At 73.1% G+C, this 898,181-nt stretch carries 864 protein-coding genes, 9 tRNA genes, 1 other RNA gene and 20 pseudogenes (2 of these 894 only partly in view); 358 read left to right on the top strand and 536 right to left on the bottom strand.

Features of this window, described 5'->3' with window-relative positions:
- The 4 genes from ENKNEFLB_RS17400 to ENKNEFLB_RS17415 form a co-directional block, all read right to left on the bottom strand.
- Positions 1-106, bottom strand: the 5' end (the start) of a protein-coding gene (locus ENKNEFLB_RS17400; protein ID WP_214056527.1) for an SDR family NAD(P)-dependent oxidoreductase. It extends 665 nt beyond the left edge of the window; only the first 106 of its 771 coding nucleotides appear in the window; its start codon is at positions 104-106; its stop codon lies beyond the left edge, outside the window.
- Between the two features lie 91 nt (positions 107-197).
- Positions 198-617: an HIT family protein gene (locus tag ENKNEFLB_RS17405; protein WP_246535635.1), complete on the bottom strand. Its 420-nt coding sequence runs from the start codon at positions 615-617 to the stop codon at positions 198-200.
- 11 nt (positions 618-628) lie between these two features.
- Positions 629-2,041 carry a M15 family metallopeptidase gene (locus tag ENKNEFLB_RS17410; protein WP_214056529.1) on the bottom strand — a complete coding sequence of 471 codons (1,413 nt, stop codon included), beginning with the start codon at positions 2,039-2,041 and terminating at the stop codon, positions 629-631.
- A gap of 40 nt (positions 2,042-2,081) precedes the next feature.
- Positions 2,082-3,242, bottom strand: coding sequence for a glycerophosphodiester phosphodiesterase (locus ENKNEFLB_RS17415; protein ID WP_214056530.1), 1,161 nt, complete (start codon positions 3,240-3,242; stop codon positions 2,082-2,084).
- Between the two features lie 66 nt (positions 3,243-3,308).
- On the opposite strand from ENKNEFLB_RS17415, the gene ENKNEFLB_RS17420 reads away from it, so the two are divergent.
- Positions 3,309-3,623, top strand: a complete 315-nt coding sequence (locus tag ENKNEFLB_RS17420) for a putative quinol monooxygenase (protein ID WP_214056531.1) — start codon at positions 3,309-3,311, stop codon at positions 3,621-3,623.
- A 15-nt stretch (positions 3,624-3,638) separates the two neighbouring features.
- Here ENKNEFLB_RS17420 and ENKNEFLB_RS17425 read toward each other — a convergent pair whose 3' ends face one another.
- From ENKNEFLB_RS17425 to ENKNEFLB_RS17460, 8 genes are read right to left on the bottom strand one after another with little or no spacing between them, the layout of a single operon-like run.
- Positions 3,639-4,067, bottom strand: a complete 429-nt coding sequence (locus ENKNEFLB_RS17425) for a VOC family protein (protein WP_214056532.1) — start codon at positions 4,065-4,067, stop codon at positions 3,639-3,641.
- 34 nt (positions 4,068-4,101) lie between these two features.
- Entirely contained in the window at positions 4,102-4,491 is a 390-nt protein-coding gene (locus ENKNEFLB_RS17430) for an SDR family NAD(P)-dependent oxidoreductase (protein ID WP_214056533.1), read from the bottom strand.
- Positions 4,488-5,126, bottom strand: coding sequence for a potassium channel family protein (locus tag ENKNEFLB_RS17435; protein ID WP_246535636.1), 639 nt, complete (start codon positions 5,124-5,126; stop codon positions 4,488-4,490). Before ENKNEFLB_RS17435 ends, ENKNEFLB_RS17430 begins: the two co-directional genes overlap by 4 nt.
- 25 nt (positions 5,127-5,151) lie before the next feature.
- Positions 5,152-6,510: a TrkH family potassium uptake protein gene (locus tag ENKNEFLB_RS17440; RefSeq protein ID WP_246535637.1), complete on the bottom strand. Its 1,359-nt coding sequence runs from the start codon at positions 6,508-6,510 to the stop codon at positions 5,152-5,154.
- Between the two features lie 47 nt (positions 6,511-6,557).
- Complete coding sequence (locus tag ENKNEFLB_RS17445; RefSeq protein ID WP_214056535.1) at positions 6,558-7,850, bottom strand: acyl-CoA dehydrogenase family protein; 1,293 nt, start codon at positions 7,848-7,850, stop codon at positions 6,558-6,560.
- Complete coding sequence (phaZ, locus tag ENKNEFLB_RS17450; RefSeq protein ID WP_214056536.1) at positions 7,843-8,715, bottom strand: poly(3-hydroxyalkanoate) depolymerase; 873 nt, start codon at positions 8,713-8,715, stop codon at positions 7,843-7,845. The genes ENKNEFLB_RS17445 and phaZ overlap by 8 nt, the downstream gene beginning before the upstream one ends.
- The gene (locus ENKNEFLB_RS17455) at positions 8,699-10,402 is read right to left on the bottom strand and encodes a PHA/PHB synthase family protein (RefSeq protein WP_214056537.1); all 1,704 of its coding nucleotides are present in this window, start codon (positions 10,400-10,402) and stop codon (positions 8,699-8,701) included. The genes phaZ and ENKNEFLB_RS17455 overlap by 17 nt, the downstream gene beginning before the upstream one ends.
- A complete protein-coding gene (locus tag ENKNEFLB_RS17460; protein ID WP_214056538.1) occupies positions 10,399-11,898 on the bottom strand; it encodes a long-chain-fatty-acid--CoA ligase in 1,500 nt (499 codons plus the stop codon). The genes ENKNEFLB_RS17455 and ENKNEFLB_RS17460 overlap by 4 nt, the downstream gene beginning before the upstream one ends.
- Before the next feature lie 121 nt (positions 11,899-12,019).
- Here ENKNEFLB_RS17460 and ENKNEFLB_RS17465 point away from each other — a divergent pair, with 121 nt between their 5' ends.
- Genes ENKNEFLB_RS17465 through ENKNEFLB_RS17480 form a run of 4 tightly spaced genes read left to right on the top strand, consistent with a single transcriptional unit; the run spans position 12,020 to position 15,042 of the window.
- A complete protein-coding gene (locus ENKNEFLB_RS17465) occupies positions 12,020-12,850 on the top strand; it encodes a class I SAM-dependent methyltransferase (protein WP_214056539.1) in 831 nt (276 codons plus the stop codon).
- On the top strand, positions 12,847-13,746 hold the full coding sequence (locus tag ENKNEFLB_RS17470) for a DUF3626 domain-containing protein (RefSeq protein ID WP_246535638.1): 900 nt from the start codon (positions 12,847-12,849) through the stop codon (positions 13,744-13,746). Before ENKNEFLB_RS17465 ends, ENKNEFLB_RS17470 begins: the two co-directional genes overlap by 4 nt.
- Positions 13,747-13,753: 7 nt before the next feature.
- Complete coding sequence (locus ENKNEFLB_RS17475) at positions 13,754-14,479, top strand: transporter substrate-binding domain-containing protein (protein ID WP_214056540.1); 726 nt, start codon at positions 13,754-13,756, stop codon at positions 14,477-14,479.
- On the top strand, positions 14,476-15,042 hold the full coding sequence (locus ENKNEFLB_RS17480; protein WP_214056541.1) for an AAA family ATPase: 567 nt from the start codon (positions 14,476-14,478) through the stop codon (positions 15,040-15,042). Before ENKNEFLB_RS17475 ends, ENKNEFLB_RS17480 begins: the two co-directional genes overlap by 4 nt.
- Here ENKNEFLB_RS17480 and ENKNEFLB_RS17485 read toward each other — a convergent pair.
- The 8 genes from ENKNEFLB_RS17485 to ftsE all read right to left on the bottom strand — a co-directional run bounded on the left by ENKNEFLB_RS17485 (position 15,029) and on the right by ftsE (position 20,654).
- Positions 15,029-15,226 carry a hypothetical protein gene (locus ENKNEFLB_RS17485; RefSeq protein ID WP_214056542.1) on the bottom strand — a complete coding sequence of 66 codons (198 nt, stop codon included), beginning with the start codon at positions 15,224-15,226 and terminating at the stop codon, positions 15,029-15,031. The two genes, ENKNEFLB_RS17480 and ENKNEFLB_RS17485, sit on opposite strands and share 14 nt — an antisense overlap.
- Positions 15,223-15,606, bottom strand: a complete 384-nt coding sequence (locus ENKNEFLB_RS17490; RefSeq protein WP_214056543.1) for a hypothetical protein — start codon at positions 15,604-15,606, stop codon at positions 15,223-15,225. The genes ENKNEFLB_RS17485 and ENKNEFLB_RS17490 overlap by 4 nt, the downstream gene beginning before the upstream one ends.
- Before the next feature lie 137 nt (positions 15,607-15,743).
- Positions 15,744-16,113, bottom strand: a transfer-messenger RNA (tmRNA) gene (ssrA, locus tag ENKNEFLB_RS17495).
- Between the two features lie 69 nt (positions 16,114-16,182).
- Positions 16,183-17,121: an amidohydrolase family protein gene (locus tag ENKNEFLB_RS17500; RefSeq protein WP_246535639.1), complete on the bottom strand. Its 939-nt coding sequence runs from the start codon at positions 17,119-17,121 to the stop codon at positions 16,183-16,185.
- Between the two features lie 5 nt (positions 17,122-17,126).
- Positions 17,127-17,606, bottom strand: a complete 480-nt coding sequence (gene smpB / locus ENKNEFLB_RS17505) for an SsrA-binding protein SmpB (RefSeq protein ID WP_214056544.1) — start codon at positions 17,604-17,606, stop codon at positions 17,127-17,129.
- Positions 17,607-17,653: 47 nt separating this feature from the next.
- The gene (locus ENKNEFLB_RS17510; protein WP_214056545.1) at positions 17,654-18,928 is read right to left on the bottom strand and encodes a M23 family metallopeptidase; all 1,275 of its coding nucleotides are present in this window, start codon (positions 18,926-18,928) and stop codon (positions 17,654-17,656) included.
- A gap of 58 nt (positions 18,929-18,986) precedes the next feature.
- Positions 18,987-19,898: a permease-like cell division protein FtsX gene (gene ftsX, locus ENKNEFLB_RS17515; protein ID WP_214056546.1), complete on the bottom strand. Its 912-nt coding sequence runs from the start codon at positions 19,896-19,898 to the stop codon at positions 18,987-18,989.
- A gap of 66 nt (positions 19,899-19,964) precedes the next feature.
- Positions 19,965-20,654 carry a cell division ATP-binding protein FtsE gene (ftsE, locus tag ENKNEFLB_RS17520; RefSeq protein WP_214056547.1) on the bottom strand — a complete coding sequence of 230 codons (690 nt, stop codon included), beginning with the start codon at positions 20,652-20,654 and terminating at the stop codon, positions 19,965-19,967.
- Positions 20,655-20,739: 85 nt separating this feature from the next.
- On the opposite strand from ftsE, the gene ENKNEFLB_RS17525 reads away from it, so the two are divergent.
- Positions 20,740-21,438, top strand: a complete 699-nt coding sequence (locus ENKNEFLB_RS17525; RefSeq protein WP_214056548.1) for a hypothetical protein — start codon at positions 20,740-20,742, stop codon at positions 21,436-21,438.
- 15 nt (positions 21,439-21,453) lie between these two features.
- On the opposite strand, the gene prfB is transcribed toward ENKNEFLB_RS17525, so the two are convergent.
- From prfB to ENKNEFLB_RS22940, 11 genes are all read right to left on the bottom strand, one after another.
- On the bottom strand, positions 21,454-22,569 hold the full coding sequence (prfB, locus tag ENKNEFLB_RS17530; RefSeq protein ID WP_214056549.1) for a peptide chain release factor 2: 1,116 nt from the start codon (positions 22,567-22,569) through the stop codon (positions 21,454-21,456).
- A 36-nt stretch (positions 22,570-22,605) separates the two neighbouring features.
- Positions 22,606-23,709, bottom strand: a complete 1,104-nt coding sequence (locus ENKNEFLB_RS17535) for an NAD(P)H-binding protein (protein WP_214056550.1) — start codon at positions 23,707-23,709, stop codon at positions 22,606-22,608.
- Between the two features lie 62 nt (positions 23,710-23,771).
- Complete coding sequence (locus ENKNEFLB_RS17540) at positions 23,772-24,239, bottom strand: CAP domain-containing protein (protein WP_214056551.1); 468 nt, start codon at positions 24,237-24,239, stop codon at positions 23,772-23,774.
- 39 nt (positions 24,240-24,278) lie between these two features.
- Entirely contained in the window at positions 24,279-24,740 is a 462-nt protein-coding gene (locus ENKNEFLB_RS17545) for a pilus assembly protein TadG-related protein (protein ID WP_246535640.1), read from the bottom strand.
- Entirely contained in the window at positions 24,737-25,186 is a 450-nt protein-coding gene (locus ENKNEFLB_RS17550) for a hypothetical protein (RefSeq protein WP_214056552.1), read from the bottom strand. Before ENKNEFLB_RS17550 ends, ENKNEFLB_RS17545 begins: the two co-directional genes overlap by 4 nt.
- Complete coding sequence (locus ENKNEFLB_RS17555) at positions 25,183-25,575, bottom strand: TadE/TadG family type IV pilus assembly protein (protein ID WP_246535641.1); 393 nt, start codon at positions 25,573-25,575, stop codon at positions 25,183-25,185. The genes ENKNEFLB_RS17550 and ENKNEFLB_RS17555 overlap by 4 nt, the downstream gene beginning before the upstream one ends.
- A gap of 10 nt (positions 25,576-25,585) precedes the next feature.
- Positions 25,586-25,789 carry a hypothetical protein gene (locus ENKNEFLB_RS17560; protein WP_214056553.1) on the bottom strand — a complete coding sequence of 68 codons (204 nt, stop codon included), beginning with the start codon at positions 25,787-25,789 and terminating at the stop codon, positions 25,586-25,588.
- A 22-nt stretch (positions 25,790-25,811) separates the two neighbouring features.
- Positions 25,812-26,753 (bottom strand): type II secretion system F family protein, encoded by a 942-nt coding sequence (locus ENKNEFLB_RS17565; protein WP_214056554.1) that lies wholly within the window; start codon positions 26,751-26,753, stop codon positions 25,812-25,814.
- Positions 26,750-27,604 carry a type II secretion system F family protein gene (locus ENKNEFLB_RS17570; protein WP_214056555.1) on the bottom strand — a complete coding sequence of 285 codons (855 nt, stop codon included), beginning with the start codon at positions 27,602-27,604 and terminating at the stop codon, positions 26,750-26,752. Before ENKNEFLB_RS17570 ends, ENKNEFLB_RS17565 begins: the two co-directional genes overlap by 4 nt.
- Positions 27,605-27,637: 33 nt before the next feature.
- Positions 27,638-28,192: a CpaF/VirB11 family protein gene (locus ENKNEFLB_RS17575; RefSeq protein ID WP_275955903.1), complete on the bottom strand. Its 555-nt coding sequence runs from the start codon at positions 28,190-28,192 to the stop codon at positions 27,638-27,640.
- Complete coding sequence (locus ENKNEFLB_RS22940) at positions 28,189-28,407, bottom strand: ATPase, T2SS/T4P/T4SS family (protein WP_214056556.1); 219 nt, start codon at positions 28,405-28,407, stop codon at positions 28,189-28,191. The genes ENKNEFLB_RS17575 and ENKNEFLB_RS22940 overlap by 4 nt, the downstream gene beginning before the upstream one ends.
- Positions 28,408-28,551: 144 nt before the next feature.
- Here ENKNEFLB_RS22940 and ENKNEFLB_RS17585 point away from each other — a divergent pair, with 144 nt between their 5' ends.
- The 5 genes from ENKNEFLB_RS17585 (at position 28,552) to ENKNEFLB_RS17605 (ending at position 32,217) form a co-directional block, all read left to right on the top strand.
- On the top strand, positions 28,552-29,082 hold the full coding sequence (locus ENKNEFLB_RS17585) for a DUF1622 domain-containing protein (protein ID WP_214056557.1): 531 nt from the start codon (positions 28,552-28,554) through the stop codon (positions 29,080-29,082).
- Positions 29,083-29,102: 20 nt separating this feature from the next.
- Entirely contained in the window at positions 29,103-29,414 is a 312-nt protein-coding gene (locus ENKNEFLB_RS17590; protein ID WP_214056558.1) for a DUF1622 domain-containing protein, read from the top strand.
- A gap of 622 nt (positions 29,415-30,036) precedes the next feature.
- Positions 30,037-30,612: an RNA polymerase sigma factor gene (locus ENKNEFLB_RS17595; protein ID WP_214056559.1), complete on the top strand. Its 576-nt coding sequence runs from the start codon at positions 30,037-30,039 to the stop codon at positions 30,610-30,612.
- Positions 30,613-31,046: 434 nt separating this feature from the next.
- The gene (locus tag ENKNEFLB_RS17600; protein WP_214056560.1) at positions 31,047-31,445 is read left to right on the top strand and encodes a hypothetical protein; all 399 of its coding nucleotides are present in this window, start codon (positions 31,047-31,049) and stop codon (positions 31,443-31,445) included.
- Between the two features lie 433 nt (positions 31,446-31,878).
- Positions 31,879-32,217, top strand: a complete 339-nt coding sequence (locus ENKNEFLB_RS17605; RefSeq protein WP_214056561.1) for a GNAT family N-acetyltransferase — start codon at positions 31,879-31,881, stop codon at positions 32,215-32,217.
- A gap of 434 nt (positions 32,218-32,651) precedes the next feature.
- On the opposite strand, the gene ENKNEFLB_RS17610 is transcribed toward ENKNEFLB_RS17605, so the two are convergent.
- From ENKNEFLB_RS17610 to ENKNEFLB_RS17630, 4 genes and pseudogenes are all read right to left on the bottom strand, one after another.
- Positions 32,652-32,906, bottom strand: coding sequence for a helix-turn-helix domain-containing protein (locus tag ENKNEFLB_RS17610; protein WP_214056562.1), 255 nt, complete (start codon positions 32,904-32,906; stop codon positions 32,652-32,654).
- Positions 32,907-33,413 carry a DUF2975 domain-containing protein gene (locus ENKNEFLB_RS17615; protein WP_214056563.1) on the bottom strand — a complete coding sequence of 169 codons (507 nt, stop codon included), beginning with the start codon at positions 33,411-33,413 and terminating at the stop codon, positions 32,907-32,909. It lies immediately after the preceding gene.
- Positions 33,414-33,505: 92 nt separating this feature from the next.
- Positions 33,506-34,144, bottom strand: a pseudogene (locus ENKNEFLB_RS22700) (transposase); the annotation flags it as partial.
- Positions 34,145-34,228: 84 nt separating this feature from the next.
- Positions 34,229-34,408: pseudogene (locus ENKNEFLB_RS17630) on the bottom strand (IS3 family transposase); the annotation flags it as partial.
- A gap of 225 nt (positions 34,409-34,633) precedes the next feature.
- Here ENKNEFLB_RS17630 and ENKNEFLB_RS17635 point away from each other — a divergent pair.
- Entirely contained in the window at positions 34,634-35,689 is a 1,056-nt protein-coding gene (locus ENKNEFLB_RS17635; RefSeq protein ID WP_214056566.1) for an IS110 family RNA-guided transposase, read from the top strand.
- Positions 35,690-35,692: 3 nt separating this feature from the next.
- Here the strand turns inward: ENKNEFLB_RS17635 and ENKNEFLB_RS17640 are convergent.
- Positions 35,693-36,670 (bottom strand): annotated as a pseudogene (locus ENKNEFLB_RS17640) (IS3 family transposase); the annotation flags it as partial.
- A 391-nt stretch (positions 36,671-37,061) separates the two neighbouring features.
- Positions 37,062-38,221 (bottom strand): annotated as a pseudogene (locus tag ENKNEFLB_RS17645) (IS3 family transposase).
- A 342-nt stretch (positions 38,222-38,563) separates the two neighbouring features.
- Here ENKNEFLB_RS17645 and ENKNEFLB_RS17650 point away from each other — a divergent pair.
- Positions 38,564-38,931: pseudogene (locus ENKNEFLB_RS17650) on the top strand (transposase); the annotation flags it as partial.
- 489 nt (positions 38,932-39,420) lie between these two features.
- Here the strand turns inward: ENKNEFLB_RS17650 and ENKNEFLB_RS17655 are convergent.
- Positions 39,421-39,927, bottom strand: coding sequence for a MarR family winged helix-turn-helix transcriptional regulator (locus tag ENKNEFLB_RS17655; RefSeq protein WP_246535642.1), 507 nt, complete (start codon positions 39,925-39,927; stop codon positions 39,421-39,423).
- 156 nt (positions 39,928-40,083) lie between these two features.
- Here ENKNEFLB_RS17655 and ENKNEFLB_RS17660 point away from each other — a divergent pair, with 156 nt between their 5' ends.
- The 3 genes from ENKNEFLB_RS17660 (at position 40,084) to ENKNEFLB_RS17670 (ending at position 43,829) form a co-directional block, all read left to right on the top strand.
- Complete coding sequence (locus ENKNEFLB_RS17660) at positions 40,084-42,609, top strand: molybdopterin oxidoreductase family protein (protein ID WP_246535643.1); 2,526 nt, start codon at positions 40,084-40,086, stop codon at positions 42,607-42,609.
- Positions 42,609-43,073 carry a hypothetical protein gene (locus ENKNEFLB_RS17665; RefSeq protein WP_214056569.1) on the top strand — a complete coding sequence of 155 codons (465 nt, stop codon included), beginning with the start codon at positions 42,609-42,611 and terminating at the stop codon, positions 43,071-43,073. Before ENKNEFLB_RS17660 ends, ENKNEFLB_RS17665 begins: the two co-directional genes overlap by 1 nt.
- Positions 43,074-43,142: 69 nt before the next feature.
- Positions 43,143-43,829 (top strand): ZIP family metal transporter, encoded by a 687-nt coding sequence (locus ENKNEFLB_RS17670; protein WP_214056570.1) that lies wholly within the window; start codon positions 43,143-43,145, stop codon positions 43,827-43,829.
- A 331-nt stretch (positions 43,830-44,160) separates the two neighbouring features.
- On the opposite strand, the gene ENKNEFLB_RS17675 is transcribed toward ENKNEFLB_RS17670, so the two are convergent.
- The 8 genes from ENKNEFLB_RS17675 to ENKNEFLB_RS17710 form a co-directional block, all read right to left on the bottom strand.
- Positions 44,161-45,381, bottom strand: a complete 1,221-nt coding sequence (locus ENKNEFLB_RS17675; RefSeq protein WP_214056571.1) for a globin domain-containing protein — start codon at positions 45,379-45,381, stop codon at positions 44,161-44,163.
- 94 nt (positions 45,382-45,475) lie between these two features.
- On the bottom strand, positions 45,476-45,811 hold the full coding sequence (locus ENKNEFLB_RS17680) for a cupin domain-containing protein (RefSeq protein WP_214056572.1): 336 nt from the start codon (positions 45,809-45,811) through the stop codon (positions 45,476-45,478).
- Between the two features lie 9 nt (positions 45,812-45,820).
- Positions 45,821-46,309, bottom strand: coding sequence for a hemerythrin domain-containing protein (locus ENKNEFLB_RS17685; protein WP_214056573.1), 489 nt, complete (start codon positions 46,307-46,309; stop codon positions 45,821-45,823).
- Positions 46,309-47,037 (bottom strand): respiratory nitrate reductase subunit gamma, encoded by a 729-nt coding sequence (gene narI / locus ENKNEFLB_RS17690; RefSeq protein ID WP_214056574.1) that lies wholly within the window; start codon positions 47,035-47,037, stop codon positions 46,309-46,311. The genes ENKNEFLB_RS17685 and narI overlap by 1 nt, the downstream gene beginning before the upstream one ends.
- Positions 47,034-47,732 (bottom strand): nitrate reductase molybdenum cofactor assembly chaperone, encoded by a 699-nt coding sequence (gene narJ / locus ENKNEFLB_RS17695; protein WP_214056575.1) that lies wholly within the window; start codon positions 47,730-47,732, stop codon positions 47,034-47,036. The genes narI and narJ overlap by 4 nt, the downstream gene beginning before the upstream one ends.
- Positions 47,729-49,378 (bottom strand): nitrate reductase subunit beta, encoded by a 1,650-nt coding sequence (narH, locus tag ENKNEFLB_RS17700; RefSeq protein ID WP_214056576.1) that lies wholly within the window; start codon positions 49,376-49,378, stop codon positions 47,729-47,731. The genes narJ and narH overlap by 4 nt, the downstream gene beginning before the upstream one ends.
- Before the next feature lies 1 nt (position 49,379).
- Positions 49,380-53,078: a nitrate reductase subunit alpha gene (locus ENKNEFLB_RS17705; RefSeq protein ID WP_214056577.1), complete on the bottom strand. Its 3,699-nt coding sequence runs from the start codon at positions 53,076-53,078 to the stop codon at positions 49,380-49,382.
- A gap of 14 nt (positions 53,079-53,092) precedes the next feature.
- Positions 53,093-54,265 (bottom strand): MFS transporter, encoded by a 1,173-nt coding sequence (locus tag ENKNEFLB_RS17710; protein ID WP_246536039.1) that lies wholly within the window; start codon positions 54,263-54,265, stop codon positions 53,093-53,095.
- 683 nt (positions 54,266-54,948) lie between these two features.
- On the opposite strand from ENKNEFLB_RS17710, the gene ENKNEFLB_RS17715 reads away from it, so the two are divergent.
- The 3 genes and pseudogenes from ENKNEFLB_RS17715 to ENKNEFLB_RS17725 form a co-directional block, all read left to right on the top strand.
- On the top strand, positions 54,949-55,551 hold the full coding sequence (locus ENKNEFLB_RS17715; RefSeq protein WP_214056579.1) for a DUF6448 family protein: 603 nt from the start codon (positions 54,949-54,951) through the stop codon (positions 55,549-55,551).
- On the top strand, positions 55,548-56,042 hold the full coding sequence (gene lepB, locus ENKNEFLB_RS17720) for a signal peptidase I (protein ID WP_214056580.1): 495 nt from the start codon (positions 55,548-55,550) through the stop codon (positions 56,040-56,042). The genes ENKNEFLB_RS17715 and lepB overlap by 4 nt, the downstream gene beginning before the upstream one ends.
- Before the next feature lie 227 nt (positions 56,043-56,269).
- Positions 56,270-56,398: pseudogene (locus ENKNEFLB_RS17725) on the top strand (IS3-like element ISTesp3 family transposase); the annotation flags it as partial.
- Between the two features lie 245 nt (positions 56,399-56,643).
- Here ENKNEFLB_RS17725 and ENKNEFLB_RS17730 read toward each other — a convergent pair.
- A protein-coding gene (locus tag ENKNEFLB_RS17730) for an IS3 family transposase (protein ID WP_246535555.1) occupies positions 56,644-57,836 on the bottom strand; the annotation gives its coding sequence in 2 pieces (ribosomal slippage) (positions 56,644-57,555 and positions 57,558-57,836; 1,191 coding nt in all).
- A gap of 67 nt (positions 57,837-57,903) precedes the next feature.
- Here ENKNEFLB_RS17730 and ENKNEFLB_RS17735 point away from each other — a divergent pair.
- Positions 57,904-58,526, top strand: a pseudogene (locus tag ENKNEFLB_RS17735) (IS256 family transposase); the annotation flags it as partial.
- Positions 58,527-58,962: 436 nt separating this feature from the next.
- Here the strand turns inward: ENKNEFLB_RS17735 and ENKNEFLB_RS17740 are convergent.
- Positions 58,963-60,423, bottom strand: a complete 1,461-nt coding sequence (locus tag ENKNEFLB_RS17740) for an ATP-binding protein (protein WP_214056581.1) — start codon at positions 60,421-60,423, stop codon at positions 58,963-58,965.
- A gap of 255 nt (positions 60,424-60,678) precedes the next feature.
- On the opposite strand from ENKNEFLB_RS17740, the pseudogene ENKNEFLB_RS17745 reads away from it, so the two are divergent.
- A pseudogene (locus ENKNEFLB_RS17745) lies at positions 60,679-61,838 on the top strand (IS3 family transposase).
- 184 nt (positions 61,839-62,022) lie between these two features.
- Here ENKNEFLB_RS17745 and ENKNEFLB_RS17750 read toward each other — a convergent pair.
- Positions 62,023-63,317 (bottom strand): IS3 family transposase gene (locus ENKNEFLB_RS17750; protein WP_246535556.1). Its coding sequence is split into 2 segments (ribosomal slippage): positions 62,023-63,038 and positions 63,038-63,317, totalling 1,296 coding nucleotides; the frame shifts between segments, so codons are not numbered across the junction.
- 630 nt (positions 63,318-63,947) lie between these two features.
- On the opposite strand from ENKNEFLB_RS17750, the gene ENKNEFLB_RS17755 reads away from it, so the two are divergent.
- Positions 63,948-64,298, top strand: coding sequence for a VOC family protein (locus ENKNEFLB_RS17755; protein ID WP_214056582.1), 351 nt, complete (start codon positions 63,948-63,950; stop codon positions 64,296-64,298).
- A 152-nt stretch (positions 64,299-64,450) separates the two neighbouring features.
- Here ENKNEFLB_RS17755 and ENKNEFLB_RS17760 read toward each other — a convergent pair whose 3' ends face one another.
- Positions 64,451-64,846: a histone-like nucleoid-structuring protein Lsr2 gene (locus ENKNEFLB_RS17760; RefSeq protein WP_275955904.1), complete on the bottom strand. Its 396-nt coding sequence runs from the start codon at positions 64,844-64,846 to the stop codon at positions 64,451-64,453.
- Positions 64,847-65,249: 403 nt separating this feature from the next.
- Here ENKNEFLB_RS17760 and ENKNEFLB_RS17765 point away from each other — a divergent pair, with 403 nt between their 5' ends.
- On the top strand, positions 65,250-65,612 hold the full coding sequence (locus tag ENKNEFLB_RS17765; protein WP_214056583.1) for a hypothetical protein: 363 nt from the start codon (positions 65,250-65,252) through the stop codon (positions 65,610-65,612).
- A gap of 464 nt (positions 65,613-66,076) precedes the next feature.
- Here the strand turns inward: ENKNEFLB_RS17765 and ENKNEFLB_RS17770 are convergent, their stop codons facing one another.
- On the bottom strand, positions 66,077-66,304 hold the full coding sequence (locus ENKNEFLB_RS17770; RefSeq protein ID WP_214056584.1) for a hypothetical protein: 228 nt from the start codon (positions 66,302-66,304) through the stop codon (positions 66,077-66,079).
- 6 nt (positions 66,305-66,310) lie between these two features.
- Between ENKNEFLB_RS17770 and ENKNEFLB_RS17775 the strand changes: the two genes are divergently transcribed.
- Positions 66,311-66,499 (top strand): hypothetical protein, encoded by a 189-nt coding sequence (locus ENKNEFLB_RS17775; RefSeq protein ID WP_214056585.1) that lies wholly within the window; start codon positions 66,311-66,313, stop codon positions 66,497-66,499.
- 373 nt (positions 66,500-66,872) lie between these two features.
- Here the strand turns inward: ENKNEFLB_RS17775 and ENKNEFLB_RS17780 are convergent, their stop codons facing one another.
- Positions 66,873-67,142, bottom strand: a complete 270-nt coding sequence (locus ENKNEFLB_RS17780; protein WP_214056586.1) for a hypothetical protein — start codon at positions 67,140-67,142, stop codon at positions 66,873-66,875.
- A gap of 636 nt (positions 67,143-67,778) precedes the next feature.
- On the opposite strand from ENKNEFLB_RS17780, the gene ENKNEFLB_RS17785 reads away from it, so the two are divergent.
- On the top strand, positions 67,779-68,417 hold the full coding sequence (locus ENKNEFLB_RS17785; RefSeq protein WP_214056587.1) for a response regulator transcription factor: 639 nt from the start codon (positions 67,779-67,781) through the stop codon (positions 68,415-68,417).
- Between the two features lie 668 nt (positions 68,418-69,085).
- On the opposite strand, the gene ENKNEFLB_RS17790 is transcribed toward ENKNEFLB_RS17785, so the two are convergent.
- Positions 69,086-69,391 carry a hypothetical protein gene (locus ENKNEFLB_RS17790; RefSeq protein ID WP_214056588.1) on the bottom strand — a complete coding sequence of 102 codons (306 nt, stop codon included), beginning with the start codon at positions 69,389-69,391 and terminating at the stop codon, positions 69,086-69,088.
- Between the two features lie 273 nt (positions 69,392-69,664).
- Here ENKNEFLB_RS17790 and ENKNEFLB_RS17795 point away from each other — a divergent pair, with 273 nt between their 5' ends.
- Positions 69,665-69,970, top strand: coding sequence for a hypothetical protein (locus ENKNEFLB_RS17795; RefSeq protein WP_214056589.1), 306 nt, complete (start codon positions 69,665-69,667; stop codon positions 69,968-69,970).
- 691 nt (positions 69,971-70,661) lie between these two features.
- Here ENKNEFLB_RS17795 and ENKNEFLB_RS17800 read toward each other — a convergent pair.
- A complete protein-coding gene (locus ENKNEFLB_RS17800; RefSeq protein ID WP_214056590.1) occupies positions 70,662-71,084 on the bottom strand; it encodes a PaaI family thioesterase in 423 nt (140 codons plus the stop codon).
- A 322-nt stretch (positions 71,085-71,406) separates the two neighbouring features.
- Between ENKNEFLB_RS17800 and ENKNEFLB_RS17805 the strand changes: the two genes are divergently transcribed.
- On the top strand, positions 71,407-72,615 hold the full coding sequence (locus ENKNEFLB_RS17805) for a recombinase family protein (protein ID WP_214056591.1): 1,209 nt from the start codon (positions 71,407-71,409) through the stop codon (positions 72,613-72,615).
- A gap of 724 nt (positions 72,616-73,339) precedes the next feature.
- Here ENKNEFLB_RS17805 and ENKNEFLB_RS17810 read toward each other — a convergent pair.
- From ENKNEFLB_RS17810 to ENKNEFLB_RS17820, 3 genes are all read right to left on the bottom strand, one after another.
- Positions 73,340-74,634, bottom strand: a protein-coding gene (locus ENKNEFLB_RS17810) for an IS3 family transposase (protein WP_246535556.1) whose coding sequence is annotated in 2 segments (ribosomal slippage) — positions 73,340-74,355 and positions 74,355-74,634 — 1,296 coding nt in all. Because the reading frame shifts where the segments join, the coding sequence is not laid out codon by codon here.
- Between the two features lie 369 nt (positions 74,635-75,003).
- Positions 75,004-75,846, bottom strand: coding sequence for a hypothetical protein (locus ENKNEFLB_RS17815; RefSeq protein WP_214056592.1), 843 nt, complete (start codon positions 75,844-75,846; stop codon positions 75,004-75,006).
- Positions 75,847-75,949: 103 nt separating this feature from the next.
- Positions 75,950-77,575 carry an AAA family ATPase gene (locus tag ENKNEFLB_RS17820; protein ID WP_214056593.1) on the bottom strand — a complete coding sequence of 542 codons (1,626 nt, stop codon included), beginning with the start codon at positions 77,573-77,575 and terminating at the stop codon, positions 75,950-75,952.
- A 264-nt stretch (positions 77,576-77,839) separates the two neighbouring features.
- On the opposite strand from ENKNEFLB_RS17820, the gene ENKNEFLB_RS17825 reads away from it, so the two are divergent.
- Entirely contained in the window at positions 77,840-78,817 is a 978-nt protein-coding gene (locus tag ENKNEFLB_RS17825) for an AAA family ATPase (RefSeq protein WP_214056594.1), read from the top strand.
- Between the two features lie 274 nt (positions 78,818-79,091).
- Here the strand turns inward: ENKNEFLB_RS17825 and ENKNEFLB_RS17830 are convergent, their stop codons facing one another.
- A complete protein-coding gene (locus ENKNEFLB_RS17830; RefSeq protein ID WP_214056595.1) occupies positions 79,092-79,319 on the bottom strand; it encodes a helix-turn-helix domain-containing protein in 228 nt (75 codons plus the stop codon).
- Between the two features lie 221 nt (positions 79,320-79,540).
- Between ENKNEFLB_RS17830 and ENKNEFLB_RS17835 the strand changes: the two genes are divergently transcribed.
- The 4 genes from ENKNEFLB_RS17835 (at position 79,541) to ENKNEFLB_RS17850 (ending at position 82,640) form a co-directional block, all read left to right on the top strand.
- The gene (locus ENKNEFLB_RS17835; RefSeq protein WP_214056596.1) at positions 79,541-80,008 is read left to right on the top strand and encodes a hypothetical protein; all 468 of its coding nucleotides are present in this window, start codon (positions 79,541-79,543) and stop codon (positions 80,006-80,008) included.
- A gap of 81 nt (positions 80,009-80,089) precedes the next feature.
- Positions 80,090-80,857 carry a DUF6308 family protein gene (locus tag ENKNEFLB_RS17840; protein ID WP_214056597.1) on the top strand — a complete coding sequence of 256 codons (768 nt, stop codon included), beginning with the start codon at positions 80,090-80,092 and terminating at the stop codon, positions 80,855-80,857.
- Positions 80,858-80,984: 127 nt separating this feature from the next.
- Positions 80,985-81,812, top strand: a complete 828-nt coding sequence (locus ENKNEFLB_RS17845; protein WP_214056598.1) for a hypothetical protein — start codon at positions 80,985-80,987, stop codon at positions 81,810-81,812.
- Between the two features lie 81 nt (positions 81,813-81,893).
- A complete protein-coding gene (locus ENKNEFLB_RS17850) occupies positions 81,894-82,640 on the top strand; it encodes a hypothetical protein (RefSeq protein ID WP_214056599.1) in 747 nt (248 codons plus the stop codon).
- A gap of 103 nt (positions 82,641-82,743) precedes the next feature.
- Here ENKNEFLB_RS17850 and ENKNEFLB_RS17855 read toward each other — a convergent pair whose 3' ends face one another.
- The 12 genes from ENKNEFLB_RS17855 to ENKNEFLB_RS17910 form a co-directional block, all read right to left on the bottom strand.
- Positions 82,744-83,799 carry a DUF932 domain-containing protein gene (locus tag ENKNEFLB_RS17855; RefSeq protein ID WP_214056600.1) on the bottom strand — a complete coding sequence of 352 codons (1,056 nt, stop codon included), beginning with the start codon at positions 83,797-83,799 and terminating at the stop codon, positions 82,744-82,746.
- Positions 83,800-83,866: 67 nt separating this feature from the next.
- Positions 83,867-84,022: a hypothetical protein gene (locus ENKNEFLB_RS17860; protein WP_214056601.1), complete on the bottom strand. Its 156-nt coding sequence runs from the start codon at positions 84,020-84,022 to the stop codon at positions 83,867-83,869.
- A gap of 188 nt (positions 84,023-84,210) precedes the next feature.
- Positions 84,211-85,248 carry a tyrosine-type recombinase/integrase gene (locus ENKNEFLB_RS17865; RefSeq protein WP_214056602.1) on the bottom strand — a complete coding sequence of 346 codons (1,038 nt, stop codon included), beginning with the start codon at positions 85,246-85,248 and terminating at the stop codon, positions 84,211-84,213.
- A gap of 214 nt (positions 85,249-85,462) precedes the next feature.
- Positions 85,463-86,545 (bottom strand): hypothetical protein, encoded by a 1,083-nt coding sequence (locus ENKNEFLB_RS17870; protein WP_214056603.1) that lies wholly within the window; start codon positions 86,543-86,545, stop codon positions 85,463-85,465.
- Positions 86,542-87,363, bottom strand: a complete 822-nt coding sequence (locus ENKNEFLB_RS17875) for a hypothetical protein (protein ID WP_214056604.1) — start codon at positions 87,361-87,363, stop codon at positions 86,542-86,544. Before ENKNEFLB_RS17875 ends, ENKNEFLB_RS17870 begins: the two co-directional genes overlap by 4 nt.
- Positions 87,364-87,478: 115 nt before the next feature.
- Positions 87,479-88,576: a hypothetical protein gene (locus ENKNEFLB_RS17880; protein WP_214056605.1), complete on the bottom strand. Its 1,098-nt coding sequence runs from the start codon at positions 88,574-88,576 to the stop codon at positions 87,479-87,481.
- A gap of 112 nt (positions 88,577-88,688) precedes the next feature.
- On the bottom strand, positions 88,689-89,045 hold the full coding sequence (locus tag ENKNEFLB_RS17885; protein ID WP_214056606.1) for a hypothetical protein: 357 nt from the start codon (positions 89,043-89,045) through the stop codon (positions 88,689-88,691).
- A gap of 80 nt (positions 89,046-89,125) precedes the next feature.
- Positions 89,126-93,967, bottom strand: coding sequence for a DEAD/DEAH box helicase (locus ENKNEFLB_RS17890; protein WP_214056607.1), 4,842 nt, complete (start codon positions 93,965-93,967; stop codon positions 89,126-89,128).
- A gap of 246 nt (positions 93,968-94,213) precedes the next feature.
- Complete coding sequence (locus tag ENKNEFLB_RS17895; protein WP_214056608.1) at positions 94,214-94,768, bottom strand: hypothetical protein; 555 nt, start codon at positions 94,766-94,768, stop codon at positions 94,214-94,216.
- Positions 94,769-94,788: 20 nt separating this feature from the next.
- Positions 94,789-95,757, bottom strand: coding sequence for a hypothetical protein (locus ENKNEFLB_RS17900; protein ID WP_214056609.1), 969 nt, complete (start codon positions 95,755-95,757; stop codon positions 94,789-94,791).
- A 371-nt stretch (positions 95,758-96,128) separates the two neighbouring features.
- Entirely contained in the window at positions 96,129-96,611 is a 483-nt protein-coding gene (locus ENKNEFLB_RS17905; RefSeq protein WP_214056610.1) for a hypothetical protein, read from the bottom strand.
- Positions 96,608-97,414: a hypothetical protein gene (locus ENKNEFLB_RS17910; protein ID WP_214056611.1), complete on the bottom strand. Its 807-nt coding sequence runs from the start codon at positions 97,412-97,414 to the stop codon at positions 96,608-96,610. Before ENKNEFLB_RS17910 ends, ENKNEFLB_RS17905 begins: the two co-directional genes overlap by 4 nt.
- Before the next feature lie 41 nt (positions 97,415-97,455).
- On the opposite strand from ENKNEFLB_RS17910, the pseudogene ENKNEFLB_RS17915 reads away from it, so the two are divergent.
- Positions 97,456-98,676: pseudogene (locus ENKNEFLB_RS17915) on the top strand (IS3 family transposase).
- A 930-nt stretch (positions 98,677-99,606) separates the two neighbouring features.
- Here the strand turns inward: ENKNEFLB_RS17915 and ENKNEFLB_RS17920 are convergent.
- Positions 99,607-100,044, bottom strand: coding sequence for a hypothetical protein (locus tag ENKNEFLB_RS17920; protein WP_214056612.1), 438 nt, complete (start codon positions 100,042-100,044; stop codon positions 99,607-99,609).
- Between the two features lie 193 nt (positions 100,045-100,237).
- On the opposite strand from ENKNEFLB_RS17920, the gene ENKNEFLB_RS17925 reads away from it, so the two are divergent.
- A complete protein-coding gene (locus ENKNEFLB_RS17925) occupies positions 100,238-100,378 on the top strand; it encodes a hypothetical protein (protein ID WP_214056613.1) in 141 nt (46 codons plus the stop codon).
- Positions 100,379-100,384: 6 nt separating this feature from the next.
- On the opposite strand, the gene ENKNEFLB_RS17930 is transcribed toward ENKNEFLB_RS17925, so the two are convergent.
- Positions 100,385-101,473, bottom strand: a complete 1,089-nt coding sequence (locus tag ENKNEFLB_RS17930; RefSeq protein ID WP_214056614.1) for a hypothetical protein — start codon at positions 101,471-101,473, stop codon at positions 100,385-100,387.
- A gap of 172 nt (positions 101,474-101,645) precedes the next feature.
- Between ENKNEFLB_RS17930 and ENKNEFLB_RS17935 the strand changes: the two genes are divergently transcribed.
- Both ENKNEFLB_RS17935 and ENKNEFLB_RS17940 read left to right on the top strand, forming a co-directional pair.
- Complete coding sequence (locus tag ENKNEFLB_RS17935) at positions 101,646-101,858, top strand: hypothetical protein (RefSeq protein ID WP_214056615.1); 213 nt, start codon at positions 101,646-101,648, stop codon at positions 101,856-101,858.
- A gap of 1 nt (position 101,859) precedes the next feature.
- A complete protein-coding gene (locus ENKNEFLB_RS17940) occupies positions 101,860-102,765 on the top strand; it encodes a hypothetical protein (RefSeq protein ID WP_214056616.1) in 906 nt (301 codons plus the stop codon).
- Positions 102,766-103,098: 333 nt separating this feature from the next.
- Here the strand turns inward: ENKNEFLB_RS17940 and ENKNEFLB_RS17945 are convergent, their stop codons facing one another.
- Entirely contained in the window at positions 103,099-103,548 is a 450-nt protein-coding gene (locus tag ENKNEFLB_RS17945) for a hypothetical protein (RefSeq protein ID WP_214056617.1), read from the bottom strand.
- Between the two features lie 190 nt (positions 103,549-103,738).
- Here ENKNEFLB_RS17945 and ENKNEFLB_RS17950 point away from each other — a divergent pair, with 190 nt between their 5' ends.
- Positions 103,739-104,518, top strand: coding sequence for an isocitrate lyase/PEP mutase family protein (locus ENKNEFLB_RS17950; RefSeq protein WP_214056618.1), 780 nt, complete (start codon positions 103,739-103,741; stop codon positions 104,516-104,518).
- A 4-nt stretch (positions 104,519-104,522) separates the two neighbouring features.
- On the opposite strand, the gene ENKNEFLB_RS17955 is transcribed toward ENKNEFLB_RS17950, so the two are convergent.
- Complete coding sequence (locus tag ENKNEFLB_RS17955) at positions 104,523-104,729, bottom strand: hypothetical protein (RefSeq protein WP_214056619.1); 207 nt, start codon at positions 104,727-104,729, stop codon at positions 104,523-104,525.
- A 221-nt stretch (positions 104,730-104,950) separates the two neighbouring features.
- Here ENKNEFLB_RS17955 and ENKNEFLB_RS17960 point away from each other — a divergent pair, with 221 nt between their 5' ends.
- The gene (locus ENKNEFLB_RS17960) at positions 104,951-105,319 is read left to right on the top strand and encodes a VOC family protein (RefSeq protein ID WP_214056620.1); all 369 of its coding nucleotides are present in this window, start codon (positions 104,951-104,953) and stop codon (positions 105,317-105,319) included.
- 22 nt (positions 105,320-105,341) lie between these two features.
- Here the strand turns inward: ENKNEFLB_RS17960 and ENKNEFLB_RS17965 are convergent, their stop codons facing one another.
- The 7 genes and pseudogenes from ENKNEFLB_RS17965 to ligD (ENKNEFLB_RS17995) form a co-directional block, all read right to left on the bottom strand.
- Positions 105,342-106,718 carry an MFS transporter gene (locus ENKNEFLB_RS17965; RefSeq protein WP_214056621.1) on the bottom strand — a complete coding sequence of 459 codons (1,377 nt, stop codon included), beginning with the start codon at positions 106,716-106,718 and terminating at the stop codon, positions 105,342-105,344.
- 19 nt (positions 106,719-106,737) lie between these two features.
- Positions 106,738-107,520, bottom strand: a complete 783-nt coding sequence (locus tag ENKNEFLB_RS17970; protein ID WP_246535644.1) for a crotonase/enoyl-CoA hydratase family protein — start codon at positions 107,518-107,520, stop codon at positions 106,738-106,740.
- 77 nt (positions 107,521-107,597) lie between these two features.
- Entirely contained in the window at positions 107,598-108,836 is a 1,239-nt protein-coding gene (locus tag ENKNEFLB_RS17975; protein ID WP_214056622.1) for a sensor histidine kinase, read from the bottom strand.
- A gap of 12 nt (positions 108,837-108,848) precedes the next feature.
- On the bottom strand, positions 108,849-109,541 hold the full coding sequence (locus ENKNEFLB_RS17980) for a response regulator transcription factor (RefSeq protein ID WP_214056623.1): 693 nt from the start codon (positions 109,539-109,541) through the stop codon (positions 108,849-108,851).
- A gap of 38 nt (positions 109,542-109,579) precedes the next feature.
- A complete protein-coding gene (locus tag ENKNEFLB_RS17985) occupies positions 109,580-110,122 on the bottom strand; it encodes a hypothetical protein (RefSeq protein WP_214056624.1) in 543 nt (180 codons plus the stop codon).
- 165 nt (positions 110,123-110,287) lie between these two features.
- Positions 110,288-111,120: pseudogene (gene ligD, locus ENKNEFLB_RS23065) on the bottom strand (non-homologous end-joining DNA ligase).
- A gap of 86 nt (positions 111,121-111,206) precedes the next feature.
- Positions 111,207-112,181: a non-homologous end-joining DNA ligase gene (ligD, locus tag ENKNEFLB_RS17995; protein WP_214056625.1), complete on the bottom strand. Its 975-nt coding sequence runs from the start codon at positions 112,179-112,181 to the stop codon at positions 111,207-111,209.
- Between the two features lie 18 nt (positions 112,182-112,199).
- On the opposite strand from ligD (ENKNEFLB_RS17995), the gene ku reads away from it, so the two are divergent.
- Complete coding sequence (gene ku, locus ENKNEFLB_RS18000) at positions 112,200-113,138, top strand: non-homologous end joining protein Ku (RefSeq protein WP_214056626.1); 939 nt, start codon at positions 112,200-112,202, stop codon at positions 113,136-113,138.
- A gap of 9 nt (positions 113,139-113,147) precedes the next feature.
- On the opposite strand, the gene ENKNEFLB_RS18005 is transcribed toward ku, so the two are convergent.
- The 3 genes from ENKNEFLB_RS18005 to ENKNEFLB_RS18015 all read right to left on the bottom strand — a co-directional run bounded on the left by ENKNEFLB_RS18005 (position 113,148) and on the right by ENKNEFLB_RS18015 (position 121,798).
- A complete protein-coding gene (locus ENKNEFLB_RS18005; RefSeq protein ID WP_214056627.1) occupies positions 113,148-114,977 on the bottom strand; it encodes an ABC transporter ATP-binding protein in 1,830 nt (609 codons plus the stop codon).
- A complete protein-coding gene (locus ENKNEFLB_RS18010) occupies positions 114,974-116,776 on the bottom strand; it encodes an ABC transporter ATP-binding protein (protein ID WP_214056628.1) in 1,803 nt (600 codons plus the stop codon). The genes ENKNEFLB_RS18005 and ENKNEFLB_RS18010 overlap by 4 nt, the downstream gene beginning before the upstream one ends.
- A gap of 66 nt (positions 116,777-116,842) precedes the next feature.
- On the bottom strand, positions 116,843-121,798 hold the full coding sequence (locus tag ENKNEFLB_RS18015; protein ID WP_214059574.1) for an NAD-glutamate dehydrogenase: 4,956 nt from the start codon (positions 121,796-121,798) through the stop codon (positions 116,843-116,845).
- A 10-nt stretch (positions 121,799-121,808) separates the two neighbouring features.
- Between ENKNEFLB_RS18015 and ENKNEFLB_RS18020 the strand changes: the two genes are divergently transcribed.
- Positions 121,809-122,294: a DUF2505 domain-containing protein gene (locus ENKNEFLB_RS18020; RefSeq protein WP_214056629.1), complete on the top strand. Its 486-nt coding sequence runs from the start codon at positions 121,809-121,811 to the stop codon at positions 122,292-122,294.
- Here ENKNEFLB_RS18020 and ENKNEFLB_RS18025 read toward each other — a convergent pair.
- Genes ENKNEFLB_RS18025 through ENKNEFLB_RS18040 form a run of 4 tightly spaced genes read right to left on the bottom strand, consistent with a single transcriptional unit; the run spans position 122,279 to position 126,040 of the window.
- Complete coding sequence (locus tag ENKNEFLB_RS18025; RefSeq protein WP_214056630.1) at positions 122,279-122,473, bottom strand: hypothetical protein; 195 nt, start codon at positions 122,471-122,473, stop codon at positions 122,279-122,281. The two genes, ENKNEFLB_RS18020 and ENKNEFLB_RS18025, sit on opposite strands and share 16 nt — an antisense overlap.
- Before the next feature lie 51 nt (positions 122,474-122,524).
- The gene (gene pruA, locus ENKNEFLB_RS18030) at positions 122,525-124,153 is read right to left on the bottom strand and encodes an L-glutamate gamma-semialdehyde dehydrogenase (protein WP_214056631.1); all 1,629 of its coding nucleotides are present in this window, start codon (positions 124,151-124,153) and stop codon (positions 122,525-122,527) included.
- Between the two features lie 43 nt (positions 124,154-124,196).
- On the bottom strand, positions 124,197-124,550 hold the full coding sequence (locus ENKNEFLB_RS18035; protein ID WP_246535647.1) for a DUF6912 family protein: 354 nt from the start codon (positions 124,548-124,550) through the stop codon (positions 124,197-124,199).
- Positions 124,551-124,552: 2 nt separating this feature from the next.
- Complete coding sequence (locus ENKNEFLB_RS18040; RefSeq protein WP_214056632.1) at positions 124,553-126,040, bottom strand: WS/DGAT/MGAT family O-acyltransferase; 1,488 nt, start codon at positions 126,038-126,040, stop codon at positions 124,553-124,555.
- 147 nt (positions 126,041-126,187) lie between these two features.
- Here ENKNEFLB_RS18040 and ENKNEFLB_RS18045 point away from each other — a divergent pair, with 147 nt between their 5' ends.
- Together ENKNEFLB_RS18045 and ENKNEFLB_RS18050 are read left to right on the top strand one after the other, a co-directional pair.
- Positions 126,188-126,610, top strand: a complete 423-nt coding sequence (locus tag ENKNEFLB_RS18045) for a hypothetical protein (RefSeq protein WP_214056633.1) — start codon at positions 126,188-126,190, stop codon at positions 126,608-126,610.
- Between the two features lies 1 nt (position 126,611).
- Positions 126,612-127,955: a hypothetical protein gene (locus ENKNEFLB_RS18050; RefSeq protein WP_246535648.1), complete on the top strand. Its 1,344-nt coding sequence runs from the start codon at positions 126,612-126,614 to the stop codon at positions 127,953-127,955.
- Between the two features lie 26 nt (positions 127,956-127,981).
- Here the strand turns inward: ENKNEFLB_RS18050 and ENKNEFLB_RS18055 are convergent, their stop codons facing one another.
- Positions 127,982-129,295, bottom strand: coding sequence for a CpaE/TadZ family protein (locus ENKNEFLB_RS18055; RefSeq protein WP_214056634.1), 1,314 nt, complete (start codon positions 129,293-129,295; stop codon positions 127,982-127,984).
- Entirely contained in the window at positions 129,292-129,999 is a 708-nt protein-coding gene (locus ENKNEFLB_RS18060) for a hypothetical protein (RefSeq protein WP_214056635.1), read from the bottom strand. The genes ENKNEFLB_RS18055 and ENKNEFLB_RS18060 overlap by 4 nt, the downstream gene beginning before the upstream one ends.
- A 99-nt stretch (positions 130,000-130,098) precedes the next feature.
- On the opposite strand from ENKNEFLB_RS18060, the gene ENKNEFLB_RS18065 reads away from it, so the two are divergent.
- Positions 130,099-130,347, top strand: a complete 249-nt coding sequence (locus tag ENKNEFLB_RS18065; RefSeq protein WP_214056636.1) for a helix-turn-helix domain-containing protein — start codon at positions 130,099-130,101, stop codon at positions 130,345-130,347.
- Between the two features lie 16 nt (positions 130,348-130,363).
- Here the strand turns inward: ENKNEFLB_RS18065 and ENKNEFLB_RS18070 are convergent, their stop codons facing one another.
- From ENKNEFLB_RS18070 to sigE, 3 genes are read right to left on the bottom strand one after another with little or no spacing between them, the layout of a single operon-like run.
- A complete protein-coding gene (locus tag ENKNEFLB_RS18070; RefSeq protein WP_214056637.1) occupies positions 130,364-131,659 on the bottom strand; it encodes a S1C family serine protease in 1,296 nt (431 codons plus the stop codon).
- Positions 131,660-131,706: 47 nt separating this feature from the next.
- Positions 131,707-132,156 carry an anti-sigma factor gene (locus ENKNEFLB_RS18075; protein ID WP_214056638.1) on the bottom strand — a complete coding sequence of 150 codons (450 nt, stop codon included), beginning with the start codon at positions 132,154-132,156 and terminating at the stop codon, positions 131,707-131,709.
- Positions 132,157-132,176: 20 nt separating this feature from the next.
- Positions 132,177-132,767 (bottom strand): RNA polymerase sigma factor SigE, encoded by a 591-nt coding sequence (gene sigE, locus ENKNEFLB_RS18080; RefSeq protein ID WP_246535649.1) that lies wholly within the window; start codon positions 132,765-132,767, stop codon positions 132,177-132,179.
- A 233-nt stretch (positions 132,768-133,000) separates the two neighbouring features.
- Here sigE and ENKNEFLB_RS18085 point away from each other — a divergent pair, with 233 nt between their 5' ends.
- Entirely contained in the window at positions 133,001-133,636 is a 636-nt protein-coding gene (locus ENKNEFLB_RS18085; protein ID WP_214059577.1) for an O-methyltransferase, read from the top strand.
- A 19-nt stretch (positions 133,637-133,655) separates the two neighbouring features.
- On the opposite strand, the gene ENKNEFLB_RS18090 is transcribed toward ENKNEFLB_RS18085, so the two are convergent.
- Entirely contained in the window at positions 133,656-135,227 is a 1,572-nt protein-coding gene (locus ENKNEFLB_RS18090) for a leucyl aminopeptidase family protein (RefSeq protein WP_214056640.1), read from the bottom strand.
- On the bottom strand, positions 135,224-135,391 hold the full coding sequence (locus ENKNEFLB_RS18095) for a DUF3117 domain-containing protein (protein WP_160008978.1): 168 nt from the start codon (positions 135,389-135,391) through the stop codon (positions 135,224-135,226). Before ENKNEFLB_RS18095 ends, ENKNEFLB_RS18090 begins: the two co-directional genes overlap by 4 nt.
- Positions 135,392-135,539: 148 nt before the next feature.
- On the opposite strand from ENKNEFLB_RS18095, the gene ENKNEFLB_RS18100 reads away from it, so the two are divergent.
- A complete protein-coding gene (locus ENKNEFLB_RS18100; RefSeq protein WP_214056641.1) occupies positions 135,540-136,331 on the top strand; it encodes an enoyl-CoA hydratase/isomerase family protein in 792 nt (263 codons plus the stop codon).
- A gap of 6 nt (positions 136,332-136,337) precedes the next feature.
- On the opposite strand, the gene ENKNEFLB_RS18105 is transcribed toward ENKNEFLB_RS18100, so the two are convergent.
- Genes ENKNEFLB_RS18105 through dapE form a run of 4 tightly spaced genes read right to left on the bottom strand, consistent with a single transcriptional unit; the run spans position 136,338 to position 138,870 of the window.
- Entirely contained in the window at positions 136,338-136,772 is a 435-nt protein-coding gene (locus ENKNEFLB_RS18105) for a hypothetical protein (protein WP_246535650.1), read from the bottom strand.
- A 15-nt stretch (positions 136,773-136,787) separates the two neighbouring features.
- Complete coding sequence (locus tag ENKNEFLB_RS18110; RefSeq protein ID WP_246535651.1) at positions 136,788-137,045, bottom strand: DivIVA domain-containing protein; 258 nt, start codon at positions 137,043-137,045, stop codon at positions 136,788-136,790.
- Positions 137,042-137,791 carry an LOG family protein gene (locus ENKNEFLB_RS18115; RefSeq protein WP_214056642.1) on the bottom strand — a complete coding sequence of 250 codons (750 nt, stop codon included), beginning with the start codon at positions 137,789-137,791 and terminating at the stop codon, positions 137,042-137,044. Before ENKNEFLB_RS18115 ends, ENKNEFLB_RS18110 begins: the two co-directional genes overlap by 4 nt.
- A complete protein-coding gene (gene dapE / locus ENKNEFLB_RS18120) occupies positions 137,788-138,870 on the bottom strand; it encodes a succinyl-diaminopimelate desuccinylase (RefSeq protein ID WP_214056643.1) in 1,083 nt (360 codons plus the stop codon). Before dapE ends, ENKNEFLB_RS18115 begins: the two co-directional genes overlap by 4 nt.
- A gap of 145 nt (positions 138,871-139,015) precedes the next feature.
- On the opposite strand from dapE, the gene ENKNEFLB_RS18125 reads away from it, so the two are divergent.
- The 3 genes from ENKNEFLB_RS18125 (at position 139,016) to ENKNEFLB_RS18135 (ending at position 141,428) form a co-directional block, all read left to right on the top strand.
- Positions 139,016-139,639, top strand: a complete 624-nt coding sequence (locus ENKNEFLB_RS18125) for a hypothetical protein (RefSeq protein WP_214056644.1) — start codon at positions 139,016-139,018, stop codon at positions 139,637-139,639.
- 113 nt (positions 139,640-139,752) lie between these two features.
- Positions 139,753-140,499: a TetR/AcrR family transcriptional regulator C-terminal domain-containing protein gene (locus ENKNEFLB_RS18130; RefSeq protein ID WP_214056645.1), complete on the top strand. Its 747-nt coding sequence runs from the start codon at positions 139,753-139,755 to the stop codon at positions 140,497-140,499.
- A gap of 17 nt (positions 140,500-140,516) precedes the next feature.
- Positions 140,517-141,428, top strand: a complete 912-nt coding sequence (locus ENKNEFLB_RS18135; protein WP_214056646.1) for an oxidoreductase — start codon at positions 140,517-140,519, stop codon at positions 141,426-141,428.
- Between the two features lie 25 nt (positions 141,429-141,453).
- Here the strand turns inward: ENKNEFLB_RS18135 and ENKNEFLB_RS18140 are convergent, their stop codons facing one another.
- The 4 genes from ENKNEFLB_RS18140 to ENKNEFLB_RS18155 all read right to left on the bottom strand — a co-directional run bounded on the left by ENKNEFLB_RS18140 (position 141,454) and on the right by ENKNEFLB_RS18155 (position 146,643).
- Positions 141,454-142,131 carry a VOC family protein gene (locus ENKNEFLB_RS18140; RefSeq protein WP_214056647.1) on the bottom strand — a complete coding sequence of 226 codons (678 nt, stop codon included), beginning with the start codon at positions 142,129-142,131 and terminating at the stop codon, positions 141,454-141,456.
- Between the two features lie 4 nt (positions 142,132-142,135).
- Positions 142,136-145,429, bottom strand: coding sequence for an isoleucine--tRNA ligase (gene ileS, locus ENKNEFLB_RS18145; RefSeq protein ID WP_214056648.1), 3,294 nt, complete (start codon positions 145,427-145,429; stop codon positions 142,136-142,138).
- A gap of 217 nt (positions 145,430-145,646) precedes the next feature.
- Entirely contained in the window at positions 145,647-146,249 is a 603-nt protein-coding gene (locus ENKNEFLB_RS18150; RefSeq protein ID WP_214056649.1) for a DEAD/DEAH box helicase family protein, read from the bottom strand.
- A gap of 10 nt (positions 146,250-146,259) precedes the next feature.
- Positions 146,260-146,643 carry a DNA polymerase ligase N-terminal domain-containing protein gene (locus ENKNEFLB_RS18155; protein WP_214056650.1) on the bottom strand — a complete coding sequence of 128 codons (384 nt, stop codon included), beginning with the start codon at positions 146,641-146,643 and terminating at the stop codon, positions 146,260-146,262.
- Between the two features lie 89 nt (positions 146,644-146,732).
- Between ENKNEFLB_RS18155 and ENKNEFLB_RS18160 the strand changes: the two genes are divergently transcribed.
- The 4 genes from ENKNEFLB_RS18160 to ENKNEFLB_RS18175 are packed head-to-tail and all read left to right on the top strand — an operon-like array spanning position 146,733 to position 150,127.
- Entirely contained in the window at positions 146,733-147,257 is a 525-nt protein-coding gene (locus ENKNEFLB_RS18160; protein WP_214059580.1) for a DinB family protein, read from the top strand.
- Between the two features lie 13 nt (positions 147,258-147,270).
- A complete protein-coding gene (locus ENKNEFLB_RS18165; RefSeq protein ID WP_214056651.1) occupies positions 147,271-148,068 on the top strand; it encodes an aminoglycoside phosphotransferase family protein in 798 nt (265 codons plus the stop codon).
- Between the two features lie 6 nt (positions 148,069-148,074).
- On the top strand, positions 148,075-149,091 hold the full coding sequence (gene dapD / locus ENKNEFLB_RS18170) for a 2,3,4,5-tetrahydropyridine-2,6-dicarboxylate N-succinyltransferase (protein ID WP_246535652.1): 1,017 nt from the start codon (positions 148,075-148,077) through the stop codon (positions 149,089-149,091).
- A 37-nt stretch (positions 149,092-149,128) separates the two neighbouring features.
- Positions 149,129-150,127 carry a VldE C-terminal domain-containing protein gene (locus tag ENKNEFLB_RS18175; RefSeq protein ID WP_214056652.1) on the top strand — a complete coding sequence of 333 codons (999 nt, stop codon included), beginning with the start codon at positions 149,129-149,131 and terminating at the stop codon, positions 150,125-150,127.
- A 110-nt stretch (positions 150,128-150,237) separates the two neighbouring features.
- On the opposite strand, the gene dapC is transcribed toward ENKNEFLB_RS18175, so the two are convergent.
- Both dapC and fdxA read right to left on the bottom strand, forming a co-directional pair.
- Complete coding sequence (gene dapC, locus ENKNEFLB_RS18180) at positions 150,238-151,344, bottom strand: succinyldiaminopimelate transaminase (RefSeq protein WP_214059582.1); 1,107 nt, start codon at positions 151,342-151,344, stop codon at positions 150,238-150,240.
- A gap of 5 nt (positions 151,345-151,349) precedes the next feature.
- Positions 151,350-151,676 (bottom strand): ferredoxin, encoded by a 327-nt coding sequence (gene fdxA / locus ENKNEFLB_RS18185; protein WP_160008998.1) that lies wholly within the window; start codon positions 151,674-151,676, stop codon positions 151,350-151,352.
- 65 nt (positions 151,677-151,741) lie between these two features.
- On the opposite strand from fdxA, the gene ENKNEFLB_RS18190 reads away from it, so the two are divergent.
- Positions 151,742-152,677 (top strand): GNAT family N-acetyltransferase, encoded by a 936-nt coding sequence (locus ENKNEFLB_RS18190; protein ID WP_214056653.1) that lies wholly within the window; start codon positions 151,742-151,744, stop codon positions 152,675-152,677.
- Between the two features lie 50 nt (positions 152,678-152,727).
- On the opposite strand, the gene ENKNEFLB_RS18195 is transcribed toward ENKNEFLB_RS18190, so the two are convergent.
- The 5 genes from ENKNEFLB_RS18195 to ENKNEFLB_RS18215 form a co-directional block, all read right to left on the bottom strand.
- On the bottom strand, positions 152,728-153,684 hold the full coding sequence (locus tag ENKNEFLB_RS18195) for a DUF389 domain-containing protein (protein ID WP_246535653.1): 957 nt from the start codon (positions 153,682-153,684) through the stop codon (positions 152,728-152,730).
- A gap of 95 nt (positions 153,685-153,779) precedes the next feature.
- A complete protein-coding gene (locus tag ENKNEFLB_RS18200) occupies positions 153,780-155,555 on the bottom strand; it encodes a VanW family protein (protein ID WP_214056654.1) in 1,776 nt (591 codons plus the stop codon).
- A 10-nt stretch (positions 155,556-155,565) separates the two neighbouring features.
- Positions 155,566-155,949, bottom strand: coding sequence for a DUF6113 family protein (locus tag ENKNEFLB_RS18205; protein ID WP_214056655.1), 384 nt, complete (start codon positions 155,947-155,949; stop codon positions 155,566-155,568).
- 3 nt (positions 155,950-155,952) lie between these two features.
- Positions 155,953-156,873 carry an N-acetyl-1-D-myo-inositol-2-amino-2-deoxy-alpha-D-glucopyranoside deacetylase gene (mshB, locus tag ENKNEFLB_RS18210; protein WP_214056656.1) on the bottom strand — a complete coding sequence of 307 codons (921 nt, stop codon included), beginning with the start codon at positions 156,871-156,873 and terminating at the stop codon, positions 155,953-155,955.
- Positions 156,874-156,883: 10 nt separating this feature from the next.
- Complete coding sequence (locus ENKNEFLB_RS18215) at positions 156,884-157,612, bottom strand: (deoxy)nucleoside triphosphate pyrophosphohydrolase (RefSeq protein ID WP_246535654.1); 729 nt, start codon at positions 157,610-157,612, stop codon at positions 156,884-156,886.
- 43 nt (positions 157,613-157,655) lie between these two features.
- Between ENKNEFLB_RS18215 and ENKNEFLB_RS18220 the strand changes: the two genes are divergently transcribed.
- Together ENKNEFLB_RS18220 and ENKNEFLB_RS18225 are read left to right on the top strand one after the other, a co-directional pair.
- Entirely contained in the window at positions 157,656-158,594 is a 939-nt protein-coding gene (locus ENKNEFLB_RS18220; protein WP_214056657.1) for a DMT family transporter, read from the top strand.
- Positions 158,591-159,655: a hypothetical protein gene (locus tag ENKNEFLB_RS18225; RefSeq protein ID WP_214056658.1), complete on the top strand. Its 1,065-nt coding sequence runs from the start codon at positions 158,591-158,593 to the stop codon at positions 159,653-159,655. The genes ENKNEFLB_RS18220 and ENKNEFLB_RS18225 overlap by 4 nt, the downstream gene beginning before the upstream one ends.
- A 40-nt stretch (positions 159,656-159,695) precedes the next feature.
- Here the strand turns inward: ENKNEFLB_RS18225 and ENKNEFLB_RS18230 are convergent, their stop codons facing one another.
- Together ENKNEFLB_RS18230 and ENKNEFLB_RS18235 are read right to left on the bottom strand one after the other, a co-directional pair.
- Complete coding sequence (locus ENKNEFLB_RS18230) at positions 159,696-160,220, bottom strand: hypothetical protein (RefSeq protein ID WP_214056659.1); 525 nt, start codon at positions 160,218-160,220, stop codon at positions 159,696-159,698.
- Positions 160,221-160,371: 151 nt separating this feature from the next.
- Positions 160,372-161,049, bottom strand: a complete 678-nt coding sequence (locus ENKNEFLB_RS18235) for a hypothetical protein (protein WP_214056660.1) — start codon at positions 161,047-161,049, stop codon at positions 160,372-160,374.
- A gap of 133 nt (positions 161,050-161,182) precedes the next feature.
- On the opposite strand from ENKNEFLB_RS18235, the gene ENKNEFLB_RS18240 reads away from it, so the two are divergent.
- Together ENKNEFLB_RS18240 and ENKNEFLB_RS18245 are read left to right on the top strand one after the other, a co-directional pair.
- Positions 161,183-161,863 carry a response regulator transcription factor gene (locus tag ENKNEFLB_RS18240; RefSeq protein WP_214056661.1) on the top strand — a complete coding sequence of 227 codons (681 nt, stop codon included), beginning with the start codon at positions 161,183-161,185 and terminating at the stop codon, positions 161,861-161,863.
- Complete coding sequence (locus ENKNEFLB_RS18245) at positions 161,860-163,128, top strand: sensor histidine kinase (protein ID WP_214056662.1); 1,269 nt, start codon at positions 161,860-161,862, stop codon at positions 163,126-163,128. The genes ENKNEFLB_RS18240 and ENKNEFLB_RS18245 overlap by 4 nt, the downstream gene beginning before the upstream one ends.
- Before the next feature lie 49 nt (positions 163,129-163,177).
- Here the strand turns inward: ENKNEFLB_RS18245 and ENKNEFLB_RS18250 are convergent, their stop codons facing one another.
- The 4 genes from ENKNEFLB_RS18250 to ENKNEFLB_RS18265 all read right to left on the bottom strand — a co-directional run bounded on the left by ENKNEFLB_RS18250 (position 163,178) and on the right by ENKNEFLB_RS18265 (position 166,552).
- Positions 163,178-164,002, bottom strand: a complete 825-nt coding sequence (locus tag ENKNEFLB_RS18250; RefSeq protein WP_214056663.1) for a thioesterase family protein — start codon at positions 164,000-164,002, stop codon at positions 163,178-163,180.
- Positions 164,003-164,024: 22 nt separating this feature from the next.
- On the bottom strand, positions 164,025-165,584 hold the full coding sequence (locus ENKNEFLB_RS18255) for a lytic transglycosylase domain-containing protein (protein WP_214056664.1): 1,560 nt from the start codon (positions 165,582-165,584) through the stop codon (positions 164,025-164,027).
- 183 nt (positions 165,585-165,767) lie between these two features.
- A complete protein-coding gene (locus ENKNEFLB_RS18260; RefSeq protein ID WP_214056665.1) occupies positions 165,768-165,938 on the bottom strand; it encodes a hypothetical protein in 171 nt (56 codons plus the stop codon).
- 170 nt (positions 165,939-166,108) lie between these two features.
- The gene (locus ENKNEFLB_RS18265) at positions 166,109-166,552 is read right to left on the bottom strand and encodes an OsmC family protein (protein WP_214056666.1); all 444 of its coding nucleotides are present in this window, start codon (positions 166,550-166,552) and stop codon (positions 166,109-166,111) included.
- Between the two features lie 82 nt (positions 166,553-166,634).
- Between ENKNEFLB_RS18265 and ENKNEFLB_RS18270 the strand changes: the two genes are divergently transcribed.
- Positions 166,635-167,090: a MarR family winged helix-turn-helix transcriptional regulator gene (locus ENKNEFLB_RS18270; RefSeq protein ID WP_246535655.1), complete on the top strand. Its 456-nt coding sequence runs from the start codon at positions 166,635-166,637 to the stop codon at positions 167,088-167,090.
- On the opposite strand, the gene ENKNEFLB_RS18275 is transcribed toward ENKNEFLB_RS18270, so the two are convergent.
- Together ENKNEFLB_RS18275 and ENKNEFLB_RS18280 are read right to left on the bottom strand one after the other, a co-directional pair.
- Positions 167,066-168,487, bottom strand: a complete 1,422-nt coding sequence (locus ENKNEFLB_RS18275) for an alpha/beta hydrolase family protein (RefSeq protein ID WP_214056667.1) — start codon at positions 168,485-168,487, stop codon at positions 167,066-167,068. The two genes, ENKNEFLB_RS18270 and ENKNEFLB_RS18275, sit on opposite strands and share 25 nt — an antisense overlap.
- A gap of 53 nt (positions 168,488-168,540) precedes the next feature.
- Positions 168,541-169,977 (bottom strand): phytoene desaturase family protein, encoded by a 1,437-nt coding sequence (locus ENKNEFLB_RS18280; RefSeq protein ID WP_214056668.1) that lies wholly within the window; start codon positions 169,975-169,977, stop codon positions 168,541-168,543.
- Between the two features lie 146 nt (positions 169,978-170,123).
- Between ENKNEFLB_RS18280 and ENKNEFLB_RS18285 the strand changes: the two genes are divergently transcribed.
- Together ENKNEFLB_RS18285 and ENKNEFLB_RS18290 are read left to right on the top strand one after the other, a co-directional pair.
- Positions 170,124-172,298, top strand: coding sequence for an ATP-binding protein (locus ENKNEFLB_RS18285; RefSeq protein WP_214056669.1), 2,175 nt, complete (start codon positions 170,124-170,126; stop codon positions 172,296-172,298).
- Positions 172,299-172,340: 42 nt separating this feature from the next.
- The gene (locus ENKNEFLB_RS18290; RefSeq protein WP_246535656.1) at positions 172,341-172,649 is read left to right on the top strand and encodes an antibiotic biosynthesis monooxygenase family protein; all 309 of its coding nucleotides are present in this window, start codon (positions 172,341-172,343) and stop codon (positions 172,647-172,649) included.
- Here ENKNEFLB_RS18290 and ENKNEFLB_RS18295 read toward each other — a convergent pair.
- Positions 172,646-173,671 carry an LLM class flavin-dependent oxidoreductase gene (locus ENKNEFLB_RS18295; protein ID WP_214056670.1) on the bottom strand — a complete coding sequence of 342 codons (1,026 nt, stop codon included), beginning with the start codon at positions 173,669-173,671 and terminating at the stop codon, positions 172,646-172,648. The two genes, ENKNEFLB_RS18290 and ENKNEFLB_RS18295, sit on opposite strands and share 4 nt — an antisense overlap.
- A 47-nt stretch (positions 173,672-173,718) precedes the next feature.
- Between ENKNEFLB_RS18295 and ENKNEFLB_RS18300 the strand changes: the two genes are divergently transcribed.
- Complete coding sequence (locus tag ENKNEFLB_RS18300; protein ID WP_214056671.1) at positions 173,719-174,432, top strand: class E sortase; 714 nt, start codon at positions 173,719-173,721, stop codon at positions 174,430-174,432.
- Positions 174,433-174,524: 92 nt separating this feature from the next.
- Entirely contained in the window at positions 174,525-176,555 is a 2,031-nt protein-coding gene (locus tag ENKNEFLB_RS18305) for a carboxypeptidase-like regulatory domain-containing protein (RefSeq protein ID WP_214056672.1), read from the top strand.
- Between the two features lie 19 nt (positions 176,556-176,574).
- Here the strand turns inward: ENKNEFLB_RS18305 and ENKNEFLB_RS18310 are convergent, their stop codons facing one another.
- Complete coding sequence (locus ENKNEFLB_RS18310) at positions 176,575-177,636, bottom strand: alpha/beta fold hydrolase (protein ID WP_214056673.1); 1,062 nt, start codon at positions 177,634-177,636, stop codon at positions 176,575-176,577.
- 168 nt (positions 177,637-177,804) lie between these two features.
- Between ENKNEFLB_RS18310 and ENKNEFLB_RS18315 the strand changes: the two genes are divergently transcribed.
- The 7 genes and pseudogenes from ENKNEFLB_RS18315 (at position 177,805) to ENKNEFLB_RS23075 (ending at position 184,005) form a co-directional block, all read left to right on the top strand.
- Positions 177,805-178,509, top strand: coding sequence for a GAF domain-containing protein (locus ENKNEFLB_RS18315; RefSeq protein WP_214056674.1), 705 nt, complete (start codon positions 177,805-177,807; stop codon positions 178,507-178,509).
- Positions 178,485-179,618: an AAA-type ATPase lid domain-containing protein gene (locus ENKNEFLB_RS18320; RefSeq protein ID WP_214056675.1), complete on the top strand. Its 1,134-nt coding sequence runs from the start codon at positions 178,485-178,487 to the stop codon at positions 179,616-179,618. Before ENKNEFLB_RS18315 ends, ENKNEFLB_RS18320 begins: the two co-directional genes overlap by 25 nt.
- Before the next feature lie 159 nt (positions 179,619-179,777).
- Positions 179,778-181,460 carry a flavin-containing monooxygenase gene (locus tag ENKNEFLB_RS18325; protein WP_214056676.1) on the top strand — a complete coding sequence of 561 codons (1,683 nt, stop codon included), beginning with the start codon at positions 179,778-179,780 and terminating at the stop codon, positions 181,458-181,460.
- 165 nt (positions 181,461-181,625) lie between these two features.
- A complete protein-coding gene (dhaK, locus tag ENKNEFLB_RS18330; protein ID WP_214056677.1) occupies positions 181,626-182,624 on the top strand; it encodes a dihydroxyacetone kinase subunit DhaK in 999 nt (332 codons plus the stop codon).
- Positions 182,625-182,627: 3 nt separating this feature from the next.
- Positions 182,628-183,266, top strand: a complete 639-nt coding sequence (gene dhaL, locus ENKNEFLB_RS18335; RefSeq protein WP_214056678.1) for a dihydroxyacetone kinase subunit DhaL — start codon at positions 182,628-182,630, stop codon at positions 183,264-183,266.
- Between the two features lie 10 nt (positions 183,267-183,276).
- Positions 183,277-183,669 (top strand): annotated as a pseudogene (gene dhaM / locus ENKNEFLB_RS23070) (dihydroxyacetone kinase phosphoryl donor subunit DhaM); the annotation flags it as partial.
- Positions 183,646-184,005 carry an HPr family phosphocarrier protein gene (locus ENKNEFLB_RS23075; RefSeq protein ID WP_338040972.1) on the top strand — a complete coding sequence of 120 codons (360 nt, stop codon included), beginning with the start codon at positions 183,646-183,648 and terminating at the stop codon, positions 184,003-184,005. The pseudogene dhaM and the gene ENKNEFLB_RS23075, both read left to right, overlap by 24 nt.
- A 597-nt stretch (positions 184,006-184,602) precedes the next feature.
- On the opposite strand, the gene ychF is transcribed toward ENKNEFLB_RS23075, so the two are convergent.
- Positions 184,603-185,679 carry a redox-regulated ATPase YchF gene (ychF, locus tag ENKNEFLB_RS18345; RefSeq protein ID WP_214056680.1) on the bottom strand — a complete coding sequence of 359 codons (1,077 nt, stop codon included), beginning with the start codon at positions 185,677-185,679 and terminating at the stop codon, positions 184,603-184,605.
- 127 nt (positions 185,680-185,806) lie between these two features.
- Here ychF and ENKNEFLB_RS18350 point away from each other — a divergent pair, with 127 nt between their 5' ends.
- Together ENKNEFLB_RS18350 and ENKNEFLB_RS18355 are read left to right on the top strand one after the other, a co-directional pair.
- A complete protein-coding gene (locus tag ENKNEFLB_RS18350; RefSeq protein WP_214056681.1) occupies positions 185,807-187,207 on the top strand; it encodes an HNH endonuclease signature motif containing protein in 1,401 nt (466 codons plus the stop codon).
- Positions 187,208-187,229: 22 nt separating this feature from the next.
- Positions 187,230-188,009, top strand: a complete 780-nt coding sequence (locus tag ENKNEFLB_RS18355) for an exodeoxyribonuclease III (protein ID WP_214056682.1) — start codon at positions 187,230-187,232, stop codon at positions 188,007-188,009.
- Here ENKNEFLB_RS18355 and ENKNEFLB_RS18360 read toward each other — a convergent pair.
- Positions 187,987-188,514, bottom strand: coding sequence for an ester cyclase (locus ENKNEFLB_RS18360; protein WP_214056683.1), 528 nt, complete (start codon positions 188,512-188,514; stop codon positions 187,987-187,989). The genes ENKNEFLB_RS18355 and ENKNEFLB_RS18360 overlap by 23 nt on opposite strands.
- A gap of 55 nt (positions 188,515-188,569) precedes the next feature.
- Here ENKNEFLB_RS18360 and ENKNEFLB_RS18365 point away from each other — a divergent pair, with 55 nt between their 5' ends.
- The 5 genes from ENKNEFLB_RS18365 to ENKNEFLB_RS18385 are packed head-to-tail and all read left to right on the top strand — an operon-like array spanning position 188,570 to position 192,536.
- Positions 188,570-188,791 (top strand): helix-turn-helix domain-containing protein, encoded by a 222-nt coding sequence (locus tag ENKNEFLB_RS18365; RefSeq protein ID WP_214056684.1) that lies wholly within the window; start codon positions 188,570-188,572, stop codon positions 188,789-188,791.
- Positions 188,788-189,231: a hypothetical protein gene (locus ENKNEFLB_RS18370; protein WP_214056685.1), complete on the top strand. Its 444-nt coding sequence runs from the start codon at positions 188,788-188,790 to the stop codon at positions 189,229-189,231. The genes ENKNEFLB_RS18365 and ENKNEFLB_RS18370 overlap by 4 nt, the downstream gene beginning before the upstream one ends.
- Positions 189,232-189,286: 55 nt before the next feature.
- Positions 189,287-190,897: a bifunctional diguanylate cyclase/phosphodiesterase gene (locus ENKNEFLB_RS18375; protein ID WP_214056686.1), complete on the top strand. Its 1,611-nt coding sequence runs from the start codon at positions 189,287-189,289 to the stop codon at positions 190,895-190,897.
- Positions 190,898-190,935: 38 nt separating this feature from the next.
- The gene (locus tag ENKNEFLB_RS18380; protein ID WP_214056687.1) at positions 190,936-192,087 is read left to right on the top strand and encodes a DNA recombination protein RmuC; all 1,152 of its coding nucleotides are present in this window, start codon (positions 190,936-190,938) and stop codon (positions 192,085-192,087) included.
- Positions 192,084-192,536 carry a DUF6542 domain-containing protein gene (locus ENKNEFLB_RS18385; protein WP_214056688.1) on the top strand — a complete coding sequence of 151 codons (453 nt, stop codon included), beginning with the start codon at positions 192,084-192,086 and terminating at the stop codon, positions 192,534-192,536. Before ENKNEFLB_RS18380 ends, ENKNEFLB_RS18385 begins: the two co-directional genes overlap by 4 nt.
- Positions 192,537-192,553: 17 nt before the next feature.
- Here ENKNEFLB_RS18385 and ENKNEFLB_RS18390 read toward each other — a convergent pair whose 3' ends face one another.
- On the bottom strand, positions 192,554-193,180 hold the full coding sequence (locus ENKNEFLB_RS18390; RefSeq protein ID WP_214056689.1) for an L-threonylcarbamoyladenylate synthase: 627 nt from the start codon (positions 193,178-193,180) through the stop codon (positions 192,554-192,556).
- Between the two features lie 102 nt (positions 193,181-193,282).
- Between ENKNEFLB_RS18390 and ENKNEFLB_RS18395 the strand changes: the two genes are divergently transcribed.
- Positions 193,283-194,425, top strand: coding sequence for a hypothetical protein (locus ENKNEFLB_RS18395; protein ID WP_214056690.1), 1,143 nt, complete (start codon positions 193,283-193,285; stop codon positions 194,423-194,425).
- Here the strand turns inward: ENKNEFLB_RS18395 and ENKNEFLB_RS18400 are convergent.
- Positions 194,349-195,350, bottom strand: coding sequence for a 4-hydroxy-3-methylbut-2-enyl diphosphate reductase (locus tag ENKNEFLB_RS18400; RefSeq protein WP_214056691.1), 1,002 nt, complete (start codon positions 195,348-195,350; stop codon positions 194,349-194,351). The genes ENKNEFLB_RS18395 and ENKNEFLB_RS18400 overlap by 77 nt on opposite strands.
- 117 nt (positions 195,351-195,467) lie before the next feature.
- Between ENKNEFLB_RS18400 and xseA the strand changes: the two genes are divergently transcribed.
- On the top strand, positions 195,468-196,715 hold the full coding sequence (gene xseA / locus ENKNEFLB_RS18405) for an exodeoxyribonuclease VII large subunit (RefSeq protein WP_214056692.1): 1,248 nt from the start codon (positions 195,468-195,470) through the stop codon (positions 196,713-196,715).
- Positions 196,712-196,924 (top strand): exodeoxyribonuclease VII small subunit, encoded by a 213-nt coding sequence (locus tag ENKNEFLB_RS18410; protein WP_214056693.1) that lies wholly within the window; start codon positions 196,712-196,714, stop codon positions 196,922-196,924. Before xseA ends, ENKNEFLB_RS18410 begins: the two co-directional genes overlap by 4 nt.
- Before the next feature lie 23 nt (positions 196,925-196,947).
- On the opposite strand, the gene ENKNEFLB_RS18415 is transcribed toward ENKNEFLB_RS18410, so the two are convergent.
- Positions 196,948-197,565: a DUF4245 family protein gene (locus ENKNEFLB_RS18415; protein ID WP_214056694.1), complete on the bottom strand. Its 618-nt coding sequence runs from the start codon at positions 197,563-197,565 to the stop codon at positions 196,948-196,950.
- A gap of 44 nt (positions 197,566-197,609) precedes the next feature.
- Between ENKNEFLB_RS18415 and glpX the strand changes: the two genes are divergently transcribed.
- Positions 197,610-198,638: a class II fructose-bisphosphatase gene (gene glpX / locus ENKNEFLB_RS18420; protein WP_214056695.1), complete on the top strand. Its 1,029-nt coding sequence runs from the start codon at positions 197,610-197,612 to the stop codon at positions 198,636-198,638.
- Here glpX and ENKNEFLB_RS18425 read toward each other — a convergent pair.
- The gene (locus tag ENKNEFLB_RS18425; protein ID WP_214056696.1) at positions 198,603-199,517 is read right to left on the bottom strand and encodes an alpha/beta hydrolase; all 915 of its coding nucleotides are present in this window, start codon (positions 199,515-199,517) and stop codon (positions 198,603-198,605) included. The two genes, glpX and ENKNEFLB_RS18425, sit on opposite strands and share 36 nt — an antisense overlap.
- Positions 199,518-199,602: 85 nt before the next feature.
- On the opposite strand from ENKNEFLB_RS18425, the gene ENKNEFLB_RS18430 reads away from it, so the two are divergent.
- On the top strand, positions 199,603-200,517 hold the full coding sequence (locus ENKNEFLB_RS18430; protein WP_214056697.1) for an alpha/beta fold hydrolase: 915 nt from the start codon (positions 199,603-199,605) through the stop codon (positions 200,515-200,517).
- Positions 200,518-200,533: 16 nt separating this feature from the next.
- Here the strand turns inward: ENKNEFLB_RS18430 and ENKNEFLB_RS18435 are convergent, their stop codons facing one another.
- The gene (locus tag ENKNEFLB_RS18435; RefSeq protein WP_246535657.1) at positions 200,534-201,226 is read right to left on the bottom strand and encodes an ABC transporter ATP-binding protein; all 693 of its coding nucleotides are present in this window, start codon (positions 201,224-201,226) and stop codon (positions 200,534-200,536) included.
- A 95-nt stretch (positions 201,227-201,321) separates the two neighbouring features.
- On the opposite strand from ENKNEFLB_RS18435, the gene ENKNEFLB_RS18440 reads away from it, so the two are divergent.
- From ENKNEFLB_RS18440 to ENKNEFLB_RS18455, 4 genes are read left to right on the top strand one after another with little or no spacing between them, the layout of a single operon-like run.
- Positions 201,322-202,656: an extracellular solute-binding protein gene (locus tag ENKNEFLB_RS18440; RefSeq protein WP_214056698.1), complete on the top strand. Its 1,335-nt coding sequence runs from the start codon at positions 201,322-201,324 to the stop codon at positions 202,654-202,656.
- Positions 202,653-203,603 carry a carbohydrate ABC transporter permease gene (locus tag ENKNEFLB_RS18445; RefSeq protein ID WP_246535658.1) on the top strand — a complete coding sequence of 317 codons (951 nt, stop codon included), beginning with the start codon at positions 202,653-202,655 and terminating at the stop codon, positions 203,601-203,603. Before ENKNEFLB_RS18440 ends, ENKNEFLB_RS18445 begins: the two co-directional genes overlap by 4 nt.
- Positions 203,604-203,610: 7 nt before the next feature.
- Positions 203,611-204,444 carry a carbohydrate ABC transporter permease gene (locus tag ENKNEFLB_RS18450; protein WP_214056699.1) on the top strand — a complete coding sequence of 278 codons (834 nt, stop codon included), beginning with the start codon at positions 203,611-203,613 and terminating at the stop codon, positions 204,442-204,444.
- 4 nt (positions 204,445-204,448) lie between these two features.
- Positions 204,449-205,690 (top strand): ABC transporter ATP-binding protein, encoded by a 1,242-nt coding sequence (locus ENKNEFLB_RS18455; protein WP_214056700.1) that lies wholly within the window; start codon positions 204,449-204,451, stop codon positions 205,688-205,690.
- 58 nt (positions 205,691-205,748) lie between these two features.
- Here ENKNEFLB_RS18455 and ENKNEFLB_RS18460 read toward each other — a convergent pair whose 3' ends face one another.
- From ENKNEFLB_RS18460 to ENKNEFLB_RS18500, 9 genes are all read right to left on the bottom strand, one after another.
- Complete coding sequence (locus ENKNEFLB_RS18460) at positions 205,749-206,408, bottom strand: DUF1707 SHOCT-like domain-containing protein (protein ID WP_214056701.1); 660 nt, start codon at positions 206,406-206,408, stop codon at positions 205,749-205,751.
- 64 nt (positions 206,409-206,472) lie between these two features.
- The gene (locus tag ENKNEFLB_RS18465) at positions 206,473-206,964 is read right to left on the bottom strand and encodes an alkaline phosphatase family protein (RefSeq protein ID WP_214056702.1); all 492 of its coding nucleotides are present in this window, start codon (positions 206,962-206,964) and stop codon (positions 206,473-206,475) included.
- Positions 206,862-208,253: a sulfatase-like hydrolase/transferase gene (locus ENKNEFLB_RS18470; RefSeq protein WP_214056703.1), complete on the bottom strand. Its 1,392-nt coding sequence runs from the start codon at positions 208,251-208,253 to the stop codon at positions 206,862-206,864. Before ENKNEFLB_RS18470 ends, ENKNEFLB_RS18465 begins: the two co-directional genes overlap by 103 nt.
- Positions 208,254-208,302: 49 nt before the next feature.
- Complete coding sequence (locus ENKNEFLB_RS18475) at positions 208,303-208,518, bottom strand: hypothetical protein (RefSeq protein WP_214056704.1); 216 nt, start codon at positions 208,516-208,518, stop codon at positions 208,303-208,305.
- Positions 208,519-208,654: 136 nt separating this feature from the next.
- The gene (locus tag ENKNEFLB_RS18480; protein WP_214056705.1) at positions 208,655-209,671 is read right to left on the bottom strand and encodes a glycine betaine ABC transporter substrate-binding protein; all 1,017 of its coding nucleotides are present in this window, start codon (positions 209,669-209,671) and stop codon (positions 208,655-208,657) included.
- A gap of 46 nt (positions 209,672-209,717) precedes the next feature.
- Positions 209,718-210,533: an ABC transporter permease gene (locus tag ENKNEFLB_RS18485; protein ID WP_214056706.1), complete on the bottom strand. Its 816-nt coding sequence runs from the start codon at positions 210,531-210,533 to the stop codon at positions 209,718-209,720.
- Complete coding sequence (locus tag ENKNEFLB_RS18490; RefSeq protein ID WP_338040922.1) at positions 210,530-211,570, bottom strand: ABC transporter ATP-binding protein; 1,041 nt, start codon at positions 211,568-211,570, stop codon at positions 210,530-210,532. Before ENKNEFLB_RS18490 ends, ENKNEFLB_RS18485 begins: the two co-directional genes overlap by 4 nt.
- Entirely contained in the window at positions 211,563-212,219 is a 657-nt protein-coding gene (locus ENKNEFLB_RS18495) for an ABC transporter permease (protein WP_214056708.1), read from the bottom strand. Before ENKNEFLB_RS18495 ends, ENKNEFLB_RS18490 begins: the two co-directional genes overlap by 8 nt.
- A gap of 176 nt (positions 212,220-212,395) precedes the next feature.
- On the bottom strand, positions 212,396-212,995 hold the full coding sequence (locus tag ENKNEFLB_RS18500) for a hypothetical protein (RefSeq protein ID WP_214056710.1): 600 nt from the start codon (positions 212,993-212,995) through the stop codon (positions 212,396-212,398).
- Between the two features lie 80 nt (positions 212,996-213,075).
- On the opposite strand from ENKNEFLB_RS18500, the gene ENKNEFLB_RS18505 reads away from it, so the two are divergent.
- Both ENKNEFLB_RS18505 and ENKNEFLB_RS18510 read left to right on the top strand, forming a co-directional pair.
- Positions 213,076-214,479, top strand: a complete 1,404-nt coding sequence (locus ENKNEFLB_RS18505) for a class II fumarate hydratase (RefSeq protein WP_214056711.1) — start codon at positions 213,076-213,078, stop codon at positions 214,477-214,479.
- A gap of 7 nt (positions 214,480-214,486) precedes the next feature.
- Positions 214,487-215,152, top strand: coding sequence for a class I SAM-dependent methyltransferase (locus ENKNEFLB_RS18510; RefSeq protein WP_214056712.1), 666 nt, complete (start codon positions 214,487-214,489; stop codon positions 215,150-215,152).
- Positions 215,153-215,191: 39 nt separating this feature from the next.
- Here ENKNEFLB_RS18510 and ENKNEFLB_RS18515 read toward each other — a convergent pair whose 3' ends face one another.
- Both ENKNEFLB_RS18515 and ENKNEFLB_RS18520 read right to left on the bottom strand, forming a co-directional pair.
- Positions 215,192-215,755, bottom strand: coding sequence for a hypothetical protein (locus tag ENKNEFLB_RS18515; RefSeq protein WP_214056713.1), 564 nt, complete (start codon positions 215,753-215,755; stop codon positions 215,192-215,194).
- Positions 215,746-216,315 carry an RNA polymerase sigma factor gene (locus ENKNEFLB_RS18520; RefSeq protein ID WP_214056714.1) on the bottom strand — a complete coding sequence of 190 codons (570 nt, stop codon included), beginning with the start codon at positions 216,313-216,315 and terminating at the stop codon, positions 215,746-215,748. Before ENKNEFLB_RS18520 ends, ENKNEFLB_RS18515 begins: the two co-directional genes overlap by 10 nt.
- Positions 216,316-216,431: 116 nt before the next feature.
- Here ENKNEFLB_RS18520 and ENKNEFLB_RS18525 point away from each other — a divergent pair, with 116 nt between their 5' ends.
- From ENKNEFLB_RS18525 to ENKNEFLB_RS18555, 7 genes are read left to right on the top strand one after another with little or no spacing between them, the layout of a single operon-like run.
- A complete protein-coding gene (locus ENKNEFLB_RS18525) occupies positions 216,432-216,947 on the top strand; it encodes an Asp23/Gls24 family envelope stress response protein (RefSeq protein WP_214056715.1) in 516 nt (171 codons plus the stop codon).
- Between the two features lie 7 nt (positions 216,948-216,954).
- Positions 216,955-217,239, top strand: a complete 285-nt coding sequence (locus ENKNEFLB_RS18530) for an Asp23/Gls24 family envelope stress response protein (protein WP_214056716.1) — start codon at positions 216,955-216,957, stop codon at positions 217,237-217,239.
- Complete coding sequence (locus ENKNEFLB_RS18535; protein WP_214056717.1) at positions 217,236-217,562, top strand: hypothetical protein; 327 nt, start codon at positions 217,236-217,238, stop codon at positions 217,560-217,562. The genes ENKNEFLB_RS18530 and ENKNEFLB_RS18535 overlap by 4 nt, the downstream gene beginning before the upstream one ends.
- A 49-nt stretch (positions 217,563-217,611) precedes the next feature.
- The gene (locus ENKNEFLB_RS18540) at positions 217,612-217,788 is read left to right on the top strand and encodes a DUF2273 domain-containing protein (RefSeq protein WP_214056718.1); all 177 of its coding nucleotides are present in this window, start codon (positions 217,612-217,614) and stop codon (positions 217,786-217,788) included.
- Positions 217,781-218,179, top strand: a complete 399-nt coding sequence (locus ENKNEFLB_RS18545; protein WP_214056719.1) for an Asp23/Gls24 family envelope stress response protein — start codon at positions 217,781-217,783, stop codon at positions 218,177-218,179. The genes ENKNEFLB_RS18540 and ENKNEFLB_RS18545 overlap by 8 nt, the downstream gene beginning before the upstream one ends.
- Positions 218,176-218,733 carry a DUF6286 domain-containing protein gene (locus ENKNEFLB_RS18550; RefSeq protein ID WP_214056720.1) on the top strand — a complete coding sequence of 186 codons (558 nt, stop codon included), beginning with the start codon at positions 218,176-218,178 and terminating at the stop codon, positions 218,731-218,733. Before ENKNEFLB_RS18545 ends, ENKNEFLB_RS18550 begins: the two co-directional genes overlap by 4 nt.
- Positions 218,730-219,314 (top strand): hypothetical protein, encoded by a 585-nt coding sequence (locus tag ENKNEFLB_RS18555; RefSeq protein ID WP_214056721.1) that lies wholly within the window; start codon positions 218,730-218,732, stop codon positions 219,312-219,314. Before ENKNEFLB_RS18550 ends, ENKNEFLB_RS18555 begins: the two co-directional genes overlap by 4 nt.
- Positions 219,315-219,389: 75 nt before the next feature.
- Here the strand turns inward: ENKNEFLB_RS18555 and ENKNEFLB_RS18560 are convergent, their stop codons facing one another.
- The 4 genes from ENKNEFLB_RS18560 to ENKNEFLB_RS18575 all read right to left on the bottom strand — a co-directional run bounded on the left by ENKNEFLB_RS18560 (position 219,390) and on the right by ENKNEFLB_RS18575 (position 223,460).
- Complete coding sequence (locus tag ENKNEFLB_RS18560; protein WP_214056722.1) at positions 219,390-219,908, bottom strand: hypothetical protein; 519 nt, start codon at positions 219,906-219,908, stop codon at positions 219,390-219,392.
- A 143-nt stretch (positions 219,909-220,051) separates the two neighbouring features.
- Complete coding sequence (locus tag ENKNEFLB_RS18565; protein ID WP_214056723.1) at positions 220,052-220,801, bottom strand: aggregation-promoting factor C-terminal-like domain-containing protein; 750 nt, start codon at positions 220,799-220,801, stop codon at positions 220,052-220,054.
- Positions 220,802-221,030: 229 nt separating this feature from the next.
- Positions 221,031-222,425: a PhoH family protein gene (locus ENKNEFLB_RS18570; RefSeq protein ID WP_275955906.1), complete on the bottom strand. Its 1,395-nt coding sequence runs from the start codon at positions 222,423-222,425 to the stop codon at positions 221,031-221,033.
- 261 nt (positions 222,426-222,686) lie between these two features.
- Positions 222,687-223,460: an isoprenyl transferase gene (locus tag ENKNEFLB_RS18575; RefSeq protein WP_214056724.1), complete on the bottom strand. Its 774-nt coding sequence runs from the start codon at positions 223,458-223,460 to the stop codon at positions 222,687-222,689.
- 52 nt (positions 223,461-223,512) lie between these two features.
- Here ENKNEFLB_RS18575 and trhA point away from each other — a divergent pair, with 52 nt between their 5' ends.
- The 3 genes from trhA (at position 223,513) to ENKNEFLB_RS18590 (ending at position 227,184) form a co-directional block, all read left to right on the top strand.
- Positions 223,513-224,253, top strand: coding sequence for a PAQR family membrane homeostasis protein TrhA (gene trhA, locus ENKNEFLB_RS18580; protein WP_214056725.1), 741 nt, complete (start codon positions 223,513-223,515; stop codon positions 224,251-224,253).
- An 89-nt stretch (positions 224,254-224,342) separates the two neighbouring features.
- On the top strand, positions 224,343-225,275 hold the full coding sequence (locus tag ENKNEFLB_RS18585; protein ID WP_214056726.1) for a TauD/TfdA dioxygenase family protein: 933 nt from the start codon (positions 224,343-224,345) through the stop codon (positions 225,273-225,275).
- Between the two features lie 52 nt (positions 225,276-225,327).
- A complete protein-coding gene (locus tag ENKNEFLB_RS18590; RefSeq protein ID WP_214056727.1) occupies positions 225,328-227,184 on the top strand; it encodes an MFS transporter in 1,857 nt (618 codons plus the stop codon).
- 41 nt (positions 227,185-227,225) lie between these two features.
- On the opposite strand, the gene ENKNEFLB_RS18595 is transcribed toward ENKNEFLB_RS18590, so the two are convergent.
- The 3 genes from ENKNEFLB_RS18595 to ENKNEFLB_RS22705 form a co-directional block, all read right to left on the bottom strand.
- Entirely contained in the window at positions 227,226-228,398 is a 1,173-nt protein-coding gene (locus ENKNEFLB_RS18595; RefSeq protein ID WP_214056728.1) for a cysteine--tRNA ligase, read from the bottom strand.
- A 66-nt stretch (positions 228,399-228,464) separates the two neighbouring features.
- Entirely contained in the window at positions 228,465-228,593 is a 129-nt protein-coding gene (locus tag ENKNEFLB_RS22945) for a hypothetical protein (RefSeq protein WP_275955907.1), read from the bottom strand.
- A complete protein-coding gene (locus tag ENKNEFLB_RS22705; protein WP_246535659.1) occupies positions 228,590-228,736 on the bottom strand; it encodes a GlsB/YeaQ/YmgE family stress response membrane protein in 147 nt (48 codons plus the stop codon). The genes ENKNEFLB_RS22945 and ENKNEFLB_RS22705 overlap by 4 nt, the downstream gene beginning before the upstream one ends.
- A gap of 134 nt (positions 228,737-228,870) precedes the next feature.
- On the opposite strand from ENKNEFLB_RS22705, the gene ENKNEFLB_RS18605 reads away from it, so the two are divergent.
- The 4 genes from ENKNEFLB_RS18605 to ENKNEFLB_RS18620 are packed head-to-tail and all read left to right on the top strand — an operon-like array spanning position 228,871 to position 233,476.
- Positions 228,871-229,389, top strand: a complete 519-nt coding sequence (locus ENKNEFLB_RS18605) for a hypothetical protein (protein ID WP_214056729.1) — start codon at positions 228,871-228,873, stop codon at positions 229,387-229,389.
- Positions 229,386-231,263: an alpha-amylase family protein gene (locus ENKNEFLB_RS18610; protein ID WP_214056730.1), complete on the top strand. Its 1,878-nt coding sequence runs from the start codon at positions 229,386-229,388 to the stop codon at positions 231,261-231,263. The genes ENKNEFLB_RS18605 and ENKNEFLB_RS18610 overlap by 4 nt, the downstream gene beginning before the upstream one ends.
- A 43-nt stretch (positions 231,264-231,306) precedes the next feature.
- The gene (locus ENKNEFLB_RS18615) at positions 231,307-232,848 is read left to right on the top strand and encodes a fatty acyl-CoA synthetase (RefSeq protein WP_214056731.1); all 1,542 of its coding nucleotides are present in this window, start codon (positions 231,307-231,309) and stop codon (positions 232,846-232,848) included.
- A gap of 1 nt (position 232,849) precedes the next feature.
- Positions 232,850-233,476: a class I SAM-dependent methyltransferase gene (locus tag ENKNEFLB_RS18620; protein WP_214056732.1), complete on the top strand. Its 627-nt coding sequence runs from the start codon at positions 232,850-232,852 to the stop codon at positions 233,474-233,476.
- A gap of 8 nt (positions 233,477-233,484) precedes the next feature.
- Here ENKNEFLB_RS18620 and ENKNEFLB_RS18625 read toward each other — a convergent pair whose 3' ends face one another.
- Together ENKNEFLB_RS18625 and mca are read right to left on the bottom strand one after the other, a co-directional pair.
- On the bottom strand, positions 233,485-233,790 hold the full coding sequence (locus ENKNEFLB_RS18625) for a hypothetical protein (RefSeq protein WP_214056733.1): 306 nt from the start codon (positions 233,788-233,790) through the stop codon (positions 233,485-233,487).
- Positions 233,791-233,797: 7 nt separating this feature from the next.
- Positions 233,798-234,667 (bottom strand): mycothiol conjugate amidase Mca, encoded by an 870-nt coding sequence (gene mca, locus ENKNEFLB_RS18630; RefSeq protein ID WP_246536041.1) that lies wholly within the window; start codon positions 234,665-234,667, stop codon positions 233,798-233,800.
- Positions 234,668-234,796: 129 nt separating this feature from the next.
- Here mca and ENKNEFLB_RS18635 point away from each other — a divergent pair, with 129 nt between their 5' ends.
- Together ENKNEFLB_RS18635 and greA are read left to right on the top strand one after the other, a co-directional pair.
- The gene (locus ENKNEFLB_RS18635) at positions 234,797-235,201 is read left to right on the top strand and encodes a DUF4307 domain-containing protein (RefSeq protein ID WP_214056735.1); all 405 of its coding nucleotides are present in this window, start codon (positions 234,797-234,799) and stop codon (positions 235,199-235,201) included.
- 160 nt (positions 235,202-235,361) lie between these two features.
- A complete protein-coding gene (gene greA / locus ENKNEFLB_RS18640) occupies positions 235,362-235,865 on the top strand; it encodes a transcription elongation factor GreA (RefSeq protein WP_214056736.1) in 504 nt (167 codons plus the stop codon).
- 15 nt (positions 235,866-235,880) lie between these two features.
- Here greA and ilvA read toward each other — a convergent pair whose 3' ends face one another.
- From ilvA to ENKNEFLB_RS18665, 5 genes are read right to left on the bottom strand one after another with little or no spacing between them, the layout of a single operon-like run.
- A complete protein-coding gene (ilvA, locus tag ENKNEFLB_RS18645) occupies positions 235,881-237,110 on the bottom strand; it encodes a threonine ammonia-lyase (protein WP_214056737.1) in 1,230 nt (409 codons plus the stop codon).
- Positions 237,107-238,279 (bottom strand): AI-2E family transporter, encoded by a 1,173-nt coding sequence (locus tag ENKNEFLB_RS18650; RefSeq protein ID WP_214056738.1) that lies wholly within the window; start codon positions 238,277-238,279, stop codon positions 237,107-237,109. Before ENKNEFLB_RS18650 ends, ilvA begins: the two co-directional genes overlap by 4 nt.
- Positions 238,280-238,283: 4 nt before the next feature.
- Positions 238,284-239,702 (bottom strand): glutamate mutase L, encoded by a 1,419-nt coding sequence (locus ENKNEFLB_RS18655; protein ID WP_246535660.1) that lies wholly within the window; start codon positions 239,700-239,702, stop codon positions 238,284-238,286.
- A complete protein-coding gene (locus tag ENKNEFLB_RS18660) occupies positions 239,699-240,013 on the bottom strand; it encodes a YidH family protein (protein ID WP_214056739.1) in 315 nt (104 codons plus the stop codon). The genes ENKNEFLB_RS18655 and ENKNEFLB_RS18660 overlap by 4 nt, the downstream gene beginning before the upstream one ends.
- 16 nt (positions 240,014-240,029) lie before the next feature.
- Positions 240,030-241,220, bottom strand: a complete 1,191-nt coding sequence (locus ENKNEFLB_RS18665; protein ID WP_214056740.1) for a cystathionine gamma-synthase — start codon at positions 241,218-241,220, stop codon at positions 240,030-240,032.
- 91 nt (positions 241,221-241,311) lie between these two features.
- Here ENKNEFLB_RS18665 and msrA point away from each other — a divergent pair, with 91 nt between their 5' ends.
- The 3 genes from msrA to ENKNEFLB_RS18680 all read left to right on the top strand — a co-directional run bounded on the left by msrA (position 241,312) and on the right by ENKNEFLB_RS18680 (position 243,661).
- Entirely contained in the window at positions 241,312-241,956 is a 645-nt protein-coding gene (msrA, locus tag ENKNEFLB_RS18670; protein ID WP_214056741.1) for a peptide-methionine (S)-S-oxide reductase MsrA, read from the top strand.
- Positions 241,957-242,026: 70 nt separating this feature from the next.
- Positions 242,027-242,263, top strand: coding sequence for a hypothetical protein (locus ENKNEFLB_RS18675; RefSeq protein WP_214056742.1), 237 nt, complete (start codon positions 242,027-242,029; stop codon positions 242,261-242,263).
- A 57-nt stretch (positions 242,264-242,320) separates the two neighbouring features.
- Entirely contained in the window at positions 242,321-243,661 is a 1,341-nt protein-coding gene (locus ENKNEFLB_RS18680; protein WP_214056743.1) for an ABC1 kinase family protein, read from the top strand.
- 22 nt (positions 243,662-243,683) lie between these two features.
- Here the strand turns inward: ENKNEFLB_RS18680 and ENKNEFLB_RS18685 are convergent, their stop codons facing one another.
- Genes ENKNEFLB_RS18685 through ENKNEFLB_RS18700 form a run of 4 tightly spaced genes read right to left on the bottom strand, consistent with a single transcriptional unit; the run spans position 243,684 to position 246,014 of the window.
- Complete coding sequence (locus ENKNEFLB_RS18685; protein ID WP_214056744.1) at positions 243,684-244,193, bottom strand: GNAT family N-acetyltransferase; 510 nt, start codon at positions 244,191-244,193, stop codon at positions 243,684-243,686.
- A complete protein-coding gene (locus tag ENKNEFLB_RS18690) occupies positions 244,190-244,570 on the bottom strand; it encodes a pyridoxamine 5'-phosphate oxidase (protein ID WP_214056745.1) in 381 nt (126 codons plus the stop codon). The genes ENKNEFLB_RS18685 and ENKNEFLB_RS18690 overlap by 4 nt, the downstream gene beginning before the upstream one ends.
- Positions 244,571-244,579: 9 nt before the next feature.
- On the bottom strand, positions 244,580-245,227 hold the full coding sequence (locus tag ENKNEFLB_RS18695) for an IMPACT family protein (protein ID WP_214056746.1): 648 nt from the start codon (positions 245,225-245,227) through the stop codon (positions 244,580-244,582).
- A 7-nt stretch (positions 245,228-245,234) separates the two neighbouring features.
- Entirely contained in the window at positions 245,235-246,014 is a 780-nt protein-coding gene (locus ENKNEFLB_RS18700; RefSeq protein ID WP_214056747.1) for a TSUP family transporter, read from the bottom strand.
- A 45-nt stretch (positions 246,015-246,059) separates the two neighbouring features.
- Here ENKNEFLB_RS18700 and ENKNEFLB_RS18705 point away from each other — a divergent pair, with 45 nt between their 5' ends.
- Positions 246,060-246,908 carry a cobalamin-binding protein gene (locus tag ENKNEFLB_RS18705; RefSeq protein WP_214056748.1) on the top strand — a complete coding sequence of 283 codons (849 nt, stop codon included), beginning with the start codon at positions 246,060-246,062 and terminating at the stop codon, positions 246,906-246,908.
- Between the two features lie 129 nt (positions 246,909-247,037).
- Here the strand turns inward: ENKNEFLB_RS18705 and ENKNEFLB_RS18710 are convergent, their stop codons facing one another.
- From ENKNEFLB_RS18710 to ENKNEFLB_RS18720, 3 genes are read right to left on the bottom strand one after another with little or no spacing between them, the layout of a single operon-like run.
- Entirely contained in the window at positions 247,038-249,104 is a 2,067-nt protein-coding gene (locus ENKNEFLB_RS18710; RefSeq protein WP_246535661.1) for a vWA domain-containing protein, read from the bottom strand.
- Positions 249,101-249,583: a GNAT family N-acetyltransferase gene (locus tag ENKNEFLB_RS18715; protein WP_214056749.1), complete on the bottom strand. Its 483-nt coding sequence runs from the start codon at positions 249,581-249,583 to the stop codon at positions 249,101-249,103. The genes ENKNEFLB_RS18710 and ENKNEFLB_RS18715 overlap by 4 nt, the downstream gene beginning before the upstream one ends.
- 22 nt (positions 249,584-249,605) lie before the next feature.
- A complete protein-coding gene (locus ENKNEFLB_RS18720; protein ID WP_214056750.1) occupies positions 249,606-251,024 on the bottom strand; it encodes a sigma 54-interacting transcriptional regulator in 1,419 nt (472 codons plus the stop codon).
- A gap of 167 nt (positions 251,025-251,191) precedes the next feature.
- Between ENKNEFLB_RS18720 and ENKNEFLB_RS18725 the strand changes: the two genes are divergently transcribed.
- Positions 251,192-252,625: a WS/DGAT/MGAT family O-acyltransferase gene (locus tag ENKNEFLB_RS18725; protein ID WP_214056751.1), complete on the top strand. Its 1,434-nt coding sequence runs from the start codon at positions 251,192-251,194 to the stop codon at positions 252,623-252,625.
- Positions 252,622-253,458 carry an adenylate/guanylate cyclase domain-containing protein gene (locus ENKNEFLB_RS18730; protein WP_214056752.1) on the top strand — a complete coding sequence of 279 codons (837 nt, stop codon included), beginning with the start codon at positions 252,622-252,624 and terminating at the stop codon, positions 253,456-253,458. The genes ENKNEFLB_RS18725 and ENKNEFLB_RS18730 overlap by 4 nt, the downstream gene beginning before the upstream one ends.
- Here ENKNEFLB_RS18730 and ENKNEFLB_RS18735 read toward each other — a convergent pair.
- The 3 genes from ENKNEFLB_RS18735 to ENKNEFLB_RS18745 all read right to left on the bottom strand — a co-directional run bounded on the left by ENKNEFLB_RS18735 (position 253,455) and on the right by ENKNEFLB_RS18745 (position 257,582).
- Positions 253,455-254,168, bottom strand: a complete 714-nt coding sequence (locus tag ENKNEFLB_RS18735) for a response regulator transcription factor (protein ID WP_214056753.1) — start codon at positions 254,166-254,168, stop codon at positions 253,455-253,457. The genes ENKNEFLB_RS18730 and ENKNEFLB_RS18735 overlap by 4 nt on opposite strands.
- Before the next feature lie 63 nt (positions 254,169-254,231).
- Positions 254,232-256,034 carry a BCCT family transporter gene (locus ENKNEFLB_RS18740; protein ID WP_246535662.1) on the bottom strand — a complete coding sequence of 601 codons (1,803 nt, stop codon included), beginning with the start codon at positions 256,032-256,034 and terminating at the stop codon, positions 254,232-254,234.
- A gap of 141 nt (positions 256,035-256,175) precedes the next feature.
- Positions 256,176-257,582, bottom strand: a complete 1,407-nt coding sequence (locus ENKNEFLB_RS18745; protein ID WP_214056754.1) for a cystathionine beta-synthase — start codon at positions 257,580-257,582, stop codon at positions 256,176-256,178.
- Between the two features lie 61 nt (positions 257,583-257,643).
- Between ENKNEFLB_RS18745 and ENKNEFLB_RS18750 the strand changes: the two genes are divergently transcribed.
- Positions 257,644-258,699 (top strand): SGNH/GDSL hydrolase family protein, encoded by a 1,056-nt coding sequence (locus ENKNEFLB_RS18750; protein WP_214056755.1) that lies wholly within the window; start codon positions 257,644-257,646, stop codon positions 258,697-258,699.
- Between the two features lie 29 nt (positions 258,700-258,728).
- Here ENKNEFLB_RS18750 and ENKNEFLB_RS18755 read toward each other — a convergent pair whose 3' ends face one another.
- The 7 genes from ENKNEFLB_RS18755 to eno form a co-directional block, all read right to left on the bottom strand.
- Positions 258,729-259,592, bottom strand: a complete 864-nt coding sequence (locus ENKNEFLB_RS18755; protein ID WP_214056756.1) for a Bax inhibitor-1/YccA family protein — start codon at positions 259,590-259,592, stop codon at positions 258,729-258,731.
- 206 nt (positions 259,593-259,798) lie between these two features.
- A tRNA-Leu gene (locus ENKNEFLB_RS18760) sits at positions 259,799-259,872 on the bottom strand.
- A 9-nt stretch (positions 259,873-259,881) separates the two neighbouring features.
- Positions 259,882-260,688: a uracil-DNA glycosylase gene (locus tag ENKNEFLB_RS18765; protein ID WP_214056757.1), complete on the bottom strand. Its 807-nt coding sequence runs from the start codon at positions 260,686-260,688 to the stop codon at positions 259,882-259,884.
- A 70-nt stretch (positions 260,689-260,758) separates the two neighbouring features.
- Complete coding sequence (locus ENKNEFLB_RS18770) at positions 260,759-261,685, bottom strand: Ppx/GppA phosphatase family protein (RefSeq protein WP_214056758.1); 927 nt, start codon at positions 261,683-261,685, stop codon at positions 260,759-260,761.
- Positions 261,678-262,205: a DUF501 domain-containing protein gene (locus tag ENKNEFLB_RS18775; RefSeq protein ID WP_214056759.1), complete on the bottom strand. Its 528-nt coding sequence runs from the start codon at positions 262,203-262,205 to the stop codon at positions 261,678-261,680. Before ENKNEFLB_RS18775 ends, ENKNEFLB_RS18770 begins: the two co-directional genes overlap by 8 nt.
- Complete coding sequence (locus ENKNEFLB_RS18780) at positions 262,202-262,768, bottom strand: FtsB family cell division protein (RefSeq protein WP_214056760.1); 567 nt, start codon at positions 262,766-262,768, stop codon at positions 262,202-262,204. The genes ENKNEFLB_RS18775 and ENKNEFLB_RS18780 overlap by 4 nt, the downstream gene beginning before the upstream one ends.
- A gap of 17 nt (positions 262,769-262,785) precedes the next feature.
- Positions 262,786-264,063 carry a phosphopyruvate hydratase gene (gene eno / locus ENKNEFLB_RS18785; protein ID WP_214056761.1) on the bottom strand — a complete coding sequence of 426 codons (1,278 nt, stop codon included), beginning with the start codon at positions 264,061-264,063 and terminating at the stop codon, positions 262,786-262,788.
- A gap of 92 nt (positions 264,064-264,155) precedes the next feature.
- On the opposite strand from eno, the gene ENKNEFLB_RS18790 reads away from it, so the two are divergent.
- The gene (locus ENKNEFLB_RS18790; protein WP_246535663.1) at positions 264,156-265,637 is read left to right on the top strand and encodes an amidase; all 1,482 of its coding nucleotides are present in this window, start codon (positions 264,156-264,158) and stop codon (positions 265,635-265,637) included.
- A 28-nt stretch (positions 265,638-265,665) separates the two neighbouring features.
- On the opposite strand, the gene ENKNEFLB_RS18795 is transcribed toward ENKNEFLB_RS18790, so the two are convergent.
- From ENKNEFLB_RS18795 to ENKNEFLB_RS18830, 8 genes are all read right to left on the bottom strand, one after another.
- Complete coding sequence (locus ENKNEFLB_RS18795) at positions 265,666-266,829, bottom strand: ScyD/ScyE family protein (protein ID WP_214056762.1); 1,164 nt, start codon at positions 266,827-266,829, stop codon at positions 265,666-265,668.
- A gap of 106 nt (positions 266,830-266,935) precedes the next feature.
- Positions 266,936-267,577, bottom strand: a complete 642-nt coding sequence (locus tag ENKNEFLB_RS18800) for a nucleoside triphosphate pyrophosphohydrolase (protein WP_214056763.1) — start codon at positions 267,575-267,577, stop codon at positions 266,936-266,938.
- A 5-nt stretch (positions 267,578-267,582) separates the two neighbouring features.
- Positions 267,583-268,305, bottom strand: coding sequence for a hypothetical protein (locus tag ENKNEFLB_RS18805; protein WP_214056764.1), 723 nt, complete (start codon positions 268,303-268,305; stop codon positions 267,583-267,585).
- Entirely contained in the window at positions 268,302-271,865 is a 3,564-nt protein-coding gene (gene mfd / locus ENKNEFLB_RS18810; RefSeq protein WP_214056765.1) for a transcription-repair coupling factor, read from the bottom strand. The genes ENKNEFLB_RS18805 and mfd overlap by 4 nt, the downstream gene beginning before the upstream one ends.
- 126 nt (positions 271,866-271,991) lie before the next feature.
- Positions 271,992-272,876 carry a LamG domain-containing protein gene (locus ENKNEFLB_RS18815; protein WP_214056766.1) on the bottom strand — a complete coding sequence of 295 codons (885 nt, stop codon included), beginning with the start codon at positions 272,874-272,876 and terminating at the stop codon, positions 271,992-271,994.
- 49 nt (positions 272,877-272,925) lie between these two features.
- A complete protein-coding gene (locus ENKNEFLB_RS18820) occupies positions 272,926-273,546 on the bottom strand; it encodes an HAD-IA family hydrolase (protein WP_214056767.1) in 621 nt (206 codons plus the stop codon).
- Complete coding sequence (locus ENKNEFLB_RS18825; protein WP_275955909.1) at positions 273,543-274,361, bottom strand: 3'(2'),5'-bisphosphate nucleotidase CysQ; 819 nt, start codon at positions 274,359-274,361, stop codon at positions 273,543-273,545. Before ENKNEFLB_RS18825 ends, ENKNEFLB_RS18820 begins: the two co-directional genes overlap by 4 nt.
- A gap of 30 nt (positions 274,362-274,391) precedes the next feature.
- Positions 274,392-275,102 (bottom strand): helix-turn-helix transcriptional regulator, encoded by a 711-nt coding sequence (locus tag ENKNEFLB_RS18830; protein WP_214056768.1) that lies wholly within the window; start codon positions 275,100-275,102, stop codon positions 274,392-274,394.
- Positions 275,103-275,407: 305 nt separating this feature from the next.
- On the opposite strand from ENKNEFLB_RS18830, the gene ENKNEFLB_RS18835 reads away from it, so the two are divergent.
- Positions 275,408-276,127, top strand: coding sequence for a LuxR C-terminal-related transcriptional regulator (locus ENKNEFLB_RS18835; RefSeq protein WP_214056769.1), 720 nt, complete (start codon positions 275,408-275,410; stop codon positions 276,125-276,127).
- 47 nt (positions 276,128-276,174) lie between these two features.
- Here the strand turns inward: ENKNEFLB_RS18835 and pth are convergent, their stop codons facing one another.
- From pth to ENKNEFLB_RS18860, 5 genes are all read right to left on the bottom strand, one after another.
- A complete protein-coding gene (pth, locus tag ENKNEFLB_RS18840; RefSeq protein WP_214056770.1) occupies positions 276,175-276,768 on the bottom strand; it encodes an aminoacyl-tRNA hydrolase in 594 nt (197 codons plus the stop codon).
- Positions 276,769-276,875: 107 nt separating this feature from the next.
- Positions 276,876-277,568: a 50S ribosomal protein L25/general stress protein Ctc gene (locus tag ENKNEFLB_RS18845; protein ID WP_214056771.1), complete on the bottom strand. Its 693-nt coding sequence runs from the start codon at positions 277,566-277,568 to the stop codon at positions 276,876-276,878.
- A gap of 252 nt (positions 277,569-277,820) precedes the next feature.
- On the bottom strand, positions 277,821-278,798 hold the full coding sequence (locus ENKNEFLB_RS18850; RefSeq protein ID WP_275955910.1) for a ribose-phosphate diphosphokinase: 978 nt from the start codon (positions 278,796-278,798) through the stop codon (positions 277,821-277,823).
- A 43-nt stretch (positions 278,799-278,841) separates the two neighbouring features.
- Positions 278,842-280,305, bottom strand: coding sequence for a bifunctional UDP-N-acetylglucosamine diphosphorylase/glucosamine-1-phosphate N-acetyltransferase GlmU (gene glmU / locus ENKNEFLB_RS18855; RefSeq protein ID WP_214056773.1), 1,464 nt, complete (start codon positions 280,303-280,305; stop codon positions 278,842-278,844).
- Positions 280,306-280,520: 215 nt separating this feature from the next.
- A tRNA-Gln gene (locus ENKNEFLB_RS18860) sits at positions 280,521-280,602 on the bottom strand.
- Between the two features lie 61 nt (positions 280,603-280,663).
- Here ENKNEFLB_RS18860 and ENKNEFLB_RS18865 point away from each other — a divergent pair.
- Both ENKNEFLB_RS18865 and ENKNEFLB_RS18870 read left to right on the top strand, forming a co-directional pair.
- Positions 280,664-281,764, top strand: a complete 1,101-nt coding sequence (locus ENKNEFLB_RS18865) for an ATP-dependent DNA ligase (RefSeq protein WP_214056774.1) — start codon at positions 280,664-280,666, stop codon at positions 281,762-281,764.
- Positions 281,757-282,332 (top strand): hypothetical protein, encoded by a 576-nt coding sequence (locus tag ENKNEFLB_RS18870; RefSeq protein ID WP_214056775.1) that lies wholly within the window; start codon positions 281,757-281,759, stop codon positions 282,330-282,332. Before ENKNEFLB_RS18865 ends, ENKNEFLB_RS18870 begins: the two co-directional genes overlap by 8 nt.
- A gap of 324 nt (positions 282,333-282,656) precedes the next feature.
- Here the strand turns inward: ENKNEFLB_RS18870 and ENKNEFLB_RS18875 are convergent, their stop codons facing one another.
- Complete coding sequence (locus tag ENKNEFLB_RS18875; RefSeq protein ID WP_214056776.1) at positions 282,657-283,718, bottom strand: DNA polymerase domain-containing protein; 1,062 nt, start codon at positions 283,716-283,718, stop codon at positions 282,657-282,659.
- A 22-nt stretch (positions 283,719-283,740) separates the two neighbouring features.
- On the opposite strand from ENKNEFLB_RS18875, the gene ENKNEFLB_RS18880 reads away from it, so the two are divergent.
- The gene (locus ENKNEFLB_RS18880; RefSeq protein ID WP_214056777.1) at positions 283,741-285,051 is read left to right on the top strand and encodes a GNAT family N-acetyltransferase; all 1,311 of its coding nucleotides are present in this window, start codon (positions 283,741-283,743) and stop codon (positions 285,049-285,051) included.
- A gap of 24 nt (positions 285,052-285,075) precedes the next feature.
- Entirely contained in the window at positions 285,076-285,480 is a 405-nt protein-coding gene (gene msrB / locus ENKNEFLB_RS18885; protein WP_214056778.1) for a peptide-methionine (R)-S-oxide reductase MsrB, read from the top strand.
- Here the strand turns inward: msrB and ENKNEFLB_RS18890 are convergent.
- Positions 285,452-286,327, bottom strand: a complete 876-nt coding sequence (locus ENKNEFLB_RS18890; RefSeq protein WP_214056779.1) for an SDR family oxidoreductase — start codon at positions 286,325-286,327, stop codon at positions 285,452-285,454. The genes msrB and ENKNEFLB_RS18890 overlap by 29 nt on opposite strands.
- 81 nt (positions 286,328-286,408) lie before the next feature.
- Between ENKNEFLB_RS18890 and ENKNEFLB_RS18895 the strand changes: the two genes are divergently transcribed.
- Complete coding sequence (locus ENKNEFLB_RS18895) at positions 286,409-287,131, top strand: TetR/AcrR family transcriptional regulator (protein ID WP_214056780.1); 723 nt, start codon at positions 286,409-286,411, stop codon at positions 287,129-287,131.
- Between the two features lie 22 nt (positions 287,132-287,153).
- Here the strand turns inward: ENKNEFLB_RS18895 and ENKNEFLB_RS18900 are convergent, their stop codons facing one another.
- From ENKNEFLB_RS18900 to ENKNEFLB_RS18935, 8 genes are all read right to left on the bottom strand, one after another.
- Positions 287,154-287,300: a hypothetical protein gene (locus ENKNEFLB_RS18900; protein WP_214056781.1), complete on the bottom strand. Its 147-nt coding sequence runs from the start codon at positions 287,298-287,300 to the stop codon at positions 287,154-287,156.
- Between the two features lie 112 nt (positions 287,301-287,412).
- Positions 287,413-288,141, bottom strand: coding sequence for a hydrogen peroxide-dependent heme synthase (hemQ, locus tag ENKNEFLB_RS18905; RefSeq protein WP_214056782.1), 729 nt, complete (start codon positions 288,139-288,141; stop codon positions 287,413-287,415).
- Positions 288,138-289,559, bottom strand: a complete 1,422-nt coding sequence (hemG, locus tag ENKNEFLB_RS18910) for a protoporphyrinogen oxidase (RefSeq protein ID WP_275955911.1) — start codon at positions 289,557-289,559, stop codon at positions 288,138-288,140. Before hemG ends, hemQ begins: the two co-directional genes overlap by 4 nt.
- A gap of 121 nt (positions 289,560-289,680) precedes the next feature.
- On the bottom strand, positions 289,681-290,019 hold the full coding sequence (locus tag ENKNEFLB_RS18915) for a flavin reductase family protein (protein WP_275955973.1): 339 nt from the start codon (positions 290,017-290,019) through the stop codon (positions 289,681-289,683).
- On the bottom strand, positions 289,962-290,393 hold the full coding sequence (locus ENKNEFLB_RS22950; protein ID WP_275955912.1) for a flavin reductase: 432 nt from the start codon (positions 290,391-290,393) through the stop codon (positions 289,962-289,964). The genes ENKNEFLB_RS18915 and ENKNEFLB_RS22950 overlap by 58 nt, the downstream gene beginning before the upstream one ends.
- Entirely contained in the window at positions 290,390-290,917 is a 528-nt protein-coding gene (locus ENKNEFLB_RS18925; protein WP_214056783.1) for an NAD(P)H-dependent oxidoreductase, read from the bottom strand. The genes ENKNEFLB_RS22950 and ENKNEFLB_RS18925 overlap by 4 nt, the downstream gene beginning before the upstream one ends.
- Entirely contained in the window at positions 290,914-292,125 is a 1,212-nt protein-coding gene (locus ENKNEFLB_RS18930; RefSeq protein WP_214056784.1) for an LLM class flavin-dependent oxidoreductase, read from the bottom strand. Before ENKNEFLB_RS18930 ends, ENKNEFLB_RS18925 begins: the two co-directional genes overlap by 4 nt.
- A 13-nt stretch (positions 292,126-292,138) precedes the next feature.
- Positions 292,139-293,368 (bottom strand): SfnB family sulfur acquisition oxidoreductase, encoded by a 1,230-nt coding sequence (locus ENKNEFLB_RS18935; protein WP_214056785.1) that lies wholly within the window; start codon positions 293,366-293,368, stop codon positions 292,139-292,141.
- Positions 293,369-293,730: 362 nt separating this feature from the next.
- Between ENKNEFLB_RS18935 and ENKNEFLB_RS23250 the strand changes: the two are divergent.
- The 4 genes and pseudogenes from ENKNEFLB_RS23250 to ENKNEFLB_RS18955 all read left to right on the top strand — a co-directional run.
- Positions 293,731-294,477, top strand: a pseudogene (locus ENKNEFLB_RS23250) (DUF222 domain-containing protein); the annotation flags it as partial.
- 115 nt (positions 294,478-294,592) lie between these two features.
- The gene (locus ENKNEFLB_RS22960; RefSeq protein WP_275955974.1) at positions 294,593-295,006 is read left to right on the top strand and encodes an HNH endonuclease signature motif containing protein; all 414 of its coding nucleotides are present in this window, start codon (positions 294,593-294,595) and stop codon (positions 295,004-295,006) included.
- 288 nt (positions 295,007-295,294) lie between these two features.
- Entirely contained in the window at positions 295,295-296,230 is a 936-nt protein-coding gene (locus tag ENKNEFLB_RS18950) for a LysR family transcriptional regulator (RefSeq protein WP_214056786.1), read from the top strand.
- Entirely contained in the window at positions 296,227-297,249 is a 1,023-nt protein-coding gene (locus ENKNEFLB_RS18955) for an NYN domain-containing protein (protein WP_214056787.1), read from the top strand. The genes ENKNEFLB_RS18950 and ENKNEFLB_RS18955 overlap by 4 nt, the downstream gene beginning before the upstream one ends.
- Positions 297,250-297,298: 49 nt before the next feature.
- Here the strand turns inward: ENKNEFLB_RS18955 and hemE are convergent, their stop codons facing one another.
- Positions 297,299-298,342: a uroporphyrinogen decarboxylase gene (gene hemE, locus ENKNEFLB_RS18960; RefSeq protein ID WP_214056788.1), complete on the bottom strand. Its 1,044-nt coding sequence runs from the start codon at positions 298,340-298,342 to the stop codon at positions 297,299-297,301.
- 71 nt (positions 298,343-298,413) lie between these two features.
- Here hemE and ENKNEFLB_RS18965 point away from each other — a divergent pair, with 71 nt between their 5' ends.
- Together ENKNEFLB_RS18965 and ENKNEFLB_RS18970 are read left to right on the top strand one after the other, a co-directional pair.
- Entirely contained in the window at positions 298,414-299,022 is a 609-nt protein-coding gene (locus tag ENKNEFLB_RS18965; protein WP_214056789.1) for a DUF3000 domain-containing protein, read from the top strand.
- Positions 299,022-300,368 carry an HRDC domain-containing protein gene (locus tag ENKNEFLB_RS18970; RefSeq protein WP_214056790.1) on the top strand — a complete coding sequence of 449 codons (1,347 nt, stop codon included), beginning with the start codon at positions 299,022-299,024 and terminating at the stop codon, positions 300,366-300,368. The genes ENKNEFLB_RS18965 and ENKNEFLB_RS18970 overlap by 1 nt, the downstream gene beginning before the upstream one ends.
- Positions 300,369-300,381: 13 nt before the next feature.
- Here ENKNEFLB_RS18970 and ENKNEFLB_RS18975 read toward each other — a convergent pair whose 3' ends face one another.
- From ENKNEFLB_RS18975 to hrpA, 3 genes are all read right to left on the bottom strand, one after another.
- Positions 300,382-301,821 carry an ABC transporter substrate-binding protein gene (locus ENKNEFLB_RS18975; RefSeq protein ID WP_214056791.1) on the bottom strand — a complete coding sequence of 480 codons (1,440 nt, stop codon included), beginning with the start codon at positions 301,819-301,821 and terminating at the stop codon, positions 300,382-300,384.
- Positions 301,822-302,092: 271 nt separating this feature from the next.
- Positions 302,093-302,698, bottom strand: a complete 606-nt coding sequence (locus tag ENKNEFLB_RS18980; protein ID WP_214056792.1) for a hypothetical protein — start codon at positions 302,696-302,698, stop codon at positions 302,093-302,095.
- A 54-nt stretch (positions 302,699-302,752) separates the two neighbouring features.
- Positions 302,753-306,664: an ATP-dependent RNA helicase HrpA gene (gene hrpA / locus ENKNEFLB_RS18985; RefSeq protein ID WP_214056793.1), complete on the bottom strand. Its 3,912-nt coding sequence runs from the start codon at positions 306,662-306,664 to the stop codon at positions 302,753-302,755.
- Positions 306,665-306,850: 186 nt separating this feature from the next.
- On the opposite strand from hrpA, the gene rocD reads away from it, so the two are divergent.
- On the top strand, positions 306,851-308,113 hold the full coding sequence (gene rocD / locus ENKNEFLB_RS18990) for an ornithine--oxo-acid transaminase (protein WP_214056794.1): 1,263 nt from the start codon (positions 306,851-306,853) through the stop codon (positions 308,111-308,113).
- Here rocD and ENKNEFLB_RS18995 read toward each other — a convergent pair whose 3' ends face one another.
- Positions 308,114-308,722, bottom strand: coding sequence for a TetR/AcrR family transcriptional regulator (locus ENKNEFLB_RS18995; RefSeq protein ID WP_214056795.1), 609 nt, complete (start codon positions 308,720-308,722; stop codon positions 308,114-308,116).
- Positions 308,723-308,770: 48 nt separating this feature from the next.
- Between ENKNEFLB_RS18995 and ENKNEFLB_RS19000 the strand changes: the two genes are divergently transcribed.
- Genes ENKNEFLB_RS19000 through ENKNEFLB_RS19010 form a run of 3 tightly spaced genes read left to right on the top strand, consistent with a single transcriptional unit; the run spans position 308,771 to position 311,728 of the window.
- Complete coding sequence (locus ENKNEFLB_RS19000; RefSeq protein ID WP_214056796.1) at positions 308,771-310,318, top strand: flavin-containing monooxygenase; 1,548 nt, start codon at positions 308,771-308,773, stop codon at positions 310,316-310,318.
- Complete coding sequence (locus tag ENKNEFLB_RS19005) at positions 310,315-311,154, top strand: SDR family NAD(P)-dependent oxidoreductase (protein ID WP_214056797.1); 840 nt, start codon at positions 310,315-310,317, stop codon at positions 311,152-311,154. Before ENKNEFLB_RS19000 ends, ENKNEFLB_RS19005 begins: the two co-directional genes overlap by 4 nt.
- 7 nt (positions 311,155-311,161) lie before the next feature.
- Positions 311,162-311,728, top strand: a complete 567-nt coding sequence (locus ENKNEFLB_RS19010) for a DUF402 domain-containing protein (RefSeq protein ID WP_214056798.1) — start codon at positions 311,162-311,164, stop codon at positions 311,726-311,728.
- Here the strand turns inward: ENKNEFLB_RS19010 and ENKNEFLB_RS19015 are convergent.
- Complete coding sequence (locus ENKNEFLB_RS19015) at positions 311,717-313,435, bottom strand: threonine/serine exporter family protein (protein WP_246535665.1); 1,719 nt, start codon at positions 313,433-313,435, stop codon at positions 311,717-311,719. The genes ENKNEFLB_RS19010 and ENKNEFLB_RS19015 overlap by 12 nt on opposite strands.
- 107 nt (positions 313,436-313,542) lie before the next feature.
- Here ENKNEFLB_RS19015 and ENKNEFLB_RS19020 point away from each other — a divergent pair, with 107 nt between their 5' ends.
- Positions 313,543-314,673 (top strand): glutamate--cysteine ligase, encoded by a 1,131-nt coding sequence (locus ENKNEFLB_RS19020; protein WP_214056799.1) that lies wholly within the window; start codon positions 313,543-313,545, stop codon positions 314,671-314,673.
- A gap of 15 nt (positions 314,674-314,688) precedes the next feature.
- Here the strand turns inward: ENKNEFLB_RS19020 and ENKNEFLB_RS19025 are convergent, their stop codons facing one another.
- Genes ENKNEFLB_RS19025 through ENKNEFLB_RS19035 form a run of 3 tightly spaced genes read right to left on the bottom strand, consistent with a single transcriptional unit; the run spans position 314,689 to position 317,320 of the window.
- A complete protein-coding gene (locus ENKNEFLB_RS19025; RefSeq protein ID WP_214056800.1) occupies positions 314,689-315,774 on the bottom strand; it encodes a DNA polymerase IV in 1,086 nt (361 codons plus the stop codon).
- A 14-nt stretch (positions 315,775-315,788) separates the two neighbouring features.
- Positions 315,789-316,889, bottom strand: a complete 1,101-nt coding sequence (locus ENKNEFLB_RS19030; protein WP_214056801.1) for an FUSC family protein — start codon at positions 316,887-316,889, stop codon at positions 315,789-315,791.
- Between the two features lie 53 nt (positions 316,890-316,942).
- The gene (locus tag ENKNEFLB_RS19035; protein ID WP_214056802.1) at positions 316,943-317,320 is read right to left on the bottom strand and encodes a hypothetical protein; all 378 of its coding nucleotides are present in this window, start codon (positions 317,318-317,320) and stop codon (positions 316,943-316,945) included.
- Between the two features lie 243 nt (positions 317,321-317,563).
- Between ENKNEFLB_RS19035 and ENKNEFLB_RS19040 the strand changes: the two genes are divergently transcribed.
- Together ENKNEFLB_RS19040 and ENKNEFLB_RS19045 are read left to right on the top strand one after the other, a co-directional pair.
- Positions 317,564-318,187 carry a hypothetical protein gene (locus ENKNEFLB_RS19040; RefSeq protein ID WP_214056803.1) on the top strand — a complete coding sequence of 208 codons (624 nt, stop codon included), beginning with the start codon at positions 317,564-317,566 and terminating at the stop codon, positions 318,185-318,187.
- A gap of 143 nt (positions 318,188-318,330) precedes the next feature.
- Positions 318,331-319,791 (top strand): WS/DGAT/MGAT family O-acyltransferase, encoded by a 1,461-nt coding sequence (locus ENKNEFLB_RS19045; RefSeq protein ID WP_214056804.1) that lies wholly within the window; start codon positions 318,331-318,333, stop codon positions 319,789-319,791.
- Positions 319,792-319,797: 6 nt separating this feature from the next.
- Here ENKNEFLB_RS19045 and ENKNEFLB_RS19050 read toward each other — a convergent pair whose 3' ends face one another.
- Complete coding sequence (locus ENKNEFLB_RS19050) at positions 319,798-321,006, bottom strand: site-specific DNA-methyltransferase (RefSeq protein ID WP_214056805.1); 1,209 nt, start codon at positions 321,004-321,006, stop codon at positions 319,798-319,800.
- A gap of 46 nt (positions 321,007-321,052) precedes the next feature.
- Between ENKNEFLB_RS19050 and ENKNEFLB_RS19055 the strand changes: the two genes are divergently transcribed.
- Positions 321,053-321,781: a matrixin family metalloprotease gene (locus ENKNEFLB_RS19055; RefSeq protein ID WP_214056806.1), complete on the top strand. Its 729-nt coding sequence runs from the start codon at positions 321,053-321,055 to the stop codon at positions 321,779-321,781.
- A gap of 509 nt (positions 321,782-322,290) precedes the next feature.
- Here ENKNEFLB_RS19055 and ENKNEFLB_RS19060 read toward each other — a convergent pair.
- Together ENKNEFLB_RS19060 and ENKNEFLB_RS19065 are read right to left on the bottom strand one after the other, a co-directional pair.
- On the bottom strand, positions 322,291-322,926 hold the full coding sequence (locus ENKNEFLB_RS19060; protein ID WP_214056807.1) for a PKD domain-containing protein: 636 nt from the start codon (positions 322,924-322,926) through the stop codon (positions 322,291-322,293).
- 242 nt (positions 322,927-323,168) lie between these two features.
- Positions 323,169-323,678: a hypothetical protein gene (locus ENKNEFLB_RS19065; protein ID WP_214056808.1), complete on the bottom strand. Its 510-nt coding sequence runs from the start codon at positions 323,676-323,678 to the stop codon at positions 323,169-323,171.
- 145 nt (positions 323,679-323,823) lie between these two features.
- Here ENKNEFLB_RS19065 and ENKNEFLB_RS19070 point away from each other — a divergent pair, with 145 nt between their 5' ends.
- The gene (locus ENKNEFLB_RS19070) at positions 323,824-325,416 is read left to right on the top strand and encodes an alpha/beta fold hydrolase (RefSeq protein WP_214056809.1); all 1,593 of its coding nucleotides are present in this window, start codon (positions 323,824-323,826) and stop codon (positions 325,414-325,416) included.
- Between the two features lie 18 nt (positions 325,417-325,434).
- The gene (locus ENKNEFLB_RS22715) at positions 325,435-326,691 is read left to right on the top strand and encodes a phosphodiester glycosidase family protein (protein ID WP_246535666.1); all 1,257 of its coding nucleotides are present in this window, start codon (positions 325,435-325,437) and stop codon (positions 326,689-326,691) included.
- Between the two features lie 46 nt (positions 326,692-326,737).
- Here ENKNEFLB_RS22715 and ENKNEFLB_RS19080 read toward each other — a convergent pair whose 3' ends face one another.
- Positions 326,738-327,253, bottom strand: a complete 516-nt coding sequence (locus ENKNEFLB_RS19080) for a hypothetical protein (RefSeq protein ID WP_214056810.1) — start codon at positions 327,251-327,253, stop codon at positions 326,738-326,740.
- Positions 327,254-327,333: 80 nt separating this feature from the next.
- On the opposite strand from ENKNEFLB_RS19080, the gene ENKNEFLB_RS19085 reads away from it, so the two are divergent.
- Both ENKNEFLB_RS19085 and ENKNEFLB_RS19090 read left to right on the top strand, forming a co-directional pair.
- Entirely contained in the window at positions 327,334-327,915 is a 582-nt protein-coding gene (locus tag ENKNEFLB_RS19085) for a mismatch-specific DNA-glycosylase (protein WP_214056811.1), read from the top strand.
- An 86-nt stretch (positions 327,916-328,001) separates the two neighbouring features.
- Complete coding sequence (locus ENKNEFLB_RS19090) at positions 328,002-328,481, top strand: hypothetical protein (RefSeq protein WP_214056812.1); 480 nt, start codon at positions 328,002-328,004, stop codon at positions 328,479-328,481.
- Between the two features lie 17 nt (positions 328,482-328,498).
- On the opposite strand, the gene ENKNEFLB_RS19095 is transcribed toward ENKNEFLB_RS19090, so the two are convergent.
- A complete protein-coding gene (locus ENKNEFLB_RS19095; protein WP_214056813.1) occupies positions 328,499-329,083 on the bottom strand; it encodes a protein-tyrosine phosphatase family protein in 585 nt (194 codons plus the stop codon).
- A 93-nt stretch (positions 329,084-329,176) separates the two neighbouring features.
- Here ENKNEFLB_RS19095 and ENKNEFLB_RS19100 point away from each other — a divergent pair, with 93 nt between their 5' ends.
- Positions 329,177-330,130, top strand: a complete 954-nt coding sequence (locus ENKNEFLB_RS19100; RefSeq protein WP_214056814.1) for an NADP-dependent oxidoreductase — start codon at positions 329,177-329,179, stop codon at positions 330,128-330,130.
- Positions 330,131-330,290: 160 nt separating this feature from the next.
- Here ENKNEFLB_RS19100 and ENKNEFLB_RS19105 read toward each other — a convergent pair whose 3' ends face one another.
- Complete coding sequence (locus ENKNEFLB_RS19105) at positions 330,291-330,722, bottom strand: hypothetical protein (RefSeq protein ID WP_214056815.1); 432 nt, start codon at positions 330,720-330,722, stop codon at positions 330,291-330,293.
- Positions 330,723-330,748: 26 nt separating this feature from the next.
- The gene (locus ENKNEFLB_RS19110) at positions 330,749-331,762 is read right to left on the bottom strand and encodes an aldo/keto reductase (RefSeq protein WP_246535667.1); all 1,014 of its coding nucleotides are present in this window, start codon (positions 331,760-331,762) and stop codon (positions 330,749-330,751) included.
- A gap of 159 nt (positions 331,763-331,921) precedes the next feature.
- On the opposite strand from ENKNEFLB_RS19110, the gene ENKNEFLB_RS19115 reads away from it, so the two are divergent.
- Positions 331,922-332,320, top strand: coding sequence for a hypothetical protein (locus ENKNEFLB_RS19115; protein ID WP_214056817.1), 399 nt, complete (start codon positions 331,922-331,924; stop codon positions 332,318-332,320).
- Between the two features lie 16 nt (positions 332,321-332,336).
- Here the strand turns inward: ENKNEFLB_RS19115 and rlmC are convergent, their stop codons facing one another.
- The gene (gene rlmC / locus ENKNEFLB_RS19120; protein WP_214056818.1) at positions 332,337-333,464 is read right to left on the bottom strand and encodes a 23S rRNA (uracil(747)-C(5))-methyltransferase RlmC; all 1,128 of its coding nucleotides are present in this window, start codon (positions 333,462-333,464) and stop codon (positions 332,337-332,339) included.
- Between the two features lie 47 nt (positions 333,465-333,511).
- Here rlmC and ENKNEFLB_RS19125 point away from each other — a divergent pair, with 47 nt between their 5' ends.
- Entirely contained in the window at positions 333,512-334,276 is a 765-nt protein-coding gene (locus ENKNEFLB_RS19125; protein ID WP_214056819.1) for an MBL fold metallo-hydrolase, read from the top strand.
- A 61-nt stretch (positions 334,277-334,337) separates the two neighbouring features.
- A complete protein-coding gene (locus tag ENKNEFLB_RS19130; RefSeq protein ID WP_214056820.1) occupies positions 334,338-334,754 on the top strand; it encodes a VOC family protein in 417 nt (138 codons plus the stop codon).
- Positions 334,755-334,780: 26 nt separating this feature from the next.
- Here ENKNEFLB_RS19130 and ENKNEFLB_RS19135 read toward each other — a convergent pair whose 3' ends face one another.
- The 4 genes from ENKNEFLB_RS19135 to ENKNEFLB_RS19150 all read right to left on the bottom strand — a co-directional run bounded on the left by ENKNEFLB_RS19135 (position 334,781) and on the right by ENKNEFLB_RS19150 (position 337,711).
- Entirely contained in the window at positions 334,781-335,131 is a 351-nt protein-coding gene (locus tag ENKNEFLB_RS19135) for a TraR/DksA family transcriptional regulator (protein WP_214056821.1), read from the bottom strand.
- A gap of 137 nt (positions 335,132-335,268) precedes the next feature.
- Positions 335,269-335,787: a metallophosphoesterase family protein gene (locus ENKNEFLB_RS19140; protein ID WP_246535668.1), complete on the bottom strand. Its 519-nt coding sequence runs from the start codon at positions 335,785-335,787 to the stop codon at positions 335,269-335,271.
- Between the two features lie 20 nt (positions 335,788-335,807).
- Entirely contained in the window at positions 335,808-336,293 is a 486-nt protein-coding gene (locus ENKNEFLB_RS19145; RefSeq protein ID WP_214056822.1) for a hypothetical protein, read from the bottom strand.
- Positions 336,290-337,711, bottom strand: a complete 1,422-nt coding sequence (locus ENKNEFLB_RS19150; protein WP_214056823.1) for a T3SS (YopN, CesT) and YbjN peptide-binding chaperone 1 — start codon at positions 337,709-337,711, stop codon at positions 336,290-336,292. Before ENKNEFLB_RS19150 ends, ENKNEFLB_RS19145 begins: the two co-directional genes overlap by 4 nt.
- A 44-nt stretch (positions 337,712-337,755) precedes the next feature.
- Between ENKNEFLB_RS19150 and ENKNEFLB_RS19155 the strand changes: the two genes are divergently transcribed.
- The gene (locus tag ENKNEFLB_RS19155; RefSeq protein ID WP_214056824.1) at positions 337,756-338,091 is read left to right on the top strand and encodes a TfoX/Sxy family protein; all 336 of its coding nucleotides are present in this window, start codon (positions 337,756-337,758) and stop codon (positions 338,089-338,091) included.
- A 6-nt stretch (positions 338,092-338,097) separates the two neighbouring features.
- Here ENKNEFLB_RS19155 and ENKNEFLB_RS19160 read toward each other — a convergent pair whose 3' ends face one another.
- Positions 338,098-339,123: an alpha/beta fold hydrolase gene (locus ENKNEFLB_RS19160; protein ID WP_338040924.1), complete on the bottom strand. Its 1,026-nt coding sequence runs from the start codon at positions 339,121-339,123 to the stop codon at positions 338,098-338,100.
- Here ENKNEFLB_RS19160 and ENKNEFLB_RS19165 point away from each other — a divergent pair.
- Together ENKNEFLB_RS19165 and ENKNEFLB_RS19170 are read left to right on the top strand one after the other, a co-directional pair.
- Complete coding sequence (locus tag ENKNEFLB_RS19165) at positions 339,043-340,020, top strand: hypothetical protein (protein ID WP_214056826.1); 978 nt, start codon at positions 339,043-339,045, stop codon at positions 340,018-340,020. The genes ENKNEFLB_RS19160 and ENKNEFLB_RS19165 overlap by 81 nt on opposite strands.
- Complete coding sequence (locus ENKNEFLB_RS19170) at positions 340,017-340,670, top strand: sulfotransferase family protein (RefSeq protein WP_214056827.1); 654 nt, start codon at positions 340,017-340,019, stop codon at positions 340,668-340,670. Before ENKNEFLB_RS19165 ends, ENKNEFLB_RS19170 begins: the two co-directional genes overlap by 4 nt.
- Positions 340,671-340,694: 24 nt before the next feature.
- On the opposite strand, the gene ENKNEFLB_RS19175 is transcribed toward ENKNEFLB_RS19170, so the two are convergent.
- Positions 340,695-341,462: a sulfite exporter TauE/SafE family protein gene (locus ENKNEFLB_RS19175; protein WP_214056828.1), complete on the bottom strand. Its 768-nt coding sequence runs from the start codon at positions 341,460-341,462 to the stop codon at positions 340,695-340,697.
- Between the two features lie 13 nt (positions 341,463-341,475).
- Positions 341,476-342,225, bottom strand: a complete 750-nt coding sequence (locus tag ENKNEFLB_RS19180; protein ID WP_214056829.1) for a FadR/GntR family transcriptional regulator — start codon at positions 342,223-342,225, stop codon at positions 341,476-341,478.
- A 156-nt stretch (positions 342,226-342,381) separates the two neighbouring features.
- On the opposite strand from ENKNEFLB_RS19180, the gene ENKNEFLB_RS19185 reads away from it, so the two are divergent.
- From ENKNEFLB_RS19185 to ENKNEFLB_RS19195, 3 genes are read left to right on the top strand one after another with little or no spacing between them, the layout of a single operon-like run.
- Positions 342,382-343,761: an SLC13 family permease gene (locus ENKNEFLB_RS19185; RefSeq protein ID WP_214056830.1), complete on the top strand. Its 1,380-nt coding sequence runs from the start codon at positions 342,382-342,384 to the stop codon at positions 343,759-343,761.
- 5 nt (positions 343,762-343,766) lie between these two features.
- Positions 343,767-344,993 carry a CaiB/BaiF CoA transferase family protein gene (locus ENKNEFLB_RS19190; protein ID WP_214056831.1) on the top strand — a complete coding sequence of 409 codons (1,227 nt, stop codon included), beginning with the start codon at positions 343,767-343,769 and terminating at the stop codon, positions 344,991-344,993.
- Positions 344,990-346,435: a carboxyl transferase domain-containing protein gene (locus ENKNEFLB_RS19195; RefSeq protein WP_214056832.1), complete on the top strand. Its 1,446-nt coding sequence runs from the start codon at positions 344,990-344,992 to the stop codon at positions 346,433-346,435. Before ENKNEFLB_RS19190 ends, ENKNEFLB_RS19195 begins: the two co-directional genes overlap by 4 nt.
- 19 nt (positions 346,436-346,454) lie before the next feature.
- Here the strand turns inward: ENKNEFLB_RS19195 and ENKNEFLB_RS19200 are convergent, their stop codons facing one another.
- From ENKNEFLB_RS19200 to ENKNEFLB_RS19230, 7 genes are all read right to left on the bottom strand, one after another.
- Positions 346,455-347,456, bottom strand: a complete 1,002-nt coding sequence (locus ENKNEFLB_RS19200; RefSeq protein ID WP_214056833.1) for an SGNH/GDSL hydrolase family protein — start codon at positions 347,454-347,456, stop codon at positions 346,455-346,457.
- 119 nt (positions 347,457-347,575) lie between these two features.
- Entirely contained in the window at positions 347,576-348,586 is a 1,011-nt protein-coding gene (locus ENKNEFLB_RS19205; protein WP_214056834.1) for an ADP-ribosylglycohydrolase family protein, read from the bottom strand.
- Between the two features lie 79 nt (positions 348,587-348,665).
- Positions 348,666-348,842 carry a hypothetical protein gene (locus tag ENKNEFLB_RS19210; protein ID WP_214056835.1) on the bottom strand — a complete coding sequence of 59 codons (177 nt, stop codon included), beginning with the start codon at positions 348,840-348,842 and terminating at the stop codon, positions 348,666-348,668.
- Between the two features lie 51 nt (positions 348,843-348,893).
- Positions 348,894-350,258 (bottom strand): hypothetical protein, encoded by a 1,365-nt coding sequence (locus ENKNEFLB_RS19215; protein WP_214056836.1) that lies wholly within the window; start codon positions 350,256-350,258, stop codon positions 348,894-348,896.
- A gap of 176 nt (positions 350,259-350,434) precedes the next feature.
- A complete protein-coding gene (locus tag ENKNEFLB_RS19220; RefSeq protein ID WP_214056837.1) occupies positions 350,435-351,901 on the bottom strand; it encodes a hypothetical protein in 1,467 nt (488 codons plus the stop codon).
- Between the two features lie 75 nt (positions 351,902-351,976).
- The gene (locus ENKNEFLB_RS19225; protein ID WP_214056838.1) at positions 351,977-352,696 is read right to left on the bottom strand and encodes a hypothetical protein; all 720 of its coding nucleotides are present in this window, start codon (positions 352,694-352,696) and stop codon (positions 351,977-351,979) included.
- 160 nt (positions 352,697-352,856) lie between these two features.
- On the bottom strand, positions 352,857-353,825 hold the full coding sequence (locus tag ENKNEFLB_RS19230) for a LysR family transcriptional regulator (RefSeq protein WP_214056839.1): 969 nt from the start codon (positions 353,823-353,825) through the stop codon (positions 352,857-352,859).
- Positions 353,826-353,947: 122 nt separating this feature from the next.
- On the opposite strand from ENKNEFLB_RS19230, the gene ENKNEFLB_RS19235 reads away from it, so the two are divergent.
- The 6 genes from ENKNEFLB_RS19235 (at position 353,948) to ENKNEFLB_RS19260 (ending at position 360,789) form a co-directional block, all read left to right on the top strand.
- Positions 353,948-355,030 (top strand): maleylacetate reductase, encoded by a 1,083-nt coding sequence (locus ENKNEFLB_RS19235; RefSeq protein WP_246535669.1) that lies wholly within the window; start codon positions 353,948-353,950, stop codon positions 355,028-355,030.
- Entirely contained in the window at positions 355,027-355,968 is a 942-nt protein-coding gene (locus ENKNEFLB_RS19240) for a dioxygenase family protein (protein WP_214056840.1), read from the top strand. Before ENKNEFLB_RS19235 ends, ENKNEFLB_RS19240 begins: the two co-directional genes overlap by 4 nt.
- On the top strand, positions 355,965-357,788 hold the full coding sequence (locus ENKNEFLB_RS19245; RefSeq protein ID WP_246535670.1) for an FAD-dependent oxidoreductase: 1,824 nt from the start codon (positions 355,965-355,967) through the stop codon (positions 357,786-357,788). Before ENKNEFLB_RS19240 ends, ENKNEFLB_RS19245 begins: the two co-directional genes overlap by 4 nt.
- A 115-nt stretch (positions 357,789-357,903) precedes the next feature.
- A complete protein-coding gene (locus ENKNEFLB_RS19250) occupies positions 357,904-358,551 on the top strand; it encodes an SDR family oxidoreductase (RefSeq protein ID WP_214056841.1) in 648 nt (215 codons plus the stop codon).
- A 60-nt stretch (positions 358,552-358,611) separates the two neighbouring features.
- Complete coding sequence (locus ENKNEFLB_RS19255; protein ID WP_214056842.1) at positions 358,612-359,433, top strand: nucleotidyltransferase domain-containing protein; 822 nt, start codon at positions 358,612-358,614, stop codon at positions 359,431-359,433.
- Between the two features lie 30 nt (positions 359,434-359,463).
- On the top strand, positions 359,464-360,789 hold the full coding sequence (locus tag ENKNEFLB_RS19260; RefSeq protein ID WP_214056843.1) for a DUF2254 domain-containing protein: 1,326 nt from the start codon (positions 359,464-359,466) through the stop codon (positions 360,787-360,789).
- Between the two features lie 7 nt (positions 360,790-360,796).
- Here the strand turns inward: ENKNEFLB_RS19260 and ENKNEFLB_RS19265 are convergent, their stop codons facing one another.
- Both ENKNEFLB_RS19265 and ENKNEFLB_RS19270 read right to left on the bottom strand, forming a co-directional pair.
- Complete coding sequence (locus tag ENKNEFLB_RS19265; RefSeq protein ID WP_214056844.1) at positions 360,797-361,969, bottom strand: serine hydrolase domain-containing protein; 1,173 nt, start codon at positions 361,967-361,969, stop codon at positions 360,797-360,799.
- A 140-nt stretch (positions 361,970-362,109) separates the two neighbouring features.
- Positions 362,110-362,730 carry a hypothetical protein gene (locus tag ENKNEFLB_RS19270; RefSeq protein WP_214056845.1) on the bottom strand — a complete coding sequence of 207 codons (621 nt, stop codon included), beginning with the start codon at positions 362,728-362,730 and terminating at the stop codon, positions 362,110-362,112.
- Between the two features lie 125 nt (positions 362,731-362,855).
- On the opposite strand from ENKNEFLB_RS19270, the gene ENKNEFLB_RS19275 reads away from it, so the two are divergent.
- Positions 362,856-363,986, top strand: a complete 1,131-nt coding sequence (locus tag ENKNEFLB_RS19275; RefSeq protein ID WP_214056846.1) for a hypothetical protein — start codon at positions 362,856-362,858, stop codon at positions 363,984-363,986.
- A gap of 8 nt (positions 363,987-363,994) precedes the next feature.
- Here ENKNEFLB_RS19275 and ENKNEFLB_RS19280 read toward each other — a convergent pair whose 3' ends face one another.
- Genes ENKNEFLB_RS19280 through ENKNEFLB_RS19295 form a run of 4 tightly spaced genes read right to left on the bottom strand, consistent with a single transcriptional unit; the run spans position 363,995 to position 366,922 of the window.
- Entirely contained in the window at positions 363,995-364,351 is a 357-nt protein-coding gene (locus ENKNEFLB_RS19280; protein ID WP_214056847.1) for a hypothetical protein, read from the bottom strand.
- A complete protein-coding gene (locus ENKNEFLB_RS19285; protein WP_214056848.1) occupies positions 364,348-364,797 on the bottom strand; it encodes an HD domain-containing protein in 450 nt (149 codons plus the stop codon). The genes ENKNEFLB_RS19280 and ENKNEFLB_RS19285 overlap by 4 nt, the downstream gene beginning before the upstream one ends.
- 11 nt (positions 364,798-364,808) lie before the next feature.
- Positions 364,809-366,461 (bottom strand): nuclease-related domain-containing DEAD/DEAH box helicase, encoded by a 1,653-nt coding sequence (locus tag ENKNEFLB_RS19290; RefSeq protein WP_214056849.1) that lies wholly within the window; start codon positions 366,459-366,461, stop codon positions 364,809-364,811.
- Between the two features lie 2 nt (positions 366,462-366,463).
- Entirely contained in the window at positions 366,464-366,922 is a 459-nt protein-coding gene (locus ENKNEFLB_RS19295; protein ID WP_214056850.1) for a hypothetical protein, read from the bottom strand.
- A 1,155-nt stretch (positions 366,923-368,077) separates the two neighbouring features.
- Here ENKNEFLB_RS19295 and ENKNEFLB_RS23255 point away from each other — a divergent pair.
- Both ENKNEFLB_RS23255 and ENKNEFLB_RS23260 read left to right on the top strand, forming a co-directional pair.
- Positions 368,078-368,845 (top strand): annotated as a pseudogene (locus ENKNEFLB_RS23255) (PGN_0703 family putative restriction endonuclease); the annotation flags it as partial.
- Positions 368,846-368,970: 125 nt separating this feature from the next.
- On the top strand, positions 368,971-369,204 hold the full coding sequence (locus ENKNEFLB_RS23260; RefSeq protein ID WP_420830514.1) for a hypothetical protein: 234 nt from the start codon (positions 368,971-368,973) through the stop codon (positions 369,202-369,204).
- Between the two features lie 44 nt (positions 369,205-369,248).
- On the opposite strand, the gene ENKNEFLB_RS19305 is transcribed toward ENKNEFLB_RS23260, so the two are convergent.
- The 6 genes from ENKNEFLB_RS19305 to ENKNEFLB_RS19330 form a co-directional block, all read right to left on the bottom strand.
- The gene (locus tag ENKNEFLB_RS19305) at positions 369,249-371,147 is read right to left on the bottom strand and encodes a hypothetical protein (protein ID WP_214056852.1); all 1,899 of its coding nucleotides are present in this window, start codon (positions 371,145-371,147) and stop codon (positions 369,249-369,251) included.
- Between the two features lie 132 nt (positions 371,148-371,279).
- Positions 371,280-372,011 (bottom strand): hypothetical protein, encoded by a 732-nt coding sequence (locus ENKNEFLB_RS19310; protein ID WP_214056853.1) that lies wholly within the window; start codon positions 372,009-372,011, stop codon positions 371,280-371,282.
- A 481-nt stretch (positions 372,012-372,492) separates the two neighbouring features.
- A complete protein-coding gene (locus ENKNEFLB_RS19315; RefSeq protein ID WP_214056854.1) occupies positions 372,493-372,657 on the bottom strand; it encodes a hypothetical protein in 165 nt (54 codons plus the stop codon).
- 60 nt (positions 372,658-372,717) lie between these two features.
- The gene (locus ENKNEFLB_RS19320; RefSeq protein WP_214056855.1) at positions 372,718-374,178 is read right to left on the bottom strand and encodes an ADP-ribosylglycohydrolase family protein; all 1,461 of its coding nucleotides are present in this window, start codon (positions 374,176-374,178) and stop codon (positions 372,718-372,720) included.
- A gap of 1 nt (position 374,179) precedes the next feature.
- On the bottom strand, positions 374,180-375,031 hold the full coding sequence (locus ENKNEFLB_RS19325) for an ARPP-1 family domain-containing protein (RefSeq protein ID WP_214056856.1): 852 nt from the start codon (positions 375,029-375,031) through the stop codon (positions 374,180-374,182).
- Positions 375,032-375,080: 49 nt separating this feature from the next.
- Positions 375,081-375,614, bottom strand: a complete 534-nt coding sequence (locus ENKNEFLB_RS19330; RefSeq protein ID WP_214056857.1) for a hypothetical protein — start codon at positions 375,612-375,614, stop codon at positions 375,081-375,083.
- 75 nt (positions 375,615-375,689) lie between these two features.
- Between ENKNEFLB_RS19330 and ENKNEFLB_RS19335 the strand changes: the two genes are divergently transcribed.
- The 12 genes and pseudogenes from ENKNEFLB_RS19335 to ENKNEFLB_RS19390 all read left to right on the top strand — a co-directional run bounded on the left by ENKNEFLB_RS19335 (position 375,690) and on the right by ENKNEFLB_RS19390 (position 397,166).
- Positions 375,690-376,436 carry an NrtR DNA-binding winged helix domain-containing protein gene (locus tag ENKNEFLB_RS19335; RefSeq protein ID WP_214056858.1) on the top strand — a complete coding sequence of 249 codons (747 nt, stop codon included), beginning with the start codon at positions 375,690-375,692 and terminating at the stop codon, positions 376,434-376,436.
- Positions 376,437-376,507: 71 nt separating this feature from the next.
- A complete protein-coding gene (locus ENKNEFLB_RS19340; RefSeq protein ID WP_214056859.1) occupies positions 376,508-378,424 on the top strand; it encodes a hypothetical protein in 1,917 nt (638 codons plus the stop codon).
- 177 nt (positions 378,425-378,601) lie between these two features.
- Positions 378,602-380,833, top strand: a complete 2,232-nt coding sequence (locus ENKNEFLB_RS19345) for a HelD family protein (protein ID WP_214056860.1) — start codon at positions 378,602-378,604, stop codon at positions 380,831-380,833.
- Positions 380,823-385,604: pseudogene (locus ENKNEFLB_RS19350) on the top strand (DUF4011 domain-containing protein); the annotation flags it as partial. The gene ENKNEFLB_RS19345 and the pseudogene ENKNEFLB_RS19350, both read left to right, overlap by 11 nt.
- A 353-nt stretch (positions 385,605-385,957) precedes the next feature.
- A complete protein-coding gene (locus ENKNEFLB_RS19355) occupies positions 385,958-386,263 on the top strand; it encodes a hypothetical protein (protein ID WP_214059690.1) in 306 nt (101 codons plus the stop codon).
- Positions 386,264-386,704: 441 nt separating this feature from the next.
- A complete protein-coding gene (locus tag ENKNEFLB_RS19360) occupies positions 386,705-387,508 on the top strand; it encodes a GIY-YIG nuclease family protein (protein WP_214056862.1) in 804 nt (267 codons plus the stop codon).
- Positions 387,505-388,725: a DUF6361 family protein gene (locus tag ENKNEFLB_RS19365; RefSeq protein ID WP_214056863.1), complete on the top strand. Its 1,221-nt coding sequence runs from the start codon at positions 387,505-387,507 to the stop codon at positions 388,723-388,725. The genes ENKNEFLB_RS19360 and ENKNEFLB_RS19365 overlap by 4 nt, the downstream gene beginning before the upstream one ends.
- Complete coding sequence (locus ENKNEFLB_RS19370) at positions 388,725-390,557, top strand: phospholipase D family protein (protein ID WP_214056864.1); 1,833 nt, start codon at positions 388,725-388,727, stop codon at positions 390,555-390,557. The genes ENKNEFLB_RS19365 and ENKNEFLB_RS19370 overlap by 1 nt, the downstream gene beginning before the upstream one ends.
- Positions 390,554-393,724 (top strand): helicase-related protein, encoded by a 3,171-nt coding sequence (locus ENKNEFLB_RS19375; RefSeq protein WP_214056865.1) that lies wholly within the window; start codon positions 390,554-390,556, stop codon positions 393,722-393,724. Before ENKNEFLB_RS19370 ends, ENKNEFLB_RS19375 begins: the two co-directional genes overlap by 4 nt.
- A 166-nt stretch (positions 393,725-393,890) precedes the next feature.
- On the top strand, positions 393,891-394,805 hold the full coding sequence (locus tag ENKNEFLB_RS19380; protein ID WP_214056866.1) for an HNH endonuclease: 915 nt from the start codon (positions 393,891-393,893) through the stop codon (positions 394,803-394,805).
- Positions 394,806-395,193: 388 nt separating this feature from the next.
- Positions 395,194-396,417 (top strand): reverse transcriptase family protein, encoded by a 1,224-nt coding sequence (locus ENKNEFLB_RS19385; protein WP_214056867.1) that lies wholly within the window; start codon positions 395,194-395,196, stop codon positions 396,415-396,417.
- A gap of 92 nt (positions 396,418-396,509) precedes the next feature.
- Positions 396,510-397,166, top strand: a complete 657-nt coding sequence (locus tag ENKNEFLB_RS19390; RefSeq protein ID WP_214056868.1) for a hypothetical protein — start codon at positions 396,510-396,512, stop codon at positions 397,164-397,166.
- Here the strand turns inward: ENKNEFLB_RS19390 and ENKNEFLB_RS19395 are convergent.
- From ENKNEFLB_RS19395 to ENKNEFLB_RS23285, 10 genes are all read right to left on the bottom strand, one after another.
- Entirely contained in the window at positions 397,156-397,545 is a 390-nt protein-coding gene (locus ENKNEFLB_RS19395) for a hypothetical protein (protein WP_214056869.1), read from the bottom strand. The two genes, ENKNEFLB_RS19390 and ENKNEFLB_RS19395, sit on opposite strands and share 11 nt — an antisense overlap.
- Positions 397,546-397,797: 252 nt before the next feature.
- Positions 397,798-398,190 (bottom strand): LOG family protein, encoded by a 393-nt coding sequence (locus ENKNEFLB_RS19400; protein ID WP_214056870.1) that lies wholly within the window; start codon positions 398,188-398,190, stop codon positions 397,798-397,800.
- Between the two features lie 74 nt (positions 398,191-398,264).
- Positions 398,265-399,266, bottom strand: a complete 1,002-nt coding sequence (locus ENKNEFLB_RS19405; RefSeq protein ID WP_214056871.1) for a caspase family protein — start codon at positions 399,264-399,266, stop codon at positions 398,265-398,267.
- A complete protein-coding gene (locus ENKNEFLB_RS19410; protein ID WP_214056872.1) occupies positions 399,257-399,688 on the bottom strand; it encodes a TIR domain-containing protein in 432 nt (143 codons plus the stop codon). Before ENKNEFLB_RS19410 ends, ENKNEFLB_RS19405 begins: the two co-directional genes overlap by 10 nt.
- Positions 399,689-399,992: 304 nt before the next feature.
- The gene (locus ENKNEFLB_RS19415) at positions 399,993-401,087 is read right to left on the bottom strand and encodes a competence protein CoiA family protein (RefSeq protein ID WP_214056873.1); all 1,095 of its coding nucleotides are present in this window, start codon (positions 401,085-401,087) and stop codon (positions 399,993-399,995) included.
- Between the two features lie 213 nt (positions 401,088-401,300).
- Positions 401,301-402,080, bottom strand: coding sequence for a DUF6308 family protein (locus ENKNEFLB_RS19420; RefSeq protein WP_214056874.1), 780 nt, complete (start codon positions 402,078-402,080; stop codon positions 401,301-401,303).
- A 105-nt stretch (positions 402,081-402,185) separates the two neighbouring features.
- Positions 402,186-404,822, bottom strand: a complete 2,637-nt coding sequence (locus ENKNEFLB_RS19425) for a GIY-YIG nuclease family protein (protein WP_214056875.1) — start codon at positions 404,820-404,822, stop codon at positions 402,186-402,188.
- 68 nt (positions 404,823-404,890) lie between these two features.
- Positions 404,891-406,396 carry an Eco57I restriction-modification methylase domain-containing protein gene (locus tag ENKNEFLB_RS19430; protein WP_214056876.1) on the bottom strand — a complete coding sequence of 502 codons (1,506 nt, stop codon included), beginning with the start codon at positions 406,394-406,396 and terminating at the stop codon, positions 404,891-404,893.
- Between the two features lie 52 nt (positions 406,397-406,448).
- Positions 406,449-407,207 carry a hypothetical protein gene (locus ENKNEFLB_RS19435; RefSeq protein WP_214056877.1) on the bottom strand — a complete coding sequence of 253 codons (759 nt, stop codon included), beginning with the start codon at positions 407,205-407,207 and terminating at the stop codon, positions 406,449-406,451.
- A 359-nt stretch (positions 407,208-407,566) separates the two neighbouring features.
- Positions 407,567-407,776, bottom strand: a complete 210-nt coding sequence (locus ENKNEFLB_RS23285; protein ID WP_246535671.1) for a hypothetical protein — start codon at positions 407,774-407,776, stop codon at positions 407,567-407,569.
- A 635-nt stretch (positions 407,777-408,411) separates the two neighbouring features.
- Between ENKNEFLB_RS23285 and ENKNEFLB_RS19445 the strand changes: the two genes are divergently transcribed.
- A complete protein-coding gene (locus tag ENKNEFLB_RS19445) occupies positions 408,412-408,837 on the top strand; it encodes a hypothetical protein (protein WP_214059691.1) in 426 nt (141 codons plus the stop codon).
- Positions 408,838-409,178: 341 nt separating this feature from the next.
- Here ENKNEFLB_RS19445 and ENKNEFLB_RS19450 read toward each other — a convergent pair whose 3' ends face one another.
- The 3 genes from ENKNEFLB_RS19450 to nrdR all read right to left on the bottom strand — a co-directional run bounded on the left by ENKNEFLB_RS19450 (position 409,179) and on the right by nrdR (position 413,623).
- Positions 409,179-409,589, bottom strand: coding sequence for a hypothetical protein (locus ENKNEFLB_RS19450; RefSeq protein ID WP_214056879.1), 411 nt, complete (start codon positions 409,587-409,589; stop codon positions 409,179-409,181).
- Between the two features lie 465 nt (positions 409,590-410,054).
- A complete protein-coding gene (locus ENKNEFLB_RS19455; protein WP_214056880.1) occupies positions 410,055-412,934 on the bottom strand; it encodes a vitamin B12-dependent ribonucleotide reductase in 2,880 nt (959 codons plus the stop codon).
- Between the two features lie 179 nt (positions 412,935-413,113).
- A complete protein-coding gene (nrdR, locus tag ENKNEFLB_RS19460) occupies positions 413,114-413,623 on the bottom strand; it encodes a transcriptional regulator NrdR (RefSeq protein WP_214056881.1) in 510 nt (169 codons plus the stop codon).
- Positions 413,624-413,990: 367 nt separating this feature from the next.
- Here nrdR and ENKNEFLB_RS19465 point away from each other — a divergent pair, with 367 nt between their 5' ends.
- Entirely contained in the window at positions 413,991-414,392 is a 402-nt protein-coding gene (locus ENKNEFLB_RS19465) for a RusA family crossover junction endodeoxyribonuclease (RefSeq protein ID WP_214056882.1), read from the top strand.
- 84 nt (positions 414,393-414,476) lie between these two features.
- On the opposite strand, the gene ENKNEFLB_RS22965 is transcribed toward ENKNEFLB_RS19465, so the two are convergent.
- The 6 genes from ENKNEFLB_RS22965 to ENKNEFLB_RS19495 form a co-directional block, all read right to left on the bottom strand.
- Entirely contained in the window at positions 414,477-414,935 is a 459-nt protein-coding gene (locus tag ENKNEFLB_RS22965; protein ID WP_214056883.1) for a DUF4190 domain-containing protein, read from the bottom strand.
- A gap of 233 nt (positions 414,936-415,168) precedes the next feature.
- Positions 415,169-415,720: a Dps family protein gene (locus ENKNEFLB_RS19475; protein WP_246535672.1), complete on the bottom strand. Its 552-nt coding sequence runs from the start codon at positions 415,718-415,720 to the stop codon at positions 415,169-415,171.
- Between the two features lie 100 nt (positions 415,721-415,820).
- Positions 415,821-416,489: a hypothetical protein gene (locus ENKNEFLB_RS19480; protein WP_214056884.1), complete on the bottom strand. Its 669-nt coding sequence runs from the start codon at positions 416,487-416,489 to the stop codon at positions 415,821-415,823.
- A 122-nt stretch (positions 416,490-416,611) separates the two neighbouring features.
- Positions 416,612-416,782 (bottom strand): hypothetical protein, encoded by a 171-nt coding sequence (locus ENKNEFLB_RS19485; protein ID WP_214056885.1) that lies wholly within the window; start codon positions 416,780-416,782, stop codon positions 416,612-416,614.
- 88 nt (positions 416,783-416,870) lie between these two features.
- Positions 416,871-417,128, bottom strand: a complete 258-nt coding sequence (locus ENKNEFLB_RS19490; RefSeq protein WP_214056886.1) for an N-acetyltransferase — start codon at positions 417,126-417,128, stop codon at positions 416,871-416,873.
- Positions 417,125-417,676 carry a mismatch-specific DNA-glycosylase gene (locus tag ENKNEFLB_RS19495; RefSeq protein ID WP_214056887.1) on the bottom strand — a complete coding sequence of 184 codons (552 nt, stop codon included), beginning with the start codon at positions 417,674-417,676 and terminating at the stop codon, positions 417,125-417,127. The genes ENKNEFLB_RS19490 and ENKNEFLB_RS19495 overlap by 4 nt, the downstream gene beginning before the upstream one ends.
- 105 nt (positions 417,677-417,781) lie before the next feature.
- Between ENKNEFLB_RS19495 and ENKNEFLB_RS19500 the strand changes: the two genes are divergently transcribed.
- Positions 417,782-418,060: a hypothetical protein gene (locus tag ENKNEFLB_RS19500; protein ID WP_214056888.1), complete on the top strand. Its 279-nt coding sequence runs from the start codon at positions 417,782-417,784 to the stop codon at positions 418,058-418,060.
- Between the two features lie 145 nt (positions 418,061-418,205).
- On the opposite strand, the gene ENKNEFLB_RS19505 is transcribed toward ENKNEFLB_RS19500, so the two are convergent.
- Entirely contained in the window at positions 418,206-418,538 is a 333-nt protein-coding gene (locus tag ENKNEFLB_RS19505) for a LysM peptidoglycan-binding domain-containing protein (protein ID WP_214056889.1), read from the bottom strand.
- A 325-nt stretch (positions 418,539-418,863) separates the two neighbouring features.
- Between ENKNEFLB_RS19505 and lexA the strand changes: the two genes are divergently transcribed.
- The 4 genes from lexA to ENKNEFLB_RS19525 all read left to right on the top strand — a co-directional run bounded on the left by lexA (position 418,864) and on the right by ENKNEFLB_RS19525 (position 424,444).
- Entirely contained in the window at positions 418,864-419,577 is a 714-nt protein-coding gene (lexA, locus tag ENKNEFLB_RS19510; RefSeq protein WP_214056890.1) for a transcriptional repressor LexA, read from the top strand.
- A gap of 95 nt (positions 419,578-419,672) precedes the next feature.
- The gene (locus tag ENKNEFLB_RS19515; RefSeq protein WP_214056891.1) at positions 419,673-421,343 is read left to right on the top strand and encodes an MXAN_6640 family putative metalloprotease; all 1,671 of its coding nucleotides are present in this window, start codon (positions 419,673-419,675) and stop codon (positions 421,341-421,343) included.
- 105 nt (positions 421,344-421,448) lie between these two features.
- Entirely contained in the window at positions 421,449-423,128 is a 1,680-nt protein-coding gene (locus ENKNEFLB_RS19520; RefSeq protein ID WP_214056892.1) for an alkaline phosphatase D family protein, read from the top strand.
- The gene (locus ENKNEFLB_RS19525; RefSeq protein ID WP_246535673.1) at positions 423,125-424,444 is read left to right on the top strand and encodes an alkaline phosphatase family protein; all 1,320 of its coding nucleotides are present in this window, start codon (positions 423,125-423,127) and stop codon (positions 424,442-424,444) included. The genes ENKNEFLB_RS19520 and ENKNEFLB_RS19525 overlap by 4 nt, the downstream gene beginning before the upstream one ends.
- Before the next feature lie 67 nt (positions 424,445-424,511).
- Here ENKNEFLB_RS19525 and ENKNEFLB_RS19530 read toward each other — a convergent pair whose 3' ends face one another.
- The 9 genes from ENKNEFLB_RS19530 to ENKNEFLB_RS19570 all read right to left on the bottom strand — a co-directional run bounded on the left by ENKNEFLB_RS19530 (position 424,512) and on the right by ENKNEFLB_RS19570 (position 435,666).
- Entirely contained in the window at positions 424,512-426,527 is a 2,016-nt protein-coding gene (locus tag ENKNEFLB_RS19530; RefSeq protein WP_246535674.1) for an ATP-dependent DNA helicase, read from the bottom strand.
- A gap of 178 nt (positions 426,528-426,705) precedes the next feature.
- Positions 426,706-427,683, bottom strand: a complete 978-nt coding sequence (locus tag ENKNEFLB_RS19535) for a sugar phosphate isomerase/epimerase family protein (protein ID WP_214056893.1) — start codon at positions 427,681-427,683, stop codon at positions 426,706-426,708.
- A gap of 50 nt (positions 427,684-427,733) precedes the next feature.
- The gene (locus ENKNEFLB_RS19540) at positions 427,734-428,741 is read right to left on the bottom strand and encodes a sugar phosphate isomerase/epimerase family protein (protein ID WP_214056894.1); all 1,008 of its coding nucleotides are present in this window, start codon (positions 428,739-428,741) and stop codon (positions 427,734-427,736) included.
- On the bottom strand, positions 428,738-429,913 hold the full coding sequence (locus ENKNEFLB_RS19545; protein WP_214056895.1) for a Gfo/Idh/MocA family protein: 1,176 nt from the start codon (positions 429,911-429,913) through the stop codon (positions 428,738-428,740). The genes ENKNEFLB_RS19540 and ENKNEFLB_RS19545 overlap by 4 nt, the downstream gene beginning before the upstream one ends.
- 103 nt (positions 429,914-430,016) lie before the next feature.
- Positions 430,017-431,069: a substrate-binding domain-containing protein gene (locus tag ENKNEFLB_RS19550; RefSeq protein WP_214056896.1), complete on the bottom strand. Its 1,053-nt coding sequence runs from the start codon at positions 431,067-431,069 to the stop codon at positions 430,017-430,019.
- Between the two features lie 133 nt (positions 431,070-431,202).
- The gene (locus tag ENKNEFLB_RS19555) at positions 431,203-432,285 is read right to left on the bottom strand and encodes an ABC transporter permease (RefSeq protein ID WP_214056897.1); all 1,083 of its coding nucleotides are present in this window, start codon (positions 432,283-432,285) and stop codon (positions 431,203-431,205) included.
- Positions 432,282-433,805 carry a sugar ABC transporter ATP-binding protein gene (locus ENKNEFLB_RS19560; protein ID WP_214056898.1) on the bottom strand — a complete coding sequence of 508 codons (1,524 nt, stop codon included), beginning with the start codon at positions 433,803-433,805 and terminating at the stop codon, positions 432,282-432,284. Before ENKNEFLB_RS19560 ends, ENKNEFLB_RS19555 begins: the two co-directional genes overlap by 4 nt.
- A gap of 170 nt (positions 433,806-433,975) precedes the next feature.
- Entirely contained in the window at positions 433,976-435,208 is a 1,233-nt protein-coding gene (locus ENKNEFLB_RS19565; RefSeq protein WP_214056899.1) for an ROK family transcriptional regulator, read from the bottom strand.
- Positions 435,205-435,666, bottom strand: a complete 462-nt coding sequence (locus tag ENKNEFLB_RS19570) for a VanZ family protein (protein WP_214056900.1) — start codon at positions 435,664-435,666, stop codon at positions 435,205-435,207. The genes ENKNEFLB_RS19565 and ENKNEFLB_RS19570 overlap by 4 nt, the downstream gene beginning before the upstream one ends.
- A 62-nt stretch (positions 435,667-435,728) precedes the next feature.
- Between ENKNEFLB_RS19570 and ENKNEFLB_RS19575 the strand changes: the two genes are divergently transcribed.
- Positions 435,729-436,616 carry an alpha/beta fold hydrolase gene (locus ENKNEFLB_RS19575; RefSeq protein WP_246535675.1) on the top strand — a complete coding sequence of 296 codons (888 nt, stop codon included), beginning with the start codon at positions 435,729-435,731 and terminating at the stop codon, positions 436,614-436,616.
- An 18-nt stretch (positions 436,617-436,634) separates the two neighbouring features.
- Here ENKNEFLB_RS19575 and hflX read toward each other — a convergent pair whose 3' ends face one another.
- The gene (gene hflX / locus ENKNEFLB_RS19580) at positions 436,635-438,155 is read right to left on the bottom strand and encodes a GTPase HflX (RefSeq protein WP_214056901.1); all 1,521 of its coding nucleotides are present in this window, start codon (positions 438,153-438,155) and stop codon (positions 436,635-436,637) included.
- 140 nt (positions 438,156-438,295) lie between these two features.
- On the opposite strand from hflX, the gene ENKNEFLB_RS19585 reads away from it, so the two are divergent.
- The 5 genes from ENKNEFLB_RS19585 to ENKNEFLB_RS19605 all read left to right on the top strand — a co-directional run bounded on the left by ENKNEFLB_RS19585 (position 438,296) and on the right by ENKNEFLB_RS19605 (position 442,855).
- Positions 438,296-438,820 (top strand): SigE family RNA polymerase sigma factor, encoded by a 525-nt coding sequence (locus ENKNEFLB_RS19585; protein WP_214056902.1) that lies wholly within the window; start codon positions 438,296-438,298, stop codon positions 438,818-438,820.
- A complete protein-coding gene (locus ENKNEFLB_RS19590; protein WP_214056903.1) occupies positions 438,817-440,025 on the top strand; it encodes a hypothetical protein in 1,209 nt (402 codons plus the stop codon). Before ENKNEFLB_RS19585 ends, ENKNEFLB_RS19590 begins: the two co-directional genes overlap by 4 nt.
- Positions 440,022-440,696, top strand: a complete 675-nt coding sequence (locus ENKNEFLB_RS19595; RefSeq protein WP_246535676.1) for a nucleoside/nucleotide kinase family protein — start codon at positions 440,022-440,024, stop codon at positions 440,694-440,696. Before ENKNEFLB_RS19590 ends, ENKNEFLB_RS19595 begins: the two co-directional genes overlap by 4 nt.
- An 85-nt stretch (positions 440,697-440,781) precedes the next feature.
- Positions 440,782-441,225, top strand: a complete 444-nt coding sequence (locus ENKNEFLB_RS19600; protein WP_214056904.1) for a hypothetical protein — start codon at positions 440,782-440,784, stop codon at positions 441,223-441,225.
- A gap of 109 nt (positions 441,226-441,334) precedes the next feature.
- A complete protein-coding gene (locus ENKNEFLB_RS19605; RefSeq protein ID WP_246535677.1) occupies positions 441,335-442,855 on the top strand; it encodes a flotillin family protein in 1,521 nt (506 codons plus the stop codon).
- A gap of 16 nt (positions 442,856-442,871) precedes the next feature.
- Here ENKNEFLB_RS19605 and ENKNEFLB_RS19610 read toward each other — a convergent pair whose 3' ends face one another.
- Complete coding sequence (locus ENKNEFLB_RS19610) at positions 442,872-443,702, bottom strand: helix-turn-helix domain-containing protein (RefSeq protein WP_246535678.1); 831 nt, start codon at positions 443,700-443,702, stop codon at positions 442,872-442,874.
- Positions 443,703-443,751: 49 nt separating this feature from the next.
- On the opposite strand from ENKNEFLB_RS19610, the gene ENKNEFLB_RS19615 reads away from it, so the two are divergent.
- Positions 443,752-444,297, top strand: coding sequence for a maleylpyruvate isomerase family mycothiol-dependent enzyme (locus tag ENKNEFLB_RS19615; RefSeq protein WP_214056906.1), 546 nt, complete (start codon positions 443,752-443,754; stop codon positions 444,295-444,297).
- Here ENKNEFLB_RS19615 and ENKNEFLB_RS19620 read toward each other — a convergent pair.
- The 5 genes from ENKNEFLB_RS19620 to miaA are packed head-to-tail and all read right to left on the bottom strand — an operon-like array spanning position 444,288 to position 447,892.
- Complete coding sequence (locus ENKNEFLB_RS19620; protein ID WP_214056907.1) at positions 444,288-444,689, bottom strand: hypothetical protein; 402 nt, start codon at positions 444,687-444,689, stop codon at positions 444,288-444,290. The genes ENKNEFLB_RS19615 and ENKNEFLB_RS19620 overlap by 10 nt on opposite strands.
- 45 nt (positions 444,690-444,734) lie before the next feature.
- On the bottom strand, positions 444,735-445,511 hold the full coding sequence (locus ENKNEFLB_RS19625) for an SDR family NAD(P)-dependent oxidoreductase (RefSeq protein WP_214056908.1): 777 nt from the start codon (positions 445,509-445,511) through the stop codon (positions 444,735-444,737).
- 25 nt (positions 445,512-445,536) lie between these two features.
- On the bottom strand, positions 445,537-446,376 hold the full coding sequence (gene dapF / locus ENKNEFLB_RS19630; RefSeq protein ID WP_214056909.1) for a diaminopimelate epimerase: 840 nt from the start codon (positions 446,374-446,376) through the stop codon (positions 445,537-445,539).
- Positions 446,373-446,999, bottom strand: coding sequence for an MSMEG_1061 family FMN-dependent PPOX-type flavoprotein (locus ENKNEFLB_RS19635; RefSeq protein ID WP_214056910.1), 627 nt, complete (start codon positions 446,997-446,999; stop codon positions 446,373-446,375). The genes dapF and ENKNEFLB_RS19635 overlap by 4 nt, the downstream gene beginning before the upstream one ends.
- Positions 446,996-447,892 carry a tRNA (adenosine(37)-N6)-dimethylallyltransferase MiaA gene (gene miaA / locus ENKNEFLB_RS19640; RefSeq protein WP_214059608.1) on the bottom strand — a complete coding sequence of 299 codons (897 nt, stop codon included), beginning with the start codon at positions 447,890-447,892 and terminating at the stop codon, positions 446,996-446,998. The genes ENKNEFLB_RS19635 and miaA overlap by 4 nt, the downstream gene beginning before the upstream one ends.
- An 84-nt stretch (positions 447,893-447,976) precedes the next feature.
- On the opposite strand from miaA, the gene ENKNEFLB_RS19645 reads away from it, so the two are divergent.
- From ENKNEFLB_RS19645 to ENKNEFLB_RS19660, 4 genes are read left to right on the top strand one after another with little or no spacing between them, the layout of a single operon-like run.
- A complete protein-coding gene (locus ENKNEFLB_RS19645; protein WP_214056911.1) occupies positions 447,977-448,252 on the top strand; it encodes an antitoxin in 276 nt (91 codons plus the stop codon).
- A complete protein-coding gene (locus ENKNEFLB_RS19650) occupies positions 448,249-448,476 on the top strand; it encodes a hypothetical protein (RefSeq protein ID WP_214056912.1) in 228 nt (75 codons plus the stop codon). Before ENKNEFLB_RS19645 ends, ENKNEFLB_RS19650 begins: the two co-directional genes overlap by 4 nt.
- Positions 448,473-448,976, top strand: coding sequence for an NUDIX domain-containing protein (locus tag ENKNEFLB_RS19655; RefSeq protein WP_214056913.1), 504 nt, complete (start codon positions 448,473-448,475; stop codon positions 448,974-448,976). The genes ENKNEFLB_RS19650 and ENKNEFLB_RS19655 overlap by 4 nt, the downstream gene beginning before the upstream one ends.
- A complete protein-coding gene (locus tag ENKNEFLB_RS19660; protein ID WP_214056914.1) occupies positions 448,973-449,242 on the top strand; it encodes a hypothetical protein in 270 nt (89 codons plus the stop codon). Before ENKNEFLB_RS19655 ends, ENKNEFLB_RS19660 begins: the two co-directional genes overlap by 4 nt.
- 61 nt (positions 449,243-449,303) lie before the next feature.
- Here ENKNEFLB_RS19660 and ENKNEFLB_RS19665 read toward each other — a convergent pair whose 3' ends face one another.
- Positions 449,304-450,194, bottom strand: coding sequence for a hypothetical protein (locus ENKNEFLB_RS19665; RefSeq protein ID WP_214056915.1), 891 nt, complete (start codon positions 450,192-450,194; stop codon positions 449,304-449,306).
- Positions 450,195-450,283: 89 nt separating this feature from the next.
- Between ENKNEFLB_RS19665 and ENKNEFLB_RS19670 the strand changes: the two genes are divergently transcribed.
- Positions 450,284-450,613: a hypothetical protein gene (locus tag ENKNEFLB_RS19670; RefSeq protein WP_214056916.1), complete on the top strand. Its 330-nt coding sequence runs from the start codon at positions 450,284-450,286 to the stop codon at positions 450,611-450,613.
- Positions 450,614-450,619: 6 nt separating this feature from the next.
- On the opposite strand, the gene miaB is transcribed toward ENKNEFLB_RS19670, so the two are convergent.
- Positions 450,620-452,143 (bottom strand): tRNA (N6-isopentenyl adenosine(37)-C2)-methylthiotransferase MiaB, encoded by a 1,524-nt coding sequence (gene miaB, locus ENKNEFLB_RS19675; RefSeq protein ID WP_214056917.1) that lies wholly within the window; start codon positions 452,141-452,143, stop codon positions 450,620-450,622.
- 51 nt (positions 452,144-452,194) lie between these two features.
- Here miaB and ENKNEFLB_RS19680 point away from each other — a divergent pair, with 51 nt between their 5' ends.
- Complete coding sequence (locus ENKNEFLB_RS19680; RefSeq protein WP_214056918.1) at positions 452,195-452,749, top strand: hypothetical protein; 555 nt, start codon at positions 452,195-452,197, stop codon at positions 452,747-452,749.
- Here ENKNEFLB_RS19680 and ENKNEFLB_RS19685 read toward each other — a convergent pair whose 3' ends face one another.
- The 3 genes from ENKNEFLB_RS19685 to ENKNEFLB_RS19695 are packed head-to-tail and all read right to left on the bottom strand — an operon-like array spanning position 452,750 to position 454,627.
- Positions 452,750-452,974, bottom strand: coding sequence for a hypothetical protein (locus ENKNEFLB_RS19685; protein WP_214056919.1), 225 nt, complete (start codon positions 452,972-452,974; stop codon positions 452,750-452,752).
- A complete protein-coding gene (locus tag ENKNEFLB_RS19690; RefSeq protein ID WP_214056920.1) occupies positions 452,971-453,183 on the bottom strand; it encodes a hypothetical protein in 213 nt (70 codons plus the stop codon). Before ENKNEFLB_RS19690 ends, ENKNEFLB_RS19685 begins: the two co-directional genes overlap by 4 nt.
- A gap of 1 nt (position 453,184) precedes the next feature.
- Positions 453,185-454,627, bottom strand: a complete 1,443-nt coding sequence (locus tag ENKNEFLB_RS19695) for a GntP family permease (protein WP_246535679.1) — start codon at positions 454,625-454,627, stop codon at positions 453,185-453,187.
- 150 nt (positions 454,628-454,777) lie between these two features.
- On the opposite strand from ENKNEFLB_RS19695, the gene ENKNEFLB_RS19700 reads away from it, so the two are divergent.
- The 4 genes from ENKNEFLB_RS19700 (at position 454,778) to ENKNEFLB_RS19715 (ending at position 458,127) form a co-directional block, all read left to right on the top strand.
- Positions 454,778-455,554 (top strand): amino acid ABC transporter ATP-binding protein, encoded by a 777-nt coding sequence (locus ENKNEFLB_RS19700; RefSeq protein ID WP_214056921.1) that lies wholly within the window; start codon positions 454,778-454,780, stop codon positions 455,552-455,554.
- Positions 455,555-455,616: 62 nt separating this feature from the next.
- Positions 455,617-456,516 carry a glutamate ABC transporter substrate-binding protein gene (locus ENKNEFLB_RS19705; RefSeq protein WP_214056922.1) on the top strand — a complete coding sequence of 300 codons (900 nt, stop codon included), beginning with the start codon at positions 455,617-455,619 and terminating at the stop codon, positions 456,514-456,516.
- A gap of 73 nt (positions 456,517-456,589) precedes the next feature.
- Positions 456,590-457,282, top strand: coding sequence for an amino acid ABC transporter permease (locus ENKNEFLB_RS19710; RefSeq protein ID WP_214056923.1), 693 nt, complete (start codon positions 456,590-456,592; stop codon positions 457,280-457,282).
- The gene (locus tag ENKNEFLB_RS19715) at positions 457,279-458,127 is read left to right on the top strand and encodes an amino acid ABC transporter permease (protein ID WP_214056924.1); all 849 of its coding nucleotides are present in this window, start codon (positions 457,279-457,281) and stop codon (positions 458,125-458,127) included. Before ENKNEFLB_RS19710 ends, ENKNEFLB_RS19715 begins: the two co-directional genes overlap by 4 nt.
- A gap of 4 nt (positions 458,128-458,131) precedes the next feature.
- Here the strand turns inward: ENKNEFLB_RS19715 and ENKNEFLB_RS19720 are convergent, their stop codons facing one another.
- The 4 genes from ENKNEFLB_RS19720 to ENKNEFLB_RS19735 all read right to left on the bottom strand — a co-directional run bounded on the left by ENKNEFLB_RS19720 (position 458,132) and on the right by ENKNEFLB_RS19735 (position 460,281).
- Positions 458,132-458,608, bottom strand: coding sequence for a hotdog fold domain-containing protein (locus tag ENKNEFLB_RS19720; protein ID WP_214056925.1), 477 nt, complete (start codon positions 458,606-458,608; stop codon positions 458,132-458,134).
- Positions 458,609-458,647: 39 nt separating this feature from the next.
- The gene (locus tag ENKNEFLB_RS19725) at positions 458,648-458,974 is read right to left on the bottom strand and encodes a metal-sensitive transcriptional regulator (RefSeq protein WP_214056926.1); all 327 of its coding nucleotides are present in this window, start codon (positions 458,972-458,974) and stop codon (positions 458,648-458,650) included.
- Positions 458,975-459,076: 102 nt separating this feature from the next.
- Positions 459,077-459,484: a VOC family protein gene (locus tag ENKNEFLB_RS19730; protein ID WP_246535680.1), complete on the bottom strand. Its 408-nt coding sequence runs from the start codon at positions 459,482-459,484 to the stop codon at positions 459,077-459,079.
- A complete protein-coding gene (locus ENKNEFLB_RS19735; protein ID WP_214056927.1) occupies positions 459,481-460,281 on the bottom strand; it encodes a methyltransferase domain-containing protein in 801 nt (266 codons plus the stop codon). The genes ENKNEFLB_RS19730 and ENKNEFLB_RS19735 overlap by 4 nt, the downstream gene beginning before the upstream one ends.
- Positions 460,282-460,348: 67 nt before the next feature.
- Between ENKNEFLB_RS19735 and ENKNEFLB_RS19740 the strand changes: the two genes are divergently transcribed.
- Complete coding sequence (locus tag ENKNEFLB_RS19740; RefSeq protein ID WP_214056928.1) at positions 460,349-460,837, top strand: MarR family winged helix-turn-helix transcriptional regulator; 489 nt, start codon at positions 460,349-460,351, stop codon at positions 460,835-460,837.
- A 63-nt stretch (positions 460,838-460,900) separates the two neighbouring features.
- On the opposite strand, the gene ENKNEFLB_RS19745 is transcribed toward ENKNEFLB_RS19740, so the two are convergent.
- From ENKNEFLB_RS19745 to rsmI, 9 genes are all read right to left on the bottom strand, one after another.
- Positions 460,901-461,380, bottom strand: a complete 480-nt coding sequence (locus tag ENKNEFLB_RS19745; protein ID WP_214056929.1) for a hypothetical protein — start codon at positions 461,378-461,380, stop codon at positions 460,901-460,903.
- Positions 461,377-463,164, bottom strand: coding sequence for an ABC-F family ATP-binding cassette domain-containing protein (locus tag ENKNEFLB_RS19750; protein WP_214056930.1), 1,788 nt, complete (start codon positions 463,162-463,164; stop codon positions 461,377-461,379). The genes ENKNEFLB_RS19745 and ENKNEFLB_RS19750 overlap by 4 nt, the downstream gene beginning before the upstream one ends.
- Positions 463,165-463,177: 13 nt before the next feature.
- Positions 463,178-464,131 carry a 4-(cytidine 5'-diphospho)-2-C-methyl-D-erythritol kinase gene (locus tag ENKNEFLB_RS19755; RefSeq protein ID WP_246535681.1) on the bottom strand — a complete coding sequence of 318 codons (954 nt, stop codon included), beginning with the start codon at positions 464,129-464,131 and terminating at the stop codon, positions 463,178-463,180.
- Between the two features lie 114 nt (positions 464,132-464,245).
- Positions 464,246-465,157, bottom strand: a complete 912-nt coding sequence (gene rsmA, locus ENKNEFLB_RS19760; protein WP_214056931.1) for a 16S rRNA (adenine(1518)-N(6)/adenine(1519)-N(6))-dimethyltransferase RsmA — start codon at positions 465,155-465,157, stop codon at positions 464,246-464,248.
- 30 nt (positions 465,158-465,187) lie between these two features.
- Positions 465,188-465,880, bottom strand: coding sequence for a resuscitation-promoting factor (locus tag ENKNEFLB_RS22970; protein WP_275955914.1), 693 nt, complete (start codon positions 465,878-465,880; stop codon positions 465,188-465,190).
- Entirely contained in the window at positions 465,877-466,437 is a 561-nt protein-coding gene (locus tag ENKNEFLB_RS19770) for a ubiquitin-like domain-containing protein (protein WP_214056932.1), read from the bottom strand. Before ENKNEFLB_RS19770 ends, ENKNEFLB_RS22970 begins: the two co-directional genes overlap by 4 nt.
- Positions 466,438-466,724: 287 nt before the next feature.
- Positions 466,725-467,609 (bottom strand): TatD family hydrolase, encoded by an 885-nt coding sequence (locus tag ENKNEFLB_RS19775; RefSeq protein WP_214056933.1) that lies wholly within the window; start codon positions 467,607-467,609, stop codon positions 466,725-466,727.
- A gap of 7 nt (positions 467,610-467,616) precedes the next feature.
- A complete protein-coding gene (locus ENKNEFLB_RS19780) occupies positions 467,617-468,498 on the bottom strand; it encodes an alpha/beta fold hydrolase (RefSeq protein ID WP_246535682.1) in 882 nt (293 codons plus the stop codon).
- Positions 468,495-469,364: a 16S rRNA (cytidine(1402)-2'-O)-methyltransferase gene (gene rsmI / locus ENKNEFLB_RS19785; protein WP_246536045.1), complete on the bottom strand. Its 870-nt coding sequence runs from the start codon at positions 469,362-469,364 to the stop codon at positions 468,495-468,497. Before rsmI ends, ENKNEFLB_RS19780 begins: the two co-directional genes overlap by 4 nt.
- Positions 469,365-469,475: 111 nt before the next feature.
- Between rsmI and ENKNEFLB_RS19790 the strand changes: the two genes are divergently transcribed.
- A complete protein-coding gene (locus ENKNEFLB_RS19790) occupies positions 469,476-471,167 on the top strand; it encodes a dolichyl-phosphate-mannose--protein mannosyltransferase (protein WP_246535683.1) in 1,692 nt (563 codons plus the stop codon).
- Between the two features lie 18 nt (positions 471,168-471,185).
- Here ENKNEFLB_RS19790 and ENKNEFLB_RS19795 read toward each other — a convergent pair whose 3' ends face one another.
- Positions 471,186-471,995, bottom strand: a complete 810-nt coding sequence (locus tag ENKNEFLB_RS19795) for an alpha/beta hydrolase family protein (RefSeq protein ID WP_214056936.1) — start codon at positions 471,993-471,995, stop codon at positions 471,186-471,188.
- A 184-nt stretch (positions 471,996-472,179) separates the two neighbouring features.
- Here ENKNEFLB_RS19795 and ENKNEFLB_RS19800 point away from each other — a divergent pair, with 184 nt between their 5' ends.
- On the top strand, positions 472,180-472,794 hold the full coding sequence (locus tag ENKNEFLB_RS19800) for a hypothetical protein (protein WP_214056937.1): 615 nt from the start codon (positions 472,180-472,182) through the stop codon (positions 472,792-472,794).
- 64 nt (positions 472,795-472,858) lie between these two features.
- Positions 472,859-474,325 carry a PepSY-associated TM helix domain-containing protein gene (locus tag ENKNEFLB_RS19805; RefSeq protein WP_214056938.1) on the top strand — a complete coding sequence of 489 codons (1,467 nt, stop codon included), beginning with the start codon at positions 472,859-472,861 and terminating at the stop codon, positions 474,323-474,325.
- On the opposite strand, the gene ENKNEFLB_RS19810 is transcribed toward ENKNEFLB_RS19805, so the two are convergent.
- From ENKNEFLB_RS19810 to ENKNEFLB_RS19835, 6 genes are all read right to left on the bottom strand, one after another.
- A complete protein-coding gene (locus tag ENKNEFLB_RS19810) occupies positions 474,291-474,965 on the bottom strand; it encodes a DedA family protein (RefSeq protein ID WP_246535684.1) in 675 nt (224 codons plus the stop codon). The two genes, ENKNEFLB_RS19805 and ENKNEFLB_RS19810, sit on opposite strands and share 35 nt — an antisense overlap.
- Positions 474,966-475,000: 35 nt before the next feature.
- Positions 475,001-475,384 (bottom strand): response regulator, encoded by a 384-nt coding sequence (locus ENKNEFLB_RS19815; protein ID WP_214056939.1) that lies wholly within the window; start codon positions 475,382-475,384, stop codon positions 475,001-475,003.
- Positions 475,385-475,501: 117 nt separating this feature from the next.
- The gene (locus tag ENKNEFLB_RS19820; protein WP_214056940.1) at positions 475,502-476,083 is read right to left on the bottom strand and encodes a hypothetical protein; all 582 of its coding nucleotides are present in this window, start codon (positions 476,081-476,083) and stop codon (positions 475,502-475,504) included.
- Positions 476,076-476,621 carry a pyruvoyl-dependent arginine decarboxylase gene (locus ENKNEFLB_RS19825; RefSeq protein WP_214056941.1) on the bottom strand — a complete coding sequence of 182 codons (546 nt, stop codon included), beginning with the start codon at positions 476,619-476,621 and terminating at the stop codon, positions 476,076-476,078. Before ENKNEFLB_RS19825 ends, ENKNEFLB_RS19820 begins: the two co-directional genes overlap by 8 nt.
- A 119-nt stretch (positions 476,622-476,740) precedes the next feature.
- Positions 476,741-478,903 (bottom strand): ATP-binding protein, encoded by a 2,163-nt coding sequence (locus ENKNEFLB_RS19830; RefSeq protein WP_214056942.1) that lies wholly within the window; start codon positions 478,901-478,903, stop codon positions 476,741-476,743.
- A gap of 57 nt (positions 478,904-478,960) precedes the next feature.
- Entirely contained in the window at positions 478,961-479,605 is a 645-nt protein-coding gene (locus tag ENKNEFLB_RS19835; RefSeq protein ID WP_246535685.1) for a class I SAM-dependent methyltransferase, read from the bottom strand.
- A gap of 38 nt (positions 479,606-479,643) precedes the next feature.
- On the opposite strand from ENKNEFLB_RS19835, the gene ENKNEFLB_RS19840 reads away from it, so the two are divergent.
- Genes ENKNEFLB_RS19840 through ENKNEFLB_RS19850 form a run of 3 tightly spaced genes read left to right on the top strand, consistent with a single transcriptional unit; the run spans position 479,644 to position 482,245 of the window.
- The gene (locus ENKNEFLB_RS19840; protein ID WP_214056943.1) at positions 479,644-481,281 is read left to right on the top strand and encodes an ABC-F family ATP-binding cassette domain-containing protein; all 1,638 of its coding nucleotides are present in this window, start codon (positions 479,644-479,646) and stop codon (positions 481,279-481,281) included.
- Positions 481,282-481,332: 51 nt separating this feature from the next.
- A complete protein-coding gene (locus ENKNEFLB_RS19845; RefSeq protein WP_214056944.1) occupies positions 481,333-481,662 on the top strand; it encodes a hypothetical protein in 330 nt (109 codons plus the stop codon).
- Positions 481,649-482,245 carry a hypothetical protein gene (locus tag ENKNEFLB_RS19850; RefSeq protein ID WP_214056945.1) on the top strand — a complete coding sequence of 199 codons (597 nt, stop codon included), beginning with the start codon at positions 481,649-481,651 and terminating at the stop codon, positions 482,243-482,245. Before ENKNEFLB_RS19845 ends, ENKNEFLB_RS19850 begins: the two co-directional genes overlap by 14 nt.
- A gap of 178 nt (positions 482,246-482,423) precedes the next feature.
- On the opposite strand, the gene ENKNEFLB_RS19855 is transcribed toward ENKNEFLB_RS19850, so the two are convergent.
- Positions 482,424-483,848, bottom strand: a complete 1,425-nt coding sequence (locus ENKNEFLB_RS19855) for a DHA2 family efflux MFS transporter permease subunit (RefSeq protein WP_246535686.1) — start codon at positions 483,846-483,848, stop codon at positions 482,424-482,426.
- A gap of 77 nt (positions 483,849-483,925) precedes the next feature.
- On the opposite strand from ENKNEFLB_RS19855, the gene ENKNEFLB_RS19860 reads away from it, so the two are divergent.
- The 4 genes from ENKNEFLB_RS19860 to ENKNEFLB_RS19870 all read left to right on the top strand — a co-directional run bounded on the left by ENKNEFLB_RS19860 (position 483,926) and on the right by ENKNEFLB_RS19870 (position 492,236).
- Positions 483,926-484,543, top strand: a complete 618-nt coding sequence (locus ENKNEFLB_RS19860) for a TetR/AcrR family transcriptional regulator (RefSeq protein WP_246535687.1) — start codon at positions 483,926-483,928, stop codon at positions 484,541-484,543.
- Between the two features lie 151 nt (positions 484,544-484,694).
- Positions 484,695-489,113 (top strand): ATP-binding protein, encoded by a 4,419-nt coding sequence (locus ENKNEFLB_RS19865; RefSeq protein WP_246535688.1) that lies wholly within the window; start codon positions 484,695-484,697, stop codon positions 489,111-489,113.
- On the top strand, positions 489,113-490,204 hold the full coding sequence (locus ENKNEFLB_RS22740) for a carboxyl transferase domain-containing protein (RefSeq protein WP_246535689.1): 1,092 nt from the start codon (positions 489,113-489,115) through the stop codon (positions 490,202-490,204). The genes ENKNEFLB_RS19865 and ENKNEFLB_RS22740 overlap by 1 nt, the downstream gene beginning before the upstream one ends.
- Before the next feature lie 40 nt (positions 490,205-490,244).
- Positions 490,245-492,236, top strand: coding sequence for a 3-oxoacyl-[acyl-carrier-protein] synthase III C-terminal domain-containing protein (locus ENKNEFLB_RS19870; RefSeq protein ID WP_214056947.1), 1,992 nt, complete (start codon positions 490,245-490,247; stop codon positions 492,234-492,236).
- 139 nt (positions 492,237-492,375) lie between these two features.
- Here ENKNEFLB_RS19870 and ENKNEFLB_RS19875 read toward each other — a convergent pair whose 3' ends face one another.
- The 8 genes from ENKNEFLB_RS19875 to ENKNEFLB_RS19910 form a co-directional block, all read right to left on the bottom strand.
- Complete coding sequence (locus tag ENKNEFLB_RS19875; protein WP_214056948.1) at positions 492,376-493,215, bottom strand: beta-ketoacyl-ACP reductase; 840 nt, start codon at positions 493,213-493,215, stop codon at positions 492,376-492,378.
- A gap of 216 nt (positions 493,216-493,431) precedes the next feature.
- Positions 493,432-493,507: transfer RNA gene (locus ENKNEFLB_RS19880), tRNA-Ala, on the bottom strand.
- 66 nt (positions 493,508-493,573) lie between these two features.
- Positions 493,574-494,512, bottom strand: coding sequence for a divisome protein SepX/GlpR (sepX, locus tag ENKNEFLB_RS19885; RefSeq protein ID WP_214056949.1), 939 nt, complete (start codon positions 494,510-494,512; stop codon positions 493,574-493,576).
- Positions 494,513-494,690: 178 nt separating this feature from the next.
- Positions 494,691-495,251, bottom strand: a complete 561-nt coding sequence (locus ENKNEFLB_RS19890; protein ID WP_246535690.1) for a GNAT family N-acetyltransferase — start codon at positions 495,249-495,251, stop codon at positions 494,691-494,693.
- A 71-nt stretch (positions 495,252-495,322) separates the two neighbouring features.
- The gene (locus tag ENKNEFLB_RS19895; protein ID WP_214056950.1) at positions 495,323-495,838 is read right to left on the bottom strand and encodes a MogA/MoaB family molybdenum cofactor biosynthesis protein; all 516 of its coding nucleotides are present in this window, start codon (positions 495,836-495,838) and stop codon (positions 495,323-495,325) included.
- Entirely contained in the window at positions 495,835-496,317 is a 483-nt protein-coding gene (gene moaC, locus ENKNEFLB_RS19900) for a cyclic pyranopterin monophosphate synthase MoaC (RefSeq protein WP_275955916.1), read from the bottom strand. The genes ENKNEFLB_RS19895 and moaC overlap by 4 nt, the downstream gene beginning before the upstream one ends.
- Positions 496,314-497,597, bottom strand: a complete 1,284-nt coding sequence (glp, locus tag ENKNEFLB_RS19905) for a molybdotransferase-like divisome protein Glp (protein WP_214056951.1) — start codon at positions 497,595-497,597, stop codon at positions 496,314-496,316. The genes moaC and glp overlap by 4 nt, the downstream gene beginning before the upstream one ends.
- Complete coding sequence (locus ENKNEFLB_RS19910; RefSeq protein WP_214056952.1) at positions 497,590-498,975, bottom strand: UTP--glucose-1-phosphate uridylyltransferase; 1,386 nt, start codon at positions 498,973-498,975, stop codon at positions 497,590-497,592. Before ENKNEFLB_RS19910 ends, glp begins: the two co-directional genes overlap by 8 nt.
- A 23-nt stretch (positions 498,976-498,998) precedes the next feature.
- Between ENKNEFLB_RS19910 and ENKNEFLB_RS19915 the strand changes: the two genes are divergently transcribed.
- On the top strand, positions 498,999-499,613 hold the full coding sequence (locus ENKNEFLB_RS19915) for a 5-formyltetrahydrofolate cyclo-ligase (RefSeq protein WP_214056953.1): 615 nt from the start codon (positions 498,999-499,001) through the stop codon (positions 499,611-499,613).
- A gap of 9 nt (positions 499,614-499,622) precedes the next feature.
- On the opposite strand, the gene ENKNEFLB_RS19920 is transcribed toward ENKNEFLB_RS19915, so the two are convergent.
- Positions 499,623-502,268, bottom strand: coding sequence for a penicillin acylase family protein (locus tag ENKNEFLB_RS19920; RefSeq protein ID WP_214056954.1), 2,646 nt, complete (start codon positions 502,266-502,268; stop codon positions 499,623-499,625).
- Between the two features lie 78 nt (positions 502,269-502,346).
- On the opposite strand from ENKNEFLB_RS19920, the gene ENKNEFLB_RS19925 reads away from it, so the two are divergent.
- The 3 genes from ENKNEFLB_RS19925 (at position 502,347) to ENKNEFLB_RS19935 (ending at position 503,953) form a co-directional block, all read left to right on the top strand.
- Positions 502,347-502,712: an FmdB family zinc ribbon protein gene (locus ENKNEFLB_RS19925; RefSeq protein WP_214056955.1), complete on the top strand. Its 366-nt coding sequence runs from the start codon at positions 502,347-502,349 to the stop codon at positions 502,710-502,712.
- 87 nt (positions 502,713-502,799) lie between these two features.
- The gene (locus ENKNEFLB_RS19930; protein ID WP_214056956.1) at positions 502,800-503,522 is read left to right on the top strand and encodes an RcpC/CpaB family pilus assembly protein; all 723 of its coding nucleotides are present in this window, start codon (positions 502,800-502,802) and stop codon (positions 503,520-503,522) included.
- Between the two features lie 38 nt (positions 503,523-503,560).
- Positions 503,561-503,953, top strand: a complete 393-nt coding sequence (locus ENKNEFLB_RS19935; RefSeq protein ID WP_214056957.1) for a large conductance mechanosensitive channel protein MscL — start codon at positions 503,561-503,563, stop codon at positions 503,951-503,953.
- 34 nt (positions 503,954-503,987) lie between these two features.
- On the opposite strand, the gene ENKNEFLB_RS19940 is transcribed toward ENKNEFLB_RS19935, so the two are convergent.
- The 6 genes from ENKNEFLB_RS19940 to ENKNEFLB_RS19965 form a co-directional block, all read right to left on the bottom strand.
- Positions 503,988-504,164 (bottom strand): hypothetical protein, encoded by a 177-nt coding sequence (locus tag ENKNEFLB_RS19940; protein WP_214056958.1) that lies wholly within the window; start codon positions 504,162-504,164, stop codon positions 503,988-503,990.
- Positions 504,157-505,374, bottom strand: coding sequence for an LCP family protein (locus ENKNEFLB_RS19945; protein ID WP_214056959.1), 1,218 nt, complete (start codon positions 505,372-505,374; stop codon positions 504,157-504,159). The genes ENKNEFLB_RS19940 and ENKNEFLB_RS19945 overlap by 8 nt, the downstream gene beginning before the upstream one ends.
- A 121-nt stretch (positions 505,375-505,495) precedes the next feature.
- Positions 505,496-506,425, bottom strand: a complete 930-nt coding sequence (locus tag ENKNEFLB_RS19950) for an endonuclease/exonuclease/phosphatase family protein (RefSeq protein WP_214056960.1) — start codon at positions 506,423-506,425, stop codon at positions 505,496-505,498.
- A 119-nt stretch (positions 506,426-506,544) separates the two neighbouring features.
- On the bottom strand, positions 506,545-507,186 hold the full coding sequence (locus ENKNEFLB_RS19955; protein ID WP_214056961.1) for a DUF305 domain-containing protein: 642 nt from the start codon (positions 507,184-507,186) through the stop codon (positions 506,545-506,547).
- Positions 507,187-507,264: 78 nt separating this feature from the next.
- Entirely contained in the window at positions 507,265-507,690 is a 426-nt protein-coding gene (locus ENKNEFLB_RS19960; RefSeq protein ID WP_214056962.1) for a DUF6153 family protein, read from the bottom strand.
- A gap of 42 nt (positions 507,691-507,732) precedes the next feature.
- Positions 507,733-510,114 carry a heavy metal translocating P-type ATPase gene (locus tag ENKNEFLB_RS19965; RefSeq protein ID WP_275955917.1) on the bottom strand — a complete coding sequence of 794 codons (2,382 nt, stop codon included), beginning with the start codon at positions 510,112-510,114 and terminating at the stop codon, positions 507,733-507,735.
- A 328-nt stretch (positions 510,115-510,442) separates the two neighbouring features.
- Here ENKNEFLB_RS19965 and ENKNEFLB_RS19970 point away from each other — a divergent pair.
- Positions 510,443-510,518 (top strand) — tRNA-Arg (locus tag ENKNEFLB_RS19970).
- Between the two features lie 41 nt (positions 510,519-510,559).
- Here the strand turns inward: ENKNEFLB_RS19970 and ENKNEFLB_RS19975 are convergent.
- From ENKNEFLB_RS19975 to ENKNEFLB_RS19985, 3 genes are all read right to left on the bottom strand, one after another.
- Entirely contained in the window at positions 510,560-510,967 is a 408-nt protein-coding gene (locus ENKNEFLB_RS19975) for a VOC family protein (protein ID WP_214056963.1), read from the bottom strand.
- Between the two features lie 84 nt (positions 510,968-511,051).
- Positions 511,052-511,522: a hypothetical protein gene (locus ENKNEFLB_RS19980; RefSeq protein ID WP_214056964.1), complete on the bottom strand. Its 471-nt coding sequence runs from the start codon at positions 511,520-511,522 to the stop codon at positions 511,052-511,054.
- 259 nt (positions 511,523-511,781) lie between these two features.
- Positions 511,782-512,972 carry a saccharopine dehydrogenase family protein gene (locus tag ENKNEFLB_RS19985; protein ID WP_214056965.1) on the bottom strand — a complete coding sequence of 397 codons (1,191 nt, stop codon included), beginning with the start codon at positions 512,970-512,972 and terminating at the stop codon, positions 511,782-511,784.
- Positions 512,973-513,024: 52 nt separating this feature from the next.
- Between ENKNEFLB_RS19985 and ENKNEFLB_RS19990 the strand changes: the two genes are divergently transcribed.
- The 6 genes from ENKNEFLB_RS19990 (at position 513,025) to ENKNEFLB_RS20015 (ending at position 519,219) form a co-directional block, all read left to right on the top strand.
- Positions 513,025-515,025, top strand: coding sequence for a beta-propeller domain-containing protein (locus tag ENKNEFLB_RS19990; RefSeq protein ID WP_214056966.1), 2,001 nt, complete (start codon positions 513,025-513,027; stop codon positions 515,023-515,025).
- A 9-nt stretch (positions 515,026-515,034) separates the two neighbouring features.
- On the top strand, positions 515,035-515,694 hold the full coding sequence (locus tag ENKNEFLB_RS19995) for a pyridoxamine 5'-phosphate oxidase family protein (protein WP_214056967.1): 660 nt from the start codon (positions 515,035-515,037) through the stop codon (positions 515,692-515,694).
- A 32-nt stretch (positions 515,695-515,726) separates the two neighbouring features.
- On the top strand, positions 515,727-515,996 hold the full coding sequence (locus ENKNEFLB_RS20000; protein ID WP_214056968.1) for a DUF2277 domain-containing protein: 270 nt from the start codon (positions 515,727-515,729) through the stop codon (positions 515,994-515,996).
- The gene (locus tag ENKNEFLB_RS20005) at positions 515,993-516,850 is read left to right on the top strand and encodes a Sir2 family NAD-dependent protein deacetylase (protein ID WP_214056969.1); all 858 of its coding nucleotides are present in this window, start codon (positions 515,993-515,995) and stop codon (positions 516,848-516,850) included. Before ENKNEFLB_RS20000 ends, ENKNEFLB_RS20005 begins: the two co-directional genes overlap by 4 nt.
- Before the next feature lie 108 nt (positions 516,851-516,958).
- Positions 516,959-518,731, top strand: a complete 1,773-nt coding sequence (locus ENKNEFLB_RS20010; RefSeq protein WP_338040928.1) for an MDR family MFS transporter — start codon at positions 516,959-516,961, stop codon at positions 518,729-518,731.
- Positions 518,728-519,219 (top strand): MarR family winged helix-turn-helix transcriptional regulator, encoded by a 492-nt coding sequence (locus ENKNEFLB_RS20015; protein WP_214056970.1) that lies wholly within the window; start codon positions 518,728-518,730, stop codon positions 519,217-519,219. Before ENKNEFLB_RS20010 ends, ENKNEFLB_RS20015 begins: the two co-directional genes overlap by 4 nt.
- Positions 519,220-519,253: 34 nt before the next feature.
- On the opposite strand, the gene ENKNEFLB_RS20020 is transcribed toward ENKNEFLB_RS20015, so the two are convergent.
- Both ENKNEFLB_RS20020 and ENKNEFLB_RS20025 read right to left on the bottom strand, forming a co-directional pair.
- Positions 519,254-520,885, bottom strand: a complete 1,632-nt coding sequence (locus ENKNEFLB_RS20020) for a glycoside hydrolase family 13 protein (RefSeq protein ID WP_214056971.1) — start codon at positions 520,883-520,885, stop codon at positions 519,254-519,256.
- A 32-nt stretch (positions 520,886-520,917) separates the two neighbouring features.
- Positions 520,918-522,282, bottom strand: coding sequence for a cryptochrome/photolyase family protein (locus ENKNEFLB_RS20025; RefSeq protein WP_214056972.1), 1,365 nt, complete (start codon positions 522,280-522,282; stop codon positions 520,918-520,920).
- A gap of 81 nt (positions 522,283-522,363) precedes the next feature.
- Between ENKNEFLB_RS20025 and ENKNEFLB_RS20030 the strand changes: the two genes are divergently transcribed.
- Both ENKNEFLB_RS20030 and ppc read left to right on the top strand, forming a co-directional pair.
- Complete coding sequence (locus ENKNEFLB_RS20030) at positions 522,364-523,050, top strand: iron-dependent transcriptional repressor DtxR (RefSeq protein WP_214056973.1); 687 nt, start codon at positions 522,364-522,366, stop codon at positions 523,048-523,050.
- A 517-nt stretch (positions 523,051-523,567) separates the two neighbouring features.
- Positions 523,568-526,429 (top strand): phosphoenolpyruvate carboxylase, encoded by a 2,862-nt coding sequence (gene ppc / locus ENKNEFLB_RS20035; RefSeq protein ID WP_214056974.1) that lies wholly within the window; start codon positions 523,568-523,570, stop codon positions 526,427-526,429.
- Positions 526,430-526,492: 63 nt separating this feature from the next.
- Here the strand turns inward: ppc and ENKNEFLB_RS20040 are convergent, their stop codons facing one another.
- The gene (locus ENKNEFLB_RS20040) at positions 526,493-527,626 is read right to left on the bottom strand and encodes a 5-methyltetrahydropteroyltriglutamate--homocysteine S-methyltransferase (RefSeq protein ID WP_214056975.1); all 1,134 of its coding nucleotides are present in this window, start codon (positions 527,624-527,626) and stop codon (positions 526,493-526,495) included.
- Between the two features lie 57 nt (positions 527,627-527,683).
- On the opposite strand from ENKNEFLB_RS20040, the gene ENKNEFLB_RS20045 reads away from it, so the two are divergent.
- Positions 527,684-528,277, top strand: a complete 594-nt coding sequence (locus ENKNEFLB_RS20045; RefSeq protein ID WP_214056976.1) for a flavin reductase family protein — start codon at positions 527,684-527,686, stop codon at positions 528,275-528,277.
- A 19-nt stretch (positions 528,278-528,296) separates the two neighbouring features.
- Here ENKNEFLB_RS20045 and pdxH read toward each other — a convergent pair whose 3' ends face one another.
- Positions 528,297-528,941 (bottom strand): pyridoxamine 5'-phosphate oxidase, encoded by a 645-nt coding sequence (pdxH, locus tag ENKNEFLB_RS20050; protein ID WP_214056977.1) that lies wholly within the window; start codon positions 528,939-528,941, stop codon positions 528,297-528,299.
- A 110-nt stretch (positions 528,942-529,051) separates the two neighbouring features.
- Here pdxH and ENKNEFLB_RS20055 point away from each other — a divergent pair, with 110 nt between their 5' ends.
- On the top strand, positions 529,052-530,155 hold the full coding sequence (locus tag ENKNEFLB_RS20055) for a citrate synthase 2 (RefSeq protein ID WP_214056978.1): 1,104 nt from the start codon (positions 529,052-529,054) through the stop codon (positions 530,153-530,155).
- A gap of 67 nt (positions 530,156-530,222) precedes the next feature.
- Complete coding sequence (locus ENKNEFLB_RS20060) at positions 530,223-530,786, top strand: GNAT family N-acetyltransferase (RefSeq protein WP_214056979.1); 564 nt, start codon at positions 530,223-530,225, stop codon at positions 530,784-530,786.
- 3 nt (positions 530,787-530,789) lie between these two features.
- Here the strand turns inward: ENKNEFLB_RS20060 and ENKNEFLB_RS20065 are convergent, their stop codons facing one another.
- The 3 genes from ENKNEFLB_RS20065 to ENKNEFLB_RS20075 form a co-directional block, all read right to left on the bottom strand.
- Entirely contained in the window at positions 530,790-532,331 is a 1,542-nt protein-coding gene (locus tag ENKNEFLB_RS20065) for a DUF2252 family protein (RefSeq protein WP_214056980.1), read from the bottom strand.
- 64 nt (positions 532,332-532,395) lie between these two features.
- Positions 532,396-532,980, bottom strand: coding sequence for a VldE C-terminal domain-containing protein (locus ENKNEFLB_RS20070; protein WP_214056981.1), 585 nt, complete (start codon positions 532,978-532,980; stop codon positions 532,396-532,398).
- Positions 532,981-533,025: 45 nt separating this feature from the next.
- A complete protein-coding gene (locus tag ENKNEFLB_RS20075) occupies positions 533,026-533,556 on the bottom strand; it encodes a GNAT family N-acetyltransferase (protein ID WP_214056982.1) in 531 nt (176 codons plus the stop codon).
- A gap of 45 nt (positions 533,557-533,601) precedes the next feature.
- Between ENKNEFLB_RS20075 and serC the strand changes: the two genes are divergently transcribed.
- Together serC and ENKNEFLB_RS20085 are read left to right on the top strand one after the other, a co-directional pair.
- Positions 533,602-534,726 (top strand): phosphoserine transaminase, encoded by a 1,125-nt coding sequence (gene serC, locus ENKNEFLB_RS20080; RefSeq protein ID WP_214056983.1) that lies wholly within the window; start codon positions 533,602-533,604, stop codon positions 534,724-534,726.
- Between the two features lie 102 nt (positions 534,727-534,828).
- On the top strand, positions 534,829-535,380 hold the full coding sequence (locus ENKNEFLB_RS20085) for a hypothetical protein (protein ID WP_214056984.1): 552 nt from the start codon (positions 534,829-534,831) through the stop codon (positions 535,378-535,380).
- Here ENKNEFLB_RS20085 and ENKNEFLB_RS20090 read toward each other — a convergent pair.
- The 8 genes from ENKNEFLB_RS20090 to ENKNEFLB_RS20125 form a co-directional block, all read right to left on the bottom strand.
- Complete coding sequence (locus tag ENKNEFLB_RS20090) at positions 535,377-535,904, bottom strand: O-acetyl-ADP-ribose deacetylase (RefSeq protein ID WP_214056985.1); 528 nt, start codon at positions 535,902-535,904, stop codon at positions 535,377-535,379. The genes ENKNEFLB_RS20085 and ENKNEFLB_RS20090 overlap by 4 nt on opposite strands.
- A gap of 207 nt (positions 535,905-536,111) precedes the next feature.
- The gene (locus tag ENKNEFLB_RS20095) at positions 536,112-537,146 is read right to left on the bottom strand and encodes a hypothetical protein (RefSeq protein WP_214056986.1); all 1,035 of its coding nucleotides are present in this window, start codon (positions 537,144-537,146) and stop codon (positions 536,112-536,114) included.
- Positions 537,139-538,374: a class I SAM-dependent methyltransferase gene (locus tag ENKNEFLB_RS20100; RefSeq protein ID WP_214056987.1), complete on the bottom strand. Its 1,236-nt coding sequence runs from the start codon at positions 538,372-538,374 to the stop codon at positions 537,139-537,141. The genes ENKNEFLB_RS20095 and ENKNEFLB_RS20100 overlap by 8 nt, the downstream gene beginning before the upstream one ends.
- 90 nt (positions 538,375-538,464) lie before the next feature.
- A complete protein-coding gene (locus ENKNEFLB_RS20105) occupies positions 538,465-541,431 on the bottom strand; it encodes an FAD-binding and (Fe-S)-binding domain-containing protein (protein WP_246535691.1) in 2,967 nt (988 codons plus the stop codon).
- Positions 541,428-542,660 carry a hydroxyacid-oxoacid transhydrogenase gene (locus ENKNEFLB_RS20110; RefSeq protein ID WP_214059622.1) on the bottom strand — a complete coding sequence of 411 codons (1,233 nt, stop codon included), beginning with the start codon at positions 542,658-542,660 and terminating at the stop codon, positions 541,428-541,430. The genes ENKNEFLB_RS20105 and ENKNEFLB_RS20110 overlap by 4 nt, the downstream gene beginning before the upstream one ends.
- A 44-nt stretch (positions 542,661-542,704) precedes the next feature.
- Positions 542,705-543,613, bottom strand: coding sequence for an NUDIX domain-containing protein (locus tag ENKNEFLB_RS22975; protein ID WP_275955918.1), 909 nt, complete (start codon positions 543,611-543,613; stop codon positions 542,705-542,707).
- Entirely contained in the window at positions 543,610-544,464 is an 855-nt protein-coding gene (locus ENKNEFLB_RS20120; protein ID WP_214056988.1) for a lysophospholipid acyltransferase family protein, read from the bottom strand. Before ENKNEFLB_RS20120 ends, ENKNEFLB_RS22975 begins: the two co-directional genes overlap by 4 nt.
- Complete coding sequence (locus tag ENKNEFLB_RS20125; protein WP_214056989.1) at positions 544,461-545,708, bottom strand: geranylgeranyl reductase family protein; 1,248 nt, start codon at positions 545,706-545,708, stop codon at positions 544,461-544,463. The genes ENKNEFLB_RS20120 and ENKNEFLB_RS20125 overlap by 4 nt, the downstream gene beginning before the upstream one ends.
- Before the next feature lie 50 nt (positions 545,709-545,758).
- On the opposite strand from ENKNEFLB_RS20125, the gene ENKNEFLB_RS20130 reads away from it, so the two are divergent.
- The gene (locus ENKNEFLB_RS20130) at positions 545,759-546,286 is read left to right on the top strand and encodes a gamma carbonic anhydrase family protein (protein WP_246535692.1); all 528 of its coding nucleotides are present in this window, start codon (positions 545,759-545,761) and stop codon (positions 546,284-546,286) included.
- A 251-nt stretch (positions 546,287-546,537) separates the two neighbouring features.
- Here ENKNEFLB_RS20130 and ENKNEFLB_RS20135 read toward each other — a convergent pair whose 3' ends face one another.
- The 22 genes and pseudogenes from ENKNEFLB_RS20135 to ENKNEFLB_RS20240 form a co-directional block, all read right to left on the bottom strand.
- Entirely contained in the window at positions 546,538-550,407 is a 3,870-nt protein-coding gene (locus ENKNEFLB_RS20135) for a DNA-directed RNA polymerase subunit beta' (RefSeq protein ID WP_214056990.1), read from the bottom strand.
- Between the two features lie 94 nt (positions 550,408-550,501).
- A pseudogene (gene rpoB / locus ENKNEFLB_RS20140) lies at positions 550,502-553,998 on the bottom strand (DNA-directed RNA polymerase subunit beta).
- 312 nt (positions 553,999-554,310) lie between these two features.
- Entirely contained in the window at positions 554,311-555,081 is a 771-nt protein-coding gene (locus tag ENKNEFLB_RS20145) for a J domain-containing protein (protein WP_214056991.1), read from the bottom strand.
- A complete protein-coding gene (locus ENKNEFLB_RS20150; protein ID WP_214056992.1) occupies positions 555,078-555,779 on the bottom strand; it encodes a hypothetical protein in 702 nt (233 codons plus the stop codon). Before ENKNEFLB_RS20150 ends, ENKNEFLB_RS20145 begins: the two co-directional genes overlap by 4 nt.
- Positions 555,776-557,065 (bottom strand): MCE family protein, encoded by a 1,290-nt coding sequence (locus ENKNEFLB_RS20155; RefSeq protein ID WP_214056993.1) that lies wholly within the window; start codon positions 557,063-557,065, stop codon positions 555,776-555,778. Before ENKNEFLB_RS20155 ends, ENKNEFLB_RS20150 begins: the two co-directional genes overlap by 4 nt.
- Positions 557,062-558,783 (bottom strand): MCE family protein, encoded by a 1,722-nt coding sequence (locus tag ENKNEFLB_RS20160; RefSeq protein ID WP_214056994.1) that lies wholly within the window; start codon positions 558,781-558,783, stop codon positions 557,062-557,064. Before ENKNEFLB_RS20160 ends, ENKNEFLB_RS20155 begins: the two co-directional genes overlap by 4 nt.
- The gene (locus tag ENKNEFLB_RS20165) at positions 558,780-559,955 is read right to left on the bottom strand and encodes an MCE family protein (RefSeq protein ID WP_214056995.1); all 1,176 of its coding nucleotides are present in this window, start codon (positions 559,953-559,955) and stop codon (positions 558,780-558,782) included. Before ENKNEFLB_RS20165 ends, ENKNEFLB_RS20160 begins: the two co-directional genes overlap by 4 nt.
- Positions 559,955-560,944, bottom strand: a complete 990-nt coding sequence (locus ENKNEFLB_RS20170) for an MCE family protein (RefSeq protein WP_214056996.1) — start codon at positions 560,942-560,944, stop codon at positions 559,955-559,957. The genes ENKNEFLB_RS20165 and ENKNEFLB_RS20170 overlap by 1 nt, the downstream gene beginning before the upstream one ends.
- Positions 560,941-562,008, bottom strand: a complete 1,068-nt coding sequence (locus tag ENKNEFLB_RS20175) for an MCE family protein (RefSeq protein ID WP_214056997.1) — start codon at positions 562,006-562,008, stop codon at positions 560,941-560,943. Before ENKNEFLB_RS20175 ends, ENKNEFLB_RS20170 begins: the two co-directional genes overlap by 4 nt.
- Positions 562,005-563,294, bottom strand: coding sequence for an MCE family protein (locus ENKNEFLB_RS20180; RefSeq protein WP_214056998.1), 1,290 nt, complete (start codon positions 563,292-563,294; stop codon positions 562,005-562,007). Before ENKNEFLB_RS20180 ends, ENKNEFLB_RS20175 begins: the two co-directional genes overlap by 4 nt.
- Positions 563,294-564,121, bottom strand: coding sequence for an MlaE family ABC transporter permease (locus ENKNEFLB_RS20185; protein ID WP_214056999.1), 828 nt, complete (start codon positions 564,119-564,121; stop codon positions 563,294-563,296). Before ENKNEFLB_RS20185 ends, ENKNEFLB_RS20180 begins: the two co-directional genes overlap by 1 nt.
- A gap of 4 nt (positions 564,122-564,125) precedes the next feature.
- Positions 564,126-564,911 (bottom strand): MlaE family ABC transporter permease, encoded by a 786-nt coding sequence (locus tag ENKNEFLB_RS20190; protein WP_214057000.1) that lies wholly within the window; start codon positions 564,909-564,911, stop codon positions 564,126-564,128.
- Between the two features lie 3 nt (positions 564,912-564,914).
- Complete coding sequence (locus ENKNEFLB_RS20195) at positions 564,915-565,868, bottom strand: ABC transporter ATP-binding protein (protein ID WP_214057001.1); 954 nt, start codon at positions 565,866-565,868, stop codon at positions 564,915-564,917.
- A 335-nt stretch (positions 565,869-566,203) separates the two neighbouring features.
- On the bottom strand, positions 566,204-566,587 hold the full coding sequence (gene rplL / locus ENKNEFLB_RS20200; protein ID WP_214057002.1) for a 50S ribosomal protein L7/L12: 384 nt from the start codon (positions 566,585-566,587) through the stop codon (positions 566,204-566,206).
- A 78-nt stretch (positions 566,588-566,665) separates the two neighbouring features.
- Complete coding sequence (gene rplJ / locus ENKNEFLB_RS20205) at positions 566,666-567,319, bottom strand: 50S ribosomal protein L10 (protein WP_214057003.1); 654 nt, start codon at positions 567,317-567,319, stop codon at positions 566,666-566,668.
- Between the two features lie 296 nt (positions 567,320-567,615).
- Positions 567,616-568,338, bottom strand: a complete 723-nt coding sequence (rplA, locus tag ENKNEFLB_RS20210; RefSeq protein WP_160009736.1) for a 50S ribosomal protein L1 — start codon at positions 568,336-568,338, stop codon at positions 567,616-567,618.
- A gap of 80 nt (positions 568,339-568,418) precedes the next feature.
- Positions 568,419-568,847: a 50S ribosomal protein L11 gene (gene rplK, locus ENKNEFLB_RS20215; RefSeq protein ID WP_214057004.1), complete on the bottom strand. Its 429-nt coding sequence runs from the start codon at positions 568,845-568,847 to the stop codon at positions 568,419-568,421.
- A 108-nt stretch (positions 568,848-568,955) separates the two neighbouring features.
- A complete protein-coding gene (gene nusG / locus ENKNEFLB_RS20220; RefSeq protein WP_246535693.1) occupies positions 568,956-569,816 on the bottom strand; it encodes a transcription termination/antitermination protein NusG in 861 nt (286 codons plus the stop codon).
- Between the two features lie 42 nt (positions 569,817-569,858).
- Positions 569,859-570,119, bottom strand: coding sequence for a preprotein translocase subunit SecE (gene secE, locus ENKNEFLB_RS20225; RefSeq protein WP_214057005.1), 261 nt, complete (start codon positions 570,117-570,119; stop codon positions 569,859-569,861).
- Positions 570,120-570,188: 69 nt separating this feature from the next.
- Positions 570,189-570,261 (bottom strand) — tRNA-Trp (locus tag ENKNEFLB_RS20230).
- A gap of 160 nt (positions 570,262-570,421) precedes the next feature.
- On the bottom strand, positions 570,422-570,877 hold the full coding sequence (locus ENKNEFLB_RS20235) for a universal stress protein (protein WP_214057006.1): 456 nt from the start codon (positions 570,875-570,877) through the stop codon (positions 570,422-570,424).
- A gap of 3 nt (positions 570,878-570,880) precedes the next feature.
- The gene (locus tag ENKNEFLB_RS20240) at positions 570,881-572,314 is read right to left on the bottom strand and encodes an APC family permease (protein ID WP_214057007.1); all 1,434 of its coding nucleotides are present in this window, start codon (positions 572,312-572,314) and stop codon (positions 570,881-570,883) included.
- Positions 572,315-572,423: 109 nt separating this feature from the next.
- Between ENKNEFLB_RS20240 and ENKNEFLB_RS20245 the strand changes: the two genes are divergently transcribed.
- Both ENKNEFLB_RS20245 and ENKNEFLB_RS20250 read left to right on the top strand, forming a co-directional pair.
- Positions 572,424-573,644: a pyridoxal phosphate-dependent aminotransferase gene (locus tag ENKNEFLB_RS20245; RefSeq protein WP_214057008.1), complete on the top strand. Its 1,221-nt coding sequence runs from the start codon at positions 572,424-572,426 to the stop codon at positions 573,642-573,644.
- Between the two features lies 1 nt (position 573,645).
- Positions 573,646-574,707, top strand: a complete 1,062-nt coding sequence (locus ENKNEFLB_RS20250; RefSeq protein WP_214057009.1) for an adenosine deaminase — start codon at positions 573,646-573,648, stop codon at positions 574,705-574,707.
- Positions 574,708-574,715: 8 nt separating this feature from the next.
- Here ENKNEFLB_RS20250 and ENKNEFLB_RS20255 read toward each other — a convergent pair whose 3' ends face one another.
- Positions 574,716-575,294, bottom strand: a complete 579-nt coding sequence (locus ENKNEFLB_RS20255; RefSeq protein ID WP_214057010.1) for a hypothetical protein — start codon at positions 575,292-575,294, stop codon at positions 574,716-574,718.
- A 78-nt stretch (positions 575,295-575,372) separates the two neighbouring features.
- Between ENKNEFLB_RS20255 and ENKNEFLB_RS20260 the strand changes: the two genes are divergently transcribed.
- Entirely contained in the window at positions 575,373-576,143 is a 771-nt protein-coding gene (locus tag ENKNEFLB_RS20260; RefSeq protein WP_214057011.1) for a phosphotransferase, read from the top strand.
- Positions 576,144-576,159: 16 nt separating this feature from the next.
- Here ENKNEFLB_RS20260 and ENKNEFLB_RS20265 read toward each other — a convergent pair.
- From ENKNEFLB_RS20265 to ENKNEFLB_RS20290, 6 genes and pseudogenes are all read right to left on the bottom strand, one after another.
- Positions 576,160-577,214: pseudogene (locus ENKNEFLB_RS20265) on the bottom strand (UDP-N-acetylmuramate dehydrogenase).
- On the bottom strand, positions 577,207-577,617 hold the full coding sequence (locus ENKNEFLB_RS20270) for a MaoC/PaaZ C-terminal domain-containing protein (RefSeq protein WP_214057012.1): 411 nt from the start codon (positions 577,615-577,617) through the stop codon (positions 577,207-577,209). The pseudogene ENKNEFLB_RS20265 and the gene ENKNEFLB_RS20270 overlap by 8 nt, the downstream one beginning before the upstream one ends.
- Entirely contained in the window at positions 577,614-578,033 is a 420-nt protein-coding gene (locus tag ENKNEFLB_RS20275) for an FAS1-like dehydratase domain-containing protein (protein WP_214057013.1), read from the bottom strand. Before ENKNEFLB_RS20275 ends, ENKNEFLB_RS20270 begins: the two co-directional genes overlap by 4 nt.
- An 88-nt stretch (positions 578,034-578,121) precedes the next feature.
- Positions 578,122-578,292 (bottom strand): 50S ribosomal protein L33, encoded by a 171-nt coding sequence (gene rpmG / locus ENKNEFLB_RS20280; protein ID WP_160009761.1) that lies wholly within the window; start codon positions 578,290-578,292, stop codon positions 578,122-578,124.
- A 40-nt stretch (positions 578,293-578,332) separates the two neighbouring features.
- Positions 578,333-578,409, bottom strand: a tRNA-Met gene (locus ENKNEFLB_RS20285).
- A gap of 51 nt (positions 578,410-578,460) precedes the next feature.
- Positions 578,461-578,533, bottom strand: a tRNA-Thr gene (locus tag ENKNEFLB_RS20290).
- A 33-nt stretch (positions 578,534-578,566) separates the two neighbouring features.
- On the opposite strand from ENKNEFLB_RS20290, the gene ENKNEFLB_RS20295 reads away from it, so the two are divergent.
- Positions 578,567-579,400, top strand: coding sequence for a thioesterase family protein (locus ENKNEFLB_RS20295; RefSeq protein ID WP_214057014.1), 834 nt, complete (start codon positions 578,567-578,569; stop codon positions 579,398-579,400).
- Positions 579,401-579,587: 187 nt separating this feature from the next.
- Here ENKNEFLB_RS20295 and ENKNEFLB_RS20300 read toward each other — a convergent pair whose 3' ends face one another.
- The 5 genes from ENKNEFLB_RS20300 to ENKNEFLB_RS20320 all read right to left on the bottom strand — a co-directional run bounded on the left by ENKNEFLB_RS20300 (position 579,588) and on the right by ENKNEFLB_RS20320 (position 587,270).
- Positions 579,588-580,178 carry a DNA-3-methyladenine glycosylase I gene (locus tag ENKNEFLB_RS20300; RefSeq protein ID WP_214057015.1) on the bottom strand — a complete coding sequence of 197 codons (591 nt, stop codon included), beginning with the start codon at positions 580,176-580,178 and terminating at the stop codon, positions 579,588-579,590.
- A gap of 10 nt (positions 580,179-580,188) precedes the next feature.
- Positions 580,189-581,043 (bottom strand): pirin family protein, encoded by an 855-nt coding sequence (locus tag ENKNEFLB_RS20305; protein WP_246535694.1) that lies wholly within the window; start codon positions 581,041-581,043, stop codon positions 580,189-580,191.
- A 134-nt stretch (positions 581,044-581,177) separates the two neighbouring features.
- Positions 581,178-583,592 carry an FdhF/YdeP family oxidoreductase gene (locus ENKNEFLB_RS20310; RefSeq protein ID WP_214057016.1) on the bottom strand — a complete coding sequence of 805 codons (2,415 nt, stop codon included), beginning with the start codon at positions 583,590-583,592 and terminating at the stop codon, positions 581,178-581,180.
- 50 nt (positions 583,593-583,642) lie between these two features.
- Positions 583,643-585,994, bottom strand: a complete 2,352-nt coding sequence (locus ENKNEFLB_RS20315; RefSeq protein WP_214057017.1) for a putative Ig domain-containing protein — start codon at positions 585,992-585,994, stop codon at positions 583,643-583,645.
- 64 nt (positions 585,995-586,058) lie between these two features.
- Complete coding sequence (locus tag ENKNEFLB_RS20320) at positions 586,059-587,270, bottom strand: homogentisate 1,2-dioxygenase (RefSeq protein ID WP_214057018.1); 1,212 nt, start codon at positions 587,268-587,270, stop codon at positions 586,059-586,061.
- A gap of 56 nt (positions 587,271-587,326) precedes the next feature.
- Between ENKNEFLB_RS20320 and ENKNEFLB_RS20325 the strand changes: the two genes are divergently transcribed.
- The 4 genes and pseudogenes from ENKNEFLB_RS20325 to ENKNEFLB_RS20335 form a co-directional block, all read left to right on the top strand.
- Entirely contained in the window at positions 587,327-588,061 is a 735-nt protein-coding gene (locus ENKNEFLB_RS20325; RefSeq protein WP_214057019.1) for a hypothetical protein, read from the top strand.
- An 86-nt stretch (positions 588,062-588,147) separates the two neighbouring features.
- Positions 588,148-588,207: pseudogene (locus tag ENKNEFLB_RS22755) on the top strand (hypothetical protein); the annotation flags it as partial.
- Between the two features lie 395 nt (positions 588,208-588,602).
- Positions 588,603-589,217 carry a fumarylacetoacetate hydrolase family protein gene (locus ENKNEFLB_RS22760; protein ID WP_338040930.1) on the top strand — a complete coding sequence of 205 codons (615 nt, stop codon included), beginning with the start codon at positions 588,603-588,605 and terminating at the stop codon, positions 589,215-589,217.
- A gap of 88 nt (positions 589,218-589,305) precedes the next feature.
- Positions 589,306-590,461, top strand: a pseudogene (locus ENKNEFLB_RS20335) (glycosyltransferase); the annotation flags it as partial.
- Here ENKNEFLB_RS20335 and mptB read toward each other — a convergent pair.
- The 3 genes from mptB to ENKNEFLB_RS20350 form a co-directional block, all read right to left on the bottom strand.
- A complete protein-coding gene (gene mptB / locus ENKNEFLB_RS20340; RefSeq protein ID WP_214057021.1) occupies positions 590,390-591,829 on the bottom strand; it encodes a polyprenol phosphomannose-dependent alpha 1,6 mannosyltransferase MptB in 1,440 nt (479 codons plus the stop codon). The pseudogene ENKNEFLB_RS20335 and the gene mptB overlap by 72 nt on opposite strands.
- Positions 591,830-591,915: 86 nt before the next feature.
- A complete protein-coding gene (locus tag ENKNEFLB_RS20345) occupies positions 591,916-593,493 on the bottom strand; it encodes an AbgT family transporter (protein WP_214057022.1) in 1,578 nt (525 codons plus the stop codon).
- A gap of 24 nt (positions 593,494-593,517) precedes the next feature.
- Complete coding sequence (locus ENKNEFLB_RS20350; RefSeq protein ID WP_214057023.1) at positions 593,518-594,882, bottom strand: amidohydrolase; 1,365 nt, start codon at positions 594,880-594,882, stop codon at positions 593,518-593,520.
- A 90-nt stretch (positions 594,883-594,972) separates the two neighbouring features.
- Here ENKNEFLB_RS20350 and ENKNEFLB_RS20355 point away from each other — a divergent pair, with 90 nt between their 5' ends.
- Positions 594,973-595,935 carry a metallophosphoesterase gene (locus ENKNEFLB_RS20355; protein WP_246535695.1) on the top strand — a complete coding sequence of 321 codons (963 nt, stop codon included), beginning with the start codon at positions 594,973-594,975 and terminating at the stop codon, positions 595,933-595,935.
- A 139-nt stretch (positions 595,936-596,074) separates the two neighbouring features.
- Positions 596,075-597,607 (top strand): HNH endonuclease signature motif containing protein, encoded by a 1,533-nt coding sequence (locus ENKNEFLB_RS20360; protein WP_214057024.1) that lies wholly within the window; start codon positions 596,075-596,077, stop codon positions 597,605-597,607.
- A gap of 254 nt (positions 597,608-597,861) precedes the next feature.
- Here ENKNEFLB_RS20360 and purU read toward each other — a convergent pair whose 3' ends face one another.
- Together purU and ENKNEFLB_RS20370 are read right to left on the bottom strand one after the other, a co-directional pair.
- A complete protein-coding gene (gene purU / locus ENKNEFLB_RS20365) occupies positions 597,862-598,716 on the bottom strand; it encodes a formyltetrahydrofolate deformylase (protein WP_214057025.1) in 855 nt (284 codons plus the stop codon).
- A gap of 59 nt (positions 598,717-598,775) precedes the next feature.
- Positions 598,776-598,860, bottom strand: a tRNA-Tyr gene (locus ENKNEFLB_RS20370).
- A gap of 127 nt (positions 598,861-598,987) precedes the next feature.
- Between ENKNEFLB_RS20370 and ENKNEFLB_RS20375 the strand changes: the two genes are divergently transcribed.
- The 3 genes from ENKNEFLB_RS20375 (at position 598,988) to ENKNEFLB_RS20385 (ending at position 602,644) form a co-directional block, all read left to right on the top strand.
- Positions 598,988-599,479 carry a YajQ family cyclic di-GMP-binding protein gene (locus ENKNEFLB_RS20375; protein ID WP_214057026.1) on the top strand — a complete coding sequence of 164 codons (492 nt, stop codon included), beginning with the start codon at positions 598,988-598,990 and terminating at the stop codon, positions 599,477-599,479.
- 106 nt (positions 599,480-599,585) lie between these two features.
- Positions 599,586-601,535, top strand: coding sequence for a 2-oxoacid:acceptor oxidoreductase subunit alpha (locus ENKNEFLB_RS20380; RefSeq protein ID WP_214057027.1), 1,950 nt, complete (start codon positions 599,586-599,588; stop codon positions 601,533-601,535).
- Positions 601,532-602,644, top strand: a complete 1,113-nt coding sequence (locus ENKNEFLB_RS20385; protein WP_420830515.1) for a 2-oxoacid:ferredoxin oxidoreductase subunit beta — start codon at positions 601,532-601,534, stop codon at positions 602,642-602,644. The genes ENKNEFLB_RS20380 and ENKNEFLB_RS20385 overlap by 4 nt, the downstream gene beginning before the upstream one ends.
- 10 nt (positions 602,645-602,654) lie before the next feature.
- Here the strand turns inward: ENKNEFLB_RS20385 and ENKNEFLB_RS20390 are convergent, their stop codons facing one another.
- Both ENKNEFLB_RS20390 and ENKNEFLB_RS20395 read right to left on the bottom strand, forming a co-directional pair.
- Positions 602,655-603,119, bottom strand: a complete 465-nt coding sequence (locus ENKNEFLB_RS20390; RefSeq protein ID WP_214057028.1) for a hypothetical protein — start codon at positions 603,117-603,119, stop codon at positions 602,655-602,657.
- A gap of 158 nt (positions 603,120-603,277) precedes the next feature.
- Positions 603,278-603,742, bottom strand: a complete 465-nt coding sequence (locus tag ENKNEFLB_RS20395; protein ID WP_214057029.1) for a hypothetical protein — start codon at positions 603,740-603,742, stop codon at positions 603,278-603,280.
- Positions 603,743-603,854: 112 nt separating this feature from the next.
- Between ENKNEFLB_RS20395 and rarD the strand changes: the two genes are divergently transcribed.
- Positions 603,855-604,790 (top strand): EamA family transporter RarD, encoded by a 936-nt coding sequence (rarD, locus tag ENKNEFLB_RS20400; RefSeq protein WP_246535696.1) that lies wholly within the window; start codon positions 603,855-603,857, stop codon positions 604,788-604,790.
- On the opposite strand, the gene ENKNEFLB_RS20405 is transcribed toward rarD, so the two are convergent.
- The 17 genes and pseudogenes from ENKNEFLB_RS20405 to ENKNEFLB_RS20480 form a co-directional block, all read right to left on the bottom strand.
- On the bottom strand, positions 604,787-605,719 hold the full coding sequence (locus ENKNEFLB_RS20405) for a polyprenyl synthetase family protein (protein WP_214059629.1): 933 nt from the start codon (positions 605,717-605,719) through the stop codon (positions 604,787-604,789). The genes rarD and ENKNEFLB_RS20405 overlap by 4 nt on opposite strands.
- Before the next feature lie 68 nt (positions 605,720-605,787).
- Complete coding sequence (gene nuoN, locus ENKNEFLB_RS20410) at positions 605,788-607,482, bottom strand: NADH-quinone oxidoreductase subunit NuoN (protein WP_214057030.1); 1,695 nt, start codon at positions 607,480-607,482, stop codon at positions 605,788-605,790.
- A gap of 2 nt (positions 607,483-607,484) precedes the next feature.
- A complete protein-coding gene (locus ENKNEFLB_RS20415; protein WP_214057031.1) occupies positions 607,485-609,044 on the bottom strand; it encodes an NADH-quinone oxidoreductase subunit M in 1,560 nt (519 codons plus the stop codon).
- Positions 609,041-610,957: an NADH-quinone oxidoreductase subunit L gene (nuoL, locus tag ENKNEFLB_RS20420; RefSeq protein ID WP_214059630.1), complete on the bottom strand. Its 1,917-nt coding sequence runs from the start codon at positions 610,955-610,957 to the stop codon at positions 609,041-609,043. The genes ENKNEFLB_RS20415 and nuoL overlap by 4 nt, the downstream gene beginning before the upstream one ends.
- Positions 610,958-610,994: 37 nt before the next feature.
- A complete protein-coding gene (nuoK, locus tag ENKNEFLB_RS20425) occupies positions 610,995-611,288 on the bottom strand; it encodes an NADH-quinone oxidoreductase subunit NuoK (RefSeq protein WP_160011526.1) in 294 nt (97 codons plus the stop codon).
- Between the two features lie 8 nt (positions 611,289-611,296).
- The gene (locus tag ENKNEFLB_RS20430; RefSeq protein WP_214057032.1) at positions 611,297-612,139 is read right to left on the bottom strand and encodes an NADH-quinone oxidoreductase subunit J; all 843 of its coding nucleotides are present in this window, start codon (positions 612,137-612,139) and stop codon (positions 611,297-611,299) included.
- Complete coding sequence (gene nuoI, locus ENKNEFLB_RS20435) at positions 612,136-612,702, bottom strand: NADH-quinone oxidoreductase subunit NuoI (RefSeq protein ID WP_214057033.1); 567 nt, start codon at positions 612,700-612,702, stop codon at positions 612,136-612,138. The genes ENKNEFLB_RS20430 and nuoI overlap by 4 nt, the downstream gene beginning before the upstream one ends.
- A complete protein-coding gene (nuoH, locus tag ENKNEFLB_RS20440) occupies positions 612,702-614,006 on the bottom strand; it encodes an NADH-quinone oxidoreductase subunit NuoH (protein WP_214057034.1) in 1,305 nt (434 codons plus the stop codon). Before nuoH ends, nuoI begins: the two co-directional genes overlap by 1 nt.
- The gene (locus ENKNEFLB_RS20445) at positions 614,003-616,426 is read right to left on the bottom strand and encodes an NADH-quinone oxidoreductase subunit G (RefSeq protein ID WP_214057035.1); all 2,424 of its coding nucleotides are present in this window, start codon (positions 616,424-616,426) and stop codon (positions 614,003-614,005) included. Before ENKNEFLB_RS20445 ends, nuoH begins: the two co-directional genes overlap by 4 nt.
- 4 nt (positions 616,427-616,430) lie before the next feature.
- Positions 616,431-617,750 carry an NADH-quinone oxidoreductase subunit NuoF gene (gene nuoF, locus ENKNEFLB_RS20450; RefSeq protein WP_214059631.1) on the bottom strand — a complete coding sequence of 440 codons (1,320 nt, stop codon included), beginning with the start codon at positions 617,748-617,750 and terminating at the stop codon, positions 616,431-616,433.
- 160 nt (positions 617,751-617,910) lie between these two features.
- Positions 617,911-618,552 (bottom strand): annotated as a pseudogene (gene nuoE, locus ENKNEFLB_RS20455) (NADH-quinone oxidoreductase subunit NuoE); the annotation flags it as partial.
- Positions 618,549-619,922, bottom strand: coding sequence for an NADH-quinone oxidoreductase subunit D (locus ENKNEFLB_RS20460; protein WP_214057036.1), 1,374 nt, complete (start codon positions 619,920-619,922; stop codon positions 618,549-618,551). The pseudogene nuoE and the gene ENKNEFLB_RS20460, both read right to left, overlap by 4 nt.
- Positions 619,922-620,680 (bottom strand): NADH-quinone oxidoreductase subunit C, encoded by a 759-nt coding sequence (locus tag ENKNEFLB_RS20465; protein WP_214057037.1) that lies wholly within the window; start codon positions 620,678-620,680, stop codon positions 619,922-619,924. Before ENKNEFLB_RS20465 ends, ENKNEFLB_RS20460 begins: the two co-directional genes overlap by 1 nt.
- Entirely contained in the window at positions 620,677-621,231 is a 555-nt protein-coding gene (locus ENKNEFLB_RS20470; RefSeq protein WP_160009813.1) for a NuoB/complex I 20 kDa subunit family protein, read from the bottom strand. The genes ENKNEFLB_RS20465 and ENKNEFLB_RS20470 overlap by 4 nt, the downstream gene beginning before the upstream one ends.
- A gap of 82 nt (positions 621,232-621,313) precedes the next feature.
- On the bottom strand, positions 621,314-621,499 hold the full coding sequence (gene ndhC / locus ENKNEFLB_RS23290) for an NADH-quinone oxidoreductase subunit A (protein WP_476703689.1): 186 nt from the start codon (positions 621,497-621,499) through the stop codon (positions 621,314-621,316).
- Positions 621,496-621,672 (bottom strand): NADH dehydrogenase subunit 3, encoded by a 177-nt coding sequence (locus tag ENKNEFLB_RS23295; protein WP_476703690.1) that lies wholly within the window; start codon positions 621,670-621,672, stop codon positions 621,496-621,498. The genes ndhC and ENKNEFLB_RS23295 overlap by 4 nt, the downstream gene beginning before the upstream one ends.
- A gap of 199 nt (positions 621,673-621,871) precedes the next feature.
- The gene (locus tag ENKNEFLB_RS20480; RefSeq protein WP_214057038.1) at positions 621,872-622,561 is read right to left on the bottom strand and encodes a demethylmenaquinone methyltransferase; all 690 of its coding nucleotides are present in this window, start codon (positions 622,559-622,561) and stop codon (positions 621,872-621,874) included.
- Between the two features lie 149 nt (positions 622,562-622,710).
- Here ENKNEFLB_RS20480 and ENKNEFLB_RS20485 point away from each other — a divergent pair, with 149 nt between their 5' ends.
- Positions 622,711-623,646, top strand: coding sequence for a L,D-transpeptidase family protein (locus ENKNEFLB_RS20485; RefSeq protein ID WP_246535698.1), 936 nt, complete (start codon positions 622,711-622,713; stop codon positions 623,644-623,646).
- Here the strand turns inward: ENKNEFLB_RS20485 and ENKNEFLB_RS20490 are convergent.
- The gene (locus ENKNEFLB_RS20490; protein ID WP_214057039.1) at positions 623,634-624,284 is read right to left on the bottom strand and encodes a hypothetical protein; all 651 of its coding nucleotides are present in this window, start codon (positions 624,282-624,284) and stop codon (positions 623,634-623,636) included. The genes ENKNEFLB_RS20485 and ENKNEFLB_RS20490 overlap by 13 nt on opposite strands.
- Positions 624,285-624,388: 104 nt before the next feature.
- On the opposite strand from ENKNEFLB_RS20490, the gene ENKNEFLB_RS20495 reads away from it, so the two are divergent.
- Positions 624,389-625,651 carry an isochorismate synthase gene (locus ENKNEFLB_RS20495; protein ID WP_214057040.1) on the top strand — a complete coding sequence of 421 codons (1,263 nt, stop codon included), beginning with the start codon at positions 624,389-624,391 and terminating at the stop codon, positions 625,649-625,651.
- A gap of 31 nt (positions 625,652-625,682) precedes the next feature.
- Here ENKNEFLB_RS20495 and ENKNEFLB_RS20500 read toward each other — a convergent pair whose 3' ends face one another.
- Positions 625,683-626,312 carry an MBL fold metallo-hydrolase gene (locus ENKNEFLB_RS20500; RefSeq protein ID WP_214057041.1) on the bottom strand — a complete coding sequence of 210 codons (630 nt, stop codon included), beginning with the start codon at positions 626,310-626,312 and terminating at the stop codon, positions 625,683-625,685.
- Positions 626,313-626,362: 50 nt separating this feature from the next.
- Here ENKNEFLB_RS20500 and ENKNEFLB_RS20505 point away from each other — a divergent pair, with 50 nt between their 5' ends.
- Positions 626,363-627,223, top strand: a complete 861-nt coding sequence (locus ENKNEFLB_RS20505; protein ID WP_214057042.1) for an NAD(P)H-binding protein — start codon at positions 626,363-626,365, stop codon at positions 627,221-627,223.
- An 85-nt stretch (positions 627,224-627,308) separates the two neighbouring features.
- Here ENKNEFLB_RS20505 and ENKNEFLB_RS20510 read toward each other — a convergent pair whose 3' ends face one another.
- The 5 genes from ENKNEFLB_RS20510 to ENKNEFLB_RS20530 all read right to left on the bottom strand — a co-directional run bounded on the left by ENKNEFLB_RS20510 (position 627,309) and on the right by ENKNEFLB_RS20530 (position 633,839).
- Complete coding sequence (locus tag ENKNEFLB_RS20510) at positions 627,309-628,112, bottom strand: SDR family NAD(P)-dependent oxidoreductase (protein WP_214057043.1); 804 nt, start codon at positions 628,110-628,112, stop codon at positions 627,309-627,311.
- 129 nt (positions 628,113-628,241) lie between these two features.
- Positions 628,242-630,119, bottom strand: a complete 1,878-nt coding sequence (locus tag ENKNEFLB_RS20515) for a Na+/H+ antiporter (protein ID WP_214057044.1) — start codon at positions 630,117-630,119, stop codon at positions 628,242-628,244.
- Positions 630,120-630,244: 125 nt separating this feature from the next.
- Complete coding sequence (gene menD, locus ENKNEFLB_RS20520) at positions 630,245-631,858, bottom strand: 2-succinyl-5-enolpyruvyl-6-hydroxy-3-cyclohexene-1-carboxylic-acid synthase (protein ID WP_214057045.1); 1,614 nt, start codon at positions 631,856-631,858, stop codon at positions 630,245-630,247.
- Entirely contained in the window at positions 631,855-632,832 is a 978-nt protein-coding gene (locus ENKNEFLB_RS20525) for an o-succinylbenzoate synthase (RefSeq protein ID WP_214057046.1), read from the bottom strand. The genes menD and ENKNEFLB_RS20525 overlap by 4 nt, the downstream gene beginning before the upstream one ends.
- Positions 632,829-633,839 carry an AMP-binding protein gene (locus tag ENKNEFLB_RS20530; RefSeq protein WP_214057047.1) on the bottom strand — a complete coding sequence of 337 codons (1,011 nt, stop codon included), beginning with the start codon at positions 633,837-633,839 and terminating at the stop codon, positions 632,829-632,831. The genes ENKNEFLB_RS20525 and ENKNEFLB_RS20530 overlap by 4 nt, the downstream gene beginning before the upstream one ends.
- A gap of 36 nt (positions 633,840-633,875) precedes the next feature.
- On the opposite strand from ENKNEFLB_RS20530, the gene ENKNEFLB_RS20535 reads away from it, so the two are divergent.
- Genes ENKNEFLB_RS20535 through ENKNEFLB_RS20545 form a run of 3 tightly spaced genes read left to right on the top strand, consistent with a single transcriptional unit; the run spans position 633,876 to position 636,296 of the window.
- On the top strand, positions 633,876-635,225 hold the full coding sequence (locus tag ENKNEFLB_RS20535) for an MFS transporter (protein WP_246535699.1): 1,350 nt from the start codon (positions 633,876-633,878) through the stop codon (positions 635,223-635,225).
- Between the two features lie 30 nt (positions 635,226-635,255).
- On the top strand, positions 635,256-636,146 hold the full coding sequence (locus ENKNEFLB_RS20540) for a 1,4-dihydroxy-2-naphthoate polyprenyltransferase (RefSeq protein WP_214059634.1): 891 nt from the start codon (positions 635,256-635,258) through the stop codon (positions 636,144-636,146).
- Positions 636,147-636,155: 9 nt separating this feature from the next.
- Positions 636,156-636,296 carry a hypothetical protein gene (locus ENKNEFLB_RS20545; RefSeq protein WP_214057048.1) on the top strand — a complete coding sequence of 47 codons (141 nt, stop codon included), beginning with the start codon at positions 636,156-636,158 and terminating at the stop codon, positions 636,294-636,296.
- An 8-nt stretch (positions 636,297-636,304) separates the two neighbouring features.
- Here ENKNEFLB_RS20545 and ENKNEFLB_RS20550 read toward each other — a convergent pair whose 3' ends face one another.
- Positions 636,305-636,565, bottom strand: coding sequence for a DUF4229 domain-containing protein (locus ENKNEFLB_RS20550; protein ID WP_214057049.1), 261 nt, complete (start codon positions 636,563-636,565; stop codon positions 636,305-636,307).
- A gap of 44 nt (positions 636,566-636,609) precedes the next feature.
- Between ENKNEFLB_RS20550 and ENKNEFLB_RS20555 the strand changes: the two genes are divergently transcribed.
- Both ENKNEFLB_RS20555 and ENKNEFLB_RS20560 read left to right on the top strand, forming a co-directional pair.
- On the top strand, positions 636,610-636,864 hold the full coding sequence (locus ENKNEFLB_RS20555; protein ID WP_214057050.1) for a hypothetical protein: 255 nt from the start codon (positions 636,610-636,612) through the stop codon (positions 636,862-636,864).
- 13 nt (positions 636,865-636,877) lie between these two features.
- Positions 636,878-637,768, top strand: a complete 891-nt coding sequence (locus tag ENKNEFLB_RS20560; protein WP_214057051.1) for an NAD-dependent epimerase/dehydratase family protein — start codon at positions 636,878-636,880, stop codon at positions 637,766-637,768.
- A 111-nt stretch (positions 637,769-637,879) separates the two neighbouring features.
- Here the strand turns inward: ENKNEFLB_RS20560 and ccsB are convergent, their stop codons facing one another.
- From ccsB to hemL, 6 genes are read right to left on the bottom strand one after another with little or no spacing between them, the layout of a single operon-like run.
- Positions 637,880-638,947: a c-type cytochrome biogenesis protein CcsB gene (gene ccsB / locus ENKNEFLB_RS20565; RefSeq protein WP_214057052.1), complete on the bottom strand. Its 1,068-nt coding sequence runs from the start codon at positions 638,945-638,947 to the stop codon at positions 637,880-637,882.
- Complete coding sequence (gene resB / locus ENKNEFLB_RS20570; protein WP_246535701.1) at positions 638,944-640,626, bottom strand: cytochrome c biogenesis protein ResB; 1,683 nt, start codon at positions 640,624-640,626, stop codon at positions 638,944-638,946. Before resB ends, ccsB begins: the two co-directional genes overlap by 4 nt.
- A complete protein-coding gene (locus tag ENKNEFLB_RS20575) occupies positions 640,623-641,384 on the bottom strand; it encodes a cytochrome c biogenesis CcdA family protein (RefSeq protein ID WP_214057053.1) in 762 nt (253 codons plus the stop codon). Before ENKNEFLB_RS20575 ends, resB begins: the two co-directional genes overlap by 4 nt.
- Complete coding sequence (locus ENKNEFLB_RS20580) at positions 641,377-641,985, bottom strand: TlpA family protein disulfide reductase (RefSeq protein WP_214057054.1); 609 nt, start codon at positions 641,983-641,985, stop codon at positions 641,377-641,379. Before ENKNEFLB_RS20580 ends, ENKNEFLB_RS20575 begins: the two co-directional genes overlap by 8 nt.
- Entirely contained in the window at positions 641,982-642,683 is a 702-nt protein-coding gene (locus tag ENKNEFLB_RS20585; RefSeq protein WP_214057055.1) for a histidine phosphatase family protein, read from the bottom strand. Before ENKNEFLB_RS20585 ends, ENKNEFLB_RS20580 begins: the two co-directional genes overlap by 4 nt.
- Positions 642,680-644,035 carry a glutamate-1-semialdehyde 2,1-aminomutase gene (gene hemL, locus ENKNEFLB_RS20590; RefSeq protein ID WP_214057056.1) on the bottom strand — a complete coding sequence of 452 codons (1,356 nt, stop codon included), beginning with the start codon at positions 644,033-644,035 and terminating at the stop codon, positions 642,680-642,682. The genes ENKNEFLB_RS20585 and hemL overlap by 4 nt, the downstream gene beginning before the upstream one ends.
- 221 nt (positions 644,036-644,256) lie before the next feature.
- Between hemL and ENKNEFLB_RS20595 the strand changes: the two genes are divergently transcribed.
- Positions 644,257-645,549 carry a lytic transglycosylase domain-containing protein gene (locus ENKNEFLB_RS20595; RefSeq protein WP_214057057.1) on the top strand — a complete coding sequence of 431 codons (1,293 nt, stop codon included), beginning with the start codon at positions 644,257-644,259 and terminating at the stop codon, positions 645,547-645,549.
- 442 nt (positions 645,550-645,991) lie between these two features.
- Here ENKNEFLB_RS20595 and hemB read toward each other — a convergent pair whose 3' ends face one another.
- The 7 genes from hemB to ENKNEFLB_RS20630 all read right to left on the bottom strand — a co-directional run bounded on the left by hemB (position 645,992) and on the right by ENKNEFLB_RS20630 (position 653,744).
- Positions 645,992-647,008, bottom strand: a complete 1,017-nt coding sequence (hemB, locus tag ENKNEFLB_RS20600) for a porphobilinogen synthase (protein ID WP_275955920.1) — start codon at positions 647,006-647,008, stop codon at positions 645,992-645,994.
- Entirely contained in the window at positions 647,005-648,645 is a 1,641-nt protein-coding gene (locus tag ENKNEFLB_RS20605) for a bifunctional uroporphyrinogen-III C-methyltransferase/uroporphyrinogen-III synthase (protein ID WP_214057058.1), read from the bottom strand. The genes hemB and ENKNEFLB_RS20605 overlap by 4 nt, the downstream gene beginning before the upstream one ends.
- Positions 648,646-648,725: 80 nt before the next feature.
- On the bottom strand, positions 648,726-649,685 hold the full coding sequence (hemC, locus tag ENKNEFLB_RS20610; protein ID WP_214057059.1) for a hydroxymethylbilane synthase: 960 nt from the start codon (positions 649,683-649,685) through the stop codon (positions 648,726-648,728).
- Positions 649,682-651,028 carry a glutamyl-tRNA reductase gene (locus tag ENKNEFLB_RS20615; RefSeq protein ID WP_214057060.1) on the bottom strand — a complete coding sequence of 449 codons (1,347 nt, stop codon included), beginning with the start codon at positions 651,026-651,028 and terminating at the stop codon, positions 649,682-649,684. Before ENKNEFLB_RS20615 ends, hemC begins: the two co-directional genes overlap by 4 nt.
- Positions 651,025-651,738: a redox-sensing transcriptional repressor Rex gene (locus ENKNEFLB_RS20620; protein WP_246535702.1), complete on the bottom strand. Its 714-nt coding sequence runs from the start codon at positions 651,736-651,738 to the stop codon at positions 651,025-651,027. The genes ENKNEFLB_RS20615 and ENKNEFLB_RS20620 overlap by 4 nt, the downstream gene beginning before the upstream one ends.
- 174 nt (positions 651,739-651,912) lie before the next feature.
- Positions 651,913-652,158: a glutaredoxin family protein gene (locus ENKNEFLB_RS20625; RefSeq protein ID WP_214057061.1), complete on the bottom strand. Its 246-nt coding sequence runs from the start codon at positions 652,156-652,158 to the stop codon at positions 651,913-651,915.
- Complete coding sequence (locus ENKNEFLB_RS20630; RefSeq protein WP_214057062.1) at positions 652,155-653,744, bottom strand: class I adenylate-forming enzyme family protein; 1,590 nt, start codon at positions 653,742-653,744, stop codon at positions 652,155-652,157. The genes ENKNEFLB_RS20625 and ENKNEFLB_RS20630 overlap by 4 nt, the downstream gene beginning before the upstream one ends.
- Before the next feature lie 76 nt (positions 653,745-653,820).
- Between ENKNEFLB_RS20630 and ENKNEFLB_RS20635 the strand changes: the two genes are divergently transcribed.
- The 3 genes from ENKNEFLB_RS20635 to ENKNEFLB_RS20645 all read left to right on the top strand — a co-directional run bounded on the left by ENKNEFLB_RS20635 (position 653,821) and on the right by ENKNEFLB_RS20645 (position 657,111).
- Complete coding sequence (locus ENKNEFLB_RS20635) at positions 653,821-654,696, top strand: HAD family hydrolase (RefSeq protein ID WP_246535703.1); 876 nt, start codon at positions 653,821-653,823, stop codon at positions 654,694-654,696.
- Positions 654,697-654,789: 93 nt separating this feature from the next.
- On the top strand, positions 654,790-655,581 hold the full coding sequence (locus ENKNEFLB_RS20640; protein WP_214057063.1) for a sigma-70 family RNA polymerase sigma factor: 792 nt from the start codon (positions 654,790-654,792) through the stop codon (positions 655,579-655,581).
- 336 nt (positions 655,582-655,917) lie between these two features.
- Complete coding sequence (locus ENKNEFLB_RS20645) at positions 655,918-657,111, top strand: DUF5667 domain-containing protein (protein WP_214057064.1); 1,194 nt, start codon at positions 655,918-655,920, stop codon at positions 657,109-657,111.
- A 65-nt stretch (positions 657,112-657,176) separates the two neighbouring features.
- Here ENKNEFLB_RS20645 and ENKNEFLB_RS20650 read toward each other — a convergent pair whose 3' ends face one another.
- The 5 genes from ENKNEFLB_RS20650 to ENKNEFLB_RS20670 all read right to left on the bottom strand — a co-directional run bounded on the left by ENKNEFLB_RS20650 (position 657,177) and on the right by ENKNEFLB_RS20670 (position 661,325).
- Complete coding sequence (locus tag ENKNEFLB_RS20650; RefSeq protein ID WP_214057065.1) at positions 657,177-658,409, bottom strand: lysophospholipid acyltransferase family protein; 1,233 nt, start codon at positions 658,407-658,409, stop codon at positions 657,177-657,179.
- Positions 658,402-659,481: an NAD-dependent epimerase/dehydratase family protein gene (locus tag ENKNEFLB_RS20655; protein WP_246535704.1), complete on the bottom strand. Its 1,080-nt coding sequence runs from the start codon at positions 659,479-659,481 to the stop codon at positions 658,402-658,404. Before ENKNEFLB_RS20655 ends, ENKNEFLB_RS20650 begins: the two co-directional genes overlap by 8 nt.
- Before the next feature lie 63 nt (positions 659,482-659,544).
- On the bottom strand, positions 659,545-659,646 hold the full coding sequence (locus tag ENKNEFLB_RS20660; protein ID WP_008356322.1) for a 30S ribosomal protein bS22: 102 nt from the start codon (positions 659,644-659,646) through the stop codon (positions 659,545-659,547).
- A gap of 97 nt (positions 659,647-659,743) precedes the next feature.
- Positions 659,744-659,908: a helix-turn-helix domain-containing protein gene (locus ENKNEFLB_RS20665; RefSeq protein ID WP_425543641.1), complete on the bottom strand. Its 165-nt coding sequence runs from the start codon at positions 659,906-659,908 to the stop codon at positions 659,744-659,746.
- A 226-nt stretch (positions 659,909-660,134) separates the two neighbouring features.
- Positions 660,135-661,325 carry an acetoin utilization protein AcuC gene (locus tag ENKNEFLB_RS20670; RefSeq protein WP_246535705.1) on the bottom strand — a complete coding sequence of 397 codons (1,191 nt, stop codon included), beginning with the start codon at positions 661,323-661,325 and terminating at the stop codon, positions 660,135-660,137.
- Positions 661,326-661,601: 276 nt separating this feature from the next.
- On the opposite strand from ENKNEFLB_RS20670, the gene trpS reads away from it, so the two are divergent.
- Positions 661,602-662,567, top strand: a complete 966-nt coding sequence (gene trpS, locus ENKNEFLB_RS20675) for a tryptophan--tRNA ligase (RefSeq protein ID WP_214057067.1) — start codon at positions 661,602-661,604, stop codon at positions 662,565-662,567.
- A 96-nt stretch (positions 662,568-662,663) separates the two neighbouring features.
- Here trpS and ENKNEFLB_RS20680 read toward each other — a convergent pair whose 3' ends face one another.
- A complete protein-coding gene (locus ENKNEFLB_RS20680; protein ID WP_214057068.1) occupies positions 662,664-663,617 on the bottom strand; it encodes a haloalkane dehalogenase in 954 nt (317 codons plus the stop codon).
- Between the two features lie 41 nt (positions 663,618-663,658).
- On the opposite strand from ENKNEFLB_RS20680, the gene ENKNEFLB_RS20685 reads away from it, so the two are divergent.
- Entirely contained in the window at positions 663,659-664,075 is a 417-nt protein-coding gene (locus ENKNEFLB_RS20685; RefSeq protein ID WP_214057069.1) for a hypothetical protein, read from the top strand.
- On the opposite strand, the gene ENKNEFLB_RS20690 is transcribed toward ENKNEFLB_RS20685, so the two are convergent.
- From ENKNEFLB_RS20690 to pyrE, 5 genes are all read right to left on the bottom strand, one after another.
- The gene (locus ENKNEFLB_RS20690) at positions 664,058-664,669 is read right to left on the bottom strand and encodes a hypothetical protein (RefSeq protein WP_214057070.1); all 612 of its coding nucleotides are present in this window, start codon (positions 664,667-664,669) and stop codon (positions 664,058-664,060) included. The two genes, ENKNEFLB_RS20685 and ENKNEFLB_RS20690, sit on opposite strands and share 18 nt — an antisense overlap.
- A complete protein-coding gene (locus ENKNEFLB_RS20695) occupies positions 664,666-665,382 on the bottom strand; it encodes a mycothiol-dependent nitroreductase Rv2466c family protein (RefSeq protein ID WP_214057071.1) in 717 nt (238 codons plus the stop codon). Before ENKNEFLB_RS20695 ends, ENKNEFLB_RS20690 begins: the two co-directional genes overlap by 4 nt.
- Positions 665,383-665,488: 106 nt before the next feature.
- Positions 665,489-666,295 carry a pyrroline-5-carboxylate reductase gene (gene proC / locus ENKNEFLB_RS20700; RefSeq protein ID WP_214057072.1) on the bottom strand — a complete coding sequence of 269 codons (807 nt, stop codon included), beginning with the start codon at positions 666,293-666,295 and terminating at the stop codon, positions 665,489-665,491.
- A gap of 13 nt (positions 666,296-666,308) precedes the next feature.
- The gene (locus ENKNEFLB_RS20705) at positions 666,309-667,247 is read right to left on the bottom strand and encodes a proline dehydrogenase family protein (RefSeq protein ID WP_214057073.1); all 939 of its coding nucleotides are present in this window, start codon (positions 667,245-667,247) and stop codon (positions 666,309-666,311) included.
- A 29-nt stretch (positions 667,248-667,276) separates the two neighbouring features.
- Entirely contained in the window at positions 667,277-667,837 is a 561-nt protein-coding gene (gene pyrE / locus ENKNEFLB_RS20710; RefSeq protein WP_246535706.1) for an orotate phosphoribosyltransferase, read from the bottom strand.
- A 44-nt stretch (positions 667,838-667,881) separates the two neighbouring features.
- On the opposite strand from pyrE, the gene ENKNEFLB_RS20715 reads away from it, so the two are divergent.
- A complete protein-coding gene (locus ENKNEFLB_RS20715; RefSeq protein WP_214057075.1) occupies positions 667,882-669,072 on the top strand; it encodes a pyridoxal phosphate-dependent aminotransferase in 1,191 nt (396 codons plus the stop codon).
- 10 nt (positions 669,073-669,082) lie between these two features.
- Here ENKNEFLB_RS20715 and ENKNEFLB_RS20720 read toward each other — a convergent pair whose 3' ends face one another.
- The 6 genes from ENKNEFLB_RS20720 to ENKNEFLB_RS20745 form a co-directional block, all read right to left on the bottom strand.
- Positions 669,083-669,757: a hypothetical protein gene (locus tag ENKNEFLB_RS20720; protein ID WP_214057076.1), complete on the bottom strand. Its 675-nt coding sequence runs from the start codon at positions 669,755-669,757 to the stop codon at positions 669,083-669,085.
- A gap of 21 nt (positions 669,758-669,778) precedes the next feature.
- Positions 669,779-670,864, bottom strand: a complete 1,086-nt coding sequence (locus tag ENKNEFLB_RS20725; RefSeq protein WP_214057077.1) for a proline-rich domain-containing protein — start codon at positions 670,862-670,864, stop codon at positions 669,779-669,781.
- 126 nt (positions 670,865-670,990) lie between these two features.
- The gene (locus tag ENKNEFLB_RS20730) at positions 670,991-672,313 is read right to left on the bottom strand and encodes an enolase C-terminal domain-like protein (RefSeq protein ID WP_246535707.1); all 1,323 of its coding nucleotides are present in this window, start codon (positions 672,311-672,313) and stop codon (positions 670,991-670,993) included.
- A complete protein-coding gene (locus tag ENKNEFLB_RS20735; protein ID WP_246535708.1) occupies positions 672,310-673,953 on the bottom strand; it encodes an aldehyde dehydrogenase (NADP(+)) in 1,644 nt (547 codons plus the stop codon). Before ENKNEFLB_RS20735 ends, ENKNEFLB_RS20730 begins: the two co-directional genes overlap by 4 nt.
- Positions 673,950-674,876 carry a 5-dehydro-4-deoxyglucarate dehydratase gene (gene kdgD / locus ENKNEFLB_RS20740; protein WP_214057078.1) on the bottom strand — a complete coding sequence of 309 codons (927 nt, stop codon included), beginning with the start codon at positions 674,874-674,876 and terminating at the stop codon, positions 673,950-673,952. The genes ENKNEFLB_RS20735 and kdgD overlap by 4 nt, the downstream gene beginning before the upstream one ends.
- A gap of 96 nt (positions 674,877-674,972) precedes the next feature.
- The gene (locus ENKNEFLB_RS20745; RefSeq protein WP_214057079.1) at positions 674,973-675,908 is read right to left on the bottom strand and encodes a LysR family transcriptional regulator; all 936 of its coding nucleotides are present in this window, start codon (positions 675,906-675,908) and stop codon (positions 674,973-674,975) included.
- 143 nt (positions 675,909-676,051) lie between these two features.
- Between ENKNEFLB_RS20745 and ENKNEFLB_RS20750 the strand changes: the two genes are divergently transcribed.
- The 5 genes from ENKNEFLB_RS20750 to ENKNEFLB_RS20770 are packed head-to-tail and all read left to right on the top strand — an operon-like array spanning position 676,052 to position 680,917.
- Positions 676,052-677,056 (top strand): Bug family tripartite tricarboxylate transporter substrate binding protein, encoded by a 1,005-nt coding sequence (locus tag ENKNEFLB_RS20750; protein ID WP_214057080.1) that lies wholly within the window; start codon positions 676,052-676,054, stop codon positions 677,054-677,056.
- Positions 677,057-677,115: 59 nt separating this feature from the next.
- Positions 677,116-677,685: a tripartite tricarboxylate transporter TctB family protein gene (locus ENKNEFLB_RS20755; RefSeq protein ID WP_214057081.1), complete on the top strand. Its 570-nt coding sequence runs from the start codon at positions 677,116-677,118 to the stop codon at positions 677,683-677,685.
- A gap of 18 nt (positions 677,686-677,703) precedes the next feature.
- Positions 677,704-679,248, top strand: coding sequence for a tripartite tricarboxylate transporter permease (locus ENKNEFLB_RS20760; RefSeq protein ID WP_214057082.1), 1,545 nt, complete (start codon positions 677,704-677,706; stop codon positions 679,246-679,248).
- Entirely contained in the window at positions 679,245-679,640 is a 396-nt protein-coding gene (locus ENKNEFLB_RS20765) for a universal stress protein (protein ID WP_214057083.1), read from the top strand. The genes ENKNEFLB_RS20760 and ENKNEFLB_RS20765 overlap by 4 nt, the downstream gene beginning before the upstream one ends.
- Positions 679,637-680,917 carry an enolase C-terminal domain-like protein gene (locus ENKNEFLB_RS20770; RefSeq protein WP_214057084.1) on the top strand — a complete coding sequence of 427 codons (1,281 nt, stop codon included), beginning with the start codon at positions 679,637-679,639 and terminating at the stop codon, positions 680,915-680,917. The genes ENKNEFLB_RS20765 and ENKNEFLB_RS20770 overlap by 4 nt, the downstream gene beginning before the upstream one ends.
- Positions 680,918-681,003: 86 nt before the next feature.
- Here ENKNEFLB_RS20770 and ENKNEFLB_RS20775 read toward each other — a convergent pair whose 3' ends face one another.
- Genes ENKNEFLB_RS20775 through ENKNEFLB_RS20785 form a run of 3 tightly spaced genes read right to left on the bottom strand, consistent with a single transcriptional unit; the run spans position 681,004 to position 683,081 of the window.
- Entirely contained in the window at positions 681,004-681,447 is a 444-nt protein-coding gene (locus ENKNEFLB_RS20775) for a hypothetical protein (RefSeq protein ID WP_214057085.1), read from the bottom strand.
- A 9-nt stretch (positions 681,448-681,456) separates the two neighbouring features.
- Positions 681,457-682,119, bottom strand: coding sequence for a class I SAM-dependent methyltransferase (locus ENKNEFLB_RS20780; protein WP_214057086.1), 663 nt, complete (start codon positions 682,117-682,119; stop codon positions 681,457-681,459).
- Entirely contained in the window at positions 682,116-683,081 is a 966-nt protein-coding gene (locus ENKNEFLB_RS20785; RefSeq protein WP_214057087.1) for an NAD(P)/FAD-dependent oxidoreductase, read from the bottom strand. The genes ENKNEFLB_RS20780 and ENKNEFLB_RS20785 overlap by 4 nt, the downstream gene beginning before the upstream one ends.
- Positions 683,082-683,186: 105 nt before the next feature.
- Between ENKNEFLB_RS20785 and ENKNEFLB_RS20790 the strand changes: the two genes are divergently transcribed.
- Positions 683,187-683,789, top strand: a complete 603-nt coding sequence (locus ENKNEFLB_RS20790; RefSeq protein ID WP_214057088.1) for a helix-turn-helix domain-containing protein — start codon at positions 683,187-683,189, stop codon at positions 683,787-683,789.
- Positions 683,790-683,894: 105 nt separating this feature from the next.
- Here the strand turns inward: ENKNEFLB_RS20790 and ENKNEFLB_RS20795 are convergent, their stop codons facing one another.
- Positions 683,895-685,352 carry a benzaldehyde dehydrogenase gene (locus ENKNEFLB_RS20795; protein WP_214057089.1) on the bottom strand — a complete coding sequence of 486 codons (1,458 nt, stop codon included), beginning with the start codon at positions 685,350-685,352 and terminating at the stop codon, positions 683,895-683,897.
- 171 nt (positions 685,353-685,523) lie between these two features.
- Positions 685,524-685,703, bottom strand: a complete 180-nt coding sequence (locus ENKNEFLB_RS20800; protein WP_214057090.1) for a hypothetical protein — start codon at positions 685,701-685,703, stop codon at positions 685,524-685,526.
- A gap of 138 nt (positions 685,704-685,841) precedes the next feature.
- On the opposite strand from ENKNEFLB_RS20800, the gene ENKNEFLB_RS20805 reads away from it, so the two are divergent.
- On the top strand, positions 685,842-686,276 hold the full coding sequence (locus tag ENKNEFLB_RS20805; RefSeq protein WP_214057091.1) for a VOC family protein: 435 nt from the start codon (positions 685,842-685,844) through the stop codon (positions 686,274-686,276).
- 98 nt (positions 686,277-686,374) lie between these two features.
- Here the strand turns inward: ENKNEFLB_RS20805 and ENKNEFLB_RS20810 are convergent, their stop codons facing one another.
- Positions 686,375-687,271 (bottom strand): NAD-dependent epimerase/dehydratase family protein, encoded by an 897-nt coding sequence (locus ENKNEFLB_RS20810; protein WP_214057092.1) that lies wholly within the window; start codon positions 687,269-687,271, stop codon positions 686,375-686,377.
- Positions 687,272-687,381: 110 nt separating this feature from the next.
- On the opposite strand from ENKNEFLB_RS20810, the gene ENKNEFLB_RS20815 reads away from it, so the two are divergent.
- The 3 genes from ENKNEFLB_RS20815 to ENKNEFLB_RS20825 all read left to right on the top strand — a co-directional run bounded on the left by ENKNEFLB_RS20815 (position 687,382) and on the right by ENKNEFLB_RS20825 (position 688,541).
- Positions 687,382-687,699 carry a putative quinol monooxygenase gene (locus ENKNEFLB_RS20815; protein ID WP_214057093.1) on the top strand — a complete coding sequence of 106 codons (318 nt, stop codon included), beginning with the start codon at positions 687,382-687,384 and terminating at the stop codon, positions 687,697-687,699.
- Between the two features lie 132 nt (positions 687,700-687,831).
- Positions 687,832-688,329 (top strand): hypothetical protein, encoded by a 498-nt coding sequence (locus tag ENKNEFLB_RS20820; RefSeq protein ID WP_214057094.1) that lies wholly within the window; start codon positions 687,832-687,834, stop codon positions 688,327-688,329.
- A 5-nt stretch (positions 688,330-688,334) separates the two neighbouring features.
- Complete coding sequence (locus tag ENKNEFLB_RS20825) at positions 688,335-688,541, top strand: hypothetical protein (RefSeq protein WP_214057095.1); 207 nt, start codon at positions 688,335-688,337, stop codon at positions 688,539-688,541.
- 61 nt (positions 688,542-688,602) lie between these two features.
- On the opposite strand, the gene ENKNEFLB_RS20830 is transcribed toward ENKNEFLB_RS20825, so the two are convergent.
- Complete coding sequence (locus tag ENKNEFLB_RS20830) at positions 688,603-689,580, bottom strand: ArsR/SmtB family transcription factor (RefSeq protein ID WP_214057096.1); 978 nt, start codon at positions 689,578-689,580, stop codon at positions 688,603-688,605.
- Positions 689,581-689,638: 58 nt separating this feature from the next.
- Between ENKNEFLB_RS20830 and ENKNEFLB_RS20835 the strand changes: the two genes are divergently transcribed.
- Together ENKNEFLB_RS20835 and ENKNEFLB_RS20840 are read left to right on the top strand one after the other, a co-directional pair.
- Positions 689,639-690,862, top strand: a complete 1,224-nt coding sequence (locus ENKNEFLB_RS20835) for an MFS transporter (RefSeq protein WP_214057097.1) — start codon at positions 689,639-689,641, stop codon at positions 690,860-690,862.
- Between the two features lie 17 nt (positions 690,863-690,879).
- Entirely contained in the window at positions 690,880-691,368 is a 489-nt protein-coding gene (locus ENKNEFLB_RS20840; protein WP_214057098.1) for a GNAT family N-acetyltransferase, read from the top strand.
- Between the two features lie 51 nt (positions 691,369-691,419).
- On the opposite strand, the gene ENKNEFLB_RS20845 is transcribed toward ENKNEFLB_RS20840, so the two are convergent.
- Positions 691,420-692,007 (bottom strand): hypothetical protein, encoded by a 588-nt coding sequence (locus tag ENKNEFLB_RS20845; RefSeq protein ID WP_214057099.1) that lies wholly within the window; start codon positions 692,005-692,007, stop codon positions 691,420-691,422.
- A gap of 83 nt (positions 692,008-692,090) precedes the next feature.
- Between ENKNEFLB_RS20845 and ENKNEFLB_RS20850 the strand changes: the two genes are divergently transcribed.
- From ENKNEFLB_RS20850 to ENKNEFLB_RS20860, 3 genes are all read left to right on the top strand, one after another.
- Positions 692,091-692,879, top strand: a complete 789-nt coding sequence (locus tag ENKNEFLB_RS20850) for an MOSC domain-containing protein (protein ID WP_214057100.1) — start codon at positions 692,091-692,093, stop codon at positions 692,877-692,879.
- 542 nt (positions 692,880-693,421) lie between these two features.
- Positions 693,422-693,826: a VOC family protein gene (locus ENKNEFLB_RS20855; RefSeq protein ID WP_214057101.1), complete on the top strand. Its 405-nt coding sequence runs from the start codon at positions 693,422-693,424 to the stop codon at positions 693,824-693,826.
- Positions 693,823-694,104, top strand: a complete 282-nt coding sequence (locus tag ENKNEFLB_RS20860) for a winged helix-turn-helix transcriptional regulator (RefSeq protein ID WP_214057102.1) — start codon at positions 693,823-693,825, stop codon at positions 694,102-694,104. Before ENKNEFLB_RS20855 ends, ENKNEFLB_RS20860 begins: the two co-directional genes overlap by 4 nt.
- 84 nt (positions 694,105-694,188) lie before the next feature.
- On the opposite strand, the gene ENKNEFLB_RS20865 is transcribed toward ENKNEFLB_RS20860, so the two are convergent.
- From ENKNEFLB_RS20865 to ENKNEFLB_RS20880, 4 genes are all read right to left on the bottom strand, one after another.
- Positions 694,189-694,461 carry a hypothetical protein gene (locus tag ENKNEFLB_RS20865; protein WP_214057103.1) on the bottom strand — a complete coding sequence of 91 codons (273 nt, stop codon included), beginning with the start codon at positions 694,459-694,461 and terminating at the stop codon, positions 694,189-694,191.
- Positions 694,462-694,896: 435 nt separating this feature from the next.
- A complete protein-coding gene (gene ppk2 / locus ENKNEFLB_RS20870) occupies positions 694,897-695,736 on the bottom strand; it encodes a polyphosphate kinase 2 (protein WP_214057104.1) in 840 nt (279 codons plus the stop codon).
- 72 nt (positions 695,737-695,808) lie between these two features.
- The gene (locus ENKNEFLB_RS20875) at positions 695,809-696,498 is read right to left on the bottom strand and encodes a FadR/GntR family transcriptional regulator (protein ID WP_214057105.1); all 690 of its coding nucleotides are present in this window, start codon (positions 696,496-696,498) and stop codon (positions 695,809-695,811) included.
- A gap of 67 nt (positions 696,499-696,565) precedes the next feature.
- The gene (locus tag ENKNEFLB_RS20880; protein WP_214057106.1) at positions 696,566-697,681 is read right to left on the bottom strand and encodes an L-talarate/galactarate dehydratase; all 1,116 of its coding nucleotides are present in this window, start codon (positions 697,679-697,681) and stop codon (positions 696,566-696,568) included.
- A gap of 72 nt (positions 697,682-697,753) precedes the next feature.
- On the opposite strand from ENKNEFLB_RS20880, the gene ENKNEFLB_RS20885 reads away from it, so the two are divergent.
- Positions 697,754-699,001: an alpha-hydroxy acid oxidase gene (locus tag ENKNEFLB_RS20885; RefSeq protein WP_214057107.1), complete on the top strand. Its 1,248-nt coding sequence runs from the start codon at positions 697,754-697,756 to the stop codon at positions 698,999-699,001.
- Between the two features lie 11 nt (positions 699,002-699,012).
- Here the strand turns inward: ENKNEFLB_RS20885 and ENKNEFLB_RS20890 are convergent, their stop codons facing one another.
- Positions 699,013-699,963: a 2-hydroxyacid dehydrogenase gene (locus ENKNEFLB_RS20890; protein ID WP_246535709.1), complete on the bottom strand. Its 951-nt coding sequence runs from the start codon at positions 699,961-699,963 to the stop codon at positions 699,013-699,015.
- 80 nt (positions 699,964-700,043) lie between these two features.
- On the opposite strand from ENKNEFLB_RS20890, the gene ENKNEFLB_RS20895 reads away from it, so the two are divergent.
- Both ENKNEFLB_RS20895 and ENKNEFLB_RS20900 read left to right on the top strand, forming a co-directional pair.
- Entirely contained in the window at positions 700,044-700,958 is a 915-nt protein-coding gene (locus tag ENKNEFLB_RS20895; RefSeq protein WP_214057108.1) for an AEC family transporter, read from the top strand.
- Between the two features lie 29 nt (positions 700,959-700,987).
- Positions 700,988-702,409, top strand: coding sequence for an FAD-binding oxidoreductase (locus tag ENKNEFLB_RS20900; protein ID WP_214057109.1), 1,422 nt, complete (start codon positions 700,988-700,990; stop codon positions 702,407-702,409).
- A 13-nt stretch (positions 702,410-702,422) separates the two neighbouring features.
- Here ENKNEFLB_RS20900 and ENKNEFLB_RS20905 read toward each other — a convergent pair whose 3' ends face one another.
- The gene (locus tag ENKNEFLB_RS20905) at positions 702,423-703,841 is read right to left on the bottom strand and encodes an APC family permease (RefSeq protein WP_214057110.1); all 1,419 of its coding nucleotides are present in this window, start codon (positions 703,839-703,841) and stop codon (positions 702,423-702,425) included.
- A gap of 159 nt (positions 703,842-704,000) precedes the next feature.
- Here ENKNEFLB_RS20905 and ENKNEFLB_RS20910 point away from each other — a divergent pair, with 159 nt between their 5' ends.
- On the top strand, positions 704,001-706,100 hold the full coding sequence (locus ENKNEFLB_RS20910; RefSeq protein ID WP_214057111.1) for a M14 family zinc carboxypeptidase: 2,100 nt from the start codon (positions 704,001-704,003) through the stop codon (positions 706,098-706,100).
- A 98-nt stretch (positions 706,101-706,198) separates the two neighbouring features.
- Here the strand turns inward: ENKNEFLB_RS20910 and ENKNEFLB_RS20915 are convergent, their stop codons facing one another.
- The gene (locus ENKNEFLB_RS20915) at positions 706,199-706,507 is read right to left on the bottom strand and encodes a hypothetical protein (protein WP_214057112.1); all 309 of its coding nucleotides are present in this window, start codon (positions 706,505-706,507) and stop codon (positions 706,199-706,201) included.
- Positions 706,504-707,409, bottom strand: a complete 906-nt coding sequence (locus ENKNEFLB_RS20920) for a zinc metalloprotease (RefSeq protein WP_246535710.1) — start codon at positions 707,407-707,409, stop codon at positions 706,504-706,506. Before ENKNEFLB_RS20920 ends, ENKNEFLB_RS20915 begins: the two co-directional genes overlap by 4 nt.
- A gap of 129 nt (positions 707,410-707,538) precedes the next feature.
- Here ENKNEFLB_RS20920 and ENKNEFLB_RS20925 point away from each other — a divergent pair, with 129 nt between their 5' ends.
- A complete protein-coding gene (locus ENKNEFLB_RS20925; protein WP_214057113.1) occupies positions 707,539-708,009 on the top strand; it encodes a YdeI/OmpD-associated family protein in 471 nt (156 codons plus the stop codon).
- 16 nt (positions 708,010-708,025) lie between these two features.
- On the opposite strand, the gene ENKNEFLB_RS20930 is transcribed toward ENKNEFLB_RS20925, so the two are convergent.
- Together ENKNEFLB_RS20930 and ENKNEFLB_RS20935 are read right to left on the bottom strand one after the other, a co-directional pair.
- Positions 708,026-708,928: a dioxygenase family protein gene (locus tag ENKNEFLB_RS20930; RefSeq protein ID WP_214057114.1), complete on the bottom strand. Its 903-nt coding sequence runs from the start codon at positions 708,926-708,928 to the stop codon at positions 708,026-708,028.
- A gap of 3 nt (positions 708,929-708,931) precedes the next feature.
- Positions 708,932-709,567 (bottom strand): YceI family protein, encoded by a 636-nt coding sequence (locus ENKNEFLB_RS20935; RefSeq protein WP_214057115.1) that lies wholly within the window; start codon positions 709,565-709,567, stop codon positions 708,932-708,934.
- A 92-nt stretch (positions 709,568-709,659) separates the two neighbouring features.
- Here ENKNEFLB_RS20935 and ENKNEFLB_RS20940 point away from each other — a divergent pair, with 92 nt between their 5' ends.
- Entirely contained in the window at positions 709,660-710,175 is a 516-nt protein-coding gene (locus ENKNEFLB_RS20940; protein WP_246535711.1) for a MarR family winged helix-turn-helix transcriptional regulator, read from the top strand.
- A 104-nt stretch (positions 710,176-710,279) separates the two neighbouring features.
- Entirely contained in the window at positions 710,280-711,593 is a 1,314-nt protein-coding gene (locus ENKNEFLB_RS20945; RefSeq protein WP_214057116.1) for an HAD family hydrolase, read from the top strand.
- Between the two features lie 19 nt (positions 711,594-711,612).
- Here ENKNEFLB_RS20945 and clpB read toward each other — a convergent pair whose 3' ends face one another.
- Positions 711,613-714,201: an ATP-dependent chaperone ClpB gene (gene clpB / locus ENKNEFLB_RS20950; protein WP_214057117.1), complete on the bottom strand. Its 2,589-nt coding sequence runs from the start codon at positions 714,199-714,201 to the stop codon at positions 711,613-711,615.
- Positions 714,202-714,383: 182 nt separating this feature from the next.
- On the opposite strand from clpB, the gene ENKNEFLB_RS20955 reads away from it, so the two are divergent.
- Complete coding sequence (locus ENKNEFLB_RS20955; RefSeq protein WP_214057118.1) at positions 714,384-715,880, top strand: hybrid sensor histidine kinase/response regulator; 1,497 nt, start codon at positions 714,384-714,386, stop codon at positions 715,878-715,880.
- On the opposite strand, the gene ENKNEFLB_RS20960 is transcribed toward ENKNEFLB_RS20955, so the two are convergent.
- Both ENKNEFLB_RS20960 and ENKNEFLB_RS20965 read right to left on the bottom strand, forming a co-directional pair.
- On the bottom strand, positions 715,877-716,869 hold the full coding sequence (locus tag ENKNEFLB_RS20960; protein ID WP_214057119.1) for an Abi-alpha family protein: 993 nt from the start codon (positions 716,867-716,869) through the stop codon (positions 715,877-715,879). The two genes, ENKNEFLB_RS20955 and ENKNEFLB_RS20960, sit on opposite strands and share 4 nt — an antisense overlap.
- A 6-nt stretch (positions 716,870-716,875) precedes the next feature.
- A complete protein-coding gene (locus ENKNEFLB_RS20965; protein ID WP_420830516.1) occupies positions 716,876-718,213 on the bottom strand; it encodes a DUF445 domain-containing protein in 1,338 nt (445 codons plus the stop codon).
- A 206-nt stretch (positions 718,214-718,419) separates the two neighbouring features.
- On the opposite strand from ENKNEFLB_RS20965, the gene ENKNEFLB_RS20970 reads away from it, so the two are divergent.
- Together ENKNEFLB_RS20970 and ENKNEFLB_RS20975 are read left to right on the top strand one after the other, a co-directional pair.
- Positions 718,420-719,022: a hypothetical protein gene (locus ENKNEFLB_RS20970; protein WP_214057121.1), complete on the top strand. Its 603-nt coding sequence runs from the start codon at positions 718,420-718,422 to the stop codon at positions 719,020-719,022.
- Positions 719,019-720,491 carry a response regulator gene (locus ENKNEFLB_RS20975; protein WP_214057122.1) on the top strand — a complete coding sequence of 491 codons (1,473 nt, stop codon included), beginning with the start codon at positions 719,019-719,021 and terminating at the stop codon, positions 720,489-720,491. The genes ENKNEFLB_RS20970 and ENKNEFLB_RS20975 overlap by 4 nt, the downstream gene beginning before the upstream one ends.
- Positions 720,492-720,544: 53 nt before the next feature.
- Here ENKNEFLB_RS20975 and ENKNEFLB_RS20980 read toward each other — a convergent pair whose 3' ends face one another.
- From ENKNEFLB_RS20980 to dnaK, 4 genes are all read right to left on the bottom strand, one after another.
- Positions 720,545-720,994, bottom strand: a complete 450-nt coding sequence (locus tag ENKNEFLB_RS20980) for a heat shock protein transcriptional repressor HspR (protein ID WP_214057123.1) — start codon at positions 720,992-720,994, stop codon at positions 720,545-720,547.
- Positions 720,994-722,184, bottom strand: coding sequence for a DnaJ C-terminal domain-containing protein (locus ENKNEFLB_RS20985; protein ID WP_214057124.1), 1,191 nt, complete (start codon positions 722,182-722,184; stop codon positions 720,994-720,996). The genes ENKNEFLB_RS20980 and ENKNEFLB_RS20985 overlap by 1 nt, the downstream gene beginning before the upstream one ends.
- A 127-nt stretch (positions 722,185-722,311) precedes the next feature.
- A complete protein-coding gene (gene grpE / locus ENKNEFLB_RS20990; RefSeq protein WP_246535712.1) occupies positions 722,312-722,953 on the bottom strand; it encodes a nucleotide exchange factor GrpE in 642 nt (213 codons plus the stop codon).
- Positions 722,950-724,839, bottom strand: coding sequence for a molecular chaperone DnaK (gene dnaK / locus ENKNEFLB_RS20995; protein ID WP_214057125.1), 1,890 nt, complete (start codon positions 724,837-724,839; stop codon positions 722,950-722,952). The genes grpE and dnaK overlap by 4 nt, the downstream gene beginning before the upstream one ends.
- 193 nt (positions 724,840-725,032) lie before the next feature.
- Here dnaK and ENKNEFLB_RS21000 point away from each other — a divergent pair, with 193 nt between their 5' ends.
- A complete protein-coding gene (locus ENKNEFLB_RS21000; protein WP_214057126.1) occupies positions 725,033-725,650 on the top strand; it encodes a GrpB family protein in 618 nt (205 codons plus the stop codon).
- 76 nt (positions 725,651-725,726) lie between these two features.
- Entirely contained in the window at positions 725,727-726,191 is a 465-nt protein-coding gene (locus tag ENKNEFLB_RS21005) for a DUF3817 domain-containing protein (protein ID WP_214057127.1), read from the top strand.
- 71 nt (positions 726,192-726,262) lie between these two features.
- Here ENKNEFLB_RS21005 and ENKNEFLB_RS21010 read toward each other — a convergent pair whose 3' ends face one another.
- Together ENKNEFLB_RS21010 and ENKNEFLB_RS21015 are read right to left on the bottom strand one after the other, a co-directional pair.
- Positions 726,263-726,409: a hypothetical protein gene (locus ENKNEFLB_RS21010; RefSeq protein WP_214057128.1), complete on the bottom strand. Its 147-nt coding sequence runs from the start codon at positions 726,407-726,409 to the stop codon at positions 726,263-726,265.
- A gap of 11 nt (positions 726,410-726,420) precedes the next feature.
- Positions 726,421-726,741 carry an NUDIX hydrolase gene (locus ENKNEFLB_RS21015; RefSeq protein ID WP_214057129.1) on the bottom strand — a complete coding sequence of 107 codons (321 nt, stop codon included), beginning with the start codon at positions 726,739-726,741 and terminating at the stop codon, positions 726,421-726,423.
- A gap of 67 nt (positions 726,742-726,808) precedes the next feature.
- Between ENKNEFLB_RS21015 and ENKNEFLB_RS21020 the strand changes: the two genes are divergently transcribed.
- On the top strand, positions 726,809-727,654 hold the full coding sequence (locus ENKNEFLB_RS21020; protein WP_214057130.1) for an aldo/keto reductase: 846 nt from the start codon (positions 726,809-726,811) through the stop codon (positions 727,652-727,654).
- Positions 727,655-727,718: 64 nt separating this feature from the next.
- On the opposite strand, the gene ENKNEFLB_RS21025 is transcribed toward ENKNEFLB_RS21020, so the two are convergent.
- Positions 727,719-728,303 carry a hypothetical protein gene (locus tag ENKNEFLB_RS21025; protein WP_214057131.1) on the bottom strand — a complete coding sequence of 195 codons (585 nt, stop codon included), beginning with the start codon at positions 728,301-728,303 and terminating at the stop codon, positions 727,719-727,721.
- 102 nt (positions 728,304-728,405) lie between these two features.
- Here ENKNEFLB_RS21025 and ENKNEFLB_RS21030 point away from each other — a divergent pair, with 102 nt between their 5' ends.
- The gene (locus ENKNEFLB_RS21030; protein WP_214057132.1) at positions 728,406-729,803 is read left to right on the top strand and encodes a hypothetical protein; all 1,398 of its coding nucleotides are present in this window, start codon (positions 728,406-728,408) and stop codon (positions 729,801-729,803) included.
- A gap of 39 nt (positions 729,804-729,842) precedes the next feature.
- Here the strand turns inward: ENKNEFLB_RS21030 and ENKNEFLB_RS21035 are convergent, their stop codons facing one another.
- Positions 729,843-731,279, bottom strand: a complete 1,437-nt coding sequence (locus tag ENKNEFLB_RS21035; protein WP_246535713.1) for a cytochrome P450 — start codon at positions 731,277-731,279, stop codon at positions 729,843-729,845.
- Between the two features lie 38 nt (positions 731,280-731,317).
- Here ENKNEFLB_RS21035 and ENKNEFLB_RS21040 point away from each other — a divergent pair, with 38 nt between their 5' ends.
- The 11 genes from ENKNEFLB_RS21040 to ENKNEFLB_RS21090 all read left to right on the top strand — a co-directional run bounded on the left by ENKNEFLB_RS21040 (position 731,318) and on the right by ENKNEFLB_RS21090 (position 744,963).
- Positions 731,318-731,941: a nitroreductase family protein gene (locus ENKNEFLB_RS21040; RefSeq protein ID WP_214057133.1), complete on the top strand. Its 624-nt coding sequence runs from the start codon at positions 731,318-731,320 to the stop codon at positions 731,939-731,941.
- On the top strand, positions 731,938-732,651 hold the full coding sequence (locus ENKNEFLB_RS21045) for a hypothetical protein (protein ID WP_214057134.1): 714 nt from the start codon (positions 731,938-731,940) through the stop codon (positions 732,649-732,651). Before ENKNEFLB_RS21040 ends, ENKNEFLB_RS21045 begins: the two co-directional genes overlap by 4 nt.
- A gap of 25 nt (positions 732,652-732,676) precedes the next feature.
- Positions 732,677-734,026 (top strand): M20/M25/M40 family metallo-hydrolase, encoded by a 1,350-nt coding sequence (locus ENKNEFLB_RS21050; RefSeq protein WP_214057135.1) that lies wholly within the window; start codon positions 732,677-732,679, stop codon positions 734,024-734,026.
- Positions 734,023-735,456: an MFS transporter gene (locus ENKNEFLB_RS21055; RefSeq protein WP_214057136.1), complete on the top strand. Its 1,434-nt coding sequence runs from the start codon at positions 734,023-734,025 to the stop codon at positions 735,454-735,456. The genes ENKNEFLB_RS21050 and ENKNEFLB_RS21055 overlap by 4 nt, the downstream gene beginning before the upstream one ends.
- 128 nt (positions 735,457-735,584) lie before the next feature.
- A complete protein-coding gene (locus ENKNEFLB_RS21060; RefSeq protein ID WP_338040932.1) occupies positions 735,585-736,178 on the top strand; it encodes a DnaJ family domain-containing protein in 594 nt (197 codons plus the stop codon).
- Between the two features lie 53 nt (positions 736,179-736,231).
- Positions 736,232-737,332, top strand: coding sequence for an HpcH/HpaI aldolase/citrate lyase family protein (locus tag ENKNEFLB_RS21065; protein ID WP_214057137.1), 1,101 nt, complete (start codon positions 736,232-736,234; stop codon positions 737,330-737,332).
- Complete coding sequence (locus ENKNEFLB_RS21070) at positions 737,329-738,207, top strand: HpcH/HpaI aldolase/citrate lyase family protein (RefSeq protein WP_275955922.1); 879 nt, start codon at positions 737,329-737,331, stop codon at positions 738,205-738,207. Before ENKNEFLB_RS21065 ends, ENKNEFLB_RS21070 begins: the two co-directional genes overlap by 4 nt.
- A 208-nt stretch (positions 738,208-738,415) precedes the next feature.
- Positions 738,416-739,735: a choice-of-anchor P family protein gene (locus tag ENKNEFLB_RS21075; RefSeq protein WP_214057138.1), complete on the top strand. Its 1,320-nt coding sequence runs from the start codon at positions 738,416-738,418 to the stop codon at positions 739,733-739,735.
- Between the two features lie 90 nt (positions 739,736-739,825).
- Positions 739,826-740,596, top strand: coding sequence for an IclR family transcriptional regulator (locus ENKNEFLB_RS21080; RefSeq protein ID WP_214057139.1), 771 nt, complete (start codon positions 739,826-739,828; stop codon positions 740,594-740,596).
- An 86-nt stretch (positions 740,597-740,682) separates the two neighbouring features.
- Positions 740,683-741,198 (top strand): hypothetical protein, encoded by a 516-nt coding sequence (locus ENKNEFLB_RS21085; RefSeq protein ID WP_214057140.1) that lies wholly within the window; start codon positions 740,683-740,685, stop codon positions 741,196-741,198.
- Between the two features lie 117 nt (positions 741,199-741,315).
- The gene (locus tag ENKNEFLB_RS21090) at positions 741,316-744,963 is read left to right on the top strand and encodes a (Fe-S)-binding protein (protein ID WP_214057141.1); all 3,648 of its coding nucleotides are present in this window, start codon (positions 741,316-741,318) and stop codon (positions 744,961-744,963) included.
- 72 nt (positions 744,964-745,035) lie between these two features.
- Here the strand turns inward: ENKNEFLB_RS21090 and ENKNEFLB_RS21095 are convergent, their stop codons facing one another.
- From ENKNEFLB_RS21095 to ENKNEFLB_RS21105, 3 genes are all read right to left on the bottom strand, one after another.
- Positions 745,036-746,007, bottom strand: a complete 972-nt coding sequence (locus ENKNEFLB_RS21095) for a hypothetical protein (RefSeq protein ID WP_214057142.1) — start codon at positions 746,005-746,007, stop codon at positions 745,036-745,038.
- 146 nt (positions 746,008-746,153) lie between these two features.
- Positions 746,154-746,435: a hypothetical protein gene (locus ENKNEFLB_RS21100; RefSeq protein ID WP_214059650.1), complete on the bottom strand. Its 282-nt coding sequence runs from the start codon at positions 746,433-746,435 to the stop codon at positions 746,154-746,156.
- A 52-nt stretch (positions 746,436-746,487) separates the two neighbouring features.
- Complete coding sequence (locus ENKNEFLB_RS21105; RefSeq protein WP_214059651.1) at positions 746,488-748,212, bottom strand: sodium:solute symporter family protein; 1,725 nt, start codon at positions 748,210-748,212, stop codon at positions 746,488-746,490.
- A gap of 169 nt (positions 748,213-748,381) precedes the next feature.
- On the opposite strand from ENKNEFLB_RS21105, the gene ENKNEFLB_RS21110 reads away from it, so the two are divergent.
- The 3 genes from ENKNEFLB_RS21110 to ENKNEFLB_RS21120 are packed head-to-tail and all read left to right on the top strand — an operon-like array spanning position 748,382 to position 749,983.
- Positions 748,382-748,915: a toxin-antitoxin system HicB family antitoxin gene (locus ENKNEFLB_RS21110; RefSeq protein ID WP_214057143.1), complete on the top strand. Its 534-nt coding sequence runs from the start codon at positions 748,382-748,384 to the stop codon at positions 748,913-748,915.
- Between the two features lie 37 nt (positions 748,916-748,952).
- Positions 748,953-749,783, top strand: a complete 831-nt coding sequence (locus ENKNEFLB_RS21115; protein ID WP_214057144.1) for a DUF4097 family beta strand repeat-containing protein — start codon at positions 748,953-748,955, stop codon at positions 749,781-749,783.
- 50 nt (positions 749,784-749,833) lie between these two features.
- The gene (locus ENKNEFLB_RS21120; RefSeq protein ID WP_214057145.1) at positions 749,834-749,983 is read left to right on the top strand and encodes a hypothetical protein; all 150 of its coding nucleotides are present in this window, start codon (positions 749,834-749,836) and stop codon (positions 749,981-749,983) included.
- On the opposite strand, the gene ENKNEFLB_RS21125 is transcribed toward ENKNEFLB_RS21120, so the two are convergent.
- From ENKNEFLB_RS21125 to dcd, 6 genes are all read right to left on the bottom strand, one after another.
- Positions 749,950-750,945, bottom strand: a complete 996-nt coding sequence (locus tag ENKNEFLB_RS21125; protein ID WP_246535714.1) for a siderophore-interacting protein — start codon at positions 750,943-750,945, stop codon at positions 749,950-749,952. The two genes, ENKNEFLB_RS21120 and ENKNEFLB_RS21125, sit on opposite strands and share 34 nt — an antisense overlap.
- Positions 750,942-751,751 carry an ABC transporter ATP-binding protein gene (locus tag ENKNEFLB_RS21130; protein WP_214057146.1) on the bottom strand — a complete coding sequence of 270 codons (810 nt, stop codon included), beginning with the start codon at positions 751,749-751,751 and terminating at the stop codon, positions 750,942-750,944. The genes ENKNEFLB_RS21125 and ENKNEFLB_RS21130 overlap by 4 nt, the downstream gene beginning before the upstream one ends.
- Positions 751,748-752,806: a FecCD family ABC transporter permease gene (locus ENKNEFLB_RS21135; RefSeq protein WP_246535715.1), complete on the bottom strand. Its 1,059-nt coding sequence runs from the start codon at positions 752,804-752,806 to the stop codon at positions 751,748-751,750. The genes ENKNEFLB_RS21130 and ENKNEFLB_RS21135 overlap by 4 nt, the downstream gene beginning before the upstream one ends.
- Entirely contained in the window at positions 752,803-753,819 is a 1,017-nt protein-coding gene (locus tag ENKNEFLB_RS21140; RefSeq protein ID WP_214057147.1) for a FecCD family ABC transporter permease, read from the bottom strand. Before ENKNEFLB_RS21140 ends, ENKNEFLB_RS21135 begins: the two co-directional genes overlap by 4 nt.
- A gap of 25 nt (positions 753,820-753,844) precedes the next feature.
- A complete protein-coding gene (locus ENKNEFLB_RS21145) occupies positions 753,845-754,900 on the bottom strand; it encodes an ABC transporter substrate-binding protein (RefSeq protein ID WP_214057148.1) in 1,056 nt (351 codons plus the stop codon).
- Between the two features lie 81 nt (positions 754,901-754,981).
- Complete coding sequence (dcd, locus tag ENKNEFLB_RS21150; RefSeq protein ID WP_214057149.1) at positions 754,982-755,557, bottom strand: dCTP deaminase; 576 nt, start codon at positions 755,555-755,557, stop codon at positions 754,982-754,984.
- 103 nt (positions 755,558-755,660) lie between these two features.
- Between dcd and ENKNEFLB_RS21155 the strand changes: the two genes are divergently transcribed.
- The 4 genes from ENKNEFLB_RS21155 to ENKNEFLB_RS21170 all read left to right on the top strand — a co-directional run bounded on the left by ENKNEFLB_RS21155 (position 755,661) and on the right by ENKNEFLB_RS21170 (position 758,241).
- A complete protein-coding gene (locus ENKNEFLB_RS21155) occupies positions 755,661-756,458 on the top strand; it encodes an SGNH/GDSL hydrolase family protein (protein ID WP_246535716.1) in 798 nt (265 codons plus the stop codon).
- 49 nt (positions 756,459-756,507) lie between these two features.
- A tRNA-Gly gene (locus ENKNEFLB_RS21160) sits at positions 756,508-756,583 on the top strand.
- Between the two features lie 44 nt (positions 756,584-756,627).
- Complete coding sequence (locus ENKNEFLB_RS21165) at positions 756,628-757,269, top strand: DUF2461 domain-containing protein (protein ID WP_214057151.1); 642 nt, start codon at positions 756,628-756,630, stop codon at positions 757,267-757,269.
- A gap of 108 nt (positions 757,270-757,377) precedes the next feature.
- The gene (locus tag ENKNEFLB_RS21170) at positions 757,378-758,241 is read left to right on the top strand and encodes a hypothetical protein (protein ID WP_214057152.1); all 864 of its coding nucleotides are present in this window, start codon (positions 757,378-757,380) and stop codon (positions 758,239-758,241) included.
- Positions 758,242-758,297: 56 nt separating this feature from the next.
- On the opposite strand, the gene ENKNEFLB_RS21175 is transcribed toward ENKNEFLB_RS21170, so the two are convergent.
- Positions 758,298-758,756 (bottom strand): RrF2 family transcriptional regulator, encoded by a 459-nt coding sequence (locus tag ENKNEFLB_RS21175; protein ID WP_214057153.1) that lies wholly within the window; start codon positions 758,754-758,756, stop codon positions 758,298-758,300.
- Positions 758,757-758,908: 152 nt separating this feature from the next.
- Here ENKNEFLB_RS21175 and ENKNEFLB_RS21180 point away from each other — a divergent pair, with 152 nt between their 5' ends.
- Positions 758,909-760,768: an acyl-CoA dehydrogenase gene (locus ENKNEFLB_RS21180; protein WP_214057154.1), complete on the top strand. Its 1,860-nt coding sequence runs from the start codon at positions 758,909-758,911 to the stop codon at positions 760,766-760,768.
- Positions 760,769-760,839: 71 nt separating this feature from the next.
- Positions 760,840-761,040, top strand: coding sequence for a DUF6458 family protein (locus ENKNEFLB_RS21185; protein ID WP_214057155.1), 201 nt, complete (start codon positions 760,840-760,842; stop codon positions 761,038-761,040).
- On the opposite strand, the gene ENKNEFLB_RS21190 is transcribed toward ENKNEFLB_RS21185, so the two are convergent.
- A complete protein-coding gene (locus tag ENKNEFLB_RS21190; protein ID WP_214057156.1) occupies positions 760,997-761,941 on the bottom strand; it encodes an ArgP/LysG family DNA-binding transcriptional regulator in 945 nt (314 codons plus the stop codon). The genes ENKNEFLB_RS21185 and ENKNEFLB_RS21190 overlap by 44 nt on opposite strands.
- Positions 761,942-762,021: 80 nt before the next feature.
- On the opposite strand from ENKNEFLB_RS21190, the gene ENKNEFLB_RS21195 reads away from it, so the two are divergent.
- Positions 762,022-762,666, top strand: a complete 645-nt coding sequence (locus ENKNEFLB_RS21195) for a LysE/ArgO family amino acid transporter (protein WP_246535717.1) — start codon at positions 762,022-762,024, stop codon at positions 762,664-762,666.
- 4 nt (positions 762,667-762,670) lie between these two features.
- Positions 762,671-763,627, top strand: a complete 957-nt coding sequence (locus ENKNEFLB_RS21200) for an oxidoreductase (protein ID WP_214057157.1) — start codon at positions 762,671-762,673, stop codon at positions 763,625-763,627.
- Here ENKNEFLB_RS21200 and ENKNEFLB_RS21205 read toward each other — a convergent pair.
- The 3 genes from ENKNEFLB_RS21205 to ENKNEFLB_RS21215 form a co-directional block, all read right to left on the bottom strand.
- Positions 763,593-764,159 (bottom strand): GrpB family protein, encoded by a 567-nt coding sequence (locus tag ENKNEFLB_RS21205; RefSeq protein WP_214057158.1) that lies wholly within the window; start codon positions 764,157-764,159, stop codon positions 763,593-763,595. The two genes, ENKNEFLB_RS21200 and ENKNEFLB_RS21205, sit on opposite strands and share 35 nt — an antisense overlap.
- An 87-nt stretch (positions 764,160-764,246) precedes the next feature.
- A complete protein-coding gene (locus tag ENKNEFLB_RS21210) occupies positions 764,247-765,875 on the bottom strand; it encodes a hypothetical protein (protein ID WP_214057159.1) in 1,629 nt (542 codons plus the stop codon).
- Positions 765,872-766,678, bottom strand: a complete 807-nt coding sequence (locus ENKNEFLB_RS21215) for a crotonase/enoyl-CoA hydratase family protein (protein ID WP_214057160.1) — start codon at positions 766,676-766,678, stop codon at positions 765,872-765,874. The genes ENKNEFLB_RS21210 and ENKNEFLB_RS21215 overlap by 4 nt, the downstream gene beginning before the upstream one ends.
- A 135-nt stretch (positions 766,679-766,813) precedes the next feature.
- Here ENKNEFLB_RS21215 and ENKNEFLB_RS21220 point away from each other — a divergent pair, with 135 nt between their 5' ends.
- From ENKNEFLB_RS21220 to ENKNEFLB_RS21255, 8 genes are all read left to right on the top strand, one after another.
- Positions 766,814-769,753, top strand: coding sequence for a Na+/H+ antiporter subunit A (locus tag ENKNEFLB_RS21220; protein ID WP_214057161.1), 2,940 nt, complete (start codon positions 766,814-766,816; stop codon positions 769,751-769,753).
- On the top strand, positions 769,750-770,196 hold the full coding sequence (locus ENKNEFLB_RS21225) for a Na(+)/H(+) antiporter subunit C (RefSeq protein ID WP_214057162.1): 447 nt from the start codon (positions 769,750-769,752) through the stop codon (positions 770,194-770,196). The genes ENKNEFLB_RS21220 and ENKNEFLB_RS21225 overlap by 4 nt, the downstream gene beginning before the upstream one ends.
- Positions 770,193-771,881, top strand: a complete 1,689-nt coding sequence (locus ENKNEFLB_RS21230; RefSeq protein WP_246535718.1) for a Na+/H+ antiporter subunit D — start codon at positions 770,193-770,195, stop codon at positions 771,879-771,881. The genes ENKNEFLB_RS21225 and ENKNEFLB_RS21230 overlap by 4 nt, the downstream gene beginning before the upstream one ends.
- Entirely contained in the window at positions 771,878-772,387 is a 510-nt protein-coding gene (locus ENKNEFLB_RS21235; protein WP_214057163.1) for a Na+/H+ antiporter subunit E, read from the top strand. Before ENKNEFLB_RS21230 ends, ENKNEFLB_RS21235 begins: the two co-directional genes overlap by 4 nt.
- Positions 772,384-772,749, top strand: a complete 366-nt coding sequence (locus tag ENKNEFLB_RS21240; RefSeq protein WP_214057164.1) for an MrpF/PhaF family protein — start codon at positions 772,384-772,386, stop codon at positions 772,747-772,749. Before ENKNEFLB_RS21235 ends, ENKNEFLB_RS21240 begins: the two co-directional genes overlap by 4 nt.
- Complete coding sequence (mnhG, locus tag ENKNEFLB_RS21245) at positions 772,746-773,114, top strand: monovalent cation/H(+) antiporter subunit G (RefSeq protein WP_214057165.1); 369 nt, start codon at positions 772,746-772,748, stop codon at positions 773,112-773,114. The genes ENKNEFLB_RS21240 and mnhG overlap by 4 nt, the downstream gene beginning before the upstream one ends.
- Positions 773,115-773,182: 68 nt before the next feature.
- Entirely contained in the window at positions 773,183-773,920 is a 738-nt protein-coding gene (locus tag ENKNEFLB_RS21250; protein ID WP_214057166.1) for a hypothetical protein, read from the top strand.
- An 86-nt stretch (positions 773,921-774,006) separates the two neighbouring features.
- Complete coding sequence (locus tag ENKNEFLB_RS21255; protein ID WP_214057167.1) at positions 774,007-774,789, top strand: Type 1 glutamine amidotransferase-like domain-containing protein; 783 nt, start codon at positions 774,007-774,009, stop codon at positions 774,787-774,789.
- Positions 774,790-774,875: 86 nt separating this feature from the next.
- Here the strand turns inward: ENKNEFLB_RS21255 and ENKNEFLB_RS21260 are convergent, their stop codons facing one another.
- On the bottom strand, positions 774,876-776,117 hold the full coding sequence (locus ENKNEFLB_RS21260; RefSeq protein WP_214057168.1) for a fatty acid desaturase family protein: 1,242 nt from the start codon (positions 776,115-776,117) through the stop codon (positions 774,876-774,878).
- A 55-nt stretch (positions 776,118-776,172) separates the two neighbouring features.
- Positions 776,173-777,336 carry a ferredoxin reductase gene (locus ENKNEFLB_RS21265; protein ID WP_214057169.1) on the bottom strand — a complete coding sequence of 388 codons (1,164 nt, stop codon included), beginning with the start codon at positions 777,334-777,336 and terminating at the stop codon, positions 776,173-776,175.
- Positions 777,337-777,430: 94 nt separating this feature from the next.
- Between ENKNEFLB_RS21265 and ENKNEFLB_RS21270 the strand changes: the two genes are divergently transcribed.
- Together ENKNEFLB_RS21270 and ENKNEFLB_RS21275 are read left to right on the top strand one after the other, a co-directional pair.
- The gene (locus ENKNEFLB_RS21270) at positions 777,431-778,609 is read left to right on the top strand and encodes a PucR family transcriptional regulator (RefSeq protein ID WP_214057170.1); all 1,179 of its coding nucleotides are present in this window, start codon (positions 777,431-777,433) and stop codon (positions 778,607-778,609) included.
- Positions 778,610-778,618: 9 nt separating this feature from the next.
- On the top strand, positions 778,619-779,602 hold the full coding sequence (locus ENKNEFLB_RS21275) for an SGNH/GDSL hydrolase family protein (RefSeq protein WP_214057171.1): 984 nt from the start codon (positions 778,619-778,621) through the stop codon (positions 779,600-779,602).
- Between the two features lie 9 nt (positions 779,603-779,611).
- Here ENKNEFLB_RS21275 and ENKNEFLB_RS21280 read toward each other — a convergent pair whose 3' ends face one another.
- Both ENKNEFLB_RS21280 and ENKNEFLB_RS21285 read right to left on the bottom strand, forming a co-directional pair.
- On the bottom strand, positions 779,612-781,219 hold the full coding sequence (locus ENKNEFLB_RS21280) for a M4 family metallopeptidase (RefSeq protein ID WP_214057172.1): 1,608 nt from the start codon (positions 781,217-781,219) through the stop codon (positions 779,612-779,614).
- Between the two features lie 121 nt (positions 781,220-781,340).
- Positions 781,341-782,873 carry an amidohydrolase gene (locus tag ENKNEFLB_RS21285; RefSeq protein WP_214057173.1) on the bottom strand — a complete coding sequence of 511 codons (1,533 nt, stop codon included), beginning with the start codon at positions 782,871-782,873 and terminating at the stop codon, positions 781,341-781,343.
- Between the two features lie 76 nt (positions 782,874-782,949).
- Here ENKNEFLB_RS21285 and ENKNEFLB_RS21290 point away from each other — a divergent pair, with 76 nt between their 5' ends.
- Positions 782,950-783,588 carry a hypothetical protein gene (locus ENKNEFLB_RS21290; protein WP_214057174.1) on the top strand — a complete coding sequence of 213 codons (639 nt, stop codon included), beginning with the start codon at positions 782,950-782,952 and terminating at the stop codon, positions 783,586-783,588.
- A gap of 11 nt (positions 783,589-783,599) precedes the next feature.
- Here ENKNEFLB_RS21290 and ENKNEFLB_RS21295 read toward each other — a convergent pair whose 3' ends face one another.
- Positions 783,600-785,075 carry a serine/threonine-protein kinase gene (locus ENKNEFLB_RS21295; protein WP_246536056.1) on the bottom strand — a complete coding sequence of 492 codons (1,476 nt, stop codon included), beginning with the start codon at positions 785,073-785,075 and terminating at the stop codon, positions 783,600-783,602.
- 150 nt (positions 785,076-785,225) lie between these two features.
- On the opposite strand from ENKNEFLB_RS21295, the gene ENKNEFLB_RS21300 reads away from it, so the two are divergent.
- From ENKNEFLB_RS21300 to ENKNEFLB_RS21310, 3 genes are all read left to right on the top strand, one after another.
- Positions 785,226-785,828, top strand: coding sequence for an RNA polymerase sigma factor (locus ENKNEFLB_RS21300; RefSeq protein ID WP_214057176.1), 603 nt, complete (start codon positions 785,226-785,228; stop codon positions 785,826-785,828).
- Positions 785,825-787,267, top strand: a complete 1,443-nt coding sequence (locus ENKNEFLB_RS21305; protein WP_214057177.1) for a M1 family metallopeptidase — start codon at positions 785,825-785,827, stop codon at positions 787,265-787,267. The genes ENKNEFLB_RS21300 and ENKNEFLB_RS21305 overlap by 4 nt, the downstream gene beginning before the upstream one ends.
- A 64-nt stretch (positions 787,268-787,331) precedes the next feature.
- The gene (locus ENKNEFLB_RS21310; RefSeq protein WP_214057178.1) at positions 787,332-787,712 is read left to right on the top strand and encodes a hypothetical protein; all 381 of its coding nucleotides are present in this window, start codon (positions 787,332-787,334) and stop codon (positions 787,710-787,712) included.
- A gap of 57 nt (positions 787,713-787,769) precedes the next feature.
- On the opposite strand, the gene ENKNEFLB_RS21315 is transcribed toward ENKNEFLB_RS21310, so the two are convergent.
- From ENKNEFLB_RS21315 to ENKNEFLB_RS21330, 4 genes are all read right to left on the bottom strand, one after another.
- Positions 787,770-788,234: a hypothetical protein gene (locus ENKNEFLB_RS21315; RefSeq protein WP_214057179.1), complete on the bottom strand. Its 465-nt coding sequence runs from the start codon at positions 788,232-788,234 to the stop codon at positions 787,770-787,772.
- Positions 788,231-788,878, bottom strand: a complete 648-nt coding sequence (locus tag ENKNEFLB_RS21320) for a TasA family protein (protein ID WP_214057180.1) — start codon at positions 788,876-788,878, stop codon at positions 788,231-788,233. Before ENKNEFLB_RS21320 ends, ENKNEFLB_RS21315 begins: the two co-directional genes overlap by 4 nt.
- On the bottom strand, positions 788,871-789,422 hold the full coding sequence (locus ENKNEFLB_RS21325; RefSeq protein WP_246535719.1) for a signal peptidase I: 552 nt from the start codon (positions 789,420-789,422) through the stop codon (positions 788,871-788,873). The genes ENKNEFLB_RS21320 and ENKNEFLB_RS21325 overlap by 8 nt, the downstream gene beginning before the upstream one ends.
- Before the next feature lie 66 nt (positions 789,423-789,488).
- A complete protein-coding gene (locus ENKNEFLB_RS21330) occupies positions 789,489-790,076 on the bottom strand; it encodes an alternate-type signal peptide domain-containing protein (protein WP_214057181.1) in 588 nt (195 codons plus the stop codon).
- A 180-nt stretch (positions 790,077-790,256) separates the two neighbouring features.
- Between ENKNEFLB_RS21330 and ENKNEFLB_RS21335 the strand changes: the two genes are divergently transcribed.
- Positions 790,257-791,240, top strand: a complete 984-nt coding sequence (locus tag ENKNEFLB_RS21335) for an exonuclease/endonuclease/phosphatase family protein (RefSeq protein WP_214057182.1) — start codon at positions 790,257-790,259, stop codon at positions 791,238-791,240.
- Between the two features lie 51 nt (positions 791,241-791,291).
- Here the strand turns inward: ENKNEFLB_RS21335 and ENKNEFLB_RS21340 are convergent, their stop codons facing one another.
- The 3 genes from ENKNEFLB_RS21340 to pdhA are packed head-to-tail and all read right to left on the bottom strand — an operon-like array spanning position 791,292 to position 794,962.
- Positions 791,292-792,794: a dihydrolipoamide acetyltransferase family protein gene (locus ENKNEFLB_RS21340; protein ID WP_214057183.1), complete on the bottom strand. Its 1,503-nt coding sequence runs from the start codon at positions 792,792-792,794 to the stop codon at positions 791,292-791,294.
- Between the two features lie 15 nt (positions 792,795-792,809).
- Positions 792,810-793,793 (bottom strand): alpha-ketoacid dehydrogenase subunit beta, encoded by a 984-nt coding sequence (locus tag ENKNEFLB_RS21345; protein ID WP_214057184.1) that lies wholly within the window; start codon positions 793,791-793,793, stop codon positions 792,810-792,812.
- On the bottom strand, positions 793,790-794,962 hold the full coding sequence (gene pdhA / locus ENKNEFLB_RS21350) for a pyruvate dehydrogenase (acetyl-transferring) E1 component subunit alpha (RefSeq protein WP_214057185.1): 1,173 nt from the start codon (positions 794,960-794,962) through the stop codon (positions 793,790-793,792). The genes ENKNEFLB_RS21345 and pdhA overlap by 4 nt, the downstream gene beginning before the upstream one ends.
- Positions 794,963-795,162: 200 nt before the next feature.
- Here pdhA and ENKNEFLB_RS21355 point away from each other — a divergent pair, with 200 nt between their 5' ends.
- Positions 795,163-795,636: an SRPBCC family protein gene (locus ENKNEFLB_RS21355; RefSeq protein WP_214057186.1), complete on the top strand. Its 474-nt coding sequence runs from the start codon at positions 795,163-795,165 to the stop codon at positions 795,634-795,636.
- Between the two features lie 30 nt (positions 795,637-795,666).
- Here ENKNEFLB_RS21355 and ENKNEFLB_RS21360 read toward each other — a convergent pair whose 3' ends face one another.
- A complete protein-coding gene (locus ENKNEFLB_RS21360; RefSeq protein ID WP_214057187.1) occupies positions 795,667-796,086 on the bottom strand; it encodes a hypothetical protein in 420 nt (139 codons plus the stop codon).
- Positions 796,083-798,185 (bottom strand): 4-alpha-glucanotransferase, encoded by a 2,103-nt coding sequence (gene malQ / locus ENKNEFLB_RS21365; protein WP_246535720.1) that lies wholly within the window; start codon positions 798,183-798,185, stop codon positions 796,083-796,085. The genes ENKNEFLB_RS21360 and malQ overlap by 4 nt, the downstream gene beginning before the upstream one ends.
- A gap of 156 nt (positions 798,186-798,341) precedes the next feature.
- On the opposite strand from malQ, the gene ENKNEFLB_RS21370 reads away from it, so the two are divergent.
- Entirely contained in the window at positions 798,342-799,298 is a 957-nt protein-coding gene (locus tag ENKNEFLB_RS21370; RefSeq protein ID WP_214057189.1) for a hypothetical protein, read from the top strand.
- Positions 799,299-799,368: 70 nt separating this feature from the next.
- On the opposite strand, the gene ENKNEFLB_RS21375 is transcribed toward ENKNEFLB_RS21370, so the two are convergent.
- Entirely contained in the window at positions 799,369-800,283 is a 915-nt protein-coding gene (locus ENKNEFLB_RS21375; RefSeq protein ID WP_214057190.1) for a cation diffusion facilitator family transporter, read from the bottom strand.
- A gap of 104 nt (positions 800,284-800,387) precedes the next feature.
- On the opposite strand from ENKNEFLB_RS21375, the gene ENKNEFLB_RS21380 reads away from it, so the two are divergent.
- On the top strand, positions 800,388-801,347 hold the full coding sequence (locus ENKNEFLB_RS21380) for a type IV toxin-antitoxin system AbiEi family antitoxin domain-containing protein (RefSeq protein WP_214057191.1): 960 nt from the start codon (positions 800,388-800,390) through the stop codon (positions 801,345-801,347).
- 39 nt (positions 801,348-801,386) lie between these two features.
- On the opposite strand, the gene ENKNEFLB_RS21385 is transcribed toward ENKNEFLB_RS21380, so the two are convergent.
- From ENKNEFLB_RS21385 to ENKNEFLB_RS21410, 6 genes are all read right to left on the bottom strand, one after another.
- Complete coding sequence (locus tag ENKNEFLB_RS21385) at positions 801,387-802,106, bottom strand: SDR family NAD(P)-dependent oxidoreductase (RefSeq protein ID WP_214057192.1); 720 nt, start codon at positions 802,104-802,106, stop codon at positions 801,387-801,389.
- A 1-nt stretch (position 802,107) separates the two neighbouring features.
- On the bottom strand, positions 802,108-803,082 hold the full coding sequence (locus ENKNEFLB_RS21390) for a glutathione S-transferase family protein (protein ID WP_214057193.1): 975 nt from the start codon (positions 803,080-803,082) through the stop codon (positions 802,108-802,110).
- 73 nt (positions 803,083-803,155) lie between these two features.
- Positions 803,156-803,791, bottom strand: a complete 636-nt coding sequence (locus ENKNEFLB_RS21395; RefSeq protein ID WP_214057194.1) for a PepSY domain-containing protein — start codon at positions 803,789-803,791, stop codon at positions 803,156-803,158.
- A gap of 113 nt (positions 803,792-803,904) precedes the next feature.
- On the bottom strand, positions 803,905-804,996 hold the full coding sequence (hisC, locus tag ENKNEFLB_RS21400; protein ID WP_214057195.1) for a histidinol-phosphate transaminase: 1,092 nt from the start codon (positions 804,994-804,996) through the stop codon (positions 803,905-803,907).
- A 9-nt stretch (positions 804,997-805,005) separates the two neighbouring features.
- Positions 805,006-805,605, bottom strand: a complete 600-nt coding sequence (locus tag ENKNEFLB_RS21405) for a VanZ family protein (RefSeq protein ID WP_214057196.1) — start codon at positions 805,603-805,605, stop codon at positions 805,006-805,008.
- Positions 805,606-805,636: 31 nt separating this feature from the next.
- The gene (locus ENKNEFLB_RS21410; RefSeq protein ID WP_246535721.1) at positions 805,637-806,524 is read right to left on the bottom strand and encodes a dimethylarginine dimethylaminohydrolase family protein; all 888 of its coding nucleotides are present in this window, start codon (positions 806,522-806,524) and stop codon (positions 805,637-805,639) included.
- Between the two features lie 115 nt (positions 806,525-806,639).
- Here ENKNEFLB_RS21410 and ENKNEFLB_RS21415 point away from each other — a divergent pair, with 115 nt between their 5' ends.
- The 4 genes from ENKNEFLB_RS21415 to ENKNEFLB_RS21430 all read left to right on the top strand — a co-directional run bounded on the left by ENKNEFLB_RS21415 (position 806,640) and on the right by ENKNEFLB_RS21430 (position 809,258).
- Complete coding sequence (locus tag ENKNEFLB_RS21415; protein ID WP_214057198.1) at positions 806,640-807,317, top strand: GntR family transcriptional regulator; 678 nt, start codon at positions 806,640-806,642, stop codon at positions 807,315-807,317.
- 137 nt (positions 807,318-807,454) lie between these two features.
- A complete protein-coding gene (locus tag ENKNEFLB_RS21420; RefSeq protein ID WP_214057199.1) occupies positions 807,455-807,853 on the top strand; it encodes a phage holin family protein in 399 nt (132 codons plus the stop codon).
- Positions 807,850-808,404 (top strand): low molecular weight protein-tyrosine-phosphatase, encoded by a 555-nt coding sequence (locus tag ENKNEFLB_RS21425; protein WP_214057200.1) that lies wholly within the window; start codon positions 807,850-807,852, stop codon positions 808,402-808,404. The genes ENKNEFLB_RS21420 and ENKNEFLB_RS21425 overlap by 4 nt, the downstream gene beginning before the upstream one ends.
- Positions 808,401-809,258 (top strand): fructosamine kinase family protein, encoded by an 858-nt coding sequence (locus ENKNEFLB_RS21430; protein ID WP_214057201.1) that lies wholly within the window; start codon positions 808,401-808,403, stop codon positions 809,256-809,258. The genes ENKNEFLB_RS21425 and ENKNEFLB_RS21430 overlap by 4 nt, the downstream gene beginning before the upstream one ends.
- On the opposite strand, the gene ENKNEFLB_RS21435 is transcribed toward ENKNEFLB_RS21430, so the two are convergent.
- Positions 809,249-809,719 (bottom strand): PKD domain-containing protein, encoded by a 471-nt coding sequence (locus ENKNEFLB_RS21435; protein WP_214057202.1) that lies wholly within the window; start codon positions 809,717-809,719, stop codon positions 809,249-809,251. The genes ENKNEFLB_RS21430 and ENKNEFLB_RS21435 overlap by 10 nt on opposite strands.
- A gap of 113 nt (positions 809,720-809,832) precedes the next feature.
- Between ENKNEFLB_RS21435 and ENKNEFLB_RS21440 the strand changes: the two genes are divergently transcribed.
- Positions 809,833-810,552 (top strand): response regulator transcription factor, encoded by a 720-nt coding sequence (locus ENKNEFLB_RS21440; RefSeq protein ID WP_246535722.1) that lies wholly within the window; start codon positions 809,833-809,835, stop codon positions 810,550-810,552.
- Position 810,553: 1 nt separating this feature from the next.
- A complete protein-coding gene (locus ENKNEFLB_RS21445; RefSeq protein WP_246535723.1) occupies positions 810,554-812,005 on the top strand; it encodes a HAMP domain-containing sensor histidine kinase in 1,452 nt (483 codons plus the stop codon).
- A gap of 15 nt (positions 812,006-812,020) precedes the next feature.
- On the opposite strand, the gene ENKNEFLB_RS21450 is transcribed toward ENKNEFLB_RS21445, so the two are convergent.
- From ENKNEFLB_RS21450 to ENKNEFLB_RS21460, 4 genes and pseudogenes are all read right to left on the bottom strand, one after another.
- Complete coding sequence (locus ENKNEFLB_RS21450) at positions 812,021-813,304, bottom strand: anthranilate synthase component I family protein (protein WP_214057203.1); 1,284 nt, start codon at positions 813,302-813,304, stop codon at positions 812,021-812,023.
- Positions 813,301-813,558 (bottom strand): glutamine amidotransferase-related protein, encoded by a 258-nt coding sequence (locus tag ENKNEFLB_RS22980; protein WP_275955924.1) that lies wholly within the window; start codon positions 813,556-813,558, stop codon positions 813,301-813,303. The genes ENKNEFLB_RS21450 and ENKNEFLB_RS22980 overlap by 4 nt, the downstream gene beginning before the upstream one ends.
- A gap of 77 nt (positions 813,559-813,635) precedes the next feature.
- Positions 813,636-813,905 (bottom strand): annotated as a pseudogene (locus ENKNEFLB_RS22985) (glutamine amidotransferase-related protein); the annotation flags it as partial.
- A gap of 1 nt (position 813,906) precedes the next feature.
- A complete protein-coding gene (locus ENKNEFLB_RS21460) occupies positions 813,907-815,856 on the bottom strand; it encodes an anthranilate synthase family protein (protein WP_214057204.1) in 1,950 nt (649 codons plus the stop codon).
- A 62-nt stretch (positions 815,857-815,918) separates the two neighbouring features.
- Between ENKNEFLB_RS21460 and ENKNEFLB_RS21465 the strand changes: the two genes are divergently transcribed.
- On the top strand, positions 815,919-817,394 hold the full coding sequence (locus tag ENKNEFLB_RS21465; RefSeq protein WP_214057205.1) for an MFS transporter: 1,476 nt from the start codon (positions 815,919-815,921) through the stop codon (positions 817,392-817,394).
- Here the strand turns inward: ENKNEFLB_RS21465 and ENKNEFLB_RS21470 are convergent.
- Positions 817,327-819,567 (bottom strand): HelD family protein, encoded by a 2,241-nt coding sequence (locus ENKNEFLB_RS21470; RefSeq protein ID WP_214057206.1) that lies wholly within the window; start codon positions 819,565-819,567, stop codon positions 817,327-817,329. The two genes, ENKNEFLB_RS21465 and ENKNEFLB_RS21470, sit on opposite strands and share 68 nt — an antisense overlap.
- A 157-nt stretch (positions 819,568-819,724) precedes the next feature.
- On the opposite strand from ENKNEFLB_RS21470, the gene ENKNEFLB_RS21475 reads away from it, so the two are divergent.
- From ENKNEFLB_RS21475 to ENKNEFLB_RS21510, 8 genes are all read left to right on the top strand, one after another.
- Positions 819,725-821,266, top strand: coding sequence for a molybdopterin-dependent oxidoreductase (locus ENKNEFLB_RS21475; protein ID WP_214057207.1), 1,542 nt, complete (start codon positions 819,725-819,727; stop codon positions 821,264-821,266).
- A 121-nt stretch (positions 821,267-821,387) separates the two neighbouring features.
- Positions 821,388-822,074 (top strand): fasciclin domain-containing protein, encoded by a 687-nt coding sequence (locus ENKNEFLB_RS21480; RefSeq protein WP_214057208.1) that lies wholly within the window; start codon positions 821,388-821,390, stop codon positions 822,072-822,074.
- Positions 822,075-822,120: 46 nt separating this feature from the next.
- Positions 822,121-822,783 (top strand): sigma-70 family RNA polymerase sigma factor, encoded by a 663-nt coding sequence (locus tag ENKNEFLB_RS21485; RefSeq protein ID WP_275955925.1) that lies wholly within the window; start codon positions 822,121-822,123, stop codon positions 822,781-822,783.
- On the top strand, positions 822,780-823,526 hold the full coding sequence (locus tag ENKNEFLB_RS21490; RefSeq protein ID WP_214057209.1) for an anti-sigma factor: 747 nt from the start codon (positions 822,780-822,782) through the stop codon (positions 823,524-823,526). Before ENKNEFLB_RS21485 ends, ENKNEFLB_RS21490 begins: the two co-directional genes overlap by 4 nt.
- Complete coding sequence (locus ENKNEFLB_RS21495) at positions 823,526-825,604, top strand: FAD-dependent oxidoreductase (protein ID WP_214057210.1); 2,079 nt, start codon at positions 823,526-823,528, stop codon at positions 825,602-825,604. Before ENKNEFLB_RS21490 ends, ENKNEFLB_RS21495 begins: the two co-directional genes overlap by 1 nt.
- Entirely contained in the window at positions 825,601-826,989 is a 1,389-nt protein-coding gene (locus ENKNEFLB_RS21500) for an SAM-dependent methyltransferase (protein ID WP_214057211.1), read from the top strand. Before ENKNEFLB_RS21495 ends, ENKNEFLB_RS21500 begins: the two co-directional genes overlap by 4 nt.
- Positions 826,986-828,269, top strand: coding sequence for an SAM-dependent methyltransferase (locus ENKNEFLB_RS21505; protein WP_246535724.1), 1,284 nt, complete (start codon positions 826,986-826,988; stop codon positions 828,267-828,269). Before ENKNEFLB_RS21500 ends, ENKNEFLB_RS21505 begins: the two co-directional genes overlap by 4 nt.
- Before the next feature lie 22 nt (positions 828,270-828,291).
- The gene (locus ENKNEFLB_RS21510) at positions 828,292-829,143 is read left to right on the top strand and encodes a DUF1295 domain-containing protein (RefSeq protein ID WP_246535725.1); all 852 of its coding nucleotides are present in this window, start codon (positions 828,292-828,294) and stop codon (positions 829,141-829,143) included.
- A 35-nt stretch (positions 829,144-829,178) separates the two neighbouring features.
- Here the strand turns inward: ENKNEFLB_RS21510 and ENKNEFLB_RS21515 are convergent, their stop codons facing one another.
- From ENKNEFLB_RS21515 to ENKNEFLB_RS21545, 8 genes are read right to left on the bottom strand one after another with little or no spacing between them, the layout of a single operon-like run.
- Entirely contained in the window at positions 829,179-830,270 is a 1,092-nt protein-coding gene (locus tag ENKNEFLB_RS21515; protein WP_246535726.1) for a YihY/virulence factor BrkB family protein, read from the bottom strand.
- Between the two features lie 55 nt (positions 830,271-830,325).
- The gene (locus tag ENKNEFLB_RS21520; protein WP_214057212.1) at positions 830,326-831,489 is read right to left on the bottom strand and encodes an acyl-CoA dehydrogenase family protein; all 1,164 of its coding nucleotides are present in this window, start codon (positions 831,487-831,489) and stop codon (positions 830,326-830,328) included.
- Positions 831,486-833,477, bottom strand: a complete 1,992-nt coding sequence (locus ENKNEFLB_RS21525) for an acetyl/propionyl/methylcrotonyl-CoA carboxylase subunit alpha (RefSeq protein ID WP_214057213.1) — start codon at positions 833,475-833,477, stop codon at positions 831,486-831,488. Before ENKNEFLB_RS21525 ends, ENKNEFLB_RS21520 begins: the two co-directional genes overlap by 4 nt.
- An 8-nt stretch (positions 833,478-833,485) precedes the next feature.
- Positions 833,486-835,066, bottom strand: a complete 1,581-nt coding sequence (locus ENKNEFLB_RS21530) for an acyl-CoA carboxylase subunit beta (RefSeq protein WP_214059663.1) — start codon at positions 835,064-835,066, stop codon at positions 833,486-833,488.
- Positions 835,067-835,101: 35 nt separating this feature from the next.
- Positions 835,102-835,602: an AtuA-related protein gene (locus tag ENKNEFLB_RS22765; RefSeq protein WP_246535727.1), complete on the bottom strand. Its 501-nt coding sequence runs from the start codon at positions 835,600-835,602 to the stop codon at positions 835,102-835,104.
- Positions 835,599-836,900, bottom strand: a complete 1,302-nt coding sequence (locus tag ENKNEFLB_RS21535) for an acyclic terpene utilization AtuA family protein (RefSeq protein ID WP_246535728.1) — start codon at positions 836,898-836,900, stop codon at positions 835,599-835,601. The genes ENKNEFLB_RS22765 and ENKNEFLB_RS21535 overlap by 4 nt, the downstream gene beginning before the upstream one ends.
- Complete coding sequence (locus ENKNEFLB_RS21540) at positions 836,893-837,702, bottom strand: TIGR03084 family metal-binding protein (RefSeq protein WP_246535729.1); 810 nt, start codon at positions 837,700-837,702, stop codon at positions 836,893-836,895. The genes ENKNEFLB_RS21535 and ENKNEFLB_RS21540 overlap by 8 nt, the downstream gene beginning before the upstream one ends.
- A complete protein-coding gene (locus ENKNEFLB_RS21545) occupies positions 837,699-838,316 on the bottom strand; it encodes a TetR/AcrR family transcriptional regulator (RefSeq protein ID WP_338040933.1) in 618 nt (205 codons plus the stop codon). The genes ENKNEFLB_RS21540 and ENKNEFLB_RS21545 overlap by 4 nt, the downstream gene beginning before the upstream one ends.
- Before the next feature lie 316 nt (positions 838,317-838,632).
- Between ENKNEFLB_RS21545 and ENKNEFLB_RS21550 the strand changes: the two genes are divergently transcribed.
- Positions 838,633-839,337, top strand: coding sequence for a M50 family metallopeptidase (locus ENKNEFLB_RS21550; protein WP_214057214.1), 705 nt, complete (start codon positions 838,633-838,635; stop codon positions 839,335-839,337).
- 53 nt (positions 839,338-839,390) lie between these two features.
- Here the strand turns inward: ENKNEFLB_RS21550 and ENKNEFLB_RS21555 are convergent, their stop codons facing one another.
- The 5 genes from ENKNEFLB_RS21555 to ENKNEFLB_RS21575 form a co-directional block, all read right to left on the bottom strand.
- Positions 839,391-840,668: an endonuclease/exonuclease/phosphatase family protein gene (locus tag ENKNEFLB_RS21555; protein ID WP_214057215.1), complete on the bottom strand. Its 1,278-nt coding sequence runs from the start codon at positions 840,666-840,668 to the stop codon at positions 839,391-839,393.
- Positions 840,669-840,734: 66 nt separating this feature from the next.
- Positions 840,735-843,359 carry an FtsX-like permease family protein gene (locus ENKNEFLB_RS21560; RefSeq protein WP_214057216.1) on the bottom strand — a complete coding sequence of 875 codons (2,625 nt, stop codon included), beginning with the start codon at positions 843,357-843,359 and terminating at the stop codon, positions 840,735-840,737.
- An 11-nt stretch (positions 843,360-843,370) separates the two neighbouring features.
- On the bottom strand, positions 843,371-844,090 hold the full coding sequence (locus ENKNEFLB_RS21565) for an ABC transporter ATP-binding protein (RefSeq protein WP_214057217.1): 720 nt from the start codon (positions 844,088-844,090) through the stop codon (positions 843,371-843,373).
- Positions 844,087-844,230 (bottom strand): hypothetical protein, encoded by a 144-nt coding sequence (locus tag ENKNEFLB_RS21570; RefSeq protein WP_214057218.1) that lies wholly within the window; start codon positions 844,228-844,230, stop codon positions 844,087-844,089. Before ENKNEFLB_RS21570 ends, ENKNEFLB_RS21565 begins: the two co-directional genes overlap by 4 nt.
- Positions 844,227-844,826, bottom strand: a complete 600-nt coding sequence (locus ENKNEFLB_RS21575; RefSeq protein ID WP_214057219.1) for a PadR family transcriptional regulator — start codon at positions 844,824-844,826, stop codon at positions 844,227-844,229. Before ENKNEFLB_RS21575 ends, ENKNEFLB_RS21570 begins: the two co-directional genes overlap by 4 nt.
- A 134-nt stretch (positions 844,827-844,960) precedes the next feature.
- Between ENKNEFLB_RS21575 and ENKNEFLB_RS21580 the strand changes: the two genes are divergently transcribed.
- Together ENKNEFLB_RS21580 and ENKNEFLB_RS21585 are read left to right on the top strand one after the other, a co-directional pair.
- Positions 844,961-845,584, top strand: coding sequence for an RDD family protein (locus tag ENKNEFLB_RS21580; RefSeq protein ID WP_214057220.1), 624 nt, complete (start codon positions 844,961-844,963; stop codon positions 845,582-845,584).
- 26 nt (positions 845,585-845,610) lie between these two features.
- Complete coding sequence (locus ENKNEFLB_RS21585) at positions 845,611-846,387, top strand: SDR family oxidoreductase (protein ID WP_214057221.1); 777 nt, start codon at positions 845,611-845,613, stop codon at positions 846,385-846,387.
- 28 nt (positions 846,388-846,415) lie between these two features.
- Here the strand turns inward: ENKNEFLB_RS21585 and ENKNEFLB_RS21590 are convergent, their stop codons facing one another.
- The 6 genes from ENKNEFLB_RS21590 to ENKNEFLB_RS21615 all read right to left on the bottom strand — a co-directional run bounded on the left by ENKNEFLB_RS21590 (position 846,416) and on the right by ENKNEFLB_RS21615 (position 856,242).
- Positions 846,416-847,123, bottom strand: coding sequence for a histidine phosphatase family protein (locus ENKNEFLB_RS21590; RefSeq protein WP_214057222.1), 708 nt, complete (start codon positions 847,121-847,123; stop codon positions 846,416-846,418).
- 32 nt (positions 847,124-847,155) lie between these two features.
- The gene (locus ENKNEFLB_RS21595; RefSeq protein ID WP_214057223.1) at positions 847,156-848,694 is read right to left on the bottom strand and encodes a hypothetical protein; all 1,539 of its coding nucleotides are present in this window, start codon (positions 848,692-848,694) and stop codon (positions 847,156-847,158) included.
- Entirely contained in the window at positions 848,669-849,442 is a 774-nt protein-coding gene (locus tag ENKNEFLB_RS21600; RefSeq protein ID WP_214057224.1) for an ABC transporter ATP-binding protein, read from the bottom strand. The genes ENKNEFLB_RS21595 and ENKNEFLB_RS21600 overlap by 26 nt, the downstream gene beginning before the upstream one ends.
- A gap of 61 nt (positions 849,443-849,503) precedes the next feature.
- On the bottom strand, positions 849,504-852,572 hold the full coding sequence (locus tag ENKNEFLB_RS21605) for a S8 family serine peptidase (protein WP_214057225.1): 3,069 nt from the start codon (positions 852,570-852,572) through the stop codon (positions 849,504-849,506).
- Positions 852,573-852,755: 183 nt separating this feature from the next.
- Complete coding sequence (locus ENKNEFLB_RS21610) at positions 852,756-854,978, bottom strand: 3-hydroxyacyl-CoA dehydrogenase NAD-binding domain-containing protein (RefSeq protein WP_246535730.1); 2,223 nt, start codon at positions 854,976-854,978, stop codon at positions 852,756-852,758.
- Positions 854,979-855,030: 52 nt separating this feature from the next.
- Positions 855,031-856,242: an acetyl-CoA C-acetyltransferase gene (locus tag ENKNEFLB_RS21615; protein ID WP_214057226.1), complete on the bottom strand. Its 1,212-nt coding sequence runs from the start codon at positions 856,240-856,242 to the stop codon at positions 855,031-855,033.
- Positions 856,243-856,396: 154 nt separating this feature from the next.
- On the opposite strand from ENKNEFLB_RS21615, the gene ENKNEFLB_RS21620 reads away from it, so the two are divergent.
- A complete protein-coding gene (locus tag ENKNEFLB_RS21620; RefSeq protein WP_246535731.1) occupies positions 856,397-857,152 on the top strand; it encodes a MerR family transcriptional regulator in 756 nt (251 codons plus the stop codon).
- Positions 857,153-857,217: 65 nt separating this feature from the next.
- The gene (locus tag ENKNEFLB_RS21625) at positions 857,218-858,117 is read left to right on the top strand and encodes an NAD(P)H-binding protein (RefSeq protein WP_214057227.1); all 900 of its coding nucleotides are present in this window, start codon (positions 857,218-857,220) and stop codon (positions 858,115-858,117) included.
- Between the two features lie 39 nt (positions 858,118-858,156).
- Here the strand turns inward: ENKNEFLB_RS21625 and ENKNEFLB_RS21630 are convergent, their stop codons facing one another.
- The 7 genes from ENKNEFLB_RS21630 to ENKNEFLB_RS21660 all read right to left on the bottom strand — a co-directional run bounded on the left by ENKNEFLB_RS21630 (position 858,157) and on the right by ENKNEFLB_RS21660 (position 863,843).
- Positions 858,157-858,867: a CPBP family intramembrane glutamic endopeptidase gene (locus ENKNEFLB_RS21630; RefSeq protein WP_246535732.1), complete on the bottom strand. Its 711-nt coding sequence runs from the start codon at positions 858,865-858,867 to the stop codon at positions 858,157-858,159.
- An 89-nt stretch (positions 858,868-858,956) separates the two neighbouring features.
- Positions 858,957-859,157 carry a CsbD family protein gene (locus tag ENKNEFLB_RS21635; protein ID WP_214057228.1) on the bottom strand — a complete coding sequence of 67 codons (201 nt, stop codon included), beginning with the start codon at positions 859,155-859,157 and terminating at the stop codon, positions 858,957-858,959.
- 95 nt (positions 859,158-859,252) lie between these two features.
- Positions 859,253-859,987, bottom strand: a complete 735-nt coding sequence (locus ENKNEFLB_RS21640; protein WP_214057229.1) for a glutamine amidotransferase — start codon at positions 859,985-859,987, stop codon at positions 859,253-859,255.
- Positions 859,988-859,990: 3 nt separating this feature from the next.
- Complete coding sequence (locus ENKNEFLB_RS21645; RefSeq protein WP_275955927.1) at positions 859,991-861,175, bottom strand: CaiB/BaiF CoA transferase family protein; 1,185 nt, start codon at positions 861,173-861,175, stop codon at positions 859,991-859,993.
- Between the two features lie 153 nt (positions 861,176-861,328).
- On the bottom strand, positions 861,329-862,093 hold the full coding sequence (locus ENKNEFLB_RS21650) for an amino acid ABC transporter ATP-binding protein (RefSeq protein ID WP_214057230.1): 765 nt from the start codon (positions 862,091-862,093) through the stop codon (positions 861,329-861,331).
- A gap of 8 nt (positions 862,094-862,101) precedes the next feature.
- On the bottom strand, positions 862,102-862,962 hold the full coding sequence (locus tag ENKNEFLB_RS21655) for an amino acid ABC transporter permease (protein ID WP_246535733.1): 861 nt from the start codon (positions 862,960-862,962) through the stop codon (positions 862,102-862,104).
- Positions 862,959-863,843, bottom strand: a complete 885-nt coding sequence (locus ENKNEFLB_RS21660) for an ABC transporter substrate-binding protein (protein ID WP_214057231.1) — start codon at positions 863,841-863,843, stop codon at positions 862,959-862,961. The genes ENKNEFLB_RS21655 and ENKNEFLB_RS21660 overlap by 4 nt, the downstream gene beginning before the upstream one ends.
- A 188-nt stretch (positions 863,844-864,031) precedes the next feature.
- Between ENKNEFLB_RS21660 and ENKNEFLB_RS21665 the strand changes: the two genes are divergently transcribed.
- From ENKNEFLB_RS21665 to ENKNEFLB_RS21690, 6 genes are all read left to right on the top strand, one after another.
- Complete coding sequence (locus ENKNEFLB_RS21665) at positions 864,032-864,562, top strand: RNA polymerase sigma factor (RefSeq protein ID WP_214057232.1); 531 nt, start codon at positions 864,032-864,034, stop codon at positions 864,560-864,562.
- Between the two features lie 16 nt (positions 864,563-864,578).
- Entirely contained in the window at positions 864,579-865,319 is a 741-nt protein-coding gene (locus tag ENKNEFLB_RS21670) for a hypothetical protein (RefSeq protein WP_214057233.1), read from the top strand.
- Between the two features lie 55 nt (positions 865,320-865,374).
- A complete protein-coding gene (locus ENKNEFLB_RS21675) occupies positions 865,375-865,905 on the top strand; it encodes a PadR family transcriptional regulator (protein WP_214057234.1) in 531 nt (176 codons plus the stop codon).
- Positions 865,902-868,040 (top strand): FAD-dependent oxidoreductase, encoded by a 2,139-nt coding sequence (locus tag ENKNEFLB_RS21680; protein ID WP_214057235.1) that lies wholly within the window; start codon positions 865,902-865,904, stop codon positions 868,038-868,040. Before ENKNEFLB_RS21675 ends, ENKNEFLB_RS21680 begins: the two co-directional genes overlap by 4 nt.
- Positions 868,041-868,050: 10 nt before the next feature.
- The gene (locus ENKNEFLB_RS21685; RefSeq protein ID WP_214057236.1) at positions 868,051-869,205 is read left to right on the top strand and encodes a MalY/PatB family protein; all 1,155 of its coding nucleotides are present in this window, start codon (positions 868,051-868,053) and stop codon (positions 869,203-869,205) included.
- 88 nt (positions 869,206-869,293) lie between these two features.
- The gene (locus tag ENKNEFLB_RS21690) at positions 869,294-870,625 is read left to right on the top strand and encodes a UDP-glucose dehydrogenase family protein (RefSeq protein ID WP_214057237.1); all 1,332 of its coding nucleotides are present in this window, start codon (positions 869,294-869,296) and stop codon (positions 870,623-870,625) included.
- Positions 870,626-870,731: 106 nt separating this feature from the next.
- Here ENKNEFLB_RS21690 and ENKNEFLB_RS21695 read toward each other — a convergent pair whose 3' ends face one another.
- Positions 870,732-872,111 carry a glycoside hydrolase family 1 protein gene (locus tag ENKNEFLB_RS21695; protein WP_246535734.1) on the bottom strand — a complete coding sequence of 460 codons (1,380 nt, stop codon included), beginning with the start codon at positions 872,109-872,111 and terminating at the stop codon, positions 870,732-870,734.
- 16 nt (positions 872,112-872,127) lie between these two features.
- Here ENKNEFLB_RS21695 and ENKNEFLB_RS21700 point away from each other — a divergent pair, with 16 nt between their 5' ends.
- The 5 genes from ENKNEFLB_RS21700 to ENKNEFLB_RS21720 all read left to right on the top strand — a co-directional run bounded on the left by ENKNEFLB_RS21700 (position 872,128) and on the right by ENKNEFLB_RS21720 (position 876,518).
- Entirely contained in the window at positions 872,128-872,865 is a 738-nt protein-coding gene (locus ENKNEFLB_RS21700; RefSeq protein WP_214057239.1) for a pirin family protein, read from the top strand.
- 73 nt (positions 872,866-872,938) lie between these two features.
- On the top strand, positions 872,939-873,613 hold the full coding sequence (locus ENKNEFLB_RS21705; RefSeq protein ID WP_214057240.1) for an AIM24 family protein: 675 nt from the start codon (positions 872,939-872,941) through the stop codon (positions 873,611-873,613).
- A 101-nt stretch (positions 873,614-873,714) separates the two neighbouring features.
- Entirely contained in the window at positions 873,715-874,734 is a 1,020-nt protein-coding gene (locus ENKNEFLB_RS21710) for a sigma-70 family RNA polymerase sigma factor (RefSeq protein ID WP_214057241.1), read from the top strand.
- Positions 874,734-875,381: a maleylpyruvate isomerase N-terminal domain-containing protein gene (locus ENKNEFLB_RS21715; RefSeq protein WP_214057242.1), complete on the top strand. Its 648-nt coding sequence runs from the start codon at positions 874,734-874,736 to the stop codon at positions 875,379-875,381. Before ENKNEFLB_RS21710 ends, ENKNEFLB_RS21715 begins: the two co-directional genes overlap by 1 nt.
- 63 nt (positions 875,382-875,444) lie before the next feature.
- Complete coding sequence (locus ENKNEFLB_RS21720) at positions 875,445-876,518, top strand: helix-turn-helix transcriptional regulator (RefSeq protein ID WP_214057243.1); 1,074 nt, start codon at positions 875,445-875,447, stop codon at positions 876,516-876,518.
- A 60-nt stretch (positions 876,519-876,578) separates the two neighbouring features.
- On the opposite strand, the gene ENKNEFLB_RS21725 is transcribed toward ENKNEFLB_RS21720, so the two are convergent.
- The 3 genes from ENKNEFLB_RS21725 to ENKNEFLB_RS21735 form a co-directional block, all read right to left on the bottom strand.
- Complete coding sequence (locus tag ENKNEFLB_RS21725) at positions 876,579-877,643, bottom strand: DUF2332 domain-containing protein (RefSeq protein ID WP_214057244.1); 1,065 nt, start codon at positions 877,641-877,643, stop codon at positions 876,579-876,581.
- Between the two features lie 21 nt (positions 877,644-877,664).
- Complete coding sequence (locus tag ENKNEFLB_RS21730) at positions 877,665-879,140, bottom strand: NAD-dependent succinate-semialdehyde dehydrogenase (RefSeq protein ID WP_214057245.1); 1,476 nt, start codon at positions 879,138-879,140, stop codon at positions 877,665-877,667.
- Between the two features lie 206 nt (positions 879,141-879,346).
- Positions 879,347-881,290: a penicillin-binding transpeptidase domain-containing protein gene (locus ENKNEFLB_RS21735; protein WP_246535735.1), complete on the bottom strand. Its 1,944-nt coding sequence runs from the start codon at positions 881,288-881,290 to the stop codon at positions 879,347-879,349.
- Between the two features lie 128 nt (positions 881,291-881,418).
- Between ENKNEFLB_RS21735 and ENKNEFLB_RS21740 the strand changes: the two genes are divergently transcribed.
- Positions 881,419-881,976, top strand: a complete 558-nt coding sequence (locus tag ENKNEFLB_RS21740; RefSeq protein WP_214057247.1) for a Dps family protein — start codon at positions 881,419-881,421, stop codon at positions 881,974-881,976.
- 91 nt (positions 881,977-882,067) lie between these two features.
- Here the strand turns inward: ENKNEFLB_RS21740 and ENKNEFLB_RS21745 are convergent, their stop codons facing one another.
- A complete protein-coding gene (locus ENKNEFLB_RS21745; RefSeq protein ID WP_214057248.1) occupies positions 882,068-883,816 on the bottom strand; it encodes a DEAD/DEAH box helicase in 1,749 nt (582 codons plus the stop codon).
- 112 nt (positions 883,817-883,928) lie between these two features.
- Between ENKNEFLB_RS21745 and ENKNEFLB_RS21750 the strand changes: the two genes are divergently transcribed.
- Positions 883,929-884,315: a hypothetical protein gene (locus tag ENKNEFLB_RS21750; protein ID WP_214057249.1), complete on the top strand. Its 387-nt coding sequence runs from the start codon at positions 883,929-883,931 to the stop codon at positions 884,313-884,315.
- 54 nt (positions 884,316-884,369) lie between these two features.
- On the opposite strand, the gene ENKNEFLB_RS21755 is transcribed toward ENKNEFLB_RS21750, so the two are convergent.
- A complete protein-coding gene (locus ENKNEFLB_RS21755; RefSeq protein WP_214057250.1) occupies positions 884,370-885,215 on the bottom strand; it encodes a hypothetical protein in 846 nt (281 codons plus the stop codon).
- Positions 885,216-885,437: 222 nt separating this feature from the next.
- Between ENKNEFLB_RS21755 and ENKNEFLB_RS21760 the strand changes: the two genes are divergently transcribed.
- Both ENKNEFLB_RS21760 and ENKNEFLB_RS21765 read left to right on the top strand, forming a co-directional pair.
- Entirely contained in the window at positions 885,438-885,788 is a 351-nt protein-coding gene (locus ENKNEFLB_RS21760) for a PadR family transcriptional regulator (protein WP_214057251.1), read from the top strand.
- On the top strand, positions 885,785-886,501 hold the full coding sequence (locus ENKNEFLB_RS21765; RefSeq protein ID WP_214057252.1) for a hypothetical protein: 717 nt from the start codon (positions 885,785-885,787) through the stop codon (positions 886,499-886,501). Before ENKNEFLB_RS21760 ends, ENKNEFLB_RS21765 begins: the two co-directional genes overlap by 4 nt.
- A 106-nt stretch (positions 886,502-886,607) precedes the next feature.
- Here the strand turns inward: ENKNEFLB_RS21765 and ENKNEFLB_RS21770 are convergent, their stop codons facing one another.
- Entirely contained in the window at positions 886,608-887,357 is a 750-nt protein-coding gene (locus ENKNEFLB_RS21770) for a DinB family protein (RefSeq protein WP_214057253.1), read from the bottom strand.
- A 142-nt stretch (positions 887,358-887,499) separates the two neighbouring features.
- Here ENKNEFLB_RS21770 and ENKNEFLB_RS21775 point away from each other — a divergent pair, with 142 nt between their 5' ends.
- From ENKNEFLB_RS21775 to ENKNEFLB_RS21785, 3 genes are all read left to right on the top strand, one after another.
- Positions 887,500-887,940 carry a MarR family winged helix-turn-helix transcriptional regulator gene (locus ENKNEFLB_RS21775; protein ID WP_214057254.1) on the top strand — a complete coding sequence of 147 codons (441 nt, stop codon included), beginning with the start codon at positions 887,500-887,502 and terminating at the stop codon, positions 887,938-887,940.
- Positions 887,937-888,596, top strand: coding sequence for a lysozyme family protein (locus tag ENKNEFLB_RS21780; protein WP_214057255.1), 660 nt, complete (start codon positions 887,937-887,939; stop codon positions 888,594-888,596). The genes ENKNEFLB_RS21775 and ENKNEFLB_RS21780 overlap by 4 nt, the downstream gene beginning before the upstream one ends.
- Before the next feature lie 101 nt (positions 888,597-888,697).
- A complete protein-coding gene (locus ENKNEFLB_RS21785; protein ID WP_214057256.1) occupies positions 888,698-888,844 on the top strand; it encodes a hypothetical protein in 147 nt (48 codons plus the stop codon).
- 138 nt (positions 888,845-888,982) lie between these two features.
- On the opposite strand, the gene ENKNEFLB_RS21790 is transcribed toward ENKNEFLB_RS21785, so the two are convergent.
- The 6 genes from ENKNEFLB_RS21790 to ENKNEFLB_RS21815 all read right to left on the bottom strand — a co-directional run bounded on the left by ENKNEFLB_RS21790 (position 888,983) and on the right by ENKNEFLB_RS21815 (position 895,615).
- Positions 888,983-889,915, bottom strand: a complete 933-nt coding sequence (locus ENKNEFLB_RS21790) for an HpcH/HpaI aldolase/citrate lyase family protein (protein ID WP_214057257.1) — start codon at positions 889,913-889,915, stop codon at positions 888,983-888,985.
- Positions 889,915-890,883 (bottom strand): LysR substrate-binding domain-containing protein, encoded by a 969-nt coding sequence (locus tag ENKNEFLB_RS21795; protein ID WP_214057258.1) that lies wholly within the window; start codon positions 890,881-890,883, stop codon positions 889,915-889,917. Before ENKNEFLB_RS21795 ends, ENKNEFLB_RS21790 begins: the two co-directional genes overlap by 1 nt.
- A 9-nt stretch (positions 890,884-890,892) precedes the next feature.
- Positions 890,893-892,050 (bottom strand): CaiB/BaiF CoA transferase family protein, encoded by a 1,158-nt coding sequence (locus ENKNEFLB_RS21800; protein ID WP_214057259.1) that lies wholly within the window; start codon positions 892,048-892,050, stop codon positions 890,893-890,895.
- Between the two features lie 21 nt (positions 892,051-892,071).
- Positions 892,072-893,436: a GntP family permease gene (locus ENKNEFLB_RS21805; protein WP_214057260.1), complete on the bottom strand. Its 1,365-nt coding sequence runs from the start codon at positions 893,434-893,436 to the stop codon at positions 892,072-892,074.
- Positions 893,437-893,553: 117 nt separating this feature from the next.
- Positions 893,554-894,198 carry a hypothetical protein gene (locus ENKNEFLB_RS21810; RefSeq protein ID WP_214057261.1) on the bottom strand — a complete coding sequence of 215 codons (645 nt, stop codon included), beginning with the start codon at positions 894,196-894,198 and terminating at the stop codon, positions 893,554-893,556.
- Positions 894,199-894,277: 79 nt separating this feature from the next.
- Entirely contained in the window at positions 894,278-895,615 is a 1,338-nt protein-coding gene (locus tag ENKNEFLB_RS21815; protein ID WP_214057262.1) for an FAD-dependent oxidoreductase, read from the bottom strand.
- Between the two features lie 205 nt (positions 895,616-895,820).
- Here ENKNEFLB_RS21815 and ENKNEFLB_RS21820 point away from each other — a divergent pair, with 205 nt between their 5' ends.
- Complete coding sequence (locus ENKNEFLB_RS21820; RefSeq protein ID WP_214057263.1) at positions 895,821-896,342, top strand: hypothetical protein; 522 nt, start codon at positions 895,821-895,823, stop codon at positions 896,340-896,342.
- Positions 896,343-896,364: 22 nt separating this feature from the next.
- Here the strand turns inward: ENKNEFLB_RS21820 and ENKNEFLB_RS21825 are convergent, their stop codons facing one another.
- Entirely contained in the window at positions 896,365-897,600 is a 1,236-nt protein-coding gene (locus tag ENKNEFLB_RS21825; RefSeq protein ID WP_246535736.1) for an acyl-CoA dehydrogenase family protein, read from the bottom strand.
- A 75-nt stretch (positions 897,601-897,675) separates the two neighbouring features.
- On the opposite strand from ENKNEFLB_RS21825, the gene ENKNEFLB_RS21830 reads away from it, so the two are divergent.
- Positions 897,676-898,181, top strand: the 5' portion of a protein-coding gene (locus ENKNEFLB_RS21830) for a carbon-nitrogen hydrolase family protein (RefSeq protein WP_214057264.1). It continues 232 nt past the right edge of the window; only the first 506 of its 738 coding nucleotides appear in the window; it begins with the start codon at positions 897,676-897,678; its stop codon lies off the right edge, out of view.

The following is an 898,181-nucleotide window of genomic DNA, read 5'->3' on the forward strand; positions in this document are numbered from 1 at the left end:
CGATCGCGACCGAGGCGCCCTCCTCGGCGAAGCGGACGGCGGTGCCGAACCCGATCCCGCGGGCGGCTCCGGTGACGACGGCGACACGCCCGTCGAATCGACCCATGTTGATCTCCTCCTGGTGCTGGGGGGCCCAGCTGGTGCTCCAGCCGGCGGTGGGCGAGGTGACTGATCGGTAACCTCGGCCGCGACCGACCTTAGTCCCCGCCCGTGACCGGCCCGGGGAGGGTCTCGCGGAGGCGGGCGGCGTACGTCGGCGCCTCGCCGTCCTCGTAGCGGGTCCGGGGCCAGAAGAACCCGCGCAGACCGTCGCCCTTCGTCCGGGGCACGACGTGCAGGTGCAGGTGGGGCACCGACTGGCTCACCGTGTTGTTCATGGCCACGAAGCTGCCCTGGGCGCCGAGGCCCTCGACCACCGCGGTCGCCAGCCGCTGGGCGGCCTCCAGGAACGGGTCGCGCAGCGACGCCGGCAGGTCGGGCAGCGTCTCGACGTGGGTGCGGGGCACCAGCAGCACGTGGCCCTTGAACACCGGGCGCCGGTCCAGGAACCCCAGCAGGTCGGGCTCGTCCAGCACGACGTCGGCCGGGGACTCCCCGGCCACCACCGCGCAGAACACGCACCCCGACGTCACTCGCAGGCCACCGGGCCGCAGTCGGGCGCCGGCAGCGGCCGTGCCATCCCGGCCGGGCGGGCGTCGAAGTGGTGGTTGTCGCTCGTCCCGTAGGTCCAGCGCAGACCCCGTGCGGCCAGGGTCGAGACCACCGGGTGCTGCGAGGAGCGCCACGCCACCCGCGGGTGGGTGCGCGACTGCCACCAGGTGTTGGGCACCAGCCCGGTCGCCGAGCGGTACGGGTTCTCCCACGGGTTGATGTCGACCGAGCGGCCGTAGGAGTGCGGCGAGCGGATGCCCGGACGGTTCACGACGTCGCGGCAGTTGAAGGCGGAGGTGTTGTCGGCCGCCATCGAGGCGTGGTCGTCGCCCCCGCGCACGCGCGCCGACCAGCCGAACCGGTCGACGCGGTACATGGCGCGGATCGGCAGCTGCCGGGCGTACATCGCCCCCAGGGCGCCGGCGACCCGGCCGGCGACGTCGGCGTGGAGGACCATCTCGCCGCGGCGGCGGTAGCCGGTGAAGTCCCAGTAGTTGACCCGCAGCAACCGCAGGGAGGACCGCCCGACGGGGCAGCCGGCATGCCAGCTGCGCCCGGTCATCTGGTCCCAGACGCCGCCCGGGATCCTGGTCACGACCGGGTTGGCGCCGTCCCCGACGGCGCGGGGCTGCGGTGGGAGGTCGATCCGCGGACGGGGCGCGCCGCCCGGCAGGCGCACCGGCTCGCCCGGGGGCAGGTTGTCGACGGCGTGGACGCCGCTGCGGGCGCCGCGCACCCAGGCCTGGCCCGCGGCGCGCGCCCTCCACCGGGTGTCGACCCGCGGGGTGGTCCGCAGCGAGGCGTTGCCGGCCCCGTCGGTGGTGAGACGACGGGCCGTGCGCCAGGCCCCGCCGGCGTCGCGCCGCATCAGCACCACACGCCCGGGGACGCCCTCGCCCTGCCGGGTCCGCCACTGCACGCGCACGACGGTGCTGCGCTCGTCGACCACCGACCCCGGGCCGCGCACCGTGAGCGCGCTGTGCCGCCGGCGCAGCGTGACCTCCGCGGGCCCGGAGGCGGACCCGGCCAGGGCGGCGTCGCCGGCGTACGACGCCCGGAAGGCGTTGGTGCGCGGCGTGCGGTCCAGGACCTGCTCGAGCACGGCCGCCCCGGTGGCGTCGGTGGTCACGGTGGCGACCCTGCGCCAGTCGTCGTCGGTGCGGCGCTCCACGACGACGGGGGCCTCGACGACCGGGGTGCCGGCCTCGTCGAGCAGCGTGGCCCGCAGCGTGGTGGCGGCCCCGGCGTGGGCCGGGCTGCCGCCCAGCGTGAGGACGGTGGGGGCAGGGTCCGCGGCGGCCGCCGGGGCCGCGGCGGCACCCAGGGGCCCGGCCAGGGCCGCGACCAGCGCGGCGACGAGCAGGGACGTGCGGCGGGGGCGGGTCGTCACCGCAGCAGTCTGCCGCGTGCGACCCGCCCCCGGGGGGAGATCAGCGTGCAGCGACCCAGTTGTCACGCGCGAAGACCGCGGAGTCCGGGTGGTCGGCGAAGACCGCGTCCACGCCGGCGTCCAGGAAGTCGGCCACCTCGGCGAACACGTCGCCCTTGGCGTCCGGGCCCTCACCGCTGCGGTACTCGGTGGCCATGAACTGGTTCTCGTCGCGGATCGTGTAGACCACCACGCGCAGGCCCTGGCGGTGGGCCTTGCGCGGCAGCGCGGTCGGCTCCGCGCTCGAGCCGTCGCCCTGCCGCGGGATGACCATCGTCTTCTCCGGGCCGATCCAGTCGGCGTACGACGCCACGTCGCGCAGCCCGGCGCGGGTGGTGAGGTCGGCGTAGGTCACGCCGGTCTCGCGCACCTGCTGGTCCCAGGGCGCCCCGGTGGGGCTCATCAGCTGCTCGAGCGGCAGGTCGGTGCGGCGGTCGAGACGGCGCAGGTTGGTGACCTCGAAGGACTGGATCAGGATCTTGGCCCGCCTTCCGTCCAGCCCCGCCTGGCGCAGGTCGCGCAGCATCGGCTCCTCGGGCGACAGGTCGAGGGAGTCGAAGTAGGTCGGGTGCTTGGTCTCGGGCGCGACCCCGATCGTGCGGCCGGTCTCGCGGGACAGCTGCTTCGCGAGGGCGAGCACCTCGTCGAACGTCGGCACCCGGAAGCGGCCGTCGTAGCGGGTGTTGTCGGGGCGCACCTGGGGCAGCCGCTCGGTGGCGCGCAGGGTGCGCAGCTCGGCGAGGGTGAAGTCCTCGGTGAACCACCCGTCGTACTCGACGCCGTCGATCGTCTTCACCGCGCGCCGGTCGGCGAACTCCGGGTGGTCCTCGACGTCGGTGGTCTCGTTGATGAAGCTCTCGTGGCGCGCCACGAGGACGCCGTCCTTGGTCGGGACCAGGTCGGGCTCGATGTAGTCGGCGCCGAGCTGCACGGCCAGGCGGTATGCCGCCAGCGTGTGCTCGGGGCGGTAGCCCGAGGCGCCGCGGTGGCCCACGACGAGCGGGCGCGCGAGCTGCTCGACCCCGCGGCCGGGCCGGTCGGCGGACGCCTGGCCGACCACGGGCGCAGCGGCCTGCGAGGCTGGGGCCACCAGCGTGGCCACCAGGGAGAGGGGGACGAGCGGGAGCAGGAGTGCGCCGAGCGCGCGGGTCCGAGAGGTCATGCACCGATGAAACCGCGTCGAGGTGGACACGTGATGAACGACACGCACCCGGCGTAGCCTCCGCACATGACCGAGAACACCACGACCTCCGCCACCCTGCACGTGGTGGCGACCATCCCGATCCGCGCCGACGGCGTGGAGCTGGCCCGGACCGCGCTGGCCGAGCTGGCCACCGCGACGCTGGCCGAGGAGGGCTGCCTGGCCTACGCCGCCTACGAGTCCGGCGCGGCGCCCGGCCTCTTCGTCACCGTCGAGGAGTGGCGCGCCCAGGCCGACCTCGACCAGCACATGACCATGCCGCACATCGCCCGGGCCTTCGAGGTCCTGGGCCCGCACCTGGAGGGGGAGGTCGCGATCCACCCCCTCCAGCCGCTCGGCTGAGCCGCCCGGTCCCGATCAGATCGGGGCGGTGAGCTCCAGGTTGATGTCGTCGGGGTCCTGGAAGGACAGGATCGCCAGGCCGGCGGCCTCCATGTCGATGATCTCGCCGTGGGCCACGCCGAGCTCGTCGAGGCCCTTCACGGCCGCGACGAGGTCGTCGCGCGAGTCGACGGTGAAGCTGACGTGGTCGAGGCCGGTGGCCGTCGAGTCGAAGGTCTGCTCCCCGACGGGGCGCAGGCCGAACAGCGCGCCGGACGGCGTGAGGTAGATGGTGCCGCCGTAGAACTTCTGCGGGTCCTCGGTGGTGCCGGGCTCGTTGACCTCGTGGGACATGTCGATCTGCGCCGGCCACCCGAAGACGTCGTCGTAGAACTTCTTCGAGCGGGCGATGTCGGTGACGGTGAGCCGCACGTGGGCGTACCCGTTGCTGTTGATGATGGCCATGCCCCATGCCTACCCGCACCCCCCGGGTGAGCGCTCACCCCGACCGCAGGCCGGCCAGCACCGCGTCGGCGTCGACCTCCCCCGGGCCGAGCACCACCGTCCGGGCCGCTCCGACGGCGGTGACCAGCGCGTCCGTCGCCGGACCCCCGCCGGCGACGACGAGCAGGTCGGCCCCTCCGAGGTCGCGGGCGCGCGCGGCCAGCAGGGCCACGTCGACGTCGTCCTCGACGCCGGCCTGGACGCTCCAGGCGGCCACCCGCCCGCGCCGGACGACCGCAGCCGTGCGCTCCGCCGCCTCCGGGTCGGGGTCGGCGCAGAGCACCGCGGCGCCGGCCCGCGACAGCGCGACGGCCACCTCGTGGCCGGGCGCCCCGCCGGCGCCGGTGACCAGGGCCAGCAGGTAGCGCAGCTCGGTGCGGCTCACGAGGTCGCGGCGAAGCGCTCCACGGCCTCGCGGGGCCCGGACACGATGACGACGTCACCCTGCTCGACCAGCGTCTCCGCCGTGGCGTAGGTGAACTCCTCACCCGCTCGCTTGACCCCGACCACCGTGACCCCGTGCTGGGAGCGCACGTGCGAGTCGGCCAGGCTCCGGCCCAGCATCTGCCGTGGCGGGCGGGTCTTGGCGAAGGCGTAGCCGTCGTCGAGCTCGATGTAGTCCATCATCCGCCCGCGCACGAGGTGGGCGACGCGCTTGCCCATGTCGTGCTCGGGACGCACCACGTGCTGCACCCCGATCTGGGTGAGGATGCGCTGGTGGGCCTGGCTGATCGCCTTGGCCCAGATCGACCGGACGCCGAGGCCGATGGCCACCGAGGCCGACAGGATGCTGGCCTCGAGGTCGTTGCCGACGCCGACCACCACCGTGCCGAAGTCGCCCAGGCCCAGCTGACGCATGGCCTCCTCGTTGGTGCTGTCGGCCTCGACGACGTGGGTCACCCGCCCCGCGAGGGACTGGACGATGCGGGGGTCGCGGTCCACCCCGAGCACCTCCACCCCCTCGGCGGCCAGCTCGAGCGCGAGGGACTTGCCGAAGCGGCCGAGCCCGATCACGGCCACGGCCCCGTCGTCGGGTCGCTGTCTCCTAGCCAATGAGTGGCCGTCCTTCCGGGTTCTGGTGGAGCCGTTGGCGCTCGCGGAGCGCGAGCGCCGAGACCAGGGTGATGGGTCCGAGCCGACCGACGAACATCAGCACGACCAGGACCAGCTGTGCCGGGGTCGGCAGGTCGGCGGTGATCCCGGTGGAGAGTCCCACGGTCGCGAAGGCCGAGACCACCTCGAACAGCACGACGTGCGTCGACATCCGGGAGATCTCCACGACGGCGACGGTGGCCGCCACGACGGCGGCCACCGAGAGGAGGGCGACCGTGAGGGCCTGCCGGGCGGCGCGGTCGGTGATCCGGCGGTCGAAGGCGTGCACGTCCCGCTCGCCGCGGACCTCGGCCCAGATGACGAACAGCAGCAGCAGGAACGTGGTCACCTTGATCCCCCCGGCCGTGCCGGCGGACCCGCCGCCGATGAACATCAGCACGCTCGTGCCGAGCAGGGTGCCCTCGTTCATGGCGCCGTAGTCGAGGCTGTTGAACCCCGCGGTCCTCGGCATGACCGCCTGGAAGAACCCCGCGAGCAGCCGGCCCGCCGGGTCGAGGGCCCCGAGGGTCTGCGGGTTGCGCCACTCGTTGGCGGTGACGAAGACCGTGCCCAGGACGAGCAGCGCGACCGTGGCCAGCACCGTCATCCGGGTGTGCAGGCTCCACCGGCGGGGGCGCAGCTGACGGCGCAGCTCGAGGAGCACCGGGAAGCCCAGCCCGCCCGCGATCACCGACACCGCGATCGGCAGGCAGACCCAGGGGTCGGTGGCGAACCGGGTCAGGCTGTCGGACCACAGGGCGAACCCGGCGTTGTTGAAGGACGAGATGCTGTGGAAGACCCCGAGGTAGGCGGCCCGGCCCGGCGCCTCGTCGTAGGCCAGCCAGAAGCGCAGCCCGAGGACGACGGCCACCACCGCCTCGAAGAGCACCGTGGTGCGCGCCACCCCCAGCAGCACCGTCCGGACGTCACCGAGCCCGACGGACTTGGTCTCGGCGGCCGCGGTGACCCGGGTGCGCAGGCCGAGGCGTCGCGAGACCAGCAGCCCCAGGAGGGAGGCGAACGCCATCGTGCCGAACCCGCCGACCTGGATCAGGCCGAGGATGACCACCTCGCCGAAGGCCGACCAGTACGAGGCCGTGTCCACCGTGACCAGCCCGGTGACGCACACCGCGCTCGTGGCGTGGAACAGCGCGGTGACGAGGTCGGTGCCCCCCTCGCCGGTGCGGGAGACCGGGAGCAGGAGCAGCGCGGTCCCGACCAGGACCGCACCGGCGAAGCCGGCGACGACCAGCTGTGCGGGCGAGCGCAGGCCGAGGGGGCCCAGGCTCCGCCGGGTGGGGGTGCGTGGCACGAGCCGACCCTAGGGCCCGCCGGCGCCCCGGCGGTCGGTCGGGCGCCTCACACGAACGCGCTCTCGCCGGTGATCGCACGACCCACGATGAGGGTGTTGATCTCCCGGGTGCCCTCGTAGGAGTAGATCGCCTCGGCGTCCGCGACGAACCGGCCGACGTGGTGCTCGAGCAGGATGCCGTTGCCACCGAGCACCTCGCGCGCCCAGCCGACCGTCTCGCGCATCTTGGCCGTCGCCTGGGCCTTGCACAGGCTCGCGTGCTCGTCCCGCAGGAGCCCGGCGTCCTGCAGCTGCGAGGCCCGGGTGTTCATCGCGGTGGCCGCGGTGACGTGGCCGAGCATCTTGACCAGCAGGTCCTGGACCAGCTGGAAGGACGCGATCGGGCGACCGAACTGCTCCCGGGCCTTGGTGTAGCGCAGGGCGTGCTCGAAGGCCCCCCGCGCGCAGCCGGCCGCCTGCCAGGCCACGCCCATCCTGGTCACCCGCAGCACGTCGGCGGTGCTGCGGAAGCTCTCGGCCTTCTGCAGCCGGTTCTCCTCGGGCACCCGGACGTCGCGCAGGTGGACCTCGGCGTTCTGGACCACGCGCAGCGCGATCTTGTCCTCCTGCTTGTCGAAGGTCATCCCCTCGGTGTCCTTCTCGACCACGAAGCCCTTGACCTGGCCGTCGTCCTCGTCGCGCGCCCAGATGATCACCAGGTCGGCGAACGCGGCGTTGCCGATCCACTTCTTCTCGCCGTTGAGCACCCACCCGTCGCCGTCACGGCGCGCCGAGGTGGCCAGACCGGCCGAGATCGCGGAGCCGACGTCGGGCTCGGTCAGCCCGAAGGCCCCGATCAGCTCCATCCGGGCCATCGCCGGCAGCCAGCGCTCCCGCTGCTCGTCGGAGCCGCAGAGCTGGATCGAGCCCATCGCCAGCCCGCCGTGGACCCCCATGAAGGTCCCGATGGACGGGTCCACGCGGGCCAGCTCCATGGCGACCATGCCGTCGACGAGCGCGCCGCGGGCCGGGCAGCCGGGCCCGTCGTAGGCCAGACCGGCGATGCCGAGGTCGGCGATCCCGGGCACGAGCTCGTGCGGGAAGGCCGCGCGGGTCCAGTAGTCGTTGATGATCGGCTCGACCTCGCGGTTCATGAACGCGCGGACCCGGCCGAGCAGGGCCCGGTCGTCGTCGGAGAGCAGCAGCTCGAAGCCGAGGAAGTCCGAGAACGGGGAGTCGGTGAGCTCGACGTCGGTCAGGTCGGGGGCGACCGGTGCCACCGAGCCCGCGGGGCGGGCGCCGGCGTCGGTGCCCGGGCCGGAGGTCGGGTCGCGGGGGTCGTCGGATCGTGCGTCAGCCATGGGTCTCATTCTCGTCGAGGAAGGCGTCGACCACCGGCGCGAGCTGGTCGGCCTCGGTGACCAGGGCGAGGTGGCCGCCGCGGTAGATGTGGAGCCGGCCGCGCGGGATCAGTCGCGCCTGCATCCGGGGGTTGGCGACCGGGATGATCGGGTCGTCGTCGCCGCCGACCACCAGCGTCGGCTGACGCACCAGCGGCAGGAACGGCAGGCTGCTCCAGCCGGTCATCGCCATCAGCTGGTAGTAGTAGCCCCGCTTGGGCCCGGCCCGGGTGGCGGCGTGCAGCAGCGCGGAGCCTCGCACGGGGTCGGTGCGCATCGTGCCGCCGTAGATGGTGCCGGCGACCGCGGCGGCGTAGCCGGGATCGCGGTGCCGGCGCGGGGTCGACATGATCCGCAGCACCTCGGGCGAACCCGGCACCATCAGCATCCCGGTGCCGGTGGCCACCAGCACGACCCGGCGGACCTTGCGCGGCGACTGGAGGGCCAGCTGCTGGGCCAGGCCCCCGCCCCAGGAGATGCCGAGGACGTCGAAGCGGCGGTGGCCCAGGCGGCTCATCATCGCGGTGACCCAGGAGGACAGCGCGGCGATCGTGTAGGGCATGGGCGGCAGCGCGGACCCGCCCACGCCGGGGACGTCGAAGCGGACCACCCCCCGCTCCGGGTCGAGGTGGTCCACGAAGGCCTGGAGGCCCTCGAGGCTCAGGCCGATGCCGTTGCACAGCAGCAGCGGCGGGGCGTGGGTGTGCCGGCCGACGCCGGGGCGTACGGACACCCGCGCGGTGATCCCGCGGACGGTGACGTTGCGCACCCGGTCGGGTGCCGGCTGCGGCCGGTCGTCGGTCATCGGCTCAGCGGTCGTGGACATAGGTCCCCGGTGCCTCGCACAACGGCTCGTGCTGCGCCGACCCCAGCCGGCGCGGCTTGCCCCGCTCGCCCCCGCAGCGCTCGGCCAGCCAGCCGGCGTAGTCGTCCCACCACGAGCCGGGCACCTGGTGCGCGCCGGCCAGCCAGTCCTGCGCCTCCGGCGGGTTCTGCTCGGCGGTGCGGAAGTTGGCCTTGGGGTTGCCCGGCGGGTTCACCATGGCGGCGATGTGCCCGCTGGTGGAGAGCACGAACTTGCTCGTCCCGCCCAGCAGCTGCGTGGTCGCGTAGCAGGACTCCCACTGGCAGATGTGGTCGGCGATCCCGGCCACGACGTAGCTGTCCGTGGTCACCGTGCCGAGGTCGACCGGGGAGCCGAGCATCGTGGAGGCCTTCGGCTCGACCAGGGCGTTGCGGATCGCGAGGTCCATGAAGTCGCGGTGCATGCCCGCGCTCATCCGCACCGAGTCGGCGTTCCAGAACAGGATGTCGAACGCCTTCGGGGCGTGACCCATCAGGTAGTTGTTGACCCAGTAGTTCCAGATCAGGTCGTTGGGCCGCAGCCACGCGAAGACCTCCGCGAGGACCCGGCCGTCGAGGTAGCCCTTCTCCGCCGAGGCCCGGGTCGACGCCGCGGCCGCCTTGTGCGAGAGCAGGGCGCTGGTGATCCCGGCCCGCTCCTGGTCCAGCACGGTCACCATCAGGCTGTACGCCGCGATCCGGTCGAGCTTGTCGGTGGCCGCGAGGTGCGCCATCAGCATCGAGGTGATCATCCCGCCCGAGCAGATCCCCAGCAGCGCCGTCTTGTCCTGCCGGCTGATCTGCTCCACGGCGTCGAGCGCGTCCAGGACGGCCTGGCCGTAGGTGTCCAGGTCCCACTCGGCGTGCCGCACGTCGGGGTTGCGCCACGAGATGCAGTAGACCTGGAGCCCGCTGCGGACCAGGTGCTCGACCATGGAGCGCTCCGCGGCCAGGTCGATGACGTAGTACTTGTTGATCGTCGGCGGGACGATCAGCAGCGGCACCTCACGCACCTGCGGCGTCTGCGGGGTGTACTGGATCAGCTCGAAGACCTCGGTGCGCAGCACCACGGCCCCCGGGGTGACCGCGATGTCCTCGCCCACCGCGAACGCGTCGGCCTCGACCATGGAGGGGATCCGGGGGGCGGTGGCGAAGTCCCGGACCAGGCGCCGTCCCCCGGCCAGGAGGTTGCCGCCACCGGTGTCCAGGGTGCGCTTGAGCACCTTGGGGTTCAGCACCGGGTTGTTGGTCGGGGCCATCGCCTCGACCAGGTTGTCGGCGATGAAGCCGATCCGGTGCCCGTCGCCCCAGTCGAGCTCGGCGTCGTCCACCAGCCCACGCACCGCCACGCCCCAGGCCAGGTAGCCCTGCAGGGTGCGGCGGAACAGGGGGTTCTTGGCCCAGGCCTCGTCCGACCAGCGCCGGTCCTTCGGCGCAGGCGCGAGCTCGGAGCGACCCAGGCCGACCTTGGCCAGCTCGACCCCGAGGCCGGCGGTGCGCTTCACGACGCGCTGCGGGCGCCGGGCCAGGCCGGCGGCGAACCGGATGCCGGACATGCCGGGCACGAACCGGCGGACCGGGTTGCGCCCGGCGTCGGCGAGCAGGAGGTCCAGCGGCGTGGACAGCTCGCTGCTCTCGGCGGCGGCCGCCTCTTCCTCGGTGGTGGTCATGACGTCTCCTCGGGTGCGGTGACCTCGCGGCGCAGGATCTTGCCGGTGGGCCCCTTGGGCAGGTCGTCGACCAGCCAGACCTTGCGGGGGTACTTGTAGGCGGCGAGGCTCTCCTTGGCGAAGGCCTGCAGCTCCTCCTCGGTGGCCGACTGGCCGTCCTTGAGCGCCACGGCGGCGCCCACCTCCTCGCCGAGGTCGTCGTGCGGCAACCCGATCACGGCCACCTCGGCGACCGCGTCGTGGCCGTAGAGGACCTCCTCGATCTCGCGGGGGTAGACGTTGTAGCCGCCCCGGATGATCAGGTCCTTCTTGCGGTCCACGATGGTGAAGTAGCCCTCGTCGTCGACGGTGGCCATGTCGCCGGAGAGGAACCAGCCGTCCTGGACGGACTCGGCGGTGGCGTCCTCGCGGCCCCAGTAGCCCTTCATCACGTTCTCGCCCTTGATGGCGATCTCGCCGACCTCGCCCTGGGCGACGTCCTGGCGGTCGTCGTCGACGACCTTCATCTGGACCCCGCGCACGGGGACGCCGATGGTGCCGGGCTTGCGCTCCTTGCCCGGGTGGTTGAACGAGGCGACCGGGGAGGTCTCGGAGAGCCCGTAGCCCTCGAGCACGATGCAGTCGAAGGTCTGCTCGAACTTCTTCATCACCTCGACCGGCATCGCCGAGCCGCCGGAGATGCAGGTGCGCAGGCTGGACACGTCGTACGACTCGGCGTCGGGCGCGTGGAGCATCCCGGCGTACATCGTGGGCACGCCCTCGAAGACCGTCACCCGGTCACGCCCGATCACCTCGAGCGCCTTGGTGGCGTCGAAGCGCGGGATCAGGGTGAGGCAGGAGCCGCTGCGGACGCTGGCGTTCAGACCGCAGGTCAGCCCGAAGCAGTGGAACAGCGGCAGGCAGCCCATCACGACGTCTTCGGGGCCGAGCTCGACGAGGGTCTCGGCGCTGGTGGCGGCGTTGCTGGTCATGTTGCCGTGGGTGAGCTCGGCGCCCTTGGGCTGGCCGGTGGTGCCGGAGGTGTAGAGCAGCACCACCGTCTCGTCGTCCTCGCGCGCCACGACCTCGTCGTCGGGCTCGAAGCCGGCGAGCAGGTCGGTGAAGCCGTCCGGCTCGACGCTGACGCAGTCGATGCCGACCTCGGCCGCGGCCTTGGTGGCCTCCTCGGCCATCTGGTGCCAGGAGAAGACGATCGAGGCGCCGGAGTCCTCGAGGTAGTACTGCACCTCGCGGGCCTTGAGCAGCGGGTTCATCGGCACGACCACGCAGCCGGCGGCCACCGCGCCGTAGAAGAGCACGGGGAACGGCGGCACGTTGGGCAGCACCATCCCGACCCGGTCGCCCGGGCCGATCCCGCGGTCCTTGAGCATCGCCGCGACCCGTCGGGCGCCGTCGAGCAGCGTGTCGTAGTCGATCACGAGGTCGTCGAGCTTCACCGCCGGTCGGCTCCCGTGCTCGGCGGCGGTGTCGGTCAGGGCCTGGGCCAGGTTGGTCACGAGGGACCTCTCTGCATTCGGGGACGGCAACCCGGCCAGCCTAGGCCCCCCTGTGACACCGACCACAAGGGGTCGAAGGGGTGGCCTGCGCCGATCGGTCGCGATCAGTAGCGTCGCAGCCATGGCAGGCGGGTGGTCCGGGGTGGCGCAGGCCTACGCCGCCACCTTCGCCGGGCTCTGCGCCGGCGTCCACGAGCCGCTGCTGGACGCGGCCCTGGTCGGTCGGGGGACGCGGGTGCTCGACGTCGGGTGCGGGCCGGGCGGGCTGTCCCTGGCAGCGGCGGACCGGGGCGCGGAGGTGAGCGCGGTCGACCCCGACCCCGGCATGGTCGCCCTCGCGCGCACGACGGCGCCGACGGCGGCCGTCACCGACGGCGGGCTGCCGGACCTGCCGGTCCACCGGCTGCCGCACCGGTCCTACGACGCCGTCCTGGCCGCCTTCGTCGTCAACCACCTGCCGGACCCGCGGGCCGGGCTGGCCGCGCTGGCGGGGGTGGTGGCACCGGGCGGACGGGTCGCGGTGACCGTCTGGCCCTCCGGGGCGACGCCGCAGTCGCGGCTGTGGGAGCGGGTGGTGGCCGACGCCGGGGCGGTGCCGCCCGCAGGCGTGCGGCTGCCGCCGGACCTCGACTTCCCCCGCACGGTCGACGGCCTGGCCAGCCTCGTGGCCGGGTCGGGCCTCTCCGTGGTCGAGGCCCGGCTGCTGGCCTGGACCCACGTCTGCGACCCGGGGATGGTCTGGGCGGGTGCCTCGGCCGGGATCGGCGGCCAGGGCGCCACCCTCCTCGCGCAGCCGCCGGAGGTGCGGGAGCAGATGCGGGCGGCCTACGAGCGCCACGTGGCGGACCTGGTCGTCGACGGCCGGCTCCACCTGGCCACCACCGCCGTCCTCGTCACCGCCGAGATGACGCTTGCGGACAGCCGAGATGACGCTCGCGGCGCCTCGAGATGACGCGTCCGGACACCGTGGACCCGACGGGGCGCGCGTTGGCGCACGTCGCCGCGAGGTCGGACCCCGCTGCGCCCGCACTCGACCGCGACCTGCGCGTCACCCTCGGCTTCCACCCCGACCGCCGGGCCGCGCGCGGCGGGCCGACCCTCCTCGAGTCCCTGGCCCAGGACGGCGTCTACCGCTCGCAGTTCGAGACCGGCACGAGCAACGGCGGCCTGACCGCGCACCGCGGCGGGGCTCGCTGGCGGTGGGAGCAGGAGATCTTCGGTGGGGCGTACGACGCCGCGCCGGCCTCGGCGCGCCCCCGGTACGGCGCGCTGGACCGTCCGGGGGGACCAGGACCCGGCGGGGCCCCTCGGTTCGGCTCGGCCCACCTGCGACTGCGCGAGGAGGTCCTGGACCGCGCCACCTTCTGCTTCCCCGACTCGGCGCTGGCTCCGACCGCGTTCGCCACGGCCGCCCACTTCGACCTGTGGCCGCTCGTGGCGACCTGGGACGCTCGTCCGCTGACCGACGAGGTCGAGGCCGGGCCCGGCGGTCGCCTCGACGCCTACGTCGAGGCGCACGTGCACGGTCCGGTCCTGCTGGCAGGGGACGTCGAGGCGCTCGTCCTGGACCCGTGCTGGCGCGGCACCGCGACCGATCGGCAGGCGGGGCTCCTCGGGGTGCCGGTCGAGTGGCACGAGGGACGGCGTCTGTCGGTCGCCGAGCTGGCGCGGCACCCGGCGTACCGGGGTCCGGAGACGGTGGAGGTCGGCCTGCGCGTCGCCCAGGACGGTCTGCTGGACGCTCGTGTGATCGGGCACGCGGTCGAGGCGGGTGCCGAGGACCCGCAGCAGCTCAAGCGCGTCTGGCACCACGTGGCGCGCTGGGGCGAGGCCGTGGAACCACGATGATGGGTCCATGACCTCCCCCGACCTCGCGGCCGTGGCTGCCGACCTCGCCCCCAGCGGCACGCTGCGCGCCTCGATCAACCTGGGCAACCCGGTGCTCGCCCACGGCACCCCCGACGAGCCCGGCGGGGTGACCGTCGACCTGGCCCGCGCCCTCGGCGAGCGCCTCGGTCTCCCGGTCGAGCTGCTCTGCTTCGACGCGGCACGCTCGTCCTTGGAGGCGATGCAGGACGGGCGCGCCGACCTGTGCTTCCTCGCGATCGACCCGGCCCGCGCCGAGACCGTCGCCTTCACCGCGCCGTACGTGCTGATCGAGGGCGTCTACGTCGTGCCCGAAGACTCCCCGCTGACCCGTGCCGACCAGGTCGACCGCGCGGGCGTCCGCGTGGGGGTCAAGCAGGGCTCGGCCTACGACCTCCACCTGACCCGTGCCCTCGAGCACGCCGAGGTCGTCCGCGGCGCCGAGGGCACCACGGTCTACGTCGAGCAGTCCCTGGAGGTGGGCGCCGGGATCAGGCAGCCGGTGAGCGCGTTCGTGACCGACCGCGCCGGCCACCGGCTGCTCGAGCCGGCCTTCATGCAGATCGAGCAGGCCGTCGGCACCACGCAGACCCGCGCTGCGGCGACCGTCGACCACCTGAGGGCGTACGTCGAGGAGCAGAAGGCGAACGGCTTCGTCGCCGAGTCCCTCGCCCGCGCCGGCCGGCCGGACACGCGGGTCGCGCCGCCCGCGTGACCCCGCACCGGCTGATCCACCTCAACGGCCCGCCCGGCGTCGGCAAGAGCACGCTCGCGGCGCGGTACGCCGCCGACCACCCGGGCACCCTGAACTGCGAGATCGACCTGCTGCGCGGGCTCGTCGGTGGGGTCGAGGAGGACTTCTCCCACGCCGGCACCCTCATCCGGCCGGCCGCCCTCGCGATGGTGGCCGCCTACCTCGAGCACAGCGGCGACGTCGTGCTCCCCCAGATGATCGCGAACCCGGCCGAGCTCGACCGGTTCCGCCGTGCCGCCACCGGTCACGGCGGCGCGCACGTGCACGTCGTGCTCACCGGTGGTCCTGCCGACGTCGCCGCACGGTTCCACGACCGGTCGACCGACCTGCTGCACCACCGCCTCGCAGCCAGGACGGTCGCGGCGGACGGCGGCGTGTCGGCCCTCCGCCGGTGGCACGAGGCGATGGCCGGGCTGGCGGAGACCGAGCCGGACACGATCCTGCTGCCCACGGCACCAGGCGACATCGAGGCGACGTACGCCGACCTGCTCGCCACGCTCGACCAGTTGGTCATCCAGGGGTGACCGCGCCACCGGGACCCTGGTCCGCCGAGGGTCGCGCCGCGCGGTGGAGCCACAGCCGGCGCAGCAGCGCGACGAGGCTGGCCGCGAACCCGAGCGCTGCCGCCGCGATGAAGCCGTAGAGGATCGGCTGACGGGGGTTGGTCGAGATCGTCTCCGGGTCGTCTGGCACGTAGCGGACGGTCACGGGCTCCACCTCCCCGCGCGGCACGCACCCCCCCCCCGCACCGGGATGGTCGTCCCGTACGACCGCCCACCCACCTCGTACTCCACCGGGGCGTCCCTGCAGAAGGTGTACGACGTGCTGCCGCTGCGTCCGGAGCGCTCCTCGCCGCCGCCCAGCTGGCGCCCGGTGGTGGAGGCGCTGAGCGCGAGGTCCTCGCTGTTGGCGAGCAGCAGCAGCGGCACCAGCAGACCGGAGGCGACCAGCATCACCAGGAGCGCCGGCAGCGGCGTACGGGCACGCGCCCCAGCGACGCGGGGACGACGTCGCGCGGCCCGCTCCGCCGGGGTCGACCCCTTCGAGCCCCACCGCTGGAGCGCGGTCTGCTTCTTCTCCTCGGCCACGGCCGTCCTCCCGATCCGGTCCACCGGTGTCGTCCCGGGTCCGGAGGAAGGATGCGGGGACCCGGGGCCGGGGACCACCCCTGTCTGGACACGGCGAAGGCCCCCGCCGGGGCGGGGGCCTTCTCAACAGAGGGCTGTCGTGGAGCTGGCGGGAATCGAACCCGCGTCCTCGAGCGTCGAACCAGGTCTTCTCCGGGTGCAGTCCGTGCTGTCGTTTTCTCGGCCCCGACGCTCGCACGAACACGTCGCCGACAGGCCCAGTCAGGTTTGAGTCCCGATCACCCGCCCTGACAGCAGGTGATCAGCAAGTCTCCTAGATGACGCCAGGATCCGGGACGGAGACGGATGCCCGGTCTGACGCTTCGATCACTGCTCAGGCAGCGAGAGCGAAGGAACTGCGCTTAGAGTCGGCAGTTATAAGTTCCCAACGATCGTTTACGAGATGACGTTGGCTCCTCGACCCGCTTCCCCTGGGACGTACGTCCCAAGTCGAAACCGATCAGCCCCTCTTGAGTTGTGACCCCAGCATACCCGCCCCACCCGGGGGCGCGTCGAGCCGACGACGAGGCGGCCCGCTCAGCCGCCGACGCCGACCCCGAAGAGCTCCGCACCGTTGTCCCAGCACACCGCGCGCAACCAGTCGTCGCCCAGCCCGAGCCGCTCCAGGCTCTCCAGCTGGTGGGCGTAGGGGTACGGGATCGTCGGGAAGTCGGTGCCCAGCAGGATCTTGCCGCCGAGGTCCCGCAGCGCCGGCACGAGGTGGTCGGGGAAGCGGCCCGCGGCCTCGTCGAAGAAGTCGGTGAAGACCATCGTGGTGTCCAGCCGCACGCGCTCGAAGCGCTCGGCGAGCGCGAAGAAGCCGTCGTACTCCGGCGCCCCCATGTGCGCGACCACGACGGCCAGCCGCGGGAACCGCTCGAGGACCGCGCGCATTGGCTCGGGCCCGGTGAAGGCGTTCGCGACGGGGCCCGACCCGGCGTGCACGACCACCGGCGTGCCGGCGTCCTCGAGCACGCCCCAGACGGGGTCGAGCAGCCGGTCGTCGAGGTGGAACTCCCCCACCTGCACGTGGACCTTGAAGACCGCGATGCCGTCGCCGACCAGGTCCGCGACGTAGGCGCCCGCCTCCGGCTCGGGGAAGAACGTGCCGGACCACAGGCTCTCGGGCACGTCGCGGGCGAAGCCCCGCGCCCACTCGTTGAGGAACCCCGCCACCCCGGGCTTGTGGGCGTAGGGCAGCGTCGGGAAGGCACGGACGCCCATCGCCCGCAGCAGCGCCACCCGCTCCTCGAGCGGGGCCCGGTAGCGGATCGGCCACGGCCGCCCGATCTTGGGACCGGCCGCGTCGAAGACGGCGTAGACGGCCCTCTCGATCGGTGGCGGCAGGAAGTGGGTGTGGACGTCCACCAGGCCCGGCAGGCCCAGGCGTTCCCAGAACGCACGGACGGGGGCGACGTCGTGGTCTCGAGACGCTCGCTCCTCGACCACCGGGGACGGGGCCCCCTCCTCGACCACCGGGGTCAGTCGTCCATGCCCTTGAGGCGACGCCCCAGGGCCTGGTCCTTCTCCCGGACGGCCTGGCGCTCGGCGAGCGCGTGCCGCTTGTCCCACGTCTTCTTGCCCTTGCCGAGGGCGATCTCGACCTTGGCGCGGCCGTTGAGGAAGTAGAGCGCGAGCGGGATGACGGTCAGGCCCTTCTCGCTCGCGCGACGCTCGATCTTCTCGATCTCGCTGCGGTGCAGCAGCAGCTTGCGCTTGCGGCGGGCGGCGTGGTTGGTCCACGTGCCCTGGGTGTACTCCGGGATGTGCACCCCGTGCAGCCAGGCCTCGTCCCGCTCGATGTCGACGAACCCGTCGACCAGCGAGGCACGGCCCATCCGCAGCGACTTCACCTCGGTGCCCTGCAGCACCATGCCGGCCTCGAAGGTGTCCTCGATGAGGTAGTCGTGCCGCGCCTTCTTGTTCTGCGCGACGATCTGCCGCCCCTGCTCCTTGGCCATGGGTCCATCCTCCCAGGCACGGTCAATCGGGTTGCCCGGAGGTGGCGCTACAGGTACGTCATCGGGTCGACGGCGGTGCCGTTCTCCAGCAGCGTGAAGTGCAGGTGGCAGCCGGTGGACCAGCCCGTGTCACCGACGTACCCGAGGGTCTGGCCCTGGGAGACCCGCTCGCCCACGCCGACGGTGTAGCTCGACGCGTGGTTGTAGACCGCGGTGAGGTTGACGCCGTTGACGTTGCCCAGCGAGACGTAGAGGCGGTTGCCGTACACCTCGGAGGAGTAGCTGGAGATGACGGTCCCGTCGGCCATGGCCGACAGCGGGGCACCACAGCCGGGGGCGAAGTCGGTGCCGTCGTGCAGCCCGTAGTAGCCGTAGATCGGGTGCGTGCGGTACCCGTACGGCGAGGTGATGGACCCGCCGGACGGCATCGTGAAGAGGCCTGCCGTCTCGCCGGTGTACCCGGTCCCGGCCCGCTCGGCCGCGCGCTGGGCGGCGAGGATCTTCTCGCGGACCCCGGCCTCCTGCCGCTCGAGCTCCACCAGTGCCTTCTGGTCCTCGGCGCGGGCGGCCAGCGCGGCCTGCTTGGCCGACCGGCTGGTCCGCACCAGCTCCAGCACCTGGTCACGGGCGGTGACCGCGCGGTCGCGCAGCAGGCGCATCCGCCGCACGGTGCGCGCGGCCTCGGCCTGCTGGGCGGCGACGAGGTCGGTGGCCTCGGCCACCTCGGCCTCGGTGGCCTCGAGGCGGGCCTCGGCGGTCTGGACCTCGTCGTACACCGTGGTCTGGCGCCCCACGATGAGCTGCTCGGCCTGCTGCTCGACCTCGATGTCCTCGAGCGACCCGGCGGACAGGAAGGACGACAGGGTCCGCAGACCGGGGTCGCCCGCCCCCTGGTAGATCGAGGTGATCGTGTCGGTGGCCTCGGTCCGGGTCTGGGCGACCGCGATCCGGCCGGCGATCAGCGCGGTCTGGGCGGCCGCCAGGCGCTCCTCGGAGGCAGCCAGCTCGACCCGCAGCTCGGCGTTGCGGTCGGCGGCCGCGGCGACCTCGCCCTCGAGCCGGGCCAGCTCGTCGCGGGCGTCGGCGAGCCGGCCCGTGGCGGCGTCCAGCGCGGCGTTCGCCCGCTGGGCCCGGTCGCTGGCCTCGTCGATGCCGTTGCGCGTGGCGGCGATCCGGTCCTGGATCTCCTGCTGCCGGTCGCGCAGGCCCTCCGCCGAGGCCGGGGACGTCGAGGACAGGGTCGTGCCCAGACCGCACGTGAGCGCAGCAGCCAGGGTGACTGCTGCGGCACGGCGACGAGGAGCGCTGGGGAAGGAGCGCACGTGTTCCGCCTTCGGCGTTTTCGGGGAAGAGAAGCACCCCGACGGTAGGGCCTGGCGGTCAGACTTTGATGTATTTGCGGGTCAGCAGGAGTGTCGGCAGCAGCGTCAGGGCGGGCCCGAGCAGGGCCACCACCACCACCGCGAAACCCCACTCGCTCCAGCCCACCCACGGGATGAACGTCAGGTCCTGCGCGACCCCGTCGGTGATGCCGAACTTGAGGAAGCTGGCCAGCGCCCCGGCGGCCAGGCCGACCCCGATCACCGCCGTCACCAGTGCCTCCATCAGGAACGGCAGCGCGATGTAGAGCGTGGACGCGCCGACCAGGCGCATGATGCCGATCTCCTTGCGCCGCGCGAAGGCCGCCAGCCGGATCGTGTTGGCCACCAGCAGCAGCGCCGCGGCCACCAGGAGCGCCGCGGTCCCCCAGGCCGCGATGGTCAGGACGTCGATCGAGTCGAGGATCGGGCCCACCGAGTCGCGCAGGTCCTGGACCTGGGACACCCCGTCCAGGCCGGTCACCGCGCTGGTCACCCCGGCGAACTCGTTGGGGTCCTGCAGCGTGATCCGCACCGACTGGGCCATGTCGTCCTCGGTCAGCAGCGGGTTGGGGCCCGAGAAGGTCTCCTCGCCGTAGAGCTCCTTGACCTTCTCGAAGGCCTCCGCCTTGCTCTCCAGCTGGTAGTCGGAGACCTCGGGGTTCTCGGCGACCGTGGTCACGACCTGGTCGAGCTGCGGGTCGGTGACCTCGGACTGGCAGGCCGGGTTCTCGTCACCGTCGCGGCACAGGTAGACGGTGATCTGGAGCTGGTTGCCCCACTGCTCGGTCGCGCGGTCGGCCTGCTGGGCCAGCAGCGTCCCGAGCCCGACGAGGGTGAGCGAGACGAACAGGGTCAGCACGACGGCGATGTGCATCGAGACGTTGCGACGCAGCCCCTGACGGAGCTCGGTGAAGATGTAGCGCAGCTGCATGAGGGGGGTGGCTCCTGGGTCTGGCGGGGGCGGTGCAGGGTCCGTCGCGGTACGGCCGGGGGCGGCTCAGCCCGCGGCGCCGTACCCGCCCTCGACCTGGTCGCGGACGAGGCGGCCGCCGTCGAGCTCGACGACGCGCTTGCGCATGTGGTCGACCACGCCGGAGTCGTGGGTGGCCATCAGGACGGTGGTGCCGGTCTGGTTGATCCGTTCCAGCAGCTTCATGACCTCCACCGAGCTGGTGGGGTCGAGGTTGCCGGTGGGCTCGTCGGCGATCAGGATCATCGGTCGGTTGACGAAGGCCCGGGCGATCGCCACCCGCTGCTGCTCACCGCCGGAGAGCTCGTCGGGCAGCCGGTCGCCCTTGCCGGACAGCCCGACCAGCTCGAGGGTCTCCGGGACGACCTGACGGATCTCGCTGCGCGACTTGCCGATCACCTGGAGGGCGAAGGCGACGTTCTCGGAGACGTTCTTGTTCTGCAGCAGGCGGAAGTCCTGGAAGACCGTCCCGATCTGGCGGCGCAGCCGCGGGACCTTCCAGCCGGCGAGGCGGTTGATCTCCTTGCCGGCGACGTAGACGCGACCCGACGTGGGCCGGGCCTCGCGCAGCACCAGGCGCAGCGCGGTGGACTTCCCGGAGCCCGAGGCGCCGACCAGGAAGACGAACTCGCCCTTCTCGATGTCGACGGTGACCCCGTCGAGGGCAGGCGCTCCCGGGCCGGGGTAGGTCTTGGTGACCTTCTCGAATCGAATCACGTGGACCGAATATAGGTGGTAGGACCAGTCCGGCGGGGAGCCTGGCCGCACGGTGCGGCCCCGGCCGACCCGTAGGCTTCCGGCCGTGCTTCCCACCGACCCCGTCCGCCGCCGTCGCGCCGGCCTGGCGCTGGTCGGCGTCCTGGTGCTCGTCGTGGTGGTCGCCCTGGTCGGCCTCACCCTCGGCCGGGGCGGCGACGACGACGCGGGCGGCGGGTCCGGCGCCCCCTCCCCCACCGACACCGGCACGCCGCTGGAGGACGTCGACACGACCACGCTCGCGGTCGCCCGTGAACCGTTCTGCGAGGCCGTGGATCCGGCCTCGGTGCTGCGCGCGCTGGCGCTGACCACCGAGGACACCGACCGGGTGGACGCCGCCGCCTGGGAGAACGGTCAGCGGACCGCGCTCGAGCCCGGCCTGCGCGACATCGCCCACGAGCACGGCTGCTCCTGGCAGGGCCCCGGCGGCGTCCGGGCCCGGGCCTGGGTGTTCGTGCCGCCGACCACGGTCGCCGAGGCGCGCGCCCTGCGCTCCTCCACCGCCGGGGCCGACGGGTGCACGCCGGCGGCGGGCGCCCCGGCGTACGGGACCCCGACGGTGGCCGTCGACTGTCAAGACGGGCCCCGCCGGGAGCGGGTGCTGGCCGGGCTGTTCGGCGACGCCTGGCTCACCTGCACCCTGGAGGCGCCGCGTGCCGGCGACGGGGCGCCGACCAGCGAGGAGCTCGCGGCGCGGGCCTCGACGTGGTGTGCGGCCGTGGCCGGGGCGGCGTCGGGCTCCTAGGCGGCGAGCCGGGGATCAGGCGTCGGCGACGACCGCGCCGCGGCGCCAGCGGATGCCGGCCTCGAGGAAGCCGTCGAGGTCGCCGTCGAGGACCTGGCTGGGGTTGCCGGCCTCGAAGCCCGTCCGCAGGTCCTTGACGACCTGGTACGGGTTCAGCACGTAGTTGCGCATCTGGTCGCCCCAGCTGGCCTGGGCGTCGCCGCGCATGCCGTCGAGGTGCGCCTTCTCCTCGGCCTTCTTGCGGGCCAGCAGCTTGGCCTTCAGCACCACCATGGCGCTGGCCTTGTTCTGCAGCTGGCTCTTCTCGTTCTGGCAGGACACGACGGTGCCGGTCGGCAGGTGCGTCAGGCGCACCGCGGAGTCGGTGGTGTTGACCGACTGCCCGCCGGGGCCGCCGGAGCGGTAGACGTCGACCCGGATCTCCTCGTCGGGCACGTCGATCTCGTCGGTCTGCTCGAGCACCGGCACCACCTCGACGGCGGCGAAGGAGGTCTGGCGGCGGCCCTGGTTGTCGAAGGGGCTGATCCGGACCAGGCGGTGGGTGCCGGCCTCGACCGAGAGCGTGCCGTAGGTGTACGGCGCGTGGACGGCGAAGGTGGCCGACTTGAGCCCGGCCTCCTCGGCGTAGGAGGTCTCGAAGACCTCGACGGGGTACTTGTGCTGCTCGGCCCAGCGCGTGTACATCCGCATCAGCATCTCGGCGAAGTCGGCGGCGTCCACCCCGCCCGCGCCGGAACGGATGGTCACCAGGGCCTCGCGGACGTCGTACTCGCCCGAGAGGAGCGTGCGGACCTCGAGGGACTCGACGGCGTCGCGGACCTTCGCGAGCTCGCGCTCGGCCTCGGCCATCGAGTCGGCGTCGCCCTCCTCCTGGCCGAGCTCGACGAGCGCGCCGAGGTCCTCGATCCGGGCGTTCAGCTCGTCGAAGCGGTCGACCTGACCCTGCAGGTGCGAGAGCTGACCGGTGACGCGGGTGGCGTTGGCCTGGTCGTCCCAGAGGTCGGGCGCGGCGACCTGCTCGCCGAGGTCGCGGATCTCGCGGCGCATCTCGTCGACGTCGAGCGCCTGCTCGATGGTCCGCATCGTCGCGGTGAGGGTCTTGAACGCAGAGTCGAAGTCGGGGCCAGCCACGTCAGGGGACTCTACCCGCGAGGTCGGACGGGCCGGTCAGCCGAGCAGACGGGCCAGCCGGCGGGCGGGGTTGAGGCCGGTGGCTGCACTCGCGCGCACCACGGCGGGCACCGGCAGGGACAGCCCGGTGAGCTTCTCGACCAGCAGCCGACGGTCGGTCCAGGCGGCGTCGCCGTCCAGGAGCGCCTCGGCGGGGCGACCGCCGCTGCCGGGGTGGTCGGGGTGCAGCGACTGCTCGACCGCGACGGCCAGCGGCGTCTGGGCGGTGGGCAGCACCCAGTGCCGGTCGGGGGCGCAGACCATGTCGTGGCGCAGGCTCTCCACCAGCGAGGCGACCGTGGACGCCGGTGCGGTGAGCAGCAGCGGGGCCGCCCGCGCCACCAGCGCGGTGGGGACCAGGGGGATGCGCAGGCGGACGCGGAAGAGCCCCGCCGCGGCGCAGAACATGGCGAGGAAGTCGGTGTAGCGCAGGATGTCGGGCCCGCCGACGTCGACGGAACCCTCGACGTCGTCGTGCTCGAGGGCGTGGACCAGCATGGTGAGGGTGTCGCTGACCGCGATCGGCTGGACCTGGTGGTCCAGCCAGGTCGGGACGGGCTGCACGAGCAGCAGCGAGGAGACCTGGCGGATGATCTCGAACGACGTCGACCCGGCCCCGACGACGACGCCGGCGCGCATCGACAGCGTCGAGCAGGACGCCTGGTCGAGGATCTCCTCGACCTCCAGGCGCGAGGACAGGTGGGCCGAGAGGTGGTCGCGGGCGACGTCGGGCACCAGGCCGGAGAGGTAGACGACCCGCTCCACGCCGGCCTCGTCGACGGCCTCGCGCATCGCGTGCGCGGCGACGCGGTCGCGGTCGGTGAAGTCGGGGCGGTCCAGGCCGTGCACGAGGTAGCAGACGGCGTCGACGCCCTGGACCGCCGCGCGCACGTCGGCCGGCTCGGTGGCCTGCATGACCCGCCACTCGACGCGGTCCTCCCAGGGGAAGGCGCCCGGCTTGGGAGGTGAGGACGCGGTCGCGACCACGGTGTGGCCGCGGTCGAGCAGGGCCGGGACGAGGCGGGAGCCGACGTACCCCCGGGCGCCCGTCACCAGGATCGTGCGGGGCGTCTCGGGCAGGGGGGTGGGGTTCTGGCTCACGCTCGCGACGGTAGCCGTGGGACGCGGCCCGGCCGGGTGGTCGGGCGCGCGTCGGGCGCGCGTCAGGCGCGGCGGCCGAAGACCTGCGCGGCGTACCAGCGCCCGTCGTCGCCCTTCGCCGCGGCGACGGCGACGCGGCGGTATGTCGGGCTCAGGATGTTGGCGCGGTGGCCCTCCGAGCCCATCCACCCGCGGACGACCGCACGACCGGAGGTGTAGCCGACGGCGACGTTCTCCCCGACGGCGTTCATCCCGCAGTCGCCGATGATCGGCGCCATCTCCTGGTGGAACATCCGCTCCTGCCGGGCCATGTCGCGGGCGTGGGCGCGGGCCTTGCGCAGCAGGCATCGCTGACCGGTCAGGCGGGCGCGGTCGTGGTCGGCACGGGCGGCGTTGGTGGCCTGGACCGCGGTGCGGGCGTACCGGTCGGCGGGTGCGGCGTCGGCGGCCGGGGCGGCGGTGAGCAGGCCGGCGGTGAGGGCCGTGGTCAGCGCGGAGGCGGCGAGGAGGGGGCGGAGGGTGGGGGGCATGGGACGACGGTAGGACGACGGCCGGCCCGGCGGGGCAGATCAGTCCTCCGGGTCGACCACGGCCGATCCCGTCGAGCCGACGGACGGGGCGGCGGGAGCGCCCGGGAAGTCGAGCGGCAGCTCGAGCGGGGCGCTGAGCCGGACCGTGACGGTGGTGGCGTCGACCGACACGTCGTAGGCCAGGCCCGGGTAGCGGCCGCGGGCTCCCACCTGGTCGAGATAGGCCCCCACCGCCTGCCGGGCCCGGTCGGCGGTGACCTCGAGGCTGCCCTCGACCGGCACGCCCTGGGTGTAGACCTCCTGGCCCTCGGCGGCCAGGTCGGCGCCCTGCAGCGCCGCCCCGTCGGCGAGCGTGTCCAGGCCCTGGCGCTGGACGTAAGCGGCGGTGGAGTCGACGGCGACGGCGACCACCAGCAGCAGGACGGCGGCGAAGCCGATCAGCATCACGGTGGTCGCGCCACGCTCGGTCCTTCCCCGGGTCGCGCCGGACCGGGGCCTCACCCGACCTCCTGGAACTGCCCGACCGGGACGGTGTGGGTGGCGTCGAGGCCGAACGCCGGGCGGCCCGAGCCGAGCACGTCCGGCAGCAGCGGCAGCGCGACCTCGCTGGTCACGCGGACCGTGATCACCGAGGCGCCGGCGTGGCAGTCGCCGGGGTACGGCCGGCAGGTCACCGTCACCTCCAGCGGCGCCGCCGCCATGCCCTGGTCGGCCAGCGCCTGCCGGGCCGCGGCCCGGGCCCGCTCGGCGCCGCTCGCGTCGTCGGGCGCCAGGGCGTACGCCCGCCCCGCCGCCCGGGCGGCCGCCGACGTCCCGAACGCCCCGGCCTGCACCTCCCCGATCGACACCACCACCCACACCATCGGCAGCAGGAGCAGCGTGCCGAGCCAGACCAGCTCGACCACCGCGCTCCCCCGGTCCCCGCCCCTCCTCCCGGTCGGGGTCACGGCAGCTCCTCGACCGCGCGGCCGCTGACCGTCAGCCCGACGGACGGCCCGAGCAGGCCCAGCGCCGGGACCTCGGCGCTGACCACGACCTCGACCCCGGGAGCGCCCCCGACGGTCGTCGGCCGGGCGCGGACGTCGCGGGCGTACCGCGCGGCGAGCGCCCCGTCGATCTGGCGGCGGGTCAGCGCCACGCCGTCCGCGGGACCACGGTCGACGGTGGCGGCGTACCGGGCTCCCTCCGACGCGGCCGCGGCCAGGGTGTTGCGGACCAGCATCACCAGGGCCACCTGGACCACGCCGAGCACCATCGGCACCAGCACGACCAGCACCAGGACGAAGTCGACGACGGCCGAGCCGCGCTCGCGCCCTCCCCGGCCCCGTCGCAGCACCGGGGGGCTCCTACCGCACCGAGTTGAGCGCGTTGCGCAGCATCTCGGACAGCTCGGTGCGCAGCAGCGGGGTCAGCACGGCCACGACCCCGGCCGACATCACCGTGACCATCACCCACCCGGGCACGTCACCCCGCTCGTCGCGGCGCCGTGGGCGTCCCGGCGCCGCGAGCGCCAGGTGGAGGCGGACCAGGAGCAGCAGGATCGGTGTCATCGGAGTTCTCTCTGGGTGGGGGTCAGGTGGTCAGGGACAGGCCGACGAAGCCCGGCCAGAACGCGAAGAGGATGGTCACGGGCAGCACGAGGAACACGACGGGCGCCATCATCAGGACCTCGCGGCGCGAGGCTGCCTCGATCAGCTCGCGGCGCCCGGCCTCGCGGACGTCGGCGGCCTGGGCGTGCAGGACGTCGGCCAGCGGGGTGCCGCGCTCGACCGCGACGGCGACGCCCTGGGCGAAGCGCGCCACGAGCGGCAGCCCGCTGGAGGCGGCCATCCCGTCGAAGGCGACCCCGACGGGCTCGCCCGTGCGGACCGAGGCCAGCACCCGGGCCAGGTCGGCGGACAGCTCCCCTCCGCTGCGGCGCACGACCCGGTCCAGCGCGGCCACCGGGCCCTCGCCCGCGGCCACAGCCAGGGCGAGCAGCTCGGCCACGGTGGGGAACTCGGCCAGGATGCGGCGCTCGCGGGCCGCGACCTGGGCGCTCAGCCGGCGGTCGCGCAGCACCACGCCGCCGACGAACGCCGCCACGCAGAGCGTCACCAGGACCAGCGGATCGCCCCGCCCGGTGACGGTGACCAGCACGCCGTACGCCGCCGCGAGCGCGAACCCGGTCAGCCCCCAGAGGACCTGCTCGACCCGGAAGTCGTGCACGCCGCGGTCCGACCCGCACCGCCGCAGCCGCCACTGCACCGACGACGAGCCGCCGAGGACCCGGTCGACGGTCCGTGCGGCCCGCCCCAGGACCGGCCCGAGCACACCGGTGACGACCGACGCCGGGTCGCCGCCGGCGCCGACCGGGAGACCGGCCGGTCGGCCCACCAGCGGGAGGTCCCGGACGTACGGCAGGACGCGCACCGCGACCTGGGTACGGCGCAGGACCAGCACCCGCCCGAGGACCACGATGAGTCCGAGCCCCGCCCCGAGGCCGCAGACAGCGCCCCACACGGCCGGCGTCATGCCAGGATCCGCCGCTCGACCGGGAGGCGGCCGATCCGCATCATCACGCGGTAGGCCAGGACGCAGGTCACGGCGCCGCCGACCAGGATCACCACGCCGGCGGCCGAGGAGAAGCGCTGGATGACCTCCGGGCGACCGCTCATCAGGACCAGGACCGCCCACGGCGCCCCGACCGCGAGCCGCGCGCCGTTGACCGCCCACGACTGGCGCGACTCGAGCTCGGAACGGGTGCGCAGGTCGTCGCGGAGGTACCCGGACAGGTTGCGCAGCAGCCGGCCGAGCTCTCCCCCGCCGACCTCACGGGCGACGCGCAGGCCCTCGACGACACGGTCGCCGACCGGGTCGGCGAGGCGCTCCTTCAACCGGTCCAGGGACTCCCCGAACCGGCCGGTGACCTGGTAGTCCAGCGCGAACGCGTCGAAGGCCGGCCGCAGCGGCTCGGGTCCCCGGACGGCGAGCGCCCCCAGGGCGTCCGGCAGGGACAGCCCGGCGCGGACCGCGGAGGCCAGGTTGTCCACCGCCTCGGGCCACACCTCGGCGAAGTCGCGCTGGCGGCGCCGCCCGCGTCCGCTGACGATCGCGACCGGCGCGTACGCGGCCATCCCCGCGAAGACGAGGGCGACCGGCAGGGTGCCGGTGACGGCCTGGACCACCAGGGCGACCACGGCCCCGGTCGCGACGCAGAGGCCCACGAGGGACCGCGGCGACACCTCGGCGAGCCCGGCCCGGGAGAGCAGGACGGCCAGCCGCGACGTGCGCGCGACGGTGCGCCGCGGCCGGCGCGGGAGGAAGAAGGCCGACCACACCAGGGCGAGGCCGAGCCCGGTGCCGATCCCGAGCAGTGCTCCCACGTCCGCCCACCCCCTCCCCTGCCGCGGCCCGGCTCAACGCTCGGCCAGGAGCCGGTCGAGGTCGAGCCCGGCCCGCGCGAACAGCTCCGGGCGCGGCGGGCGCCCGTTGCCACGGCGCAGCTCGCCCCCTTCACGCGCGAACAAGGTCTCGGTCTCGATCACGTCGTTCTCGGCCCGCCCCGGCACGCCGACGACCTCGTTCACCCGGCGGACGCCCCGGGCGTCCACGCCCAGATGGACGACGAGGTCGACCGACGACGCGACGGTGGGCACGACGAACCGGGCCGAGATGTTCTCCCCGGCCAGCAGCGGCAGGATGCACACCTTGACGAGGGCCTCCCGGGCGCTGTTGGCGTGGATGGTGCACATGCCCGGAAGGCCCGCGTTGAGCGCGAGCAGCAGGTCCAGGCACTCCTCGGAGCGGACCTCCCCCACGATGATCCGGGAGGGCCGCATCCGCAGCGCCTCCTTCACCAGGTCACGCAGCCGGATCTCGCCGGTGCCCTCGAGCCCGGACTGGCGGGTCTGCAGCGGCACCCAGTCGGGGTGCGGGAACCTGAGCTCGAACACCTCCTCGGCCGAGATCACCCGCTCGCCCCCGGGATCGCCGCGGCGAGGCAGTTGAGCAGGGTCGTCTTGCCTGCCTGGGTCCCCCCGGCGACCAGCACGTTCAGCCCGGCCCGCACGACGGCGTCGAGGAAGGCCGCCGCCTGCGGCGTCAGGCTGCCGAGCTCCACGAGGTCGGCGAGCCTGGTCGCGCGCAGCACGAACTTGCGGATGTTGACCGCAGTGACAAAAACCACTGCACCCTGACCAGGGAAGACAGCGTAAGGCCAGCCCTACCGTCCCGCGCCAGGAACCTCGTCTGCCCGTCGGCGCCCGGGCCCCGTTCCCATCATGTCGCAGTACGCTCCTGCCGGCGCCGGACGTGGCCCATAGCGTTGCTTATGACCGCCGAGGCTCTTATGACCGCCGACATCGATCGCGGTGACGGCCACGTCGGAACAGGAGACAGCATGATTCCGCAGGTCGAGATCCTCCCCGAGGAGACACTGCGCGATGCTGTGGACCTCTTGGTCCGGTTGGTCGAGGCAGCGGGAGCCGCTGTGATATTTCTCGGCGCAGTGCTGGCCATCGTGCAGTTCGTGCGCGTCCTGCCCAGCCGAGGGCCTGAGCGGTTCACCGAGGTCCGGTTGACCCTCGGTCGGTTCCTTGCGCTTGGACTGGAGTTCCAGCTGGCTTCCGACGTGCTCCGCACCGCAATCGCACCGAGCTTCGAGGAGCTCGGCAAGCTGGCGGCAGTCGCGGCCATCCGGACCGCGTTGAACTTCTTCCTCGCTCGAGAGATCAAGGAGGAGACCGCACAGGTTGATGCCGGAACCCGCCGTTCGGTGGTGGGACAGGACCCAGGTGAGGCTGTCGGCAGTGCTCCCGAGGGACGTCAGCGGGGACGCGAGAGGGGCGATTCGCTTCCATGAGTGGGGTCGACTTTCTAGCGGTGACCGAGGGAGCGGCGCTACTGATCACAGTGGCAGCCGTTCTCCTCACCGTCCTGATCTGGCTGGCCACGCGTGCGTGGCGACCGACCGTGCCGGTCCTTCTCGAGCTTCTCCTCGCCGCCGGACTTCTGCGGCTCAGCGTCAATGACGACTGGCGCGCCATCGCGGGGGCGGCCGCGATCGTCGCCATCCGCACGCTGGTGAAGTACGCCGGCAACAGCGAAACCGGCTTGGCGTCAGCCGCAATGCTGAATCGCCCCGCTGGCCGAGTCGCGCGTCGGCAGGGACATCCAGTAGAAGGATTCCACTGACATGCGGACCGAGCAGCGTCGCAGACGCTTCGTCTTCGCCTGGGTCTTGGCGCTGGGGCTCGGCGGATGCGTGTGGTGGGGCATACTAGAGCGCCTGTAAGTGTGCGTGGTGGCAGGCCTGGGGCTGGCTGGCAGGGTTGGCGGCGGTCCTCCGGATCGGGCGTGACTCGTGAAGCGCCTGACCTCTTCGGCGTGTCTTGCCTGGGATCTGTCCGTAAGGTCCGGGGGCCGGCGTCGACGGCTACATCTTGAAGTCCGTCTCCTCCGACGACCTGGTCGGCGCCCTCGAGCGCATCTTCCACGGCGAGCGCATCTTCCCGGACGACGAACGGCGAATGGCGACCGACGAGAGTCGGTCAGGCGCCGCGTTGATCGCCGGTAGGGATGGGCTCGCGGAGCGACCCGGTACGGGATGCCGCACTGGCACGCTGTGAGCCCACCGTCACGTGGAGCGTGCGACTCTCCTCTGAGACGAAACCGGTCTCAGGGTCAGTCGAGGTGGTCCAGCCAGGGGTTGCCGAGGGTGCGCTCGGTGAACGCTGGGCGGGCTTCCGTCTGCAGGTGATCGAAGTTTCTTGGCCTGTGGCTGACACACGCGCGCTGGAGTGGACAGGTAGTGAGCATGACGACTTCGGACGGGGCCGCGCAGGCGTCGCGCGAGGAACGCTTCCGGGCGGTCTTCGACGCGACGTACGCCGATTTGTTGCGGTTCGCTCAGCGACGCGCTGATGCGAGCCACGCCGAGGACATCACGGCCGATGTGTTCCTCGTTGCGTGGCGACGGATAGGCGACATGCCGATCTCCATCACCGATGCCCGCCCCTGGCTCTTCGGCGTCGCCCGCGCCACCATGCTCAACTTCCAGCGCGGGAACGCCAGGCGCGAGGCGCTCGCCGTGCGACTCTCCGCTGCTCTACCCCTCAGCGTGGCTGGTGACGACTCCGTCACGGCGCACCTCGACCTTGCCACGGCATGGGAACGGTTAACGCGAGCTGAGCAGGAAACGATCAGTCTCACCGTGTGGGAGGGCCTCTCCTCCGCACAGGCAGCAGTGGTTCTCGAGTGCTCCGCGGTCGCTTACCGCCTACGACTGTCCCGGGCTCGCCGCTCTCTGCGTCGCCATCTCGACGCAGCCAGCTCCTCTATCGAGCTCACCTCGCCCGCGAGCAACGCACCTCTGAGGGAGAACCGTTCATGAAAAGTCACAAAGACACCCAGATCACCCGTGCGCTACAAGATCTCGACGCGGCCGATCACTCGCTCGACGAGGCCCAGCGTGCACGCGCCGCCCGCACACGCGAGGAGATCGTGGCCAGTGGCCCCGTCGAACCCACTCGCACGTCGCCGCCCCACAGGGCCCCGCGCAGGCGGGCGACCCGGCCCCTGCTCGTCGGCGGCGTTCTCGCTGCCGTCGCTGCCGTCGCTGCCGTCGTGGCAGGCCCGGTCCTCGTACGCGGAGACGAGGCCTTCGCCTCCTGGTCCCCGACCCCGGTCGAGCTCAGGGGCCCAGCACGCGCCGCGGCAGTCGACGCATGCCTGGCACTCCAGTCTGAAGGGACGGCGGGACTCGGCGTCGAGCCCGCCGCTGAGCCCGTAACACTCGTCGCGGAGGAGCGCGGAGGCTGGACCTATGTGCTGTTCAGAGTGGCCGGGTTGTCCCAACCCGAGCTGGAAGGTTCCTGCCTGATGCCTGAGGATCTGGTGAGGAACCCCGAACCCGGAGAAGGGGGCTTCTTTGGCGGCCTGAGCGGCGCGGACGACACCGCCGGGCCGGCTCGAGGACGTACCGCGGTTCGCGAGGACGAGTACGGCGTCGGGTCGGTCGGCGATGACATGTTCGCGCGTGTCGAGGGGCAAGCAGGCGCAGATGTCGCCCGCATCGAGGTCATCACCCCGGGTGGCCTCAAGGTTGAAGCCTCCGTAGACGAGGGACACTGGGCCGCGTGGTGGCCGGTCGACAACGACGAACTGGGTGCCACCGAGATGCTCACCTACGAGGTCACCCTGCGCGACGGCACCGTCACCGGCTGAGTCCGCATCCTCGGCTGAGCGCACCTCCGCGGCCCAAAGGGACCTGGGGTTTGATGGAGCACCTGTTCGCGTCGAGTCGATCCACCGCGTTCGCCGGAAACAACCTCATCGGTGTTCCGCAGGCGGAACGGCATGCGGTGCGTGAGTCCCACTCGAGAACACTGCGAGAATCGGCATCGTGGGCGAACTCGAGGGAAACGAGGTGTTGGTGAACCTCTCCGATGGCCACGCGACTTTGCGGCCCTGGCGTCGGAGCGATGCCCCCTTCATGGCAACAGCGAGTGTCGACGACGAGATCCGGCGCTACAACGGGGCTCACGATCGACGAGGGCGCCCGGGTCCTGAGTTGTCGGTCGAGGATGCCGAGCGGGCTATCGACCGGTTCAGCAGGAACTGGTAGCAGTTCCACGCGACGGGCATCCCCATTGGCACCGTGTTCGCCATCGTCGAGGCTCCCTCCGGTGGACTCGTCGGATGCTGTGGCGTCGATGACTGGACCGGGGAGGACGTGGCGCAGTTTGGCTACTGGATCGCGCTACCTGCCAGAGGACGCGGGTACGCGACCCGGGCGGTGGTGCAGATGACTCGCTGGCTTTTCGGTCATGGTGCCGCGCGGGTCGTGCTGAGGATCGTCGCGGACAACCACGGCTCGGCCGCGGTGGCGCGTAGGGCGGGGTTCGAGCACGAGGGAACCATGCGAGACCACGGCGTCTGGGACGGCCGGCGTTGTGACGTCATGGTGTTCGCGGCTCTCGCGACCGAGTGGGCGTGAGTAAGTCAGATGACCTCCCGCAGCGACCCAGAACAGGCCCCCCGGAGGGATGACACTGTGCGTCGGTCTTTGCTCGTGACCCTCGGAGCGACTGACCGCGGCCACGGCACGGAGGTCACCCAGCTGGCGGTCGCTTACGCACTCGACGACGTGGGCCCCTGCACCGCGTCCGCCTGAGCGTCCACGACGTCAACCCGCGAGCTCGCCGGGCGTACGAGAAGTGTGGCTTCCGGCAGGACTCGTACTTGGCGGTCCACGCAAGAAAGCTCGCCCGTGGTCGGGCGGTCGCATCCGACGATGAACCGCAACGTGACGGATCTTCCGGCCCGTTCTGGGCCCCAGGAGTCCGGTCAACATGCCCGAATGTGCCGTGGAAGTGATGTCGTCGAGAGCAGCGACTTTGCCGTAGCGCGTTGATAGGTGACGAGCCTTGATCATCTCGGGGCACCGCCCGCATTGGAGTCCTGTGCTGGGTCGTGAATCTGCTCCGGTTCCCAGCGGAGGAGGTCGCCTGGCTGGCAGTCGAGGGTTTCGCACAATGCGGCCAACGTGGCGAACCGCACCGCTTTGGCTCGGCCGTTCTTGAGGACCGCGATGTTGGCTGGGGTGATGCCCACCTGGTCCGCGAGAGCGCCGACCGCCATCTTGCGCCGGGCGAGCATCACGTCGATGTCGACGATGATCGGCATTCAGATCACCTCATCGAGCTCGGACTGCAGTTGCTTGGCCTCAGAGTCCAATGCGACCGCCTGAGCCAACAGGGTCCTCATCACGTAGACGAGCAGTGCCACCCCGGCGATCACTAGGGCAAATCCGCTGATCAGACCGACCAGACCGGGGGCGACCTCATCGCCAGGCGTGGCGTGATTGGCGAAGCGAGCCACCACGGCGACGGCGAGGATGAGCACCGCGGCAGCACTAACTGACCCGATGACCAGGTCGACGTAACGGAACGCCGCGTGGGAAAAGACCGTGCCCCGCTTGACCATGGTCAACAACCGCCAGATACACACCGCGATGACCTGCAAGGTCACCACGCTGAGCACGCCGATGCTCACCAACGAGATCCCGATCCTGGTGGGGTCCGTATCGGTGTCCAACCACAGCAAGGACACCATTCCTACCTGCACCACCACGGACCCTGCTAGCGCGATGGCCATCACCACACGCAGCGCTGCGATAACTCGACCGCTCATTTCTCGACCCTTTCATGTCGTCGTGCGACACTAATCTATCGAAACTCGATCGAGCAGACAAGCGCTGGTGGCGTCAAGGCCACCAGGGTGGCGAGGAGATCGTCGTGGACCGGCGGACCGGGCTGGCGGTTCAGGCCGCGCTTCTTGGAGTGCACAGACCACAGTCGTTGGACCGAGCACAGCCGCCAGGTGCGGTTGTCGGAGATCTGGTGGCCGGCATCGCGGAGGTCATCGGCGATCAGCCGGTAGCCGAACTCAGTGTCGTCTGTGTGCAGGTCGACCGCGGCGTTGGTGAGGTAGGCGTCGGTCAGGTCGCGGGCGCTGACGGGGTCCGCGCGCCACTTGTAGAAGGCCTGGGTGGAGAAGCCGAGCACCCTGCAGGTCACCGTGACCGGCACCCGGATGGGGGCGTGGGTCGCGGCCAGTTCGAGGACCAGCGGGTACATCATTTTGGGTTGACGTCACGCGAGAGGTAGGCGACCGCGCGTCGCATCACCTCGGCCTCCTGCTCGAGCAGACGGATCCGCTTCTTGGCCTCACGCAGCTCGGCTGAGTCTGCCGCTGTCGGGCCCGGGCGGGCGCCGTCCTCGACGTCGGCTTTTCTTCATCCAGTTGTGCAAGCAACCTTCGGAGATCCCGAAGTCCCTCGCGATCTGAGTCAACGGAGCGCCGCCCTTGCGGGCGACTGCCACGACGTCGTCGCGGAACTCCTTGGGATAGGGCTTCGGCATGATGACGATCCTTCCAGCGAGGAGCGATCCTCACAGGCAAGATGACGTGCCCCCCGGGTTGGTTACCCCTGGGTGTGTGAATCCTCAGGCGGTTACGGTGTTGAACTCGGAGCGTAGTTCGTACTCGATCGGGGTGCGGTAGTCGATGCTGGAGTGGCGTCGCTGGCGGTTGTAGAAGATCTCGATGTAATCGAAGATCGCGTTGGCCAGCTCCACGCGGGTCTTCCACTTCCTGCGGTTGAGCAGCTCGATCTGCATCGAGGATCAGAACGACTGTGAGACTCCCAGCATGCTGCGCGGCAAGGTGGTGCCGGCTGACGTGACCCACAGAATGACCGACCCCACCGGTGTCCTCATTGAGAGATATGTCCGTCAGCCGCACCGCCGACCTCGATGGCTTGATTAGGAGCTTGTCCCTTCGGGTGACCCATCACAGTCCTGCCTCACCTCTCGGCGGAGTCCTATCCGCCGAACCAAGAGGAGCAAGGCATGGCACTCGCAGACCTCGTCGATCACATCATCGGCGTCGACCCCGATCGCGACCGGATCACCGCCGCAGTCGTATGCGCCAAGACCCAGGGCGAACTCGCGTCACGAATCTTCCCAACGACTGCCCGCGGCTACGGCCAAGCGTTGCGCTGGGCGGAGGCCTCCACGACCCCGGGCCGCCGGGCCTGGTCCATCGAGTCGACCGGAAGCTACGGCGCCGGCCTGGCCGCGGCTCTGGCGGTCAAGGGTGAGTTCGTCATCGAGTTCGACCACCCCAGCACCCGGCCGTCGAAGGATGGTGCGAAGTCAGACTCCCTCGACGCCGTGCGTGCAGCACGCGAGATCCTGGGCCGCAAGACATGGGCGACTCCGCGTTCGCGCGGCACCCGGGAAGGACTGCGGACGCTCATTACCGCACGTGACAGCGCGAAACTCGCTCGCGTCGCCGCGATCAACGTCCTGAAGGCTCTGGTCGTCACAGCGCCCGTCGACCTGCGCGAGGAACTACGTGGCCGCCCGCTCATGGAGCTGGTCGGGCGTTGCCAACGGCTACGTCCTGACACCGCGACCGACCCCGAGCACGCAGCCACAAAGCTGTCGCTGCGCAGCACCGCAACCCGAGTCCGACAGCTCACCGACGAGTGCCGCGAACTCGAGCTGGCGATGACCCCGCTCGTCCGCTCGATGGCACCCGATCTCCTAGACGAGCCTGGCATCGGCGTGCTCATGGCCGCACAGATCTTGGTGTCGTGGTCCCATCCCGGCCGCTGCCGCGATGAGGCTGCCTTCGCCAGGCTCGGCGGTGTCGCTCCGCTCGAGGCAACCTCGGGTCAGACACAGACCCGGCACCGACTCTCACGCGGCGGTGATCGCCAGCTCAACCGGGCCCTGCACACCGCCATCCTGGCTCGTGCCAAGCACCACCAACCCACCAAGGACTACATCGGCCGCCGAATCACCGAAGGCAAGACCAAGCGCGAAGCGATGCGCTGCCTGAAGAGGTACTACGCCCGACACCTGTTCCGACTCCTCGAAGCAGCACCGATGACCACTTGACGCTGATAGGAGCATCTCCATCATCGCGTTGTCGAGGCCGTCGCCGACGCTGCCGAAGGACGGCATGAGCCCTGCGGAGCGGATCTTTTCGCCGAAGGCCCATGAGGTGAATTGGACTCCGTGGTCGGCGTGCACGATGCCGCCCGGGGCAAGGCGACGGTTGCGGATCGCCATGTCGAGGGCGTTGATCACTAGGGCGCTGTCCTGGCGGGAGTCGATCGACCAGCCCACGATCCGGCGGCTGTAGGCGTCCAGGACCGCAGCGCAGAAGACCTTGCCTTCACGGGTGGGATGTTCGGTGATGTCGGTGACCCTCCTCTCGTTGGGTGCGAGGCGGTGGAACTTGCGATGGACGAGGTCTGCGCTGGTGACGACGCCCTTGAGGCGCTTGATGCGCGCCGGGCCGGGCAGGCCGTAGATCCCCGCCTGCGTCATCAGCACCGAGATCAACCGGGAGCTGACTTGGACGTCCATCGCCATCGTGAGTTCGGCATGGACACGGCGGTAGCCGTAGGTGCCCCGTGAGGCGAGGTGCACCTCACCGATCAGGCCGGTCAGCCACTCTCGGCGCAGCTGGGTGGGCGAGGTCGGGCGGTCCTTGTAGCGGTAGTAGCCGGGGCTGGAGACCCCCAGCACTCGGCAGCACTGCTTGACCGGCAGGCCGGCGTCGACGAGGCGGTCGATCACCGGGTGAATCCTTTTGGGTGCGGCTTCTCCTCCGCGAGGAACTTCGAGGCTTGGCGGATGATGGCCAACTCAGTCTCGAGCTCGCGGATCCTCTTCCGAGCCGCACGGAGGGTCGGCTGACTCACTGGTGGCGACACCGTCGAGCTCGCCGCGGTCGATGCGGTCCTGGCGGACCCAGTTGTGCAGGCACCCGGCGCTGATGCCGAGCTCGTAGGCGACTTGCTTGGCCTGTTTGCCCGCACGCACGAGCGCGACGGCGCGGTGGCGAAACTCAGGTGGATAGGGACGGGGCACAGTGTCCAGCCTTCCAAGGAGGGCCTTCGACTCATCACTCAGTCGGGTAACCAACCCGGGGGGCACGTCACTGACGTGAGACCCCGAGGACCCGGCAGGCGACATCGACCGGTGTCCCGCCTGCAGCGAGCGCGTCGATCACCGGGTGGATCCTTTTGGGTGCGGCCGGGCCCCGCTGTCGGGATCGAGGAACGTCGCGGCGTGCCGGACGATCGCCAGCTCTGTCTCGAGCTCGCGGATCCGTTTGCGGGCTGCACGCAACTCGTCTGACTCGCTGGTGCTCACACCGGGTCGCTCGCCGCGATCGATGCGGTCCTGGTGGACCCAGCCGTGCACCCTGCGCTGATGCCGAGTTTGACCTGACCTACCGTTTGGGCTCCATCCGCGATGGCTAACTGACAGCGGGGATGGGGTCGTTTGCGGAGCGTAGTTCGTACTCGATCGGGGTGCGGTAGCCGAGCGCTGAATGCCGTCGCTGTCGGTTGTGGAAGATTTCGATGTAGTCGAAGATCGCGTTTGCTAGTTCGACCCGGGTCTTCCACTTCTTGCGGTTGAGAAGTTCGATCTGCATCGAGGACCAGAAGCTCTCCATCATGGCGTTGTCCAGGCCGTCGCCGACGGTGCCGAAGGAGGGCAGCAGGCCGGCGGAGCGGATCTTTTCGCCGAACACCCAGGAGGTGAACTGGGTGCCGTGGTCGGCGTGGACGATCCCGCCTGGCTCCGGGCGGCGGTTGCGGATCGCCATGTCGAGGGCGTTGACCACCAGGGTTGAGTCCTGGCGGGAGTCGATGGACCAGCCGACGATCCGGCGGCTGTGGGCGTCGAGTACCGCGGCACAGTAGAGCCACCCCTCCCTCGTGCGGTGCTGGGTGATGTCGGTGACCCACAGCTCGTTCGGCCTGATCCGGTGGAACTTTCTGTTCACCAGGTCATCGGCGGTCACGACGCCGCGTAGGCGCTTGACGCGTGCGGGGCCGGGCAGGCCGTAGATCCCTGCCTGGGTCATCAAGACCGAGACAGTTCGCTGACATACCTGGATCCCCATCGCCATCGTGAGCTCGGCGTGGATTCGCCGGTAGCCGTAGGTACCGCGCGAGGCGACGTGGACCTCGCGGATGAGGCCGGTCAGCCACTCGCGGCGCAGCTGCCTGGGTGTACGGGGAGTGCGCTTGTGCTTGTAGTAGGACTGCCGCGTGACCCCGAGGATCCGGCAGCACGTGTCGACCGGAGCCCCGGCGTCGACGAGTCGCTCGATCACCGGGTAGAGCCTTTTGGGCGGGGCTTGTCCTCGCCGAGGAACTTCGCTGCCTGCCGCACGATCCCCAACTCGGTCTCGAGCTCCTGGATCCGGCGACGAGCGGCCCGCAACTCAGCGGACTCGCTCGAGGGAACTCCGGGGCGGAGCCCGTTATCGATGTCGTCTTGGCGTAGCCACTTCGACAGTGTGACTGGATGGATGCCGAGCTCGACCGCGGTCTGCTTGGCCTGCTTGCCGGCCCGGATCAGCGCGATGGCGCGCGCCCGGAACTCCGGAGGATAGGGACGAGGCACAGCTGTCAGCCTTTCGTGAAGACTGTCAGCTAGCCACCGGATCTGGAACCCAAGCTGTAGGGCACGTCAACCTGTCACCTGATCGTGCAGCAGTCCCAACATACTCGGATTTCCTTGAACGGCTCGGGTGGATTGAGTTTCACGAGGGCCGCGGCGAACTCACCCCCGTAGGCCGAGCACTTTTAAAGGCGCTCAATAGTCCGAGCCTGGACGAGACCACAGCCGACGTGTTCGAGGTGGTGTTGAGCCCAGACAACCCCTTCGCTTACGCGCAAGCCCTCGGTGGGCTGACTTCCCAGCGCGTGAGAGTCGGTGCGTTTTTGGCTCACAGTGCGATTCATCGCCAGCGACGATCACGTGCAGGTGGAAGCAACTTGGTTGATTTATCAGCGCATGATCGGCGCCTACGCGAGCCCGACCGGGCCAAGGGCCGCGAGCTGATGGTCAAGCTCATCGAGACCGTGAGCACTGGCGTCCAAGCCGTGCTGACCGAGGTGATCACGCTGGGTCGGACGTTGAAGAAGCGCGCCGACGACGTCCTGGCCTACTTCGAGCGGCCCGGCACGTCGAACGGGCCGACCGAAGCGATCAACGGCCGGCTCGAGCACCTGCGCGGCTCAGCACTCGGGTTCCGCAACCTCACCAACTACATCGCCAGGAGCCTGCTCGAGTCCGGCGGCTTCAGACCCCGACTACACCCCGGATTGTGACGAGCCACTTAACCTCAATCCACCTACCGCGCGGCTGAATCGCCCCGGGTCAGACCACTAGGCCAACGGGGTTCCGTTGGGTGCAGGGCGGCGACTGTGGACCTGACGAGCGTGCCCTAATCCTCGCTGCTAGTCCGGCCGCTGAGGAAGTCCCGGAGCACCGACGTACGAGCTCCGCTGACCCGGCTCACCTGCTCTGCCCCGCCGCAGGTGAACAAGCCGATGTCGATCCAGTCCTCTCTCAGGTCGAGCACCCGCCACAACCCACCTGAGAGCTCCCACCTGCTGAGCACGTCGACCATCCCGCCTGATGGACCGGACTCCGGCCGACTGTGCCCACCTTCTTGCATCACCATCTGTATGCAGTCCTCCAAGGTCATGAGCCGCCCGATCAGAAAGGGCGCTCGGGGGTAGAGCGGCAGCCGTTGTAGTCCTCGTCTGGCCGTGTCCACCGAAGACGCGGTCGAGCAGCAGCGTCTGCAGCTCCCATCAGCGCTGCGCGCCGGGGGCGGGGGGGTCGAGGTCGTCTGCTACGCCGTCGCGCGCGACCCAGTCCTCGTCGGCGGCCTCGTGCGCGGCTCCGTTGAAAGCCCGGAGGGCGCTCACCGCCCCACGGGCATCTGCTGCCGACATCGTCTCCAGGATCGCGCGCACTTCCGTCCGGCGGTGGGAACGCACCGCTGCCAGGACGACCCCGCCACCTGTGGTGATCGAGATCTTCACCGACCGGGCGTCGGTGCTCGAGCGACGGCGCGAGACCAGCTCGAGACGTTGCAGGCGGTCGCAGACCCGGCTGGCGTTGGAGGCGTTGACGCCGAGCTCGTCGGCAAGGGCGTTCACCGACTGCTCGCCGCGCGAGGCCAGCAGGACCAGCACCCGATGCTGCACCAACGTCACCTCGACAGGAGCGGCATTGATCGACCGGACCGCGAGCGCGACCAACGCCCGGCCCGCGGTGATGAACTCGTCCACCACCTCGTCCAGCTGTGGATCCACCGGTACGCCGGTACCGCCGGAACCGCCTGGTTCGCTGGCGCCGGGGTCACGAGGTACAGGAGCTGCCACTTGTGCCGGCCTGCCTTCCGTGGTTTCTTTGCGGTACCGCAATGTTGCGCCTACGCAAACATTCACGCTAGTCGCGAGGAGAGTCAAGTGGCCGACAGGATCGCAGACATCTACGGGGACCCGACGCCACACGGCCGGGGAACTGTCTGGCCGGCACGCGTCGACTTGCACCTCGAGGACGGCGTAGTCGAGAGCGACGTCGACCGGTGGGTGCAGTCGGCGTGTCTGCTGTGCAGCAACGGGTGCGGGTGCGACATCGCCGTCAAGGACGGCCGCATGGTCGGCGTCCGAGGTCGCGCGACCGACGTGGTCAACCACGGTCGCCTGGGACCCAAGGGGTTGTACGGCAGCACCATCTGGGCCAGCTCCCCCGACCGACTCACCCGACCTCTCGTCCGCGAAGGAGGACGCCTGGTGGAGACCGACTGGGAGACTGCCATGGGACGGATCGTCGAGGTCTCGAAGAGACTCCTGGACGAGAAGGGGCCCCTCTCGCATGGCTTCTACACCAGCGGCCAACTCTTCCTCGAGGAGTACTACACCCAGGCGGTCATCGGCAAGGCGGGTCTCGGCACCCCTCACATGGACGGCAACACCCGCCTGTGTACGGCCACCAGCGCTGCCGCGTTCAAGGAGTCGTTCGGCGCCGACGGGCAACCGGGCTCCTACACGGACATCGAGCACTGCGACGCGATCTTCCTCTTCGGGCACAACATGGCCGAGACGCAGACCGTGCTCTGGACGCGGATCCTGGACCGCACCCGAGGTGACGACCCGCCGCGAATCGTGTGCGTCGACCCCCGCCGCACCCTGGTGGCCCGTGAGGCCGAGCGAACCGGAGGCGTGCACCTGGCTCCCCGCGTAGGCACCAACATGGCCCTGATGAACGGCCTCACCCGCGAACTCTTCGTCAACGGGTGGGTCGACCACTCATGGGTGGACGAGCACACCATCGGCCTCGACGACCTGCGCTCGGTCGTCGAGCCCTACACCGTCGAGCACGTGGCCGAGATCTGCGACATCGACGGCGAGCACCTGCGACGCGCCGCCCGGATCTTCGGGGAGAGCACCGGTGTGCTGTCCACAGTCCTCCAGGGGTTCTACCAGTCCCACCAGGCGACGGCCGCCTCGGTCGCGGTGCACAACCTGCACCTGCTGCGCGGCATGCTCGGGCGTCCCGGCGCCGGGGTCCTGCAGATGAACGGCCAGCCCACCGCTCAGAACAACCGTGAATGCGGAGCCGACGGCGACTTCCCGGGGTTCCGCAACTGGAACAACCCCCACCACGTCGACGAGCTCGCCACCACCTGGAACGTCGACCCGCTGCAGATCCCGCACTGGGCTCCACCTACCCATGCGATGCAGATCTTCCGATACGCCGAGACCGGCGCGGTCGGTCTCCTATGGATCTCTGCCACCAACCCGGCCGTCTCGATGCCGCAGAGCGGACGGATACGCAAGATCCTTGCCGGGGAGCAGTGCTTCGTCGTCGTCCAGGACCTCTTCCTGACCGAGACGGCCGAGCTCGCCGACGTCGTCCTACCCGCCGCGGGGTGGGGAGAGAAGACCGGATGCTTCACCAACGTCAACCGTACCGTCCACTTGTCCGAGAAAGCTGTGGACCCACCCGGTGAAGCGCGCAGCGACCTCGACATCTTCCTCGCCTACTCCGACGCGATGGGCTTCACCGACAAGGACGGGTCTCCTCTGATTACATGGCGCACACCGGAGGAGGCCTTCGACGCATGGAGGTCCGTGACCGCAGGCCGACCGGTCGACTACACCGGCCTCAGCTACGACAAGCTCCGTGGACCATCGGGCATCCCCTGGCCCGTCAACGACCAGCATCCCGAGGGCACCGACCGGTTGTACGCAGACGGCGTCTTCCCCACCGACACCGACTACTGCGAGACCTACGGCCACGACCTGATCACCGGCGGCACCGTCACCGAATCCGAGCACCGAGCCCTGGCGCCAGCTGGACGCGCCTTCCTCAAGGGCGCGCCGTACACGCCACCACACGAGGAACCGTCGCAGGAGTTCCCGCTGCGGTACACGACCGGGCGCACTGCCTACCAGTTCCACACCCGCACCAAGACCGGCAGGTCCCGGTCGCTGAACGCCGCCGCCCCGGATGCCTGGGTCGAGCTCTCGGCCGCCGACGCCGACCGCCTCGCCATCACCGAGGGCGACTGGGTGAGGGTGGAGTCGCCCCGGGGCGCCATCGAGGTCCGCGCCCGGGTCGGGCAGGTGATGGAGGGCGCGGTGTTCGCGCCCTTCCACTACGGCCACTTCGACCCCGGCGGGGACACGACCGACGCGGACCACCGGCTGGCGAACGAGCTCACCATGACGGTGTGGGACCCGGTCTCCAAGCAGCCCTACTTCAAGACCGCAGCATGCCGCGTCACCAAGACCCGCGACGGTGACGGGCCCGCCCCGGCACCGACCACGACCGCATCTGCACCGGCCCCGTCCAGGAATGGCCAACAGGTGCCGACCACCACCGGCGGCGCACCGACCAGCAGCACGGTCCTCCCCGACACCCCGCGCTACATCCTCGACCCGAGCCAGGCCACGGGGTCCGACGACGCCGTCCCAGGGAGGTCGTGATGCCGCACCTCAGCACCTACGTCGGCCTGGCCGACCACAGCGAGAAGACCCTCGCTGACTCCTTCCGCGCCGTCGCAACAGGGCACGGCGCCGAGGTCGACGTCTTCCACACCTGCCAGATGCTCGCCGAGTGGAGCGACGAGCACCGTCGAAGGCTTCTCCCGGCCGTCGAACGCTACGGCGAGGACGACAGCGTGGCCGAGCCCGAACGGCTCCACGCCAACGGGCTCGCCGAGGTCCGCACGGGACCGGTCGGGCTGCTCCGTGACCTGCAGGACCTCCACGTGCTTGCGACCCTGGTCCAGACGACATGGACCGTCGTGGCTCAGGCCGCCCAAGGGGTACGTGATCGCGAGCTGCTGGACGTCGCGACCTCGTCGAACGCGGAGACGTCACGACAGCTGACGTGGCTCAACACCCGCATGAAAGCCGCCGCGCCACAGGCGCTCATCGTCGACCCATGAGCATTCTCACCCGCCCTAAACACACCCACTTGTCCGCCTGCACGACGCTCCTTCGCCGAGGTGACTGAGGTGCTGCAGACGGCCATCTACGCCTGCGGCGCATCGCTCCCGCTGCTGCTCGGCGCGCTCGTGGGCGTGCGTTGGCGCCCACCGCGGCACCTGATCGCGACCGCTCTGGCCTACGCCGCAGGCGCACTGATCGCCTCAGTGTCGTTCGAGCTATTCGAGCCCGCTTACCAGGACGGCGGCCCCCTGCGAACCGGTGCGTGGTTCGCAGCAGGTGCCCTGCTCTTCGTGAGCGCCGACTATGCGCTCAGTCGCAAGTCAGCGGGTAACCCCGCTGGTTGGGCGCTGCTGGCCGGGGTGACGCTGGACGGCATCCCGGAGAACACGGCTCTCGGCGTTTCATTGGCCAGCTCCGCAAGTGTCGCGCTCCTCGTAGCCGTCTTCGTCAGCAACTTTCCGGAAGCACTCGCCGGCGCAGTGACCATGCGCAGCAGGGGACGAAGCGCGAGATCGGTGGTGGCGCTGTGGGCGGGCGCCACCGTCTTGCTCGCGGCCGCCGTCGTCGCCGGCCGCTTGGCCTTCGCCGGCGCCTCACCCGCAACCCTCGCCGGACCCCTCGCATTCGCTGCCGGGGCGGTGCTCACCTCGGTCGTCGACACCCTGGCTCCTGAGGCGTTCGGCAAGGGCGGGCCCTGGATCGCGTTGGCGAGCGCTGCCGGGTTCGCGACTGGATACGTCCTAAGCCTGTGACCCAGCATCGGCGTCCGCTAGGAACAGTCCGACTCCACACATGGTCGGCGATCGGCAGTTTGCGCTGTGGCGAGCAACCCACCGCACGCACTACACACCGCGAGCCTCGCACCTCTCTACGAGTGGACAGCTGGCGCCCGCAGCTCTAGGTGGCGGGCTCCTGACAATGCCGTTGGAGCGCGGAGACGTCGCCCTCCAACGAGGCAGCGGTGCGAGAAACATCGACGAAACAGCCCTAGTCCCGTCGTGTTTCATCTGCGGTCTGGGTCGCACGGCACTCTGTCACCACCGGTCAGTCGCCACCCGTCGCCGCAGCAGTGCTGCTCTCGACTCAAGTCGGCGCTTGTTCAGTTGCACCATCGGCCTGCCACAGGTCGGGGCCGAACACCTCGTACTGGATGTCGTGCGCCGCCACTCCGCGCCCCAGCAGCGCGGACCGTATGGCTTTCATGAATGGCAGCGGACCGCACAAGTAGTAGATCGCCGTCTTGGGCAGCGACACCTCGTCCAGGTCGAGAAGGCCGGCGTGCACGCCGTCGACCGGCAAGGTGCTCTCGGAGTCGTGCTCGAACCAGACATGCACCGCGGCGTTCGACAGCGCCTCGACGTCGGAGAGGACCTGGTGCCGAAGAGCGAACGACCGCTCGTCGGTGTCGGCGTGCAGCAGCAGGATCGGCAAGGACGATCCAGCCGCGACCAGGTGGGACAGCATCCCCGCCATCGGGCTGATGCCCGTGCCAGCGCTGAGGAAGACCAGCGGTCGACCGGAGTCGTCAAGAACCACGTTGCCGAACGGCAGGGACATGGTGACGGTGTCCCCCAGGTCGACGGAGTCGTGCAACAGGTTCGAGACCTCGCCGTCGGGGAGGTCCGCGCCGTGCACACGCTTGACCGAGAACTGACGGTGCTCGCCGTCGTCCGCGCGGGTGAGGCTGTATTGACGAGGCTGGTGGAGGCCGTCCGGCATCAGCATCTTGACGGAGACGTACTGGCCGGGCAGGGAGGTCTTGACCAGGCGGTCGTCCTTGCGGTGGACGACGAAGGTCACCACGTCGTCGGTCTCGTGCCGCTTCTCCACCACCTCCCAGTCGCGCCACACTGTCTCCGGCCGCACTCCTCGGGCGCTGTAGAGGCCACGCTCCTGACTGGTCAGCAGCTCCGCCATCAGCCAGTACACCTCGTCCCAGCCGGCGGCGACCTCCGGGGTGACGGCGTCACCCAGGACGTCGGCGATCGCCCAGAGGAGGTGGTCGTGGACGACCTGGTACTGGTCGGGGCGCAGACCGAGGGACACGTGCTTGTGGGAGATCCGCATCAGCAGCTGCTCAGGAAGCTGGTCCTGCAGGGCCGCGGTCGCGAAGGCGGCCACCGATCCTGCGAGCGCCACCTGTTGGGCGCCCTGTGCCTGGTTGCCGCGGTTGAACAACCCGTCCATTAACTCCGGCCGGGCCGTGAACATGTGGGCGTAGAAGCGGCGAGCGATCTCCTCGATGTTGTCAGCTACGGCCGGCAACGTCGCCTCGACAACGGCACGAGTGGGTTCAGAGAGCATGGGATTCTCCTGGTGGTGCGACGGATGAGGCGTGTCATCGGGCGGTTAGTGGCGGGCTGCGGTCTCCTACCACCGCTCCTCGACCTGCGCCGGCTCAGCCGATTGCCTTGCCGACCGTGAGCAGGACCGCGGAGTCCTCGACGGCCTCCAGCGAGTGGCGTGAGTCCGGGATGGACATCAGGTCGCCCGGCGATCCGTTCCAGCGCGTCTGCCCCGCGATGAGTGTCACGCGGCCGTGGAGGACCTGGAGGGTGGCGTCGCCCGGGCTCTCGTGCTCGTCGAGTCCGCTGCCCGCACGCAGGGCGATCAAGGTCTGGCGCAGGACGTGCTCGTGGCCGCCGTAGATCGTGTGAGCGCTGCGGCCGCTGGTGGCGGCCACGGCGTTCACCATGTGGTGGCGGACCAGGGCGGTCAGTGATTCCTTCTGCATAGGTGCTCCTCAGGTCGGTGGTCGTGGGTGGGTGCCGGTGTCGTGCAGGAAGCTCGGCGAGTCCTCGTGTGCGGCCTCGACCACGGCCCATCCGGTGGCGCCGAGAGTGACGACGGAGACCGGGAAGATCCCCAGGTCCTCCCGCTCGACGTGCACGCCCAGGTCGTCCAGGAGGCTCCGCACGCGGTCCGCGAACCCCGGGGTGCCCGGGGCGAGCGCGGCGACCTCGACCGAGAAGTCCCGGTGCTCGCCCTCGAGGGCGTCGATCTCGTCGACGAACTCGCCCGAGGAGCGGATGGCGCGGAAGATGCCGGCCTCCTCCCGGGCCATGTGGCGGTCCAGGCCGGTGACGAGGTCACGCAGGCGTGCCATCGCCGCGGCATCGTCCCCGGCGCCCAGGTCCTGCCGGACGAGGTGGGCTTGCTCCATCAGGGCGGTGTGCTCGTCCATGAGCTCGGCGATGGCGGGGACCTCGCGGCAGCCGCAGTACTCGCACATCAGCCGACCCGGTCCCAGCCGCGGCGCGGGCGGTGGCTGCCGAGTCGGCTGTCATCGCGGGAGCGGTAGACGATGTAGGGGCGGGTCAGGTAGCCCAGCGGCGCGCTGAAGACGTGCACGAGTCGGGTGAAGGGCCACAGCGCGAACAGTCCGAAGGCGACCAGGGCGTGCAGCTGGAAGCCCAGGGGCGCGGCCGCCATCAGGTCGGCGTCGGGCTGGAAGGCCAGGAAGGAGCGGAACCAGACCGAGACGCCCTCGCGGTAGTTGTACTCGCCGCCGATGGTCAGGATCGAGCCGGCGATGGTGTTCCACATCCCCAGCACGATCGCTACGGCCAGGAACGCGTACATGACCTTGTCCATCACGGTGGTCGCTGAGAAGACCGGGCCGACGGTGCGTCGGCGGTAGATGAGAATCACCAGCCCCACCACGGTCGCGATGCCGGCCAGCATGCCGCCGCCGACCGCGGCGACGTGGTAGAGGTGCTCGCCCACGCCGACGGCCTCGGTCCACGACTGCGGGATGAGCAGCCCGATCACGTGCCCGCCGATGACGCCGAGCATGCCGAAGTGGAACAGCGGGCTGCCGATGCGCAGCAGGCGGTTCTCGTACAGCTGCGAGGACCTGGTGGTCCACCCGAACTTGTCGTAGCGGTAGCGCCACCAGTGCCCGACGACGAACGTCGTGAGGCACACGTAGGGGAACACCAAGAAGAGGAACTCGTTCATGTCCGGGCTCCTGGGAAGGACGGCATCGGCAGGAGGGTCGTGCTGCTCGAGGCGCCCGGGCTGAACTGGGGGCTGGCGAAGGGCGCCAGTCCCACCTCCTCCTCGGGCGGTCCCTCGACGGCCAGGCGTCGTACGGCGTCCCGCTCCTCGCCGCGCAAGGTCGGCAGCGTCGCGGTCACTGCGTCGATCAGGCTGAACCAGGGCGAGGACATGTCGCGCAGGGAGAGTCGCAGCAGCTCCAGCCCGGCCCGGTGGTCGAGCATCAAGTCGCGTCCGGCCGTGCGGTCGATCGTGGCGGCGAACTCCAGGACGACGCAGAGGTGGTCGGGGAGCTCCTTGTCGTCGAGCTCGAACCCGGCGCTGAGGTAGGTCTGCTTGAAGCGCAGCAGCGCCATCCCCCGCTTGCGGGTGTCGCCGTGCGCGAAGTAGGTCAGGAAGAGGTTGCAGCGCCGTCGGTTGTCGAAGGTCTCGACGTAGTCGGCCTGCAGCTCGGCGAGCGGGGTGGAGGTGAGCTTCTCCAGGAAGTCCCGGATCGGGTCGCCGACCGCGGCCGGCAGCACCAGGGAGGCGGAGCGGACCATGTCGGCGTGGGCGAGGACCGTCTCGTCGGGGTAGTCCAGGAGCAGGGAGACCGACTGCCAGGCGACGGTCAGCTGCTCGGGTGCCAGCGCGGGCCGGCCGCGTCGGGTGCTCACGTGTCCCGTCCCTTCGGCGGGAACATGCCGGGCGGTGAGCCCTTGCCGTCCCAGTTCAGCAGGTTGACCCGGCTGCCCTTGTCCTCCGGACCCGCCATCGAGTCGGAGGTCTGGCGGTCCTGCAGCACCCGGAAGTTCTCGACCGCGAGCGGGGTGGGTGCGCCGGATCCCTCGCCGAAGAGGTCCTGCTGGCCGCCGCCGTATTCGGAGACCGAGCACTCGGTGGTCAGCTCCTCCAGGGAGTGCGCCTGCTCGGCGTGCGCCGGCGGGATCACGTAGCGCTCGTCGTACTTCGCGATCGCCAGGAGGCGGTACATGTCGTACATCTCCTCCTCGCTCATCCCCACCGCGGCGGGGATGGAGGCGTCGGGCTCGCGGCCCATGTTGATGTCGCGCATGTAGCACCGCATGGCGGCGAGCTTCTTCAGCACCGCGTCGACCGGCTCGACCTCTCCGGCCGTGAACAGCTCGGCGAGGTACTCCACCGGGATGCGCAGCGCGTCGATGGCCGCGAACAGGTTGCCCTTGTCCTCGGCGTCCTCACCGGTCTCCTGGACAACGTCGACGACCGGCGACAGCGGCGGGATGTACCAGACCATCGGCATGGTGCGGTACTCCGGATGCAGCGGCAGGGCGACCTTGTAGGTGTTGATCAGGGCGTAGATCGGGGAGCGCTGTGCGGCGAGGATCCAGTCGCGGGCGATGCCGGCCTTCTCGGCCTCCCGGATCACCTCGGGGTCGGAGGGGTCGAGGAAGACCTCGCGCTGGGCCTCGTACAGGCCCTGGTCGTCCTCGGTGGAGGCCGCCTCGAGCACCTTGTCGGCGTCGTAGAGCATCAGGCCGATGTAGCGCAGCCGGCCCACGCAAGTCTCGGCGCAGACGGTCGGCAGGCCGACCTCGATCCGCGGGAAGCAGAACGTGCACTTCTCGGCCTTGCCGGTGCGGTGGTTGAAGTAGATCTTCTTGTACGGGCAGCCCGAGACGCACTTGCGCCAGCCGCGGCACTTGTCCTGGTCGACCAGGACGATGCCGTCCTCCTCGCGCTTGTAGATCGCGCCGCTGGGGCAGGATGCGGCGCAGGAAGGGTTCAGGCAGTGCTCGCAGATCCGGGGCAGGTAGAACATGAAGGTCTGCTCGAACTCGAACTTCACCTTCTCCGCGATCTTGGCCAGCATCGGGTCGCGGTGCGCGGTCTCGGTGGACCCGCCCAGGTCGTCGTCCCAGTTGGCCGACCACTCGATCTTCATGTCCTTGCCGCTGATCAGCGACTTCGGCCGGGCCACCGGGGTGTGCTCCTGGGCCGGGGCGTCGGTGAGCGTGGAGTAGTCGTAGGTCCAGGGCTCGTAGTACTCACCGATGGAGGGCAGCTTGGGGTTGGAGAAGATGGTCATCAGGTTCTTGAACCGGCCACCGGCCTTCAGCTTCATCCGCCCGCGCTTGTCGAGCTCCCAGCCGCCCTTCCACCGCTCCTGGTCCTCGTAGGTGCGCGGGTAGCCCAGGCCGGGCCTGGTCTCGACGTTGTTGAACCAGATGTACTCGGTGCCGGCGCGGTTGGTCCACGCCTGCTTGCAGGTGACCGAGCAGGTGTGGCACCCGATGCACTTGTCGAGGTTCATCACCATGGCCATCTGTGCCATGACCCTCATGTCAGTACTCCACGTCTTGCGAGCGCTTGCGGATGATGGTGACCTCGTCACGTTGATTGCCGGTGGGACCGAGATAGTTGAAGGCGTACGTCAGCTGGGCGTACCCGCCGATGAGGTGGGACGGCTTCACGAGCAGGCGGGTCAGCGAGTTGTGGATGCCGCCGCGCTTGCCGGAGGTCTCCGCGATCGGGACGTCGATCAGGCGGTCCTGGGCGTGGTACATGTACACCGTGCCCTCGGGCATCCGGTGCGACACGATCGCCCGGGCCACCACGACCCCGTTGCGGTTGACCGCCTCGATCCAGTCGTTGTCCCGGATGCCGACCTTGACCGCGTCGCGGTCGCTCATCCAGATGTTCTGCCCGCCGCGCGAGAGCGACAGCATGAAGAGGTTGTCCTGGTACTCCGAGTGGATCGACCACTTGTTGTGCGGCGTCAGGTAGCGCACCGTCAGGCCCTCGACCTGGTCGCCGGATCCGTCGGAGACATTGCCCAAAGCCGGCTCGGCGAACAGCGCCGCCATGTTCAACGGCGGGCGGTAGACCGGCAGCCCTTCTCCGAGCTCGGTCATCCAGTCGTGGTCAAGGTAGAAGTGCATCCGCCCGGTCAGGGTGTGCCAAGGCTTCTTGCGCTCCACGTTGATCGTGAACGGCGAGTAGCGCCGCCCGCCGGTCTCGGAACCCGACCACTCCGGTGAGGTGATCACCGGCACCGGCGGACCCTGCGTGTCGGCGAAGGTGATCTGCTTGCCCGCGTGCTCCTCGGCCAGATCGGCCAGCCGGACGCCGGTGCGCTTCTCGAGGGTCTTGAAGCCCTGGGTAGCGAGGTGGCCGTTGGTGGTGCCGGACATCGTGAGGATCGCCTCGCACACGTCCACGTCGCGCTTCAGCGAGGGGCGACCGTCCGCGGCGACACCGCCGCGCACGGTGCCGTTCTTGTGCCGCAGGTACTCCACCTGCTCGCCCAGCTCGAAGGTCACGCCCTTGGTGGTCGCCCCGAGGGTGTCGACCAGTGGCCCGAGCGCGTTCATCTTCTCGGCGACCGCACCGTAGTCGCGCTCGACCTCGACCAGCTTGGGCATGGTGACACCGGGGATGGGCTCGCACTCGCCCTTCTTCCAGTCACGCACAACACCATGTGGGTTGGCCATCGCATCAGGGGTGTCGTGGGTCAGCGGGACCGCCACCACGTCCTTGCGCACCCCCAGGTGGGTGGCGCCGAGCGAACTGAACTTCTCGGCGATCGTCTGCCAGGCGTCCCAGTCGGTACGGGTCTGCCACGGCGGGGCGATCGCGGGGTTGAAGGAGTGCACGAACGGGTGCATGTCGGTGGTGTTCAGGTCGTGCTTCTCGTACCAGGTCGCCGCCGGGAGGACGACGTCGGAGAAGATCGTCGTGCTCGTCTGCCGGAAGTCGATCGTCATCAGCAGATCGAGCTTCCCCTCCGGCGCCTCGTCGCGCCACGTGACGTCGACGGGCCGGTGCTCCTCCGGGGTCTCGGTCGCGCGCACCGAGGAGTCAGTGCCGAGCAGGTGCTTGAGGAAGTACTCGTTGCCCTTGCCCGAGGACCCGAGCAGATTGGCCCGCCAGATCGACAGGATCCGCGGGTAGTTCTGCGCGGCGTCCGGGTCCTCCCCGGCGAAGTCGAGCTCGCCGGATTTCAGCTGCTCCACGACGTAGTCGCTGACCGGCTTGCCGGCGTTCGCGGCGTCGTCGCTGAGGTCGAGTGGGTTGCGGTCGAAGGTGGGGTACGAGGGCATCCAGCCCATCCGCGCGCTCTGCGCGATCACGTCGGCCGTCGACTTCCCGGCCAGTTGTCCCGCGCCGGTGGTCGCGGAGAGGGTGTCGGCGCCGAACTGGTCGTAGCGGAACTGGTTCGTGTGGAGGTACCAGTAGGCGGTCTGGATCATGTTGCGCGGCGGCCGGTTCCAGTCCAGTGCGTTGGCGATCTGGGTGTAGCCGGTGATCGGGCGGACCTTCTCCTGGCCGACGTAGTGCGCCCAGCCGCCGCCGTTGACGCCCTGGCAGCCGGTGAGGTTGGTCAGGGTGAGGAACGCGCGGTAGATGGTGTCGGAGTGGAACCAGTGGTTGGTGCCGGCGCCCATCACGATCATCGAGCGGCCCCGTGACTCCTCAGCGTTGGCAGCGAACTCGCGGCCGATCCGCGCCGCGGTCGAGGCCGGCACACCGGTGATGGCCTCCTGCCACGCCGGGGTGTACGGCGCCTCGGCGTCGTCGTAGCCAGCGGCCCACTCCCCCGGCAGCCCGTCGCGTCCGACGCCGTACTGGGCGAGGAGCAGGTCGAAGACAGTGGTGACCAGGTGCCCGTCGACCCGGCGGGCCGGCACGCCACGCGGCAGGTCGGCTGCGGCGCCGTCGGGGTTGTCGAAGCGCGGCATCCGCACCAGCACGGTCTCCTCGGCGCCCTCAAGCAAGGACAGCCGGGGGTCGACGTCGCCGAGGTCGAGGTTCCAGCGGCCGACCCCGGTCTCGCCGTACCGGTGGCCCAGCGAGCCGTTCGGCACCACCGGCTGGTCGGTGACGGCGTCGATCAGGACGGTCTTGAAGGCGGCGTTCTCCTCGTCCTCGTCGGTCACGGCGAGGTCAGCGGCGGTGAGGAACTTGCCTGCGGTCAGGGTGCCGTCGGCCGCCTCGTCGAGCCGCACGAGGTGGGGCAGGTCGGTGTAGGTCTTCACGTACTCGGTGAAGTAGGGGGTGTCCCGGTCGACGAAGAACTCCTTAAGCACCACGTGCCCCATCGCCATCGCCAGCGCGGCGTCGGTGCCCGGCCTCGCCGGAAGCCACTCGTCGGCGAACTTGACGTTGTCGGCGTAGTCGGGTGCGACGGCGACGACCTTCTGGCCGCGGTAGCGGGCCTCGACCATCCAGTGGGCGTCCGGGGTGCGAGTGACCGGGAGGTTGGAGCCCCACATGATCAGGTAGCCGGCGTTCCACCAGTCCCCCGACTCCGGGACGTCGGTCTGGTCACCGAAGACCTGCGGGGAGGCCACCGGCAGGTCGGCGTACCAGTCGTAGAAGCTCAGCATGGAGCCGCCGACGAGGTTGATGAACCGGGCGCCGGAGGCGTGGCTGACCATCGACATGGCCGGGATCGGCGAGAAGCCGGCGACCCGGTCGGGGCCGTACTTCTTGATGGTGTGCACGTGGGCGGCCGCGACGATCTCGCTGGCCTCCTCCCAGCTGGCGCGGACCAGGCCGCCCTTGCCGCGCGCGGACTTGTACGCCTTCGCGCGCTGCGGGCTCTCCACGATGTGCGCCCAGGCCAGGACGGGGTCGCCGCCGTGCTGGGACTTGGCCTCGCGGAACATCTCGAGCAGCACGCCGCGCACGTAGGGGTAGCGCACCCGGGTCGGTGAGTAGGTGTACCAGGAGAAGGCTGCGCCGCGGGGGCAGCCGCGGGGCTCGTACTCCGGGGAGTCCGGGCCGGCCGAGGGGTAGTCGGTCTGCTGGGTCTCCCAGGTGATGATCCCGTCCTTGACGTAGACCTTCCACGAGCATGATCCGGTGCAGTTCACGCCGTGGGTGGAGCGGACCACCTTGTCGTGGCTCCACCGGTCGCGGTAGAAGTCGTCGGCCTCCCGGCCGCCCTTCTTGGTCAGCGACCGGAGGTCGTCGGAGACCGTGCCCTTGGTGAAGAACCTCCGGCTGCGCACCAACGCGTCCGAGAGGGGTCCGTCCATACCGATGTCTCTGCTCAACGGGGTTCCTGTTCCAGTGCGGTGCGGCGGACGATGGTCAACGTGAGCGCGAGGGTGAGTGCGGCGGTGGCTGCCAGCAGCCACAGCCCGATCGCGTAGGACTCGGTGCGGCCGTAGACGAAGCCCATGACCAGCGGGGGGACGAAGCCGCCCAGGCCGCCGGCGGCGCCGACCAGGCCGGTCACCCCGCCGACCCTGCTCGGGTCGGTGACCTTGGCGATGAGGGCGAAGGTCGCCCCGCTGCCGCAGCCGAGTGCCGCAGCCATCAGCAGGAACGCGGCGGTGCCGACGCCCTCGAGCGGCAGGGTCCCCGCGGACACGGCAGCGCCGACCACAATGGCGCCGTAGGAGAACGCCAGCACCGGGATGGCACCGAATTTGTCAGAAAGCCAGCCTCCGACCGGGCGCATCAGCACAGCGACCACGACGAAGCCGGCCATCCTGTTCGCGGCGTCCGCGGCGGTTAGGTCGTGGGCAGTCTTGAGGTAGGCAGGGAGGTACACCGAGAACGCGACGTACCCGCCGAAGGCGACGGCATAGAGGACGCTGGCCTGCCAGGTGATCGGCAGCCGGGCGTTCGCGTTGAGCCGACTGATCAGGCTCGTCGTGGGCACGACGCGCCCGGGGGCGTCGCGCAGGACCAACCAGGCCAGGACGGCGTACGCCGCCAGCACCACCGCGGTGATCAGGAACGGCGCCTGCCGACCGACCTCGGTGAACAGGGTGACCGTGGTCAACGCGCTGATCGCGGTGCCGCCCATGCCGGCGCCGAAGACGCCGATGGCCAGGCCTCGACGCTCGGGTGGGAACCAGGCGTTGACGAACGGGACGCCGACGGCGAAGACCGTCCCGGCGATGCCGAGGAAGAACCCGCCCACCAGCAGCAGGGCGTAGGAGTCGAGCGCGACGAAGGCGATGAAGAGGACCGGGACGATCGTGACCGCCGAGATGACCGGGAACATCAGACGCCCGCCGTGGCGGTCGGTCAGCGCCCCCGCCACGATCCGCCCGAGCGACCCGACCAGGACGGGCACCGCGACGAGGAGGGCCACGTCGGACTCGCTCAGCTCACCCAGGGACCCGGTGTCGCGGAACATCGGTCCCAGCGGGCTGATCAAGGCCCACGCCCAGAAGTTCACCGCGAACCCCAGCGTTGCCACGACCAGCATCACCACCGGTGACGGCTGCCGAGACCCCGTCGACGTCCCGCTCGCGGGCGGCGAACCGAGGACCGACGTCATGCGAAACGCCCCTCAGGTCGTCGGGTGCCAACCGACGGGCGCGTCGGCTGGGCGGTGGCCGACACCGGGGGTCCGGGGTGTCTATCCCGAACGTACGCGCCGAGCCGTCCGCCGTCGAGGCCGCCGCCTTCGTTCTCCCAGCTGGTCACGCCGGGCGGGCGTCGTACGGGTCCGGGGGCAGGAGGCATGAGGGGTCCTTCGCGTCATGGGTCCCCACGACGGCGAGGACTCCCTCAGCCTGCGCCGGTCGGCGCCGTCCCAATCAGGGCCGAAAGGCCCAGCAACTGGGGCCGAAGGCGGTGCTGCTGGCGCTGGCCGGCGGACCTACGGCCGTCCCAGGCATCGGCGCCTGCGTCAAGGACGGCCCGAGCCCGGTGAGGGGCAGGATCTGTGCGGCGATGAGGTCCCCGGCGCGGCGTCCCGGTCCCGACAACCCGACCCTCACCCGCAGGGAGTCTCGGCACTTCTGCTGCCCGCCAGCGGCTGGTCGCCGGCCTTGCCCGCCGGCCCGCCGCGCGATCGGTCTCCCTCACCAGGGACCATCGCCCCTGCCCCTGGCTACCGGCCGGGGACACGCTGGGGCTCCCACACCACGCCCGAAGGAGACCGACATGCAGATCGTCCCCACGCTGGCGGCGTCCGCAGCTGCGATGGCCCTCGCAGTGCTACTGCACCCGCAGCGCGCCAGCGCGCACTGCGACACCATGGACGGCCCCACCGCACAGGACGGCCAGACGGCCCTGGACACCCGGAACCCCAGCGTCGCGCTCAAGTGGGTCGGCCCCGAGAGCGCGTCGGAGCTGTCCGCGGTGTTCGAGCGCAGCCTGGCGGCCCGCGAGCTCGGCGGCGCGGCCCGCGAGGTCGCGGACCGCTGGTTCCTCGAGAACCTCATCCGCCTCCACCGGGCCGGCGAAGGCGTCGCGTTCACCGGCCTGAAGCCGACCGGGACACCCGTCGACGAGAGAGTGGCTGCGGCCGACCGCAGCATTGCGGACGGCGACCTGCGGGCACTCGTCGGCCAGGTGCCCTCCGACCGGCGACCGGAGCTCACGCGTCGGTTCGCCACGCTGCTGGAGCGCCAGCACTACGACATCGACGACGTCGATGCTGGACGCGCCTACATCGAGGCCTACGTGAGGTTCTTCAAGTTCGCCGAGGGCGAGGACCACGACCTCCCGGGGACGGGCACGGCGCACCACCACCATGAGGAATGACCAGCCGGCGCATGGGCGGGGCGGCGTGTACAACCGGTGCGCTCTCGATGGCACTGGCCGCGGGCGTGGTGGTCCGAGGCGGTGTCGCCTTCGTGACCCTGGTCAGCTCCGAGTCCATGACTCCCACCTTGCTGCCTGGCCGACGCGTTCTTACCCGGCGTCTGGCCACGTCCCGGCCGCTGCGCCGGGGCGACGTCGTGGTCGTCGAGTCCGATGAGCTGGCGCGGGTCGTGGTGAAGCGTGTCGTCGGCCTGGGCGGGGAGCAGGTGGTCGTCACCCCCGCCGGTGGGGTCACGGTCGACCGGAAGGTCCTTGTCGAGCCCTACGTCATGAACCCGTGCGGGCCGCAGGGGGCCTTCGACGTCCCGGTCGGCCACGTGCTGCTGCTGGGTGACGACCGGGCGAGATCCAACGACAGCCGCACCTGGCGCACACCCTGCCTGCCCGTGACGAAGGTCCTTGGCCGCGTGGTGCTGCGGGCGCCATCCTGACCTCTGAGTTGTCGCCACCAGGACTCGTGGCGACCCGGACACCCAGGTCTCCGGTCCGGACGGCGTCCGGCACCCACCCTGCCGGTCCAAGCAAGGATCGAGGCCGTCGGGCTCGTCCGGCGCGGTAGGGCCGAGCTGTGATGCCGAACTAGGAAGGGGCCTGACCCTGGTTCTTGTACACGCTGAATCCAGCATCCACTGCTGGGGAAGCGAGATGATCCAGAGCTATGGCCAGGAAGAACTACTCCGAGGTGTTCCGTCGTCAGGCCGTCGACTTGTACGAGTCCACGCCGGGCGCCACGGTCCGCGGCATCGCTGAGGACCTGGGCATCGTGCGCGGCAGGAGAGTCCCGTGGAGTGGTGGGGTTTGAGGGAGCAGCGGCGGGGCGTCAGCCCGTAGGCGGCCATCGGCGAGATCTTCGGTGTGTACGGCCAAGCACTCACCGAAAGAGGTTCACCGATGGCCTTGCCCCAGTCTGCCCTGTCCGAGCTCCTAGATGCCTTCCGCGCCGGCGATGGCGTCGATCTTGTCCGTGACTCGGTCCGCGTCGCGTCGCAGGGGACTGCCCCAGGTTTGGTTGACACTCGGGGTTGATGGTTCTCAGGCCGCGTCTGCGGCTGCGTAGATCATCTCAAACTCGATCGGGGTGAGCTTGCCGAGGGCTCGTTGGCGACGGCGGCGGTTGTACTTCGTTTCGATCCAGCTGACGATCGCGAGGCGCAGTTCTTCGCGGCTGTCCCAGCGGCGGGTGTCGAGGACGTTCTTCTGCAGCAGCGAGAAGAAGCTCTCCATGGCTGCGTTGTCACTGCTCGATCCGACTCGGCCCATCGAGCCGCGCAGCCCGTTGTTCTTCAGCAGGCGAACCACCTTCTTGGAACGGAATTGAGATCCTCGGTCGCTGTGCACGATGGTTCCCTCCGGTGAGCGCAGGGCGATCGCGTTGCGCAGCGCGGCGGCAGCGAGTCCGGACTTCATCCGTGAGTCGATGGAGTAGCCGACGATCTTGTTGGAGTAGCAGTCCTTGACCGCACACAGGTAGAGCTTCCCCTCCCTGGTGGGGTGCTCGGAGATGTCGGTGAGCCAGACCTGGTTCGGGCCGGAGGTCGCCCCCACGAAGTCGTGGCTCACCCGGCCCTCCTCATCGACGCTCGCGAGCAGGTCGTCATGGACAGCCGGACCGGGCTTGCCGGCCTTACCCCGACGACGGTGGTGGGAGGCGAAGACCCCTGCGGTTGAGCACAGTCGCCACACCCGGTTCTCGCTGGCGGTGATGCCGACGTCGGCAAGCTCGTCGGCGACGAACCGGTAGCCCAGGGTGGGGTCATCGGCGTGGATGCCCAGCACGACGTCGATGACGTGTGCGTCATCCCAGTCCCGTTGGGACACCGGGTCTTTGAGCCACTTGTAGTACCCCTGGGGCGACAGCCCCAGGACCCTGCACGCCACCGCGACCGGCACCCTGATGCGGGCACCGGTCGCGGCCATCTCACGGACGAGCGGGAAGACTATTTTCCCGGCAGGTTCGCCTGCGACAGATAGGCAGCTGCCCGGCGCAGGACCTCGTTCTCCTGCTCCAGCAGCCGGATCCGCTTCTTGGTCTCACGCAGCTCGACACGCTCAGCGTCGGTGAGGCCGGGACGGTGACCGTCCTGGACATCAGCACGCTTGAGCCAGTTCGACAGCGTGCCTTCAGAGATCCCGAAGTCCTTCGCGATCTGGGACAACGGAGCCTGACCCTTACGGGCCACTGCCACGACATCGTCGCGGAACTCCTTCGGGTATGCCTTCGCCATGGTCGACATCCTTCCAGCGAGGACGGATCCTCACAGGTCAGGTGTCAACCAAAGTCTGGGCAGACCCCAGGAACTGATCGAGCTCGAAGCGGCCGAGCGCATCGGAGCTGCGCCTTATGAGCGCGCCGAGGACCGCACAGCCGAACGCAACGGCCACCGCCCCCGGGTGCTGACGACCAAGGCCGGCGACGTCGAGCGCACATCCCGAAACTGCGGAAGGGCTCGTTCCTGCCGATCATCCTCGAGCCCCGCCGGCGTATCGATCAGGCGCTGTACGCGGTGGTGATGGACGCCTACGTCCACGGCATCTCGACCCGCAGCGTCGACGACCTCGTCGAAGCGATGGGCGGCACGGGTGTCTCGAAGTCCGAGGTCTTTCGGATCTGCGCCGGCCTGGATGAGACCGTCGGGGCGTTCCGGACCAGGGCCCTGGACCACATTGCCTTCCCCTACGTCTACCTCGACGCGACCTACCTCCACGTGCGCAACGCCCCTGGCAGGGGCGGGCAGGTGGTCTCGATGGCCGTGGTCGTGGCCACCGGCGTCACCGCCACCGGTGAGCGGGAGATCCTCGGACTCGACGTCGGCGACAGCGAGGACGAAGTCTTCTGGCGTGCCTTCCTGCTCAGCCTCAAACAACGCGGCCTGTCCGGGGTGAAGCTGGTCATCTCAGATCAGCACTCTGGCCTGGTCAACGCCCCCGGGTGATCGTGGGCCACCCGCATCCTCCATCCCTGGATCGACGGATCGACAGATCGCTCCAAGAACTCATGCAGCAGACTTGATCGCTCCGGGCCGCTTCAGTGCCCTAGGTGAGCAGGGGCCTTGATGCGCCTGGTTGCGGATGTTGACCGCAGTAACAAAAACCACTGCAGGCTGACCTGGGCGTACGCAGTCTGTGTTGGCCACCAGTCGCAGCTCCCGTGCAGCCGCACGGGCCTCGGACCTCAGCTCAGGTCACCCTGTCACCAAGTCGTGCAGCAGACCCGACGCCGGGCTCGGCGCCAACGGTCTCCAGGACGGCGCCGAGGCCCTGGGCCTAACTTGACCTCTTTAATCCAACTCGACCTGAGTGGCTGGCCTGCGTCGCAGGATAAGCGCCGTGACAGGCGGCGGCACCAGGCGCTCATGAGACGCGTGGCGCACCCGGCAGCCTTACCTCGATCGTGGTGCCACGACCAGGTTCACTCATCACGTCGATCTCGCCCGCGTGTGCGCTCACAATCCGTTTCACTAGGCTCAGGCCAATGCCGTTACCGCCCGCCGTGCCGTGCCACGCGGCCGGTGCTCGCCAGTAGGCGTCGAAAGCCTGCTCGATCTCCTGAGCACTCATCCCCACGCCCTCGTCAGCGACGGTCAGCAGCACCGAACCGTCTTGCTGGCGCACCGTTACCAAAACGAGCGATCCACCTTCCGAGTACTTGACAGCATTCGCGACGAGGTTCTCGACCACCTGCTCCATACGATCTGCGTCGACGTCGGCCCACGCGTGGGACCCGGCTGCGACCTGCACATCGACCCCCAACCTGCGTGCCGGCTCACCCAACGTGGCCACGACACGCGCCGCCAGCACACCGAGGTCCACCCTGACCACCGTGCCTCGTTCCTCGGCCCCCTGCGCGGTCTGGAGCAACTGCTCGATTCGCTCCCTTAGGTGTTCGGCGTTGCGCTTGACGACCTCCAAGGCAGAAACCGTGAAGTCATCCACCGGTGTGTTGGCCTCCGCGAGCAGCTCCACGTATCCAAGGATCGAGGTGAGCGGCGTCCGCAGTTCGTGGGAAGTGGTGGCGATGAAGTCGTCCTTCGTCCGCAGTTCGAGCGCCGGTCGGGTGACGTCGTGGAAAACGATCAACGTCCCCCAGCGCGAACCATCTGCCCGCTCGACGGTCTGGGTCGAGGCCTCGACGGCCACCTCATCACCAGGACGACCCATCCACTCCAACTGCCGACGTCCACGCTCTCCCGCTAACGCTCTGACCACGACCTGTTCCACCAGAGGTACGACCTCAACATTGTCGGCGCGTCGTACATGCGGACCCCCGTAGGGCGGCTCATCGAGCCGGAACCCCGCGAGCCGTGCCAGTCGCAGTGCCCCGTCATTGGCCAACAGGAGCCGGTTGTCGAGGTTATAAAATGCAAGCGCGACATCGACGGAGTTCACGATCGTTAGAGCCAGATGCTCGCTGTCGTTCTTCTGCGCGGTCAGCACCCGGAGCTCCGCCGAGCAGCCGGTGGCCAAATCCTCCAACACGGAAAGGTCATCACGGGTCCAATCGCGGGCAGCCACGTCGATGGCGCACAGCGCCCCCACCACGTCGCCACCTCCGTCCTGGAGCGGCCATCCGGCGTAGGCGCCAATCGGAAGACTGCTGATGAGTGGGTTCGTCGCGAGGCGTGGGTCCTCGCTGGCATCCGAAATGACCACGGGCGCTGCGTCGTGGACGACGTGCTTGCAGATCGACATGTTCAGCGGGGTCTCGCGGGTGGTGCAAAACGGCTCGCCTAGCCCGGCCATACCAAGGAATGACTGTCGCTCCTCGTCAACCAACGTGACTAGCGAAACAGGCACACCGAGCAGGCGTTGCACCAGCCTGGGATACTGGTCAAAGGAAGGCGGCACGGAAGACCGTGTCATCGGTGCGTGTCCAGCCATGGATCCTCCCCGAGGAAAGTACGCCCGCTGCCTCGTCCACGCCACTGACAGCCGAAACAATTTCGGCCGCTTACGAGGTGAGCACACCGACTGGGACTGCTGCACGGATAGGTGACATCTTGACCTGACCCACCTCCTGGGTTCCAGATCCGGTGGCTAGCTGACAGTCTTCACGAAAGGCTGACAGCTGTGCCTCGTCCCTATCCTCCGGAGTTCCGGGCGCGCGCCATCGCGCTGATCCGGGCCGGCAAGCAGGCCAAGCAGACCGCGGTCGAGCTCGGCATCCATCCAGTCACACTGTCGAAGTGGCTACGCCAAGACGACATCGATAACGGGCTCCGCCCCGGAGTTCCCTCGAGCGAGTCCGCTGAGTTGCGGGCCGCTCGTCGCCGGATCCAGGAGCTCGAGACCGAGTTGGGGATCGTGCGGCAGGCAGCGAAGTTCCTCGGCGAGGACAAGCCCCGCCCAAAAGGCTCTACCCGGTGATCGAGCGACTCGTCGACGCCGGGGCTCCGGTCGACACGTGCTGCCGGATCCTCGGGGTCACGCGGCAGTCCTACTACAAGCACAAGCGCACTCCCCGTACACCCAGGCAGCTGCGCCGCGAGTGGCTGACCGGCCTCATCCGCGAGGTCCACGTCGCCTCGCGCGGTACCTACGGCTACCGGCGAATCCACGCCGAGCTCACGATGGCGATGGGGATCCAGGTATGTCAGCGAACTGTCTCGGTCTTGATGACCCAGGCAGGGATCTACGGCCTGCCCGGCCCCGCACGCGTCAAGCGCCTACGCGGCGTCGTGACCGCCGATGACCTGGTGAACAGAAAGTTCCACCGGATCAGGCCGAACGAGCTGTGGGTCACCGACATCACCCAGCACCGCACGAGGGAGGGGTGGCTCTACTGTGCCGCGGTACTCGACGCCCACAGCCGCCGGATCGTCGGCTGGTCCATCGACTCCCGCCAGGACTCAACCCTGGTGGTCAACGCCCTCGACATGGCGATCCGCAACCGCCGCCCGGAGCCAGGCGGGATCGTCCACGCCGACCACGGCACCCAGTTCACCTCCTGGGTGTTCGGCGAAAAGATCCGCTCCGCCGGCCTGCTGCCCTCCTTCGGCACCGTCAGCGACGGCCTGGACAACGCCATGATGGAGAGCTTCTGGTCCTCGATGCAGATCGAACTTCTCAACCGCAAGAAGTGGAAGACCCGGGTCGAACTAGCAAACGCGATCTTCGACTACATCGAAATCTTCCACAACCGACAGCGACGGCATTCAGCGCTCGGCTACCGCACCCCGATCGAGTACGAACTACGCTCCGCAAACGACCCCATCCCCGCTGTCAGTTAGCCATCGCGGATGGAGCCCAAACGGTAGGTCAGGTCAAGATGTCACCTGATCGTGCAGCAGTCCCACTGCCCCCGGCGTACGGGTCCGCGGCACGGAAAAATGTCATCCGGGTCCGAATCGAGGCGTCGACCCGCCGCTCAAGCAGGAGTCAGCCTGAATCGCCCCGGGTTTCGTGGAGGCTCGGTTACGTGGAACCAGCCCCGGTCGGGACGGGTAGCTGAGGGTAGTTCTGCGGCGTGATCTGGGACCAGTGGTTGGTCTCGAACTCGGCCGGCGGGACGAGTCCGATCTCGCCGTGCAGGCGTCGGTGGTTGAACCAGTCGACGTACTCGGCAACCGCGATCTCGATGTCGCCGACGCTCTTCCAGCCGCCCTTGGGGCGCATCACGGGGTTGCGGATGCACTCGGCCTTGAACAGCGAGTTCAGCGCCTCGGCCATCGCGTTGTCATACGAATCGCCGCGGCTGCCCACGGACGCGACGGCCTCTGCTTCGGCGAGCCGCTCGGTGTAGCGAATCGCTCGATATTGGACCCCGCGATCTGAGTGATGGATCAGCCCGGTGACGTCCTGGCCGGCGCGCTGGCGGGCCCACAGGCCCATATCGAGGGCATCGAGTGCCAGATCGGTACGCATCGAGGTCGAGACCTGCCAGCCCACGATCATCCTGCTGAAGACGTCCAGGACGAACGCGACGTAGGTCCATCCCGCGTGCGTGCGGACGTAGGTCAGGTCGGCCACCCACAGCTGATTCGGTCCGGTCGCTGCGAACTTCCGCTTCACCAGGTCCTCGGGCCGCTCGGTCTCCGCACCGTCGCCGAGCGTGGTCTTGCGGGTCTTCTCCCGAGGGATCCCGCGCAGGCCCTCGGCGCGCATCAGCCGCTCCACGGTGCACCGCGCCACCTTCACGCCCTCGCGGTTGAGCTCGGCGTGGATCTTCCTCGCACCGTAGACACCCAGGTTCGACCGGTGCGCGATCTTGATGTCGCCGACCAGCTCGGCATCGCGGACCGTGCGCGCCGAGGGCGGCCTGGTCCTGGCCGCGTAGTAGCTGTTTGGGGCGATCTGCACGCCGGCCTTCTTCAGCACAGCGCAGATCGGCTCGACCCCGACCGCGCGCCCATCGACCACGTCGTGTCGATGGGCCTCGAGGTAGGCCACTACCTGGTGGTGGGGCGGTCGAGCTCCGCCGCGAAGAAAGCCGAGGCTGTCCTCAGAATGTGGTTGGCCCGGCGGAGCTCGCGGTTCTCTCGCTCCAGCTCGGCCAAGCGCTGAGCATCCGTGGTCGTGGTGCCAGGACGAACGCCACCGTCGACCTCGGCCTGCCGGACCCAGTTGCGCAACGTCTCGGGGTGCATCCCGAGCTGCTCGGCAACCCGAGGGATCGCGCCCTGCCTCGTATCCGGATCCGACCGCAGTTCCACCGCCATCCTGGTGGCCCGCTCACGCAACTCGTCGGGGTACTTCCTGGGTGCTGCCATGACTCTCATCCTCCATCGGTTGAGAGCCTCCACCAGACCCGGGGCGATTCAGCCGTCAACGCGCCAAGGCCCACGGTGAAGTTTCACCCGGTTTTTCTCGCCCTGACCGGTCGTAGCGCCTAGGTGCAGAAGGGTTGCCGTCACCGTCCTACGCCGGGAGCGGATATTGGGCGCATTGATTGGAGGCCAGCCAGGGCCCCGAGGGTGGCGCACGGCACCCGCCCCGGACTACGCCTTGCCGTCCCCCAAGGGTCGGTAGGCGGGTGCCGCGTAGGCGCTCCCCAGCGCCCGTCGAAAACGTAAGCGAGGGCCTCCGCCCCATCGCAAGTCGGACCAATTGCAAACCCCGGCGGGCCCCGGGGACTGCTGAGGTTCGGTTGTCACCTTGACGTGTGGCAACATCTGTCGCCGCTGGAAGGATGTCGACCATGCCTGCTCCCCATCCCAAGGATGTCCGTGCGCAAGCCGGTGACAGGTTGGGCCTACCTACCGTTGTCCTCAGTTACGCCGTGGACCGGGACTGATGCCGTCCTGCGCATGGCAGCCGCATCCTTTGGCGCGGCGCCTCTGAGTGCGGCGGCCAACCGCGTTTGCGATGAATTCGCTTGTTCGGTCGGGTCGGTGTCCTGCATGACCATCGACACTGCTCTGCCCGTTGCGGCCGTGATGGCCGCTGTCCCGGTGCGTGACGCCGCTGTCGCGAAGAGGTTCTACGAACGGCTCCTGGGCGCGACTCCAGATGACTCCCCGATGCCTGGGCTCAGGCAGTGGAACCTCGGGGACGGCGTTCTGCAGGTAATGGTTGACCCCGAGCGCGCAGGTGGCGGCCTGGCGACCCTGATGCTCGACGACCTCGCGGCCGCCGCCGAGGGGGTGCGGGTCCGTGGCGTCAGTCTGGACATCGCCCAAGGCGAAGTAGTCACAGCGGTCGCCCGGGTGGTCGACCCCGACGGCAACGCGATCACCCTCGTGCAAGCCTGACAGCGTCGTTTCGCCGCCTGTGCGCTCCAGCTCGACAGCGAACCTCACCACGGGTCCCGTCTGGGCGGGCGATACCGCCGGCCTGGTCACGCCGCAGACGCCATCGCAGCGACTCATCGACGGCCCCTCACAAGACGGAGGGCCGACAAGGGCTAACTACCGTGAGCCTCTTGGTACTGGCGCACCACATCGGCCGGCACCCGACCCCGATCAGAGACCTCAAGGCCTTCGCCCCTCGCCCACTCACGGACGGCCTTGGAATCCACTCCGCCGCTGGTCGCCCTAGCAACAACGGACCGGCCGGGGCGGGTCCCCTTCACCTTCCGAGCAGCCGCGACATAGCGGGCGAGCGCCTTGTCCATCTTGGCGGAGTTCCGTTCGGAAAGATCGACCTCATAGTCGGTACCTCGGTAGGAGAAGCGCACCGTCTCGGTGGCCTCGCTGCCATCGATGTCGTCAATGAGTTCTTCGATCACTCTTCGCGCCAAGGTGAAACCTTCCCGTACAAGCTGCAGCGGATTGATCCGAGCTACTGCGTCATTCGTCATCGCGGGAGCTAGCGTCTCAGACGTAGGGCTGGACGCGTCAGTTGACCCTCGTTCGATCCTCCTCGTGAGATCGCCGCTGACTTGATCGATCCTCCTGCGCGCAAACCTGCCTCAGAAGAAGCGGGCTACAAGTTACGGCTGCCGCTGTTCCTCCCGGACTAGGCACGCATGAGCGCTGTGCACCTAGGCGCACCAAGCGTGCAGGTCAGGAGCGCTGTGGGGTGCAATATCCCCGACTATCCCCGACTGACAAGTCGGCCCCCACCGGTAGTAAGTGACTGGTGGGGGCCTAGGAACCCGATGCTCTAGGAGGCACCAAATCCCATGACCACATCATCCCACGTCCGAGAATGTGCCCAGATCGCCATCGAGACCTTGCAGCTCGGCGACCCTGACCCGCGAGATGGCCGTCGTCTACAACCACGATGACTTCGACCAAACCGGCAAGGACTTCACCGCCGCGCAGATCCGGATCGGCATTGACGAATGGTTCGACGAGATCAGCGTCGGCCCCCGCCAGTGCGGCGACCTCGAGCTCCTCAACCGTGCGCTCGCCTCCCTCACCCGTGTCCGTGGCGCACTCACTGGGCTTCACGAAGGTCGGGGACGTCGCGCCGGCCGCTGGCCGTGGACGAGAACGGTCGGTGCGGCGCCGACAGCGACCACACCCGAGGGCGAGCACGTCTTCCCCACCGTCGAACAGGCCGACGCCAGGACCCGGTCCACCGTCTCCTTCTTCCAGCACACGAGGCCGGTGCCGGCATGAGCACAGCGACGGCACCCGCACCCTGGTGGAAGACCGCACCCAACCCGCCCTGCGTCTCCTGGTGCACCTTCGACCACCCCCCACGACGACTTCGCCGACTCCCACGGCGGGATGCTCTGCATCCGCCTCATCGGCACGACACCGAAGCTCACCCTTGAGGTCCAACGCCACGTCGGCACCACCAAAACGATGACGACTACGAGTTCGTCCCACCGAAAGTCTGGTTCAGCGTCAACGACGACCGGATGACCGTCGCTGAAGCCGCAGTGTTCGCCCGCGCGCTGTTTGAGGCCGAGCGCTTCCTGTCAACCCAGGTGCCCCGGGCATGAACCTCACCGATCCGCCCGGCCGAGACCCACCAACGCGCCCGCCAACTGATAGCGGGCCCCTTTGTCCCCCCATCCGACCAGCCACCGCACTGGCCCCCAGCACGAAGCAGAGAACGTGCACGCAACCGCAGCGCCCTACTCCCCCTCGGGCAACGGCACCCGGATATCGAGCCGGCGCCGGTCGAGCCTCGCCCACAAAAACCCAGCCACCCCGAGGACGATGCAGACGGCCCCGAACACCAGGTACGTCACGCGCCCGTTGTCGTACAACACCTCGGTCGATTCGATGACCAGGCCGAACAGCAACAGACACGAGGCCGCCACCAGAAGCATTTGGCGACGTCGCTGCTGGCGTGAAGGCACAGCACCATGATGGAGCAACCCAAGGGAGAGATTGCCGGATTCCCCACCGTCGAGGCCGTCGATGTCACCCCCGAGCTCGCCGAGACCTGGCTGGCCCGCAACCCGAACAACCGCAACCTGCGCAAGGCCGTCGTCGACTCCTACGCCCGCGACATGCAAGCCGGCCGCTGGGCACTGAACGGCGGAACACTGTAGTTCCCCGCTGCCGGGCAGCTCTTCGACGGCGAGCACCGCCTCAACGCCGTCGCAGTCGCGGGCGTGGCCGCCCCGATGGTCATCGTCCGCGGCCTGGCATCCAAGGTCATGCCTACCGTCGATGCCGGCGCCGAGCGGTCCTACTCCGCTCGGTCCTCAGCTCCGCATCACCAGCCGAACCCGACACCGGCGCCGGTGGTCCGCAAGATCGTGCGACTGCCGTGGAAGCAACGGCTCGGGCCGGTCGAGATCGGTGACCGATTCGCGATGCCGTCCTCGACGGTGGTCCCGGGCTGCCTCCCCAGCGGCAATATCCGGGGTCCCGCCCGGCCCCGTGAGTTTGGGGCTGAGCCGGGGCGTTGGTCGTCGCTTGCTAGGTCAAGCCGTGGTGACGCGGCAACTCCATTGCCTCGGCCAGCAACGCTTGGTCCGCCTCGTGGAACGCTGGCGGCGGGTCTCCATCGCAGGGCGCATCGTCCCGGTCGGGAGCAGCAGATACTCGGGCCCGGTCAAGATCCATGGAGCGGTTGACAGCGATGGTCCCTTTCAACCTGCCGCCAGCCTTCATGTCGCGCATCATCGCTATGCAGGTCTCGGCGGGCCCGTGAAGGTACACGGCAAAGCCGTCGCAGTCACTGCTCACGGGGCCCTCCTCTGCTGGTCGGCACCGCTCCCTGGCTTGGCCGGTGCCGCCGTACTAGATGCTGCGACTGCGCGATGTCACTCAGCGCGCCAGGAGACTTCCGATAACTAGAAGGTGGCTCGCATCAAAAAATCGTTGGGCTCAGGCCACAAGACCTTGTCAGGGGCGCAACGGGTCTGGACCCACGGTTGATTCGTGAACGCCCTGGACGGCGTCTCGCCGCTGACCCACCTCGGCGCCGCGTTCGGCGGCATCCTCATCGGCCTGGTGATCGCCCGCCGCAGGTAGGGTCCGGTCGTCCCGTCAGCCACCCCCAAGCTGGTGGACGGGGCAACGTCCCCGGTCATCACGTCCCTGTTGGCCGGGGGCGCCTCACGCTGCTGGGAGCGCCCCCACCAGGTCCGCCGGCCCCATCCAGCCCTTCCGCCCCGTTTCCCCGGGCGCTGCTAGGCGACGTAGTGTCCACAAAGACAGATGGATGAACGATCATCACATCAGTTGCGCCGGCCGCGATCTTCCCCCTGGACCCTGGGGCGCGGTCGGGCCGCCACCACGCGTGCATGGTCATCCCGGAGCATCCCGTCCCGTAGCGATGCGTTAGCGCGTGCCTTCGGCCCCACTGCCCGAAGGCACCTCATGTTTATCAAGCTCGCCATCGTCAACGACTACCCGATCGTCGTCGCCGGCCTTCACACTCTCCTCGCGCCCCACGCCCACCGATTCCAGCTCGTTCGGACAGCCGTAGACGAACCCGTCGACGTCGCTGTCGACGTGGTCCTTTACGACACCTTCGGTACCCCCTACGGTCCGGGAGAGAACCCGCGGGCAGCGCTCGGTGTCGGAAAGGCCAAGCTCATCGCCTTCACCTTCGACCTCGATCCCCGCGGGATACAGGCAGCCCTAGACCGCGGCTTCGACGGCTTCATCTCCAAGACCGCCACCAGCGACGAACTCGTTGAGGCCCTCGAACGGGCGCACGCCGGCCACCAGTTGGCCACCCCTGACATGACGCCGGAACCCGACCCCCCGCTCTCCGGCCGGTGGCCCGGCGCTGAACACGGACTCAGCGCCCGGGAATCGCAAGTCCTGGCCCTCGTCTGCCAAGGCCTCAGCAACCTCGAGATCTCACAGACCGCCTACCTCAGCATCAACACCGTGAAGACCTACATCCGGACGGCCTACCGCAAGATCGACGCCACCAACCGGTCGCAAGCCGTCATCTGGGGCCTGTCCCACGGCCTCGACAAGCCCCCCGACCAGCACACCACCCTGTAAAACCACGTGTAGAACCGTGACCCAGTCGGTCGCCCGGCCGGGCCACGGCCACGCCGATCACCCCAGAACGGGGGGCGGGGCCACCCGAGAAGTGGTGGTTGCGCGCACCTGTGACGCTACGGACGCCGAACTCAAGTAGAGCCACCCCCAGGGCGGGCTCGCACCGGGCAGTGACCCGCTCATCGCGGGCCTGAACTGACCGACCAGATCACCGCCAGCAACGACGCGGTCGTCACCGCACCGATCACGACCCAGCTGAGGAGCCCCAGGCGCCAGACGCCCCCGCCCGAACCCATAAGGGCCCGAGCAAAGGCGTCCTTTCCTATCCCGGAGTGGCGGGCCTAGGGGCCCGCTACGCCCCCGCAGGCGAGCAGGCCCCTGACCCAGTTCGCACTGTGCTCCTCTGCGCGGAGCTATCCCGCGTGTCGCGGCCATTGTCCAGCCAACCAGACAGGGCGCCCCAGACAGGGCGCGGAGCGCCTCACCGGGATTTGGCCTACGCTGGCCGTAGTCGTCGCGCCCTGGACCCCGGGCGGCGATCAGGGGTCCCGGTTGTCTCGGGTTCCTAGGCCGATAGGCGTCCCGGGACCCCGACCCGCTCTACTGGCCAGCCATCTCCTACGTTGCTGCACCGCCGTGGGTAGCGGGCCACCAGCCTCAGGCCCGGATCAGCCTCGCTCCTCGCCCCACCCGAATGAGCTCTCGGCGATGAAATCGACTAGGTCGTCGCGTAGAAGGTTGCGGACCTGGGCGGGGGTCCACCCGGCCATCACAGTGGCCTGCCATACCGGCGTCCCGAACGTCTCCGAGTTTGGTCCCGCTGTCACAGTGAGTTCGAGAACGTCCTGGGCTGGTTCCCACTCGTCGCCGTGGTGCGTCACTACACAGATCTCAATCGCCCGGACTTCTCCTGGGCGGAAGACGTTGGCGAGCTCGGGCAGAACAATGCTGCCGAGTGCCGTCACCGGATCCATCGCGACATTGTGGTGGATCCGCCCACGGCCGACAAGATCGCAGATCCCGGCACCCACGACTGGTGCGCGCCGCAGACGCCGGACCACCCTGCGGTGGGCCCGCAGCGCTTCGAGTCAGGATGGCCTAGTGCAACGCCGGGTGCGCCGCGAACGATGACAGTCCGGCGGCGTGGTGTGCGTGGGTCCATCATGACTGCGACACCGCCCGCATGAGAATCTCTTGTCAGCGCCTGTGATCCAGCCGGCCTCGGACTGATGCCCCACACTGACGCGGTGGACCCCTCGACAGCACTTGCCAACATCGTTTTGCCCGAGCTCGACGGCATCTTCCGGCCTGGGGAAGTCCACGCCATTGAGATCTGTGTAGCGACGCACGAGGGCGATGAGTTGGATCCCGTTCAAGATGTTCTGGAACTGACGCTGACGGTCGGGCCGGGTTCAGAGGCGTTCGGGACGGCGGTGTGGCAGTCGGTCGTGATGGCCCGGTGGACCACGACTCAGATGCGTTGGCGCTTGCGCAGCGACCTGGTCGACTTCGCTGCCGACAGATCGTTTGGGTGGGGCGAGGAGCGAGGCTGAAGCGGGGACGGCATCGAGTGGGTGGTGGTGTTCCCAACCCGCCCGGCTTGGCCGCGCGCACCTCACCGTGGTCGGACTCCTCGGGCGATGGGGTGTCCGCACTACCCTCGGGTCGGCGACGCCCAGCGCCTTCGGCCGGCGACCAGTGGCGGCTTGCCCGGGCCGGTTTGTGGCGCTGATACTTGTCGTGGGCACGGCGGCGTCATGCCTTGAGCCGCCGCGACCAACTCGCGACCCACGGACCGGGTTGGGCTGCCGACGATGCCGTGTCACCGCGACGCGGTGCCGTCACTGACCTCGGCGTTCATCGTGGGCGCCGGCGGCAGTGTGTGGTGCGTCCTCAGCTCCGACGGGTTGCGCGAGGCGGGCTCGGATGCCAATTGGCGCACCTCCGCGGCTCTACCCCGAGGGGCGACTGACCCAGACAAGGCAATCCCGTACTGGCACGCTCCGCAACGGACTCCCTCGGATGCTTGTAGGTCAGCGCCCGGCAAGACAGGACTCGCCCGAGCACCAGTTGAGGGTCGCCTTGCTATGGGAAGAGCGCCTTGCGCGTGCTGCCGCTTCGTCCAGCTCACCGGGCCAGCGGGCGCCTGACCTGCGCCGAATGAACATGCGGGTGGACCCGCGCCGATGGAGGGCCACTGCGTCATCCACGGGGTGGTCGCTGGCTGACCCATGCCGATGGTGGTCAGATGCGCATGACTGACTTGGTGACCTGTCCGATCGCTACGACCACGCCGTCCACGGTCGCCTCCGACTGCACAAAGGCGAGGTTGCGGCCACGCCGGACCACACGCCCAGTGACCTGAAGGATCGATCCCCTGGGCACAGCCTTGATCAGCGAGACCGACGCGTCGTGCGTGACCGCGCCCTCGCCTGAACCGAGCTCGGGCAGCAACGCTAGGTAACCTGCGACGTCGAGGAGTGCGGCGAGGATCCCGCCGTGCAACAGATCCGCGTTGTTGACCGCGGCGTCGGCGACCTCGATGCGCAGGCCGTGTTCAGGGTGCGCGGTATCGCGCAACCGCATCCCCAAGAACTGGTGGAACGGTACGTCGAGCACTCCTTGCACCCGGTCGGCGAGCAGGGCATCGGTCACGGCGTCCTTCATGACGGCCAGTTTCCCAGACACCGTTCGTCCTAAGCGGCGGGTCGGGGGGTCTGCTGCAAGAACTGGGGACAGTGATCGCAACAGAGTTGGCGGCGCCGGTCAGAAAAGCGCGCAATGCTGATCGCTCCGGTCAGGTGCAATGCCCTAGGTGAGTAAGCGCCGTCATGCGCATGATTGCGGATCTTGACCGCGCTGAACCCGCGCGAGATCCCCTCCAGCACCACGTGCAGGCGGTGCCCGTCGGGCAGCATGGCGTCGACGAACGGACGACTGATGTCGATCCGGCGACCCCATTGCTGTCTTAAGTATCTATACTGGATGCATGACCACAGCCGGTGTATACGTGCGGATCTCAGACGACCAGGCGGGCGACGCCCTGGGTGTAAAGCGCCAGGAGCAGGACTGCCGCAAGATCGCAGCTCTCCGTGACTGGGAGGTCTCCTCGGTCTACTCGGACAACGACGTGTCGGCCTACAAGAGGAGCGTGCGACGCCCTGCCTTCGAGCGGCTCCTGCAGGACCTAGAGAAGGGCGTCATCTCCGCTGTCGTGGTCTACGACCTGGACCGCTTCGCTCGTCAGCCTCGGGATCTGGAGAGGGCCATCGACCTGTTCGAGGGCAGCCACCTCAGGTTCGCCACGGTCCAGGGCGACATCGACCTCTCCTCCCCCGACGGTCGGACCATGGCCAGGGTGATGGTGGCCTTCGCGAACAAGAGCAGCGATGACACCTCGCGCCGCACGACGCGCAAGCACCTGGAGTTGGCACAGAAGGGGATGCCGGTCGGACCCCGCGCCTACGGGTGGCGCGCAGGGAAGATCACCATCGACCCCACCGAGGCCGCGATCATCCGCGATGGTGCTCGCCAGCTCATGGCTGGCATGTCCCTGGGGGCCGTCACCGACCAGTGGAACGAGAAGGGTTACAAGTCCTCCCTCGGGAACCGCTGGGTCCGCCAGACCGTTCGCCAGATGTACCTCAACCCCCGCCTGGCGGGCTACCGGGTCTATCGCGGGGAGATGCTCCGAGACGAGGCTGGAGAGCCTGTGATGGGCATGTGGGAGCCGATCCTGGACAACGACACCTGGACCGCCCTGGTGACTCGCATCGCCCCTCCTGAGACACGTCAGGGTTATCGCCCCGGAGGGCGGAAGTACCTCCTGAGTGGGTTGGTGCGGTGTGGCAACTGCGGCACCTCGATGCGGGGCCTGCGCAAGACCGACACCACCCACTCCTACTTCTGCCCTCCTGACAACCAGGGTGGATGCGGCAAGTCAGCCATCGCTGGACACCGGCTCGACGCGATGATCGAAACCCTGATCCTGAGCCACTCCGGAGACGAGCAAACCAACGTCAGCTCCGACTACGACCCGTCAGAGCTGGAGACGATCAACGCCCGCATCCAGGAGCTGATGGGCGCCTTCCAGGAGGGCTCACTGAGCGGGTCGGTGGTCTTCCCCACCGTGCAGTCACTGGAGGCTGAGGCACGCAGCCTGAGGGCCCAGCAGGCCGTTGCGGCAGTCCCCGGGTGACGAGTGCACCGGAGTCCTGGCCGGACCTGATGACCTCGCAGAAGCGCGAGATCGTCTCCACCTACCTGAGCGCAGTGATGGTCAGGCCGTCGCAGGCAAAGGGTGGCCCGTTCGATCCGGAGCGGGCCGAGGCGGTGTGGCGATGACTTGGGCGACACGCTCGCGCTGCTGCGGCGTGATCGAGGGAGCCGTGGAGAGCTGCCGCTCCACCCACGCCTGCTCCGCCTCGGTCAGTGCCACAGAACCTGTCTATGGCGAACAAATGTTCACTTCAAGCGACACGTAGAACGTCGAAAGGTTTACCTCCACAGCACATCTCGAGGCGAGGACTGACTTGCGCCGGGGGTTAGATTTCGGATGGGTAGTGAAGGCCATTCACCGTAGTGACACCTAGCGCCATGGGACCCAGCACAGGTAAGCGGCACCTCATCGAGGTGGAGCCGTTGTCCCGCTGGAGTCCTAGGAGCGCCACTCCAGCAGAGCCGGAGAGACAACCGGCCACGTCGAGGAGATCTCGACGGAGGCAACGGAAAGTGTCCGCGCGTGGTCCGGGGGAGAACCTCGGCTCGGTAACTCGACACCATGTAGGGATCAAGGGTCCGGCCAAGAAGCTTGGCACCGGCTTGTACCCCGTGTAGGTGTTGAAGGAGGTGCGAGACCTCCCCACTATTCAGGTGGCACCGGCCTCAGGCCCTGAATCGCCCCGGGTTTCGTGGAGGCTCGGTTACGTGGAACCAGCCCCGGTCGGGACGGGTAGCTGAGGGTAGTTCTGCGGCGTGATCTGGGACCAGTGGTTGGTCTCGAACTCGGCCGGCGGGACGAGTCCGATCTCGCCGTGCAGGCGTCGGTGGTTGAACCAGTCGACGTACTCGGCAACCGCGATCTCGATGTCGCCGACGCTCTTCCAGCCGCCCTTGGGGCGCATCACGGGGTTGCGGATGCACTCGGCCTTGAACAGCGAGTTCAGCGCCTCGGCCATCGCGTTGTCATACGAATCGCCGCGGCTGCCCACGGACGCGACGGCCTCTGCTTCGGCGAGCCGCTCGGTGTAGCGAATCGCTCGATATTGGACCCCGCGATCTGAGTGATGGATCAGCCCGGTGACGTCCTGGCCGGCGCGCTGGCGGGCCCACAGGCCCATATCGAGGGCATCGAGTGCCAGATCGGTACGCATCGAGGTCGAGACCTGCCAGCCCACGATCATCCTGCTGAAGACGTCCAGGACGAACGCGACGTAGGTCCATCCCGCGTGCGTGCGGACGTAGGTCAGGTCGGCCACCCACAGCTGATTCGGTCCGGTCGCTGCGAACTTCCGCTTCACCAGGTCCTCGGGCCGCTCGGTCTCCGCACCGTCGCCGAGCGTGGTCTTGCGGGTCTTCTCCCGAGGGATCCCGCGCAGGCCCTCGGCGCGCATCAGCCGCTCCACGGTGCACCGCGCCACCTTCACGCCCTCGCGGTTGAGCTCGGCGTGGATCTTCCTCGCACCGTAGACACCCAGGTTCGACCGGTGCGCGATCTTGATGTCGCCGACCAGCTCGGCATCGCGGACCGTGCGCGCCGAGGGCGGCCTGGTCCTGGCCGCGTAGTAGCTGTTTGGGGCGATCTGCACGCCGGCCTTCTTCAGCACAGCGCAGATCGGCTCGACCCCGACCGCGCGCCCATCGACCACGTCGTGTCGATGGGCCTCGAGGTAGGCCACTACCTGGTGGTGGGGCGGTCGAGCTCCGCCGCGAAGAAAGCCGAGGCTGTCCTCAGAATGTGGTTGGCCCGGCGGAGCTCGCGGTTCTCTCGCTCCAGCTCGGCCAAGCGCTGAGCATCCGTGGTCGTGGTGCCAGGACGAACGCCACCGTCGACCTCGGCCTGCCGGACCCAGTTGCGCAACGTCTCGGGGTGCATCCCGAGCTGCTCGGCAACCCGAGGGATCGCGCCCTGCCTCGTATCCGGATCCGACCGCAGTTCCACCGCCATCCTGGTGGCCCGCTCACGCAACTCGTCGGGGTACTTCCTGGGTGCTGCCATGACTCTCATCCTCCATCGGTTGAGAGCCTCCACCAGACCCGGGGCGATTCACCCTATGGAATGGGTAGGGGCGATGTGTGCCCACGTCTTCAGGTCACGACAGTTACGTGACGCTCGCGGTGACAGACCGATCGGAGCAGACTCAGACCTACCACCAGCGCCCAAGTCGTTACCCCGTGGATAGGTCGAGCCGCCGCACTGAGGTCGTGGCACTGAGCGGACTCGGACCCGTGAAGCGCCCCATCTGCCACACCATTCTGATTCCTCGCCGACTGCTAGTGAACACTGCTTGGTTGCCAGCACTTGAGCGCAACCCAGGGCAGGCAACACAACTGTTGAACTCAACCTCAGCGCAACTGCCATGAACCATCAATTCGTGATGGCGTCCTTCACGAGGTAATCAAACTCCTTGCGCCCATGGCGTCCCAGGTCGGTCGACGGGTGGAGGTCGACCTCCTCCGCAATCCGTGGGCGTTCAAAGGAGGCCATTCCGTTGTGCAAGTCGAATCCCACCCAATCATCGAAGACGATGCGGCGGCCATGCTTGAAGGTCCCGGGGACGAGGTGCAAGGTCAACTCCGTACCGGTGCCCTGCGCGGTGAACCAGCGGGATATCGTCGCCACCACTTCGTCGAGACTGCCGCCGGGCAGTGTTCGTATGGTGTCGGCGGAGCAAGCCAAGTGGACACTCTTCACTCGGGTGTTGGCAACCCGAGTCAAGAACCATTGTGGTCCTACTTGGTAAGTCTTGGCTGGTTCTCTTACCAACGCCGCATAAAGGTTCTTCGCCGCGTATCCGTCGGTGATGCAAACGGTGCTGCTGTGCTTCGCTATCGGGTTGAAGACTTCCCGCCAGATGTCCTCCCGGCGTTCCCCCGCCGCCGCGTGTCGCTCCCATCGGTCCGATAAGTCGTTGACAGCGCGTGAATTGAGTGCGTCGCGGAAGGTGGCGAACTCGGGCCCCAAGTCCCCTTCGAGTTCACTGAGGGCATCAGCACGGTAGTCGGCTAGGAGGACCAGGTCGACGAGATCGCGCCAGGTCGCCAGGTCGGTCAGGTCGTTGATCTGGTCGAGCGCGGTGACCTGACGGGGGAGGCATTGAGCTCGCTGTGACCCCGCCAGGAACATGAGGGCAAGGCGAAGTTCGTGAGGTCCATGGGTGAGACCTTGGATGAAGGCGGCCTGCGCTGCAGGGGACTCGTACATCAGCACGCATCGTTCTCGTAGGTAGCGCAAGAACATAGGGCCTGGCGCTCTTCCACCCAGGTCCTGGGACGCTTCGGGATCAATGCCCAGGCGTAACAGCATGACCGCCTCAAGCCTCGGGGCGCGGGTCGAGGATGGCGACCAGGTCGTCCATACGGTCGTCGAAGAAGCCGCCGGGCCACTCGTAGTCAAGCTGTCCGTTCGCGCCGATCCTGACCTCCTCGACCTCGGAACTTCGGCCGTGACGCACGACATGGGCTACCGCGACATCGTCGTGGCGAATCCGGCCCTCGGCGATACGTCGTTGCAGGCGCAGCAAGATTGGCTCGCTGTGGGTCTCGACGACAAGGACGTTGCCATAATCCTCCGTACTGGTGATGAACAGGTCGCCCAGAACCGACTGCAGGCGCGGATGTAGGTGGGCCTCTGGTTCTTCGATCAGGATGGTCTTCTCACTGCTTCCCAGCAGCTGCACGATGATCGGCAAGATCTGGCTGACCCCGAACCCGACATCGCGGAGCTGGACTCGTTCGCCGCCCTCGCTCCGATGCCGAAGGACGACCTCGAAGCTGTCGTCGCCGTCATAGTCGCCGTAGCAATCGACCTCGATCTTGTAGGGGATCTCGAACCGCAGCAGCCACTCGTTGACGTCAGTCACGAGGTCGTCGTCATCGAACAATCGGATCAAGTACGGCGCGTTCTCCCGCGCCACCGAGACCAAGATGTCGCGTTGCGGCACAGCCCGCGTCGGACCGATGTGCTCGACCGTGTCGAACATTTCCGCGGCCCCTGCGAGCACCTGTCGCGCCATGGACAGGGTCTCGTTCTGCGGTCCTGTCAGCCCGCCGCTGCCAGACGCGACGGCGACATTCCCCTCCGCCAGGTCGGGAAAACCCTCGGGCCCCGACGAGGTGAGCAGCAAGGGGTCGTGAACTGGGAGGGAGGTGGCGTTGGGCTCGTCCGGCGCAAAACGCGCGACCGCCCAATCGCACATACCAGGAGACGTAGTTGGATCGATACGCTGCAACCCGACGACAATGCCGGGAGCTTCGCACAAGATTCTCGCGATGTCGTGGTCCGGGTTGAAGACGTGTTCCGGTGGTCCGGCAGGGACAACGAACGTGACAGACCAGTACCGATCGGAGTCCCGCTCACCCCACTCCGCGGTCAGTCGGATGTCGCGCTCGAGATCGTGACGGTGGACGACATGCTCGTACCACCCGAAGGACGGGTCCCCTGCCTCAAAACGAAGGTATCCGTATCCCCACGACCGCTTCATCAAGAGGAGGGCTTGAAAGATCGAGGACTTGCCTGTCGAGTTCTCGCCGTAGACGAGGGTGATCCCGGCAAGCGGGACCTCAGTCTCCTCGAAAACCTTCCAGTTCCTGACTGCAACTGTCTGAACGCGGTGAGGGGTCCGCACCCGCGCCTCCATCGGGGTGGACGCGAGTGACCACCGTGGCGGTACCGCTCCGTCGTGCCGGAAGAGCTCGTTCTGGTACAGGACGTAGTTAACCGCGGTCTTGTCGAGCGCCAGGTCCTCAGCCCGCGCCATGCGCACGAGTTCCCGCGCTGTGAGGCGAGCATCGTTGCCGAGCAATCTGTGCAACGTGTCTATCAAGCCCATGGCGGGGAGGCTAGTCGGAACGAGACAGCGGGGCCGGAGAACCAGCAACCGGTGCCAGGAGGCGACAACATCGTCCACCCGCAGGGTGCTCGGGGCCGCCTCGCGCACCAACGCAGTCTTAACGGGCCATAGGGTCTCCCTTGCTGCCTACCGGAGCCCGTCCGAGTTCTTGGGTGTCAAGTAGTTTCGGCACGTGTCCTGCACCTCATCCCCCGAAGAAGGCGTCGGCGTGCACCTTCCAGCGTAAGACCCGTCGCCTCGCACGGAGGCGGTGTTGGTTAGCTTGCGCTGGGGAGTGCACACATGTCGGTCGAGATCGAAGCGCCGCGCCCTGCGACACGATTGAGGATCACCCGGACTAGCTGGGAACCGGTGGACCTGTCCGAGGTGCTTGCCGGGGACTACGTCCCCCTCATGCCATCCGTCGGCGCGACCGACGACGGCAACAGGCTGCTCTATGCCGGGAAGACCCACTCACTGGCGAGTGAGCCGGAGGCAGGGAAGACCTGGCTGGCGTTGCACTGGGCCTCCCAGCAGTTGCGAGAGGACCAGGTGGTCGTCTACATCGACTACGAGGACAGTGCTGACACCGTTGCGGGTCGTCTCCGGGCGCTCGGCGTAGACAAGAACCTGATCCAGCAGAAGTTCTTGTACATCCGCCCTGAGACCGCAATCCGGAAGCCAGACCGTGACCGCCTGGTGGCCCGGCTCATCGATACGCGTGCGACGCTCGTCATCCTCGACGGAGTGACCGAGGCGCTCACCACCGAGGGGAAGAACCTGGTCGACAACACTGATGTGGCCGAGTTCTTCAACTCGCTGCCCACGCCGTTGGCGCACGCTGGTCCGGCCGTCCTGCTGCTCGACCATGTCGTCAAGAGTGCCCAGGATCAGGGACGGTACGGCATCGGTGCGCAGCACAAGCTGGCCGCGGTCTCGGGGGCAGCCTTCAAGATGGACAGCGTCACGCCCCCCTCAGTCGGAGGGGTCGGCCGATCGAGGTTGCGCGTGACGAAGGACCGACCTGGTCAGGTGAGACCCCACATCCTCGACGAGGGCACGGGTCTGCTCGCGGAGATGATCCTGACAAGCGCGTCGGCCTCGGAGGTCGCAATCTCCCTAACCACGACCCCTGGGGTAGTCGCTCGCACGACTAGGGACCACCAGATGGAGGCCAGGGTGTTGGTTGCCCTCAGGCGGCCGGAACAGCGCCTGGCTACGAAAAGCGCCGTGAAGGCCGCGGTAACCGGGAACGCGCAGCAGGTAGGCCACGCGCTGAACCGGTTGCTCGAAACCGGGCAGGTCGAGGTCCTGAGCGGCTTCTACACGGCGGTTGCACCCGAGGCCTGACCAAGCGTTCCCGTTCCGCCCTACGGGCGGTAGAACGGAAGAACCAAAACGCGTCCCCTATATAGGTAGGGGGAGCAGTGGATGTAGCGACGTGGACGGCGGGGCACGGTTGACCTCGAACCGATGGTGGTTGAGACCACCGTGTTCCGTTTCCACCCGGAACCTGGAGAGGGAAGTCGAAGTGCGGCCCTGGTACCACTCCCACCACCGAGCCTGAGGCCGCCGTGCGAGCCCAGCCCTCCGTGATCGGAGACCACATCCGATACCTCAGCCCTCAGTGCTCAGGACCCTCCGCCAGCAACAGCGCGACGGGGTCACACCCGAGCACCTGAGCCAGCCGCTCGAGGCTGCGCAGCGACAGGTTCCGCTCACCGCGCTCGAGTGCGCCCAGGTAGGTGCGGTGGACCCCGACGACCTCGGCGAAGGCTTCCTGGGAGATGGAGAGACGCTCGCGATGCCGTCGGAGGTTTACCCCGACAAGTCGCTGCAGATCTCCTTCCATGGCCCGTCGAGAATCCCGGGACGCTACCTTTAGGTCTACATACTTATAAGTAGCGGCGGGACGGGTCCGCCGCGTCCATGGGGGCAATCGTGAGCGAAGACCGACCGGCAGCGGAGCACGAGTTGGACGATGCGGACCAGGTCGCACCAGGGGGCCAGCGGGCGGGCGCGCCTCCTGGAAATGAGCAGGTCAGCACCGGGGCACGTCGTTGGACTCCGCGGATGCTCGCTGTCGGCGCTGCCGTGCTCCTTCTGACCGTGATCGTGCTTGCCGTGGGTATCACCGCCGCCGTCGTCGGTGGGGACAGCAGCGACAGCACCGACGAGGCCGCACCCGAAGGCGGAGTCGCATCCGGCAGCGTGACCATCCTCGGCGGCGGTTACACCACCAATGACCCTTGCTACGGAACCTCCTACAGCAGCGACGTGATCTCCTACGACAACTCCAACTTCACAGGCGGCACCCCGGTCAGGGTCCTGGATGCCGACGGCACCGTCCTGGGGTCCAGCATCTTGCTGCCGGGTGACTACGACAGCCAGATCGCCTACGGCGACGGAGGCTGTCGCCTGGACTTCGTGGTGCCGCTCGACGACACCAGTGAGCGCTACCAGCTGGTCATCGGGACGGCACCCGAGTTCGACTTCACTGATCTCGACCAGCTCGACCTCCGGGTGGGTGGTGGCTCATGACCCGACCCGCCGAGGCTGATCACCACAGCGCGACCTGAATGCATCGGTCGACTGTCGCCGGGCCCGTCTAGGGTCCGACCCATGGACTTGCGGGGCAACTATGCCGATGGCCGATCCTTCGACCTACCCAAGGGGTGGGCACCGGTGGAGGCTCCGCTGCTCGACCTGGCCCGGACCCAGGCCCTGACCGCCCTCGGCGCAACCGGTAGCGCTGAGATGGCTGCTGCGACGGCACGCGTCGGTGCCTACTACGACCCCGCCGGGGACTACGCCGGAGTTCTCTTTCAGGGCGTCGAGCCCAACGACCCGGTCACGATCGGCGCATCGGACCTCTGGGCGGTGTCTACGCTCAGCATGAAGGTGCCCGCGACCATGGGGCGGCGTCTGATCGGGTCCGGGTCGCACGCGACCCACGTCGTGCGGCAGTTGCAGCGGCTCCCCGTCGACTTGCCGATCACCGACCTTGAAGCCGGAGTGCTGGACTCCATGGCCGAGCTGCAGCACACCCTCCGCTCGGTGATGTCGACCGAGACGACGGCCTCGAACCAGTGGGTGTTCGCTGCAAAGATGTGCGCACGCAAACGGCCGCTGCTGTTCCCGGTCCGCGACTCCGTGGTCTGTGGCTACCTCAGCGGCTGGCGGCCGATGGGCGGTGGCGAAGGCCAACTCGGACAGTTCTCGCGCGACATCCAGGTGTTCGCCTTCCTGATGACCTGCCCCCAAGTCACCTCGGCCATCTCCCACCTGCGATCAACCCTGGCCGACAGCACCCCGAACACGCTGGATGCGTCTGACTTGAGGCTGCTCGACGTAGCGCTGTGGATGGCAGGAAAGGCAGAGCCCAAGTGAGGCAGGACGCACGCACCACGGCTCGTTGCGAGGTACCGCATGTCGGGTAAAGACAGCTCGCCGCATCGTGGCTGGACAACCTGGACTGCCTGGTCTCGGAACGCTGTTGGCGCGGTAGTGATCCCCGATGTGTGATCCGCAGCTGTTTCGTTCGTTGGCTACGCCGTTCGTCCGTGGCCTGGCAGACAAGGCCCAGGCGATCAAGGTCAGCGACCTCACGAAGCATCAGCGGGCCAGGTTGCGCGAGTCCATGACGGTAGACATCCGCAAGCTTGGGGACCTGTGCGTCCCAGACGCACGGTGCCCGATGCTCAGCGAGCAGGCCGCACGCACTGCTGAGGAGCGCGGAATCGACTTACGCGAACAGACCTGGCAGACACAAACGAAGTTCGATCCGGGTCGACTGATCTTCCACTATGAGCACTATGTTCCGGTCACCAACATCGTCACCGCCGTGCTTCGCTGCAGTGGTTCGATGGAGGTCCTGAACACCCTGCACGAGCGGCTACAGGTCGCGTGGATCTTGAAGACCGAGGACCGCGAGCTCACTCGCCTCGGTTACAAGCAACACCGAGACGACCCTGCAGGCGCCTACGCGGAAGCGGCGATATCGCTGGTCGCCTCGCACCCGATCACTCCTGAGAAGTTCGCGAGCTCGGACGGCGTGGCACCTCCCCCCAATTTAATGGACCTTGTCTGGTGGACCGAGCAGGCGCTGCAAGAGGAGATCAACGAGAGCCGTCAGCACCACGAACTCGACTGCTCGGTGACAAGCGACAGCCACCTCTGCAGTTGCGAACTTCCTCGCCGCCGGGTCGAGGAAGTGACGGCGAGAATGCGGCTAGTGAGCAGGTTGATCAAGCACGACGATCCGGTGGCACTGTCGATTGCATGCCAGTTGTTTGCCTTCCCCCATCGGCACCGGGCCGGTTATCAAGCGGCTTGGAGACCCTGACCCGGCCGCAGCGGTGGCGACACCCCCACCGGCGCTCATCTTGAGCCAGTTCAACGCACCCATGACACCTAGGAGAACGAAGTGAGCATTCCGCTGGACCTTCCGTCGTGGGAGATCGCGACCTCACTTGAGACCGCGCACTGCTTACCGAGTGACATGAGTTCGACCGACGCCCGCAGCTTGCTCGGCTCGCTGAGCTTCGACCAGGCGCCTGTGATACGTGACGGTCGCGTCACCGGGTGGGTACGAACGGCGCACCTCGTCAGCCGGGGTCTGGTCGGCGCGAGAATCACAGAACTCGATCGATGCACGATTCTTGCTCGCGACACTCCCGTCAGCGACACGATCAAGGCGGTCGCACGGGACCACCTCGTCTTCCTGGCTGGTCCCGGCGGCATCAGCGAGTTCGTGGTGCCCTCGGACCTCGACCGTCACGCGGTCCGCTGTTACCTGTACGTCCTGGTGTCCGAGCTGGAGATGCGGATGGCCGACTCGATCGATGCAGCCCTCCCACCCGAGGACCTCATCGCAGCACTCAAGGGCGGCGAACGGAAGCGCTACAACGAGGCGGTGGATGCCGGAGTCGAGACACGGGTCGTCGACTATCTCAACTTCTCGGCCTACAAGACGCTCGCACCCCGGGTACCGCAGATCGTCGAGGCCTTCCCGGGAGACCCGGACCAGCTCAGCGTGCAACTCGAGCACCTGAGGGTTCTACGCAATCACGTTGCGCACCCCACCAAGCCGATGGCGCTGGTCTTCGGACCCCCAGAGTTGGCACGGCTGACCCAGTTGGGCGAGGACTTCGTTAGCGCCATCCGGCGCTGAGCGGACTCCGGGGAGGGAGCGCCCGCTTGATGCCCTCGTAAAGGCGACCAGTCACAGACGGACCTCCAGGGAGGCAGCCGAAGTGGCTGCCTCCCCGGCCCCATCAGACGAGAACGCGGCGAAGCGTCTCGAGTGCGATCCTGTCGGTCTTGGCGAAGTCGCCGGTGACGGCGCGGAGCATGTTCCGTTCCGGCCTGGTGGTCCCTCTAACGGTGCCCTCGTGGTGCTCCCACGTGTTGACGGCCTGAACGACGCCGTGCGCCGTTCCCGCCCAGGGTGCGACGCGCTGGTCGTGGCGGTAGAGCCGGTTCAACGCGTCGCGCTTCTTGTCGGCCAGGGTGAGCGTCTTCCCGGCGAGGTGCACCCCGTCCCTGATCCGGGGGACGTAGGTGTCGAGGAACTTGTTCCACGACACGTCCGGGACCGGAGTCGCGCAGAGGGCCTGGACCTCGCGGGCGAAGTCGTCGGCGATCGTGTGCACCAGGGCAAGGGCGTCGCGGGCTGCACCGAGCTGGGCGTGGGAGTAGCGGGAGTGGCGAACCTTGAAAGTCTCCCCCGTCTCCCCCAGTGCGGCTTCTCGGGTGTTGTCGCACACCACGTCGGTCACGGTCCGCTTGAACGTGGTCGCGATCGATCCGTCGAAACTGGTGGTGGCCAGCAGGTTGGGCCGGAACACGACGCCCTCGGGGGTGGTGATCGAATCCGGCACCGAGACCTCGACCCAGGCCACCGCTCCCCCGCGCAGCAGGCCAGCGGAGGAGATGGCGAGGTCGTCATCGAGGATGTCGGCGACCGTGTTCACCAGCCACTGGCGGTACTGGTGCATCTGGTAACCGGGGGTGAAGATTCCCATCAGGTGCTCGGTGTCATCGCGGCAGATGGCCTGCCTGTCCTCGATCACCTTCCACCGCATCGGGACACCGTCGGCTGAAAGGTGGGTCATGGTGGTGATGTCTGCGGCGATCTCCACCCCAACGCGACGAGACGCGGCGTTCCAGTGGAACAGTCGCCTCTCCACGTCGGCCACTGGGACGGGGCCGGTGTAGTGGTTCGGTTCTGCGCCCTGGTGCTCGGCGCGGTAGTGCCAGGCGGTACCCCGCTGGTCGGTGTTCCCGATCAGCGTGTGCAGGTTCAAGTGCTCGATGGTTTCTCTGGACATGATGGTTCCTTCCATGAAATGCAAGAAGCCGCCAGCGGTTGCTGGCGGCTTGGGGTGAAGTACGTGTTCAGTGGTGGGTGTCCGGCATTGGTGGGGAGAAGATCCGCTGCAGGGCGATGTAGGCCCGCACGAGCTCACGGATCGCATAGCGGCACTGGTAGGAGCCACCGATCAGGTCGACAGCTGCGATCACCACAGCAGCGAACGCCTCGGCGTAATCCATCTCCTCCGCGAGGCGTCTGCGGTGCCTCTCCCACCAGGTCCTCAGCTTGTCGAGGTAGACGTGGAGGTGCCGCGCGATCGCAATAGCGACAGGCCGTAGACGGTGCATATGAACTCCTTCTGGCATGACGAAGCCCGGTCGCAGGGTGCAGACCGGGCGGACTTGGAGGATGACGCGGGAATGCTGGATCAGGGGTGGTAGATCGTTCGGGCCAGCCGCTCGGCAGAGCTCTTCGCGACTTCCGGTGAGACGTGGCTGTACACGTCGGCGGTGATGGTGATCGAGGAGTGCCCCAGGCGTCGGCTGACCTCCACCAGCGACTCCCCCGACGCCAGCCCGACCGATGCCGAGGTGTGACGCAGGTCGTGGAGCCGGATGGGACGCAGGTTGTGATGGGCGATCAGCCTGGAGAAGAGCCTGGACACGTAGGCCGGGTCGAGGGGCTCGCCCCGCTCTGTGGTGAACACCTGGGTCGGTGGTGGAACTCGCTCGTCGCTGGCGCGCAGAACGCTAAGTCGCTGGCGGCACTGGTGCCACTGCAGCCTCCGGGCCGTCTCCTCGTCGATGGCAACAACCCGTTGTCCTGAAGACGACTTGGGTGGTCCGATCACCGTTCTCCCTCCGACCCGCACGGAGGTCTGCTCGACCCGGAGAAGACCGGCGTTGAGATCGAGGTCGGACCAGCGCAACGCGACAGCCTCCCCCCGACGAAGACCGACGAGCCCGAGGAGGACAAACATCATGTTCATGGGGTCGGCAGTGGTGAGGGTCAGGAACCGTCCGAGCTCCTCGGCTGTCCAGGCGTTCATCGTTGGTCGAGGTGTACGTGGCAGTTCCACCGTCGCGGCCGGGTTGCGCTCGATCAGGCCACGGCGCACGGCGGTGTTCATTGCAGACATCAGAGTCGCGTGGACACGTCGCAGCGTCGACACCGTGATTGGCCGTCCGCGGGTGCCTTCCAGCATCGCCAGCTCGCGATACATCCGCTCCACGTGCAGCGGCCGCAGCGCCGTGAGCGGCAGGTTGCCCAGGTACGGGACCAAGTAACGCCGGATATGGATCTCGTACGAGGTGTGGGTCGAGGGGCGGAGGGACTGCTTGCCCCACAACCAGTTCTCGAGGTACGTCTCGACCGTCTCCTCGCCCACGTCATCGACCGTGATGTCCTGGACGGTGGCTCCATGGGCGATGTGCAGGTGGCGGGTCTGTGCTCGTTCTCGGTTCATGTGGACCTCCTTGAAACGCACGAAAGCCCGCTGCCGACTCGGAAGTCGGACAACGGGCTGAGAGGATCGACCGGCGAATACCGTTCGATGAGATCACCTAGAGCGCCGATGATGGGCAGACGTGTCCTAAGTGATACCTCTATTGTCCCACAATAAACTAGACAACGGAATACAAGTGAAGCAAGCGGTTGCCGGGTCGATAAGGCACAAACCTTTACTCGTGGCTCAGATAGAGGTTAGCGATATTGACGAGTTCAATCTGGAGCCGGTCCCAGTTGGCCACGGCGTCCTCGGTCGGCATCGACGGGGTGGTCAGCGTCAGCCTCTTGGTCGTGGAGGCGCTCATCGCCGCGTAAGCGGCCTCGGCTGCGTCGACCCACCCGCGCTCGCGGAGCGGTTGGAGGGGCACATCGAGGCTGTCCCACTGCGCGAGGTAGACCGTGGCCAGCGAACTGCTGCCAGGCGTTTTGAGATGGGAACCGCTAGCGGTGTGGTCCACGAGAAGTCCCAGGTGGTCCGCGAGCTGGTCGAGTAGCTCGATGGCGCGCAGCGTGGCAGGTGCAGACGCCGCGAGGCCGGTCTCCCGGTCGACCCGGCGACGAGGGGTGCCCTTCGTGCTGGCGGCTGCGGTGCGTCCGTAGACGCTGGGGACGATGACCGTTCCCTCGTGGCCCACGGCGCGGTAGCGCTTGACCTCGACCGCGAAGACCTCGGCCGGGCTCATCTGCTCGTTGAGGAACTCGGTAATCCGCATGAGCTCATCGGGGATCACGTCCGCGACGAAGACCATCCTGATCCGCCCCGACCTCAGGTTGTCCCCCACGCTGGCGAAGAACTCCTCAAGCGTGATGCCCCTGTTCTCTGTCAGCGCCGCGAGAGCCTCAGTCGGGTCACCTCCGAGCCCGAACTGGGTCGCCTCGAAGGCAGCGCGCAAGCCCTCGACCGGCCAGTACCGGACGCCGTTAGCGGCGTAGTCGAGCATCTGACCAACGACCTCGCGTCGGATACGTGTGTCGGTAGACCGCTTGACCTCCACCAGCGTTGGGACGGCGTCCTGGTCCACGAACAGATGGTCCACGCTCCATCGCGATCCCGCATCGTCGCGGTCCGGGACACCCTGTTCCCGCTTCACCAGTGCCCACCGGCGGGGGGCCTCGGGCGTCATCTGACCACCGGCGAGGAGGTCAGGGTGGGTCTCGAGGAGTTGCTGAAGGATGTCTTCTGCCTCGTAGGGCGTGACCGTCATCGCGACAAGCTTCTGGTCGGGCCCGATGTGGAAGAGACCGTCACTGCTCATGCGCCTGCTCCTCGGTCCTTGGCCCACCACAAGAAGTCCGCGGCGTGCTGCTGATGGGCGAACCCCTCGCCGACCAGTTCGCTGAGTAGGTCGTTGCTCCACACGATCAGACGCCCAATGGTCATGGCCACCCGATCCGCGGCCGGGAGGTCGAGGCCGTAGACGGCCTTCGCCATGATCCGCTTCTGGTCATAGGTCACGATCGTCATGTACTTGTCCGGGTAGACCACGCACAGCGTCTTCGTCAGCAGTGCCTCCTTGAAACCCGGCATCGTGAACGGCACGGTCCCCTTGATCAGTTGGGTGAGCCGGTCCTCAAGGCTTTGGGGACGTGTGCCGCGCAGCAGATGTGCGACGACCTGCCGCAGGAGCGCAGCACCTGCTTCCTCTCCCATCTCGTTCCAGGCGTTGTTAAAGCTCGTCATGAATCCGACGTAGACCCCGGTCGGGTCGTTGGCGAACCGTTTGAGGTCCTCCGGTGGTGCTGTCGGCAATGCCTGCTCAGAGAAGAGGAGTTGGTACTTGCTCCAGAACGGCGCGACCCTCGGGTCCGGTTCCGGGCGCTCCTCGCCGAGATACTGCGCCTTCAGCATCTCGGCTCGGAGCCTTGCTTCCGGGTGCACGTCCCCAGCCGTGGGGAACCTCGACCTGGCGACTGCGAGGGAGGTACCGGCAGGTCTGCGCTCGGCGACCGGGTCGCCGTGGTCCCACTGGTAGTCACAGTCGCGGCACTCGACCCGTCGCCGACCGTCGGCGAGTTTTTCCACGAGGTGAACCTCGTCATCGCCGGTACACAGCGGACACATCACCAGGCTCATCGCGACCCCGTCACTATCTCGGCTCGAGAACAACGTTGGGGGCTGCGATGTCCCATACCCGTCTCGCTCTTCTCCAGTGGACTCTGCGGGCAGCTTCGCGGAGGTAGTGCCACTTCTACTCCTCCGCCACGGGCGGCGGTGTACCTCCGGTGGCGGTGATGAAGTCGGCCATCGGGAACCAGTTCCGGTTCCCTGGCAACGCACCTTGCCGCACCTCGTAGCTCACGGTGCGCCACGCCCCGCTGGCGATGTCGGACGCGAACGAGGTGCCGGTGAGCCCACCGGACCTGCCGATCTGGTCGAACTGGTTCGAACCCTCGGCGTGGGCAGCGACGATCGCCTCTCCGGTCAGAACGTCGTCTGCGTTCTTCCCACCGGTGCCTAAGCGGGACTGCAGCTCGGGGTGGCGAGCAAGTGCGACCGCTAGGGCCCGGGCCCAGTACCGGGGTCCGACGATGTCGTAGCGCTGCAGGACCTGTTCCCAGGTGACCACCGGGTACTGCAGAGAACCCACTCGCTCTGCCAAGGGCTCGGGAAGGAGAAGGACGTGCCGGACCCGTAGCGGGTCAAGTCCACGGGTGGTGGCCCAGTAGTCGACCAACTTCGCCTGACGACCCATCTGCGCCTCGAGCGCCGAGGCATTGGGGTTGTGGAACATCTTGGCCTCGACAGCGACCAGCCAGTCCGGCCCGGCGATGACGACATCGGGTGTGTCTGCGTTGAGGAGGTCAGGCCAGGCCAGTTTGTCGGTGTCGGTGAAGACAGACTCAGCGAAGCCGTACTCGGTGTAGAAGGTGAGCTCACGCATCGTTTCGAGGGACTTCTCGATCGACACCTCCGGAAGACCGCAGAGTTCGAGGAACCGGTGGAGGTGAGCAAAGCCGTCGCTCGCCACCAGCATGGGCAGCACCGTGCCGGTGTAGTAGCGCTCCTTCCTGTTCAAGGGCAGCCACGTCGGGTCACCAGCGGCGTGACCCGCGACCAGGTCGACAGCTCGAGATGCCGGTTCGAGCCCCGCTGCGTGCTGCCGGGTCCACCTCACCCGCTCGGCGGTGACCTCGAGCAGCTCGGCCAGGTCGAACTTCGCCTCATCTGAAAGCGAACCGTTCCACTCCCCGGTAGCGATCTGCCGGGTGACGCCCCCGTCGCCGAACACCCGCTCAGCCATCCGCTCGAGCAACGCACCCGCTTCGGCGAGGCGTTCGTCAGACATCCCCATCATTCCTCCGTGGTCGACTGCCAACAGTGGACCACCTAGCACCGACGCAACGCCTGCGAACCAGCGATCGGACTGTTGGTCCAATACCCGGATCGGATGAGGCTGACTACGTCTGGACTTCCTCCACCCGCCCATCGAGGTCGACCACGTACACCGCGACACCTAGCGCCTTGCGAACGTCCCTGGACACCCGGCATGCCGCTGCACGTGCCTCGTCGGGCACGACCACCGCGTAGGTCACCGGCTTGTCGTCCTTTACGTCCATCCGCCGGAGCAGTTGGCCGTACATCGTGTCCACGTCCAAGCCGACCTCTGTAGTGCGCCCCTTCGCCTCAGCGATAAGGCGCGCGTCTCCCCGACTGGCAACTATGTCAGCGAACCGCACCTCCGTCTGGACGACCCAACCCTGCAACCGGAGCCACTTGCTGAAAGCGCCGACAACACGTGCCTCATCACCTCTCACGGACGCCCGCCCTTCCGTTGAATACCTGGTGCACGCTCAGCCCCTCCTAAGTCAACAAGGCCATGCCCGGCGCACATCCGTCACACCTCCTGGACTACCTCCAGCGCAGGGAGGCTGTCCACAATCTCCATGGTTTCCACCGAGACCGTCACCACTCGCGCAAGCAGGTCAAGGATGTGGCGCGGGTCGCCGACCTCCCGTGACCAGTCGTTCGGGTCGTTGACGATGCCTGAGACCTTGTCGGTCTTGACGTAGTAGCGGTCGATGATCCAGTCGACCGCCGACCTGCTGCCCACCATGTAGCGGTAGACCTCAGCCGGTATCCCCGACAAGGTGATCCGGTCGTTGTAACGGATGACGCTGCGGTCGTGCCGCTCCCCAGCCGCCTTGGCCTCGGCGCTAGGTGTGCCGAACCGCATTCTGGTCGCCCCAACCGCATAGAAGCGGTAGGACGCCTCGTCTCCGTCAGTAACCGGAGCGGCATCCAAACCGACGAGCGGGTACGGCTGCACCGCGTCATAGTCAAGGTGTAAGTCACACAGTGCACGACCTGCATCAGCGAATGCCCGCGCGTCGCTCGAGGCCGCAACAAGCGGGATGCGGGGCAGCATCTTCTTTAGGTCGGCAGCAAATCTCGCACGGTAGTCGGGTGAGTGGAGCAAGCCGTAGCAGTAGAAGAAAACGTCGTCCTTGGTCCACACTTCGCCGTAAGCCGCCCGCCACCGGGCTAAGGCCTGGTCGGTCACGTTGTCCTTGCGGTGGTACCCGTTGACAACGTCTTCTTGGTCACCGAAGTCGAGGGCCCCGCCGTCAACTGAGGTCCAAGTCCAGCGCGGGAAGAACTGCCCGTTCTGGCCTGCACCCAGCGCCTGGACATCAACGATGCGGTCTGCCGCCAGCAGCGCAAAAGGCGAGGTCGCGCCCACACCAACGGCGTAGAACCCAAGGTTTGGTCGGTCTCCGCCTGACCCGAACAAGTCAGCTGTCCGACTTGGGAAATCGTTGAGCAGAGGGTCGACGTATAGGTTCTGTCGAACGAATGGTCGATACATGACCTGTCGGAGGCGGCCACCATCCACCTTCAGCGGCCTGCCCCGCGCAGCATGTGCTCGCAGCGACCTCGACCAACTGATCGCAACTGGATCGCCCTCGGCCTCGAGCCCTCGACTCAATCTCTCGGACGCACGAGAGTAAGAAGTGATTAAGCGCGAAACCTGGGCGAGGAGTCTGGATGATCCGAATCCGTAAACCCAAGCATCACGGTTGCTCTTGAGCCCGTTCGAGACGGTCTCTAATACGGCGTCAGCGTTTCCCTTCGCGATCAACGGCACGAAGGTCATAAAGTTACTGTCACGCTGGCCAAGCCAATCGCCGTGCTCGTTAGGATCGACAGATACGGACGGCAATCCCCCGATGCCCGTCGCCTCAGCCACTCGGGATAGTTTTTGCTCGCGGCTCAGGTATTCACCGATATCCGTGTATCGAACTATCGCTGGGCCGGTGCGACCACTCTTCTTGACAAGCACGGTGATCGCGACCGTGGCCCGCGAGCCCCCACCGAACACCTTGCCCCCTTCTCGACGCGACTGCTCGCCTGCGGTGCGTTGGTTGCCGCGAAGATTGAAGACGTAGATAGAGGAGAACTCCTCGGCCAAGGTTTTTCTCATGCCGTCGGCGACGTTGGAGTCGAGCCAGCCACCGTTTGTGACGTAGGCGACGACACCCTGGTCGCCTACCCTCAAACTGGCCCACTTGATGGCCCGAATATAGGAGTCGTATAGCGAGTTCTTATTTGTCGCGGTTGAGCGCGCCGCGTAAGTGGCCCGGATCGCATCGTCGATGCTCGGGTACTTCACATTCGCGTTGTCGTCGTTGGCTGCGTCTTGGCCGACCGAGTAGGGCGGGTTGCCAACGATGACGGTGATCGGCAACCTTCGCTGGCGCTCGATTCGTTCGTGGTTAGCCGGAAAGATATCGAGATCGTCGCGATCACCGTCCTCGTAGGACTGGAAGGTGTCAGTGAGCACCAGTCCGGGGAACGGTTCGTAGGCGTCGGCACCCACACTGCTGCGCGAGCTGCCGCCTTCGGAGAGGGCAGCGTATGTGCTTTCGATGTTGACTGCGGCGATGTAATAAGCAAGCAGCAGAATCTCGTTGGCGTGCAACTCGCTGGCGTATTTGCGCGCCAGATCATGCGGTTTGATGAGACCCGATTGCAGCAGCCGAGTGATGAAGGTGCCAGTACCGGTGAAGCCATCGAGTACGTGTACGCCCTCGTCGGTAAGGCCGCGTCCGAACTCTTCGCGCATGATGTCGTCGGCGGAGTTCAAGATGAAGTCGACGATCTCGATCGGCGTATAGACAATCCCGAGCCGGTCTACGGTCTTACGGAACGCGCTCGCGAAAAAGTTGTCATAAAGCTCCACGATCACTCGCTGACGACCCTCCGCTGAGGAGACTCCTTCGACCCGGCGGCGCACTGAGGCATAGAAGCGATCCAGGTGAGCCTGCTCGGCATCGAGGTTATGCTCGTCCAAGCTGGCAAGCATAAGTTCCATGGTGCGCGCCACCGGGTTGCTCTTCGCGAAGTCGTATCCGGCGAACAGGGCCTCGAAGATAGGACGGGTGATGAGGTGCTGGGCCAGCATCTCAATAGCTTCGTCGGCGGTGATGTTGTCGTTCAGGTTGCCCCGCAAACCCTCAAGAAAGGCCGCGAACTCCTGCGCTGGGGCGGAGTCCTCATCTGCCAGCAACCCCCGAATGCGAATGATGTGCGCTTGGGCAATATCGGCAATGTCGGACGCCCACCTCTCCCAGTACTTGCGCTCACCGACCTTCTTGACGATGCGAGCGAACATCGCGTCGCGAAACTCATCGATGTCGAATGGCAAACTCAACTGTTCGCTCCCCGGCCTTTTCTCAACCGGTTCAGTCCCAATCGGGTCGTTCTCTGGTGGCGGGGTGACAAGGTCGACGATCACGCGGTCCGGGGTGGTGGTCTTGTTGAGCTCGATCTGGTTGATCATGGCGTGGAAGCGCTCGTCGTGGGAGCGGAGTGCCTGCAGGACCTGCCAGACCACCTGGTAGCGCTTGTTGTCGTTGAGTGCCTCCGACGCGCTAAGCCCGGAGGGAACCACCACCGGCAGGACGATGTAGCCAGACTGCTTCCCTGGAGCTTTACGCATCACGCGGCCGACCGCTTGAACAACGTCTACTTGCGAGCCACGCGGCGTCAAGAACATCACCGCGTCCAGCGCTGGAACGTCTACGCCCTCGGAAAGGCACCGGGCGTTAGTCAACACCCGACAGGTGCCTTCATCGGGGTCGCCTTTGAGCCAGGCCAGGTGTTTGTTGCGTTCTTGGACGCCCATCGTCCCGTCCACATGTCGCGACTCGATCCGGGTGCGGCGTTGGCCCTTGTCGGTGTCACTGTCGATGGCTCGGTCCACCAGGACCGGGAAGGACTCGGTGGCTTGCTTGGAGGTCTTGATGTCCTTCGCGAATGCCACCGCCCGTCGCATCGGCTGCGGATCGCTCAGGCGCTCGTTGGGGTCGACGTAGCGCTTGGAGAGCCCGTTCCAGCAGCCCAGCAGCTTGGCGGCATCGCCCAGGGCAATCTCTCCGGAGGTTGCCATCGCGGTCTGAAAGTTCGCGGCGACGTACTCCTCGTCGACTGCCAGGACCAGCACCTTGTAGTCCGTAAGCAGATCGGCCTCAACGGCGTCACCGAATCCAAGGCGGTGCAGTTCAGGGCCGAAGACAGCTTCGTCGTTCATGTCGGCCAGCACGGCCTCGGCTTCGGCGGCTTTGCGCTTGACCTCTTCACCAAACACTCGCGGTGTGGCCGTCATGTACAGCCGCTTAACACCATGTATGACGTTGTTGTCGTGAATCCGAACGAAGTGGGACTCGTCCGAGTCCGACAGCGTCACCCCGGTCGTCCGGTGCGCTTCATCGCAGATGATCAGGTCGAAGTCTCCAAGGCCCTGCTGCTGAGCTTCCGCGATCACGTCGATGGACTGGTAGGTCGAGAAGACCACCGTCATCCTCGGCGTCGAATGCCGACCGACACCCATCCGCTCCACCAACCGGGTGGCGTCGGTGGTCGCAGGCTCGGTGAGGTCGATTGTCGAGATTTCGCCCTCGTCGGTGCTCTTGCGCCCGACCCGAACGTCGGAGCAGACCGCGAACGGGCGTAGGTCGACCGCTGACTCGGCCATCCACTCGCGCAGCGTCTGCGAAAGCAGCTGGATACTCGGCACTAGGAACAGCACGGTGCCCCCCGCGCCGACCATCTCCTCAGCGATCTTCAGGGAGGTGAAGGTCTTGCCCGTGCCACACGCCATCACCAGCTTCCCTCGGTCAGCCCCGACTAACCCTCGGCGTACATCATCGAGAGCACGCCGCTGGTGCGGCCGTAGTTGCTTTGGCCCGACGGGGACCAGGACCTCGGGTGTCGTCCACGAAAACTGGTCCCAGTCGACCCTGGCCTCGTCGAGGTAGGCCAAGTCGACGCGCTGTACAGGCACCGCCTGGCGGCCCGCGGTCTCCACCGCGTTGGCGTTCCAGTTGTCTGCGGTGTCGAAGAAGTAGCGAGAGACAAACTCCGTGCCCCCGGAGGCAGACAGGAAGGTGTCCAAGTCGCCCTTAGAGACCTTGTGCGTCGCGGCATAGAACTTGCACTGAATGGCCGACAGGCCCGCGCGGTCTCGGTGCCGGGCGACCAGGTCGACCCCGGTGTCAGGCCGACCCTCGCGCCCCGGCCAGTCCGACCACAGCCACACATCGGAGAACCGGCTCGACCACTCCGGATCGGTTCGCAGAAAGTTCAGGATCAGGCGTTCGAACTTGTCACCCTTGTCCCTTTCGTCCAGGGACTGGGCCCGCAGGTCGTCGAGGACATCATGAATGTTGGTCGGCACGTCAGCATCTTGCCTCACGTGCAGGCTTTGCAGACGCAGCAATCAAAGCGGCGGAGACGGAATGCACACTTCACGATGGGAACTATGCGTGGTCGGAGTTGTCCAAGTTTACCGACGGCTCGCACGCAGCGTACGAGCGCCGCAGAATCGAGCTGGCTTGCGTCGAGAGACCCGTGACCGGACCCTCAGACATGTCACCCAGGTCAAAAGCGGTTACCCTCCTCGGGCCGCCTCGCTACGCCGGACCTAGTCGCGGACTGAACCGCTGAGTCTGTCGCTCACCCTATTGATGTAGAGGTAGGAGTCGTACAGCTTGAAGATGACGAGCATGAAGAGCATCGCGATGTGAAGACCGATCGCCACCACGATGCCGCAGCTCAAACCGGTCAACGACCCGTCGACCTCGTTTGTAGTCGACTGCCCGGCGACCACCGCGATCAGACCGGCGACGGACCAGAAACTTGCAACGAGGACGTGCGTCACTGCCTCGTCCAGGGATTCTCGATCGGACTCCTCAGTCTCCCCGAACGGGCGCGATCGTTCCGTGAGTCGTTCGCGCCACCCCGCGATCTGAGCGAACACGGCAAGCAGCCCGCCCACCAGCAGCGCGAGCCCAGCGAGGATGGCATCTGGGCTCTTGATCGCGAACCCTGACAGACCTGCAACGAGTCCCGCCGCCAGAGGGACCAGGTACACCAGGACCCGCCCCACGAGGTCCGCGCGGGTCGCCGCTCCGGCGCGGAGCGTCAGCGCTTTCCACTGCCCGCGGAACAGGTCGCGCGGGTCAAGCCGGTCGCTCATGGTCCGCCTCCGCCGTCATCTCACCACTCTACGTCGAACCCGAGGCTGCCAGACAGCACCGACAACCGGCTCATGATCTCGGACTTCCACTTCTCGGGCGTAGTCCGAGAGTCGCCCGTTGGGTAGATGAATACGTCGTCGATCTGTGAGGGCTTAATCCGGTGACCCGTTTTCGAGTCGGTGAGGTACACGTCAGCCTCGTCTGGGTCCAAGTCGCTGACACCGGCGATCTCTGAGAGGACTGCGACGCTCCCCGCCTTGGCCTTCTTGTCCCCCGCCACCCACTTCTTGGCTTCGGTGAGGAGGTCGCTGCGCTCATCGGACCTGTCAAGCTGGGCCACGATCGTCAACGGGCTCTGGTAGCGCTTGCCGCTGCTCGACTTGCCCTTGCGTTTGAGACGTATCTCAGCGCGCTTGCTCTCGGTGATGAGCTCGGTCAGTCGTTTGTCGTCTGACACAGCAGTCAACTTGAGACGCCACCACGGCCCATTCCCCGCGTTCACCTTTGACTGCTTCCCGAGCCACTGCGCGACGGCCAAGCCGGGGCAGGAGCGGTCTACATCTTCTGCGATCAGTAGACCCGTGTCACCAGCCTTCGGGAGCAAGAGTTCAACACGGAAGGGGTAGGACGGCGCGGTTCCCGCGATGTCGATGTCCTGCGGACGCCCGATGGCAAGATCGTGACCGTCCACCGACCCATATCGCACGTTGGTCGACAGGTGCAGTGTCCCGGGGTGCGCGTAGTCGATCCACTTGATCGCGCGGTGGCCTCGAGCCGACGGTGTCTCCGGGGTGATGTCCGACCCGTCGGCGGCATTGCGCAGAGCTGGCATCGCCCACCGTGTGCTGGTGTCCTTAGCCAGGTCGGCTAGCAATCCCGTGAGCCAGTCCGTCGCCGGTTTGCCACAAACCGGCTCGGTGAGGTCAAGCGGACTTCGTCCAAATCCCTCGTGCAGTTGGAGGTAGTACATCCGGAAGCCGTAGCCCATGCGCTCAATCTCCGCGTCTCGTCGTGTTCAAAGCCCCAGGCTAGTCGCGAGGAGTCACAGCCAGCGGGGGTGCGCTCGAGCGCGTGTTGCGCTCTGAGATCCTCGGCCTGTAGGGCGCAGCTCTCCCGGTCGTAACTGTCGATAAGAAGTCAGCCCAGAATCACCCGGCTTAGATCGCGGTGCCCCACTTTCACCACCCTTCGCGCTTGCCGCCCTGGCTCAGATACTCACCCGACTTGTCGAGTGCCTGTTGGCCCAAGCGCTCTAACCTCGAAACGGTGAGGAACCAGGTTGTCGACTCCCGGCGTCCCCTACGAAAGGTGAAGCTCGGACCGCGACGTGATGGGATTCGTTATCCGATACGCCCACGCTCACTCTCCGCAGTTGTCGCATGCCCCGGCCACGGAGAGCTCGAGATGACAGCGCGGACAGGCGCGGACCACCTTCCCGCTTGTCGTCGACGTGCTGGCTTGCAAGCCACCAGCGGTCGACAGCAGGACGCGGAGGCCGCTGGCGGTCGCCCCAAAGGCATCCCGCTCGAAGTCCACTAGGCCTGGGAACATACCGGGGTCAGGACTGGCCTCCCCCACGGTGTAGGGCCACTCGATGTGTCCCCGATGGATGATCAGGATGCGCCGCCAGCCATCACGGGTTCGCCAGTTGCTCGCATTGTAGTTCTGCCTATTGAGCTCCCCGTACCGCTCCGCTGCGATGTAGCCGCCTGACGTTGGCATGTACAGGACGCTGTTGGGTGGCAGGGCGTCGATCGCGGCGGTCACTAGCTCGCGGTCACGCTTGGTCCAGTTTGTGTTCCACCTGAGGGCCTCGAATGTGCTGATCTCGCGGCGGTTCATGACGGGAGGTCGTCAACGCAGTGGCTTAGGACCCGCGTAATCTCAGTGAGCTGGTCGAGGAGTGCCTGCTGCATCGCGGCACCGCCCACTCCCACCGGCACGGTCAACGGCATCCATGTGGTTCCGTCAGTAAGTAGCGCCGCTCGTCCCGGGTATACCTCCTCGAGAAGTCGCCCAGCACTTTCGGCGTTGTAGGTGCCTCGATGCACTCGCACCCAGATCCAGGACGGAACCCCTAGGTGTTCTGGGGAGCGACGTACCCCGACCCCGATGCAGGTCTTGTCGGGGTTTACCTCGACGTACCGCATCCATTCGAAGTCAGGGTCTTGAGTTCGAGAGGGCAGAACTCTGCGGCCGTCGTTGCTCAAGGCGGACGAGGCGAGGGCCACGACGCGGACCAGGTCTGCGTGGCGTGCGGCGCACTTCGTGTCGAGTTCGGCCTGGGTGAAGGGCTTAATGTCGAGCGCTTCCGAGACCTGGATCAGTCCTCGAAGCTGCTCGAGGTCGGGATTTGCTCCGAGCGATGCGGTCAAGGCTGCAAGTACCTGGTCGTAGCTCCAGACCGTCATCAGCAGGTCGTGGTTGTCCGACCTCCGGGCCTGTGCAATGACGTCCTCGGCCTCACGACGACGGTGCTCGGGCACCAGCACAACCATGAGAGACCTTTGCCCGTCAACATCCGACCTTCTAACCAGGTCATCGGCATAGGTGCGCACCTGCTGCACTGAGAGCTCGTGTCCGAGCTTGGCCTCGACGACGACGCGCGGGTGGCGGAACGGGTCTGCCCAGACTTTGGTTGACACCTGACCTGTGAGGATCCGTCCTCGCTGGAAGGATGTCGACCATGGCGAAGGCATACCCGAAGGAGTTCCGCGACGATGTCGTGGCAGTGGCCCGTAAGGGTCAGGCTCCGTTGTCCCAGATCGCGAAGGACTTCGGGATCTCTGAAGGCACGCTGTCGAACTGGCTCAAGCGTGCTGATGTCCAGGACGGTCACCGTCCCGGCCTCACCGACGCTGAGCGTGTCGAGCTGCGTGAGACCAAGAAGCGGATCCGGCTGCTGGAGCAGGAGAACGAGGTCCTGCGCCGGGCAGCTGCCTATCTGTCGCAGGCGAACCTGCCGGGAAAATAGTCTTCCCGCTCGTCCGTGAGATGGCCGCGACCGGTGCCCGCATCAGGGTGCCGGTCGCGGTGGCGTGCAGGGTCCTGGGGCTGTCGCCCCAGGGGTACTACAAGTGGCTCAAAGACCCGGTGTCCCAACGGGACTGGGATGACGCACACGTCATCGACGTCGTGCTGGGCATCCACGCCGATGACCCCACCCTGGGCTACCGGTTCGTCGCCGACGAGCTTGCCGACGTCGGCATCACCGCCAGCGAGAACCGGGTGTGGCGACTGTGCTCAACCGCAGGGTCTTCGCCTCCCACCACCGTCGTGCAGGGGTCTTCGCCTCCCACCACCGTCGTCGGGTAAGGCCGGCAAGCCCGGTCCGGCTGTCCATGACGACCTGCTCGCGAGCGTCGATGAGGAGGGCCGGGTGAGCCACGACTTCGTGGGGGCGACCTCCGGCCCGAACCAGGTCTGGCTCACCGACATCTCCGAGCACCCCACCAGGGAGGGGAAGCTCTACCTGTGTGCGGTCAAGGACTGCTACTCCAACAAGATCGTCGGCTACTCCATCGACTCACGGATGAAGTCCGGACTCGCTGCCGCCGCGCTGCGCAACGCGATCGCCCTGCGCTCACCGGAGGGAACCATCGTGCACAGCGACCGAGGATCTCAATTCCGTTCCAAGAAGGTGGTTCGCCTGCTGAAGAACAACGGGCTGCGCGGCTCGATGGGCCGAGTCGGATCGAGCAGTGACAACGCAGCCATGGAGAGCTTCTTCTCGCTGCTGCAGAAGAACGTCCTCGACACCCGCCGCTGGGACAGCCGCGAAGAACTGCGCCTCGCGATCGTCAGCTGGATCGAAACGAAGTACAACCGCCGCCGTCGCCAACGAGCCCTCGGCAAGCTCACCCCGATCGAGTTTGAGATGATCTACGCAGCCGCAGACGCGGCCTGAGAACCATCAACCCGAGTGTCAACCAAACCTGGGCAGTCCCAACCGCCCAGTAGCACTCGAGGTCGGTGCGCGTCCGGTCGTGCGCCACTACCTCTGCGCGCCAGAAGGAGTCAGCGCCTACTGGTAGCCCGGCGGCCTCGATCAACGGTTGGAGCGGGTCGTTCTCGCCGGAGCCCGAGCACAGCCAGGCGATTCCCTGCGTCACAGCCACTTCGGCTTGGGGCAGGAGTCCCCTGACACGAAGCATGCCGAGGATCGTCTCCCGTTCCTTCACGACACCCGCCTCGCTCTGCCAAGCACTTTGTCGTTATCCACGGTGCCCTCGTTCTCCTCACGCTTCCTGGCTGTTGATGCAGTTTTGAGATGCGTCGGGGGCTCGCATGCAATGTCCTCGCGCAGCGCCCGACTCGGGGTGCCGTGCTTGGTCCTGGGCTGTGCGGCCATCTCTCGTTCAAATGACGCGTTCGGGGACAAACACATAGTCGCTGAGCCAATTCCGACCCTAGCCCTGCAGCGCAGCCGTCAGGACTGGGTAGTGAATCGCCCCGAGTCTGGTGGAGGCTCTCAACCGCTGGAGGATGAAAGTCATAGCAGCACCCAGGAAGTACCTCGACGAGTTGCATGAGCGGGCCACCAGGATGGCGGTGGAGCTGCGGTCTGATCCGGACCCCGGTGCCACCGAGTCCTTGCCCTCGTCCGCACCGCCGCTCTCCGGTCGGATCACCGACCAGGCGCTGGAGGACGAGGTCCACCCCGCAACCTCACCACACCCACTGACATCAACGGCCCCCTACAGATCCGTGTTGTCGAGTTGTAACGGTGGACCTCGTGCGGTGCCCCCGGGACCGAGGCAGTTCCGGACCTCTACGGGTAGTCACCTTGGCCGCGCGCGCAACAAGGCAGGGCGGAGGACTGCGTCGACTTGTCGTACTACATCGGGACGCTCCTGTCCCTCTCCGACCACCTGACCACCTGGCTCATGGTTGCTCTCTCTGCGCCTTCCGTGGTGTCAACGACTAAAGCGGCGAAACCTGTGTCGGACTCGGAGGAGGCAGCTTTCCTGTCTAGGCCGAGGAGGCGGATGCGACGGTCAGTGATCCGTAGGGCGGTGAGGATGGCCTCGATCTCTCCGTCCTGGATCTTCGACCACAGAGCAGCAAGTAGGGAGTCCAGGCGCTCACCCTCGATGCGTCGGAGCGTTTCCACGTCCTCGACCTCACGCTCGTCTAGCGCCTTGAAGACCGCACGGTGCGCAGACCCACGATGGGCGTAACCGACTGCCTCTGCGATGGCGTCGTAAGACGCTCCTTGCCCAGCCAGCTCTAGGGCTCGGACACGCTTCAGCCTTGCCTCCGCCAGCGTCTTCACGTTTCCTCCACTCCTTTGGTGTTGCAAGCACACCAGCAGCGTCACGTCAGCGCTTGCTCGTGGCTGCTCGCCGCCAGACTACGGCGGGACCAGCACACAGATCGAGGTGTCTGGCTGCTGCGGTGGTGTTCATCGCCACCGGCATGGAGCAGAGCCAGAACCCCGCCGGGTCATCTCGTTGTTCCTCACCGGGGTGGGCTCCCTCATCGCCTCGGTCGCTGCCCTCTTCAAGGTGGGGCAGGCGGCTCAGCAGACCTCCGACCTGGCCAACGGGACGATGGATCAGAAGATTGAGGATGGCGTGCATCGAGCGATGGACGACCGCGAGAGCTAGCGGCTACTACTCAAGAGGTACGTCGCGCCACTTGTCGCCAAGAGCCTCAGGTGATCCTGTGTCTCCTTCCGATGCCCTTCCGTTGATGGCCAACGGGTCCGGGAAGACGTTCTCGACGTAGTTGCTACTCCTGATTTCTGCCTTCAACAGAAGCGCCTTCAGCGTCTCCACGACCGGAGCCTCGACACCGCCGAACTGAACGGCGGCAAGGACACGCTCGACAGACTCCCGCTCGATCTTGTAACCATCCCGAAGGAGCGCCACCGGCACCACCAGAAACGCCATGAACCACCATGACCAGGTGAAGCTAACGATCCCCGTGATGGCGATGAGGGGAACGGTCATGCTGTACCGAAGCTCCGCCTCGCTCCTCTTGCGGTCGTAGTCGTCGTAGATCGCAGCACTCTCGACCCGAATACGAGTCACGATGCGTTCCCTTTCGTAATCCAGGGACGCCAAGATCGCCTGCTCGAAGTCACGCTGGTCGGGGAAGTCATCGAGGTTCTCCTCGATATTCCACCAGTCGCTGTCTTCGCTGGGCCGGAGAGTGCCCTTTTTCCCGCTGCCTCGAACCCACGCATCGTTCGGAAGCAGATCCAGTGGGGGGTCGCCTCGCTTTCGGGTCGTGTAGATCTTCCGAACCTCCTCGAACGCCTCATAGCGACGGTTCCTCCAGCCGTCCTCCAGACTTCTTGAGAAGTTGGCAGTGATCCCGGGATCGGCTCTTAGCGAGGAGTAGCTGATTCGACCATCACAGGCGGACGAGATCTCGTTTACCCACGCCAGGTACTCATCGAACCCAAGCTGCGCGTGCATACCGCTCGGCCCGTACTCCACCAACTGCATCCCCGGCGGCCATTGCCTGATCATCAGGATCGATCCGAGCAGGTAAGCGACGAAACTGATAGCAGCAAAGGTAGCGGTAGGGCCGACGAGATCCGCCAGGACAGCTACACGACCGGGAGCTCCTCCGTCACCGGCAGTTGGCACCAACCGCTCCTGGCCAAGAACAAGCCAGGCCGCGAGGGCGTAGAGGTAGCCCGTGACCAGTGGGGTACGGATGTCCCTGAACCCCGGGAGTAGATGCGCCAGCATGGAGCGGACCCTAGGACAAACTGCCGACAGCACCTTCCACCCTGGTCTGAGCGCTCAGCAGAGAGGCCGTGGCCGAAACACCACGGCCCCCTCTGGTTTTGTAGGGGCCTCTGGGCCCAGCGACTTCTAGGCCGTACGGTGCGGGCACCAGATCAACACCATGGGGGCAGGGATGGCAACGAAGCAGAGCAACGTCAGCAAAGTCGCGAGCTACAAGCTCGACCCGTTTATGAGCGGCGTGGTCGCTGCCCTCGTCGGCATGGTGGTGATCCTGCTCCTGCGATCTGACGGCGACGACCTCCTGCTAGCACTGGGCGTCGGGGTGGTGCTGTTCGCGCTGGGTTACCTGTCGCGACGCTTCGGCGGCAAGTCCAAGGAGGACTGACTTGTCGGACGACAAGCCGACCTGCTTCATCGCGATGCCCATCACCACGCATGAGCACGAAGCCAAGATCTATGACGACCCCGAGCATTGGGACCACGTCATGGAACACCTCTTCGTACCGGCCATCGAGGCAGCCGGGTATACCGCTATACGTCCCGCAGCCAGCGGGACTGACCTGATCCACAGCCGGATCATTCAGAACCTGGAGCAAGCGGACTTCGTCCTGTGCGACCTCAGCCAGAGCAATGCCAACGTGTTTTTCGAGCTGGGCGTGCGCACGTCGCTGAACAAGCCCATCGCGCTCGTGAGCGACTACAAGGTGCCCCTTCCATTCGACACAGCGGGGCTGAACACCCTTCCCTACGACTCAGGCCTACGCCCGTGGATGGTGGACGGCCAAGTGGAAGCCCTATCCGCCCACTTCACTGCCTCGGTGAAGGCCTGCGCTGGAAAGAACCCGCTCTGGGAGAGGTTTGGCCTCACCATGCGCGCGCAGACACCAGAGGTGAGCGAAAGCCCCACCGACGCCAAGTTGGACCTGTTGTCCCGTGACATGGATCAGATGCGTGGGGTGCTGGAGCGCTATGCGCCGCCGCCGGTACGCGCGCGCAGTTCACGGTTGGGCGAGATCACCCGTACCAACTCCGAGGTCGATACAGACGTTCGCCTGTCGAAGCGGCTGACTCAGACGTTGAGCAAGCTCGGCGTATCCGCCCGCGTCAAGATCGAAGTCACCTTGGGTGGTCGCAACGTATGGGTCCACATTGAGAACAGCCCCCTGCCGCCCGAGGTTGTCACCGAGGCGATAGACGAAGTGGCTGCGAAGTTCGAAGCGTCAAGCTTTGTGTCCCACGGAGGTCCCCCTCCGGACAGCCTCAAGAACGTCCGGGTCCAGGAACCTGACTAAGCGCTTCTACGGCGTCTCGGTAATGCGCTTCGGGCCTGACCTGTTGGACCGGCACTCCGCGTTCGAGCAGCGGCGGATCTTCGTCGGCTGAGGCGGAGCAGCCATGCGCCTGGGCGTCATGCCGTCCGCGAGGTAGACGGGCGATCCGCACAGCTTGCAGGGCGCTTCAGCCAAGTTCTCAGTAATCATGGCGAGGACGGTAAGCCTTACTGCCGACAGCATCGCCTGATCGCGACGGGATCACCTCACGTGTGAGCAAGGCCCCGTCACCCGGGGACTCCAAGTTGCTGCGGCGTTGCACGAGGGCGGCTGTATCGCCCAGGAGGCGAGCGCCTACCTAGGAAAGAACTGCCCCGAGCTCTTCAGCATGCGCTCGACCAGCTCGGTCACCTGGGCCGCGGTCAGGACCAGGTTGGTCAGCTCGTGGCGCCCGCGCCGGGCGACGAAGACCCGGCTGGGGTCGTTGATCCAGATCTCCTCGACCTCGGGGTCCTCGAGCAGCGCCTGGAGCGGCCCGAACCCCGCGATCCGGGCCACGATCTCGCCGACCATGGCCTCGGGGTCGGCGACCGGCACGACGCGACCGGTGAGGCTGCGCTCGTCGTGGGCGCGGACGACCTCGGCCGCGATCCGGCGTACGGCGCCGGCGTCGCGCTGCGGGTCGACGCCGTCGCGGCGGACCACCACACGCGCCTGCTCGTCGAGGTCGTCGACCAGCGCGGCGTGGCCCCCGGCGCGGCGCACACCGTTCCCGGAGTACGGCACGGGCTGTGTCAGCGCCATCATCACTCCCGGGTCGGGCGGTCCAGACCAGCCTGACCGTAGGCACCGGAGCAGGTCGCTGGGGAGTCCCAGGATGGGATCTGTGGAGAACCCGGGTAGTTCCACCGACCCACCGGCCACTCCGGTCCCGTCCGCCCCACGCCCCGCCACGAGGACACGGCCGCGCGGGCGTCCGTGCCAGCATCGGCCCATGACCGACACCGCCGCCAAGGCCACCGAGCTCTTCCGCCTGCACCGCGACCCCGCGCTGCTCACCGTCGTCAACGTCTGGGACGTGATCAGCGCGACCGTCGTCGCCGACGTCCCGGGCACCGCCGCGCTCGCCACCGCCAGCCACTCCATCGCGGCCTCGCACGGCTACGAGGACGGGGAGAACATCCCGCTCGACGAGATGATCGACGCCATCGGGCGGATCGCCGCCGCCACCGACCTCCCGGTCACCGCCGACCTCGAGGGCGGGTACGGCGACGCCGCCGAGGCCACCCGGCGCGCCGTCGGCGTCGGCATCGCGGGCGCCAACCTCGAGGACCAGATGAAGCCCCTCGAGCAGGCCGTGGACCAGGTCGCCCAGGTGATGCGGGCCGCCGAGGCCGCCGGAGTGCCCGACTTCGTGCTGAACGCCCGCACCGACGCGTTCGTCAAGGCCGGCGACCGGCCCCGGGCCGACGTGCTGGCCGACGCCGTCGAGCGCTGCCGGGCGTTCCTCGCCGCCGGGGCGCCGGTCGTCTTCGTCCCCGGCGTCCTGTCCGAGGACGAGGTCACCACCCTGGTCGACGCGTGCGGCCCGCAACGCCTGACGCTGATCGGGATCCCCGGCAACCTGCCGCTGGCCCGGCTCGAGGAGCTCGGCGTCGCCCGTGTCTCCTACGGCCCGCTCTCGCAGCGCGTCGCGCTCACCGCCCTGGCCGAGCTGGTCGAGGCCGTGCACGCCGGCGGCGGCGTCCCGGAGGGCACCCGCCCGCTGAACTAGGAGGTCAGGCGTGGCCGGCCTGCGGCCCGTCCACCTCGTAGTTGCGGTTGGCGTCGTCGGGCTCGACGGCGTTCTCCGCGGCCTCCTCGGTGATCTCGGCGCCGCTGACCGGGGCGCCGGCGGCGGTGCCGCCCGCGGGGACCTCGGGGGTCTCGGTGCTCTCGGTGCCGTGGGGCTCGTCGGTCGCGTTGATCGTCTCGTGGTCGCTCATGGCGGCAACGTACGCACGCCGGCGGGGTGGGCGGCCCACCGCTGCCCTGATCGGTTCGTAGTCGGAAGGAACGAAGTACGTAGCCGCACCCGCGGCACCACGTCGCCGCAGGTCAGCGGGCTGGTCCCGGTGCGCGGGACTACTTCTTTCCTTCCGGGTACGAGCCCTCGACGCCATCGAGACGTCGTTGCGGGCCTGAGCGACGAGGCCTACGGTCGCGCATGGCCATCGCCCGCTACCCGACCACCGTCCTCGACTGCGCCGACCCCGGCGCGCTCGCCCGCTTCTACGCCGCGATGCTCGACTGGACCGTCGTGGAGGACGCCGACGACGCCGGCGCCTGGTTCGAGGCGCGCGCCGAGAACGGTCAGTGCCTCTGCTTCCAGCGTGCCGAGGACTACCGCGCGCCCGACTGGCCGGGCCAGGAGGTGCCGCAGCAGATGCACCTCGACGTCGTGGTCGACGACCTGGACGCCGCCGAGGCCGCCGTGCTGGAGCTCGGCGCGACCAAGCACGCCCACCAGCCGGGCACGTCCTTCCGGGTGTTCCTGGACCCGGCCGGGCACCCGTTCTGCCTCTGCCTCTCCTGACCCACCGCGGTGCGGACGGGGCTCACGTCCGCCGCGACACCGCCACCGCGACCAGCGAGACCGCGAAGGCCACCACCAGCACGCCCACGAACGCCCCGCGGTCGGCGGCGGTGCCGATGGCGGTGAAGACCAGCCCGACCACCGCGACCGCGACGGCCGCGCCGACGGAGTCGCTGATGGTGATCGCCGAGGTCGCCGTGCCGCGCTCCTGCACCGCGGTCCGCTTCAGCACCGCCGAGGTGATCCGGGGGAACATCAGGCCCATCCCGGCCGAGGCGAACAGCCAGCCGACCCCGACGAGCAGCCCCGGCAGCGCCAGCGCGGCGATGGCCAGGATCATCGCGACCCCGACCGCGAGCAGGACCGACCCGATCCGCAGCGCGGACTCGTCGGGCAGCCGCTCCCCCAGCCGGCCCTGCACCTGCGAGGCCGTGGCCCAGCTGAGCGTGGCCACGGTGAGCACCAGCCCGCTGACCCAGGTCGCGGCGCCGTACTGCTCCTGGAGCAGGTAGGGCAGGTAGGACTCGCTGGCGAAGAACGCGCCGGCCACCAGCCCGCGAAGGCCGATCACCGACGGCAGCCCGCGCGCGGCGCGCAGGGTCCCGCGCGGGAGCAGGGGTCGTACGGCGACCAGCGCCGCGGCCACCGCGACCACGGCCGTCACCGCCCGGAGCACCCCGGTCTGGGAGCCGGCCAGGTTGAGCGCGACCACCGCGGCCGCGACCGCCACGGCCAGGGCGAGCCGGCCGGTGCCGCCCGGCCCGGCCACCGCCGCGGCGTCGGGGTCGGCGGCCTCCGGCGGCGGCACGTTCCGCAGGGTCGGGACCAGCAGGGCCAGCGCGCCGGCGGCGACCAGGACGACGCCGAGGAAGACCCACCGCCAGCCGAGGGTGTCGGCCACGACCCCCGCCAGGAACGGGCCGACCAGCCCGGGCAGCACCCAGGCGGCGGCGAACAGGCCGAGGATCCGGGGCCGGTCGACCTGGGCGTAGACCTGGGCCACGAGGACGTACAGCGCCACGATCAGGCCGCCGAGGCCGAGCCCCTGGGCGAAGCGGCCCAGGACCAGCCAGGCCATCGTCGGCGCCAGCCCGGCCGCGACCAGCCCGACCGCGAACAGCGCGACCGAGGCCAGCAGGGGGCGCACCGCGCCGCGGCGGTCGGCCCACGACCCCGCCGCGACCATGCCGACGACGCTCGCCGCGAGCGTGGCCGAGAAGGCCACCGCGAAGAGGTCCCGACCGTCGAGGTCGGCGGCCACCGTCGGCATCACGGTGGCCACCGCGAGCGCCTCGAACGCGGCCAGGAACACCAGCGCGACCGCGCCCACCGTGGCCCCGCGGTAGACCGGGTCGAGCAGCGGGGTGGTGCGGTCCCCCGCGAGGTCCTCGGTCGTCACCGGACCACGGTAGGTCGCCTCAGCGACCGGTCCAGCGCGGGGCCCGCTTCTCCGCGAACGCCGCCGACCCCTCCCGGGCGTCGTCGCTGAGGAAGACGGGCCGGGTGAGCTCGTCCTGGCGCTCCCACGCCTCGTCGAAGGTCCAGTCCGCGGCCTCCCGGGCGACCTGCTGGGTCACCCGGACCGCCAGCGGCCCGTTCACCGCGATCCGCCCGGCCAGCTCCAACGCACCGAGCAGCGCGCCGCCCTCCTCGGTGACCCGGTTGACCAGCCCGAGCGCCTCGGCGCGCTCGGCGTCGATCGGGTCGCCGGTGTAGAGCATCTCCAGCGCGACCGCGCGCGGGACCCGCTGCGGCAGCAGCACCGCGGCCCCGGCCGCCGCCACGAGGCCGCGCTTGACCTCGGGCACGCCGAAGCGGGCGGTGCGGGCCGCGACCACCAGGTCGCAGGCCAGGACCAGCTCGAACCCGCCGGCCACCGCCCACCCCTCCACGGCCGCGATCATCGGCTTGCGCGCCGGTCGCGCGGTCAGGCCGCCGAACCCGCGGCCGGGCAGCATCGGGGTCTCCCCGCGCAGGAACGCCTTCAGGTCCATGCCCGCGCAGAAGGTGCCGCCGGCGCCGGTCAGCACCCCGGCGCGCAGGTGGTCGCCGGCCTCGAGCCGGTCCACGGCCGCCGCCAACGCCTCCGCCGTCGCCGCGTCCACCGCGTTCTTCGCCTGCGGCCGGTTCAGCGTGACCACGAGGACGCCGCCCTCACGCTCCTCGACCAGCACCGGCCCGTCGTCCACGTCCTCCGTCATGTCCTGCTCCCTCGTCTCGTCCGGTCCCACTCACGTCCGATCCCGCTCACGTCCGGCCCTGCTCACGTCCGGCCCGCTCAGCGCGGCGGCAGCAGCACGCTGACCCCGTCGCCCCCGGGCCGGGGCTCCATCCGACCACCCAGGGACCGCACCAGCGACCTCGCCTGCTCCAGGCGGCCCGTCGGGTCCGACGCGTCCCCGCGGTCCTCGCGTGGTGGCGGGCTGATCCCCGACACCTCCAGCCGGACCACGGCCGGCGCCCCCACCAGCACCAGGCGTACGGGGCCCGCACCGTCACCCCTCGGCTGGTCCCGGGCCTCGGTACGGGCCTGCTCCAGCAGCACGTCGAGGACGTACTCGACCGGGCCGGGTGTCAGCGTCAGGTCGAGGTCGCCCTCCACCGCGGCGGAGAAGCCGCGACCGAGCCCGAGCAGGCCGTCGGCCCACTGCTGGGCCAGCGAGGCGGCCAGCTCCTGCAGCGGCACCTCCGCGCCCGACATGAGCGCCCCGCGGCGGGTCATCGCGACGAGGTCGGCCACGACGGAGTCGAGCTCGTCGGCGGCGGCCTGGCACCGGCGGGTGGCCTCGACGGCCTCGGCGTCGAGGCCGGAGTGGGAGAGCTCGTCGAGGCCGAGCCGCATCCTGGTCAACGGGGTCCGCAGGACGTGGGAGGCGTGCACCGAGAACTGCTGCTCCCGCGCCATCCGGTCGCGCAGCGCCGCCGCGCTGGCCTCGAGCGCAGCCGCCACCGCCTGCACCTCCGGCACCCGGGTCCGGGGCAGGTCGAGGTCGAAGCGGCCGCGGCCGAGCATCCCGGCCGCCGCGGCCAGCCGGGTGAAGGGTCGCGCGAACCACCGGGCCATCAGCCACCCGGTGGCAGCGGCCGCCAGGACGGCGAGCAGCAGGATCGCCGTCAGCGTGGGGAGGTCGACGGCCAGCACCTCCCGCCAGCCGGCGGCGGACTCCACCACCCGGACGGTGAGGTCCCCGGCCGAGGCCGACGCCTCGACCGCACGGTCCCGCCCGTCCCCCACCTCGAACGCCGGGCCGCTCGCCGCCGCCTCCAGGACGTCGCCGCGACGTACCTCGAGGCGCTCGGCGTCGTCGACCAGCTCGGCGAGCGCGGCCGAGTCCAGCGGGCGCCCGGCGTCCTCGGCGGTCTGCACGAGGTCCAGCAGGACCCGGGCCTGGGACGTGGCGTGAGCGGCGTCGTGGGCGCGGAGGTTGCCCAGCAGGTTCACGTTGCGGACGAAGCCCAGGACCGCGACCAGCAGCAGGACGAGCGCGACGAAGCCGAGGACGAGCCGCCTGGTCACGGCCCGGTCCTCCTAGACATCGTGTCCGCTGCCCTCCAGACGGAAGCCCACCCCGCGCACGGCCACCACCCGCTCGGGGACCTTGACCTGCTCGAGCTTCTGCCGGAGCCGGCCGATCGTGACGTCGAGCGTCTTGGTCGAGCCGTACCAGTTCTCGTCCCACACGTCGGCCATCAGCTTGTCGCGGGAGACCACCTTGTCGCGGTTGGTCAGCAGGACCTCGAGGACGTCGAACTCCTTGCCGGTCAGCGGCACCTCGGCCTCGCGGTAGAAGACGCGGCGGGCACCGGCGTCCATCCGGAGCCCGTCGACGGCCACGACCGGGGTCGGGCCGGTGTGGGTGCGGCGCAGCAGCGCGCGCACCCGCGCCTGCAGCTCGGCCAGGCCGAAGGGCTTGGCGAGGTAGTCGTCGGCGCCGTAGTCGAGACCCACCACCCGGTCGAGCTCACCGGCGCGGGCGGTGACGATCATGATCGCGCCCTCGAAGGCGAGCTCCCGGGCCTTGCGGCAGACCTCGAGACCGTCCATGTCGGGCAGCCCGAGGTCGAGGATGACCACCTCGGCCGCGTTCGTGCGGAGCTCGTCCAGGGCCTTCTCACCGCTGTCGACCCAGGTGACGTCGTACCCCTCGCGCTCCAGCGTCCGGACCAGGGGGAAGGCGATGTCCTCCTCGTCCTCGACGACCAGGACACGCGCTGCGCTCATAGGTGGGGAGCGTACCGGCGGCACGACGTCCCGGAGGACTAATCAGCCCTGCCCGGCCCAGTGCGGCGTCCGCGGGTGCGGGCCCGGGGTGTGGCTGCGCACCGGCTCCCGCCAGGACTCCCGGAGCAGCACCACGCACAGCGACAGCCCGCCCAGCAGCGCCACCAGCGCCAGCACCGGGGTGTAGACGCCCCCAGGAACGGGTACCCGACCAGCGGGACGGCCAGGACGAGGCGGTCCACGGTGGTGCGGTCCCCGATCGGCACGCCGTCCTCGCCGGCACGGACCTCGATGCCCGCACCACCCGCGCCGACCACGGAGCCCGTCACCAGGCCGGCGGTGCCGGCGCGGGAGACGGTGACCACGTCCCCGTCCTCGAGGTCGCCGAGCGGCACGGCACGGGCCAGCACGACGGAGCCGCGCGCGACGTCGCCGGCGGGCGCGGCCGTCACGTAGCGGTCCAGGCCGAAGGCGGCCGGCACGAGCACGAGCAGCAGGACCGGCGCGGCCACGAGCACCGCGAACGCCGTCCGGGCGCCCCAGGACCACGGGCGACGGCGTGGGACGGGCGCGAGCTCCATCGGGACACTGCTCCGGGTCGGGGGTCGGTGAGGTGGTCCGCCACCCCCCGGGCAGACCTTGCCAGGCTAGGGCCCGTCGCGGCGCCGCACACCCGGTTCCGGACTCGTTCGCGACACGATGTCACCACGGCAGGAAACGGTTCGGTAACAGCGCCCGGACCCCGGTCACCACCTCAGGAGGTCGCCGTGCTCGGCGACCCGGGCCAGCACCTCCTCGGGGCCCAGCTGGTCCAGGGCCAACGGGTCCTCGGCGCCGGCCTCGACCTCGTCCCAGGTGACCGGCGCGGCCACCCGGGGCCGCTCCCGCCCGCGCAGCGAGTACGGCGCGACCGTGGTCTTCGACGCGGCGTTCTGCGACCAGTCCAGGAACACCTTCCCCCGCGGCGCGCCTTGGTCATGGTCGCGGTCACCAAGCGTGGGTGCGCGGCGGCCAGGTCGTCGGCGACCTCCTTGGCCAGCGCCGTCACCGCCTCGGACGGCCGCCGCGACGGCAGGTCGGCATAGAGGTGCAGGCCCTTGCTCCCGCTGAGCACCGGCCGGACGACGAGGTCGTGCTCGGCGAGCGCCTCGGCGACCAGGAGCGCGACCCGGCAGCACTCCCCCAGCCCGGCGGGCTCCCCGGGGTCCAGGTCGACCACCAGCCGGTCGGCGTTGCGCGGGCGGCCGTTGCGCCCCACCCGCCACTGGTGCACGTGCAGCTCGAGCGCCGCCAGGTTGGCCATCCAGGTCAGCGTGGCGAGGTCGTCGACGACCGGGAAGACGAGGGTGTCGCCGTGCCGGGAGGCGCCCCGGGACCCCGACGTCGGCACCGTCACCGTCCGCACCCAGGACGGGGCGCCGCGCGGGGCGTTCTTCTCGTAGAAGCTCTCGCCCCCGACGCCGTGCGGCCAGCGGATCCGGGTCACGGCACGGTCGCGCAGGTGCGGCAGCATCACCGGCGCGACCTGCGCGTAGTAGTTGAGCACCTCGCCCTTGGTGAACCCGGTGACCGGGTACATCACCTTGTCCAGGCTGCTCAGCGTCAGCGTCCGCCCGTCGACCTCGACCCGGACCTCCTCGCGGGGCGGGTCGCCGGCGCGCGGGCTCACGACTGCCCGGTCAGGTCGTCGGTGGCCAGGTCGTCGGGGTCGAGGTCGGGCCGGACCCCGCGGAAGGACGGCTGGCGCAGCCGGGCGTACCCGGCCCCGTGCGTGTCGACGTCGACGACCAGCACCGGCTCGACCCAGTGCGTGCCGCGGGCGTCGACGCGGGGCACCTCGTCGTGGAACGGGCTGGCCGCCCGCGCCAGCGGGGCCACCATCGCAGCCAGCTCCGCGCTCCGCCGGCCCCCGATCCCGCTGCCCACGCGGCCCCGGTAGGCCAGCCCGTCGGACGTCGGCTCGCCGACCAGCACGGCGGCCAGCGGACCGTCGGCGCCGCTGCCCTCCTGCGGGCGCCAGCCCCCCACGACGTACGAGCGCCGGTGCCGGTGCGCCAGCTTCAGCCAGTGCGGGCTGCGCCGCTCGAAGGCGTAGCGGGAGTCGCGGCGCTTGCTGACCACGCCCTCCAGTCCCTGGGTGCGGGTGGCCTCGAGCAGCATCGCCCCGTCGTCGTACGCCGCGGGCACCTGCCACCCGGTGGCCCCGAGCCCGTCGGGGCCGGCGAGGTCCTCCAGGCGCGCCCGTCGCTCGGCCCAGGCCAGCCCCGTGAGGTCCTCGCCGTCGAGCGCGAGCAGGTCGAAGACCATGTAGGTGGCCGGCACCCGGTCGGCCAGCGCGGCCGCCGTGGCCGCCCGGCGCACGTGCATCCGCTCCTGCAGGGTGCGGAAGTCCGGCAGCCCGCGCTCGTTCAGCGCGATCACCTCGCCGTCGACCAGCAGGTCGCGCCCCGGCAGGGGGCTGGTCGAGAGGTCGGGCCACGCCACGGTGACCTCGTTGTCGTTGCGGCTGGTCATCCGCACGGCGTCGCCCAGGTCGGCCCCGCCGCGTGCCAGGACCCGGACGCCGTCCCACTTCACCTCGTGCGACCACCGCTCCCCGGACGGCACCTCGGTGGTCGGGGTGGCGAGCATGGGGCGCATGGGGTCATCCTTGACCCCATGCGGGCGATCTGGAAGGGCGCGGTCTCCTTCGGGCTGGTCAGCGTGCCGGTCAAGCTGTACGCCGCCACGGAGAGCCACGACGTCTCCTTCCGGCAGGTGCACGCCTCCGACGGGGGCCGGATCCGCTACCAGCGGGTCTGCTCGGTCGACGGCGAGGAGGTGCCGTACTCCGAGATCGCCAAGGGCTTCGAGACCGAGGACGGCGAGATGGTCGTGCTCGACGAGGACGACCTCGAGTCGCTGCCCTCGACCAGCTCGCGCGAGATCGCGGTCGAGAAGTTCGTGCCGAGCGACCAGATCGACCCCATGCTGTTCGAGAAGTCCTACTACCTGGAGCCGGAGAAGAGCGGGGCCAAGCCGTACGCCCTCCTGCGCCAGGCCCTCGTCGAGGCCGACCGGATGGCCGTGGTCACCGTCGCCCTGCGCCAGCGGACCTCGATCGCGGTGCTGCGGGTGCGCGACGACGTGATCGTGCTGCAGACCATGATGTGGCCCGACGAGGTCCGCACGCCTGACTTCTCCGTCGAGCCCGGCGACGTCAAGGACTCCGAGACGAAGATGGCCACGATGCTGGTCGAGACGCTCGCCGGCGACTTCGACGCCGCGGAGTTCGAGGACGACTACGCCGGGGCGGTCAAGGCGATGGTCAAGGCCAAGATCGAGGGCGGCGAGATCAAGCGGACCCCGACGTCGACGAAGTCCTCCGGCGAGGTCGTCGACCTGCTCGCCGCCCTGCAGCGCTCGGTCGAGGCGGCGAAGAGCTCGCGCGGCGAGGACACGGCGGCGGAGCAGGAGAAGCCGACGGAGAAGGCCCCCGCCAAGAAGACCGCGAAGAAGTCCGCGGCCACGAAGGCTCCCGCCAAGAAGACCGCCGCCAAGAAGACCGCCGCGAAGAAGACCGCGAAGAAGAAGCCGGCGGCCAAGAAGGCCAGCTGAGCCCGGTCCTCAGGCCAGCGAGTCCTCCCAGGCCGCGTGCAGCGCGGAGAACCGTCCGCCGTCGGTGGCCACCAGCTCGGCCGGCGAGCCGTCCTCGACGACCCGCCCGTGCTCCATCACCAGCACCCGGTCGGCGATCTCGACCGTGGAGAGCCGGTGGGCGATGATCACCGCGGTCCGCCCGGCGAGCACGGTGCGCAGGGCCTGCTGGACCAGCCGCTCGGACGGCACGTCGAGCGAGGAGGTGGCCTCGTCCAGGATCAGCACGGCGGGGTCGGCCAGGAACGCGCGGGCGAAGGCGACCAGCTGGCGCTGGCCGGCGCTCAGCCGCCCGCCGCGGTTGGCCACGTCGGTCTCGTACCCCTCGGGCAGGGCGGTGATGAAGTCGTGCGCGCCGAGCGCGGTGGTGGCGGCCACGACGTCCTCCATCGACGCCCCGGGCCGGCCGAACCGGATGTTGTCGGCGACGGTGCCGGAGAACAGGTAGTTCTCCTGGGTCACCATCACCACGGCGCGGCGCAGGTCGTCGGAGGTCAGCGTGCGCAGGTCCTGCCCGTCGAGCAGCACCGCGCCGCCGGTCGGGTCGTAGAAGCGGGTGGCGAGCTTGGCGAGGGTGGTCTTGCCCGCACCGGTCGTGCCGACCAGGGCGAGGGTCTGGCCCGCCGGCACCGTCAGGTCCAGGCCGGGCAGGACCGGCCGGTCGGCGACGTAGGCGAAGCGGACGTCCTCGAAGCGCAGCTCGCCCCGCGCCGCGCCCAGCGGGTGCGGGCGCTCGGGCTCGGGCACGTCCGGCTCCTCCCGGAGCACCCCGGCCAGCTTGTCCAGCGCGGCCGAGGCCGACTGGAAGGTGTTGTAGAACTGCGAGATCTCCTGCATCGGCTCGAAGAACTGGCGCAGGTAGAGCAGGAACGCCGCCAGCACCCCGACGGTGACCTCGCCCTGGAAGGCGAGGTAGCCGCCGTAGAGCAGGGTGATGCCGATGGTCAGGTTGCCGATCAGCTTGATGCCGGGCATGAAGACCGCGACCAGCCGGAAGGCGTGCAGGCTGGCGCGCCGGTACTGGTCGTTGACGTCGTCGAAGATCTCCTGGTTGCGCGGCTCCCGGCGGAACGCCTGGACCGCCTTCACGCCGCCCATCGACTCCACGAAGTGCACGATGACCAGCGCGATCTTCTCCCGGGTACGGGTGTAGCTGCGCGCGGAGGCCTTGCGGAACCAGTTGGTCAGCAGGAACAGGAACGGCCCGCACAGCAGCGCCACCGCGCCGAGCTCGAGGTCGAGGAACAGCAGCAGCCCGGCCGTGCCGACCAGGGTGAAGGCGGCGGTGACGAGACCGTCGAAGCCGGTCTCGAGCATCTCGTAGATCGCGTCGACGTCGGAGGTCTGCCGGGAGATGACCCGGCCGGAGGTGTAGGAGTCGTGGAACGCCGGGCTCAGGGCCTGGAAGTGCCGGAACACCCGCCGCCGCAGCTCGTAGAGCATGTCCTGCCCGATCGTCCCGGACCGGACGAGGAACAGGTTGCGCGCCACCGCCTGCAGGACCGTCGAGGCCAGCACCAGCCCGACCACCTCGGCCAGCGGGACGAGGTTGCCGCTCTCCTGGATGGGCGGGATCCCGGAGTCGATGCCCACCTTGACCAGGTAGGGGATCGCCAGCCGGCCGACGTTCTCGACCACGACGATCCCGATCAGGATCCACAGCGCCTTCCTGTACGGCCGCAGCAGCTCGCGCAGCAGGTCGCCGGCGCCCCCGGTGAAGGTGACCCCGCGGCCGCGCTCGGCGGCCTCCTCGGCGTCGACCTCGGCCACCCCGCGCCAGTCGGCGCTCGGCCCGCTCATCGGCGTGCCTCCGCGTGCTCGGTGGGTCGGGCCGGCGCGGCGTCGGCGGCGAGCAGCTCCCGGTAGGCCGGCACGGTCGCGAGCAGGTCCCGGTGGTCGCCGACGTGGGTGATCCGGCCGTCCTGGAGCAGCGCGACCCGGTCGGCGAGCAGCACCGTCGAGGCCCGGTGGGCGACCACGAGGCCCGTCGTCGAGGCCAGCACGCGCTGCAGCGCCTCCTCGACCAGCTGCTCGGTGTGCACGTCGAGCGCGGACAGCGTGTCGTCGAGGACCAGCACCACCGGTCGTGCCAGCACCGCGCGCGCCAGGGCGAGGCGCTGGCGCTGGCCGCCGGAGAGCGCCATGCCCTGCTCGCCGATCCGGGTGTCCAGTCCCCAGGGCAGGTCGTGCACGAAACCGGCCTGGGCGATCGCGAGGGCCTCCTCGACCTCGGCGTCCGAGGCGTCGGCGCGACCCAGGGTGAGGTTCTCCCGGGCGCTCATCGAGAACAGGGTGGGCTCCTCGAAGGCGGTCGCCACCAGGCTCCGCAGGTGGGTCAGCTCCAGGTCGCGGACGTCCACGCCGTCGAGGGTGACCCGTCCGCCGGTGACGTCGTAGAGGCGCGGCACCAGGGCGGTGAGCACGCTCTTGCCCGACCCGGTGGCGCCGACCAGCGCCACGGTCTCACCCGGCGCGAGGTCCAGGTCGACCCCGCGCAGCACCGGCTCGTCGGGGGCGTCCGGGAACGCGAAGTCCACGCCCTCCAGGCGCAGGTGGCCGCGCGGCTCGGCGATCACCCGGTCCCCGCCGACGATGTCGGGCCGGGTGTCGAAGATCTCCAGGATCCGGGCGGCCGCGGTCATCGCCTCCTGCGCCATCGCCAGGATGACGCCGAGGGAGGCCACCGGCCAGACCAGCGACAGCAGCAGCGTGATGAAGGCGACCAGCTCCCCGGGGGTCAGCTGGTCGTACCCGACGCCGATCGCGCCCAGCCCCAGGACGGCCACGACCGCCAGGTTGGGGATGCCCTCGAGGAACGTCCAGAACTTCGCGGCGAGCCGGACCTTCTCCATGCTGGTCGCGCGCAGCCGGTCGGCCGAGGCCTCGTACTGCCGCGCGACGTGCTCGCTGCGCCCGAAGGACTTGATCACCCGGACCCCGACCGCGCCCTCCTCGGCCAGCGTGGCCAGGTCGCCCTGCTCGTCCTGGACCCGCCGGGAGATGACGACGTAGGTCCGCTCGAAACGCATCGAGAGCACCACGATCGGCACCGCCGCGGCAGCCACGACCAGGCCGAGCGGCCAGTACATGACCAGCAGCACGGCCGTCGTCGCCACGAGCTGCAGCACGTTGACGACCAGGAAGATCATCCCGAAGCCGCTGAACCGGCGCAGGGCGGCGAGGTCGGTGGTCGCGCGCGAGAGGAGCTGGCCCGACTGCCACTGGGTGTGGAAGGACATCGGCAGCTGCTGGAGGCGGTCGTAGAGGTCGCGGCGCATCGCGCTCTCGATGCTGAGCACGGCGCTGGACTGGATCCACCGGCGCCAGAAGACCAGCGCGGCCTCCAGCACGCCGAGGCCGATCGCCAGCAGGCCCAGCGGGAGCAGCATCCCGATCTCGCCGTCGGTCACCGGTCCGTCGATGATCGCGCGCGTCACCAGCGGGATCGCGATCGCCAGCCCGACCCCGACCAGCGAGACGGTCAGCATGATCGCCAGGGTCGTGGCGTGGGGTCGCAGGTAGGAGCGGAGGCGCCACAGGGAGTGGACGCCGGCGGGCGGCTGGGTGGCGGGGACGACCCCCGCAGAACTGGTTGACATCGGCAACCCCGACCCTAGGTGGGGCCACCGACACCGCGCCAATCCGCCGCCACCCGGGCCGGTGGGTCAGGCCCGCAGGCTGCGCACCGTCCTCAGCGCGACCGACATCCGGGCCAGGTCGGCCTGCTCGTCGGAGCAGATCCGTCGCAGCGTCCCGGTGGCCCGCTCGACCGCCGTGGGGCGGCGCTCCTCCCACGCCGCGATCCGGGCGGCGGCGCCCTCCCCGGCCTCGGTCTCCTGCAGCACCGCGCGGGTGAGCTCGTCGTGCACGGCGTGCAGGTCGTCGCGCAGCGCGGCGCGCGCCATCGTCTCCCACTCGTCGCGGCGCGGCAGGGCGAGGATCCGCCCGACCAGCGCGGGCAGCCCGAGCCGCTCGCCGAGGGTGAAGTGCACCCGGGCGACGTCCTCGGCCTCGAGCCCCTCGTCCTCGGCCGTGGCCACGACGCCCAGCAGCTGGTAGGCCGGCCCGAGCACGGCGACCCGCACCGCGAGGTCCTCGGCCACCCCGGCCTCGACGAGCCCGTCGCGGCGGCGCTCGAACCCGGCCAGCTCCGCGCCGGTGAGCAGCTCGGGCAGCCGGGCCATCACCCGCGGCACCACGCCGGCGAAGGTCGCCGCGACCGCCGTGGTGTCCAGGGGCTCGTGGCGCCGGCTGACCAGCCACCGGGAGGCGCGCTCCACCAGGGTGCGCATCTCGACCCGCATCCGCGTCTGCACGCCGGCGTCCAGCCGGTTGTCCAGCGCGGCCACCTCGTCGCGCAGCGGGCGGGACCCTACGATCTCGCGGGCCGCGAAGTTGGCCCGCACGAGGTCGGCGGCACTCGCCCCGGTCTCGGCCTCCAGGCGCGGCCAGTAGGTCAGCCCGGCCACGTCGACGAGGTCGTTGACCACCCGGGTCACCACGATCTCGCGGCGCAGCGGGTGCGCACGCACGGCCGCGGGGTGCTCGTCGCGGATCCTGGTCGGGAAGTACGCCACGAGGTCCTGCTCGAACCACGGGTCGTCGGGCACGTCGGAGGCGAGCAGTTCGTGGGCCAGCACGATCTTGGTCCAGGCCAGCAGCACGGCCAGCTCGGGCGTGGTCAGCCCCTCCTTGCGCTCGAGGCGGCGGCGGACCTCGCGCCGCGACGGCAGGCCCTCGATCTGGCGGTCCAGGGCGCCGGCGGCCTCCAGCCGCTTCATCCAGGTCTCGTGGACGTGCAGCAGGGACGGCGCGTGGGCCACGGCGTTGGCCAGGGCGATGTTCTGCTCGGCGTTGTCGTGCAGGACCAGCGCGGCGACCTCGTCGGTCATCGAGGCCAGGGTCGCGTTGCGCTGCTTGCGGGTCAGGTCGCCGTCGGCCACCACCCGGTCGAGCAGGATCTTGAGGTTCACCTCGTGGTCGGAGGTGTCGACGCCGGCGGAGTTGTCGATGAAGTCGGTGTTGATCCGACCGCCCTGGCCGCCCGCGCCGCGCAGGGCGTACTCGACCCGCCCGGCCTGGGTGAGCCCGAGGTTGCCGCCCTCGCCGACGCACCGGGCACGCACCGCCCGACCGTCGACGCGGATGGCGTCGTTGGCCTTGTCCCCGACCTCGGCGTGCGTCTCGTCGGAGGACTTGACGTAGGTGCCGATGCCGCCGTTCCAGAGCAGGTCGGCCGGGGCGGCCAGGATCGCGCTGATCAGCGCGGCCGGGGTCAGCGACGTGACGTCGTCGGCCAGGCCGAGCGCCCGCCGCGCCTGCGGGCTGACCGGCACCGACTTGCGGTCGCGGGACCAGACGCCGCCGCCCTCGGAGAGCAGCGTGGTGTCGTAGTCGGCCCAGCTCGACCGCGGCAGGTCGAAGAGCCGGCGCCGCTCGGCGAAGGACGTCGCCGCGTCGGGGTCGGGGTCGAGGAAGACGTGCCGGTGGTCGAAGGCGGCCACCAGCCGCACGTGCTCGGAGCAGAGCATCCCGTTGCCGAAGACGTCGCCGGACATGTCGCCGATCCCGACGCAGGTGAAGTCCTCGGTCTGGCAGTCGATGCCGCGCTCGCGGAAGTGCCGCTGGACCGAGACCCAGGCACCGCGGGCGGTGATCCCCATCGCCTTGTGGTCGTAGCCGACCGACCCGCCGCTGGCGAAGGCGTCCCCCAGCCAGAACCCGCGCGCGACGGCGATCTCGTTGGCCAGGTCGGAGAAGGTCGCGGTGCCCTTGTCGGCGGCCACCACGAGGTAGGAGTCGTCCTCGTCGTGGCGCACCACGTCGCGCGGCGGGACCGTCGCACCGTCGACCCGGTCGTCGGTGACGCTGAGCAGCCCGGTGATGAAGGTGCGGTAGCAGGCCTGCCCCTCGGCCAGCCAGGCCTCGCGCTCGGCCGGGTCGGGCAGCTGCTTGGCGAAGAACCCGCCCTTCGCGCCGACCGGCACGATCACGGTGTTCTTGACCATCTGGGCCTTGACCAGGCCGAGCACCTCGGTCCGGAAGTCGTCGCGTCGGTCCGACCACCGCAGCCCGCCGCGGGCGACCGGGCCGAAGCGCAGGTGCACGCCCTCGACCCGCGGGGAGTAGACGAAGATCTCGAACAGCGGGCGCGGGTCCGGCAGGTCGGGCAGGCCGGCCGGGCTGAGCTTGAGCACCACGTCACCGGACGCGACGCCGGCCGGGGCGCCGGTGGTGTCGGCCTGGAACCAGCTCGTGCGCAGCGTGGCCCGCACGTGCGCCAGGTAGGAGCGCAGGATGCGGTCCTGGTCCAGGCTCGCCACGTCCTCCAGCGCCGCCTCGATCCGGGTCTCCAGGTCCTCGCAGCGCGCGGTGCGACGCGGGTCGTCGGCCTCGCCGAGGGCCGGGTCGAACCGGGTCTCGAACAGCGCCACGAGCAGCCGCGCCAGCCCGGGCTCGGCGAGCAGCGCCTCCTCGATGTAGTCGAGCGCGAACGGGGCCTGACCCTGACGCATGTACTTCGCGTACGCGCGCAGCACCGCCACCTGCCGCCACCCGAGGCCGGCGGCCAGGACCAGCGCGTTGAACCCGTCGGTCTCGCAGTGGCCGTCCCACACCGCGCGGACCGCGTCGGTGAACAGCACCCGGGCGTCGTCGGGCAGCGCCTCGCGGTGGCGCAGGCCGAACTCGTAGACGTGCGAGGGGCGGTCGAGGCCGAGCAGGGCGTACGGCCGCTCGTCGACGACCTCGACGCCCATCGAGGACAGCGTCGGCAGGACGTGGGACAGCGAGAGCGGCTCGCCGACCCGGAACACCTTCAGCCGGGCCTCCCCCGGACCGGCGTCCAGCGGCTCGTGCAGGACCAGGTCCCGTCCGCCGCCGCCGGACCCGTCACCCGCGACGGCCTCGAGCCGGCCGAGGTCGTGCGAGGCGGTCCGCGGCGAGAAGTCCTCCTTGTACGCCTCCGGCCACGCGTCGGCGTACTTGCGCCCCAGCCGCGAGCCGACCTCCTCGCCGTACTCGGTCAGCACGGCCGCCACGAAGTCGTCGCGCCAGGACCGCGAGGCCTCGCCCAGGCGGCGCTCGAGCTCGGCGGTCTCGATCTCCGGGATCGTCGCCCCCGCCGGCATGTGCGCCACGAAGTGCACCCGCGCGGTGGTCGACTCGTTGATCCGGACCGTGAACTCCACCGAGTCGGCGCCCAGGTGCTGCTGGAGGATCTCGGCGAACCGCTGCCGGACCACGGTGTTGTAGCGGTCGCGCGGGAGGTAGACCAGCACGGAGACGTAGCGCCCGTAGGTGTCGCGGCGCACGAACATCCGCAGCGCGCGCCGCTCCCGGGCGTGCATCGCGGCCTCCACCAGCGGGGCCAGCTCGTCGACGTCGGTGTGGAACAGCTCGTCGCGCGGGTACGTCTCGAGCGTGTCCATCAGGGCCTTGCCGGCGTGGCTGCGCCGGTCGAAGCCGCTGCGCGCGAGCACCGCGGCGGCCTTCTCCCGCACGAGCGGGATCCGCAGCAGCGACTCGGTGTAGGCCGCGCTCGAGAACAGCCCGATGAAGCGCCGCTCGCCGGTGACCTCGCCGGCGGCGTCGAAGGTCTTGACGCCGACGTAGTCGAGGTAGGCCGGGCGGTGCACCGTGGCCCGGGAGTTCGCCTTCGCCAGGACCAGCAGGGTGCGCTCGCGGGTGCGCTCGCGCACCGCTGCGGGCAGCCGGCCCAGCGCCCGGGTCACGTCGGGGTCGTCGCGCAGCACGCCGAGCCCCGTACCGGGTCGGGCGCGCAGCACGTCCTCCTGGGCGCCGTCGACCTCGGCGGTGTCGAGGTCGTACTCGCGGTAGCCGAGGAAGGTGAAGTGCTCGTCGCCCAGCCAGGCCAGCAGCTCGCGGGCCGAGCGGACGTCCTCGGCCGGCAGGCCGGCGGGCGGGTCCTGGTCGAGCTCCTCGACGATGCCCCGGATCCGGGCGTGCATCTTGTCCCAGTCCTCGACCGACTCCCGCACGTCGCGCAGCACCCGCTGCACGTGCTCGGCGATCACGGCCGGGTCGTCGTCGTCGCGCAACCGGTCGATCTCGACGTGCATCCACGACTCGCGCACCGCCCCCGGGGCGGCCTCGCTGGACCCGTCCTCGACCGGCGAGAGCTCCTGCAGCGCCCCGGTGACGTCGCGCACCGCGTCGTAGACCGGGTGCACCACCAGGTGCACCTCGCGCAGCTGCCGGGACAGCTCCATCGTCAGGGAGTCCACCAGGAACGGCATGTCGTCGACGACGACCTCGACCACGGAGTGCCCCGCCGCCGACCAGCCCTGGTCGCCGGGGGTCGGGGTCAGCACCCGGACCTCGGCCGTGCCCTGGGGACGCTGCAGCGCGGCGCGGTGGTGCGAGGCGAAGGCGCCGTAGAGGTCGGCGTCGCCCCGGTCGACGAGGTCCTCGGCGGTGACGTGGCGGTAGTAGGCCCGCAGCAGGACGTCCAGCCGCTCGCGCGGCGGCCCCCCGCTGCCCTTGCCGTGCTTCGCCACCCCGACCGCCTGGTCGAGGAGCTGTTCCTTGTCGGGCTCGTGGGTCACCGTTGACACGCTGTCGACCCTAGGGCATGCCCGGACGCCTCCTGGCTGGTCCATGATGTGCGCCATGACGAAGCGGATCACCCACGACCTGACCTACGACGCGCCCCTGGAGTCCGTCGCCGCGATGCTCGGCGACAAGGCCTTCCGCGAGGAGGTCTGCGACGCCCAGCACGTGCTCTCCCACGACGTGACGGTCACCTCGCCCGGCAGCGGGCCCAAGACGGTCACCATCGACCAGAAGCAGAGCGCCCGGGGCCTGCCGTCGTTCGCGACGAAGATCGTGGGCGACTCGATCCACATCGTGCAGGAGGAGGACTGGACCAGCTCCTCCGAGGCCGTGGTCACCGTCGTGATCCCCGGCAAGCCGGGCGACATGAGGGGCACCGCGCGGCTGAGCGAGTCCGGCGGGGTCACCACCGAGACCGTCGTGCTGGACGTCAAGGTCTCCATCCCGCTCGTGGGCGGCAAGATCGAGGGCCTGGTCGCCGACATGCTGCTCAAGGCGCTCAAGGTCGAGAACCGCGTCGGACGGGACTACCTCTCGCGCTGAGCCCGCACGTCCTCGGGGACCCCGTCGGCTGCGCCCTCGTCGACGTCCTCGGCGGCGTCCTGGCGACGACGCACGGCGATCACGACGCCGAGCAGCAGGAACGGTCCGAAGGCCAGCAGGAGCGTGAGCGCCTGCTCCACCGGGTGGAGGGCGCCGAGGTGCAGCGGGAGGACCGTCATGGTGCCCCCATCATGCCTCGGCGCCCGGCCTGGTCGTGAGGTCGGGCCGGGTCAACCCATGTGCGGGTAGCGGTGGTCGGTCGGAGCCACGAAGGTCTCCTTGATCGACCGCGGCGAGGTCCAGCGCATCAGGTTCGACGGCGCGCCGGCCTTGTCGTTGGTGCCCGAGGCGCGCGCGCCGCCGAACGGCTGCTGGCCGACCACGGCGCCGGTGGGCTTGTCGTTGACGTAGAAGTTGCCCGCGGTGAAGCGCAGCTCGCGCTGCACCCACTCGATCGCGCGGCGGTCGCGGGCGATCACGGCGCCGGTCAGGGCGTACGGCGCGCTGGACTCCATGCCCCGCACGACCCGCTCGAAGTCGGCGTCCTCGAAGACGTGCACGGCCAGGATCGGACCGAAGTACTCGGTCGTGAACATCTCGTCGGTCGGGTCCGACCCCTCGACGACCGTGGGTCGCACGAAGTACCCGGTCGAGTCGTCGGTCGTGCCGCCCGCGACCACGTCGAGGCCGTCGGTGGCGTGGGCCCGCTCGAGCGCGGTGCGGTGCTTGGCGAAGGCGCGGTCGTCGATGACGGCACCCATGAAGTGCGACAGGTCGGTCACGTCGCCGACCGAGAGGGCCTCGGTGTCGGCGACCAGCCGGTCCCTGACCTGTGCCCAGACCGAGCGGGGCACGTAGGCCCGCGAGGCCGCCGAGCACTTCTGGCCCTGGAACTCGAAGGCGCCGCGCAGCATCGCGACCCGCAGCACGTCGGGGTCGGCCGAGGGGTGGGCGACGATGAAGTCCTTGCCGCCGGTCTCCCCGACGATGCGCGGGTAGGACCGGTAGCCGCTGATGTTGGCCCCGACCTGCTGCCACAGGTGCTGGAACGTCGGCGTCGAGCCGGTGAAGTGGATCCCGGCGAGGTCCGGGTGGGCCAGCGCCACCTCGGAGACGTCGAGCCCGTCCCCGGGCAGCATGTTGATGACGCCGGGGGGCATCCCGGCCTCCTCGAGGAGCTGCATGGTCAGCGACGCCGCCAGCTGCTGGGTCGGCGAGGGCTTCCAGAGCACGGTGTTGCCCATCAGCGCCGGGGCGGTGGGCAGGTTGCCGGCGATGGCGGTGAAGTTGAACGGGGTGATCGCGTAGACGAAGCCCTCGAGAGGGCGGTGGTCGCTGCGGTTCCACACCCCGGGGCTGTTCGCGATCGGCTGGTCGGCCACGATCTGGCGCGCGAAGTGGACGTTGAAGCGCCAGAAGTCGATCAGCTCGCAGGCGGCGTCGATCTCGGCCTGGAAGGCGGTCTTGGACTGCCCCAGCATGGTCGCGGCGTTGATCCGCTGCCGCCAGGGACCGGCCAGCAGGTCGGCGGCCTTGAGGATGACCGCGCAGCGGGCGTCCAGCGACATCGCCCGCCACTCCGGGGCCGCGTCGGCGGCCGCGCCGACCGCGGCCTCGGCGTCGGCGGTGCTCGCGCTGCGGATCGTGCCGAGCAGGTGCTGGTGGTCGTGCGGCTGGACGACCCGGATCTCGCGCCCGCCGCCCGTGCGCCGCTCGCCGCCGACGACGGCCGAGAGGTCGTGCTCGGTGCCCTCCAGGTCGACCAGGGCGGCCTCGAGCCCGGCGCGCTCGGGCGAGCCCGGGGCGTAGGTCAGGTTGGGCTCGTTGACGGGGGCCGGCGGGTGGGTCGTCGCGTCCATGGTCACGATGCTGTCACCCGGGCCGACCGCTTGTCGAAGCGGCTCAGAGCTCGCCACGCAGCAGGAAGGGGACCTCCTGGGTGGCGAACCAGCCGAGGTCGTCGTCCTCGGCGGCGTCCTCGCGGGTGTCGACGTGGACCGCCTGCACGCGCCGCATCGGCACCGCGCCGTCGGGGTCCTCGCCGTCGCCGAGCTCGGCGACCAGCACGGTGCGCCGACCGCCGGGCTCGCCCCGCGCCGCGAGCAGGGCCGCCGAGGCGTCCGCGGCCTCGAGCAGCGCGGCGTACTCCTGCTCCTCGTCCTCGGGCGCGGTCAGCCGGCCCTCGCCCGGCGGGACCTCACCGGCCGCGTGGGCGGTGGCCAGGTCGGTCAGGGTGGTCGGGATCCAGACGCGCACGCTCAGTCCTCCGGCTCGGCGGTGGTGGGCTTCCGGCCGGTCGGGGCCGTCCGGCCCGTCCGCCCGCGGGGGGCCCGGGGCCGGGCGTCGCCCGAGGCGTCGACCAGCTCCTGCAGGGCCTCCAGCACGCAGCTGCCGAGCACGTCCGCGTCGGGGATCGCGTCACGGTCGGCGGTGATGCCGTAGGTCACGCCGCCGTCGTAGGACGTGACGGCGACGGCCAGCCGGTGCTCGGGCAGCAGCGGCGGGACGGGGTACGACGCCACCAGGCGGGCGCCCGCGGCGTAGACCGGGCTCTGCGGGCCCGGGGCGTTGGTGACGCACAGCGCGAAGCCGCGGCGCACCTCCTGGGCCGCGACGCGGGCGCCGACGGCGTGGAAGGTCGTCGGGGCGAAGCCGGCGATCCCGGCCAGGCGGTCGGCGGCCACGCTCTTGCCGGTGGCGTGGTGGGCGGCGAACGAGTACGACACCTGGTGCAGCCGGACCACCGGGCTGACCTCCCCGATCGGCAGGTCGACCTCGTGCACCGACATCTGGCTGCCCAGCGAGGTCGCCTCGAGCTCCTCGTCGATCACCGAGACCGGGACGACGGCCCGGACGTGGCGGGTCGAGGGCAGCGCCTCGCCGCGCGTCATCAGCCAGGCCCGGAGCCCGCCGGCGATGCTGGCCAGGATGACGTCGTTGACGGTGCCGCCGTGGGCGTCGCGGACCAGCCGGTAGTCGGAGAGCCGGGTGTCGAGGGTGACCACCCGGCGCTGCTGGGACAGCGGCCCCTGGAGCACGGTCGGGCGCACCGGACGGCGGCCGGTCAACGCGGCGGCGACGCCGCGGGTGCGCCGGCCGGCACCCTCCGCGGCCAGGACGACCCGGCCCGAGGTGCTGCGCACGGTGCCGATCAGCGTCTGCGGGTCGGTGACGGTGTCGCGCAGGGCCTCGGTGAGCAGCCCCACCGGGCTGCGGCGCCGGGGCCGCCAGGTGTCGGCGTCGTCGGGAGCGCCGACCGGCCCGGTGGAGCCGGGCAGCCCGTCGAGCAGGACCTGGCCGAGGTCGACGGTGTCGATGCCGTCGACGAGGGCCTGGTGGCACTTCAGCAGGACGGCGACCTGACCGCCCTCGAGGCCCTCGACGAAGTAGATCTCCCACAGCGGACGGGAGCGGTCCAGCGGCCGCGAGACGATCCGGGCGACCAGCTCGCGCAGCTGGTCGCGGGTGCCCGGGCGGGGCAGGGCGGAGCGGCGCACGTGGTAGGCGAGGTCGAAGCCGACGTCGTCGACCCAGACCGGGTTCGCCAGGCCGCCGGGCACGCCCTGAACCCGCTGCCGGAACCGCGGGACGAACGCGATCCGGTCCCGCACCAGGGCCACGAACCGGTCGTGGTCGAAGCCGGAGGAGCCCGGGTCGAGGATGTCGACGGTCGTGGTGTGCCGGGGAGTGGTCAGGTCCTCCCCCGCCAGGAACGCCAGGTCCCGTGCTCGCAGCCGTTCGCTCACCCTCGCCCACCCATGCCGTGCCCGCCCCCGTCGTCCGTGCCCGTCGTCCGTGCCCGTGGTCCGCCCCTCGCCGTCCGGCTTGGTGCTCATGGGATTCTGGCAGAGGCGCCGCGGTGACGCGGGCCCCCCGACCCGAGAGGACGATCGATGCGGCGCCTGCCGGCACCCCTGCCGCCCCTCGCGCTGGCCCTGGCGCTCCCGCTGGTCCTGGCGCTGCTGGGCACCACCGGTTGCTCCCGCGGCCCCGGGGCCGCGGCCGCCGACGACGGCGTCGTGGTCGAGGTGATGATCGAGGACGGTCGGGCCCGCCCGGCCGGTGACCGCGTCGACGTCCCGACCGGCGAGACGGTCGAGCTGGTCGTGATGGCCGACTCGGCCGGCCTGATCCACGTGCAGCCCGGCGGCCGCGGCGCCGACCGGGACGGGCAGGACGGGCAGGAGGACCAGGCCAGGGAGATCGAGTACCAGCCGGGCACCACCACCTTCGCCCTGGAGATGGACCGGGCCGGCACCGTCGACGTCGAGCTCCACGACCCCGACCAGCTGCTGGTGCAGCTGGAGGTGCGCTGAGGTGCTGTCGCTGACCGACGCCGTCCCCGTGGCCCACGGGCTCGGCGGCCAGAAGGACCTGCCCATCCCGCTCTCGCTGGCGGTCACCGGCTCCGTGGCGGCCCTGGTGATCTCCTTCACCGTGCTCGCGGTGGCCTGGCGCAGCCCCCGGTACGCCGGGCGGCCGGCGCTCGCCGTACCGGCCCTCGGCCGGGTGGTGCTGTCCGGGCCGTTCCAGGCCGTCCTGAAGCTGCTGGGCCTGCTGTTCCTGGCCTACACCGTCATGGTCGCCACCCTCGGCGAGGACCTGCTGACCAACCCCGTCTTCGGGATCTTCCTGGTGTGGCTGTGGGTGGGGATCGTGCCGGCCTCCCTGCTGCTCGGGCCGGCCTTCAAGGCGATCAGCCCGCACCGCACCCTGGTGGAGCTGCTCGCCCGGCTGACCGGCGGTGACCCGGAGGACGGGATCGCGGACTACCCGGCGCGGCTGGGCTACTGGCCGGCGGCGCTCGGGCTGCTGGCCTTCGTGTGGTTCGAGCTGATCTACCCGTTCAACACTGAGCTCGGCCCGGTCCGGCTGTGGCTGGCGGCCTACCTCGGCGTGATGCTCGTGGGCGGCGCCGTCTTCGGGACCCGGTTCTTCGAGCGGGCCGACCCCTTCGAGGTCTACTCCTCGCTGCTGGCGAAGCTGTCGCCGTGGGCGGTCGAGCCCGACGACGACGGCCGCGACCGGCTGCTGCTGCGCTCCCCGCTGGCCAACCTCGACACGACCGTGGCGCGACCCGGCCTGGTCGCGGTGGTGGCGGTGCTGCTGGGCAGCACGGCGTACGACTCCTTCCGCGAGGCGGCCTTCTGGGTCCGCTGGGTGCAGACCTCCGACCACTCCCCCACCCTGGTCGCCAACCTGGCCATGCTCGGCACGATCCTGCTGGTCGCGGGCCTCTTCAGCGCGGCGTGCGTGCTCACGCCGGTCCGCGACGGCACCGCACGGCGCGCGCTGCCCGCGGCCTTCGCGCACGCGGTCGTGCCGATCATCGCCGGCTACATGGTCGCGCACTACACGACCTACTGGTACGAGCGCGGCCAGGTCACGCTGGCGCAGGTCAGCGACCCGTTCTCGAACGGCTCCGACTGGTTCGGCACCGCCGGGCTGGGCGTGGACTACTGGCTCTCGGAGCACCCCGGCTTCCTGGCGACGCTGAAGGTGGTCGCGGTGGTGCTGGGGCACGTGGTCGGGGTGGTGGCCTCCCACGAGCGGGCCGTCGGCCTGCTCCCGCGCAGGCACCAGCTGACCGGCCAGCTCGCGCTGCTGGTGGTGATGGTGGTCTTCACCGCCGGCGGGTTGTCGCTGCTCTTCGCCGGCTGACCGGCCGCCCGGCCGCCGGCGGTGAGTCAGCGGATCCGACGGCCCCGTCGCGCGCCCCGTCGCACGCCCCGGCCCGCCGGACGCCGCGCGGCCTGCCGGTGGACGCTCCCGGGCTCGACGGCGTCGACCACGGCGCCGAGGGCCCGCAGCAGGGCGGAGTCCCCGCCCTCGACGAGGGTGCGGCCGGTGACCAGGGCGCGGTCGACGGCCGCGAGGTCGTGCGGCAGGAAGTGCAGGCTGGTGCTCCGGCCGAAGCCGGAGACCATGGCGGCGACCTCGCTCTCGGACCAGCCGAGGCCGGGACGCATCCGGTTGAGGAGCACGCGGACGCCGACCGGGCCGACGGTCTCGCGCAGCTCGACCAGCGCCCGGGCCAGCCGGGCCAGGCCGACGGGGTCGGCGGCCCCGACCACGAGCACCTCGTCGGCGGCACCGAGCGCCTCGGTGGTGGCCTGGTTGCGGCCCCCGCGACCGGAGAGGTCCGCGCCGTGGTCCGCCTCGAGCGGGGCGGCGGTGTCGACGACGACGTCCCCGTGCCGGCGGGCCGCGCGCAGCAGCGTCTCCACCACCCCGGCGCGGACCTCGCGCCAGCGGTCGGGGCGGGGCAGGCCGGTGACCACCGCCAGGCGTGGGTCGAGGGAGCGCTGGACCGTGGCGACCTCGTCCTCGAGGTGCCCGGTCCCGGCGAGACGGGCCGCCGCGAGCAGCCCGGAGACCTCGTCCAGCACCCCGAGCTGCTGAGCCTGGCTCGCGGCGTGGGTGTCGGCGTCGACGAGCAGCACCCGCCGCCCGCGGCGGGCCAGCTCGGCGGCCATCCCGGCGGCGACCGTGCTGCGCCCCGGTGCCCCGGGCGGCCCCCACACGGCCAGGACCCGGCCGGGCCGACCGGCGGGTGCGGCCACCACCGGCGCGTCGTCCTGGTCGGGCGTCGCGGCGGGTGCCGCCGTTCCGCCGTCGCCGTCACCGTCGCCGTCTCCGCCGCCGTCGCCGCGGGCCGCACCGAGCACGGCCTCCGGGAGGCCCGCGACGTCGCCCTCGTCGACGACGACCCGGATCCCCAGGCGACCGGCGCGGAGCCGGGCGGCCCCGTCGGGACCCCGCGGGACCACGGCGACCGGGCGTACGTCGTGACGCAGCAGGTGGTCGACGGCCGGCCCGTCGAGCCCCGGCGCGTCGAGCGCGACGACGGCGACGTCGGCCTGGCCGGCGGCGGCGGTGGCCAGCAGGTCGTCGACGTCCACGCACCGCTTGAGCACCACGATCCCGGGGTCGTCGCCGAGCTCGCGCAGCGCCGGCGACTCCCAGGCCGCGCCGGCGGCCACCACCAGGACGACGATCACGACTGCCGGGCCACGCTCAGCACCGGCTCGCTGCTCCCGGCGAGGAGGGCGAAGAACGAGGGAGCCTCGGCCGCGGGGACCGCGAGCTCGAGCTTGCGCTGCCCGAGCGTGGCGAAGTCCTGCTCGGCCGAGGACGCCACCACGGTGACGTCCTCCAGCACCCGGTCCCCGCGCCGCGAGCCCCCGCCCCCGCCCTCGTCCCCGGAGGTCGCCACCTCGGTGCCGTCGTCGGTCGCCGCTCCCCCACTGAGCAGGTAGACGTCGACCACGGAGCCGGCCCCGACGCTCGAGGGCACCCGCACGTCGTCGACGGCGACCGCGATCTGCACGGTTCCGGCCTGCGTGGGGTCGCCGAGCGCCGAGCGCGGCAGCAGCTCCCCGGCGCCGAGGCCACGGGTCAGGGTCAGGTCGGCGGGCAGCTCCTCGGTGACCTCGACGTAGTGGTCGAGCCCGTCGGCCCGACCGAGGAGCACCGGTGTCGCGACCAGGTCGTCGGCCCCGACCTCGTCCCCCGCCCCGAGGTCGGCGGCCACGGCCCAGACCTCGACGGTGTCGTCGGCCGCGTCCAGCACCCGCGCCCCCAGGACACCGCAGGCCGCCACCAGCAGCACCCCGGCCCACAACCGGGGGTCGCGCCACCCGGAGGCGGGCGAGCGCTGGGCAGGCTGCGGAGCCGCAGGACGAGGGGCGGGGTCGTGGACCACCGCCCCATCATGCTCGCCACCGGCCCCGGCGGCACCCCGCTCCTCCACAGGCCGGTGCTGTGGGCCGCGCCGCACCGACGGGGGTGCCACCATGGGCGCATGGCCGCCACGCCCCGCTTCCTGACCCTGGCCGACGTCGCCGAGGTGCTCAACACCTCCAGCGCGCAGGTCTACGCCCTCGTCCGCCGTGGCGACCTCCCCGCGATCAAGATCGGCGGTCGCGGCCAGTGGCGGGTCGAGGCGGACCGGCTCGAGGAGTACATCGCACGGATGTACCGCGACGCCGAGCAGTTCGTCGCCCAGCACCCGTTCGAGGAGTCCGAGCGGGCCGACACCACGTCGACCTGACCGGCCCCGGCCGCGGTCAGCCGGTCTCGCCGGCGAGCACGATCTCGACCTGCTGCTCCTCCCCGTCGCGGCGCACCGTCAGCGCGACGGTGTCGCCGGGCTGACGGGTGCGCAGGGCCACGATCAGCGCGACGCCGTCGGTGACGAGGTCGCCGTCGAGGCCCACCACGAGGTCGCCGTCGCGCAGGCCGGCGGACGCCGCGGGGCTGTCGGGAAGCACCCGGGTCACCTCGGCGCCACCGGTCGTGTCCTCCCCGGTCTGCACCTCCGCGCCGATCACCGGGTACTGCGCCTCCCCGTCGCGCAGGATCTGGTCGGCGGTGACACGCACCTGCTCGACCGGGATCGCGAAGCCGACCCCGATGTTGCCCGACCCGCCGCCCAGGCCGCTGCCGGCGGTGGCGATCGCGGAGTTCACCCCGACCACCTGCCCGCTCAGGTTGACCAGCGGTCCGCCGGAGTTGCCGGGGTTGATGGCGGCGTCGGTCTGCACCGCGTCGATGAAGGACGAGTCGTCCTCGCCCTGGGAGGTCGTGACCGGGCGGCTGAGCGCGCTGACGATGCCGGAGGTGACCGTCGAGCTGAGACCGAGCGGGGACCCGATCGCCACCACGGTCTCGCCGACCCGCAGCGCCCGGGAGCGCCCGAGCGCGGCCGGGGCACGACCCTCGATGCCGGGGACGTCGAGGACGGCGAGGTCGTAGACCGGGCTGCGCCCGACCACCCGGGCGTCGAAGCGGTTCCCCTCCTCGTCGACCACCTCGATCAGCCCGCCGTTGGCGTCGGCGTCGGCGACCACGTGGTTGTTGGTCACGACGTGGCCCTGCCGGTCGAGCAGGAACCCCGACCCGGTGGCCCCGCCGGCTTGGCCCCCGAGGGCGGCCGCGATCTGCACCGTGCGCGGGAGCATCTCCTGCGCCACGGCGGCGACCGAGCGGTCGTCCGCGGCCAGCGGCGGCAGGGAGGTGGTGTCGACGCCGGCCAGCCCCTCGGGGTCGCCGCCCGAGGCGGTGGTGCGGTCGTCGTCCCACTCCTGCCAGACGACGCCGCCGGCGAGGCCGCCGAGGAGTCCGACCACCAGCGCGAGCACCACGACGGCCGGCCACACCCAGCCGCTGACACGACCGGTCGGGCGGCCCGGGGCCGGCCCGGCGGCCGGTGCGAGCGGCACCGGCCCCCAGGCGGGCTGCGGGGCCACCGGCGCCGCCGGGCTCACCGGCGCCGCCGGGGCGGCGTACGGCGGGGGCGGCTGGGCCGCGGGCGGGACCCAGGACTCTGGGGCCGGCTCGGGCACGCGGGGCTGGTCGGTCACCGACCCATCATCCCCCGCACCCCCTGGAGCGCCTCCCCCCGAGCGGGTCAGCGACCGCCGCGCCCCGACCGGTCCAGGGCCGGGGTGACGCTCGGCAGCACGGGACCGAGCGGCGTGAGCTGGGTCAGCGGCGCGCGCTGGTCCATCGTCGGCGCCGTCGGAGCCGCGGCGGGCCCGGCGCCCAGGGCGAGCACGCCGAGCATGGCCGCACCCACGGCACCGCCGCCGACCGCGACGGCCCCGGCGCCGATCGACCGGCGGGGTCGGTGCTCGGCCTCGGCCCAGCCGGACGGGCGTACCGGCAGGCCGGGCGCACCCAGGAGCGATCCCTTGAGGTGGTCCGGGGCGCCACCGCCGTCGTCGGAGAGGCGCGCGAGCCGTCGCTTCACCCAGCCCTCGCGCTCGACGAGGTCGCGGCACTGGTGGCACTCGTGGACGTGGTTCCAGGCGCGCTCGGTCTCGTCGGCGTCCAGGTGACCGTCGAGCAACGAGCTCACGCGCGCGCCGAGGTGCCCGATCACGCCAGCGCCCGGCGGACCACCGGCAGCGGCCCGGTCGCCGGGCCGGAGTACCGGGCCCGCCCGTTCTCCGGCGCCCGGTGTGCCAGGGCGGTGCGCAGCTGGGCGCGGCCGCGGTGGATGCGGGAGCGGACGGTGCCGAGCTTCGCGCCGAGGATCTCCGCGATCTCCTCGTAGGACAGGCCCTCGACGTCGCAGAGCACGACGGCGGCGCGGAAGTCGGGTGCCAGGGTGGCCAGGGCCCGCTCGACGTCGTCGTCGAAGGTGCGGTCGGCGTAGGCCGCCCCGGGCTCGGGCGCCGGGCTCGAGAGCGCGTCCGCGCGGGCGTCGGAGAGGGCGTCGAAGCGGATCCGCTGCTTGCGGCGGGCCTGGTCGAGGAAGAGGTTGGTGGTGATCCGGTGCAGCCAGCCCTCGAAGGTCCCGGGCGTGTAGCCGTCGAGGGAGCGGAAGACCCGGACGAAGACCTCCTGGGTCAGGTCCTCGGCGTCGTGCTTGTCGCCGGTCAGCCGGTAGGCCAACCGGTAGACCCGGTCGGAGTGCCGCTCCACGACCTCGTGCCAGGTCGGGGGGACGTGCTGCGTGGCGTCCATGGTGGCTCCTGCGGCCGAGGGGGGTGCCGTGACCGGCATCGGGGACCTCCACGGTAGGGCGCGGGACTGAGACGGACCTGAGAGACGGCGTGCGGCACGCGGCCGCAGCGCGGCGGCCTCTCCTGCACCAACGCCCGGGAGCGCCCGCGCGTTCCCCGTCCCCGGCTGGCGCTACGGTGGTCGCCCGCACACCGCACCCGCGCGCCACCCGGCGCCGTCCCCAGGAGGCCGCCATCAGCACCCCCCTCACGCCTGCCAGCCAGGCGTTCGCCGACGGGCTCGTGGCCGAGGACGACGCGCTCGCCGCCGCCCGCGTGCGCGCGGAGGAAGTCGGCGTCAGCGCGATCACGCCCGGCGCCGGCGCGACGCTGTGCTTCCTGGCCAGCGCCCTGGGCGCCCGCTCCGTCGTCGAGATCGGGACCGGTACGGGGGTCTCCGCGCTGTGGCTGCTGCGCGGCATGCGTCCCGACGGGGTCCTGACGACCGTCGACGTCGAGGCCGAGCACCAGCGCCTGGCCCGCACCGGCTTCACCCAGGCCGGCATCCCGGCCGCCCGGGTGCGCACCATCGCCGGCGCCGCCCTGGACGTGCTCCCCCGCCTGACCGACGGCCACTACGACCTCGTCGTGGTCGACGGCGACCGGCGCGAGTACGCCGCCTACCTCGACGAGGCGCTGCGGCTGCTCCGCCCCGGCGGTGTCGTGGTCCTCGACCACGCCCTCGGCGGCGGCCGGGTGGCCGACCCCGCGCAGCGCGACGAGCAGACCGTGGCCGTGCGCGACCTGGTGCACGGCGTGGCCGAGCGCGAGGACCTGGTCCCGGTGCTGCTGCCCGTCGGCGACGGCCTGCTGGCCGCCACCAAGCGGTAGACCCGGCGGCAGACCGGGCCTAGGACCCGACCCCGGCCAGGGGGTCGGGTCCGCAGAGCCACGCCAGCAGCGCCCGGGCCCCGAAGCCCGACGGCCCGGCGGTCCACTCGTCGTGGTCGGCCGGCACGTCGCCGACCGGCGCGACGTCGAGGTGCGCCCACGGCACGGACCCCGCGAAGCGCTGCAGGAACAGCCCGGCCACGATCGCGCCCGGGCCGGCCCCGGCGTTGTCGGAGTCCGCGACCTTCGAGGCCAGCTTGTCGGCGTACGCCGTGTGCAGCGGCAGCCGCCACAGCAGCTCCCCGGAGCCCGTGCCGGCGTCGAGCAGCAGCTCGGCCAGCGCGTCGTCGTCGGTGAGGAGCGCGCCGGTGCGCTGCCCGAGCGCGACCTTGGCCGCCCCCGTCAGCGTCGCGACGTCGACGAGCGCGTCGGGCTCGACCTCCGCCACGGCGTAGGCCATCGCGTCGGCCAGGACCAGGCGGCCCTCGGCGTCGGTGTTGGTGACCTCGGTGGTGCGGCCGCCATAGTGGCGCAGCACGTCGCCGGGGCGCATCGAGGAGCCGGAGACGGCGTTCTCGGCGCAGGCCAGCAGGCCGACGACGCGGACCGGACAACCGAGGTCGCGCAGGGCGGCCATCACCGCCAGCACCACGGCGGCGCCGGTCATGTCGCGCTTCATGGTCGACATCGCCTCGGCCGGCTTGATGGACAACCCGCCGGAGTCGAAGGTGATGCCCTTGCCGACCAGTGCCACGGTCGGCGTACGACGCCCGGCGCCCGGCGGCGCGTAGTCCAGGCGGACCAGCCGTGGCGGCGAGTCCGAGCCCTGGCCGACGCCGAGGATGCCTCCGAAGCCGTCGCGCGCCAGGTCGCCCTCGTCCCAGACGGTGACCTCGAGGCCGGCGGTGGCCGCGACCTGCCGGGCCTGCTCGGCCATCCAGGCGGGGTTCTTCAGGTTCGAGGGGACGGTGGCCAGGCTGCGGGCACGCCAGCCGGCCCCACCGAGCGCCACAGCACGGTCCAGCGCGGGGCGGGAGCCGTCCGGGTCGGGAAGCCCGGCCAGCACGATCCGGCGGACCGGGGGCTGCTCCGGGGACGAGGAGCGCCAGTGGAAGACGAAGGAGCCGAGCATGGCTCCGACGACGAGGGCCTCGAGGCCGGCGTCGTCGGTGATCGCGGCCAGCGTGGTGGCGACGTCACCACGTCCGCGGGTGGCCCGGGCCAGCGCCGCACCGGCGCGGCGCAGGTCGGTCGGGGTCGCTGCACCGACGCCCACGAGCAGCACGAGCCGCAGGTCGGGGTCGGCGGCACTGCCGCCGGGGACGGGCACCGTGGTGACCTCCCCGGTGCGCCCGGTGGCACGGGCGGCCTCGGCCGCGCCGACCAGGTCGAGGCCGAGGGCCTCGCCGAGCTCCTCGGCCCCGGGGCCCAGGATCGGGCCCCCCTCCTGCGCGGCACCGGCAGCGTCGTCGGCGTCCTGCGGGAGGACGGGGACGGCGACCACCTCGGCGCCGAGCAGCAGGTGCGCCGCACGCTCGCTCAGGGCGAGCTGCGGAGGAGAGAGCTGGGCCGGGAGCGCGGCGGAGGTCACCCGACGACGTTCTTCAGGGCGTCACCGAGGTTCGTGGCCTCCTCGGCGTTCAGCTCCACCACCAGGCGACCGCCGCCCTCGAGCGGGACGCGCATGACGATGCCGCGACCCTCCTTGGTGACCTCGAGCGGGCCATCACCCGTCCTCGGCTTCATGGCCGCCATGCGGCACCTCTTCCCCTAGTCGTCCGATGGGGCCGGACCCCATATCCTCGCCCGCACCGAGCGGACCTCACCATTATCCCCCATGGGAGCGGTGACCCGCAGCACAGGGGCGTCGCGGCGCACGGCGCCGACTGCCAGACTGACCCGCATGACCGACGCGCCCGTGCTCCTCGACGTCACCGACGGCGTCGCCACCGTCACCCTGCACCGCCCCGAGGCCATGAACAGCCTCGACGTCGCGACCAAGGTGCTGCTGCTGGAGACCCTGCGCCAGGTCGCCGACCTGGACAGCGTCCGCTGCGTCGTGCTCACCGGGTCCGGGCGCGCGTTCTGCACCGGCCAGGACCTCAAGGAGCACATCGGCCTGCTGCGCAGCAGCACCGGCCCGCGCCTGTCGACGGTCGAGGAGCACTACAACCCGATCGTGACCGCGCTGGTCGAGATGCCCAAGCCCACCGTGGCCGCGGTCAACGGCGTGGCCGCCGGCGCCGGGGCGAGCCTGGCGCTGGCCTGCGACCTGCGGCTCGTGGCCGACACCGCCGGCTTCAACTTCGCCTTCGCCAACGTCGCCCTGTCGTGCGACACCGGGATGAGCTGGACCCTCCAGCGGATCGTCGGACGGGCCAGGGCGCTGGAGCTGCTGTACTTCCCGCGCACCGTCGGCGCCGAGGAGTCGGCGTCCCTCGGCCTGGCGACCACGGTGGTGGCCCCGGACGACCTCGTCGCGGAGACCGCCGCCCTGGCCGCACGCCTGGCCGCCGGACCGACGGTCGCGCTGGCCTCGATCCGTGAGGCGGTCACCTTCGCCGGCGACCACCCGTTCAGCGAGGCGCTGGCCACCGAGGCGCGGCTGATGAACCGCACCGGCGCGACCGCCGACCACGAGGCCGCGGTCGCGGCGTTCGTGGCCAAGCAGAAGCCGGTGTTCGAGGGCCGCTGAGCCCGCTCAGACCCGGCCGTCGGCGTAGGCCCAGGTCAGGACCGCGACGCAGACCACCGTGCCCAGGTGGGCCAGCAGCGAGAGCCCCGGGCCGGCCGACCAGCCGTCGGCCGCCGCCGCGGCGGCCCGCTTGCCACGGGTCGGGAGCCACCGCGCCAGGACCAGCAGCCCGGCGCCGGCGGTGACCCACCACGCCGCCAGGGCGAGGATGCCGAGCAGGGAGGCGACGTCCTCGCCGACGACGTCGAGCAGCGTGGCGCCGAGGACCAGCAGCGCCACCCACAGCACCAGCGCGGTCAGCCCGGCCACGGTGTGCACCGTCAGGACCGGTCGGCCGGTGCGGGTCCGGCCCGCGACCTGCGCGCCCCGCAGCCGCAGCCGCGTCAGCAGGACCGACGCCGCCGCGAGGAGGGTGCACAGCACCACGCCCAGGCTCGACACGTCGGGCAGTGTGCCCTACCCCGCCCCCGGGCCGCCCTCGCGCTCGGCGGCGAGCCGGTCGAGCAGCGCGTCGACGTCGGCCATCCGGTAGCCGCGCAGCGCGAGCGGGAAGCGGACCCTCCGGAGGTCGTCGGCGGTCAGCGGTCCGCTGGCCGGCACGTCGGGTGCCGGGTCGTCGTCGCCGGCCGGGGCGAGCGGGCCTCCGCGACCGGCCGCCACCACCGCCACGCCACCCAGCAGCAGGACGGCCAGGACGGCCAGCAGCCAGGTCACGGCGACACCCCGGCGCCGGCGCCGGCGCCGGCGCCGTCGCCGCGCATCAGTGCCACGGCCTCGTCCACGTCGTCGGTCACGACGAGCTGGTCCAGGTCGGCCAGGCTCATCTTCCCGCCGGCCACCACGCTCCCGCGCAGCCAGTCGACCAGGCCCGACCAGTAGGCCGTGCCGAGCAGCACCACCGGGAAGGCGGTCACCTTGCCGGTCTGGACCAGCGTGAGCGCCTCGAACAGCTCGTCGAGGGTGCCCAGACCGCCGGGGAGGACCACAAAACCCTGGGAGTACTTCACGAACATGGTCTTGCGGGCGAAGAAGTAGCGGAAGTCGATCCCGAGGTCCACCCACTCGTTGAGCCCGGTCTCGAACGGCAGCTCGATGCCGAGCCCCACGCTGACGCCACCGGCCTCGCTGGCGCCCTTGTTGGCGGCCTCCATCGCCCCCGGGCCGCCGCCAGTGATCACCGCGAACCCGGCCTCCACCAGGGCGCGGCCGACCTGCTCGCCCTGGGCGTACGCCGGGTCCTCCACCGGGGTGCGCGCGGACCCGAACACGGCGATCGCCGGGCCGAGCTCGGCCAGGGCGCCGAAGCCCTCCACGAACTCGGCCGTGATCCGCTGCACGCGCCACGGGTCGGTGTGCACCCAGTCGGTGGGGCCGCGCGAGTCCAGCAGCCGCTGGTCGGTGGTGGTCCCGTCCACCTGCCCGCGCCGCTGGAGCACCGGGCCCTTGTTCTTCGACCTCACGCCGTCGCCTCCTCGCCGCGCAGCCACGCCGCGAGCCGTTCCTCGCAGCGGCGGACCTGGTCCACCGGCACGTGCTCCTCGGCCTTGTGGGCCAGCAGCGGGTCGCCCGGGCCGTAGTTGACCGCCGGGACGCCCAGGGCGGTGAAGCGGGCCACGTCGGTCCAGCCGAACTTGGGGTTCACCACCCCGCCGACGGCGGCGACGAACGCGGCGGCCGCGGGCCGGTCGAGGCCGGGCAGGGCCGCCGGGCCGAGGTCGGTCAGGGTGACCTCGAAGCCCTCGAAGACGCCGCGGACGTACGCCTCGGCCTCCTCGGCCGACCGGTCGGGGGCGAAGCGGTGGTTGACCTCGACGACGCACTCGTCGGGCAGCACGTTGCCCGCGACCCCGCCCCGGATGCCGACTGCGTTGAGGCCCTCGTGGTACTCCAGCCCGTCGATGACCGGGCGGCGGGCCTCGTAGTCGCGCAGCCGCTCCAGCACCGGTGCGGCCTGGTGGATGGCGTTGACGCCCTTCCAGCTGCGCGCGGAGTGCGCCCGCTCGCCGGTCGCGCGCACCTCGACGCGCAGGGTGCCCTGGCAGCCGGCCTCGACGACGGCGTTCGAGGGCTCCATCAGGATCGCGAAGTCGGCCTCGAGCAGCTCGGGGGCCACCTCGGTGAGGTGGCGCAGGCCGTTGAAGACCTCGTCGATCTCCTCGGCCTCGTAGAGGACGTAGGTGACGTCGCGCACCGGCTCGGGCACGGTGGCGGCCAACCGGAGGATGACCGCGTCGCCGCCCTTCATGTCGCAGGTCCCCAGGCCGTGCAGGAGGCCGGTGGCCTCGTCGAGCCGGCTGGGCAGGTTGTCGTGCACCGGCACGGTGTCGAGGTGCCCGGCCAGCACGACCCGCTCGGCCCGCCCGAGGTCGGTCCGGGCCACCACGGTGTGGCCGTGCCGGACGACCTCGAGGTGCGGCAGGGCACGCAACGCCTCCTCGACGGCGTCGGCGATCTGCTGCTCGCCGCGGCTGACGGACTCGATGTCCACCAGCGCGCGGGTCAGGCTGACGACGTCGGTGCTGAGGTCCAGGATGCTCACGCGGCCATCCAACCCCACCGGTGCGTGCCGGTCCGGCCCGCGGCCCCGCCGGCGGGCCCAGCTCACCCCTTGCGGCTGCCCTTACGGCGTAAGGTCGGTCCCCATCAGGGTGGTGCAGGATCCACCCGCCCACAGGAGGAACGACATGACCACGCAGCCCACCCCCACCGGCCCCGAGCCGGTCGCGCCCGTGCGCACCGAGGACCGCAAGACCGTGGTCGCCCGCGAGAAGGACGCCTTCGGCGGCGTCAAGATCGGCTCGGCCTTCTTCGGCTGGCTGGTCGCCACCGGGATGACCGTCGTGCTGACCGCCCTGCTCGCCGCCGTCGCCGGCGGGCTCAACCTGGTCTCCAGCCCCGAGGCGCTCAGCGACGCCGCTCGGGCCAACAACGTCAGCACCGACGAGATCGGGTGGGGCGCGGCCGTCGTCGTCCTCGTCGTCGTGTTCCTGGCCTACCTCGCCGGCGGCTACGTCGCCGGCCGGATGGCGCGCTTCAACGGCCTCAAGCAGGGTGCCGCGGTCTTCGGCTGGTCCGTGCTCATCGCCGTCGTCGTCGCGCTCCTCGGCGCCGTCGCCGGGGCGCAGTTCAACGTGCTCAGCGAGATCAACAGCTTCCCGAACATCCCCTCCAGCCTCGAGGGCCTGAGCCTGCAGGGCATCGTCGTCCTGGTCGGCGTGGTCGTGGTCGCCCTGGTCGGCGCGATGCTCGGTGGCCTCACCGGCATGCGCTACCACCGCCGCATCGACAAGGCCGGCCTCGGCCGCTGACCCACCCCGTCGGACCAGGCCCCCGGGCCTGGTCCGACCACCCACCTCGGGGCGCCCCTCACCCCCTCGTGCCACCTACGTTCGACCCGCACGAAGAGATCTGAGGAGACCCCGTGGTCGAGGACACCGACGCAGGACCCACGCCCGACGCCGACGCCGAGATCGTGGCCGGCCGCAAGCCGCCCTCGGCCCGGGTGCCGCTCGACCGCGACACGATCGTCGCCGAGGCCCTGACGTTCCTCGACGAGGTCGGCCCGGGCGGGCTCACCATGCGCCGTCTCGGCGCCCGGCTCAACGTCGAGGCGATGTCGCTCTACCGCTACGTGCCCGGCAAGGAGGACCTCCTCGACGCCATCGTGGAGCACCTCATCCGCGGTCTGTACGCCGACCCGGAGGTGCTGGCCGAGCCGCGCGACGGCTGGCAGGACTTCCTCCAGCGCCTGGCCCACGGCGTGCGCCGGATGGCGCTGCGGCACGTCAAGGCCTTCCCGCTGGTGGCCTCCCGCCCGCCCGAGGCACCCTGGCTGCGCCCGCCGCTGCGCAGCGTCGACTGGGTCGAGTCCTTCCTCTCCGGCCTCCTGGCCGAGGGCTTCACCGACGAGGCGGCCGTGGCGGCGTACCGGGGCTTCACCAGCTTCCTGCTGGGCCACCTGCTGCTCGAGGTCGCCACCCACGGCGCAGACGTCGGACCGCTCGACGTCGTCGAGGACACCACGCCGGACCCGTCGCTGGAGGACTTCCCCACGGTCGCGCGGCTGAGCGGCGAGCTCTCCGAGGACCACGCCGTGGAGGAGTTCGAGATCGCCCTGGAGCAGCTCCTCGAGCGGATCACCGCCCTGAAGGTCGAGCACCAGGGCTGACCGGGCAGGATCGGGTCATGAGCACCTGGACCGCCCGCGACATCCCCGACCTCTCCGGCCTCACCGCCGTGGTGACCGGCGCCAACACGGGCCTGGGCAAGGAGACCGCGCGCGAGCTGGCCCGCCGCGGCGCCCTGGTCGAGCTGGCCGTCCGCGACGAGGCCAAGGGCCGCGCGGCCGCCGAGGAGGTCCGCGCCGACGTGCCCGGTGCGGACCTGCACGTGCAGCGTCTCGACGTCGCCTCGCTGGCCTCCGTGCGCGCCGCCGCCGAGGAGCTGCGCGGGCGGCACGAGCGGATCGACCTGCTCGTCAACAACGCCGGCGTCATGTACACCCCCCGCTCGACCACGGAGGACGGCTTCGAGCTCCAGCTCGGCACCAACCACCTCGGCCACGTCGCCCTGACCGCGCTGCTCCTCGACCGGCTGCTCGCCGCCCCGGCCGCCCGGGTGGTCGCGGTGAGCAGCGTCGCGCACAAGATCCGCTCGCGGATCGACTTCGACGACCTCGCCTTCGAGCAGGACTACGACCGGGTGGCGGCGTACGGCCGCTCGAAGCTGGCGAACCTGCTGTTCGCCTACCGGCTCGACGCGCTGCTCCGCGCCGCGGGCGCCCCCGCGGTCGCGCTCGCCGCGCACCCGGGCGTCTCGGACACCGAGCTGACCCGCCACAGCCCCGGCCCGCTGCGGCTCGGCGCCCGGCTCGGAGGACGGTTCCTCAACTCCGCCGCGGTCGGCGCCCTGGCCACGCTGCGTGCCGCCACCGACCCGGACGCCCGGGGCGGGGAGCTCTACGGCCCGCGCGGTCCCGGCGAGGCCGTGGGCCACCCGGTACGCGTGCTGTCGACCGAGGCCTCGCACGACGGCGCGACGCAGCGCCGGCTGTGGGACGTCTCCTGCGAGCTGACCGGGGTGTCGTTCGACCTCTGAGGGCGCCTCCGGCGGCGCGGCGCGCTCAGGCGGCGAAGACGCAGAACTCGTTGCCCTCGGGGTCGGCCAGGACGGTCCACCCGGGGGTGTCCCACCGGTGCGTGGCGCCGAGCAGCACCAGCTCGTCGCGGTCGCCGACGAGGTCCCAGTGCACCCGGTTCGGCGTGACCTTGGCCTCGGGGACCGGGACGAAGTCGAGGGTCAGCCGGTCGTCCGGGCCGGCGCCCTCGAGCGTCGCGTACCCCTCGTCGGCGTGGTGCACCGGTTCGACCCCGAGCACCCTGCCCCACCAGGCCGCCTGCGCGAACGGGTCGCGGCAGTCGACCACCACGCCGTGCAGGCGGTAGGCCGGCGGCTCGTCGCGCACGAACACGCAGAACTCACCGCCCTCGGGGTCGGCCATCACGGTCCAGCCGAACCCGGACTCCTCCGCCGGCAGCACGACACGGGCGCCCAGCGCCTCCACCTCGGCCACCGAGCCGGCGTCGACGTCGAGGTGCAGGCGGTGCTTGACCCGCCTCGGCGTCGTCGTCGGGTTCACCCACACGCGGTGCCCGTCGGTGGGGCCGACCAGCGACACCGGCCCCGGCGTGGACGGGGAGGCGTCGGGGTCGACCTCGAGCCCGATCACCGCCGCCCAGAACGCGCCCAGGGCGGCAGGGTCGTCGGCGTCCAGGCAGAGGTCCTTCCAGCGCGCGGTCACCGGGTCAGGCTGCCACCCGCGCCACCGTCACCGCCAGGGTCCCGCCGGGCACCAGGTCGACCGAGGTCGCCAGGGTCTCCCCCGCGAGCAGGTCGGCGTGCGTGCGCGCCGCGGCCAGCTGGTCGTCGGGGCCGGTGAGCGTCAGCGCGATCCGGTCCGAGACCTCCAGGCCGGCGTCGCGACGGGCCTGCTGCACCGCGCGGACCAGGTCGCGGGCCACGCCCTCGGCGGCCAGCTCGGGCGTGACCGCGGTGTCGAGCACCACGAACCCGGCGACCCCGCCGCCGACCATCGCCACCACGGCGTCGTCGTCGGTGGAGCCGGCGACCGTCTCCAGGGCGTACTCGCCCTCGAGGAGCGCCAGGCCCCCGGCCACCACCGAGCCGTCCTCGGCCACCGACCAGTCGCCGGACTTCGCGGCGCGGATCGCGACCTGGACGTCCTTGCCGAGCCGCGGCCCGGCGGCACGCGCGTGGACGGTCAGCCGCTGGTCGACGCCGTACGACGCCGCCTCCGGGTCGTCCGCGGCGAGGAACCGGACCAGCTTGACGTTGACCTCGTCGGCCACGATCGCCTCGAAGCCGCCCAGCGCGGCCGGGTCGGGCACGACCACGGTCAGGGTGGCCAGCGGCAGCCGGTTGCGCAGCCCGGCGGCCTTGCGCAGCGCCGACGTCGTCGAGCAGACCTCGCGCACGGTGTCCATCGCCGCGACCAGCGCGTCGTCGGCCGGCAGCTCGTCGAGCGCGGGCCAGTCGCTCAGGTGCACCGAGCGGCCGCCGGTCAGGCCGCGCCAGACCTCCTCGGTGGTCAGCGGCAGCAGCGGTGCGGTCACCCGGCAGACGGTCTCCAGCACCGTCCACAGCGTGTCGAAGGCCCCGGTCTCGAGGTCGGTGCCGCTGGCCCAGAACCGCTCGCGCGAGCGCCGGACGTACCAGTTGGTGAGCACGTCGATGAACGAGCGCGTGGCGTCGCAGGCCTCGGCGACGGCGTAGTCGTCCAGGGCCGTGGTCATCTGCGCGACCCACTGCCGCGTCTTGGCCAGCAGGTAGCGGTCGAGCGGGTCGGTCGAGGTCGTCGAGCGGGACGCCTCGTAGCCGGCGGCGTTGGCGTAGAGGCTGAAGAAGTACCAGGTGTTCCACAGCGGGATCAGCACCTGGCGCACCGAGTCGCGGATGCCCTGCTCGGTGACCACCAGGTTGCCGCCGCGCAGGATCGGGCTCGACATCAGGAACCAGCGCATCGCGTCGGCGCCGTCGCGGTCGAAGACCTCGCTGACGTCCGGGTAGTTGCGCAGCGACTTGCTCATCTTCTGCCCGTCCGAGCCCAGCACGATGCCGTGGCTGACGCAGGCCGAGAAGGCGGGGCGGTCGAACAGTGCGGTGGCCAGCACGTGCAGCGTGTAGAACCAGCCGCGGGTCTGTCCGATGTACTCGGTGATGAAGTCGCCCGGGAAGTGGCCCTGGAGGACGTCGGTGCCGTCGAACCAGTCGGCGTTCTCGAACGGGTAGTGCACCTGGGCGAAGCTCATCGACCCGGAGTCGAACCACACGTCGAGCACGTCGGCCACGCGCCGCATCGAGCTCTGGCCCTCCGCAGGGCTCCGCGGGTCGTCCGGGTTGGGCCGGACCAGCTCGTCGACGAAGGGACGGTGCAGGTCGGGGTTGCCGTCACGGTCGCGCGGCAGCCGGCCGAAGTCGCGCTCGATCTCCTCGAAGGAGCCGTAGACGTCCAGCCGGGGGTACGCCGGGTCGTCGCTCTTCCACACCGGCACCGGGCTGCCCCAGAAACGGTTGCGGGTGATCGACCAGTCGCGGGCGTTCTCCAGCCACTTGCCGAACTGGCCGTCGCGGATGTGCTCGGGCACCCACCGGACCTGCTGGTTGAGCTCGACCATCCGGTCCTTGAACGCGGTCACCTCGACGAACCAGGAGGAGACGCCCTTGTAGATCAGCGGCTCGCGGCAGCGCCAGCAGTGCGGGTAGGAGTGGTCGTAGGTCTCGCGGCGCAGCAGGACCGTTCCCGGGCTCACCGACCCGCTGGGCGCGCGGTCCTCACCGGTCCCGAGGGTCGCCGCCCGGAGGTGGTCGATGACGTGCGGGTTGGCGTCGAAGACGTTCATCCCGGCGTAGTCGTCGACCGGCGCCTTGAACCGGCCGTCCTTGCCGACCGGCATCACGGCCTCGATGCCCTCGCGGTCGGTGACCTCCTTGTCGACCTCGCCGAACGCGCCGGCGGTGTGCACGACCCCGGTGCCGTCGGTGGTGGTCACGGCGTCGTCGGCGGCGACCACGCGGAAGGCGTTCTCGTGGCCGGCGTAGTAGCTGAACGGCGGGGTGTAGGTCAGCCCGACCAGGTCGGCGCCCCGGTGGCGCGAGAGCACCTCGGGCTCGTCGCCCAGCTCGCGGGCGTAGGCGGGGAGTCGCGCCTCGGCGAGCAGGTAGCGCTCGGGCAGGCCGGTGGCCTCGGACGCCACGACGACGTAGTCGATGTCCGAGCCGACCATCACGGCGAGGTTCGAGGGCAGGGTCCAGGGCGTGGTCGTCCAGATCAGGATCTTCACGCCGCCCAGCGGGTCGGCCTCGTCGCGGCCGTGGAGCGTGTAGCCGACGGTGACCGCGGGGTCCTGGCGGTTGCGGTAGGTCTCCTCGTCCATCCGCAGCTCGTGCGCGGACAGCGGGGTCTCGTCGTTCCAGCAGTAGGGCAGGACGCGGAAGCCCTCGTAGACCAGGCCCTGGTCGTGCAGCCGCTTGAAGGCCCAGATCACCGACTCCATGTAGTCGGGGTTCATCGTGCGGTAGTCGTTCTCGAAGTCGACCCAGCGGGCCTGGCGGGTGACGTAGTCGCGCCACTCGCCGGTGTACTTCATCACCGACGCCCGGCAGGCGTCGTTGAACTTCTCGACCCCGAGCTCGAGGATCTCCTCGGTGGTCTTGATGCCGTTCAGGCGCATCGCCTCGAGCTCGGCCGGCAGCCCGTGGGTGTCCCAGCCGAAGCGGCGCTCGACGCGCTTGCCGCGCATCGTCTGGTAGCGCGGCACGAGGTCCTTGACGTAGCCGGTGAGCAGGTGGCCGTAGTGGGGCAGGCCGTTGGCGAACGGCGGGCCGTCGTAGAAGACGAACTCGTCGGAGCCGTCGGCGCCGGCGTCGCGCGCGTCGATGCTGGCCTGGAAGGTGCCGTCCGCGGCCCAGTAGGCCAGCACCCGCTCCTCGATCGCGGGGAAGCGCGGGCTCGAGGGCACCCCGGCCGGACCGCCCGCGTCGGGGCCGGTGGCGTCGTGCGAGACGAGGGGGTAGGTCATGGGTGGCTCTCCTGCGGGCGTCGGCGTCGTGCGAGGACGACGTCTGCCGCGGTACCACCTCGCTTGCCCCTCCCCCGGGTGCCCGGGGACGGAGCCACTCTGTGCGGCTGTGACGGGCCCACCCGTCCGGTTCTACTGAGCGCTCCCGCGCCGTTCTTCCGGAGGCTCGCCGCTGATGACGGCTCGAACGCCTGTGGGGTCAGCGTACGGCGGTCGCTCAGCGGCGGTCCAACCAGGCCAGCGCACGCACCGCGGCGTCGTCGGCCGTGAGGTCGGTGTTGTCGAGGCGCAGGTGGGCCCCGCCGGTGGCCGTGATCGCCGCGATCACCGCGTCCGCCGCCGACGGGTGGTCGGGGTCGGTGGCCATCCGCCACTGCTGGTCGATCTCGCGGACGTGCGCGTCGGACCAGGCCAGGTCGGCCTTCGACGGCTTGGCGGCGATCCGGTCGGCGCCGGTGTTGCGGGCCAGGCGGGTGCCCAGGTCCGCGGTCAGCTCCAGGACGGAGACCGGGAGGCCGGCGTCGAGGTAGGGCCGGACCAGGGCGCTGACGACCACGGCGTCCTCCTCGAGGTCGACGGCCCAGACGAAGGTGAAGACCAGCCGGGTGCCCGACCGCGCGGCCTCCTCGACCACCCGTCGCCGGAACTCCTCGTTCAGGACCGTGAACGCCGGGGTGCCGTGGCCGAAGACCTCGATCAGCGGCTCGATCGTGTGGTGGTTGTGGAACAGCCGGAAGTCGCTGCGGGCGCAGAGCGCCCGCCCGACGGTCATCTTGCCCACGGCCGGCGGGCCCGTCACCAGCAGCAGCTCGCCCGTCATGGGCCGGACGCTAGCCGGACGGGGGCTGCTCGCGCAGCAGGTGGAGCAGGTGGTGGGTGGCGGGGCGCCCGGGGCCGCCGGTGCGGACCAGCGCGTACCGGCGCACCCCTCCGCTGCCGTGCAGGTCGAGCACGGTGCGGCGGTCGGTGCGGTCCACCAGCTCCCACCAGCCGTGGTCGGCGATGCTCTTGTGCTCGTCGGCGTAGGTCGCGTGGTCGAGGTCGTGGTCGGGCACGGCGATCGCGAGCCGGTCGGCGCCGGGGTCGGTGGGGAGACCCTTGGGCAGCGCCCAGGACCGCAGCACGCCGCCCTCCTCGAGGCGGAGGTCGTGGTGCAGGCGGGGACGCTCGTGGCGGTGGAGCACGAAGACGGGGCGGCCGGCGGGGTCGGGCACGGCCCCATCCTCCCCGTCCCCCCGCAGCCACCTCGCAGAACCGCGTTGCGTCCGCGGCGCGCAGGGGCCACGGTGGGCGCGTGAGCGACATGTGGACCACCGACGGGCCCGACCCCCGCGAGGCGACCGGACCGACCCGGGGCGAGAAGGCGTGCGTGGTCGACTACCTGCGCGCCTACCGGTTGACGCTGGAGATGAAGTGCGAGGGCCTCGACGCCGAGCAGCTGGCGCGGCGCTCGGTGCCGCCGTCGTCGATGTCCCTCCTGGGGCTGGTGCGGCACCTCGCGAAGGTCGAGCACACCTGGGCACGGCAGTGCCTGGAGGGCCAGGACCTGCCGCGGCTCTACGTCACCGACGACGACCCGGACGCCGACTTCGACGGGGCCGTGGCCGACGACGCGGTGGTCGCCGAGGCCTGGGAGGCGTGGCGCCGGGAGGTGGCGCACGCCGAGCAGGTGGTGGAGCGGCTGGACGACCTCGGGGCGCTGGTGTCCTGGCACGGCGACGGGATCGAGGTCCGCGACGTCCTGGTGCACCTCGTCGAGGAGTACGCCCGCCACGTCGGGCACGCCGACCTGCTGCGCGAGTGCGTCGACGGGCGCACGGGGCAGTGAGCCGGGCCCGCCCGTGAGCCGCGTCCCGGTGCCGGTGCAGGGCTGGGACAGCGTCACCGAGCTGGTCGGGGAGGCCGGGAGCGACGACGTCTGGGTGGAGCGGGCACCCCGGCGCCCGGACGTGCGCGCGGCGCTCGAGCACGAGACGCGGTTGCTGCCGCTCCTCGCGCCGCGGCTCCCGCTCGAGGTGCCGGTCCCGGTGCCGGTGCCGCCCGACGACGACGGCCCGTGGCGGGTCCGGCACCTCCTCGTGCCCGGGGAGCCCGGCGACGCCGCGACCCTGACGGCACGCGACGGCCGGCGGGTGGGGGTGTTCCTGCGCGCCCTGCACCGGACGCCGCACGAGACCTGCGAGGGCGCCGGCACCACGCCCCTCGCCGACCCGGCGGTCGTACTGGCGGGGCTGGCCACCGCCGTGCTCCCCCGCCTCCCGGCGGCCCTGGTGGGCCCGGCCGAGGCGCTGCTGGCTCGCGCGGCCGCCCCGGTCCCGCGGGTGCTGGTGCACGGAGACCTGGGCCCGGCGCACCTGCTGCGCACCGGTGGCCTCGTCACCGGGGTGATCGACTGGACCGACGCCCGGCTGGACGACCCCGCGGTCGACCTGGCCTGGGTGCTGCACGGCGCCCCGCCGGAGTTCGCCGCAGGGGTGCAGGAACGCTACGGCCCCACGGACGCCGCGCTGGCGCGGTCCCGCGACCACCACGCCCTCGGCCCGTGGCACGAGGTCGCCCACGGCGGCGCGACCGGGCAGGAGGCGTACGTCGGGTCGGGCATCCAGGGCGTCGTCACCCGGCTGCGCTGGCTAGGCTGACGCACCGTGACCGACGCTTCGATGACGCCCCTGTCCGAGGACCACCCGGACGGGACCGGCACGGCCGCCGACGGGCCCCGTCCGGACCCCTCCGCCGCCGCGCACGGGCGCGGCCTGGCCACGGTCGCGGCCGACGGGTCCGTGCTGGACGTCTGGTTCCCCGCCCCCGTGCTCGGCGGGTCCGCGTCCGGGGCGGCCGACCTCGACCTCGACGCGCTGGCCGGCGCCGACGCCGCCCGGGGCGTACGCCTCGAGGTCGTCGACGTGGAGATCGCCGACCTCGCCGCGGCGCCGACGAGCACCGAGGACGTCTGGCTGCGCCTGCACCTGCTCTCCCACCGGCTGGTCCGCCCGCACGGACTGTCGATGGAGGGGGTCTTCGGGCTGCTCACCAACGTGGTGTGGACCTCCGCCGGGCCGTGCGCGGTCGAGGGGTTCGAGCTGACCCGCGCCCGGCTCCGCGCGGCCGGGCAGCACGTGACGGTCCTCGGGGTGGACAAGTTCCCGCGGATGGTCGACTACGTCGTGCCGGCCGGCGTCCGCGTCGCCGACGCCGACCGGGTGCGCCTGGGGGCGCACCTCGCAGCGGGTACGACCGTCATGCACGAGGGGTTCGTGAACTTCAACGCCGGCACCCTGGGCGCCTCCATGGTAGAGGGCCGGGTCTCGGCCGGTGTCGTGGTCGGGGACGGCTCCGACATCGGCGGCGGCGCCTCGATCATGGGCACCCTGTCCGGCGGGGGCACCCAGGTGATCTCGGTCGGTGAGCGGTGCCTGCTGGGCGCCAACGCCGGGATCGGGATCTCGCTGGGCGACGACTGCGTGGTCGAGGCCGGCTGCTACGTCACCGCGGGCACCAAGGTGACCGTGGTCGGCGGCGACGAGCCGCGCGTGGTCAAGGCCGTCGAGCTCTCCGGCGTGGACCACCTGCTGTTCCGTCGCAACTCGGTCTCGGGCGCGGTCGAGGTCGTGGCGCGCGAGGGCGGCGCGCCGGCGCTGAACGCCGCCCTGCACGCCAACTGACCCGGTCGGGCTTGTCCGCGTCGCGGAGGATGGACGCATGACCACCAGGAGCGCCGCCGCGGCCCGTCGCCGCGGCGTCGTGGCCGGCGTGCTCGGCCTCGCCGTGCTCGGGACGGCCACCGTCGTCGGCTGGGACGCGCTCCGCGGGAGCTCGGTGCTGCCCGGCTCCGCGCAGTGCACGGCCGTCGTCGACGGCCACGAGGTCGGCCTGGACGCGGAGCAGGCCGAGAACGCCGCCCTGATCACGGCGATCTCCGTCCGGCGCGGGATGCCGGCCCGGGCGGCCTCCATCGCGCTGGCCACGGCGTACCAGGAGTCCGACCTCTACAACGTCGAGTTCGGCGACCGGGACTCCCTCGGGCTCTTCCAGCAGCGGCCCTCGCAGGGGTGGGGCACCGAGGAACAGGTCCTGGACCCGGTCTACAGCACCAACGCCTTCTACGACGCGCTCGTCGACGTCGACGGCTACGAGGGACTCGAGATCACCGTGGCCGCGCAGGAGGTGCAGCGCTCGGGGTTCCCGAACGCCTACTCCGACCACGAGCTCGACGCCCGGGCGCTCGCCTCCGCGCTGACCGGCAACTCCCGCGCCTCCTTCACCTGCGAGACCGACGACGACGCCGAGCCGGCCAGCAGCCAGCTCACCGGCGTCGGCCTCACCCCGCGGGCCGAGACCGTGCGCCAGGAGCTGGTGGCCGTCTTCGGCGAGGACCTGGCCCTGGGCGGGTACGCCCCCGAGGGCGTCTCGACCGGCCACATGGAGGGCTCGGCCCACTACTCCGGCCGCGCGGTGGACGTGTTCGTGCGCCCGATCAGCGAGGACAACAAGACCCGGGGCTGGGCGATCGCGCACTACCTGGTGGCCCAGGCCGACCGCCTGGACGTCGACACCGTCATCTTCGACGGACGGATCTGGACCACCCGGCGCTCCGACGAGGGCTGGCGGGACTACGACGTCGACACCTCCGACGTCGACGGGGCGACCGCGGCCATCCTCGAGCACCGCGACCACGTGCACGTCGACGTGGCGGAGTAGGCCGGCCCGGGTGTGGGAAGCGCACCGAGGCGCTCCCCGGGCCTCTGCGCCACCCCGGCGCAGCGGCAGCACTGCTCTGCGGCCTTCGGCACCGATCCGGGCGCAGCCGGTCAGGCCAGACGGCGTACGGCGGCGTCGACCCGCTCGTCGGTGGCGGTGAACGCCACCCGGACGTGCTGGGAGCCGGCCACGCCGTAGAACTCCCCCGGCGCGACGAGCACGCCCCGCTCGGCCAGGTCGGCCACCGTGGTCCAGCAGTCCTCGCCCCGGGTGGCCCACAGGTACAGCGACGCCTCGGAGTGGTCGACCCGAAAGCCGGCACCCTCGAGCGCGCCGCGCAGCCGGGCGCGGCGTGCGGCGTAGCGCGCGTGCTGCTCGCGGGCGTGGTCGGTGTCGGCGAGCGCGACGGCCATCGCCCGCTGCTGCGGCCCGGGCATCATCAGGCCGAGGTTCTTGCGCACGGCCAGCAGCTCGGCCACCAGGGCGGCGTCGCCGGCGACGAACGCGCAGCGGTAACCGGCCAGGTTGGAGCGCTTCGAGAGGGAGTGGACCGCGAGGATCCCCTCGACCGACCCGCCGTTGACGTCGGGGTGCAGCACCGAGACCGGCTCGGCGTCCCAGGCGCACTCGAGGTAGCACTCGTCCGAGACCAGCACCGTCCCGCGCTCTCGGCACCAGTCGACGACCTTGCGCAGGTGCTCGACCGGGAGGACGCGCCCGGTCGGGTTCGACGGCGAGTTCAGCCACAGCAGCGCCGGCGCCTCCGGACCGAAGGAGGTCAGCGAGTCCGTGGCGACCGGCCTGGCGCCCGCCAGCACGGCCCCCACCTCGTAGGTCGGGTAGGCCAGCTCCGGGAACGCCACGACGTCGCCCGGCCCGATCCCCAGCTGGCCCGGGAGGTGCGCGACGAGCTCCTTGGAACCGGTCACCGGCAGCACCTGGTCCAGGCCGAGGCCGGTCACGCCGTGGTCGCGCGCCAGCCAGTCCAGGACGGCCTGGCGGGTGGACTCCAGGCCGAGCGTGGTCGGGTAGCCCGGCGAGTCGGCCGCGTCACGGAGCGCCTGCTGGACCACCTCGGGGGTCGGGTCGACCGGCGTGCCGACCGAGAGGTCGACGATCCCGTCCGGGTGCCGCCGCGCGGTGGCGGCGTACGACGTCAGCCGGTCCCACGGGAAGTCCGGCAGCCGGGCGGAGACCGACGGCCGTGACGGCCGGATCGGCGTCAGCCTTCCTGGTTCTGCGGGGGCAGCGCGGCGATCATCGGGTGGTCCTTGTCGATCTCGCCCATCTTGGCGGCACCGCCCGGGGAGCCCAGGTCGTCGAAGAAGTCGACGTTGGCCGCGTAGTAGTCCTTCCACTCCTCCGGGGTGTCGTCCTCGTAGAAGATGGCCTCGACCGGGCAGACCGGCTCGCAGGCACCGCAGTCGACGCACTCGTCGGGCTGGATGTAGAGCATCCGCTTGCCCTCGTAGATGCAGTCGACAGGGCACTCGTCGACGCAGGCGCGGTCCTTGAGGTCGACGCACGGCTGGGCGATGACGTAGGTCATCCGGTCCTCCAATGACGAGCAGGTGCACGGGGTGGTCGGGAGCGCCCTCAGCCTAGTATCCCCGGGTGCCACCCTCGCCCCCCGCCCGTGGACTGGGCCCGCACGTCGTCGGCCTGCGCGTGGTCGTACGACGTCTCGTCCCCGGTGAGACCGGCCCGAGCGGCGGCCCCGCGATGACCGACCTGCTGGGCGTCTGCACGTCCTGGGGCGAGCACGAGTGCGTGGTGCAGCCGGAGTCGGGTCCCGCCGTCACCGTCCGCCTGGCCGACGTGGTCTCCGGCAAGCCGGTGCCCCCGCGCCCGTCGGTGCGCCAGCGGGTCTCCGCCCGCGACGCCGAGGGCCACGCGCTGGTGATGTGGCCGACCGTGGTGACCGAGGACCTCGGCGACTGGGTGCTGCGCACCGAGACCGAGCCGCAGGGGCGGCTGCTGAAGCGCGCCAACTCGGCCCTGGCGATCGGCGACCCGGGCGTGTCGTGGGACGACGCGCTCGACGGGGTCGTCGGCTTCTACACCGGGCGCGACCGCGAGCCGCTGGTCCAGGTCGAGGCCGGGTCCCCCGTCCACCGGCACGCGACCGGGCGGGGCTGGACCGAGGTCGACGGCGGCGCCTCGACCTTCCTCCTGGGCTCGGTGGCCCGGGCGCTGCGCGCCTGCGGGTCGACCGGAGCCGGAGCGGCGCCCACGCCGGTGCTCACCGAGGACGGGCCGCGGGCGCACGTCGTGCTCGAGCAGGACGGCCGGGTGGTCGCGCAGGGACGCGCGGCCTACGACGGGGACTGGCTCGGGGTCCACGCCCTGCTCGTCGAGGAGGGCCGGCGCCGCGGCGGCCTGGCCACCGCGGTGATGGGCGAGCTGCTCGACTGGGGCGCCTCGCACGGCGCGCGGACCCTGTGGCTGCACGTGGAGCTCGACAACGACCCCGCGCTGTCGCTCTACGAGCGGCTCGGGCTGCTCCCCCACCACGACCTGGCCTACCTGCGGCCGCCGGCGCAGCACTGACCCCGGGCTGACGCGGCGGCGCTGACGCGGGGCTGACGCGGGGCTGAGGGTCAGCGCAGCGCGCCGAAGCGCCGCTCGACGAAGGTGGAGATCCGCTTCCAGAACAGTCGCTGGAAGGCGAGGAAGAGCGTCGCGGCGAGGAAGATCCCGACCAGGTTCAGCCCGAGCTGCGCCAGGGAGCCGGTGATCTCCCCGGGCTCGAGGAAGGCCAGGCCGAGGGCCAGGTTCCCCGCGGCCGGCACCGTGGTGACCGAGATGAAGACCCCGACCATCGCCGAGGTCTTGCCGAGCGACAGCGCCAGCGCGCCCACCACCCCGGCCACCAGCGCGACGATGAAGGACCACACGTCGGGGTGGAAGATGAACTCGGTCTGCGGACGCGGCCCGGTGACGTCGGCGACCTCGAGCAGCCCGACCACCCGCAGCACCAGCGCCAGCACGACGACGGTGGCCACGGCCAGCCCGAACGACCCGGCCAGCAGCAGCGCCGCCCGGCGGGCCAGGCCCCACCGCCCGAAGACCACGCCGACGCAGGCCGCGGCGACCGCGCCGAACTCGGGGCCCACCACCATCGCTCCCACCACCAGGACCGTCGAGTCGGTGACCACGGCGATCGCGGCCAGGGACACCGCGCAGGTCAGGAACAGCTGGTACGACAGGGTGGCCACGCTGCCGTTCTCGGCCTCCTCGAGCACCGCGTCCCAGACCACGGCGTCTTCGGGGTCGCCGGGCGCGGCCTCCTCCAACCGCTTGGCGGCGGCGAACGGCGTGCTGTCCGGCGTCGTGACGACGATCCCGCCGTGCTCGCCCACCCCGAGGTCGGCCAGCTCCCCCAGCAGCTCGTTGACCGACTCCTTGGCCACGTCGCACTCGACCAGGTCGCCCTTCGGTTCCAGCGAGACGCCCTCGTGCAGGACGACGTTCGTCCCGGAGGCGTCGTCGAGCAGCAGTCGGCGGACGTCAGGGGTCAGCGAGGAGGGCACCGTCAGGCGCAGGTGGACCAGCACCGGCCGATCGTAGGGCCCGGAAGCCGTCCGCAGGCGGCGAACCGTCGGCGCCGGTCGGTCGGCGCCGGTCGGTCGGCCCCGTCAGTCGGCTCCGGTCAGTCGGCCGCCGGGCTCCCCGGCGGCACGCACTCGACGCCGTCCGAGGGCGTGTAGACGGTGGTGAACCGCTCGGTCCGCTCCACCTCGCTGCTGCCGGGCCGGGAGAAGTCGCGGTAGACGTCGACGGTGAAGCCCTGCGACCCGGTGTAGGCGTAGCAGTCGGGCGTGTCGAGCACCCGGGTCGTGGGCGAGGTGTAGGCGTACCGGTCTGAGGTGCGGCTCTCCACGTCCCAGGTCTTGGTCGAGTACATCGTCACGTTGACCTCGCCCTGCGTCGCGCCGCTGCTCGGCGAGACCGCGGCCTCGATCAGCACCCCGTGGTCGGTGTCGTTGCGGAACCGCAGGTCGATCGAGCCCCAGGACACCGTGGCCTCGCGGCCGACCGGGTAGCGGTCGATGTAGAAGGAGTGCGGCTTGTGCTCGACGTCCTCGAGCCCGGCGAAGAACATCGCGTTGAACAACGTCGTGGCCATCTGCGACACCCCGCCGCCCAGGTCCTCGACCAGGATGCCGTCGCTGATGACGTAGCCCTCGGTGAAGCCGTTGGCGACCGTGCGCTCCCCCACCGTGCCGTTGAGCGAGAACGTCTCCCCCGGCTCGAGCAGGGTGCCGTCGACCAGCTCGGCGGCCCGGCCGAGGTTGACGTTGCGGTAGTCGGCGTCCGGGTAGTAGGTGGAGAAGTCCGAGACGACCTCCTCCACACCGAGGCGGCGGGCCTCGCGGGTGGTCAGGTCGGGCTGGTCGACCGAGGCGGGCACGTCGGCGGTGCGCTCGCCCTGGCCGGCCACCAGCGCCGTGAGCAGCGCCTCGGACACGTCGGCGGTGTCGTAGTCGACCCCGGGCTGCGCCGGTACGACCCGGGGCTCACCGTCGACGACCTCGAACGAGGCGTCGACCGGCTCCCCGCCGTCGGCGGTGACCCGCGCGTCGACCAGGCCGCCCAGGACGTCGGCGTCCACACGGGGGACCAGCGCGCCGCCGTCGGGCTCGAGGGAGAGCGCGGGGGCCAGCTCGGCCGGCGTGAACACCACGGGGGTGCCGTCGAAGCGCAGCCGGACCGGCCCCGAGAACGCCGGGTCGGCGAAGTCCTCGACGGCCGACCGGACGTCGCCCGCGTCGATGTCGGGCTCCACGGTCCCGAGCGCGACCTCGGCGACCGGGTCGGGGTCGAGGTAGGCCGCCAGCAGCGCCTCGCGCGTCGGCCCCGGCTCCAGCGTGGTCCCGTCGACGGCGTCGGTGACCTCGGGCCCGGACGGGGTCAGCGCGACCGCGCCGTCCTCTGCCGGCCGACCGACCTCCTCGGCGGCCGTGGCGAGGGCGGCGTCGAGCGCCTCCTCGTCGACGTCGACGACGGCACCGACCTCGTCGCCGCCCGTGTAGTAGTCCCACAGCCGGCGGGGGTCCCAGCTGCGGCCGCCACCGACGGCGGCCACGGACGCCTCGTGGTCCACCGACAGCCCGGCCTCGACGGGGTCGACCTCGACGCCGCGGTCGCCGACCTCGAGCCGCACGGGGGCGGTCTCACGCTGGGCCAGCCCCTGCTCGAGGTCGCGCACCGCGTCGTCGGGGCTGCGGCCCCCGACGGCGACGCCCTCGACGGTGGCCCCGCGGGGCACGTTGTCGCCGGCGGCGTAGTAGGCGGTCACCCAGCCCGCGCCGAGGAGCACGACGAGCCCCAGGACGACCAGGCCGGCGACGAGGCCGCCGGCGCGCTCGCGCCCGGACCCGCCGTCGTCGGAGGGGGCAGCGGTCTCGTTGTCCCAGAAGCTCACGCGCTCCATCCTAGGAAGAGGACGGCCCGGACGCCGACTCGACGACGGCCCCCCGGGCCCGCAGCGGGACCGTGACGAGGGCCGCGACCACCAGCGAGAGGCCGAGCGCCAGCAGCACGTAGCCCCCGGTGTCGCTGCCGACGACGTAGTCGCCCTCCGGACGCCGCAGCGCCAGCCGGAGCACGGCGACGGCCCAGCCGACCGCCAGCGGGACCCGTGACCCCCAGCCCGGACGGGCGGCCACCGCCAGCGCCACCGTGGTCGCCCCGCCGAGCAGCAGGCCCCACCACAGCGACGACAGCAGGGCCGCGCAGGTGCCGACGACCAGGCCGAGGACGAGCCAGGCGACCGCCGCGAGGAGCCGGAGCACGAGGCGCGGGGCCGTGGGGCGCACGACTCAGGCGTCGACGCCGGCGAAGAGGTCGGCCTCCAGGCCGTCGTCGCCGACCGGACCGACCTCGCCCTTGGCCAACCGGTAGAACTCGACGCCCCACGCCGTGTCGCCGACGTTGTTCGAGAGGGCGAAGAACGGCCCGTCGAGCGTGATCTGGGTGGCGTGGGCACGCATCGCGGCCATCTTGCGGTCGATGAAGGCCATCCCGTCGACGCCGGCGCTCAGGTCGTCGTCGGCGGTCACGAAGTGCGGCAGCGGGCCGTCGGGGTCCATCCCCTCGAAGGTCGTGGTGTCCCCCGCGTCGCGCAGCGCCCGCAGGCCGGCGCGCATGCGGCTCTCCGACATGGCGCCCCAGTAGATCTTCGCCACGTCCCACGCCTCACCGAGGTCGCGCCGGTAGGAGGTCACCGCCGCCAGGGACGCCGCGTAGGTGGCCACCCGGTGCGCCTGGATGTGGTCGGGGTGGCCGTAGCCGCCGAACTGGTCGTAGGTCACCAGCACCTGGGGGCGGACCTCGCGGATCACCGCGACGAGGTGGTCGGCGGCCTCGGTGAGGTCGGCGTTCCAGAAGGCCCGCTCGTCGGTCTCGTCCGCCGCCACGGCGTGGCCGTCGGCGTGCCACTGCATGCCGGAGTCGCGGTAGGTGCCGTAGCCCCCGAGGTAGCGGTGGTCGGTCACGCCGAGCTCGGCCATCGCCGCGGCCAGCTCGCCGCGCCGGTGGTCGCCCAGGCCGCCGTCGCGGTCGTCGGCGAGGTGGGCGAGCTCGGGCACGAGGACCTCGCCCATCTCTCCGCCGGTGCAGGTGACCAGCGTGACCCCGCGACCCTCGGCGGCGTAGCGCGCCATCGTGGCTCCCTGGCCGATCGTCTCGTCGTCGGGGTGGGCGTGCACCAGCAGGAGACGGTGGGCGGGGACGTGACTCATGACGGCCAGCCTACGGACGTCCGCCGACCCCGCCGTCGGTACCGCCTCCGGGCCGCTTCACCCTCCGGGGCCCGCTGGGCAGCGGTGCGGGCGCCGGCCGCGGGACCGGTACGGCCGTGGGCGCCGGGCCGTCCTCCTCCCACCAGCCGTCGCGCTCGTGGACGAGCGGCTCGAGGACGGCCGGCGGGGCGTCCGTGAGGACCGCCCAGGGGTGGTCCTCGTCGTCGTCCTCCCCGGCCAGGCGCTCCCGCTCGACCCGGGCCGCGTGCCCGCCGTCGACCAGCTCGCGGGCCACCGCGCGGGCGTCCTCCTCCTCGAAGAGCACCGCCCGCCGGGCACCGGCCGCGGACGGACCCGGGAGCAGCGCCGCCAGGGCCGGCAGGAACGGGCGGTCACCGTCGAGCCAGTCCAGGTCCTCCAGGTCCGCCGCGCCGACCCAGCGCAGCAGGTCGTGCTCGCGGGCCACGGGCTCGCCGCGCACCAGCACGGCGGTCGCCACCGCCAGCTCCAGGGCGTCGTCGACCGGGACCCGGCCCGGCAGCCACCCGGTCACCTCGACGTCGACGCCGAGCTCCTCGACCAGCTCGCGGACGAGCGCGTCGGCGGGCGTCTCGCCCGGCTCGACCTTGCCCCCGGGGAGCTCCCAGCGGCCGGCGGCCTCCGGCGGTGCCGTCCGTCGGGCCGCGAGCACCCGACCGTCGCGCAGCACCGCCGCCCCCACCACCAGCCGTCTCGCCACGGACGCCGATCCTAGGCCGTGCCTGCGCGTGACAAGGTGCCGTGTGCCCACCACACCGCCCGCAGCGCCGCCCGGGCCGACCGGTCCGGTCGCGCCCACCAAGGTCCCCGTCGGACCCGCCGCGGCGTTCGTGCTGGTCTGGTCCTCGGGCTACATCCTCGGCCCGGCCTCCGTCGCCGCGGCCGGTCCGCTGAGCGTGCTGGGCTACCGGTTCGTCCTGGCCGCCCTGCTGGCCGGGGTCCTGGCCCGCTGGCTGCGCGGGCCCCTGCGGGTCACCCGCCCGGTCCTGGTGCGGGTCGCCGGCGTGGGCCTGGTGATGAACGCGGTCCAGTTCGGGCTGATGTACCTCGCCTTCGACGCCGGTCTCGCCCCCACCCTGGGCGCCCTCCTGCACTCCCTGTCCCCGGTGCTGACGGTGCTGCTGGCCGGCGTCCTCCTCGAGGAGCGGGTGGGGCTGGTCCAGGTGCTCGGGTTCGTCCTCGGGGTCGCCGGCGTGCTGGTCGTGCTGGGCCCGGACGTCGAGGGCGCGGGCGGCCCGCTCGGCCTCGGCCTCGGCGTGGTGGCCACCCTCGCCCTGAGCCTGGGGACGCTGGGCCAACGGTGGCTCGGCGGCACCGAGCGTGGCCTGGACCCGCTGTGGTCGCTGACGCTGCAGCTGGCCGTCTCCGCGCCGCCGATGCTGCTGCTGGGGCTGACCCTCGAGGGGCCCTGGCCGGTCACCGACCTCTCGCAGGCCGTCGTCACCGTGGTCCTGCTCGCCGCGGTGAACTCCGTGCTCGGCCTGTTCCTGCTCGGCGCGGTGGTGCGCCGGGGCGGTGCGGGCGCCTCCTCGAGCGTGTTCTTCCTCAGCCCGCCGGTGACGGCGGTGATGGCCTGGCTCGCCTTCGGCGACGTGCTGGGGCCGCGTCAGCTGGCGGGCCTGCTGCTGGCCAGCGTCGGCGTCGCGATCGCCCTGCGCGGCGGGCTAGCGTCGCGGTCATGACCCCGGACGCCCAGCCCGACCACCGGCTGTTCCTCACCCGGGACCAGGAGGACGTCGCTGCGATCGACGCCCTCGTCGCCCGCGCCCGGGCCGCCGGGGGCGGGCGGGTCCCGCTCGCGACGTTCGTCGACGACCTGGGGCGGCGCGCCCGGCGTACCCCGATCCAGGCGCTCCCGCTGCGCGGCGTGCACCGCGCCTGGACCTGGGACGCCACCGACCGGCGCGACCCACGCTGGTGGCCCCAGGGCGTCACCACCGGCTCCGCGGGCGGGCGGCACCTCGTGGTGGTCGCCTGGTACGCCAAGCACCGCCCGGGCCAGCCCGGTGAGCCCGCCAAGGGCCAGGGCGTCCGGGTGGCGGTGCTGGACCCGGAGCGTCGGCGCTACGAGCACGTGCTGGTCGTCGTGGCCCGCGGGAGCGGGGACGCGGCCACCGGGCGGCCCCTGGTCGCGCACGCCGGCGGCCTGGCCTGGACGGGGTCCTGGCTGCACGTGGCCGCCACGAAGCGGGGCTTCGCCAGCTGCCACCTCGAGGACCTGGTGGAGCTCCCCGCCGGCCCGCTGCGCGACGCCCACTTCGGCTACCGCTACGTGCTGCCCGTGCGCCTGGCCCACCGCGCCGGCGCCGAGGACGGCACCGAGCCGCTGCGCTACTCCTTCTTCTCCTCCGCCCCGGCCGGGACGGACGGTGCCAGCGACCTGCTGGTCGGGGAGTACGCCCGCGGCCGCCAGACCCGGCGGCTGGCCCGGTTCCCCCTCGACGACGACGGCCTGCCGGTGCTCGGCCCGGACGGCCGGGCGCACCCGGTCCTGGGCGAGGGGGTCGCCCAGATGCAGGGCGTCGTCGACCTCGGCGACCGGCTCGTGGCCACCGCCTCCCACGGCCCCTGGGGTCCGGGCTCGGTGTGGTCCGGTCCGCACGGGGCCCTGCGCGAGCGTCGACGGGCGCTGCCGATGGGCCCCGAGGACCTCGCCCACGACCCCGCCACCGGGCTCCTCTGGTCGGCGACCGAGCACCCCCGTCGCCGCTGGGTCGTGGCGATGCGGGCGGACCGCTTCTGAGGCCCCGGGGGCCGACGGCGCCGCCCGGCGCCTGCTCGGCTCAGCTCCCGGACGAGGGGCTGGCGGTCCCGGCACCCGCGGCCTGCCCGAGGGTGTCGGCCTCCGTGATGGTGTCCGCCACGACCACCAGCGAGCCCTCGTCGCCGACGAGGGACTCCTCCGCGAGGTCGATGTCGTAGAGGGACTCGATGCGGTCCAGGTCGAGGCGTCGCACCGTGCCGCTCACCCGGACCGCCTCGCCCTCCTCGACGCTGCGGAGGCCCTTACCGTCCACCACGAGCACGCCCGTCGAAGCAGCGTCGTCGTCCTCGAGCTCCTCGTCGTCCTCGACCAGGTACTCGCCGTAGTCGTAGTCGTAGTCGAGCCCGGTCCCCTCCTGCGGGGTGTCCTGGAGCGCGCCCAGACCGTCACGGCCCAGGCGCAGCGCCTCGTCGGACAGCACCTCGGTGACGACGCCGACAGCCGACACCTCCAGCCCGACGATGCTGTCGGGGGCGACGTCCTCGCCTCCCTCCCTCTCGAAGGGATCGGCGAGGGCGGCACGGTCCGCTGCCGTGTTGGTCACGTCGTCGGACCCGCACCCGGCCGCACCGGCAGTGAGCGCGAGCACGGCCGCTGCCGCAAGAGATCGACGGAGTGTGGTGTGCACGGCTTCCCCTTCATCGTTCGTCGGTCGGCACCGGGTCGGTGCCTGGTCGGTGCCTGGTCGGTGCGGGTCAGCCCTCGCTGGGGGACGGGCTGCTGCCCGTCGTGGGGGCCCCGGCTGCCGCGGCGGGTGCGTCCACCGGCTCGATGGTGTCGGCGACGATCACCATCTGGTTCTCGTACTCGTCGAAGATGTCGTCGTCGAGGTCCACGCCGTACAGCAGCTCGATGCTGTCCTGGTCGAACTCCCGGACGGTCCCGCTGACCCGGACCGAGGCGTCCTCGTCGAAGGTCTCCAGACCGGTCCCGTTCACCACGAGGACCCCCTCCTGAGCGGCGTCCTCGTCCTCGAACTCCTCGTCGTACTCGACCAGGTAGTCGTAGTCGTAGTAGTCGTAGTCGTAGTAGTCGTACGGGCCGCCGAGCTCGTCGGCGGCGTCGGCACCCTCGTCGCCGGCCTCGCCCAGGCCGTCGCGGTCCAGGCGCATCGCCTCGTCGGAGAGGACCTCGCTGACGTTGCCGACCGCGGTGACCTCCAGGCCGACCAGACCGTCGGAGGCCGTGTCCTCGTCGACGACCGGGTCCGCGTCGACGCCCTCGTCGGCGACCACGCTGGTGGTGTCCTCGGTGGCCTCGTCCGCGCTGCAGCCGACCGTCCCGATCCCGATGGCCAGCATCGCGCCGACGGCGAGAGGACGGCGGAGCCGGGGGCGCATGGTGTTCCTCGCGTACATGGTGTGTCCCTTCACGTGGGTGGTCCTGCTTCCTTCAACAGCACCGACGTTGCAGGTCGTGCGTCACCGCTCCTCGTCAGGACTGTCACAACCGCGTCACGACTGCGCGTGACCGGCCGCACCCGCGACGCCCCCTAGGGTGTCGGACATGGCGTCGCGGGCTCTTCTGGTGGAGGACGACGAGGACATGGCGGCCGTCGTCGGACTGACCCTGCGGGGCGCCGGGCTGGAGGTCTGCCACGAGTCCCTCGGCCACGCTGCGCTGCGCCGGCTCGACCACGAGCCGCCCGACCTCGTCGTGCTCGACCTGATGCTCCCGGACATGGACGGGCTCGACGTGTGCAGACGGGTGCGAGCGAGGTCGGACGTCCCGATCATCATCATCACCGCCCGTGACTCGCTGGCCGACGTGGTGACGGGGCTCGAGGCCGGGGCGGACGACTACCTCACCAAGCCGTTCGAGGCCCCCGAGCTCGTCGCGCGGGCGCGGGCTCTTGCCCGCCGCAGCGCGGCGTCGGCTCCGGACCCCGAGATCGCCGTCGGTGACGTGGTGATCGACGCCGTGGCACACCGGGTCCGCAAGGCCGGTCGGGACGTGGACCTCACCGTGACGGAGTTCCGTCTCCTGCACGAGCTCGCGCGCCACCGGGGGCAGGCCCTCTCGCGCCAGCAGCTGCTCACCCTGGTCTGGGGCTACGACCATCTCGGCGACTCCCGTGTCGTCGACATGGCCGTACGGCGTCTTCGCGCCAAGGTGGATGACGACGCCGGCCGCCCCTCGCTGGTGACCACGGTCCGGGGAGTCGGGTACCGCCTGGACCGCCGATGAGCGAGCGCAGGCCGGGCGGGCTGAGGACGTGGCGCCCCCGGGGCTTCGCGGCGGTGGCCCTCGTCGCCGTGCCGGTCCTGGGGCTGCTGGCCGTCGCGGTCGGCCTCCTGCTGACCCAGCAGCAGCGGGACGTCTTCACCAGCACGGCGCTGGCCGAGACCCGGAGCGTCCTGGTGAGCGTGCCGGACGGCCTCGCCGGAGCGGATGCCGACGAGCTCGGCCGTGCCCTCCGGCGCCCGGAGCGGCTCGAGGTCGTCCTCGTCGACAGGGCAGGATCGGTCGCGCAGTCGAGCTCCGACATCGGGATCGCCGACGTGCCGGCCGAGCTCCGACGCGACGGTCGCAGCCTGGCGGGCAGCCCGACCACGGTGGACGGCGCGCCCTACCTGGTCGTGGGTGGGTCCACCGGTCCCCTGGGGCCCAGCATCTACCTCTTCTTCTCCGAACGCGGCCTCGACCGTGAGACCAACCTGGTGGTGCTCGGTGTCGCCGGGACCTGGGGGGTGCTGGTCGTCCTCCTGGTCGGCGCAGGATGGGTCGACAGCCATCGGAGGCTCCGGTCGCTGGCCCGCCGCCGCGAGCACGAGCACGCGTTCACCGCCCACCTGGGCCACGAGCTCCGGACCCCGGTGGGAGCGCTGGTGACGGCCGCCTCCCTCGTCGACGCCGACGAGCTGGACCGCTCGGACCCGGTCCTGCGTCAGGCCGTCGAGATCATGCAGACCCAGGCCCGTCGGTTGCGGCGCATCGTGGAGGGCCTGCTGGAGCTCTCCCGCCTCGAGACCGGCCAGGTGCAGGTCCGGGCGGAGGAGGTCAGCGTGGAGGAGATCGCCTCGTCCACGATCACCGCCTACGGGTGGGGGCGGGTGCGACTGGTGGTCGAGGGGACCACGGCGGTCCGGGCCGACCCGCAGAGCATGGCGCGGCTGTTCCTCAACCTGGTCGGCAACGCGGTGCGCCATGCGCGTGACGAGGTGGTGGTCACCATCCGAGGCAGCGACACCGAGGTGGTGCTCGAGATCGCCGACGACGGCGAGGGGATGCCCGCGCACGTGGTCGAGCGCGCCCTCGACCGGACTGCGGGTGTCACCACGCACCAGAGCGTGCCGGGCCAGCAGCAGGGGCTCGGGCTGCTGATCGCGCGGGCTCACGTCGCGCTCGTCGGCGCCCGGATGGAGATCGACGTGCGCCCCGGTGAGGGGACGACGGTCCGGGTCCACCTGCCGGCCGCCTCGCAGACCACCAGTCCCACCTCCGAGGGGTGAGGCCCGACCACCACGTCAGGCCGGGCACGCCACCGGGCCGGACGTGACGCTAGGAGGTCCGGGGCGCGAGCGCGAGCTGCCGGGACTGCGCGACCAACCGGTCCGTCGAGTCCCAGACCTCGCAGTCCTCCTCGAACATCCCGCCGGCCAGGTTGCGGGTGGCGTGCCGCACCCGCAACCATCCCGGGGCCGGCCGGGCCCGCACGTGCGCGGTCAGCTCCAGGGTCGGCGCCCAGCCGGGCATGCCGAGGCAGAACGTGACCGGCGGCAGCGCGTCGACGGCGCTGAGCAGGGCCAGCACGTCCGGCTCGCGCCCACCCTCGAGCCGGAACCAGGCGCTGATCTCGCCGCGACCGCTCGGGCGTCCGACCGCCCACCCGGCCTGCTCCCGCGGGATCCGCAGGTCGAAGCGGCTCATCAGCCGTGGCGGGGTCCGCGCGCCCTCCGGGGCGACGTCGGTCGCGCCCACGCAGTCCTCCGGCGGCGGCAGGACGAGGGGCTCGGCGGTGGTGCGCACGTCACCGGTCGTCCGCCCGAGGTCGCCGCAGGTGGCCAGCGCGGTCACCCGCACCACCTCGTGCCCCTCGACGTCCTGGAGCAGCTCGACCGAGGCGGTCGCCGTGGCGCGTCCGTCCCGACGCACCCGCACCCGCACCGTCGCGGGGCCGGGCGTCGCGGCCGAGACGTAGTAGGCGCTGGTGCTGAGCGGGTCCGGCTTCCCGGGCATCGCCTCACCGAGGGTGCGGCCGAGGACCGCGAGCAGGTACCCGCCGTTCAACCCGCCTCCGACGGTCCAGCCGCCGTGGAGGTCGACCGACCACGCGCCGTCCCCGAGCGGGACGACGGCGGTCTGCTCGTCGAAGGCGTACGTCATGCGGTCCCCGGGCCGGAGAGGCTCAGAGAACGGGAAGTGCGGTCAGCCCGGTGAGCTCGGTGTAGCACTCCAGCTGGTCGTACCCGGCCAGGTCGAGGGCCGCCACGACCCCCTCGTCGAGCAGGAGATCCGGGTCGGCGACGATGTCGGCGACGGTGACGACGGTGACGCCGTCCGCGAGCGTCGCCTCCACCAGCTCGGGGGCGCACGCCAGGACCGGCTCGGGCACCGGCGCAGGCGCCGACGTCGGCGGCGGGGTCGACTCGTCCGTCTCCGGGTCGGTCTCCGGGTCGGTCTCCGGGTCGGGACCGGGAGTCGGAGTCGGAGTCGGAGTCGGGTCCGGAGTCGGGTCCGGCGTGGGCACGGGATCCGCGCCCCCGTTGCCGCCCTTGCCCCCACCGCTGCGGGGCACGTTCTCACCGGAGCTGACGAGGTCGTCGTCGCGGTCCTTGTCACGGCCCTCGCCGCGGTCCTGGTCGACCTTCGAGATGCGGTCGCGGTCGTCGGCCTTGCCCTGGCCGCCCCCGGCACCCTGGCCGCGACCGGCACCCGGGCCGGCGGCCTTGGACACCTTGTCGGCGGCGGCGCGCTCGTCGGCGACCTTCTGCCGGTCGGCGGCGTCCTGCGCCTGGCCGGTCAGCGGTGCGGCGCCGTCGGGGGCGGCGGTGGTCGAGCCGGTGCCGAGGTCCACCGTGCTGACGGTCGGGACGGTGGTCGCCGGGTCGCCCTGGGAGTAGGCCGAGCGCAGCGCGAGGACCGTCGCGACGTACGAGCTGCTGTTGTTGTAGGTGAGCACCGCGGCCTTGCGGCCGGCGGCGGTGGAGAGGTCGTCCCCGTCCCCGCACAGGTAGACGGCCGCGGCGAGGGCGGCGTCGTCGACGTCCTGGGGGTTCCGCTCACCGTCGCCGTCGGCGTCGACACCGACGACCGACCAGGTGGAGGGGATGAACTGCATCGGGCCGACGGCGCGGTCCAGGACCTTGTCGCCGTCGAGCTCGCCGGCGTCGCTGTCGGCGACGCGGCGGGTGCCCTCGCCACCGGTCAGGGGCACGCCGATGATGGCGGGCTTCGCGACGCCGCCGGTCGACAGCGCGCTGCCGCCGAACCGGCCGTGGTCGGACTCGACGCGGCCGATCGCGGCGAGCAGCTCCCAGTCCAGGGCGCAGCTGGGCATGGCCTCGTCGATGACGGCCGCGGCCCGCTGGTAGGCGGCCAGGGCGGGGGCAGGGATGTCGGTCAGCGCAGCCTCGTCCGGCGCGCTGATCGCGGCGACGGTGCGGGCGGACCCGCCCCGGGCCAGGGCGCGGGCGGCGCGCTCGACGGACGGCTCCGCGGCGGCCAGGGTGGCGGGCTGCGGGAGCTCGGTCGGCGCTGCCCAGTAGTCCGTGCTCGCCGTCTCCGCGGTGTCCGTGGCGGGCGCCGCGGCCGGGACCACCGCCACCGGGGCCGCTCCGACCTGGCTGGAGGCCGTCACGACGACGACAGCACCACCGACGGCAGCCACGGCGAGCCGCCGCAGACGCAGGGTGACGTGCCGGGGAGAGCGGTTCGACGAGGTCGAGCCGCCGGGCGAGCGCTTCATGGGTCCATCCTGACGTGGGAACGGGGTGGGCGCCAGGGTAATGGGACATATCCGGGACACCGATCAGCAGAGATATCGGCAGGCACCCCGCCGGGGTTGAGGTCCCGGGTAGAAGTACCTGCCGACTGCTCTAGAGCAGTGTCGCCGACGATCCTGGGAAAGTCGGCGTCACGTGGTACGGGCTCAGCGTCGGACCTTGCCGAGCAGGCCGCGCACCCCCCGCCCGATGGCGGCGTCGGTGCTGGACCCGCCGGTGGTCCCCCGGGGCGAGGCCCCGGTGGTGGGCCGGGCGGTGGTCCCGGTGCGACGTCCGCCGCCGAGGAACTTGCTGGCGATCTGGCTGATGGCACTCATGGTGGTGCTCCCTCCGTTGGAAACCCCCATCGGAGCGTTCCTGCCGCGGTGGCGACACACCCCCAGGGGGACATCTCGGGGCACCGCCCACCCGGGCGGGAGGGACCGGGTGGGGCACCGGCCCGGCCGGGCTCGCAGGTCCCGACCGGGCCGGTGGATCGTGGGGCTGCTCAGCCCTCGAGCGAGGCGTCGAGCGTGATGTCGACGCCGGTGAGGGCCTTGCTGACCGGGCAGCCGGCCTTGGCGTCCTCGGCGGCCTTGGTGAAGCCGGCCTCGTCGAGACCCTCGACCTCGCCGCGGACGGTGAGGGTGATCCCGGTCAGGCGGAAGCCGCCGTCACCCTGGTCCGGGCCGAGCGAGACGTCGGCCTTGACGTCCAGCGACTGCGGCGTGCCGCCGGCCTGGGCGATGAACGCGGAGAGCTGCATCGCGTAGCAGGCGGAGTGCGCCGCCGCGATGAGCTCCTCGGGGCTGGTGGTGCCGCCGGCCTCGTCGGCCGCGCGCTTGGGGAAGGACACGTCGTAGGTGCCGACCTTGGAGCTGGAGAGCTCGACCTGGCCGGACCCGTCCTCGAGCCCGCCGTTCCATGCGGTGCGTGCGGTGCGTGTGGGCATCCTGTGACTCCTTCGTGAGGTATCTTGTGCACGAAACAGTAGCGGACTGTTGAACGCTGCACCACCCGTCCCGGAGGAGTCCATGACCAACGGCCCGACCACTGGTCTGGGGTCGATGCTCTGCTTCGACCTCTACGCCGCCTCGCGCGCGCTGACCGCGGCCTACCGGCCGGTGCTGGCCGACCACGGCCTCACCTACCCGCAGTACCTCGTGCTCGTCGCGCTCTGGAACGACGACGACGTCCGGATCAAGGACCTCGCCGCGACGCTGCACCTCGACCACGCCACGCTGACCCCGCTGCTGCGCCGGCTCGAGGACCGCGGCCTGCTCAGCCGGGTCCGCTCCCGCGAGGACGGACGGGCCGTCCGGGTGGCGCTCACCGCGGTGGGTGACGAGCTGCGCTCCATCGTCGACGACGTCCACTGCGCCATCACCGACGCCGTCGGTCTCGACGCCGACGAGCGGGCCGCGGTCCAGGACGCGCTGCAGCGCCTGGTGGCCAACCTCTCCGCTCAGCCGGCCGGGCAGGGGGCGTAGAGCGCCCGGGTCGCGAACCGCTCGGGGGCGTCGTAGCCCCGCGGGTCGGTGAAGCGACATCCATAGGTCGGGGACGCCACCGTCGAGGGCGCCAGCACGTCGTCCCCCGCCGGGCGGTCGGAGTAGGGCCCCGAGCCGCCCGACTCGACCCAGGCGGTCAGGTCGCGCCAGGCCGTGCGGGCCTCGCCCGGGGTGAACTCGCAGTGCCCCGCCGCGCGCACGGCCCGCTGGACCAGGAGCTCCGAGCGACCGGACGCGGCCACCTCGCGGGCGTAGACCTGCTCCATCGAGAACGGGACGAACAGGTCGCCGAGGCCGTGCAGGGTCAGCACCGGCACCCGGGGCTCACCGTCGATGCGCGGCACCGCGATCAGCCGGTCGGTCCGCCGCGACCTCGGGTCGGTCGGGGCCACCCGGCGCACCAGGGCGTCGAGGTCCACCGGGGCGTCCGGGGTGTAGTCGGTGCCGACGTTCGTCGCCAGCCGGCCGGCGTTGCGGGCCAGGCGCCCACCGTCGTCGGCGGAGTAGAGGGTGAACAGGAAGTCCTTCCACACCGCGAACGCCGGGTCGGAGCCGGGACGGGGCCCGCCGCTGCGCTCGGTGGTCACGGCGCGCAGCTGGCGACCCCGCGCGTTCCCGGGGTCCTCGCCCGGCGCCAGACCGGCGATCCTGAGCCGTCGCTGGATCACCGGGACGTCGTCGGTCAGGTAGTCGGCGGGCGCGGGGTAGACCTCCCGGTCGGCCAGCGTCTGGGCGACCAGGTTGTAGTCGAGGAAGTAGTCGAACAGCTCCTGGTCACCCAGGACGCCGCACATCGGCAGGGCCCCGTCGTACGCCGCGGGGTACTCCTCCAACGAGCGGCCGATCACGTGCCCGCCCATCGACACCCCGGCCAGGTAGGTGCGCTCCGGGGACCGGCCGAGCACCCGGCCGGCGTACCGGGCCAGGTCCCGGGTGGTCGTGACGCCGGTGGCCACGTCGTAGTCGTTGCGGGCGTAGCTCGAGGCCGCCCACGCGTACCCCTGACGGGCGAACGTCCGGCGCAGGCCGAAGCCCGGGGGGTCCACGGTCAGCTCCGTGCCGGTCCCGCGGTAGCCGTGCGCCCACATCACCAGCTCGCCGTTCCAGTCCGGCGGCACCTCGATCACGTAGCCCGCGTGCGCCCGCGTGCCCTGCTCGACCCGGGTGCGTCGTCCGTCGACGCGCAACGGGTCCACCGTCGGGTTGCTGATCGTGTAGCCCCGCAGCGGCTCGTCCCCGTCACGCGGGCCCGGCCCGTGCGGTCCGTGCGGTCCGTGCGGTGCGGCGGTGGTGGGCGGCGCTCCCAGTGACAGCGCCAGGGCGGCGACCGCCCCGACGGCGAGGGTGCGGGCGGTGCGGGTGCGGGTGCGGCGCATGGTGGGCTCCTCCGAGAGTGGTGTGACGCACGTCACCCCGGCACCCTAGGTGCTCACCCGACCTGGCGCAGCACCGACTCCGCGGCCCCGTGACCGCACATCCCGTGCACGCCGCCGCCGGGCGGCGTGGCCGAGGAGCACAGCACGACCCCGCGCAGGCCGAGCGAGTACGGGTCGAGCGCGGGTCGCGGCCGCAGCACCAGCTGACGCAGGGTGTTGGCCCCGACGCCGATGTCGCCGCCGACGTAGTTCGGGTCGTGCGCCTCCAGCGCCGCTGGGTCGCGGGTGTGCACCGCCACCACGCGCTCGCGGAAGCCCGGGGCGAAGCGCTCGACCTGGTCCAGCGTCGCCTCGGTCGCGTCCCGGTCGTAGGCGTGGGGCACGTGCGCGTAGAGCCACAGCGGGTGGACGTCGCCCCGCGAGCGGGTCGGGTCGGCGAGGTGCTGCTGGCCGACCAGGACGAAGGGCCGCTCGGGCATCACGCCCTTGGCCACCGCCCCCTCGGTCGCCGCGACCTCCGCCGCGGAGCCGCCGAGGTGCAGGGTCCCGGCCCGGCGGGCGTCGGGGTTGGTCCAGGGCACGCCCCCCTCGACGGCGACGTCGACCTTGTAGGCCGAGGGCCCGTAGCGGTAGCGACCGAGCTGACGACGGACGCCGGCGGGCATCCGCTCCCCCAGGATCTGGACGGCGGCGTCGGGCGAGGTGTCCAGGACGACCGCGGCGGGCCGCTCCGCGCCGAGGCCGGCCAGCTCGCGCACCTGGTCGAGGTCGGTGACCTCCGTGCCGGTGACGACCCGGCCGCCGAGGCTCTCCAGCAGCGCGATCATGGCGGTGGCGATGGCCTGGCTGCCGCCCTCGGCGACCGGCCACCCGGCCCGGTGCCCGGCGGCGCCCAGGAGCAGCCCGACCGCGCTGCTCAACGGGGTGTCCAGGCGGTTGAAGGCGTGCGCGGCGATGCCCAGCAGGAGCGAGCGCGCGGGCTCGTCCCGGAAGGCGCGGGCCAGCACCGTGGCCGGCAGCGCGGCCCCGAGCCCGAACCGGACCAGGGAGACCGGGTGCCGCGGCAGGTGGAGCACGGGTCCCATGGCCTCCGCGGCGACGTGCTCGAAGTCGCGGGCCAGCGGACCGAACAGCGCCTCCCACCGCGCACCGTCGGCACCGAGCGACGCGACGGTGGTGGCCATGTCGCGCGACATCAGCCCGGCCCGGCCGTCGTCGAGGGGATGGGCCAGGTCGATCTCGGGCCACCGCCAGGTGAGGCCGTACCGCTCGAGGCCCAGCGTGGACAGGAACGGGGAGAGCACACCCATCGGGTGGAAGGCCGAGCAGTCGTCGTGGAGCAGCCCCGGCAGGGTCAGCTCGGAGGTGCGCACCCCGCCGCCGGGCACCGCGGCGCGCTCCAGGACGGTCACCTGCATCCCGGCCCGGGCCAGGCGGATCGCGGCCGCCAGTCCGTTCGGTCCGCTCCCGACGACGACGGCGTGGCTCATGGGGCGAACGTACGGGGACCGCGGACCACCCGGCTGGTCCCCGGGTCCAGGGTCCTTGGGCCCCGACCCGCCCGATCCGCGGACAGCCGCGCCGCGATGGGCCAGCATCGGACCTCCCACCGCTGCGACCGTCCGAGGAGGATCCCGTGGCCAGGACCCGGACGAGCCGCCGTCGACCCCCGGTCGTGCTCCCGGTCCTGCTCGCGCTCGCGGTCGCCGTCGCCGCGCTCCGGGTCACCCTCGACGCCGGCGGGGGTGTCCGCGTCGACCTCGGCTACCTGACCGTCATGGTGGGGGCTGCCGTCGTCGCCGGCGCCCACGTCCGCCGGCACCGGTGCCCGCTCCGCTCCCCCGCGGGCCTGGTGACCGCCGCGCTCGCGGCCACGGGTCTCGGCGAGGTCCTCTGGTACGCCGCCTGGTGGCGCGGCGGGGTGGACCCGGGCGCCGGGGTGCACGACCTGCTGTTCCTGCTCGCCTACCCCCTGCTGGCGGCCGTCCTGCTCGGGGCGATCCGTGCCACCGACGGCGGGCGGCTCCACGCCGAAACGGCCATCGACGCCGCGACCATGGTGACCGTGTGCCTCCTCCTGCTCTGGGAGCTGGTGGTCGCCGACATCGTCGGGTCCGACGAGCCGGTCCTGGAACGTCTCTTCACCTCCGGCTACCCGGTCCTCGACGCCCTGCTCCTGGGGCTGGTCCTGCGCGTGGCCTGGCAACGCCGCACCCGGGCCGTGGTCGGTCTCCCGCTCGCCGTCGGGATCGCCGCGATGCTGGTCTCCGACCTCGGCTACACCGTCTCGTTCGGCGTGCCCACGCCGGTCCTCGACCTGGGCTGGATGGCGGGGTCGGTCGCGATGGCCTGGGCCGTCCTGGCGCCCACCCCCGTCGTCCCGGAGGTGCTGGAGGCCCCGGGCGCCGGCTCGCTCGGCGGCCAGGGCTCGGCGACGGCCCGGCTGTCGATCGCGGTGCTGCCGCTGCTGGTCCCCACCCTCGTCCTCGGCCTGCACGAGGTCCGTGGCGCGCCGTCCCCGGTGTGGACCGTGGTGCTGGGCTCCACCGCCCTGGCCGCGCTCGCCTTCGCCCGCACCTACCTGCTGCTGCGCGAGCAGCAGGGCGCGGCCGTCGCGCTGGCCGCCGCCCGCGACGCGGCCCAGGACGCCTCGCGGACCAAGTCGGCGTTCCTGGCCACGATGAGCCACGAGATCCGGACGCCGATGAACGGGGTGACCGGGCTGACCGAGCTGCTCCTGTCCACCGACCTCGACGACCGGCAGCGGGAGTACGCCCGTGGTGTCGAGACCGCCGGCCGGGCCCTGCTGGGCCTGATCGACGACGTCCTGGACTTCTCCAAGGTCGAGGCCGGCCGGGTCGAGCTGGAGTCCGTGGCGTTCTCGGTGGCCGAGGTCGTCGACGACGTCGCGCAGACGGCCGCCCTCGACCCTCGCGCGCGCGGTCTGGACCTGCTGGCCTACGTCGCCCCCGACGTCCCGCCCCTGCTCCGCGGCGACCCCGGGCGGATCCGCCAGGTCCTGCTCAACCTGGTCTCCAACGCGGTCAAGTTCACCCCCGAGGGAGAGGTCGTCGTCTCCGTCCACCTCGCCGGCGGCCCGGCGTCCCGGCCGCTGGTGCGGATGGAGGTCCGCGACACCGGGGTCGGCCTCGACCCGGCCTCGCAGGACCGGCTGTTCGAGCCCTTCTCGCAGGCCGACTCCTCGACCACCCGCCGGTACGGCGGCACCGGCCTGGGACTGGCCATCTGCCGCGGCCTGGCCGAGCAGATGGGCGGGCGGACCGGCGTCGAGAGCACCCTCGGCGAGGGCAGCACGTTCTGGTTCACGGTCCCCCTGGACCGGATGCCGGACCCGGAGGTGCCCGCCGTCGGTGACCCGGCGGGGGCGCCGCCGGAACCCGTGCGGCCCCGGTGCGCGGCCACGGTGCTGGTCGCCGAGGACAGCGAGATCAACCAGCTGGTGGCCGAGGGCATGCTGCGCCGGCTCGGGTGCACGGTGGAGATCGCCGAGAACGGCCTTCTCGCCCTCGAGGCGCTCGCGGCGCGGCGCTTCGACCTGGTGCTGATGGACTGCCAGATGCCCGAGCTGGACGGCTACGACGCGACGACCGAGCTCCGGCGGCGCGAGGGCGACGGGGCACGTACCCCGGTCGTCGCGATGACCGCGAGCGTCACCTCCGAGGAGCGCGAGCGCTGCCAGCTCGTCGGGATGGACGACTTCGTCGCCAAGCCGGTGACCCTGGCGGCGCTCTCCTCGGCCCTGGAGCGCTGGGTCGCAGCCCGCGACGACCTGGACGACCGCCAGTCCTGACCGACGGGCCAGTCCTGAGCGACGGGCCCTAGGCTGCGGCGCGTGGTCCTCGAGCACGCCCTGCTGCCCGTCCGCCCCGGCCAGGAGGCCGCCTTCGAGGCCGCGCTGGCCGAGGCCCTCCCCCTGATCGCCGCCGCGACCGGCAACCGGTCGGTGACGGTCTCACGCGGCGTGGAGAGCCCGTCGACCTACCTGCTGCTGGTGGAGTGGGACAGCGTCGCGGACCACGAGGAGGGCTTCCGCGGTTCCGCAGCGTACGAGCGCTGGCGCGCGCTGCTGCACCCGTTCTACGACCCGTTCCCGGTGGTCGAGCACTTCACCCCGGTCGCCCGGTCCGGGTCGGCGCCCTAGCCGGCGACGAGCGGGGCGACCTCGGTGCCGAGCAGCTCGATGCCGCGCAGCAGGTCGTCGTGGGCCAGGCGCGGGTTGGTCATCTGCAGCGAGAGCCGGTCGACCCCGCCGAGCTGCTCGGAGACGCGCCGGATCTTGTCGGCCACGGTCTGCGGGTCGCCCATGAAGAACGCCCCGTCGGGGCCCGAGGTGGCGTCGAACTGCTCCCGGGTCGGGCGACGGAACCCGCGCTCGGCCGAGATCTTGGTGAACATCTCGTTCCAGCCGGGGTAGATCGTGTCGGCGGCCTGCTGCGTGCTCTCCGCGACGTAGCCGAAGACGTGGATGCCGACCTGCAGCTTCTCCGGGGCGTGCCCGGCCTGCGCGCCGGCGCGGCGGTAGAGGTCCACGAGCGGGCCGAACTGGCGCGGCTCGCCGCCGATGATCGCGATCATCAGCGGCAGCCCCAGCAGCCCTGCTCGCGCGAAGGACTCCGGTGTGCCGCCCACGCCGACCCAGATCGGCAGCGGGTCCTGGTGCGGGCGCGGGTAGACGCTCTGGCGCACCAGCGGCGGGCGGTGCCGGCCCGACCAGGTCACCTCGACCTGGTCGCGCAGCTGCAGCAGCAGCTCGAGCTTCTCGGTGAACAGCGAGTCGTAGTCGGCCAGGTCGAGGCCGAACAGCGGGAAGGCCTCGGTGAAGGAGCCGCGGCCCACGACGAGGTCGATGCGGCCCTTGGCGATCAGGTCCAGCGTGGCGAACTGCTGGAAGACGCGGACCGGGTCGTCCGCGCTGAGCACCTTGACCGCGCTGCCCAGGCGGATCCGCTCGGTGCGCGCGGCCGCGGCGGCCAGGATGATCTGCGGGGCGGAGTCGTAGTACTCGCTGCGGTGGTGCTCGCCGATCCCGAAGGAGTAGAGGCCGACCCGGTCGGCCAGGACGATCTCCTCGAGCAGGTGCTCCATCCGCTCGGAGGCACCGACCACGTGCCCGGTGGTGGGATCGGTCACGGAGGACACGAAGCTGTCGACGCCGAGGTGCATGGTCCGATTCAACCACTGCGTCCCGCAGCGGCGCCTAGCCTGGGGCGGTGTCCTGGTCCCGCGCCGCCACCCGCCTCGGGCTGGCCCTGGTGCTGGCCGGCGTCACCGTGCTCGGCTACGTCGGCTGGCAGACCTGGGGCACCACCTGGGTCAGCCAGCGCGAGCACGCGGCCATCACCGACCGGCTCGAGCAGGCCTGGGCCGCCGACCCCGTCGACCCCGCCGAACCCGCCGACCCCGCCGACCCCGCCGTGGGCGGGGGTGTGCCGGAGGGCGCGGTCGAGGTCGACGCGGGCGTGGCCGAGGCGATCGTCGAGATCCCCCGCCTCGGGGCGGACTACCGGGTGCCGCTGCTGGAGGGCACCTCCGACGAGGCGCTCGCCGCCGGGATCGGCCGCTTCACCGGATCCGCCGCTCCGGGCGGGGTCGGAAACCTGGCGCTGGCCGGGCACCGGGTCACCCACGGCGAGCCGCTGCGCGACATGCCGGCCCTCGAGCCCGGCGACGAGGTGGTCGTCACCACGCGCGACGCCGTGCACACCTACGTGCTCGACACCGGGGGCGACGACCTCGAGGTCCCGCTGACCGAGACCTGGGTGGTCGACCCCGAGCCGGTCGACCCCGACGGCGGCGACGTCGTCCCGGCCGCGGGCCAGCGGCGGCTGCTCACCCTGACCACCTGCTCCGAGCTCTTCCATACCGACGACCGGCTGGTGGCGTTCGGCCACCTCGTCTCGAGCGAGCCGCGCCGCGCGTTGTAGCGGACAGCGCGGACAGCGCGGGCCGCGCGGCCCTATGCTCCGTCGACGGGGACCGCCCCGCCGGAGATCGGGAGCCCAGGATGAGACGCTCAGTGCCCGCCGCGACGGCCGCCGCCACCACGGCCCTGCTCGCCCTGACGCTCGTCCCCGCCGCCGCCGAGACGGACGCCTGGGCGACGTGGGAGCCGGTCACCGGCACCCCGAACGACTACCGGACCACCGTCCGCCAGGCCGCGCCCGGCTTCCCGCCCGCCGTGCTGGCCACCGACTCCCGCGCCGGGGTCCAGCTCGCCGGCGGCACGTCGACCTTCCTGTCCGCGGGGACCCCGCCGGGCGCCGCGTACGGCTCGAGCCGCGGGAACCCGTACCTGGTGCTGCGCCCGCGGGCGGACACCGCCACGGCGCCCTCGACGTCCACCTACACCTTCGCCGACCCCACCCCCGCCTCCGGTTGGGCGTTCGTCCTCGGCGACGTCGACGCCGACCAGGTCCGGGTCGCCGCGACCGACGCCTCCGGCGACCGGGTGCCCGCCGCGGCCGTGGACCGCTGGTTCCAGGGCGCCTTCAACTACGCCGGCGGCGAGGACGAGCCCCTCTGGGACCCCGCCACCGCCACCCTGGTCGGCAACGACGACGCGGCCGACTCCGACGGCGCCGCCGGCTGGTTCGAGCCGGACCGCCGGCTGACCAGCCTCACCTTCACGTTCACGCGCCGCGCGGGCTTCCCGGTCTTCCAGACCTGGTTCGTCAGCCGCGCCCGGTCGGTGACCGGCACCGTCACCGACGTCTCCCCCGCCGGCTCGTCCTGCGGCGTGGAGGGCACCCGTCTGGTGCTGCTCTCGCCGTACGGCGACCGGGTCGCCACGACGACGGCCGAGCCCGACGGTTCCTACGACCTCGGCGACGTCGCCACCCAGGACGGGTACGTCGTGCGCGCCACCGCCCCGGACGGCTGCGCCGTCGTGGGCGCGACCGAGCGCACCGTCGACACCAGCGGGACCGACGGCTCACCCGCCTCGCAGGCCGGTTTCGAGGTCCGCGAGGTCGTGCCGCAGCCGGTCAGCGGTGCGGTGCGCGACGCCGACGGCCGTCCGGTCGCGGGCGTGGACGTCACCGTGACGCCGCCGGTGGGCGACGGGACGACCACGACGACGGGGCGCGACGGGACCTACCTCGTCGACGGCAACGAGGAGGGCGCGGGCTACGCGATCTCCATCGAGGTGCCCGAGGGCTACCGGGCCGGGCCGGGCGGCGCCACGATCGACGACGTCGTCGTGGGTGACGAGGAGGTCGTCGACCAGGACTTCGAGGTCGTCGAGCTGGCCACGGTCGGCGGCCGGGTCACCGGGGGCGGCGGCGGGCTCGGCGGCGTCACGGTCACCCTGGCCGCCGTGCGCGGCGGGTCGGCGCTCGTCACCGTCACCGACGGACGGGGCCGCTGGGAGCTCGCCGGCGTGCCGGCCGGGACGTACCGGCTGGCGGTCGACGCACCCCGGGGCTACACCGGCAGGGACGACCGTCGCGTCACCGTCGGCGACGACGACCTGCGGGGCCTGGACGTCGCCCTCGCCAGGCCCGGTGCGCTGGGCGGACGCGTCACCGACGACGACGGTGCGGTCGAGGACGTCACGCTCGTGGTGACCGGTCCCGCCGGGACCACCCGGCGTGTGTCCACGGACGCCGACGGCCGCTACTTCCTCGAGGGTCTCCGCCGGGGCACCTGGACGGTGCGCGTCGTGGCGCCCGAGGGCCAGGAGGTCGTCGGTCGCGGGAGCCTGACCACGCGGATCACGGGCGCCGGCGAGGTGCGCGGCGGCCGGGACTTCGTGCTCGACGCGGTGCCGACGACCGCCACCGGGACCCTCGTGCCGGCCGGCGCGCCGTCCTCGGCGGCGCCCAGCCCGACGGGGACCGCGACGACGACCCCGACCACGAGCCCGACGCCCACGTCCTCGGCGACCGCCTCCACCCTGACCACGACGGCGACGTCCTCGGGCACGACCGGCTCCGGCATGCTGCCGGACACCGGCGGGCCGGCGCTCGCGCTCGTCCTGCTGGCCGGCGGCCTGATCGCGGGCGGCGGGGCCCTGCTGGTCGTCGGGCGCCGCCGCCCCTCGGCCTAGGCGCCGGACCGGCGGGACATCAGGCGGGGGCGGCGAGGAGCTCGCCCAGGTGCTGGTCGATCTGCGGCATGTAGGTCGGGGCGACCCCGAAGAGCCCCAGGTGCCCCAGCACGTCGTGGACCACGCGGAGCTCGCTGCCCGCGATGAGCCGCTGCTCGGGCTCGACGTCGCGGACCGGGAAGAACATGTCCTCGTCGATCGGCATCACGAAGGTCTTGGCGGTGATCCGTCCCAGGGCGGCGGCCAGGTCCCCGCCGGTGTGCCGCGCCACGTCCCCGCGCTGCCACTTCCACGCCTGGGTGAGCAGGTCGTTGGGGTCCATCGCGGTGAAGTACGGCTCGAGGAAGCCGGCCATGAAGGCCTCCTTGGAGTCGAACTCCAGGGCCCGCCACACCTCCTGCTTCCAGAACTCGGTGGAGAACCCCATCACCGCCCAGATCCCGGCGTGCCGGGTGAGCCCGGCGACCACGTCGTCGTTCGACTTGTACTCCCCCTCGGCGTACCCGGGGTCGGAGGTGATCGCCGCGACGAGCGCGTCGGCGAAGAGGACGTCGTGGGGCGTGTTCTGCGCCGTGCCGGCGATCATCGCCGCGCGGCGCACCTTCTGCGGGAACCTCACCGCCCACTCGTAGGTCTGCTGGGCTCCCATGGACCCGCCGACCACGAGGGCCAGCTCGTCGATGCCGAAGTGCTCGCGCAGCAGACGTTCCTGGGCGACGACGTCGTCCCCGATGCGGACGTGGGGGAAGTCCGACATGGCCAGGGCGGCGTTGGGCCCGTCGGCGTTGTGCGGCGACGTCGAGAGCCCCGACCCGATCTGGTCCACGACCACGATGAAGTACGTCCCCGGGTCCAGGGCGTGCTCCGGGCCGATGTAGACGTCGCGCCAGATCTGGTGGGTCCCCGAGAACCAGGTGGTGACCAGGACCGCGTTGTCCTTCGCCTCGTTCAGCGTCCCGAAGGTCGCCACGGCGAGGTGGCAGTCCGGGATCGTCCCGCCCTCCTCCAGGTCCAGCCGACCGATGGAGACGACGTCGTAGTCGCCGTGGATCTCGTGGGAGTAGAAGGGGTTCTCGATCATCGGTGCTCCTGGGTCCTGAGGGCCTACCGCGGCACGCGGTCGGGGTGATCGGCTCACCACGACCTCACTATCGACCGTGCCGCGGGCGGCCCCGTGTCCGGAAATGGGACACGTCCCGCGATTGACCGTGGGGGCATCATCAGAGGTGCGTCACGAGGAGGTGACCGGATGGACGGCGGGCTGGAGCGCCACGACCTGCTGACCCACGCCCTCGCCGACCTGCTCGAGGGACAGGCCCCGGACCGTCCGGGGGTGCCCGCCCACGTGGCGGCCTCCTGGCGACGGAGCCTGGCCAGCGGGGTGTCACCCACCTCCATGGAGGGCCACTACGTCGCCGACCTCGACCTCGGCGCCCGTCTCGTCCGCTGCGCCCAGCCCGTCATCGACCAGCTGGGCGAGATGCTGGGTGACGTCCCCGCGTGCGTGGCCCTGACGGACGCGAGGGCGCGCATCGTGGTCCGCAAGGACACCGGCCTGTGGATCTCGCAGATGCTGGACCGGGTCTACTTCGCCCGGGGCTTCGACTACGCCGAGGGCGCCGTCGGCACCAACGGCGTCGGGACCGTGCTGGAGTCCGGGACCTCGGTCCAGATCGCCGGCGCCGAGCACTTCGTCGACGCGCTGCAGTCCTTCGCCTGCGCGGGGGCACCGGTCCGCGACCCGTTCACCGGGCGGATCGAGGGCGTCCTGGACATCAGCTGCCTGCGCGACCACTCCACGCCGGTCATGCACTCGATGGTGCGGTCGGCGGCCAGGCACGTCGAGCGCAACCTGCTGCTCGACCGCGGCCAGGCCCAGCAGGCGCTCTTCGACCTGTTCTCCCGCGTCGAGGCGCGCACCCGGGGGCCGTGGTCGCGGTCGGCCCCGACCTGACGATGGCGAACTCGGCGATGCAGGCGCTGCTCGGCTCCACGGACCAGACCGCGCTGGGCGACCACCTGCGCTTCCTGGCCGGCCGGCGACCCGACAAGGTGGACGACCGCGTCGTGCTGCCCTCGGGCACCGAGGTGCGGCTCCGCGGGACGTCGACCGACACCGGTGGCGCCGCCGGGATGGTCGCGGTCGTCAGCCTCGGCCGCGACGCCTCTGCCGAGGCCGGGCACGAACGGCTCGGACTGCTCGACCCTCTCGCGCCGGCACCCGCGCCGGTGCCGGCGCCGGCCGTACGACCCCGGCACGACCTCCGTGCCGGGTCGTCGCCGGGCTGGGAGCACGCGGCCGTGTCGGTCGACGTCGCGCTGCGCGCCGGGCGGTCGATCCTCGTGCTCGGCGAGGCCGGCACCGGCCGCGCCACCCTGCTTGCCTCGACCTTCACCCGGCTCCGGCCGGGCTCCCGCGTGGTCCACCTGGGCGCGACCGAGGTCGACGTCTCCGACCCCCGCTGCTCCGCCGCGGCCACCGCGCAGGACGGGGTGCCGACGCTCGTCGTCGTGCACGACCTCGAGCACGTGGGCCACGCCGCCGGCGCCGCGCTGGCTGCGCTGGTGGGGGCCCACGAGGGCGGGCCGGTCGTCCTGGCCGCCACCGGGTGCCCGGGCGGCATCCCGAGCGACCAGCCGCTGCTGGCCCTCCTCTCCGACTCGGTCACCGTGCCCCCGTTGCGTCAGCGCCACGTCGACCTGACGGCACTGATCGGCGACGTCCTGGAGGAGATCGACCCGCAGCGACGGACGCGGGTCTCCGAGGACGCGCTGCGCCTGCTCACCCGGTACTCCTGGCCGGGCAACGTCCGGGAGCTGCGCGAGGTGCTGACCTCCGCGCTCGGCGCCCGCCCGGTCGGCACCATCGAGCTCGACGACCTGCCCGCCCAGTGCCAGAGCGCCCCGCGCAGCACCCTGCGCGAGGTCGACCGGGCCGAGCGGGACGCGATCGTCTCCGCGCTCCGACGCCTCGGTGGCAACCGGAAGGCCGCGGCCACGACGCTCGGCATCGCCCGGTCCACCCTCTACCGCAAGATCCGGCAGTACGGCATCACCGACTGACGCGACCACCGACCGACGCGACCGCCGACCGACGCGGCCGCCGACCAACGCGCGGGTGGGCATCGCCGGGAGTGTCCGGATCTGGGACACCCGACGGGCCCGGGCCGCGCCCACGATGGAGCTCGTGGTGACCGACGCCACACCGACGAGAGGCACTCCATGACGCACGCGACATCGACCACCGCCCCGGAGACCGACGCCACCCCGACCACGCTCGACGCGCTCGTCCTGGGTGCCGGCGTCGCCGGGCTCTACCAGCTCCACCAGCTGCGCGAGCAGGGCCTGACCGTCCGCGCCTACGAGGCGGCCGACGACGTCGGCGGCACCTGGACGTGGAACCGCTACCCCGGCGCCCGCTTCGACTCCGAGGCCTACATCTACCAGTACCTGTTCTCCGAGGAGCTGTACAAGGGGTGGAGCTGGAGCGAGAAGTTCCCGGCCCAGCCGGAGATCGAGCGCTGGCTGCAGTACGTGACCGACCGGCTCGACCTGCGCAAGGACATCCAGTTCTCCACGTGGGTCACCAGTGCGCACTACGACGAGGACCGCGGCCGGTGGACGGTCACCACGGACCGCGGCGAGGTGATCGACACGCAGTTCTTCGTCACCTGCGGCGGCATGCTCTCCGCGCCCATGGAGAACGTCTTCGAGGGGCAGGACACCTTCGAGGGACGCATCTTCCACACCTCGCGGTGGCCGCACCAGGACGTCGACCTGGCCGGCAAGCGGGTGGGGGTCGTCGGCAACGGCGCGACCGGCATCCAGGTCATCCAGACGATCGCGGGCCACGTCGGGCACCTGACGGTCTTCGCCCGGACCCCGCAGTACGTCATCCCGATGAAGAACCCGACGTACGGTCCCGCCGAGCAGGAGGCCTACAAGGAGCGCTTCGAGGAGCTGAGGTCGAACCTCCCGACCACCTTCACCGGGTTCGAGTACGACTTCGAGCACGTCTGGGCCGACTGCACGCCCGAGCAGCGCGAGGCGGTCCTCGAGGAGGTCTTCCAGGACGGTTCCCTCAAGCTGTGGCTGGCCGGCTTCGGCGAGATGTTCTTCGAGGAGGAGGTCAGCGAGGCCGTCTCCGAGTTCGTCCGCGGCAAGATGCGGGCGCGTCTGCAGGACCAGCGCCTGATCGACCTCCTGGTCCCCACCGACTACGGCTTCGGCACCCACCGCGTCCCCCTGGAGCGGGGGTACCTCGAGGCCTACCTCCGCGACGACGTCGACCTGGTCGGGGTGAAGGACAACCCGATCGTCCGGGTCCGGCCGGAGGGGATCGAGCTGGCCGACGGGACCGTCCACGAGCTCGACGTGATCATCCTGGCCACCGGCTTCGACGCCGGGACCGGGGCGCTGACCCGGATCGACATCCGCGGCCGCGGGGGGCGCTCGCTGGCCGAGGACTGGTCCCGCGACATCCGCACGACGATGGGGCTGATGGTGCACGGGTACCCGAACATGCTGACCACGGCGGTCCCGCTGGCGCCCTCGGCGGCCCTGTGCAACATGACCACCTGCCTGCAGCAGCAGACGGAGTGGATCAGCGACGCCATCCGCGCGGTGCGTGAGCAGGGCCGGTCGGTGATCGAGCCGACCGCCCAGGGCGAGGAGGCGTGGGTCGCGCACCACGAGGAGGTGGCCTCGGCGACACTCGTCCCGAAGACCAACTCCTGGTACCTGGGCTCCAACGTCCCCGGCAAGCCGCGTCGGCTGCTCTCCTACATCGGGGGCGTGGGGACGTACCGCCAGAAGTGCGAGGAGGAGGCGGCCGCGGGCTACCCGGCCTTCACGATCAGCGAGCCCTCGCAGCCGCTCGTCGGCGCGGCCGGCCCGTCCGCCTGAGAGACCCGGGCGCCGCCGAGCCGCAGGCCCGGCGGCGCCCGCGGTAGGGCGTTCCGCCTCTTGACGCGCCGAGTGCGCGAGGCGAACACTCGATCCTCCGGTGCTGACGCCGCCCGCACCATGTCGCACGACCACGCCGCACCATGCGTACGAGGGAGCACTGTCGTGAAGAAGCTCATCAACGATCCCGCCGACGTCCTGGCCGAGTCCCTCCGCGGGGTCGCCGCGGCGCACCCCGGGCTGCGGGTGGACCACGCGAACCGGATCGTCTACCGCGCCCAGGCCAAGGCCGACGGCAAGGTGGCCCTGATCTCCGGGGGCGGCGCGGGGCACGAGCCGCTGCACGGCGGGTTCGTCGGGCCGGGCATGCTCGACGCCGCCTGCGCGGGCGAGGTGTTCACCTCACCCACGCCCGACCAGATGGCGGAGGCGACCACGACCGTGGACCGGGGCGCCGGCGTGCTGCACATCGTGAAGAACTACACCGGCGACGTCATGAACTTCGAGATGGCCGGCGAGCTGGCCGCGGCCGACGGCGGGGTCGAGGTCCGCACGGTCGTCACCCGCGACGACGTGGCCGTCGAGGACTCCACCTACACCGCAGGACGCCGGGGCGTCGGCGTCACCGTGCTGCTGGAGAAGATCGTCGGAGCGGCCGCGGAGGAGGGTCAGGACCTCGACGCCGTCGCGAGCCTGGCGCAGCGGGTGAGCGACGGGGGTCGTTCGATGGGGATCGCGCTGACCAGCTGCACGGTGCCGTCCGCGGGCAGGCCGACCTTCGACCTCCCCGACGACGAGATCGAGGTCGGTGTCGGCATCCACGGTGAGCCCGGACGCCACCGCGAGCCGCTGACCGGTGCGTCCCAGATCGCCCGACAGCTGGTCGACCCGGTGCTCGCCGACCACGACTTCACCGCCGGCCCCACCATCGCCCTGCTCAACGGCATGGGGGGCACCCCGCTCATCGAGCTCTACCTGATGTACGGCGAGGTGACCAGCCTGCTCGAGAGCGCCGGTGTGGAGGTCGCCCGATGCCTGGTCGGCAACTACATCACCTCCCTCGACATGGCCGGCGCCTCGCTCACCCTGCTGGCCGCCGACGAGGAGGTGCTGCGCCTGTGGGACGCCCCGGTGAGCACCCCCGGCCTGCGGTGGGGGGCCTGAGGGATGGCCGACTCCCTCACGCACGAGCAGCTCGTGGCCTGGTTGGCCGCCTTCCGCGACTCCGTCCACGAGCATCGCGACCACCTCACCGAGCTGGACGCTGCCATCGGTGACGCCGACCACGGCACGAACCTCACCCGGGGGATGGACGCGGTGATGGCGGTCGTGGCAGCCGACGACGCCCCGGACACCGCAGCGGGCCTGCTCAAGGCCGTCGGGATGAAGCTGGTCAGCACGGTGGGCGGTGCCAGCGGCCCGCTCTACGGCACCTTCTTCCTCCGGGCCGCCGGTGCCGCGGGTGACGCCTCCACCCTCGACGCCGGGGCGGTCCTCGGGATGCTCCGCGCGGGGGTCGAGGGCCTGGCGGCCCGGGGCAAGGCGGAGCTGGGCGACAAGACCATGGTCGACGCCCTGGCACCGGCGGTCGAGGCCCTCGCCGACGCGGTGGCGAACGGCGCCGACCTCGCGACCGGCCTCCGGGCCGCGGCCGAGGCGGCGGCGACGGGGCGCGAGGCCACGACCGGGCTGGAGGCGCGCAAGGGTCGGGCGAGCTACCTGGGTGAGCGCAGCAAGGGGCACACCGACCCGGGCGCAGCCTCGGCCACGATGCTGGTTGAGGCGCTCGCCGACGCCGTCGGGTGACGGGCTCGCGGTGATCGGCCTCGTGGTCGTCTCCCACAGCCGTGCCCTCGCCGACGCGGTGGTGGAGCTGGCGACCCAGATGACCCCGCACGGCGGCCCGACGGTGGCCGTCGCCGCCGGTGTCGACGGCGGGCTCGGCACCGACGCCACCGCGGTGGCGGAGGCGTTGGCGGACGCCTCGAGCCCCGACGGCGTGCTCGTGCTGATGGACCTCGGCTCCGCGGTGATGAGCGCCGAGCTCGCGATCGAGCTCGCCGACCTGGACGGGGTGGAGGTGCGGTTGAGCCCGGCACCGCTGGTCGAGGGCCTGGTCGCCGCCGTCGTCCGCGCCGCGGGCGGTGCGGACCTCGCCACCGTGGCGCGGGAGGCGGAGTCCGCGCTGGAGCCCAAGCGGAGCGCTCTCGGCGAGCCCGCGGCGGCGGGACCGTCCGACGAGCACGGCAGCACCGGACCGCCGGACACGTCGGTCACGCTCACGCTGGTCAACCCCGGCGGTCTGCACGCCCGTCCGGCGGCCCAGCTCGCCGCGGCGCTCGGCCGGCTCGACGCGGAGGTCGCGGTCGCCGCGAATGGGAGGGAGGCCGACGGTGCCAGCTCGCTGGAGCTGCTGACGCTCGGCACCGGCCAGGGCACCGCGATCACGGTCTCGGCCACCGGGCCCGACGCGCAGCGGGCGGTCGACACCGCCCGCACCCTGGTCGAGGAGGGGTTCGGGGAGCTCCCCGACGGGGACACGTGACCGGTCCGGCCCGCACACCCGTGCCACGCGCGTCACGGGCTGCGACGAAGCGGACTGAGACGGTGCTTTCAGTCGTGCCGCGGCCCCCACCGGCTTCGCCTCGTAGCGGTCCTGGTTGCGAGCGCGTCGCAGTCGGTCGAGCTCTCGCGCAGCCTTGTCCGCGGGCGGCTCGTCGAGGACAGCGCGACGACCGTCGCCTGCTGGATGCGCGAGAGCGGAGTCAGCGCCACGGCAGCTCCCCGATCACGGCGACCGCCGGCCCGCTACGGACGTGGTCCAGGAACCCGGACGCCGCCGCAAACTCCGCAGGGTGAGGATCGTCGGATTCACGGGACGGTGCACCGCGGCCTCGACTCGCGCGCACGCCTCGTAGACCGCGTCGACGTCCGGCTCCCCGAGCACCATGACGTCGATGTCGTGCGGCAGGCGCGCCTGACCGTCCGAGCGGAAGATGGGAGCGAGGAGCGGCGCCTCAGTTCTCATATGACTGAGGTCGTCCTCCGCTATATCGACAGTCAACGAACCGCCCGCTGAACGCAGCCCATGGCAGCATGCACGTCCCCGACAGACGCGGATCCGGCGCCGGTCAGCGGGGCGCTAGACGTTGAAGCGGAACTCCACCACGTCACCGTCGGCCATCACGTAGTCCTTGCCCTCCATGCGGACCTTCCCGGCCTCCTTGGCCTTGGCCATGGACCCGGCGGCCATCAGGTCGTCGAAGGAGACGATCTCGGCCTTGATGAAGCCCTTCTGGAAGTCGGTGTGGATCACGCCGGCGGCCTCCGGGGCGGTGGCGTTGCGCCGGATCGTCCAGGCCCGCGACTCCTTGGGCCCCGCGGTCAGGTAGGTCTGCAGGCCGAGGGTGTCGAAGCCGACCCGGGCGAGCACGTCGAGACCGGGCTCGTCGACGCCCATCTCGGCGAGCATCTCGCGAGCCTCGTCCTCGTCGCCGAGCTCGACCAGCTCCGCCTCGAACTTGGCGTCGAGGAAGATCGCCTCGGCCGGGGCGACCAGGTCGCGCATCTGCTGCTTGAGGTCCTCGTCGGCGAGCTCGTCGCCGTCGCAGTTGAAGACGTAGATGAACGGCTTGGCGGTCAGCAGGGACAGCTCGCGCAGGAGCGCGACGTCGAGGTCGGTGTCGATCACCGGCGTGCCCCGCTCGAGGTGGCCGACCGCCTCCTGCGCGACGGCGACGAGGGGTCCGAGCTCCTTCTTGCCCTTGGCCTCCTTCTCCATCCGCGGCAGCGCCTTCTCCAGCGTCTGCAGGTCGGCCAGGATCAGCTCGGTCTGGATGGTCGAGATGTCGCTGCCCGGGTCGACCTTGCCGTCGACGTGGGTGACGTCCTCGTCACGGAAGACGCGGGTCACCTGGCAGATCGCCGAGGACTCGCGGATGTGGGCGAGGAACTTGTTGCCCAGCCCCTCCCCCTGCGACGCGCCGGCCACGATCCCGGCGATGTCGACGAACTCCACCGTCGCCGGCAGGACCTTCGCGGAGCCGAAGACCTCCGCGAGCTGCGGCAGCCGCGCGTCGGGCACGGCCACGACACCGACGTTCGGCTCGATCGTCGCGAACGGGTAGTTCGCCGCGAGGACGTCGTTCTTGGTCAGGGCGTTGAAGAGGGTCGATTTGCCCGCGTTGGGAAGACCGACGATACCGATGGTGAGTGCCACGGGCGGGAACTCTACGGCGGTACGCCGCCCACCCCGAATCGTCTCCCGCCGGTACGCCCGCGGGCCGGTCGTCCACCGACCTCCTCAGTCCGTTGCCATTCGAACGCATGTTCGATAGCATGGCGTCATGGAGATCGAGACCGACCGCGCCGGGTTCCCCGCCGTGCTGGCCGACCTCGACGACGACTGGCTGCTGGACCTGGCAGAGGAGTCCGAGGTGGCGAGCCGCGAGGCCGAGCGTCGACGTCTCCGGCTGACCGCGCACTGGTGCCGCCGGCGGGTGGTCGCCGCCGACCCCGACACCGGTGCGCCGAGCGGCGGCGACCCGGCGGAACGGTGGCGGCTGGACCCCGACGAGGCCGTGGGCGGGGACGGCTGCCCGGCTCTCGAGCCTTTCAGCGCCGAACCGCTCGGCACCGCGTTCTCGATGTCGACCTCCGCCGCCCTGCAGGTGATGCACGACGTGCAGGACCTCGTGCACCGGCTGCCGCTGGCGTGGGCCCGGGTCGAGTCGCTGGAGGTCCCGGCCTGGCGGGCCCGCCGGCTCGCCCAGGCCACCCACGGGCTCAACGCCGCCGCGGCTGCGGCCGTCGACCAGGCCGTCTCGCCGCGGCTGCACCGCATCGGCGCCGTGCTGATCGACCGCGCGGTGGGCCAGGCAGCCGCCGAGCACGACCCCGCCGCGCAGGCCGCGCGCGAGGAGCTGGCCCGGCGCGGGTGGGACGTCCGGGTCGGTCCCGAGGTCGGCCCCGGCGGGACCTACGACGGCTCCTCCTGGCTGGAGGCGCACGGCGACACCGACGACCTGAACCGGTTCTACGAGCTGGTCGGCGACGTCGCGGCCGACCTGGCTTCCGAGGCTCTAGGGGCTCCCGGGGCCGCCGGTCCCGCCACCACCGCGGCCGAGGACCTCGGGGTCCGCCGGGCCCGCGCCCTGGGCAGGATCACCGACCTGGTCCGCGGCACGGTCCAGACCGGTGACCCGGCCGCACCCGTGACGACGACACCCCCGGCCCGGACCCGGCGCCGCGAGGCCCGCGTCTACGTCCACCTCGCGCCCGACCCGGACGACCCGCGCCCGCCCGCCGAGCAGGTCGCCGCCGTCGAGCGTCTGGGCGCGCTGACCCTGGCGCGGCTCGGGCCCTGGCTCCAGCACAGCGTCGTGACGGTCGTCGGGATCCTGGACCTCACTGCCACCAGCAGCGACCGGCCGGACCTGGTCACCGACGCCCACGACCCGTCGCCGCAGCTGCGCGAGCTGGTCGTGCTGCGCGACCGCCACTGCGTGTTCCCGTGGTGCACGGTCGACTCCCGCGACTGCGACCTCGACCACGTCACGCCGTACGTGCCTCCCGAGAAGGGTGGGCCACCCGGTCAGACCTGCCCCGAGGCCCTCGCCCCCCTCTGCCGGCGCCACCACCGGGTCAAGACCGCCCGGGCCTGGTCCTACCGCCGCGAGCGCGACGGCACCTACACCTGGACCGACCCCCACCACGGCACGCACCGCGTGGATCCCCGTGCCCGTTGAGGCACGCCCTAGGCTCTGGCCCGTGCGACTCGCCACCTGGAACGTGAACTCCCTGCGCTCCCGCATCGACCGCGTCGAGGCCTTCCTGGCCCGGCACGACGTCGACGTGCTGGCCCTGCAGGAGACCAAGGGCCGCGAGGACCAGCTGCCGCTGATGGGGCTGCAGGCCCTCGGCTACGAGGTCGCCGTGGCCGGCACGAACCAGTGGAACGGCGTGGCCGTGATCTCACGGGTCGGCCTCGACGACGTCGAGGTGGGCTTCCCCGAGATGCCCGCCTTCGGCGACCCGCCGGCCGCGGAGGCGCGCGCCCTGGGGGCGACCTGCGGCGGGGTGCGGGTCTGGTCGCTCTACGTGCCCAACGGGCGCAAGGTCGACGACCCGCACTACCACTACAAGCTGGACTGGCTGGCCCGCCTGCACGACGCGGCCGGGTCGTGGCGTGACACCCCGACCGCCCTGGTCGGCGACTGGAACATCGCCCCGCAGGACGAGGACGTCTTCGACATCGCCGCGTTCGCCACCAGCACCCACGTGACACGGCCCGAGCGGGCCGCGTTCGAGGCGTTCCTGACCGACGGGTGGACCGACCTGGCCCGCCCGTACACCCCGGGACCCGAGCTCTACACCTACTGGGACTACTACCGGCAGCGCTTCGAGCGCAACCGCGGCATGCGCATCGACTTCCTGCTGGGCTCGCCCCCGCTGGCGGCCCGGGTGACCGGCGCCGCCGTCGACCGTGACGAGCGCGCCGGCAAGGGCGCCTCCGACCACGCCCCGGTCATCGTCGACCTGCAGGACTGACGGCCCTCCGCTTCGCGAGGACGCAGCGGAGCAGGTAGGCCGGGGTCGGCGGGACCCAGCCCAGCTGGAGGCTCTGCCCGAGGTCGTCACGGACCGCCCAGTGCTCGGTGACCGCCCCGTCCGCGACTCGCAGCCAGTGACTCTGCCGCACCGCGAAGGTCCTGCCCGTGGGCGCCCAGGCGCGGTCCACCTCGCCTCGCGCGTCGAAGAGCACGAACGGGCCGACGTGGCGGCCTCGCATGGTCGTGTCGACCACGACGAGGTCCCCCTCGACGACGACGTGCTCGACGCGGTGCTCGATGTCTGCGAAGGCAGAGCGGAGCCACCGCGCCGTCGCGTGGAACCCCGCCGGCCCACCCACCCTGCAGTCCGGCGGCTCGGTGGCGGCCTCGTGGTTGACGGCGCCGGCCGCCACCACCTCGTCGAAGTCGGCCCGGTCACCGTGAGCCATGATCGCGATGCTGCGCAGCGCGACCCTGCGGTGCGTCTCGGAGGTGGGGGCCATCGGCGCACCAATTCTTTCGATACAGTGACAATGTAATGAATTGAGGATGGGTGACGTGGACGAGGACGTCAAGGGCCGGGGGCCGACGCCCCGCGCGTACGACGCGAGCAGCCGCCGCGAGTCGGCCCGCGCGAACCGGCGGGCCGTCGTCGACTCCGCGCGCGACCTCCTCGAGGAACGCGGGTTGGCGGCGACCACGATCGCCGAGGTGGCCCGCCGCGCCGGCGTCTCCCCGAGAGCGTCTACAAGGGGTTCGGGTCGAAGGCCGGCGTCGTGAAAGCGGTCTTCGACGTGGCCATCGCCGGTGACGACGACCCCGTACCCGTCGCCGACAGGCCCGAGGTGCAGCGGATCCGGGACGAGCCCGACCTCCGGGCCAAGATCAGGCTCTACGCCGAGGGCGCTGCGGAGCGCGCCGGCAGGGCGGCGCGGCTGCAGCTCGCGCTCCGGGACGGAGCCGCCGCGGACCCCGCGGTCGAGGAGCTGTGGCGGACCGTCCAGGCCGAGCGGCTCGCCGGGACGACAGGGGTGGCCCGCCACCTCGTCGACACCGGCCGGCTCCGGGCAGGCGCCGGCGTCGAGGAGGTGCGGGACGTGCTGTGGACCTGTCTCTCCGTCGAGGTCTACGACCTCCTGGTCCTCCAGCGGGGCTGGACCCGCGAGGCGTACGCCGACTGGCTCACCCGCACCCTGGTCGCCTTCGTGACCGATGCCTGAGCCCGTCCCGGGCGCGGCGGGCGTCCGGCGCGCCGCGACCCCTACCCTCGTCCCCATGCCCCGCACGTCCATTGGTCCCGACCCGGTCGGGCGGGACGTCATCCACGTCCTGCTCGATGCCGCGACCGCGATGCCCTGGGCCGAGGACGAGATCGACCGGCGCCTGGTGCAGTGGGCGGCCGACGCGGTGGAGGCCACCGTCACCATCGAGCCCGCTACGGCGGACACGCACGGACCGGACGCGCTCTCGGTCCCCCTGCTCGACGAACGGGTGCTGCTCGCGCGCCGCGAGACCGGCTCCCAAGGTTTCAGCGACCTCGACCGCCGGCTGCTGGTCGCCCTGGCCGCCATGGCCACCACCTCGGCCCGGCACGCCCAGCGCGACGCCCGGCTGCGACGTCGGGCCCTCACCGACGACCTCACCGGCCTGTGGAGCCACGGCATCTTCCCCGACCTCCTGGCGACCGCCTCACGCCGCCGCGAGGACGGCGAGCAGCTCGGGGTGCTCTTCCTCGACCTCGACCGCTTCAAGCAGATCAACGAGGAGCTGGGCCACCTCGACGCCGACGCCGTCCTGCGCGAGGTGGCCCGCCGCCTGCTGGCCGCGCTCCCCCCGGACTCCGTGGTGGGCCGCGTGGGCGGTGACGAGTTCGCCTGCGTCGTGCGCCGCCTGGACGGCGAGGACGGCCTCACCGAGACCCGCACGCGCCTGCGGCGGACCGTCAACCAGCCGATCCCCGTCGGCGACCGGCTGCTCAGCGTCGACGTCAGCATCGGCGGCGTCGTCTCGGTCAGCTCCGAGGAGGACCCCGACGCGCTGCTGCGCGCGGCGGAGGAGGCGATGCGTGCGGCCAAGCGCGGTCGGGAGGACGTGGCACCGCCCCGCTGGTACGACGAGAAGACCCTGGTGCGCGACCTGCTCGACCAGGGCGGTGTCGGGATCGCACTGCAGCCCATGGTGCTGCTCGGCAGCGGACGCGTGGTCGGCTACGAGGCCCTGGTCCGCGCCGACCACGGCGACCTCGGCACCGTCTCGCCCCTGCTGCTCGTGGGCTCGGCGTCGCGGACCCAGATGCTCGACGAGCTGACCGAGGTCGTCGCCGCCCAGGCCGTCGAGACCGTCGCCGCCATCGCCCGCGACAGCCAGACCCCGCAGTGGCTGTGCCTCAACGTGGAGTTCGAGCAGCTCGTCCCGGGCAGCGCCCTGGTCCCCGCGCTCGCCGCCGCCGTCGCGGGCACCGACGTCCGCCTGGTCCTGGAGATCTCCGAGCGCGAGATCGGGCGCTGGACCGGGGCCCACGACGCCGTGGCCCGCGACCTCGACCAGGCCGGGATCGGGCTCGCGGTCGACGACTTCGGCGGCGGGCACGCCACCTTCGCGCTGCTGCACAGCTGGCCGTGGCGGTGGGTCAAGATCGACCAGGCCCTCGTGTCGGCGCGCGACGACGACAGCTCGCGGGTCCTGCTCGGCCACGTCGTCACGATGCTGCGCGACCTCGGCCTCACCGCGGTCGCCGAGGGCGTGGAGTCGACCGACCAGCGGGACCTCCTGCGCTCCCTCGGGGTCCCCCTGGCCCAGGGCACCCTCTTCGCCGCCCCGACCACCGCCGCGCTGGTCCGCGACGCCGCCGCGACGCAGCGGCACGCCGCGCCCCCCGACCTCTGATCCCGGGGGCTGTCGGCGCCCTGCCCCAGGCTGGGGCCATGACCACCGGTTCCGAGACCCAGACGCCCCTGCTCGTGCTGGTCCTGGTGTGCGTGCTGCTCGCGCTCCTGGTCGGCGGCGCCGTCGGCTACGCGCTCGGCGCCCTGAGGACGCGGGCCGCGGCGGGCGGCGCGGCGGCCGGGGGCGCGGACCAGGCCGCCCGCGAGAGCAGCGCCGCCGAGGCCGCGGTGCTGCGCGAGAGCCTGGACCGCCTGCACGACCAGATGCGCGACCTCGAGCACAGCCGGGTGTCCTGGCAGAGCCGGCTGCACCAGCAGGTCGACGACGTCCGCCACACGACCGACAGCCTGCGCCGCGAGACCGCCTCGCTGGCCACCGCGCTGCGCAAGCCCGCCGTCCGCGGCCGCTGGGGCGAGCTCCACCTGCGCCGGGCCGTCGAGCTGGCCGGCCTGGTCGACCGGTGCGACTTCGAGGAGCAGGTCCGCCTGCACGGCCCCGACGGGGCCGAGGCGCTCGACGCCGGCGCCCTGCGCCCGGACCTGGTGGTCCGGCTCGCGGGCGGGCGCAGCATCGTGGTGGACGCCAAGGTGCCCCTGGAGGCCTACCTCGACGCCACCACGAGCACCGACGACGAGGAGCGCGAGGCGCACCTGGTGCGGCACGCCCGTCAGCTGCGCACCCACGTCGACGCCCTGGCCGCCAAGTCGTACTGGCGCTCGCTGCCCGGGTCGCCCGACTTCGTGGTCCTCTTCGTGCCGGCCGAGTCGTTCCTCGCCGCCGCCCTCGAGACCGAACCGGCCCTGCTGGAGCACGCGGCGGCCCGCCACGTGGTGCTGGCCTCCCCCACCACCCTGATCGGGCTGCTGCGCACCGTGGCGCTGGGGTGGAGCCACGCCGCGCTCACCGAGCAGGCGCAGGAGGTGCACCGGCTGGGCCGGGAGCTGCACGCCCGGCTGGCCACCTGGAGCGGCCACCTCGACCAGGTCGGCCGCTCCCTCAACGCCGCCGTCGGCCACTACAACAGCGCCGTCGGCTCCCTCGACACCCGCGTGCTCGTCTCGGCCCGCCGCTTCGAGGAGCTCGGGGTGACCCACGACGAGCTGGCGCCCCCGCGCACCGTGGGCCTGCGGGCCGTGGACCGGCGCGGCGCGGCGCCGGAGGACCCGCCGGACCGTACGGTGGCGATATGAGCGCCCGCACGCTGTGGGAGGAGGGGCGACAACCCGGTCACGAGGTCGTCGCCCTCGCTGCAGCGCTCACCATGACCGCGGTGACCGTCGACCTGCTGCTCGACGACTCGCTGTCCTTCTTCTTCGACCTGAGCTTCGTGGCCGTCTGCGTGGGCATGGCCCTGGCGGTACGCCCCCGGGACTTCTTCACGATCGGGGTCCTGCCGCCGCTGCTGATGCTCGCCGTGTGCGTGCTGCTGGCCATCGCCGACACCGACGTGCTCGCCCGGTCCTCCGACGGCGTCGTGCAGGCCACGGTGACCGGGCTGGCCCACCACATGGTGGCCCTCGGCACGGGGTACGCCCTCTGTCTCGCCGTCCTCGTCGTGCGCCAGCGGGCCACGCGCCGCGTGGCACCGGCCAGCGAGCCGGTCGCGGCCGCCCCACAGCCCGACCGCCGCGTCGGCTGAGACCCACCCCTGCAGGACTAGTCCTCCAGGAAGGGGCCCGGGTCCCCCGCGCCGACCCGGAGCACCTCGGCGGTGCCCTCCGAGAGGTCGACCACCGTCGTCGGCGCGGCCGACACCTCACCCGCGTCGACCACCAGGTCGACGGCGTGGTCGAGGTCCTCCTTGACCTCCCAGCCGACCGTGCGCGGCTCGTCCTCGCCCGGCAGGATCAGCGTGCTGGTCAGCATCGGCTCGCCGAGCTCGTCGAGCAGCGCGGTGACGAACGGGTGGTCGGGGATCCGGACGCCGACGGTGCGCTTCTTCGGGTGCAGCAGGCGCCGCGGGACCTCCGGCGTGGCCTTCAGGATGAACGTGTACGGCCCGGGCGTCGCGGACCTGATCGCCCGGAAGGCGTGGTTCTCCACCTGCACCAGCTGTCCGAGCTGGGAGAAGTCCCGGCAGACCAGGGTGAAGTGGTGGCGCTCGTCCAGGCCTCGGATGCGCAGGATCCGGTCGCGGCCGTCGCGGTTGCCGACCCGGCAGCCCAGCGCGTACCCCGAGTCCGTCGGGTAGGCGATCAGGGCGTCCTCCTGCAGCGCCTGCACGATCTGCGCCAGCCGCCGGGGCTGGGGGTCCTCCGGGTGGACGTCGACGAACCTGGCCACGGCCGCTCCTGCCTGCTCCCGGCGCCGCAGCGCCTGTATCGTCCTGGGCGCCCAGGATCTCACGAGCCACGCTCGTGGACGCAGACGGAAGGCGGGGAGCGCGTGCGCACGGCCCTCGCCCTGCCGGTCCTCCTGCTCGCCCTGCTCACCGGCCCCGCAGCGGCCGCAGCGCCCGACCCCGGCCCCGGCTCGTTCTTCCCGGCCGCCTCGTCCCGGCTCGACGTGGTGGTGCCCGCCGACGCCGGGCCGGGCACCCTGCGGGCGGGCCTGGCCGCCGTGGGCGCCCTCGCGGCGCGCTACCCGACCGCCTCGATCGGCCTGAGGGCCGACGACGCAGCCGTCCCGGACGTCGCGCGCGACCAGCGTCTGGTCGCGCTCCGCCCCTCACCGGGACCGGTGCGGCGCACGGTGCGGACCGTGGACGGGGTGCCCGCGCTGCTCCTGCACGGCCGCGACGCCGGCCTGCTGGCCGCCGCCACGGCGCTGGCCGGTCCGGGCGGCCACCCGACGCCGGGCGACGGGATCACCGTCGACCTCGGCACCACCGGTACCGACCCGGTGGCGGCCGCCCGTCGGGCGGCCCCGGTGGTCGCCGCCCTCCAGCAGGCCGCGTCGCGAGTCCGGCCGGTCCACGTCGTCGCGCCCGGCACCCTTCTGCGCGGCACTCTCCTGACCGGCGACCGCTCCGGCGTCCTGGTCGGGGCCACCGCCGCGGACGCCGCCGCCCTCGGGGCCCCGCTCGGGCTGCGGGCCACCAGCGGGCTCCCGGACGTCGCGCGCGGGACCGCGTACGCCGCCCTGCAGCCGGTGGACGACGACGGGCGGCGGTTGCTGCTCCTCGGCGGGTGGGCCCCGCGAGGCGCGGAGGGCGACCGTCAGCTCGACCGGTTGCTCGACCGGGCCGCCTACACCGCCGGCACGACCGGCTGGGACGGGCGCGGCGAGGAGGTCCTCGCGGTGACCCCGGGCGCGGACCCGCTGCTGCTCGGGGTCGGCGCGGACCGGACTGCGGCCCGCTCCGCGGCGGAGGGAGCCGCAGACGGAGCCGCAGACGGAGCCGCGGACGAGACCGCCGGCCGGTGGTGGTTCGTGGGCGGCGTCGCGGCGCTGCTGGTCGCGCTGGCGGGACGGGGACTGACGACCGTGCTCCGCCGCCCCCGCTGGCCGGTCAGCTCCGGCCGGCGGCCTTCAGGTCGCGGCGGAGCTCCTTGGGAAGCGAGAAGATCAGCGACTCCTCGGCGGTGAGCACGGCCCGTGCGTCGGGGTAGCCACGCTCGGCGAGGTAGTCCAGGACGCCGTCGACGAGGTTCTCCGGGACGCTCGCGCCCGAGGTGACGCTGACGGTGCGGACGCCGTCGAGCCAGGCCTCGTCGATCTCGGAGGCGTCGTCGACGCGGTAGGAGGCCTTCGCGCCGGCCTCGAGAGCCACCTCGACCAGCCGGACCGAGTTGGAGGAGTTGCCGGAGCCGACCACGATCAGCAGGTCGGCGTCCCGGGCGATGTCCTTCACGGCCAGCTGCCGGTTCTGCGTGGCGTAGCAGATGTCGTCCGAGGGCGGGTCGAGCAGCGCGGGGAACCGCTCGCGGATGGCCGCGACGGTCTCCATCGTCTCGTCGACCGACAACGTGGTCTGCGACAGCCAGGCCACCCGCTCGGGGTCGCGCACCTGGATCGAGGCGACGTCGTCCGGGCTCTGCACGAGCTGGATGCGCTCGGGGGCCTCGCCGGCGGTGCCCTCGACCTCCTCGTGGCCCTCGTGGCCGATCAGCAGGATGTCGTAGTCCTCGTCGGCGAACCGACGGGCCTCGTGGTGCACCTTGGTGACCAACGGGCAGGTGGCGTCGATCGTCTTCAGCTCACGCTCGGCGGCGTCGCTGTGCACCTGCGGGGAGACCCCGTGGGCGGAGAACACCACGGTCGCCCCGGTCGGCACCTCGTCGAGCTCGTCGACGAACACGGCGCCGCGTGCCTCGAGGTCGGCCACGACGTGCTTGTTGTGCACGATCTGCTTGCGCACGTAGACCGGCGAGCCGTACAGGTCGAGCGCCTTCTCGACCGTCACCACGGCGCGGTCGACGCCGGCGCAGTACCCGCGGGGCGCTGCCAGCAGGACGGCGCGCTCGGCCTCGTCGGGAGGGAGCACGGTGGGCGTGCCGAGGTCGGTCGTCATGACCCCATCCTAGTGGCGGCACGGTCGCCGCTCCCCGGCTGCACGGTCCCGCCCCCGGCTGCACCGGTCCCGCCCCGTCGCTGCACCGGTGTCGGGGCCGACGGCTACTGTCCCGCCATGGCCCTGGAGACCTCCGCCGCGGCGCCGGCGCCGGTGCGCCAGGTCGCCACCGCCGTGGCCGGCTGGGTCGACCGGCTGGGCCCGATCTGGGTCGAGGGCCAGCTGGCCCAGGTCAACCGCCGTCCCGGGGTCTCGGTCGTGTTCATGACCCTGCGCGACTCCCTGGCCTCGGTGTCGGTGCGCCTGACCGTCCCCCGTGCGCTGGTCGACTCCCTCGACCCGCCCCTGGTCGAGGGAGCCAGCGTGGTGGTGCAGGCCAAGCCGTCCTACTACGCCGCCAACGGCTCGTTCTCGCTGGAGGTCCGCGAGCTGAGGATGGTCGGCCTCGGCGAGCTGCTGGCCCGTCTCGAGCGGCGCCGGCAGCTGCTGGCGGCGGAGGGCCTCTTCGCCGCCCACCTCAAGCGCCCGTTGCCCTTCCTGCCCCGCCGGGTCGGGCTGGTCACCGCACCGGGCTCGGCCGCGGAGCGCGACGTCGTGGACAACGCACGCCGCCGGTGGCCGGGGGTCGAGCTGACGACGGCCTACGCCACCATGCAGGGGCCCCGCTGCTCGGGCGAGGTGGTCGAGGCCCTCCAGCGCCTCGAGCGCGACCCCGCCGTGGACGTCGTGGTCGTGGCCCGCGGCGGCGGCTCGGTCGAGGACCTGCTGCCGTTCAGCGACGAGACGCTCGTCCGCGCCGTCGCCGCCCTGCGCACCCCGGTGGTCTCGGCCATCGGGCACGAGCAGGACCAGCCGCTGCTGGACCTGGTCGCCGACGTCCGCGCCTCGACCCCCACCGACGCCGCCAAGCTCGTCGTGCCCGACGTGGTGGGCGAGCTCGACGCCGTCGCCCACGCCCGCGAGCGGATGCGCGCCGCCCTCGGCGGGCTCCTGGCCCGCGAGGAGGCCGGGCTGCTGGCCCTGCGCACCCGTCCGGTGCTGGCCGACCCGCGCCACCTCATCGACACCCGTGACGACGAGCTGGTCGCGCTCCTCGGGCGCGCCCGACGCACCCTGGGCCACCGGCTCGACCGCGCCGCCGACGACGTCGACCACCAGCGGGCCCGGGCCCGGGCGCTGTCGCCGCTGGCGACGCTGCAGCGCGGGTACGCCGTGGTGCAGGACGCCGGCGGCCACGTCGTGACCAGCGTCGCCGCGCTCGCCCCGGGCGGTGCGCTGTCGGTACGCCTGGCCGACGGCCGCGCCGACGTCACCGTCGCCGGCACCACCCCCACCCCCGCACCCGCACCCGAGGAGCACCGATGAGCACCGACGACCGCCCGTCCTACGAGCAGGCACGCACCGAGCTGGTCGAGACCGTCCGCCTGCTCGAGGCCGGCGGGACCTCGCTGGAGGAGTCGCTGGCGCTGTGGGAGCGCGGCGAGGAGCTCGCCGGCATCTGCCAGACCTGGCTGGCCGGCGCCCGCGAGCGCCTGGACGCCGTGCTCGCCGACCGCGAGGACGACGAGGAGTAGACGACGAGGACGAGCCCGCCGGCTCAGCCGCCCGGCTGACGGTCCTGGTCGGCGTCGGAGGCGCCCTCGACGGGCACGTCGGTGAGCCGCGCGACGTAGCCCGAGAGCTCCTGCGGCGAGGCCGAGCCGTAGACGAGCACCTGCTGCCCGTCCACCTCGGCGGCGTACGCCGTGTCACCGCCCTCGTCGCCGAAGCCCTCCCACCGCGTGGCGACCAGGCCCTCGGCCTCGGCGCCGGAGAAGACCAGCGGGTCACGCTCGGAGTAGTCCTCGTCGACCAGGGACTCCAGCATGTCGTCCAGCGACCCGTCCGCGACCCGCAAGCCGACGTACTCGGAGTCCGAGGTCAGCACCGACAGGTCGAAGGCGGGCTCGGGTGCCGGGGTGAAGTCGACGTCGGTGGCACCCCAGCCCGACGGCAGCGTCGCGGGGTAGATCACGTCGACGCCCGCGACCTGCACGTCGCGCACCAGGGCGAGGTAGTCGACGGGCTCCCGGTCGAAGACGTCCTCGTCGCTGGTCAGGTTCCGCAGGCCGAAGACCACGAGCACCCCGACGACGGTGACCACCATCGCTCCGACCAGACCACCGAAGGACCGTGAGTAGCGTCCCGGCCGGCCCGCGCTCCCCGTCTCGCTCACGTCGTCATCCTCCCAGGTCCCCGGCTACGGCTAGCATCCCGCCCATGACCCACGTGGAGCCCGAGACCATCGCCACCGCCCCCGGCGGGCCCGACCGCAACCTCGCGCTGGAGCTCGTCCGCGTCACCGAGGCCGCGGCGATGGCGGCCGGCCGATGGGTCGGCAAGGGCGACAAGAACGGCGCGGACGGCGTCGCCGTCAACGCGATGCGGGTGATGATCTCCACCATCCAGATGCGCGGCACCGTGGTCATCGGCGAGGGCGAGAAGGACAACGCGCCGATGCTCTACAACGGCGAGGAGGTCGGCGACGGCACGGGCCCCGAGTGCGACGTCGCGGTCGACCCGATCGACGGCACGACCCTGACGGCCAAGGGCATGAGCAACGCCGTCGCGGTCCTCGCCGTCAGCCCCCGCGGCTCCATGTACGACCCGTCCGCCGTCTTCTACATGGACAAGCTGGCCACCGGGCCGGAGGCCGCCGAGCACGTCGACATCCGGCTGCCCGTCGCCGAGAACATCCGTCTGGTCGCCAAGGCCAAGGGCGGCAAGGCCGAGGACGTCACCGTCGTCGTCCTCGACCGCCCGCGCCACGAGAAGCTCGCCGAGGAGATCCGGGCCACCGGCGCCCGGATCAAGTTCATCGTCGACGGTGACGTCGCCGGCGCGATCTCGGCCGCCCGCCCCGACAGCGGCGTCGACCTGCTGCTGGGCGTCGGCGGCACCCCGGAGGCCATCATCACCGCCTGCGCGATGAAGTGCATGGGCGGTGTCATCCAGACCCAGCTCTGGCCGACCGACGACGCCGAGCGCCAGAAGGCGCTGGACGCGGGGCTGGACCTGGACCCGGACCACGTGCTGTCCACCGAGGACCTCGTCACCGGCGACGACTGCTTCTTCGTGGCCACCGGCATCACCGACGGCGACCTGATGCGCGGCGTGCGCTACGGCGGGGGCGGCGCGACCACGCACTCGCTGGTGATGCGCTCGCGCAGCGGCACGATCCGCTCGATCACCTCCGAGCACCGGCTGGCGAAGCTACGCGCTTTCTCCGCGATCGACTTCGACCGCTGAGCCGACCCCGACCCCGACCCCACCCCGGGGACCGGTGAGCCGGGCCGCCGCACGAGCGGTGGTCGTGCCGACCTCCGGCAGGTCGTGACGTCCCAGCGCCTCCACCACGACGGCGAGGACCTGCGGGTCGAGCGCCATGCCCAGGTGCGTGGCGCGCACCTCCACCGAGGTCGCCTCGGGGTCGACGCAGGCGCGGTGGTCCACGACCCCGTCGCGCCGTGACCACACCGCGGTGAACGACACCTCGTCCGGCACGGGGGCCCGGGTCTCGTTGAAGCTCGCCCGGGCGCACCGCCCGTTGACGCAGTCCTCGGCCATCAGCCCGCGCCACCCCGCCGCGCTGAGCCGCACCAGCAGCTCCAGGCTCGCGCTCAGCGAGACGTGGTGCGCCCCCGGCGCGAGCATCGGGCTGCCGAGGGTGACGATGCCGGAGATCAGGTCCGGGCGCCGCACGGCGAGGCCGCGCGCGAGCATGCCGCCGAGGCTGTGGCCGACCACCTGCACCCGCGACCCGCGACGCGCCGCCACGGACTCGATCCGGGACTCGAGCTGGTCGGCGGCCGACGCGGTGCAGCCGATGTTCGCGTGGATCTGGGCGCGGTAGGTCCGCCGACCGGCGCGGCGCAGCCCCGCGGCCAGCACGGTCAGCGAGCCGTCGCCGGCCAGGAACCCGGGGACGAGCACCACCGGCTCCGCGTCGCGGGGCCGGCTGCGCTCGGCGTACGGGAGCGCGCGGCGGCGTCGGTGCTCCCCGGCGGCGTGCCACAGCGCCCGCCCGGCCTCCCCGACGACCCCGGCCTCGCGCAGCACGGCAGCCGCTCCGGGGGGCGCGAAACCCTCCGGGAGCAGGAAGGACGCGGTGGGTGAGACGCCGGTCACACAGCGGACGCTAGACCCTCCACCTCGCCCACGGGGGTGAATGGACCGGGCCGGTCGGAGCACGGTCGTGCGCTTGACTGGACCCATGGCCTCGACCCCCACCCCCGTCGCCGTCTCCGAGGAGCTCTTCGCCCCGGTCAGCCACGACGTCGAGCTCTGCTACCAGACCTTCGGCGATCCCTCCGACGAGCCGCTGCTGCTGGTGATGGGGCTCGGCGGGCCGATGAACTGGTGGTCCCCCGGGCTCTGCGAGGACCTCGCCCGCAGCGGGTTCTTCGTCGTCCGCTACGACAACCGCGACACCGGTCGCTCGAGCCGGGGCACCGGCCGCGTCGGGCGCACCGCCCTCGTGCGCGCGTTCGTCGGCCTGCCGGCCAGCGCGCCGTACAGCCTGACCGACCTCGCCGACGACGCGTTCGGGCTCCTGGACCACCTCGGCCTGCCCACCGCCCACGTGGTGGGGGTCTCGATGGGCGGGATGATCGTGCAGACCATGGCGGTGACGCGTCCCGGCCGGGTGCGGTCGCTGGTCAGCATCATGTCGACGACCGGCAAGCGCACGGTCGGCTGGCAGAACCCCACGCTGCTGCCGATGCTCGCCCTGCCGCGCAAGGGCGGCCGGGAGGCGTTCGTGGCCACCAGCGTCACGACCTGGCGCGCGATCGGCTCGCCGGCCTACGAGCGGCCGCGCGCGGCGATCGAGGCGCAGGCCGAGGAGACGTTCGACCGCGGGGCCAGCGCCAGCGGGGTGCTGCGCCAGACGATGGCCATCCTGACGCAGCCCGACCGCAGTGCGGCGCTGCGACGGCTGCGGCTGCCGGCAGCGGTCCTGCACGGCGACGCCGACAAGATGGTGCACCTCTCCGGCGGCCGGGCCACCGCTGCGGCCGTCCCGGACGCCGAGCTGGTCGTGGTGGAGGGCATGGGCCACGACCTGCCCGAGCCGTTGTGGCCGACGATCGTGGCCCTGGTGCGGCGCACGGCCGACCGGGCCTCCTGACCGCTACCGGCTGCCCCTACGGCTGCACTCGGCCGTCGCGCAGCTCCACGACCCGGTGGGCCAGCGCGGCCGCCTCCGCGGGGTCGCGGGTCGCGACCAGCGTGGTGACACCCACCCGGGCCAGCAGGCCCGGAAGGTCGTCCAGCGCGCGGGCCCGCGCCCCCGGGTCGAGGTTCGACAGCGGCTCGTCGAGGCACAGCACCTGCGGTCGCCGCACCACCGCCCGTCCGAGCGCGACCCGCTGGCGCTGCCCGCCGGAGAGCGCCTCCGGCAGCCGGTCGAGCAGGTCCGTCAGCCCGAGCAGCCCGGCGGCCTCCTCGACCCGCGACCGGCGCTCGTCCTCGGGCACCCCGACCAGCTCGAGGGCGTAGCCGACGTTGTCCGCCACGCTGAGGTGCGGGTGCAGCGCGTAGTTCTGGAACACCACGGCGACCTCGCGCTCGCGGGCCGCCACGGTGGTGACGTCGCGGTCGCCGACGAGGACCGCGCCCCTGCTGACCTCCTCGAGGCCGGCGAGCATCCGCAGCACGGTCGACTTGCCGGACCCCGCGGGCCCCAGCAGCGCGACCACCTCGCCGTCCTCCACCAGCAGGTCGAGGCCGGGCACGGCGGGCGCCTCGGCACCGGGGTACCACCGCTGCGCGCCGTCGAAGGTCACCGAGGCCATCGCGAGCAGCTCCTCCCACTGATCCCACCTGCAGAAACCCACAGGGGGTGCATTGTGCCGGTGACCTGACTCACACTACGGTCGTGGGTCCGTAGACGCCCCACCAGCCACATCCACACCTCGACGGAGAGGCACTCATGCAGGCACGACAGGGACCCCGCCGACGTCGCCTGGTCGCCGCGCTCGCCACGCTCGCCTGCGGCTCAGCACTGCTGACCGCGTGCGGCGGCGGGGACAGCGGCAAGCCGACGCTCAACTGGTACATCAACCCCGACGGCCAGGACACGCTCACGATGCTGGCCGAGGAGTGCAGCACCGACGAGTACGACATCGCCATCCAGCTGCTCCCGGCCAGCGCCACCGACCAGCGCACGCAGCTCGCGCGCCGGCTCGCGGCCGGTGACAGCTCGACCGACCTGATGAGCCTCGACCCGGTCTTCGTCGCCGAGTTCGCCAACGCCGGGTGGCTGGAGCCGTTCACCGGCGACCGGGCCGAGGCGGTGCTGGACGACGACGTGCTCGCCGGCGCGGCGGACACCGTCGTCTGGGAGGACGAGGTCGTCGCCGCGCCGCAGTGGGCCAACACGCAGGTGCTCTGGTACCGCGAGTCGCTGGCGGAGACCGCCGGGCTGGACATCGGGCCCGACTCCCCCGTGACCTGGAGCCAGGTGATCGACGCCGCCGCCTCCGTCGAGGGCGCCACCGTCGGCGTGCAGGCCAACCGCTACGAGGCGTACGTGGTGTGGATCAACTCCCTCATCGCCGGCGCCGGTGGCGCCATCATCGAGGACACCGAGGCCGGGCGCGACGCCGAGGTCACCATCGACTCCGAGGCCGGTCAGGCCGCGGCGGCGGTCATCCAGCAGCTCGCGGACTCCGGCGCCACGCAGCCGGACTTCACGACCTCCAACGAGGGCACCAGCCTCGGCCGGATGTTCCCCGACGACGGCGGACCCGGGGAGTTCATGAACAACTGGACGTTCGTCTACAAGAACTACGAGTCGACCATCGGAGCCGTCGGCGGCCCGGCCGACGAGCAGGAGTTCGAGGACCTCGCCTGGGCCCGCTACCCGCAGACGGTGGAGGGCGAGGAGTCCCGGCCGCCGATCGGCGGCATCGACATCGGGGTGGGTGCCTACTCCGAGAACCTCGACTTCGCCCAGGACGCGGCCGTGTGCGTCACCTCGGCAGAGGCGCAGTCCGCACTGGCCGTCACCGACGGCCTGATGCCCTCGCGCAACTCGGTCTACGACTCCCCCGAGCTCCAGGACGCCTACCCGGCCGACCTGCTCGACCTCTACCGCGAGAGCATCGAGACCGGGGCGCCACGACCCAAGAGCGCGTTCTACAGCCAGATCTCCAGCGCCGTGCAGTCGGTGTGGCACTCGCCCACGTCGGTCTCGCCCGACTCGACGCCCGAGGAGTCGGCCGACTTCCTGCGCGAGGTCCTCTCCGGGGAGGCACTGCTGTGAGCACCGTGACCGCACCCCGCCAGGGCGGGACCCGCAAGCAGGGCAGGAAGGAGACCCCCGAGGCCTCCGACCGGCTCAAGGCCGAGAACAGCCTGGGCCGGAAGCTGGTGGCACCGGCGATCGTGCTGATGCTGCTGGTCACCGCGTTCCCGATGGCGCGGGCCCTCTACCTGTCGCTGTTCTCCTACACCCTCACCGCCCCCGACGACCGCGAGTTCGTGGGCCTGGGCAACTACCTGACCGCCCTGACCGACTCGCTGTTCTGGACCACCACCCTCAACACCGTGATGATCATGGTCGTCACCGTGTTCGTGGAGCTGGTGATCGGCTTCGCCTTCGCGATGGTGATGCACCGGGTGATCTTCGCCCGCGGCGTCATCCGCACCTCGATCCTGATCCCCTACGGCATCATCACCGTGGTCTCGGGCTTCGCCTGGCAGTTCGCCTTCTCCAACACCAACGGCTTCGTGAACTCCTGGCTGCCGTTCATCGGCGACGACTTCAACTGGTTCGCGCAGTACGAGACCTCGATCATCGCGATCATGGTCTCCGAGATCTGGAAGACCACGCCGTTCATGTCGCTGCTGCTGCTGGCCGGCCTGGCGCAGGTCTCCGAGGACATGCTGGAGGCCGCCAAGGTCGACGGCGCGACCTGGTTCCAGCGGCTCTTCAAGGTGATCCTGCCCAACATGCGGGCCGCGATCATGGTCGCGGTGCTCTTCCGAGCGCTGGACGCCTACCGGATCTTCGACAACATCTTCGTCATGACCGCCGGCGCCAACGGCACCGAGTCCATCTCGTTCCTGACCTACCGGCAGGTGATCGAGCAGTTCCAGCTGGGCATCGGCTCCGCGCTCTCGGTGCTGCTGTTCCTCTCGGTGCTGATCGTGGCCTTCGCCATCGTCAAGGTCTTCCGCGTCGACCTTTCCAACGCACGGCAGGGGTGAGCACGTCATGAAGCAGAAGATCGGCCTCACCGTGGGCATTCTCCTGATCCTCACCTGGTGCCTGCTGCCGGTGGCCTGGATCATCTCGTTGTCCTTCAAGTCCCAGGAAGCCATCACCAACGGCTCCCCCGGGTTCTTCCCGTCCTCGGGCGGCGCCGCGGGGTTCGCCAACTACAGCGACGTCCTCGCCGACGAGCAGTTCCGTCGCGCGATCATCAACTCCATCGGGATCTCGCTGATCGCCACCACGCTCTCGGTGCTGATCGCGACGCTGGCGGCGTACGCCATCGCCCGGCTGGAGTTCAAGGGCAAGAAGTTCGTGCTCACCACCGCGCTGGTGATCGCGATGTTCCCGGTCGTGTCCCTGGTGGGCCCGTTGTTCGACCTGTGGCGCACCATCGGCATCTACGACACCTGGCCGGGGCTGATCATCCCCTACATGTCGTTCACGCTGCCGCTGGCGATCTGGACCCTGTCGGCCTTCTTCCGCGAGATCCCGTGGGAGATGGAGCAGGCCGCCCAGGTTGACGGCGCCACGTCGTGGCAGGCGTTCCGCAAGGTCATCGTGCCGCTCGCGGCTCCCGGGGTCTTCACGGCCGCGATCCTGACCTTCTTCTTCGCCTGGAACGACTTCGTCTTCGGCATCTCGCTGACCTCCACCGAGGCCGCGCGACCGATCCCGGCGGCGCTGTCGTTCTTCGTCGGGGCCGACCCGTTCAACCGGCCCGCGTCGCTGCTCGCCGCGGCGGCCGTGGTCGCCACCATCCCGATCGTGATCATCGTCCTGCTGTTCCAGCGCAAGATCGTCGCCGGCCTCACCTCCGGCGCAGTGAAGGGGTAACGCCATGGCCGGCATCAACATGCGCCACATCGTCAAGAAGTACGGCGACGGGTTCCCCGCCGTCAACGACGTCTCCATCGACGTGGCCGACGGCGAGTTCATGATCCTCGTCGGCCCCTCGGGCTGCGGGAAGTCCACGCTGCTGCGGATGATCGTCGGGCTGGAGGACATCAGCGGTGGCGACATGATCATCGGGGACCGCAAGGTCAACGACCTCGCGCCCCGCGACCGCAACCTGGCGATGGTCTTCCAGAACTACGCGCTCTACCCGCACCTCACGGTGTTCGAGAACATCGCCTTCCCGCTCCGCCTGGCCGGCGCCTCGGACAGCGAGGTCAACACGAAGGTGCGCGAGGCCTCGAAGACCCTCGAGCTCGACGAGCACCTCGACCGCAAGCCCGGCAACCTGTCGGGCGGCCAGCGCCAGCGGGTGGCGATGGGGCGTGCGATCGTGCGCGACGCCGACGCGTTCCTCTTCGACGAGCCGCTGTCGAACCTCGACGCCAAGCTGCGCGGGCAGATGCGCACCGAGATCTCGCGGCTGCAGAAGCGGCTCGGGATCACCACGGTCTACGTCACCCACGACCAGACCGAGGCAATGACCCTGGGCGACCGGGTGGCCGTGCTCAAGCGGGGAGTCCTCCAGCAGCTGGCCTCGCCGCGGCAGCTCTACGCGAACCCGGGCAACCTCTTCGTCGCCGGCTTCATCGGCTCACCGCCGATGAACTTCCTGCCGGCCACGGTGCGTGGCGGTCAGGTCGAGCTGCCCTTCGGGACGGTGTCGATCCCGGCCGAGAAGGTGCGCGACGTGCCCGAGGACAAGCTGCTCATCGCCGGCATCCGCCCCGAGCACTTCGAGGACGCCTCCGTCGTCGACGACGACAAGCGCGGCAAGGGGTCGGTCTTCACCGCGCAGATCGACGTCACCGAGTGGCTGGGCAACCAGGCGTACGCCTACATCCCCTTCGAGGCCGACGAGACCGTCAAGGCGCAGCTCACCCAGCTCGAGCGCGACCTCGACGGCGACACCATGCGCAACCAGCTCGTGGTCTCGCTCGACAGCACCAGCAGGATCAGCGAGGGCGACCAGGCCGAGATCTGGGTCGACACCCGCCAGATGCACCTCTTCGACCCGGAGACCGGCGACAACCTCACCATCGACCTCGCCAACGCCGGCGAGATCCCGGCGAAGAACGACCCGGAGGCCAGCGCCCGGGCCGAGAAGGCCGCGGCCGAGGCTCACTGAGCCCGGCCGGGACCGACGGCACGACCAGCACGACCGGGCGCCCCCGGCAGCTCGCGGCTCAGCCGCCGAGCAGCCGGGGGCGCCTGGCCTTCTCCCCCGGCATCGGCTTGCGGACGACGGTGACGCCGCCCATCAGCGCCAGCCCCTTGACCCGTACCAGCGGCGAGTCCGGGCCCAGCACCGGCTCCACCTTGTCCCGCTGCTGCTCGAAGCCGCCCATCACGCCGAACCCCTCGACCGAGACCCGGGTCCCGGCGTTGACGAACACCTCCACGCCGCCCATCACCGCGTAGGCGTGGATCGTGGTCTCGCGGGCGCTCAGCACGGCCTCGCGCAGGTCGAGCACGACGCCCCCCATCAGCGACAGCGCGGTGTGGGTCTCACCCACCTCCCACACCCCGCGACGGTTCTGGCCGCTCATCACCGCGAGGCTGGTGTCGTGGCGCACCGCGGCGCCACCCGCGTCCCACGACCCCGCCGCCCGGGGGGCCGGCGCGGACGTGCCGGCCGCGGCGAGACCGCCGGGGAGGTCGACCACGATCGGGACCAGGTCGGCGTAGACCGTCGCGGTCCAGGTGGCCTCGAGCCGCTCCTCGAGCTCGTCGAGGCCGATCCTGCCCTCGCCGGCGGCCTCGCGCAGCACCTCGGCCACGCGCTGGCGGTCGGCGTCGCCGATCCGCATCCTCGACGGCTCTGCGGGCGTGCGGTCGGCGTCCATCCCTCCACCCTAGGACCGGCGCGGTGCCCCGGTCAGCCGGTCAGCCCGTCAGCCGGACAACCGGTCAGCCGGTCAGGCGACGGCACTGCGCGGGGGTGCAGTCCTCCCACGCCAGCGCGCGCCGACGCAGGTCGCGCACCCAGGGCCGGTCGTGCATCCGGGCGTAGGTGTTGGTGCGCTCGTAGCGGGGGCCGGCGGGGTAGAGCTCCCAGGCCCAGCGCTCCTCGCGCCAGCCTCGCGCCAGGTCGACGCGGACCAGCAGGCCGCGCTCTCCGCGGACGGCGGTGTAGGACGGGATCGCGTCCAGCCGTCCGCCGCTGCCCGCGTCGGCGTCCGGCTCGCCCGGCCGTACGGGACCCTGCCGGTGCTCGACGTAGGTGTAGCGCGCCCCCGGGGCGCGTCGGTCCCGCAGGCTCGGCACGAGGCTGCTCCCCGCCCGCCACCGCTCGGGCGTCAGCCCGGCCAGCTGCTCGATCGTCGGGGCGAGGTCCAGGTTCGTGGTGGCCTGGCCGCGACGGCCCGGCTCGACGCCGGGGCCCACCACGACCAGCGGCACCCGGGTGTCGGACTCGTACGGCGTGCCCTTCCCCCGTCCAGGCCGTGCTGGCCCAGGTGGAAGCCGTTGTCGGAGGTGATCAGCACGTAGGTGTCGGGCCCGACGACCCTCATCAGCCGGCCGATCATCCGGTCGACGGACTGCACCATCCGGGCCCGGTCGCGGTAGCGCTTCAGGGCGTCGGCGCGGGACAGGGTCACCCGGTCGGGCCGCCAGCCCGCGGTGGTGACCGGCTCGCCGCCACGAAGCCGGACGGGGCGGTTGTCGCGGGGGTCGTCGCCGTAGCCGGGCAGGTCGCGCACCGACAGCCGGCCGCAGGCGCGGGCACCGCAGTCGCCCTGCGTGCTGCGCACCCCCGGACGGTCGCGGAACGCGGCCGGGAAGACCGGGTCCCGGGGATAGGCGGGGTCGCCGGTCCGGGCGTGGGCGGCGTACGGCGCGACGTGCAGGAGGTACGGCTCGTCGCTGCGCTCGTAGGACCGGGCGAGGGAGAGGGCCCGGTCGGCGATCACGGTGCCGGCGTACGCGCGGTCCTTGACGCGGGCCGGGGCCGTGGCGGGCGGGGCGGGCTCCGCGCGCAGCGCCAGGTCCCCGTCGGCGCCCGTCACGGTGCGGGCGTAGTCCCAGCCGTCGTAGGCGCCGCCCGAGAAGGCCTCGAAGTCGGTCCAGCCGGGCACGGTCGGCGGTGGGGTGCGGACCGGGCTCCTGGGCCCCTCCGGCTGCCCGGGCTCGTACTCGTTCAGGTACTTGCCCACGAAGCCCGTGCGGTAGCCCGCGTCCTGCAGGGCGACGTTGTAGGAGCGCTTCGGACCGCCGTTCTCGCGGAACGCCCGCCAGCCGCCCTTGGCGCCCAACGGACCGCCGGAGGTGTTGGTCATGACCCCGTTGAGGTGCGGCGGCTGGCCGGTGAAGGTGGCCGCGCGGGACGGGCAGCACAGCGTGTTCACGACGTGGGCGTCGCCGTAGGTCGCGCCCTGGCGGGCCAGGCCGCCGAGCCGGGCCATCGTGGGCACCAGGTCCACGGAGACGTCGTCCATCACCACCACCACGACGTTGGGGCGCTCCTCCAGCTGCCGGGGCGCCGGGGCGGCGCGTCGGTCCCCGGACCGCTCACCGGACCGCTCACCGGGCCGGTCACCGGGCCGGTCGCCGCGGCGTCCCTCGGACCCGGCGGGCGTGGCCAGCAGGCCGGCGACCAGCGCCAGCACCACGAGCGTCAGCCCGGCCCCGAGGAGTGCGGTGAGGGTCGGGCCACCCCGCAGGGTGGCCCGTCGGGACGACGGGAGCATGCGTCGATCATGTCGCACGTCCCGGACGGACGCGCGGGTCCCCGCGCGATCAGGTGCGGCGCGCCCCCGCGTTGGGGTTCGCGTTGGGGCCCTGGGCGCCCTCGTCGACGTCCTCGTCGTCGGGCGCCCCCGCGACCGACTGGTCGGGCTGGATCGGGTCCTCGGCGTTCGCCATGGTCGAGACCTCGCTGACCTGGCCCTCCGGCTCCTCGGACGGGTCCTGGTCGTGCTTCGCGGCCTGCTCGGGGTTCGGGATCTTGGTCACTCCAGCAGCCTAGGAGCCGGCGGTCACCCGTCCGGGGAGATGACGACCGGGCCGCCCCTGCAGGGACGGCCCGGTCGGGCTGAGCTGGTGGTGCTGGTGGTGCTGGTGGTGCTGGTGGTTCAGCGTGCGCCGAGGCTCACTCGCTCTCGGTCGCGAAGCCGGCCTCGACGAGGTAGTCGCTCGAGATGGTCTCGGGCGACTGGCCCTCGGCGGAGATCCGGGTGTTCAGGTCCTGCATGACCTCGGTGGTCAGCGAGTCGGCCAGCGGGGCGAGCGCCTCCATGACCTCGGGGTTGGCGTCGTTGTACTCGACCGACGTCACCGGGACGCCGTTGTAGAGCGGGAAGAACGACTTGTCGTCCTCGAGCACCACCAGGTCGTTGGCGGCGATCCGGCCGTCGGTGGTGAAGATCTCGCCGAAGTCGCAGTTGCCCTGGCCCGTCTGGGTGTAGATGACGCCGGTGCCCAGGCTCTGCTCGTCGCCCCCGGTGATCCCGTAGGCCTCCTTGAAGCCGGGGTAGCCGTCGGGGCGGTTGGCGAACTCGGACTCCACGCAGACGGAGGCGTCGGGGTTCTCCTCGATGTAGGCCGCCATGTCGGAGTGGGTCGCCACGCCGGTCTCGGAGGCGAAGTCCTCGGTCACCGCGAAGGCGTAGGTGTTGTTGAACGGCGACAGCGGGCCCCAGTAGACGTCGTTGGCCAGGTCGGCCTCCTTGACGGCCTCGTACTGCTCGACGGGGTCGAAGATCGGCTTGTCGTTGCCGAGGTAGTTGATCCACCCCGTGCCGGTGTACTCCCACATGATGTTGTTGTCGCCGCGGATGATCTTCTCGCGCGCCGCGGTGGAGCCCTGGGTGTTCAGGTCGGCCGTGGTGTCCGCGCCCCACAGGCACAGGTAGTCCGCGGTGAGCTGGCCCAGGACGAGCTGCTCGTCGAAGTCCTTCGACCCGCTGATGACCTCGACCCCGTCGAGGCCCTCGGGGTCGACGTCGCCGGCCGCGGTCAGGCCGCCGCACTCGCCGCCGCCGGCGACGGAGTTGCCGACCGACGAGCCCTCGTCGAGGCCGCAGCCGGCCAGGGTGGTGGCCAGCGCGGCCGCGCCGAGCCCCGCCAGGACGCGGCGCGAGCCGCGGGAGGTCAGGTGGATGGTCATGAGGTGTCCCTTCGTGGTGGTCGAGCAGGAGGAGCAGTACGGGGGGTCAGCGGATGCCGCGCGGGGTGGCCCAGCGCTGCAGGATGCCCGCGGCCCAGTCGAGGGTGAGCGCCAGGCAGGCGATGATCACGGCGATGGCCAGCGTCGCCACGGCCCGGTCGGTCTTGATCCCGGCGATCAGGGGCGACCCGAGACCGCCGGCGTTGAGGAACGCCCCCAGCGGCACGGTGGCGACCGCGAGGATCAGCGCCGTGCGCGCGCCGGCACCGATGATGGGCACCGCGAGTGGCAGCTCCACCTTGAGCAGCACGGCGGCCGGGGACATCCCCATCCCCTTCGCGGCGTCGAGGACCCCACGGTCGACCTGCTGGAGGCCGGCGATGGTGTTGCGCAGCACCGAGAGGATCGCGTAGGCGGTGAGGATCGCGACCACGGCCCAGAAGCCGGTGTAGTAGATCCCGACCAGCGCGAGCAGACCGAGGCTCGGGGCGGCCTGGCCGATGTTCGCCAGTCCCAGCACCAGGGGCGCCAGCCGCCGCGTACGGGGTCGGGTGACCAGGATGCCGAGCGGGACCGCGATCAGGACCACCAGCACCGCGATGGTGAAGCTGATGTAGACGTGCGCGATCGTCGCGTCCACCAGCGACTGCGTGTCCAGGATGTTGACCTCGATGTTGTCGAGGTCGCGGTCCTGCACGTAGAAGTACAGCGCCGCGAGCACCGCCGCGATGACGATCGGCAGGGCGAGGTCGCGCAGCACGAAGATGCGCCCGGTCGCCGCCGCCTGGGGTCCGCCGCCGGTGCCCTCGTGCTCGTCGGTCGGCGCCACCACCTCGGGGCGCTCGGTGGTGCCGGCGCTCACGTCGGGGCCCCCGCGCCGTGGCCGGCGCGACCGACCCGGGCCAGGATCGCCTGCACCGACACCGAGCCACGGGTCTGGCCGCCATCGACCACCGGGATGTTCGACAGGCCCCTGCCCACCATCAGGTCCAGCGCGTGGTAGAGGCTGTCGCCCGGCGCGACCGAGGTGTCGGTGGCGCCCCCGTCGGCACGGTCCATCTCGAGGCTGGAGACCTGCTCGAAGTGCAGCCGCTTGAGCGCCGCGCCCTCGCCGATGAACCCGGCCACGAAGTCGTCGGCCGGGTTGGCCAGGATGGCCTCGGGGGTGTCGTACTGCGCGATCTGCGAGCCCTCGCGCAGCACCGCGATCCGGTCGCCCAGCTTGAGCGCCTCGTCGAAGTCGTGCGTCACGAAGACGATGGTCTTCTTGAGCGTCTTCTGCAGGTTGCGGAACTCGTCCTGCAGCCGCCCGCGGGTGATCGGGTCGACCGCACCGAACGGCTCGTCCATCAGCATGATCGGCGGGTCGGCCGCGAGCGCCCGGGCCACGCCCACGCGCTGCTGCTGCCCACCGGAGAGCTGGCGGGGGTAGCGGTCGCGGTACTGCTCGGGGTCGAGGCCGACGACGGTCAGCATCTCGTCGACCCGGGCCTCGATCCGCTTCTTGTCCCACTTGAGCAGCTTCGGCACCAGGGCCACGTTCGCGGCGATGGTGAGGTGCGGGATCAGGCCGATCTGCTGGATGACGTAGCCGATCTGGCGGCGCAGGGTCGTGTCGTTGAGCGAGGCCACGTCGCGGCCGTCGATCTCGATCACCCCGTCGCTGGGCGCGATCATCCGGTTGATCATCCGCATGGTGGTGGTCTTGCCGCAGCCCGAGGGCCCGACGAACACCACGATCTCCCCGGCGGGGATCTCCATGTCGACCGCGTCGACCGCGGCCTTGTCGGTGCCGGGATAGCGCTTGGTGAGCTTCTTCAGCGAGATGGGTACCCCGCGGGTGGGCTCGTCGGAGGAGCCTCCGGCGGTGGCGGGCTTGTCCAGGGTCTGCTCAGGCACGGGCACCTCTCGGGGTGGTGAATCGGCGGATGAGGACGAAGATGCCGTCGAAGACCAGAGCCACGGCGGCCACGAAGATGATGCAGGCGAGGGCCTCGTTGCCGGTGTTGACCGACCCGAGGTTGTTCAGCGCATTGAAGCCGTAGATGCCCAGGCCGAAGTCGCCGATGAAGGCACCGATGGCCAGGATCCCCACGGTCAGCTGGGTCGAGACGCGCAGCCCGGCCAGGATCACCGGCCAGGCGATGGGGAGCCGGATCTGCCACAGCATCCGGAAGGCGCCGACGCCCATGCCCTTGGCCGCGTCGATCACGGCCGGGTCGGCGGCCTGCAGCCCCACGACGGCGTTGCGGGTGATCGGCAGCAGGCCGTACATCGACACCACCGGGATGAAGGTGAGCAGCGCGTCCCCGGTCAAGGAGAAGACGAACCCGAACAGCGCCACCGCCGGGATCGTGAACGCCACCGCGATCACACCGATCGAGACGTTCGCCGGCCAGGCGTACCGGTAGGTCGCCAGGGCGATCAGCAGGCCGATGACGGCCGCGATCGCCACGCAGTAGATGGACAGCAGGAAGTGCTGCTGGACGCGGAAGATGACATCCGCCTGGTTCTGTGAAAGCCACTCTCCGAACGGCAGACCGGTCACATCGCCCCCTCGACTCGATGACAGCCCAGGGCGCGAGACGGTGCCGTCCGGGGCACGGACTGGCGCGACTGTAGCCCCGATCGGACCCCTCAGCGAGGATGCAGCCGAGATGTGACGGCGCTGTGACCTGCACCGACCTGTGTAACCGACCGGCCGCTAGGTCCCGCGGGGGGGTGCTACGGCGGCGGTCGGGGCGCCCGGAAGGTGGTCGGCACGGGGGCCGTGGCGGGGATCGGGTCGGCCGGCGCGAGCTCCCCGACCTTCTCGTGCTCACGGTCGCGCACCGCGCGCTTGATCTGCTCCAGGTTGTTGCGGAGCACGTCCGAGACCAGCTCGTCCATGCGAGGGTCGCTGAGCATCTCGATGATCACGCGCAGCGTGGTCTCGCTGACCTCGGACACGATCGCCTCGTAGCCCGGCAGCTTCTTGACCAACCGGGAGTTGGGGTCGTCGCGCACCTTCTCGGTGACCAGCGCCTTGAGCTCGTCGTGGTTCTCGAGCAGCGCCGCGGAAATGTTCTTGGTGTAGTGCCCGGTCTGGATCACCGCGGCCACCTCGTCGAGCACCACCACCGTCAGCGGGCGGCGGAACAGCTTGATCACGGCCATCGCGAGGTTGCTGACGCGTTCCACCACGGCCGGCCGACGCTTGCCCAGCCGGACCAGGACACCCCCGAGCACCGCGGCCAGTACGGACGCGCCGAACACCACGGCGACGAGGAGCAGCAGCACCTGCAGCGTGCTGAGCTGCTCCAGCCAGCGGGAGAACGCGGTCACCGGCACAACCTAGTGCGCCGGGTGACGAACCGGGTGGTGGGCCGGTGCGACCCGGCTGGGGCCTGGTTAGCCTGACCCCCATGAGCAGCCCGAGCACCGAGACCGGCCAGTTCCGCACCGAGCACGACTCCATGGGCGAGGTGCAGGTCCCGCGCGACGCCCTGTGGCGCGCGCAGACCCAGCGCGCGGTCGAGAACTTCCCGATCAGCGGCACGCCGATCGAGCGCCGGCTGATCGAGGGCCTCGCCCTGGTCAAGGCCGCGGCCGCCCAGGCCAACGAGGACCTCGGCGTCCTCGCCCCCGAGATGGCCGGCGCCGTGCGCGACGCCGCCCGCGCCGTGGCGTCCGGGGAGCACGACGAGCACTTCCCGATCGACGTGTTCCAGACCGGCTCGGGCACCAGCTCGAACATGAACGCCAACGAGGTGATCGCCTCGCTCGCCGGCCGGGCCGGGGTCGAGCTGCACCCCAACGACCACGTGAACGCCAGCCAGTCGAGCAACGACACCTTCCCCACCGCGATCCACGTGGCCGTGACCCGCGCCGTGACCGGCGACCTGCTGCCGGCCCTCGACGTGCTCGCCACCAGCCTGGAGGCCAAGGCGACCGAGTTCGCGGGCCTGGTGAAGTCCGGGCGGACCCACCTCATGGACGCCACGCCCGTGATGCTCGGCCAGGAGTTCGGCGGGTACGCCGCCACCGCCCGCCTGGCCGCCGAGCGCCTCGAGTCGGTGCTGCCGCGGGTGCGCGAGCTCCCGCTGGGCGGCACGGCCGTCGGCACCGGCATCAACACCCCCGACGGCTTCGCCGAGAAGGCGATCGCCGCGCTCGTCGAGCTGTCCGGCGAGCCCTTCACCGAGACCCGCAACCACTTCGAGGCCCAGGGCACCCGCGACTCGCTGGTCGAGCTGAGCGGTGCGCTGCGCACCTTCGCGGTCGGCCTCACCAAGATCTGCAACGACCTGCGCTGGATGAGCTCCGGACCGACCACCGGGCTGTCCGAGATCCACCTGCCCGACCTCCAGCCCGGCTCGAGCATCATGCCGGGCAAGGTGAACCCGGTGCTGCCCGAGGCCACGCTGATGGTCTGCTTCCAGGTCGTGGGCAACGACGCGACGGTCGCGGCCGCCGGCGCCAGCGGGTCCTTCGAGCTGAACGTCGCCATGCCGGTGATGGCGCGCAACCTGCTGGAGTCGGTGCGGCTGCTCTCCCACGCCAGCACGGTGCTCGCCGCGCGCTGCATCGACGGCATCACCGCCGACGCCGAGCGGATGCGCACCTACGCCGAGTCCTCGCCCTCGGTGGTCACCCCGCTGAACAAGCACCTCGGCTACGAGAACGCCGCCAAGGTCGCCAAGAAGGCCCTCGCGGACGGCCGGACCATCCGCGAGACGGTGCTGGCCATGGGCTTCGTCGAGCGCGGGGAGCTGACCGAGGCCGAGATGGACGCCGCCCTCGACGTCGAGTCGATGACCGGCCGCTGACCCGCCGATGACCACCCCCGCGGCCGACCGCCTCGCCTCGCAGCGCGCGCAGTGGCAGGCCGCGGCGGCCGACTTCGACGCCGAGCCCGACCACGGCCTGCTCGACCCGGACGTCCGCGAGGCGTGGCGTGCGCTGCTCGAGCCCCACCTGCCGCCGGCGCCGGCCGACGTCGTCGACCTCGGCTGCGGCACCGGCTCGTTGGCGGTGCTGCTGTCCGAGCGGGGCCACCGGGTGCGCGGCACCGATCTGGCCCCGGCGATGGTGGCCGCCGCCCGGGCCAAGGCCGACGCCGCCGGCGTCGGGGACCGGGTGACGGTGGTGGAGGGCGACGCCGGCCACCCGTCGTACGGGCCCGGATCGGCCGACGTGGTGCTCTGCCGGCACGTCCTGTGGGCGCTGCCCGACCCGGCCGCCGCCCTGGCCGCGTGGGGCCGCCTGCTGCGTCCCGGCGGCCTGCTGCTGCTCGTCGAGGGGCGCTGGCACACCGGCGGCGGCCTGGACGCCGCGACCACGGTCCGTCTCGTGGCCGACCACGTCGCCGGCGCCGACGCACCGCAGGTCGAGCAGCTGGCGGACCGCGACGACCTGTGGGGCGGCCCGGTCACCGACGAGCGTTACCTGCTCCACGCCCGCGTCCCCCGCCGAGATGACGCTCCCGGACAGCCGAGATGACGCTCGCGGCGCCTCGAGGTGACGGTTGCGGCGCCCCGCTCAGACCCGCCGGGGATCGCCCGCGACCACGTCGACCACGACGACGGTGACCGGCACCGGGGGCCCCGCGCCGACCCCGACCGTCTCGGCGAGCACCGCCCGGGCGTCGGCCCGGACCTCCTCGGCGAGCGCGTGGAGGTCGGTGCCGTAGGAGCAGGTCAGCTCCACCGCGACCTGTGCCGGCCGCTCGTCCTCGACCCGGAGCGTGATCCGTTCCGGGGCGTGCGTCGGCTCGCGACGCAGCAGTCGCCGCAACGACGCCTCCAGCACGCGCGAGGAGACGTACGTGCGGGACCCGCGGTCGTCACGCACGGTGGCCGCGGGATCGGCGGGGGTGCCCACCACGAGCACGGGGTCGGCCGGCGCCACGGAGGAGCGCACCCGCTGCCGCACGGTCTGCGCCACCGCGGGCCAGCCCTCGGGCGCCTCGTCGGCCTCGGCGCGACGCCGCAGCTCGCGGGTGGCACGGACGACCGGGTCCTGGGGGTCGACGGGGTCCTCGGGGTCGACGGGGCCCTCGGGGTCGACGGGGTCGACGGGGTCCGTCTCGGGTCCTAGCGCCATCGCGCCATCCTCTCGGCCAGGGTCTTGCGACCACGGTGCAGGTGCCCCCGGACGCTGCCGACGGGCAGCGCGAGGGCGGTGGCGATCTCGTCGTAGCTCATGCCCTCGGACTCCCGCAGCAGCCACACGGCGCGCTGGTGCCAGGGCAGCTCGTCCAGCGCCGTCTGCAGGGCGGCCAGCAGCTCCTCGTCCAGCACGTGCTGGAGAGGGTTGTCGGCCGCCGGGCGGATGGTGTGGGAGAGCAGCTCGTCGTCGACGGGGACGGGTCGCCGGTGCCGCTGCAGGTCGACCGCGCGGCGGTGGGTGAGACGGAACAGCCAGGTCCGCAGGCTGGAGCGCCCCTCGAAGGAGCCGAGCCCCTTCCACGCCGAGATCAGCGCCTCCTGCACGACCTCGGCCGCGTCGGCGCTGCTGCCCCCGACCAGCCGCTCGGCGTAGCGGTACAACCCCGGCCCGTGACGGGCCGCGATCACGGCGAACGCCTCCTCGTCACCGGTGCGCGCCGCACGCACCAGCGCCTCGTCGGAGGCCTCGTCGTAGGACGAGCCGTCGTCGGGCACGCGACTATCGTGACCGACGGGAGCATGACGCAGGTCACCCGGGCAGGCGCGTGACGATCCGGCCGCGGCGCACGACTACCCCGCGTCCCGTCCCCCAGACGAAGAGGTCACCCGAGATGAGCGACTCCACCACCAGCACCCCGACCGCCACCCCGACCGCCACCGCAGCCCCCACGACGTCGGTGAGCACGACGACGACCGGTCCGACCCGCACCGACGTGGCCGTGCCGAGCACCCCGTCCGAGGGCCGCACCTCGATCGCCGACACCGTCGTGTCGAAGATCGCCGGCATCGCCGCCCGCGAGATCGACGGCGTGCACGCCCTCGGCGGGGGCGCGGCCCGCGCCGTCGGCGCGCTCCGCGAGCGGATCCCGGGCTCGCGCACCAATCTGACGCAGGGCGTCGCCGTCGAGGTGGGCGAGCGCCAGGCCGCCGTCGACCTCGACATCGTGGCGGAGTACGGCGTGGCGATCACCGACCTGGCCACCGCCATCCGGCGCAACGTCGTGGGTTCGGTGGAGCGGATGACGGGCCTGGAGGTCACCGAGGTCAACATCACCGTCCACGACGTCTTCATGGACGACGGCTCCGACGACCCCGACGGCGCGCAGAACCCGCCGCGGGTCCAGTGAGTCGACCGTGAGCGGCCCGGAGGTCGACCTCGTCGACCGGCTCGAGGCGGCCGTCCTGGCCGTCGAGGGCGTGGTCGGCCTGCACGCGGGCGTGCTCGGCGAGGTGGCGACCTACCTCCCCGGTCGTCGCATCGGCGGGCTCCGGCTGCGTGACGACGACTGCGAGGTGCACGTCGTGCTGAGCTTCGGCTCGCCCGTCGTCGAGACGGCCGACCGGGTGCGGGACGCCGTCCGCGGCCTGGTCGCCGGCCGGGTCGACGTCACCGTCGAGGACGTCGCACCGCCGGCATGAGCGACCACCCCGACCCCGACGAGGCCGCGGCCCTGCGGGCCCGGCGCCGGGCCGCGGCGCGCCGGCACCACCCGGACCTCGGCGGCGACCCGGAGGCGTTCCGGCGCGCCATGGCCGCCGCCGAGTCGCCGGCCACCTCCCCGGCCACCTCCCCGGCCTCGACCTCGACCCCGTCCGGTAGCGAGCCGGTCGTGGTGCTGCGCCGCCACCGGGCGATCACCGCGGCCGCCGTCGTGGCCGCGGGGGGCGTACGCCTGGTCGGCGGGCTGCGTGCCCGGCTGCCGCGCTCGTTCCCCGGGGCCCGCCGCTACACCGACCTCTGAGCCGGGTCCGCCCTCCCACCCTCTGTTCCACCCATGACAGGAGCACCACATGACCACCTCGTCCCTCGGCCTGATCGCCGGGCTCCTCCTCGCCATCGCCGTCGTCGCCGGCGGGTTCACCGGCCTGCTGCTCGGCCTGGTCTTCGGCGCCGTCGGCTACCTCGTCGGCGGCCACCTGGACGGCCAGGTCGACCTGCGCGCCCTCCTGCGGGGTCGTCGTGGCTGACCTGTCCACCTCCACGCCGGTGCGCGCCGAGGTGCGCCCCGAGGTGCGCCCCGAGGAGCGCGGCACCCTCGACGTTCGCACCCGCGCGCTGGCCCACCTCGTCGAGCGGGCCGCGCTCGAGGCCGCAGGCAGCGTGCGCCACCGCACCACGCTGGGCAGGGTCCGCGGCGGCGACCTGCCCCGGGCCTCCCTGAGCGTGCACGACCACGACGCGCGGGTCTCCCTCGACGTCGCCTGCCACTGGCCGGCCGACCTCAGCGCGGTCGCCGCGGACGTGCGCGACCGGGTCCGTGACCGCGTCTCGTCGTTGTCGGGGCTCAGCATCACCAGCGTCGACGTGACCGTGCACGCCGTCACCGTCACCGAGCCGGACCGGGGGCGGGCCCGATGAGCGCCACCCGCAGCGGCACACCCGCCGCCACCGCCCCCCGCGGCCGGCCGCTGGCCTCGGTCGTCGCCCTCGTCCTGCGCCTGCTCGTGGTGGCCCTGGCCGTCGTCACCGTGCGCGACCTCGTCGTCACCCAGGGCTGGGCGTCCGGCACCTCGTGGACCGCCTCGGTCGCCGGGTCGCTCGACGGCGCCGGCAGCGGCGCCGGCGGGGTCGTCGCCGGCGTCGTCCTCGTCGCGCTCGGCGTCCTCATGCTGCTGCTCGGCCTGCTGCCGGCACGCCGCACCCACCTGCGCTCGAGCGTGGACGCGCTCGACCTCTGGATCACCCCGGCCGCGCTGGCCGCGCTGGCCCGGGCCGTGGCCGACCGCTCCGCCGGGGTGCTGGAGGCCCGTACGGCCCGCGCCGGCCGGCGCCGCGTCCGGGTCGCGGTGCGCGCCCACGGCGACGCCGCCGCCGTCGGCCGCGAGGCGCAGGCCGCGGTGGACCGGGACGTCTCCGCCATGACGCCGGCCCGTGTCGTGGTCACCTCGACCAGCAAGGAGCTCCCCCGATGACCGACCGCCTCCGCACCGTCGACCGGCTCTGGGTGCTGCTCCTGGGCCTGGTCCTGCTCGGGTCCGGGCTGGTCCTGCTCGACCGCGAGTACGCCGTGGTCGGCCGCTACCCCGACACCGTCGACCTCGGCCCCACCGTCGAGGTCCTCGAGAGCCCCTGGGGGCCGTGGCTGGTCGCCGTCGTCGGCGTGCTCCTCGGACTGCTCGCCCTGCGGGGCCTGCTCCGCCGCGTCGGACGACCACCGGCCACCACGAGGCGCCTCGGGGCCAGCGGCCCGACCGGTCGGCTCGAGGTCGACCTGCGCTCGGTGGCGGACTCGGTGGCCGACCGGCTGGGCACGCAGGCACCGGTGACCGGGGCCGGCGGATCCGTGCGCCGCCTCGGTGGCCGTGACGTGCTGCTCGTCGACGCCCACGTCACCGAGGACGCCGACCCCCAGGTCCTGACGGCCGCCGTCGCGGCCGCGCACGACGAAGTCGCTGCCGCCTTCCCCGACGACGACGTCACCGTCCGGGTCGTGCTCGAGGCCCCCCAGCGGGCCCGCCGGGACCGCACCGACCGGGTGCGCCTCGACGGCTGAGACCGGAGACCGCGGCACGCACCGACGACGGCCCCGGGGACCAGCTGGTCCCCGGGGCCGTCGCGGTGCTGCGGGTCAGTCGCGAGGACGCAGGTCCTCGGCGCCCTCCTGGGCCTTGGTCTCCGCCTCGTCCGCGAGGTGCTTGGCCTTGTCGGCCGCCGTGGAGGCGGCGTCCTGGGCCTTGTCGGCGACCTCCTCAGCCTTCGACTCGGCCCTGCGCTTGGCCTCGGCGGCCTTGTCCTCGAACTCGGAGCGGGCCTGCTGCACGGTGTCGGTGTCCTGGGCGCGGTTGAGCGCGAGCCACGCGACGCCGGCGCCGAGGACCACGAGGCCGACGGTCACCAGTCGACGGCGGCGACGCTGCTGACGACGGCTCGTCCGGCCGACGGCCTCGAGCGCGCGGTCCCGGGCGAGGTCCAGGTGGGACTCCAGGGCGGCGGGGACCGTCTTCTGGGCCTTCCTCGAGACGGCCTGCGCCTGCTTCGAGGCGTCCTGGGCCTGGACGACCAGGTCGTGGGCGGCGTGCTCGGCGCGGTCCTTGAGCGAGGCCGTGGCGGTGGTCGCGGCCCCCTTGGCGACAGCCGTGGTGTTCATCAGGGTCCTCCGTGTGCGGTCGTGGTCCCGCCCGCGCGTGCGCTCCGGGCGAGGCGCCGGGCAAGACCCGGCGGCTTACACCGTAAGAACGTAGCGGTACCGGCACGGCCCCCCTCACCCGTTCAGGGCGTGGGCGCGGCTACTCAGTACCAGTTGACGGCCTGGCTGTGGGACCAGGCGCTGCAGGGGCTGCCGTACCTGTCCTGGATGTAGCCCAGGCCCCAGCGGATCTGGGTGGCGGGGTTGGTGGCCCAGTCGGGGCCGGCGGAGGCCATCTTCTCGCCGGGCAGGGACTGCGGGATGCCGTAGGCCGACGAGCTCGGGTTGTCGGCGTAGGGGTCCCAGCCGGACTCCTTGGTCCACAGGCTGTCCAGGCAGGAGAACTGGTCCGAGGAGAACCCGAACTCGGGCAGCAGCGCCTGGGCGATCTCCCGCGGGTCGTCGTCGGACAGCGTCTCGGAGGCCGTCATCGCCGGGGCGACCTCGGCGGCCAGCGCCTCCGCCTTGGCGGGGTCGGCCTCGGCGCGCCGGTCCGAGCGGCTGACGACCGGCTCGCGCTCGCCCAGCTCCGCGGCCTGCAGGCCGGCCGGCTCCGAGGCCTGCTCCGAGGCCTGCTCGGTGGCCTGCTCCGAGACGGGGGCGTCGAGGGCGCCCGCCGCTCCGGCGGCCTGGTCGCTCCCGCGGTCGGTGGCGGCGTCGCCCACCGAGGCGCCCGCGGTCTCCAGCACGGCACCCTGACCGCCCAGCACTCCTGCTCCGACGCTCACCCCGGTGGCGGCGACCGCCACGGCGGAGAGCACCAGCGTGGTGCGTACGGCGCGCCGCGGGACCTCGAGGGCCGGGCGGACGGGTGCGGAACGGTGCTTCGGGACGTGCTTGACGTGCTTGCTCACAGGTGCGGGATCCCCGATGGTCTGGGCGGCAGTGGCGGGCCCGGCCGATCGGCCTCGACCCGCTCAGGTCACGAAAAGATCTCGGCACACCATGCCTGAGGAGTCCCGGTGGTCCAAAACCGAACCACCCGACCGGGGGATAACGGGACGTAGGTCACACGCCACGGGACGCACGGGCCTCGTCCGCCCCGTGCGCCCCGTGCGTCCCGTGCGTCCCAGCTGGAGCGCCTCAGACGGTCATGTTCTCCAGCATCTCGGTGACCAGGGCGGCGATCGGCGACCGCTCCGAACGCGTCAGCGTGGTGTGCGAGAAGAGCGGGTGGCCCTTCAGCTTCTCCACCACCGCCACCACGCCGTCGTGCCGACCGACGCGCAGGTTGTCGCGCTGCGCCACGTCGTGGGTCAGCACCACCTTGGAGTTGGCCCCGATCCGCGAGAGCACCGTGAGCAGCACGTTGCGCTCCAGCGACTGCGCCTCGTCGACGATCACGAACGAGTCGTGCAGCGAGCGGCCCCGGATGTGGGTCAGCGGCAGCACCTCGAGCATCCCGCGCGCCAGCACCTCGTCGATGACGTGGCGCGAGGCCATCGAGCCCAGCGTGTCGAAGACGGCCTGGGCCCACGGCCCCATCTTCTCCGCCTCCGAGCCGGGCAGGTAGCCCAGCTCCTGCCCGCCGACCGCGAACAACGGGCGGAAGACGACGACCTTCTGGTGCTGCCCGCGCTCCAGGACGGCCTCGAGCCCGGCGCACAGTGCCAGCGCCGACTTCCCGGTCCCGGCGCGGCCGCCGAGCGAGACGATGCCGACCTCCGGGTCGAGCAGCATCTCCAGCGCGACGCGCTGCTCGGCGGAGCGGCCGTGGATCCCGAAGGCCTCCCGGTCGCCGCGTACGAGGTGCACCTGCTTGTCGGGCCCGACCCGGCCGAGCGCGGTGCCGCGCTCGGAGAGCAGCACGAGCCCGGTGTGGCAGGGCAGGCCGCGCGCCGCGTCGAGGTCGAGGACGCCGTCGTCGTACAGCTCGTCGAGGTCGGCGGCCGCCACGTCGAGCTCGGCCATCCCGGTGTAGCCGGTGTCGGAGTCGCTGATCGCCTCGGCGCGGTACTCCTCGGCGTCCAGCCCGACCGCGGAGGCCTTGATCCGCAGCGGCAGGTCCTTGGAGACCAGGGTGACCTCGAAGCCCTCGTCGGCCAGGTTGCGCGCCACGGCGAGGATCCGGGTGTCGTTGTCACCCAGGCGGAAGCCCGAGGGCAGCGACGAGGCGTCGGTGTGGTTGAGCTCGACCCGGACGCTGCCGCCGTCCTCCCCCACCGGCACCGGCTCGTCGAGCCGGCCGTGCTCGACGCGCAGCTCGTCGAGCAGGCGCAGGGCGGAACGGGCGAAGAAGCCGAGCTCGGGGTGGTGGCGCTTGCCCTCGAGCTCGGTGACGACCACGACGGGCAGGACGACCTCGTGCTCGGCGAAGCGGCGCAGGGCACCGGGGTCGGCCAGCAGGACGCTGGTGTCGACGACGTAGGTCCGTCGGCCCGGGACGGGCTCAGGCCGGACCGGGGCGGGGCGGGGCGTGCGGGAGGACGCGGTGCTGGACGCAGTACTGGGCGCGGTGCTGGACGCGGTGACGGTCACGGTGGTTCCTCACAGGACCGCGCGCGCACTCCTCGCCCCGGCCCTCGTCGCTGCTGCTCTCGGACCGGGAGCGCGCGCGACCGCCGGAGTGCCGGCGTCCGGGACCACCGTCGGCCGGGGCCGACGATCGTTCCAGGTCGTGAGCTGCCACGAACGAGCCTCCCAGTATGGCGGGCTTCCCCACCCGCCATTGCTGGTGAAAGTACGCCCGGGTGCGGGCCGCCGTGGGCCGACACGCCCGTCCGCGAGGTGAACCGCGTGTTACGAGCCGAAGCGGCGCTCGCGCTGGGCGTAGGCCCGGATCGCCCGCAGGAAGTCGACCTTGCGGAACTCGGGCCAGTAGGCCTCGCAGAAGTAGAACTCCGACTTCGCGCTCTGCCACAGCAGGAACCCGCCGAGCCGCTGCTCGCCCGAGGTGCGGATCACCAGGTCCGGGTCGGGCTGGCCCTTGGTGTAGAGGTGGTCGGCGATGTGCTCGACGTCGAGCACCGCGGCCAGCTCCTCGAGCGTGGTTCCCCGCGCCGCGTGCTCGTGGAGCAGCGAGCGGACCGCGTCGGTGATCTCACGGCGCCCGCCGTACCCGACGGCGATGTTCACCAGCGAGCCGTCCACGTCCGCCGTGGCCTCGGCGGCCGCCTTCAGCCGCTCGGCCGTCGCCGGCGGGAGCAGGTCCAGGGCGCCCACCGGGTGCAGGCGCCACCGGCCCCGCCGCGCCAGGGAGTCGACCGCCTCCTCGATGATCTCGAGCAGCGGGCCGAGCTCGGCGTCGGGCCGGTTCAGGTTGTCGGTGGACAGCAGCCACAAGGTGACCACCTCGATGCCCACCTCGTCGCACCACTCCAGCAGCGGCTCGATGTTGGCGGCACCGGCACGGTGCCCGTGGGCGGAGTCCCGGCCGACGGTGCGGGCCCAGCGGCGGTTGCCGTCCAGCATCACGCCCACGTGGTGCGGCAGGTGCTGCGGCATCCGCCGCACCATCCGTGCCTCGTAGGCCGGGTAGAGCACCCGGCGCACGCCCCGCTTCCAGTCGACCACCCGCCGATGGTAGCCGCGCCGGAGCCCGTCGCGGCCCCGCTAGGCTCGACCCATGAACGAGGCCGCCGACCGTGCGCAGGACAGGGCCCGCCAGGGCCTGGACCACCTCGGCGACCAGATCAACGAGGTCCTCGCCGAGGTCAAGCCCCGCCTGCGCGGCTGGCTCCACCTCGGCACGGCACCGCTGACCCTGGCCGCGGGCATCGTGCTGGTCCTGCTGTCGCCGACGGTCGAGACCAAGGTCGCCAACGCGATCTTCTGCGGCACCGGCGTCCTGCTCTTCACCGTGTCGGCGGTCTACCACACCGGCACGTGGTCGCCGGCGACCTGGCGGCTGCTGCGGCGGATGGACCACTCCAACATCTTCCTGCTGATCGCCGGCTCCTACACGCCGTTCAGCGTGATCCTGCTCGACGGTACGGAGCAGACCGTGCTGCTGGTGGTGGTGTGGTCCGGCGCGATCCTGGGTGTGCTCTTCCGGGTGTTCTGGACCGGCGCCCCGCGCTGGCTCTACGTGCCGATCTACCTGGCCCTGGGCTGGGCCGCGGTGTTCTTCATCCCGTCCTTCTTCGACGGCGCCCTGGACCTCGGCGTCGGTCTCGGCGTCGCCGCCTTCGTCATGATCATCGTCGGTGGCGGCCTCTACACCGTCGGGGGCGTGGTCTACGGCCTCAAGAGGCCCAACCCGTGGCCGCGCTGGTTCGGCTTCCACGAGATCTTCCACACCTTCACCATCGTCGCCTTCGCCGCGCACTACATCGGGGTCTCGCTGGCCACCTACTCGCTGCGCTGAGCGGGCCCGCTCCGGGGCCTGCCGGTGCGGCGCCCGCCGTGCGTCGGTTTTAGTAGAGTGAATTGATAAGGTTTGTGTACTCTAGGTGCATGAACCTCGCCCTCGCCCACACCCGGTCCGCCTCCGTCCAGCAGCTCGGGGGCCGTATCGGCGCCCGCATCGACGACGTCCGCCTCGGCGCCGACACCTCCGACGCCGACGTCGCGGCGGTCCGCGACGCGATCCTGCGGCACAAGGTGGTCTTCCTCCGCGGCCAGCACCACCTCGACGACGAGGGCCAGATCGCCTTCGCCGAGAAGCTCGGCCCGCTCACCAGCGCCCACCCGACGGTCAACACCGGCAGCGCCAAGGTCCTCAGCGTCAACGCCACCAAGGGGATGGCCGCCAACTCCTGGCACACCGACGTCACCTTCGTCGACCGCGTCCCCGCCTTCAGCGTCCTGCGCGGCGTCACCATCCCGGAGTACGGCGGCAACACCGTCTGGGCCAACACCGTCACCGCCTACGACGCCCTGCCGCGCCCGCTCCAGGCCCTGGTCGAGGAGCTGTGGGCGGTCCACACCAACGAGTACGACTACGCCGCCGACACCGAGAACCCCACCTCCTACGAGGACAGCGAGGTCTTCGACCGCGCCGAGTTCACCCGCACCCGCTTCGAGACCCGCCACCCGGTCGTGCGCGTGCACCCGGAGACCGGTGAGCGCTCCCTGGTCCTGGGCCAGTTCGTGAAGTCCTTCGAGGGCCTCAACGGGCGCGAGTCCGCCGAGCTGTTCAACCTGCTCCAGAACCGGGTCACCCGGCTGGAGAACACGATCCGGTGGACCTGGCAGACCGGCGACGTGGCGATCTGGGACAACCGCGCCACGCAGCACTACGCCGTGGCCGACTTCGGCACGCAGCCCCGCGAGGTCCGCCGGATCACCGTCGCCGGCGACGTCCCGGTCTCGGTCGACGGCCGTCGCAGCGAGGTCCTCCACGGCGACGCCACGGCGTACTCGAACCTGGACGCGCTGATCAGCTGACCCGGCCTGCACAGGACTCCCCCGGCGGCCCGCCGCGTGGGACGCTGCGGGGGTGCTGACCCTCGACTCCGCCGCGGGGCGGTGGCTGCTCCTGGCCGCCGTCCTCGGCTCGGGCCTGGCCGGGATCGACGCCACCGTCGTGAACGTCGCGCTGCCCGCGATCGGGGAGTCCCTCGACGCCGACTTCACCACCCTGCAGTGGACGGTCTCGGCCTACGCGCTGACCCTGGCGTCCTTCATCCTGCTCGGCGGCGTGCTCGGCGACCGGTACGGCCGGCGGCGGGTGTTCCTGGTCGGCGTGGTCTGGTTCGCGGTCGGCTCCCTGCTCTGCGGCCTCGCCCCCACCGGGTGGGCCCTGGTCGGCGCCCGCGCGCTGCAGGGCGTCGGGGGCGCGCTGCTGACGCCGGGCAGCCTGGCCATGATCCAGGCCTCCTTCGGCCCCGGTGACCGCGCCCGCGCGATCGGGGCCTGGTCCGGTCTCGGCGGCGTGGCCACCGCGATCGGTCCGTTCGTCGGCGGCGGACTGGTGGAGCTCGGGTCCTGGCGGTGGGTCTTCCTGGTCAACGTGCCGCTGGCCGCCCTGGTGGTCTGGGTGACGCTGCGCCACGTGCCGGAGTCCCGGGGCCCCGCCGAGCACGGCCGGCTCGACCTGGGCGGCGCGGTGCTGGGGGCGCTCGCGCTCGGCGCGCTGACCTGGTCGCTGATCTCGGCCGGGGAGACCGGCCCGGGTCCCGCGACCGTCGTCGCCGGCGGCCTCGGGCTGCTCGCGGCGCTGCTGTTCGTCGCGGTCGAGCGTCGGGTGGCGAGCCCGATGCTGCCGCTGGCCGTCTTCGCCGCGCCTCAGCTGCGGGCCGCGAACGCGGTCACCTTCGTGGTCTACGGCGGCTTCGGCGCGATCTTCTTCCTGCTGGTGGTGCACCTGCAGGTCGTGTCCGGCTTCTCCCCGGTCGTCGCCGGGACGGCCCTGCTCCCGGTCACCGCGCTGATGCTGGTCCTGTCCCCCCGCTCGGGCGCGCTCGCGGCCCGGATCGGCCCGCGCCGCCAGATGGCCGCCGGCCCGGTGGTGGCCGCGGCCGGCGTGGTGCTGATGCTGCGGATCGGGCCCGGGGCGTCGTACGCCGCCGACGTGCTGCCGGCGGTCGTGGTCCTCGGCCTCGGGCTGGCGACGATGGTCTCGCCGCTGACCGCGACCGCGCTCGCCGCGGCGCCCCCGGAGCACGCCGGGGCGGCCTCGGGGATCAACAACGCGGTGGCGCGGACCGCCGGGCTGGTCGCGGTGGCCGCGATCCCGGTGCTGGCCGGGCTCGACGGCCGGGTCTACGCCGACCCGGTCGCCTTCGACGCCGGGTTCGGCACCGCGCTGCTGATCTCGGCCGCGGTCCTCCTCGCCGGCGGGGCGCTCGCCGCGCTCACCGTCCGCGACGACGTCCTGGGGGCCGACGACACGACCCCGCCCGCCCCGCCGCTGCAGCTGCGCCACTGCGCCGGCGTCGGCGGACCGCCGCTGGCCACCCGCGTCGACGCGGCCGGGCACGCCGACTGCGACCCCGTCCCGCTCACCCTGCTGACGCTCGACCCCGAGGAGACCGCCATGTCCACCACCGCCCCCGATCAGGCCGCCCCGGCCTGCACCCACCTGGTCGACCCGACCCCGCCCGAGCCGGGCTCGTCGGGGTGCGTCGAGTGCCTCGCCGACGGCGGGCCCTGGGTGCACCTGCGGCTCTGCCAGGAGTGCGGCCACGTCGGCTGCTGCGACTCCTCACCGGGCCGGCACGCCACCGCGCACGCGCACCTGGCCGACCACCCCGTGGTCCGCTCGTTCGAGCCGGGCGAGGAGTGGTTCTACTGCTACGTCGACGACGTCGCGCTGGAGGTGCCGGGCGCACCACCGGCGCCCAGCCACCCCTGACCAGCCACCCCTGACCGGCCAGCCCTGACGGGTCGGCGGGCTCAGGCCGCGCCGAGGCGGAGCAGCGAGATCAGCCGGCGGGCGCACTCGCCGCCGACCTCAAGCGCCAGGTCGACGGCGCCGGTCACGTCGAGGTCCTCGCGGGCGCGCGCCACGGCCAGCCCGGCCTGCTCGCCGCCGCCACCGGGGCGGCCCGCGGCGGCGTACAGCAGGCGGAGGCGCTCGGCGGCGCCCTCGAGCAGCGACTCGTCGTAGTCCCAGGGATCGCCGACGGGGCGGTCGAGCAGCAGCAGGCGAAGGACGGCCGGCTCGTGGTCGGCCAGGACGGTCTCGACCAGGACCAGGTTGCCGGTGGACTTGGCCATCTTCTCGCCGCCGGTACGCACGGTGCCGACGTGCAGGTGCGCGCGGCTGAAGGGCCGGACGCCGGTCACCGCCTCGGCCATCGCCTCCTGGTAGGCGTGGTGCGGGAAGCGCAGGTCCTCGCCGCCGACGAGGACGTCGACGGAGGGGCCGAGGACGTCGACGGCCATCGCGGCGCACTCGGCGTGCCATCCCGGACGGCCCCAGCCCCACGGGCTGGCCCAGGCGGGGGCGTCGTCGACCGACGGTCGCCACACCGCGACGTCGAGCGGGTGCTGCTGACCGGGGGCGTCGGTCGGGTCGGCGTACGCCTCGAGCAGCGCGCGGGCGGTCGCCTCGTCGAGCCCGGCGGTGGCGGCGACCCCGGCACCGCGGAACCAGACGGTGCCGTCGTGCTCGTAGGCGGCGCCGGCGTCCAGCAGGCCCTGCGCCAGCTGCTGCACGGCCTGCACGTGATGGCGGGCGCGCGGCTGGGCGGCCGGCGTGGCGACCCGCAGGGCGCGCATCGACTGCTCGAAGACGGCCTCCTGCGTGAGCGCGAGCTCGTCGAAGTGCCGGCCCCGCTCGCGGGCGGCCGCCGAGAGCACGTCGTCGACGTCGGTGACGTTGCGGCAGACCTCCGGCGTCACACCGGTGGAGGCGAGGGCGGAGGCCAGCAGGTCGGCCCACACGAAGGTGGCGGCGTGGCCGAGGTGTGTGACGTCGTACGGGGTGATCCCGCAGACGTAGATCCGGGCGGAGCCGACGACCCCCAGCCGCCGGCCGGAGAGGGTGACCGAGGCAGGGCGGGAGGGGGTCGGGCCGACCCGGTGCGACGGGTCGGTCACGGCGGGGATCAACGGTGCGGCCATGACGCCAGTCTCCCACCCGGGAGCAGGGTGGGAGACCGCGCGTCGGTCACGGCGCGGCCGTGGAGGTCAGACGCGCGACTTGGTCTTGTTCTTGCCCATGGCGCCCTCGGCGACGCCGATGAGCAGGAAGGCGGCGATGACGGCGACGACGAAGCCGATGATGTTCAGCTCGAAGATGTCGCCGGTCCCGATCAAGCTGGCGATGACGCCACCGATCGGGCGCCCACGACGCCGAGCACGAGGGTGCCGACGAGGCCGAGCGCCTGCTTGCCGGGCTTGATGAGACGAGCGAGCGCGCCGATGATGAGTCCGACGACGAGCAGTCCGATGATCTGCATGGTGGGTTCCTCTCCCTAGGTGTGGCAGCACCACCCAGGACGGGAGTGCCCCGCTCTCACGATAGGCCCCACGAACCCCACCAGTCTCACCCTCCCGGTTCCCCCGGGAGGCCGGACCCGGCAGGATCACGACCATGGAACGCGTCTGGCTCCTCGACCACCTCGCCCTGACCCTGCGCGAGACCGACTTCGCCGATCCCGCCCTGGCCGGTCAGCCGGGCGTGCGCGAACGCGGCGTCCGCCTCGAGGTGCGTCCCGTCACCGTCACCGCCGAGGGCTCGCTCTACTCCTCACCGGCCCTCGCCCTCGCCCCGCCGGTCTGCCGGGTCGACCTGCTGGAGTCCGCCCCCGGTGCGGCCGACCGGGTGCACTGGCACCCCGTGATGCACGACGGCGAGCCGGGCGAGCGGGTCTTCGACGAGGACCTGTCCGCCGACCCCGAGGGCTGGCTGGCCGCCCGGCTGCGCGACCTGCCCTCCCTGGTGGCCGGGGCGCCCGAGGCCGACCGCGGGCCGCTGCTGGCCGACGCCGACGCCGTCGCCGCGCTGGCCGGCGAGGTCGCGGCGCAGGTCGCCGCCTCGCTGGCGTCCCTGCGCGGCCCCTGGCCCGTCGTCACGCACGACGAGCGCGGGATGGCGCCGGTCCCGGCATGAGCCAGGCGCCCGGTGCGGGGTACCGGCAGGACGTCCTCGACGCGCGCGTCGAGCGCTGGCTGCCCGACCTCCGCGAGGCCCTCGCCCTCGTCTACGACGACCCCGACGCCGTGGCCGACCGGCTGCTCGCGGTGGCCGCGGCGGGCTACGCCGACCGCCCCGACGACCTGCACCGCCTCGACCTGCGCCGCTCCCTGGCCCCCGACTGGTTCCAGCGGCCCGGCACGGTCGGGTACGCCGCGTACGCGGACCGCTTCGGCGGCACCCTGGCCGGGGTCGGCGAACGGGTCGGCCACCTGCGCGACCTCGGGGTCACCTACCTGCACCTGATGCCGCTGCTCGAGCCGCGTCCCGGGCCGGACGACGGCGGGTACGCCGTGGCCGACCACCGCCGGGTCCGCGCGGACCTCGGCACCGTCGACGACCTGCGCGACCTCACGCGGCTGCTGCGCACCGAGGGCATCAGCCTGTGCCTGGACCTGGTGGTCAACCACGTCGCCCGCGAGCACCCCTGGGCGGCCGCGGCGCGCGCCGGCGACCCCCGCTACCAGGCCTACTTCCGCACCTACCCCGACCGCACCGAGCCGGACCGCTGGGAGGAGACGCTGCCGGAGGTCTTCCCCGACTTCGCCCCGGGCTCCTTCACCTTCGACGACGAGCTCGGCGCGTGGGTGTGGACCACCTTCAACGCCTGGCAGTGGGACCTCGACTGGTCCAACCCCGACGTGCTGGTCGAGATGGCCGACATCGTGTGCTTCCTGGCCAACACCGGCGCCGAGGTGCTCCGCCTGGACGCGATCGCGTTCCTGTGGAAGCGGCTCGGCACCGACTGCCAGAACCAGCCCGAGGTGCACGCGCTGACCCAGGCGCTGCGCTGCGTGGCGCGGATCGCCTGCCCGGCGGTGGTCTTCCTGGCCGAGGCCATCGTCGGACCGCAGGACCTGCCGGCCTACCTCGGCCGGGGCCGGCACCACGGCAAGGTCAGCGACCTCGCCTACCACAACGCGCTGATGGTGCACCTGTGGTCGATGCTGGCCTCGGGCGACACCACGCTGTCCTCCCACGCCCTGCAGCAGCTGCCGTCGCCGCCGGCCTCGACGGCCTGGATCACCTACGCCCGCTGCCACGACGACATCGGGTGGGCGATCGACGACGAGGACGCGGCCGCGGTCGGCCTCTCCGGCCAGGCGCACCGGCGGTTCCTGGCCGACTGGTACGACGGCACCCACCCCGGGTCGTGGTCGCGCGGGCTGGTCTTCCAGCACCACCCCGAGACCGGCGACAAGCGCACGTCCGGGTCGCTGGCCTCGCTGGCCGGCGTCGAGGCCGGGGACCCGTACGGCCCGGACCGCGTCGTCCTGCTGCACGCGGTCGTCGCGGGCTGGGGCGGCGTGCCGGTGCTGTGGATGGGCGACGAGGTCGCGCTGCTGAACGACCCGGCGTGGGCCGAGGACCCCGCCCACGCCGAGGACAACCGGTGGGCGCACCGGCCCCCGATGCCGTGGGCCCCCGACGGGTCGCTGCCGGACCCGTACGGCGTCCTCCCCCGGCTCCGCGACCTGCTCGCCACCCGCGCCCGGCTGCCGCACCTGCACGCCGCCACCTCCGCCGAGGTGCTCGACCCGCCCGCGCCGGGCGTGCTCGCGGTGCTGCGACGCCACCCGCTCGGCGCCTTCGTCGGGCTCTACAACATGACCGCCGAGCAGCGCCACGTGCCGTGGTCGGCGCTCCACGCCGCGGGCCTCGGCCACGGCGTCGCGGTCCTCGACCACCTCGCCGGGGGCCGGCCGGTGCGCTCCGAGGGCGACCACGTCGTGCTGCCGCCGTGCGGCGCCTCGTGGCTGACCGACGAGGACCCCACCCTCAGCCACTAGCGTGACCGGGGTCACGCCCCACCCGCGCTCCCCCGGAGGTCCGATGTCCGTCCGCTCCAGCACCGTCGACGACGTCCTCGCGCGCAGCGCGCGCCGGCACCCCGACCGGGTCGCCCTCCGCTTCGCCGACCGCACCTGGACCTACCGCGAGCTCGACGACGCGGTGAGCCGGGCAGCCGTGGCCCTGCGCGACCTCGGCCTGGCCCGCGGCGACCGCGTGGCGGCGTACGGGCGCAACTCCGACGCCTACCTGCTGGGGTTCCTCGGCTGCGCGCGCGCCGGGCTGGTGCACGTGCCGGTCAACTACGCGCTGACCGGGGAGGAGCTGGGCTACCTCGTCGAGCAGTCCGGCTCGGTGGCGGCCCTGGTCGACCCGGGCCTGCGGGCCCAGTACGACGCCGCGGGGCTGGCGGTCGGGACCGTGCTGGCGCTGCGCGACGAGGCCGGTTCGCTGCTCGAGCGGGCGACGTCCGGGCCGGTGCCGACCTCCGTGCTGCCCGCCGGGGAGCCGCCGGTGGTCGACGCTGACCTGGTGCAGCTGCTCTACACCTCGGGCACCACCTCGCGGCCCAAGGGCGCGATGATGACGCACCGCGCCCTGGTCCACGAGTACGTCTCCTGCGTGGTCGCCCTCGAGCTGCGCGAGGGCGACGAGCCGCTGCACCCGATGCCGCTCTACCACTCCGCCGGGATGCACGTGTTCCTGATGCCCTACCTCGCGGTCGGGGCGGTGAACCACCTGATGGAGGCGCCCGACGTGCCGGAGGTGCTCCGCCTGGTCGAGGAGCGCCGGCTGGGCGCGGTCTTCCTGGCCCCCACCGTGTGGGTGCCGCTGACCAACCACCCCGACTTCGCCACCCGCGACCTCTCCAGCCTGCGCAAGGCGTTCTACGGCGCCTCGATCATGCCCGGGCCGGTGCTGGCACGGCTGACCGACGCGTTGCCGGACCTCACGGTGTGGAACTGCTTCGGGCAGTCCGAGATCGGACCGCTGGCCACCGTGCTGCGTCCCGAGGAGCACGCCGAGCGGCCGAGCTCCTGCGGGCGCCCGGTGCTCTTCGTCGAGGTGCGGGTGGTCGACGAGACCGGTGCCGACGTGGAGCCCGGCGGGAGCGGCGAGGTCCTCTACCGCTCGCCGCAGCTGTGCGAGGGCTACTGGGACGCCCCCGAGGCGACCGCCGAGGCCTTCGCCGACGGGTGGTTCCACTCCGGCGACCTGGTCCGCGTCGACGAGGAGGGCTACCTGACGGTCGTCGACCGGATCAAGGACGTCATCAACACCGGCGGCGTGCTGGTGGCCTCCCGCGAGGTCGAGGACGTCCTCTACACCCACCCGGCGGTGGCCGAGGTCGCCGTCGTCGGCACGCCGGACGAGCGGTGGATCGAGGCCGTCACCGCCTTCGTGGTGCTCCGTCCCGACGCCACGCTCGGCCCCGAGGACGCGCCCGGGGCGCTGGTCGCCCACGCCCGGGGGTCGCTGGCCGGCTTCAAGGTGCCCAAGCAGGTGCTGCTGGTCGACGAGCTGCCCCGCAACCAGTCCGGCAAGCTGCTCAAGCGGGTGCTGCGCGACCAGGTCGGCGGCTGAGGTGGACGCGGGCGTCTGGGACGAGCGGTACGCCGGACGCGACCTGGTGTGGTCGGTCGAGCCGAACGCGTCCGTGGCGCAGGAGTGCGCCGGCCTACCTCCGGGCCGCGCGCTCGACGTCGCCTGCGGCGAGGGCCGCAACGCCCTCTGGCTGGCCGGGCGGGGTTGGACGGTGACCGCCGCGGACTTCTCCGCCGTGGCGCTCGACAAGGGCCGGGCGCTGGCCGCGGAGCAGGAGCACGGCGACCGGGTCACCTGGCAGCAGGCCGACGCGACCACCTGGTCGCCGCCGGCCGACCAGGACCTCGTCGTGCTGGCCTACCTGCAGCTGGAGGACGGGGAGCGCCGGGCCGCGGTGCGGACGGCGTACGACGCCCTGCGACCGGGCGGGACGTTCCTGCTCGTCGCCCACGACCGGAGCAACCTCGCCGAGGGCACCGGCGGGCCGCAGGACCCGACGGTGCTGATGACCGCCGAGGACGTGCTGGCCGACCTCGCCGACCGGGCGCCGGAGGTGCTCCGGGCCGAGCGGGTGGCGCGGCAGGTGCACCCGCACGGCACCCACGCCCGACCGGGCGAGCAGGCGGCGACCGCCTGGGACTGCCTGGTCCGCTGCGTCCGGACCTGAGGGCCGGGTCAGTCGCGGGGGTCGTCCTGCTGCGGGTCGTGCTGCTGCGGCGCGTGCTGCGCCCGGAGACCACGGGCGCGCGGCGGCGGGGGCGCGTCCTGGGGGACGCCCTCGTGGGGCTTGCGGTCGGTGGGGTCGTAGAGCCCCTTCTCCTCCGCCGCGTCGACGTTGCGCAGCCGGTGCACCAGGCTCCAGCCGAGCAGCGCGATCGTCAGGATCCCGAGACCGAAGATGCCGAAGGCGCCCCAGCCGGCGACCACGTCGTCCGGCTCGGGGGTGGGGTCGAGCTGCCACAGCGTCACGAGCAGGTCCATGGCCCCATCATCCCACGGAGGCCCTGGGGGCCCCGGCGCGGACGCCGGCGAACAGGTCGTCCTCGGGGACCGGCGCGTCGACGTGGCTGGTCACCAGCTCGTAGTCCTCGGTCGGCCAGGTCTTCTGCTGCACCTCGCGCGGGATGGCGAACCAGTGGCCGTCGGGGTCGATCTGGGTGGCGTGGGCCAGCAGCGCCTGGTCGCGGACGCCGAAGTACTCCCCGCACGGCACCTTGGTGGTGACCCGCGCGTCCCACTCCGGCTCCGGCACCCACTCCTTGAGGCGGTCGGCCCACGGCGACTCCAGGCCGTGCGCGAGCGTCGCGTCGTGCAACGACTGCATCCGCTCACGGTTGAAGGAGTGGTGGTAGTACAGCTTGGCGACCTGCCAGGCCTCGCCCGCGTCGGGGAACCGCGTCGGGTCGGCCGCGGCCTCGAAGGCGGCCACGCTGACCTCGTGGCAGCGGACGTGGTCGGGGTGGGGGTAGCCACCGCGCTCGTCGTAGGTCGTCATCACGTGGGGGCGGACCCGGCGCACGATCCGGACCAGCGCCTCGACGGCCTCCTCGAGCGGGACCAGGCCGAAGCAGCCCTCGGGCAGCGGGGGCTTGGGGTCGCCGTCGGGCCAGCCGGAGTCGACGAAGCCGAGCCACTCCTGGTGGATGCCCAGGATGTCGCGGGCCCGCTCCATCTCCTGGCGACGCACCTCGCTCATGTTCTCCAGCACGTCCGGGCGGTCCATCCGCGGGTTCAGGATCGAGCCGCGCTCGCCGCCGGTGCAGGTCACCACGTGCACCTCGGCGCCCTCCGCGACGTAGCGGGCCGTGGTGGCCGCACCCTTGCTCGACTCGTCGTCGGGGTGGGCGTGCACGTGCATGAGGCGCAGTCCCGCGCTGGGACCGCTGGTGGTGGCGCCGTCGTGGTGCGACGGGCCGGGGTGCTGCGACTCGGCATGCTGCGACATGGCTCTCATGGTAGGTCTCACCCCACCTGTCATCCTGGGGTGGTGAGCGAACAGGTCGACCTCGACGCCCGGTACGGCGCCCCCGCGCCCTGGCGCAGGCGTGCGCTGCTGGCCGGCGTGGGCGTGGTGGTGGCCGCGTTCGCCGCCTGGCTGGCCTGGGCCACGATCTACCACTCGGAGCCCGAGGTGCAGTCGCAGCTGGTCTCCTTCGACGTCCTCGACGCCCGGACGGTCGACGCCACCGTGGACGTCGAGGTCGAGGACGGCGTGACCGGACTGTGCCGGCTCCGCGCGTTCGCCGAGGACCACTCGGTGGTCGGCGAGATCGCCTTCGAGGTCGCCCCCGCCGAGGGGCAGCGCTACGAGCAGCAGCTGCGCACCGACCGGCTGGCCACGTCGGTGGAGTCCCTGGGCTGCACCACGACCTCCCAGCCGCGCCCCCGCTGAAGCCTCCCGGCGGCCGTCGGTGTTGTTAGGGTGGTCGGTCTGACCGCCCGCCGGGCCACCCCGGAACCCCGGGGAAGCGCCCGCCACCCGTCGCCGGCCGTCCCTCCCGCCCAGGCACACATCGCCTGGCGAGGGACGTCCCGTACCACCAGGAGTCCGCATGACCGAGCAGAGCCAGCCCGCCAGCACCGTGTGGCTGACCCAGAAGACGCACGACCGCCTGCACGCCGAGCTCGAGGAGCTCAAGGGCCCGCTGCGCGCCGAGATCATCGCCCGGATCAGTGCCGCGCGTGACGAGGGCGACCTGAAGGAGAACGGCGGCTACCACTCGGCCAAGGACGAGCAGGGCAAGATGGAGGGCCGCATCCGCCAGCTCGAGGACATGCTCCGCCAGGCGACCACCGAGCCCGCCGCCGACGACGGCCGCGTCTCCGCCGGCAAGGTCGTCACCTACCGCTACCAGGGCGACGACGAGACCGAGCAGTTCCTGCTCGGCTCGCGCGACATCGACGACGACGAGGCCGACGTCGAGGTCTTCTCCCCGCAGTCCCCGCTCGGCGCGGCGCTGGACGGCGCCGCCAAGGGCGAGACGATCGACTTCGAGGCGCCCAACGGCCGCACGCTCAAGATCGAGATCGTCGACGCGGTCCCCTTCGCCGGCTGAGGTCCGGCGGGCGGGTCAGCCGGTGACCCGGTAGCCCCGCTCGCGCAACCGGGCCAGCAGCCGCTCCGAGTGGTCCTGGCCCCGCGTCTCCAGCTGCAGCAGCACCTCCACCTCGCCCACGTGCAACGTGGGCGAGGTGCGTTCGTGCACGACCTCGAGCACGTTGGCACCGGCGTCGGAGACCTCCAGCAGCAGCCCGGCCAGGCCGCCGGGCACGTCGGGGATGTTGACCCGCATCGCGTGGTAGCGCCCGGCGGCCGCCATGCCGTGCCGGATCACCTTGCCCAGCAGCAACGGGTCGATGTTGCCCCCGGACAGCACCGCGACCAGCGGGGTGCTCCAGCGGTCGGGGTGGTCGAGCAGCGCGGCCACCGCGGCCGCACCGGCCGGCTCCACGATGGTCTTGGTCCGCTCGACCAGCGCTACGAGAGCGCGGGACATCGAGTCCTCCGAGACGGTGACGACCTCGTCGACGAGGTCGCGCACCGCCGCGAAGGTCAGCTCGCCCGGCATGCCGACGGCGATGCCGTCGGCCATCGTGCGCATCGAGGTCAGGGCGACCGGGGCGCCCTGCTCGAGCGAGGTCGGGTACGCCGCCGCGCCCTCGGCCTGGACCCCCACGAGGTGCACGTCGGGCCGCAGCGCCTTGAGCGCGATCGCGACGCCCGCGATGAGGCCACCGCCGCCGGTCGGCACCAGCACGGTGCGCGCCTCCGGCGCCTGCTCGGCGACCTCGAGGCCGCAGGTGCCCTGGCCGGCCATGATGTCGGCGTGGTCGAAGGGGTGGATCAGCACCGCCCCGGTCTCCTCGGCGAAGCGCCGTGCCCCGACCAGCGCGTCCTCGATGTAGCGGCCCTCGAAGACCACGTCGGCGCCGTACCCCCGGGTCGCCCGCTCCTTCGGGATCGGTGCGCCCTCGGGCATGAAGACCGTGGCGTGGATGCCGAGCAGCTGCCCGGCCAGGGCGACGCCCTGGGCGTGGTTGCCGGCCGAGGCCGCCACCACGCCGTTCGCGCGCTCGGCCTCGGTGAGGCGTGCCATCCGGTAGTAGGCCCCGCGGGCCTTGAAGGAGCCGGTGCGCTGGAGGTTCTCGCACTTGAGGTGCACCGGGCCGCCGCAGAGCGCCGAGAGCCAGCGCGACCGCTCCATCGGGGTCTCCACCGACACCCCGCGCAGCACCTCGCGGGCGGCCTGGATCTCGGCGAGGCCGAGCGCGAGCGGCGGGCTGGTCACGGGCTCGGTCATCGGGTCTCCTGCGCGGGGTCGGGGTCGGGGTCGGGGTCGGGGTGGGGGTCGGGGTGGGGGGCGGACGGCTCGGTCGGGTCGTGGCCGGCGAGGTGGAGCACGACGGCGTTGGCGGTGGCCACCAGGGGGACGGCGACCAGCGCACCCGACACCCCGGCGACCAGGCCTCCGGCGGTGACCGCGACGAGCACCCCCAGCGGGTGGACGGAGACGAACCGGCCCATCAGGAACGGTTGGAGCAGGTTCGACTCGACCTGCTGCACGACCAGGACGCCGACGAGCATGACCACCGCGGTGGTGAACCCTCCGTCGACCAGCGCGACCAGGACGGCCACCGCGCCGGCCAGGGTGGCGCCGACGACCGGGATGAACGCGCCGAGGAACGTGAGCACGAAGATCGCGGCCAGGAACGGCACCCCGAGGACGGCGGCCCAGACGGTGATCCCGATCGCGTCGACCAGGGCGACCGCCACGGTGGCCCGGACGTAGTGGGTCAGCGTCGTCCAGGCGACGTGGCCCGAGGAGTCGACGGGGCCGCGCGCGGCGCGCGGGGCCAGCCGGACCGCCCAGGCCCAGATCCGCTGCCCGTCGGCCAGGAAGAAGAACAGCGCGAAGAGGGCGAGGAAGAACCCGATGACGGCGTTGCCGGCGCTCGAGCCGACCGCGAGCGCCTGCTGCAGCGCACCGTCACCGGCGAAGGAGGCCACCGCGTCGCGCAGGGTGGCCACCGCGTCATCCACCTGCGACTGGTCGGCGTCGAGGGGCCCCTCGACCAACCAGGTGCGGACCTGCTCGATGCCCTCGGCGGCCGAGGTGGCCAGGTCGGAGGCACCGGTGGCGATCTGCTGGCCGACGAAGCCGAGCAGGCCGCCCACGACCACGAGGCCCAGGAGCACGACCAGCAGCGCGGCGAGGCTGCGCGGCAGCCACCGCGTGAGCAGCCGGACCGCGGGGTCGGCCAGCGCGGCGAGCAGCACCGCGATCACCAGCGGGAGCACCAGCACGGCGTAGGTCGCGACGAGCTGGACCAGCACCCACCCGAGGGCCGCGACCAGCAGCAGCCGCCAGGACCAGGCGGCCGCGAGGTCGACGCCCCACGGCACCCCGGCGCCACCGCGGGCCCGGACCTGCTCGGGGGCGCGGTCGTGCGGTGCGGGGCTCGACGGCATCGGCTCAGCGTATGCCCGTGGCGCCCGTCACCAGCCCTCGGGCGAGCGCCCGCGCCGCGCCCGGGTGGGCGTCGGCGAGCAGCCCGACTGCGGCCAGGACGTAGTCGTGGTCGACGACCACGCGGGGCTGCTCGGGAAGCTGCCACCCGCCGCCGGCACGGGCCGCGGCGTCGGCCCCGAGGGCGGGGGCGAGCACCCGGTCGGCGACCCCCGTCCTGCCGTGGCGGAGGACGCCGCCGGAGCCGACCACGAGGTCGACCGTGCGCAGGTCGCGCCCGCTGCGCTCCACGACCCGGCCGTCGTCGCCGAGGACGACCCGGGCCCGGCCGGCGTGCCGCCGCAGCGCCTGGGTCAGCGCGGCCCGGGCCAGGGCCTCGTCGTCGTCGTCGTCGAGGTCGTCGTCGTCCTGCGGGAGGTACGCCGGGTCGTCGGCGCGGCGGCGGGCCGCGGCGGCGAGCCGGTCGTGCGCCGCGGGGGCCAGCTCGTCGGGGTCGAGCCGCTCGACGGTGGTCACCGCCGACCACCGCATCCCGAGGTCGCCCTCGACGGTGCGCCCGGCGCGGGTCGTGGCGACGACCTCGCGGGCCAGGCCGCTCTGCTCGGGGTCGACCTCGACCACGGCGTGCACGTCGGTGGTGGCGCCTCCGACGTCGACCACCACCACGTCGCCGACCTCCTCGGCCAGCACCTCGACCCCGCGCAGCACCACGTCGGGCGTCGCGCCGCGGACCAGCTCCTCGAGCTCGCGCCGGCGCGCGGGCGAGGTGAGGCGCTTGCCGCCGATGACGTGGCTGACGAACACCTCCCGCACGGCCGCACGGGCGCCGTCCGGATCGAGCACCCCGATCCGCGGCACCACGTTGGGCGCCAGGACGTACGGCACCTCACCGAGCACCGCGGCGACCTGCGCGTGCGCGGCGACGTTGCCGGCCACCACCACCGGGCCGGTCCAGCCGGCCCCGACGACCGCGGTCGCGCCGTCGACCAGCGCCCGGGTGTTGCCGCCGTCGGTCCCGCCGGTCAGCAGCACCACGTCCGGCGTCGCGGCGAGCACGACGGCGGCCGGGTCGGCGTCGCCGGCGACCGAGGCCACGGCCACCACGTGCCCGCCGCTGGACAGCGCGACCCGACGCCCGGCCTCGGCGGTGACCAGCGGCTCGTTGCCGAGCACCGCGATCCGCAGCCCGCCGCCCGCGCTGGAGCAGGCGAGCCGCACCGCGTCAGCGGCCCGGGGGTGGGCGTCCACCAGGGCGGCGCGGCAGGCGTCGTACCCGGCGAGGACGTCGCCGCCGGCGGCGGTCGTGGCGTGCTCGGCGCGTCCAACGACGGTGCCGTCGGCGAGGTCGACGAGCAGCGCCTTGGTGAAGGTGGAGCCGAGGTCGACGCAGAGCGCCAGGCCGGGCAGGCCCGGGGTGCGCGTCACACGAACGCCGAGGCGCCGACGGCGACGACCACCAGCACGCCCGCGACCGCCATCGCGGTGGTGACCCGGGCGGCGGGGAGCGGCCGCCCGGCCCGCATCGCGGCCTCGACGGCGCGGTAGCGCAGGAACCCGCCGACCATCGAGCCGGCCGCGCTCGCCAGCAGCAGGAACGCCAGCAGCAGCGAGACGAGGTCGCGCTCGATCAGGTGCAGGACGAAGAGCGCGGCCGCGACCAGTCCGAGGCTGGTGCGGACCCAGGCCAGGAAGGTCCGCTCGTTGGCCAGCGTGAAGCGGTAGTCGGGCTCGCTCACCGGGCGCTCCGGGCGCTCACCGGGACCGCTGGGAGAGCTCGAGCGCGCGCTCGAGGTCGGCCAGGAGGTCGGCGGCGGTCTCGATGCCGACGCTGAGGCGGACCAGGTCCTCGGGCACCTCGAGCGCGGTCCCGCTGACGCTGGCGTGGGTCATCCGGCCGGGGTGCTCGATCAGCGACTCGACGCCGCCGAGGCTCTCGCCGAGGGTGAACACCTCGGTGCCCTCGCAGACCGCGAGCGCGGCCTCGACCCCGCCGGCGACGCGGAAGGAGACCATCCCGCCGAACCGCTTCATCTGACGCGCGGCGACGGCGTGGCCGGGGTGGTCGGGCAGGCCGGGGTAGATCACCTGGGTGACGGCCGGGTGCGCCTCGAGCATCGCCACCACCTGCTCGGCGTTGTCGCAGTGGCGCTCCATCCGGACCGCGAGCGTCTTGAGGCCGCGCAGCACCAGCCAGGCGTCGAAGGGGCCCGCGACCGCACCGATCGCGTTCTGGTGGAAGGCGACCTGCTCGGCCAGGTCGAGGTCGCGCACGACGAGCGCACCGCCGACGACGTCGGAGTGGCCGCCGGCGTACTTCGTCGTCGAGTGCACGACGACGTCGGCGCCGAGCGTCAGCGGCTGCTGGAGGTAGGGCGAGGCGAAGGTGTTGTCGACGACCAGCAGCGCCCCGGCGTCGTGGGCGACCGCGGCCAGCGCCTCGATGTCACCGACGTTCAGCAGCGGGTTGGTCGGGGTCTCGCACCACACCAGCTTCGTGACCCCCGGGCGGATCGCGGCGCGGACGGCCTCGACGTCGGACACCGCGGCGGGCGTGTGCTCGACGCCCCAGGACTGCTCGACCTTGTCGAAGAGCCGGTACGTGCCGCCGTAGGCGTCGTCGGGGATCACGACGTGGTCGCCGGGCCGGCAGGTGGCGCGGACCAGGGTGTCCTCCGCGGCCAGCCCGGAGGCGAACGCGAAGGCCCGCTCCCCCTCCTCGAGCGCGGCCAGGTTGCCCTCGAGCGCGGTCCGCGTGGGGTTGGCCGAGCGCGAGTACTCGTACCCGCCGCGCAGGCCGCCGACGCCGTCCTGCTTGTAGGTCGACGTCGCGAAGATCGGCGGGATCACCGCCCCCGTGCTCGGGTCGGGCTCGTAGCCGGCGTGGATGGCGCGGGTCTCGAACCCGGCCTTCTCGGACTGGTTCCCCTGCTGCTGCTCGCTCACCCGTCGAGGGTAGTGCGCGGGAAGGTCCGGGCGACCTCCGGTGTTGTGCCGGGTGACGATCGATGATCGACCCCGACCGAAGGAGATCGAAGTGTTCGGACGCGACAAGTCCTCCCTCCCCGAGCCCGGCAAGGCCCTGGCCGGCCGGCCCGAGCGGCCCTGGCACCTGGCCACGCAGCACGCCGTGCTCGACGCGCCGCTGGTGACCGACGAGGTCCCGGCCGGCCACGAGGTCGCCATCTTCGGCCTGGGCTGCTTCTGGGGCGCCGAGGAGGCGTACTGGGGCCTGGACGGCGTGTACTCGACCTCGGTCGGCTACGCCGGCGGGGAGACCCCGCACCCCTCGTACGAGGAGGTCTGCTCGGGGCGCACCGGGCACACCGAGGCCGTCCGGGTCGTGTTCGACCCCTCCCGCGTCGCCTTCGCCGACCTGGTGAAGCGGTTCTTCGAGATCCACGACCCGACCCAGGGCATGCGCCAGGGCAACGACGTCGGCACGCAGTACCGCTCGGCGATCTACTGGACCACGCCCGCGCAGGAGGAGACCGCGCGCGAGCTGACGAAGGTCTACGGCGCCGAGCTCGAGCGTCGGCGCCTGGGCTCGATCACCACCGAGATCAAGCCGGCCCCGGAGTACTACTACGCCGAGGACCCGCACCAGCAGTACCTGGCGAAGAACCCCTTCGGCTACCGCTGCCACGCCAACACCGGCGTGCGGTTCCCGCAGACCGCCTGAGCACGGGCCGGGCGGCCGGGTGCGACCAACGGCTCTGGTCGCGGTGGGCGCCCGGTGCGACGGTGGGTCGGTGGACCACCCGGACAGCGTGATGTACGCGATGTCGTCCTTCCGTCGGCTCCTGGTCTCGGGCGAGGTGACGCGGGAGGTCGAGATGGTGGCCGGGACGACGGCCTGGCTGCCCGCCCAGGACCACCGCGGCGAGAACACCGGGGACACGCCTACGCACGTCGTCCTCGTGGAGCTGAAGGAGCCGGGCCCGCTCGCCGGCACCCCGGACGGACCGCTCCTGGGCCCCCAGCCCTGAGGCCCGCCCCGGCGTTCGGGTGACCCGTCCTCAGGTGGCGTGAGCCAGGATGGCCCCATGAGCGACCTCCCTCGCAAGGCCGCCCGGCGCACCGCCCGTCTCGCCCGTCTCCCCCTGGGGTACGCCGGGCGCAGCGCCGTCGGCTTCGGCCGCCGCCTCGGTGGCGCGCCGGCGGAGGCGGTGATGAGCGACATCCAGGCCAGGACCGCCGAGCAGGTCTTCCGCACCCTGGGCGAGCTCAAGGGCGGGGCGATGAAGTTCGGTCAGGCGATGTCGGTCTTCGAGTCGGCGCTGCCGGAGGAGGTCGCGGGTCCCTACCGCGAGCAGCTGACCAAGCTGCAGGACTCCGCTCCCCCGATGCCGACCTCGACGGTGCGGCAGGTGCTCACCGAGGACCTCGGCCCGGACTGGAAGCAGCAGCTGGTCTGGCTGGACGGTGGTCCGACCGCCTCCGCCTCGATCGGGCAGGTGCACAAGGGGCGCTGGCACGACGGCCGCGAGGTGGCGGTGAAGGTGCAGTACCCCGGCGCCGACGAGGCGCTGCGCTCCGACCTGCGCCAGCTGTCGCGGCTCGGCCGCTCGATCGCGCCGGTCTTCCCCGGCATCGACCTGAAGCCGCTGATCGAGGAGCTGCAGCTGCGTGCCGAGGAGGAGCTCGACTACGAGCTCGAGGCGCAGGCCCAGCGCGGCTTCGCCGAGGGCTACCGCGGCGACCCCGACATCGTGGTGCCCGACGTCGTGGCCGTCGGCCGCCGGGTGCTGGTCACCGAGTGGCTCGACAGCCCGGCCTCGCTGGCCTCGGTCATCGCGTCCGGCACGCAGGAGGAGCGCGACCACTACGGCGACCTCTTCACCCGCTTCATCTTCTCCTCGCCGGCGCGGGTCGCGATGCTCCACGCCGACCCGCACCCGGGCAACTACCGGGTGATGCCCACCGAGGACGGCCGTCCCGGTCGCCTCGGCGTGCTCGACTTCGGCGCCGTCGCGCGGCTGCCCGACACCGGCCTGCCCGAGGTGATGGGCCGGCTGATCCGCCTCGCCGCGCTCGACGACGCCACCCAGCTGATGGACGGCCTGCGGGCCGAGGGATTCGTCAAGGAGCGCACCAAGCTGGACGCGCAGCAGGTCGCCGACTACCTCTCGCCCCTGGTCGAGCCGACCCGGGTCGAGGAGTTCCAGTTCAGCCGGGAGTGGATGCGCGAGCAGTTTGCCCGGATCAACGACCCGCGCGAGCCCGCGTACACGGTGGCGATCAAGCTGAACCTGCCCCCGGAGTACTTGCTCATCCACCGGTCGTGGGTGGGTGGCATCGCGATCCTGTCCCAGCTCGGCACGAAGGCGCGGTTCCGCGAGATCCTCGAGGAGCTGCTCCCCGGCTTCGCCGCCCCGGTTGTCTGAGGGCGGTCTCTCGTACACCGGCTCAGAGCCGCAGGTGCATGACGTGCAGCCCGACCCGGCCGTGGGTCGGGGAGGCGAACGCCTCGGGGACGGTGCCGACGACCTCGAAGCCGAGGGAACGCCACAGACCCACCGCCGCGGTGTTCGTCTCGACCACCGCGTTGAACTGGATCGCGGCGTACCCCTGCTCCCGGTGCCAGGCCACGACGTGCTCGCCCAGCGCCCGACCGACTCCTCGCCCGCGCGCCGCCGGGGCGACCATGAACGAGGCGGTGCCGACGTGGCTGCCGGGTCCGGGCCGGTTCGGCCCCATCCGCGCGGTGCCGAGCACGACCTCGCCGCCCACGGTGTCGTCGACCAGCACGACCGTGGCGCCCGGCGGCTCGGCGAACCACAGTGCGCGGCCCTGCTCGCTGGTCAGCCCGAGCGGGTAGGCGTAGGTCTCCTGCGCCTCCACCACCTCGGCGAAGAACGGGCGGATGGCGGGCCAGTCCGCGGCGGTGGCCGGCCGGATCGTGAGGGTGCCGCTCACGTCACCGGGTGGCAGTCGTGCCCGCACGAGCTCGTGCTGCCCGGGGCGTGGTCGGGTCCGGCGTGGTCCACGGGGCGGTGCAGCACCGCGTGGCCGGGGGTGACCCGGACGTCGTCGCCGTCGACCGTGGCGGTGCCGTCGACCAGCAGGGTGTACCCGCGCTCCTCGCGCGGAGGGAACAGCAGCGTGACCGTCGCGTTGGCGGTGACGTTGCGCAGGCTCCCGCCACCGGGGCCGGCCACCACGACCACGCCGTCGCTCAGCACGGGGTCGGCCGAGACCGCCTTGACGCTCTCGCCGGCGGTGCTCAGCAGGTAGCCGGGGCCGTACTGCTCCAGGGTGCGGGCGAGGTCCGCGAGGTCGACCGGGATGCTCATGGTCCGAACCTACCCGCGGTCGACCCACCGCTCCCCCGCGTCCACCGCCTCCGCGGTCCCGCCCGTCAGCTCCGCGACCAGGGCGTGCAGCGCGGCGACGCCGTCGGTGGGGACGGCGAGGCGGAGGGTGACGCGGGCGGCGTAGGCCTGGTCGAGCACGGCCACGTCGTGGGTGCGCAGGCCGCTCTCGAGCCGTCCGGCGTCGGCGTGCCCGACCTCCACCTCGAGCTCGCGCAGCAGCGCGCGGCGGCGGGTCCCGGCGGCCTCCAGGGCGGTACGCACGGCGTCGCCGTAGGCGCGGACCAGGCCGCCGGCTCCGAGCAGCGTCCCGCCGAACCACCGCGTCACCACGGCGACCACGTCGGCCAGCGGCTCGTCGTCGGTCCCCGCGCCGCGGAGCACCTCGAGCATCGGGGCGCCGGCGGTGCCGCCCGGCTCCCCGTCGTCGCTGGAGCGCTCGACCACCTGGGGCGGCGGGCCGAGCAGGAAGGCCGAGCAGTGGTGGCGTGCGTCCCGGTGCTCGCGGCGGGCGGCGTCGACCACGGCGCGGGCCTCGGCCTCGGTCGCGACCCGCTCCAGGCGGCAGCGGAACCGCGACCTGCTGACCTCCGTCTCGACCTCCGCGGTGCGTGCGATCGTGCGGTACGTGGTGCTCACCGGAGCGTCACCACACGCCCAGCACGTCGCCGCCGATGCGGACCACGAACCCGCCGACGACCACCACGAAGAACGCGCGGACGAAGCCTGCTCCCCGGGCCACGGCGGTCCGGGCGCCGACGTAGGAGCCGACGACGTTGGCCACCCCGACGACGAGCCCGACCTCCCACAGCACCGCACCCTGCGGCACGAAGACGACCAGCGCCGCGAGGTTGGTGGCCCAGTTGGCCAGGCGGGCGTTGGCGGAGCCCTCCAGGAACGAGTAGCCGAGGAGCCCGACCATCGCCAGCACGAAGAAGCTGCCGGTGCCCGGCCCCAGCGCCCCGTCGTAGAAGCCGACGACGAGGCCCGCGCCCACGGCCAGCGCGACGTGGTGGCCGCGACCGAAGCGCAGCTCGGTCGTCTCGCCGAGGGACGGCCGGAACAGCACCCAGGCGCCGACGAGCAGCAGCGCGACGAGGACGACCGGGTCGAACGCCTCCCGGGGGATGAAGGAGGCGGCGACCGCCCCGGCGGCCGATCCGACGAAGGCGGCCAGCATCAGCGGCACGAACGTCGACGCCTGCGGACGTACCCGCCGCAGGTAGGTCGCCGAGCTCACCGTGACGCCCATCCACGACGCGAGCTTGTTGGTGGCCAGGACCTGTACGGGGCTGGCGCCGGGCAGCCCGACGAGCAGGGCCGGGAGCTGGACCAGCCCGCCGCCGCCGACGACCGCGTCGACGAAGCCGGCCACCAGGCCGGCCAGGGCCAGCACCGCCAGCAGGGTCAGGCCGGGGTCATCCACGGCGGTCACCCTAGGACCGCGTGACGGCGACCTAGGGTGGCGGGCGTGCGCATCGTCTCCCTCCTCCCCTCGACCACCGAGATCCTCTTCGCGATCGGCGCCGGGGACGAGGTGGTCGGCGTGACCTTCGAGTGCGACCACCCCGCCGAGGCACGGACGCGGCGGATCGTGTCGACCTCGAACCTGCCCGAGGGCCTGGACCCGGCCGGGATCGACGCGGCGGTGTCGGCCGCCGTGGCCCGCGGCGAGGACCTCTACCGGCTCGACGAGGACGCCCTGGCCGGGCTCGACGCCGACCTCGTCGTCACCCAGGACCTGTGCGCGGTGTGCGCGATCGACGTCGCGACCGTCGACGACGCGCTGACCCACCTCGGCTGCACGGCCGACGTCGTCACCACCGACCCGCACACCCTCGCCGAGGTGCTCGGCACGGTCGTCGAGCTCGGTCGGCGCACCGGGCGCGAGGCCGCCGCGGCCGCCCTGGTGGCCTCGCTGGAGGACCGGCTCGCGGCCGTGCGCCGGCGCGTGACCGGCCGGACCCGCCCTCGGGTCGTGGTGCTGGAGTGGACCGACCCGCCGTACGCGCCCGGCCACTGGATCCCGGAGATGGTCGAGGCCGCCGGCGGCGACTGCGTCCTCGGCGCCGCGGGCGAGAAGTCCGTACGGACCACCTGGGAGGACGTCCACGCGGCCCGGCCCGACGTTGTCGTGGTGGCGCCCTGCGGCTTCGACCGCACGGCCTCCCAGGCCCAGGCCGACGCGCTGGTCGCCGCCGGCGTCCTCCCGGCCGGGGTACGCGTCCACGCCGTGGACGCCGACGCGTCCTGGGCGCGACCCGGCCCGCGGTTGGTGGACGGCGTCGAGGAGCTGGCCGGGGTGCTGCACGGGGGCTGAGGCGCCGCCGCCCGGGAGGTCGAGGAGCGAGCGGGCACGCCCCGGTGGCTCTCGAGTCGCGATCTGGTGCCACCTGATGACACCGGATCACGACTCGACCACCCCGCGGGCCGGCCCTCCCCGGCCTGCTCAGCCGACCCAGGACCCCCGGCCGCCGCCGAACCAGTCACGCCCGGTGAAGCCGCCCAGGCCGCCACCGCCGCCACTGCCGCCCGCGCCGCCGCGCCCGCGGGAGCCGAGGTAGGAGCCGACCACGGCTGCGCCGAGGTCGTCGAGCTCGGGAGCGACGACCCGGCCCTCGACCCGCTGCGCCATCTGCTCGATGAACCGGGCGAGGCCGGGGTCCTCCCCGAGCCGGAAGAAGGTGGTCTGCGCCCCGAGGCGCCGGGCGTTGTCCAGCTCCTTCACCGCGTAGGCCACCGTCAGCGGGTGCGGCGGGTAGGAGAACCACACCTCCCCGTCGGGCTCGAGGTGGGAGGTCGGCTCGCCGTCGGTGACGATCAGCAGCACCGGCTGGGCGTTGGGGTGCTTGCGGAAGTGCCGGTTCGCCAGCAGCAGCGCGTGGTGCAGGTTCGTGCCCTTGTCCCACATCGCGTCGAGCGCGGTCAGCTGCTCGATCTCCATCACCTCGGCGTGCCGCCCGAAGCCGATCAGCTGGAGCGCGTCGCCGCGGAAGCGGGAGCGGATCAGCGTGTGCAGCGCGAGCGCGGTGCGCTTCATCGGCACCCACCGGCCGTCCATCGCCATCGAGAACGACGTGTCGACCAGCAGCGCCACGCAGGCCTGCGTCCGGTCCTCGGTCTCGGACACCTCGATGTCCTCGAGCTCGATCGCGCGGCCGCCGACGGCGCCCCCCGTCGAGCCGCCCCGCGCCCCGCCGGCGCGGCGGCGTACGGAGTTGAGCACGGTCCGCGGGATGTCCCACGGCTCGGTGTCGCCGAACTCCCAGCCGCGGGAGGACCCGGTGAGCTCCCCGGCCCCGCCGGCGCGCCGGGTGTCGCGCTGACCCTGGCGCCCGCTCATTCGGGTCGCCACGTCGCGCAGCAGCGCCTTGCCGAGCTGCCGCATCGCCTTGGGCGTCAGCCGCAGCTGCCCGTCCGAGCCGCGCTGCATCGTCCCGCTGTCGCGGAGCGCCTTCTCCAGCTCCTGCAGCGTGCGGGCGTCGACGGAGGCCTGGTCGCCGAGCTGGCGGGCCAGCTTGTCGAGGTCGACGTCGTCCATCCGGGAGCCGGAGTACGACTGGGCGAGCTGGTCCGCGAGGTCGTCGAGGTCCGCGAGGTCCTGGAAGACGCCCGTGCCGTCGCCGAGCCCGAGCCCCTCCTCGCCGTCCATCCGCTCCGAGCCGCCCCAGTCCTCCCCGGGCCGCAGCCCTCGCAGGTTGGCGTCGAGCTGGGACAACGAGTCCATCAGCTCGGGCGAGCCGAAGGCCTGCTGCGCCAGAGCGTCGAGCTCCGCGCGCTGCTCGGGCGTCATCGAGTTGCGCATCCGCTGCGCCGCCGCCGCCCGCTGGGCCAGGGCGTCCAGCAGCTCGTCGATGTCCTGCGGGCCCTCGGGGAAGTACTCCCCGTGCTTGGCCATGAAGTCGTCGAAGTCCGCAGGCGTGTCCTCGCCCCGCGCGTGCTTGGCCAGCAGGTCGTTCAGGTCGCCGAGCATCTCGTTGATCGCCGAACGGTCCTCGTCGGTGGCGTTCTCGAGCGCCTGCTTCATGCCGGCGAAGCGCTGCTCGAGCATCTCGCGACCGAGCAGGTCCTTGATCTTCTCGAAGTCGGCGCGGGCCTCGCTGCTCTGCCAGTCGTAGGACGACAGCTCGCTGACCGCCGCGGCCGGGCTGGCCGGCAGGTTCTCGAGCTGCATCTCGCGGAACGCGCGGTCGCCGTCGTCCATCAGTGCGTCGCGGGCCAGCTGCTTGCGCTCCTCGAGGACCGCCTTGTCGAGCAGCTCCTTGACCTCGGCCAGGGTGCCGTCCAGGTTGTGCCGGTCCATCAGCTCCCGGCGCCGCTCGGCGACCCGGCGGGCCAGGTCGTCGAGACCGGCCTGGTCCTGACCGCCGCGGCGCAGGAACTCCCGCATCGCCCGCTCGGGGCTGTAGCCGGCCATCACGTCCTCGCCGATCGCGTCGAGGGCCTCGGAGAGGTCGACCGGCGGGGCGAGCGGGTCGCCGCCGTCGTAGCGCTTGAAGCGGGTGCGGTCCTTCATGACGGGTCAACCTCCGGTGTGCGGCGCATCCAGACCCAGGTCAGGTCCGGGAAGGCCTCGGCGACGGTGCGGTGGGTCTCGACGAAACCGTGGGTGGCGTAGAACATCGCGGCCCGCTGGTTGCCGCTCAACCGTTCGAGAACGAGTGGGGTGTCCCCGGCCGCGTGCAGGACCTCGGCGAGCAGGCGGGAGCCCAGTCCGGTCCGGTGCTCCCCCGGGTCGACGTAGAGCTTCCACATCACCGGCCCGCCGTCGAGCTCGCCCAGGTTGGCCACCCCCAGGACCCGGCCTGCATCGTCCGTCGCCACCCAGTGAGGGAGACGTTCCAGCGCCCCGGCGACCTCGGTCTCGGACCACCAGCGGTCCAGGCACCACCTGGCATAGGCCGGGGAGAGCGGCTCGTAGGTGGCCGGCACGACCGCGCGGCCCAGCGCGACGACGCCCCGGACGTCGGCGGGGTCGGCCGGACGGACCCTCACGGAGCCGGTCACCACGGCGATCTCACCCGTACACCGTCTCCCGGCCGTCGGTGTCCTTGCCGACCTTGCGCGCGAGGTACAGCCCCTCGAGCGCGAGCTCGATCGCGCCGGCGCGCTGGCCGTCGTTGGTGGCGCCGAGCGCGTCGCAGACCTGGTCGTAGAGGTCGGACTCCCCCAGCACCGGCAGGCCGGTGAGGAAGTCGCGGGCGGTGACCTGCTCGCCGGTGGTGACCATCGCACCGTTCTCGATGGCGTCGGCCAGCAGCCCCAGGTCGATGCCGCGCAGGTGGGCACGCACCACCTCGGCGGTGGCGGTGCGCAGCAGGTGGGTCAGCACCTCCTGCTCGCGACCCTCCTCGCCGGTCTCGAACTCGATCTTGCCGCCGAGGACCTCCACGGCGGTCTCGAGGTCGACCACGCGGGCCACCGCCTCGTCCTCGCCGTGCCGGGTGGCGCGGTGGAGGGCGGCGGCGGCGATCGTCTCGGCGCCGGCGATCGCGAACCGGGCCGAGACGCCGGAGCGCTGGTCGACCGCGGAGGAGTCGCGCAGGTTGCGGGTGAAGCGCGCCAGCACCTCGATCAGGTGGTCCGGCACGTCGGCGACGAGGTCGGCCTCCTGGCGGATCACGCGGATCTCGGCGTCCAGCTCGGTCGGGTAGTGCGTGCGGATCTCGGCGCCGAAGCGGTCCTTGAGCGGGGTGATGATCCGGCCGCGGTTGGTGTAGTCCTCCGGGTTCGCGCTGGCCACGACGAGCACGTCGAGCGGCAGCCGCAGCACGTAGCCGCGGATCTGCACGTCGCGCTCCTCCATCACGTTGAGCATCGAGACCTGGATCCGCTCGGCGAGGTCGGGCAGCTCGTTGAGCGCCACGATCCCGCGGTGGCTGCGCGGCACGAGCCCGAAGTGGATCGTCTCGGGGTCGCCCAGCGAGCGGCCCTCGGCGACCTTCATCGGGTCGACGTCGCCGATCAGGTCGGCCACCGAGGTGTCCGGCGTCGCCAGCTTCTCGGCGTAGCGCTCGTCGCGGTGGCGCCACACGACCGGCAGCTCGTCGCCGAGCTCGGCGGCGCGGCGCTGCGAGGCGTGGATGATCGGGTCGTACGGGTGCTCGCCGAGCTCGGAACCCTCGATCACCGGGGTCCACTCGTCGAGCAGGCCGACCATCGTGCGCAGCAACCGGGTCTTGCCCTGGCCGCGCTCGCCGAGCAGCACGATGTCGTGGCCCGCGATCAGCGCCCGCTCGAGCTGCGGGACCACGGTGTGCTCGAAGCCGTGCAGGCCCGGCCACGGGTCGCGGCCCTCGCGCAGGGCGTCCAGCAGGTTCTCGCGGATCTCGGTGCGCAGCGAGCGCAGCTGGTGCCCGGAGGCGCGCAGCTGGCCGACGGTACGGGCCTCGGGGGCCGGCGACGAGGAGGGACCGGCGGTCGGGGTGGCAGTCACGAATTCCACGGTACGCCCGGAGGCCCACCCCCTCGACGGCCCCGCCCTCGCCCCCCGTCCCCGCTCCCGGCCCCGCTCCGCCCGCGGACGCCCTGCCCGGCGACGGCGGCGGCCAGTAGGGTCCGCACCGGAGGCGCTCGAGGGCGAGCGCCGGGAGGAGGGCGGTCGTGGCGCGCACGCTGCTGTCCGTGAACGACTCGGCCTGGCTGTTCGCCGAGACCCGTCGTACCCCGATGCAGGTCGGGATGCTCGCGACGTTCCGGGTGCCCGAGGGCGAGCCGACCTTCGTGGCCGACCTCGTCGCGCGGTGGCGGGAGGCGCGGCACTTCCACCCTCCCTACAACTACCTCTTCCACCGGTTCCCGGTGCCGAGCTGGTCCGAGCTCGAGGACGAGCAGATCGACCTCGACTACCACCTGCGGCACTCCGCCCTGCCCTCGCCCGGATCACAGCGCGAGCTCGGCGTGCTCGTCTCGCGGCTGCACTCCTCCCGGATGGACCGGCGCTACCCGTTGTGGGAGTGCCACGTCATCGAGGGCCTGGAGGAGGACCGCTGGTCGTTGTACTTCAAGGCGCACCACTCCCAGGTCGACGGCGTCGGCGGGGTACGCCTGCTGCGCCGGATGCTCTCGGTCGACCCGGAGCGCCGCGGGATGCTGCCGCCGTGGGCCGTCGGCGCCCACGGGCCCGACCAGTCCGGCCTGCCACCGCGCGAGGAGCCCGCCCGCGAGGTGGAGCGCGCCTCCGACGTCGCCGACCGCGACTCGCTGCTGGGCGACCTCGCCACCGGGGTGGCCGACCGGGTGCGCGCGAGCGCGTCGGTCGGCGGCTCGCTGGCGCGGACCTACGCCGAGACGCTGACCGGCCTGCGCCGCGACCCCGACCGCGCGGTGCCCTTCCGTGCCCCGCGCTCGATCCTCAACGAGCGCATCCACGCCCCCCGCCGCTTCGCCACCCAGCACTACTCGGTGGACCGGCTCAAGGCCGTCGCGGCGGCAGCCGGGGCGAGCCTCAACGACGTCTACCTCGCGCTCTGCGGCGGCGCGCTGCGCCGCTACCTGCTCGAGATGGACGCGCTGCCCGCCGAGGACCTCACCGCGAACGTGCCGGTGTCGGTGCGCCCGGAGGGCGGCGCCCGGGTCGGCAACGCGCTCACCTTCCTCTACGCCAGCCTCGGCACCACCGTGGAGGACCCGCTGGAGCGGGTGGCGCTGATCAAGGCCTCGACGCGGTTGGGCAAGACCCGCCTCCCCGACGTGGGCGGTGCGGCGATGGACGCCTACACCGTGGCGCTGATGGCACCGTTCCTGTCCGTGGCGCTGCTCGGGGTGGGCGGTCACGGCCGCCCGGCCGCCAACGTCGTGGTCTCCAACGTGCCCGGACCGGCCGAGACCCGCTACCTCGACGGCTCACCCGTGGAGGAGATCTACCCGGTCAGCCTGCTCTTCAACGGCCAGGCCCTCAACATCACCGGCGTCAGCTACGACGGCTCCTTCAACATCGGTTTCACCGGGTGCCGCGACTCCGTCCCGAGCCTCCAGCGCATCGCGGTGTACTCCGGCGAGGAGCTGGAGCGCCTCGAGCAGGCCCTCGGCCTGTGAGCACCCTGACCGCCCTGCTGGGCGGTGCGGCCCTCCTGCTCGCGGCGGCACTGGTGGCGACCGTGCTGGTGCTGCGCCGTGAGCAGCGCGCCCACGCCGCCACCCGGGCCCGCGCGGACCTGCTCGAGGCCGACCTGGACGCCGCGCTGCGCCCGCCCTCGCCGGGCACCGGCGTGGAGCGCGCGGTACGCCGGGTGGTGCGCACCGCCGCCCAGCTGCGCCGCGAGGGCGTCGGTGGCCTGCTCCAGTCGTCGCTCGACGACCTGCAGACCTGGGCCACCGACGGTCGGTCCCAGGTCGCCACCATGGCCGCGACCGACGGCACGGTGACCCTGTTCTTCTCCGACATCGAGGGCTCCACCCGGCTCAACGCCCGCCTCGGCGACGACGCGTTCGTCAAGGTCCTCGCCGCCCACGACGCGCTGGTCCGCTCCCGGGTCGAGAAGCACCGCGGCCAGGTCGTCAAGACCGCCGGCGACGGGTTCATGGTGGCCTTCCGCGACGCCGAGGCCGCGTGCCGTGCCGCGCTGAGCATCCAGCGGCGGCTGGCCTCCGGCCGCGACCACCGGCTGCGCAAGGAGCGCGTCGCCGTCCGGATCGGGGTCCACACCGGAACCGCCGTCAGCCGCGACGGCGACTACTTCGGGCGCAACGTCGCGATGGCGGCGCGCCTGGCCGACCTGGCCGACGGCGGTCAGGTGCTGGCCTCCCGGGCGGTGGCCGACGCGCTCGACGAGGACGCGGCCGTCGTCCTCGAGCCGGCGGGCGAGACCGGGCTGCGCGGCCTGCCGGGCACCCACCAGGTGTTCCGGGTCGCCTCCCGCCCGGGCTAGTCGCGCTGGCGGAGCAGCAGCGCGACGGCCTGCGTACGCCGCGCGACACCGAGCTTGGAGAGCATCCCGGTCACGTGGTTCTTCACCGTCTTCTCGCTGATCTGGAGCTCGCCGGCGATGCGCCGGTTGCTCAGCCCCTCGGCCATCAGGTCGAGCACCGCCCGCTCCCGCGGGGTGAGGCGCCACAGGGCGGGGCGGGTGCCGGGCACGATCCCCACGGAGTCGGCCGCGGCCACGACCCCGGCGGGCGGGGTGCCCTCCGGACCGGCGCCGCGCGGGCGTACCGGGGGCAGCGGGAGGGTGCCGCCGGCCGCGACCTGGCGCATCCCGGCGAGGATCCGCTCCCCGCCGGCGCCCTTCAGCAGCACGCCCGAGGCGCCGGCGGCGAGCACCCCGGCGACGGCCGCCTCGTCGTCGAAGGCGGTGAGCACCACGACCGCCGTGCCCTGGGCCAGCGCGGCGCGGCACACCTCGGCGCCGTCGCCGTCCGGCAGCCGGACGTCGACCACGGCGAGGTCCGGCGCGACCCGGCGCAGCTCTCGCATCGCTCCGGCCACGTCCCCGGCCTCGCCTGCCACCTCGAGGTCCGGCTCGGCGTCCAGCAGCGACCGCAGCCCCCGCAGCACCAGCTCGTGGTCGTCGACCAGCAGCACCCGTACGACCCGCGCCGGGGCGTCGGGCTGAACGGGGTCCTGGATCAGGGCTGGCATCACGCCAGTTTCAACGACCTGGTCACCACCAGCCAGAGGCGTACGTCGCCCGGCCCGGGTGACCTACGTCCCAGGCGTGTCCGGGTCCCGCGTCGACCGCTCCCCCTCGGCGCCGCCGGTCTCCACGGCACGCGCCTGCTCCTCGGCGACCTCGACGCCCTCCTCGCTGGGGGCGGTGACCAGCTCGAACCCGCCGTCGTGGCGGTCCGCACCGCTGGTCACGGCGACCTCGACCAGCGCCACGCCGGCCCGCTCGCGCACGATGATCGGGTCGTGGCGCAGGTCGCGGTAGAGCGAGAGGCACAGCGCGAGGATCACCAGCACGAACGGCACCGAGGCCACCACGGTCACCCGCTGCAGCCCGCTGAGGGCGTCGTTGCCGCCGACGGCGAGCATGATCGCGGCCACGGCGCCGGTCAGGGTGCCCCAGAAGACGACCGTGCGCTTGCTGGGCTCGATCCTGCCCTTCTCCGAGAGGGTGCCCATCACCAGCGAGGCGGCGTCGGCGCCGGAGACGAAGAAGACGGCCACCAGGACCATCACGACCACGGTGGAGATCGAGGCCAGCGGGTAGTCGCCGAGCATCGCGAAGAGCGCGGTGTCGAAGTTGACCACCCCGTCGGGGGCCAGGTCGCCGCTGGAGCGCTGCTGGTCGATGGCCGCGCCACCGAAGACCGCGAACCAGACCAGGCTGACCAGGGTCGGCACCAGCAGCACCCCGGTCACGAACTGGCGGATGGTGCGGCCACGGCTGATCCGGGCGATGAACATGCCGACGAACGGGGTCCAGGAGACCCACCACGCCCAGTAGAAGACGGTCCAGTCGCCCAGCCAGGCGTTCATGTCGGCGTCCCCGGTGGCCGCGGTCCGCGAGGCCATCTCGCCCATCTGGCCGAGGTAGTCGGCCAGCGTGGTCGGCAGCAGGTTCAGGATCAGCAGGGTCGGGCCGACCACGAAGACGAAGACCGCGAGGGTCAGTGCGAGGACCATGTTGCCGTTGGAGAGGTACTGGATCCCCTTCTCGACCCCGGAGACGGCCGAGGCGATGAAGGCGACGGTGAGGACCGCGATGATCCCGACCAGGACCGGGGTGCCGACGTCGCCCACCCACCCGTTGAAGCGCAGCCCGCCGGCGATCTGCAGGGCACCGAGGCCGAGCGAGGCGGCCGAGCCGAAGAGCGTGGCGAAGATGGCCAGGATGTCGACCACGCGCCCGAACGCACCCTCGGAGTGCCGGCCGAGCAGGGGCCAGAAGGCGGCCGAGATCGTCTGCGAACGGCCGGCGCGGTAGCTGCCGTAGGCGATCGCGATCCCGACCACGGCGTAGATCGCCCACGGGTGCAGGCCCCAGTGGAACATCGTGGTGGCCATGGCCACCTCGATCGCCTCGTCGGAACCGCCCTGGACCGTCCCCGGCGGCGGGGAGGTGAAGTGCGACAACGGCTCGGCGACGCCGTAGAACATCAGCCCGATCCCCATGCCCGCGCTGAACATCATGGCGATCCAGGAGACGGTCTTGAACTCCGGCTTCTCGCCGTCGTGGCCGAGCGGGATCTTGCCGTAGCGGCTGGCGGCCAGCCAGAGCACGTAGACGACGAAGAACGACGAGACCAGCACGAAGAACCAGCCGCCGTTGGTGACCACGGCGTCCTGCGCGGTCGTCGAGGCCGAGGCGAGGTTCTCGGTGCTGACGATCCCCCAGACCACGAAGCCGATCGCGATCACCCCGGTGACGACGAAGACCACCAGGTCCACGTTGTCGCGCCAGCGCGGGGAGAGGGGGCGGTCGGCCGCGCTCGCTCCAGGGGCTCCGGGCGCGGGACCGGGCACGGGACCGGGGGTCGGGGTCTGCTCATCGAGGGCCACCGACCGAGGTTAGGCCCACCCCCAGGGGGGAGGCGATACCCCACGGGGAGTCCAGATCGGGACCTCTGGCCCGGTCGGCGTCCCCGGTCGGCGTCCCCGGTCCGTGCCCGGTCCGTGCCCGCCCGGGCGGGACAGGCCGGATCAGGTGGAGCTGAGGTACCCCAGCAGGTCCTGGCGGGTCAGCACCCCGACCGGGGAGCCGTCCTCCTGGACCAGCACGGCGTCGGCGTCCTCGAGCAGGCGCACCGCGGCCTGGGCGCCCTCGGTGGCCCCGATCGTGGGCAGCGCGGGCGACATGTGCTGCTCGACCAGGTCGGTCAGCCGGGCGTGACCGGCGTACAACGCGTCGAGCAGCGCACGGTCCGAGACCGAGCCGGCGACCTCCTGGGCGACCACGGGCGGCTCCGCGCGGACCACCGGCATCTGGGACACGCCGTACTCCCTCAGGATGGCCACGGCCTCGGCGATGGTCTCGCCGGGGTGGGTGTGCACCAGGTCGGGCAGCCGCCCGTCCTTGCCGCGCAGCACCTCCCCCACCGTGCGGCCCTCGCGGGCGTCGGCCCCCGTGGTCGGGAAGCCGTAGGTGGCCAGCCAGTCGTCGTTGAAGATCTTCGAGAGGTAGCCGCGCCCGGAGTCGGGCAGCAGCACCACGATCACCGCGTCGCGGCCCTCGGGCGTGCCGGCGAGCTCGTGCGCGAGCTGGCGGGCGGCGTAGGCGGCCATCCCGCAGGAGCCGCCGACCAGCATCGCCTCCTCGCGCGCCAGGCGGCGGGTGAACGCGAACGAGTCGGCGTCGGAGACCTCGATGATCCGGTCGGCGACGTCGCGGTCGTAGGTGTCGGGCCAGAAGTCCTCACCGACGCCCTCGACGAGGTACGGCCGGCCGGTGCCGCCGGAGTAGACCGACCCGCTGGGGTCGGCGCCGACGACCTGGACCGACGGGTCCTGCTCCTTGAGGTAGCGCCCGACCCCCGAGATCGTGCCGCCGGTGCCGACGCCGGCCACGAAGTGGGTGATCCGGCCCTCGGTCTGCGCCCACACCTCGGGCCCGGTGGTCTCGTAGTGCGAGCGCGGGTTGTGCGGGTTGGCGTACTGGTTGGGCTTCCAGGCGCCGGGCTCGGAGGCGAGCCGGTCGGAGACGTTGTAGTAGCTGTCGGGGTGCTCGGGCGCCACGGCGGTCGGGCAGACGACGACGTCGGCGCCGTACGCGCGCAGGACGTTGCGCTTGTCCTCGCTGACCTTGTCGGGGCAGACGAACACGCAGTGGTACCCCTTGGCCTGGGCGACCATGGCCAGCCCGACGCCGGTGTTGCCGGAGGTCGGCTCGACGATCGTGCCGCCGGGCTGCAGCTCGCCGGAGGCCTCCGCGGCCTCGATCATCCGGGTCGCGATCCGGTCCTTCACCGAGCCGCCGGGGTTGAGGTACTCGATCTTCGCCAGCACCACCGGCCCCTCCCCCGGGGGCGTCACGGGGAGGTCGAGGGTGCGGGCCAGCCGCACCAGGGGCGTGTCGCCGATGAGGTCGACCAGGGAGTCCACGTACTGCATCAGGTCAGCCTAGGGCTCAGGGGCCTCGGACGTCGCAGCGGCGGATCCCTAGGATGGGCTCGTGGGGAGAGCAGGAGCAGCACGCAAGCTCGCCGCCGCCGCCGCGTACGGCGGGGGCGGCCTGTCCGTCGTCGGCGCCGGGCTCTACGGCGTGCTGACGGCCGAGGCCAAGCTGGCCCGCAGGACGATCGGGCAGCCCCGCGACGAGCCGCCGCCGGACGCCACCGGCTGGTACGGCCGCGGCCGCCCGGGACCGGCGATCAAGGTGGCGCTGCTCGGCGACTCCAGCGCGGCCGGGTACGGCGTGGACCGCGTCGAGGAGACCCCGGGCGCCCTGCTGGCCAGCGGCGTCGCCGAGCACGCCGACCGTCGGGTCTACCTGCGCGAGTTCTGCAAGGTCGGCGCGGAGTCCTCCGCCCTGGCCGGGCAGGTCGAGCGGGCCCTGGCCATCGAGCCGGACGTCGTGGTCGTCCTGATCGGCGCCAACGACGTCACCCACGTGACCCTGCCCTCGCAGTCGGTGCGCCACCTCTCCGAGGGCGTGCGGCGCCTGATCGCGGGAGGCTGCTCGGTCGTCGTCGGCACCTGCCCCGACCTGGGCACGATCAAGCCGATCGCCCCGCCGTTGAAGCAGGTGGCCCGGGCGTGGTCGCGGCGGCTCGCGGCGGCGCAGACGATCGCGGTGGTCGAGGAGGGCGGGCGCACCGTCTCCATCGGCTCGGTGCTCGGACCCGAGTTCGACGCCGCGCCGGCCCTGTTCTTCGGTCCCGACCAGTTCCACCCCTCGGCCGCCGGCTACTCCTCGCTGGCCACCGTGCTGTTGCCCTCGGTCCTCGCCGCGCTGGGCTTCGCGCGACCCGACGAGGCGCTGCCGGAGGCGTACCGGGGTGAGGGCCGGCTGCCGATCACCGCGGCCGCCGTCGCCGCCGCCCAGACGCCGGGCACGGAGGTCGACGGCACCGCCGTCGGTGGCGAGAAGCGCGGCGTGCGCGGGCTCTGGGTGGAGCTGCGCCACCGCCGGGGACGGCTGCCCGGCCAGGGCCAGGCGCCCGAGGCCGAAGAGACGGCCGAGGGCCCCGGATCAGATCCGGGGCCCTCGGGTCACGCGCCGACCTAGCGGGGGTCGGGGTCTGTGGTGCTCGACGATCAGTCGGACTGCAGGATCGCGAGCAGGCGCAGCAGGTTGGTGTAGATCCAGACCAGGCTGACCGTCATCGCGAACGCCGCGCGCCACGACTCGCGCTCGGGCAGGCCGTTGGCGATGCCCTTCTCCACGAAGTCGAAGTCGAGGATCAGCATGAAGACGCCGAGCACCAGGCCGACCACGGCGGTGATCGTGCCGAGGAAGCCGAAGCCGAACAGGCCGGTGTTGACGCCGAAGATGCTCAGCACGAAGCTCATCATGGCCAGGCCGACCATGCCGAACATCGCGGCCATGACGCCCTTGCGGAACTTGTCACCGACCTTGATCTCGAAGAACTTGTAGGCCGCGAGCGTGCCGGCGAAGGCCGCCATCGTGCCGAAGACCGCACCGCTGACGATGTTGCCCTCACCGCCGACGTAGCCGTCGAGCACCTTGCTGAAGGCACCGAGGGCGACGCCCTCGAGGGCAGCGAACACCAGGACGAGCGCCGGGCTGATCTCCCGCTTGAAGGAGAGCACCATGGACAGCGCGAAGGCGCCCAGCGAGCCGATCATCGCGGCCGAGAACAGCGCCGCGACGTTGGCGCCCGGGGTCATGTCCGGGGTCATGATCCAGGTGGCCAGGGCGGTGACGATGACCAGGCCCAGCGTGATCGCGGTCTTCTGGACGACAGTGTCGATCGTCATCCGACCGCCGTCGGGCGCGAGGCCGTAGCCCTGGTCGCCCGGCGTGCCGGTGCCCCACTGGCTGGGGTCGTTGCCCGGGTAGCCGTTGCCGGCGTAGGTCTGGTTGCCGTAGGACGGGGCGTTCTGGCCGCCTCGGTTGAACTCCTCCGAGCGGCGGAACACCGGGTTGTTGCTCTGCATGTGGTCTCTCCTTGGAGGCCGGGGGTGTTGGCCGTCTGCGACGGCTCAGCGCGGGACCAGGTTAGCGGGTCTCACCTGGTCCAACGTGCGGGTCGGCCCCGGTGTTCCCACGAGGCGGCGCCGCCGAGACGACGCTTGCGGACAGCCCAGATGACGCTCGCGGCGCCCCGAGACGACGGTTCCGGCGCGCCGCGGACGTGCCGGAGTGCCCCCGCTGGGACTCGAACCCAGAACTGACCGCTTTTAAGGCGGTTCCCTCTGCCGGTTGGGGCACGGGGGCGAGCCAGGATCATCCCAGGGCGGCTGCCCGACCGAGCACCGCGTCGAGCATCGGCTCGGTCAGTCGTCCGGTGAAGGTGTTCTGCTGGCTGGGGTGGTAGCAGCCGAGGAGGACCAGCGGTCCCGGACCTCCGGGCAGGGCCGGCAGGTGGGCCTCCGCGCCGTGCCCGAAGCGCGGCCGCGGGCGCGGTACGGCGCTCCCGGCCCGGCCCAGCGCGGTGAGCGCGGCGGCCCAGCCGAAGGACCCGAGCGCGACCACCACGCGCAGGTGCGGCGCGAGCAGCCCCAGCTCGGTGTCGAGGAACGGCGCGCACGCGTCCCGCTCGGCCGGGGTCGGCTTGTTGGCCGGGGGCGCGCACCGTACGGCCGCCGCCACGCGGGTGCCGACCAGCTCGAGGCCGTCACCGGCGTGGACGCTCGTCGGCTGCGTGGCGAGGCCCGCGCGGTGCAGACCGGCGTAGAGCCAGTCCCCCGACCGGTCGCCGGTGAACACGCGTCCGGTGCGGTTGGCGCCGTGCGCCGCGGGCGCCAGCCCCACCACGAGCACGCCCGCGTCGGTGGCGCCGAAGCCCGGCACCGGCCGGCCCCAGTAGGGCTCGCCGGCGTACGACGCCCGCTTGGCGTGGGCGACCTCCTCGCGCCAGGTCACCAGCCGCGGGCAGCGACGGCAGGTGCTGATCGTGGCGTCGAGCTCGCGCCAGGGACCCGCCGGGACGTCGGCGGTGCGCGCGTCGGTCGGGTCGCCGGGCCAGCCGGACGCCGGCGGCACGGGCGAGGGGTACGGCCGGCCGGTCAGCGGGTGCGGCAGGTCGGTCACCGGGCGATCCTAGGTGTCCGCGAGCGTCACCTCGACGCGCCGCGAGCGTCATCTCGGCTGTCCGCGAGCGTCATCTCGGCGAGAGGGACCAGGCGATGCCGTCGAGGATGTCGGACTCGGAGACCACCAGGCGCTGCGGGCGGGCGTGGGCCAGCACCCGCGAGAGCACCAGGGCGCCGGCCCCGATCACGTCGACCCGGCCGGGGTGCAGCCAGCGCAGCTCCCGGCGCTCCGCGGTGCTCATCGCCAGCAGCCGCGCGGCCTGCTCCTCCACCGCGGGCACGTCGAGCACGGCCCGGTCGATGGCCTCGCGGTCGTAGGCGTCGAGGTCGAGGACCCCGGCGGCCACCGTCGTGACCGTGCCGGCGACGCCGACCACGGTGCGGGCGCGGGCCACCTCGACCGGGCAGCCGTCCAGGGCGGCGTCCAGGTCGGCGGTGCAGGCCTCGACCTGGGCGCGCGTCGGCGGGTCGTCGTGCAGGTGCCGCTCGTGCAGGCGCACCGACCCGACCTGGAGCGACTCGGCCTGCGCGACCCCGTCGGCCAGGTCGTCGCCGCCCAGCACCAGCTCGGTCGAGCCACCGCCGATGTCGACGACCAGCACCGGCGCGACCAGCTCGGCGAGCCCGGCCAGACCGCGCACGGCCCCGGCGTACGACAGCGCCGCCTCCTCCGCACCGCTCAGCACCTCCGGCCGGACGCCGAGCCGCTGCTCGACGCCGGCGGCGAAGACCTCCGCGTTGGCGGCGTCGCGGGTGGCGGAGGTGGCGCAGAACCGGAGCCGGGAGACGTCGTGGGCGGCGAGCAGGTCGGCGTACTCGTCGAGGGCGGCGAAGGTGCGCCCCAGCGCGGCCTCCGACAGCTCGCCGGTGCGGTCGACGCCCTCGCCGAGCCGCACCATCCGGGCCTCGCGGACGGCGACGTCGGGCAGCGCGCCGATCAGCAGCTTGACGGTGTTGGTGCCGCAGTCGATCGCCGCGACCACCGGGTCAGTCATCGTCGCGTCCGGCCGCGTCGCGCTCGTCCTCGGGCACCACGACGCACGGGCCCTCGGCGCCCCAGTCGCCCAGCAGCGCGAGGACCTCGTCCCCGAGCGGGTTGACGCCGGGGCCGGCCGCCAGCGCGTGCCCGGCGAGCACGTGCAGGCACTTCACGCGGTCCGGCATCCCTCCGGCCGAGATGCCGTCGATCTCGGGCACGTCGCCCAGGGCCGCGCGGTCGGCGAGGTACGCGCGGTGCGCGGCGGCGTACGCCTGCGCCAGCGTGGGGTCCTCGCCCAGCCGGTCCTGCATCTCGCGCATCAGCCCGGAGCCCTCGAGCGTGCCGATCCGGGACGCGGCCCGCGGGCAGGTCAGGTAGTAGGTGGTCGGGAACGGGGTGCCGTTGGGCAGCCGCGGCTCGGTCGTCACCACGTCCGGCGCGCCGCAGGTGCAACGGTGGCCGACGGCGTGGATGGCACGGGCGGGGCGTCCGAGCTGCTCGCGGACCACCCGCTCGTCGTGGGGCTCGACGCTCACCGCTGGGTGCCGTCGACACGCACCGCGGGCGCGTCCTCGGTGCGCGGCGGGTCGCCGGCGGTCTCGACCGAGGACCAGGCGCGGTCCCACCAGGCCTGCTCGTCGGCGGGGTCGACCGGCGTGTCGCCGGACAGGGTCGCCTCGGGCTCGAGCGGCTCGCCGTCCTCGTCCAGCACGACGTAGGAGGTCTCCCCCGGCATCACGTAGCCGAACCGCTCCCGGGCCTGCTGCTCGGCGTAGGCCGGGTCGTCCCACCGCTTGCGTTCGAGGCTGAGGTCGTCGATCGCGGCCTCGCGCTCGGCGATCTCGGCCTTGAGGTCCCCGATGTGGGCGCGCTGCTCGAGGTAGGCGCGCATCGAGGAGGCGTAGCTGACCGCGAGCACCGCGAGCACCAGGACCAGGACCGCCGAGCGGCCGGTCAGCCGCGGGCGGCGCCGGGGCGTGGCGGGCGCCGGCCCGGTGCCCGGGGTCGCGCTGCCGGACGCGCCCCGACCGGCCCCGCCCGTACGGGGTCGGCTGCGCCCCCGCGTGGGCGGGCGGCGCTTGTCGGGGCGGTCGGCCACGTCTCCTCGGCTCCTGCTCAGCGGGTCAGCCGCGGGAACGCGGCGGCGCCGGCGTAGCGGGCGGCGTCGCCGAGCTCCTCCTCGATGCGGAGCAGCTGGTTGTACTTGGCCACCCGCTCCGAGCGGGCCGGGGCGCCGGTCTTGATCTGGCCGCAGTTCGTGGCCACGGCCAGGTCGGCGATCGTGGTGTCCTCGGTCTCGCCCGAGCGGTGGCTCATCATGCAGCGGAAGCCGGCGCGGTGGGCGAGGTCGACGGAGTCGAGGGTCTCGGTCAGCGAGCCGATCTGGTTGACCTTGACCAGCAGCGCGTTGGCCTGGCCGCCCTCGATGCCGCGACGCAGGCGCTCGACGTTGGTGACGAAGAGGTCGTCGCCGACGATCTGGATCTTGTCGCCGAGCTGCTCGGTCATCGTGCGCCAGCCGGCCCAGTCCTCCTCGTCGAGGGGGTCCTCGATGGAGACGATGGGGTAGGCGTCGACGAGCTCGGCGTAGTAGGCCGTCATCTCGGCGGCGGACTTCGAGCCGCCCTCGAAGGTGTAGACGTCGCCCTCGCAGAACTCGGTCGCGGCGACGTCGAGGGCCAGCACGATGTCGGAGCCCAGGCTGAGCCCGGCGGCACCGACGGCCTCGGCGATGAGGTCGAGCGCGGCGCGGTTGGAGTCCAGGCTCGGCGCGAACCCGCCCTCGTCGCCCAGGCCGGTGGCCAGGCCGCGCTGCTTGAGCACCGACTTCAGGGAGTGGTAGACCTCCGCGCCCATCCGGACGGCCTCGCGGAAGGTCGGGGCGCCGATCGGGGCGACCATGAACTCCTGGACGTCGACGTTCGAGTCGGCGTGCGAGCCGCCGTTGAGGATGTTCATCATCGGCACCGGCAGCACGTGGGCGTTGGCGCCGCCGACGTAGCGGTAGAGCGGCAGCCCGGCCGACTCCGAGGCGGCGCGGGCCGTGGCCAGCGAGACGCCGAGGATCGCGTTGGCGCCCAGCTCGGCCTTGTTCGGGGTGCCGTCGAGGTCGAGCATCACCTGGTCGACCAGGCGCTGGTCGTCGGCCTCGACCCCGACGAGGGCGGGGCCGATCCGGTCGATGACGGCGTCCACGGCGCCCTGGACGCCCTTGCCGAGGTAGCGCTCGCCGCCGTCGCGGAGCTCCACGGCCTCGAAGGCGCCGGTGGAGGCGCCGCTGGGGACGGCCGCGCGGGCGAACACGCCGTCGTCGAGGAGCACCTCGACCTCGACGGTGGGGTTGCCGCGGGAGTCGAGGATCTCGCGTGCGCCGACTGCTTCGATTGCTGCCACTGGGATGCTCCTGAGCTGCGGGACGGGACCCTGCCAACCCTAGACCGTGCGGAGGTCCCGGAGGCGGACGCCGGACGGCTAGCCTGCGGCTCGTGCTGAGCCAAGACGAGTACGCCGCCCACGACGCCGTCGGCCTGGCCGCGCTGGTCCGCGACGGGCAGGCCACCTCCGCCGACCTCGTCGCCGCCGCGCGGGCCCGGCTGGCCGAGGTCAACCCCCGGATCAACGCCGTCGTCACCGAGCTCGACCCGCCGGTGCGCGACGCCGGCGCCCCGGCCGACGCGCCCTTCGCCGGGGTGCCGTTCCTGCTCAAGGACCTCGGTCAGGACCTGGCCGGGCACCCGACCAGCGGCGGGTCCCGGTCGATGGTCGACGTCCCGGCCGTCGACAACGCCGTCGTCGTCGACCGGTGGCTGGCCGCCGGCCTGGTCGTCCTCGGCAAGACCAACACCCCCGAGCTCGGCGCCAAGGGCATCACCGAGCCGGCCGCGCACGGCCCCTCCCGCAACCCCTGGGACCTCGACCGCACGCCCGGCGGGTCCTCGGGCGGGTCGGCGGCCGCGGTCGCCGCAGGCGTGGTGCCCTGCGCCGCGGCCAGCGACGGCGGCGGCTCCATCCGGATCCCGGCCTCGGCCTGCGGCCTGGTGGGCCTGAAGGCCGGGCGCGGCCTGCTCCCGGTCGGACCGACGGTCGGCGAGACCATCTCCGGCACCACGGTCGACGGGGTGCTCTCGCGGACCGTGCGCGACACCGCCGCGATGCTCGACGTCCTGGCGGGGGCCAGCGAGGTCCAGCCGTTCCTGCCGGCGCCGCCCGCGGAGTCGTACGCCGCCGAGGTCGGCCGCGACCCCGGCCGCCTGCGGGTCGCGGTCTGCACGGCCAGCCGGATCACCCCCGAGGTGCACCCCGAGGCCCTGGCCGCGGTCCGCCGCGCCGCGGACCTGCTCGCAGCGCAGGGCCACGACGTGGTCGAGCTCGACGAGCAGCCCGTCGACGACGAGGCCCTGGCCCAGGACTTCCTCACCAGCTGGTTCGTGCACTGCGCGCGCTCGGTCGCCGACTTCCGGGCCCGCTCGGGCGCCGGCGACGAGGGGTTCGAGCCGGACACGCTGCTGATGGCCGCGCTCGGCCGCGCGACCAGCGCCACCGACTACGTCGCCGCGGTCGAGAACCGCCACCATCACGTACGCCGTCTCGCCGCGTTCCACCGCGACCACGACCTGCTGCTGACGCCGACCACCGCCACCCCGCCGCCGCGGGTCGGGCAGTTCGACCTGCCGGCCGCCGCCGTCCTCGGCCAGAAGGCCCTGCTGCGGGCGAAGGTCGCCGGCCTGCTGCGGTTCACCCCGCTGGTCCAGCAGCTGATCCGGGAGAACCTCGGCTGGGTGCCCTACACCCAGCTGGCCAACCTCACCGGCCGCCCCGCGATCAGCCTCCCGCTGCACCGCACGCCCGAGGGCCTGCCGATGGGCGTCCAGCTGGTCGGGCGGCTGGGCAGCGAGGGCCTGCTGCTCCGGCTCGCGGCCCAGCTCGAGGACGCCGCACCCTGGGCGCACCTGCGGCCCGTCCTGTGAGGCGGGCGGGCCGCAGGCGCCCGAGGTCCTAGCCGAACCGGAGCAGCGCCCCCGGCCCGAAGACCGGTCCGGTGACGTAGACCCCGTGGTCCGCGTCGACGCCGCCGGGCAGGACCAGCTCGCCCGGCGCCAGCTCACCGGCCGGCGCACCCCGGCGGTCCCACCGCGTGACGGCCCCCACCTCGGCACCGGGCACGCCGAGCTCGACCTGCAGCCAGCTCTGCTCGGACAGCTCCGCTGCGTAGAGGTGCCTGCGGCTGGCGCCGAGGTCGACCACCGAGGTCAGCCCGTCGGCGAAGCGGGTGCACGCACCGCGTCGTGGGTGGCTCGGGTCGCAGGTCGCGTCCGTGGAACCGGGCTCGACGCGCCAGACCTGGGACGTCCCGGGGGTGGCGGGGAAACCCCGCAGCTCCCCGACGTACCAGGCCCCGTCGGGACCGACGGTGACCGAGGTGGCCACCCCCTCCGACGGGAGGGGGGTGCCGGCCGGTGGCAGCGGGCCGCCCTCCTCGGGCGGGACGTCCGGCAGGCCGGCCGGCACCTCGACGGTGCGGGGCAGCAGCCGCGCCACGGTCTCGACCTCACCGTTGCGCCGGACCCGGAGCAGGTCGTTGCCGGCGGCGTCGGCCACCAGCACCGCCCCGCTCCGCAGCGCCGCGAGACCGAAGGGGTTGCTCTCCTCAGGAGCGTCCTCGAGGTCCGCAGGATCCGGGTCGGTCTGCTGGTAGGCGCCGATGTCGGCGACCGGGCGCGGCCGCGCCCAGCCGAGCCGCCACCTGAAGAGGGTCGCGCCGGCGGACGGCACGCGCTGCGGCTCCTCGCCGCTGAGCTTGTCCATGGCCGCCTGCTCCGGAGGCGCCGCGGACCCGGTGAGCAGGTAGACCGTCCCGCCACGACCGAACGCCACCGCGGGCGCGAAGTCCGTGCGGAGCCGGCCGAGCTCGGCGGTGTACGGCTCCTCGCCGCGCCGCTCGACGACCATGCTGAAGGTGCCGTCCGCCTCGGTCACCAGGGTGCGGCCGTGACCGAGGGCGTCGACCCCCCGGGGTCCCTCGAGGTCGACCACGGTCTGCGGCGGCCCCCCGGACCCCGGGGAGTGGGACGCCTGGGCGCCACCGGGCCCGCTCGCGCCTGCCATCACCACGGCCAGCGCGGCGCCGGCAGTGAGGATCGTTCGCCTGGATCTGGACATGTCGATCTCCGTCGCTGGGCAGGGGACGGCTCGTGCCGACCCACGTCGAGATTGACACCCCCAGGAGGGAGGGAGACATGCCCCAATCTGGGGGGGGTCGGACCGGTCAGCCCGGCGTCAGCCGGCGGCGTACGGCGGCCCGCAGCGCCTGCTCCGGGTCGGTGCCTGACACGCGCGCCTCGGCGACGAGGGCGAGCAGCCGCTCGCCCACCCCGGCGTCCTCGTCGCCGACGGACGCCAGCGCGGGGTCGGTGCCGGCGCGACCCATCCTGTCCAGCACCTTGTCGGCGGTCAGCAGCGCCGGCAGCGTCGGGGCGATGCCGTCGGCGAGCGCGGTGCGGTGCGCCTTCTCCCGCGCCTTCGCAGCCTCCCAGACCTCGTTGACCTCCGCCGGCGTCAGCGAGCCCGCGGCCGCGCCGGCGTCCGGGCCGAACACGTGCGGGTTGCGGCGCACCATCTTGGCCGTGACCTCGCGGGCGACGTCGTCGAGCGTGAAGTCACCGGCCTGCTCGGCGATGGCGGTGTGCAGGAAGACCTGCATCAGCAGGTCGCCGAGCTCCTCGCGCAGGTCCGCGGGCGTGCCGGTCTCGATCGCCTCGACGGTCTCGTGCGCCTCCTCGAGCAGGTGCCGCACCAGCGAGCGGTGGGTCTGGGCGGCCTTCCACGGGCACTGCGCCTGCAGCACGCGCACGACGTCGGCGAACTCCCCCACCGGGTCGGGCACCGGGTCGGGCACCGGGTCCACCACCGGGCTCAGCCGCAGCGCTGGGAGGCCGGCAGGGAGGCGACGTAGTCGGAGTACCCGGGGACCGGCTGCCCGGCCTCGTCGACCGGGCTGGTCGCGGCCGCGACGGCGAGGTCGCTGGCGGCGACCGAGGTGCTCCCGTCGACCGGGGTCAGCGCGCCGGTGTCGTCGAGCTCCACCCCGAGGGCGGGGTCGATCTCGACGTCCTGGTCGGCCAGCCACTCGGCGAAGAGGGCCTGCCCGCGCTCCTGGGCCGCGTCGGGGCCGGGGTCGGGGTCGCCCTCGGCGACCAGGGCCTCCTCGCCGGCGACGAGGGCCACGCTGTCGACGTAGGCCTGGGTGCTCTGGACCTCGACGAGGGCGTCGGTCGCGTCGTCGGGGAGCGCGGTCAGCGACGCCTCGGCCTGGGCGGCGACCTGCTGGTAGTAGTCGTCGGGCGTGATGTCGAGGTCCTCGGCGAACTGCTCCGCGGCGAGGCGGCGGGTCAGGTTGCCGGCCACGCCCTGCTTGAGCTCGGCGCCGGGGACCGCCCCGACCTCGCCCAGCGCGCCGTCGTCGAGGGCGTCGCAGAAGTAGGCGGCGTACTCGTCGACGGTCGAGCTCGACACCGTGGCGTCGCCGACGGTGGCCGCGGCACCCGGCTGCACGCCGGTGCCTGCGACGCCGCAGCCGCTCGTCACGACGAGGACCGCCGCTCCGGCCAGGCCCACCCGGGCTCCGTGCAGGATCACGTGGTTCCTCCTCCGGCACCGGCCCCGTCGGGGTCCAGCACGCTGTCGATGACGCCGCGCGCCCATTCAAGCAGGGCGATGCCGGCCACCGGTGTCCCGGTCTGACCGGGGATGCCCGGCCGCGGGACCAGGACGGTGTCGACCGAGGTCTTGACCAGCGACTTGGGGTAGAGCCGCTCGAGGCGGACCTTGCGCGAGTCGGGCAGGCTCACCGGCGCGAAGCGGACGTTGCGCCCCGCCAGGGTCACCTCGCCGATCCCGGCGCGACGCGCCCGGGCCCGGAACCGCGCCACCAGCATCAGGCTGACCACCGGCACCGGCGGCTCGCCGTACCGGTCCTGGAGCTCCTCGCCGATCGCGTCCACGTCGGCGTCGACGCGCACCTCGGCGAGCCGCTTGTACATCTCCAGCCGCAGCCGCTCGCTGGGGATGTAGTCGTGCGGCAGGTGCGCCTCGACCGGCAGCTCGATGCGGACCTCGTCGAGGGTGTCGTCGGGCGCGTCGCCGCGGAAGTCCGCGACGGCCTCCCCCACCAGGCGGACGTACAGGTCGAAGCCGACGTCGGCGATGTGGCCGGACTGCTGCCCGCCGAGCAGGTTGCCCGCGCCGCGGATCTCGAGGTCCTTCATCGCGATCGCCATGCCGCCGCCGAGGTCGGAGTGCTGGGCCAGGGTGGCCAGCCGCTCGTGCGCGGTCTCGGTCAGCGGCTTCTCGCTCGGGTAGAGGAAGTAGGCGTAGGCCCGCTCGCGCGATCGGCCCACGCGCCCCCGGAGCTGGTGGAGCTGGGACAGGCCGAGGGTGTCGGCCCGCTCGATGATCATGGTGTTGGCGTTCGAGACGTCCAGGCCGGACTCGACGATCGTGGTGCACACGAGCACGTCGAAGCTCTTCTCCCAGAAGTCGACCATCACCTGCTCGAGCTGGTGCTCGCCCATCTGGCCGTGCGCCACGGCGACCCGGGCCTCGGGCACCAGCTCGCGGATCCGGGCCGCGGCCTTGTCGATGGAGTTGACCCGGTTGTGGATGTAGAACACCTGGCCGTCGCGCAGCAGCTCGCGGCGCACGGCCGCGGTGACCTGACGGTCCTCGTAGCCGCCGACGTAGGTCAGCACCGGGTGCCGCTCCTCGGGCGGGGTGGTGATCGTCGACATCTCGCGGATGCCGGTGATCGCCATCTCCAGGGTCCGCGGGATCGGCGTCGCGCTCATCGCCAGCACGTCGACGGAGGTGCGCAGGCGCTTCATCTGCTCCTTGTGCTCGACGCCGAAGCGCTGCTCCTCGTCGACGATGATCAGGCCGAGGTCCTTGACCCGGACGTCGGGGTTGAGCAGCCGGTGGGTGCCGACCACGATGTCGACGCTGCCGTCGGCCAGGCCGACCATCACCTCACGCACCTCGGCGTCGGTCTGGAAGCGCGACATGCCCTTGATGACGACCGGGAAGCCGGTCATCCGCTCCGAGAAGGTCGACATGTGCTGGGTCACCAGCAGCGTGGTGGGCACCAGCACGACGACCTGCTTGCCGTCCTGGACGGCCTTGAAGGCCGCGCGCACCGCGATCTCGGTCTTGCCGTAGCCGACGTCGCCGCAGACCAGGCGGTCCATCGGCACCGTCTGCCGCATGTCGGACTTGACCTCCTCGACGGTGGTCAGCTGGTCGACGGTCTCGTTGAACGGGAAGGCGTCCTCGAGCTCGCGCTGCCAGGGGGTGTCCGGCCCGAAGGCGAAGCCCTTGGTGGCCTGCCGGGCGGCGTAGAGCTTGATCAGCTCGGCGGCGATCTCGCGCACGGCCTTGCGGGCGCGCCCCTTGCGCTTGGCCCAGTCGGCGCCGCCGAGCCGGTCCAGGCTGGGCTGCTCGCCGCCGACGTAGCGGGTGACCTGGTCGAGGGCGTCGGCCGGCACGAAGAGCCGGTCGGGCGCCGCGCCGCGCTTGGCCGCGCCGTACTCCAGGACGAGGTACTCGCGCACCGCGCCCTGGATCTCGCGCTGCTTCATCTCCACGAAGCGCCCCACGCCGTGCTGCTCGTGCACGACGTAGTCGCCGGCCGCGAGCTCGAGCGGGTCGATCTGCTTGCGGCGCCGGGCCGGCATCGCGCGCATGTCCCGGGTCGAGGCCTTCTGCCCCGAGATGTCCTCGCCGGTGACCAGCGCCAACCGGTTGGTGTCGTCGACGAAGCCGCGCGACAGCGCGCCGCAGGTCACCTCGATCACGCCGGGGTGCTCGGTGGTGTCGTCGGGCTCGACCAGGACCGCCGGGACGTCGCGCTCCCCGAGCGCCTCGACCATCCGCTGCGCCGGGCCGTGGCCCTGGTGCACGACCACGACGCGGTACGCGTCCGCGCGCCACTTCTCCAGGTCGGAGGCGGCGCGGTCGACGTCGCCGCGGTAGGTGTCGACCGGCACCGCCGGCAGCGCGCGGACCGCGACCGACTCGACGTCACCGGCCGGCGCCGCGGCGTCGTCGAGCCCGAACGGGCTCATCGTCCACCAGGGCAGGCCCCGGGCCAGCGACTCCTCGCGCACGTCGGCCAGGGAGTGGTACGACGCCGCACCGAGGTCGATCGGCGCCGAGCCGCCCGAGGCCGCCGCGGCCCAGCTGGCCCCGAGGAACTCCTCGCTGGTGGCCACCAGGTCGTGCGCCCGGCTGCGCGCCCGCTCGGGGTCCAGCACGAGCACGTGGGTGTCGTCGGGCATCAGGTCGACGAGCAGCTCCATCTCGTCGACGAGCACCGGGGCCAGCGACTCCATGCCCTCGACGGCGACGCCGCCGGCGATCTTGTCGGTCAGCTCGAGCAGCTGCGGGTGCGCGCGACCGAGCTCGGCGGCGCGGGCGCGCACCTCGTCGGTGAGCAGCAGCTCGCGGCACGGCGGCGCCCACAGCCGGGCGGCCGGCTCGAGCGTGCGCTGGTCGGCGACCGAGAACGTCCGGATCTCCTCCACCTCGTCGCCCCAGAGCTCCACGCGCAGCGGGTGCTCCTCGGTGGGCGGGAAGACGTCGAGGATCCCGCCCCGCACCGCGAACTCGCCCCGCTTCTCGACCAGGTCGACCCGGGCGTACGCCGCGTCCGACAGCCGCTGGACCAGGTCCTCGAGCGGAGCCTCGTCGCCCTTGGCCAGCTCGACCGGCTCGAGGTCCCCGAGCCCCTTGACCTGGGGCTGGAGGACCGAGCGCACCGGCGCGACGACCACCTTGACCGGACCGGTGCCGGCCGTGGTGCCGGGGTGGCGGAGCCGGCGCAGCACCGCGAGGCGCCGCCCGACGGTGTCGCTGCGGGGGCTCAGCCGCTCGTGCGGCAGCGTCTCCCAGCTGGGGTAGGAGACCACCAGCTCCGGGTCGATCAGGCTGCCCAGCGCGGCCTCGAGGTCCTCGGCCTCGCGCGAGGTCGCGGTCACCGCGAGCACGCTGCGCCCCTCGCGGACCAGGCCGGCGACGACGAACGGCCGCAGCGCCTCGGGGCCGGTCAGCTCGCGGGTGCGGACCCCGGCGGTCCGGGCGTCCTCGAGGGCGGCGGCCAGGACGGGATCGGCCAGGACGGCCTCGGTGAGTCCGGAGAGGGACACGGTGCTCCGTTACGTGGGTGTGGCGTGGGTCGGGGCCCGCGGGAGCGGGCCGCGCACGACGGCCCCCGCGGGGTGCGCGGGGGTGGGTGCTGCCCGCCCGAGTCTACGGCGCGCCGTGGCGGGGGCTCAGCGGAGGAGGTCGAGGTAGATGTCGTCGACGCTGCCGTTGAGGGGGTCCGCGCCGGCCGTGAGGGGGGCTCCCGTGGCGTCGGTCTTGCCCCCCACGGTGAGCGGGACGCCGCGGCCCAGCGCCGACAGGCTGCCGGTGGGGCCCCGCCGGGTCCACCGCTGGCGCACCACCACGCCGTCGGCGCCGACCCCGCGCTGCACCAGGGTCACCGTGTCGCCGGCGCGCCGGCAGCTCAGGTCGTACCAGCGGCCGGCCCGCAGCCGGCGGTCCGCGGTCACCTGCACCTCGCCGTCGGCCCCCTTGACCCGGCAGGCGGGACGCCGTCCGTCGACCTGGAGCTTCATCTGCGCCGGCGACCCGATCAGACCCCGCTGGACGACGTTGTCCCCGTTGTCCGTCGTCGTCCCCGTGGAGGTCCGGTCGACCCGGACGGAGGCGCCGAAGACGAAGTCGCCCGACCCCGGGTCGAGGCTGCGCGTCCCGGTCGGGGTGACCGCCAGCACGGCCACCGGCACGGTCTCGCGATCGGCGGCGGCGGCGAACGCGGGCAGCCTCAGGGCTCTCCCGGCCCCGCGGTGGCGCACCGCGGTGGCCACCCCGGAGGCGTGCGTACGGATCTCGGCGGCGGTCGCGACCGTGCCCGCGGTCGGGACCGGGGTGCCCTCCCCGCCCGCTGCGCCCGCGTCGAGGTCGAGCACCAGCTCCCGCCCGGCGGCCGTCGCGGCGACCGACGTCCCGGCCCCGGACCTCTCCGCGGCCGCGGCCGGGGCGCCGGGCGGGACCAGCAGCAGCGGTCCGGCGGCGCAGGCCGCGACCACGGCGACGAGGGCTGCGAACCTGCGACGCACCGGGATCGGGGCGCGCTCGGTGGTGTGGTCCATGGGGACTCCCGGGAAGTCGGACGACGAGTACCGGTGATCCTAGGTCCGGTCAGCGGGTGAGGAGGACGCCGTGGTCGTGGAGCACCGCTCGCAGCCGGTCGTGGCCGTCGTCGAGGTGCCACTGCTCGGCGCGCAGCCCCACGGAGCGCGCCGCCTCGACGTTGTCGGCCCGGTCGTCGACGAAGAGCACGCCGGCGGCCTGGTCCCCGAGCAGCGCGACGGCCCTCTCGAAGTACGCCGGCTCCGGCTTGGCGGCCCCCAGGTCGCAGGAGTAGCAGGAGACGTCGAAGAGGTGGTCGTAGCCGAGCACGGTGCGCATGTGGGCGGCCCGGTGGCGTTCCTGGTTGGTGCCGAGGTGCACCCCGAACCCGGCGGCGCGCAGCTCGTCGACCAGCGCCCTCGAGGTCGGGTCGACCTCGATGGCCAGCCAGACCGCCTCGAAGACCTCCCGCGGGTCGGCCGGGTTGCCCGCCCGGCGGAGGTGGTCCTCGAGGAGGGAGAGGAAGTCCCCCTCGCCCCGCAGGGCCGGCATCTCCTCGGACCAGAAGCCCTCCAGGAAGCCCCGCGCGTCCGGGCCCAGCCAGGGCTCCACCAGCGCGACCCAGTCCCCCGGGACGCGCTGCAGCACGCCGTCGGCGTCGAGCAGGACGTGGCGTACCGCGCCGCTCACACCGCGGTGCCGTGGGCGCGCACGAACGCCACGACCTGCTCGGCCAGCTCGGGGCGGCACACGATCAGGTCGGGGAGGTAGACCTCGTCCTGGTTGTACTGCAGCGGCGAGCCGTCGACGCGGGAGGTGAAGAGCCCCGCCGCCCGGGCCACGGCCACGGGCGCGGCGCTGTCCCACTCGAACTGCCCGCCGGCGTGCACGTAGGCGTCGGTGAGGTCACGCACGACCGACATGACCTTGACCCCGGCCGAGCCCATCGGGACCAGCTCGGCGTCGAGCTCGGTGGCCAGCGCGGCCACGAAGGCCGGGGGGCGGCTGCGCGACACCGCGATCCGCGGGCGGTCCGAGGTCCGCGGCGGGACCTCGCGCGTCCGCCCGGTGCTGAAGGTCTCCCCCAGCGCCGGCTGGGCCACCGCGCCGGCGACCAGGTCGCCGTCCCCGCCGGAGCCGTCGCCGGCCCCACGCTGCCAGAGCGCCACGTGCACCGCCCAGTCGTCGCGCGGGGGCTCGGAGAACTCCCGCGTGCCGTCGAGCGGGTCGATGATCCACACGCGGTCGGCCGCGAGGCGTGCCTTGTCGTCCTTGCCCTCCTCGGAGAGCACCGCGTCGTCGGGACGCATCTCGGCGACCAGCCGCATCAGGAGCTCGTGCGCCGCGGCGTCCCCGGCGTCCTTGAGCTCGCGACCCTCCAGACCCTGCTGGCGGACCTCCAGCAGGAGGTGCCCGGCCTGTTCTGCCAGCCAGGTGGCCAGGACGTGGTCGTCGGTCGTCGCCTCGCGGGGCGGGGAGTCGGGCTGCTGGGGGCTGTGATCCACCGTCCCAGCCTAGTCACACCCCGACCTCGCTCAGGCCAGGTGCGCGACCGGCGCCCCGGGACGTACCGGCCCTGCCGGGCCCGGCGTCGTGCGTCCGCGGTACGGGGCGTCCTCGGCCTGCTGCCGGACCAGCAGCGCCACGGCGGCCAGGTGCGAGCGGACGCCGAGCTTCGTGCGGACCGAGCGCCGGTGCGCGCGGACGGTGGCCACGGTGGAGCCGGTGGCCTCGGCGGTCTCGCTGAGCGACCGGCCACCGGCCATCGCCTCCAGGACCGTCCGCTCCTCGGGCGTGAGCGAGGCCAGCCGCCGGGCGGGCGAGGTCGTGGTCGCGGCGCCGGCGCGCGGCGGAGCGGCCGCCGGCGAGGGGGCCGTGGCGTCGGTCGGGACCTCGAGGGCCGCCAGGGCGGCCAGGACCGACGGCAGACCCGTGTCGGCGTCGAGCACCCACGACGCGCCGGCCTCGCCGAGGGCGTCCACGGTCGCCGCACCACGGGCGTCGGCCCGTCCGTCCACGATCGCACCCCAGGGCAGCCGGTGCCGGCCGACGGTGTCCAGGGCACGGCACAGCGCCTCGGCGCCCGCCGGGACGATCAGGAGCAGGGAACGGGGCGCGGGCGCACCGTCCTCTAGCCCCACGCGGGCGTCCACGCCGTGCCCTCGCAGCGCGGCGGCCGTGGCGTCGACGACGAGGGTCGGCTCACCGTCCACCAGGACCAGCCCCTGCTCCCACCCGTGCCCCATGTCGCTCCCTACCGTGACCGCGCTGCACCGCCCCCGACCCGAGAGGTCCGGTGGTCGCGATGCCGTCCTCGAGGACTGTGCCGCGATCACCGGCCCGTCCTTGCGGTCAAGGGTCGTTTTCCCTAGTTTTCGGGATGCTGAGGTCCACGGTCTGCGGGCGGGTCCGCGGACGAGTCCAGCGGTCCGGCAGGCAGCGACCGCGGACCCTGGTTAACTTGGCGCACCGCTCCGGTCGTCCAGCCGGGCGGGAGGACTAGTGGGGGTGCTCGGCGGGTGTCATCGCAACGTCGTCTCGGGACCCCTCGGTGAGCACCTCGGGAACCGCACGCTCGGACTACCGCGTCGTCGTCCTCGACGACCACGCCCTGTTCGCGGAGTCCCTCGAGCTGGCGCTGGGCGTCGAGCAGTACACCGCCATCCGCCCGGACCCGCCCAAGGCCGGCACCAGCACCCGCGCCGCCGTGCAGAGCGTGCTGAAGCACCGCCCCGACGTGGTGCTGCTCGACCTCCACCTCGGTGACTTCGGCGACTCGGACGCCCTGATCCGGCCCCTCGCGGAGGCCGGCGCGAACGTCGTCATCGTCTCGAGCACGCTCGACGCCGCTCGCCTCGGCGGGTGCATCCAGCGCGGCGCCCGCGCGATCGTCAGCAAGGACCGTCGGCTCAACGAGATCCTGGCCGTCGTACGCCGGCTTCGCACCGGGCTGCCGGTGCTGACGGCCGAGGAGCGCGAGTCCCTGATCGCGGCCTGGCGACGGGACCGCCAGGAGAGCGAGGTCGCCATGACGCGCCTGGACCTGCTGTCGAACAGGGAGCGCGAGGTGCTCGCCCACCTCATGGCCGGACGGTCCGTGCGCGAGATCGCCGAGCGCAAGGTGGTCTCCGAGGGCACCGTGCGCACGCAGGTCAAGGCCGTGCTGGCCAAGCTCGAGGTCGGCTCGCAGCTGGCGGCCGTCGGGCTGGCCCACCGGGTGGGGTGGCGTCCTCCCGGCGACCCCGCGGACCGCGTGGGCGACGCGACCTAGCCCAGACCGTCCCGGCCCGCCCCGGGCCCGCCGGGCCGAGCGCGCCGTCAGGAGTTGAAGCGCTGCTGGGTGCGCTCGAGCCCGTCGGTGAGCAGGCACTCCACGGCGTCGGCCGCGGTGTCCACCTGCAGCGCCAGCTCGTCACGCTCGCGCTTGGCGTAGTCGGACAGCACGAAGTCGGCGACGTCCTGACGCCCGGGCGGGCGGCCGATCCCGGCGCGCACCCGGTAGAACTCGCCGCTGCCGAACGAGGACCGCATCGAGCGCAGGCCGTTGTGGCCGTTGTCGCCACCGCCGCGCTTGACCCGCAGGGTGCCGAAGTCGATGTCGAGCTCGTCGTGGACCGCCACGACGTGGTCGAGGTCGGTCTTGTAGAAGCCGGCCAGCGCCTTGACCGGGCCGCCGAGCTCGTTCATGTAGGAGCGGGGACGCGCGAGCACGATCCGGGGTCCCGGCGACCCGGGCGTGCCCAGCCGGCCCTCGACCACGTCGGCGCGGCCCGACTTGTGCGCGCGCCACCGGGAACCCAGGCGGCGGGCCAGCTCGTCGGTGACGAGGTACCCGACGTTGTGGCGGTGCCCGGCGTACCCGGGCCCCGGGTTGCCGAGGCCGACGACCAGCCATGCTCCGGCGTCGTCCACCGGGTCCTCCTCGCGCTCGGTACGGGTGCGGGGGGCGGACGCGAGCGCGTCCGCCCCCCGCACCGGGGAGACCAGTCGACCCAGGAACCACCTGAGCCGGGCGGTCCTCACTCCTTGTCGCCGCCCTGGGCGTCGTCGTCGGCGTCGGTGCCGCCCTCGGTGTCGTCGGACCCGCCCTCGGCGTCCTCGTCGGACTCCTCGCGCTCGATGCCGGCCTCGGCCTCGGCGTCCTCGAGCTCGGCCTCCAGCGCCTCGGCGGACATCTGCTCGGTGACGTTGACGACCAGCGTCTCGGGGTCGGTGACCAGCACCGAGCCCTCGGGCAGGTCGAGCTCGGCCGCGGTGATCTGGGTGCCGGCGGGCAGGCCCTCGACGCTGACCTCGAGGCTCTCGGGGATGTGCGTGGCCTCGGCCTCGACGGTCAGGGTGGAGTTCTCGGTGACGACCAGCGTGTCCGGGCCGGCCTCGCCGACCACGTGGACCTCGACGTCGACGGTGACGCGCTCGCCGCTGCGGACGGCGACGAAGTCGACGTGCTCGAGGGTGCGGCGGATCGGGTCGACCTGGATCTGCTTGGTCAGCGCCAGCTGGGTCTCGCCGTCGATGTCGAGCTCGAGCAGCGCGTTGGCGCCGCCGGCCTTGAGCGCGAGCCAGGTGTCGTGGCCCGGCAGGGTCAGGTGGCGGGTGTCGGCGCCGTGGCCGTAGACCACCGCGGGCACCTTGTCGGCGCGGCGGATGCGGCGCGCCGCGCCCTTGCCGAACTCGGTCCGGGTCTCTGCCTTGATCTTCTCGGCGGCCATGGTTGCTCCTGTGTGCTCGTCTGTGCGGGTGTGCTGGTCGGTGGTCACCGGCAGCGGGCGCGGTCACCGCGCCGGGAGGCAGAGGACACCGCGTGCCCGATGATCGGCAGCGCGGCGTGGGCGGCGCTCTCGCGCCCGCCGGCCCTGTCGATCACGGAGCAGCGGACGTCGTCCGCGCTCCCTCGCCTAGGCAACCCCCGAATCCTAGACCGTCCCGGGCGTCGGAGCCCAATCCGGTCCGACGGGTGCGGCTCAGGCGTGACCGTCGAACATCGAGGTGACGGAGCCGTCCTCGAAGACCTCGCGGATCGCGCGCCCGACCAGCGGGGCGATCGAGAGGCAGGTGAGCTTGTCGAAGCTGACGTCGCCCAGCGGGAGCGTGTTGGTGACCACGACCTCGACGGCCGGGGAGCTCTTCAGCCGCTCCACGGCGGGGTCGGAGAGGATCGCGTGGGTGGCCGCGATGATCACGCCGGCCGCGCCCTCGGCCATGATCGCCTCGGCCGCCTTCACGATGGTCCCGCCGGTGTCGATCATGTCGTCGACCAGGACGCACATCCGGCCCTTGACCTCGCCGACGACGCGGTTGGCCACGGTCTCGTTGGGCCGGTCGGTACGACGGGTCTTGTGGATGAAGGCCAGCGGGGCACCGCCGAGGCGCGCCGACCAGCGCTCGGCCACCTTGATCCGGCCGGCGTCGGGCGAGACCACGGACAGCGACTGGCCGCCGTACTGCTGCTTGACGTAGTCGGCCAGGATCGGCAGCGCCATCAGGTGGTCGACGGGACCGTCGAAGAAGCCCTGGATCTGGTCGGCGTGCAGGTCCACGGTGATCAGGCGGTCGGCGCCGGCGGTCTTGAACATGTCGGCGACCAGGCGCGCCGAGATCGGCTCGCGACCGCGGTGCTTCTTGTCCTGGCGGGCGTAGCCGTAGAACGGCATCACCACGGTGATCCGCTTCGCGGAGGCGCGCTTGAGCGCGTCGACCATGAGCAGGTGCTCCATGATCCACTCGTTGATCGGCGCGGTGTGGCTCTGCAGCACGAAGGCGTCGCAGCCGCGGACGGACTCCTCGAAACGCACGTAGAGCTCGCCGTTGGCGAACTCGTAGGCGCTCTGCGGCACCAGCGCGGTGCCGAGGAGGTCGGCCACCTCCTGGGCGAGGACGGGGTGCGCCCGCCCGCTGAAGACCATCAGGTTCTTCTCGGTCGTGCGCTTCATGCCGGTCACGGTGCGTCGCTCCAGGGTCGCCGGGGGTGCGGAGGGCCGTGGTTCAGTCTGACGCACCCGGCGCCGATGACGCACCATCGGGTCCCGAGGCCTGGTCAGCGGCTTCGGCCTGCGCGGTCCCGGGACGGCGTCGCGCCGCCCAGCCCTCGATCACGCGCTGCGGGCCCGCCGAGACGGCCAGCGCACCGGCCGGCACGTCCTCGCGCACGACGGTGCCGGCGCCGGTCGAGGCCCCGTCGCCGACCGTGACCGGAGCGACGAACACGTTGTGTGAGCCAGTCCTCGCGTGGCGGCCCACGACGGTGCGGTGCTTGGCCTGCCCGTCGTAGTTGGCGGTGATCGACCCGGCGCCGACGTTGGTCCCCTCCCCCACCTCGGCGTCGCCGACGTAGGACAGGTGCGGCACCTTGGCGCCGCGCCCGAGGACGGTGTTCTTGGTCTCCACGAAGGTGCCGATCTTGCCGTCCGCCCCCAGGTCGGTGCCGGGACGCAGGTAGGCGAACGGGCCGACCGAGGCGCCGGCGCCGACCACCGCGAGCAGCCCGTGGGTCCGCACCACGCTCGCCCCGACGCCGACCTCGCAGTCGCGCAGGGTGGTGTCGGGCCCGACCACGGCGTCCTCGGCCACGACGGTCGCGCCGAGCAGCTGGGTGCCGGGGAGCAGGGTCACGTCGGGGGCGAGGACCACGTCGGCGTCGACCCAGGTGGTGCCCGGGTCGACGACGGTCACGCCGGCGCGCATCCAGCGCTCGAGGATCCGGCGGTTGAGCTCGCGCCCGATCTCGGCCAGCTGCACCCGGTCGTTGGCGCCCTCGGTCTGACGCACGTCGGCGACGGGGTGGGCGCCGGTGTGCAGGCCGGCCTCGCGGGCCAGGCCGACCAGGTCGGTGAGGTAGTACTCGCCCTTGGCGTTGTCGTTGCTCAGCCGCGGCAGGGCGTCGAGCAGGAAGTCGGCGTCCAGGGCCAGGATCCCGGAGTTGATCTCGACGATCTCGCGCTGCGCCGGCGTCGCGTCCTTCTCCTCGACGATCGCCTCGACCTCGCCGTCGGCGTCGCGCAGCACCCGGCCGTACCCCGTCGGGTCGGGCACCCGGCCCGACAGCACGCTCACCGCGCAGTCGGAGGCGGCGTGCTCGTCGGCGAACGCGCGCAGGGCCTCACCGGTGAGCAGGGGGGTGTCGCCGTACGCGACCACGACCGTCCCGGCGACCGGGCCCTCGGCGGCGAGCGCGTCGATGGCGACCCGCACCGCGTGGCCGGTGCCGAGCTGCTCCTCCTGCACGGCGAGCAGGGCGTCCGGCCGCCGCTCGGTCACGTGGGGGCCGACCAGCTCGCGCTGGTGGCCCACGACGACCGCGACGCGTCCGGGGTCCAGCGACCCCACGGCCGCCAGGACGTGGCCGACCATGGAGCGGCCGGCGACGGCGTGCAGGACCTTCGGGGTCTTCGACCTCATCCTCGTCCCGCCCCCGGCGGCGAGGAGGACCACGGTCAGCTCGTTCGTCACGCTCCCCGGGCAGGAGTCGAACCTGCGTCGCTCGGCCTGGCCCGAGGTGTGCCGTCGGGCCTGGTCCAGCAGCGAGTGCCGTCCTGGACCGGTCGGTCCAGCCGGGGACTGGCGGTGATCCTAGCGAGTGCCGGTCCGGGCAGGGCCGGGTCCGCGGCGGCGACGCCCTCGTCCGTCGCGGACGAGCTGCTCCACCTCGGCGGCCCACGAGGGGCTGGCTCCCCGGGCAGGAGTCGAACCTGCGTCGCTTGTCCTGATTCAAAGTCAGGCGGGCCCTACCGGCAGACCAACCGGGGATCGACCGCGCCCAACTCTAGGACCTGCCCCCGCGTCGGCGCGGGGCCCTAGGGTCGGCGGGGTGGACCTCCCCGTGATGCCGCCGGTGCGGCCGATGCTCGCGAAGTCCGTCGCCGGGGTCCCCGACCCCGGGAAGCACGGCGGGCTGTCCTTCGAGCCGAAGTGGGACGGGTTCCGCTGCCTGGTCTTCCGCGACGGCGACGAGGTCGAGCTGACCAGCCGCAACACCAAGCCGCTGACCCGCTACTTCCCCGAGGTGGTGGCGGCCATTCTGGAGCAGCTGCCCGAGCGGTGCGTGCTCGACGGCGAGGTCTTCGTGGCCGCCGACGGCCGGCTGCAGTTCGAGACCCTGCAGGAGCGCATCCACCCGGCCGCCTCGCGGGTGCGGATGCTGAGCGAGGAGACCCCCGCCGGGTTCGTCGCCTTCGACCTGCTCGCGCTGGGCGACACCTCCTTCGTGGACCGCCCGTTCGCCGAGCGGCGCGCCGCGCTGGCCGAGGCGCTCGGCGACCTGGGCACCGAGGGGCCGTGCTACCTGACCCGGACCACCACCGAGCAGGCCGAGGCGCAGCGGTGGTTCGAGCAGTTCGAGGGCGCCGGGCTGGACGGCGTGGTCGCGAAGCCGCTCGACGCCCCGTACGTCGAGAACGGGCGAACGATGCTGAAGATCAAGCACGTGCGCACCGCCGACGTGGTCGTCGCGGGCTACCGCGAGCACAAGACCAGCACGCCGGAGCGGCCGCTGCTGGGCAGCCTGCTGCTCGGCCTGCACGCCGGCGGCTCGCTGCAGCACGTCGGCGTGAGCGCCAGCTTCACCGAGGCCCGCCGCGCCGAGCTGCTCGCCGAGCTGCAGCCGCTGGTCTGCCCGATCGAGGAGCACCCGTGGTCGGCGTGGGCCGGCGACGCGGTCGCGAACCCCGACCGGGTGCCGGGCACCCAGAGCCGGTGGAGCGTCGGCAAGGACCTCTCCTTCACCCCGCTGCGGCCCGAGCGGGTGCTCGAGGTCAAGTACGACCACATGGAGGGGCGCCGCTTCCGCCACACCGCGCACTTCCTGCGCTGGCGACCCGACCGCGACGCCGCCTCGTGCGGCTACGAGCAGCTCGAGGAGCCGGTCTCCTACGACCTGGGTACGGTGCTCTCAGGAGGTCGTGATGACTGAGCAGGGACAGGACCGGCCCGACGGCACGGGCGCGCACTACGACGTGGTGCTGCTGGTCGAGCAGGCGCTGAGCGCCGCCGACGCCGCCCAGGTGCGCTCGCTGCACGTGGGCATCGAGGAGCAGGTGCGCTACCACGTGGTGCTGCCGGTCGAGGACGCCGCGCTGCGGGTCGAGGCCGCGCTGGGCACCATGTCGACCGGCGAGGTGCTCGCGCCCCCCGCGGCGCCGATGGCCGACGTCGACGTCGACGCCATGCGCGAGCAGACCCACCACCGGGCCGCGAGCACCCTGACCGCCAGCGTCGCGGCCCTCGAGGGGGCCGGCGCGTTGGTCGGCACCCGCCGCGCCGTCGACGAGGAACCGGTCGACGCCCTCACCACGGTGATCGAGGAGGTCGGCGGCCAGGAGGCCATCGTGCTGACGCGGCCGCACCTGGTGGCCGAGTTCTTCCACGTCGACTGGGCCTCGCAGGCGCGGCGACACCTCGGCATCCCGGTGCTGCACCTGGTCGAGCACGAGACGTTCGACGAGCAGACCGGCGGGCCCGAGGGCGTCACCGGCTTCTGACCGCGGGGGTATCAGCCCCGCTACTAGCCCTGTTACCAGGACTTACCCCCTCGTGGGCGGGCCGTTGACGAACTGTTCCCCTACCTCCTGCCCGGCTCGCTTACGGTTCTCCAGGCGGGTCCTAGGACCCGCGTGACGTGCTGCCAGGGTTCGGGGGGACCCGGCCGGCTCCGGGGGGAGAGCGGTCCAGGCAGACGCAGACGGAGGGGCCGGCCGGGACACCCGGCCGGCTTCTTCGCCGTTCCCCGGCGACCGGCGAGCGATGACAGCAGCGGATCGCTGCCACCAGGTGACAGTGATCCGCTGCTGTCATGCTCGCGGTCCTCACTCCTCCCAGTGCGCCGCGACCTTCCGGCTCGGCTGCACGCGCGGCGGCTCCCCCGGCATCTTCGGGTGGTCCGGCGGGTAGGGCATCTCGCCCAGGCCCGACTCCTCGTAGAGCGCGAGCAGCGGCTCGATCGACCCGGGGGCGTCGTCGATGCCCGCCCACGGGTCGCCGTCGGCGAGCCGGTCCGGCACGGTGTGCAGGTTCCAGACCCTCGGGTCGGTGGTGGTGGCCAGCTCGTCCCAGGTCATCGGGGTCGAGACCGGGGCGCCCGGCAGCGGGCGCAGCGAGTAGGCCGAGGCGATGGTCCGGTCCCGGCAGTTCTGGTTGTAGTCGACGAAGATCCGTTCGCCGCGCTCCTCCTTCCACCAGGCGGTGGTGACCTGCTCGTCGCGGCGCTCCAGCTCGCGGCCGAAGCCGATCGCGGCGTGCCGGACGTCGACGAAGTCCCACTCGGGGCGGATCCGGACGTAGACGTGCACGCCACGGTTGCCCGACGTCTTCGGCCACCCGACCAGGCCGAGCTCCTCGAGGAGCTCCCGGGCCAGCCCCGCGACCCTCGCCGCGTCGGTGAAGGTGGTGCCCGGCTGCGGGTCGAGGTCGATCCGCAGCTCGTCGGGGTGGTCGACGTCGTCGCGGCGCACCGGCCAGGGGTGGAAGGTCAGCGTGCCCATGTGCGCGCACCAGACGGGCACCGCGATCTCGGTCGGGCAGATCTCGTCGGCCGTACGCCCCGACGGGAACGTCACCGTCGTCGTCTCGAGGTAGTCGGGCGCCCCCCGGGGCACCCGCTTCTGGTAGAACGCGTCGGCCTTGCTGTCCTGCGGGCCGGTCGCCAGCCGCATGCCGGGGCGGACGCCCGAGGGCCAGCGCTCGAGCGCGGTCGGCCGGTCGCGCAGCGCCCGCATCAGCCCGTCGTCGACGGAGGCGACGTACTGGGCCACCATCAGCTTGGTCACCTCGGGCGTGCCGTCCGTCGCCTCGTAGACCACCCGGTCCGGGCTGGAGACCCGTACCGTCCGCCCGCCCGCCTCGACCTCGGCCGCCGCCACCTTCGCCATGGCCCGACCCTAGGCTCTGCGCGTGGCCCAGCACCCCGACCTGACCGCCGAGTCCTTCGGCCCCGACACCTTCACCGACGACGACGGCACGCTCCACCCCCGCGTGCGCGGGTTCGGTGAGGCCGTGTCGCGGGCCTTCCTCGAGGGTCGCGGCAGCGAGGAGCGCCGCCGGCGGTGGGTCGAGCACCTCGTCGCCGACCGTGCGGTGCTGCGCGGGATGTGGGAGGCCGCCCCCGCCGTGGGACCGGGCACGATCCCGGTGGCCACGTTCGCCTCCTTCGACAAGACCCTCGCCGTGGGCGGCGGCCGTACGGTGCCGCTGCACATGATCACCGACGTGACCGTCTCGCCGGCCTTCCGCCGGCGCGGCCTGACCCGGCGGCTGATGACCGAGGACCTCGCTGACGCGGCCGCCCGCGGGCTGCCGCTGGCCGCGCTCACGGTCTCCGAGGGGTCGATCTACGGCCGGTTCGGGTTCGGCTGCGCCACGACGCTGCACGAGGTCGACGTCGACGCCGGGCCGCGGTTCGCCCTGCGCGCCGACGTCGCGGCCGGCCTGGGCGAGGACCCGGGCCGGTTCACGGTGGTCGAGCCCCTCGAGGCCTGGCCGGCGGTGCAGCAGGTCTCCGCCGCCCACCACGCCACCACCCGGGGCTCGGTGGAGCGCCCGCAGTTCTACGAGCCGATGCTCACCGGGGTCTTCCGCCACACCGACGAGGGCCCGGACCGCACGCTGCGCGCCGTCGTGCACCTCGACGCGGCCGGGACGCCCGACGGGTACGCGCTCTACCGGCCGCTCGGCAAGGTCGACGGCGTCCACGCCCTCGAGGTGAGCGACCTGCTCGCCCCCGACCCGGCCGTGCGGCTGCGTCTGTGGCGGTTCCTGGCCGAGATGGACCTCGTGCAGCTCCTGCGCTTCCCCCGGATGCGCGTCGACGACGCCCTGCCGTGGGCCCTGGTCGAGCCGCGCGCGGTCCGGACCACCGGGACCTCGGACATGCTCTGGGTCCGGGTGCTCGACGTCGTCGCGGCCCTCGAGGCGCGCCCCTGGTACGCCGACGGCGACGTCGTCCTGGAGGTCGAGGACCCCTTGGGGCACGCCTCGGGCCGCTGGCGGCTCGCGGCCCAGGACGGCGTGGCCCGGGTCACCCCCACCGACGACCCGGCCGGGGTGCGGCTGTCGGCCGACACGCTCGGCTCGCTCTACCTCGGCGGGGTGAGCGTCGCGACGCTGCACGCCGCGGGCCGGCTGCCGGGCGTCGCGGAGGCCGTACGCCGCCTCGCCGCGCTGGCCGACGGCGGGCCTGCGCCGTACTGCTCGACGGGCTTCTGACCCGGCGCGGACTATCCTGGGGCCATGGCATACGACGTGGAGAAGACCGACGAGCAGTGGCGCGCAGAGCTGTCGCCGGAGGAGTACCAGGTGCTGCGCAAGGCCGGCACCGAGCGCGCGTTCGTCGGGGAGTACACCGACATCGAGACCACCGGCGTCTACCGCTGCAAGGCGTGCCAGGCGAAGCTCTTCGAGAGCGACACCAAGTTCCACTCCGGGTGCGGGTGGCCGTCGTTCTACCAGCCGGTGAGCGACACCATCGAGTACCTCGACGACAGCAGCGGCGGGATGAAGCGCACGGAGGTCCGTTGCGCGAGCTGCGGCTCGCACCTCGGCCACGTCTTCCCCGACGGGTACGGCACGCCCACCGGTGACCGCTACTGCATCAACTCGATCGCGCTCACCCTGGAGCCCGCCGACCAGCAGTGACCGTGGTGGCGAGGACCTCGCGCGCCGACCGCGGCTCGCGCCCGAGGAGCCGGGCGAGTGCGGGGTCCACACCGGCGAAGAAGTCCTGGGCGGCGGCCTGGAAGATCCCGAGCGTGAACCGGGCCACCGGCTCCGGCTGACCGGCGGCGACCCGCGCGGCCACCCAGTCCTCAGGGGGCACGACGACCCGCTCGACCGGGCGCCCGGCCAGCTCGGAGAGGGTGGCCGCCACCTCGGCGAAGGTCGGCGCCGCACCGGCGGTCAGGGTCAGCGGACCGTCGTGGGGCACGGGCGAGGTGAGCAAGACCGCAGCGGCCTCGGCCACGTCCTCGCGGGCGGTCCAGGAGACCGGCCCCTCCCCCGGCACCGCGACCACGCCGGTCTCCTCCCAGCCGCCGAGCAGCCAGCCCAGGCTGTGGGCGTAGAAGCCGTTGCGCAGCGAGGTCCACGGCAGACCGGACTCCGCGAGCAGCCGCTCGGTGGCGGCGTGCACCACGGCGGGGACGAAGGGCGACGTCGCGGCGGCGCCCTGGTGGCTGGTGTAGAGCACCCGCCCCACTCCCGCGGTGACGGCGGCGGAGATCGCCCGTCGGTGCAGGTCCACCGCGTCCGACCCGGGGTCGTTCGAGGAGACCAGGAGCAGCTGGTCGGCCCCCTCGAACGCGTCGTGCAGCCGTGGATCGGCGTAGTCGCCGCCCTCGCGGACGGTGACGCCGCGCCCGGCGAGGTGCGCCGCCCGCTCCGGGTGACGCACGGCCACCGTGATCTCGGCGGCCGGGAGCCGTGCCAGCAGGTGGTCGACGGTGGTTCCGTTCAAGGCGCCCGTGGCGCCGGTGACAACGATCATGTCTCGCTCGTTTCCATTTGTATCGACATCTTGATATCGACGATAGCACCACCGGAATCGCCATGACGTTATCGTTGGGTCATGGTCCCGTCCCAGGCTCGAGCCAACACCCGCGAGAAGATCGTCGAGCAGGCCGCACGGCTGCTGCAGGAGGAGGGCCCCGGCGCCCTCACCACCCGCGGCGTCGCCGTGGCGGCCGGCGTCCAGGCGCCGACGATCTACCGCCTCTTCGGTGACAAGGACGGCCTGCTCGACGCCGTGACCGAGCACGTGCTGGCGACGTACGTCTCGACCAAGGCAGCAGCTGACCGCACCGCGGGCGACGCCGACGTGGACCCGCTCGCGGATCTGCGCGCGGGGTGGCGCACCCAGACGGACTTCGGCGTCGCCAACCCGAGCCTCTTCGCGCTGCTGAGCGACCCCGACCGCGCCCGCCGCTCCCCGGCCGCCCAGGCCGGGATGAGGGTCCTGGCCACCAAGGTGCACCGGCTGGCGCTCGCCGGGCTGCTGCGCGTGCCCGAGTCGCGCGCCGTCGAGCTCGTGCACGCCGCGGGGACGGGTGCGGTGCTCACGATCCTCGCCACTCCCCCCGCCGAGAGGGACCTGACGGTCGCCGACGACATGCTGGAGGCGGTCCTCGCCCACGTCCTGGCGGCACCGGAGCAGCCCGCGTCCGCCGGCGCGGGCTGGGCCGCTGCCGCGGTGACCCTGCGTGCCGCCGCCCCGGGGCTCGAGGCGCTCAGCGGCGCCGAGCGGGAGCTGTTGTCGGAGTGGCTGGAGCGCGCGGTCGGGCGCGAGCGGTGATCCCGCGGGCCCCCGTCCGGTCTCAGCGGGGCCGGCCGGGCAGGGTGCCGAAGCTGTTGGCGTAGACCCGGCCCGGCCGCGGGTGCGTGAACCGCAGGCCCGACCACGTGGCGTCGACGCTGAGGCAGGTCGACTCGACCATGCCGGCGTCGTAGCCGATCGCGATCACGGTCGGCAGGGTGAGGTCCGACCCGAGGCCCCGACCCTGGGGCCACGACACCCACAGCTTCCCGCCGGGCGCGACGTGCGGCACCAGGGCCGTGAACCCCGCGTCGTCACCCTCAGGGCAGGCGGTCGACCAGGTCGGCCACCGGCACCAGGGACCCGGTGTAGAACGGGACCTCCTCGCGCACGTGGCGCCGGGCGCCGGAGGCGCGCAGGTCGCGCATCAGGTCGACGATCCGGAACAGCTGGTCGGCCTCGAACGCGAGCATCCACTCGTAGTCGCCGAGGGCGAACGAGGCGACGGTGTTGGCCCGCACGTCCGGGTAGGGCCGCGCCATCTGGCCGTGCTCGCGCAGCAGGTCGCGGCGCTCCTCGTCGGGCAGGAGGTACCACTCGTAGGAGCGCACGAACGGGTAGACGCACACGTGCGCCTTCGGCTCCTCGTCGCCCATGAACGCCGGGACGTGGCTCTTGTTGAACTCCGCCGGGCGGTGCAGCGCCATCTGCGACCACACCGGCGCGAGCCGACGGCCGAAGGAGGTGCGGCGCAGGCGGTGGTAGGCGGCCTGCAGCTGCTCGCTGTCGGCGGCGTGCCACCAGACCATGACGTCGGCGTCGGCGCGCAGGCCGCTGACGTCGTAGACCCCGCGCACGACCACGTCGGCCTCGGCCAGCTCGGCGAACAGCTTCTCGACCTCGGCGCCCTCGGCGGCACGGTCGGCGTCCTCGCCGAGCACCGTGTCGAGACGGAAGACCGACCACATGGTGTAGCGGACGCTGGCGTTGATCTCCCGGAGCCGGGCCGCGTTGGACTGCTCGGTCGGGGACTGCTCGGTGTCGCTCATGCCCCCATTGTGCCGCGCACGGGGGCAGGACCCACACGGGCCGCGGCCGCGTGGGCCGAGCCCACCACCGCGGGGATGCCGACGCCGTCGTACGTCGCGCCGCAGACCGCCAGCCCGGGCACCTGCTCCACCGCGGCGCGCACCCGTGCCACCCGTTCGCGGTGACCCACGGCGTACTGCGGGAAGCCCCCGCCCCAGCGCTGGACGTGGGTGTCGACGGGCCGCGCGGTGACACCGGTGGCCGCGGCCAGGTCGGCCAGCGACGCCGCGACCAGCTCGGCGTCGTCGGCCTGCAGGGTGCGCTCCTCGCCTGCCCGGCCGAGCGAGGTGCGCAGCAGCAGCAGGTCGTCCGCGGCGCCGGCCTCGCGCACCCAGTCCCACTTGGCGAAGGAGAACGTCGCGGCCTTGATCCGGCGGCGCTCGACCGGCGGGACCAGGAAGCCGGAGCCCAGGCCGCCCAGCAGGCCGGCGTCGGCGACGCGGAGCGCCAGGGTGACCACCGCGACGGACGCGGTCTCGACGGCCGTGAGCTCGGCGGCGGCCGCCGGGGCGACGTCGCCGAGCAGCCGGCCGCTGGGGGCGGCCGGCGTGGCCAGGACGACCCGGTCGGCGTGCACCTCCTCGGGGTCGGCCGCCGACCCGGTGACCAGCGCGAACCCGTCGGGCGTGCGGCGCAGCCCGCGCACGGTGGTGCCCAGCCGGACCTCGACGCCGTCGGCGCGCAGCGCGGCCAGCAGCGTCTCGGGCAGGCGGCCCATGCCACCGGCCAGGCCGGCGAACACCGGCAGGTCGTAGGTGGTCGGGATCGCCGCGGCCTGCTCCAGCACCGAGCCGCGCGCGGCGTGGGCGAGCAGCTGCGGGACCGCCGCGCGGGCCGAGATCCGCCGCGCCTGCCCGGCGTACACGCCCCCGAGCAGGGGCTCGACGAGACGGTCGGTGACCTCGGGGCCGAAGCGCTCGTCGACGAGGTCGCCCACCGAGACGTCCTCGTCGTAGGTGCGGGGTCCCAGCGTCGGCTCACGTCGCACGCGGGCCAGTCCCTCGTCCGACAGCACCCCGGAGGCGGCGAGCTGGTCGAGGTCGAGCGGGACCCCCATCAGGCTGCGCGGCAGCGGGCGGAGCTCGCCGCGGGTCCAGATCCGCGAGGCAGCGAGGGCGGGGTGGGTGATCTCGAGACCGACCCCGCGGGCCAGGTCGACGCCCTCGGGGCGCCGGTTGAGCATCGCCTCGGCGCCGACGTCGACGGTGACCCCGGCGACCTCGGTCCGGCGCACGGTGCCGCCGGCGTACGACCGCTGGTCGAGGACCAGGACGTCCCAGCCGGCGGCGCGGAGGTCGCGGGCGGCGGTGAGGCCGGCCATCCCGGCACCGACCACGACGACGCGGGGCCCGGAGCGGGTCGCGGGGCTGGCAGGCACGTGCCCGAGCGTGCCACAGCGCGCCCCGCCCCCGGGTCGGCCACCCGACCGACGCTCCTGTCAGGCGTCGACCGGGTGCCCGGCCCGGGGGCGGGGTGCCGAGGGGTGCTGGACGGGAACCTCAGCCGGTCACGGCCATCGTGCCGAAGCCGCTGCGGTGGAAGACCAGCGGCGAGCCGGAGTCGTCGTGGGCGGCGTGCTCGACGACGTGCAGGCGCAGCAGCACGATGGTGTGGTCGCCCGCGACCACCTCGCGGTGCAGCGAGCACTCGAAGCGGGCGAGCGCGTCGCCGATCGTGACGGCACCGTCCTCCCCCTCGACCACGCTCACGCCGTCGAAGCGCTGGTCGACCGGCCCGGCGAGCCGGCGGCAGGCCAGGTCGTGGTGGTCGGCGAGCACGCTCACCCCGAGACGGCCCGCGCGGCGGAGGTCGGGCCAGGTCTTGGAGGTGTTGGCGATGGAGAACGAGACTTGGAGAAGTGGCCGGCGCCGGGCCGGGGACCGGCGTGGACGAAGCCCGAGTCGCCCTCGGGACGCAGGGCGTCGAACGCCGGCTGCACCAGCGCCACGTCCTCGACCGAGCCGCCGCACATCAGGGCGTACCCGTTCTCCAGGCCCCAGACCCCGCCGGACAGGGGCGGCTCCAGGCTGACCGAGGTGAAGGAGCTCGCCGCGAGGCCGACGTAGCGGCCGTCGACCGATGCGGCCACCGCGACGACGCCGCTGGGGAAGATCCCGAACGCCTCGCGGAGCCGGGTGGGGTCGAGGTCCTGGTTGGTGGGTAGCCCGGTCAGCGGGCGGGGCAGGGCGTCGGAGGGGGGTCGGGTGCTCATGCGGGGACTCCTGTGGCGGTGTGGGGAAGCAGGCGGGCCACGACCGGGCGGGCGGCGGCGAGCCAGCCGTCGTACGCCGCCGGGTCGTCGTGCTCCTGCTCGGGGACGAACAGGCCGGGAACCGGGACCGTCGCGCCGATCTCGGTCAGCAGCGGTCGCAGGGCCAGCTCGGCGGCGAGCGCGTGGTGCGTGCCGGCCCCGACCATGACCGCGACGGCGACCCCGCCGAGACCGGTGCCGGCCTGCGGGGCGAAGCGGTCGAGGAAGACCTTGAGCAGGCCGGAGTAGGTCGCCTTGTAGGTCGGCGACGCGACGACGACGAGGTCGGCCGCCGCGACCCGGGCGACCAGGTGCGTGACGTCGGTGTCGGACCAGTCCAGGACGCCCGGCCCGACCGTCGCGAGGTCGACCACGAGGTCCGGCTCGGCTCCGGCCAGCTCCCGGGCCACGTGCAGTCCGGCGTGCAGCGTCCGCGAGCCCGGGCGGGGGTTGCCGCAGACGACCGCGGTCACGGGAGCGGTCACGAGGCGGCCGCCGTGCGCCCGGCCTGCTGGAACGGCACGGCCTGCCGGCGGGCGGTGCGCGGGGCCGGGTGCGACCACAGCCCCCGCTCGGCCAGGATCGGCAGCACGCCCTCGCCGAACCAGTAGGCGCCCTCGAGGTGGGGGTAGGCGGAGAGCACGAACTCGTCGATCCCGACCGCGTGGTACTCCTCGATCCGGTCAGCGACCTCCTCGTGGCTGCCCACCAGCGCCGTGCCGGCGCCGCCGCGGACCAGGCCGACGCCGGCCCAGACGTTGGGGTGGACCTCGAGGCCGTCCTTCGAGCCGGCGTTCAGGTCGAGCATCCGGCGCTGGCCCTCGGACTCGCTGGCCCGCAGCCCCGCCTGGACCGTCGCGATCTGCTCGGGCGAGATCTCGGCCAGCAGGCGGTCGGCCTCGGCCCAGGCCTCGGCGGAGGTGTCGCGGGTGATCGTGTGCATCCGGATCCCGAACCTGATCTTGTCCTCCCGGCCGTGCTCGGCGGCCTTCGCGCGGACCCGGGCGATCTTCTCGGCCACGGCCTCCGGCGGCTCGCCCCAGGTGAGGTAGACGTCGACGTGCTTGGCGGCCACCTCGAGCGCGGCCGGGGACGACCCGCCGAAGTAGAGCGCCGGCACCGGGTCCGGGACGTGGTCGAGGCGGGCGGCCTCGACGCTGAGGTGCTCGCCGGTGAAGTCGACGGTCTCCCCGGCCCACAGCCGCCGGACGATGGTGAGGAACTCGTCGCAGCGCGCGTACCGGGCGTCCTTGTCGAGGAAGTCGCCGAACATCCGCTGCTCGTGGCTCTCGCCACCGGTGACGACGTTCAGCAGGAGTCGCTGGCCGGAGAGGTTCTGGAAGGTGCCGGCCATCTGGGCGGCGAGGTACGGCGCGACCAGGCCGGGCCGGAAGGCGACCAGGAACTTCAGCCGCTCCGAGACCTGGCTGAGCATCGCGGTCGACAGCCACGCGTCCTCGCACCAGGCGCCGGCCGGCGTGAGCGCGCCGGTGAAGCCCATCTCCTCCGCGGCGCGGGCGACCTGGCCGAGGTAGGGCACGTCGGCGGGCCGTCCGGCGGCCCCGGCGCTGACGCCGTGGCCGCCGCCGACGACGTGGCGGCCGTCCCCGCCGTTGGTCGGCAGGAACCAGTGGAAGGTGAGCGGGCTGGACGAGCCGCCCGGGGTGTCCGGGGTGTCCGGGGTGATCGACATCGGGGGTCCTCTCTCAGAGCTGGCCGTGGCGCGGGGGCAGGGTGCCGTCGACGGCCCAGCGGCCGAGGTGCTGGACCTTCCACGCGGCCGGGTCGTGCAGGGTGTGGGTGCGGGCGTTGCGCCAGTGCCGGTCGAGGTCCAGCGCGGCCAGGGCGGACCGCGTCCCGCAGACCTCGAACAGCCGGGTCGAGACGGCCAGCGCGGCCTCCGTCGTCGCGGCGCGGGCGGCCGCGGTGGCCAGGCTGGCCTCGCCGGCGGAGCGCGCGGTGAGATGGGTGTCGGCCTCGTCGACCGTGCGGGCGGCGACGGCCAGCAGCGCCTCGGCGCCGCGCACCTGCAGCTCCATCTGGCCGAACGCCGCGACCACGGTGGGGTCGTCGGCGTGGCGGTCGACGCCGGCGTCGGCGTGCGGCCGGCTGCGGGTCCGGACGAAGTCGGCCGCCTCGGTCAGCGCGGCACGGGCGATCCCGGCGTCGATGGCCGCGTGCAGCACCTGGGCGAACGAGCCGTAGGTCGACGGCCCCTCGAAGGTGAGGTGCCACGGCGTGACCATGTCGACGGCGACGTCGACGTCCTCGAGCCGCACGGTGCCGCTGGCGGTGGTGCGCTGGCCCATCCCGTCCCAGTCGTCGACCACGCGGACGCCGCGGGCCCCGCGTCCCACCCAGGCCACGCACAACGGCCCGTCCTCATCGAGGTGGGCCAGCACCGGGATCCAGTCCGCGAGCAGGGCGCCGGTGCTGTAGCCCTTGACGCCGTCCAGCCGCCAGCCGTCCCGGGGGCGGTCGGGGTCGCGTGGCCTCAGGGTCGTACGGACGTCCCGGGCGTGCTTCGTGCCGGTCTCGGACTGGGCGTTGCCGAAGCGGCGCCCGGCCAGCACCTCACCGAAGAGCCGGGTGCGCTGCGCGGTCGTGCCCTGGTGGCGCAGCGCGTTGACGTAGACGAAGTGGCTGTGCGGGATCTGGGCGACGTTGGGGTCGCCGGTGGCCAGCAGGCGCACCACCTCGGTCAGGGTCGCGGTCGAGCACTGCGCCCCGCCGTACGCCGCGGGCACCGTGAGCGCCAGCAGCCCGGCCCGCGCGACGGTGTCGAGCTCGGCGGCCGGGATGACCCGCTCGCGGTCGCGCTCGGCCGAGCCCGCGGCCAGCTCGGTGGCGACGAGCGCCGCCGCGGCGACCGCCGCCCGGTGGTCGAGGACGGGCACGCGCACCGGGGTGCGGCGCTCGGTGGTCGGGGCGCTCATCGGACCGACGCCGGGTGCTCGCTCACGTCCAGCACCCGACGGGACGACGCGATCAGTTCCATGCTCATGGAGCTCCCAACCTTAAGTATCTTTACTGAGTCGCTCTAGTTTGGCAGATCGGCGGGTCGGGGACGACCGGGCCACGCCCGGGATTGCCGAGGGGGTGCCGGGCGTGGCCGATCACCCCGTGGCGCGGGAGCGACGGAGAGCGCTTCTGGCGACCTTCACTCCGCGACCACTCCAGGACGATCTAGCATTGTTAACGAACCTTTGATCGAATGTGTCCGTGCTGGGTGGGGATAACCGCCTCTGACCTGTGGAAACACCCCAGGACTGTCGGTGGCGAGTGCTTGGATTGATCCATGGCCACCGACGAGGACACCACCACCGGGCACCCCGTGCCGGCCGGTGTCCGCGCGTTGTCAGCCTCGGTGACGGCGTTGGCGGAGCGGCCCCTGTTCGCGTTGGACGCCGCGACCACCCGCGACACGATCGTGGCCCTGGCCGAGCTCAAGTCCCGCCTGGCTTCCTACGAGTACGCCGTCCTCGCCCACGCCGAGGAGGTCCAGGTCGGCGCTGAGACCGGCTGCACCTCCACCGGCGTCTGGGCTGCGAACGCCACCCGGTCGCAGAAGAACGTGTCCGCCGCTCAGGTCAGGCTCGCCACCGCACTCGAGACCCGGTGGACGAAGGTCCGTGACGCCCTCGCCGCCGGTGTCATGAATCCTGACCAGGTCCGCGTGGTCGTGAACGCGTTGGAGGACCTCCCCGACGACCTCGACAAGAAGTTGCTCGACCAGGCCGAGGAGGCGCTCGTCGCCTACGCCGTCGAGTTCGATCCCACCGAGCTGAGGCAGCTGGGGGCGCACATCCTGACCCTGATCGCACCCGAGGTCGGTGAGGAGATCGACCGCAAACGTCTCGAAGCCGCTGAGGCGAAGGCGGCGCAGAAGCGGCGGTTCACCCTGTCCTTCGACGGCCACGGCACCGCGCACGGTCGGTTCACCATCCCCGAGGTCCAAGCCAAGATGCTGCAGAAGCTCCTCCACGGCTTCGCTGCCCCCGGCCACGTCAACTGCACCCCCGACGCTGAGTCCGGGGAGAAGCGGGAATGGGTCAAGGGCCGGCCCTCGGCGCAGAAGCTGGGTGAGGCGTTCTGCGAGCTGATCGAGAACTACCCCCGCAACAACGCCCCCCAAGCTGGGACGTACCGACGGCACGTTCATCACGACCACCACCTTCGAGGCCCTCACGACCGCACTCGGGACCGCGACGCTCGACGACGGGACCCCGATGACCGCAGCCCAGGCCATGCGCCTGGCCTGCGAGGCCCGGATCATCCCGGTCGTCCTGGGCGGCAACGGCGAGGTCCTGCACCAGGGCCGGGCCCGACGCCGGTTCACCGCCGCCCAGACCTACGCCCTGCACGCCCGCGACAAGCACTGCACCGCGAAGGGCTGTGACTGGCCACCGGGTCTGTGTCACGCCCACCACGACAAGAAGTTCTCCCAGGGCGGCCTGACCGACATCGAGGACGGGCGGCTGCTGTGCCCCCACCACCACGCCCGCGCCCACGACCCGGCCTACGAGATGAAGGTCCACGCCGACAACAAGGTCACCTTCCACCGACGGACATAGGCCGACCCAGCTCGGTCGATGGGTGATCTGCACTCACCAGGTGCACACAGATCACCCATCGACCTGCGGGGGTTGGTCTCGAGACGCTCGCTGCGCTCGCTCCTCGACCACCGTGGCTGGCTCGGCGCTCGCTCTTCGACCACCGCGCTCGGGGTCGCAGACCCGACACTCGCCGAGAACATGAGCGCCGAGGACATATGTCAATAGACTTAGTACTGTTTGCGCCGTCCGGGTTGCCCGCCCGACCGGTCACCTGCTGACCCCCTGCAGCCCCACCCGAGGAGCACCATGCGCATCGAGCAGCTCGAGTACCTCTCCGCCGTCACCCAGCACGGCTCGCTGCGCCGCGCGAGCGAGCGGCTGCACGTCTCGCAGCCCGCGCTGAGCGAGGCCGTCAGCAAGCTCGAGCGGGAGCTCGGCGTCGACCTGCTCGACCGGCACCGCTCCGGCGCCCGGATCTCGCGGCAGGGCCGGACCCTGCTGAGCCACATGGACGAGGTGCTGGCCGCGGTGGGTCGGCTCCGCGCCGCGGCCGGCGAGGAGCGGACGACCACGCGACCCGTCCGCCTGGGCACGGTCACCGCGGCCACCTCCGCACTGCTGGCCCCGGCCCTGTCGCGGCTGGGCACCGCGACGCCGCGCACCGTGGTGGAGCTGGTCACCCTCACCTCCGACCAGGTCGCCGAGGGCGTGCGGGACGGCTCGCTCGACCTCGGGCTGGTGAACCTGCTGGACGGCGACGACGCACCGGCCGACCTCGAGGCACGGCTGCTGGTGGAGGGCCGCCCGGTCGTGGTGCTGCCGGCCGACCACCCGCTGGCCGCGCGCCCCGAGATCGACGTCGACGCGCTCCGCGCCGAGGCGTTCGTGATGATGCGCCACGGCTACCTCATGCACCGCGTCGCGCACCGGCTCTTCGGCGGCACCCCGCCGCTGGTCTGCCACAGCACCGACGGCGCCGAGCTCGCCAAGACCCTGGTCGCCGACGGCGTCGGGCTCACGCTGCTGCCCGACTACAGCGTCGAGTCCGACCCGCTGCTGCGCGCCGGAGCCCTGGTCGTCCGCCCGGTGGCCGGCGACCGGACCCGGCTGGGCCTCACGCTGCTGAACCGTCCGGGCGCCCGGGCGGCCGCCCCCGCGCACGAGCTGGCCACCGCCCTGGAGGACGGCGCACGGGCCCGGGAGGCGCGCGGAGGCCTGTCCGTGGCAGGCTCGGGCGGGTGAGCGACACTCCCCGCCTGGCCGTCCTGATCGATGCCGACAACACCAGCCACCGTCACGCGGTCGCGCTGCTGGAGGAGGTGGCGCGCTACGGGGTCCCCACGGTCAAGCGGGCCTACGGCGACTGGACCACGCCCCGGCTCAACGGCTGGAAGGACGAGCTCAACCGCAACGCCATCTCCCCGGTGCAGCAGTTCGCCTACACGACCGGCAAGAACTCCACCGACTCCGCGCTGATCATCGACGCGATGGACCTGCTCTACACCGGCAACCTCGACGCCTTCGCGATCGTCTCCAGCGACAGCGACTTCACCCGCCTGGTCACCCGGCTGCGCGAGTCGGGCCGCACGGTCTACGGCCTGGGCCGGCGCCGTACGCCCCAGTCGCTGGTCGCCGCCTGCGACAAGTTCATCTACCTCGAGGTCCTCGGCCACGACGACGAGGGCGACACCGGCGCCGAGACCGACGAGGCCGACACCCCGGGCGAGGACGTGCCGGCCCTGCCCGAGGTCGGCCCGCTGCTGGCCTCCGCGGTGGACGCCACCTCCAACGACGACGGCTGGGCCCACCTCGGTGCGGTCGGCTCGTTCCTGACCACCCGCCACGCCTCGTTCGACTCCCGCAACTACGGCTTCTCGAAGCTGATCGCCCTGGTCCGCGCCCAGCCCGGGCTGGAGGTCGAGCAGTCGACCGGGTCCGCGCCGATGGTCCGGGTCCGCGCCGAGGACGCCCCGACGCGGACCGCCCCGGCCCGCAAGCGCTCCGGCGCCCGCAAGACTGCGGCGCCCGAACCGGTCGCCGAGCCCGAGGTCGCCGCCCCGGCCGCCGAGCCGGCAGACGTCGTCGAGACCCCGGCCGCGCCGGTCAAGAAGACCCGCAGCCGTCGCGCCGCGCGGCCCGCGAAGACCGCCGAGCCCGCACCCGGGGCGAGCGAGGAGCCGGCACCCGAGGAGGCGCCCGTCAGCGCACCCAAGGTGACCACCCGGACCCGCGGCGCCCGGGCGGTCCCGCCCAGCAGCTGAGCCCGGACGCGGGCCGCGGCGGTCGGCGACCGGCGGAGACGACCGGCGATCAGTCCAGCGGGTACGCGTGCACGTGGTCGGTGAGCCGGGCCAGCTGGTCCGGGTCGGTGGCCGGCAGCACGCCGTGGCCGAGGTTGAACACGTGCCCCGGCGCCGCGCGGCCGGCCGCGATGATCTCGTCGGCGCGGGCCGTCATCAGTTCGGTCGGTGCGAAGACCAGGGTCGGGTCGAGGTTGCCCTGCACCGCCCGGCCCCCGGCGCGCAGGATGCCGTCGGACAGCGGCGTGCGCCAGTCGACCCCCACCACGTCGGCCCCGGCGTCGCCCATCAGCCCGAGCAGGTTGGACGTGCCGACCCCGAAGTGGATGCGCGGGACGTCGGTGACCGAGGCCAGCACCCGCTGCGACCACGGCATCACGTGCTCGCGGTAGTCGGTCGGGGTGAGCGAGCCGGCCCAGGAGTCGAAGAGCTGCACGGCGCTGGCACCGGCGGCGACCTGCACCTGGAGGTAGGCCGCCGAGATCTGCGCGATCTTGTCCATCAGCGCCGCCCAGACCTCGGGCTGGGAGAACATCAGCGACTTCGTCAGCGCCTGCTCCTTCGAGGGCCCGCCCTCGACGAGGTAGGAGGCCACGGTGAAGGGCGCTCCGGCGAAGCCGATCAGCGGCGTGGCGCCGAGCTCCCCGGTCAGGGTGCGGACGGACTCGGTGACGAAGTCGACGTGCTCGGGCGTGAGGTCCGGGATCGCCGCGACGTCCTCGAGGGTGCGTACGGGCCTCGCCACGACCGGCCCGACCCCCGGCACGATGTCGAGGTCGACCCCGACCGCCTTGAGCGGCAGGACGATGTCGGAGAAGAAGATGGCGGCGTCGACGCCGTAGCGGCGGACCGGCTGCAGGGTGATCTCGACGACGGTGTCCGGGCGCATGCAGGCGTCGAGCATGGCGATGCCCTCGCGCAGCTTGCGGTACTCCGGCAGCGAGCGCCCGGCCTGGCGCATGAACCACACCGGGGTGTGCGGGACCGGCTCGCCGCGCACGGCGGCGAGGAACGCGCTGTCGGCCAGTCCGGGGTGGGGAACGGGGGAGGTCATGGCTCCAGCGTGACAGGCCGCTCGGCGTGTTCGCACATCTGTTCGGCGCCGTACCTCCTAGTCTGGCGACCATGGTGGTCCGACCGGAGACGCACGCGGGCACGGGAACGGTGCCGCGCGTCTTCGCCGACGCCGTGGCGGCGATGCGGGGCGCCCGGTTGCGTCCCGAGGTGCTCGTCGAGGAGATGCCCGCCCCGCAGCGCATCGCGCCGTACGCCTCGGCGCTGACCGGCGACGTCGACGTCGACGACGAGGAGGTCGGGACCGGCCGGATCATCCTGCTCCACGACCCCGACGGCAACGTCGCGTGGGAGGGCGAGTTCCGCTGCGTGGCCTACGTGCGCGCCGACCTCGACCCCGAGCTGATCACCGACCCCGTCCTGGCCGACGTGGTGTGGAGCTGGTTGACCGACGCCCTGGCCGACCACGGCGCCGAGCACGTCGCCCCGTCGGGCACCGTGACCCGGGTGGCCTCGGAGAGCTTCGGCGGGATGGCCGACGAGCCGGGCACCGCCCAGGTCGAGATCCGGGCGTCCTGGACCCCCGTGGACCCCGCGCGGGTCGGCGACCACGTCGAGGCGTGGGGCCAGCTGCTGTGCACCGCCGCCGGGCTCGCGCCCGTCCCCGACGGCGTGACCGCGATGCCCAGCCGGCGCGGCCAGCGCGGGCACGGCGTCTGATGCCCGCCGACGCCCCCGAGACCCCGGACCAGGCTGCCACCGACGAGCAGGACGGCACGGTCGAGCCGGACGAGCACGTCGAGCCGGCCGAGCTCCTGACGTTGCGCGACGGGCTGCCCGAGATCACCGACACCGAGGCCGGCCTGGCCGAGGTCTGCGCCCGGGTGGCCGCCGGCACCGGCCCGGTCGCGCTCGACGCCGAGCGCGCCTCCGGGTACCGCTACTCCAACCGCGCCTACCTGGTCCAGCTGCGTCGTGAGGGCTCGGGCTCGGCCCTGGTCGACCCGATCGCGTTCACCTCGATGGCACCCCTCGCCGAGGCGATCGGCGACGCCGAGTGGATCCTCCACGCCGCCAGCCAGGACCTCCCCTGCTTGGCCGACATCGGGCTGCGACCGGCCTCGCTGTTCGACACCGAGCTCGCCGGGCGGCTCCTGGGATACCCCCGCGTCGGACTCGCGACCCTGGTGGAGACGCTGCTGGGCTACCGGCTCAAGAAGGAGCACTCGGCCGTCGACTGGTCCACCCGTCCCCTGCCGCGGCCCTGGCTGGAGTACGCCGCGCTCGACGTGGAGGTCCTGCTCGAGCTGCGCGAGGTGCTGCTCGCCGAGCTGGTCGAGCAGGGCAAGGACGGCTGGGCGCGCCAGGAGTTCGACCACCTCCTGGGTTTCGAGCCCACCGTGCGCCAGGAGGCCTGGCGTCGCACCGGGGGCCTGCACCGGGTTCGTGGCCGACGCAACCTCGCGGCCGTGCGCGAGTTGTGGGAGACCCGCGACGAGCTCGCCGAGCGCCGTGACGTGACGCCGGGCCGGATCGTCCCGGACGCCGCGATCATCGCGGCCGCCACCGCCCAGCCCACCGACCGCGACTCCCTGATGCGCACCCCGGGCTTCCACGGCCGCGGCGCCGACCGCTACGCCGCCCGGTGGGTGGAGGCCCTCCAGCGTGCCGCCGCGATGTCCGAGGACGAGCTGCCGGCCCGCACCCAGCGCACCGACGGCCCGCCGACCGCCCGCGCCTGGGCCGAGCGCGACCCGGTGGCGGCCGCCCGGCTGCGCCTGGCCCGCGAGGAGCTGGCGACGCTGTCGACCGAGCAGCGCGTACCGGCCGAGAACCTGCTCACCCCCGACTTCCTGCGCCGCACGCTGTGGACCCCACCGGAGACCCGCGAGCCCGGTGAGCTGCTGGACGAGGTCGTCGCCCGGCTGACGGAGTACGGCGCCCGCAGCTGGCAGTCCGCGCTGGTCGCCCCGGTCCTGGTACGCGCCATCCTGCAGGCCGACGTCGAGGCCGCTGCGGACCCCGCCGGCGAGGACGAGCCGGCCCCGCCGGTCCAGGACAGCTGAGCCCGGGGCAGGGCTACTGCTCGAGGTCCTCGGGCGCCTCGCCCTCCGAGGGCAGCTCGGTGGGCAGCTCGGAGGCCGGCGGGTAGTCGGGGTCGAGCACGCTGCGCGAGACGGTGTCGATCAGCGTCGTCCGCGCCTCGAGGTCGTCGAGGACCGGGACGGTGAACAGGTCCCGCACCGCCGGCTGCACGGCCTGGGAGAGCGGGCTGTCCGGGCTGAGGAGGTCGTTGACCACGAGGTCGCGGACGCTGGTGTTGAAGATGTTGGCGTTGCGCGGCATCTGCAGCGGCTGCAGGAACTCCTCGGTCAGGGCCACCCCGAGGTTGGCCGGCACGAGGTAGCCCTCCTCGGCGACCTCGGCCACCGCCTCGTCGTCGATCAGCGAGACGAGCACGTCGGCGGTGCGGGCGAGGTTCTCGTTGTCGGCGGAGATGCAGAGCCCGGTCATGTCGCCCACGCTGACCTGGTCGTCGATCAGCGGCATCGGCATCACGTCGAAGTCGAGGCCGTCGACGTCGCGCAGCTCCGGGGTCAGCGCACGGGTGCCGGTGATCATGCCGAGCCGGCCGCGCTCGAACCACTCCAGGGCGCTGGCCCGGCGCAGCTGCCGTCCGGACAGGGTGACCTGGGGGTCGCGCAGCAGCGCCAGGGTCTGGTTCAGGGCCTCCCGCGCGTCGTCGTCCTCCAGCACCAGCGACGTCGGCTCGTCCTCGTCGTCGAAGAGCTGACCGGCGCCGGAGTAGACGAAGGGGGCGAGACCGCGCAGGGTCGGCTCGACGTGGACCCCGCGGGTGCCCAGGCGCGGGCGGGTCGCCTCGTCGGCCGCGGCGGCGAACATCTCGAGGTTCCAGCCACGCAGGTCGGTCGGCGGCACCGGCAGGTCACGCTCGCGCATGTCCTCGAAGTTGATGAGGTCGGTGTTGTAGTAGACGACGGTGGGCGAGATGCCGTACGGCATGCACTGCAGGTCGTCGTCGACCGAGAACGACAGCAGCGCGTCGCGGGAGTAGCCGTCGCCGTAGTCGACGCCGCGCTCGTCGAGCAGCTCCAGCAGCGGGGTGTTCCAGCCTTCGGCGACGATCTGGTCCAGGTCCTGGCGGGAGGCGAGGTAGGCGTCGGGGGCACGGGGGGTCCCGAGGTCCTCCATCAGCGCGGCGCGGTTCGGGTAGGTGCGCAGCTTCACCGTGGTGGCGGTGGCCGCGGCGTTGTAGGACTCCACGACGCGCTCGAAGGAGGCCGTCTCGGCGTCCGGGCCGAACACGCCGAAGGTCAGCTCGACCTCCTCCGGCTCGGGCGCCGCGGTCGACGGGCTGCTGCTGGCGCGCTCCCCGGGGTCGCCGGGACCCTCGTCCGGCGCCGGGTCGGCCTGGCAGGCGGTGGTGGCGAGGACCGCGGCGACGGCGAGCGCGGCGACGGCGGTCCGGGGGCGACGGCCGTGGCGGTGCACGCTCATCACACTCCTGCTGGTCGTCGGGCTCCCGGGCGCGGTCATGCTACCCACCGCGGACCAGCGCCTCGGACCGCCGACGGGCGACGGTCTCGGCCCGGTCACGAGAAGGTCACGGAAAGGTCACGGGCCGGGTGGACCGCGGGGATCCGCGAGGTGGAGCACACCGGGCTGGGAGCGCCTCACGGCGCGTGGCCGCTCGAAGCGGCTTTAGTTGGGACCCGGGGCTGCCGCAGCCCGGCGTGCTCCAAGAGTCGAGTCTAGGCCGGGTGAGGCCTCACGCAAGTCGGTGGGCGAGCTCGGCGTGGCCGCCGGCCTCGAGCTGCTCCGAGAGCAGCAGCATCCGGCGCATCCCGGCCGATCCGCGGTCCTCCAGGACCGCGCGCCCGGTGGCGACCACGCGGGCGAAGGCCGCGGCGCGCAGCAGGACGTCGGCGAAGTCGCGTTCGGCGATCCCGCGCAGCACCTCGTCGACCATCGCCTTGAGGGCGTCGGGTCCCGGCGGGTCGGCGACCCCGGCCACCACCCGCGCCACCTGCGCGCCGGTGCGGCCGGCCTCGAACTCCTGCGCCACCTGGTACGGGTCGGCGTGGACCCACGACCGGAGCAGGTAGAGCCGCCACAGGCAGCCGGCCAGCGAGTCGGCCGGCGAGCCCGACCAGACCTCGGCGATCGCCTCGATGCCCTCGCTCTCGGCGAGGTGCAGCAGCCGGTCCCCCACGGCGCGGTCCGCGCTCGTGCGCGCCCCGCGCACCAGCAGGTGGGCTGCCCGGTCCGCGGCCTCGGTGACCTCGGCGGGGTCGACACCACCGGCGGCGGACTCGAAGAAGTGGCCGCTCTTCGGCGTCGGTCGCCGGGGCGGCCGGGGGGTCTGCTCGCTCACCGTCCCCACGCTACGACCCACCCACGCGGGCCCCGCCCGCCAGCCGGGTGCGACTCAGGCCTGGAGGACCTTGCGCACGCGCTGCTCGCTGACCGGGCCGTCGGTGCCCAGGCGCTGGGCGAACGACGACACGCGCAGCTCCTCGAGCATCCACCGGGCACGGCGCAGCCGGGCCCCCGGCGGTCGGCCGGGCGGCAGGGCAGCGACGGCGTGCCGCCAGGTGTCCTGGACGTCGGCGAGGCCGCCGGCGAGCTGACGGTCGCGCGAGGGGCCGCCGGGCTCCGCGAGCAGCTCGCGGCGGGCGACCACGGCGCCGAGGTAGGCGCGGTAGCGGCGGAGCCGGGCCGGGCCGGCCTCGGCCAGGAACCCGCCCTCGGGCCCCGTGACGTGGACCAGGCCGGCCAGCTGCGCCTGGAGGTCGGTCAGCGCCGGCAGCTCGGCCATCTCGGCGCGCCCGCCGAGCGCCTTCTCCGCGGCCCGCCACCGGTCCAGCACGTCGAGCACGTCGAGCACCATCGCGGCCAGCGCGGGCCGGGGGTCGCCGACCTCCCGCACGAGCGCGGCGAAGGCGGCCTCGTCCCGCACCCCGCTCCGCGCGACCGCGGCGTCGGCCCGCTCACCCAGCACGCCGTCCAGCGCGTCGTCGAGGAGCGCGGCCACCGTCGGGTAGGGCGAGCCGGCCAGGCCGAGCTTCTGGGCGTTGCCGAGCCCGTCGAGCACCCGCCCGGCCGCGCCGGGGTGGCGGCGGTCGACCTCGAGGCGCAGCAGCCGACGTACGCCCAGGCGGTGGTGGGCCTCGGCCTCCTCGGCCGAGGCCAGCACGGTGAGCCCGACGGCGCGGCCCTCGTCGACCAGGGCCGGGAACGCCCGCACCTCGTGGCCGGCGCGGCGCTGGACGACCTCGTCCTCGACCGCCCCGAAGACCCAGGTGGTCTCGCCGCGGCGGGTCAGCCCGGAGTCGTCGGCGGCGCCGGCTAGGGCCTGGTCGAGCTCGGCGCGCAACGGCGCCTTGAGCGCGGTGAGGTCCTTGCCGCGGGCCTGCTCCGCGCCGTCCTCGCCGAGCATGCGGAAGGTCGGGCGCAGGTGCGGGGCCACCTTGTCCCAGTCCCAGGCGTCGCGCGGGACCACGACGCCGACGGTGGAGCGCACCCAGCGCTCGAGGGCGTCGAGCAGCGGCTCCTGCCCGGCCGGCACCTCGGCGAGGAACGCACGGGCCTTGTCGGGCGCCGGCACCAGGCTGACGCGCAGGTTCTTGGGCAGGCTCCGCACCAGGGCGGTGACCAGCTCGTGGCGCAGGCCGGGGACGTTCCAGGAGAAGTCGGCGTCGTCGACCTGGTTCAGCGTCGCCACCGGCAGGTCGATGGTCAGGCCGTCCTCGGCCGCGCCGGGCTCGAAGTGGTAGCTGATGCCGAAGGTGAGGCCCTCGGCGCTGCCCTGCCACTGGGCGGGGTAGTCGGCCTCGCGGACCTCCCCGGCGGTGCTGCGGGTGAGCATCGAGGGGTCGAAGGTGAGCAGGTCGGGCTGGGTGCGGCGCTGCTTCTTCCACCAGCCGTCGAAGTGCGCGCCGCTCACGACGTCGGCGCCGACGCGGGCGTCGTAGAAGTCGAACAGGGTCTCCTCGTCGACGACGATGTCGCGGCGGCGGGCGCGGTGCTCGAGCTCCTCGGCCTCCTCGAGGAGGGCCCGGTTGGTGCGCAGGAAGCGGTGGTGCGAGCGCCACTCCCCCTGCACCAGGGCGTGCCGGATGAACAGCTCGCGCGACAGCTCGGGGTCGACCTTGCCGTAGGGCACCAGGCGGTCGGCGACGAGCGGGACGCCGTACAGCGTGGCCCGCTCGTGGGCGACCACGGAGCCGCGCTTGAGCGACCAGTGCGGCTCCGAGTACGTCCGCTTCACCAGGTCGCCGCCGAGGCGCTCGGCCCACTCCGGCTGGATCGCGGCGTTCTGCCGGGCGAAGAGCCGGGAGGTCTCGACCAGCTCGCCGGCCATCAGGAAGGTCGGGTTCTTGCGGTGCAGCGCACTGCCGGGGAACACCACGAACCGCGACCCGCGGGCGCCGAGGTACTCCCGTGGCCCCGGCCGCCGCTTGCCGCCGGCGCCCTCGCGCTCCTTCTCCCGCGGCTCGAGCAGCCCGATCTGCGACAGCAGGCCCGACAGCAGCGCCTGGTGGATGCCGTCGGCGTCCGCCGTGTCCGCGATCTGGCCGACGGTGAGCTTCATCTCCTTGCAGACCTGGCGCAGCTGCGACTCGTAGTCCTGCCACTCCCGCACGCGCAGCCAGTTCAGGTGCTCGCGCTTGCACATCCGACGGAACGCCGACCCGGACAGCTCGTGCTGCTGCTCGCGCAGGTAGCGCCACAGCGCGAGCCAGGTCAGGAAGTCGGAGCCCTCGACCGTGAAGCGGGCGTGCTGCTGGTCGGCCTGGGCGCGCTGCTCGACCGGGCGCTCGCGGGGGTCCTGCAGCGACAGGGCCGCGGTGATGACCAGGACCTCGCGCAGGCAGCCGAGCTGCTCGGCCTCGAGCAGCATCCGGCCCAGGCGGGGGTCGATCGGCAGCCGGGAGAGGCGGCGCCCGCGCTCGGTGAGCCGGCGCCCGCCGCGGCGGTCCTGGCCGGGCTGCAGCGCCCCGAGCTCCTCGAGCAGCTGCACGCCGGCGGTGACGTTGCGGCGGTCGGGCGGCTCCACGAACGGGAAGCGGGCGACGTCGCCGAGGCCGAGGCTGGTCATCTGGAGGATGACCGAGGCCAGGTTGGTGCGCAGGATCTCGGGCTCGGTGAACTCCGGGCGCCCCTCGAAGTCCTCCTCGGAGTAGAGCCGGATGCAGATGCCGGGCGCAACGCGACCGCAGCGGCCGGCGCGCTGGTTGGCCGAGGCCTGGCTGACCGGCTCGATCGGGAGGCGCTGGACCTTGGTGCGCACCGAGTAGCGGGAGATGCGCGCCAGCCCGGTGTCCACGACGTACCGGATGCCGGGGACGGTCAGCGAGGTCTCGGCGACGTTGGTGGACAAGACGATCCGGCGCCCGGCGTGGGAGGAGAAGACCCGGTGCTGCTCGGCGGCGGAGAGCCGGGAGAACAGGGGCAGGACCTCGACGTGGCCGCCGCGGCCGTTGCGCGAGCCGCGGTCCAGGCCGAGCGCCTGCTCGAGGGCCTCGGCGGTGTCGCGGATCTCCCGCTCGCCGGGCAGGAAGACCAGGACGTCGCCGTTGCCCTCGCCCGCGAGCTCGCGGCAGGCCTCGACGACCGCCTCGGTCTGGTCGCGCTGGACCGGCTCACCGTCCTCGTCGTCCTCGGGCAGCTCCAGCAGCGGGCGGTAGCGGACCTCGACGGGGAAGGTGCGCCCGGTGACCTCGACGACCGGCGCCGGAGCGTCCGGCCCCGCGCCGAAGTGCTGGGAGAACCGCTCGACGTCGATCGTGGCCGAGGTGATGACGACCTTGAGGTCGGGCCGACGCGGGAGAAGGCGCTTGAGGTAGCCGAGCAGGAAGTCGATGTTGAGGCTGCGCTCGTGCGCCTCGTCGATGATCAGGGTGTCGTAGCGGCGCAGGTCCCGGTCGCGCTGCAGCTCGGCCAGCAGGATGCCGTCGGTCATCACCTTGATCCGCGTGGCCTTCGAGGTGCGGTCGGTGAAGCGGACCTGGTAGCCGACCGGGGCCTCCGGCCCGCCCAGCTCGGTGCCCAGCTCGTCGGCCAGCCGCTCGGCGACCGAGCGCGCCGCGATCCGGCGCGGCTGGGTGTGGCCGATGATCCCGCCGGTGGTGCGCCCCTGCTCGTCCTTCTCGGGCCCGCGCCCACGACCGAGCTCGAGGCAGATCTTGGGCAGCTGGGTGGTCTTGCCCGACCCGGTCTCGCCGGCCACGACGACGACCTGGTGGTCGCGGATCGCGGCGGCGATGTCGTCGCGGCGCTGGGAGACCGGCAGGTCGGCGGGGTAGGTGATCGTCCACGAGGGAGCACTGCCGGCCATGATGGGGACCATTCTGCCCCGGCGGCCCGGGTGGTCGTGAGCCGCCGGGGCGGGCGCGGGGCTTTGGCGGCGCGGCACGCACGCCCTAGCGTGGAGTTGGGTCCCCCAGGATTGTCTGACAATCTGGGTGCGACCCCCGCACGATCGACCCGTTCGACCGTCCCCGACTCCGTCAGGAGGCCGCCGATGACCACCTCGGTCACCACGCCCAGCCAGGCCAGCCACGCCACGCACCCCTCGGTCCACGAGCTCGAGGGCTCGGCCGCGTTCACGCGCTCCGAGGCGCACACGGCGCACAACTACCACCCGCTCCCGGTGGTCGTGGCGAACGCCGAGGGCGCCTTCATGACCGACGTGGACGGCCGTCGCTACCTCGACCTGCTCGCCGGGTACTCCGCGCTCAACTTCGGCCACAGCCACCCCGGACTGCTGCGCGTCGCCCACGAGCAGCTCGACAAGCTGACGCTGACCAGCCGCGCCTTCGTGCACGACCAGTTCGCCGACTTCACCGAGGGCCTCGCCGCGCTGTGCGGCAAGGACTCCGTGCTGCCGATGAACACCGGCGCCGAGGCCGTGGAGACCGCGATCAAGGTCAGCCGCAAGTGGGGCTACCAGGTCAAGGGCGTGCCGACCGACCAGGCCGAGATCATCGTGGCCTCGGGCAACTTCCACGGCCGCACCACGACCATCGTCGGGTTCTCCGACGACCCGGCCGCGCACGACGACTTCGGCCCGTTCGCGCCCGGCTTCGTCACCGTCCCGTACGGCGACCTCGCCGCGCTCGAGGCCGCGATCACCCCGAACACCGTCGCCGTGCTCGTCGAGCCGATCCAGGGCGAGGGTGGCGTGGTGATCCCGCCCGAGGGCTACCTGCGCGGGATCCGCGCGGCCTGCACCCGGGAGAACGTGCTCTTCGCCGCCGACGAGATCCAGGCCGGCCTGGGCCGGACCGGGCGCACCTTCGCCTGCGACCACGAGGACGTCGTCCCGGACATCTACGTCCTCGGCAAGGCGCTCGGCGGCGGCATCGTGCCGGTCTCGGCCATCGTGGCCGACAACGACGTGCTCGGCGTGCTGCGCCCGGGCCAGCACGGCTCCACCTTCGGCGGCAACCCGCTGGCCTGCGCCGTGGGCGCCGAGGTCGTGCGGATGCTGGCCACCGGCGACTTCCAGCGCCGCGCCGCCGAGCTCGGCGAGATGGTGCGCGAGCGGCTCGAGGGCCTGGTCGGGCACGGCGTCGTCGGGGTCCGCGTCCGGGGCCTGTGGGCCGGCGTCGACATCGACCCGGCGCGCGGCAGCGGCCGCGAGATCTGCGAGGCCCTGATGGAGCGCGGCGTCCTGGCCAAGGACACCCACGGCTCGACCATCCGCCTCGCGCCGCCGCTGGTCGTCGACGCCGACGACCTGGCGTGGGGCCTGGACCAGCTCGCGGAGGTCGTCGCGGGCTGATCAGTCCGGGAGCGTCCCGACCAGCGCCAGCAGCGCGTTGGTCACCAGGTCGAGCAGCTCCTCGCGGCTCACGCCGCCGGGGTCGTCGTACCACCCGAGCACGAGCTGCTCGACCAGCGCCGCCCAGCCCCGCACCACCAGCCGGTGGCGCGGGCTGTCGGCGAGCAGGCCCTGCCTCGTGCCCTCGGTGAAGAGCCGGTCGGTCAGCGCGTGCAGGGCCTCGTCGTAGATCTCTCGCAGCGTCGGGTTGCCGCCCGCGGCGCCGCGCACCAGCGACAGGTAGCCCTCGTGGTTGGCCACCACGAAATCGACGTACGCCGTCATCGACACCGCCAGCCGCTCCACCGGGTCCCCCGTCTCGGGGGGCGCGGTCTGCTCGATCAGCGCGTCGGCCGCGCGTCGGACGACGGCCTCGTGGAAGTCCGCCTTGTTGCCGAAGTAGTGGTAGAGCAGCCCGCGCGAGATGCCGGCCTCGACCGCCAGCAGGTCGATCGACAGCTCGTCGACCGGGCGGGTGGCCAGCAGGCGTACCCCGAGGTCCAGCAGCTGCTCGCGACGCTGCTCCGGGCTCAGCCGGGAGCGGGGCGGGCGTGGTGCGGGCGCGGTCACACCCGGAGTCTATTGACACCTGTTCAATAGCGCCAATAGCGTCCCCCCATGACTCCCTCCACCACCGTCGACGTGCTCGTCATGGGCGCCGGCTTCGCCGGCCTGTGCGCCGCGATCAAGCTCGACGAGGACGGCGAGCGCGACCTCGTCGTGATCGAGAAGGGCTCCGACGTCGGCGGCACCTGGCGCGACAACACCTACCCCGGCGCCGCCTGCGACGTCCCGAGCCAGCTGTACAGCTACTCCTTCGCCCCGGGCGACTGGTCGATGTCCTTCTCCCCGCAGCCCGAGATCCAGGCCTACCTCCAGCGCGTCGCGCGCGAGTCCGGCGTGCTGGACCGGTTCGTCTTCGACACCCGGGTCGACGGCGCCACCTGGGACGAGGCCGAGCAGCGCTGGATGGTCGAGACGACCGGCCCGCGGGGCAGCACGACGTACGCCGCGCGCGTGGTCGTCTCCGCGACGGGCGGCCTGTCGGAGCCGAAGCTGCCCGATATCGAGGGCATCGGGGACTTCGGCGGGGAGCTCTTCCACTCCGCTCGGTGGGATCACGACACCGACCTGGCCGGCAAGCGGGTCGCGGTCATCGGCACCGGGGCCTCGGCCATCCAGATCGTGCCGCAGGTCGCCGGGACGGCCGGTCACCTCGACGTCTACCAGCGCACCGCGCCGTACGTCATCCCGCGCCACGACCGCAGCTACAGCCGCCTCGAGCGGGTCGCCCTGCGCCACGTCCCCGGCATGCAGAACCTCTACCGCACGGCGATCTACTGGGGCCGCGAGGCCTACGTGCCGGCCTTCACCCGGCAGCCGAAGCTGGCGTGGCCGGCCAAGAAGATGGCGCTGGCGAATCTCGAGAAGGGCGTGACGGACCCGGAGCTGCGCGCCCGGCTCACGCCCGACTTCGAGATCGGCTGCAAGCGGATCCTGATCTCCAACACCTACTACCCCGCCCTGGACCGTGACGACGTCGAGGTGGTCACCGACCGGATCGAGCGGGTGACGCCGACCGGCATCGTCACCGCCGACGGCACCGAGCGCCCGATCGACGTGCTGATCGTGGCCACCGGCTTCTTCACCACCGAGCTCCCGGTCACCGAGCACCTCGTCGGCCGCACCGGCGAGACCCTCGCGGCGCAGTGGAAGCGCACCGGGATGTCGGCCTTCAAGGGCACCGCGGTGGCGAACTTCCCGAACCTGTTCTTCCTGGTCGGCCCCAACACCGGCCTGGGTCACTCCTCGATGGTGTTCATGATCGAGTCCCAGGTCTCCTACCTGCGCTCGGTGCTGCGCTCCATGCGCGAGGGCTCGTGGGCCGAGGTCGAGGTGCACGCCGAGGCCGAGCACGCCTGGTCGGCCGGGTTGCAGCGCAGGATGCGCCGTACCGTCTGGCACACCGGCGGCTGCGCCAGCTGGTACCTCGACGACCAGGGCCGCAACACCACGCTGTGGCCCCGCTCGACCTTCGCCTTCCGCGGCACGACGGCCTCCTTCGACGAGGACGCCTTCCGCCTCACCCGGCGCCGCCGCACCACCCGTACGACACCCGGGGACGACCCCGGGACCGCCCCCCAGACCGAGAAGGTGCCCGCATGAAGACGCTCGACGACAAGGTGGTCGTGATCACCGGTGCCGGTTCCGGCATCGGCCGCGCCCTGGCCCTCGACCTGGCCCGCCGCGGCTCCCGCCTCGCCCTCTCCGACGTGTCCGAGGCGGGCCTGGCCGAGACCGTCGCGCTGGTCGAGGCCGCCGGGGTCCGCGAGGTCCGCTCCGACCCGCTCGACGTGGCCGACCGCGCCGCCTTCGAGGCCTACGCCACCGAGGTCGCGGCGCACTTCGGTCGGGTCAACGTGGTGATCAACAACGCCGGGGTCGCCCTGGCCGGCAACCTGCTGGACCTCTCGTGGGAGGACATGGACTGGATCACCGGCATCAACTTCACCGGCGTCCTGCACGGCACGAAGTTCTTCCTGCCGCACCTGATCGCCTCCGGTGACGGCCACGTGGTCAACCTGTCCTCGCTGTTCGGGCTGCTCTCGATCCCGGGCCAGAGCATGTACAACGCCGCGAAGTACGCCGTGCGCGGGATGACCGAGTCGCTGCGCGAGGAGATGCTCATCGCCGGCCACCCGGTCGGGGTCACCTCGGTGCACCCCGGCGGGATCAAGACGGCGATCGCCCGCAGCGCCCGGGTCTCCGACAAGGAGGACCAGGCCGCGACCGCGAAGCTGTTCGACGAGAAGCTGGCCAAGATGACGCCCGAGCGGGCCGCCGAGATCATCGTCAAGGGGATCCTGACCAACAAGGCGCGGGTCCTGGTCGGGCTCGACGCCCACCTGCTGCACCACTTCGCCCGGCTCACCGGCTCGCGGTACCAGGACGTCGTGGCCAAGGTGTACGGCCGGATCGCGCCGAAGGGCGCCGTGGTGTGATCCGGGGGTGAGCCCTGCAGACTCCCCCGTCGGGTCCCCCACCGCGGGCACCGCCGTGCACGTCGCGATGACCAAGTGGGGCGACCGCCCGCACTGGGAGTTCGACGCGGTGGTGCTCGGCCACGACGAGCACGGCACCTGGCTCGGGATCCCGGCCGGGACGCCGCACGCCAGGCCGGGGATGGCGTTCGTCTCGGAGGTCGCCAGCGTGACCCTGGTGCCGGCCGACGGCGCCTGGGCGCTGCCGACCTTCTACGCCCCCGGCATCTGGTGCCGCACCTACGTCGACGTCGCCACCCCCGCCGTCTGGGACACCAGCGAGGACGTGCCGGTGCTGCGCGCCGTCGACCTCGACCTCGACGTGATCCGGGGCGGGCACGGCCGGGTCTGGGTCGACGACGAGGACGAGTTCGCCGAGCACCGCGTCTCGCTCGGCTACCCGCCCGAGGTGGTGGCCGCCGCCGAACGGTCCGTCGGGGCCGTCCTGGCGGCGGTCACCGACCGCCTGCCGCCGTACGACGACCGCACGCCGGCGGCCTGGCTGGAGCAGGTGGCCGGGGACTCAGCGCCCTGAGCCGCCCGGCGGCGGACCCTCGTCGGTCGGCTCCAGGGGCAGGAACAGCATGTCCGTGAGGTCGGTGGAGTTCGCCGACCCGCGCTGCTGGGCCTGCTGGACCGGCCGCGCCTGCGGGGCCGGCCGGGCCGCCTGGGCCGCCTGGGCCGCCGCACCCTCGGCGGGCGGGACCTCCTCGGTGGCGACGTGCTCCACCGAGGCGACCTGGATCGTCGGGGGCTGGCGGCGGCCGGTGGGCATCACCGACGGGCCGACCAGACGGGGACCGGCCAGCCGGTTCTCGAGCCGGCGGGCGTTGCGGCCGACCGGCTGCGCGACGTACTCGCCGAGGATCACGCCGGACGACAGCGCGATGGCCACGGAGACCGCGGTGATCATCGAGGCCAGGCCCCGCGAGGTGTCGCCCTCGGCCATCAGCGACAGGCCGCGGTAGATCGAGAGCCCCGGCAGCAGCGGCACCAGGGTCGAGACCGCGAGCACGAGGATCGGGAACCTCAGCCGCGACGCGACCGGGAAGCTGACCAGACCGACGAAGAGGGCGGCGAACGCCACCGACCAGGCCCGGCCGAAGCCGAGGTCCACGGTCTGCGAGATGACCACCGCCACCGCGCCGATCAGCCCGACCGGCAGCAGGCTGCGCTTGGGGGCGTAGGAGGCGAACGCGAAGGCCGCCGTCGCCACCGCGGCACCGGCCGCCATCACGGGCAGGTCCTGCAGCCGCACCGCCGCCGGCTCCAGGGTCCCGACGCTGATGCCGAGCGTGCCGGCCAGCGAGAGGGCCCCGCTGACGCCGGCGATGATGCCGGCGGTGGCCAGGACCGCCTCGGTCAGCCGGGCGGTGGCGGTGACGTAGAAGCCGGAGAGCGCGTCCTGGAGCGCGCCCAGGAACCCGATCCCCGCCAGCAGCACGATGATGCTGGCGGTGACCACCAGCGACGGGTCGAGCCCCACCGGCAGCAGGGTGGCACCGGCGGCGATCATCGTGGCCACCGCACCCCCGGCCACCTGCTGGTAGAACAGCGGCAGGCGGCGGCGCGACATGGCCTTCTTGAGCCGGTCGATCACGACCGCGGCCACCAGCGCGATCAGCGCGACCAGGGCGCCACCACCGAGCGAGACGGCCGTGCCGGCGGCCATCAGGCCCCAGCCCAGGGTCACGGCCCAGCGGGGCCGGCCGTGGCCGGAGGAGGTGATCCGGGCCAGCCGGGCGCGGGCCTCGCGCAGGGTGGCGCGGTCGGCGAGGACCTCGCGCACGAGGTGGTCGACGCGGGTCAGGTCCTCGTAGTCGATGTCGCGCTGGGCGACCTGCCGCGTGTGCCCGATCGGGGGCGTCTCGGGGTCGCCCTGGAAGCTCATCGACAGCGAGGTGAAGGTGATGTCGACGTCGGCGTTGTGGAGCCCGGCGTGCCGGGCGATCGACTGCATCGTCGCGGAGACGTCGGCCGCGCCGGCACCGCTGGAGAGCAGCAGCTCGCCCACGCGCAGGGACAGGTCGATGGTCAGGCTGACGTGGGCCGGGTCGACGATCTCGCGCCGCGAGACACGGCGCATGGTGCCGGTCTCGGACAGGCGCATGACACCGGTCTCGTCGAGGCCCGACGGCGTCGCGGGGGCGGCGCCGCGGGAGCGGGTGGGGGCGGGGGCGGGGGCAGGGGTGCGGGGGCGTGCGGCCTGGTGGCCGGACGCCCGCTGGCGGACGTCTCTCATCTCTTCGATGGTCCCAACCCCGACGGCCGTGACCAAACCGTGACGCGGCGTGGGTCGGTGATGTCCGACACCTCGCCGCACCGGGCGCCGTGTGGTGCGATGGCACCGTGCGCATCGACTTCCACGCCTCGCCCGAGCCGACCCTCGGGGTGGAGTGGGAGCTGGCCCTGGTCGACAAGACCACCCGGGACCTCGACAACCGCGCCGCCGACCTCTTCGCCGCCGCACGCCCCGTCCTGCCCGACCCCGGACGCGTCCACGAGGAGCTCCTCCGCAACACCGTCGAGGTCGTCACCGGCGTCTGCCGCACCACCGCCGAGGCCGTCGACGACCTCCGGGGCACCCTCGGGGCGCTGCTGCCGGTCGCCGACGATCTGGGGCTGGACCTGTACGGCGGCGGCACCCACCCCTTCGCCCGCTGGACCGAGCAGCAGCTGACCGAGGGCCACCGCTACGCCGAGCTGATCGACCGCACCCGGTGGTGGGGGCGCCAGATGCTGATCTGGGGCGTCCACGTCCACGTCGGGCTGCCCGCGCAGGAGCGGGTGATGCCCGTGCTGTCGGCCCTGCTCACCTCCTACCCGCACCTGCAGGCGCTGTCGGCGTCCTCGCCGATCTGGGCCGGCACCGACACCGGGTACGCCTCGAACCGTGCGCTGATGTTCCAGCAGCTGCCGACGGCCGGGCTGCCCTTCCAGTTCCAGACGTGGTCGGAGTTCGAGTCCTTCGCCGAGGACCAGCTGACCACCGGCGTCGTCGACGGGCTCGGCGAGATCCGGTGGGACGTCCGACCGGCCGCGCACCTCGGGACCCTGGAGAACCGGGTCTGCGACGGGGTGTCCCGGGTGGACGACCTGAGCGCGCTGGTCGCGCTGATGCACTGCCTGGTCGTCGACCTCGACCAGCGGGCCGCGGCCGGGGAGCGGCTGACGGTGCTGCCGCCCTGGCACGTGCAGGAGAACAAGTGGCGTGCCGCACGCTACGGCCTGGACGCGATCGTCGTGGTCGACGAGCGCTCGACCGAGCGCCTGGTCACCGACGACCTCGCCGACCTGCTGGACCGGTTGGCGCCGACCGCGAGACGGCTGGGCTGCGTCGACGAGCTCGCGTCGGTCGAGGACCTCGTCGCGCGGGGGGCCTCCTACCAGCGCCAGCGCCGGGTCGCCGCCGCGCACGACGGGGACCTGGTCGCCGTCGTCGACTCCGTGGTGCGCGAGCTCCGCGACGGCCTGGGCTGAGGCCGGCCGGTCGGGTCAGGCGTCGTAGCCGCCGGGGGGCGGCACCATCTCCAGGCGGACCCCGAGCAGTCGCACCGGCCGGGACCGCTCGTCCTCGTCGAGCCGGTCCAGCAGCGCGACGGCGGCGTCGGCGACGGCGTCCGTCTCGGAGGAGGCCACCGGCAGCGTCCGGCTGCGGGTCAGGGTGGTGAAGGGGCGCAGCCGGACCTTCAGCACCACCCGCGCCACGGGCCGGCCCTCGGCCCGCACGTCCTCCAGCGCCAGGGCGGCCAGGCGGCGTACGGCGGCCGTCACCTCGGTGGGGTCCTCCAGGTCGACCTGGAAGGTCTCCTCGCGGCCGCGGGCCCGCGGGACCCAGGGGGTGTCGTCGACCGGGCTGGTGTCGACGCCGCGCGCGCGACGGCGCACCCAGGGCCCGGTCCGCTCCCCCAGCCGCTCGGCGAGCAGGTGGGGGTCGGTGCGGGCGAGGTCGGCGACGGTGCGGACGCCGAGCTCACCGAGCCGGCGGGCGGTCGTGGCGCCCACACCGGGCAGGACCCGGACGTCCCGCTCCCCCACCACCGCGAACCACGTGTCGTCGTCGAGGCGGAAGACGCCGTCCGGCTTGGCGAGCTCGGTGGCGACCTTGGCCTGCAGCTTGTTCTCCCCGATGCCGACCGAGCACCGCAGCCCGGTGCCCGCGTGCACCGCCGCACGGACCCGTTCGGCGACGGCGTGCGGCTCGTCCGGGCGGGCGGGCACCGGCGCCCGGGGCGACCGGGCCAGGAAGTCCTCGTCCCAGCCGACGACCTCCACCACGAGCGGGGCACCGTCCCAGGTCTGGGCGCGCAGCACCGCGACCACCTCGGCGGACGCGGCCTCGTAGGCCGGCTTGTCGACCGGCAGGAAGACCGCGTCGGGGCACCGCCGGGCCGCGACGCGCAGCGGGGTGCCGGAGCCCACGCCGAGCGCCCTCGCCTCGTAGGACGCGGTGGCGACCACTCCCCGCTCGGTCGGGTCGCCCCGCCCGCCGACCACGACCGGCCGCCCCGCCAGCTCCGGGTGCCGCCGCACCTCGACCGCCGCGATGAACTGGTCGAGGTCGACGTGCAGGACGCTCACGGGCCGCTCGCCGCTCAGGAGCCGCGCGGGGGCGGGATCGAGTCGGTGGCCTCGAGCTGCTCGAGACCGGTGACCATCAGCAGGTCGACGACCAGGGAGCGGAGCTGGGCCAGGATCGCGTCGGCCACGAGCAGGTCGCTGCGCTCCAACGACCCGGTGTCCTCGGCCACCCGGAGCAGCGGCACCCTCGCCGCGACCGCGAGGTGGTTCTCGGTGAGCTCGGCGGCGATCAGGTCGACGGCAGCGGCGAGGTCCGCGGTGAGGTCGGCGTACCCGGCCGGCACCGGCAGCCGGTGGTAGGCCGAGACCGAGGTCTGGCGCACCAGCACCCGGGTCGTGCGCAGGGCCCGGTCGAGCGGCTCGACCAGCTCGGCGACCCGGCGCACGCCCGGTGCGTGCCCCCGCCGGAACGGAGACACCGCGACCATCGACATGCCCTCGTCGGCGGCGTCGCGCAGCTCACGGATGAGGTGGTCGGTCGAACGGGCGTCGGCCAGCAGCTCCAGCGCCTCCTCGGACTCGCCGTCGCGCATCACCTCCGAGGCCGCCCGCAGCAGCCGCGCCACCTTGCGGACCACCGCCGCGGCGTTCTCCCGCGGTCGCCGCAGCGCCGCCGCCGGCACCAGGGTCGCCGCGAGCAGGGCCACCCCACCACCGACCAGGGCGTCCAGCCACCGGGTGAAGGCCGTCGCCGGCTCGGCGACGAGCGCCACGATGATGATCGACTGCACCGCGGACTGGGTCACGAACAGCTGGGTGCCCGACAGCCAGATGCCGGCCGACATGGCCAGCGCGATCACGATCGACATCTGCCACCATCCCGAGCCGAGACCCAGGACCAGCAGGTCGGCCAGGAAGATGCCCACCGCCACGCCGAAGGTGATCTCGGCGACCCGCCGCGGCCGCTGGCCGTAGGAGGTCCCGAGGCCCACCACGGCCGCGATCGGGGCGAAGAACGGCGTCGGGTGCTGCAGCACCTCGGCGGAGATGAACCAGGCCGCACCCCCGGCCAGCGCGCACTGCACCACCAGGAACCGCTTGCTGCGGAGGCGGGCGCGCCGGGCCCGCAACGAGGTGCGCCCGCGCTGCCAGGCGCGGTCGAGCGGGGGCTCCATGCCCCCGATCGTGCCAGAGGCCACGACCGGGGCGCCCGGGGCGCGGGACCCGACTACGGCAGGCGGGCCCAGCGCAGGGAGAGGCGGAGGTCGCCGAGGTCGCGGTACCAGGTGGCGACCTCGACGCGGCACCGCACCCGGTCCAGGCGCCGGTCGTACTCGCCGCACTCGGCGCGGGCCTCCGAGTCCGTCGGCGGGGACAGCGTGCTGCCGTCGTAGCGGGTGATGGTGAACCCGTCCGCGGCGCTGCCGCTGACCCCCACGATCGTGTGGTCCGGGGGCGTCCAGCGCTCCGCGGCGGGGGCGCCGGACGCTCCCCCGGTGGCTGCGGTGGCGGCGCCGACCGCGAGGAGGACGGCGAGGACCACGAGGAGGAGCAGCGCCAGGGTGCGGACGCGGGAACCGGTGGTGGTGACGAGGGGCGCGAGCATGGAGCCTCCAGGGATCGGGTGGACCTGCCCGTTCTGGCGGGTCGGGGCGGGCGGGGTGGCCGGTCGGTCCGGCCTGCCCCGGACGCTAGGGAGATCCGGGGTCGCGGCGGCGGGCGTCGTACGGCGTCGGTGGAGGAGGCGTCCGCGGGCGCTGCTGTGGACGGCACCGGGCCGGCCCACGAAGGGGTGAGCGGGTGCGGAGGAGGGTTCCGCCGTCACCTGCCACCGCCCGAAGGAGAACCCGTGCAGCTCTACGCCGCCTCCGGACCCCGTCGCACCCGCCAGGTCGTCCTCGACGGCCTCCTCCTGTGCTGGGTGCTGGTGGCGGTCTGGCTGGGCGCGCAGGTCCAGGACGCCGCCGGGTCCGTGGCCGACCAGGTGGCGCGCGTCGACTCGGCCGGCTCCAGCTTGGCCGGCGGCCTCACGCAGGCCGGCGACGTCCTCGACGGGACCCCGCTGGTCGGCGACGAGGTGGCGGCCCCGTTCGACAGTGCCGCCGGCTCCTCGACCGACCTCGCGCAGGCCGGCGCGGACACCGCGGCGTCGATCGAGACGATCGGCCGGTGGGCCGGGGTCGGCACCGCGCTGGTGCTCGTGCTGCTCGTCGCCCCCTGGTACCTGCCCGGGCGGTTGCGGTTCGTGGTGACCGCGAGCCTGGTCTCGCGCTACCTGGCCGGCGAGGGCGATCCGGACCTGCTGGCGCTGCGGGCGCTGGCCCGACAGCCCGTGGGACGCGTCGTACGACGGGTGCCGGACGCCGCCGCCCGCTGGCGGGCCGGCGACCCGGAGGCGATCCGTGCGCTGGCCGCGATGGAGCTGCGCGACCTGGGGGTCAGCCCGCCGCCACCGGGTCGACCCGGACGCTGACGGCGCCGGGCCGGCGGTCCCGGGGGCGCCCGTACCCGTCCCCCCTCGGGTCCTCGACGCCTCACCGAGGGCCGTCGTAGGCCGGGGAGGGGTTGTGGCACCGGTCACGCAGGGGCAGGATCCACGCGACGAAAGGTGGTCTCGTGGTGCTCCCCCTCGACCCGACGGCGTCCGCGTTCCTGTTCGCGGAGAACCGCCACATGCCGATGCACGTCGGCGCCCTGCAGATCTTCCAGCGGCCCGACGGCGCCGGGGACGACTTCGTGCGGCGCCTGTACGAGGGCGCCCGCGACGTCAGCGAGCTGAACCCGCTCTTCCTGCGCAGGCCCCGACGCTCCAAGCGGCTGGGCGGGCAGTGGGTCTGGGAGCCCGACGACCAGTACGACCCCGAGCACCACGTCCGCCACAGCGCGCTGCCCCAGCCGGGACGCATCCGCGAGCTGCTCGAGCTCTGCGGCCGGCTGCACGGCACCCGTCTGGCACGGGAGCGACCGCTGTGGGAGGCGCACGTCATCGAGGGCCTCGACGACGGGCGGGTCGCGCTCTACACGAAGGTCCACCACAGCCTGATGGACGGCGTCTCGGCGGTGCGGCTGATCGGCGGCGTGCTCTCCGAGGACCCCGACGAGCGCGGGATGGAGGCCGCGTGGGCCGCCTCGTCGCTGGAGCGGATCAAGGCCCGCCGCGCCGCCGACCGGGACGCGTCCGGCGGTGGGTCCGGCGGGGACGGGGACGGGTACGGCCGGGGGCTGCTCGACCTCCCGGTCTCGGTCGTCCGCTCGGCGCTGGGCATCTCCGCCGAGGCCGCCGGCATGCCGGCGGCGCTGCTGCGCACGCTGACCAAGGGCGTGCTCGACCAGACCTCGGCGATCTCCCTGCACGCACCCCGCACGATGTTCAACACCGAGATCACCGGCGCCCGCCGGTTCGCCGCCGAGGACTGGCCGGTGGAACGGCTGAAGGCCGTCGCCCACGCCTCCGGCACCACGCTCAACGACGTCGTCCTGGCCATGTGCAGCGGCGCGGTCCGGACCTACCTGAGCGACCTCGGCGACCTCCCCGACAGCTCGTTGGTGGCGATGGTGCCGGTCGGCCTCAAGGCCAAGCAGTCACACCTGGCCTCGGCCGACGGCGGCAACGCGGTGGGCGCGGTGATGGTGCGGATGGCCACCGACCTCGACGACGCCGGCGACCGGCTCGCCACCATCCACGCCTCGATGCAGGACGGCAAGGACGCCCTGGCCTCGATGACGCCCGCGCAGATCGTCGCGATGAGCGCACTGGGGCAGACTCCCGCGATCCTCACCCCGATGCTCAAGCTGCAGGGGGTCGTGCGCCCGCCGTACAACCTGATCATCAGCAACGTGCCGGGGCCGCGGAACACGCTGTACTGGAACGGCGCCCGGTTGGACGGCAGCTACCCGCTGTCGATCCCGATCAACGGCATGGCGCTCAACATCACGTGCACCTCCTACGACGGCAACCTGGCCTTCGGGCTCACCGGCTGCCGACGCACCGTCCCCCACCTGCAGCGGCTCCTGGCGCACCTCGACGACGAGGTCGTCGCGCTGGAGAAGGCGGTCGGGGTGCCCGGCGCCGCCTGAGCTCCCTCAGCCCGGTTCCGGACTCTTTCCACAGATGGTTGAAAAACCTGTGGAGAAGCTGTTCTCGTGGTATCCGCCGCCGACGGTGGCCGCCACGGCGCGCAGCCGCGCGCGGGTCACGTCGGCGACGGTGGCGTACCCCGCGTCGTGCGCCTTGGACCCCGGCCGGGTAGCGACGTCCTGGTCCACGCTGAGGCAGGTACGGGTGCCCCCGTCGGCGGCGTTGGCCAGCGCGACGGCGTGACCGGTGCTCCCGCTGCCGGCGCAGAAGTCCAGCACCCGGGCGTCGGCCGGCATCGTGCCGAGGACCCGTCGTACCAGCCCGGTCGGCTTGGGCGACTCGAAGACCGGACCCAGCAGCTCCTTGAGCTCGGCGGCCGCGGTGTCGGTGGAGCCGACCTCCTCGGCGAGCCAGACCGTCCGCAGCTTCTTGCGGCGGCCCTCGTGCAGCCAGTCACGCTGGAACACGTCGACGCGGGGTCCCCGGACCCCCCGGATCTCGCGGCAGACCAGGTCGTCGGGACGCTCCTCCATCCTCGGTCGGCTCCACCGCCACACCGCCGGGGTGCCGTCGCCGAAGACGGGGAGCAGCTCCACCGCGCCGTCGAACGGGCTCGTGGCAACGCGCCCCGACACGGGGTCGCCCCACACCGGGAAGTGCAGGGTGCGGGCGGTGCGGGGGTTGAACTTCTTGTTGGTGTTGCGCAGCGGGAGGTGCCGGAAGCGGCGCCCGTCGGCGTGGTGCTGCGGGAAGTCGGTGACCTCGACGGTGTCCGGGGTGCTCGCGTCGAGCACGCAGCGGGTGCCGTCGCGGGCGTAGGCGAGCAGGTACTCGTGGCTGGTGGCGAAGCCCCGCCCGAGCTGGCGACCCTTCGGGTTCAGGTTGACCACGACCTGCGCCAGGAGGTTCGCCTCCCCCAGCACGTCGTCCATCAGCAGCCGCAGGTGCGCGACCTCGTGGTCGTCGATGCTCACGAAGACCGCCCCGGTCGGGTGCAGCGCCTCCCGCGCTGCTTCCAGACGGGGACGCATCCACGCCGTCCACGCGGCGTGGTCGCCGAGGTCGTCGGCGTAGCTGAAGGCGTGCCCGGTGTTGTAGGGCGGGTCGACGTAGACCAGGTCGAACGAGCCCGCCGGCAGCGCGCGCAGCACCTCCAGGTTGTCGCCGGCGACGAAGATGTTCGTCACCCGCCCTGCGGCCTCGGCCTGCGTCATGCCGGAACCCTAGGGGCGGGTTGGGCGGCCGGGCGATGATGGTCCGGTGCTCCCTCCGCAGCGTCAGCGCACGCTCACGGTGATCTCGGTCGTGGTCACCGCCGTCGCGCTGGCGGCCTACCTCGCCCTCGCCCCGGGCACGGCGGCGCGCGTGCGCGCCCTGGTCGGCCTGGACGGCGTCGCCCGCGCGGACTCCCCGGGCACGCCGTACGCCTTCCTCCAGCAGGACCCGGTCACCGGGACCCCGGTGGCCTGGGACCGCTGCCGCCCGATCGAGTACGTCGTCAACCCCGCCGGCGCGCCCCCCGACTGGCCGACGGTCCTGGAGGACGCCGTCTCCCGGATGGAGCGCGCCTCCGGGCTGACGCTGACCTCGCTCGGCGAGACCGAGGACCGTGACTTCGAGGACCGCGACGCGCTCGGCTACTCCCCCGAGCCGGTCCTGGTCGGGTGGGCCGACGAGGACGAGGTGCCCGACCTCGCCGGTGACGTCGCCGGGATCGGCGGCGCCGTGGCGACCGGCGACACCCGCGGCTACCGCTTCCGTACCGGCGCGATGGTCCTCGACAGCGACCTCTTCGCCGACCTCGCCGAGGACGGGCAGCAGGACGTGGCCGTCGCGATCGTCCTCCACGAGCTCGGCCACGTCGTCGGCCTCGACCACGTCGACGACCCCGGCGAGCTGATGAACGCCGAGGGCGTCGCCCCCCGCCCCCGCTTCGGCCCCGGCGACCTCGAGGGCCTCGCCACCCTCGCCGAGGTCCCCTGCGACTGAGCCGGGATGACGCTCGCGGACAGCCGAGGTGACGCTCGCGGCGCGTCGAGGTGACGGTTCCGGACAGGCAGGTGAGCCGGCGGTCGAGGAGCGAGCGCGCTCCGGTGGTCGAGGAGCGAGCGCGCTCCGGTGGTCGAGGAGCGAGCGCAGCGAGCGTCTCGAGACCGGTCCCGGTGGGTCGATGGGTGATCTGCGCGCACCTGGTGAGTGCAGATCACCCATCGACCGGGCGCGGCGACCCTGCCCGCCGAGGAGCGAGCGCGCTCCGGCGGTCGAGGAGCGAGCGAAGCGAGCGTCTCGAGGCCAGTCCCGCCGAACGGTCGGCCTATGTCCATCGGTGGCAGGTGACCTGGCTGCCAGCGTGGACCTCCATCTCGTACGGGTCGTGGCGCGGACGTGGTGATGCGCGGACGTGGTGGTGCGGACAAAGCGGGCGGCCGTCGCAGGTCAGAGGCGGTCATCCCCACTCGCCCACGTGCATTCGATCGACCGTTCAGCAACGACCTCCGCTACCCCACCAAGGTGGGTCTCGCCTCCACGACCTGGAGAGGCTCCGAGCCACCCGCGACCGTCACGCTGCCCGGTACCGGTGCGAACGGACCGCCGTTGACGCTGAACTGCGCCGTGTAGGTGACGTCCACCCGGACCTGCACCCCGCCGGCGCCGAGGTAGCGGTGGGTCACGTCGAGCTGCGGGTACGCCGCCCCCGGGCTCGTCGTCTGCAGGCTCTGCCCGTCTCCGAAGACCCACGTGTACGACGCCGCGCTGATCTGCAGGTCGACCTGCTGACCGAGCAGCGTGATCGTGCGGTCGAGGTCGCCGGCCTCGGTGTAGAAGTTCGTGTCGAAGTTGACCAGCGTCCGGCCGTTCGGCGGCTGCACCTCGATCACCGGCGCAGGTAGCGGCACCCGCCGCAGCGCCTCCGCCACCAGACCCGCCGTCACTTGGGGAGGGGCGGGCACAGCTGGCACTCCCGGCACGCCCGGCGCCGCGGCGACGGCGGGCACGGGGGGTGCGGGGGCGGCCGGGTCCGCCGGCGCGCAGAGATCGTCGGGGTTGGCGCCGAGCGAGGTGGGCACCGTCATGCACTCGAACGGCACGGCCATCGGGAACGAGTCCGTGGGGGCGGTGGCGATCGGGTACACGGGGCCGGTGGGTGCCGGGACGGACGCCGGGGCGGGTGCGGCGGGTGTTGGGGGCGCCGCGGGCGCGACCGGGGGCGACTGCGACGGCGGGGCCGCTGGCCCGCGGTCGGTACAAGTCACGGTGATCATGACGGCGCCATCGACTGAGTCGGAACTTCCTGAGCAGGAGCTCGCCGCTGATGGGAGTGAGTTGAAGAACGTAATGGTGCCGACGAGCAGAAGAAGCGTCGCCAACACTCTGATCAGACCAAGAACCCAATGCGCTCGATTCTCCACGCCGCACCCTCCCGCCCCAGGACGACGAACATCCTGCGCATCTCGGGCTTGTAGGCATTCGGAGCAGCGCCGGCACTAGATACCGTCGTCCCGCCCGCGATCAAGACGTCGGCCTCCACACGGTTGCCGTTCACACTGACGTTCTTGAGCTGCCAACCATTGGTTTCGAACCGGCCTCCGTTGCCATAAATCTCGACAATCGGCTCGATGAGGTTTGCGCATGTCGAGCAATCGGCGGACTGCAGACGAGCAGCCGCGAGTACATCCCCACTCCCGAGTGCGCCATTGCGCGCCGCAACCCACGCCTCGACCGTCTCAGCCGGCGTCAACTCTGACTCTTCGCTCTCCGAGGCGCTGGGCGACGCCTCACCCGACGGCGGCGCGAACCGCGGCTCCGGGTCGCCCGCGCACCCTGCGGCTCCGAGGATCAGCGCGGCGACGGCGCCCGCCGTACCGACGAACCCTGGTCGTCTCATGCGCACCCTCCGGGATCTCCCAGGAGTCCCCGGGCCGGGTCGGACTGCTCGTCACGCTAGACCGCTCACCCGGCCCCGGCCCAGACCCAGGCCGGATCTGTGGACAAGTGCGTGACCGAGGTCACGGTCGTCCGTTGTCCCTCACATGACCGCTCGCCTGCCCCTGATGCTCGGCTCCGCGCTGCTCGCCGGCGCGCTCGCCCTCCCCACGACGGCCGCCACCGCCGCACCCGCCACCGCCGCACCCGCCACCGCCGCAGCACGGGCCGCAGCACCCGCCGCAGCCGGCGCGACCACCACGGACGGCTGCCTTACCAGCGTGCCGGACCCGGGGACCGACGAGCCGGTCGAGATCTGCTGGACGCTCTTCCGTCCCGCAGGAGCGGACCGTCGCGCGCGCGTGCCGATGATCATGCACAGCCACGGCTGGGGCGGGTCGCGCGAGACGGAGGCGTCGGCGTTCCGCGACTTCCTGCGGCGGGGGTACGGCGTGCTGTCGTTCGACCAGCGCGGGTTCGGCGAGTCCGGCGGGCAGGCCCAGGTGATGGACCCGGCGCACGAGGGCGTCGACGTCCGCCGGCTGGTCCGGATGGTCGCGGGGCTGCGCTGGGTGCAGCAGGACGCACCCGGCGACCCGAGGCTGGGCGCGATCGGGGGCAGCTACGGCGGCGGCTACCAGTTCGTCGGCGCGTTCGAGGAGCTCCGTACCCGCGGCACGCCCGTCTTCGACGCCCTCGCTCCCGAGATCACCTGGCACGACCTCGGCCAGAGCCTGGCCCCCGAGGACGTGGTCCGCGTCGAGTGGGCCGCCGCGCTCGGGGCCGCCGCGGTGCCGACCGACGCCCTGCCCGCCGGGGTCTACCAGGCGCTCGTCGAGGGCGCCGTGATCGGCAGCTGGCCGGACGGCGACGGCCCGCTGGGCACCGACATCGCCGCGTTCATGAGGGACAACGGGCCGCGCTACCAGGTCGCTCAGGGGCGTCGCCTCGACATCCCGGTGCTGCTCGGACAGGGCACGACCGACTCCCTCTTCCCCCTCGAGCAGGGCTTCCGCAACTGGCAGCGTGCGATCACGCCGGCGGCCCGGCGCGACAGCATCTTCGTCGGCTACAACGGCGGCCACGTCCTCCCGGCGCTCTTCCCCCGCGGCATCGACGTCACCTCCGACCCCTGCAGCGCCCGCCTCGCCGGGGGCGACTTCCGGGCCCTGTCCCTGCGGTTCTTCGCCGAGCAGCTGCGGGGCCGCGACACCGGCCTGCGGGGCTACGGCCGCTACCACCTCGCCACCCGCGACAGCACCTGCACCACCGTCCGTACGGTCGCCGCCGACCGCGCCGTGCCGATCAGGACCGTGCGTACGCCCACCGTGGTCGGCCCCCAGGTCACCACGCTCGTCGCGCCCGGGCCCGTCCGGGTCGCCGGCACGCCGTACCTGACCGGCGACGTCACCACCCCGACCCCGGGCAGCCGGGCGTTCTACGGCCTCGCCGTCGGCACCAGCGCGGCCGACGCCACGCTGGTGCAGAACAACGTCCTCCCGCTCGACGAGCCGGCCGCCGTCACCGACCAGCGTCGCCGCGTCGACCTGCCGTCGGTGGCCGTCGACGTGCCGCGCGGGCAGAACCTGTACCTGCTCTCCAGCCCGCTCAGCGACACCTTCGTCGGGATGGGCGGGCGGGTCCCGGGCCTGGTCACGATCGAGGACGGGGTCGTGCATCTGCCCGTGGTGGGCCGCTGACACCCCTACCCTGACCGGATGCGTGCCCCCCGCTACGCCGCCGCGCTCGTCGCGGCCGGCCTCGTCACCCTGCTCCCGCTGACCACCCACGGCGCCGTCGCCGACCCGGGCGAGCAGGTCGCCGGCCGTACGTCGGCCGCGCCGACCGACCCACCTGCCGACCCGCCCGACGGGGGCTACCGGCACTCCTCCGACGGCGTGGTCGGCGAGATCGCGCCCACGGTCCCGCCGGCCGCCCGCGGGCGCGTGACCAGCCGCGAGCTCCGGTCCTGGAGGGTCGCGCCGGGCGTCACCGCTCGGTCGTGGGTGCGCACCGACTACCGCGGGAAGGTCCGCTACCACCTGGTCCGGGTGGACCCCGACCAGCCGGGCGTACGCCTGGACTACGCCCGGCGCGGGAAGATCCGCACCACCGCCCCGCTCTCGCGGATCCTGGCCGTCGACGACGCCGTGGCCGGGGTGAACGGCGACTTCTTCGACATCAGCCGCACCGGCGCCCCGCTCGGCACCGGGCTCGACCTCGACCGCGGGCTGCTCCACGCGCGGGTCCAGTACTGGAACGAGTCGTTCTACCTCCGAAGCGACGGCTCCCCGGCGATCGGGACGCTGCCGATGCGGACGACGATCACCCAGCACCCCGACGTCCGCGTCACCAACTACAACGCACCGTGGGTGATGCCCGGCGGCCTCGGCGTGTACACCCGCGCCTTCGGCGCGCAGCCGGGGTACGACGCCGTGCAGGGCCAGCGCGCCGACCTCCGCGTGGTGCAGGTCCGCGACGGCCGCGTGACCTCGCGCTCCACCAGCATGCCGACCCGTGGACGGGTGCGCGGCACCATGCTCGTCGGCCGCGGGCCGGGCGCCGCGGCGCTCGCCCCGCTCACCGTCGGCTCCCGCGTGACCGTGCAGCCGGGCGTCCGGGGCCGCGCCACGATGGCCATCACCGGCGACGCCGTCCTGCTGGCGCGGGGCAAGGTGCGGGTCACCGACGACCGCGAGATGCACCCCCGTACGGCGGTGGGCATTGACCAGGACTCCGGCGACGTGCTTCTCCTCGCCGTCGACGGCCGCCAGGACCGCAGCCGTGGACAGACCATGGTCGAGCTGGCCCGTGCGATGCAGCGGCTCGGGGCCGAGCGGGCGCTGAACCTCGACGGTGGCGGGTCGACGACGATGGTCGCGCGGCGCGCGGACGGCTCCACCGGTGTCGTCAACTCCCCCTCCGACGGCGTGGAGCGACCGGTGGCCAACGCCCTCGAGGTCACCTACCGCTAGAACGGCACGGCGGCCTAGAACGGCACGGCGGCCAGGGCCACGAAGGTCACCGGCACCAGGCACTGCACCGTGGTCTTCGGCGGCACCGCCTGCGCCATCCAGGCCAGGCTCCCCCACCGTTGAGCAGCACGTCGGCCGGCTCGTCGCATCCCACGGCGACCACGGCCGCCTGCAGCTCCAGGCCCGGCGGCGCCTGCGCGGCGTCGATCGCGGCGCGCAGCGGACCGCGGGCGGAGGGCTCGAACTGCGCGACGAAGGCCGTCGCGTCGGCGGGCAGCGCCACCGGCTCCAGGATCGTGTCCGTGGTGCCGCCCGCGGCGGACAGCGCCACCACGTCGAGCACCCGCTCCCTCGGTGTCGGGTCGGTGCTCGGGGTCGGCTCGGGCGTCGGGACCGGCTCGGGCGTCGGGGCGCTGCTGGAGGCCGGCACCGGGGACGGCGAGCCCCCCGCGTCCGACGGGTCGTCGGCGCCCTCGCCACCGCAGGCACCGAGCAGCAGGGCCAGGGTGGCCAGGGCAGGGGCAGTCAGGGCAGGGGCCGGGCCGTGTCGTCGTCCTCGCATGGTGCTTCGACGCTAACCCGCCCCCGCCGGTTCCCGCCCGACCTCCGGGGGTGGCGGCCGCAGGTGCCAGGCTGCGCGGTGTGCCCGCCCGTCGCTCGTTCACGCCCGCCGAGCTCGAGACCTATCGCGACACCGTCGTGCCCGACCTGGTCGACGACGACGTCCGGCTGCTGTTCGTCGGGATCAACCCCGGGCTGTGGACGGCCGCGACGCAGACGCACTTCGCCCGGCCGGGGAACCGCTTCTACCCCGCCCTGCTCGCCGCCGGGATCATCGAGCGGCGCGTCGACCCGGCCGCGGGGATGACGCCGGAGGACCGCGCGCACCTGCTCGACCGCGGCATCGGGATCACCAACCTGGCGCCACGCGCGACCGCGAAGGCCTCCGAGCTGACCCGCGAGGAGCTGCGTGCCGGGGGCGAGCAGCTGGTCGCGCTGGTCCGACGGGTCCGCCCCCGCGTCGTGGCGGTCGCCGGGGTGACGGCCTACCGGACCGCGTTCGCGGAGCCACGTGCCCGGACCGGTCTGCAGGACCGCCCGCTCGCCGACGCCGAGCTGTGGGTGGTGCCCAACCCCAGCGGGCTGAACGCGCACGACACCGTGGCGACGCTCGCGGAGGCGTACGCCGGACCCGCCCGCGCCGCCGGCGTCCTCCCCGCCTGACCCGCCTGACCCGCCTGACCTGTGGACGGACGGTGGCCTGTGGAGAGCCGGTCGCGCGGACGGCGCGGAGCGGTGAGGGTGCTGTCATGGACGACGACCTCCCCGACCTGACCACCCCGACCGACCTGACCGGCGACCTCGACGACGCCGGCGCCTACCGCCCCACGATCAGGACCCAGGCCGACCTGGAGCGCCTGTGGCGGGTGCTGATGCGGCCGCTCGGGTTCGCCGAGACCAGCCTGTGGGCGATGCTGCTCGACGCCGACGACCGGCCGCTCCCGGTGCTGACCGAGATCACCGACCTGGCCCACCTCCCCGACCCCGGTGAGACCCGGTCGATGGCGGCCTTCCTCGGCGACCTCGTGGCCGAGCACGTGCCTGGCGGGCGGGTGGCGCTGCTGCGCACCCGGCCCGGTCGCGGTCGCGCCCGCCCCGAGGACCTGGCCTGGGCCGCGGCGCTCCACACCGCCCTCGCCGGGGCCGGCGTGCCCGCCCACGTGCTCCACCTGGCCACCGACGACCAGGTCCTCCCGCTGCCGCTCGACGCCCTTCCGGTCTCGGCCTGAGCCGGGGCCGGGAGCGCTCAGCCCTCCCGCACCTGCCGGATCACCGACCCCAGGTCGAGCTCGTGCTCCTGGCGCCAGCGCTGCAGCCGCTTGCGCTCGGCACGCCGGGCGACCAGGCCGGTGCCGGAGCGCTCGTGGTGCCAGCGCAGGGCGTCCTCGGCGTAGGCGACGTAGGCCACGGGCCGGGCCGTACGGATCGCGTCCATCGCCTCCAGCGGGTCCCAGCCGAGCCCGAGCAGCACCGCGAATCCGGCGCTCGGTCCCCGGTTGACACCCATGTGGCAGTGGGTCAGCACGACCGTGCCCGGCTGCTCCAGCGCGGCGAGCGCCCAGGAGGCCGTCCGGTCGAACCAGTCCGCGGGCACGCGCTGGCCGCGGTCGTCGATCCCGTCCCAGCGGTAGTCCACGGCCGGCAGCCGCTGCCAGGTCTCGGCGTCGCGCCACTCGATCCGGGCGTCGAGGACGTGGGTGACGCCGGCCCCGGCCAGCTCCAGCGCCTGGTCCAGCGCGATGTCGGCGTCCGGGTGCAGGTCGCCACCCACCAGCAGCCGGTCGGTGACGAAGTGGGCGTTGGCGAGGCGGAGGTCGGGGTGCGTCGGCATGTCCGGCCCAGCCTACGAGCCCGCGCCGACACCCGTACCGGCGTCGCCGCCCCGGTGGCCGGGGGGTGGGTGGGCGGACGGTAGACAAGGAGTATGCGAGCCATCGGAGTCATCGAGTACGGCGGTCCCGAGGCCCTGCGCGAGGTCGAGCTCGAGCAGGAGCCCCTCGGCCCGGACGAGGTGCGGATCGCCGTCACCCACGCGGCGGTCAACCCCACCGACACCCTGGTCCGCAACGGCGCCCGCGCCGAGGGCGACCGCGCTCCCGACGTCGCCGACGTGCCCGGGATGGACGTCGCCGGACGGGTCGTCGAGCTCGGCGCCGACGTCGGCGAGCGGGACGGCGAGTGGCTCTCGGTCGGCGACCCGGTGATGGGGATCGTCGTCCCGTCGGGCCAGCACGGCGCCTACCGCACCGACCTCGTCCTGCCTTTCGACTCCGTCGCCCACGTGCCGGACGGCGCCAGCGGCGCCAGCGCCTCCACGCTGCCGATGAACGGCCTCACCGCCTGGCTGGCCCTGGACCACCTGGGCCTCGAGCCCGGGCAGACGCTGGCGGTGACCGGGGCGGCCGGGGCCTTCGGCGGGTACGTCGTCCAGCTGGCCAAGGTGCGCGGGCTGCGGGTCGTCGCCGACGCCGCCGAGACCGACCGCGACCTGGTGACCGGGCTCGGCGCCGACGTGGTCGTCGAGCGCGGGGACGGCTTCGCCGACGCAGTGCTGCGCGAGGTCCCCGACGGCGTGGACGGCCTGGCCGACGGCGCCCTGCTCGGGGAGAAGGCCCTGCCGGCCGTGCGCGACGGCGGCGCCGTGGCCACCGTGCGCGGCTACGAGGGCGACGGTTCCCGCGGGCTGCGCGTCACCCCGGTGTGGGTCCGCGACGCGGCCCGCCGCCGCGACGCGCTCGAGGAGCTGCGGGTCCTGGCCTCCGACGGCCGGATCACGCTGCGGGTCGCCGACGTCCTCCCGGCAGCCCGGGCCGCCGAGGCCCACCGCCGGCTCGAGGCCGGCGGGGTCCGCGGGCGCCTGGTGCTCGACCTGAGCTGACGCCCTGTCCGCAAGCGTCACCTCGACTGTCCGCGAGCGTCATCTCGGCTGTCCGCGAGCGTCATCTCGGCTGTCCGCGAGCGTCATCTCGGCTGTCCGCGAGCGTCACCTTGGCTGTCCGCGAGCGTCATCTCGGCTGTCCGCGAGCGTCATCTCGGCGTCAGGTGAGGCGCCAGACCCCCGGGGACGGGGCGACCAGGAGGCCCTGGTCGGCGAGGTTCTTGCGCGCGGTGCGGCAGGCGGTGCGCCAGCGCAGCTCGCCGGTCGGGCCCTTCTCCTGGTCGCCGGGGCGGAAGACGTCGGCCAGCCGCTCACCGACCGCGACCATGACGTCCTCGGCCGGGGCCTCCCCGCCGAGGTCCTCGAGGACCGCCAGCACGTGGGGCTCGAGGTCGGCGGCCGGCGTGTGCCGGCGGGCCCGCGGCGGCGGCGGGGGCTTGGCCGAGGACCCGGGGACCCGCGGCGCGGCCCGGGTCGTACGGACCGGGGAGGCCTTGGGGGCAGGCTCCGGCGGCGGGGCCGGCGGGTTGCCGTGGACGCAGGTGCTCAGCGGCAGGTCGCAGTGCTCGCAGTAGTCGTCGATGGTGCTCACGCTCCTTCAGCGAAAACCTACGCCGGTCACCAGCGCCCGTGGACCTCGGCCCGGACCCGCTCGTCGTAGATCCGTCGGACGCCGTCCCCGAACGCCGACGAGAGCGCAGGCAGCTCGCCGGCCGCGGCGTTGGCGCGGGCCTGGTCGGCCGACCGCGCACCGGGGATGACGGTGGAGACGCCGTCCAGCTGCGCGACCCAGGCGATCGCGGCCTGCGCGGCCGTGGCGCCCTCGGGACCGTGCTCGCGCACGAGCGCGGTGAACTCCTGCGCCGCGGCCAGCCCGGTCTCCCACGGCACGCCGCTGAACGTCTCGCCGACGTCGAAGGCGCTGCCGTCGCGGTTGAAGGTGCGGTGGTCGTCGGCGGCGAAGGTCGTCGACGCGTCGTAGCGCCCGCTCAGGAGCCCGGAGGCCAGCGGCACGCGCGCGATGATCCCGACACCGGCCTCGCGGGCGGCCGGGAGCACCGCCTCCAGCGGCTTGAGCCGGAAGGCGTTGAGGATGATCTGGATCGAGGCGACGTGCGGGCGCGCGATCGCGGCCAGCGCCTGGTCCACGGTCTCGACCGAGAGCCCGTACGCCGCGATGGTGCCGTCGGTGACCAGGGCGTCGAGCGCCTCGTAGGTCGCGTCGTCCTCGACCGTCGCGGTCGGCGGGCAGTGCAGCTGGACGAGGTCGAGCGTGTCGACGCCGAGGTTCTCCCGCGAGCGGTCGGTCCACGCGCGGAAGGCGTCCATCGTGTAGTTCTCGGGCTCCTGCGCGGCGAGGCGGCCCATCTTGGTGGCGACCGTGACGCCGTGGTCGGCCGGCAGGTCGCGCAGGAAGGACCCGAGCACCCGCTCGCTGCGGCCGTCGCCGTAGACGTCGGCGGTGTCCAGGAAGCGCACGCCGGCGTCGTAGGAGGCCTGCAGCACCTCGCGCGCGTCGGCCTCGCTGACCTCGCCCCAGTCGGCGCCGAGCTGCCAGGTGCCGAGCCCGACGACGGAGACGTCGCGCTGCTCGTGGCCGCGCTGCGAGGAGATGAGGGTGCGGTGCTGCACGAGGGTGCCTCCGGGGTCGTACGGACGGGGTCCCGACGCTAGTGCGCGCCCGACCCGGCCGCGAGCGAGGGGTCGCCCGCCCTGCTCCGGACCGGCCTCGGAGCCGCCGCCCGCCGCCGAACGCCACCGCCGGCGCGACCGGGCGGGCATGCTGTGCCCGTGCCTGATCCCGACGAGGTCGCCCCGCGCCGCTCGCTGCCTGCCTGGACGACCACGCCGGTGCCCCTGGGCGCGGCGCTGCTCGCCGTCGTGGCGTCAGCCGTCGGCGGGACCGTGGTCGGCACGAACCTGCCGTGGGGCGACGTGCCGCTGACGGTGGAGCGCGGGACGGCGCTCCTGCAGGAGCCCTCGAACGGCCTGACGAGCTTCGAGGGCGACGACGGCACCGTGATCGGGCTCGACGCCGACGCGCTGTTGTGGTCCGCGGAGAGCGAGCACGGCGAGGGGAGGCCCCCCTGCCTGCGCGAGGGCCGCGAGGTCGCCGTCGAGCTCGGCTACCGCTGGGTCGGGCTGCCCGACGGCGGGTCCAGCCTGACCCCGGTCTGGGTGGGCTGCTGACCCTGGCCCGACCGCACTACCGCCGGCGCAGCAGCACCAGCACCTCGTGGTGCGCGGTCTGCGGGAACATGTCGAAGACCCGCCCGCGCACCGGCTCCCACGAGGGCATCGCGTCGAGGTCGCGGGCCAGTGACCCGCTGTGGCAGCTGGAGTAGAGGACGTGGCGCGCGCCCGAGGCGTCCAGCCAGCCCGCGAGGGCGGCGCCGATCCCCCGCCGCGGCGGGTTGACCACCACCAGGTCCGGGGCGTGCTCCTGCGCAGCGGCCCAGGCCGTCGCGTCGCCGGCCTCGAACCGCACCCCGTCCAGCCCCGCCCGCTCGGCGCTGTCCCGGGCCGCGGTCACCGCCTCCGCGCTGAGCTCGACCCCGACCACGTCGGGCACGCCCGCCCCGGCCAGGGTGAGCGCGAACCCGCCGACACCGCAGTAGAGGTCCCAGGCGCTGCGGGCCCCCAGGTCCCGCGTCCAGGCGGCCGCCTCGGCGTACAGCGCCGCAGCGACGGCGGTGTTGGTCTGGAAGAAGCCTTGCGGGCGCAGCCGCAGGTCGAGCCCGGCCAGCCGCAGCGGCAGCGTGGACTGCTCGGTCAGCACGACCTCCTCGGGCCCCTCGAGCACGGCCTTGTGCTCGGGCTGCAGGTTCACCGACGCCACGACCAGGCCGGGCAGCTGCTCGTGGAGCCAGGGCAGGTGCTTGCGCAGCCGCGGCAGGGACTCGGTGCTGCGCAGGACGAAGCGGACCATCAGGCCGCCGTCGGGGGCGACGGTGGCCAGGACGTGCTTGAGCTCGCCGCGGCGGGTCGGGACGTCGTACGGGACCAGCGCGGCGCGGGTGACCAGCGCGGCCAGCACCGGCAGCGCGTCGTGCAGCGCCGGCTCGTGCAGGCCGCAGTGGCGCAGGTCGACGCCGTGGCCCGCACGGTCCAGGATGCCCAGCGTGGGCTGCTCGACGGTGCCCCCGACGACCATCTTCGCCTTGTTCCGGAAGCCCTCCTCCGCCCGCGCGACGGGCTCGGACCACACCAGGCCGGGACGCTCACCCAGCGCCGCGACGGCGGCGGCGTGCACGGCGGCGAGCTGCTCGTCGTACGGCTGACCCATCCACGTGCAGGACCGGCAGGCCCCGGCGTCGAAGTAGTCGCACTGCACCCGCCGCAGGCTACGGGCCCGCACCCCGCCTGTGGCACGGTGCACCCATGGCCAGGGGGACCGTGCAGCTGACGCGCGTGGCGGACGACGTGCACGTCGTGACCGGCACCAACGTCAACTGGGCCGTGGTCACCGAGGGTCGCGAGGTCACCCTCGTCGACGCGGGCTACCCGCTGGACGCGGACGCCGTGGTCGCCTCGCTCGAGGCCCTCGGGCGGCGTGCCTCCGACGTGGTCGCCGTACTGCTCACCCACGCCCACCTGGACCACATGGGCGGCGTCCCCCACGTGCGGTCGCTCTCGGGCTGCCGGGTCGTCACCGGCGCCGACGAGGTCGCGCACGCCCACCGCGAGCGCCTCGAGCAGGTCTCGGCCGGGCGGGTGCTCGCCCAGGCCCGCACCCCCGCCGGCGCCCGCTGGGTCGGCCAGACGCTGCGCGCGGTCGGACCCCACCTCCGGATGCGGCTCTCCGGGGTGGAGGCGGCCCCGCACGAGAGCCCCGTCGACGCGCCCGGGCGCCTGGTCGCCGTGGACACCCCCGGCCACACCTCCGGCCACACCGCCTTCCTGATGCCGTCGTCCGGCGTGCTGTTCAGCGGGGACGCCCTGGTCACGGGTCACCCGCTGTGCCGCCACGACGGCCCGCAGCGGCTGCCGGGGCTCTTCGCCCACGACGAGGACCGCGTCCTGCGGACGCTGAGGGACCTGCGCGACGTCCCGGCGGACGTCCTCGTGCCCGGGCACGGCCGGCCGGTACGCGCCCCGCTGGCCGACCTCGTCGACGGGGCCCTGGAGCGCACCGACCACCGATGAGCCCCGGGACCCCGGGCGGTCGGTACCCCCGACCACGTCCCGTCCCGTCCCGGAGGCCCCGATGTCCGTGCAGCTCAACGCCTACCTCAACTTCGACACCACCACCCGCGAGGCGATGGAGTTCTACCGGTCCGTGCTCGGCGGCACGCTGGAGGTGATGACCTTCGGCGACTACGGCGCCGAGGGCGAGGCCGCCACCCTGGTGATGCACGCGCAGCTGCGGACCGACGACGGCTTCGTGCTGATGGCCTCCGACCGCACCCCCGAGATGGGCGCGGTCGTGCCCGGCGAGCAGACCCTGCTGTGCCTCAACGGCGACGACGTGGACCGGCTGCACCGCTGGTGGGAGGGCCTCGGCGAGGGCGGGCAGGTCCACATGGCCCTCGAGAAGCAGATGTGGGGCGACGAGTACGGCGACCTCACCGACCGCTTCGGCCAGCGCTGGATGTTCAACATCGACCTGTCCGGCCGGGCCTGACCACGCCGGGCCCGACCAGACGTGGCCTAGCGACGCGACGGCCCGGCGGCGCACCGGACGCAGGTGGGCGCCGCCGGCCGCGCCTCCAGCCGCTCCGGGGCGATCTGCTCGCCGCAGGCGGTGCAGGTGCCGTACGTCCCCGCGGCCACGCGCGCCAGCGCCGCGTCGGTCCCCGCGAGGTGGCGTACGGCCTGCTGCACCAGCGACCCGGTCTGCGAGCGCTCGAAGGCGATCGTGTGCCCCTCCGGGTCGTGCTCGTCGTCGGCGTTGGTGTCGCGCGAGGCGTCGACGACCTCGGCGTAGTCCGCCTGCAGCCCGGCCAGCCGCCGCAGGGTGCGGTCGCGGTCGGCGAGCAGGGCCGGACGGGGGTCGTGCACCTCGCCAACCTACGCGCGGGTCCCGACCGGGCGGGGCTGCGCGGGACGGTACGACCGTGGGGGCGCCGTCGGCGTGTCGCCACCCGAACGTACCGCGCGAGCCGGGCGCGGGGTCAGGGCGCGCGGCCAGGGCGCGGTCAGGGGCGGCGGCGGGGCGGCAGCCGGTGCAGCACGACGTCGGTGAGCTCCCCGTCGGTCACGGTCGCGCTCATCCAGGTGCAGTACGGCTGCTGCCGGCGGTCGGTGGGCGAGCCCGGGTTGAGCAGGCGCACCCCGCGCGGGGTCGTGGTGTCCCACGGGATGTGGCTGTGCCCGAAGACCAGGACGTCGAGGTCGTCGTAGGACGCGTCCACCCGCTCCTCGCGGCGCAGCTTCTGCCCGGTCTCGTGCACCACGCCCAGACGCAGGCCGCCGAGGTCGGCCCGGGCCACCTCGGGCAACCGGGCCCGCAGACCGGGGCCGTCGTTGTTGCCCCAGCAGGCCACCAGCCGCTGCGAGGACTCCTCGAGCAGGTCCAGGGCGGCCTCGTCGACCCAGTCCCCGGCGTGCACGACGACGTCGGCGGCGCGTGCCGCCTCGAGCAGCTCGTCGGGCAGCACCTTCGCCCGCCGGGGCAGGTGGGTGTCGGCGGTGAGGACGAGGGACAGCGTGGTCATCGGGCGACCTCCTTCGCGACTCAGTAGACGACACCAAGCCAGGAGGACGCGCACCCGTGGCACACGTCGGGCTCCCACCTGGTCTCGGGCGCCTGCGGGCTCCGGCAGTAACGGCACCAGCGGAAGGACCGTCGGCGACCGGCGACGATCCCCCGGACCACCTCGGGCCCGCGGTCGGAGAGCTCGTGCGCGGGCACGTAGACCGGCGGGCCCGGCCGGTGCTCGAGCCCGTGGGTGCCCCCGGCCCAGACGCCCTCCGGGCTGGCCAGGAACACCCCGTGCGCGAAGACCCGCGCCATCAGCTGCGCCGGGTCCCCCGCGACGTGCCACGGGGTGACGTCGAGCGGGAGCAGGTCGTCGGGGTCGAGCCCTCCGGAGGGGTCCAGGTCGAAGTCGTGGTCCGGCGTGGCCTCGCTGCGCCGCCACCCGGCCCCGATGACGTCGGCGAGGTCGCGCGTCTCCCACCCCAGCCTCGCGGCGAGCTCGTCCAGGGCGTCGGTCCTCACGTCGCCCACCCGAGGTCGAGCGTGTCCTCACCGGGGTCGACCTCGGACACCAGCGGCGCCTGGACGCTGCGACGGCGGCGGGTGACGTCGCCGCTGCCGGGGCGCGGACCGTCCGAGACCAGCCGCAGCGCCTGGCGGAGCGCGGTCAGCACCAGCTCCAGGTCGAGCCCGGCGCCCTCGACGTGGTCCCGCAGCACGGTCGCACCGGCCGAGCCGCTGCGCAGCAGGACCAGCTGCCGGATGATCTGGTGCCGGTCGTGCCCGAACAGCCCGGCCACCGTGGCGGGGCGGGCGGGGCCGAGCACCAGCAGCTCGACGAGGCCGGCGACCTCGAGCCCGCCGAGGTCGAGCGGCACCGGACCCGGTGCCGCGGCCGCCGGCGGCACGGCCGGGGCCACCGCCCCCGGCCCCACCACGTCGCCGTCCTCGGCCTGCTCGTCCCCGTGCCCGTCCTCGGGGTCGTCGAGGAAGAGCCTCCCCCCGACCCGCTCCGCGAGCCGGCGCGCGAGGTCGTCCATCACGGCGGTGAACAGGCGGGCGGACACGACGAGGTGCGACTCGCAGAACGGCAGCGCCAGCACCTCGAGCCGCATCACGACCGCACCGCCGCGGGCGACAAACTTGAAGGAGCCGTGCTCCTCGTTGAGCAGCGCGACCTCGCGACGGACGGCGTCGGGGTCGGTCGGGTCGTGGACCAGCTCGGCGAACAGCTCGACCACCGGCCGGTCGTCCCGCACGCTGACCCAGCACACGCTGCGCCCGTCGCGGATCGGCACGTCGCCCTCGGCGTCGTGGCGCACCTCCCCGAGCATCCGTCCGAGCGCGGCGTCGACGAGCTCCTGCAGGTGGTCCCGGTCGTGGGGCGTGGTGACCCGGTCGGCCGGGTCGGCCGGGTCACCCGCCCCCGCCGGGCCCCCGCCGAGGCCGCCGCCGTGGTCGCCGCCGTGGTCGCTGCGGGGCTGCGGGGGCGCGGGGTCGTGCTCGAGGCCCTCGGCGCGCAGCATGCTCGGGTGCAGCACGACCAGCTCGTCGCGCAGCACCTGCACCGCCCGCGCCGCGGCCCGGTCGACCTGGTCGCGGGGCAGCCGTTCCTCGCGGTGGCCCTCGTGGATGTCGATCTCGAGGGTGAGCACGTCGTCCACGGCGACCAGGATCCCCAGACCGGGGCGACGTCCGATCCGCTGCGAGAGCTCGGGCGCGAAGAGGCTCACCGCGCCGCCCGTCTCCGTCGCGTCGACGCGGTCGGCCAGGCGCACCCGGAACCGGGACCACGCGGCCTCGATCGCCGCGTCGAAACCCCCGTCGTCCTCCCGGTCCGGTGCATCCAGCGGGTCGTGCTCGTCCTCGTGCCCCATGTCGCCTCCAGGGTCGGTGCCCGGCCACCACGACCGGACGTCGTCGACGCTAGGTGCGACCACCGACAACCCTTCCGCCCCCACGCCGCGGGGAGCAGGATGGACCCATGGCGTACGACGACGCGCTGGCCGCCCGGGTGCGGGACCTGCTCGCGGGCCGGGCGGGCTGGGCCGAGAAGCGGATGTTCGGCGGGCTGGCGTTCCTGCTGGACGGGCACATGGCGGTCACGGTCAGCGGCGCCGGCGAGGGTGCGCTGATGGTGCGCCACGACCCGGCCGAGGGTCTGCTCGGCGAGGCCCACGTCGCTCCGATGGAGATGCGGGGCAGCACGATGACCGGGTGGCTGCTCGTGGAGCCCGCCGGCCTCGCCGACGACGCCGACCTGGTCCGGTGGGTCGACGTCGGCGCCGCCCGCGTCCGGGCCCTGCACCCGCCGGCCTGACCCGGGTCAGGCCCCGACGACGAGGTCCAGCATCGCCCGGGCGGCCTCAGCGGGGCGCTCGAGGGCGAGCAGGTGGCCGGTGCGCGGCAGCACCTCCACGGTCGTGACCAGGGACGCCGGGCGCAGCGCGGCCATCTGCTCGACCGTCCCGGCCGGGACCTCGGTGTCCTCCTCGCCGTAGAGCAGCAGCACCGGGCCGGCGAAGCCGGCGAGCACCGCGCTCGTGTCCGCCCGCGCCGCCAGCGCCCGCGCCACCCACGCCACCCCGTGCGGGTCGGCGGCCCGCACGATCCCGGCGACGAGCCTCACCAGGTCGGGCTGGTCGGCCCGCGCGGTCTCCCCCAGGCCGCCCTCGACCGCGTCCGCGACGGGCTCGGTGTCCCCGCGCCGCTCCAGCTCACCGGCCACGGCGAGGCGGTCGGCCGGCAGGTCGGGCGCCCCCACCCACGGCGTCGTGCTCGACAGCAGCAGCGCGGTGACCCGCTCGGGCGCGAGGTCGGCCAGCGCGAGCGCGACGTAGCCCCCGGTCGACACCCCGTGCACCGCGGCCCGCTCCACGCCCGCGTCGTCGAGGGCCCGCAGCACGGCGCGCGCCATCGCCTCCACCGACGGCTCGCCGACGGCCTGGTCCACGCTCCGCCCCAGCCCGGGCAGGTCGACCCGGACGACCCGCACCGCCGCGGCCAGGTGGGGCAGGACCCGGTCGAAGGTGGTCGAGTCCAGCGGGAAGGCGTGCAGCAGCACCAGGACCGGTCGCGTCGACCCGCTCCCCCGGCCGGGTCGGAGTCGTCGTACCAGGGCAGGTCCGTCCGCGCGCTCGTCATCGTGGCGACGGTAGCCAGCGCGGCCGCGCCCACCCCTCACCCCGGTACGCCCCCGGTGCGCCCCCGGTGCGCCCCCGGTGCGCCCCCCGGTCTTGCCACGCGGCGCCGGAGGGGACACGGTGGGGCGATGGACCTGGCCGACCCCGTCCGCCGCGCGGCGCTGCCCGCACTGGACACCCTCGTGGCCACCGCCGACGAGGGGCTGCACCCGTGGGTGCGTCGCCGGGTCTGCGCGGACGAGCGCCGCACGGCGCTGGCCGAGGAGCTGCGGTTCTGGCTCTGCACCGCCGCGCAGGACCTCGAGCACGCCCGCCGCTACGCCGACGCGGCGCCGCAGAGCGGCGAGCCCGCGGAGGCGTACCTCGACCGGTGGCTGCCGCTGGCCACCGGCGGCCACGTGCTGGCCGGTCCCCGCTACCTCGGCCGCGACCCCGACCTGCCGTTCGTCGGCGTCACCGCCTCCGACCGGGTGCTGCGGCCCGACGACGCCGGGGCGCTGCGCGAGGTGGCTCGTACGGAGTTCGGCGCCTTCGCCCCCGGCTTCGTCCTGCTCAGCACCGCCGACGACCTCGCCGGGGTCGCGTCCTGGCCGGGGGGCCGCCCGGAGATGCGCCAGGTCGTCGGCCGCCTCGGCGACCTCCGCGCGCGGCCGGTGCCCCCGTCGCTGACCACCACCCCGCGCCGCGACACCGCCTTCTACGGCGAGTACGAGCGGATCCACGCCGAGCACGTCGCCCGCGACCCCGCCCACGCCCGCCACACCCGCTGCGAGGACCGCGACGACCTCCGCGAGCTCGCCGAGGCGGGGCTGCTGCACGACGTCCGCGTCGACGGGACCTGGGCCGGGATCGTGGCCGCCGAGGCCGACGCGCGCCGCGGCCTGCACGGCGCCACGGTGGTCGAGCTGCTGCTCGACCACCCCTTCCGCGGCGCCGGCCACGGTGCCCACCTCTCGACCCTGCTGGCCCGGACGCTGCCGATGCCGAACGACCAGTACCTGCTGGGCACGATCCACGCCGAGAACGTCCCCGCCTACCGCGCGGCGCTGGCCGCCGGCCGTGTCGACGTGGGCGGCGAGGTCGTCCTGCCGCTGGACCCCGGGTGACCGTACGGCTCGTCGGCGCGGGGCTCCCGCGGACCGGCACGTCGTCCCTGCGCGCGGCGCTGCAGCTCCTGCTCGGCGGGCCGGTCTACCACATGCGGGAGGTCTTCGCGCGCCCCGAGCACGTGCCCACCTGGGTCGCTGCCATCCAGGGTTCGCCGCCGGTCTGGGACGACTTCCTGGCCGGGTACGTCGCCGGCGTCGACACCCCGTTCTCCAGCTGCTGGCGGGACCTGGCCGGGGCCTACCCGGACGCGCCGGTCCTCCTCTCGCACCGCGCCAGCGCCGAGGTGTGGCACCGCAGCATGGACGTCACGGTCCTGGCCCGCACCCGCGAGCTCCTGGCCGGCACCGACCCGGACGACCCGGACGGCCCTCTGGGCGACCCTCTGGCGCCGCTGTTCCGGGTGATGTTCGACGGCGTGATCACCGACGTCGACGACCCCGCCGACGCGATGGCCGGCTACGAGCGCCGGCTGGCCGAGGTGCGGGCCGCGATCGCGCCGGAGCGACTGGTCGAGTGGCAGCCCGGCGACGGGTGGGAGCCACTGTGCCGGGCCCTGGACCTCCCGGTCCCGGACGTCGCGTTCCCGCACGAGAACACCACCGCCGACTTCCTCGCCCGCGCCGAGCAGCGCGCCCGCGAGGCGTGACCGCGAGGCGTGACCGGACGGCCGTCACATCAGCAGCACGGCGGCGGTGACGCCGCCGAGGACCACCAGCACCCGGAACACCGTCGGCCGGAGCCGCCGACCGACCCGCGCCCCGACGTACCCCCCGCCGACCGAACCCGCCGCCAGCAGCCCGATCGCGGTCCAGTCCAGGTCGGCGAAGACCAGGAACACCGCGGTGGCCACGACGTTGCTGGCCAGGATCGCCAGCGTCTTGAGGCCGTTCACCACGCGCAGCTCGAGGTCGGTGCCCAGCCCCAGGACGGCCACCATCATCACGCCGGACCCGGCGCCGAAGTAGCCGCCGTAGACCCCGGTCAGGGTGGCGAAGACGGTGGTCACCGGGCCCATCTCCTCGCGCGGCGCCGCGTCCGGCCCCTGCCGGCGGCGCAGCCAGCCCGCCAGCCAGGGCTGGACGCCGACCAGCAGGCAGGTGAAGAGGATCAGCCACGGCACGACCACCTCGAAAACCCCCGGCGGCAGGAGCAGCAGCAGCCACGCCCCGCCGGCGGCGCCGACCATGCAGACCAGCAGGACCCGCAGCGTCGCGGCCGGGTTCTCCCGCAGCTCCTCGCGGTAGCCGAACGACCCCGACAACCCGGCCGGGACCAGCCCGACGGTGTTGGAGGCGTTGGCGACGACCGGCGGCAGACCGACCGCGACCAGCACCGGGAAGCTGACCAGCGAGGCCACGCCGATGGTCGAGATCAGCAGCCCCGCCCCGAGGCCGGCGACGAGGACGAGCAGCACGTCCGAGAGGTCGCCCGGGTTCACCGCGGGGCCGGATTCACGTGTCCCCGCGCAGCAGCGCCACGTCGCTGACCATCCCGACGTGGGCGTGCATCGCGGCCGCCGCCGCCTCGGGGTCGCCGGCCCGGATCGCCTCGGCGACCGCGCCGTGCCCGGCCAGGGAGGCCCGCGGGCGGCCGGGCTGGGAGAGCGACTCCAGCCGGGTCTCGGCGATCAGCGTGCTGATGGTGCGCATCATCTGCTCCAGCAGCGGCGAGTGCGCCGCGCTCGTCACGGAGGCGTGGAAGCGCTCGTCGCCCTCGACGCCGCGCCCGCCGGCCTCGACGTCGGCGGCCATCACGGCCAGCGCCTCGTCGATCGCGGCGAGGTCATCGGTCGTACGACGCTGCGCGGCCAGCGCGGCGAGCTTGGTCTCCAGGGCGTCCCGGGCGTCGATCACGTCCGGCAGCCGGTCGGCGTGCGCGCGGATGGCCTCGGTGATCTGGTCGGCCGGGTCGCCCAGCGGCGCCCGCCCGGCCGCCGCCCCGCGGACGCCCTGCTCGGTGACGACCGTGCCGTCGCCGTGACGGACCGCGACCACGCCGACCACCTCGAGCGCGACGAGGGCCTGACTGAGGGTGGCCCGGCTGACCCCGAGCCGGGTCGCCAGCTCGCGCTCGGCCGGGAGCCGGTCGCCGGCGGCGAGGTCCTGGGCGGCGATCCAGTCGGTGATCTGCGCGGCCACCTGCTCGTAGAGCCGGGCCCGGCTCACGCGCTGGGGGAAGGACCGGTCGGGCAGGGACGCCATGGCCGCACCCTATTGACAGATGGATCACATGCCTATTGGCTAGGCCACTGATCCACCGCGTGACCCCAGTCACAGGGCCCGCCGCTCGCGCGGCCCACGCGGTCCGGACGCCCCGCGGACCACCGTCCCCGGGCTCCTCGCACGAAAGGAACAACCATGGGTCCCGAGTGGGTCGCCATCCTGGCGCTCGTCGCCCTGTTCGTGGTCGGCACGGTGCTGCCGATCAACATGGGCGCCCTGGCCTACGTCGCCGCCTGGTTCGTGGGCATGTACGCCCTCGGCCTCGACGAGGCCGAGATCCTCGGCGGCATCTCGGCCAGCCTGGTGCTGACGCTGATCGGCGTCACGTACCTGTTCGCCATCGCGCGCCAGAACGGCACCGTGGACCTGATCGTGCGCAAGTCGCTCGGCCTGGTCGGCGGCCGGGTGGCCTTCATCCCGTGGGTGATGTTCGCGGTCACGGCCCTGATCACCTCGATCGGCGCGGCCAGCCCGGCCGCCTGCGCGATCATCGGCCCGATCGCGCTCGGCTTCGCCGGCCGCTACAAGATCAGCCCGCTGATGATGGGCATGTTCGTGGTCCACGGCGCCCAGGCCGGCGGGTTCTCCCCGATCAGCATCTACGGCACGATCACCAACTCGGTGATGATCGAGAACGGGCTCGGCGACGCCTCCATCACGATCTTCCTGTCCAGCCTCGTGGTCAACCTCCTGCTCGCCGCCGTGCTGTTCTTCGCCCTCGGCGGCACCAAGCTGATGTCGATGCGGATCGCGCCGGGCGACGAGGCCCTGGCCCCCAGCCCCCACCACGACGGCCCCCTGCACCGCGACCGCACCAGCGCGACGTCCGGGACCGGCGCGACGCCGACCACCGGCACCTCGCCCGCCGGCACCGCCGCCGCCGGCACGGTCACCACGGTCGACCCCGCCACGCTGGGCAGCACCCGCGACCACGTCCTGACGATCCTGGCCTTCGTGGCCGTCGCCGGCGTCGCGCTCGGCCTGGACCGCGACATCGGGCTGGCCGCCATCACCGCTGCGGTGGTGCTGTCGATCATCTCGCCGAACAAGTACAAGGACACGGTCAAGCAGATCGCCTGGCCGACCGTCCTGCTGGTGGCCGGCGTCAGCACCTACGCCACGATCCTGACCACCGCCGGCTCCCCTGAGGCCGTCGGCCTGTGGGCCGCCGGGCTCGGCGCGGCCGCGATCGGTGCGCTGATCCTCTGCTACGTCGGCGGCGTCGCCTCGGCGTTCGCGTCGTCCACCGCGCTGCTGCCGGTGATCATCCCGATCGCGATCCCGCTGATCGCCTCGGGCAACATCTCTGCAGGACTGTTCGTCGCCGCCCTGGCCGTGAGCTCGACCATCGTCGACGTCAGTCCCTTCTCCACCAACGGCGCGCTGATGCTGGCCAACCGGCCGGACTCCATCGGCGAGCAGACCTACTACCGACAGATCCTCACCTACAGCGTGATCGTGACCCTCGCGGGCCCGCTGCTGGTGTGGGCCGCCCTCGTCCTCCCCGGATGGTGATCCGCATGACCGACCAGACCTCCTCCACCCCGACCTCCTCGACCGGGGGCCCGCTCGCCGGCACCGTCGTCGTCGACCTCTCCCGTGCCCTCGCCGGGCCGCACGCCACGCAGATGCTCGGCGACCAGGGCGCCCGCGTGATCAAGGTCGAGACGCCGAACGGCGGCGACGACACCCGCAGCTGGGGCCCGCCGTTCGTGGGCGACGAGCACGTGTCGACGTACTTCCTGTCGACCAACCGCAACAAGGAGTCGATCACCCTCGACCTCAAGGACGAGGCCGACCGCGAGGTGCTGCTGCAGCTCGTCGACCGCGCCGACGTGCTGGTCGAGAACTACCGCACCGGCGTGCTCGAGCGGCTCGGGCTGGGCATCGAGAGCCTGACCGCGCGCAACCCGCGCCTGGTGGTGCTCTCGATCACCGGGTTCGGCCACGACGGCCCCGAGGGCGGGCGCGCCGGCTACGACCAGATCGCCCAGGGCGAGGCCGGCCTGATGTCGCTGACCGGGTCCGGCCCCGAGGACCCGCAGCGCGTCGGCGTCCCGATCGCCGACATGCTCTCGGGCATGTACGGCGCCTACGGCGTCCTCGCCGCCCTCCACGAGCGCGAGCGCACCGGCGTCGGCTCGGTCGTGCGCACCTCCCTGCTCGCCGCGGTCGTCGGCGTGCACGCCTTCCAGGGCACCCGGTGGACCGTCGCCGGCCAGGTCGGCCAGGCCCAGGGCAACCACCACCCCTCCATCGCGCCGTACGGGCTGTTCCGCTGCCGCGACGGGGCGGTCCAGATCTCGGTCGGCTCCGAGGGCCTGTGGCGCAAGTTCTGCGCCGGCTTCGACCTCGACCCCGAGGCCGAGGGCCTGGCGACGAACCCCGAGCGGGTCGGCAACCACGCCCGCGTCGTGGAGCTGGTCGAGACCGCGTTCGCCGACAGCGACGCCGAGCCGCTGCTGGCCCGGCTGGCCGAGGTCGGCATCCCCGCCGGCAAGGTCCGCACCCTCGACGAGGTCTACGCCTGGGACCAGGTGCACAGCCAGGGCCTGGTCATCGACGTCGAGCACCCCCAGCTCGGGACGATCACCACGCCCGGCCCGCCGCTGCGGTTCTTCGCCGGCGACGGCACCGAGGTGACCCACCGCGACCACGTCGCTCCCCCGACCCTGGACCAGCACGGCGCGAGCGTCCGCGCCTGGCTCGAGCAGACCCACCCGCAGTCCGAGGAGGGTCGCGCGTGACCCGACGCTGGCACGCGCGGGAGCTGATCGAGCTCGTCCTGGACGACGGCTCGTGGGAGTCGTGGGACGTCCCGGTCGACCAGGGCGAGGTCACCGACGAGTACGCCGCGCAGCTGCGCAAGGCCGCCGAGCGCTCCGGGGTCGACGAGTCGGTGATCACCGGGCGCGGCCGGGTCCGGGGCCGTGAGGTCGCGGTCGTGCTCAACGAGTTCGACTTCCTGGCCGGCTCGATCGGGCAGGCGGCGGCCGGCCGGATCGTCGCCGCGGTACGCCGGGCGACCGCGGAGGGTCTCCCCCTGCTGGCCTCGACCGCCAGCGGCGGCACGCGGATGCAGGAGGGCACCCCGGCGTTCGTCCGGATGATCGAGATCTCGCGGGCGCTGATGGCCCACCGGGCGGCGCGGCTGCCGTACCTGGTCCACCTGCGCAACCCGACCACGGGCGGCGTCTTCGCCTCGTGGGGCTCCCTGGCCCACCTGACCGTGGCCGAGCCGGGCGCGCTGGTCGGCTTCCTGGGCCCGAAGGTCTACGAGGCGCTCAACGACTCGGCGTTCCCCGAGGGCGTGCAGACGGCCGAGAACCTGTCGGCGCACGGCATCCTCGACGCGGTCGTGCCGGCCGAGGCGCTCACCGGCCTGGTCGACAACGCCCTGGCCACGCTCGTGGACGCCCCCACCGCGCCTCAGCTGGTCGCGGCGGCGCCCCTGGTCACCGAGGTGGCCGGCCTGGACGACCTCGAGCAGCTCGACGCCTGGGAGCACATCACCCGCTCCCGCAAGCCCGAGCGTCCCGGTGTCCGCGAGCTGCTGCGGGTCGCGGGCAGCAGGACCGTACGCCTGCGCGGGACCGCCGAGGGCGAGCGCGACAGTGCGGTGATCGTCGCCCTGACCCGCCTCGACGGACAGCCCTGCGTGATCGTCGGCCAGGACCGCTCGCGGCAGAGCGCGGCGCACCCGATGGGCCCGGCCGCGCTGCGCCAGGCCCGCCGCGGGATCCGGTTCGCCGAGGAGCTCGGCCTGCCGCTGGTCACCGTGATCGACACCCCCGGCGCCGAGCTGTCCCCGTCGGCGGAGGAGGGCGCGATCGCCGGCGAGATCGCCCGCTGCATCGCGGCCATGTCCACGCTGACCGTCCCGACGGTGGCGCTGCTGCTGGGCGAGGGCTGCGGCGGCGGTGCGCTGGCGCTGCTCGGCGCCGAGCACGTGGTGGCGACCGAGCACGCCTGGCTGGCCCCGCTGCCGCCCGAGGGTGCGAGCGTCATCGTCCGCGGCGACGCGTCGTACGCCGCCGAGATGGCCACGCACCAGCGGGTCCCGGCCGGCGAGCTGATGCGCGCCGGCATCGTGCACGCGATCGTCCCGGAGACCGGTGACGCCGAGACCTTCACCGCGAGCGTGGCCGCCGCGGTCGTCGGGCGGCTGCGCGAGGTCGGGGGGCGCTGAGGCCGCGTGCCCGGCCGTCTCAGCCCGCGTGCCGCGCCACCCACCGGTCCAGGTCGATCCCGGCCCGGTCGGCCGCGCGGCGCACGGCCGGCGACGTCAGGTCGGGGACCCGCACGACCTGCGGCTCGATGCCGCGGTCGAGGGCGGCGTACTGCGCCTGCGACGCCGCGATGTCCCGCGCCGGCACCCGGACGAGGCCGGTGCCGGCGCTCTTCGCGGCGGGCACCTGCGCGGCGACCGTCGGGAGGTAGCCCGACGCCTGCCCGGCCTTGTTCGGGTGGAAGCTCTCGACCACGGGGTTGGACAGCCCGTTGAGCCACTCGGCGTCGGCGCAGACGGCGTGGCCGACGAACCGGCCGGTCGGGTCGGCGAAGGCGAAACCGCGGGCGGCCGCGGCCTCGCGGAGGCGACGGTTCATCAGGTCCGCGGTGGCGTTCAGGCGGGTCATCTCGGCGCCGGAGAAGAAGGTGGCGGCGTTGCAGTCCTCGCCGCCGAAGATGCGCGGGTAGCCGACGACCACCACCCGGGCGTTCGCCGCCCGCGACCGGACGTCGGCGTACAACGACGACAGCCGCCCGGGCAGCGTGGTGTTGATGAAGGACTGCGCGCCGTCGACGGCCTTGTCGCAGCTCGCCGCCCACCAGGGCAGGGCGCACTTCGTCAGCACGTCGGCGAAGCCGGCGTCGTTGCCGCCGACCGAGACCGTCACGTACGACGTGGTGGATCCCAGCGCCCCCAGCTGGGCGGCGGTCACGTCGGGGATGGTCGCCCCGGAGCAGGCGCGGAAGTCGAGCGCGTAGCCGCGCTGGGCCGCGAGCAGGCTCGGGAACGCCGAGGTCGACCGGAGGCAGTCGGTGCCGTCGGCGACGTACGAGCGGGTGCCGGTGCCCGAGGAGTAGGAGTCGCCGAGCGCGACGTACGACGGCGCGGCCGCTGCGGCGGGCGGGGTCCCGCCGGCGGGGGCGAGCAGGCCCGCGGCCAGGGCGAGCGTGCCCAGGCCGGCGAGGGCGCTGCGGCGCACGGAGATGAGGCGGAGGGATGGGAGGCGACGACGTGCCACGAGGGCTCCGATCGGAGGGGTCGCCCCGATGCGACCCGGGTGTGAGACGTGTATCACACCCGGGGTCGGCTCCCGGCCGGTCAGGCCAGGGCGGAGCCGGACCCCCCGTGGGAGGCCACGCGGGCCAGGGTGACCAGGTCGGCGCCGGTACGCCCGGGCCAGCCGTGCACCCGCTCTACCCACTCCTCGGGCACCGACGTGGCGCCCCACTTCGCGCCCAGCAGCGCCCCCGCGATCGCGGCCACGGTGTCGGTGTCGTCGCCGATCCGGATGGCGGCGTGCAGCGCGTCCTGCAGGTGCTCACCGGCGTGGCCGTGGCTGGCCGGCGTCAGCACGATGGCCGCCGTCGCCGCCTGGAGCGCGGTGACGGTGAAGCCGTTCGGGGTGAAGTCGGCAGCGGGTCCGGCGAGCGCGTCGTCGATCCAGCGGGCCCAGTCGGCGCGGCGCTCGGGCGGCAGCAGGTCGAGGCCGCCGCGCACGTCGGTCTGACCGCCGACCACGGCCACCCGGATCGCCTCGCACCAGAGCACGCAGGAGTCGGCCGCCAGCGGGTCGGCGTGGGTCAGGGCGGCCACGGCGCGTGCGGCCTCGGCGAGCTTCACCCGGTCGTCGAGGTGGGCCAGCGCGACCGCACCGGTGCGCATCAGGGCGCCGTTGCCGGCGGACCTCTCGTGCTCGGCGGCGTAGTCCGCGGCGACCTGGGTCATCAGCGCACCCGGCGCGACGTCGTCGGTGAGCCGGTCCCGGGTCGCGCCCAGGACGGCGGAGGTCTGCACCCCGATGTCGGCCGGACCGGAGTCGTACCAGGCCAGGAAGCCCGTGGCGATCGCGTCGAGAGCCTCGGGCGACGTCAGGTCGGCGCCGGTCGCGGCGACGTCGGCGATCGCCACGGCCATCGCGGTGTCGTCGCTCCACTCCCCCGGTGCGAACCCGCCGAGCCCGCCCCCGGTCATCTCGGCCGCCTCGCCGGCGCCCGGCGGGGTCGCGAACTCGTACGGCACCCCGAGCGCGTCACCGCACGCCTGGCCGATCAGCACCCCCGCGGCCCGGTCGCTCTGCACGTCGTCGAGTCCGTCGGTCGCTGAAGCCATCGGGCCACTATGGGTGCCGCGCGGTGCGGCGGTCTACCGGCGCGGGGGCGTGTCACCCGCAGGGGTAGCGCGGCCGGCCTCAGTAGTCGACCTCCACGATGTCGACCGCGAGGGGACCTACGGCGGCGGCGCGCGGATCGAGCTCGATCGTCCAGGTCCCGGCCTGGGGGCCGGTGCGGATCGTGGTCAGCACCCGCCCGCTCCGGTGCGGCAGGTAGAGGGAGTCGGCCGCGACCGGCAGGTCGTAGCCGGCCACGTCGAACGTCGCCGGCCGACCGGTCGGGTCGACGAGGCCGAGATCGGCAGCTCAGTCGCACCCGGTTGCGAGCTCGCGACTCAGCCACGCCGGCAGCCCGCACGCGCGACAGAACTCCTCGACCACCTCGTCCGACAGCACGGAGCGGTGCACCACGACCGCGGTGAGGTCGTTGACCCAGCACTGCAGGACCGCCTGCAGCCGGCGCTGCTCCCGCACCAGCTTCCGCGGCCCGAACACGGTGACCCCGTCCACCTCGAGCTGGACGGTCGGGCCGTGGCTGGAGCCGAGCATGGTCCGGCCGCCCAGCACCTGCACGGCCTCGGTGCCGACCTGGCGGTCCCACTGCCTGGCGTGGTCCACCATCGTCTCCGACCCGAGCCGGACCATCAGGGCCCGGACCCGGTCGAGGACCCCCTGGGGTGCCAGCCACTCGGGCCCCGGGGCCCGCCCGTCGGTGGTCAGCGAGCTGCGCACCGCACCTTGACCGAGCGTCAGGGCCTGGTCCGGGACCTCGTCGGCGACGGCCTCCACGAGCAGGCAGGACTCGATGCTCGCGCCCGCCGCGTCGAGCCACGCCTCGCGCAGCTCCTCGTCGACGACCGGGCCGAGGAGCGCCCGCAACGCGGCCCCGACCTCGTCGACCGCCCAGGTCAGGCCGAGGTCGGTCCGCAGCCGGTGCACCGCCTCCTCGAGCCGCACCAGGGCGTCGCGACGGCCGGCGCCCCGGGCCGCGGCGTGGGCCACCGCGATCGCATGACCCGCCGGCGCCTGCTGGTGCTGCAGCATCGCCGACATCATCAGGCGGTACCAGAAGGACACGTCACCGCTGAACAGCTGCGCCGCCCGCGCGAGCACCATCGTGTGCCGCGGACCGTACGGCTGCCGCGGGCCGGCCGAGAACCGCCCGGGCAGCGCCCACCCGGGTGGCGCGACCCCGCCGGGCGGGAGCAGCGCGCACAGCTCGTCGTACTCCGAACGCAGGGCCACCCGCTGGGCCGCCGCCAGCGCCCGCGGCGGCGCCACGGGTGGACGGTCCAGCGACCACCGCACCGGCAGCACGGGGGCGTCGCGGGCCCCGAAGGCCTCCACACTGGCGGCCTCCACGGGCTCACCGACCTCGAAGCGGACGGTGACCAGCCCGCCGTCGTACGTCTCCTCCCACCGGTCCCCGACCCGCAGGGTCCCGTCGAGCAGCCGCCAGGCGAGGTCGTTGAGCAGGACGCAGGTGTCGCGCTGGCTGAAGTGCCAGTCCTCCCCGGGGTCGAGCCCGTCGGTGGGCCGCGCCCAGATGTGGAGCTCCGGGTGCCCGCGGGCGGCCAGCCCCTCGGTGTAGGAGAAGTCGGCTCCGCCCCCGTCGGGGTCGAAGATCGCGTTCACGATCCACCAGGGCCGTCGCGTGGTCTCGGTCGTCATGCCCCGGATCATCGGCCGGACGGCACAAGGCCCGCTGCGCCCACGGGCGGACCTGGGGAGAACCCAGCCCCGACCGGTCCGGTGGACCGGTCCCGGCCCCCGCAGGCCCGAGACACGGAGTCGTGGGTCCGTCGAGGCGCTCTGGCGCGTCCTCGGACCCACGACTCGGCATGACGTCAGACGTCAGCCCCGCGCGCCCCCACGCCCAGCAGCGCCGCGAGCCCGAGCGCGCTGCGTGGGGCGTAGCCGGTGCGCCACAGCCCGCCGTGGGCGGCGGCGTACGCCTCGTCCTCCCAGGGGTGCTCGTGGCGCGGCCCGCCGCCGGTGTGCAGGTCGTGGACCAGCAGCGCGGCCATCAGCACGTTCGAGGTGGACGGGTCGAAGACCTCGACGCCGAAGCGGTGGGCCCCCGCGTACGCTGCCGCGAGCCCCCGGTTCTTCAGCACCGACCGGGTCCGGGTCGGCGGGGCGACGTTCATCGAGACCGTCACGCCGTCGTGGCGGGCCACGGTCGCGCGCCAGCGCTGCAACCGCTTGGCCAGCGCGTAGTTCGGCCCCTGCTGGGGCACCAGGGAGTCGTTGATGCCCGGGTCCGAGCCGGGGGCGTACGGGCGGCGCAGCAGCCGGCCGCCGGAGGCGGTGCGCAGCGGGCGGCCGAGGACGCGGGCCACCCGCGAGCGGTCCTCGTAGGCCCGGGTCGCGGCGTCGACGGCCTCGGCGGGCACCGCGAAGACGTCGGTGGGCGTGGCCAGGAACGCCAGGTCGACGGCGTCCGCGCCCCGGTCGGCGGCCAGCAGCCGGCGGCTGAGCTCGTCGACCGCCGTGCTGACGCGGACGTTGGTGGCGCCGTCGGCGTAGACGTAGCTGCCCACCACCAGCGTGCCGGGCTGGGCGGCCAGCCAGTCGGCCAGCGCCGGGACGTCGGCGAGCAGGTCGGCGCCGCGGTGACCGTCGCGGGCCGGGCTGACCACGGTCGCGGCTCCCCCACGCACTGTCTGGTCTACCCGCGCCCAGAGGTCCTCGCGGACCAGGTCGACCGCCGCGACCCGGGCGCCCCACCGCACCAGCGACGGCAGCGGTCCCATCTCGGAGCCGGCGCCGACCACGGCGACCGTCCGGCCCTCCAGGCGCAGCCAGTCCGGGTTGTCCAGGACCGCCCCGACGGCCTCGGCCAGGCTCGGCTCGACGACGCCGGCCGCGACCCAGGCGTCGACGCGGCGTCGTACGGCGTCGCCCCGCAGCCGCTCCCCGCGGTAGGGCAGCACCAGCTCGGTGACCGGCTCGCCCGTGCCCTGCTGCTCGACGGTGTCGAACGGCGCCGACGGCGGCCAGTCCGCGAGGTGGTCGTCGTCCTCGCCGGTGCGGTCGGTCGCCACCCGCATCCGGTCGTGCAGCGAGGCCAGCCCCGCTCGCGCCACGTCGACCGCGGCCTGGGGCGAGGCCAGGCCGGCCTCGACCAGCCGCCGGAAGTGCACCAGGTAGTCCGAGCGCCACCCCGTCTCGGCCGCGGCCGCCCGCGCCCCGACCTCGTCCACGGCGCGCAGCGCGTCGGCGACCACCGCCCGCCCGAGCGCGGTCGTGCTCCGGCGGCTCGGGTCCTGCGGGTCGGCGGGGAAGACGAGGCCGTGCTGCTGGTCGGGCATGGGGGCATCCTGCCGCGTCCAGGCGTCGTCGCGCGCCGCCCGCCCGGACAGGGCCGGCGGGTCCGGAGACCGAGCCTAGAAGTAGCCGCCCACCCGGATCTCGTCGTAGCCGCGCGGCACGGCGTCGGCCGAGAAGCAGTCCATCCGCGAGCTCTCCCCGACCCGGACCTGGTTGCCCGAGCAGGTGATCTCGGCGAGGTTCTCCGACCCGTCGAAGAAGCGGAAGATCAGCACCGAGCCGATGCCGGTGCCGAGCGGGCCCTCCTCGGTGGCGGTGACCCGGAGGCCCCTGATCGTCGTCCCGCCGAGCCGCTCCCGCCCCACGCTCCACCCCTCGTCGGCGTCCAGGCCGTCGAAGCGGAACGCCGCGCCCTCCTCGACCACCACCGGGTCGCCGCCGGCGATCCCCTCCTCGACGGCGTCGTCGACCCCGGCCACCAGGCCGACGACGAGGGCGGCGCAGCCGGCGAAGAACAGGATGCCGACGCCGAGCAGGATCAGCAGCACGTTGCGCGTGGTGTGGTTCTCCTTGACCGGCCCGCCGTAGGCGTACCCGCCGGGGGCGCCGTAGGGCGGCTGCCCGCCGTACGGGTTGTGCGGAGGATGCTGGCCGTACGGGTTCGGCTGCCCGTACGGGTTCGGCCGGCCCTGCGGGGGCGCGCCGTACGCCGGGGGCTGCTGGCCGTACGGCGGCTGCTGGGGCGCCTGCTCCGGCCCGCGGTACGACGTGTCCGGCGGCGGGTCGCCCTGGTACGGGCGGTCCCACGGGCTCTCGGGTGGCTTCTCGTCGCTCAACGGGTCGTCCTCTCGGGCCGGCGACCTCGGCGCCGGTCGGGCCCGAGGCCCCGGACGCTACCGAGGATCGGACCCGGCCGCGGTCGGACGTGTCATGGGAAGCAGGTCTTCCGGCCCCGCAGACCCGCCTCTCATGACACGAGGCCCCGGACCGGTCCGATCAGCCCTCGCCGGGCACGTGGTGCCGCGCCACCGACGGCCCCAACCGGTCGGGCTCCTCGGTGGCCAGCGCCGCCCGCAGGAACCGCCCGAGCACCGGGGACGGCCGCTCGTTGCGGCGCCAGACCACGGCGGCCTCGACCGGCGCCAGCGGCGTGGCCAGCCGCACCGCCCGCAGCCCGGACCCCGTACCCGGGCCCAGCGCCCTGACCGACGCCGGCACCAGCGCGATCCCGAGCCCGGCGGCGACCAGGCGGACGACCGTGCTGACGCTGTCCACCGTTTGCCGGGCGTCGGGGGCGATGCCGGCCAGCTGCCACGCCTGGCGGGTGTGGGCGGCCAGCCCGGGGAAGCCGTCGTGCGCGGTCGGCACGATCCACCGCTCCTCGCCGAGCGAGGCGAGGTCGACGGTCGGCGCCGCGGCCAGCGGCGAGTCGCCGGGCACCACGACCACGACCGGCTCCCGGTGGATGAGCGCCACCTCGAGCTCGCGGCCGCGCAGGCGCTCGAGGTGCTGGGTGCGGGTGCAGTAGACGACGCCGACGTCCGCGCGCCGGTCGCGCACCCGGTCCACGACCTCCGGGTCGTCGGCCTCGACGACCTCGGAGTCGACGTCGGGCGAGCTGTGGTCGAGGGCGACCAGCAGGTTGGGCAGGATCTCCCAGGTCACCGCCGAGGTCGTGGCCACGGCCAGCCGGCCCGTACGCCCCGAGCCGATCCCCCGCACCGCGGCCGCCATCTCGTCCACGTCGGCCAGCACCCGTACGGCCTCCCGGGCGAGCAGCTCGCCGGCGACGGTGGCGTCGACCCCGCGCGAGTGCCGCTCCAGCAGACGCACGCCGAGCTCCCGCTCCAGCTGCGCCACGGCTGCGCTCAGCGGGGGCTGGGTCATGTCGAGCGTGGCGGCCGCTCGGGAGACCGATCCCTCCCGGACGACCGCTGCGAAGTAGCGCAGCTGCCGCAGGTCCATACGCAGACCCTATCGCCGGCCATGCCGATAGATATTGGACGTATGGGACCGCCCGGACCGACACTGAGTGCACGCCGCACGTGTGAGCACGGTCACAGCGCGGCGCTCGACCGGGAGGACCGATGACGGCGCTGGAGTTCCGGCACCAGACCTACGCGCAGCGACTCGTCTTCGGCGCGGGCACCGCCCGCAGCGCGCTGCCCGACGAGGTCCGCACCCTCGGCGCCACCCGGGTGCTCGTGGTCTCGACCGAGGCGGAGGCCGACCTCGCCGACTCCCTCGCTGCCGACCTGCCCGTCGTCGCCCACTTCCGCGGCGTCCGCCCCCACGTGCCCGTCGAGGTCGCCGAGGAGGCCCGCCGGCTGGCCGCCGACGTCGACGCCGACCTCGTCCTCAGCGTCGGCGGTGGCTCGACCACCGGGCTGGCCAAGGCGGTCGCGCTGACCACCGGCCTGCCGGTCGTCGCCGTGCCGACCACCTACGCCGGATCGGAGGCCACCCCCGTCTGGGGCCTCACCGAGGGCCGGACCAAGACCACCGGCACCGACCCGGTCGTGCTCCCCCGGGTCGTCGTCTACGACCCCGATCTCTCCGTCACCCTGCCCGTCGACCTCGCCGTGGCCAGCGGCCTCAACGCGCTGGCCCACTGCGTCGACTCGCTCTGGGCGCCGCGCACCAACCCGGTCCTCGCGGTCACCGCCACCGAGGGCGTCCGCGCCCTCGCCCCCGCACTGAGGGGCGTCGTGGCCGACGGCGACGACCTCACCGCCCGCGGCGGGTGCCTGTACGGCGCCTACCTCGCCGCCGCGACCTTCGCCGGCGCCGGGTCCGGGCTGCACCACAAGATCTGCCACGTCCTCGGCGGCACCTGGGACCTCCCCCACGCCCAGACCCACGCGGTGGTGCTCCCGCACGTGCTCGCCTTCAACGCCGAGGCCGCCCCCGACGCGGCCGCCCGGGTCGCCGACGCGCTCGACGCAGGCGACGCCCTGACCGGCCTGCTCGACCTCTACGCCGACCTCGGCGCCCCGAGGTCCCTGCGCGACCTCGGTCTGCCCGAGGACGCCCTCGACGAGGCCACCGCACGCGTCGTCGAGGCCGCCCCCGCCGACAACCCCCGACCCGTCACCCCCGCGGCCGTGCGGCGCCTGCTCCAGCGCGCCTGGGCCGGCGAGCACCCGCTGACCGAGAGGAACGACGCATGAGCGCCGACCCGACACCGGACCCGACCCCCGACCAGGACGCCCGGGAGCAGCACGTCACCGACCAGGTGCTGGCCAGCTTCGGCGACGCCGCCGACCCGCGGTTCCGCGAGCTGATGGAGGCGCTGGTCCGCCACGCCCACGCCCTGGTCCGCGAGGTCCGCCTCACCGAGCCCGAGTGGGAGCAGGCCATCGGCTTCCTCAGGCGCGCCGGCGACCTCACCGACGACAAGCGGCAGGAGTTCATCCTGCTCTCCGACGTGCTGGGGCTCTCGATGCTCACCGTCGCGGTCAACCAGCCGCCCGACCCGCGCGCCACCGAGGCCACCGTCTTCGGCCCGTTCTTCGGCGACGACGCACCCGCCGTCGAGATCGGCGGCGACATCTCCGGCGGCGCGGCCGGTCAGCCGTGCTGGGTCTCGGGCACCGTGCGGGGCACCGACGGGGAGGTCGTCCCGGGCGCCCGGCTCGACGTGTGGGAGGCCGACGACGACGGCATGTACGACGTCCAGCACGCCGGCGACGTGACCCAGGGCCGCGGCTGGCTGAGCACCGACGACCAGGGCCGGTACGGCTTCTGGGGCGTCACCCCGACGCCGTACCCGATCCCGCACGACGGGCCGGTCGGCGACCTGCTCTCCGCGGCCGGGCGGGGCCCGATGCGTGCCGCCCACCTGCACTTCATGGTCACCGCGCCGGGCTACCACCGCCTGGTCACCCACATCTTCGTGCGCGGCGACGCCCACCAGGACTCCGACGCGGTCTTCGGCGTCAAGCCGTCCCTGGTCGTCGACTTCGACGAGCAGCCGGCCGGCACCCCGCCGCCCGATGACGACCCGGGCGGCCGGGTCGTCGAGGGCACGTGGACCCGCGCCCACTTCGACGTGCACCTCGTCCCCGACCCCCACACGCCCGCGAGCACCGCCCAGGAGCAGTCATGACCGACCCCAGCCTCGAGCAGGAGACCCGCCCCTCCCACCCGGGATCGATGACGCGCCTCGACGACGAGCACGAGGGCGACCTGCACACCGACGTCCTCGTCATCGGCAGCGGCCCGGCCGGGGCGTCGGCGGCGCTGTTCCTCGCGACGTACGGCGTCGACCACCTCGTGATCACCAAGTACCGGTGGACCGCCAACACCCCGCGCGCGCACATCACCAACCAGCGCACCGTCGAGATCATGCGCGACATGGGCATCGAGCAGGACGTCATCGACGAGGCGACGCCCCACGAGATGATGGGCGACACCGTCTTCTGCTCCAGCCTGGCTGGCGACGAGATCGGCCGGATCCGCACCTGGGGCACCCACCCGGTCCGCGAGGCGGAGTACCGGATGGCCAGCCCGTCGATGAACTGCGACCTCCCGCAGACCCTCTTCGAGCCGATCCTGATCGGGCACGCGGCCTCCCGCGGCAGCCGGATCCGCTTCGACACCGAGTACGTCTCGCTGGTCCAGGACGACGCCGGCGTCACCGTCACCGTCCGGGACCGGCTCTCGGGGCACGAGTTCCGGATCCGCGCGCGCTACGTGATCGCCGCCGACGGCGGCCGCAGCCAGGTCGTCGCCGACCTCGGCCTGCCGATGGCCGGCCAGATGGACCTCGCCGGCAGCATGAACATCGTCTTCCACGCCGACCTCACCGAGCTGGTCGGCCACCGCCCCAGCGTCCTGTACTGGGTGCTCCAGCCCGGCGCGACGATCGGCGGGATCGGCCTCGGCCTGATCCGGATGGTGCGGCCGTGGGACGAGTGGCTGATCACCTGGGGCTACGACATCAGCCAGCCCCCGCCCGACCTCGACGACGCGATGGCCACCGAGATCGTGCACAACCTGATCGGCGACGACAGCGTGCCGGTCACGATCCGCTCGCTGTCGCTGTGGGGCAACAACAAGATGTACGCCGAGCGCTACCGCGAGGGCCGCGTCTTCGGCGTCGGCGACGCCGTCCACCGGCACCCGCCGAGCAACGGGCTCGGCTCGAACACCTCGATCCAGGACTCCTACAACCTGGCCTGGAAGCTGTCGTACGTCCTGCGCGGCCTGGCCGGGGAGGGCCTGCTCGACAGCTTCGACGAGGAGCGAGCCCCGGTCGGTGAGCAGATCGTGCTGCGCGCCAACAAGAGCATCGAGGAGTTCGGCGCCATCCTCGAGGCGCTCGGCCTGGAGGACTCCGGGCAGTCCATCGAGGAGATGCAGCGCGGCATCGACGCCCTGGCCGACGGCACCGAGGAGGGCGTGGGCCGCCGCGAGTCGCTGCGCAAGGCCCTCGAGCTCAAGGACTACGAGTTCAACGCGCTCGGGGTCGAGCTCGGCCAGCGGTACGCCTCGCGGGCCGTGGTCGGCGACGGCACGCCCGAGCCGGCCTACGACCGCGACCCCGAGCTGCACCACCACCCCACGACCTGGCCCGGGGCGCGCCTGCCGCACTGCTGGCTCGGCGACCGCGGGCGGCGCGTGAGCACGCACGACCTCGCCGGCAAGGGCGTCTTCACCCTGCTGACGGGCGTCACCGGCGCCCCCTGGGTCGAGGCCGCCCGCCAGGCCGCCGCCGAGCTCGGGATCGAGGTGCGCGCCTTCGTCATCGGGCCGAAGGCCGACTACAGCGACCTGTACGACGACTGGGCCCGGCTGCGCGAGGTCGGCGAGGACGGCTGCGTGCTGGTCCGCCCGGACGCCCACGTCGCCTGGCGCGCCGCCGGCCTCGTCGACGACCCCGCCGAGGCGCTCACCGACACGCTGCGTGCCGTCCTGGCGCGCTGACCCACCCGGTTTCCCACCCCCGCGGTGGGAATGGCTCGCCGCGTGAGTCGTTGGGTCTAGACAGCCGCCGCCGGCACGGAGGCGGCCGATCACAGTCCCACCGCAAGGAGTCACCATGTCGAAGGTCATCATCGTCGGAGCGCACGGCAAGGTCGCCCGTCTCGCCGCCCCTCGCCTCGTCGCCGCAGGTCACGAGGTCACCGGCGTGATCCGCAAGGAGGAGCAGGCCGACGCGATCCGCGAGATCGGCGCCGAGCCGCTGGTCGCCGACGTCGAGTCCGCCTCGACCGACGAGATCACCCGCGTGGTCACCGGCCACGACGTCGTCGTCTGGTCCGCCGGCGCCGGCGGCGGCAGCCCGGAGCGCACCTGGGCGCTGGACCGCGACGCCGCGATCCGCACCATCGACGCGGCCGTCGCCGCCGGCGTCCCGCGGTTCGTGATGGTGTCCTACTTCGGCGCCGGGCCCGACCACGGCGTCGACCCGGAGCAGGACTTCTTCGCCTACGCCGAGTCCAAGACCCAGGCCGACGCGCACTTGTCCGCCTCGGACCTGGCCTGGACGATCCTGCGCCCCTCGGGCCTCACCGAGGAGGCCGGCACCGGCGGCATCGAGACCGGCCCCGGCGTCACCGGCGGCCAGGTCGCCCGCGCGACGGTGGCCGACGTGATCGCCGCGGCGGTCGACGCCCCCGACGCCGCCAAGGGCGTCACGCTGGAGTTCAACGACGGCGACCAGCAGGTCGCCGACGTCTTCGCCTGACGAGGACGGCGCCGCCCGGGCGATAGGTTCGGGCGGTGCAGACGGACGTCGTGACCCCTCGTGGCTGACCCCGACGAGGGCGTCACGCCCGACGGGCTGATCCGCACCGGCGTCTCCCGCGACCGGGTCCCGGCGGCGTTCGAGCCCCTGCTGGCCGACGCCGTCGGGCTGGTCGGCACCGTCCCCGACGCGTCGCTGCTGCTCTACGGGTCGGTCGCGACCGGGACCACCGACCCAGCCCGCTCCGACGTCGACCTGCTCTCCATCGGGCTGTCGACGGAGCGGGCCGAGGTCCTCGGTCAGCGGCTGGGCGCCCGGTACGCCGACCGCTGCCGCAGCGTCGACGTCGTCCCGGTCGAGGCCGGGACGTTCGCCGGCGAGGGCGACGAGGCGTACGGCTGGCGGGTCCTCCTCCGGCACTACTGCCTCCCCCTGGTCGGTCCCACCCCCGACGAGGTCGTCGCCGACCTCGCGCCGGGGTACGCCGCCGACGCCCGCGCGGCCCGCGGCTTCAACGGCGACCTCGCCCAGCACCTCGAGCGCTGGCGCGCCGAGGTCGACGACCCGACCACGTCGACCGGGCTGCTCGCGGTGAAGGTCGCCCGCAAGACGCTGCTGGCGCTGACCGGGCTGGTCAGCGTGCACGACGGCACCTGGACGACCGACCGCGCGAAGGCGGCCGGTCGGTGGTCCGGGGTGGAGCCGGCGTACGCCGCCGAGCTGGCCCGCCTGCTCGGCTGGAGCGCCAGCGCCCGCCGCCCCACCGGCCGTCGACCCGAGCAGCGCGACCTGGTGCGCGCACTGGAGGACGACGGCGTGGTGGGGATGGTGGCGTCGCGGTTCGGCGTGCTCGTGGGGATGTGGGGCGCCACGGGGTCCTGACCGGTCCGCGGCTCGTATGCTCGCCCGCATGTGTCCCACGTCACCCGCCGTCCCCCGGACTGCGTCGCGCCGACCGTGAGGCGGTTCCGCTGGGGCCACTACCTCAAGACGAGCCTCTGGGTCGTGCCGCTGGGCTGCGTCGTCGTGGGAGCCGCGACCTCGGTGCTCACCACGTCGGTCGACGACGGCACCCTGGTCCCGCAGAGCATCAGCGGCGACCCTAACGCGGCGCTGCAGATCCTGTACCTGATCGCCTTCTCGATGCTCACGCTCACCGGCCTGGTGCTCTCGCTGCTGGTGGTCGCGGTGCAGCTCGCGATGGGTACGTTCTCCCCGCGCATCGTCCGCCAGATCCTGCAGGACCGGCCCAGCCAGGCCGCGATCGGACTCTTCGCCGGCACCTTCACCCACGCCATGCTGGCCATGCGGGCCGTGGACATCGAGCCCGACGGCGGCGGCAAGGTGCCCGGCCTCGCGGTGGTGGTGGCCATCGTCCTGGTGCTGGCCTGCATCGGCACCCTGGTCTGGTACCTCAACCACATCACCCAGTCGCTGCGGACCGCGGCGCTGGTCGGGTGGGTCACCCGGGACACGCTCACCACGCTGGACCGGATGTACCCCGACCACGGGCCCGCGCAGGAGCTCGACCCGGCGCTCGTCCCGGCGCCCCGGAGCGGGGTCGTGTTCACCATCGGCCACGACCGGCTCGTCGCCCTCGCCGAGCGCGCGGACTGCTGCTTCGAGGTCCTCTCCACGGTCGGCGACTTCGTCCCCGTCGGCGCCGCCCTGGTGCGGGTGCACGGCGAGGCCGGGCCGCAGGTGCGCGACGAGGCGGCGCGCACCATCGTCCTGGGCCCGGAGCGGACGCTGAACCAGGACGTGGCGTACGGCATCCGCCTCCTGGTCGACATCGCCGAGCGCTCGCTGACGGGCGGGCCGTTCTCCGACCCGACCACGTCGGTGCAGGCGATCGACCGGATCCACGACATCCTGCGCCACATGGTGCGGCGCCCGATGCACGACGGCCGCTTCCACGACCGGTCCGGCACGCTGCGGCTCACGGTGCCGACGATGCAGTGGAACGGCTTCGTCCAGCTCGCCTTCGACGAGATCCGTCAGGTCGGCGCGGGGTCGCCGCAGGTGTCCCGCCGCCTCACCGCCGCCCTGCAGGACCTGCTGTCCATCGCCCCCGAGGAGCGCCGCCCGCCGTTAGAGCGGCAGCTCGCATCGTTGGGCGAGCTGGTCTCGTACGCGGCCAACACCGACGCCGACCGGGATGACGGGATGGTCCCCGACCCGGCCGGCATCGGGTCTGCGGCGGTGCTGGTGACGCCGCCGTCGTCAGCGTCTGAGTAGGGCGGGTTCAGAGCGCCGCGTAGAGCGCCTGCTCGAAGTCGCCGTAGAGCTGCAGCGCCTCGCGCTCGATGAACGGCAGCGAGTTGGTGTAGATCGAGGCGCAGACTCCCGTGGTGCGGTCGATGAAGAAATGCGTGTTGAACAGCCCGGCCCACGCCCCCGTGCCGGCCCGTCGCCCGCCGGGGACGTCGACGGTGTTGAGCAGCAGCCCGTAGCCCCAGGTCCACCCCGGCCCGACCCGGAACGAGTCGGTGGTCCCCGGGTCGGCGGTGAGGATCTCCTCGGGGAAGCTCAGCCCGCGCAGCTGGTCGGAGAACGCCTCGTCGACGGTGGCCTGCTGCAGGATCCGCGCGCCGTCGAGCTCGCCGCCGCGCAGCAGCGCGCGCTCGAAGCGCATGTAGTCGCGCGGGGTGGAGAACAGGCCGTGGCCCCCGGCCCACCAGTCGGGCTCGTCGTTGAGGACGTTGCCGATCGAGCTCCAGGCTCCGTCCTCGCCGCGCACGTGCACCGCGACGGCGTTCGCCTTGCGGCCGTCGTCGAGGGCGAACATCGTGTCGTCCATCCCCAGCGGGCCGGCGATGTGCTCCTTGACCACCACGTCGAGCGTCGTCCCGGCGACCGACTCGACGACCTTGCCGAGCCAGTCGGTGTTGATGCCGTAGTTGAACCGCTCCCCGGGGTGGGCGACCATCGGCGCCCCAAGGGCGGCGGCGTCGCCGGGCACGACGTTGGGGGTGCCGGTCGCGGTCTCGTAGCGGGCGAGGTCCTCGTTCCAGAACCAGTAGCCCAGGCCGCTGGTGTGGGTGAGGAGGTGGTGCACGGTCGCCTTCGTGCGCGGCTCGACCAGCCGCGGCGTGTCGCCGTCCCATCCCTCGAGGACCTTGATGTCGACGAACTGCGGGCAGTACTCCTCGACCGGGGCGTCGAAGTCGAGCTCCCCGCGCTCACGCTGCTGCAGCGCCGCGGTGGTGCAGACCATCTTGGTCATCGACATGATCCGGAACTGGGTGCTGGTGGTGACGTCCTCCTCCGCCTCCCCGACGACGCGCGGCCCGACGCCGGCCTCGTAGAAGACGCCGTCGGCGTCCGCGGCGATGGCCGCGACGTGGGGTACGGCGCCGCCGTCCACGGCCGCCTGCAGCACGCGGTCGATGCCGCTCCCGTCGATGGTCCTGGTCATGGTGGGTGCCTCCCGGTCCGTGTCCCGGCCTTTCCGGGCCCGTCCAGCCACCGTGGCACCAATGACGCAGGTGTGACACCCGTCACACGGACAGGATTTGCCGGCGGTCGAGGAGCGAGCGCAGCGAGCGTCTCGAGACCTCACTCCCGGCTGACGACCAGACGCGGCCGAGCCCCACCTGCTCTTGCAGCCGGGGAGTCACGACGCCGGTTGTCCCGGTCGCGGTTCTCGCGATCGATGGCCTCCTGGTAGGCCAGCGGCGGAAAGCCACCGAACTCGAGGTCCCCCCGACGCATCACCTCGCGACTCACCACGTTGTCCTGGACGACGAGAGCGAACAGCTCACGGTTGTCACGTCGGCAGCCGACGATGATGCCGTCGAGGTGGTGGTCGAAGGTGAACCCAGCGAGCTGAGGATGGCTGACACCGGCTGCGATCGCATCCGGTCCCAGCAGGTGGTCGACCAGGTAGATCAACCACCGCGTCGGCTCGTAGAACTTCTCGTTGCCGTCGAAGGAGAGGCAGCAGCCCTCCCCGCATGCGGCCCACTGGCAGTAGAGCTGTGGCTTGCCGGGGCCGAGCTCGCTCCTGCGCTCGATCGAAAGGTCGTCGGGCGCCATCGGGTTGCCGCGGACGTCGTACGGGGACCCGCCGTGGTCGCAGTGCCGCGTCCACCTGAAAGCCTCCAGATAAGCGCGCTCTGCTGCGTTGAGCGGCGGGCTGATGTCGAGGTGACCGACGAAGTCGGTGGTGTGTCCCATGGTCCCTCCCGGGGATCGGCGCGTGCACCGATGATGGGCGCGGCAGGGCACCGGGCGCGACCGCCCGCCGGCAGCCTGTGGACAACCGGACGCACGACCCTGGTGTCTCGGGGCATGGTCGGCCGATGGACGTCATCGATCTTCAACCCGTCGTCATCGAGCCGTTCGAGCTGCGCTCGCCCGCCGACCTCATGGCCGAGGTCGCGAGGCTCGTCGACCTCACGGTCGGGTGCGCGTACGCCGTGCTCGTCCTGGACCCCTCCGGTCGTCAGCAGGTGGCCGAGGCCGCGGTGCTGCCGATCGACTCGAGGCTGGACCGCGCGAGCGAGGCGGAACGCCGGCAGCTGAAGACGTACGTCGAGGTGCTGACGGATCGGTGGCAGCACGAGCGCACGGGAACGTGGCCCTCGCCCATGAGGGCCAAGCTCGTCACCGTGGTCGTCCGGGAGGGCCTGTGCGTGTGGACCCCCACCGAGTGGGCCTGGGCGAAGTTCTGGCGGTACGGCATCCGGCCCGTCTCGGCCGGCGAGGTCGTCGTGGTGACCGAGCACGGGTGGTGCGACCTGATGACGAAGCACGCCGACCACCGGCCGGCGGCGGCGCCGCCGGTCGGTCACGCTGACCCGATGCCTACCGACGACTTGACCTCCCTGACGACCCAGATCCGCGCCGAGATCGGCGAGGACCCCGGCGCTTGGCCTGGCGGGTACCCGCAGGAGATCGAGGCGTGCCTGATCGACGCGGTCCTGTCGATCCGCGCTCGGTACGGAGCGACAGCTGACACGGGCGTACGCAAGCGGGTCCGCGACTACAGAACTGCCGAGGCTCGCGGCGCCGTCGACGATCTCTCCGTGCTGGCGGACAAGTCGGAGGCGGCGCTACTGGCGGTCACGGGTCACCAGAAGCTCAGCGGAGGTGCCACCAAGGCCGCCGCGATCATCGCGGCCGCCCGGGCACTGAAGGACGTGGGCGTCGTGAAGGCCGACGACCTGACCGACCGCCACGACGAGGCGAAGCGGGCCTACTGCTCCGTCAAGGGTCTCGGCTGGGTGACGTTCGAGTACTTCACGATGCTGGCGGGCCACCCCGGCGTGAAGGCCGACACCTGGGTGGTGCGGTACGTCGACCGGGCGGTCGGCCGCCCGGTGGACACGAAGACAGCTCGCACCCTGGTGCACGAGGCGGCCGCGGAGCTCGACCACGACGCGAGCGCGCTCGACCACGCGATCTGGAAGTACGAGCGCACGCCCCGCTGACGTCCTCATCAGGCTGCCCGACCGCTGACCGGGAGCGCCGTCGACAGCGGCTGCACCCACCAGTCGAAACAGGCGTACACCTCGATGTGCCAGTCGGGGTACTGGTCGCTGGTCCCGTAGCCGGGACGGCCGTCCCCGGGGTGCACCACGAGGGCGGTCAGCGTCGGCTCGTCGGCCTCGCGACAGATGTGCTCGACCAGCAGCAGGACGTAGTGCATGAGGTCGCGTCGCACCTCGTCGTAGAGGCCGACGCAGACCGCGACCTCGCTGAACGTCGCGGTCGTCCTCCGTTGGGCGGCCATGATGAGCGCTGCCCTCGCCAGGGGCGCGAGGAGCCACACCTGCTCCTGCTGCTCGACCCTCACCGGAGCTCTGGCCCGGCGGCCAGGAGCGTCGCCCTCGCACGCTCGTACTTGTCCTTGAGCTTCGCCGCTTTGGCTGGCTCGGTCTCGGCCAGCGCGGGGTTCGAGGCCAGGTTGTGCGCGTTGTCAGCCAGCTTCACGACCCGGCCGAGCGGGTGGGCGGCGGCGCGGGCGATCGTGTCGTCGTAGTGCTCGCCCTCCACCTTGGTGACGGACACGACCGCGTCGACCACCGCTTGCGGGACACCGAGGTCCGACAGGCTCGTCGCCGTGTGGTGGGTGTCCTCGATGATGTCGTGCAGCAGCCCCGCCATCTCGGCGTCGATCCCGTGCTCACGCAGAGCGCGTGCAATCGGCTCGAGGTGGGCCTCGTAGTAGTCGCGCCCCTGCTTGTCGCGCTGGCCCGCGTGGGCCTCTCGCGCGAGCGCGCGCACGTCGTCCAGGTCCATCTGTGGTCCCCTCATATCCCTAGTCGTCGCGCCACGTCGTCGCCGGCCACGCGCCGCAGCACGTCCGGGTCACCGACGACCGTCAACGAGTCCGTCGCCCGCGACATCCCGACGTACAGGCGCTCCCGCGCGCGGTCGCGCTCGCCGCCCTCGTTGACGCAGAGCACGACGGCGGCCCGCTCGAGACCCTTCGAGCCGAGCACGTGGCCGTAGAAGACGTCGTCGCCCTCCCAGAAGCTGCGCCAGTAGCCGGTCTTGCCGTGGCGCTCCACCTGCGCCTCCTGCTCGGGGTGCCGGTGACCGGTGGTCAGCAGGCACACCCGCTCGGGGTCCCACCCCTCGTCGAGCAACCGCTCCACCTCGTCGTCGGCGGCGCCCATGGCCTCGTCGCTGGCGCTCGCCACGAAGCGCACGTCCGGGCCGTCACCGCCCCGGGCGTACATCCGGCTCGGGGCCAGCGGACCGAAGCAGGCGTGCACCTGCTTGGTGTTCCGGAGGTTGTGGTCGAGCACGAGCGGGACCAGCTCCACCGGAGGCCGCCCGAAGCGGGCGAAGATCCGCTGGTTCTCGTCGGAGTAGAGGTAGAGGCCGCCGTCGACCTCGTCGCGCAACGACGTGAGCAGGGGCGTCCACCAGTCCTCGGCGAAGTCCTGCGCCTCGTCCACGACGATCGAGTCGAAACGCTTGCCGTGGCCGAGGTCCTGGGCGCGCTCGGCCATCAGCCGCGGGAGCTCGACCTCCCAGAAGTCGCTCTCGACCTTGCCCCCGGTCTCGATCCCCCACTCGCAGGCCAGCTCCTCGAAGGTGCCCACGAACGCCGGCCGGTGCTGCCGCTTCCAGGTCCCGACCTCCCGCTTGAGGTACTCCGCCAGCCCGATCGAGTAGCAGAGCATCGCGACCCGCTCGGCCCTGCGCTCACCGGTGCCCCGGCTGAGCTCCTTGGCCTGCTGCAGCGCGAGCACCGTCTTCCCGCTCCCCGCGCCACCGCGGATTTCCACGCGGCGCAGCAGCCGTGTCACCCGCAGCAGCGTCGCCTGCTCCTGGGTCAGCTGGTCGGCCCGGGATGCCCGCTCGAGGGCCTCGGCGTTCAGGTCGTAGGCCGTACGCCGCCGCCCGGCCAGGATCTCGACCAGCGCCTCCACGTCGTCGTGGGTCGGTGCGGGCCTCCCGTGCGCCAGTCCACGGGCGTTCTGCCGCACCCGGGCCGCCAGGTCCTCCTGCTCGGACCGGTCGTGCAGCGCCCACCGCGGGAGTTCGGGCAGGTCGAAGTCGTCCTCGAACGAGGAGTACGGCGTGACGACACCGTGCGCCCAAACGACGCGCCTGCGGCTGCCCCAACGGGAGTCGCTCTCGGCGTAGTCGCGCGCGGCGTACTTCATGTCCCGGGCCTGGTCGACCGGGTGGATGACGTCGACGCGACCACCGCGCTTGATCCGCCATCCGTCGTCGAACCACACCGAGCTGCCCTTGACCTCGAGCACGACGACACCGTCACCCGGCATCAGCACGACCAGGTCGCCCTCGTGGTCCTTGGACTCGTCGGTGAGGCGCACGTTGACCAGCAGGACGTCGTCCGGCGTGAGCTGGTCGCGCAGCCTCACCCAGACCTCCCTCTCCGACGGGGTCGTGAAGGTCGGGTCCTCGGGGATGCACCTGGCCACCATGGTCAGTCGTCCTCTCCGTCATCGAGCTCGTCCGGGTCGCCGGGACCGTCCGACGTCCAGGGCTCCCACTCCCGACGGTCGGCGGAGTGCATGCTCGAGACCACGTCGTCCTCGAGGTCGTCCAGGGCCTCCTGCACGACGCGGAGCGTGGTCGGGAACGGCAGCGTCACGCCGTAGCGGCCGATGACCAGCACCAGCTCCCCCGCGAGCGCGTGGTCGGTGTCGACGAGCACGTCCAGCTCGAGGTCCGCGCTCAGGAGGTCGCCCAGCTCCTCCTCGTCCGCCGCACCTCGGAGGAGCAGGAACTCCTCGAGGCTTTCGATGCGCACGTCGCCGGCATCCGCCGAGCGCCACCGCAGACCGCACTCCGCGCACGCACGGTCGTGGCCCGGCGGCATGCAGCCCACCCACGCCACCCAGGACGGCGTCTCGACCGGGCCGACGGGAAGACCTGCCAGCACGTGGGTCACCTCGCCTGACCCGCAACGCGGGCACGAGCCGCGCGGGACGTCGTACGACGGCGCAGGCGCCGCCGACCACGGATCCGTCATGTCCGCCAGCTGCTCTGGACCTGCCTGCATCGCGCCTCCCCCATCGACTGTGAGGCGACTCTAGGAGCCGCCACCGACACCGTCAGCAGCTTGCGCTGAGTCGCACCAACCCGCTCAAAGCGCCGGAAACGACCACCGATCCGAACTACCGTCCGGCTACCACTCACCGACCTGGAGACGCCCGTGGCCCACGACTTCGACATCCGCTACGACCGCCGGCTGACACCCGAGTTCCTCGCTCACTTCTGCCCTGGCGGATTCGCGAGCTCCCTGGCGACGATCACCAAGTCCGGGCTCTACCCGTTGGACCTCCGCACACGACGAGACGCCAAGAGTGGCGCCGAGCACGTGACCCTCTACACGGGCCTGACCGCGGTGCTGCAGGTCCTCTCGAGCAAGAACGGCACCATCCGTCTGGCCGCCCACAGCACTCACCAGAAGCAGGGGACCTTCGACAAGGCCTGGCAGGCCGCGCGCACCGTCGAGGATTGGACGACGCTGTGGCCCGAAGTAGAGCTCTACCTCGAGCGGGTCATCCCTGCGGCGAGCCAGTCGCACGGGCGCACCGAGGGCGCCGTGCAGGCCGCCATCGGCAGCTACCGCGACGACGCCCGCATCGTGCTCGACCGCGAGGTCACCCCCTCCTTCCGCGACGCGAAGCTCAAGAAGCAGGTCATGGACGAGTGCCGTGACCCGATCCTGGCGGCACTCAAGGCAGCCGACCTCGGGTTCAGCGGCATGCCGAAGCCCCTGGGCAACGAGTGCGACGCCCTGGCGATCTCCTCCGACGGCACCCTCGAGGCCATCGAGGTCAAACCCCTGCGCGGAGGTTCGATCGCATGGGTCGCCGCCCAGGCGCTCATGTACTCCCGCCTGTTGGCGACGTGGGTCGAGTACGTCGCCGACGAGCCGGACCAGGTCCCCGGTCGGGTACTTCGGGAGATGGCCGAGCAGCGGGCTGCGATGGGGCTCGCCCCCCGCGCGGTCCCGACACTGCCAGACCGCCCCACCGTCATCCCGGTGGTCGCCGTCCAACGCGGCGCCTCCCCCACGATGGTGTCCCGCATGCTCGCAGTGCGCGATGCCCTAGCCGCGTCCGAGCACAGCTTCCCCCGGGTCAAGATCTTCGAGGTCTCCCTCATCGGGGAGCTGATCGAGCTCGACGAGTCTCGGACCGCGACGGGGAAGCCGAGACCGCTCGTGACCTCCTGGGCAGCGCGCCACAACGCCGCAGGTCAGGAGTGGAAGGCTCGCACGCCCACGCTCCCCGATGAGGCGCGCGGCCCCGGCACGGTGAAGAACCGCGCCGGCAAGCAGGTCGACGTCGACTACGCCCTCCCGCGCGAGCACGCCTTGCTCAACCTGCTGCCGGAGGTCCGTGCCACCGGGCTCGAGATCTTCAGTGCGCTCGAGATCCCCTGGAACCAGGGAAGAGACGGCCAACCGTCGCCGCACCTGCGCTCCAGCCAGGTGCAGTGCGTCAACGCTCTCGCGCAGATGATCAAGGACCCCGACCGCATCGAAGCGGCGTTCGGGTCCGTGCTGGACATCGCCGCGGTGCGCGACCTGGGCAAGGTCCACCCGTCGGAGAGCGGCCGCTTCCTCACCTTCGAGTACATCGGCCCCACCGACAAGGACTACCTCTCCGAGGGACGCAAGGGGAAGCGGACCCGGGGGTCGCAGTGCACCAGCATCGACGCCGCCTTCCCCTACCGGACCTCGGCGGGCGTGGACGAGCTCGCGCTCGTCGAGTGGAAGTTCACGGAGACCTACCCCTCGGCGGACCACGGCGCCGACCGCAAGCTGAAGGAGCGCACCAAGCGGTACGGCCACCTGCTCGAAGACCCGGACAGCCCGATCGATGTCGGAGACGTCGAGATCGGGGACCTGTTCCACGAACCGTCTACCAGCTCGTCCGTCAGCAGCTGCTCGCGTGGCAGCTCGAGACCGACCCGGACGTGGCGGCGGAGCGGGTCCGAGTCGTGCACGTCCTGTCCCCGGAGAACCTCGCGTACGAGCGGTCGTACCGCGCACCGTCGGTCGCACCGTTGGGCGACGACGTCAGCCAGACGTGGCAGCGACTGCTGCGTCGACCGGACCGGTTCGTGAAGCTCGACCCTGCGGTGTTCCTCGATCCCGCCATCACGAGCGAGGAGTACGTGGACCGCTATGGCTTGGGCAACGACGGCTGACCGAGGAGCACGCCCCGGGCGACTGGGCAGACTGTTCACACCGATTACAGCTCCCCCGCCGCGTCGAGCTCCTTCCTCAGGTCGATCGGCCTACCGGTGCCGTGTCGCGCCAGTCCTAGCGCCCGGTCGAGCAGCGCGAGCCTGTCCGCCCACTCCTTGCGCGACTGGCCCCGGGGCGCGAGCTGGTCGTGGAGTTCCAGCTCCTCCGCTGCGTGGCCCTGGGCCGCCTCCAGCACCGCGACGAGGTTCTGGCGCCGGCCGGCCCGCCCGAGGGCCTCGGCTGCGTCGCATACGGAGAGCGAAGCCACCAGCAGGTGTCGGAGCTGTCCGACCGACAGGTCCTCGAGAGTCCGGGCGAGCGCCTCGATCGTCTGACCGTCCGTTGTGTCCGCCGACACCTTGCCCGTCGACCCGGCGGCTACCCCGACGAAGGCGCCTCCTGTCCCCGTCAGGGCCGCGATGGTGACCATTCCGCCCACCATCCCGCCGGGACCGAAGGACGCGAGAGTCGCCGACAGAACAGCGGCGCCGGCCAGTCCGACAGGAGCGGCAGCCACCAGGCCGACACCGGTAGCTGCCAGGATCGCGGCGCCGAACAGCAGCCACCACCCAGCGCCCGAGCCTCGGCCACGCAGCGACCGCTCGTTCGTCTCCACCGCGGCAATGAGCCGCGCCATGAACTCGCGCTCCGACACCTTGCGGTCCGTACGACGGATCAACCGAAGCAGCTTCTCAAGCGCCTCCTTGCGGTGAGTGTCATCGATCACGACGTCGAAAGGCGCGGTCGGAGAGGACATGTAGAGGCTGACGGCGAGCGGCAGCAGCTCGTCGTCCGACCACGTGTCGACCACGATGTCGGCCGCGTGCACCAAGAGGTCGTCCATGGAGGGCGCCTCTCGATCATTGAGGGCGAGAATGTCCGGGCGGTCGTCAGACGCCTGCGAGATCTCGGACCGGGTCCGCAGCGCCTGCACGGACCGGATCGTGTCGAAACGACGCTTCCAGCGTGCGCGGTCTGGCTTGCATGTTCGTGACAGCTCGTTGCTGAACGCGAACGCGAGCAGCGCAACGTTCCAGTCGGGCGAGACGCGCCGAGCCGGCGGATGCGCGACACCAGACCCGTCCTCGGCCGGGACGTTGCCGATCACCGCGTCCCCAAAGATCCCGTCGGCAACCGCTGCCGCCACGGCAGGATGGGAGAAGTAGCCGAGGACCTCGTGCCGTCCGGCTAGGACCACAGGGACGTCGAGCGCCATGGGGAACCCGGCGCTCACCCGGTTCCACCCTGCTACCGGGTCCCGCCCGTCGGCGACGTTGATCCAGGCTCCGACACGGTCGTACGGGAACCGACTGCGGAGCCCGGCCAAGAACGGCCAGATCGACGGTGTCGACAAAGGACTGCCCACGGTGATGAAGCTTCGTACGAAGAGGCCCGGCGGAAGGTGCCTGATGAGGTCCAGACCAACCACAGAACCGAGGCTGTGACCGATGAGGACGAGCTCGCCATCGTCGGGGATCTGATCAAGGACGTGACGGAGGACGGCCGCCCGCGCTTGCGCCGACGTCCGGTAGATCTGGGCGTCTTTCAGCGTGCGCGACACAGGACCGGCCGCGGCAGACACCAGCCACTGGGGCGCCACGTCCAGGTTGACCCTCCCGCGGGCTCCGAATCGCTGGACGGCGAGTCGCGCCTGCTCTGTCATCCGCCGGAAGCGGTCCTCGGCCGCGTCGGGAACTGTGTCGAGAAGAGTCAGGGGCGGGGGTTCGACGTCGTCCTCACGCTTCGCTCGCAGCGGTCGGCTGTAGTCGATGTCCAAGATGTCGTCGTCATCGACGTCCAGCGGGGACAGCGCGAGGTGCCCTAGCCCGACGTTGAGAGGCTCGAGCCAGGCCTTGCGATCGGTTGGACCGCCGACCCCGTGTAGATAAGCGATGACAGCCATGTGCGATGTGTATCCCGTCCGTCGGTAACCGCTAACTCTGTCTGGAAGACAAGACCGTGACGATGGCGAGTGGCTAAAAGCCTGGTGCTACTGGCCGCGGCTCGGCGTGCGCGGCCCCGGGAATCCCCTGGATCACCGAGGCAGTTCGGGGATGACCAAGCCTCGCTCCTGCATGAGCTGAGCGCTCATACTGGGCACGTCCGCGAAGTTGATGAACTCGTCAACACTGTCGAGGCGTCCGATCTGGTCCCGGATGTTCCGTAGCGCATCTGTCGTGGGCTTTGACAGGTCGAACTCGGCGGCAATGATCTCGACTGGTACGGCGTTTAGGTCGATCAGTCCACCGTCGTCGTACTGACGTGGGCGGTCGGGACGTCCGATACCGAGCTCACGGGCCGACGCCGGGTCTTTCTGCACGAGCCGCCGGGCTTCTGTTCGTCGGCCACGGGTGGCCCCGAGGGCCGCGAGCGCAGCCTCGTTCGGATCGATAGTTTGAGGTCGAGGCGCCTGACCTAGAACGGGGTAGACATCCCGACGGAAACCCACCTGCTGGATAGTGGCGACAAGCAGGAGGGCCAGCAGAAAGATCCCAGCAAGGTTCGACAACCAGCCGGTTGGCTCGCCCGCTTCGTTCTCCGGCGCGAGTCCGACGAGGACGAGCCCGACGATGCTCGCTCCGGCGATCCAGGTTCCGGTCTTGCGCAGCTCCGGTCGGTTCAAGCGGGACGCCGCGTGGAAGTGGGGCACCGAGGCCAGCAGCCCTGCCGACGCCCAGCTGATAACGAAGTACCATCGGCCGGTCGGTAGCTTCGACGGTGGCTGCGACTGCGGCTGCGGCTGCGGCTGCGGCTGTGAATGCGTCATATTGATGTCCCCATGTCTGTGGCGAGCTCTGCGCGACGTGTCTGCGGCGACAGCCTAGATCGCAACCGTCCGCGTGCTCGCCGTCCTGCACCTTGGCGCGGCGAACACTGACGCCGAAGACTCCCCGCAGGTCGCGGGGGTGCTGGCAGCGCTCTACAGCAATGGGCGTAGCGGCCCCGGACCGTCTTACGTGGCCAGAGCTGGCGGTGTTCCTCGCCCCGCGATCACGAGCAGAGAGGACATCAATCGCCCTGGTCGCCGAATCCGCGGACTCATCATTTGCGCCGCCCTCAAAGGTGAAAGGGCTGTTGATCAGGCGACCAAACCGAGGCACACCAGGCACCGCGCAGAATCGCGTCGAGAACGACATGCTCGAGCGCCGTCCGCCGGGAGGTCAAGCCGTCCCCCACCCCCAGAGCACCGTCGAGCAGCTCTCAGGCGCACTCGTTCAGAATCCGGCCGGTGTCGCTCGCGGACGATGTCAGCCCACTTCTGGATTGTCCCCCAGCGAGGGCCGCGACCACAGGTGCAGCTCGGGCACGTCCCGGGTCGCAAGGCCAACGGTGTACCCGAAGTCGCCGCCCTCGCCGTCCGGGTCGAAGATTGCGTTGACGCGCCACCAGGGGTGGCGCTGGTCGTCACTCATGGACCCCATCGTGACGGACGGCGCCGACACCACCGCCGACCCTGGGACCGGTCACCCCACCTAGAGCACCGCGCCCGCCGCGTCCCACACGAGCCCGTACCCCCGCGTGCTCCTCAGCGCCCCGACCACGGCCCGCCGCACCTCGCCGACCTCGTGCCCGAGCAGGACGCCGTACTCGACAGCGACGCTCGGTGTGCGCTGCTGCGCCGCCACGCAGTGCAGCAGCACGACCTTGCCCTCGGCCCGCAGGCCGCGGACAGCGTCGGCCGCGTCGCGGAGCGTGAAGGCCAGGTTGGGGTTGGCGGCCGGGTCCTCGCTGTCCATCAGTCGCGACTCGACGACCACGTCGGCGCCGTCGAAGCACGCCTGGTCGCGGCCCACACGGCACATCGACACGACGGCGTCGGCGCCGTGGTCCCGGCTCCGGTGCGTGCCCAGGAGGACGCCCTCGTCGAACGGGTGCGGCACGACCCGGGACGACGCGGGCTCGTCGTACGCGACGTCCTCCACCACCGGCCAGCCCTTCGGGTCGGCTCGTCCGCCCGCGACCGCGAGGCAGGCGTTCGTGACCAGGTCCCGGCCGTCCCTCCCGGGCCAGCCGTGCACCGCCCGCCGCCAGCGCCAGGGGACGGCGCTCGCGCCCCACCGCGCACCGAGCAGGCCGCCGGCGATAGCGGCGACGGTGTCCGTGTCGTCCCCGATCCGGACGGCGGCGTGGAGGGCGTCCTGCAGGTGCAGGCACGACATCGGGCCGTCCGGGACCGGGGTCAGGCTGATCGCGGCGACCGCCGCCTGCAGCGCGGTGACGGTGAACCCGTTCGGGGTGAAGCGGGACGCCGGCCCCGCCTCGGCCTCGCCGAGGAGGCCGGTCCACTGCTCGCGGCGGTCTGCCGGGAGCAGCTCGAGACCGGCTCGGACGTCCAGGCGCCCGTCAAGGACTGCCACCCTGACCGCCTCGCACCACAGCACGCACGAGTCGCCGGCCAACGGGTCGGCGTGGGTCAGCTCGGCGACGGCGCGAGCCGCGCGGGCGAGCCGTTCGCGGTCGTCGAGGTGTGCCAGCGCGACGACTGCGGTCCGCATGAGGGCACCGTTCCCGGCGGACCTCGGGTTGCGGGCGGCGTACCGCGCCGCCTCCTCGCGCATCACCGACCCCGGCCGCCCCCCGCCGGCGAGACGGCGCCGGGTCGCCCCGAGCACCGCGGAGGTCTGGATCCCGATGTCCGCGGGGCCGGACGCGTGCCACTCCAGGAAGCCGTCGGCGACCGCGTCCAGCGATGCCGGCAGCGTCAGGTCGACGCCGGTGGCCGCGACCCGGGCGATCGCCCCGGCCATCGCGGTGTCGTCGCTCCACTCCCCCGGGGCGAAGTCACCGAGCCCGCCTCCCTTCATCTCGGCGAGCTCGTCGGCACCCGGCGGGCGGGCGAACTCGTACGGCACGCCGAGCGCGTCGCCGCAGGCCTGCCCGAGCAGCACGCCGGCGGCGCGGTCGTGCTGGGCGGTGGTCAGTCGTCGTGCCATCTCAGGCCTCCTGGAGGATTGGGTGTCGGTGGTTGGTGGCACGCAGGTGCACCACACGGTGCCGGTAGCGCAGCGACATCACGTCGAGCGCCTCGGTGCGGGCGCGGCCGAGCCGGGCGGTCTGACCCACGTCGGGCTCCAGGTCGAACCTGGCCCGCTCGAGGCGGGCGACCATGCGGCGTGCGCGACGCCCGGGCGTCGGCAGGGCCGGGCGGCCGTACGCGTCGAGGCTCGCCGCGCGCACGATCTGCGGCAGCTGCTCGACCAGGGTCTGCGGGTGGTCGAAGACCTCCAGCGAGATCGGGTGACCGCCGATCCCGACGAGGACCCCGGTCTGACCCGGGAGCGGCCGAGTGCGTTCCAGGACCAGGTCGGCCTGGGTGTCGAGCACGTCGAGCCGGGAGACCAGCGAGCCGGAGGGTGACGCGAGGCCGTGCTGCTCGACCCGGCGCCAGACCTCGTGCTGCTGCCCCGTGTCGAAGCCGTTGCGGACGTACGTCGACGCCCGTCGGCCGCGGGTCGTCTGCCCGGACGCGCCGCCCCAGCGCCGCTGCTCGACGCAGGCGACGTCGATGGGTGCGCTGCCCCCGGCGGCGACCATCGCGGAGCGAGTGGCCATCCGGTGCTGCCAGCCTCCCTCGAAGAGCTGACCGTCCAGCACGAGCGCCGGCAGCTGCCCCCGGTTGTCGACGTGCAGCTGCCCGACGGCCGGCCCGTCCGGGCTCTCGCCGAGCACCAGGTCGGCACCGCCGGTGGTGTAGCGCCGCGCCCCTGTCGAGGTGCGGTCCTGCCAGATCGGGAACACCGTCAGCGCACCGACGGTCCTCCCCTGCCCTAGGTGGATCATGGTCATCAACTCCTCTTTAGCGTGAATATGCTGTTTCTGTAGTCATGTCGGAGCGTCAGTCGTCACAGCCCGAGCAGGCCCCGGTGAGCGACCGCACCTCGAAGTGGTGCAGGCAGACCTCGCCGACCCGCTCCTCGCGCGGCGTCCCGCCACCACCACCGGCCCGGTAGCCCGGGAGCTCGACGAACGCACCGGTCGCCTTGACGAAGACGTACCCCTTGCCGATCCAGGCGGCGCCGCGACCCTCGAGGCCGAGCGCGATGTAGGACTTGCTGTGCGGCAACCAGATCTCGTCATGCGCCACGCCGCGCAGCGCCTCGACGATGAGCCGCTGGGTGCCCTCGTGGCAACCGAGTGACCGCATGGCCTCCACCAGCGTGCGGGGGTGGGTGCGCCCGACGCCACCGATCTCCGCGCGGCACCAGGAGCACGTCGCCATGCGGGCGAGCTGCGCCGGCGTGGCCTCACGCAGGGGCGACCCGACGTGGGGGCACCCGGGGACGTGCAGGCGCTGGCCGGTCGCCGTGCACCAGCTCGCGACCACCGGAACCACCGGAACCGCGGGGCGTTCGTTCTCGATCATGGTCATGCGAGCCTCCTGGCTTGTTTGCGTGGATGTGAACATATCACAGGGTTTGCGTGTCGTTGCGTTAATGTCTGGTCTATGCCTCCTGCCGACCTGCAGCAGTACGCGCGACCGAACGTCGCGGTCGACCTGGTGATCCTGACCCTGCTCCCCGGGGAGTCGCGGGAGGCACCGGATCGCCTAGGCGTAGTCGTACAGCGTCGCGCCGACACCGTGCCCGTGCTGCCGGGCCGCTTCGTCCGCGAACGCGACACCGTGGAGCGGACCGTCGCGGTCGCGATGGAGGACAAGCTCGGCCTGCGCCCCCGCCGGGAGATGCGCCTCGAGGCCCTCGGTGTCTACGACGACCCGCACCGCGACCCCCGGGGCTGGTCCTTGTCGCTGGCCTACGCCTGCTCCCTCCTGCCGGACGAGCGGGACCGCCTGCTGCGGAGCGACACCGAGATCCTCCCCGTCACAGGGCCGGCCGCCCGCAAGGAGCGGGTGACCACGGAGCCGCTCGCCTACGACCACGACGACATGGTCACCACCGCCGTACGCCGGGTCCGTCGCCGCTACGAGCGCTCCCCCGACCCGCTGCCCCTCCTGCGCGACCCGTGGACCCTGAGCCAGCTGCGCCACGTTCACGAGGCCGTGCTGGACGAGGGGCTGAAGCGCGACACCTTCAACCGCCGGATGCGGGAGTACGTCGAGCCGGCCCTCGACTCCCGGGGCGAGGAGATGTTCACCTCCGCGACGGTGGGACGTCCGGCGCAGCTGTTCAGGCGGGCGGGGGCCAGCCGACGGGACCCGGAGGCGGGGCCGTTTCCGCTGCCGCGCCGCTAGGACAGAACGCTCATCTGCGTAGCTCAGTCCACCTAGGTTGGCCCGCCAAGCATTCGCTCCAAGGAGACCCCGTGACCGACTCGCGTCCTGTACTTGTGCTCAAGATCGGAAAGTCGTGGAACCCCTCAATGTCCGCGCTGGAGGTCTACGAGGTCACCCGCAAGTGGTGGAGGGTGAGCCTGCCCAAGGCTCGCTCCGCCCACCTCGTCCTAGCAGTTAGCAGCACCAAGGTCGTGGGCGCTTTTCTTCCTCGGCGGTGGATGCCTTCGCCAGACCACGAAGACCCTCTTCGCTTCGGTTTCGAGGGTGCCGTAGCCGATGACTGGGACCGCTGGGTCGGAGCGGACATGGCTCCCCTCTTCCCGAAAGGCGCAGCGAACCCCGTACGGCACAGCCTGATGAGCGAGGTGGAGGCACTTCTGCCGGAGCAGCCGCTGCCCGTCGCTGACACGGCCGCTCATGAGCCTCTCGTCCTCGTGCTCCGGATCAACCAGCGGTGGTCTCCGGACCTCGATCCCGACGAGCTCTACGAGGTCACTCGCAAGTGGTGGGTGATGTCTCGGGCCAAGGCTGAACGGGTCGACCTGGTGCTCGCGGTCGCCGATGGCTTGGTGCGGGAGGCTTACAGGCCCATGGTCTGGCTGGACTGTCCTGAGCGCGGTCTAGAGAACCGGATCGGGTTCGAGGGTGGGCGGTCCGAGGAGCGCGACGACTGGATCGGAACGGATCTCCGGAACCTCTTCAAGCAGGGCGCTGCAAATCCGGTCCGCTACCTAGAGCGTGAGGCGCTGTCGGTGGGACCCAGGGACGGATCCGCTGTCTCCCCAGAGGCAGATCTCACGCTGCGGCAGAGCACCTCAGAGCGCCTTTTCATCCCAGCCTACGAACCGACTTTGCTGGAGCAGATCACTCCTTTGGTCGCCTCGCTGGAGGCGGACTTGCTGTGGTCGATGTCCCAGGCCGGCCAGGAGCTGTTCCACTCCAACGCGCTCGCCTGGCTGCTTGAGCACCACCCAGTCGCGATGCGGCCTGTACTCGAGACCCTGCACGGAAAGCGCCTCGAACCAGTTCAGGACATCGTGGTCTGGCGCGAGTACAGGAACCTCGATGTGGTCATCGAAGCAACGCAGACGGATGGGTGCAGGGCCAGGGTCGTCGTCGAGAACAAGCTCTACTCGATCCCGTACCCCAAGCAGCTGAGGGACTACTTGGAGAAGCCACTCCCGTGGAATGGCGGGCCGGACAAGAATCCTGATACCCGGTACGTGCTGCTGTCACTGATGGAACCGGCTTTCACGCTGCCGACTGGGTGGTCGTTGATCACTTACGCCGCGCTCTCGGAAGCGATCGGGCGGATCGATCCGCAGCTGCTCGGCAGCGACCGGGACATCTTCGGGCGCTGGCGGGACCTCGTGCGACGCCTTGCCTCGCTCGAGGAGGCCGTCAACCCCGCCATGTCGCTCGATCAGCCGTTCGCAGCCAAAGAGCTCCTTGACGGCCTGGTCGGTAGCAAGATCGGGGGCCCGCTTCAGCGGCTTCGGTTCAACTCGCTAGCCGGCCTGATCCGTTCCCGCGTAGGCGGGGACCCCGCCGTCACTGCTGGCTTCAGCAAGGGGAACGGGCTGGCCACCTTCGACCATCAGCTCCCCGACGGAATGGTCGTCGGATGGCAGCTCCAGCACAACCAGCTACGGCAGCACGTGATCTTTCCGAAGGACCACGATGCACACGGGGCCACACCAGCCCATCGGCTGCAGCGCGAGCAGGTGGCGGCAGACCGATTCGCACCCCTCTTCGATCTCGAGGTCGTCGAGGAGGTCCTCGGCCCACTGCTGCAGCAGACGAAGGCATGGGACGCCGGCACCTGGGGGGCGTTCGCCCCGAACTACGTCTACCGCTACCGCAAGGTCGACCCGTCCGCCACGACTGACGAGCTTGTCGAGGCACTGTCTGAGCTGACGACCTGGACGCAGCACCTGCTGCTATGACGCCAGCACCGCGAGGGGGCCTGTCGTTGCCCGTCGACCATCAGCGCACCCATCTGAGCGGCGCCCCTTGCGTCAGCCCGGTCAACGCGCGGCACTCGCCGGACTCCTGAGACGGTGGTCGGTGGCGCGACCTACGATGTGCGCTGGCACACAGCCAGTCATGGGGAGGACGATTTCGTGAGCTCGGTTCATCCGGAGCTGTCGCAGGAGCAGGCGTTCGTGGACCGGGCGTACCAGCTCCTCGACAAAGGGTTGGGCGACGCCGAGCGGAGCATGGCCGACTTCCAGTCCCAGCACCGGTCGACGGCGGTAGCCATCCAGCGGGCACTACGAGTGCTGAAGGAGTCCAAGGGGACCGGGCAGCTCGTCTTCGGCAAGATGCGCTCGGACGGCGAGGACCTCTACATCGGTCGTCGGCGGGTCCGTGACGAGAACTACGAGCCTGTGGTCGTGGGCTGGCACGCCCCCGCCGCCCAGGCGTTCTACGAAGCATCGCCGACCGAACCCGGTGATCTCTCGCTGAAGCGAGTCTTCACCGAGGAGCAGCGTCGTCTCGTCCGCGTGATCGACGAAATCGTCGCTTCGAGCGCAGGTGACGCGTCCGACCCCGGGGTGGGATCCGCTTTCAGCGACGCCCTGCTCGAGGAGCTGGACCGCTCCCGGGACGGCGCGATGCGCGACGTTGTCGCGACCATCCAGTCCGAGCAGTTCCGCATCATCCGGGCACCCCTGGACCGCATGGTCGTGGTCCAGGGAGGTCCCGGCACCGGCAAGACGGTCGTCGGACTCCACCGCGCCGCCTGGCTGGCCTTCAACCACGAGGAGCTCCGTCGTGCGGGGGTGCTCGTGGTCGCTCCCTCGACCACGTTCCTGACCTACGTCAGCGGCGTGCTCCCGTCGCTCGACGTGACGGACGTCGACCAGGTGGAGCTGCAGCGCCTCTACGCGGGAGAGGCAGAGGCCGTGAGCGCCGAGGAGACGGACACCGCGCGGATCAAGGGGACGGCCGCCATGGCTTCGGTGCTCGCCAGAGCTCTCGAGCAGAGGGTCGGCTGGGGCGACGACGACCTGGTGCTGAGCCTGGGTGCGGACCGCATCACGGTGCCCGCCGAGGACATCAGAGTGATCGTCTCCGACGTCTCGGCCCGACGCCTTGCTCACTCCGACGCCCGCGACCAGGTCCGGGCACGCCTGTCGCAGCTCGCCCACGAGAAGCACCGTGAGGAGCAGCGCGCTGCCGGGCGCCCCGTCCGAGCGAACGAAGCCACCATCCGGAGGTTGTCGGCGTTCACGAACGCCGTGGACAGGATGTGGCCGAACTTCACGCCGGAGGAGCTTTTACGCAGCCTTTACGGGACGCAGACCTGGCTCCTGCGCGCCACGGACGGGCTGCTGACCCCGGACGAGCGAGCGCGGCTCTACCGACCCATGGCCGAGTCGATCGGCCAAGAGCCGTGGACCGAGGCCGACCTGTTCTGCCTGGACGAGGCCGCCGCTCTGCTCACCCGAGACACGGTGACCTACGGCCACCTCGTGGTCGACGAGGCGCAGGACCTCTCCCCCATGCAGGCCAGGGCACTGGCCAGACGATGCCCTCACGGGTCCTTCACCATCCTCGGGGATCTCGCGCAGACCACCGGCCCCTGGCTTCGACGCGACTGGACCGAGCTGACCCAGCATCTCGGGAGCACCGCGACCGACCTGCAGACGCTCAGCATCGGTTACCGCGTCCCTGCACCGGTGCTCGAGCTCGCAGCGCACCAGCTGCCGTTGACCGGGGAAGATCTCGTGCCGCCGACCTCCATCAGGTCCGGGCTCGGGCCGCCGGAGATCCTGGACGCCGGTCCCGACGGCCTGCAGGACACCGTGGTGACCGTCGTCGAGGAGAAGGTCGCCGCCGGCATGTCGACTGCGGTGCTGGTCCCCGACGCCACCTATGACGACTGGCTGGCCTCGCTGCGGTCGGCCGACCTCGCGCCCGGGGACGGACGGGACGGTGACTTCGCCGCGAAGGTGACCGTGGTCCCCCAGTCCGGCTGCAAGGGTCTCGAGTTCGACGCGGTCGTGCTGGTGGAGCCGGCTGAGCTCGCTGCGGAGTCGCTGCACCCGCCTCGGGCGCTGTATGTCGCCATGACCCGGTGCACGCAGGACCTCACGGTCGTCCACGCAGCGCCCCTCCCTCCCGGCCTCGCAGCGCCCGCCCCCTCCCCCGCTAGGGGGGAGGACGATGCGGACGTCGAGGCCCTGGCGGAACCGGCACCGCCGGAGGACCCTCGCCTCTCCCACCCGGGCACCGAACCGCGTCCGGACCTGCACGAGATGGTCGACCGCCTCTCCGACGCTGACGCCGACCTGCTCAGGTCCCTGATCGGCCGCCTGCTCGACGAGGGGACACCTGATGCCTTCTGAACCCCGCACGCTGACGCCCGAGCTCGAGCGTCGGCTCGCGACGCAGGTGGACGCGTGGCGCCGTGATCTGCTCACCCTCGACCGACGCCAGAAGCTGGTCTACTTCAAGCACACCCGGACGGCCTCGATCGAGGTCGCCTCGCCCGGAGCCGCGGCGCTGTTCGAGCGCGTCTCCCGACCGCTGCTGGTGGCTGCCGACGAGGAGAACACGCCTCGGGACGCCATGGTCGTGGCGGGCAAGACCGCAGCGGAGACCGTCGCCGCCTGCCGGCGCCTCGACCTGAACGCGCAACAGGTCTACGCCGACCGTGGCTTCTGGACGCTCTACCTCGGGATCGGGATGCTCCGCTGGGTCGACCCCGCGGACGGCAAGGCGGCCGAGGCCCCCGTGGTCCTGTGTCCGGTGACGCTCAAGCGAGCGGGGAGTCAGAGTCCTTACTTCGTCTCACGCAACGAGGACGACGTCGTCGTCAACCCCGCGCTGCGTCTCCACCTGGAGAACACGTTCTCGATCAGCCTGCCGGACGTCGACCTGGACGACCCCGACCCCCGGAAGGTGATGTCGTCGTTGCGCCAGTCGGTCGCCGGTCGGGCTGACTGGTCCGTGGACGACCGTGCGGTGATGACGACCTTCAGCTTCCACAAGGAGGCCATCTACCGCGACCTGATGGACCACGAGTCCCACGTCGTCAGCCACCCCGTGGTCCAGCTCGTGGCCCTGGGCGCTGACGCACCTCACGTCGACGCCTTCAGCTTCACCGCACCGGGCAGCAGCGGGAACATCGACGAAGAGCGGCCCCCGGAGATGCTGCACAGCATCCTCGACGCCGACTCGTCGCAGCGCGCGTGCATCATCGCAGCGCGCGACGGCCGCAGCTTCGTGATGGACGGCCCCCCGGGTACGGGCAAGAGTCAGACCATCGCCAACATCGTCGCCGAGCTCATCGCCGACGGGAAGCGGGTGCTGTTCGTCTCGGAGAAGGCTGCCGCGCTCGACGTCGTCCGCGACCGTCTCTCGGGCAAGGGGCTGGGCGACTTCACCTTCGAGCTTCACAGTCACGCCGCCACCCGGCGTGAGGTCGTGCGTCAGCTGAACGAGGCGCTGACCCGGCGTTCGACAGCCCGCGGGGCCTTCACCGAGGGCGAACGGCACACGCTTCAGCGCACACGTTCCGACCTCAGCGGCTGGGCAGCTGCGGTGAACGAGGTGCGCCCCGGGCTCGGCCGCTCGTTGTTCGAGGTCCTCGGACGGCTCGTCGAGCTGGACCAGGTCGAGCACCGCCCGCACGAGTCCCCGGCAGAATGGCTCGACCTCACGCCGACGCGGCTCGACGACCTGCTCGACACGGCCGGCCGTCTCTCGCGGGCCTGGCGACCCGCGAGAGACGGCGACGACTTCCTCTGGCGCGACCTGGCGGTCTCGCAGCACTCACGGGCTCAGATCGATGAGGCTGGTGCGGCGACTGCTGCCCTGGCGGACGAGGCCCGGGCCCTGGCCATGCGGTCCCGGTCCGTGGACGAGGACCTCGCCCTGTCCTGGCCGACCGACGAGCGCTCCGCCCGCACCCGCCTCGCCCTGCTCGAGGCGCTCGAGGCGCGGCCGGTGGTCCCGCCGCACTGGCTCACCCGGCCAGACCTCCGGGCGGTCCTGGACCGAGCGGCTCAGCTGGAACGCGCCGTCGACGAGCACGACCGGAGCACCACCGGGCTCGCCGAGGTCGTGGGAGCCGACGGGGTGGACCGGATCGACCCGGACGCCTGCGCGGCAGTCACCGGTCTGGAGGACCTCGGCGCCGTCGTGCTCTGGAGCCCGGCGCCGTCCACCACGTCGACAGACCTGGACGCAGCCGTCGACTTCCTGCGCGAGTCACCCATTCGACTGGCGCAGGTCGTCGAGGACGCCCGTCAGATCGGCAGCATGCTCGGCATCCCGACCGAACGGGTCACCATGCGCAGAGCGGTCGAGCTCGGCCACCTGGCCGCGCTCGGTGGGTCGTCCGCACTGCCCGAGCGCGCCTGGCTCAACCCCGCCGTCCAGGCCGCGCTCCAGGAGTCGATGCGCGCGCTCAGCTCCGTCGTCGAGCTCGTCCGAGAGCGCCGGCAGGCAGTCGAGGAGGTCTTCACCACCGAGGCTCTCAACACCGACCTGCACGCCCTCGAGGTCAGGTTCCGCGACTCGCACACCGGCCTGCGGGCCTTCAGCGCCGCGGCAAGGGCGGACAAGAAGCTCCTCCGGTCCATCAGTGTCTCCGGACGATCCGACAAGTCCGTCCGCGCACGGCTGCCCGAGGCAGTCGCCTGGCGCCGCGCGGAGGCGGCGCTCTGGGACACCGAGCAGGAGCACAGCGGCCGGCTGGGTTCCTACTACCAGCGCACCGCCACGGACTTCGGAAGGCTCGGCGACGCTCTGGAGACCGCCCGGCGCGCCGTCGAGCTGGCCGGCAACGACCTCAACGGCGGTCCGATGGGCGACCAGCTCAGCCGGGACGGGAACCCCGACCCTCGTCTGACGGTCGTCTCCCAGAGGCTGCTCAGCGCAGCCGGCTCGTGGTCGACGGACGCGGCCAGGCTCCTCGGGGAGGAGGTGTCCGCCGGCTTGCAGGACCTCCCCGTCGACGTCGCAGCGGATCGCGCCCAGGACACCTTCGTGGCGCTGGAGCCGGTGGGCGCTGCTGTCCGTCATGTGTCGGTGGCTGCGGGTGGCCCTCGCACCGTCGAGCAGGCGGTGCTCGTCCACGCGCACTCCATCCGGCTCGCCTCGGCCCTGGTCAAGATCTACGACTCGTACTCAGCGGACCAGGAGCTCCTCGGGGACCTGTACCAGGGCCTCGCCACCGACTGGGGGGACATGAGGAAGGCGCTCGACTGGACGACTGGTGTGCGCGACCTTCTCGGCGGTGCCGCGCTCGACCGGCAGGCCGAGCGCATGCTGAAGCCGGTCGTCCTGTCGAGCGACCTCCGCGCGTCGCTGGAGACCTTCGGCCGTGCCCTGGACCGCTGGTCGGTCCTGTTCGAGGGTTCGCGCGCGCTCGTTCTGCGTGCAGAGGTCGCATCCGACCTCGGGGACGGAGTGACGCTGCTCGACGACATGCACCGTTCTCACGTGACCGACATCAACGAGTGGGACGCCTACGAGACGTTGAGCCGTTCGCTGGCACAGTCAGAACTCCAGGCGGTGGTCCGACACCTGGTGCGGTCGAGGACCGACGCCACCGCGGTCCCGGGTGCGATCGAGTGGACCGTGCTGCAGGCCTGGACCGAGGCTGTCGTCGCCTCCGACGAGCGTCTGGTGCTCAGTCGCTCCGCTGACAGGGACTCGCTGGTCGAGAAGTTCCGCAACCTGGACCGCGACCAGGTCGGTCGCGCCAACATCTCTGTGGCAGCGGCGTGCAGTGCCCGGCGGCCGAGCTCGGTCACGGGCTCCTCGGTCCAGCTGATCCGACGCGAGGCGCAGAAGAAGACACGCCACCTCCCTATCCGCGACCTCCTCGCGCGGACTCACGAGATCGTGCAGGAGCTCAAGCCCTGCTTCATGATGAGTCCGCTCTCGGTGTCGCAGTTCCTACCGGGTGACATGACCTTCGACACCGTCATCTTCGACGAGGCCTCCCAGGTGCTGCCCTCGGACGCCATCAACTGCATCTACCGGGCGGGTCAGCTCATCGTGGCGGGTGACGAGAAGCAGCTGCCTCCGACCTCCTTCTTCGCCCAGGCCGTCAGCGACGAGGACGTCGACGAGGACCTCGACCTCTTCGAGTGCGTCCTCAAGTCCTGCAAGAGCTCGCTGCCGTCCCTCCCGCTCACCTGGCACTACCGCAGCCAGCACGAGTCCCTCATCACCTACAGCAACTACCGCTTCTACACGCCTGACGGCGACGCCCTCCAGACGTTCCCCGGTGCGACGTACAGCGCGCCAGACCTCGGGGTGGAGTCGTACGTCGTCAACGGCGTCTACCAGCGCGGGAGCAGCCGGGACAACCCGGTCGAGGCAGAGGCCGTGGTCGACCGTGTGCTGTTCCACCGTCAGCAGCATCCTCACCTCTCCATCGGTGTCGTCACCTTCTCGTCGGCACAGGAGAACGCCATCGCCGCCGCCCTCGAGCGCAGGTCGTTGTCCGAGCCGTCGCTGGCCGGTCTGCTCGACGACCACGACCGCCTGAACGGGTTCTTCGTCAAGAACCTCGAGAACGTCCAGGGCGACGAGCGCGACATCATCGTCTTCAGCATCGGGTACGGACCCGACGACCAGGGCCGGTTCACGATGAACTTCGGTCCGGTGGGACGTCAGGGCGGATGGCGCCGGCTGAACGTCGCCATCACCCGTGCCAGACGCCGGGTCGAGGTCGTGACGTCCTTCCGCGCCGGTGAGATGCGTGAGGGGTCCAACGAGAGCCTGGCTCATCTCCGCGGCTACCTCGACTTCGCGGAACGTGGACCGTCAGCGCTCGGCATCGAGGACGCGGACGACGGCCGGGACGACAGCGACGCACTGGTGCGGGACGTCGTGGCAGAGATCAGCTCCTGGGGGTACGACGTGTCGACGAAGGTCGGGAGCGCCGCCTACCGCGTGGACATCGCGGTACGGCACCCGGACCGTCCGGGCGAGTACGTGGTCGGCATCGAGTGCGACGGGCCGACCTACAGGGACGCAGCCAGCGCCCGCGACCGCGACCGTCTGCGGGAGTCCGTTCTCCGCGGGCTCGGGTGGCGCCTGCACCGGGTCTGGGCCGTCGCCTGGTACCGCGACCGTCGCCAGGAGTCCGCCCGGCTGCGCCAAGCCATCGACGCTGCCATCTCCGGCGGCAGCGGCACGAACCTCCCGGAGGCCCCGGCGCCGGTCGCACTGGAGACCGAGGAGGTGGACCTCGACGCTGCACCGGACTGGGCAGTGCCCTACCGCGCGTTCCTCCGCTCCCCCGGGGGACCAGCCACCCCTTGGCCTCGGTCGAGGCACGACCTGCGCTGCAGGCCTACATCTCCCAGGTGCTGGCCACAGAGGCTCCGGTTCACCGCGACCTGCTCTCGAAGCGGGTGCGTGAGGCGTTCGGAGTCGGGCGGGTCGGGTCGGCGATCAGGCAGAACGTCGAGTTCGTCACCACTCGCCTCACGATCGAGGGCGAGCCGGTGACCACCGACATGGGCGGGTTCTTCCGTCTGGGGCCCGCAGAGCGGGTACGGGTGCCGGCCGACGACGACGAGATCCGCACCGTCGCCCAGATGCCACCGGACGAGATGGACCTCGCCGTCGTGAACCTGACCCGGGACGCCGTGACGGTGGAGGACGAGGCCCTAGTGGGCGCGGTGTGTCGCCTCTTCGGCTGGCGTCGGGCAGGCGGAGACATCCAGGCCGCTGTGCAGACCTCGGTGGACCGCTGCCTGCGCGCGGGGACGCTCGTGCGGCAGTCGAGCGGGGTGCTGCGGGCAGCCTAGATTGTGCCAGCCACAGATCTGCGATCCGGGCCCGCCATCGACTCCGAACGTGGTGGTCGCGGCATTCCGCTCCACCGAAGAGTCACCCGCCGATAGACAAACCGATTCTCGGCGATCAAGCACTGCTCTCGGAGAACCGCAATAGCACCGCACCCGCGGTGCAATTGATGTAGGCAGTACATGTGATCTCCCGGCACGAAACCCTGAGCCGGTGCCACCCCGGCGTTCCGCCGGAACGGCACCTGCAACTCGACTGACACGAGGTCGGGCAATCGACGCAAACTGTCTCCCCCGCAGAAGTTGTCGCGCAGAGTACAACTCCCCGCAGACGACTACGGCGCCAATCAGTCCGCCCGCGAGGTTAATCCAGTCCGGTTCCTGAGCGAGAAGCCCGACATCAATCACAGCGCCCAGTCGATCCGCTCCAAGCGAAAGGCCTAGATGACCCAGCCACTGGACGACGATCAGGAACACGCTGGCGACCCCGCTCCCGCCTACGACCGGGAGGCGGAGGTCCGCAGGGTCTTGGCGAGCGACGAGAGCCTGATGGGGCGCATCTACTGCTACGAGCGTGACAAGCTCACGCCCCAGCAGATCGCAGATGCGGAGGGCAATCAGACGCCCGCATTCGTCTACAACTACCGGCTCCAGATCAACTCCATCGTCCACGGCGAGGTCCCCGACAGTGCGTGGGTGGCACGAGGCGTGGCAGCAAAACTCCGCCGCTGGCTAAGGGTCGTTGAGCTGTCTCCCGATCTCCGACGCGATCTGCAGAAGCTCGAGTCGACAGCCAGGAGCCGGGCCGACGACCCCGACGCGGAGGCTGACCTTCTCAAAGAGGCGGTCACCAAGACCGTCGAAGCAGAGCAAAAAGCCGGAGCCGGCATCTACGTCTACACGCTCCCCCACTACCTTAAGCACCCAATCGACCCCGCGTCTGGCAAGACGCTGTTGAAGGTCGGACACTCCGCGAGGGATGCTCACTACCGAGCCGGATCCCAGGGCAGGTTGACTGCGCTGCCCGAAGATCCGCTCCTCCTGAGGATCTACCCGGCGCAGGAGTCGTCCAAGACCGAGCGGGAGTTCCACGCCTGGCTCCGCGATGCCGACCACGTCGCGGGCCGCACGCGCCGCGCCGGCTCCGAGTGGTTCGTGACCTCGGTCAAGTTCCTCGACCGGATCGCAGGGTCACTGAACCTCGAGGTGATCGAGGTCAACCAGTTCGACACGAGCGACGACGCATGACCTCGGTCTTCGGGTGGCTCGATCAGGACGACGCCCAACGCGCAGCGATGAGTGACGTCATCAAGATGTTCCAGGACCCCGGAAGTGTCGACGAGCTCGGTGTCGGCGCGATCCGCGACGCCTACTCCAACTCGTTCTTCCCAGGGACTTCGGTGCTGCACACCCGTGTGCGCTACCTCCTCTTCGTACCCTGGCTGATCCAGGAGGCGTCCCGGCGCGGCAAGCCGATGGACCAGGCCCGCAAGGAGCTACGGGAGCACGAGGTTCGATTGATCCGTTCCCTGATCGAAGGCGGGATGAAGTCCGGAGTCATCGGCAGCCAGGCGCAGGACCGGCTCAAGACGATGCCGAGCCAGACCTACTGGCCCGCTCTTCAACGACTCGGCATCGTCCGGTGGGACGTCAGCATCGACTCACATCTGCGCCGAGCGACCCAGAGCGCGCGCCTCGGCGTCGAGGTCACCGAGGCAGACTCGCCAGACCGTGGCAGCGTCGACCTCGGCTGTGACCGGCAACTGCCACCGCGGCCCCGAGACCTGCTCACCTCAGCGACATTCGACCTCACCACCGACGAGGCCTCCTACCTTCAGTCGGTGTTCGCACGTCTCCCCGGCAACAGCCTCTTGTCGTGGCTGGCGGTACGCCCGGAGGCCGCCACCGGTGACCGCCTGTGGGACTCACCCGCTGTCGCGGGACTGCCAGCGGAACTGGGAAGCCGCGTCGACCACGCCCGACGACTGCACCACGCGTGGCACGGCGCACCCCTTCTCTACAACCTAATGCTTGCCGAACTCGAGGAGAACGACGACCTGACCGAGGAATACCACGAGCGACTGACGAGGTGGGAAGACGAGCTGCACGACCACCGCGTGTTCGAAGGCTGGTCCAGACCCGACTTCTGGACCGTCACCCAGGCTCTGAACCCGCGACTTCGCCGCAGCACCCGAAGCTTCGTGGAGCGCTGGTTTGAGCTGGCCGAGGCTGGCGAGCACGCGGGCAAGGACGCCCGCGAGCTCGTCCGAACCCGCGAAATGCAGCTGAAGAATAGGCGTAGCCGGCTGTTGGACGCGCAAGCGCGCCAGACGTGGACCCCGGGAGCTGGCACAGGGCGCCTCGCCTTCCGGTGGGACATCGCCCGCAGTTTCCTCGGCGACGTGCGCGCCGCCCTCGACCCCGACCTCACCTCGGCGGGCGCCGTCGAGCCGGAGCGTGCCTGATGCTGAATCCCGAGAACCGACACCTGCTGACCGACGCGCTGCGGCCACCTAGCGGTTTCACCGTCGACGTCGCCCTCGCGACGACGTACACGCTGGACCTGCACTCGTTGCTACTGGCGCCCCTGGCGATGGCGGCCTACGACCACACGTCAGCGGAGACCCCCGATGCCGCGACCCCGGTCGCCCTCCTCGAGTCGATCCGACGCCACGCAGAGCACACCACCGTCCTGTGTCAGGCCGCCGGGATCCACGTACCAGGGACCTACCACCGGCTTGCGGCCTTCGCCGAGGGCATGGTCGCCGAGGTCGTACCCCCGACGGGTGGCACCTTCCATCCCAAGATCTGGGTCATCAGGTTCATCGACGTCGACGGCACTCGACGCCATCGTTTTGCCTGCCTGAGCAGGAACCTCACCGGCGACCGCTCCTGGGACACCGTGCTGGTCTGCGAGGAGGACCCCGCCACCGAGGCGCAGCTCGACCCTCAGCCCGTCGCCACCTTCGTGCGCGAGCTGCTCGGTTCGCTCGTACGGCCTCTTTCGCCGGAGCGTCAGGCACAGGTGCTCGACCTGTGCGACAGCCTCGCTGGCGCACCCCTGGCGGTCCCGTCGCCCTTCACCGCAGCCCGGGCCGTGCCGCTTGGCACCCCGTCAGGCGACAGCTGGCCTCTGCCGGAGCGTGCCTCGCGCCTGGCCGTGATCTCACCCTTCCTTGAGTCGTCCGCTCTCGGGCGACTCCCTAAGACAGACGGCCGCAGCATCCTCCTCTCCCGTACGGAGACCTTCGAACGGGTCGGTCGCGACGCGTGTGGCGACGCCGAGACGCTCGTGCTCCAGGCGATGGCCGACGTCGTGTCAGCCGAGGAGGACCCTGCGGATGCGGTGAACACAGACCGCGCGACAAGCGGGCCGCCTCCCCGCGGTCTCCACGCCAAGGTGTTCGCGTGGGAGGAAGGCCGCACGAGCCACCTCCTCACCGGGTCAGCCAACTGCACTGCTGCAGCGTTCGGCGCCAACATCGAGATGTCGGTGTTGCTGAGCGGGTCGAAGGCCGTCTGCGGGATCGATGCCGTACTCGGTGATGCCAAGACCGGACTGCTCGCGCTCACCCAGCCGCACGAGATCGTCGAGGCGGACGGGGTGGAGGACTCGACTTACGTCGTCGAACGTCGCATCGAGCAGTGGCACGCGGCCCTCGCCTCGAGGTGTCCGACACTGTCCGCGGAGACGACTGGCGACGACTTCTGTCTGAAGCTCGACGTCAATCTCCCCGCGGACCCGCACGGTCTCGCCAAGTCGACCACCGTGCGGCCGGTGGCTTCGAAGAACTCGCCCGCGCGACCATTGGGCTCGGACCTCAGCTGGCGGAACGTCAGCTTGCACGGCCTGAGTCCCTATCTCGTGGTCAGCACCACGGCGGGCGTCGACGGCTTTCCGCTCGTCCGGGAGTGCGTCATCCTCTGCGAGATGGTGGGGGCGCCAGGGGACCGTCTCCGTCGCCTGTTGCGCGACCTGCTGTCGCGTCAGCAGGACGTACTGCGCTACTTGGCACTTTTGCTGGGCGATGTCGGAGCCTCCGACCTGCTCGACCGGCTGCTTGCCGACGACGACCCGGATGATCCGGACGACCAGGCGGATGGTGGCTTCAGGCCGGGATTCCACGACCTCGTGCTGCTCGAGCCGCTGGTCAAGGCCGCGGCGCGCAACGACGACGCGCTCGTGCGCGCACACCGACTTCTCGACGACCTCCGCGACTCGGAGGGCAACCTCACCCAGCTCGACGAAGACTTCCTGCACCTGTGGCAGGTCGTATGGGAGGCAGCTCAGCGATGACGAATAAGTCCGATGGCCCGACGTCCGAGCAGTCGGGCCGGCCCGACGTGGAACACGAGCTGCGCCAGCTCAAGGACTTCCAGCGGCGCACCGTCGATCTTGTGCACGATCGCCTCTGGAGCACAGAGGACCCGACTCGACGTTTCCTCGTCGCTGACGAGGTCGGCCTCGGCAAAACGCTGGTAGCCCGCGGCGTCATCGCCAAGACCATCGACCACCTCTGGGATTCGGTCCCCCGCATCGACGTTGTCTACATCTGCTCGAACTCCCAGATTGCCCGCCAGAATCTTCCGAAGCTACGCGTCGGCGGCGATGTCGAACGCCACCACGCTGACCGGCTCACCATGCTCGCCACCGAGCTGCGTCACCTCGAAGGACGCAAGCTCAACTTCGTCTCTTTCACCCCAGGCACTTCCTTCAACCTGCGCAGCAATGGCGGGAAGGTCGAAGAGCGAGTCCTGCTCTACTGGTTGCTCAAACTGACCTGGAGCTCCGAGGTACGCCCGGGGCCCTGGATGAACTTCTTCCGCGGCCGCGTGCGAGTCGAGACCTTCCGCCGTCGAGTCGACGAGTTCGACCCGTCCCACCTCTCGGCTGACCTCGCGCGGGACTTCGCCGAGAGTCTGCAGACCCCCGGGTTGGAAGGACGCGCGCTCATCGACGACGTCCGCGAGTGCGTCCAGCGGTACCGCAACGCCGGCGGGCGCGTGTCGTCCCAGCTCAGTTCGGACCGTTACTGGGTGATGGGGAAGTTGCGCAGGATGCTCGCTCGTGCCGCTGTCAAGCGCCTCGAGCCCGACCTCGTGATCCTCGACGAGTTCCAGCGCTTCAAGGACCTGATGGCAGACGAAGGGGAAGGCGCCGAGCTGGCGCGGGAGCTCTTCGACCACGGTGACGCTCGGCTTCTCCTCCTCAGCGCTACTCCGTTCAAGATGTACACGCTGCCCGACGAGCCCGAGGGCGACGACCACTACCGCGACTTCGTCGACACCGTGGGCTTCCTGGCCGGCAGCGACCGGGCCGCAGCCGTTCAACAGCACCTCGCCGACCTCCGCACTGGGCTGTATGCGGATGACGGCGACAAGGCTAAAGCCGCGCGGGACCTTGCCCAGACCGAGCTGCGTCGCGTCATGTCACGCACCGAGCGGTTGGCTACCACGCCCGACCGTGACGGCTTCGTCGTCCCGCACGAGCTGCCGGAGACCTCGCTCCGCGCAGACGACGTCCGCGACTACGCACGTGTCAGCGCTGTGTCCAAGGCGGTTGGGGGCCAGGAACCGTTGGAATACTGGCGGTCCGCGCCGTTCGTGCTGGAGCTCATGGAGGGCTATCAGATCAAGCAGAAGCTGCTGACCCACGCATCCGACGACCCTGCTCTGGTCGATGCGGTCGACCGTGACGGCGGGTCCAGACTGCGCTGGTCGGACATCGTGCGCTACGCACCGCTCGAGCCGGGAAACGCGAAGATGCGGGGGCTGATGGCCGACGTACTCGACCGCGGAGCCTGGCAACTGGCGTGGATCCCCCCGTCCCTGTCCTACTACGACCTCGATGGGCCCTACGCCGACTCTCGGCTCTGCGACTTCACAAAGCGGCTGGTCTTCTCTTCCTGGGCTGTCGCCCCGAAGGCAATTGGCACAGTCCTGAGCTATGAGGCCGAGCGACGGATCAACGAGGTCGCCGCGACCTCGAGCCGATCAGCGAGCCTCAACCGGTATGACGGACCCCGGGCAACCGGATTGCTGAACTTCCAACAGTCCGAGGGGCGACTCACCGGCATGCCAGTGCTGAGTCTCCTCTATCCCTCGGTTGCCCTGGCAGAGGCCGGCGACCCGGTCACTGTCGCTCGCAACCTCGGCGCCACCTTTCCCCTGTCCTGGGAAGACATGGAGCGTGTCGTCCGAACCCGCGTCAGGGGCCTCCTGGACACCCTTCCGAGAGGTCCGTCGGGAGGCATGAGAGAGGACGCCGACTGGTACTGGGCAGCGGGGGCGCTCTTGGACCGAAGTCGTGGGCTCGACCGGATCGCCACCTTGCCCTACGGCTCGTCCGATGACGAGCCGGACGACCGCCGACGGTTCGTCGACCACCTAGCCGAGGCTCGAGCGCTCGATGCCACGCAACTCGGACGCCGCCCTGAGGACCTCGAGGACGTCCTCGTCCTCCTGGCGGTCGGAGGTCCCGGTATCGCCGCACTGCGTGCCCTGTCGCGGGTCTCGGGTGGAGAGTCGGTCATCTCCACCCAGGGCACACGCGACGGGGCCTCCCGGATGGCGTGGTCGCTGCGCAACCTCTTCAACAAACCCGAGCTCATGGGGATCATCCGTGGTGCTGGCCGCGATGCGTACTGGCAAGACGTCCTCGTTCACTGCGTCCATGGGGGCCTCCAGGGCGTCCTCGACGAGTACGTCTACCTACTCGACCAAGCCGTCGGCCGTGACGACCCGACCGACAAGGCGTCCGCAATCGCACGCCGCTTCGACGAGGCAACATCGCTGCGCACGGCGACCCAGACATTCACCGACGTGTCCACCGCCGATGGCCAGGTCAAACTCGAGTCCCATCGCACGCGCACCCACCTTGCCGTGCGGTTCGGCCGCGGCGTCGCCGAGGACGACAAGAGCGTCATGCGCGAGGGGCAAGTGCGCGAAGCGTTCAACTCACCGTTCTGGCCCTTCGTGCTGGCCTCGACTTCCGTGGGTCAGGAAGGCTTGGACTTCCACCACTACAGCCATGCCGTAGTCCATTGGAACCTGCCATCTAATCCAGTCGACCTGGAGCAACGCGAGGGGCGCGTGCATCGCTACCAGGGCCACGCCGTGCGGAAGGACGTCGCAGCCAGCTACCACGACCATCCCGCCGTCGTGAACGCGGACAACCCGTGGGCCTGCATGTTCGAGCTCGCGCTCGACGAACGCAAGGCTGGACTCAGCGACATCTACCCGTCATGGGTCCCACCCATGGACAAGGGCTCGGCACGCATAGAGCGCTACGTGCCGGCGCTCCCCCTGAGCCGTGAGAGCCACGCGCTCCAGCGGCTGCTGCGCACGGTCGGGGCCTACCGCATGGTGCTCGGCCAGCCACGTCAGGAAGACCTGTTGAGATACCTCGGCGAGCGGGCGCACGACTTGACGGGGTTACAGATCGACCTGGAGCCTGGCCGCTGAAGATCTAGCGACTTGCTCTCTAGTTCCCGGCACATCTAGGGCTGTCGCGGCCAGGTGCTCGTGGACCGACTTATCAGTTGTTGGGCAGGGGCTGAGCAACGCCGAGCACGGCCGAGAACGAGTGTGAGGTCAAGGGGGATCCGGCGAATAAGATCCTGGAGATGTCATGCTGGAGATCGTGGTGGATCTGCCCTTGGAATTCTCGAAGCGCGAGGCCTTGATGCACGCGCTCGCGACGGAGTTCGCGCAGAATGCGGTTCTGACGAGCAAGTGGCTCGGGCGAGTCGATTTCGGATTTGGTCCTGAGCGCGTCAAGGACGTAGGCAAGGGAATCTGGAATCCGTCGGCCTACGTCGGCACACTCACGATCGTCAGCGACCCCGACAGCGAGTACGACGACGGCGATCATGGCGACTCGCTGTACCGCTACTCTTATGAGAAGCGGCCGGCGGGCCAGGACCCGCTAGGCGGATCCAACATCAAACTTCGCCAAGCAATGCGCCTGGGTCTACCCATTGTGATGCTCCGCAAGATCTCCGACGGTCGGTTCGTTCCTGTCATGCCGGTCTATGTCGTGAAGGAGGAACCCGAGCATCGTCGATTCCTTCTGGCTCTCGACGAGAGTCTCCGTTTCCTTCCCGACCCTGCTCATCTCACCGAGGACCAGCGTCGCTACGTCGAGCGGGTCGTTCGCCAGCGCATGCATCAGCCGGAGTTCAGATCGCGCGTGCTGGGCGCTTACGAGCTGAAGTGCTCGGTGTGTGACCTCAAGAAGACCCCCCTCCTCGACGCCGCGCACATCACGGCCGACGCGGCGGTCGAGGGCCTGCCTGTGGTCACCAACGGTCTTGCTCTGTGCAAGATCCACCACGCTGCCTACGACGAGAACATTCTCGGGGTCTCACCCGACTACGTCGTGCACATCAACGATGCTGTGCTCGCTGAAGTCGATGGCCCGATGCTGAAGTACGGCCTGCAGCAGATGGACAAGGGAGCGCTTTGGGTGCCGCGACGGGTCGAACATCGCCCCGACAAGGACCGCCTCGCCGATCGATTCGAAGCCTTTAAGAGCGCTGGTTGACCACACGAGGCGCCGTTCTGGTCTCTCGGCCAGAGGCCTAGGGGCTCCAACCGCCGGTCATTGATCCCACCGCTGCAGACATCGCCTCGGGTCCTGGACCTATCGGCGCAGTGACATCGGCTCGCGAGTAGGCGAAGAGTCTGATTCATCACCGGGGCGGTGCTAACTTTCGATCCGGCGGCCGGGAGGCCTCAGGAACCCATCCGTGTAGATGGGGCCGACCTCGGGTTCCGGGGATGCTCTCGCCATCGCGAGAGCAGGAGGGAACCGAGCAATGGCGGTAGTGCACATCAGCAATCAAGGTGGGGCCTCCCGGCGGCCGACACCCACCGCATTTGTCCAGCAAGTAGCCCGCCGCGTCGACGTCCCGGTCACTTACGCCAGGGACGTGCTCACGCGGTCGATCTTTCCCTACCGCAGGGTCGAGGTCCGCAAACGCACTGGCGGCCAGCGGATCCTCCACAGCCCGGAGCTACCGCTGATGAGGATGCAGCGATTGTTACTCGACGACCTCCTGCCGTCCGCGCCCACTCACGCGAGCAGCTACGGCTACGTCCCCGGCGCATCGGTGCTGGATTGTGCAAGCGTGCACCTTCGCAGCCACACGGTGGTGCGGATCGACATCGCTGACTTCTTCTCCTCGATCACCGAGCGGCACATTTTCCGGGCACTGTCGACAACCGGATGGCCCTCTCACATCGGCGGACCTGTGGCAGGCGCGCGAACGAGCCACGTCGGTCCGAGGATGAGCCGCTTGCTTGCGTACGAACTCGCGGTCCTCACAACGGTGAGCCCCCCAGGGTCTGCCACGTGGCCGAACCGCGGCACGGGGTCGCGAGTGATCGACGAGGACAGCGCGATTCCGCGGGCCCATCCGTACTCCGGCCAGACCGAGGGATTCCTCCCCCAGGGCTCGCCAACGAGCGGAGCACTCTCCAACCTGGTGATGCGGCCGATCGACGACCTCGTCCACGACGTCGCGCGCAGAATGCACCTCAGGTTCAGTCGGTACTCGGACGACCTCTTCTTCTCCTCCACGCGTCCGATAACGCCGGACACTGTCGCCCGACTCGTTCACGAGGTCCGCGCGGCGCTCCAGATCATCGGGTTGCATGTCAACGACAGCAAGACACGTGTCGCTCGGCCGGGGTCTCGTCGAACTGTGTTGGGCGTCCTGGTGGACCAGAGCGCCCCCCGTGTGGGGCGGGACGTCCACCGCCGGATCGACATGCACCTCCACGGCAGCCGCCGGTTCGGCATCGATGAACATGCGGAGCATCGCGGCTTCATCGACCCTGAGGACTTCCGTTCGCACATGCAGGGGCTGATCTCGTGGATCCAGATCGTCGAGCCGGGTCGTGGTCACCGCTATGCCGAGGACTGGGCGCGCGCCATCCGCCATTCTCGCCTCTACGCATCCCCCGACCTCGCCCTGGGAGAATCGATCGCCGCCCTCAGCCCAGTGAACCCGCCGACTGAATCCGCCGCGAAACAGTCGATCGATGACCTCATCGTGGCTGGCGTTCGTTATCGATCGACAGTCGAATACTTGGAGTTGCTCCGCTTTATCGAGCGCTTTCACCACTATGCCCCTTCAACGCGATGCTCGTGAACCTGCAGAGACCGGGCGCCCGCTACGTCCTTACGCGATCTGATTGGCGTTCGCAGTACAAGCGGGTTCTCGCTCCGGGGGCACAATCCCTGGTGATCCTCCAGCCGCGAGGGCCCTACATGGTTGTTTATGACGTCGGCGATACCGAACCCATGCCGGGCGCACCACGCCTACCGCGAGAGGTGACCGATCCACTGGCGGCGCGGACACCGTCGACGCCCCGGGCTGTCGCCGACATCTGGAGCCGGACCATCGACAATGCCATCCGCGATGGAATCCGGGTGTCGATGGTGGACACCGCCGCTGGAGCAGCCGGTCAGGCGTACCGCAACAGGGGCCGAGGGCAGCTGGAGCGACCAGGATCGCGAAAGCAGCCCCGAGAGTATTTCGAGCTGCGCATCGAGGTCGAGGTCAACCGGAACCTGACTGCTCTCGACCGCTATCTGACATTGGTACACGAGCTGGCCCACGTCTATTGCGGGCACCTCGGCGCCCTCTCGGACGAGCCGTGGCCTGACCGCGAGAAGGGGAGTGAGGCTCGAGACGAAATCGAAGCCGAGTCGATTGCCTACGCGGTGGTGTCCCGGCTGGGCCAGCAGATCGAGATGGGCGACTACATTCTCGAGTACGCACAGACAACAGAGTCGGTTCCGGCCGACGTCGAACTGCGCATGGTTGCGAGGGTCACGGGTGACATCGAAGCCATGGGTAAAGCGCGGTTGCCCTCACGGCCCTACGCTAACCGGTAACGGCGCACGAACGGGCCCGGCTCAGCGGAGTGAGCTGGTAGGGCTCGACATTGGCACCACTGCGGAAGGGCGCCTGCACGGTTCCGTCGTCCGCGCCGGTGATAGCACCCCAGCGCAACGCGTCAACGAACGCCGCGAGCCTGTTGGGGTCGTCAAAGCGTGAAGGCTCGATCTCGTCCGGAAGCCCGCGATGGGCGAGGGCGCTGCGGCCCAGCTCGAGCTCCCACACGACGCGGAGCTCCTGCCCGAGCCGATCCTCCTGCACGGACTGGAGCGTGACCGCGTGTTGAAGCTGCGCGGTGGCGTCGTCTGCAGTGCTGCGTCCTAGCCCTTGCTGCTGCACATCGACGACCGCCCAGTTGGCTCCACGCACGGTCACGATCTGACCGACATCGGGTACAGCGCTTGGTGGACTCACAACGGTTGGCACACCGGCGACCCTAACGAGTCCCCGACATCATCTGGCCACTTCACGGATACCTCCTGCTGGCGGCATGACTTGCGAACTAGCGGAGCCCCGCTACCCACAGGCACGCCTGCGAGGAGTGTAGGACGACAGTCGGATGTCATGTAGGACGACAGGTCGGATGGAGTTGAGCGCGACCCGGTTCGTCGGCCCGCTGGATCTGGACTAGCGGCTCACCCCGTCCGGCCAGATGATCCGGACGGACTTCCCTTGAGTGATCGCGTAGTCAACGACGTCCCCCGTGCCCCCGGTCCCGGCGGCGGGTTTGCCGTCCCAGACAGCGACCAAGAGGTCCGAATCGTCGACGACTCGTTTGCCTGCTGCGTAGAACGCCTCTTCCGATGGCTCAGCGAAGTCGAGTGTTGTGACGGCCTCTGCTTCCGAGAGAAAATGGACGTACCGCTCGCGCGTTGAGTCGTCGAAGGTGGAGGCGTAGCCCTCGCTTGGGACTATTACCTGTAGGGACAATCCGTGACCGAGGGCAATCTCGGCGCACTCCTGGTCGGCACCTTCGGCGAGGCTGCCTACCAGGGCAGTCGCGTGCGCCTCGACCAGCACTACCGGCAAACGTTCACGGAGATAGTCCACTGCAACGCTCGGGAGACCTTGGTGTCCCGTAACACCTACCGTGGTCACAGGCTGCCCTTGTCGGCAAGCGCCCAGAGCATCCGACCGGCGGGAGTGAGGAACACATCGTGATGCTGCAGCGTCGCGAAGTAGAAGTCCTCGTCGTTCTCGGTCGTCGCCAGTCCCACGTTGCGGAGCCGCTTGAGGTAGTCGAGTTCCTGCTGCGCAGGCGTGCCCGGTGAGGAGAGTGGACGGCCCTCTCCTTCGTGTTCGTCGGTCAGCGAGATTCGGGACGTGGCGGTGTCGAAGTGATCGGGCAGGTGCCGCGCGTCCTCTGCCGAGATCCACTCCGGGCCGCTGCGAAGCAGGACAGCATCGGTCACGTGAGCCTTGAATACCGGTGTCTGCTCCCAAGCGTCGAACGCGCGCGAAGCGTGCGCGTACAGAGACAGGGCGGTGATGTTGCCCAGGTGATCGGTTGCCGCACCGTCGAGGCCATCAAGGAGCAGGCGCGTGAACTCCCCGTGTCCTGCCGATTCCATCGAGACCTCGGTGGACTTGGATGCGGCAAGGACCGTTACCCCTTCGGACAGTGCCGCGATGGCCTTACGGAAGTCCGGGGCAACCTGGGTTGCTTGCAGCCCTGGGGTGTTGCCGACATCGCCACTGAAGCAGCAGTCGAGCACGATGGTGACGGTGCTGGCTGCGCTGTTGTTGGCCAAGGTCATGAGTTCGTTGACCGGGACGCCGTCGTTGTCAGAGGTGACGAGTTCCGCGCCTCGGATGTCTTCTCGGCCGTGCCCTGAGAAGTAGAAGAAGAGATCCTTGCCGCTCGCGTTCTCGAAGAGTTGGGCCATGGCCTCCCGCAGATCAGGACGGTCGACGGGATCCGCGCCGTGGTCCGCTGTCAAGATGGCAACAGTGAAGTTCGGCGCACCGTCGTCATGTCTCGCGAGGCGGGTGGCAATCCCTTCGGCGTCGGCGACACACCCGTACAGAGGTCCGCGCGCGTAGTTGTTGATTCCAACTACCAGTGCCCGGCGGTTCCGATGCGACATCACGCCCATCCGGCGGCGCCCGCGTTCTTCCCAAGGTTGGCGCACTGGTCGACCATGTTCGCCACCGATTCCCACTTCCAGGCAGTAACGCTCTTCCGAGCGAGCCCAGTCGGCAAGGTCGATGTCGCTCCGGCACCGTTGACGTAGACGCCGAAGCAGGGCACGTTCTGCGCTCGTGCCATCTCGATCTCCTTGACCACGCCTGTGGCGGTGCTCATGTTCTTGCCGACAAGCACGATAAGCATGTGACAGTTGTTGATCTTGGACTTGATCAACTTCTCCCACTCGGCTTGGGGAAGGGCGGTCTTCGAGGACCAGTCTTCAACAGCGAAGGGGGTAGGCGAGTCCTTCTTCGCCTGCCCAGCGAACATAACCTTCACATCAGAATCATTGTCGAAGTCGAAACTAAGGAAAGCGCGGGGCAGGGACATGGGTACTCCTTGGGGTTGGTGTTGTCCGTAAATGTAGGTGAGGGCACCGACAGTCCTGGTGGTCATCGGCAGGGTGGTTGCACGTTCCCGACGTCAGGGAGGCACGAACGTTCCGCATGCAGTCACCGACACATGGCGCACCGCGGGTGACACCGATTCCAGGTGTGCCGGACATGCAGGCTCCTCAAGTGCCGTCCGGCGTCGGGAAGGGAACGCCTGACATCTGCAACGCGGACGCGTGGCAGTTCTAGATCAGCATTCCCGGTCACCGGGTCCGGGCCGACACGCCCAACCGCGAGGTGAGTCAGTACCCGCCGAACATGCGGGCGACGGCGTGGTTGACGCTGATGGCCCCGACGGCAGCGGCTTGGGGGTTTGGCTGTTCGCTGAGGGTTTGCTCGTAGTCAAGCCGTTTGCGGACTGCGTCCGGTGGGTCGAAGCAGACCCCGGCGTCTCCGGCGAGGCACCAATGGGCCTGGGCGACGGCGGTGGGCTGGGTGTCGCACGTGATGGCCTCGTCGCCGCCGTGGGCGAACTCTTGGCTGAGGGGCACGTCACCGGAGACGCGGTTGCAGTGGGGGCAGACGAACGCCATGTGCTTGGCGCCGCTGGTTTTGGTGACGCGTCGTCCCATGTTGGCTGCGGTGAGATTCCGTGCCCCAGCCCATTCCGCTACGGCTCGTTTGATGTCGTTGTCGTTCTCGGGCCGGTCGGGCGAGAAGACGCCGACTCGGAAGGTGCTGAACCCCTTGCTCTCGCAGTTGCCGGTGACGGTGGTTTGAGCAACGTCCCAGACGACGAAGTCCTTGCGACAGTTCCAGCACGCCGTGGAGAGGACCTCGACTTCGGTGTGCGCCGGTTGTCCGTTCGCCACCCAGTCACGGTGCTTGAGCCGTCCAGTTAGTAGACGCTGGATCGTTTCGGAGAGGGGGATGTCCTTGGTCCCGACGGTCACGACTGGGTTGTTCTCGTCGTCGATAGCCAGGGTGAGAATGGGGAGGTCTCGGCTTGTGAGCGGGAGTCCGTCGGTGTGGCGGGCGAACCACGCGGTCGAGGCAATTCCGGCATCGCGGTACCGCTTCTGTCGAAACTCGTAGTCAGTGAGCGACTGACGGCTCCACTGCACTTCGAAGGCGACACGAACGTTGCCACGGGTTGCCATCACGTCGGCAACCCAGCCATCCCCCGGAACTTCCGGTTCGGCATGCCATCCCGCCGCTAGGGCCGCATCCACGATTGTGGCTTTCGCTAGGAGGTGTTGGGCCGATTCACCTGCGCTGCACCCGTCACCGCCGGGGTTGTGCGCGAAGTAGGTGGTACCTAACTTGCTGGTCTTCGCGTGGCCTGCGAACCCGCAGGGCAGGGTGATCGTGCGGCGCTTGGCACGCCCGTCCTCCACGAGGGCAGTCCACTGTTCCGTGGTGAGCAGACTGCTGACGACACGTTCTCCATCGACTAACCCGACTAGCGGCATCTGGACCCCACCTCTTTCCTGTCCGGTGTGTATCGGAGGCCACCGACGTCAACTGTTCTGATTCATGGCCTTTAACTGGGCGGGAAGGGGCTGCCCGCAACAGGCTGGCGCGGCGCCCGATGCGCAACCCGCGTCAAGTCAAGTGCGGGTTGCTTGCATCCAGAGCGCGATGTCGAGGATGCGGAGGTCGGACCAGTCGACTGTCCAGGTGGGGTGTTGTTCGAGCACGTTGTCGCGGGCGGTCTTGATCCAGTGGCGCACGGTCGGGTGAGTGCTGAGGTACGCGAAGACCTGGATGTCGCGACCGAACGATCCGAGCCGCCCAGGTTTGTTTCCCGTGAGTCGGTTGTCGGCGAGGTACTTGCAGACCTGGGAGTCGCGGACCGGAAAGAGCATCGGGCGCTTGCGGGCGCAGGTCTTCGAGGCCATGACCCACTGATTAGTGTCGCGCTTCCCCAGCGCCGGGAGCATCGTCCTGATGGCGGTGTAGAGGTCGTACATGTGATCAAGGTGCTGCGGGGCCACGTCGGAGAGCGGCAGAGTCGCAGGAAGGTGGTGGAGTTTGCTGCCCACGATGGTGCGGAGCGGCCCGGGGTTCATCAGCGCCCGCCCGGCGTTCGGTGGCACCTCCATGCTCAGGGTGGTCACGGCCCACAGGTCGGCGGCGGTAATGGCGTACTCGTCGTACTCCTCAACGTCCAGGAACGTTGCCCCGGAGTAGGCACCTGCTGGGTCGTAGTACCGGACGAGGTTGCCGACGGCGTGCTCGACCGAGTCCTCTCCCCCAGTGAACGCCATCGCCGTCTGTGCCAGGCCGGTCGCGAACATGGACTCCTCGACCGGCGCCCACCCCTTCGGCAGCGTCAGGGTCCGTCCGTCGCCGTAGGCAACTGTTGGTAGGGCCTCAGGGGTGCTCATGTGGCGATGGTGCCCGACCGCGCCGACATCCGTGCAGCGCGGATCTCAGGATGGCGTAGGCCGCAGCCAAGTTGATCATCGGTCTATTCGATAGCCCGAGCCGCTCTAGTTGGTCGCTCTGGCCTTCGCGCGTAACCAGTCGGTGGGGCTCGCCTGCTTCGGCCCCGCCGGTGCGCCAGCGTCCGGGTCCTCGGTCGTCGGTTGCTCAGTTGTGTCCGCGAGGTCGTCGTAACCCAGACCGAGTTGGGAAGCGTCGATCCTCTTGTCCCAGAGTCCGACCTTGGTGCCGGTTCCGTCGGGTACGGCCTCGTCGGCGTAGTGGAGGCTGGCGTTCTCGAATGACTTGAACTGGTAGATGGCGGCGTTCATGTGCTGGGCGTTGAAGAGGCCAAGCCGGTTGAGGAGTCGGAAGTCTTTGACGGTCAGCCCCGTGACGCGGGTGAAAAGTTCGGAGTCGAGTGACTCGATGACGTCCTTGAGCGATTCCTCACGGAAGTCCGTGACGTACATGAATACGGGGATCTTGGCGAGAAATTTCTGCAATTTCTCGCGGATCTGCTTTCGTGCACTGTTGGACTCCTTTCTCTCCGTTTTCTCGTCGTCGTCGAGGTTGTTCTTACCTTTCTCACGCTCAACCTTTTTCAGTTTCTTGGTTGAGGTGACGACCTGCTGGGCCATGTTGGCGAGGTTGCGGAAGTCCTCGATCTGCTCCAGCGCTTCCAACAGGTCGGGGTGTTCGAGGAGTGCGCTGAGAGTGTGCTCATTGACGTCGACTAGGACCGGCGAATTCCAGCGGGCAGCGAGGGCAGATGCCCCCACGCCAGTTGTGGCGATGTTGAGTACGTCGGCGGCGTCCAGTTGGCGCATCTGTCCGCCTGAGAACTGGAAGATGGGCAAGTAGTTCATGAGGTCGCCAATGGCCTGCTGTGGAGTGGTCTCTCCAGTCGTCGCTAACTTCATGCCGTATTCGGCTACCAGAGTGAGCGCACGGTTGGGATCAAACTCGAAGACGTAGACGGTGTCCTTCTGGACGTCGATGCTGCCGCCTGCCGTGCGATACGACCAGGGTGACTGGACGCGGAACGCGGACTGGAAGTAGGACTCAGGCGACTTGAGGCTGCGGAGCATGAGGATCGCGCCCCACTCGCGGATGGTCACACCTGTCATCAACTTGCCGCAGGACAGCGTGATGGACCCAGACAGCCTTTGGTCGCGAGCCTTTTTGATGGCTTTCTCGACGGGTGGCTTGGCCTCCGCACCCATGCCCGCACCGGCACCCGCCGCGACGTGGATTTCGAAGCCGTTGAAGTATGGGTGCGCCTCAAGGATGTCACGCATAGCGAAGCAGGAACCCACGTCAGCCATGTACCAGACGGAGTGCTGGATGGCGTCTCTGAAGTCGGCTGACTCGTAGGGGAAGGGCGCCTTCTTCCCGCTCACCCCGAGAAGTTGCACCTTCATCTGCTCGGTTAACTTGCCGCGCAGCATTTCCAGGAAGTCTTTGACGCGGGTCTCGTCGTTGAAGGTGTAGGTGCCGCGCTCGACCTTCTTGGACTTGGATTCGGGGTCCGCCTTCTGTGCCTTGAAGTATTCGGTCAGGCTGAACCCGTTGAACTCGCCGTCGTTAGCCCACTCTGTTGCGGGCGCACCGATCTCGTACGCGTACATCTTCATACCCGGCAGGTCTACGTACGGGTTTTGTCCGTCCGCGTCATCCCAGTGAGCCTTGGCGTTCTGCTCGTCTACGTAGGTCCAGTTGAATACCGCGTCTTCGGTGAACTCGCCGTTGGTGATGGCGCGGAACGGCGTGCCCGACAGGTAGAGGTAGTGCTTGGAGTTGAGACCAAGGTCTTCCTCCGTCACCCAGTCGTCCGGTTCCTCGACCTCGGCGAGTTCTTTCTCGGTCGGGTCGTAGAGGTCACGCGCACCGTCTCGCCAAGCACCGAAGTGGTACTCGTCGAGAACGATGCAGTCCCACTCGATGTAGTGGAGTGTCTCGTTGCGTTCCTTGATGCCGCCGCCCGCTGCCTTCCCGGTGATGTCTTGGAACGACGCGAACCAGACCAGCGGGTCCGCTCCGTCAGCCAACTCATCCGCGACGTTGACCGGCGTTGTCCGGTCAACGAAGTGCCACCCCTCGAAGTCGACGTGCCCGAGAAGGTCGTCGCGCCAGGCCGACTGGACTGCCGGTTTATAGGTGAGGACGAGGGTTCGCTTGAAGCCCATTTCTCGGGCCAGTTGGTAGGCGGTGAAGGTCTTCCCGAAGCGCATCTTGGCGTTCCAGAGCACTTTAGGAGCGTGTGTGCCGCCTCCCTGGGAGAGGAAGTAGCCAGCCGTTTGCGCGACTGCGTCCTCCTGCTCGGGTCGCATCGGGAAGTCTTGTGTGCGCTGAGACTCGTAGGCAGTTCCGTTGCGCACTGCAACGAGGGCGGCTTTCACCTCGTCGAGAGTGGCTTCAAACCACTCTTGCTCTTTCGAGATCCCTTGGGTGACGAGTGCGCGGTGAACGTCTCGGTCGCCGAACCACGAACCGTCGGAGCGTTTCGCCTCTTCTTCTAAGAGGATGTCAACCCCACGGAGTCCCGGGTAGGCGGTGTTGAGTTGCTGCTTGATGCGTTCGAAGGCGGTGGGCTTTGTTGTCTCGCCGACCTTGATGAGGCCGGTGCCGGTTGTGTGCATTTGACCGACGGTTCGGTCCCAGGCTTGGTCTTTCCGTCCGGGCACGGTGTAGGCGTAGATCAAGCGGCGGGTCTCTGGGGCAGGGGCCGTTTCAGGAACCTCTTCAACGAACGCTTTTTGCGGATGCATGCTCATTGGGGACCTGCGTCGGAAGCGGGGTTGACAGCCATCTCGCGGACCTGCGACTTGATGAACTCGACTTCAGACGCGTCGAGCCCGTACCGCTGGTAGAGGTCAGCGTCCGTCCAGCGCGATGCCATGGGCAAGTCTGGGACGAAGGCGAAGGTGTCTCTTTTGATGTCTTGCGTGTTCATGCGGAGTTGAATGAGGAATCGCACGAACCGTGTCCGAAGGAACGCGTCGAGGTTTCCGGCCTGTTCCATCTTCTCGTAGGCACCGACAACGAGGTAGGTGCCTGAGCAGGCGGTGTCTTTCCCTACCAAAGTTGGGGCGGCTGTGACGCGGTACGGGGGCTCACCGTCCTCTCCGTATGCCCGGTGCATCAGCACCTTGCATAATCCGACCTCGGACTTGTTGACCGTGATCGCGTTGCGGTCCATCCACGTCTGCTTTTTGCTGCCATAGAAGCGAACCGCGTCGGGCAAGCCTGCGGAGGTGTCCTTGCCATGCACGTTTGTTTGGAAGCCGAACGGAAGTCGGGAGGACACCTTGGCGTCGAGTGTGGCCTCGTTCTTGGACTGGACTTTCCGCAGGATCGAGACCGCTTCGTTTCGGCGGATGAGAACGTCCCATTCGTCGAGGTGGCGCTCAACCGGCTCGCCCAGGGGCTGACCGTTCCACATGGTCTGGACTCGGCAGGTTCCGGGTTCGTCACGGTTCCAAAGGAAGTAGGAGACGCCGCCGCGAATCTTCACGCCCGGGAAGGCGTCGTAGAGGCGGGGGTAGTCAACCAGCACACGCATGTGGCGGTCCGCCAGTCGGGCGGCTCTGAACTCAGCGAGTCCGAGTCCTCCGGCGAACCACCTCGATGGAGTAATCATGGCTACGTATCGAGGCCGTAGAGCGATTGCTTGGTCCACAAAGAGTTGGTAGAGGGGTCGGTCGCGGTTCGAGCCGTCTACGCCGATTTGGTAGGGAGGATTGCCGACGATCACATCGAACTTCATGTCGCGCATCTCCTCCGTCGGGTAGGCGTCGTGAATGAATGAGTAGGCGTAGTTCTCGCGTGCTTCACCGCGTTCAAGGTCGAACGCAGCGCCGCACTTTAGACATCCGCCCGTGACGGTTCCATCGATCTTTTTGGGGTAGGTGTGTCTTGTATGAACAAACGGGAGGTTGCCCGCTCCGTCGTCGAACTGCACAACTGAGTCTGATCCGCTCGCGTCGCGGCTGTAGTAAAGCGAGCGCCGCGAGATGAGTCCGGTCATTTCTGTTATGGAGGTTCCCCAAAGCATGTTGCGGTAGATGTGGTCGCGGCGCGCATCGAAGTCGGGGAATTGGTCCGAGAGGCCCTCCAAGAGCCGCCCTGCGGCTTCGCGGAGGAACACTCCCGACTTACAGAATGGGTCAAGCCACACGTAGTCGGGTGTCCCCCAAACGTTGCCGGGGAGTTCGTCCAGCACTGCTCGGGCCAACTTGGGCGGAGTGGGGACCTCGTCGTTGGACAGTTGGGCCAAGCAGTCAAGGATGTCTGGCACGTACTGACCGGTGCGGATCTGATTGGCGACCTCATACTGGCTCGCCCTTACTTGCGTCATTCCGTGCCCCCGCGCGTCGACTTTTTGCTGTCACCGGCTCCGGGTTCTTCGCGAGCAGGCCGTAGTGGATAGGTACATCATCCCCCTTCGGCGGCGCAGCGGGTTCGCTAAACAAGTCGAGTTGCTCTACCGCGGGTGGCTCCTCCAGGAAGGACCAAGTTCGGGTGAAGGTGCCTCCACGGCCCGGCCTGTACTCAACGAACTGGATGGTCCGAGCATGCGAGAGCGTGTCCCCCTGAACAATGTTCGTGGCAAGAACGACGTTGACGGCGGACGCGAACCCCTCCGACACAGACCAAGAGACGAGGTCGTTGTCTACATGAGAGGCGATGACCCAACGGAGTCGATCGCGAGTTTCGGTGACGTTCTCCTGGTCGATGTCGACGGCGTAGATGCTCGCGAGACATCGGAGGATTCGGTGCTCGTACCGTTCGCCGTGGCCGTAGCGGCGGACTGTGACAGTCGACAGTTTCCGGCGGAGGATCTCTTCGAGGAAGTTTCCGGACCCACACGCAGGTTCGAGGAACTTTCGGTCGTGGTTGCCGGGGTCGCGCGCGCTGGGGAACATGTTCGCGACAAGGTCGAGCATGGCGTTGACTTCACGCTCGTGGGTGTACACCTCAGCGAGGTCTCGCACGCGGTCGCGGGTTTTGATTTGGGTGCGGAGGGCCGCGATGACGTCAGTGTGGTCGTGGGAGAGAGCCGCGCTAGGTCGTGCGGTCGTACCCATGAGTCAACCCTCCTTCCGTCGCTGTAGTCATCGGCACGTTCCTCGACCCGCCCTCGTCGGCTGGTTCTCACGATATGACTGACCCCTGACAGGACGGGCGAGGCTCGCGCACGGGCGCGAGGCGGGACCACCGCCACCAACGGGCCCGGCGCAACGATGCCGGGACCACGATCGAATGCATGCTGCCGCAGTTGGCGCTACCCGATTCTTTGCGCCGGGCACCCCAGCCAGCGGGTGGTCCCAACCAACGATGTGAACGGCTCGGGCCACTCGCCTGTCTTCGCGGGCGCGTCCACCCAGCAAGCACCCTGGGGGCACCTGAGAATCAACCGGTGACCCTCACAGACGACCCCGCCGGACTACCTGTCGAGCCGTACCAGGTGATGCCTGCGCTCACGGACGAGGAGTTCGCAGCACTGAAGGAGAGCCTGCGTGAGCATGGGTGCCTCGTCGCGGTCGAGTACGACGAGCACGGCGACGTTCTGGACGGGCACCACAGGCTTCGTGCGCTGCGGGAACTGGGCATCGGGAGCCACCCAAGGGTCATCCGGGCGGGTCTTGGCGGTCACGCCGAGAAGGTGGCGCATGCGCTGGCATTGCACCTTCACCGTCGCCATCTGACCCTGGAACAGCGGGCCGGGGCGGTTCTGCGGCTTCGGGGTTTGGGGTGGAGTGTGCGCCGGATTGCGGGCGAGACCGGCATCCCTCGGTCGACGGTCTCGCGCGATCTGACCCGGTCACCGGAGGCGGGTCCAGAGGTCATCGTGGGGGTAGACGGGAAGTCGTACTCGGCCCGACAGCCAATAAGGCCGACCACCGTTTACGTCCAGTCTGCTCACCAGCAACGCACGGCTCAAGACGCGTTACGCGTGCTCGGGCAGGACACGCCACGTAAGGCTGTTGACCTGCGACGACTCGAACGACTGCGCCGTGAGAAGAACGCTCGGACCGGTCGGGAGGCGTTGGCATCTGAGTCGGTGGTGCCCGACGTGGACCTGCGATGCGCCGCCATCGCAAACCTCCGAATTGCGGCAGGCACTGTCGACCTCGTTCTGACCGACCCGCCTTTCCTCCGTGAGGATTTCGCTCCCGGTGGCCCTTGGGACGTGCTCGGGCATCGGACGAGTGGCTCCGACGATCGGAGTCAGAGGGCCGGGCCGCGCGCAACGCACAGCGCGAGCAGCAACGGGCACGAGAAGAGCACTTGCTCAGCCTCACCAACGAAGAACGTGCAACGTACCTGTCCAAAGAGCAACAGATCGAGCAAGCCCGGCAGCAAGTCGAGGAAGAAGCCTCTCGCTACTGGGACGAACTAAGGCACCGTGCGTCGCGTGTGGCTGCCGAGCATCACAGACGCAGCCGACCTTTCCTTGTGCTGGACACCTGGCAGTCGCTTTGTCACCACAGACTCTCCGCTGAACGGCGCAAAGACTTTCTTGCGCACCCCGACGTCGAAGCAATCGGGTCATTCGACCACGAGACCATTGAACTGGCGGCTCGCCGGGCGATGGCTGCGAACGACGGTGACCTTCTCCTTACGCAATGGCTGGAGGAAGCGCGGGAGCGCGACCGTAAGCAGCGGGCGCGCGCCGAGATCCCCGATTGGAAACGCAACCTCCCACCTGGGTGAGCCGAAACAGATCCCACGTTCTCGGAGTCTGCGTGAGTCCTGTCGCGGAGTCGCCAACCGCTCGGCACCGGCCCGACGCGTTGCGAACGACCCGGATGCTCCCTCTGAGCAATGCGGCAAGACCGCATCAATGTGAAGTCAGCGGCACCGCCCGGTGCCGTGCCGTGTCGATGGCCCGCGTGACCGGTGACGAGACCGTCACCCCACACAACTCCTACCCGGACGCCGAACAGTTCCTAGCCACACTCGGGGACTACGAATGTTTGGACGCAGAAGAAGCAGCGGCGGTGCTGGACAAGGAACATGACCGGCGCCTAGTCGTGTCGCGTCGCGTCCACCTGTCAGGGTTGCTGACGCATACCTCTCTCGACAGCGGCCAGCACTGCGGTCCGGTTGTGTCCGTGGCTCGCGGCAAGTCTCACAGCCGCCTCGACCGCGCCGATTCGGTCAACCAGGGCTCCGTCGCGCCGGGCCACGGCGCTTCGCAGGCCCCCTGCCCACCTATCCTTCAGGACTTTCGCATCACTTCCCCTTGAGAAGACGTACTTGTCTTTCCCAACGTCCCATCGCACACCCGCGACACGGAGCCGCTCGCAGATGGGGCCAGCGATGACCTCGGCGGCGACCTGAACTAACGACAGTGTGATGTCGGGGTTAGCCGCCAACACACTGTCGTAAAACGCCGCAGGTTTGCTTACACGGGCTGAGTCATCAGCATCGTCTGGAAGATTGAAGCGGGTCCCACCGTTCACGCCGACAGAGTAGCGACGTCAGCCGACACGCGTTGCCCAACTCTTGGCCTCGCGGACACGCCTCTCCAAACGACGGCATCGGCGCAAGACGAGCGAGCCTCCACCGCATCCCCGCCCGTGCCGAAGGCGAACACCATCACCTGACCACCTGGGTCGTCAGAACCAATTACGACGACCCCGTCCAGGGGTGCCTTGACCCAGGCTCCCCGACCCGAACCAACTCGGCGACTCGTGAGATTGGCCCGGTGACGAACCCGCATCATCGGCCACCGCAAAGAACCGCAGGCCCCTAGAGAGATCTAGGAGCCTGCGGTTCACTTCGCCATCACTCAAACCCGGGCCAGGCTCGAACAGTTGCTCAACTAAGCACTTGTCGCAGCACTTGTCGCAGCGGTTGTCGTAGCACTTGTCGTCAGCCCAGCATCAAACTGTCGTCCTACAGGAGCGGGGCTCAGCGGGTCGCTTCTAGCTGCAGCCCGACGTGCTCCCGCAACCCTCGCACACGTAGCAGGACCCGGCCGGGCGCATCTTCGTCCCGCAGGTCATGCAGAGCGGGGAGTCGACGGCGGTGCCGGTGAGCTTCTCCATCAGCTCGGCCGAGGTGTGGGCGACCTTGGCCGGCTCTGCGGGGACCTCGCGCTGCGAAGAGCCCTCTGAATCATGGGTGATGACGGGCTCGCGCACGTCGAACTCCTCGTCGAGCAGCTCGCTGGCCGAGCCGGTCTCCTCGAGGAGCTCGTACGAACCGGTCTCGAGGTGGCGCTGACGCTCGTCGGCGGAGTAGATGCCCAGGGCCGCGCGGGAGTCGAAGTCCAGGTAGTCCAGGGCCAGGCGGCGGAAGATGTAGTCCATGATCGACTGGCTCATCCGCACGTCCGGGTCGTCGGTCAGGCCGGCGGGCTCGAAGCGCAGGTTGGTGAACTTGGAGACGTAGGTCTCCAGGGGCACGCCGTACTGCAGGCCGATGCTGACCGCGATCGAGAAGGCGTCCATCACGCCGGCCAGGGTCGAGCCCTGCTTGCCGAGCTTGAGGAAGACCTCGCCGAGCTCGCCGTCGTCGTGGGCACCGGAGGTCATGTACCCCTCGGCGCCGCCGACGGTGAACGACGTGGTGCGCGAGATGCGCGACTTCGGCAGGCGCTTGCGGGTGGGGGCGTAGACGACCTTCTCCACGACCTTGGTCTCGACCGGGGCGGTGTCCTCGGACTTGCCGTCGTCGGCCTTGCCCTCGTTCTTGCCCTTGCCGGTGGCCATCGGCTGACCGACCTTGCAGTTGTCGCGGTAGACCGCGGTCGCCTTGAGGCCGAGCTTCCAGGACTGGAAGTAGACGTCCTCGATCTCCTCGACCGTGGCGGTCTCGGGGAGGTTGACGGTCTTCGAGATCGCGCCGGACAGGAACGGCTGGCAGGCAGCCATCATCCGGACGTGGCCCATCGGGCGCAGCGAGCGGGCGCCCATGGCGGTGTCGAAGATCTCGTAGTGCTCGAGCTTCAGGCCGGGGGCGTCGATGACGTGACCGTTCTCGCCGATGTAGGCCACGATCGCCTCGACCTGCTCGGGCTGGTAGCCGAGCTTCTTCAGCGCACGCGGGATCGTCTGGTTCACGATCTGCATGGAGCCGCCGCCGACGAGCTTCTTGAACTTGACCAGCGAGAAGTCCGGCTCGATGCCGGTGGTGTCGCAGTCCATCATGAAGCCGATGGTGCCGGTCGGCGCGAGCACCGAGGCCTGGGCGTTGCGGAAGCCGTGCTCGGCACCCTGCGTCTGCACGTCGGACCACGCCTGGGTGGCCAGCGCGTGCACCGAGCGGTCGTGGGAGTGGATCGTGCGGACCGCGTCGTTGGCGGCCTGGTGCTTGCGCATCACGCGCTGGTGGGCCTCGGCGTTGCGGGCGTACCCGGCGTAGGGACCGACGACGCTCGCGAGCTCGGCGGAGCGCTTGTAGGAGACACCGGTCATCAGCGAGGTGATGGTCGCAGCCATCGCGCGGCCGCCGTCGGAGTCGTACCCCAGGCCCATCGCCATCAGCAGGGCGCCGAGGTTGGCGTAGCCGATGCCGAGCTGGCGGTAGTCGCGGGTGGTGTCGCCGATCGGGTCGGTCGGAAAGTCGGCGAAGCAGATGGAGATGTCCATCGCGGTGATGATCACCTCGACGGCCTTGCTGAACAGCTCGGCGTCGAACGTGTCGTCGTCCTTGAGGAACTTCATCAGGTTCAGCGAGGCGAGGTTGCACGAGGAGTTGTCCAGCGACATGTACTCCGAGCAGGGGTTGGACGCGGTGATCCGGCCCGTCTCGGGGTTGGTGTGCCAGTCGTTGATCGTGTCGTCGTACTGCAGGCCCGGGTCGGCGCAGGCCCACGCGGCCTGGCTGATCTTGGTGAAGAGCTCGCGGGCGTCGACGCGCTCGATCTCCTCGCCGTGCTTGCGACCGCGCAGCGCGAAGTCGGTGCCGTCCTCGACCGCACGCATGAACTCGTCGCTGACGCGCACGGAGTTGTTGGCGTTCTGGTACTGCACGGAGGTGATGTCGGCGCCGCCGAGGTCCATGTCGAAGCCGGCGTCGCGCAGCGCGCGGATCTTGTCCTCCTCCTTGGCCTTGGTCTCGACGAACTCGACGATGTCGGGGTGGTCGACGTCCAGGACGACCATCTTGGCCGCACGACGCGTGGCGCCGCCGGACTTGATGGTGCCGGCGGAGGCGTCCGCGCCGCGCATGAAGGAGACGGGGCCCGAGGCGGTGCCACCCGAGGAGAGCAGCTCCTTCGACGAGCGGATCCGCGACAGGTTCAGGCCGGCGCCTGAGCCGCCCTTGAAGATGAAGCCCTCCTCCTTGTACCAGTTCAGGATGGAGTCCATCGAGTCGTCGACCGAGAGGATGAAGCAGGCGCTGACCTGCTGCGGGCTCTGGGTGCCGACGTTGAACCAGACCGGGGAGTTGAACGAGAAGTACTGGTTGAGCAGCAGCCAGGTGAGCTCGTGCTCGAAGACCTCGGCGTCGCCGGCGGAGGCGAAGTAGCCGTGGTCCTTGCCGGCCTTGACGTAGGTCAGCACGACCCGGTCGATGAGCTGGCGCAGGCTGGTCTCGCGGGCGTCGGTGCCGACGGCGCCGCGGAAGTACTTGGTGGTGACGATGGTGGATGCGTTCAGCGACCAGGTCGTGGGGTACTCCACGTTGCGCTGCTCGAAGACGGTGGCGCCGGTCTTCCAGTTGGTCTGGACGACGTCGCGACGCTCCCAGGTGACCTCGTCGTAGGGGTGCACGTCGCGGGTGGAGAAGACGCGCTCGATGTGGAGCCCCTCTCCGCGGGCCTGCTGAGCGTCGGCCCGGTTCACCGTCTCGGTCATCTGGTGTCTCCTCGTGTGCTGCTGGTGTCGGTCATCAGTCTTGCGCGGTCCACCGACAGGGGTCGGCGCACCGGTGGAGCGGGGGGTCCCGATCGTGGTGCGAGCACGGTCGAGCAGGTGGGGATGAGGTGGTGCACCCCGGCAGGCAGCTTCCCCACTCCCTGCCGGGGTGGTCTGGGTCAGCCCGTGGGGGCTGGGGCGCGGCCGTCGAGGCCGTCGAGCGCGGCGGGCGAGTCGGGCGTACGCCGCTCGCTGCGCAGCTGCGCGATCTCGTCCTCGAAGTCGTCGGCGGACTCGAAGGCCCGGTAGACGGAGGCGAAGCGCAGGTAGGCGACCTCGTCGAGCTCGCGGAGCGGGCCGAGGATGGCCAGGCCGACCTCGTGCGCGGGGACCTCGGCGGCGCCGGCGGCGCGCAGGGCGTCCTCCACGGCCTGGCCGAGGCGGTCGAGCTGGTCCTCGGTGACCGGGCGGCCCTTGCAGGCCTTCCGGACGCCGGCGACGGCCTTGTCGCGCTGGAAGGGCTCGGTGGCGCCGGAGCGCTTGAGCACCGTGACCTGCATCAGCTCGACGGTCGTGAAGCGCTTGCCGCACTCCGAGCACGTACGCCGGCGGCGGATCGAGCCGCCGTCCTCGGCGACCCGGGAGTCGACGACCCGGGTATCGGTGTGCCGGCAGTAGGGGCAGTGCATCGCGGGTGTCTCCTCTCGGGTGTGTGGATGTCGGGCGGCGTGTCAGGGTGGCCGGGCGCGCTCGTAGCACCGCTCGAGAGCGGTGGATGAACCTGTGGAGAACGGCGTTTCCCTGGGGATAACACGCGCTGGCCTGTGTGCCATCCGCATCGAACTGTGAACTAGATGTGGATAACTACATCCGTGTAAGTACTAGATGTAGTGGAACCGTACGCCCGGGACCCCCAGAGCGCAACCTGTTGCGCAATCTCGGCGTTATTGTTTTCGGCGGGCCGCGTCGTCGCAGGTCAGCGGTGGTCCGGGCATGCTTCTCGACCGGTCCGGGGCGCGGCTTGCGTCGGCACCGGCGACCGGTCACGGTGGGGACATGGACCAGATCGAGATCGTCATCGAGGACCTCCCGCCGGCGAAGAGCGAGGGCAAGTCGATGCTGGCCGCCGCGCACCGCCACCACTCCCGGGTGGTCGCGCTGCTGCAGGCCGCGCGGGACCACATGAAGTCCACCGGCCACCAGGGTTTCGGCAGTGCCGCACTGACGCTCGACGTCACCCTGACCTCGCCGGAGCCACCGGCCTCGGACGCCACGAACTACCTCGGCGGCATCACCGACGTGCTCGAGGCCAAGGGCCAGCGTGGCCCGCTGGGGCACCTCGGCGAGCTGGCGAAGGTCGCGCTGTACGACGACGACCGGCAGTTCCAGGACGTGCACTTCCGCTGGCAGCAGGGCAAGCCGACGGGCTACCGGGTGCGGATCCGCCCGCGCGCCTAGACGGTTCTCCCGGACGACGAGCGCGGAGGCAGCGTCAGCAACAACGCGGTCGACGTCCTAGCGCAAGCCAGCGGGATCTCGGCGTCAGCAATCCGGATCTTCCATATAGCGATCAACGTTGCAGAACCCGTTGCTCGGAAGACTGTTGATCTCGTCATAGGACACGGCAGCCACGATCGCACCGATGACGAATACCAGCGCGATGCCGATGCCGATCCAGCCGAGGACGATCCCCGCGACAGCCATGCCACCGCCTACCTGCTGACCATGAGAGCGCTTGATCTGGGCACGGGCGACATAGCCGAACACGAGTGCCAGGATCGAGCCGACCCAGTAGAGCCACAGGATGCCCAGCACCATCGAAGCGATGGCCAACCCGTTGGTGGCTCGGACATGCATCTGTGGCAAGTACGGGTACGCGCCTGGAGGAGGCGGCAGGCCCGGTGACTGCTGAGGCGGGTAGTAGTGCCCGTCGCTGGCCTGCCACCAACCCGGCCCGGGCGGGTTTGCGCCAGCGGGGACACCGGGGTCGCTCTCACTCATGGCGCGAAGGTTCTCATGCCAGCCCGGCTGTCGCGGGACAATCTCCATGACGCTGCAGCCAGCCCGACTGGCGAGCTGCGGATCGAGTCGGCTGGGGCGCACCCTGGTCCGGGTTGATCCCCGGTAGCAGTCGGCTGGTCGGCTCCGCGGTCCCAGACGCAAGAACGGCCGCCCCCGCGCGATGCGGGAGCGGCCGTACGAGGGGTGGCGGCGCCGTCAGCGCCGCCGGGTGATCACGGGGTGATCGAGCGCGGCGAGGACGCGTTCGCGACACGGTTCTCGGCGTCGATCATCCAGGCGAGCTGCTCGAGGCGCTCGAGGATGCCGTGCAGGATGTCGGCCGAGGTGGGGTCCTCGGCGTCGACCTCGTCGTGGATGCGACGGGCGGTGCCGGCGGTGGCGTAGATCGCGGAGACGATGCGGTCGACGGTCTCGGCGGTGTCGACCTCGGTCGAGGGGAACTCCGGCAGGCTGGTCTGCGCGCCGACGGTGGCGGCGCGGGCGTCCGGGACGACGTAGAGGGCGCGCATGCGCTCGGCCACGGTGTCGGAGAAGGTGCGCGCGTCGTCGACGACCTCGTCGAGCTGCAGGTGCAGGTCGCGGAAGTTCTTGCCCACGACGTTCCAGTGCGCCTGCTTGCCCTGCAGGTGCAGGTCGGTCAGGTCCACCAGCAGCTGCTGCAGGTGGGCCCCGAGGGTCTCCGAGGCGCGGTACGGCGGGTGGGCGGTGTGCGCGCCGGCGCTCGCGGAGGTGGTCAGGTCGGTGCTCTGCATCGTGTCGCTCATGGTGAGACGGTCCTTCCGATCGGGGATGTCCCTACTGTGACACCTTTTCTTGATTGGTTCCAGAAAGGGAAGGCTTGCCTGCGTTGGCGGATGCGGCAGGTCAGACCCGGTCGGGGCAGGAGCAGTCGACCGGGAGGCGCACCGTGCGCAGGTCGGCGCCGGTCGCGGCGCCGCAGCCGTCGAAGGGCACGTGCCAGCGGTCGACGCCCTCGGCAGTCAGCACGGCCAGCTCCACGCCGTCGCGGTCGACCACGAGCGGCACCACGGCCGCGGCGTCGTACCCCTGGGCGCGGGCACCGGCGAGGAGGTCCTCGCCGTGCACGGCGGCGAGGTGGCGCAGCACGGCGGCGGCGTGGTGACCGAAGGTGTCGGGCTCGGAGCGCAGGAACGCGTCGACCGGGACCACTACGTCGTCGCGGCCGGGCTCGACGAGGCGGATCGAGAGCAGCGTCGGGACGTACGCACGCATCCCGGTGTCGTCGGGGCGGTCCATCGTGAAGGAACCGGTCAGCCGGACCACCCGCGAGCCGGGACCGGGCAGCGTCAGGGTCGCGACACGGCAGGCGGCCAGCGCCGGGACGGCAGGCGAAGTGCCAGCGAGGAGGACCCGGACGCGGCCGTCCTCGGCCACGTCGACCGAGACCAGCGTCTCGGTGGAGGGCGTACGGCAGCTGCGGGTGCGCAGGGTGCCGGTGCGGGCACCCGCGACCGAGGTCCGGGCCTGCTCGGCCCAGGTCGAGGCGGGGTTGCGCAGCAGCTCGCCGGTCATGAGGTAAGGCTACCCTCACCCCCCGCCTCGGCGGTAGGTGTCCGCGGTCTCAGTCCGGCCAGTGGACGCCCGCGCGTCGACCGCCCGCCCGGGCAGTTCAGCAGCGCGTGAGGCGGCCTTGGTCAGTCGTCGCGCAGGGCACGGTGCTGGTCCACGTTCCGCCCCGCCCGGGGGTCCGGCACCGTCTCTGCCTCGACGGTGGCGATGGTCTCGTCGAGCCGCACGTCTCGCGGGAGGCTGCGGTAGTCACTGGTGGCCTTCGCACCGCCTGGGCGGTCGTCGTCTGTCGGCATCCTCTGACGCTAGTGCTGCAGTCCAGTCCGTTCTCGCGTGCTCCGCGATGCCTGCTCGTCGGACCCATCCAGATCCCGGTCGACGCCTCTACCGGGTCTCGGTCACGTCGATGCCCGGCTGCCCGAGGTCCTTGCGCAGGTGGACGTCGTCGCGGCCCGGCGTGGGGACGGGCTTCCGCCGGACGATCTCCTCGTACCCCAGGCGCCGGTAGAACGCGGGAGCCTGGAAGGTGAAGGGGGTGACGAACGCGTGCGTGCACCCGCGACCGACCGCCTTGGTCTTGAAGGTCGAACCGGTCGAGCTCATCGCTGAGGCGCTGATCGAGGGCGGTGTCGGTCCGGTCATGCGTCGGACGGTTCCAGGTCCGGACCCGCGAGGTCGGCGAGGTCCGCCATCTCCGCGAGCTCGCGCCACCAGGACACCCGGGTGGGACGGCCGTCGTAGTCAGGACGCCGGTTGGCGCCGCTGGGGCCGGGGAGCACGAACACCTGGGTGCGCCCGACGTACCACTCGGTGGCGCCGAGCAGCTTCGGTGGCCTGCGACCCAGCGCCCGGGCCGCCTGCTGGGCCGCGCCCTTGCCGGTGAAGGCCAGCCAGTCCGGCTCCCACCGCTCGACCTTGGCGACGAGGTCGTCGATGTCGGCGAGATAGCGGGTCCCGTCGGGAGACGGGCGCCCGACCAGGTCGGTCAGCCCCAGGCCGAGCGCGGGCAGCCGGTGGTCGTCCTCGGGGCGCAAGAGCGTGGGCGTCATCCCGGCGAGGTGCAGGCACTCCCAGAAGGAGTTGCCGGGGGTCGCGTAGTAGTGCTCGCGGGTCTTCGGACTGTCCTGACCGGCCTGGCCACAGAAGACCACGGCGGGATCCGGACCGACGATGTCGGGCAACTCCTCCACGCCCCCACCCTCTCGTCCTACACAATGACCCCCATGGGCGGAAAGCGAGCCGGGTCGCGACGAGGTCCCCGGCCCCAGCGACGAGTCTCACCGACCCTCCTGGGGTTGTCACTGGGGGTCACGCTGCTCGTCGTGGCGTGGGGCTACCTGGTCTTCGCGGCCATCGACTTCGGGTCCGAGGCGCGCGGCGGACGGGGCGAGGCGTGGTGGTTCCTCGGGCTCGCGTCGCTGGGTGCGGTGGCGTGCCTGTTCGCCGGGCTGATGCTGGTCGCGCGGATCCTGCGGCTGCTGGCGACCCCGCCGGCGGCTCCCTCCGTGGGGCACGCGAACGACGTCGACACGGTCGCGACGAGCGAGGGGTACGTCGGGCGCCGCGTGCGCTGACACGACTGGCAGATGCGTGAGGGGCGGGGCGGCCGTGGCCACCCCGCCCCTCAGCGTTCCCCTGCTCGTCGACGGGGTCGAGTCGTCGACGAGCCTCTAGCCCACCAGCGGCGCGGGTCGATGCGCCGGCGTGGTGGCCGACACGTCACCCGAGCGGGACGCGCAGCTCCTGACCGGCCTGCAGCACGCCGGAGTCGAGGTCGTTCAGCTCCTGGATGTCGGTGACGACCGAGGCGGCGTCGCCCTCACCGGTCGCGGCCACCGTCTCCTGGGCCAGGCCCCACAGCGTCTCGCCCGGGGCGACCACGACGACGCGGGTCGGGTCGGGGGTGTCCTCGCCGTCGGCCATCGAGGCCTGCGCCAGCAGGAGGCCGGCGGCGAGCAGGACGACCAGTGCGAGGAGGAGCACGGCCAGCCGGCCCCGACGCGTCAGACGCACGGTGGTGGTGGGGCGGGCAGACTGCAGGGTGGCGCTCATGGTGACCTCCTGGGGAAGGGGGCGGTCAGCGGTGCCGGATGCGGTGCTGACCACCGGGGTCGGTGGTGGACGAACCAATGTCTAGAGGCCGGCGCCGACAGCCCTCGGTGACGAGGCGGTCGGGCCCGGTCGATCAGACGTTCGATCGAACACCTGAGCGACAGTAGATCACCTGTTCGAACGAGCGCAAGACCCCGCTCGATCATTTGTTCGACAGCCTTGGCCGGTCACCCGCGACACGCGGGTTCGAACAGGTGTTTGAAGTGGGGGTGCCCGACGGTCTAGCGTCACTCCTGTCACACCGACCCCGGAGAGGTGCACCCGCATGCCCAAGAAGAACGTCAGCGAGCTGCCCGACGGCCCGGCGGACGCCACCGGGCTGACGCCGCGCCAGCAGCGCGTCCTCACGCACATCAAGGAGTGCCTCGAGGCACGCGGCTACCCGCCGAGCATGCGCGAGATCGGTGAGGCCGTCGGCCTCACCAGCACCTCGAGCGTCTCCCACCAGCTGCGCGTGCTGCAGGAGAAGGGCTACCTCAAGCGCGACCCCAACCGCCCGCGCGCCCTCGAGGTGTTCCTGCCCGAGCACATGGCCTCGCGCCGCTCGCTGGGCAGCGGCGAGGAGTCCAGCATCGACGAGACGGGCGTCGGCGACGTCGTCCCGCAGGCCGCCAACGTGCCGGTCGTCGGCCGGATCGCCGCCGGTGGCCCGATCCTGGCCGAGGAGCGGATCGAGGAGATCTTCCCGCTGCCGCGCCGCATCGTCGGCGACGGTCAGCTCTTCCTGCTCGAGGTCAGCGGCGAGTCGATGATCGACGCCGCCATCTGCAACGGCGACTTCGTGGTCATCCGCCAGCAGCCGACCGCCGAGAACGGCGACATCGTCGCCGCCATGATCGACGGCGAGGCCACGGTCAAGACCTTCCAGCGCAAGGACGGCCAGGTGTGGCTGATGCCGCACAACGCCGCCTACTCCCCCATCGACGGCACCCACGCCACGATCCTGGGCAAGGTCACCGCCGTCCTGCGCAGCCTGTAGGACCCGTCCCCGGGGTCGGGTGAGCGGTCCCGGGGATGTCGGGGGCGGCACGTACGCTGCGGGTTGCCCGCACCGCCCACCCCCGGGAGCCCCCCATGCGTCGTCCTGCCACCACCGCCCTGCTCGGGGGTGTGCTGAGCGTGCTGCTCCTGGCCCCGCTCACCGCGGTGCCGGCCGCGGCCGATCCCGACCCGGGCCCCGGCTCGGTCCCGGGCTCCGTTCCGGACTCGGTCCCGGTGCTGCCCGACGTCGTGCTGGGCGAGCGTCCCCCGCTGCCCGAGGAGACGCTGGAGGAGGTCCAGGAGCTCTTCGCCGACGGCGTCGGCGGGCCGGCCGCGGACCCCGGCGAGACCGAGCCCGGGCCCCCGGTGGCCGACGAGCGGGACGTCACCCTGGCGCTGCGCGACCTGCTCGCGGCGCGCGGCGACCTGTCCCGGCAGGACCGCGCCACGGCCGACGCCTACCTGGCGCGTCCCACCGACGGCAACGGCTCGCCCTTCGGCGTGCGCTACCGGGTCCGCGAGGCCGCCCCGACCTGCAACGCCGACGTGTGCGTCCACCGGGTCGACTCGACCGCCGACGCCGCCACGCCGCGCTTCGCCCGGCGGGTGCTCACCTCGGTGGCCGGGGTCCACGACACCTACGTCGCCGCGGGCTACCGCGCTCCCAGGAGGGACGGCCGGGCGCGCAACGACGGCGGGAACGCCAAGACCGACATCTACCTCGCCGACATCGGCGACAAGGCCATCTACGGCTACTGCACCTCCGACCCCGAGGGCCCGTACGACGGTGGTTCGGCGCGGTTCAGCACCTGGGCCTACTGCGTGCTCGACAACGACTACGTCCGCCAGCAGTACCCCCGGAACACGCCCCAGCAGAACCTGGACGTCACCGTCGCCCACGAGTACTTCCACGCCGTCCAGTTCGCCTACGACCTCTTCGAGGACCCTTGGCTGATGGAGGGCACCGCCACCTGGGTCGAGGACGAGACCTTCGACGGCGTCGACGACAACGTCTCCTACCTGCGGTACGGCCCGATGGGCAGGCCCGCCCGGCCGATGGACCTCGACCGGGGTGGCCAGGAGGTCTACGGCGCGTGGTCGTTCTGGCGCTTCCTGACCGAGAGGTTCCCGGCCAAGCAGGGCGGGCTGCCCACCCTGGCGCGCGACGTGTGGGAGGAGGCCGACTTCCTCAACCCCGACGAGACCTACTCGCTGGCCGCCCTCCAGCGAGTCCTCAAGGCGCGCGGCACCTCGGTGCGGGCCCAGTTCGCCGACTACGTCGCGGCGAACCGCTTCTCGCGCCAGCGCTACGAGGAGGGCAACGCCAACGCCTACCCGCGCAGCCCCGTGGCCGACCAGCGCGAGCTGACCCTGCGCCGCACGGCGTACTCCTCGACCCGACGCCTCGGGCACCTCACGGGCTCGACGGTGCGCCTCGAGCCCGGGGGCGGCCTGAAGTCCAACCGCTGGGTGCTGCGCGTCAAGGCCGACCTGGCGGCGCCGAGGCGCGGCTCCGAGCTGCGGATCTCCGTGGTCGCACCGGACGGCACCGCGAAGACCAGCCGGGTCGCGCTGGACCGCAACGGCAAGGCCTCGGTGCGGACGCCGTTCTCCACCCGCCGGGTCCAGGCCGTCGAGGTGCACCTGGTCAACGCCAGCACGCGCATCCGTGACTGCTTCAGCCTCGGTTCGGTCTCCTGCCAGGGGTACGCCCGCGACGACCGTCAGCCCGCCGTCCTCCGCGCCACCGCCCGCGCCCGCTGACCCGGGGCCCCTCCCCGCGCGCCCGACGTGGCCGGAAGGTGAACACTGGCCAGCGGCTTCGTCCGGGGCGGTGACCCCGGGGCCGGCGTGACGTTGGATCAGGCTGTGACCACCCCGACCCGTCGTACCGTCCTGAGGACCGGCGCCGCCGGCGCCCTCGGCACCGCCGCCCTCGCCCCCGGCGCCCCGGCCCCCGGGGCGCTCGCCGCCCCCGATGCCGCGCGTCGCCGCGCCGACCGGCGCACCTTCGCCCACGGTGTCGCCTCCGGCGACCCCCTCCCCCGCCGGGTCGTGATCTGGACCCGGGTCACCCCGACGCCGGCCTCGACCCCCGGCTCCGGCCAGGGGCCCCGCGTGACCGTGCGGTGGGAGGTCGCCCGGGACGCCGACTTCCGGCGGATCGTGCGCCGGGGCAGCGTCGTCACGGGGCCGTCGCGCGACCACACGGTCAAGGTCGACGTCGACGGGCTCGAGGCCGACCGGTGGTACCACTACCGCTTCGTCCTCGACGGCCGCCGCAGCCCGGTCGGGCGGCTGCGCACCGCCCCGCGCGCGCGGGCCGCCGTACGCCGCCTGCGCCTGGGCGTGGTGTCCTGCGCGAACTGGCAGGCCGGCATGTTCGCGGCCTACCGCGGGATCGCGGCGCGCGACGACCTCGACGCGGTGCTCTGCCTGGGCGACTACCTCTACGAGTACGCCCCCGGCGAGTACGGCTACGGCAACGCGAACGTCGACGTCCGCCCGCACGACCCGCCGCGCGAGATGGTCTCGCTGGAGGACTACCGACGGCGGCACGCGCAGTACAAGACCGACCCCGACCTGCAGGCCGCGCACGCGCGCTGCCCCTGGATCGTCACCTGGGACGACCACGAGACCACCAACGACGCGTGGCGGCGCGGCGCCGAGAACCACCAGCCCGACACCGAGGGCGACTTCCGGTCCCGCCGCGCCCGCGCGCACCGCGCCTACGACGAGTGGATGCCGGTACGGATGGACGGCACCGCCGCCCTCGGCGACGGCGCCCGGCTCTACCGCCGCCTGACCTGGGGCACGCTCGCCGAGATCAGCATGCTCGACCTGCGCACCTACCGCTCCGAGCAGAGCTCGGACCCGCAGGCCATCTCCGACCCGGCCCGCACGATCACGGGCAAGCGCCAGCTGGCCTGGCTGCTCGACTCGCTGCGCCGGCGCGCCTCGCAGTGGAAGGTCATCGGGAACCCGGTGATGATCGCGCCGGTGACGCTCGGCGCCCTGCCCGCGGCCAAGGCCCGGGCCGTCACCGAGGTGACCGGCCTGGCGCCCGACGAGGGCGTCCCGATCAACGTCGACCAGTGGGACGGCTACACCGCCGACCGCCGCCAGGTCTTCGACCTGCTGCGCGACCGCAACATCGACGACGCGCTGTTCGTCACCGGTGACATCCACTCCGCGTGGGCCGCCGAGCTGCCGTTCGAGAAGGGCACCTACCCGCTCTCGGGCACGGTCGGCGTCGAGTTCGTCTGCTCCTCGGTGACCTCCAACAACCTCGACGACATCACCGGCGGACCCGAGGGCTCCAGCGCCGGCGTCGAGGCCGCCATCCAGGCCGCGAACCCGCACATCAAGTATCTCGACTTCGACCGGCACGGCTTCTCGGTCCTCGACATCACCCCGGCCCGCGCGCAGATGGACTGGATCGTGCTCGGCGACCGCCGCGAGGCCGGCACCACGATCACCCACTCCGCCTCCTGGCTGACCCGCGCCAGCAGCGGGACCGTCCAGCGGGCCGACGGGCCCGTGCGGTGACCGGGCACGGCTGTGGCGGACCCCGCAGCACACCGACCGATTCGCGCCTCGCCGGCCTCGCGGAGGCGTACGCCGGTCGGCGGACGCTGCTCGGCGCCGCCGGCGGGGCCGGCCTGGTCTTCTCGGCCGCGGCCGGGACTGCGGCCGCCGCGCCCCGTCGCCGGACGCGCAAGCGGGCCTACGTCGTGGTCGTCGACGGGTGCCGACCCGAGGAGATCGACAGCGGGCTGACACCGAACCTGCGGTCGCTGCGCGACGCCGGTCTGCGGTACGGCCGCGCGACGTCGCTTCCGGTGATGGAGACCATCCCGAACCACACGATGATGATGACCGGGCGACGCCCCGACCGGACCGGTGTGCCGGCGAACTCCGTCTACGACCGGGCGCTCGGCGAGGTCCGCACCCTGGACCGGCCGCGCGACCTGCGGGGACCGACCATCCTGGAGCGGCTCGACCGCCGCGGGCTGCGGACCGCGACGGTGCTCAGCAAGGAGTACCTCTACGGGATCTTCGGCACCCGGGCGACCTACCGCTGGGAGCCGGGGCCGGTCATCCCGGTCGCGGAGTACGCCCCCGACGAGTTCACGATGGCCGCGGCGCGCGAGATGGTGACCGCGCACGACCCGCACCTGATGTTCGTCAACCTCGGCGACGTCGACCGGTTCGCGCACAGCGACCTCACCGGGCCCAGTGGCCTCGAGGTGCTGCGGCGCACCGCGCTGCTGAACACCGACCGGCTCGTGGGCGGTTTCGTCGATCTGCTCAAGGAGACCGGCCGGTGGGAGGACAGCCTGCTGGTGGTGCTCGCCGACCACTCGATGGACTACTCCACCCCGGACCGCGTGATCAGCCTGACCGCGCCGATCGAGGCCGACCCGTTCCTGGCCGGGAGGGTGGCGATCGGCGACAACGGCGGCGCCGACCTCCTCTACTGGCTCGGCCCCGACCGGCAGCGGGAGCGGGCCGTACGCCGGATGCGCGCGATCGCCCAGGGCACCGAGGGCGTGCTCGAGGCGCTCGACCGCCGCACGCGGTCGCTGCGGCTCGGCCCGGAGGCCGGCGACGTGGTCGTGTACTGCCGCGCCGGGTGGCGCTTCTCCGACCCGGACCCGGTCACCAGCAACCCGATCCCGGGCAACCACGGGCACCCGGCGACCCGGCCGATCCCGTTCTTCCTCAGCGGCGGGCACCCGGCCGTACCGCGGCGGACCGCGCGTCCCGGCCTGGCCACGACCGCCGACGTGGCGCCCACGGTCGGGGAGTTCCTCGGCCTGCCGGCCCCGCGCGGCGGGTACGACGGGCGCAGCCGGTTGTAGGCGCCGCAAGCGTCACCTCGAGGCGCCGCGAGCGTCATCTCGGCTGTCCGCGAGCGTCATCTCGGCGTCAGGTGGCGGAGGCCGACAGACGCTTCAGGGCCTGGCGGACCAGGGCGGGGTCGGTGGTCGGCCACATCGGCGGGAGGCTGGCCTTGAGGAACGAGCCGTAGCGGGCGGTGGCCAGGCGGGGGTCGAGGACCGCGACCACGCCCCGGTCCTCCCCGCTGCGGATCAACCGGCCGGCGCCCTGCGCCAGCAGCAGGGCGGCGTGGGTGGCCGCGACCTGCATGAACCCGTTGCCGCCGGCCTTGTCGGCCGCCTTCTGCCGCGCGCTCATCAGGGGGTCGTCGGGGCGCGGGAACGGGATCCGGTCGATGATCACCAGCTGGCAGGTGTCGCCCGGGACGTCGAGGCCCTGCCACAGGCTGAGCGTGCCGAACAGGCAGGTGTGCGGGTCCTCGACGAACTGCTTGGCCAGCTCCGGCAGCTGCGCGTCGCCCTGGGCCAGCGTGGTCAGGTGCGGCAGCCGCTCCCGGATCGCCTCCGCGGCGGCCTCGGCCGCCCGACGGCTCGAGAACAGCCCGAGGGTACGGCCCTCGGCGGCGTCGACCAGCCCGGCGATCTCGTCGAGCTGGGCCGGTCCGAGACCGTCGCGTCCCGGGGGTGGGAGGTGCCGGGCGACGTACATGATCCCCTGCCGGCCGTAGTCGAACGGCGACCCGACGTCGAGGCCCACCCACGGCAGCACGTCCTCGGTGCGCTCGGCGCCGGCGCCGGGCTCGGTGCGCTCGCCCGGCTTGAGGCCCAGGCTGCCGGCGACCGGGCCGAAGTCGCCGCCCAGCATCAAGGTGGCCGAGGTGAGCACGACCGACTTGTCGGCCAGCAGCTTGTCGCGCATCGGGCCCCACACCTGCAGCGGCGCCACGCACAGCCGCGGCGGCACCCGCTCGGTGCCCTCGTTCATCCACAGCACGTCGGCCTGGGAGGCGGCGGCCATCCGCTCGGCGGTGTCGAAGACGTCCTGGACCATGCCCCGCGACTGCTGGAGGCCGGGGTCGACCTCCTCGCCGCCGCCCCCGCCGACGGGCTTCTGCTTGGGGTAGGCCGACAGGCAGGTCCGGGCGGTGTCGCGGACCCGCGCCAGCGCCTCGGCGAGCTGGTCGGGCAGCGTCTCGAACCGGCCCGGGGACGCGGCCTGCATCGCGTCGCGCAGGTCGCCGGCGGCCTCGTCGAGGCTGTCGGCCTCGTCACCGTCGACGTGGCGCTGGCTGCGGCGCGCGGCCCGCTCGACGTCCATCGGGGTCAGCTCGTCGGTCGCGGCCTGGGTCACCCGCGCGACCAGCTCGTGCGCCTCGTCGACGACCACGGCGTCGTACTCCGGGATCATCGGGACGCCCTCGATGGCGTCGATGGCCAGCAGGGAGTGGTTGGTGACGATCAGGTGGGAGGCGTGGGCGCGCTCCTTGGCGACCTCGGCGAAGCACTCCTCGCCGAAGGGGCAGCGGGCCGCGCCCAGGCAGTCGCGGTGGCTGACCGAGACCTGGCGCCACTCCTTGTCGGTGTGGCGCGGGGCGTTGTCGCGCTCGCCGGTCCCGCTGTTCTCGGCCTCCTTCTCGGCCCAGCTGCGCAGCTCGAGGACCTTGCCGGCCATCGAGCCCTGCGGCACGTCGACCAGCGCACCCTGGTCGTCGGGCACGCCCTCGCGGATGCGGTGCAGGCAGGCGTAGTTGGAGCGGCCCTTCAGCACCGCGAACGACGCGTCGACGCCACGCGTGCCCTTCACGGCCTCGACCAGGCGGGGCAGGTCGCGCTCGACGAGCTGGTGCTGCAGGGCCAGGGTCGCGGTGGCCACCACGACGCGACGCCGGTGCAGCAGCGCCGGCACGAGGTAGGCCAGCGACTTGCCGGTGCCGGTGCCGGCCTGGACGAGCAGGTGGTGCTCGTCCTCCATCGCCTCCGCGACGGCCTCGGCCATCGCCACCTGGCCGCTGCGCTCGACGCCGCCGAGGGCCTCGACCGCGGCGTGCAGGACCGTGCGCACGGCTCCCGGCGTGGACGGGGCGGCGCTGGTCGGGTCGGGCACCGCAGAACCCTAGCCGCGCGGGGGCGTACGCCGCGGGCCCGGGCGGGAGACCTGTGGAGGGCGCCCGCCCGGACCCGCGTCGGGGGACCCCGGGACGTCATACCGGCGACCGCTCAACCGCGGTGCGGGTCGTATGACGTCCCGGGCCCCACCCGGACCGTGCCGGAGCGACCGACCGTCAGTAGCGGACGTGCTCCAGGTAGAGGTGCCCCACCGCCGCGCTGGTCAGCGGCGAGACGTCCGGGTTGTCGTTCTCGACGATGTACTGCTCCGCGCGGTGCTTGGAGAAGATCCGCTCGAAGTCCACGACGCCGGTGCCGAGGTCGGCCATGTCGCCGGTGGCCGCGTCACGGTCCTTGACGTGGAACTGGCGGACCTCCTGCGGCGCCGCGCGCAGGGTGTCGATCACGAACTTGTCGGGGTCGGCCTGGTTCGTGTTCACCCCGCCGGTGTAGACCCAGTAGAGGTCGGCCTCGAGGTGCACCAGCTTCGGGTCCAGCCGCTCGGTGAGGACCTGCCACGGGGTGACGCCGCCGCCGAGGTCGATCGTGAACTCGTGCGCGTGGTTGTGGTAGCCGTAGCGCAGCCCGAACCGGCGGGCGATGCGCGCCTCGGCGTTCATCGCGTCGGCCCACCCCTGCCACTCCTCCAGCGAGTCGGAGTTGAGGTAGGGCACGTTGACGTAGGACTGCCCGAGCAGGGCGGCGTTCTCCATCTTCGTGCGCGCCTCCGCGCGGGTGGCGCTGATCCCGTCGTGGCTCGAGGTGGCCTTGAGGCCACGCTCGTCCAGCAGCGTCTTCATCTCGGCCGCGGTCCGGCCGTAGTAGCCGGCCAGCTCGACCTGCTGGTAGCCGTACTGCGCCAGGCGGTCCAGCACCGTCTCGAGGCCGGGCTCGCCCGAGACCGCGGCGCGCAGCGTGTACATCTGCAGGCTGATGGCGCGGTGCGGCACGCGCCGCTGGCCCTTCACAGGCTTGCCCGGCTTGCCCGGCTTGCCCGGCCTGCCCGGGGCGGCCGTGGCCGCGCCCGTGCCGACGCTCGCCACCGCGAGGCCGGCGGCGCCGACCGCGGCACCGCGGAACAGCGCGCGGCGGCTGGCGCCCTTGGCGGCCAACGAGTCGTCGAGCGCCTTGTCTCCGTCGAATCCGAAACACATGTGCTGGTCCTCTCCGAGATGGTGCCTGGGTGGTGCTGTGGGTCGGTGGGTCAGTCGCGGGTGGCGAAGGCCGCGTCGAAGGCGGCGTCGGGCGCGTCGAAGGCCAGGCGCCGCACGAACTCGAGCGCCTCGGGGGCGCCGACGAGCCGGTCCATCCCGGCGTCCTCCCACTCGATCGAGATGGGGCCGTCGTAGCCGATGGCGTTGAGCATCCGGAAGCACTGCTCCCAGGGCACGTCGCCGTGGCCGGTGGAGACGAAGTCCCAGCCGCGCCGGGGGTCGGCCCACGGCAGGTGCGACCCGAGCCGGCCGTTGCGGCCGTTGCCGGTCTGGCGCTTCGCGTCCTTGCAGTCGACGTGGTAGATCCGGTCGCGGAAGTCCCACAGGAAGCCGACCGGGTCGAGGTCCTGCCACACGAAGTGGCTGGGGTCCCAGTTCAGGCCGAACGCCTCGCGGTGCCCGATCGCCTCCATCGCCGCGACCGTGGTCCAGTAGTCGTAGGCGATCTCGGAGGGGTGCACCTCGTGGGCGAACCGTACGCCGCACTCGTCGAAGACGTCGAGGATCGGGTTCCAGCGGTCGGCGAAGTCGGTGTAGCCCGCAGCGACCATCTCGGCCGAGGCCGGGGGGAACATCGCGACGTACTTCCAGATCGAGGACCCGGTGAAGCCGATGACGGTGTCCACGCCGAGCCGCTGGGCCGTGCGAGCGGTCAGCTTCATCTCCTCGGCCGCCCGCTGACGTACGCCCTCGGGGTCGCCGTCGCCCCAGACCTGCGCCGGCAGGATCGCCTGGTGCCGGGCGTCGATCGGGTCGTCGCAGACGGCCTGGCCCTTGAGGTGGTTGGAGATGGCGTGCACGGCCAGGCCGTGCTTCTCCAGCAGGTCGAGCTTGTCCTTGACGTAGCCGTCGTCCTCGGCGGCGCGCCACGGGTCGAGGTGGTCGCCCCAGCAGGCGATCTCGAGGCCGTCGTAGCCCCAGCCGGAGGCCAGCTCGCAGACCTTCTCGAAGGGGAGGTCGGCCCACTGGCCGGTGAACAGGGTGATCGGTCGGGTCATGGGTGGATCTCCTGCCAGGTACGGGTGTCGGAGCTGGTCTCCACGGCGTCGAGCACGCGCTGGACCTGGAGCCCGTCGCGGAAGCCCGGCGCCGGGTCGGTGCCGGTGGCGACGGCCTGGACCAGGTCGACGACCTGGTGGGTGAAGCCGTGCTCGTAGCCCAGGCCGTGGCCCGGCGGCCACCAGGCGGCGACGTACGGGTGCTCGGCCTCGGTGGCCAGGATCCGGCGGAAGCCGGCGGTCTCGGCGGGCTCGGTGGCGTCGAAGAGCTCGAGGACGTTCATGTCCTCGAAGTCGAAGGCCAGGCTGCCGCGGGAACCGTTGACCTCGATCCGGATCGCGTTCTTGCGGCCGGTGGCGAAGCGGGTCGCCTCGAAGACGCCGAGCGCGCCGCCGCCGAAGCGGGCGATGAAGACGGCGGCGTCGTCGACGGTCACGGCGCCCCGCTCGGTGCTGGCGGTGGCGCTGAGGCCGGACTGCTCGGTGGCCAGCGGCCGCTCCTTGACGAAGGTCTCCAGCCGCGCGGAGACCTCCTGGACGCGGTCGCCGGTGATGTACTGCGTGAGGTCGACGATGTGCGCGCCGATGTCCCCGAGCGCCCCGGAGCCGGCCCGGTCCTTCTGCAGCCGCCACGACAGCGGCGCCTCGGGGTCGACCAACCAGTCCTGCAGGTACTGCGCCCGGACGTGGCGCACCTCGCCGATCCGGCCCTGCTCGACCAGCCGGCGGGCCAGCGCGACGGCCGGCACCCGCCGGTAGGTGAAGCCGACCATGGCGCGGACGCCGTGCTCGGCGGCCTCGTCGGCGGCCGCGACCATCGCCTCGGCCTCGGCCACGGAGTTGGCCAGCGGCTTCTCGCAGAGCACGTGCTTGCCGGCGCGGAGCGCGGCGATCGCGATCTCGGCGTGGGTGTCGCCCGGGGTGCAGACGTCGACCAGGTCGACGTCGTCACGCTCGAGGGTCCGCTCCCAGCTGGTCTCGGTCGCCGCCCACCCGAGACGGGTGGCGGCGGCCGCCGTACGCCCCTCGTCGCGGCCGCAGAGGACGGCGGTGACGGGGTCGAGCGGCAGGTCGAAGAAACGGGGCGCGGTGTGCCAGGCCTGGGAGTGCGCGGCCCCCATGAAGGAGTGGCCGATCATCGCCACTCCGAGGCGGGGCGTGGGGCTGGTCATGGGTGGTGCTCCCTTCGAGGGGTCCGGGCAGGACCCGGAGGGCGGCCCGCCCCACCTGCTGAGGAGGTGGTGGGGCGGGCGCGCCGGTCTGGGTGGGTCTGGCTCAGGACTCGAAGGCGGTGTCGATGAACTGCTCGACGTTGTCCGCGGTCACGACCGGGGCGTAGAGCTGCACCTCGCGGGGCACCTCGACCTCGACCAGGTCGCCGAGGGCCTTCTGCTGGACGAGCAGGCGAGCCATCATGATGCCGTCGGCGCCCTGGGTGGAGGGGTAGACGACGGTGGCCTTCAGGACGCTGTCGTCGGCCTGGATGGAACGCATCGCGTTGGCCGAGCCGGCGCCACCGACCATGAAGAACTCGTCGCGACCGGCGTTCTCGAACGCGGCCAGGACGCCGACGCCCTGGTCGTCGTCGTGGTTCCACACGGCGTCGATCTGGGGCGCGGCCTGGAGCAGGTTGGAGGCGGCGCGCTCGCCGCCCTCGGGGGTGAAGTCGGCGGGGACGCGGTTGTCGACGTCGAGACCGCACTCGCCGAGCGCGTCCTCGAAGCCCTGGCTGCGGTCCTGGGTCAGCGGCAGCGAGTCGATGCCGGCGATCTCGGCGACCACGGCGTCGGGGTTGTCGCCCAGCTCGGAGCAGATGTAGGAGCCGGCCGAGACCCCCATGCCGTAGTTGTCGCCGAGGACGGTGACGCGGGCGGCGTTCGGGTCCTCGAACTCGCGGTCGACGTTGATGACCGGGATGCCGGCCTCCATGGCCTGCAGCGCGACCGGAGTCATCGCGGCACCGTCGAAGGGCAGCAGCACGATCGCGTCGACGCCGTCGTTGATGAAGGTCTCCACCTGGCTGATCTGCAGGTTCACGTCGTTGGTGCCCTCGGCGATGCGCAGGTCGACGTCCTCGTAGGCGTCGGCGGCCTCCCGGGCCGACTCGGTGATTGAGGCCATCCAGCCGTGGTCGGCGGCGGGGGCCGAGAAGCCGATGACGACGGTGTCGCCGGCCTCGTCGTTCGAGCCCTGCTCGGCCTCGGACGTGCCGCCGGCCTGGGTGCCGCCGTCGTCGGCGGCGGTGTTGCCGGTGCAGGCGGCGAGGGAGAGCACGGCGACGCCGGCGACGAGGCCGGTGCCGAGCTTGTGGGCGGACCGCAGGGACATGAGGTGCTCCTTGGAGAGGTGGGGCGACGGGGCGGTGCGGGAGTCGTGCGGGTGGTGCGGGGAACGGTGGTCGAGGAGCGCAGCGACCGTCGAGACGGTGGTCGAGGAGGGAGCGCAGCGACCCTCTTGAGGCCTAGGGGCTCTTGCTGCGAGCGGCGAAGCGCTGCTGGAGCAGCACGGCGGCGACGATGATGACCCCCTTGAGCAGCGCCTGCTCGGAGGTGGAGCGGTTGTTGAGCGTGAAGACGTTGGTCAGCGTGGTGAAGATCAGCACGCCGATGACGGTGCCGACGATGGTGCCGCGACCACCGGCGAGCAGGGTGCCGCCGATGACGACCGCGGCGATCACGTCGAGCTCGATCAGCGTGCCGTGGGTGGAGGTGCCGGTGGAGGTGCGGGAGATGATCATCAGCGCGGCGACGCCGCAGAGCACCCCGAGCTGCACGTAGAGCAGGACGGTGTGGCGCTGGACGTTGATCCCGGCCAGCCGGGCGGCCTCGGGGTTGCCCCCGACGGCGAGGGTGCGGCGCCCGAAGGTGGTCCGGTTGAAGACCACCCAGCCGATGGCGGCGACCAGGGCGAACATGATCACGATGACCGGGACGCCCACGACCTCGGCACCGAAGAAGTCGGTGAAGCCCGGTACGTCGACGATCTGGGTTCGCCGCTGGGAGATGATCTCGGCCAGCCCGCGGGCGCTGGCCAGCATCGCCAGGGTGGCGATGAACGGCACGACCTTGCCGTAGGAGACGAGCAGCCCGCTGATCAACCCGCAGGCGGCGCCGACGGCCAGGGCCGCGCCCACCATCACGATCCAGTGCGTGTCGCGGGCCATCGTCTGGGTGGCCAGGGTCGTGCACCAGACCGACGACAGGGCCATGACCGCGCCGACGGACAGGTCGATGCCGCCGCCGGTGATCACGAAGGTCATCCCGATGCTGATCACCCCGGTCACCGCGGCGAGCCGCAGGATGGTGAGCAGGTTGGCGGTCGAGCCGAACCGCTCGCCGGTGGTGACCAGGCCGACCACGCACAGGATGACCAGGGCCAGGACGAGACCGAGGTTGCGCACCAGCCCGGACCCGCCCAGCCCGCCGAGGCGCCCGCGCGCGGGCCGCTCACCGCCTGGGCCACCGGTGGTGGGGTCGGTCGGCGAGACGGGCACGGCGGTGGCCGGCAGGCCGCGGCCCGGGCTCACCTCGGTGTCGTCGCTCATGCGGGTGCTCCTTCCATGACGAGGTCCAGGACCCTCGACTCGTCGATCTCGTCGGCCGCGGACTCGTGGACCACGGCGCCTTCTCGGACCACCAGCACCCGGTCGGCGAGCCCGAGCACCTCCTCGACCTCGCTGGACACCACGACCACGGCGACGCCGGAGTCGGCGAGGCGGCGGACGAGGGCGTAGATCTCGCTGCGGGCGCCGACGTCGACGCCACGGGTGGGCTCGTCGAGCAGCAGCACCCGGCACTCGCGCAGCAGCCACCGGGCCAGCACGATCTTCTGCTGGTTGCCGCCGGACAGGGTGCGGACCGCGCGGTCGACGCCGGCGGGGCGGACGTCGAGGGAGGTGGTGAGCTCGGTGGCGGTACGCCGCTCGGCCCGCTCGTCGAGGAGGCCCAGCCGCGCGAAGCGGCCCATCACCGACACGGTGATGTTGCGGTACACGGCCTGGTCGAGCAGCAGGCCCTGGCTCTTGCGCTCCTCGGGGCAGAGCCCGACGCCGGCCTTGACCGCCGCGGGCACGGAGCCGCGGCGCAGCTTCCTGCCGTCGACGGTGACGGTGCCCGCGGACGCGCGGCGGGCGCCGTACAGGGTCTCGATGATCTCGGAGCGCCCGGCACCGACCAGGCCGGCCAGCCCGACGATCTCGCCGGCGTGGACGGTGAGGTCGACTCCGGAGAAGACGCCGGCCAGGGCGAGGCCGCGGACCTCGAGCACCGGGTCGGTGCGCGAGCGGGGCGTGCTGCTGCGGGGCGGGAAGACGTACTCGATGGAGCGACCGGTCATCAGCTTGATGAGGTCCGCGGTGGGGGTGGTCGCGGCGTCGAGGCCGGTGGCCACGGTCGCGCCGTCCTTGAGGACGGTGATCCGGTCGCCGATCTCGCGGATCTCCTCGAGGCGGTGGGAGATGTAGACGACCGCGACGCCCTCGGCGGTGAGGCCGCGGATCACCCGGAACAGGTTGGCGACGCCGTCCTGGTCGAGCACCGCGGAGGGCTCGTCGAGGATCAGCAGGCGGGTGTCGTGGGACAGCGCGCGGGCCATGCTGACGATCTGCTGCTCGGCCGGCGAGAGCGTGCCGACCGCGCGGGTGGGCGAGACGTGGGCGTGGCCGAGGCGGGTGAGGAGCTCGCGGGTGGTCCGGTGCGCCCGCTGGCGCTGGGAGAACCCGCCGCGGCTGAGCTCGTGGCCCAGGAAGATGTTCTCGGCGACGCTGAGGTCGGCGACGAGGTCGAGCTCCTGGTAGATCGTGGAGATGCCGTGCTTCATCGCCACGGCCGGCGTGCTGAGCGTGGTCTCGGCGCCGTCGATGGCGATCGTCCCGGCGTCGGGGCGGTACGAGGCCGACAGGACCTTGATCAGCGTCGACTTCCCGGCACCGTTCTGGCCGAGCAGGCAGTGCACCTCACCGGCGCGGACGTCGAGGTCGACGCCGTCGAGGGCGCGGACACCGGGGAACTCCTTGACGATGCCGCTCATCTGCAGCAGCGGTGCGCCCTCGGGAGTGGCGGCCATCGATGTGCTCCTACGTCTGTGACGGGCGTCACCAGAGGGGTGACGTCGCTCAAACTAGGGGTGTGGTGCGACGGAAGGCAAGCACTTCGCGTGTTTCTTTTGAAATTGTTCGGATGGGTAACGCAAGTTGGTGGACAAAGTCTGCAGAGTCCGGCCCCCGCGCCGGCCGGTCAGCCCGCGGCGTACACCGAGCTGCTGATTAGCCGCGCAGCGCCGATCACGCCGCCCTCGTCGCCGAGCTCGCTGAGCACGATCGGCAGGTTGCCGGTGGCCAGCGGCAGGGAGCGGCGGTAGGTGACGCTGCGGATCTCGGCGAGCAGGGAGTGCCCGACGCCGGTGAGCCCGCCGCCGATCACGATCAGGCCGGGGTTGACGAAGGAGACCAGGCTGGCCAGCACCTGCCCGACCCGCCGGCCGCTCTCGCGGACCAGCTCGAGGGCGACCGCGTCGCCGTGGGTGGCGGCCTGGCCGACGTCGGCGGCGGTGAGCACCCCGCGCTCGGCGAGCAGCGTCGCGAGGCCCGGTGAGCGCCCGGACCGGGCGGCCGTGGTGGCGTCGCGGGCCACGGCCGCTCCCCCGGCGAAGGCCTCCAGGCAGCCGGCGTTGCCACAGGCGCAGGTGGGACCGGTCTCCTCGACGCGGATGTGGCCGATGTCGCCGGCGCAGCCGTCGACCCCGCGGTAGACCCGGCCGTCGACGACCAGCCCGCAGCCGATGCCCGTACCGATCTTGACGAACAGGAAGTCCCGCGAGCTGCGGGCGACCCCGGCGTGCAGCTCCCCGGCGGCGAGCACGTTCACGTCGTTGTCGAGCAGCGCCGGACAGCCGAGGGCGCGACTGACGACGTCGCGCACCGGGTAGCCGTCCCAGCCCGGCATGATCGGCGGCGACACCGAGATCCCGCGGTCGAAGTCGACCGGACCCGGCACGCCGATCCCGGCGCCGACGGGTCGCTCGACGCCGATCTCGGCCAGCAGCTCCCGGGCCAGGGCGACCGCGCACTCCAGGACGCCCTCGGGGCCCTCGCGCACGTCGGAGGCGCAGGAGCGCTGCGCGCGCACGGCCAGCCGGCCGTCCGTCAGCCCGACCGTCATCCCGGTGGCCCCGATCGAGATGCCGACGAAGACGAGGTCGGGGTGCAGGTCGACGATGGTGGAGCGGCGGCCGCCGCGCGAGGCCGCAGGCCCCACCTCGTGCACCAGTCCGAGCTCGCCGAGCCGGCCGACCTCGACCGCGATCGTGGTCCGCGAGACCTCGAGGGAGTCGGCGAGCTGGGTGCGCGAGAGCGGACCGTCGTCGCGCAGCCGCGTCAGCAGCCGCGCCTGGATGGTGCTCTCGGCCCGGCCCGTCAGCGGGTGTCGCGGCCGCCCCTCGTCCTGCGCGTCCTGCCCGTCCTCGGTCACGGCCGCGATCCTCGCACGGGCGCGTCCCGCCGGCGGCGCGCCCGACGGAGGGTCGCCGGGGCCGTCAGCACCACCCCGACCACGACGCCGATGACGGTCCCCGCGGTGTTGGTGAGCAGGTCGCGCGGGTCCGGCACCCGGCCGGGGATGGAGCGCTGGGCGGTCTCGATCGCCAGCGTCATCGCGATCCCGAGCCCGAACGCGACCCACCAGAACCGGGTGCCGACCAGCAGCAGGAAGAACAGCCCGACCGGCACGAACAGCGCCACGTTGGCCAGCGCCTCGGCGCGGTCGTAGGTCAGCCAGGACAGCTCCTCGTAGCGCTGCAGCCGGTCGACCACCCGCAGCACCAGGCCCCACTCGTCGCGCTCGGCGAGGTCGGGGGTCAGCGTCAGCCAGGCCACGAAGCCGAGGTAGGCGAAGGTGACCAGGGACAGGAACGGGTGGCGGTGGAACACCCGCCCATCCTGCCGCCCCCCGGCGCTTGCGGCGGCCCGGGCCGCGGAGGAGCATCCCCGGGGTGACCGCGACCACCCGCCTGCTCGCCCTCCCCGACGGCCGCGACCTCGAGGTCCTCGACGGCGGCGACCCCGACGGACGGGTGCTGGTGCTGCACGGCGGCCAGCCGTCGGCGGCCGTACGCTCCCCGCTGCTCGACGGCGCCGCGCGCGAGGCGGGCCTGCGGCTGCTGACCACGTCGAGGCCGGGGTACGGCGCCTCGTCGCCGCGCCCGGGCGCCTACCGCGTCCGCGACGACGTCGACGACGTCGAGGCGCTGCTCGACGACGTCGGGGCCGAGGAGTTCGTGACCCTGGGCTGGTCCGGCGGCGGCCCACGGGCGCTGGCCTGCGCCGCCCTGCTGCCCGACCGCTGCCGAGCGGCGACGTCGCTGGCCGGGGTGGCGCCGCACGACGCGGCCGGGCTGGACTGGTCGGCCGGGATGGCGCCCGAGAACGTGGCCGAGTTCGGCGCCGCCGAGCAGGGGCCGGAGGCGTACGAGTCCTACCTGGTCGCCGAGCTCCTGCCGGTGCTCCGGACCGGCACCGACGACCTCGCGGCCGCGCTGGGCGGACTGGTGCCCCCTGTCGACCGGCAGGCGATGGTCGACGGGATGGCGCCCTGGATGGCCGAGACGTTCAGTCGGGCCGGCGCGCAGGGCGTGCGGGGCATGCGTGACGACGGGCTGGCGATCGTCGCGCCCTGGGGCTTCGACCTGGCCCGGATCACGGTCCCGACCGCGGTCTGGCAGGGCACGGAGGACGCGATGGTCCCGGTTGCCCACGGCCGGTGGCTGGCCGAGCACGTCCCCGGCACCACCGCGCACCTGCTCGACGGCGAGGGCCACCTCAGCCTGGTGACCCGGGTCGGGGAGATGCTGGCCGAGCTGAAGGAGCTGGCCGGCTGGTGACGCCGGCCGACCCCTCGACTACCCCGCGGTGGTGACCGCGTACTCCGCCAGCTCGCCGGCCAGCCCGCCGTGCGCGCGCCCACGCAGCAGGGTGCCGTCGGCGGTGTGCTCGAGCTCGTCGATCTCGCCGTTCTGGTGGATCTTGTTGAGCAGGTCGCCGCGCTCGTACGGCAGCAGGACCTCGAACGGCTCGGTCGGGTGCGGCAGCTCGGCCTCGACGGCCGCGCGGACCGCGTCGACGCCCTCCCCGGTGTGGGCGCTGACCACGACGGCGTGCGGCTCGCGCTGCAGCAGCCGGGCCAGGACCATCGGGTCGGCCAGGTCGGCCTTGTTGATGACGACCAGCTCGGGCACCTTGTCGGCGTCGATCTCGGCGAAGACCTCGCGGACCGCGGTGAGCTGGCCCTCGGGGTCGGGGTGGGAGCCGTCGACGACGTGCAGCACGAGGTCGGCGTCGGCCACCTCCTCCAGCGTCGAGCGGAAGGCCTCGACGAGCTGGTGGGGCAGGTGCCGCACGAAGCCGACCGTGTCGCTCATCGTGTAGACGCGACCGTCGGTCGTGGTCGTCTTGCGGGTGGTCGGGTCCAGGGTCGCGAACAGCGCGTCCTCGACCAGGACCCCGGCGTCGGTGAGCCGGTTCAGCAGCGACGACTTGCCGGCGTTGGTGTAGCCGGCGATGACCACGGCCGGCACCTGCCGGTCGCTGCGCTGGGAACGCTTGGTGTCGCGGGTGCCGCGCATGTCGGCGAGCTCGCGGCGCAGCTTGGCGATCTTGGTGTTGATCCGACGCCGGTCGGTCTCGATCTTGGTCTCACCGGGACCACGGCTGCCGATCCCCGCACCGGCGGCGACGCGGCCACCGGCCTGGCGGGACAGGTTGCCACCCCAGCCGCGCAGGCGCTGCTTCATGTAGCTCAGCTGCGCCAGCTCGACCTGGGCCTTGCCCTCGCGGCTCTTGGCGTGCTGGCTGAAGATGTCGAGGATCAGCGCGGTCCGGTCGACGACCTTGACCTTGAGCTTGTCCTCCAGGTTGCGCAGCTGGCTGGGCGCCAGGTCGCCGTCGCACACCACGGTGTCCGCCCCGGTCGCCAGGACGATCTCGGCCAGGCCCTCGACCTTGCCGCGCCCGATGTAGGTCGCGGGGTCGGGGTTCTGCCGGCGCTGGTAGATCGCCTCGAGCACCTCGGAGCCGGCCGTCTCGGCCAGCAGCGCGAGCTCGGCCATTGAGTTCTCGGCGTCCTCGACACGTCCCCCGGTCCACACCCCGACCAGCACGACGCGCTCCAGGCGCAGCTGGCGGTACTCGACCTCGGAGATGTCCTCGAGCTCGGTGCGCAGGCTGGCGACCCGGCGCAGCTCGTGGCGCTCGACCAGGTCGAGGTCCCCGGTGGAGTACCCGGGCCTGCTCCGGTCCGCCTTCGGGACGGCGGGAGCATCGGTGTCGTCGGCGTACCCCGACTCGAAGTCCCCGTCCTGGTCGTCCCAGGTCGTGGTGGCGTCGAGCTCGGCGTCGAGGGTGAAGTCGTGAGCGTGGGTCATATACCTCCAGGTTAGTTCTCACAGAACGCAGGGACCAGCGGGTTTACTCCCGCGCGGCTTCAACCCCCGGGCCCCGCCGTGCGTTCGGATGGGTGTGACCACGCAGCGGACGACCCGGACCCCGGAGGCGGTGGTGAGCCGTGAGGGAGCAGGGACGTGAGTCCTTCGAGCAGTGGGCCCGCACCCGCCAGCAGGCGCTGGTGCGCACGGCGTACCTCGTCACCGGCGACTTCCACCGCGCCGAGGACCTCGTGCAGGAGGCCCTCGTCACCGTGGCGACACGGTGGGACGTCCTGCGCGACGGCAACCCGGACGCCTGGGTCCGCACGGTCGTCTACCGCGGCAACGTCTCGTGGTGGCGCAAGCACCGCCGCGAGGTGACCCGGGCCGAGACGCCGGAGCGCCCGGGGACCGGCGGCGCCCGTACGCCGGACGCGCAGGCCTCGGCCATGGTCCGCGGCGGGCTCGCCGAGGCGCTCCTGCTGCTGACGCAGAAGCAGCGTGCAGTGCTGCTGCTGCGCTTCGCGGAGGACCTGTCGGTGGCCGAGGCCGCCGACGTGCTCGGCGTCAGCACCGGCACCGTGAAGAAGCAGACCTCGGTCGCGCTGGCGCGACTGCGCGAGGTCGCCCCCGAGCTGCGCGACCTGCTGGAGGAGGTTCGATGAACGAGCGACTGGACCTGACCGCCCTGCGCGACGGGGTCGACCTGCCGCCGACGCAGGTCGCCGAGGGCGCCTGGGAGCGCGGGCGACGACGGGTACGCCGCCGCCGGGCCGCCGGCGCGGTCGGCGTGGCCGCCCTCGTGGTGGCCGTGGCGGTGGTGCCGACGCTGGTCGGGCCGTCGGGGGACGGGTCCCTCCAACCGGCCGGGACGCTCGCGCGGACCGACGTGGTCGTGGTCGACGTGCCTCTCGACGCCGGCCTGGTGGACGACGACCTGATCACCGACCTCGACCGCGTCGTCGAGGAGGCGACCGTGCTCGAGCCCGGCACCGTGGCGCTCGCGGACGAGCCGGTCGACCGGGCCCTGCTCGCGGTGCAGGTGGGCCGGGGCGTCTCGGTGCTCGCCGCCGACGGCGACTACCGGTCGGTCGAGGCGCCGGGCGCCGGCCTGCAGCCGTCGTCGCTGGACCCGACCGGGGAGCGGCTCGTGCTGACCGAGCCGGACGCCGTGGTCGTGACCGACCTCGCGACCGCGACCACCTCGCGGGTGGAGCTGCCCGCGGTCGGGATGGTCGGGGTCGACGTGGTGCTCGGCGGGTGGGCCGACGAGACCTCCCTCCTGGTGGGCGACGGCGGTCGGTCGTGGATGGTCGACGTGACCACGGGGTCGGTCACCGAGAGCGCCCTGCCCGGGGAGACGACCTTCGGGCCCTCGGGCCCGGTCCAGTGGGTCGACGACGTCGTGGCCACCGAGGAGCGCCGTCTCGACGTCGGGATCGGTGTCCTGGGCGGGTACGGCCCGGTCGCCGGCCGGACCTGGGTGGCCAGCTCGGCCGTCGTCGCGGCTCACCTGGCCCGGGGCGGACCGACCCCGGGGACGGCGGCTGAGCGGCGCCGCGACGGGCTGGCCTTCGGCGTGGCCGTCGTGGACGTCCGGACCGGTGAGCCGCGGTCGTTCCTCCCGGCCTCCTACGAGGGCGGCGCCGACCCGAGCCGGGACGGCGGCCTCGACCTGGTCGATCCGATCGCGCGCGAGGACGACGTGGTCCTCCTCAGCGCCGACTACCGCGGCACCCCCGTCGTGCTGCGCTGGGACTGGCGGGCGGGCACCGTCACCGGGGTCGTCCGCCTGCTGACGCCCCGGCCCGCGACCGCGTTCTCGTGGGGGGCCGGCTGGGACGAGGCCTCGGGCACGATGACCCCGTGACCGCACCCCCCGTCGTACGCCTCTCCCCCGACGGCAGCGAGCTCGAGAACCTGCTGCCGCCCGCGGTGCGCCTGCTCGGCGTCAGCGGGTCGCCCGGCGCCGGCAAGTCGACCCTCGCCGCGGCGCTGGCGACGCGGCTCGGTGGGCGGGTGGTGCCGATGGACGGGTTCCACTACGCCGACGTCGAGCTGCGCCGCCGCGGCCTGCTGGCGCGCAAGGGGGCGCCGGAGACCTTCGACGCCGAGGGGTACGCCGCCCTGCTCGGCCGCGTCCGGGCGCGTCGGGCCGGCGAGGCGCCGGTGGTCGCGCCGTCCTTCGAGCGCGACCTCGAGCAGCCGCTCGCCGGGGCGGTCGCGGTGCCGGACGAGGCGCGCCAGGAGACCGGGATGGTGGTCACCGAGGGCAACTACCTGCTGCTCGACGAGCCCCGCTGGGCCGCCGTACGGACCGGGCTCGACGCGGTCTGGCACGTGGTCGTGGACGAGCCGCTGCGGCGGGCGAGGCTGCTGGCGCGGCACGAGGCGTACGGGAAGTCGGCGGCCGACGCGGCGGCCTGGGTGGCCGCGGTCGACGACCCCAACGCCGCCCTCGTCGAGGCGGTACGCGACCGGGCGGACCTGGTCCTCGACCTGACCGCGTGGAGTCCCGCCGGCAGGAGCGGTCTCTCCTGAACCGCCCCGGCCGGGACGAAGGACCCGTTAGGGTCGCCAGCGCCTGGACCGTCCGGGTGCCGCACCGCCCCGGAGGGACCGCGCCGTGACCGTCCTCCTCGTGCTCGGCGGCCTCGGCCTCGCGCTGATCCTCCTCTCGCTGGTCCTCGGCGACGTGCTCGACGGCGCCCTCGACGCCCTGGCCGGCGACGTGTTCTCGACCGCCGTGATCGGCGCGTTCGTGTCCGCCTTCGGCTTCGGCGGCGCGATCGCCGAGGGCGTCGGGCTGCCGCTGCCGCTCAGCCTGGGCGTGGGCGCCGGCGCCGGCGTGCTCTTCGGCTGGATCGCGGTCTGGCTGACCCGGCTGGTCAAGGACGGCGGCAGCGACGGCACCCCGACCGCCGACGACCTGGTCGGGCGCGACGGCACCGTGACCAGCGCGATCCCCGCCGACGGCTTCGGCTCGGTGCGCGTCCTGCTCGGCGGCCACGTGGTGCGGGTCAACGCCCGCGCCGCGGCCCCCTCGAGGCCGGCACCGCGGTGCACGTGACCTCGATCCTGTCCCCCACCGCCGTCACGGTGGCCCCCACCTGGGGCGACCTGCCTGCCCCCGACGCCCCCCGACCCCTGGACTGAACCCCGTGAACCTTGGAGACCCCGTGCTCATCGCCGTAGGCGGCCTCGTCGTCCTGCTCGTCCTGCTCGTCCTGCTGGTCACCAGCCGCTACAAGGTGGCCGGGCCGAACCAGGCGTACATCGTCACCGGCCGCAAGGGCAAGGCCGTGCTCAACCCAGAGACCGGGGCGCTGACCACCGACCTGTCGGGGCAGAAGGTGATCCTCGGCGGCGGCACGTTCGTCATCCCGTTCGTGCAGAAGCTGGCCACGCTGGACCTCTCCAGCCGCCGGATCTCGGTGCAGATCCGCGGCGCGGTGTCCGGGCAGGGCATCAAGCTCAACGTCGAGGGCGTCGCGATCGTCAAGGTCGGCGGCAACGCCGACCAGATCCGGCTGGCCGCCCAGCGGTTCCTCTCGCAGCAGGCCGAGGTCGAGGCCTTCACCCAGGAGGTCCTCGCCGGTGCGCTCCGCTCGATCGTCGGCGGGCTGACCGTCGAGCAGATCATCCGCGATCGCGCGGCCTTCGCCCAGCGCGTGGCCGACGAGTCCGAGAACTCGCTGACCGGCCAGGGCCTGATCCTGGACACCTTCCAGATCCAGGACGTCACCGACGACGGCTCCTACCTCGCCGACCTCGGTCGCCCCGAGGCCGCCCGGATCGGGCAGACCGCCTCCATCGCCGAGGCGAACGCCCGGCAGGCCGCCGAGCAGGCCCGGATCGTGGCCGAGGAGCAGATCGCGGTCTCCCAGCGGGCGCTGGCGCTGAAGCAGGCCGAGATCAAGGCCGAGACCGACGCGGCCTCCGCCCAGGCCGCCGCCGCCGGGCCGCTGGCCCAGGCCGACCGCGACCAGGCGATCCTCACCGAGCAGGAGAAGGTCGCCGTGCGCCAGGCCGCGCTGACCGAGCGCAAGCTGGAGACCGAGGTCCGCAAGCCCGCCGACGCCGACCGCTACCGCGTCGAGCAGGACGCCGAGGCCAAGCGCTCCGCCGAGATCGCCGCCGCCGACGCCCGCAAGGCCTCCACCATCGCCGCGGCCGAGGCCAAGGCTCAGGAGGCGCGGCTCTCCGGTGAGGCCGAGAAGGCCCGTCGTGCCGCCCTGGCCGAGGCCGAGGCCATCGAGGGCGCCAAGCGCGGTGAGGCCGAGAAGGCCCGGCGTACGGCGGAGGCCGACGCGACCCGCGCCGAGGGCGAGGCCCAGGCGGCCTCCACGCTGGCCGTCGGCCAGGCCGAGGCCGAGGCCATGGACAAGCGCGCCGAGGCGTTCGCGAACTACAACGACGCGGCCGTGCTGCAGATGCTGATCGAGGTCCTCCCGCAGATCGCCCGCGAGGTCGCGGCGCCGATCTCGGCCATCGACCAGCTCACGATCGTCTCCACCGACGGCGCCGGCGCCCTGCCCAAGCAGGTCACCAGCAACGTGGTCGAGACGCTGAACATGCTCAAGACCTCGACCGGGCTCGACCTCGAGGCGCTGATCGCCAAGTCGGTCGGCCAGGCCGCCGAGGGCGTCGGCCTCCAGGTCGCGCCGGCCACGCCCGCGGCGCCGCGCGGCGACGCCTGAGGGCCCGACCCGGGGACTATCCCCGGCGCTGCGCGGCGTACCGCGCGGGGGTCACCCCGGTGACGGCGCGGAAGTCGCGGGTCAGGTGAGCCTGGTCGGCGTACCCGAGGTCGGCGGCGACCTCGGCCAGGGACACGGCCGAGGTCGCCGCGAGACGCCCGGCGACCTCCTGCAGCCGGCGTCGCTGCACCAGCCACTTCGGGTTCAGCCCGACCCGGCGGGCGGTCAGCCGCTGCAGTGCGCGCTCGCCCAGCCCGAAGGCCTCGCACACCTGGCCCACCCGCAGCACGGTGGGGTCGGTCTCGACGTGCTCCACCACGGCGTTCACCAGCCGCCCCTCGTCGTCGACCGGCGGCAGCGACCGGAGCGCGTCGTCCATCGCGGCCAGGGCCGCCTGCTGCCGACCCGCGTCCGCCGGGTCCCCGCCCAGCGCCGCGCGCACCGCCCCGACCAGCGCGGTCCCCGGCAGGCCCGGCACGTCCTCGAGCGGCACCACCCGGTCGGTGATCGTCGAGACGGCGTCACCGAGGACCATCGACCCGGCCGCGGGCTGCAGCATCACCCCGCAGGCCCAGCCCGACCCGCTCAGCTCCTGCACCGAGAGTCCGGTCGCGGGGCCGTAGAAGCGGGCGTAGTCCGCGGCGACGACCACCAGGCAGACGGGGTAGCGCAGCACCCGCTGCACCGTCACCTGGCCGGGCGGCAGCGACCAGACCGGCAGCCAGTAACGGCGCGCGACCCCGGCCAGGTCCGCGGACGGCTCGAACCGGTGCACCGGTGGGCTCCAGCCGCGGGCGTCGCGCAGGTGCGCCCGCTCGACGTCGTCCGCCCCCTCCCGCTCCGCCACCGTCGGATTCTTGCAAGACCGCCCCCGCCCCGTCCGGGACGCTGGCCGCATGCACCCCGCCCTCGCGCAGCACCTCGCCGACGCCGATCGCTTCAGCACGACCGTCACCGCGGTCGACCGGGCCGCGGCCTGGTCCTCCCCCAGCCCGTGCGAGGACTGGGACGCCGCCGCGGTCCTCGACCACGTGGTCGACACCCAACGCGACTTCCTGGCGCAGCGTGGGGTCGACACCGGCCCCCGACCGACCGGCGGCCCGGCCGCCGTCTGGGGCGAGCACCAGGAGCTCGTACGCCGGGTGGCCGCCGACGACGACCTCGTCGGGGCCCCCTACGACGGGTACTTCGGGCCGACCACCCTGGCGGACACGCTGCGCGACTTCTACGGCTTCGACCTGCTGGTCCACCGCTGGGACCTCGGCCGGGCCGCCGGGCTCGACGTCACCTGGGACGACCGCCAGGCCGACGCGGTCGAGGTGGCGTTGGACGGGTTCGGAGACTCGCTGTACATGGACGGCATCTGCCGCCCGGCGGTCGAGCCTCCGGCGGGCGCCTCGCGACAGGCCCGGCTGCTGGCCAGGACGGGCCGTCAGGCCTGACCCGCGCCTCCGTCGGAACGCTGGCTGCCCGCCGCGTCGATCCCCAGCCGTACGCCGTGGCCGACGACGCCGACCAGCACCAGCGCGACACCGGCGAGCCCGACGGCCCAGGAGGCCACCGCCAGCAGCACCGCCACCGCCACCGGCTCCGCGTCACCGGTCGCATCACCGCTGCCGGCGACGGCGAGCGCGACCCCGCGCACCACGAGCGCGACCACCAGCAGGACGACGCCGGTGGCGACGCGGTTCGCGATCTCCCGACGCGCCGCGACCCGGACCGTGTCGCGGTCCGGCGACGGCGCCGCCGCGGCCGGGAAGTCGGGGTCGGCGACCTGGTCGGCGCCGCACCGCGGGCACACGAACATCCCGTCCCGGACGTCGTGCTCGTTCACGCAGGTCCACATTCGAGGTCTCCTGGGGTGCGCTCGCCGGGTCGGTTACTTCGGGGGCATCCGGATCCCGCCGTCCACCCGGACGACCTCGCCGTTCATGTAGGGGTTGGTCAGGCACTCCATCACCATCGAGGCCAGCTCGTCAGGCACGCCGAGCCGCTTGGGGAACAGCACCGACTCGCCGAGCTTGGCCTTGAACGCCTCGGCGTCCTCGCCCTCGCCGTAGATCGGGGTGTCGATCAGGCCCGGGGCGACGGTGTTGAGGCGGATCCCGACCGCCGCCAGGTCGCGCGCGACCGGGAGGGTCATCCCGACCACGCCGCCCTTGGAGGAGGAGTACGCCGCCTGCCCGATCTGGCCGTCGAAGGCCGCCACGCTGGCCACGTTGACGATCGCGCCGCGGCAGCCGTCGGCGTCGGCGTCGCTGTGGCTCATGGCGGTCGCGGCCTGGCGGACCACGTCGAAGGTGCCGATCAGGTTGATCGCGACGACCTTGGTGAACGCCTCCAGCGAGTGCGCCGACTCCGGGGTGCCGTCGCGGCCGACGGTGCGCTGGGCCCAGCCGATGCCGGCGGAGTTGACCACCGCGCGGAGCGGGGCGATCTCGGAGGCCGCGCGCACGGCGGCGGCGATCTGCTCGGTGTCGGTGACGTCGACCTGGGCGAAGACGCCCCCGATCTCGGCGGCCAGCGCCTCGCCCTTGTCGGCCTGCAGGTCGGCCACCACGACGGTGGCGCCGCGGGCGGCGAGCTGGCGGGCGGCGGCGGCACCGATGCCGGAGGCCGCGCCGGTGACGAGGGCGACAGATCCGTTCAAGTCCATGGCGGGCAGCCTAGGACCCCCTGACCTAGAGCGTGGTCGTGCCCCGCGCGAGCACGACCGCCGGCCCGGTCATCCGGACCCGGCCGTCCACCACCGCGATCGACAGCGTCCCGCCCGGCACGTCCACCCGGTACGCCGTGCCCTCCGGCGCGCCGTCGGCCGCGGCCGCCGCGGCCATCACCGCGCAGGCGCCGGTGCCGCAGGAGCGGGTCTCCCCCGAGCCGCGCTCGTGCACCCGGAGCGCCACGTGGTGCGGACCGCGTCGTACGACGAGCTCGACGTTGACGCCGGCGGGGTAGACGGCTGCGTCGTAGGCGGGCGCGGCCAGCGGCTGGCCGGGGCCCGACAGGCCGTCGAGGTCCTCGCCGTCGGCGAGGAAGGCGACCGCGTGGGGGTTGCCGACGTCGACGTGGGTGGCGGGCCAGGTACGCCCGTCGAGCGAGACCTCGGTGGTGCCGAGCAGGCGCGCCAGGCCCATGTCGACGGTCAGCCGGCCGTCGTCCTCGACAGTCACGGTCTTGACCCCGTCGCGGGTGCCGACCGCGATCGGGGCGGCAGGGTCGACCAGGCCCTCCTGGACCAGGTGCAGGGCGAAGACGCGGACCCCGTTGCCGCACATCTCGCTGACAGAGCCGTCGGCGTTGCGGTAGTCCATGAACCAGGTGCCGTCCTCGGGCCGCGTGGAGCGCACCACGCGCAGCACGCCGTCGCCGCCGATCCCGGCCCGGCGGTGGCACAGCGCGCGTACCCGGGTCTGCCACGCGTCCTCGTCGAGGCCGCCGTGGACGGTGCCGTCGTGGTCGGGCAGCAGCACGAAGTCGTTCTCGGTGCCGTGGCCCTTGAGGAACGGGTAGGGCGCGCTCACGAGTAGAGCCCCTCGGCGTAGGACGGGCCGTAGTACGCGTCGAGCTCCTCGAGGGTCCGCTCGTCGGGCTCCAGGGAGTGCGCGAGGACGGCCCGGCGCGGGACGCGACCCTCCGGGTCCCAGCTCGTCGGGTCCCACAGGCCGGAGCGCAGGAACGCCTTCGAGCAGTGGAAGAAGACGTCCTCCACCGCGACCTCGACCGCCAGGAGGGGACGGTGCCCGCGCACCTCCAGGTCGTCGAACCAAGGGGCGTCGCTGACCAACCGGGCGCGGCCGTTGACGCGCAGGGTGTCGCCGCGGCCGGGGATGACGAAGAGCAGCCCGACGTACGGGTTCTCCAGCACGTTGCGGTAGCCGTCGACGCGACGGTTGCCGGGCCGCTCGGCGATCGCCACGGTGCGGTCGTCCACGACGTGCGTGAGCCAGCCGGCGGGGTCGCCCTTGGGTGAGGCGTCGCAACGGCCGTCGGCGTCGGCGGTGGCCAGCACGCAGAACGGGGACGCGGCAAGCCAGTCGCGGTCGACGTCGGTCAGCGCGTCGCGGCCCTTGTCCCGGGCCCGTGCGGTCGGCTCGCCGACCAGGGCCACGAGGTCCTCGAGGGTGTCGACGGTGCGGGTGCTCACGGGCCCACGCTAGCCGCGGCGACAGCCTGCAGCGCCACCGAGAGACGGTCGGGGTCGTCGTGGTCCACCCAGGTGATCCGGGGGTCCTTGCGCCACCACCCCAGCTGGCGGCGCGCGAAGCGCCGGGTCGCGACGACCGTGCGCTCGACGGCATCGGCGCGGGTCAGCTCGCCGGCGAGGTGGGCGGCGGCCTCGGGGTAGCCGATCGCGCGGGAGGCGGTCAGGCCCTGCGCCAGCCCCTGGTCGAGCAGCCGGCGCACCTCGTCGAGCAACCCTGCGTCGTACATCTGCTCCACCCGGCGGGCGATCCTGGCGTCGAGGACGGGGCGGTCGATCGCGAGGCCGACCTGGACGGTGGCCGGGTCGACGTACGTCATCGCCGGCAGGGTGGCGGTGTAGGAGCGGCCGGTCAGCTCGCCGACCTCGAGCGCGCGGACGACGCGGCGACCGTTGGCCGGCTCGATCGTGGCTGCGGCCGCGGGGTCGAGGTCGGCCAGCTCGGCGTGCAGCGCGGGGGCGCCCACCTCGTCGAGGCGCTGCTCCCAGCGCGCGCGGACGGCGGGGTCCGTGCCGGGGAACTCGAACCGGTCGAGCACCGCGCGCGTGTAGAGCGCCGAGCCGCCCACCAGCACCGGCACCGCACCGCGGGCGCGCACCTCGGCGATCGTGCGCCGGGCGAGCACCTGGAACGCGGCGACGTTGGCGGGCTCGGTGACGTCGAGCAGGTCGAGCAGGTGGTGGGGCACCCCGCGCCGCTCGTCGGGGGCCAGCGTGGCCGTGCCGACGTCCATCCCGCGGTAGAGCTGCATCGCGTCGGTGTTGACCACCTCGCCGCCCAGCCGCTCGGCCAGGTCGAGGGACAGACCGGTCTTGCCGGCCGCGGTCGGGCCCACCACGGCGACGATCGGGGGAGGGCCATGTCGGTAGTCTGGCAAGCGTCGACCCCGATCACGGGGTCGCAGCCACCAGGAGGACCGATGAGCTTTCTCGACGATGCGAAGAAGAAGCTGACCAGGGCCGTCGACCAGCACGGCGACAAGATCTCCCAGGGGATCGACAAGGCCGCCGCGGCCGCCGACAAGCGCACCGGTGGCAAGCACGGCGACAAGATCGGCAAGGCGAGCGTCAGGGCCAAGGAGGCCCTGGAGAAGCTCGACGGCAAGAACGACGACTTCCGCGGCCCCGGCTCGACCGGCCCCGACGGCCCCACGGGCCCGACCGGCCCGACCGGCCCCACGGGTCCCCGCCCGTGAGCGGCAACGCCTCGACCAGCGACCCCACCATCGAGCCGGAGGACGGCACCAGCACCACGCCGGCCACCGAGGCCGACGACGCGGCGCCCGACCCGGCCGCGATGGGCACCCCGCCCGGCGAGCACTCCAGCGAGCTGCCCGGCGACAACGACGGCGACCCCGCGGAGGCGCCCGACCAGGAGGCCAACGCCGAGGAGTCCGAGCAGGGCCAGCCCTCCCAGTGACCACGACCCACGGCCGCTTCGTGGTCGTGCCGGCCGCCTACGTCTTCCTGCTGCGCGACGTCGCGGGCGGCACCGAGGTGCTCCTGCAGCTGCGCCGCGGCACCGGGTTCATGGACGGGCACTGGGCCGCCGCGGCGGCCGGTCACGTCGAGCGCGGCGAGACCGCCGACGGTGCGGCGCGCCGCGAGGCCCGGGAGGAGATCGGCGTCGAGGTCGGCGAGCTGACCTTCGTCACCGCCATGCAGCGCACCCGGGGCGGGGAGCCGATCGACGAGCGGGTCGACTTCTTCTTCTCCACCCGCGAGTGGCGCGGCGAGCCGTCGCTGCAGGAGCCGGACAAGTCGGCCGGGTTGCGCTGGTGTGCGCTCGCCGAGCTCGACGACCTGCCCGACCCCGTGGTGCCGCACGAGCGGCACGTCCTCGCTAGCCTGCACGCGGGCGCTGTCGCGCCCTACACGACCTTCGGGTTCAGCCCCGATCTTCTCGAGGAGGACGTATGAACAGCCAGGACCCCGGCCCCAAGCCCGAGCCCGAGGCCGAGTCCGGCGAGGTCAACCCCGGCGGCGCCGACGCGGTGCACTCCTCCAGCGCCGACGGCGTGGAGCGCGTCGACGCCGTGCCCGCCGACCTCGACCCCTCGCTCAACCCCGCGGTCGACGACGCCCTGCCCGACGAGATGCGCCAGGGCGAGGACACCGACACCAAGGCGACCCGCGAGGACGAGGACGCCGACGACGTCGACCCCGAGGACGAAGCCCCCGTCTGACGTCGACGAAAGAACGTACACAAGCACCGGATCGGGCCGCTTACGTCCACGTTTCCGCAGGTCACGCTATCTGCGAAGTCCCTTGTGTACGTTCTTTCGTCGTGTCCACCAGGATCCGGCGGACCCAGGCCTGGTCGCCCATGACGTGCTCGTAGGCGAATCGCAGGACGGTCCACCCGGCCGCCACCATCTCGTCGTAGCGCCGGCAGTCGAACGCTAGGGCCGATCGATCCCCGTGCCAGGTGAACGAGTCCGCCTCGAGGACGATCCGGGCGTCCAGGTCGACCAGGTCCGGGCGCCCCAGGAAGACCCCGCCCCACCAGAGCGGGCGCTGCGGCACGACCTGCAGGCCGGGCACGTCGAGCGCGATCGCCCGCAGCACCGACTCGAAGGGGTTGGCGGCCCGGTGGTCCGCGACGGACACCACGCGCCTGGCCTCGGGCGCGCCGATGCCACGGAGGCCGTCGGCCAGGACGCGCAGGCGCCGCGGACCGACCCCGGCTCGCAACGCCGAGTCGGCGACAGCGAGGGCCTCGTCGAACGGCAGGCCGCGAAGGCAGTCGGTCAGGGTCCGGTCCGGCGACGTCACCCGGCTACCACCGACGACACGGACGTCGTCAGGACCGAGCACGGCACGGTGGATCGTTGCGGTGCGCTCCTGCGCGGGGGTCAGCCGCCGGTTGCGCATGACGGTGACATCCGGCCTTGCAGGCAGGTGCTTGACCGCCCACCCGTGGTGGACGGCCGCCTGCCGGAACGACAGGACACCGGTCAAGGCGTGGGCGACCTGACGCGCCCCCTCGACAGCCGGCAGCGCGAAACGGCCCCGGGCGATCTGACGCAGCCGCGCGTCGGCGAGCGCCGAGTCCAGGTCGGCCCGCGTCACCACGGCCTCCAGCTGGGCGCGGGTCGCCACGCCCCCGAGCTCGGCCAGCACCTCCACGACGTCCACGCGCCCAGCATCGACCACCGCGCGCCCGGCCCGCCGGCGTCGTCCACAGGTGTGGCGCCCGCACCCCGGTCCGCCCGTAGGGTCGGCGGATGAGCGATGCGAAGACGGGTCAGCCGGGCGAGGACGAGCTCGTCGCCTCCAACCCCAACGCCACCGGGCCGGACGGTGCCGCAGGTGACATGGGGGTGAGCAGCGAGCGGGAGGGTGCGACCGGCCCGGGCCAGCACGGCACCGACGGCATGCTCGACACGAGCCCGTCACCGGGCGCCCCGGACGAGGAGACGCCGCGGGAGCAGTCCGCCGGCGAGCACGACGACCTCAACCCGGAGGCGCCGATCCCCCCGGTCGCGGGGTACAACTCGCGCGACCCGCGCTCGGACGAGACCCCGTACGAGCCCGGCCCCTCCTACGAGCGCTGAACCGGGTCAGCCGCAGGCGGGAGCCGGCGGCAGCGGGGCCGGCACGCCCACGGCCGGCATCCCCAGCCCCACCCCGGCCGCGGGGCCGGGCCTGCCCTGGCGCGCGTCCCACGCGTCGCCGGAGCGGGTGCGGCGGAGCGCCAGGACCGGCCCGTCGGCCACGAGGTGGTGCGGCGCGGCGTAGGTGACCTCCACCGTCACGACGTCACCGGGACGCGGTCGCTCGCCCTCGGGCAGCGCGAAGTGCACCAGCCGGTTGTCCGGGCCGCGACCCGACAGCCGTGCGGTGGCGGCGTCCTTGCGCCCCTCCCCCTCGCTGACGAGCAGCTCGACGCGGCGACCGACCAGCCGCTGGTTCTCCTCCCAGGCGATCCGGTTCACCTCGGCGGCGAGGCGCTCGTACCGGTCCTTGACGACCTCCGGCGGCACCTGGTCGGCCATGGTCGCGGCGGGCGTGCCCGGCCGCGGGGAGTACTGGAAGGTGAACGCGCCGGCGAACCGCGCCTCGCGCACGACCTCGAGCGTCTCGAGGAAGTCCTCCTCGGTCTCGCCGGGGAAGCCCACGATGATGTCGGTGGTGATCGCCGCGTCCGGCATGGCCGCGCGGACGCGCTCGATGATCCCGAGGAACTTCGAGCGGCGGTAGGACCGGCGCATCGCCTTGAGCACCCGGTCCGAGCCGGACTGCAGCGGCATGTGCAGCTGCGGCATCACCGTCGGCGTCTCGGCCATCGCCTCGATCACGTCGTCGGTGAACTCCGCCGGGTGCGGCGAGGTGAACCGCACCCGCTCGAGGCCCTCGACCTGCCCGCAGGCGCGCAGCAGCTTCGAGAACGCCTGCCGGTCGCCGAACTCCACGCCGTACGCGTTCACGTTCTGCCCCAGCAGCGTCACCTCGGTGACACCCTCGGCGACCAGCGCCTCGACCTCGGCCAGGATCTCGCCGGGGCGGCGGTCCTTCTCCTTGCCGCGCAGCGCCGGGACGATGCAGAACGTGCAGGTGTTGTTGCACCCGACGGACACCGAGACCCAGGCGGCGTACGCCGAGTCGCGCTTGGTCGGCAGCGTCGAGGGGAAGACGTCGAGCGACTCCAGGATCTCGACCTGCGCCTCCTCGGCGACCCGGGCCCGCTCCAGCAGCACCGGCAGCGAGCCGATGTTGTGGGTGCCGAAGACGACGTCGACGTAGGGCGCGCGGGCCGTGATCGTGTCGCGGTCCTTCTGCGCCAGGCAGCCGCCGACGGCGATCTGCATCCCCGGCCGGGCGGCCTTGACCGGCGCCAGGTGGGAGAGGTTGCCGTACAGCTTGTTGTCGGCGTTCTCCCGCACCGCGCAGGTGTTGAAGACGACCACGTCGGCCTGCTCGCCGCGCGGGGCGGCGGCGTACCCGGCCTGCTCGAGCAGCCCGGTGAGCCGCTCGGAGTCGTGGACGTTCATCTGGCACCCGTAGGTCTTGACCTCGTAGGTGCGGGGGGACGGAGGGTGGGGAGCGAGCGCAGCGAGCGTCTCGAAACCGGGAGCAGCAGTCATGGCGCTGTCCAGGGTACGGCCGGCCCGCCGCGGCCGTGCCATCGTGCTGGCATGACCGAGCCCGCCGTCGACGAGGACGACGACCCGGTCCGCTGGATCGGGCTCCGCCCCGACGCCTACGCCGGGCCGTTCCGCGAGAAGGACGGCGTCCTGGGCGACGACGTCGACGACCTCCACCGGTGGACGGGGATCTCGCGCGAGCTCTACGACGAGGTCATGGCGTGGAACGAGGCGCACGCCTGCCTGCGCGGCGCGCCGAGCGAGGCCTGGCGCGACCGCCACCACGACTGGCAGCAGCGGTTGCTGTCCCGAATGCGGGAGGAGGTCCACCCCGGCATCGAGGTCCAGGCGCCGCAGGCGGAGCGGCCGACGGAGGTCTCCTTGACCGGGCTGCGTCCGGAGGACGTCCGGGGCCGGCGCGTGCTCGACGCCCTGGGCGCGCCCCTGGCCGGCCGGGTGGTGGCGTGGGTCGAGCGGGGCGTCCTGCTCTGGGACGCCGACCGGACCGACGACGTCGCGGTCCACGACTGGGAGGACGCCGGGGCGGCCCTGGCGCGGGAGGTGCAGGAGGCACTGGGACCGGGGTACGAGGTCGTCGCCCGCTGATCAGCAGCCGCCGACCGTGTCCTGGTCGAGGTCGGAGGCGCGCGACTGCCTGGGGCGGGTGGGCGACGGCTGCAGCTCGCCGGCGTCGTAGACCGCGAACCGGTCCCCCGGTCCCAGGGTGGCCACGGTGCGCTTCACCTCGGCGAGGTTGTCGTCCGCGCTGCCCCAGTTCACCGACGCCATCTCGTCCCACTCGGCGGCCGTCACGAGGAGCCCCTCGTTCACGAGGACCCGCCTCGACCGTCGTCGTCCGGGGGCAGCACCGCCCGGCGTACGACCCGCCGGGCCATCACGACCCCGACCGCGACCGGGACCAGCAGCCACGTGCCCGGCTGCGACCAGGCGTCCGCGTCGACCAGCCGGGCCACGACGAGCAGGACGACCACCAGTGCGAGGGCGACCAACAGGTCCCGGGCGATCCCCGGGGCGGGCACCTCAGAACCCGCCGAAGGCGGTGCCGAGCGCGATCACGGTGACCAGCGCGACCACCGGGATCGCCACGGCGACCACGAAGATGTCCTTGTAGGACTGGCGGTGCGTGAGCCCGCAGATGGCCAGCACCGTGATCACCGCGCCGTTGTGCGGCAGGGCGTCGAAGCCGCCGGCGGCGAGCACGGTGACGCGGTGCATCAGCTCCAGGCTGATGCCCTGGTCCTCGGCCAGCCCGCGGAACTGCTCGCCGAGGGCCTGCAGCGCGATGCTCATGCCGCCCGAGGCGGACCCGGTGATGCCGGCGAGCACGTTGACCGAGACCGCCAGCGAGACGACCGGGTTGTTGGAGATGCCGAGCACCGCGTCGCGGACGATCCGGAAGGCCGGCAGGGCGGCGATGACGGCGCCGTACCCGACCTCGGAGGCGGTGTTGAAGATCGGCAGGAACGAGGCGAAGCTGCCCTCGTTGAGGCTCGCGCGCAGGTCGGCCAACCGGGTCCAGTTCAGCGCGATGACGAGCAGGCAGGCCACCACGAGGGCGACCACGATCGCCCAGATGCCGCCGACCGTCTCGAGGTCGGTGGCGCCGTAGGCGTCCTCGGCCAGGTAGGAGGTGTTCATCGCCGGAAACACCAGGCGCACCAGCAGCAGGTTGACCGCGATCACCACGACGATCGGCAGGAAGGCCAGCAGGGCCGAGGGCCGCGGGCGGGTGTCGGTGGCGGCCGTCCCGGCCTCCACCTTCGTCGCGGTGCCGCCGGCGGCGGCAGCCGCCTTCTCGGCCTTGGCGGTGTCCCCGGCGTCGAGGTAGCCCTCCCCCGCAGCCTGCAGCTTCTTCGAGCGGTGCGAGAGCCACCATGTGCCGCCGCCGAACATGATGAGCGCGGCGATGATGCCCAGGCCGGGGGCGGCGAAGGCGTCGGTGCCGAAGAACGGCGCCGGGATCGCGTTCTGGATCTGCGGGGTGCCGGGCAGCGCGGTCATCGTGAAGGTGAACGAGCCCAGCGCGATCGAGGCCGGGATCAGCCGCTTGGGCACGCCGGCCTCGCGGAACATCGCCGCCGCGATCGGGAAGACGGCGAAGGCGACCACGAACAGCGACACCCCGCCGTACGTGAGGACCGCGCAGGCGAGGACGACGGCGAGGATCGCGCGGCTGCCGCCGAGCTTGTCGACGATGAAGTACGCGATCGCGCGTGCGGAGCCCGAGTCGTCCATCAGCTTGCCGAAGATCGCTCCGAGCAGGAACAGCGGGAAGTAGGTGATCACGTAGCCGCCGAGGGCGGGCATGAACACCTGCGTGTAGGTGGCGAGGAGGGGCACGCCGCCGGCGAAGACGGTCGCGAGCAGCGCCATCAGCGGCGCCAGGATGATCACGTTGACGCCGCGGTAGGCGAACACGATCAGCAGCGCCAGGGACAGGACGATCCCGATCAGACCGATCACGGGGGCTCCTCAGAGGGGCAGGGGCAGGACCCGCCGCACCCTAGAGCACCGTCGCCCCTGGGGGTGGTCCGGTCACAGCCGGGTCACGACTACGCCACCCGGGTCCTCCGACATGGCCCCAGGTCCCCCAGGATGGCTAGGGTTCGCCGCATGACCGTGCAGCAGGACCGCGAGATCAACGCCGCGACCGGACAGCCCCTCGTCGTGCTGGAGAAGGTCAACAAGCACTTCGGCGCGCTGCACGTGCTCCAGGACATCGACCTGTCGATCAAGCGCGGCGAGGTCGTCGTCGTGATCGGCCCGTCCGGTTCGGGCAAGTCGACGCTGTGCCGGGCGATCAACCGCCTCGAGACCATCGACGACGGCTCGATCACCCTCGACGGCCAGCCGCTGCCGGCGGAGGGCAAGGCGCTGGCCAACCTGCGCGCCGAGGTCGGCATGGTCTTCCAGAGCTTCAACCTGTTCGCCCACAAGACGATCCTCGAGAACGTCACGCTCGGCCCGATCAAGGTCCGGGGCGTCAAGAAGGCCGACGCCGACAAGCGCGCGATGGAGCTGCTCGAGCGGGTCGGCATCGCCCACCAGGCCGAGAAGTACCCCGCCCAGCTCTCCGGCGGCCAGCAGCAGCGCGTCGCGATCGCCCGCGCGCTCGCGATGGACCCCAAGGTGATGCTCTTCGACGAGCCGACCTCGGCGCTGGACCCCGAGATGATCAAGGAGGTCCTCGACGTCATGGTCGAGCTCGCCGAGCAGGGCATGACGATGGTCGTGGTCACCCACGAGATGGGCTTCGCCCGCACGGCCGCGCACCGCGTCGTCTTCATGGACGCCGGCGCGATCGCCGAGGAGAACACCCCCCACGAGTTCTTCACCAACCCGCGCACGGAGCGGGCCCAGGACTTCCTGGGCAAGATCCTCAAGCACTGACCCAGCACCGCCGCACCACCCGTCCCACCCCGTCCCACCCCGTGACCCAAGGAGAACGCCCCATGCGCATCCACCGACTCAAGCTCGCGGCCGTGGCCGTCGGCCTCTCGACCGCCCTGGCCGCCTGCGGTGACGCCGGCGGGGACACCGCCGGCGGGGACACCCCCGACGTGGAGGTCCAGGAGGACGCCGCCTCGCAGTTCGAGGAGGGCACCCGGATGGCCGAGCTCGCCGAGGCCGGTGAGATCACCATCGGCGTGAAGTACGACCAGCCCGGGCTGGGCTTCAAGGACGCCTCCTCCGACGTCCCGACCGGCTTCGACGTCGAGGTCGCCAAGCTGCTCGCCGCCGACCTCGGCATCGACCCCGAGTCGGACTCGGTGACCTGGGAGGAGACCATCTCCGACAACCGCGAGCCCTACCTCCAGGAGGGCCGCGTCGACCTGGTGCTCGCCTCCTACTCGATCACCGACGAGCGTCGCCAGGTCGTCGGCCAGACCGGCCCCTACTTCCTCACCGGTCAGCAGGTGCTGGTCCCCGCGGACAGCGACGTGGAGAGCATCGAGGACCTGAGGGGCGAGGACGTCTGCTCGGTCACGGGCTCGACCTCGCTGACCAACGTCGAGGACGCGGGCGCCAACGGCGTGCCGGCCGAGACCTACAGCCAGTGCGCGGAGGACGTCGTCAACGGCACCGTGCCGGCGATGTCCACCGACGGCTCGATCCTGCTCGGCCTGGCCGCGCAGTACGACGGCGAGCTCAAGGTCGTCGGGGACGAGTTCTCGGAGGAGCGGATCGGTGTCGGGTACCCGCAGGAGTACCCCGAGATGTGCGAGTGGATCAACGAGACGCTGACCGAGGCCTACGACAGCGGGGCCTGGGGCGAGGCCTTCGAGGCCACCCTGGGTGGCGACGGCGTCGAGACGCCCGAGCCGCCGGCCCTCGACGAGTGCCAGGCCTGACACACCTCCACCGCGCGCGGCCGGGACGCACCTGCGTCCCGGCCGTCGCGTGCCCCGACCGACCACGGAAGGCATGGCCGTGAACGCCGTCCTCGAGAACTCCGACCTGGTGCTGGTCGCGTTCGGCTACACCCTGCTGCTGTTCGTGCTGGCCGGGATCGGGTCGCTCCTGCTCGGCAGCCTCCTCGCCGCACTGCGGGTCGGCCCGGTGTCGATCATGCGGCGGTCGGTCTCGGTGTACGTCACCCTGATCCGCAACACGCCGCTGCTCGTGATCCTGATCTTCTTCCGCATCGCCGGACCCAAGGTCGGGCTGCGCTTCGACTTCGTCGACGTCACCATCGGCGAGATCAACCTCAACGCCGTCTTCACCGCGTGCCTGGTCGGCCTGACGGTCTACACCTCGGCCTTCGTCTGCGAGGCCCTGCGCTCCGGCATCAACGCCGTGCCCGTGGGCCAGGCCGAGGCCGCCCGCGCGATCGGCCTCACGTTCGGCGGCGCGATGGGCCAGGTGATCCTGCCCCAGGCCTTCCGCGCCTCGCTCCCGCCGCTGACCAGCGTGCAGATCGCGCTGCTGAAGAACACCACGGTCGCCGGCGCGGTGGGGGTCTTCGAGGCCTTCGCCCGGATGCGCAGCCTGACCAACGACTACACCACGCAGACCTACGGGATCTTCCTGGCGTTCGCGGTCATCTTCGTGGTCCTCGTTGAGATCGTCTCGTTCCTCTCGCTCCGGCTCGAACGCCGTTGGAAGGTGGCTCGATGAGCTCCCAGTCCGTCCTCTTCGACGCTCCCGGGCCCCGGACGGTCGCCCGGCACCGCGTCTACTCCGTGGTCACCGTGGTCGCGCTCGTCGCGCTCCTCGGCCTGGTCGTCTGGCGACTGGCGGTCACCGGGCAGCTGGAGTACCGGCTCTGGGAGCCGTTCGTCACGCCGCGCTACATCGAGGCGCTGCTCGTCGACGGCGTCCTGACCACGCTCTCGATGGCCGGCGCGGCCGTGCTGGGCGCGGTGGTCTTCGGCCTGGTGTTCGGTCTCGGCAAGATCTCCCACCGCCGCTGGATCAGCGGCCCGAGCTTCGTCGTCGTCGAGTTCTTCCGAGCCGTGCCCGTCCTGCTGCTGATGATCGCGGTCTTCTTCAGCTGGGGCATCACGCGCGGTGACTCCGGGGCGTACTGGTCGGTCGTCGTCGCGCTCACCGCCTACAACGGCGCCGTCCTGGCCGAGGTCTTCCGCGCCGGCATCGCCGCGGTGCCGAAGGGACAGGGCGAGGCCGCCTTCGCGGTCGGCATGAGCCGGACCCAGGTCACCTGGATCATCCTGCTGCCGCAGGCGGTGAAGATCATGCTCCCCGCGCTGATCAGCCAGTGCGTGGTCGCTGTCAAGGACACCAGCCTCGGGTACGCCGTGGCCGCCCCCGGCCTGACCACGATCGGCCGCGGGATCTACCAGGGGTTCCAGAACCAGGTGCCGACCGTCATCGTCCTCGCGGGGCTCTACATCCTGATCAACCTGGCGCTGACCGTCCTGGCCACCTGGGTCCAGCGGAAGTTCGTCGGGGAGAACAACCCGATCGCGCTGCAGACCGTCGACAGCGGCCGGGCCGTCTGAGACCTCAGCGTCGCGGCGTCACCCACAACCGGATGACGCCCTCGACCACGACCGTCCCGTCGTCACGCACCCCGCGGACCCGTACGGGCACGTCGGGGTCGTCGCCGGTCCACTGCGCCCGGTCGGTCTCGGCGACGCACGTGATGTCGCTGGTGGCCTTGGCGGTGTAGGCCACGTCCATCCCCTTCGGGATCCAGCGCTTGTCGGCCGGGATCGACACCTCGGCGAGCGCGCCCATCGCCGCCTCGAGGCCGTTGCACAGCGCGATCGCGTGCACGGTGCCGAGGTGGTTCTGCACCGCGCGGCGCTTGGGCACGACCAGCTCGGCGTGATCGGGGCGCAGCACGGTGAAGCGGGGGCGGACGGTGCGGAAGTACGGCGCCTTCTGCGCGAAGCCGAAGGAGAACGCGCGGCGGCCGAGGCTCGCGCCGACGACCGGGAGGCTGGTGGCGCGCTGCCACAGGGTGAGGACCTGGCTCATGCCACCCGACATTACCGACCGGTAACCGCGGCCCGCGGCTCAGGCCAGCGAGAGGACGAGCTTCTCGATCTCGGCGAGGCGCTCGTCGTCCATCTCGTCGCCCTCGGCCAGGCTGCGGCGCAGGTCGAGGGCGACCAGCGCGAACCCGGCCCGGTCGAGCGCGCCACCGACGGCCTTGAGCTGCTGGACCACGGACTCGAGGTCCCGGCCGTCCTCGACCATCCGCAGGACGCCGGCGAGCTGGCCCTGGGCGCGCTTGATCCGGTTCACGACCGGGCGCAGCTCGAGCGGCGTCGGAGTGCGCAGCGGGTCGCTGCCTCCCGGGTCACCGGGCCCCGGGTCGTCGGGGACGGGGTCGAGCGACATGGGGGCCTCCGGAGGACGTGCCGCACCCGAGCGGGGCGCGCTCACCGGTCAACGACGGACACCCCCGGGGGTTCCACGGCTCCGGTGGTGGTCTGGACCGGGTCAGGCCGGGTCGGCGGCCAGCAGCTCGACGCGGTTCCCGTGGGCGTCGCGCGCGTGCAGGCGCAGGTAGCCCGGGAACGTCGCCCGCTCCCGGTCGTCCACCTCGAAACCGAGCCCGCGGAGCCGCTCGCCGGTCGCCTCCAGCGCCCCCTCGTCGTCGAGCAGCAGGGCCGGGTGCGCCCGCCGGGGCGGCGCGCAGGGGTCCTCGACGCCCACGTGCACCTCGGCGACGACGCGCCCGTCGGCGGCGGGACCGTCGTACGCCCGGAACCAGACGCCGCCGCGACCGGCCAGCGGCGCCGGCTTGGCGACCTCGGTCATCCCCAGGCCCTCGACCCAGAACCGGCGGGCGTCGTCCTCGCCGCCGGTGGGGCAGCCGACCTGGACGTGGTGCAGCCGCACGCTCACAGCTCGGCCCCGACGTGCGCCACGGCGAAGACGCGGCGGAACGGCATCAGCACGACCGGCTCGCCGTCGGGCCCGGGCACCGGCGGGTACGCCTGCGCGAGCCGCCGGCCCAGCTCGGCGCTGAACCGCTCCCGCAGGTCGGGCGGGAGCGCCTCGAGCGTGGGGCGGGCGCCGGTCGCGCTGACCCAGGTCAGGACGGGGTCCGGCCCGCGCAGCACGTGCACGTAGGTGGTCTCCCAGGCGTCGACCTCGCAGCCGAGCGCGGTCAGGGCGGTGAGGTAGGTGGTGGCGTCGTGCGCCTCGGGCCGGGCGGCGCCGGCGGTGAACATCGCGTACGCCGCCTCCGCCGCGAGCTCCTCGCGCAGCACGTGGCTCGGCTGGTCGAAGTTCCCCGGCACCTGCATCGCCAGGAAGCCGCCCGGCCGCACCTGCGCCACCAGGTGACCGAGCAGGTCGAGGTGGCCCGGCACCCACTGCAGCGCGGCGTTGCTGACGACCACGTCGACCGGCGCCGGGGGGGACCAGGCGCGCACGTCGCCGACCTCGTAGTCGACCGGGCCGTCGGGCTGGTCGGCCCGGGCGCGCTCGACCATGGCCTCGCTGGAGTCCAGGCCGACCACGTGCGCGTCGGGCCAGCGCTGGGCCAGCAGAGCGGTGAGGTTGCCGGGCCCGCAGCCCAGGTCGACGACCTCGCGCGGCTGCTCGTGACCGACCCGCGAGACCAGCTCCACGAAGGGCCGGCCGCGCTCGTCGGCGTAGGTCAGGTAGCGGTCGGGGTCCCAGGTGTGGAGAGGCACGTCACCCACCCTGCGACCGATATGTCTTGATGTCAAGATTCTCGACGCATGCCGTAGCGTGGGCCGGGTGAGGGACGAGGTCGACGAGCTGGTGGAGGCGTGGGCGCGCGAGCGCGCCGACCTCGACCTGACCCCGGTCGCCGTCTTCAGCCGGATCACCCGCCTGGCGCGTCACCTCGACCTGGCCCGCCGTCGCGCCTTCAGCGCCCGCGGGATCGAGTCGTGGGAGTTCGACGTGCTCGCGGCGCTGCGCCGCGCCGGGGAGCCGTACGAGCTCTCCCCCGGCCGGCTGCTGCGCGAGACGCTGGTGACGAGCGGGACGATGACCAACCGCGTCGACCGGCTGACCTCGCGTGGCTACGTCGAGCGGCTGCCCGACCCCGCCGACCGGCGCGGGGTGCTGGTGCGGCTGACCGCGGAGGGACGGACGGCCGTCGACGGGGCGTTCACCGCCCTGCTCGAGGCCGAGCGGGCGCTGCTGGCCGACCTCGGCGACGCCGACCGCGACGACCTCGCCGCGATGCTCCGCCGGCTGCTGGCCCCCTTCGACGCCTGACCCGGGACAGTCCATGACGAAATCGTCGCGATCCGGCCTGTCACACGACAATTTCGTCAGGGACTATCGCCCGCCGCGCTCCAGCCACTCGCGGTGCTCCTTGGAGGCCGGTGACGGGCCCGGGCTCTCACGCACCTGTCGGTCCAGGACGAAGCTGTGCAGCAGCATCAGCGCCGCGACCACCGTCCCCACACGCCCCGACCCCATCGCCCCGTAGATCCCGATGAAGAAGGTCGCGAGCCGGTAGTAGGCGCGGTCCACCTGGAACAGCGGCCGCCGGCGCCGGTAGTCGTACAGGAGACGCAGCAGCACCACCACGACCACCCCGGAGAACACCCACCCGACCAGGACGTCGTACCGGGTCTCCTGGACCCCCGTCGTGGAGCTCAGCAGGACACCCCCGCCCACCACGACCACCAGGAAGGTCAGGCTGAGGCCGACGAAGACCACCAGGACAGGCACGACGATCCACCGGGGCGCGTCACCGATCCGGCCCCGGCGGCCGTCGAGCGGGTCGGCGGCGGGTTTCTTCGCGCGGCTCATCCGAGGGCTTCGGCAGCCTCGAGCCACTCCTCCTCGACGGCGTCCTTCTCGGCGGCCACCTGCTGCTGGCGGCGGTTGATGGCGCCGAGACCGGTGTAGTCGTCGGGGTTGGCCTCGGCGAAGGCGGCCAGCTCGGCCGACAGCGCGGCCTCCTGCACGGTCAGCTTCTCCAGTCGCCGCTCGAGGCGCTCCAGGTTCTTGCGGACCACCCGCTCCTCCGCGCCGCCGAGGGCCCGGACGGGGGCGCCGGCCGAGGCCAGGGCCGACGCGGCGGCGGACTCCCGGCGTACGTCGGCCGCCCTCCGCTCGAGGTACTCCTCGACCCCGCGCGGCAGCAGCGCGATGCTGCCGTCGCCCATCAGCGCGTGCACGTTGTCGGTGACCCGCTCGAGGAAGTACCGGTCGTGCGAGACGACCACCAGGGTGCCCGGCCAGCCGTCGAGGAAGTCCTCCACGACGTTGAGGGTCTCGATGTCGAGGTCGTTGGTCGGCTCGTCGAGCAGCAGCACGTTGGGCTCGCTGAGCAGCAGCCGCAGCAGCTGGAAGCGGCGCCGCTCCCCGCCGGAGAGGTCGCCGATCCGGGCAGTGAGCTTGTCGCCGGTGAAGCCGAACCGCTCGAGCATCGCGGACGCCGTGATCTCGCCGTCGGCCGTCTTCGTGACCCGGGCGGTGGCCTCGATGGTGTCGAGCACCCGGTCGGCGGCCGGCAGGTCGTCGACGTGCTGGGTGAGGTGCTGCAGCGAGACCGTGCGCCCGTGGCGCACCGTGCCCTGCTGCGGCGCCAGGGAACCGGCGATCAGGTGCAGCACCGAGGTCTTGCCGGCGCCGTTCACCCCGACCACCCCGATCCGCTCCCCGGGCCCGATCCGCCAGGTCGCGCCCCGCAGCAGCTGCTTCTCGCCGCGGGCGAGGTCGACGTCCTCGACGTCGATCACGTCCTTGCCGAGGCGCTGGGCGGCGAAGCGCTGCAGGGCCAGGGTGTCGCGCGGCGGCGGCTCGTCCTCGATCAGCACGGTGGCGGCGTCGATGCGGAACTTCGGCTTCGAGGTCCGGGCCGGGGCGCCGCGCCGCAGCCACGCCAGCTCCTTGCGGACCAGGTTCTGCCGGCGCTGCTCGGCCGAGGCGGCCTGGCGCGAGCGCTCGGCCTTGGCCAGCACGAACGCGGCGTACCCGCCCTCGTAGACGTCGATGACGCCGTCGTGGACCTCCCACGTCCACTGGCAGACCTCGTCGAGGAACCAGCGGTCGTGGGTGACCACGACGAGCGCGGAGCTGCGGCGCGCCAGGTGCGCGGCCAGCCAGGCCACCGCCTCGACGTCGAGGTGGTTGGTGGGCTCGTCGAGGACGAGCAGGTCGTGCTCGTCGAGCAGCAGCGCGGCCAGCGCGCAGCGGCGGCGCTCCCCGCCGGACAGGCCCTGGACCAGGCGGTCCAGCGACACCCCGGCCAGCAGCACCTCGACGACCTCACGGGTGCGGGAGTCGGCGGCCCACTCGTGGTCGGCGCGACCGCCGAGGACGACCTCGCGGACGGTCGCGCCCTCGTCGAGCTCGTCGCCCTGGTGCAGGTAGCCGGTGTGCAGGCCGCGCCGCCGCGAGACGCGCCCCTCGTCGGGCTCCTCGCGGGCGGTCATCACCTCGAGCAGGGTGGTCTTGCCGTCCCCGTTGCGCCCCACGATGCCGATCCGCTCGCCGGCCAGCACCCCGAGGGAGACGTCGGCCAGCAGCGGGCGCACGCCGTAGGACTTGGAGACGCGTTCCAGGTTGAGCAGGTTGTCGGAGGCCATCAGGGGCATTCCATCAGGCGTACTCGAGCAGGTGGGTGCCGGCCACCGGTCCGTTGGCCACCAGGACGACGGGGTGGTCGGCGGCCAGGGTGGCCGCGACGTCGCGGGCGTGGTCGCCGGAGGTGCACAGGAACACGCAGGTCGGCCCGGACCCGGACAGGATGCCGCGGACCGCGCCGGCGGCCTCCCCGGCGGCGATCACGTCGCCGAGCTCGGGACGCAGGTCGCAGGCGGCCTCCTGCAGGTCGTTGCGCAGCGCCGCCCCGAGGCGTACGGCGTCGCGCGCGGCGAGGGCGGCGAGCAGCTCGGTCGGGTACGCCGGCTCGGCCGGTGCGTCCGGGCTCAGCCGGTCGAAGTGGGCGTAGACCTCGGGCGTGGACAGGCCCTCCTCGCTCGGCACGACCACCCACCACCAGGGACCCTCGTCGGGGACCGGGTCGACGACCTCGCCCCGCCCGGTGCCCAGCGCCGTGCCGCCGAACAGCGCGAACGGGACGTCGCTGCCGAGCTCGCCGGCCAGCGCGACCAGGTCCTCGTCGCTGGTGTGCAGGCCCCAGAGCCGGTCCAGGGCCACCAGGGCCGCGGCGGCGTCGGCGGAGCCGCCGGCCATCCCCCCGGCGACCGGGATCTCCTTGGTGATGTGGACGTTCGCCGACCGGCCGCGGACGCGCTCGGGGGCGCGCTCGGCGAACAGCGCGGCGGCGCGGGCCACGATGTTGTCGTCGCCCCCGGGCACCTGGTCGGTGTCGACGTGGCCGGCCGCGGTCAGGGTCAGCTTCCACTGCTCGGCCGGCGTCACCACGAGGTCGTCGTAGAGGCCGACGGCGTGGTAGACGGTGGTCAGCGCGTGGTAGCCGTCGGCGCGCCGCGCGCCCACGCCGAGGTGGAGGTTGATCTTGGCGGGCGAACGCACGGTGATCGCGCCCTCGACGTGGTCGGGGACGTGGCGGATCACGGGGCGGGTCACGGGGCGGCTCCAACGGGCAGGGGATGGCGGGACGGTGGGGGGAGAGCCGCGCGGGGTCCGGCACGGGTCGGTCGGTCGTGCTGCTCCCTCCAGGGTGGCAGCCCACCCGGCGCCTCAGGGGTGGTCGGCGGGGCGCGGACGGTCGCCCGGGACGACCAGGAGTCCCTCGGCCAGGGCCGCGAAGGTGCCCACCTCGAGCTGCTCGCCGCGGGCGAGCGGGTCGACCCCGGCGCCGCGCAGGGCCGCGTCGAGGTCGCCGGCGTCACGACCGGCCGCCTCGGCCAGCGGCCGGAGCGCACCCCGCAACGCCTTGCGCCGCTGCGCGAACGCGGCGTCCACGACGGCGAAGACCTGCTGCCGCGTGGCGGTCGTGGCCGGGGGGTCGCGTCGGGTCCAGGCCACCAGCCCGGAGTCGACGTTGGGCGCCGGCCAGAAGACCGACCGGCCGACGGACCCCGCGCGGCGGACGTCGGCGTACCACGCGGCCTTGACCGACGGGACGCCGTACGCCTTGGAGCCCGGGCGCGCCGCCAACCGGTCGGCGACCTCGGCCTGGACCATCACCAGGCCCTTCTCCAGGCTCGGCAGCAGCGCGAGCAGGTGCAGCAGGACCGGCACGGAGACGTTGTAGGGCAGGTTGGCCACCAGCGCCGTCGGGGGCGGGCCGGGCAGGGCGTCGACCCGCAGCGCGTCGGCGTGCACGACCGCGAGCCGGTCGGCGTGGTCGGGCGCCCGGTCGGCGACGGTCTCGGCCAGCAGCCCGGCGAGGCGGTCGTCGAGCTCGACGGCGACCACGTGGCGTACGACGTCGAGCAGGGCCAGGGTCAGCGACCCCAGCCCGGGGCCGACCTCGACCACCACGTCGTCGGGGCCGACGCCGGCCTCGCGCACGATGCGTCGCACGGTGTTCGGGTCGATCACGAAGTTCTGGCCGCGCTGCTTGGTGGGGCGCAGGTCGAGCCGGTCGGCGAGCTGACGCACCTCCGCCGGGCCGAGGAGTCTCGGCCCGGCGGGCGGTGTGGTCATGCGGGTGAGGCTAGTGCCGGCGGGCACGCGTCACTGGGGCAGCCCCAGGGACGACGAGCAGCTCGGCCAGGAGCCGTAGCCGCCGGTCGCGGCGCGCAGCCGCTCGGCCACCGCGATCTGCGTCTCGCGGCTGTTGGCGCTGGGCAGCCCGGTGCCGCCGTACGACTGCCAGGTGCCGAGGTTGAACTGGAGGCCGCCGTAGTAGCCGTTGCCGGTGTTGATGGCCCAGTTGCCGCCGGACTCGCACTGCGCGAGCTGGTCCCACACGGTGCTGCCGCCGGCGAAGTTGCTGGTCGGCGCCGAGGGCGCCGCGGGCGACGAGGCCGCCTCCGGCTCGGGCTCGGGCTCCGGCTCGCGGGTGCCGACGGCGACGATGCCGGTGACCGGCTCACGCACGACCGAGGAGCTGACGACCTTGCGGGCGTCCTCCTCGCCGTTGCGGTAGACCACGCGGTAGGTCACGTCGCGCACGCCGTCCTGCGCCGCTCGTACGGTGCTGGTCTCGCCCTCGAGCGCCTCGGGGTCGTCGCGCTGGGTGGTGCCGGCCTCGATGACCTGGTCCCGGTCGCGCTCGGTGGCCACCCGCACGTCGGTGAAGACGATCTTGTCGCCGTCCTCGAGCACGCGGCCCGGCTTCGGGGAGACCTCGTCGGTCTTGTCGACGTCGACCTTCATCTGCTCCAGCGCGTCGGAGACGCGCAGGACGGTCAGCTTCTTGGTCACCGGCTTCTTCCCGGCCAGGGCCAGGGTGAGCTTCTTGGGGTGACCACCCGGAGGCTGGCGCCGTCGCGACCGATGGTCATGCTGCGGCTGGTCGACAGGTCGGAGCCGCGGTAGTCGGTGCCGACCTGGGCCAGGGCGTCCGAGACGCTGGTGGCGGTGACCCAGTGGGTCTCCTCCTCGCCGTCGACGACGAGGTCGAGCTGCCGGGCGTACCGCACGGTGATCGCGGTGCCCTCCTCGATCTCCTCGTCGGGCGAGGGGGCGACGATGTCGCGCGGGCCGACCTCGACGCCCTCGGACTCGAGGACCTCGCCGACGGTGCTGGCCATGGCGGTGACCTCGCGCTGCTCACCGTCGACCGAGAGGTCCACGGTGGTGCTCATGGAGGCGTAGGCGACGGTGGTGCCGGCGACCGCGGTGGCGGTCAGGGCGACCAGTCCGCCGAGCAGCCAGCGGCTGCGCAGCGTCCGCGAGAAGCGGCCGGCGGCGGCTGGTGCGGTGGGGTCGGACGGGGTGGGGGTGGGCTCGGGCGGGGTGCTGGACGAGTTCGCCTGCACGTCTCTCCCTGGATGTCGGGGACTCGGTCGTGACGCCCCGGATCGTGGTCCCGGTGCCCGTCCTGCGCGCGACGGTCTGCATCTCGTCCACCCGGGGGCGGACACGAGGCGCGGAGACGGTCACGGCGCTGGACGGGCCGGTCCGTGGACCGGCCGTCTGGACCACCAGAACATCCGAGGTCACGGATTGGCAAACATTCGGGGGCCGTTTGGGACCTAGGACCCGGCCTGACCTGGGGTGCGGCGCGCGGGGTGTGACCGGGTCCTCACGGTCGTGACGGCCGCTCTCACCACGCCCCGCCGAACGCCGCCTCGGTGTTGGCGTCGATCGCCGCGCAGAGCGCGGCGAGGTCGTCGCCCCGGGTCTCGGCCATCGAGCGCACCGTCAGCGGGACCAGGTAGGAGGCGTTGGGGCGGCCTCGGTGGGGGGTGGGCGTCAGGTACGGCGCGTCGGTCTCCACGAGCACCCGGTCGCGCGGCGCCACCACCAGCGCCTCCCGCACCTCGCGGGCGTTCTTGAAGGTGACCGTGCCCGAGAAGGACAGGTACGCGCCCAGGTCGAGGCAGCGGCGGGCCACGTCGGCGTCGCCGGAGAAGCAGTGCATCACCCACCGTGGCGGCGCGCCCTCCTCGGCGACGACGCGCAGCACCTCCTCGTGGGCGTCGCGGTCGTGGATGACCAGCGTCTTGTCGAGCCGCTTGGCCAGGTCGACGTGTCGGCGGAAGCTCTCCACCTGCGCCTCGCGGCCGTCCTCGCCGGTGCGGAAGAAGTCCAGGCCGGTCTCCCCCACCGCGCGCACCTTGTCGTGGGCGCCGGCGAGCCGCTCGATCTCGGCCATCGCCTCGTCGAGCAGGCCCTCGGCCGCCAGCCGCGGCGCCTCGTTCGGGTGCAGCGCGACCCCGGCCACCAGCGCGTCGTGGGTCGCGGCGGCCTCGACCGCCCAGCGGGCGCCGGGCAGGTCGCAGCCGATCTGGACGATCCGCGGGACGCCGACCGCGGCGGAGGCCGCCAGGGCCTCCTCGGTGGGCAGCCAGTCGCCGTCGGCGATGTCGAGGTGGCAGTGGTTGTCCACGACCGGGTGCGGCAGCGGCTCGGGGGCCGGCGGACGCCCCCGGTCGCGGGAGTGCCCGGACTCCTGCGACCCCGACCGGGCGCGCGTCGGCCCGCTCACGCCGCCCTCACCCGAGGCTCGCGACCCGGTCCAGGACCGCCTCGGCGGCCGCCGCGGGGGCCTGCGTGGGTATCCAGTGCGTGACGCCGGTCAGCACCACGAGCTCGTACTCGGCGCGGACGAAGTCGCCGCAGTGCTCCGCGCCCCACCGGTCGATCGCGGTGTCGCCGTCGCTCCAGACGAACGTGGTCGGCACCCGCACCCGACCGGCGCCCATCGCGCCGGCCGACAGCGCCAGGGCGCGGTACCACCCCAGCCCTCCGGGCAGGGCGCCGTCCTCGACGACCTCGGCCCGGAAGCGGGCGAGCTCGGGAGGCGTCATCCCGGTCCGGGCCAGCAGCTGCTCGAAGCGGCCGCCGGGCTGCTGCGCCATCCGCTCGGCCAGGCCGGGCACGTTGAAGGCGGCCATGTACCAGGACCGCAGCAGCTGCTTGGAGCGCACGCCGGCCCGCAGGTACGCCCCGGGGTGCGGCACCGAGAAGGTCGTCAGCGTCGCCAGCAGCTCGGGCCGCTCGGCGGCGACCAGCCAGGCCACGACGGCGCCCCAGTCGTGCCCGACCAGGTGCACCCGGCGGTCCGGTCCGACCCGGTCGACGGCGGCCTCGACCACCGACACCACGTCGTCGCGCAGCAGGTCGGCGCGGTAGTCGCGGCGCCGGCCGGGCCGGGCCCGCGGGCTGTAGCCGCGCTGGTCGACGGCCAGCGTGCGCAGCCCGGCGGCGTGCAGCCGCGGGACGACGTCGCGCCAGCAGGTGGCCCGCTCGGGGAAGCCGTGCAGCAGCACGACCACGTCGCCGTCGGGAGGGCCCTGGTCGTCGACGTCGAGCACCAGCCCGTCGGCCGGAGCACCGACCGCGACCTCGGTGATCCGTCCGTCCAGCGCGCTCACGCGCCGTCCTCCCGGCCCACGTCGTCCGCACCCTCGACCTCGTGCACCCCGTGCGCGAGGTCGTAGACCTCCCGCTTGGGCACCCCGGCGAGCCGGGCGACCTCCACGACCGCGTCCTTGCGCCTCATCCCGGCATCCTCGCGCACCACCACCGCGGCCAGCAGGGAGGCCGGGTCGGAGGCCACCGCGGCCACCGGGGCGGCACCCTCGACGACCAGGGTGACCTCGCCCCGGACGCCGTCCGCGGCCCAGTCCGCCAGCTCCCCGAGCCCGCCGCGACGGACCTCCTCGTAGGTCTTGGTCAGCTCCCGGCAGACCGCCCCGCGCCGGTCCTCGCCCCAGGCCAGCGCCATCGCCCGCAGGGCGGTCTCGGTGCGGTGCGGCGCCTCGAAGAACACCATCGTCCGCTCCTCGGCGCCCAGCGCGTCGAGGCGTCGCGAGCGCTCCCCGGCCTTGCGCGGCAGGAACCCCTCGAAGCAGAACCGGTCCACCGGCAGCCCGGAGACCGCCAGGGCCGTCAGCACCGCGCTCGGGCCCGGCACCGCGGTGACCCGGACCCCGGCCTCGACGGCCGCGGCGGTCAACCGGTAGCCCGGGTCGGAGACCGAGGGCATGCCCGCGTCGGTGACGAGCAGCACGCGCTGCCCGGCCAGCAGGGCCTCGAGGAGCACCGGGGTCCGGGCCTGCTCGTTGCCCTCGAAGTACGACACCACGCGCCCGGTCGGCTCGACCCCGAGCGCGCCGGTGAGACGCCGCAGCCGGCGGGTGTCCTCGGCTGCCACGACGTCGGCGGTCGCCAGCTCGGAGACCAGGCGGGGCGGCGCGTCCTCGACCCGGCCGATCGGGGTGGCGGCCAGCACCAGCACGCCGGCGTCCGGCGCCCCGTGACCCCCGTCGGCGCTGGTCGGGGGGCTCGGGGGGCTCGACGGACTCATGCACCGATCATGCCGTGCGACCGCGACGTAGAGTTCCCCGGCGTGACGACCGGGGGCACGCTGACCGCGCCGCGCCCGACGCCGCCCCCACCCGGAACGGGCTCCCCCGCCACGCCGCCGCGCCGCGAGAGCCGGTGGATCGGCTGGGGCGCCCCGCTCGGCGTGACCCTGCTGGCGCTGGTCATGCGGTTGTGGGACCTCGGCTCGCCGCGCTCCTTCGCCTTCGACGAGACCTACTACGCCAAGGACGCGTGGTCGATGCTCAACCACGGCTACGTCCGTGGCTACGTCGACGGCGCCGACGAGCAGGTCCTGGACGGCACCACCACCGGCATCTGGACCGACGACCCGTCGATGATCGTCCACCCGGAGGTCGGCAAGTGGCTGATCGCGCTCGGCGAGAAGGCCTTCGGGATGGACCCGTTCGGCTGGCGGGTCTCCGCCGCGGTCGCCGGGGCGCTGATGGTGCTGGTGATGTGCCGGCTGGCCAGACGGCTGACCGGGTCGACCCTGCTCGGCTGCGTGGCCGGGCTGCTGCTGATGCTCGACGGGGTCCACCTCGTGCTGTCCCGACTGGGCCTGCTCGACATCTTCCTGGCCCTCTTCCTGCTCTGCGGGGTGGCCTGCGTGGTCAACGACCGGGCGTGGTTCCGCGCCCGGCTGGCCCGCGCCACCGGTGGCGTGCCCGTCCGCGGCGGCTGGGGACCCGTACGCGCGCTGCTCTGGCGGCCGTGGCTGCTCACCGGCGGCGTGGTGTGGGGCCTGGCGCTCGGCACGAAGTGGACCGCGGCCTTCCCGCTGGCCGCGTTCGGCGTCCTGGTCTGGCTCTGGAGCGCCGGCGCGCGCCGCTCCGCGGGAGTACGCCGGGCCCGGCTGCGCTCGGCCGTCGTCGACGGGCTGCCCGCCTTCGTGCACCTGGTCGGGGTCGCCGCGGTCGTCTACGTCGCGACCTGGGGCGGGTGGCTGGCCAACGCCGCGGAGTACGAGGAGGCGCTCTCCTCGACGCAGTACACCCGCTTCGTGGCCGAGGGCCCCTGCGTCGACGGCGAGACCGACAACGAGGAGGCGGAGACGGGGTCGTGGCCGACCGCGTCCGAGCCGGACGCCAGCGGCCCCGGCGAGCTCGTGCAGTCGCTGCGCTCGCTCTGGTACTACCACCAGGACGTCTACACCTTCCACGCCCACTACCTGAACTGCTCGACGCACACCTACGCCTCGGACCCGCTGGGCTGGCCGCTGCTCAACCGGCCCGTCGGCATCTCCGCGGACACCGACATCCCGCCCGGTACGGACGGGTGCACCGCCCCCGCGGGCAGCGACTGCCTGCGCCAGGTGCTGCTGATCGGCACCCCGGTGATCTGGTGGGGCGGCGTGCTCGCGCTGCTCGGTGCGGTCGCGCTGTGGTGGGGCCGGCGGGACTGGCGCGCGCAACTGGCGGTGGTCGGGGCCCTGGCGACCTGGCTGCCGTGGCTGCAGTACGACGACCGCCCGATCTTCTTCTTCTACGCCGTCGCGATGCTGCCGTTCCTGGTGCTGGCGATCGTGCTGTGCCTGGGCCGGCTCATCGGGCCGCCGGGCGCGAGCGCCCGCAGGCGCACGGTCGGGGTGGTCGTGGCCGGCTCGTTCCTGGTGCTGGTGGTGCTCAACGCGGCATGGTTCTGGCCGTTGTGGACCGACCAGCTGCTCACCCGCGGGGAGTGGATCGACCGGATGTGGTTCGCCCGCTGGATCTGAGCCGGGCCGACCTTCTCCTCAGTCCAGGCAGGAGGCGTTGGCGAAGGCGAGGACGTCGCGGCCGTTGAAGTGCTCGTCGTCCTGGTGGTCGCCGTAGACGAGGACCTGGCTGACGTCGGCGCCGGCCGCGCTGAGCTCCTTGATGAACGGCTGGGCGTTCTCGGTGTAGTCGACCCACGGGTCGTCGCGGGAGGCCACCATCCGGTAGTGGGTCGCGGTCGGCAGCCGGTCAACGTTGCGGATGGGGTCACGGGTGCGCGGGACGGCTCCGCCGAAGGCACGGCGGAGGTACGCGTCGGCGCCGGGGACCGCGTCCATGTCGGTCAGCGACAGCGCCGGGCGCACCGCGTACCAGCAGGCCGGGGGCTCGGTGCCCTCCACCAGGGCGTTCAGCGAGGTCGCGGCACCCATCGACCCGGCCACGAAGACGTCCGGGGTGAGCCCGGTCTGCTCCTCGGCCCACGCCTCCAGCAGGTCGACGTCGCGCGTCGAGGCCGCGTTGCCCCAGGAGGGGCCGTGGAAGTCCGACGAGGCGACGGCCCAGCCGTCGCGGCGCAGCGTCTCCAGGAACGGGTCGTCCATCCGGACGTCCACGTCGCCGCCCTGGCCGTGGAACCAGACCACCAGGCCCTTGGGATCCACGTCCCCGCCGGGCAGGTCCAGGCGGACGTCCTGCCCCTCGAGCTCCGTGCGGACGGTGCGGCCCGGCAGCTCCCCGGCGGCGACGGTGGTCAGCGGCACGACGCCGACGGCGAGCACCAGCGCGAGCACGCCGAGCGCCGTCCACGCCCACGGCCACCGCGGCGCACCCCGGCCCTCGCTCGTCACGCCGTCATTATCGGGTACGGGTGGGGGGCGTACCCCACCAACGCGGACTTCCGCCGGCCCGCGCCCGTCTGCCAGCGGCCGGGTGGGTCGTGTGCCTGAGCACGGCCCCTGGACCGGGCTCGCACCCACGACTGCGGCCGGTGCGGTCGGCGGCGGCTGCGTCACCCGGCCGTAGGCTGCCGCCGTGGTCACCTCGGACGCCCTGCGCGCGAGCGTGCTCGGGCTCGTCTGCGGCCTCGGCGCGGTGCTGGCCCACGCCGGCGCCGCCGGTCACGCGGTCGGCACCGGCCCCGCCCTGCTGCTGACCGCCCTGGGGCTCGTCTGCGGACCGCTCCTCGCCCGTCGTCCGACGCCGGCCCGCGTCCTGACCGGCGCGCTGACGGTGCAGGCGGCCGGGCACGGCCTGCTGTCGATGACCTCCTCGCCCGCGGCCACCCACGACGGGATGACCGGCATGACCGGGATGACCGGCCACGGCGGCCAGGGCGGCCACGGCGGCCACGGCCTGCTCGACGGCGGCGTCACGATGCTCGGCGGCCACCTGCTCGTCGCGCTGCTCACCACCCTGCTGGCACTGCGCGCCGACCACGCGATCCGTGCCCTGGTCCGGGCGACCCTGGCCCGGCTGGTCCCACCACCCGCACCCGGAGCACCCCGTCCGGTGGTCCGTCACCCGCAGCCGGCCCCGGTCGTACGACGCCCCTCCGCGCCGGACGCCTCGGCCGCGGCCGGTCCCCGGGCCCCGCCCGGGACCCCCGCCCCCGCCACCATCCCGCACCACACACCCCAGCCCGCCTGACGGTCGCCTGCCCGGCCACCGCCGGGCCGCTGCGCGCACCCGCGCGCCCGACCGAGAGGCCGTCGTGACGACCACCCCCGCGACCCACCGCACCACCGACCCCGACCGCGCCCGGCAGCCCGGACCGGACCCGGGCCCTGGCCCACGCCGCAGCCTGCGACCCCTGCTGCTACGCCTGCACTTCTACGCCGCCGTCCTGGTGGCACCGTTCCTGCTGGTCGCCGCGGTCAGCGGCGGGCTCTACGCCGTGAGCCCCCAGATCGAGCGCGTCGTCTACTCCGACGTGCTCACCACGGACGCGCGCGGACCCGCGCTGCCGCTCGACGAGCAGGTCGCGGCCGCCCGGGAGACCGAGCCCGACCTCCCGCTGCTCGCCGTCCGCCCCGGCGACGGCGAGGGGGCGACCACCCGGGTCCTGCTCGACGCCGGCGAGACCGCCGAGAGCCGCCGCCTGGCCGTCTTCGTCGACCCGGTCGACGGCGAGGTGCTGGGCGAGGAGACGGCGTACGGGTCCTCCGGGTCGCTGCCGGTGCGCACCTGGATCAGCGAGCTACACCGCCACCTGCACCTCGGTGAGCCCGGCCGTCTCTACTCGGAGCTGGCCGCCTCCTGGCTGGGCGTCGTGGCACTGGCGGGACTGCTGCTGTGGTGGACCGGTCGCCGCGACGGCTCCCGGCTCCGGCCGCGACGCGACGGCAGCGCCCGCCGCCGCACCCGCTCCTGGCACGGCGCGCTGGGCACCTGGGCCTTCCTCGGCTTCGCGATGCTCGCCGCCACCGGGCTGACCTGGTCGACCTACGCCGGCGCCCACGTCACCGAGCTGCGCGGCGCGCTGAGCTGGGACACCCCCCAGGTGGTGGCCGACCTCGGTGCCGCCCAGGCCGACCCCGAGGCCCACGAGGGCCACGAGGGCCACGAGGGCCACGGCGGCGCGGCGGAGGCCGCACCGCTCGGCGACTCACCCGGCGTCGGCTACCAGGGCGCGCTGGACGCGGCCCGCGCCGCCGACCTGGTCGGCCCGGTGGAGGTCGCCGGGCCGACCGGCGCGACGGGCACCTACGTCGTGCAGGAGCTGGACAAGTCCTGGCCGACGCAGGCCGACGCCGCCGCGATCGACCCGTCCTCGGGCGAGGTCGCCGACGTGGTCCGCTTCGACGACTACCCGGTCGCGGCCAAGCTGGCGCGCTGGGGCATCGACCTGCACATGGGCCTGCTGTTCGGGTGGGTCAGCCAGGTCGCGCTGCTCGCGCTGGCCGGCGTCCTGGTCGCGATGATCGTGACCGGCTACCGGATGTGGTGGCAGCGGCGGCCCACGCGGGGCCACCGGCTGCGGATGGGCCGGCCCGTGCGCCGCGGGGCCTGGCGCTCCCTGCCGCCGGTGGCCACCGGGGTCCTGGTGGTCGGCGCGGTGGTCGTGGGCTGGGCCCTGCCGGTGCTGGGGGTCAGCCTGCTGGCGTTCCTGGTCCTCGACGTCGCGGTCGGGCTGCGGGGGCGGGTCAGGCGGGGGTCATCGGACGGCGCAGCCGCTTGACGACCCACACGATCGCGGCGACCAGGACGACGGCGATCACGACCCGCTGGACCCAGCCGGCGACGGGCTCCACGCGGTACCACTGCTCGCCGAGCAGGTAGCCGGCCAGGATGAAGGTGGTGTTCCAGATCAGGCTGCCCACGGTGGTGAGCACCATGAAGAGGGGCAGCGGCATCCGCTCCACCCCCGCCGGGACCGAGATCAGGCTGCGGAAGATGGGGATCATCCGACCGAGGAAGACCGCCCACCGACCGTGCTTGGCGAACCACGCCTCCGTACGCAGGAAGTCGTGGTCGTCGACCAGCGGCAGGCGCTGCCAGATCGCGAAGGTCCGGTCCCGGCCGAGGGCCGCGCCGAGCCAGTAGAGGACCAGGGCGCCGGCCAGCGACCCGACGGTGGTCCAGACGATGGCGCCGGTCAGGGAGAGGGTGCCCTGGGAGGCGGTGAAGCCGGCGACGGGCAGGATCAGCTCGCTGGGCAGTGGCGGGAACAGGTTCTCCAGCGCGATCAGCAGGCCGGCACCGAAGGCGCCGAGCTGCTCCATGACGTCGACGGCCCACCCGGCCACCCCGCCGAGCTCGGCCGGGTCGTCACCCCCGCCGGCGGCAGCGGTCAGCAGGGCAGCGGTGAGGGTCGGCACGACCGAAGCCTAGGAGGTCGCGCGCGACGGACCTCTCAGGGTCGCGGGACGTCCCACCCGAGCAGGGCGGCGACCTGCCCCGGCAGGTCCATCGGGCTGAACGGCTTGGACAGCACCCCGGCCACGGCGAGGCCGTCCCAGGGCTGCTGGGGACCGACCCGGCTCTTGGCGGTCAGCAGGATCACCTGGATGTCCCGGGTGGCCGGGTCGTCCTGGAGGTGGCCGAAGGTCGTGATGCCGTCCATGTCGGGCATCATCAGGTCGAGCAGGATCGCGTCGGGCTGCTGCTCGCGGGCGATGTCGATCGCCTCGCGGCCGCGGGCGGCCTCCAGCACGGTCCACCCGCCGACCCGCGCGAGCGAGATCGACGTCACCACACGGACGTCCTCGTCGTCGTCCACCACGAGCACGGTCGGCATCGTGTCCTCCTCAGGCACGGGCAGGCCCGGACGGCTGCCGGTGCCACGGTATCCCCCGGGCGATCGGCCCCGGGACCGGCACCGGTGGCCCCCCGGCGGGCCGCTCCCCGGGCGGCCTCAGGACGGCAGCGGTCCGTGGGCCACGGACGCGGAGTAGCGCTGCACGTCGATCTCCTCGATGGTGCAGTCGAGCCGGCTGTGCAGCAGCTGCCCGATCATCGTCGAGAAGCCGAGCACCTCCTCGTTGTAGGCGCAGACGTCCCAGCCGCACACGCCCCGCGCCTCCAGGACGTGGTCGGCGACCTCCTCGATCATCAGCCGGAAGACGCTGGAGCGGCGGTGCTGGGGCGCGACCAGGGTGAAGCCGAGGTAGAACACGGCGTCGCGGGCGGCGTGCGCGGGGTAGCGCGCGGCGAAGTACTCCGGGCTGATCCAGGGCACCGTCTCGAGGTCACGGGTCAGCGTGGTCAGCCCGATCACCGCGCCGGCCGCGTCGCGGGCGACGTACTTCATCACCCGTGGGTCGCGCATCTCCTCGACGAACTCCTCGCGGTGCAGCACCTGCCGGGCCACCGCGCGCACCGCCATCGGCGCGAAGGTCTCGACGTAGAGGGCGTGGAACCGCTCCGTCACGTCCTCGTCGAGGTCGCGCTCGACGTCGATCGTGACGGTCTCCCCGGAGACCTGGTACTCAGCCACGGTCGCCCCACCCCTGGACCTCGTAGGCGGCGACGACGAGCGCGCAGACCGGGTCGTCGACGCAGTGGGCGCTGGCCACCGCCGACCCCGTCTCCACGTCCTGCCACCCCCGCGACGCGCACAGGTCCTCCAGGCTCAGGTCGATCTGCGCCCGCAGGGCCTCCTCGCTGCCGCTGTGGTGCTCCACGAAGACCCCGCCGGTGGTGCGGCGGTCGGTGGCCCAGCCCAGCCCGGCCCACACGACCTCGCCGTGCTGCTCGGCGCCGGCGCTGGCCAGCACGCACCACAGCCGGTCGCCGTGCTCCGCGCCGAGCGGGTCGTGGGCCTGCACGACCGTGCTGTGCTCGGGGATGACCGAGGAGAGCGTCACCAGGTTGAGGTCGGCGACGCCGGCCTCGCGCAGCGCGCCGTCGAAGGCCGAGAGCCGGGTACGCCCGGTGCCGCTGCCGGTGCGGACGCTGATCCGCAGCCCGTCGGCGCCATCGCCCTCGGGGCTGCCCTCGGGGTTGCCGTCGGGACGGGTCGGGACGGGTCGCATGAGTCTCCCAAGAGGACGGTGCAGGCGCGGTCGCGGACCGGGACGCCGCGGGTGCCCCGAATCATGGCGGACGGGGCACCCCCGGCGTGCGTCGGGTCAGCCACGGGTACGACCGCGGCCTAGGTCGAGGCGGGGACCGCGGCCGGTCCCACCTGGTCCGACCCCGCGACGGACCCCGGTGCGGCGGACGCGGCCGGGGCGGCCCGCAGCGCCAGCAGCGCGGTGGTGCCGACCCCGAGCTCGCTCTCCAGCCAGACCCGACCGCCGTGGCGCTCGACGATGCCGCGGCAGATCGCCAGGCCCAGCCCGGAGCCGCCCTGCTGACGCATGTCGGAGGAGTCCACCTGCTCGAACCGGTCGAAGATCGTCTCCAGCCGGTCGGCCGGGATCCCCCGGCCGCGGTCGACCACGCTCATCACGATCGCGTCGCCCTCCTGCCGGGCGCCCAGCTCGACCACCGAGCCGGGTGGGGAGAACTTCACGGCGTTGCCGATCAGGTTGGTCAGCGACTGCACGATGCGGTCGTGGTCGGCCATCACCTGGGCCGGGCAGCCGGCGGCGCGGACGAGGCGTACGTCCCTGCTGGCGGCCAGGCCGGCCATCTCGCGGTCGGCGATCGCCAGCAGGCCGTCGACGTCCTGCGGCTGCACCTCGAGGGCGAGGCTGCCGGACTCGATGCGCTCGAGGTCGAGGATGTCGTTGATCATCCGGGTGAGCCGTTCCGAGCTCTGCAGCGCACGGTCGACCATCGCGCCGGCCGGCTCCGGGAGGTCGCCGAGGACGCCCCCGGCGAGCAGCCCCAGCGAGCCCCGGATCGAGGTGAGCGGGGTGCGCAGCTCGTGGCTGACCACGGACAGGAACTCGTTCTTGACCCGCTCGACCTCGCGCCGCTGCGTGACGTCGCGGAAGACCACCACCCCGCCGCGCACGTCCCCGGTCTCGCTGTCGACGAGCGGGCTGGCGGTGATCTCGACCGGGAAGGTCGCGCCGTCGGCGCGGACGTAGTGGTCCTCCTCGCCGTTGCTGACGATCCGGTAGCGCACCGCCTCGGTGATGTAGCAGTCCTCGGCCGGGAACGGCACCCCGTCGTCGGCCGCGGCGTGGAAGACGTCGTGCGCCAGGCAGCCGGTGAGCTCGTCGACGGCGTAACCGAGCATGGCGGCGCCCGAGGGGTTGACGAAGGTGACCCGGCCCTCGGTGTCGACGCCGTAGATCCCGTCGGCCACCGACGACAGCAGCACCTCGGTCTCGCGCCCCATCTGGCGCAGGTCGGCGGTGCGTTCGCGCACCTGGACCTCGAGGTGGCGGCGGAGGTGGCGGTTCTCCCGGGCGATCAGGCCCTGCCGCACGCCCGCGCCCCCGATCAGGAACAGCCACAGGGCGGCCTCGAGCGTCAGCAGCCCGCCGGCGCCCTCCCCCATCACCTCGACCAGCACCGCGACCAGGAGCACCCCGAAGACCACGGCGGTGTCCCAGTCCTCGGCGCCGGCGACGCTCACCTCCCGGGGCACGTCGCGCACCCGGACCGGCCACCAGGCCGCCAGCCCGAGCAGCAGGTAGCCCGCGATCCAGCCGAGGTCGAGCTGGGTCCCCAGCGACTCGTCGCCGCCGGCGACCCGCACGGCCCACCCGAGGTCGGTCATCGTGTAGACGATGAAGCCGGCGGCCACCAGGCCGAGCGCGAGCCGGTCGGGTCCGCGCGTGCGGCGCAGCAGGACCAGGGCGACCGTGGCCAGCACCACGTCGAGGGCCGGGATGACCAGGCCCGCGAACAGGGGCACGTCGCCGCCGGTGGCCGCCAACGGGTCGTAGACGCGGCTGGCGGCGATCATCAGCACCGCCGAGCCCAGGATCAGCCCGTCCAGGGCCATCACCGCCAGGTCCACCGGGCGTCGGGTGACCTGGGTGAAGTAGGCCAGGCTGGTGATCGAGAGCACCAGGGCGGCGGCGATCACCAGGTCGGTGACCGGGGTCTCCCCGATCGCCGCCTCGGGAAAGGCCTCGTTGAGAACGTTGCTGCTGAGCGCGACCACGCCGGCCAGGGCGAGCAGTCCCCAGGCTCGTCGGCGACCGCCGGTGGACCACCGGGCGCGGACCGCGCCGCTGGCCACGGCCAGGACCCCGGCCGTCAGCAGCCCGGTCGCGCTGACCGTCGCCCGGGCACCCCCGGAGAGGTCCGAGGCGAGCAGCGCCCAGAACGTGAGGAAGAGACCGCTGCCGACGACGACGGCGACGGCCAGCAGCTGTCGTTGTCGCCGAGCGGCGGGAGGGCCTGGCGGCATGGAACCGAGGGTAGTGCGGTGCGCGCGCGCCCGACGCGTTTCGGCCGAGCCGGGGCTTCAGGGGCGCACGAGCGGTGTGGCGCGGGCGCCGGTGACCCAGGACCAGGGCCGCGCGGGGCCCTCGGCGACGTAGCCCACGTGCACCACGGCGACCTCGAACCCGGCGTCGGCCAGCAGCCCGGGCACGTCGCGGGTCAGGTGGCAGCCGCCGCACGCGCGCCGCTGCAGCGGCTCGAGACGCCGCTGCCAGGCCCGCACCCGCGGTCCCGGTGCCGCACCGTGCTCGAGCAGGTGCAGCGACCCGCCGGGTCGGAGCACCCGCCGCACCTCGGCCAGCACCCGGGCGGGGTCGGGGACGGTGCAGAGGGTGAAGGTGCAGAGCACGGCGTCGTACGACCCGTCCGGCGCCGCCAGCCGCTCGCCGTCCAGGCCGGTGCGGCGCACCGCGACCGGCGACGCCTCCCGCCGGGCGGCCGAACGCTCCCACGCCAGGTCCGCGGGCTCCACGGCGTCCAGCGCGGTGACCCCGGCCGGGAGCTGCGGCAGGTTCAGCCCGCTGCCGAACCCGATCTCCAGCACCCGCCCGTGCAGACCGGCGCAGGCGCGCGCCCGCAGCCGGTCGACCGGCGCGGCCGACAGGGAGGCGTCGACCAGGCGCGGCACGACCCGCTCGGTCCACCAGCCCGCACCGTCGCGCACCACCCGGCCATGGTGGCAGCACCGCGGCCTAGGCTCCAGCGGTGAGCACCACCCTGGTCGCCAAGGGGCTGTCCGGCGGACACGCCCACCGCACCCTCTTCGAGGGCCTCGACCTGACCGTCGCCCCGGGCGACGTCGTCGGCGTGGTCGGCGCCAACGGGGCCGGCAAGTCGACCCTGCTCCGGCTGCTCGCCGGCCGGGACGCCCCGCTGGCCGGCACCGTCAGCACGGCCCCCGCGGACGCGTTCGTGGGCTGGCTGCCCCAGGAGCACGAGCGGCTGCCCGGCGAGACGGTCGGGCAGCACCTCGCCCGGCGTACCGGCGCCGCGGCAGCCACCGAGGCGATGGAGGCCACCGCCGCCGCCCTCGGCTCCGAGGTGCCCGGCGCCGACGACGCGTACGCGGTCGCGCTCGACCACTGGCTGGCCTCCGGCGCGCCCGACCTCGACGAGCGGGTGCCCGCCGTGCTCGGCGACCTGCGTCTCGACGTCGGCCCCGACGCGCTGATGACCTCGCTGTCGGGCGGGCAGGCCGCGCGGGTGGGGCTGGCCGCGCTGCTGCTGAGCCGCTTCGACCTCGTCCTGCTCGACGAGCCCACCAACGACCTGGACCTCGACGGGCTCGAGCGGCTCGAGCGGCTGGTCGGCGGCATGCGGGCCGGGGTCGTGCTGGTCTCGCACGACCGCGAGTTCCTCGCCCGCTGCGTGACCCGCGTCGTCGAGCTGGACCTCGCCCAGCACCAGGTGCGGGTCTACGACGGCGGGTACGACGCGTTCCTGGAGGAGCGCGCCGTGCACCGGCGCCACGCCCGTGCGGCCTACGAGCAGTACGCCGGGACCAGGGCCGACCTGGAGTCCCGGGCGCGCACCCAGCGCGAGTGGAGCTCGCAGGGCGTGCGCAACGCGATGCGCAAGAGCCCCGACAACGACAAGATCCGTCGCCGCGCGCAGAGTGAGTCCTCGGAGAAGCAGGGGCAGAAGGTCCGGCAGATGGAGTCCCGGATCGCCCGCCTCGAAGAGGTCGAGGAGCCCCGCAAGGAGTGGGAGCTGCAGTTCTCGATCGCCCGCGGCGCGCGCTCGAGCTCGGTGGTGGCCACGCTCGACCAGGCGGTCGTGCGGCGCGGCGACTTCACGCTCGGCCCGGTGTCGCTGCAGGTCGACGCCGGCGAGCGGATCGGGATCACCGGGCCCAACGGGGCCGGCAAGACCACCCTGCTCCAGCTCCTGCTCGGCCACCTCGCACCCGACGAGGGCCGCGCCTCGCAGGGTGCGTCGCTGTCGGTCGGCGGGATCGACCAGGCCCGCGCCTCGCTGCCCGAGGACCGCACCCTGGGCGACGCCGCCGAGGCCGCGCTGCCCGACCTCTCGCCGGCCGAGGTGCGCACGCTGCTGGCGAAGTTCGGTCTCAAGAGCGACCAGGTGGCCGGCCTGGTCGCCCGGCTGTCCCCCGGCGAACGCACCCGCGCGGCGATGGCGCTGCTGCAGGCGCGCGCGGTCAACGTGCTGGTACTCGACGAGCCGACCAACCACCTCGACCTGCCGGCGATCGAGCAGCTCGAGCACGCGCTGGACGCCTACGACGGCGCCCTGCTGCTGGTCTCCCACGACCGGCGGCTGCTGGACCAGGTGCGTCTGGACCAGCAGTGGCGGGTCGAGGCCGGCCAGGTCTCGACCGGCTGAGTCTGTCAACTTGTGGTTGACAGACCGGCCCGGGGCGGGTGGGGTGGGGGCATGACGCGCACCCCCCAGGTCCTCGCGGTGGCCGCCGCGGTCACCGTCGCGGTCGGACTCCTCGACGGGTCCGGCTGGCCGTCCTTCGTGGTCGGTGCGGTGCTGGCCCTCGCGCTGTGGGTGATGCTCTTCGCCGGCCCCTACGCCTCCGGCGGGGACCGCGACACGGTCGACCCGCGGGCGTACGCGCTCGCCGCCGCGACCGGCACCGTCCTCGGTTACCTGACGGTCCGGATCGGGGACGGGAACAGCGCCTTCTGGGCGACCGGCTTCATCGTCGCCGGGGCGATCCTGCCGGCCGCGCTCACGTCCTCGCGTGACCGGCACTGAGGCCCGCGGTGATCCCGGGTCCCTGCTGGCCCTGGCCGCCGCGCGGCAGGCGGCCGCGCGGGCCCAGGACGGCCTGCACGCCGCCGTCGCCGCGGCCCGGGCCGCCGGCCACACCTGGGCCGAGGTCGGCGCGACCCTCGGCACGACCCGCCAGGCCGCGTTCAAGCGGTTCGGCACACCCCTCGACCCCCGGGACGGACGACCGATGACACCCAGCCCCACCGACGGTCTCGACCTCGCCACCGAGGAGGTGTTCACCCGTCTCGACGCCGGTGACTACGACCACCTCCGCGCGCTGATGACCGACGACACCGCCGCCGTGCTGACCCGCGCGCTGGTGCTGGACACCTGGGCCGGCGTCGTCCGGGAGACCGGGCGCCTCGAGGGCTGCCACGCCACCCGCCTCGAGCTCCCCGACGGCTCGTCGGTCGGCGTCGGGGAGCCGGTGCTGGGCGGCGTCGTCGGCGCCACCCGGCTCCGCTGCGAGGCCGGGGAGTGGCTGGGGCGGGTGGCCTGGGACGAGGAGCGCCGCGTCGCCGGGCTGCTGGTCGTGGCACCGGGGACCACCAGCCTGCCGTTCTGACCCGTCCGGCGGGCCCGTCGCCTCGGCGTCACGCCGCCACTCGCGCTGTAACGCTGTGTTACATCGCCTAGCGCAGCGTCACGACGCCGCACCAGACGATGTAACACAGCGTTACAGCTGCGCCGGGCGCCCGGACCGCTGCCCGGACCGCTGCCCGGACCGCTGCCCGGCGGTCGCCTCAGCGGACCCGGCGGGGCGCCAGGAACGCGGCGAGCGTGGCCAGGCCGACTGCGGCGGAGCCGGTGAGCAGCGCGGGTCCGACCGCGCCGTCGTACCCGACCGGGCTGATCTCGCCGCCGTTGCCGAGGAAGACCGCGGTCAGCAGCGCGATCCCGAAGGCCACCCCGAACTCGCGGATCGTGGAGTTGGCGGAGCTGGCGATCGCGAAGTCGTCGTCCGGCAGGCCGTCGAGGACCATGGTCGCGCTGGGGGCGAAGGTCAGGCCCATCCCGATCCCGGCCATCGCCAGCGGCACGACGAACGAGCCGTACGCCGCGCCGCTCTCGGTGAGCACGGCGAACCACGCCAGCGCGGCGGTCTGCAGGGCCAGGCCCACCAGCAGCAGCGCCCGCAGCCCGGTCCGGGAGGCCAGCGCGCCGGCGATCGGGGCGACCACCATCGGTGCCGCCGTCCAGGGCAGCGTCCGCAGTCCCGCCTCCAGGGGGCTGAAGCCCTGGACGACCTGCAGGTACTGCGAGAGCAGGAACACCGTGCCGAACACGCCCGTGGTGAACAGCAGCCCGACGGCGTTGGCCACGGAGAAGCCGCGGGAGGAGAAGAGCCGCAGCGGCAGCACGGCGTACGAGCGCCCGCGCGCCCAGAGCACGTAGGCCGGCAGCAGCACGACCGCGAGCACCAGCGGGCCCAGGACCCCGACCGAGCCCCAGCCGTCCTCGTTGCCGTGCACCATGCCCCAGACCCCGGCGAGCACGGCGCCGCCGACCAGCAGCGTCCCGACCGGGTCCAGCCGCTGCCAGGCGCCCCGGGCCTCGGGCACCGTGAGCAGGAGCAGGGGCACGGCGACCACCGCGACCGGGACGTTCAGCCAGAAGATCGCCTGCCAGCTGATCCCCTCGACGACGGCCCCGCCGACGACCGGACCGAGCGCGACCCCGAGGCCCGACACCCCGCCCCAGATCCCGATCGCGACCGGGCGGAGCGCCGGCGAGACCGAGGAGGCCAGCAGGGTCAGCGACAGCGGCATGATCGCCGCGGCCCCGAGGCCCTGCACCGCCCGGGCCGCGATGAGCGCCTCCGAGGTCGTGCTCAGCGCCGAGGCGATCGAGGCCAGCGTGAAGACCGCGATGCCGGCGACCATCACCCGGCGCCGGCCGAGCCGGTCACCCAGGGTCGCGGCCGGCAGCATGAAGGTCGCGAAGGTCAGCGTGTAGGCGTTGAGGAACCAGGACAGCTGCCCGACGCTCGCCCCGAGGTCGGCGCGCACCACCGGCAGGGCACTGGTCATCACGAGGTTGTCGAGCGTGGCCATGAACATCGGCAACGAGGCCGCGACGACCACGAGCCACACGGGTGCGCGGCGGGCGCGCCCGGTCGGGTCGGCGGCGGGTCCCTGGCGTTCCGGCGGGCGGTCGAGGAGGGTCATCTGCATCTCCGGTCTAGAAGGCATCGAATGATTACTTACGCCACGACGGTAGGTAATCGTTTGATAATCTGTCAAGGATGACTTCCCAGGACGCCGCCCCCGTACCCCGGATGAGCGCCGAGGACCGCCGCGCGCTGGTGCTCGACGCCGCCACCCACGCCTTCGCGCTGGCCGGCTACCACGGCACCAGCACCGACGCCGTGGCCAAGCACGCCGGGGTGTCCCAGCCGTACGTCGTGCGGATCTTCGGCACGAAGCTCGCGCTGTTCCTCGAGGTGTTCGAGCGCGCCATGCAGCGCATCGACCGGGCCTTCGCCGAGGTGATCGACGCCCAGCCCTTCGACCCCGACAGCGAGGCCGACTGGGAGCGGCTGGGGCTGGCCTACGCCGCCCTGATGGCCGACCGGGACCTGCTGATGGTGATGATGCACGGCTTCGCGGCCGGCGGGATCGAGGAGATCGCCGAGCGGAGCCGGGCCTGCATGGGCGCGGTGTTCGCCACGCTCCGCGACGCCGGCGGCAGCGACGAGCGGATCCGCGACTTCGTGGCGCAGGGGATGCTGATGAACGTCTTGCTCTCGATGCGGGCCCCCGAGCACCTCGACGAGGAGGGCGCGGGCCGCGCGGTCGCTCCGTTCACGGTCTGCGCCTTCGGCGACGCGCTGACCTTCGTGACGGCACCCGGGGCCGAGTAGGACGGGGCCCTGGGGCGGGGCCCCGGGGCTGGGTACGGCGGACCGACGACCGGGTGCCGTGCGACCCCGAACCGGCCGGTGGCCTTGTGCCCGCCTCCTGGACGCTGTTGTGTGAGTGATCCGCACCACAACGCGACCGACGGAGGACCACGTGTTCCAGCGACTGGCCGTGGTCAACCGCGGCGAACCGGCCATCCGGCTCACCCGGGCCGTCCGGCAGCTCAACGAGGAACGTGGCTGGGGCATCGAGGTGGTCGCGCTGCACACCCGCGCCGAGCAGAAGTCGCTGTTCGTCCGGGCCGCGGACGACGCGGTGTGCCTGCGCGACGCCGGCCCGGCGGGCGTGCCGTACCTGGACCACGTCGAGCTGGAGCGCGCGCTGGGCCTCGGCCGGGCCGACGCCGTGTGGGTCGGATGGGGGTTCGTGGCGGAGGACCCGGCGTTCGCCGAGCTCTGCGAGCGCCTCGGGCTCGTCTTCGTCGGCCCGTCCGCGCGGGCCATGCGGCAGCTGGGGGACAAGATCGAGGCCAAGCTCCTCGCCGAGCAGACCGGGGTCCCCGTGGCCGCGTGGAGCGGGGGGCCGGTGGACGGCCCCGAGGACGCGGCGCGGCAGGCCGAGGCCATCGGGTACCCGGTGATGCTCAAGGCCAGGAGCGGCGGCGGCGGGCGCGGGATCCGCATGGTGCGGACGCCGGAGGAGCTGCCGGAGGCCCTGGAGCGCACCCGGGCCGAGGCGCGGGCCACCTTCGGGGACCCCGTGGTGTTCCTGGAGAGCCTGGTCGGCGGCGGGCGCCACATCGAGGTGCAGGTGATCGCCGACGCCCACGGGACGGTCTGGGCGCCGGGCGTACGGGACTGCTCCATCCAGCGGCGCAACCAGAAGCTGGTCGAGGAGTCCGGCTCCCCCGTGCTCAGCGAGCAGCAGATGTCGCGGCTGCGCACCGCCTCGATCGCGCTCGTCTCGGCCGCCGGCTACCAGGGCGCCGGCACGGTGGAGTACCTCTACCAGCCCCAGGACCAGACCTTCGCGTTCATGGAGGTGAACACCCGCCTGCAGGTGGAGCACCCCGTCACCGAGGCCACCACCGGGCTCGACCTGGTCAGGCTGCAGCTGCTGGTCGCCCTCGGGGAGCCGCTCAGCGGCGAGTGTCCCCCCGAGACCGGGCACGCGGTCGAGGTCCGGCTGAACGCGGAGGACGCGGCGGAGGGGTTCGCCCCGGCACCGGGCACCGTCACCGTCTTCACCCCGCCCGCCGGTCCGGGCATCCGGGTCGACACCGGCATCGCGGCCGGCGAGGTGATCCCCCCGGACTACGACTCCATGGTGGCCAAGGTGATCGCCTGGGGACGCGACCGCCCGGAAGCGCTGGCGCGGCTGCGCTGCGCCCTGCGGGAGACGACCGTGCTCATCCAGGGCGGGACCACGAACAAGTCGTTCCTGCTCGACCTGCTGGCGCGTCCCGAGGTGGTCTCCGGCGAGGCGGACACCCAGTGGCTCGACCGGGTCAGCGCCGAGCTCGCGACGGCACCGACGGGTCACGCCGACATCGCTCTGCTCAGCGTGGCCATCGACGTCTACGACGCCGAGGAGGCGGTGGAACGCGCCGCGTTCCTGGCCTCGGCGCGCGGAGGTCGCCCCCGCGCCGGCCACGCCGTCGGGCGCCAGGTCGAGCTCGCCCACCAGGGACGGACGTACACCGTCACCGTCGGCCAGGTCGGGCCACAGCGCTACCGGCTCGAGGTGGCCGACCAGGAGGTGGTGGTCGACCGCGACCGGATCGACGACCACCGGAGCCTGCTCGACGTCGGAGGACGCCGCCACCACGTGAGCAGCGTGGCCGGCACGGGCAGCCACCTCGTCGACGTCGACGGCGCGACCAGCCGGATCGTGCACGACGACGCCGGCGTCGTGCGTGCCCCGGCGCCGGCGGTGGTCGTGGCGGTGCGCGTCGCGGCCGGCGACCGGGTCGAGGCCGGCGCGCCGCTGGTCGTGCTCGAGAGCATGAAGATGGAGACCGCGGTGCGGGCCCCCGCGGCCGGCACCGTCCGCGACGTCCTCGCCGTGGTCAACTCCCAGGTCGATGCGGGGGCACCGCTGCTGCGGCTGGACCAGGCCGAGGACGACGTCGAGGTCTCCACGGCGCCCCAGGTCGACTTCGGGCCGGCCGCGGAGGCCGCTGCGGACGACCCGAAGCTGCGCGCGCTGGCCATGCTGGCCGACTTGCGCTCGCTGATCAGGGGCTACGACGTCAGCGCCGCCCGGGGCGTGGCGCTGGTGGCCGACTACGCGGCGGTCCTCGACCAGGTCGGCCCCGAGGACGGCGACCTGCTGGCGGCGGAGGTCGCGGTGGCGACCACCTTCGCCGACCTGTGCGACCTCTCCCGCAACCGTCCCACCGACGAGGAGAGCTCGACCGAGGAGCAGGTGCACAGCCCGCGGGAGCACTTCCACACCTACCTCCACTCGCTCGACGTCGACCAGGAGGACCTCCCGGAGAGCTTCCGGACCCGCCTGTCCCGGGCGCTGCAGCACCACGGGATCGACGGGCTTGAGCGGAGCCCGGAGCTCGAGGAGGCCGTCTACCGGTTGTTCCTGGCCCAGCAGCGGGCCGCCGACCACGTGCCCGTCGTCGCCGCCCTGCTCGAGCACTGGCTGGTCCACCGCGACGAGGTCCCGGCCGAGGGTCGCCAGGCCGTCGGCGAGGTGCTGGACCGGCTGGTCGGCGCCACCCAGCTCCGCTACCCCTCGCTGGGCGACCTGGCCCGGACCGTGCGCTTCCAGGTCTTCGAGGAGCCGCTGATCGAGCAGGCCCGGCAGGACGCCTACCAGGGGATCCAGAAGCACCTGGACCACCTCGACGCCCACCCGGAGGCCGACGACCGCGCCGAGCACATCGCCGCCATCGCCGCCCTGACCGAGCCGGCCGTGACCCTCCTCGGGGTGCGCGCCGTCGCGGACAGCCGGGGTCACGAGCCCCTGCTCGAGGCGCTGACGCGGCGCTACTACAAGATCCGCACGCTGGAGGACGTCCGGTCCTTCGTGCGCGAGGACCGCCAGTTCGTCACCGGGAGCTTCGACCTGCAGGGCGAGCGGCTGCACCTGGTCTGCGCGGTCACCGACGTGGACGGGCTGACCGCCACCGCCCGGACCGTCTCCTCGATGGCGCAGGAGCTCGACGACCCGACGAACCTGGTGGTCGACCTGTACGTCGCCTGGAGCCAGGCCCCGGAGGACGACGACGAGGTGTCCGCGGTGCTGCTGCGGATGGTCGAGGGCGTCCCCCTGGTCGACAGCGGTCGCCGCGTCACGCTCACCGTGTTCGCCGGACGGGGCGACCACGTGAGACAGCTGACCTTCCGGCCCGGGGAGGCCGGCCTCGCCGAGGACCGGGTGCTCCGCGACATGCACCCGCTGACCGGCCAGCGCCTCGACCTGTGGCGGCTGAAGCACTTCGACGGCACCCGGCTCCCGGCTGCCGAGGACACCTACCTGTTCCGGTGCACGGCCAAGGACAACCCGGCGGACGAGCGGCTGGTGGCCCTGGCCGAGGTCCGCGACATCACGCCGTTGCGGGACGCGTCCGGCCAGGTCGTCTCCTTCCCGGCCCTCGAGCGGGCGCTGGCGGCCTGCCTCGACGGCATCCGTCGGCACCAGGCGCGGCGCCGGAACCGGCTCGACGCCAACCTCGTCCACCTCTACGTGTGGCCCCTGATCGACTTCCCGCTGGAGGACGTCGACGGCCTGACCCGGACGACCGCGCCGCTGACGGCCGGGGCCGGCCTGGAGGAGGTGATGGTCCTGGGGCGGGTGAAGGACGAGGCCGGAGGAGCCCCCCGCTACGTCGCCCTGCGCTTCACCGAGGGACCGACCGGGGTGCAGGTCACCGTGAGCGACCCACCCACGGAGCCGCTGGCGCCGCTGGACGTCTACTCCCAGAACGTCCGGCGCTCGCGCGCCCGGGGCGCCACCTATCCCTACGAGCTCGTCTCGCAGGTCGCCGGTCCCGACGGGAGCTTCGTCGAGCACGACCTCGACGCCGACGGCCGCCTGGTGCCCGTGCAGCGCCCGCCCGGCCAGAACGAGGCCGGCATCGTCGCGGGCGTGGTGAGCACCCCGACCCCTCGCTACCCCGAGGGCATGACGCGGGTCGCGCTGTTCGGCGACCCGACCCGGGCCCTGGGCTCCGTGGCGGAGCCGGAGTGCGCCCTGGTGATCGGGGCCCTCGACCTCGCCGAGCAGATGCAGGTCCCCGTCGAGTGGTTCGCGCTGTCCTCGGGAGCCAAGATATCGATGGACAGCGGCACGGAGAACATGGACTGGGTCTCGCGCGTGCTGCGCCGGCTCATCACGTTCACCCAGCGCGGCGGCGAGGTGAACGTCGTCGTCACCGGGATCAACGTGGGGGCCCAGCCGTACTGGAACGCCGAGGCGACCATGCTGATGCACACCAAGGGCATCCTGGTGATGACCCCGGACAGCGCGATGGTGCTCACCGGCAAGCAGTCGTTGGACTACTCGGGAGGGGTCTCCGCCGAGGACAACTTCGGCATCGGGGGTACGACCGGGTGATGGGCCCGAACGGGCAGGCGCAGTACTGGGCCCCGAGCCTGCCCGCCGCGTGCGAGGTCCTCCTCGCGCACTACGACCACGCCTACGTCGCGCCCGGGGAGTCCTCTCCCCGGCGGGCCGAGACGACCGACCCGCACGACCGCGACGTGCGCGCCTACCCGCACCAGCACCCGGTCAGCGACTTCACGACCGTCGGGGACATCTGGTCCGCGCAGGCCAACCCCGAGCGCAAGAAGGCCTTCGACATCCGCACCGTGATGCGCGCCGTGGTCGACCAGGACCACGAGGTCCTGGAGCGCTGGGCGGGGATGGCCGACGCCGACACCACGGTGGTCCTCGACGCCCACCTGGGCGGCTACCCGGTCACCGTGCTGGGCATCGAGTCACGCCCGATCCCCCGTCGTGGCGCGTTCCCCGCGGACGGTCCGGACCAGTGGACCGCCGGCACCCTCTTCCCGCAGTCCTCCAGGAAGACCGCCCGCGCCATCAACGCCGCCAGCGGCAACCGCCCGCTGGTCGTGCTCGCCAACCTGTCCGGCTTCGACGGCTCCCCGGAGTCGCTGCGCAAGAGCCAGCTCGAGTACGGCGCGGAGATCGGCCGGGCGATGGTCAACTTCGACGGGCCGATCGTCTTCTGCGTCGTGTCGCGCTACCACGGCGGCGCCTTCGTCGTCTTCTCCGGCGTGCTCAACGACAACATGGAGGTGGTCGCCGTCGAGGGGTCCTACGCCTCGGTCATCGGTGGTGCGCCGGCCGCGGCGGTGGTCTTCGCCCGGGACGTCACCCGGCGTACGGCGGGCGACCCGCGGGTGACCGCGCTGGAGGCCGAGCTGGCGCAGGCCGACGAGGGTCAGCAGGCCGCACTCCGGGCCGAGCTGGCCGACCGCCGGACCTCGGTCCGCTCGGAGAAGCTGGGCGAGGTCGCCCAGGAGTTCGAGGACGTGCACACCATCGAACGGGCCCGGCGCGTCGGGTCGGTCGACACGATCATCGCGGCCCGGGACCTGCGCCCGTACCTGATCGGTGCCGTCGAGCGCGGCCTCGGCCGGGCGTCCGGCGTCACCAGCGAGAGCACCGAGCGCACCGACTGACCGGTCGGCCGTCCACCACACCCCAGACAGCAGGAGCCCCGTGCAGCCCTTCCTCGTGAACCGCCACGACCGGATCGTCTTCCCCTCCAACGTCGTCCCCGAGCTCGACCTGTCCACCATCGACACCCTCGAGCAGCTCGACACCGTCATCCGGCGGGACTTCGAGACGAAGGCGCCGACCGGCACCGACATCCTGCAGCGCGTCGAGCAGGGCCGGTACGCCAGCCGCTACGAGCTGATGCGCGACGTCGCGCTGAACATGTTCTGGGTCGGCCGGTTCGCCCACACGCTGTTCGAGAAGCGCCCGACCCGCTGGGCCGACGTCCCCCGGCGCCGGACCGACGTGTTCCTGCCCGTCCTCACGCCCTGGGAGGACGGTGACACGAAGGTGGCGGCGGTCGCGCGCGCGTACGAGGCGTTGCCCTCGACGTTCGACGGGGACGCCGAGGACCGGGTCTTCCGGATCCTCTTCGACGTCTTCGGCCACCGCAAGCACCACGCGACCGAGCTGACGGCGACGAAGCCGACGGTCGCCGAGATCCTCGCCGACCCCGACAACCTGACGTTCCGGCTGCAGGACTACGACCCCGACTACCCGCGGTACGACTTCGCCGACATCGTCGACAGCGCCGAGGACGCGCCCGAGATGGAGGCGCTGCACCGCTGGGCGATGGTGCTGCACAACCAGTACCCGTGGGACCGGGAGAAGGCCGACCTGGTCCGGGTCGGGGACCTGCAGGACGACGACTACGTCGTGACGCTGCACCCCCGCACCCACGAGGTCGAGGCGTTCTTCCGCCGCCTGGAGCACGGGGGGACCCGCGGCGCCGCACGGGCCGCGCCGCAGCCGGTCGCGCCCGTCCGGCCCTACCCGAGCATCGACGTGGCGTCGCAGTTCACGGTGATGCCGCGCATCGAGGCGCTGGCGGTGGTCCACGGCGACCGGGCCTGCACCAACCAGGACCTGATCCGCAACGCCGCCTACAACTGGTCGCCGATGACCGCCGACGAGATCCGGGACAAGACCGGGATCGAGCAGCGCCTCTACACCTCCGAGAGCTTCGAGGAGATGGCCCTGCGGGCCGCCCGGAAGGCCCTCGCCCACGCGGGTCGCGGGCCCGAGGACATCGGCGCGGTGATCGTCTGCACCTGCACCAGCACCCGGCTCATCCCCTCGGTGGCCACCTGGATCTCCGGCGAGCTGGGGATCCAGCAGACGCACGCGTCCTTCGACCTGGTGGCCGCCTGCGCCGGGCTGCCGTACGGGCTGTCCGAGGCGACCCGACTGATCCAGGAGGTGCAGCGCCCCGTCCTGGTCGTCTGCGCCGAGAAGTTCTCGGACAAGATCGGCAACGTCCGGCCCTCCCGGATGATCTTCGGGGACGGGGCCGCCGCCCTGGTCGTGGGCGTGGCGCCGGAGGGAGAGGCCCCGGACGTCGAGTACCTGCAGACCTACGCCAGCGGCCCGGCCTCGGAGGTCAACTCGATCATCTGGCCGAACCCCGACTTCGACAACAACATCACCGTCTACGGTCCCGAGGTGAAGTCGCTGGCCGGTCGCTACCTCACCCAGATGATCGAGGAGCTCAAGGCGCTGCCCGGCCCGGATGGGGCCGGCGGCACCCTCCTGGACAGCATCGACCTGATCGTCCCGCACCAGGCCAACAAGACGATGGTGGTGCAGCTGGCCGCGGACGCCGGTCTCTCCGAGGACAGCCTGTTCTTCAACATCAGCCAGGTGGGCAACGCCTCGTCGGCGAGCATCCCGCTGGCCATCCACGACGCGGTCCGCGACGGGGTGATCACCGCGCCGGTGCGGGTCTTCGCACCGGGGTTCGGGGCAGGTGCCGTCGCCGGGTTCAGCGTGATGCGCATCGACCCGGCCGTGGTGGCCCTGTCCGACGGAACCACAGACGGGCCTGCGGACGGGCCTGAGGACGGATCCGTGGCGGGAGCCGGGGAGGGGGCCGTCGGCGCCCGGCAGCCGCCTCCCCCGCAGTCCACCGAGAACGTGGGGCTCGCCTTCGGGTAGCCCACGGGCGGACGCCGCCGGAAGTCCCCGGCCGGCCGGGGACTTCCGAGCTTGTCGGGCTTTGCAAAGCCCGACAAGCTCGAAACCTGCCCGTCAAGGACTCGGGAATCAGGCGGAGCCCCGGCCGGTCGAGTCCGCGTCACATGTCCATGCCGCCGTTGACGCCCCACACCTGCCCGGTGATGTAGGCCGAGGCGTCCGCGGCCAGGAAGTGGACCACGCGCGCGATCTCCTCCGGACGGCACAGCCGCCCCACCGGGATCTGCTTCCTGATCCGCTCCAGCGCCTTCTCGGGCATGGCCGCGACCATGTCGGTCGCCACGAACCCGGGCGTCACCGTGTTCACGGTGATGCCCACGCTGTCCTCGGTGACCTTGTCGGCCTTCGCCAGGACGAACGCCGCCTCGCGCGCCAGGGTCTTCGTCAGCCCGAGCATGCCGGCCTTCGACGCCGCGTAGTTGGCCTGGCCGACGTTGCCGGTCTCCCCGATCACCGAGGAGACGAAGATGATCCGACCGGTGCCCCGCTCGACCATGTGCTCGAGCGCCGGCTGGGCCATGTAGAAGGAGCCGGACAGGTTGACCGAGAGCACCGTGTCCCAGTCCTCCACCGACATCGACATGGCCATCTTGTCGATGGTGATCCCGGCGTTGTTCACCAGGATGTCGAGGCGGCCGTGCTGGTCGAGCACCTCCTGCACGACCCGGCGGCAGTCCTCCGGGCGGGAGACGTTGCCCCGGTGGATGGTCAGCCGCCCCTCGTGGGCGAAGTCGTTCTCGAACGTCTGGAGGAACTCCTCGGCGGCCGCGGTGTTGCCGGTGTAGCCGGCCGCCACCGACGCACCCTGGCTGGCCAGGCTCCGCACGATGGCGGCACCGATCCCGCGGGTGCCGCCGGTGACCAGGGCCACCCTCCCGGAGAGCTTGTCGCCGGCGATGAAACCGGACGGATCGACGGACGTACCTGAGAGTTCGTTCACCGCGTGCCTCCGAGCGTCTTCGGGACGCGGCGTCAGGCGCAGTACGGGCTGCGCCGGCCGCGCCCACGGGTGGGGGCCCCACCATGGCAGGCCGCGAGGGTGGTGGGAAGGGCCGCGAGCAGACCGTCGGGGAAGCGCGCTGGGCCGTGCTCCGTCGTCCGGGAACGACGAAGGCCCCTCGTCAGCATCGCTGCTGTCGAGGGGCCTCACGGCGTCTGGTGGAGCTGAGGGGATTCGAACCCCTGACCTTCTCATTGCGAACGAGACGCGCTACCAACTGCGCCACAGCCCCGGAGCGTCTTGCGACGCGGTGCGAAACGGTAGCACCAGCCGCGGCCGGTGCCGAAACCCGCCCGGGTCAGGAGCCGGTCGCGCGCCGCTCGTCGGCGGCGCGGTCCCGCTCGGCGCGCTCGGCCTTCTCGGTGCGTGCGGCCTGCTCGGCCTCGCGGGCCAGGGCGCTGTCGGACTCCGAGCGGCCCGAGGTCCAGACGCCGGTGGAGTCGAGGTCGATGGTGCGGACCGTGCGGGGCGCGGCGGTCGCCTTGCCGACGTAGGTCGGCAGGGTGACCGGCACGGGGTCCCACATGCCGGCCTCGGCGGCGCTGCGCACCGACGAGCTGGCGCCGGCCACCACGGCCGCGACCTCCTGGGTGGGGTCGCCCCCGTCGTCGTCGACGGCCGGCAGCAGCGGCGAGGGCTTGTCGTGGTCGGCGTAGAAGTCCTCGTCGCGCTCGGCCCGGCGCGCGATGCGCGCCTCCCGGCGCAGGTCGCGCTTCTCCGCGCGGGCGTCCTTGCGCTGAGCCCGGCGCAGCTGCGCGTCGGCCGCCCGCCCGGTCTCGACCCGCACCATCATCCGGCAGGCGGTCAGCCATGCGACGAGCAGGACGACCGGGACGGCGGTCCAGGCCCAGGCGAGCACGCCGGCCACGACGAGCAGGACGACGGCGGCGAGCGCGCCCAGGACGGCACCGAGCACGCGCCGTCGGCGGGCTGCCGCACGGGCAGCGGCGCGACGGCGTACGGCGACCGGGACCTCGCGGGGGGCGGGCTCGGGCGAGGGCGCCGGGCCCTCCTTGGTGGTGACGGACGTCGTGGCGGGCGGCCGGCCGGGGCTGACGACCAGGCGGCTGTCGCGCGCGCTGACGGCCTCGCGGTGGGCGAGGACCCGCATCGTGGCGGAGAACCGGTCGACCGACCTGCTGCGGGCGACCTCGTCGTGGTGGCGGATCGCCTTCGGGACCAGGTAGACGGTCCAGGCCACCGCGAGGGCCACGAAGATGAGTGCGCTGAGGTCCACGACCTGAGGTTAGGAGGGCGGGGCCAGGGGGGCCGGGACGCGCGCCCGTGTGTCGCGTTTTGCCTGTGGTGCAGGTGTGGTTCGTACGCCCGGACCTGACGGGCAGGTTTCGAACATGTCGGCCTTTGCAAGGGCCGACATGTTCAGAAGTCCCCGGCCGACCGGGGACTTCGCGGCCCTACCCCGCCAGCGTCTGCTCGTACCGCGCCACCAGGCCCCCGGGGACGTCCTCGGCGGTGATCGCGTAGAGGCGGTGGTCGCGCCAGTCGCCGTCGATGTGCAGGAAGCGGGGCGCGTAGCCGACCTCGGGGATGCCGAGCTTCTCCACCACCCGCAGCGAGTTGGTGTTCTCCGGGCGGATGGCGACCTCGACGCGGTGCAGCCCGAGCGGGCCGAAGCAGTGGTCGATGGTCATCGCGACGGCGCGGGGCATCACGCCGCGGCCGGCGAAGCGCTGGTCGATCCAGTAGCCGACCGAGGCGAACTGCGCCGAGCCGCGGACGACGTTGTTGACCGTCACCTGCCCGGCGAAGTCGCCGTCGACCTCGATCGCGAACGGGAACGTGGTGCCCTCGCGCGCCTGGCGGTTCATCCGGCGCACCAGGGCGCCGTACGACGCGGGGCGGGTCGACCCACCGGGCGGCACGGTCGCGTCCCACCGCACCAGCCAGGCCGCGCTGCGGCGGCGGGCCTCGCGCCAGGCCTCGGCGTCGCCGCGGGCCAGGGGGCGCAGCGACACCTCGGGGTCGTGGCCGGAGCGGAGTCGTGCCGGCCAGGCCCGGCCGGCGCGTCCGTAGGCCCCGGGGCCGTTCAGTGGTCGCTCCCGACGACCTGCTCGGCGGCGTGGACCAGGACCGGCGCCAGCACCGCGAGCCCGTCCTTCACCCCGCCCCGCGAGCCGGGGAGGTTCACCACGAGCGTGTGCCCCACGACGCCGGCCAGGCCGCGCGAGAGGATCGCGGTCGGCACGCCCTGGGCGACGCCGTACGCGCGGATCGCCTCGGCGATCCCGGGCACCTCGTGGTCGAGCAGCGCCCGGGTCACCTCCGGCGTGCGGTCGGTGGGGGTCAGCCCGGTGCCGCCGGTGGTGAGCACGACCCGTACGCCGGCCCCCGCCGCGGCCCGCACGGCCTCGCCGACCGGCTCACCGTCGGGCACCACCACCGGCGCCCCCACCGCGAAGCCCAGGTCGCGCAGGGCGTCGACGATCAGCGGGCCGGTGGTGTCCTCGTAGACCCCGGCCGCGGCCCGGTTCGACGCCACCACGACGGCGGCGCCGAGCGAACCGCGCGGCTCCACCTGCGGGTGGCGCGTCGTCCCGCTCATCGCGCCCAGTCCCCGGACCGGCCGCCGCTCTTGGTCTCCACGCGCACGTCGGTGATCACCGCGGCCTTGTCGACGGCCTTGACCATGTCGACCAGCGTCAGCGCGGCCACCGACACCGCGGTCAGGGCCTCCATCTCGACCCCGGTCCGGTCGGTCGTCCGGACGGTGGCGCCGATCGCGACGGCGTCGTCGAGCACCTCGAGGTCGACGGTGACCCCGGAGATCGCCAGCGGGTGGCACAGCGGCACCAGGGTCGGGGTGAGCTTGGCGCCCATGATCCCCGCGACCCGGGCGACCCCGAGCGCGTCGCCCTTCGGCACGCCCTCGCCGCGCAGCAGCCCGACGACCTCGGCGGAGACCAGGACCCGGCCGGAGGCCCGGGCGGTCCGCGTGGTCACGTCCTTGGCGCTGACGTCGACCATCCGCGCCGCGCCCTGCTCGTCGACGTGGGTGAGACGCGCCGGTCCGTCGTCGTTCACAGCCCCTCCTCGGGACGGGTCAGCCGGACGACCTGCACCGCGGACCCGGGCTCCAGGACGGTGACGTCCTCGGGGACCACGATCAGCGCGTCGGCCGCGGCGAGGTCGCCGACCAGGTGGGAGCCGGAGCCACCGACCGGCGAGACGCTGAGCGCGACCTCGAGGCCGTCCGCGCGGACGCTGACGGTGCCGCGCAGGAACTGCCGCTTCCCGGGCGGGGAGGTGACCCGCTCGGTGAGCGTGGCGTCGACCAGCGGGCGGCTGACCGGCTCGAGCCCCATCATCGTGCGCAGCGCCGGCCGCACGAAGAGCTCGGTGGAGACGTAGGACGACACCGGGTTGCCCGGCAGGGTGAAGATCGGCAGGCCCTCGACGTGGCCGAAGCCCTGCGGCTTGCCCGGCTGCATCGCGACCGGCCCGAACCACACCGTGCCTAACGGGCGCAGCGCCGCCTTCACGACGTCGAAGTCGCCCTGGCTGACCCCGCCGGAGGTGACGACGGCGTGCACGCCGCCCTCGGCGCGGAGGCGGGCGAGCACGTCGAGGAACGCCTGCGGCTCGTCGGCGACCAGCCCCAGGCGCAGCGCGGTGGCGCCGGCGGCCTCGACGGCCGCGGCCAGCAGGTAGGAGTTGCCGTCGTAGATCGCGTCGTCGGGCAGGTCGGCCAGCGCCGTGGCCGGGTCGCGCAGCTCGGTGCCGGTCGAGAGCACCGCGACGACCGGGCGCGGACGTACGGGCACCGTGGCGATGCCGCAGGAGGCCAGCAGGCCGACGTGGCGGGGGCCGAGCCGGGTGCCGGCGGCGACCAGCAGGTCGCCCGCCGTGACGTCCTCCCCCGCGCCCCGCAGGTGCGCGCCCACCGCGGGCGCGCGGGTGATCCGCACGGTGGTGGCGCCGCGGTCGGTCCACTCGTAGGGCACCACCGCGTCGGCGCCGTCCGGCACCGGCGCGCCGGTCATGATCTTGACGACCTCGCCGCGCGGCACGACCCGGGTGGTGGCCTGCCCGGCCCCGACCTCGCCGGCGACCCGCAGCTCGACCGGCGCGGCCTCGGAGGGGCTGCCGAGGTCGGCAGCCCGCACGGCGTACCCGTCCATCGCGGAGTTGGTGAAGCGGGGCAGGCTCAGCGGCGCGACTTGGTCCTCGACCAGGACGAGGTCGCGGACCTCGTCGAGCGGCAGCCGTACGGGCTCCAGCGGCCCCACGGTCGCGAGCACCTGCGCGAGGTGCTGCTCGACCGTGAGCGGCGCGCCCGTCCGGTCCGCGCCGGGCTCAGCCACTGCGGGTGCCGGTCAGGACCTCGTCGGCCTCCACGCGGCGTCCGGTGCCGCCCTCGAGGGCGACGTCGCCCTGGACCCTCACCCCGCGACCGAAGGTCCAGTCGCCCTCGATGCGCAGGGAGGTGGCCTCCTTCAGCGAGGGGGCGCCCTCGGGGAAGTGCTTGTCGAACTGGCCGACCAGCTTGTAGTGGTCGCCGTCGAGCTCGACGAAGGGCACCTCGGCGACCGGGTCGAGGACGAAGTCCTGGCCGATCTCGTAGACGTCCGAGCGCAGCACCAGCAGGTCGTTGGTGGTCTTGACCGGCACGAACCGCTCGCGGCCGACCTCGATCAGCCGGGCGCCCTCGAAAACCTCGATCGCGGCACCCATCGCGGTCTCGACCTGGACCACCTCGGGGCTGGACGGGTCACCGGGGTCGACGTTCTTGACGTTGCGGATCAGCGGCAGGCCCAGGATGCCGTCGCGGGCGTCGAGGGCCTCCTTCATGGCGTGGGTGTCGAACCACAGGTTGTTGGTCGAGCAGAACCGGTGCCGGTCGAGGTCGGCGAGCGCCTTCGCGTCCTCGGGCAGGGTCTGCGCGCTCTCGCGGAGCACGATCCGGCCGTCGGCCTTGCGGCGCGCGAAGTGCCCGCCCTTGCGGTCCGAGGGCGTGCGACGCACGGCCTCGATCGCGAACGGGGCGCCCGACTGGGCGAACCAGCCGGCGACGCGGGCGTCGGGCACGGCGCCGAGGTTGTCGGAGTTGGAGACGAAGACGTAGCGGTAGCCCTGGTCGATGAGGTCCTGGAGCAGGCCGGTGCCGCGCAGCGCGGTGTAGATGTCGCCGTGCCCGGGCGGGCACCACTCGAGGTCCGGGTCGGCGTCCCAGCTGACCGGGCTGAGGTCCTTGGTCAGCAGTTTGGGCTCCTTGTTCTGCAGGAACTCCAGCGGCAGCCCGTCCACGGCGAGGTCGTCGTAGCGCTGCAGCGCGGTGAGGGTGTCGGCGGAGGTGCGGAACGAGTTCATCATCAACAGCGGCAGCGGCGCGTCGTACTCGGAGCGCAGGTGCAGCACCTGGCGGGCGATGATGTCGAGGAAGGACAGCCCGCGGCGCACGCAGAGCAGGGACTTGGCACGGTCCATCCCCATCGAGGTGCCCAGGCCGCCGTTCAGCTTGATCACCGCCGTCTGCCGGACGGCCTCGCGGGCGGTCTCGTCGTCGACCTCGACGTCGTCGAGACGGTCGATGTCGACCGGGTCGATGGTCGACTCCGGCACCATCCCCGTCTCCCCGTGCTCGAGGAGTCGGAAGTAGTGCGCGAAGGTCTCCACCGCGACCTCGTCGATGCCGGCCCCTGCCATCTTCGCCAGGGCCTTCTTCAGTGCTGGGCTACCCATGCGGTTGATCGTAGGCTCGACCGGTGGCCGGGTCGCAACCTCCTCCTCATCCGCCGACCCCGCCCTCGGCGGGGCCGGCCAAGCTGGCGCTGCGCGACCAGGTCCTCGCGGGCCGTCGCAGGCGCCCCCTCGCGTCCCTCGCCGAGGACGCCCGGGCCACCGCGACGCACCTCCTCGACACCCCGGAGGTACGCCGGGCGGGGACCGTCGCGGCGTACGTCGCCGTCGGCGCGGAGCCGGGCACCTCGGCCCTGCTGAACGCCCTGCTGGCCTCCCGCCGGCGGGTCCTCCTACCGCTGCTGCAGGCCGACGGCGACCTCGACTGGGCCTCCCACACCGGGGAGAGCCAGCTCTACCCCGCCCGCCGGGGCCTGCTCGAACCCCTCGGGGAGCCGCTGGGACGCGACGCCGTCGCCGGCGCCGACGTCGTCCTGGTCCCCGGGCTCGCGGTGGACGACACGGGCCTGCGCCTCGGCCGTGGCGGCGGTTCCTACGACCGGGCGCTGGCGCGGGTGCCGGCCGGCACGCTGACCTGCGTGCTGCTCTACCCCGAGGAGGTGGGGCGCTCGGTGCCGGGCGAGGAGCACGACCGCCGGGTCGGCGCCGTCGCGACCGCCGACGGGGTGCACCGGTTCTGAGGACCCCGGCTATTCCTCGCCGGGCTCGAGGACCAGCACGTCCTCGGCGGCGTCCTCGACGGCCTCGCGGCTGAACGGCCAGGCCAGCAGGTCCCCCGCGGCCCACGGGTCGAGCTGGTCGTCGTAGTGCGGGCTCGTCGGGTGCCCCGAGACGCCACCGAGGGTGACCCACCCGGAGGCGTCGAGGTCGCCGAGATCGACCACCATCCGCATCGACGGGGCGGTGGTCACCCGCCACGGGTCGTCGCCGGGCTCCTCGTCGGGGGCCGCGGCGTCCCAGTCGGTCGCCTCGACCGCGGCGCCCGAACCCCCGGTCGGCGGGCCGGTGCGGTCCAGGAAGGCCCGGGCCACGTCGCTGCCCCACAGCGGTCCGGTGGCGGCCTCGAGGTCGAGCGCGTGCGCGCGGCCCCAGGTCCACTCGTCGGCCTCGAAGGCCTGCCGCGAGGTCAGGTCGTCCCGGGCGTCGAGCAGGGCGTCGCGGAGCACGTCGTCGCGGGACTCGATCTCGCCGTCGGTGCCCAGGTCGTCCCACCACGGCGAGTCCGGCTCGTCGAGCAGCCGGTCGACCACCGCGACCCAGCGGGCGCCGCCGTCCGGGCGGACCGCCAGGGGCAGCTCGTCGTCGAAGGCACCCGCGAGCAGGGAGCGCCACACGGCGTTGAAGTAGGCCGCCGCCCCGCTGGTCGGCGGCTGCGTGCCGTCCCAGGTCGCGAGCAGCCGCTGCCCGTCGGAGGCGTAACCGGCGGGCAGGTCCACGTCGAGCAGCAGCGGCACGAGCCTGTCGGCGAGCGGGTGCAGGTCGTCGCCCTGGATCGAGACCATGTCCTGGGCGGAGACGCGGCCTCCTTCGGCGAGCGCGGCGTCGAGCCGCTCGGTGATCCGCGCGGCCCGGTAGCCCGGGTCCGGGGAGGTGGTCAGCAGGGTCGGGTAGCGCGTCCCCGCCGCGGCCTGGTTGGCCGCGACCAGCACCCCGCCGTCGGGGTCCACGACGCTCGGCAGGCCGGCCGCCGGCACGTCGCGCCCGGTCCAGTCGGTCTCCGCGCGCCAGCCGGCGACCGGCAGCGACCCGTCGTTGCCGCTCTTGCGCACCGGCACGGCGCCCGCGGCCTGGAACCCCACCCGGCCCGCGGTGTCGGCGTAGACCATGCCCAGCGCGGGCAGGGTGAAGCGGGCCGCCGCGGCGCGGAAGTCCTCCCAGTCGGCGGCCCGGTCCAGGGCCAGGATCGCGTCGGCGGTGGTGCCGGGCTCGAGGCCGGTCCAGCGGACGGCGACGGCGTGGTCCTCGCTCCCGGCGACGTCGGCCACCGGGTCCAGCACGTCGCTCAGCAGCGGACCGTGGCGCGTCGAGCGCACCTCCACCTCGACGTCGTCGCCGCCGGCGACGCGGATCCGCTCACGGCGCACCCGCAACGGCAGCGACTCCCCCTCGAAGCGGTAGGTGTCGCCGTCGACGCGCTCGAGGAACAGGTCGGTGACGTCGGCCCCCAGGCTGGTCACGCCCCACGCCACGTCGGCGTTGTGCCCGACCACCACCCCGGGCACCCCGGGCAGGCTGGACCCCGCCACGTCGTACGGACAGGCCGCGCTGACCTCGCGGCAGTGCAGACCCACCGGCATCCACACCCCGGGCAGGGTGGCGTCGAGGTGGGGGTCGTTGGCCAGCAACGGCGCCCCGGTCACGGAGTGGTCGCCGTCGACGACCCAGGCGTTCGACCCGCGGCCGGCGCCGCTGGCCACCCAGGACGGCAGCCGGTCGAGGGCGGCGTCGGTGCGGCGGAGCTGGTCGAGCACGCCGGGGTCGTCCAACGGCCCGTACGCCGGGCGCAGCGGGTTGCGGGTCCCGCCGGTGACGGCGTCCTGCTCGAAGACCCCGTCGACCAGCGCGCCCTGGTCGACCACCGGGTCGGCGACCTCGGTGGAGGGGAACAGGTCGTCGACGACGGCCTCCCCGACGGCGGCGGTGGTCAGCGCCCGGTCGACCTCGGCGTCGAGGTCGCCACCGATCTCCCAGGCCACGGTCTTGAGCCAGGCCAGCGAGTCAGTCTCGCTCCACGGCTCGGGCGTGTGGCCGACCCCGCCGATCCCGAGCAGCGTGTACTCGACCGCGACCTCGGAGGTGCCACGGGCCTCGAGGTAGGCGTTGACGCCCGCGGCGTAGGCCGCCAGCGCCGCCCGGGTCTCCGGCTCCACGACGGCCAGCTCCGCGCGGGCCGTCCGCGCCCAGCCCAGGGTGCGCGCCAGCCGGTCGCCCGGGACCGCGTCGGCACCGAACAGCTCGGCGAGCCGGCCCTCCGCCACGTGGCGACGCACGTCCATCTGGAAGAACCGCTCGGAGGCCGTGACCCAGCCCTGGGCCCGCATCAGGTCCTCGGTGGTGTCTGCCCAGACCTGCGGCACGCCGTGCGCGTCGCGCAGCACCTCCACGTCACCGGTCAGCCCGGGCATCACCTCGGCACCCTCGGTCGGCGGCAGCGGTCGACGGACCACCGTCACCACGAGGACCAGGCCGAGCACGAGGCTCAGCACGACGCCGAGCGCGACGTAGGAGGTGAGGCGCGCCGCCGGCGGCCAGCCGAGGACGGCCCGACGGGCGCGGGCCAGCGCTCCCGGCCGGGGCGCCGTGGTGGTCTCGTCGGCCATGGTGGTGCCCATCATGCCGTGCGGCCCCTGTCGTAGGATTGGCAGTCGGGGCGCGCGAGTGCCAGACGGCCCCGGAGAGAACGAGGAGACCCCGTGCCGACCTACCAGTACGCCTGCACCGAGTGCGGACACCGCTTCGAGCAGGTGCAGAGCTTCTCCGACGACGCGCTGACCGAGTGCCCGCAGTGCCAGGGCCGGCTGCGCAAGCTGTTCAACGCCGTCGGCGTGGTCTTCAAGGGCTCCGGCTTCTACCGCAACGACAGCCGCGAGGCCGCGGGCAAGGGCGGTTCGACCGCGCCCGCCGGCGGGGGCGACAAGTCCGACAAGTCCGACACGTCCGGCGGGAAGTCCGGGACGTCCGACAAGCCGGCCGAGAAGTCTGCTGAGAAGAAGCCGGCCGCCGGCGGCGACAAGCCTGCCGCCCCCGCGAAGACCGGCGGGTCCGCCGCGACCGGCTGACGTCCACAGGGCGGCCTCGGCGAGCGCTGCTCCCCAGCTGCTGTCGTGGTGCCGACCCGACCCGGCCGCGCCACCTAGCGTCGAGACGTGCCCCGACGCCCTCCGACCACGCCCGCCGGTCCCGCGCCACCCGCCCTGCCGTGGCGCCTGCGGCTGCGCCGCGCGCGGCGGACCGCGCGGCGCGTCCTGCTGGCCCGTCGGCGGCTGCTCGCGGCGGCGCTGACCGGGCTCGCCGTGCTCGCGGCCGTTCGCGCCGTCACCCCGGCGCCGGTCCCGACCGCGGGCGTGGTCGTCGCCGCGCACGACCTGCCGGCGGGCGCGACCATCGGCACCGACGACGTCGAGGTCCGCACGGTCGCTGCGACGCTGGTGCCGCCGGGCACCGGCCCGCCGGACCCGGGGTCCGTGGTCGGCCGCGTCGTGGCCGGCCCCGTCGGCGCCGGCGAGCTGCTCGCGGCGACACGTCTGGTCGGTGCGGACCTCGCCGCCGCGGGCCCGGGGCGTACGACCCTGCCGGTCCGGCTCGCCGACGCCGCGGCGGTGGACCTGCTCGAGGTCGGCGACCGCGTCGACCTGGTGGCCGCCGACCTCCAGGGCGGCCCCGACGCGTCCGGGTCGACCGTCGCCACGGGCGTCGACGTGCTGGCCGTCCCGGCGCCCGAGGCGCCCGGTGCCCCCGCTGCGGGCGCCGGGGTCGGCGCCACGCCCCCCGGCTCGCTGGTGGTCGTGGCCGTCGACCCGGAGGAGGTGGCCGCGCTCACGCAGGCCTCCGCGGCGGGGTTCGTGACTTTCACGTGGGAGGCCCCCTAGCCTGCGTGAACCCATCTCAAAGACGTCGAGAGGCCTTCATGTCCGGGTTCAAGAACTTCCTGCTGCGCGGCAACCTGGTCGACCTGGCCGTCGCCGTCATCATCGCCACGGCCTTCGGCGCGGTGGTCAGCACCTTCACCAACTGGCTCACCGAGCAGTTGCCCGACAGCACCAGCGAGTACTTCTCCAACCAGCCGAACAGCCTCGGCGCGTTCCTGAACGCCGTCGTCTCGTTCGTGATCCTGGCCGCGGTCGTCTACTTCTTCGTGGTGCTGCCCTACACCAAGGCCAAGGAGCGGTACTTCCCGAGCCCCCCGGCCGGCACCCCCGAGGACGTCGAGCTGCTCCGCCAGATCCGCGACCTGCTGGCCGGTTCCGGCCCGGGCGCGACCGGTGCCGTCGGCGGGAGCCACGCGGGTCCGCCCGCCTGACCTGCGCCCGAGGGCCGCGGGACCGCTCGGCGGCTCAGCCCCCGTGGTGCGGGGGCACCTGCGCGCGCAGCCAGGCGTCCGCACCCGGGTCGTCGGTGCCCTCGCCCCGCTCGTCGCTCGTCGTGTCGGGCAGGACGTCGCCGAACACCGCGTCCAGCCGCCGACGGCGCTCGGCCGGCGTCTCCTCCCGGCCAGGGGTCCGGTCAGGCACAGAGACCGGCCGCCTCCAGCTGGGCCTCGCGCTCGGGGTCGGCCTGCGGCGGCGCCGAGGCGCCGCCCGACGGACCCGCCGACGTCCCGTCCGAGGGGCTCGCGGACTCGTCGCTCGAGGTGCCGGGCACGCTGTCGGCGCTGATCACGGTCTCGCCCTCGAGGCGGCGCGAGAGCGGCTCGTCGGCCGCGATCGCGTCCCAGACGTCGGCGGCCTCGGGGGTCCACACGACGCGGCCCTCGAAACCGGGGCGGGTGTCGTACTCGAACGGCACGGTGCTGAACCGGATGTTGGAGAGCCCGATGCCGCTGAAGCCCAGCCCGATCCGGCCGATCTTGAGCACGTTGGACAGACCCGGGTCGACGGTCAGGGACTCGGTCGCGGCGTCGAGGAAGCCGACCAGCTGGTCGGGACGGGCCAGCATGCCGCCGGAGACGACCTTGTTGGCCATCGCGGCGATGAAGGCCTGCTGGCGCTTGATCCGGCCGATGTCGGAGCCGTCGCCGAGGGTGTAGCGGGCCCGGACGTAGTTCAACGCCTCGTAGCCGGAGATCTCCCGGGTCCCGGCCGGGATGTTGATCCCGTGGGCCGGGTCCTCGATGTCCTCGGGGATGCAGACCTCGACACCGCCGATGGCGTCGACCATGTCGCGGAAGCCGTTGAAGTCGACGACCACGAAGTGGTCCACGAACACGCCGCTGAGCTGCTCGAACTGCTGCACGGTGCACAGCGGGCCACCGACGGTGAAGGCCTCGTTCCACATCACGTCGGTCTCGGCCGGGATCGCGTCGCCGTCGTCGGTGGTGCACGACGGCCGGTCGACGATGGAGTCGCGCGGGATGCTGATGCCGTAGGCGTTCTCGCGGTCGGCCGAGAGGTGGAACAGCAGCGTGGTGTCGGAGCCGCCCGCACCGGACTCGTTGTCGATCGCGTTGCCCTCGCCCGCACGGGTGTCGGAACCCATCACCAGGATGTTCAGCGGCTCCTGCGGCACCTCGTCGACCGCCTTCTCGGGGCGGTCGGTGAGCTGGCTGCCGGGGTCGAGCACCGTGAGGTTGTCGTTGAGGTGGCGGTAGAGGAAGACCACGCCGAGCCCGGTCACCATGGCCACGACCACCAAGGAGGAGATGAGCACCTTCGCGACCGTGTGGCGCCGACTGGTGCGGGCCCGGCGACGCCCGTGCGTCGACTCGGGCGTGGGCTCGGTCATGTGGGGACGTCCTCGGGGCTCGGTCAGGAGGCCTCAGTGTTGCCGACGCCCGCCCCGGTTCCAAATGTCCGGCCCCGGGGGCGAGGCCCCCGGGGCGCGGCGGGCTGCTCGCCCGCGGTGCTCACCAGGTGACGGTGGCGACCGGGACCGTGTGGTCGGTGATCGCGTTGATGCGGCGGCTGTTCGCGTAGCGGAAGCTGGAGAACGACAGCCGCTTGCCACCAAAGATCCAGTCGATGCGCGCCCCGCCCGGGGGGCGGCACGAGCCGCGACGCCAGGAGCCGCCGGAGGCCGACAGCAGCGCGGTCTTGGCCCGGACCTGGCAGAAGATCCGCTTGCGGTCGTTCATGTCGCCGCTGAGCAGCACCGGGTTGCCGGTGGCGGTGAGCCTCTTGACCTGCCGGATGGTCCGCTGCATGCCGATCTCCCGCTCACGGACGGCGGCCTTCGACGACCCGGACTGCAGGTGGACCGAGACCACCCAGACCTTCTTGCCGCTGGCCTTGTGGCGGAGCAGCACCATCGGCTGCTCGCGGCTGTTGCCGTAGTTGAAGGGGATCACGAAGCGGCCGCTGCGCACCTTCGCCCAGACCTGCGGCTTCCACACGACCGACTGCGCGGTCTGGGTGTCGGTGGACTTCCGCCAGGACGGGAAGGAGGTGAAGCCGCCACGGCGGGTCACGATCCGCATCTGCTCACGCTCGGCCTCGCTCATCCCCAGCACGGAGGTGCCCTCGTTCTTGAGGAACTTCACCGCGAGCCGGGCCCGCTTCTTGCCGTCGGCGAAACCGCCCGGCCCGGTCGTGTGGTGCGAGCCGAGGATGTTGAAGGAGGCGGTCTTGAACCGGATCCGCGGCGCGGCCGCGGCAGCCGCAGGAGCAGCGGCGGCGACAGCGCTCGTGCGCGCCGTCGAGGCGGGCGCTGCTGCCGCCGTGGACCCGGGCCCGACGGCGACGGCCAGTGCCGGGAGGAGCGTGAGGAACGCGGCGTGCACGGCGACGTGGCGCAGCCTGGAGGTGCGGGGCGTGCTGGCGGGAGCGGTGGGGGGCATGTCGAGATCCATCCTGAACCGGGGGGCGGGCCGGGCTAGACAATCACGGGACGTCCGCGGCTGGCGAGACGGTCCCACCGCGGGTGGGGGCGCGGTGGGGTCGTAGCGGCGCTCCTGGGTCAGGAGACGAGCAGGGTCTCCATGGCCTCGATCTCACCGGCCTGCGAGTCCGCGATCTCCTCGGCGAGGTCGATGGCGGGCTGGTACCGGCCCTGCTGAAGCTCGGCCTGGGCCATGTCGATGGCGCCCGAGTGGTGCTCGATCATCAGCTCGAGCCACCTGTCCTGGAACGCGGAGTCGGGGGCGTCCTCGAGGGCGGTCATGTCGGCTGCGGACATCATCCCGGGCATGTCCATGGCCCCGGCGTCCATGCCGTCCGTCGCCTCCCCGGCCTCGCCGTCCCCGTGGTCGGCGTTGGCGTGGTCGCGCACGGTGCTGGGGACCTCCTCGTCCCAGTCGATGAGCCAGTCGGTGAAGGTCTCGATCTCCGGGGCCTGGGCTGCGCGGATGTCGTCCGCCAGCTGCCGGACCTCGGGGTCGAGCTCGCGCTCCATGGTGAGGTCGACCATGGTGAGGGCCTGGGCGTGGTGCTGGAGCATCTCGGAGGCGAACGCGACGTCGGCGTCGTTGTGCTCGGTGGCGGACGCCTGGGCACTGGTCTCGCCTCCGGTGTCGCCGCCGCCGCAGGCAGCGGCGGTGAGGGCGAGGGTCAGGCCGAGGGCGGTCGCGCTGACGGCGCGGGTCGTGCGGTTGCTACGCATGGCGGTTCTCCTGGGGGTGGGTGCTGGTCGGTCGGCTGCGTGCCGCGCGCCGCGTCGCGGGGGCGGCGGGGCTGCCGATCAGCGCCTGATGACGGAGAACGCCCAGACCGGTGGTGGGCCGGTCCCGAGGCGGGGGGTGACCCCCGTGGTGGTCGTCGTGGTCGTGGCGGCGGGGAGGAGCGCCCAGAACCGCGGGGTGCGCCGCGTGCGGTGGGTGAGGAGCAGGAGTGCAGCAGCGGCGGTGGCGGCGAGCATGGCGGCACAGAGCATGACCATGCCGCCCGTGTCGTGCCCGCCGACGGCTGGGCTGTCCGCGGGGTCGGAGCTGGCGCCACCGGTGTCGTCGCCCATGGCGGCGTGCCCGCCGTGGTCGGCCCCGCCCATCACCCCGTGGGTGGACAGGGCGTGCATCCCGAGGATGCCGAGCACGATGGACACGACCACGGCGGCAAGCAGGCCGGGGACGGCCCCGCCTGTGCTGGTGGTCGGTCGCACGGCGCTCACCCCCCTGATCGTACGTTCGCTGGTTCCGGCTGCTCGGCGCGATCAGTCGAGGCGGTGGGTGCGCAGGCGCAGCGCGTTGCTGATGACGCTCACCGAGGACAGGGCCATGGCGGCGGCGGCGATCATCGGCGAGAGCAGGACCCCGAAGACCGGGTAGAGGACGCCGGCGGCGAGGGGGATCCCGGCGACGTTGTAGGCGAACGCGAAGACCAGGTTCTGGCGGATGTTCGACATCGTCGCCGCCGAGAGCTGGCGGGCGCGGACGATGCCGCCCAGGTCACCGTTGAGCAACGTGACCCCGGCGGACTCGATGGCGACGTCGGTGCCGGTGCCCATCGCGAGCCCGACATCGGCTGCGGCGAGCGCGGGGGCGTCGTTGACACCGTCACCGGCCATCGCCACCACGCGACCCTCGCCGCGCAGACGGTGGACGACCTCTGCCTTGCGGTCGGGCATGACCTCGGCCTCGACGCGGTCGATGCCCAGGGAGCGGGCGACGGCCTCGGCGGTGACCCGGTTGTCGCCGGTGAGCATCACGACCTCGATGCCCTCCGCGTTCAGGGCCCTGACGACGTCGGCGCTGGTCGCCTTGACGGGGTCGGCGATGGCGACGATGCCGGCCACAGCGGTGTCGACGCCGATGAAGATGACCGTCGCCCCGTCACCACGGAGCCGGTCCGCCTCGACGAGCAGGCCGGTGGGGTCGAGGTCCCGGGCGCTCATGAAGTCGGCGCTCCCCAGGGCGACCGTGTGCCCGTCGGCCACGCCGACGACACCGCGTCCGACCGGTGCGTCGAAGTCGGTGACCTCACCGAGGGTGATGCCTCGGTCGTGGGCTGCGTCGACGATGGCTTGCCCCAGGGGGTGCTCGGAGGCCCGCTCGACCGTGCCAGCGAGCCGCAGGAGGTCGGCGTCCGCGAGAGGTGGTCCGCCTGCGGACCGGGCGGGGGTTGCCGCGACGATCCGGGTCACCGACGGCCTGCCCTCGGTGAGGGTGCCGGTCTTGTCGACCACGAGGGTGTCGACCTTCTCCATCCGTTCCAACGACTCGGCGTTCTTGATCAGCACACCCATCTGCGCGCCGCGTCCGACGCCGACCATGACCGAGATCGGCGTGGCCAGCCCGAGGGCACAGGGGCAGGCGATGATCAGGACCGCGACCGCGACGACGAGGGCGTGCGCCAGTCGCGGGTCGGGGCCCACCAGCGCCCACACGACGAACGCGAGCAGGGCGATGGCGATCACGGCGGGCACGAAGACGGCGGCGACCCGGTCGGCCATCCGCTGGATGGGCGCGCGGGAACGTTGCGCGTCGGCGACCATCGCCACGATCCGGGCCAGCATGGTGTCGCGACCGACCTTCTCGGCGACCATGACCACGGCCCCGGTCTGGTTGACGGTGCCGCCGATGACCGGGTCCCCGGTGGTCTTGGTGACCGGCATCGACTCCCCCGTCACCAGGGACTCGTCCACCGCCGAACGGCCCTCGTCGACCACGCCGTCCACGGGGACCTTCTCGCCGGGGCGGACCCGCAGCCGGTCCCCGATCTGGACCTCGTCGAGGCCCACCTCCTCCTCGGCGCCATCTGCTCCCACGCGTCGGGCTGTCGTCGGACTGAGGTCGAGCAGGGCCTTGATCGCCCCCGAGGTCTGCTCGCGGGCGCGGAGCTCGAGGACCTGGCCCAGCAGAACGAGGGTGGTGATCACCGCAGCGGCCTCGAAGTAGACCGCGACGACACCGTCCATCCGGAACGCCTCCGGGAACAGACCGGGCGCGAGGGTCGCGACGATGCTGAAGAGCCAGGCGACGCCGGTGCCCATCGCGATCAGCGTGAACATGTTCAGGTTCCGGGTCCGGACCGAGGCCCAGCCGCGGACGAAGAACGGCGCCCCGGCCCAGAGCACGACCGGCGTCGCCAGGACCAGCTGCGCCCAGACCGAGACCTGGGCGTCGACGAGGTCGCGCAGGGCCGGGACGAGGTCGCGGCCCATGCTGAGGATGACGACCGGGATCGACAGGGCCAGGCTCACCCAGAACCGGCGCGTCATGTCGACCAGCTCCGCGTTCGGGCCCGTCTCGGCGGTCACCAGGACCGGTTCCAGGGCCATCCCGCAGAGGGGGCACGAGCCGGCACCGTCCTGCCGGATCTCGGGGTGCATCGGGCACGTGTACTCCGCGACCTCGCCCCCCGGCCCGGGCCCTGCGGTGCCACCCGGGGACTGTCCCGGGGCGCGGTCGGGCCCGGAGTAGCGGTCTGGGTCGGCCTCGAACGTCGCGGCGCAGCCCGCCGAGCAGAAGAAGAACGACTCGCCGTCGTGCCGGACGGTGTGCCCGCTGGTGGTGGGGTCGACGTCCATCCCGCAGACCGGGTCCGTGGTGTTCGGTGACAGGTGCGCCTCGTGGTGGGCTGAATGGCTGGACACATCTAAACAGTACCCCCCAGGGGTATAGCGACAGGTAGCTGGCGGACACCGCCCGTCCAGCGAGTGGGGGTCGGGCCTGCCGGGACCGGCCCCTGGCGCACCGAGGCCGCAGCCCTGCCCCCGGCCACCACCTCGGACGGGGCCACCCGTGCCCCGCCGCACCCTGGGCAGCGGGCCACTCGTGCAACCCAGGCCAGATCAGGCTGGGCACGCCGCTCGCCGAAGGACCCGACGACGACGGGCCGGAGGCGCTTTCGACCGCCCGAACCCGGTCCTGACAAGATGGCGACCGCCAGCGCGAGTTCTCCACGGGAACGTGCGCAGGCCCGCCCCAGTAGCTCAGCGGATAGAGCAGCCGCCTCCTAAGCGAAAGGTCGCAGGTTCGACTCCTGCCTGGGGCACCACCTGCCGGCTGCGTCCTGCCGGGCTCGTCCTGTTGGGCTCGTCAGGTGCCTGCCGCAGTCCCGAAGGTGTGGTGCACCGCCTCGACGTTGTTGCCGTCGAGGTCGCGCAGGAAGGTGCCGTAGTAGCCGGCGTGGTACTCAGGCCACAGGCGCGGGGCGTGCAGCACCTCGTGCCCCGCGGCCACCGCCGACGCGTGGACGGCGTCGACGGCGTCGACGGCGTCGCGGTCGGGCGCCGCGAAGGCGACGTGCGCCTCGTGGCGGGTGCCTACGGGTGCTGGGCTGAGCCAGAAGTGGGGGAAGCCGTCAGCTGCGGCGATCCCGACGACCGGGCCCTGGTCGGTGTCGAAGCGTGCAGCCTCGCGGAACCCCATCGGCGCGAAGACGGTGAGGTAGAAGTCGAGCGACGCGTCCACGTCGGCGGCCTGCAGACCGAGATGATCCAGCACCGTCTCAGTGTGGCCGCTCGTTCGTGGCCGCGCCAGCCCTGCGGGCGCCGTCCTGACGGGGCGGCCGCGCCACCGCGCTCGGTGTCAGCGCACGTCGACGAACGCCACCACGTCACCGGTGTCGTGGTCCTCGACCTCGACCGTGCCCGGGGTGGTGAAGGTCAGCTCCTGGGCCGTCTCGCCGGCCTCGAACTCGACGTACTGCTCGGGCGTCGAGTGCACGTGCAGCTCGCCCGCGCGGTCCGACTCCACGCTGACGGTGATCGAGTCGCCCACCCCGACCTCGAGCTCGGCCGCGTTGGGGCTGATGTCGTCGCCGGCGATCTCGACCGCCAGGTCGGCCTCCGGGACCGGCGCCGCCGACGCGCTCCCCCGTCCCTCGCCCTTCCCCGCGCTGGGCGTCGGGGTGGGCGTCGGGGTGGCGGACGCGCTCGCCGACGTGCCGCCGGAGGAGGCGGGGTCGGCCGCGGACTCGTCCTGGCCCCCGCAGGCGGCGAGCGTGGTGAGGGCGGCGAGGCTCAGGGCGGCCAGGCCCAGGCGGGTGCGGTGCTGCACGGCGTTCTCGATTCGGGGTCGGTTCCCCGGATCGCCCGGGCGGGTCGACCCCATCGTCCCGCCCCGCACAAGCAGGGACGGCACCGCCTCACCCGGCGTGGGGTGGCCCTGCGTCGGCATCCGGGGACCAGGATGCGCCCCATGCCCCGATTCCCCGCCGAGGACGACCTCTCCGCCGTGGAGCTCGCCGACCCGGAGGACGGCGACGCGCGCGACACCCCGCCCGCTCCCGGCGCCTAGGACGCCGCGGCCGCGAGCGTCAGGTCACGACCTCGAAGGTGATCCCGGCGGCCTGCAGCCGCCCCGTCAGGTTGTGCCCCATCGCCTGGGCTGTCGTCACGCAGCCCGCGAGGGACGGGTTGTCGTCCAGGGCCAGGCAGAGCGCCGACTCCGCGAGCATCACGGCCGTCTCGCCGTACCCGGGGTCGCCGCCGCTGACCCGCGTGTGGATGGTGCGACCGTCGCCCTCGCCGACGAAGTCGACGGTGAACCACGACCGCTCGCGGCGGGCCTCGTCCGGCCCCTCGCCCTGCTTCATCCGACCAAGGAGCAGGTTGCGCACGGGCTTGACCTGGGCGCCGGCGACCAGCGCCATCAGCCCGGCGGCCCCACCGGCGGCGTAGCGCAGCGTCTTGGTGCCGACGTAGTGGCTGTAACGGAACCTCGGGCCGTACGCCTCGAGCGCCGCCCCGCTCCGCGCGACGACCTGCGGGTCGATCGTGGGCAGCGGCAGCAGCCAGTAGCCGAGCAGCGTGTCGCGGTGCGGCTTGCCGGCGACCGCGCGCGAGGAGCGGTCGGGGTCGCGCGGCTCGAGGCGGCGGCGGGCGGCGAGGGCGTCGCGGGCCTGCTTGGGGCGGGAGATCGCGTCCATCGCGGAGTGGAACGTGCCGCCGGAGGCCGTCCCCCCGGCGCGGACCACCCCGCGCACGCTGACCGGGCCTGCGGCCTTGAGCTGCTCGACGGTGTAGAGCACCCCGAGGTCGTGCGGCACCGAGTCGAAGCCGCAGGCGTGCACGATGCGTGCGCCCGAGGCCTCGGCGGTGCGGTGGTGGGCCAGGTACATCCGGTCGACGAACTCCGGTTCCCCGGTCAGGTCGACGTAGTCGGTGCCGGCCTCGGCGCAGGCGGCGACCAGCGGCTCGCCGTACTGCCGGTAGGGCCCGACGGTGGTAACGACCACCCGGGCCTGGCGGGCCAGGTCGGCCAGCGAAGCCGGGTCGCCGACGTCGGCGGGCAGCAGGTCGAGGTCGGCCAGCGCCGGGTCGATCCCCGCCAGCCGGGCGCGGACGGCCTCGAGCTTCTCGGGGTTGCGGCCGGCCAGGGCCCAGCGCAGTCCCGAGGGGCCGCTGCGGGCGAGGTACTCGGCGGTCAGCCCGCCGGTGAAGCCGGTCGCCCCGACGAGGACCAGGTCGTACGCGCGCGTGCCGGATGTCCCGGAGGTGTCAGCCATGCCCGCATGGTGGCAGAGGGAACCGACGCCCGCCCAGCCCCGTCGGACCCGCATGCAGCGTCCGCCCCGGCCCGTCCTCCTGCCCGTCGCCCTGCTCGCCCTCGCCGGCTCCTTCGCGGCCGGGTCCGCGCTCGCCGACCCGGGGCCCGGGCCCGTCGCCGCGTCGGCACCGGGCACCTCCTGCGAGGAGGTGCGCGACCACTACGTCGACGCCGCTCTCCCCCTGGTGGGGCCGCGCGGGTGGGTGCGCCGGTCCCCCGCGCTCGGGGGCCTGCTCCCGGTCGAGGAGCTGGCAGCGCGGGACGCCACCGCCGTCCGGTCCGGCGCGACGGCGCCCGGTACGCCCGGCACGACCCGCTCGACGGCCAGCAGCACCGGCACCACCGTGCAGGAGGAGGACGTCGACGAGCCCGACTCGGTGAAGACCGACGGCGGGCTGCTGGCCCGCACCGACGAGGGCGACCTGGTCCTCGCCGACGTGTCGGGCGCCACGGTCCGCGAGACGGCCCGGGTGCCGCTGAACGACCTCGAGGAGGTCGGCGACCCCGGGTCCCCTCCCGGTCTCGAGCTGGACCCGGCCGCCGCCGAGCGGGCCGAGCTCCTCCTCGTCGACGACGTCCTCGTGGTCCTGGCGCACGACGCCCGCAGCACGCACGTCGTGTCCCTCGACGTCACCGACGTCACCGACCCGGTGGTCCGCGAGCACGTCGTCCACGACGCGGCGCTCGTCTCCGCGCGCCAGCACGGCGAGGTCGTCCGGCTCGTCCTCGCCCGCGGGCTGCCCGCGCTGGACTTCCAGGTGCCCGGCGGCGGCCTGGGCCGCGCCTCGGCGCAGGAGGCCAACGAGGCGCTCGTGCGCGCGGCGCCGGTCGCGGCGTGGCTGCCGACGCGCAGCGTGGACAGGTCCGAGCCGACACCGTTCCTGGACTGTGCCGACGTCGCGGTCCCCACCGCCGACCTCCCGCTCGGCGCCACCGCGGTCGTCGCGACGACGGCCGACGACCTGGCAGGGACCGGCGCGGAGCAGGCCGCCGGCGCGGTCGCCGTCGCGGGGCGGCTGCGCCTGGCGTACGAGTCCGGCGACCACCTGTTCCTGGCCACCAGCGACGTGCGGGAGCCCCTCTGGCCGGTGGGGACCTCGGTCCGCTGCCTCGACCGGTGCGGCTCGATGCTCGACGGCGTCGACGGGCTCGCGCGTCGGCCCGTCCCGCCGGGCACGACCCACGTCCTCGGGTTCACGCTCCGCGGCACGTCGACGACGCCGGCCGGCGGCACCGAGGTGGACGGCGTGCTGGCCGACCGGTGGTCCCTCGACGAGCACGACGGCGTCCTGCGCCTGGCCCTGGAGGCCAGCACCGAGACCGCCGACGCGACCTCGGTGGTCACCCTCGAGCCACGCGGGGGCGCGCTGGTCGAGGTGGGGCGGCTGGACGGCGTCGGCCGCCAGGAGGACCTGACCTCGGTGCGGTGGTTCGACGACCTCACGGTGCTGGTGACCTTCCGGCAGGTCGACCCGCTGCACACCGTCGACCTCGGTGACCCCGCCCGACCGACCGAGATCGGGGTGCTCGAGGTCCCCGGCTTCTCCTCCTACCTGCACCCGCTCGGTCCCCGGCGGCTGGTCGGGATCGGCGCGGGCCCCCAGGGCCCCCAGGGCGGTCGGGGCGGGTGGGGCGCGCAGGCCGGCCTCTTCGACGTCACCGACCCCACCGACGTGCGCCGCCTCGACGTCGTCGGGTACGGCGCGGGCAGCCGCGCCGGCGCCGCGAGCGACCCCCGCCAGCTCACCTGGCTGCCGCACGAGCGCACCGTGCTGACCGTGGTCGAGCGCGGCCGGCGCTCCCCCACCGCCTGGGTCTCCACCCTGGCCCTCGGCGGCGGCCGGATGGAGGCCAGGGAGACGCTCGTCGACCGCGGCTCCGACCTGGACCGGGTGCGGCTGGTGCCGCTGCCCGACGACCGGGTCGTGCTGGTCACCGGTGACGGCGCCCGGTTCTTCCCCTCGGCGACCAACCCCGCGGCGACCAACCCGGCACCGACCGACCGGGGGTAGACCGGCCGGATGAGCGACTTCTACACCGACGCCCAGCGCGACCTCCAACGTCGCCACGACAGCGAGCGGCTGGCCGACCGCCTCGAGCAGGCGATCGTCTCCGACGTGGTCGACCTGGACCAGCACGGCGCCTTCATCGCCGGCCGGGACTTCTTCTTCCTCTCCACCGTCAACGGCCGCGGCGAGCCGACGGTGTCCTACAAGGGCGGTGACCCCGGGGTGCTCGCGGTCCTCGACGAGCACACGCTGGCCTTCCCCGACTACGACGGCAACGGCATGTTCCTGTCCCTGGGCAACATCGCGGAGACGGCCAAGGTGGGCCTGCTCCTGATCGACCTGGAGACCCCGCACCGGCTCCGGGTCCAGGGCACCGCGTCGGTCGTCGCCGACGACCCGCTCCTGGCGCGGTGGCCCGGGGCGCGCTCGGTGGTCCGGGTGCGGGTCGACGGGGTCTTCGTCAACTGCGCCCGCTACGTCCACCGCCACGTCCGCACCGACCGCTCGCCGTACGTCCCGGACACCGACGGCGAGGCGCCGTACCCGTCCTGGAAGCGCCTGGACGTCCTCGCCGACGCGCTGCCGGGACCGGACCAGGGCCGGGCCGAGGCCGAGGGCGGGCTGATCGACCTGCCGGAGTACGCCGCCCGGTTGGCCGCCGGCGACTCCTGACCCGGCGGCCGGTCCGGACGTACGCTGGCGGCATGTGCCGCAACATCCGCCCGCTCCACAACTTCGCCCCGCCGGCCACGGAGGACGAGGTGGACGCGGCGGCGCTGCAGTACGTGCGCAAGGTCAGCGGGTCCGCGAAGCCGTCGCAGGCCAACCAGGCCGCCTTCGACCGGGCGGTGGCCGAGGTCGCCCACGCCACCCGTCACCTGCTGGACTCCCTGGTGACCACCGCGCCCCCCAAGGACCGCGAGGTGGAGGCCGAGAAGGCGCGCGCCCGGGCGGCCGTGCGCTACGCCCGATGACGGTACGCACCCCCGGCGCGGCCACCGCGCCGACCGAGGCCCGACGCAGCGGCGACCCCGCCGACGTCGTCCGCGCGCTCGACCTGCTGGCGGGGCGGCGCCTGGTCGTGCTCTCCGGGGCGGGGCTGTCGACCGACTCGGGCATCCCGGACTACCGCGGCCCCGGCGCCCCGGCGCGGACCCCGATGACGTACCAGGAGCTGGTCTCCGGGCCGGCTGCCCAGCAGCGCTACTGGGCCCGCAGCCACCTCGGCTGGGGCCGGATGCGCAGCGCCGAGCCCAACGCGGGCCACCGGGCGCTGGCCGCGCTCGACCCCGACCTGCTGATCACCCAGAACGTCGACGGCCTGCACGAGCGCGCCGGCTCGCGCCGCGTGGTCGCCCTGCACGGCCGGATCTCCGAGGTGGTCTGCCTGGGCTGCCGCGAGACCACGCCCCGCGCCGCACTGCACGCGCGGATGGACGCGCTGAACCCCGGCTGGGCGCAGGCTCAGGGGGAGGCCGAGACGCGGCCCGACGGTGACGTCGACCTGGACGACACCGCGGGCTTCGTGGTGCCGGCCTGCGCCACCTGCGGCGGCGTGCTCAAGCCGGACGTCGTGTTCTTCGGCGAGAACGTCCCGGCGCCCCGGGTGCAGCGCTGCTTCGACGCCGTCGACGCGCTCGGCGACGAGGGCGCCCTGCTGGTCGTCGGCTCCAGCCTGACCGTGATGAGCGGGCTGCGGTTCGTGCGGCGCGCGGCGAAGGCCGGGACGCCGGTGGTCATCGCCAACCGCGGCGTCACCCGCGGCGACGACCTGGCGACGTACGCCGTGGACGTGGGCTGCACGGAGTTCCTGACCGCGCTGCTCTGACCGCGGGCGGGTCGCGGGTCGGCCACCCACCGCCGTGACCCGCGTCTCGTTGATTGCATCTGTCAACCATCTGGAATAAAGTTGCCGTCAGCAACCTTTTCATCCGATGTGAAGCGAGACGACGTGACCCAGCTGGCCGACCCACCCTCCTCCGGATCGTCGGCGCCCGAGGCGCCGGTCGTCGCGGCGAAGGCGATGACCCACCGCGAGGTGCTCGAGGCGCTCAGCGGCCTGCTGCTCGCGATGTTCGTGGCGATGGTGTCCAGCACCGTGGTCACCAACGCCCTCCCACGGATCGTGGCCGACCTCGAGGGCACCCAGACCGGCTACACCTGGGTCGTCGTGGCCACGCTGCTCACGATGACCGCCACCACCCCGCTGTGGGGCAAGCTCGCGGACCTCTACGACAAGAAGATCCTGGTCCAGTCGGCCCTGGTCATCTTCACGATCGGGTCCCTGATCGCTGCCTTCGCGCCCTCGATGGAGGTCCTCATCGGGGCCCGCGCGGTCCAGGGCCTCGGCGTCGGCGGCCTGACCGCGCTGGTCCAGGTCGTCATCGCCTCCATGGTCAGCCCCCGCGAGCGCGGTCGCTACTCCGGCTACATCGGGGCCGTCTTCGCGCTGGCCACCGTCTCCGGCCCCCTCATCGGCGGCGTGATCGTCGACAGCCCGCTCGGCTGGCGCGGCTGCTTCTTCGTCCCGATCCCGATCGCCGCCCTGGCCCTCGTCGTCCTCCAGCGCCGGCTGCACCTGCCCCGCGTCACCCGCCAGGTCTCCATCGACTGGCTCGGCGCGATGCTCATCGTCGGCGGCGTCAGCATCCTGCTCGTCTGGGTCTCCCTGGCCGGCCAGCAGTACGACTGGGTCTCCGCCACCAGTGGCCTCCTCGTCGCCGTCGGGGTGCTCGTCATCGCCGCCGCGATCTACGTCGAGGGCCGCGTGGCCACCGAGCCGGTCATCCCGCTGCGCCTGTTCCGCGACCGCACCACGGTCCTGGCCACCATCGCCTCGGCGATGATCGGCGTCGCGATGTTCGGCTCCACGGTCTACCTCTCGCAGTACTTCCAGCTGGCCCGCGGGATGAGCCCGACCGAGGCCGGCCTGATGTCGATCGCCATGGTCGGCGGCCTCCTCGTCACCAGCATCGTCACCGGACGGGTCATCTCCTCCACCGGCTTCTGGAAGCGCTACCTGGTCGGCGGCGCCCTGCTGACCACCGTCGGCTTCGCCCTGCTCGCCACCATCGACGACACCACCTCGCTGTGGGTGGTCGGCGGCTTCATGGCCCTGATCGGCCTCGGCATCGGCGCCACCATGCAGAACCTCGTCCTGGCCGTGCAGAACAACACCGCCCAGGCCGACATGGGCGCGGCCAGCGCCACCGTCGCCTTCTTCCGCTCGATGGGCGGCGCGGTCGGCGTCTCCGCGCTCGGCGCGCTGCTCAACCACCAGGTCAGCGACAAGCTGACCGAGGGCCTGGCCCGGCTCGGCATCGACGCCGCCGGCCAGGGCGACGGCTCGATCCCCGACATCACGACGCTCCCGGCCCCGGTGCGCGACCTCTACCAGCAGGCGTTCGGCGAGGCCACCGGACACCTGTTCCTGGTCGCGGTGCCGTTCGCCGCGATCGCGCTGCTGTGCATCCTGGCCATCAAGGAGGTGCCGCTGCGCACCACCGTGGACCGGGACGACGAGCCCGTCGCCACCCCGGTCAGCGCCCAGGACGAGGCCGTGGAGGCCGTCGCGCCCGCCGGCACCACGTCGGAGGAGCCCGCGCGTCCCACCCACGCCGCGCGGTACGTCCCCGAGGAGCCCGACGCCCGCCGCGCCGCCCCCGTGGGCCACCACCGCTCGGCCACCGGGGAGGATGACCCACGATGAGCAGCCGTACCGCCGACCTCACCGACCGGACCACCGCCACCCGGACGCTGGAGCGGGAGCTCTCGACGTTGATCCGTCGGCTCAAGCGGGTGGTGGCCGAGCGGGCCGCCGAGGTGCACCCCGAGCTGCAGCCGGCGGCGTACTGGATCCTCACCCACCTGGAGCACCACGGCTCCCAGCGGGCCGCCACAGTGGCCGACCACCTCGAGCTCGACAAGGGCGCGGTCAGCCGCCACGTCCAGCACCTGCTCGACCTGGGCCTGCTGGACCGCAGCCCCGACCCCGCCGACGGCCGGGCGACGCTGCTGTCGCTCAGCGAGGACGGCGCCCGCCGGCTGTCGACGGTGGACCAGCACCGCCGCCAGTGGTTCGACGAGGTGCTCGGCTCCTGGGACGACGACGAGCTCGCCGGGTTCGCCGACGACCTCAGCCGCTACAACCGCACCCTGGAGCAGGCGCGCGCGGCGCGCGACGCGAGCCGGCCCTGACCCGGCCCTGACCCGGCCCTGACCCGAGTCGGGGTCAGACCCGCAGCCAGGCCGACGTCGCCGGCGGGAGCACCCCGTCGAGCGGCCCGCTGGACACGAGGACCTCGCCCGCCGGCAGCTCCGCGGGGGCGTCCCCGCAGTTGAGCACCACCAGCAGGTCGCCCCGGCGTACGCGCAGCACGTCACCGTCGGTGCCGGCCTCGACGGCGTCGGGCAGGCCGAGCGCGTGCTCACGCCGCGCGGCCAGCGCGGCCTGGTAGAACGTCAGCGTCGAGCCGGGGTCGCCCAGCTGTGCCTCGACGGTCACGCCGGCCCAGTCGTCGGGCTGCGGCAGCCAGGGCTGGCCGCCGCCGGGCCCGAACCCGTACGGCGGGGCCGTCCCCGACCACGGCACCGGCACCCGGCAGCCGTCCCGGCCGACCTCGCCGGTGCGGAACCAGGACGGGTCCTGCCGGTGCTCCGGGGCGACCTCGACCTGCTCCAGGCCGAGCTCCTCGCCCTGGTAGAGGTACGCCGAGCCGGGCAGCGCCAGCATCGCCAGCGTCGCGGCGCGCGCCCGGTCCAGGCCCAGCGCTCCTCCGCCGTACCGCGTGACGTGGCGGACCACGTCGTGGTTGCTCAGCACCCAGGTCGGCAGGGCGCCGACGCGGCCGACGGCCTCCGTGGAACCGGTGACGACCTCGGCGAAGGCCGCCGCGTCCCAGGGCGCGAGCAGGAAGGCGAAGTTGAAGGCCTGGCTCATCTCGTCGGGCCGCACGAAGTCGGCCATCGAGCCCGGGGTCTGCGTCCACGCCTCGGCCACCGTCATCCGGTCGCCGTCGTACTCCGCCAGCACGTCGTGCCAGCGGCGGTAGACGTCGTGCACCTCCGGCTGGTCCCACATCGGCTCGTCGCGCAGCGTCCGCTCGACCATGGACGCCGTCGCGGCGGAGTTCACCGACTCGCTGTCGGGCAGCTCGCCCTCGGCCAGCTCCTGGTCGCGCAGGGACTCCTCCTTGACCAGGCCGTGCGCCACGTCGACGCGGAACCCGTCGACGCCGCGGTCGAGCCAGAACCGGAGCACCTCGACGAACATGTCGCCGACCTCGGGGTTGCGCCAGTCCAGGTCGGGCTGGGTGGAGTCGAAGAGGTGGAGGTACCACTGGCCGGGGGTGCCGTCGGCCTCCTCGACGCGGGTCCAGGCGGCGCCGCCGAAGACCGACGCCCAGTTGTTCGGCGGCTCGTCGCCGCCGGGCCCGCGGCCCTCGCGGAACAGGTAGCGGGCGCGCTCGGGGCTCCCGGGGGCGGCGGCCAGCGCGGCCTGGAACCACCGGTGCTCGTCCGAGGTGTGGTTCGGCACCAGGTCGACGATCACCTTGAGGCCCAGCTCGTGGGCGCGCGCGAGCATCGCGTCGGCGTCGGCGAGCTCGCCGAAGAGCGGGTCGACGTCGTGGTAGTCGGCCACGTCGTAGCCGTGGTCGTGCTGCGGGGAGCGGTAGAACGGCGAGAGCCAGACGGCGTCCACGCCGAGGTCGCGCAGGTACGGCAGCCGGTCGGTCACCCCGGCCAGGTCACCGACGCCGTCGCCGTCCGCGTCGGCGAAGCTGCGCGGGTAGACCTGGTAGACCACGGCGTGCTCCCACCAACGGCCCGTCGTCGCGGCGATTGGATCGTTCAAAGAACTCATGGGAGGCAGCCTACCGACGCCGGCGGGCGGTGCTACTTCTTGACCTGCTCGTAGCGGTCCAGGGCCTCGCGCCGCTCCTCCTTGTGGTCGACCATCGGGCGCGGGTAGCCGACGAGGTCGCGGGTGTCGTCGTCCGGCTCGTGCGGGTCGGGCACCTGGTCGGGGTCGGCCAGCTCCTCGACCCAGCGGCGCAGGTAGGCGCCGTCCGGGTCGAACTTGCGGCCCTGGGTGGTGGGGTTGAACACCCGGAAGAACGGGGAGGCGTCGGTGCCGCTGCCGGCCACCCACTGCCAGCCGTGGTTGTTGGAGGCCAGGTCGCCGTCGACCAGCCAGTGCAGGAAGTGCCGGGCACCGTGCTGCCACTCCAGGTGGAGGTCCTTGACCAGGAAGCTGCCCACGATCATCCGGACCCGGTTGTGCATCCACCCGGTCGCTCGCAGCTGGCGCATCCCGGCGTCGACGACCGGGAAGCCGGTGCGGCCCTCCTGCCAGGCCAGGAGCTGGTCGCCGGGCTCGTCGTACGGCATCCGGGCGTACTCCGGGCGGTAGTACTCGCGCGCCGAGTCGGGTCGCTGGAACAGCACGTCGGCATAGAACTCGCGCCAGGCCAGCTCGGTGCGGTAGGTCTGCACGCCCTTGCCGCTGCGCCCGGCGAGCTCGGTCAGCAGCGTGCGCGGGTGCACCTCGCCGTACTTGAGGTGGCGTGACATCCGCGAGGTGCCCTCGACGCCGGGCTTGTCGCGGTCGGTGTCGTAGTCCTGGATCCTGTCCAGGAACGTCTCCCACGTCTCGAGCGCCGCCTTCTCCCCGGCCTCGGGCAGCTCGAGGCCGTCGGGGACCTCCACGTCGGGGATCCCGGTGGTCCCCCCGGCCTCGTCCTCGCCCAGCTCGCGCCACGAGACCCCCGTGGGGGCCTCGATCGCGGCCCGCCAGCCGTGGTCGTTCCAGGCGCGGGAGAACGGGGTGAACACCTTGTAGGCCGAGCCGCTGCCGTTGACGACGCGTCCCGGGGACACCGCGTACGGCGACCCCGTGCGCACCAGCTCGATCCCGGCCTCGCCCAGCGCCTGCTCGACCGCCTCGTCGCGCGCCCGGCCGTACGGCGCGAAGTCCTCGGCGACGTGCACGGTCCCCGCGCCCACCGCCTTCGCGGCCAGCACCACCCGGCGCACCGGGTCCCCACGCAGCACCGAGAGCCGGGTGCGCCGCTGGCGCAGGCTCGCGTCGAGCGCACGCAGCGACGCCGCGAGGTAGGCCCGGCGCGACGGGCCGGCGGGGTCCCACAGGTGCGGGTCGAGGACGAACAGCGGCAGCACCTCGCCGTCGTCGGCGGCCGCGACCAGGGCGGGGTTGTCGGCCAGGCGGAGGTCGCGTCGGAACCACATCACGGCTGTCATCGGTCCCTCACTGTGCCACCGGCCGGGGACCGCCCTCCTCACCCGAGCGGCGCCCTCCCCTCGATGGGTCACAATGGGGTCGTGAGCGACCTCATCGACACCACCGAGATGTATCTGCGGACCATCTACGAGCTCGACGAGGAGGGCATCGTGCCCCTGCGGGCGCGGATCGCCGAGCGCCTCCACCAGTCGGGTCCGACCGTCTCCCAGACCGTGGCCCGGATGGAGCGCGACGGCCTGCTCACCGTCGAGGGCGACCGGCACCTGGAGCTGACCGAGGACGGCCGCCGCCTGGCCACCCGCGTGATGCGCAAGCACCGGCTCGCCGAGCGGCTGCTGGTCGACGTGATCGGCCTGGACTGGGAGCTGGTCCACGAGGAGGCATGCCGCTGGGAGCACGTCATGTCCGAGACCGTCGAGCGGCGCCTGCTGACGCTGCTGGAGAACCCGACCGAGTCGCCGTACGGCAACCCGATCCCCGGGCTCGACGAGCTCGGCCAGAACCACGTGGTCGAGGAGTTCATGACCGGCGTCGAGTCGCTCTCGTCGGTCGCCGGGGCCGAGGAGGGCCGGGTGCTGGTGCGCCGGATCTCCGAGGAGATGCAGAAGGACGAGCACCTGATGAGCGCGCTGCGCCGCGCCGGCGCGACCCCCGACAAGACCGTCACCGTGATCTCGACCGGTGCCGGCGTGCTGATCGGCTCCGGCGGAGAGACCGCCGAGATCGTCCCCGAGGCCGCCGACCACATCTTCGTCTCCCGCGTCTGACGAGTCCCACGGCGATCGCCGGACGTCATACGACCCGGACCGTGGCCGAGCGGCGCCACGTATGACGTCACGTAGGTGGGGAGCCGGACGTCATACGACCCGGGCCCGGGCCGGGCGGCGCGACGGATGACGTCCCGCGGGCGCCACCCCCGAAATGCACGCAGCCCGCAGGTGTGGCGCTCCGGGTCCCGAGGAGGGACCGGTGCGACCGCCCCCGGTGGACGTGAACTGCTGACCGGGGCACCTGCGGGCCGGGTGACTGCTGTGGATTCGCCAGCAGCCGGTCGGTCACTGGACCGACGGGTGGTGCTGGGCTGCTAGCGGGCAGCCACCTCACGCGTCCTAGAAGAATGCATTCTCCGGACCACCTCCTTTCCCGTGTCCGATCACCGTAGATCGGCCCCGCCCGTCGTTCAAGGGGTTTCCCGCCGACCTGTGGACGGCCGGCCTGCACGCCCGGCGGACGCACCCGTGGACGCGCAACACCGATGTCACCTCTGCACGCCACACTGCCCCCATGACCAGCTCCACGACCCCCGGCCGGGCGCCGCTCAGCACCGAGCAGATGATCGCCGCCGACCGCCGCGACCCCGACGTCGCGACGTTCGCCGGGGGCGTGTCCTCCGACGAGCACCACGCCGCCCTGCGGTCCTCGGTACGCCAGCTCGGGCGGCTGCTCGGGGAGGCGCTGACCCGGCACGAGGGTCCCGAGCTGCTCGCCCTCGTCGAGCAGGTCCGCGCGCTGAGCCGTGAGCCCGACGACGGCGCCCTGCACGAGCTGCTCGACGCCACCGACGACGCGACCGCGATCGTGCTGGCGCGGGCGTTCACGGCGTACTTCCAGCTGGTCAACGTCACCGAGCAGCTGCACCGCTGGCAGGAGCTGACCTCGCGCGAGTCCGGCCCGCTGGCCGACGCCGTCGGCCGGATCGGCGCGGCGCTCGAGGACGGCAGCATCGACCGGGACCTGGTCGTCGACGTGCTCGGACGCCTGGAGTACCGCCCGGTCTTCACCGCCCACCCCACCGAGGCCAGCCGACGCTCGGTGCTGGTGCTGCTGCAGAAGATCGCCGAGGAGACCTACGTCGCCGAGGACCCCCGTGGCCGCCCGGCCGACCGCGCGCGCAGCGAGCGCCGGCTGGCCGAGCTGGTCGACCTGCTCTGGCAGACCGACGAGCTGCGGGTCGAGAAGCCGGAGCCGGCCGACGAGGCCCGCACGCTGCTCTACTACCTCCAGTCGTTGGCCGCCGAGGTCGTGCCGGGCCTGCTCGAGGAGCTGGACCGCTGCCTGGCCGGCATCGACGTCGTGCTGCCCGCGACCGCGCGTCCGCTGCGCTTCGGCACCTGGGCCGGTGGCGACCGCGACGGCAACCCCAACGTCACCCCGCAGGTGACCCTCGACGTGCTCGGCCTGCAGCACGACGTGGGCCTGCGCGAGCTGGTCCGCGGTGTGGAGGAGCTGCTGGGCGAGGTGTCGTCCTCGACCCGGGTGGTCACCCCGAGCGACGGGCTCGCCGCCAGCCTGGAGGCCGACGCCGAGGCGCTGCCGATCACCTACTCCACGATCCGCCGGCTGAACGCCGAGGAGCCGTACCGGCTCAAGCTCAGCTTCGCCCGGGTGCGCCTGCTCCGCACCCGCGACCGGCTCGCCGAGGGCCGCGCGCACGAGCCCGGCCGCGACTACCTGACCCTCGACGGGCTGCTCACCGACCTCGCCCTGGTGCGCGACTCGATGCTGGCCGACGGCGACCACCTCACCGCCGACGGCGGCGTGCTCCGCCTGCTCCGCACCGCGACCGCGATCGGGCTCGGCCTGGCCACCCTCGACGTCCGCGAGCACAGCGAGAAGCACCACGCCGCGCTCGAGGTGCTCGTCGACCGCCTCGGCGAGCACCCCGAGCCGTACGGCTCCCTCGACCGCCCGGCGCGGATCCGGCTGCTCTCGGCGGAGCTGGCGAGCCGGCGCCCGCTGACCGGCGCCTGCACCCCCGGCCTGCGCGAGGACCCGGACAGCCCGGTGGCCGCCTCCCTGTCGCTGATGGACGCGATCCGTGAGGCGCTGGACACCTTCGGGCCCGACGTCGTGGAGACCTACATCGTCTCGATGACCCACGACGTCGACGACCTGCTGGCCGTGGTCGTGCTGGCCCGGGAGGCCGGCCTGGTCGACCCCGGCACCGAGGACACCCCGGCCACCGCCCGGATCGGGTTCGCGCCGCTGTTCGAGACCGTCGCGGAGCTGGAGGCCGCGGAGCCGCTGCTCGAGGCCCTGCTGGGCGACCCGGCGTACCGCCGCGTGGTCGCCGCCCGCGGCGACGTGCAGGAGATCATGCTCGGCTACTCCGACTCCTCCAAGGACGCCGGGATCGCGGCCTCGCAGTGGCAGATCCACCGCGCCCAGCGCGCGCTGCGCGACGTCGGGCGCCGGCACGGCGTCGTGATGCGGCTCTTCCACGGCCGCGGCGGCTCCGTCGGGCGCGGCGGCGGCCCCACCGGGGAGGCGATCCTGTCCCAGCCCTACGGCAGCCTCGACGGGCCGATCAAGATCACCGAGCAGGGCGAGGTGATCAGCGACAAGTACACCCTGCCCCAGCTCGGCCGGGAGAACCTCGAGCAGGCGCTCGCAGCCGTCCTGGAGGCCTCGGTGCTGCACCGCACCTCGCTGCTGCCGCCCGACGTGCTCGACGGCTGGAACACCACCATGGCCCGGGTCGCCTCGGCCGGCCAGGAGGCGTACCGCGGCCTCGTGCGCGACCCCGGCCTGGTGCCGTTCTTCGTCTCGGCCACCCCGGTCGACGAGCTCGGCGGGATGAACATCGGCTCCCGCCCGGCCAAGCGCCCCGGCGGGGCCGGCGGCCTCGACGACCTCCGCGCGATCCCGTGGGTCTTCGGCTGGACGCAGTCGCGGATGATCCTGCCCGGCTGGTACGGCGTGGGCTCGGGCCTGGCGGCCGCGCGCGAGGACGGGCGCGGGGAGACGCTGCGCGAGATGTACGGCTCGTGGGCGTTCTTCCGCACCTTCGTGTCGAACGTGCAGATGACGCTGGCCAAGACCGACCTCGACATCGCCGCGCGCTACGTCCGCTCCCTGGTGCCCGAGGACGCCGCGGGGCTGTTCGACCAGGTGCGCGCCGAGCACGAGCGGGCCGTCGAGCAGGTGCTGTGGGTGACCGGGCAGGACTCGCTGCTCGCGGGGTCCCCGACGCTGCGGCGCACCCTGGAGACCCGCGACGCCTACCTCGCGCCGCTGCACGCCCTCCAGGTCTCGCTGCTCGGCCGGGTGCGCGCGGCCGGCGAGGACGAGCGCCACCCGGACCTGCAGCGGGCGCTGCTGCTGACCATCAACGGGATCGCGGCCGGCCTGCGCAACACCGGCTGAGCCGAGATGACGCTCGCGGACAGCCGAGATGACGCTTGCGGCGCCTCGAGGTGACGGTTCCGGTCAGCCCCAGACCTCGTCGGCGACCTCGACGAGCAGCCGCAGCTTGGCGGCCTCCTCCTCGATCGTCAGGGCGTTGCCCTCGACGGTGGAGGAGAAGCCGCACTGCGGCGACAGGCAGAGCTGCTCGAGCGGCACGTGCTTGGCGGCCTCGTCGATCCGGCGCTTGAGGACGTCCTTGTCCTCCAGCCGACCGTGCTTGGTGGTGACCAGCCCGAGCACGACCTGCTTGCCGGCCGGCACGTGCCGCAGCGGCTCGAAGCCGCCCGAGCGCTCGTCGTCGTACTCCAGGAAGAAGCCGTCGACCTCGAGCCCGCCGAAGACGGCCTCGGCGACGAAGTCGTAGCCACCCTCGGCCGCCCACGACGAGCGGTAGTTGCCGCGGCACAGGTGGGTGGTCACGTGCAGGCCCTCCGGGCGGCCGGCGATCGCGTCGTTGATCGTGCGGACGTACCGCTCGTGCTGGTGCTCGGGGTCGCCGCCCTGGGCGCGCAGCTGCTCGCGCTGCGCCGGGTCGTTGAGGTAGGCCAGCGACGTGTCGTCGAGCTGGAGGTAGGTGCAGCCCAGGCCCGCCACGGCGCGGACCTCCTCGGCGTACGCCCCGGCGAGGTCGTCCCAGAACGCGTCGAGGTCGGGGTAGACGCCGTCGTCGATCGCCGCCCGGCCGCCGCGGTAGTGGACCATGTTGGGCGAGGGGATGGTCAGCTTCGGCGTCATCCCCGGCGCGATCTCGGCCGCGGTGTCACGCAGGAAGGTGTACGCCTCGGTGAAGATGGGCTCCCCCAGGCGCACCCGGTCGTGCACCGACAGCGCGGCGGAGGAGAAGTCGAGGTCGCCGTCGGCGTTGCGGAAGTGCACCGCCATCGTCTCCTCGGTCGGCGAGACGCCCTCGAGCTGGTAGAGGAAGTCCATGTGCCACGACGTACGGCGCAGCTCGCCGTCGGTGACGGTCTGCAGACCGGCGTCGCGCTGGAGCGCGACCACCTCGCGGATGGCGGTGTCCTCCGCGGCGCGCAGGCCGGCGTCGTCGAGCGTGCCGGCGGCGTGCCGGGCGCGGGCGTCGACCAGCGCGGGTGGGCGCAGCAGGCTCCCGACGTGGTCGGCGCGGTACGGGGGCTGCTGGCGGTCGGTGCTCATCCCCCGACCGTAGGCCGACACCCACCCCACCCGCACCGCCCGGGCAGGATGAGGCTCATGCACCTCGACCCCGCCGACCCGGACGTCAACACCTACCCGCTGCTGAACAGCATCGTGGTCCCCCGCCCGATCGCCTGGGTCTCGACCCGGTCGGCGGCCGGGGTCGGCAACCTGGCCCCGCACTCGTTCTTCACCGTGGCCTGCGTCGACCCGCCGCTGGTCTCGATCACCTCGGTCGGCGCGAAGGACACGCTGCGCAACGTGCAGGAGACCGGCGAGATGGTGATCAGCCTGGCCAACCGGCCGCTGCTGGAGCGGATCAACGGCACCAGCGCGCCCTACGACCCCGACGTCGACGAGGCCGAGGCGGAGGGCCTGGAGATGGCGCCGAGCACGAACGTGTCGGTCCCCCGCGTCGCGGCGTCGCCGGCCTCGCTGGAGTGCACGCTGCACTCGGTCCAGGAGCTCGGCAACTCGTGGCTGATCCTCGGTCGGGTCGTCGGCATCCACGTCGACGACGCCGTCATGCAGGACGGCCACCCGGAGTTCGAGCTGATGGAGCCGCTCTCGCGGCTGGGCCGCAACGAGTGGGGCCTGCCCAACGAGGTCGTCAGGATCGACCGGCCCACGAAGGCGCCCGGGCGCGACTGAGAGGTCCCGCCGGCCGGGGTCAGGGGGCGAGCCGGCAGGTCCGCCAGTCCTGCTCCTGGGGGTCGCGCTCGTAGACCAGCCGGTCGTGCAGCCGGCTCGGCCGGCCCTGCCAGAACTCCACGACCTCCGGCCGCACGACGTAGCCGCCCCAGTCGTCGGGGACCGGCACGTCCTCGCCGAAGCGGTCGTCCGCGGCGGCGTACGACGCCTCGAGCGCGGCGCGGTCGGCGACCGTGCTCGACTGCCGCGAGGCCCAGGCCCCGATCCGCGAGCCGCGGGGGCGGGAGGCGAAGTACGCCTCGACCTCCTCGCGCGGCAACGGCTCGGCCGGGCCCTCGACGCGGACCTGGCGCTCCAGGGCGTGCCAGGGGAAGAGCAGCGCGGCCCACGGGACGTCGGCCAGCTCGCCGCCCTTGCGGGAGGCGAGGTTGGTGAAGAAGACGAACCCGCGCTCCGAGACCCCCTTGAGCAGCACGATCCGCGACGAGGGCCGCCCGTGCGCGCCGGCGGTCGAGAGCACCATCGCGTTCGGCTCGTGCACGCCCTGGTCCACCGCCTGGTCGTACCACCGCTCGAACATCGTGACCGGGTCGGCGGCCAGGTCGGCCTCGTCGAGGCCGCCGCGGGCGTACTCCTCGCGGGCGGAGGAGAGGTCTCGGCTCATGCCTCGAGGCTACGGCGCGACGGGGCGCCCACGGCCACCCGGCGCGGTGCGGCACAATGCCGAGCCAGAGCAGATCCACGACGAAGGTCCCGACGAAGGAGTCGTCACGCATGGTTGAGGTACACCACGGACTCGAGGGCGTCGTCGCCTTCGAGTCGGAGATCGCGGAGCCCGACAAGGAGGGCTCGGCGCTGCGCTACCGCGGCGTCGACATCGAGGAGATCGTCGGCCGGGTGCCGTTCGAGAACGTCTGGGGCCTGCTCATCGACGGCTCGTACGACCCGGGCCTGCCGCCCGCGGAGGCCTACAACATCCCGGTCCACACCGGCGACGTGCGCGTCGACGTCCAGGCCGCGATCGCGATGCTCGCCCCGGCCTTCGGCTTCCGCCAGACCTACGACATCTCCGACGAGCAGGCCCGCGCGGACCTCTCCCGGGTCGCGGTCATGGTGCTGTCCTACGCCGCGCAGTCCGCACGCGGGCTGAACAACGCCGTCGTCCCGCAGTCCGAGGTCGACCAGGGCGGCACCCTCGCGGAGAAGTTCCTGATCCGCTGGAAGGGCGAGGCCGACCCCAAGCACGTCAAGGCGATCGACGCCTACTGGAGCAGCGCGGCCGAGCACGGCATGAACGCCTCCACCTTCACCGCCCGCGTGATCACCTCCACCGGCGCCGACGTGGGCGCCGCCTTCTCCGGCGCCATCGGCGCGATGAGCGGCCCGCTGCACGGCGGTGCGCCCTCGCGCGTGCTCGGCATGATCGGCGACGTCGAGGAGTCCGGCGACGCCGAGGGCTACGTCAAGGGCCTGCTGGACCGCGGCGACCGCCTGATGGGCTTCGGCCACCGCGTCTACCGCGCCGAGGACCCCCGCGCCCGCGTGCTGCGCCGCACCGCCAAGGAGCTGAACGCGCCCCGCTACGAGGTCGCCGAGGCCCTCGAGAAGGCCGCGCTGAAGGAGCTCAAGGAGCGCCGCCCCGACCGCGTGCTCGAGACCAACGTCGAGTTCTGGGCCGCGATCGTCCTCGACTTCGCCGAGGTCCCGCCGCACATGTTCACCTCGATGTTCACCTGCGCGCGCACCGGCGGCTGGTCGGCGCACATCCTGGAGCAGAAGCGCACCGGGCGCCTGATCCGCCCCTCGGCCGTCTACACCGGCCCGGGCGAGCGCAGCGCCAGCGACATCGAGGGCTGGAAGAGCGCCTGGGGCGAGTGAGCCCCAGGTCGTGGGTCGGAGGACGCGCCCTGGCGCGTCCTCCGACCCACGACCTCCTCCCTCCACCATGAGCAGACCCGTCCTCACCACCGAGCGGATGCGCCTCGAGCCGTTGACGGCCGCGCACACCGACCTCCTGGTCGAGCTCGACGCCGATCCGGAGGTGCTCCGGCTCGTCCACGGTCGTGCGCTCGCCCGGGATGAGGTCGTCGGTACCTTCATGCCGCGGCGCACCCGGCCCGACGCCGACGCCCGTGGTCTCGGTTTCTGGGTCGGATGGTCGCGCACCGACCCGACCCGGTGGCTCGGGTGGTGGTGCCTCATCCCGGACGGGACCGACCGTGGCTCCGCCGAGCTCGGCTACCGCCTCCGACGCACGGCGTGGGGACACGGCCTCGCCACCGAGGGTGGCCGGGCGCTGCTGGCGCACGCCTTCGGCACGGCCGGGCTCGACCGGGTGTGGGCCGAGACCATGACGGTCAACACCGGGTCGCGCGGCGTGCTGCGGAAGCTCGGCCTCACCGAGCGCAGGATCCGGGTGGACGAGGAGAAGCGGGCGATCCCGGGCTGGGAGCACGGCGTCGTGACCCTCGACCTCGACGCGCCGCGCCCGGGCCCCCGGCGGACCTGACGGTCAGCGGAAGACCTGGTCCACCCACCGGAAGGCGCCGAGCGCGTGGTCGGCGCGGAAGTACGCGTGGTCCGCACGCACCCGGTCGGCGGCCTCGGCCGCGAAGGCCACCAGGTCGGTGACGAAGAGGTCCTCCGGACCGATCGCGGCCAGCACGTCGGGCTCGATGTCGTGGTCGACCAGGCCGGCCTCGTCCGACAGCGCGTGCGACTGCGCCAGCGACTCCCCGCAGATCCGGGCGTAGGTGCGCCACTGCTTGGGTGACAGCTCGTCGAGCTCGACCTCGTCCTTGTACGGCGCCCGCTCGCGCACCATGAAGGACAGCCCGTCGATCTCCACCGCGCCGTAGAACCGGTCCCCCCGTACGAGGTGGACGCCCTGGGCGTGGGTGATCCGCTCGGCGGTGCCGTCCACCTGGAACTCCGAGGGCGGCGCGAGCCCGGCCAGGGCGGAGCGCCGGGCCTGCTTGAACTCGATGATCACGTCGTCGGTGCCGTCGGCGGCGGGCCCCTCGACCATCAGGTAGTAGCGGGGCAGGCCGAGCGAGGCGGTGCCCTGCCCGAGCCGCTCGCACACGTCCTTGACCCGCATCCCACCGGCGCGGGCCGGGACCTCGACGTCGTTGTCGCGCACGAAGCGGTCCAGCGCCGCCTGGAACTCCTCGACCCTGCTGGTCACCGGCACGTGCTCGTCGTCGGCGCGGAAGCCCCGGCGGTACTCGTCGTGGTACTTGCGGGCCAGCCACGCGTCGCGGTCCTCGTGCGCGCCCTTGATCAGGCGCCGGATCAGCTTGGGGGCGTTGTCCTCGCGCATCTGGCCCTGCTGCTCGGTGGCCTCGGAGGCGTAGCTCCGCATGGCGCCGACGTAGCCGCGCACGAAGCACTCCGCGATCCGCAGCTGCTTGGCGGCGTCCATCCCGCCCTCGGTCCCGGCCGCGATGACGAAGCCCACCGCCCCGCGCTTGAGGTCCCAGGTGAACGGGGCGTAGTAGGCCTCGTCGAAGTCGTTGACCCCGAAGATCGGGACGTCGTCGGCGCTCGGCATCACGCCGAAGTTCTCCGGGTGCACGTCGCCCAGGGTCAGCACGGTCGGCATCCAGGCGTCCTCGCCGGCGATGTCGCGGTAGAACAGCAGGCAGGTGCCGCGGAAGAAGGAGTACAGCGAGTCGGCCAGCTTCTCGAACTTCGCCTCCGCGTCCTGGCTGCGGTGCGCGATCCGGGTCTCGTGGTCCTCACGGACGGTCTGGCGCACGTGCAGGCGCCGGTCGTGGCCGGAGAGCTGGCGGGGCATGAACCGGACCTCGCCGCGGGCGCGCTGCTCGGCCAGCGCCCGGAAGGCGTCCACCCGGGAGCCGTGGGGTACGCGGGCCTGGGCGCCGACGTTCTCGTCCGAGGCCGCGTCGCTGCCGGAGGTGGCCAGGGCCTCGACCAGCTCGTCCTTCGCCATCGAGGACCGCCCCGGCAGCTGCTGGTCGCGGGCGAGGTCCATCAGGTCGGCGCGGGTGAGGGCGCGCAGCTCGTCGGTCGAGCGGGCAGGGGTGCTCATCGGTCGTGTCTACCGGACCGGTCGCGGCGCTCGCACCACCCGGGTCGTTCGCGGCGCCGAGGGCTCAGTCGAGTCGGCCGTCGTACCAGCTGGTGGCCCCGCGCCCGCCGGCCCGGCTGAGCGAGACGTGCACGTGGTCGCGGTGGCGCAGGGTCTTGGAGCAGCGCTTCCTGGACGGGCAGCTGCCGGACAGGTAGCGACCGGGGCTGAACTCGTCGCTGTACGACCGCCAGATCCGGTCGTTCCAGATGACGTACATGATGCCCATCCGGCGGGCCAGCGCGTGCTCGTTGCCGGCGTCGTCGGTGGCGAGGACCCGGCGCAGGAACCGCGAGGCACGCTGCCGGTCGGCCTTCCTCGCCGCGTCCAGCGTCCAGTCGAAGGCCCGGCCCTCCTCGTGCTCGGAGGTGCTCGGCGAGCACGCCCGGCCGACGCCGCCGAACCCGCCGCCGAACGTGTCGACCATCCAGCGACCCAGCGCGACCGCGCCCGGCTTGGGCTTCGGCTTGCACGTCGTCCCACCGACGTACGAGGCGTAGTCCTCGATCGGCGCGGCCTGGGCGGGCGCGCCCGGGCCGACGGCGAGCAGGGAGGCGGTCAGCAGGGCGCCGAGGAGCAGCGAGAGCCGGCGGAGGGCGGTGGGGGGCACCCGGGCAGGGTAGGCACGCCCCGGACGTCCTGTCAGGCGGTCCGCTCAGGCGGTCCGGGCGTCCGGGGGTGCCGCGGCGGCGAGCGCGGGGTCCAGCAGCCTGCCGTAGCAGCGCGAGAGCGCCTCGCCGGCGTAGTGCCCGAAGTCGGGCACCGCGACGTAGCCGGCGGAGCGGTAGAGCGCGATCGCCTCCGGCTGCCGCACCCCCGTCTCGAGCACCATCGCCTCCGCGCCGTACGCCGCCGCGTCGGCCTCGAGCGCGGCCAGGACCGTCCGGGCGTGGCCGGCGCGCTGGGCGCGCGGGGAGACGTACATCCGCTTCAGCTCGGCGGTGCGCGAGACCCCGAGGACCGGCAGGTCGACCCGGCGCCAGGCGCCGGTGGCGACCGCCTCGCTGGTCCCGTCGGGGGCGTCGCGGTAGCCCACGAAGAAGCTGCCGGTGGGCGGCTCGAACATCAGCGGGTCGAGCGGGGTGACGTCGGGCGAGCCGTAGCGGACGACGTACTCCTGCTGGACCTCCTCGACGAGCCGGACGGCGTCGGGGTGGCCGTAGCCGACCCGGACGAGGCGGAGCACGGGCGCAGGATCGGGCAGGGGCGGCACGGTGCCAGACTAGGAGGCGTGACCGACGGCCCCCGCATCCCCGCCGACCTGCTGCCCGCCGACGGCCGGTTCGGGTCCGGCCCCTCCAAGGTCCAGGTCTCGCACCTCGAGGCGCTCGCCGCGACCGGCACCTCGCTGGTCGGCACCTCGCACCGGCAGGCGCCCGTGCGCGGTCTCGTCGGCCGGGTGCAGGAGCAGCTCGCCTCGCTGTTCTCGCTGCCCGACGGCTGGCAGGTGGTGCTGGGCAACGGCGGGTCGACGACGTTCTGGGACGTCGCGTCCTACGGCCTGGTCCGCGAGCGCAGCCAGCACCTGGTCTACGGCGAGTTCACGGCCAAGTTCGCCGAGGCCGTCGCGGCGGCGCCGTGGCTCGGCGAGCCCGACGTCGTGCGCGGCGAGCCCGGCACGGTCGTCGGCCCCCGCCCCGCCGACGTCCTCGACGCCTACGCCTGGGCGCACAACGAGACGTCCACCGGGGCGATGGCACCGGTGGTGCGCCCGGTCGGCACGCGCGCGGAGGACGCCCTGGTGCTGGTCGACGCGACCTCCGGCGCCGGCGGCCTGCCGGTCGACGTGGCCGAGTGCGACGTCTACTACTTCGCCCCGCAGAAGGGCTTCGCCTCCGACGGCGGGCTGTGGTTCGCGCTGATGTCGCCGGTGGCGCTGGCCAGGACCGCCGAGATCGCCGCCGCCGGCCGGCACGTGCCCGCCTCGCTCGACCTGGCGATCGCGGTCGAGCAGTCGGCCAAGCAGCAGACCTACAACACCCCGGCCGTCGCCACGCTGTTCCTGATGGCCGAGCAGCTCGAGTGGATGCTCGGCCTCGGCGGCCTGCCGGCGACGGTCGAGCGGACGACGCGGTCGTCGTCCGCGCTGTACGGCTGGGCGGAGGCCTCGTCGTACGCCACCCCGTTCGTCGCCGAACCCGCCCACCGCTCCCTGGTGGTCGGCACGGTCGACCTGGACGCCTCGATCGACGCGGCCCGGGTCTCGGCCGTGCTGCGTGCCCACGGCGTGGTGGACACCGAGCCGTACCGCAAGCTCGGCCGCAACCAGCTGCGCGTGGCGATGTTCCCCGCCGTCGACCCCGAGGACGTGCTCGCGCTGACCCGGTGCGTCGACCACGTGGTCGCGCAGCTGTAGACGTCGTCCGGGGCCGATTACCCCCGGAGGTGTGCCCTGCCACGCGCGCGGCACGCAGGGTGGTGGGTCCGGCGCGACGAGGCGTCGGGCGGAGGAGACCCGATGAGCCCGATCAACGCCGTGCTCGGCGCCGCCACCCGACCGGCCCAGGCCGCGGCCGACCTGGTCGGGTCCGCCTGGCGGATCGTGGGTCGCGTCGACGAGGCCCTGGAGCGGGTCGAGAGGCTCATCGACGACGTCGCCGCCACCAACGCCCACGCCCAGGCGGTCGTCGACCGGGTCGACGCGACCAGCCTCCAGGCGGCCGAGGCGGTCGACCTGGGCACGGCCGAGCTGCGGCGCGCCGTCGGCGCGCTCGCGGAGCACCGCGCGACGCTGGAGCGGGCCGGGACCACCGCCGGCCACGCCGCCGACGTGCTCGGCGCCCAGCACGTCGACGCCGTCGCCCACCTGCTCGAGCTGGTCCCGGACCTGCTCGACCTGGTGCTCCCCGCGCTGCGCGGGATGGCCGACCTCACCCCCGAGCTCGACCAGCTCACCGAGCGCTTCGACAGCGTCGGGCAGATCGTCGAGGGGCTGCCGGGGGCGCAGCGGCTGCGCCGCCGCGGCGAGGAGCGCGAGCAGGACGCCGCCGACGAGCAGCAGCCGGTCTAGTCCCCTGCTGCATCCCCGGGTGCGTCGCCCAGGGCGTCCCGCAGCAGCGCCGCGGCCGCGGCGTCGTACGCCACCAGCCGCGCCTCGGTGACGCCGGTCGTCGCCGCCACCGAGCGCAGCGCCTCGACGGCCGCGGCCGCCGCGTCCTCGCGCGGCCAGCCGTAGACCCCGGCCGAGACCAGCGGGAAGGCGAGGGTGCGGGCACCGACCTCGTCGGCCACCTCGACCGCCCGTGTGTAGCAGGACAGCAGCAGGGCCCGGTCGGTCTCGCCTGCGCGGTGGTCGGGCCCGACGACGTGGACGACCCAGCGGGCCGGCAGGTCGCCCGCCGTCGTCCAGCCGGCGTCGCCGGTGGCCAGGCCGTGCGGGAAGCGACGTACGCAGTCCTCCAGCACGGCCGGTCCCCCAGCGCGGTGGATCGCCCCGTCCACCCCGCCGCCGCCGCGCAGGTGCCGGTTGGCGGCGTTGACGACCGCGTCGACGTGCTGCTGCGTCAGGTCGCCCTCGACCACCGTGATCTCCATGCCGGTCCCCTCGTCGTCGCGACGCGCCGCGATCACTGCTGCGCGGCGCGGGTCAGCCTCAGCGTGGCACGCACCCGCCGCGCCAGCCGGCTGTAACGCTGTGTTACTTCATCTGGTGCAGCGCCACGACGGTGCACCAGAGGAAGTAACACAGCGTTACAGCGCGGGCCGGGCGCCACCAGCCCGCCCACCGCGCGTTACGCCCCGTCAGCGCGGCCTGAGCGAGCGGAGCAGCACGACGAGCACGCCGACCAGGAACACCCCGCCGACCAGCCAGGGGCCGACGCCCGGGCCGCGGTCGAGCGCGTCGGTGGCGACCGGCGCGTCGTACGCCCCCGGCGGGGTGACCACGGCCGGGTCCTCGGGCTGCGCCGCCGGCGACCCCTCCGGCAGTGGCGCGACCGCCTCGGCGAGGGCCTGCGGCATCGGGGCGCGCAGCACCTGGCTGTCCGCGCCCTCGCTGCTGACGAGCACCTGGAACTCGCCGTCGACCTCGTCGACCGCGATCCCCTCGCCCTGCTCCTGCTCGGGCAGGTCGAAGGAGCCGACGTCGCGCAGGTCGGGCCAGGAGTAGACGGTGGCCGAGCCGTAGTCGCGCACCACGAGGTGCCGGCCGTCGGGGAAGAACGCCCCGTCGGTGGCGAAGCCGCGGACGTCGCCGAGCTCGCGCAGCCGCACCGGCTCGACCGGTGCCGGCGCCCCGACCGACGGCGGCACGGCGTCCGGCGGGACCTCGTAGAGCGCCCCGCCCAGCACGACCTTGCTCGCCACCAGGACCCGCCCGGAGACGGGGTCGACCATCAGGGTCTCGGCGTCGCGGGGCCCGTCGGGGTAGACCAGCTCGACCGCGGAGGCGGCGTCGACCTCCTGCTCGCCCGGCCCGACCGGCACCCGCAGGATGCTCACCGAGTCGCGCACGCCGCCGTTGTCGCCGATGTCGCCGACGAGGACGTCGTCCTCCAGCGGGGCCAGCGCCTCGACGTCGCGGGCCTCGCCCCACGTCGTGGTCCCGACGGTCCGACCGTCGGCGTCGACGGTGAAGACCCGGCCCTCGTCGCCGGAGTCGTTGGTCGTCACGACCCGGCCGCCGTCGAGGGCGACCAGCCCGCTCGACTCGACGATCGCCGGGTCGGCGAACGTCAGCACGACCTTGCGCTCGACCTCGGGCGTGATCGCGAGCGCGCCGCCGACCAGGAAGGGCACCGCGACGGCGACCCCCAGGTAGCGGCGGAGCTCAAGCACCAGGCGTCCCGAGCAGCTCCCCGAGCCGCGGGCGCACGCCCCACGTCCTGACCAGCTCGTCGTACTCCTCGCGCTGCTCCCCCGCCACCGGCGCACCGGTGCGGGTGGCACGCAGCAGCGTGTTGCGCGGCGTGTGCTCGCTGCCCACGAACTCCACGACCTCGACGCGGTAGCCCTCCAGGCGCAGCAGCGAGGCGCGCAGCGCGTCGGTGAGGGTGTCGGCGAAGCGCTCGCGGAGGATCCCGTGCCGGGTCAGGGCGGCGTACGGCGCGGGGGTCGCCGCCGCGCGCAGCTGCGCGGCCACGTCGTGGTGGCAGCACGGCGCGGCCAGCGCGACGGGCGCCTGCCAGGCAGCGGCGCGGGCCAGGGCGTCGTCGGTCGCGGTGTCGCAGGCGTGCAGCGCGAGCACCACCTCCGGGGCGGGGGCGAGCGCGACGTCCTCGATGCTGCCGACCACGAACTCCGCACGGCCGTCGCCGAAGGCGCCGGAGGCGGCCAGCCGCTCCGCCACGGCGGTGTTGTGCTCGCGGGACTGCTCCTTGACGTCCACCCCGGTGACGACCACGGGCAGGCCGCGCACGCCGGCGAGGTAGCGCAGCGCGGCAAAGGTCAGGTACGCGTTGCCGCACCCGAGGTCGACCACCCGCAGCGGGTCCTCCACGGTCGGGCGGCGCAGGTGGCCCTTGTCGAGGGCGTCGGTGACCGTCGTCTCGAGCAGCCGCAGGAACTCCTCGACCTGCCGGTGCTTGGCGACCCGGGTCGGCTTGACCCGGCCCCGCTCGTCGGTGATCCCCAGCGCGGCGAAGACGGGGTCGCCGTCGTCGAGCAGCCGCGCCTTGTCGCGGTCGTGGCCGCGGTCGACCTCGACCGGGGTCTCGCGCCGCTCGGTGCGGACCAGCGCCTCGAGCTTCTTGGTCGCCCGGCCCTGGTAGGTCTGGGTCGTCGTCTCGACCAGCCAGTTCCCGTACCCCTGCGCGAGGAGCGCGTCGACGGCGTCGTCGGCGGCCCGCCCCGGCTCGTGGTTGCTGGTGTGGGCCTGCGTGGCGTCGTACGCGGTCACCTGCAGGCGGCGCCCGGCGCGCAGGTCGACCCAGCGCAGCTCGACGCGACGCCACGACGGCGGCTCCTGGCCCCGCCGGCGCCCGGACAGCACGGCGCGGACGAGCGTGTCGGGGTCGAGGACGTCGGCGCGGACCCGCTCGAGGGCGCCCGCCAGCGGCTCGGCCACCTCAGAACCTGCCCGACACAGCCGAGACCACGACCACCAGCAGCAGCGCGACCAGGGCCAGGGGGATGACGAGGCGGCGGTGGCGCGGGTTCACCGCCGGCCCCGGCTGCTGCGGCGCCCGCGCAGGCGGGTGCGGAGCGACGGACGGGCCGTGGACTGGTCCGCGGGGGCACCGAAGGCCAGCAGCTCGGACAGGTGCAGCGCCCGCAGCTGCTCAAGGTCGTCGAGCTGGACCCGGCAGGAGACGCCGTCGGCCAGCACGACCTTCGATCCCCGTGCGCGGACGGCCGGGAGCAGGTGCGTCTCGGCGACGGCGACCGACGTCTCGTAGTGCCCCTTCTCCATCCCGAAGTTGCCGGCCAGCCCGCAGCAGCCGGCCACGACGGTGACCGCGGCGCCGCAGCGCTCGAGGAGCGCCTTGTCGGCGTCGAAGCCGAGGATCGAGGCCTGGTGGCAGTGCGGCTGCACCAGCACCTCGACGTCCGACAGGTCCGGCAGCGCCAGCCGGCCCTGGTCGGCGAGGTCGGTCAGCACCTCGGCGAGGGTGCGGACCCCCTCAGCGACGACGGTGGCCTCCGGGGAGTCCACGAGCTCCTCGGCGTCCGAGCGCAGGGTCGCCAGGCAGGACGGCTCGAGGCCCACGACGGGCACGCCGGAGCCGACGTACGCCGAGAGGGTCGCCACGGTCCGGCCGACGATCCTGCGGGCCTGGTCGAGCTGGCCGGTGGTCACCCAGGTGAGCCCGCAGCACGCCGGCTCGGGGATGACCTCGGCCCGCAGGCCGGCGGCGCGCAGCAGGGCCAGGGCCGCCTGGCCGGTGTGCGGCGAGAGCTGGTCGGTGAAGGAGTCCGCCCAGATCCAGACGTCCGGCGTGCCGGTGCCGCCCGGCGCCTCGCGCGCGGTCCGACGCAGGCCGCGGGCGGCCACGGTGGGCAGCGAGCGGCGGTGGTCGACGCCGGCGGCGGCGGTGGCCAGGCGCGCGGTCGGCGCGAAGCGGCCCGCGGCGTTCAGCACGGGCGCCAGCGGGGGCACCCGGCCGATCAGGGCGAGCCAGGTGGGCAGCCGACCCAGCGTGTAGTGGCTGAGCGGGCGGGTGCGGCCGCGGTAGGTCTGGTGCAGCACCTCGGACTTGTAGGTCGCCATGTCGACCCCGGTCGGGCAGTCCGAGGCGCAGCCCTTGCAGGACAGGCAGAGGTCGAGCGCCTCGTGCAGGGCGGGGTCGCGCAGGCCGGTCAGCGTGCCGCCCGGCCCGGCGTCGAGCGCCTCCTGGAGCACGCGGGCGCGGCCCCGGGTGCTGTCCTTCTCGTCCCGGGTGGCCTGCCACGAGGGGCACATCACGCCGGTCGACGACGCGGCGACGCACTTGCCGACGCCGGTGCAGCGGTGGGCGGCGGTGGCGAGGTCGCCACCGTCGTGGAGCAGCCGCAGGCCCGCGTTGACCCGGGTGCGCGGGCGCGCGGGGCGGACGTCGGCCTCGACGGGCCGGGGGTCGACCAGGACGCCCGGGTTGAGCAGCCCGTCGGGGTCGCAGGCGTGCTTGACGGCGCCGAACAGGTCGATCGTGTGCGGGTCGTACATCAGCGGCAGCAGCGCGGAGCGGGCCCGGCCGTCGCCGTGCTCGCCCGAGAGCGAGCCTCCGTACTTCACCAGGCCGGTGGCGCTGGCCTCGAGGAACTCGCGGAAGGAGCGGCCGCCGTCGTCGAAGCGGAAGTCGATGCGGACGTGCACGCACCCGTCGCCGAAGTGGCCGTAGGGCACCCCGTCGAGGCCGTGCTCGCGCAGCAGCGCGTCGAAGTCGCGCAGCCAGGACCCGAGGTGCTCGGGCGGTACGGCGGCGTCCTCCCACCCGGCGTGGGCGGGGCGGCTCAGGCTGCGCGCGGCCAGGCCGGCGCCGTCGTCGCGGATCCGCCACAGGGCGGTGGTCTCGCGGGGGTCGGTGATCAGCCGCGACTCCAGCGCGCCGGACTCCGCGCGCAGGCGGGCGACGAGGTCGGCGGCACCCTCGCCGGCGACCTCGGCGAACAGCCAGCCGCCGCCGCGGGGCAGGTCGGGGACGCTGCCGTGGCGGGCGCGGACCAGGTCGACGATCCGGGAGTCGAGGCCCTCGCAGGCCACCAGGCGGGCCCGGTCGTCGGGCGTGCCCGCGCCGCGCTCGGCGCCGAGGGCGAGCAGGGTCGGCACGGCGTCGGCGGCCTCGATCATCGAGGCGTAGCCCAGGACCAGCAGCAGCCGCTCGGGGTGGTCACGCACCAGGGACACGGTGGCCTCGCGGACCAGGGCCAGGGTGCCCTCGGAGCCGGTGACCAGGCGGTCCAGGCGGCGGCCGCGCTCGGGGAGCAGCTGCTCGAGGGCGTAGCCGGAGACCTGGCGGGAGAACTGGCCGAACGTCTGCCGCACGTGCGCGAGCTCGGCGTCGACGATCGCGGCGAGGCGGCGCTCGACGTCGCTGCCGTCGGGGTGGTCCAGGGACACGCCGTCGCGCACCCGGACCCGCTCGCCGGCGCCGGTGAGCAGGTCGAGGCCGACCACGTTGTCGGAGGTGCGGCCGTAGCCCAGCGCGCGCGAGCCGCAGGCGTTGTTGCCGATCATCCCGCCGATGGTGCAGCGGGTGTGGGTCGAGGGGTCGGGGCCGAAGCGCAGGCCGTGCTCGTGGGCGCGGGCCTGGAGCCGGGCGTGCACGACGCCGGGCTGCACCGTCGCGGTCTGCGCCTCGGAGTCCAGGGCCAGGATGCGGTTCAGGTGGCGGCCGGTGTCGACCACGATCCCCGGCCCGACCGCGTTGCCGGCGATCGAGGTGCCGGCGCCGCGCATCGTGACCGGGACGCCGGTGGCGCGGGCCGCGTCCAGGACGGCGTCGATCTCGTCGACGTGGCGCGGACGGGCGACCACCTGCGGGACCACGCGGTAGAGCGAGGCGTCGGCGGCGTAGAGCGAGCGGGTCAGGGCCGAGTCGTCGACGTCGCTGACGCCACGCGCGCGCAGGGCGGCCGCGACGTCGCTGCCCGCCGCGTCGGTGGTGCCGGCCCCGGTGGTCGGGGGCAGGTCGACGGTCGTCACCAGAGCTCCATCGAGTCGCCGACGACCCCGGCGAGGTCGTCCCCGGAGACCGGGCGCGGGGCGGTGGCGAGCAGCCGCTGCTGCTGCAGCGCGCCCTCGACGATGCCGTCGACGTCGGCCGCGCCGTACCCGATCTCGGCCAGGCCGTTGGGGATGCCGATGTCGCGCATGATCCGGGTCAGCACGCCCGGCAGCGCGTCGGGACCGCGCTCGTCGGCCGACAGGTCGGGCTCGAGCAGCCGCGCGGCGCGCAGGTGCCGCTCGGGGTCGCCGTCGAAGGTGAACCGGAAGGCCGCCGGCGCGGTGAGGGAGACGGCCATGCCGTGCGGCACCATCGCCTCGTCCTGGGGGTAGCCCGCCGGCCGGTAGTCGCGCACGCGCCCGGCGATCGGGTACGCGTTCGCGTGCGGGATGTGCACGCCGGCGTTGCCGAACCCGAGGCCGGCGAAGGTCGCGGCCATCGCCATCTGCTCGCGGGCGACCGCGTCCTCGGGGTCGCGCACGGCCCGCCGGAAGGCGGTCGCCAGCAGCGACATCGCCTTCTCCGACCACATGTCGGCGACCGGGTTCGCCCCGCAGTACGGGACCCGCTGCTCGGGGGTCTTGGCGTCGAAGTCGGCGTACCAGCGCGCGGTCCAGCTCTCCAGGGCGTGGCACAGGATGTCCATCCCGGACGCGGCGGTGACCATCGCGGGCTGGGTCGCCGTCAGCGACGGGTCGACCACGGCCAGGCGCGGGCGGAGCGCGACGTGGCTGATCCCGGTCTTGACGTGCAGCGAGAGCACGTCGAGCACGCAGATCGTGGTGCTCTCGCTGCCGGTGCCGGTGGTGGTCGGCACGGCCACCAGCGGCAGCAGCGGGTTGACCGGCGCGAGGGCCTTGCCCACCGGGGCGTTGACGTAGTCCATCAGCTCGCCGGGGTTGGTCGTGAGCAGGTTGACCGCCTTGGCCGTGTCGATCGCCGAGCCGCCGCCGACGGCGACCACGGCGTCGAACGGGCCGGCGTCGCGGCCGAACTCGACGGCCTCGCGCAGGGAGACGTCGGTCGGCTCGACGTGGGCCTGGTCGAAGACGACGACCTCGATCCCGGTGGCGCGGACCGACTCGGCGATGCGCTCGGGGTGCCCGGTGGCGGCCACGCCCGGGTCGGTGACCAGGAGCACGCGGCGCGCGCCGTACTGCCCGAGGTCGTGGCCGATCTCGGCGGAGGCGCCCGGTCCGAACTTCAGGGCGGGGCGGCGTAGGTGAAGACGGTCTCGCTCACCAGCCCAACCTACCGACCGGGGGGCTCATCCCCCACCGAGGCCAGGGCGACCCGCACCACGTCGAGCACCGGGCGCGGGTCCGGCCCGGCCAGCTCGGGCAGCGGCACCCACGCCACCTGCGAGGTGGTGCCGCCGACCTCGGTGACCCGTGGCTCCGCGGCCGGGTCGGCCGCGGTGGCGGCGAAGAGGAGGTGGACGCCGTGGAAGTCCTCGTCGCGGCCGCTGGGGGCCGTCCCCCGCAGGTGGACGTCGTGCACGTCGAGGACCCGCCCGACCTCGACCTCGAGGCCGCACTCCTCACGCACCTCGCGGCGCAGGGCCTCGCGCGGGGGCTCGCCGTGGTCGACGCCGCCTCCGGGCAGCGTCCAGGAGCCCGCGTGGAAGCCCCGGGCGGAGATCTCGGTCAGCAGGACGGCCGGCTCGGGCTCGGCGCGGACCAGGACGGCGTACGCCGCCAGCCGCTGCAGGCGGGCCGGGCGGTGCTCGGCGAGCGCCTCGGTGACCAGCGCGGTCGTCGGCAGGGACCCGTCCAGCACCCGGTCGAGGGGGTGCCAGGCCGCGTCGACCGTGGACCCGTCGACCTCGACCACCCGTGGGGCCGGCGCGTCCTTGGCCGCCCAGCCCTCGTAGACCAGCCGGACGCCGTGGGCGTCGCGCACCTCGCCGTCCCAGACCCGCTCGGGCTGGTGCCAGGAGTAGGTCCGCGCGGTCGGGCCGACCTCGACGTCGAGACCGGTCTCCTCGTGGACCTCGCGGACCACCGCCTGGCGAGGGTCCTCGCCGTGGTCGATCCCGCCGCCGGGCAGGGTCCACAGCTCGGTCCCGCTGATCCGGGGCGCCAGGCGGCTGAGCAGGATCTCACCGTTGCGGAGCACCACGGCGTAGGCGCCCCAGCGCTGCCAGCGCGGCGGGCTCACCGGCCGGCCCCGGTCGTGGCTGCTGCGGTGGCGGGCGTGAGGCCCGGGCCCCAGGTCGGACGGACGGCCGAGCGGGGCACCGGGTCCAGGGCCAGGGACGCGCGGCGGTCCAGGGCGTCTCCGCCGAGGTGCGCGGGGTGCCAGGGCGCCGGCTCGCCGGGCAGCGGGCGGTGCTCGGGGAGCCGCTGCAGCGCCTCCAGCCCGTCGTGCAGGCGGTGGCCGAGCATCCTGGTGGCGGCCACCAGGTCGGCGTCGGGGGCGACCAGACCGGGGCGGCCGACGCGCACGTCGACGAGCCGGCCGCGCTGGGGCGTCGGCCGCGGGAACGGGTCCTCGGCGTGGTGCTTCTGCGGCCACAGCCGCTGCCCGCCCCAGACCGAGACCGGCACGAGCGGGGCCCCGGTCTCCCGGGCCAGCGCGGCGGCGCCGGGCATCAGGGAACGGACGACGTACGCCGCCGAGATCCCGGCCTCGGGGAAGACGCAGACCACCTCACCGGCGCGCAGGTGGTCGCGGGCCCGGAGGTAGGCCGCCGCGGGCGCCTCGCGGTCGACCGGGACGTGCCCCATCGCGTCCATCGCCCGTCCGACCGCGCGGACGCCCCAGACGTCGTGCCGGCACAGGAAGCGGACCCGTCGGCCGCTGGCCAGCAGCGCCCGGCCGATCAGCAGGAAGTCGGGGAAGGAGACGTGGTTGGCGGCGAGGACGACCGGCCCGGTGGGCGGCACGTGGCCGGCTCCCCCGCCGCGCACGGTCAGGTCGAGGCCGCGCAGCAGCGCGTGACCGAGACCGACGGCACCGGCGTAGACCGGCTCCCGCCGCCGGCGGGGCCGGGCAGCGCCTGCCCTCACGTGAACGGCGGGCGGTGGTCCACCGCGAGCGACCGTCGCCCGGCCCAGCGCCAGGCCCGCGCCGCGGTGTCGCGGTCCTCGTCGGTGACCAGGTTGCCCATCCACCGCAGCGCGAGCGTCATCAGCAGGTCCGAGCGCATCCCGACCGGGCCGAGCGCGGGCAGCAGCCGCGGGACGGTCACCAGCCCGGCCATCCGCCGGGCGATCGAGAACGCCTCGCCGTACTGCTGGCGCAGCACGACCGGCCAGGACCGGGACAGGTCCGCGTCGCGGCCCTCGAGCATCATCTCGGCGACCAGGCGGCCGGTCTCGAGGCCGTAGTCGATGCCCTCGCCGTTGAGCGGGTTGACGCAGCCGGCGGCGTCGCCGACGAGCGCCCAGTTCCGCCCGGCGACCCCGGACACGGCGCCGCCCATCGGCAGCAGCGCGCTGGTGGGGGCGCGCAGGTCGCCGTCCAGCTCGAACTCGTCGCGGCGCTGGTCGGCGTAGAACTCCATCAGCGGCTTCAGGGCGATGTTCGCGGGCCGCTTCGAGGTGGCCAGGGTGCCGACGCCGACGTTGACCTCGCCGGCGTCCTTGCCCAGCGGGAAGATCCAGCCGTACCCCGACAGGATCTCGCCCTCGGTGCCGCGCAGCTCGAGGTGGGAGGAGATCCAGGGGTCGTCGCTGCGCGTGGAGGAGACGTACGCCCGCCCGGCCACGCCGTAGACCGTCTCGCGGTGCCACTCGCGACCGAGCACCTTGCCGAGCCCGGAGCGGACGCCGTCGGCGACCACGAGCCGCTTGCAGGCCACCTCGTGCGTCTCGGACCCGCGCCGGAACACCACGTGGGAGACCCGGTCGCCGTCGCGGCGCACGTCGACGGCCTTGACCCCGTCGACGGCGCGGGCGCCGGCCTTGACCGCCGTCGTGCGCAGGTGGTCGTCGAGCTCGGTGCGCGGCACCGCGCTCCCCCAGTCCGGCAGCGTGCCGCCGGGCCAGGGCAGGTGCAGGACCTGGCCGAACCCGTGCGCGCGCAGGCCCTTGCTGGTGGCCCGGGCGGCGAGCCAGTCCTCCAGCCCGAGGCGGGCGAGCTCGTGCACGGCGCGGGGGGTGAGGCCGTCGCCGCAGGTCTTGTCGCGGGGGAAGACCGCCGCGTCGGCCAGGACGACGTCGGCGCCGCCCTGCGCCGCCCAGGCGGCCGCCGCCGACCCGGCGGGACCGGCGCCCACGACGAGGACGTCGGTCTGCGCGGGGAGGTTCACGCCCCCAGTCTCTCAGGCACGCCCAACGCCCTCTCGGTAGCGTCCCGGTCGTGACCGACCCCCTCGTGCTGCCCCTCGGCGACCTCCGCCCCGCCCTCGACCCGACCGCGTTCGTCGCCCCCGGGGCGGTGGTGGCCGGCGACGTCGTCGTCGGCCCCGGCAGCGGGCTCTGGTACGCCGTCGTCGTGCGTGGCGACGCCGAGCGGATCCGCATCGGCGCCCGCAGCAACGTCCAGGACGGCTCGGTCCTGCACGCCGACCCGGGCTTCCCGCTGACCGTCGGTGACGGCGTCTCGGTGGGCCACCGCGCGGTGCTGCACGGCTGCACGATCGAGGACGACGTGCTGGTCGGGATGGGCGCGATCGTGATGAACGGCGCCCGGGTCGGGGCCGGGAGCGTCGTCGGCGCCGGCGCCTGCGTGCCCCAGGGCATGCAGGTCCCGCCCCGCTCGCTGGTCCTCGGCCTCCCGGCCAAGGTCCGCGGCGAGCTCGACGACGCCCAGGTCGACGGCGTGCGGGAGAACGCGGCCACCTACGTCGCCCTCGCCGCCCGCCACCGCGCCGCCCTGCCGAGATGACGCTCGCGGACAGCCCAGATGACGGTTCCGGCGCCTCGAGGTGACGTCTCCGGCGCGCCGGGCGGGCCGGCGCCGGTGCGCCGGACGGACGCTGGTGTGACCGCAACCGTCATCTGGAGGCGCCGCGAGCGTCACCTCGGCTGTCAGCGAGCGTCATCTCGGCGGGACGCAGCGGACCCCCGCCACCCTGGTGCGGGTGACGGGGGTCCGGGTGCTGCGGTCGTGCGGGTGCTGCGGGTGCTGCGGGACTGCTAGTTCTGGTACGACCCGAAGTCGAAGTCGTCCAGGGCGACGGCCTGGCCGTTGCCCCCGAACTCGTAGTCGTAGCTGTCGTAGCCGGTGACCGAGTAGGCCGCGGCGCGGGCCTCCTCGGTGGGCTCGACGCGCACGTTGCGGTAGCGCTCGAGACCGGTACCGGCGGGGATCAGCTTGCCGATGATGACGTTCTCCTTCAGACCGCGCAGCGAGTCCGAGCGGCCGTGGATCGCCGCGTCGGTCAGGACGCGGGTCGTCTCCTGGAAGGAGGCGGCCGAGAGCCACGACTCGGTGGCCAGCGAGGCCTTGGTGATGCCCATCAGCACCGGACGACCCGAGGCCGGCTTGCCGCCCTCGGAGACGACGCGCCGGTTCTCCTCCTCGAAGATGACGCGGTCGGTGAGGTCGGAGGGCAGCAGGTTGGTGTCCCCGGACTCGATGACCGTGACGCGACGCAGCATCTGGCGCACGATGATCTCGATGTGCTTGTCGTGGATCGACACGCCCTGCGAGCGGTACACCTGCTGCACCTCGTGCACCAGGTGCTCCTGCGCCTTGCGCACACCCAGGATCCGCAGCATGTCCTGCGGGTCGGGCGTACCGAGGATGATCATCTGACCGACCTCGACGCGGCCGCCGTCCTCGACGAGCAGGCGCGAGCGCTTCGACACGGGGTACTCCTGCACCTCCGAGCCGTCGTCGGGGGTGATGACCACCTTGCGCGACTTGTCGGTCTCCTCGATCTCGACGCGGCCGGCGGCCTCGGCGATCGGCGAGCGACCCTTGGGCGAGCGGGCCTCGAAGAGCTCCACCACGCGGGGCAGGCCCTGCGTGATGTCCTCGGCCGAGGCCACACCACCGGTGTGGAAGGTACGCATGGTCAGCTGCGTGCCCGGCTCACCGATCGACTGGGCCGCGATGATGCCGACCGCCTCGCCGATGTCGACGAGCTTGCCGGTGGCCAGCGAGCGGCCGTAGCACTTGGCGCAGGTGCCGGTACGGGCGTCGCAGGTCAGCACGGAGCGGACCTTGACCTGCTCGATGCCGGCGCCGATGAGCTCACCGATCTTCACGTCGCCCAGGTCGCCGCCGGCCTCGACCAGCACGTCGCCGGTCTCGGGGTGGGTGACCTCGGTCGCCGCGGACCGGGCGTACGCCGCGGTCTCGGCGTTCTCGTGCTTGACCACGGTGCCGTCGTCGAGACGCTCACCGATCCGCTTGGGCAGACCGCGCTCGGTGCCGCAGTCGTCCTCGCGGATGATCACGTCCTGGGAGACGTCGACGAGTCGACGCGTCAGGTAGCCCGAGTCGGCCGTGCGCAGCGCCGTGTCGGCCATGCCCTTGCGAGCACCGTGGGTGGAGATGAAGTACTCCAGCACGGAGAGACCCTCGCGGAAGTTCGCCTTGATCGGCCGCGGGATGATCTCGCCCTTGGGGTTGGCCACCAGGCCGCGCATGGCGCCGACCTGACGGATCTGGTTCATGTTTCCCGACGCACCCGAGTCGATCATCATGAAGATCGGGTTGGTGCGGTCGTAGGCGTTCTCCATCGCCTCACCGACCTTGCGCGAGGCCTCGGTCCAGATCTCGATGAGCTCCTGACGACGCTCGTCGTCGGTGACCAGGCCGCGCTCGTACTGCTTCTGCACCTTGGCGGCGTCGGCCTCGAACGAGGCCAGGATCTCGGCCTTGTCGGAGGGCTGGGTGACGTCGTCGATGGAGACGGTGACCCCGGACTGGGTCGCCCAGGTGAAGCCGGCCTCCTTCAGCGCGTCGAGCGAGGCGGCGACCTCGACCTTGGAGTAGCGCTCGGCGAGGTCGTTGACGATCGCGCCGAGGGCCTTCTTGCCCACCTCGTAGTTCACGAAGGGGTAGTCGGCCGGGAGCGTGTCGTTGAACAGCGCGCGGCCCAGCGTCGTCTCGAGCGTCATCGAGCGGACGGCGTCGGGGTCGGCGCCCTCCTCCAGCGGCGGGACGATGTCGTCGAAGCGGATCTTCACGACGCTCTGCAGGCTGATCGCGCCCTGGTCGAAGGCCATGATCGCCTCGGCCGGGCTCGCGAACGCCCGGCCCTCGCCCGGCTGACCGTCACGGTCGGTGGTGAGGAAGAACAGGCCGATGATCATGTCCTGGGTGGGCATGGTCACCGGACGGCCGTCCGAGGGCTTGAGGATGTTGTTGGTCGACAGCATCAGGATCCGGGCCTCGGCCTGGGCCTCGGCCGACAGCGGCAGGTGCACCGCCATCTGGTCACCGTCGAAGTCGGCGTTGAACGCGGTGCAGACCAGGGGGTGGATCTGGATGGCCTTGCCCTCGATCAGCTGCGGCTCGAAGGCCTGGATGCCGAGGCGGTGCAGCGTGGGCGCCCGGTTCAGCAGGACCGGGTGCTCGGTGATGACCTCCTCGAGCACGTCCCAGACGACCGGGCGCGAGCGCTCGACCATCCGCTTGGCGGACTTGATGTTCTGCGCGTGCGAGAGGTCCACGAGGCGCTTCATCACGAAGGGCTTGAAGAGCTCGAGGGCCATCTGCTTGGGCAGGCCGCACTGGTGGAGCTTGAGCTGCGGGCCCGAGACGATGACCGAACGACCGGAGTAGTCGACGCGCTTGCCGAGCAGGTTCTGGCGGAAGCGCCCCTGCTTGCCCTTGAGCATGTCGGACAGCGACTTCAGCGGCCGGTTGCCCGGGCCGGTGACGGGACGACCGCGGCGACCGTTGTCGAACAGCGAGTCGACGGCCTCCTGGAGCATCCGCTTCTCGTTGTTGACGATGATCTCGGGCGCGCCGAGGTCGAGCAGGCGCTTGAGCCGGTTGTTGCGGTTGATCACGCGGCGGTACAGGTCGTTGAGGTCGGAGGTCGCGAAGCGGCCACCGTCCAGCTGCACCATCGGACGCAGGTCCGGCGGGATGACCGGCACCGCGTCGAGGACCATGCCCTCGGGCTTGTTGCCGGTCTTGCGGAACGCGTCGACGACCTTGAGCCGCTTGAGCGCGCGCACCTTGCGCTGGCCCTTGCCGTTGGCGATGGTGTCGCGCAGCGACTCCACCTCGGCCTCGATGTCGAAGTTCTGCAGGCGCTTCTGGATCGCCGTGGCGCCCATGAAGCCCTCGAAGTACTTGCCGAACCAGTTCTTCATCTCGCGGTAGAGCATCTCGTCGCCCATGAGGTCCTGGATCTTCAGCGACTTGAAGGTGTTCCAGACCTCGTCGAGGCGCGCGATCTCGTTCTCCGAGCGCTTGCGCAGCTGCGCCATCTCGCGCTCGGCGCCGTCCTTGACCTTGCGGCGCTGGTCGGCCTTGGCACCCTCGGCCTCCAGGGCCGCGAGGTCCTCCTCGAGCTTGCGGGCGCGGTCCTCGATCATGCCGTCGCGACGCTTCTCGAGCCGCTCGCGCTCGAGGCCGACCTTGCCCTCGAGCTCGGACAGGTCGCGGTGCCGCGCGTCCTCGTCGACGGAGGTGATCATGTAGGCCGCGAAGTAGATGACCTTCTCGAGGTCCTTCGGGGCCAGGTCGAGCAGGTAGCCCAGGCGGCTCGGGACGCCCTTGAAGTACCAGATGTGGGTCACGGGAGCGGCGAGCTCGATGTGGCCCATCCGCTCGCGACGCACCTTGGAGCGGGTCACCTCGACGCCGCAGCGCTCGCAGATGATGCCCTTGAAGCGCACGCGCTTGTACTTGCCGCAGTAGCACTCCCAGTCCCGGGTGGGACCGAAGATCTTCTCGCAGAAGAGGCCGTCACGCTCCGGCTTGAGCGTGCGGTAGTTGATGGTCTCAGGCTTCTTGACCTCACCGTGGCTCCAGCCGCGGATGTCCTCCGCGGTGGCCAGGCCGATCTGGAGCTGGTCGAAGAAGTTCACGTCGAGCACGATGGCTGCAACCCTTCAGTTGTTCTTAGAAAAAGCGGGGTGGGGGGCGCGGAGGCCGCGTCCGCCGGCCACGAGGGCCGGCGGACGCGGGCCCTCACACCTCTTCGACCGTGTTGGGCTCGCGCCGGGAGAGGTCGATGCCGAGCTCCTCGGCTGCACGGAAGACGTCGTCCTCCGCGTCGCGCATCTCGATGGCCGTGCCGTCCTGGGACAGCACCTCCACGTTGAGGCACAGCGACTGCATCTCCTTGACGAGCACCTTGAACGACTCGGGGATGCCCGAGTCCGGGATGTTCTCGCCCTTGACGATGGCCTCGTAGACCTTCACGCGACCGGGCACGTCGTCGGACTTGATCGTCAGCAGCTCCTGCAGGGCGTACGCGGCGCCGTACGCCTCCATCGCCCAGACCTCCATCTCGCCGAACCGCTGGCCACCGAACTGGGCCTTACCGCCCAGGGGCTGCTGCGTGATCATCGAGTACGGACCCGTCGAGCGCGCGTGGATCTTGTCGTCGACGAGGTGGTGGAGCTTGAGGATGTACATGTAGCCCACCGAGACCGGGTCCGCGAACGGCTCGCCGGAGCGGCCGTCGAACAGGTCGGCCTTGCCGGTCTCGTTGATCATCCGCACACCGTCGCGGTTCGGGGTGGTCGACCCGAGCAGCCCGGTGATCTCGTCCTCGCGCGCACCGTCGAAGACCGGGGTGGCGACCTTCGAGTTGCCCGGGGCCTGGGCGGCGTTGATCCGCGTCAGGCGCTGCTTCCAGTCGGCGTCGGCGGGGTCGTCGGACAGGTTGAGGTCCCAGCCCTGCTTGGCCAGCCAGCCCAGGTGCAGCTCGAGGATCTGGCCGACGTTCATCCGGCGCGGGACGCCGAGCGGGTTCAGCACGACGTCGACGGGGGTGCCGTCCTCCATGAACGGCATGTCCTCGACCGGCAGGATCTTGGCGATGACGCCCTTGTTGCCGTGGCGCCCGGCGAGCTTGTCGCCGACCGAGATCTTGCGCTTCTGCGCGACGTAGACGCGGACCAGCTGGTTCACGCCCGGCGGCAGCTCGTCGCCCTCCTCGCGGTCGAAGACGCGGACGCCGATGACGGTGCCGGACTCGCCGTGGGGGACCTTCATCGAGGTGTCGCGCACCTCGCGCGCCTTCTCGCCGAAGATCGCGCGGAGCAGGCGCTCCTCGGGGGTCAGCTCGGTCTCGCCCTTGGGCGTGACCTTGCCGACGAGGATGTCGCCGGTGGTGACCTCGGCGCCGATGCGGATGATCCCGCGCTCGTCGAGGTCGGCCAGGCCCTCCTCGGAGACGTTCGGAATGTCCCGGGTGATCTCCTCGGGGCCCAGCTTGGTGTCGCGGGCGTCGACCTCGTGCTCCTCGATGTGGATCGAGGTGAGGACGTCCTCCTGCACCAGGCGCTGGGAGAGGATGATCGCGTCCTCGTAGTTGTGGCCCTGCCACGGCATGAACGCGACCAGCAGGTTCGTGCCCAGCGCCATCTCGGCGTCGTCGGTGCACGGTCCGTCGGCCACGGGGGTGCCGAACTCGAGCCGGTCGCCCTCGGCCACCAGCGGGCGCTGGTTGATGCAGGTGCCCTGGTTGGAGCGCTTGAACTTCGAGAGCCGGTAGCTGGAGTACGTGCCGTCGTCGTTGAGGGTCTCGACCAGGTCGGCCGAGACCTCCTTGACCACGCCGGGCTTCGTCGCGGTGACGACGTCGCCGGCGTCCACCGCGGCACGGAACTCGATGCCGGTGCCGACGATCGGGCTGTCGCTGCGGATCAGCGGGACGGCCTGACGCTGCATGTTGGCGCCCATGAGCGCACGGTTGGCGTCGTCGTGCTCGAGGAACGGGATCAGCGCGGTCGCGACCGACACCATCTGGCGGGGCGAGACGTCCATGTAGTCGACCTCGCCGGCCAGCAGCTCGGAGACCTCGCCGTCGCGCTGGCGGACCAGCACGCGCTCGTTGGTGAAGGTGCCGTTCTCGTCGATCGCCGCGTTGGCCTGCGCGATGACGAAGTGGTCCTCGTCGTCGGCGGTGAGGTAGTCGATCTGGTCGGTGACCCGGCCCTCGACGACCTTGCGGTACGGCGTCTCGACGAACCCGAACGGGTTGATCCGGCCGAAGGAGGCCAGCGACCCGATCAGGCCGATGTTCGGGCCCTCCGGGGTCTCGATCGGGCACATCCGGCCGTAGTGGCTGTGGTGGACGTCGCGGACCTCCATGCCGGCGCGGTCGCGCGAGAGACCGCCGGGGCCCAGCGCGGACAGGCGACGCTTGTGCGTCAGGCCCGCGATCGGGTTGGTCTGGTCCATGAACTGGCTGAGCTGGGAGGTCCCGAAGAACTCCTTGAGCGCGGCCACGACCGGGCGGATGTTGATCAGCGACTGCGGCGTGATGGCCTCGACGTCCTGGGTGGTCATCCGCTCGCGCACCACGCGCTCCATGCGGGCCAGGCCCGTACGCAGCTGGTTCTGGATGAGCTCGCCGACGGTGCGCATCCGGCGGTTGCCGAAGTGGTCGATGTCGTCGGAGGCGATCTCCCAGGTGCCCTGGGGGCCTCGACGTCGGCCTTGCCGTCGTGCAGCGCCACGATGTAGCGGATGGTGTTGACGACGTCGCTGATGGTCAGCGTCTGCTTGTCGAAGGCCTCGACCAGGCCGAGCTTCTTGTTGATCTTGTAGCGACCGACCTTGGCCAGGTCGTAGCGCTTGGGGTTGAAGTAGTAGTTCTTCAGCAGCGTCAGCGCGGCCTCGCGGGTGGGCGGCTCGCCCGGGCGCAGCTTGCGGTAGATGTCGAGCAGCGCGTCGTCGGGACCCTGGGTGTGGTCCTTCTCCTCGGTCAGCTGGATCGACTCGTAGCCGCGCAGCTCGGCCATCACGGCCTCGTAGTCGTACTCCTCGCCGGTGTCCTCGGCGACGGCCTGCAGGGCCTTGAGCAGGACGGTGACGTTCTGCTTGCGCTTGCGGTCCAGGCGGACGCCGACGAGGTCGCGCTTGTCGACCTCGAACTCCAGCCAGGCGCCGCGGGAGGGGATCAGGCGCGAGGTGTAGATGTCCTTGTCGGACGTCTTGTCGGCCGAGCGCTCGAAGTAGACGCCCGGGCTGCGGACCAGCTGGGAGACGACGACGCGCTCGGTGCCGTTGATGACGAAGGTGCCCTTGTCGGTCATCAGGGGGAAGTCGCCCATGAAGACCGTCTGGCCCTTGATCTCACCGGTGTCGTTGTTGGTGAACTCCGCCGACACGTAGAGGGGCGCGGAGTAGGTGAAGTCCTTCTCCTTGCACTCGTCCACGGTGTACTTGGGGTCGTAGAAGACCGGGTTCTCGAACGAGAGCGACATCGTCTCGGAGAAGTCCTCGATCGGCGAGATCTCCTCGAAGATCTCCTGGAGCCCCGACTTGCGGGACGAGTCCTGGCCCTCGGCCAGGCGCTGCTCGACGCGGGCGTCCCAGGCCTCGTTGCCGATCAGCCAGTCGAAGCTGTCGGTCTGCAGGGCCAGGAGCTGCGGGAGCTCGAGCGGCTCGTCGATCTTGGCGAACGAGATGCGACGGGGGTGGGAGGAAGCGGTGGTGCTGCGCGCGGCCAAGAGGAGTCCTTCGAGAGGGTCGTCGGTTGGCGGCGCCCACCGACCACTGCTCCGGTCATCCGGACAGAGCGGAGAGCATCTGAGGGCAGGCGCAATGCGCCACGATACAGCCAACAGGGGCGCGTGACAAGGCCGTCCGCGCCGCACCCGGAGCGTGCGCCGATCATGCTCCCCCGCCGGGCGGCAGGTCAAGCACCTCCGGGGCGGGTCGTGGACGGACCAGACCGCCGTACGGGCGTGGCGGCGCACCGGGTCGGGCGCCGGCGGGGGGACGACTCCCCGGTCCGCGACTCGTGGGCCGGACGAGGTGCGCTACTCCGGGGCGGGCGTGGTCTGGAGCCGGTCGACGCGCCACTCGTCTCCCTCGCGGACCATGGTCACCGTGACCTGGTCGCGGTAGACCACCGGCTCGGTGACCTGCTTGTTGGTGGTCGGCCGGTTGACGAACAGCAGCACCTCGACGGCGTCCGGGGAGGTCCGCACCACCGAGGAGGCGATCACCTCGGCGCGGACGACCGCCTCGGTGCGCGGGGCGTTGTCGGAGATCACCGTGAAGAGCTGGGTGTACTCCTCCTGGTAGTCCTCGGTCAGGTACGACCGCGCGGCCTCGGCGTCCTCCTCGAGCTCGCGGTAGTCGTAGGACAGCACCGGCACGATCGCCTGCTCGGCCGCGGACTGGGCGGTGTCGACCTCGTCGGGGTCGACGTGCGGACGGAACCACACCACGGCGGCCAGGACGACCGTCGCGACGGCCAGCACGCCGACCACGGCGAGCAGCAGCACCGGCAGCCGCCGCCCGGACCGACCGGCCGGGTCCTCCCCCGTCGTCGACCGCTCGTCGGCCCGGGTCGCGGCGACGGGCACCGGCTCCGGGACCGGGACGGGCTCCTCCCCGGCCGGCAGCGAGGCGTCGTACGCCCGGCGCCGGTCGGCGTCGAGGAGCACCTCGGCGGCCTCGTTGGCCGAGCGGAACCGGCGGTCGGAGGGGTCGAGGTCGGCGATGCTGCGGCGCCAGGCGCTGCGCACCTCGTCCGGGGTGGCGTCGCGGTCGACGCCCAGGACGTCGTACCAGGTCGGGCTCATCGGCCCCTCCCGCCGTTGCCGCCGCCGCCACCGGCGCCCGGGACCTCCGTGGGGACCTCCGAGGGCACCTGCTGCGGCGCCTCGGTGGCCTCGCCGGTGACCGGCACGAAGTCGTCGACCAGCCACTCGCCGCCGGTGCGCACCAGCGCCACCTCGACCCGGAACGGCGCCGGCTCGTCCTCGACCCGCTCGGCGTCCTGCACGTCGGCGCCGCGCCCGGCGGTGGCCGGGTAGGAGTTCACGAACGACCCCGCGACCAGCACCCGGGCGGAGTCGGCGTCCAGGGAGCTGACCCCGGTCGCGAAGACCTCGGTGGTCCGCGCCAGGCCCGCGCCCGAGACGGTCTGCTCCGCGGCGACCACGCCCTGCTCGAACGAGGCCTGGAACTTGGGCGTGATGACCTCCTCGACCCCGGCCCGGTAGTCCGGCATCGTCCCGTCCTCGGCCAGCAGGTCGGGCCCGTAGGTGTTGATCCGCAGCATGAACTGACGGGCCTGGCTCATCACGACCTCGCGCTCGGGCTGCACCGGGTCGTCCCCCGAGACCAGGGCACCGACCCGCTCGGTCACGGAGCCGTCGGCGCCGCTGGTGCGCTGGGCGTAGGCCACCGCGAGGACCGCCAGGGCCAGCACCAGGAGCAGCACCAGGCCCCCGAGGACGAGCCCGCGGACGCGGTTCGCACGGCTCGTCGCGGTCACTCCCGACCCGAGGCCAGGGGCTGGAGGTACAACCACTTCCACGAGTCCTTTCCGAGTGAGCGCGGGGCCACGCTACCCGGCTGCCCGGCCTCGAGCGCGGCCGCGTCGACGTCCCAGTCGACCTGCTCGGTCGCGGGGTCGTACGACGCCACGACCTGCTCCTCGTAGTCGGCCGGGGCGCGGGGGATGTTCTGCGCACCGCGGGCGTTGCTCTCGGCCGCGGACTCGGTGCAGCGGGCGTCGGTGTTCATCGGCAGGTCGGCACGCTCGTCGGGCGACCGCTTCTCGGTCCCCTCGTACCCCCGGTTGCACACCGGCTGGTCGGTGATGATCAGCCCGAAGTGGGCGTCCATCAGCCCGGTGTCGGGGCTGCGGGCCACGACGGTCAGCCCGCCCTCGACCACGTACGGGTAGAGGATCAGCAGCTGCTCGATGCCGTCCAGGTTCTTCACGACCACCTCGCCCGTGGTCACCAGCCGGTTCAGCAGCTGGCCGAGCTCGACGCGGTTGTCCTCGATCAGGCCCCGCAGCTGCAGCGCGGTCCCCGAGCCGGTGTCGATGATCTGGCGCAGGTCGCCGTCGGCGTCGACCAGCGTGTCGCTGACCAGCTCCAGGTCGTTCGAGAAGCTGCGGATCGCCGACTCCGAGTCCACCTGGGTCCGGAGCACGGTGTTGCCGTCGCGCAGCAGCCGCTGGGTGGTGTCGAAGTTGGCGTCCGCGGTCTCCAGGAAGGAGCTGCCGGAGTCGATGATGCGCTGCAGGTCGGGCCCGGTGCCGGCGAAGGCCGTGCCGAGCTCCAGCACGGTCGTGCGCAGCGCCTTGCGGTTCACCGAGCCGACGGTCGTGGAGACGCTCTCCAGCAGGGTCTCGGTGGCCACCGGGGTCCGGGTGTCGCCCATGGCGATCTCCGAGTCCTCGGTCAGGTACGGCTTCTCGTCGCTCTGCGGCTGGAGCTCGACGTACTGCTCGCCGACCGCGGACCGGTTGCCGACCACGGCGAGGCTGTCGGCCGGGATGTCGTCGTAGTCCTTCTCGATCGAGAGGTAGGCGTCGACACCGCCCTCGACCAGCTCGAGCTTCTCGACGCTGCCCACGCCGACCCCGCGGTAGGTGACCTCACCGGCGGCGAAGGTGCCGCCGGACTCGGCGAGGTGCGCCACCACGGTGTAGGTGTCGTCGTAGAAGATCCGGTCCAGCCGGGCGTAGCGGGCCCCGACGAACGAGACCCCGACCATCGTGATGATCGCGAACACGATCAGCTGCATCTTCGTGCGGCGCGTGATCACTGGGTCACCATCCCGGGGACGAGGAGCGTGGTCAGGGCGGGGTCGTAGACGTCGACGAGCTGGGCGAGGGTCGGGCCGGACGCGGCCGTGGGAGCCGCACGGGTGGGACCGAACGCGGCACGGTTGCCGAGGATGCCGCCGAGCAGGCCGCCGTTGCCACCGCCGTTGCCACCGCCGTTCCCGCCACCGCCGTTGTTCCTGCCGCCGCCGTTGTTGCCGCCCCCGCCGTTGTCGTTGCCGCCGAGGAGACCGCCGCCACCGAGGAGCCCGCCGCCGCCGCCGTTGCCGCCGCCCAGCAGACCGCCGCCGCCGCCGCCGAGCAGGTCAGGCAGACCACCGAGGAGGTCGTCGAGGACCCCGGGGAGCAGGTCGCCGTTCTCGTCGCAGAACGGCAGGTCGAGACCGGTCGTGCCTGAGACCGCGTCGCAGATGTCGGAGAGCAGGTTGGTGCAGGCCTCCGGGAGCTGCTCGTTCAGGCCGTTGGCCACGCAGTCCTGGACGACGTCGTTCAACGCCTCGCAGGCGCCCTCGGGGTCGATCTGCTTGAGGACTTGCGCCAGGGCCTTCTCGAGCGCGTCGCCGAGCGGCAGGTTCGGCTGGTTCTTCTGGATCTGCTCGAGGATCGGTCCCAGCGCCTGACCGAGCTGCGCGCTGCCGTCGCCGACGATGTTGCACGGCAGCCCCGGGATGTCCGGCGGGTCGGTCAGCGGGTCGCTGAGGTCGAGGTCGAGCTCGATGGACAGGTTGGTGTAGTCCCCCATGTGCAGGTTGCGGGCGACCTGCGGGTCGCGACCGACGACCTCGTCCACGAACGGGTAGGTCAGGAAGACGTTGAAGGCGTTGACGAAGTCGTCGCCGGAGTTCGCGAGCTGGGTGAGGACCGGCTGGAGGTTCTCCAGCGTCTCGATGGTCACGGCCTTGGAGCGGCGGATGACGCCGACACCGACGTCGCCGAGGTCCTCGAGCGCGGTCAGCATCCGGACCAGGTCGTCGCGCTGGCGGTCGATCGAGTCCAGGGCGCTGGGCAGCTGCTCGAGGGCGTTGTCGATGCTGGGCTGCTGCTCGCGCACGGCGAGCGAGAGCTCGTTGAGCTTCTCGATGGCGGTGACGATGTCGGCCTTGTTGGCGTCCAGCTGTCCGGTGAACGAGTCCAGCTGCTGCAGCAGCTGCTTGGTGGTGCCCTCGCGACCCTCGAGGGTCTTGTTCAGCTCGACGGTGATCGTCTTGAGCTGGCCGACGCCGCCGCCGTTCAGGATCAGGCTGAGCGCGCCCAGCACCTCCTCGACCTCGGGGTTGCGCCCGGTGCGCGACAGCGGGATGTCCTCGCCGTCCTCGAGCTCGCCGGTGGCGCCGGCGGGCGGCGGCGCGAGCTCGACGAACTTCTCGCCGAGCAGGCTGGTCTGGCGGATCTCGGCCACCGCGTTGTCCGGCAGGTCGAGGTCGTTGCGCAGCACGAGGTCGACCTCGGCGCTGAACCCCTGGAGCCGGATGTCGCTGACCTGGCCGACGTTGACGTCGTTGACCTTGACCGTCGACTTGGGCACCAGGTCGAGGACGTCGCGGAAGGCCACGGTCACCGTGATCGGGTCGTCCCCGACGTCGGCGCCGCCGGGCAGCGGCAGCTCGTAGACGTCGAACTCGGCTCCGCCGCAGCCGGTCAGCAGCAGCGTGCCGGCCAGGCCGAGCGCCACGCGCCGCAGGATCCGTCGGGTGCTCATCGGGTGCCCTCCACCAGTCCGCCGAGGCTCGGGTCGAAGCGCTCGCCGTAGGACGTACCGGTCCCTGCCCCGAGGAACGGGGCGCGGTTGTTGCCCTGCTGGAGGATGTCGTCGACCAGCAGCTGGATCGCGTCGCAGGCCCCGCCGTCCGTGGGGTCGTTGGGCTCCACCAGGCCGCAGAGGAACCGGCTGGGATCATCGAGGATCTGCTCCGGGAGCATCCCGAGGTTCGCGTTGGTGTCGAGGGTGCCGGCCTCGGGGTTGTAGGTCAGGGCGAGGTTGTTCAGCGCCACCGGGGCCACCTCGAGCACCTCGTCGAGCGCCGCCCGCCGGTCCGAGAGGATCTTCGCGACGTCGTTCAGCCCGGCGATGTCCTCGGTGAGGATGTCGCGGTTGTCGCGGACGAACCGGCCGACCTCGGTCAGCGCGGTCGCCAGGTTGGACAGCGCGGCGCGCAGCTCCTCGCGCTCGCCGGAGAGCACCGAGGAGACCTGCGCCAGGGACTGGTTGAAGTCGCGGACGGTCTGGTCGTTGTCGGCCAGGGTCTCGACGAACTGACCGAGCTCGGCGGTGGCTCCGAAGAGCTCCTCCTTGTTGTCGTCCAGCGTCGTGGTCAGGGTGCTGAAGTCGCGGATGGTCTGGTTGAACGACTCCCCCTGGCCGGCGAAGTTGTCCGCGGTCGACTCGAGCAGGTCGGTCAGCGCGCCGTCGGCGTTGGCCCCGTCGGGGCCGAGCGCGACCGACAGGTCGTTCAGGCTGGAGTAGATCTGGTCCAGCTCGATCGGCACCGACGTGCGGTCCAGCCCGAGCTCGGCCCCGTCGGGCAGCGTGTCGGTGCTCGCGCCCTCACGCCCGTACGGCGGGGTGAGCTGCACGAACCGGTCCCCCACGATCGAGGGCGCCACGATCACCGCGGTCGCGTCGGCCGGGATGTCGGTCGAGGACTCGTAGCTCATCTCGACGCGCACGGCGGTGCCCTCGGGGGTGACGGTGTCGACGGTGCCGACCGGCACCCCGAGCACGCGCACGTCGCTGCCCTCGTAGACCGAGATGGCCCGCGGGAACAGGGCGGTGACGGTCTTGCGGTCGTCGCCGTCGAGCATCACCAGCGCGCCGGCCAGCACCAGCGCGACGACGACCAGGGGCCCGACGGCCTTCTTCAGCGCCTCCATCAGTTCACCCCGAGCGGGAGGCCGTTGCCGACGTCGGGCACCGGCGGGATGTTCTCGATGTAGGTGTCGAACCAGGGCCCGTTGCCGAGGGTGTTGGCGAAGACCCGGTAGAAGGGCGCCATCAGCCGCAGGCTCTCGTCGAGGTTCTCGCCGTTCGCGTTCAGCACGTCGAGCACCCCGTCCACCTCCCGGAGCGCCGGCTCCAGGTCGGCCCGCGTCTGGCGCACCAGCAAGGTCAGCTCCTCGGACAGCGTGGAGGTGGAGACGAGCAGGGCGTTGATCTGCTCGCGCCGGGCCACCAGGGCCCGGAAGAGCACGTCGGCGTCGCGCATGAGCGCGATGATGTCCTCGTCGCGGTCGTCGAGCACGGAGGAGAACCGCTCCAAGTTCACCAGCAGCGACTGGATCTGGTCGTCGCGCGCGGCGATGTTCGAGGACAGCCGCGACACCCCGTCCAGCGCGCTGCGGAACTCCTCGGGCGTGTTGCGGGTGAGGTCGGCCAGCGTGGTCAGCGACGCGGCGAGCTGCTCGGTGTCGACGTCGTCCACGGTCTCCGACAGGCCCTCGAACGCCTCCACGACGTCGTACGGCGAGGAGGTCCGCTCCAGCGGGATCTCGGCGCCCTCGTCGAGCTGCCCCTCCCCGCTGGGCTGGAGGGCCAGGAACATGTCGCCGAGCAGGGTCTTGACCTTGATCGCCGCACCGGTGTCGGTGCCGAACGCCGAGTCGGTCTTGATGGTGAAGGTGGCCTTGACGCGACCCTCCTCCACGACCAGGTCGTCGACCTGGCCGACGCGGACGCCGGCGATGCGGACCTCGTCGCCGGGCTCGAGGCCGCCGGCCTCGGAGAAGGCCGCGTAGTAGGTGTCGCCGCCGCCGATCAGGGGCAGGTCCTGGGCACGGAAGCCCGCCACCAGCAGGCCCGCCACGGCGGTCAGGCTGATCGCCCCGATGATGACGGGGTTGCGCTCACGGAACGGGGTGCTCATCCGAGGTCACACCTCTCGGCGTTGGTGCTGTACTGGACGGCCAGCGACTGGGGCAGGTCGACCGGCAGGCCGCCGAGCTCGTCGACGACCGGGAGGTCGATCCGGCCCTTGAACTCGCACAGGTAGAAGTTGAACCACGAGCCGTACGTCGCGGTCCGGCCGATCTTGTTCAGCTTGATCGGCAGCACCTTCATCGCCCGGTCCAGCTCGCCCCTGTTCTCGTTGATGTTGCCGGCGAAGCGACGCAGCTGCTTGACGTCCTGCACCAGCGGGGGGCGGATGCCCTCGACCAGGCCGGCGGTCTCGACCGAGAGCTCCGAGATGCCGTCCAGCGAGCCGAGGATGGCCTGGCGGTCGTCCTTCAGCCCACCCACGAGGCGGCGGAAGGACAGGATCAGGTCGCTGAGCTGCTCGTCGCGGTCGGCGAGGTGGTCGAGGACGAAGTCCAGGTTCGTCAGCAGGTCGCCGATCACCTCGTCGCGGTCGGCCAGGGTGCTGGTGACCGACGCGGTGTGGCCCAGCAGGCTCTCCAGCGTCCCGCCCTCGCCCTGGAACACCTGGACGATCTCGTACGACAGCTGGTTGACGTCCTCGGGCGAGAGCGCCTTGAAGAGCGGCTTGAAGCCGTTGAACAGCACGGTGAGGTCGAGCGCGGGCGCCGTGCGCGAGGCCGGGATGGTGTCGCCGGGCTCGAGGCGGGCGTCGTCGCCGATCTCCTCGGTCAGCGAGATGTAGCGCTGGCCGACCAGGTTGCGGTAGCGGATCGTGGCGAAGGTGCGGCCGGTCATCGGGACGTCGGTGGCGACGTCGAAGGAGACCAGCGCCTGGTCCCGGTCGACGACCGTCACGTCGGCGACGGTGCCGACCTTGACGCCGGCGACGCGGACGTCGTCGCCCTTGACCACGCCGGTGGCGTCGGAGAAGACCGCGCGGTAGTCCTCGCGCTCGCCGAAGGAGATGTTGCCGATCAGGATCACCAGGACCCCGGTGAGGAGGCTGGTGACCACCACGAAGACGATCAGCCGGACGAAGTCCTTGCTGGTCTTGGCGTCGAAGAGCTTCACCGCAGCCCCACCTTGGCCCCCCGCGCCATCGGCGCGACCAGCAGCGGACCGAGGTCCCCGACGTCGGTGGTCGGCACGCCCATGCCCGGGGCGAGCAGGCCCTTGAGCACGTCGGACTCCTCACGGCTGCCGGCGAAGCCCATGCCGTCGCGCAGCCAGTAGCTCGGGGCGACGCGGGTGGTGCCCTTGCCGGTCGGCTCGTCCACGCCGTCGTCGAAGTTCGGGATGTCGTTGAACGGGTTGGCCTGGGACCCCGGGGGGTTCGGCAGGTTCAGGCAGTTCGGGCCGCGCTTGTCACCCACCCGGGGCCGGTCGGCGGGCGTGTAGCCGCGCGGCTGGTTCGGGATCGTCTCCAGCACGATGTGGAGGGTGAAGTTGCGGAACGCCTCGGCCTGGCCCTTGCCGGAGTTGACGACCCCGCCGAGCAGGCACGGGAACTCGGGTGAGTACTTCGCCAGGACCCGGAACGACGCGGCACCGAGCTCGCCGGAGCGGACCAGGTTGTCGCCGTTGTCGCGCAGGAAGGTCCGGGTGGTGTCCGAGAACGACGCGACGTCGTTGAACAGCGCCTGGAGCTTGGCCTCGCGGTCCTCCAGCGTCCCGGTGGTGATCACGGTGTTGTCCAGGATGGTGCCCAGCTCGGGCAGCACGTCGGCGTAGATGTCGGAGGTCTCGGAGGCCAGCCGGAGGTCGTCGATGAACAGCGGGATCTCCGGGTTGATCTTGCGCAGGTAGGCCTCGGTGACCTCGATCGTCTCGCCCACCTGCTCTCCGCGGCCCTCCAGTGCCGTCGACAGGGCGTTCAGGGTCATGTTGAGCTCGGCCGGCTGGACGGTGCGGAGCAGCGGGTAGAGGTCGTTGAGCACCTCCTCCACCTCGGTGGCCACCGCGGTCTGCTCGACGGTGTCGGCGGCGGTGATGTGCTCGGAGGACGGCTCGGGCGGCACGACGAGCGAGACGTACTTCTCGCCGAACAGCGTCTTGGGCAGGATCGCGCCCGTGACGTTCTGCGGGATGATGTCGACCTGGTCGGGGTACAGGCCCAGGGTCACCTCGGCGCCGTCCTCGGTGGGCTCGAAGGCGAGCACCTCCCCCACGATCACGCCGCGGATCTTGACGTCGGCGCGCGCTGGCAGCTGGAGCCCGATCTTGGAGGTCTGCAGCGCGACCTCCTCGTAGGTCACGAACTGCTTCGAGAAGATCCCGTACGTCAGGTACGCCGCCGCCAGCAGCAGCAGGAGGAAGGCGACGCCGAGCGTCTTGTGCATCGCGAGCAGCTTGGTCATCAGCCGGCCAGCCTCACGGTCGTGGTGGTGCCCCAGATCGCCATCGACAGGAACAGGTCGATCACGTTGACCGCCACGATGCTGGTCCGCACCGCGCGACCGACCGCCACGCCCACGCCCGCGGGCCCGCCGCTGGCGGTGTAGCCGTGGTAGCAGTGGATCAGGATCACCACGACGGCGAAGACCAGGACCTTCCCGAACGACCAGAGCACGTCACCGGGCGGCAGGAACTGGTTGAAGTAGTAGTCGTAGGTGCCCGCGCTCTGGCCGTAGAACTGGGTGACGGTCAGCCGGGTGGCGAAGTAGGAGGAGAGCAGCCCGACGACGTACAGCGGGATGATCGCGATCAGCCCGCCGACGATGCGGGTGGTGACCAGGAACGGCATCGAGGGGATCGCCATCACCTCGAGGGCGTCGACCTCCTCGGAGATCCGCATCGCGCCGAGCTGGGCGGTGAACCCGCAGCCCACGGTGGCGGCCAGGGCGATGCCGGCGACCAGGGGGGCGATCTCGCGGGTGTTGAAGTAGGCCGACACGAAGCCGGCGAAGGGCGCGGTGCCGATCTGGTCGAGCGCGGCGTACCCCGAGAGGCCCACCTGGGCGCCGGTGAAGAAGGTCATCGCCGCGATCACGCCGACGGTGCCGCCGATGACGGCCAGCGCGCCGGAGCCGAGGGTGACCTCGGCGAGGATGCGCAGGATCTCCTTGGGGTAGCGCTTGACCGACCGCGGGGTGGCGGCGAGCGCGCGCAGGTAGAACGACAGCTGCTCGCCCATGGTGTCCAGCGAGGACAGCGGTCGCTGGTAGACGGATCGGATCCCGGCCATCGGCTCAGCCCGTCTTCGGTGGGACGACTTGGAGGTAGATGGCGCTGATGATGAAGTTCACGATGAACAGCAGCACGAAGGTGATGACCACGGACTCGTTGACGGCGTCGCCCACGCCCTTGGGGCCGCCACCGGCGTTCATCCCCTTGTACGCGGCCACGATCGCCGCGATCAGCCCGAAGATCAGCGCCTTGACCAGGCCCACCCAGAGGTCGGGCAGCTGCGCGAGCGCGGTGAAGCTGGCGATGTACGCCCCCGGCGTACCGCCCTGCAGCCCGACGTTGAAGACGTAGCCGCCGGCCACGCCGACCACGCTGACCATGCCGTTGAGGAACACCGCGACGAGCATGCAGCCCAGGACGCGGGGCACCACGAGGCGCTGGATCGGGTCGATGCCCAGCACCATCATCGCGTCGAGCTCCTCGCGGATCTTGCGCGCGCCGAGGTCGGCGGCGATCGCCGAGCCGCCGGCACCCGCGATCAGCAGGGCCGTCGCGATCGGGGCGGCCTGCTGCACCACCGCGAGCACCGAGGCCGAGCCGGTGAAGGACTGCGCCCCGAACTGCCGGATCAGCCCTCCGACCTGCAGCGCGATCACCGCGCCGAACGGGATGGCGACCAGGGCGGTCGGCACGATCGTCACCGAGGCCACGAACCAGGCCTGCTGGATGAACTCGCGGGTCTGGAACGGCCGCCGGAACAGGGCCCGTCCCACGTCGAGCGCGAAGGCGAAGAGGGTCCCGGCCGCGCCGACGGGCCGCAGGAACTTCGCGCTGGTCAGCGACGACACCGATCAGGCCCCCGTGGTCATGGACATGTTCTGGTCGAACGAACCGGGGGGCGGGGTGATGCCGTTCTCCTCGCACCAGGCGCCGGGCTCGCGCTGGCTGCGGCGCGGGATGCCGTTGGAGGGCTCGAGCTGCATCGGGATCGGGGGCAGCGCCGGCAGGTCCTGGTCGGACTCGGCCGCGAGCTCGTCGGCGTCCTTCTCCTCCGACATGCCGATCGGGCCGACCTTCTGGGCGTTCAGGAACTGGCGCACGACCGGCTCCTCGGAGCTCAGCAGCATCTCGCGCGGACCGAACATGGCCAGGTGCTTGTGGTAGAGCAGCCCGATGTTGTCCGGCACCGTCCGGGCCGTGTTGATGTCGTGGGTGACGATCAGGAACGTCGCGTCGATCTGGGCGTTGAGGTCGACGATCAGCTGGTTCAGGAACGAGGTGCGCACCGGGTCGAGACCGGAGTCGGGCTCGTCGAAGAGGACGATCTCGGGGTCCAGCACCAGGGCGCGGGCCAGGCCCGCACGCTTGCGCATGCCGCCGGAGATCTCGCCGGGCAGCTTGTCCTCGGTGCCGAGCAGGCCGACGAGGTCGAGCTTCTCCATGACGACGTCGCGGACCTCGGACTCGGACTTCTTCGTGTGCTCGCGCAGCGGGAAGGCGATGTTGTCGTAGAGGTTCATCGAGCCGAACATCGCGCCGTCCTGGAACAGCACGCCGAAGAGCTTGCGGATCTCGTAGAGCTCGCGCTCGGGGCAGGTGGCGATGTCGGTGCCCTCGATGATCACCGAGCCCCGGTCGGGCTTGAGCAGCCCGATCAGCGTCTTGAGGAACACCGACTTGCCCGTGCCCGAGGGACCGAGCATCACGCAGATCTCGCCGGCCGGGATCGTGAGGGTCACGTCTCCCCAGATCAGCTGCTTGCCGAACGACTTGGTCAGGTGCTCGACCTTGATCTCCACGCCCATCGCGTGTGCCTCCCTCGATCTCGTGGCCCCATGACCCGCGCCGGGTTGCCGGGCGCGCGCCGTGTCACCGACAGGTAACAACGCCGGCGACGCGGCGAGGTTACGCGTTGACTTGACGCACGTCACGTTTTCTCGAGTCTTCGGTGCACACTCGTGACCCCAACCGGCCCGGAGCGGCCGCTCACCCCTCCGACCTGCGCGAACTCTCCTGCGACCACCCTCCGTGACACGGGCGGGACGCACGACGGGGCGGGCACCGGTGAGGTGCCCGCCCCGTGGCGGTGTGCTGCTGCCGCAGCGTGGTCCGCCGAGGCGGACCGGGTGTCAGGCGTGCGTCACTTGACGGTGACGGACGCGCCGGCGCCCTCGAGCTGCTCCTTGGCCTTCTGAGCAGCCTCCTTCGTGGTCTTCTCGATGATCGCCTTGGGGGCGGACTCCACGAGCTCCTTGGCCTCCTTCAGGCCGAGGGAGGTCAGGGCGCGCACCTCCTTGATCACGTTGATCTTCTTCTCGCCGGCGGCCTCGAGGATGACGTCGAACTCGTCCTGCTCGACGGCCTCCTCCGCGGCACCACCGGCGGCGGGCGCGGCGGCGACGGCGACCGGAGCGGCCGCGGTGACGCCGAAGGTGTCCTCGAACTGCTTCACGAACTCGGAGAGCTCGATCAGCGTCATCTCCTTGAACGCGTCGAGCAGCTCGTCGGTGCTGAGCTTCGCCATGGTGGCGGTTCCTTCCAGTCGGTGGCCCGCGTCGGTCGACCCGGGCCGGGGGTTTGCTTCGTCGGTGGTGCCGGGCCGTCAGGCCTCGGCGGTCTCGCCCTCGGCGGCGGGGGCGTCCTCGGCGGCCTCGGGGGCCACCTCGGTCTCCTCCGCGGTGTCGACGGGGGCGTCCTCGGCGGCAGCCGGCGTGCCGGCACCACCAGCGAGGATCGAGGGGTCCTCCGCAGCCTTGGCCTGCAGCGCACCCGCGACGCGGGCGGCCTGGCTGAGGGGGGCCTGGAACAGGGCGGCGGCGTTGGTGAGCGACGCGAGCATCGCGCCGGCCATCTTGCCGAGCAGCACCTCGCGCGACTCGAGGTCGGCCAGCTTGGCCACCTCGGACGCACTCAGCGCCGCACCGTCCAGGAACCCGCCCTTGATGATCAGGGCGGGGTGAGCCTTGGCGAAGTCACGCAGGCCCTTGGCGGCCTCGACCACGTCTCCGTTGATGAAGGCGATGGCGGTCGGACCGACGAGCAGCTCGTCGAACCCGGCCATGCCGGCCTCGGCAGCGGCGATCTTGGTCAGCGTGTTCTTGACCACGGCGTAGGAGGCGTCCTCACCCAAGGCGCGCCGCAGGTCCTGCAGCTCCTTGACGGTGAGACCGCGGTAATCAGTCAGGACAGCGCCGGCGGACTCGTTGAATGACTCGACGATCTCCGCCACGGCTGCCTGCTTGTCTGGCCGCGCCATGGGTCTCCTTCCGGTGGGCGACCACCGGGCGGGTCCTCAGATGCGAAACGCCCCGAGCGCGGGCTCGAGGCGTGGACTGGCGCGGCGGGCGGTGCCGCTGCGGGTCTGACTTCGTGGCCTGCGCTGGACGTCCGCTGCTGCGGAACCTTCGGTCCTGCCACGGGGGCGGGACGACCGGCGGTCTCTGGTTGCGTGGTGAACAGTACGCGGGCCCGGCCCGCGCACCAAATCGGCCCGGCCACCCGTGAGGGGTGACCGGGCCGTGGCGGTGCAGGTGGTGCAGGTGGTGCGGTGGTTCAGACCTGCGGGGCGTCGTCGTCGCCGGCGACGTTGCGCACGCGGTTCGGGTCGACCTGGACCCCGGGGCCCATCGTCGTCGACAGCGTCACCTTGCGCACGTAGCGGCCCTTGGAGCTGGCCGGCTTGAGCCGCAGCACCTCCTCGAGGGCGGCGGCGTAGTTCTCCGCCAGCTGGGCCTCGTCGAAGGAGGCCTTGCCGATGATGAAGTGCAGGTTGGCGTGACGGTCGACGCGGAACTCGATCTTGCCGCCCTTGATGTCGGTCACGGCCTTGGCCGGGTCCGGGGTCACGGTGCCGGTCTTCGGGTTCGGCATCAGGCCGCGGGGCCCGAGCACGCGCCCGAGGCGACCGACCTTGCCCATCATGTCCGGGGTGGCGACGACGGCGTCGAAGTCCAGGTAGCCGCCGGCCACCTTCTCGATGAGCTCGTCGGCGCCAACCTCGTCGGCGCCCGCGGCGCGGGCGGCCTCGGCCTTGTCGCCGGCCGCGAACACCAGGACCTTGGCGGTCTTGCCGGTGCCGTGGGGCAGGTTGACGGTGCCGCGCACCATCTGGTCGGCCTTGCGGGGGTCGACCCCGAGGCGCATGACGACGTCGACGGTCTCGTCGAACTTCTTCTTGCTCGCGGTCTTGGCGATCCCGATGGCCTTCAGGGGGCTGAAGACCTCGTCCCGGTCAAAGGACTCGGCCGCCGCGCGGTAGGTCTTGCTGCGCTGCATGTCTGGCTCTTCTCTTCTCGTTGTCGTCCAGGTGTGGTCGGCGGGCCAGCGCGGCCCTGCCACGGGGGTGGAGCGGTGGGTCAGTCGGTCGTGACGCCCATCGAGCGGGCGGTGCCCTCGACGATCTTCATGGCGGCGTCGATGTCGTTGGCGTTCAGGTCCGGCAGCTTGGTCGTGGCGATCTCGCGGACCTGGTCCTTGGTCAGCTTGCCGACCTTCTCCTTGTGCGGCACACCGGAGCCGCGCTGCAGGCCGGCGGCCTTCTTGATCAGCTCGGCGGCCGGCGGGGTCTTCGTGACGAAGGTGAAGGACCGGTCCTCGAAGATGGTGATCTCGACGGGGATCACGTTGCCGCGCATCGCCTCGGTCTGGGCGTTGTAGGCCTTGCAGAACTCCATGATGTTGACGCCGTGGGGACCCAGCGCCGTACCGACCGGGGGCGCGGGGGTCGCGGCGCCGGCCTGCAGCTGCACCTTGACCAGCGCAGCGATCTTCTTCTTGGGAGGCATGGTTTCTCTTTCTCTCTCGTGGTCATGACGAGGACTCGCGTCCTCTGCCACCTCGGGTGGTGCACGTGGTGCGCCGCGACCCGGGGCGTGGCCCGGGCGCGGGGTGCCTCAGACCTTCTGGATCTGGCTGAAGCTCAGCTCGACCGGGGTCTCCCGGCCGAAGATCTCGACCAGCGCCTTGACGCGCTGGGACTCGGCGTTGATCTCGGTGATCGTCGCGTGCAACGTGGCGAACGGACCGTCGACGACCATGACCGAGTCGCTGACGTCGAAGTCGGCGACCTCGACGGGGCGGGCGGACTTGGTGGCGCCGCCCTTGGACTTGTCGCCCTCGCCGGCGGCGGCCGCCGCGGCCTCGGCCTGGGCCACCACGGCGGGGGCCAGCATGTTCTCGACCTCGCTCATGCTCAGCGGCACGGGCTGGTGGCTGTGGCCGACGAAGCCGGTGACCGAGGGCGTGTGGCGCACGGCCGACCAGGACTCGTCGGTGAGGTCCATGCGGACCAGGACGTAGCCGGGCAGGACGGTGCGCTTGACCATCTTGCGCTGGCCGTTCTTGATCTCGGCGACCTCCTCGGTGGGGACCACGATCTCGTGGATGTAGTCCTCCATGTTCAAGGAGATGATGCGGTTCTCGAGGTTCTGGCGGACGCGGTTCTCCATGCCCGAGTAGGTGTGGACTACGAACCAGTCGCCCGGCTTGAGCCACAGCTCGCGGCGGAACTCCTCGAGAGGGTCGATCTCCTCGGGCTCGGCGTCCGGGTCCTCGACGGGGACCTCGTCGCCGTCGGCGAGGGCCTCCTCGCCGAGGGTGGCCTCGAGGTCGCCGTCCTCGGTGTGGTCGAGCGGCTCGACGACCTCACCGGGCATCTCGACGGTCTCGACGAGTCCCTCGTTGCTGCTGTCCGTGAGGGCCTGGTCCTCGACCTGGCCCTCGACGTCCTGGTACTCCGACACTCGTTGCTCCATCTCAGGGGGTTCGTGGGGGCCGCGGCGCGCGCGACCCTGGTCTCACTGCTCGGCGTTGCCGGTGAAGACCGCGAAGGCCAGCCGGCCGAACCCGAGGTCGAGGGCGGAGATCAGCGCCATCATCACGATGACGAAGACCATCACCACGAAGAAGTAGGTAACCAGCTGCTCCTGCGTGGGCCACACGACCTTGCGCAGCTCCGCGACCACCTGGCGGTAGAAGGTCACCAGGCTGGTGCGCTTGGGCTTGTCCTCGTCGGACCCGCCGTCGCGCGACCCGCGCACGGTGTCACTGTCCGCCACGTCCTCACACCTCTCGTCGTACGGCGACGACCCCCCTGGTCGGGGAGCCGGGCCGGCTTGGTTGCTTCGCAGGGCACGAGGGACTTGAACCCCCAACCTTCGGTTTTGGAGACCGATGCTCTGCCAGTTGAGCTAGTGCCCTCCGATGGTCCCGTGACCGGTCTCCGCCCCCCGCGGGTCCTGCTGCGAGGGCATGACGGAGCATGGCGACGAGTCCACCGTGGTGGAGTCTACGGGCAAGGGGAACGGCGCGTCCAAACGCACCGGGCGCCCGGGCCGCCCGGGCCGGGCCCGGGGCGGCCTCAACGCTTGCGCGCCGGACGCACCACGAGCACGGGGCAGGGCGCGTACTGCTGCACCCGCTGGGCGGTGCTGCCCAGCAGGACGGTGTCGGACAGGCCCCGCCCGCCGCTGGCGATGACCACCAGGCCGGCGTCGAGCTGCTTGGCGGCCTTGATGATCTCCTTGGCCGGCGAGCCGGACCGCAGCCGGGTGTGCACCTGGGGACCCCACCCGTCGAACTGGGCCGCGACCGTGGCCAGCGCCGCCTGCGCGGCCTCGCGGAACCCGGACTCCTGGGCGACGGCCGTGCGCTGGTCGGCCTCGCTGACGTCGTCGGCGAAGGCGACCGCCGCGAACGGCCGGATCACCGCGACGACCGAGACGTCGGAGATCTTCGCGGGGTCGGCGAAGGACTTCAGCTTGCGGGCGGCGGCCAGCGACTGCTTGCTGCCGTCGGTCGTGACGATGACGTGCATGGCTCAGGCTCCTCCGGTCGGGTCGGCGATGCTCGGCGGGGCGCCGGGCGGACGGGTGCGGCTGCCGAACGCCTTCTCGGCCACGAAGAGCACGAGACCGACGCCGATCAGGCCGCCGCACCACAGCAGGGAGGTCCAGTCGTCGACCACGACGTACACGGCGAGCACCGCGTTGCCGACGAGGCCGACCGCCAGCAACGGCGTCGGGGCCCTGAACGTCGACCCCGAGCCCGTGTCGGCGTCCCCGCGCAGCTTGAAGGCGGAGAGGATCACCAGGGCGTAGATGACCAGGAGCAGCAGCACGGTGACGTTGGCGAGCGTGGTGATCAGGTCGATGTCCAGGCCGAGCCGGCCCAGCACGTCGCCGACGACCAGCAGCCCGACGACCACGACCGCCGACAGGATCAGCGCCACCCAGGGGCTGCGCCGCGTCGGGTGGACCGTGGCGAAGACGCCGGGCACGACGTCCTCGCGGGCCATGCCGTAGAGGATCCGTGACTGCGTGACGACCGCCACCAGCGTGGTGTTGGTGATCGCGACCATCGCGATGATCGCGAACAGGGTCACCGAGACCGGCAGGACGTCGGCCTTGACCACCTCGAGCAGGGACGGCTCACCCGCGTCGGAGGCGGCCGCCAGGGTCCCGGCGCCGACCACCAGCTCGGCGGTCATCGCGACCAGGACGTAGATGACGCCGGCGCAGACCATCCCGCCGACCAGGGCCTTGGGGAAGGTCGTCGCGGGGTCGACGGTCTCCTCCGCCACGTTGGCGGCGTTCTCGAAGCCGGTCATCGCGAAGAAGGCCAGCGCCACGCCGGCCACGATCGCCCAGGTGACGTTGCCGTCCGTGGAGAACTCGACCAGCCCCCCGAAGTCGGCGTCGCCGCGGGCGACGAAGACCACGCCGATGGCCAGCACGATCACCAGGCCGACGACCTCGACGACGGTCATCACCATGTTGATGACCACCGACTCGGTGATCCCGATGTAGTTGACCACCGCGAGCACGAGGATGAAGGCGACCGAGACGAGCAGTGCGGGCGGCAGCGACCAGACCGAGTCGAAGTACGTCGCGAAGCCCGTGGCCAGCGACCCGGCGGCGGCGAACACCGCGCTGAGCGCGCAGATCGTGACCACGAAGGTCAGGGTGCGGTTCTTGAAGGCCTTGTTGACGTAGAGCGCGGCACCCGCGGCCTGCGGGTACTTGGTGACCAGCTCGGCGTAGGCCAGGCCGGTGATGGTGGCGACGGTGACGCCCACGCCGAAGGCGATCCAGAACGCGCCGCCGACGACGGCGGCGACCGCGCCGATGAGCACGTAGATGCCGGAGCCCAGCACGTCGCCGAGCACGTAGAAGAAGAGCAGCCGGCCGGTGATGGAGCGCTTGAGCTCGCTGTCACCGGCAGGACCTGCACTGGTGGTGGGTTCTGCCGTCATGCGTGCTCCCCGGATGCATCGGCTGGTCGACGGTGATGCGTCATCCGACCGGTCCCACGCACCGATGTCAACGACCCCCCTGGTCGGGGCCGCCTCTACGATGGCGCGCATGAGCACCCCCGAAGCCGTCAGCCCCCGCGAGCGCCGCGTCTCCGCCCGGGTGGGCGCGATCGCCGAGTCCGCGACGCTCAAGGTCGACTCCAAGGCCAAGGCGCTCAAGGCGGAGGGCCGACCGGTCGTCGGGTTCGGCGCCGGGGAGCCCGACTTCCCGACCCCGGCCTACGTCGTGGACGCCGCGGTCGAGGCCTGCCGCGACCCGCGCAACCACCGCTACTCCCCCGCCGGCGGCCTGCCGGAGCTGAAGCAGGCCATCGTCGACAAGACCCGCCGCGACAGCGGCCTGGTGGTCGAGCCGGCGCAGGTGCTGGTCACCAACGGCGGCAAGCAGGCCATCTACGGCGCCTTCGCCGCGATGCTCGACCCCGGCGACGAGGTGATCCTGCCCGCGCCCTACTGGACGACCTACCCCGAGGCGATCGCCCTGGCCGGCGGCCGCCCGGTCGAGGTGCTGGCCGACGAGACCCAGGACTACAAGGTGACCGTCGCGCAGCTGGAGGCGGCGCGCACCGAGCGGACGAAGGTGCTCCTCTTCGTCTCGCCGTCCAACCCGACCGGCGCGGTCTACACCGCCGACGAGATCCGCGAGATCGGCGCCTGGGTGGCCGAGCACGGTCTGTGGGTGCTGACCGACGAGATCTACGAGCACCTGGTCTACGACGGCGTCGAGACCGGCTCGATGCCGGTGCTGTGCCCCGACCTGGTCGACCAGTGCGTGGTCGTCAACGGCGTGGCCAAGACCTACGCGATGACCGGCTGGCGGGTCGGCTGGATGATCGGCCCGAAGGACGTCGTCAAGGCGGCCACGAACCTGCAGTCGCACGCGACCTCGAACGTCGCCAACGTCTCGCAGCGGGCGGCGATCGCCGCCCTGACCGGCGACCTGACCGCGGTCGAGGAGATGAAGACGGCCTTCGACCGGCGCCGCCGGCTGATCGTGTCGATGCTGAACGAGATCGACGGCGTCGTCTGCCCGACCCCGCTCGGGGCGTTCTACGCCTACCCGTCGGTGAAGGGGCTGCTGGGTCGCGAGCACGGCGGCGTCCGCATCGACACCTCGGCCGAGCTGGCCGAGTGGATCCTGGAGCAGGCCGAGGTGGCGGTGGTGCCGGGCGAGGCGTTCGGCTCGCCGGGCTACCTGCGGCTGTCCTACGCCCTGGGCGACGAGGACCTCGTCGAGGGCGTCAGCCGGCTGCAGAAGCTCTTCGGCTGACGTGGGTCTCGAGACGTTCGCTGGCGCTCACTCCTCGACCAACGCGGCCCGCGACGTCCGGACGCTGCCCAAGGCCCACCTGCACCTGCACTTCACCGGGTCGATGCGGCACGACACGCTGCTCGAGCTCGCGGCGCGGGACGGGATCGCGCTGCCGGACTCGCTGGTCTCGGGGTGGCCGCCCCAGCTGAGCGCGGCGGACGAGAAGGGCTGGTTCCGCTTCCAGCGGCTCTACGACGTCGCGCGGTCGGTGCTGCGCACCGAGGACGACGTCCGGCGGCTGGTGCGGGAGGCGGCCGAGGACGACGCGGCCGACGGCGGCGGGTGGCTGGAGATCCAGGTCGACCCCAGCGGGTACGCGGCCCGCTTCGGGGGCATCACCGCCTTCCTCGACCTCGTCCTCGACGCCGCCCGGGAGGCCACGGCCTCCACCGGGGTCGGGGTGGCGGTCGTCGTCGCGGCCAACCGCACCCGCCACCCGCTGGACGCCCGCACCCTGGCCCGCCTCGCGGCGCAGTACGCCGGGCGCGGCGTGGTCGGCTTCGGGCTGTCCAACGACGAGCGGCGCGGCACCACCACGGACTTCGCGGCCGCCTTCGCCATCGCCGGACGCGCCGGCCTGCTCCTGCTGCCGCACGGCGGCGAGCTGCGCGGCCCCGAGCACGTGCGCACCTGCCTGGACGTCCTGCGCCCGGCCCGGCTCGGGCACGGCGTCCGCTCGGCCGAGGACCCGGACCTGCTGGCCCGGGTGGTCGACGCGGGCATCGCGCTCGAGGTCTGCCCGGTCTCGAACGTCTCGCTCGGCGTCTACTCCGACCTGTCCTCGGTGCCGGTGCCGACGCTGCTGGAGGCCGGCGCCACCGTCGCCCTGGGCTCGGACGACCCGCTGCTGTTCGGCTCACGGCTGGCCGGGCAGTACGCGACCATGCGCGCCGCCCACGACCTCGACGACGACGCCCTGGCCGGGCTGGCCCGGATGTCGGTGCGGGCCAGCGCGGCCCCCGACGACGTCCGGGCGCGGCTGCTGGCCGGGATCGACGACTGGCTGGCCGCCCCGGCCTGAGCCTGCTCTCAGACCGGGCGCAACGGGCGGACCCGGAGCTGGTCGCCGGACCAGGGCCGCTGGTCCTCCCCGGTGCGGGTCGTGACGACCTGGAGGGTGCCACGGGCGCGTGCGGGGGCGGCGCACGCGGCCGGGACGCGGGCCACGACGGTGGCGGAGCGCTCGGCCCGGACCACCCCGACCTCGCACGTCACCTCCGTCCCGGCGTCGTCGGTGGTGCGGCTGGCGACCGACGGCGCCTGACCCGGCACCGAGGTGACGAAGATCCGGGTCGACCCGTCCTCGTCCCGGTCGCGCAGCCGGACCACGAGCAGCTGGTCCCACCGTGCGTCCGCCGGAGCCAGCCGGGCCAGGTCGGCGGCGAGCCGGAGACCGCCCGCGGCGGTGCGGCGCACCTCCAGGCCGCTCAGGTCGATGCTGCGACGGTTGCGGTCCGAGAGGCCCGGCACGTCGCGGGCGATGCTGACGTCGCCGCGCTGGTCCGAGGAGGTCGACACCACCTCGGCCGCGCCGGACGGGCCGGCCGCGACGACCGGCAGGAGCAGGGAGCCGGCGAGGGCTGCGGTCAGGGAGGGGGCGGCGCGCACGGCGACAACCTCCCCCGCCCCCACGGTCGGGCGCAAGCCCCGCGCCCGGCCTGCGGGCCGTGGTTGACTGCCGTCGCGATGGACGAGGACGAGGTCGAGGTCCCCCTGGCCGGGGGCGAGGTGAACGAGGTCGTCCGGGTCGGCGACACCGTCCACCGCACCGCCGGGGCGTGGACCCCGAGCGTCCAGCGCGTGCTGGCCCACCTGCGGGCCGAGGGCTTCGACCTGTCGCCGGCCCCGCTGGGCACCGACGACCGTGGCCGCGAGGTCGTCTCCTGGCTTCCCGGGACCACCGCCGCCCGCCCCTGGCCGGCGGCGCTGCTGCGGGAGGACGGCGTGCACCAGGCCGCGGCCGCGGTCGTCGGCCTGGGCGCGGCGCTGGCGACGTACGAGGCCCGACCCGACGACGTGTGGCGCCACGGGGGCGTGCCGGGACCGGGCAGCACCACCCTGCGCCACGGCGACCTGGGGCTGTGGAACACGGTGTGGAGCGGGGACCGGCTGACCGGGATCATCGACTGGGACTACCTCGAGCCGTCCCCGCCGCTGTGGGACCTCGCGCAGCTGTGCTGGTACGTCCTGCCGGTGCGGCCGACCCGGTGGGCCGCGTGCGGCTTCGACGGCGAGCCCGACCTCGACCGGCGCCTCGCCGTGGTCGCCGAGCACGCCGGCTGCCGGCCCCGGGACCTGCTCGAGGTCCTCGACGACCTGATGGGGCTCGACCTGGAGCGCACCCTGACCTGGGGCGGGGCCGGCGTGCACCCGTGGCGGCACTTCCTCGACGCCGGGTACGTCCTCGACATCGGCACGGACCGGGCCTTCCTGCGGGAGCGGTGGCTGCGCGCCTGAGCCCCGCGGCTGCCTCCTACAGGGCGCAGCCGACGAGGACCGGCTCGTTGACCAGCCGGATCCCGTACGCCGCCTCGACGCCGTCGCGCACCTCGCGGGCCAGCACCAGCAGCTCGTCGGTGGTCGCTCCGCCGCGGTTGGTCAGGGCCAGGGTGTGCTTGGTGGACAACGAGACCGACCCGCTGCCGCCGGCCGGGAGGTGGCCACGGTCGAAGCCGGCGTGCTGGATCAGCCACGCGGCGCTGGTCTTGGCCCGTCCCTCGCCGGCGGGCCACGCCGGCGCCCCGTCGGGGACCCGGTCGGCGTCGACGACGGGGTTGGTGAAGAAGGACCCGGCGCTCCAGGAGTCGTGGTCGTCGGCGTCGAGCACCATGCCCTTGCCGCGGCGCAGCCCCAGGACCGCGTCGCGGACCTCCCCGAGGGGCGCCCGCTCGCCCGGATCGACGCCGAGGGTGCGGGCCAGCTCGGCGTAGGTCACCGGGGCGCCCAGGCTCCCGAGCGGGAGCTGGAAGTCGACGGTGAGCACGACGTACCGGCCGGGCTCGGCCTTGAAGCGGGAGTGGCGGTAGGCGAACTCGCAGTCGACGCCGGCGAAGGTGCGCAGGCGGCCCTCGTGGCGGTCCCAGGCACGGACCCGGCTGACGGTCTGGGCGACCTCCTGCCCGTAGGCCCCGACGTTCTGCACCGGGGAGGCGCCGACGGACCCCGGGATGCCCGAGAGCGCCTCGAGGCCGACCCAGCCGCGCCCGACGGCGGTGGCGACGAGGTCGTCCCAGGGCTCTCCCGCGGCCACCCTGACCACGACGCCGCCGCAGGTGGGGTCGTCGCCGTCGTGGTCCGGGTGCACCCCCCGGGTCGCGACCTCGACGACGCGGCCCTCGAACCCCTCGTCGGCCACGACCAGGTTGCTGCCGCCCCGAGGACGAGGACCGGGACGCCGTGCTCGTCGGCGTCGCGGACGGCGTCGACCAGCTGCTCCTCGGTGGTGGCGCGGACCAGCTCGGCCGCGGGACCGCCGAGGCGCAGCGTCGTGTGCTCGGACAGCAGGGCCCCCGGGACGCGGTCAGCCATCGACCCGCACGACCGCCTTGGGGGCGCCGAGCACCTTCTGGCCGCCGCAGGTGACCTCGAGCGCGAGGGTGGCGCGGCCGTCCTCGACCTTCTTGACCACGGCGCCGACCTCGACCAGGGCGCCGGTGTCGTCGTCGGGCACGAGGACCGGGTTGGTGAACTTGGCACCCAGCTCGACCACCTCGGCGCCGTCGGTCCACTCCGCGACCGCGCGGGCGGCGAGGGCCAGGGTGACCATGCCGTGGGCGATCACGCCGGGCAGGCCGACGGCGGTGGCCACGCGGTCCGACCAGTGGATCGGGTTCTGGTCGCCGCTGGCGCCGGCGTAGCGGACCAGGTCGGCGCGGGTCACGGGGTAGCGGCGGGTCTCCAGGACGTCGCCGACCGCCAGCGCGGCGCTCATGCGTCGGCCCCGGCGGTGCCGGCGGTGCCGCGGTGGACCAGCGTCGCGCTCGTCGCGCAGACCAGCGCGCCCGAGGCGTCGGTGACCTCGCTGGTCGTGCCGATGATGTCGTTGCCGCCGATCTGGCGCAGCGAGGAGACGGTCAGCCCGGCGGTCAGGACGTCACCGGGGACCACGGGCCGCTCGTAGGTGAACCGCTGCTCGCCGTGCACGATCCGCGACAGCTCGACGCCGACCTCGGCCAGGAACGCGTTCATCGCCTCGAAGGCGAGCACGATCGGGAAGGTGGCGGGCGCCGCACCCCCGTCGTAGGGGTGGCCGATCGTCGCGGCGAACTCGCGCACGCGTTCCTCGGCGACGGCATAGGGCTCGGTCGGCGCGAAGGAGCGGCCGACCAGGGAGGGGTCCACGGGCATGGGACCGAGCCTAGTGCCCGACGCAGCGCCCCGAAGACGCGACGAGGCCCGCCGCGGTGTCGCGGCGGGCCTGTCGGTGGAGCAGGAGTCAGCGGGTCTCGCGGTGCGGCTGGTGGTGGCGGCAGCGCGGGCAGAACTTCGCCATCTCGAGCCGGTCGGGGTTGTTGCGCCGGTTCTTCTTGGTGATGTAGTTGCGCTCCTTGCACTCCACGCAGGCGAGAGTGATCTTGGGGCGAACGTCGGAGCTCTTGCTGGCCACGGGAAGTCCTTAGTCGGTTGGTGCTGCGGTGCGGAGATGGTGGTAGCGGGGGCGGGACTCGAACCCGCGACACCACGATTATGAGCCGTGTGCTCTAACCACCTGAGCTACCCCGCCACGAGCGCGAGGTGCTCCGGCCATCATACTTCGACCGGAAACCTCGCCCAGAGCCCCTTTACGGAATCGAACCGTAGACCTTCTCCTTACCATGGAGACGCTCTGCCGACTGAGCTAAAGGGGCAACGACGCAGAACCATACACAGAGGTCGGACCGATGGTGAAATCGCCCCCCACCCCCCACTTCTACGACCTCGTGGAGGCCCCCCCGGACCCCTGCGGGGACGTCTCGGAGGGCGGCCCCGAAGGGGTCCTGCCGACCTCCTGGACGGCCGGCCCGTGGACCGCCGCGGCCCAGCACGGCGGGCCGCCCTCGGCCCTCCTGGGGCGTGCCGTGGAGCGCCTCGCAGCCGCCACCGGCGGCGGTGTCGTGGGCCGGATCAGCGTCGACCTGCTCGGGCCGGTCGCGGTCGGCCCGCTGTCGGTCACGGCGTCCGTGCTGCGCCCCGGGCGCAGCGTGCGGCTGCTCGAGGCGACGCTGCACGACGTCGCCTCGGACCGCTCGGTGGCCGTCGCCCGCGCCTGGGTGCTGCCCGCACGGGACGACGGTCCCGGCGAGGTGGGTCCGCCACCCCCGCACGGTCCCGAGGACGGCGTACGCCGCCCGCGCCCGCCGTCGTGGAGCGGCGGCTACCTGGACGCGGTCGACTGGCGCTGGGTCCGCGGCGGGCTGGACGAGCCCGGGACCGGTGAGGTGTGGATGCGCTCGCCCCGGCTGGTGGCCGGGGAGGAGACCTCGCCGCTGCAGCGGGTGCTGGCCTGCGTCGACTCCGCCTCGGGGGTGAGCGCCGCCCTCGACATCGCGGACTGGGCCTTCCTGAACACCGAGCTGACCGTGCACGTGCTGCGGCCCGCGGTCGGCGAGTGGGTCTGCCTGGACGCGGCGACGACGCTGGGCCCGGGCTCGGTGGCGGTCGCCACGTCGACCGTCCACGACGCCCACGGGCTCGTGGCGCGGTCGGCGCAGACGCTGCTCGTCGTCCGCCGCTGACGGCCGCCACACGGACAGCAGCGGATCACTGTCACCCGGTGGCAGCGATCCGCTGCTGTCATCGAAGGGCCCAGCCCTCGGTGGTCGAGGAGCGAGCGACAGCGAGCGTCTCGAGACCCCCCACCAGGTCTCGAGTCTCGGGCCGAGCGGCCCTCGCACCTCGACCACCGGACGGGCCCGGCGGGCCTCAGCGCACGCCGCGGCGGTGGCAGCCCAGCAGGTGGGTGTCGACCAGCCCCAGCGCCTCCATCAGCGCGTGCATCGTGGTCGGGCCGACGAAGACGAACCCGCGCCGCTTGAGCTCCTTGCTGAGCGCGAGCGACTCGGGCGAGGTGGCGGGCACCTCCTCGACGGTCCGGGGCGCCGGGCCCACGGCCGGCGCGAAGGACCGCAGGAGGCCCGCCAGGCCGTCCACGTCGCCGGCCTCGCGCAGGGCCACGGTGGCGCCGGCGTTGGTGATGGTGGCGTCGACCTTGCGGCGGTTGCGGACGATGCCGGCGTCGGCCATCAGCCGCGCCCGGTCGGCGTCGTCGAAGGCGGCCACCGCGTCGACGTCGAAGCCGGCGAAGGCCTCGCGGAAGGCGGGCCGCTTGCGCAGGATGGTGGCCCAGGACAGCCCGGACTGGAAGGCCTCGAGCGTCAGCCGCTCGAAGTAGGCGGACTCGCCCTCGACTGTGGTGCCCCACTCGGTGTCGTGGTACTCCTGCATCATCCCTCCGCCGGAGCCCCAGGGGCAACGGGCGACGCCGTCGTCGCCGACGACCGGACCGGAGCTCATCGCGGACCTCTCAGGAACGGGTGCGCAGGCGTACGCGCGGCAGCGCCGGCGCCGGGATCGGCGGCATCTCGGAGACCACGCCGAAGCGGCCGTCGGCCTGCTGCTCGCCGACCTGTGCCTGCCAGGCGTCGCGGGCGGCGACGACCTCGTCGTGGGTACGGCCCACGAAGTTCCACCACATGACGATCGGCTCGCCGAACGGTGGACCGCCGAGGACCAGCACCCGCGCCCCCTCGGCCCCCGCCGCCAGCGTCAGGGTCGCGGGACCCGGGGCGGCGTAGGCCAGCTCGTGCCGCGCCACCGCCGTGCCGGCCACCCCGACGTCGCCGCGGTCGACCAGCACCCCGTGCTCGTACGTCGGGTCGACGTCCAGCACCAGGACCGCACCGGGGTCCAGGACGAGCTCCGCGCCCAGCAGCGGGGTGGCCGTCTCGACGGGCGAGGTGGCGCCCAGCAGCGAGCCGAGGAACACCGAGGCGCGCCAGCCGTCCCCGGCCAGCGGCTCGGGGGCGTGGTGCGCGAAGGCGGGCCGGCCGTCCCGTGCCCCCTCGGGCAGCGCCACCCAGAGCTGGGCGCCGTGCAGCACCGTCGTGGTCGGCAGGGAGATCTCGGAGTGGCTCACCCCGTGGCCGGCGGTCATCAGGTTGACCTCGCCGGGACGGACCACGGCGTGGGTGCCCAGGCTGTCGCGGTGCTCGATCTCGCCGGTGAAGAGCCAGCTGACCGTGGCGAGCCCGATGTGCGGGTGGGGCGCCACCACCATCCCACCGGTGTCCGCGACGTCGTCGGGCCCGTAGTGGTCGGCGAAGCACCACGCGCCGATCAGCGAGCGGTCCCGCTGCGGCAGCGTGCGCCGCACCGTCATCGCCCGGGGGCCCCCGAGCGGGACCTCCCGGGGCCGAGGACCTCGACCCCCGGAGCGCCCGGCCCCGGGCGGCACTCGACCTCGTCCGGGTCGCGCTCGCCGTTGCTCATCGACGTGGGCTCACGACGCCGTGCTCAGGCCAGCTGGCCCGGGTCGTCGGTGCGCATCGTCCCGGTGCCCTGGTCGCCGGAACCCTCTATCGTCCGGCTGCCCAGCACGTACCCGGGGCGCTCGAGGCGCAGGATGACCGCCTTCGAGACCGGCGTGTTGCTGCCGATCGCGGTGGAGTCGAGCGGCACCAGCGGGTTGGTCTCGGGGTAGTACGCCGCGGCGCAGCCCCGGGGCTGGTCGTAGGAGACCACCCGGAAGTCCCGGGCGATCCGCTCCTCGGCCGAGCCGTCGCCGTCGGGGTCGGTCCACTCCCCGACCAGGTCGACCATGTCGCCGTCGGCGAGCTCGAGGTCACGGATGTCGTCGGGGTGGACGAAGACCACCCGACGCCCGTTGCTGATGCCGCGGTAGCGGTCGTCGAGCCCGTAGATGGTGGTGTTGAACTGGTCGTGGGAGCGCAGGGTCTGCAGCAGCAGCCGGCCCTGCGGGACCTCGAGCACCTCGACCGGCGTGCAGCTCAGGACCGCCTTGCCGGACTCGGTCTCGAACGTGCGGGTGTCGCGCGGCGGGTGCGGGAGGACGAACCCGCCCGGCACGTCGACCTTCTCGTCGTAGGCCGCGCAGCCCGGCACGACCCGGGCGATCGAGCGCCGGATCTCGGTGTAGTCCGAGCGCCAGGCGGTCCACGGGACGCGCGCCATCGCCAGACCGGCGGGCGACTCGGGAGCCGCGGCCTGGACGGCCTCGGCCAGCCCGCAGACGACGTGGACCTCTGAGCGCAGGTGCGGCGAGGCCGGCTTCAGCGGGCCCTTGGAGGCGTGCACGGCCGACATCGAGTCCTCGACGGTGACCCGCTGCTCGATGCCCCCGGTCAGGTCCTTCTCGGAGCGACCGAGCGGCGGCAGCAGCAGCGTCTCGCGCCCGAAGGTCACGTGGCTGTGGTTGAGCTTGGTGGCGACGTTGACCACGGTGCGGACCTTGCGCATCGCGGCCGCGGTCACCTCGGTGTCCGGGGCGGCGGAGACGAAGTTGCCGCCCATCGACAGGAAGAAGTCGACCGTCCCGTCCCGCATCTCGCGGATCGCCTGGACGGTGTCGTGGCCGTGCTCGCGCGGCGGGTCGAACCCGAACTCCCCCTGGATCGCGTCGAGGAAGTGGTCGGGCAGCCGCTCCCAGACGCCCATGGTGCGGTCGCCCTGCACGTTGCTGTGGCCGCGGACCGGGCACAGGCCGGCGCCGGGGCGGCCGATGTTGCCCTGGAGCAGCGCGACGTTGACGATCTCCTTGATCGTGGCGACCGAGTTGTGGTGCTGGGTGATCCCCATCGCCCAGCAGGTCGTCGTGGCCTCGGAGTCGCGGAACATCTCCGCGGCCTCGGTGATCTGGGCCCGGCTGAGACCGGTCGAGGCCTCGACCTTGGCCCAGTCGAGCTCCTGCACGTGGTCGACGTACTCCTCGAACCCGGTGGTGTAGCGCTCCAGGAACTCGCGGTCGAGCGCGTCCCACTGGACCAGCAGCGCGCCGATCGCCTGGAACAGCGCGAGGTCGCCGTTGATCCGGATCGGCAGGTGGAGGTCGGACAGGCCGGTGCCGTTGGCGAGCCAGCCCTTGACCTTCTGCGGGTTCTTGAAGCGGACCATCCCCGCCTCCTCGAGCGGGTTGACCGAGATGATCTTGGCGCCGCGACCCTTGGCCTCCTCCAGCGCGGAGAGCATCCGCGGGTGGTTGGTCCCGGGGTTCTGCCCGACCACGACGATCAGCTTGGCGAGGTGGATGTCCTCCAGGCTGACCGAGCCCTTGCCGATGCCGATCGTGTCGACCAGCGCCGAGCCGCTCGACTCGTGGCACATGTTCGAGCAGTCGGGCAGGTTGTTGGTGCCCAGGGCGCGGACGAAGACCTGGTAGGCGTACGCCGCCTCGTTCGAGACCTTGCCCGAGGTGTAGAAGACCGCGCGGTCCGGCGAGCTCAGCCCGGTCAGCCGCTCGGCCATCAGGGCGTTCGCCTCGTCCCAGCTGATCGGCTCGTAGTGCGTGCCGCCCTCGCGGACGATCATCGGCTCGGTGATCCGGCCCTGCTGGCCCAGCCAGTACTCCGTGCGTCCGGCCAGGTCGGCCAGGGAGTGCTCGGCGAAGAACGCGCGGTCGACGCGGCGCTTGGTGGCCTCCTCGGTGACGGCCTTGGCGCCGTTCTCGCAGAACTCCGCGTGGTGGCGCTCCCCCGGGCTGGGGTCGGGCCAGGCGCAGCCCTGGCAGTCGAACCCGTCGGCCTGGTTCAGCTTCAACAGGGTCTGGGCGGTGCGGACCGGCCCCATCTGCTCCATGGCGCGCTTCATCGAGACGGCCACGGCGGTCGGACCGGCGGCGTGGTGGTGGGGCTGGTCGACGTCGAGGTCGGACTCGTCGATGTCGGACTTGGGGGCGGGGCGGAGGGCACTCACCCCGACATCATCACCCAGAGGGGGTCAGAGGTCCCCACCCCGCCCGGGGGTCACCCGACGCCACCGACCACGCCGTACGGCACGGGCTGGTCGAGCAGGGTCCCGTTGCCGACCGCGGCCCGCTCGTTCTCGCCCCAGCACCAGCCGGACCCGTCGGCCCCGATGCCGCACGGCGTCCCCGAGCCCGCGGTACGGTCCAGCACCGACCAGGTCCCGGGGCCCGCGAGGCGTGCGGGGGCGAGCAGGTACTCGTACGGGTCCGGCGGGAGGGTCCCGGCCCGGCCGTCGCGCGCGTCGCCCCAGCACCACGCCGAGTCGTCGGTGCGCAGCCCGCAGACGGAGGCACCGTCCTCGGAGGCCCGGGGCTCGATCCCGCGCCACGTGCCGTCGAGCAGCGTCGGCGGCGCCGGTGTCGACCGGCGGTCCTGGCCGTCGCCCACGGCGCCGTACCGGTCCTGGCCCCAGCAGTAGCCGGCACCCTCCGGCGTCACCCCGCAGGTCGTCTGGTCCGCCGTGCGCAGCGACGCCCAGGTGCCCTCCAGCTCGTACGGCGTCAGCTGCGGACCGGTGGTGCCGTCACCCACCCCACCCGCAGAGTTCTGTCCCCAGCACGCGGCCGTGCCGTCGGGGCGGAGACCGCAGGTGGGGTCCTCCCTCACGGTCGGCGTCAGGATCTCGGACCACGCCCCGGGCAGCCGGGTCGGGACCAGCACGTCACCGGTGGCGCCGTTGCCGACCTGGCCGGCGCCGTTCGCGCCCCAGCACCAGCCCGACCCGTCGGTCTGCACCCCGCAGGTCGTGCCCGCGTCGATGCTCTGGGTGCCGGTGGAGATCGTGGTCCAGCGGCCGGGCAGCTCGTACGGCGCCTCCCCGCCGTAGGTCCCGACGGTCCGGCCGTTGCCGACCTGGCCCGTCTGGTTCGCACCCCAGCACCACGCCGCGGCGTCGAGGTCGATCGCGCAGCGGGTCGCGCCGGTACCTGCGGGCAGGCCCGCCCACCGGCCGGGCACCTGGTGCGGGACCGGCTGGACGTCGTCCGCACCGCCCTGCCCGTCCCCGGACTGGGCGTACCGGTCGTAGCCCCAGCACCAGAGCGAGGCGTCCGTGCGCAGCCCGCACGCGGTGTCGAACCCGCTGCCGTCGGCCTGCTCGTTGAACCCGATCTCGCGCCACCGCCCCGGCAGCCGGGTCGGCACGCTCACCTCGTCGCGCCCGGAGCCGTCACCGACCGTGCCGATGTCGTTGCGGCCCCAGCACCACGCGCTGGCGTCGGGTCGCAGGCCGCAGGTGGTGCCCTCGCGGGTGTCGAGCGAGGTCCACCGGCCGGGGAGGCGGACGGGGTGGGGCTGCGGGCGGGTGGTCCCGTCGCCGACCGACCCCCAGGTGTTGAGGCCCCAGCACCACCCGGTGGCGTCCGCCTGGAGGCCGCAGGTCGTCGTGCCGTCGCTGCGCAGCGAGGTCCAGTCGGTGCCGCCGTCGGCCACGACGGTGATCTCGTCGTCGGCCACGGCCGTGCGACCGGTGACCTCGGTGAAGCGCAGCCGGAACCCGGACGTGCCGGGCGTCGTCGGCGTGCCGATGACCACGCCGGTGCCCCGGTCGAGGGCGAGACCGGCCGGGAGCGAACCGCGGACCACCGACCAGCGGCCGGAGCGCGGGGTCCGGGTCTCGGCGAGATCGACGTACGGCTGCCCCGTGCGTGCCGGGGCGAGGTCGGAGACCACCGCGGGCGCCGGCGTGGGACGGACGACCAGCCGGCGGGTGGCCCAGGCGGTCGCGCCGTCCTCCACCAGGCGGAAGGTCACCTCGGTCCCGCGGGGCGCGTCGGACAGCGGTGCGCCGCTGACCCGCCCGTCCTGCGAGAGCGCGAGTCCCGAGGGCAGCCGCCCGGCGGCGACGGTCCAGCGCTGGGACGACGGGGGCGTGTCCCCGAGCAGCGTGTCGTAGGCGACGCCCTGCCGGCCGACGGGCAGGCGGCCACCCCTGACGTACGGCAGCTCCGCGGCCTGGCCGTAGACGACCTCGGTCGCCGAGACCACCCGGGCCAGGCCCCGGCGCTCGAGCCGCGGCGCGACGAGGCGCAGGCGGTGCGCGCCAGTCGTCGGCGGCGCCCAGCGCAGGTCGGCCGTCCCCTCGGAGCGGCTGGTGCGCGCCTGCTCGACCGTGCGCCACCCACCGGCCCGGAGCTCCTCGAGCAGCACCGGACGGCGACCGCCGGGCTCGACCCGGGCACCGATCCCGGCCGGCTCGCCCACGGGGACCGAGACCGACGGCGCGAAGAGCACGGCGGCCGTGTACCCCTGCTGGGCTGCGGCCGCGGGAGGAGCTGCCGCCGGCAGCGCCGCGAGGAGGGTCAGGACGGGGAGCGCGGCGACGGTGGCACGCAGCAGGCGGTGGAGCACCGGCGGAGGCTAACCCGGCGCGCCGACGGCGTCCGGCGAATCCGCCGGTCTCACCCCGCCGGTCTCACCCCGCCGGTCGAGGACCGCCCGCCCAGGTCCAGGCGTACGCCGGGTCGTCGACCTCGGCGGCCGCCTCGCCGAGCTCGAGCGGGGCGAAGGTGTCGACCATGACGGCGGACTCGTGGAACTCCGTCGCGCCCAGGGAGGCCTCGATCGCCGCCGGCTGCGGGCCGTGCGGGAAGCCGCCGGGGTGCAGGGAGACCGACCCGAGGCCCACGCCCGAGCCCTTGCGGGCCTCGTAGTCGCCCCCGACGTAGAACATCACCTCGTCGGAGTCGACGTTGGAGTGGTAGTACGGCACCGGCACGGCCAGCGGGTGGTAGTCGACCTTGCGGGGCAGGAAGGTGCAGATGACGAAGTTCCAGCCCTCGAGGACCTGGTGCACCGGCGGCGGCTGGTGGACCTTGCCGGTGATCGGCATGAAATTCTCGACGTTGAGCGTGTAGGGGTACAGGCAGCCGTCCCAGCCGACGACGTCGAACGGGTGCGTGGCCACGGTGTGGCGGGTGCCCACGACCCCGGCCGAGGTGCGGTGCTTGACCAGCACGTCGACCGGCTCGTCGGCGGCCGGGCCCTCGACCAGCAACGGCTCGGTCGGCCCGTGCAGGTCCCGCTCGCAGTACGGCGCGTGCTCGAGCAGCTGGCCGTAGCGCGAGAGGTACCGCTTGGGCGGGGCGACGTGGCCGGTGGCCTCGATCGCGTACAGGCTGCTGGCCTCCGTGGGGACCCAGCGGTGGGTGGTCGCCCGGGGCACCACGACGAGGTCGCCGGTCCGGTAGGGCACGACGCCGAAGACGGTCTCGACGGTGCCCGAGCCGGCCTCGACGAAGACCACCTCGTCACCGATCGCGTCGCGGTAGAGCGGGCTGGGCTCGGTGCCGGTGACGACGTAGGAGATCCGGACGTCGTGGTTGGCCAGCACCTGGCGCCGCCCGGTCACCGCGTCGGCCCCGCCGGGGACGGCCAGGTCGTGCAGGCGCAGGTGGCGCGGCAGCAGCGGGTGGTTGGGGCGGCGGGACTGGTCGGGCAGCTCCCAGGTGCCCGCGCCGACGACCGCCGACGGGACGCCGCGGTGGTAGAGCAGCGAGGAGTCCGAGGAGAACCCCTCCTCCCCCATCAGCTCCTCGCGGTAGAGCCGCCGGTCCTCGCGGGAGGTGTCGCGGTGCTGGGTGTGCCGGGTGCGCGGGACGTCGCCCACGCGGGAGTAGTACGCCATCGTCTCTCCTCGCAGGGCCCCCTCGGCGGGGGGACGGGTGCGGTTACGTTACCGAGATGGAGAGCATCGAGCACCGGCCCTGGTGGAACGGCCTGCTGGACGTGGCGGGCCCGCCCGACACCGACCCGACGTACGCCGACCTCGTCGGCTCGCGCGTGGTCGTCGACACCGACCTGCCCGGCACCGACCCGGACGGGCCGCCGGTGACCCTGGTCGTCAGCGGCGGCGCGGGGCAGGTGGCCGGTCCGGCCGCGCTCGCGGCCCGGCGGGGCGTGCCCCTGCGGGCGGTGCGGGTGACCCTGCGCGACCCGGCCGACCTGCGCGGCAACGCCCGGCGGGTCGTGGCGGCCGTGGAGGCCGCCCGCGTCGAGGGCGCGCTGGCCGACGACGTCGTGGTCGCCGTCGGGATGCCCGACGCCGAGCCCGGGGCGGACTGGTGCGCCGCGGTCGACGAGGTCGCCGCGCTCGAGCTGGCGGTCTCGCTGCCGGTCGACGGGGCCGACCCGCTGCGGGTCGCCGCGTGGCTCGAGGCCGTGCTCGACCGGGAGACGCCGCTGACCGTCGTCGGAGGACACCCGTTGTCGGTCCTCGGCGCCGTGCGGCGGGCCTTCGACGGCGAGGGCGCGGTCGAGGTGGCCGGCGCGCTCACCGGCCGGCCGGCCCACGCCGTGACCGGGATGGACGAGACCGCGCTGCTCGGCGTCCGGCGCTGGCTGCGCGGCGTCGAGACCGGGCCGGACGGGCCGGCGGTCTACGCCACGGCGCTGGCCGACCTGGGCGTCCGCGGGTGAGGGACCTCCAGGGTCCCGAGGGGTTCGGCGCCGACCACCTGCCGTACGGCGTGTTCTCCCCGCCGGGCGGCGGTCCCCGCGTCGGGGTGCGGCACGCCGACCGGGTCGTGGACCTCGCCGCCGCCGCCGGCCTCCCCGCCCTGGCCACCGGGTCGCTGGACGCGCTGCTCGCGCTCGGCCCCTCCGGCTGGGAGCAGGTCCGCGAGCTGGCCGCGCTCGCGGTGGCCGAGGCGGGCGTGCCCGCGTACGACGTGGCGAGCGTCGAGCTGCACCCGCCGTTCACCGTCGGCGACTACGTCGACTTCTACGCCTCCGAGCACCACGCACGCAACGCCGCGGCGGTGCTGCGCCCGGACGCCCCGGCGCTGCCGCCGGCCTGGCGGCACCTGCCGATCGGCTACCACGGCCGGGCGCAGACGGTCGTGCCGAGCGGGACCCCGGTGGTGCGCCCGGTGGGCCAGGGCCGGCCCCCCGCGGGGGCGACGGGACGCCGGCCTTCGGGCCGACCCGCCGGCTCGACCTGGAGGCCGAGCTGGGCTTCGTGGTGGGGGCCGGGTCGGCGATGGGCGAGCCGGTCGCGGTCGACGCGTTCGCCGACCACGTCTTCGGCGTGGTCGGGCTCAACGACTGGTCGGCGCGCGACCTGCAGGGCTGGGAGATGGCGCCGCTGGGACCGTTCCTCGGCAAGTCGTTCGCGACGTCGGTGTCGCTCTGGGTCACGCCGCTGGCCGCCCTCGCGGGTGCGTGGACCGACCTGCCCGGCCAGGACCCGGTGCCCCTGCCCTACCTGCGGGCCGCCGACGGGTCGACCCCGCGCGGGCTCGACGTGGCGGCCGAGGTCGTCGTGGACGGCGAGGTGCTGGCGCGACCGCCGTACGCCTCCACCTACTGGGCCCCGGCGCAGATGCTGGCCCACCTGACGGTCAACGGCGCCTCGGTGCGCCCCGGTGACCTGTTCGCCTCCGGCACCATCTCGGGGCCCGGCGACGACCAGCTCGGGTCCTTGCTGGAGATGTCGGCGCACGGGCGCGGGTTCCTGGAGGACGGCCAGGAGGTGGTGCTCCGCTACAGCGCCCCGGGCCCGGCCGGCGGGCGGATCGCGCTCGGCGAGGTGCGCGGGCGGGTGCAGCCGGCCCGCCACGTCGGCGACACCTGAGCACGCCCGCGCGTTCACCCGGCCCCGGTTGACTCGGGCGGTGCGCATCGCCCAGCTCGCCAACTTCGTCGGCCCGGCCTCGGGCGGGATGCGGGTGGCGCTCGAGGCGCTGGCCCGCGGTTACGCCGCGCGCGGCGTCCCGCGCCTGCTCGTGGTGCCCGGGCCCACCGACGCACGGACGACCACCGCCGCCGGGGAGGTCGTGCAGCTGCGCGCGCCGCGGGTCGGCGGCGGCTACCGGCTGATCGTCGAGCCGTGGCGGGTCGTCGACGTGCTCGAGCGGTTCGCGCCGACGTCGGTCGAGCTCAGCGACAAGACCACGCTGCTGCCGGTGACGCGGTGGGCACGGCGCCAGGGGGTGCGGACGGTGCTGTTCTCCCACGAGCACCTCGGCGAGATGCTCGCGGGCCGCACCGGCCTCGAGCTCGGCCCGCGCCTCTCGGTCGGGCTGCTCAACCGGCTGCTGGTGCGCAGCGTGGACGCGGTGGTGGTGACCTCCCGCTACGCCGAGGGCGAGTTCGCGGCGCTGGCGGCGGGGGCGGGCTGCCCGGTGGTGCGGGTCCCGCTCGGGGTCGACCTCGAGACGTTCACGCCGGCCGGCCGGTCGGCGGGGTCCGTACGGCGGGACGCCCCGCTGCGGCTCGTGCACGTTGGCCGGCTGTCGCGGGAGAAGTCGCCGCACCTGGCCGTGGCCACGGCGGTCGAGCTGCACCGGCGCGGGGTCCCGGTGACCCTGGACGTGTGGGGCGACGGGCCGCACCGCGACGAGCTGGTGGCGCTCGCCGGGGATGCCCCGGTGCGCTTCGGCGGGTACGTCGCCGACCGGGCCGCGCTGGGCGCCGCCCTGGCCGGCGCGGACGTCGCGCTGTCGGTCTGCCCGACCGAGACCTTCGGGCTGGCGGTGCTCGAGGCCCTGGCCAGCGGCACCCCCGTGGTCACCGCCGACACCGGCGGGGCCTGCGAGATCGTCGACGCCGCCTCCGGCGCGTGGGCGCCGGCGCTCCCCGGCCCGCTGGCCGACGCGGTGCTCCGGGTCGCCGCCCGGCCGGAGGCGGCGCGACGCCGGGCCGCCCGGCGGCGGGCCGAGCTGTTCACCTGGGACCGCTCGGTCGAGCGGATGCTGGCGGTGCACGCCGGCGAGCCCGACGCGGTCGGCGCCGCGGGCTGAGGCGTCACGCCGGGAGCAGGTGCGCCTCGGCGATCCGGCCGACCCGGTCACGGCCCGCACGGGTGGCCAGCAGCAGCGGCGTGATCGCGGCGAGCAGGAGGCAGCCCCAGACGATCGCCAGGTAGGCGCCGTGGAGCGAGGAGTCCAGGGGCGAGGCCAGGCCCAGGACCAGCGACAGCACGAGCACCACCGCGGTGCCCGCCCGCGGGAGGCGGAGGCAGGCGGCGAACGGCAGCACCCACAGCAGGTACCAGAGGTGGACCACCGGACTGAGCAGGACGGTCGCGGTCAGGACCACGACCAGGGCGCGCAGGGCCTCGCGGCGCCCGCCCGTCGGGGCTCGCAGCACGACCATCGCCGTGAGGACGACCGCGGCCACCGAGCCGACGGTGCGGGTCAGGTCGAGCAGGGCCGCCTCCGGCAGGCCCACGGCCCCGCCGCCCAGGTCGAGCAGGCCGCCGACGACGGTGGTCAGCGACAGCGGCGTCGCGACGGTGGTCGGCACCGACAGCGCCGCCAGCCACCCCAGGCCCAGGCCACCGGCCAGGCTCAGGCCGACCAGGGTCCCGACGCTGACCAGGCCCACGCCGGCCAGCCGGCGCCACCGGGCGGCGAGCGCGGCACCGGCCGGCAGGGACGCCACGACGACCGCCACGCAGACCAGGCCGCCGGGGAGCTTGACCGCCGCGGCCAGGCCGGCGAGCACCGCCCCGGCGGCCCAGTGCCGCTCGACCCCGACGACGAGGGCGGCTGCCATCAGGCCGACCATCAGCAGGTCGTTGTGCAGCCCGGCCACGCCGGCGGCCAGCGTGAGCGGCGAGACCAGGACGAGCGCCGAGGCCAGGGCGGGGCTGGCCCCGGTCCACCGGGCCAGCCGCGGCACGGCCCAGGCCAGGAGGACCAGTCCGACCAGCGCGAGGAGCCGGTGGCCGACGACGAGCAGCCACGGGTCCGAGGTGACCGAGGCGCCGAGCCCGCCCAGCAGCAGCGGGACGGGCCCGTACGGCGCGGGGGTGCCGCTCCAGCGCGGGTCGACGGCCTCGGCGACCGCACCGGCGAGCACGCCGGGACCGTGCTCGTAGGGGTCGACACCGGCCTCGACGAGCGCGCCCTGGGCGGCGTAGGACCACCCGTCGCGCGAGAACAGCGGTGGTGCCAGCACCAGCGGGACGCTCCACCAGACGGCGACGCGGCGCACCAGCGCGAGGTCGCCGTCGGGGTCGCGCTCGCCGGCCGCGGTCGACCGGCACAGTCGCAGCCACTGGGCCGCGAGGATGCCGAGACCGCCCATCACCACGGTCAGCCCGAGCATCCGCCCGGCCTCCGTGGTGCGCAGCGCCACCAGGGCGTCGAGCCCGAGCAGCGGCGTCGAGGCCGGCAGGGTGGCCACCACCAGGCCGCCGAGGGCCACCAGCATGCTGCCGAGGACCCCTCGCGCGACCATGGTCGGAGGCTAGGAGGCCGCGCCGACGGGGCGGTGGCCGTCGTACGACGGGGCGCGGGCGACCCGGCGACGATGACGTGAACGGGTCAGCCGGCGCCCTCGACGTAGATGCCGTTGCCCGGACCCAGCGGCACGTCGAGCTGCACGAAGGCCAGCAGCACCAGCGCCCACGCGATCCAGAACGGCACGACGAAGGGCAGCATCCGCGCGATCAGCGTGCCCAGGCCGGCCTGCGGCTCGTAGCGGCGCACGAAGGTCAGCAGGACGATCATGTACGGGTTGAGCGGCGTGATGATCTGCGTCGCCGAGTCGCCCACGCGGAAGGCCGCCTGCACGAAGGCCGGCTCGTAGCCCAGGATCCCGAACAGCGGCACGAACACCACCGCCATCAGGGTCCACATCGACGAGCCCGAGATGATGAACAGGTTCAGCACCGAGCAGAGCAGCATGAAGCCGAAGATCACCACCAGCCCGGTGAGGCCGGCCGACTGCAGCGCGTCCGCCCCGGTCACCGCCAGCCCGGAGCCGACGCCGGACCAGTCGAAGAGCGCGATGAACTGGCCGAGCACGAAGGCCAGCACCAGGAACGGGGTCATGTCGCGCAGCGCCTCGCCCATCATCCGCGGCACCTCGCCGAAGCCGCTGATGGTGCCCGCCACCCGGCCGTAGACGTAGCCGCCGAGGGCGAAGTAGGCGAAGACCACGAACACGATCGAGTCCAGCAGCGGCGAGGACGGCAGGAACCCGCCGTCGGCGTTGCGCCACGGCGAGGCCGGCACCAGCACCGCGACCAGGACGACGAGCGTGAGCACGGCCAGCGCCAGCACGGCCGCCCGCAGCCCGCGCCGCTCGTCGGCGGTGAGGTCGGTGCCGGTGGCGTGCTCGTGGGCGTGCTCGACCTCGCCGGCCTCCGCGCGCTCCTCGGTCGGCACGCCCTGGCGGACCAGGCGCGGCTCGAGGACCCGGTCGATGACGAAGCCGGCCACGAGGGTGAGCACGATCGCCGAGACGGCGTTGAAGAAGTAGTTCGACAGCGGGTTGACCGGGTCCGCGGCCTGCTCGAGCGCCGGCACGGTCGGGATCACCGCGTTGGTGATGCCCGCGAAGAGCGCGTCCAGCGAGGTCGGCACGATCGAGGTGGAGTAGCCGGCGCCGGCCGCCGCGAAGCCGCCGAGCAGGCCCGCCATCGGGTGCCGCCCGGCCGCCTTGAAGGCCAGCGCGGCCAGCGGGGGGACGACGACGAAGATCGAGTCCGACATCACCGAGCCGCAGACCCCGAGCAGGCCCACGGCGTACGGCAGGGCCCACCGCGGCGCGGAGCCCATCGTCCGGCGGATGCCGGCGGCCAGGAAGCCGGTCTTCTCCGCGATCCCGATGGCCAGCAGGATCGTGACCACGGTGACCAGCGGCGGGAAGCCGATGAAGTTCGCGCCGAGGTTCGAGGTGAACCAGGCCAGGCCCTCACCGGTGAACAGGCCGCGGATCACCACCGGCTCGTCGGCGCCCGGGACGGTGACGTCGACCCCGCCCCAGGCCAGGCCGGTGGAGACCACGCCGGTGACCAGGAACAGGATCAGGAACAGGTTGAAGGGCTGCGGCAGCCGGTTGCCGGCCCGCTCGACGCGGGTCAGGAACCGGTCACCGATGCTCGTGCTGCTGGCCATGACGGCCTCCCGGGAGTGGTGGGTCTAGTCGAAGTAGCGGGCGACGTCGACGGCGCCCCCGGACTCCTCGAACTCGTGGCGGACCGCGGCGGCCAGGTCGTCGTCGACCAGCAGGTCCAGGGCGGCGCAGGCCAGGCCGTACGCCCCGTCGACCGCGGCCCGCTCAGCCTCCGGGGACGCCGAGGCCGCGGCGAACTCGGGCGTGTGCAGCGCGGTGCCGGGCTCGGCGACCTTGACCAACGGGTGGATGCCGGGCAGCCGGTAGCTGACGTTGCCGAAGTCGGTGGAGGCCGCGAGCGTCTCGGAGACGACGCCGGCCGGGTACGGGGACCGCCCGCGCCGCTGCTGGGCCAGCGCCCAGCGGGCGGTGAGGGCCTCGTTGGTGCGCACCGGCAGCGACGGCGGGTGCTCGTCCCACTGCAGGTCGAGGTCCACCCCGGCCATCAGGGCGGCCCCGCGCAGCACGTCCTCGACCCGCCTCGAGAGGTCGACCAGCGTCTCGGGGTGGGGCGAGCGGACGTAGAGGTCCATCCGCGCGGTCGCCGGGATCACCGACGGGCGGGTGCCGCCCTCGGTGATCACCGCGTGCACCCGGTCGACCGGGGGCACCTGCTGGCGGAGCAGCCCGATCCCCTGGTAGGCCAGCGAGGCCGCGTCGAGGGCGTTGCGCCCGCAGAACGGCTGGGCCGAGGCGTGGGCCGGCAGGCCGGTCCAGGTCGCGGTGGCGACCCGCCGGCCGAGCCAGACCTGGTCGGCGACGTCCGCGCCGTACGGGTGGCACATCACCGCGGCGTCGAGGCCGTCGAAGGCGCCTGCGCGGGCGAGGTGCTCCTTGCCGGTGTGACCCTCCTCCGCGGGCGTGCCGAGGACCACGACCCGGCCCTCGAAGGCGTCGGGGTCGGCGTCGAGCAGCCGCCGCAGCGCGACGGCCGCCCCGACCGCGGTCGCGGCGATCACGTTGTGGCCGCAGGCGTGGCCGATCTCCGGCAGCGCGTCGTACTCGCCCAGGACGGCAACCGTGCGGTGCCGGTCCGGGTCGAAGCCGGGGCTGGCGAGCTCGGCGCGCACGGCGGTCGGGAGGCCGTGGACGCCGACCTGCGGGTCGTACCCGTGCCGGGCCAGGAGGGCGGCGAAGGCCGCGGCGGCGTGGTGCTCCTCGTAGGCCGTCTCGGGGTGGGCGTGCAGGTCGTGGACCAACGTGCGCAGGTCGTCGGCGACCGCCTCCACGTGGGCCTCGAGCGCGTCGTGCTGCGGGGAGGGCGCCCCGTCGTGGGGCGAGGTCACCGGGCTGCTCGCCGCCGCCCGCCTCGCGGTCTGCTGCTCGAGCACGGCGAGGTAGGGGGACGGGGCGTTCGGGTCGGGCGCACTCCCGAGATGAGGGTCCGGCACCGGCGCCACGCTAGGCACGCGACGGGGAGGGCACAAGAGCGGGTCGCCAGGGTCTCGCGGACCGGTCGCCCGGGTCGATAGCGTGGTGCGATGCCTGCTCCCGTGCAGCTCGGCCAGCACGCGCCGCCGCGTCACGTGATCGCCCACCTCAGCGACCCGCACCTGCTGGCGCACGGGGTGCGGCAGTACGGCGCGGTGGACACCGAGGCCGGTCTGGCCGCGGCCCTCGCCCGGCTGCGCCGCCTCGACCCGGCGCCCCAGGCGCTCGTGTTCACCGGCGACCTCGCCGACCTCGCCGAGCCGGCGGCGTACGACCGGCTGCGCAAGGTGGTCGAGCCGGTCGCCGGCGAGCTGGGCGCCGAGGTGGTGTGGGTGATGGGCAACCACGACGACCGTGCGGCGTTCTCCGAGATCCTCCACTCGCAGCCGCCGGCGCACCCCGGCGCGACCCAGGACCGCGTGCACGTCGTCGACGGCCTGCGGGTGGTGTCGCTGGACACGACCGTGCCCGGCTACCACCACGGGGAGGTCACGCCGGATCAGCTGACCTGGCTGGCCGGGGTGCTGGCCTCGCCCGCGCCGCACGGCACCGTGCTGGCCCTGCACCACCCGCCGATCCCGGTCCCGATGCTGCGCGGGGCGGAGGTCATCGAGCTGGCCGACCAGCACGAGCTCGAGGCGGTGGTGCGCGGCAGCGACGTCCGACTGGTGATCGGCGGCCACTTCCACCTCACGTCGTGGTCCACCTTCGCCGGCGTCCCGGTCTCGGTCGCCTCCGCCACCTGCTACACCTCCGACCCGGCTCCGGGCCACGGACTCGTCGCGGGCGTCGACGGCCACCAGGCCCTGACCGTGCTGCACCTCTACGACGACCGCGTGGTCCACACCGTCGTCCCCGTCGCCGCCGCCCCGGTGGTCAGCGGCTACGACGACGACGTGGTCGCCCGGATCGAGGCGATGAGCCCCGAGGAACGGCGCGAGCAGGTCTCGCGCGCCGACTCACCGCTGAACGCCGCCACCGAGGACCACGCCGCCGCCTCCGTCGACCCCTGACGCGCGACGGGGCGGTGGTCGAGGAGCGAGCGCAGGCGACCCCGGTGGTCGAGGAGCGAGCGCAGCGAGCGTCACGAGACCCTCCACAAAGGACCTAGGTCCACTGATGGTCGAACATATGTTCGAGTATACTAGATCCATGACCACCACCGCAGACGACGGCACCGGGCCCGACCCGACGCTCGACGTCGAGGCTGCGGTGGAGGTCGAAGCGGTGATGTCACCGGACCCGTCGTTCTGGGAGTGGGTCCACGCACTCGACACCGAGCGCGAGACCACCCGGGTCGAGGCGCTGGCGGTGGTCAAGAACGCCAGGGCCGTGCAGGCCGCAGCCGACGTCGCGGTCCTGCAGTCGATCGTGGAGTGGTGCGTGATCAACGAGGCCCTCACCGATGATGAGGCGATGTGGATCGCCGGGTACGGCGACCACGGCCTGTCCCTGGGCGGGGTCGGGTGCCCGCTGGTGCGCGAGTCCGCGGTCATCGAGCTGTCCGCCGTGCTGGGGGTGTCCACCAGGTCCGGTGCCAACCAGGTCGCTGTGACGTTGGAGCTGCGGTACCGGCTACCGCGGTTGTGGGAACGCGTGATCTCCGGGGCGTGTCCGGTGTGGCGTGCCCGCCAGGTCGCGGAGAAGACCATGGGCCTGTGCGAGGACGGCGCCGCCGAGGTCGACCGCCTCGTCGCCCCCTTCGCGCACGCCATCTCCTACGCCCAGCTGTCCCGGATCACCGACGAAGCACTCCTACGCTGGGACCCCGAAGCGGCCGAAGAGAAACGCCGCGCCGCAGCGGACGGCAGGTACTGCCGCATCGGCCTGAGTAAGCACGTCGATGGCACCGTGCAGCTCGACGCCGGCCTCGACCTCGCCGACGCGATCGCCCTCGAAGCAGTCGTCAGCGACCGGGCCCACGCCCTGGCCCAGGACGGGTCCACCGAATCGTTGGACGTCCGCCGCTCCCAGGCCCTTGGCTCGCTGGCGACCGGACAGCCCACCCTGCCCGAGGGTCAAGAGATGCCGACTCCGGCGGGTCCGAGCCTGGTGCTGTACGCCCACATCCCCGGCGCCGTCTTCAACCCCCTGTTCTGCACCACCAGCCCCGCCAGCGGGGCCCAGCTCTCGCGGCTGGACAACCGCCACCCAGCGAAAGGCCCGATCACCACCGCCCAGGTCCGGCAGTGGGCCCACACCGCGGCCAGCATCACGATCCGGCCCGTCATCGATCTGGCCGAGACGATCCATTGCGACTCCTACGAGTGCTCCGACCGTCTCAAGGAACAGACCGCCCTGCGCGATCTGACGTGCGTGTTCCCGTGGTGCACCAACCCGGCGGTGTTCGCCGACATGGACCACGTCGTCCCGCACCCCGAAGGGCTCACCGAGACCGGGAACGTCGCCCCCGCCTGCCGCCAGCACCACCGCGCGAAGACCCACATGGGCTGGGCCTACGACGTCCTCGGACCCGGCCTCTACCTGTGGACCAGCCCGATCGGGCAGCGGTACCTGCGCTCCCACACCGGGACCCACCCCCTCGACGTGCTCCCACCCGGGCCACCACCCGACCCACTGCCCGAGCAACCCGACACCACCCCGTACCAGGCACCGCCCCCGGTGCCGGACGATCCCGACGGCGCCGCCGAGCCTCCACCCCGAAACGACCCCCCACCCTTCTGACCCACCGCTGACACCCCAGCAGCAGCCGTACCGCCGGACCGGGCACGCCCACCGGCGGTACCGGCACGCCCAGGCCCCCTCACCCCCGTCGATGGGTGATCTGCACGCACCAGATGCGTGCAGATCACACGTCGACCACCGGCCCTGGTCTCGAGACGCTCGCTGCGCTCGCTCCTCGACCACCGGTGACAATGGCTCTCGCTCCTCGACCACCGGACCCGCGGCGCTCACCGCGCGACCGCCGCGCGGGAGCGTCAGCGGAGGACGACGGTGCGCTGGCCGTTGAGCAGGACGCGGCCCTCTGCGTGCCAGCGCACGGCGCGGGCGAGGGCCTGGCACTCGACGTCGCGGCCGGCGGCGACGAGCTGTTCGGGGGTCATCGCGTGGTCGACGCGGGCGACCTCCTGCTCGATGATCGGGCCCTCGTCCAGCTCGGCGGTGACGTAGTGGGCGGTGGCGCCGACCAGCTTGACGCCCCGGTCGTGCGCCTGGTGGTACGGCTTGGCGCCCTTGAAGCTCGGCAGCATCGAGTGGTGGATGTTGATCGCGCGACCCTCGAGGCGTCGGCACAGGTCGTCGCTGAGGATCTGCATGTAGCGCGCCAGCACCACGAGGTCGACGTCGTGCTCCTCGACCAGCTCCAGCAACCGGGCCTCGGCGGCCGGCTTGGTGTCACGGGTCAGCGGCACGTGGTGGAACGGCACACCGTAGTTGCCGGCTAGCCGCTCGAAGGTCGTGTGGTTGGAGACGATCCCCATCACGTCGACCGGCAGGGCCCCGGTCGAGGCGCGGAAGAGCAGGTCGTTGAGGCAGTGGCCGACGCTGCTGACCAGGATCAGCACCGTCGGGCGTACGGCGGCGTCGACGAGCTCCCACGACATCGAGAACCGCTCGGCCACGGGGAGCACCCGCGCCCGCAGGTCCTCGAGACCGAGACCGTCAGGGGCGGAGAGCTGGACCCGGAGGAAGAAGGTGCGGGTGTCCGGGTCGCCGTACTGCTGGCTCTGCTCGATGTTGCAGCCGGCGTCGGCCAGCAGCGTCGAGACGGCCGCGACGATGCCGGGCCGGTCGGGGCACGAGAGCCGCCAGACGTAGTCGCCGCCGCTCACGTGCCACCTTCCCGCGTCCTCTGGTCAGGGTGTGCTGGTCGTGCAGGAGATGGTGGTGCTGGTGGCAGGTGCAGGATTCGAACCTACGTAGTCGATGACGGCTGATTTACAGTCAGCTCCCTTTGGCCGCTCGGGCAACCTGCCGGGTGTCGGTCCGAGGTTTTTGGCCCCCTGGCGACGAGAAGGGACAATAGCGCAGCACGGCGGCAGCCAGCGAACCCGCCCGCCCCACCCCCGCAGCCCCACCCCGCAGCCCTGAGGAGCACCACCCGTGGCCGACTCGTCCTTCGACATCGTCAGCAAGCTCGACCGCCAGGAGGTGGACAACGCGCTGGGCCAGACCGCCCGCGAGATCTCGACCCGCTTCGACTTCAAGGGCACCGGCGCCACCATCGAGTGGCAGGGCGACGACGCCATCGAGATCACCGCCTCCGCCGACGACCGGGCCTCCGCGGTCCTCGACGTCTTCCGCGGCAAGCTCGTCAAGCGCGACGTGAGCCTGAAGGTCCTCGACCCCACCGAGCCGCGCGCCTCGGGCCAGCAGTCGAAGATCACCGTCGCGCTCAAGGAGGGCATCACCTCCGAGGACGCCAAGAAGATCTCCAAGCTGATCCGCGACGAGGGCCCCAAGGGCGTCAAGGCGCAGATCCAGGGCGACGAGCTGCGGGTCAGCAGCAAGAAGCGCGACGACCTGCAGGCCGTGCAGCAGCTGGTCAAGGGCCAGGACTACGAGTTCGCGGTCCAGTTCACCAACTACCGCTGACACCCTCCGCCACGGACCGAGATCACGAGGCGGCCCCGGGGGTGCGGGCTATCGTGGCGAGGCGCTCGCCGGCGTCGGCGAGACCCCCCGACGGAACAGGACGGCCGTGGCGACCGAGGTCAAGCAGCTCGACAGGGTCATCATCCGTTTCGCCGGCGACTCCGGTGACGGCATGCAGCTCACCGGTGACCGGTTCACCCAGGAGTCGGCGGCCTTCGGCAACGACCTGGTGACCCTGCCGAACTTCCCCGCCGAGATCCGCGCACCGCAGGGGACCCTGCCCGGGGTCTCCTCCTTCCAGGTGCACTTCGCCGACCACGACATCCTCACCGCCGGCGACGCCCCGGACGTGCTGGTCGCGATGAACCCCGCCGCCCTGCGCGCGAACCTGCCCGACCTCCCGCGCGGCGCGACCATCATCGTCGACACCCACGACTTCACCACCCGCAACCTGGCCAAGGCCGGCTACGACGCGAACCCGCTGGACTCCCTCGACGAGCCCGGCTCGCCGCTGGCGGAGTTCGCGGTGCACACCGTCGACCTCACCGGGATGACGGTGGGGGCGGTCAAGGAGTTCGGGCTGTCGCGCAAGGACGCCTCCCGCGCCAAGAACATGTTCGCCCTCGGCCTGCTGTCGTGGATGTACGGCCGCCCCACCGAGCACACCGAGAAGTTCCTGCACCGTCGGTTCTCCCGGGTCCCCGACATCCGCGACGCCAACATCACGGCCTTCAAGGCCGGCTGGGCGTTCGGCGAGACCACCGAGACGTTCGCGGTCCGCTACGAGGTGAAGCCGGCCCCGATGGCGGCCGGCACCTACCGCAACATCACCGGCAACCTCGCCCTGGCGTACGGGCTGGTCGCCGCGGGCGTCCGGTCCGGCCTCCCGGTGTTCCTCGGGTCCTACCCGATCACCCCGGCCTCCGACGTGCTGCACGAGCTGAGCAAGCACAAGGCGTTCGGGGTGACCACCTTCCAGGCCGAGGACGAGATCGCGGGCATCGGTGCGGCGATCGGCGCGGCCTTCTCCGGCTCCCTCGGCGTCACCACCACGTCCGGGCCGGGCGTGGCGCTGAAGTCGGAGTCCATCGGCCTCGCGGTGATGACCGAGCTGCCGCTGCTGGTCGTCGACGTCCAGCGCGGCGGGCCGTCGACCGGCCTGCCGACCAAGACCGAGCAGGCCGACCTGATGCAGGCGATGTACGGCCGCAACGGCGAGGCGCCGGTGCCGATCGTGGCCCCGCGCTCCCCGGCCGACTGCTTCGACGCCGCGATCGAGGCCGCCCGGATCGCGGTGACCTACCGGACCCCGGTGATGCTGCTCTCCGACGGCTACCTGGCCAACGGCTCCGAGCCGTGGCGGATCCCGGAGGTCGACGACCTCCCGGCGATCGACCCCGGCTTCGCGACGGCCACGAACCACGTCTCGACCGGCAAGGACGGCGCGGAGACCGCCGACTTCTGGCCGTACCTGCGCGACGAGGACACCCTGGCGCGGCCCTGGGCCGTGCCCGGCACGGCCGGCCTCGAGCACCGGATCGGGGGGCTGGAGAAGGGCGAGGGCCACGGCGACATCTCCTACGAGCCCGCCAACCACGAGCGGATGGTGCGCACCCGCCAGGCCAAGGTCGACGCCGTCGCGGACTCCCTGCCGCCGCTCGAGGTCGACGACCCGTCCGGCCAGGCCAAGGTGCTCGTCATCGGGTGGGGCTCGACCTACGGCCCGATCGGGGCCGGGGTACGCCGGGTCCGACGCTCCGGCCACCACGTCGCCCAGGTGCACCTGCGCCACCTCAACCCGTTCCCCCACGACCTCGGCGAGATCCTCGCCCGCTACGAACGGGTGCTCGTGCCCGAGATGAACCTCGGCCAGCTCTCCACCCTGCTGCGCGCGCGCTACCTCGTCGACGCCCGCGGCTACCACCAGGTCAACGGGCTCCCGCTCAAGGCCGCCGCCCTGGCCCAGGCCATCGGCGAGCTGGTCGCCGAGACCGAGGGCGTACCCGTGCACGAGCTCGACCTGACCGTCGCCACGTCCCAGGAGGTCCACCAGTGAGCACCACCGCCGACCTGCCGTCCCCCGCCCTGCGCACCGGCACCGACGGCGTGCCCGCCCTCGACGCGGACGCCCCGGCGCAGACCGGCAAGGAGTTCACCTCCGACCAGGAGGTGCGCTGGTGCCCCGGCTGCGGCGACTACGCCGTGCTCAAGGCGGTCCAGTCGTTCCTGCCCGACCTCGGCCTACGCCGCGAGAACATCGTGTTCGTCTCCGGGATCGGCTGCTCGAGCCGCTTCCCGTACTACCTCGACACCTACGGCATGCACTCGATCCACGGCCGCGCCCCGGCGATCGCGACCGGCATCGCCACCGCGCGCGAGGACCTCTCGGTGTGGGTCGTGACCGGGGACGGGGACGCGCTGTCGATCGGCGGCAACCACCTCGTCCACGCCCTGCGCCGCAACGTCAACATGACGATCCTGCTCTTCAACAACCGGATCTACGGCCTGACCAAGGGCCAGTACTCCCCGACCTCCGAGGCCGGCAAGGTCACCAAGTCCACCCCGATGGGCTCGGTCGACCACCCGTTCAACCCGGTCTCGCTGGCGCTGGGAGCCGAGGCGACCTTCGTGGCGCGCACCATCGACTCTGACCGCAAGCACCTCACCGCGGTCCTGGCCGCCGCGGCCGCGCACCGCGGGACCAGCCTGGTGGAGATCTACCAGAACTGCCCGATCTTCAACGACGGGGCGTTCGACGCGATCAAGGACCGCGACACCAAGGCCGACGCGATCATCCCCCTCGAGCAGGGGCGCCCGGTCCGGTTCGGCGCCCCGGCCGAGGACGGCGGCGGCAGCCGCGGCCTGGCCCGGGACACGACCACCGGAGGCGTGCGGGTGGTCGACGTCGCCGAGGTCGGTCTCGACGCGCTGCTCGTGCACGACGCCACCCGGGACGACCCGACGACGGCCTTCGCGATCAGCCGGCTCACCGACGCGGGCTACCTGCGCCAGAGCCCGATCGGGATCTTCCGCCAGGTCGACCGCCCGACCTACGACGACCAGGCGCGCGCCCAGCTCAGCACCGCCCGGGACGCCGCCCCGGGCGACCAGGCAGACCGCCTGGCCGCCCTCATCGGGGGCGGCGACACCTGGACGGTGGTCTGAGCGGACCGGCTCAGAACGTCGTGATGACGATGGCGCCGTTGCTGAAGGACCCCTTGAACTTCTTCGTGCCGACGGTCTTGGTGCGGTAGTAGACCTTGCCCCGGCGGTTCAGCTCCGCGACGCCGGTGCGGTAGCGGCTCTGGCCGTTGGTCTTGATCCGCTTGTAGGTCCGGTACGTGCCCTTCTTGCCGACCTTGCGCTGGACGATGACCTGCTTGCGGTCGTACTCCGGACGGACCTTGCCGGAGATGAAGAACTGGCTCGGGCGCGGCTCCTTGCCCACGATCGTGATGGTGCGGGTCGCGCGCCGGGCGGCGACGGCCTCGTCGGCGGCCACCGGAGCGACCTCGGAGATGCTCGCCCCGCGGCCCTCGTCGGAGGCGGAGGCGGAGGACTGGCCGGGGACGGCGAGGCCGAGCAGGGCGACGGCGACGGCGCCGCCGACGACGCGACCGGTGGTGTGACGCAGGGACATGGGTTCTCCTCGGGTACGGGCACGACTGCCCGGCGGCTGGTCGGCGCCCTACGGGGCAGGCGCCGTCGGGACCTTAGCCCCGTTTCCGGCCCGATGGGGACGATGGGCGCGGCGGATCAGACCACCCGTCGGGCCGGCACCGACGCCCCGGCGGGGGCTCAGCCGCGCTTGGTGCGGATCACGTAGATGTGGTCGCCGAAGGACTCGGCGTAGTCGGGCGTCTCCCTGGTCCTGACCCGGTAGATGACCTTGCCGAGGTCCTTGCGGGGCGCGACCGAGGTGCCGTACTTGCTCCGCTTCGTCGTCGTCAGCTTCTTGTACGGCTTGAACACGCCGCCTCCGAGCTTCCGCTCCACCAGGACCGGCCGCTTGGCGTAGGCCGGCGAGACCTGTCCCATGATCCGGAACCGGCCGGGCTCGACCATCTCGCCGTCGAGCGTGATGGTGCGGAACGGCTTCTCGGCCGCCGCGACGCCGACCCTCGCGCTGCTGGCCACGGGGACCGTACGGCCGTCGTGCGCGGGTGCGGGCGCGGCGGTGGCGGTGGGGGGCACGGCCAGGCCCATCAGGGCCACGGTGAGGGCGGCGCCGGCGGCGCGGCCCAGGGTCTGACGCAGGGTCATGGGGTTCTCCTCGGGGTGGACGGTCCTGGCCGGCCAGGGAGGGGCACGACCGTGCGGACCATAACCCGGCCCCGCCCCCGGAGGGGCCGAAGACCGGCCTTACGTTGGACCGGTGGAAGACGACCGGCCGCGGGACGGGCACCGCGACGGGCTGCTCCTCGGCGTCGCGGCGTACGGCCTCTGGGGTGCGTTCCCGCTGTTCTTCCCGCTGCTCCGCCCGGCCGGGGCGCTGGAGATCCTGGCCCACCGGATGGTCTGGTCCCTGGTCACGATGCTGCTGCTGGTGGCGCTGCTGGGCAAGATCTCCGCGCTGCGCGCGATCGTGGTCGACCCCCGGACCCGGTCCCTGCTGGTCGTCGCCGCCCTCACCATCACCGTCAACTGGGCGGTCTTCATCTACGGGGTCAACGCCGGGCGCGTGGTCGAGACGTCTCTGGGCTACTTCGTGAACCCGCTGGTGACGGTGCTGATCGGGGTGCTCCTGCTCCGGGAGCGCCTGCGCCCCGGCCAGTGGCTCGCGGTCGGCGTCGGCGGCGTCGCGGTGGCCGTGCTGACGTGGGACTACGGTCGCCCGCCGTGGGTGGCGCTCGCGCTGGCGGTGTCGTTCGGCACCTACGGCCTGGCCAAGAAGCGGGCCGACGTCGGCGCGGTCGAGAGTCTCGCGTTCGAGACCGCGGTCGTCTCGCCGCTGGCCGTGGGCTACCTGGTGTGGCTCGGCGCCACCGGGGCCGGGACCTTCACGACGGAGGGCGTCGCCCACGCACTGCTGCTGGCCTCGGCCGGCCTGGTCACGGCCGTCCCGCTGATCTGCTTCTCGGCCGCCGCCACCCGGATCCCGATGGTGAGCCTGGGGCTGCTGCAGTACCTGACGCCGGTCCTGCAGTTCGCGGTCGGCGTGCTCGTCGTCGGCGAGGACATGCCCCCGGGCCGCTGGGCCGGGTTCGCGCTGGTCTGGCTCGCGCTCGCGGTCTTCACCGTCGAGAGCCTGCGCCACCGCCGGGAGGTGCTCGCGACACGTCGCGCCGACGTCCGCGACGCGACCGTCTAGGTCGAGCGGACCGCCACCACGTCGGCGAACGCCTCGAGGGCGGCGCGGACGGGGCCCTCGGGCAGGACGGTCAGCAGCGCCTTGGCCTCGTCGGCGCGGGCCACGACGTAGCGCCGGGCCTGCTCCATGGCCGGGTGCGCGCGCAGCAGGGCGAGCGCCTCGGCGTGCGGGCCGTCGGCCGACAGGTCACCCCGCAGCAGCTCGTGCAGCCGCGCGTCGGCGGGGTCCCCGGAGGCCAGCGCCATCAGCACCGGGAGCGTCGGGACGCCCTCACGCAGGTCGGTGCCCGGCGTCTTGCCGGACTCCCCGGACTCCGAGGCGACGTCGAGGATGTCGTCGGAGAGCTGGAAGGCGGACCCGACGATCTCCCCGTACGCCGCGAGCGCCTCCTCGACCTCCGCCGGGGCGTGGGAGAAGCGGGCGCCGTACCGCGCCGAGGTCGCGATCAGCGACCCGGTCTTGCCGGCCACCACCTCGAGGTAGTGCTCGAGCGGGTCCTCCCCCGGCCCCGGGGGCACGGTCTCCAGGATCTGGCCCTCGACCAGCCGGGTGAAGGTCTCGGCCTGGATCCGCACGGCGTCGCGGCCCAGGCGGGAGGTGAGCTCGGAGGACCGGGCGAAGAGGAAGTCCCCGGTCAGGATGGCCACGAGGTTGTCGTAGCGGGCGTTCGCCGAGTCGGCCCCGCGACGCAGGTCGGCCTCGTCCATGACGTCGTCGTGGTAGAGCGAGCCGAGGTGGGTGATCTCCACGACGCAGGCCGCGACCTCGACGTCGACGTTGCCGGGGTCCTCGCCGGCCTCGGCCGCGAGCAGCACCAGCAGCGGCCGGAACCGCTTGCCGCCGGCCTCCAGGAGGTGCCGCGCGGCGTCCGTGACGAACTGCGAGCGACCCACGACGTGCCCGGCCAGGGACTCCTCGACCCGCGCCATCCGCTCCTGGAGCCGGCGGGCGAGGTCGGCGTCGCCGACGGGCAGCGCGAGGTCGGTCTGCGGGGTGGTCACCGCAGGAAGCCTCCCACGCCCGCCGCGAGCTCGAGCAGCGGGCCCGGTGCCACGCCGAGGGCCAGGGTGACCAGGGCGCAGAGCGCGATCGTGGCCACGGTGGCGGTCGAGGCGGTGGTGACGCCGGCCTTCTCCCGGGTCAGCAGCGTCGTCGAGCCGTGCACCTCCAGCGCGGTGGAGCCCGTACGGCCCCCCGCGCCAGCGCCCGTGCCGGCGCCGACCGCGTCGCGGTCCTCGGGCTCGTCGTCGCCGACGAAGAACATCACCCGGATCATCCGGATGTAGAAGAACACCGCGATCACGCTCGAGGCGATCGCCACCAGCACGACCGGCCACGCCCCGGCGGCCAGCGCGACGGTGAAGACCGCCCACTTGCCGACGAACCCGGCGGTCAGCGGGATGCCGGCCATCGAGAGCAGGAAGAAGGCGAAGACGCCCGCGGTCAGCGGGGAGCGCCGCCCGAGCCCCTCCCAGGCCTCGAGCGCACCGGCCTCGCCGCTCGCGTCCCGCACGACCGTAACGATCGCGAACGCGCCGATGGTGGCGAAGCCGTAGGTGGCCAGGTAGAACAGCACCGCCTGCAGGGAGGTGACCTGGCCGTCGGCCAGCTCCCCGGCGGACTGCAGGCCGAGCAGCCCGGTGAGCAGGAACCCGGTGTGGGCGACCGAGGAGTAGGCCAGGATCCGCTTGACGTCGGTCTGCACGACCGCGAGGACCGAGCCGACCAGCATGGTCAGGATCGCGATGATCCACATCATCGGCTCCCACGACCAGCGGTCGGAGCCGAAGGCGACGTAGAAGAGGCGGAGCAGCGCGCCGAAGGCGGCCACCTTGGTGGCGGCGGCCATGAACGCGGTCACCGCGGTCGGGGCGCCCTGGTAGACGTCGGGGGTCCAGCTGTGGAACGGCGCGGCGCCGACCTTGAACAGCAGGCCCACGGCGAGCAGGCCGATCCCGAGCGCGAGCAGCACGCCGTTCTCGGTGTCGTTGGCCACCGCCTCCGAGATCGCACCGAGCTCCATCGAGCCCGCGAAGCCGTAGACCATGGCCGCGCCGTAGAGGAAGAAGCCGGAGGAGAAGGCGCCGAGCAGGAAGTACTTCATCGCCGCCTCCTGGCTCAGCAGGCGCCGGCGCCGGGCCAGCCCGCAGAGCAGGTAGAGCGGCAGCGAGAGGACCTCGAGGGCCACGAACATCGTGAGCAGGTCGCCCGAGGCCGGGAACAGCATCATCCCGCCGACGGCGAACATCAGCAGGGGGTAGACCTCGGTGTGGTCCAGCCCGCGGGTCGAGGCCTCCCGCTCGGCCTCGGTGCCGGGCAGGGCGGCGGCCTGGGCGGCGAAGGCCGAGACCCCGTCCTCCAGCCGGCGCTCGCTGAACAGGGCGACGCCGGCGATCGCGAAGACCAGGATCAGGCCCCACAGGAACACCGACGGGCCGTCGACGACGACCGTGCCGGCGCCCGCGAAGAGGCCGAGCGCGGCGCCGTCACCGACGCTCTCGAGGCCGGCGCCGACGTAGAGCACGAGGGCGAGGGCGGCGACCAGGCCGACCGCGGCCAGCGAGACCTGGGCGACGTGGCGCAGCCGGCGCGGGGTGAACGCCTCGACCAGCACGCCGAGGCAGGCGACGCCGAGGACCACGAGCATCGGGGAGAGCTCGACGTAGTTCAGCGTGGGTTCGGTGAACTCCATGCTCACTCACCTTCCTCGGGCGCGGCGGCCGGGACGTACGGGTCCTGGTCGGTGATGCCGATCTGCTGCTGCAGCTGCTCGGCGTACGGGTTGGCCAGGTCGAGCAGCGGCTGCGGGTAGAACCCGAAGGCGACCAGGGCGACCATCAGCGGCACGACGGCGCCGAGCTCGCGGGCGCCGAGGTCGTGGCGCCCGCCCTTGCGGGCGGCCCGGGTCGTCTCCATCGTGGCGACGAGGTGCTCGGGCGTCGGCCCGGTCATCACCCGCTGGTAGAGCCACAGCACGTAGATCGCGGCCAGCACGATCCCGCTCACCGCCACCGCGCCCGCCCAGGGGGCGTAGTCGAAGGCGGAGATCAGCACCAGGATCTCGGAGACGAACTGGCTCAGGCCCGGCAGCCCGGCGGTGGCCAGCCCGGCCACCAGGAACAGCCCGGCGAGCACCGGGGTGACCTTCTCCAGACCGCCCATCTCGCGGATCGAGGCCGTGCCGCTGCGGTGGACCAGGAAGCCCGCCAGCAGGAACAGCGCGGCGGTGGCGACACCGTGGTTGACCATGTAGAGCACCGAGCCCGAGATGCCCTGGGTGGAGGTGGCGAAGATGCCGAGCACGATGAAGCCGAAGTGCGACAGCGAGGTGAGCCCGATCAGGCGCATCACGTCGTCCTGCCCGATGGCCAGCAGCGCGCCGTACACGATCGAGATCAGCGCCAGCACCATCACGACCGGCGTCGCCCAGTCCGAAGCCTCGGGGAAGATCCCGAGGCAGAACCGCAGCATCCCGAAGGTGCCGATCTTGTCGAGCACGCAGACCAGCAGCACGCTGGTGGCCGGGGTGGCCTTCTCGGTGGTGTCGGCCAGCCAGGTGTGCACCGGGAACAGCGGCGCCTTGATCGCGAAGGCGATGAAGAAGCCGACGAACAGCCAGCGGCCGGCGGTCGAGTCGAGGTCGAGCTCGACGAGGTCGGAGAGCAGGTAGGACGGGGTGCCCTGCTGGGCCGAGACGACGTACAGCCCGATCACCGCGCCGAGCAGCACCAGGCCGCCACCGAGCTGGAACAGCAGGAACTTCGAGGCCGCGGCACCGCGGCCGCGCCGGCCGAACCCGCCGACCAGGAAGTACGCCGGGATCAGCGTGGCCTCGAAGACGACGTAGAACAGGAACACGTCGGTGGCGGTGAAGACCAGCAGCGAGAGGCCCTCGAGGGCCAGCGCCCAGGCGAAGAACGCCCGCGGGCTGCCCTGGTCGGCGCCGTCGGTGTCGCGCCAGGCGGCCACCAGCACGATCGGCACCAGCACGGCGGTGAGCAGCACCATCAGCAGCCCGAGGCCGTCGACGCCGAGGGAGTAGGTGACCCCGAACGACGGGATCCACGAGTAGCTCTCGGTGTGCTGGTAGCCGCCGCCGGGGCTGTAGTCGATTGCGATGACGGCCGCGACGACCAGGGTCAGCAGCGAGACGGCCAGGCCGACCGGCCGGGCCAGCCGCGAGGGCAGGAAGGCGACCGCGACCGCGCCCACGAGGGGCACGGCGCAGAGCAGGGTGAGGAGGGGCAGGTTCATCCGAGGTTCACCGCCAGCAGCGCGAGGACGACGACCAGGACGCCGCCGAGCAGGGACAGGGCGTAGGAGCGCACGAAGCCGGTCTGGATCCGTCGGCCGACGCTGCCGAGGGCGGCGATCGTGCGGGCGGTGCCGGTGAAGGCGCCGTCGGCGCCGGCCCGGTCGAAACCGACCAGGCCGTGCACCAGGCTGCGCCCGGGCTGGACGACGAGGCCGTCGTTGATCGCGTCGCCGTAGAGGTCGGCGCGGGCCGCCCGGGTCGCGAGGGAGACCCTGGTCGGGGCGGTGGCCGGCACCTCCCGGCGCCCCACGAGGACCCAGGCCAGGGCGACGCCGACCGCGACCGTGGCCACGGTGATCAGCGTGATGACGATGATCGGCAGCGGCGGCTCGCCGTGCGCCTCCTCACCGGTGACCGGCTCGAGCCAGTGCACGATCCACTCGCCGAGGATCATCACGCCGCCGACGACGGAGAGGCCGGCCAGCACCATCAGCGGGACGGTCATCAGCGACGGCGACTCGTGCGGGTGGACGCCCTCGAGCCACCGCTTGCGACCGGCGAAGGTCATCAGCATCAGCCGCGTCATGTAGAACGCGGTCACGCCGGCCCCGAGCAGGGCGCACAGCCCGACCAGCAGGTTCTCGGTCAGGGCGACCTCGATGATCAGGTCCTTGGACCAGAACCCGGAGAAGCCCGGGAAGCCGATGATGGCCAGGTAGCCCAGGGTGAAGGTGGCGAAGGTGATCGGCATCGCCCGGGCCAGCCCGCCGTAGTGGCGCATGTCGACGTCGTCGTCCATGCCGTGCATGACCGAGCCGGCGCCGAGGAACATGTTGGCCTTGAAGAACCCGTGGGTCAGCAGGTGGAAGATCGCGAAGGCGTACCCGGCGGTGCCGAGGCCCGCGGCGAGCATCATGTAGCCGATCTGGCTCATCGTGGAGCCGGCCAGCACCTTCTTGATGTCGTCCTTCGCGCAGCCGATCACCGCACCCCACAGCAGGGTCACGGTGGCCACGACGACCACGACCGTCTGCGCGGCGGGGGCGTTCTCGAAGACGAAGTTCGAGCGGACCACGAGGTAGACGCCGGCGGTGACCATGGTCGCGGCGTGGATCAGGGCCGAGACCGGGGTCGGGCCCTCCATCGCGTCCAGCAGCCACGCCTGGAGCGGGACCTGGGCGGACTTGCCGCAGGCGCCGAGCAGCAGGAGCAGGCCGAACGCGGTCATCGCGGCCTCGGAGGCCTCGCCGGAGACCGCGCTGATGCCGGTGAAGCTGGTCGTGCCGAAGTAGACGAACGCCAGCATGATCGCCAGGGACAGCCCCATGTCGCCGACGCGGTTGATCACGAAGGCCTTCTTCGACGCCGCGGCGGCGGACGGCTTGTGCTGCCAGAAGCCGATCAGCAGGTAGGAGGCCAGGCCGACGCCCTCCCAGCCGAGGAACAGCAGCAGGTAGTTCTCGGCGAGGACGAGCACCAGCATCGCGGCCACGAAGAGGTTCAGGTAGCCGAAGAACCGGCGACGGCGCGGGTCGTGCGCCATGTAGCCGATCGAGTAGACGTGGATCAGCGAGCCGACCCCGGTGATCAGCAGCAGGAAGAGCGCCGAGAGCGGGTCGTAGAGCAGGTCGAAGCCGACGTCGAGCCCGCCGACCTGCATCCAGGTGTAGAGCTGCTGGACGACCTGCCGCTCCTCCTCCCCCCGTCCCAGGAGCTCGACGAACAGCAGCACGCTGATCGCGAAGGAGCCGATCGGCAGGGCCGTGGCCAGCCAGTGGCCCCAGCGGTCGGTGAACCGGCCGCCGAGCAGCAGCACGGCGGCGCCGAGCAGCGGCAGGCCGACGACCAGCCAGAGCAGCGAGAACGTGCCGTCGGCGGTCGACGGGTCCACGAGGGGCACCGCCTCGACCATCGGCAGCACGGGCAGGGTGAGTGCAGACATCCGTCCCTCAGAACTTCAGCAGGCTCGCGTCGTCGACCGAGGCCGAGCGACGGGTACGGAAGATGGTCATGATGATCGCCAGTCCCACGACGACCTCGGCCGCGGCGACGACCATCACGAAGAACGCCGCCACCTGCCCGTCGAGGTTGCCGTGCTGTCGCGCGAAGGCGACGAACGCGAGGTTGCAGGCGTTGAGCATCAGCTCGACGCACATGAACACCACGATGGCGTTGCGCCGGGTGAGCACCCCGACCGAGCCGATGGTGAACAGGATCGCGGAGAGCACGATGTAGGGCGTCACGTCGCCGCTCACGGGCGTCCCTCCTCGTCACGTCGGGAGAGGTCGTGGGCGGGGTTCTCGGTGTTGGCGCCCGAGGTGGTCGGCGCCGGCGAGCCGGCGCCCCCGGGTACGCCCTGCGCCGCGGCGGCCACGTCGGTGACGTCCTGGCGGGGGGCCGGGCGGACGGTCCCGCGGGCCAGCAGGACCCGGGAGACCGACGTCGGCGCGGCGCTGCCGTCGGGCAGGAGGGCCGGGGTGTCGACGGCGTTGTGGCGGGCGTAGACGCCCGGCGGGGGCAGCGGGCCGGGGTGCTTGCCGGTCGCGGCGTACTCCGCCATCCGGCGGCGGGCCATGTCGACCTGCTTCGGCTTGGGCACCAGGCGCTCGCGGTGCGCGAGCACCATCGCGCCCAGCGCGGCGGTGATCAGCAGCGCCGCGGTGACCTCGAAGGCCACGACGTAGCGCGAGAACAGCAGGTCGGCCAGCGCCTGGATGTTGCCCGGGGCGTTGACCTCGGCCAGCCCGACCATCGTGCCCAGCGAGAGCTGCGCGACCCCGAGGACCAGGATCACGCCGAGCACCAGGCCCATCCCGATCGCCATCGGCCGCTGGCCGCGGATGGTCTCCACGACGGAGTCCGAGGCGTCGACGCCCACGAGCATCACCACGAAGAGGAAGAGCATCAGGATGGCGCCGGTGTAGACGATGATCTGCACCGCGAACAGGAACGGCGCCTCCAGGACGGCGTAGAGCACCGCCAGGCTGATCATGACCACGGCCAGCAGCAGGGCGGCGTGGACCGCCTTGCGCACGACGAGGATGCCCACCGCGCAGATCACCATGATCGGCGCGAGGACCCAGAAGGCGATCACCGCTCGCCCTCCCGGCCCGCCGGGGCGGGGGCGGCGTACGTCCCGCGGTAGTAGTCGGCCTCGTCGTCGCCCAGCAGCATCGCGTGCGGCGGCTGCTCCATGCCGGGCAGCAGCGGGGCGAGCAGGTCGGACTTCTCGTAGATCAGGTCGGCGCGGTTGTCGTCGGCCAGCTCGTACTCGTTGGTCATCGTCAGCGCGCGCGTCGGGCAGGCCTCGATGCACAGCCCGCACAGGATGCAGCGCAGGTAGTTGATCTGGTAGACGCGGCCGTACCGCTCCCCGGGCGACATCCGGTGCTCGTCGGTGTTCGCGTCGCCCTCGACGTAGATCGCGTCGGCCGGGCAGGCCCAGGCGCAGAGCTCGCAGCCGATGCACTTCTCCAGCCCGTCGGGCCACCGGTTGAGCTGGTGCCGTCCGTGGAAGCGGGGCGCGGTGGGCAGCTTCTCGAAGGGGTACTGCTCGGTGACCACCTTGCGGAACATCGTCCGGAAGGTGACGCCGAAGCCGGCGACGGGGTCCCAGAACTGCTCCTTGAGCGTGGGCCCCTGGGGCTTGTCTGCCATCAGCTCTCCTCGTGGGCGGTGCGGGTGGCGGTGGCGGTGGTGCCGCGCGTGGTCGGGGTGGCCGAGGTCGGGAAGACCAGCGGCGCGGCGGCGCCGCGGACGGCACCACCCTCGGGCAGGGACGGCACCGGGAAGGCACCGGTCGGCTCGGCGACCGGGGAGACGTCCTCGGACTCGTCGCCGCCGACGAACAGCAGCCCGACCAGGACGACGGCGACGACGGCACCGACCACGATCAGGCCCTGGCGGTCCAGGCCGCCGTCGAGCGTGGCGGCGCGGATCGCGGCGACCGCCACGATCCAGGCCAGCGAGACCGGGATCAGCACCTTCCAGCCGAAGTCCATGAACTGGTCGTAGCGCAGCCGCGGCAGCGTCCCCCGCAGCCAGATGAACATGAAGATGAAGGCGAGGACCTTGCCGAAGAACCACAGCACCGGCCAGTAGCCCTCGTTGAAGCCGGGGTAGAGCCGGTCGATCCAGAACGGGGCGCGCCAGCCGCCGAGGAACAGCGTGGTGGCCAGCGCCGAGACGGTGGCCATGTTGATGTACTCGCCGAGGAAGAACAGCGCGAACTTCAGCGAGGAGTACTCGGTGTGGAACCCGCCGACCAGCTCGCCCTCGGCCTCGGGGAGGTCGAACGGGGCGCGGTTGGTCTCCCCCACCATCGAGATCACGTAGACCACGAAGCTGGGCAGCAGGACCAGCCCGAACCACCAGTCCTCCTGGGCCGCGACGATCTCGGAGGTCGACAGCGAGCCGGCGTAGAGGAACACCGCGACCAGCGCGAGGCCCATCGAGACCTCGTAGGAGATCATCTGCGCGCTCGAGCGGAGCCCGCCGAGCAGGGAGTACGTCGACCCGCTCGACCAGCCGCCGAGCACGATGCCGTAGATGCCGATCGAGGCGATCGCCATCACGAACAGCACGGCCACGGGCATGTCGGTGAGCTGCAGCGGCGTGGTGAGGTCGCTGAACGGGACGCCGACCTCGGGGCCGAAGGGGATGACCGAGAAGGTCACGAACGCCGGCACCACGGTGATCACCGGGGCGATGATGAAGACCACCTTGTCGGCGGCCTTGGGGACGATGTCCTCCTTCAGCGCCAGCTTCACGCCGTCGGCGAGGGACTGGAGCAGGCCGAAGGGGCCGTGCACGTTGGGCCCGATGCGGTGCTGCATCCGGGCGACGACCTTGCGCTCCCACCAGATGTTGAACAGGGTGAGCAGGACCAGGATCACGAAGATGATCACGGCCTTGATGGCCGAGAGCCACCACGGGTCCTGGCCGAAGACGTCGAGGCTCACTGCTCGGCTCCTCTCACGGTGACGCGGGTGCCCGGGGAGGCGAGGTCGGCCAGCACGCCGCCGGCGGCGGAGCGGGCCGGGACCCACACGACGCCCTCGGGCAGGCCGGCGGTGGGCACGACGGGCAGGGTGAGCGTGCCGCGGTCACCGGTCAGGGTGACGGTGTCGCCGAGGGCGGCGTGCGCGGACGGTGCGACGCGGGCGACGGCCGGGCGGGCGGTGGCGGCGAGGTACTTGTCGCCGTCGAGCAGCGAGGCGTCGTCGAGCATCTGCTTCCAGCTGGCCAGCACCAGGCCCTCCCCGGTCGCGGGTGCGGCCGCGGGGACCTGCGGGGCGGCCGGGCGGGCACCGTCCCAGGGACCCATCTGCTCCATCGCGGCGCGCGCCTGCTCGGGCGTACGGAAGCCCAGCGGGCGGCCGAGCTCCTCGGCGATGCCCGCCAGCGCCCGGGTGTCGGGCAGCGAGCGCGGGTCGGCGAAGACGGCGTCGAACGGCCGCGGCCGTCCCTCCCAGGTGACGAAGGTGCCGGGCTTGTCGCAGACCGGGGCGACCGGCAGGACCACGTCCGCGGCGCGGGTCACGTCGGTCTCGCGCAGCTCGAGCGACACCACGAAGGAGGCCGCGGCGAGCGCGGCCCGGAGGGCGGCCGGGTCCGCGGTGTCGTCGGGGTCGACCCCGCCGACCACGAGCCCGGCCAGCTCACCTGCGGCCGCGGCGGCCACGATCGCGTCGGCGTCGCGGCCGACGGCGTCGGGCAGCGTGGGCACGCCCCAGGCGGCGGCGGCGTCGACGCGGGCGGCCGGGTCGGCCACCGGTCGTCCGCCGGGCAGCAGGCCGGGCAGGCAGCCGGTCTCGACCGCGCCCCGGTCACCGGCCCGGCGCGGCACCCAGGCCAGCCGGGCACCGGTGCGGGCGGCCAGCGCGGCGGCGGCCGAGAAGGCGCCGGGCGAGGTGGCGAGGCGCTCGCCGAGGAGGACCACGGCGTGCTTGTCGACGCCGAACTCGCCCTGCTCGACCAGGGACGCCACCGCGGCGGCCTCCTCGCCGGGCGCGGTCGCGACCAGGCGGCCGTCGAGCTTCTCCAGCCCGCGGGAGGCGAAGGGGGCGACGGACACGACCCGGGTGGTGCCGTCGCGGACCCCCTTGCGCAGCCGCAGGAAGATCGTGCCGGCCTCGTCCTCGGGCTCCAGCCCGACCAGCACGACGACCGGGGCGGTCTCGAGGTCGGCGTAGGAGACCCCGCCGTCCCAGGGCGTGCCCAGCACGACCGTGGAGGCCAGGAAGTCGGCCTCCTCGGCGGAGTGCGGGCGGGCGCGGAAGTCGACGTCGTTCGTGCCGAGCGCGACCCGGGCGAAGGAGCTGTACGCGAAGGCGTCCTCGGCGGTCAGCCGGCCGCCGGGCAACACCCCGACGCCGCCGGCGGTCCGGGCCCGCTCCAGACCGCGAGCGGCGACGGCGAAGGCCTCGGGCCAGGACGCGGGGCGCAGCGAGCCGTCCTCGTCGCGCACCTGGGGGTAGGTCAGCCGGTCCTGCTCGTGGGTGTAGGCGAACCCGAAGCGGTCCTTGTCGGTGATCCACTCCTCGTTGACCTCGGGGTCGTTGCCGGCCAGGCGGCGCATCACCTTGCCGCGACGGTGGTCGACGCGGATCGCGGCGCCGCAGGCGTCGTGCTCACCGACGGCCGGGGTGGAGACGAGGTCGAAGGGCCGCGAGCGGAAGCGGTACTCCGCCGAGGTCAGCGCGCCCACCGGGCAGATCTGGATGGTGTTGCCCGAGAAGTACGACTGCAGCGGCTCCTTCTCGTAGATGCCGACCTGCTGCAGCGCGCCGCGCTCGACCAGCGCGATGAAGGGGTCGCCGGCGACCTGCTCGGAGAAGCGGGTGCAGCGCGCGCAGAGCACGCAGCGCTCCCGGTCGAGGAGGACGTTGGCGGAGATGTTGATCGGCTTGGGGTAGGTCCGCTTGACCCCGCCCGAGCCGGAGAACCGCGACTCCCCCCGCCCGTTGGACATGGCCTGGTTCTGCAGCGGGCACTCCCCGCCCTTGTCGCAGACCGGGCAGTCCAGCGGGTGGTTGACCAGCAGGAACTCCATCACGCCCTGCTGGGCCTTGTCGGCGACGTCGCTGGTGGCCTGGGTGCTGACCACCATGCCCTCGGCGACCGGCAGCGTGCACGAGGCCTGCGGCTTGGGCATGCCGCGGCCGTTGCCGGCGTCGGGCACCTCGACCAGGCACTGGCGGCAGGCGCCGACGGGCTCCAGGAGCGGGTGGTCGCAGAACCGCGGGATCTGGATGCCGACCTGCTCGGCGGCCCGGATCACCAGGGTGCCCTTGGGCACGCTGGTCTGGACCCCGTCGATGGTGACGGTGACCAGGTCGGTGCGCTGGTCGTGCTGGGCCTTCTCGGGCGTGGTGGTCATGGGCTCAGGCTCCGGTGGTGGCCGGCACCGCGGCGTCGGCGAACAGGGTGGAGGCGGCCGGGTCGAACGGGCAGCCGCCGTGCTCGAGGTGGGCGAGGTACTCGTCGCGGAAGTGCTGGATCGAGCTCGAGATGGGGCTGGTCGCCCCGTCCCCGAGCGCGCAGAACGAGCGGCCCAGGATGTTGTCGCACTGGTCGAGGAGCAGGTCGAGGTCCTCGGGGCTGCCCTGGCCGGCCTCGAGCCGGGCCAGGGTCTGCACGAGCCACCAGGTGCCCTCGCGGCACGGGGTGCACTTGCCGCAGGACTCGTGCTTGTAGAACTCGGTCCAGCGCAGCACGGCCCGCACCACGCAGGTGGTCTCGTCGAAGATCTGCAGGGCGCGCGTGCCGAGCATCGACCCGGCGCCGGCGACGCCCTCGAAGTCCAGCGGGACGTCGAGGTGCTCGGCGGTCAGGATCGGGGTGCTGGAGCCGCCGGGGGTCCAGAACTTCAGCTCGTGGCCCTCGCGGATCCCCCCGGCGAGGTCGATCAGCTGGCGCAGGGTGATCCCCAGCGGGGCCTCGTACTGACCGGGGCGACGGACGTGGCCGGAGAGGGAGAAGATCCCGAAGCCCTGGGACTTCTCGGTGCCCATCGAGGCGAACCAGTCGGCGCCGCGGCCCACGATGCTGGGCACCGAGGCGATCGACTCGACGTTGTTGATCACGGTGGGGCTGGCGTACAGCCCGGCGACGGCCGGGAACGGCGGACGCAGGCGGGGCTGGCCGCGACGGCCCTCGAGGCCCTCGAGCAGCGCCGTCTCCTCGCCGCAGATGTAGGCGCCGGCGCCGGTGTGGACCACGACGTCGAGGTCGTAGCCGGACCCGTGGATGTTCTTGCCGAGGTGGCCGGCGAGGTAGGCCTCCTGCACGGCCTTCTGCACCCGCCGCACGACGTGGAGGATCTCGCCGCGGATGTAGATGAAGGCGTGGTGGGCGCGGATGGCGTAGCTGGAGATGATCACGCCCTCCACCAGCAGGTGGGGGCTGGCCATCATCAGCGGGGTGTCCTTGCAGGTGCCCGGCTCGGACTCGTCGGCGTTGACCACCAGGTACTTCGGCTTGGGGTTGTCCTGCGGGATGAAGCTCCACTTCATCCCGGTGGGGAACCCGGCGCCGCCGCGTCCGCGCAGGCCGGAGGTCTTGACGGCCTCGACCACGGCGGAGGGCTCCATGCCCAGGGCGACGTCGAGCGCGCGGTAGCCGCCGCGGGACTCGTAGGTCTCGAGGGTCCAGCTGCGCTCGGCGTCCCAGTCGTCGGTCAGGACCGGGGTCAGGGTGCTGATCTGGCTCACGTCGCGTCGCCCTTCTCGGCTGCGGTGGTGTCGGTCGGGCTGTCGGCCTCGACCGCGGCCGCGGTCGCCATGGAGTCGTCGGACTCCTCGGCCCCGCGACGGACTTCTCGGGCTCCTCCGGCACGCCGGTGTCCGCCCCCTGCGTGACCCGGGCGTCGCTGTCCGGCGCGGTCCAGCCGCGCTCCCGGGCGATGCCGAGGCCGACCAGGCTGGCGTGGCCGGCGGAGGGGCCCTCGTCGGCCCGGTCGTCGGGGAAGCCGGCCAGCACCCGCTCGGCCTCGCGCCAGGTGCAGATGCGCGGGCCGCGGGTGGAGCGGACCTCCTTGCCCGCGCGGAGGTCGTCGACGACCGCGGTGGCCGAGGCCGGGGTCTGGTCGTCCATGAACTCCCAGTTCACCATCATCACCGGCGCGTAGTCGCAGGCCGCGTTGCACTCGAGGTGCTCGAGGGTGATCTTGCCGTCGGTGGTGGTCTCGTCGTTGCCCACCTCGAGATGCTGCTGGAGCCGCTCGAAGATCAGGTCGCCGCCCATCACCGCGCAGAGCGTGTTGGTGCAGACGCCGACGTGGTACTCCCCCACCGGCTTGCGCTTGTACATCGTGTAGAACGTCGCGACGCCGCTGACCTCGGCGGCCGACAGGCCCAGGATCTCGGCGCAGGTCTCGATGCCGTCGGCGGTGACGCGGCCCTCGGCGGACTGCACGAGGTGCAGCATCGGCAGCAGCCCGGAGCGGGCCTCGGGGTAGCGGGCCGCGATCTGTCGCAGCTCGGTGCGGGTCTGGTCGTCGATCACCGGTCGACACCTCCCATCACGGGGTCGATGGAGGCGATGGCCACGATCACGTCGGCGATCATGCCGCCCTCGGCCATCACGCTGGTGGCCTGCAGGTTGGTGAAGGACGGGTCGCGGAAGTGCGCCCGGAAGGGACGCGTGCCGCCGTCGCTGACCAGGTGGGCGCCGAGCTCGCCGCGGGGCGACTCGATCGGCACGTACGCCTGGCCGGCCGGCACCCGGAACCCCTCGGTGACCAGCTTGAAGTGGTGGATCAGGCCCTCCATGGACTCGCCCATGATGTGGCGGATGTGGTCGAGGCTGTTGCCCATGCCGTCGGAGCCGATCGAGAGCTGGCTGGGCCAGGCGATCTTCTTGTCGGCGACCATGACCGGCGCGCCCTCGAGGCCGGCGAGGCGCTCGGCGGCCTGCTCGACGATCTTGAGCGACTCGTGCATCTCGTTGACGCGCACGCGGAAGCGCCCGTACGAGTCGGCGGTGTCCCAGGTCTGGACGTCGAAGTCGTAGGTCTCGTAGCCGCAGTACGGCTGCGTCTTGCGCAGGTCCCAGGGGTACCCCGTGGCCCGCAGCGGCGGGCCGGTCAGGCCGAGCGCCAGGCAGCCCTCGAGGTCGAGGGTGCCGATGCCCTCCAGGCGGGCCTTGAAGATCGGGTTGGCGTTGCAGAGCGCCTCGATCTCGGGCAGCCGCTTGCGCATCAGGGCCACGAAGGAGCCGATCTCCTCCAGCGCGCCCGGCGGGAGGTCCTGCGCCACGCCGCCGGGGCGGATGAACGCGTGGTTCATCCGGAGCCCGGTGATCAGCTCGAACAGGTCCAGGACCAGCTCGCGCTCGCGGAACCCGATGGTCATCACCGTCAGCGCGCCGAGCTCCATGCCGCCGGTGGCGATGGCCACCAGGTGCGAGGAGATCCGGTTCAGCTCCATCATCAGGACCCGCATGACGCTGGCCTTCTCGGGGATGTCGTCCTCGATGCCCAGCAGGCGCTCGACGCCGAGGCTGTAGGTCGCCTCGTTGAAGAACGGCGCGAGGTAGTCCATCCGGGTGCAGAACGTGGTGCCCTGCACCCAGGTGCGGTACTCCATGTTCTTCTCGATGCCGGTGTGGAGGTAGCCGATGCCGCAGCGGGCCTCGGAGACCGTCTCCCCCTCGAGCTCGAGGATCAGGCGCAGCACCCCGTGGGTGGAGGGGTGCTGGGGGCCCATGTTGACGACGACGCGTTCCTCGTCGCCCTCCGCGAGCCCCTCGGTGATGGAGTCCCAGTCCTGGCCGGTGACGGTGAAGACCCGTCCCTCGGTGGTCTCGGACGATCCGGCGTAGAGGTCCTCCTGCGTGCCTGCGGCACGCCCGGGGCCTGGTTCGAAGGTGGTCATCAGGTGTAGGACCTCCGCTGGTCCGGCGGCGGCACGGTGCCGCCCTTGTACTCGACGGGGATGCCGCCCAGCGGGTAGTCCTTGCGCTGGGGGTGGCCCGGCCAGTCGTCGGGCATGAGGATGCGCGTGAGCGCCGGGTGGCCCTCGAAGACCAGGCCGAACATGTCGAACGCCTCCCGCTCGTGCCAGTCGGCGGTCGGGTAGACGGCGACGACCGACGGCAGGCGGGGGTCGCTGTCGGGCACGCCGACCTCGAGCCGGATCCGGCGGTTGTAGGTCATCGAGAGCAGGTGGTGCACCGCGTGCAGCTCGCGCCCGGTGTCGTCGGGGTAGTGCACCCCGCTGACCGAGGAGCACAGCTCGAAGCGCAGCCGCGGGTCGTCGCGCAGCGCCCGGGCGACCTCGAGCAGGTCCTCGCGGCGCACGTGGAAGGTGATCTCGCCGCGGTCGACGACGACCGCGCCGAGGGCGTGCTCGTGGCCGCCGCCGAGGCCCGCCAGGTGCTCGAGCAGGGCGTCGGCGACCTCGTCGAACCAGCCGCCGAACGGGCGGCCGGTCGGGGGCGGGAACACCACGGGGGCGACCAGGCCGCCGTACCCGCTGGTGTCACCGGTGCCCTTGGCGCCGAACATGCCGGTGCGCACGCCGCGCGAGGAGACCTGGCCCGGCGGTGCCGGCAGGTTCTCGGGGGACTGCTCCACCGCGGGCTGGCCCGCGGCGTCGGGGCCGGTGGGGCGCTCGCCGTCGGGGGGCGTCACCGCAGCAGGCCCGTCATGTCGGAGGTCGGGGCGGCGGCCAGGGCCGCGTTCTCGAGCGCGGTGACCTCGGCGCGACGGTTCGGGCCGAGCTTCTCGGCCTGGACCCGGTCGTGCAGCTTGAGGATCGCGTCGATCAGCATCTCCGGGCGCGGCGGGCAGCCGGGGAGGTACATGTCGACGGGCACGACGTGGTCGACGCCCTGGACGATCGCGTAGTTGTTGAACATCCCGCCGCTGGAGGCGCAGACGCCCATCGCGAGGACGTACTTGGGGTTGGCCATCTGGTCGTAGATCTGGCGCAGGACCGGGGCCATCTTCTGGCTGACGCGCCCGGCCACGATCATTAGGTCGGCCTGGCGCGGGCTGGCGCGGAAGACCTCCATGCCGAAGCGGGCCATGTCGTACTTCGGGCCGCCGCTGGTCATCATCTCGATCGCGCAGCAGGCCAGGCCGAAGGTCGCGGGCCAGAACGACGCCTTGCGCATGTAGCCGGCCACCCCCTCGACGGTCGTGAGGAGGACGCCGCTGGGGAGCTTCTCTTCGAGGCCCATGGCTGGAACCTTTCGTCACTGTCCGGTGGGAAGGACTGTCCGGTACGGGGGACCGGGAGGCGGTGCCGCCCGGCGTGGCTGGTCAGTCCCAGTCGAGACCACCGCGACGCCACTCGTAGGCGTAGGCGATGGTGATGTTGAACAGGAAGAGCACGACGGCGAAGAAGCCGAACCACTGGAGCTGGTCGAAGTAGACCGCCCACGGGACCAGGAACATGATCTCGACGTCGAAGATGATGAAGGTCATCGCGACCGTGTAGTACTTCACCGGGAACCGGCCGCCCCCACGGGCTGGGGCGTGGGGTCGATGCCGCACTCGTAGGAGTCCAGGCGGGCCCGGTTGTAGCGCGCGGGCCCGGTCAGCGTGCTGATGGCCACCGAGAAGACGGCGAAGCCGGCCGCGAGGCCCGCCAGCCACAGGACCGGGGTGTAGAGCTCCATGCAGGTTCCCTCCGAGTTCTCCGCGCGCCTCGTGACCTTGTGAAGCCGTTCACGAGTGGCGCGGGACACAGTCTGCCACTCGGGGCCGACCCCGTCACGTCGGGGGTGGTCCGGGTCACGCCGGGCCTGCTAGGCGCCTGACCTGGTCATTTAGGTCAGGTCGACGTTGCGGAATTGCCTCGGTGGGCGTCGGGGCAGGTCAGGCGGTGGCGCGGTGCAGCGCGACGATGCCGCCCGAGAGGTTGCGCCACTCGGGGGAGCCCCAGCCGGCCCCGGCGATCTGCGCGGCGAGGCCGGCCTGGTCGGGCCAGGCGCGGATCGACTCGGCGAGGTAGACGTAGGCGTCGGGCGAGGAGGACACGCCGCGCGCGATCGTCGGGAGCGCCTTCATCAGGTACTCGAGGTAGACCCGGCGGAACGCCGACCAGGTCGGGTGGCTGAACTCGCAGACGACCAGGCGACCGCCGGGTCGGGTCACCCGACGCATCTCGTGCAGGCCGGCCACCGGGTCCACGATGTTGCGCAGGCCGAAGGAGATCGTGACCGCGTCGAAGGTGTCGTCGGCGAACGGGAGCCGCGTGCCGTCGCCGGCGGTGAACGGCAGCGCGGGCCGCGCGGCCTTGCCGACGCCCAGCATGCCGAGCGAGAAGTCGCACGGCACGACCCAGGCGCCGCGGTCGGCGAAGGGCTGGCTGGAGGTGCCGGTGCCGGCCGCGAGGTCGAGGACCTTCTCCCCCGGACGCGGTGCGACGGCGTCGATCACCTCGTGCCGCCAGCGGCGGTCCTGGCCCAGCGACAGGACGTCGTTGGTGACGTCGTAGCGGCGGGCGACGGCGTCGAACATGCGACGGACGTCGTCGGGGGCTTTGTCGAGCTCGGCGCGGGCCACGGGACCGAGCCTACGGCTCACCCTCCGGCGACACGCCCCGGCCTCGGGCAACCAAAGCGGGCCCGGGGGCGTCTCAACGGTGACCATGGACGACGTCCCCGCCCGGGGTCCGTCCCTTCCCCTCGCGCTCGTTCACCCGGGAGACCACCGTGCGCCACCTCCACGCCCTGCGCCGCCTCCTCGCCCGTGTCGTGCTGACCCTCGGCGGCGCCGCCCTGCTCGTGGCCGTCGGGTACGCCGGCAGCCAGGTGCTCGCCCCGGACCTCGACCCGGACCTCGACCCGGTCGCCGGTGACGTGGCCGCCGGGGGCGTGCCGGCGCCCGGCGCGCCACCGACCGCGACCGGTGCCCCGTCGCAGGTGCGGCCGGTGGTGGCCGGGCCGACCCCGCACGGCCGGGTGGTCCCCGGCGTCGCGTTCGAGGTGCTGCTCGTGCCGGGCCCGACCCTGCTCGGTCCGGGCGAGGAGGGCGACGACGTGCGCGACCTCCAGGCGCGGCTGCGCCAGATCGCCTGGCTCAGCGGCGCCCCCGACGGCGTCTACGGCGACACGACCACCGCCGCGGTCAGCGGGTTCCAGGCCAAGCGCGAGATCCCGGTCACCGGCGCGGTCGACCAGCGCACCACCGACCGGCTGCTGGCGATGACGACCGAGCCCACCGAGGCCGAGCTGACCGGCGCGGTCGACGACACGGCCTCGAACGCGCCGGGCGCGCTCGACCCGCGCTGCCTGACCGGGCGCGTGATGTGCGTCGACAAGACCACCAGCACCCTGCGGTGGGTGGTCGACGGCGACGTCCTGCGCACGATGGACGCCCGCTTCGGCGGCTCGGCCACCGCGACCCGCGAGGGCCAGTTCTCGGTGTTCTCGATGAGCCGCGACCACGTCTCGAGCCTGTACGACACCTCGATGCCGTTCGCGATGTTCTTCTCCGGCGGCCAGGCCGTCCACTACTCGCCGGACTTCGCCTCCGTCGGGTACGGCGGCGCGTCCCACGGCTGCGTCAACATCCGCGACCTCGACGGCATCGCCGCGCTCTTCGACGAGGTGCAGGTCGGCGACGCGGTGGTCGTCTACTGGTCCTGAGCCGCCGTGAGCGCGTCGAGCAGCCCGGAGGCCTCGGAGGCCGACATCGCCGTGCCGTCGACCTGGAAGGTCACCCCGTCGTCGGCGGTCTGCTGGCACTGCACGCCGGACGGGGGGACGCTGTCGTCGACCTGCTCGCCCTGGGCGACCGGGGCTCCGTAGACCACGTTGCAGATCGTGTCGCCCACGCGGACGAGCTCGGCCTGGTTGCGGGCCAGGCCGACCAGGTCGGGCGCCGGCGCGGGGCCGCTGGGCAGGAACAGCCCGGCCGGGGCCGAGGCCGCGGTGACCACGGCGGTGCGCTGGTCCTGCTCGCCGCCGGAGCCGTTGTAGAGCCCGACCGTCACCGGCACCTCGTAGGTCTGCTCGAGCAGCTGCTCGGCACTGTCCAGCCGCTCGGTCAGCTGCTCGGCGGCGGCGTCGTCGCCGGCCTCGACCAGCGCGAAGCCCGGCACCGACGCGGGCAGGCTGACCTCCACGGCGTCCTCGGAGGACATCGCCTCGGCCGGGACGGGCGAGGCCTCGGCACCGTCGAGCCGCGGCAGCACGACGGCGAGCACGACGAGGGCGGCGAGGCCGAGCACGCCGAGGGCGATGCCGAGGAGGCGGGAGCGGGCGGCGGTGGGGGCGGGAGGCACGTCGTCCGACGCTACCGACCGCTCGTGCGCGGCGGTGCCCGGCGTCCGGTGCGGTTGCTCACACAGCCCGGGGGTAGGGGGGTCCGCTGGGTACGCTCGGTCCCGTGAGCAGCAGCCAGGCGGTCGAGCCCCAGGGTCCCTGGGTCGCCCGCACCGTGGCCCTCGAGCCGCGCGACGTCGACGTGCTGGTCGACCTCCTGCCGCGCGAGCAGGCCGTGGCGTGGCTGCGTCGCGGCGACGGCCTGGTCGGCTGGGGCCGAGCCGCCGCCACCCGCACCAGCGGGGCGACCCGCTTCGCCGACGCCGACAAGTGGTGGAGCGAGCTGCTCGCCCGCACCGCGGTGCACGACGACGTCGAGGAGCCGGGCTCCGGCATGGTCGCCTTCGGCAGCTTCGGCTTCGCCGACGAGCCGGGCGACTCCGTGCTCGTCGTCCCACGCGTGGTCGTGGGCCGTCGCGGCGACCGAGCCTGGCTCACCACGGTGGGCACCCCCGACGAGGACCGGCCCGCCGTCCCGCAGCCGACCGACACGCCCCGCCCGCCGCTCGGCGTGGTCTTCGCCGACGGCGCCCTCAACGGCGACGAGTGGATGTCGGTCGTCGCCGAGGCGGTCGGCCGGATCGCGGCCGGCGACCTCGAGAAGGTGGTCCTGGCCCGCGACCTGGTGGCCACCGCGGAGGAGCCCGTCGACGTGCGCTGGCCGCTGCGGCGGCTCGCGGCGGCGTACCCGATGTGCTGGACCTTCCACGTGGACGGGCTCTTCGGCGCGACCCCGGAGATGCTCGTGCGCCGCGAGCGCGGCCTGGTGACCTCCCGGGTGCTGGCCGGCACCATCCGGCGCACCGGTGACGACGACCGCGACCTGGCGCTCGCGGCCACGCTGGCCCGCTCCAGCAAGGACCTGGAAGAGCACGAGTACGCCGTCCGCTCGGTCGCCGACGCCCTCGAGCCGCACTGCTCCTCGATGAGCGTGCCGGACGCCCCGTTCGTGCTCCACCTGCCCAACGTCATGCACCTGGCCACCGACGTGAACGGCGTCGTGCACGACGCCGCCACCGTGTCGTCGCTGCGCCTGGCCGAGTCGCTGCACCCCTCCGCGGCCGTCGGCGGCACGCCCACCGGGGTCGCCACCGCCCTCATCGACGAGGTCGAGGGCCTGGACCGGGGCCGCTACGCCGGACCGGTCGGCTGGATCGACGCCGCCGGCGACGGCGAGTGGGGGCTCGCGCTGAGGGCCGCCACGGTCGACGGGCCCACCGTCCGGCTCTACGCCGGGTGCGGGGTCGTCGCGTCCTCCGACCCGGAGGACGAGCTGGCCGAGTCCCAGGCCAAGCTCGTCCCCGTGCGGGACGCGCTCGGCAGCTAGGCCCGGCCCGGGCTCAGAGGTCGGCCCGGACTCAGAGGTCGGCGCCGTCGGCGAGGCGGACGTACTCCTGGCCCTCGGGCAGCAGCGCCTCCATCTGGGCGGCGAGGAAGCCGTGGCCGGCCTCGGAGTAGACCCGGTCGTGGATCGCGAGGCTCCGGGGCGCGCCGACGGCCCGGGCGAGGTCGATCGCGTCGGCCGAGCACAGCCAGGGCGCCGAGCTCGGCACGCACAGGACGTCGACGTCGCCGCCCGGCCGCGTGAGGGCGTCACCGGGGTGGAAGACGGTGAGGTCGCCGGTGACGACGTAGCCGCAGTTGGTCAGCCGGTCGAGGTCCGGGTGGATCAGCGCGTGCAGGGCGCCGACCGCGCGGACCGGCAGACCGGCGTCGAACGACTCGCCGGGACCGACGACCGTCACCCGCTCGGCGACGTCGGGCGCGTCGGCGCGCAGCTGCTCGGCCACGGCCGGGATGGTCCAGATCGGGGCGTCGGTGGCGCGGAGGTTCGCGACGTCGAGGTGGTCGGGGTGCTGGTGGGTGACCAGGACGCCGGTCGCACCGTCGACGGCGCCGAGGTCGGTGAACACCCCGGGATCGAGGACCAGCGCGACGCCGTCCTGCTCGAGGCGTACGCAGGCGTGACCGAGCTTGGTGATCCGCATGCGCCCACCGTAGGACGGAACAACCCCGCGGGAGTCGGGGTTGGCACCCCATGAACGCCTCCTCGACCCGGACCATCGCGATCACCGGCGCCAGCGGCGCCGTCGGCGGGCTGGTCACCCAGCAGCTGGCCGGCAGCGACTTCCGCCTCGACCTGCGGCTGCTGGTGCGCGACGCGGCGAGGGCGCCCGACGTCGACACCGACGTCCGCGTCTGCACCTACGACGACCGCGAGGCCTCCGTGGCCGCGCTGCGCGGCGTGGAGACGCTGCTGATGGTCTCGGCCGCCGAGGCACCGGACCGTCGCGCGCAGCACCGCACCTTCATCGCCGCCGCGGCCGAGGCCGGGGTGCGGCACGTCGTCTACACCTCGTTCGCGGGCGCCTCGCCGGAGGCGACCTTCACCCTGGGGCGCGACCACGCCGACGCGGAGGAGGCCATCCGGGAGAGCGGGATGGCGTACACGTTCCTGCGCGACAACTTCTACCTCGACGTGCTGCCGCTCTTCGCCGACGACGCAGGCGTGGTCCGCGGCCCGGCCGGCGAGGGCCGGGTGGCGGCCGTGGCCCGCGCCGACGTCGCCGACGTCGCCTCCGAGGTCCTGCGCTCCCCCGACCAGCACGCCGGGGCGGCCTACGTGCTGACCGGTCCCGAGGCGCTGACCCTCGCCGAGGTGGCCCGGCGCGCCGGGGCGGTGCTCGGCCGCGACCTGTCCTACGCGGAGGAGACGGTCGAGGAGGCGTACGCGTCGCGTCGCGCGGCCTACCCCGACGTCGAGGAGTACCAGCTGGACGCCTGGGTCTCGACCTACACCGCGATCGCCGACGGCTCCTGCGCCGAGGTCACCGGCGACGTCGAGGGCGTCACCTCCCGCGCCCCCCGCACCCTCGAGGACGCCCTCACGCCGAGATGACGCTCCCGGACAGCCGAGATGACGCTCGCGGCGCCTCGAGGTGACGGTTCCGGACACCTGGAGGCGCCGCTCGCGGCGGCGGACGTCAGTTGATCGTGGCGACCGAGCCCGAGTCGACCCGGTAGTCGGAGCCGTTGACGAAGCTGGCGAGGTCGGAGCAGAGGAACGCGACCACGTTGGCGACCTCGGCCGGCCTCCCGCGGCGGCCGAGCTCCATGTAGGGCCGGTCGTTCTCGAGGAAGCTCTCGATCGCGGTGTCGCGGTCGGTGCCCTCGGCCTCGGCCTTCTTGTCCATCATCGCGTCGGTCATCGGGGTGTGGATGAAGGCGGGTGACACGCAGTTCACCAGCAGGCCCTCCTTGGCGTACGAGCGCGACAGGCCCTTGGCGAAGGACAGCACGCCGGCCTTGGCGGCGCAGTACGGCAGCTCGTCGTCGTAGGGCTGCACCGCGTCCTCGGAGGTGAGGTAGACGATCCGGCCCCACCCGCCGCGGCGCAGCGGCTCGATGAAGGCGCGGGTCAGGCGTACGGGCGCGTGCAGGTCGACGTTGATCGTGTCGACCCACCCGGCGTCGTCGATCTCGTGGAAGAGGCCCTGGGCGCCGGTGATGCCGGCCGACTGCACGAGGATGTCGATGTCGCCGACCAGCGCGGCGACGTCCTTCGCGAGCTGCTGGGCGGCCTCGTCGGTCGCGAGGTCGGCGGCGACGGCGTGCAGACGACCCTCGGGGGCGTCCAGCTGCGCGGCGGCCTCGTCCAGGCTCGCCTGGTCCAGGTCGCTGAGGACGACCGTGCAGCCCTCGTCGAGCAGGATGCGGGCGGTCTCCCACCCGATGCCGGAGTCTCCGCCGGTGACGAGCGCGGTGCGGCCGGTGATGCCGAGGTCCATGAGGTGCCTTCCTGCGGGGTGCGTCGGAGCGCCGACGCTACGGACACCTTGAGGGTGACCACGCACGCCGCGAGCGTCACCTCGGCTGTCCGCAACCGTCACCTCGGCTGTCCGCGAGCGTCACCTCGGCTAGCCGGTGACGTGGTGGACGAAGCACCAGCGCCACTGCTCGCCGGCCTCCGCCGACTGCATCACCGGGTGCGCGGTGTCGTGGAAGTGCTCGGTGGCGTGGCGGTGGGGGGAGGAGTCGCAGCACCCGACGTGGCCGCAGGTCAGGCAGACCCGCAGCGCCACCCAGCGCTCGTCCGGGTGGCAGTCGTCGCAGACCAGGTCGTCGGCGGTGGTCACCGCGGGCGAGGTCTCGAGGTGCGCGCAGGACCCGGAGCCCGTCCCGGCGAAGGCGGCCGCGCGCTCCTCGTCGCGGACCTCCTGGGCGACGTCGAGCATCGACTCCTCCACGTCCAGCATCGCCAGCACCTCGCTGACGACGCCGGAGGGGACCGTGCCGGACGAGCGGACCTCCAGCACCCGGCGCCGCTCGGCGGCGATCATCGCCAGCCGCAGCCGGGAGTACAGCTCGCTCGGGCTCTCCTCGTCGGCGGTGGTGTTGAGCTGCTCCCAGGCCGCGAAGTTGCGGCGCTCGATCCGGTCCTTGACCGCGTCGACGACCCCGTGCGGGTTGTCGCGCAGCACGTCGGTCTCGGCCTCCTTCAGCGCCGCGAACCCGGCCTTCGAGGCCTGCTGCAGCAGGGAGGCCCGGGCCAGCGCGTCCTCCAGGGGGTCCGCGACGGGGACGTCGAGGTGCCGCACGAACCACGGCAGCGACAGCCCCTGGACCAGCAGGGTGCCGGCCACGACGGTGAAGGCGATCAGCAGCAGCACCTCGCGGTGCTCGGTGTCCTCGGGGATGACGAAGGCGGCCGCCAGGGTGACCACGCCACGCATCCCGGCCCAGCCGAGCAGGAACGTCGAGGCCCAGCCGGGCTTGTGGCCCGTCGCCGAGTCGGCCCCGGGGCGCACCAGCAGGTAGCGCGCCGGGAACACCCACAGCAGCCGGAGCAGGATCACCGCGAGCAGCGTCAGCAGGCACACCGCCACGATCCGGCCCAGCGGCAGCGCGCTCTGCTGGACGTCGTCGAGGATCCAGCGCAGCTGCAGGCCGATCAGCAGGAAGACGACGTTCTCCAGCACGAAGGCGACCGAGCGCCAGTTGGTGCGCTCGGCGATCCGGGACTGCGCGGTCTGGAGCACCGGCGCCTGGTGGCCCAGCAGGAGCCCGGCGACCACGACGGCCAGGACGCCCGAGGCGTGCAGCTCCTCGGCGACGACGTAGGCCGCGAACGGCACCACGAACGAGATGGCGGTGTCCATCGCCGGGTCCGTGACGTGGCGCCGGACCCGGGCGACCAGGACGAACAGCAGCCCGCCGACCAGCACGCCGCCGCCGGCCGCGAGCAGGAAGTCCAGGCCCACGTCGAGCGCCGAGACCGACGCGCCCGCGGCGCCGGCCGCGATCGCGGTACGCAGGGCGACGAGAGCGGTGGCGTCGTTGAGCAGCGACTCGCCCTCGAGGATCGTCAGCACCCGCCGTGGCAGCCCCACCCGGCGCCCGATGGCCAGCGCGGCGACCGCGTCCGGCGGGGCGACGACCGCCCCGATCGCGAGCGCGGCGGGCCACGCGATGCCGGGGACGACGGTGTGCACGAGCGCACCGATCCCGACGGTGGTGAAGACGACCAGGCCGACCGACAGGAGCAGGATCGGTCGGCGGTTGGCGTTGAACTCGACCAGCGACGTCGAGATCGCCCCGGCGTAGAGCAGCGGCGGCAGCAGCCCGATCAGCACCACGTCCGGCTCGAGCCGCACCTCGGGGAGCCCCGGGAGGTACGACGCCGCCGCGCCGACCACGATCAGCACGAACGGCGCCGGGACGCCGATCCGCTCGGCCACCCCGGTCACCACCAGGACGCCGACCGCCAGGCCGATCAGGAACAGCGCGATCTCCACGCAGACATCATCGCCCCCGGGCGCTCCGGCATTCCCGGACCGCGCTGCCGGCCGGTCCGCCGCCCCCGGACGTCATCACCGCGTACGCCCGGCCGGGGGCGGGCCGTATGACGTCCCGGGCCGCCTCAGCCCTCCGTGGCCAGGGCGCGGACCCGCTCGTCCAGCGCCCGCCGGTCCGCGCGCCCCACGCGCGCCTCGACGACCTCGATCCCGCCGTTGGGCGAGGCCAGCGCCTGCTCCAGCTCGGGCAGGCTGTCGACGCGCCAGTGCGGGGTGCGCGTCGCGGCGCAGAGCGCGGCGAGGTCGACGCCGTGGGGCGTGCCGAAGAGCCGCTCGAAGACGGCGGCGTGGTCCGGGCCGCCCTGCTCCAGCGTCGCGAAGATCGACCCGCCGTCGTCGTTGACCACCACCAGCTGCAGGTCCGGGCGCGGCTCGTCGGGGCCGAGGACCAAGCCGTTGCTGTCGTGCAGGAAGGTCACGTCGCCCATCAGGGCCAGGGCCCGGGTCGTCGCGGGCCGGCCCAGCGCGGACCCGATGGCCGAGGACACCACGCCGTCGATGCCGGCCAGGCCGCGGTTGGCCACGACCATCCGGCGGTCGCCCACGGCGTACGGCGCGACCATCAGGTCCAGGTCGCGCACCGGGTTCGACGCACCGACGTGCAGGAGCCCGCCGGGCGGTACGGCCCGGCTCACCGCCCCGGCCACCTCCCACGGCGTCAGGGCCGGCTCGGCGGCCAGCAGCGCGTCCAGGCGGCGCGAGACGTCCCGGTCGGCGGCCCGCCAGCGCTCGAGCCAGGCCGGGTCGTCGGCGCCGTCGGTCCCGGGCCGGCCGCCGTCGCAGCGGCGGTCCACGGCGTACGGGCGCGCCGGCCAGACGCCGCGGGCCCCGACGTCGACCACCTCGACGTCGGCGCGCGCCAGCAGCTGCTGGACCGGCCGCGACAGCGTCGGGTGCCCGGCGACGACGACCCGCTCCACCTCCGCGGCCAGCGGCGTGGTGAGCAGCAGCCGGTAGCAGCGCAGGGCGTGCGTGCCGGTGCGCGAGCCGCTCGACGGCTCGGCCAGCAGCGGCCAGCCGGCCTGCTCGGCCAGGGTCCGCGCCGGCGGTCCGGCGTCGTCCCCGGCGACCACCACGGTGCGGGGGCCGAGCGGCAGGACGTCGCTGACCTCGCCCCAGGGACGGCGGGTCCGCCCGGGCCCGACCGCGGCCGGACCGGGCACCCAGCGGTCCTCGGGCACCAGCGGGTCGTCGAGCTGCACGTTGAGGTGCACCACGGCGTACGGGTCCGCCGTGGCCGGCCAGACGGCGTCGGCGTCGGGGGCGGTGTCCGCGGCGAGGTCGTGGGTCGGCACCAGCCTCCCGAACACCCCGACCTGGTCGGTGGTCTGGTTGGCGCCGGTCCCCCGCAGCCGGGCCGGCCGGTCGGCGGTCAGCACCACCAGCGGCACGCCGGCGTGCGCGGCCTCGAGCACGGCCGGGTGCAGGTTGGCCACGGCGGTGCCGGAGGTGCACACCACGGCTGCCCTCGCGCCGACCCGGGTCATCCCGAGCGCCGTGAAGGCGGCCGAGCGCTCGTCGACCCGGGTGTGCAGGCGCAGCAGGCCGGCGGCAGCCGCGTCGTGCACGGCGAAGGACAGCGGCGCGTTGCGGGAGCCGGGCGCGAGCACGACCTCAGTGACGCCGTGGGTCACCAGCGCGGTGACGACGTCGCGGGCCAGCCGCGTGGAGGGGCTCATGCGTCCCGATCCTGCCCGAGGACCTCGGCGGCCGCGAGGGCGCGCACGTCCGCCAGCCGCTGCTCCCAGTGCCGCACCCGGTCGGGGTCCGCCCGGGCGGCCTCCAGCGCGGCGACGTCGACGGCCGGGCGGACGACCGGCAGCGCCCCGTCCACCGGCAGCAGCGGGTCCACGACGACGTCCCGCTCCAGCAGCTGCACGGTGGCCAGGCCGCAGGCGTGCGGCAGCTCGGGCAGGGCGGCCGCGAGGGCGACGCCCGCGGCGATGCCGACGGACGACTCCAGCGCCGACGAGACCACCACCGGCAGGCCGATGTCCTCGGCGATCCGCAGGCAGGCCCGCACCCCGCCGAGCGGCTGGACCTTGAGCACCGCGACGTCGGCGGCCTCCAGGTCGCGGACCCGGTACGGGTCGGCCGCGCGGCGGATCGACTCGTCGGCAGCGACCCGCACGTCGACGCGGCGCCGGACCGCGGCGAGGTCCTCGACGCTCGCGCACGGCTGCTCGACGTACTCCAGCCCGCCGGCCGCCCGGTCGAGACGCCGGACCGCGAGCACCGCGTCGTCGACCGACCAGGCGCCGTTGGCGTCGACCCGGACCTGCCCGCCGGGCCCGTCCACCTCCAGCGCGGCCCGCACCGCCTCGACCCGCGCCTCGTCGTCGGCCAGGGACTGCCCGGGCTCGGCCACCTTGACCTTGGCCGTGCGGCAGCCTCCGGCGCGCACGATCGCGTACGCCTGCTCCGGCCCGACCGCCGGCACGGTCACGTTGACCGGGACCCGGTCGCGCACCGGCGCGGGCCAGTCGCCGTCGGCGGCCTCCTGCGCCGCGCGCAGCCAGGCGGCGGCCTCGGCGGGGGCGTACTCCAGGAAGGGGCTCCACTCCCCCCAGCCGGCGGCGCCCTCCAGCAGCACGCCCTCGCGGACCGTGATGCCGCGGAAGCGGACCCGCATCGGCACCGAGAACACCCTCATCGCCCGCTCCCCTGCTCCTCGGCCTGCTCCTCGACCAGCCGGCGCACGGCCAGCCGGTCGGTCTTGCCGTTGGCCAGCAGCGGCACCTCGTCGACCTCCACCACCGCACGCGGCGCCCAGGCCCGCGGGTGCGCGGCCGCGACCCAGTCGCGCGCCTGCTCCAGCGGCAGCCGGCCGGCGACCACGGCCACCACCTGCCGGCCCCACTCCGGGTCGTCGACGCCGACGACCTCCGCCCCGCGCACGTCCGGGTGGGCGCGGAGCCGCGCCGCGACGACCGCGCCGGGCACGTTGACGCCGCCGCTGACCACCATGTCGTCGAGGCGTCCGAGCAGCTGCAGCCGGCCGTCCTCGTCCAGCCGTCCGGCGTCGGCGGTGAGGAACCACCCGTCGACGAGCACCTCGTCGGTCAGCCCCGGGTCGCCCTCGTAGCCCGCGAAGAGCGTCGGCCCGCCCAGGCGTACCCGTCCCTCGGCACCCAGCGCCACCGCGACGCCGTCCAGCGGCCGCCCGTCGTAGACGCAGCCGCCGCAGGTCTCCGCCATCCCGTACGTCGCGACCACCCGCACCCCGGCGTCCGCGGCGCGCTCGCGCAGGCCGGCGTCCACGGGCCCGCCGCCGAGCAGCACGGTCCGCGCCCGGCGCAGGGCCGCGACCTGGTCGGGGCGGTCCAGCAGCCGCAGCAGCTGGGTCGGCACGAGCGAGGTGTACCAGTCGTCGCCGCCGGGCCAGCCGGCGTCGACCGGGCTCGCCTCGTGCCCCGCGACCAGCGACCGGAGCCGGACCATCAACCCCGCGACGTACGCCTCCGGCAGCGCCTGGACCCACGGCCCGGACCCGCCCAGCCGGCGCTCGGTGGCGCGCACCGACGCCAGCACGGACCGGCGCGGCAGCAGCACCCGCTTGGGCCGACCGGTCGACCCCGAGGTCTCCACGACCAGCGGTGCCGGCTCGTCGGGGGCGTCCAGCCAGGCCCGGAGGTCGTCGGTGCGGGGGGAGGAATCCACGCGACGCACGGTACGGCCCCGTGGCACCCTCCCTGCGTGAGCCAACCGCCTCTCGGGCCCGCGGACCCCACGCCCGGACTGCCTGCCCCGCCCGGACCCTCTCCGGCCGGCGCGACCCCGCCCGGCCGGTGGTCGCGGATGCTGCCCCCGACGCCGCTGGCGCGTCGGCTGTCGGCGCAGTCGGTGCTGTTCGCGACCGGCGAGGGCGTCTTCCTCACCGGCAGCGCGGTGTTCTTCACCCAGGTGGTGGGGCTCAGCGCCACCCAGGTGGGCCTCGGCCTGACCATCGCCGGCGTGGTGGCCTTCGTGCTCGCGGTGCCGCTGGGCAGGGCGGCCGACCGGGTCGGGCCACGACGCACCTGGGCGGTCACCGCGTTCGCGGGAGCGGGGCTCTACGCGCTCTGGCCGTTGATCAGCGGCTTCGGCGGGTTCGTCGCGATGGTGGTCGCGCTGGAGATCGTCCAGACGGCCGGGTCGGCGGGACGGGGCGCGTACACCCTCGACGCCCTGCCCCGGGGGGAACGGGTGCGGTCGCTGGCCTTCATGCGCGCCGCCCTCAACATCGGCTTCACCGTCGGGGCCGGCCTCGGCGGCCTCGCCCTGGCCTTCGAGAGCGAGGCGGTCATCCGGGCGGTGCCGTGGGTGACCGCCGCGGTGCTGCTGGTCAACGCCGTCTTCATCGCCCGGCTCCCCGACGCGGCCCACGACCGTGCCCCCGTCGCCGCGGGCTCGCAGGTCGGTCCCGGGGCGCTGCGCAACCGCGGCTTCCTGGCGCTGACCACCTGCGACGGCGTGCTCGGCACCAACCAGGTGCTCCTCAACATCGTGATCCCGCTGTGGCTGGTCCAGGAGACCGACGCGCCGCCCGTCCTGCTGGCCTGGCTCTTCGGCACCAACACCGTGATGGCGGTGCTGCTCCAGGTCGCTGCGGCCAGGGGCGTCGACTCCGTGGCCAGCTCGCTGCGCGCCGCCCGGATCTCGGCCGGGTTCTTCGTGCTGTCCTGCCTGGTCGTCCTGGTCACACACGACACCGTGGGGTGGGTCACCATCGCGCTGGTCTGGCTCGGTCACGTCACGGTGACCGGGGCCGAGCTCTACCAGTCGGCGGCCAGCTGGGGCTTCATGTCGGAGCTCTCCGACCCGGAGCGGCGCGGGGAGTACCAGGGCGCCGCCCAGCTCGGGCGCACCGGCGGCAGCGTCTGGGCGCCGGCGCTCTACACCTTCCTGGCCGTCGACGGCGGGACGGGCGGCTGGCTGCTGATCGCCGCCATCGTCGTCGTGGCCACCCTGGCGATGCCGGCCGCCGCCCGCGCGGCCGAGCGTCACCTGGCCGAGCACGGCTCGTCGGGCTCCGGCGCCGCCGGGTCGACGACCACCTCGCCCTGAGCGACCTGCTTGGATCGGCCCGTGACGACGATGGCCCAGTGGACCGCGGGGGCGCGGCCTCGTACGCTCCCCGCCGCCCTGGCCCCCGTGGTCGCCGGCGTCGGCGTCGCCGCGGCCGAGGCCGCGAGCCGGGGCGGGGGCCTCGACGACCTGTCGCCGCTGCGCGCACTGCTCGCCCTGGTGGTCAGCCTGGCCCTGCAGGTCGGGGTCAACTACGCCAACGACTACTCCGACGGCATCCGGGGCACCGACGACGACCGGGTCGGGCCGATGCGGCTGGTCGGTTCCGGGGCGGCGACCCCGGGCGCGGTCAAGCGGGCCGCCTTCCTCGCGTTCGGCGTCGCCGCGGTCGCGGGCCTGGTCCTGGCCGCGCTGGCGTCCTGGTGGCTGCTGGTCGTCGGCGTGCTCAGCGTCGCCGCCGCCTGGTTCTACACCGGCGGCGCGACGCCGTACGGCTACCTCGGCCTCGGCGAGGTGATGGTCTTCGTGTTCTTCGGCCTGGTCGCGGTGGTCGGCACCGTCTTCGTGCTGGTCGAGTCGCTGCCGGCCGCCGCGTGGGCCGCCGGCACCGGGATCGGTGCGCTGGCCTGCGCGATCCTGGTGGCCAACAACCTGCGCGACATCCCGACCGACACCGTGGCCGGCAAGCGGACCCTGGCCGTGCGCCTGGGCGACGCCCGTACCCGCGGCCTCTACGTGCTGCTGGTCGCCCTGGCCGCGGTCGCGGTGGTCGCGGTGGCCGCCACCACCAGCTGGTGGGCGCTGCTGGGGCTCGGCTTCCTCGCCGTGGCCGGCCCCGCCTGCCGGGTCGTGCTCGGCGGGGCGACCGGGCCGGGGCTCATCCCGGTCCTGGGCAGCACCGGCAAGGCCGAGCTGGTCTGGGCGCTGCTCGTCGCCGTCCCGCTCGTGCTCGCGACGTAGGCTCGTCCCATGCTGGGATTCCTGATCTTCGTCATCGTCGTCGCCGCTGCTGTCGTGGCCTACAAGAACCGCGTCCCGCTCATGGCCAAGGTGCTCGGCCAGTCCGAGACCCGCGTCCGCTCGCAGATCGAGCGCAAGAAGCGCCGCTGAGCGACCCGTCAGTCGCGGTCCTCGCGGGCCTTCATCTCGTCGAACCGCGCGGACGCGCGGCTGGCGCGCTCCTCGACGCGGCGGGCGAAGGCCTCGCGCTGCGGGTTGAGGACGTAGTAGGACCCGATGCCGCTGATCACGAACGCGATCACCAGGCACCAGAACACGCTGACCCCGCCGGTGACCGCGATCCACAGCCCGGCGACGATCGCGAAAGACGCCAGCAGCAGCAGCAGCCGCAGCGCGGTGTAGACCAGGAGCTCCTTCACGTGACCAGCCTAGGTCGTCACCAGCAGAGCCCTACGATGGAGGGGTGAAGTTCTTGCTCGTGCTCATCCTCTTCGCCGTGGCGACGTACTTCCTCGTCCGGCTGGTGCAGGAGCGCGGTCTGCCCGGCACGTCCGGGTCCGGCGGCGGTGGCCGCGGGAACCTCCCCGGCCGGCCGAAGGGTCCTCAGGGCCCGAGCCGGCCCCGTCCCCCGGCGCCGCGCGGCCCGGACGACGACGACGACTTCTTGCGCGAGCTGGACCGCAAGCGCCGCTCCGAGCGCGACGACTCCGACAGCTGACGAGCCCGGGCGCGTGGACGTCTTCCTGACGGGGGCGACCGGGTACATCGGCGAGGCCGTGGCCGAGCTCCTGGTGGCACGCGGTCACACGGTGGTCGGGTTGACCCGCGACCCTCGCTCGTCGCGGGCATCAGCCCTCGAGGACGCCGGCGTCCGGGTGGTCGCCGGCGACGTGGGCGATCCGGGGTCGTACCGGGCCCGTCTGGCCGCGGCCGAGGTCGTGATCCACACGGTGGCCGACGGTCGACGGCCGGTGGAGAGCGACGAGCAGCTGTTCGCCGAGCTGCTCGCCCTCCGGGCGGCGGGCCGGGCTCCGCACCTGGTCTACACGACGGGGTGCTCGGTGTACGGCGCCCACTGCCACCCGCTCCTGGACGAGTCCACGCCGACCGATCCCGACCACCCCCGCGCCCGGCTGGAGGCGCAGCTGGCGACGTCGCGGCTGGCCCACACGATCGTGCGGCCGGCGCTCGTCTTCGGGGGCCACGGACGGAGCTCCCTGCTGGGCCGGTGGCTGGACGAGGCCCGGGACGGCGTCGCGGTGTTCTACGGCGACGCCCGGAAGGTCTGGTCCTGGGTCCACGTCGACGACCTCGCCCGGGGCTACGCGGCGATCGTGGAGCGCCTCGCCGAGCTCGACGGGGAGGCGTTCCTCCTCGCGGACGACGCGCCCGTCGCCGCGCTGGAGACGTACGAGGCGTGCCAGCGCGCCTTCGGCCGCACCGGGCCGGTGACCCACGCCCCGATCTCGGAGGAGGCGCCGGTCTACCAGGTCTTCGACCGGCACGAGATCGTCGACAGCCGCAAGGCGCAGCGACTGCTCGGCTGGACGCCGCGGGCCACGAGCGTCATGGAGCTCGTCGCAGCGCTCCCGGGGCGGACGGCGACCCACCCGGAGCTGTAACGCTGTGTTACGTCATCTGGTGTGGAGACGTGACGCCGCACCAGACGAAGTAACACAGCGTTACAGCGCGCGCGGGCGCCCGGAGCGCGCGCGGCCGGCCGGCCGGCGGCGCTACAGCAGCCGTGGACCCGGGTCGCCGTCGCCCGCGACCGCCACGCCCGGGTCGGCCGGGCCGACCAGGGCCGGGGCGGCGTACGAGTGCTGGCTGGTGGTCGAGAAGTAGTTGATGCCGATGAAGTTGAACCACAGCGTGGCCAGCCCCAGCAGCGCCAGGTAGGCGGCCTTGCGCCCCCGCCAGCCGGCGGTCGTACGCGCGTGCAGGTAGGCGGCGTAGACGACCCAGGTGATGAACGCCCACACCTCCTTGGGGTCCCAGTTCCAGTAGCGGGACCAGGCCTCGTGCGCCCAGATCGGTCCGGTGATGAGGACCGCGAAGGTCCACACGGGGAAGGCGAAGGCGTGGATCCGGTACGACGTGGAGTCCAGCCGGGCCAGCGACGGCGCGCGGCCGAGCAGCCCGGTCGTGACGTCGGGGCGGCGCTCCTTGACCAGGTAGATCAGCGAGAGCAGCCCGCCCAGGGTGAACGCGCCGGTGGCGATCACGGCGGAGACGACGTGGATGACCAGCCAGTACGAGTTCAGCGCCTCGGTCAGCGGCGCGACCGGGCTGTGCAGCCAGATCACGGCCACCATCAGCACCGCCAGCACGAACCCGACGACCAGCGGGGCCATCCAGTCCAGGCGGAAGCGGCGGCGCACCACGACGTACATCAGGGCGACCACGAAGGTGCCGGCCAGGGTGAACTCGTACATGTTGCCCCAGGGCACCCGGTTCGGGTCCGCGGCCATCCCGCGCCCGACCAGGGAGATCCCGTGCGCGACGAGCGCGACCACGGTCAGCAGCAGGCCGAGGCGACCGAAGAGCGCCACCCGGTACGACGCCTGGCCGGCGGCGGCCGAGGTCGGCGGGTCGCCCGCCCGGTCACCGGGCCCGGTCGCGACGGCGACGCCGCCGCCGTCCGCGCGGGCGGGGCTCGCGGTCGTGCGCGCGGCCTCCACGGCGCCGGGCTGGCGGAGCGCGGCCCACTCGACCAGGTGCGCCAGCAGCGCGAGGAAGTACACGATCCCCGCCGCCCCGACGGCCTGGTTGGAGAGCATCTCCCATGCGGTGTCGCTCACGACTCGTCCTCTCCTGCACGTCCTGCTCGTCCTGCGCCGCGGGCGGTGCCGTCCGCGGGTCCTCCGAGGGCGGCCACGAGCTTGTCCAGCTCGTCCGGCCCCGCGTCCTGGTCGTCGGGCTCGGGCCCGGCGCTCGAGCGTCGCAGCACGGCCACCTCCACCATGCTCCCACCGCCCTGGTCAGCCTTCCGGGCGCGCACCCAGATCCGGCGCGGGCGGATGAACAGCGAGCCCAGCAGGCCGATCAGGGCGAGCACCACGCCGGCCAGCGCGAGCTCCTTGCCGGGGGTCTGGCTGATCTGCACCCGGGCCCACGGCTCGACGCCCTCGAAGGTGACCGAGCCCAGGTCGTCGGGCAGGTCGGCGGTCTGGCCGGGCTGCAGGTCGAGCCGGTAGCGCGAGCCGTCCTCCTCGGTGACCTTCGGCGCCCCGTCCTTGTCCAGGACGTAGATCGACTGGGGCGAGCCGTCGTCCAGCCCGAGGTCGCCGGCGAAGACCTCCATCGACAGCGTGGGGTTCCGGTCGTCGCCCATCACGTTGACCGGGTCGCCGTCGATCATCACGAAGGTCGGGTAGAACAGCCCCTCGAGCCCGACGTCGGGGTCCGACAGGGTCGACTTTGCCACGCCGTACGACAGCAGGCCCTGGTCCTGGGGCAGGAAGACGACCGGCTGCGAGTACATGACCTCACCGTCGGGGTCGCGCACGGTGATCACCGGGGCGTACCCGTGCCCGATCAGGAACACGTCGGTGTCGCCGATCGAGAGCGGGTGGTTGACCCGGAGGTCGTACTGCTCGGTCTCGGCGTCCGGGTCCTCCTGGTAGGACAGGTCGGCCTGGAACCCGCGCGCCATCCCGCGCCCGGCGCCGGACTCGATCCACTCGGCGCTGAAGTCGTCGAGGGTGAAGGAGAACGGCTCCATGTCGGTGGGCTCGAACAGCGATCCGGGGTTGAAGTCGTCGTACTGCGAGAGGTTGTTGGCGAAGCCGGTGCCCTGGATGACGATCACGCCGCCCTGGTAGCCGAAGAGCCCGCCGAGCCCGAAACCGACCATCACCACGATCACCGAGACGTGGAAGAGCAGGTTGCCGGCCTCGCGGAGGTAGCCGCGCTCGGCGGCCACCCAGCCGCCCTCGGGCCCGGCGTCGTCGTCGACGCGGACCCGGTAGCGGCGCCGGCGCAGCTCGCGACGGGCGTCCTCGAGCACGGTGTGCGGGGAGGCGGAGACGCGGTACGCCGCGTGCTCGGGCAGCCGGGCCAGGTTGCGCGGGGCGGCCGGGGGCTTGGCGCGCAGCCCGCGCCAGTAGACGAACGTCCGCGGGACGATGCAGCCGATCAGCGACACCACCAGCAGCAGGTAGATCGCGGAGAACCACGGCGAGTCGTAGACCGAGAACAGCCCGAGCCGCTCGTAGATCGGCGCCAGCGTCGGGTGCGCGTCGCGCCACCGCGAGGCCGCCAGGGAGTCGACGGAGTCCTGCGGGACCACGGACCCCGGTACGGCGGCCAGCGCCAGCAGGAGCAGCAGCACCAGCGCGGTGCGCATCGAGGTCAGCTGGCGCCACGACCAGCGGCCGAGCTCGCGGATCCCGAGCTCGCCGGGGCGGCGGGCCGGCGGCGCCTGCGGCGGCTCCGGCTGGGAGCCGGCGGCCGGCTGGGTCTGCACGTCGGTGCTCACACGCTCACCTCGAAGTCGCTCACGAGCTGGATCTGGACCCAGGTGACCAGCTGGTCCCAGGCGCCGGTGACCAGCGCGAGGCCGACCAGCACGAGCATCAGTCCGCCGATCCTGGTCACCCAGGCCTGGTGGCGCCGGACGAAGGAGACCGCCCCGAGGGCCCGACGGTAGGCGAGCCCCGCGATGACGAAGGGGATGCCGAGCCCGACGGCGTAGACGCCCGAGAGCAGGGCCCCGCGGGCGGCGGTGGCCTCGTTGACCGACAGGGTCAGGATCACCCCGAGCGTGGGCCCGATGCAGGGCGTCCAGCCGAGGCCGAAGATGATCCCGATCAGCGGGGCCGCGGCCAGCCCGACGGCCGGGACCTTGTGCACGCGCCACTCGCGCTGCAGGGCGGGCACGAGGCCGGCGAAGGCCAGCCCGAGCACGATGATCACGACCCCGGAGACGACGGTGATCTCACGCTGGTACTCGCGCAGCCACTGGCCCAGCGCGCCGGAGGCGGCGCCGATGGAGACGAACACGGCGGCGAAGCCGAGCACGAAGAGCAGCGAGCCGAGCAGCATCCGGCCGCGGTGGTCGGCGGCCTTGCCGTCGGCCAGGTCGGCACCCGAGAGGCCGGTGGCGTAGGACAGGTATCCGGGCAGCAGCGGGATCACGCAGGGCGAGAAGAACGAGACCAGTCCGGCCACCAGGGCCACCGGCAGGGCCAGGGCCAGGGAGCCGGCCGCGGCCTGCTGGGTGAACCAGTCAGCCATCGGTGCGCACCCCGTCGACGACCTGCTCCAGCGTCAGCGCGGAGGGGATCTCGCCGCTGAACAGCGCGCCGACCCGGCCCTCCTCGTCGAGCACGACGGTGCTCGGCATCGACTGCGGCTGGTAGGGCGCCGGGAAGGCCAGCAGGGGCGCGGCGGTGTCGTCGTAGAAGGACGGGTAGGTCACCCCGACCTCCTTCTCGAAGGCCTCGGCGGTGCCGATCCCGGGGTCGCGGGTGTTGATGCCGACGAAGGTCGCGTCGAGCTCGTCGGCGGCCTCGACCAGCATCGGCATCTCCGAGCGGCAGGGACCGCAGCCGGACCACCAGACGTTGACCACGGTGACCTCGCCGCGGCTGTCGGCCAGGTCGAGCGGCTCGCCCTGGATCGACTCCCCGCTCAGGTCGACCGGCTCGCCGCGGTCGGCCTCGGGGATCTCGACGACGTTGCCCATCCCGCCGACGTACTGCAGGTCCCCGGTGCCCTGCAGGCCGCTGCAGCCGGCGAGCAGCAGCGGGGCCGCGGCGACGCCGGCGAGCAGCGCGAGGCGGCGGGGGCGCCGGGCACGCCGGGCACGCCGGGCACGCCGGGAGGCGAGGGTCATCGTCCGCCCTCGCCCGGGGCCTGCTCGGTGCCGCCGGAGGAGAAGGCCTGGCCGCGCTCGGCGGCCGGGATCAGGTCGGCGGCCGGCTCGGAGTAGGTCAGGGTGACCAGCCGCTCGTCGTCGAAGTGCAGCGAGGTCACCGAGCAGAGCGTGCAGCGCCGGTTCTGGGGCAGGTGCAGGAACGAGCGGCCCTCGACGTGCAGCCGGGTGGTCCAGATCGGCAGCTGGTGGGAGACCACGACGGCCTCGTGGCCGTGCGCCTCACGGCGGGCGTCGTGGATCGCGGCCATCATCCGGCCGACGATGAGCCGGTACGGCTCGCCCCACGACGGCCGCCACGGGTTGTAGAGGTAGCGCCAGGTGCGGGGGTCCTTGAGCGCGTTGTGGCCGTTGCCGAAGCGTTCGCCCTCGAAGACGTTGCCGGACTCGATGACCCGCTCGTCGGTGCGCACGGCCAGCCCGCGGGCGGCGGCCAGGGGCGCGATGGTCTCCTGCACCCGCTCCAGCGGGGACGCGCGCAGGTGCACGATGTCGCGGTGGCCCAGCGCCTCGGCGACCTTGTCGGCCATCGCCAGGCCGCGGGTCGACAGGTGGAAGCCGTCGCGGCGGCCGTAGAGCACGCCGCGCGGGTTGTGCACCTCGCCGTGGCGCAGCAGGTGCACGACGGTCCGGGTGGTGCCCGGCGCCGGGGCGCTCACGCGCGGGTCCCCGCGGCCGGGTCCTGCGCGGCGGCCGCGGCACGGGCGGCGTCGGGCAGCGCGTCGAGGATCGTCTGGATCGCCCGGTCGTCGTGCGCGGCGGAGAGGAACCACGACTCGTAGGCCGAGGGCGGCAGGTAGACGCCGCGGTCGAGCATGGCGTGGAAGAAGGCGGCGTACGCCCCGGCGTCGGTGCGGGACGCCTCGGCGAAGTCCCGGACCGGGCCCTCGGTGAGGAAGACCGAGAACATCGTGCCGGCGGACTGCACCGCGTGGGCCACGCCCGCGGCGTCGAGGGCGTCGGTGACGCCGGCCTTGACGACCTCGCCGGCCTTGGTGAGGTGGTCGTAGACCTCGTCGGTGGCCAGGCGCAGCGTGGTCAGGCCGGCGGTGGTCGCGACCGGGTTCCCCGAGAGCGTGCCGGCCTGGTAGACCGGCCCCTCGGGCGCGAGGCGGGCCATCACGTCGGCGCGGCCGCCGAAGGCCGCGGCCGGGAACCCGCCCCCCATCACCTTGCCCATGACGACCAGGTCGGGCGTCCAGCCCTCGACGGCGCCGTCGATGCCCCAGTAGCCCTGGCGGCTGGCGCGGAACCCGGTCATCACCTCGTCGGAGACGAACAGCGCGCCGTGCTCGGCGCAGGTGCGCGACAGGAACTCGTTGAAGCCCGGCTCGGGCGGGACGACGCCCATGTTGCCGGGCGAGGCCTCGGTGACCAGGCAGGCGATCCGGTCGCCGTGCTCGGCGAAGACCGCGGTGACCGCCTCGCGGTCGTTGTAGGGCAGCACGAGGGTGAGCTCGGTGGCCGAGGCCGGCACGCCGGGGGTGCCCGGGACCGCGAAGGTGGCCAGCCCGGAGCCGGCCGAGGCCAGCAGCGCGTCGACGTGGCCGTGGTAGCAGCCGGCGAACTTGACCACGACGTCGCGGCCGGTGAACCCGCGCGCCAGCCGGATCGCCGACATCGAGGCCTCGGTGCCGGAGGAGGTGAAGCGGACCTTCTCGACCGGGGCGCGGGCCACGATCTCCTCGGCCAGCTCGACCTCGGGCACGGTCGGGGCGCCGTACGAGGTCCCGCGGGCGACCGCGGCCTGGACGGCGGCCTGGACCTCGGGGTGGGCGTGGCCCAGCAGCATCGGGCCCCACGAGCAGATCAGGTCGACCATCTCGTTGCCGTCGGCGTCGGTGAGCCAGGCACCCTTCGCCGAGGTGATGAAGCGGGGGCTGCCCCCGACCGCGGCGAACGCGCGGACCGGGGAGTTCACACCGCCGGGCGTGACCGCCCGGGCCCGGGCGAACAGGGCCTCGGAGGCGGGAGCGGCGGACGGCGTGCTGGACGGCGTGGCGGTGGGCACTCCCCCATCCTCCCGCGCGACGCAACGCCACCCAAACCGCGCGGGCCCGGTTTGAGCCACGTCACACCCGAGTCGTCGTCGGACTGGGAGGACGAGTGTTCGCCCGATCTGCTCCAAGGGGTCCCGCTGGGGCCTACCGGCGCGTAACCTGACCGTGACTTGTGCGTTGTGTCACCTGTCAGGCCTTGTGGGAGGCCTGCATCCATCGAGGAGAGTTCCGCATGTCCGACCCCCGCCGCCGACGGCTGCAGCGTGCGACGGCGATCCTGCCGCTGGCACTGCTCTCCGCGGCCGTGACCGCCAGTCTGGCCTCGCCCCAGGCCGCGCTGACGACCGTCGACGGCCAGCAGTCGCTGCCCGAGGCCGGCTCGCTGCCCGACGGCTCGACGCTGCCCGAGCAGGCCATCGAGGCCCCGGCCAGCCTCTCCACGCCGAGCCGCTCCGGCGGGCTCGGCCTGGGCGGGCGGGAGGCGGCGGTGCAGAACGCCTCGACCAACGACATCCCCTCGGCCGCCCTGGCGGCCTACCAGCGGGCTGCGACCGTGGTGAACGCCGCCGACGAGTCCTGCTCGATCCCGTGGCAGCTGATCGCCGCCGTCGGCCGGGTCGAGTCCGACCACGGGCGCTACGGCGGCAACGTGCTCGACGACGAGGGCCTGGCCACGCCCGGCATCTACGGCGTCCCGCTGACCGGCAGCGGCGGCACGGCGCGGATCACCGACACCGACGCCGGCCAGTTCGACGACGACCAGCGCTTCGACCGGGCCGTGGGCCCGATGCAGTTCATCCCCTCCACCTGGGCCGTGGTCGGGGTCGACGCCGACGGCGACGGCGAGCGGAACCCGCAGGACATCGACGACGCGGCCCTGGCCACCGGCGTCTACCTCTGCTCGGGCCCCGACGACCTCTCCGAGCGCCCCGGCCAGCGGGCCGCGGTGTTCCGCTACAACAACAGCAACTCCTACGTCGACCTCGTGATCTCGGTGATGGAGTCCTACCTCGGCGGCGACTTCACCAGCGTCCCGACCGGCACCACCGCGGCCGACCCGATCTCGCCCTCGCCGGTGGCCCCGTCGGCGCCGGTCCAGCGGCAGTTCCAGCCCCAGGCCCCGGCAGGGAGCTCCGGCGGCGGCTCGTCGACCGGTGGTTCGTCGTCCGGCGGGTCCTCGACCGACGGCTCGACGTCCGGCGGCACGACCAGCACCCCGCCCGACTCCGGTGACGGCGGCTCCACCCCGGTCACGCCTCCCGTGACCGGGGGCGGCAGCGGAGGAGGCAGCGGCCCCCTCGGCAACCTCGGCGGAGCCGTCGACGACGCCCTGGGCACCGGTGGCGGCAACAACGGTGGTGGCGGTTCCGGCGGCGGGAACGGCGGTGGTGGCGGTGGCGGCGCCGGCCCCGTCGAGGAGGTGCTGACCAAGGCTGAGGCGACCGCGCAGTGCCTGGCCTCGGGCATCACGACCTTGGAGGTCCTCAAGCTGGCCACCTGCGTCGAGAACCTCACCAACCCCTGACCCACCCGGTCCCCGGACCGACCGAGACCCCCGTACGGCAGGTGCCGTACGGGGGTCTCGTGCATGCGGGCGGCGCGGCGGATCGGGGTCGGGACGGGTCGTGGGCCTGAGGACGCGCCCCAGCGCGTCGTGGGGCACACGACTCCCGCGCGGCGCGGCGAGCGCCGGGGCCGGACATGGAAAGAACCCGTCTCAGCGGGCCCCCCGGCTCGCTCAAACGGGTTCTTTCTTGATCATGACGCGCATCCACCCCCCGGCGGAGGCATCACTCTCGGTGTTCGTGGAATCCCCCCGGATTCCGATCATCGATCAGGGCCCCCCGGCCCCTCCCGACAGGTGCAAGACTAAGGCCGCTCGGACCGCACACCCACCCCTTGCGGGCCACACCTGGTCAACAGATCAGTAACAGCGCGGCGGGTCGGCAGCGAGGTCGGCAGCGAGGTCAGCCGCGGGTGAGCAGCCGGGCGGCCTTGGCCGCCCAGTAGGTCAGCACCACGTCGGCCCCGGCCCGCCGGATCGAGGTCAGCGTCTCCAGGATGGCCGCCTCCCGGTCGATCCAGCCGCGCTCGGCGGCCGCCTCGACCATGGCGTACTCGCCGGAGACGTTGTAGGCCGCCACCGGCACCTCGACCGCGTCGCGCACCCGGCGGAGCACGTCGAGGTAGCCCAGGGCCGGCTTGACCATCACCAGGTCGGCGCCCTCGGCGACGTCGAGGCGGGCCTCGCGCACGCCCTCGACCGCGTTCCCGGGGTCCTGCTGGTACGTCCGGCGGTCGCCCTGGAGCGTGGACCCGACGGCCTCGCGGAACGGCCCGAAGAAGGCGGAGGCGTACTTCGCGGAGTAGGCCAGCACCGAGACGTCGGTGTGCCCGGCGCCGTCGAGCGCGGCGCGCACGACCGCGACCTGGCCGTCCATCATCCCGCTGGGCCCGACCATGTCGACCCCGGCGGCGGCGTGGGCGCGGGCCATCTCGGCGTAGCGCACCAGCGTCGCGTCGTTGTCGACGCGCCCGTCGGGCGTCAGCACCCCGCAGTGGCCGTGGTCGGTGAACTCGTCGAGGCACAGGTCGCTCATCACCGTCAGCGACTCGCCGACCTCGCCCACCACGTCGGTGATGGCGCGGTTCAGCACCCCGTCGGGATCGGTCGCGCCGGAGCCCACGGCGTCCTTGTGCTCGGGGACGCCGAAGAGCATCAGCCCGCCCAGCCCCAGCTCGGCGGCCTCGGCGGCCGCACGGCGCAGGGAGTCGCGGGAGTGCTGGACGACACCGGGCATCGAGTCGATCGGCACCGGCTCGCTGATCCCCTCACGCACGAAGACGGGCAGCACGAGCTGCCGCGCCTCGAGCGACGTCTCAGCCACCATCCGGCGCAGCGCCGGGGTGGTCCGCAGCCGGCGCGGGCGCACCCGTGGCACGCCCGCGCCCTCCGGCAGCCCGCCGGCGGCGCCGCCCGTCACGACGACGAGGTGACCTTGCGACGGGCCGCGGGCTTGCGCTCCGACGGCCGGGTGACGGCCACGCCCTCCTCGAGCAGGCCCGTACGACGGGTCGCGCCGAAGTCGGCGAGCGCGTCGGCCAGGACGCCCACGTCGGGCTTCGGGGCCATCACGTCGACGCGCAGCCCGTGCTCCTCGGCGGTCTTGGCCGTCGCGGGGCCGATCACCGCGATGATCGTCGAGGGGTGCGGCTTGCCCGCGATGCCGACCAGGTTGCGCACGGTCGAGGAGGAGGTGAAGACCACCGCGTCGAACTTGCCCGTCTTGATCGCGTCGCGGGTCGGGGCCGGCGGCGGCGCGGCGCGCACGGTCCGGTACGCCGTGACGTCGTCGCACTCCCAGCCGAGGTCGACCAGGCCGGCCACCAGGTTCTCGGTGGCGATGTCGGCGCGGGGCAGGAAGACCCGGTTGATCGGGTCGAGCGTCTCGTCGTACTCCGGCCAGTCCTCGAGCAGCCCGGCCGCCGACTGGTCGCCCGAGGGCACCAGGTCGGCGCGCAGGCCCCAGGTGGCCACCGAGGCGGCGGTCTTCTCGCCCACGCAGGCGATCTTGAGGCCGGAGAAGGCGCGGGCGTCCAGGCCGTACTCCTCGAACTTCTCGCGGACGGCCTTCACCGCGTTGACCGAGGTGAAGACGATCCACTCGTAGCGGCCCTCGACCAGGCCGCGGACGGCCTTGTCCATCTGCAGCGGGTTGCGGGGCGGCTCGACCGAGATGGTCGGGACCTCCTCGGGCACCGCGCCGTAGCCGCGCAGCCGGGTGGACAGGGTCGCGGCCTGCTCCTTGGTGCGGGGCACCAGCACGCGCCAGCCGAACAGCGGCTTGGTCTCGAACCACGACAGCGTGTCGCGCAGGTCGACGACGTCGCCGATCACGATGACCGCCGGCGGGGCGATCCGGGTGGCCCGGACGTCCGCGGCGACGTGCTCGAGGGTGGAGGTGAGCGTCTCCTGCTCGGTGGTGGTGCCGACCCGGGTGATCGCCACGGGCGTCTGCGGGTCGCGGCCCGCGGCCACCAGCTCGGCGGCCGTGTCGCCGATGGTGCCGACGCCGGAGAGCAGCACCAGCGTGTCGTCGGTGGCGTAGCGGCTCCAGTCGACCTTGCCGCCGCAGGTGACGACCGAGACCGCGCGGCGGTCCTTGGTGGTCAGCGGGATGCCGGCGTAGGCCGGGACCGCGGAGACCGAGGAGACGCCGGGGACGACCTCGAAGCCGATGCCGGCCTTGACGCAGGCCTGCGCCTCCTCCGGCCCGGAGGCGTAGAGGAACGGGTCGCCGACCATCAGCCGGGCGACCCGGCGCCCGCGCTTGGCGTGCTTGAGGACCACCTTGGCCCGGGCGGCGTGGGTCAGCGGCTGGCCGTCCTCGCCGAAGCCGCCGTCGACGACCTCGGGGACGTCCTCGCCGGCGCCGAGCAGCGCGGCGACCAGCGCCTCGTGCTCGGGGACCTCGGTGACCACGACGTCGGCGTCACCGAGCACGCTGATCGCGCGCACGGTGAGCAGGTCGGGGTCGCCGGGGCCGGTGCCGACGAAGGAGACCCAGGGCTGGGTGTCGTTCGCGGCGTCCGCGGTGGTGGGGGTCGTGCCTCGCGTCATGGGGTCTGCACCTCTGCTGCTCTGCGGTCGTGCGGATGGTCGTTCCTGGCCGGGTGGTGCGGGTGGGTCGGTGGTCCTGGTCATGTGGGGGCCGCCTCGAGGTCGCCGGCGCCGTCGTCGAGCATCTCGGCGGCCAGCCGGGCGCCGAGCCCGGCCGGGTCGGAGACGGGGCCGGCCGCGGAGCTGCGCACGGCGAGCCCGCCGTCGAGGGACAGCGCGACCGCGCGGACCCACAGCTCGTCGCCGTCCTCGCCCTCGACGAGCTCGGCCATCGCGCCGATCGGGGCCGAGCAGCCTCCCTCGAGGGTGGCGAGCACCGCCCGCTCGGCCTCGACGCAGGCCCGCGCACGGGGGTCGTCGAGGTCGGCCAGCGCGGCCGCGAGCGGGTCGCCGGTACGGCACTCGACCGCCAGCGCACCCTGCCCGGGGGCGGGGAGCACCTGGATCGGGTCGAGCACCTCGGTGACCTCGTCGAGCCGGCCGAGACGGGCCAGGCCGGCCCGGGCGAGCAGGACGGCGTCGTACTCCCCGGAGCGGACCTTGCCGATCCGGGTGTCGACGTTGCCGCGCACGCCCCGCAGCTCGAGTCCGAGGCCGAGGGCGTGGACCTGCGCGACGCGGCGCGGGGAACCCGTGCCCACGACGCTGCCGACGGGCAGCTCGCCGAGGGTCAGCCCGTCGCGGGCCACGACCACGTCGCGGGAGTCCTCGCGACCGGGCACGGCGACCAGGGAGATGCCCTCGGCCGGGTAGGTCGGCAGGTCCTTGAGCGAGTGCACGGCCACGTCGACCCGGCCGGCGAGCAGCGCGTCGCGCAGCGCGCCGACGAAGACGCCGGTGCTGCCGGCCGTGGTGCTCTCGACCAGGGGGGTGCCGGCGGCCTGGCTGCGGTCGCCGTCGGTGGTGACCTCGACCAGCTCGACCTCGCGGCCGAGCCGCTCGCGGATCATCGCCGCGACCGTCTCGGACTGCGTCGTGGCCAGCAGGGAGCGGCGGGTGCCGACCCGGACGGGCGCGTGGGTGCTGTCGGGGGCGCTCACGACGGACCCTCCTCCCCGACCTTGGGGCGGGTCACGGCGTCGACGGCCTCGGGGTCGAGGGAGAACAGCTCGGCGAGGGCGGCGGCGTACGACACCGCACCCTGCTCGTCGGCGAGCTCCTTGACCCGGACGGTGGGCTCGTGGAGGAGCTTGTCGGCGACGCGGCGCAGGGTGCGCAGCACCTCGGCGCGCACCTCGGACTCCAGGCCGGGCAGCCGGGTGTCGAGACGGACCATCTCGGTGTCGACGACGCCGGTGGCCATCGAGCGGAGCGCCACCACGGTGGGCGTGACACTGGCCTGGCGTCGCGCGGCCAGGAACGAGGTCACCTCGTGGGTGACGATGTCGCGGACCTGCTCGACCTCGCGACCGGCCTCGGTGTGCTGCAGGGTCTCGGCCAGCTCGGACAGGCCGACCAGGCCCACGCCGGGCAGGTCGGCGACGGCCGGCTCGACGTCGCGGGGCAGCGCGAGGTCCAGCACGCACAGCGGCTGCTCGGGGCCGCGGCCGGCGGCCTCCCGCGCGGCGCTGACCTGGGCGGCGCTGACCAGCACGCCGGTGGCGCCGGTGCAGGTGATCACCACGTCGGCCTCGCCGAGAGCGAGGGACAGGTCGGCCAGGCGCAGGGCCCGGGTCGAGCCGGGGCCCGACCCGTCGGCGCGGGGGGCGTGCTCGGCCGCGAGCCGGTCGGCGCGCTCGGCCGAGCGGTTGACCACGGTGACCCGGCCGGCGCCGGCGCGGGCGACGGTGGCCACGGCCAGCCCGGCCATCGACCCGGCGCCGACGACCACGACGTCCTTGCCGGCGATCGCGCCGACCTGGGCCTCGGCGCGCTCCAGCGCCACCGAGACCAGCGACGGGGCGACGAGGTCGATGTCGGTCTCGGCGCGCGAGCGCTTGCCGACCCGCAGGGCCTGCTGGAACAGCACGTTCAGCGACGGGCCGACGGTGCCGAGCTCCTGGCCGGTCCGCAGCGCCTTGCGGGTCTGGCCGAGGATCTGGCCCTCGCCCACGGCCATCGAGTCGAGCCCGGCGGCGACCTGGAAGAGGTGGGAGACCGCGCCGTCGTCGTAGTGGACGTAGAGGTGCGGCAGCATCGACTCGTCCTCGCCGGCCCGGTCGATGAGCATCCGCGACAGCGCCTCGACACTGCCGTGGAACCGGTCGACGTCGGCGTAGATCTCGACCCGGTTGCAGGTGGAGATCACGGTCGCCTCGCTGACCCGGTCGGCGGTCGAGACGTCCTGGACCAGCTTGTGGACGGCGTCGTCGCTGAGCGCGACCTTCTCCAGCAGGGAGACGGGCGCGGAGCTGTGCGAGATGCCGACGACGAGGACGCTCATGCGGAGCCCACCTTCCGGGTCGGGACCGGGGTCGTGGCGTCGACGCCGGCCTTGCGCTGCTGGTGGTAGGCGAGGATCTGCAGCTCGATGGAGAGGTCCACCTTGCGCACGTCCACGCCCTCGGGCACGGCGAGCACCGCCGGGGCGAAGTTGAGGATGCTGGTGATCCCGCAGCCCACCATCCGGTCGGCCACGTCCTGGGCGGCCACGGCCGGGGTGGCGATCACGCCGATCGCGACCCCCTGGTCGCGCACCACGCCCTCGAGGTCGTCGAAGGGGCGGACCTCGACGCCGGCGACGACCTGGTCGTGCCGGTCGGGGTCGGCGTCGAGCAGCGCGACCACGCGGAACCCGCGGCTGCGGAAGCCCGAGAAGCTGGCCAGCGCCTGGCCGAGGTTGCCGATGCCCACGATCACCACGGGCCAGTCCTGGGTCACGCCGATCTCGCGGGCGATCTGGTAGCGGAGGTACTCCACGTCATAGCCGACCCCGCGGGTGCCGTAACTGCCGAGGTGGGACAGGTCCTTGCGGAGCTTGGCGCTGTTGACGCCGGCCACGGAGGCCAGGTGCTCGCTGGAGCAGGTGGCCGTCCCGGCGTCGGCGAGCGCGTTCAGGGCGCGCAGGTAGACCGGGAGGCGCGCCACCGTGGCCTCCGGGATGTCCCGGGTCGCCTCGGCCGCACCGGGTCCGGCGGGTGTCCGTGAGGTCACTGCTCTGCTTTCCAGCCGCACGACGACGTCGGGGGCGCCTCGGTGTGTGGTGCGCGTGGCGGCGTCGTTCACTGTAGGAGTTTGTGAACGGGAGAACAAAACGAGCGACCGTGGGGGCTAGCACATGTGAGAAGTCACACCGCGCGGGGGGTCGCCGGTTCTGCTACCGGCGGGTCACGCGCGGGTGAGGGCGGCGCGCAGGCGGTGCGCGTCCACCCGCCAGAAGTCGTGCTGGCGCCCGTCGACGAAGGTCACCGGCACCTCCTCGCCGAAGCGCTCCCGCAGGGCGGGGTCGTCGTCGACGGAGACCTCGTCGAACTCCTCGCCCAGCTCGGCGCAGACCGACGCGACGACCTCCCGCGCAACGTCGCAGAGGTGGCAGCCGGGCCGGCCGTAGAGCCGGACCCGCGGCGCGCTCACGACCGCTCCGCGGTGGCGTCGCGGAGCCGGGAGCGGGCCACCTTGCCGGTACGCGTGCGCGGCAGCCGCTCGGCGGCCACGACCCGGGCCGGGCGCTTGAAGACGGCCAGGTGCTCGACGGCGACGGCCTCGACCCCGGCCAGCACCTGCGCGGTGTCGGTGCCGGGCTCGGGCACGACGTGGGCGACCACGGCGCTCCCGGTCACCGGGTCGTCGGCGCCGACCACGGCGACGGCCTGCACCCCCGGCGCGGTGACCAGCACGGCCTCGACCTCGACGGGGTAGACGGTGAACCCCGAGACCACGATCGTCTCGGTGAGGCGGTCGACCAGGAGCAGGTCGCCGGCGGCGTCGAGCAGCCCGACGTCGCCGGTGGACCACCAGCCGTCCGGCCCGGGCCCGCCCTCGCCGCCGGGCCAGTAGCCGCTGAAGAGGTGGGGTCCCCTGACCTGCACCTCGCCGGGGTCCCCGGCGGCGACCTCGCGACCCTCGGCGTCGACCAGCCGCAGGCCGACCCCGGGCAGCGCCCGGCCCACGGAGTACGGGTCGGCCGGCCCGCCCAGCGTGCTGGCCACGACCGGCGACGTCTCGGTGAGCCCGTACCCCTGGTGCACGACCAGGCCGGTCCGCGCGGTGAACTCGGCCGCGGCGGCGGGGTCCAGCGGCGCGGAGCCCGACATCACCAGGCGGACGGGGCCCAACCGGTCGGTGAGGTCCTCGACCGAGCGCCACCGCTCCAGCACCCCGGGGGCCAGCGGCAGCACGCTGCAGGCCTCGTCCTCGATCAGGTCCAGGACGCCGCCGGGGTCGAAGACGTCGGCCATCACCAGCTTGGCGCGCTGCCGCAGCACCGCGCCGAGCACGGCGCAGAGCCCGTACACGTGCGACAGCGGCACCAGCCCGAGGACCACGTCGTCGCCGTGGACCAGGGGCGGCTCGACCCGCGCGACCTGCTCCACGTTGGCCCGCAGCGCGCGGTGGGTCAGCATCGCGGCGCGCGGGCGGCCGGTGGTGCCGGAGGTGTAGAGGAGCACGGCGAGCTGCTCGGCGTCGTGCAGCGCCGGCGAACGGCGGGCGCGCTCCGCGCGCAGGTGCTCCCAGGAGCGCTCCCCCGGCAGCAGGGTCGTGCCGACGGCGACCAGGCGGGGGCTGGGGGACGCGCCGCTGGCCTGCAGGGTGGCCAGGGCCGCGCGGACCGACGTCACCGAGCCCGCGTCGGCCAGGACCATCCGCGCACCGCTGTCGGCGACCACCTGTGCCACCTCGGCCGGCGTCGAGCCGGGACCGAGCGGCACCGCCACGGCCTGCGCCCGCAGCACGGCGAGGTAGCCGGTGACCATCTCGAGCCGGTTGCCCAGCACCAGCGCGACCCGGTAGCCGGCCACCACCCCGGCGTCGCCGAGCCCGGTGGCCACCCGGGCCACCTCGGCGTCGAGCTCGCGCCACGTCAGGCTCCGCCCGGAGGCCTCGACCAGGGCCAGCTTGTCCGGCGACTCCCGGGCGGCGTGCACGAGCAGGTCGTCCAGGCCGTCGGCGGTCGGCGGGGTCACGACGTCGTCGAGCGGTGGCGCAGCGGCGGCTGGCATGGGCGGATACTTCCACACCGCGGCGATGCGCGCCGGGTCCCCCGACACCCGTCCCCGGCTGCTCTAGCCTGGGCCCGTGACCCCGTCGGAGCGTCCGCGACCGCGGCTGGACCTGCGCCAGCGCTCGATCATGGCCGGGGAGGCCGCCGCCGCCGCGGCCGAGGTCGAGAACGCGTTGAGCCTGGTCGCCGACCCCACCTCGGCGGCGTTCTTCGACGTCGACAACACCGTCATGCAGGGCGCCAGCATCTTCCACCTCGCCCGCGGGCTGCACCGCCGCGAGTTCTTCACCACCCGCGACCTCGTCGGCGCCGCCTGGAAGCAGGCCTACTTCCGCGTCGTCGGCGTGGAGGACCCCGACCACGTCTCCGAGACCCGCGAGGCCGCCCTCTCCTTCATCGCCGGGCACACGGTGACCGAGCTCGAGGAGCTCAGCGAGGAGATCTTCGACGAGACCATGTCGCACCGGATCTGGCCCGGCACCCGCGCGCTGGCCCAGCTGCACCTCGACCAGGGACAGCGGGTCTGGCTGGTCACCGCGGCGCCGGTCGAGATCGCCCGGATCATCGCGAAGCGCCTCGGCCTGACCGGGGCGATGGGCACCGTCGCCGAGCACGTCGACGGCGTCTACACCGGCCGACTGGTCGGCGACATGCTGCACGGACCGGCCAAGGCCGAGGCGATCCGGGCGCTGGCGGTGCGCGAGGGCCTGGACCTGGCGCGCTGCTCGGCCTACTCCGACTCCGTCAACGACCTGCCGATGCTGTCCCTGGTCGGCGACGCCTGCGCGGTCAACCCCGACGCCCGGCTGCGGGCCCACGCCCGCGCCGCGGGGTGGCGGGTGCGCGACTACCGGACCGGCCGCAAGGCCGCCCGCGCCGGCCTGGTCCTGACCGCGGCCGCCGGGGCCCTGGGCGGCGCCGCCGCAGCCGGGCTGCGCCGCCGGTCCTGACGAGCCGCCCGTCGAACCCCTGTGGCGTGGGTCTCCCCCCGTCTAGACTCAGCAGGTCGCTCCCGGGCGGCCGCCACGGGAGGGGTGCAGCGAATGGTGCAGGGAGGGCAGCACGAGCGCGGCCTGGAGGCCCTGCGCCGCGCCGTCGCCCACGTCCTGCTGACGACCGACCCGCGGCCCGCGGGCGCGTACCCCCCGGGGACGCTGCTCAACGCCGCGACCTCCTCGACCGGGCCGGCCGGGCCGGGAACGCCCCTCGGCGGGCCCAGCGGCCCCGGGAACCACGGGGACCACGGGGACCACGGGGAGGCCGCCTCCTCGGCGGTCGACGAGAGCGAGCGCAGCCGCCTGATCGCGCTGGTCGAGCTCGCCCGCGGTGGTGACGCGGAGGCGTTCGGGATGCTCTTCGACCACTACCACCCGCAGGTCTACCGCTTCCTCTACCACCGCACCCGCTCGGTGCCGCTGGCCGAGGACCTCACCTCCGAGACCTTCTTCCGCGCGCTGCGCCGGATGCCGGACTTCCGGTGGCAGGGCAAGGACTTCGGCGCGTGGCTGATGACGATCGCCCGCAACCTCACCGTCGACCACTTCAAGTCCGGCCGGGTCCGGATGGAGTCGACCACCGAGGACATGAGCAGGCACGACGACGTCACCGAGAGCACCGAGGACGCCGTGCTGGCGAACCTCACCCACGAGGTGCTGCTCGACGCCCTGCACCAGCTCTCCGACGAGCAGCGCGACTGCCTGGTGATGAGGTTCCTGCAGGGGCTCAGCATCGCCGAGACCGCGGCCGTCCTGGGCCGCAGCGACGGCGCCGTCAAGCAGCTGCAGCTGCGCGGTGTGCGGAACCTGGCCAAGCTCCTCCCCGAGGACCTGCGATGACCGGCGCACGGGTGGGCGGGGACTCCGTAACCTCCGGCGCGCGCACGTCGTTGGGCGTCCCGAGAGGCGCGACGGACGAGTGGGCGCCCCCGACACCAGGACGGACCGCATGACCCCCGGGTTCACGACGCGCGCACGAGCGGAACGTTTCGCCGCCGCGCTCGACGCGTCGCGGGACGCCGCCCCCTCGGCGTCGACCCGGCCTGGCTGCGGCTCGTCGACCGGCTCGAGTCCGGGCCGGAGGTCCAGCCGCGGCAGGAGTTCGCCTCGGCGCTGCGGGAGCAGCTCCTCACCGCGGCCCGCGACGAGCAGCACGCGACCGGCCTCGTCGACGCGGTGGCCGCGCCCGACCCGCTGGACCGGCTGCGGCTGGCGCCGGGACGCCCCCGCGGTCAGCGACGGCTGACGGCGTCGGTGGCCGCCCTCGCCCTCGTCGGAGCCGGCGGCGGGATGGCCGTGGCGTCGCAGAGCGCCCTGCCCGGCGAGACCCTCTACCCCGTCAAGCGCGCCCTCGAGGACGTCCGCACCGGCCTCGAGGACGACCCGTCCGCGAAGGGGACCCGCCTGGTCGCCCAGGCCCGGGACCGGTTGACCGAGGTCGCCGCGCTCACCGCCGCCGACGGCGCCGACCCGGTGGCCGTCGAGCGCACCCTGGACGACTTCGCCGCCCAGGCCCGCGAGGCAGCCGACCTCAAGCTCGAGGCGTACTACGACTCCGGCAGCCAGGCCGAGGTGCTCGAGGTCCGGGACCTCGCCACGGACTCCGTCGCCGTCCTCGGCTCCCTCGAGCCCGTGGTGCCCGAGACCGCCCTGGGTGCGCTGCTGCGGGCGGCCCAGGACCTGCGGGACCTCGACGCCGTCGCCCGGCAGGCCTGCGGCGGCTGCGGCGGCCCCGTGGTCGACCTCGTCCCCGACCTGGCGCTCGACCCGGCCTCCGCCGACCTCGGCAGGGCGCTCGGCCTGGGCGAGCTCCGCGCCGCGGGACGCCCCGACACCGGCCGCGGGAGCGACGTCGACGGCGGCGCCGGTGCGGGCGGCCCCGACGGGGCGGCGCGCCCCGGGGCCGAGGGACGTACGCCGGGCGACCGCTCACCGCGAGGAACGCAGGACCGGCAGCAGGGCGGGCAGGCAGGCGGACAGGCAGGCGGACAGCCGGGCGGGCAGCTGGGCGGCGGTGCGTCCTTGCCGGTCGACGGCGGCTCGGTCCCCGAGCTCCAGGGACCGCTGCGTGACCTGACCGAGAGCGTCACGAGGACCCTCGAGGGGCTGACCGGGTCCCCCCTCGGCGACCTGGAGGGCGGACTGCTCGGTGGCGGCGGATCCGGCGGCGGGTCGGGCGGCGGATCCGGCGGCGGGTCCGGCGGGTCCGACCAGGGCACCGGCGGCAAGGACGGCCCGAGGAAGGGCGACGGCAGGAACGGCGGCAAGAACGACGGCAAGAACGGCGGCGGCAGCGGCGGCGCCGGCGGCGGCCTGGTGGGCGAGACCCTCGAGAAGGTCGACGACACCCTCGGCGGGCTGATCCCCTGACCGCTCCCCGGCACGGGGTCCGGCACGGGGGTACGGCGCGCGGCCCGGGTGGGGGCCCGCGTGGCTCAGCCGAAGACGGAGTCGCGGTCCATCAGCAGCCGGTAGAGCGTCTGCTGGATCGTCTCGCGGACCTGGTCGGTCACGTCGAAGACCAGCATCGGGTCGTCGGCCGCACCGGGCTCGTAGTCGTCGGTGCGGATCGGCTCCCCGAACTCCAGCAGCCACTTCGAGGGCAGCGGGACGAGGCCCAGCGGCCCGAGCCACGGGAACAGCGGGGTGATCGGGACGTACGGCAGGCCCAGCAGCCGGGCCAGGGCCGGCACATTGCCGATCATCGGGTAGATCTCCTCCGCCCCGACCACCGCGAGCGGCACGATCGGGACACCGGTGCGCAGGGCGGCCGAGACGAAGCCGCCGCGCCCGAAGCGCTGCAGCTTGTAGCGCTCGGCGTACGGCTTGCCGACGCCCTTGAACCCCTCCGGCCAGACGCCGACCAGCTCGCCCCCGCGCAGCATCCGTTCGGCGTCCTCCTGGCAGGCCAGGGTGGCGCCGGCCTTGCGGGCCAGGGCGCTGACGACCGGGAGCCGGAAGACGAGGTCGGCGCCCAGGGGCCGCAGGAAGCGTCCGGTGTGGTCGTGCACGCTGACCATCGTCATCGCACCGTCGACCGGGATCGTCCCGGAGTGGTTCGAGACCACCAGGGCACCCCCGACCTCGGGGATGTTCTCGGCGCCACGGACCTCGATCCGGAACCACGACCGCGCCAGCGGCCGCACGGCGGCCAGCAGGAAGCGCTCGGTGACCTCGGCGTCGAAGCCGTACTCGTCGACGGGGTAGTCGCCGGTCAGCCGCCGGCGCCAGAAGGCCAGCAGCCGCGCCAGCTGCGGCTCCCACTGCTCGCCGAACACCTCGCGGGCCGCGGTCTGCAGCGCTCCCAGCCACTGGGCCGGTGACACCTGGGCGAGCGGGTTGCGCTCCTGGGTGCGCGCCGCGGCGCGGCGCCCGGCCGTGGTCGGGGCCGTCGAGGGCTCGACCGGCTCGACGGGGTCCGGGACGCCGACCGGGCCCACGGCCGGCTCTGCCTCGGGCAGGTCGTCCTCGGGCAGGTCGTCCTCGTGCAGGTCGTCCTCGGCCGGGTCCGCGGGTGCGGCACCGGCCGGGGGCTTGGCCCGGCGCGGCGGACCGTGCGGGGCGCCGTGGGCGCCGGCGAGGCCGCGGGCGGCGGACGAGGGGGCGCGACCGGTGCCGCGCCCGGGCTGCCCGCGGGTGCCCAGCGGGATGATCTCGGCGTCACCCATCGAGGTCGCCCCCGGGCATCGCCGAGACGGGTGCGGGGACGGGTGCGGGGACGGGTGCGGGGTCCGGAAGCAGGTCGGCCAGCCCACCCACGACCCGGGCACCGCGGCCACCGGTCGGGGCGAGACCGGCTCCGAAGTCGGCGAAGGCCTCGGCGGTCGAGTACGACGGGGAGAACCCGAGCTCGGCGCGCATCCGCGTGGTGTCCACGCCCCGACCGTAGGTCAGGAACGCCAGCTGCTCTGGGGAGAAGTCCGCGGCGCGCGCGGAGCGGAGCACCGAGCCGAGCCCGCCGACGGCGAAGCCGGGCATCGGGACCATCGGTCGCTGCAGCCGGCGTACGGCCTGCGAGAGCGTGAGGAGCCCGTCGCCGGCGACGTTGAACGTGCCGGGGACGTCGGTGTCGACCGCGTGGTGGAGCACCGCCATCAGGTCCGACTCGTGCAGGAACTGCAGCCGCGCGTCGTGGCCGAGCACGACCGGGACGACCGGCAGCCGGAAGTAGGACGTGATCGGGCTCTGGACGTGCGGGCCGATCACGTTGGCGCAGCGCAGCATCGTGACGCGCACGTCGGGTCGACGGCGCGCCATGCCGCGGACGTAGCCCTCGATCTCGGCGACGTCCTTGGCGTAGCCCGAGCGCGGCGGCCGGCGCGGCTCCATCTCCTCGGTGAACATCGCGGGGTCGCGGCTGCTCGCGCCGTACACCGTGGTGGTCGACTTCACCACCAGCCGCTGCACCGACGGCGCCTTCTGGCACGCCGCGAGCAGCTGCATCGTCCCGATGACGTTGAGCTCCTTCATCGGTCCCCGGCCGCCGGTGCTGCCGGGGGTGGCGATGACGCTCATGTGCACGACGGTGTCGACGTCCTCCCGGGCGATCACCTTGGCGATCACCGGGTTGCGGATGTCGGCACGCACGAAGGACACGTCGCCGATGTCGCCGCGGGGCGGCACGACGTCGACGCCGATCACCCGCCGCACGCCCGGCTGGGCGGCGATCCTGCGCGCGAAGCGACGCCCGAGGTCCCGAGAGACCCCGGTGACCAGGACGGTCCGGGCGTCAGCTGCCACGAGGTGCTCCCAGGTGCGGGCGTGCGAGGACGGGGAGCGGGCGCACGGGGGCGCCCGTACGGCCTACTTGCCGAGCTTGCGACGCTGGACGCGCGTCTTCTTCAGGAGCTTGCGGTGCTTCTTTTTGGCCATGCGCTTGCGCCGCTTCTTGATGACAGAACCCACGGGTTACCTCTCAGACACTGGTCCCTCGCGGCGAGCGCCGCCAGGACCGCCCCACCTTAGCCATGGCGGCCACACCCGGCCGAATCGGCCCCCGGACTCAGCCGGCGTCGTAGAAGCTCTTGCGGAGGTACTCGTCGACGTCCTCCTCGCGGACCCGGAAGGACCGGCCCACCCGGACGGCGGGGACCTCCCCGCCGTGCAGCAACCGGTAGACCGTCATCTTCGAGACCCGCATGCGGGTCGCGACCTCGGCGACGGTCATGAACTCCGGCTCGGTTCCCGGCCCGGACGAGCTCGAGACCATGTGGCACCTGTCTTCCTCGGCACGTGCCGATGACTCCCTCCGCTGACTTTCACCAGCGCTTGACCGGAGGATAGGGCCTGGAGTGACGGGTGGGGAAGAGAATGTCTCGACTGACTCGTGGGGCGCGGCGTGTCGCCTTGACTCGGGAGGCAGGCCGCCGCGGACAGAGGCCCGGAGAGCCCGGTCAGAGCACCGGGTCCAGGCCGTGGAGCGGGAAGGTGGCGGTCCTGGTCGCCTGGACCAGCCGGTCCAGCCAGCTGTCCGGGTCGTAGCCCTCCTCCCACGGCCGGTAGGTCGGGGTGCGCCCCTCGGTCAGCCGCAGCGGCGCGGTCGCGCCGAGCAGCTCCATGACGTGCTCGCGCCACCCCGGAGGGGTGAGCGTGGCCGGGTCGAGCGGGGCGCCGCCGACCACGGCGAGCAGGTGCGACCAGGAGCGCGGGACGACGCCGACCACGGCGTACCCACCGCCGCCCAGGGCGACCCACCGTCCGCCGGCGACCTCGTGGGCGAGGTCGTGCAGCGCGAGGTAGCTGGCGCGCTGGCCGTCGACGGTGAGGGTGAGGTCGGCCAGCGGGTCGTCGGCGTGGGAGTCGCAGCCGTGCTGGGTGACCAGGACGTCGGGGGCGAACTCGCGCAGCACCGGCGGCACGACGGCGTGGAAGGCGCGCAGCCAGCCCTCGTCCGAGGTGCCCGGCGGCAGCGCCACGTTGACCGCGCTGCCCTTGGCGTCGGGGCCGCCGGTGTCGCCGGCGAAGCCGGTGCCCGGGAAGAGGAACTGCCCGCTCTCGTGCAGCGAGATCGTCAGCACCCGCGGGTCGTCGTAGAAGATCGCCTCGACGCCGTCGCCGTGGTGGACGTCGACGTCGACGTAGGCCACCTTCTGCGCGCCCTGGTCGAGCAGCCACCGGATCCCGACGGCGACGTCGTTGTAGACGCAGAAGCCGCTGGCCCGGTCCGGCATCGCGTGGTGCAGCCCGCCGGTGACGTTGACGCTGTGCAGGGACTCCCCGCTCCAGACCTGGCGGCAGGCCTCGACCGTGGCCCCCACGACGTGGGCGGCCGCGACGTCCATCCCCCGGAAGACCGGGTTGTCGTCGGTGCCGAGGCCGAAGGCCTCCTCGCCGGCGCCGGGCTCGCGGCCCATCCGGGCGACGGCCTCGATCAGCGCGTCGTCGTGGACGGTGGCGACCAGGTCGAGGTCGGCCATCGGGGCGTCGACGGCCCGCAGGTGCTCCAGCACCCCGAGCTCGCGGGAAAGCCGCATGGTGAGGTCGACGCGCAGCGGGGACATCGGGTGACCTGCCCCGAAGTCGTAGGCGGTCAGGCCGTCGTCGAAGACGACCGTCGCCGGCCCGGGGCAGGAGGTCTCGGTCACGTCCGCACGCTAACCGACCCCCGCCGAGATGACGCTCGCGGACAGCCGAGATGACGCTTCCGGCGCCTCGAGATGGCCGTTCCGGACACCTCCTGGCGACTCGTGGCACGATGCCTGCGTGCCGACGACCCTTGCTCGCTCCCACCAGCAGTGGTGGCCCGCCTGACCAGGCGGCCCACCTCGTCGACGCACCCACCCCACCCACGGCCGCCCACGAGGCGGCCGTACGCGTGACTCCGGACCCTCCCGTGGGCAGCACCCACCACGGAGGACCCGATGACCACCCAGCTCTCCCTGCTCACCCCGAGCGGACACCTCACCCTCGGCAACCTGCTCGGCGCGCTGCGCCCGCTGGCGGCGCGCCAGGAGGCGTACGACACCCGTGTCGGCGTCGCCGACCTGCACGCGATGACGACCGCGCACGACCCGGCCCTCCTGCGCGCCCGGACCCGTGAGCTGGCGGTGCTCCTGCTGGCCTGCGGGCTCGACGGCAGCACGCTGTTCGTGCAGAGCCGCGTGCCGGCCCACCGGCTGCTGACCTACCTGCTCGAGTGCGTGGCCACCACCGGCGAGCTCGGCCGGATGGTGCAGTTCAAGGAGAAGGGCCGTGCGGAGCCGTCGACGCGCGCCTCGCTGTTCACCTATCCCGTGCTGATGGCGGCCGACATCCTGCTGCACGCACCGCAGCAGGTGCCGGTGGGCGACGACCAGCGCCAGCACGTCGAGCTCACGCGGGACCTCGCGCAGCGGTTCAACCGGGCGTACGGGCCCGTGCTCGTCGTGCCCGAGGTCGTGGTGCCGGCGGCGGGGGCGCGGGTGATGGACCTCCAGCGACCGACCACGAAGATGAGCAAGTCGGTCGGCGCGGACGGCGACGGCGGGGTGGTCCGGCTCCTGGACCCGCCCGCGGTGGTGCGCCGCAAGGTCGCCCGTGCGGTCACCGACTCCGACATCGGCGCGGACGCGGTGCGGTCCGACCGCGCCACGAAGCCGGGTGTCACCAACCTGCTCGAGGTGCTCGTCGCCTGCGGCGGGTCGGCCGACGGCGTGACGACCTACGGCGCGCTGAAGAAGGCGGTCACCGACGCCGTGGTGGCGGTCCTGGACCCGGTGCAGCGGCGGTACGCCGAGCTGCTCGCCGCGCCCGACCACGTCGACGCGGTCTACGCCCGGGGCGAGGAGCGCTGCCGCGAGGTCACCGCGCCGGTCCTGGCCGCGGTCGAGCGGGCGCTCGGCCTGTGACGAGATGACGCCCGCGGACAGCCGAGATGACGCTCGCGGCGCCTCGAGTTGACGGTTCCGGCGGATGCGCGGCTCTGCGGCTGTGGGGCCGGGAGGCTACGGCGTGACGGTCCGGACGAACGCGGCCACGACCCGGCCCAGCTCGGCACCGGCGTCCTCCTGCAGGAAGTGCCCCGCCCGGGCCAGCGTCGGGTGCTCGCGGCCCACCGCACCGGGCACGTGGCGCTGCAGCACCGGCGCCATCGCCCCGGTGATCGGGTCGGAGTCGCCGAAGGCGGTCAGGAACGGCGCGCGCCACTCCCCCAGCGCCGCCCAGGCCGCGCGGTTGGCCTCGGTCGACGGGTCGTGGGGCCGGGTCGGGACCAGCGAGGGCATCGCGCGCGGGCCGGCCTTGGACTCCTCGGTGGGGAACGGCGCGTCGTACGCCGCCTGCACGCCCGCGTCGAGCCCGCGCGCGCAGCCGGAGGCGACCAGGCGCCCGACGTCGAGCACCTCGGCCTTCTCCACTGCCGCGCGGAACTGCCACCACACCTCGGGCATGTCGACGTCGCCGGTCGGCAGACCGGTGTTGGCGGCGACCACGCGGGTGAAGCGGTCGGGGTGCTCGGCCACCAGGCGCAGCCCGATCAGCCCGCCCCAGTCCTGCCCGAGCAGGGTGAGCTCGCCGGCGTCCGGCCGCCCGAGGCCGAGGCGGTCGAGGACCAGCTCGCGGGTCCAGTCGACGTGGCGCTGGTAGGAGTGGTCCCGCGAGGACACCGGCTTGTCCGAGCGGCCGAAGCCGACCAGGTCCGGCACCACGCAGCGCACGCCGGTGGCCGCGACCTCCGCCGCGACGTGGCGGTAGAGGTAGGACCACGTCGGCTCGCCGTGCAGCATCAGCACGGTCGCCGCGCCGTCGCGCCAGCCGTCGGGGCGCACGTCGACGTACGCCATCCGCAGCGTGCCGCCGTCGGGGTCGGTGACGTCGGCGTACTCCGCCTCCCAGGTCGTCCCGGCGGGCAGGTCGGCGAGGTCGGTGAACCGGTCGTCGGGCGTGCGGTAGGTCTCCATCGCTGCAGTCTGCCCGACCTCGCACCGGCTAGCGTCGCCCCGTGGACCCGACGACCGCGCTCCTCGCCGCGAGCGCCGCGCACGCCGGCTTCTCGGTCGTGGTCACCGTCGTGGTCTACCCCGCGCTGGCCGACGTGGCCCGCGGGTCGCCGCGCCAGTGGGCCGCCCGCCACGACGCGCACTCGCGGCGGATCGGCGCCGTCGTGGCGCCGCTCTACCTGCTGGTCGCGGCCGCCTGCGTGTGGACGCTGGCCACCGGGCCGCAGGGCTGGGCGTGGGTGGCGCTGACCGGCAACGCGCTCGCCGCCCTGGTCACCGCGGTCCGCGCCGCGCCGACGCACGGCCGGCTGGGCCGGGAGGGCCCGGACCCGGGACTCGTACGCTCCCTGCTCCTCGCCGACCGGGTCCGCACCCTCGGCGCGGTCGTGGCGCTGGTGGGCTCAGCCCTCGCCGTCTGACGCCGCGCCACCCGAGCCGGCGTACGCCGCCAGCGTCCGCAGCTGTTTGCGCACCATCGGCACGTCGCCCCAGGCCAGCGCGGAGGCCTTGGCACGGACGAGCGGTCCGCCGCCGGGCAGCGTCATCCGGCAGACCAGCCTGGTACGCGTACCGCGGGAGTCCCCGCTCGCGTCCCCGCTCGCGTCCCCGCCCACGACCGGCTCGGCGGCGTAGGTCGCGGCGAGCGGGCCGAACGGCAGGCTGCCGGCCGTGGTCGTCACTCCGGTCCAGGAGCGGCCCTCGTCGACCTCGAGCAGCTCGTAGACCTTGACCATCCGCTGCCCGGGCACGAGCCGGTCGGCGCCCGGGGTCAGGGTGCGCGGGCTCGGCCGGCCGAGGTTGTCGACGAGGTCGTAGGAGTAGGGCGCGACGGCGAGCTGGCAGAGCCACCGCCAGCAGGTGTCCGGCGGGGCGTCGGCCGTCACCGCGCGCGTCATCCGCAGCAGCGGCCGACCGGGGGCGCGGGCGGCGACCACGTCGTCGGCCGGGTAGCGCCGGGACGCCTCGTCGGCCGTGGCGCCCCAGACCCAGGGCAGGCCGCCCTCGCCGGTCACTTCTTCTGGCGGCGGCTGCCGGCGTGCCAGTCCTCGGCCTGGCCGGCCTCCTGCTCGGTGACCCCGAAGGACGGCAGCTGCGGACGCTCGCGCAGGCTCCGCTTGAGCTCGGCGAACCCGGGGAAGGTGGCCAGGCCGACCACGTGGTCCCACAGCCGCAGGGCGTCCTCGTCGCTGGGCAGCCGGCTGATCACCGGCCCGAAGAACGCTGCGCCCTCGGGCGGGGCGACGTGCAGGATCGGGGTGCCGACGTCCTTGCCGGTCAGCGCCAGGGCCTCGTCGGTCTCGGCCTGGATCTGCGCGTCGCGGTCGGTGTCCTCGAGGTGGCGCACGAGGTCCTCGGGCAGCCCGGCCTCCACCAGGGCGCTGCGGACCAGCGCGTCGAGGTCGGTGGGGTCGTAGTGGTCGGGGCCGACCTCGAAGACCTGGGACGACAGCGCCGGGTAGAGCCGCGCCACCGCCTCGGGCCCGTGGTCGTCACGCACCTGGGCGCACACGCGGAGCATCCGCAGCCCCGCGGTGTGGCCGGCCTCGTACTCCGGCGGGAAGTGGCTGTCGTAGTCGACGTGCGCGTTCAGCAGGCGCAGCGAGATGAACCGCCACTCGACGGTGTCGCCGCGCTGGCGCTGCACGGTGCGCACCCACTTGCTCGTCATCCACGCGAAGGGACAGACGGGGTCGAACCAGAACCGGACGTCGGGCTGCTCGCTCATGCCGTCATCCTGACGCCTGCCTGGTGACGGGGCCAGGGAGGTGTCCGGAAGCGTCACCTCGACGCGCCGCGAGCGTCATCTCGGCTGTCCGCGAGCGTCATCTCGGCTACTGGCCGAGGGCGCGGGAGCGGTCGCGCGCGGCCTCCATGGCGGCCAGGAACGCCGCACGCACCCCGTTGACCTCGAGCTCGCGCAGCGCGCTGGCGGTGGTGCCGCCCGGGGAGGTGACCTGCTCGCGCAGGACCGTGGGGTGGGTGCCAGTCTCCTGGAGCATCCGGCCCGAGCCGACGACGGTCTGGATCACCAGGTCGGTGGCGGTGGCGCGGGGCAGGCCGAGGTGCACGCCGGCCTCGATCATCGACTCGACGACGAAGAAGATGTACGCCGGGCCGGACCCGGAGATCGAGGTGACCGCGTCCTGCTGCCGCTCGGGGATCCGCAGCACCTTGCCGACCGAGCGCAGCATCTGCTCGGCCTCGGCGAGGTCGTCCTCGGAGCAGTGCGAGCCGGGCGAGATCGCCGACATGCCCTCGTCGACCAGCGCCGGGGTGTTCGGCATGACCCGCACCACCGCGACCCCGTCGGGCACCCGCGACTCGATGAACGAGGTGGTGATCCCGGCGGCCAGCGACACGACCAGCTGGCCCGCGCGCAGGCTCCCGGCCAGCTCGGCGAGCACGTCGGCCATGTCCTGCGGCTTCACGACCAGCACGACGGTGTCGGCCCGGGCGGCCGCGTCGGCGTTGCCGACCACGGCGACGCCGTACCGGTCCTCGAGCTCCTGGGCGCGCTCGGGCCGCTTCTCCCCGACCAGCAGCCGGTCGACGCGGCGCCCGGCGCGCACCAGTCCCGACAGCAGGGCCTCGCCCATGACCCCGGCGCCGATGATGGCGGTCTGCTTGTCCTGCACCACGGAACCGTCCTCCTCAGGACTTCGAGACCAGCGACCGGGCGAAGAAGGCCAGGTTGGCCGGCCGCTCGGCCAGGCGACGCATCAGGTAGCCGTACCACTCCACGCCGTAGGGGACGTAGGTGCGCACCGACTCCCCGTCCTCGGCCAGGCGCTTCTGCTCGTCGGGTCGGATGCCGTAGAGCATCTGGAACTCGTAGGTGCCCTGCGCGCGGCCGTAGCGGCTGGCCAGGGACGAGGCGATGTCGATCATCCGCGGGTCGTGCGTGGCGATCATCGGGTAGCCCTGGCCGGCCAGCAGCACCTTGAGGCAACGGACGTAGGACTTGTCGATGTCGACCTTGTCGGTGAAGGCGACCTCGGCCGGCTCGGCGTACGCGCCCTTGCACAGCCGCACCCGCGAGCCCTCGTGCGCCAGCGTCCGGCAGTCGGCCTCGGTGCGGTGCAGCATCGCCTGCAGCACGGCCCCGGTCTCGGGGAAGTCCTGGCGCAGCTCGCGCAGCGCGGCCAGCGTCCGGTCGGTGGTGGTGTGGTCCTCCATGTCGAGGGTGACCGTGGTGCCGGCGTTGCGGGCGGCGCGGCAGATGGTGCGGGCGTTCTCGATCGCGACCTTGGCGGCGCCCGCGTCCGGGATGGCCTGGCCGATCGCGGACAGCTTCACCGAGACCTCGGCGTGCCGGGTCAGCCCGCGCAGCGACAGCTCGCGCAGCAGGTCGAGGTAGGCCTCCACGGTCGCGTCGGCCTGGGCGCGGTCGGTGACGTCCTCGCCGAGGTAGTCCAGCGTCACCCGCAGCCCGTCGTCGACCAGGCCGGCGGTGGCCTGCACCGCCGCCGGGGTGTCCTCGCCAGGCACGTAGCCGTGCACGATCCCGGCCGAGACCGGCATCGTGCTGACCAGGCGCTTCACCCGGCCGCTGCGCGCGAGGAGGAGCAAGGGGCCACGGATCGGCGACATGCGCACACCGTACGCCGGGCGGTCGGCGCTCAACCCGCCCGGACGGCGTCCAGCTCGGCCTTCGTCAGCACCGCGCGGACCTCGAGCCCGACATCGGCCAGGGGGTTCTCCCCCGCGGGCGAGCGGTCGATCGCGCAGACCACGACCTCGACCACGGCGCCGGCCGCGCGCAGGGCGTTCGTGGCGTCGCGGACGGCGCCGCCGGTGGTGATCACGTCCTCGACCAGCGTCACCCGGCGCCCCGCGACGTCGGGACCCTCGGCGAGCTTGCAGGTGCCGTACTCCTTGGCCTTCTTGCGCACGAACAGCGCCGGGCGGCCGGTCATCGTGGAGACCATCGTGGCGATCGGGACGCCGCCGAGCTCCAGCCCGCCGAGCAGCTCGGTGCCGTCGGGCAGCAGCGGCACCATCGCCCGGGCGACCCGGCCGAGCAGGAACGGGTCGGACTCGAAGAGGTACTTGTCGAAGTACTCGCTCGCGACCTGCCCGGAGCGCAGCGTGAACTCCCCGGTCAGGCGGCAGCAGGCGTCGACGTCGGCGGCCAGCGCGGGGTCGACGGCGGGATCGGCAGCGGGGTCGTCTGTGGTCACGCGGGCCATCCTGCCGCACCCGACGGCCCGGCTACGGTGGGCCGATGCCGCCGACAGCACGCCCGACGATCCGGCCCGCGGCCCGCCTCGCGGGCATCCCGCCCACCGTCTTCGCGGAGATGTCGGCGCTGGCGCTGCGCACCGGCTCGGTCAACCTCGGGCAGGGGTTCCCCGACGTCGACGGGCCGGCGTCGGTCGTGGCCGCGGCGGCGCGGGCGATGGAGGACGGTGCGAACCAGTACGCCCCCGGCTGGGGCGTCCCCGCGCTGCGGGAGGCGGTCGCCCGGCACCAGCAGCGCCACTACGGCATCACGCTGGACCCGACGACCGAGGTCGCGGTGACCACCGGGGCCACCGAGGCCGTCGCCGCGGCCGTGCTCGGCCTGGTCGACCCCGGCGACGAGGTCGTCGTCCTCGAGCCCTACTACGACTCCTACACGGCGATGATCCAGATGGCCGGCGGGATGCGCCGCCCGGTGACGCTGCGGGCCCCGGACTTCCGCCTCGACGTCGACGAGCTGCGCGCCGCGGTCGGCCCGCGGACGCGGTACGTGCTCCTGAACAGCCCGCACAACCCGACCGGCACGGTGCTCACCCGCACCGAGCTCGAGGCCGTCGCCGCCGTGGCGGTCGAGCACGACCTGGTCGTGATCACCGACGAGGTCTACGAGCACCTCGTCTTCACCGGCCACGAGCACGTCCCGATCAGCACCCTGCCCGGGATGGCCGAGCGGACCCTGACCATCTCCAGCGTCGGCAAGTCCTGGTCGTTCACCGGCTGGAAGGTCGGCTGGGCCACCGGCCCGGCCGCGCTGGTGGGGGCGCTGGTCTCGGCCAAGCAGTGGCTGACGTTCACCTCCGGCGCTCCCCTGCAGCCCGCCGTGGCGTGGGCCCTGGACGAGGAGTCCGACTTCCCGCGCCTGCTCGCCGCCGACCTCGAGGGCCGCCGGGACCTGCTGTGCGCCGGCCTGGCGCGTACCGGCCTCGACGTCCGGGTGCCCGAGGGCACCTACTTCGCCGTCACCGACACCCGGGCCCTCGGCTGGCCCGACGCACGCTCGTTCTGCGCCGCGCTGCCCGAGCGCGCCGGCGTCGTGGCGATCCCGATGGCGTTCTTCTACGACGACGAGGACGCCAGCAGGCACCTCGTGCGCTGGACGTTCTGCAAGCGCACCGAGGTGCTCGAGGACGCGCTGGCCCGCCTGGCCGGGGCCGACCTCGCGGGGCCCGGCTGAGGGTCGCCGGTCAGGCGGTGGGCGCGCCCTTGCGCGACTGCTCGGCGTACCACTCGTTGGCACCGCCGGTGAAGAGCAGCACGATCACCGCGACCGCGCCGACCAGCCAGATCACGGAGAACAGCGACGTGATGGCGAGCAGCGAGAACAGCGCCGCCATCACGGCGGAGACGACCAGCGTGATCCGCGCCCAGTTGCGGCCCTTCATCGCCAGCGCGGCGAGCACGATCGCGATCACCGACCACACCAGGAACACCAGCAGGCCGATGACCAGGCCGGTGGCGACCCCGGACCCGGAGAACCCCTCCATGCCCGAGCCCTGCTGGAACCCGCGGTTGAACTCGCGCGCGATCTCGTCGCCGGCCACCGCCACCGCGATCATCGAGATGCCGAAGACCAGCACCATCAGGCCGGACAGCACGAAGGTCGTGATCGCCGCGGCCGTCACCGTGCCGGGTCGCCGGCGCGGGCCGCTCGGGGCGTAACCGCCGTACGGCTGGCCGTACTGCTGCTGGCCGTACTGCTGCTGCCCGTACGGGTTCGGCTGGGCGTACGGGTCCTGCGGCGCCTGGCCGTAGGAGCTCGGCTGGCCGTAGGGGCTCGGCTGGCCATAGGGGCTCGGCTGGGCCGGCTGCTGGCCGTACGGGTCCTGCGACGAGCCGTACGGGTTCTGCGGATCACTCATGGCAGAACTGAACCACAGCGCTCAGCGCCAGGCTCGGACCTCGGGCCGCATCAGCAGCGCCACGACCAGCACGCAGCCGACGAGCGGGACGAGGAAGGCCGGGGAGCCCAGGGAGAACCCCAGGGCGAGCACGGCCGCGCCGGCCGCGCACCCGAAGAGCGTCCACCGCCCGCCGACCGAGCCGCGCACCGCCAGGACGGCGGCGACGATCGCCGCGAGGCACCACACCGCCAGGATCCCGAACATGACCGTGCTGGCGACCTGGATGTCGCGCAGCGACAGCCCCTGCTCGAGCGCCGCGGGGTCCTGCTCGCGGAGCGCGTCGACCACGACGTCGGGCGAGGCCCACAGCAGGGCACCGCCGCCGATCGCCAGCACCAGCGTCAGCGCGCACAGCGACCACGACACGAGGCAGGCCACCATCAGCGCCGGCGGCCGGGGCCGCCGCTGCCCGGGGTGAGCCGGCTGCTGGCCGGGGACCTGGTGGTGCACCGGCTCGCCGAACGGCTGGGCGTACGGCGCGGGACGCCCGCCCTGCTCCCCCGCCTGCGGCGCCGGGTAGCCGGTCGGCTGCTGGGCCGGCTGCTGGGCCGGCTGCTGGGTCGGGGGCAGGAACGCCTGCTGCTGCGGGGTGGGCGTCGCCTCCTTCCCGCGCGGTCGGCGGGCGGGCGGGTCCGGGATCGGCAGCCCGGCGTACCACTCGCGGGCCGGGCTCAGCCACAGCGTGATGACCGAGGCGACGACCACGGCGGAGATCAGGCCGCCGGTGACCGTGCCGGCGACGAAGACCGGCAGCGCCAGCGCGCTGAGCACGATCCGCGCGCTCCTGGACTTCAGGAGCACCTGCCAGCCGAGGATCCCCGTGGTCACGGCGAGCGCGGCGGCGGCCATCGCGGTGACACGGAGGACGTCCAGGGCGGCGCCCACGCTGAGGCCGAGCCCGTCGCCGGGGGCGTCGGCGAGGAACTCCTCGACGCCCTCGCGGGTGTCCAGCGTGCCGATCCCGGCCACGACCTGCCACGCCGAGAGCAGGATGAAGGCGGAGCCGATCATGATGATGGCCGCGGACCAGGTCACCTGGCGCGGGCGGGCGTCAGCGGCGGGCACGGCCCCATCCTCCCAGGCCGACCCAGCGCGCCGCCCGGACCCCCGGCGCCTCGGACGTCATACCTCGGCGCGCCCGGCCGCGGACCGGGCCGCATGACGTCCCGGGGGCGTGGAGCCGGCGCCCGCTCAGCGCACCAGGCAGGGACGCTTCGGGTCGAAGGCCCACCCCGGCACGAGGTGCTGCATCGCCACGGCGTCGTCGCGGGCGCCGAGGCCGTGCTCGACGTAGAGCTCGTGCGCGGCCGCGAGCCGGTCGCGGTCGATCTGCACGCCCAGGCCGCCACCGGTCGGCACGGTGATCTCGCCGTCGACGACCTGCGGCGGCGCGGTCGTCAGGCCCTGGCCGTCCTGCCAGATCCAGTGCGTGTCCAGCGCGGTGATCTCACCCGGGGCGGCGGCGCCGACCTGGGTGAACATCGCCAGCGAGACGTCGAAGTGGTTGTTGGAGTGCGAGCCCCAGGTCAGCCCGAACTCGTGGCACAGCTGCGCGACCCGGACGGAGCCCGCCATCGTCCAGAAGTGCGGGTCGGCCAGCGGGATGTCGACCGCGTGCTCGCGCACCGCGTGGGCCAGCTGGCGCCAGTCGGTGGCGATCATGTTGGTCGCGGTCCGCAGCCCGGTGGCACGGCGGAACTCCGCCATCACCTCGCGCCCCGAGAAGCCGCCCTCGGCGCCGCAGGGGTCCTCCGCGTACGCCAGCACGTCGCCGAGGTCACGGCACAGCTCGACGGCCTCGGCGAGGAGCCAGCCGCCGTTGGGGTCGAGGGTGATCCGGGCGTCCGGGAAGCGGGTGTGGAGGGCGCGGACGACCTCGACCTCCTCGGCCCCGGGCAGCACGCCGCCCTTGAGCTTGAAGTCGCGGAAGCCGTACCGCGCGGCGGTGGCCTCGGCGAGGCGGACCACGGCGTCGGGGGTCATCGCCTCCTCGCGCCGCAGCCGCTCCCAGTCGTCGGCGCCGTCGGGCTCGCGCAGGTAGGGCAGGTCGGTGCGGTCGGGGTCGCCGACGAAGAACAGGTAGCCCAGCATCGGCACCGCGTCGCGCTGCTGGCCGTCGCCGAGCAGCTCGGCCACGGGGACGCCGAGGTCCTGGCCGTGCAGGTCGAGCAGGGCCGACTCGAGCGCGGTGACGGCGTGCACCGTCGTGCGCAGGTCGAAGGTCTGCAGCCCGCGCCCGCCGGCGTCGCGGTCGGCGAAGCGGGCCGCGACCTCGCGCAGCAGCGAGCGGAACCGGGCGACCGGCTGCCCGACGAGCACGTCCGCGGCGTCCTCGATGGTCTGCTTGATCGCCTCGCCGCCGGGGACCTCCCCGAGGCCGGTGCGGCCGTCGGAGTCGGTGACCAGCGCGATGTTGCGGGTGAAGTACGGGCCGTGGGCGCCCGACAGGTTGAGCAGCATCGAGTCGTGGCCGGCGACCGGCACCACCTCGATGCCGGTGACCGTCACGCTCACGCGCGGCCCCCCAGCTCGAGCACCCCGTCGACGCGACGGGTCAGGCCCCACGGGTTGTCGTCGGCGACGGCCGCGGGCAGCAGGCCCGCCGGCACGTCCTGGTAGCAGACCGGGCGCTGGAAGCGCTCGACCGCGAGCGAGCCGACCGACGTGGTCCGCGAGTCCGAAGTGGCCGGGAAGGGGCCGCCGTGGACCATCGCGTGGCCGACCTCGACGCCCGTGGGCCACCCGTTGAAGAGGATGCGTCCGGCGCGGTCCTCGAGCACCGGCAGCAGCGCGCGCGCCTGCGCGGCGTCCTGGGCGTCCTCGACGTCGCAGTGGACGGTCGCGGTGAGCTGGCCCTCCACGCCGCGCAGGATGGTGAGCAGCTCGTCGAGGTCCGACCAGCGGACGACGACGCCCGAGGCGCCGAAGACCTCCTGCTCGGCCGCGTGGGCGGCGCGCTGCCAGTCGGCGACGCTGAGCGCGGGGGCGGGGGCGCCCTCGCCGCCCTCGCTGCCGGTCGCGACCTGCTCGACGCCGTCGGCGCCCGCGAGGTCGGCGACGCCGCGGGCGTACGCCTCCGCGATGCCGGGCGTGAGCATCCGCTGACCGGTGGCGTCGGCGATCCGGCGGCCGGCCTCCGCGACGAACGCGTCACCGGCCTCGCCGGCCGGGACGAGCGCCAGGCCCGGGTTGGTGCAGAACTGGCCGGAGCCGAGGGTCAGCGAGCCGACGAACGCCTGGGCCAGCGCGGCCGGGTCCTGCCGGGCGAGCGCGCCGGGGAGCACGACGACCGGGTTCACCGAGGACATCTCGGCGTAGACCGGGATCGGCTCGCGACGGGCGCGGGCGACGTCGACCAGGGCCAGGCCGCCGGCGCGGGAGCCGGTGAACCCGACCGCCTTGATCCGCGGGTCGGCGACCAGCGCGGCGCCGAACTCGTTGCCGGCGCCGAGCACGAAGGAGAAGGTCCCGGCCGGCAGCCCGACCCGGGCCACGGCCCGGGCGACCGCGCGGGCGACGAGCTCGCCGGTGCCCGGGTGGGCCGGGTGGCCCTTGACCACGACCGGGCAGCCGGCGGCCAGCGCGGAGGCGGTGTCGCCGCCGGCGGTGGAGAAGGCCAGCGGGAAGTTGCTGGCCCCGAACACCGCGACCGGGCCGAGCGGGACCCAGCGCTGACGCAGGTCGGCGCGGGGCAGCGGGGTGCGCTCGGGCAGCGCGGGGTCCAGGCGTACGCCCAGGTGGTCACCGCTCGCGGCGACCCCGGCGAAGAGGCGCAGCTGCCCGGTGGTACGGCCGACCTCGCCCGCGATGCGGCCCTCGGGCAGGCCGCTCTCGGCCACGGCGCAGGCGACCAGGTCGTCGCGGTCGGCCTCGATCTCCTCGGCCATCGCGGTCAGCAGCGCGGAGCGCTCGGCCGGGGTGGTGGCGCGGTAGGTCGCGGCGGCGTCCGCCGCGGCGGCGACCGCGCGGTCGAGCTGATCGAGGTCGAGCAGCCCGAACTCCGGGCCGATCTCGGCGCCGGTGGCCGCAGCCCGGGCGCGGAGCGTGCCGGCGGTGCCGGTCAGCTCCTCGCCGGCCACGACGGAGACGCCCCGGACCGAGGTGGGGACGGCGGGGGTGCTGGGGGTGCTGGGGGTGCTGTCTGCAGACGTCACGCGGGGACTCCTCCGATGCGCTTGACCAGGTCGGTCAGGGTCGCGAGCTCGAGCTCGCTCAGGTCGGTCAGGGGGGTGCGGACCGGGCCCGCGGGACGGCCGATGACCGTCATGCCGGCCTTGACGATCGACACGGCGTAGCCCTGCTGGCGGTCGCGCAGCTGGGTGTAGGGGATGACGAACTCGTTCAGCATGGCGTAGACCCGGTCCTGGTCCTGCGCACGGACGGCGTCGTAGAACGCCAGCGCGAACTCGGGCACGAAGTTGAAGATGGCCGAGGAGTAGGTGGTCACGCCGAGCTGGAGCAGCGGCAGCGCGAAGACCTCGGCGGTGGGCAGACCGCCGATGTAGGTCAGCCGGTCGCCCATCCGGGCGTAGGTCCGGGTCATCTGCTCGATGTTGCCCACCCCGTCCTTGAAGCCGACCAGGGTGCGGTTGCGCTCGCAGGCCTGCTCCAGGGCGTCGGCGTGCAGCACGGCGTTGGCGCGGCTGTAGAACACCACGCCGAGCGAGCTGGCCTCGCAGACCGCGGTGATGTGGTCGACGAGCCCCTCCTGGCTGGCCTCGGTGAGGTACGGGGGCATCAGCAGCAGGCCGTCGGCGCCGGCCTCCTCGGCGGCGCGGGCCTGGGCGACGGCGTTCACCGTGGAGCCGGTCGCGGGGGCCAGGACCGGCACGGCGCCGTCGACGGCGCCCACGGCGGCACGCACGACGCGGTCGGTCTCGGCGGGGGTCAGCGAGAAGCCCTCCCCGGTGCCGCCGGCGGCGAAGAGGCCGGCGACCGGGTGGGTGCTCAACCAGGACAGGTGCTCCCGGTAGGCCGCCTCGTCGAACTCACCGTCCTCGCGGAAGTGGGTGACGGGGAAGGACAGCAGGCCGCTGCCGAGGGTGCCGGCCAGCTCGTCGGGGGTCACGTGCGCCACGGTGGGTTCCTCTCGTGCGGAGTGACGACCGTCGCCCTCCGCCGCTCACGCTAGGCAGCCGCCACGATGCCCGTCCAACACTCGATGGGCATCCACTCATTCACCCAGAGCATCGTCAATCTCCTGGGCCGAGCGCTGCACTAGGTGCAGCACCTGGCGCAGCATCGGGCTCATCGCGCCCCGCGCCCAGATCGCGTGGAGCTCCACCGGGCGGGCCGGGTCGGAGTCGGGATGACCTCCACCGAGGCCGGTCAGCGGCTTGAAGACCACGCCCTCGACACCCAGTGCGGCCGCGCTGGCCGGCACGAACGCGACGCCCTGGCCGGCGGCGACGAGGATGACGGCCGTGAGGACCTGCTGCACGTGCTGCTCGATGCGCGAGTGACCGTTGACCAGGAAGCGCACGGTCATCTCGTGGAAGTAGCGCGCCGAGGTCGGGTGGTAGCCGATCACCGGGACCCCGTCGAAGTCCTCCGGGCCGAGCGGGCCGCGGGAGGAGGCCAGCGGGTGGTCGCGGGCGACGACGGCCCGCAACGGCTCGCGCGCCACCACGCGCGACGACAGGACGCTGGTGTCGAAGGGCGGCCGAGCCAGCCCCAGGTCGATCTCGCCGCGCCGGATCCCGTCGACCTGCCCGCCGGTGACCCGCTCGTGCAGGATCACCTCGACCGACGGCAGCTCGCGCCCGAGCTTGCCCAGCAGGGGGCCGAGCACCCCGATCGCCGAGACCGCGGTGAAGCCCAGGTGCAGGGTCCCGGCCCAGCCGCCCTCCACCCGGCGGGCGTGCGCGACGGCCTCGTCGAGCGTGGTGACCAGGCGGTAGCAGTCCTCGAGGAACGCGGTGCCGGCGGCAGTCAGGGCGACGCGGCGGTTGTCGCGGTCGAGCAGCTGGGCGCCCACCATCCGCTCCAGCTTCTGGATCTGGCGCGAGAGCGGGGGCTGCGTCATCTTCAGCCGCTCGGCGGCCCGACCGAAGTGCAGCTCCTCGGCGACGGCCACGAAGCAGCGGACCTGGTCCAGCGTGACGTCCATGCTGCGACGGTATCAAGCAATGCCGGAACTCTCTTGGACACGCATCGCTGGCGACTCGTACCGTCAGTGACGCCGGCCACAGCGACCGGTTCAGCGGACCCGGGTCCACATCCCGGGCGCAGATGACTCCAGGAGTGATTCCCATGGCCAGCCACCGGACGACCCTCAGCCTCGCGGGCGCCGCCACCGCCGCCACCCTCCTCCTCTCCGCCTGCGGTGGCGTCTCCACCAGCACCGGCGGCAGCGACGACGGCGGCTCCTACCCCTCGGGCACGGTCGAGATGTACGTCGGCGCCGACCCGGGCGGCTCGAGCGACCTGATCAGCCGCCAGGTCTCCACCGGGCTGTCCGACGCGCTGGACGCGTCCTTCCCGGTGATCAACGCCTCCGGCGCGAACGGCGCGCTCGCCGCCGCCGAGGTCGCCTCCGCCGAGCCCGACGGCTCGACCATCGCGGTCCAGAACGCCTCCCTCTTCGCGATCACCCCGCTCGCCGTGGCCGAGGACGAGGTCACCAACATCGACGACTTCGAGGTCGTCGGCGGCGTCTCCCGCGACGACTACGTCCTGGTCACCAATGCCGACAGCGAGTACCAGACCATCGAGGACCTCGAGGGCGCCGACTCCCTGAAGTACGGCACCACCGGCGTCGGCACCGGCTCGCAGGTCGCCCAGGCGCTGCTCTTCGGGGACCTCGGCGTGGACGCGACCGACGTGCCCTTCGACGGCGGTGCGCCGGCCCTGACCGCGGTCCTCGGCGGCCAGGTCGACGCGGCCGCGCTGCAGATCGGCGAGGCCATCGAGAACATTGAGGCCGGCAAGCTCACCCCGCTGACCGTCTTCGGCCCCGAGCGCGTCGAGTCGCTGCCCGACGTCGAGACCGCCACCGAGCAGGGCCTCGAGGTCGAGGTCTCGCAGTACCGCTTCCTGACCGTGCCGGCCGGCACCCCGCAGGACGTCATCGACACCCTGGCCGGCGGACTCGAGGAGACCTTCGCGACCGAGGACTACCAGGCGTTCAACGAGCAGAACAACCTCGCCCCGCTCGAGGTCTCCGGCGAGGAGATCGTCACCATGCTCGAGGAGGACGGCCAGCGCTACGCCGACCTGCTCGACGAGTACGGCATCAGCCTCGGCAGCGCGTCCTGACCTGACCGGTCGCCCCGCAGCACTCCCCGTACGCCCCGCTCGACCCCGAGGAGCCGACGATGAGCACCACCCCACCGACCGGGCCGAACGCCCCCGGTGGCGTCCCCGGCACCTCGGGGTCGCCGGAGCCGGACGTGCTGGAGGAGCTCCAGGCCGAGGTCGCCCGTGACCTCGAGGACGAGAAGCCTCCCGCCGGCGGACCGGCGTACCAGGTCGTCGCGGCGCTGGTCGGGGTCGCGCTGGGCGTCACCGGGATGGTGATGAGCCTGGGCTACGGCCTCGGCTCGCTCACCGAGCCGGGCGCCGGCCTGTGGCCCTTCGCGACCAGCGTGCTGGTCACCGGCCTGTCGGTGCTGCTGCTCGTGGTGGGCCGCGGCCTGGACGACGCGGAGGCCTTCACCCGCTCCAGCCTGCTGCCGTTCGCGGGCGCGGCGACCTTCCTCGGGATGGCGTTCCTGATGCCGGTGATCGGCTTCGAGATCCCGTCGTTCCTGCTGTGCCTGGTGTGGCTGCGCTTCCTGGGCGGTGAGACCTGGCGCTCGACGGTGCTGGTCGCGCTCGGGACCACCGTCGCGTTCTACCTCTTGTTCCTCTACGGGCTCAGCATCCCGCTGCCCCACCTCTTCTGACGGCCACGGAGTCCCCGCATGGATGTCAACGCCTTCCTCGACGGCTTCGCCGTCGCCGTGCAACCCGCGAACCTGTTCTACGTCCTGCTCGGTGTCCTGATCGGGATGCTGATCGGCGTGCTGCCCGGCCTCGGCCCGGCCGCCACGATCGCGATCCTGCTGCCGGTCGCCTACAACGTCCCCGACGTCTCGGCGATCATCATGCTGGCCGGCATCTACTACGGCGCGCAGTACGGCGGGACCATCACCTCGGTCCTGCTCCGACTGCCCGGCGAGGCCTCGAGCGTGGTCACCGTCTTCGACGGGTTCGCGCTGGCCAAGCAGGGCAAGGCCGGCACCGCCCTCGGCATCGCCGCGATCGGCTCGTTCGTCGGGGCCACCGTCGCCATCGTCGGGATGACCTTCCTGGCCCCGGTCGTCGCCGGCTTCGCCCTCGACTTCGGCCCGCCGGAGTACGCCGCGCTGGCGCTGCTCGGCGTGCTGCTCGTCGCCACCGTCGGCAACGGCAACATGATCAAGGCGCTGGTCGCCGCGGCCCTGGGACTCTTGCTGGCCACCGTGGGCCGCGACGGGTTCACCGGCGCCAGCCGCTTCACCTTCGACAGCCTCCAGCTCTCCGACGGCATCGACTTCGTGGTCGTCGCGATGGGCCTCTTCGGCGTCGGGGAGATCCTGCACAACCTCGAGCAGCGCCACGGCAAGGTCCAGGCGCCCGCGCCGGTCGCCAACGTGTGGCCCTCGCGCGGCGAGCTCAAGCAGTCCTCGGGCGCGATCGGGCGCGGCTCGGTGATCGGCTTCTTCCTCGGCATCCTGCCCGGCGGCGGCGCGGTGATGGCCTCGCTGGTCGCCTACGCCGCGGAGAAGAAGCGCGCCAAGGACCCCTCGCGCTTCGGCCGCGGCGCGATCGAGGGCGTCGCCGCCCCCGAGACCGCCAACAACGCCGCGGCGACCTCCTCCTTCATCCCGCTGCTCACGATCGGCATCCCGGCCAACGCCTCGATGGCCATCCTCTTCGGCGCACTGCTCGTGCTGGGCGTGACGCCCGGGCCGCAGCTGCTCGAGGAGCGCCCCGACGTCTTCTGGGGCGTCATCAACTCGATGTACCTCGGCAACATCATGCTGCTGATCCTCAGCATCCCGCTGGTCGGCGTCTTCGTCCGCGTGCTGCGGGTGCGCCCCGCGATCCTCGCGCCGATCACCGCCCTGATCACGATCCTGGGCGTCTACACGATCCGGAACTCGGTCTTCGACATCTTCGTGATGATCGTCTTCGGGATCATCGGCTACCTGATGAAGAAGGTCGGCTTCGAGCCCGGCCCGCTGGTCCTGGCCTTCGTGCTCGGCGCCCTGGTCGAGGACAGCATCCGCCGCTCGCTGCTGATCTTCGGCGGCGACCCGACCGGCTTCGTGACCCGCCCGATCTCCGGGACGATCCTCGCCTTCCTGGTCCTGGTGATCCTGCTGCCGCTGCTGCGCAAGCTGCTGGCCCGACGTACCCGAGCCGGCGGACCCTCCGGGCCCGCCTCCCCCCCCACTCCCGATCGTGAAGAGAGCCTGCGATGACGATCCTGATCGGCTACGTGCCGACCCCGCGCGGCGAGGCCGCGCTCACCGCCGGACTCGACGAGGCCGCCGCCCGTGGCGACGAGGTGGTCCTGCTGAACAGCCCCCGCCGCGGTCAGCTGGTCGACGGCCACCTCGTCGACGAGGCCACCGAGGCCGGGCTGGTCGAGCGGGCCCGGGCCCTCGACGTGACCCTGCGCGTCGACCGCGCCGACCACGGCGCCGACCTGGTCGCCGCCTTCAGCTCGGCGGTCGAGGCCAACGACGCGCGGCTGGTGGTGATCGGCGTGAAGCGCCGCTCGCCGGTCGGCAAGCTGGTCATGGGCAGCGACGCGCAGCGGCTGCTGCTCGACCTCGACGTGCCGATCCTGGCCGTCAAGCCCCCGCGGTGACCGGCCTCGGCGGGAGCAGGTCGCGGGTCAGCCGCGTCGTCGTCACCCCGGTCGCCTTCGCCGACCCGCCCCTGCTCAACGTCGTGGGCGTGCACCAGCCGTGGGCGCTGCGCGCGGTGGTCGAGGTGCACACCGACGACGGTCTGCTGGGGCTCGGCGAGACGTACGGGGACGAGACCCAGCTGGGTCGCCTGCAGGCCGTGGCCGCGCGCCTCGGCGGGCACGACCCGTACGACCTGACCGGCCTGCGCCGACTCGTCGCGCAGGTCCTGGCCGCCGGCGACGGCGGTGCCGGGATGAGCTTCGGCGGGATGCTCGACGTCGACTCCGCCCTGGAGACGGTCTACTCGCCGTTCGAGGTGGCCTGCCTCGACGTGCAGGCCCGGCGGGCCGGCGTGCCGGTGAGCGACCTGCTCGGCGGGAGGGTCCGCGACCGCGTCGACTTCGCCGGCTACCTGTTCTACAAGTGGGCCGCCCACCCCGGCCACGAGCCCGACGCGTGGGGCGAGGCGCTGGACGCCGACGGGATCGTGGCCCAGGCCCGCCGGATGGTCGACGGCTGGGGGTTCACCTCGCTCAAGCTCAAGGGCGGCGTGTTCGCCCCCGAGGTCGAGTGCGAGGCGGTCGAGGCGCTGCGCGCGGCCTTCCCCGACCACCCGCTGCGTCTGGACCCGAACGGCGGCTGGACCCCGGCGACGTCGGTGAAGGTCGCCGAGCGGCTGGCCGGGGTGGTCGAGTACCTCGAGGACCCCACCCCCGGCATCCCGGGCATGGCCGAGGTGGCCCGTCGGACGGACCTCCCGCTGGCCACGAACATGTGCGTGATCGCGATGGAGCACCTCCCGCCCGCGATCGCCGCCGACGCCGTCCAGGTCGTGCTGTCCGACCACCACCTGTGGGGCGGCCTGCGCCGCTCGGCGCTGCTGGCCGGCATCTGCGAGACCTTCGGGCTGGGCCTGTCGATGCACTCGAACTCCCACCTCGGCATCAGCCTCGCCGCGATGGTGCACCTGGCCGCCTCGAGCGAGAACCTGACGTACGCGTGCGACACCCACTACCCCTGGAAGACCCAGGACCTCCTGGTCCCGGGCGTGCTGGAGTTCCGCGACGGCGCCGTCGACGTGCCGACCGGCCCCGGCCTGGGCGTCGAGCTGGACCGCGACAAGCTGGCCGTGCTGCACGAGCAGTGGGTGACCTGCGGCGTCCGCCGCCGCGAGGACACCGTCTACATGCGCAGCATCGAGCCGGGCTTCGAGGTCAACACCTCACGCTGGTGACGCCCCGGAGGTCGAGGAGCGGGCGCAACCCCGCTGGTCGAGGAGCGGGCGAAGCGAGCGTCTCGAGACCCCTCGACTCGACGCGCTCATGCGTCGTCGTCCACGATCTTCCACTCGCCGTCGAAGCGCGCGACGAGGAACGCGCCGTCGTAGCGTGCCGTGGCGCCGGCCGCGGCCGCCTCCGCCTCGTAGCCCACCCGCGCGACCTCGGTCGCGCCCTCGGGGACGGCCAGGCCGGAGGGCGACTCGTCGACCTGCGTCACCCGGAAGTCGACGAGCTCCAGGCCGGCGTCACCACGGCGACAGAGGTCGAGCTTGCCGGCCAGCTCGCGGGGGTCGTCGGTGCGGTAGCCGCCCGCGAACCCCTCGCAGTCGCCCTCGCGGATCGTGTCGGCGTACGCCTCGACGACGTCCTCCGGCCCGGGCTGGCCGAGCAGCGAGAACGCGAGGCCACCCGCCAGCACCGCGGGTGCGGCGGCGACCAGGCCGATCCTCCGCCAGCCCCACCGACCCCGTGCGTCCTGGTCCACTCCCCCAGACTAGGCCGGGGACGTACGCCGGGTCGCGCGCACGACGACGTCGTCGAGCACCTTCTCCCCGCCGTCGAAGACGTGGACCCGGGAGGTGTCCTCGGCCGTCACGACGTCCCACTGCTCGGGGTCGAGGCGTGCTGCGACGGACGCCGCGGTCACCGTCGCCTCCGGCGGCGGACCGTGCCCGTGCCCGTGGCCGTGGCCGTGCCCGTGGCCGTGCCCGTGCCCGTGCCCGTGGCCGTGCCCGACGATCAGCAGCGTCCCGCCGGGCGCGACCCAGCCGGCGAGGCGGTCGTAGAAGTCGAGCTGCGGGATGGTCGGGTGCGCGTAGAAGGTGGTCACCAGGTCGAGCCGCACCGCGGGCTGCCACGTCGACAGGTCTGCCTCGACCCAGCGGACCCGCCCCGCGGCGTCGTGAGCCGTACGACCGCGCGCCCTCCGCAGCACCTCGGAGGCAATGTCGGCGGCGGTGACGTCCCACCCCTGCTCGGCCAGCCACAGCGCCTCGACGCCCTCCCCGCAGCCGGCGTCGAGGGCGGTGCCGGGGGTCAGGGCGGCGGTCTCGCGGACGACGTACGGGTTGGGCTCGCGGCGGTGCGACTCGACGCCCGGCCCGGCGTAGTGCTCGTCCCAGTAGTCGCGGTCGAACGTGTGCTCGCGGTCGCTCATGCCGACACCTTCCCGCCCCGCGCGGCGAGCGTGGCCTGCAGGTCGGTCATCAGCAGGTCCCCGTGGATCTGTGCCGCGACCCGGGCGGCGTCCGCCGCCGCCCCGCTCACCTGCGCCATCAGGTCGGTGGCGTTGCCGGCCACCCAGACCCCGGGCACGGGGGTGCGTCCGGCCGCGTCGGCGGGGAGCATCGTGCCCATCATGTGATCGACCGGCTCGAGGCCGATCCCGGCCAGGAAGTCGGCGCGGGCGTGCAGCCGGGTCCCGACCGCCACCACGTCGACCTCGACGACGGCGCCGTGGGCGAGGCGTACGCCGCGGATCGCGTCGTCCTCGATCTCGAGCCGTTCGACGGCCCCGTCGAACACCGGCACGCCCAGCGCGTCGAGCGTGGCGCGGTCGTCCTCGGACAGCTCGACGCCGTGGGCGAAGAAGCGCACGTCGTCGCTGAGCTGGCGCATCATCAGGGCCTGGTGCACCGACATCGGGCTGGCCGCCAGCACGCCGATCCGACGGTCGCGCGACTCCCAGCCGTGACAGAACGGGCAGTGGATGACGTCCCGGCCCCACCGCTCGGCCACGCCCGGGACGTCGGGCAGGTCGTCGACCAGGCCGGTCGCGACGAGCAGCCGCCGCGCCACCAGCGGCGCCCCCTCGGCGAGGGTCACCTCGAAGCCCGCCTCGACGTGGGCGACCGAGACGACCCGGTCGTCGACCACGCGGCCCCCGTACCCCTCGACCTCGGCGCGGCCCCGCGCGACCAGCTCGGCCGGCGGGGTGCCGTCGAGCGCGAGCAGCCCGTGCACGCCCGCGGCCGGGGCGTTGCGGGGCGCCCCCGCGTCGACGACGACGGTGCTGCGGCGCTGGCGCACCAGGGTCAGTGCCCCGCTGAGCCCGGCCGCGCCGCCGCCGATGACGACGACGTCCAGGGTGTCGTTGGTGTTCTCGTCGTGGTCGGTCATCCCGGCCACCTCCTCGCTGCTCGGTGTGTGCCGCCAGCGTGCGTCGCCACCGAGCGGATCGGCAAGCAATGTTGCCAAACGGAAAACCACGAGTACGCTCGCCCCATGACCACCCCCCTCGCCGCCAGCGACACCGACCGCGCCCTCGACGCCGTCGGCGCCCGCCTCAAGCAGCTGCGCACCCGGCGCGACATCACGCTCGCCGACCTCGCGTCCCAGACGGGGATCTCGGTGAGCACGCTGTCTCGGCTGGAGGCCGGCCTCCGGCGGCCCACGCTCGAGCAGCTGCTGCCGCTCGCGCGGGTCCACGGAGTCACGCTGGACGAGCTGGTCGACGCCCCCGCCACCGGCAACCCGCGGGTCAACCTGCGGCCGATCAGGAACGACATGGGCTGGGTGATGCTGCCGCTGACCAAGCGGGCCGGCGGGATCCAGGCGTACAAGTTCGTGGTCCCGCGCGGCGACGACACGGCCGTCCCGGAGCAGCGCACCCACGACGGCTGGGACTGGGTCTACGTCCTCGACGGCACGCTCCGCCTCGTGCTCGGCGAGCACGACCTGCTGCTCAAGCCCGGAGAGGCTGCGGAGTTCGACTGCCAGACCCCCCACTGGTTCGGGGCGACCAGCGCCGGGCCGGTCGAGTTCCTCAGCCTGATCGGGCGGCAGGGCGAGCGGGCGCACGTGCGGGCGTCGACGGCGCGCGCCTGAACGCGGGCGGGACCGGGGTCAGAGCCGGCGCACGCTCGGGACGTCATACACCGCCACGCTCAGCCGCAGCAGGTTGCGCATGACGTCCCGCGAGCGCGGGCCCGCTCAGAACGGGTACGGCGCGATGTCCGGCCGCACGGTCAGCCACTGCGTCTCGGTGAACGCCTCGATGTTGGCCGCCGCCCCACCGAACCGCGAGCCGGTGCCGGAGGCGCCCACGCCGCCGAACGGCGCGTTGGCCTCGTCGGAGACGGTCTGCTCGTTGATGTGCACCTTGCCCGAGCGCACCCGGTCGGCGATCTTCATCGCCCGCCCGACGTCGCCGAGGATGCCGACCGACAGGCCGTACTCGTTGGCGTTGACCAGCCCCACCACCTCGTCGTCGGTGGAGAACGACATGACCGGCGCGACGGGGCCGAAGATCTCGTCGGCGAAGGCGCGGTTGTCGGGCGTGAGGTCGGCGAGCACGGTCGGGTAGTAGTACGGCCCCTCGCGCCGGCCGCCGGCGGCCAGGCGCGCGCCCTGCGACTGCGACTCGGTGACGATCGCGTCGATGTTGTCGAGCTGCTTGCCGTCGATGATCGGGCCGAGCGCGACCTGGTCGGTCGACGGGTCGCCCACGGGCAGGTTCTCCGCCTTGCCGGCCAGCGCGGCGACGTAGTCGTCGTAGAGCGACTCGTGCACGAAGTGGCGGCCGGTCGTCATGCAGATCTGGCCCTGGTGCAGGAACGAGCCGAACGCCCCGGCCGAGGCCGCCAGCGCGAGGTCGGCGCCGGGCAGGACGACGAGCGCGTTGTTGCCGCCGAGCTCGAGGTGGGCGCGCTTGAGGTGGCGGGCGGCGGCCTCGCCGACCTTGCGGCCGGCGGCGGTGGAGCCGGTGAAGGAGATGACCGAGACCTCGGGGGCCTCGACGACGGCGACCCCGACGTCCGTACCGCCCGGGAGCAGCTGCAGCAGGCCCGCCGGCAGTCCGGCCTCCTCGAAGACCCGCACCAGCGCGACGCCGCCGCAGACCGCGGTGCGCGGGTCGGGCTTCAGCAGCACGGCGTTGCCGAGCGCGAGGGCCGGGGCGACGGAGCGGATCGAGAGGATCAGCGGGAAGTTGAACGGCGCGATCACGGTGACGACGCCGACCGGGCGACGGCGCGCGAAGGACCAGTGCGGCGCGTTGGAGGCCAGCACCTCGCCCTGCGGGTGCGTCGGCAGCGCGGCGGCCTCGAAGCACTCCGCTGCCGCGATGTGGGTCTCGAGCCCGGCCTTCGTGGGTACGGATCCCGCCTCGCGCACGATCCACCCCTGGACCTCCTCGGCGTGGGTCTCCCACAGCTCACCGGCGCGGCGCAGCACGGCGGCCCGCTCCTCCGGCGGCCGCGCCGCCCACTCCTCCTGCGCCGCCGCGGCCCGCGTCGCGGCCCGGGTCACGTCGTCGGGACCGGCCACGCCGACCTGCCCGAGGACGTCTCCGGTGGCGGGCTCGACCACGTCCTGCACGCCGCCGGAGCCGGCGGTCCAGCCGTCGAGGTGGATCTTGCCGGTCCAGGTGGCGGGGTCGAGCAGGGTCATGAGAGTTCCTGTCGGGTCGGGGTACGCCGCGCCACGCGTGCAGGCGGCTCTGCTGATGCCTATCAGGGGCACGGCTGGTGAGGGTCACCCCGACCGGGCACGGAGGCCGACGCAGGGTCGTGTGCCCGAGGACGCGGTGTCGACCGTTCCCAGGCACACGACCCTCGCGGACTACTCCGCCTTGGGCGCCTCGTCGGGGTACGCCTCCCCGACCGGGTGCGCGCCGGCGGGCGAGCCCTGCGCCGGGTCGTACTCGCCCTCGGCGGCGGGACCGTCGGTGGTCGACGACTCCTCCTGCTCCTCGGTGGCGTCGTCGAGTCGTCCGGTGTTCTCGGAGTCCTGGCTGCTCATGCGTGCCCCTCTCGTCGGTGTCTCTGGCTCCCACCCACGCTGCCACCCGCCGCGGCCGCACCGCTCACCCGGGAGGGCCGTGGGCCTGACGACCGTCGGGCCTGGACGACCGGTGGGCTGCTGGGCCACCGTGGACCCATGGCCGAGGTGAAGCAGGTGCAGGTGACCTTCGACTGTGCGAGCCCCCGCGCGGTCGCCGCGTTCTGGAAGGAGGTGCTGGGCTACGTCGACCCGCCGACCCCGCCCGGCTTCGAGACCTGGGAGGCGTTCGACGCGACGCTGCCCGAGGAGCGGCAGGGGTCGGCGTGGGCCTGCCAGGACCCGACCGGCGTCGGGCCGCGGCTGTTCTTCCAGCGGGTGCCCGAGGCGAAGGCGGGCAAGAACCGGCTGCACCTCGACGTACGGGTCGGGGTCGGCCTCACCGGGGACGACCGGGTCTCGGCGCTCGAGGCCGAGGCCGACCGCCTCGAGCAGCTCGGCGCCCGGCGGGTCCGGCTGATGCGCGCCGACGGAGTCAACGAGTCGTGCCAGGTGATGCAGGACGTCGAGGGCAACGAGTTCTGCCTGGACTGACCCCGGACGGGCAGTCGTGGGTCGGTCGACGCGCCCCGGCGCGTCCGTTGACCCACGACTCCCCAGCTGGGACTCGTAGCCCCCACGTCACCGCGGCGTCAGGCCCGCGGGTCGGCCAGCACGTCCCGCCACGAGTGCTGCGGGTCGAAGCCGAGCATCTGGCGCGCCTTGTCGATCGAGTAGAACGTCTCGTCGCGGCCCATCTCGCGGCGCAGCTCGACACCCTCGTAGAACTGCTCACGGATCTCGTCGGTCGTCGCGGCCACCGACATGTCGGCGTTCGCGACGTTGAAGACCTCGAAGCCCAGCCCGTCGGTGGTCAGGCAGCGCTGCACCATCTGGCCGAGGTCGCGGGTGTCGATGTAGGCGAAGACGTTGCGGCGGCGCAGCGAGGGGTCCTCGAGGTAGTCGGGGAAGTACTCCTCGTACTCGTGCGGCTCGATGACGTTGTTGATGCGCAGGCCGTAGAGGTCGCTGCCGGTGCGGGCGTGGAACGAGCGCGCGGTCACCTCGCTGGCGACCTTCGACATTGCGTACGAGTCCTCCGGGACGACCGGGTGCTCCTCGTCGACCGGCACGTAGAGCGGCTTGCGCTCACCCTGGGCGAAGCAGATCCCGTACGTCGTCTCGGACGAGGCGAAGATGACCTTCGGGATCCCGAGCCGGGTGGCCGCCTCGAGGACGTGGTACGTCGACAGGATGTTGATCGCGTACGTCGTCGCGTCCGGGGTCAGCAGGATCCGCGGGATGGCCGCGAAGTGGACCACCGCGTCGTAGGAGGGGACCGACGGCAGGTCGAGCTCGTCCATCGAGGCCATCTGGGCCATCGCGGAGTACGTCTGCCCGGCGTCGGTGAGGTCGACCTTCAGGTCGTTGACGTCGGGGTGGCCGAGCGGGGTGAGGTCGGCGTTGGTGACCTGGTGGCCCTGGCTGGCGAGGTAGGGGGCGACGTGCTTGCCGGCCTTGCCGCTGCCGCCGGTGAAGAAGATGCGCATGCGACGAGTCAACCGTGCGCGCGGGCGGCCGGTTCTCACCCGACCGGCAGGCGGGCCGGTCGTGCGAGAGTGCCAACCCGGACCGACCCATCCCCGACCGAGGAGAAGCCTTGATCTACATCACCGTGAAGAAGAAGCTCAAGCCCGGCACCGCGGACGCCTACCTCGCCGCCAGCCAGGCGTACACCGACGCGACCCGCGCCGAGCCCGGCAACAAGTTCTACGAGCACTACCGCAGCGTCGACGACCCCGACACGATCCTCACGATCGAGGCCTTCGACGACAAGGCGGCCGGCGAGGCGCACGTGGCCTCCGACCACTTCCAGAACGGGGTGGACGGCGACGCCAAGCAGTACATCGCCGAGCGCCCCGACATCATGTACATCGACGTCGACCGCGACGGCTGGGACAAGATGTCGGAGTTCTGAGCCGGTCGGCGTCGCGCCGCACGGCCGGCGCGGCGCCCGTACGGGCCGGTCGTCGCACCTCTAGGGGTTGGAACGACGGCCGGGCCGTCGGCCTATGGTCGGGGTTCCCTGCTTCCTGACTCTGGAGTCCGCATGAACCCCACCCACATCCCGATCCGCGTCGCCACCGGCGCCTACATCCTCAACTCGGGCATCAGCAAGCTCGGCGCCGACGAGGGCACCGCACAGTTCCTGCACGGCGCAGCCGCCGGCACGTACCCCTCGGTGTTCAAGGACATGAAGCCGAAGACCTTCGCGCAGGTGCTGGCCTACAGCGAGATCGCCGTGGGCGGCGCGCTGCTCCTGCCCAAGGTCAGCTCGACCGTCGCCGGCGCCGCGCTGACCGGGTTCGGCGCGAGCCTGCTCGGGATGTACCTGAAGACCCCGTCGATGACCCTGGACGACGGCATCCGCCCCAGCCCCGACGGCATCGGCGTCGCCAAGGACGTGTGGCTGGTCGGCGCCGGGATGACCCTGGTCGCCCAAGGCGTCACCGGCGCCGCGAGGTCCGGCGTGAAGTCGTCGCGCAAGGCCACCAAGCGGGCCGCGAAGAACGCGAGCAAGAAGGCGTCCTCGCTCACCAGCCGCTGAGTCCCGTGTCGTCGTTGCCCCGCCGGATCCGGATCGCCGGCAGCCTCGCCTCCGCCGTCGTCCTGTACGTCGCGGGCGGCGTGATGGTGGTCGCCGGGTTCGCGCGGGGCACCAGCGACGTGTCGTACTGGGTGTTCGCGGTGGTGCTGGTCGCGGTGGCGTCGGCGACGCTGCTGCTGCCGGCGTGGGCGGAGCGGTCGAAGGAGCGCTAGCGGCGGCGCCGCGGTCGGGTCGGCCCGGCGAGCCGGGCCGCAGACCGTCGAGGGCCGGAGGTCACCGCGCGGACCCCGACGCGACGAGCGCGTCCCCGAGCGCCGTCCGCCAGTAGAGGACCTCCCGTCCGGATCGCCGTCGGGTGACGGCACCGGACGCCAGCAGGATCCGCAGGTGGCTGCCGACCGACCCGAGGGCGAGGCCGCTGACGGCGCCGACCTGGGAGGTGCTCCGCGGCACGTCGAGCAGGGCCAGGACCATGGCCCGGTTGACGCCGATCAGGGCGCTGAGCCCCTCGGCGTGGGCGGCGTCGACGGAGGCGAGCCGGCCGGCGACCGGGTAGTAGACGGCGTAGCGCTCGCCCCGCCAGCCGACCCAGCTTCCGTCGTCGTGGGTCGGCACGAACATCAGCCGGGCGCTCGGGGGCAGCGTGCGGGCCGGCAGGTCGTAGCGGTTGATCCGGAGGTGCCCGTCACCGTCCCACTCCCGGTCCCGACCGAGGTCGCGGAGGACGGCGGCCCAGCCGTGCCAGGCGAGCTGGGCGGTACGGGCGACGACGTCGGCGCGCAGGACCCGCTCGCGCCGGGGCCAGTCGGTCTCGACGGTGTGGGTCCACAGCCACCGGAGCACCTCGGTGGCGACGTCGCGGACACCTGGCTCGAGCAGGCGCTGCGTGAGCGGGGCTCCGGTGGTCTCGAGCAGGTCGGCGCGGACGTCGTCGTCGGTCAGCTCGGCGACCAGGGCGACCTCGTGCTCGAAGGTGGGGTCCGCGACGTCTGCGGGATCGGCCAGGTAGTCGGCGATCCAGCCGGCCACCCCGGGCCCGGACTGACGGAAGCTGGCGCCCAACAGGTCGCGCGCGGTGGGGTGGACGGTCAGCCACTGCTCGAACCCCGCCCGGTGGGCGCTGCTGAACGCCCGCTGCTCCGGTGAACGCGGGGCGAGCAGCGCCCCCAGGGCGGCGACGACCTCGGCCTTCGGGGAGATGCCGAAACCGCTTGCGGCCAGGACGTCCGCCGGCACGTTCCAGGTCCCCATGTTTCGCCTCCCGACGAAACGTTAGCGTCACCACCTGCGGCTGGTCCACGCTCGGCCCGTGCGGACCTACCGGGAGCTGTTCGGCGTCGCGGAGTTCCGCGTGCTGTTCGGGGCCACGTCGTTGATGGTCGGCGCAGCGTCGGTCGGGAGCCTCGCCCTGGGCACGCTCGCCTACGCCGAGACCGGTTCGCCGCTGGTGACCGCGTTCGTGATGTTCGGCGGTCCGCTCGTACGGCTGGTGTGCTCGTGGTTCCTGCTGTCGCTGAGCGACCTGTGGCGCCCGCGTACGTCGATCGCACTGGTCGCCGCGATCGAGGCGGCCTCGTTCGCCGCGCAGGCGATCCCGGCTCTCCCGCTCGTGGCGCGGTTCGTCCTGCTGCTGGTGCCGTGGGTCCTGCTCTCGGCCTTCGGCGGCAGCACCATGGCGCTGGTGGCCGACATCCTCCCGGACGGGGCCTTCGTCTTCGGCCGGGCGACCATCAACGTCGCGGTCGGCGTCATGCAGGTCGCCGGGTACGGCCTGGGCGGGGCGCTCGTCCTCGTGTTCAGCACCTCGGAGATGTTCCTCGGTGCCGCCGCGACCGCCCTGGCCGTCGTGGTGCTGGTGCGCCTGGGCCTGGCGGACCACCCGCCCCGGAGCACGGGTCGCGCGGTGCCCCGGAGCAGGGCGGTCAACCGGCTGGTCCTCGGGTCCTCGACGCTGCGCCCGGTCTACCTCGCCCTGTGGGTGCCGAACGGGCTGGTGGTCGGCTGCGAGGCGCTGATCGTGCCGTACGCCGGCGAGCGGGCCGGGTTCCTCTTCGCCGCGACCGCCGTCGGGATGCTCGCGGGCGACGTCGCGATGGGTCGCTTCGTGCCACCGGGCTGGCGGGACCGGCTGGTCGAGCCCGCGCGGCTCCTGCTCGCCGTCCCCTGGCTGCTGTTCTTCCTGCAGCCGGGTGTCGTGACGGCCTGCCTCCTCGCCGCCCTCGCGTCCGTCGGCTACTGCGCGAGCCTCCCGCTGCAGGAGCGCCTGATCACCCGTACCGGCGCCGACATCCGGGGACACGTCCTGGGCCTGAACGGGCTCGGCATGATGGCGATGCAGGGGATCGGCGCCCTCGCGGCCGGCCTCGTCGCGACCCTGCTCGGTGCCGACGCCCACGCAGCCGGGGTCGCGATGTCGCTCATGGCGGTGGCCTCGGTCGCGGTCACCCTCGCCCTGACGCCCGGCCTGCGTCGTAGCCGCGCCGGCCGGCCGGTCGAGGTCCTGGCGCTTCCTCGCGCGTCGGCGTCCCGCTAGCCCCCATCCTGGACGTCATGGAGACCGACCGCCTCGTCCTGCGCCCCCGCCGTGCAGAGGAGGCCGCCGTCTACCGGCGGCTCTGGACCGAGCGCGACCCCCGCGTGCCACCGCACCGTCGCATCGACGCCGAGGGCCGTCCGAGCGTGGCGGACGTCGCCGCGCGCCTCGGTGGCGAACCGGGGATCCTCGCGGTCGAGCTGAAGTCCACCGGCGAGGTCATCGGCTACTGCGGTCTCCTCGCCGGCGACGACGGTCCCGACGACGAGCCGGAGCTGGCGTACGAGCTGCTGCGCGCCGCCCACGGCCACGGGTACGCGACCGAGGCAGGCCGGGCCGTGCTCGCCTGGGCGGACGAGCAAGGGCACCGGCGCCTGTGGGCCCACGTGTGGGACTGGAACACCGCGTCGCGCCGGGTGCTGGCCAAGCTGGGCTTCCGCGAGACGGGCGAGGTGGAGCGGGGTACCGCCCACGGCGACAACGTGCTCACCGTGCGCGACCTCTGACCCGGACCAGGACGTGACGGGCGCCCGCGGCCCCTCGGTTCGTGCACGCGCTCAGCCGCGGCCGGCGAGCAGCTCCATCGCGTCCGGGCCGAGCAGCAGCGCGCCGACGGAGACGGCGGCCACCGCGGCGGACGCCGCCGCCATCCGGACCACGGCCCGCAGCCGGCGGCGCGAGGTGTCGACCTCGGGCGGGACGTCGACCAGGTCCGCGCGCAGTGCGGTGTACGCCTGGCGGGCCTCCGAGGACGACAGCACCGGCGTCGCGAAACGTACGACGTGCTCGAGCGCGCCCACCGAGGCGACCAGCACGCCGTCCACCTCGTCGGCCCGCTCGGCACCTCCGCGCAAGCAGAGGACCGGCCGGCACCGGTCGCGGTAGCGAGGCAGCGCCAGACCGGCGACGACGGCGGCGTAGTCCGCGAGGGCCGCGGCGTCCAGGCAGGCTTCGTCGGGCTCCGCAGGCAGGTAGCGGATGAGGTAGATGCCGCTCGGGCCGACGAGCACGTGGTCGATCAGCACGTGCGGGCGGCCGGGCGAGCAGACCCGGCGCATCTGCGACCAGTACGCCGGCGGCAGCTCCGCCAGGGATCCGGCCGGGCGCGGCCGAGCGACCAGTGTCCGAGCAGTCGCTGCGCCCATGCGCAGAGCGTAGGAGCAGATCGGGGTGCAGGTAGGGGTTTCGCCCCACTCGGTGCGACGTGGCGTCGTGGGAGGCTGGGCACGTGCCGCCCGAGTACACCGTCACCCGCCTCTCGACCACGCCGGTCAAGGGCCTGATGCTCCACCACCCCGACTCGATCGAGCTGACGACGCAGGGCGCCGCCGGCGACCGGCTCTTCTTCCTGGTCGATGACGAGGGCGGCCTGCAGAGCTGTACGCGCAACCCCGGCCTGTACGGCCTGAGCGCGACGTACGACGCGGAGACCGGGCACCTCGAGGTGAGGCGTGGGGACGAGGTGCTCCACCGCGGTCTCGTCGAGGAAGGCGACAGCGTCGACACCGACATGTGGGGACTGCGCAGGCTGGCGGGTGACGTCGTCGCGGACCCGACCTGGGGCGCTCTCTTCTCCGACGCCGCCGGTCGACAGGTCCAGCTCGTACGAGCCCGCGGGTCGGCGTTCGACGTCGAGCCGGTGACGCTGCTCGGAACCGCGTCGGTGGCCGAGCTGGCCGCCCGGGCGGAGCTGGCGGAGGTCGACTCGCGGCGGTTCCGGATGCTGGTCGAGTTCGAGGGCGGCGGCCCTCACGTCGAGGACTCCTGGGGCGGGGAGCTGCTCCAGGTCGGCGGCGCCGTCCTGCGCGTCCGTGGTCCGGTCAAGCGCTGCGCGGCGACGACCCGGGATCCCGATTCGGGCGTGGTCGACCTGCAGACGCTGCGGATGATCTCGAGCTACCGCGGCCGCCAGGAGTCCGTGCTCGGCCCCGGCGCCTGCTTCGGCGTCTACGCCGAGGTGGTGGAGCCGGGCGGGGTCGCGGTGGGCGACCGCCTGTCACGGGTGGCTGGCGACTGACGCGAACCGCTGGCTCTCAGCGCCGGGTAGACATCCGGATCTGCCGATGTGCGGACACGCGCTGTCGACGTAGGTTCCTGGGTATGGCGATGAGGCCCGGCACCCGCGGGCCGGGTCGGCTCTACTGGGCCTCAGGCGTCCTCGGAACCCTGGCAGTACTCGCGCTGGCGTACGCGGTCTGGGCGGGTTACCTCGCCCTGATGGCTAGTCAGGGCAGCGTGCCACCCCGCTCGCGGATTCCAGTCATCACCTCGGGCGCCCAGATTGCGAGTGACACGAAGGAATGCGCTTCGGGCGGATGCTGGCGACAGATCGTGCTGACACCCGCCCCAGGCCAGTCTCCCCACGACCTTGCGGTGGAGATGGGCGTCGCAGACGCGAAGCGATACCCGTGGCTCCTGCTCGACCCGCACTCGGTGGAGGTCGGCTCCCAGATCAACGGCGATGAGCTCAGCATCTACGTCCAGTACTGACCTGCCACGCCCGTTCGTGCGGCCGTTGATCTTCCTTGACGCCACACTTGTATTTTGCAAGTATCGCGCATGAGCCTCTTCATCACCTGCCCCGTCGAGAACGTCGAACGTGCGACCGCCTTCTACACCGCCCTTGGCTGGACCCTCGACCCCGAGATGTCCGACCACAACGTGTCGTGCTTCGCGATCGCTCCAGAGCAGTACGTCATGCTCGGCAGCCGCGAGATGTACGCAGCCGTGGGCGGCGTCGAAGAGCTGGTCGGCGGACCCGACACACCGTCGAAGGTCACCGTCTCGTTCGATCTCGGCAGCCGTGAGGCGGTCGACGGGCTCGTCGAGCGGGCCGAGCGGGCCGGCGGGCGCAGCGGTGACACCGACGACTACCCCTTCATGTACCAGCGCCAGTTCGATGACCCCGACGGCTACCACTACTCGCCGTTCTGGATGAAGCCGGACACCGATCCGACCGCGTGAGCGACCTCGCCGCGGCCCTCGACATCCTCGGAGCGCGATGGGCCTTGCTCATCGTGGGGCGGCTGCTCGACGGACCGCAGCGCTACGGCGATCTGCAGCGCGATCTCGGGGTGCCGACGAACATACTCGCCACCCGACTGCGTGAGCTGGAAGCGGCAGGCGTACTGAGCCGACTGCCGCTGCGGCACAACACGCGGGCCTACGCGCTGACCGATCGCGGACTGGCCCTGCGCGAGGCGATCGAGGCGCTGGGACGATGGGGCGCCGAGCAGGCGTAGTCACGGGTCGGCATTCACCAGCGCCCTTCCACCGCAACGTCGTCATGTCGCGGTCGACGGCCCCCTCGATCACTGCCCGTCAGGTCACTCGAGAGCCTGTCGGAGTGCGACGACCTCCGCGAGCGCCAGCTCGGCAGTTTCCGTCGCGACGGCCAACGCCTTGATCAGCGTGGTGATGTCGACCTTCTGGCGTTGGCTCGGGCTGCGCAGCGCCTCGTCCAGATCGAGGCCGAGGTCTCCGACGGCGTGCAGCTGGTCCTGGAGCTCTCGGAGGCTCCGATGGCTTATCCGGCCCGTGATCCTGAGGTCCCGTTCTGCTTGTGCCTGCGGAGTTCTGCTGACCTTGAAGAGACCCATGAGGCGCTTCCTTCGGTTGTCGGTGGTCCGAAGGTACGCATGCGGCCGCACCTGCACACAGCAGGTGAGTCGGCCACCGCGACCCAGGACGCCTGCGAGGCGGTCCGACTCCTTCGGCCGGTCAAGGACTCGTGGGGGCTGAGGCACGCCGGAGGCCATGCTCGGTGGGATCGCCCGGGCCGAGCAGCGCTACCGCGACGCCGCGCGCGCCCTCGCCCGAGCTGCCGACGGGTTCGCCGCCATGGGCTTCCTCGGCCAAGCCGCCCTGCACCGCGCCAGCCTGGCGCGGGTCCAGCAGCGCCTCGGCGACCCGGCTGCGGTCGGTGCTGGACGAGGCGCGTACCCACGGGAGGACGACGCGGGCCGTCGAGCTCCCCCAGGTGAACCCGCTCAGGGCGGCGGCGCGACCGTCCGAGCCGACGGGCGACCAGGCGTCTAGAAGAGGTGCGGCACGAAGGTCTGCTCGTGGATCGGCGGGCGCACGTAGGGCTCCTGGCGCATCTCCGGGATCTCGACGACGTCGGGGGCCATGTCCACGTAGTCGAACTGCGAGAGCAGGTGGTTGATGCAGTTCAGCCGCGCCGCCTTCTTGTCGTCGCTGGGCACCACGAACCACGGCGCCTGCTTGATGTCGGTGAACTGGAAGGTGGTGTCCTTGGCCATCGAGTAGCGCACGTAGAGCTCGTGCTCGGCAAGGTCCATGTCCGAGAGCTTCCAGCGCTTGAGGGGCTCGGCGTTCCGGGCCTCGAAGCGCTTGCGCTGCTCCTCGAAGGACACCGAGAACCAGTACTTGATGACGTGGATCCCCGAGCGCACCAGCATCCGCTCGAACTCGGGGCAGCTGCGCAGGAACTCCTGGTGCTCCTCCTCGGAGCAGTAGTCCATCACCCACTCCACGTTCGAGCGGTTGTACCAGGAGCGGTCCAGCATCACCATCTCGCCCGCGGCCGGGAGGTGCTCCACGTACCGCTGGAAGTACCACTGCGTCCGCTGCCGCTCGGTCGGCTTGGGGAGCGCGACCACCCGCACCGTGCGCGGCGAGGTGCGCTCGGTGATCCGCTTGATCACCCCGCCCTTGCCGGCCGAGCCGCGCCCCTCGAAGATCACCAGGACCTTCAGGCCCTGGGACTGGATCCAGTACTGCAGCAGCACGAGCTGCTCCTGCAGGCGCGCCATCTCCTCGTCGTAGACGGCGGAGCGGAGCTTGCCCTGCTTGTTGTAGCGCTCGTCGCTCGGCTCGGCCGCCCGGGCCACGTCGTCGGCACCAGCGGGCATCCTGCCTGTCGATTCGCGAGCCACGGGACCTCCTGAGGTCGAGACCGGATCACCCGAGCCTAGTCGGACTCCTCAGCCGCCCGCCGACAACCGACGACGCGTACTTCCCAGGTGCACCCGCATCGCCGCGCGCGCCGTCTCGGCGTCACCCGCCGCGACCGCGGCCGCCACCTGCTCGTGCTCGCGGTGGACCCGCTCGACGTGGACGGCGTCCGAGAGCGAGTACTCGTCCGAGAGCCGGGTCCTCGGCAGCATGATCATCATCGGGCCGAGCGAGTCCAGCAGGTCGAGGTAGAACCGGTTGCCGGTCGCGGCGGCGACGGCGCGGTGGAAGGCGAAGTCGGCCTCGACCGCTCCCTCGTGGCCGGCCTCGGTCAGCTGGGCCAGCGCGGCCTGCACCGCCTTCGCCGACTCAGGTGTGACCCGGGCGGCGGCCAGAGCAGCGGCCTCGCTCTCCACGCCGATCCGGAAGTCGACCATCGCCAGGACGTCGTGGTGGGTGCGGATCGCGGACGACTCGAGGGAGAAGGTCGACGGCTCCGGGACGGTCAGCACGAACGACCCGCGCCCCTGGAAGGTCTCGACGAGGCCCTCGGCCTGGAGGCGTGAGACCGCCTCGCGGACGACGGTGCGGGAGACGCCGTACTCGGCGACGAGGGCGGCCTCGGACGGGAGCTTGGAGCCGGGGTCGAGCTCGCCGTTCAGGATGGCGTCCTTGAGGCCGGACACCACGCGGTGGGTCAGGGTGCCGGTGGGTTTCACGGGGGTACCTCATCACGTCGTGGTCGCTGGGTCTCGACGCTCGCCGGCGCTCGCTCCTCGACCACCGTCAGCCGATGGTGACCGTGTCCTTCGTCAGCGCCCGCATCTGGTCGCTGAGCGTGAAGCCGAGGCCGGCGCGCTCGGGGACCCACATGCGGCCGTCGTGGATGTCGATGCGCTCGTCGAAGAGGGGGTTGAGCCACTCGAAGTGCTCCACCCACGGCTCGGTCGGGTAGGCGGCGGCGAGGTGGAGGTGGATCTCCATCGCGTAGTGCGGGGCCAGCGCGAGGCCGGCGTGCGCGGCGAGGGTCGCGAAGCGCAGGAAGGGGGTGATGCCGCCGATGCGGGGGGCGTCGGGCTGCACGATGCCGCGGTAGCCGGCGTCGACCAGCGCCATGTGCTCGGGCACCGACGTCAGCATCTCGCCGGTGGCGATCGGGGTGTCGAAGACGCGGCTGAGGTCGGCGTGGCCGACGGCGTCCCACGCGTCGAGGGGCTCCTCGATCCAGACCAGGTCGTGCTGCTCGAGCTCGCGGCACATCCGGCGGGCGCGGGCGCGGTCCCACTGCTGGTTGGCGTCGACCATCATCGGACCGTCGCCGAGGTGCTCGCGGACCGCCTCGACGCGGCGCAGGTCCTCGCGCCAGTCGGGCTGCCCGACCTTGATCTTGATGCCGCCGATGCCCATCTCGAGCGAGGCGGTCGCCTTCTCCTTGATCTCCTCGACCGACGCCTGCAGGAAGCCGCCCGAGGTGTTGTAGACCTGGCACGAGTCCCGGTACGCCCCGATCAGCTTCGCCAGGGGCAGGCCGGCGCGGCGGGCTTTGAGGTCCCACAGCGCCACGTCGAGGGCGGCCACGGCCTGGGTCGCGACGCCGGAGCGGCCGACGGACGCGCCGGCCCACATCAGCGACTGGTAGATCCGGTCGATGTCGGAGGGGTCCTGGCCGATCGCGACCTCGGCGACCTCGCGCAGGTGCGTGAACTGCGCCGGGCCGCCGGCACGCTTGGAGTAGCTGAACCCCATGCCCTCGAAGCCGTCCTCGGTGGTGACCTCCACGAAGAGCAGGACGGTCTCGGTGAGCGGCTTCTGCCGGCCGGTGAGGACCTTCGCGTCGCTGACGGGCGTCTCCAGCGGCAGGACGACGTGGGAGAGCTTCAGGCTGCGGATCGTGTCGGACACGGGCGGTTCCCCTCGGAGTGGAGCAACTTGTATGATGAGTGCAAACTTATCCTACGACTTCGAGGAGCGCCAGTGAGTGCGCCGATCCAGCCCCCGCCGCGCCAGCTCCCCCGCTGGGACGACCTGCGCCCGTTCCTCCAGCTGCGCGACGCCCACCGCGACCCCGTCGAGCGCCGCCTCGCCCGCTGCCTGAGCATCGACGACCTCGAGGAGCGCGCCCGGCGACGGGTCCCGGCCGCGGTCTGGGACTACGTCGCGGGCGGCTCCGAGGCGGAGGTGTCCCTGGCGCGCAACCGGGCGGCGTACGACCGGGTCGAGCTGCGACCGACGACCTTCGGGCAGGTGCCCGAGCCGAGCACCGCCACCACGATCCTGGGCCGGCCGGCCGCGGCGCCGGTCGTGCTCGCACCCACCGGTTACACCCGCCTGTCCCACCACACCGGCGAGCGCGCGGTCGCCGCGTCCGCGGCCGGGGCGGGGCTGCCCTACACGCTCTCCACCTACGCCACCGCCTCCGCGGCGGACGTCGCCGACGCCTCGCCCGGCGGGCGGAACTGGTTCCAGCTCTACGTGATGAAGGACCGCGCGGTCACCGCCGAGCACGTCGCGCAGGCCCGCGAGCACGGCTACGAGGCGCTGATGATCACCGTGGACACCACCGTCACCGGGCTCAAGCGCAAGGACGTGCGCAACGGGTTCGCCATCCCGCCGGCGCTCACCGCGCGCACGCTGGCCGGCCTGGCCCGCCACCCCGGCTGGGTCTCGAACATCCTCACCACCGAGCCGCTGCGGTTCGCGACCTTCCCCGAGGGGTCGCCGTACGGCCGGTGGGGCATGTCCAACGAGCTGCGCGAGCAGACCCTGCGCCCGGCCGACGTCGCGGGCATCAAGGAGCAGTGGGGCGGGCCGGTCGTGGTCAAGGGGATCCTGTCGGTCGGCGACGCGGTCGCCTGCGTCGAGGCCGGCGCCGACGCCGTCGTGCTCTCCAACCACGGCGGGCGCCAGCTCGACCGCTCCCCCGCCCCGCTCGAGCTGGTCGCCCCCGTCGCCGAGGCCGTCGCGAAGGTCAGCGGCACCGCCGAGGTCTACGTCGACTCCGGCGTGCGCCACGGCGGCGACGTCGTCGCGGCCCTCGGCCTCGGCGCCCGCGCGGTGCTGGTCGGGCGGCCGTACCTCTACGGGCTGATGGTCGGCGGGCAGCGCGGCGTCGACAAGACCCTGGCGCTGCTGGTCGCCGAGATGCGTCGCACGATGTGCCTGCTCGGCACGCCCGACGTCGACTCGATCACCGGCGAGCACGTCCGGCTGCGCGACTCGTGACGTCGTCCGTCTCAGCCGAGCGGGGTGACCAGCGTGCCGTCGTCGAGGAACGACGCCACGTTGGCCAGGACCAGGTCGCGCATCGCGGCCCGGGTCTCGACCGTGCCGCTGGCCAGGTGCGGCAGCAGCACCACGTCGTCGCGCTCCAGCAGCGCGGCGGGCACCTGGGGCTCGTCGGCGAACACGTCGAGGCCCGCCCCGCCGAGCCGTCCGCCCTCGAGCGCCGCGACCATCGCGGCCTCGTCGACCACGGCGCCGCGGGCCACGTTGACCAGGAACCCGTCCGGGCCGAGCGCGTCGAGGACGGTCGCGTCGACCGCGCCGCGGGTGCGGTCGGTGAGCGCGCAGGTCAGCACCAGCACGTCGACCTCCCGGGCCAGCTCGGCGAGGTCCGCGACGTACGGCAGGTCGACGCCCGACTGCGCTCCGCTGCCGGTGTAGGACACCGCGCACCCGAACGCCTCCAGCCGCACAGCGACGGCCTTGCCGATCCGGCCGAGCCCGAGGATCCCGACCCGCGCACCGCTGACCTTGCGGGTCAGCGGGAAGGCGTACGACCCGCCGCCCGGCCGCGCCCACTCCCCGCGCCGGACGAACCGGTCGGCCGCGCTCAGCCGCCGCATCACGTCGATGACGAGGCCGACCGCGGTGTCGGCGACGCAGTCGGTGAGCACGTCCGGCGTGGTCGAGGCGACCACCCCGCGCGCGGCCAGCGCCTCCAGGTCGGTGCGGTCGTGGCCGACCCCGAAGTGCACGACCGCCCCGAGGTCGGGCAGCCGGTCGAGGGTGTCGGCGCGCACGCCGGTACGTCCGGTGGTCACCGCGACCCGTACCCCCGCGCCGCTCCCGTCCCCGGTCGGGTCGAGCGCCTCGAGCGGGCAGGCGGCGTACCGCTCCTCGAGCGCTGTCACCAGGTCGGGCATCAGCGGGCCGACGGTCACGACTGCGGGAGACTGGGTCACGGCCGGACCGTAGGCAGCGCCGACGGGCATCGTCCAGTGCCGTCCGGGCATCACCGCACCACTCTCGGGAAAGACCACACGTGGACCTGCTGACCGGCTTCACCACGATCCTCGCCGTGATCGGCGCGGGCGCCTTCCTGGCCCACCGTGGCGTGATCGACGAGCGCGCGCAGCGCACCCTGGCCGAGGTGTCGTTCTTCGTGGCCACCCCGGCGCTGATGCTGACCACGATCAGCCGGCTCGAGATCGGCCGCGACACCACCGCCAACGTGGTCGCCTCGGCGCTCTCGCTCGCGACCTGCTTCCTGGTCTTCGCGCTCGTCTCCCGGCTGGTCTGGCGCAACGAGGGCGGCGACGTGCTGATCGGCGCCCTGGTCTCGTCCTACGTCAACGCCGGCAACCTCGGCATCGCCGTCGGCGCCTACGTCGTGGGCGACGCCGCGGTCGTCGTGCCGACCCTGCTGGTGCAGGTGCTGGTGGTGCAGCCGCTGAGCCTGGCCTTCCTCGACCGCCGCGCCGGCCGCGGCACCAACGCCGCCTCCGTCGTGAAGCGGCTGGCCAGCAACCCGCTGACCATCGGCTCGGCGATCGGGCTGGTCCTCGCGGTCTCCGGATGGACCTTGCCCACGATCGTCGGCCAGCCGGTCGCGCTGCTGGCGGGCCTCGCCATCCCCGCGATGCTCCTGTCGTACGGCGCCGCGCTCCGCCTCAGCCCCCCGCTCGGCCGGGCCGGGCAGCGGCGAGAGGTCGTCTTCGCCACGGTCCTGAAGCTCGGCGTGATGCCGATCGTGGCGTGGGCGGTCGGCTCCGCCTGCGGCCTCGACGGCCGCGCCCTGCTCGGCGTCGTGATCGTCGCCGGGCTGCCCACCGCGCAGAACATCTTCCTGCACTCCACCCGCTACCGCGTCGGCGAGACCCTGGCCCGCGAGGTCGTGCTCGTCACCACGCTCGGCTGCCTGCCGGTGGCGCTGCTGATCGCGCTGCTGCTCGGCTGATGACCGCCCCGCCCGCCCCTGGAGGCCACGTGACCGTCCCCGACCGCCTGCTCGACGCCCTCACCACCGCGCTCGGGTCGGCCGGCGTGCTCACCGCCGCCGCCTCCCCCGACGACGTCGCCGGCCACGTCGTCGACTGGCGCGGCGCCCACCGCGGGAGCACCCCGGCCGTCCTGCGCCCGGGCTCGACCGCCGACGTCGCGACCGCCGTACGCCTGTGCCACGAGGCCGGCGTCGCGCTCGTGCCGCAGGGCGGCAACACGGGTCTCTGCGGCGGCTGCGTCCCCGACGGCTCCGGGTCCCAGCTGGTGCTGTGGCTGGGCCGGATGCGCGCGGTGCGCGACGTCGACCCGGTCGGCGGCAGCGCGACCGTGGAGGCCGGGGTGACCCTGCGCGGACTGCAGGACGCGGCCGCCGGCGTCGGTCGGCTCTTCCCGCTCTCCCTCGGCTCCGAGGGCACCGCCACGGTGGGCGGGGTGCTGGCCACGAACGCCGGCGGCACGGGCGTGCTGCGCTACGGGATGATGCGCGACCTGACCCTCGGGCTCGAGGTCGTGCTCCCGGACGGTCAGGTGTGGGACGGGCTGCGCGCGCTGCGCAAGGACAACACCGGCTACGACCTCAAGCAGCTCTTCGTCGGCGCCGAGGGCACGCTCGGCGTGATCACCGCGGCGACCGTCCGCCTCCTCCCGGCCACCCCGGCGCGGGCGACCGCGTGGGTCGCGGTGCACGACGTCGCTGCGGCGGTCGCCCTGCTCGCGGTCGCGCAGGAGCACGCGGCCGGCGACCTGACCACCTTCGAGGTCGTGTCGCGCGAGGCGGTCGGGCTGGTGCTCGACCACGCCCCCGGCGCGCGCGACCCGTTCTCCGCGGCGCACCCCTGGTACGTCCTGGTCGAGCTCGCCGGTTCAGTCACCGAGACCCTCGGGACACGGCTCGAGGAGGTCCTGGTCGCCGCCGACGAGCGGGGGCTCGTGGCCGACGCCGTGGTCGCGGGCGGGCCGGCGCAGCGTACGGCGCTGTGGCTCCTGCGCGAGGGCGTCTCCGAGGTCCAGGGCCACGCCGGGCCCAGCCTCAAGCACGACGTCACGGTCCCGATCGCCGCGCTGCCCGCGCTCGTCGCGGCCACCGACCGGGCGCTGGAGGCGGTGCTGCCGGGCGTCCGCCGGATCACCTACGGCCACGTCGGCGACGGCAACCTGCACCACAACCTGTCGAAGCCGGTGGGCGCCCCGGACGCCGTGCTGCGCGACAGGGCGGACGCGCTGTCGGCCGCGATCTACGACGAGGTGACGAGGCTCGGCGGCAGCATCTCCGCCGAGCACGGCCTCGGCTCGGCCAAGCGCGACCTCGCCGACGTCTACGGCGACCCGGTCGAGCGCGAGCTGATGCGGACGGTGAAGCGGGCGCTCGACCCGCGGGGGCTGATGAACCCGGGCAAGGTCGTCTGAGGCGCACCGGGGTTCAGCGACCCGCCCGTGCGGCAGCGACGAGCTCCTCCTCGGCGCCGACCCCGGGCCCGATCCGGGGCAGCCGCCGCATCAGCACGAGGCCGGCCGCCCACCACAGGCCGAGGATGACCCACTCCGCCGGCCAGATCAGCGCGGCCGGCATGCCCGGCAGGAACAGCACTCCCAGGCCCAGCGACAGCAGCGCGGCCAGCACCCCGAGCGGCTGGCCGGCTCGCAGCCGGAACGGGCGTTCCATCCCCGGTTCCCGCCGGCGGAGCACGACGAAGGTCGTGGACACCATGAAGAAGCCGACCACGATGGCGAACCCGCCGGCGTCCACCAGCCACACCAGCATCTGCTCGCCGAACAACGGGGCCAGCACCGACAGGCCGCCGATGAACAGCAGGGCGTTGCTGGGCGTGCGGTAGCGCGGGTGCACCTTCGCGAACCAGTGCGGCACCATCCCCGAGGCCGCCATCGCGTAGAGCAGCCTGCTCGCGCCGAGCAGGAACCCGTTCCAGCTGGTGAGGATGCCGGCGACCCCGCCCAGGACCAGGATCGTGCCGAAGGTGTCGCTGCCCCACAGCGCCGCCATGCCGTCGGCGGCCGGCAGCGTCGAGGCGGCGATCTCGCCGCGCGGGAGGGACGACCCGACGGTCAGCATCACCACGACGTAGAAGGCAGCCGCGGCGACCACCGAGACGACGACCAGCTTGCCGATCATCGCGAACGGCAGGTCGATCTCCTCCGCGGACTGCGGGATGACGTCGAAGCCGACGAACAGGAACGGCACCGCCACCAGCACCGCGACGATGCCGCCGACGCCGCCGGAGAAGAGCGGACGCATGTCGTCCGCGCTGCCACCGACCGCGGACCCGACGAGCAGCAGCACCCCGACGGCGAGCAGGAACAGCACGGCGAGCCCCTGGAAGACCGCGGCCGGCCGGACGCCGACGTAGTTCAGGGCCGTGATCACGACCGCGCCCGCGATCCCGACGGCCACCCAGGACAGGTAGACCTCGTACCCGGCGACCGACCATAGCCGTCCCGCGAGCATGTCCGGTGCGAGGTAGAGCAGGGTCTGGGGCAGCGCGACCGCCTCGAACGCGACCACGGAGACGTAGCCGAGCACCAGGCTCCACGAGGTGACGAAGGCGGCGCGGGAGCCGAGCCCGCGCAGGACGTAGTTGTGCTCGCCGCCCGCCTTCGGCATCGCCGCGACGAGCTCGGCGTAGGTCAGCCCGACCAGCACCATGATGACGCCGCCGAGGACGAAGGCGAGAGCCGCGCCGCCCGTGCCCGCGTCCTCGAGGAACCCGCCGGCGAGGACCACCCACCCGAAGCCGATCATCGAGCCGAACGCCACGGCCAGGACGTCCCACCGCCCCAGGACCCTGGTGAACTGCTGGCTGTCCGCGTGTGTATCGGTCATCGCTCGCCCTCCGAGAGAGCGGCAACGTAGCACCGGGCCCGAGCACCGACAAGGTCGTCCGCGCCGACCTCCCGGACCCTCTCGACAAAATACCCCGTCCGGTGTTGGGTGACTCGCACTGCGGAGCATCCGGTGCACCGCGCTCTCGGGAGGAAGAACATGCGTCCACGACTCCAATCGCGCCGTCGAAGGCTGACGGCGCTCGGCGCCGGACTGTCCGGCGCCCTCGCTCTCACGCTCGCCTCGGCCGCGGTCACGGGACCGGCCAGCGGTGAGCCCGGCAACGGCGCGGACGACCGCGTGCAGGTCGTCAAGGTCGACGCCCCCACCGTCGCCCAGCGCAACGAGGTGCTCGCGCTCGGGCTCGACCCGACCGAGCACGCCGACAAGTCCGGCATCGAGGTCGTGCTCTACAACGAGGCCGACCGCGAGCTGCTGCGCGAGGCCGGATTCACGTGGAGCGTCGAGGTGCGGGACCTCGAGGCGCAGGCCGAGCGCCAGCGCAAGGCCGACGCGGCGTACGCCGCCCGCGTCGACGAGTCGCCGCTGCCCAGCGGTCGCACCGCCTACCGCACCTACGACGAGTACCTCTCCGACATGCGGATGCTCGCCGAGCGCTACCCCAGGCTGACCAGGCCGCTGACCCTGGAGCGGCGCACGGTCCTCGGCGAGCCGATCCGGGGCCTGGAGATCACCACCGGCGCCGACACCGTCGCCGACGGCAAGCCGACCTTCCTGCTGCTCGGCGCCCACCACGCGCGGGAGTGGCCGAGCTCGGAGAACACCCTCGAGTTCGGCTTCGACATGCTCCAGTCGTACGCCGACGGCGACGCCCGCGCCCGGACGCTGCTCGGCGGCTCCCGGCTGATCATCGTGCCCGTCGTCAACGTCGACGGGTTCAAGGTCTCCCGCGGCGCCGAGCCGCTGGGCGACTTCTCGACCTTCGACTACGAGATGAAGCGCAAGAACTGCTCGATCTCCGAGGACACCCCGGAGCAGTACCTCGGCGGCACCTGCGAGGAGAACCCGGCCGGGCGCCTGCGCGGCACCGACCTCAACCGCAACTACCCCGGCTTCTGGGGCGGCGGGGGCGCGAGCACCAGCTGGTCGGGCGACACCTACCGCGGCGACGGCCCCGGCAGCGAGCCCGAGAGCGACGCCGTGCGCAGCCTGATCTCCGAGCGCGCGGTCACGATGATGATCAGCAACCACACGTACTCGAACCTGATCCTGCGACCGCCGGCCATCGCCTCGACCGGCAAGTCCCCCGACGAGCTCGCGCTCAAGGAGCTCGGCGACTCGTGGGCCGAGGAGAACGGCTACGTCAGCCAGGCCTCGTACCAGCTCTACGACACCTCCGGCTCGACCGAGGACTGGAGCTACTGGGTCACCGGCGGCTTCGGCTACACCTTCGAGATCGGCCCGGACGGCTTCCACCCGGCCTACGAGGACGCGGTGGTCGGTGAGTACACCGGCACGACCGAGGCGGCCGGCGGCGGCGGGGGCAACCGGGAGGCGTACCTCCAGGCGATGGAGGCGGCGATGGCGCCGAAGTACCACTCCCAGGTCATCGGACGCGCGCCCGCACGACGCACGGTCACGGTGAGCAAGACCCACGTCTCGCCCACCTCGCCGGTCCTGCAGGCCGACGGCACGACCCGCAGCCAGATCTACTTCGAGGACCACCTGACGACCCGCTACCGCTCGGACGGCGGGAGGTTCCGGATGCACGTGAACCCCTCGACCCGGCCGCTGGTCGCCGGTCGGTACGGCCGCCTGCCCGAGGCACCGCCCCAGGACACGATCACCCTGACCAACCCCGCGGGCGTGCCCGCGGAGGGCGGGTCGGAGGAGACCACCTTCGACGTGCAGGGCCTGCCCGAGGCCGACAACGGCTTCGCCACGGTGAGCATCGAGTGGCCCGACGACGCCGACTGGGACTTCTACGTCACCGGCCCCGACGGCGAGACGGTCGGCTCCGGCGCGACGCTCGACAACCCCGAGGTCATCACGATCCCGGACCCGGTCGCCGGGACGTACACCCTGACGGCCGAGAACTACGAGGGCGCCGTCGGCGAGTGGTCGGGCGAGGTCTCCTTCTCCGGCCCCGAGCCGCCGCAGACCAGCGGCATCGAGGAGGCCTGGCAGCTCACCTGCACCGACCGACGCGGCGAGGTCCACGCCAGCCGTACGGTCGTGGTCGACCGGGGCGAGAAGGTGCGCGTCGGACGGGCCTGCGTCCCGCGCAAGCGACGCTGACCCACCCACGGAGAGCAGCGGATCACTGCCACCTGGTGGCAGTGATCCGCTGCTGTCATGTCCGGGCGGGGCGGGCAGGACGGGTCGGGTCCGGTCGGCTACCGCTTGCGGACGACCAGGCGCTCGGCGTCCGCGGCCACGACCGCCATCCGCCGGGGTACGCCCTGGGTCGCCCCCTCGCTCAGCGTGAGGGTGTCGTCGGTCAGGTCCCAGCTGCCGCTGGCCTCCTCGGGGGCGTCGTTCGCGCCGAGGCCGCTCTCGGCGAAGGTGCCGTCGGCCCGCAGGTCGAACGCCATCCGGCCCCGCGCCGGCGGCAGCGGGGTGCCGACCGGGCGGAACACCATCTCGTCCGCGGAATCCTCCTCGTGCACGTGCACCCAGCGGCCGGTGACGTCGTCGCTCCTCATGCCGGCGCGAAGGACGCGCGCGGCCCGGCCAGGCACGCGTTCATCCGGGTGACCTGGCCGGCCGTGAACATGAACATCGCGGCGTCGTCGACGTAGTCCATGTAGTTCATGAACATGCCGCCGTGCGGGCCGTTGCTGCAGGTGATCACCGGGAAGGTCGGCTTTCCGGTGTTCGGGCCCTCGCAGTTCGGGGTGTCCGGGACCCGGTCGCCGCCGCTGCAGTCGAGGGTGTCGCCCCAGATGTGGCGCAGGTTGAGCCAGTGCCCGATCTCGTGGGTGAGCGTCCGGCCGCCGTCGAACGGCGCCGCCGCGGTGCCCTCGGTCCCGACCGCGGTGTTCAGCACGACGACACCGTCGGTCGCCTTCGGGCCGCCGGGGAACTGGGCGTACCCGAGCAGGCCGTTGCCGAGGGTGCAGACCCAGATGTTGAGGTAGGCGTCGGCCGGCCAGGCCGCCGACCCGCCCCTGCTCGCCCGCTTGACGTCGTCGCCGGGCCCGAACGAGCGGCGCTCGGTCTGCACGCGCACGACGCCGTCGGTCTTCTTCCCCGCCGGGTCGCGCCTCGCCAGCCGGAACTCGATCTTGGCGTCGGCGACCAGCCCCTGCCACGGGGCGGGCACCTGGGCGATGTCCGGGTTGGTGGCGCGGAAGTCGCGGTTGAGGACGTCGAGCTGGCTGCGGAGCTGCTCCGCGCTGACGTCCTCCGGCCCGGTGCGGTGCACGACGTGGAAGACGACCGGGATCGTCACCAGCCGGCGCGCGACCCGCTCGGCCTGCCCGGACATGACCGCGCGGGCGGTGAACTGCTCCGCGCGCTGCTGGTTGCGGCGGAACGACGGCTGCTCCTCGAGCAGCCGCTCGTACTCCTGCATGGCGGCGCACTGACGACGTCTCGGGGGCATCGGCCCTCCCTCGGCTGGGTGGACCGGCGCACCTGGACGAGCGTTCAGCCCTGCGAGCGAGAATCCTCGGGGGCCTGGGGGCTGTCAAGGGATCTCACCGGCACCAGCACCTGAGCGAGGATGGGCGGCATGGCGCCGGACGGCACGTGGGTCGAGTTCGACACCCTCGTCGAGCCCCTGCCCTGGGGCCGGAACACCTACACGATCCTGCGCCTCGACGAGACGCTCGTCGACGCTGCTGCGGCAGCGGGGACCCGCCGGGTCGAGGGCGACATCGAGGGTGTGGCCGTCAACGTCGGCGTGAACCGCGCCGACGTCCTGCCGGACGCGTTCATGTACGCCGGCAGGGCGCTGCAGCGACGCCTCGGCGTGACCCCCGGCGACGTCGTCCGGTGCCGGCTGCGGCCGGCCGACCCCGCCCACGTCCCGCTGCCCGACGACGTGCGGGCCGCGCTCGAGACGGCCGGCCGGCTCGAGGCGTTCGAGGGGAGGTCGCCGCCCGCGCGCCGACGACTGCTGCAGCCGGTCGAGGAGGCGGCGCAGGCCGCGACGCGGGCGCGGCGGGTCGCAGCGCTCCTACGGGCGCTGGACCCGGGCTGACCCCCCGGGGCAGGGGTCAGGCGACCTGGAAGGACCGCTTCGACAACCCGATCCCGAACCCGTCGATCGCCGTGGTCGGCGGGGCGGTGGGGTCGTCGGCCGCGCCGAGGGTCACGAAGAGCGGTGTGAAGTGCTCGACGGTCGGGTGGGCGTAGGGCATGCCCGGCGCCTTGTCGCGGAAGGACGCCAGCTCGTCGACGTCGCCGGTGCGCAGCGCGTCGGCGGCCCAGAGGTCGAAGTCGGAGGACCAGCCGGGCACCTGGTCGGGGCGCGACCAGTCGAGGTAGGGCAGGCCGTGGGTCATGTAGCCCGACCCGACGACCAGGACCCCCTGCGCGCGCAGGTCGCGGAGCCGGCGGCCGAGCTGCATCAGCCGGCCGGGGTCGTGCGTGGGCATGCTCATCTGGACCACGGGCACGTCGGCCTCGGGGTACATGATCTTCAGCGGCACCCACGCGCCGTGGTCGAGGCCGCGGGAGCGGTGCTGGTGCAGCTCCTCGCCCGCCGGCACCATCCCGGCCACCTGGCGGCTCAGCACGGTGGCGTCGGGGGTGTCGTACCGCATCTGGAAGTACATCGGCGCGAAGCCACCGAAGTCGTAGACCAGGTCGCTCGGGGTCGGCGTCGACAGCGAGGTCGGCGCCCGCTCCCAGTGCGCGGAGACGACGATGATCCCGCGTGGGCGCGGCAGCCGCTGCGCCCACGCGTGGAGCTCGTCCATCCAGCCCGGCATCTCGAACAGCATCGGCGCGCCGTGGCTCAGGTAGAGCGCGGGCAGCGGTCCGTCGTCCGGGGTCCAGGCCCGGTGCGGACGGGCGGCGCGGAGCGCGTCGGCCTGTCGCAGGTGCGCGGCGAACGGATGACCGGGGTCGATCCGTGCGTCGGCCCGGGCCGTCGTCGAGAGCAGGGCCTCAGCCATCGGTCAGACGTTCTTGATCGCGGAGACGTCGAACTCGAGCTTGATCTTCTCGGAGACGAGGACGCCGCCGGTCTCGAGCGCGGCGTTCCAGGTCAGGCCCCAGTCCTTGCGGTTGATGGTGGTGCTGCCCTCGAAGCCGGCTCGCTGGTTGCCGAACGGGTCGGTGGCGGTGCCGGTGGACTCGAAGTCGATGGTGACCGACTTCGAGGCGCCCTTGATGACGAGGTCGCCGGTGATCGCCCAGTCGTCGCCCGAGCGCTCGACCTTGGTCGAGGTGAAGGTGATCGAGGGGTGGTTCTCGACGTCGAAGAAGTCGGCGGAGACCAGGTGGCCGTCGCGGTCCGTCGAGCCGGTGCTGACGGACGAGACCGGGATGCTCAGCGCGACGGTCGAGGCGCCGGGGTTCGCCGAGTCGATGTGCGCGGTGCCGGTGAACTCGCCGAAGGCGCCGCGGACGGTGGTCACCATCGCGTGGCGGGCCGAGAAGCCGAGGCGCGAGTGGCTCGGGTCGATCGTGTAGTCGCCGGTCAGGTCGACGGAGACCGGCGCGTCGGCGACGGCGGTCGCGACGCCGGCGGCCTGGGCCGGGTTCGAGGCGGTGGTGTCGGTGTCGGACTTCGAGCGGTTGAAGATGCCCATCAGGAGCTCCTAGGTGTCGTGGATTGGTTCAACGTTGATGTAACGCTAGCAGTTGAAACTTCAAGGTGCAACTAATGCCCTAGGATCGACGCGTGAGCGACGACACGGTGGGCGCGGACGGCGCCCCGGAGCCCCGGTGGCTGTCCCTCGAGGAGCGGCAGAGCTGGCTGGCGCTCTCCCGCGCCCTGATCACGCTCCCGGCCGCGCTCGACGCCCAGCTGCAGCGCGACGCCGGCCTCAACCACTTCGAGTACGTGGTGATGGCGATGCTCTCCGAGCAGCCCGACCACGCCCTGCCGATGTCGCAGCTGTCCTCGGTCGTCGCCGGGTCGCTGTCGCGGCTGTCCAACGTCGTCAAGCGGCTCGAGGCCCGCGGGTACGTCCGCCGCGACGGCCACCCCGAGGACCGCCGGGTCAAGGTCGCCCACCTCGAGGAGGCCGGCTGGCAGGCGCTGGTCGCCGCCGCCCCCGGTCATGTCGAGCACGTCCGCCACCTCGTGATCGACGCGATGCGGCCCCGCGAGCTCGTCCAGCTGCGCCACGCGCTGCTCAAGGTGCTGGACCGGGTCGACCCCGAGGGCCGCTCGGTGATCACCGAGCCCGGCTAGCAGCCGCACACCCCGCCGAAGCCTGGTCAGGACCCACGCACGGGCGTACGTTGCCCGGACGGCCGCGCCCACTCGGGGTGGGACCGCCTCACCGTGGAGGCACCGTGCACCTGCCTGGACCCGTCCGCACCGTGACCGCCGGCCTCGCCGGCCTCGCCCTCGCGCTGGGCCTGGCCCCCGCGTCGCCCGCGAGCGCCGCGCCACCGGCCGCCCCACCGTCCGCTGCCGGGCCGTGCCCCCAGCTCCGTCTGGCCGACCGCTGGTACGGCGACGTCGGCGAGCGGCTGCAGGAGGCGATCGACCAGGCCGGGTCCTGCGAGGGCTCCGGCAGCGACGCCCCCGTCGCGGTCTTCGACTGGGACAACACGATGATCAAGAACGACATCAGCGACCAGACCACGTTCTGGGTGCTCCGGGAGTCGCTGCTGCGCCAGCCCCCGCGCCGCGACTGGTCGACCACCAGCCGTTGGATCACCCCGGCCGCCGTCCGGGCGCTGCGCGACGCGTGCGGCTCGCTGGCCCGCCCGGGCCGGGCCCTGCCGACCGGCGAGCGTCGCCCGCAGGCGGTCGCCTGCGCCGACGAGATCCTCTCGATGCGTCTCGAGCAGACCACCACCGGCGGCAGGCCGGGGTTCGCCGGCGGTTACGACCACCGCCAGATGAACGCCGGGTACGCGTGGATGGCCCAGCTGATGGCCGGGCGCACCCCGCGCCGGGTCCGGGCGCTGGCCGCCGACGCCCGGGACGCCGCCCTGCGCGCCGACCGCGGCGACACCTGGCGGGTCGGCAGCAGCCGGCAGATCCGCTGGGTCCGCTACTACGCCGAGCAGCGCGACCTGGTCGCGACGCTCGAGGCCGCGGGGATCACGCCGTGGGTGGTCAGCGCCTCGCCGCAGCTGTGGGCCGACGTGTGGGCGCCCGGCATCGGCGTCCCCCGCTCGCGCACCATCGGCATCCGCTCCGTGGTCGAGGACGGCCGGGTCACCACCGGGCTCCAGGGCTGCGGCGGCTACGCCGACGGCAGCGACCGGATCATGACCTACGTCGAGGGCAAGCGGTGCTGGGTCAACCAGGAGGTCCTCGGGATCGAGGGCCCCGCGGCGCTGGACGTCGCTCCGGCCGCCGTACGCCCGGTGATCGCCGTCGGCGACGCCTCCACCGACGTCTCCATGGTGTCCGACGCGACGCTGGCCCACGTCGTGCTGAACCGCAACAGCGACGAGGTGATGTGCCGCGCCTACGACGACGCCGACGGCCGCTGGCTGGTCACGCCGATGTTCATCGAGCCGCTGCCGCGGATGCCCGGCCGCTACCCCTGCTCCACCGAGGGCGCGGAGCGCAGCGACGGGTCGTTCGGTCCGGTGCGCCGCCCGGACGGCAGCGTGGTGCCCGACCAGCGGGACCGCGTCCACCCCTGACGCGGTCGGCCGGACCCGGTCACCCGACGACCAGCCCGGCCCCGTCCTCGGCGAGGTCGACCCGCACGGTCGACCCGTCGGCGACCTGGCCACCGATCAGCAGCCGGGCGAGCGGGTCGCCGATGGTGGTCTGGATGAGTCGACGCAGCGGGCGCGCGCCGTACGCCGGGTCGTAGCCGGTGTCGGCCAGCCACGCCCGCGCCGCGGCGCTGACCTCGACGGTGATCCGGCGCACCGCCAGCCGCTTCTCCAGCAGCGCCAGCTGCAGGTCGACGATGTGGGTCAGCTCGTCGCGACCCAGCGCCTCGAAGAGCACCACCTCGTCGAGCCGGTTCAGGAACTCGGGCTTGAACGAGGCGCGCACGGTCGCCATCACCGCGTCGCGCTTCTTCTCGGGGTCCAGGGTCGGGTCGACCAGGTAGGAGGAGCCGAGGTTGGAGGTCAGCACCAGCAGCGTGTTGCGGAAGTCGACGGTGCGGCCCTGGCCGTCGGTGAGCCGGCCGTCGTCGAGCACCTGCAGCAGCACGTCGAAGACCTCCGGGTGCGCCTTCTCGACCTCGTCGAGCAGGACCACGGAGTACGGCCGGCGCCGCACCGCCTCGGTCAGCTGCCCACCCTCGTCGTAGCCGACGTAGCCCGGGGGCGCCCCGACCAGCCGTGAGACGGAGTGCTTCTCGCCGTACTCGCTCATGTCGATGCGCACGATCGCGCGCTCGTCGTCGAAGAGGAAGTCGGCCAGCGACTTGGCCAGCTCGGTCTTGCCGGTGCCGGTGGGGCCGAGGAACAGGAACGACCCGGTGGGGCGGTCGGGGTCGGCGATGCCGGCGCGCGAGCGACGCACGGCGTCGCTGACCGCGGCCACGGCCTCGCGCTGGCCGACCAGCCGGCGCCCCAGCACCTCCTCCATCTGCAGCAGCTTCGAGGTCTCGCCCTCCAGCAGCCGACCGGTGGGGATGCCGGTCCAGGCCTCGACGACGTCGGCGATCTGCTCGGGCCCGACCTCCTCGCCGACCAGCGGCTCGACGACGTTCTTCTCCGCGGCGGCGGCCGTCTCTATCTGCCGCTCCAGGTCGGGGATCCGGGCGTAGTTGATCTCGCTGGCCGCGGCCAGGTCGCCGTCGCGGAGCAGCCGGTCGGCCTCGCCGCGCAGCTGGTCGAGCTGGCGGCGCAGCTCGCCCTCGCCCTCCAACGAGCTCTTCTCCTGCTCCCAGCGCGCCTCGAGCGCGCGCAGCTCCTCCTCGGCGTCGGCGAGCTCGCCGCGCAGGGTCGCCAGCCGGTCGACGGAGGCGTCGTCGGACTCCTTGGCCAGCGCGAACTCCTCCATCTTCATCCGGTCGACCCGGCGGCGCAGCTCGTCGATCTCCTCCGGGGAGGACTCGATCTCCATCCGCAGCCGGGAGGCGGACTCGTCGATCAGGTCGATCGCCTTGTCGGGCAGCTGGCGGCCGGTGATGTAGCGGTCGGACAGCGTCGCCGCGGCGACCAGGGCGGCGTCGGTGATCCGCACCCCGTGGTGCGCCTCGTACTTCTCCTGGATCCCGCGCAGGATCTGGATGGTGTCCTCGACGCTCGGCTCGCCGACCAGCACCTGCTGGAACCGGCGCTCCAGGGCGGGGTCCTTCTCGATCCGCTCGCGGTACTCGTCCAGCGTGGTCGCGCCGATCATGTGCAGCTCGCCGCGGGCCAGCATCGGCTTGAGCATGTTGCCGGCGTCCATCGCCGAGTCGCCGCCGGCGCCCGCGCCGACGACGGTGTGCAGCTCGTCGATGAAGGTGATCACCTGGCCGCCGGCGTCCTTGATCTCCTCGAGCACCGCCTTGAGGCGCTCCTCGAACTCGCCGCGGTACTTCGCGCCGGCCACCATCGCGGCCAGGTCGAGCGAGAGCACGCGGCGGCCCTTGAGGGAGTCGGGCACGTCGCCGGCCACGACCCGCTGGGCGAGGCCCTCGACGACGGCGGTCTTGCCGACGCCGGGCTCGCCGATCAGGACCGGGTTGTTCTTGGTACGCCGGGACAGCACCTGGATGACGCGGCGGATCTCGGCGTCGCGGCCGATCACCGGGTCGAGGTCGCCGGACTCGGCCAGCGCGGTGAGGTCGACGCTGTACTTCTCCAGCGCCTCGTAGGTCGACTCGGCGTCCTGGCTGGTCACCCGGCGGTTCCCGCGGACGGCGGTGAGGCCCTCGCGCAGCCCCTGCTCGGACAGCCCGGCCTCGGTCAGCAGCCGCTGGGCACCGGACTCGGTGCCGGCCAGCGCGATCAGCAGGTGCTCGGTGGCGACGTAGTCGTCCTTGAGCGAGGAGGCCAGGTCGAGCGCACCGGCGAGCACGCGGGTCAGCGCGGCGGAGGCGCCCGGCTGCTGGACCGTCGAGCCGGAGGCGCGGGGCAGGGCCGCGGCGGCCCGCTCGGCGGCCGCCAGCAGCGCGACCGGGTCGGCGCCGGCGCGGCCGACCAGCGTCCGGGCGGTGCCGTCGTCGGGCCGCAGCAGCGCCACGAGCAGGTGGACGGGGTCGGTGGTGCTGTTGCCGGCCGTGGTCGAGGCCAGCTGGGCGGCCTCGACGGCCTCCCTGCTGCGGGTGGTGAACTTCTCCGCACCGAACTGCGCCATGGTGGACCTCCTGAAGACCTGAGTGGACCTCACTCAACTTTGTTCAGTCAGAGCATAGCCCCTCCGGCCGTCGGCCGCCTCCCGTCGCCGCCGCCGCCCCACAGGTCGTCGGCTGATTCCGTCGCGCACGGCGCCGCGCCTGCGTATCGTCTGGGGGGTCCACCGTGATCGGAGTCGATGAAGTGAACACCTCCGCGGTCGTCCCCGCGCCGCGAGTCGTCGTCATCGACGACACGGACGACCTGCGTCAGCTGCTGTCGCTCGCGCTGACCCGCGGCGGCTTCGAGATCGTCGCCGAGGCCGGCGACGGCCGGGCCGGGATCGAGACCGTGCGCGAGCACCGCCCCGACGTGGTCCTGCTCGACCTGGCGATGCCGGTGATGGACGGGATCGAGGCGCTGCCCGCGATCCGCCGGCTCGTCCCGACCGCGAAGATCATCGTGCTGTCCGGCTTCGGCGCGCAGCAGATGTCCGCGCGGGCCGTCGCGGTCGGCGCCGACGGCTACGTCCAGAAGGGCGCCCCGCTCCCCTCGATCCTCGACTACGTCCGCACCGTCTGCGCCGCCCCGGCGGGCCGCAGCGGACGCGCCCTGTCCGTGGTGCCGGACGCCACCGCCGTCGACTCCGACCGCGTCGAGCCGGCCACCGCCGACGCGGACCCCGCCGACCGCGCCGGCGGCAGCAACGAGGCGCTGGCCCTGGCGCCGTTCGGTGTCCTGGAGCTGGCCGACGAGCCGTTGTTCCGGATCCTCACCGTCAATGCCGTCGCCCAGCGCCTGCTCGGCTCCGCCCGGCCGGGCAGCCCGCTCGCGGTCTCCGCTCCCGAGCTGGCCTCGATGGTCTCCTACCACCGCCTCGACGCCGACGCGTCCTTCGACGTGGAGCTGGTGGGCGGCCGGGCCCGCGCCACGCTCCGGCGTACGGGGTGGTCGGTGCTGGTCTACCTGGACTCCTCCCGCGAGGACGTCGGGGTGCTGCGCCGCGCGATCGGCACCGCCGCCCAGCAGGTCCGCGGGCCGGTCGCCGTGCTCGGCGCCATCGCCGAGACGCTCCTGGACGAGGACGGCACGCCCACCGGGCCCGCCACGCCCGAGGACCGCGACCGCTGGGCCGCGGCCGTCCTGCGCCAGACCCGGGCCCTGGACAGCATCACCGCCGACCTCCTCACCGCCGCCCAGATCCAGCGCGGCGCGCTGCGCGTGGACCTCGCCGACGTCGACGCCGCCGAGGTGGCGCGACGGGTCGCCGCCGAGCACGACCTGTCGGTGACCACGTCGGGGCCGGAGGGCGCGGTCACGGTCACGGTCGAGGACGACCGGGCCGTCCGGGCGGACCCCGTACGCCTGGCGCAGGCCCTGCGGACGCTGCTGTCGAACGCCCACCTGCACGGCCGGCAGCCGGTCGGGGTGCGTCTCCGCCCCGACGAGGCGCGCCCCGACCGGGTGGTCCTCGACGTCGCCGACCACGGTCCCGGGGTGGGGGCCGACCTCGTCGAACGGGTCTTCACCGAGTTCACCCGCGGCAAGGAGGGCGCCTCCGGCGGCACCGGTCTCGGGCTCTACATCGTGCGCACGCTGCTGCTGGCGATGGGCGGCGAGGCCACCTGCGGCACCGGGCCCGAGGGCGGCGCCGTCTTCAGCCTCCACCTGCCGGCCGCCGCGACCCGGCCGACGACCTAGGAGCCGCCCGGGTCCCCGGTGTCCGGGGTCGCGTGCTGCGGGAAGGAGGCGTCGCGCGCCTCCTCGACCACGAGGCACGCCCGGCAGAAGTCCTCCCCGAACGGGGTCAGGTGGATGCTGCGCCGCACGACCTTGGCGAACCGCACGGAGTGCAGCGCGGCGAGGACGTCGGGCTGCGCCTCGACGACCTGGTACTCCAGCGGGTCGCGCAGCGCCTCCCGGGAGAACCACACCAGCCCGAGGCGGAACAGGTTGTTGAGGTAGGACGGCACCTGCTCGCCGTGCCGGCAGCCGGCGCGGCTGCCGATCATGGTCAGGCCCGGGGCGACCAGCTGCGAGGAGACCATGCCGACCGGGCCGCCCGTGCGCACGTCGACGCTCGGCTGCGGGCCGCCCTCCAGGAGCAGCAGCAGGATCCGGCCCTCGTCGGGCGCCAGCTCGGTGAGGATCCGGGAGTACGCCGGGTGGTCCTCGTCGTCGGCCCACACGTCGCGGGAGCGGCGCAGCAGGTCCTGGCCCAGCTCGCGCAGGGTCTGGCTCTCGAGGTGGTCGTCGCGCACGACCGAGCCGTGGCCCCCGTGACCCCCGTGGCCCCCGTGGCCCCCGTGCGAGCCCGGGACGTCGTGCGACTCCCGCTCGCCGCCGGCGGCCTGCTCGCGCACCTCGCGGTTCTCGCGGCTCACCTCCGCGAGCCCGCCGAGGGAGGTGCCGGCCTCGATCAGGGCCCGGCCGACCGGGGTGCCGGAGGAGAACTTGCGGGCCAGGTCGCCCACCACGCCGACGGTCTCGGTGACGTCGTCGATCAGCGCCGCGGCCTCGTCGGCGGACGTGGCGGCACGGGCGACGCGGCGGGTCCCGCGCAGTCCCGTACGCACGCCCCAACCGGTGGTGTGCCAGGCCGCGGAGGCGGCGACGCGGGCCAGGCCGGGCACCGATCCGGCGGCGCGCTCGAGCCGCTCACGGGACTCTCGGGGGACCAGGCTGCTCACGGTGACCTAGCCTCCCACCCCGAAGAAGGCGAGGTGCAGGAACCCGCCCCCCAGACCCATGATCGCGCCGTGGGCGTAGAGCATCCACTCGTCCTCGCGGATGGCCGAGCGCATCATCTCCACGAAGTCGCGCGGCGGCAGCTCCTTGGTGCGCCGGGCCACCAGCTCCTGGATCCGCTCGGCCTGCTGGGCGTTGAACGCCCGGTCCCGGAACGGCGTCAGGGTACGACCCACGGCCTCGCGCGCCACGGAGTCGCGGATGCTGTCGAACCGCTCGGCGCCCATCGCCACCCGGACCGCGCCGCGGGCCGGTCCGGCCGCGCGGTCGATGGCCGGACGCATCGCGGTGGCCAGCATCTGCCGGGTCCGGTCGCCGCGGGGGCCGTTGAGCAGGAAGTCGCCGATCCGCTCCAGCGTGATCACGTCCTCGGCGATGATCCGGGCGTACACCTCCGCGGCCTGGTCCTGACGACGCAGGAAGAGCCCGTGCACCCGGATCCCGAGGATGCGGCGCGGCTCGGGCGGCTCGAAGATCAGCCACATCCCGAGCGCGTTGGTCACCCACCCGACGACCACGCCGAGGATCGGCAGCAGCCACCACTGGCCCACGATGCTGTCGGCCACGGCGACCGGGACGCCGAGCAGGAAGCCGAAGACGAAGCCGAAGCGCACCATCAGGTCGAGCTCGCGCTGGCCGAAGTCGCGGAAGATCCGCACGACGAGCGCGGGGTTCTCGCGGAAGTGGTCGATCACCATGATCTTCGGGTCGAGCAGCTGGTCGATGTGCTCGCCGATCTCGTCGGTGACCCGGGTGACCACCGCCGGGACCTGGTTCTGCACCCGCTCCACGACGGCCTCGCGCACCGGCCCGGGCAGGTCGCGCCACAACCGGGGGTGCTCGCGTCGCATCACCTCGTCGACCAGGGCGGGGATCTCCGGGCGGAAGCTGGCGACGATGTGCTCGGCGATCCGCTCCGGCTCGAGCTGCTGGTAGAAGTCCGAGGGCGTGCCGAGCTTCGCGATGGCCTTGTCCACCGCGATGCTGCCCATCTTGGCGGCGCGCGCGGGGATGATGCCCTGCCAGCCGACACCGCCCTGCAGGACCCCGGGGATCTCCTGGATCTTGCGCGGCAGCACCGAGGCCAGCTCCCGCATCCCGGGGATCCGCACGCCGCGGAAGCGCACCGGGCTGAACAGCATCCACAGCCCGGACCAGTTGATCAGGAAGCCGACGACGCCCGTGAACAGCGGGATGGTCAGGAAGTGCACCCAGTGGATGTGGGTCCACCACGTGACGACGGCGTCGACCACGCCGTCCACGCCCAGCCAGTCCACGAGCCCCATACCCTCCGGCCACGGCCCACGACGACGTGGACCCGTCCCGGCAGGCTAGTGGCTCGCCGGCCCCGGGGGGTGAGGGCGGGGGTGGGCGGAGGCGCCGCGGGGCGGGCCGATCTGAGGCACAACGACCCTGACGACCGGCCCGTTCGTCGCTCTACTGTGAGGTCGTGCTCCCTCTCCACCCTGCGCCCGTGACCGGGTGACCCGAGGTGCCCTGGTCCCTCGGGCTGGTCGCCAACCTGGTGATCGCCCTCAGCTACGTCCTGATCGCGCTGACCATCCTGCGTCCCCTGCAGCGCACCGGGCAGCTGCGCAGCAACGCCCTGGCCACCGCCACGGCGGCGATCTTCGTGACCTGCGCGGTCCACCGGCTCGCGCAGGCGGTCTACCTGGCGCTGCCGTGGTTCGGGTCGGAGACGCCCCAGGGCGAGGCCATGCGCGACGCGTGGAGCTGGCCGCTGGCCTCGTGGGACCTCGTGGGCGCCCTGGTGGCGATCTACTACTGGTCGCTGCGCCGGTCGTACTCCTCGCTGATCGAGGGCGCCGCCCTCTTCGCCGACCTCGAGCTGCGCGAGCGGCAGGCGCTCGACCTGAACGACAACGTCCTGCAGGGCCTCGTGGTGGCGCGGATGTCGCTCGAGCGCGGTGACCGCGACAAGGCCCTCGACGCCCTGGACGCCGCCATCGGCTCGGCCGGGACGATCATCACCGACCTGCTCGGCGGCGGTCGCCAGGGCGTGCCGGCGCCGCTGCGCTCGACGCCCGCGGTCGTGGCCGGGCCACCGCCGCCCGGGACGGACGAACGGGCATGACCGACCACCACCCCGGCCCCCGGCGGCGCCGCACCCTGCTCGTCGACGACACCCCCGACCTCCGCGAGCTGCTCGCGATGACCCTGGAGGAGACCGACGACTTCGAGGTCGTCGGCGAGGCCGGTGACGGTCGCGCCGGCATCGAGGCGGCGCAGCAGACCGAGCCCGACCTGGTGGTGCTGGACCTGGCGATGCCGGTGATGGACGGCCTTGAGGCGCTGCCGCACCTGCGGCGGTCGCGCCCGGCCGCGACGATCGTGGTGCTGTCCGGGTTCGGGGCGACCGCGATGCGCGACCAGGCCCTGGTCTCCGGCGCCGACGGCTACGTCGAGAAGGGCACCCGGCTGCCGGCCATCGTCGACCGGCTGCGCCGGATCGCCGCCGAGAGCGAGGCCCGCCGGGGCGTCGTGCTGGGCCAGGACGACGCGCCCGCGGCGCCGCCCCGGCAGGAGCAGGCAGCGACCCCCGCCGACCTGATCGCCGCGGACCCGGCCGCCCTGCTCGTCGACCAGGCACCGGTGGCCATGCTGGTGGCCGACCACGCCGACGGGACGGTGCGCTTCGCGAACGGCGCCGCCACCCAGATGCTCGGGATCACCGCCGGGCCGCTGTCCTCGCTGGCCGACCTGCTGCCCGACCTCTGGGACGCCGTCTCCGGGCGCGACCCGTCGGAGGTGCCCGACGAGTCGGTGCGGGTGCAGGTCGTGCACGACGGTGCGCGCTTCGCGGTGCGCAGCACGCGTTCAGGTCCCTCGCTGCTCGTCTACGCAGGCCCGGACCCCGCCGACGAGGAGGTGTCCCGGCTGCGCTCGGCCATCACCACCACCGCCCACGAGCTGCGCGGGCCGGTGACGGTCCTCGGCGGGATCGCCGAGGTCCTCGCGCCGGGGGAGGACGAGCTCGAGCCCGCCCGTCGGGCCGCGATGGTCGCCTCGGTCGGGCGCCAGGCCGCGCGCCTGGACTCCCTCACCGCCGACCTGCTGACCGCCGCCCAGGCCCGCCGCGGGGTGCTCGACGTACGCCTGGAGCCGCTCGACCTCGTCGAGACGCTCGAGACGATCCTGGCCGCCCACCCCGACGTGGCCCTGCACGTGCTGGCCCGCGACGGGGGCGAGGCGGACTCCCTGCGCGTCCGGGCCGACCCCGGCCGGCTGGAGCAGATGGTGACCAACCTGGTGGGCAACGCCCGCAAGTACGGCGCACCGCCGGTCGTGGTCACCGTCGGCGAGCAGGGCCCCTGGGCGCACCTGGCCGTCGAGGACCAGGGCACCGGCGTGCCGGAGTCCTTCCGCGGCCAGCTCTTCGACGAGTTCTCCCGCGCCCCGGGCGCCTCGGCCCGTGGCACCGGGCTCGGGCTCTTCGTGGTGCGCCGCCTGGCCCTGGCGCACGGCGGGGACGTGCAGCACCGCAACGGCGCCGACCGGGGGTCGGTCTTCACCGTCACGCTGCCGGTGCTGACCGGGGCCTGAGGACGGGCCTGAGGACGGGCCTGAGGACGAGCCCGAGGACGGGGACCGGCCGGTCAGCGTCCGCGGCGCCAGACCACGACCGAGGCGTCCATGGCCCGCGGACGCAGGACCGGCAGCTTGTTGGGCAGGCCCGGTGCGTCGACGCGCGGGCGGCCGAGCCCGGCCTGCGAGGCCTGGTGCAGCGCGGCGCGGGTGGCCTCGAGCTCGGCAGCGAGCTCGGCGGCCTGCCGGCGCAGGACGGCGTTGTCGCGCTCGAGCTCCAGGATCCGGCGGACGCCCTCGAGCCCGATCCCGGACGAGGTGAGCTCGGCGATCTCGCGCAGCTGCTCGATGTCGCGCGAGGAGTAGCGGCGCCCGCCCCCGCCGGTGCGGCCCGGGGTGACCAGGCCGAGGCGCTCGTAGGTGCGCAGGGTCTGCGGGTGGAGCCCGGTCAGCTGGGCGGCCACGCTGATCACGTAGACCGCGGCGTCCGGCGGCGGGGGCGCGAACGGCTCGCGCGGCATCACCCGGCCTCCTCGAAGAGCCGGCTGCGCAGCGGCTTGCCGGACACCGCGTCGCGGTAGGACTCGACCGCCTCGCGGGCGGCCGGGTCGAGCACGGCGGGCACCTGGACCTCCACGGTGGCGAGCAGGTCGCCCTTCGAGCCGTCGGCCCGTGGGGCGCCGCGACCGCGTACCCGGAAGGTGCGCCCGTTGGGCGTGCCGGCCGGCAGCCGCAGCGTGACCGGGGCACCGCCGAGGGTCGGGACCTTGATCTCGGCGCCCAGGGCGACCTCGTCGAACGAGACCGGCACGTCGAGGGTCAGGTTGTCCCCGGCGCGGCCGAAGAGCCGGTGCGGACTGACCTTGACGGTCACGAAGAGGTCGCCGGCGGGGCCGCCGTTCTCGCCGGCCGTGCCCTTGCCCTTGAGCCGGATCCGCTGGCCGTCCTTGACCCCGGCCGGGATGCGGGCCTGGATCGTGCGGTTCGACCGGCCCCGACCGGAGCCCGCGCAGGTCGGGCAGGCCTCGTCGTAGATCAGCTGGCGCCCGGCGCAGCGGGGACAGGTCTCGTTCATCGAGAACGCGCCGCCGGAGGTGCTGACGACGTAGCCGGCGCCCTCGCACTCGGAGCAGATGTGGGGCCGCGTGCCCGGCTTGCCGCCGGTGCCCGAGCAGCTCGGGCAGGGGGCGTCCGAGGCGAGGCGCAACGAGATCGTCACGCCGTCCAACGAGTCGACGAAGGAGATGGTCGCGGTGGTCTCGGCGTCCGGGCCCTTGCGGGGCCGCGGCGCCTGCTGACGTCGCTGCGGGCCGCCCGCGCCACCGAACAGGTCGCCGAACATGTCACCGAAGCCGCCCCCGCCCATCCGGTCGCGGAGCAGGTCCTCGACGTTGACGCCACCGGCCTGGCCACCGGGCTGACCGCCGCGGGTGCCGCCGAAGCCGCCGAACGCGCCGGAGCCCTGCAGGCGGCGCATCTCGTCGTACTTCGGGCGCTTGTCGGTGTCACCGACGACGTCGTAGGCCTCCGCGACCTTCTTGAAGCGGTCGTGCTTGGCGGTGTCGCCGGGGTTGGAGTCGGGGTGGTTGTCGCGCGCGAGCCTGCGGTAGGCCTTCTTGATCTCCGCCGCGGAGGCGTCCTTGGCCACGCCGAGCTCGGCGTAGAAGTCCTTGCCTGCCCAGTCGGGCCGGAAGCCCTGGTCGTCGGCCATACGCACCTCCCGTCCTGATCATCGTTGCTGCGGCGCCGGCGCGGTGGCGCCGGGCCGGGTACGCGGGCCGGGCGGCCCGGCCCGCGTACCCCTGTCCTGCGTGTGCTGGTGGTGCGGTGCCCTGCCGTCAGGCGGGCGGGTCGACGACGAGCACCTGCGCGGCGCGGACCACGCGGTCGCCGATCTTGTAGCCCGACTTGGCCACCACCTTGCAGGTGGTCACCGTGACCTCGGCGTCCTCGCCCAGGTGGGAGAGGGCCTCGTGCAGCGTCGGGTCGAAGGCGTCGCCCGGGGTGCCGTACTTCAGCAGCCCGGAGCCGGCCACCGTCCGCTCGAGCTGCTCGGCGACGGCCTTGAAGCCGCCGTCCAGCGGCTCGTGCTCGCGGGCCCGGTCGATGGTGTCGAGCACCTCGACGATCGGCGCCAGCGCCTTGAAGGTCGCGTTCTCCTTGAGCAGGTCGCGGTCACGCTCGACCCGCCGCTTGTAGTTCACGAACTCCGCCTGCAGGCGCTGGAGGTCGGCGAGCCGCTCGGCGGACTCCATCCGGACCACCGCCAGCTCGTCCTCGACGACCTGGTCGGCCTCGTCCGCGTCCACGTCTCCGTGCGTGCCGACGGGCTCCTCGGCGCCCTCGCCCTCCACGACCGAGGCTGCGTCGTCGGGCCCGCCGCCGGCCCCGCCGCCGGCGACGTCCTCAGGGACGTCGGCCGGCGTCGGGTCCTCGGGCAACGGTGCCGTGTCCCGGGGGTCGGTGGGGTCCTGGGTCACTTGGACCCGTCCCCGGGCGTGCCGTCCGTGCCCTCGGTCGAGGTGGTGCCGTCGGTCTCCTCGTCGACGATCTCGGCGTCGACGACGTCGTCGTCGGCACCGCCCGTCGAGGAGTCGGCCCCGCCGGCGGCGGCGTTGTCGGCCTCCGCGGCGGCGTACATGGCCGCACCCATCTTCTGGCTGGACTCGTTGAGCTTGGTGGTGCCCATGGTGATCTCCTCGGAGCTCGCCTCGGCGTTCTCCAAGGTGGCCTTGAGGGCGTCGACGTCGGCCTGGACCTCGGTCTTGACGTCCTCGGGCAGCTTGTCGGCGTTCTCGCCGAGGAACTTCTCCGTCGTGTAGACGAGGCCGTCGGCCTGGTTGCGGGCCTCGACGGCCGCGCGACGCTGGGCGTCCTCCTCGGCGTACTGCTCGGCCTCGCGGACCATCCGGTCGATGTCGTCCTTGCCCAGCGCGGAACCGCCGGAGATCGTCATCGACTGCTCCTTGCCGGAGCCCTGGTCCTTGGCCGAGACGTGCACGATGCCGTTGGCGTCGATGTCGAAGGTGACCTCGATCTTCGGCACGCCGCGCGGCGCCGGGGGCAGGCCGGTCAGCTCGAAGTTGCCGAGCTGCTGGTTCTGCGCCCACATCTGGCGCTCGCCCTGGGCGACCTTGATCTCGACCGACGGCTGGTTGTCGTCGGCGGTGGTGAAGATCTCCGAGCGCTTGGTCGGGATCGTGGTGTTGCGCTCGATCAGGTTCGTCATCACGCCGCCCTTGGTCTCGATGCCCAGGGAGAGCGGGGTGACGTCGAGGAGCAGCACGTCCTTGACCTGGCCCGTGAGGACACCGGCCTGGAGCGCGGCGCCCACGGCGACGACCTCGTCGGGGTTGACGCCCTTGTTGGGCTCCTTGCCGCCGAGCAGGCTCTTGACGACCTCGGGGACAGCCGGCATGCGGGTCGAGCCGCCGACGAGGACCACGTGGTCGATCTTGTCGACGGCGACGCCGCCGTCCTTGAGCACGGCCTGGAACGGCGCCTTGGTGCGGTCGAGCAGGTCGGAGGTCAGCTTCTGGAACTCCGAGCGCGTCAGGCGCTCCTCGAAGTGCAGCGGGCCGGACTCGCCGTGGGTGATGTAGGGCAGGTGCACGGTGGTCTCGCTGGAGGAGGACAGCTCGATCTTGGCCTTCTCCGCGGCCTCCTGCAGACGCTGCTTGGCGATCTTGTCGGCCGCCAGGTCCACGCCGTTGTTGTCCTTGAACTTCTTGACCATCCACTCGACGACCCGGTTGTCCCAGTCGTCGCCACCGAGGTGGTTGTCGCCGGAGGTCGCCTTGACCTCGACGACGCCCTCGCCGATCTCGAGCAGGGACACGTCGAACGTACCGCCGCCGAGGTCGAAGACGAGGATGGTCTGGTCGTCGCCCTTGTCGAGGCCGTAGGCCAGCGCGGCCGCGGTGGGCTCGTTGACGATCCGGCTCACGTTCAGGCCCGCGATCTCGCCGGCCTCCTTGGTGGCCTGGCGCTGGGCGTCGTTGAAGTACGCCGGGACGGTGATGACCGCGTCGGTCACCGTCTCCCCGAGGTAGGCCTCGGCGTCACGCTTCAGCTTCTGCAGCACGAAGGCGCTGATCTGCTGGGAGGTGAAGTCCTTGTCGTCGATCTTCTGCTTCCAGTCGGTGCCCATGTGGCGCTTGACGGAGCGGATGGTGCGGTCGACGTTGGTGACGGCCTGACGCTTGGCCACCTCCCCGACCAGGACCTCGCCGGACTTGGCGAAGGCGACCACGGAGGGGGTCGTGCGAGCGCCCTCCGCGTTGGCGATGACGGTGGGTTCTCCACCCTCGAGGACCGCGACGACGCTGTTCGTCGTGCCGAGGTCGATGCCGACGGCTCGTGCCATGGTGAGTACCTCCTGAGTACTGCCCGGGTGCCCGGGAAAACGTGGGGTTCCGCTGCGGACCGGTGGTGCCTGGTACGGCGGGCTGCTGCGATCTTGGCAGAAGAGTTGAGTGCGTTCAACTCAAGTTCGTTCAGTGGGTGCAACGGGAGGCGGGGCGCGGTTGTTCCCGTGCGCACCCGGCAGGATGGACGGGGTGCACCCGACCGCCGCGGAGATCGTCCGCCACCACGACAGCACGCGCCCCGACACCGACGCCCTGGTGCCCGGCCAGCGCCAGGAGCCGTACGAGATCCGGCTGGTCGAGCACGACCCCGCCTGGGCCGGGGAGGCGCAGCGGGTCGTGGCGCACGTCCGCGCGCTGCTCGGCGACCGCGCGCTCGAGGTGCACCACGTCGGCTCCACCTCCGTGCCGGGCCTGCCGGCCAAGCCGATCCTCGACCTCGACCTCGTGGTCGACGACCCGGCCGACGAGCAGGCGTACCTGCCCGACCTCGTGGCCGGCGGGTTCGTGCACCGGATCCGCGAGCCGTGGTGGCACGAGCACCGCCTGCTGGTGTGGCGCGGGTCGACCCCGCGGACCACGCTGCACGTCTTCGGGCCGGGCTGCCCGGAGGTGGTGCGGCACCTGATGTTCCGCGACCGGCTGCGGGAGCGGGCGGAGGTGCGGGAGCGGTACGCCGCCGCCAAGCGGGAGGCCGCCGCGTCGACGAACGCCTCCGGCGGGACCGGGATGGACTACAACCGGGTCAAGGAGCCGGTCGTCCGGGCGTTGTACGACGAGATGTTCCGCGAGCACGGCCTGCTGACGTAGCCGCTCGGCCCCGGGTGGCCAGCGCCACACACGGACGGGTCGTGGTCGGCGGTGGCGGGCGGGCACTCTTGGTGCCATGAGCATCCTGTCGAGCCCGCTGCGCCTGTTCCGCACGGTCGCCGTCGCCGAGGCCGTCACCTGGGCCCTGCTGCTGGTCGGGATGTTCCTGAAGTACGTCACCGAGACCACCGACGTGGCCGTGTCGGTCTTCGGGATGGTGCACGGGGTGGTGTTCATCGCCTACATGCTGACCGCGCTGGTGGTGTGGGTCGACCAGCGGTGGAGCGCGGTTCGCGGGCTGCTCGGGCTGGCGGCCGCCGTACCCCCGTTCTTCACGATCCTCTTCGACCGGGCCACCGAGAAGCGGGGGCTGCTCGACACCCGCTGGCGGCTCGCCGACGGCGGCGCGACCCCGGCCGGTCCCGCCGAGAAGGCCGTCGCCGGCCTGCTGCGCCGCCCGGCTCGGGCCGCGGTCGGCGGTCTCGTCGCGGTCGCCGCACTCACCGCCGTCGCGCTCGCGGTCGGGCCGCCCGTCGGCTGAGCGCCGGAAGCGTCACCTCGACGCGCCGCGAGCGTCATCTCGGCTGTCCGAAAGCGTCATCTCGGCGGGGGCTAGCGCAGCCGGAGCAGCGCCTCGTCCACCAGCGACACGTGCGGCAGCCGCGGCACGTCGCTCACGAGGACCCAGCGGGCGGTGTCGGTGCTGCCGTCGACCTCGTCGCGCAGTCGCCCGCCGGTGACGCGGCCGTCGAAAACCACCCGCACCGCCTTCATCGGCCGGTCCGTGTCGCGGTGGCGACGCTCGGGGTGATGACGTAGCTGCTGACCCAGAGCACGTCGCCGAGGACCACGTCGTAGCCCGTCTCCTCGCGCACCTCCCGCACCGCGGTCTGCTCGACGCCCTCGTGCAGCTCCGCACCGCCACCGGGCAGGGTCCACTGGGGCCGGTCGCCCTCGTTCCACAGCGCCAGCAGCACTCGCCGCCCGCCGGGCCGGTCCTCGGTCAGCAGGACGTAGGCGGCCAGCCGGGTGTCGTACTCGGTGTAGTCGGGCAGGGGGTCGGGCAGGCGGTCCGGATGCGGTGCGTCCATCCCCCGATCCTCGCGGGTTCACCCCGAGGGTTGGAATACCAGGGGGGTGCGGGTCGCTGAGGACGGCATGACTGTTCCCAGCATCACGCTCCTCGACCAGACCACCATCCCGCAGCTCGGGTTCGGGGTCTTCCAGGTCCCGGCGGAGGACACCGCCGAGGTCACCTCGACCGCGCTCGAGGTCGGCTACCGCCACATCGACACCGCCCAGATGTACGGCAACGAGGCCGGCGTCGGCGACGCCCTGGCCTCCTCCGGCCTGGCGCGGGACGACTTCTACGTCACCACCAAGCTCAACAACGGCAACCACCGGCCCGACGACGTCCGCCGCTCCTTCGAGGAGTCGCTGACCAAGCTCAAGCTGGACCGGACCGACCTGTTCCTCATCCACTGGCCGCTGCCCACGCAGTACGACGGCGACTACGTCTCGACGTGGAAGGCCATGGCGGCCCTGGTCACCGAGGGCCTCACCACCTCGGTCGGCGTCTCCAACTTCAACCCCGACCACCTGCAGCGCCTCGCCGACGAGACCGGCGTGCTCCCCGTGGTCAACCAGGTCGAGGCGCACCCGTACTTCGTCAACGACGCGGTGCGCGAGGCCTCGCTGGGCCACGGCATCAAGGTCGAGGCGTGGTCCCCGATCGCCCAGGGCGCCGTGCTCGACGACGCCACGATCGGCCAGATCGCCGAGAAGTACGGCAGGACCGCCTCGCAGGTCACCCTGCGCTGGCACGTGGAGCGGGGCGACATCGTCTTCCCGAAGTCGACCAAGCGGGAGCGGATGACCGAGAACTTCGGCATCTTCGACTTCGCGCTGACCCCCGACGAGGTCGCGACCATCACCGGTCTCGACAAGGGCACCGACGGTCGTACGGGTCCCGACCCGGCCACCTTCGACTACATCCCCGGCTGACGCCGGACCCGCTGGCACGCCGAGCCCGTCCCCGACCGGGGGCGGGCTCGCTGCGTCCTCCGGGTCAGCCGACCCGGACGGTGACCGGGTTCGACGTCGTGCCGTCGCTGCTGTCGACCATGCGGAACCGGTTCGGGCCGGTCTGACCGCTCTGCACGAAGGTGGAGTAGGTGCCGTCGGTGACCGCGACGGTGGCGTTGAACTCGACCCAGGCGTCGCCCTCGAAGCGCTCGACCTGGAGCACCCGGCCGTCGCCGTCGGCGTACTCCCCGATCAGGTCGATCTGGCCGAAGACGTCGACGGCCTGCTGGCCCGCGGACAGCGAGATCTCGCGCTCCTCCTTCGTGCGCTCCTTGCGCTCGCGAGGGGCCGCCGACTCCGACCCGGCGCCCGGGATCGGCGCCAGCGTGATCAGCGGGTCGGGGTTCGCCTCGGTCTCCCGCGGGCGGGGCAGGATCATCCGGTCACCGCCCTCGGTCTGCGTGGCGCCGGGGCCGCCGGCGGACTCGGCGCCACCGATGCCGGCGAAGCGGGCCCCGGCCCAGGCGACGCCGCCGAGGACGAGACCGACCACGAGTCCGACGGCGACCAGCGCCACGACCCCGGTCACGACGGGGTGGCGCTCGGAGGTGCGGGGCTGGTCGTTCACAGGTGCTCCAGGCGGCAGGGAGAGGTCGGGGGCCCGCCCATTGTCGCGGGGCGCGCCCCGCGAACCAACCCGACGGCCCCGCCGAGCGCCTACGCTGCCCGGGTGAGGCTTCCCCGGGTGCCGACCACGGCCCCTCGCCGGCGGGGACGCGCGCCCGTCCTGGTGCTCGTGGTCGGCCTCGGCCCGACCCTGGTCGCGTGCGGCGGGGCCGGCGCGCCCGGCGGTGCCGGCGGGCCGGGCGGGGCGGAGGCGCCCGGGTCCTCGTCCTCCCCCGCGGCGACCGCGAGCCCGGAGCCCGGGACGTCGCCCGGCGTGAGCCCGTCGTACGAGGTCGGCGGGGCCGCCCGCGCCGCGGTCGACACGATGCTGGCGCGGCGCGCCCAGGCCGTGCGCGAGCGCGACGAGGCAGCGTTCCTGGCCACCGTCGACGACCGCGACCCGCGACTGGTCGCGCAGCAGCGCACCCTCTACGCCAACCTCGCGCAGCTGCGGCTGGCCCGGTACGACTACGAGACGACGGCCGACCAGCTGCTGCCCGACCCCGTGCGCCGCGCAGGTCCGCGCGAGCCGGTCGTCCGGTTCCAGACCATCGAGCGCACCCAGGTCGCCGACGCGCTGACCGGCGCGGTGGGCAACGTGGTCCGGATGACCTACGTGCGCCGGGCAGGCCAGTGGCTGGTCGGGCGCGAGACCGCACCCGAGCCGGTGGCCGGCGTCCCGGGCCAGCTGCGCCCGTGGTTCGGCGGACCCGTCGACGTCGCCGACCGCGGGACGCTGGTGGTGCTCACCGACGCCGCCGACGCGGGGCTGGCCGACGACCTCGCCGACATCGTGGAGGACGCGGTGACCGCCGACGCGGCGCTGCTGCAGGTGGAGCCGGACCGGCAGGTGCTGGTGGACGCCACGGGCAACGGCCCCGCCGTCCGGCTCAACACCGTCGACGAGGAGGAGGCTGCGGCGATCTACACGGGCGTCTTCGACCTGGACGCCCAGGGCCACCGGACCACGTCGAGCGGCGGCACGATCCGGATCAACCCCGACCTCACCGCCGCCGAGCTCACCGGCGACCCCGGTCTGCTGCGCCACGAGGTCGTCCACCTGCTGCTGCGGCGCTACACCGGGGCGCTGCCGATGTGGCTCTCGGAGGGCACCGCCGAGTACGCACGCTGGTACCCGCTGACCACCAGCGACCTGCGGGTCGCCCCCGAGCTCTGGCGGCGCGTCCAGGCGGCCCCCCGGCAGCTGCCCGGCGCCGGGGTCTTCCAGCTCGACCCCGCGGTCAACTACCTGGTCTCGCAGGCCGCCGCCCAGCACCTCCTCGCCCGCGGCGGCCCGGTCGCGCTGCGCTCGCTGCTCGAGGGCTACCGCACCGGCGCGGCCGCCGGGACCGGTCCGGAGGACGGGGACCTCACCGACCGGCTGCTCGACGACGTGTACGACACCACCGAGGCCGAGGTGGTCGACGGCGCGTGGGACGCGCTGGGAAGGCTCGACCGCTGACGGCGACGACGTCGGCCGGACACGGTCGCCGGCGGGGCCTCAGCGGCGGCTGAGGCGCACCCGCGCCCCGTCGCGCGGGACGCTGGTGATGTTGCGGACCCGGGGCCGGTCGGGGCCGACCGCCTCGACGTCGTAGGCGGCGAGCACCGCGCGCAGCACCTCCACGCCCTCCATCAGCGAGAAGCCGGCCCCGATGCAGCGCCGCACCCCGCCGCCGAAGGGGATCCACGTGTTGGGTGCGGGGTTGGTGCCGACGAAGCGGTCGGGGCGGAACGCCGCGGGGTCCTCGAAGGCCTCCGAGCGGGCGTGGCTGACCACGATCGAGGGCCCGACGGTGACCCCGGCGGCCAGGTCGAGGCCGTTGATCGTGGCCGGCTCGACGAGGGTCCGGTTCACGATCGGGATGATCGGGTGCAGCCGCATCGACTCCTTGACCACCGCCTCCAGCCACCCGTCGGCCTCGGCGTCCCGGTCGTCCTCGGTCCCGGCGCGGGCCGCGGCGGTCGAGCGGGCGAGCAGGTCCTCGTCGCGGCCGAGCTCCCACAACGCCCAGGCCAGCGCGCTGGCCGTCGTCTCGTGCCCGGCGAGCAGGAGCGTGATCAGCTGGTCGCGCAGCTCGGTGTCGCCCAGGACGTCCTCCGTACGCCCCTCGCGCTCGGCGTCCCGGCTGGCGCGCACGAGGCGGGACAGCACGTCGGCGCGCTGGTCGAGGTCGGCGGCGTCGCGCCGCTCGCGGACCTCGGCGAAGAGCAGCCGGTCGAGCTCGTGCTGGATCTCGACGGTGCGCCGCCACAGCCCGAACCGCTGCAGCACGGGGAAGCTCCAGCCGAGCAGGACCGCCGGGCTGACGTCGACCGTCGCGTTGACCCGCGGCCGGAGCGCGGCCAGCCGGCGTTCGTCGGTGACGCCGAAGACGACGCGCAGGATGACCTCGAGGGTCACCGCGTTCATCCGGTCCAGGGTGGCCAGCTCGTCGCCGTCGGACCAGTCGTCGACCTCGGCGCGGGCGATGTCGCGCACCAGGGCGCGGTAGCCGTGCAGGGCCTGGCCGTTGAAGGCCGGCATCAGCAGCTTGCGGGCACGCTGGTGCTCGGCACCGTCCTGGAGCAGCAGCGAGTGCTGGCCCATGATCGGCCCGAGGATGCCGTTGGCGCGCCCGGCGTGGAAGACCGCCGGGTCGGCGGCGAAGACCTCGCGCACGTCCTCGGGCCGGGTGAAGAGCACCAGCGGCTGCCCGCCCGGGACGAGCCGCACGGTGAACCGGTCGCCGTACCGGCGGGCCAACCAGGGGTGGAAGCGGTGCCGGAAGCGCAGCAGCGCGACGGTCTGGAGGATCGCCGGCCAGCGCGGACCCGGGGGCAGGCCGTCGTTGCCGACCCGTGGCTCGTCGCCGCCGGTCGGTCGCATCACCGCGAACCGGTGCCGGGTCTCCCCGGCGGTGTCGGGCAGGCCGGGCGGGAGGTCGACGCTCACCATCTCCACATACTAGGAGTACGCAACCTAGGGTGGGCGGCGTGGAGCTGCGCGAGGTCGTCCGTCGGCGGCGGATGGTGCGGCGCTTCACCGACGAGCCGGTCGACCCGGCCGTGGTGGACCGGGCGCTGCAGCACGCCACCCGCGCCCCGAGCGCCGGCTTCACCCAGGGCTGGGGCTTCCTGGTCCTGGACACCCCCACCGACGTGCGCCGCTACTGGGAGGCGTGCGTCGACCCGGCCGGTCTCGCCTCCCCCGGGCGCTGGCTGGCCGGGATGATGACCGCGCCGGTGCTGGTCGTGCCGTGCAGCAGCCGCGCGGCGTACCTGGACCGCTACGCCGAGCCGGACAAGGGCTGGACCGACCGCGACCCCGACCGCTGGGCGATGCCCTACTGGCACCTCGACACCGCGATGGCCTCGCTGCTGGTGCTGCTGACGGCGGTCGACGAGGGGCTGGGCGGCTGCTTCTTCGGCATCCCCCGGGACCGGTACGCCGCCGTGCGCGCCGCGTTCGCGGTCCCCGACGACCACGAGCCGATCGGCGTCGTCGCCCTGGGCCATCCCGACCCGACCGCGACCGCCACCGCCGCGACGGGCTCGCCGTCCCGCCGAGCCCGCCGGCCCCTCGACGAGGTCGTCCACCGGGGCGCCTGGGGCGGATGACGTCGGTGCTCGACGTGATGCTCGCCGCGGCGACGCTGGGAGTGGCCGGGCTCGACCCGGCCGGTGCGGCGATCGCCGTCGGCGCGCTCGCGGCCGGTGCTCGCGAGCGCCACGTCCTGCTGTTCGCCGCAGTGGTCCTCCTCGGCACCGCCGCGTGGGGCACGCTGCTCTCGCTGACCCTCGGCCGCCGCCTCGAAGGGCTCGCGTGGAGCCGGCTGCTGCCGGCGGACGGCGTCGGCGCCCTGGTCGAGCTCGCCGTCGCGGCGGCGCTGCTGGCGTGGGCCGTGGTGCGGTGGCGCCGGCCCGGGGCCCGTCCGCCCAGGCCCGCCCGCGGCGGACGGAGCGGCGCGGTGGGCCTCGGCCTGCTCGGCGCCGGGTTCGCCCTCACCGCCGTGCTCGACCCGACGTACGTCGCGCTCGTGGTGCTCGCCGGCCGCGACGACTCCGCGGCGACCGCGGCAGCCGCCCACCTCCTGTGGATCCTGATCAGCCAGCTGCCGCTCGTGGTCCTGGCCGTCGCCGTGCTCCAGGGACGGCACGAGGGCGCGGTGGCGTGGTTCCAGCGGACGCTCGCCCGCTGGCGTCCCCTCCTCGCGACCGCCGGCACCCTGGCGCTGGTGCTCGCCGGCGGGGTGCTGGCGCTCGACGCCGGCTGGTGGGTGGCCACCGGAGGCTTCCTCGTCCTGCCCGGTCTCTCCTCCGGCGGCTGAGCGCGCCATGCCCTAGCGTCCCGCCATGACCTCCGACCCCGTCGAGGTGCTGCGGCGCCTGGTCCGTCACGCGACGGTCAGCCACCGAGACCCCGACCAGGACGACGTCGCGGCCTTCGAGGGGCAGCACGCCACCCTGGCCGAGGCGTTCCCGCTGGTCCACGAGCACCTCGAACGCACCCGCGTCGGGCGCCACGGACTGCTCCTGCGCTGGCCCGGGTCAGACCCCGCCGCCGACCCGGTCGTGCTGATGGCGCACCAGGACGTCGTCCCCGTCGCGGACCCGGCCGCCTGGTCCCACCCGCCCTTCGGGGGCGACCTCGGCCCGGGGGCCGACGGCGAGGAGGCCGTGTGGGGTCGCGGGACCCTCGACGACAAGGGCCCGCTGGTCGCCGTCTGGGCCGCGGTCGAGGCGTTGCTGGAGCAGGGGCACGTACCGGCCCGCGACGTGTGGCTCTCCTCCGGCGCCGACGAGGAGGTCGCCGGGACCGACGCCCACGAGGCCGTCGCCGAGCTGCGCCGGCGCGGGGTGACCCCGTGGTTCGTCGTCGACGAGGGCGGCGCCGTGGCCGGGGGCGCCTTCCCCGGCGTCGCGGCCCCGCTGGCGGTCATCGGGGTGGGCGAGAAGGGCACCACCCGGCTCGAGCTGGTGGCGCGCGGCGCCGGCGGCCACGCCTCCACCCCGGCGCGCGGCGGGCCCACGGCCCGGATCGCCCGTGCCGTGGTGCGCCTGGACCGGGCCTCGATGCCGCCGCGGCTGCCCTCCCCGACCGTCGAGCTCTTCCGGCGGCTGCGCCCGCACGCCTCGGCGCCGCTGCGGGCCGCGCTGCGCCCGCTGCTCGCCGACGCGCGGCTGCGGCCGGTGCTGACCCGCCTGCTGCTGGCGGCCGGCCCCGAGACCGCCGCGATGGCCCGCACCACCGTCGCGGTGACCACCCTCTCCGGCTCGCCGGCCCACAACGTCGTCGCCGCGACCGCCACGGCCGGGCTCGACGTGCGGGTGATGGCCGGCGACACGGTCGACGACGCGGTGGCCCACGTGCGCCGCACGATCCGCGACGACGACGTCGAGGTGCGGGTGGTCGAGGCCGGCGGACCGAGCCCGCTCTCGCCGTACGACGACCCCGCCTTCGCGCTGCTCGAGCGGACGACGGCCGCGATCTTCCCCGAGGCGGTGCCCACGCCGTACCTGATGATGGCGGCGACCGACGCGCGCCACTTCCACGCGATCTGCGAGCGGGTCTACCGGTTCACGCCGCTGCGGATGAGCAAGGCGCAGCGGGAGTCGATCCACGCCCACGACGAGCACCTCGGCACCGCCGCCCTGCGGGCGGGCGTCGCCTGGTGGACCCGGCTGCTGGAGGACCTGCCGTGACGACCCGGGCACCCGCGCCGACGCTCACCCCGGCGGCCGGACTGGCGACCGTGGTCGGCTTCCTGGTCTGCGTCGAGGTGGCCAGCGGCGTGCTCCAGGGCTTCTACACCCCGATCTTCGCCGACCTCGCCGACCACCTGGCGATCACCGACGCCGACGTGAACTGGTTCGAGGCCGCCCAGCTCGTGCTCAGCGCCCTGGCCGTCCCGCTGCTCTCCCGGCTCGGCGACCTGTGGGGCCACCAGAGGGTGCTGCTGCTGTCGACCGCCGTCACCGCGCTCGGGTCGTGGGTGCTCGTCGTCGCCCCCGGGTTCTGGACCTTCCTGGTCGGCTGGGCGCTCCAGGGGGCCTACGTCGTGTGGCTGCCGCTCGAGGTCGCGATCGTGCACCGGCGCACCGCCGGGTCCGGACGGCAGGCGCTGCTCACCCGCCGCGCCGCCGCGACGCTGGTCTTCGCGCTCGAGGCGGCCGTGATCGCCGGGGCGCTGACCAGCGGCGCGCTGGTCGAGGTGCTGCCCATGGAGGTGCTGCTCGCCCTGCCCGCGCTCGTGGTCACGGCCTGCCTGGCGGTGGTGTGGTGGGGCGTCGAGCACGTGCCCGGCGAGGCGGCGGGCGGGCTGGACCTGCCGGGCCTCGGCCTGGTGACGCTCGCGGTCGGCCTGGTGATGGCCGGGCTCGTGCTGGTCCGCGTCCTGGGGGCCGGGTCGGCGTACCCCTGGCTCCTGGTCCTCCTCGGCCTGGCCACCGTGGTCCAGCTCGTGCGGGTCGAGCGACGGACCGCGGACCCGGTCGTCGACGTGCGGCTGCTGGCCCAGCGGGCGCAGTGGCCGGTGCAGCTCACGGCCTTCCTGTTCGGGATCTCGGTGCTCGGCGCACAGATCCCGCTGTCCACCTTCGCCCGCACCGACCCCGCCGTCGCCGGCTACGGCCTCGGCGCCGACGCCTCCTTCGTCTCCACCCTGATCGGGGTGTACGTCGTCAGCCTCGCCGTCGGCGCGCTGTCCCTGCCGCTCCTGGCGCGCGTGGCGGGCCCCCGCGGCTCGTTGGTGCTGGCCGCGCTGCTCGTGGCGCTCGGGTACGCGCTGTGGCTGCCGCTGCACGAAACCACCGCGCAGGCGCTGACCAACCTCGGGATCGCCGGCCTCGGCTCGGGCGTCCTGGTGGCCGCGCTCCCGGCCGCGGCCGCCGCGGCCGCGCCGCCGGACCGGACCGGGTTCGCGACCGGGATGACCAACGCGACCAAGACCGTCGGCGGCGCGATCGCCTCGGCGGTCTTCGCGATCGCGCTGACCGCCGACGGCACGCTGGCCGGGCCGGGCGCGGGCCAGGCACCGCTGTCGGGCTACCTCACCGTGTGGGCCGTCTGCGCCGGCGCCGGGCTGGCCGCGGCGCTCGCCCTGCTGGCGCTCCCCCGGACTGCCCGGACCTGACCGCGGGCGTCGTCCCGAGGCGCCGCAAGCGTCACCTGGGCTGTCCGCGAGCGTCATCTCGGCTGTCCGCGAGCGTCATCTCGGCGGGGGCTTGCCCGGGGCGGCGACCGTCGTAGTCTGGATGCGAGATGAGCCAGGCCCCCGACGACTTCGACCTCGGTGACCGCCTCGCGCGCGCCGAGGCGGACGAGAGGCGTGACCGGCACTCTGAGCAGAAGGACGCACGGACCGGGCGGTCCGCCGCGGCGATGCGGATCCAGCAGCAGCAGACCTGGGTCGACGAGCAGCTGCGGATCGCGATGGAGCGCGGCGACTTCGACGACCTGCCCGGCGCGGGCAAGCCGATCAAGGACCTCGGCCAGTCCCACGACCCCGACTGGTGGCTCAAGCGGCTGGTCGAGCGGGAGAACATCACCGTGCTGCCGGCCAGCCTGCAGCTGCGCAAGGACGACGCGGCGCTGGACGAGCGGCTCGACGCACTGGCGGTGGAGCGCGAGGTCCGGCGTGAGGTCGAGGAGTTCAACGCCCGCGTGATCCGGGCGCGCTACACCCCCGCCGACGGCACCCCGCCGCTGATCACGATGCCGCGCGACGTCGAGGAGACGCTCGCCGGCTGGCGCGAGAGGCGCGCGGCGCGGACCGCCGAGCTCGCCGCCCGCCGCGTCGCCGAGGACGCCGCCCGGCCGCCCCGGCGCCGGTGGTGGCAGCGCCGCACCCGTTGACCGGTTAGATCGGTCACAGCCGGGCACCCCGTCGCGCTGCTAGGTTCCGCGCCATGTCACGCAGCGCCAAGGACTTCTTCCGCCCGCTGGCCGTGGGTGCGCCCCTGCCCGTCCGCGAGGTCCCGGCGCGGCCCAGCCGCGCCATCCACTTCTTCGACCCGAGCAACGCCAAGATGGCCGGCAAGGTGCCCGGGATGGTCGGCACCGTCGACGTCCTGCTGGGCAACCTCGAGGACGCCGTCAAGGCCGACAACAAGGTCGCCGCCCGCGAGGGCCTGGTGCGGATCGGGCAGGAGACCGAGGGCCTCGGCGGCCCCGACGGGCGCAGCCAGCTCTGGACCCGGGTCAACGCGCTCGACAGCCCCTGGGCGCTCGACGACCTGACCACCCTGGTGCCCGCGATCGGGCACAAGCTCGACGTGGTGATGGTGCCGAAGGTCGAGGGCGCGGAGGACATCCACTACGTCGACCGGCTGCTGGCCCAGCTCGAGGCCAAGGCCGGCCTGGACCGGCCGATCCTGGTCCACGCCATCCTCGAGACCGCCCGCGGCGTGGCCGACATCGAGGAGATCTGCGCGGCCAGCCCGCGGATGCAGGGCCTGTCCCTCGGCCCGGCCGACCTCGCCGCGGACCGCCGGATGAAGACGACGCGGGTCGGGGGCGGACACCCCGGGTACCTCGTGCGCCAGGACCCGGTCGACGGCAGCCCCGAGGCGATCGGCGCCGCGCGGGCGACCTACCAGCAGGACCTGTGGCACTACACGATCGCGCGGATGGTCGACGCCTGTGCGATGCACGGCCTGTCGCCCTACTACGGCCCGTTCGGCGACATCGCCGACACGGTCGCCTGCGAGGACCAGTTCCGCAACGCCTTCCTGCTCGGCTGCGTCGGCACCTGGACGCTGCACCCGAAGCAGGTCGACATCGCGCGTCGCGTCTTCAGCCCGAGCGTCGAGGACGTCGCCCACGCCCGCCGGGTGGTGGCCGCGATGGGCGACGGGACCGGTGCGGTGATGCTCGACGGCAAGATGGAGGACGACGCCTCCCTCAAGCAGTGCCTGGTGATGGTCGACCTCGCCGACCAGCTCGGAGCGATCGACCCCGACCTCAAGGCGCAGTACGACGCCATCCCGGCCGCCGGGGCGTCGGCGTGAGCGCCGGTGAGCAGGAGCTGCTGCGGCCCCGCCGCTCGGTGCTCTACATGCCGTCGTCCAACGCCCGCGCGCTGGAGAAGGCCAAGGACCTCGACTGCGACGCCCTGATCCTCGACCTCGAGGACGCCGTGGCCCCCGACGCCAAGGCCGAGGCGCGCGAGGCGGCCTGCGCCGCCGCGGGCTCGGGCGCGTACGGCCACCGGGAGCTGACGATCCGCGTCAACGGCGCCGACACCGCCTGGCACGACGACGACCTCGCCGCCGCCTGCGCGGCCGGCCCGGACGCGATCGTCGTGCCGAAGGTCGACAGCGCGGCCGCCGTGCACGCGCTCACCGACGCCCTCGAGCGCCACGGTGCGCCTGACCGCACCACCTTGTGGGCGATGGTGGAGACGCCGCGCGCGATGCTGCACGCCGAGGAGATCGCGGCCGCCTCCGAGCGGCTCAGCGTCCTGGTGATGGGCACCAACGACCTGGTCAAGGAGCTGTACGCCGAGCACGTCCCCGGCCGCGCGCCCCTGCTGACCGGGTTGTCCCTGGCCCTGCTGGCGGCCCGTGCCACCGGCCGCGTGATCCTCGACGGCGTCTACAACGACGTCAAGGACACCGACGGCTTCCTCGCCGAGTGCCGCCAGGGCCGCGAGATGGGCTTCGACGGCAAGACCCTGATCCACCCCGGCCAGGTCGCCGGCGCCAACGAGGCGTTCTCGCCCTCGGCAGCGGCCGTCGAGGACGCCCACGGCGTGCTCGAGGCATGGGAGCAGGGCGCCGGCAGCGGAGTCGTCACCTACCGGGGTCGCATGGTCGAGAACCTCCACGTGGAGTCCGCCCGCCGCACCCTGGCGCTCCACGAGGCGGTCTCCGCCGGCCGCTGACGGCACCGGCGACAGACGGGGGCGGGCCGGCGACCCGGCCTCTCCCCGCAGGGGTGATTCCGTCCACCCGTTGTCTCGCACCCGGGACATGGGGGAAAAAGTCCTGACGGCACGGGTCTTGAGTCCTACGGTCGGCACCAGAGGCCCTACTCCTCTGATCACCCGCTCCCGGCCGTGCCCCCGCACGGCCGAACCACCGGAGGCTCCTGTGCGCCGACTGACCGCTCCACTCCTGTCCCTCGCCCTCCTCGGCGTCGTCCACGTCGGCGGCGCCCCGCCGGCGGCCGCCGCCCCCCTCGGCGCCGTGGCCGGGCCGGTCGCCAGCGCAGCCGCGCTCGCCGCCAGGGGCGAGAAGCGGCGCACCCCGTACGCCTTCAACGCCGGCGGGTTCGGCAGCCAGTTCGTCGGTGGGGACCTGCCGCTGAACTCGGGCAAGACGGCCTTCACCCGGATCGGCTGCACCAACCTGGCCGGGCTGAACCGCTCGAACTACATCACCGAGGTCGCCGTGCCGGACAGCCCGTTCTCCCTGGGCGGCGTCGACACCAACCTGCGTACCCGCGCCAAGGGCCGCGGTGCCAGCACGACCTACTCCTCCATCGCCACGCAGAAGGTCGCCGACCTCAAGCTGGTCGACACCCCGCTGGGCGGCCTGTCGGTCTCCGGCCTGACCAGCAAGGCCGTCACCTCGGCCAAGCGCGGCAGGTTCAGCGTGGCCACCGACATCAACATCGCGGGCATCACGCTCACCCCGCCCGTCGGCGAGCCGCAGACGCTCCGCATCCCGACCCCGAACCGGCCGCTGACGATCCCCGGCGTGGCGGTCATCTCGCTGGGCAAGCCCGTCGAGAACGTCGGTCGCGCCCGCGCGTCCGCCTTCGCCAGCGTGCTGCAGGTCCGCACCCTGTTCGGCTCCAACCCGACGACGCTGACCGTGGCCAACGCCAAGACGGCCATCGAGCGCGGCGTCGAGGGCGGCATCTTCTCCGGCTACTCGGCCGGCCTCGAGGCCGGCGCCCTGGGCGACATCGTCAAGGTGGGGCGCAACCCGCTGCGCAAGATGCCGTGCACCGGCACCCGCGGCGAGCTCCAGCAGACCAACCTGGTCGACCTCGACCTCGCCGGACTGGTCGTGGCCAAGGCCGCGCGTGCCGAGCAGCGCACGCAGACCCGTCGTGGCGTCTCCTCCGGCTTCGAGCGCGGCTCCGTGGCCCGCCTGAACCTCGGTGACGGCGCCCTGGTCGTCACCGGCATCGTGGGCAAGGCCTCGGTGACCCGCAAGGGCGCCACCGTGGTCCGCAAGGCGACCGGCGGGGTCGGCTCGATCACCGTGAACGGCGAGACCGCCACCTTCCCCCGGACCGGGGTGCTCGAGGTGCCGGGCCTGGCCTCGATCGAGCAGCGCGTCGTCAAGCGCTTCAAGACCGGGCTCCAGGTCATCGGGCTGCAGGTCACGCTGCTCGACGGCTCCGGCGCCGTGATCGACCTCGGCAAGGCCCAGATGAAGATCAACCGCGGCGTGCGCTAGACGCACCGGTGCGGCGCGCGCCCGACGGCGCGCGCCGCACCCTCCCCGCACCTCCCACCCACCTGCTTCTCGACCCCCACGGTGATCACCATGTCGGTCAGTCACGTACCGTCCGCGACCAGGACCCTGCGCGTGCTGCGCTTCCTGGCCGCCCGCACCACCCCGGTCTCGCTCGAGTGCATCGCACGCGCCTGCGAGCTGCCGCGCAGCACGGCGTACCACCTCCTCAACACCATGGTCGACGAGGGCTTCGTGGTGCACTTCGCCGCCGAGCACCGCTTCGGCCTCGGCATCGGCGCCCAGGAGGTCGGGCTCGGCTTCGCCGGCCAGGACCTGCTCCTGCGCGTGGGCCGCACCCCGCTGGCGATGGTCGTGGACCGGCTCGGCGTCTCCGCCTACCTCGTGGTCGGTCAGGGTCGCGAGATCGTGGTCCTGCACGAGGAGCGCGGCACCCAGATGCCGCCCCTGCTGACCCGCCCGACCCGGCTCCCCGCCCGGTCGAGCGCCTCGGGCCGCGCGGTCCTCGCCGAGACACCCCTCGAGCAGGTACGGGCGCTCTACGCCGCCCCGTCCGCCTTCGACGACGGCCATCGCGGCGGCCCTCCGGACCTGGCCACGCTCGAAGCAGCGCTGGGGCGCGTGCGCCGCCAGGGCTACGCGGTGCAGGACAACGACATGCGACCCGGCCTGGCCGGGGTCGCCGCACCCGTGCGCGGCCTGCCCCACGGGCTGCCCGCGGCGGTGGCCCTGACGCACCGGCGCGAGCCGACCAACGTGCTCAGCAGCCGCCTCGGCCTGGAGGTCCAGCGGCTGGCCCGCGCCCTCAGCACCGCGGTGGCGGCGCAGGAGACCGCGGTCTGACCACCTCGCCGTCCCCCCGGCGGGTGGAGGTACCCACCCTCGGCCGTCTGACAGGTTGAGGGTTTTCCCCCACCGAGGAGTCCCTCATGAGCACCACCACCATCGTCATCATCGTGGTCGTCGTCGTCCTGCTGGTCGCCGCCGCGGTCGCCGTCGCCCTCGCCGCGCGCAAGAAGAAGGCCACGGCACGACGCGAGCAGGCCGGCCGGCTCCGCCAGGAGGCCGCAGCCGTGGCCCCGGACGTCCAGCGGAGCCGGGCCGAGGCCCAGCGCGCCGAGGCCGACGCGGAGATCGCCCGCCAGGAGGCCGCGCGTGCCGAGCAGCGGGCCCAGCAGACGCGCCTGGGTCACCAGGCCGAGGAGGCCCGCGTCGAGGACCGGGTCCGCGAGGCCGACCGTCTCGACCCCGACGTGAACCAGCGCCGCGACGACTACGCCCCGCAGACGCCGGAGGCGGCGCCGCAGACCCGGCCGCTGGACGCGTTCGACGACCCCCGGACGCCCGTCGACGGCTCGCCCCGCGTCGCCCCGCGTACCCCGGAGGCCCCCGGCACGCCGGGCGCGCCCGGCACCGGGACGGCCTCGCACCCCGACCACGGGTGACGTTACCGCCGAGTAGGATATTCCTCACCGGGCCGGGGGACTGACGGCCGCCGCCGTCGGACCTAGGCTCGCAGCGCACGTCCTCCGGACGCGCACGAGGACGAGGAGCACACCCGCATGCAGATCGTGGCCATCGTGGTCTCCCTGGCGATCGCCGCCGTCGGCACCACCCTGTTCGTGCGGGCGATCGCGGCCATGGTCGCGGTGGTGCGCACCGGCACGCCGACGTCGCGCACCGACAACCCGGTCGGACGCTCGCTGACCCTGGTCAAGGAGTCGCTGGGGCACACCCGGATGCTCCAGTGGACCTGGGTCGGCGGGGCGCACTGGTTCGTGATGACCGGCTTCGGCCTGCTCTTCCTGACCCTGGTCACGGCGTTCGGGCAGCTGTTCGACCCGCACTTCGTGCTCCCGTTCATCGGTCACTTCTTCCTCTTCGAGTGGGCGACCGAGCTCTTCACCTGGGTGATGCTCGCCGCGATCGTCGGGCTCTTCTCCTACCGCGTGACCCGACCCAAGGAGCGGGTCCGCGGCAACGCCGGGCGGCTGTACCGCTCGAACATGTGGCAGGGCTACTTCGTCGAGGCCGTGATCTTCGGCGTCGGCGTCTGCATCGTGATGCTGCGCGGCCTGGAGTACGCGCTGGCCGCCGCCGAGGGCGACGACCTCGCCTCGGCCTTCCACTTCCCGCTGACCTTCTGGATCGGCGAGGCCCTCTCCGGGCTCTCGGAGAGCACCCTGGCGAACCTGATCTTCCTGGTCGCGATGCTCAAGATCGTCATCTCCTTCACCTGGATGATCGTGGTCTCGCTGAACCTGACCATGGGCGTGGCCTGGCACCGGTTCACCGCGTTCTTCAACATCTGGTTCAAGCGCGAGGGTGACGGCTCGCTGGCGCTCGGTCGGGTCAAGCCGCTCACCTCGGCCGGCAAGACCGTGAGCCTCGACGACCTCGAGGAGCTCGACGAGGACACCACGCTCGGCGTGGGCCAGGTCGAGGACTTCAGCTGGAAGGGCCTGCTCGACTTCACCTCGTGCACCGAGTGCGGTCGCTGCCAGAGCCAGTGCCCGGCCTGGAACACCGACAAGCCGCTGTCGCCGAAGCTGCTGATCACCGCGCTCCGCGACCACGCCTACGCCAAGGCTCCGTACCTCCAGGCCGACGAGGGCGACCGCGCGGCGCTGCTCGAGGGCAACGACACCCTGACCCGCGAGGTCGAGCGCCCCCTGGTCGGCGACACCGGTGACGACTGGTTCTACAACCCCGACAGCGGCGCCGCGGTCATCGACTCCGACGTGCTGTGGAACTGCACCTCCTGCGGCGCCTGCGTGCAGCAGTGCCCGGTGGACATCGAGCACGTCGACCACATCATCGACATGCGCCGCTACGCGGTGCTGGTCGAGTCGAACTTCCCGGCCGAGCTCAACGGGCTGTTCAAGGGCCTGGAGAACAAGGGCAACCCGTGGAACATGAACGCCTCCGCGCGCCTGGACTGGACCAAGGGTCTCGACTTCGACGTCAAGGTCGTCGGCAAGGACATCGAGTCGCTGGACGAGGTCGAGTGGCTGTTCTGGGTCGGCTGCGCCGGGGCGTACGAGGACCGCGCGAAGAAGACCACCCGTGCCGTCGCCGAGCTGCTCGACATGGCCGGCGTGACCTTCGGCGTGCTCGGCACCGGCGAGACCTGCACCGGTGACCCGGCCCGTCGCGCCGGCAACGAGTTCGTCTTCCAGGGCCTGGCCCAGCAGAACGTGGAGACGATGAAGGAGGCGAAGGTCAAGAAGGTCGTCTCGACCTGTGCGCACTGCTTCAACACCCTCAAGAACGAGTACAGCGAGCTCGGCATCGAGCTCGACGTCGTGCACCACACGCAGCTGCTGAACCGCCTGGTGCGCGAGGGCCGGCTGACCCCGGTCGCCGAGGGCGCGGGTGCCGCGAAGCGCTCGATCACCTACCACGACCCGTGCTACATCGGGCGTCACAACGGCGTCTACTCCCCGCCGCGCGAGCTCCTCCAGATCCTGCCCGGCGCCGAGGTCGTGGAGATGGAGCGCAACTCCGAGCGCTCCTTCTGCTGCGGCGCCGGCGGCGCGCGGATGTGGATGGAGGAGAACATCGGCGAGCGGATCAACATGAACCGCACGAACGAGGCCATCGGCACCGGCGCCGACCAGATCGCCGTCGGCTGCCCCTTCTGCCGCGTGATGCTCTCCGACGGCCTCACCGCCGCCCAGGACAAGGGTGATGCGCGGGAGGAGGTCGAGGTCCTCGACGTGGCCCAGATGCTGCTGGCCTCGGTCAAGGGCGTGCAGGCCACCAAGCTGGCCCCGGGCGGCGCGCCCGCCACGGCCGGCGCTGCGGCCGCCGTCGGGTCGGCCTCGTCCGCTGGCGGCACCGACACGCTGGTCCGCGACGACGAGGCGACCCACGCCGAGCCGAGCCCCGACGACGAGATGCGCACCGAGGAGTCCGTCACCCGGACCGCCGACGCCGGCCCGCTGGCGAAGGCCAGCGGCGGGTCGTCGCTCTTCGACACCCCCGCCGAGACCTCGGTCGAGGCGCCCGCGGAGGACAAGCCGGAGACGGCGTCCTCGGAGAAGTCCGTGCCGGCCGAGGCCAGGGCCGCCGAGCCGGCGTCGTCCGGCGGGTCGCTCTTCGACCTCGGTGGCGGCGACGAGCCGGCCGCCGCGCCGGCTGCGAAGGCGTCCGACGCACCCGCCGAGGTGCCGGCCGACAAGGGTCTGGGCGGCGGGTCGCTGTTCGACCTCGGCGGTGACGAGCCGGCTGCGAAGGCCGAGCCCGCCGCACCGGCGGCGGCCGAGCCGGCCCCGAAGCCGGCGACGAAGCCGGCCACGGACCTCGGGTCCGGCGGGTCGCTCTTCGACGTGGAGGCCGACGAGCCCGCGCCGGCAGCACCCGCCGTCGACCCGAAGCCCGCCGAACAGGCGACGGCCGAGCCGGACGCGACGACGGAGCCGGCGACGCCGGCCACGAAGCCGGCCACGGACCTCGGGTCCGGCGGGTCGCTCTTCGACGTGGTGGCCAACGAGCCCGCGCCGGCAGCACCCGCCGCCGACCCGAAGCCCGCCGCCGAGGCGCCCGCGACCAAGGCCCCCGAAGAGGCCCCGGCGCAGGCCACCCCGGCACCGGCCACCCCGGCACCGGCCTCCCCGGCACCGGCGTCGTCCGCCCGGTCGACCGACCCGACCCGCCGCTCGATGTTCGACATCGCCGCCCCGGCCGCCCCGGCCGCAGCGGCAACGGCTCCCGCCGTCGCCGAGCCCGAGGCCCAGCCCGAGGCCGAGCCCGCACCCACACCCGGGGCCGTCGCGAGCGAGCCTGAGGCCGCACCGGCCCCGACCGCGGTCACCCCGGCGCCCTCGACCGAGATCCCCGAGGGCGGGTCCCTCTTCGACCTCGGGGAGCCCACTGCCCCGGCACCGGCCGCCCCCGCCCCCGCGGCGGCACCGGAGCCGGTCGCCGCGACCAGCCCGGCGCCGGCGGACGAGGACACCGAGACCGTGTCGGCCGACGCCATCGTGGCGGAGGCTGCCGAGGCCGGGATCACCGAGCCCGAGGCACAGGCAGAGGCCGAGGCGCGGACCGCCGAGGCCGGGCAGGCCGCCGAGGGCCAGCCCGCGGACGAGGCCGACGCCGCGGCCGAGCCCCCCGGGGACGCGGAGCAGCCGGCCCCGTCGGGCGAGCAGCACCAGCCGCGCACCGACGCCGACATCAGCGGGTCGAGCAGCCTCTTCGACCTCTGAGTCCCGCCCGCCGGTCGGCCCGGTCATGACAGCAGCGGATCACTGCCAGCAGGTGGCAGTGATCCGCTGCTGTCATGCGGCGAGACCGGCAGGGCAGCCCGGACCGCACGGACGGGCGTACGCCTCCACCCCGTGCTGCCGCAGGAACGCCGCCACCTTGGCCGCGGTACGGCACGGCCGGTCCAGCACCTGCCCCCAGCCGAGACGGACCGTGGTCCGTCCGGAGGCGGCGACGTCGAGGTCACGCTCGAGGTCGAGGTCCCGCGCCAGCGGGTCGTCGTGGTGCAGCCGACCGTCCAGCTCGACGACGGCGGCGCCGAGCGTCACGTCGCGGTAGACGACGCCGGCGACCCCCGCCTCCCGCCGTTGCCGCTCGGCCCGGGGCAGGCCGTGGGCGCGCTCCACCCCGGTCAGGTAGCGGTGCTCGAGCACCGAGCAGGTCCCCTCGGCGACGTCGCGCAGCACGTCCTGCGTCCAGCGGCGTCGGGGGTACCGCGTGCGCTGGGCCAGGGCGGCGACCAGCTGCGCGGCGGTCGTGCGCCGGGAGCCCGCCGCCCGCGCCAGCACCGCGACCCGGTCCAGCTCCGCGCCGGCCGCGGCGGCCGTGTCGAGCACCGCGTCGGCGTACCGCTGCCGCGGCGGTCCGAGGTTCCACAGCACGGTCTCGTCGAGGCGGGCCACCTGGTGCACGACCACCCCGTCGAGCGGGGACGGTCGGGAGCGGCTGCGGTCGACCGCCACGTGGACGGCCGGACGACCCCGGTCGGGCCGCCCCGGGACGGGACCGTCGTACGCGCGGAGCGCGGAGCCGCCGTGCAGGGCGGCGGGCCAGGTCGCGAGCACCGCAGCCCAGGCGTGCTGGGTCCAGGAGGGCCGGCCGGTGTGGTCGACGTAGACGCCGGGCAGCAGGGTGGTCCAGGTACGGCCCCGCAGCATCCGCCGGACGTCCGCCTCGCCGAGACCGGCCTCGAGGGCCTGGCGGCGCGCCACGACGCCGTCCTGCCGCTGGAGCAGGGCGCGTACGACGGCGGGCGACTCGTCCACGCCGCGCAGCCTGCGCCCGGAGGTGTCCGCGGCGCCAGGCCCGTGCCACCGACCTGTGGACGACCACGCCGCCCGCCATGACAGCAGCGGATCACTATCACCTGGTGGCAGTGATCCGCTGCTGTCGTGTGCCGGGCAGGCGGGCCTCAGCCTCCGGCGGTGTCGTCCTCCTGCACCGGCACCACGACCGGACGCACGCGGGCCCAGACCACGAAGCCCACGCCCACCACGAGCAGCACGATCCCGGCGATCAGGTTGCTGTTGTAGTCGTCGGGGTCGGCGACCCCCGGCGTGCTCTCGGTGAAGAGACCGGTGACGGTGAGGATCACCCCGTAGACGGCCAGCAGGCCGCCGATGACGTTGCGGATGTCGAAGGCGCCGGCGGTGTGCGTGCGTTCCTCGAAGGCCGCCTTCTCGGTCTCGGACATCGACGCCTCGGCGGGCGACCCGGACTGGTGCTCGTTGCTCATGCGGTGCTCCTCAGAAGGCGAAGTTCAGGGCGATGACCATCACCAGGGCGATGCCGGCCAGCGGCATGGTGCGTCGGTACCACGGGTAGCCGGCCTCCTCGGCGTCGACGAGGTCCTCCTTGGGCGTCTCGGAGTAGACCAGGCCCCGGAGCTCGGCCGGGTCCTTGGGCTTGGTCACCAGCGACACGACCACGCTGAGGACGATGTCGACGACGAAGGCCGTCGCCGCGGCGACGAAGGCGGCGCCCTGGCCCCCCAGCGGGATGACCCCGAGGCTGGCCGCGCCGAACGCGTCCTCGGAGAGGAACGCGACCAGCACCGCGGACAAGGTGCCGGCGACCAGGCCGACCCAGCCGGCGGTCGGCGTCATCCGCTTCCAGAACATGCCGAGGATGAAGGTGGCGAACAGCGGGGCGTTGAAGAACCCGAACAGGGTCTGCAGGTAGTCCATGATGTTGGTGAAGCCCGAGGCGAACACGGCCGTGCCGATCGCCACGACCGCCGCCACGACCGTGGCCCACCGGCCCACGCGCAGGTAGTAGTCGTCGGAGCGGTCCTTGACGACGTACTGCTCCCAGAGGTCGTAGGACAGCACGGTGTTGAACGCAGAGATGTTGGCGGCCATGCCGGCCATGAACGCGGCGAGCAGGCCCGCGATGGCCAGGCCCAGCAGGCCGTTGGGAAGCACGTCGCGCATCAGGTAGAGCAGCGCGTCGTTGTACTGCACCGTCCCCTCGGCCCCGCCGGCCACGGTCTCGCCGGCCTTGAGGTCGGCGATCTCGGAGACCAGGACGGCGGCGATCATGCCCGGCACGATCGTGACGAACGGGATGAACATCTTCGGGAAGGCGCCGATGATCGGCGTCTTGCGGGCCGCGGAGATGGAGTTCGAGGCCATCGCGCGCTGGACCTCGACGAAGTTCGTCGTCCAGTAGCCGAAGGACAGCACGAAGCCGAGCCCGAAGACGATCCCGACCACCGACAGGAAGTCGTTGGAGAAGCCGGAGAGCGCGTTGCCCGGCCAGGAGTTCAGCTGCTCGGAGGCGGTCGCCGAGGCCGGGTTGCTCGCGGCGGCCTCGGTGATCCTGTCCTTGAGCCCGCCCCAGCCACCGACGCGGTGCAGGCCGATCAGGGTCAGCGGCAGCAGCGAGGCCACGATCACGAAGAACTGCAGCACCTCGTTGTAGATCGCCGCGCTCAGCCCGCCCAGGGTGATGTAGGACAGCACGACGATCGCGGCCACGACCAGCGAGAGGTAGAGGTTCCAGCCGAGCATCGCCTGGATGATGCTGCCGAGCAGGTAGAGGTTCACCCCGGCGATCAGCAGCTGGGCCAGGGCGAAGGACAGCGCGTTGACGAGGTGGGCGCCCGTACCGAAGCGGCGGCGCATGAACTCGGGCACCGAGCGCACCTTGGAGCCGTAGTAGAACGGCATCATCACCACGCCGAGGAACAGCATGGCCGGGATCGCGCCGATCCAGAAGTAGTGGGTCGCGGGCAGGCCGAACTCGGCCCCGGACGCCGACATCCCCATGATCTCGACGGCGCCGAGGTTGGCGGAGATGAAGGCGAGGCCGGTGACCCAGGCCGGCAACGACCGGCCGGACAGGAAGAAGTCCACCGAGTCCGAGACCTGGCGGCGGGCGAGGACGCCGATCCCGAGGACGACGAGGAAGTACAGCGCGACGATCAGGTAGTCGACGAAGCTCGCCGAGATGATCGTGGCCTGGGGGATGACGGGCAGCACCGGTGGATTCCACACCTCGGACCGGCGGTTGCACAAGACCCCAGGGGGACCTTTGGCCCCATCCGACACTCACGCACCGCCGCCGCTGGTCGCACTGGCGGCACCTCGACGTCACCACACCCTTGTCGTGACGTCACAATGATGTCAGAGTGGCGTCATGGACCTGACCCCGTACGTCGAGAGCCTCCGCCGCGACCTGCTCGCCGCCGCCGGGGCCGACGAGCAGACCCACGCGGTCGCCGAGCGACTGGGGTACGCCCTCGAGCCGGCCGCCCGCCTGGCCCTGATGGAGGCGGTCTCCCACGCCGCCGCCGAGATCACCGCCGAGATGGCCGGCGGAGGCGTCGACGTCCGCCTCGACGGCCGCGACCTCGACTTCGTCGTCCATGGCGGCACCGCGGGCGTGCCGACGCCGCCGGTGCCGCCCGCGCCGCCCGCGCCCCCGGAGACCGACGAGGACGGCGGCGTCGCCCGGATCACGCTGCGGCTGCCCGAGCACCTGAAGAACAAGGCCGAGGAGGCCGCCGCCGGCGCCGGGCACTCCCTGAACACCTGGCTGGTGAACGTCGTGCGCGACGCGACCCGCGAGGGCGCGGCCCGGGTCGACGTCGACCTCTCCAGCCTCCCGCTGACCGGCGGGTTCGACCCGTTCGGCCACCGCGCCGGCCGTCGTACGACCGGCTGGCTCTGACCACCACCGACCGCCCCACCCGAACCCGAGGAGCCCCATGACCGCCATCCGCGACCACGCCTTCGACACCCCCGAGCCGGTCCGCCTCCTCGCGCGTCTGGGCCGCGGCAGCCTGACCGCCACGACCGAGGACACCGCCACGGCGTCGGTCAAGGTCACCGGCTGGCACGCCCGCGACGTCGTCGTCGACCTCGTCGACGGCACCCTGTCGGTGACCGTCCCCCAGCACAGGGGGTTCGCCGAGCGCGACATCGAGGTCGACGTCGAGGTGGTGCTCCCCACCGGCAGCGACCTCGACGTGCGGACCGGCACCGCCGACCTGCGGGCCGAGGGCTCGTACGGCGCGGCGTCGCTGCGCAGCGGCAGCGGGGCGCTGGTGGTCGACACCCTCACCGGGGCCGGCCTGGTCGAGACCGGCTCCGGTGACGTGCACCTGGCCCGCGTCGGGGGCGAGCTGCAGGTCAAGTGCGGCAGCGGCGACGTGACTGTCGAGCACGCCGCGGCGGCCGTCGTCGTGTCCACGGGCTCCGGCGACGTCCGGCTCGGCGAGGTGCTCGGCGACCTCGCCGTGAAGACCGGGTCCGGCGACCTGCACGTCGCCCGGCCCCTCGGCGACGTCACGATGACCAGCGGCAGCGGCGACGTCGTGGTGGACCGGGCCGCGGCGACCACGATCACCCTGCGCGGCGCCTCGACCGACGCGCGGGTCGCGATCCCCGTGGACCTGCCCGTGTGGACCGACGTGACCAGCCTCAGCGGCTCGGTCCGCGCCGACACCTCCCCGCGCGGCGAGCCCACCGACGACCGCCCCCACCTGACCCTGCGGGTCAGCACCGTGAGCGGCGACGTCCACCTGCTCGACGCCTGACCCCGTACCTCCGACCCGACCCGACCCGACCCGACCCGAAGGAGACCCTCATGCACGAGTTCCGCCCGCTCGCCGAGATCGAGGCGCGTCAGCGATCCGCCGACCGCACCACCGCCACCCGCTACGCCCGTCCCGGCGTCCCCGGCACCACCCGTCGCCGGCGTGGTCAGCCGCGCATCGACACGCCCTCGCGCCAGTAGCCCATGAAGGCGACCTGGCCGCGGTCGACGCCGCGCTCGCGCACCAGGTGGCGACGCAGACCGGTCACCACCTTCGACTCCCCCGCGATCCACGCGTACAGGCCCTCACGGACGTCCGCACCGGGGTCGGGCGCGATCTGCTCCCCCGACGAGGAGTAGACCGGCGTCTCCCACACGTTCGGGTCGACCTCGTCGTCGTCGACCTCGGGCAGCTCCCGGGGGTCGACCCCGAGACGGGCGACGGTCGCGGCGTGCAGCAGGTCCCCCCGCGCCGCCCCGTCCCGCGGGAGCCAGTGCACCTCGACACCCGCCGGGCCCTCGAGGGCCTGCACGTCCGCGGAGGTCGGCACCTCGAGCAGCGCGCACCCCGCGGCGTCCGGCCCGAGGTCGCGCAGGATGCCGGCCACCGCCGGCACCGCGGTCTCGTCGGCGACGAGGAGGACCCGGTCGGTCGGCGCCGGCGCGAACTCGCGCCCGCCGAACTCGTGGCCGCGCCGCGGGACCAGCACCAGCAGCCGGTCACCCTCGGCGGCCGCCGAGGCCCACCGGTTGCCCGGCCCGTCCGGCTCCCCGTCCACGTGCTCGTGCACGACGATGTCCACCACCAGGCGGCGGTGCTCGCCGAGCCCGCGCACGTCGCGGACGGTGTAGGTGCGCATGCTGCCGCGCTCCTCCTCCGGCAGCGCCTGCCACGCCTCCCACCAGGTCGCGCCGGCCATCGGCAGCTGCGGCAGCGAGCCGTCGTCGCAGGGGAAGATCACCTTGAAGCGCTGGTCCAGCCAGCTGCCGTCGACGTCCATCTCGGCCAGGCAGGCCCCACCGAGCTCGACCCGGACGAACGACGGCGAGAGCCGGTCGACCGAGGCCACCTCCACCTCGCCGAGCACGAGCGGCAGCTCGGCGGGCTCGGTCATGCCGGGGTCGGTCGTTCCGGGGTCGGTCGTGCCGGGGTCGGTCGTCATGCGTCCTCCTGGGGGACGGGGGCGTGGGTGCGCCCGATGGGCACCACCAGCGGGGTGCCGGAGACCGGGTCGGTGATCACGGTGTTGTCGAGGCCGAAGACCTCCCGCACGTTCGCCGAGGTCACCACCTCGGCCGGGGTGCCCTCGGCCAGGACGACACCGTCGCGCATGGCGACGAGCCGGTGGCCGTAGCGGGCCGCGAGGTTGAGGTCGTGGAGCACCATCACGATGGTGGTGCCGGAGCGGGCGTTGAGCTCGGCGAGCAGGTCCAGCATCTCGACCTGGTGGGCGACGTCGAGGTAGGTCGTCGGCTCGTCGAGCAGGAGCAGGTCGGTGCCCTGGGCCAGGGCCATCGCGATCCAGACCCGCTGGCGCTGCCCACCGGAGAGCTCGTCGACGACGCGGTCGGCGAGGCCGGCGGTGTCGGTGAGGACCATCGCCTCCTCGACGGCCGCCCGGTCCTCGGCGCCCCAGCGGGCGAAGATGCCCTGGTGCGGGTGACGGCCGCGGCCGACGAGGTCGGCGACGGTCACGCCGTCGGGGGCGACCGGGTTCTGGGGCAGCAGCCCGAGGACCTTGGCGACCTCCTTGGTCGGACGCCGGTGGATCACCTCGCCGTCGAGCAGCACGCTGCCGCCGCGGGCCCGGACCAGCCGGGCCAGGCCCCGCAGCAGGGTCGACTTCCCGCAGGCGTTCGGGCCGACCACGACGGTCACCTGCCCGTCGGGGACCTCGACGGTCACGTCGTGGACCACGGTGCGGTCGCCGTACCCCAGGCTCACGGCCTCGGTGCGCAGCCTGCTCATCCGGCTCTCCCTCCTGCGGCGCCGCGCGCCAGCAGCCACAGCAGGAACGGTCCTCCGACCGCTCCCGTCACCACCCCGACGGGGAGCACCACGCCGGGGACCAGGTACGCCGCCACGTAGTCCGCGAGCAGCATCAGCACGGCCCCCACCAGGGCACCGGCGAGCAGGCTGTGCCGTCCGCCGAGCAGGGACCGGGCGATCGGCCCGGCCATGAAGGCCACGAACGAGACCGGCCCCGCGGCGGCCACGGCCACCGACGTCAGCAGCACCCCGACCAGCAGCAGCACGTCGGTGCGGTGCCGGCCGACGCCGAGCCCGGCAGCGGCGTCGTCGCCGAGCTCGAGCACCGGCAGCGCGCGGGACAGCCAGACCAGCAGCGGCAGCAGCACGGCCAGGGCCGCGGCCAGCGCGCCGATCGTCGCCCAGGGCACGTTGTTGACGCTGCCGACCAGCCACCGCAGCGCCAGCTGCACGTCGTAGGTCGCCGAGCGGGCGAAGAGGTACTGCACGACCGAGACCATGGCCGCGGCCATGCCGACGCCGACCAGGACGAGGCGGTAGCCGCCGGTGGTGCCGGCCACCCACCGCACGACGACCGAGACGACGACGGCGCCGACGACGGCGAAGACCGAGACGGCGCCGTCCCGCAGCCCGATCACCAGCAGGGCGAACACGCCCGCGGCGCTGGCGCCCATGCTGACGCCGATCACGTCCGGGCTGGCCAACGGGTTGCGGAGCAGGGTCTGGAACAGCGACCCGGCGCTGCCGAGCGCCAGCCCCACCAGCAGGGCCAGCACGGCCCGCGGGAGCTTGGACTCCATCACGATGAAGGTCGCGACCGGGATCTGCTCGCCGAGCACGATCCGGACGAAGTCGGGCGCGGTGACGGTGTAGTCACCGAGGAGCACACGGACCGCGAACGCGGCGACGAGGGCAGCGACCAGCCCGCCGATCACCCGCTGCCGGCGCCGGCGGGGGCGACGGGTGGCCGCCCGCAGGTGGGGGCGTACGGGCGTGTGCTCCCGCACCGGCGCACGCAGCGTCGGCGCGCTCACAGGCCCATCCGCCCGCGTCGCACCAGCAGCAGGAAGAAGGGCACGCCGACGACCGCGGTCATGATGCCGACCTGCACCTCGCCCGGCGGCAGCACCACCCGGCCGACCGTGTCGGCGAGCAGCACCAGCACCGCGCCGTACCCGGCCGAGAGCGGCAGCAGGAGGCGGTGGTCGGAGCCGGTGACGCCCCGGACCAGGTGCGGGACGACCAGCCCGACGAACGCGATCGGGCCGGCCACCGCGGTGGCGGTGCCGGCGAGGAGCACGATCGCGACGCCGACCAGGACCCGGTCGCGGCCGGTGTGGCGCCCGAGGCCCTTGGCGAGGTCGTCGCCGAGCGCCAGCGAGTTGAGGGTCTTGCTGAGCAGCAGGGCCATCGCGATGCCGACCAGGAGCACCGGCGCCACGGCTCCGACGGTGTCCCAGTCGCGGCCGCCGAGGGAACCCACCTGCCAGCGGCGCATCACGTCGAGCGTCGTCTGGTCGACCATCTGCACCGCGACCGTCCAGCTGCTGGCGGCCGCGGCGAAGGCCGCCCCGGCGACGGTGAGCTTCGCCGGCGTGGCGCCGTCGCGGCCGAGCCCGGCGATGGCGTGCACCATGACCGAGGCGACCGCGGCCCCGACGAACGCGAGCAGCATGTAGGCGTGCAGGCCACCGGCGCCGAGGTAGACGATGCCGAGCACGATCGCCAGCGCGGCGCCCGCGTTGACGCCGAGGATGCCGGGGTCGGCGAGCGGGTTGCGGGTCAGGCCCTGCATCGCGGCGCCGGCCAGCCCGAGGGCCGTGCCGACCAGCAGCCCGAGCACGGTGCGGACCGCCCGCGACTCGAGCACCACCCGGTCGGGACCGGCCTCGAGCACCGCCAGGGGCGAGACACCGCGCGAGCCGACGAGGACGGAGGCGACCGCGGCGAGCAGCAGCACCACGAGCATCACGGCGCCGGCGCGCGCCGGACCGGCCGCGGGGCGCGCCCGCGGCCGGTCCAGCAGCTCTGGTGAGCTCACCGCCATCGTCTCGTCCTCGGGGCCGGCCGGGTCAGGACCCGGAGCCGTCGCCCTCGACGGCCGCGGCGACGTTCGGCACGTAGTTCTCGAGCGCCGAGGGCAGCGACAGCGGCGACGGGGCCGAGAAGCCGATGGCCTCGGTCAGGTCGACCGCGGCGTACCAGCGGTTGTCGGCGATGGCGGGGATCTGGCGGGTCAGCGGGTTGCTGGCCAGGTCCTCGACCTCCTCCTCGGAGGCGGCGTAGGTCAGGAAAACGTCCGCGTCGAGCTCGGAGGCCCGCTCGGAGGAGACGTTGAAGAGGAACTGGCCCTCCTCGCTGTTCTCCTCGACGAACTCGGTGTTGACCATGCCCAGCTCGGCGAGCAGCCGCGGCCGGTTGTCCTCGGGCGTGTAGACGTAGAAGGAGGAGTTGTCGCCGGCGTTCGGGCCGCCGAAGACGAACGACGCACCCTCGAGCTGGGGGTACTCCTCGGCCGTGGCCGCGAACAGCTCCTCGGTCTCGGCCTGGACCTGGTCGGCCAGCTCGGTACGACCCAGGGCCTGACCCACGAGCTCGAGCGACTGCTGCCAGGTGGTCGTGTAGGGCGCCTCCGGGTAGGCCACCACGGGGATGCCGGCCTCGGTGAGCTGGTCGTACTCCTCCTGGGTCATGCCCGAGGCGGTCGCGGTGACCAGGTCGGGCTCGAGGCGCACGATCTTGTCGACCGGCACGCCGTCGGTCTCGTCGAGACGGACGGGCTGCTCGGCGCCGTCGATCTCGGCCAGGGCCTCGTCGAAGAAGTCCGAGGAGTCGTTCTCGTTGCCGGCGTATGTGATCTTCACGGCGCCGACCGGGACCACGCCGAGCGACAGCGGGAAGTCGGCCTCGGCGTAGCCGACCGAGACGACCCGGGTCGGCTCCTCCTCGATGGTGGCCTCGCCCAGCGCGTGCTCGATGGTGACCGGGAAGGCGTCGGCGTCGACCTCGCTGGTCGGCTCGACCGCCTCGGTCGCGGCCTCGTCGGAGGGGCCGGTGCTGCAGGCGGTCAGGGTGGTCAGCGCCAGGGTGGCGGCGGCCAGGCCGGTCAGGCGGTGCAGTGGGCGCACGGTCAAGCTCCTCGGTTCGTCGGATACCGAGGTAAGGCTAACCTAACTCCCGCGCCAGTGGCAGTCGGGGTGACCCGGGTCTCAGATCAGGGTCCGGTGGAAGCCCTGAAAGGACCGCGAGGGCGTCGGGCCGCGCTGGCCCTGGTAGCGCGAGCCGTAGCGCGCGGAGCCGTACGGGTGCTCGGAGGCCGAGGAGAGCCGGAAGAAGCAGAACTGGCCGATCTTCATGCCGGGGTAGAGCTTGATCGGCAGGGTCGCCACGTTGGCCAGCTCCAGGGTCACGTGGCCGGAGAAGCCCGGGTCGACGAAGCCCGCGGTGGCGTGGGTGAGCAGTCCGAGACGGCCGAGCGAGGACTTGCCCTCGACGCGGGCGGCGACGTCGTCGGGCAGCGTGACGACCTCGTACGTCGACCCCAGCACGAACTCCCCCGGGTGCAGGATGAACGCCTCGTCCCCGTCGGGCTCGACGATCCGGGTGAGGTCGGACTGGTCGGCCGCGGGGTCGATGTGCGGGTACTTGTGGTTCTCGAAGACGCGGAAGTAGCGGTCGAGGCGCACATCGATCGAGGACGGCTGCAGCATCTCGGGGTCCCAGGGCTCCATCGCCACCCGGCCCGCGTCGATCTCGGCCAGGATGTCGCGGTCGCTGAGCAGCACGCCCGCACCCTACTGCCGCCGCAACCGTCATCTCGAGGCGCCGCGAGCGTCATCTCGGCTGTCCGCGAGCGTCGTCTCGGCGGGGTGTTGGCAGGATGCGGCCGTGAGCACCGCTGCGTACCGCCGCTTCGTCGCCCTCGGCGACTCCTTCACCGAGGGCGTCGGGGACCCCGACCCCACCCGCCCGAACGGCCTGCGGGGATGGGCGGACCGGGTCGCCGAGGTCCTCGCCGCGCGTGCCGACGAGGCCGGCCACGACTTCGGGTACGCCAACCTGGCCATCCGCGGCCGCAAGCTGCACGGCATCCTCGACGAGCAGCTCACGCCCGCGCTGGCGCTCGAGCCGGACGTCGTGACGATCTACGCCGGCGCCAACGACATCCTGCGGCCGCGGGTCGACCTCGACGCGATGGTCGACCGCTACGACGAGGCGATCGGCCGACTGGCCGGGACCGGCGCCCGGGTGCTGGTCTTCACCGCCTTCGACCCGGGCGGCTCGGCGATCTACCGCGCCGTACGGGGGCGGTTCGCGCTCTACAACGAGCTGGTCCGCGCGGCGGCGGACCGTCACGGCGCCGGGATCGTGGACTTCTGGCGGCTGCGGGACTACCGGGACTGGGGGTTCTGGGACGAGGACCGGATGCACATGGGCCCGGCCGGTCACCTGCGGATGGCCACCGAGGTGCTCGCCGCCCTCGGCGTCGACCACGACCTCCCGCCGGCCGTGCCCCGCGCGGTGGTCGCGCCCGACGCCCGGCAGCGGCTCAAGGAGAACGCCGCGTGGACCCGTGAGTCGGCCCTGCCGTGGGTGCACCGCCGCCTCACCGGCCGGTCCTCGGGCGACGGACTGGCCCCCCGCTACCCCGTCCTGGGGCGCCCGGTCTCCCCCGGCGGGGCGTGAGCCGCCCGACATCGTCTATCCTCTCATCCGACCGGTCCGCCGGTCGCCTGCGGACGTAGCTCAGTTGGTAGAGCGCGACCTTCCCAAGGTCGATGTCGCGAGTTCGAGTCTCGTCGTCCGCTCCACACTCCCCCCTCGTCCCCGGGACGCCGGCCCCTAGGCTCTGACCGTGTCGTTCTCCGGTTTCCCCGTCGCCGCGCTCGACTTCTACGACGACCTCGAGATGGACAACACCCGGTCGTTCTGGGAGGCCCACCGCACGACCTACGAGGAGTCGGTCAAGGCCCCGATGACCGCGTTGATCGAGGAGCTCGCGCCCGAGTTCGCGACCGAGGGCCGACCCGCCAAGGTCTTCCGGCCGTACCGCGACGTGCGCTTCAGCAAGGACAAGACGCCCTACAAGACCCACCAGGGCGGCTTCGTCCCGGCGGGCCCGTCGTGGGGCTTCTACGTCGAGCTCAGCCCCCGCGGGGTCCGCGCCGGCGCGGGGATCTACGAGGCCTCCGGCGAGCGCCTCGCAGCCCTCCGGGCCGCGATGGCCGACGACCGCACCGGCCCGGCCCTGCGCCGGGCCCTGACCACCCTGGAGAAGGCCGGCTTCGAGGTCGGCGGGGAGCAGCTGAAGACCTCCCCGCGCGGCTACCCGGCCGACCACCCGCGGATCGCGCTGCTGCGCCACAAGACGATCGTGGTCGGGCGCGACCACGGCTTCGACCCGGTCATCCACACCCCCGAGATCGGTGCCCTGGTGCGTCGCGACTGGCAGGCGCTGCGACCGCTGGTGACCTGGGTGCAGCGCGCGCTGGCCTGAGCCCGGGCACGGGCCCCCGGCCACCGGCCACCGGGTGTTCACCCGCAGGCCGCCCCGGGGCCGTGCGCCCCTCGCCGCCGCGTGACCCGGTCGCGTGAGACTCGCGGCATGGCCAAGCGCAAGGCGTACCTGCACATCGGGCTCCCCGGGGTCGGCGACGTCCTCGACACCGCCGTCCAGCGGCACCGCACCAACCTCGCCGAGCTGGACGTGCTCGTGCCGACCAAGGCCCGCGAGGAGTCGTTCCGGGCCGCGATCGAGCTGCGTCGGCGGCACAAGGAGTGGGGCTACCGCCGCAAGGAGGTCGAGGGCGCGTGGGCCGGGATCGCCCGTCGGGCCCTGAAGGGCCGCTCCACCGTGCTGGTCAGCCAGGCCGCCCTGGCCGGGGCCGCCGAGGACGAGATCGACCTGCTGACCACGCAGCTGCCCGGCCTGAAGCTGCACGTCGTCGTCACCGTGGCGGCCCCCGACGGGTGGGCCGAGCCCGGTGACCCCGACACCGACCTGGCCTCGGTGCTCGGCCGCTGGCGGCGCGCGGTGCGCGAGCCCGACCGGCTGCACGTCGTGGTCGTACCTCCGGGCGACGCCGGGCGGGAGACGGCGTGGCGCGAGCTCGGCCGGGTCGTCGGCTTCGGCACCCGGTCGTTGTCGCTGGCCGGCCTCGAGCCCGGCGCGGCGCCGGCCCTGCGGCCGCTCGACGCCGCCGGCACGCAGCGGCTGCGCGAGCGGGCGGAGACCTGGCGCACGGCGGTCGTCGACGGCGGCCACGACGTGCGCGGCGACCTCGCGGACCTGCTGCCGGCCGCCCCGGCTCCGACGCCCGACCTGGACGGCGCCCTGCTGCGCACGACGCGGGCCCTGGCCGAGGCCCGGCGCGACGTCGAGCGGCTCAGCCGTCGCAACGAGACGCTGGAGGCGCGCCTCGACGAGGCCGGCCAGGTCCCGCGTCGTCGCCGCTTCTCGGTGGCCTGAGGACCCCGCCCCGCCGGAGCGGGGCACGGCGGGGTCGGCACGGGGTCAGTGCGGGGTCAGTGCGGCTGCCAGGCGTCCTGGTCGCGGGTGCGCGCCTCGACGGCCTCGGGCAGGGTGCCCGCGGCGAGGTCGCCGATCGAGACGTCCTCGAACACCTCGCGCAGGGCGCTGCGTGCCGCGATCCAGACCCGCTGCAGCACCTCGGTGTGGTCGTTGTAGCTCACGCCCTCGGGACGCAGCCCGTAGACGGAGACCAGCGGGCCGTCGACGGCCCGGATCACGTCGGCCACGCTGACCCCGGCGGCGTCGCGCGCCAGGCGCCACCCACCGGACTGGCCGCGCTGGGAGCGGACGACCCCGGCGCGTCGCAGGTCGGCCAGGATCGCCTGGAGGAACCCGTGGGGGATCTCCTGGCGTCGACCGAGCTCCTCGGCACTGATCGCCCGCTCGCCGTCGGCCCGGGCCATCTCGACCAGGGCGCGCAACGCGTAGTCGGACTTGGCTGAGACGCGCACCCGGCGAGTGTCCCAGACGCGGCGACCCTTCGGGGCGGGCGACCTGCCTTGCGAGGGTCGGGAACCGGTCGTACGATAATGTTACTGGTCAGTAGACCGAGCGGTAACATCGCTGCCGCACCGACCGTCACCCGCCAAGGAGCCCCCCGGACATGAGCCACTACCGCAGCAACCTGCGCGACATCGAGTTCAACCTCTTCGAGGTGCTCGGGCGCGGAGAGGTCCTCGGCACCGGCCCGTTCGGCGAGGTCGACACCGACACCGCCCGCGAGATCCTGTCCGAGGTCGACCGCCTCGCCCGCGAGGACCTCGCCGCGTCGTACGTCGACAGTGACCGCACCCCGCCGGTCTTCGACCCGGCCACCCACACCGCGCCGGTCCCGGCCTCGTTCGCGGCGAGCTACCACGCGTGGATGGACTCGGAGTACTGGCGCCTGCAGATCCCTGAGGCGCTCGGCGGCCAGCCGGCTCCCTCCAGCCTGGTCTGGGCGATGGGCGAGCTGATCCTCGGCGCCAACGCGCCGGTGTGGATGTACGCCGCCGGCCCGTCGTTCGCCTCGGTGGTCCACCGCAACGGCAACGAGCGCGACCAGCGCATCGCGCAGTTCATGATCGACCGCCGCTGGGGCTCCACGATGGTGCTGACCGAGCCCGACGCCGGCTCCGACGTCGGCGCCGGACGCAGCAGGGCCACCCCCAACGAGGACGGCTCCTGGAACATCGAGGGCGTCAAGCGGTTCATCACCTCGGCCGAGTCCGACCTGCAGGAGAACATCCTGCACCTGGTGCTCGCCCGCCCCGCGGGCGTCGAGGGTGTCGGCGGGCCGGGCACCAAGGGCCTCAGCCTCTTCCTGGTGCCGAAGATCCACTTCGACCACGAGACCGGCGAGCTGACCGGCGAGCGCAACGGCGTCTACGTGACCAACGTCGAGCACAAGATGGGGATCAAGGTCTCCAACACCTGCGAGGTCACCTTCGGCGACCCGTCCGTCGGCGGCGGCGAGCCGGCGAGGGGCTGGCTGCTGGGCGAGGTGCACCAGGGCATCGCGCAGATGTTCCAGGTGATCGAGAACGCCCGGATGATGGTCGGCACCAAAGCCATCGCGACCCTGTCGACCGGCTACCTCAACGCGCTCGACTACGCCAGGACCCGCGTGCAGGGCGCCGACCTGGCCCGCGCCGCCGACAAGACCGCGCCGCGGGTCCCGATCACCCGGCACCCCGACGTGCGCCGCTCGCTGATGGTGCAGAAGTCCTTCGCCGAGGCGATGCGCGCACTGGTGCTCTACACCGCGACCTGGCAGGACGAGGTGATGCTGGCCGAGCACCGCGGCGAGGGCGCCGAGCTGGCCGCGGCCGTCAACGACCTCCTGCTGCCCATCGTCAAGGGGTACGGCTCGGAGCGGTCCTGGGTCCTGCTCGGGACCGAGTCGCTGCAGACCTTCGGCGGCTCCGGCTTCCTGCAGGAGTACCCGATCGAGCAGTACGTCCGGGACGCCAAGATCGACACCCTGTACGAGGGCACCACCGCCATCCAGGGCCAGGACTTCTTCTTCCGCAAGATCGTCAAGGACCAGGGCCGGGCCCTGGGCCACCTGACGCACGAGATCGAGGCCTTCCTGACCAGCGAGGCCGGCAACGGGCGGCTCAAGAACGAGCGCGCCCTGCTGGCCACCGCGCTCGAGGACGCCCACGCGATCGTCGGCCACATGATCGAGGACCTGATGGCCTCCGCCGAGGACGCGTCGAGCATCTACAAGGTGGGCCTCAACACCAGCCGCCTGCTGATGGTGCTCGGCGACGTCGTCTGCGCCTGGCTGCTGCTGCGCCAGGCCGACGTCGCGCTGCAGAAGCTCGGCGGCGACCCGGGCCGGGACACGGCCTTCTACGAGGGCAAGGTCGCGGCCGCGCAGTTCTTCTGCCAGTACAACCTGCCCAAGGTGAGCGCCGAGCGCGCCATCGCCGAGGCCACCGACTCCTCGGTCATGGACCTGGACGAGGCAGCGTTCTGAGCGGCCACCGGAGCACCACCCCTGCGGCCTGCTGCGCGGCGGTCCCGCGCGGCAGGCCGTAGGGTCCCGGCATGGGACTTGGAGCAGGTGTCCTGCTGATGTTCGTCGGCGCCGTCCTCGCGCTGGACGCGATCGCGATGCCGCAGGCCGTGACCGACGTCGTGCGCACCGACGTCGTGGGGTGGATCTGCCTGGCGATGGGCGCGCTGGCGATCGTGCTCGGCGTGGTCACCAGCCGCCAGTCGCACCGGCAGCACCCGAACCGGCACTGAGCCCGCCACCGACCCCGCCCGCGGGCCGCATCCCGGCGCGGGCGGCCCGGCGTACGGCGTCGCTCAACCGGTCCAGGGCCGGGGTGTCGAGCCGCCACCGCTGCCAGTGCAGCGCCACGTCGACCGGGTCCGGCCCGAGGTCGACCACCTCGTCCGCCTCCCGCATCGGGGCCAGCTGCGGCTCCGGCAGCAACCCCCAGCCGAGGCCGAGCCTGACCGCCTCGGCGAAGTCGGCCGAGGTCGGCACCCGGTGGACCACCGGGGGCTCGGGCAGGCCGCGGGCCCGCAGGACGGCGTGCTGCAGGTCGTCCTGCTCGTTGTAGACCACCATCGGGAGGCCGGCGGGGGCGTCCGGCGCCGGACCGTCCGGGAGCAGCGAGCGTGCCGCGACGGCGTGGTAGCGCAGCGCACCGAGCGGCTCGCTCGAGCAGCCCTGCACGGCCCCCGGCTCCGAGGTCACCGCGCCCAGCGCGTCGCCGCGGCGCAGCAGGTCCGCCGAGTACGCCTGGTCCTCCACGTGCAGCCGCAGCGCGACGACCGAGCCGTCCGGTGCGGGCCGGGCCAGCTCGGCCAGCACCCCCCGGAACCAGGTGGCCAGCGCGTCGGCGCTGACGGCGACGGTCAGGACTACCGGGCCGGCCCCCGCGCCGGCCAGGACCTCCGCGGCCTCCGCGCGCAGCAGCGCCGTCTGCCGGGCCAGCCGGACCAGCGCCTCGCCCGCGACGGTCGGGCGGCAGGGCGCCGTGCGCCGGACCAGCACCTGCCCGGCGGCCTGCTCGAGCGAGCGGATCCGCTGGCTCACCGCCGACGGCGTGACGTGCAGGTGGCGGGCCGCGGCCTCGAACGTGCCGTGGTCGACGATGGCGGCCAGGGCGGCGAGCTGGGCGGGGGCGGGGTCCACCCACCGATCATAAGCACGACTGATGATCGTGAAGATTGTTTCGCTGGCCTGAACGCACGGGCGCGCCTAGCGTCGGTCGTGTGCTCGCCTCCCTCCTCGCCCCGGCCACCGCGGCGGCCACCGCGACCCTCACCGGCCTGGTCACCGGCCTGGCCCTGATCGTGGCGATCGGTGCGCAGAACGCCTTCGTCCTGCGTCAGGGACTGGCCCGCGCCCACGTCGGGGCGGTGGTCGCGATCTGCCTGGCCTCGGACGCCGTGCTGATCATGGCCGGGGTGGCCGGCGTCGGCGCCCTGGTCCAGCAGGCCGGCTGGCTGCTCGAGGTCGTGCGGTGGGGCGGGGTGGCGTTCCTGGCCGTCTTCGGCCTGCTCTCGCTGCGGCGCGCGGCCCGCCCGGACGTGCTCCGGGCGGCGGAGTCCGGCGCGGGGACCCGCCGCAGGGCCGTGCTGACCGCGCTGGCCCTGACCTGGCTCAACCCGCACGTCTACCTCGACACCGTGCTGTTCCTCGGCTCGGTGGCCACCACCCAGGGGCCCGACGAGCGGTGGTGGTTCGGGCTGGGCGCGGTGCTCGGCAGCGCGGTGTGGTTCCTCGGGCTGGGCTACGGCGCGCACCGCGCCCACCGCCTGCTGTCCCGACCGCGCTCCTGGCAGGTCCTCGACGCCCTGATCGGGGTGGTGATGCTGCTGCTGGCCGTGACCCTGGCCCGGACCGACCTAGGCTGAGCCGATGAGCTCCGCCGCCCTCACCCCCTGGTCCCTCACCGACGTGCCCGACCAGGCCGGGCGTACGGCCGTGGTCACCGGGCCCAGCCTCGGCGGCCTGGGCCACCACACCGCGCTCGAGCTGGCCCGACGCGGCGCGCGCGTGGTCCTGGCCGGGCGCAACCCCGAGAAGCTCGGGGCCACCGCAGACGCGATCACCGCCGAGCTGGGGGGCGACCAGCCCGCCCCCGAGCAGCTGGTCGTCGACCTCTCCGACCTGACCTCGGTCCGCGCGGCCGCGCGCAGGGCCGCCGACCTGGGCCCGCTGCACCTGCTGGTCAACAATGCGGGCGTGATGGGCACCCCGGAGCGCCGCACCCCGGACGGGCTCGAGCTGCAGATGGCCACCAACCACTTCGGGCCCTTCCTGCTGACCGGCCTCCTGCTGCCGCAGCTGGTCGCGGCGGAGGACGCCCGGGTGGTCACGGTCTCCTCCCTGATGCACCGACGCGCCCGGTCGGCGCCGCTCGGCGACCCCCGCCAGCAGGGTCGCTACCGGAAGTGGCAGGCCTACGCGCAGTCCAAGCTCGCGAACCTGCTGTTCACCTTCGAGCTGGAGCGACGCCTCCGCGAGGCGGGGCTCCCGGTGGCCGCCACGGCCGCGCACCCCGGCTTCGCCGGCACGCACCTCGCCGCGAACGGGCAGTTCGGCGGGGCCGCCGACGGGCTGACCGGGCGGGCCTCGTCGGTGTACGACGCCGCCGTCCGCGCGGTCGCCCAGCCGGTCGCCGTCGGCGCGTGGCCGACCCTGATGGCCGCCACCGCCGACCTCCCGGGCGGCACGTACTGCGGCCCGGACGGGCCCGGCCAGATGCGCGGACGGCCGCAGGTCGTCACCGCCAGCGCCGCCGCCCAGGACGCGGGGGCGCAGCGGGCGCTGTGGGTGCTCAGCGAGCGGACCGTGGGGCTGACCTGGCCATGATCTCCGCGACGACGTCGCTCTTGGCGTCGGAGTAGGCGTTCATGTCGGCCCAGTCCTGCGCGACGAGCCGGCGCTTCGTGCGCTCGTAGAGCACCCGGTCCTCCTCCGAGGACCGCAGCCGGTCCCGGAACCGGACCTTGTCCTGGGCCTCGTCGTCCCCGACCTCGTGCACGTGCACGTGGACGTCGAGCGCGGGCGTGCGGACCAGCCGGTGGCCCGGCTCGCGGACCCGCAGCAGGTAGCCCGCCTCCAGGAGCGGGACCAGGTAGTCCTCCTCCGCCGTGATGTCCTCCACCGTCACCAGGACGTCGAGGATCGGCTTCGCGGCCAGCCCGGGCACCGACGTCGAACCGACGTGCTCCACCGCGACCGCGTGCGCGCCGACGGCGGCCCGGATCCGCGCCTCGTGCTCGGCGTAGCGGTCCGGCCAGGTGGGGTCGGGCTCCTCCAGGACGAGCTCGCGCCTCTCGACGCCGCCGACCAGGTCGACGGTGGTGACGTCGGGGCGGCGGGGCGTACGGGAGGTGCTCACCGCACAATGGTCTCCCGCGGTACGTCCGTGTGTCGACACGCCGACGACGCCCACACGAACGTGCCGTTCGGCGGGGGCCCGCCGCGCTCAGTCCTCCGCGAGGGTCGGGAAGCGGTCGACCACGCGCACCAGCCCGCCCGCGGTGGCGACCGTGGCAGCGGCGTCCGCGCCGAGCAGCACCCCGCCGCGGCGTCCGGCGTACGCCGGCCCGGTGCCGGCGCGGGCGGCGAACCGCAACTCACCGGTCCGGGCGTCGAGGCCGGTGAGGTACCACGCGTCGACGCCCCACCAGCTCGGACGCACGGCCCAGGCGTGCACCAGGCCGCTGACCGGGGAGACGGCCGGCCGCACCGAGGGCGACACCACGTCGGAGGTCCAGGTCGTGCGACACCGCCCGTCGACGAGGTCGACCCTCGCCAGGCCGCCCGCGGGGGCGCGGCCCAGCAGCGTGCTGCGCGGGCCGGTCCAGCCGGCGGCGTTGGCCACGACCACCCCGGCGCGGTCGACCGGCAGCGGGTCGGCCTCCACGGCGCTGGCCTCGTCGTCGAAGAGCGCGGTCTGGCAGACCAGCGACCCGTCCACGGCCCGCACCAGGCGCAGCTGCACCCGGGGGTCGGCGTTGTCGGTCAGCGCGAGCAGCGGCCCCGAGGCGTCGGTCCCGTCGAGCAGGACCGGGGCGGTGCCGCCGCCGCGGCTGACCTGGCCGGTCCGCACCCCCGTCCCGGCGTCGTAGACCGACCGCCACCGCACCTCCAGCCGCCCGGCCGGGTCGCGCCCGACGGCGGCGAGCACCTGGGTGGTGACCACGTAGGCGGTGCCGTCCACGGCGGTCACCGGGTTGGCGACCGTCCCGGGCAGCCGGAGCGAGGCGACGCCGTCCGCGGGGTCGACCACCCCGACCCTGCCGGCCGACCCGGCCCACCACAGCCCGGTGGCGTCGGGGGCCACGGCGACCAGGCACTCCCCCTCGGCCAGCTCCCCGCGCAGGTCGGTCGAGCCGGCCAGGGTCAGGTCGGGCTCCCCGGCGGCGTCGGTGGTGGCCAGCACGTCGAGCGCGCCGGCCGCCGTGCCCACGACGACCTGGTCGCCGGTGACCGCCAGCGCTCGTCCGCACCGGGCCGGCGCACCCGACGGCGCCGGTGGCAGCTCGCGGGAGACCAGCGGCCGCAGGGTCCCCGGGTCGAGCACCCGCAGCACGCGGGTCCCGCCGCCAGGTTCGTCGTCCTCGCCGCCCTCGGCGCAGACCGCGACCAGCCACCCCGTGGGCAGCGCGGCCAGCTCGCCGCAGTCGGCACCGCCGAACCAGGCCCCGTCCACCTCCGGGGAGTCCCCCAGCGGGCCGGGCGGCCCCGGCGCGAGAGCCGGCAGCGGGTCGGCCACCGCGGCCCGACCGAGGTACGACGGGGTCACCCAGGTGCCGGTGGACGGCGGCAGGGGCAGCCGCCCGGCCGGCGCGAGCACGAGGACCGCCGCGAGGGCGCCGACGACGACCACCGCGCCCAGGGCGACCTGCCACCAGGCCAGGGCACGCGGGCGCAGCCAGGCACGCACGCGCGGGCCGACCCGCGGCAGCACCAGCAGGAGCACGCCCAGCAGCAGGCCGACCGGGCCGAGCACCCGGACCAGCAGCAGCCAGGCCGCCAGCGCGGCGGTGACGGCCAGGACGCGCCCGACCGCGGCGACCCCGTCCGGTCCCGGGACCCCCGGCAGCCTCACCGCCCGCGGGGGCCGAAGACCGGCGCGACCCTGGCCAGCGCGGCCTCCCGGGCGACCTTGGTGTTGCGCGCCCCGAGCAGGAACGCCTGCTCGACGCGCTCCCGGGCGAAGGTACGCCGGGGACTGGCCGACCACGTGGAGTCGAAGAGGCGCTTGGTGGCGGCGAGCTGGTCCGGCGAGCGCTGGACCAGGCGGGCCGCGAGCTCGTGCGCCGCGGCGACGGGGTCGCCGTCCAGCTCGCTGACCAGACCCAGGTCGAGGGCCTGCTTGCCGCTGACCACCTCCGCGGTCATCGTCAGCCGCTTGGCGGTGTCGATGCCGACCAGCTGGGACAGGCTGGCGATGCCGCTCATGTCCGGCACGATCCCCCACTTGCCCTCCAGCACCGACCACGACGAGTCGGGCGTGGCGATGCGGAAGTCCGCAGCCAGGGCGATCTGCAGGCCGCCGCCCAGGCAGTGGCCGTGCACCGCGGCGACGACCGGGACCGGCAGCCTGCGCCAGGCCCAGCAGGCCTCCTGGAAGGTGTTGGTGCCGCGCCACGGCCTCGGGACGAAGGCGCGGGCGATGCCGACGGGGTGCCGCATCACCGAGCCGAAGTCGAGGCCGGCGCAGAAGGCGTCCCCCTCGCCGGAGAGGACCACGGCGCGCAGGTGCCGGTCGCGGCGCAGCCGCCGGGCGGTGGCGACGAGCTCGTCGAGGATCGGCAGGGTCAGCGCGTTCAGCTTGTCCGGCCGCGCGAGCCGGACGTGGGCGACACCGTCCTCGACCGCGCAGGAGACGTGGACGGCGGGGCTCGGCATGGGGGCAGCCTAGGAGGTGGCGGCCCCGTCCGCGCACGTCCGCCCGACCCGGACGGAGACACCCGCTCCACTAGAGTGGGGACGCGAGCCGGGCTCGCTGCCCCCTGACCTCCCCCGCCCGTCGAGAGGCCGAGTGTGCTCACTGTCGTCCTCGCCCACGCCCTCGCGGCGTGCGTCGCCCCCGCGCTGGTCCGCCGCGTGGGGCGCTGGGCGTTCCTGGTGCTGGCCCTGGTCCCCGCGGCGACCTTCGTCTGGGCGCTGACCTGGGCCGGGACCGTGACCGGTGGCGGCGCTGCCGTGTCGGTGACCCCGTGGGTGCCGGCGCTCGGGCTCGACCTCGCGCTGCGGATGGGCCTGCTGCAGTGGGTGATGGTGCTCGTGGTCGCGGGCGTCGGCGTGCTGGTGATGGCCTACTGCACCTGGTACTTCGAGGGCACCCCGCCCGAGTCCCTGGCCGGCTTCGGGCTGGCCTTCACCGCCTTCGTCGGCACCATGCTCGGCGTGGTCCTGGCCGACGACCTGCTCCTGCTCTACGTCTTCTGGGAGCTGACCACGGTCTTCTCCTACCTGCTGATCGGCTTCAAGCCCACCGACCGCACCGGGCGACTGGCCGCCATGCAGGCGCTGCTGGTGACCACGCTCGGCGGGCTGGCGATGCTGGTCGGGATGCTGGTGCTCGGCCAGCAGGCCGGCACCTTCCGGATCAGCGAGATCCTGGCCGACCCGCCCGTCGGCACCGCGACCACGGTGGCGCTGCTGCTGATCCTGCTCGGCGCGCTGACCAAGTCCGCCCAGGTGCCGTTCCACTTCTGGCTGCCCGCGGCGATGGCCGCGCCGACCCCGGTCAGCGCCTACCTGCACGCCGCGTCCATGGTCAAGGCCGGCGTCTACCTGGTCGCCCTGCTGGCCCCCGCGTTCGCCGGCACCCCCGGCTGGCACCCCGTGGTGCTCGGCCTCGGCACGGCGACGATGCTGCTGGGCGGCGCCCGGGCCCTGCGCCAGCTGGACCTCAAGCTGCTGCTGGCCTACGGGACGGTCAGCCAGCTGGGCTTCCTGATGGTGCTGGTGGGGATCGGCACGCGGACCGCGGCCCTGGCCGGTCTCGCGATGCTGCTGGCCCACGCCCTGTTCAAGGCCACGCTGTTCCTCGTCGTCGGGATCGTCGACCACCAGACCGGCACCCGCGACCTGCGCGAGCTGTCCGGGGTCGGGCGCCGGATGCCGGTGGTCGCGGTCGCCGCCGCGGTCGCCGGCGCGTCGATGGCCGGGGTGCCGCCCCTGCTCGGCTTCGTCGGCAAGGAGACCGTCTGGGCCGCCCTGCTCGAGATCCTCGACGGCACCCGGGGCGACCTGCCGCCGGCCGCCGGGTGGGCCGTGCTGGTCGGGCTGGTCCTCGGCTCGGCGCTGACCGCCGCCTACACGTTGCGCTTCTGGTGGGGCGCCTTCGCCGCGAAGCCCGGCGTCGCGGCCACCCGCGTCACCCCGGTGCCGGCCCCCTTCGCGCTCGCCCCGGTGGTCCTGGCCGGCCTCACCGTCGTGCTCGGCTTCGCCGGCGGCCTGCTGACCGACGTCCTCGACGGGTACGCCGACCTCCTGCCCGCCGGCGAGGAGGACGAGTACCTCGCCCTGTGGCACGGCCTCGAGCTGCCGCTCGCGCTGTCGGCGGCCGCCCTGCTGCTCGGCCTGCTGCTGTTCCGGCTGCAGCACCAGTACTGCCGGCTCGCCGCCCGGGTCGGCACCCGCTTCACCGCCGACGCGGCGTACCGCGTGGTCCTGCGCCGGGTGGACCGCTTCTCGGTCGAGGCCACCGGCCTCTTCCAGCGAGGCTCGGTGCCGACGTACCTCGCGGTGATCCTGCTGGTCGTGCTGGCGCTGCCCGGCGCGGCCACGGTCGCGGTGCTCACCGGCGGCACGGAGGGCGGTCCGCTGGGGGTCCGCCTGTGGGACTCCCCCGCCCAGGGCGCCGTCGCGCTGGTGACGGTGCTGGCCGCGGTCGCCGCCGCGCGGTCGCGGCGCCGGCTGCGCGCGGTCGCGCTCGCCGGGGTCACCGGGTACGGCGCGGGCCTGATCTTCCTGCTGCACGGCGCACCGGACGTGGCCCTGACGCAGGTGCTGGTCGAGACCGTCAGCCTGGTCGTCTTCGTGCTGGTGCTGCGCCGGCTGCCCCCGTTCTTCAGCGACCGCCCGCTGAGCGTGCGGCGCTGGTGGCGCGCGGCCCTCGGCGTGGCCGTCGGCACGGCCGTCTCCGGGTTCCTGCTGGTCTCGGCCAACGCCCGCACCGCGCGCCCGATCTCGGAGGCGTTCCCCGACGCGGCGTACGACTTCGGCTACGGCAAGAACGTCGTCAACATCACCCTGGTCGACATCCGGGCCTGGGACACGATGGGCGAGATCGCGGTCCTCGTCGCCGCGGCGACAGGCGTGGCCAGCCTGATCTTCATCGACAGCCGCACCTCCGGCATCCGGCGCGTGCGCGACATCCCGTACCCGCGCGACGTCAAGAAGCTCTCCTCGCAGAGCGGGCGCCGTGCCTGGCTGCCGGGGCCCCGCACGCTCAGCCCCGAGCGCCGCTCGATCGTCTTCGAGGTCGTCACGCGCCTGGTCTTCCACACCGTCATGGTCTTCGCGCTCTACCTCCTGCTGGCCGGGCACAACCTGCCGGGCGGCGGGTTCGCGGCCGGCATGGTCGCCGGGCTGGCCCTGATGGTCCGCTACCTGGCCGGCGGCCGGTACGAGCTCGACGAGGCCGCCCCCGTCGACGCCGGCGTGCTGATCGGGACGGGCCTGTTCGTGGCCGCCCTGGCCAGCCTCGGCCCGCTGCTGGTCAGCGGCGAGGCCCAGCGCACCTACGACGTCTACCTCTACCCGCCGCTCCTCGGCGAGATCCACCTGGTGAGCTCGGTCGGCTTCGACATCGGCGTGTTCCTGGTGGTCGTCGGGCTGGCCCTCGACGTGCTGCGCACCTTCGGCTCGCGCCTGGACCGCCACATCCTGCGCGAGGAGCAGGCCCGCGACCGCGGCGAGAGCGTCGACCGCCAGGCCGAGGCCGGCCGCGAGGGGGCGGCGCCGCGATGAACGTCAGCCTCGTCCTCGTCGCGACCTGCGGCGTCCTGGTCGGCACCGGTGTCTTCCTGATGCTCGAGCGGAGCCTGACCCGGGTGCTGGTGGGCCTGGTCCTGCTCAGCAACGGTGTCAACCTCGGCTTCATGGTCTCGGCCGGTGAGCCCGGGGAGCCGCCGATCTACGGCAGCGCCCCGACCGCCGCGATGGCCGACCCGCTGCCCCAGGCCCTCGTGCTGACCGCGATCGTGATCACCCTGGGCACCACCGCGTTCCTGCTGGCGATGGCCCACCGCAGCTGGCAGCTGCACGGTCACGACGAGGTCCAGGACGACGTCGAGGACGCCTCCATCCGCCGGCTCGCCGACGCCGACGAGACCTCGCAGGGCTACGACCTCGACGACCGCGACCAGCACGGCGACCACACGACCACCGGACCCGAGGAGGACCGCGGATGACCGGCCTCGGCGTGACCGCCCTGCTGCCCCTGCCCGTCCTGCTCTCGCTGCTCGGGGCCGGCGCGGCGCTGATGCTCTCGGGGCGCCCGACCCTGCAGCGGTGGGTCAGCACCTCCGTGCTGGCCGCGGTGGTGGCGATCGCGGCGATCCTGCTGGTGGTGGTGGACCGCGAGGGACCGCAGGTGCTGACCCTCGGCGGCTGGTCCTCGACGCTGGGCATCTCCCTGGTCGCCGACCGGCTCGCGGCGCTGATGCTGCTGGTCTCCTCCGTCGTCACCCTCGCCGTCCTCGTCTACTCGATCGGCCAGGGGATCACCGACGACGACCGCGAGGCACCCGTCTCGATCTACCACCCCACCTTCCTCGTGCTGGTGGCCGGCGTCTCCAACGCCTTCCTCTCCGGCGACCTGTTCAACCTGTTCGTCAGCTTCGAGATGCTGCTCTTCGCCAGCTACGTCCTGCTGACCCTGGGTGGGACCACCGCGCGGGTCCGCGCCGGCACGATCTACGTCGTGGTCAACCTGGTCAGCTCGATGCTGTTCCTGATCTCGATCGCCGCGGTCTACTCCGCGGTCGGCACCCTCAACATGGCCCAGGTCGCCCTGCGTGTCGGCGAGGTGCCCGACGGCGTCTCGCTGGTCCTGCAGCTGCTGCTGCTGGTCACCTTCTCGATCAAGGCCGCCGTCTTCCCGCTGTCGCTCTGGCTGCCGGACAGCTACCCCACGGCCCCGGCGCCGGTCACCGCCGTCTTCGCCGGCCTGCTCACCAAGGTCGGCGTCTACGCGATCCTGCGGACGCAGACGCTCATCTTCCCCGACAGCGACCTCACGGTGCTGCTGCTGGTGGCCGCGCTGCTGACGATGGTGATCGGGGCGCTGGGCGCGATCGCGCAGTCCGACATCAAGCGGATGCTGTCCTTCACCCTGGTCAGCCACATCGGCTACATGATCTTCGGGATCGCCCTGGCCAGCACCGCGGGGCTGTCCGGCGCGATCTTCTACGTCGCCCACCACATCACCATCCAGACCGCGCTGTTCCTGGTGGTGGGACTCATCGAGACCCGGGCGGGGAGCACCTCGCTGCTGCGCCTGGGCGGGCTGGCGCGGCTCTCACCCCTGATCGCGGTGCTCTTCTTCATCCCCGCGATGAACCTCGCCGGCATCCCGCCGATGTCGGGGTTCCTCGGCAAGACCGGGCTGCTGCAGGCCGGCCTGGCCGACGGCTCGCCGCTGGCGCTGGTGCTGGTGGCCGCCGGCGTCGTGACCAGCCTGCTCACGCTGTACGCCGTGGCCAAGACGTGGGCGCTCGCCTTCTGGCGCAGCCCCGAGCAGGCCCACGACATGACGACGTCGATGATCGACCCCGACAGCGGCACCCCGGCCGAGAGGCACGGCGACCACGTGCACATGGGACCGGTGACCTTCGGGCCCCGCGACCTCGAGGCCGCGCGCTCGCTGCGCGCCGACGACGACCCGGACCGCGACCTGCACCAGCTGCTGCTGGAGGACGCGCTGCCCCGCCGGCTGCCGCTGCTGATGACCGCCCCGGCCGCCGCCCTGGTCGCGGTGAGCCTGGCCCTCAGCCTGGTCGGGGGCCCGTTCTACGCCTACACCGACCGGGCCGCCGCCGACCTCGCGGACCGCCAGCCGTACCTCTCCGCCGTGCTCGGGGAGGACGCCCGATGAGCCGTCTCCGCCTGCTCCAGTGGCCCGTGGTGCTCTGGCTGACCCTGGTCTGGTGCGCGCTGTGGGGCAGCGCGAGCCCCAAGATCCTGCTGTCCGGCGCCCTGGTCGGCGTGGCGGTCTGCGTGGTCTTCCCGCTGCCACGGCTGCGCGCCGACGGCGTCGTCCGGCCGTGGCCGCTGCTCGTGCTGCTGGGAAGGTTCCTGGTCGACGTGGTGGTGGCCAGCGTGCGCGTCTCGGTGACCACGCTGCGTCCCGGCCACCCGCGCAGCGCGATCGTCCAGGTCGACCTGGCCACCTCCTCCGACCTCGTCCTGACCGTCGTGGCCGAGCTGGTCTCCCTGGTCCCCGGGGCCGTCGTGATCGAGACCCGGCGCTCGACCCACACCCTCTTCCTGCACGTCCTCGACGCCCCCGACCCCGCCGCCGTCGAGGAGTCGCGGGCCGCTGCCCTCGCCCAGGAGCAGCGGGTCCTGCGGGCCTTCGCCCGGAAGGAGCCGGCCTCGTGACCATCGCCATCCTCGTCGCCGGGGCGATCCTCGGGATCTCCGCGGTGCTGGTCGTCCTGCGGATGACGCTGGGTCCGACCATGCTCGACCGCGCCATCTCCTTCGACGTCCTGGCCGCGGTGCTGCTGGCCGGGATCGCGCTCGACGTGGCCGCGGACCGCGACGCCGACGCCGTGCCGATCCTGCTCGTGCTCACCCTGCTCGGCTTCGTCGGCTCGGTCTCCATCGCCCGGTTCTTCCCCGGCAGCGACGACGTCGACGAGCCGCGCCTCGACGAGGACCCCGCCGGCGACGAGCAGGCCTCGTCGGACCGCGCGGACGACGGCACGTTCGGCCGCCCGACCGGTGGGGGGCTGCTGTGAGCTGGGCGGGCGTGGCCGACGGGGTGGCCGGGGTGCTGTTCGTCCTCGGCGCGCTGTTCAGCCTGGTCGCGGCGATCGGCCTGCTGCGCTTCCCCGACGTGCTGACCCGGATGCACTCGGCGGCCAAGCCGCAGGTGCTCGGGCTGATCCTGATCACCGTCGGCGTCGGGCTGCGGCTGCGCGACCCGTCGGTCGTGGCGCTGCTCGGCCTGGTGGTGCTGTTCCAGCTGGTGACGGCCCCGGTCGCCAGCCACATGATCGGACGGGCCGCGGTGCGCGGCGGCCGGGTGCGCACCGACCTGCTCGAGGTCGACGAGCTCTCCGAGCGGCAGGACGACGTCGAGGAGCCGCGCGGGGCGCCCTGACCCCCTGGCGACCCGGTCCGATTGAGGTTAGGCTTACCTAAGTCGTTCTGATCGATCGGGGAGGTCCCATGTCGCCGTCGTACGCCGAGCGTGCCCGCGCCGTCGTGGTCACCGCCACCGCGCTCGAGGTCGGGGTGCTGTCGATGACCGTCCCGGTCGAGCGGCACCTCGCCGACGCCGACGGCTCGCTGCTCCTCTGCGCGCCCCCCACCGGGTCCGGCGAGCCGGGCTCGCCGCTGGCCCTCGCCGGCCGGTTCCCCGGACCGGTGCTCACGGCCAGCCTGACCGACGTCGCCGGCGTCCCGCAGCCCGACCGGGTGCGTGGCCGGGTCCGGCTGACCGGGGCGCTCACGCTGGCCGCCGGCCCCCTGGCCCCGGAGGTGACCGACCACCTCGGCGCCGGCCCGGGCCGGCCCGTCCTGCGACTGGTGCCGCAACGGGTCGCGATCGACTGGCGGGTCGGACCGGAGCAGGAGGGCTGGCAGGGGGTGGACGCCGCCGCCTACGCCGCCGCCGCCCCGGACCCCCTGGCCGGCTGGGAGGCCGGGTGGACCGCGCACCTCGACCGGGACCACCCCGGCCTGGCCGCGGCGCTGGCCCGCAGCGTGCGGCCCGACCTCGACCCCGCGGCCGTCGTCCGACCGGTGCTCGTCGACCGCGGCGGGATCACGCTGCGCGTCCACCACGCCCCGCGCGGCGGCAGCGAGGACCTGCACCTGCCGCTCGGCCGCGAGGTCCGGTGCGGCTGCGACGCCCGGCTCGCGCTCCAGGAGCTGGTCGAGACCCGCCTCGGCCCGCCGAGATGACCCTCGCGGACAGCCGAGATGACGCTCGCGGCGCCTCGAGGTGACGCTTGCGGACAGCCGTGACGCCGGGGTGACACCATCGCGGCATGACGACCGCTGACTCGGGCCGCCCGTCACGACCGGCCGGCACCATCCTCGCGCTCGGGGGTGGCGGCTTCTCCGTGGGCGAGAGCCCGCTCCTGGACGACCTCCTGCTCGACCTCGCCCGGCCACGCGCCGAGCGGCGCGGCCACGGCGACCGGCCGCGGGTGGCGTTCGTCGGGACGGCGAGCGGTGACGCCGACGGCTACGTCGAGAAGTTCGAGGCCGCCTTCGCCGACCGCGCGGAGACGACCGTCGTGCCGCTGTTCTGGCGTGACGGCTCCGACCTCGCCGCGACGCTGCTGGACCAGGACGCGGTGTTCGTCGGCGGTGGCAGCACGCTGAACCTGCTGGCGCTCTGGCGCCTGCACGGGCTGGACGAGGCGATGGCTGCGGCGCTGGCCGACGGCGTCGTGCTGTCCGGGATCAGCGCAGGGATGAACTGCTGGTTCGACGCGTCGGTCACCGACTCGCACGGCCCGCTGAGCGCGCTCGACGACGGGCTGGGGTTCCTGCCCGGGTCGGCGTGCCCGCACTACGACGGCGAGGCCGACCGGCGTCCGGCGTACCTCGACATGGTCGGCTCCGGGGCCCTCCCCAGCGGCTTCGCCGCCGAGGACGGGGTCGGCCTGCTGTTCCGCGACGGCGCCCTCGTCGAGGCGGTCAGCGAGCGCCCCGACGGCCGCGCGTTCCGGGTGCACCTGTCCGGCGGCGCGCTGGACGTCGACGACGCCGCCGACCTCGCCGACGTGGCCGAGAGCCCGCTGGACGTGCGGTTCCTGGGCTGAGCCGACCCGGACGTCGTACGGCGCGCACCGCAGCTGCGGTGCGCGCCGTACGACGTTGCGCGGGTGCCCCGGTGGGGGCGGGCCGGTCAGGCGGCCTTGGCGGCCTTGATCCGGCGGGCCTGCTGCTCCAGGCGGGCCTGGGCGGCGCGGCGGACCTTGGGACCGCCGGTGGCCATGCCGTAGAGGAGCTTCATCTGGCTCGGCAGGTTCTTCGGCGTCGTGGTGGTCATGAAGCCGTTGGGCAGCGAGAGCCGGACGACCTTGTGCCAGGCGCTGCCGACCTGCTGGGGAAGCGGGGCCTCGTGGTAGCGCAGCTCGTACTTGTCGAAGAGCGCCTTCACCTGGGGGGCGATCTCGGCGTACCGGTTCGACGGCAGGTCCGGGAACAGGTGGTGCTCGATCTGGTGCGACAGGTTGCCGGTCATCAGGTGCATCGCCTTGGAGCCGGAGATGTTGGCCGAGCCGAGCATCTGGCGGACGTACCACTGGCCGCGGGTCTCGTTGTCCGGGATCGCCTTGCGCTCGAAGGTCTCGACGCCCTCGGGGAAGTGGCCGCACATGATCACCGAGTGGGACCACACGTTGCGGACCACGTTGGCGGTGAAGTTCGCGGCCAGGGCCGGGAGGAACCCGCCGAAGGGCAGCGCGAGCGCCGGGTTGACGACGTAGTCCTTGGTGGCCTGCTTGCGGATCTTGGTGAGCGTGTTGCGGGCGCGGCGCTTGAACTCCTCGCTGCGCTTCTCCTTCGGGATGGAGAGGTTCTTGCCCAGCTCGAGGTCGTAGGCCGCGATGCCGTACTCGAAGAAGCAGGCGTTGATCGCGTTCCACAGCGGCTGCGCGAGGTACATCGGGATCCAGCGCTGGTCCTCGTCGACGCGCATGATGCCGTAGCCGAGGTCGTTGTCCTTGCCCACGATGTTCGTGTACGTGTGGTGGACCTCGTTGTGGGAGTGCTTCCAGCCCTCGGCGGTGGAGGCGTTGTCCCACTCCCAGGTGCTGGAGTGGATCTTCGGGTCGCGCATCCAGTCCCACTGGCCGTGCATGACGTTGTGCCCGATCTCCATGTTCTCGAGGATCTTGGCGATGCTCAGGCCGATCGTGCCCGCGACCCAGGCCGGCGGGAACGCGCTGGCCAGCAGCACCGCGCGGCTGCCGAGCTCGAGCTTGCGCTGCACGTCGACCATCCGACGGATGTACGCCGCGTCGGACGCGCCGCGGTCGTCGATGATGCTCTGGCGGATCGCGTCGAGCTCGACGCCGATCTGCTCGACGTCGGCCTCGGTGAGGTGCGCGGTGGGGTTCTCGGGCTTCTTGGTCATGACGGTCATGGGTGCCTCCGTGGTGACGGTGGTCGGGTGGGTCAGGTCGGGGTGGGTCGGTAGGTCAGTGGTCGATCGAGCAGGCGCCGGCGGGCGCGTTGACGCAGGTCTGCACGAGCACGCCGCGCGGGTCGGTCTCGCCGGGGACGGCGGTGGTGATGGCGCCGTTGCGCAGGTCGCGCACCGACCCCTCACGCATCGGCAGGACGCAGCCCATGCAGATGCCCATCCGGCAGCCGCTGGGCATCAGCAGCCCCGCCGCCTCGGCGGCGTCGAGGATCGGTGTGGCGCCGTCGATCTCGACGTCGGTGGCCGAGGTGGAGAAGGTGACGGTGCCGCCCTCACCGGGCTCGACCCGCGAGGTGCGGAACTGCTCGACGAAGAGCTCGAGGCCGTGCTCCTGGTGGTGGGCGTCGAGGGCGTCGAGCATCCCGGAGGGCCCACAGGCGAACGTGCGACGCTCGGCCAGGTCGGGGACGTGGTCTCCGATCGTGCCCACGTCGAGCACGCCGTGCTCGTCGTCGTAGCGGGCGACCAGGCGGATCGCGCCGGCCGCGTCCAGCGCGACCAGGTCGTCGTGGAAGATCGAGTCGGGCTGGCTGGGCGCGACGTGCACGACCACGATGTCGCGGTCCGCGCCGCGCGGGGGCAGCAGCACGCCCTCGTCGGTGGACGGGAACAGGTTGCGCAGCATCCCGATCACCGGGGTGATCCCGGAGCCGGCGGTGACGAAGAGCAGCTTGCGCGACTCGGGCGGCAGCACGAACTCACCGGCGGCCTGCTCGAGGTGGACCAGGGTGCCCGGGCGGGCGCCGTGGACGAGGTGGGTGCTGACGTGGCCGTCGGGCACCGCCTTGACGGTGATCGAGACGTGGCCGTCGGCTCGAGGACCGTGGGTCAGCGAGTAGGCGCGCCAGTGGCGCACCCCGTCGACGTCGATGCCGATCCGGACGTACTGGCCGGGCACGTGCCCGGCCCAGTCGGCGCCGGGCTTGATCTCGATCGTCGCGGCGTCGCGGGTCTCGGGGTGGACGGCCACGATCCGGCCGCGCAGCGGGCCGCCGGCGCGCAGCGGGCTGAAGACGTCCAGCACGTCGTCGAGCTCCAACGGTGTCACCGCAGCCTCGGCCACGCGGCGCACGCGCGAGCCCACGGCGGCCCTCAGACCGGCCGCGCCGCGCCCTCGTCCCGAGGACGGGCCGATGCGCAGGGAGGAGAAGGAGCTCATGCCTCTAGTCTGCTCGACCCGCGGCACAACTTCCTGTGCCCAGGACGTGATTCGGGCAGTACTCTTTGTTCACTCGAGACGAAAAGGAGGATCCATGGCGACCGTCGGTCCACGGGAGCGGGTGAGTCAGGGCGTGCTGCTGCCGGCGGAGTCCGCCGAGGCGATCCGGGCGCACCTGCCGAGCGTCGCCGACGACGTCGTCGCCGCCATCATCGCCGAGATCCCCGGTTACGAGGACGACCTCGGCGGACGGATGGGCAGCACCATCCGTACGGCGGTGCAGATGGCGCTCGGCGGGTTCCTGTCCCTGGCCTCGGGACGGCGTGGCAGCGACCCCCGCACCCCGACCGCGCCGGCGGTCGAGGGGGCGTACGCCCTGGGCCGCGGGGAGGCCCGGAGCGGCCGCAGCACCGCGGCGCTGCTCTCGGCGTACCGGATCGGGGCGCGGGTCTCCTGGCGCGAGATGTCCGGCGTCGCGGTGGCCAGCGGGCTGGACGCCGCCCAGACGGCCTCCTTCGCCGAGCTGGTCTTCGCCTACATCGACGAGCTCTCGGCCAGCAGCGTCGCCGGCCACGACGACGAGCTCGCCACCGCCGGCCGGGCGCGCGAGCAGCTGCGGGAGCGGCTGGCGCGCCACCTGCTCGACGAGGCCCCCGCCGAGACCGTCACGCTGGCCGCCGAGGAGGCCGGCTGGGCGCCGCCGAGCACGCTGACCGCGCTGGTGGTCCCGTCGCCCCAGGTACGCCCGGTCCTCTCCGCCCTGCCCCCCGGCACCCTGGCGGTGACCGACGTCGCCGGCCTCGACGACGCGGCCGTGCTGCTGGTGCCCGACTGCCACGGCTCGGCCCGGTCCACCACCCTGGGCCGGGTCGCGGACCGCGGCGTCGTCGCCGGCCCCGCCCGCCCCTGGACCGACGTGCGACGCTCGGTCGACCGCGCCCGCCGGGCGCACGCCCTGGGCCTGGGCGGGGACACCGAGGAGCACCTCGAGCAGCTGGTGCTCACCGCCGACCCCGAGGCGCTGGCCGACCTCCGGGCCCGCGCCCTGGCCCCCCTGGCCGACCTCAAGCCGGCAGCGGTGGAGAAGCTGACCGCGACCCTGCGGTCCTGGCTGCTCCACCAGGGCCGCCGCGAGGACGTCGCCGCCGACCTCTTCGTGCACCCGCAGACCGTCCGCTACCGCCTGCAGCAGCTGCGCGAGCTCTACGGCGAGGACCTCGAGGACCCCGCCACGGTGCTGCGTCTCGTGATCGCCCTGGGAGCGCTCCCGTAGGTTGGCGGCATGCCGAAGCTCCCCCGTCCGGCAGGACGTTCCCCCCTGCCCGGGCTCGTGGCCGGTGTCGCCGCCCTGACGCTGCTGCTGGGCGCCTGCTCCGGCGGCGCCGGGAGCGACACCGCCGGCGCCGCCGACCCGTCCTCCGCCGCCACGCCGTCGTCGCCCTCGTCGGAGGGCTCCCCGGACGCCCCGACGACGTCCGCCCCGACGACGGCCGCCCCCAACGGGGAGCAGTACGTCGCGCTCGGTGACTCCTACACCGCCGCCCCCCTCGTGCCGTCCACGGACACCGCCGACGGCTGCCTGCGCTCGGACGGCAACTACCCCCACCTCCTCGCCGCCGAGCTGGGCTACGAGCTCACCGACGTGAGCTGCGTGGGCGCCACGACGAGCTCGATGATCGGGGTGCAGCAGACCGGGTCCGGCGCGCAGCCGGCCCAGTTCGAGGCGCTCGGCCGCGGGACCGACCTGGTCACGGTCGGCATCGGCGGCAACGACGTCGAGCTGTTCACCACCCTGTTCCAGCAGTGCCTGCCACTGGCGGCCCAGGACCCCGACGGGGCGCCGTGCACCGAGCAGCTGAAGGGCGGGCCGGACGACCTGCTCCCCGCCGTGGCCCGCGTGGACGGGCTGGTCGAGGCCATCGTCACCGGGATCCGCCAGCGCGCGCCGAAGGCCGAGATCGTGGTCGTCGACTACCCGCAGCTGCTGCCCGCCGAGGGCACCTGCGAGGCCGGCGCCCTCGCCGCCGGCGACTACCCGTACGTCCGCGAGGTCAACGCCGCGCTGTCGCGCGCGGTGATGGCCGGCGCCCGGGCGGCCGACGCCGAGGTGATCGACGTGCTCGGGATGAGCCGGGGCCACGACGTCTGCTCGGAGGACCCCTGGGTCAACGGCATCCAGACCGACCCGGAGCGCGCCCTGGCCTTCCACCCGTTCGCCGTCGAGCAGGAGGCCGTGGCCGCCGCGATCGCCGACCTGGTCGGATGACCCGCCGGGTCAGCCCACCCGGACCGCCGACCACGCCGACCTGACGGCGACGACCGGCACCGACCCGGGGCCGTACAGGTCCTTGGCGGCCTGGACGGTGGCGCCGCGCGCGGCACGGTAGTCGGTGCGCGGGGTCATGTAGATCGTCAGCGCGCGGTACCAGATCGCCGTCGCCTGCTCCCGCCCGATCCCGCTCACCGCGGAGCCGTCGCAGGTCGGGCTGTCGTGCGCGATCCCGTTGATCTCCTTCGCGCCGCTGCCCTCGGCCAGCAGGTAGAAGAAGTGGTTCGCCGGGCCCGAGGAGTAGTGGACGTCGACCCTCGCGACCCTCCGGGAGTAGCAGGACAGGCTCAGCCCGTCGGCGTGCGGGTCGTCCATCCGCCGGATGTAGCGGGTGGCGGGGTCGTAGCGCGTGAAGACCTCGCCGCCCAGCACGTAGTCGCCGGGGTCGGTGGCGCTGTCGGCCGAGAACTCCACCATCGTGCCGAGGATGTCGCTGGTGGCCTCGTTGAGCCCGCCGGGCTCGCCGCGGTAGACCAGGCCGGCGGTCGCGCTCGTGACGCCGTGGGTCATCTCGTGGCCGACGATGTCGTACGAGGTCAGCGGGCCCAGCCCGCCCCGGCCGTCGCCGTAGGTCATGCAGAAGCAGTAGTCGTCCCAGAAGGCGTTGGCGAACCGGCCCGCGTGGACCAGGGAGCTGGCGCCGACGCCGTCGTCGCCGATGCCGATCCGGCCGAAGCCGTCCTCGTAGAAGTCCCAGGTGGCCGCGGCGCCGTGGTGGGCGTCCACGGCGGTGGTCTGCGGGTCCGCCAGCGTGCCGTCGCCCCAGAGGTTGTCGGTGTCCGTCACGAGCGGGTTGACGCCCCGGCGGCCCAGGGAGGCGTCGTAGGTGCGGCCGGCACCCCGGGTCGGGTCGACCATGGAGTAGACGCCCTGCGAGCCCAGGGTGGACTCGACCGGGACGGTGCCGACGTAGTGCCCCTGGCCGGTGCCGGTCTCGGCCAGCACCGAGGGCCACCGGTCGAGGACCCCGCCGGACCCGCGTGCCGCGACGAAGACCAGCTCGCCCACCGGCGACCCGTCGGCGCGCGCCCCGCGCACCTCGACCCGCCAGGCCAGGCGGGGCGGGTCGCCGACGGCGAGCACGACGAGGTCCCGGCGCGCGGACTCGTCCTGCAGGTCGAGCCGGGCCCGGGCCGTACGGACCGCGCTCGCTGCCGTCACGGTCGGCCTGGTCGCGACCCGGAGGCGGGTGGTCGGGCCGGTCAGCGAGTCGCCGTCCGCCCCGCCCTGGTGGACGACCACGTCGCCGCCGACCACCTCCAGCCCCGCGTGGGTCCGCTGGAAACGTACGTGGCTGCGGCCCTGCGCCTCGAGCACCGTGTCGACGGCCACCAGCGCGTCCCGCGCGCCGAGTCCTGCCAGGCCCCGCGCGGCGCGCCGGGCGGTGTCGCGGGCGGCGCCGGCCCGGGCACCGTCCTCGGGCGCGACACCGGGTGAGCGCGGCACGGCGGCCGCGGGGAGGGCTGCCGGCGCGGCCTGCGCGGGCGCGACGAGCGCGGCGGCGAGGCCGGAGGCGCACAGCAGCGCCACGGCGACGAGGGGCGGACGGTTCACGGTGCCTCCTGGGACGGGCACCGGGGTGCCGGCGCCCGCTCAACCTAGGACGGCCCGCCGGCCACCACGAGGGCCCGTCGGCCGCCCGTCCGGAGGACCTCCGACCCTGCCGGTCCCAGGCTCAGAGCGCGCGGTGGGTGACCCGCCCGTCGACCACGGTCAGCGCGACGCTCGTGCCCCGCAGGTGCCCGTTCGAGGCCGCGGAGTCCGGCTCGAACTCCAGCGGGTCGGCGTCGAGCAGGGCGAGGTCGCCGCGGGAGCCGACGGCCACGGTGCCCTGGCCGTCGGTGCTGGCGGCCAGCGCCTCCAGCGTGGTCAGGGCCTGCTCGGGGTGCCACGGCTCACGCAGGTCGGCCGAGCGGTGCACGGCCGCGCCCATCGCCAGCCAGGGGTCAAGCGGCGAGACGGGGGCGTCCGAGCCGAGGACGAGGCGGGCGCCGGCGTCGAGCATCCACCGGAAGGCGAAGCAGCGCTCGGCCTGGCCCGGCCAGACCAGCTCGGTCAGGTCGCGGTCGTCGAGGAGGTGCGCCGGCTGGACGCTCGCGCGCAGCCCCAGCCGGGCGATCCGGCTCACGTCGTCGCGCAGGACCAGCTGAGCGTGCTCGATCGAGCCGCGCGCGCGGCTGATCTCGTAGGCGTCCAGCGCCCCGGTGACCGCGGCGTCGCCGATGGCGTGGGTGGAGACCTCCAGCCCGTGGTCCCGGGCCCGGGTCAGCAGCGCGACCAGCTCGGCGCCGCTCTGGTTGGGGGCGCCGTGGGCGTGCTGCACCCGCTCCGCGTCGGCGTACGGCTCGCAGCACCACGCCGTCCGCGTGTTCAGGGAGCCGTCGCTGATGATCTTCAGCGGCCCCATCGTCAGCAGCGGGTCGCGGCCCAGCGGGTCGCCGGTGCGCAGCCCGGCGCCGATCACGGCGTCCAGGCCGTCGGCGTAGGTCGCCATCCGGACCCGGAGCAGGTCGCACCCGGCCTCCCAGCGCGCGCACCACTCCTCCGCGCCGCCGGAGAACTCGAAGTCGACGACCCCGACCACGCCCAGCGAGGCGGCGGCCTCGAGCGAGCGCCGGTACGCCGCCGGGGAGGTGCCCTCGCTGCCGACCAGCTCGTCGAGGCGGGCGTACGCCGGGAACCAGTCGTTCTCGGCGACCACGCCGTCGCGCCACTCGATGCCCAGGGCCCGCATCCCGGCCGAGCTGACCCACGCGTGGTGGGCGTCGCCCGCGATCAGCACCACCACGCGGTCGCCGACCACCTCGTCGAGCTCGACGGTGCTGGCGCGGCGGTACCAGCCGCCCGGGCGGTGCCCGAAGCCGACGACCGGGGCGTCGCCGTCGTCCTCACCGAGGACGTCGGCCAGCAGCCGCAGGCAGTCCTCGGGCGAGCGGGCCTCGGAGAGGTCGAGCCGCTCCCGGTTCAGCGTCCACTGGCCGAGGTGGGTGTGCTGGTCCCACAGCCCCGGCATCAGCCAGCGGCCCTCGGCAGCCACCTCCTCGACCCCGTCGGGGCGGCGCAGGCGCGGGCCCACCTCGGTGACGCGTCCGTCCTCGACGAGCACGTCGACGGGTCCCCCGCCGGCGGGACCCGGGGCGGCGGGCGCGGCGGCGGGTGCGGGCTCGAGCGGCACCAGGTGGGCGTCGCGGATCAGCAGGCTGGGCACGGGCGCCAACGTAGGAGACGGACGGTCGTCACACGGCACCGGGCCAGGGAGCGGACGGGACGCTACCGTGACGCCCGTGCGGGGTCGTGTCGTCGGGTTGGTGGTCGTGCCGGCCCTCCTGGGGCTCGGCGGGGGCTGGGTCCTGGCCGGCCTGGACGCCCGGTCCGACGCCGCCGCCGGGCCCGCGAGCCCCCTGGCGGCGAGCTCGCCGTCGGTCCCGGTGACGACCGAGGAGCCGTACGCCGCCGACGGCGGGCCGCCGGCGCTGGCCGTCGACCTCGACTACCGCGACCGACGACTGGGCACGCGCCCTTTCGGCTGGACCTACGAGGCGCCGGCCGGCTGGGTCGCCACCGACATCGGGGCCGGTGAGACCAAGCTGGTGCCGCCCGACGGCGTCGAGAACGGCTACGGGATGCGGGTCAAGCTGGTCAGCGAGCGGGTGGCCCCGGCCCAGATGGTCGAGCAGAAGCTCGCCGCCCTCGAGGCCGGCTACCCCGACGTGACCGTCCGCGGCAGCTCGCCGGACACCCTCGCGGTCAGCTACCGGTCGCTGCCGGAGAACTGGCGGCGCTTCAACACCTTCCGCTGGTTCACCCGTCCCAGCTCGACCGAGGCCGTGGTCGAGGTGTCGGTCTTCGGGCGCGAGCGCGACCTGCCCGGCCTCGACGACCTGCTCGACCAGGTCGCGGCCAGCCTGCGGCCGGTGGGCTGAGGGCGGCCCGGCTACAGACCGACGGTCTCCACGCTGTCCAGCACCCGCATCGCGGTGGCCTGGTCGGCGCTGCGGACCTGCACCCACAGCAGCTCCCCGGTCGTCACCTGCACGACCCGCTCGACGCGCACCCCGCCGGGGCAGCCGGTCGAGACGACCGTGGTCGCCGCGCCGTCCTCGAGGGTGTCGGAGTACGGCGCGCGCCCGGTCTCGCACTCCGGGTGCTGCGGGAGCGGGTCGGGCAGCTCCGTGCCGGGAAGCAGCGCCACGAACACGCCCTCGCCGGAGTCCTGCCAGCCCTCGCCCGTCCCGGCGGTGAGCGCGGGGTAGTCGCCGCTCGCGTCCGCCACGGGCGGCTCCCAGCCGTCGTCCACCACGGAGGCCCGCCAGGCTGCGGGGACGGTGACGGACAACGAGCCGGTGGCGTCGGCGACCCCGACCTCCTCGGGTGCCAGCGCGTCGTGGAGGCCCCAGCCCCCGACCAGGCCGCCCACCAGCGCCGCCAGGGCGGCGGCGACCACGACCGGCGACCGGCGCCGCGACCAGCCGGCCGGCGCGGCCGACGCGCTCACGGCGGGGTCGGTCCGTCCGGTCGCGCCGACCAGGGACGGTCGCGCCGCGGGCACGGTCAGCGAGGGGTCGACCGGGAGCCGGCCTGCGGCGTCCTCGGGTCGCAGCGCCGGGGCGAGGGCCTCGGCGAGGGCCGCCACGTAGGACGGGACGTCGGCGTACCGCTCCTCCCGGTCCGGGCTCAGGGCCCGCCGGACCACCCCGTCGGCCGCCGGCGGCAGGCTCCGGCCGGTCCAGCCCAGCGCCGGCACGGGCGCGGGGTCGGCGGCCGCCCCGAGGCTCTCGTGGTCGAAGGGCGGGCGCCCCGAGAGCAGCAGGTGGGTGACGACGGCCAGGGAGTACTGGTCGGCGCGGGCGTCCGGCCGCTCCCCGCCACGGGCCTGCTCCGGCGCGACGTACGACGGGGAGCCGGCGACCATGGTCAGCCGGGACGAGGCGTCCACGGCCCGGCCCAGGCCGAGGTCGCCGACCATCGCCCGCAGCCGGCCGTCGACGGCGCGGAACAGCACGTTGGCCGGCTTGACGTCGCGGTGCACGATGCCGCGTGCGTGCAGGGCGGCGAGGCCCTCGCCGACCTCCCGGACCACCTGCAGCGCGGCGTCCGGACCGAGCCCGCCGAGGTCGACCCGGTCGGCCAACGTGCCCTGGTCGGCGTAGGACATCACCAGGTACGGCCGGCCGTCCTCCAGCTCGCCGGCGTCGTAGACGGTCACGACGTGCGGCGACTCGACCCGGCGCAGGTATCGGCCCTCCTCGACGAAGCGGGTGCGCACCTGCGGGTCGGAGGCCCAGTTGTCGGCCAGCACCTTGACCGCCACCGGGCTGTCCAGCTGCTCGTCGTAGGCCAGCCACACGGTGGCGAACCCGCCGGCGCCGATCCGGCGGCGTACGGCGTAGCGACCGAGGCGGGAGGGCATGGTCACCTGCGCATCATGGGGTGCGCACGCCCAGGCGGCAACCGTTCGGGCCGTGGCTGCGTCCCACCAGCACAGGCCCCGCCCGCGGGGCGGACAGGCATGATGGTGCGACCGGACAGGCCAGGCCCGATGACCACGAGGACCCCCCAGATGACCCCCGACCCCTGCGAGCCCGACGGGACCCGTGAGAGCGACGGGACCCGCGAGCCGGACCGGGTCGACGCGCTGGCCCGGGCCGCGGCGGCCGGCGACCCCGTCGCCCTCGAGGACCTGCTCGGCGTCGTCCGGCCCCGGATCCTCGCGGTCTGCCGCGGGGTCCTCCCGCACGGCCCCGACGCCGAGGACGCCTGCCAGGAGGCGATGCTCTCGGTCGCGACCAAGGTCGGGTCGTGGCACGGACGCGGACGGTTCACGACGTGGCTGCACGTCGTGGCTCTCAACAGCGCCCGGAGCACGTACCGCCGCCTCAAGCGCCAGGCGGTGGCCGTCGACCCCGCCGAGGGCGGCCGCCTCGAGCGACCCGACCCGCGCACCACCAGCGTCATCGCCGGCACCCGGCTGGACCTGCTCGAGGCGATGGAGGCCATCGGGGCCGGGCACCCGCAGGTCGTCGAGCCGCTGGTCCTGCGTGACGTCTACGGCCTGACCTACGCCGAGATCGCGGAGGCCCTCGGGCTCCCGCTGGGCACGGTCAAGGCCCAGGTGCACCACGGCCGCCGGCTCGCCCGGCCGCTGCTGCAGGCGGACCTGTGAGGCGCACGGCCCCGGCCGCCCTCCTGGCGGCACTGGCGCTGGCGGCACCGACGCTGGCGGCGTGCTCGTCGGAGCCGGCCGCGCAGCCGGGAGCGGCCGCCGCCGAGGACCCGTACGCCGCCGCGGTCAGCGACCCGCGGGAGGACTCGCTGTACCCCGACGTCGGGGACCCGGGCGTCGACGCGCTGCACTACGACCTGGACCTCGCCTGGGACCCGGACGCCCGCGAGCTCGCCGCGACCGAGGTCCTCACCTTCCGCGCGACCACCACCGCGGAGTCCTTCCGCCTCGACCTCGGCGAGCCGCTCGAGGTCACCGCCGCCACCCTGGACGGGGAGCCGGTCGACGTCGCCCGGGAGGGCAAGGACCTGGTCGTCGGCGCCCCGGTCGAGGCCGACGCGCGCCACGAGCTGGCCCTGGACTACGCCGGCACGCCTCAGCCGGTCCCGGCCCCGAGCGCCCGCGACGACATCGCCACCACCGGGTGGCACACCACGCCGACCGGGGAGACCTGGACGATGCAGGAGCCCTACGGCGCCTACAGCTGGTACGCCGTCAACGACCACCCCTCCGACAAGGCGTTCTACGACGTGGCCGTCGAGGTGCCCTCGCCGTGGGTCGGCGTCTCGAACGGCGAGCTGGTCTCCCGCACGGAGGAGGCCGGCACGACCCGGACGCAGTGGCACCTCGAGGAGCCCGCCGCGTCGTACCTCGTCACGGTGGCGACCGGCGAGCTGGAGGTGACCGAGGAGGTCTCCGCCGGCGGCACCCCGATCAGCTACTGGACCCCGCCGGACCTGGCACCGCGCCGACTGGCGAACCTGCGGGTCGCACCGGACGCGCTGACCTGGCTGGAGGAGCGGCTGGGGCCGTACCCGTTCTCCACCCTCGGGTTCGTGGTGGTCGACGGCGACAGCGGCATGGAGACCCAGACCATGGTCACGCTGGGGAACGACGCCTACACGACCTCGGAGCCGGTGGTGGTGCACGAGATCGCGCACCACTGGTACGGCAACCAGGTCGGGCCCGCCGACTGGAGCGAGGTGTGGATGAACGAGGGCATGACGATGTACCTCCAGCTGGCCTGGGAGGCCGAGCACGGCGGCCGCCCGCTCCAGGAGGAGATGGACGAGATCGCCGCCGGCGACGCCGCCAGCCGGGCGTACGCCGGCCCGCCCGCCTCCTTCGACCCGGCCGCGTTCGGCGACGGGAACATCTACTACCTGCCCGCGCTGATGTGGCACGAGCTGCGGGCCGACCTCGGCGAGGACGCCTTCTGGTCCATGGTGCGGGCCTGGCCGGCCGCGCGGGACGACGTCGCCACCGACCGCGAGGACTACTGGGCCTGGCTGGAGGAGGAGACCGGCACCGAGCTGACCGGGTTCCTCGAGGCGTGGCTCCTCGGCGAGCGGACGCCGCCGGTCGACGCCGCCGGGTAGCGCGGTCCACAGGCGCGGGCCGGACCCTTCCGTCGGGTGGGAGGGCGTGGGTAGCGTGCGCGCCATGAGGCGCCCGCCCCACGAGAACGTCGCCACCGTGCTGGTCGACCCCGCGGTGCTGCGCGACCTCGAGCTGGAGCTGATGGCCCTCGACCTGTGGGTGTGGCCGGTCGCGACCGCCCCGATCGCCGACGACGGCCCCCGGATGGCCTTCCAGGTGCGCCGCCGGATGCTGATGGCCCGGCGCGGGGCGTGGGACCTCGCCGCGGACTGGACCCCGGTCTGGATCGCCTTCGGCGACTCCTGGCACACCGGCGACGAGCCGCTGCCGTGGTCGGCGCACGCCGCGCTCTGGGACGCGCTGTCCCACCACGCCGCGCACGTGCGCTACCGGCTCGGGCTGGGCGGGGTGCCGCGGCTGACGGTGCAGCGCGAGGCCGGCTGACGGCGCGTCGACGGGTGATCTGCACCCACCTGGTGCACGCAGACCACCCACCGACCGTCAGGGGCGGCACCCGATGTCGGACAGGATGGTCAACCGGCTGGCCCGCACCGTGCGGGCCGCCGTGGCGGACCACGTCGCCGTGTTCGGGACCCGCGCGGTCACCTGGACCGCGTAGTCGCGGCTGCCGAGCAGACCGGGTGCGTAGGTCGTGGAGCTGAGGGTGATGGACGGCGTCGCGGTGCTCGCCCCGTTCACGACGACCGCGGTGCCGCCGACCGTGGCGGTGGGGGTGAGGTAGACCCCGCCGACCTGCTGCCCGGTCCAGCTGATGGTCACGGTGGACGCCGTCGACCCCGGCCCCGGCGAGCACGTGAGCGTGATCGGTCGGACGGCCAACGCCGTGGACACCGCCGAGACGCTGGAGGTCTTCGTCCAGCTCGCCCACGTCGACGCGGTCGGCGCGGACAGTGACACCGCGAGGGCGAGGGCCGCACCCAGGACGCCGACGTCCCGGAGCGTCACGGCGCCTGGCCCGCGACCAGCGACAGCGTCGGGCGGTAGGTCTTCCCCTGGACCGCGACGTCCGTGACGGTGCTGGGCAGCGCGACCTCGACGCAGAACGTGGTCGAGCCGGCGGGAGCCAGGGCAACGCCTGTCACCACCGGCGCCGCGGTCGCCCCGAGCTGTCCCCCGTTCGCTCCTCCGAAGACCTGGTCGGTGCCGGAGCACGTCTGCACCCGGGGGTAGACGAGGTCCTCCAGGGAGGCCGCCCCTCCCCGGAAGATCCTCACCCGCGCGGCATCCACCAGCTGGTTGCCGTTCGCGTCGTTCGCGGCGGCGGTGGCGGTGGCGGTCAGCGTGATCGGCACGGTGCCGGAGTTCTTGACGGTCAGGACGGAGGCGATGCTCTCCCCCGGGGCCATGTTCGTGAGCTGCAACGGGGTCCAGGTGGGGATGTTGTCGACGTCCCCGCTGCCACCGTTCACCTTGAGGTCGAGCGTGCCCGAGCTGATGGTGGCGCCCGTGACCGTCGCGGCGTCGTTCCACGCGGCGTACGTCCCGATGGTGGTCACGGACGCGAGCGCTGCCGTGGTGCTCAGCAGGACGAGCGGGCCGCGACCCAGCCGCCGTCTGCGGTGCTGGCGCTCGGCACGGTGGTCAGGCACGTGACTCCTCCTCGACTGCGGGACGGACGGCCGGGTGCGCCTTCTCCCGGCGTCGGTCGCGCCGGGCCTGCCACAGCAGCGCCGCGGCGTACGCGAAGAACCCGCCGGCGGCGGCGTAGACCAGCAGCTGGTGCTGGCCGGGGGTGAAGAGCACCCCGAGGCGACCCACCCACGGCAGCGAGTACCAGACCTCGCCGCGGACCTGCTCGGGCCGGACCGGTTCCGCGTCCGGCTCCTCGTTGGCGTCGCCCTGCAGCGTGTACGACCGCTGGCCCTCGCCGTCGTAGGAGATCCCGACGACCCGGTGGGTGACCACCGTCGGCTCGCCGCTCTCCAGCTGGTAGGTGACCGCGTCGCCGACGGTGATGTCGTCGCTCGGCCTGACCACCACCAACGACCCCGGGGGGTACGTCGGGGTCATCGACCCCGTCAGCACCGTGTACGGCGCCGCGCCGGCGACCCGCGGCACCAGCACCGCGCCCACCACGACGGCGAGCACCACGGCCGTCATCGCCCAGCTCAGGGCGTTGACCACCAGCGCCACCGGCCGACGCGAGGTCGACCGGCGGCGCCCGGAGGGGGCGGACGCACGGGCCACGGGAGGGGTCGCTCAGACCTGGCGGAGGGTGACCGTGAGGTCGGTCAGCACGGCGGTCAGCTCCGGACCGGGGTTGAACTCCTCCCCGGAGTTGCTGTCGTTGTCGACACCCGGCACGGTCTCGTTGCCGTCGAACGGGAGCTCCACGCGGTACTGCACCTCGATCTCGTCGCCGTCAGCGAGGTCGTCGGTGAGGGTGGCGTCACCCGCCGGCAGCGGCTCGAAGACGGGGTCGGTGGCCGGGGGGTTCACGGCGTACTGCGCCCCGAAGGTGAGCTCGTCGGCCAACGTGCTCTGCGTCAGGTCCGGCGCGTCGAAGGCCAGCGCGGTCTCCAGGTTGTCGCCGACCAGGTCGACGGTGAAGTCACAGCTGCGGGTCAGCACGTCGCCCGGCACGATCCGGAACGTCGCGAGGTCCCGGACGACGCCGTCGACCTCCCAGGCCTCGCAGTCCGTCGGGACCAGGTCGAGGGACCCCGAGGTGATGGTGCCGCCGGGAGACTCCTCCGGGTCCTGCCAGAAGGCGAGGGAGCCGAGACCGCCGACGAGGAGGCTGGCGCCGGCGACGGCCGCGACGGCGGCCTTCTTTGACTTGTGCATGGGGGGTTCCTCCGGGGGGTGAGGTGAGCAGACCGAAGAGCCTGCTATCTCACAGTGCGGCACCCCTCGGTCCTCCGTGGCGGAACCCCGCCAGGCTCTCGGCCGCGAGACCACCACGGCCGCGGTGCCGTCTGCGCTGTCCGCGCACGACCTCCCCGGCAGCACGACTAGCCTTCGCGCATGGTCTCCCGTCGTCTGCTCGGGACCGGGGTCCTGGTCCTGGTCGCGGCGCTCGCTGCGACGCTGCTCGCGGCCGTCCTGCACCTCACCGACGGCCGTGGCGGAGCAGCCGGACACGGCGGGACCCGGGACCGGGCCGCCGGTGGGCCGCCCCGCGCCGCCCCGCTGCCGGGGCGGGTCGTCGACGACCTGGGCGTGGTCTCCTTCAACGCCCGCCGCACCCTCACCCCCGACCAGGCCCGCCGGGACTGGGCACGACTCGCCGGCAGGCCCGGTGTCGACCTGGTCGGGTGGCAGGAGGCGGCGACCCCGATGTTCCGCGACCTCGCCTCGGAGTACCGGGCCCGCGGCTGGGGCACCTGGCAGGCACCCGGCACCGGCGCGGCCGCGCCGCTGGCGGTCACCTGGCGACGGGACACCTTCGCCTTCCTCGGTGCCCGGACCCGCATGATGCACCCCGGGGCCTCTGCCGCCGTCACCGCTGCCCCGTTCCCGTCCCGCTGGGTCGTCACCGTGCGGCTGCGCCACCGCGAGTCCGGGCGGACGGTGAGCCTGCTGAACACCCACGTCAACCAGACGATCGAGACCGGGCAGCGCTTCGAGCGCAACCTCAACGCCCGGCGCGCGAAGCGCCACTACCGGACGATGGCGCGGATGTGGTCCCGGACTCCCGGTGACGTCGTGCTCGGCACGGGCGACTACAACTTCGACCACGCCGACGACGCCGCGGCCCGGCCCGCAGGAGGGCTGTCCCGGGTGTTCGAGGGGAAGGCGGTCTCGTCCTACGACTCCCTCGGCCTCGACGGCGTCGTGCCGACCCGCAACACCCGGTGGATCGACTACGTCTGGCTGGCCGCCGACTCCGTGCGCCGCCGCACCGAGGACGGCTTCCGCGGCCCGGCCCAGCTCGCCGCGCACCGCACCCTGGACGGGTTCGAGTCCGACCACCGCCCGCTGCTGGTGCGGGTCCGGCTCTACGCCTGACCCGCACCGCCCAGGACAGCAGCGCCCAGGCAGCGCCCAGCCCGACGCCGCCTAGAACAGCAGCGCGGAGCCCGGGTCCTCGAGGATGCCGGCCACGTCGGCCAGGAAGCGCGAGCCCATCTGCCCGTCGACGTGACGGTGGTCGAAGGACAGCGCGAGCGTGGTGACCTGACGCGGCACGATCTCGTCGACGCCGTCGCGGGTGACCACCCACGGCTGCTTGCGGATCGCCCCGAAGCACAGGATCGCCGACTCGCCGGGGTTGATGATCGGCGTGCCCGCGTCGACGCCGAAGACGCCGACGTTGGTGATCGTGAAGGTCCCGCCGCTCATGTCGGCGGGGGTCGTACGCCCCTCCCGCGCCGTCGCGGTGAGCTCGCCGAGCGCCGCGGCGAGGTCGTGCAGCGACATCGCGTCGGCGTCCTTGACGTTGGGCACGACCAGCCCGCGGGGCGTGGCCGCGGCGATCCCGAGGTTCACGTAGTGGCGGACCACGACCTCCTGCGCCGCCTCGTCCCACCACGAGTTGATCTCGGGGGTGCGCCGCACGGCGAGGGTGACCGCGCGGGCCAGCACCAGCAGCGGGCCGACCTTGACGTCGCGCAACGAGCGGTGCCGCTGGAGGCGCTCGACCAGCTCCATGGTGGCGGTGACGTCGACGGTGACCCACTCCGTCACGTGCGGGGCGGAGAAGGCGGAGCCGACCATCGCGCCGGCCATCATCTTGCGCACCCCCTTCACCGGCTCGCGGGTCTCCCGGGCACCGGCGTGCGCCGCGGACGCGCCGGCGGCGGCAGCAGGCGCGGCAGCAGGCGCGGGGGCCTCGGCCGGGGCCGTCCCCCGCCCGGCGGCGGACTGGACGTCGTCGCGGGTCACCGTTCCGCCCGGACCGCTCGCGGTCAGCGCGGTCAGGTCCACCCCGAGGTCCTTGGCCAGCTTGCGCACCGGGGGCTTGGCCAGCACCCGGACCTCCTGGGGCGACGTGGCCCGGGCCGGGACCAGCGCCTCGGCCGTCTCCGGCTCGGGTCCGCGGGCGGAGGTGGCCGGCACGGCCGGCTCGTCGGACTCGACGACGTCGTCGGAGAGCGCACCCCCGGGGGCGAAGGCGCCCTGGAGCTGCATCTGGGTGTTGGCGCCCGCCTCGGACGACGGCGAGGCCGCGCCCTTGCGGCGCCGGCGCACCGGACCCCGGTCGGCCTTGTTGCGCCCGACCAGGCTCTCGCCCTCCCCGCCGCCGCTGGCGGCCGGGTTGGACAGGTCGATCTCCATCTCGGCGGTCGGGGCCGGCGGGGCGTCGGCCTCGGGCGCCGCGGCCTCGGCCGGGTCGACGATCCGGATGATCGGGGTGCCGACCTCCACCATCTGTCCCTCGTCGACCAGCAGCGCGACGACGGTGCCGGCGTACGGGGAGGGCAGCTCCACCAGGGACTTGGCGGTCTCGATCTCGACGACGACGTCGTTGATCTCGATCGTGTCGCCGACCTGGACGCGCCAGGTGACGATCTCGGCCTCGGTGAGCCCCTCGCCGGGGTCGGGCAGCTTGTACTCAGCCATGTCGGGTCTCCTGGCCTAGAACTCGAACGAGCGGTCGACGGCGTCCAGCACCCGGTCGAGGTCGGGGAGGTACTCCTCCTCGATCCGCGACGCCGGGTAGGGCGTGTCGAAGCCGCCGACGCGCAGCACCGGCGCCTCGAGGGAGTAGAAGCAGTGCTCGGTCACCCTCGCGGCGACCTCGGCGCCGATCCCGAGGTTGACGTGCGCCTCGTGGGTGATCACGGCGCGGCCCGTACGGCGCACGGAGTCCAGGACCGGGCCCATGTCGAGCGGCGAGAGGGTACGCAGGTCGATCACCTCGACCGAGCGGCCCTCGGTCGCGGCGGCCTCCGCCGCGGCCAGGGCGGTCTTCACCGTCGGGCCGTAGGCCAGCACGGTCAGGTCGGTGCCGGCGCGCACGACGCGGGAGGTGAACAGCGGGTCGGGCCGGGCGGTGTCGTCGAGGTCGGCCTTGTCGGCGTGGTACTGCCGCTTGGGCTCCAGGAAGATCACCGGGTCGTCGCTGGCGATGGCCTGCTGGATCATCCAGTAGCCGTCGACGGGGTTGGAGCAGGCCACGACCTTGAGGCCCGGGGTGTGCGCGAACTGCGCCTCGGGCGACTCGGAGTGGTGCTCGACCGCGCCGATGCCACCGCCGAAGGGGATCCGGATCACCATCGGCATCGGCGAGCGGCCCTTGGAGCGGTAGCTCATCTTCGCGACCTGGCAGACGATCTGGTCGTAGGCCGGGTAGACGAAGCCGTCGAACTGGATCTCGACGACCGGCCGGTAGCCGCGCAGGGCCATCCCCACGGCGGTGCCGACGATGCCGGACTCGGCCAGCGGGGAGTCGATGACGCGGTCCTCGCCGAAGTCCTTCTGCAGGCCGTCGGTGATCCGGAAGACGCCGCCGAGCTTGCCGACGTCCTCGCCCATGAGGAGGACCTTGGGGTCGTCCTCCATCGCCTTGCGCAGGCCCATGTTGAGGCCCTTGGCCAGGGTGATCCTGCTGGTGCTCATCGCGCGCCCTCGCTCTCGAAACCGGCGTGGTAGGCCGCGAAGCCCTCGCGCTGGACGCGCAGCTCCTCGGTCTCCTCGGCGTAGACGTGCTCGAACATCGCGCCCGGCTCCGGGTCCGGGAGCGCCTTGCAGCCCTCACGCAGGTGGTGGCCGAGCTCGTCGGCCTCCTTCTTCAGGTCGGCCAGGAACGTCTCGTCGACCAGGCCGTTGCGCTTGAGGTACACCTCGACCCGGGCGATCGGGTCCTTGAGCTTCCAGTGCTCGACGTCGTCGGAGAGCCGGTAGCGGGTCGGGTCGTCGGTCGTGGTGTGGGCGCCCATCCGGTAGGTGTAGGCCTCGACCAGGGTCGGGCCCTGGCCGTCGCGGGCGCGCTGGAGCGCCGCCTGCGTGACGGCGTACGTCGCGAGCACGTCGTTGCCGTCGACCCGGACGCCGGGGAAGCCGAAGCCGAGCGCGCGCTGGTAGAGCGGGATCCGGCTCTGCCGCTCGATCGGCTCCGAGATGGCCCACTGGTTGTTCTGGCAGAAGAACACCACGGGGGCGTTGTAGGAGGCGGCGAAGATGAAGGCCTCGTTCACGTCGCCCTGGGAGGACGCGCCGTCGCCGAAGTGCGCGACGACCGCCGCGTCGCGGTCGGGGTCGCCGGTGCCGACGACGCCGTCGCGCTGCATGCCCATCGCGTAGCCGGTGGCGTGCAGCGCCTGGGCGCCGATCACGATCGTGTAGAGCCCGAAGTGCTTCTCGGCGGGGTCCCAGGCGCCGTGGTCGACGCCGCGGAAGAGCCCGAGCAGGTCGAGCGGGTCGATCCCGCGGCACCAGGCGACGCCGTGCTCGCGGTAGGTCGGGAAGACGTGGTCCTGGGGGCGCAGGGCCCGCCCGGCGCCGATCTGCGCGGCCTCCTGGCCCAGCAGCTGGGCCCAGATGCCGAGCTCGCCGTGGCGCTGCAGCGCGGTGGCCTCGGTGTCGATCCGCCGGGTCAGCACCATGTCGCGGTAGAGGCCGCGCAGGTGGTCGGCGGAGAAGTCCAGGTCGAACTCCGGGTGGTGCACGCGCTCGCCCTCGGGCGTCAGCAGCTGCACCAGCTCGGGGCCGCCGTCGGTCTGCTGGGGCCCGAAGACCTCCACCAGGTCGGGCCCGAAGGACGGGTCGTGGGGTGGGGTCGGGCTCACGTCGGCTCCTCGCTCTCACCGGTGGACGGGGTCTCCGCCAGGCCGGTCCGGTCGCGGTGGGGCACGCGCCACGAGGGTGGGTGGCGCTGTGACCCCGACCACAGTCAGGTCGGGGCCAACGTACCGAACGCCTCGGTGCCGCCGCCAATCCCACCCCTGTCGGGGAGCGTCGCCGGGGACCGCCTCCCTACGGTGGGGCCATGAGCACCCCCAGCGTCTCCTCCTCCACCGTGATCGAGGCCTCCCCGGCCCGGGTCTTCGCGATCCTGGCCGACCCGCGCCAGCACCAGCGCATCGACGGGTCCGGGACGCTGCGCGGCTCGGTGGAGGGCCCGGACACGCTGACCCTCGGCTCGACGTTCGGGATGGGGATGAAGCAGGGCGCGGCGTACCGGACGAAGAACACCGTGGTGGAGTTCGAGCAGGACCGGCTGATCGCCTGGAAGCACTTCGCGCCGCACCGCTGGCGCTACGAGCTCGAGCCCGTCGCCGGGGGCACCAAGGTGACCGAGACGTGGGACCTGTCCAGGGTGCCGGGGCCGATCCGGCTCGGGCTCAAGGTCACCGGGTTCCCCACGAAGGCGCGCCGCGGCATCGAGGGCACCCTGGTCAAGCTCGCGCACGCCGCCGAGGCCGACGAGAAGAACGCGACGGCCCAGGACGGCAAGGCCTGAGCCGCGGGTCTCGGCCCAGAGAGTCTCGGCCTAGAGGGTCTCGGGCTGCTCCTCGGGCTCCTCGCCCCCCGGCAGCGTCCAGCCCTGCTGGTCGGCCACGAGGCGCACCTCGCGCACGAGGCGGGTGACGTCGCCCTCGAAGACCTCGAGGCGCTCGGCGAGGACGACGGCGTGGAACTCGTTGTCGTCGAAGCGGGCGATCACCACCGGGGTGCCGACCTCGCGGACCACCGGGCTCTCCTCGGGCGAGAGGTCGTCGCTGGTGTGCAGGCTGACCGGCACGCCCAGCTCCTCCGCGATCGCCTGCCACGCGTCCTGGTCGTCCGTCAGGTCGCAGAGCCCGCAGTGGTCGTCGGCCCCCTCGCCGGCCTCGGTGCCGCTGGGTGTCTGCTCGGCCTGCCCGCCGGCGGCGTGCTCGACGGCGATGAGCTCGAGGACCTGGGGCCTCACGGGGCGTCCTGCTGGGTGCTGATCACCCGCGCCAGGCTACGGGCCCGGGTCGAGGTCAGCACGTCCTCGAGCGAGATCGGTCGCTCGTCGGGGCCGGACAGCGGGACGCGCCAGTTGGCGTACTCGTCGCTCGTGCCGGGCTGGTTCTGCGTACGCCGGTCGCCGACCGCGTCGGTGAGCGCGACGTTGCGCAGCCGGCTGGGCGTCAGGGTCAGGTAGGCGTGCAGGGCCTCGACCACCTGCTCCACCCCGGCCCCCTCGGCCAGGCCGGTCTGGCGGCGCACCTCGGACAGCCAGGTCGCCCGCTCCGCCTCGTCGGCCGCGCGCTCCTCGGCAGCCGGACGCGTCAGCAGGTCGAGACGCTCGCGCAGGTCGACGTGGGACCCGGTGAGGTAGCCGGCGCTGGGCGGCAGGTCGTGGGTGGTGACCGAGGCCAGGCACAGCTCGCGCCACTCCTGGGCCGGCAGCGGGTCGCCGTCCTCGTCGCGCTCGAACCACAGGATCGAGGTGCCGAGCACGCCGCGCTCGAGCAGGTAGGCGCGGGCGGAGTCCTCGACGACGCCGAGGTCCTCCCCCACCACCACGGCACCGGCGCGCTGGGCCTCGAGGCAGAGCACGCCGATGATGGCGGCGTGGTCGTAGCGGACGTAGGTGCCGTCGGCCGGCGACCCGCCCTCCGGCACCCACCACAGCCGGAACAGCCCGATCACGTGGTCGATGCGGACCCCGCCGGCGTGGCGCAGCAGGGCGGCGACCATCTCGCGGAACGGCTCGTAGCCGGTGGCCTCGAGCCCGGTCGGGGTCCACGGCGGCTGGCCCCAGTCCTGGCCGCGCTGGTTGAAGGCGTCCGGCGGCGCGCCGACGCGCACGCCCTCGGCGTACGCCTCCCGCAGCCGCCAGGCGTCCGCGCCGCCGGGGTGCACGCCGACGGCGAGGTCGTGCATCGTCCCCAGCGCCATCCCGGCGCCGGTGGCCGCGCCCTGGGCGGTGGCCAGCTGCTCGTCGAGCACCCACTGGAGCCACACCTCGAAGGCGACCTCGTCGGCCAGCTCCTCGCGGGCTGCGGCGACGGCCGGGCCGTGCGCGTCCTGCAGGTCCGTGGGCCACTGCCGGAAGTCGGGGCCGTGCTCGGCGGCCAGCGCGCGCCAGGTGGCGAGCTCGGTCAGCGACGCCCCCTCCCGCGCGACGAACGCCTCGAGCGCGAGCCGCCGCCCGGGCGTCAGGCCGGCGTCGTGGACCACCCGGAGCGCCCGGCGCTTGGCGGTCCAGGAGGTGTCGCGGTCGATGGCGTCGAGGTCGTCCAGCGCGGTGTGGACGTCGGCGGCGAGCCCGTCGACCACCGCACGGTCCTCGGCGGGGAGGTCGGCGTACTCCGGGACCCGCTCGACGCGCAGGTAGAGCGGGTTCGGGAAGCGGCGGGTGGTGGGGAGGTACGGCGAGGGCTCCAGCGGGGCGACCGGCTCGGCCGCGTGCAGCGGGTTGACCAGCACGTAGTCGGCACCGAGGCCGGCCGACCACACCGCGAGGTCGGCCAGGTCGGCGAGGTCTCCCACGCCCCACGACTGCCGCGACCGGACGCTGTAGAGCTGGGTGGCGAACCCCCACCCGTGGCGCTCCCCCAGGCTCGGCGGGAGGCCGAGGACCGGCGGGGTGACGACGACCCGGCAGCGGGCGTCGCCGGTGACGAGCTCGTGGTAGCCGAGCGGGAGGTCGTCGGGCAGCCGGACGGACCGGCGTACGACGGCCGCGCCGTCCACCTCCCGCGTGCCCCCGGGCCGCGGGGTCGCGAGGTCGCGGCTGCTGCCGTCCTCGAGGTCGAGCCGTAGCGCGGGCGGCTCCTCGCCGTCGGGCGTGTGCAGGTCGACCGCCACGGCCTCCCCGGCGACGGTGACGACCGCCGGCGGCAGCACCCGCCGCCACGGCGCGGCCTCCTGCTCGACCAGCGCCGCCTCGGGATCCGCGACGTCGACCCCCATCGCGGTCAGGACGCGGACGATGGTGGTCTCGGGCACGTCCACGGGCTGGTCCTGCCAGTCCTCGTAGGCGGTGTCGACGCCGTAGACCGTGGCGAGCCGGGCGAGCGCGGGAGGCAGGGGCACCCGAAGATCGTAGGTGCGCGGACCGGGTGACCGCGCTCCCCGGTCGACGTGTCGTTTCCGTCCACCTGGTGCATGCAACCGACCCATCGACCAGCTCCTCCACAGGTGTGGCCAGGACACCGGCCGGCGGGGGCGGCCCCCGACGAGGCTGGAGCCATGGCTGCACCCACCCCGGTCGACCGAGGACCCGGCTCGGACGACCTCCGCGTCCTGGTCCGGGCCCAGGACGGGGTCGTCTCACGCCCCCAGCTGCTGTCTGCAGGACTGCGGGACCACGACATCGCCCGGATGCTGCGCCGGCGCGAGCTGGCGCCGGTCCACCTGGGCGTCTACGTCACGCACACCGGGCCGTTGACGTGGCAGCAGCGGGCCTGGGCCGCCGTGCTGGCCCACCACCCCGCCTGGCTGACCCGGGAGTCCGCCCTGCCCGACCCTCCACAGGACGGGGTGATCCACGTGGCCGTCGCTCCAGGGCGGAAGGTGCGTCCGGTGCCTGGTGTCGTGGCCCATCGCACGGCCCGTGTGCACCACCGTGTCGCCCCGATGTCCACCCTGCCGAGGCTGCGGCTGGAGGAGGCCGTGGTCGAGGTGGCTGCAGCGGCACGGGACCCGTACGACGCCTTCGCCGCTTTCGCCCGCCTCTGCCACACCAGGCGAAGTCACCCGCAGGCGATCGCCGAGGCGCTCCGGAGGCGACGCGGTGTCCCGGCCGGCTCCTTGCTGCTGGAGATGCTCGCGGACCTGGCCGAGGGTGCCTGCTCGGTGCTCGAGCGGGAGTACCTCGTCCGGGTCGAGCGTGCGCACGGGCTGCCGGCGCCGGCCCGGCAGCTCCGGGTCCGTACCGCCGGCGGCGTCGTGTACCGGGACGCCGACCACCTCGCGTACGGCGTGGTCGTGGAGCTCGACGGGAGGCTCTTCCACGACTCCCCCCACCGCCGGGCCGAGGACCTCGACCGGGACCTCGACACCGTCGCCGAGGCTGGGGGCGTGACGCTGCGGATCGGATGGCGCCAGGTGACCCGCGATGCCTGCCGCACCGCGCACCGGATCGGTCGGGTCCTGCAGCGGCACGGGTGGGAGGGAACGGTGGGCCGGTGCCCGGGATGCCCCTGACCTGGGTCGCCGCCCATGTCGGTGGGTGGATCGTCTCTACCTGGTGCGTGCGATCTACCCGTCGACCGCGCTAGTGCACCTCGCCCAGGTCCTCGTGCGCGCGGTGGGAGGCCGGCTCGAGCTGGAAGGTGGCGTGCCGGACCGCGAAGTGGTCGCCCACGCAGCGGCACAGCTCGTCGAGGATCGGGCCCACGCCCCGCTCGGCCAGCGCCTCGTCGGTCACCGTCACGTGGGCCGACAGGCTGGGGAGGCCGCTGGTGATGGTCCAGGCGTGCAGGTCGTGGACGTCGACCACGCCGGGCACGTGGCGCACGTGGTGCTCCACGGCGTCGAGGTCGAGGCCCTTCGGCGCGATCTCGAGCAGCACGGCGCCGGCGTCGCGCAGCAGCAGGACCGCGCGCGGCAGGATCAGCGCGGCGATCAGCAGGGAGGCGACCGGGTCGGCCTCCTGCCAGCCGGTGGCCAGGATGACCAGCGCCGCGGCCACCGCCAGGAAGGACCCGACGAGGTCGCCGAACACCTCCGCGGCGGCCCCGCGCAGGTTGATCGACCCGGTGTCGGAGCGCTGCAGGATGGTCAGCGAGACGCCGTTGGCGACCAGCCCGACCAGCGCGAAGCCGAGCATCGGCAGCGCGTCGACGTCCGGGGCGTCACCCAGGCGGCTCAGCCCCGACCAGGCGATGAAGGCGCAGACGCCCAGCAGCACCACGGCGTTCGCGACGGCGGCCAGGACCTCGGCGCGGTGCAGACCGAAGGTGGAGCGACGCCCCCCGCCGAGACCGGCGACGTACGACGCCCCGAGCGCGAGCACGACCGCCCCGGCGTCGGTGGCCATGTGCCCGGCGTCGGCCAGCAGCGCCAGTGACCCGGTGACCACGGCGCCGACCACCTCGACGACCAGCACCGTGACGGTGACCAGCAGCGCCCACCGCAGCTTGGAACGGTCGGCGGCGCGCCCGGCGGCGTGCCCGTGGTCGTGGCCCATGTCAGCAGCCTAGGAGCGACCGGCACCTCCGGCGTGGTGACGTTGTCCACAGGTCGCCGGCGCAGCACCCGCACCAACGCGGCTCCCGCGCCACGATGACGTGCATGACCGGGATGGACGAGGAGGGGCTCGCCCATCTGCTCCGCTGGGTGCAGGACGGGGTCGTGTCCCGCCGCCAGCTGTTCGACCTGGGCGCCGAGCCCCATGACCTGCGGCGGTGGCTCAGGCGCGGGCGCTTCACGCCGGTCCACCCCGGGGTCTACGTCGAGCACAACGGCCCGACCACCTGGGACCAGCGCGCCTGGGCGGCGGTCCTGCTCCACGAGCCGTGCGCCCTGACGCGGGAGTCGGCCCTGCCCCGACCACCGGACCGGGCGCCGGTCCAGGTCGCCATCGGGCTCCGCCGCAGCGTGCGCGCCGTGCCCGGGGTGGTGGCCCACCGCACCGCACACTGGGAGGACCGCGTCCGGCCGGGGTCGTGCCCTCCTCGCCTGCGCATCGAGGAGGCAGCGGTCGAGGCCGCCCTCCACGAACCGGACCCGGGCCGTGCGTACCGGCTGCTGGCCGAGGCGACGTGGTCCCGGCAGACCGATGCGAGGACGATCGCGGCCACGCTGGGCCGGCGCCGTGGCGGGGCCAACCACGCGCTGCTGGCGGGCATGCTCGACGACCTCGCGCTCGGAGCGTGCTCGGTGCTGGAGCGCGAGTACCTGCACCGCGTCGAGCGGGCGCACGGTCTCCCCTGCGCCGAGCGGCAGGTGGGGGCGACGGCCGTGGGACGCGTGCAGCGTGACGTCGAGTACCGGCGGTTCGCCGTCGTCGTGGAGCTGGACGGGCGGGCGTTCCACGAGTCGCCGCAGGCGTTCGACCAGGACCTCGGCCGCGACCTGGCCACAGCGGCGCTCCGCCACGGCTCGGACCGCGTCACGCTCCGGGTGGGGTGGGGCCAGGTGCTGCGCGACGCCTGCAGCACGGCGGGTCACGTCGGCGACGTCCTGCGGTCCAGGGGCTGGGAGGGGACCCTGCGGCGCTGCCCGCAGTGCCCGCGGCCCGTCGGGTCGTGATCTGGTGCCACCTACTGGCACCAGATCACGACCTGACGTCTAGCGCGGCGTGAGCTTCTTCTCCTTGGCCTCCCAGACCAGCTCGCCCTGGTCACCCGCGAGGGCGTCGAGGATCGCGGTGACGACCTCGTCGGAGGCGACCGGCTCGGGGAGGCGCGGCGGCTCACCGGCCAGCGCGCGCTGGTCGAGGCCGGTGTCGAGGTGCGGGGGGCGGACGTCGACGACGCGGAAGGCGCGGCGCTGCTCCTTGCGCAGCACCCCGAGCCACGTCGACAGCGCGGACTTCGCCGCGGAGTAGTCGGCCATCCCGACCGTGGGGAGGTCGGCGAGGATCGCGGAGAGGACGACGGCGGTGCCGTGCTCGGACTCCGTCAGCGCGGGCGCGGCGGCGCGGACCAGCGCCATCGGCGCCTGCACGTTGACCGCGAAGAGCTCCTCGGTGACGGCGGCGTCCAGGTCGACCGCCTTGCCGAAACCGGCCGCACCGACGGTGACCACCAGCAGGTCGAGGCCGCCGAGCTCGGCGACCGCGGCGTCGACGGCACGGCGCACCGAGTCCGCGTCGACCGCGTCGAGCACCTGCGGGGTCGTGCCGGTCCTCTCGCCGAGGGCGGCGAGCCGCTCCTCGTCCCGGCCGGCGGGCACGACGCGGGCGCCGCGCTCGACCAGCGCGTCGACCAGCTTGCCGCCGATCACGCCGGTCGCACCGGCGACCAGCACCCGGGCCCCGTCGATCTGCATTCCGTCGCGGTCGGCCATGTCAGCCCAGCTTCTCGCGGTCGTGGCTGGTCAGCCACACCGCGGGGTCGGGTCCGGCCGGGACGATCCCGGTCGGGTTGATGTCGGTGTGCACCACGTAGTAGTGCGCCTTGATCTGCTCGAAGTCGATCGTCTCGCCGAACCCGGGCGTCTGGAACAGGTCCCGGGCGTAGCCCCACAGCGCCGGCATCTCGGTGAGCTTGTTGCGGTTGCACTTGAAGTGGCCGTGGTAGACCGCGTCGAAGCGGGCCAGCGTGGTGAAGAGTCGTACGTCGGCCTCGGTGATCGCGCTGCCCATCAGGTAGCGGCGGTCGGTCAGCCGCTCCTCGAGCCAGTCCATCGCGGTCCAGAGGCGGTCGTACGCCTCCTGGTAGGCGTCCTGGGAGCCGGCGAAGCCGCAGCGGTAGACGCCGTTGTTGACCTCGGTGAAGACCCGGCGCATGACCTCCTCCATCTCGTCGCGGACGTCCGCGGGCCACAGGTCCGGGGCGCCCTCGCGGTGGTGCTCGCGCCACTCGAAGAAGAGGTCGTGCGTGATCTGCGGGAAGTCGTTGGTCACGACGGCCTTCGTGGGCACGTCGACCATCGCCGGCACCGTGATGCCGCGGGGGTAGTCGGGGTCGCGGGCGAAGTACGCCTGCTGGAGCCGCTCGTAGCCCAGGACGGGGTCGACCCCACCGGGGTCGAGGTCGAAGGTCCAGGAGTCGGCGTCGTGGGTGGGGCCGGCCAGCCCCATCGAGAGGACGTCCTGGAGGCCCAGCAGCTCGCGCACGATGATCGCGCGGTTGGCCCATGGGCACGCCTTGGCCGCGGCCAGCCGGTAGCGCCCCGGCTCGACGGGCCAGGTCTCGACGTCCACGCTGCCGACGTACGGGTCCGCGGACGTCCCGGGCCGGGCGGTGACCCGGTCCTGGATGTAGTTCGTGTCCCGCTCGAAGGGCTTGCCCTTCTCGGTGTACGTCGGCTCGTCGCTCATGGCGCGAGCCTAGGAGGCCCCCGACTCACCCGGGGGGTGCGGCGGGGGCCTCCTGCGGCGGACGGACAGGGGGTCAGCGGTCGACGCGGACCACGCCGAACTGCTCGTCGAGCTCGACGCTGACGTCGTCGTCGGTCGCGGCGTCGAGCTGGACCTCGACCTCGAAGGCGTGGTCCTCGTCGGCGTCGGCGCGCTCGGCGTCGGTGACGCGGCCGCCACCGGTCTCGGCCAGCGCGGCGTCGACGGCGCGCTGGAGGGTCTGGCCGGTGAGGTTGTCGCCGTCGTCGTCCAGGTCGGAGTCGTCGAACCCGTCGTCGAAGCCGTCGTCGCCCGAGCCGCCGGCGGCCGGGGTCGGGGTGGCGGAGTCGCTCGGGGCGGGGCTGCTGGAGGCGTCGTCGGAGGGCGTGGCGGCCGAGGGGGCGCTCGGCGGCGTGCCGATCACGTCGAAGTTCTCGTCGAGCTGGACGTCGGCGTCCTCGCCGCCGGCGAACTGCACCTCGACCTCGAAGGCGTACTGGTCGTCGCCGTCGCCGGCGTCGACGCCGGTCACGGTGGCCTCGCCACCGACGGCGGCGATCGCGGCCTGGGTGGCCTGGTCGCGGTCCTCGGCGGAGACGGTGTCGTCGTCACCGCCGCAGGCGCTCAGGCCGAGGCCGAGCGTGAGGGCGAGGACGGCGGCGGAGGCGGGACGGGCAAGGGTTCGGCGCACGGTGTTGCTCCTGGGTTCGTGGGGGACGAGCGGGTGGCTGCTGTATGACGGCAACCCTGCGCCCCGCCGATGAGCCCGTCGTGAGAGCCGGGTGAGCGAAGATGAGAGACCCCTCAGAGGGGTGCGACGTCTCCGTCCGGTCCGAAGCGGGCGGCGACGTCGACCAGACGGGTGTTCGCCTCGTCCTCGCCGATCGAGACCCGGCACCCCTCGCCGGCGAACGGCCGCACGACGATCCCGGCTTCCTCCGCCGCGGCGGCGAACGCCGCGGTCCGGGCACCCAGGTCGAACCACACGAAGTTGCCCTGCGGCGAGGGCACCCGCCAGCCGACCTGCCGCAGCCCCTCGACGACCCGGTCGCGCTCGACGACGAGGGCGTCGACCCGCTCCAGCAGCGCCTGCTCGGCGTCGAGGGAGGCCACGGCCGCGACCTGGGCGACGGTCGAGACGCCGAACGGCAGCGACACGGCCCGGAGCGCGGCGGCGACCGGGGCCGGCGCGACCGCGTACCCGACCCGGAACCCGGCCAGGCCGTAGGCCTTGGAGAACGTGCGGAAGAGGACCACGTTGGGCCGGCCGCGGTAGGTGGCCAGCCCGTCGACGGCGTCGTCCATCCGGACGAACTCCAGGTACGCCTCGTCGACCACCACCAGCACGTGGGAGGGGACCCGGGCCAGGAACGCGTCGAGCTCGGACTGCGTCACCGACGGCCCGGTCGGGTTGTTGGGCGTGCAGACCATCACCACGCGGGTGCGGTCGGTGACGGCGGCGGCCATCGCGTCCAGGTCGTGGCGGCCGTCGGCGTCCACCGGGACGCGTACCGAGACCGCGCCGGCCGAGGTGATCGCGATCGGGTACGCCTCGAACGACCGCCAGGCGTGGACGACCTCGTCACCGGGGTCGCAGTAGGCGGTGAGCAGCTGGTAGATCAGCGCGACCGACCCGGTGCCGGCGGCGAGGTCCTCGACCGGGACGCCGAGGCGGTCCGAGAGCCCCGCGTAGAGCAGCGTGCTGCCCATGTCGGGGTAGCGGTTCATCGTGTCCACCGCGCGGTGCGCCGCCTCGACGACCCCGGGCAGCGGCGGGTACGGGTTCTCGTTCGACGACAGCTTGTAGGTCGTGGTCCCGGGCCGCGTGGTGGGCGGCCGGCCGGGCACGTAGGCCGGGATGCGCTCGACGTGGGCGCGGGGCTGGGGTGTGCTCACGCCCGCAGGCTAGTCCTCGCCCGCTCCGGCGCCCCGCCCGACGGGCGCCCGGCCGTGGCGCTCGTGGCGGTCCCGCCACGGACGCAGGACCAGCGCCAGCAGCAGCCCGATCCCGACGCCGACCGCGGCCCCGGTCACGTTGTCGATCACGTCGGTGGCGTCGCAGGCCCGGTCGATGCGGGCCAGCTCGAGCTGGACGGCCTCGATCGCCACGGAGTACGCCGCCAGCCCTACCAGCCCGGCCGGGACCGTCAGCCACGCCGAGCGCCACCGCGCCGCGGCCAGGACCAGGAAGGCGCCCGACGGCACGAACGCGACGGTGTTGAGCAGCCGCTGACCGCCGGAGAAGATCCAGAACCCGTCGGGGGCCGGTCCGCCGATGTCGAAGGAGCAGCCCGGCAGGCGGTCCTCGGCCAGCACGACGCCGGGGTCCGCGTCGGCCGGGATGAGCGTGACCAGGGCGATCACGACGACGGTCCAGACGAACGCGGCCGCGGCCCACCCGGCCACGCCGAGCCGCTTCGCGAGCAGCCACCCGACCAGGCCGAGGACGGCGCCGGCGACGAGCGCGCCCAGCACCATCACGTCGTAGCCGCCCACGGGAAACATCCGTCGAAGGCTACGCGGGCCGGGCCGGGGGTCAGCCCGGCAGGACGACCTCGCCGCCGGGCACCGGCACCAGCTCGCGACCGACGGTGACGTCGAGCGGGTTGGTCAGGCAGCGGACCGAGCCGCCGCCCTTGTGGAACTCGCCGACCTCGACCAGCACGACCTCGAATCCCCACTCCTCCAGCTGCGCGCGGACACGCGGCGGGCAGGCCGGCATCACCACGGTGCGCCCGACGACCACGGAGTTCGCGCAGAAGGTGCTCAGCGCCTCCTCCTCGGTCAGCACCAGCGGCTCGGGGACCAGGTCGAGGAGCGCTGCGGCCGACGCGTCGTCGAGCGCCGCCGGGCAGACCATCGCCCGGCGGTCGTCGAGCGGGCAGAAGGCGAGGTCGAGGTGGTACATGCCGGGGTGGGTGATCCGTAGCCCGCGCACGCGCAGGCCCAGGTCGGTGGCCAGCGCCTTGAGGGCGAGCTCCTCGGTGCGGGGGCCGTACCCGACGACGAGGTCACCGCCGAAGGCGAAGGCGTCCCCGGCCTCGAGGTGTGCGCCGACGCCGTCGCGGCCGACGTACGACGTGCTCCACCCCGCCGACTCGAACCAGCCGGCGGCCGACCCGGTCTCCATCCGGCGCTGCGGGTGGCGCATGTGCGACAGCACGACCCGGTCCCCGCCGTGCCCGGGCAGGGCCAGGCCGAGGTTCATCGCGTAGACCATGTCGGGGGCGTCGTCGCGCTGCGGCAGGACGTCGACCCGGGCGCCGAGGGAGCGCAGCACGCGGACCATCTCGGTCCACTGGGCGTGGGCGAGCGCGCCGTCGGGCTGCACGGCCGGGTCCATGAACGGGTTGATCGCGTACTCGACACGGAAGGCCGTCGGCTCGACCGCGGCGTAGTGCCGTCCCCACGTCAGCTCGGTCACGCAGCACCCCTTCCCGCGACCACGGTCGCGGATTGTCAGACAATCGGACAAGATCAGTGTGCCGGTCCGGGCACCACGCGACAAGTCGGGTCGCCGGGTGGGCATGATGGGTGGCATGCCCGGGCAGACGACGGCGTTCGCCACGCTGCACCTCGACCACTCCTCCACGGTCGACCGTGCCGCCGAGGAGCTGCGTCGTGCCGTCTTCGAGGGCGAGGTCGAGTCCGGCACCCCGCTGCGGGAGGTCGCCCTGGCCGCCTCGCTCGGCGTCTCGCGCTCCACCGTCCGCGAGGCCCTCGGCGTGCTCGTGGCCGAGGGCCTGGCCACGCGGGAGCCGCACCGCGGCGTGAGCGTGGCCCGCCCGGCCGCCTCGTCGGTGCGCGACGTCTGCCGGGCCCGGCTGGTCCTCGAGGGTGCCGGGGTCCGCGGGTGGCGCGAGGCCGACCCGGCCGACCGCCGTGGCGTGCGCGAGGCGCTGACGCGCTACACCGACGCGGTCGCGGCCGGCGACTCCTTCCGCGCCCTCAACGAGCACCACCTCGCCTTCCACGTCTCCCTCGTCGCGCTCACCGGCAGCCCCCGCCTGGTCGCCGCGGCCGAGGCGCTGATGACCGAGCTCAAGCTGGCCCTGGCCCAGGTCGACCGGATCCGCCGCAACACCCACGACCAGGCCGAGAGCCACACCGCGCTGGTCGCGCTGCTCGAGGCCGACGAGGTCGACGCCGCCGGGGCGTTCCTGTGCGCGCACCTCGACGACGCCGCCGTCCAGGTGATCGGCGCGCTCGGGCTGTAACGCTGTGTTACGTCATCTGGGACGGTGTCGTGACACGGACCCAGATGACGTAACACAGCGTTACAGCGGCGTGGCGGCGGTCGGGGGCGCCGGCGGCGGTTCAGGCGGCGTTCAGCCGGGGCTGGGAGGATGGGCGGGTGACCCGATTCCTCACCTGGCTGCTGACCACCGCCCTGGCCCTGGCGGCCGCGACCGCCCTGCTGGACGGGCTCCGCTTCACCGGCCCGCGCTCCGGGAGCGCCGAGATCGAGTCCAAGATCCTGCCGCTGCTGGCGGTCGCGCTGATCCTGGGCGTGGTGTCGGCGTTCGTGAAGCCGGTGCTGCAGCTGCTCTCCTTCCCGCTGATCCTGCTGACCCTCGGGCTGTTCCTGCTGGTCATCAACGCGTTCATGCTGATGCTGACGGGCTGGCTGGCCGAGCAGCTCGGCGTCGGGTTCCGCGTCGACGGCTTCTGGTCCGCGGTCGGCGGCGCCGTCGTGATCACCGTGGTCACGTGGGCCCTCGACGCCCTCCTCGGCACCGAGAAGCGCGCATGAGCAGCACCCCGACCGGGCCGGTACGCACGGGGCCCGCGCTCCCGTCGCCGCGCACCCCGGGCCGCTACTCCGTGGCGCTGGTCTGCCTGGGCAACATCTGCCGCTCCCCGATGGCCGAGGTCGCGCTGGCCGACGCCGTGCGCCGCGCCGGGCTGGACGACCAGGTGACGCTGCAGTCGTGCGGCACGGGCGCCTGGCACGTCGGGGACCCGATGGACCGCCGCGCCGCGGCCACCCTGGTCGCCCACGGGCTGGACCCCTCCGCCCACCGGGCCCGGCACCTCGACCCGGCGGACCCGTCGTGGTTCGCCCACGACCTGCTGCTGGTGATGGACGCCGCCAACCTCCGCGACACCCTCGCCCTGGGGCCCGACGAGCCCGACCGGGTCCGGTTGTTCCGCTCGCTCGACCCCGTCGGGACCGGGGCGGACGTTCCCGACCCCTACTACGGTGGCGACGACGGGTTCGAGGAGGTGCTGGGCATGGTGCGCCGGGTCAGCGACGTGCTGGTGAGCGCGCTGCCCGCGCTGCTCGCGGAGCGGCCGGGATGAGGCGGACCACCGCCGTCCGCCGCGTCGAGGAGCTCCTCGGCGTCGCCGTCGTGTCCTCGGCCCCCGTCAGCGGCGGCGACGTCGCGACGGTGACCAAGCTGCGCGTCTCCGACGGCTCGACGGTGCTGGTCAAGACCATGACCAGCCCCCCGGCCGGCATGTTCGCCCGCGAGGCCGCCGGCCTGGGCTGGCTGGCCGAGCCGACCGGCGGGATCGAGGTCCCCGACGTGCTCGCGGTGGCCGACGACGCGCTCGTCCTGCGCTGGGTCGAGCCCGGACGACCCACCGGCGACGCCGCCGCCGACCTCGGTCGCCGGCTGGCCCGCACCCACGCGGCCGGCGCCCCGGCGTACGGGGGTCCCGACGGCGACGGCTGGATCGCCGGCCTGCCGATGCCGCAGCGCACCGCCCCGACGTGGGCGGAGTTCTACGCCGTACGCCGGGTGCTGCCGTACCTCAAGCTGGCCCGGGACCGCGGCGCGGTCGACGCCCGGGAGGCCGCCTCGGTGGAGGCCGTCGTGGGTCGGCTGACGGCACTCGTGCCCGAGGAGGGCCCGGCCCGGCTGCACGGGGACCTGTGGAACGGCAACGTCCTCTGGGCCGCCCACGGCACCCGGGTGATCGACCCGGCGGCGTACGCCGGTCACCGGGAGGCCGACCTGGCGATGCTCTCGCTCTTCGGGCTGCCGCACCTGCAGCGCCTGCTCGAGGCCTACTCCGACCTCACGCCGCTGGCCGACGGCTGGGAGGACCGCACCGCGCTGCACCAGCTCTACCCGCTGCTGGTGCACGCCTGCCTGTTCGGCGGCGGCTACGGCGCCCGCGCGGCACGAGCGGCCCGCCGCTACCTCTGAGGACCGCGGGGCAGCCGCAGCCGGGCGGCGTCGGCCAGGCCCGTGCCGTCGCGGACCACCACCGTCACCACGGCCGGTGCCCGGCCGGTCAGCCGCACCCGGGGAGCCGCACGCGCCCCGTCGTCGTGGCGCCCGTCGCCGTCGAGGTCCCACCGGTAGGTGAGCGCGCCCCCGTCGGGGTCGCTCGACGCGGAGGCGTCGAGGCCGACCAGGACCGGCGCCCGTCCGCCACCGGTGACCTCGGGCACCCGCAGCACCCGCGCCACCACCACCGCCTCCGGGGGCCCTCCGGGTGCCGCGGCGGCGCCGACCGGGGTGGCCGTCACCGGCCCGGGGGCGCCGCCCGGGGTCCGGGTCAGCGCGATCACGGCGGCCGCGACGACGACCACGACCGCGAAGGAGACCAGCACCGGTAGCCGGCCCGGGGCTCCCCCCAGGGTCGGTCGGTCCGATCGAGCCATGCACGTCCCCCCGTGTCCGGGCCGGAGCCGGGCCCGCTGACGGCGTGATGCTAGACCAGCGGCGCGGGTCGCCTCTCAGGCACGCCTCAGCCCCGGCTGGCACAGTGGGGTGGGTGAGCACCCCCGCGAGCAGCGCGCCCGGCGCCGAGCGACCCCGCGTGCTCGTCGTCGAGGACGACCGCGCGGTGCGGGAGTCGCTGCGCCGCTCGCTGGAGTTCAACGGGTACGCCGTCCGCCTCGCCGCGGACGGCGCGGAGGCGCTGGCCGTGATCGGCGAGACCGACCCGGCCGTGGTCGTGATGGACGTGATGATGCCGCGCCTCGACGGCCTCGAGGCGACCCGCGCGCTCCGGGCGGCCGGCAACGACGTGCCCCTGCTCGTGCTCACCGCCCGCGACGCGGTCGGCGACCGGGTCGAGGGCCTCGACGCCGGCGCCGACGACTACCTCACCAAGCCGTTCGCGCTGCAGGAGCTGCTGGCCCGGCTCCGCGCGCTGCTGCGCCGGACCACGCCCACCCCCGGCGAGGACGACGAGGTGCTGGCCTTCAGCGACCTGACGATGAACGTCGCGACCCGCGAGGTCGACCGGGCCGGTCGCAGCATCGACCTGACCCGCACCGAGTTCGCGCTGCTGGAGATGTTCCTGCGCCGGCCCCGGCGGGTGCTCGACCGCTCGTTCATCCTCGAGGAGGTCTGGGGCTTCGACTTCCCGACCAGCGCCAACTCCCTCGAGGTCTACGTCGGCTACGTCCGCCGCAAGACCGAGGCGGCCGGCGAGCACCGCCTGATCCACACGGTGCGCGGCGTCGGCTACGTCCTCAAGGCCGGCTGAGGTGCGCCGGCGCCGCTGGCACTACCGCCGGTCCCTGGCCAGCCGAGTGATCGGGCTGACCACGATGGCGGTCGGCCTGACGGTCGCCCTGGTGGCGTTCGCTGCCTACATGACCGTGCGCTCCCAGCTGCAGAGCACGCTCGACGAGTCGCTGATGACCCGCGCCGAGCAGGCCGCGTCCTCGCCGGCGCTGGGCGAGCTGACCAGGCAGGCGCAGGTGCCGTCGGCGGCGCTGGGCGCCGCCGACGTCCGGATCGCGTTCCTGTACGCCGACGACGTGCGGGTGCACACCTACGACTACGGCCCGCCGCTGTCGCTGGGCCAGTCGCCGCCCGAGGTCGAGGTCGCCGAGGGCGAGCGGGCCTCCAGCCTGCGCACCGTCGCCGCGACCACGGGGGAGGACTACCGGATCGCGGCCGTCCCGGCGCCCGACGGCGGCACCGCCCTGCTGATCGCGCAGTCCCTGGACTCCCAGCAGCAGGTCCTGGCGCGGCTGGGCGCCGTGATGCTCGTCTTCGGCCTGCTCGGCGTCGCGGTCGCCGGGGCAGCCGGGTGGGCGGTGGCCAGCAACGGGCTGCGGCCCGTGCGCCGCCTGACCCGGTCGGTGGAGCGGATCGCGCGCACCGAGGACCTCACCCCGATGCCGGTCGAGGGCGACGACGAGATCGCCCGCCTGGCCGCCGCCTTCAACCAGATGCTGTCGGCGCTCGCCGCCTCCCGGGACCGTCAGCGCCAGCTCGTGGCCGACGCCGGGCACGAGCTGCGCACCCCGCTGACCTCGCTGCGCACCAACCTCGACCTGCTGAGCCAGGCCGAGTCCGGCGACCTGGGACCGGTGCTGCCCTCGGAGACCCGACGCGAGCTCATCGAGGACGTCCGCGCGCAGATCGAGGAGCTCACCACCCTGATCGGCGACCTCGTCCAGCTCGCCCGCGACGACGGCGTGAAGCCGGCGATCGAGCCCGTCGAGCTGGCCGGCGTCGTGCACAACGCCGTGGCCCGGGTACGCCTGCGCGCGCCCTCGGTCCGCCTCGACGTCGAGGTGGAGCCGTGGTGGGTGGTCGGCGACGCCGCCACCCTGGAGCGCGCCGTGACGAACCTGCTCGACAACGCCGCGAAGTGGAGCCCCACCGGCGGCACCGTGACCGCCCGGATGCGCGACGGCGTGCTGACCGTCGACGACGAGGGACCGGGCGTGGCCGAGCACGACCGCCCGCACGTCTTCGAGCGGTTCTGGCGCGCCGAGGAGTCCCGGTCGATGCCCGGCTCGGGCCTGGGGCTCTCGATCGTGCAGCAGGCCGCCCGTCGGCACTCGGGCGACGTCGAGGTGACCGCCTCCCCGGCCGGCGGTGCACGCTTCGTGCTCACGCTGCCCGGCAACCGCCAGCCGCTGACGGTCGACCCCGACGCCGACGCCGGCGCCGACGTGCTGCAGGAGACCCTCGGCGGCTGAGCACCACCTCGGGCCTCACCCGAGCAGCGCCGCCCGCAGCCGGGCGGCCTTCCAGCGCGACTCCTCCCACTCCTGGGCGGCCGTCGACTGCACGGTGACGCCGCCACCGGTGCCGAGCCGCCAGCGACCGTCGCCGGCGGTGGTGAGGGTGCGGATCACGACGCCGAGGTCGGCCCGGCCGTCGGCGCCGACCCACCCGACCGCCCCGGCGTACGGGCCGCGGGGCGAGCCCTCCACGGCACCGATCACCTCCATCGTGCGGCGCTTGGGGGCCCCGGTCATCGACCCCGCCGGGAACAGCGAGCGCAGCGCCCCGACCGTGGTGACCTCGGGCCGCAGCCGGGCCCGGACGGTCGAGACGAGCTGGTGGACCCCGGCGTACGACTCGACGGCCATCAACGAGGGCACCTCCACCGACCCCGGTTCCCCGACCACCGCGAGGTCGTGGCGCAGCAGGTCGACGATCATCAGGTTCTCGGCGCGGAAGCGGGGCTCGACGGCCAGGCGGGCGGCCAGCGCCGCGTCGCGGACCGGGTCGGCGTCGCGGGGCAGGGTGCCCTTGATCGGCCGGGTCTCGATGCTCCGTGACCCGTCGGGGGCGAGGTCGACGCGGGCGTACCGCTCGGGCGAGGAGCCCAGCATCCAGCCGCGCGCGCCCGGGAGGTCGTGGCGGACCAGGGCGGCGTACGGCGCGGGGCTCCCGGCCCGCAGCGCCGCGTAGGCGTCGAGCGGCCGGCGGTCGGAGAGGAGGTCCTCGCGGTAGGTCAGGTTCACCTCGTAGGTGTTGCCCGCGTGCAGCTGCTCCTGGACCTCGGCGAACGCGGCGGCGTACCAGGCGGGCACGTCGGCGTCCGGGGGCGTCCCGGCCGAGGGGGTCGTGTGCCCGAGCACGGTGCCGGGACCGTGCTCGGGCACACGACCCCCGTCGGGGCGGACCGCCACCCAGCGCGAGGGGCGCATCCACACCGCGTCGGGCAGCCCGCCGGCCGGTCCGTCCCGGCCGGACCCGCCGGTCAGCGCGGGCAGGTCCGGGCGGGCGGCGTACCCCGCCCAGCCGACCCACCGGGCGTCGGGCGGCCCGTCGGCCAGCGCGGCCTCCAGGGCGGTGAACGGGTCGTCGCCGACCACCTCGGCGCGGCCGTGCGCGTGCCGGGTGACGGTGCGCGTCACCGCGTCGTAGGTCAGCGAGGGGTCCGCCTCGTCGAGCAGCCCGAGCCACGGACCGTCGGTCCACGGCCCGTCCAGCCAGGCGCTGCGCGGGTGGGCCCCGACCGCGGCGAGCGCCTCGGCCGGGCTCACCGCAGCCCCAGGAAGCCGGCGACCAGCGCGGCGCCGTGCTCGGTGAGCACCGACTCGGGGTGGAACTGGACGCCCACCTGCGGGAGGTCGACGTGCGCGACGCCCATGGTGAGCCCGGTCCGCTCGTCGACCGCGGTGCGGCGCAGGCAGGACGGCAGCTCGACCGCGGCGAGCGAGTGGTAGCGGACCGCGTCGAACCCGTCGGGCACACCGGCGAAGACGCCCGTGCCGTCGTGGCGGACCGTGGCCAGCACCCCGTGGCCGGGGGGACGCGGTCGACCCGGCCCCCGTAGGTGGTGACCAGTCCCTGCATCCCGAGGCACACCCCCAGGACGGGGGTACGGGTCGCGGCCGCCCCGCGCAGCACCGCCGCGCCGACCGCGAAGTCGGCCGGCACGTCGGGATGCCCGGGGCCCGGCGAGAGCACGACGTGGGAGTGCGTGAGCACCGTGGCGGCGTCGGTCTCGTCGTGCTGGACCACCGTCGGAAGCGCGCCGGTGACCGAGGCGACCAGGTGCACCAGGCTGTGCGTGTAGGAGTCGTGGTGGTCGACGACCACCACGTCGGGCACGGTGCGTCCGGAGGGCGCCGGGGCCGGCACGTCAGTCCCCGAGCACCGGCTCCAGCAGGTCGACGACCAGGCCGTGCACCAGGTCGTAGCCGTGCTCGGTGAGGATCGACTCGGCGTGGAACTGGATGCCGCGGTAGTGCGGGCCGCGCAGCGCGTCGACGTCGCCGGTGGCCGGGTCGGCGTCGACCTCCACGCCCGCGGGCAGCACGGTCGAGGCGTCGGGCCGCCCGACGAAGGTGTTGTAGAACCCCACCCGCTCGCGCCGGCCGTCGACCGTGACCGGCGACTGGATGCCCTGGAAGACGATGTCCTTGTAGGCCAGCGGGACACCGATCTGGTGGCACAGCGCCTGGTGGCCCAGGCAGATCGCCAGGAACGGCTTCTCCTGCGCCAGCAGCGCGGTGACCGCGGCCCGCAGCCGGACCATCTTGGGGTCGTCGTCGTCGCGGGGGTCGCCCGGGCCGGGCCCCACCACGACCAGGTCGTGGGCGTCGAAGAACCCGTCGTACGCCCCGGGGTCGGCCGGCAGGTCCTCGTGCCGGACCACCTCGCTGACCAGCCCCATCACCGCGAGCAGGTGGCGCAGCATGTTGACGAAGTCGTCCTCGCCGTCCAGGACGACCACCCGGCGCCCGGCCAGGCGCGGGTCGGGCGCGGCGTCGTCCTGGTCGGTGAGCCAGAAGCCGGACAGCCGTCGGTTGCGGGCGTTCAGCGCCAGCAGCACGTCCTCGTCGGCGACCAGCTCGGCCACGTCGACCTGCGGCGTCGGCGCCGGGGGCACCAGGCCGAAGGCCGACAGGATCCCGCCGGCCTTGGCATGGGTCTCGGCCACCTCGTAGTGGGCGTCGGAGTCGCGGACCAGGGTGGCGCCGGCGGTCACGGTGAGGTTGCCGTCGAGGTCGACGTCGGCGGTGCGGATCACGATCGGGCTGTCCATCACGGGTCCGCCGGAGGGGTCGCGGCCCAGGACGGCCAGGGCGGCGCCGTAGTAGCCGCGCCCGGAGGTCTCGTACCTCCTGATCAGCCGACAGGCGTTCTCGACCGGGGACCCGGTCACCGTGGCGGCGTACATCGTGTCGCGCAGGATCTCGCGGGGGTCGCGGGCGCTGCGCCCGGCGAGGAGGTACTCGGTGTGGACCAGGCGGCTCATCGGCTTGAGGAACGGCCCCAGGACCTGCCCGCCCTCGGAGCAGAGGTCGCACATCATCTTCAGCTCCTCGTCGACCACCATGAAGAGCTCGTAGACCTCCTTCTCGTCGCGCAGGAAGTCCAGCAGCCCGGTCTTGAGGTCGGCCTGGGCGGCGTCGGAGTCGCGGGGGATCCGGAAGGTGCCGCTGATCGGGTTCATCCGCACGTCGCCGTCGTGCACGCTGACGTGCCGCTCCGGGGTGGCGCCGATCAGGTAGCGGTCGCCGGTGAAGAAGCAGAACGTCCAGTACGTCCCCCGCTCGCGCTCGAGCAGCCGCTTGAACACCGCCAGCGCCCGGGCGGGGCCCCAGTCCTCGACCCGCGCGCGGTAGTGCCGGCCGACGACCAGGTTGGCGCCCTCGCCCTGGCCGATCTCCTCGTCGATGATCGTGCGGACCAGGCCGGCGTAGGTCTCGTCGTCGGTCTCGAACCCGCCCCGGTCGGCGAAGGTGAGCTCGACGTCGTCGATCGCGGCCGCCACCTCGGCGACCGAGAACTCCTGCTCGGTCTCGACGTCGACCACCACCAGCGGCGCGCCGTCGTCGTGGGCCTCGAAGCCGCGCTCGGCGACCTGGCGGAACGGCACCGCCAGCAGCCGGTCGGCGGTGCGCCCGGGGGTCGGCGGGCCGTCCTCGAGCGGGACGTCCAGCAGCGAGGCGACGACCGAGCGGCGCCCCCCGACCAGCCCGACGGTGTCGCGGTCGCCGGCCCGGGTCGAGCGCCGGATGATCGCCCACGCCTCGTGCCCCTGCAGCGCCTCGATCGCGGCACGGGCGTCGGTCGTGTCGGGCATGGGGCCAGCCTAGGGCTGGGACGGCGGCCGGGCTCCGGGCGGGCCGGACCGTGGCCGGTGCGATGATCGGCCCCGAGATGAGCAACCAGGTCGGGGCGCCGCGACGCGCCGGGCGTACGGAGTGGCTCGGGCTGGCCGTCCTCGCGCTGCCCACGATCATCATCGCCCTCGACGTCACCGTGCTGCACCTGGCGGCGCCGGTCCTGGCCCGCGACCTCGACCCGTCGCCCACGCAGCTGCTGTGGATCGTCGACGTCTACGGGTTCCTGATCGCCGGCCTCCTGCTCACCATGGGCACCCTCGGCGACCGGACGGGTCGGCGCCGGCTGCTGCTCGTCGGCGCGGCGGCGTTCGGCGCCGTGTCGGTGGGAGCCGCGTTCGCCCCCACCCCGGAGCTGCTGATCGCCGCGCGCGCCCTGCTCGGGGTGGCCGGCGCGACGCTGATGCCCTCGACGCTGTCGCTGATCCGCACGATGTTCGAGGACCCCCGCGAGCGCACCACCGCGATCGCGGTCTGGATGGGCAGCCTCGGCGCCGGCAGCGCGATCGGCCCGCTGGTCGGTGGCGTGCTGCTCGAGCAGTTCTGGTGGGGCTCGGTCTTCCTGATGGGCGTGCCGGTGATGGTGCTGCTGCTGCTCGTCGGCCCGTTCCTGCTGCCCGAGCACACCGCCGTCGACCCCGACCCGGTCGACCCGGCGAGCGTGGTGCTCTCGCTCGGCGCCGTGGTCCCGGCGGTGTGGGCGGTCAAGGAGACCGCCGCCGACGGGCCGTCGGTCGCCGCGGCCGTCGCCCTGGTCGTCGGCGTCGCGGCCGGGGTCGTCTTCGTCCGCCGCCAGCGCGGCCTGCGCACGCCGGTGCTCGACGTCGCGATGGTCTCGGAGCCGGCCTTCGCCCGGGCCGTGGTCACCCACCTCGGGACCCTGTTCTGCTTCGCCGGGCTGCAGTACCTGCTGCTGCAGCTGCTGCAGACCGACTACGGGCTCGGGGTGCTCGACGCGGGCCTGGCCACGCTGCCGGCCGTGGCGCTCGGCCTGGTCGGCTCGGTCGTCGCCCCGTGGTCCGTCCGCCGCGCGCAGCCGGCCACCGTCGTGGCCGCCGGGCTCACGGTCGGGCTCGTCGGCTTCGCCGTGGTCACGGCCACCGCCCGCGACGGCGAGGTCGCGCCGCTGATCGCGGGCTTCGCGCTGGTCGCCTTCTCCGTGAGCGTGGTCACCGCCCTGTGCACCGACCGGATGGTCGGCTCGGCACCGCCCGAGCGGGCCGGCAGCGCCTCGGGCGTGTCCGAGACCGCCGCCGAGCTGGGCATCGCCCTCGGCGTCGCGCTGCTGGGGAGCCTGGCCACGGCCGTGCGCCGCACGGGGGCCGCTCCCGAGGGGTACGCCGACGGCGTGGTCGGCGCCGCGGTCGCCGCGATGGTCGTCGTGGCCTTGCTGCTCATGCTCGCGCTCGTGGGGCGCGGCGCGGGCCGGGTCAGCCGACCGTCGTCAGCAGCTGGGTCGCCCGCGTCAGCACGACGTAGAGCGTGGCCCGGCCGGTGACCGACTCGTCCTCGATCTCCTGGGGGCGCACGACCACGATGCCGTCGAACTCCAGGCCCTTGGTGTCCAGACCGGTCAGCACCACGACCCGGTCCTCGCCCGAGGGGGCGACCGAGGAGTCCACGGCGGCGCGGGCGCCGCGGGCGTCCTCGGCCCGCTCGTCCCACGAGGCCAGCCAGGCGTTGACCTCGGAGCGGCGGGCGGCCGGCACGACGATCCCGACGGTGCCGCTCACCTGCTCGGCCAGCGCCGCGACCTCGCGCCGCGCGACCTGCTCCAGCTCCTCGTCGGCCGCGACGACCTCGCGCGGGCCGACGCCGGTCGAGCGCACGGCCGTGGGCAGGTCGGCGTCCAGGCCGACCCGCTGGGCGTAGGCCGCCGCGTAGGCGTAGATCTCGGCCGAGTTGCGGTAGTTCGTGGAGAGGTGGAAGGCGTGCACCGCCTTGCGCTCGAGCGCCGCCCGGCGCGCCTCGTCGGCCTCGGCCGGGACCGGCCAGGAGGACTGGGCGGGGTCGCCGACGATCGTCCAGGACGCCGTCCGCCCGCGCCGGCCGACCATCCGCCACTGCATCGGGGTCAGGTCCTGCGCCTCGTCGATGAGGACGTGGGCGTACCCGTCGTCCTCGATGCTGGCCGTCGGCGCCGCCCACGCCCGTCCCGAGGGGGCGTACTCCCGGTCCGCGGCGGTGGTCAGCTCCTGCAGGTCGACGCGGCCCTCGAGGGCCTGGTCGACCGCCCGCATCGGGTCCTCGCGGTCCGGGGACAGCGCCGGCACGTCGCCGAGGGCGTAGCGCAGCTCGTCGAGCAGGGCCACGTCCTGCACCGACAGGGCGCCCTTGGCGGCGGTGGCCACGGTCGCGACGGGGTGGTCGTCCCACGACTTGGTGAGCAGCCGCTGCTCGTCGTCCTCGAGCAGGCCGCGCCCGACCCGGGCCAGCAGCTCGGGGTCGCGCAGCCAGCCGAGGACGTCCACGGCGTGCAGCGGCGGCCACCAGCCGACCGCGAAGTCCACGAAGTCGGGCAGCGAGAGCAGGTCGTCGTCGAAGGCCTCCCGGCCGCGCTCGCGACCACGGTCGCTGCGCACCTGGCGCCACAGCGCGTCGAGCAGCGCGGGCGCGACCCGGTCGACCTGGCGGTTGCGGTAGCCCTGGCCCATCAGCTGGCGGCGTACGCGGGTCAGCTGCTGCGGCCCGAGCTCGAGGACGTCGTCGCGCCAGAACGTGCGGAAGGTCTCGCGCGCCCCGGGCACCGGCTCGCGCGCCAGCCGGCGCAGCAGCTCGGCCATCCGCGCGGAGCCCTTGACGTCGGCCACGGCCGGCAGGTCGTGGCGCGAGGCCACGACACCCTCGACGACCTCGCCGAGCGAGCGCAGCGCGACCGCGGTCTCCCCGAGGCTGGGCAGCACCCGCTCGATGTAGCGCATGAAGACGCCGCTGGGACCGATCACCAGCACGCCGCCGGTCTCGTAGCGTCGCCGGTCGGAGTAGAGCAGGTACGCCGCGCGGTGCAGCGCGACCACGGTCTTGCCGGTGCCCGGTCCGCCCGCGATGGTCACCACGCCACGGCTCGGGGCGCGGATCGCCTCGTCCTGCTCGGCCTGGATCGTGGCCACGATCGAGTGCATCGTCCGGTCCCGGGCGCGGGAGAGCTGCGCCATCAGCGCGCCCTCGCCCACGACCGGGAGCTCGACGCCCTCGGCCTCGAGCCGGGCCGCGGCCTCGGTGTCGAGCAGCTCGTCCTCCACGCCGACCACGGTCCGACCGGCCGAGCGCAGCACCCGGCGGCGCACGACGCCGGACGGCGTGGCGGCCGTGGCCTGGTAGAACACCGCGGCCGCGGGGGCGCGCCAGTCGACGAGCAGCGACTCGCGGTCCTGGTCGCGCAGCCCGAGGCGGCCGATGTAGCGGGGCTCGGGGTCGGTGGCCGGGTCGAGGTCGAGCCGGCCGAAGACCAGGCCCTCGCGGGCCGCGTCGAGCTGGGCGATCCGCCGGGCGGCCTGGAAGACCATGGCGTCGCGCTCGACCAGTCCGCCCTCGTGGCCCATCCGACCACGCTCGTGACCCTCCCGGGCCAGCCGCTGGGCGGCCACCCCGGCCTCGTCGAGGCGCAGGTAGACCCGGTCGACGACGGCCTGCTCGTGAGCGACCTCGCGCTCCACCAGCTCCTCGGACACGGACACTCCCCCAAGAACGCGGGCCGGACGACCGCGAGCGGCACCGTGGGGCCGCTCTCGCGGTCGCCCATCATACGGCTGCGCCGATCGAGCCCGACCGGCCGCACCCCCGGTCCCGCGCGCCCATCCGAACGGCTCTCCGCTCCGAACGCCCCCTATGAGATCCCGCTCCGCCTACGCCGCCTTCGGCGTCCTGGCCACCCTCGTCGGGATGGGCGCCGGTCACCTCGTGGCTGCCTTCACCTCCCCCGCCAGCTCCCCCGTCCTCGCCGTCGGCTCCGCCGTCATCGACCGCACCCCCGTGCCGTTGGCCCAGTGGGCGATCCGCACCTTCGGCACCGCCGACAAGGCGGTCCTGATCGGGTCGGTGATGCTGGGCGTGCTGCTCCTCGCCGGCCTGGCCGGCGTGCTCGCCCGCCGCCGGTTCGTCGTCGGCGCGGCCGTCCTGGTCGTGCTCGTCGTGGTCGCCGCCGCCGCGGCGCTGACCAACGCCGGCGCCGGCGCCCTCGACGTCGTGCCCGCCCTGGCCACCGCCGTCGCCGGCGTGGCCGCCCTGGCGCTGCTCGACCGCCTCGCCCGTCGCGCCCGCCCTGCCAGGACCACCGACGCGACCACGTCCGCCTCCTCGGGCGTCGGGCGCCGCGGCGTGCTGCTCGGCGCCGGGTCGATGGTCGTCCTGGCCGCCGCCCTCGCGGGCGCCGGCCGCCTGGTCGGGCGTCTGCGCTCGGCCCCGGCCGACGTCACGCTGCCCGCCGCCGCCCAGCCCCTCCCGGCCCTGCCGACCGGCCTGGAGGAGACCTACCCCGGCATCAGCCCGCTCCAGGTGCCCAACGAGGACTTCTACCGGGTCGACACGCGCCTCGACGTCCCGATCGTCGACGTCGACGACTGGACCCTGACCATCGACGGCGACGTGGACCAGGAGGTCGTGCTCACCTTCGACGACATCGCCGCCATGGAGCTGGTCGAGCGCGACATCACCCTGACCTGCGTGTCGAACAGCGTGGGCGGCGAGTTCGTCGGCGGCGCCCGCTGGCTCGGCGTGCCCCTGATGTCCCTGCTGAAGATGGCCGGGATCGAGAACACCAAGGCCGACCAGCTGTTCTCGACCGACGTCGACGGGATGACCATCTCCACCCCGCTCGCCCTGGCCACCGACGGCCGCGACGCGATGCTGGCGATCGGGATGAACGGCGAGCCGCTGCCTCGTGAGCACGGCTTCCCCGCCCGGATGGTGATCCCCGGTCTCTACGGCTTCATCAGCGCGACCAAGTGGATCGAGCGGATCACGCTGACCACCTACGCCGAGCAGGAGTCGTACTGGACCGAGCGCGACTGGGCCACCGACGCCCCGATCAAGCCGTCCGCACGCATCGACACCCCCCAGGCGCTGCCGGAGACGGTCGCGCCCGGCGAGGTGGTCGTCGGCGGTGTCGCCTGGGCCCAGACCCAGGGCGGCGTGGCGAAGATCGAGGTCGCGATCGACGGCGGCGACTGGCAGCAGGCCGAGCTCGGCCCGGAGGTCGACAACGACTACTGGCGCCAGTGGTTCTACCGCTGGGACGCCACACCCGGGCTGCACTCCGTCGCGGCCCGCGTCACCGACGGGGAGGGGGACCTGCAGTCCACCAAGGAGGCGCCGCCCTTCCCGTCCGGCTCGAGCGGCATCCACCTGCTGCAGATCTCCGTCTCCGACTGACCCGGTCGGGTCGGGACGAAAAAACTCTCCAGACACCCCCGATCCGACCAATCCGTCCCACCCCCCCGCACCGAACTACCCCCGACATCAGCGAGAAAACCCCGTAGGAAAGGCACTCCCCATGAAGACCTCGAACATCCGCCGCAACGCCGGCCTCGCGGCCTCCGCCATCGCCCTCTCGGTCACCCTCGCCGCCTGCGGTGACGACGCCACCGAGACCGAGGCCAACGACACCACCCCCTCCTCCGAGGCCCCCGCCGAGGAGGAGACCCCCTCCGAGGAGCCCACCGAGTCCGAGTCGGCCGCCGAGGGCGCCATGGCTCAGACGTTCGGCGACGCCTGCAGCGCCGTGCCCACCTCGGGCCCCGGCTCGTTCGACGGCATGGTCCAGGACCCGGTCGGCACCGCCGCCAGCAACAACCCGCTGCTCGGCACCCTGGTCGACGCGGCGACCGCCGCCGACCTCGTCGGCACCCTGAACGACGCCGAGGCGCTGACCGTCTTCGCCCCGACCGACGACGCGTTCGCCGCGATCCCGCCGAAGGACCTCGAGGCCGTCCTGGCCGACAAGCAGCTCCTCACGCAGATCCTGACCCACCACGTGATCGGTGAGCAGCTCGGCCCGGACGAGATCGCCGGCACCCAGGACACGCTCAACAACGACACCCTGGAGATCACCGGCGACGCCGAGGAGGGCGTGACCGTCGCCAACGGCGCGTCCGGCGACGCCACCGTCCTGTGCGGCAACATCCCGACCGCGAACGCCACGGTGTACGTGATCGACCAGGTCCTGATGCCCGCGGCCTGATCGCGTTGTCCGTGCGCGAGCACGACCGACACGTCAGGATGGACCGGTGAGCCCCCTCGAGCCCGTGGACGGCGGCACCTCCGCACAGGAGGTGCCGTCGTCCGGCTCCACCACCCCGGTCCCCCCGGGCCCGGTCACCACCGCCGAGCTGGGAGCCCTGCTCACGCAGGCCGCCCGCGGCGACGACCAGGCCTTCGCCACCTTCTACGACGCCACCTCCTCGCGGGCCTTCGGGCTCGCGCTGCGGGTGGTCCGCAACCCGGCGCAGGCCGAGGAGGTCGTCCAGGAGGGCTACCTCGAGGTCTGGCGCACCGCCGCCAGGTTCGACCCCGACCAGGGCAGCGCCATCTCCTGGTTGCTCACCCTGGTCCACCGCCGGGCGGTGGACCGGGTGCGCTCCGCGGAGGCGGCCGGCCGACGGGACGAGAGCTACCACCACCAGAACCACACAGTCCCCCACGACTCCACCGCCGACGAGGCGCACGCCTCGTTCGAGGCGCGACGGGTCCGCGGGGCACTGCGTACGCTGACCCCGATCCAGCGCGAGGCCCTCGAGCTGGCGTACTTCGGTGGCTACACCCACACCGAGGTCGCCACGATGCTGGACCTACCGATCGGGACCGCCAAGACCCGCATCCGCGACGGCCTCATCAGGCTGCGCGACGCGCTCGGGGTGGGCCAGACACCGGGAGAAGGAGCAAGAGCATGACCGACGTGCACGCGCTGTCCGGCGCTTACGCGATCGATGCTCTCGACGACGCCGAGCGCGCCCAGTTCGAGCAGCACCTCGCCCTCTGCGGCGAGTGCCGGGCCGAGGTCGCGGGTCTGCAGGAGGCCGGCGCCGAGCTGGCCGCCACCACCATGGCCACCCCGTCCGCCGCGTTGCGCGCCCGGGTCCTGGCCGACGTGGCCCAAGTGCGCCCGCTCCCGCCGGTGGTCGCCCCCCCGGCCGGCGTCACCGACCTCGCCGCCCACCGCAGCCGCCGCCGTCGGCCGCTGCTGCTGGCCGCCGCCGCGGCCGCCGTCGTGGCCGCCGTCGGCGTCGGCGCCGTGGTGACCCAGCCGTGGGCCGACGAGCCCGCCGTCGTGCAGGCGCTGCCCGACCCGACCGAGGCGGTCCTGGCGGCCTCCGACGCCGAGACCCACGCGACCGACCTGCCCGAGGTCGAGGGCTCGGCGACCGCCACGGTCGTCCGTTCCCGCGAGCTCGGCCAGGCCGTGATCATGACCCAGAACATGCCGGTGCTGCCGCGCTCCGAGGTCTACCAGCTGTGGCTGCGGGTCGACGGCGACATGAAGCCGGCCGGTCTGATGACCGCCACCGACAGCACCGTGCTCCTCGAGGGCGACGCCACCGACGCCGAGGCGATCGGGGTCACGGTCGAGCCGGCCGGCGGCTCGCCGCGCCCCACGACCCAGCCGGTCGCGTACGTCCCGCTCGAGACCGTCTGATGGAGGGACGCACCACCCCGGCCGCCCCCCGGACCGTGGCCGTCGTGGGCTCCGGGGTGGCCGGGCTGACCGCGGCGTACGTCGCCTCGCGCACCGCCGAGGTCACCCTCTACGAGGCCGACGACCGCCTCGGCGGGCACGCCGACACCCACCAGGTGACCGACCGGCGCCCCGACGGCACCGAGCAGGTCCTCGGCATCGACACCGGCTTCATCGTGCACAACCCGCGCACCTACCCGGTGCTGCTGCGGATGTTCGCCGAGCTCGGCGTGGCCACGCAGCCCTCCGAGATGTCGATGTCGATCCGCGACGACCAGACCGGCCTGGAGTGGGCCGGGGCGCTGGGCCGGCGCGGGCTGTTCCCGACGCGCGAGAACCTCTCCCGGCCCCGCTACCTGGCGATGCTCGCCGAGATCCCGCGCTTCCACCGTCAGGCCAAGGCCGTCGTGGCCCGGGCCCGGACGCCGTCCGGACCGTCGGTGGTCGAGGACGTCACCCTGCGCCAGTTCCTGCGCCAGGGGCGGTTCAGCGCCTACTTCGTGCGGCACTTCATGGAGCCCCTGGTCGCCGCCGTCTGGTCCTGCGACCCGGAGGTCGCCCTCGACTACCCCGCCCGCTACCTGTTCACGTTCCTCGAGCACCACGGCATGCTCGGCATCTTCGGCAGCCCCCAGTGGCGCACCGTCACCGGCGGCTCGCGCGCCTACGTCGAGAAGGTCGGCGCGCGTCTCCAGCACGTCCGGCTCGGCGCCAAGGTCACCTCGGTGCTCGAGACCGCGGACGGCGTCGAGGTCACCGACGGCAACGGCGACGTCAGCACCTACGACGCGGTCGTGGTCGCCACCCACCCCTCGCACGCCCTGGCGATGCTCGCCGAGCCGACCGCGCTGCAGCGCGAGGTCCTCGCCGCGATGCCCTACTCCGCGAACACCGCGCTGCTGCACACCGACGCCTCGCTGCTCCCGGTCGCCACCGCCGCCCGCGCGTCGTGGAACTTCCGGCGCCCGCTCGACGCCGACGCCCGCCCGGGCGAGGTGATGGTGACCTACGACCTGACCCGGCTGCAGCGGCTCCCGACCGACACCGCCTACCTGGTCACCCTCGGTGGCGAGCACGTCGTCGACCCGACCACGGTGATCGCGCGCCGGGAGTACGAGCACCCGCTCTACAACCCGGAGTCCGTCGCGGCGCAGGCCCGCCTGCCCGAGGTCTCCGGCGACCGCGTCGCGTTCGCCGGGGCGTACCACGGGTGGGGCTTCCACGAGGACGGCGCGCGCTCCGGCCTCGCCGCCGCCGAGCGGGTCGGGCTGACCTGGCCGGTGGCCGAGCAGGCGCCGGGCGCCGCCGCGGCCCGCGAGCGGCGGGAGCTGACCGGCGTCTTCGAGACGACGGTGCGCCACACCCGGCGCCGGCCCTGGCGGCGCGCGTTCACGCACCGCACCCGCACCTGGGTGGTCGACCTCGACGACCTGCCCGACCACGGGCTCCTGGGCCGCTTCGAGGCCCGCGACCACCTCGGCGACCCCGAGCGGACGATCCGCGAGAACCTCGAGGCGTTCCTCGACCGCGAGGGCGCCGTGCCCGAGGACGGGCTGCGCGGCGGGCAGGTCCTGATGACCGCGAACGCCCGCGCCCTGGGCTACGTCTTCAACCCGATCTCGGTCTTCTGGTGCTTCGACGCCGCCGGGGACCTGGCGGCCACCGTGGTCGAGGTGCACAACACCTACGGCGACCGGCACGCCTACGTCGTGCACCCCGACGCGCAGGGCCGCGCCCGGACCGAGAAGGCGATGTACGTCTCCCCCTTCCACGGCACCGACGGGTGGTACGACCTGGCCGTGCCGGTGCCGGACGAGCGGCTGCACGTCGCGGTCACCCTGAGCACCGACGACGGGGCGCGCTTCAGCGCCTCCCTCGACGGCCGACGACTGCCGGACGACGACCGCCGCGCCGCGCTCAAGGCCGCCCCCGCGGCCCTGCGCGGATCCGTCCTCATCCACGCCCACGGGATCTGGCTGTGGCTGCGCCGCCTCCCGATCCGCCCGCGCCCCTCGCACCACCAGGAAGGTGTCCGATGACCCTCGCCCCCGACCGCCGGTCCTCGGCCCCCCGCGCCGCGGACCTCGCCTCGCCCGACCTCCCCGGTCCCGACCGCGGCCCCGGCCGGTGGCCCGGGCTCGACGTGGTGCCGACCGGCCTGCGGGCCCGCGTCGCCTCCCGCCTGGCGCGGCAGATCTTCACCGCGGCGCTGCGTCGTCTCGACGTCACCGTGGAGCTGGCCGCGACCGCGACCCGGCCGGCCCAGACCCTCGGCCGCGGCGGCCCGGTGGCCGTCGTGCACCGCCCCGAGGAGTTCTTCGCCCGGATCGGCAGCGACGGCCTGATCGGGTTCGGCGAGGCCTACCTGACCGGCGCCTGGGAGGCCGAGGACCTCGGCGGCTTCCTGGCCGTGCTCGCCGCCGAGATGGCCGACCTGGTGCCGCGCCCGCTGCAGAAGCTGCGCGCGCTCTACGTGGCGCGGCCGCCGGCGTTCCACCGCAACACCGAGGACCAGACCCGGGGCAACATCGCGCACCACTACGACCTGTCCAACGACATGTTCGAGCTGTTCCTCGACCCCACCCTGAGCTACTCCAGCGGGCTCTTCGAGGCCCGGCACACCTCCGCGGTCGACGCCGTCGGCCCGCACCGCCGCGCCCTGGCCCCTCGCGCCGGCGAGGACGGCGGCCCCGCGCTCGCCGACCTCGAGCCGGCCCAGGACCGCAAGCTCGAGCGGCTGCTCGACGTGACGGGCGTCGGTGCGGGCACCCGGGTCCTCGAGATCGGCTCCGGCTGGGGCGAGCTCGCGATCCGCGCCGCGCGGCGCGGCGCGACGGTCACCACGATCACGCTCTCGAGCGAGCAGCAGAAGCTGGCCCGCGAGCGGGTCGCCGCCGCCGGGTTCAGCGACCGCGTCGACGTCGAGCTGGTCGACTACCGCGCGGTCACCGGCACCTACGACGTGGTGCTGTCGGTCGAGATGATCGAGGCGGTGGGCTGGCAGTACTGGCGCACCTACCTGGAGACCATCGACCGCTCGCTGGTGCCCGGCGGACGCGCCGGCATCCAGGCCATCACGATGCCGCACGACCGGATGCTGGCGACCCGCAACACCTACACCTGGGTCAACAAGTACATCTTCCCCGGCGGGTTCCTGCCGTCGGTGCAGGTCCTCGACGAGCTGAGCCGAGAGCACACCTCGTTGCGCCTGGGCGACCGGCTCTCGATGGGCCGGCACTACGCCGAGACGCTGCGGCTGTGGGACGAGACCTTCGCCGGTCGCCGCGAGGAGGTCCTGGCCCTCGGTTTCGACCAGACCTTCCTGCGGATGTGGCACTTCTACCTGGAGTACTCCCGCGCGGGCTTCGCCGCCGACTACATCGACGTCAACCAGCTCGTCTGGACCAAGGAGCAGCACCTGTGAGCACCGCCGTCTCCCTCGCCGAGCGGCTCGCCGCCGTCGTCGAGCCCTTCCTCGGCGGTCCGCTGCCCGTCCGGCTCCGGGCCTGGGACGGCTCCGAGGCCGGGGACGCGACCGGTCCCCTCGTCGAGCTGCGCTCGCCGGCCGCCGTACGCCGGCTGCTGCGCCACCCCGGTGAGCTGGGGGCCGCGCAGGCCTACGTCACCGGCGAGCTCGACGTGCCCGAGCAGGACGGCTGGGACCTCGACACGGCGCTGACGCACTCCTTCCAGGTCGCCCGTGAGCGGAAGCTGACCGGGGCGCGCGTGACGCCCGGCTCGGTGCTGACCGCGGTCAAGGAGCTCCGGGCGCTGGGCCTGATCGGGCTGCCGCCCGGTCCCCCGGCCTCCCAGGCGCAGGTCAAGGGCCGGCTGCACAGCAAGCTGCGCGACCGGCGCGCGATCAGCCACCACTACGACCTGTCCAACGAGTTCTACTCCTTGATCCTGGACCCGCAGATGGCCTACTCCAGCGGCTACCACGTCAAGCCCGACGTGAGCCTGGAGGAGGCCCAGCGCGCCAAGCTCGACCTGGTCTGCCGCAAGCTGGGCCTCGAGCCCGGGATGCGGATGCTCGACGTCGGCTGCGGCTGGGGCTCGCTGTCGCTGCACGCCGCGGAGCACTTCGGCGCCCAGGTGGTCGGCGTGACGATCGCGGCCGAGCAGAAGAAGTTCATCGACGCCCGGATCGCCGAGCGCGGCCTGGGCGACCGGGTCGAGATCCGGCTCCAGGACTACCGCGACGCCGTGCCGTCCCCCCGCGAGGAGTACGACGCGGTGGGCTCGCTGGAGATGGGCGAGCACGTCGGGCAGGACAACTACCCGACGTACGCCTCCGTGCTCTGCCGCGCCGTGAAGCCCGGCGGGCGGGTGCTGATCCAGCAGATGTCGCGCACCGGCAGGTGGCCCGGCGGCGGACCGTTCATCGAGTCCTTCATCGCCCCCGACATGTACATGCGCCCGGTCGGCGAGACCGTCGCGATGCTGGAGCGCGGCGGGCTCGAGGTCCGCGACGTCCACGCCCTGCGCGAGCACTACGTGCTGACCGTGGCCGGCTGGCTCGAGCGGTTCGAGGCCAACGTCGAGCGGCTCACCGAGCTGGTCGGCGAGGAGGTCGTGCGCGTGTGGCGGCTCTACCTCGTCGGCGGGTCGATGGCCTTCCGCGACGGCCGGATGGGCGTCGACCAGATCCTGATGGTGCGGCCCGGGGCGGCGCACACGCTGCCGGGCGAGCGGGCCGGGTGACCCGCCCGGCTACGTTCTGGGCGTGAGCACCTTCCCGCTGGTCGTCCTCGTCCTCGCCCTCGGCGCCGCCACGGTGGTGGCCGTCATGGCCCTCACCGCGATCCGCGGGCAGCAGCTCGGCGTGGTCGCCGTGGTCGACGTGGCCTGGGGCTCCGGCTTCGTGGTGGTCGCGCTGGTCTCCGCGGTCGTCGGCCAGCTGCTCGGTCCCGACAGCGGGGACGCGACCTTCCAGCGGTGGTTCGTCCTCGTGCTGGTGGCCCTGTGGGGCGGCCGGCTGGCGTGGCACGTGCGTTCCCGCTTCAACGGGGAGCACGCCGGCGAGGAGGACCCGCGCTACGCCGAGATGCTCGGCGGCTCGCTGGCCGAGGTCGGCCTGGCGACCGCGGTCAAGCGCGTCTTCGTCGTGCAGGGGACCGCGATGTGGCTGGTCTCGCTGCCGGTCATGGTCGGGGCGGTCACCGACCTGACCTGGTGGCCCGTGCTGGTCCTCGGCGCCCTGGTCTGGGCCGTCGGCCTGGCCTTCGAGGCGATCGGCGACCGGCAGCTCACCGCGTACAAGGCGGAGCCCAAGGAGACCCGGCCGAAGGTCATGGACCGCGGGCTGTGGGGCTGGACCCGGCACCCGAACTACTTCGGCGACGCCACCGTCTGGTGGGGCCTGTGGCTCGCCGCCGGCCTCGCCTCCGGCTGGGTCGTCGGCCTGGCCACGGTGGTCGCGCCGGTCGCGATGACGTTCTTCATCCGCAACGTCACCGGCGCCAAGCTGCTGGAGAAGAAGATGAGCCAGCGCGACGGCTGGGACGACTACGCCGCCCGCGTCCCGATGTTCTTCCCGCTGCCGCCGGGCGTGAAGAAGTCGGTCTCGCGGGGCTGAGCCCCGGGCCGCGAAGTCCCGGGCGCGTGGGACTGCTACTCCCGTCGCGCCCGCGCCTCCTCCTGCATCGACGGCGTGACGACCGGTGACGACCCGGTCTCGACCTGGTCCTTCGGGGAGTCCGGGTCGGGGACGAACTCGTGGGTGTCGCCGTTGCGCTGGTCGAAGCGGATGGTGACGGTCTCGAAGCCCTTGTGGCGCTGCATCTGCGCGTAGGCGGCGTACGCGCGGCGGTCGGCGTCGGTGAGGTCGACGGCGTCGGTGAACGGGGTGAGCAGCGCGCGCGGCCAGAGCCGGCGGGCGAGCACCACGTTCACCTCGATCCCGAGCACGCCCATCAGCGAGGCCAGGTAGATGATGCCGACCAGGCCGAGGACCAGGCCGAAGGTCGCGTTCACGCCGGAGGTCTCGGCCACGACCCGCTGGGCGTAGATCGTCCCGACGTACTGCAGGCCCTGCCACAGCACCGCGGTGACGAACGCGCCGGGCGCCGAGCGGCCGAAACCGTGCCGGCGGGAGGCGGCCAGCCGGAAGAGCACCGTCAGCCCCAGGCCCACCGCGACGGTGGTCACCAGGGAGATCCCCAGCCGCACGATCCCGGCCAGGTCGGCCCCGAGCACGTCGGTGCTCGCGCCGAGCACCGAGACCGTCGTGACGCCCAGCACCGCCACCCCGGAGGTGGTGATCAGCGCCAGGCTCTTCAGGCGCAGCAGGAAGGGGTTCGGCCTGCTGTTGCGCGGCACCGACCAGGCGATGTTCATCGCGTTCTGGATCGCCTGGCCGAGCCCGAGGGCACCGTACGTCGCGGCCAGGATGCCGACCGTGACCCCGAGCGCCGAGCCCTGCAGGCGCTCCGGGCGTCCCAGCTCGTCGCCGATGATCGGGAAGTTGGCCAGCGCCGAGTCCAGCACGCTCTCCTGCAGCCCGGGGTTGCCCTGCAGCAGGAAGCCCAGGATCGTCGAGGCCAGCAGCAGCAGCGGGAAGATCGCGATGAAGGCGTAGTAGGTGAGGATCGCGGCCAGGTAGTTGCCCTGGTCGTCGAAGAACTTGTAGAGCACCCCGAGGGGGAAGCCGATGACGCGGTGCCGCCGCTGGAAGCGGTCGGCCCTGCTCACGACGTCGGACACCCGCGTACGGTATCCGCCCGGGCCGCGCTGACCTGCCTCGACGCGACCCCCGCCCTCAGTACGACTTGGGCAGCCCCAGGCTGTGCATCGCGACGTAGTTCAGGATCATCTCCCGCGAGACCGGTGCGATCCGCCCGGCCCGGGCCGCGACCAGGAGGCCGGCCATGCCGTACTCCTGGCTGATCCCGTTGCCGCCGTGCGTCTGCACCGCCCGGTCGACGGCGTGCACGGCGGCCTCGGCGGCGGCGTACTTGGCGATGTTGGCCGCCTCGCCCGCCCCGGTCTCGTCGCCGGAGTCCAGGAGCGCGGCGGCCTTGGCGTTCATCAGCCGCGCCATCTCGATCTCGATGTGGCTCTCGGCCAGCGGGTGCGCGATCGCCTGGTGGGCGCCGATCGGGGACTGGAAGACGGTGCGCTCCTTCGCGTACGCCGTCGCCCTCGCCAGGGCGTAGCGCGCGAGGCCGAGGGAGAAGGCGGCCGCCATGATCCGCTCGGGGTTGAGCCCGGCGAAGAGCTGCACGAGCCCGCCGTTCTCGTCGCCGACGACGGCGTCGGCGGGCAGCCGGACGTCGTCGAGGAACACCTGGAACTGCTTCTCGGGGCTGACGATCTCCATCGGGATGACGTGGGCCTCGAAGCCGTCGGCGTCGGTCGGGACGACGAACAGGACCGGCTTGACCTTGCCGGTGCGCGCGTCGTGGGCGCGGGCGACGACCAGCACGTTCTCGGCCTCGTCGACGCCGGAGATCCAGATCTTGCGGCCGTTGAGCACCCAGGTGTCGCCGTCGCGCCGGGCGTTCGTGGTGATGTTGTGGGTGTTGGTGCCGGCGTCGGGCTCGGTGATCGCGAAGGCCATCGTCCCGGTGCCGTCGCAGATGCCCGGCAGCCAGCGCTGCTTCTGCGCCTCGGTCCCGTAGCGGACGATGATCGTGCCGCAGATGGCCGGGCTGACGACCATCAGCAGCAGCGGGCAGCCCTGCGCGGCGAGCTCCTCGCACACGGCCGCGACGTCGCCGATCCCGCCGCCGCCCCCGCCGTACTCCTCGGGGACGTTGATGCCGAGGTAGCCGTTCTTGGCGATGTCGAGCCACAGGTCGGTGGTCTTGCCGCCGCTGCGGGCCTTCTCGGTGAAGTACTCCCGGCCGTACGTGCCGGCCAGCCTCGAGACGGCCTTGCGGAGCTCCTGGCGCTCCTCGGACTCGGTGTACGCGTTGCTCATGCTTCCTCCACCACTGCTAGGACCTCCCCGGCCGCGACCTGCGTGCCGGGCGTGACGTCGATCTGCGCGACGGTGCCGTCGTACGGCGCGGTCACGGTGTGCTGCATCTTCATCGCCTCGAGGACCAGGACGGCCTGGCCCGCCGAGACCTCCTCGCCGGGGCCCACCAGCACCGCGACCACGCTGCCGGGCATCGGCGCCAGGAGCGAGCCGCTGGCCACCGCGTCGGCCGGGTCGGTGAACCGCGGGACCTCGTGCAGCCGGCGGTGCCAGCCGGCGCCGTCGACGTCGACCGCGCGCCGACCGACGGGCCGCGCGTCGTCGAAGGTCACGTGCGCGTGCGTGTGGACGCCCTCCCAGACGTAGTCGACCCGGGTGCTGGGTGCGGCGCCGGGGACCTCGGTGCGGGAGAGCCCGGTCACCCGGAAGTCGGCCTGCGGCAAGACCGGGTACGGGTCGCCGGCCAGCCACGGGGTCTCGTCGGGCTCGGGGCCGCCGTCGTCCCAGCGCGCCACGTGCGGGGCTGCGACGACGTTGCGCCACCCGGTGGGGATCCCGGCCTGGACCGTCCGCCGGGCGTCGAGGTCGGCGACCCGCGCCGCGGTGGCGGCCAGCGTCGCGGCGTCGGCGCCGCGGACGAACGGACGGGCGAGGTCGGGGTGGTCGTCGAGGAACCGGGTGGTCAGCCGCCCGGCCGTGAAGTCCGGCGACGTCAGCACCGCGACCAGCTGGTCGCGGTTCGTGCGGACGCCGTGGATCCGGGAGCGGCGCAGCACCCCGGCGAGCCGGCGCGCGGCCTGGGCGCGGGTCGGGGCGTGCACGACGACCTTGGCCAGCATCGCGTCGTAGTGGGTGGAGACCGTGTCGCCTGCGGCGTACCCGGCCTCGACCCGCACCCCGTCCTCGACGGGGATCTCGAAGGCGGTCAGCCGACCGCTCTGCGGCTGGTAGTCCTCCGCCGGGTCCTCGGCGTAGAGGCGCACCTCGATCGCGTGCCCGTCGGCGGCGCCGGACGGGTCGTGTGCCTCAGCACGGTCCTCGGGCCGGGCTGGGACGCACGACCCGCCCTCGGCGACCTCGATCTGCATCGCCACCAGGTCCACCCCGTGCACCATCTCGGTGACCGGGTGCTCGACCTGGAGCCGGGTGTTCATCTCCAGGAAGAAGAACCGGTCGGCGGCCTGGTCGTAGAGGAGCTCGACCGTCCCCGCACCGCGGTAGGAGATCGCGGCGGCCGCGGCCCGGGCGGCGTCGTGCAACGCCGCCCGGGTCCCGGCGGGCAGGGCCGGGGCGGGCGACTCCTCGACCACCTTCTGGTGGCGGCGCTGGACCGAGCAGTCCCGCTCGCCGAGCACCAGCACGCCGCCGCGGCCGTCGCCGACGACCTGGACCTCGACGTGCCGGCCGAGCCCGACGTACGGCTCGACGAACACCGTCCCGTCACCGAAGGCGCTGAGCGCCTCGGCCTCGGCGGCCGCGACCTCGCGGTCGAGGTCGGCGAGGTCGCGGACGACCCGCATCCCCCGACCGCCGCCCCCGGCGGAGGCCTTGACCAGCAGCGGCAGGTCCGCGTCGGTCGGGTCCGCGGGCGCCTCCAGCGTCGGCACCCCCGCCTCGCGCATCAGCTGCTTGGCGCCGATCTTCGAGCCCATCGCCTCGATCGACGCCGGCGTCGGACCGACCCAGGTGATCCCGGCGGCCTCGACCGCCCGGGCGAAGTCGGCGTTCTCGGACAGGAAGCCGTACCCGGGATGGATCGCGTCGGCTCGGTGGTGGTCGGCGACCTCGACGAGGAGCGCCGCGTCGAGGTACGTCTCCGCCGGCGTCGAGCCGGGCAGGCGTACCGCGAAGTCGGCCTCGGCGACGTAGGGCAGCCCGGCGTCGGCGTCGCTGTGGACCGCGACCGTCTCGATGCCGAGCGCGCGGCAGGTCCGGAAGACGCGGGAGGCGATCTCGACGCGGTTCGCGACGAGCATTCTGCGGATCATGACGGTCCCTACATCCTGAAGACGCCGTAGCCGGCGGCGCCGGACCAGGTCTTGTTCTCGATCACGGACAGGCAGATGCCGAGCACGGTGCGGGTGTCGCGGGGGTCGATGACGCCGTCGTCGTAGAGCATCCCGGACAGCGCGTGGGGCAGGGAGGCCTCCTCGACCATCTGCTCGACGTAGGCGCGCATGCCGGCGTCGCCCTCCTCGTCGTAGACCTGCCCCCGGGCCTCGGCCGAGCCCCGGGCCACGATCGACATGACGCCGGCGAGCTGGGCGGGGCCCATCACGGCCGACTTGGCGCTGGGCCAGGTGAACAGGAACCGGGGGTCGTACGCGCGTCCGTTCATGCCGTAGTTCCCGGCGCCGTAGGACGCGCCGAGGATCACCGTCAGGTGCGGCACGGAGGAGTTCGAGATGGCGTTGATCATCATCGCGCCGTGCTTGATGATGCCGCCCTGCTCGTACTCCTTGCCGACCATGTAGCCGGTGGTGTTGTGCAGGAACAGCAGCGGTGTGTCCGTCTGGTTGGCCAGCTGCACGAACTGGGTCGCCTTCTGGGCCTCCTCGCTGAACAGCACGCCCTGGGCGTTGGCCAGGATGCCGACCGGGCGGCCGTGGATGCGGGCCCAGCCGGTGACCAGCGAGGTGCCGTAGAGCGGCTTGAACTCGTCGAAGGCCACCTCGTTGGTCGCGCTCACGCCGTCGCAGACGCGGGCGACGACCTGGCGCGGGTCGAAGGGCTCCTTGAGGTCGGCCGGGACGAGGTCGAGCAGCTCCTCGGGGTCGGCGTCGGGCCCGGCGTACGGGTCTCGTGACGCTCGCTGCGCTCGCTCCTCGACCACCGGGGGTCCCGACTTGCGCCAGTTCAGCCGGGCCACGATCCGGCGACCGATCCGGATCGCGTCGTGCTCGTCGACGGCGAGGTAGTCGGCCAGGCCGGAGGTGCGTGCGTGCATCCCCGCGCCGCCGAGCGACTCGTCGTCGGACTCCTCGCCGGTGGCCATCTTCACCAGCGGCGGGCCGCCGAGGAAGACCTTCGCCTGCTGCTCGACCATCACGGTGTAGTCGCTCATCCCGGGGATGTAGGCGCCGCCGGCCGTGGAGTTGCCGAAGACCAGCGCGATGGTGGGGAGCTTCGCGGCCGAGCTGCGGGTGATGTCGCGGAAGGTCTTCCCGCCGGGGATGAAGATCTCCTTCTGCGTCGGCAGGTCGGCGCCGCCGGACTCGACCAGGGCGATCGTCGGCAGCCCGTTCTCCTCCGCGACCTGGTGGGCGCGGAACGCCTTCTTGACCGTCCACGGGTTGCTGGCGCCGCCCTTGACCGACGGGTCGTTGGCGGTGATGACGCACTCGACCCCCTCGACCACCCCGATCCCGGTGACGATGCTGGCGCCGACGGCGAAGTCGGAGCCCCACCCGGCCAGCGGGGACAGCTCGAGGAACGCCGAGCCCTCGTCGACGAGCAGCTCGATGCGCTCGCGGGGCATCAGCTTGCCGCGGGCGTGGTGGCGCGCGACGTACTTCTCCCCGCCGCCGGCGACGGCCTTGGCGTGCTCGGCGGCGAGGTCGGCCAGCCTGGCCTCCATCGCCTCGCGGTTCGCTCCGTGGGTCACCGGTGCGCTCACAGCAGTCCCTCCTGGATCTGGACCATCCGGCTGCGCAGCCACTCGCCGAGCGCCTTGGCCTGGGGGTCGGTACGGGTCGAGGCGGCCACGCCCTCGCCGAGCAGCCCGTGGATGACCACGTTGACGGCGCCGAGGTGCGGCAGCAGGTGGACGTCCACGTCGAGGTCGGCGGACTCGGGGACGAGCTCGCGGACCTTCTTCGGGCTGAGCACCTTGAACAGCCAGGCCACGCGGTCGGCGCGCTTCTCGGCGTCGCCGGGGGCGTCGTGGGCGACCCAGAAGCCGACGTTCGCGTCGCCGCCCTTGTCACCGGAGCGGGCGTGGACGAAGGTCCCCAGCGGCTGGCGCCGGGTGAGCCGGTCGGCGGGGGCGGGGTACGGCGAGGGCCGGCGACCGTGGTCGTCCAGGTCGGCCGGGGCCGGGCCGGTCGGGGCCAGGTCGGTCGGGTCGGGCACCACCTCACGGGTGCCGTCGGGCAGGACGACGACGTGGGTCACGGCGGCGCGGTCGACGTACGCCGGGCGGTAGACGCCGTACGGCGTGGGCCGGGCCGGGGGCCGGTGAGGGTGAAGCCGGGGTACGACGCCAGCGCCAGCTCGACCACGGGGCCGGTGAACGCCTTGCCGACGGGGTCGGCCTCGGGGTCGAGCCCGGTGCACCGCAGCACGCAGGCGGCGTCCTCCTGCCGCTCGGCGTCGGCCCGCGGGGTGATCCCGCGCGTCCAGGTGACGCTCGCCGCGGTGAGGCGGTGGTCGAGCTGCTCGTGGACCCACGCCTCCTTGGCGTCGAGGTCGAGGCCGGTCAGGACCAGCTCGAAGGAGTTGCGGAAGCCGCCGAGCTCGTTGACGCAGACCTTGAGGGTCGCGGGCGGGGCCTGCCCGCGGGTGCCGGAGACGCGGACGCGGTCCTCGCCGACCTGCTCGAGGCGGACGGTGTCGAGCTCGGTGGTGACGTCGGGGCCGAGGTAGCGCGTCGACTGGATCTCGTAGACCAGCTGGGCGGTGACGGTGTCGAGGGTGACGGCGCCGCCGGTGCCGTCCTGCTTGGTGACCGTGCAGGACCCGTCGGCCTCGATCTCGGCGAGCGGGAAGCCGAGCGGGAGGTGGCGGCGCGGCAGCCGGGTGAAGCCGGAGAAGTTGCCGCCGGTGGCCTGGGTCCCGCACTCGAGGACGTGGCCGGCGACGACGGCGCCAGCCAGCGCGTCGTGGTCGGCGGGGGTCCACCCGAAGTGCGAGGCGGCGGCGCCGAGGACCAACGACGCGTCGGTGACGCGCCCGGTGACCACGACCTCCGCGCCGGCGTCGAGGGCACGCGCGATCCCGAACCCGCCGAGGTAGGCGTTGGCCGTCAGGGCACCGGGGTGGCCGAGCTCGGCCGCCCACTCGCGCAGGTCGTCGCCCTCGACGTGGGCCACGGCCGGGTCGAGCCCGAGGCCCCGGGCGACCTCGCGGACCCGGTCGGCGAGGCCGGCCGGGTTGAGGCCGCCGGCGTTGACGACGATCCGGGTGCCCTGCTCCAGCGCGAGACCCAGGGTGTCCTCGAGCTGACCGACCACCGTGCGGGCGTAGCCCAGGGAGGGGTCGCGCATCGCGTCGCGGCCCAGGATCAGCATGGTCAGCTCGGCCAGGTAGTCGCCGGTGAGCACGTCGAGCGGGCGGGAGGTGCCGTCGGGGCCGGCGCTGCGCCCCTCGAGCATCTCGCGCATCGCCGAGAGCCGGTCGCCGTAGAAGCCGGAGCAGTTGCCGACGCGCAGGACGTCGGCGGACCGACGGTCTGTCCGTACGGGGTCAGCCACGACGGCTCGCCCGCCCCTCGCCCGGGGGGCCGGCGAAGCACTGGGCGATGCCGAGCCAGCGGGCAGCCTCGTCCCCGGTCGCCACGAGGTCGGTGTCGTCGCGGTGGACCCGCTGGGTGACCAGGCGGGCGAGGTCCCAGGCCGAGCCGTGCACCTGGTCGGTCGCGTCGTCGGGCCCCCACGTCCACCGCTCGCCGGAGGGCGAGGAGAGTTCCACGTGGAACGGTGCCGTCGGCGGGGTCAGCCCGTGGGTGGCGTAGGCGAAGTCGCGGGTGCGGACCCCGAGGTGGCAGACGTGGCGCACCCGGTCGGTGGGCTCGACCGGCACGCCCAGCCCCTCGCGGACGTCCAGGGCGTGCGCCCACGTCTCCATGAAGCGGGCGGTCGCCATCGACGCGGCCGACATCGGGGGGCCGAACCACGGCATCTTGTGGCCCGCCGGCAGGGAGCGGAGCGCGGTGGCCAGGGAGGCACGACCGTCGTCCCAGGTGGCGAGCAGGTCGGCGGTCGGCAGCGCGGCGAGCTCCTCCGCACCGCGGTCGACGAACCCGTCGGGGTCCTCCAGCGCGCCGAGCACGAGGGCGTCCCAGGCGTCCTTGTCGGTGGCCGCCAGGGTGGCGGCGCGGTCGGTCCACGCCAGGTGGGCGACCTGGTGGGCGACGGTCCAGCCGGGGGCCGGGGTGGGCGTGGCCCAGCCGCCGCCGGACGTACGGGGGTCGAGGTCGGCGACGACCGCGCGCAGGGCGTCGGTCTCGGCGGCCAGGTCGACCAGCAGTCCGTCCAGCAGGTCGTCGGTGCTCACGGGGCACGCTCCTTCAGGGCGGTGTCGAGGACGCGCGCCCACTCGTCGAGGATCCGCGACCGGCGACGGGCGTCGTCGGTGATCGTGTCGGCCAGACCGAGACCGCGCACGAGGTCGAGCGTGGCCTGCACCAGCTCGCGTACGCCCGGCGCGTGCTCGTCGGCGCCGAGGAGCTCGACCGTCAGCCGGTGCGTCTCCCGCCCGACGCGCTGCTCGAGCGGGGCGACGGCGTCGAGCAGGCCGGGATCGGTGCGCGCCGCCACCCACAGCTCGAGGGCGGCGGTGAAGACGGGCGAGGTGAAGTGGTCGGCCAGCATGCCGAGGACCGCGCGGGTGCGCTGCTCCCCCGTGGGAAGCGCCGCTGCGGCGGCGACCAGCTCGCGTCGGCGTACCTCCGACAGGTGCTCGACGGCAGCCACGACCAGCGCGTCCTTGGTCGGGAAGTGGTGCAGCTGCGCGCCACGACTCACGCCGGCGCGCTGGGAGACCAGCGTCGTGGACGTGCCGGCGAAGCCGCGCTCGACCAGGCACTCCACCGTCGCCTCCAGCAGCCGGGCCCGCATGACACGGGTCCGCTCCTCCTGGGGTACGCGGGTGGGGGCGGTGCTGCTCACGCAGGCGAGTGTGGCGTGGGTGGGAACAAACAGTCAAGACTGTCGGGAAGTCAGCCGTCGGACCTCGGGCTTCGGAGCGATCGACCAGGGGGCGCAGCGCCCCGGTGGTCGAGGAGCGAGCGAATCGCCCCGGTGGTCGCCGCGCCCGGTCGATGGGTGATCTGCACTCACCAGGTGCACGTAGATCACCCATCGACCCACGGGGGACTGGTCTCGAGACGCTCGCTGCGCTCGCTCCTCGACCACCGGGCACCCTTCTGTCCGGAACCGTCACCTCGACGCGCCGCGAGCGTTGCCTCGGCCGTACGGTCCTGGGGTGGAGGTGGTGGGTGAGATCTGGGGCGAGGTGCTGGGCACCCAGGCCCCGCCGACGCAGGCCGTCCGGTGGGTCTGCGCGCTCGTCGCGCTGGTCGTCGTCGCGCTGCCCGGCAGCTGGCGTCGCTCCCGGGTCGTGGTCACCGTGGCGCACGAGGGCGCGCACGCCGTGGTCGCGGTGCTGTGCGGGCGCCGCCTCGACGGCGTCCGGCTGCACCGGGACTCCTCGGGCCTGACGCTGTCGCGCGGTCGGCCGCGGGGGCCGGGCATGGTGGCCACCGCGTTCGCGGGCTACCCCGGACCGGCGCTGCTCGGGCTGGGCGCCGCGGCGCTGCTCGCCGACGGGCGGGCGCTGGCGGTGCTGTGGCTGGCGGTGCTGCTGCTCGCCGGCCTGCTGCTGTGGGTGCGCAACGCGTACGGGCTGCTCGCCGTCGGCCTCTCCCTCGCGCTGGTCGCCGCCGTGTCGTGGTGGGCCGAGCCGCGGTGGCAGTCCGCGGCCGCGCACGCCGGCACGTGGTTCCTGCTCCTCGGGGCGGTGCGCGCGGCCGTCGAGCTGGGTCGGGACCGCCGCCGTGAGCGCGGGCGCACCTCGGACGCCGACGTGCTGGCCCGGCTCACCCACGTCCCGGCCCCGGTCTGGGTCGCGGTGCTCGTGCTCCTCACGCTCGGCGCCGCAGCCCTCTCAGCCCGGCTCCTCCTGGCCTGACCCGCAGACCGACCAGCAGCCCGGCCGGCAGCCCGACCGGCAGACCGACGAGGTCAGGGCCGCAGGTCCACCCACACCGCACGGTGGTCCGACGTGGGGAACGGGAAGGTGCCGGTCAGCCGCGACAGCGGGTCGGCCCGGCGGGGCCAGAACACCCCGGACCCGGTGACCTTCATGCTCCGGCGCGGCAGGACGTAGTCGGCGCGGAGGTTGCCGGGCGCAGGGTCGTCGTTGAAGTCGGCGGTGTCGTACCGGGGGGCGGACTCGTGCTCGAGGTTCGGGCCGCCCTGCAGCCGGCTGGCCTCGCGGGCGCCCGCCGAGCCCGGCATCGGGTCGGCGATCCGGCGGTGGTCGAGCAGCTGCTGGATCGCTCCGGGCACCGAGTCGCCGTCGTTCGGGTCGCTGTTCTGGTCACCGGCGACGACGAAGGCCGTACCGGCGGCGAGTCCGCCCTCGCGGCCCTGGTCGTCGACCATCCAGTCGCCGCGACGGCCGGAGCGCACGTAGTCGGCCCAGAACCGGATCTCGTCGGCGTTGCGCAGGCCGTTGCGGTCCTCGGCGCCGTCGAAGGTCGGCGGCGTCGGGTGCGAGACGAGGTAGTGGACGGTCTTCCGGCCGACCCGGACCGGGACGTCCCAGTGCGACTTGCTGGAGAGCCGGACCACGTCGAGCTCCTCGGGCGTGAACCAGTCCGCGGGCGCCTCGGTGGCGGGGTCGTCGGGCAGGCGTGCACCGGGGACGTCCTTCCACAGGACGTCCTGGAACGTGCGCACCTGCCGCTGAGCGATCGGGTAGCGGCTGAGCACGAGCATGCCGTACTGCCCCTCGAAGTCACCGAAGCCGTAGGCGTCGTTGCCACCGCCGACGGACCCGTTGTTGTCGAGGTCGAAACCGCTGGCGACGCCGGTGTTGGAGGGCGCGGTGAAGGCGTACGGGTAGCGGATCGCGCGGGAGCGGTCGCCGGCCGGGCCCTGGCGGACCTCGAGGTAGTTCTCCCGGAACAGGTCGGCAGCCTCGCCCGCGTCGTCGTGGTCGAACTCGTTGACCAGCAGCACGTCGGGGCGCACCCGCTGCACGACCTCGGCGACCGCGGCGGCCTGGGTGTCGTTTGGCGTGGACAGGTCGGCGACCAGCTCGCCCTCGCTCGCGCGGTTGAGCGAGGCGTTGAAGGTCGCGAACCGGACCTCCGGCGCCCTCCCCTCACGCCCGCCGCCTGCCGCAGCACGAGCGGGGCCTGGCTCGCCGGAGGCGGCCGGCACGGCGAGGAGCGGAGCGACGCCGAGCGCCGCGGTGAGCAGGGAGGCGCCGAGCGCCCGAGAGGTACGCGTCATGGGCCCCACCCTGCCGGACCCCGGCGACAGCCGGGCGAACGCCACGTGTCGATCACCGCGCGATGATCACTCCAGCCGCGCCACGATCGGCAGCCGCGAGCGCGACGCCACCGCCACCACCAGGGCGCTCAGCAGCGGCAGGCCCACCACGACCACCCCGAGCAGCAGCCACGGCACGTCGAGGTAGTGCGCCGGACCCGTCGTGCCGAACCCGTAGTCGATCGGCCGGGTCAGCGGGTAGGTGACCGCGATCCCCGGCACCAGCCCCACCAGGGCCCCGAGCACCGAGCCGACCGCGCCGACCACCAGCGCGTACGCCGCCGCCACCGCGCGGCGTGTCCTCGGTGCCGCGCCCACGGCACCGAGGGTGGCGAGGTCGGGGCGGGCGTCGGAGAGCGCCAGGAAGGTGGCGGTGAGGGTGCCGCCGAGCATCAGCACGGCCCCGAGCCCGCCCAGCACCAGCTGAAAGATGCGGACCTCCTCGGGCGGCTGGTAGCCGCGCTCGACGTAGAGGCCCGCGGGGCCGGGCAGCCCGGCGACGACCTCCTTCGCGTCCTGCGCCTCCTCGTCGGACAACCCGCCGCGGACCACCAGTGCGGTGGTCGCCACCTCGAGCCCGGCCTCGCGCGCCCCGGCCTCGGAGATGACGCCCTGCGCGTTGGCCTGGTCGAGCTCCACCGGCACCGTGGTCGCCGGCAGCGTGGTGCGCTCGGTGTCGCCGCGCCCGCCCGGGTGGTCGACCACCCGCACCTCGTCGACGGCGGGGTCGCCGGTGTTGCTCAGGGCGACGACGCCACCGGCGGCCAGCACCTCGTCGACCCGGGTCTGCTGCTGCGCCGAGAGGGGTTCCACCCCGCGCAGGAAGGACGGCAGGCCGGCCTCGCTGACCAGGAGGTCACCGGCGAGGACGCCGTTGGTTGATGACAGCAGGGTGCCCGCACCGGGCGCCCGCAGCTCGACGAAGCCGTCGGTCACCACGCCCCGGACCTCCTCCACCCGGTCGGCCGCCTCGGCCGGCAGCACCGAGAGCAGCGCGGTGCGTACCTCCTCGGCGTCGGCGTTGCGCCCCGCGGGGCCGTAGCTCAGCGAGACGGCGGCGTCGCCGACGGGCAGCGCCGCCACGTAGCCCGCCGCCGACTGCGCCTCGTCGCTGCTCGTCGCGATCCCGAGCGCGACCACACCGGCCACCGTGGCGGCCACGGCGGCCACCGCCGGCACGGTGCGGGTCCGGTGCCTGGCTGCGTCCCGGGCTGCGAACCGCAGGGCCAGCGGCAGCCCCCGCGAGGCCCGGGCGACCGCGCCGACCAGGACCGGGACCAGCAGCAGCATCCCGAGCACGCAGACGATGGCGGCCCCCGCGATCGCGGTCTCGCCGCCCTGGTCGGCGCGAGCCCCGTACGTCGCCAGGCCGGCGCCCAGCGCCACCAGGACCAGGCCCACCACGGGCGAGCGTCGCGACGGCGCAGCATCCCCGCGCCGGCCGGCCAGCACCGCCACCACGTCCTGGCGCGATGCCAGCCAGGCCGGGACCGCGGCCGCGAGCAGCGCGCTGACCAGCCCGAAGACCAGCACGGCCGCCAGGTGCAACGGCTCGACGTCGTACGGTCCGAGCCGGCCGGTCGAGTAGCCCTGGAGCACGGGGCGCAGGGCCCACGCGGCCGCGAGGCCGCCCAGGACGCCGATCACCGACCCACCGACACCGAGCACGACCCCGGAGCCGAGCACGACCCGGCGGGCGTCCCGCGGCGAGCCGCCGGCCGCCGAGACCAGCGCCAGGGTCCGCGCCTGACGGCGGGCACCGACGGCGAAGGCCGGTCCGGCCAGCAGCACCACCTCGATCAGCACCATCACCGCGATCAGGACCGCGGCGGTGACGGCGGCCTCGTCGAGGACGTCCATCCCCGCCTGCACCTGGGGCGCGAGCTCGCTCTCCGGTGGCGGGTCGAGGAGCACGGCCCTCGAGACCACGGTCGCCCCGAGCGCGTTGAGGTCGCGGACCTTGTCCCACGAGACCGGGTCGCCACCGACGAGCAGCGAGGACACGCCCCGGGGCTCGAGCGCGGAGCCGGGCACCGAGGCGGCGAACGGCTGCCCGACGAGCGCGGCGGACTCGGCCTCGCCGACGATGCGCAGCGCCTCACCCGACGCCAGGACCAGGTCCTGCCCCACGCCCGGGCCCCGGTCGTCGAGCCTGGCGTTGACCACGACCTCGTCGGTCGAGGTCGGCAACCGACCCGAGGTCAGCTCGACCATCCCGGCCGTCAGCGGGTCCCCGAGATCGGTCACGAGGACCTGGGCGTCGGCGCGGCCGCGGTCGGTGTCGAACCGCACCGACCCCTCCCGCACCCGTACGGTCTGCGCGTCCAGGTCCTCGAGGCCGAGCGCGGCCGCCACGGCGTCGCGGTCGGCCTCGCCCCGGCCGCGCCAGCCCGAGCCGTCGTCGGGGTCGAACATCTGGAAGGCCCGCCCGTTCCCGTGCAGCTCGACCCGGGCCTCGGCCGCACCGAGTCGCCGCTCCACGGACTCCGCGCCGCTCACCGAGCTCGTGGCGTAGAGCGTGTCGGCGGTGGTGACCGCGAGCACGGGCAGCGCCAGCAGGGTCAGGGCCAGGGCCGTACGACCCCGCGCGCGGCGGGCGTCACGGCGCGCGATCCGCAGCGGGACCCGCCACCCGGTGACCCAGCCGGTCACCCGACCCCGACTCACCGGGCGCTCGGCTCGAGCAGCGCGTCGACCGGGGCGGCCCCGGTGTCGTCGACGACGCGGCCGTCGCGCAGGAAGACGACCCGGTCGGCCCAGGCGGCGTGCCGGGCCTCGTGGGTCACCATCACCGCCGCGGCGCCCGCGTCGCAGCGCTCGCGGAGCAGGCGCAGCACCTCCTCGCCGGTCTCGGTGTCCAGCGCCCCGGTCGGCTCGTCCGCCAGCACCAGGCGGCGCTCGCCGACCACGGCCCGGGCGATCGCGACCCGCTGCTGCTGGCCACCCGACATCTGGTCGGGGAAGCGGTCGGCGAGGTCGGCGACGCCCACCTCCTCCAGCGCCCGCAGCGCCGCGGCACGCGCCGGGCGACGGCGCTCGCCGTCGAGCTCGCGGGGCAGGGCGACGTTCTCCGCCGCGGTCAGCGCCGGGATCAGGTTGAAGTCCTGGAAGACGTAGCCGATCGCCGTCCTCCGCAGCCGGGCCCGCTCGGCCTGGCCGGCCGCGCCGAGGTCGACCCCCTCGACCTCGACGCGACCGGACGTGGCCTGGTCGAGCCCGCCGGCCAGGGTCAGCAGGGTCGACTTGCCCGAGCCCGAGGGACCCATCACGGCGACGAGCTCGCCGGCGTGGGCGGTGAAGGTGACCCCGACCAGCGCGCGGACCTCCGTGGCGCCCTCCCCGTGCACGCGGGTCACGTCGGTCAGCTGCAGCACGGCGGTCATCGGGTCTCCTCGGTCGGGGCGGGGGCGGTAGGAGCGGCGGGTCGGGGACGGCGCGGTCGGACGGCGCGCAGCCGCTCCCGGCTGCCGGCCAGCCAGCGGCGCTCGTCCCGGAGCAGCCGCGCGGCCACCTCGGGCGTCACGGCCGCACCCCGCGGCCAGGACGGGCGGCGTCGTCGACGGCCTCGACGGCCTCGGCGGCACGCCTCCCGGCGGCGTGCCGGCCCTCGATCGCCGCCCGGCGCAGCCTCGCCTCGCAGTGGTCGAGCCAGCGCACCTCGGCCTCGGCGGCGAAGATCAGGGAGTCGACGACCAGCGACCACGCCAGGTCGTCGCCGGCCTGCCGCTTGAGCCGGGTGTAGTCCTGCAGGGCGCGCATCGTCGCCGAGCGCTGCTGCTGCACCACGGTGCCGACGTCGACGCCCGGCACGGTCACGGCCAGCGCCAGCTTGATCGCCAGCTCGTCACGCGGGGGCTGGGTGCGGGCCACCGGCGTGGTGAACCACGCGGCGACCTCGCTGCCGCCCTGCTCGGTGAGCCGGTAGACGACGTGGCCCTCGGCGTCCTCGCCGGCGCCCTCGACGAGGCCGTCGCGCTCGAGCCGGGTCAGCGTCGTGTAGACCTGCCCGACGTTGAGCGGCCAGGTCGCCCCGGTGCGCTGCTCGAACTCCACCCGCAGCTGGTAGCCGTACATCGGCTGCTCCTGGAGCAGCGCCAGCAGCGCCTGCTTGACCGACACGACGACCACGTCCTCTCCGGCACCCGACCTACTCGGTATGCATAGGAGATGTATACCGGGTATGTCCAGACCGGTGTCAAGCAAATCTCGGATGTCGCCCGGGAGCGACACCGCGTCCGACTACGGTCCGCGGCATGTCCTACGACGCTCCCCAGCCTCCGCCGCAGCAGCCCTACGGCCAGCCCAGCTCGCCGTACGGACAGCAGCCGGGCCCGTACGGCCAGCAGGCCAACCCCTACGGCGGCGGGCCGTACGACACCCCCGCCGGTCACGGCGCGCCGTACGCCCACTGGGGCAAGCGGGTCGGGTCGTCGCTCGTCGACGGGCTGGTGATGCTGCCGTTCTTCGTCCTGGCCGTGGTCTTCTTCGTGATGTCGCGCGAGGAGACGGCGACCCAGACCTTCGTCGACGCCAACGGCGAGCAGGTCGCGTTCGGGACCGACGTCAGCTTCAACGGCCCGTTCCTGTGGCTGGCCGTCCTGCTCTACCTGGGCGCGATCGTCTTCGGGATCTGGAACGTGGTCTTCCGCCAGGGCCGCACCGGCCGCTCGCTCGGGAAGAGCGCCCTGGGCACGATCCTGCTCAAGGAGGAGACCGGCCGCCCGCTGGGCGCCGGGATGACCTTCGTGCGCCAGCTCTGCCACGTCCTCGACGGCTTCTTCTACCTCGGCTACCTCTGGCCGCTGTGGGACGCCAAGCGCCAGACCTTCGCCGACAAGATCGTCGGCACCGTCGTGCTGGACCAGCCGAAGGGCTGACGCAGCGGCCCCGGCAGACTCCGGGGATGACCACCACCCTGATCACCGGCGCCTCGTCCGGGCTCGGCGCCGAGATGGCGCGGCAGCTCGCGGCCCGCGGGCACGACCTGGCGCTGTGCGCGCGCCGCACCGACCGGCTCGAGCAGCTCCGGGCCGAGATCGTCGCCGCCCACCCCGACCGCCGCGTGGAGGTGGCGGCGCTCGACGTCACCGACCCGGACGCCGTCCGGGCCTGCTTCCGGGCCTTCGACGAGGACTTCGCCGCCACCGGCGGGGTCGAGCGGGTCGTGGTGAACGCCGGTCTCGGCAAGGGCGCGCCGCTCGGCACCGGCGGGGACGCCGCCAACCGGGAGACCGCCACCACCAACGTCCTGGGCGCGCTGGCCCAGGTCGAGTCCGCGGTCGAGCTGTTCCGCGCCGCCGGCCGCGGCCACCTCGTGGTCGTGTCGTCGGTCGCCGCGCTGCGCGGGCTGCCGCGGACCGTGACCACGTACGCCGCCTCGAAGGCCTTCGTGGCCCACCTGGTCGAGGGCCTGCGCACCGAGCTCGGCGACGCCCGCGCCGGCCGCGGCGTCCCGGGCATCGACCTGACCGTGCTCTACCCCGGCTACATCGTCTCGGAGATGAACGACGTGGACCCCGGCTCCAGCCCGCTCATGTCGTCGACCGAGAAGGGCGTCCGCTCGATGGTCGCGGCCATCGAGAAGCGGGTCGCCTCGGCGTGCGTGCCGCCGCTGCCGTGGGCACCGCTGTCCCTGGTGCTGCGGCACGCCCCGCAGCCGCTGCTGCGCCGGATGGTCTGACCGTCCCGGACCGGGCTCGGGTCGGCCCTCAGCGGTACGAGACCCGCGCCCGGTCCAGGTGGGTGTGCTCGTTGAAGGTGAGCATCCGGGTGCCGGTCGAGCCGACCAGGACCCGGGTCACCGAGGAGTTCACGCAGACGGTGTTGAACCGCTCCCACAGCCGGACCAGCGTCGGCCGGTCCGTCCCGTCGGGGTCGACGAGCCCTGCCGCGACCGCCCCGATCGGGCCGCCCGACGTGACCGCGACGACGACCCCGCCTGCCTCGTCGCCGACCGACACCGCGTCGGCCAGCGCCCCGCGGGACCGCGCGACGAAGGCGGCGAAGGTCTCCGGATAGTCGCCCTCGCCGGCCTCGTCGAGCGCCCACCGGCCGGTCGCCTCGACGAAGACCCGTTGGAACTCGCGGCGGTCCAGGGCGGCCGTGCCGCCCTGCGGCAGGTCCGGGTGCGCGGCGACCACGCCGAGGTGGTCGAACTCGTCCCACCCGGCGTCGACGCGCACCGCCTCGGGGTCCGGCCCCGGCGCGCCCGCGTCGGCGAGGCCGGCGAGCAGCCCCTCGACGGTCTCGCGCTGGCGCCGGAGGGTCCCGCGGACGACGGCCGCGGGGCGGACGCCCTGGGCCGCGAGGTGGGTGCCCAGCGCCCGCGCCTGCTCCCACCCGAGGTCCGAGAGGACGTCGTAGTCGTCGGCGCCGAAGGAGGCCTGCCCGTGCCGCACCACCAGGACCAGGGTCACCCGCGCAGGCTAGCGGGCGCCCTGCGGTCGTCCTACCCGGCCACCGCCCCCACCACCCGGGCCCGGACCAGCGGGTCGGCCCAGGCGCGGTGCTGGCGCGCGAGCCGGGCCGCGGACCAGCAGAGCATCGGCAGCGCCACCAGCACGGGGACGTGCCAGCCCGGCAGCCGCGCCAGCAGCGAGAACAGCACCCCGGTCAGGGTCGTGGCGAGCGCGAGGCGGGCGGAGTAGCCGACCATCGCCAGCGGCGGGGCCGGGGTGGCGCGCGCCGAGCGGAGGTCGGCGGGGTACGGGTGGGCCGCCGACCACCGCATCGAGGCCCCCACCACCTGCACCATGACCACCGCCAGCGTCGCCGCGACCGCAGCGGCCTCGCCCGGGGTGGGCACGCCGGCGCGCGTGGCGGCCAGCGCGACGGTGGCCAGCGAGCCGACCAGCAGCAGCTCGGCCAGCACCAGGGCGCGGGCGGCGAAGACCGTCCCCGGGTCGACGGGGAGGCTCTCGCGCCACAGCGCGCCCCGCTCGTCGAGGCACCACGCGTTGACGCCGAAGAGCAGCGCGGCCCCCGACGCGACCAGCCCCGGCAGGACCGTCACCGACTCCCAGGGCAGGTCCCCGAGCACGGCCACCAGGCCCGGACCGCCGGCGAGGACCAGCACCCCGCGCCGGGTCGGCACGGCGCGCCAGACCGAGGCGCGGTCCAGGCGTACGAGGGCGGCGAGGTCGCTGCGCGGCGCGGCGCGCGCGTGGTGGAGGCCGGTCTCGGCGCGCGCCTCGTCGGCCGGCAGCCGCCGCGCCGCCACGTGGGCCGGGACCGCGCCGAGCGCCACCGCGGCCAGCGCGACCAGCAGCAGCCCGGCGACCGTCAGCCCCCAGCGCACCCCGGGCGGCGAGGCCAGCCCGATCACCACCACGGTGGTCGGCGAGGCGTCCAGCAGCGGCAGCAGCCGGTCCGTGACCACCAGCGCGGTGACCCCGAGGACCACCGCCAGCCCCAGGGCACGCACCAGCCGGACGCCGGACGGCCCGCGGCGCACCGCTTCCAGGCTCCAGCCGACCACCTGCGCGACCGCGGTGGCCGCCAGCAGCCAGAGCACGACCACCACCTGGGCGGAGGCCAGCAGCGGACGGGGACCGAGGGCGTAGGCCGTCGCCCCGAGCAGCAGCCACGCCTGCAGCAGCCAGGCGATCGTCAGCGGCGCCAGCAGCAGCGCGCCGAGGTGGTCGGTCGTGGGCCCCACGGGGTACGCCGCGGCGTGGTCGCGCGCGATCAGCTCGCGCCCGCCGCCGCCCGTGACCGCGGCGAGCACGCCGAGCAGCAGGAAGGAGGTCAGCCCGGTGCCGAGCAGCAGGAGCAGGTCGCCGGCGCGGCCGTCGGGGTCCCCGGCCCCGGGAGCCCACGCCGGCAGCGTCGCGCTGCCCGCGGTGACGGACAGCACCGCGAGGAGTCCCCCACGCAGCGTGCGGCGCGGCAGCGTCCCGACCCGGAACCGGACCAGGTGGCCGACGTCCACCAGCGAGCCGCGGGCCTCCCGGCGGGCCGTGTCAGTCCAGGAGGCTGCGGTACTCACGCGCGCCGTCCTCCCCGAGCATCCGGGCCGCGGGCAGCGTGGCCACCCGGGCACCGGCGCGCAGCACCGCCACCTCGGTGCAGACCTCGACGGCCAGCTCGCGCAGGTGGGTCGAGACCAGCACGCAGGCGCCGCGGGCGCGCGCGTCGGCCACGACGTCGAAGGTGGCCTCGACCCCGATCGGGTCGACCCCGTCGAAGGGCTCGTCGAGCAGCAGCACCGACGGCTCGTGCACGGCGGCCAGCACGACCGAGAGCCGGCGCCCCATGCCGTGGGAGAAGCCGGAGGTGGTCCGGTGCGCGACGCCGCCGAGCTCGAAGCGCTCCAGCAGGTCGCGGGCGCGGTCCTCCCAGCCGGGTCCGAGCCGCCGCAGCCGACCCGCGAGCTGGAGGTGCTCCCACGGCGTGGCCCGGGGCACCAGGCCGCCGACGTCGGGGCAGTAGCCGACCAGGCGCTGGACGGCCAGCCGCTCCCGCCGCACGTCGAGGCCGCCGACGCGGACGTCGCCCGAGGTGGCCGGCACGACCCCGGCGAGCACCCGCATGGTGGTCGACTTGCCGGCGCCGTTGCGGCCGAGCAGCGCGGTCGCGCGACCGGCGGTGGCGGTCAGGCTGATCCCGCCGACGGCCTCGACGGCACCGAAGCGGACGTGGAGGTCATGGACCTCGACCGCGGCGCCCGTGGTGCTCGGGCCGGGGGCCCCGGGGACGGGCCCGGAGGGGGCGGTGGGGAGGGGGCCGGCGCTCACCGGCCCATCCTCGCCCGCCGCCCGCCTCACGCGGAGCGGTTTGGCCAGGTCTCCTGCCCGGTCACTCCCCGCCGAGCGTGGAGACCTCGACCGTGGTGGCGAGACCGGTGTCGCCGTAGCGGACCAGGCCCAGGTAGCGGTTGTCGGCCGCCAGGTCGGTCCAGGACGCCGTGTAGGTCGACTCCTCACCCTGCGTCACCGGCAGCGGATCGGGCGACACCGTGAACCCGCCGAGCGTGTCGGAGGCACCGAGGTCGTAGGTGTCGAGCCGGAAGGCCATCGGGGCGCCGTCGTCGCCGGCGGCGAAGCCATCGACGAAGACCGCGTAGGCCTCGGACTCCGGGTCCTCGACCGTGACCGACTCGTCGGCCGAGCCCGTGGCCGAGCTGACCTCGGGACCCGTGGCCGCGGAGCACGCCGCGTTCGTCGGGATCGCGACGAGGTCGAGGTCGGAGCTGTCGTCGGCTGCGTCGACGTCGAGGCGGAGGACCTCACTGTCGTCGGCGACCGGCACGCAGTAGCCGGCCGACTCCCCGATCCCGACGGCGCCCTCGGTCGACTCGGCCTGGGCCAGGCCCAGCGTGGCGAGGTCGACCTCGCCGGTGCTGCCGCTGGTGATCGTGACGTCGGTGGACCCGGTGGTCCCGGTGCCCGTGACCACCTCCGGCGCCTCGAGGGCGGTCGGTCGCAGCGCGACCGGCATCCGGACCGTGGTGGGGCCGGTCAGGGTGACGAAGCCCTGGCGCCACTGCTCCAGCGCCGTGCCGGGCCGGGCGGTGAACTCGAGCGTCACCTTCCGGCTCACCCCGGCGCGCGGTGCCGTCACCGTCGGCGTGACCGCGCGGACGCTGAACCCGGGGACCCGGCCCCGGACCCGCCACGTCCCGGCCACCTGGCTGGTGACCCTGCGCGTCACGGTGGTGCTGCCCACCACGGCGTGGTCGGCGATCGAGGGCAGGTTCACCGTGCCCGCGGCGCGGCTCTCGACCCCGGTGTCGAGACCCTGCTCGGTGAGCAGGCCGTACCACTGGCGCGGCGTCGAGGTGATGAACAGGCCCGGCCGGTCCATGGCGGCCGGGGCGACCTGACCGGCGCCCTGCGCGAAGGCGTCGCGGGAGGACCCGCCCTTCTCGGTACGCGTGCTGGTCGCCGTCGTCATCATCGCCGACTGGACCATCTGGGGCGTCCAGGTCGGGTTCTCGGCCATCAGCAGGGCACCGAGCCCGGCGATGTGCGGGGCGGCCATCGACGTGCCGGAGTAGAGGTCGAAGTCGCGGTCGCTGTTGGACGGGGGCGCCACGGCCGCGAGCACGCTCTGCCCGGGGGCCGCGATGTCGGGCTTGAGGATGTCGCTGTCGTTGGCCAGGGCGGGGCCGCGGGAGGAGTAGCCCGAGACGACCGGCAGCGGGGCGCTGGCCTCCTCCGACTCGTTGCCCGGCAGCAGGGCGGCGGTCGGCGTCTCGGCGGTGTCGAGGTAGGCCGAGACCGCCGGCAGCGCGGTGTCGGGCAGGTGCACCGTGGGCACCGCGTGCAGGTCCGCGTCCAGGCTGCTGGCAGCCGGGTTGACCAGGATCATCGCGACCCCGCCGGCACGCTCGACCTCGGCGGACTTGGCCACGCGGTCGTAGGTGCCCCGGAGGCAGAGCACGACCGAGCCGTCGACCGCGGCGTCGTCCAGGGTGTCGGGGCCGCAGAGCGCGGCCTCGCCCGGGTCGGCACCCGCGGCGACCGCGTCGGCGGCGTCGACCAGCGGGGTCTGCGCGGGCAGGCCCTCACGGTCCACCATCGCGCCGAGGTAGGTGCTGCCGTCACCGAGCTCGACGGTGCCCTCGAAGTTCCGGTAGGTCGAGGAGGCCACCGTGGTCAGCCACGGGCTGTTGTGGGCCACGGTCGAGGCGGTGGGCCCGCTGTTGCCGGCGGAGGCCGCGACGAAGACGCCGGCGTCGGCGGCGCCGGCGAAGGCGATCTCGACCGGGTCCACGACGGTCTCCAGCGCACCCGAGATCGAGAAGTTGATGACGTCGACGCCGTCACGCACCGCGTCGTCGATCGCTGCGAGGATCGCGTCGGTGTAGCAGCCACCGGTGTCGGGGTCGGTGTCCTCCCAGCAGACCTTGTAGGAGGCGATCGAGGCGCCCGGGACCATGCCGGTGACCTCGCCGAAGTCGATGCCGTCGACGGTGACGCCCCGCACGACGTTGCCGGCGGCGGTGCTCGCGGTGTGGCTGCCGTGGCCACCCCCGTCGCGCGGGGAGAGGAACTCGGCCGGGGAGTACTCGTCCTCGGGGACGCTGTCCACGAAGGTGTCCGGGTAGGCCCGGGCGCCGATCAGCTTGGTCGAGCAGTCGGCGACCGCGAACTCCTCGCCGGTCTCGCACGCGCCGCGGAAGGTGCCGCCGTCGGACTTGCGCATCGTGGTGGTGCCCAGCGGGTCGACCGTGGCGTCCCAGGGCCCGGTCGGGGTGACGCTGAGCGGGTCGCCGGTGAACGACGGGTTCTCCGGCCAGATCCCGGTGTCGAGGTCGCCGACCACGATGCCGGACCCGGCACCGCGCTGCGAGCCGGCCTGCTTCTTCCAGACGCCGCGCTTGCCGTACATCCCGAGGAACGAGGCGGAGTTGTCGCGGGCGTCGATCGAGCGGGCCTCGACCGGGAGGACGGCGTAAACATCCTTGTCGGCGGACAGCTCGGCGGCCTGCTCGGCGCTGAGCTCGGTCGCGAACCCGTTCGTGGCCACGGTGTAGCTGCGGACCACCTCGGCCCCGACCGCGGAGGCCGTGCTGCGCTGCTGGCGGGCCAGGAAGGAGCGGTAGTCACCGAACGCCGACGTCCCGGTGCGCAGCGACTCCCCCGGGGCCGCCTTGGTCGGGGCGAGCCCCGGGGTGCCGCCGTCGTAGGCCGCGATGCTCGGCTGCGTCAGCAGCACGATGTAGCGGCCGTCCTCGAAGGTCTCCGCCGACCGCAGGTCGGCCGCACCCGGGTCGATCTCGCGCAGCCCCCCTGCCTCGTCGGCGGCCTGGGCGGCCTGGGCGGGCGACAGCGTCGCGACCATGGCGGCCGCGAGCACCCCCGCCGAGAGGGCGCCGAGCGTGCGGCGGCGTGCGGCACTTCCGGGGTGGGGCAGGGACACGGGATCTCCTCGAGGACCGGCCGCGCGCCAGGTCCAGAGGGCCCGGTCGTGAACACGGCTGCTGGCACACTCCGCCCGACCCCTGACGATGTCAAGGCTCCACGCCACGACCAGGGACGATCTCCCGCGTCCGCGGCTCCGGGCAGGACGTCCTGCGGTCCGGCCCGGAGCCCTGGTGCTGCGTCAGACGGGGAACGCGCCGCCCGAGGCCGCGAGGTCGCGCAGCCACGGCGTCGGCCGGAAGCGCTCGCCGTACGCCTCGGCCAGCTCGTCGGCGCGGCGCACGAACGCGGCCAGGCCGATCTCGGCGGTGTCGTCGGCCGGGTCCTGGTAGCCGGTCATGTACTGCGCGGCACCCCCGGTCGCCGGCGGGAAGCCGATGCCCATGATCGAGCCGATGTTGGCGGCGGCCGCCGAGGTGACCACGCCCTCCTCGAAGCACTTCGCGGTCTCGAGCGCCTCGGCGAAGAGCATCCGCTGCTGGACGTCGACCAGCGGGATCTGCTGCTCGGCCACCGGGAACTCCTCCGCCAGCCCGGGCCACAGGCCCGTACGGCGGCCGTCGGCGTAGTCGTAGAAGCCGGCGCTCTTGAGCCGGGAGGGGCGGCCGAGCTCGATCATCCGGCGCACCACGGCCTGGCCGGGGTGCTCGACGACCTCGCGGCCCTCGGCCTCGTGGGCGTCGCGGGTCGCCTTCTCGATCTTCGCCATCAGCTCCATGTTGAGCTCGTCGGAGAGCTGGAGCGTGCCGACGGGGTAGCCGGCCTGGGTCGCGGCGCGCTCGAGGCTGCGGGGGTGCACGCCCTCGGCCAGCATCGCCAGGCCCTCGGTGACCATCGTGCCGATCACGCGCGAGGTGTAGAACCCGCGGCTGTCGTTGACGACGATGGGGGTCTTCTTGATCAGCTGCACGACGTCGTAGGCCTTGGCCAGGGCGTCGTCGGTGGTCTTCTCGCCGCGGATGATCTCGACCAGCGGCATCTTGTCGACCGGGGAGAAGAAGTGCAGCCCGATGAAGTCGGCCGGGCGGTCGACGCCCTCGGCGAGGCCGGTGATCGGCAGCGTCGAGGTGTTGGAGCACAGCAGCGCGTCGGCGTCCACGTGCGGGGCGACCTCGGCGAAGACCTTCGCCTTCAGCGAGGGGTCCTCGAAGACGGCCTCGATGACCAGGTCGCAGCCGGCCAGGTCGGCGGGGTCCTCGGTGGCGGTGATCCGGCCGAGCAGCTCGGCCTTCTTCTCCTCCGTCGAGCGGCCCTTGGCGATCGCCTTGTCGAGCAGGCCCTCGGAGTAAGCCTTGCCCTTGTCGGCGTTGGCCTGCGCGACGTCCTTGAGCACGACCTCGAGCCCGGCGCGGGCGCAGGAGTAGGCGATCCCGGCGCCCATCATCCCGGCGCCGAGGACACCGACCTTGGTCGGCCTCCACGGGGCGATGCCCTGCGGGCGCAGCGAGCCGGAGCCGATCGCCTGGAGGTCGAAGAAGAACGCCTGGATCATGTTCTTGGAGTTCTGACCGGTGATCAGCGACGTCAGGTAGCGCGACTCGATCCGCGAGGCGGTGTCGAAGTCGACCTGCGCGCCCTCGACGGCCGCCGAGAGGATGGCGCGCTGGGCCGGGTAGACCGCGCCCTTGGTCTGCTGGCGCAGCAGGGCCGGGAAGGCCGGCAGGAACTGCGCGAGCGCGGGGGTGCGCGGGGTGCCGCCGGGCATCTTGTAGCCCTTGACGTCCCAGGGGTTGGCCGCCTGGTCGGGGTGGGCGGCGATCCACGCCCGCGCCGCCGGCAGCAGCTCCTCGCGGGTCGCGACCAGCTCGTCGACCAGGCCCTTCTCGAGGGCCTGGGCCGGCTTGAAGCGGGCACCCTGGAGCAGGACCTCCATCAGGCCGGTCTGCAGGCCGAGCATCCGGACGACCCGGGTGACGCCGCCACCGCCGGGCAGCAGCCCGAGCGTGGCCTCGGGCAGGCCGAGCTGGGTGGCGGGGTGGTCGAGGGCGATCCGGTGGTTGCAGGCCAGGGCGATCTCGAGCCCGCCGCCGAGGGCGGCGCCGTTGATCGCGGCCACGACCGGGCGCGGGAAGGTCTCGAGGCGGCGCAGGGACGCCTTGACGTCCTCGGCCATCGCGAACACCCGGGGCGCGTCGTCGCGGGTGGTGGTGACCATCTGCTTGAGGTCGCCGCCGGCGAAGAACGTCTTCTTCGCGCTGGTCACGACCACGCCGGTGATGCTGTCGCCGTCGGCGGCCAGCTCGTCGTGCAGCCGGGCGACGGCCGCGGCCATCGAGTCGCGGTAGAGGTCGTTCATCGTGTTGGCGGACTGGTCGGGGTCGTCGAGGGTCAGGGTGACGATCCCGTCGGCGTCGCGCTCGTAGCGCACGGCGGTCCGGGTCTGCTCGGTGGTGCTGGTGCTCACGGGGAGTCCTTCGGGGTCTGCGGGACGGGGTGCGGGCGGCGGCGGGCCGCGGTCAGACGCGCTCGACGATGGTGGCGATGCCCATGCCGCCGCCGACGCAGAGCGTGGCCAGGCCGCGGCGCAGGTCACGCCGCTCGAGCTCGTCGACCAGGGTGCCGAGGATCATCGCGCCGGTCGCACCCAGCGGGTGGCCCATGGCGATCGCGCCGCCGTTGACGTTGGTGATCTCGTGGGAGATGTCGAGGTCCTGCATGAAGCGCATCGCCACCGCGGCGAAGGCCTCGTTGATCTCGAACAGGTCGATGTCGCCGACCTCGAGACCGGCCTTGGCCAGCGCCTTGCGGGCCGCCGGGGCCGGACCGGTGAGCATGATCGTGGGGTCGGCGCCGGAGACGGCGGCCGAGATGATCCGGGCCCGGGGGGTCAGCCCGAGGTCGGTGCCGACCTGCTCGGAGCCGATGGCCACGATCGCGGACCCGTCGACGATGCCCGAGGAGTTGCCGGCGTGGTGGACGTGGTCGATCTTCTCGACCCAGTGGTACTTCTCCAGGGCCACGTCGTCGAAGCCGGCGTCCTTGCCGATCCCGGCGAAGGACGGCTTGAGGCCGGCCAGGCTCTCGGGGCTGGTGTCGGGGCGGACCATCTCGTCGTGCTCGAGCACGGTGATGCCGTTGCGGTCCTTGACCGGCACGACGGAGCCGGCGAAGTAGCCGTTGGCCCAGGCCTTCGCGGCGCGGTGGTGCGACTCCGCGGCGTAGGCGTCGACGTCGTCGCGGGTCCAGCCGCCGAGGGTGGCGATCAGGTCGGCCCCGATGCCCTGCGGCACGAAGCCGGTGGTCAGCGCGGTGGCCGGGTCCATCGCCCAGGCGCCGCCGTCGGAGCCCATCGGCACCCGGCTCATCGACTCGACGCCGCCGGCGAGGATCAGGTCCTCGAACCCGCTGCGCACGCGCTGCGCGGCCTGGTTGACGGCCTCGAGGCCCGAGGCGCAGAACCGGTTCAGCTGCACGCCCGCGACGGTGTCGGGGTAGCCCGCGGCCAGCGCCGCGGTCTTCGCCACGTCGCCGCCCTGGTCGCCCAGCGGGGAGACCACGCCGAGCACGACGTCGTCGACGCGGGCCGGGTCGAGGCCGGGGTTGCGCCGGCGGACCTCCTCGAGGAGGCCGACCGCGAGGTCGACCGGCTTGACCTCGTGGAGGCTGCCGACGGCCTTGCCCTTGCCGCGCGGCGTGCGGATGTGGTCGTACACGAATGCTTCTGCCATGACCGTCCCAGGTGTCGAGTGTGCCGCGGGCCGGGTCCCCGACGACCGCGTACGTCGATTGTGACACCATCACTGTCATCGTGGTCAAGCCATCCGTGTGGCGTGGGTCACCGGCACCCGTCGCGGGCGCCGACCGAGGGCAGGGAGGTGCCGTGTGGACGAGGGCCTGCTGACGCTCGAGGAGCTCACCGCCCGGGTCGGGATGAGCGTGCGCAACGTTCGCTTCTACACCTCGCGCGGCCTTGTGCCGCCGCCCGTGCGGCGCGGCCGGTCCGGCTTCTACGGCCGGGACCACCTCGCCCGCCTCGAGCTGGTGCAGGAGCTGCAGAGCCACGGGTTCACCCTCGCCGCGATCGAGCGGTACGTCGGGGGCATCCCCGACGACGCCAGCCCCGAGGACATCGCGCTGCGGCGCGCGATGCTCGCCCCGTGGCAGGCCGACCTGCCGGTCACGATGTCGCGCGGCGACCTCGAGAGCCGCGCGGGCCGTCCGCTCGAGGACGCAGACGTGGACACGCTCGGGGCCCTCGGCATCGTCCGGCCGGTCGGCCCCACCGGTCCGCCGAACCACTACGAGGTCGCGGTCTCCCAGCTCTCGATCGGGCTCGGCCTGCTCGACGTCGGCTTCCCGCTGGAGGCGGCGCGGGCCGCCGCCGAGGTCTACGCCGCGCACGGGCGCGCCGTGGCCCGCGAGCTGTACGAGGTGTTCCGCACCCGGGTCTGGCCGGTCTACCAGGAGTCCGGGGCGACCCCCGAGACCATCCAGGACGTCGTGGAGCGACTGAAGCCGCTGTCGATCAACGGGCTCGTCCACGCCTACGAGCTCGGCATGGACGAGACCAAGCGGGCCGGGATCACCGAGCGCGCCGAACGGTCCGCGCGGCGCGAGCCGCCCGGGCCCGCGGACTGACCCGGCGGGGCGCCTGACCCGGCAGGGCGAGGCACGGTCCGGGTCCGGGCACCTATGTTGGGGCCATGTCTGACTCCGTCTCCGTCCTGGTCACCGGTGCGACCGGCTTCGTCGGTGCCCGCCTGGTCCCGGCGCTGGTGGAGCAGGGCCGCACCGTGCGCGCGATGACCCGGCGCCCGGGCGGCTACACCGGCCCCGCCGAGGCGGTCTACGGCGACGTCGGCGACGTGCCCAGCCTCGAGGCCGCGATGGCCGGCGTCGACGTAGCCGTCTACCTGGTGCACTCCCTCGACGACAACGACTTCGAGCGCAAGGACGCCGAGGCCGCGCGCTCCTTCGGCCGCGCCGCCCGCGAGGCCGGCGTGCGCCAGATCGTCTACCTCGGCGGGCTCGGCGACGAGGACGGCGACCTCTCGGCCCACCTGCGCTCGCGCCGCGAGGTCGAGACCCTGCTCGGTGAGGCCGGCGTGCCGGTCACCGTGCTGCGCGCGGCCATCGTGGTCGGCGCCGGCGGGATCTCCTGGGAGATCACCCGTCAGCTGGTCAAGAACCTGCCCGCGATGGTCGTGCCGAAGTGGGCGAAGACCAAGACCCAGCCGATCTCGATCGAGGACGTCGTGCGCTACCTCGCCGGCGTGGTCGACTGCGAGCCCGCGTTCGGCCAGACCTTCGACATCGGCGGCCCGCAGGTCCTCAGCTACCTCCAGATGCTGCAGGAGGCGGCCGAGGTGATGAACGGCCGGCGGCCGTTCGTGGTCACGGTTCCGGTGCTGACCCCGAAGCTCTCCTCGCACTGGATCGGCTTCGTGACCGACGTCGACGCCACCACCGGCAAGAACCTGATCGACTCGATGGCCACCGAGGTCGTCGTCACCGAGCAGCGCATCCGCGACATCGTCCCGGGCGAGCCGGTGGCCTACCAGGAGGCCGTGCGCCGCGCGATCGCGGAGTCCGCCCGCACCTGACGCGCGGACGCCCCGGCCGTCCCGTGCGGGGACGGAGGCTCAGGCGGTGCCGAAGATGTACGGCAGCGCCACCAGCATGCTGATGGACCACACGCAGTGGGTGATGATCGGCGCCAGGATGCCGCCGGAGGCCCGGCGCTGCAGCCCCACGACGAGACCGAGCAGGATCGCGGCGAAGGCCAGCATGATGTTGCCGGTCGCGGCGGTGGCGATGACGTAGGCCAGCGTCGACCACAGGATCGGGTACTTGGTGATCGCGGCGTAGAGCGCCCCGCGGAAGAACAGCTCCTCGGCGATGCCGTTGATCGCGGTGATCGCCACCAGCAGCGGCAGGGACCCGGCGTCGGCGTAGGAGATCACCTTCGCGACCTGGTCGGAGAGCCACGGGATCTGGGCGACCACGAGGCCCCCGGCGACGAAGAACAGCGCCAGCCCGGCGCCGAGCGCCAGGGGCGCGGTGATCGGGCGCTTGGTGGGCCCGGACAGGTCGGTGCCGATCGGGATCCGGCCGAGGTGGAGCGGGCCGGAGGCGAACGCGCCGACGAACCACACGGCGGCGACGACCAGCGAGGTGACGTAGAACGCCGTGCTGCCGGGCTCCAGCCGGAGCAGGAAGCCGAGCACGACGGCGCCGGCGAGGACGAACCCCGCCGTGATCAGCTGGCGTCGCCTGAGGTCCTTCTGGGACTGCCGGTGGTCGCGCGGGACCACGTCCCACAGCGCTCGCTGCAACCAGGCCTGCACACACATCACCCCTCGTCCCCGACTGTACGGAGAGGAGGGGTGATGGTCCGTGCGGGGGGCGGACCGTGCCCGCCCCTCGCTCCGGCGGTGCTGCGTCAGTGCTTGTTCTTGTCCCCGCCGACGATGTTCTTCGCGGCGTCCTTGATCTTCTCGACGCCGTCCTTGAGGTTGGCGGAGGCCTGGTCGCCCTTGCCCTCGGCCTCGAGGCGCTCGTTGCCGGTCGCCTTGCCGGTGCCCTCCTTGAGCTTGCCGCCGAGGTTCTCGCCCTTGTTCTCTGCCTTGTCGCCGATCGCCATGCTCGTCGCCTCCTTGAGGTGCGCGGCCGGTGCCGCGCTCGATGTCCTCACTGAACCACGCCGACCCAGCGCCGTACTCCCCCGGATGGAGGGGCTCAGCGGCGGGCGAAGAGCTCGACGAAGCGCGCCAGCAGCCGGGTCGGCTCGGTCACCGTCGCGGTGCGCGCGGCCGCCTTGACCGCCTCGGCCGCGGCCGGCTCGAAGTAGCCGTGGTGGCGGTAGACCTCGATCCGGGTGCACAGGGCGTCCACGTCGAGCTCGGGGTGGAACTGGGTGGCGTAGACGCGGGTGCCGATCCGGAAGGCCTGCACCGGGCAGGACGGCGCCGTGGCCAGCAGGACCGCACCGCCCGGCAGTGCCGAGACGGCCTCCTTGTGGCCCAGGAAGACGTCGAAGGAGCCCGGCAGGTCGGCGGTCAGGGGGTCGGTGCGCCCGGCGTCGGTGAGGGTGACGGTGACCGCCCCGATCGGCTCGGCGAAGGTGCGGTCCACGGCGCCCCCGCGCAGCCGCCCGAGCGTGCCGATGCCGTAGCAGGCGCCCAGGAACGGGAAGTCGGCGTCGACGACCTGCTCGGCGAGGTCGGCCAGGCGCGCCTCGGCGCGGCGCTGGGCCGGCGACTTCAGGTCGTCAGGGTCGCTGACGTTGTACGGCCCGCCGCCCAGCACGATGCCCGACCAGTCGTCGAGGTCGAGCGGGGGCAGCTCGTCGCGCTCGAGGCGGACGCGCCGGAGGTCGCGCTCGGCCAGCCCGGAGAACCGGAGCACCGCGTCGTACTCCCCGTCGGCGGCGAGGTCCTCGGCCCGGGTGCCGAGGAAGAGGAAGGGACGCACGGGTCAGTCGGCCTGCACCGCGACGCCGCGCTCGAGCAGGCCGTCGACGTCGGTGACGCCCCACGCCGCGAGCGCCGCACGGGTCTGCTGGCCGGGGCGGGCCGGCGGGGGCGTGGACAGGGACGCCGCGGTGCGGGAGAAGCGCGGCGCGGGGGCCGGCTGCACCCGCCCGTGGTGCTCGACGTAGGTGCCGCGGGCCGCGAGGTGCGGGTGCTGCCGGGCCTCGCTGATCCGCAGCACCGGCGCGACGCAGGCGTCGGTGCCCTCGAAGACCTCGGTCCACTCGGCCCGGGTGCGGGAGGCGAAGCGGGCGGTGATCAGCTCGCGCATCTCGGCGTACCGGTCGAGGTCGGCCTGCCCGGGGCTCTCGTCGGTGATCCCGAGCAGGTCGAGGAAGGCGGCGAAGAACTGCGGCTCCAGCGCACCGACGCTCATGTGCTCGCCGTCGGAGGTCTCGTACAGGTCGTAGTACGGCGCGCCGCCGTCGAGGAGGTTGACCGCGCGCTCCTCGCGGAAGGTGCCGGCGCCGACGAAGGCCGCCGTCATGGTGTTGACGTGGGCGGTGCCGTCGACGATCGCGGCGTCGACGACCTGGCCCTGCCCGGAGAGCCGGGCCTCGAGCAGGGCGGCGAGCACCCCGATGACGAGGTAGGTCGACCCGCCCCCGAAGTCGCCGACGAGGTTGGTCGGGAAGTGCGGGCGGGCCGGGTCCTGGCCGAGGCCGAACAGCGCGCCGGACAGCGCCACGTAGTTGAGGTCGTGCCCGGCCGCGCTCGCCAGCGGCCCGTCCTGGCCCCACCCGGTCATCCGGCCGTAGACCAGGCGCGGGTTGCGGGCGTGGCAGTCGGCCGGGCCCAGCCCGAGCCGCTCGGTCACCCCGGGGCGCATCCCCTCAAGGAGCACGTCGGCACCCTCGACGAGGTCGAGCACCGTCGCCACCGCCTCGGGCTGCTTGAGGTCGAGGGCCACGCTCGGCCGGCCGCGGTTGAGCAGGTCGTCGGGACCGCCGACCAGGAACGAGCCGCCCGGCCGCTCGACGCGGATCACGTCGGCGCCGAGGTCGGCCAGGATCATCGCGGCGTGCGGGCCGGGCCCGATCCCGGCGACCTCGACCACCTTCACCCCGCGCAGCGGTCCGGTCCCGCGCCCCAGCGCGTACTGCTCCTGCCCCTGCTGCTGCTCCGACATGCCCGCATCCTGGCACGGGTCGTTGACACCGGTGGTGTCACGGTCTTGGGCGCCGCGAAGTCCCCGGTCGGCCGGGGACCTCCGAACACGTCGGGCTCTGCAAAGGCCGACATGTTCGAAACCTGCCCGTCCAGCCCCGGGCCGGGATGACGCTCAGCCCGGCAGCACCCGGCGCAGGAACTGCCTCGTACGCTCCTCGCGCGGCGCGGTGAGGATCTGCTCGGGAGGGCCCTGCTCGAGGATCCGGCCCTGGTGCAGGAAGCAGACCGTGGTGGCGACCTCCCGGGCGAAGGACATCTCGTGGGTGGCCAGCACCATCGTGGTGCCCTGCTCGGCCAGGCGGCGCACGATCGCGAGCACCTCGCCGACCAGCTCGGGGTCGAGCGCGGCGGTGATCTCGTCGAGGAGCAGCAGGCTCGGCTCGGTACAGAGGGCCCGGACGAGCGCGGCACGCTGCTGCTGGCCGCCGGAGAGCCGGTCGGGGTGCTGGCCGGCGTGCTCGGCCAGGCCGAACTCCTCCAGCAGGGCCCGGGCCCTGGCCTCGGCCTCGCGCCGGGGCACGCCGTGCACCCGGCGCGGCGCGAGGGTGCAGTTGTCGAGCACGGTCAGGTGCGGGAAGAGGTTGTAGGCCTGGAACACGGTGCCCATCCGTGAGCGGACCTCGCGCTGGTCGACCAGCGGGTCGGAGATCTCGCGGCCCTCGAGCAGGATCCGGCCGTCGTCGATGTCCTCGAGCAGGTTCACGCAGCGCAGCAGCGTCGACTTCCCCGACCCCGACGACCCGATCAGGCAGACGACGTCGCCCGCACCGACGCTCAGGTCGACGTCGTCGAGCACGAGGCGGGGCCCGTACGTCTTGCGCAGCCCCCGGACCTCGAGCAGCGGGCCGGTCGTGGGGCCGGTCGTGGGGCCGGTCATCGGGCCGGTCACCGTGCGCCCGCCCGCTCGCGCTCGGCGTAGCGACGGCCGAGGGCGTCCGTGAGGCGGGCCAGCGGGACCGTGAGGACGACGAAGAAGACGGCGACCACGACGTACGGGGTGTAGTTGAAGTTGTAGTTGGCGTAGTCGCGGGCGCTGAAGAGCGCGTCGAACAGCGACACCGAGGCCACCAGCGCGGTGTCCTTCTGCAGCGAGACGAAGTCGTTGAGCAGCGGGGGCACGACCCGGCGCACGGCCTGCGGGACCACCACGAAGCGCATTGCCTGGCCCCGGGACAGGCCGAGCGCGTCGGCGCTGGCCAGCTGCGAGGGGTGCACCGACTCGATGCCGGAGCGGAAGACCTCGGCGACGTAGGCGCTGTAGGAGACGACCAGCGCGACGGTGGCCCAGAAGAAGATCGAGGTGGGCACGCCCTGCAGGCCGAGCGAGGGCATCCCGAAGACCAGCAGGAAGACCAGCACGAGGGTGGGGATGCCGCGGAAGACGTCGGTCCAGACCACGGCGATCGCGCGCAGCGGCACCATCAGCGGCGCGCGGGACTGCCGGGCGAGGGCCAGCCCGAGCCCGAGCGCGAGGATCAGCGGCTCGGCGATCAGGAACATCGTGACGTTCAGCCAGAACCCGTCGAGGATCGCCGGGAAGGACTCGCGGGCGTGGAACGGGTCGAGGAAGGTCTCCTGCACCGTCGGCCACCCCGGGGAGCTGACGACGCCGAGCACGAGGCCGCCGACGACCAGCACCGTCGCGGCGGTCGCGACGAGCACCGACCTCCGCCGGCGACGGCGACGGACGTCGCGCCGCTCGAGCTCGCGCCCGCTCGGCGTCCAGGGGGCCTGCAGGTCCGTCACGGCAGGGTCGGCACCGAGACCGAGTCCGAGAGCCACTGCTGCTCGAGGTCGGCGAGGGTGCCGTCCTCGGTCAGGGTGGCCAGGGCCTGGTCGACGCACGGCACGAGCGAGGAGCCCTTCTCGAAGAGCATCCCGAACTCCTCCTGCTCGCCGGTCTCGGGCTGGAACTGCCCGACGATCGTGGAGCCGGGGATCTCGACGGCGGAGATGTAGAACGCGGTCGGCAGGTCGGCCAGGATCGCGTCGACCTGGTCGTTCTGCAGGGCCTGCTTGGCGGCGTTGGTGTCGTCGAAGACCAGCGGCTCGGTCGAGGGCTGGATGATGTCGCGGATCGCGGTCAGCGAGGTGGTGCCGGTCTGGGCGCCCAGGCGCAGGTCGGTGAGGTCGTCGAGGGACGCCGCCTCGGCGCCGGCGCTGCCCTCCAGCGCGACCACGGCCTGGGAGGCCTGGTAGTAGCCGTCCGAGAAGTCGACGGCCTCCTCGCGGGCCGGGGTGATCGAGATCTGGTTGATGTCGAAGTCGAAGGTCTTCGGGCCGGAGGCGTAGGAGGAGTTGAACCCCACCGTCACCCACTCGACCTCGTCCTCGGCGAAGCCGAGCTCCTCGGCGACCGCGTAGGCCACCGCCGACTCGTAGCCCTCGCCGTTGGTCGGGTCGTTGTCGACGAACCACGGCTCGAAGGCCGGGGAGTCGGTGCCGACCGTCAGCGTCCCGGGCGTCTGCGTCTCGAGCTGGTCGGGCGTGCACTCGTCGGCGGCCGCGGCGTCCCCGCTGGTGTCCTCGGCGGTCTCCTCGACCGGCGCGCAGGCCAGCGCGGCGACGAGCAGCGGGACGGTGACGAGGGAGACCCGGGCGGCTCGGGCGGGGCGGCGCAGCAGCATGGGTGGATCGTAGGCCGCGCGGAGGCGTACGGGCGCCCGCGTCCACGGGGGTGGGCGCCGGGCGTGGTGGGGGTCACGGGTGCGACGGCGGGGACGGGGACCGGCGGGGGTTCTGGGACCGGCGGGGCTGACGGCACGCCGTCATCGGGCGCGGTAACACCCACGGGCCGGCCGGACACTACGGGGACATGAGCACCCACGACCACCGCGACGAGTTCACCCGCTCCTGGGGGCGCGACGGGCCGCGCGTCGCCGCCTACGTGCGCCGTCACGTGCCGTCCGCCGACATCCAGGACGTGGTGGCCGAGACGTTCCTCCAGGCCTGGCGACGCTGGGACGACGTCCCGGAACCACCGATCGCCTGGTTGATCGGCGCCGCCCGCAAGGTCGTCGGCAACCACCGTCGCGCGGCAGGTCGTCGTACTGCGCTCACCGACCGCCTGGTCCTGCTGTCGTCCGCGGCCGCGGCAGCCGACGACGCGGGCGTCGTCGCCGCCGAGCGGCAGGAGGCGCTCCGCGTCCTCGCCGCCCTGCCCGACGAGCAGCGCGAGGCGCTGCTCCTGCTGGCCTGGGACGGGCTGACGACCGCGGAGGCGGCCGCCGTCGTCGGCATCCGCAGCGGCACCCTCCGGGTCCGAGCCCACCGGGCCCGCCAGGCGCTGGAACGCGGTGCCGGCGACCGTCCCCTGCACGTCCGGCCGCCACGAGCGTGGCCATGAACAACGGGAGCACCCGATGAACCACCACGACACCGTCAGCCGTCTCGCCCCCACCCCGCAGGAGCTCGACCCGCAGTGGTCGACGACCACGCTGGCCAGGATCCTGGCCGAGCAGCCGACCGCCCCTCCCCGCCGCCGACGGGTGGTCGCGCTCTCGGCCGCTGGGCTGCTGGCCCTCACCGCCGGCGCCGGGACCGCCGTCGCCCTCACGGGCCCGGGCGAGGTCGTCAAGGAGGCGATCCTCGGCTTCGCCGAGTCACCCGACACCACGGGACACGGCCTGGGCCGTCTCGAGGACCCGCTGCTGGTCGCCGAGTTCGAGGACCGGACCGGTCACTTCGCGCTGTGGATCGCCGGATCCTCGACCGGCAGGACGTGCTACGCGTTCAGCCACGGAGAGAGGGCGTGGGACGGCACCGGCGTCCCGACGGAGGCCCAGCTCGAGTACGGCTGCGACCCGTTGGTCGTCGGACCCGACGGGAGGTCGACCCTCCTGGTTACGCGGCCCGACCAGCTCGGCGGGTTCTTCGACGACCAGCGGAACCCGATCGTCTACGGGGTCTCGCCGTACGCCGACGCCGTCGCGGTCCGTGTCACGGGGGACGGGGTGGACCGGACCCTCCCGGTGCGGTCGGACTCGCTCGGCTACGGCGCGGCCCTTCCGGAGGCCGCCTCCGCCAGGGCCGTCACGCTGACCTTCCTCGACGCCGCGGGCGTGGAGCTGGGCTCCAAGCGGTCGGTCGCCCCCGTGGGCTGACGCCCCGGGGGCGGGTGTCTTGCAACTCGTTGCATAGGTGCGGCACGATGGCGGCATGGCCCTCGAGCACGTGCTCCTGGTCGCGCTGCGCGAGCAGCCCGGCTCCGGGCTCGAGCTGACCCGCCGGTTCGAGCGCTCGCTGGGCTACTTCTGGCACGCCACGCACCAGCAGATCTACCGCGTGCTGGCCCGGATGGAGGCCGACGGGTGGGTCGCGGTCGAGACCGTCGCCCAGTCCGGGCGGCCCGACAAGCGCACCTTCACGGTGACGACTGCTGGCGAGGACGCCCTTGCCGCTTGGCTGGCCTCACCGACGCCGATGGAGACCTTCCGCAGCGAGCTGGCCGTCAAGCTGCGCGGGGCGTCGTACGGCGACCGCGCCGCGGTGCTCGACCTCGCGCGCGCCCAGCTGGTCGAGCACACCGCCCGGCTGACGCACTACGAGCAGCTGTCCGACCGCGACTACCCGGACCCCGCCGCGCTGACCGGCCCCGACCTCGACCGGCACCTGGTGCTGCGCGGCGGGATCGGCCTGGAGCGGTTCTGGGTCACCTGGCTCACCGAGTACCTGGAGGCACACGCATGACCCAGCCCACCGCCGGCACCGACCCCGCGAGCACCCCGTACCCGCACCTGCTCGAGCCGATCACCCTCGGCGGAGCCAGCGGCACCGGCGGGCTGACCCTGCGCAACCGCGTGGTGATGGGCTCGATGCACACCGGGCTCGAGGACACCGTCCGCGACCTCCCGAGGCTCGCGGCGTACTTCGCGGAGCGGGCGCGCGGCGGGGTCGGGCTGATCGTCACCGGCGGGTACGCCCCCGACAAGCGCGGCTGGCTGAAGCCGCTGGCCTCCGAGATGACCACCCGCCTGCAGGCGATCCGCCACCGCGAGGTGACCGGCGCGGTGCACGACGAGGGCGGCGCGATCGCGCTGCAGGTGCTGCACGCCGGGCGCTACGGCTACCACCCGTTCAGCGTCTCGGCCTCGCGCCGCAAGTCGCCGATCACGCCCTTCCGGCCCAGCGCGCTGACCTCGCGCGGCGTCGACCGGACCGCCACCCACTTCGCCCGGACCGCCGCCCTGGCGGTGAAGGCCGGTTACGACGCCGTCGAGGTGATGGGCTCGGAGGGCTACCTGATCAACCAGTTCCTGGCCTCCCGCACCAACGACCGCACCGACGCCTGGGGCGGCAGCGCCGAGAAGCGGATGCGCTTCCCGCTCGAGGTGGTGCGCCGCACCCGCGAGCTGGTCGGCGGCGACCTGCCGGTCGTCTACCGGATCTCGCTGCTCGACCTGGTCGAGGGCGGGCAGACGTGGGAGGAGGTCCTCGAGCTGGCCCAGCGCCTGGTCGGCGCCGGGGTGACGGTGCTGAACACCGGCATCGGCTGGCACGAGGCGCGGGTGCCGACGATCATCACGCAGGTCCCGCCGGGGGCCTGGCGCGACGCGACCGCGCGGCTCCGCGCCGACCTGCACGCGTCGGGCCACGTGGTCCCGGTCTGCGCCTCGAACCGGATCAACACCCCCGAGATGGCCGAGGAGGTGCTGGCCACCGGCCAGGCCGACCTGGTCTCGATGGCCCGGCCGCTGCTGGCCGACCCGGCGTTCGTGGCCAAGGCCGCGGCCGGTCGGGCGGACGAGATCAACACCTGCATCGCCTGCAACCAGGCCTGCCTCGACCACGCCTTCGCCAACCGCACGGCCTCCTGCCTGGTCAACCCGCGCGCCTGCCGCGAGACCACACTGGTGCTGGCCCCCACCCGGTCCCGGGCCCGGGTCGCCGTGGTCGGCGCCGGGCCGGCCGGGCTGGCCACCGCCGTCTCGGCCGCCGAGCGTGGCCTCGCGGTGACGCTCTTCGAGCAGCGCCCCGAGATCGGCGGGCAGTTCCGGTACGCGATGGCGGTGCCCGGAAAGGAGGACTTCGCCCACACGCTGCGCCACTACGCGCGCCGCCTCGAGGTGCTCGGCGTCGACGTGCGGCTGTCCACGGGCGCGACCGTCGCGGACCTGCGCGGCTTCGACGAGGTCGTCGTCGCGACCGGCGTCGAGCCGCGGGTGCCCGACCTCGAGGGCGTCGACCACCCCAGCGTCGTCACCTACGCCCAGGTGCTCTCCGGCGAGGTCGTCCCCGGTGCCCGGGTCGCGGTGGTCGGCGCCGGCGGGATCGGCGTCGACACCAGCCACTTCCTGGCCCACGACCCGGCCGAGACGCTCCAGGACTGGAAGGACCACTGGGGCGTCGGCGACCCGGCCGTGCACCCCGGCGGCCTGACCGGACCGACGCCGCGCACCCCGGCGCGCCGGGTGACGCTGCTCCAGCGCAAGACCTCGACCATCGGCCGCGACCTCGGCAAGACGTCGGGCTGGGCGCACCGCGCGGTGCTGAAGCAGTCCGGCGTCGAGCAGGTCCGCGGGGTGACCTACACCCACGTCGACGACGCCGGCCTCCACGTCGTCGTCGACGGCGTCGAGCGCGTCCTCGAGGTCGACCACATCGTGCTCTGCGCCGGCCAGGAGTCCGTCCGGGGCCTGTACGACGCCCTGGCCGCCCTGCCCGGGGCCGGTCGACCGCGCCTGCACCTGGTGGGCGGCGCCGACCTGGCCGCGGAGCTGGACGCCGAGCGGGCCATCGAGCAGGGCACCCGGGTGGCCGCCGCGCTCGGCGAGCACCTGCCGGACCGCGCGGCGAGCACCACCCCGGTCGGCGCCCCCGCGTAGCGTCGCCGGCGTGAGCGACCTGGTCCACGACCTGCCCGACGACACGATCCGCGACGCGCTGCCCCTGAAGTGGGGCTCGGTCGCGCCCGGGGTGCTCCCGGCGTTCGTGGCCGAGATGGACTACGCGCTGGCGGCGCCGGTCGCCGACGCGGTCGCCGCCGCGGTCCGCCGCGGCACCACCGGCTACGCCCCGCTGGGCGACCTCGGGGTCGGCGAGGCGTACGCCGGGTGGGCGCACCGGCACTGGGACCACGCCGTCGAGCCGGACGCCTGCGTGGTCACCGGTGACGTGATCGCGGGGATCCGGCTGGTCCTCGAGACGCTCTGCGCGCCGGGCCCGGTCGTCGTCCCGCTGCCGTGCTACCCCCCGTTCCGCGACATCGTCGCCGTGAGCGGCCGCGAGGCGGTCTACGTCACCACCGACCCCGACGCGCCCGACCAGGAGTCGGCCGGGCTCGACCTCGCAGCGGTCGAGGAGGCCTTCGCCGCCGGCGCCCGCACCCTGCTGCTCTGCAACCCGCACAACCCGCTGGGCCGGGTCCCCCGCCGGTCCGAGCTCGAGGCGCTGCGCGACCTGGCCGACCGCTACGGGGCCCGGGTCGTCTCCGACGAGATCCACGGCCCGCTGGTGCTGCCGGGGCTCCCTGCCGACCTGGGGTTCACGCCGTACGCCGGCATCGACCCGCGGGCGGTGACCGTGACGAGCGCGTCGAAGACCTTCAACACCGCCGGGCTGCACTGCGCGGTCGTGGTCGCGCCGGACCACGCCGACCGGGCGCTGCTGCGCGGGGTGCCGCTGGTGCAGAACCACGCCTACTCCCCGCTCGGCATGGTCGCGGCCCGGGTCGCGTGGGGCGAGGGCGACGCGTGGCGGGCAGCGCTGGTGGAGCGGCTCGGCCACCAGCGCGACCTGCTCGCCGACCTGCTGACCACGCACCTGCCGCGGGCGAGGATGCGACGGATGGAGGCGACGTACCTGCCCTGGCTGGACCTGCGCGCCTACGGCCACGACGACCCGGCGGCCGTCGCGGTCGGTCACGGCGTCGCGCCGGCGCCCGGGCAGGCCTACCAGCCCGGGCTGGCCGGCCACGTGCGACTCAACGTCGCCACCAGCCCCGCCCGGCTCACCACGATGGTGGAGAGACTGGCCGCGGCCGTGGCCTGATCCGGCACCACGTCCCGTCAGGAACCGTTCACCCGTCGCCCCCCGCGAGGGGTATCGGGACGTCACCCGCACGGCGCACGCTGGACGCATGAGGATCTCCGTCATCGGCTGCGGCTACCTGGGCGCCACCCACGCCGCCTGCCTGGCCGAGCTGGGCCACGACGTGCTCGGCGTCGAGACCGACCCGCGGCAGCGGGCGCTGCTCGCGAGCGGCGAGCTGCCCTTCCACGAGCCCGGCCTGGACACCCTGCTGGCCACGCACGTCGCGTCCGGCCGGCTGCGCTTCACCGACTCCCTCGCCGAGGCCGCCGCCCACGCCGACCTGCACTTCCTCTGCGTCGGCACGCCGCAGCGCCGCGACGGCCGGGGCGCCGACCTCGCCCAGGTCGACGGGGCGGTCGAGGGGCTGGCGGTGCACCTGGACCGGCCGGCGTACGTCGTCGGCAAGTCCACCGTCCCGGTCGGCACCGCCGCCCGCCTGGCCCGCCGGGTCGCGGAGCTGGCCCCCGCCGGCGCCGACGCCGAGCTGGTCTGGAACCCCGAGTTCCTGCGCGAGGGCCACGCCGTGGAGGACACGCTGCGCCCGGACCGGGTCGTGATCGGCGTCGACACGCACCGCCCCGAGGGCGAGGGCCTCGGCGGCAAGGTGCTGCGCGAGCTGTACGCCCCGCTCGAGGACGCCGGCGTGCCGGTGCTGGTCACCGACCTGCCCACCGCCGAGCTGGTCAAGGTCTCCGCCAACGCCTTCCTGGCCACCAAGGTCTCCTTCGTCAACGCCGTCGCGGAGGTCTGCGACGCCGCCGGGGCCGACGTGGTCGCGCTGACCGAGGCGCTGGGCCACGACGTGCGGATCGGCAAACGCTTCCTCTCCCCCGGCATCGGGTTCGGCGGGGGCTGCCTGCCCAAGGACGTCCGCGCCTTCGGCCACCGCGCCGGCGAGCTCGGCGTCGCCAGCATGGCCGACCTCCTCGGGGTCGTCGACGACGTCAACCTGCGCCAGCGCAGCCGTACGGTCGCCGCCGCCACCGCCATGCTCGGCGGCTCCGTCACCCGCGCGCGGATCGGCGTGTGGGGGGCGGCGTTCAAGCCCGGCAGCGACGACGTGCGCGACTCCCCGGCGCTGGCCGTGGCCTCCGCGCTCCAGGCGCGCGGCGCCTCGGTGGCCGTCTACGACCCGGCCGCCCGGGAGACCGGACGCCGGATGGCGCCCGACCTCGACCACGTCGGCTCGGCCCTCGACGCCGCCCGCGGCGCCGACCTGCTGCTGCACCTGACCGAGTGGCCCGAGTTCGCGGCCGCCGACCCGGTCGCGGTCGGCGCCGCCGTACGCCGCCCCCTGCTCCTCGACGGTCGCACCACGCTCGACCCGGCCCCGTGGCGCGCCGCCGGCTGGACGGTCCGGGGGCTCGGGCGCCGCTGAGGCGGCCCTGCGGGGCCGTACCTGACGGGCAGGTTGCGAACATGTCGGCCTTTGCGAAGCCCGACATGTTCGGAAGTTCCCGGCCGACCGGGGACTTCCGGCCGCCCTACCCCGCGTGCCGGGGCTGGGCGGCGATCAGCGCGGCGTACCGGTCGAAGGACACCGTCGGGGTCCGCGCGCCGGTGGCGTGGTCGACGTGGACGAAGCCGTAGCGGTGGGCGTGGCCGGCGGTCCACTCGAAGCCGTCGAGCAGGCCCCGGGCGTAGTACCCGCGGACGTCGACGCCGCGGCGCACGGCCTCGGCCACCGCCTGCAGGTGCGCCCGGTGGTAGCCGTCGCGGGCCTCGTCGTGCACGACCCCGGCGGCGTCGGGCTCGGCGTCCACGGCGCACCCGACCTCGGTGACCAGGATCGGCGGGAGGGCGGCACGGAACCGGGCGCGGAGCACGACCAGCCACTCCCGCAGCGCGTCGGGCACCACGGCCCGGCCGTCGTCGGTGGTCGGGTGGCCGATCGGCTCGAGCACCTGCCAGGGCGCGGGCGCGTCCTCGGCCGCGGCGGCCACGCGGAGCGGGCCGTCGTAGTTCACGCCGTAGAAGTCCAGCGGCTGCCGGATCATCGCGAGGTCGCCCGGGGAGACCAGGTCCTGCATCAGCGGGGCCAGGTCGGCGGGGTAGCGGCCCAGCAGCATCGGTTCGAGGTAGAGCCCGTTCCACACCGAGTCGAAGAGCTTGGTCGCCCCCACGTCGGCGGCGTCCTCGCTGGCCGGCCACATCGGGGCGTGGTTGTTGGCGCAGCCGACCTCGCGGGCCCCGGCGGCGCGCAGCGCGACGGTGGCGTGGCCGTGGCCCAGCAGCAGGTGGTGCGCGGCCCACAGCCCGTCGAAGTAGAGCGCGCGACCCGGGGCGTAGGCGCCGCTGCCGTAGCCCAGGACGCCCATCACGGCGGGCTCGTAGACCGGGATCCAGGCGGCGACCCGGTCGGCGAGGCGCCCGGCGACCACGGAGGCGTGCTCGGCGAAGCGGTGCACGGTCTCCGGGTTCAGCCACCCGCCGTCGTCCTCGAGGCCCTGCGGCAGGTCGTGGTGGTGGAGCACGGCGACCGGTGAGACGCCGGCCTCGAGCACCCGGTCCACAAGCCGGTCGTAGAAGTCCAGGCCGCGAGGCTCCAGCGGCCCGCGACCGTCCGGCTGGACCCGCGTCCAGGAGACCGAGAAGCGGTAGTCGTCGACGCCGAGGCGGCCGAGCAGGGCCGCGTCCTCCTCGACCCGGCCGAAGTGGCCGGCGGCGACGTCGCCGGTGGTGCCGTCGGCCACGACGCCGGGCACCCGGGCGAAGGTGTCCCACACGCTGGCCCCCCGGCCGTCCACGTCGGTCGCGCCCTCCACCTGGTAGGCCGAGCTGGTCACGCCGAAGCGGAACCCCGGGGGCAGCACAGGGACACCCGCGCCCGGCGGGACGAGCTGGCCGGACCCTGGTGCGGACACGGGCACAATGATGCCCGTGACGGTGGAGATCCGACGGGGAATGGCGCGTTTCACGAGCAGGGACGCGGGGCGGCTGACCCGGCACGCCCTCTCGTTCGGGCCGCACTACGACCCCGACCGGCTGCGGCTGGGGCCGATGGTCTGCCACGACGACCACGTCCTGGGCGGCGGGCGCGGGTTCGAGACCCACCACCACGAGGACCTCGAGATCCTCACGTGGGTCGTCGAGGGCGCGCTGGACCACACCGACTCCCTCGGCACCGACCGCCGGCTGGCCGCGGGCTCGCTGGCCCTGCTGTCGGCGGGGTCCGGCGTGGAGCACTCCGAGACGGCCGCGCCCGGCGTCCCGTCGCGCTTCGTCCAGGCCTGGCTGGTGCCCGACGAGCCCGGCCTGCCCCCGGCGTACGGCGCGACCACCCCGGCGCCGGTGCACCTCGACGGGCGGGCGGCGCTGCTCGCCGCCGGTCCCGGGGTCGTCGGCGGTGAGGACGCGGCGCTCCGGCTCGGCACCACCGGCGCGGCGCTCCAGGTCGTCCGGCTCGAGGCCGGCCAGGAGCTCGCGCTGGGCCCGGACACCTCGCCGCCGGGCAGCCTGCGCCACGTCTTCGTGACCACCGGGGCGCTGCTCCGCTTCAGCCTCGCCGAGCCGCTCGCGGCGGGCGACACCCTCGTGGTCGACGGGCCCGAGGCGCAGGCGGCCGCCACCGTGGTCGCCGCGGTGGCCACCGAGCTGATGGTCTGGACGTTCGCCTGAGGGTCCCCGCACGGCCACCGGGACGTGGCACCCTCGCGGGACCGTCACCCGTCGACCCGAGGAGATCACCGCCATGCGCAGCAGCCTGTTCGAGCAGGGCCACCAGGAGGTCCAGGCCACCGAGCGCTTCTCCCAGCAGAACTCGCAGATGCTGCGCGTCGCGCTGGGCGAGGACGTGCTGGCCGTGAAGGGCTCGATGGTGGCCTTCCAGGGCGACATCTCCTTCACCCACGAGGGCGCCGGCAGCGCGATGAAGCTGCTGAAGAAGATGGTCACCGCCGAGGACAACCCGCTGATGCGGGTCAGCGGCCGCGGCGAGGTCTTCTTCGCCCACGAGGCCGGCTACCTCTTCCAGGTCGAGCTCGACGGCGACGCGCTGAGCGTCAACGGGCGCAACCTGCTGGCCTTCGACGCCGGCCTGCAGTGGGACATCCACCGCACCAAGGGCGCCGGGATCATGGCCGGCGGGCTGTTCAACACCACGCTGACCGGCCACGGGACGGTGGCGCTGTGCACCGTCGGGCAGCCGGTGCTGCTCGACTGCCGCCAGCAGCCGACCTACGTCGACGTCCAGGCCTGCGTGGCGTGGTCGGCCAACCTGGTCCCCCAGGTCGTCAACAGCATGAAGATGAGCTCGCTGGTCCGCGGCGGCTCCGGCGAGGCCTTCCAGTACGCCTTCCAGGGCGACGGGTTCGTGGTCGTCCAGCCGTACGAGTGGAAGCCGCCGTCGGCGAACACCTCCAGCTGAGCCGGGTGCTGCGTGGTCGTGGCCCGGGCGCCGATGAGTCCGGGTCTCGACCGCGGTCGGTCAGGACAGGCACACTGACGACCAGCGCGGAGGCACCCTCGATGAGCCTGACCCAGGAGACCCCGATGTCCGAGATCGAGACCGAGACCGGCGGCACGAGCACCGGCACGGAGCTCGACGACTTCGACGCCCTGACCGCCCGGTACGGCCGGGAGCTGCTCGCCCACTGCTACCGGATGAGCGGGTCGGCCCACGAGGCCGAGGACCTGGTGCAGGAGACGCTGCTGCGGGCCTGGCGGTCCTCGGCGGGCTTCCAGGGACGCAGCTCGGTGCGGACCTGGCTCTACCGGATCGCCACCAACGTGTGCCTGACCAACCTCGAGGGCCGTCCCCGTCGGCCGCTGCCCACCGGGCTCGGGGCGCCCGACTCGCGCGCCGCCGACGAGCTCGCGCCCGACGCCGAGATCCCCTGGCTCGAGCCGATCCCCGACGCGGCCGTGACCGTCGCCGAGCGCGACACCATCCGGCTCGCGTTCGTGGCCGCGCTCCAGCACCTCCCGGCACGTCAGCGGGCCGTGCTGATCCTGCGCGACGTGCTGCGGTGGAGCGCCGCCGAGGTCGCCGAGGCGCTGGACACCACCAGCACCGCGGTCAACTCCGCGCTGCAGCGCGCGCACGCCACGATGGCCGAGCGCGGCCTCACCGAGGACACGGTCGCCGACGACCTCAGCCCGGAGCAGGAGGTCCTGCTCGCGCGCTACGTCGAGGCGTTCTGGCGCAAGGACATCGACCGGATCGTCTCGCTGCTCACCGCCGAGGCCGTGTGGGAGATGCCGCCGTTCACCGGCTGGTACCGCGGCTCGACGACCATCGGTGAGCTGATCGACACCCAGTGCCCGGGCGGTTCGCTGGACATGCCGATGCTCCGTACGACCGCCAACGGCCAGCCCGCCCTCGGTCTCTACATGCGCGGGCCGGACGGCGGCTTCACGCCTTTCCAGCTGCAGGTGCTGACGCTGGACGGCGACCGGGTGGCCCACGTCGGGGCGTTCTTCGACCCCGGCCTCTTCGCCCGGTTCGGTCTGCCCGACCACCTCCCGGCCGACCACGCCCCGGTCTGATGACCCCGACGCCTCCGGGCGTCGAGCTGCTCGCGCAGGCGGTGACCTACACCCGGTCGACGCTGGCCGCGGTGTCCCTCGACGACCTCGCGCGCCCGACGCCGTGCGACGGCTGGCGCCTGGCCGACCTGCTGGCGCACCTCGACGACGCCCTCGACGCCTTCACCGAGGCCGCGGACGGGCAGGTCTGGCTGTCCCCGGCGAGCCCGGCCCTGCTCGGCCGCCCGGTCGCCACCGCCGACGAGCTGCGCGCCAAGGCCCAGGACCTGGTGCGGGCGTGGCGTCGGCCCGCCCCCGTGGGTCCCGTGGTCGGGGTGGGCGGGGTCGGGGTGGGCGGGGTCGAGGTGGGCGGGGTCGAGGTGGGCGGGGTCGGGGTGGACCCCACGGCCGTCGTCCTGACGGCCGCGCTCGAGGTCGCCGTCCACGGCAACGACGTGGCGCGCTCCGTACGCGACCTGCCTGCCCGCGACCTGCGCCGGCTGCCCGGCCCGCTGGCCCGCGGGCTGGCCGGCGCCGCCGACGTGCTGGCCCCGGCCGACGACCGGACGGGGCGCTTCGGCCCGCGCCTGGCCGTCCCGCCCGGGGCCGACGACTCGGCGCGGCTGCTGGCCCACCTCGGCCGCGTGACGGGCACGACCCCGGACTGAACCGGGCCCACGGGATTCGCCGTCCTGCCTCGCGGGCACCGCCGGTGCTCCTAGGGTCCGAGAGTGCTCGTCTCCGATCCCGCCGTCCCCGCCGTCGCTGTCGCCGTCGCTGTCGCCGTCGCTGTCGGCGTCGTCGGCGTCGGCGTCGTGCCGGAGCGGGCGCTGCCGTCGGTCGGCGGCCTCCGGCTCGCGCAGGACGCCCTGCGGGCCGGTCGCGTTCGGGAGGCGCGCGCCGCGTTCGGTGTCCTCGCCGGCACGCCCGACCAGGCCGTCGCGGCACCGGCCCGGGCCGGCCTCGTCGACGCGCTGCTGGCCCAGGGTGAGCTGGCGGCCGCCGCCGAGGTGCTGACCGGGGTGAGCCTGCGGCCCACGACCGGCGCGGCCCGCGACGACCCGCGCGGCGTCGTGCACGCCCACGACCTGCACGCGGCCGGCGAGCTGGCCGCCGCGCAGGGCGACCCGGCCGCCGCCGTCGACCTCCTCCACGCCGCCGGGGCACTCCTCGACGGGGCCGTCGGGGGCCCGCCCTGGCGCGTCGCCGCCGCGCTCGCGCTGGCGCGGGTGGGTCGGCGCGACGAGGCCGTCCAGCTGGCCGGGGAGCACCTCGCCGACGCCCGGGTGTCCGGCGCGGCGCACGACACCGCGCAGGCGCTGCGGGTGCTCGCGATCCTCGACACCACCGGCTGCCGGGAGGCCCGGCTGCTGCAGGCGCGACGCGCCCTGGACGGGGTGGCCGCGCTCAGGCTCACCGCCCAGGTCGACACCGACCTGGCGGGCCTGCTGCTGCTCGGCTCCGGCGGACCGGCCGACCCGGCCGCGCAGCGGGAGGCCGTACGCCTGCTGTCGTCGGTCGAGCACTACGCCCTGACCGAGGGCCTCTGGCCGCTGCTCGGCCGGGCGCGCCGGCTCCTGGACGCCTCCGGGACCACGGCGCCCTGGCCGCACCTCGAGCGGCTCACCGCCTCGGAGCGCCGCGTCGTCGAGCCGGCCGCCCAGGGGAAGACCAACCGCGAGATCGCCGCCGCCGCCGGGATCTCGGTCAAGGCCGTCGAGTGGCACCTGTCGCGGGTCTACCGCAAGCTCGGCGTGACGTCCCGCCGCGCCCTCGTCGACGCGCTCGGCCACCCCCCGCTGTAACGCTGTGTTACTTCGGCTGGTGCACCGGCACGACGCCGTACCGGATGAAGTAACACAGCGTTACAGCTGCGCCGGGGCGACCCACCGCATGCTGCGGCCGTGCCCGTGCGTCCAGGCCGCCGCCCGCCCGTCGAGGCCGAGGACGAAGGTCGCCACGTCGTCGGGAACCGGGGGGCCTGTCGCGGTCACGGCGGGGTGCACCCGCTTGCCCTCGTTCGACAGCCAGTGCGCGCGCCCTGCCGCGACCAGGCCGCGCAGCCGCTGCTCCAGCACCTGGCGGGCCGCGACCGGCAGGTAGGCCGTGACGGCGCTGTGCATCACCACCACCCGACCGTGCCGTCCGGCCTCCTCCACCAGTCCGTCGAGCAGGTCCAGGCCCTCGGACGTGGTCAGGTCGGCAGCGACCACCGTCGGTGGGTCGGCCCGCGCCACCTCCACCGCGGTACGCAGCCGTGCGCGCCGGTCGTCGTGCTCGGGCCAGACCAGCGTCTCGAGCCACGCGACCTGGTCGTCGTCGGTGACGTCGACCGGCGCGAGGTCGAGCCCGCCGCGCCACGCCACCGGCAGGGGGCCGGCCGGCCACACCTCGGAGCCCGGCGCCTGACCGGTGACCTCGCAGGTCAACCGGCCCGCGGCCCCGTCGTGGGTCGACACCTCGCCGTCGGGCAGGTGCCAGGTGTAGTCCCACCGATCCGGGTAGAGGCACAGCCCGGCGCTGGCCCCGATCTCCAGCAGGGCCAGCGGCCCGCCGTGCCGGGCTGCCAGCAGGCCGAGCACCGGGGCCAGGGTGGCCAGACGACCGACCTCGTTGGTCTGGGTACGGCGGCCGGCCACGGTCGCGCGGACCGGGCCCGTGGGCGTACCCCGCCGCCGACCCTCGGCGTCGTCGCCGAGCAGGGCTGCGCGCAGGGCGTCGTACGGGCCGGGCGCCGCGACGCCGTTCCAGCGCGCTGCCGCGAGGATCAGGTTGGGCTGGCGCTCGCGGTCCGAGGCGAGCGTCCGGAGCCAGGCCAGCACCTCGGGGTCGTCGGCGACCCGCAGGGCCCAGTCGTGGAAGCACCCGTCGGGCGCCTCGTAGGTGCCGAAGTCGCGCCAGACGTCGGCGACGTCACCGAAGACCTCCACGTCGTCAGCCCGGACGGAGGGTCAGTCCGCGGCCGGCACGGGCAGCGCGACGTAGGTGGTCTCGAGGTACTCCTCGATCCCCTCGAAACCACCCTCCCGACCGAACCCGGAGGCCTTCATGCCGCCGAAGGGCGCGGCGGCGTTGGAGACCAGCCCGGTGTTCAGGCCGACCATCCCGAAGGCGAGGCCCTCGGCGACGCGGATGCTGCGCGCCAGGTCGCGCGTGTAGACGTAGGACGTCAGGCCGTACTCGGTGTCGTTGGCCCGCGCCACCGCCTCGGACTCGGTCTCGAAGGTGCTGATCGGTGCGACCGGGCCGAAGATCTCCTCCCGGTTGATCCGCGACGACGCCGCGACGTCGACCAGGACGGTCGGCTCGACGAAGTGGCCCGCGCCCTCGTGGGCCGCTCCCCCGGTCAGCAGACGCGCGCCGTCGGCGACCGCCTCCTCGACCAGGCCGGTCACGGACTCGACCGCCTTCGCGTCGATCAGCGGGCCGACGTCGACGCCGTCGTCCTGCCCGCGGCCGACCGTCAGCGCCCCCATCCGTTCCGCGAGGCGCGAGCCGAACTCCTCGGCGACCGAGGAGTGGACCAGGAACCGGTTGGCGGAGGTGCAGGCCTCGCCCATGTTGCGCATCTTGGCCACCATCGCCCCGTCGACGGCGGCGTCGAGGTCGGCGTCCTCGAAGACCAGGAAGGGCGCGTTGCCGCCGAGCTCCATGCTGACCCGCTGGAGCCCGGGGGCGGACTGCTCGACGAGCTTGCGACCCACGGCGGTGGAGCCGGTGAAGCTGACCTTGCGCAGGCGGTCGTCGGCCTGGAGCGTCGTGGAGAGGTCGGCGTCGCGGGTGGTGGGCACGACGTTCAGGACGCCGTCGGGGAGCCCGGCCTCGGCCAGGATCCCGGCCAGGACCAGCATCGTCAGCGGCGTCTGCGAGGCCGGCTTGAGCACCATCGTGCAGCCGGCGGCGACGGCCGGTGCGATCTTGCGGGTGCCCATGGCCAACGGGAAGTTCCAGGGCGTGATGAACAGGCAGGGCCCGACCGGCTTCTTCATCGTGAGGATCCGGCTGCCGCCGGCGGGCGCCTGCATCCACAGGCCGTGGATGCGGACGGCCTCCTCGGCGAACCAGCGGAAGAACTCCGCGCCGTACGCCACCTCTCCCCGGGCCTCCGCGAGCGGCTTGCCCATCTCCAGGCTCATCAGGGCCGCGACCTCGTCGGCCCGCTCCATCAGCAGGTCGAAGGCGCGCCGCAGCACCTCGCCCCGCTCGCGCGGGGGCGTGGCCGCCCAGCCGGGCTGCGCGGCCACGGCGGCGTCCAGCGCGGCCGTCGCGTCCTCGGCGGTGCCGTCGGCGACCTCGCAGACCACGGACCCGTCGGCCGGGTCGGTGACCTCGAAGCGCGCGCCGTCGGCGGAGGGCCGCCACTGCCCGCCGACGAGGAGGGCGCGGTGGTCGGTGGGCAGCAGCTGCAGGGCGTCGGTGTGGCTCATGACCGTCACTGTGGCACGCGGTCCGGCCGGCCGGACCGGCCCCGCGGGTGAGCTTCTGAGCCCTTGCGCGCGCCCGGGGGGCGCGTATAGTCAAGGGGTCGGCTTCGGAGGGAGCATCTGGAGACGACTGGGAGCCCCTCGCTGACCCCATGCGGCGAGGGGCTTCCTCTTTCCCCCGGCCTGGTCGGACGGCCGCCCGCCGCGTCTCAGCCGGCGGTGCGCAGGAACGCCTCCAGCAGGGGACCGGCCGTGCCCGAGCCCGAGTCGCCCTCGGCCACCAGGACCGCGACGGCCAGGTCGCCCTGCGCGGCGACCATCCAGGCCCGGGTACGGGTCTCGCCGCCGTCCTCGAACTCCGCCGTGCCGGTCTTGGCGATGGCCGGCGGGCCAGGCAGGTCGGCGAGAGACGAGCCGCTGCCGTCGGTGACCACCGCGCGGAGCATGCTGCGCAGCTGCCCGGCCTCGGTGGCCGTCAGCGGCTGGTCGTCGCCGGTGGCGGTGTCGACGTCGAGGTCGGGCAGCAGCCGCGGCGTCACCCGGGCGCCCTCCTGCACCGAGCCGACGACGGCGGCCATCACCATCGGAGAGGCCAGCACCTCGCCCTGGCCGATCATGGTCGCTGCGCGCCCCGTCTCCGACCCGGGTGCACCGACCTGGCCGAAGTAGGACGGGAAGCCGAGGTCACGGTCGACGCCGAGGCCCAGGGCCGCGGCTGCGGTGGCCACCCCGTCGGGGCCGGGGCGGTCGCGCTCGGCGATCATCGCGGTGTTGCACGACTGCGCCACGGCGGTGCGCAGCGGCACGTCGCCCAGCGACCCGGTCGGGTAGTCGTCGTAGTTCTCGAAGACCCGTCCGTCGACGGTGACGGTCGGTGTGCACGGCACGGTGGAGGACGGGGTCAGACCACCGCGCAGGAGGGCCAGGGAGCTGACGATCTTGAAGGTCGACCCGGGGGCGTACTGGCCGTAGGTGGCGACGTTCAGGCCGTCCGCCCCGGGCCCGCTCGCGGCGGCGAGCACCGCCCCGTCGCTCGGGCGCAGCGCGACCAGCGCGCTGGCCGGGCCGACGTCGGCCAACAGGTCCTCGGCCAGCAGCTGCAGGTCCTCGTCGAGCGTGGTGCGCAGCGGGTCGCCGTCCTGGTCCGGCACCCGCACCAGGCGACGCTCCCTGCCGTCGGGGGCGACCGCGCTCAGCACGGCGCCGTCGGTGCCGCGGAGCACGTCGTCGTAGCGCGCCTGGAGACCGGACAGGCCCGCGACGTCGCCGGGGGCGTACGCCTCGGGCTCCTCCTCGACCATCTCGGCGGTGACCTCGCCGACCGTGCCGAGGACCGGCGCGGCGAACTCGCGGGTCGGGGCCAGCGGGAGCCGGTCGGAGATCAGCCGGGCGCCGGCGATCTCCGCGACCCCGGGACCGACCGCCGGTGGGACGTCCTCGTTGCGCAGCACGAGCGCCTCCACGAAGGCCGCGTCGCCCGCCGCCTCCACCCGGGCGGCGTACGGCCCCGGCGCCACCTCGACCAGCGCCGCCAGGGCACGCGCCGAGGCCGCCGCCCGCCCGGGCGCGACCTGCGTCCGATCGATGCCCACCCGGGTCACCAGCCGGTCGGTGACCAGGGCCTCGCCGTCACCACCCAGGACCTCGCCGCGGCGGGCGGCGACCGGGGTCAGCGACAGCGTGGTCGCCTCGCGCAGGCTGGGCTCGACCACCGTCCGGCTCCACTGCAGCTCCCAGGTCCCGGACCCCTCGCCCCCGCCGTCGGTCACGGGCAGCCGCATGGGGACGGTGGTGGTGTACGTCCAGGGCTCGCCGGCCACGTCCCAGGACCAGTCGAGGGTGGCCGCGGCGGTCTCGACGCCCTCGACGGGCTCGTCCTCGGTCTCGGCGACGCCGGAGAGCGCGACCGTCGGGACCAGGTCGCCGAGACCCTCGGTGGTGGCGGTCCAGTCGGCCGCGACCTCGGCGGCGCTGGAGTCCACGAAGGCTAGGTCGTCCAGCTCACCGTCCTCGAGCCCGCCGTCGAGCGCCGCCGCCAGGGTCAGGGCCGGCTCCTGGGGCCCGGGGGTGTCGTCCTCCCCGCCGGAGCAGCCGGCCAGGGCGAGGACGACCAGCACCGCGAGCGTGGGGCGGACGAGGGCGGCTCCGGGCATGGCGTCAGTGTGGACCATCCCGCCGACGGCGCGGCCCCACCGGCACCCTCGCCGGGCACGCGCAGCCCCCGACGGGCGGGTCCCCAGGGGTGACTTGCCCTCGTCCGCCACGCCGCTACGGTCGAAGCATGAGCACCGAGAAGATCTACTACACCACCCCCGGCATGTCCGAGGACGACGCGCGCACGCTCGTGGAGCTGCTGCAGGGTCGTCTCCACGCCATGAACGACCTGCACCTCACGCTGAAGCACGTGCACTGGAACGTCGTCGGCCCGCACTTCATCGCCGTCCACGAGATGATCGACCCGCACGTCGAGGAGGTCCGCGGGTACGCCGACGACCTCGCCGAGCGGATCGCGACCCTCGGCGGCTCGCCCAAGGGCACCCCCGGCTCGATCGTCTCCGAGCGCCAGTGGGACGAGTACTCCCTGCGCCGCGACGTCACCCAGGCCCACCTCGGCGCGCTCGACGTCGTGTACCACGGCGTGCTGACCAGCCACCGCGCCGCGATCGAGGGCGCCGGCGACCTCGACCCGGTCACCGAGGACATGCTGATCGGCCAGGTCGACAAGCTCGAGCTGTTCCACTGGTTCGTCCGCGCGCACCTCGAGAACGCCGGTGGCCACCTCTCCACCGAGGGCGCCACCAGCGAGACCGAGGCCGCGTCGCAGGCCGGCAACGCCTGACCTCGCACCACCTCGTACGACGAGACCCGCCACGCGATGCGCGTGGCGGGTCTCGTCATGTCCGGCTCCCGGGGACGGGAGCGCGGGTGGGTCAGTCGCGGTTCCCGCGGTACGGCGGCTTGCCGCCCCGCGCGGGTGCGCCGCCGCCGCGGTTCATCGCCGGGCCCTTGTCGCGCTGGAGCTCGATCAGCTTGCCGCTGATCCGGGTCGAGGCCAGGGCGTCGAGCGTGGACTGCGGCAGGTCGGCCGGCAGCTCGAGCAGCGAGAACTCCGGACGGATCGAGATCGCGCCGAAGTCGCTGCGCTGCAGGCCGCCCTCGTTGGCGATCGCGCCCACGATCTGGCGCGGCTCGACCTTGTGCCGCTTGCCGACCGAGATCCGGTACTGCGCCAGGGCGGCGCCGTCGCTGCGGCGCGGGCCCCGGTCGTTGCTGCGGGCCGGGCGGTCGTTGCGGTCGGTCCGGGGCTCGCGCTCGGTGCGGGCGGGGCGGGCCGCGTCGGGGTCGAGCAGCAGCGGCGTACCGCCCTGGGCGGCGATGGCCAGCGCGGCCGCGACGTCGGCCTCGGGCACGTCGTGGTTGCGGACGTAGTGGGCGACCACGTCGCGGAAGAACGGCAGGTCCGAGGAGCCGAGCGCCTCGGTGATCTGCTCGTCGAACCGGTTGAGCCGCGTGGTGTTGACGTCCTCGACCGACGGCAGGCTCATCTGCGTGAGCGGCTGGCGGGTGGCCTTCTCGATGTGCTTGAGCAGGTAGCGCTCGCGCGGGGTGACGAAGGAGATCGCCACGCCGCTGCGCCCGGCCCGGCCGGTGCGGCCGATGCGGTGGACGTACGACTCGGTGTCGGTGGGGATGTCGTAGTTGACGACGTGGCTGATCCGCTCGACGTCGAGGCCGCGGGCGGCGACGTCGGTGGCGACCAGGATGTCGAGCTTGCCCGACTTCAGCTGGTTGACCGTGCGCTCGCGCTGGACCTGGGCGACGTCGCCGTTGATGGCCATCGCGGAGAACCCGCGGGCCCGCAGCTTCTCGGCCAGCGACTCGGTCTCGTTCTTGGTGCGGACGAACACGATCATGCCCTCGAAGTTCTCGACCTCGAGGATCCGGGTCAGCGCGTCGACCTTCTGCGGGTAGCTGCAGATCAGGTAGCGCTGCGTGGTGTTCGCCGAGGTGGTCGTCTTGTTCTTGACCGTGATCTCGACGGGGTCGGTGAGGTACTTGCTCGACAGCGAGCGGATCTGGCGCGGCATCGTCGCGGAGAACAGCGCGACCTGCTTGCTGTCGGGGGTGTCGGCCAGGATCGTCTCGACGTCCTCGGCGAAGCCCATGTTGAGCATCTCGTCGGCCTCGTCGAGCACCAGGAACCGCAGCTCCGACAGGTCGAGCGTGCCCTTCTGGAGGTGGTCCATGATCCGGCCGGGGGTGCCGACGACCACGTGCACGCCGCGGCGCAGCGCGGACAGCTGGACCCCGTAGGCCTGGCCGCCGTAGACCGGCAGGACCCGGACGCCCTTGAGGCGCGAGGCGTACTTCTCGAAGGCCTCGCAGACCTGGATCGCGAGCTCCCGGGTCGGGGCCAGGACCAGCGCCTGGGGGGTCTTCTGCTTGACGTCGAGGCGGTCCAGGATCGGCAGCGCGAACGCGGCCGTCTTGCCCGTCCCGGTCTGCGCGAGGCCGACCAGGTCGCGCCCCTCGAGCAGCGGCGGGATGGTGCGCGCCTGGATGGTCGACGGGATCTCGTATCCGACGTCTGCGACCGCGGCGAGGGTTGCCTCGCCGAGACCGAGGTCGGCGAAGGTCGTGGTCTGGGTCTCCGCGACGTCCGCGCTCTGCTCACTCACCCGTCAACGATAGTCGCTCGGAGGGCCTCCCGTCGTTTCGGCGCTTGGTGCGACCTGCGTCACGTGGGTGTCGGAGGTGTCCGTCGGTGCGGTCGTGGCCGACGATGTCGGCGTGAGGACGGCGTACGGCAGGAACGGGTGGGCCGCCGTGGCGGCCGCGCTCCTGCTGCTCGCGCCGTGGCTGGCCGGGTGCGGCGAGGGGGCCCCCGCCGGCGACGAGGGCGACTGCGCCGCGAGGCTCCGGATCGACGGGACCGTGTTCGAGTCGGACGACCGGCTCGTGGACGACCCGCCCCTGTCCCGCGCCGCCCCGGCGCTGGCGGAGGTGGTGGGCTGCGAGCCCGCGACCGCCGAGCCGGTCGACGAGGTACGGGTCCGCCGGGTGGCCGGGGCGGACCCGTCGCTCGCGGTCGTGGTGACCGGCCGGGAGTGGCGTGGGGTCTACGTACGGCAGGGCACCGGCCCGGCCGACTGGCCGCGGGTGCTGACCCGGCGCTGAGTACGGCGACGTTGCCGCGGATCACTGCGAATAGTTCGCAGTGATCCGCGGCATTCATGCCACCCGCAGCCTCTTCGCGGCGCAGGTGGGGCCGCAGGGGCGGAGCTCGACGGTGATCTCGTGGTGTCGCAGGAACGCCGCCACCTTCACCGCCGTGGTGCAGGGACGCTCGAGGACCTGGCCCCAGCCCAGGCGCACCGTCGTCCGGCCGGAGGCGGCGACGTCGAGGTCGCGCTCCAGGTCCCGGTCGCGCGCGTGATGTTCGTCGTGGAACATCCGGCCGTCGAGCTCGACGACGGCCGTGGCGTAGGTCGCGTCGCGGTAGACGACCCCGCTGACCGACCGCTCCCGCTGCTGCCTGGCCGCGCGGGGCAGGCCGTGCGGGCGTTCGACCCTGGTCAGGTAGCCGTGCTCGAGCACCGAGCAGGTGCCCTCGGCGAGGTCGCACAGCACCCGCTCGGTCCACCGGCGGTGTGGCGCCCGGGGTCGGCGGGCCAGCGCGGTCGTCAGCTGCTGGGCCGTGGTCCCCCGCGTCCCGCAGCCACGGGCCAGCACGGCGACCCGTTCCAGCTCGGACCCTGCCGACAGTGCCGCGTCGAGCACCGCGTCGGCGTACCGCTGGCGGGGCGGGCCGAGGTTCCACAGCACCGACTCCTCGAGCCGCGCGACCTGGTGCACCGTCACCCCCGGAACCGGTGCCGGCACGGACCGGCGGCGGTCGATCGCGACGTGCACGACCTGCTGCTCGGCGCGGCGCCGACCGGGGACGGGCCCGTCGTACGCGCGGAGCGCCGACTCCCCGCACAGCGCCGCCGGCCAGGTCGCGAGCACCGCGGCCCAGGCCAGCTGCTGCCAGGTCGGGTTGCCCGTGTGGCTGATGTAGACGCCGGGAAGCAGCACGACCCACGTCCCGCGGTGGAGCAGCCGGCGGAGGTCCTACTCGCCGAGCCCCGAGGCGAGGGCCTGGCGGCGCGAGACCACGCCGGCCTGGCACTGCAGCTGCGAGCGGACGGCGTCCGGCAGCGGGTCCATGTGAGGAGCCTGCTGCGCGTTCGACCTCCCCGCCAGTTGCGTGGACCAACCCTGTGGATGAGCCGGCGACGAGGTGCTATCTTGCGACACATGGTACCCGGCGACGACACCAAGCTGAGCCACCTCCGGCGCGGTGCGCTGGAGTACTGCGTGCTCGCACTGCTGGTCGGCCGGGCGCGGTACGGCCTCGACATCGCCCGCGAGCTGACCCGTGACGGCGTGCTGATGTCGAGCGAGGGGACGCTCTACCCGCTGCTCGCACGCCTCCGGAAGGCCGGCCTGGTCGAGACCAGCTGGCAGGAGTCGACCGAGGGCCCCCCTCGCCGCTACTACGCCCTGACGACAGCAGGCGCCGTCGCGCTGCAGGAGTTCCGCCCCGCCTGGCGCGGGTTCCGAGACGCGGTGGACGCCGCGCTCGTCACGTCCGAGGAGACCCGATGAGCCCGCAGACCACCCACCCCCTCGTCACCCGGTACCTCACCGAGCTCGACGCCCTGCTCCACGGCATCGACCCGCTCGAGCGGGCCGAGGTGGTGATGGGCGTGCACGAGCACGTCGAGAGCGCGCTCGAGGGCACCGCTCGGACCGACGCGGACGTGCGGGCAGCGCTCGCCGAGGTGGGGCCCGCGACGGCGGTCGCGGAGGAGGCGTACGCGGGCCGGCCGGTCCCGGCGGGCAGCCCGCAGCCGGCCACGGCGCGCCCGTGGCTGCCCACCACGGTCGCGGTCCTCCAGGGGCTCGCCCTGGCCCTCGTGCTGCTGACCTACGGCACGCTCGGGGCCTTCGTCAGCACGTCGACGTCGAGCTCGGACGGGGACTTCGTGGTGACGGACCGGGACTACGTCGGGTCCGTCTTCGATGCGGTGGCCCTGATGGTCGCCGCCTTCCCGTTCTGGGTGCTGGCCGTCGTGCTGGTGGCCGTCGCCGCCCTCTGGTCAGGACGCGAGAAGGCCGTGCTGATGGTGCTCGTGCCCGGGTGCGCCGTCCTGCTCTCGGGCCTTCCCCCGCTCGGGTACGCCCTGGTGGGAGATATCGGCGTGTACGCCGGGGCCGGCGTCGCCGTGGTGGTCGCCCTGGGCGGCGGGGCCACCGTGCTGACGGTGCTCGTCCGACGCGCGCTGCGGCGCAGCCGCGCGGTGGCCGCCGACTCCTGAGGACTCGTACCCGGACAGGCACAAGTCGGCCGTGCCGGCTCGGCGCTCGCGTCGACGCAGGTCAGACGATCACCTGCCTCGCGCCTCCCGACTTCCGCCTGTCCGGCTACGTCTCCACCTCCTCGTCCACCCCCGCCGCGACCGCGTCGAGGTCGCGCACGGCGTACCGGTGGTGCTCCCACTCCTCGTTGAGGATCACGTGCAGGCAGGAGCGGACGGTCTCCGCGTGCTGGGGCGCCCACGGGTTGCCGCGCGGCTCGTCCAGCACCTCCGGCGTCACGTCGCGCAGGAAGTCACGCACCATCCCGACCCGCCCCGCACGCACCTGGAGCACCTCCGCCCAGCCCGGGTCGGTCACGCTGAAGACCGCCGGGTCGTGCCCGTCGGTCGCGTACTCCGCGTTCGGGAGGCCGCGGGGGTCGTACGGCTCCCCGAGCCCCAGCACCGCCCGACCGAGCCAGGTGTCGGTCGCCATGACCAGGTGTCGCAGCGTCTGGGCGAAGGACCACTCGCCGTCGACGGAGGCGTCGACCGCGCCGGGCCGCATCTCCTCGGCGCGCCGCACCGTCGCCTCCCAGGTCCGCTCGAGCGCGGCCCACGCCGTACGGAGACCCTCGGGGTCGGCGGCCCGCCGCAGCCCGCGTCCGGGGAAGCGCGCGTCCAGGGCGGCCTCGACCAGCGGCGCCACGTCGACCCCGTTCACGACCAGGGATCCCCCGTCCTCGCCGAGCCAGGGGGCGTCGAGGTCGGCGTCCTGCAGGTCCACGGCGCGCATCACCGCGCCGGACAGGTCGACCCGGACGAAGCGGGCGCCGCTCAGGTCGCGGTCGACGAACGTGGCGGTCTCGGGTGGCATGCGGTCTCCCAGTCGTCCGGCCGTGCAGGGCTGCGGACCTCCTGGGTAGCGCACGCGGGGGCCGACGCGCCAGGCCCGGCGGGGAGCGTCCACGCCGGTCCAATCCTAGTGAGAATGCCTCATCATGAGTTAAACTCACGATATGGCCCGCACCCCCGCGCTCGACCTGGTCCTCCTGATCACCGTGCTGCTCGGGGAGGACATGCGCCGGGGGCTGGCGGCGATGGGGCTGACCGAGACCCGCAGCCACGTGCTGTGGCTGGTCGGCACCACCGGCCCCGCGACGCAGCAGCAGCTCGCCGTCGAGACCGGCCTCGCGCCCCGCTCGGTGACAAGCGTCGTCGACGCCCTGGCCGGGTCCGGCCTGGTGGAACGGCGCCCGCACCCGACCGACCGCAGGGCCGTGCACGTGACCCCGACCCCGGCCGGCACCGAGCTGGTCGCCGCCCTGGTCGCCGGGCACGAGCGCCTGGCCGACCAGCTCTTCGGCGACCTCGACGAGCAGGCGTACGCCGCGACGCACGCCGCGCTCGCCGACGTCGCGGCCCGGCTGCAGGCGCTCGTGGCGGAGGAAGGGGCGTGAGCCGCGCACGGCGGCTGCTCCTCCGGGCCCGGGCGCTGGCCTGGCTGGCGCTGGTCACCGAGTGGCGGATGTACTGCGGGGCCGTCCGCCTGCTCACCCGCCGCCCGCACGTGCCCGACGGCGCCGGGACGGTGGCGTACTCCGGGCTCGTCGCGCTGGCCATGTGGGCCTTCACCGCCGTCTCGGCGGTCGAGCTGGTCGCGCTGCACCTGATCATCCCGTGGGAGGGCCTGCGCCTGGCCGCGGACGTGCTCGGCATCTGGGGCGTGCTGTGGTGCCTGGGGATGACGGGGTGCCACTACGTCTACCCGCACCTGGTGACCGACGCCGGACTCGTCGTCCGCAACGCCGAGCGGCGGGCCGCCGTCGTCGTGCCGTGGGACCTCGTCGTGGGCGTGGGGGTCCGGGAACGCTCGCACGAGTCGGGGCGCCGGGTGCAGCTCGGCGACGACCCGCAGCGCGCCGAGCTGCTCGTCCCGGTCGGCAAGATCACCTCGCTCCACCTCGACCTCCGCGCCCCGCTCGAGGTCGCCGTACGGGGGCGCCGGCACGCGGTCACGCGGGTGGTGCTGGCCGCCGACGAGCCGCGCGTCCTCGCCGCGATGGTGCGCGAGCGCGCCAGCCTCTCGTCCCCGCGTCCGGGCCACCGGCCCTAGGCCTCCTGACCCACCTCACCCGGTCGGGTCGGCCGATCGCCCGCGGCCCGGTGGACGACCGTGCTAAGTTAGGTGAACAGAAGGTGAACAGGAGGTGTCCCATGAACCAAACCACCGAGAACGCGGCGTTGACGATGCGCTGGACGCTGGAGACCGACGCGTCCGGGCGTACCCGTCCCGTCGCGCACTGGGTCCCGGCCGGCCACGTCGAGATGGCGTCCCACGCCATGATCGTCCAGGCTGCCTGACCCGCGCAGCACCCCGGCGTCCGACGACGCCGCCTCACGACCCGTCGCGAACACCCGTCGCGGCGGGTCGTGTCGCGTCCGGTGACGGCCGCGGGCGTCAGACCTGACCGGAAGCGTCACCTCGACGCGCCGCGAGCGTCATCTCGGCTGTCCGGAAGCGTCATCTCGGCGGGCGAGGACGCGGCGCGCGCGGTCGACCACCGGCTTGTCCACCATCTGGCCGTCGAGGAGCACCACGCCCGACGCGCCGGTCCCGCCTGCCGACCCGCCTGAAGACCCGCCTACCGACCCGCCTGCCGGCCCGCCTGCCGGCCCGCCTGCCGACCCGCCTGCCGACCCAGCCGCCGCGGCGACGACCCGCTCGGCCCAGGCCACCTCGTCGGCGGTCGGGCGGAACGCGGCGGCGGCGACGGGCACCTGCCGCGGGTGGAGGCACAGCTTGCCCCCCAGCCCCAGGCGCACGGCGTGGTCGAGGTCGTCGAGGAGCGCCGCCTCGTCGCCGACCGCGCCGGTGACGCCGTCGACCGGCGGCGCCAGGCCGGCCGCGGCCGACGCCAGGACGAGCGCCTGGCGGGCGCCGGCCATCGCGAGCCGGTCGTCGGGGGACACGCCGAGCTGGGCGGCGAGGTCGTAGGTGCCGAGGACCAGCCGGTCCACCGAGGAGGCGCGGGCGATCGCGGGGGCGGCCAGCACGCCGGCGGCGGTCTCGACCAGGGCCAGCAGGCGTACGCCCCCGCCGAGGCGCCCGGCGATCGCGTCCAGCTCGGCGGGGTCCTCGGCCTTCGGCACCAGCACCACGTCGACCGCGCCGGCCAGCGCGACGAGGTCCTCGTCGTGGCCCGGGGCACCGGCCGGGTTCACCCGCACCGCCGCGGCCGCCGGGCCGTGGTCGGCGAGCCAGCGCCTCACGTGGTCGCGGGCGGCGGCCTTGGTGGCCGGGGCGACGGCGTCCTCGAGGTCCAGCAGCACCAGGTCGGCACCGCTGGCCGCCGCCTTGTCGAAGCGCTCCGGCCGGTCGCCCGGCACGAACAGCAGGGTGGTCGGGGCGGCGGGTGCGGCGGGGGTGGTCATCAGGGGTCCTCCCGGAGCTCGATGCCGGGCCACCGGCCGCTGCCGGCCAGCTCCCGGGTCAGGGTCGTGATGCCGGTACGCACCGCGGTGACGGCGTCGTGGGGGGCGGAGGTGGTCGCCGCGGTCCGGAGCACCGCCGTACGCCGCAGCGCCGGGTCGGTGCGGCGGACGGCCAGCCCGTGCGCGGTGCTGTCGGCGGCCGTGGAGGCCGGGACGACCGTGCACGCGCCGCCGCTGCGCGCGATGCGGAGCATCGTCGCCAGCGACTCGACGTCGGCCACGACGTGCAGGGTGCGCTCCTCGCGGCGCATCGCCCGCTCGAGCTGCTGGCGCAGGCTGCTGCGGGCGCCCGGGGCGACCACCGGGATGCCGGCGAGCTCGGCGAGGGTGACCCGGTCGGGGTCCCGGGTCGGTCCGGGCGGGTCGCCGACCAGCAGCAGCTCCTCGTCGTAGAGCAGCTGCTCGCCGGCCAGACCGGTCGCAGCGTCGGTCGGGCCCGCGGCGCGGGTGGCGGGGTCGAGGGGGTCGACGTACCGGATCGCGAGGTCCATCCGGCCGTGGTCGAAGAGCTCGTCGATGTAGCCGCTCATCGACTCGAACAGCTCCAGCCGCACGCCGGGGACGTGCTCGCGGGCCCAGCCGAACAGCGGCGCGGCCAGGTGCACCGCCGCCCCCGACGGGAGGCCGACCGCGACCAGGCCGCGGACGGGGTGCTCGGCGGCGGCCGAGGCCGCGAGCTCGTCGAACTGCCGGACCAGCCGGTGCGCGTCGCGGTAGAAGTCGGTGCCGCTGCGCGTGGGGCGCACGCCCCGGGGCCCGCGGTCCAGCAGCTGCACGCCGAGCTCGCGCTCGAGCTGGTTCATCCGCTGGCTCAGCGCCGGCTGGGAGACCCGCAGCACCGCGGCGGCCCGCGAGAGGCTGCCGGCGTCGACGACGGCGACGAGGTAGCGGAGCTGGAGGACGTCCACGGCCCGGCCTCAGACCACGCGGTCGGTCGCCAGCGCGTCGATCTCGGCACCGCTCAGGCCGAGGTCGCCGAGGATCGTCCGCGTGTGCTCGCCGAGGCCCGGCACCGGGTCCATCCGCGGCGCGTCGTCGACGACCCCGGGCGGGGCCAGCGCGGGTACGGGCCCGGCCGGCGTGCCGACGGTGTGCCAGCGGCCGCGGGCGGCGAGCTGGGGGTGCTCCCAGACGTCCTGCATGGTGCTGACCCGGGCGTGCGCGACCGGCACCGCGGCCAGCGCGGCGGCGGCCTCGTCGCTGGTCAGCGCCGCGAACCGGGCCCCGACCACCACCGAGAGGGAGTCGCGGTGCTCGCTGCGGGCGGAGTTGGTGGCGTACTGCGGGAGCAGCGCCAGGTCGGGGTCGCCCAGGAACCGCTCGCAGAAGCGCTGCCACTCGCGCTCGTTCTGGATCGCCATCATCACCACGCCCCCGTCGGCGGCGGTGAACGGGCCGTAGGGGTAGATGGTGGCGTGCGCGGCGCCGGCGCGCGGGGGCGGCGGCGCGCCGTCGAAGGCGTAGTAAAGCGGGAAGCCCATCCACTCCACGGTGGCCTCGAGCATGGAGACGTCCAGGTGGGCGCCGGTGCCGGTGCGGCCGCGCTCGAGCAGGGCGGCGAGGATCGCGCTGTAGGCGTACATCCCGGCGGCGATGTCCGAGACCGAGATGCCGACCTTCGCCATGTCGTCACCGTCGCCGGTGACCGAGAGCAGCCCGGCCTCGGCCTGGACCATCAGGTCGTAGGCCTTCATCGACTCGTACGGCCCGCCGAGGCCGTAGCCCGAGATGTCGCAGACCACCAGCCGCGGGTTGGCACCTTGCAGCTCCTCGGCGCCGAGGCCGGCGCGGGCCGCGGCGCCCGGGGCGAGGTTCTGCAGGAAGACGTCGGCGGTGGCCAGCAGGCGGCGCAGGACGTCGAGGCCGCGGGGGTCCTTGATGTCGAGGGTCAGCGACTCCTTGCTGCGGTTGGTCCACACGAAGTGCGAGCTCTCGCCGCGCACGCGGGTGTCGTAGCCGCGGGCGAAGTCGCCGACGCCGGGCCGCTCGACCTTGATCACGCGGGCGCCGAGGTCGGCCAGCTGCCGGCTGGCGTACGGCGCCGCGATCGCCTGCTCGAGCGAGACGACCGTCATGCCCTCCAGCGGTCGCACGCCTCAGACCACCAGGCTCAGCGCGGCGATGAGCGGCAGCGCGATCACCGAGGCCAGCGCGGTCACGAAGGTCAGCGCCTTCAGGGCCCCGCGGGTCGAGACGCCCATCAGGGTCTGGAACATCCAGAAGAAGTTGCTGTTGACCTGCAGCGCGAAGAGCGCGCCGGCGCCGATGGCCAGGCCGATGATGACCGCGGGGGCGTCGAGCTGGCCCATGATCGGGCCGATGATGCCGGCCGCGGTGATGGCGGCCACCGAGATCGAGCCGATCGCCAGGTGCAGGACGGCCGCGATCAGCCAGGCCAGCAGGATGCTGACGATCACCGGGGCGCCGGCCTCGGCCGAGAAGAGCCCGCCGAGGACGCCCTCGAGGTCGGTCGCGGCGATCACCGCGCCCAGCGACCCGCCGACGCCGGTGATCAGCAGGATCTGCCCGGTGGTGTCGAAGCCCTTGCTCATCGCCTCGTTGGTCAGGTCGCCGCCGATGCTGGTCTTCGCCAGGACGTAGGCGCCGACCAGGCCGACGAACAGCGCGAGCACGGGGTTGCCGAGGAAGGCGATGAAGGTGTTCGAGAAGCCGGCGGTCTCCGCGATGGCGCCGAAGGCGATCATCACCAGGGGCACCAGGACCGGCAGCAGGGACACCAGCAGCGGCGGGACGCTGCGGCCGGGAGCCCCGGCCACCTCGTCGGCGTGGTCCTCGGCGACCCGCTCGGACTCCAGGAGCGCCTCGGAGGCGTGCTCGTCGAGCTCGGGGTTCCAGAAGCCGCGCTTGAGCAGCAGCGCCCAGACCAGGACGGTCAGCACCGCGGTCAGCGGGCCGACGAGCAGGCCGAAGCCGAGCATGGTGCCCAGGGGGATGCCGAGCAGGCCGGCGATCGAGATCGTGCCGAGGCCGGGCACCACGAAGACGTAGCCGACCAGAATCCCGGCGGTGACCGCGCCACCCATCAGCCCAAGGCCGTTGCGACCCAGCTTGGGCGCGGCGGAGCGGGCCAGCGGGGAGGCCAGGACGAGCTGGACGTCGACGTAGATCGAGGGGAACAGCGTGGTCATCACGGCCGCCATCGCGTACGGCAGCCGGCGCGTGCCGAGCACGCGCAGCAGCACCAGGACCAGCCGTTGCAGGGCCTGCATCGCGAACAGCAAGGACCCCATCAGCACGCCGAAGCCGATCAGGAGACCGACCTCGGCCATGATCCCGCCGAAGCCCTCCACGATCGTGGCGACGGTGGCCTCGAAGCCGAGCCCGGAGGCGAGGCCGAGGTAGAGCGAGCCGGTGACCAGCGCGATCACCGGGTCGACCTTGAGGACGATGATGAGCAGGACGACGCCGAGGATGGCGACCGACGCGTGCAGGACGATCATGGACGATCTCCTCGACGAGGGTGGTGGGACGGCGTGAAGGGAATCACGTCCCGACCCCCCAGCACCAGCCGCTACCTCGCGACCCGTCGATAAGCGCAGGTTATGCCCGCGCGCCCGTCAGAGCTCGATGGTCGAGACCACGTCCGTGCGCGACGGCGCGACGGGGCTGGAGGAGAACCCGAACGAGGTCGCCGGGCGGACGTCGGCCAGCGAGCCCAGCGGGACGCCCTCCCACCAGCCTGCGACGGCGTCCACGCGGTGGTGGTCGGTGGCGCCGTACCACTCCCGGCGCGCCTCGGGCCCCACGCCGGTACGCCCCCGCGTGCGCACCCCGCGCTGCAGGACCCGGGCGGCCGGGTCGGTGACAAGCGTCCAGGCCGGGGCCACCGCGACCGGTCGCGGCACCGCCCTGAGGGCCCAGCCCGTCGGTGTACGCCGCCCGACGCCGACCGAGAGCCGCAGCGAGGGCGAGGCGAAGGTCAGCCAGGTCGGCACGGCCACGCACTCGACCGGCTCGACCCGGACCTCGTCGAAGGAGTAGGTCGAGGCGACCAGGTCGGCGACGTCCTGACGCGGCGCGACCAGCACGCGGTTGCCGTCGGCGGTCTCGACCATGGCGTCGGCGAAGGCACCCAGCGGCGAGTGGCGCCAGTGCCCGACCACGACGCGGGTGCCCGACGTGCTGCCGACGCCGGTGATGGTGCCGGTGAAGGCCAGGCGCTGGGTGGGCCGCGGCGCGGGTCGCGGCGGGGTGGCGGTCACGGGCGGTCTCCTCGGGCTCCGGGCGCGGGCGCGCCGCGGACCATGGTGGACCACCCGCGGCCGCGCACGGCCCGGAGGGTCAGCCGCGGGAGACGCGCAGCATCTCCTCGCGCGGGACGACCTTGACCCGCTCGCGGCCGGCGGCCTCGCCCAGCCCGAGCTCGTGGGCGTCGAGGCGGGCCCAGCCCTCCCAGTCGGTGGCGTCGACGCCACGCTCGGCGAGGCGGACCAGCAGGTCGTCTGTTGCGGTCGGGGCGGGCAGCTTGTCGAGGTCGGCCAGCAGGTTCGTCACCGTCTCGTTGGCGTCCGACTTGGTGTGCCCGATCAGGCCGACGGGGCCGCGCTTGACCCAGCCGGTGGTGTAGACCCCGGTGACGGCGAACCCGTCCTCGTCGACGACACAGCCGGCGTCGTTGGGCAGCACGCCCCGGGACTCGTCGAAGGGCAGGCCGGGCAGGGCGCTGGAGCGGTAGCCGACGGCCCGGTAGACGGCCTGGACCGGGTGGTCGACGAACTCGCCGGTGCCGCGGGCGTTGCCGGTGCCGTCCATCTCGGTCTTCTCGGTGCGGATCCCGACGACGCGACCGTCCTCGCCGAGGACCTCGACCGGGTTCTGGCACATGTGGATGTGGATCCGGTGGGGTGCGCCGGTCGGCTCGGCCTCGAGGTACTTCAGCAGCGTGTCGACGACGAGCCGGGTGCCCTTGTTGCTGCTGATCCGGGACTGGCCGTCGTCGTCGATCTGGAAGCCCTCCTCCTCCACGAGCACGTCGATGCTCGGGGAGTGGGCGAGCTCGCGCAGCTCCATCGGCGAGAACTTGATCTCGGCCGGGCCGCGGCGGGCGAAGACGTGGACGTCGGTGGCCCGGTTGGCCTTCAGGCCCTGGTAGACGTTGTCGGCGACCTCGGTCGTGAGCTGCTCGTCGGCGGGCTTGGCGAGCATCCGGGCGACGTCGAGGGCGACGTTGCCGGCGCCGACGACGGCGACCTGCGCGGCGTCCAGCGGCCACTCGGTCGGGACGTCGGGGTGGCCGGCGTACCAGCTGACGAAGTCGGCCGCGCCGTGGCTGCCCTCGAGGTCGATCCCGGGGATGTCCAGCGTCCGGTCGGACATGGCGCCGGTGGAGAAGACGACCGCGTCGTAGAGCTCGCGCAGGTCGTCCAGGTCGATGTCGGTTCCGTAGTCGACGTTGCCGAGGAAGCGGATCCCGTCGCGGTCGAGCACCCGGCGCAGCGCCTTGATGATCTCCTTGATCCGCGGGTGGTCCGGCGCGACGCCGTAGCGGACCAGGCCGTACGGCGCGGGGAGCCGCTCGATCACGTCGACCCGGGCCTCGGGGTGCTCCTTGGTCAGGATGTCGGCGGCGTAGATCCCGGCGGGCCCGGCGCCGATCACGGCGACGCGGATGTTCCTCACGACTGGCTCACTCCTGGTGCGCTGGGGGGTGCGGTGCACACGAGCACCTCGAGGGTTCTCGACCTCCACAACGGTGCGCCCGCGCGCCGTGTTCCGGTAGCCGGACGTGACCTGTGGCACCACAGGCTGCTCTTGTGTCCAGGGTACGGATCTGCCTGTGGCCCGAGGGGGGCTCCCGGGGGGCCGCGGGTGGGAAGATGACCGCGTGGACGTCGAGGGGGCGGGCGGAGGGTCGGGCGGCACGCCGCCGTTGCCGCGATCGATCTGGGTCGTCGCCTGGGGGTCGCTGGCGAGCCAGGTCCTGCTGCTGGCCGACCGAGGGGTGGCGTTCGACAGCTGGGCGGGCGTCGTCCTGTCCGTCTGCTTCGGGGCGCTGCTCGTGGGGTACGTGTCCGCCGGCGTCGTCCGGGCCCGCCCCGTGCGGTTCGTGCTCGCCTGCGTCGTCATGGTCCTGGGTGCGCTGAGCGAGCTCGTCAGCGTCCTCTCGGCTTCTGGGCAGGACGCCCTGGACGTCCTGACGCTCCTGGCCTCGGTGACGGTCCTGGGTGCGCTGGTGGTGTTCCGGGGCAGCGACTGGTTCCTGTGGCAGCGCACGAGGTCGCCCGACAGCGGCCGTGCGCCCATCGGCCCGCTGGTGGCCGTGGCGGTGCTGGTGGGGGTGCTCGGCGGTGTCGCGGCACCGCAGGACGGAGGTCTGGACGCCCCGGTCAGGGTCGGCGCCCGGTGACCTGGCCGCTCGGTGTCGCCGCCTACCGGATCGGGGCACCCGAGATGGTCCGGGCGATCACCAGGCGCTGGATCTCCGAGGTGCCCTCGAAGATCGTGTAGATCTTGGCGTCGCGGGCCATCCGCTCCACCGGGTAGTCGCGCGTGTAGCCGTTGCCGCCGAGCACCTGCATCGCCTTCTCGGTCACCGCCACAGCGGTCTCCCCGGCGACCAGCTTGGACATCGAGCCCTCCGCGGCGTCGAACCGGGCGCCGGTGGCGGCCATCCAGGCCGCGCGCCACACGAGCAGCCGTGCGGCGTCGATGCTGGTGCGCATGTCGGCCAGGGCGAAGGCGATCGCCTGGTTCTCGATGATCGGCTTGCCGAACTGCTCGCGCGTCCTGGCGTAGTCGAGCGCGACCTCGTACGCCGCGCGGGCGATGCCGACGGCCTGCGCGCCGACGGCGGGGCGGGTGCGCTCGAAGGTGGCCATGCTGGCGTTGCCGCTCCGCCCGGCCGCGGAGGCCGGGGTCGCGCCGTCCCGCGCGGCGCGGGCGCGGGCCAGCCGCGCGTCGAGCTTCTCCTTGCCCCCGAGCAGGCAGCGACCCGGGACGCGGACGGAGTCGAGGACGACCTCGGCGGTGTGCGAGGCGCGGATCCCGTGCTTGGCGAACTTCTGCCCCTGGGAGAGGCCCTTCGTGCGGGGCGGGACGACGAAGCTGGCCTGGCCGCGGGAGCGCAGCTCCGGCTCGACGACGGCCGTCACGACGTGGACGTCGGCCATGCCGCCGTTCGTGGCCCAGGTCTTGGTGCCGTTCAGCACCCACTCGTCGGTGGCCTCGTCGTAGGTGGCGCGGGTGCGCATCGCGCCGACGTCGCTGCCGGCGTCGGGCTCGGAGGAGCAGAAGGCGGCGGTGCGCAGGTCGCCCGGCGAGCCGAACATCTGCGGAACCCACTCGGCGACCTGCTCGTCGGTGCCGTTCGAGCTCACGCCCGCGGCGGCCAGGGCGGTGCCGACGATGGACAGCCCGATCCCGGCGTCGCCCCAGAAGAGCTCCTCCATGGTGAGCGGGATGCCGAGGCCGGTCTCGTCGAAGGCCTGGGTGGCGAAGAAGTCCAGCGAGTAGAGGCCGACCTCCGCAGCCTCCTCGAGCACCGGCCATGGGAACTCCTCGCGCTCGTCCCACTCGGCCGCCGCCGGGCGGACGACGTCGGCGGCGAAGGTGTGCACCCAGGCGCGCAGCTCGAGGTGGTCGGGGCCGAGTCCGAAGCTGGTCACGGCAGTGAGGCTACGGGTGTGCACCGTCGTGGCGGGCCACCCGCGCCGCGACGGCACGCGCCGTAGGCTCGGGCGGTGCCCGCCCCGTCGCTGACCGTCGCCGTGGCGCAGCCGGCGACGGTGCCGCACGACCTCGTGGCCAACGTCCGCGCGCACGTGGCCGCCGTCCGGACCGCCGCCGTGGTGGTCGGGGCCCGGCTGCTGGTGCTCCCCGAGATGTCGCTGACCGGTTACGAGCTCGACGCCGACGCGGTCGACCCCGGGCACCCGGTCCTCGACCCGCTCGTCGACGCGTGCCGGGCGACGGGTGTCGTCGCGCTGGCGGGCGCGCCGGTCCGCGAGGGCGGGCTCGAGCACCTCGCCGTGCTGCTGGTGGACGGGACCGGGACCCGCGTCGCCTACCGCAAGACCTTCCTCGGCGAGGACGAGGCGGAGCGGTTCAGCCCCGGGGACGGCGCCCGCGTCGTCGCCGTCGACGGCTGGGCGGTCGGACTCGCGATCTGCAAGGACACCGGCGAGCCCCGGCACACGGCCCGGCTCGCGGAGGCCGGCGTCGACCTGTACGCCGCCGGGGTGGTCGA

It is taken from the genome of Nocardioides aquaticus (assembly GCF_018459925.1).
Classification (GTDB): domain Bacteria; phylum Actinomycetota; class Actinomycetes; order Propionibacteriales; family Nocardioidaceae; genus Nocardioides; species Nocardioides aquaticus.

Bases quoted from the DNA above. Each gene is read 5' to 3' on its own strand.
- ENKNEFLB_RS21740 (WP_214057247.1), top strand. From the start codon at position 881,419: ATGAGCACCGAGAAGATCTACTACACCACCCCCGGCATGTCCGAGGAC.
- ENKNEFLB_RS20575 (WP_214057053.1), bottom strand. From the start codon at position 641,384: ATGGCTGACTGGTTCACCCAGCAGGCCGCGGCCGGCTCCCTGGCCCTG.
- ENKNEFLB_RS19330 (WP_214056857.1), bottom strand. From the start codon at position 375,614: ATGACCATGATCGAGAACGAACGCCCCGCGGTTCCGGTGGTTCCGGTG.
- ENKNEFLB_RS20790 (WP_214057088.1), top strand. From the start codon at position 683,187: ATGACCACCCCCCTCGCCGCCAGCGACACCGACCGCGCCCTCGACGCC.
- ENKNEFLB_RS18965 (WP_214056789.1), top strand. From the start codon at position 298,414: ATGGTGGTCCGACCGGAGACGCACGCGGGCACGGGAACGGTGCCGCGC.
- ENKNEFLB_RS21775 (WP_214057254.1), top strand. From the start codon at position 887,500: ATGGCCCGCACCCCCGCGCTCGACCTGGTCCTCCTGATCACCGTGCTG.
- ENKNEFLB_RS20630 (WP_214057062.1), bottom strand. From the start codon at position 653,744: ATGCCAGCCGCCGCTGCGCCACCGCTCGACGACGTCGTGACCCCGCCG.
- ENKNEFLB_RS17705 (WP_214056577.1), bottom strand. From the start codon at position 53,078: ATGGACGGACCCCTCTCGGACGCGTTGGTGCGCAGCCGGAGGTTCTTC.
- ENKNEFLB_RS19895 (WP_214056950.1), bottom strand. From the start codon at position 495,838: ATGAGCGGGACGACGCGCCACCCGCAGGTGGAGCCGCGCGGTTCGCTC.
- ENKNEFLB_RS18430 (WP_214056697.1), top strand. From the start codon at position 199,603: ATGGCCTCGACCCCCACCCCCGTCGCCGTCTCCGAGGAGCTCTTCGCC.
- ENKNEFLB_RS21230 (WP_246535718.1), top strand. From the start codon at position 770,193: ATGACCGGCCTCGGCGTGACCGCCCTGCTGCCCCTGCCCGTCCTGCTC.
- ENKNEFLB_RS21730 (WP_214057245.1), bottom strand. From the start codon at position 879,140: ATGAGCCACACCGACGCCCTGCAGCTGCTGCCCACCGACCACCGCGCC.
- ENKNEFLB_RS20000 (WP_214056968.1), top strand. From the start codon at position 515,727: ATGTGCCGCAACATCCGCCCGCTCCACAACTTCGCCCCGCCGGCCACG.
- ENKNEFLB_RS19505 (WP_214056889.1), bottom strand. From the start codon at position 418,538: ATGAGCGCCACCCTGCAGTCTGCCCGCCCCACCACCACCGTGCGTCTG.
- ENKNEFLB_RS20855 (WP_214057101.1), top strand. From the start codon at position 693,422: ATGAGCCTCTTCATCACCTGCCCCGTCGAGAACGTCGAACGTGCGACC.
- ENKNEFLB_RS17610 (WP_214056562.1), bottom strand. From the start codon at position 32,906: ATGCCGATCATCGTCGACATCGACGTGATGCTCGCCCGGCGCAAGATG.
- ilvA (WP_214056737.1), bottom strand. From the start codon at position 237,110: ATGACCGAGCCCGTGACCAGCCCGCCGCTCGCGCTCGGCCTCGCCGAG.
- ENKNEFLB_RS20460 (WP_214057036.1), bottom strand. From the start codon at position 619,922: ATGACCACCTTCGAACCAGGCCCCGGGCGTGCCGCAGGCACGCAGGAG.
- ENKNEFLB_RS19235 (WP_246535669.1), top strand. From the start codon at position 353,948: ATGACGGCGCTGGAGTTCCGGCACCAGACCTACGCGCAGCGACTCGTC.
- ENKNEFLB_RS20500 (WP_214057041.1), bottom strand. From the start codon at position 626,312: ATGCGGATCACCAAGCTCGGTCACGCCTGCGTACGCCTCGAGCAGGAC.
- ENKNEFLB_RS17760 (WP_275955904.1), bottom strand. From the start codon at position 64,846: ATGACGAATGACGCAGTAGCTCGGATCAATCCGCTGCAGCTTGTACGG.
- sigE (WP_246535649.1), bottom strand. From the start codon at position 132,767: ATGGACGCCACGCAGCACGTCCCCCCGACCTGGCACGAGGTCGTGGAG.
- ENKNEFLB_RS18350 (WP_214056681.1), top strand. From the start codon at position 185,807: ATGGAGATCGAGACCGACCGCGCCGGGTTCCCCGCCGTGCTGGCCGAC.
- ENKNEFLB_RS20540 (WP_214059634.1), top strand. From the start codon at position 635,256: ATGGCCCAGTGGACCGCGGGGGCGCGGCCTCGTACGCTCCCCGCCGCC.
- ENKNEFLB_RS21370 (WP_214057189.1), top strand. From the start codon at position 798,342: ATGGCTGCACCCACCCCGGTCGACCGAGGACCCGGCTCGGACGACCTC.
- ENKNEFLB_RS21060 (WP_338040932.1), top strand. From the start codon at position 735,585: ATGAGCCAGGCCCCCGACGACTTCGACCTCGGTGACCGCCTCGCGCGC.
- ENKNEFLB_RS21385 (WP_214057192.1), bottom strand. From the start codon at position 802,106: ATGGCCGACCGCGACGGAATGCAGATCGACGGGGCCCGGGTGCTGGTC.
- ENKNEFLB_RS18100 (WP_214056641.1), top strand. From the start codon at position 135,540: ATGACCGACGCGCCCGTGCTCCTCGACGTCACCGACGGCGTCGCCACC.
- rplJ (WP_214057003.1), bottom strand. From the start codon at position 567,319: ATGGCGCGGCCAGACAAGCAGGCAGCCGTGGCGGAGATCGTCGAGTCA.
- ENKNEFLB_RS20160 (WP_214056994.1), bottom strand. From the start codon at position 558,783: ATGAGCACCCGACGGATCCTGCGGCGCGTGGCGCTCGGCCTGGCCGGC.
- ENKNEFLB_RS19285 (WP_214056848.1), bottom strand. From the start codon at position 364,797: ATGGACCTGGACGACGTGCGCGCGCTCGCGCGAGAGGCCCACGCGGGC.
- ENKNEFLB_RS20760 (WP_214057082.1), top strand. From the start codon at position 677,704: ATGGATGTCAACGCCTTCCTCGACGGCTTCGCCGTCGCCGTGCAACCC.
- hemE (WP_214056788.1), bottom strand. From the start codon at position 298,342: ATGACCTCCCCCGTTCCCCACCCCGGACTGGCCGACAGCGCGTTCCTC.
- ENKNEFLB_RS17455 (WP_214056537.1), bottom strand. From the start codon at position 10,402: ATGACCACCACCGAGGAAGAGGCGGCCGCCGCCGAGAGCAGCGAGCTG.
- ENKNEFLB_RS17860 (WP_214056601.1), bottom strand. From the start codon at position 84,022: ATGGATTACGCCGAGGCGTTCGCTGCTGTGGTGATCGCAGCTGTCGAC.
- ENKNEFLB_RS18020 (WP_214056629.1), top strand. From the start codon at position 121,809: ATGACGAAGCGGATCACCCACGACCTGACCTACGACGCGCCCCTGGAG.
- ENKNEFLB_RS19180 (WP_214056829.1), bottom strand. From the start codon at position 342,225: ATGGCGTCCCTGCCCGACCGGTCCTTCCCCCAGCGCGTGAGCCGGGCC.
- ENKNEFLB_RS21475 (WP_214057207.1), top strand. From the start codon at position 819,725: ATGAGATCCCGCTCCGCCTACGCCGCCTTCGGCGTCCTGGCCACCCTC.
- ENKNEFLB_RS20015 (WP_214056970.1), top strand. From the start codon at position 518,728: ATGAGCAGCCGTACCGCCGACCTCACCGACCGGACCACCGCCACCCGG.
- ENKNEFLB_RS21295 (WP_246536056.1), bottom strand. From the start codon at position 785,075: ATGCCCTCCCGCCTCGGTCGCTACGCCGTACGCCGCCGGATCGGCGCC.
- ENKNEFLB_RS17565 (WP_214056554.1), bottom strand. From the start codon at position 26,753: ATGACGCCGGCCGTGTGGGGCGCTGTCTGCGGCCTCGGGGCGGGGCTC.
- ENKNEFLB_RS18710 (WP_246535661.1), bottom strand. From the start codon at position 249,104: ATGAAGGACCGCACCCGCTTCAAGCGCTACGACGGCGGCGACCCGCTC.
- ENKNEFLB_RS19485 (WP_214056885.1), bottom strand. From the start codon at position 416,782: ATGCCGACAGACGACGACCGCCCAGGCGGTGCGAAGGCCACCAGTGAC.
- ENKNEFLB_RS17980 (WP_214056623.1), bottom strand. From the start codon at position 109,541: ATGAGCGCAGCGCGTGTCCTGGTCGTCGAGGACGAGGAGGACATCGCC.
- hrpA (WP_214056793.1), bottom strand. From the start codon at position 306,664: ATGGCCGGCAGTGCTCCCTCGTGGACGATCACCTACCCCGCCGACCTG.
- ENKNEFLB_RS18450 (WP_214056699.1), top strand. From the start codon at position 203,611: ATGAAGCAGAAGATCGGCCTCACCGTGGGCATTCTCCTGATCCTCACC.
- ENKNEFLB_RS20525 (WP_214057046.1), bottom strand. From the start codon at position 632,832: ATGAGGGTGTTCTCGGTGCCGATGCGGGTCCGCTTCCGCGGCATCACG.
- ENKNEFLB_RS21380 (WP_214057191.1), top strand. From the start codon at position 800,388: ATGACCGGGATGGACGAGGAGGGGCTCGCCCATCTGCTCCGCTGGGTG.
- ENKNEFLB_RS21090 (WP_214057141.1), top strand. From the start codon at position 741,316: ATGCAGATCGTGGCCATCGTGGTCTCCCTGGCGATCGCCGCCGTCGGC.
- ENKNEFLB_RS20045 (WP_214056976.1), top strand. From the start codon at position 527,684: ATGCACCTCGACCCCGCCGACCCGGACGTCAACACCTACCCGCTGCTG.
- ftsX (WP_214056546.1), bottom strand. From the start codon at position 19,898: ATGCAGCTGCGCTACATCTTCACCGAGCTCCGTCAGGGGCTGCGTCGC.
- ENKNEFLB_RS19290 (WP_214056849.1), bottom strand. From the start codon at position 366,461: ATGGTGGCCAGGTGCATCCCCGAGGACCCGACCTTCACGACCCCGTCG.
- ENKNEFLB_RS22715 (WP_246535666.1), top strand. From the start codon at position 325,435: ATGCGTGCCCCCCGCTACGCCGCCGCGCTCGTCGCGGCCGGCCTCGTC.
- ENKNEFLB_RS21785 (WP_214057256.1), top strand. From the start codon at position 888,698: ATGAACCAAACCACCGAGAACGCGGCGTTGACGATGCGCTGGACGCTG.
- ENKNEFLB_RS17680 (WP_214056572.1), bottom strand. From the start codon at position 45,811: ATGCAGAAGGAATCACTGACCGCCCTGGTCCGCCACCACATGGTGAAC.
- ENKNEFLB_RS20615 (WP_214057060.1), bottom strand. From the start codon at position 651,028: ATGAGCGTCCTCGTCGTCGGCATCTCGCACAGCTCCGCGCCCGTCTCC.
- ENKNEFLB_RS19365 (WP_214056863.1), top strand. From the start codon at position 387,505: ATGACCTCGGTCTTCGGGTGGCTCGATCAGGACGACGCCCAACGCGCA.
- ENKNEFLB_RS20320 (WP_214057018.1), bottom strand. From the start codon at position 587,270: ATGGCGTACTACTCCCGCGTGGGCGACGTCCCGCGCACCCGGCACACC.
- ENKNEFLB_RS18315 (WP_214056674.1), top strand. From the start codon at position 177,805: ATGGACGGCGGGCTGGAGCGCCACGACCTGCTGACCCACGCCCTCGCC.
- ENKNEFLB_RS20005 (WP_214056969.1), top strand. From the start codon at position 515,993: ATGACGGTACGCACCCCCGGCGCGGCCACCGCGCCGACCGAGGCCCGA.
- ENKNEFLB_RS17900 (WP_214056609.1), bottom strand. From the start codon at position 95,757: ATGGGCTACGGCTTCCGGATGTACTACCTCCAACTGCACGAGGGATTT.
- ENKNEFLB_RS18325 (WP_214056676.1), top strand. From the start codon at position 179,778: ATGACGCACGCGACATCGACCACCGCCCCGGAGACCGACGCCACCCCG.
- ENKNEFLB_RS21800 (WP_214057259.1), bottom strand. From the start codon at position 892,050: ATGACGGTCGTCTCGCTCGAGCAGGCGATCGCGGCGCCGTACGCCAGC.
- ENKNEFLB_RS17755 (WP_214056582.1), top strand. From the start codon at position 63,948: ATGACCATCGACACTGCTCTGCCCGTTGCGGCCGTGATGGCCGCTGTC.
- ENKNEFLB_RS21650 (WP_214057230.1), bottom strand. From the start codon at position 862,093: ATGACCGGCCCCACGACCGGCCCCACGACCGGCCCGCTGCTCGAGGTC.
- ENKNEFLB_RS21665 (WP_214057232.1), top strand. From the start codon at position 864,032: ATGAGCACCCACGACCACCGCGACGAGTTCACCCGCTCCTGGGGGCGC.
- greA (WP_214056736.1), top strand. From the start codon at position 235,362: ATGACCGAGCAGAGCCAGCCCGCCAGCACCGTGTGGCTGACCCAGAAG.
- ENKNEFLB_RS21630 (WP_246535732.1), bottom strand. From the start codon at position 858,867: ATGTGTGTGCAGGCCTGGTTGCAGCGAGCGCTGTGGGACGTGGTCCCG.
- ENKNEFLB_RS18400 (WP_214056691.1), bottom strand. From the start codon at position 195,350: ATGACGACCGACCTCGGCACGCCCACCGTGCTCCCTCCCGACGAGGCC.
- ENKNEFLB_RS19065 (WP_214056808.1), bottom strand. From the start codon at position 323,678: ATGAGACGACCAGGGTTCGTCGGTACGGCGGGCGCCGTCGCCGCGCTG.
- ENKNEFLB_RS20705 (WP_214057073.1), bottom strand. From the start codon at position 667,247: ATGTCGCCGATCCGTGGCCCCTTGCTCCTCCTCGCGCGCAGCGGCCGG.
- mca (WP_246536041.1), bottom strand. From the start codon at position 234,667: ATGCACGTGCACGCCCACCCCGACGACGAGTCGAGCAAGGGTGCGGCC.
- glpX (WP_214056695.1), top strand. From the start codon at position 197,610: ATGACCCACGTGGAGCCCGAGACCATCGCCACCGCCCCCGGCGGGCCC.
- ppk2 (WP_214057104.1), bottom strand. From the start codon at position 695,736: ATGCCCGCTGGTGCCGACGACGTGGCCCGGGCGGCCGAGCCGAGCGAC.
- ENKNEFLB_RS20810 (WP_214057092.1), bottom strand. From the start codon at position 687,271: ATGCGCATCTTCTTCACCGGCGGCAGCGGCAAGGCCGGCAAGCACGTC.
- ENKNEFLB_RS21355 (WP_214057186.1), top strand. From the start codon at position 795,163: ATGAGCACCCCCAGCGTCTCCTCCTCCACCGTGATCGAGGCCTCCCCG.
- ENKNEFLB_RS17945 (WP_214056617.1), bottom strand. From the start codon at position 103,548: ATGGCGCTGACACAGCCCGTGCCGTACTCCGGGAACGGTGTGCGCCGC.
- dnaK (WP_214057125.1), bottom strand. From the start codon at position 724,839: ATGGCACGAGCCGTCGGCATCGACCTCGGCACGACGAACAGCGTCGTC.
- ENKNEFLB_RS21790 (WP_214057257.1), bottom strand. From the start codon at position 889,915: ATGACCACCCCCGCCGCACCCGCCGCCCCGACCACCCTGCTGTTCGTG.
- ENKNEFLB_RS18280 (WP_214056668.1), bottom strand. From the start codon at position 169,977: ATGAGCCACGCCGTCGTCGTCGGGAGCGGACCGAACGGACTGGCGGCC.
- ENKNEFLB_RS20680 (WP_214057068.1), bottom strand. From the start codon at position 663,617: ATGGAGACCTACCGCACGCCCGACGACCGGTTCACCGACCTCGCCGAC.
- ENKNEFLB_RS18045 (WP_214056633.1), top strand. From the start codon at position 126,188: ATGCGGCGCCTGCCGGCACCCCTGCCGCCCCTCGCGCTGGCCCTGGCG.
- ENKNEFLB_RS21635 (WP_214057228.1), bottom strand. From the start codon at position 859,157: ATGGCGATCGGCGACAAGGCAGAGAACAAGGGCGAGAACCTCGGCGGC.
- ENKNEFLB_RS20345 (WP_214057022.1), bottom strand. From the start codon at position 593,493: ATGGCCAGCAGCACGAGCATCGGTGACCGGTTCCTGACCCGCGTCGAG.
- ENKNEFLB_RS21200 (WP_214057157.1), top strand. From the start codon at position 762,671: ATGAGCTCCGCCGCCCTCACCCCCTGGTCCCTCACCGACGTGCCCGAC.
- ENKNEFLB_RS20145 (WP_214056991.1), bottom strand. From the start codon at position 555,081: ATGAGCCCGACCTGGTACGACGTCCTGGGCGTCGACCGCGACGCCACC.
- ENKNEFLB_RS20935 (WP_214057115.1), bottom strand. From the start codon at position 709,567: ATGGGCATCTTCAACCGCTCGAAGTCCGACACCGACACCACCGCCTCG.
- ENKNEFLB_RS17800 (WP_214056590.1), bottom strand. From the start codon at position 71,084: ATGAAGGACGCCGTGACCGATGCCCTGCTCGCCGACCGGGTGCAAGGA.
- ENKNEFLB_RS19935 (WP_214056957.1), top strand. From the start codon at position 503,561: ATGTCCGGGTTCAAGAACTTCCTGCTGCGCGGCAACCTGGTCGACCTG.
- ENKNEFLB_RS20300 (WP_214057015.1), bottom strand. From the start codon at position 580,178: ATGAGCTCCGGTCCGGTCGTCGGCGACGACGGCGTCGCCCGTTGCCCC.
- ENKNEFLB_RS21555 (WP_214057215.1), bottom strand. From the start codon at position 840,668: ATGACGCGTACCTCTCGGGCGCTCGGCGCCTCCCTGCTCACCGCGGCG.
- ENKNEFLB_RS19475 (WP_246535672.1), bottom strand. From the start codon at position 415,720: ATGAGCGACACGATGCAGAGCACCGACCTGACCACCTCCGCGAGCGCC.
- ENKNEFLB_RS19185 (WP_214056830.1), top strand. From the start codon at position 342,382: ATGGGTCCCGAGTGGGTCGCCATCCTGGCGCTCGTCGCCCTGTTCGTG.
- ENKNEFLB_RS18770 (WP_214056758.1), bottom strand. From the start codon at position 261,685: ATGACTGACCCGGTGGTCGCGGCGATCGACTGCGGCACCAACACCGTC.
- ENKNEFLB_RS18455 (WP_214056700.1), top strand. From the start codon at position 204,449: ATGGCCGGCATCAACATGCGCCACATCGTCAAGAAGTACGGCGACGGG.
- ENKNEFLB_RS17875 (WP_214056604.1), bottom strand. From the start codon at position 87,363: ATGAGCCTGGTGATGTGTCCGCTGTGTACCGGCGATGACGAGGTTCAC.
- ENKNEFLB_RS18480 (WP_214056705.1), bottom strand. From the start codon at position 209,671: ATGACCATCCACCTGACCTCCCGCGGCTCGCGCCGCGTCCTGGCGGGG.
- ENKNEFLB_RS20020 (WP_214056971.1), bottom strand. From the start codon at position 520,885: ATGAGTTCTTTGAACGATCCAATCGCCGCGACGACGGGCCGTTGGTGG.
- ENKNEFLB_RS17970 (WP_246535644.1), bottom strand. From the start codon at position 107,520: ATGACGGAGGACGTGGACGACGGGCCGGTGCTGGTCGAGGAGCGTGAG.
- ENKNEFLB_RS18795 (WP_214056762.1), bottom strand. From the start codon at position 266,829: ATGTCCAGATCCAGGCGAACGATCCTCACTGCCGGCGCCGCGCTGGCC.
- ENKNEFLB_RS18005 (WP_214056627.1), bottom strand. From the start codon at position 114,977: ATGAGCGGGCCGAGCGCCGACTGGCGCGGGGTGGCCGAGGTCGACGCC.
- ENKNEFLB_RS17785 (WP_214056587.1), top strand. From the start codon at position 67,779: ATGTTTATCAAGCTCGCCATCGTCAACGACTACCCGATCGTCGTCGCC.
- ENKNEFLB_RS21675 (WP_214057234.1), top strand. From the start codon at position 865,375: ATGGCCCTCGAGCACGTGCTCCTGGTCGCGCTGCGCGAGCAGCCCGGC.
- ENKNEFLB_RS20390 (WP_214057028.1), bottom strand. From the start codon at position 603,119: ATGTCCCTGCGTCACACCACCGGTCGCGTCGTCGGCGGCGCCGTCGCC.
- ENKNEFLB_RS18610 (WP_214056730.1), top strand. From the start codon at position 229,386: ATGAGCCAGGCGCCCGGTGCGGGGTACCGGCAGGACGTCCTCGACGCG.
- ENKNEFLB_RS17895 (WP_214056608.1), bottom strand. From the start codon at position 94,768: ATGAGCGACCGGCTTGACCCGCGCGACCTGTTCCGCGGGCAGTGGAAA.
- ENKNEFLB_RS20065 (WP_214056980.1), bottom strand. From the start codon at position 532,331: ATGAGCACCCCTGCCCGCTCGACCGACGAGCTGCGCGCCCTCACCCGC.
- ENKNEFLB_RS20845 (WP_214057099.1), bottom strand. From the start codon at position 692,007: ATGGGCGCAGCGACTGCTCGGACACTGGTCGCTCGGCCGCGCCCGGCC.
- ENKNEFLB_RS21495 (WP_214057210.1), top strand. From the start codon at position 823,526: ATGGAGGGACGCACCACCCCGGCCGCCCCCCGGACCGTGGCCGTCGTG.
- ENKNEFLB_RS18240 (WP_214056661.1), top strand. From the start codon at position 161,183: ATGGCGTCGCGGGCTCTTCTGGTGGAGGACGACGAGGACATGGCGGCC.
- ENKNEFLB_RS17950 (WP_214056618.1), top strand. From the start codon at position 103,739: ATGACCGACACCGCCGCCAAGGCCACCGAGCTCTTCCGCCTGCACCGC.
- ENKNEFLB_RS18175 (WP_214056652.1), top strand. From the start codon at position 149,129: ATGACCACCAGGAGCGCCGCCGCGGCCCGTCGCCGCGGCGTCGTGGCC.
- ENKNEFLB_RS18970 (WP_214056790.1), top strand. From the start codon at position 299,022: ATGCCCGCCGACGCCCCCGAGACCCCGGACCAGGCTGCCACCGACGAG.
- ENKNEFLB_RS19205 (WP_214056834.1), bottom strand. From the start codon at position 348,586: ATGGCTTCAGCGACCGACGGACTCGACGACGTGCAGAGCGACCGGGCC.
- ENKNEFLB_RS20360 (WP_214057024.1), top strand. From the start codon at position 596,075: ATGACCACCACCGCAGACGACGGCACCGGGCCCGACCCGACGCTCGAC.
- ENKNEFLB_RS18735 (WP_214056753.1), bottom strand. From the start codon at position 254,168: ATGCCAGCCCTGATCCAGGACCCCGTTCAGCCCGACGCCCCGGCGCGG.
- ENKNEFLB_RS21625 (WP_214057227.1), top strand. From the start codon at position 857,218: ATGTCTGACTCCGTCTCCGTCCTGGTCACCGGTGCGACCGGCTTCGTC.
- ENKNEFLB_RS21170 (WP_214057152.1), top strand. From the start codon at position 757,378: ATGGCCAAGCGCAAGGCGTACCTGCACATCGGGCTCCCCGGGGTCGGC.
- ENKNEFLB_RS18025 (WP_214056630.1), bottom strand. From the start codon at position 122,473: ATGACGGTCCTCCCGCTGCACCTCGGCGCCCTCCACCCGGTGGAGCAG.
- ENKNEFLB_RS21530 (WP_214059663.1), bottom strand. From the start codon at position 835,066: ATGGAGGCCAGGCTGGCCGACCTCGCCGCCGAGCACGCCAAGGCCGTC.
- ENKNEFLB_RS20605 (WP_214057058.1), bottom strand. From the start codon at position 648,645: ATGACGCGAGGCACGACCCCCACCACCGCGGACGCCGCGAACGACACC.
- ENKNEFLB_RS17775 (WP_214056585.1), top strand. From the start codon at position 66,311: ATGATGGAGCAACCCAAGGGAGAGATTGCCGGATTCCCCACCGTCGAG.
- ENKNEFLB_RS19815 (WP_214056939.1), bottom strand. From the start codon at position 475,384: ATGCCGACCGTGCTCGTGGTGGACGACGACGAGGACGTCCGTGTGGTG.
- ENKNEFLB_RS19490 (WP_214056886.1), bottom strand. From the start codon at position 417,128: ATGACCGGACCGACACCGCCCTCGATCAGCGCCTCAGCGATGAGCTCG.
- ENKNEFLB_RS19360 (WP_214056862.1), top strand. From the start codon at position 386,705: ATGACCCAGCCACTGGACGACGATCAGGAACACGCTGGCGACCCCGCT.
- ENKNEFLB_RS17930 (WP_214056614.1), bottom strand. From the start codon at position 101,473: ATGCTGGCGCATCTACTCCCGGGGTTCAGGGACATCCGTACCCCACTG.
- ENKNEFLB_RS17870 (WP_214056603.1), bottom strand. From the start codon at position 86,545: ATGAGCAGTGACGGTCTCTTCCACATCGGGCCCGACCAGAAGCTTGTC.
- ENKNEFLB_RS20260 (WP_214057011.1), top strand. From the start codon at position 575,373: ATGGACGAGGACGAGGTCGAGGTCCCCCTGGCCGGGGGCGAGGTGAAC.
- ENKNEFLB_RS19240 (WP_214056840.1), top strand. From the start codon at position 355,027: ATGAGCGCCGACCCGACACCGGACCCGACCCCCGACCAGGACGCCCGG.
- ENKNEFLB_RS21035 (WP_246535713.1), bottom strand. From the start codon at position 731,279: ATGGTGAGCGTCGACCTCCCGCCCGGCCTGCCCGACACCGCCGGGGAG.
- ENKNEFLB_RS20275 (WP_214057013.1), bottom strand. From the start codon at position 578,033: ATGCCCGTGGACCCCTCCCTGGTCGGCCGCTCCTTCGCGCCGACCGAG.
- ENKNEFLB_RS20755 (WP_214057081.1), top strand. From the start codon at position 677,116: ATGAGCACCACCCCACCGACCGGGCCGAACGCCCCCGGTGGCGTCCCC.
- ENKNEFLB_RS18260 (WP_214056665.1), bottom strand. From the start codon at position 165,938: ATGAGTGCCATCAGCCAGATCGCCAGCAAGTTCCTCGGCGGCGGACGT.
- ENKNEFLB_RS20245 (WP_214057008.1), top strand. From the start codon at position 572,424: ATGAGCACCCCCGAAGCCGTCAGCCCCCGCGAGCGCCGCGTCTCCGCC.
- ENKNEFLB_RS20820 (WP_214057094.1), top strand. From the start codon at position 687,832: ATGAACCCCACCCACATCCCGATCCGCGTCGCCACCGGCGCCTACATC.
- ENKNEFLB_RS21585 (WP_214057221.1), top strand. From the start codon at position 845,611: ATGACCACCACCCTGATCACCGGCGCCTCGTCCGGGCTCGGCGCCGAG.
- ENKNEFLB_RS19080 (WP_214056810.1), bottom strand. From the start codon at position 327,253: ATGCGAGGACGACGACACGGCCCGGCCCCTGCCCTGACTGCCCCTGCC.
- ENKNEFLB_RS19855 (WP_246535686.1), bottom strand. From the start codon at position 483,848: ATGACCCTCCTCGACCGCCCGCCGGAACGCCAGGGACCCGCCGCCGAC.
- ENKNEFLB_RS19220 (WP_214056837.1), bottom strand. From the start codon at position 351,901: ATGCCCGACCAGCAGCACGGCCTCGTCTTCCCCGCCGACCCGCAGGAC.
- ENKNEFLB_RS21065 (WP_214057137.1), top strand. From the start codon at position 736,232: ATGTCACGCAGCGCCAAGGACTTCTTCCGCCCGCTGGCCGTGGGTGCG.
- ENKNEFLB_RS17475 (WP_214056540.1), top strand. From the start codon at position 13,754: ATGACCTCCCCCGACCTCGCGGCCGTGGCTGCCGACCTCGCCCCCAGC.
- ENKNEFLB_RS21680 (WP_214057235.1), top strand. From the start codon at position 865,902: ATGACCCAGCCCACCGCCGGCACCGACCCCGCGAGCACCCCGTACCCG.
- ENKNEFLB_RS20715 (WP_214057075.1), top strand. From the start codon at position 667,882: ATGCCGCCGACAGCACGCCCGACGATCCGGCCCGCGGCCCGCCTCGCG.
- ENKNEFLB_RS18605 (WP_214056729.1), top strand. From the start codon at position 228,871: ATGGAACGCGTCTGGCTCCTCGACCACCTCGCCCTGACCCTGCGCGAG.
- ENKNEFLB_RS21050 (WP_214057135.1), top strand. From the start codon at position 732,677: ATGACCTCCGACCCCGTCGAGGTGCTGCGGCGCCTGGTCCGTCACGCG.
- ENKNEFLB_RS18515 (WP_214056713.1), bottom strand. From the start codon at position 215,755: ATGGCGCTAGGACCCGAGACGGACCCCGTCGACCCCGTCGACCCCGAG.
- ENKNEFLB_RS20355 (WP_246535695.1), top strand. From the start codon at position 594,973: ATGCCTGCTCCCGTGCAGCTCGGCCAGCACGCGCCGCCGCGTCACGTG.
- ENKNEFLB_RS18275 (WP_214056667.1), bottom strand. From the start codon at position 168,487: ATGCGCCGCACCCGCACCCGCACCGCCCGCACCCTCGCCGTCGGGGCG.
- ENKNEFLB_RS19945 (WP_214056959.1), bottom strand. From the start codon at position 505,374: ATGACCGAGCCCACGCCCGAGTCGACGCACGGGCGTCGCCGGGCCCGC.
- ENKNEFLB_RS20025 (WP_214056972.1), bottom strand. From the start codon at position 522,282: ATGACAGCCGTGATGTGGTTCCGACGCGACCTCCGCCTGGCCGACAAC.
- ENKNEFLB_RS20965 (WP_420830516.1), bottom strand. From the start codon at position 718,213: ATGGGGCTCGTGGACTGGCTGGGCGTGGACGGCGTGGTCGACGCCGTC.
- ENKNEFLB_RS21020 (WP_214057130.1), top strand. From the start codon at position 726,809: ATGACTGTTCCCAGCATCACGCTCCTCGACCAGACCACCATCCCGCAG.
- ENKNEFLB_RS17685 (WP_214056573.1), bottom strand. From the start codon at position 46,309: ATGTGCGAGTACTGCGGCTGCCGCGAGGTCCCCGCCATCGCCGAGCTC.
- ENKNEFLB_RS20185 (WP_214056999.1), bottom strand. From the start codon at position 564,121: ATGGCCGGGATCCGATCCGTCTACCAGCGACCGCTGTCCTCGCTGGAC.
- ENKNEFLB_RS18160 (WP_214059580.1), top strand. From the start codon at position 146,733: ATGTGGACCACCGACGGGCCCGACCCCCGCGAGGCGACCGGACCGACC.
- ENKNEFLB_RS18510 (WP_214056712.1), top strand. From the start codon at position 214,487: ATGACCACCCCCGCGGCCGACCGCCTCGCCTCGCAGCGCGCGCAGTGG.
- ENKNEFLB_RS18555 (WP_214056721.1), top strand. From the start codon at position 218,730: ATGACCGACCGCCTCCGCACCGTCGACCGGCTCTGGGTGCTGCTCCTG.
- ENKNEFLB_RS19625 (WP_214056908.1), bottom strand. From the start codon at position 445,511: ATGGACTTGAACGGATCTGTCGCCCTCGTCACCGGCGCGGCCTCCGGC.
- ENKNEFLB_RS18065 (WP_214056636.1), top strand. From the start codon at position 130,099: ATGGCCGCCACGCCCCGCTTCCTGACCCTGGCCGACGTCGCCGAGGTG.
- nuoI (WP_214057033.1), bottom strand. From the start codon at position 612,702: ATGGCAGACAAGCCCCAGGGGCCCACGCTCAAGGAGCAGTTCTGGGAC.
- ENKNEFLB_RS20975 (WP_214057122.1), top strand. From the start codon at position 719,019: ATGACCGACCACCACCCCGGCCCCCGGCGGCGCCGCACCCTGCTCGTC.
- ENKNEFLB_RS18410 (WP_214056693.1), top strand. From the start codon at position 196,712: ATGAGCACCGACGACCGCCCGTCCTACGAGCAGGCACGCACCGAGCTG.
- ENKNEFLB_RS19715 (WP_214056924.1), top strand. From the start codon at position 457,279: ATGAGCTCCCAGTCCGTCCTCTTCGACGCTCCCGGGCCCCGGACGGTC.
- ENKNEFLB_RS19465 (WP_214056882.1), top strand. From the start codon at position 413,991: ATGGACCAGATCGAGATCGTCATCGAGGACCTCCCGCCGGCGAAGAGC.
- ENKNEFLB_RS19410 (WP_214056872.1), bottom strand. From the start codon at position 399,688: ATGTCCCTGCCCCGCGCTTTCCTTAGTTTCGACTTCGACAATGATTCT.
- ENKNEFLB_RS17905 (WP_214056610.1), bottom strand. From the start codon at position 96,611: ATGAACCGCCGCGAGATCAGCACATTCGAGGCCCTCAGGTGGAACACA.
- ENKNEFLB_RS18585 (WP_214056726.1), top strand. From the start codon at position 224,343: ATGAACCTCGCCCTCGCCCACACCCGGTCCGCCTCCGTCCAGCAGCTC.
- ENKNEFLB_RS21125 (WP_246535714.1), bottom strand. From the start codon at position 750,945: ATGACGACCGACCCCGGCACGACCGACCCCGGAACGACCGACCCCGGC.
- ENKNEFLB_RS18680 (WP_214056743.1), top strand. From the start codon at position 242,321: ATGAGCGACCTCCCTCGCAAGGCCGCCCGGCGCACCGCCCGTCTCGCC.
- ENKNEFLB_RS18550 (WP_214056720.1), top strand. From the start codon at position 218,176: ATGAGCGCCACCCGCAGCGGCACACCCGCCGCCACCGCCCCCCGCGGC.
- ENKNEFLB_RS20055 (WP_214056978.1), top strand. From the start codon at position 529,052: ATGGTTGAGGTACACCACGGACTCGAGGGCGTCGTCGCCTTCGAGTCG.
- ENKNEFLB_RS21765 (WP_214057252.1), top strand. From the start codon at position 885,785: ATGAGCCCGCAGACCACCCACCCCCTCGTCACCCGGTACCTCACCGAG.
- ENKNEFLB_RS18935 (WP_214056785.1), bottom strand. From the start codon at position 293,368: ATGAGCGCCCCGACCACCGAGCGCCGCACCCCGGTGCGCGTGCCCGTC.
- ENKNEFLB_RS19515 (WP_214056891.1), top strand. From the start codon at position 419,673: ATGCGTCGTCCTGCCACCACCGCCCTGCTCGGGGGTGTGCTGAGCGTG.
- ENKNEFLB_RS18755 (WP_214056756.1), bottom strand. From the start codon at position 259,592: ATGCAGAGCAACAACCCGGTGTTCCGCCGCTCGGAGGAGTTCAACCGA.
- ENKNEFLB_RS21255 (WP_214057167.1), top strand. From the start codon at position 774,007: ATGACGACCGCTGACTCGGGCCGCCCGTCACGACCGGCCGGCACCATC.
- ENKNEFLB_RS22740 (WP_246535689.1), top strand. From the start codon at position 489,113: ATGGGCCCGAACGGGCAGGCGCAGTACTGGGCCCCGAGCCTGCCCGCC.
- ENKNEFLB_RS21100 (WP_214059650.1), bottom strand. From the start codon at position 746,435: ATGTCCGAGACCGAGAAGGCGGCCTTCGAGGAACGCACGCACACCGCC.
- ENKNEFLB_RS20720 (WP_214057076.1), bottom strand. From the start codon at position 669,757: ATGAGTGATCCGCAGAACCCGTACGGCTCGTCGCAGGACCCGTACGGC.
- ENKNEFLB_RS18690 (WP_214056745.1), bottom strand. From the start codon at position 244,570: ATGAGCATCCCGGTCGACCTCGCGGACCTCGCCCGCACCCTGGAGCAG.
- ENKNEFLB_RS20595 (WP_214057057.1), top strand. From the start codon at position 644,257: ATGTCCGACCCCCGCCGCCGACGGCTGCAGCGTGCGACGGCGATCCTG.
- ENKNEFLB_RS19550 (WP_214056896.1), bottom strand. From the start codon at position 431,069: ATGTCCCTGCGGTCCGCCCACAAGCTCGGCACCGGCCTCGTCGCCGGC.
- hemQ (WP_214056782.1), bottom strand. From the start codon at position 288,141: ATGAGCGACACCGAGCAGTCCCCGACCGAGCAGTCCAACGCGGCCCGG.
- ENKNEFLB_RS18815 (WP_214056766.1), bottom strand. From the start codon at position 272,876: ATGGACCACACCACCGAGCGCGCCCCGATCCCGGTGCGTCGCAGGTTC.
- ENKNEFLB_RS19860 (WP_246535687.1), top strand. From the start codon at position 483,926: ATGACTTCCCAGGACGCCGCCCCCGTACCCCGGATGAGCGCCGAGGAC.
- ENKNEFLB_RS20325 (WP_214057019.1), top strand. From the start codon at position 587,327: ATGGAGAGCATCGAGCACCGGCCCTGGTGGAACGGCCTGCTGGACGTG.
- ENKNEFLB_RS17420 (WP_214056531.1), top strand. From the start codon at position 3,309: ATGACCGAGAACACCACGACCTCCGCCACCCTGCACGTGGTGGCGACC.
- ENKNEFLB_RS19305 (WP_214056852.1), bottom strand. From the start codon at position 371,147: ATGGCTGTCATCGCTTATCTACACGGGGTCGGCGGTCCAACCGATCGC.
- ENKNEFLB_RS18650 (WP_214056738.1), bottom strand. From the start codon at position 238,279: ATGCCGTCGAGCCCCGCACCGCACGACCGCGCCCCCGAGCAGGTCCGG.
- ENKNEFLB_RS21645 (WP_275955927.1), bottom strand. From the start codon at position 861,175: ATGTCGGAGCAGCAGCAGGGGCAGGAGCAGTACGCGCTGGGGCGCGGG.
- ENKNEFLB_RS21085 (WP_214057140.1), top strand. From the start codon at position 740,683: ATGAGCACCACCACCATCGTCATCATCGTGGTCGTCGTCGTCCTGCTG.
- ENKNEFLB_RS19545 (WP_214056895.1), bottom strand. From the start codon at position 429,913: ATGACCAGCCCCACGCCCCGCCTCGGAGTGGCGATGATCGGCCACTCC.
- ENKNEFLB_RS20795 (WP_214057089.1), bottom strand. From the start codon at position 685,352: ATGACCCTGCTCGACCCCGCCACCTGGACCGGCAAGATCCACCTCGAC.
- ENKNEFLB_RS21435 (WP_214057202.1), bottom strand. From the start codon at position 809,719: ATGGCTCGATCGGACCGACCGACCCTGGGGGGAGCCCCGGGCCGGCTA.
- ENKNEFLB_RS21490 (WP_214057209.1), top strand. From the start codon at position 822,780: ATGACCGACGTGCACGCGCTGTCCGGCGCTTACGCGATCGATGCTCTC.
- ENKNEFLB_RS21415 (WP_214057198.1), top strand. From the start codon at position 806,640: ATGCCCGGGCAGACGACGGCGTTCGCCACGCTGCACCTCGACCACTCC.
- ENKNEFLB_RS18440 (WP_214056698.1), top strand. From the start codon at position 201,322: ATGCAGGCACGACAGGGACCCCGCCGACGTCGCCTGGTCGCCGCGCTC.
- ENKNEFLB_RS21520 (WP_214057212.1), bottom strand. From the start codon at position 831,489: ATGAGCAACGCGTACACCGAGTCCGAGGAGCGCCAGGAGCTCCGCAAG.
- ENKNEFLB_RS19015 (WP_246535665.1), bottom strand. From the start codon at position 313,435: ATGAGAGACGTCCGCCAGCGGGCGTCCGGCCACCAGGCCGCACGCCCC.
- ENKNEFLB_RS19480 (WP_214056884.1), bottom strand. From the start codon at position 416,489: ATGACCGGCGAGCTGCTGCGCAACCCCGCCTCGACCTGGGCCGAGCAG.
- ENKNEFLB_RS18310 (WP_214056673.1), bottom strand. From the start codon at position 177,636: ATGATCGAGAACCCCTTCTACTCCCACGAGATCCACGGCGACTACGAC.
- ENKNEFLB_RS18015 (WP_214059574.1), bottom strand. From the start codon at position 121,798: ATGGACCAGCCAGGAGGCGTCCGGGCATGCCCTAGGGTCGACAGCGTG.
- ENKNEFLB_RS17425 (WP_214056532.1), bottom strand. From the start codon at position 4,067: ATGGCCATCATCAACAGCAACGGGTACGCCCACGTGCGGCTCACCGTC.
- ENKNEFLB_RS18870 (WP_214056775.1), top strand. From the start codon at position 281,757: ATGACTGAGCAGGGACAGGACCGGCCCGACGGCACGGGCGCGCACTAC.
- ENKNEFLB_RS17470 (WP_246535638.1), top strand. From the start codon at position 12,847: ATGACGCGTCCGGACACCGTGGACCCGACGGGGCGCGCGTTGGCGCAC.
- ENKNEFLB_RS17715 (WP_214056579.1), top strand. From the start codon at position 54,949: ATGCAGATCGTCCCCACGCTGGCGGCGTCCGCAGCTGCGATGGCCCTC.
- ENKNEFLB_RS20405 (WP_214059629.1), bottom strand. From the start codon at position 605,719: ATGGCGCGGGTCGAGGAGTCCCTGGCCGGGCACGTCGTGGGTCGCTCG.
- ENKNEFLB_RS19325 (WP_214056856.1), bottom strand. From the start codon at position 375,031: ATGACCATGATCCACCTAGGGCAGGGGAGGACCGTCGGTGCGCTGACG.
- ENKNEFLB_RS19265 (WP_214056844.1), bottom strand. From the start codon at position 361,969: ATGACCAGGACCATCGACGGGAGCGGCATCGACCGCGTGCTGCAGGCG.
- mshB (WP_214056656.1), bottom strand. From the start codon at position 156,873: ATGAGTCACGTCCCCGCCCACCGTCTCCTGCTGGTGCACGCCCACCCC.
- ENKNEFLB_RS20765 (WP_214057083.1), top strand. From the start codon at position 679,245: ATGACGATCCTGATCGGCTACGTGCCGACCCCGCGCGGCGAGGCCGCG.
- ENKNEFLB_RS21710 (WP_214057241.1), top strand. From the start codon at position 873,715: ATGAGCCTGACCCAGGAGACCCCGATGTCCGAGATCGAGACCGAGACC.
- ENKNEFLB_RS21140 (WP_214057147.1), bottom strand. From the start codon at position 753,819: ATGGCGGTGAGCTCACCAGAGCTGCTGGACCGGCCGCGGGCGCGCCCC.
- ENKNEFLB_RS21460 (WP_214057204.1), bottom strand. From the start codon at position 815,856: ATGCCCGACACGACCGACGCCCGTGCCGCGATCGAGGCGCTGCAGGGG.
- ENKNEFLB_RS19165 (WP_214056826.1), top strand. From the start codon at position 339,043: ATGGACCTGGCCGACCCCGTCCGCCGCGCGGCGCTGCCCGCACTGGAC.
- ENKNEFLB_RS20470 (WP_160009813.1), bottom strand. From the start codon at position 621,231: ATGGGCCTCGAAGAGAAGCTCCCCAGCGGCGTCCTCCTCACGACCGTC.
- ENKNEFLB_RS18745 (WP_214056754.1), bottom strand. From the start codon at position 257,582: ATGCAGTACGTGGACTCCCTGGTCGACCTCATCGGCGACACGCCCCTG.
- ENKNEFLB_RS20905 (WP_214057110.1), bottom strand. From the start codon at position 703,841: ATGACCGATACACACGCGGACAGCCAGCAGTTCACCAGGGTCCTGGGG.
- ENKNEFLB_RS19000 (WP_214056796.1), top strand. From the start codon at position 308,771: ATGACTCCCTCCACCACCGTCGACGTGCTCGTCATGGGCGCCGGCTTC.
- ENKNEFLB_RS19230 (WP_214056839.1), bottom strand. From the start codon at position 353,825: ATGGACCTGCGGCAGCTGCGCTACTTCGCAGCGGTCGTCCGGGAGGGA.
- ENKNEFLB_RS19380 (WP_214056866.1), top strand. From the start codon at position 393,891: ATGCTGGAGATCGTGGTGGATCTGCCCTTGGAATTCTCGAAGCGCGAG.
- lepB (WP_214056580.1), top strand. From the start codon at position 55,548: ATGACCAGCCGGCGCATGGGCGGGGCGGCGTGTACAACCGGTGCGCTC.
- ENKNEFLB_RS19090 (WP_214056812.1), top strand. From the start codon at position 328,002: ATGGACGACGACCTCCCCGACCTGACCACCCCGACCGACCTGACCGGC.
- ENKNEFLB_RS21390 (WP_214057193.1), bottom strand. From the start codon at position 803,082: ATGAGCGACGAGCCGACGTACACCGAGAAGGGCAAGCCCTTCGAGCGG.
- ENKNEFLB_RS20640 (WP_214057063.1), top strand. From the start codon at position 654,790: ATGGTGCAGGGAGGGCAGCACGAGCGCGGCCTGGAGGCCCTGCGCCGC.
- ENKNEFLB_RS18270 (WP_246535655.1), top strand. From the start codon at position 166,635: ATGACCAACGGCCCGACCACTGGTCTGGGGTCGATGCTCTGCTTCGAC.
- ENKNEFLB_RS18505 (WP_214056711.1), top strand. From the start codon at position 213,076: ATGAGCAGCCCGAGCACCGAGACCGGCCAGTTCCGCACCGAGCACGAC.
- ENKNEFLB_RS19125 (WP_214056819.1), top strand. From the start codon at position 333,512: ATGGCCAGGGGGACCGTGCAGCTGACGCGCGTGGCGGACGACGTGCAC.
- ENKNEFLB_RS19100 (WP_214056814.1), top strand. From the start codon at position 329,177: ATGCGAGCCATCGGAGTCATCGAGTACGGCGGTCCCGAGGCCCTGCGC.
- ENKNEFLB_RS17635 (WP_214056566.1), top strand. From the start codon at position 34,634: ATGGCACTCGCAGACCTCGTCGATCACATCATCGGCGTCGACCCCGAT.
- ENKNEFLB_RS21110 (WP_214057143.1), top strand. From the start codon at position 748,382: ATGGACCTGACCCCGTACGTCGAGAGCCTCCGCCGCGACCTGCTCGCC.
- ENKNEFLB_RS21120 (WP_214057145.1), top strand. From the start codon at position 749,834: ATGCACGAGTTCCGCCCGCTCGCCGAGATCGAGGCGCGTCAGCGATCC.
- ENKNEFLB_RS21130 (WP_214057146.1), bottom strand. From the start codon at position 751,751: ATGAGCAGGCTGCGCACCGAGGCCGTGAGCCTGGGGTACGGCGACCGC.
- ppc (WP_214056974.1), top strand. From the start codon at position 523,568: ATGACCAGCTCCACGACCCCCGGCCGGGCGCCGCTCAGCACCGAGCAG.
- ENKNEFLB_RS20745 (WP_214057079.1), bottom strand. From the start codon at position 675,908: ATGGACGTCACGCTGGACCAGGTCCGCTGCTTCGTGGCCGTCGCCGAG.
- ENKNEFLB_RS17445 (WP_214056535.1), bottom strand. From the start codon at position 7,850: ATGGCTGACGCACGATCCGACGACCCCCGCGACCCGACCTCCGGCCCG.
- fdxA (WP_160008998.1), bottom strand. From the start codon at position 151,676: ATGACCTACGTCATCGCCCAGCCGTGCGTCGACCTCAAGGACCGCGCC.
- ENKNEFLB_RS19555 (WP_214056897.1), bottom strand. From the start codon at position 432,285: ATGAGCGACGACACCGAGGTGAGCCCGGGCCGCGGCCTGCCGGCCACC.
- ENKNEFLB_RS20915 (WP_214057112.1), bottom strand. From the start codon at position 706,507: ATGAGGAGCGACGACGTCACCGGCCGCTGGGTGCACGTGCACGAGGAG.
- ENKNEFLB_RS21275 (WP_214057171.1), top strand. From the start codon at position 778,619: ATGCCGAAGCTCCCCCGTCCGGCAGGACGTTCCCCCCTGCCCGGGCTC.
- ENKNEFLB_RS18225 (WP_214056658.1), top strand. From the start codon at position 158,591: ATGACCCCGGACGCCCAGCCCGACCACCGGCTGTTCCTCACCCGGGAC.
- ENKNEFLB_RS21715 (WP_214057242.1), top strand. From the start codon at position 874,734: ATGACCCCGACGCCTCCGGGCGTCGAGCTGCTCGCGCAGGCGGTGACC.
- ENKNEFLB_RS19745 (WP_214056929.1), bottom strand. From the start codon at position 461,380: ATGAGCCGCGCGAAGAAACCCGCCGCCGACCCGCTCGACGGCCGCCGG.
- pruA (WP_214056631.1), bottom strand. From the start codon at position 124,153: ATGGACGCGACGACCCACCCGCCGGCCCCCGTCAACGAGCCCAACCTG.
- narH (WP_214056576.1), bottom strand. From the start codon at position 49,378: ATGAGGGTCATGGCACAGATGGCCATGGTGATGAACCTCGACAAGTGC.
- ENKNEFLB_RS17585 (WP_214056557.1), top strand. From the start codon at position 28,552: ATGACCGCCGAGGCTCTTATGACCGCCGACATCGATCGCGGTGACGGC.
- ENKNEFLB_RS22965 (WP_214056883.1), bottom strand. From the start codon at position 414,935: ATGAGTGAGAGCGACCCCGGTGTCCCCGCTGGCGCAAACCCGCCCGGG.
- ENKNEFLB_RS17665 (WP_214056569.1), top strand. From the start codon at position 42,609: ATGCCGCACCTCAGCACCTACGTCGGCCTGGCCGACCACAGCGAGAAG.
- ENKNEFLB_RS18615 (WP_214056731.1), top strand. From the start codon at position 231,307: ATGTCCGTCCGCTCCAGCACCGTCGACGACGTCCTCGCGCGCAGCGCG.
- trpS (WP_214057067.1), top strand. From the start codon at position 661,602: ATGACCACCCAGCTCTCCCTGCTCACCCCGAGCGGACACCTCACCCTC.
- ENKNEFLB_RS21670 (WP_214057233.1), top strand. From the start codon at position 864,579: ATGAACCACCACGACACCGTCAGCCGTCTCGCCCCCACCCCGCAGGAG.
- ENKNEFLB_RS18010 (WP_214056628.1), bottom strand. From the start codon at position 116,776: ATGTCAACCAGTTCTGCGGGGGTCGTCCCCGCCACCCAGCCGCCCGCC.
- ENKNEFLB_RS20195 (WP_214057001.1), bottom strand. From the start codon at position 565,868: ATGGGCGTGGAGATCAAGGTCGAGCACCTGACCAAGTCGTTCGGCAAG.
- ENKNEFLB_RS19670 (WP_214056916.1), top strand. From the start codon at position 450,284: ATGAGCGATGCGAAGACGGGTCAGCCGGGCGAGGACGAGCTCGTCGCC.
- ENKNEFLB_RS17955 (WP_214056619.1), bottom strand. From the start codon at position 104,729: ATGAGCGACCACGAGACGATCAACGCGACCGACGAGCCCCACGGCACC.
- ENKNEFLB_RS21300 (WP_214057176.1), top strand. From the start codon at position 785,226: ATGACCCCCGACCCCTGCGAGCCCGACGGGACCCGTGAGAGCGACGGG.
- ENKNEFLB_RS17805 (WP_214056591.1), top strand. From the start codon at position 71,407: ATGACCACAGCCGGTGTATACGTGCGGATCTCAGACGACCAGGCGGGC.
- ENKNEFLB_RS20170 (WP_214056996.1), bottom strand. From the start codon at position 560,944: ATGAGCACCCCGTTCCGTGAGCGCAACCCCGTCATCATCGGGGCGATC.
- ENKNEFLB_RS21185 (WP_214057155.1), top strand. From the start codon at position 760,840: ATGGGACTTGGAGCAGGTGTCCTGCTGATGTTCGTCGGCGCCGTCCTC.
- msrB (WP_214056778.1), top strand. From the start codon at position 285,076: ATGGCATACGACGTGGAGAAGACCGACGAGCAGTGGCGCGCAGAGCTG.
- ENKNEFLB_RS20695 (WP_214057071.1), bottom strand. From the start codon at position 665,382: ATGAGCGAGCAGCCCGACGTCCGGTTCTGGTTCGACCCCGTCTGTCCC.
- ENKNEFLB_RS20395 (WP_214057029.1), bottom strand. From the start codon at position 603,742: ATGACCCTGCGTCAGACCCTGGGCCGCGCCGCCGGCGCCGCCCTCACC.
- ENKNEFLB_RS20415 (WP_214057031.1), bottom strand. From the start codon at position 609,044: ATGAACCTGCCCCTCCTCACCCTGCTCTGCGCCGTGCCCCTCGTGGGC.
- ENKNEFLB_RS20510 (WP_214057043.1), bottom strand. From the start codon at position 628,112: ATGGACCTCGGCATCACCGGCCGCACCGCGCTCGTCACCGGCGGAGAC.
- ENKNEFLB_RS19140 (WP_246535668.1), bottom strand. From the start codon at position 335,787: ATGACCACGCTGTCCCTCGTCCTCACCGCCGACACCCACCTGCCCCGG.
- ENKNEFLB_RS18360 (WP_214056683.1), bottom strand. From the start codon at position 188,514: ATGGCCCCCACCTCCGAGACGCACCGCAGGGTCGCGCTGCGCAGCATC.
- ENKNEFLB_RS18535 (WP_214056717.1), top strand. From the start codon at position 217,236: ATGAGCGACCACCCCGACCCCGACGAGGCCGCGGCCCTGCGGGCCCGG.
- ENKNEFLB_RS18560 (WP_214056722.1), bottom strand. From the start codon at position 219,908: ATGAACACCACGGCTGTCGCCAAGGGGGCCGCGACCACCGCCACGGCC.
- ENKNEFLB_RS18595 (WP_214056728.1), bottom strand. From the start codon at position 228,398: ATGGCCGCACCGTTGATCCCCGCCGTGACCGACCCGTCGCACCGGGTC.
- ENKNEFLB_RS17855 (WP_214056600.1), bottom strand. From the start codon at position 83,799: ATGTCCAGAGAAACCATCGAGCACTTGAACCTGCACACGCTGATCGGG.
- ligD (WP_214056625.1), bottom strand. From the start codon at position 112,181: ATGCGCCCCATGCTCGCCACCCCGACCACCGAGGTGCCGTCCGGGGAG.
- ENKNEFLB_RS19375 (WP_214056865.1), top strand. From the start codon at position 390,554: ATGACGAATAAGTCCGATGGCCCGACGTCCGAGCAGTCGGGCCGGCCC.
- ENKNEFLB_RS20165 (WP_214056995.1), bottom strand. From the start codon at position 559,955: ATGGAGGCGCTGAAGAAGGCCGTCGGGCCCCTGGTCGTCGTCGCGCTG.
- ENKNEFLB_RS19335 (WP_214056858.1), top strand. From the start codon at position 375,690: ATGCCTCCTGCCGACCTGCAGCAGTACGCGCGACCGAACGTCGCGGTC.
- ENKNEFLB_RS19370 (WP_214056864.1), top strand. From the start codon at position 388,725: ATGCTGAATCCCGAGAACCGACACCTGCTGACCGACGCGCTGCGGCCA.
- ENKNEFLB_RS20910 (WP_214057111.1), top strand. From the start codon at position 704,001: ATGCGTCCACGACTCCAATCGCGCCGTCGAAGGCTGACGGCGCTCGGC.
- ENKNEFLB_RS21005 (WP_214057127.1), top strand. From the start codon at position 725,727: ATGAGCATCCTGTCGAGCCCGCTGCGCCTGTTCCGCACGGTCGCCGTC.
- ENKNEFLB_RS20785 (WP_214057087.1), bottom strand. From the start codon at position 683,081: ATGACCGACCACGACGAGAACACCAACGACACCCTGGACGTCGTCGTC.
- ENKNEFLB_RS18950 (WP_214056786.1), top strand. From the start codon at position 295,295: ATGCGCATCGAGCAGCTCGAGTACCTCTCCGCCGTCACCCAGCACGGC.
- ENKNEFLB_RS19315 (WP_214056854.1), bottom strand. From the start codon at position 372,657: ATGAGTGACGACCAGCGCCACCCCTGGTGGCGCGTCAACGCAATCTTC.
- ENKNEFLB_RS18460 (WP_214056701.1), bottom strand. From the start codon at position 206,408: ATGGACGCCGACCGCACGCCCGCAGAGCCGTCGAGGATGCGGATCGGC.
- ENKNEFLB_RS18245 (WP_214056662.1), top strand. From the start codon at position 161,860: ATGAGCGAGCGCAGGCCGGGCGGGCTGAGGACGTGGCGCCCCCGGGGC.
- ENKNEFLB_RS18975 (WP_214056791.1), bottom strand. From the start codon at position 301,821: ATGAGCGTGCACCGCCACGGCCGTCGCCCCCGGACCGCCGTCGCCGCG.
- ENKNEFLB_RS21425 (WP_214057200.1), top strand. From the start codon at position 807,850: ATGAGCAGCACCCCGACCGGGCCGGTACGCACGGGGCCCGCGCTCCCG.
- ENKNEFLB_RS21690 (WP_214057237.1), top strand. From the start codon at position 869,294: ATGAGGATCTCCGTCATCGGCTGCGGCTACCTGGGCGCCACCCACGCC.
- ENKNEFLB_RS19030 (WP_214056801.1), bottom strand. From the start codon at position 316,889: ATGGAGCCCCCGCTCGACCGCGCCTGGCAGCGCGGGCGCACCTCGTTG.
- ENKNEFLB_RS19995 (WP_214056967.1), top strand. From the start codon at position 515,035: ATGAGCGACTTCTACACCGACGCCCAGCGCGACCTCCAACGTCGCCAC.
- ENKNEFLB_RS18890 (WP_214056779.1), bottom strand. From the start codon at position 286,327: ATGATCGTTGTCACCGGCGCCACGGGCGCCTTGAACGGAACCACCGTC.
- ENKNEFLB_RS20840 (WP_214057098.1), top strand. From the start codon at position 690,880: ATGGAGACCGACCGCCTCGTCCTGCGCCCCCGCCGTGCAGAGGAGGCC.
- ENKNEFLB_RS18375 (WP_214056686.1), top strand. From the start codon at position 189,287: ATGCCCCGCACGTCCATTGGTCCCGACCCGGTCGGGCGGGACGTCATC.
- ENKNEFLB_RS18525 (WP_214056715.1), top strand. From the start codon at position 216,432: ATGAGCGACTCCACCACCAGCACCCCGACCGCCACCCCGACCGCCACC.
- ENKNEFLB_RS18250 (WP_214056663.1), bottom strand. From the start codon at position 164,002: ATGACGTACGCCTTCGACGAGCAGACCGCCGTCGTCCCGCTCGGGGAC.
- ENKNEFLB_RS21615 (WP_214057226.1), bottom strand. From the start codon at position 856,242: ATGGCAGAAGCATTCGTGTACGACCACATCCGCACGCCGCGCGGCAAG.
- ENKNEFLB_RS18930 (WP_214056784.1), bottom strand. From the start codon at position 292,125: ATGTCGATCACCCCGGACACCCCGGACACCCCGGGCGGCTCGTCCAGC.
- trhA (WP_214056725.1), top strand. From the start codon at position 223,513: ATGAACGAGGCCGCCGACCGTGCGCAGGACAGGGCCCGCCAGGGCCTG.
- ENKNEFLB_RS19950 (WP_214056960.1), bottom strand. From the start codon at position 506,425: ATGCCCCCCACCGCTCCCGCCAGCACGCCCCGCACCTCCAGGCTGCGC.
- ENKNEFLB_RS19845 (WP_214056944.1), top strand. From the start codon at position 481,333: ATGACGCGCACCCCCCAGGTCCTCGCGGTGGCCGCCGCGGTCACCGTC.
- ENKNEFLB_RS20580 (WP_214057054.1), bottom strand. From the start codon at position 641,985: ATGACCCTCGCCTCCCGGCGTGCCCGGCGTGCCCGGCGTGCCCGGCGC.
- ENKNEFLB_RS21335 (WP_214057182.1), top strand. From the start codon at position 790,257: ATGGTCTCCCGTCGTCTGCTCGGGACCGGGGTCCTGGTCCTGGTCGCG.
- ENKNEFLB_RS21375 (WP_214057190.1), bottom strand. From the start codon at position 800,283: ATGGGCCACGACCACGGGCACGCCGCCGGGCGCGCCGCCGACCGTTCC.
- ENKNEFLB_RS18625 (WP_214056733.1), bottom strand. From the start codon at position 233,790: ATGGACCTGCTCGTGACGCTGTGGCAGCTCGACCCCACCCCCGAGCCG.
- ENKNEFLB_RS20830 (WP_214057096.1), bottom strand. From the start codon at position 689,580: ATGGGGACCTGGAACGTGCCGGCGGACGTCCTGGCCGCAAGCGGTTTC.
- ENKNEFLB_RS21045 (WP_214057134.1), top strand. From the start codon at position 731,938: ATGACGTCGGTGCTCGACGTGATGCTCGCCGCGGCGACGCTGGGAGTG.
- ENKNEFLB_RS19560 (WP_214056898.1), bottom strand. From the start codon at position 433,805: ATGGCCGCCACTCCCGAGGGCGCACCGCTGCTGCAGATGAGCGGCATC.
- ENKNEFLB_RS21235 (WP_214057163.1), top strand. From the start codon at position 771,878: ATGAGCCGTCTCCGCCTGCTCCAGTGGCCCGTGGTGCTCTGGCTGACC.
- rplA (WP_160009736.1), bottom strand. From the start codon at position 568,338: ATGCAGCGCAGCAAGACCTACCGCGCGGCGGCCGAGTCCTTTGACCGG.
- nrdR (WP_214056881.1), bottom strand. From the start codon at position 413,623: ATGCACTGCCCCTACTGCCGGCACACCGATACCCGGGTCGTCGACTCC.
- ENKNEFLB_RS19710 (WP_214056923.1), top strand. From the start codon at position 456,590: ATGGCCGTGAACGCCGTCCTCGAGAACTCCGACCTGGTGCTGGTCGCG.
- ENKNEFLB_RS20865 (WP_214057103.1), bottom strand. From the start codon at position 694,461: ATGGGTCTCTTCAAGGTCAGCAGAACTCCGCAGGCACAAGCAGAACGG.
- ENKNEFLB_RS21115 (WP_214057144.1), top strand. From the start codon at position 748,953: ATGACCGCCATCCGCGACCACGCCTTCGACACCCCCGAGCCGGTCCGC.
- ENKNEFLB_RS18295 (WP_214056670.1), bottom strand. From the start codon at position 173,671: ATGCACCTCGGCGTCGACAGCTTCGTGTCCTCCGTGACCGATCCCACC.
- ku (WP_214056626.1), top strand. From the start codon at position 112,200: ATGCGGGCGATCTGGAAGGGCGCGGTCTCCTTCGGGCTGGTCAGCGTG.
- ENKNEFLB_RS19830 (WP_214056942.1), bottom strand. From the start codon at position 478,903: ATGCCGCCAGGCCCTCCCGCCGCTCGGCGACAACGACAGCTGCTGGCC.
- ENKNEFLB_RS17830 (WP_214056595.1), bottom strand. From the start codon at position 79,319: ATGGAAGGAGATCTGCAGCGACTTGTCGGGGTAAACCTCCGACGGCAT.
- ENKNEFLB_RS21080 (WP_214057139.1), top strand. From the start codon at position 739,826: ATGTCGGTCAGTCACGTACCGTCCGCGACCAGGACCCTGCGCGTGCTG.
- ENKNEFLB_RS21465 (WP_214057205.1), top strand. From the start codon at position 815,919: ATGATCGGCCCCGAGATGAGCAACCAGGTCGGGGCGCCGCGACGCGCC.
- nuoL (WP_214059630.1), bottom strand. From the start codon at position 610,957: ATGGTCGAGGCGGTGCCCCTCGTGGACCCGTCGACCGCCGACGGCACG.
- ENKNEFLB_RS21270 (WP_214057170.1), top strand. From the start codon at position 777,431: ATGGCGACCGTCGGTCCACGGGAGCGGGTGAGTCAGGGCGTGCTGCTG.
- ENKNEFLB_RS20305 (WP_246535694.1), bottom strand. From the start codon at position 581,043: ATGACGGTGCGGCGCACGCTGCCGCAGCGGGACCGCTCGCTGATCGGC.
- ENKNEFLB_RS21265 (WP_214057169.1), bottom strand. From the start codon at position 777,336: ATGAGCTCCTTCTCCTCCCTGCGCATCGGCCCGTCCTCGGGACGAGGG.
- ENKNEFLB_RS19420 (WP_214056874.1), bottom strand. From the start codon at position 402,080: ATGAGCACCCCTGAGGCCCTACCAACAGTTGCCTACGGCGACGGACGG.
- ENKNEFLB_RS20930 (WP_214057114.1), bottom strand. From the start codon at position 708,928: ATGGCTGAGGCCCTGCTCTCGACGACGGCCCGGGCCGACGCACGGATC.
- ENKNEFLB_RS21500 (WP_214057211.1), top strand. From the start codon at position 825,601: ATGACCCTCGCCCCCGACCGCCGGTCCTCGGCCCCCCGCGCCGCGGAC.
- ENKNEFLB_RS20505 (WP_214057042.1), top strand. From the start codon at position 626,363: ATGAACGCCTCCTCGACCCGGACCATCGCGATCACCGGCGCCAGCGGC.
- ENKNEFLB_RS17465 (WP_214056539.1), top strand. From the start codon at position 12,020: ATGGCAGGCGGGTGGTCCGGGGTGGCGCAGGCCTACGCCGCCACCTTC.
- ENKNEFLB_RS21310 (WP_214057178.1), top strand. From the start codon at position 787,332: ATGAGGCGCCCGCCCCACGAGAACGTCGCCACCGTGCTGGTCGACCCC.
- ENKNEFLB_RS17540 (WP_214056551.1), bottom strand. From the start codon at position 24,239: ATGCCCCCCACCCTCCGCCCCCTCCTCGCCGCCTCCGCGCTGACCACG.
- ENKNEFLB_RS21180 (WP_214057154.1), top strand. From the start codon at position 758,909: ATGAGCCACTACCGCAGCAACCTGCGCGACATCGAGTTCAACCTCTTC.
- ENKNEFLB_RS19215 (WP_214056836.1), bottom strand. From the start codon at position 350,258: ATGACGACCGAGACCACGCGACGGCCCTGGTGGATCGTGAACGCGATC.
- ENKNEFLB_RS19050 (WP_214056805.1), bottom strand. From the start codon at position 321,006: ATGACGCAGGCCGAGGCCGCAGGGCGGGTGACGAACATCTTCGTCGCC.
- ENKNEFLB_RS17840 (WP_214056597.1), top strand. From the start codon at position 80,090: ATGGACTTGCGGGGCAACTATGCCGATGGCCGATCCTTCGACCTACCC.
- smpB (WP_214056544.1), bottom strand. From the start codon at position 17,606: ATGGCCAAGGAGCAGGGGCGGCAGATCGTCGCGCAGAACAAGAAGGCG.
- ENKNEFLB_RS19725 (WP_214056926.1), bottom strand. From the start codon at position 458,974: ATGTCGCTCGACCCCGTCCCCGACGACCCGGGGCCCGGTGACCCGGGA.
- ENKNEFLB_RS17415 (WP_214056530.1), bottom strand. From the start codon at position 3,242: ATGACCTCTCGGACCCGCGCGCTCGGCGCACTCCTGCTCCCGCTCGTC.
- ENKNEFLB_RS18470 (WP_214056703.1), bottom strand. From the start codon at position 208,253: ATGCTCCCGTCGTCCCGACGGGCCACCCTGCGGGGTGGCCCGACCCTC.
- dhaL (WP_214056678.1), top strand. From the start codon at position 182,628: ATGGCCGACTCCCTCACGCACGAGCAGCTCGTGGCCTGGTTGGCCGCC.
- ENKNEFLB_RS21760 (WP_214057251.1), top strand. From the start codon at position 885,438: ATGGTACCCGGCGACGACACCAAGCTGAGCCACCTCCGGCGCGGTGCG.
- ENKNEFLB_RS20750 (WP_214057080.1), top strand. From the start codon at position 676,052: ATGGCCAGCCACCGGACGACCCTCAGCCTCGCGGGCGCCGCCACCGCC.
- ENKNEFLB_RS20665 (WP_425543641.1), bottom strand. From the start codon at position 659,908: ATGACCGTCGCCGAGGTCGCGACCCGCATGCGGGTCTCGAAGATGACG.
- ENKNEFLB_RS20235 (WP_214057006.1), bottom strand. From the start codon at position 570,877: ATGCACGTCATCGTCACGACCGACGGCAGCAAGCAGTCGCTGGCCGCC.
- ENKNEFLB_RS19750 (WP_214056930.1), bottom strand. From the start codon at position 463,164: ATGGCCTCCGACAACCTGCTCAACCTGGAACGCGTCTCCAAGTCCTAC.
- ENKNEFLB_RS19590 (WP_214056903.1), top strand. From the start codon at position 438,817: ATGAACGAGCGACTGGACCTGACCGCCCTGCGCGACGGGGTCGACCTG.
- ENKNEFLB_RS19990 (WP_214056966.1), top strand. From the start codon at position 513,025: ATGCAGCGTCCGCCCCGGCCCGTCCTCCTGCCCGTCGCCCTGCTCGCC.
- ENKNEFLB_RS20040 (WP_214056975.1), bottom strand. From the start codon at position 527,626: ATGAGCACCGACCGCCAGCAGCCCCCGTACCGCGCCGACCACGTCGGG.
- ENKNEFLB_RS17835 (WP_214056596.1), top strand. From the start codon at position 79,541: ATGCTCGCTGTCGGCGCTGCCGTGCTCCTTCTGACCGTGATCGTGCTT.
- ENKNEFLB_RS19535 (WP_214056893.1), bottom strand. From the start codon at position 427,683: ATGTGTTTCGGATTCGACGGAGACAAGGCGCTCGACGACTCGTTGGCC.
- ENKNEFLB_RS17845 (WP_214056598.1), top strand. From the start codon at position 80,985: ATGTGTGATCCGCAGCTGTTTCGTTCGTTGGCTACGCCGTTCGTCCGT.
- ENKNEFLB_RS22705 (WP_246535659.1), bottom strand. From the start codon at position 228,736: ATGCAGATCATCGGACTGCTCGTCGTCGGACTCATCATCGGCGCGCTC.
- ENKNEFLB_RS20295 (WP_214057014.1), top strand. From the start codon at position 578,567: ATGGTGAAATCGCCCCCCACCCCCCACTTCTACGACCTCGTGGAGGCC.
- narI (WP_214056574.1), bottom strand. From the start codon at position 47,037: ATGAACGAGTTCCTCTTCTTGGTGTTCCCCTACGTGTGCCTCACGACG.
- menD (WP_214057045.1), bottom strand. From the start codon at position 631,858: ATGAGCCCCTCCACGCGGCTGGCCCGCGACGTCGTCACCGCGCTGGTG.
- ENKNEFLB_RS21770 (WP_214057253.1), bottom strand. From the start codon at position 887,357: ATGCCACCCGAGACCGCCACGTTCGTCGACCGCGACCTGAGCGGCGCC.
- ENKNEFLB_RS19645 (WP_214056911.1), top strand. From the start codon at position 447,977: ATGAGCTTTCTCGACGATGCGAAGAAGAAGCTGACCAGGGCCGTCGAC.
- ENKNEFLB_RS17880 (WP_214056605.1), bottom strand. From the start codon at position 88,576: ATGTCTGACGAACGCCTCGCCGAAGCGGGTGCGTTGCTCGAGCGGATG.
- ENKNEFLB_RS18830 (WP_214056768.1), bottom strand. From the start codon at position 275,102: ATGGGGCACGGGTGGGAGCAGGGGCTGGTCCTGGTGGACGGTGAGCCG.
- ENKNEFLB_RS20985 (WP_214057124.1), bottom strand. From the start codon at position 722,184: ATGGCCGACGACCAGGGCTTCCGGCCCGACTGGGCAGGCAAGGACTTC.
- ENKNEFLB_RS17560 (WP_214056553.1), bottom strand. From the start codon at position 25,789: ATGACACCGATCCTGCTGCTCCTGGTCCGCCTCCACCTGGCGCTCGCG.
- ENKNEFLB_RS19910 (WP_214056952.1), bottom strand. From the start codon at position 498,975: ATGGGTAGCCCAGCACTGAAGAAGGCCCTGGCGAAGATGGCAGGGGCC.
- ENKNEFLB_RS20800 (WP_214057090.1), bottom strand. From the start codon at position 685,703: ATGAGCAGCCAGGACTCCGAGAACACCGGACGACTCGACGACGCCACC.
- ENKNEFLB_RS20180 (WP_214056998.1), bottom strand. From the start codon at position 563,294: ATGACCAAGCTGCTCGCGATGCACAAGACGCTCGGCGTCGCCTTCCTC.
- ENKNEFLB_RS21480 (WP_214057208.1), top strand. From the start codon at position 821,388: ATGAAGACCTCGAACATCCGCCGCAACGCCGGCCTCGCGGCCTCCGCC.
- ENKNEFLB_RS21340 (WP_214057183.1), bottom strand. From the start codon at position 792,794: ATGGCTGAGTACAAGCTGCCCGACCCCGGCGAGGGGCTCACCGAGGCC.
- ENKNEFLB_RS18385 (WP_214056688.1), top strand. From the start codon at position 192,084: ATGAGCGCCCGCACGCTGTGGGAGGAGGGGCGACAACCCGGTCACGAG.
- mptB (WP_214057021.1), bottom strand. From the start codon at position 591,829: ATGGTCGCGCGAGGGGTCCTCGGCAGCATGCTGGTGGCCCTCGGCGGC.
- ENKNEFLB_RS20240 (WP_214057007.1), bottom strand. From the start codon at position 572,314: ATGACGGCAGAACCCACCACCAGTGCAGGTCCTGCCGGTGACAGCGAG.
- ENKNEFLB_RS19155 (WP_214056824.1), top strand. From the start codon at position 337,756: ATGGCGTACGACGACGCGCTGGCCGCCCGGGTGCGGGACCTGCTCGCG.
- ENKNEFLB_RS20805 (WP_214057091.1), top strand. From the start codon at position 685,842: ATGGCCGAGGTGAAGCAGGTGCAGGTGACCTTCGACTGTGCGAGCCCC.
- rplL (WP_214057002.1), bottom strand. From the start codon at position 566,587: ATGGCGAAGCTCAGCACCGACGAGCTGCTCGACGCGTTCAAGGAGATG.
- ENKNEFLB_RS19920 (WP_214056954.1), bottom strand. From the start codon at position 502,268: ATGATGGGCACCACCATGGCCGACGAGACCACCACGGCGCCCCGGCCG.
- ENKNEFLB_RS18265 (WP_214056666.1), bottom strand. From the start codon at position 166,552: ATGCCCACACGCACCGCACGCACCGCATGGAACGGCGGGCTCGAGGAC.
- ENKNEFLB_RS17790 (WP_214056588.1), bottom strand. From the start codon at position 69,391: ATGGATCCGGTGACGGCACTCGGCAGCATTGTTCTGCCCGAGCTCGCC.
- ENKNEFLB_RS22950 (WP_275955912.1), bottom strand. From the start codon at position 290,393: ATGAGCACCCGACCCCCCTCCGACGCCCTGCCCCGCCCGCTGACCGGG.
- ENKNEFLB_RS19275 (WP_214056846.1), top strand. From the start codon at position 362,856: ATGGACGTCATCGATCTTCAACCCGTCGTCATCGAGCCGTTCGAGCTG.
- ENKNEFLB_RS17985 (WP_214056624.1), bottom strand. From the start codon at position 110,122: ATGGAGCTCGCGCCCGTCCCACGCCGTCGCCCGTGGTCCTGGGGCGCC.
- ENKNEFLB_RS21580 (WP_214057220.1), top strand. From the start codon at position 844,961: ATGTCCTACGACGCTCCCCAGCCTCCGCCGCAGCAGCCCTACGGCCAG.
- ENKNEFLB_RS19660 (WP_214056914.1), top strand. From the start codon at position 448,973: ATGAACAGCCAGGACCCCGGCCCCAAGCCCGAGCCCGAGGCCGAGTCC.
- ENKNEFLB_RS18380 (WP_214056687.1), top strand. From the start codon at position 190,936: ATGACCACCGGTTCCGAGACCCAGACGCCCCTGCTCGTGCTGGTCCTG.
- nusG (WP_246535693.1), bottom strand. From the start codon at position 569,816: ATGGAGCAACGAGTGTCGGAGTACCAGGACGTCGAGGGCCAGGTCGAG.
- ENKNEFLB_RS19405 (WP_214056871.1), bottom strand. From the start codon at position 399,266: ATGGGCGTGATGTCGCATCGGAACCGCCGGGCACTGGTAGTTGGAATC.
- ENKNEFLB_RS21015 (WP_214057129.1), bottom strand. From the start codon at position 726,741: ATGGACGCACCGCATCCGGACCGCCTGCCCGACCCCCTGCCCGACTAC.
- ENKNEFLB_RS21405 (WP_214057196.1), bottom strand. From the start codon at position 805,605: ATGTTTCCCGTGGGCGGCTACGACGTGATGGTGCTGGGCGCGCTCGTC.
- ENKNEFLB_RS20980 (WP_214057123.1), bottom strand. From the start codon at position 720,994: ATGCCGCGCGAGCCGTTCGCGCCCCCGCCGCCGGACGCCGCGGTCTAC.
- ENKNEFLB_RS19005 (WP_214056797.1), top strand. From the start codon at position 310,315: ATGAAGACGCTCGACGACAAGGTGGTCGTGATCACCGGTGCCGGTTCC.
- ENKNEFLB_RS17865 (WP_214056602.1), bottom strand. From the start codon at position 85,248: ATGAACCGAGAACGAGCACAGACCCGCCACCTGCACATCGCCCATGGA.
- ENKNEFLB_RS18150 (WP_214056649.1), bottom strand. From the start codon at position 146,249: ATGACGGGCGAGCTGCTGCTGGTGACGGGCCCGCCGGCCGTGGGCAAG.
- ENKNEFLB_RS20920 (WP_246535710.1), bottom strand. From the start codon at position 707,409: ATGCCCCCGAGACGTCGTCAGTGCGCCGCCATGCAGGAGTACGAGCGG.
- ENKNEFLB_RS21705 (WP_214057240.1), top strand. From the start codon at position 872,939: ATGCGCAGCAGCCTGTTCGAGCAGGGCCACCAGGAGGTCCAGGCCACC.
- ENKNEFLB_RS19070 (WP_214056809.1), top strand. From the start codon at position 323,824: ATGACCGCTCGCCTGCCCCTGATGCTCGGCTCCGCGCTGCTCGCCGGC.
- ENKNEFLB_RS19825 (WP_214056941.1), bottom strand. From the start codon at position 476,621: ATGCGACCCGTCCCGACCCGTCCCGACGGCAACCCCGAGGGCAGCCCC.
- ENKNEFLB_RS17675 (WP_214056571.1), bottom strand. From the start codon at position 45,381: ATGCTCTCTGAACCCACTCGTGCCGTTGTCGAGGCGACGTTGCCGGCC.
- ileS (WP_214056648.1), bottom strand. From the start codon at position 145,429: ATGACCTACCCCCTCGTCTCGCACGACGCCACCGGCCCCGACGCGGGC.
- ENKNEFLB_RS19190 (WP_214056831.1), top strand. From the start codon at position 343,767: ATGACCGACCAGACCTCCTCCACCCCGACCTCCTCGACCGGGGGCCCG.
- ENKNEFLB_RS21735 (WP_246535735.1), bottom strand. From the start codon at position 881,290: ATGCCCGGAGCCGCCCTCGTCCGCCCCACGCTCGCGGTGCTGGTCGTC.
- ENKNEFLB_RS19720 (WP_214056925.1), bottom strand. From the start codon at position 458,608: ATGAGCCAGGTCCTCACCCTGTGGCAGCGCGCCACCAGCCTCCCGGTC.
- pdxH (WP_214056977.1), bottom strand. From the start codon at position 528,941: ATGAGCCGAGACCTCTCCTCCGCCCGCGAGGAGTACGCCCGCGGCGGC.
- lexA (WP_214056890.1), top strand. From the start codon at position 418,864: ATGCCCAAGAAGAACGTCAGCGAGCTGCCCGACGGCCCGGCGGACGCC.
- clpB (WP_214057117.1), bottom strand. From the start codon at position 714,201: ATGGCGCAGTTCGGTGCGGAGAAGTTCACCACCCGCAGCAGGGAGGCC.
- ENKNEFLB_RS18895 (WP_214056780.1), top strand. From the start codon at position 286,409: ATGGTCCCGTCCCAGGCTCGAGCCAACACCCGCGAGAAGATCGTCGAG.
- ENKNEFLB_RS21225 (WP_214057162.1), top strand. From the start codon at position 769,750: ATGAACGTCAGCCTCGTCCTCGTCGCGACCTGCGGCGTCCTGGTCGGC.
- ENKNEFLB_RS18125 (WP_214056644.1), top strand. From the start codon at position 139,016: ATGACCACGCAGCCCACCCCCACCGGCCCCGAGCCGGTCGCGCCCGTG.
- hflX (WP_214056901.1), bottom strand. From the start codon at position 438,155: ATGACCCACGCTCACGACTTCACCCTCGACGCCGAGCTCGACGCCACC.
- ENKNEFLB_RS20085 (WP_214056984.1), top strand. From the start codon at position 534,829: ATGAGCCCGATCAACGCCGTGCTCGGCGCCGCCACCCGACCGGCCCAG.
- ENKNEFLB_RS18540 (WP_214056718.1), top strand. From the start codon at position 217,612: ATGACCACCTCGTCCCTCGGCCTGATCGCCGGGCTCCTCCTCGCCATC.
- ENKNEFLB_RS19245 (WP_246535670.1), top strand. From the start codon at position 355,965: ATGACCGACCCCAGCCTCGAGCAGGAGACCCGCCCCTCCCACCCGGGA.
- ENKNEFLB_RS20650 (WP_214057065.1), bottom strand. From the start codon at position 658,409: ATGGGTGACGCCGAGATCATCCCGCTGGGCACCCGCGGGCAGCCCGGG.
- ENKNEFLB_RS19095 (WP_214056813.1), bottom strand. From the start codon at position 329,083: ATGCCGACGCACCCCGACCTCCGCCTCGCCAACGCCCACTTCGTCACC.
- ENKNEFLB_RS19455 (WP_214056880.1), bottom strand. From the start codon at position 412,934: ATGACCGAGACGGTGAACCGGGCCGACGCTCAGCAGGCCCGCGGAGAG.
- ENKNEFLB_RS20060 (WP_214056979.1), top strand. From the start codon at position 530,223: ATGAGCAGACCCGTCCTCACCACCGAGCGGATGCGCCTCGAGCCGTTG.
- ENKNEFLB_RS21250 (WP_214057166.1), top strand. From the start codon at position 773,183: ATGTCGCCGTCGTACGCCGAGCGTGCCCGCGCCGTCGTGGTCACCGCC.
- miaB (WP_214056917.1), bottom strand. From the start codon at position 452,143: ATGACTGCTGCTCCCGGTTTCGAGACGCTCGCTGCGCTCGCTCCCCAC.
- ENKNEFLB_RS20445 (WP_214057035.1), bottom strand. From the start codon at position 616,426: ATGACCACCACGCCCGAGAAGGCCCAGCACGACCAGCGCACCGACCTG.
- ENKNEFLB_RS20270 (WP_214057012.1), bottom strand. From the start codon at position 577,617: ATGAGCGCCGCGCTGGCGGTCGGCGACGTCCTGGAGACCCGCCGCTAC.
- ENKNEFLB_RS21345 (WP_214057184.1), bottom strand. From the start codon at position 793,793: ATGAGCACCAGCAGGATCACCCTGGCCAAGGGCCTCAACATGGGCCTG.
- ENKNEFLB_RS20925 (WP_214057113.1), top strand. From the start codon at position 707,539: ATGGCGCCGGACGGCACGTGGGTCGAGTTCGACACCCTCGTCGAGCCC.
- ENKNEFLB_RS18875 (WP_214056776.1), bottom strand. From the start codon at position 283,718: ATGGCGAAGGTGGCGGCGGCCGAGGTCGAGGCGGGCGGGCGGACGGTA.
- ENKNEFLB_RS18255 (WP_214056664.1), bottom strand. From the start codon at position 165,584: ATGAAGCGCTCGCCCGGCGGCTCGACCTCGTCGAACCGCTCTCCCCGG.
- ENKNEFLB_RS19615 (WP_214056906.1), top strand. From the start codon at position 443,752: ATGCACCCCGCCCTCGCGCAGCACCTCGCCGACGCCGATCGCTTCAGC.
- ENKNEFLB_RS19320 (WP_214056855.1), bottom strand. From the start codon at position 374,178: ATGGCACGACGACTGACCACCGCCCAGCACGACCGCGCCGCCGGCGTG.
- ENKNEFLB_RS17960 (WP_214056620.1), top strand. From the start codon at position 104,951: ATGGCCATCGCCCGCTACCCGACCACCGTCCTCGACTGCGCCGACCCC.
- ENKNEFLB_RS19680 (WP_214056918.1), top strand. From the start codon at position 452,195: ATGACCGAGCCCGCCGTCGACGAGGACGACGACCCGGTCCGCTGGATC.
- ENKNEFLB_RS19270 (WP_214056845.1), bottom strand. From the start codon at position 362,730: ATGGGACACACCACCGACTTCGTCGGTCACCTCGACATCAGCCCGCCG.
- ENKNEFLB_RS18135 (WP_214056646.1), top strand. From the start codon at position 140,517: ATGAGCACCTGGACCGCCCGCGACATCCCCGACCTCTCCGGCCTCACC.
- rplK (WP_214057004.1), bottom strand. From the start codon at position 568,847: ATGCCTCCCAAGAAGAAGATCGCTGCGCTGGTCAAGGTGCAGCTGCAG.
- ENKNEFLB_RS19435 (WP_214056877.1), bottom strand. From the start codon at position 407,207: ATGGGTACGACCGCACGACCTAGCGCGGCTCTCTCCCACGACCACACT.
- ENKNEFLB_RS19250 (WP_214056841.1), top strand. From the start codon at position 357,904: ATGTCGAAGGTCATCATCGTCGGAGCGCACGGCAAGGTCGCCCGTCTC.
- ENKNEFLB_RS21330 (WP_214057181.1), bottom strand. From the start codon at position 790,076: ATGCACAAGTCAAAGAAGGCCGCCGTCGCGGCCGTCGCCGGCGCCAGC.
- ENKNEFLB_RS21660 (WP_214057231.1), bottom strand. From the start codon at position 863,843: ATGCTGCTGCGCCGCCCCGCCCGAGCCGCCCGGGTCTCCCTCGTCACC.
- ENKNEFLB_RS21215 (WP_214057160.1), bottom strand. From the start codon at position 766,678: ATGCCGAGCCCCGCCGTCCACGTCTCCTGCGCGGTCGAGGACGGTGTC.
- ENKNEFLB_RS17595 (WP_214056559.1), top strand. From the start codon at position 30,037: ATGACGACTTCGGACGGGGCCGCGCAGGCGTCGCGCGAGGAACGCTTC.
- ENKNEFLB_RS20780 (WP_214057086.1), bottom strand. From the start codon at position 682,119: ATGAGCGACCGCGAGCACACGTTCGACCGCGACTACTGGGACGAGCAC.
- ENKNEFLB_RS21565 (WP_214057217.1), bottom strand. From the start codon at position 844,090: ATGACCGCCGTGCTGCAGCTGACCGACGTGACCCGCGTGCACGGGGAG.
- ENKNEFLB_RS20090 (WP_214056985.1), bottom strand. From the start codon at position 535,904: ATGGAGATCACGGTGGTCGAGGGCGACCTGACGCAGCAGCACGTCGAC.
- rocD (WP_214056794.1), top strand. From the start codon at position 306,851: ATGACCACCTCGGTCACCACGCCCAGCCAGGCCAGCCACGCCACGCAC.
- xseA (WP_214056692.1), top strand. From the start codon at position 195,468: ATGGCCCTGGAGACCTCCGCCGCGGCGCCGGCGCCGGTGCGCCAGGTC.
- ENKNEFLB_RS19035 (WP_214056802.1), bottom strand. From the start codon at position 317,320: ATGCTCGCGCCCCTCGTCACCACCACCGGTTCCCGCGTCCGCACCCTG.
- phaZ (WP_214056536.1), bottom strand. From the start codon at position 8,715: ATGTCCACGACCGCTGAGCCGATGACCGACGACCGGCCGCAGCCGGCA.
- ENKNEFLB_RS19700 (WP_214056921.1), top strand. From the start codon at position 454,778: ATGACCGTGCAGCAGGACCGCGAGATCAACGCCGCGACCGGACAGCCC.
- ENKNEFLB_RS21260 (WP_214057168.1), bottom strand. From the start codon at position 776,117: ATGACCGTCATGACCAAGAAGCCCGAGAACCCCACCGCGCACCTCACC.
- ENKNEFLB_RS19540 (WP_214056894.1), bottom strand. From the start codon at position 428,741: ATGACCCGACCGATCACCCTGTTCACCGGCCAGTGGGCCGACCTCCCC.
- ENKNEFLB_RS21805 (WP_214057260.1), bottom strand. From the start codon at position 893,436: ATGATCGTCCTGCACGCGTCGGTCGCCATCCTCGGCGTCGTCCTGCTC.
- ENKNEFLB_RS20545 (WP_214057048.1), top strand. From the start codon at position 636,156: ATGCTGGGATTCCTGATCTTCGTCATCGTCGTCGCCGCTGCTGTCGTG.
- ENKNEFLB_RS17615 (WP_214056563.1), bottom strand. From the start codon at position 33,413: ATGAGCGGTCGAGTTATCGCAGCGCTGCGTGTGGTGATGGCCATCGCG.
- ENKNEFLB_RS19130 (WP_214056820.1), top strand. From the start codon at position 334,338: ATGTCCGTGCAGCTCAACGCCTACCTCAACTTCGACACCACCACCCGC.
- ENKNEFLB_RS19705 (WP_214056922.1), top strand. From the start codon at position 455,617: ATGCGCATCCACCGACTCAAGCTCGCGGCCGTGGCCGTCGGCCTCTCG.
- ENKNEFLB_RS19310 (WP_214056853.1), bottom strand. From the start codon at position 372,011: ATGACGCATTCACAGCCGCAGCCGCAGCCGCAGCCGCAGTCGCAGCCA.
- rsmA (WP_214056931.1), bottom strand. From the start codon at position 465,157: ATGACCACACCGCCCGCCGGGCCGAGACTCCTCGGCCCGGCGGAGGTG.
- ENKNEFLB_RS21430 (WP_214057201.1), top strand. From the start codon at position 808,401: ATGAGGCGGACCACCGCCGTCCGCCGCGTCGAGGAGCTCCTCGGCGTC.
- ENKNEFLB_RS18095 (WP_160008978.1), bottom strand. From the start codon at position 135,391: ATGGCGGCCATGAAGCCGAGGACGGGTGATGGCCCGCTCGAGGTCACC.
- nuoN (WP_214057030.1), bottom strand. From the start codon at position 607,482: ATGGAGTTCACCGAACCCACGCTGAACTACGTCGAGCTCTCCCCGATG.
- ENKNEFLB_RS19985 (WP_214056965.1), bottom strand. From the start codon at position 512,972: ATGGCTGACACCTCCGGGACATCCGGCACGCGCGCGTACGACCTGGTC.
- ENKNEFLB_RS21525 (WP_214057213.1), bottom strand. From the start codon at position 833,477: ATGATCCGCAGAATGCTCGTCGCGAACCGCGTCGAGATCGCCTCCCGC.
- ENKNEFLB_RS23295 (WP_476703690.1), bottom strand. From the start codon at position 621,672: ATGGAGCTCTACACCCCGGTCCTGTGGCTGGCGGGCCTCGCGGCCGGC.
- ENKNEFLB_RS19955 (WP_214056961.1), bottom strand. From the start codon at position 507,186: ATGCGTAGCAACCGCACGACCCGCGCCGTCAGCGCGACCGCCCTCGGC.
- ENKNEFLB_RS17765 (WP_214056583.1), top strand. From the start codon at position 65,250: ATGGCCGTCGTCTACAACCACGATGACTTCGACCAAACCGGCAAGGAC.
- ENKNEFLB_RS17710 (WP_246536039.1), bottom strand. From the start codon at position 54,265: ATGCTGGTCGTGGCAACGCTGGGGTTCGCGGTGAACTTCTGGGCGTGG.
- ENKNEFLB_RS17935 (WP_214056615.1), top strand. From the start codon at position 101,646: ATGGCAACGAAGCAGAGCAACGTCAGCAAAGTCGCGAGCTACAAGCTC.
- ENKNEFLB_RS18845 (WP_214056771.1), bottom strand. From the start codon at position 277,568: ATGGCCGCCGAGAAGATCAAGGCAGAGACCCGGACCGAGTTCGGCAAG.